The 889,912-nt window shown below is 68.7% G+C and carries 831 protein-coding genes, 11 tRNA genes, 2 pseudogenes and 3 riboswitches (2 of these 847 cut by a window edge); of the genes and pseudogenes, 420 read left to right on the top strand and 424 right to left on the bottom strand.

The window, feature by feature from the left end; translation table 11 throughout:
• On the bottom strand, positions 1 to 1,288 hold the 5' portion of the coding sequence (gene acs / locus ACSQ2F_RS06870) for an acetate--CoA ligase (protein WP_436021096.1). 683 nt of this gene lie to the left of the window's left edge; 1,288 of the gene's 1,971 nt are visible here — the first part of the coding sequence; it begins with the start codon at positions 1,286 to 1,288; the stop codon falls past the left edge of the window.
• 174 nt (positions 1,289 to 1,462) lie between these two features.
• Between acs and ACSQ2F_RS06865 the strand changes: the two genes are divergently transcribed.
• The gene (locus tag ACSQ2F_RS06865) at positions 1,463 to 2,107 is read left to right on the top strand and encodes a TIGR00645 family protein (RefSeq protein ID WP_436021094.1); all 645 of its coding nucleotides are present in this window, start codon (positions 1,463 to 1,465) and stop codon (positions 2,105 to 2,107) included.
• A 149-nt stretch (positions 2,108 to 2,256) separates the two neighbouring features.
• Positions 2,257 to 3,777 carry a fumarate hydratase gene (locus tag ACSQ2F_RS06860; protein ID WP_436021092.1) on the top strand — a complete coding sequence of 507 codons (1,521 nt, stop codon included), beginning with the start codon at positions 2,257 to 2,259 and terminating at the stop codon, positions 3,775 to 3,777.
• A gap of 91 nt (positions 3,778 to 3,868) precedes the next feature.
• Here the strand turns inward: ACSQ2F_RS06860 and ACSQ2F_RS06855 are convergent, their stop codons facing one another.
• The 5 genes from ACSQ2F_RS06855 to ACSQ2F_RS06835 all read right to left on the bottom strand — a co-directional run bounded on the left by ACSQ2F_RS06855 (position 3,869) and on the right by ACSQ2F_RS06835 (position 10,177).
• Positions 3,869 to 4,696: a transglutaminase family protein gene (locus ACSQ2F_RS06855; RefSeq protein WP_436021090.1), complete on the bottom strand. Its 828-nt coding sequence runs from the start codon at positions 4,694 to 4,696 to the stop codon at positions 3,869 to 3,871.
• Between the two features lie 10 nt (positions 4,697 to 4,706).
• Positions 4,707 to 5,684 (bottom strand): alpha-E domain-containing protein, encoded by a 978-nt coding sequence (locus ACSQ2F_RS06850; RefSeq protein WP_436021088.1) that lies wholly within the window; start codon positions 5,682 to 5,684, stop codon positions 4,707 to 4,709.
• 2 nt (positions 5,685 to 5,686) lie between these two features.
• Entirely contained in the window at positions 5,687 to 7,123 is a 1,437-nt protein-coding gene (locus ACSQ2F_RS06845) for a circularly permuted type 2 ATP-grasp protein (RefSeq protein WP_436021086.1), read from the bottom strand.
• A gap of 334 nt (positions 7,124 to 7,457) precedes the next feature.
• Entirely contained in the window at positions 7,458 to 7,733 is a 276-nt protein-coding gene (locus ACSQ2F_RS06840; RefSeq protein WP_436021084.1) for a hypothetical protein, read from the bottom strand.
• Positions 7,730 to 10,177 (bottom strand): DNA internalization-related competence protein ComEC/Rec2, encoded by a 2,448-nt coding sequence (locus ACSQ2F_RS06835; RefSeq protein WP_436021082.1) that lies wholly within the window; start codon positions 10,175 to 10,177, stop codon positions 7,730 to 7,732. Before ACSQ2F_RS06835 ends, ACSQ2F_RS06840 begins: the two co-directional genes overlap by 4 nt.
• 78 nt (positions 10,178 to 10,255) lie before the next feature.
• Here ACSQ2F_RS06835 and ACSQ2F_RS06830 point away from each other — a divergent pair, with 78 nt between their 5' ends.
• From ACSQ2F_RS06830 to ACSQ2F_RS06820, 3 genes are all read left to right on the top strand, one after another.
• On the top strand, positions 10,256 to 10,711 hold the full coding sequence (locus ACSQ2F_RS06830) for a RidA family protein (RefSeq protein ID WP_436021080.1): 456 nt from the start codon (positions 10,256 to 10,258) through the stop codon (positions 10,709 to 10,711).
• A gap of 2 nt (positions 10,712 to 10,713) precedes the next feature.
• Complete coding sequence (locus ACSQ2F_RS06825; RefSeq protein WP_436021078.1) at positions 10,714 to 11,217, top strand: disulfide bond formation protein B; 504 nt, start codon at positions 10,714 to 10,716, stop codon at positions 11,215 to 11,217.
• Positions 11,218 to 11,313: 96 nt separating this feature from the next.
• Complete coding sequence (locus ACSQ2F_RS06820; RefSeq protein ID WP_436021076.1) at positions 11,314 to 11,775, top strand: hypothetical protein; 462 nt, start codon at positions 11,314 to 11,316, stop codon at positions 11,773 to 11,775.
• 7 nt (positions 11,776 to 11,782) lie between these two features.
• Here the strand turns inward: ACSQ2F_RS06820 and ACSQ2F_RS06815 are convergent, their stop codons facing one another.
• The gene (locus ACSQ2F_RS06815) at positions 11,783 to 12,043 is read right to left on the bottom strand and encodes a hypothetical protein (RefSeq protein WP_436021074.1); all 261 of its coding nucleotides are present in this window, start codon (positions 12,041 to 12,043) and stop codon (positions 11,783 to 11,785) included.
• A 165-nt stretch (positions 12,044 to 12,208) separates the two neighbouring features.
• Between ACSQ2F_RS06815 and ACSQ2F_RS06810 the strand changes: the two genes are divergently transcribed.
• The 4 genes from ACSQ2F_RS06810 (at position 12,209) to ACSQ2F_RS06795 (ending at position 15,372) form a co-directional block, all read left to right on the top strand.
• Positions 12,209 to 13,123 carry a YihY/virulence factor BrkB family protein gene (locus ACSQ2F_RS06810; protein ID WP_436021072.1) on the top strand — a complete coding sequence of 305 codons (915 nt, stop codon included), beginning with the start codon at positions 12,209 to 12,211 and terminating at the stop codon, positions 13,121 to 13,123.
• Positions 13,124 to 13,243: 120 nt separating this feature from the next.
• Positions 13,244 to 13,615 carry a hypothetical protein gene (locus ACSQ2F_RS06805; protein ID WP_436021070.1) on the top strand — a complete coding sequence of 124 codons (372 nt, stop codon included), beginning with the start codon at positions 13,244 to 13,246 and terminating at the stop codon, positions 13,613 to 13,615.
• Between the two features lie 161 nt (positions 13,616 to 13,776).
• Positions 13,777 to 14,031, top strand: a complete 255-nt coding sequence (locus ACSQ2F_RS06800) for a helix-turn-helix domain-containing protein (protein ID WP_436021068.1) — start codon at positions 13,777 to 13,779, stop codon at positions 14,029 to 14,031.
• Between the two features lie 3 nt (positions 14,032 to 14,034).
• Positions 14,035 to 15,372 carry a type II toxin-antitoxin system HipA family toxin gene (locus ACSQ2F_RS06795; protein ID WP_436021066.1) on the top strand — a complete coding sequence of 446 codons (1,338 nt, stop codon included), beginning with the start codon at positions 14,035 to 14,037 and terminating at the stop codon, positions 15,370 to 15,372.
• 21 nt (positions 15,373 to 15,393) lie between these two features.
• On the opposite strand, the gene ACSQ2F_RS06790 is transcribed toward ACSQ2F_RS06795, so the two are convergent.
• The 5 genes from ACSQ2F_RS06790 to ACSQ2F_RS06770 all read right to left on the bottom strand — a co-directional run bounded on the left by ACSQ2F_RS06790 (position 15,394) and on the right by ACSQ2F_RS06770 (position 22,712).
• Positions 15,394 to 17,007: an MFS transporter gene (locus ACSQ2F_RS06790; RefSeq protein WP_436026758.1), complete on the bottom strand. Its 1,614-nt coding sequence runs from the start codon at positions 17,005 to 17,007 to the stop codon at positions 15,394 to 15,396.
• A 109-nt stretch (positions 17,008 to 17,116) separates the two neighbouring features.
• On the bottom strand, positions 17,117 to 19,411 hold the full coding sequence (gene parC, locus ACSQ2F_RS06785; protein WP_436021064.1) for a DNA topoisomerase IV subunit A: 2,295 nt from the start codon (positions 19,409 to 19,411) through the stop codon (positions 17,117 to 17,119).
• A gap of 11 nt (positions 19,412 to 19,422) precedes the next feature.
• Positions 19,423 to 20,088, bottom strand: a complete 666-nt coding sequence (locus ACSQ2F_RS06780) for a lytic transglycosylase domain-containing protein (protein ID WP_436021062.1) — start codon at positions 20,086 to 20,088, stop codon at positions 19,423 to 19,425.
• Complete coding sequence (locus ACSQ2F_RS06775; protein WP_436021060.1) at positions 20,085 to 20,723, bottom strand: hypothetical protein; 639 nt, start codon at positions 20,721 to 20,723, stop codon at positions 20,085 to 20,087. The genes ACSQ2F_RS06780 and ACSQ2F_RS06775 overlap by 4 nt, the downstream gene beginning before the upstream one ends.
• Before the next feature lie 12 nt (positions 20,724 to 20,735).
• Entirely contained in the window at positions 20,736 to 22,712 is a 1,977-nt protein-coding gene (locus ACSQ2F_RS06770; RefSeq protein WP_436021058.1) for a DNA topoisomerase IV subunit B, read from the bottom strand.
• 77 nt (positions 22,713 to 22,789) lie between these two features.
• Between ACSQ2F_RS06770 and ACSQ2F_RS06765 the strand changes: the two genes are divergently transcribed.
• The 7 genes from ACSQ2F_RS06765 (at position 22,790) to ACSQ2F_RS06735 (ending at position 29,334) form a co-directional block, all read left to right on the top strand.
• Complete coding sequence (locus ACSQ2F_RS06765; protein WP_436021056.1) at positions 22,790 to 23,533, top strand: hypothetical protein; 744 nt, start codon at positions 22,790 to 22,792, stop codon at positions 23,531 to 23,533.
• A gap of 76 nt (positions 23,534 to 23,609) precedes the next feature.
• Positions 23,610 to 24,827, top strand: coding sequence for an MFS transporter (locus ACSQ2F_RS06760; protein WP_436021054.1), 1,218 nt, complete (start codon positions 23,610 to 23,612; stop codon positions 24,825 to 24,827).
• A gap of 129 nt (positions 24,828 to 24,956) precedes the next feature.
• Positions 24,957 to 25,772: an SDR family oxidoreductase gene (locus ACSQ2F_RS06755; protein WP_436021052.1), complete on the top strand. Its 816-nt coding sequence runs from the start codon at positions 24,957 to 24,959 to the stop codon at positions 25,770 to 25,772.
• Entirely contained in the window at positions 25,769 to 26,335 is a 567-nt protein-coding gene (locus ACSQ2F_RS06750; protein WP_436021050.1) for a class I SAM-dependent methyltransferase, read from the top strand. Before ACSQ2F_RS06755 ends, ACSQ2F_RS06750 begins: the two co-directional genes overlap by 4 nt.
• Positions 26,336 to 26,363: 28 nt before the next feature.
• Positions 26,364 to 27,245, top strand: a complete 882-nt coding sequence (gene dapA, locus ACSQ2F_RS06745) for a 4-hydroxy-tetrahydrodipicolinate synthase (RefSeq protein ID WP_436021048.1) — start codon at positions 26,364 to 26,366, stop codon at positions 27,243 to 27,245.
• Between the two features lie 113 nt (positions 27,246 to 27,358).
• The gene (bamC, locus tag ACSQ2F_RS06740; RefSeq protein WP_436021046.1) at positions 27,359 to 28,516 is read left to right on the top strand and encodes an outer membrane protein assembly factor BamC; all 1,158 of its coding nucleotides are present in this window, start codon (positions 27,359 to 27,361) and stop codon (positions 28,514 to 28,516) included.
• Between the two features lie 41 nt (positions 28,517 to 28,557).
• Positions 28,558 to 29,334: an MBL fold metallo-hydrolase gene (locus ACSQ2F_RS06735; RefSeq protein ID WP_436026756.1), complete on the top strand. Its 777-nt coding sequence runs from the start codon at positions 28,558 to 28,560 to the stop codon at positions 29,332 to 29,334.
• 166 nt (positions 29,335 to 29,500) lie between these two features.
• On the opposite strand, the gene ACSQ2F_RS06730 is transcribed toward ACSQ2F_RS06735, so the two are convergent.
• The 3 genes from ACSQ2F_RS06730 to ACSQ2F_RS06720 form a co-directional block, all read right to left on the bottom strand.
• On the bottom strand, positions 29,501 to 29,908 hold the full coding sequence (locus ACSQ2F_RS06730; protein WP_436021044.1) for a hypothetical protein: 408 nt from the start codon (positions 29,906 to 29,908) through the stop codon (positions 29,501 to 29,503).
• 89 nt (positions 29,909 to 29,997) lie between these two features.
• Complete coding sequence (locus ACSQ2F_RS06725; protein ID WP_436021042.1) at positions 29,998 to 30,492, bottom strand: hypothetical protein; 495 nt, start codon at positions 30,490 to 30,492, stop codon at positions 29,998 to 30,000.
• A 48-nt stretch (positions 30,493 to 30,540) separates the two neighbouring features.
• The gene (locus ACSQ2F_RS06720) at positions 30,541 to 31,689 is read right to left on the bottom strand and encodes a JmjC domain-containing protein (RefSeq protein WP_436021040.1); all 1,149 of its coding nucleotides are present in this window, start codon (positions 31,687 to 31,689) and stop codon (positions 30,541 to 30,543) included.
• Positions 31,690 to 31,714: 25 nt separating this feature from the next.
• On the opposite strand from ACSQ2F_RS06720, the gene ACSQ2F_RS06715 reads away from it, so the two are divergent.
• Positions 31,715 to 32,236 carry an FKBP-type peptidyl-prolyl cis-trans isomerase gene (locus tag ACSQ2F_RS06715; RefSeq protein ID WP_436021038.1) on the top strand — a complete coding sequence of 174 codons (522 nt, stop codon included), beginning with the start codon at positions 31,715 to 31,717 and terminating at the stop codon, positions 32,234 to 32,236.
• Positions 32,237 to 32,289: 53 nt separating this feature from the next.
• Here the strand turns inward: ACSQ2F_RS06715 and dut are convergent, their stop codons facing one another.
• From dut to lepB, 3 genes are read right to left on the bottom strand one after another with little or no spacing between them, the layout of a single operon-like run.
• On the bottom strand, positions 32,290 to 32,739 hold the full coding sequence (dut, locus tag ACSQ2F_RS06710) for a dUTP diphosphatase (protein WP_436026754.1): 450 nt from the start codon (positions 32,737 to 32,739) through the stop codon (positions 32,290 to 32,292).
• Positions 32,740 to 32,741: 2 nt separating this feature from the next.
• Complete coding sequence (gene coaBC / locus ACSQ2F_RS06705; RefSeq protein ID WP_436021036.1) at positions 32,742 to 33,953, bottom strand: bifunctional phosphopantothenoylcysteine decarboxylase/phosphopantothenate--cysteine ligase CoaBC; 1,212 nt, start codon at positions 33,951 to 33,953, stop codon at positions 32,742 to 32,744.
• A gap of 2 nt (positions 33,954 to 33,955) precedes the next feature.
• On the bottom strand, positions 33,956 to 34,756 hold the full coding sequence (gene lepB / locus ACSQ2F_RS06700; RefSeq protein WP_436021034.1) for a signal peptidase I: 801 nt from the start codon (positions 34,754 to 34,756) through the stop codon (positions 33,956 to 33,958).
• 170 nt (positions 34,757 to 34,926) lie between these two features.
• On the opposite strand from lepB, the gene ACSQ2F_RS06695 reads away from it, so the two are divergent.
• The 3 genes from ACSQ2F_RS06695 to ACSQ2F_RS06685 are packed head-to-tail and all read left to right on the top strand — an operon-like array spanning position 34,927 to position 37,900.
• The gene (locus ACSQ2F_RS06695) at positions 34,927 to 35,511 is read left to right on the top strand and encodes a GbsR/MarR family transcriptional regulator (RefSeq protein ID WP_436021032.1); all 585 of its coding nucleotides are present in this window, start codon (positions 34,927 to 34,929) and stop codon (positions 35,509 to 35,511) included.
• Positions 35,511 to 36,908: a cytochrome ubiquinol oxidase subunit I gene (locus ACSQ2F_RS06690; RefSeq protein ID WP_436026752.1), complete on the top strand. Its 1,398-nt coding sequence runs from the start codon at positions 35,511 to 35,513 to the stop codon at positions 36,906 to 36,908. The genes ACSQ2F_RS06695 and ACSQ2F_RS06690 overlap by 1 nt, the downstream gene beginning before the upstream one ends.
• On the top strand, positions 36,905 to 37,900 hold the full coding sequence (locus ACSQ2F_RS06685; RefSeq protein WP_436021030.1) for a cytochrome d ubiquinol oxidase subunit II: 996 nt from the start codon (positions 36,905 to 36,907) through the stop codon (positions 37,898 to 37,900). The genes ACSQ2F_RS06690 and ACSQ2F_RS06685 overlap by 4 nt, the downstream gene beginning before the upstream one ends.
• A 111-nt stretch (positions 37,901 to 38,011) precedes the next feature.
• On the opposite strand, the gene ACSQ2F_RS06680 is transcribed toward ACSQ2F_RS06685, so the two are convergent.
• Genes ACSQ2F_RS06680 through alaS form a run of 4 tightly spaced genes read right to left on the bottom strand, consistent with a single transcriptional unit; the run spans position 38,012 to position 42,709 of the window.
• A complete protein-coding gene (locus ACSQ2F_RS06680; RefSeq protein WP_436021028.1) occupies positions 38,012 to 38,626 on the bottom strand; it encodes an NMCC_0638 family (lipo)protein in 615 nt (204 codons plus the stop codon).
• A gap of 40 nt (positions 38,627 to 38,666) precedes the next feature.
• Complete coding sequence (locus ACSQ2F_RS06675) at positions 38,667 to 39,449, bottom strand: NMCC_0638 family (lipo)protein (protein ID WP_436021026.1); 783 nt, start codon at positions 39,447 to 39,449, stop codon at positions 38,667 to 38,669.
• 19 nt (positions 39,450 to 39,468) lie between these two features.
• Positions 39,469 to 40,080, bottom strand: coding sequence for an NMCC_0638 family (lipo)protein (locus tag ACSQ2F_RS06670; RefSeq protein ID WP_436021024.1), 612 nt, complete (start codon positions 40,078 to 40,080; stop codon positions 39,469 to 39,471).
• Position 40,081: 1 nt separating this feature from the next.
• Entirely contained in the window at positions 40,082 to 42,709 is a 2,628-nt protein-coding gene (gene alaS, locus ACSQ2F_RS06665; RefSeq protein WP_436021022.1) for an alanine--tRNA ligase, read from the bottom strand.
• Positions 42,710 to 42,866: 157 nt separating this feature from the next.
• Here alaS and ACSQ2F_RS06660 point away from each other — a divergent pair, with 157 nt between their 5' ends.
• Positions 42,867 to 44,333 (top strand): NAD-dependent succinate-semialdehyde dehydrogenase, encoded by a 1,467-nt coding sequence (locus ACSQ2F_RS06660; protein WP_436021020.1) that lies wholly within the window; start codon positions 42,867 to 42,869, stop codon positions 44,331 to 44,333.
• A gap of 105 nt (positions 44,334 to 44,438) precedes the next feature.
• On the opposite strand, the gene ACSQ2F_RS06655 is transcribed toward ACSQ2F_RS06660, so the two are convergent.
• Together ACSQ2F_RS06655 and ACSQ2F_RS06650 are read right to left on the bottom strand one after the other, a co-directional pair.
• Complete coding sequence (locus tag ACSQ2F_RS06655; protein WP_436021018.1) at positions 44,439 to 45,077, bottom strand: CoA transferase subunit B; 639 nt, start codon at positions 45,075 to 45,077, stop codon at positions 44,439 to 44,441.
• Positions 45,078 to 45,079: 2 nt separating this feature from the next.
• Positions 45,080 to 45,790, bottom strand: coding sequence for a CoA transferase subunit A (locus ACSQ2F_RS06650; protein WP_436021016.1), 711 nt, complete (start codon positions 45,788 to 45,790; stop codon positions 45,080 to 45,082).
• 97 nt (positions 45,791 to 45,887) lie between these two features.
• Here ACSQ2F_RS06650 and ACSQ2F_RS06645 point away from each other — a divergent pair, with 97 nt between their 5' ends.
• Positions 45,888 to 46,451, top strand: coding sequence for a LuxR C-terminal-related transcriptional regulator (locus ACSQ2F_RS06645; protein WP_436021014.1), 564 nt, complete (start codon positions 45,888 to 45,890; stop codon positions 46,449 to 46,451).
• 33 nt (positions 46,452 to 46,484) lie between these two features.
• The gene (locus ACSQ2F_RS06640) at positions 46,485 to 46,820 is read left to right on the top strand and encodes a thioredoxin family protein (protein WP_436021012.1); all 336 of its coding nucleotides are present in this window, start codon (positions 46,485 to 46,487) and stop codon (positions 46,818 to 46,820) included.
• Here the strand turns inward: ACSQ2F_RS06640 and ACSQ2F_RS06635 are convergent.
• The 5 genes from ACSQ2F_RS06635 to ACSQ2F_RS06615 form a co-directional block, all read right to left on the bottom strand.
• Entirely contained in the window at positions 46,805 to 47,821 is a 1,017-nt protein-coding gene (locus ACSQ2F_RS06635) for an RNA methyltransferase (protein ID WP_436021010.1), read from the bottom strand. The two genes, ACSQ2F_RS06640 and ACSQ2F_RS06635, sit on opposite strands and share 16 nt — an antisense overlap.
• A gap of 51 nt (positions 47,822 to 47,872) precedes the next feature.
• Positions 47,873 to 48,331 (bottom strand): SRPBCC family protein, encoded by a 459-nt coding sequence (locus ACSQ2F_RS06630; protein ID WP_436021008.1) that lies wholly within the window; start codon positions 48,329 to 48,331, stop codon positions 47,873 to 47,875.
• The gene (locus tag ACSQ2F_RS06625) at positions 48,226 to 48,663 is read right to left on the bottom strand and encodes an ArsR/SmtB family transcription factor (protein ID WP_436021006.1); all 438 of its coding nucleotides are present in this window, start codon (positions 48,661 to 48,663) and stop codon (positions 48,226 to 48,228) included. The genes ACSQ2F_RS06630 and ACSQ2F_RS06625 overlap by 106 nt, the downstream gene beginning before the upstream one ends.
• Before the next feature lie 251 nt (positions 48,664 to 48,914).
• Entirely contained in the window at positions 48,915 to 49,580 is a 666-nt protein-coding gene (locus tag ACSQ2F_RS06620) for a YceH family protein (protein ID WP_436021004.1), read from the bottom strand.
• Positions 49,581 to 49,586: 6 nt separating this feature from the next.
• Positions 49,587 to 50,369, bottom strand: a complete 783-nt coding sequence (locus tag ACSQ2F_RS06615; protein WP_436021002.1) for an SDR family oxidoreductase — start codon at positions 50,367 to 50,369, stop codon at positions 49,587 to 49,589.
• Between the two features lie 162 nt (positions 50,370 to 50,531).
• On the opposite strand from ACSQ2F_RS06615, the gene ACSQ2F_RS06610 reads away from it, so the two are divergent.
• A complete protein-coding gene (locus ACSQ2F_RS06610) occupies positions 50,532 to 52,217 on the top strand; it encodes an electron transfer flavoprotein-ubiquinone oxidoreductase (protein ID WP_436021000.1) in 1,686 nt (561 codons plus the stop codon).
• 101 nt (positions 52,218 to 52,318) lie between these two features.
• Here ACSQ2F_RS06610 and ACSQ2F_RS06605 read toward each other — a convergent pair whose 3' ends face one another.
• Positions 52,319 to 53,785 carry a family 16 glycosylhydrolase gene (locus ACSQ2F_RS06605; protein WP_436020998.1) on the bottom strand — a complete coding sequence of 489 codons (1,467 nt, stop codon included), beginning with the start codon at positions 53,783 to 53,785 and terminating at the stop codon, positions 52,319 to 52,321.
• Between the two features lie 289 nt (positions 53,786 to 54,074).
• Positions 54,075 to 54,185, top strand: a riboswitch (glycine riboswitch).
• 10 nt (positions 54,186 to 54,195) lie between these two features.
• Positions 54,196 to 54,320, top strand: a riboswitch (glycine riboswitch).
• A gap of 46 nt (positions 54,321 to 54,366) precedes the next feature.
• Between ACSQ2F_RS06605 and gcvT the strand changes: the two genes are divergently transcribed.
• The 6 genes from gcvT to ACSQ2F_RS06575 all read left to right on the top strand — a co-directional run bounded on the left by gcvT (position 54,367) and on the right by ACSQ2F_RS06575 (position 61,473).
• On the top strand, positions 54,367 to 55,485 hold the full coding sequence (gene gcvT, locus ACSQ2F_RS06600) for a glycine cleavage system aminomethyltransferase GcvT (RefSeq protein ID WP_436020996.1): 1,119 nt from the start codon (positions 54,367 to 54,369) through the stop codon (positions 55,483 to 55,485).
• A 113-nt stretch (positions 55,486 to 55,598) separates the two neighbouring features.
• Positions 55,599 to 55,967 carry a glycine cleavage system protein GcvH gene (gene gcvH, locus ACSQ2F_RS06595; RefSeq protein WP_436020994.1) on the top strand — a complete coding sequence of 123 codons (369 nt, stop codon included), beginning with the start codon at positions 55,599 to 55,601 and terminating at the stop codon, positions 55,965 to 55,967.
• A gap of 53 nt (positions 55,968 to 56,020) precedes the next feature.
• Positions 56,021 to 58,927, top strand: coding sequence for an aminomethyl-transferring glycine dehydrogenase (gene gcvP / locus ACSQ2F_RS06590; protein WP_436020992.1), 2,907 nt, complete (start codon positions 56,021 to 56,023; stop codon positions 58,925 to 58,927).
• Between the two features lie 60 nt (positions 58,928 to 58,987).
• Positions 58,988 to 59,806: an alpha/beta hydrolase gene (locus ACSQ2F_RS06585; RefSeq protein ID WP_436020990.1), complete on the top strand. Its 819-nt coding sequence runs from the start codon at positions 58,988 to 58,990 to the stop codon at positions 59,804 to 59,806.
• Between the two features lie 115 nt (positions 59,807 to 59,921).
• Positions 59,922 to 61,016, top strand: coding sequence for an acyltransferase family protein (locus ACSQ2F_RS06580; RefSeq protein ID WP_436020988.1), 1,095 nt, complete (start codon positions 59,922 to 59,924; stop codon positions 61,014 to 61,016).
• Positions 61,017 to 61,086: 70 nt separating this feature from the next.
• A complete protein-coding gene (locus tag ACSQ2F_RS06575; protein ID WP_436020986.1) occupies positions 61,087 to 61,473 on the top strand; it encodes a tautomerase family protein in 387 nt (128 codons plus the stop codon).
• Between the two features lie 109 nt (positions 61,474 to 61,582).
• Here ACSQ2F_RS06575 and ACSQ2F_RS06570 read toward each other — a convergent pair whose 3' ends face one another.
• The 15 genes from ACSQ2F_RS06570 to ACSQ2F_RS06500 form a co-directional block, all read right to left on the bottom strand.
• Positions 61,583 to 61,822 (bottom strand): hypothetical protein, encoded by a 240-nt coding sequence (locus ACSQ2F_RS06570; RefSeq protein ID WP_436020984.1) that lies wholly within the window; start codon positions 61,820 to 61,822, stop codon positions 61,583 to 61,585.
• On the bottom strand, positions 61,819 to 63,399 hold the full coding sequence (locus tag ACSQ2F_RS06565; protein WP_436020982.1) for a GMC oxidoreductase: 1,581 nt from the start codon (positions 63,397 to 63,399) through the stop codon (positions 61,819 to 61,821). The genes ACSQ2F_RS06570 and ACSQ2F_RS06565 overlap by 4 nt, the downstream gene beginning before the upstream one ends.
• Positions 63,396 to 63,806, bottom strand: coding sequence for a hypothetical protein (locus ACSQ2F_RS06560; protein WP_436020980.1), 411 nt, complete (start codon positions 63,804 to 63,806; stop codon positions 63,396 to 63,398). Before ACSQ2F_RS06560 ends, ACSQ2F_RS06565 begins: the two co-directional genes overlap by 4 nt.
• Positions 63,803 to 64,237 (bottom strand): c-type cytochrome, encoded by a 435-nt coding sequence (locus ACSQ2F_RS06555; RefSeq protein ID WP_436020978.1) that lies wholly within the window; start codon positions 64,235 to 64,237, stop codon positions 63,803 to 63,805. The genes ACSQ2F_RS06560 and ACSQ2F_RS06555 overlap by 4 nt, the downstream gene beginning before the upstream one ends.
• Before the next feature lie 524 nt (positions 64,238 to 64,761).
• Positions 64,762 to 65,028 carry a hypothetical protein gene (locus ACSQ2F_RS06550; protein ID WP_436020976.1) on the bottom strand — a complete coding sequence of 89 codons (267 nt, stop codon included), beginning with the start codon at positions 65,026 to 65,028 and terminating at the stop codon, positions 64,762 to 64,764.
• Positions 65,025 to 66,380: a type IV secretion system protein gene (locus tag ACSQ2F_RS06545; RefSeq protein ID WP_436020974.1), complete on the bottom strand. Its 1,356-nt coding sequence runs from the start codon at positions 66,378 to 66,380 to the stop codon at positions 65,025 to 65,027. The genes ACSQ2F_RS06550 and ACSQ2F_RS06545 overlap by 4 nt, the downstream gene beginning before the upstream one ends.
• Entirely contained in the window at positions 66,377 to 67,129 is a 753-nt protein-coding gene (locus ACSQ2F_RS06540; RefSeq protein WP_436020972.1) for a hypothetical protein, read from the bottom strand. The genes ACSQ2F_RS06545 and ACSQ2F_RS06540 overlap by 4 nt, the downstream gene beginning before the upstream one ends.
• A gap of 16 nt (positions 67,130 to 67,145) precedes the next feature.
• Entirely contained in the window at positions 67,146 to 69,653 is a 2,508-nt protein-coding gene (locus tag ACSQ2F_RS06535; protein ID WP_436020970.1) for a VirB4 family type IV secretion system protein, read from the bottom strand.
• On the bottom strand, positions 69,647 to 69,952 hold the full coding sequence (locus ACSQ2F_RS06530; protein WP_436020968.1) for a VirB3 family type IV secretion system protein: 306 nt from the start codon (positions 69,950 to 69,952) through the stop codon (positions 69,647 to 69,649). The genes ACSQ2F_RS06535 and ACSQ2F_RS06530 overlap by 7 nt, the downstream gene beginning before the upstream one ends.
• Positions 69,949 to 70,329, bottom strand: a complete 381-nt coding sequence (locus tag ACSQ2F_RS06525; protein WP_436020966.1) for a TrbC/VirB2 family protein — start codon at positions 70,327 to 70,329, stop codon at positions 69,949 to 69,951. The genes ACSQ2F_RS06530 and ACSQ2F_RS06525 overlap by 4 nt, the downstream gene beginning before the upstream one ends.
• Entirely contained in the window at positions 70,326 to 71,303 is a 978-nt protein-coding gene (locus ACSQ2F_RS06520; RefSeq protein WP_436020964.1) for a CpaF family protein, read from the bottom strand. The genes ACSQ2F_RS06525 and ACSQ2F_RS06520 overlap by 4 nt, the downstream gene beginning before the upstream one ends.
• Positions 71,304 to 71,515: 212 nt before the next feature.
• The gene (locus ACSQ2F_RS06515) at positions 71,516 to 72,163 is read right to left on the bottom strand and encodes a DUF4400 domain-containing protein (RefSeq protein WP_436020962.1); all 648 of its coding nucleotides are present in this window, start codon (positions 72,161 to 72,163) and stop codon (positions 71,516 to 71,518) included.
• Positions 72,160 to 74,055, bottom strand: a complete 1,896-nt coding sequence (traD, locus tag ACSQ2F_RS06510) for a conjugative transfer system coupling protein TraD (protein ID WP_436020960.1) — start codon at positions 74,053 to 74,055, stop codon at positions 72,160 to 72,162. Before traD ends, ACSQ2F_RS06515 begins: the two co-directional genes overlap by 4 nt.
• A complete protein-coding gene (gene mobH / locus ACSQ2F_RS06505; RefSeq protein ID WP_436020958.1) occupies positions 74,043 to 75,647 on the bottom strand; it encodes a MobH family relaxase in 1,605 nt (534 codons plus the stop codon). Before mobH ends, traD begins: the two co-directional genes overlap by 13 nt.
• Positions 75,648 to 75,994: 347 nt before the next feature.
• Positions 75,995 to 77,296, bottom strand: coding sequence for a hypothetical protein (locus ACSQ2F_RS06500; protein ID WP_436020956.1), 1,302 nt, complete (start codon positions 77,294 to 77,296; stop codon positions 75,995 to 75,997).
• A gap of 203 nt (positions 77,297 to 77,499) precedes the next feature.
• On the opposite strand from ACSQ2F_RS06500, the gene ACSQ2F_RS06495 reads away from it, so the two are divergent.
• Positions 77,500 to 78,378: a helix-turn-helix domain-containing protein gene (locus ACSQ2F_RS06495; RefSeq protein WP_436020954.1), complete on the top strand. Its 879-nt coding sequence runs from the start codon at positions 77,500 to 77,502 to the stop codon at positions 78,376 to 78,378.
• Positions 78,379 to 78,393: 15 nt separating this feature from the next.
• Here ACSQ2F_RS06495 and ACSQ2F_RS06490 read toward each other — a convergent pair whose 3' ends face one another.
• Positions 78,394 to 80,241 (bottom strand): hybrid sensor histidine kinase/response regulator, encoded by a 1,848-nt coding sequence (locus ACSQ2F_RS06490; RefSeq protein ID WP_436020951.1) that lies wholly within the window; start codon positions 80,239 to 80,241, stop codon positions 78,394 to 78,396.
• 109 nt (positions 80,242 to 80,350) lie between these two features.
• Between ACSQ2F_RS06490 and ACSQ2F_RS06485 the strand changes: the two genes are divergently transcribed.
• Positions 80,351 to 81,121, top strand: coding sequence for a hypothetical protein (locus ACSQ2F_RS06485; RefSeq protein WP_436020949.1), 771 nt, complete (start codon positions 80,351 to 80,353; stop codon positions 81,119 to 81,121).
• A gap of 97 nt (positions 81,122 to 81,218) precedes the next feature.
• Here the strand turns inward: ACSQ2F_RS06485 and ACSQ2F_RS06480 are convergent, their stop codons facing one another.
• The 3 genes from ACSQ2F_RS06480 to ACSQ2F_RS06470 form a co-directional block, all read right to left on the bottom strand.
• A complete protein-coding gene (locus tag ACSQ2F_RS06480) occupies positions 81,219 to 81,698 on the bottom strand; it encodes a hypothetical protein (protein ID WP_436020947.1) in 480 nt (159 codons plus the stop codon).
• A 2-nt stretch (positions 81,699 to 81,700) separates the two neighbouring features.
• A complete protein-coding gene (locus ACSQ2F_RS06475) occupies positions 81,701 to 83,467 on the bottom strand; it encodes a PHA/PHB synthase family protein (protein ID WP_436020945.1) in 1,767 nt (588 codons plus the stop codon).
• A gap of 643 nt (positions 83,468 to 84,110) precedes the next feature.
• Complete coding sequence (locus tag ACSQ2F_RS06470) at positions 84,111 to 85,097, bottom strand: GlxA family transcriptional regulator (protein WP_436020943.1); 987 nt, start codon at positions 85,095 to 85,097, stop codon at positions 84,111 to 84,113.
• A gap of 95 nt (positions 85,098 to 85,192) precedes the next feature.
• Between ACSQ2F_RS06470 and ACSQ2F_RS06465 the strand changes: the two genes are divergently transcribed.
• The gene (locus tag ACSQ2F_RS06465; protein ID WP_436020941.1) at positions 85,193 to 85,828 is read left to right on the top strand and encodes an isochorismatase family protein; all 636 of its coding nucleotides are present in this window, start codon (positions 85,193 to 85,195) and stop codon (positions 85,826 to 85,828) included.
• Positions 85,829 to 85,963: 135 nt separating this feature from the next.
• Entirely contained in the window at positions 85,964 to 86,329 is a 366-nt protein-coding gene (locus tag ACSQ2F_RS06460) for a hypothetical protein (RefSeq protein WP_436020939.1), read from the top strand.
• Between the two features lie 179 nt (positions 86,330 to 86,508).
• On the opposite strand, the gene ACSQ2F_RS06455 is transcribed toward ACSQ2F_RS06460, so the two are convergent.
• The 8 genes from ACSQ2F_RS06455 to uvrC form a co-directional block, all read right to left on the bottom strand.
• Positions 86,509 to 86,584: transfer RNA gene (locus ACSQ2F_RS06455), tRNA-His, on the bottom strand.
• Positions 86,585 to 86,617: 33 nt separating this feature from the next.
• Positions 86,618 to 88,561 carry a SurA N-terminal domain-containing protein gene (locus ACSQ2F_RS06450; RefSeq protein ID WP_436020937.1) on the bottom strand — a complete coding sequence of 648 codons (1,944 nt, stop codon included), beginning with the start codon at positions 88,559 to 88,561 and terminating at the stop codon, positions 86,618 to 86,620.
• A 178-nt stretch (positions 88,562 to 88,739) separates the two neighbouring features.
• Positions 88,740 to 88,815 (bottom strand) — tRNA-Val (locus ACSQ2F_RS06445).
• A gap of 51 nt (positions 88,816 to 88,866) precedes the next feature.
• Positions 88,867 to 89,139: an HU family DNA-binding protein gene (locus ACSQ2F_RS06440; RefSeq protein ID WP_085751663.1), complete on the bottom strand. Its 273-nt coding sequence runs from the start codon at positions 89,137 to 89,139 to the stop codon at positions 88,867 to 88,869.
• Positions 89,140 to 89,328: 189 nt separating this feature from the next.
• Positions 89,329 to 90,207, bottom strand: a complete 879-nt coding sequence (locus ACSQ2F_RS06435; RefSeq protein ID WP_436020935.1) for a DMT family transporter — start codon at positions 90,205 to 90,207, stop codon at positions 89,329 to 89,331.
• 52 nt (positions 90,208 to 90,259) lie between these two features.
• The gene (pgsA, locus tag ACSQ2F_RS06430) at positions 90,260 to 90,829 is read right to left on the bottom strand and encodes a CDP-diacylglycerol--glycerol-3-phosphate 3-phosphatidyltransferase (protein ID WP_436020933.1); all 570 of its coding nucleotides are present in this window, start codon (positions 90,827 to 90,829) and stop codon (positions 90,260 to 90,262) included.
• Positions 90,830 to 90,883: 54 nt separating this feature from the next.
• Positions 90,884 to 91,351 (bottom strand): hypothetical protein, encoded by a 468-nt coding sequence (locus ACSQ2F_RS06425; protein ID WP_436020931.1) that lies wholly within the window; start codon positions 91,349 to 91,351, stop codon positions 90,884 to 90,886.
• Positions 91,338 to 93,266, bottom strand: coding sequence for an excinuclease ABC subunit UvrC (uvrC, locus tag ACSQ2F_RS06420; protein WP_436020929.1), 1,929 nt, complete (start codon positions 93,264 to 93,266; stop codon positions 91,338 to 91,340). Before uvrC ends, ACSQ2F_RS06425 begins: the two co-directional genes overlap by 14 nt.
• Before the next feature lie 37 nt (positions 93,267 to 93,303).
• Here uvrC and earP point away from each other — a divergent pair, with 37 nt between their 5' ends.
• The 3 genes from earP (at position 93,304) to mnmC (ending at position 96,914) form a co-directional block, all read left to right on the top strand.
• Positions 93,304 to 94,341, top strand: coding sequence for an elongation factor P maturation arginine rhamnosyltransferase EarP (gene earP, locus ACSQ2F_RS06415; protein ID WP_436020927.1), 1,038 nt, complete (start codon positions 93,304 to 93,306; stop codon positions 94,339 to 94,341).
• 106 nt (positions 94,342 to 94,447) lie between these two features.
• On the top strand, positions 94,448 to 95,002 hold the full coding sequence (gene efp / locus ACSQ2F_RS06410) for an elongation factor P (protein ID WP_436020925.1): 555 nt from the start codon (positions 94,448 to 94,450) through the stop codon (positions 95,000 to 95,002).
• A gap of 127 nt (positions 95,003 to 95,129) precedes the next feature.
• On the top strand, positions 95,130 to 96,914 hold the full coding sequence (gene mnmC, locus ACSQ2F_RS06405) for an FAD-dependent 5-carboxymethylaminomethyl-2-thiouridine(34) oxidoreductase MnmC (protein ID WP_436020923.1): 1,785 nt from the start codon (positions 95,130 to 95,132) through the stop codon (positions 96,912 to 96,914).
• 50 nt (positions 96,915 to 96,964) lie between these two features.
• On the opposite strand, the gene ACSQ2F_RS06400 is transcribed toward mnmC, so the two are convergent.
• Both ACSQ2F_RS06400 and rpiA read right to left on the bottom strand, forming a co-directional pair.
• Positions 96,965 to 97,150 carry a hypothetical protein gene (locus ACSQ2F_RS06400; protein WP_436020921.1) on the bottom strand — a complete coding sequence of 62 codons (186 nt, stop codon included), beginning with the start codon at positions 97,148 to 97,150 and terminating at the stop codon, positions 96,965 to 96,967.
• Between the two features lie 81 nt (positions 97,151 to 97,231).
• A complete protein-coding gene (gene rpiA, locus ACSQ2F_RS06395) occupies positions 97,232 to 97,891 on the bottom strand; it encodes a ribose-5-phosphate isomerase RpiA (protein ID WP_436020919.1) in 660 nt (219 codons plus the stop codon).
• Between the two features lie 52 nt (positions 97,892 to 97,943).
• On the opposite strand from rpiA, the gene ACSQ2F_RS06390 reads away from it, so the two are divergent.
• The 3 genes from ACSQ2F_RS06390 (at position 97,944) to ACSQ2F_RS06380 (ending at position 101,447) form a co-directional block, all read left to right on the top strand.
• Positions 97,944 to 98,984, top strand: a complete 1,041-nt coding sequence (locus tag ACSQ2F_RS06390; protein ID WP_436020917.1) for a quinone-dependent dihydroorotate dehydrogenase — start codon at positions 97,944 to 97,946, stop codon at positions 98,982 to 98,984.
• A gap of 45 nt (positions 98,985 to 99,029) precedes the next feature.
• Positions 99,030 to 100,451 (top strand): phospholipase D-like domain-containing protein, encoded by a 1,422-nt coding sequence (locus tag ACSQ2F_RS06385; RefSeq protein ID WP_436020915.1) that lies wholly within the window; start codon positions 99,030 to 99,032, stop codon positions 100,449 to 100,451.
• Positions 100,452 to 100,574: 123 nt separating this feature from the next.
• Positions 100,575 to 101,447 carry a hypothetical protein gene (locus ACSQ2F_RS06380; protein ID WP_436020913.1) on the top strand — a complete coding sequence of 291 codons (873 nt, stop codon included), beginning with the start codon at positions 100,575 to 100,577 and terminating at the stop codon, positions 101,445 to 101,447.
• A 38-nt stretch (positions 101,448 to 101,485) separates the two neighbouring features.
• On the opposite strand, the gene ACSQ2F_RS06375 is transcribed toward ACSQ2F_RS06380, so the two are convergent.
• Both ACSQ2F_RS06375 and ACSQ2F_RS06370 read right to left on the bottom strand, forming a co-directional pair.
• Entirely contained in the window at positions 101,486 to 102,439 is a 954-nt protein-coding gene (locus ACSQ2F_RS06375; protein WP_436020911.1) for a GGDEF domain-containing protein, read from the bottom strand.
• A 48-nt stretch (positions 102,440 to 102,487) separates the two neighbouring features.
• The gene (locus ACSQ2F_RS06370; RefSeq protein WP_436020909.1) at positions 102,488 to 103,378 is read right to left on the bottom strand and encodes a LysR family transcriptional regulator; all 891 of its coding nucleotides are present in this window, start codon (positions 103,376 to 103,378) and stop codon (positions 102,488 to 102,490) included.
• Positions 103,379 to 103,499: 121 nt separating this feature from the next.
• Here ACSQ2F_RS06370 and ACSQ2F_RS06365 point away from each other — a divergent pair, with 121 nt between their 5' ends.
• On the top strand, positions 103,500 to 104,120 hold the full coding sequence (locus ACSQ2F_RS06365) for a glutathione S-transferase family protein (RefSeq protein ID WP_436020907.1): 621 nt from the start codon (positions 103,500 to 103,502) through the stop codon (positions 104,118 to 104,120).
• A 10-nt stretch (positions 104,121 to 104,130) separates the two neighbouring features.
• Positions 104,131 to 105,036: a pyridoxamine 5'-phosphate oxidase family protein gene (locus tag ACSQ2F_RS06360; RefSeq protein WP_436020905.1), complete on the top strand. Its 906-nt coding sequence runs from the start codon at positions 104,131 to 104,133 to the stop codon at positions 105,034 to 105,036.
• Between the two features lie 4 nt (positions 105,037 to 105,040).
• Here the strand turns inward: ACSQ2F_RS06360 and ACSQ2F_RS06355 are convergent, their stop codons facing one another.
• Complete coding sequence (locus ACSQ2F_RS06355; RefSeq protein WP_436020903.1) at positions 105,041 to 105,628, bottom strand: TetR/AcrR family transcriptional regulator; 588 nt, start codon at positions 105,626 to 105,628, stop codon at positions 105,041 to 105,043.
• Positions 105,629 to 105,694: 66 nt separating this feature from the next.
• Between ACSQ2F_RS06355 and ACSQ2F_RS06350 the strand changes: the two genes are divergently transcribed.
• Entirely contained in the window at positions 105,695 to 106,135 is a 441-nt protein-coding gene (locus tag ACSQ2F_RS06350; RefSeq protein WP_436020901.1) for a VOC family protein, read from the top strand.
• A gap of 54 nt (positions 106,136 to 106,189) precedes the next feature.
• Here the strand turns inward: ACSQ2F_RS06350 and ACSQ2F_RS06345 are convergent, their stop codons facing one another.
• From ACSQ2F_RS06345 to ACSQ2F_RS06305, 9 genes are all read right to left on the bottom strand, one after another.
• A complete protein-coding gene (locus tag ACSQ2F_RS06345) occupies positions 106,190 to 106,855 on the bottom strand; it encodes a PEP-CTERM sorting domain-containing protein (RefSeq protein WP_436020899.1) in 666 nt (221 codons plus the stop codon).
• Positions 106,856 to 106,991: 136 nt separating this feature from the next.
• The gene (locus ACSQ2F_RS06340; protein ID WP_436020897.1) at positions 106,992 to 107,219 is read right to left on the bottom strand and encodes a SlyX family protein; all 228 of its coding nucleotides are present in this window, start codon (positions 107,217 to 107,219) and stop codon (positions 106,992 to 106,994) included.
• A 25-nt stretch (positions 107,220 to 107,244) separates the two neighbouring features.
• Positions 107,245 to 108,051 (bottom strand): plasmid replication/partition related protein, encoded by an 807-nt coding sequence (locus tag ACSQ2F_RS06335; protein WP_436020895.1) that lies wholly within the window; start codon positions 108,049 to 108,051, stop codon positions 107,245 to 107,247.
• 136 nt (positions 108,052 to 108,187) lie between these two features.
• On the bottom strand, positions 108,188 to 108,766 hold the full coding sequence (locus ACSQ2F_RS06330) for a PEP-CTERM sorting domain-containing protein (protein WP_436020893.1): 579 nt from the start codon (positions 108,764 to 108,766) through the stop codon (positions 108,188 to 108,190).
• Between the two features lie 398 nt (positions 108,767 to 109,164).
• Positions 109,165 to 111,156, bottom strand: a complete 1,992-nt coding sequence (locus ACSQ2F_RS06325) for a TRAP transporter large permease subunit (protein WP_436020891.1) — start codon at positions 111,154 to 111,156, stop codon at positions 109,165 to 109,167.
• Complete coding sequence (locus tag ACSQ2F_RS06320; RefSeq protein ID WP_436020889.1) at positions 111,153 to 111,770, bottom strand: TRAP transporter small permease subunit; 618 nt, start codon at positions 111,768 to 111,770, stop codon at positions 111,153 to 111,155. Before ACSQ2F_RS06320 ends, ACSQ2F_RS06325 begins: the two co-directional genes overlap by 4 nt.
• Positions 111,771 to 111,838: 68 nt before the next feature.
• Positions 111,839 to 112,969, bottom strand: coding sequence for a TRAP transporter substrate-binding protein (locus ACSQ2F_RS06315; RefSeq protein ID WP_436020887.1), 1,131 nt, complete (start codon positions 112,967 to 112,969; stop codon positions 111,839 to 111,841).
• 218 nt (positions 112,970 to 113,187) lie between these two features.
• Positions 113,188 to 113,775 (bottom strand): tRNA-uridine aminocarboxypropyltransferase, encoded by a 588-nt coding sequence (locus tag ACSQ2F_RS06310; RefSeq protein ID WP_436020885.1) that lies wholly within the window; start codon positions 113,773 to 113,775, stop codon positions 113,188 to 113,190.
• Positions 113,776 to 113,912: 137 nt separating this feature from the next.
• Entirely contained in the window at positions 113,913 to 115,571 is a 1,659-nt protein-coding gene (locus ACSQ2F_RS06305; RefSeq protein WP_436020883.1) for a hypothetical protein, read from the bottom strand.
• A 310-nt stretch (positions 115,572 to 115,881) separates the two neighbouring features.
• Between ACSQ2F_RS06305 and ACSQ2F_RS06300 the strand changes: the two genes are divergently transcribed.
• A tRNA-Gly gene (locus tag ACSQ2F_RS06300) sits at positions 115,882 to 115,955 on the top strand.
• A 112-nt stretch (positions 115,956 to 116,067) separates the two neighbouring features.
• Here the strand turns inward: ACSQ2F_RS06300 and ACSQ2F_RS06295 are convergent.
• A complete protein-coding gene (locus tag ACSQ2F_RS06295) occupies positions 116,068 to 117,003 on the bottom strand; it encodes an NAD(P)H-dependent flavin oxidoreductase (protein ID WP_436020881.1) in 936 nt (311 codons plus the stop codon).
• A 127-nt stretch (positions 117,004 to 117,130) separates the two neighbouring features.
• Between ACSQ2F_RS06295 and trmB the strand changes: the two genes are divergently transcribed.
• Positions 117,131 to 117,841, top strand: a complete 711-nt coding sequence (trmB, locus tag ACSQ2F_RS06290; protein ID WP_436020879.1) for a tRNA (guanosine(46)-N7)-methyltransferase TrmB — start codon at positions 117,131 to 117,133, stop codon at positions 117,839 to 117,841.
• A 58-nt stretch (positions 117,842 to 117,899) separates the two neighbouring features.
• Here trmB and ACSQ2F_RS06285 read toward each other — a convergent pair whose 3' ends face one another.
• A complete protein-coding gene (locus ACSQ2F_RS06285) occupies positions 117,900 to 118,757 on the bottom strand; it encodes an undecaprenyl-diphosphate phosphatase (protein WP_436020877.1) in 858 nt (285 codons plus the stop codon).
• Positions 118,758 to 118,961: 204 nt separating this feature from the next.
• On the opposite strand from ACSQ2F_RS06285, the gene ACSQ2F_RS06280 reads away from it, so the two are divergent.
• Genes ACSQ2F_RS06280 through ACSQ2F_RS06255 form a run of 6 tightly spaced genes read left to right on the top strand, consistent with a single transcriptional unit; the run spans position 118,962 to position 126,422 of the window.
• Positions 118,962 to 119,627, top strand: a complete 666-nt coding sequence (locus ACSQ2F_RS06280; protein ID WP_436020875.1) for a TetR/AcrR family transcriptional regulator — start codon at positions 118,962 to 118,964, stop codon at positions 119,625 to 119,627.
• Positions 119,628 to 119,631: 4 nt separating this feature from the next.
• Positions 119,632 to 120,840 carry an efflux RND transporter periplasmic adaptor subunit gene (locus tag ACSQ2F_RS06275; RefSeq protein WP_436020873.1) on the top strand — a complete coding sequence of 403 codons (1,209 nt, stop codon included), beginning with the start codon at positions 119,632 to 119,634 and terminating at the stop codon, positions 120,838 to 120,840.
• A gap of 14 nt (positions 120,841 to 120,854) precedes the next feature.
• Positions 120,855 to 124,013, top strand: coding sequence for an efflux RND transporter permease subunit (locus tag ACSQ2F_RS06270; RefSeq protein WP_436020871.1), 3,159 nt, complete (start codon positions 120,855 to 120,857; stop codon positions 124,011 to 124,013).
• Positions 124,014 to 124,056: 43 nt separating this feature from the next.
• Positions 124,057 to 124,710, top strand: coding sequence for a protein-L-isoaspartate O-methyltransferase family protein (locus ACSQ2F_RS06265; protein ID WP_436020869.1), 654 nt, complete (start codon positions 124,057 to 124,059; stop codon positions 124,708 to 124,710).
• 13 nt (positions 124,711 to 124,723) lie between these two features.
• Positions 124,724 to 125,062, top strand: a complete 339-nt coding sequence (locus tag ACSQ2F_RS06260) for a rhodanese-like domain-containing protein (RefSeq protein WP_436020867.1) — start codon at positions 124,724 to 124,726, stop codon at positions 125,060 to 125,062.
• A 22-nt stretch (positions 125,063 to 125,084) separates the two neighbouring features.
• A complete protein-coding gene (locus ACSQ2F_RS06255; RefSeq protein WP_436020865.1) occupies positions 125,085 to 126,422 on the top strand; it encodes a TolC family outer membrane protein in 1,338 nt (445 codons plus the stop codon).
• Here the strand turns inward: ACSQ2F_RS06255 and ACSQ2F_RS06250 are convergent.
• The 3 genes from ACSQ2F_RS06250 to ACSQ2F_RS06240 are packed head-to-tail and all read right to left on the bottom strand — an operon-like array spanning position 126,391 to position 130,069.
• Positions 126,391 to 127,701, bottom strand: a complete 1,311-nt coding sequence (locus ACSQ2F_RS06250; protein ID WP_436020863.1) for a 3-deoxy-D-manno-octulosonic acid transferase — start codon at positions 127,699 to 127,701, stop codon at positions 126,391 to 126,393. The genes ACSQ2F_RS06255 and ACSQ2F_RS06250 overlap by 32 nt on opposite strands.
• Positions 127,698 to 128,621 carry a lipopolysaccharide heptosyltransferase I gene (waaC, locus tag ACSQ2F_RS06245; protein WP_436020861.1) on the bottom strand — a complete coding sequence of 308 codons (924 nt, stop codon included), beginning with the start codon at positions 128,619 to 128,621 and terminating at the stop codon, positions 127,698 to 127,700. The genes ACSQ2F_RS06250 and waaC overlap by 4 nt, the downstream gene beginning before the upstream one ends.
• A 56-nt stretch (positions 128,622 to 128,677) precedes the next feature.
• The gene (locus tag ACSQ2F_RS06240) at positions 128,678 to 130,069 is read right to left on the bottom strand and encodes a phosphomannomutase/phosphoglucomutase (RefSeq protein WP_436020859.1); all 1,392 of its coding nucleotides are present in this window, start codon (positions 130,067 to 130,069) and stop codon (positions 128,678 to 128,680) included.
• A 132-nt stretch (positions 130,070 to 130,201) separates the two neighbouring features.
• On the opposite strand from ACSQ2F_RS06240, the gene ACSQ2F_RS06235 reads away from it, so the two are divergent.
• The 3 genes from ACSQ2F_RS06235 to ACSQ2F_RS06225 all read left to right on the top strand — a co-directional run bounded on the left by ACSQ2F_RS06235 (position 130,202) and on the right by ACSQ2F_RS06225 (position 133,181).
• Positions 130,202 to 131,743 (top strand): DNA-3-methyladenine glycosylase 2 family protein, encoded by a 1,542-nt coding sequence (locus ACSQ2F_RS06235; RefSeq protein ID WP_436020857.1) that lies wholly within the window; start codon positions 130,202 to 130,204, stop codon positions 131,741 to 131,743.
• The gene (locus ACSQ2F_RS06230; protein ID WP_436020855.1) at positions 131,740 to 132,270 is read left to right on the top strand and encodes a methylated-DNA--[protein]-cysteine S-methyltransferase; all 531 of its coding nucleotides are present in this window, start codon (positions 131,740 to 131,742) and stop codon (positions 132,268 to 132,270) included. Before ACSQ2F_RS06235 ends, ACSQ2F_RS06230 begins: the two co-directional genes overlap by 4 nt.
• Before the next feature lie 62 nt (positions 132,271 to 132,332).
• Complete coding sequence (locus ACSQ2F_RS06225; protein ID WP_436020853.1) at positions 132,333 to 133,181, top strand: DMT family transporter; 849 nt, start codon at positions 132,333 to 132,335, stop codon at positions 133,179 to 133,181.
• A gap of 400 nt (positions 133,182 to 133,581) precedes the next feature.
• Here the strand turns inward: ACSQ2F_RS06225 and ACSQ2F_RS06220 are convergent, their stop codons facing one another.
• The 3 genes from ACSQ2F_RS06220 to ACSQ2F_RS06210 form a co-directional block, all read right to left on the bottom strand.
• Positions 133,582 to 134,517: a porin gene (locus ACSQ2F_RS06220; RefSeq protein ID WP_436020851.1), complete on the bottom strand. Its 936-nt coding sequence runs from the start codon at positions 134,515 to 134,517 to the stop codon at positions 133,582 to 133,584.
• Between the two features lie 251 nt (positions 134,518 to 134,768).
• Complete coding sequence (locus tag ACSQ2F_RS06215) at positions 134,769 to 135,521, bottom strand: amino acid ABC transporter permease (RefSeq protein ID WP_436020849.1); 753 nt, start codon at positions 135,519 to 135,521, stop codon at positions 134,769 to 134,771.
• A 26-nt stretch (positions 135,522 to 135,547) separates the two neighbouring features.
• Positions 135,548 to 136,441: a basic amino acid ABC transporter substrate-binding protein gene (locus tag ACSQ2F_RS06210; protein ID WP_436020847.1), complete on the bottom strand. Its 894-nt coding sequence runs from the start codon at positions 136,439 to 136,441 to the stop codon at positions 135,548 to 135,550.
• A 639-nt stretch (positions 136,442 to 137,080) separates the two neighbouring features.
• Here ACSQ2F_RS06210 and ACSQ2F_RS06205 point away from each other — a divergent pair.
• Positions 137,081 to 139,885: a cation-translocating P-type ATPase gene (locus ACSQ2F_RS06205; protein WP_436020846.1), complete on the top strand. Its 2,805-nt coding sequence runs from the start codon at positions 137,081 to 137,083 to the stop codon at positions 139,883 to 139,885.
• Positions 139,886 to 139,994: 109 nt separating this feature from the next.
• Here the strand turns inward: ACSQ2F_RS06205 and ACSQ2F_RS06200 are convergent, their stop codons facing one another.
• Genes ACSQ2F_RS06200 through ACSQ2F_RS06170 form a run of 7 tightly spaced genes read right to left on the bottom strand, consistent with a single transcriptional unit; the run spans position 139,995 to position 146,906 of the window.
• Entirely contained in the window at positions 139,995 to 140,870 is an 876-nt protein-coding gene (locus ACSQ2F_RS06200; RefSeq protein WP_436020845.1) for a MetQ/NlpA family ABC transporter substrate-binding protein, read from the bottom strand.
• Positions 140,867 to 141,934: an aliphatic sulfonate ABC transporter substrate-binding protein gene (locus ACSQ2F_RS06195; RefSeq protein ID WP_436020844.1), complete on the bottom strand. Its 1,068-nt coding sequence runs from the start codon at positions 141,932 to 141,934 to the stop codon at positions 140,867 to 140,869. The genes ACSQ2F_RS06200 and ACSQ2F_RS06195 overlap by 4 nt, the downstream gene beginning before the upstream one ends.
• Positions 141,935 to 141,961: 27 nt before the next feature.
• Positions 141,962 to 143,374 (bottom strand): LLM class flavin-dependent oxidoreductase, encoded by a 1,413-nt coding sequence (locus ACSQ2F_RS06190; RefSeq protein WP_436020842.1) that lies wholly within the window; start codon positions 143,372 to 143,374, stop codon positions 141,962 to 141,964.
• A gap of 2 nt (positions 143,375 to 143,376) precedes the next feature.
• The gene (locus ACSQ2F_RS06185; RefSeq protein WP_436020840.1) at positions 143,377 to 144,201 is read right to left on the bottom strand and encodes a MetQ/NlpA family ABC transporter substrate-binding protein; all 825 of its coding nucleotides are present in this window, start codon (positions 144,199 to 144,201) and stop codon (positions 143,377 to 143,379) included.
• A gap of 11 nt (positions 144,202 to 144,212) precedes the next feature.
• The gene (locus ACSQ2F_RS06180; protein WP_436020838.1) at positions 144,213 to 144,881 is read right to left on the bottom strand and encodes a methionine ABC transporter permease; all 669 of its coding nucleotides are present in this window, start codon (positions 144,879 to 144,881) and stop codon (positions 144,213 to 144,215) included.
• The gene (locus tag ACSQ2F_RS06175) at positions 144,874 to 145,698 is read right to left on the bottom strand and encodes a methionine ABC transporter ATP-binding protein (RefSeq protein WP_436020836.1); all 825 of its coding nucleotides are present in this window, start codon (positions 145,696 to 145,698) and stop codon (positions 144,874 to 144,876) included. Before ACSQ2F_RS06175 ends, ACSQ2F_RS06180 begins: the two co-directional genes overlap by 8 nt.
• The gene (locus ACSQ2F_RS06170; protein ID WP_436020834.1) at positions 145,695 to 146,906 is read right to left on the bottom strand and encodes an acyl-CoA dehydrogenase family protein; all 1,212 of its coding nucleotides are present in this window, start codon (positions 146,904 to 146,906) and stop codon (positions 145,695 to 145,697) included. Before ACSQ2F_RS06170 ends, ACSQ2F_RS06175 begins: the two co-directional genes overlap by 4 nt.
• A gap of 349 nt (positions 146,907 to 147,255) precedes the next feature.
• On the opposite strand from ACSQ2F_RS06170, the gene ACSQ2F_RS06165 reads away from it, so the two are divergent.
• From ACSQ2F_RS06165 to ACSQ2F_RS06110, 12 genes are all read left to right on the top strand, one after another.
• Positions 147,256 to 147,975 carry a GntR family transcriptional regulator gene (locus ACSQ2F_RS06165; RefSeq protein ID WP_436020832.1) on the top strand — a complete coding sequence of 240 codons (720 nt, stop codon included), beginning with the start codon at positions 147,256 to 147,258 and terminating at the stop codon, positions 147,973 to 147,975.
• A 26-nt stretch (positions 147,976 to 148,001) separates the two neighbouring features.
• On the top strand, positions 148,002 to 149,750 hold the full coding sequence (locus tag ACSQ2F_RS06160) for a fumarate reductase/succinate dehydrogenase flavoprotein subunit (RefSeq protein ID WP_436020830.1): 1,749 nt from the start codon (positions 148,002 to 148,004) through the stop codon (positions 149,748 to 149,750).
• A 20-nt stretch (positions 149,751 to 149,770) separates the two neighbouring features.
• The gene (locus ACSQ2F_RS06155) at positions 149,771 to 150,016 is read left to right on the top strand and encodes a 4Fe-4S dicluster domain-containing protein (RefSeq protein ID WP_436020828.1); all 246 of its coding nucleotides are present in this window, start codon (positions 149,771 to 149,773) and stop codon (positions 150,014 to 150,016) included.
• Between the two features lie 23 nt (positions 150,017 to 150,039).
• A complete protein-coding gene (locus ACSQ2F_RS06150) occupies positions 150,040 to 151,464 on the top strand; it encodes an ABC transporter substrate-binding protein (RefSeq protein WP_436020826.1) in 1,425 nt (474 codons plus the stop codon).
• A 97-nt stretch (positions 151,465 to 151,561) separates the two neighbouring features.
• Entirely contained in the window at positions 151,562 to 152,401 is an 840-nt protein-coding gene (locus tag ACSQ2F_RS06145) for an ABC transporter permease (RefSeq protein ID WP_436020824.1), read from the top strand.
• Positions 152,398 to 153,231 carry an ABC transporter ATP-binding protein gene (locus tag ACSQ2F_RS06140; RefSeq protein WP_436020822.1) on the top strand — a complete coding sequence of 278 codons (834 nt, stop codon included), beginning with the start codon at positions 152,398 to 152,400 and terminating at the stop codon, positions 153,229 to 153,231. The genes ACSQ2F_RS06145 and ACSQ2F_RS06140 overlap by 4 nt, the downstream gene beginning before the upstream one ends.
• 2 nt (positions 153,232 to 153,233) lie before the next feature.
• The gene (locus ACSQ2F_RS06135) at positions 153,234 to 154,187 is read left to right on the top strand and encodes a HEAT repeat domain-containing protein (protein ID WP_436020820.1); all 954 of its coding nucleotides are present in this window, start codon (positions 153,234 to 153,236) and stop codon (positions 154,185 to 154,187) included.
• Positions 154,184 to 154,540: a DUF971 domain-containing protein gene (locus ACSQ2F_RS06130; protein WP_436020818.1), complete on the top strand. Its 357-nt coding sequence runs from the start codon at positions 154,184 to 154,186 to the stop codon at positions 154,538 to 154,540. The genes ACSQ2F_RS06135 and ACSQ2F_RS06130 overlap by 4 nt, the downstream gene beginning before the upstream one ends.
• A 173-nt stretch (positions 154,541 to 154,713) precedes the next feature.
• Positions 154,714 to 155,607, top strand: coding sequence for a TauD/TfdA dioxygenase family protein (locus tag ACSQ2F_RS06125; RefSeq protein ID WP_436020816.1), 894 nt, complete (start codon positions 154,714 to 154,716; stop codon positions 155,605 to 155,607).
• Positions 155,608 to 155,629: 22 nt separating this feature from the next.
• Positions 155,630 to 156,646 carry an ABC transporter substrate-binding protein gene (locus tag ACSQ2F_RS06120; RefSeq protein WP_436020814.1) on the top strand — a complete coding sequence of 339 codons (1,017 nt, stop codon included), beginning with the start codon at positions 155,630 to 155,632 and terminating at the stop codon, positions 156,644 to 156,646.
• 2 nt (positions 156,647 to 156,648) lie between these two features.
• Positions 156,649 to 157,506, top strand: a complete 858-nt coding sequence (locus tag ACSQ2F_RS06115; protein WP_436020812.1) for an ABC transporter ATP-binding protein — start codon at positions 156,649 to 156,651, stop codon at positions 157,504 to 157,506.
• Positions 157,503 to 158,375 carry an ABC transporter permease gene (locus ACSQ2F_RS06110; RefSeq protein WP_436020810.1) on the top strand — a complete coding sequence of 291 codons (873 nt, stop codon included), beginning with the start codon at positions 157,503 to 157,505 and terminating at the stop codon, positions 158,373 to 158,375. The genes ACSQ2F_RS06115 and ACSQ2F_RS06110 overlap by 4 nt, the downstream gene beginning before the upstream one ends.
• Before the next feature lie 28 nt (positions 158,376 to 158,403).
• Here the strand turns inward: ACSQ2F_RS06110 and ACSQ2F_RS06105 are convergent, their stop codons facing one another.
• Together ACSQ2F_RS06105 and ACSQ2F_RS06100 are read right to left on the bottom strand one after the other, a co-directional pair.
• A complete protein-coding gene (locus tag ACSQ2F_RS06105; RefSeq protein ID WP_436020808.1) occupies positions 158,404 to 158,778 on the bottom strand; it encodes a hypothetical protein in 375 nt (124 codons plus the stop codon).
• Between the two features lie 221 nt (positions 158,779 to 158,999).
• Complete coding sequence (locus ACSQ2F_RS06100) at positions 159,000 to 159,479, bottom strand: MarR family winged helix-turn-helix transcriptional regulator (protein ID WP_436026750.1); 480 nt, start codon at positions 159,477 to 159,479, stop codon at positions 159,000 to 159,002.
• Between the two features lie 163 nt (positions 159,480 to 159,642).
• On the opposite strand from ACSQ2F_RS06100, the gene badH reads away from it, so the two are divergent.
• From badH to ACSQ2F_RS06075, 5 genes are read left to right on the top strand one after another with little or no spacing between them, the layout of a single operon-like run.
• Positions 159,643 to 160,410: a 2-hydroxycyclohexanecarboxyl-CoA dehydrogenase gene (gene badH, locus ACSQ2F_RS06095; protein ID WP_436026748.1), complete on the top strand. Its 768-nt coding sequence runs from the start codon at positions 159,643 to 159,645 to the stop codon at positions 160,408 to 160,410.
• A 36-nt stretch (positions 160,411 to 160,446) separates the two neighbouring features.
• Complete coding sequence (gene badI, locus ACSQ2F_RS06090; protein ID WP_436020806.1) at positions 160,447 to 161,229, top strand: 2-ketocyclohexanecarboxyl-CoA hydrolase; 783 nt, start codon at positions 160,447 to 160,449, stop codon at positions 161,227 to 161,229.
• Between the two features lie 16 nt (positions 161,230 to 161,245).
• Positions 161,246 to 162,403 (top strand): cyclohexanecarboxyl-CoA dehydrogenase, encoded by a 1,158-nt coding sequence (gene aliB / locus ACSQ2F_RS06085; RefSeq protein ID WP_436020804.1) that lies wholly within the window; start codon positions 161,246 to 161,248, stop codon positions 162,401 to 162,403.
• Positions 162,404 to 162,457: 54 nt separating this feature from the next.
• Positions 162,458 to 164,101, top strand: coding sequence for a cyclohexanecarboxylate-CoA ligase (aliA, locus tag ACSQ2F_RS06080; protein WP_436020802.1), 1,644 nt, complete (start codon positions 162,458 to 162,460; stop codon positions 164,099 to 164,101).
• Positions 164,102 to 164,137: 36 nt separating this feature from the next.
• Positions 164,138 to 164,938 (top strand): enoyl-CoA hydratase-related protein, encoded by an 801-nt coding sequence (locus ACSQ2F_RS06075; RefSeq protein ID WP_436020800.1) that lies wholly within the window; start codon positions 164,138 to 164,140, stop codon positions 164,936 to 164,938.
• A gap of 273 nt (positions 164,939 to 165,211) precedes the next feature.
• Here the strand turns inward: ACSQ2F_RS06075 and ACSQ2F_RS06070 are convergent, their stop codons facing one another.
• Positions 165,212 to 167,428: an ATP-binding protein gene (locus ACSQ2F_RS06070; RefSeq protein WP_436020798.1), complete on the bottom strand. Its 2,217-nt coding sequence runs from the start codon at positions 167,426 to 167,428 to the stop codon at positions 165,212 to 165,214.
• Between the two features lie 225 nt (positions 167,429 to 167,653).
• On the opposite strand from ACSQ2F_RS06070, the gene ACSQ2F_RS06065 reads away from it, so the two are divergent.
• The gene (locus ACSQ2F_RS06065; RefSeq protein WP_436020796.1) at positions 167,654 to 168,580 is read left to right on the top strand and encodes an NmrA family NAD(P)-binding protein; all 927 of its coding nucleotides are present in this window, start codon (positions 167,654 to 167,656) and stop codon (positions 168,578 to 168,580) included.
• Between the two features lie 254 nt (positions 168,581 to 168,834).
• Here the strand turns inward: ACSQ2F_RS06065 and ACSQ2F_RS06060 are convergent.
• The 27 genes from ACSQ2F_RS06060 to ACSQ2F_RS05930 all read right to left on the bottom strand — a co-directional run bounded on the left by ACSQ2F_RS06060 (position 168,835) and on the right by ACSQ2F_RS05930 (position 194,293).
• Positions 168,835 to 168,911: transfer RNA gene (locus ACSQ2F_RS06060), tRNA-Asp, on the bottom strand.
• Positions 168,912 to 168,950: 39 nt separating this feature from the next.
• A tRNA-Glu gene (locus tag ACSQ2F_RS06055) sits at positions 168,951 to 169,026 on the bottom strand.
• A 47-nt stretch (positions 169,027 to 169,073) separates the two neighbouring features.
• A tRNA-Ala gene (locus tag ACSQ2F_RS06050) sits at positions 169,074 to 169,149 on the bottom strand.
• Between the two features lie 66 nt (positions 169,150 to 169,215).
• Positions 169,216 to 170,628 carry a glutamate--tRNA ligase gene (gene gltX, locus ACSQ2F_RS06045; protein ID WP_436020794.1) on the bottom strand — a complete coding sequence of 471 codons (1,413 nt, stop codon included), beginning with the start codon at positions 170,626 to 170,628 and terminating at the stop codon, positions 169,216 to 169,218.
• Positions 170,629 to 170,641: 13 nt separating this feature from the next.
• Positions 170,642 to 171,874: an O-succinylhomoserine sulfhydrylase gene (locus ACSQ2F_RS06040; RefSeq protein WP_436020792.1), complete on the bottom strand. Its 1,233-nt coding sequence runs from the start codon at positions 171,872 to 171,874 to the stop codon at positions 170,642 to 170,644.
• Positions 171,874 to 173,397, bottom strand: coding sequence for an amidophosphoribosyltransferase (purF, locus tag ACSQ2F_RS06035; RefSeq protein WP_436020790.1), 1,524 nt, complete (start codon positions 173,395 to 173,397; stop codon positions 171,874 to 171,876). Before purF ends, ACSQ2F_RS06040 begins: the two co-directional genes overlap by 1 nt.
• A 36-nt stretch (positions 173,398 to 173,433) precedes the next feature.
• On the bottom strand, positions 173,434 to 173,922 hold the full coding sequence (locus ACSQ2F_RS06030; protein ID WP_436020788.1) for a CvpA family protein: 489 nt from the start codon (positions 173,920 to 173,922) through the stop codon (positions 173,434 to 173,436).
• A 6-nt stretch (positions 173,923 to 173,928) separates the two neighbouring features.
• Positions 173,929 to 174,756, bottom strand: coding sequence for an SPOR domain-containing protein (locus tag ACSQ2F_RS06025; RefSeq protein WP_436020786.1), 828 nt, complete (start codon positions 174,754 to 174,756; stop codon positions 173,929 to 173,931).
• Between the two features lie 93 nt (positions 174,757 to 174,849).
• On the bottom strand, positions 174,850 to 176,166 hold the full coding sequence (folC, locus tag ACSQ2F_RS06020; RefSeq protein ID WP_436020784.1) for a bifunctional tetrahydrofolate synthase/dihydrofolate synthase: 1,317 nt from the start codon (positions 176,164 to 176,166) through the stop codon (positions 174,850 to 174,852).
• A 74-nt stretch (positions 176,167 to 176,240) separates the two neighbouring features.
• Complete coding sequence (accD, locus tag ACSQ2F_RS06015; protein WP_436020782.1) at positions 176,241 to 177,113, bottom strand: acetyl-CoA carboxylase, carboxyltransferase subunit beta; 873 nt, start codon at positions 177,111 to 177,113, stop codon at positions 176,241 to 176,243.
• On the bottom strand, positions 177,113 to 177,937 hold the full coding sequence (gene trpA, locus ACSQ2F_RS06010) for a tryptophan synthase subunit alpha (RefSeq protein ID WP_436020780.1): 825 nt from the start codon (positions 177,935 to 177,937) through the stop codon (positions 177,113 to 177,115). The genes accD and trpA overlap by 1 nt, the downstream gene beginning before the upstream one ends.
• Positions 177,934 to 179,199 carry a tryptophan synthase subunit beta gene (trpB, locus tag ACSQ2F_RS06005; RefSeq protein WP_436020778.1) on the bottom strand — a complete coding sequence of 422 codons (1,266 nt, stop codon included), beginning with the start codon at positions 179,197 to 179,199 and terminating at the stop codon, positions 177,934 to 177,936. Before trpB ends, trpA begins: the two co-directional genes overlap by 4 nt.
• Positions 179,200 to 179,210: 11 nt before the next feature.
• Positions 179,211 to 179,858, bottom strand: a complete 648-nt coding sequence (locus tag ACSQ2F_RS06000; protein ID WP_436026746.1) for a phosphoribosylanthranilate isomerase — start codon at positions 179,856 to 179,858, stop codon at positions 179,211 to 179,213.
• Between the two features lie 80 nt (positions 179,859 to 179,938).
• Positions 179,939 to 180,724 (bottom strand): tRNA pseudouridine(38-40) synthase TruA, encoded by a 786-nt coding sequence (gene truA, locus ACSQ2F_RS05995; RefSeq protein ID WP_436020776.1) that lies wholly within the window; start codon positions 180,722 to 180,724, stop codon positions 179,939 to 179,941.
• A 56-nt stretch (positions 180,725 to 180,780) separates the two neighbouring features.
• The gene (locus tag ACSQ2F_RS05990; protein ID WP_436020774.1) at positions 180,781 to 183,456 is read right to left on the bottom strand and encodes a FimV/HubP family polar landmark protein; all 2,676 of its coding nucleotides are present in this window, start codon (positions 183,454 to 183,456) and stop codon (positions 180,781 to 180,783) included.
• A 222-nt stretch (positions 183,457 to 183,678) separates the two neighbouring features.
• Positions 183,679 to 184,812, bottom strand: a complete 1,134-nt coding sequence (gene asd, locus ACSQ2F_RS05985) for an aspartate-semialdehyde dehydrogenase (protein WP_436020772.1) — start codon at positions 184,810 to 184,812, stop codon at positions 183,679 to 183,681.
• A 56-nt stretch (positions 184,813 to 184,868) separates the two neighbouring features.
• Entirely contained in the window at positions 184,869 to 185,948 is a 1,080-nt protein-coding gene (gene leuB / locus ACSQ2F_RS05980; protein WP_436020770.1) for a 3-isopropylmalate dehydrogenase, read from the bottom strand.
• A 43-nt stretch (positions 185,949 to 185,991) separates the two neighbouring features.
• Entirely contained in the window at positions 185,992 to 186,636 is a 645-nt protein-coding gene (gene leuD / locus ACSQ2F_RS05975; protein WP_436020768.1) for a 3-isopropylmalate dehydratase small subunit, read from the bottom strand.
• Between the two features lie 27 nt (positions 186,637 to 186,663).
• Positions 186,664 to 186,798: an entericidin A/B family lipoprotein gene (locus tag ACSQ2F_RS05970; protein WP_436020766.1), complete on the bottom strand. Its 135-nt coding sequence runs from the start codon at positions 186,796 to 186,798 to the stop codon at positions 186,664 to 186,666.
• A 50-nt stretch (positions 186,799 to 186,848) separates the two neighbouring features.
• A complete protein-coding gene (gene leuC, locus ACSQ2F_RS05965; RefSeq protein ID WP_436020764.1) occupies positions 186,849 to 188,258 on the bottom strand; it encodes a 3-isopropylmalate dehydratase large subunit in 1,410 nt (469 codons plus the stop codon).
• 131 nt (positions 188,259 to 188,389) lie between these two features.
• A complete protein-coding gene (gene gltA / locus ACSQ2F_RS05960) occupies positions 188,390 to 189,700 on the bottom strand; it encodes a citrate synthase (protein ID WP_436020762.1) in 1,311 nt (436 codons plus the stop codon).
• 56 nt (positions 189,701 to 189,756) lie between these two features.
• Positions 189,757 to 190,035 carry a succinate dehydrogenase assembly factor 2 gene (locus ACSQ2F_RS05955; protein WP_436020760.1) on the bottom strand — a complete coding sequence of 93 codons (279 nt, stop codon included), beginning with the start codon at positions 190,033 to 190,035 and terminating at the stop codon, positions 189,757 to 189,759.
• A 4-nt stretch (positions 190,036 to 190,039) separates the two neighbouring features.
• On the bottom strand, positions 190,040 to 190,744 hold the full coding sequence (locus ACSQ2F_RS05950) for a succinate dehydrogenase iron-sulfur subunit (protein WP_436020758.1): 705 nt from the start codon (positions 190,742 to 190,744) through the stop codon (positions 190,040 to 190,042).
• Between the two features lie 37 nt (positions 190,745 to 190,781).
• A complete protein-coding gene (sdhA, locus tag ACSQ2F_RS05945) occupies positions 190,782 to 192,506 on the bottom strand; it encodes a succinate dehydrogenase flavoprotein subunit (protein ID WP_436026744.1) in 1,725 nt (574 codons plus the stop codon).
• 71 nt (positions 192,507 to 192,577) lie between these two features.
• Positions 192,578 to 192,943: a succinate dehydrogenase, hydrophobic membrane anchor protein gene (sdhD, locus tag ACSQ2F_RS05940; RefSeq protein ID WP_436020756.1), complete on the bottom strand. Its 366-nt coding sequence runs from the start codon at positions 192,941 to 192,943 to the stop codon at positions 192,578 to 192,580.
• A 22-nt stretch (positions 192,944 to 192,965) separates the two neighbouring features.
• Entirely contained in the window at positions 192,966 to 193,382 is a 417-nt protein-coding gene (sdhC, locus tag ACSQ2F_RS05935) for a succinate dehydrogenase, cytochrome b556 subunit (RefSeq protein ID WP_436020754.1), read from the bottom strand.
• Positions 193,383 to 193,531: 149 nt separating this feature from the next.
• Complete coding sequence (locus ACSQ2F_RS05930) at positions 193,532 to 194,293, bottom strand: GntR family transcriptional regulator (RefSeq protein ID WP_436020752.1); 762 nt, start codon at positions 194,291 to 194,293, stop codon at positions 193,532 to 193,534.
• 209 nt (positions 194,294 to 194,502) lie between these two features.
• On the opposite strand from ACSQ2F_RS05930, the gene ACSQ2F_RS05925 reads away from it, so the two are divergent.
• The 12 genes from ACSQ2F_RS05925 (at position 194,503) to ACSQ2F_RS05870 (ending at position 205,666) form a co-directional block, all read left to right on the top strand.
• A complete protein-coding gene (locus tag ACSQ2F_RS05925) occupies positions 194,503 to 195,489 on the top strand; it encodes a malate dehydrogenase (RefSeq protein WP_436020750.1) in 987 nt (328 codons plus the stop codon).
• An 88-nt stretch (positions 195,490 to 195,577) separates the two neighbouring features.
• Positions 195,578 to 196,585, top strand: a complete 1,008-nt coding sequence (locus ACSQ2F_RS05920) for an HpcH/HpaI aldolase/citrate lyase family protein (RefSeq protein ID WP_436020748.1) — start codon at positions 195,578 to 195,580, stop codon at positions 196,583 to 196,585.
• A gap of 312 nt (positions 196,586 to 196,897) precedes the next feature.
• Positions 196,898 to 197,386 carry a hypothetical protein gene (locus tag ACSQ2F_RS05915; RefSeq protein WP_436020746.1) on the top strand — a complete coding sequence of 163 codons (489 nt, stop codon included), beginning with the start codon at positions 196,898 to 196,900 and terminating at the stop codon, positions 197,384 to 197,386.
• 245 nt (positions 197,387 to 197,631) lie between these two features.
• Complete coding sequence (locus tag ACSQ2F_RS05910; protein WP_436020744.1) at positions 197,632 to 197,880, top strand: AbrB/MazE/SpoVT family DNA-binding domain-containing protein; 249 nt, start codon at positions 197,632 to 197,634, stop codon at positions 197,878 to 197,880.
• Entirely contained in the window at positions 197,877 to 198,284 is a 408-nt protein-coding gene (locus ACSQ2F_RS05905) for a type II toxin-antitoxin system VapC family toxin (RefSeq protein ID WP_436020742.1), read from the top strand. The genes ACSQ2F_RS05910 and ACSQ2F_RS05905 overlap by 4 nt, the downstream gene beginning before the upstream one ends.
• A gap of 59 nt (positions 198,285 to 198,343) precedes the next feature.
• Positions 198,344 to 200,929, top strand: coding sequence for a bifunctional aconitate hydratase 2/2-methylisocitrate dehydratase (gene acnB, locus ACSQ2F_RS05900; RefSeq protein WP_436020740.1), 2,586 nt, complete (start codon positions 198,344 to 198,346; stop codon positions 200,927 to 200,929).
• Positions 200,930 to 201,195: 266 nt separating this feature from the next.
• Entirely contained in the window at positions 201,196 to 201,522 is a 327-nt protein-coding gene (locus ACSQ2F_RS05895) for an ArsR/SmtB family transcription factor (RefSeq protein ID WP_436020738.1), read from the top strand.
• Between the two features lie 20 nt (positions 201,523 to 201,542).
• Positions 201,543 to 202,007: an ArsI/CadI family heavy metal resistance metalloenzyme gene (locus ACSQ2F_RS05890; RefSeq protein WP_436020736.1), complete on the top strand. Its 465-nt coding sequence runs from the start codon at positions 201,543 to 201,545 to the stop codon at positions 202,005 to 202,007.
• A gap of 227 nt (positions 202,008 to 202,234) precedes the next feature.
• On the top strand, positions 202,235 to 203,320 hold the full coding sequence (arsB, locus tag ACSQ2F_RS05885; protein WP_436020734.1) for an ACR3 family arsenite efflux transporter: 1,086 nt from the start codon (positions 202,235 to 202,237) through the stop codon (positions 203,318 to 203,320).
• A gap of 17 nt (positions 203,321 to 203,337) precedes the next feature.
• The gene (gene arsC / locus ACSQ2F_RS05880) at positions 203,338 to 203,775 is read left to right on the top strand and encodes an arsenate reductase (glutaredoxin) (RefSeq protein WP_436020732.1); all 438 of its coding nucleotides are present in this window, start codon (positions 203,338 to 203,340) and stop codon (positions 203,773 to 203,775) included.
• Positions 203,735 to 204,487: an arsenical resistance protein ArsH gene (gene arsH / locus ACSQ2F_RS05875; protein WP_436020730.1), complete on the top strand. Its 753-nt coding sequence runs from the start codon at positions 203,735 to 203,737 to the stop codon at positions 204,485 to 204,487. Before arsC ends, arsH begins: the two co-directional genes overlap by 41 nt.
• Positions 204,488 to 204,490: 3 nt before the next feature.
• Positions 204,491 to 205,666: an MFS transporter gene (locus ACSQ2F_RS05870; RefSeq protein WP_436020728.1), complete on the top strand. Its 1,176-nt coding sequence runs from the start codon at positions 204,491 to 204,493 to the stop codon at positions 205,664 to 205,666.
• Positions 205,667 to 205,687: 21 nt separating this feature from the next.
• Here the strand turns inward: ACSQ2F_RS05870 and sbcB are convergent, their stop codons facing one another.
• The 8 genes from sbcB to ACSQ2F_RS05830 all read right to left on the bottom strand — a co-directional run bounded on the left by sbcB (position 205,688) and on the right by ACSQ2F_RS05830 (position 215,597).
• Complete coding sequence (sbcB, locus tag ACSQ2F_RS05865; RefSeq protein WP_436020726.1) at positions 205,688 to 207,118, bottom strand: exodeoxyribonuclease I; 1,431 nt, start codon at positions 207,116 to 207,118, stop codon at positions 205,688 to 205,690.
• On the bottom strand, positions 207,115 to 207,783 hold the full coding sequence (locus tag ACSQ2F_RS05860) for an alpha/beta hydrolase (RefSeq protein WP_436020724.1): 669 nt from the start codon (positions 207,781 to 207,783) through the stop codon (positions 207,115 to 207,117). The genes sbcB and ACSQ2F_RS05860 overlap by 4 nt, the downstream gene beginning before the upstream one ends.
• Before the next feature lie 268 nt (positions 207,784 to 208,051).
• Positions 208,052 to 209,611: a methyl-accepting chemotaxis protein gene (locus ACSQ2F_RS05855; RefSeq protein WP_436020722.1), complete on the bottom strand. Its 1,560-nt coding sequence runs from the start codon at positions 209,609 to 209,611 to the stop codon at positions 208,052 to 208,054.
• Between the two features lie 31 nt (positions 209,612 to 209,642).
• The gene (locus ACSQ2F_RS05850) at positions 209,643 to 210,095 is read right to left on the bottom strand and encodes a rhodanese-like domain-containing protein (protein WP_436020720.1); all 453 of its coding nucleotides are present in this window, start codon (positions 210,093 to 210,095) and stop codon (positions 209,643 to 209,645) included.
• Positions 210,096 to 210,308: 213 nt separating this feature from the next.
• The gene (locus tag ACSQ2F_RS05845) at positions 210,309 to 210,701 is read right to left on the bottom strand and encodes a response regulator (RefSeq protein WP_436020718.1); all 393 of its coding nucleotides are present in this window, start codon (positions 210,699 to 210,701) and stop codon (positions 210,309 to 210,311) included.
• Positions 210,702 to 210,762: 61 nt separating this feature from the next.
• Positions 210,763 to 212,415, bottom strand: a complete 1,653-nt coding sequence (locus ACSQ2F_RS05840) for a PAS domain-containing protein (protein ID WP_436020716.1) — start codon at positions 212,413 to 212,415, stop codon at positions 210,763 to 210,765.
• A 172-nt stretch (positions 212,416 to 212,587) separates the two neighbouring features.
• Positions 212,588 to 213,706 carry a glycosyltransferase family 2 protein gene (locus ACSQ2F_RS05835; RefSeq protein ID WP_436020714.1) on the bottom strand — a complete coding sequence of 373 codons (1,119 nt, stop codon included), beginning with the start codon at positions 213,704 to 213,706 and terminating at the stop codon, positions 212,588 to 212,590.
• A 49-nt stretch (positions 213,707 to 213,755) separates the two neighbouring features.
• Positions 213,756 to 215,597 (bottom strand): O-linked N-acetylglucosamine transferase family protein, encoded by a 1,842-nt coding sequence (locus ACSQ2F_RS05830; protein WP_436020712.1) that lies wholly within the window; start codon positions 215,595 to 215,597, stop codon positions 213,756 to 213,758.
• A 214-nt stretch (positions 215,598 to 215,811) separates the two neighbouring features.
• Between ACSQ2F_RS05830 and acnA (ACSQ2F_RS05825) the strand changes: the two genes are divergently transcribed.
• Complete coding sequence (acnA, locus tag ACSQ2F_RS05825) at positions 215,812 to 218,532, top strand: aconitate hydratase AcnA (protein WP_436020710.1); 2,721 nt, start codon at positions 215,812 to 215,814, stop codon at positions 218,530 to 218,532.
• A 61-nt stretch (positions 218,533 to 218,593) separates the two neighbouring features.
• On the opposite strand, the gene ACSQ2F_RS05820 is transcribed toward acnA (ACSQ2F_RS05825), so the two are convergent.
• From ACSQ2F_RS05820 to ACSQ2F_RS05775, 10 genes are all read right to left on the bottom strand, one after another.
• On the bottom strand, positions 218,594 to 219,283 hold the full coding sequence (locus ACSQ2F_RS05820) for a DUF502 domain-containing protein (RefSeq protein ID WP_436020708.1): 690 nt from the start codon (positions 219,281 to 219,283) through the stop codon (positions 218,594 to 218,596).
• 24 nt (positions 219,284 to 219,307) lie between these two features.
• Positions 219,308 to 220,546, bottom strand: coding sequence for a glycosyltransferase (locus ACSQ2F_RS05815; RefSeq protein ID WP_436020706.1), 1,239 nt, complete (start codon positions 220,544 to 220,546; stop codon positions 219,308 to 219,310).
• Positions 220,543 to 221,193, bottom strand: a complete 651-nt coding sequence (locus ACSQ2F_RS05810) for a TetR/AcrR family transcriptional regulator (RefSeq protein WP_436020704.1) — start codon at positions 221,191 to 221,193, stop codon at positions 220,543 to 220,545. The genes ACSQ2F_RS05815 and ACSQ2F_RS05810 overlap by 4 nt, the downstream gene beginning before the upstream one ends.
• A 150-nt stretch (positions 221,194 to 221,343) precedes the next feature.
• On the bottom strand, positions 221,344 to 222,189 hold the full coding sequence (locus tag ACSQ2F_RS05805; RefSeq protein ID WP_436020702.1) for an alpha/beta hydrolase: 846 nt from the start codon (positions 222,187 to 222,189) through the stop codon (positions 221,344 to 221,346).
• Between the two features lie 10 nt (positions 222,190 to 222,199).
• Positions 222,200 to 222,559 carry an arsenate reductase gene (locus ACSQ2F_RS05800; protein ID WP_436020700.1) on the bottom strand — a complete coding sequence of 120 codons (360 nt, stop codon included), beginning with the start codon at positions 222,557 to 222,559 and terminating at the stop codon, positions 222,200 to 222,202.
• Positions 222,560 to 222,747: 188 nt separating this feature from the next.
• Positions 222,748 to 224,361 (bottom strand): methyl-accepting chemotaxis protein, encoded by a 1,614-nt coding sequence (locus tag ACSQ2F_RS05795; RefSeq protein ID WP_436020698.1) that lies wholly within the window; start codon positions 224,359 to 224,361, stop codon positions 222,748 to 222,750.
• A 178-nt stretch (positions 224,362 to 224,539) separates the two neighbouring features.
• A complete protein-coding gene (locus ACSQ2F_RS05790) occupies positions 224,540 to 224,917 on the bottom strand; it encodes an MAPEG family protein (RefSeq protein ID WP_436020696.1) in 378 nt (125 codons plus the stop codon).
• Positions 224,918 to 224,984: 67 nt separating this feature from the next.
• Positions 224,985 to 226,202 (bottom strand): serine/threonine-protein kinase, encoded by a 1,218-nt coding sequence (locus ACSQ2F_RS05785; protein WP_436020694.1) that lies wholly within the window; start codon positions 226,200 to 226,202, stop codon positions 224,985 to 224,987.
• A 127-nt stretch (positions 226,203 to 226,329) separates the two neighbouring features.
• Positions 226,330 to 227,058, bottom strand: coding sequence for a hypothetical protein (locus ACSQ2F_RS05780; protein WP_436020692.1), 729 nt, complete (start codon positions 227,056 to 227,058; stop codon positions 226,330 to 226,332).
• A 16-nt stretch (positions 227,059 to 227,074) separates the two neighbouring features.
• On the bottom strand, positions 227,075 to 230,092 hold the full coding sequence (locus tag ACSQ2F_RS05775; protein WP_436020690.1) for an ExeM/NucH family extracellular endonuclease: 3,018 nt from the start codon (positions 230,090 to 230,092) through the stop codon (positions 227,075 to 227,077).
• A gap of 182 nt (positions 230,093 to 230,274) precedes the next feature.
• Here ACSQ2F_RS05775 and ACSQ2F_RS05770 point away from each other — a divergent pair, with 182 nt between their 5' ends.
• Positions 230,275 to 230,670 carry a hypothetical protein gene (locus ACSQ2F_RS05770; RefSeq protein WP_436020688.1) on the top strand — a complete coding sequence of 132 codons (396 nt, stop codon included), beginning with the start codon at positions 230,275 to 230,277 and terminating at the stop codon, positions 230,668 to 230,670.
• A gap of 21 nt (positions 230,671 to 230,691) precedes the next feature.
• On the opposite strand, the gene ACSQ2F_RS05765 is transcribed toward ACSQ2F_RS05770, so the two are convergent.
• On the bottom strand, positions 230,692 to 231,402 hold the full coding sequence (locus tag ACSQ2F_RS05765; protein WP_436020686.1) for a glutathione S-transferase N-terminal domain-containing protein: 711 nt from the start codon (positions 231,400 to 231,402) through the stop codon (positions 230,692 to 230,694).
• 144 nt (positions 231,403 to 231,546) lie between these two features.
• On the opposite strand from ACSQ2F_RS05765, the gene ACSQ2F_RS05760 reads away from it, so the two are divergent.
• From ACSQ2F_RS05760 to ACSQ2F_RS05745, 4 genes are all read left to right on the top strand, one after another.
• Positions 231,547 to 232,356 carry a DUF2007 domain-containing protein gene (locus ACSQ2F_RS05760; protein WP_436020684.1) on the top strand — a complete coding sequence of 270 codons (810 nt, stop codon included), beginning with the start codon at positions 231,547 to 231,549 and terminating at the stop codon, positions 232,354 to 232,356.
• A gap of 229 nt (positions 232,357 to 232,585) precedes the next feature.
• Positions 232,586 to 232,993 carry a DUF1294 domain-containing protein gene (locus ACSQ2F_RS05755; RefSeq protein WP_436020682.1) on the top strand — a complete coding sequence of 136 codons (408 nt, stop codon included), beginning with the start codon at positions 232,586 to 232,588 and terminating at the stop codon, positions 232,991 to 232,993.
• 157 nt (positions 232,994 to 233,150) lie between these two features.
• Positions 233,151 to 234,671 carry a methyl-accepting chemotaxis protein gene (locus ACSQ2F_RS05750; protein WP_436020680.1) on the top strand — a complete coding sequence of 507 codons (1,521 nt, stop codon included), beginning with the start codon at positions 233,151 to 233,153 and terminating at the stop codon, positions 234,669 to 234,671.
• A gap of 312 nt (positions 234,672 to 234,983) precedes the next feature.
• Positions 234,984 to 235,604: a PEP-CTERM sorting domain-containing protein gene (locus tag ACSQ2F_RS05745; protein ID WP_436020678.1), complete on the top strand. Its 621-nt coding sequence runs from the start codon at positions 234,984 to 234,986 to the stop codon at positions 235,602 to 235,604.
• A gap of 153 nt (positions 235,605 to 235,757) precedes the next feature.
• Here ACSQ2F_RS05745 and ACSQ2F_RS05740 read toward each other — a convergent pair.
• The 7 genes from ACSQ2F_RS05740 to ACSQ2F_RS05710 form a co-directional block, all read right to left on the bottom strand.
• Positions 235,758 to 235,833: transfer RNA gene (locus ACSQ2F_RS05740), tRNA-Lys, on the bottom strand.
• Positions 235,834 to 235,907: 74 nt separating this feature from the next.
• Positions 235,908 to 235,983 (bottom strand) — tRNA-Lys (locus ACSQ2F_RS05735).
• Positions 235,984 to 236,020: 37 nt separating this feature from the next.
• Positions 236,021 to 236,782, bottom strand: a complete 762-nt coding sequence (locus ACSQ2F_RS05730; protein ID WP_436020676.1) for a tRNA threonylcarbamoyladenosine dehydratase — start codon at positions 236,780 to 236,782, stop codon at positions 236,021 to 236,023.
• Between the two features lie 13 nt (positions 236,783 to 236,795).
• Entirely contained in the window at positions 236,796 to 237,572 is a 777-nt protein-coding gene (ybgF, locus tag ACSQ2F_RS05725) for a tol-pal system protein YbgF (protein ID WP_436020674.1), read from the bottom strand.
• A gap of 43 nt (positions 237,573 to 237,615) precedes the next feature.
• Positions 237,616 to 238,149 carry a peptidoglycan-associated lipoprotein Pal gene (pal, locus tag ACSQ2F_RS05720; RefSeq protein ID WP_436020672.1) on the bottom strand — a complete coding sequence of 178 codons (534 nt, stop codon included), beginning with the start codon at positions 238,147 to 238,149 and terminating at the stop codon, positions 237,616 to 237,618.
• A gap of 78 nt (positions 238,150 to 238,227) precedes the next feature.
• Positions 238,228 to 239,496 (bottom strand): Tol-Pal system beta propeller repeat protein TolB, encoded by a 1,269-nt coding sequence (gene tolB, locus ACSQ2F_RS05715; RefSeq protein WP_436020670.1) that lies wholly within the window; start codon positions 239,494 to 239,496, stop codon positions 238,228 to 238,230.
• Positions 239,497 to 239,524: 28 nt separating this feature from the next.
• Entirely contained in the window at positions 239,525 to 240,310 is a 786-nt protein-coding gene (locus ACSQ2F_RS05710) for a glycosyltransferase family 2 protein (RefSeq protein WP_436026742.1), read from the bottom strand.
• A gap of 83 nt (positions 240,311 to 240,393) precedes the next feature.
• Here ACSQ2F_RS05710 and msbA point away from each other — a divergent pair, with 83 nt between their 5' ends.
• From msbA to ACSQ2F_RS05680, 6 genes are all read left to right on the top strand, one after another.
• Positions 240,394 to 242,151 carry a lipid A export permease/ATP-binding protein MsbA gene (gene msbA / locus ACSQ2F_RS05705; protein WP_436020668.1) on the top strand — a complete coding sequence of 586 codons (1,758 nt, stop codon included), beginning with the start codon at positions 240,394 to 240,396 and terminating at the stop codon, positions 242,149 to 242,151.
• Positions 242,148 to 243,023 carry a glycosyltransferase gene (locus ACSQ2F_RS05700; protein ID WP_436020666.1) on the top strand — a complete coding sequence of 292 codons (876 nt, stop codon included), beginning with the start codon at positions 242,148 to 242,150 and terminating at the stop codon, positions 243,021 to 243,023. Before msbA ends, ACSQ2F_RS05700 begins: the two co-directional genes overlap by 4 nt.
• Before the next feature lies 1 nt (position 243,024).
• Positions 243,025 to 243,840 carry a glycosyltransferase family 2 protein gene (locus ACSQ2F_RS05695; protein ID WP_436020664.1) on the top strand — a complete coding sequence of 272 codons (816 nt, stop codon included), beginning with the start codon at positions 243,025 to 243,027 and terminating at the stop codon, positions 243,838 to 243,840.
• On the top strand, positions 243,837 to 244,769 hold the full coding sequence (locus ACSQ2F_RS05690; RefSeq protein ID WP_436020662.1) for a glycosyltransferase family 2 protein: 933 nt from the start codon (positions 243,837 to 243,839) through the stop codon (positions 244,767 to 244,769). Before ACSQ2F_RS05695 ends, ACSQ2F_RS05690 begins: the two co-directional genes overlap by 4 nt.
• An 824-nt stretch (positions 244,770 to 245,593) precedes the next feature.
• A complete protein-coding gene (locus tag ACSQ2F_RS05685) occupies positions 245,594 to 247,039 on the top strand; it encodes an IS1182 family transposase (RefSeq protein ID WP_436020660.1) in 1,446 nt (481 codons plus the stop codon).
• A 376-nt stretch (positions 247,040 to 247,415) separates the two neighbouring features.
• Positions 247,416 to 247,898: a hypothetical protein gene (locus ACSQ2F_RS05680; RefSeq protein ID WP_436020658.1), complete on the top strand. Its 483-nt coding sequence runs from the start codon at positions 247,416 to 247,418 to the stop codon at positions 247,896 to 247,898.
• A gap of 66 nt (positions 247,899 to 247,964) precedes the next feature.
• Here the strand turns inward: ACSQ2F_RS05680 and ACSQ2F_RS05675 are convergent.
• From ACSQ2F_RS05675 to ACSQ2F_RS05665, 3 genes and pseudogenes are all read right to left on the bottom strand, one after another.
• Positions 247,965 to 248,285: pseudogene (locus tag ACSQ2F_RS05675) on the bottom strand (IS66 family transposase); the annotation flags it as partial.
• 146 nt (positions 248,286 to 248,431) lie between these two features.
• Complete coding sequence (locus ACSQ2F_RS05670) at positions 248,432 to 248,743, bottom strand: type II toxin-antitoxin system RelE/ParE family toxin (protein ID WP_436020656.1); 312 nt, start codon at positions 248,741 to 248,743, stop codon at positions 248,432 to 248,434.
• On the bottom strand, positions 248,740 to 249,021 hold the full coding sequence (locus tag ACSQ2F_RS05665) for a YlcI/YnfO family protein (RefSeq protein ID WP_436020654.1): 282 nt from the start codon (positions 249,019 to 249,021) through the stop codon (positions 248,740 to 248,742). The genes ACSQ2F_RS05670 and ACSQ2F_RS05665 overlap by 4 nt, the downstream gene beginning before the upstream one ends.
• Before the next feature lie 271 nt (positions 249,022 to 249,292).
• On the opposite strand from ACSQ2F_RS05665, the gene ACSQ2F_RS05660 reads away from it, so the two are divergent.
• Positions 249,293 to 250,180 carry a YihY/virulence factor BrkB family protein gene (locus ACSQ2F_RS05660; RefSeq protein WP_436020652.1) on the top strand — a complete coding sequence of 296 codons (888 nt, stop codon included), beginning with the start codon at positions 249,293 to 249,295 and terminating at the stop codon, positions 250,178 to 250,180.
• Between the two features lie 50 nt (positions 250,181 to 250,230).
• Here the strand turns inward: ACSQ2F_RS05660 and ACSQ2F_RS05655 are convergent, their stop codons facing one another.
• Positions 250,231 to 250,845, bottom strand: coding sequence for a GNAT family N-acetyltransferase (locus ACSQ2F_RS05655; RefSeq protein WP_436020650.1), 615 nt, complete (start codon positions 250,843 to 250,845; stop codon positions 250,231 to 250,233).
• A gap of 65 nt (positions 250,846 to 250,910) precedes the next feature.
• On the opposite strand from ACSQ2F_RS05655, the gene ACSQ2F_RS05650 reads away from it, so the two are divergent.
• On the top strand, positions 250,911 to 251,198 hold the full coding sequence (locus ACSQ2F_RS05650; RefSeq protein WP_436020648.1) for an immunity protein Imm33 domain-containing protein: 288 nt from the start codon (positions 250,911 to 250,913) through the stop codon (positions 251,196 to 251,198).
• Positions 251,199 to 251,213: 15 nt separating this feature from the next.
• Here ACSQ2F_RS05650 and ACSQ2F_RS05645 read toward each other — a convergent pair whose 3' ends face one another.
• Positions 251,214 to 251,648, bottom strand: coding sequence for a MerR family DNA-binding transcriptional regulator (locus ACSQ2F_RS05645; protein ID WP_436020646.1), 435 nt, complete (start codon positions 251,646 to 251,648; stop codon positions 251,214 to 251,216).
• 122 nt (positions 251,649 to 251,770) lie between these two features.
• Between ACSQ2F_RS05645 and ACSQ2F_RS05640 the strand changes: the two genes are divergently transcribed.
• From ACSQ2F_RS05640 to ACSQ2F_RS05600, 9 genes are all read left to right on the top strand, one after another.
• Positions 251,771 to 252,760: an MBL fold metallo-hydrolase gene (locus ACSQ2F_RS05640; protein WP_436020644.1), complete on the top strand. Its 990-nt coding sequence runs from the start codon at positions 251,771 to 251,773 to the stop codon at positions 252,758 to 252,760.
• 94 nt (positions 252,761 to 252,854) lie between these two features.
• Positions 252,855 to 253,316, top strand: a complete 462-nt coding sequence (locus tag ACSQ2F_RS05635; RefSeq protein ID WP_436020642.1) for an Rrf2 family transcriptional regulator — start codon at positions 252,855 to 252,857, stop codon at positions 253,314 to 253,316.
• On the top strand, positions 253,306 to 254,199 hold the full coding sequence (locus ACSQ2F_RS05630; RefSeq protein ID WP_436020640.1) for an NAD(P)/FAD-dependent oxidoreductase: 894 nt from the start codon (positions 253,306 to 253,308) through the stop codon (positions 254,197 to 254,199). The genes ACSQ2F_RS05635 and ACSQ2F_RS05630 overlap by 11 nt, the downstream gene beginning before the upstream one ends.
• A 107-nt stretch (positions 254,200 to 254,306) precedes the next feature.
• Entirely contained in the window at positions 254,307 to 254,606 is a 300-nt protein-coding gene (locus ACSQ2F_RS05625) for a hypothetical protein (RefSeq protein WP_436020638.1), read from the top strand.
• A gap of 15 nt (positions 254,607 to 254,621) precedes the next feature.
• A complete protein-coding gene (locus ACSQ2F_RS05620; protein ID WP_436020636.1) occupies positions 254,622 to 255,407 on the top strand; it encodes a DUF692 domain-containing protein in 786 nt (261 codons plus the stop codon).
• Positions 255,377 to 255,652: an HvfC/BufC family peptide modification chaperone gene (locus ACSQ2F_RS05615; RefSeq protein WP_436020634.1), complete on the top strand. Its 276-nt coding sequence runs from the start codon at positions 255,377 to 255,379 to the stop codon at positions 255,650 to 255,652. Before ACSQ2F_RS05620 ends, ACSQ2F_RS05615 begins: the two co-directional genes overlap by 31 nt.
• The gene (locus ACSQ2F_RS05610) at positions 255,615 to 256,157 is read left to right on the top strand and encodes a DoxX family protein (protein ID WP_436020632.1); all 543 of its coding nucleotides are present in this window, start codon (positions 255,615 to 255,617) and stop codon (positions 256,155 to 256,157) included. Before ACSQ2F_RS05615 ends, ACSQ2F_RS05610 begins: the two co-directional genes overlap by 38 nt.
• Entirely contained in the window at positions 256,154 to 256,729 is a 576-nt protein-coding gene (locus ACSQ2F_RS05605) for a sigma-70 family RNA polymerase sigma factor (protein WP_436020630.1), read from the top strand. Before ACSQ2F_RS05610 ends, ACSQ2F_RS05605 begins: the two co-directional genes overlap by 4 nt.
• Positions 256,723 to 256,929 (top strand): hypothetical protein, encoded by a 207-nt coding sequence (locus ACSQ2F_RS05600; RefSeq protein ID WP_436020628.1) that lies wholly within the window; start codon positions 256,723 to 256,725, stop codon positions 256,927 to 256,929. Before ACSQ2F_RS05605 ends, ACSQ2F_RS05600 begins: the two co-directional genes overlap by 7 nt.
• A 21-nt stretch (positions 256,930 to 256,950) precedes the next feature.
• On the opposite strand, the gene ACSQ2F_RS05595 is transcribed toward ACSQ2F_RS05600, so the two are convergent.
• Together ACSQ2F_RS05595 and ACSQ2F_RS05590 are read right to left on the bottom strand one after the other, a co-directional pair.
• Complete coding sequence (locus tag ACSQ2F_RS05595) at positions 256,951 to 257,487, bottom strand: SRPBCC family protein (RefSeq protein WP_436020626.1); 537 nt, start codon at positions 257,485 to 257,487, stop codon at positions 256,951 to 256,953.
• Between the two features lie 60 nt (positions 257,488 to 257,547).
• Positions 257,548 to 258,111: a DNA-3-methyladenine glycosylase gene (locus tag ACSQ2F_RS05590; protein WP_436020624.1), complete on the bottom strand. Its 564-nt coding sequence runs from the start codon at positions 258,109 to 258,111 to the stop codon at positions 257,548 to 257,550.
• Positions 258,112 to 258,283: 172 nt separating this feature from the next.
• Here ACSQ2F_RS05590 and cynS point away from each other — a divergent pair, with 172 nt between their 5' ends.
• Positions 258,284 to 258,727: a cyanase gene (gene cynS, locus ACSQ2F_RS05585; protein ID WP_436020622.1), complete on the top strand. Its 444-nt coding sequence runs from the start codon at positions 258,284 to 258,286 to the stop codon at positions 258,725 to 258,727.
• A gap of 8 nt (positions 258,728 to 258,735) precedes the next feature.
• Here the strand turns inward: cynS and ACSQ2F_RS05580 are convergent, their stop codons facing one another.
• Positions 258,736 to 259,485, bottom strand: a complete 750-nt coding sequence (locus ACSQ2F_RS05580) for an SDR family oxidoreductase (RefSeq protein ID WP_436020620.1) — start codon at positions 259,483 to 259,485, stop codon at positions 258,736 to 258,738.
• A 112-nt stretch (positions 259,486 to 259,597) separates the two neighbouring features.
• Between ACSQ2F_RS05580 and ACSQ2F_RS05575 the strand changes: the two genes are divergently transcribed.
• On the top strand, positions 259,598 to 260,623 hold the full coding sequence (locus tag ACSQ2F_RS05575; RefSeq protein WP_436020618.1) for a LysR family transcriptional regulator: 1,026 nt from the start codon (positions 259,598 to 259,600) through the stop codon (positions 260,621 to 260,623).
• A gap of 27 nt (positions 260,624 to 260,650) precedes the next feature.
• On the opposite strand, the gene ACSQ2F_RS05570 is transcribed toward ACSQ2F_RS05575, so the two are convergent.
• The 3 genes from ACSQ2F_RS05570 to ACSQ2F_RS05560 form a co-directional block, all read right to left on the bottom strand.
• Positions 260,651 to 261,094, bottom strand: a complete 444-nt coding sequence (locus tag ACSQ2F_RS05570) for a TraR/DksA family transcriptional regulator (RefSeq protein WP_436020616.1) — start codon at positions 261,092 to 261,094, stop codon at positions 260,651 to 260,653.
• A 58-nt stretch (positions 261,095 to 261,152) separates the two neighbouring features.
• Positions 261,153 to 261,746, bottom strand: coding sequence for a flavin reductase family protein (locus ACSQ2F_RS05565; RefSeq protein WP_436020614.1), 594 nt, complete (start codon positions 261,744 to 261,746; stop codon positions 261,153 to 261,155).
• A 92-nt stretch (positions 261,747 to 261,838) separates the two neighbouring features.
• Positions 261,839 to 263,446: a hypothetical protein gene (locus ACSQ2F_RS05560; protein WP_436020612.1), complete on the bottom strand. Its 1,608-nt coding sequence runs from the start codon at positions 263,444 to 263,446 to the stop codon at positions 261,839 to 261,841.
• Between the two features lie 237 nt (positions 263,447 to 263,683).
• Here ACSQ2F_RS05560 and ACSQ2F_RS05555 point away from each other — a divergent pair, with 237 nt between their 5' ends.
• Positions 263,684 to 263,983, top strand: coding sequence for a hypothetical protein (locus ACSQ2F_RS05555; RefSeq protein WP_436020610.1), 300 nt, complete (start codon positions 263,684 to 263,686; stop codon positions 263,981 to 263,983).
• Here ACSQ2F_RS05555 and ACSQ2F_RS05550 read toward each other — a convergent pair.
• Positions 263,977 to 264,603, bottom strand: a complete 627-nt coding sequence (locus tag ACSQ2F_RS05550; RefSeq protein WP_436020608.1) for a hypothetical protein — start codon at positions 264,601 to 264,603, stop codon at positions 263,977 to 263,979. The two genes, ACSQ2F_RS05555 and ACSQ2F_RS05550, sit on opposite strands and share 7 nt — an antisense overlap.
• A gap of 69 nt (positions 264,604 to 264,672) precedes the next feature.
• Here ACSQ2F_RS05550 and ACSQ2F_RS05545 point away from each other — a divergent pair, with 69 nt between their 5' ends.
• Together ACSQ2F_RS05545 and ACSQ2F_RS05540 are read left to right on the top strand one after the other, a co-directional pair.
• Positions 264,673 to 265,302, top strand: a complete 630-nt coding sequence (locus tag ACSQ2F_RS05545) for a Crp/Fnr family transcriptional regulator (protein ID WP_436020606.1) — start codon at positions 264,673 to 264,675, stop codon at positions 265,300 to 265,302.
• 196 nt (positions 265,303 to 265,498) lie between these two features.
• The gene (locus tag ACSQ2F_RS05540) at positions 265,499 to 265,927 is read left to right on the top strand and encodes a VOC family protein (RefSeq protein WP_436020604.1); all 429 of its coding nucleotides are present in this window, start codon (positions 265,499 to 265,501) and stop codon (positions 265,925 to 265,927) included.
• Positions 265,928 to 266,029: 102 nt separating this feature from the next.
• Here the strand turns inward: ACSQ2F_RS05540 and ACSQ2F_RS05535 are convergent, their stop codons facing one another.
• Complete coding sequence (locus ACSQ2F_RS05535; RefSeq protein WP_436020602.1) at positions 266,030 to 268,852, bottom strand: LuxR C-terminal-related transcriptional regulator; 2,823 nt, start codon at positions 268,850 to 268,852, stop codon at positions 266,030 to 266,032.
• Between the two features lie 267 nt (positions 268,853 to 269,119).
• Between ACSQ2F_RS05535 and ACSQ2F_RS05530 the strand changes: the two genes are divergently transcribed.
• Together ACSQ2F_RS05530 and ACSQ2F_RS05525 are read left to right on the top strand one after the other, a co-directional pair.
• The gene (locus ACSQ2F_RS05530) at positions 269,120 to 272,101 is read left to right on the top strand and encodes a YncE family protein (protein ID WP_436020600.1); all 2,982 of its coding nucleotides are present in this window, start codon (positions 269,120 to 269,122) and stop codon (positions 272,099 to 272,101) included.
• A 184-nt stretch (positions 272,102 to 272,285) separates the two neighbouring features.
• On the top strand, positions 272,286 to 273,812 hold the full coding sequence (locus tag ACSQ2F_RS05525) for a cytochrome ubiquinol oxidase subunit I (RefSeq protein ID WP_436020598.1): 1,527 nt from the start codon (positions 272,286 to 272,288) through the stop codon (positions 273,810 to 273,812).
• Between the two features lie 49 nt (positions 273,813 to 273,861).
• On the opposite strand, the gene ACSQ2F_RS05520 is transcribed toward ACSQ2F_RS05525, so the two are convergent.
• From ACSQ2F_RS05520 to ACSQ2F_RS05510, 3 genes are all read right to left on the bottom strand, one after another.
• The gene (locus ACSQ2F_RS05520; RefSeq protein WP_436020596.1) at positions 273,862 to 275,271 is read right to left on the bottom strand and encodes an alpha/beta hydrolase domain-containing protein; all 1,410 of its coding nucleotides are present in this window, start codon (positions 275,269 to 275,271) and stop codon (positions 273,862 to 273,864) included.
• 201 nt (positions 275,272 to 275,472) lie between these two features.
• Positions 275,473 to 276,342, bottom strand: a complete 870-nt coding sequence (locus tag ACSQ2F_RS05515) for a helix-turn-helix domain-containing protein (protein WP_436020594.1) — start codon at positions 276,340 to 276,342, stop codon at positions 275,473 to 275,475.
• Positions 276,343 to 276,553: 211 nt separating this feature from the next.
• Positions 276,554 to 277,735 (bottom strand): GGDEF domain-containing protein, encoded by a 1,182-nt coding sequence (locus tag ACSQ2F_RS05510; protein ID WP_436020592.1) that lies wholly within the window; start codon positions 277,733 to 277,735, stop codon positions 276,554 to 276,556.
• Between the two features lie 420 nt (positions 277,736 to 278,155).
• On the opposite strand from ACSQ2F_RS05510, the gene nirB reads away from it, so the two are divergent.
• From nirB to ACSQ2F_RS05495, 3 genes are all read left to right on the top strand, one after another.
• The gene (gene nirB / locus ACSQ2F_RS05505; RefSeq protein ID WP_436020590.1) at positions 278,156 to 280,696 is read left to right on the top strand and encodes a nitrite reductase large subunit NirB; all 2,541 of its coding nucleotides are present in this window, start codon (positions 278,156 to 278,158) and stop codon (positions 280,694 to 280,696) included.
• A gap of 24 nt (positions 280,697 to 280,720) precedes the next feature.
• Entirely contained in the window at positions 280,721 to 281,059 is a 339-nt protein-coding gene (gene nirD, locus ACSQ2F_RS05500) for a nitrite reductase small subunit NirD (RefSeq protein ID WP_436020588.1), read from the top strand.
• Positions 281,060 to 281,160: 101 nt separating this feature from the next.
• Complete coding sequence (locus tag ACSQ2F_RS05495; RefSeq protein WP_436020586.1) at positions 281,161 to 282,468, top strand: nitrate- and nitrite sensing domain-containing protein; 1,308 nt, start codon at positions 281,161 to 281,163, stop codon at positions 282,466 to 282,468.
• Positions 282,469 to 282,514: 46 nt separating this feature from the next.
• On the opposite strand, the gene ACSQ2F_RS05490 is transcribed toward ACSQ2F_RS05495, so the two are convergent.
• Positions 282,515 to 283,585, bottom strand: a complete 1,071-nt coding sequence (locus ACSQ2F_RS05490) for a hypothetical protein (protein ID WP_436020584.1) — start codon at positions 283,583 to 283,585, stop codon at positions 282,515 to 282,517.
• Positions 283,586 to 284,360: 775 nt separating this feature from the next.
• On the opposite strand from ACSQ2F_RS05490, the gene ACSQ2F_RS05485 reads away from it, so the two are divergent.
• The 8 genes from ACSQ2F_RS05485 (at position 284,361) to ACSQ2F_RS05450 (ending at position 294,413) form a co-directional block, all read left to right on the top strand.
• Entirely contained in the window at positions 284,361 to 285,173 is an 813-nt protein-coding gene (locus ACSQ2F_RS05485) for a formate/nitrite transporter family protein (RefSeq protein WP_436020582.1), read from the top strand.
• Between the two features lie 67 nt (positions 285,174 to 285,240).
• Positions 285,241 to 286,977, top strand: a complete 1,737-nt coding sequence (locus tag ACSQ2F_RS05480) for a protein kinase domain-containing protein (protein WP_436020580.1) — start codon at positions 285,241 to 285,243, stop codon at positions 286,975 to 286,977.
• 231 nt (positions 286,978 to 287,208) lie between these two features.
• Complete coding sequence (locus ACSQ2F_RS05475) at positions 287,209 to 288,504, top strand: YjgN family protein (protein ID WP_436020578.1); 1,296 nt, start codon at positions 287,209 to 287,211, stop codon at positions 288,502 to 288,504.
• Positions 288,501 to 289,553, top strand: a complete 1,053-nt coding sequence (locus ACSQ2F_RS05470; RefSeq protein ID WP_436020576.1) for a M48 family metallopeptidase — start codon at positions 288,501 to 288,503, stop codon at positions 289,551 to 289,553. The genes ACSQ2F_RS05475 and ACSQ2F_RS05470 overlap by 4 nt, the downstream gene beginning before the upstream one ends.
• 84 nt (positions 289,554 to 289,637) lie before the next feature.
• Positions 289,638 to 290,993 carry a DUF2868 domain-containing protein gene (locus tag ACSQ2F_RS05465; RefSeq protein ID WP_436020574.1) on the top strand — a complete coding sequence of 452 codons (1,356 nt, stop codon included), beginning with the start codon at positions 289,638 to 289,640 and terminating at the stop codon, positions 290,991 to 290,993.
• Positions 290,990 to 292,465: a DUF3482 domain-containing protein gene (locus tag ACSQ2F_RS05460; protein ID WP_436020572.1), complete on the top strand. Its 1,476-nt coding sequence runs from the start codon at positions 290,990 to 290,992 to the stop codon at positions 292,463 to 292,465. The genes ACSQ2F_RS05465 and ACSQ2F_RS05460 overlap by 4 nt, the downstream gene beginning before the upstream one ends.
• A gap of 482 nt (positions 292,466 to 292,947) precedes the next feature.
• Complete coding sequence (locus ACSQ2F_RS05455; RefSeq protein WP_436020570.1) at positions 292,948 to 293,715, top strand: PEP-CTERM sorting domain-containing protein; 768 nt, start codon at positions 292,948 to 292,950, stop codon at positions 293,713 to 293,715.
• A 95-nt stretch (positions 293,716 to 293,810) separates the two neighbouring features.
• Entirely contained in the window at positions 293,811 to 294,413 is a 603-nt protein-coding gene (locus tag ACSQ2F_RS05450) for a hypothetical protein (protein WP_436020569.1), read from the top strand.
• Between the two features lie 655 nt (positions 294,414 to 295,068).
• Here ACSQ2F_RS05450 and ACSQ2F_RS05445 read toward each other — a convergent pair.
• On the bottom strand, positions 295,069 to 295,968 hold the full coding sequence (locus ACSQ2F_RS05445; protein ID WP_436020567.1) for a LysR family transcriptional regulator: 900 nt from the start codon (positions 295,966 to 295,968) through the stop codon (positions 295,069 to 295,071).
• Positions 295,969 to 296,089: 121 nt separating this feature from the next.
• Between ACSQ2F_RS05445 and ACSQ2F_RS05440 the strand changes: the two genes are divergently transcribed.
• Positions 296,090 to 296,845, top strand: coding sequence for a glucose 1-dehydrogenase (locus ACSQ2F_RS05440; RefSeq protein ID WP_436020565.1), 756 nt, complete (start codon positions 296,090 to 296,092; stop codon positions 296,843 to 296,845).
• A 28-nt stretch (positions 296,846 to 296,873) separates the two neighbouring features.
• Here ACSQ2F_RS05440 and ACSQ2F_RS05435 read toward each other — a convergent pair whose 3' ends face one another.
• Positions 296,874 to 297,503, bottom strand: coding sequence for a glutathione S-transferase family protein (locus ACSQ2F_RS05435; RefSeq protein WP_436020563.1), 630 nt, complete (start codon positions 297,501 to 297,503; stop codon positions 296,874 to 296,876).
• Between the two features lie 157 nt (positions 297,504 to 297,660).
• On the opposite strand from ACSQ2F_RS05435, the gene ACSQ2F_RS05430 reads away from it, so the two are divergent.
• Both ACSQ2F_RS05430 and ACSQ2F_RS05425 read left to right on the top strand, forming a co-directional pair.
• Positions 297,661 to 298,554: a dienelactone hydrolase family protein gene (locus ACSQ2F_RS05430; protein WP_436020561.1), complete on the top strand. Its 894-nt coding sequence runs from the start codon at positions 297,661 to 297,663 to the stop codon at positions 298,552 to 298,554.
• Positions 298,555 to 298,632: 78 nt separating this feature from the next.
• Positions 298,633 to 299,733, top strand: a complete 1,101-nt coding sequence (locus ACSQ2F_RS05425) for a catalase family protein (protein WP_436020559.1) — start codon at positions 298,633 to 298,635, stop codon at positions 299,731 to 299,733.
• 98 nt (positions 299,734 to 299,831) lie between these two features.
• On the opposite strand, the gene ACSQ2F_RS05420 is transcribed toward ACSQ2F_RS05425, so the two are convergent.
• A complete protein-coding gene (locus ACSQ2F_RS05420) occupies positions 299,832 to 300,623 on the bottom strand; it encodes a DUF1161 domain-containing protein (protein WP_436020557.1) in 792 nt (263 codons plus the stop codon).
• A gap of 246 nt (positions 300,624 to 300,869) precedes the next feature.
• On the opposite strand from ACSQ2F_RS05420, the gene ilvD reads away from it, so the two are divergent.
• Positions 300,870 to 302,705 carry a dihydroxy-acid dehydratase gene (gene ilvD / locus ACSQ2F_RS05415; RefSeq protein WP_436020555.1) on the top strand — a complete coding sequence of 612 codons (1,836 nt, stop codon included), beginning with the start codon at positions 300,870 to 300,872 and terminating at the stop codon, positions 302,703 to 302,705.
• 28 nt (positions 302,706 to 302,733) lie between these two features.
• Here ilvD and ACSQ2F_RS05410 read toward each other — a convergent pair whose 3' ends face one another.
• From ACSQ2F_RS05410 to ACSQ2F_RS05400, 3 genes are all read right to left on the bottom strand, one after another.
• Positions 302,734 to 303,678: a PEP-CTERM sorting domain-containing protein gene (locus ACSQ2F_RS05410; RefSeq protein WP_436020553.1), complete on the bottom strand. Its 945-nt coding sequence runs from the start codon at positions 303,676 to 303,678 to the stop codon at positions 302,734 to 302,736.
• Between the two features lie 141 nt (positions 303,679 to 303,819).
• Positions 303,820 to 304,950 carry a hypothetical protein gene (locus ACSQ2F_RS05405; RefSeq protein WP_436020551.1) on the bottom strand — a complete coding sequence of 377 codons (1,131 nt, stop codon included), beginning with the start codon at positions 304,948 to 304,950 and terminating at the stop codon, positions 303,820 to 303,822.
• A complete protein-coding gene (locus tag ACSQ2F_RS05400) occupies positions 304,947 to 307,103 on the bottom strand; it encodes a PEP-CTERM sorting domain-containing protein (protein WP_436020549.1) in 2,157 nt (718 codons plus the stop codon). The genes ACSQ2F_RS05405 and ACSQ2F_RS05400 overlap by 4 nt, the downstream gene beginning before the upstream one ends.
• Positions 307,104 to 307,350: 247 nt before the next feature.
• Between ACSQ2F_RS05400 and ACSQ2F_RS05395 the strand changes: the two genes are divergently transcribed.
• The gene (locus ACSQ2F_RS05395; RefSeq protein WP_436020547.1) at positions 307,351 to 307,950 is read left to right on the top strand and encodes a DedA family protein; all 600 of its coding nucleotides are present in this window, start codon (positions 307,351 to 307,353) and stop codon (positions 307,948 to 307,950) included.
• A 38-nt stretch (positions 307,951 to 307,988) separates the two neighbouring features.
• On the opposite strand, the gene ACSQ2F_RS05390 is transcribed toward ACSQ2F_RS05395, so the two are convergent.
• The 11 genes from ACSQ2F_RS05390 to ACSQ2F_RS05340 all read right to left on the bottom strand — a co-directional run bounded on the left by ACSQ2F_RS05390 (position 307,989) and on the right by ACSQ2F_RS05340 (position 321,116).
• Positions 307,989 to 310,136: a TonB-dependent siderophore receptor gene (locus ACSQ2F_RS05390; protein ID WP_436020545.1), complete on the bottom strand. Its 2,148-nt coding sequence runs from the start codon at positions 310,134 to 310,136 to the stop codon at positions 307,989 to 307,991.
• A 207-nt stretch (positions 310,137 to 310,343) separates the two neighbouring features.
• Complete coding sequence (locus tag ACSQ2F_RS05385; RefSeq protein WP_436020543.1) at positions 310,344 to 312,281, bottom strand: Cache 3/Cache 2 fusion domain-containing protein; 1,938 nt, start codon at positions 312,279 to 312,281, stop codon at positions 310,344 to 310,346.
• A gap of 431 nt (positions 312,282 to 312,712) precedes the next feature.
• Complete coding sequence (locus ACSQ2F_RS05380) at positions 312,713 to 313,933, bottom strand: cation:proton antiporter (RefSeq protein ID WP_436020541.1); 1,221 nt, start codon at positions 313,931 to 313,933, stop codon at positions 312,713 to 312,715.
• Between the two features lie 102 nt (positions 313,934 to 314,035).
• A complete protein-coding gene (gene rng, locus ACSQ2F_RS05375) occupies positions 314,036 to 315,529 on the bottom strand; it encodes a ribonuclease G (RefSeq protein ID WP_436020539.1) in 1,494 nt (497 codons plus the stop codon).
• Between the two features lie 35 nt (positions 315,530 to 315,564).
• Positions 315,565 to 316,182 carry a Maf family protein gene (locus tag ACSQ2F_RS05370; RefSeq protein WP_436020537.1) on the bottom strand — a complete coding sequence of 206 codons (618 nt, stop codon included), beginning with the start codon at positions 316,180 to 316,182 and terminating at the stop codon, positions 315,565 to 315,567.
• 16 nt (positions 316,183 to 316,198) lie between these two features.
• Positions 316,199 to 316,666 (bottom strand): 23S rRNA (pseudouridine(1915)-N(3))-methyltransferase RlmH, encoded by a 468-nt coding sequence (gene rlmH / locus ACSQ2F_RS05365; RefSeq protein WP_436020535.1) that lies wholly within the window; start codon positions 316,664 to 316,666, stop codon positions 316,199 to 316,201.
• A complete protein-coding gene (gene rsfS / locus ACSQ2F_RS05360; protein ID WP_436020533.1) occupies positions 316,663 to 317,493 on the bottom strand; it encodes a ribosome silencing factor in 831 nt (276 codons plus the stop codon). The genes rlmH and rsfS overlap by 4 nt, the downstream gene beginning before the upstream one ends.
• On the bottom strand, positions 317,494 to 318,087 hold the full coding sequence (nadD, locus tag ACSQ2F_RS05355; RefSeq protein WP_436020531.1) for a nicotinate-nucleotide adenylyltransferase: 594 nt from the start codon (positions 318,085 to 318,087) through the stop codon (positions 317,494 to 317,496). It lies immediately after the preceding gene.
• Complete coding sequence (gene hemF, locus ACSQ2F_RS05350; protein WP_436020529.1) at positions 318,084 to 319,010, bottom strand: oxygen-dependent coproporphyrinogen oxidase; 927 nt, start codon at positions 319,008 to 319,010, stop codon at positions 318,084 to 318,086. Before hemF ends, nadD begins: the two co-directional genes overlap by 4 nt.
• A gap of 11 nt (positions 319,011 to 319,021) precedes the next feature.
• The gene (purD, locus tag ACSQ2F_RS05345; RefSeq protein ID WP_436020527.1) at positions 319,022 to 320,308 is read right to left on the bottom strand and encodes a phosphoribosylamine--glycine ligase; all 1,287 of its coding nucleotides are present in this window, start codon (positions 320,306 to 320,308) and stop codon (positions 319,022 to 319,024) included.
• 85 nt (positions 320,309 to 320,393) lie between these two features.
• Positions 320,394 to 321,116 carry a YebC/PmpR family DNA-binding transcriptional regulator gene (locus ACSQ2F_RS05340; protein WP_436020525.1) on the bottom strand — a complete coding sequence of 241 codons (723 nt, stop codon included), beginning with the start codon at positions 321,114 to 321,116 and terminating at the stop codon, positions 320,394 to 320,396.
• A gap of 162 nt (positions 321,117 to 321,278) precedes the next feature.
• On the opposite strand from ACSQ2F_RS05340, the gene ACSQ2F_RS05335 reads away from it, so the two are divergent.
• Positions 321,279 to 322,841 carry a helicase HerA-like domain-containing protein gene (locus ACSQ2F_RS05335; protein ID WP_436020523.1) on the top strand — a complete coding sequence of 521 codons (1,563 nt, stop codon included), beginning with the start codon at positions 321,279 to 321,281 and terminating at the stop codon, positions 322,839 to 322,841.
• 174 nt (positions 322,842 to 323,015) lie between these two features.
• On the opposite strand, the gene ACSQ2F_RS05330 is transcribed toward ACSQ2F_RS05335, so the two are convergent.
• Both ACSQ2F_RS05330 and ACSQ2F_RS05325 read right to left on the bottom strand, forming a co-directional pair.
• A complete protein-coding gene (locus ACSQ2F_RS05330; RefSeq protein WP_436020521.1) occupies positions 323,016 to 323,732 on the bottom strand; it encodes an aspartate/glutamate racemase family protein in 717 nt (238 codons plus the stop codon).
• A gap of 64 nt (positions 323,733 to 323,796) precedes the next feature.
• Positions 323,797 to 325,530, bottom strand: coding sequence for a M14 family zinc carboxypeptidase (locus ACSQ2F_RS05325; RefSeq protein WP_436020519.1), 1,734 nt, complete (start codon positions 325,528 to 325,530; stop codon positions 323,797 to 323,799).
• Between the two features lie 263 nt (positions 325,531 to 325,793).
• Here ACSQ2F_RS05325 and ACSQ2F_RS05320 point away from each other — a divergent pair, with 263 nt between their 5' ends.
• Both ACSQ2F_RS05320 and ACSQ2F_RS05315 read left to right on the top strand, forming a co-directional pair.
• Positions 325,794 to 326,867: a sensor histidine kinase gene (locus ACSQ2F_RS05320; protein WP_436020517.1), complete on the top strand. Its 1,074-nt coding sequence runs from the start codon at positions 325,794 to 325,796 to the stop codon at positions 326,865 to 326,867.
• A complete protein-coding gene (locus ACSQ2F_RS05315; RefSeq protein WP_436020515.1) occupies positions 326,864 to 327,673 on the top strand; it encodes a LytR/AlgR family response regulator transcription factor in 810 nt (269 codons plus the stop codon). The genes ACSQ2F_RS05320 and ACSQ2F_RS05315 overlap by 4 nt, the downstream gene beginning before the upstream one ends.
• An 8-nt stretch (positions 327,674 to 327,681) precedes the next feature.
• Here ACSQ2F_RS05315 and ACSQ2F_RS05310 read toward each other — a convergent pair whose 3' ends face one another.
• Both ACSQ2F_RS05310 and ACSQ2F_RS05305 read right to left on the bottom strand, forming a co-directional pair.
• Positions 327,682 to 328,059, bottom strand: coding sequence for a hypothetical protein (locus ACSQ2F_RS05310; protein ID WP_436020513.1), 378 nt, complete (start codon positions 328,057 to 328,059; stop codon positions 327,682 to 327,684).
• A gap of 152 nt (positions 328,060 to 328,211) precedes the next feature.
• Positions 328,212 to 328,619, bottom strand: a complete 408-nt coding sequence (locus ACSQ2F_RS05305) for a hypothetical protein (protein WP_436020512.1) — start codon at positions 328,617 to 328,619, stop codon at positions 328,212 to 328,214.
• Between the two features lie 279 nt (positions 328,620 to 328,898).
• Between ACSQ2F_RS05305 and ACSQ2F_RS05300 the strand changes: the two genes are divergently transcribed.
• Positions 328,899 to 330,695, top strand: coding sequence for a glutamine--tRNA ligase/YqeY domain fusion protein (locus ACSQ2F_RS05300; RefSeq protein ID WP_436020510.1), 1,797 nt, complete (start codon positions 328,899 to 328,901; stop codon positions 330,693 to 330,695).
• A gap of 782 nt (positions 330,696 to 331,477) precedes the next feature.
• Here the strand turns inward: ACSQ2F_RS05300 and ACSQ2F_RS05295 are convergent.
• Entirely contained in the window at positions 331,478 to 331,660 is a 183-nt protein-coding gene (locus ACSQ2F_RS05295) for a hypothetical protein (protein WP_436020508.1), read from the bottom strand.
• 1 nt (position 331,661) lies between these two features.
• On the opposite strand from ACSQ2F_RS05295, the gene ACSQ2F_RS05290 reads away from it, so the two are divergent.
• Positions 331,662 to 331,847, top strand: a complete 186-nt coding sequence (locus ACSQ2F_RS05290; RefSeq protein ID WP_436020506.1) for a hypothetical protein — start codon at positions 331,662 to 331,664, stop codon at positions 331,845 to 331,847.
• 641 nt (positions 331,848 to 332,488) lie between these two features.
• Here the strand turns inward: ACSQ2F_RS05290 and ACSQ2F_RS05285 are convergent.
• Positions 332,489 to 332,713, bottom strand: a complete 225-nt coding sequence (locus tag ACSQ2F_RS05285; RefSeq protein WP_436020504.1) for a hypothetical protein — start codon at positions 332,711 to 332,713, stop codon at positions 332,489 to 332,491.
• Positions 332,710 to 333,702 (bottom strand): tRNA-dihydrouridine synthase, encoded by a 993-nt coding sequence (locus ACSQ2F_RS05280; protein WP_436020502.1) that lies wholly within the window; start codon positions 333,700 to 333,702, stop codon positions 332,710 to 332,712. The genes ACSQ2F_RS05285 and ACSQ2F_RS05280 overlap by 4 nt, the downstream gene beginning before the upstream one ends.
• Before the next feature lie 122 nt (positions 333,703 to 333,824).
• On the opposite strand from ACSQ2F_RS05280, the gene ACSQ2F_RS05275 reads away from it, so the two are divergent.
• The 3 genes from ACSQ2F_RS05275 to ACSQ2F_RS05265 all read left to right on the top strand — a co-directional run bounded on the left by ACSQ2F_RS05275 (position 333,825) and on the right by ACSQ2F_RS05265 (position 338,248).
• Positions 333,825 to 334,262, top strand: coding sequence for an FKBP-type peptidyl-prolyl cis-trans isomerase (locus tag ACSQ2F_RS05275; RefSeq protein WP_436026740.1), 438 nt, complete (start codon positions 333,825 to 333,827; stop codon positions 334,260 to 334,262).
• A 79-nt stretch (positions 334,263 to 334,341) separates the two neighbouring features.
• Positions 334,342 to 336,714: a penicillin-binding protein 1A gene (locus ACSQ2F_RS05270; protein WP_436020500.1), complete on the top strand. Its 2,373-nt coding sequence runs from the start codon at positions 334,342 to 334,344 to the stop codon at positions 336,712 to 336,714.
• A gap of 367 nt (positions 336,715 to 337,081) precedes the next feature.
• Entirely contained in the window at positions 337,082 to 338,248 is a 1,167-nt protein-coding gene (locus ACSQ2F_RS05265; protein ID WP_436026738.1) for an aminotransferase class III-fold pyridoxal phosphate-dependent enzyme, read from the top strand.
• Positions 338,249 to 338,312: 64 nt separating this feature from the next.
• Here the strand turns inward: ACSQ2F_RS05265 and ACSQ2F_RS05260 are convergent, their stop codons facing one another.
• Positions 338,313 to 338,948, bottom strand: coding sequence for an FMN-binding negative transcriptional regulator (locus ACSQ2F_RS05260; RefSeq protein WP_436020498.1), 636 nt, complete (start codon positions 338,946 to 338,948; stop codon positions 338,313 to 338,315).
• A 209-nt stretch (positions 338,949 to 339,157) separates the two neighbouring features.
• Between ACSQ2F_RS05260 and ACSQ2F_RS05255 the strand changes: the two genes are divergently transcribed.
• Positions 339,158 to 340,276, top strand: a complete 1,119-nt coding sequence (locus ACSQ2F_RS05255) for a PEP-CTERM sorting domain-containing protein (RefSeq protein WP_436020496.1) — start codon at positions 339,158 to 339,160, stop codon at positions 340,274 to 340,276.
• 58 nt (positions 340,277 to 340,334) lie between these two features.
• Here the strand turns inward: ACSQ2F_RS05255 and ACSQ2F_RS05250 are convergent, their stop codons facing one another.
• The 5 genes from ACSQ2F_RS05250 to ACSQ2F_RS05230 form a co-directional block, all read right to left on the bottom strand.
• A complete protein-coding gene (locus ACSQ2F_RS05250) occupies positions 340,335 to 341,834 on the bottom strand; it encodes a methyl-accepting chemotaxis protein (RefSeq protein ID WP_436020494.1) in 1,500 nt (499 codons plus the stop codon).
• A 191-nt stretch (positions 341,835 to 342,025) separates the two neighbouring features.
• The gene (locus ACSQ2F_RS05245; RefSeq protein ID WP_436020492.1) at positions 342,026 to 342,940 is read right to left on the bottom strand and encodes a DUF808 domain-containing protein; all 915 of its coding nucleotides are present in this window, start codon (positions 342,938 to 342,940) and stop codon (positions 342,026 to 342,028) included.
• Between the two features lie 136 nt (positions 342,941 to 343,076).
• Entirely contained in the window at positions 343,077 to 343,481 is a 405-nt protein-coding gene (locus ACSQ2F_RS05240) for a VOC family protein (RefSeq protein WP_436020490.1), read from the bottom strand.
• Positions 343,482 to 343,533: 52 nt separating this feature from the next.
• Complete coding sequence (locus tag ACSQ2F_RS05235) at positions 343,534 to 344,838, bottom strand: ATP-binding protein (protein WP_436020488.1); 1,305 nt, start codon at positions 344,836 to 344,838, stop codon at positions 343,534 to 343,536.
• Entirely contained in the window at positions 344,835 to 345,536 is a 702-nt protein-coding gene (locus ACSQ2F_RS05230; RefSeq protein ID WP_436020486.1) for a response regulator, read from the bottom strand. The genes ACSQ2F_RS05235 and ACSQ2F_RS05230 overlap by 4 nt, the downstream gene beginning before the upstream one ends.
• A gap of 101 nt (positions 345,537 to 345,637) precedes the next feature.
• Here ACSQ2F_RS05230 and ACSQ2F_RS05225 point away from each other — a divergent pair, with 101 nt between their 5' ends.
• Both ACSQ2F_RS05225 and ACSQ2F_RS05220 read left to right on the top strand, forming a co-directional pair.
• Positions 345,638 to 347,053, top strand: a complete 1,416-nt coding sequence (locus ACSQ2F_RS05225) for a TAXI family TRAP transporter solute-binding subunit (protein WP_436026736.1) — start codon at positions 345,638 to 345,640, stop codon at positions 347,051 to 347,053.
• Positions 347,054 to 347,097: 44 nt separating this feature from the next.
• Positions 347,098 to 348,921 (top strand): aminopeptidase P family protein, encoded by a 1,824-nt coding sequence (locus ACSQ2F_RS05220; RefSeq protein ID WP_436020484.1) that lies wholly within the window; start codon positions 347,098 to 347,100, stop codon positions 348,919 to 348,921.
• Positions 348,922 to 348,980: 59 nt separating this feature from the next.
• Here the strand turns inward: ACSQ2F_RS05220 and ACSQ2F_RS05215 are convergent, their stop codons facing one another.
• Complete coding sequence (locus tag ACSQ2F_RS05215; RefSeq protein WP_436020482.1) at positions 348,981 to 350,351, bottom strand: hypothetical protein; 1,371 nt, start codon at positions 350,349 to 350,351, stop codon at positions 348,981 to 348,983.
• Positions 350,352 to 350,510: 159 nt separating this feature from the next.
• Between ACSQ2F_RS05215 and ACSQ2F_RS05210 the strand changes: the two genes are divergently transcribed.
• Complete coding sequence (locus ACSQ2F_RS05210) at positions 350,511 to 351,221, top strand: hypothetical protein (protein WP_436020480.1); 711 nt, start codon at positions 350,511 to 350,513, stop codon at positions 351,219 to 351,221.
• Here ACSQ2F_RS05210 and ACSQ2F_RS05205 read toward each other — a convergent pair.
• A complete protein-coding gene (locus tag ACSQ2F_RS05205) occupies positions 351,173 to 352,096 on the bottom strand; it encodes a histone deacetylase family protein (protein WP_436020478.1) in 924 nt (307 codons plus the stop codon). The two genes, ACSQ2F_RS05210 and ACSQ2F_RS05205, sit on opposite strands and share 49 nt — an antisense overlap.
• Positions 352,097 to 352,135: 39 nt before the next feature.
• Between ACSQ2F_RS05205 and phhA the strand changes: the two genes are divergently transcribed.
• A complete protein-coding gene (gene phhA / locus ACSQ2F_RS05200) occupies positions 352,136 to 353,026 on the top strand; it encodes a phenylalanine 4-monooxygenase (protein WP_436020476.1) in 891 nt (296 codons plus the stop codon).
• Between the two features lie 14 nt (positions 353,027 to 353,040).
• Positions 353,041 to 353,664: a LysE family translocator gene (locus ACSQ2F_RS05195; RefSeq protein WP_436026734.1), complete on the top strand. Its 624-nt coding sequence runs from the start codon at positions 353,041 to 353,043 to the stop codon at positions 353,662 to 353,664.
• 43 nt (positions 353,665 to 353,707) lie between these two features.
• Here ACSQ2F_RS05195 and ACSQ2F_RS05190 read toward each other — a convergent pair whose 3' ends face one another.
• From ACSQ2F_RS05190 to ACSQ2F_RS05180, 3 genes are read right to left on the bottom strand one after another with little or no spacing between them, the layout of a single operon-like run.
• On the bottom strand, positions 353,708 to 355,207 hold the full coding sequence (locus ACSQ2F_RS05190; protein ID WP_436020474.1) for a tripartite tricarboxylate transporter permease: 1,500 nt from the start codon (positions 355,205 to 355,207) through the stop codon (positions 353,708 to 353,710).
• 12 nt (positions 355,208 to 355,219) lie between these two features.
• Positions 355,220 to 355,717: a tripartite tricarboxylate transporter TctB family protein gene (locus tag ACSQ2F_RS05185; RefSeq protein ID WP_436020472.1), complete on the bottom strand. Its 498-nt coding sequence runs from the start codon at positions 355,715 to 355,717 to the stop codon at positions 355,220 to 355,222.
• Positions 355,714 to 356,694 carry a Bug family tripartite tricarboxylate transporter substrate binding protein gene (locus ACSQ2F_RS05180; protein ID WP_436020470.1) on the bottom strand — a complete coding sequence of 327 codons (981 nt, stop codon included), beginning with the start codon at positions 356,692 to 356,694 and terminating at the stop codon, positions 355,714 to 355,716. The genes ACSQ2F_RS05185 and ACSQ2F_RS05180 overlap by 4 nt, the downstream gene beginning before the upstream one ends.
• Before the next feature lie 205 nt (positions 356,695 to 356,899).
• Between ACSQ2F_RS05180 and ACSQ2F_RS05175 the strand changes: the two genes are divergently transcribed.
• Positions 356,900 to 357,799: an FCD domain-containing protein gene (locus ACSQ2F_RS05175; protein WP_436020468.1), complete on the top strand. Its 900-nt coding sequence runs from the start codon at positions 356,900 to 356,902 to the stop codon at positions 357,797 to 357,799.
• Positions 357,800 to 357,820: 21 nt separating this feature from the next.
• Here ACSQ2F_RS05175 and ACSQ2F_RS05170 read toward each other — a convergent pair whose 3' ends face one another.
• Positions 357,821 to 358,948, bottom strand: coding sequence for an aminotransferase class V-fold PLP-dependent enzyme (locus tag ACSQ2F_RS05170; RefSeq protein WP_436020466.1), 1,128 nt, complete (start codon positions 358,946 to 358,948; stop codon positions 357,821 to 357,823).
• A 164-nt stretch (positions 358,949 to 359,112) separates the two neighbouring features.
• On the opposite strand from ACSQ2F_RS05170, the gene ACSQ2F_RS05165 reads away from it, so the two are divergent.
• From ACSQ2F_RS05165 to ACSQ2F_RS05135, 7 genes are all read left to right on the top strand, one after another.
• A complete protein-coding gene (locus ACSQ2F_RS05165; RefSeq protein WP_436020464.1) occupies positions 359,113 to 359,370 on the top strand; it encodes a hypothetical protein in 258 nt (85 codons plus the stop codon).
• Between the two features lie 2 nt (positions 359,371 to 359,372).
• Positions 359,373 to 360,710, top strand: a complete 1,338-nt coding sequence (locus ACSQ2F_RS05160) for a methyl-accepting chemotaxis protein (RefSeq protein ID WP_436026732.1) — start codon at positions 359,373 to 359,375, stop codon at positions 360,708 to 360,710.
• Positions 360,711 to 360,779: 69 nt separating this feature from the next.
• On the top strand, positions 360,780 to 361,163 hold the full coding sequence (locus ACSQ2F_RS05155; protein ID WP_436020462.1) for a hypothetical protein: 384 nt from the start codon (positions 360,780 to 360,782) through the stop codon (positions 361,161 to 361,163).
• Between the two features lie 50 nt (positions 361,164 to 361,213).
• Positions 361,214 to 361,921, top strand: a complete 708-nt coding sequence (locus ACSQ2F_RS05150; RefSeq protein WP_436020460.1) for a TetR/AcrR family transcriptional regulator — start codon at positions 361,214 to 361,216, stop codon at positions 361,919 to 361,921.
• Between the two features lie 76 nt (positions 361,922 to 361,997).
• Positions 361,998 to 363,530: an AMP-binding protein gene (locus ACSQ2F_RS05145; protein WP_436020458.1), complete on the top strand. Its 1,533-nt coding sequence runs from the start codon at positions 361,998 to 362,000 to the stop codon at positions 363,528 to 363,530.
• A 95-nt stretch (positions 363,531 to 363,625) separates the two neighbouring features.
• On the top strand, positions 363,626 to 364,606 hold the full coding sequence (locus ACSQ2F_RS05140) for an NAD(P)H-dependent flavin oxidoreductase (protein ID WP_436020456.1): 981 nt from the start codon (positions 363,626 to 363,628) through the stop codon (positions 364,604 to 364,606).
• A gap of 13 nt (positions 364,607 to 364,619) precedes the next feature.
• Positions 364,620 to 365,519: an alpha/beta fold hydrolase gene (locus ACSQ2F_RS05135; protein ID WP_436020454.1), complete on the top strand. Its 900-nt coding sequence runs from the start codon at positions 364,620 to 364,622 to the stop codon at positions 365,517 to 365,519.
• 82 nt (positions 365,520 to 365,601) lie between these two features.
• On the opposite strand, the gene acuI is transcribed toward ACSQ2F_RS05135, so the two are convergent.
• The 3 genes from acuI to ACSQ2F_RS05120 form a co-directional block, all read right to left on the bottom strand.
• Positions 365,602 to 366,591: an acrylyl-CoA reductase (NADPH) gene (gene acuI / locus ACSQ2F_RS05130; RefSeq protein WP_436020452.1), complete on the bottom strand. Its 990-nt coding sequence runs from the start codon at positions 366,589 to 366,591 to the stop codon at positions 365,602 to 365,604.
• A gap of 78 nt (positions 366,592 to 366,669) precedes the next feature.
• Positions 366,670 to 368,403: a gamma-glutamyltransferase gene (gene ggt / locus ACSQ2F_RS05125; protein ID WP_436020450.1), complete on the bottom strand. Its 1,734-nt coding sequence runs from the start codon at positions 368,401 to 368,403 to the stop codon at positions 366,670 to 366,672.
• 79 nt (positions 368,404 to 368,482) lie between these two features.
• Complete coding sequence (locus ACSQ2F_RS05120) at positions 368,483 to 369,118, bottom strand: TetR/AcrR family transcriptional regulator (RefSeq protein ID WP_436026730.1); 636 nt, start codon at positions 369,116 to 369,118, stop codon at positions 368,483 to 368,485.
• A 151-nt stretch (positions 369,119 to 369,269) separates the two neighbouring features.
• Between ACSQ2F_RS05120 and ACSQ2F_RS05115 the strand changes: the two genes are divergently transcribed.
• The gene (locus ACSQ2F_RS05115) at positions 369,270 to 369,785 is read left to right on the top strand and encodes a hypothetical protein (protein WP_436020448.1); all 516 of its coding nucleotides are present in this window, start codon (positions 369,270 to 369,272) and stop codon (positions 369,783 to 369,785) included.
• 126 nt (positions 369,786 to 369,911) lie between these two features.
• Positions 369,912 to 370,574, top strand: coding sequence for a tetratricopeptide repeat protein (locus tag ACSQ2F_RS05110; RefSeq protein ID WP_436020446.1), 663 nt, complete (start codon positions 369,912 to 369,914; stop codon positions 370,572 to 370,574).
• 79 nt (positions 370,575 to 370,653) lie between these two features.
• Here ACSQ2F_RS05110 and ACSQ2F_RS05105 read toward each other — a convergent pair whose 3' ends face one another.
• The gene (locus tag ACSQ2F_RS05105; RefSeq protein WP_436020444.1) at positions 370,654 to 370,962 is read right to left on the bottom strand and encodes a hypothetical protein; all 309 of its coding nucleotides are present in this window, start codon (positions 370,960 to 370,962) and stop codon (positions 370,654 to 370,656) included.
• Between the two features lie 158 nt (positions 370,963 to 371,120).
• Between ACSQ2F_RS05105 and soxR (ACSQ2F_RS05100) the strand changes: the two genes are divergently transcribed.
• Positions 371,121 to 371,633 carry a redox-sensitive transcriptional activator SoxR gene (soxR, locus tag ACSQ2F_RS05100; protein WP_436020442.1) on the top strand — a complete coding sequence of 171 codons (513 nt, stop codon included), beginning with the start codon at positions 371,121 to 371,123 and terminating at the stop codon, positions 371,631 to 371,633.
• Between the two features lie 56 nt (positions 371,634 to 371,689).
• A complete protein-coding gene (locus tag ACSQ2F_RS05095; protein ID WP_436020440.1) occupies positions 371,690 to 372,385 on the top strand; it encodes a winged helix-turn-helix transcriptional regulator in 696 nt (231 codons plus the stop codon).
• Here the strand turns inward: ACSQ2F_RS05095 and ACSQ2F_RS05090 are convergent.
• Together ACSQ2F_RS05090 and ettA are read right to left on the bottom strand one after the other, a co-directional pair.
• Positions 372,310 to 374,361, bottom strand: coding sequence for a C1 family peptidase (locus ACSQ2F_RS05090; protein ID WP_436020438.1), 2,052 nt, complete (start codon positions 374,359 to 374,361; stop codon positions 372,310 to 372,312). The genes ACSQ2F_RS05095 and ACSQ2F_RS05090 overlap by 76 nt on opposite strands.
• Before the next feature lie 132 nt (positions 374,362 to 374,493).
• Complete coding sequence (gene ettA, locus ACSQ2F_RS05085) at positions 374,494 to 376,158, bottom strand: energy-dependent translational throttle protein EttA (protein ID WP_436020436.1); 1,665 nt, start codon at positions 376,156 to 376,158, stop codon at positions 374,494 to 374,496.
• Positions 376,159 to 376,548: 390 nt separating this feature from the next.
• Here ettA and ACSQ2F_RS05080 point away from each other — a divergent pair, with 390 nt between their 5' ends.
• The 12 genes from ACSQ2F_RS05080 (at position 376,549) to ACSQ2F_RS05025 (ending at position 394,448) form a co-directional block, all read left to right on the top strand.
• Positions 376,549 to 377,958, top strand: a complete 1,410-nt coding sequence (locus ACSQ2F_RS05080) for a DEAD/DEAH box helicase (RefSeq protein ID WP_436020434.1) — start codon at positions 376,549 to 376,551, stop codon at positions 377,956 to 377,958.
• A gap of 415 nt (positions 377,959 to 378,373) precedes the next feature.
• Positions 378,374 to 379,078, top strand: a complete 705-nt coding sequence (locus ACSQ2F_RS05075) for an NAD(P)H-binding protein (protein ID WP_436020432.1) — start codon at positions 378,374 to 378,376, stop codon at positions 379,076 to 379,078.
• A 538-nt stretch (positions 379,079 to 379,616) separates the two neighbouring features.
• Positions 379,617 to 381,425 (top strand): DUF1592 domain-containing protein, encoded by a 1,809-nt coding sequence (locus ACSQ2F_RS05070; RefSeq protein ID WP_436020430.1) that lies wholly within the window; start codon positions 379,617 to 379,619, stop codon positions 381,423 to 381,425.
• Positions 381,422 to 382,900 carry a DUF1552 domain-containing protein gene (locus ACSQ2F_RS05065; protein WP_436020428.1) on the top strand — a complete coding sequence of 493 codons (1,479 nt, stop codon included), beginning with the start codon at positions 381,422 to 381,424 and terminating at the stop codon, positions 382,898 to 382,900. Before ACSQ2F_RS05070 ends, ACSQ2F_RS05065 begins: the two co-directional genes overlap by 4 nt.
• Complete coding sequence (locus ACSQ2F_RS05060) at positions 382,897 to 386,070, top strand: choice-of-anchor D domain-containing protein (protein WP_436020426.1); 3,174 nt, start codon at positions 382,897 to 382,899, stop codon at positions 386,068 to 386,070. Before ACSQ2F_RS05065 ends, ACSQ2F_RS05060 begins: the two co-directional genes overlap by 4 nt.
• Before the next feature lie 19 nt (positions 386,071 to 386,089).
• Entirely contained in the window at positions 386,090 to 386,578 is a 489-nt protein-coding gene (locus ACSQ2F_RS05055; RefSeq protein WP_436020424.1) for a TlpA family protein disulfide reductase, read from the top strand.
• Positions 386,579 to 386,598: 20 nt separating this feature from the next.
• A complete protein-coding gene (locus ACSQ2F_RS05050; protein ID WP_436020422.1) occupies positions 386,599 to 386,823 on the top strand; it encodes a DUF4266 domain-containing protein in 225 nt (74 codons plus the stop codon).
• Positions 386,810 to 387,994 carry a DUF3570 domain-containing protein gene (locus ACSQ2F_RS05045; protein WP_436020418.1) on the top strand — a complete coding sequence of 395 codons (1,185 nt, stop codon included), beginning with the start codon at positions 386,810 to 386,812 and terminating at the stop codon, positions 387,992 to 387,994. Before ACSQ2F_RS05050 ends, ACSQ2F_RS05045 begins: the two co-directional genes overlap by 14 nt.
• Positions 387,995 to 388,005: 11 nt before the next feature.
• Positions 388,006 to 389,895, top strand: coding sequence for a protein-disulfide reductase DsbD (gene dsbD, locus ACSQ2F_RS05040; RefSeq protein WP_436020416.1), 1,890 nt, complete (start codon positions 388,006 to 388,008; stop codon positions 389,893 to 389,895).
• Between the two features lie 17 nt (positions 389,896 to 389,912).
• The gene (locus ACSQ2F_RS05035; RefSeq protein WP_436020414.1) at positions 389,913 to 391,922 is read left to right on the top strand and encodes a glycoside hydrolase family 5 protein; all 2,010 of its coding nucleotides are present in this window, start codon (positions 389,913 to 389,915) and stop codon (positions 391,920 to 391,922) included.
• Between the two features lie 20 nt (positions 391,923 to 391,942).
• Positions 391,943 to 393,670 carry a glycoside hydrolase family 6 protein gene (locus ACSQ2F_RS05030; protein WP_436020412.1) on the top strand — a complete coding sequence of 576 codons (1,728 nt, stop codon included), beginning with the start codon at positions 391,943 to 391,945 and terminating at the stop codon, positions 393,668 to 393,670.
• 268 nt (positions 393,671 to 393,938) lie between these two features.
• A complete protein-coding gene (locus ACSQ2F_RS05025) occupies positions 393,939 to 394,448 on the top strand; it encodes a hypothetical protein (RefSeq protein ID WP_436020410.1) in 510 nt (169 codons plus the stop codon).
• Positions 394,449 to 394,624: 176 nt separating this feature from the next.
• Here the strand turns inward: ACSQ2F_RS05025 and ACSQ2F_RS05020 are convergent, their stop codons facing one another.
• The 3 genes from ACSQ2F_RS05020 to yaaA form a co-directional block, all read right to left on the bottom strand.
• Positions 394,625 to 395,263 carry a LysE family translocator gene (locus tag ACSQ2F_RS05020; RefSeq protein WP_436020408.1) on the bottom strand — a complete coding sequence of 213 codons (639 nt, stop codon included), beginning with the start codon at positions 395,261 to 395,263 and terminating at the stop codon, positions 394,625 to 394,627.
• 76 nt (positions 395,264 to 395,339) lie between these two features.
• Complete coding sequence (locus tag ACSQ2F_RS05015; RefSeq protein WP_436020406.1) at positions 395,340 to 396,191, bottom strand: 2OG-Fe(II) oxygenase; 852 nt, start codon at positions 396,189 to 396,191, stop codon at positions 395,340 to 395,342.
• Positions 396,192 to 396,226: 35 nt separating this feature from the next.
• Entirely contained in the window at positions 396,227 to 397,009 is a 783-nt protein-coding gene (gene yaaA, locus ACSQ2F_RS05010; protein WP_436020404.1) for a peroxide stress protein YaaA, read from the bottom strand.
• 138 nt (positions 397,010 to 397,147) lie between these two features.
• Between yaaA and ACSQ2F_RS05005 the strand changes: the two genes are divergently transcribed.
• Complete coding sequence (locus tag ACSQ2F_RS05005) at positions 397,148 to 397,804, top strand: hypothetical protein (protein WP_436020402.1); 657 nt, start codon at positions 397,148 to 397,150, stop codon at positions 397,802 to 397,804.
• Positions 397,805 to 397,836: 32 nt separating this feature from the next.
• Here ACSQ2F_RS05005 and ACSQ2F_RS05000 read toward each other — a convergent pair whose 3' ends face one another.
• From ACSQ2F_RS05000 to ACSQ2F_RS04985, 4 genes are all read right to left on the bottom strand, one after another.
• Positions 397,837 to 398,028 carry a hypothetical protein gene (locus ACSQ2F_RS05000; RefSeq protein WP_436020400.1) on the bottom strand — a complete coding sequence of 64 codons (192 nt, stop codon included), beginning with the start codon at positions 398,026 to 398,028 and terminating at the stop codon, positions 397,837 to 397,839.
• Between the two features lie 103 nt (positions 398,029 to 398,131).
• The gene (locus ACSQ2F_RS04995) at positions 398,132 to 401,356 is read right to left on the bottom strand and encodes an error-prone DNA polymerase (protein WP_436020398.1); all 3,225 of its coding nucleotides are present in this window, start codon (positions 401,354 to 401,356) and stop codon (positions 398,132 to 398,134) included.
• 81 nt (positions 401,357 to 401,437) lie between these two features.
• A complete protein-coding gene (locus tag ACSQ2F_RS04990; RefSeq protein ID WP_436020396.1) occupies positions 401,438 to 402,202 on the bottom strand; it encodes a SapC family protein in 765 nt (254 codons plus the stop codon).
• Positions 402,199 to 403,497 (bottom strand): hemolysin family protein, encoded by a 1,299-nt coding sequence (locus ACSQ2F_RS04985; protein ID WP_436020394.1) that lies wholly within the window; start codon positions 403,495 to 403,497, stop codon positions 402,199 to 402,201. Before ACSQ2F_RS04985 ends, ACSQ2F_RS04990 begins: the two co-directional genes overlap by 4 nt.
• A gap of 106 nt (positions 403,498 to 403,603) precedes the next feature.
• Between ACSQ2F_RS04985 and ACSQ2F_RS04980 the strand changes: the two genes are divergently transcribed.
• From ACSQ2F_RS04980 to ACSQ2F_RS04960, 5 genes are all read left to right on the top strand, one after another.
• On the top strand, positions 403,604 to 404,431 hold the full coding sequence (locus ACSQ2F_RS04980) for a symmetrical bis(5'-nucleosyl)-tetraphosphatase (RefSeq protein ID WP_436020392.1): 828 nt from the start codon (positions 403,604 to 403,606) through the stop codon (positions 404,429 to 404,431).
• A 4-nt stretch (positions 404,432 to 404,435) separates the two neighbouring features.
• Positions 404,436 to 405,419: an alpha/beta hydrolase family protein gene (locus ACSQ2F_RS04975; RefSeq protein ID WP_436020390.1), complete on the top strand. Its 984-nt coding sequence runs from the start codon at positions 404,436 to 404,438 to the stop codon at positions 405,417 to 405,419.
• Between the two features lie 49 nt (positions 405,420 to 405,468).
• Positions 405,469 to 405,556, top strand: a tRNA-Ser gene (locus ACSQ2F_RS04970).
• A 66-nt stretch (positions 405,557 to 405,622) separates the two neighbouring features.
• Positions 405,623 to 406,210 (top strand): hypothetical protein, encoded by a 588-nt coding sequence (locus ACSQ2F_RS04965; protein ID WP_436020388.1) that lies wholly within the window; start codon positions 405,623 to 405,625, stop codon positions 406,208 to 406,210.
• A gap of 84 nt (positions 406,211 to 406,294) precedes the next feature.
• Positions 406,295 to 407,413 (top strand): hypothetical protein, encoded by a 1,119-nt coding sequence (locus ACSQ2F_RS04960; protein ID WP_436020386.1) that lies wholly within the window; start codon positions 406,295 to 406,297, stop codon positions 407,411 to 407,413.
• A gap of 54 nt (positions 407,414 to 407,467) precedes the next feature.
• Here ACSQ2F_RS04960 and ACSQ2F_RS04955 read toward each other — a convergent pair whose 3' ends face one another.
• From ACSQ2F_RS04955 to ACSQ2F_RS04900, 12 genes are all read right to left on the bottom strand, one after another.
• Positions 407,468 to 409,243, bottom strand: a complete 1,776-nt coding sequence (locus ACSQ2F_RS04955) for a replication endonuclease (protein ID WP_436020384.1) — start codon at positions 409,241 to 409,243, stop codon at positions 407,468 to 407,470.
• A 217-nt stretch (positions 409,244 to 409,460) separates the two neighbouring features.
• Positions 409,461 to 410,318: a hypothetical protein gene (locus ACSQ2F_RS04950; protein WP_436020382.1), complete on the bottom strand. Its 858-nt coding sequence runs from the start codon at positions 410,316 to 410,318 to the stop codon at positions 409,461 to 409,463.
• A gap of 592 nt (positions 410,319 to 410,910) precedes the next feature.
• On the bottom strand, positions 410,911 to 411,135 hold the full coding sequence (locus ACSQ2F_RS04945) for a hypothetical protein (protein ID WP_436020380.1): 225 nt from the start codon (positions 411,133 to 411,135) through the stop codon (positions 410,911 to 410,913).
• Between the two features lie 227 nt (positions 411,136 to 411,362).
• Entirely contained in the window at positions 411,363 to 411,791 is a 429-nt protein-coding gene (locus ACSQ2F_RS04940; RefSeq protein ID WP_436020378.1) for a hypothetical protein, read from the bottom strand.
• A complete protein-coding gene (locus ACSQ2F_RS04935) occupies positions 411,788 to 412,093 on the bottom strand; it encodes a hypothetical protein (RefSeq protein ID WP_436020376.1) in 306 nt (101 codons plus the stop codon). The genes ACSQ2F_RS04940 and ACSQ2F_RS04935 overlap by 4 nt, the downstream gene beginning before the upstream one ends.
• Positions 412,081 to 412,374: a DUF6881 domain-containing protein gene (locus ACSQ2F_RS04930; protein ID WP_436020374.1), complete on the bottom strand. Its 294-nt coding sequence runs from the start codon at positions 412,372 to 412,374 to the stop codon at positions 412,081 to 412,083. Before ACSQ2F_RS04930 ends, ACSQ2F_RS04935 begins: the two co-directional genes overlap by 13 nt.
• Before the next feature lie 12 nt (positions 412,375 to 412,386).
• A complete protein-coding gene (locus ACSQ2F_RS04925) occupies positions 412,387 to 412,794 on the bottom strand; it encodes a hypothetical protein (protein WP_436020372.1) in 408 nt (135 codons plus the stop codon).
• 348 nt (positions 412,795 to 413,142) lie between these two features.
• The gene (locus ACSQ2F_RS04920; protein ID WP_436020370.1) at positions 413,143 to 414,348 is read right to left on the bottom strand and encodes an AraC family transcriptional regulator; all 1,206 of its coding nucleotides are present in this window, start codon (positions 414,346 to 414,348) and stop codon (positions 413,143 to 413,145) included.
• A complete protein-coding gene (locus ACSQ2F_RS04915; RefSeq protein ID WP_436020368.1) occupies positions 414,324 to 414,935 on the bottom strand; it encodes a hypothetical protein in 612 nt (203 codons plus the stop codon). The genes ACSQ2F_RS04920 and ACSQ2F_RS04915 overlap by 25 nt, the downstream gene beginning before the upstream one ends.
• Complete coding sequence (locus ACSQ2F_RS04910; protein WP_436020366.1) at positions 414,932 to 415,924, bottom strand: hypothetical protein; 993 nt, start codon at positions 415,922 to 415,924, stop codon at positions 414,932 to 414,934. Before ACSQ2F_RS04910 ends, ACSQ2F_RS04915 begins: the two co-directional genes overlap by 4 nt.
• A gap of 333 nt (positions 415,925 to 416,257) precedes the next feature.
• Complete coding sequence (locus ACSQ2F_RS04905) at positions 416,258 to 416,389, bottom strand: hypothetical protein (protein ID WP_436020364.1); 132 nt, start codon at positions 416,387 to 416,389, stop codon at positions 416,258 to 416,260.
• Between the two features lie 99 nt (positions 416,390 to 416,488).
• The gene (locus ACSQ2F_RS04900) at positions 416,489 to 417,385 is read right to left on the bottom strand and encodes a LysR substrate-binding domain-containing protein (RefSeq protein ID WP_436020362.1); all 897 of its coding nucleotides are present in this window, start codon (positions 417,383 to 417,385) and stop codon (positions 416,489 to 416,491) included.
• Between the two features lie 124 nt (positions 417,386 to 417,509).
• On the opposite strand from ACSQ2F_RS04900, the gene ACSQ2F_RS04895 reads away from it, so the two are divergent.
• The 4 genes from ACSQ2F_RS04895 to ACSQ2F_RS04880 are packed head-to-tail and all read left to right on the top strand — an operon-like array spanning position 417,510 to position 420,589.
• Entirely contained in the window at positions 417,510 to 418,244 is a 735-nt protein-coding gene (locus ACSQ2F_RS04895) for an FMN-dependent NADH-azoreductase (protein WP_436020360.1), read from the top strand.
• 46 nt (positions 418,245 to 418,290) lie between these two features.
• Positions 418,291 to 418,851 carry an NADPH-dependent FMN reductase gene (locus tag ACSQ2F_RS04890; RefSeq protein WP_436020358.1) on the top strand — a complete coding sequence of 187 codons (561 nt, stop codon included), beginning with the start codon at positions 418,291 to 418,293 and terminating at the stop codon, positions 418,849 to 418,851.
• The gene (gene soxR / locus ACSQ2F_RS04885; RefSeq protein ID WP_436020356.1) at positions 418,848 to 419,360 is read left to right on the top strand and encodes a redox-sensitive transcriptional activator SoxR; all 513 of its coding nucleotides are present in this window, start codon (positions 418,848 to 418,850) and stop codon (positions 419,358 to 419,360) included. Before ACSQ2F_RS04890 ends, soxR (ACSQ2F_RS04885) begins: the two co-directional genes overlap by 4 nt.
• On the top strand, positions 419,357 to 420,589 hold the full coding sequence (locus tag ACSQ2F_RS04880) for an MFS transporter (protein ID WP_436020354.1): 1,233 nt from the start codon (positions 419,357 to 419,359) through the stop codon (positions 420,587 to 420,589). Before soxR (ACSQ2F_RS04885) ends, ACSQ2F_RS04880 begins: the two co-directional genes overlap by 4 nt.
• Before the next feature lie 75 nt (positions 420,590 to 420,664).
• On the opposite strand, the gene ACSQ2F_RS04875 is transcribed toward ACSQ2F_RS04880, so the two are convergent.
• The gene (locus ACSQ2F_RS04875) at positions 420,665 to 420,964 is read right to left on the bottom strand and encodes an AzlD family protein (RefSeq protein ID WP_436020352.1); all 300 of its coding nucleotides are present in this window, start codon (positions 420,962 to 420,964) and stop codon (positions 420,665 to 420,667) included.
• Positions 420,961 to 421,695 (bottom strand): AzlC family ABC transporter permease, encoded by a 735-nt coding sequence (locus ACSQ2F_RS04870; protein ID WP_436020350.1) that lies wholly within the window; start codon positions 421,693 to 421,695, stop codon positions 420,961 to 420,963. The genes ACSQ2F_RS04875 and ACSQ2F_RS04870 overlap by 4 nt, the downstream gene beginning before the upstream one ends.
• Positions 421,696 to 421,818: 123 nt before the next feature.
• On the opposite strand from ACSQ2F_RS04870, the gene ACSQ2F_RS04865 reads away from it, so the two are divergent.
• From ACSQ2F_RS04865 to ACSQ2F_RS04850, 4 genes are all read left to right on the top strand, one after another.
• Positions 421,819 to 422,097 carry a hypothetical protein gene (locus ACSQ2F_RS04865; RefSeq protein ID WP_436020348.1) on the top strand — a complete coding sequence of 93 codons (279 nt, stop codon included), beginning with the start codon at positions 421,819 to 421,821 and terminating at the stop codon, positions 422,095 to 422,097.
• Entirely contained in the window at positions 422,043 to 423,098 is a 1,056-nt protein-coding gene (locus ACSQ2F_RS04860) for a 6-phosphofructokinase (protein ID WP_436020346.1), read from the top strand. Before ACSQ2F_RS04865 ends, ACSQ2F_RS04860 begins: the two co-directional genes overlap by 55 nt.
• A 43-nt stretch (positions 423,099 to 423,141) precedes the next feature.
• A complete protein-coding gene (locus ACSQ2F_RS04855; RefSeq protein WP_436020344.1) occupies positions 423,142 to 423,477 on the top strand; it encodes a YnfA family protein in 336 nt (111 codons plus the stop codon).
• Between the two features lie 263 nt (positions 423,478 to 423,740).
• Entirely contained in the window at positions 423,741 to 425,888 is a 2,148-nt protein-coding gene (locus ACSQ2F_RS04850; protein ID WP_436020342.1) for a bifunctional 2',3'-cyclic-nucleotide 2'-phosphodiesterase/3'-nucleotidase, read from the top strand.
• A 142-nt stretch (positions 425,889 to 426,030) separates the two neighbouring features.
• On the opposite strand, the gene ACSQ2F_RS04845 is transcribed toward ACSQ2F_RS04850, so the two are convergent.
• The 4 genes from ACSQ2F_RS04845 to ACSQ2F_RS04830 all read right to left on the bottom strand — a co-directional run bounded on the left by ACSQ2F_RS04845 (position 426,031) and on the right by ACSQ2F_RS04830 (position 434,056).
• Positions 426,031 to 426,594 (bottom strand): hemerythrin domain-containing protein, encoded by a 564-nt coding sequence (locus tag ACSQ2F_RS04845; RefSeq protein WP_436020340.1) that lies wholly within the window; start codon positions 426,592 to 426,594, stop codon positions 426,031 to 426,033.
• 13 nt (positions 426,595 to 426,607) lie between these two features.
• Positions 426,608 to 428,455, bottom strand: a complete 1,848-nt coding sequence (locus tag ACSQ2F_RS04840; RefSeq protein WP_436020338.1) for a diguanylate cyclase domain-containing protein — start codon at positions 428,453 to 428,455, stop codon at positions 426,608 to 426,610.
• A 95-nt stretch (positions 428,456 to 428,550) separates the two neighbouring features.
• Entirely contained in the window at positions 428,551 to 430,824 is a 2,274-nt protein-coding gene (locus ACSQ2F_RS04835) for a putative bifunctional diguanylate cyclase/phosphodiesterase (RefSeq protein WP_436020336.1), read from the bottom strand.
• Positions 430,817 to 434,056: a response regulator gene (locus tag ACSQ2F_RS04830; RefSeq protein ID WP_436020334.1), complete on the bottom strand. Its 3,240-nt coding sequence runs from the start codon at positions 434,054 to 434,056 to the stop codon at positions 430,817 to 430,819. The genes ACSQ2F_RS04835 and ACSQ2F_RS04830 overlap by 8 nt, the downstream gene beginning before the upstream one ends.
• A gap of 195 nt (positions 434,057 to 434,251) precedes the next feature.
• Between ACSQ2F_RS04830 and ACSQ2F_RS04825 the strand changes: the two genes are divergently transcribed.
• Positions 434,252 to 435,868: a sensor histidine kinase gene (locus ACSQ2F_RS04825; protein ID WP_436020332.1), complete on the top strand. Its 1,617-nt coding sequence runs from the start codon at positions 434,252 to 434,254 to the stop codon at positions 435,866 to 435,868.
• 30 nt (positions 435,869 to 435,898) lie between these two features.
• On the opposite strand, the gene ACSQ2F_RS04820 is transcribed toward ACSQ2F_RS04825, so the two are convergent.
• The 14 genes from ACSQ2F_RS04820 to flgB all read right to left on the bottom strand — a co-directional run bounded on the left by ACSQ2F_RS04820 (position 435,899) and on the right by flgB (position 452,071).
• Positions 435,899 to 436,510 carry a response regulator gene (locus ACSQ2F_RS04820; protein ID WP_436020330.1) on the bottom strand — a complete coding sequence of 204 codons (612 nt, stop codon included), beginning with the start codon at positions 436,508 to 436,510 and terminating at the stop codon, positions 435,899 to 435,901.
• 113 nt (positions 436,511 to 436,623) lie between these two features.
• Positions 436,624 to 440,256 carry a PAS domain S-box protein gene (locus ACSQ2F_RS04815; protein ID WP_436020328.1) on the bottom strand — a complete coding sequence of 1,211 codons (3,633 nt, stop codon included), beginning with the start codon at positions 440,254 to 440,256 and terminating at the stop codon, positions 436,624 to 436,626.
• A gap of 98 nt (positions 440,257 to 440,354) precedes the next feature.
• Positions 440,355 to 441,560 carry an EAL and HDOD domain-containing protein gene (locus ACSQ2F_RS04810; RefSeq protein WP_436020326.1) on the bottom strand — a complete coding sequence of 402 codons (1,206 nt, stop codon included), beginning with the start codon at positions 441,558 to 441,560 and terminating at the stop codon, positions 440,355 to 440,357.
• A gap of 51 nt (positions 441,561 to 441,611) precedes the next feature.
• Positions 441,612 to 442,805, bottom strand: coding sequence for a flagellar hook-associated protein FlgL (flgL, locus tag ACSQ2F_RS04805; protein WP_436020324.1), 1,194 nt, complete (start codon positions 442,803 to 442,805; stop codon positions 441,612 to 441,614).
• A gap of 28 nt (positions 442,806 to 442,833) precedes the next feature.
• Complete coding sequence (flgK, locus tag ACSQ2F_RS04800) at positions 442,834 to 444,789, bottom strand: flagellar hook-associated protein FlgK (RefSeq protein ID WP_436020322.1); 1,956 nt, start codon at positions 444,787 to 444,789, stop codon at positions 442,834 to 442,836.
• Positions 444,790 to 444,801: 12 nt separating this feature from the next.
• Complete coding sequence (flgJ, locus tag ACSQ2F_RS04795; protein WP_436020320.1) at positions 444,802 to 445,761, bottom strand: flagellar assembly peptidoglycan hydrolase FlgJ; 960 nt, start codon at positions 445,759 to 445,761, stop codon at positions 444,802 to 444,804.
• Between the two features lies 1 nt (position 445,762).
• Positions 445,763 to 446,908 carry a flagellar basal body P-ring protein FlgI gene (locus ACSQ2F_RS04790; protein ID WP_436020318.1) on the bottom strand — a complete coding sequence of 382 codons (1,146 nt, stop codon included), beginning with the start codon at positions 446,906 to 446,908 and terminating at the stop codon, positions 445,763 to 445,765.
• A 51-nt stretch (positions 446,909 to 446,959) separates the two neighbouring features.
• On the bottom strand, positions 446,960 to 447,634 hold the full coding sequence (locus tag ACSQ2F_RS04785) for a flagellar basal body L-ring protein FlgH (protein WP_436020316.1): 675 nt from the start codon (positions 447,632 to 447,634) through the stop codon (positions 446,960 to 446,962).
• Between the two features lie 28 nt (positions 447,635 to 447,662).
• Complete coding sequence (gene flgG / locus ACSQ2F_RS04780) at positions 447,663 to 448,445, bottom strand: flagellar basal-body rod protein FlgG (protein ID WP_436020314.1); 783 nt, start codon at positions 448,443 to 448,445, stop codon at positions 447,663 to 447,665.
• A gap of 16 nt (positions 448,446 to 448,461) precedes the next feature.
• Positions 448,462 to 449,193: a flagellar basal-body rod protein FlgF gene (gene flgF / locus ACSQ2F_RS04775; protein ID WP_436020312.1), complete on the bottom strand. Its 732-nt coding sequence runs from the start codon at positions 449,191 to 449,193 to the stop codon at positions 448,462 to 448,464.
• Positions 449,194 to 449,242: 49 nt separating this feature from the next.
• Positions 449,243 to 450,508: a flagellar hook protein FlgE gene (gene flgE / locus ACSQ2F_RS04770; protein ID WP_436020310.1), complete on the bottom strand. Its 1,266-nt coding sequence runs from the start codon at positions 450,506 to 450,508 to the stop codon at positions 449,243 to 449,245.
• Between the two features lie 60 nt (positions 450,509 to 450,568).
• On the bottom strand, positions 450,569 to 451,216 hold the full coding sequence (locus ACSQ2F_RS04765) for a flagellar hook assembly protein FlgD (RefSeq protein WP_436020308.1): 648 nt from the start codon (positions 451,214 to 451,216) through the stop codon (positions 450,569 to 450,571).
• A 31-nt stretch (positions 451,217 to 451,247) separates the two neighbouring features.
• A complete protein-coding gene (gene flgC / locus ACSQ2F_RS04760; protein ID WP_436020306.1) occupies positions 451,248 to 451,664 on the bottom strand; it encodes a flagellar basal body rod protein FlgC in 417 nt (138 codons plus the stop codon).
• 2 nt (positions 451,665 to 451,666) lie between these two features.
• Positions 451,667 to 452,071, bottom strand: coding sequence for a flagellar basal body rod protein FlgB (gene flgB / locus ACSQ2F_RS04755; RefSeq protein ID WP_436020304.1), 405 nt, complete (start codon positions 452,069 to 452,071; stop codon positions 451,667 to 451,669).
• Positions 452,072 to 452,210: 139 nt separating this feature from the next.
• On the opposite strand from flgB, the gene flgA reads away from it, so the two are divergent.
• The 5 genes from flgA to ACSQ2F_RS04730 all read left to right on the top strand — a co-directional run bounded on the left by flgA (position 452,211) and on the right by ACSQ2F_RS04730 (position 457,123).
• Complete coding sequence (gene flgA, locus ACSQ2F_RS04750; RefSeq protein WP_436020302.1) at positions 452,211 to 452,996, top strand: flagellar basal body P-ring formation chaperone FlgA; 786 nt, start codon at positions 452,211 to 452,213, stop codon at positions 452,994 to 452,996.
• 117 nt (positions 452,997 to 453,113) lie between these two features.
• Positions 453,114 to 453,437, top strand: coding sequence for a flagellar biosynthesis anti-sigma factor FlgM (flgM, locus tag ACSQ2F_RS04745; RefSeq protein ID WP_436020300.1), 324 nt, complete (start codon positions 453,114 to 453,116; stop codon positions 453,435 to 453,437).
• A 50-nt stretch (positions 453,438 to 453,487) separates the two neighbouring features.
• On the top strand, positions 453,488 to 453,898 hold the full coding sequence (locus ACSQ2F_RS04740) for a hypothetical protein (RefSeq protein WP_436020298.1): 411 nt from the start codon (positions 453,488 to 453,490) through the stop codon (positions 453,896 to 453,898).
• Positions 453,899 to 454,198: 300 nt separating this feature from the next.
• Positions 454,199 to 454,969 carry an alpha/beta fold hydrolase gene (locus tag ACSQ2F_RS04735; RefSeq protein ID WP_436020296.1) on the top strand — a complete coding sequence of 257 codons (771 nt, stop codon included), beginning with the start codon at positions 454,199 to 454,201 and terminating at the stop codon, positions 454,967 to 454,969.
• Between the two features lie 189 nt (positions 454,970 to 455,158).
• A complete protein-coding gene (locus ACSQ2F_RS04730; RefSeq protein WP_436020294.1) occupies positions 455,159 to 457,123 on the top strand; it encodes a DNA/RNA non-specific endonuclease in 1,965 nt (654 codons plus the stop codon).
• A gap of 86 nt (positions 457,124 to 457,209) precedes the next feature.
• On the opposite strand, the gene ACSQ2F_RS04725 is transcribed toward ACSQ2F_RS04730, so the two are convergent.
• The 8 genes from ACSQ2F_RS04725 to ACSQ2F_RS04690 form a co-directional block, all read right to left on the bottom strand.
• Positions 457,210 to 457,968 (bottom strand): flagellar brake protein, encoded by a 759-nt coding sequence (locus ACSQ2F_RS04725; RefSeq protein ID WP_436020292.1) that lies wholly within the window; start codon positions 457,966 to 457,968, stop codon positions 457,210 to 457,212.
• A 36-nt stretch (positions 457,969 to 458,004) separates the two neighbouring features.
• The gene (locus ACSQ2F_RS04720) at positions 458,005 to 458,304 is read right to left on the bottom strand and encodes a flagellar protein FliT (protein ID WP_436020290.1); all 300 of its coding nucleotides are present in this window, start codon (positions 458,302 to 458,304) and stop codon (positions 458,005 to 458,007) included.
• 50 nt (positions 458,305 to 458,354) lie between these two features.
• The gene (gene fliS, locus ACSQ2F_RS04715) at positions 458,355 to 458,774 is read right to left on the bottom strand and encodes a flagellar export chaperone FliS (protein WP_436020288.1); all 420 of its coding nucleotides are present in this window, start codon (positions 458,772 to 458,774) and stop codon (positions 458,355 to 458,357) included.
• 309 nt (positions 458,775 to 459,083) lie between these two features.
• Entirely contained in the window at positions 459,084 to 459,560 is a 477-nt protein-coding gene (locus ACSQ2F_RS04710) for an adenylyltransferase/cytidyltransferase family protein (protein WP_436020286.1), read from the bottom strand.
• Complete coding sequence (locus tag ACSQ2F_RS04705) at positions 459,557 to 461,032, bottom strand: CDP-glycerol glycerophosphotransferase family protein (RefSeq protein WP_436020284.1); 1,476 nt, start codon at positions 461,030 to 461,032, stop codon at positions 459,557 to 459,559. Before ACSQ2F_RS04705 ends, ACSQ2F_RS04710 begins: the two co-directional genes overlap by 4 nt.
• A 138-nt stretch (positions 461,033 to 461,170) precedes the next feature.
• The gene (gene fliD, locus ACSQ2F_RS04700) at positions 461,171 to 462,607 is read right to left on the bottom strand and encodes a flagellar filament capping protein FliD (protein ID WP_436020282.1); all 1,437 of its coding nucleotides are present in this window, start codon (positions 462,605 to 462,607) and stop codon (positions 461,171 to 461,173) included.
• Positions 462,608 to 462,805: 198 nt separating this feature from the next.
• A complete protein-coding gene (locus tag ACSQ2F_RS04695) occupies positions 462,806 to 463,654 on the bottom strand; it encodes a flagellin domain-containing protein (RefSeq protein ID WP_436020280.1) in 849 nt (282 codons plus the stop codon).
• 236 nt (positions 463,655 to 463,890) lie between these two features.
• Complete coding sequence (locus tag ACSQ2F_RS04690) at positions 463,891 to 464,733, bottom strand: flagellin (protein ID WP_436020278.1); 843 nt, start codon at positions 464,731 to 464,733, stop codon at positions 463,891 to 463,893.
• A 166-nt stretch (positions 464,734 to 464,899) separates the two neighbouring features.
• Here ACSQ2F_RS04690 and ACSQ2F_RS04685 point away from each other — a divergent pair, with 166 nt between their 5' ends.
• The 7 genes from ACSQ2F_RS04685 (at position 464,900) to ACSQ2F_RS04655 (ending at position 471,521) form a co-directional block, all read left to right on the top strand.
• Positions 464,900 to 467,170, top strand: coding sequence for an O-linked N-acetylglucosamine transferase family protein (locus ACSQ2F_RS04685; protein ID WP_436020275.1), 2,271 nt, complete (start codon positions 464,900 to 464,902; stop codon positions 467,168 to 467,170).
• A 254-nt stretch (positions 467,171 to 467,424) separates the two neighbouring features.
• On the top strand, positions 467,425 to 467,748 hold the full coding sequence (gene flhD, locus ACSQ2F_RS04680) for a flagellar transcriptional regulator FlhD (protein ID WP_436020273.1): 324 nt from the start codon (positions 467,425 to 467,427) through the stop codon (positions 467,746 to 467,748).
• A gap of 58 nt (positions 467,749 to 467,806) precedes the next feature.
• Positions 467,807 to 468,343 (top strand): flagellar transcriptional regulator FlhC, encoded by a 537-nt coding sequence (flhC, locus tag ACSQ2F_RS04675; protein ID WP_436020271.1) that lies wholly within the window; start codon positions 467,807 to 467,809, stop codon positions 468,341 to 468,343.
• A 233-nt stretch (positions 468,344 to 468,576) separates the two neighbouring features.
• Positions 468,577 to 469,437, top strand: coding sequence for a flagellar motor stator protein MotA (gene motA / locus ACSQ2F_RS04670; RefSeq protein WP_436020269.1), 861 nt, complete (start codon positions 468,577 to 468,579; stop codon positions 469,435 to 469,437).
• A gap of 39 nt (positions 469,438 to 469,476) precedes the next feature.
• A complete protein-coding gene (gene motB, locus ACSQ2F_RS04665) occupies positions 469,477 to 470,451 on the top strand; it encodes a flagellar motor protein MotB (RefSeq protein WP_436020267.1) in 975 nt (324 codons plus the stop codon).
• A gap of 28 nt (positions 470,452 to 470,479) precedes the next feature.
• Positions 470,480 to 470,872: a chemotaxis response regulator CheY gene (gene cheY / locus ACSQ2F_RS04660; protein WP_436020265.1), complete on the top strand. Its 393-nt coding sequence runs from the start codon at positions 470,480 to 470,482 to the stop codon at positions 470,870 to 470,872.
• A 10-nt stretch (positions 470,873 to 470,882) separates the two neighbouring features.
• The gene (locus ACSQ2F_RS04655) at positions 470,883 to 471,521 is read left to right on the top strand and encodes a protein phosphatase CheZ (protein ID WP_436020263.1); all 639 of its coding nucleotides are present in this window, start codon (positions 470,883 to 470,885) and stop codon (positions 471,519 to 471,521) included.
• 104 nt (positions 471,522 to 471,625) lie between these two features.
• On the opposite strand, the gene ACSQ2F_RS04650 is transcribed toward ACSQ2F_RS04655, so the two are convergent.
• The 3 genes from ACSQ2F_RS04650 to ACSQ2F_RS04640 form a co-directional block, all read right to left on the bottom strand.
• Positions 471,626 to 473,662 (bottom strand): ATP-binding protein, encoded by a 2,037-nt coding sequence (locus ACSQ2F_RS04650; protein WP_436020261.1) that lies wholly within the window; start codon positions 473,660 to 473,662, stop codon positions 471,626 to 471,628.
• Between the two features lie 130 nt (positions 473,663 to 473,792).
• A complete protein-coding gene (locus tag ACSQ2F_RS04645; protein ID WP_436020259.1) occupies positions 473,793 to 474,431 on the bottom strand; it encodes a response regulator in 639 nt (212 codons plus the stop codon).
• Positions 474,432 to 474,447: 16 nt separating this feature from the next.
• Positions 474,448 to 475,623: a histidine kinase gene (locus ACSQ2F_RS04640; protein WP_436020257.1), complete on the bottom strand. Its 1,176-nt coding sequence runs from the start codon at positions 475,621 to 475,623 to the stop codon at positions 474,448 to 474,450.
• A 209-nt stretch (positions 475,624 to 475,832) separates the two neighbouring features.
• Here ACSQ2F_RS04640 and ACSQ2F_RS04635 point away from each other — a divergent pair, with 209 nt between their 5' ends.
• From ACSQ2F_RS04635 to ACSQ2F_RS04615, 5 genes are all read left to right on the top strand, one after another.
• Positions 475,833 to 476,306, top strand: coding sequence for a hypothetical protein (locus ACSQ2F_RS04635; RefSeq protein WP_436020255.1), 474 nt, complete (start codon positions 475,833 to 475,835; stop codon positions 476,304 to 476,306).
• Between the two features lie 48 nt (positions 476,307 to 476,354).
• Positions 476,355 to 476,717 carry a response regulator gene (locus tag ACSQ2F_RS04630; RefSeq protein ID WP_436020253.1) on the top strand — a complete coding sequence of 121 codons (363 nt, stop codon included), beginning with the start codon at positions 476,355 to 476,357 and terminating at the stop codon, positions 476,715 to 476,717.
• Positions 476,718 to 476,768: 51 nt separating this feature from the next.
• Positions 476,769 to 478,886 carry a chemotaxis protein CheA gene (locus tag ACSQ2F_RS04625; RefSeq protein WP_436020251.1) on the top strand — a complete coding sequence of 706 codons (2,118 nt, stop codon included), beginning with the start codon at positions 476,769 to 476,771 and terminating at the stop codon, positions 478,884 to 478,886.
• Between the two features lie 298 nt (positions 478,887 to 479,184).
• Positions 479,185 to 479,703 carry a chemotaxis protein CheW gene (locus ACSQ2F_RS04620; protein WP_436020249.1) on the top strand — a complete coding sequence of 173 codons (519 nt, stop codon included), beginning with the start codon at positions 479,185 to 479,187 and terminating at the stop codon, positions 479,701 to 479,703.
• Positions 479,704 to 479,819: 116 nt separating this feature from the next.
• Positions 479,820 to 481,361, top strand: coding sequence for a methyl-accepting chemotaxis protein (locus ACSQ2F_RS04615; RefSeq protein WP_436020247.1), 1,542 nt, complete (start codon positions 479,820 to 479,822; stop codon positions 481,359 to 481,361).
• A gap of 57 nt (positions 481,362 to 481,418) precedes the next feature.
• Here the strand turns inward: ACSQ2F_RS04615 and ACSQ2F_RS04610 are convergent, their stop codons facing one another.
• The 3 genes from ACSQ2F_RS04610 to ACSQ2F_RS04600 all read right to left on the bottom strand — a co-directional run bounded on the left by ACSQ2F_RS04610 (position 481,419) and on the right by ACSQ2F_RS04600 (position 484,112).
• A complete protein-coding gene (locus tag ACSQ2F_RS04610; protein ID WP_436020245.1) occupies positions 481,419 to 482,186 on the bottom strand; it encodes an ABC transporter permease in 768 nt (255 codons plus the stop codon).
• Positions 482,183 to 483,004 carry an ABC transporter ATP-binding protein gene (locus tag ACSQ2F_RS04605; protein WP_436020243.1) on the bottom strand — a complete coding sequence of 274 codons (822 nt, stop codon included), beginning with the start codon at positions 483,002 to 483,004 and terminating at the stop codon, positions 482,183 to 482,185. Before ACSQ2F_RS04605 ends, ACSQ2F_RS04610 begins: the two co-directional genes overlap by 4 nt.
• A gap of 64 nt (positions 483,005 to 483,068) precedes the next feature.
• Positions 483,069 to 484,112: an ABC transporter substrate-binding protein gene (locus tag ACSQ2F_RS04600; RefSeq protein WP_436020241.1), complete on the bottom strand. Its 1,044-nt coding sequence runs from the start codon at positions 484,110 to 484,112 to the stop codon at positions 483,069 to 483,071.
• Positions 484,113 to 484,258: 146 nt separating this feature from the next.
• Here ACSQ2F_RS04600 and ACSQ2F_RS04595 point away from each other — a divergent pair, with 146 nt between their 5' ends.
• Positions 484,259 to 484,681 carry a secondary thiamine-phosphate synthase enzyme YjbQ gene (locus ACSQ2F_RS04595; RefSeq protein ID WP_436020239.1) on the top strand — a complete coding sequence of 141 codons (423 nt, stop codon included), beginning with the start codon at positions 484,259 to 484,261 and terminating at the stop codon, positions 484,679 to 484,681.
• The gene (locus ACSQ2F_RS04590) at positions 484,678 to 485,547 is read left to right on the top strand and encodes an ornithine cyclodeaminase family protein (protein ID WP_436020237.1); all 870 of its coding nucleotides are present in this window, start codon (positions 484,678 to 484,680) and stop codon (positions 485,545 to 485,547) included. The genes ACSQ2F_RS04595 and ACSQ2F_RS04590 overlap by 4 nt, the downstream gene beginning before the upstream one ends.
• Here ACSQ2F_RS04590 and ACSQ2F_RS04585 read toward each other — a convergent pair.
• The gene (locus ACSQ2F_RS04585) at positions 485,528 to 488,068 is read right to left on the bottom strand and encodes an ABC transporter permease (RefSeq protein ID WP_436020235.1); all 2,541 of its coding nucleotides are present in this window, start codon (positions 488,066 to 488,068) and stop codon (positions 485,528 to 485,530) included. The two genes, ACSQ2F_RS04590 and ACSQ2F_RS04585, sit on opposite strands and share 20 nt — an antisense overlap.
• Positions 488,069 to 488,225: 157 nt before the next feature.
• Between ACSQ2F_RS04585 and ACSQ2F_RS04580 the strand changes: the two genes are divergently transcribed.
• The 3 genes from ACSQ2F_RS04580 to ACSQ2F_RS04570 are packed head-to-tail and all read left to right on the top strand — an operon-like array spanning position 488,226 to position 490,407.
• Positions 488,226 to 489,086: a dioxygenase family protein gene (locus ACSQ2F_RS04580; RefSeq protein WP_436020233.1), complete on the top strand. Its 861-nt coding sequence runs from the start codon at positions 488,226 to 488,228 to the stop codon at positions 489,084 to 489,086.
• Between the two features lie 36 nt (positions 489,087 to 489,122).
• Positions 489,123 to 489,470: an FKBP-type peptidyl-prolyl cis-trans isomerase gene (locus ACSQ2F_RS04575; RefSeq protein ID WP_436020231.1), complete on the top strand. Its 348-nt coding sequence runs from the start codon at positions 489,123 to 489,125 to the stop codon at positions 489,468 to 489,470.
• 31 nt (positions 489,471 to 489,501) lie between these two features.
• Positions 489,502 to 490,407, top strand: a complete 906-nt coding sequence (locus ACSQ2F_RS04570) for a transglutaminase family protein (RefSeq protein WP_436020229.1) — start codon at positions 489,502 to 489,504, stop codon at positions 490,405 to 490,407.
• A 218-nt stretch (positions 490,408 to 490,625) separates the two neighbouring features.
• Here the strand turns inward: ACSQ2F_RS04570 and ACSQ2F_RS04565 are convergent, their stop codons facing one another.
• Complete coding sequence (locus tag ACSQ2F_RS04565) at positions 490,626 to 491,885, bottom strand: putative Na+/H+ antiporter (RefSeq protein WP_436020227.1); 1,260 nt, start codon at positions 491,883 to 491,885, stop codon at positions 490,626 to 490,628.
• Positions 491,886 to 492,065: 180 nt separating this feature from the next.
• Positions 492,066 to 492,599 (bottom strand): hypothetical protein, encoded by a 534-nt coding sequence (locus ACSQ2F_RS04560; RefSeq protein ID WP_436020225.1) that lies wholly within the window; start codon positions 492,597 to 492,599, stop codon positions 492,066 to 492,068.
• Between the two features lie 425 nt (positions 492,600 to 493,024).
• On the opposite strand from ACSQ2F_RS04560, the gene ACSQ2F_RS04555 reads away from it, so the two are divergent.
• The gene (locus tag ACSQ2F_RS04555) at positions 493,025 to 493,426 is read left to right on the top strand and encodes a response regulator transcription factor (protein ID WP_436020223.1); all 402 of its coding nucleotides are present in this window, start codon (positions 493,025 to 493,027) and stop codon (positions 493,424 to 493,426) included.
• Positions 493,427 to 493,500: 74 nt separating this feature from the next.
• Here the strand turns inward: ACSQ2F_RS04555 and ACSQ2F_RS04550 are convergent, their stop codons facing one another.
• The gene (locus ACSQ2F_RS04550; protein ID WP_436020221.1) at positions 493,501 to 494,133 is read right to left on the bottom strand and encodes a response regulator; all 633 of its coding nucleotides are present in this window, start codon (positions 494,131 to 494,133) and stop codon (positions 493,501 to 493,503) included.
• 65 nt (positions 494,134 to 494,198) lie between these two features.
• Here ACSQ2F_RS04550 and ACSQ2F_RS04545 point away from each other — a divergent pair, with 65 nt between their 5' ends.
• From ACSQ2F_RS04545 to ACSQ2F_RS04510, 8 genes are all read left to right on the top strand, one after another.
• Positions 494,199 to 495,599: a CHASE3 domain-containing protein gene (locus tag ACSQ2F_RS04545; protein ID WP_436020219.1), complete on the top strand. Its 1,401-nt coding sequence runs from the start codon at positions 494,199 to 494,201 to the stop codon at positions 495,597 to 495,599.
• A gap of 150 nt (positions 495,600 to 495,749) precedes the next feature.
• The gene (locus ACSQ2F_RS04540; protein ID WP_436020217.1) at positions 495,750 to 495,914 is read left to right on the top strand and encodes a DUF1328 domain-containing protein; all 165 of its coding nucleotides are present in this window, start codon (positions 495,750 to 495,752) and stop codon (positions 495,912 to 495,914) included.
• A gap of 58 nt (positions 495,915 to 495,972) precedes the next feature.
• On the top strand, positions 495,973 to 496,377 hold the full coding sequence (locus ACSQ2F_RS04535; RefSeq protein ID WP_436020215.1) for a hypothetical protein: 405 nt from the start codon (positions 495,973 to 495,975) through the stop codon (positions 496,375 to 496,377).
• 108 nt (positions 496,378 to 496,485) lie between these two features.
• Positions 496,486 to 496,869 carry a hypothetical protein gene (locus ACSQ2F_RS04530; RefSeq protein WP_436020213.1) on the top strand — a complete coding sequence of 128 codons (384 nt, stop codon included), beginning with the start codon at positions 496,486 to 496,488 and terminating at the stop codon, positions 496,867 to 496,869.
• A complete protein-coding gene (locus ACSQ2F_RS04525; RefSeq protein ID WP_436020211.1) occupies positions 496,866 to 497,516 on the top strand; it encodes a hypothetical protein in 651 nt (216 codons plus the stop codon). The genes ACSQ2F_RS04530 and ACSQ2F_RS04525 overlap by 4 nt, the downstream gene beginning before the upstream one ends.
• A gap of 292 nt (positions 497,517 to 497,808) precedes the next feature.
• Positions 497,809 to 497,988, top strand: coding sequence for a DUF1328 family protein (locus ACSQ2F_RS04520; RefSeq protein ID WP_436020209.1), 180 nt, complete (start codon positions 497,809 to 497,811; stop codon positions 497,986 to 497,988).
• A 126-nt stretch (positions 497,989 to 498,114) separates the two neighbouring features.
• Complete coding sequence (locus ACSQ2F_RS04515; protein ID WP_436020207.1) at positions 498,115 to 498,429, top strand: BON domain-containing protein; 315 nt, start codon at positions 498,115 to 498,117, stop codon at positions 498,427 to 498,429.
• Positions 498,430 to 498,545: 116 nt separating this feature from the next.
• A complete protein-coding gene (locus ACSQ2F_RS04510; RefSeq protein WP_436020205.1) occupies positions 498,546 to 499,754 on the top strand; it encodes an AI-2E family transporter in 1,209 nt (402 codons plus the stop codon).
• A 243-nt stretch (positions 499,755 to 499,997) separates the two neighbouring features.
• On the opposite strand, the gene ACSQ2F_RS04505 is transcribed toward ACSQ2F_RS04510, so the two are convergent.
• The 4 genes from ACSQ2F_RS04505 to acnA (ACSQ2F_RS04490) all read right to left on the bottom strand — a co-directional run bounded on the left by ACSQ2F_RS04505 (position 499,998) and on the right by acnA (ACSQ2F_RS04490) (position 505,447).
• Positions 499,998 to 501,062, bottom strand: coding sequence for a lactonase family protein (locus ACSQ2F_RS04505; protein ID WP_436020203.1), 1,065 nt, complete (start codon positions 501,060 to 501,062; stop codon positions 499,998 to 500,000).
• On the bottom strand, positions 501,059 to 501,793 hold the full coding sequence (locus tag ACSQ2F_RS04500; RefSeq protein WP_436020201.1) for an ABC transporter substrate-binding protein: 735 nt from the start codon (positions 501,791 to 501,793) through the stop codon (positions 501,059 to 501,061). Before ACSQ2F_RS04500 ends, ACSQ2F_RS04505 begins: the two co-directional genes overlap by 4 nt.
• A gap of 96 nt (positions 501,794 to 501,889) precedes the next feature.
• Positions 501,890 to 502,813 carry an FCD domain-containing protein gene (locus tag ACSQ2F_RS04495; RefSeq protein WP_436020199.1) on the bottom strand — a complete coding sequence of 308 codons (924 nt, stop codon included), beginning with the start codon at positions 502,811 to 502,813 and terminating at the stop codon, positions 501,890 to 501,892.
• 12 nt (positions 502,814 to 502,825) lie between these two features.
• Complete coding sequence (gene acnA / locus ACSQ2F_RS04490) at positions 502,826 to 505,447, bottom strand: aconitate hydratase AcnA (protein ID WP_436020197.1); 2,622 nt, start codon at positions 505,445 to 505,447, stop codon at positions 502,826 to 502,828.
• A gap of 78 nt (positions 505,448 to 505,525) precedes the next feature.
• Here acnA (ACSQ2F_RS04490) and ACSQ2F_RS04485 point away from each other — a divergent pair, with 78 nt between their 5' ends.
• Positions 505,526 to 506,515 carry a Bug family tripartite tricarboxylate transporter substrate binding protein gene (locus tag ACSQ2F_RS04485; protein WP_436020195.1) on the top strand — a complete coding sequence of 330 codons (990 nt, stop codon included), beginning with the start codon at positions 505,526 to 505,528 and terminating at the stop codon, positions 506,513 to 506,515.
• Between the two features lie 122 nt (positions 506,516 to 506,637).
• Here ACSQ2F_RS04485 and ACSQ2F_RS04480 read toward each other — a convergent pair whose 3' ends face one another.
• The gene (locus ACSQ2F_RS04480; RefSeq protein ID WP_436020193.1) at positions 506,638 to 508,230 is read right to left on the bottom strand and encodes a DEAD/DEAH box helicase; all 1,593 of its coding nucleotides are present in this window, start codon (positions 508,228 to 508,230) and stop codon (positions 506,638 to 506,640) included.
• Between the two features lie 366 nt (positions 508,231 to 508,596).
• On the bottom strand, positions 508,597 to 509,190 hold the full coding sequence (gene orn / locus ACSQ2F_RS04475; RefSeq protein ID WP_436020191.1) for an oligoribonuclease: 594 nt from the start codon (positions 509,188 to 509,190) through the stop codon (positions 508,597 to 508,599).
• A gap of 64 nt (positions 509,191 to 509,254) precedes the next feature.
• Between orn and ACSQ2F_RS04470 the strand changes: the two genes are divergently transcribed.
• From ACSQ2F_RS04470 to rsgA, 3 genes are read left to right on the top strand one after another with little or no spacing between them, the layout of a single operon-like run.
• Positions 509,255 to 510,532 carry a M48 family metallopeptidase gene (locus ACSQ2F_RS04470; RefSeq protein WP_436020189.1) on the top strand — a complete coding sequence of 426 codons (1,278 nt, stop codon included), beginning with the start codon at positions 509,255 to 509,257 and terminating at the stop codon, positions 510,530 to 510,532.
• Complete coding sequence (locus ACSQ2F_RS04465) at positions 510,529 to 510,858, top strand: 4a-hydroxytetrahydrobiopterin dehydratase (protein WP_436020187.1); 330 nt, start codon at positions 510,529 to 510,531, stop codon at positions 510,856 to 510,858. Before ACSQ2F_RS04470 ends, ACSQ2F_RS04465 begins: the two co-directional genes overlap by 4 nt.
• Positions 510,859 to 510,897: 39 nt before the next feature.
• Positions 510,898 to 511,785 (top strand): ribosome small subunit-dependent GTPase A, encoded by an 888-nt coding sequence (rsgA, locus tag ACSQ2F_RS04460; RefSeq protein WP_436026728.1) that lies wholly within the window; start codon positions 510,898 to 510,900, stop codon positions 511,783 to 511,785.
• Between the two features lie 97 nt (positions 511,786 to 511,882).
• Here the strand turns inward: rsgA and ACSQ2F_RS04455 are convergent, their stop codons facing one another.
• From ACSQ2F_RS04455 to rpsP, 6 genes are all read right to left on the bottom strand, one after another.
• Positions 511,883 to 512,872, bottom strand: a complete 990-nt coding sequence (locus ACSQ2F_RS04455; RefSeq protein ID WP_436020185.1) for a CobD/CbiB family protein — start codon at positions 512,870 to 512,872, stop codon at positions 511,883 to 511,885.
• Between the two features lie 36 nt (positions 512,873 to 512,908).
• The gene (locus ACSQ2F_RS04450; RefSeq protein WP_436020183.1) at positions 512,909 to 513,592 is read right to left on the bottom strand and encodes a CoA pyrophosphatase; all 684 of its coding nucleotides are present in this window, start codon (positions 513,590 to 513,592) and stop codon (positions 512,909 to 512,911) included.
• A 90-nt stretch (positions 513,593 to 513,682) separates the two neighbouring features.
• A complete protein-coding gene (gene rplS / locus ACSQ2F_RS04445; RefSeq protein WP_436020181.1) occupies positions 513,683 to 514,036 on the bottom strand; it encodes a 50S ribosomal protein L19 in 354 nt (117 codons plus the stop codon).
• A 109-nt stretch (positions 514,037 to 514,145) separates the two neighbouring features.
• Complete coding sequence (trmD, locus tag ACSQ2F_RS04440; protein ID WP_436020179.1) at positions 514,146 to 514,901, bottom strand: tRNA (guanosine(37)-N1)-methyltransferase TrmD; 756 nt, start codon at positions 514,899 to 514,901, stop codon at positions 514,146 to 514,148.
• 16 nt (positions 514,902 to 514,917) lie between these two features.
• The gene (rimM, locus tag ACSQ2F_RS04435; RefSeq protein ID WP_436020177.1) at positions 514,918 to 515,514 is read right to left on the bottom strand and encodes a ribosome maturation factor RimM; all 597 of its coding nucleotides are present in this window, start codon (positions 515,512 to 515,514) and stop codon (positions 514,918 to 514,920) included.
• A 23-nt stretch (positions 515,515 to 515,537) separates the two neighbouring features.
• On the bottom strand, positions 515,538 to 515,786 hold the full coding sequence (gene rpsP, locus ACSQ2F_RS04430) for a 30S ribosomal protein S16 (RefSeq protein WP_436020175.1): 249 nt from the start codon (positions 515,784 to 515,786) through the stop codon (positions 515,538 to 515,540).
• A 182-nt stretch (positions 515,787 to 515,968) separates the two neighbouring features.
• On the opposite strand from rpsP, the gene ACSQ2F_RS04425 reads away from it, so the two are divergent.
• Complete coding sequence (locus tag ACSQ2F_RS04425; protein WP_436020173.1) at positions 515,969 to 516,514, top strand: N-acetyltransferase family protein; 546 nt, start codon at positions 515,969 to 515,971, stop codon at positions 516,512 to 516,514.
• The gene (locus ACSQ2F_RS04420; protein WP_436020171.1) at positions 516,511 to 516,969 is read left to right on the top strand and encodes an NINE protein; all 459 of its coding nucleotides are present in this window, start codon (positions 516,511 to 516,513) and stop codon (positions 516,967 to 516,969) included. The genes ACSQ2F_RS04425 and ACSQ2F_RS04420 overlap by 4 nt, the downstream gene beginning before the upstream one ends.
• Here the strand turns inward: ACSQ2F_RS04420 and ACSQ2F_RS04415 are convergent.
• The 10 genes from ACSQ2F_RS04415 to murJ form a co-directional block, all read right to left on the bottom strand.
• A complete protein-coding gene (locus ACSQ2F_RS04415) occupies positions 516,939 to 517,952 on the bottom strand; it encodes an anion permease (RefSeq protein WP_436020169.1) in 1,014 nt (337 codons plus the stop codon). The genes ACSQ2F_RS04420 and ACSQ2F_RS04415 overlap by 31 nt on opposite strands.
• Positions 517,953 to 517,974: 22 nt before the next feature.
• Entirely contained in the window at positions 517,975 to 518,622 is a 648-nt protein-coding gene (locus ACSQ2F_RS04410; RefSeq protein WP_436020167.1) for a DUF47 domain-containing protein, read from the bottom strand.
• 144 nt (positions 518,623 to 518,766) lie between these two features.
• Positions 518,767 to 519,117 (bottom strand): DMT family protein, encoded by a 351-nt coding sequence (locus ACSQ2F_RS04405; protein ID WP_436020165.1) that lies wholly within the window; start codon positions 519,115 to 519,117, stop codon positions 518,767 to 518,769.
• Positions 519,114 to 519,650 (bottom strand): 2-amino-4-hydroxy-6-hydroxymethyldihydropteridine diphosphokinase, encoded by a 537-nt coding sequence (folK, locus tag ACSQ2F_RS04400; RefSeq protein ID WP_436020163.1) that lies wholly within the window; start codon positions 519,648 to 519,650, stop codon positions 519,114 to 519,116. The genes ACSQ2F_RS04405 and folK overlap by 4 nt, the downstream gene beginning before the upstream one ends.
• Positions 519,650 to 520,840, bottom strand: coding sequence for a serine hydrolase domain-containing protein (locus tag ACSQ2F_RS04395; RefSeq protein ID WP_436020161.1), 1,191 nt, complete (start codon positions 520,838 to 520,840; stop codon positions 519,650 to 519,652). The genes folK and ACSQ2F_RS04395 overlap by 1 nt, the downstream gene beginning before the upstream one ends.
• A gap of 65 nt (positions 520,841 to 520,905) precedes the next feature.
• Positions 520,906 to 522,501 (bottom strand): polynucleotide adenylyltransferase PcnB, encoded by a 1,596-nt coding sequence (gene pcnB, locus ACSQ2F_RS04390; protein WP_436020159.1) that lies wholly within the window; start codon positions 522,499 to 522,501, stop codon positions 520,906 to 520,908.
• On the bottom strand, positions 522,498 to 523,175 hold the full coding sequence (locus tag ACSQ2F_RS04385; RefSeq protein ID WP_436020157.1) for an HAD family hydrolase: 678 nt from the start codon (positions 523,173 to 523,175) through the stop codon (positions 522,498 to 522,500). The genes pcnB and ACSQ2F_RS04385 overlap by 4 nt, the downstream gene beginning before the upstream one ends.
• On the bottom strand, positions 523,172 to 523,840 hold the full coding sequence (gene hda, locus ACSQ2F_RS04380; protein ID WP_436020155.1) for a DnaA regulatory inactivator Hda: 669 nt from the start codon (positions 523,838 to 523,840) through the stop codon (positions 523,172 to 523,174). The genes ACSQ2F_RS04385 and hda overlap by 4 nt, the downstream gene beginning before the upstream one ends.
• A 293-nt stretch (positions 523,841 to 524,133) precedes the next feature.
• Positions 524,134 to 525,003 (bottom strand): SirB1 family protein, encoded by an 870-nt coding sequence (locus ACSQ2F_RS04375; RefSeq protein WP_436020153.1) that lies wholly within the window; start codon positions 525,001 to 525,003, stop codon positions 524,134 to 524,136.
• Between the two features lie 47 nt (positions 525,004 to 525,050).
• The gene (gene murJ, locus ACSQ2F_RS04370) at positions 525,051 to 526,610 is read right to left on the bottom strand and encodes a murein biosynthesis integral membrane protein MurJ (RefSeq protein ID WP_436020151.1); all 1,560 of its coding nucleotides are present in this window, start codon (positions 526,608 to 526,610) and stop codon (positions 525,051 to 525,053) included.
• Between the two features lie 129 nt (positions 526,611 to 526,739).
• Between murJ and rpsT the strand changes: the two genes are divergently transcribed.
• Positions 526,740 to 527,036 carry a 30S ribosomal protein S20 gene (gene rpsT, locus ACSQ2F_RS04365; RefSeq protein ID WP_085751970.1) on the top strand — a complete coding sequence of 99 codons (297 nt, stop codon included), beginning with the start codon at positions 526,740 to 526,742 and terminating at the stop codon, positions 527,034 to 527,036.
• Between the two features lie 234 nt (positions 527,037 to 527,270).
• Here rpsT and ACSQ2F_RS04360 read toward each other — a convergent pair whose 3' ends face one another.
• The gene (locus ACSQ2F_RS04360; RefSeq protein WP_436020148.1) at positions 527,271 to 527,615 is read right to left on the bottom strand and encodes a DUF3579 domain-containing protein; all 345 of its coding nucleotides are present in this window, start codon (positions 527,613 to 527,615) and stop codon (positions 527,271 to 527,273) included.
• 232 nt (positions 527,616 to 527,847) lie between these two features.
• Between ACSQ2F_RS04360 and ACSQ2F_RS04355 the strand changes: the two genes are divergently transcribed.
• Both ACSQ2F_RS04355 and argF read left to right on the top strand, forming a co-directional pair.
• Positions 527,848 to 529,071: an aspartate aminotransferase family protein gene (locus ACSQ2F_RS04355; RefSeq protein ID WP_436020146.1), complete on the top strand. Its 1,224-nt coding sequence runs from the start codon at positions 527,848 to 527,850 to the stop codon at positions 529,069 to 529,071.
• A complete protein-coding gene (gene argF / locus ACSQ2F_RS04350; protein WP_436020144.1) occupies positions 529,068 to 530,000 on the top strand; it encodes an ornithine carbamoyltransferase in 933 nt (310 codons plus the stop codon). Before ACSQ2F_RS04355 ends, argF begins: the two co-directional genes overlap by 4 nt.
• Positions 530,001 to 530,088: 88 nt before the next feature.
• Here the strand turns inward: argF and ACSQ2F_RS04345 are convergent, their stop codons facing one another.
• Entirely contained in the window at positions 530,089 to 530,547 is a 459-nt protein-coding gene (locus ACSQ2F_RS04345) for a carboxypeptidase regulatory-like domain-containing protein (protein ID WP_436020142.1), read from the bottom strand.
• 281 nt (positions 530,548 to 530,828) lie between these two features.
• Between ACSQ2F_RS04345 and ACSQ2F_RS04340 the strand changes: the two genes are divergently transcribed.
• From ACSQ2F_RS04340 to ACSQ2F_RS04295, 10 genes are all read left to right on the top strand, one after another.
• Positions 530,829 to 531,956, top strand: a complete 1,128-nt coding sequence (locus tag ACSQ2F_RS04340; protein WP_436020140.1) for a methyl-accepting chemotaxis protein — start codon at positions 530,829 to 530,831, stop codon at positions 531,954 to 531,956.
• 28 nt (positions 531,957 to 531,984) lie between these two features.
• Positions 531,985 to 532,353: a response regulator gene (locus ACSQ2F_RS04335; RefSeq protein WP_436020138.1), complete on the top strand. Its 369-nt coding sequence runs from the start codon at positions 531,985 to 531,987 to the stop codon at positions 532,351 to 532,353.
• Positions 532,350 to 532,640, top strand: a complete 291-nt coding sequence (locus tag ACSQ2F_RS04330) for an STAS domain-containing protein (RefSeq protein WP_436020136.1) — start codon at positions 532,350 to 532,352, stop codon at positions 532,638 to 532,640. Before ACSQ2F_RS04335 ends, ACSQ2F_RS04330 begins: the two co-directional genes overlap by 4 nt.
• Positions 532,641 to 532,662: 22 nt before the next feature.
• A complete protein-coding gene (locus ACSQ2F_RS04325) occupies positions 532,663 to 534,834 on the top strand; it encodes a chemotaxis protein CheA (protein WP_436020134.1) in 2,172 nt (723 codons plus the stop codon).
• A gap of 112 nt (positions 534,835 to 534,946) precedes the next feature.
• On the top strand, positions 534,947 to 536,629 hold the full coding sequence (locus ACSQ2F_RS04320) for a methyl-accepting chemotaxis protein (protein ID WP_436020132.1): 1,683 nt from the start codon (positions 534,947 to 534,949) through the stop codon (positions 536,627 to 536,629).
• Between the two features lie 17 nt (positions 536,630 to 536,646).
• Positions 536,647 to 537,195 carry a chemotaxis protein CheW gene (locus ACSQ2F_RS04315; protein WP_436020130.1) on the top strand — a complete coding sequence of 183 codons (549 nt, stop codon included), beginning with the start codon at positions 536,647 to 536,649 and terminating at the stop codon, positions 537,193 to 537,195.
• Between the two features lie 29 nt (positions 537,196 to 537,224).
• The gene (locus ACSQ2F_RS04310) at positions 537,225 to 539,036 is read left to right on the top strand and encodes a methyl-accepting chemotaxis protein (protein ID WP_436020128.1); all 1,812 of its coding nucleotides are present in this window, start codon (positions 537,225 to 537,227) and stop codon (positions 539,034 to 539,036) included.
• Between the two features lie 22 nt (positions 539,037 to 539,058).
• Positions 539,059 to 539,862, top strand: a complete 804-nt coding sequence (locus ACSQ2F_RS04305; protein WP_436020126.1) for a CheR family methyltransferase — start codon at positions 539,059 to 539,061, stop codon at positions 539,860 to 539,862.
• Entirely contained in the window at positions 539,859 to 540,407 is a 549-nt protein-coding gene (locus ACSQ2F_RS04300) for a chemotaxis protein CheD (protein WP_436020124.1), read from the top strand. The genes ACSQ2F_RS04305 and ACSQ2F_RS04300 overlap by 4 nt, the downstream gene beginning before the upstream one ends.
• The gene (locus ACSQ2F_RS04295; protein WP_436020122.1) at positions 540,404 to 541,474 is read left to right on the top strand and encodes a protein-glutamate methylesterase/protein-glutamine glutaminase; all 1,071 of its coding nucleotides are present in this window, start codon (positions 540,404 to 540,406) and stop codon (positions 541,472 to 541,474) included. The genes ACSQ2F_RS04300 and ACSQ2F_RS04295 overlap by 4 nt, the downstream gene beginning before the upstream one ends.
• A 51-nt stretch (positions 541,475 to 541,525) precedes the next feature.
• Here the strand turns inward: ACSQ2F_RS04295 and ACSQ2F_RS04290 are convergent, their stop codons facing one another.
• Complete coding sequence (locus ACSQ2F_RS04290; protein WP_436020120.1) at positions 541,526 to 543,034, bottom strand: Do family serine endopeptidase; 1,509 nt, start codon at positions 543,032 to 543,034, stop codon at positions 541,526 to 541,528.
• A 190-nt stretch (positions 543,035 to 543,224) separates the two neighbouring features.
• Positions 543,225 to 544,616: a methyl-accepting chemotaxis protein gene (locus tag ACSQ2F_RS04285; RefSeq protein ID WP_436020118.1), complete on the bottom strand. Its 1,392-nt coding sequence runs from the start codon at positions 544,614 to 544,616 to the stop codon at positions 543,225 to 543,227.
• A 326-nt stretch (positions 544,617 to 544,942) separates the two neighbouring features.
• Between ACSQ2F_RS04285 and ACSQ2F_RS04280 the strand changes: the two genes are divergently transcribed.
• Positions 544,943 to 545,290 carry a hypothetical protein gene (locus ACSQ2F_RS04280; RefSeq protein ID WP_436020116.1) on the top strand — a complete coding sequence of 116 codons (348 nt, stop codon included), beginning with the start codon at positions 544,943 to 544,945 and terminating at the stop codon, positions 545,288 to 545,290.
• A gap of 338 nt (positions 545,291 to 545,628) precedes the next feature.
• The gene (locus ACSQ2F_RS04275) at positions 545,629 to 546,762 is read left to right on the top strand and encodes a zinc-binding dehydrogenase (RefSeq protein WP_436020114.1); all 1,134 of its coding nucleotides are present in this window, start codon (positions 545,629 to 545,631) and stop codon (positions 546,760 to 546,762) included.
• Positions 546,763 to 547,341: 579 nt separating this feature from the next.
• Here the strand turns inward: ACSQ2F_RS04275 and ACSQ2F_RS04270 are convergent.
• Both ACSQ2F_RS04270 and imuA read right to left on the bottom strand, forming a co-directional pair.
• Positions 547,342 to 548,949: a Y-family DNA polymerase gene (locus ACSQ2F_RS04270; RefSeq protein ID WP_436020112.1), complete on the bottom strand. Its 1,608-nt coding sequence runs from the start codon at positions 548,947 to 548,949 to the stop codon at positions 547,342 to 547,344.
• 27 nt (positions 548,950 to 548,976) lie between these two features.
• Positions 548,977 to 549,831, bottom strand: a complete 855-nt coding sequence (imuA, locus tag ACSQ2F_RS04265) for a translesion DNA synthesis-associated protein ImuA (RefSeq protein WP_436020110.1) — start codon at positions 549,829 to 549,831, stop codon at positions 548,977 to 548,979.
• A 743-nt stretch (positions 549,832 to 550,574) separates the two neighbouring features.
• On the opposite strand from imuA, the gene ACSQ2F_RS04260 reads away from it, so the two are divergent.
• Complete coding sequence (locus ACSQ2F_RS04260; protein WP_436020108.1) at positions 550,575 to 550,928, top strand: YchJ family protein; 354 nt, start codon at positions 550,575 to 550,577, stop codon at positions 550,926 to 550,928.
• 52 nt (positions 550,929 to 550,980) lie between these two features.
• Positions 550,981 to 551,056, top strand: a tRNA-Ala gene (locus ACSQ2F_RS04255).
• Positions 551,057 to 551,540: 484 nt separating this feature from the next.
• On the opposite strand, the gene ACSQ2F_RS04250 is transcribed toward ACSQ2F_RS04255, so the two are convergent.
• The 3 genes from ACSQ2F_RS04250 to ACSQ2F_RS04240 all read right to left on the bottom strand — a co-directional run bounded on the left by ACSQ2F_RS04250 (position 551,541) and on the right by ACSQ2F_RS04240 (position 555,231).
• Positions 551,541 to 553,457, bottom strand: coding sequence for a M48 family metalloprotease (locus ACSQ2F_RS04250; protein WP_436020106.1), 1,917 nt, complete (start codon positions 553,455 to 553,457; stop codon positions 551,541 to 551,543).
• Between the two features lie 108 nt (positions 553,458 to 553,565).
• Entirely contained in the window at positions 553,566 to 554,159 is a 594-nt protein-coding gene (locus ACSQ2F_RS04245; RefSeq protein WP_436020104.1) for a LemA family protein, read from the bottom strand.
• Positions 554,160 to 554,340: 181 nt separating this feature from the next.
• Entirely contained in the window at positions 554,341 to 555,231 is an 891-nt protein-coding gene (locus ACSQ2F_RS04240; protein WP_436020102.1) for a phosphatase domain-containing protein, read from the bottom strand.
• Between the two features lie 568 nt (positions 555,232 to 555,799).
• Between ACSQ2F_RS04240 and ACSQ2F_RS04235 the strand changes: the two genes are divergently transcribed.
• From ACSQ2F_RS04235 to ACSQ2F_RS04170, 14 genes are all read left to right on the top strand, one after another.
• Entirely contained in the window at positions 555,800 to 557,053 is a 1,254-nt protein-coding gene (locus ACSQ2F_RS04235) for a PQQ-dependent sugar dehydrogenase (RefSeq protein ID WP_436020100.1), read from the top strand.
• Between the two features lie 15 nt (positions 557,054 to 557,068).
• Positions 557,069 to 558,538 carry a superoxide dismutase family protein gene (locus ACSQ2F_RS04230; protein WP_436020098.1) on the top strand — a complete coding sequence of 490 codons (1,470 nt, stop codon included), beginning with the start codon at positions 557,069 to 557,071 and terminating at the stop codon, positions 558,536 to 558,538.
• Between the two features lie 197 nt (positions 558,539 to 558,735).
• Complete coding sequence (gene gntA, locus ACSQ2F_RS04225) at positions 558,736 to 559,437, top strand: guanitoxin biosynthesis heme-dependent pre-guanitoxin N-hydroxylase GntA (protein WP_436020096.1); 702 nt, start codon at positions 558,736 to 558,738, stop codon at positions 559,435 to 559,437.
• Positions 559,430 to 560,044 carry a DUF1989 domain-containing protein gene (locus ACSQ2F_RS04220; protein WP_436020094.1) on the top strand — a complete coding sequence of 205 codons (615 nt, stop codon included), beginning with the start codon at positions 559,430 to 559,432 and terminating at the stop codon, positions 560,042 to 560,044. The genes gntA and ACSQ2F_RS04220 overlap by 8 nt, the downstream gene beginning before the upstream one ends.
• A 289-nt stretch (positions 560,045 to 560,333) precedes the next feature.
• On the top strand, positions 560,334 to 561,539 hold the full coding sequence (locus tag ACSQ2F_RS04215; protein ID WP_436020092.1) for a PepSY-associated TM helix domain-containing protein: 1,206 nt from the start codon (positions 560,334 to 560,336) through the stop codon (positions 561,537 to 561,539).
• A gap of 88 nt (positions 561,540 to 561,627) precedes the next feature.
• Positions 561,628 to 563,706 carry a TonB-dependent siderophore receptor gene (locus ACSQ2F_RS04210; RefSeq protein WP_436020090.1) on the top strand — a complete coding sequence of 693 codons (2,079 nt, stop codon included), beginning with the start codon at positions 561,628 to 561,630 and terminating at the stop codon, positions 563,704 to 563,706.
• 36 nt (positions 563,707 to 563,742) lie between these two features.
• Positions 563,743 to 563,931 (top strand): hypothetical protein, encoded by a 189-nt coding sequence (locus ACSQ2F_RS04205; RefSeq protein ID WP_436020088.1) that lies wholly within the window; start codon positions 563,743 to 563,745, stop codon positions 563,929 to 563,931.
• Between the two features lie 329 nt (positions 563,932 to 564,260).
• Positions 564,261 to 565,556: a hypothetical protein gene (locus tag ACSQ2F_RS04200; protein WP_436020086.1), complete on the top strand. Its 1,296-nt coding sequence runs from the start codon at positions 564,261 to 564,263 to the stop codon at positions 565,554 to 565,556.
• A 24-nt stretch (positions 565,557 to 565,580) separates the two neighbouring features.
• A complete protein-coding gene (locus ACSQ2F_RS04195) occupies positions 565,581 to 566,894 on the top strand; it encodes a hypothetical protein (RefSeq protein ID WP_436020084.1) in 1,314 nt (437 codons plus the stop codon).
• Positions 566,895 to 566,896: 2 nt separating this feature from the next.
• On the top strand, positions 566,897 to 568,984 hold the full coding sequence (locus ACSQ2F_RS04190; protein WP_436020082.1) for an 8-amino-7-oxononanoate synthase: 2,088 nt from the start codon (positions 566,897 to 566,899) through the stop codon (positions 568,982 to 568,984).
• A gap of 15 nt (positions 568,985 to 568,999) precedes the next feature.
• Positions 569,000 to 570,130 carry an aminotransferase class I/II-fold pyridoxal phosphate-dependent enzyme gene (locus tag ACSQ2F_RS04185; protein ID WP_436020080.1) on the top strand — a complete coding sequence of 377 codons (1,131 nt, stop codon included), beginning with the start codon at positions 569,000 to 569,002 and terminating at the stop codon, positions 570,128 to 570,130.
• Positions 570,127 to 571,305: a hypothetical protein gene (locus ACSQ2F_RS04180; RefSeq protein ID WP_436020078.1), complete on the top strand. Its 1,179-nt coding sequence runs from the start codon at positions 570,127 to 570,129 to the stop codon at positions 571,303 to 571,305. Before ACSQ2F_RS04185 ends, ACSQ2F_RS04180 begins: the two co-directional genes overlap by 4 nt.
• Positions 571,306 to 571,325: 20 nt before the next feature.
• Entirely contained in the window at positions 571,326 to 572,864 is a 1,539-nt protein-coding gene (locus tag ACSQ2F_RS04175) for a peptidoglycan-binding protein (RefSeq protein WP_436020076.1), read from the top strand.
• Positions 572,861 to 573,691, top strand: a complete 831-nt coding sequence (locus ACSQ2F_RS04170; protein ID WP_436020074.1) for an amidohydrolase family protein — start codon at positions 572,861 to 572,863, stop codon at positions 573,689 to 573,691. Before ACSQ2F_RS04175 ends, ACSQ2F_RS04170 begins: the two co-directional genes overlap by 4 nt.
• Here ACSQ2F_RS04170 and ACSQ2F_RS04165 read toward each other — a convergent pair.
• From ACSQ2F_RS04165 to ACSQ2F_RS04150, 4 genes are all read right to left on the bottom strand, one after another.
• Positions 573,639 to 575,000, bottom strand: coding sequence for a sigma-54-dependent transcriptional regulator (locus tag ACSQ2F_RS04165; RefSeq protein WP_436020072.1), 1,362 nt, complete (start codon positions 574,998 to 575,000; stop codon positions 573,639 to 573,641). The two genes, ACSQ2F_RS04170 and ACSQ2F_RS04165, sit on opposite strands and share 53 nt — an antisense overlap.
• 209 nt (positions 575,001 to 575,209) lie before the next feature.
• A complete protein-coding gene (locus ACSQ2F_RS04160; protein ID WP_436026726.1) occupies positions 575,210 to 575,623 on the bottom strand; it encodes a DMT family transporter in 414 nt (137 codons plus the stop codon).
• Positions 575,624 to 575,643: 20 nt separating this feature from the next.
• Positions 575,644 to 576,120, bottom strand: a complete 477-nt coding sequence (locus ACSQ2F_RS04155; protein WP_436020070.1) for a hypothetical protein — start codon at positions 576,118 to 576,120, stop codon at positions 575,644 to 575,646.
• Positions 576,117 to 577,610 carry a tyrosinase family protein gene (locus tag ACSQ2F_RS04150; protein WP_436020068.1) on the bottom strand — a complete coding sequence of 498 codons (1,494 nt, stop codon included), beginning with the start codon at positions 577,608 to 577,610 and terminating at the stop codon, positions 576,117 to 576,119. The genes ACSQ2F_RS04155 and ACSQ2F_RS04150 overlap by 4 nt, the downstream gene beginning before the upstream one ends.
• A 272-nt stretch (positions 577,611 to 577,882) precedes the next feature.
• Here ACSQ2F_RS04150 and ACSQ2F_RS04145 point away from each other — a divergent pair, with 272 nt between their 5' ends.
• The 4 genes from ACSQ2F_RS04145 to ACSQ2F_RS04130 all read left to right on the top strand — a co-directional run bounded on the left by ACSQ2F_RS04145 (position 577,883) and on the right by ACSQ2F_RS04130 (position 580,123).
• Entirely contained in the window at positions 577,883 to 578,539 is a 657-nt protein-coding gene (locus ACSQ2F_RS04145; protein ID WP_436020066.1) for a TetR/AcrR family transcriptional regulator, read from the top strand.
• Between the two features lie 59 nt (positions 578,540 to 578,598).
• On the top strand, positions 578,599 to 578,895 hold the full coding sequence (locus tag ACSQ2F_RS04140) for a YciI family protein (RefSeq protein WP_436020064.1): 297 nt from the start codon (positions 578,599 to 578,601) through the stop codon (positions 578,893 to 578,895).
• Positions 578,892 to 579,506 (top strand): DNA-3-methyladenine glycosylase I, encoded by a 615-nt coding sequence (locus ACSQ2F_RS04135; RefSeq protein ID WP_436020062.1) that lies wholly within the window; start codon positions 578,892 to 578,894, stop codon positions 579,504 to 579,506. The genes ACSQ2F_RS04140 and ACSQ2F_RS04135 overlap by 4 nt, the downstream gene beginning before the upstream one ends.
• Before the next feature lie 125 nt (positions 579,507 to 579,631).
• Positions 579,632 to 580,123, top strand: coding sequence for a ribonuclease HI family protein (locus ACSQ2F_RS04130; protein WP_436020060.1), 492 nt, complete (start codon positions 579,632 to 579,634; stop codon positions 580,121 to 580,123).
• A gap of 21 nt (positions 580,124 to 580,144) precedes the next feature.
• On the opposite strand, the gene ACSQ2F_RS04125 is transcribed toward ACSQ2F_RS04130, so the two are convergent.
• Genes ACSQ2F_RS04125 through ACSQ2F_RS04115 form a run of 3 tightly spaced genes read right to left on the bottom strand, consistent with a single transcriptional unit; the run spans position 580,145 to position 581,341 of the window.
• A complete protein-coding gene (locus ACSQ2F_RS04125) occupies positions 580,145 to 580,552 on the bottom strand; it encodes a nuclear transport factor 2 family protein (RefSeq protein ID WP_436020058.1) in 408 nt (135 codons plus the stop codon).
• Positions 580,549 to 580,764 carry a 2-hydroxymuconate tautomerase family protein gene (locus tag ACSQ2F_RS04120; protein ID WP_436020056.1) on the bottom strand — a complete coding sequence of 72 codons (216 nt, stop codon included), beginning with the start codon at positions 580,762 to 580,764 and terminating at the stop codon, positions 580,549 to 580,551. The genes ACSQ2F_RS04125 and ACSQ2F_RS04120 overlap by 4 nt, the downstream gene beginning before the upstream one ends.
• 1 nt (position 580,765) lies before the next feature.
• Positions 580,766 to 581,341: a flavodoxin family protein gene (locus tag ACSQ2F_RS04115; protein WP_436020054.1), complete on the bottom strand. Its 576-nt coding sequence runs from the start codon at positions 581,339 to 581,341 to the stop codon at positions 580,766 to 580,768.
• A gap of 144 nt (positions 581,342 to 581,485) precedes the next feature.
• Between ACSQ2F_RS04115 and ACSQ2F_RS04110 the strand changes: the two genes are divergently transcribed.
• On the top strand, positions 581,486 to 582,442 hold the full coding sequence (locus ACSQ2F_RS04110; protein WP_436020052.1) for a LysR substrate-binding domain-containing protein: 957 nt from the start codon (positions 581,486 to 581,488) through the stop codon (positions 582,440 to 582,442).
• A 51-nt stretch (positions 582,443 to 582,493) separates the two neighbouring features.
• Here the strand turns inward: ACSQ2F_RS04110 and ACSQ2F_RS04105 are convergent, their stop codons facing one another.
• The 3 genes from ACSQ2F_RS04105 to ACSQ2F_RS04095 are packed head-to-tail and all read right to left on the bottom strand — an operon-like array spanning position 582,494 to position 585,318.
• A complete protein-coding gene (locus tag ACSQ2F_RS04105; RefSeq protein ID WP_436020050.1) occupies positions 582,494 to 583,477 on the bottom strand; it encodes an NAD(P)H-dependent flavin oxidoreductase in 984 nt (327 codons plus the stop codon).
• 41 nt (positions 583,478 to 583,518) lie between these two features.
• A complete protein-coding gene (locus tag ACSQ2F_RS04100; RefSeq protein ID WP_436020048.1) occupies positions 583,519 to 584,331 on the bottom strand; it encodes an enoyl-CoA hydratase in 813 nt (270 codons plus the stop codon).
• A 30-nt stretch (positions 584,332 to 584,361) separates the two neighbouring features.
• Complete coding sequence (locus tag ACSQ2F_RS04095; protein ID WP_436020046.1) at positions 584,362 to 585,318, bottom strand: hypothetical protein; 957 nt, start codon at positions 585,316 to 585,318, stop codon at positions 584,362 to 584,364.
• 180 nt (positions 585,319 to 585,498) lie between these two features.
• Between ACSQ2F_RS04095 and ACSQ2F_RS04090 the strand changes: the two genes are divergently transcribed.
• Positions 585,499 to 586,317, top strand: a complete 819-nt coding sequence (locus ACSQ2F_RS04090; RefSeq protein WP_436020044.1) for a crotonase/enoyl-CoA hydratase family protein — start codon at positions 585,499 to 585,501, stop codon at positions 586,315 to 586,317.
• Positions 586,318 to 586,433: 116 nt separating this feature from the next.
• Here ACSQ2F_RS04090 and ACSQ2F_RS04085 read toward each other — a convergent pair whose 3' ends face one another.
• Positions 586,434 to 586,976, bottom strand: a complete 543-nt coding sequence (locus ACSQ2F_RS04085; RefSeq protein ID WP_436020042.1) for a GNAT family N-acetyltransferase — start codon at positions 586,974 to 586,976, stop codon at positions 586,434 to 586,436.
• Positions 586,977 to 587,049: 73 nt separating this feature from the next.
• A complete protein-coding gene (locus tag ACSQ2F_RS04080; protein WP_436020040.1) occupies positions 587,050 to 588,087 on the bottom strand; it encodes an AraC family transcriptional regulator in 1,038 nt (345 codons plus the stop codon).
• Positions 588,088 to 588,299: 212 nt separating this feature from the next.
• On the opposite strand from ACSQ2F_RS04080, the gene ACSQ2F_RS04075 reads away from it, so the two are divergent.
• Both ACSQ2F_RS04075 and ACSQ2F_RS04070 read left to right on the top strand, forming a co-directional pair.
• The gene (locus tag ACSQ2F_RS04075; protein WP_436020038.1) at positions 588,300 to 589,556 is read left to right on the top strand and encodes an MFS transporter; all 1,257 of its coding nucleotides are present in this window, start codon (positions 588,300 to 588,302) and stop codon (positions 589,554 to 589,556) included.
• A 56-nt stretch (positions 589,557 to 589,612) separates the two neighbouring features.
• Entirely contained in the window at positions 589,613 to 590,647 is a 1,035-nt protein-coding gene (locus tag ACSQ2F_RS04070) for an NADP-dependent oxidoreductase (protein ID WP_436020036.1), read from the top strand.
• Here the strand turns inward: ACSQ2F_RS04070 and ACSQ2F_RS04065 are convergent.
• Positions 590,605 to 592,095, bottom strand: a complete 1,491-nt coding sequence (locus ACSQ2F_RS04065; protein ID WP_436020034.1) for an MFS transporter — start codon at positions 592,093 to 592,095, stop codon at positions 590,605 to 590,607. The genes ACSQ2F_RS04070 and ACSQ2F_RS04065 overlap by 43 nt on opposite strands.
• A 159-nt stretch (positions 592,096 to 592,254) precedes the next feature.
• Between ACSQ2F_RS04065 and ACSQ2F_RS04060 the strand changes: the two genes are divergently transcribed.
• Both ACSQ2F_RS04060 and ACSQ2F_RS04055 read left to right on the top strand, forming a co-directional pair.
• Positions 592,255 to 593,235, top strand: a complete 981-nt coding sequence (locus tag ACSQ2F_RS04060; protein ID WP_436020032.1) for a LysR family transcriptional regulator — start codon at positions 592,255 to 592,257, stop codon at positions 593,233 to 593,235.
• 52 nt (positions 593,236 to 593,287) lie between these two features.
• Complete coding sequence (locus tag ACSQ2F_RS04055; protein WP_436020030.1) at positions 593,288 to 593,533, top strand: hypothetical protein; 246 nt, start codon at positions 593,288 to 593,290, stop codon at positions 593,531 to 593,533.
• Positions 593,534 to 593,588: 55 nt separating this feature from the next.
• Here ACSQ2F_RS04055 and ACSQ2F_RS04050 read toward each other — a convergent pair whose 3' ends face one another.
• Positions 593,589 to 594,290, bottom strand: a complete 702-nt coding sequence (locus tag ACSQ2F_RS04050) for a DUF899 family protein (RefSeq protein ID WP_436020028.1) — start codon at positions 594,288 to 594,290, stop codon at positions 593,589 to 593,591.
• Between the two features lie 430 nt (positions 594,291 to 594,720).
• Here ACSQ2F_RS04050 and ACSQ2F_RS04045 point away from each other — a divergent pair, with 430 nt between their 5' ends.
• The 4 genes from ACSQ2F_RS04045 to ACSQ2F_RS04030 all read left to right on the top strand — a co-directional run bounded on the left by ACSQ2F_RS04045 (position 594,721) and on the right by ACSQ2F_RS04030 (position 598,936).
• Positions 594,721 to 595,941, top strand: coding sequence for a helix-turn-helix domain-containing protein (locus tag ACSQ2F_RS04045; RefSeq protein WP_436020026.1), 1,221 nt, complete (start codon positions 594,721 to 594,723; stop codon positions 595,939 to 595,941).
• A 46-nt stretch (positions 595,942 to 595,987) separates the two neighbouring features.
• Positions 595,988 to 596,665 (top strand): hypothetical protein, encoded by a 678-nt coding sequence (locus ACSQ2F_RS04040; RefSeq protein ID WP_436020024.1) that lies wholly within the window; start codon positions 595,988 to 595,990, stop codon positions 596,663 to 596,665.
• Positions 596,666 to 596,934: 269 nt separating this feature from the next.
• Positions 596,935 to 597,711 carry a hypothetical protein gene (locus ACSQ2F_RS04035; RefSeq protein ID WP_436020022.1) on the top strand — a complete coding sequence of 259 codons (777 nt, stop codon included), beginning with the start codon at positions 596,935 to 596,937 and terminating at the stop codon, positions 597,709 to 597,711.
• A gap of 316 nt (positions 597,712 to 598,027) precedes the next feature.
• Complete coding sequence (locus ACSQ2F_RS04030; RefSeq protein ID WP_436020020.1) at positions 598,028 to 598,936, top strand: PEP-CTERM sorting domain-containing protein; 909 nt, start codon at positions 598,028 to 598,030, stop codon at positions 598,934 to 598,936.
• 130 nt (positions 598,937 to 599,066) lie between these two features.
• On the opposite strand, the gene chrA is transcribed toward ACSQ2F_RS04030, so the two are convergent.
• Entirely contained in the window at positions 599,067 to 600,407 is a 1,341-nt protein-coding gene (gene chrA / locus ACSQ2F_RS04025) for a chromate efflux transporter (protein ID WP_436020018.1), read from the bottom strand.
• 142 nt (positions 600,408 to 600,549) lie between these two features.
• Between chrA and ACSQ2F_RS04020 the strand changes: the two genes are divergently transcribed.
• The 13 genes from ACSQ2F_RS04020 (at position 600,550) to ACSQ2F_RS03960 (ending at position 617,235) form a co-directional block, all read left to right on the top strand.
• On the top strand, positions 600,550 to 601,818 hold the full coding sequence (locus ACSQ2F_RS04020) for a metallophosphoesterase family protein (protein ID WP_436020016.1): 1,269 nt from the start codon (positions 600,550 to 600,552) through the stop codon (positions 601,816 to 601,818).
• Positions 601,815 to 605,312 carry an AAA family ATPase gene (locus ACSQ2F_RS04015; protein WP_436020014.1) on the top strand — a complete coding sequence of 1,166 codons (3,498 nt, stop codon included), beginning with the start codon at positions 601,815 to 601,817 and terminating at the stop codon, positions 605,310 to 605,312. Before ACSQ2F_RS04020 ends, ACSQ2F_RS04015 begins: the two co-directional genes overlap by 4 nt.
• A 349-nt stretch (positions 605,313 to 605,661) precedes the next feature.
• Positions 605,662 to 606,930 carry an AGE family epimerase/isomerase gene (locus tag ACSQ2F_RS04010; RefSeq protein ID WP_436020012.1) on the top strand — a complete coding sequence of 423 codons (1,269 nt, stop codon included), beginning with the start codon at positions 605,662 to 605,664 and terminating at the stop codon, positions 606,928 to 606,930.
• Positions 606,931 to 606,968: 38 nt separating this feature from the next.
• On the top strand, positions 606,969 to 607,460 hold the full coding sequence (locus tag ACSQ2F_RS04005) for a heme-degrading domain-containing protein (protein WP_436020010.1): 492 nt from the start codon (positions 606,969 to 606,971) through the stop codon (positions 607,458 to 607,460).
• A 168-nt stretch (positions 607,461 to 607,628) separates the two neighbouring features.
• The gene (locus tag ACSQ2F_RS04000; protein WP_436020008.1) at positions 607,629 to 608,936 is read left to right on the top strand and encodes an ABC transporter substrate-binding protein; all 1,308 of its coding nucleotides are present in this window, start codon (positions 607,629 to 607,631) and stop codon (positions 608,934 to 608,936) included.
• A 124-nt stretch (positions 608,937 to 609,060) separates the two neighbouring features.
• Positions 609,061 to 609,897, top strand: a complete 837-nt coding sequence (locus ACSQ2F_RS03995; protein WP_436026724.1) for a carbohydrate ABC transporter permease — start codon at positions 609,061 to 609,063, stop codon at positions 609,895 to 609,897.
• An 8-nt stretch (positions 609,898 to 609,905) separates the two neighbouring features.
• Positions 609,906 to 610,724 carry a carbohydrate ABC transporter permease gene (locus ACSQ2F_RS03990; protein ID WP_436020006.1) on the top strand — a complete coding sequence of 273 codons (819 nt, stop codon included), beginning with the start codon at positions 609,906 to 609,908 and terminating at the stop codon, positions 610,722 to 610,724.
• A gap of 17 nt (positions 610,725 to 610,741) precedes the next feature.
• The gene (locus ACSQ2F_RS03985; RefSeq protein WP_436020004.1) at positions 610,742 to 611,794 is read left to right on the top strand and encodes an ABC transporter ATP-binding protein; all 1,053 of its coding nucleotides are present in this window, start codon (positions 610,742 to 610,744) and stop codon (positions 611,792 to 611,794) included.
• Positions 611,795 to 611,803: 9 nt separating this feature from the next.
• On the top strand, positions 611,804 to 613,216 hold the full coding sequence (gene dalD, locus ACSQ2F_RS03980; RefSeq protein ID WP_436020002.1) for a D-arabinitol 4-dehydrogenase: 1,413 nt from the start codon (positions 611,804 to 611,806) through the stop codon (positions 613,214 to 613,216).
• Between the two features lie 52 nt (positions 613,217 to 613,268).
• Positions 613,269 to 614,189: a helix-turn-helix domain-containing protein gene (locus ACSQ2F_RS03975; RefSeq protein ID WP_436020000.1), complete on the top strand. Its 921-nt coding sequence runs from the start codon at positions 613,269 to 613,271 to the stop codon at positions 614,187 to 614,189.
• Between the two features lie 11 nt (positions 614,190 to 614,200).
• Complete coding sequence (locus tag ACSQ2F_RS03970; protein ID WP_436019998.1) at positions 614,201 to 615,148, top strand: PfkB family carbohydrate kinase; 948 nt, start codon at positions 614,201 to 614,203, stop codon at positions 615,146 to 615,148.
• Positions 615,149 to 615,242: 94 nt separating this feature from the next.
• Complete coding sequence (locus tag ACSQ2F_RS03965) at positions 615,243 to 616,796, top strand: methyl-accepting chemotaxis protein (RefSeq protein WP_436019996.1); 1,554 nt, start codon at positions 615,243 to 615,245, stop codon at positions 616,794 to 616,796.
• A 106-nt stretch (positions 616,797 to 616,902) separates the two neighbouring features.
• Positions 616,903 to 617,235, top strand: coding sequence for a cupin domain-containing protein (locus ACSQ2F_RS03960; protein WP_436019994.1), 333 nt, complete (start codon positions 616,903 to 616,905; stop codon positions 617,233 to 617,235).
• 47 nt (positions 617,236 to 617,282) lie between these two features.
• Here ACSQ2F_RS03960 and ACSQ2F_RS03955 read toward each other — a convergent pair whose 3' ends face one another.
• A complete protein-coding gene (locus tag ACSQ2F_RS03955; RefSeq protein WP_436019992.1) occupies positions 617,283 to 617,987 on the bottom strand; it encodes an ArsR/SmtB family transcription factor in 705 nt (234 codons plus the stop codon).
• Between the two features lie 51 nt (positions 617,988 to 618,038).
• Between ACSQ2F_RS03955 and ACSQ2F_RS03950 the strand changes: the two genes are divergently transcribed.
• Entirely contained in the window at positions 618,039 to 619,130 is a 1,092-nt protein-coding gene (locus tag ACSQ2F_RS03950; RefSeq protein WP_436019990.1) for a cytochrome P450, read from the top strand.
• Between the two features lie 11 nt (positions 619,131 to 619,141).
• Entirely contained in the window at positions 619,142 to 619,528 is a 387-nt protein-coding gene (locus ACSQ2F_RS03945) for an antibiotic biosynthesis monooxygenase family protein (RefSeq protein ID WP_436019988.1), read from the top strand.
• Here ACSQ2F_RS03945 and ACSQ2F_RS03940 read toward each other — a convergent pair.
• Positions 619,509 to 619,724, bottom strand: coding sequence for a hypothetical protein (locus tag ACSQ2F_RS03940; RefSeq protein ID WP_436019986.1), 216 nt, complete (start codon positions 619,722 to 619,724; stop codon positions 619,509 to 619,511). The genes ACSQ2F_RS03945 and ACSQ2F_RS03940 overlap by 20 nt on opposite strands.
• Before the next feature lie 259 nt (positions 619,725 to 619,983).
• On the opposite strand from ACSQ2F_RS03940, the gene dbpA reads away from it, so the two are divergent.
• Both dbpA and ACSQ2F_RS03930 read left to right on the top strand, forming a co-directional pair.
• A complete protein-coding gene (dbpA, locus tag ACSQ2F_RS03935; RefSeq protein WP_436019984.1) occupies positions 619,984 to 621,369 on the top strand; it encodes an ATP-dependent RNA helicase DbpA in 1,386 nt (461 codons plus the stop codon).
• A 94-nt stretch (positions 621,370 to 621,463) separates the two neighbouring features.
• On the top strand, positions 621,464 to 621,718 hold the full coding sequence (locus tag ACSQ2F_RS03930) for a hypothetical protein (RefSeq protein ID WP_436019982.1): 255 nt from the start codon (positions 621,464 to 621,466) through the stop codon (positions 621,716 to 621,718).
• Between the two features lie 17 nt (positions 621,719 to 621,735).
• On the opposite strand, the gene ACSQ2F_RS03925 is transcribed toward ACSQ2F_RS03930, so the two are convergent.
• The 5 genes from ACSQ2F_RS03925 to ACSQ2F_RS03905 all read right to left on the bottom strand — a co-directional run bounded on the left by ACSQ2F_RS03925 (position 621,736) and on the right by ACSQ2F_RS03905 (position 625,794).
• Entirely contained in the window at positions 621,736 to 622,569 is an 834-nt protein-coding gene (locus tag ACSQ2F_RS03925) for a metallophosphoesterase family protein (RefSeq protein WP_436019980.1), read from the bottom strand.
• Positions 622,566 to 623,579: a diacylglycerol/lipid kinase family protein gene (locus ACSQ2F_RS03920; RefSeq protein ID WP_436019978.1), complete on the bottom strand. Its 1,014-nt coding sequence runs from the start codon at positions 623,577 to 623,579 to the stop codon at positions 622,566 to 622,568. Before ACSQ2F_RS03920 ends, ACSQ2F_RS03925 begins: the two co-directional genes overlap by 4 nt.
• 150 nt (positions 623,580 to 623,729) lie before the next feature.
• The gene (locus ACSQ2F_RS03915; RefSeq protein ID WP_436019976.1) at positions 623,730 to 624,380 is read right to left on the bottom strand and encodes a TetR/AcrR family transcriptional regulator; all 651 of its coding nucleotides are present in this window, start codon (positions 624,378 to 624,380) and stop codon (positions 623,730 to 623,732) included.
• Between the two features lie 135 nt (positions 624,381 to 624,515).
• The gene (locus ACSQ2F_RS03910) at positions 624,516 to 625,226 is read right to left on the bottom strand and encodes an alpha/beta hydrolase (protein ID WP_436019974.1); all 711 of its coding nucleotides are present in this window, start codon (positions 625,224 to 625,226) and stop codon (positions 624,516 to 624,518) included.
• Positions 625,227 to 625,302: 76 nt separating this feature from the next.
• Positions 625,303 to 625,794, bottom strand: a complete 492-nt coding sequence (locus ACSQ2F_RS03905) for a BON domain-containing protein (RefSeq protein ID WP_436019972.1) — start codon at positions 625,792 to 625,794, stop codon at positions 625,303 to 625,305.
• A gap of 107 nt (positions 625,795 to 625,901) precedes the next feature.
• Between ACSQ2F_RS03905 and ACSQ2F_RS03900 the strand changes: the two genes are divergently transcribed.
• The 4 genes from ACSQ2F_RS03900 (at position 625,902) to ACSQ2F_RS03885 (ending at position 629,572) form a co-directional block, all read left to right on the top strand.
• Entirely contained in the window at positions 625,902 to 626,540 is a 639-nt protein-coding gene (locus ACSQ2F_RS03900) for an RluA family pseudouridine synthase (RefSeq protein WP_436026722.1), read from the top strand.
• Entirely contained in the window at positions 626,524 to 627,762 is a 1,239-nt protein-coding gene (locus tag ACSQ2F_RS03895; RefSeq protein WP_436019970.1) for an MFS transporter, read from the top strand. The genes ACSQ2F_RS03900 and ACSQ2F_RS03895 overlap by 17 nt, the downstream gene beginning before the upstream one ends.
• A 90-nt stretch (positions 627,763 to 627,852) precedes the next feature.
• On the top strand, positions 627,853 to 628,797 hold the full coding sequence (locus ACSQ2F_RS03890) for a Tim44 domain-containing protein (RefSeq protein ID WP_436019968.1): 945 nt from the start codon (positions 627,853 to 627,855) through the stop codon (positions 628,795 to 628,797).
• Between the two features lie 10 nt (positions 628,798 to 628,807).
• A complete protein-coding gene (locus ACSQ2F_RS03885) occupies positions 628,808 to 629,572 on the top strand; it encodes an SDR family NAD(P)-dependent oxidoreductase (RefSeq protein ID WP_436019966.1) in 765 nt (254 codons plus the stop codon).
• A gap of 144 nt (positions 629,573 to 629,716) precedes the next feature.
• Here the strand turns inward: ACSQ2F_RS03885 and ACSQ2F_RS03880 are convergent, their stop codons facing one another.
• Positions 629,717 to 630,013, bottom strand: coding sequence for a hypothetical protein (locus ACSQ2F_RS03880; RefSeq protein WP_436019964.1), 297 nt, complete (start codon positions 630,011 to 630,013; stop codon positions 629,717 to 629,719).
• A 62-nt stretch (positions 630,014 to 630,075) separates the two neighbouring features.
• Positions 630,076 to 630,876, bottom strand: coding sequence for a 2OG-Fe dioxygenase family protein (locus ACSQ2F_RS03875; RefSeq protein WP_436019962.1), 801 nt, complete (start codon positions 630,874 to 630,876; stop codon positions 630,076 to 630,078).
• A 65-nt stretch (positions 630,877 to 630,941) separates the two neighbouring features.
• Between ACSQ2F_RS03875 and trhA the strand changes: the two genes are divergently transcribed.
• The 3 genes from trhA (at position 630,942) to ACSQ2F_RS03860 (ending at position 632,627) form a co-directional block, all read left to right on the top strand.
• On the top strand, positions 630,942 to 631,556 hold the full coding sequence (gene trhA / locus ACSQ2F_RS03870) for a PAQR family membrane homeostasis protein TrhA (RefSeq protein WP_436019960.1): 615 nt from the start codon (positions 630,942 to 630,944) through the stop codon (positions 631,554 to 631,556).
• Positions 631,549 to 631,857 (top strand): VF530 family DNA-binding protein, encoded by a 309-nt coding sequence (locus ACSQ2F_RS03865; RefSeq protein WP_436019958.1) that lies wholly within the window; start codon positions 631,549 to 631,551, stop codon positions 631,855 to 631,857. Before trhA ends, ACSQ2F_RS03865 begins: the two co-directional genes overlap by 8 nt.
• Before the next feature lie 200 nt (positions 631,858 to 632,057).
• On the top strand, positions 632,058 to 632,627 hold the full coding sequence (locus tag ACSQ2F_RS03860; RefSeq protein ID WP_436019956.1) for an outer membrane beta-barrel protein: 570 nt from the start codon (positions 632,058 to 632,060) through the stop codon (positions 632,625 to 632,627).
• Between the two features lie 90 nt (positions 632,628 to 632,717).
• Here the strand turns inward: ACSQ2F_RS03860 and ACSQ2F_RS03855 are convergent, their stop codons facing one another.
• From ACSQ2F_RS03855 to ACSQ2F_RS03845, 3 genes are all read right to left on the bottom strand, one after another.
• Positions 632,718 to 632,957 (bottom strand): RNA-binding S4 domain-containing protein, encoded by a 240-nt coding sequence (locus tag ACSQ2F_RS03855; RefSeq protein ID WP_436019954.1) that lies wholly within the window; start codon positions 632,955 to 632,957, stop codon positions 632,718 to 632,720.
• A 165-nt stretch (positions 632,958 to 633,122) separates the two neighbouring features.
• Positions 633,123 to 633,980 carry an S-formylglutathione hydrolase gene (gene fghA / locus ACSQ2F_RS03850; protein ID WP_436019952.1) on the bottom strand — a complete coding sequence of 286 codons (858 nt, stop codon included), beginning with the start codon at positions 633,978 to 633,980 and terminating at the stop codon, positions 633,123 to 633,125.
• 1 nt (position 633,981) lies between these two features.
• Positions 633,982 to 635,088 (bottom strand): S-(hydroxymethyl)glutathione dehydrogenase/class III alcohol dehydrogenase, encoded by a 1,107-nt coding sequence (locus ACSQ2F_RS03845; RefSeq protein WP_436019950.1) that lies wholly within the window; start codon positions 635,086 to 635,088, stop codon positions 633,982 to 633,984.
• A 321-nt stretch (positions 635,089 to 635,409) separates the two neighbouring features.
• On the opposite strand from ACSQ2F_RS03845, the gene ACSQ2F_RS03840 reads away from it, so the two are divergent.
• Entirely contained in the window at positions 635,410 to 635,625 is a 216-nt protein-coding gene (locus ACSQ2F_RS03840; RefSeq protein ID WP_436019948.1) for a cold-shock protein, read from the top strand.
• A 100-nt stretch (positions 635,626 to 635,725) separates the two neighbouring features.
• On the opposite strand, the gene ACSQ2F_RS03835 is transcribed toward ACSQ2F_RS03840, so the two are convergent.
• Together ACSQ2F_RS03835 and ACSQ2F_RS03830 are read right to left on the bottom strand one after the other, a co-directional pair.
• Positions 635,726 to 636,163, bottom strand: a complete 438-nt coding sequence (locus ACSQ2F_RS03835; protein WP_436019946.1) for a hypothetical protein — start codon at positions 636,161 to 636,163, stop codon at positions 635,726 to 635,728.
• A 155-nt stretch (positions 636,164 to 636,318) separates the two neighbouring features.
• Positions 636,319 to 636,966, bottom strand: coding sequence for a lipocalin family protein (locus ACSQ2F_RS03830; protein WP_436019944.1), 648 nt, complete (start codon positions 636,964 to 636,966; stop codon positions 636,319 to 636,321).
• A gap of 200 nt (positions 636,967 to 637,166) precedes the next feature.
• On the opposite strand from ACSQ2F_RS03830, the gene ACSQ2F_RS03825 reads away from it, so the two are divergent.
• The 4 genes from ACSQ2F_RS03825 to ACSQ2F_RS03810 all read left to right on the top strand — a co-directional run bounded on the left by ACSQ2F_RS03825 (position 637,167) and on the right by ACSQ2F_RS03810 (position 642,727).
• Positions 637,167 to 638,204, top strand: a complete 1,038-nt coding sequence (locus ACSQ2F_RS03825; RefSeq protein ID WP_436019942.1) for an NADP-dependent oxidoreductase — start codon at positions 637,167 to 637,169, stop codon at positions 638,202 to 638,204.
• Positions 638,205 to 638,300: 96 nt separating this feature from the next.
• The gene (locus ACSQ2F_RS03820) at positions 638,301 to 641,384 is read left to right on the top strand and encodes a PAS domain-containing protein (RefSeq protein ID WP_436019940.1); all 3,084 of its coding nucleotides are present in this window, start codon (positions 638,301 to 638,303) and stop codon (positions 641,382 to 641,384) included.
• Positions 641,385 to 641,416: 32 nt separating this feature from the next.
• A complete protein-coding gene (locus tag ACSQ2F_RS03815) occupies positions 641,417 to 642,235 on the top strand; it encodes an acyl-CoA thioesterase (protein WP_436019938.1) in 819 nt (272 codons plus the stop codon).
• A gap of 72 nt (positions 642,236 to 642,307) precedes the next feature.
• Positions 642,308 to 642,727 (top strand): hypothetical protein, encoded by a 420-nt coding sequence (locus ACSQ2F_RS03810; RefSeq protein WP_436019936.1) that lies wholly within the window; start codon positions 642,308 to 642,310, stop codon positions 642,725 to 642,727.
• Positions 642,728 to 642,787: 60 nt separating this feature from the next.
• On the opposite strand, the gene ACSQ2F_RS03805 is transcribed toward ACSQ2F_RS03810, so the two are convergent.
• Complete coding sequence (locus ACSQ2F_RS03805) at positions 642,788 to 643,081, bottom strand: hypothetical protein (RefSeq protein ID WP_436019934.1); 294 nt, start codon at positions 643,079 to 643,081, stop codon at positions 642,788 to 642,790.
• 106 nt (positions 643,082 to 643,187) lie between these two features.
• Between ACSQ2F_RS03805 and ACSQ2F_RS03800 the strand changes: the two genes are divergently transcribed.
• From ACSQ2F_RS03800 to ACSQ2F_RS03785, 4 genes are all read left to right on the top strand, one after another.
• Complete coding sequence (locus ACSQ2F_RS03800; RefSeq protein WP_436019932.1) at positions 643,188 to 643,742, top strand: YaeQ family protein; 555 nt, start codon at positions 643,188 to 643,190, stop codon at positions 643,740 to 643,742.
• 96 nt (positions 643,743 to 643,838) lie between these two features.
• Complete coding sequence (locus ACSQ2F_RS03795; protein ID WP_436019930.1) at positions 643,839 to 644,120, top strand: GNAT family N-acetyltransferase; 282 nt, start codon at positions 643,839 to 643,841, stop codon at positions 644,118 to 644,120.
• A gap of 6 nt (positions 644,121 to 644,126) precedes the next feature.
• Positions 644,127 to 646,274: a prolyl oligopeptidase family serine peptidase gene (locus ACSQ2F_RS03790; protein WP_436019928.1), complete on the top strand. Its 2,148-nt coding sequence runs from the start codon at positions 644,127 to 644,129 to the stop codon at positions 646,272 to 646,274.
• Positions 646,275 to 646,397: 123 nt separating this feature from the next.
• On the top strand, positions 646,398 to 647,966 hold the full coding sequence (locus ACSQ2F_RS03785; protein ID WP_436019926.1) for a carboxylesterase/lipase family protein: 1,569 nt from the start codon (positions 646,398 to 646,400) through the stop codon (positions 647,964 to 647,966).
• A gap of 193 nt (positions 647,967 to 648,159) precedes the next feature.
• Here ACSQ2F_RS03785 and ACSQ2F_RS03780 read toward each other — a convergent pair whose 3' ends face one another.
• A complete protein-coding gene (locus ACSQ2F_RS03780; RefSeq protein WP_436019924.1) occupies positions 648,160 to 648,318 on the bottom strand; it encodes a DUF3309 family protein in 159 nt (52 codons plus the stop codon).
• A 268-nt stretch (positions 648,319 to 648,586) separates the two neighbouring features.
• Here ACSQ2F_RS03780 and ACSQ2F_RS03775 point away from each other — a divergent pair, with 268 nt between their 5' ends.
• The 3 genes from ACSQ2F_RS03775 (at position 648,587) to ACSQ2F_RS03765 (ending at position 652,856) form a co-directional block, all read left to right on the top strand.
• A complete protein-coding gene (locus ACSQ2F_RS03775) occupies positions 648,587 to 649,117 on the top strand; it encodes a chemotaxis protein CheW (protein WP_436019922.1) in 531 nt (176 codons plus the stop codon).
• Between the two features lie 46 nt (positions 649,118 to 649,163).
• The gene (locus ACSQ2F_RS03770; protein ID WP_436019920.1) at positions 649,164 to 650,960 is read left to right on the top strand and encodes a methyl-accepting chemotaxis protein; all 1,797 of its coding nucleotides are present in this window, start codon (positions 649,164 to 649,166) and stop codon (positions 650,958 to 650,960) included.
• 159 nt (positions 650,961 to 651,119) lie between these two features.
• Positions 651,120 to 652,856 (top strand): methyl-accepting chemotaxis protein, encoded by a 1,737-nt coding sequence (locus ACSQ2F_RS03765; RefSeq protein WP_436019918.1) that lies wholly within the window; start codon positions 651,120 to 651,122, stop codon positions 652,854 to 652,856.
• 18 nt (positions 652,857 to 652,874) lie between these two features.
• Here ACSQ2F_RS03765 and ACSQ2F_RS03760 read toward each other — a convergent pair whose 3' ends face one another.
• Positions 652,875 to 654,587 carry a long-chain fatty acid--CoA ligase gene (locus ACSQ2F_RS03760; protein WP_436019916.1) on the bottom strand — a complete coding sequence of 571 codons (1,713 nt, stop codon included), beginning with the start codon at positions 654,585 to 654,587 and terminating at the stop codon, positions 652,875 to 652,877.
• 225 nt (positions 654,588 to 654,812) lie between these two features.
• On the opposite strand from ACSQ2F_RS03760, the gene ACSQ2F_RS03755 reads away from it, so the two are divergent.
• Positions 654,813 to 656,309, top strand: coding sequence for a PQQ-dependent sugar dehydrogenase (locus ACSQ2F_RS03755; protein ID WP_436019914.1), 1,497 nt, complete (start codon positions 654,813 to 654,815; stop codon positions 656,307 to 656,309).
• Positions 656,310 to 656,325: 16 nt separating this feature from the next.
• Entirely contained in the window at positions 656,326 to 656,853 is a 528-nt protein-coding gene (locus ACSQ2F_RS03750; protein ID WP_436019912.1) for a 3'-5' exonuclease, read from the top strand.
• An 84-nt stretch (positions 656,854 to 656,937) separates the two neighbouring features.
• Here ACSQ2F_RS03750 and ACSQ2F_RS03745 read toward each other — a convergent pair whose 3' ends face one another.
• A complete protein-coding gene (locus ACSQ2F_RS03745) occupies positions 656,938 to 658,782 on the bottom strand; it encodes a serine/threonine protein kinase (protein WP_436019910.1) in 1,845 nt (614 codons plus the stop codon).
• Positions 658,783 to 658,895: 113 nt separating this feature from the next.
• Between ACSQ2F_RS03745 and ACSQ2F_RS03740 the strand changes: the two genes are divergently transcribed.
• A complete protein-coding gene (locus ACSQ2F_RS03740) occupies positions 658,896 to 659,219 on the top strand; it encodes a pyrimidine/purine nucleoside phosphorylase (protein ID WP_436019908.1) in 324 nt (107 codons plus the stop codon).
• 455 nt (positions 659,220 to 659,674) lie between these two features.
• Here the strand turns inward: ACSQ2F_RS03740 and murB are convergent, their stop codons facing one another.
• The gene (murB, locus tag ACSQ2F_RS03735) at positions 659,675 to 660,691 is read right to left on the bottom strand and encodes a UDP-N-acetylmuramate dehydrogenase (RefSeq protein WP_436019906.1); all 1,017 of its coding nucleotides are present in this window, start codon (positions 660,689 to 660,691) and stop codon (positions 659,675 to 659,677) included.
• A gap of 39 nt (positions 660,692 to 660,730) precedes the next feature.
• Here murB and ACSQ2F_RS03730 point away from each other — a divergent pair, with 39 nt between their 5' ends.
• From ACSQ2F_RS03730 to ACSQ2F_RS03690, 9 genes are all read left to right on the top strand, one after another.
• Positions 660,731 to 661,219, top strand: coding sequence for a YajQ family cyclic di-GMP-binding protein (locus tag ACSQ2F_RS03730; protein WP_436019904.1), 489 nt, complete (start codon positions 660,731 to 660,733; stop codon positions 661,217 to 661,219).
• Positions 661,220 to 661,222: 3 nt separating this feature from the next.
• Entirely contained in the window at positions 661,223 to 661,864 is a 642-nt protein-coding gene (locus tag ACSQ2F_RS03725) for a retropepsin-like aspartic protease family protein (protein ID WP_436019902.1), read from the top strand.
• Between the two features lie 35 nt (positions 661,865 to 661,899).
• On the top strand, positions 661,900 to 664,815 hold the full coding sequence (locus ACSQ2F_RS03720) for a monovalent cation/H+ antiporter subunit A (RefSeq protein ID WP_436019900.1): 2,916 nt from the start codon (positions 661,900 to 661,902) through the stop codon (positions 664,813 to 664,815).
• A complete protein-coding gene (locus tag ACSQ2F_RS03715; protein ID WP_436019898.1) occupies positions 664,815 to 665,159 on the top strand; it encodes a Na+/H+ antiporter subunit C in 345 nt (114 codons plus the stop codon). The genes ACSQ2F_RS03720 and ACSQ2F_RS03715 overlap by 1 nt, the downstream gene beginning before the upstream one ends.
• On the top strand, positions 665,156 to 666,862 hold the full coding sequence (locus ACSQ2F_RS03710; protein ID WP_436019896.1) for a monovalent cation/H+ antiporter subunit D: 1,707 nt from the start codon (positions 665,156 to 665,158) through the stop codon (positions 666,860 to 666,862). The genes ACSQ2F_RS03715 and ACSQ2F_RS03710 overlap by 4 nt, the downstream gene beginning before the upstream one ends.
• Complete coding sequence (locus ACSQ2F_RS03705) at positions 666,859 to 667,356, top strand: Na+/H+ antiporter subunit E (RefSeq protein WP_436019894.1); 498 nt, start codon at positions 666,859 to 666,861, stop codon at positions 667,354 to 667,356. The genes ACSQ2F_RS03710 and ACSQ2F_RS03705 overlap by 4 nt, the downstream gene beginning before the upstream one ends.
• Entirely contained in the window at positions 667,353 to 667,631 is a 279-nt protein-coding gene (locus ACSQ2F_RS03700) for a K+/H+ antiporter subunit F (protein WP_436019892.1), read from the top strand. The genes ACSQ2F_RS03705 and ACSQ2F_RS03700 overlap by 4 nt, the downstream gene beginning before the upstream one ends.
• A complete protein-coding gene (locus ACSQ2F_RS03695; protein WP_436019890.1) occupies positions 667,628 to 667,966 on the top strand; it encodes a Na+/H+ antiporter subunit G in 339 nt (112 codons plus the stop codon). Before ACSQ2F_RS03700 ends, ACSQ2F_RS03695 begins: the two co-directional genes overlap by 4 nt.
• 205 nt (positions 667,967 to 668,171) lie before the next feature.
• Positions 668,172 to 669,218 (top strand): hypothetical protein, encoded by a 1,047-nt coding sequence (locus ACSQ2F_RS03690; protein WP_436019889.1) that lies wholly within the window; start codon positions 668,172 to 668,174, stop codon positions 669,216 to 669,218.
• 40 nt (positions 669,219 to 669,258) lie between these two features.
• Here ACSQ2F_RS03690 and ACSQ2F_RS03685 read toward each other — a convergent pair whose 3' ends face one another.
• A complete protein-coding gene (locus tag ACSQ2F_RS03685) occupies positions 669,259 to 670,473 on the bottom strand; it encodes an MFS transporter (protein ID WP_436019887.1) in 1,215 nt (404 codons plus the stop codon).
• Between the two features lie 82 nt (positions 670,474 to 670,555).
• Here ACSQ2F_RS03685 and ACSQ2F_RS03680 point away from each other — a divergent pair, with 82 nt between their 5' ends.
• The 8 genes from ACSQ2F_RS03680 to ACSQ2F_RS03645 all read left to right on the top strand — a co-directional run bounded on the left by ACSQ2F_RS03680 (position 670,556) and on the right by ACSQ2F_RS03645 (position 680,129).
• Entirely contained in the window at positions 670,556 to 671,866 is a 1,311-nt protein-coding gene (locus tag ACSQ2F_RS03680) for an alpha/beta fold hydrolase (protein WP_436019885.1), read from the top strand.
• 9 nt (positions 671,867 to 671,875) lie between these two features.
• Positions 671,876 to 672,571, top strand: a complete 696-nt coding sequence (locus ACSQ2F_RS03675; RefSeq protein WP_436019883.1) for a pseudouridine synthase — start codon at positions 671,876 to 671,878, stop codon at positions 672,569 to 672,571.
• A gap of 36 nt (positions 672,572 to 672,607) precedes the next feature.
• A complete protein-coding gene (locus tag ACSQ2F_RS03670; RefSeq protein ID WP_436019881.1) occupies positions 672,608 to 673,624 on the top strand; it encodes a bifunctional riboflavin kinase/FAD synthetase in 1,017 nt (338 codons plus the stop codon).
• A gap of 85 nt (positions 673,625 to 673,709) precedes the next feature.
• On the top strand, positions 673,710 to 676,541 hold the full coding sequence (gene ileS, locus ACSQ2F_RS03665; protein ID WP_436019879.1) for an isoleucine--tRNA ligase: 2,832 nt from the start codon (positions 673,710 to 673,712) through the stop codon (positions 676,539 to 676,541).
• Between the two features lie 75 nt (positions 676,542 to 676,616).
• Positions 676,617 to 677,117: a signal peptidase II gene (gene lspA / locus ACSQ2F_RS03660; protein WP_436019877.1), complete on the top strand. Its 501-nt coding sequence runs from the start codon at positions 676,617 to 676,619 to the stop codon at positions 677,115 to 677,117.
• Positions 677,118 to 677,176: 59 nt separating this feature from the next.
• Positions 677,177 to 678,727: an ATP-binding protein gene (locus tag ACSQ2F_RS03655; RefSeq protein ID WP_436019875.1), complete on the top strand. Its 1,551-nt coding sequence runs from the start codon at positions 677,177 to 677,179 to the stop codon at positions 678,725 to 678,727.
• On the top strand, positions 678,727 to 679,650 hold the full coding sequence (locus tag ACSQ2F_RS03650) for a DMT family transporter (RefSeq protein ID WP_436019873.1): 924 nt from the start codon (positions 678,727 to 678,729) through the stop codon (positions 679,648 to 679,650). The genes ACSQ2F_RS03655 and ACSQ2F_RS03650 overlap by 1 nt, the downstream gene beginning before the upstream one ends.
• Positions 679,651 to 679,865: 215 nt before the next feature.
• Positions 679,866 to 680,129, top strand: a complete 264-nt coding sequence (locus tag ACSQ2F_RS03645) for a hypothetical protein (RefSeq protein WP_436019871.1) — start codon at positions 679,866 to 679,868, stop codon at positions 680,127 to 680,129.
• Between the two features lie 40 nt (positions 680,130 to 680,169).
• Here the strand turns inward: ACSQ2F_RS03645 and ACSQ2F_RS03640 are convergent, their stop codons facing one another.
• Positions 680,170 to 680,544, bottom strand: a complete 375-nt coding sequence (locus ACSQ2F_RS03640; RefSeq protein WP_436019869.1) for a pentapeptide repeat-containing protein — start codon at positions 680,542 to 680,544, stop codon at positions 680,170 to 680,172.
• 140 nt (positions 680,545 to 680,684) lie between these two features.
• Between ACSQ2F_RS03640 and ACSQ2F_RS03635 the strand changes: the two genes are divergently transcribed.
• Positions 680,685 to 682,130 (top strand): IS1182 family transposase, encoded by a 1,446-nt coding sequence (locus ACSQ2F_RS03635; RefSeq protein ID WP_436019861.1) that lies wholly within the window; start codon positions 680,685 to 680,687, stop codon positions 682,128 to 682,130.
• Positions 682,131 to 682,327: 197 nt separating this feature from the next.
• On the opposite strand, the gene ACSQ2F_RS03630 is transcribed toward ACSQ2F_RS03635, so the two are convergent.
• The 3 genes from ACSQ2F_RS03630 to ACSQ2F_RS03620 all read right to left on the bottom strand — a co-directional run bounded on the left by ACSQ2F_RS03630 (position 682,328) and on the right by ACSQ2F_RS03620 (position 683,772).
• On the bottom strand, positions 682,328 to 682,870 hold the full coding sequence (locus ACSQ2F_RS03630) for a GNAT family N-acetyltransferase (RefSeq protein WP_436019867.1): 543 nt from the start codon (positions 682,868 to 682,870) through the stop codon (positions 682,328 to 682,330).
• 180 nt (positions 682,871 to 683,050) lie between these two features.
• A complete protein-coding gene (locus tag ACSQ2F_RS03625) occupies positions 683,051 to 683,407 on the bottom strand; it encodes an Imm8 family immunity protein (protein ID WP_436019865.1) in 357 nt (118 codons plus the stop codon).
• The gene (locus tag ACSQ2F_RS03620; RefSeq protein ID WP_436019863.1) at positions 683,404 to 683,772 is read right to left on the bottom strand and encodes a hypothetical protein; all 369 of its coding nucleotides are present in this window, start codon (positions 683,770 to 683,772) and stop codon (positions 683,404 to 683,406) included. The genes ACSQ2F_RS03625 and ACSQ2F_RS03620 overlap by 4 nt, the downstream gene beginning before the upstream one ends.
• Positions 683,773 to 683,917: 145 nt before the next feature.
• Here ACSQ2F_RS03620 and ACSQ2F_RS03615 point away from each other — a divergent pair, with 145 nt between their 5' ends.
• Complete coding sequence (locus ACSQ2F_RS03615) at positions 683,918 to 685,363, top strand: IS1182 family transposase (protein WP_436019861.1); 1,446 nt, start codon at positions 683,918 to 683,920, stop codon at positions 685,361 to 685,363.
• Positions 685,364 to 686,416: 1,053 nt separating this feature from the next.
• Here ACSQ2F_RS03615 and ACSQ2F_RS03610 read toward each other — a convergent pair.
• From ACSQ2F_RS03610 to ACSQ2F_RS03565, 10 genes are all read right to left on the bottom strand, one after another.
• The gene (locus tag ACSQ2F_RS03610; RefSeq protein ID WP_436019859.1) at positions 686,417 to 687,199 is read right to left on the bottom strand and encodes an SDR family oxidoreductase; all 783 of its coding nucleotides are present in this window, start codon (positions 687,197 to 687,199) and stop codon (positions 686,417 to 686,419) included.
• Between the two features lie 37 nt (positions 687,200 to 687,236).
• Positions 687,237 to 688,160, bottom strand: a complete 924-nt coding sequence (locus ACSQ2F_RS03605) for a DMT family transporter (RefSeq protein WP_436019857.1) — start codon at positions 688,158 to 688,160, stop codon at positions 687,237 to 687,239.
• 215 nt (positions 688,161 to 688,375) lie between these two features.
• On the bottom strand, positions 688,376 to 690,568 hold the full coding sequence (locus ACSQ2F_RS03600; protein ID WP_436019855.1) for a serine/threonine protein kinase: 2,193 nt from the start codon (positions 690,566 to 690,568) through the stop codon (positions 688,376 to 688,378).
• Positions 690,569 to 690,724: 156 nt separating this feature from the next.
• Positions 690,725 to 692,353 carry a gamma-glutamyltransferase family protein gene (locus ACSQ2F_RS03595; protein WP_436019853.1) on the bottom strand — a complete coding sequence of 543 codons (1,629 nt, stop codon included), beginning with the start codon at positions 692,351 to 692,353 and terminating at the stop codon, positions 690,725 to 690,727.
• 289 nt (positions 692,354 to 692,642) lie between these two features.
• Positions 692,643 to 694,169, bottom strand: a complete 1,527-nt coding sequence (locus tag ACSQ2F_RS03590) for a tripartite tricarboxylate transporter permease (RefSeq protein WP_436019851.1) — start codon at positions 694,167 to 694,169, stop codon at positions 692,643 to 692,645.
• A gap of 43 nt (positions 694,170 to 694,212) precedes the next feature.
• Entirely contained in the window at positions 694,213 to 694,674 is a 462-nt protein-coding gene (locus tag ACSQ2F_RS03585) for a tripartite tricarboxylate transporter TctB family protein (RefSeq protein ID WP_436019849.1), read from the bottom strand.
• Positions 694,675 to 694,788: 114 nt separating this feature from the next.
• Entirely contained in the window at positions 694,789 to 696,585 is a 1,797-nt protein-coding gene (locus tag ACSQ2F_RS03580) for a GspE/PulE family protein (RefSeq protein WP_436019847.1), read from the bottom strand.
• 18 nt (positions 696,586 to 696,603) lie between these two features.
• Positions 696,604 to 697,404: a spermidine synthase gene (locus ACSQ2F_RS03575; RefSeq protein WP_436019845.1), complete on the bottom strand. Its 801-nt coding sequence runs from the start codon at positions 697,402 to 697,404 to the stop codon at positions 696,604 to 696,606.
• 10 nt (positions 697,405 to 697,414) lie between these two features.
• On the bottom strand, positions 697,415 to 697,951 hold the full coding sequence (locus tag ACSQ2F_RS03570; protein ID WP_436019843.1) for a DNA-deoxyinosine glycosylase: 537 nt from the start codon (positions 697,949 to 697,951) through the stop codon (positions 697,415 to 697,417).
• Positions 697,951 to 698,775 (bottom strand): TatD family hydrolase, encoded by an 825-nt coding sequence (locus tag ACSQ2F_RS03565; RefSeq protein ID WP_436019841.1) that lies wholly within the window; start codon positions 698,773 to 698,775, stop codon positions 697,951 to 697,953. The genes ACSQ2F_RS03570 and ACSQ2F_RS03565 overlap by 1 nt, the downstream gene beginning before the upstream one ends.
• A 127-nt stretch (positions 698,776 to 698,902) precedes the next feature.
• Between ACSQ2F_RS03565 and ACSQ2F_RS03560 the strand changes: the two genes are divergently transcribed.
• The gene (locus ACSQ2F_RS03560) at positions 698,903 to 700,042 is read left to right on the top strand and encodes a hypothetical protein (RefSeq protein WP_436019839.1); all 1,140 of its coding nucleotides are present in this window, start codon (positions 698,903 to 698,905) and stop codon (positions 700,040 to 700,042) included.
• Positions 700,043 to 700,168: 126 nt separating this feature from the next.
• Entirely contained in the window at positions 700,169 to 700,822 is a 654-nt protein-coding gene (locus ACSQ2F_RS03555) for a hypothetical protein (protein WP_436019837.1), read from the top strand.
• Between the two features lie 159 nt (positions 700,823 to 700,981).
• On the opposite strand, the pseudogene ACSQ2F_RS03550 reads toward ACSQ2F_RS03555, so the two are convergent.
• The 8 genes and pseudogenes from ACSQ2F_RS03550 to ACSQ2F_RS03515 form a co-directional block, all read right to left on the bottom strand.
• A pseudogene (locus ACSQ2F_RS03550) lies at positions 700,982 to 703,402 on the bottom strand (putative bifunctional diguanylate cyclase/phosphodiesterase).
• A gap of 188 nt (positions 703,403 to 703,590) precedes the next feature.
• On the bottom strand, positions 703,591 to 704,814 hold the full coding sequence (locus ACSQ2F_RS03545; RefSeq protein WP_436019835.1) for a hypothetical protein: 1,224 nt from the start codon (positions 704,812 to 704,814) through the stop codon (positions 703,591 to 703,593).
• A gap of 32 nt (positions 704,815 to 704,846) precedes the next feature.
• On the bottom strand, positions 704,847 to 706,463 hold the full coding sequence (locus tag ACSQ2F_RS03540; RefSeq protein ID WP_436019833.1) for a sensor domain-containing diguanylate cyclase: 1,617 nt from the start codon (positions 706,461 to 706,463) through the stop codon (positions 704,847 to 704,849).
• Between the two features lie 136 nt (positions 706,464 to 706,599).
• Complete coding sequence (locus tag ACSQ2F_RS03535; RefSeq protein ID WP_436019831.1) at positions 706,600 to 707,289, bottom strand: ABC transporter ATP-binding protein; 690 nt, start codon at positions 707,287 to 707,289, stop codon at positions 706,600 to 706,602.
• Positions 707,282 to 708,538 carry a lipoprotein-releasing ABC transporter permease subunit gene (locus ACSQ2F_RS03530; RefSeq protein ID WP_436019829.1) on the bottom strand — a complete coding sequence of 419 codons (1,257 nt, stop codon included), beginning with the start codon at positions 708,536 to 708,538 and terminating at the stop codon, positions 707,282 to 707,284. Before ACSQ2F_RS03530 ends, ACSQ2F_RS03535 begins: the two co-directional genes overlap by 8 nt.
• Before the next feature lie 70 nt (positions 708,539 to 708,608).
• Positions 708,609 to 710,492, bottom strand: a complete 1,884-nt coding sequence (dxs, locus tag ACSQ2F_RS03525) for a 1-deoxy-D-xylulose-5-phosphate synthase (RefSeq protein ID WP_436019827.1) — start codon at positions 710,490 to 710,492, stop codon at positions 708,609 to 708,611.
• The gene (locus ACSQ2F_RS03520) at positions 710,492 to 711,412 is read right to left on the bottom strand and encodes a polyprenyl synthetase family protein (RefSeq protein ID WP_436019825.1); all 921 of its coding nucleotides are present in this window, start codon (positions 711,410 to 711,412) and stop codon (positions 710,492 to 710,494) included. The genes dxs and ACSQ2F_RS03520 overlap by 1 nt, the downstream gene beginning before the upstream one ends.
• Positions 711,409 to 711,651, bottom strand: a complete 243-nt coding sequence (locus ACSQ2F_RS03515; protein WP_436019823.1) for an exodeoxyribonuclease VII small subunit — start codon at positions 711,649 to 711,651, stop codon at positions 711,409 to 711,411. Before ACSQ2F_RS03515 ends, ACSQ2F_RS03520 begins: the two co-directional genes overlap by 4 nt.
• Positions 711,652 to 711,889: 238 nt before the next feature.
• On the opposite strand from ACSQ2F_RS03515, the gene ACSQ2F_RS03510 reads away from it, so the two are divergent.
• From ACSQ2F_RS03510 to ACSQ2F_RS03490, 5 genes are all read left to right on the top strand, one after another.
• Positions 711,890 to 713,002 carry an aromatic ring-hydroxylating oxygenase subunit alpha gene (locus ACSQ2F_RS03510; protein ID WP_436019821.1) on the top strand — a complete coding sequence of 371 codons (1,113 nt, stop codon included), beginning with the start codon at positions 711,890 to 711,892 and terminating at the stop codon, positions 713,000 to 713,002.
• A gap of 31 nt (positions 713,003 to 713,033) precedes the next feature.
• Positions 713,034 to 713,924, top strand: a complete 891-nt coding sequence (locus ACSQ2F_RS03505; RefSeq protein ID WP_436019819.1) for a DMT family transporter — start codon at positions 713,034 to 713,036, stop codon at positions 713,922 to 713,924.
• Between the two features lie 4 nt (positions 713,925 to 713,928).
• Positions 713,929 to 714,765 (top strand): sulfurtransferase, encoded by an 837-nt coding sequence (locus tag ACSQ2F_RS03500; RefSeq protein ID WP_436019817.1) that lies wholly within the window; start codon positions 713,929 to 713,931, stop codon positions 714,763 to 714,765.
• 106 nt (positions 714,766 to 714,871) lie between these two features.
• Positions 714,872 to 715,306 carry a universal stress protein gene (locus tag ACSQ2F_RS03495; protein WP_436019815.1) on the top strand — a complete coding sequence of 145 codons (435 nt, stop codon included), beginning with the start codon at positions 714,872 to 714,874 and terminating at the stop codon, positions 715,304 to 715,306.
• 221 nt (positions 715,307 to 715,527) lie between these two features.
• The gene (locus ACSQ2F_RS03490) at positions 715,528 to 716,448 is read left to right on the top strand and encodes an oxygenase MpaB family protein (RefSeq protein WP_436019813.1); all 921 of its coding nucleotides are present in this window, start codon (positions 715,528 to 715,530) and stop codon (positions 716,446 to 716,448) included.
• 64 nt (positions 716,449 to 716,512) lie between these two features.
• Here ACSQ2F_RS03490 and ACSQ2F_RS03485 read toward each other — a convergent pair whose 3' ends face one another.
• Together ACSQ2F_RS03485 and ACSQ2F_RS03480 are read right to left on the bottom strand one after the other, a co-directional pair.
• Positions 716,513 to 717,289, bottom strand: a complete 777-nt coding sequence (locus ACSQ2F_RS03485) for a ZIP family metal transporter (RefSeq protein WP_436019811.1) — start codon at positions 717,287 to 717,289, stop codon at positions 716,513 to 716,515.
• Positions 717,290 to 717,373: 84 nt separating this feature from the next.
• A complete protein-coding gene (locus ACSQ2F_RS03480; RefSeq protein WP_436019809.1) occupies positions 717,374 to 718,246 on the bottom strand; it encodes a dienelactone hydrolase family protein in 873 nt (290 codons plus the stop codon).
• A gap of 131 nt (positions 718,247 to 718,377) precedes the next feature.
• Between ACSQ2F_RS03480 and ACSQ2F_RS03475 the strand changes: the two genes are divergently transcribed.
• From ACSQ2F_RS03475 to ACSQ2F_RS03465, 3 genes are all read left to right on the top strand, one after another.
• A complete protein-coding gene (locus tag ACSQ2F_RS03475) occupies positions 718,378 to 719,898 on the top strand; it encodes a Ppx/GppA phosphatase family protein (RefSeq protein WP_436019807.1) in 1,521 nt (506 codons plus the stop codon).
• 12 nt (positions 719,899 to 719,910) lie between these two features.
• The gene (locus ACSQ2F_RS03470) at positions 719,911 to 720,534 is read left to right on the top strand and encodes a DJ-1/PfpI family protein (protein WP_436019805.1); all 624 of its coding nucleotides are present in this window, start codon (positions 719,911 to 719,913) and stop codon (positions 720,532 to 720,534) included.
• A 173-nt stretch (positions 720,535 to 720,707) separates the two neighbouring features.
• Complete coding sequence (locus ACSQ2F_RS03465; RefSeq protein ID WP_436019803.1) at positions 720,708 to 720,872, top strand: hypothetical protein; 165 nt, start codon at positions 720,708 to 720,710, stop codon at positions 720,870 to 720,872.
• A gap of 99 nt (positions 720,873 to 720,971) precedes the next feature.
• Here ACSQ2F_RS03465 and ACSQ2F_RS03460 read toward each other — a convergent pair whose 3' ends face one another.
• The 3 genes from ACSQ2F_RS03460 to ACSQ2F_RS03450 all read right to left on the bottom strand — a co-directional run bounded on the left by ACSQ2F_RS03460 (position 720,972) and on the right by ACSQ2F_RS03450 (position 722,846).
• Positions 720,972 to 721,442: an SRPBCC family protein gene (locus ACSQ2F_RS03460; protein ID WP_436019801.1), complete on the bottom strand. Its 471-nt coding sequence runs from the start codon at positions 721,440 to 721,442 to the stop codon at positions 720,972 to 720,974.
• 164 nt (positions 721,443 to 721,606) lie between these two features.
• Positions 721,607 to 722,347 (bottom strand): nucleotidyl transferase AbiEii/AbiGii toxin family protein, encoded by a 741-nt coding sequence (locus tag ACSQ2F_RS03455; RefSeq protein ID WP_436019799.1) that lies wholly within the window; start codon positions 722,345 to 722,347, stop codon positions 721,607 to 721,609.
• Positions 722,340 to 722,846 (bottom strand): helix-turn-helix domain-containing protein, encoded by a 507-nt coding sequence (locus tag ACSQ2F_RS03450; RefSeq protein WP_436019797.1) that lies wholly within the window; start codon positions 722,844 to 722,846, stop codon positions 722,340 to 722,342. Before ACSQ2F_RS03450 ends, ACSQ2F_RS03455 begins: the two co-directional genes overlap by 8 nt.
• A 344-nt stretch (positions 722,847 to 723,190) precedes the next feature.
• Here ACSQ2F_RS03450 and ACSQ2F_RS03445 point away from each other — a divergent pair, with 344 nt between their 5' ends.
• The 3 genes from ACSQ2F_RS03445 to ACSQ2F_RS03435 all read left to right on the top strand — a co-directional run bounded on the left by ACSQ2F_RS03445 (position 723,191) and on the right by ACSQ2F_RS03435 (position 728,544).
• A complete protein-coding gene (locus tag ACSQ2F_RS03445; protein ID WP_436019795.1) occupies positions 723,191 to 724,435 on the top strand; it encodes a pectinesterase family protein in 1,245 nt (414 codons plus the stop codon).
• A gap of 125 nt (positions 724,436 to 724,560) precedes the next feature.
• A complete protein-coding gene (locus ACSQ2F_RS03440) occupies positions 724,561 to 726,378 on the top strand; it encodes a hypothetical protein (RefSeq protein WP_436019793.1) in 1,818 nt (605 codons plus the stop codon).
• A gap of 393 nt (positions 726,379 to 726,771) precedes the next feature.
• On the top strand, positions 726,772 to 728,544 hold the full coding sequence (locus tag ACSQ2F_RS03435) for a DEAD/DEAH box helicase (RefSeq protein ID WP_436019791.1): 1,773 nt from the start codon (positions 726,772 to 726,774) through the stop codon (positions 728,542 to 728,544).
• A gap of 118 nt (positions 728,545 to 728,662) precedes the next feature.
• On the opposite strand, the gene ACSQ2F_RS03430 is transcribed toward ACSQ2F_RS03435, so the two are convergent.
• The 9 genes from ACSQ2F_RS03430 to ACSQ2F_RS03390 form a co-directional block, all read right to left on the bottom strand.
• Positions 728,663 to 729,022 carry a hypothetical protein gene (locus tag ACSQ2F_RS03430; protein ID WP_436019789.1) on the bottom strand — a complete coding sequence of 120 codons (360 nt, stop codon included), beginning with the start codon at positions 729,020 to 729,022 and terminating at the stop codon, positions 728,663 to 728,665.
• Positions 729,023 to 730,143: 1,121 nt separating this feature from the next.
• Positions 730,144 to 730,458, bottom strand: coding sequence for a hypothetical protein (locus ACSQ2F_RS03425; RefSeq protein WP_436019787.1), 315 nt, complete (start codon positions 730,456 to 730,458; stop codon positions 730,144 to 730,146).
• Positions 730,459 to 730,596: 138 nt separating this feature from the next.
• Positions 730,597 to 730,869, bottom strand: coding sequence for a hypothetical protein (locus tag ACSQ2F_RS03420; RefSeq protein ID WP_436019785.1), 273 nt, complete (start codon positions 730,867 to 730,869; stop codon positions 730,597 to 730,599).
• A 682-nt stretch (positions 730,870 to 731,551) separates the two neighbouring features.
• Positions 731,552 to 732,370: a hypothetical protein gene (locus ACSQ2F_RS03415; protein ID WP_436019783.1), complete on the bottom strand. Its 819-nt coding sequence runs from the start codon at positions 732,368 to 732,370 to the stop codon at positions 731,552 to 731,554.
• A gap of 89 nt (positions 732,371 to 732,459) precedes the next feature.
• Positions 732,460 to 733,347, bottom strand: a complete 888-nt coding sequence (locus ACSQ2F_RS03410) for an acyl-CoA thioesterase (RefSeq protein ID WP_436019781.1) — start codon at positions 733,345 to 733,347, stop codon at positions 732,460 to 732,462.
• Positions 733,348 to 733,448: 101 nt separating this feature from the next.
• Positions 733,449 to 733,910 (bottom strand): phosphohistidine phosphatase SixA, encoded by a 462-nt coding sequence (sixA, locus tag ACSQ2F_RS03405; protein ID WP_436019779.1) that lies wholly within the window; start codon positions 733,908 to 733,910, stop codon positions 733,449 to 733,451.
• On the bottom strand, positions 733,910 to 735,961 hold the full coding sequence (gene ppk1 / locus ACSQ2F_RS03400; RefSeq protein WP_436019777.1) for a polyphosphate kinase 1: 2,052 nt from the start codon (positions 735,959 to 735,961) through the stop codon (positions 733,910 to 733,912). The genes sixA and ppk1 overlap by 1 nt, the downstream gene beginning before the upstream one ends.
• Positions 735,961 to 737,025: a glycosyltransferase family 4 protein gene (locus tag ACSQ2F_RS03395; RefSeq protein WP_436019775.1), complete on the bottom strand. Its 1,065-nt coding sequence runs from the start codon at positions 737,023 to 737,025 to the stop codon at positions 735,961 to 735,963. Before ACSQ2F_RS03395 ends, ppk1 begins: the two co-directional genes overlap by 1 nt.
• Positions 737,022 to 737,819, bottom strand: a complete 798-nt coding sequence (locus ACSQ2F_RS03390; RefSeq protein ID WP_436026720.1) for a UDP-2,3-diacylglucosamine diphosphatase — start codon at positions 737,817 to 737,819, stop codon at positions 737,022 to 737,024. The genes ACSQ2F_RS03395 and ACSQ2F_RS03390 overlap by 4 nt, the downstream gene beginning before the upstream one ends.
• A gap of 192 nt (positions 737,820 to 738,011) precedes the next feature.
• Between ACSQ2F_RS03390 and ACSQ2F_RS03385 the strand changes: the two genes are divergently transcribed.
• The 6 genes from ACSQ2F_RS03385 to ACSQ2F_RS03360 are packed head-to-tail and all read left to right on the top strand — an operon-like array spanning position 738,012 to position 744,317.
• Positions 738,012 to 738,944, top strand: a complete 933-nt coding sequence (locus tag ACSQ2F_RS03385) for a hypothetical protein (protein ID WP_436019773.1) — start codon at positions 738,012 to 738,014, stop codon at positions 738,942 to 738,944.
• Positions 738,944 to 740,689, top strand: coding sequence for a single-stranded-DNA-specific exonuclease RecJ (gene recJ / locus ACSQ2F_RS03380; RefSeq protein WP_436019771.1), 1,746 nt, complete (start codon positions 738,944 to 738,946; stop codon positions 740,687 to 740,689). The genes ACSQ2F_RS03385 and recJ overlap by 1 nt, the downstream gene beginning before the upstream one ends.
• A 16-nt stretch (positions 740,690 to 740,705) precedes the next feature.
• Positions 740,706 to 741,824: a PQQ-dependent sugar dehydrogenase gene (locus ACSQ2F_RS03375; RefSeq protein ID WP_436019769.1), complete on the top strand. Its 1,119-nt coding sequence runs from the start codon at positions 740,706 to 740,708 to the stop codon at positions 741,822 to 741,824.
• Between the two features lie 48 nt (positions 741,825 to 741,872).
• Positions 741,873 to 742,757, top strand: coding sequence for a 3',5'-nucleoside bisphosphate phosphatase (locus ACSQ2F_RS03370; protein ID WP_436019767.1), 885 nt, complete (start codon positions 741,873 to 741,875; stop codon positions 742,755 to 742,757).
• Positions 742,754 to 743,674 (top strand): DMT family transporter, encoded by a 921-nt coding sequence (locus ACSQ2F_RS03365; RefSeq protein ID WP_436019765.1) that lies wholly within the window; start codon positions 742,754 to 742,756, stop codon positions 743,672 to 743,674. The genes ACSQ2F_RS03370 and ACSQ2F_RS03365 overlap by 4 nt, the downstream gene beginning before the upstream one ends.
• A 16-nt stretch (positions 743,675 to 743,690) precedes the next feature.
• Positions 743,691 to 744,317 (top strand): L-threonylcarbamoyladenylate synthase, encoded by a 627-nt coding sequence (locus tag ACSQ2F_RS03360; protein ID WP_436019763.1) that lies wholly within the window; start codon positions 743,691 to 743,693, stop codon positions 744,315 to 744,317.
• 30 nt (positions 744,318 to 744,347) lie between these two features.
• Here ACSQ2F_RS03360 and ACSQ2F_RS03355 read toward each other — a convergent pair whose 3' ends face one another.
• From ACSQ2F_RS03355 to ACSQ2F_RS03335, 5 genes are all read right to left on the bottom strand, one after another.
• Positions 744,348 to 744,707: a RidA family protein gene (locus ACSQ2F_RS03355; protein WP_436019761.1), complete on the bottom strand. Its 360-nt coding sequence runs from the start codon at positions 744,705 to 744,707 to the stop codon at positions 744,348 to 744,350.
• Positions 744,704 to 745,360 carry a glycerol-3-phosphate 1-O-acyltransferase PlsY gene (plsY, locus tag ACSQ2F_RS03350; protein WP_436019759.1) on the bottom strand — a complete coding sequence of 219 codons (657 nt, stop codon included), beginning with the start codon at positions 745,358 to 745,360 and terminating at the stop codon, positions 744,704 to 744,706. The genes ACSQ2F_RS03355 and plsY overlap by 4 nt, the downstream gene beginning before the upstream one ends.
• Before the next feature lie 25 nt (positions 745,361 to 745,385).
• Entirely contained in the window at positions 745,386 to 745,877 is a 492-nt protein-coding gene (locus ACSQ2F_RS03345) for an aminoacyl-tRNA deacylase (protein ID WP_436019757.1), read from the bottom strand.
• Positions 745,878 to 745,904: 27 nt separating this feature from the next.
• Positions 745,905 to 746,978, bottom strand: coding sequence for an aldo/keto reductase (locus ACSQ2F_RS03340; protein WP_436019755.1), 1,074 nt, complete (start codon positions 746,976 to 746,978; stop codon positions 745,905 to 745,907).
• A gap of 66 nt (positions 746,979 to 747,044) precedes the next feature.
• Positions 747,045 to 747,536, bottom strand: a complete 492-nt coding sequence (locus tag ACSQ2F_RS03335) for an N-acetyltransferase family protein (RefSeq protein WP_436019753.1) — start codon at positions 747,534 to 747,536, stop codon at positions 747,045 to 747,047.
• Between the two features lie 85 nt (positions 747,537 to 747,621).
• On the opposite strand from ACSQ2F_RS03335, the gene ACSQ2F_RS03330 reads away from it, so the two are divergent.
• The 5 genes from ACSQ2F_RS03330 (at position 747,622) to ACSQ2F_RS03310 (ending at position 753,798) form a co-directional block, all read left to right on the top strand.
• Positions 747,622 to 748,563 carry an alpha/beta fold hydrolase gene (locus tag ACSQ2F_RS03330; protein ID WP_436019751.1) on the top strand — a complete coding sequence of 314 codons (942 nt, stop codon included), beginning with the start codon at positions 747,622 to 747,624 and terminating at the stop codon, positions 748,561 to 748,563.
• 72 nt (positions 748,564 to 748,635) lie between these two features.
• Positions 748,636 to 749,743 (top strand): peptide chain release factor 2 gene (gene prfB, locus ACSQ2F_RS03325; protein WP_436019749.1). Its coding sequence is split into 2 segments (ribosomal slippage): positions 748,636 to 748,716 and positions 748,718 to 749,743, totalling 1,107 coding nucleotides; the frame shifts between segments, so codons are not numbered across the junction.
• Positions 749,744 to 749,955: 212 nt separating this feature from the next.
• On the top strand, positions 749,956 to 752,631 hold the full coding sequence (gene pepN / locus ACSQ2F_RS03320; protein WP_436019747.1) for an aminopeptidase N: 2,676 nt from the start codon (positions 749,956 to 749,958) through the stop codon (positions 752,629 to 752,631).
• A 25-nt stretch (positions 752,632 to 752,656) separates the two neighbouring features.
• Complete coding sequence (locus ACSQ2F_RS03315; RefSeq protein ID WP_436019745.1) at positions 752,657 to 753,670, top strand: class 1 fructose-bisphosphatase; 1,014 nt, start codon at positions 752,657 to 752,659, stop codon at positions 753,668 to 753,670.
• 52 nt (positions 753,671 to 753,722) lie between these two features.
• Positions 753,723 to 753,798: transfer RNA gene (locus ACSQ2F_RS03310), tRNA-Thr, on the top strand.
• A gap of 82 nt (positions 753,799 to 753,880) precedes the next feature.
• Here the strand turns inward: ACSQ2F_RS03310 and ACSQ2F_RS03305 are convergent.
• From ACSQ2F_RS03305 to ACSQ2F_RS03285, 5 genes are all read right to left on the bottom strand, one after another.
• Complete coding sequence (locus tag ACSQ2F_RS03305) at positions 753,881 to 754,270, bottom strand: cupin domain-containing protein (protein ID WP_436019743.1); 390 nt, start codon at positions 754,268 to 754,270, stop codon at positions 753,881 to 753,883.
• Between the two features lie 105 nt (positions 754,271 to 754,375).
• Positions 754,376 to 755,593, bottom strand: a complete 1,218-nt coding sequence (locus tag ACSQ2F_RS03300) for a pectate lyase (protein WP_436019741.1) — start codon at positions 755,591 to 755,593, stop codon at positions 754,376 to 754,378.
• Between the two features lie 432 nt (positions 755,594 to 756,025).
• On the bottom strand, positions 756,026 to 757,372 hold the full coding sequence (locus ACSQ2F_RS03295; protein ID WP_436019739.1) for a Y-family DNA polymerase: 1,347 nt from the start codon (positions 757,370 to 757,372) through the stop codon (positions 756,026 to 756,028).
• A gap of 10 nt (positions 757,373 to 757,382) precedes the next feature.
• Positions 757,383 to 757,823 carry a LexA family protein gene (locus tag ACSQ2F_RS03290; protein ID WP_436019737.1) on the bottom strand — a complete coding sequence of 147 codons (441 nt, stop codon included), beginning with the start codon at positions 757,821 to 757,823 and terminating at the stop codon, positions 757,383 to 757,385.
• Between the two features lie 206 nt (positions 757,824 to 758,029).
• A complete protein-coding gene (locus ACSQ2F_RS03285; protein WP_436019734.1) occupies positions 758,030 to 759,934 on the bottom strand; it encodes an acyltransferase family protein in 1,905 nt (634 codons plus the stop codon).
• Between the two features lie 186 nt (positions 759,935 to 760,120).
• On the opposite strand from ACSQ2F_RS03285, the gene ACSQ2F_RS03280 reads away from it, so the two are divergent.
• From ACSQ2F_RS03280 to ACSQ2F_RS03265, 4 genes are all read left to right on the top strand, one after another.
• Positions 760,121 to 760,516 carry a VanZ family protein gene (locus ACSQ2F_RS03280; protein WP_436019732.1) on the top strand — a complete coding sequence of 132 codons (396 nt, stop codon included), beginning with the start codon at positions 760,121 to 760,123 and terminating at the stop codon, positions 760,514 to 760,516.
• 136 nt (positions 760,517 to 760,652) lie between these two features.
• Entirely contained in the window at positions 760,653 to 761,210 is a 558-nt protein-coding gene (msrA, locus tag ACSQ2F_RS03275; RefSeq protein ID WP_436019730.1) for a peptide-methionine (S)-S-oxide reductase MsrA, read from the top strand.
• A 194-nt stretch (positions 761,211 to 761,404) separates the two neighbouring features.
• Complete coding sequence (locus ACSQ2F_RS03270) at positions 761,405 to 761,791, top strand: hypothetical protein (protein WP_436019728.1); 387 nt, start codon at positions 761,405 to 761,407, stop codon at positions 761,789 to 761,791.
• 95 nt (positions 761,792 to 761,886) lie between these two features.
• Entirely contained in the window at positions 761,887 to 763,935 is a 2,049-nt protein-coding gene (locus ACSQ2F_RS03265; RefSeq protein ID WP_436019726.1) for a TonB-dependent receptor, read from the top strand.
• Positions 763,936 to 763,969: 34 nt separating this feature from the next.
• Here the strand turns inward: ACSQ2F_RS03265 and pdxH are convergent, their stop codons facing one another.
• A complete protein-coding gene (gene pdxH, locus ACSQ2F_RS03260; RefSeq protein WP_436019724.1) occupies positions 763,970 to 764,605 on the bottom strand; it encodes a pyridoxamine 5'-phosphate oxidase in 636 nt (211 codons plus the stop codon).
• A 169-nt stretch (positions 764,606 to 764,774) separates the two neighbouring features.
• Between pdxH and ACSQ2F_RS03255 the strand changes: the two genes are divergently transcribed.
• Positions 764,775 to 765,401 carry a nucleotidyltransferase family protein gene (locus ACSQ2F_RS03255; RefSeq protein WP_436019722.1) on the top strand — a complete coding sequence of 209 codons (627 nt, stop codon included), beginning with the start codon at positions 764,775 to 764,777 and terminating at the stop codon, positions 765,399 to 765,401.
• Between the two features lie 52 nt (positions 765,402 to 765,453).
• Here ACSQ2F_RS03255 and ACSQ2F_RS03250 read toward each other — a convergent pair whose 3' ends face one another.
• Positions 765,454 to 766,074, bottom strand: coding sequence for a gamma-glutamylcyclotransferase (locus ACSQ2F_RS03250; protein WP_436019720.1), 621 nt, complete (start codon positions 766,072 to 766,074; stop codon positions 765,454 to 765,456).
• Positions 766,075 to 766,118: 44 nt separating this feature from the next.
• Here ACSQ2F_RS03250 and ACSQ2F_RS03245 point away from each other — a divergent pair, with 44 nt between their 5' ends.
• The 4 genes from ACSQ2F_RS03245 to eda all read left to right on the top strand — a co-directional run bounded on the left by ACSQ2F_RS03245 (position 766,119) and on the right by eda (position 771,434).
• Complete coding sequence (locus tag ACSQ2F_RS03245) at positions 766,119 to 766,589, top strand: OmpA family protein (protein ID WP_436019718.1); 471 nt, start codon at positions 766,119 to 766,121, stop codon at positions 766,587 to 766,589.
• A gap of 192 nt (positions 766,590 to 766,781) precedes the next feature.
• Positions 766,782 to 768,914 (top strand): AsmA family protein, encoded by a 2,133-nt coding sequence (locus ACSQ2F_RS03240; protein ID WP_436019716.1) that lies wholly within the window; start codon positions 766,782 to 766,784, stop codon positions 768,912 to 768,914.
• Between the two features lie 61 nt (positions 768,915 to 768,975).
• Positions 768,976 to 770,796: a phosphogluconate dehydratase gene (gene edd / locus ACSQ2F_RS03235; protein WP_436019714.1), complete on the top strand. Its 1,821-nt coding sequence runs from the start codon at positions 768,976 to 768,978 to the stop codon at positions 770,794 to 770,796.
• Positions 770,787 to 771,434, top strand: a complete 648-nt coding sequence (eda, locus tag ACSQ2F_RS03230) for a bifunctional 4-hydroxy-2-oxoglutarate aldolase/2-dehydro-3-deoxy-phosphogluconate aldolase (RefSeq protein ID WP_436019712.1) — start codon at positions 770,787 to 770,789, stop codon at positions 771,432 to 771,434. The genes edd and eda overlap by 10 nt, the downstream gene beginning before the upstream one ends.
• A 55-nt stretch (positions 771,435 to 771,489) precedes the next feature.
• Here eda and ACSQ2F_RS03225 read toward each other — a convergent pair whose 3' ends face one another.
• Together ACSQ2F_RS03225 and ACSQ2F_RS03220 are read right to left on the bottom strand one after the other, a co-directional pair.
• Positions 771,490 to 773,166 (bottom strand): alkaline phosphatase D family protein, encoded by a 1,677-nt coding sequence (locus ACSQ2F_RS03225; protein WP_436019710.1) that lies wholly within the window; start codon positions 773,164 to 773,166, stop codon positions 771,490 to 771,492.
• A gap of 124 nt (positions 773,167 to 773,290) precedes the next feature.
• On the bottom strand, positions 773,291 to 773,713 hold the full coding sequence (locus ACSQ2F_RS03220; RefSeq protein WP_436019708.1) for a VOC family protein: 423 nt from the start codon (positions 773,711 to 773,713) through the stop codon (positions 773,291 to 773,293).
• Between the two features lie 188 nt (positions 773,714 to 773,901).
• On the opposite strand from ACSQ2F_RS03220, the gene ACSQ2F_RS03215 reads away from it, so the two are divergent.
• The 3 genes from ACSQ2F_RS03215 to ACSQ2F_RS03205 all read left to right on the top strand — a co-directional run bounded on the left by ACSQ2F_RS03215 (position 773,902) and on the right by ACSQ2F_RS03205 (position 775,643).
• Positions 773,902 to 774,156 carry a hypothetical protein gene (locus ACSQ2F_RS03215; protein ID WP_436019706.1) on the top strand — a complete coding sequence of 85 codons (255 nt, stop codon included), beginning with the start codon at positions 773,902 to 773,904 and terminating at the stop codon, positions 774,154 to 774,156.
• Positions 774,157 to 774,252: 96 nt separating this feature from the next.
• Positions 774,253 to 774,537: a hypothetical protein gene (locus ACSQ2F_RS03210; protein ID WP_436019704.1), complete on the top strand. Its 285-nt coding sequence runs from the start codon at positions 774,253 to 774,255 to the stop codon at positions 774,535 to 774,537.
• A gap of 296 nt (positions 774,538 to 774,833) precedes the next feature.
• Positions 774,834 to 775,643 (top strand): YdcF family protein, encoded by an 810-nt coding sequence (locus ACSQ2F_RS03205; protein ID WP_436019702.1) that lies wholly within the window; start codon positions 774,834 to 774,836, stop codon positions 775,641 to 775,643.
• Positions 775,644 to 775,855: 212 nt separating this feature from the next.
• Here ACSQ2F_RS03205 and ACSQ2F_RS03200 read toward each other — a convergent pair whose 3' ends face one another.
• The gene (locus ACSQ2F_RS03200) at positions 775,856 to 777,415 is read right to left on the bottom strand and encodes a UbiD family decarboxylase (protein WP_436019700.1); all 1,560 of its coding nucleotides are present in this window, start codon (positions 777,413 to 777,415) and stop codon (positions 775,856 to 775,858) included.
• 272 nt (positions 777,416 to 777,687) lie between these two features.
• On the opposite strand from ACSQ2F_RS03200, the gene ACSQ2F_RS03195 reads away from it, so the two are divergent.
• From ACSQ2F_RS03195 to tolA, 19 genes are all read left to right on the top strand, one after another.
• Positions 777,688 to 778,608 (top strand): transglycosylase SLT domain-containing protein, encoded by a 921-nt coding sequence (locus ACSQ2F_RS03195; protein ID WP_436026719.1) that lies wholly within the window; start codon positions 777,688 to 777,690, stop codon positions 778,606 to 778,608.
• Between the two features lie 36 nt (positions 778,609 to 778,644).
• Positions 778,645 to 778,774, top strand: a riboswitch (ZMP/ZTP riboswitch).
• A 68-nt stretch (positions 778,775 to 778,842) separates the two neighbouring features.
• The gene (gene glyA / locus ACSQ2F_RS03190) at positions 778,843 to 780,090 is read left to right on the top strand and encodes a serine hydroxymethyltransferase (protein WP_436019698.1); all 1,248 of its coding nucleotides are present in this window, start codon (positions 778,843 to 778,845) and stop codon (positions 780,088 to 780,090) included.
• Between the two features lie 51 nt (positions 780,091 to 780,141).
• Positions 780,142 to 780,585 (top strand): transcriptional regulator NrdR, encoded by a 444-nt coding sequence (gene nrdR / locus ACSQ2F_RS03185; RefSeq protein ID WP_436019696.1) that lies wholly within the window; start codon positions 780,142 to 780,144, stop codon positions 780,583 to 780,585.
• A 493-nt stretch (positions 780,586 to 781,078) separates the two neighbouring features.
• Positions 781,079 to 781,615 carry a GspH/FimT family pseudopilin gene (locus ACSQ2F_RS03180; protein WP_436019694.1) on the top strand — a complete coding sequence of 179 codons (537 nt, stop codon included), beginning with the start codon at positions 781,079 to 781,081 and terminating at the stop codon, positions 781,613 to 781,615.
• Complete coding sequence (locus ACSQ2F_RS03175) at positions 781,609 to 782,055, top strand: type IV pilin protein (protein ID WP_436019692.1); 447 nt, start codon at positions 781,609 to 781,611, stop codon at positions 782,053 to 782,055. Before ACSQ2F_RS03180 ends, ACSQ2F_RS03175 begins: the two co-directional genes overlap by 7 nt.
• Positions 782,052 to 782,756: a prepilin-type N-terminal cleavage/methylation domain-containing protein gene (locus ACSQ2F_RS03170; protein WP_436019690.1), complete on the top strand. Its 705-nt coding sequence runs from the start codon at positions 782,052 to 782,054 to the stop codon at positions 782,754 to 782,756. Before ACSQ2F_RS03175 ends, ACSQ2F_RS03170 begins: the two co-directional genes overlap by 4 nt.
• A 149-nt stretch (positions 782,757 to 782,905) precedes the next feature.
• Positions 782,906 to 784,219 carry a hypothetical protein gene (locus ACSQ2F_RS03165; protein WP_436019688.1) on the top strand — a complete coding sequence of 438 codons (1,314 nt, stop codon included), beginning with the start codon at positions 782,906 to 782,908 and terminating at the stop codon, positions 784,217 to 784,219.
• On the top strand, positions 784,216 to 784,761 hold the full coding sequence (locus ACSQ2F_RS03160) for a hypothetical protein (RefSeq protein ID WP_436019686.1): 546 nt from the start codon (positions 784,216 to 784,218) through the stop codon (positions 784,759 to 784,761). Before ACSQ2F_RS03165 ends, ACSQ2F_RS03160 begins: the two co-directional genes overlap by 4 nt.
• A gap of 260 nt (positions 784,762 to 785,021) precedes the next feature.
• Entirely contained in the window at positions 785,022 to 786,143 is a 1,122-nt protein-coding gene (ribD, locus tag ACSQ2F_RS03155) for a bifunctional diaminohydroxyphosphoribosylaminopyrimidine deaminase/5-amino-6-(5-phosphoribosylamino)uracil reductase RibD (protein ID WP_436019684.1), read from the top strand.
• Positions 786,144 to 786,202: 59 nt separating this feature from the next.
• Positions 786,203 to 786,832, top strand: a complete 630-nt coding sequence (locus ACSQ2F_RS03150) for a riboflavin synthase (protein WP_436019682.1) — start codon at positions 786,203 to 786,205, stop codon at positions 786,830 to 786,832.
• Between the two features lie 106 nt (positions 786,833 to 786,938).
• On the top strand, positions 786,939 to 788,033 hold the full coding sequence (gene ribBA, locus ACSQ2F_RS03145; RefSeq protein WP_436019680.1) for a bifunctional 3,4-dihydroxy-2-butanone-4-phosphate synthase/GTP cyclohydrolase II: 1,095 nt from the start codon (positions 786,939 to 786,941) through the stop codon (positions 788,031 to 788,033).
• A gap of 51 nt (positions 788,034 to 788,084) precedes the next feature.
• Complete coding sequence (gene ribH / locus ACSQ2F_RS03140; RefSeq protein WP_436019678.1) at positions 788,085 to 788,549, top strand: 6,7-dimethyl-8-ribityllumazine synthase; 465 nt, start codon at positions 788,085 to 788,087, stop codon at positions 788,547 to 788,549.
• Positions 788,546 to 789,046: a transcription antitermination factor NusB gene (nusB, locus tag ACSQ2F_RS03135; protein WP_436019676.1), complete on the top strand. Its 501-nt coding sequence runs from the start codon at positions 788,546 to 788,548 to the stop codon at positions 789,044 to 789,046. The genes ribH and nusB overlap by 4 nt, the downstream gene beginning before the upstream one ends.
• A gap of 460 nt (positions 789,047 to 789,506) precedes the next feature.
• Complete coding sequence (locus ACSQ2F_RS03130) at positions 789,507 to 791,279, top strand: serine/threonine-protein kinase (protein WP_436019674.1); 1,773 nt, start codon at positions 789,507 to 789,509, stop codon at positions 791,277 to 791,279.
• Positions 791,276 to 791,668, top strand: coding sequence for a TssQ family T6SS-associated lipoprotein (locus tag ACSQ2F_RS03125; RefSeq protein ID WP_436019672.1), 393 nt, complete (start codon positions 791,276 to 791,278; stop codon positions 791,666 to 791,668). The genes ACSQ2F_RS03130 and ACSQ2F_RS03125 overlap by 4 nt, the downstream gene beginning before the upstream one ends.
• A gap of 40 nt (positions 791,669 to 791,708) precedes the next feature.
• A complete protein-coding gene (ybgC, locus tag ACSQ2F_RS03120) occupies positions 791,709 to 792,131 on the top strand; it encodes a tol-pal system-associated acyl-CoA thioesterase (protein ID WP_436019670.1) in 423 nt (140 codons plus the stop codon).
• Positions 792,132 to 792,204: 73 nt separating this feature from the next.
• The gene (gene tolQ, locus ACSQ2F_RS03115) at positions 792,205 to 792,927 is read left to right on the top strand and encodes a protein TolQ (RefSeq protein WP_436019668.1); all 723 of its coding nucleotides are present in this window, start codon (positions 792,205 to 792,207) and stop codon (positions 792,925 to 792,927) included.
• Between the two features lie 2 nt (positions 792,928 to 792,929).
• Positions 792,930 to 793,355, top strand: coding sequence for an ExbD/TolR family protein (locus ACSQ2F_RS03110; protein ID WP_436019666.1), 426 nt, complete (start codon positions 792,930 to 792,932; stop codon positions 793,353 to 793,355).
• Between the two features lie 16 nt (positions 793,356 to 793,371).
• On the top strand, positions 793,372 to 794,280 hold the full coding sequence (tolA, locus tag ACSQ2F_RS03105) for a cell envelope integrity protein TolA (protein WP_436019664.1): 909 nt from the start codon (positions 793,372 to 793,374) through the stop codon (positions 794,278 to 794,280).
• Positions 794,281 to 794,309: 29 nt separating this feature from the next.
• On the opposite strand, the gene ACSQ2F_RS03100 is transcribed toward tolA, so the two are convergent.
• The 3 genes from ACSQ2F_RS03100 to ACSQ2F_RS03090 all read right to left on the bottom strand — a co-directional run bounded on the left by ACSQ2F_RS03100 (position 794,310) and on the right by ACSQ2F_RS03090 (position 796,814).
• Positions 794,310 to 795,095 (bottom strand): YoaK family protein, encoded by a 786-nt coding sequence (locus ACSQ2F_RS03100; protein WP_436019662.1) that lies wholly within the window; start codon positions 795,093 to 795,095, stop codon positions 794,310 to 794,312.
• A gap of 91 nt (positions 795,096 to 795,186) precedes the next feature.
• Positions 795,187 to 796,365: an NAD(P)/FAD-dependent oxidoreductase gene (locus ACSQ2F_RS03095; protein ID WP_436019660.1), complete on the bottom strand. Its 1,179-nt coding sequence runs from the start codon at positions 796,363 to 796,365 to the stop codon at positions 795,187 to 795,189.
• Positions 796,366 to 796,604: 239 nt separating this feature from the next.
• On the bottom strand, positions 796,605 to 796,814 hold the full coding sequence (locus ACSQ2F_RS03090; protein WP_436019658.1) for a hypothetical protein: 210 nt from the start codon (positions 796,812 to 796,814) through the stop codon (positions 796,605 to 796,607).
• 841 nt (positions 796,815 to 797,655) lie between these two features.
• Between ACSQ2F_RS03090 and ACSQ2F_RS03085 the strand changes: the two genes are divergently transcribed.
• Positions 797,656 to 799,542 (top strand): GspE/PulE family protein, encoded by a 1,887-nt coding sequence (locus tag ACSQ2F_RS03085; RefSeq protein ID WP_436026717.1) that lies wholly within the window; start codon positions 797,656 to 797,658, stop codon positions 799,540 to 799,542.
• A gap of 232 nt (positions 799,543 to 799,774) precedes the next feature.
• Complete coding sequence (locus tag ACSQ2F_RS03080) at positions 799,775 to 801,595, top strand: methyl-accepting chemotaxis protein (RefSeq protein ID WP_436019656.1); 1,821 nt, start codon at positions 799,775 to 799,777, stop codon at positions 801,593 to 801,595.
• Between the two features lie 275 nt (positions 801,596 to 801,870).
• Here ACSQ2F_RS03080 and ACSQ2F_RS03075 read toward each other — a convergent pair whose 3' ends face one another.
• Positions 801,871 to 803,766, bottom strand: a complete 1,896-nt coding sequence (locus ACSQ2F_RS03075; protein ID WP_436019654.1) for a B12-binding domain-containing radical SAM protein — start codon at positions 803,764 to 803,766, stop codon at positions 801,871 to 801,873.
• Between the two features lie 150 nt (positions 803,767 to 803,916).
• Here ACSQ2F_RS03075 and ACSQ2F_RS03070 point away from each other — a divergent pair, with 150 nt between their 5' ends.
• The 10 genes from ACSQ2F_RS03070 (at position 803,917) to ACSQ2F_RS03025 (ending at position 814,286) form a co-directional block, all read left to right on the top strand.
• Positions 803,917 to 804,555: a DsbA family oxidoreductase gene (locus ACSQ2F_RS03070; RefSeq protein ID WP_436019652.1), complete on the top strand. Its 639-nt coding sequence runs from the start codon at positions 803,917 to 803,919 to the stop codon at positions 804,553 to 804,555.
• 2 nt (positions 804,556 to 804,557) lie between these two features.
• Positions 804,558 to 805,244, top strand: coding sequence for a type 1 glutamine amidotransferase domain-containing protein (locus tag ACSQ2F_RS03065; protein WP_436019650.1), 687 nt, complete (start codon positions 804,558 to 804,560; stop codon positions 805,242 to 805,244).
• Between the two features lie 139 nt (positions 805,245 to 805,383).
• Positions 805,384 to 806,064: a paraquat-inducible protein A gene (locus tag ACSQ2F_RS03060; protein ID WP_436019648.1), complete on the top strand. Its 681-nt coding sequence runs from the start codon at positions 805,384 to 805,386 to the stop codon at positions 806,062 to 806,064.
• Positions 806,061 to 806,756 (top strand): paraquat-inducible protein A, encoded by a 696-nt coding sequence (locus tag ACSQ2F_RS03055; protein ID WP_436019646.1) that lies wholly within the window; start codon positions 806,061 to 806,063, stop codon positions 806,754 to 806,756. Before ACSQ2F_RS03060 ends, ACSQ2F_RS03055 begins: the two co-directional genes overlap by 4 nt.
• Entirely contained in the window at positions 806,749 to 808,419 is a 1,671-nt protein-coding gene (locus tag ACSQ2F_RS03050; protein ID WP_436019644.1) for an intermembrane transport protein PqiB, read from the top strand. The genes ACSQ2F_RS03055 and ACSQ2F_RS03050 overlap by 8 nt, the downstream gene beginning before the upstream one ends.
• A gap of 15 nt (positions 808,420 to 808,434) precedes the next feature.
• Positions 808,435 to 809,037 carry a PqiC family protein gene (locus ACSQ2F_RS03045; RefSeq protein WP_436019642.1) on the top strand — a complete coding sequence of 201 codons (603 nt, stop codon included), beginning with the start codon at positions 808,435 to 808,437 and terminating at the stop codon, positions 809,035 to 809,037.
• Positions 809,038 to 809,272: 235 nt separating this feature from the next.
• The gene (locus ACSQ2F_RS03040; protein ID WP_436019640.1) at positions 809,273 to 810,148 is read left to right on the top strand and encodes a helix-turn-helix domain-containing protein; all 876 of its coding nucleotides are present in this window, start codon (positions 809,273 to 809,275) and stop codon (positions 810,146 to 810,148) included.
• Positions 810,149 to 810,419: 271 nt separating this feature from the next.
• Positions 810,420 to 811,280, top strand: coding sequence for a poly(ethylene terephthalate) hydrolase family protein (locus ACSQ2F_RS03035; protein ID WP_436019638.1), 861 nt, complete (start codon positions 810,420 to 810,422; stop codon positions 811,278 to 811,280).
• Between the two features lie 129 nt (positions 811,281 to 811,409).
• Positions 811,410 to 812,738, top strand: a complete 1,329-nt coding sequence (locus ACSQ2F_RS03030) for an endo-1,4-beta-xylanase (RefSeq protein WP_436019636.1) — start codon at positions 811,410 to 811,412, stop codon at positions 812,736 to 812,738.
• A 27-nt stretch (positions 812,739 to 812,765) separates the two neighbouring features.
• The gene (locus ACSQ2F_RS03025; protein WP_436019634.1) at positions 812,766 to 814,286 is read left to right on the top strand and encodes a non-reducing end alpha-L-arabinofuranosidase family hydrolase; all 1,521 of its coding nucleotides are present in this window, start codon (positions 812,766 to 812,768) and stop codon (positions 814,284 to 814,286) included.
• 59 nt (positions 814,287 to 814,345) lie between these two features.
• On the opposite strand, the gene ACSQ2F_RS03020 is transcribed toward ACSQ2F_RS03025, so the two are convergent.
• Positions 814,346 to 815,176, bottom strand: coding sequence for a TOBE domain-containing protein (locus ACSQ2F_RS03020; protein ID WP_436019632.1), 831 nt, complete (start codon positions 815,174 to 815,176; stop codon positions 814,346 to 814,348).
• Between the two features lie 79 nt (positions 815,177 to 815,255).
• Between ACSQ2F_RS03020 and modA the strand changes: the two genes are divergently transcribed.
• Genes modA through ACSQ2F_RS03005 form a run of 3 tightly spaced genes read left to right on the top strand, consistent with a single transcriptional unit; the run spans position 815,256 to position 817,443 of the window.
• On the top strand, positions 815,256 to 816,032 hold the full coding sequence (gene modA / locus ACSQ2F_RS03015) for a molybdate ABC transporter substrate-binding protein (RefSeq protein WP_436019630.1): 777 nt from the start codon (positions 815,256 to 815,258) through the stop codon (positions 816,030 to 816,032).
• Positions 816,029 to 816,706 carry a molybdate ABC transporter permease subunit gene (gene modB / locus ACSQ2F_RS03010; RefSeq protein ID WP_436019628.1) on the top strand — a complete coding sequence of 226 codons (678 nt, stop codon included), beginning with the start codon at positions 816,029 to 816,031 and terminating at the stop codon, positions 816,704 to 816,706. Before modA ends, modB begins: the two co-directional genes overlap by 4 nt.
• Positions 816,703 to 817,443, top strand: coding sequence for an ATP-binding cassette domain-containing protein (locus ACSQ2F_RS03005; RefSeq protein ID WP_436019626.1), 741 nt, complete (start codon positions 816,703 to 816,705; stop codon positions 817,441 to 817,443). Before modB ends, ACSQ2F_RS03005 begins: the two co-directional genes overlap by 4 nt.
• An 82-nt stretch (positions 817,444 to 817,525) precedes the next feature.
• Here the strand turns inward: ACSQ2F_RS03005 and ACSQ2F_RS03000 are convergent, their stop codons facing one another.
• Positions 817,526 to 818,134, bottom strand: a complete 609-nt coding sequence (locus tag ACSQ2F_RS03000; RefSeq protein WP_436019624.1) for a TetR/AcrR family transcriptional regulator — start codon at positions 818,132 to 818,134, stop codon at positions 817,526 to 817,528.
• Positions 818,135 to 818,205: 71 nt separating this feature from the next.
• On the opposite strand from ACSQ2F_RS03000, the gene ACSQ2F_RS02995 reads away from it, so the two are divergent.
• Entirely contained in the window at positions 818,206 to 818,814 is a 609-nt protein-coding gene (locus ACSQ2F_RS02995) for an NAD(P)H-dependent oxidoreductase (protein ID WP_436019622.1), read from the top strand.
• Between the two features lie 160 nt (positions 818,815 to 818,974).
• On the opposite strand, the gene ACSQ2F_RS02990 is transcribed toward ACSQ2F_RS02995, so the two are convergent.
• Entirely contained in the window at positions 818,975 to 819,313 is a 339-nt protein-coding gene (locus tag ACSQ2F_RS02990) for a hypothetical protein (protein ID WP_436019620.1), read from the bottom strand.
• A gap of 355 nt (positions 819,314 to 819,668) precedes the next feature.
• Here ACSQ2F_RS02990 and yedA point away from each other — a divergent pair, with 355 nt between their 5' ends.
• The gene (gene yedA, locus ACSQ2F_RS02985; protein WP_436019618.1) at positions 819,669 to 820,634 is read left to right on the top strand and encodes a drug/metabolite exporter YedA; all 966 of its coding nucleotides are present in this window, start codon (positions 819,669 to 819,671) and stop codon (positions 820,632 to 820,634) included.
• Positions 820,631 to 821,410 carry a glycine-rich domain-containing protein gene (locus ACSQ2F_RS02980; protein ID WP_436019616.1) on the top strand — a complete coding sequence of 260 codons (780 nt, stop codon included), beginning with the start codon at positions 820,631 to 820,633 and terminating at the stop codon, positions 821,408 to 821,410. The genes yedA and ACSQ2F_RS02980 overlap by 4 nt, the downstream gene beginning before the upstream one ends.
• 111 nt (positions 821,411 to 821,521) lie before the next feature.
• Here ACSQ2F_RS02980 and ACSQ2F_RS02975 read toward each other — a convergent pair whose 3' ends face one another.
• The 6 genes from ACSQ2F_RS02975 to ACSQ2F_RS02950 all read right to left on the bottom strand — a co-directional run bounded on the left by ACSQ2F_RS02975 (position 821,522) and on the right by ACSQ2F_RS02950 (position 828,174).
• Entirely contained in the window at positions 821,522 to 822,637 is a 1,116-nt protein-coding gene (locus ACSQ2F_RS02975; RefSeq protein WP_436019614.1) for a mechanosensitive ion channel family protein, read from the bottom strand.
• A 117-nt stretch (positions 822,638 to 822,754) separates the two neighbouring features.
• Positions 822,755 to 823,549 (bottom strand): ChaN family lipoprotein, encoded by a 795-nt coding sequence (locus ACSQ2F_RS02970; protein WP_436019612.1) that lies wholly within the window; start codon positions 823,547 to 823,549, stop codon positions 822,755 to 822,757.
• Between the two features lie 16 nt (positions 823,550 to 823,565).
• Complete coding sequence (locus ACSQ2F_RS02965; protein ID WP_436019609.1) at positions 823,566 to 824,798, bottom strand: SUMF1/EgtB/PvdO family nonheme iron enzyme; 1,233 nt, start codon at positions 824,796 to 824,798, stop codon at positions 823,566 to 823,568.
• 96 nt (positions 824,799 to 824,894) lie between these two features.
• Positions 824,895 to 826,256 carry a hypothetical protein gene (locus ACSQ2F_RS02960; protein ID WP_436019607.1) on the bottom strand — a complete coding sequence of 454 codons (1,362 nt, stop codon included), beginning with the start codon at positions 826,254 to 826,256 and terminating at the stop codon, positions 824,895 to 824,897.
• A complete protein-coding gene (locus ACSQ2F_RS02955; RefSeq protein WP_436019605.1) occupies positions 826,253 to 827,020 on the bottom strand; it encodes a LytR/AlgR family response regulator transcription factor in 768 nt (255 codons plus the stop codon). The genes ACSQ2F_RS02960 and ACSQ2F_RS02955 overlap by 4 nt, the downstream gene beginning before the upstream one ends.
• A 20-nt stretch (positions 827,021 to 827,040) precedes the next feature.
• Entirely contained in the window at positions 827,041 to 828,174 is a 1,134-nt protein-coding gene (locus ACSQ2F_RS02950) for a sensor histidine kinase (protein WP_436019603.1), read from the bottom strand.
• Positions 828,175 to 828,328: 154 nt separating this feature from the next.
• Here ACSQ2F_RS02950 and argH point away from each other — a divergent pair, with 154 nt between their 5' ends.
• The gene (argH, locus tag ACSQ2F_RS02945; protein ID WP_436019601.1) at positions 828,329 to 829,726 is read left to right on the top strand and encodes an argininosuccinate lyase; all 1,398 of its coding nucleotides are present in this window, start codon (positions 828,329 to 828,331) and stop codon (positions 829,724 to 829,726) included.
• A 142-nt stretch (positions 829,727 to 829,868) separates the two neighbouring features.
• Entirely contained in the window at positions 829,869 to 830,783 is a 915-nt protein-coding gene (locus ACSQ2F_RS02940; protein WP_436019599.1) for an alpha/beta hydrolase, read from the top strand.
• Between the two features lie 73 nt (positions 830,784 to 830,856).
• Here the strand turns inward: ACSQ2F_RS02940 and ACSQ2F_RS02935 are convergent, their stop codons facing one another.
• The 14 genes from ACSQ2F_RS02935 to fliF form a co-directional block, all read right to left on the bottom strand.
• Positions 830,857 to 831,363, bottom strand: coding sequence for a hypothetical protein (locus tag ACSQ2F_RS02935; RefSeq protein ID WP_436019597.1), 507 nt, complete (start codon positions 831,361 to 831,363; stop codon positions 830,857 to 830,859).
• 203 nt (positions 831,364 to 831,566) lie between these two features.
• Complete coding sequence (fliR, locus tag ACSQ2F_RS02930; protein ID WP_436019595.1) at positions 831,567 to 832,328, bottom strand: flagellar biosynthetic protein FliR; 762 nt, start codon at positions 832,326 to 832,328, stop codon at positions 831,567 to 831,569.
• A 17-nt stretch (positions 832,329 to 832,345) separates the two neighbouring features.
• Positions 832,346 to 832,615: a flagellar biosynthesis protein FliQ gene (gene fliQ / locus ACSQ2F_RS02925; protein ID WP_436019593.1), complete on the bottom strand. Its 270-nt coding sequence runs from the start codon at positions 832,613 to 832,615 to the stop codon at positions 832,346 to 832,348.
• A gap of 14 nt (positions 832,616 to 832,629) precedes the next feature.
• Positions 832,630 to 833,388 carry a flagellar type III secretion system pore protein FliP gene (gene fliP, locus ACSQ2F_RS02920; protein WP_436026715.1) on the bottom strand — a complete coding sequence of 253 codons (759 nt, stop codon included), beginning with the start codon at positions 833,386 to 833,388 and terminating at the stop codon, positions 832,630 to 832,632.
• 71 nt (positions 833,389 to 833,459) lie between these two features.
• Positions 833,460 to 833,807, bottom strand: coding sequence for a FliO/MopB family protein (locus ACSQ2F_RS02915; protein ID WP_436019591.1), 348 nt, complete (start codon positions 833,805 to 833,807; stop codon positions 833,460 to 833,462).
• A gap of 9 nt (positions 833,808 to 833,816) precedes the next feature.
• On the bottom strand, positions 833,817 to 834,248 hold the full coding sequence (gene fliN / locus ACSQ2F_RS02910) for a flagellar motor switch protein FliN (RefSeq protein ID WP_436019589.1): 432 nt from the start codon (positions 834,246 to 834,248) through the stop codon (positions 833,817 to 833,819).
• On the bottom strand, positions 834,241 to 835,242 hold the full coding sequence (fliM, locus tag ACSQ2F_RS02905; RefSeq protein WP_436019587.1) for a flagellar motor switch protein FliM: 1,002 nt from the start codon (positions 835,240 to 835,242) through the stop codon (positions 834,241 to 834,243). The genes fliN and fliM overlap by 8 nt, the downstream gene beginning before the upstream one ends.
• Before the next feature lie 34 nt (positions 835,243 to 835,276).
• Positions 835,277 to 835,879, bottom strand: coding sequence for a flagellar basal body-associated FliL family protein (locus ACSQ2F_RS02900; protein WP_436019585.1), 603 nt, complete (start codon positions 835,877 to 835,879; stop codon positions 835,277 to 835,279).
• Between the two features lie 163 nt (positions 835,880 to 836,042).
• The gene (locus tag ACSQ2F_RS02895; protein ID WP_436019583.1) at positions 836,043 to 837,296 is read right to left on the bottom strand and encodes a flagellar hook-length control protein FliK; all 1,254 of its coding nucleotides are present in this window, start codon (positions 837,294 to 837,296) and stop codon (positions 836,043 to 836,045) included.
• Positions 837,297 to 837,324: 28 nt separating this feature from the next.
• Complete coding sequence (gene fliJ, locus ACSQ2F_RS02890; protein ID WP_436019581.1) at positions 837,325 to 837,804, bottom strand: flagellar export protein FliJ; 480 nt, start codon at positions 837,802 to 837,804, stop codon at positions 837,325 to 837,327.
• Positions 837,805 to 837,860: 56 nt separating this feature from the next.
• Complete coding sequence (fliI, locus tag ACSQ2F_RS02885) at positions 837,861 to 839,300, bottom strand: flagellar protein export ATPase FliI (protein WP_436019579.1); 1,440 nt, start codon at positions 839,298 to 839,300, stop codon at positions 837,861 to 837,863.
• The gene (locus ACSQ2F_RS02880) at positions 839,297 to 840,070 is read right to left on the bottom strand and encodes a FliH/SctL family protein (RefSeq protein WP_436019577.1); all 774 of its coding nucleotides are present in this window, start codon (positions 840,068 to 840,070) and stop codon (positions 839,297 to 839,299) included. The genes fliI and ACSQ2F_RS02880 overlap by 4 nt, the downstream gene beginning before the upstream one ends.
• Positions 840,057 to 841,052 (bottom strand): flagellar motor switch protein FliG, encoded by a 996-nt coding sequence (fliG, locus tag ACSQ2F_RS02875; RefSeq protein ID WP_436019575.1) that lies wholly within the window; start codon positions 841,050 to 841,052, stop codon positions 840,057 to 840,059. The genes ACSQ2F_RS02880 and fliG overlap by 14 nt, the downstream gene beginning before the upstream one ends.
• Before the next feature lie 41 nt (positions 841,053 to 841,093).
• Positions 841,094 to 842,767, bottom strand: coding sequence for a flagellar basal-body MS-ring/collar protein FliF (fliF, locus tag ACSQ2F_RS02870; RefSeq protein WP_436019573.1), 1,674 nt, complete (start codon positions 842,765 to 842,767; stop codon positions 841,094 to 841,096).
• A gap of 192 nt (positions 842,768 to 842,959) precedes the next feature.
• Between fliF and fliE the strand changes: the two genes are divergently transcribed.
• Entirely contained in the window at positions 842,960 to 843,304 is a 345-nt protein-coding gene (fliE, locus tag ACSQ2F_RS02865; RefSeq protein WP_436019571.1) for a flagellar hook-basal body complex protein FliE, read from the top strand.
• Positions 843,305 to 843,325: 21 nt separating this feature from the next.
• On the opposite strand, the gene ACSQ2F_RS02860 is transcribed toward fliE, so the two are convergent.
• Positions 843,326 to 844,498: an AI-2E family transporter gene (locus ACSQ2F_RS02860; protein ID WP_436019569.1), complete on the bottom strand. Its 1,173-nt coding sequence runs from the start codon at positions 844,496 to 844,498 to the stop codon at positions 843,326 to 843,328.
• Positions 844,499 to 844,639: 141 nt separating this feature from the next.
• On the opposite strand from ACSQ2F_RS02860, the gene ACSQ2F_RS02855 reads away from it, so the two are divergent.
• The 3 genes from ACSQ2F_RS02855 to ACSQ2F_RS02845 all read left to right on the top strand — a co-directional run bounded on the left by ACSQ2F_RS02855 (position 844,640) and on the right by ACSQ2F_RS02845 (position 846,983).
• A complete protein-coding gene (locus ACSQ2F_RS02855; protein ID WP_436019567.1) occupies positions 844,640 to 845,440 on the top strand; it encodes a hypothetical protein in 801 nt (266 codons plus the stop codon).
• A 62-nt stretch (positions 845,441 to 845,502) separates the two neighbouring features.
• Entirely contained in the window at positions 845,503 to 846,222 is a 720-nt protein-coding gene (locus ACSQ2F_RS02850; protein ID WP_436019565.1) for a TIGR02117 family protein, read from the top strand.
• A 62-nt stretch (positions 846,223 to 846,284) separates the two neighbouring features.
• Positions 846,285 to 846,983, top strand: a complete 699-nt coding sequence (locus ACSQ2F_RS02845) for a DUF3592 domain-containing protein (RefSeq protein WP_436019563.1) — start codon at positions 846,285 to 846,287, stop codon at positions 846,981 to 846,983.
• A gap of 32 nt (positions 846,984 to 847,015) precedes the next feature.
• On the opposite strand, the gene ACSQ2F_RS02840 is transcribed toward ACSQ2F_RS02845, so the two are convergent.
• Together ACSQ2F_RS02840 and ACSQ2F_RS02835 are read right to left on the bottom strand one after the other, a co-directional pair.
• Positions 847,016 to 847,303 (bottom strand): hypothetical protein, encoded by a 288-nt coding sequence (locus tag ACSQ2F_RS02840; protein WP_436019561.1) that lies wholly within the window; start codon positions 847,301 to 847,303, stop codon positions 847,016 to 847,018.
• Between the two features lie 142 nt (positions 847,304 to 847,445).
• Positions 847,446 to 848,222: a hypothetical protein gene (locus tag ACSQ2F_RS02835; RefSeq protein ID WP_436019559.1), complete on the bottom strand. Its 777-nt coding sequence runs from the start codon at positions 848,220 to 848,222 to the stop codon at positions 847,446 to 847,448.
• 107 nt (positions 848,223 to 848,329) lie between these two features.
• On the opposite strand from ACSQ2F_RS02835, the gene ACSQ2F_RS02830 reads away from it, so the two are divergent.
• Positions 848,330 to 849,277, top strand: coding sequence for a helix-turn-helix domain-containing protein (locus ACSQ2F_RS02830; protein ID WP_436019557.1), 948 nt, complete (start codon positions 848,330 to 848,332; stop codon positions 849,275 to 849,277).
• 222 nt (positions 849,278 to 849,499) lie between these two features.
• Here ACSQ2F_RS02830 and ACSQ2F_RS02825 read toward each other — a convergent pair whose 3' ends face one another.
• Positions 849,500 to 849,904 (bottom strand): hypothetical protein, encoded by a 405-nt coding sequence (locus ACSQ2F_RS02825; protein ID WP_436019555.1) that lies wholly within the window; start codon positions 849,902 to 849,904, stop codon positions 849,500 to 849,502.
• Positions 849,905 to 850,207: 303 nt separating this feature from the next.
• Here ACSQ2F_RS02825 and ACSQ2F_RS02820 point away from each other — a divergent pair, with 303 nt between their 5' ends.
• Positions 850,208 to 850,594 (top strand): VOC family protein, encoded by a 387-nt coding sequence (locus tag ACSQ2F_RS02820; protein ID WP_436019553.1) that lies wholly within the window; start codon positions 850,208 to 850,210, stop codon positions 850,592 to 850,594.
• Between the two features lie 22 nt (positions 850,595 to 850,616).
• Here the strand turns inward: ACSQ2F_RS02820 and ACSQ2F_RS02815 are convergent, their stop codons facing one another.
• Positions 850,617 to 851,354 carry a class I SAM-dependent methyltransferase gene (locus ACSQ2F_RS02815; protein WP_436019551.1) on the bottom strand — a complete coding sequence of 246 codons (738 nt, stop codon included), beginning with the start codon at positions 851,352 to 851,354 and terminating at the stop codon, positions 850,617 to 850,619.
• A 61-nt stretch (positions 851,355 to 851,415) separates the two neighbouring features.
• Entirely contained in the window at positions 851,416 to 853,098 is a 1,683-nt protein-coding gene (locus ACSQ2F_RS02810; protein WP_436019549.1) for an alpha-amylase family glycosyl hydrolase, read from the bottom strand.
• Between the two features lie 164 nt (positions 853,099 to 853,262).
• Between ACSQ2F_RS02810 and ACSQ2F_RS02805 the strand changes: the two genes are divergently transcribed.
• Positions 853,263 to 854,051, top strand: a complete 789-nt coding sequence (locus ACSQ2F_RS02805) for an SDR family NAD(P)-dependent oxidoreductase (protein WP_436019547.1) — start codon at positions 853,263 to 853,265, stop codon at positions 854,049 to 854,051.
• On the opposite strand, the gene ACSQ2F_RS02800 is transcribed toward ACSQ2F_RS02805, so the two are convergent.
• From ACSQ2F_RS02800 to flhB, 7 genes are all read right to left on the bottom strand, one after another.
• Entirely contained in the window at positions 854,044 to 855,138 is a 1,095-nt protein-coding gene (locus ACSQ2F_RS02800) for an ABC transporter substrate-binding protein (RefSeq protein WP_436019545.1), read from the bottom strand. The two genes, ACSQ2F_RS02805 and ACSQ2F_RS02800, sit on opposite strands and share 8 nt — an antisense overlap.
• A 192-nt stretch (positions 855,139 to 855,330) precedes the next feature.
• Entirely contained in the window at positions 855,331 to 856,683 is a 1,353-nt protein-coding gene (locus ACSQ2F_RS02795) for a methyl-accepting chemotaxis protein (RefSeq protein WP_436019543.1), read from the bottom strand.
• Between the two features lie 28 nt (positions 856,684 to 856,711).
• On the bottom strand, positions 856,712 to 857,425 hold the full coding sequence (locus ACSQ2F_RS02790; protein WP_436019541.1) for an RNA polymerase sigma factor FliA: 714 nt from the start codon (positions 857,423 to 857,425) through the stop codon (positions 856,712 to 856,714).
• A gap of 15 nt (positions 857,426 to 857,440) precedes the next feature.
• Complete coding sequence (locus ACSQ2F_RS02785) at positions 857,441 to 858,226, bottom strand: MinD/ParA family ATP-binding protein (protein ID WP_436019539.1); 786 nt, start codon at positions 858,224 to 858,226, stop codon at positions 857,441 to 857,443.
• A 46-nt stretch (positions 858,227 to 858,272) separates the two neighbouring features.
• The gene (gene flhF / locus ACSQ2F_RS02780) at positions 858,273 to 859,892 is read right to left on the bottom strand and encodes a flagellar biosynthesis protein FlhF (protein WP_436019537.1); all 1,620 of its coding nucleotides are present in this window, start codon (positions 859,890 to 859,892) and stop codon (positions 858,273 to 858,275) included.
• A gap of 82 nt (positions 859,893 to 859,974) precedes the next feature.
• Positions 859,975 to 862,065 carry a flagellar biosynthesis protein FlhA gene (gene flhA, locus ACSQ2F_RS02775; protein WP_436019535.1) on the bottom strand — a complete coding sequence of 697 codons (2,091 nt, stop codon included), beginning with the start codon at positions 862,063 to 862,065 and terminating at the stop codon, positions 859,975 to 859,977.
• Positions 862,062 to 863,216 carry a flagellar biosynthesis protein FlhB gene (gene flhB, locus ACSQ2F_RS02770; RefSeq protein ID WP_436019533.1) on the bottom strand — a complete coding sequence of 385 codons (1,155 nt, stop codon included), beginning with the start codon at positions 863,214 to 863,216 and terminating at the stop codon, positions 862,062 to 862,064. Before flhB ends, flhA begins: the two co-directional genes overlap by 4 nt.
• A 184-nt stretch (positions 863,217 to 863,400) precedes the next feature.
• On the opposite strand from flhB, the gene ACSQ2F_RS02765 reads away from it, so the two are divergent.
• The gene (locus ACSQ2F_RS02765) at positions 863,401 to 864,291 is read left to right on the top strand and encodes a methylglyoxal synthase (RefSeq protein WP_436019531.1); all 891 of its coding nucleotides are present in this window, start codon (positions 863,401 to 863,403) and stop codon (positions 864,289 to 864,291) included.
• Between the two features lie 16 nt (positions 864,292 to 864,307).
• On the opposite strand, the gene ACSQ2F_RS02760 is transcribed toward ACSQ2F_RS02765, so the two are convergent.
• Positions 864,308 to 865,954: an alkaline phosphatase D family protein gene (locus ACSQ2F_RS02760; RefSeq protein ID WP_436019529.1), complete on the bottom strand. Its 1,647-nt coding sequence runs from the start codon at positions 865,952 to 865,954 to the stop codon at positions 864,308 to 864,310.
• Between the two features lie 170 nt (positions 865,955 to 866,124).
• Here ACSQ2F_RS02760 and ACSQ2F_RS02755 point away from each other — a divergent pair, with 170 nt between their 5' ends.
• The gene (locus tag ACSQ2F_RS02755) at positions 866,125 to 866,703 is read left to right on the top strand and encodes a DJ-1/PfpI family protein (protein WP_436019527.1); all 579 of its coding nucleotides are present in this window, start codon (positions 866,125 to 866,127) and stop codon (positions 866,701 to 866,703) included.
• 19 nt (positions 866,704 to 866,722) lie between these two features.
• On the opposite strand, the gene ACSQ2F_RS02750 is transcribed toward ACSQ2F_RS02755, so the two are convergent.
• On the bottom strand, positions 866,723 to 867,076 hold the full coding sequence (locus tag ACSQ2F_RS02750; RefSeq protein ID WP_436019525.1) for a DUF1330 domain-containing protein: 354 nt from the start codon (positions 867,074 to 867,076) through the stop codon (positions 866,723 to 866,725).
• Between the two features lie 316 nt (positions 867,077 to 867,392).
• Between ACSQ2F_RS02750 and ACSQ2F_RS02745 the strand changes: the two genes are divergently transcribed.
• The 5 genes from ACSQ2F_RS02745 to ACSQ2F_RS02725 all read left to right on the top strand — a co-directional run bounded on the left by ACSQ2F_RS02745 (position 867,393) and on the right by ACSQ2F_RS02725 (position 870,812).
• Entirely contained in the window at positions 867,393 to 867,761 is a 369-nt protein-coding gene (locus tag ACSQ2F_RS02745; RefSeq protein WP_436019523.1) for a ribbon-helix-helix domain-containing protein, read from the top strand.
• A gap of 155 nt (positions 867,762 to 867,916) precedes the next feature.
• Entirely contained in the window at positions 867,917 to 868,348 is a 432-nt protein-coding gene (locus ACSQ2F_RS02740; RefSeq protein WP_436019521.1) for a YciI family protein, read from the top strand.
• A gap of 11 nt (positions 868,349 to 868,359) precedes the next feature.
• Entirely contained in the window at positions 868,360 to 868,779 is a 420-nt protein-coding gene (locus tag ACSQ2F_RS02735) for a DoxX family protein (RefSeq protein ID WP_436019519.1), read from the top strand.
• A gap of 49 nt (positions 868,780 to 868,828) precedes the next feature.
• The gene (locus ACSQ2F_RS02730; RefSeq protein WP_436019517.1) at positions 868,829 to 869,509 is read left to right on the top strand and encodes a YciI family protein; all 681 of its coding nucleotides are present in this window, start codon (positions 868,829 to 868,831) and stop codon (positions 869,507 to 869,509) included.
• Positions 869,510 to 869,522: 13 nt separating this feature from the next.
• On the top strand, positions 869,523 to 870,812 hold the full coding sequence (locus tag ACSQ2F_RS02725; protein ID WP_436019515.1) for an RNA polymerase sigma factor: 1,290 nt from the start codon (positions 869,523 to 869,525) through the stop codon (positions 870,810 to 870,812).
• A gap of 35 nt (positions 870,813 to 870,847) precedes the next feature.
• Here ACSQ2F_RS02725 and ACSQ2F_RS02720 read toward each other — a convergent pair whose 3' ends face one another.
• Positions 870,848 to 871,657: a class I SAM-dependent methyltransferase gene (locus ACSQ2F_RS02720; protein WP_436019513.1), complete on the bottom strand. Its 810-nt coding sequence runs from the start codon at positions 871,655 to 871,657 to the stop codon at positions 870,848 to 870,850.
• A 418-nt stretch (positions 871,658 to 872,075) separates the two neighbouring features.
• Here ACSQ2F_RS02720 and ACSQ2F_RS02715 point away from each other — a divergent pair, with 418 nt between their 5' ends.
• A complete protein-coding gene (locus tag ACSQ2F_RS02715) occupies positions 872,076 to 872,345 on the top strand; it encodes a zf-TFIIB domain-containing protein (protein ID WP_436019511.1) in 270 nt (89 codons plus the stop codon).
• A 573-nt stretch (positions 872,346 to 872,918) separates the two neighbouring features.
• On the opposite strand, the gene polA is transcribed toward ACSQ2F_RS02715, so the two are convergent.
• Entirely contained in the window at positions 872,919 to 875,705 is a 2,787-nt protein-coding gene (polA, locus tag ACSQ2F_RS02710) for a DNA polymerase I (RefSeq protein WP_436019509.1), read from the bottom strand.
• A 46-nt stretch (positions 875,706 to 875,751) separates the two neighbouring features.
• On the opposite strand from polA, the gene ACSQ2F_RS02705 reads away from it, so the two are divergent.
• Genes ACSQ2F_RS02705 through ACSQ2F_RS02690 form a run of 4 tightly spaced genes read left to right on the top strand, consistent with a single transcriptional unit; the run spans position 875,752 to position 878,610 of the window.
• Positions 875,752 to 876,051 (top strand): hypothetical protein, encoded by a 300-nt coding sequence (locus tag ACSQ2F_RS02705; protein WP_436019508.1) that lies wholly within the window; start codon positions 875,752 to 875,754, stop codon positions 876,049 to 876,051.
• 1 nt (position 876,052) lies between these two features.
• Positions 876,053 to 877,015, top strand: coding sequence for a homoserine kinase (locus ACSQ2F_RS02700; RefSeq protein ID WP_436019507.1), 963 nt, complete (start codon positions 876,053 to 876,055; stop codon positions 877,013 to 877,015).
• 4 nt (positions 877,016 to 877,019) lie between these two features.
• On the top strand, positions 877,020 to 877,838 hold the full coding sequence (locus ACSQ2F_RS02695) for a BPSS1780 family membrane protein (RefSeq protein ID WP_436019506.1): 819 nt from the start codon (positions 877,020 to 877,022) through the stop codon (positions 877,836 to 877,838).
• A gap of 4 nt (positions 877,839 to 877,842) precedes the next feature.
• Positions 877,843 to 878,610, top strand: coding sequence for an SDR family oxidoreductase (locus ACSQ2F_RS02690; RefSeq protein WP_436019504.1), 768 nt, complete (start codon positions 877,843 to 877,845; stop codon positions 878,608 to 878,610).
• A 93-nt stretch (positions 878,611 to 878,703) separates the two neighbouring features.
• On the opposite strand, the gene ACSQ2F_RS02685 is transcribed toward ACSQ2F_RS02690, so the two are convergent.
• A complete protein-coding gene (locus tag ACSQ2F_RS02685) occupies positions 878,704 to 880,899 on the bottom strand; it encodes a PhoX family protein (RefSeq protein ID WP_436026713.1) in 2,196 nt (731 codons plus the stop codon).
• Positions 880,900 to 881,152: 253 nt separating this feature from the next.
• Here ACSQ2F_RS02685 and ACSQ2F_RS02680 point away from each other — a divergent pair, with 253 nt between their 5' ends.
• Positions 881,153 to 881,341 (top strand): hypothetical protein, encoded by a 189-nt coding sequence (locus ACSQ2F_RS02680; RefSeq protein ID WP_436019502.1) that lies wholly within the window; start codon positions 881,153 to 881,155, stop codon positions 881,339 to 881,341.
• Between the two features lie 113 nt (positions 881,342 to 881,454).
• On the opposite strand, the gene ACSQ2F_RS02675 is transcribed toward ACSQ2F_RS02680, so the two are convergent.
• Both ACSQ2F_RS02675 and ACSQ2F_RS02670 read right to left on the bottom strand, forming a co-directional pair.
• Positions 881,455 to 883,296, bottom strand: a complete 1,842-nt coding sequence (locus ACSQ2F_RS02675) for a PhoX family protein (protein WP_436019500.1) — start codon at positions 883,294 to 883,296, stop codon at positions 881,455 to 881,457.
• Between the two features lie 106 nt (positions 883,297 to 883,402).
• The gene (locus ACSQ2F_RS02670) at positions 883,403 to 885,778 is read right to left on the bottom strand and encodes a UvrD-helicase domain-containing protein (RefSeq protein ID WP_436019498.1); all 2,376 of its coding nucleotides are present in this window, start codon (positions 885,776 to 885,778) and stop codon (positions 883,403 to 883,405) included.
• Between the two features lie 172 nt (positions 885,779 to 885,950).
• On the opposite strand from ACSQ2F_RS02670, the gene ACSQ2F_RS02665 reads away from it, so the two are divergent.
• On the top strand, positions 885,951 to 886,928 hold the full coding sequence (locus tag ACSQ2F_RS02665) for a GMP reductase (RefSeq protein WP_436019496.1): 978 nt from the start codon (positions 885,951 to 885,953) through the stop codon (positions 886,926 to 886,928).
• A 222-nt stretch (positions 886,929 to 887,150) separates the two neighbouring features.
• On the opposite strand, the gene ACSQ2F_RS02660 is transcribed toward ACSQ2F_RS02665, so the two are convergent.
• Positions 887,151 to 889,787, bottom strand: a complete 2,637-nt coding sequence (locus tag ACSQ2F_RS02660) for a TonB C-terminal domain-containing protein (protein WP_436019494.1) — start codon at positions 889,785 to 889,787, stop codon at positions 887,151 to 887,153.
• Positions 889,788 to 889,802: 15 nt separating this feature from the next.
• A protein-coding gene (locus ACSQ2F_RS02655; protein ID WP_436019492.1) for a S41 family peptidase crosses the window boundary here: on the bottom strand, positions 889,803 to 889,912 show its 3' end. Its footprint extends 1,213 nt past the window's final position; only the last 110 of its 1,323 coding nucleotides appear in the window; its start codon lies beyond the right edge, outside the window; it ends in the stop codon at positions 889,803 to 889,805.

Here is an 889,912-nt window from a genome sequence, read left to right as displayed (position 1 = left end):
GGGTGATCACGTGGCCACCGGTCTCGGTCTGCCAGAAGGTGTCGACGATGGGGCAGCGGCCGCCACCGATGTGCTGGTGGTACCAGTCCCAGGCGGCCGGGTTGATCGGCTCGCCGACCGACCCCAGGATGCGCAGGCTGCTCAGGTCATAACGCTTGGGGTGCACGGCTTCGTTGGCCTCGGCCGCCTTGATGAGCGAGCGGATGGCGGTCGGCGCGGTGTAGAAGACCGTGACCTTGTGGTCCTGGATCATCTTCCAGAAGCGTCCGGCGTCCGGGTAGGTCGGCACGCCCTCGAACACCACCTGGGTGGCGCCGAGGGCCAGCGGTCCGTAGGCGATGTAGGTGTGACCGGTGACCCAGCCAATGTCGGCGGTGCACCAGAACACGTCCTTGTCGTGCAGGTCGAAGGTCCACTTGGTGGACAGGGCCGCATGCAGCAGGTAGCCGCCGCTCGAGTGCTGCACGCCCTTCGGCTTGCCGGTGGAGCCCGAGGTGTACAGCAGGAACAGCGGGTGTTCGGCCCCCACCCATTCCGGCTCCGCGGTCTCGGGCTGGCTGGCCGTGAGCTCGTGCAACCAGGCGTCGCGGCCGTCATTCCAGGCGATGTTGCCGCCGGTGCGGCGGTACACGATGACCTTGCGGACCGTCTCGCAACCGCCGAGCCCGATGGCTTCGTCGACGATCGCCTTGAGCGGCAGCGACTTGCCCCCACGCTGCTGTTCGTCGGCGGTGAGCACCATCACGGCGCCGGCGTCCTGGATGCGGTCGCGCAGGCTCTGCGCGGAGAAGCCGCCGAACACGACCGAGTGCGTGGCGCCGATGCGGGCGCAGGCCTGCATGGCGACGATGCCCTCGACGGACATCGGCATGTAGATGACGACCCGGTCGCCGCGGCGCACGCCTTCGGCGCGCAGCGCATTCGCGAGGCGAGCCGTGCGGGCCAGCAGGTCGCGGTAGGTGTGGCGCGTGACCTTGCCGTCGTCGGTCTCGAAGATGATGGCGACCTTGTCGCCGAGGCCCGCTTCGACCTGGCGGTCCAGGCAGTTGTACGAGACGTTGAGCGAGCCGTCGTCGAACCACTTGAAGAACGGGGCGTTGCTGGTGTCCAGCGTCTTGGTGAACGGCGTCTTCCAGGTGACGAACTCGCGCGCGAGGCGGGCCCAGTAGCCTTCGTAGTCGGCATCGGCTTCGGCGACGAGCTTTTCGTACGCGGCCATGCCGGAGACGTGCGCCCCCTTCACGACGGACTCAGGGGCGGGATGGATCGTTGCAGGGGCTTCGCTCATCGGAATTCTCCTCGTCGGTTGTTCTCACCGACAGGCACAGTAAGGCGGGGCTCTTACGATGCGCTTACTTCGGGGCCCCATGCTTTCCTGGGTCATTGCGCATGCGCAATGGGAAAGCTGTCATCCCGCGGCCACTACAATTTCGCTTTGCCCACGCAAACGAATCGATCCCTGATGGCCCAGCTTCCCGACCCTGTCTCCGGCAAACTTCGTCCGCTGCCGAACCTGATCTTTGCCAGCCGGTGGCTCCAGCTGCCGCTGTACATCGGGTTGATCCTCGCGCAAGGCGTCTATGTCTTCCACTTCCTCCAGGAACTGCTCCACCTCATCGAGGCGGTGTTCGGCAGCAAGGCGGCCCTCGAAGCCCTGATCTCGAGCATCGGCTACCAGCTGCCGACGATCAAGGATGCCGCCGGCCAGGTGATCGGCGTGGAAGCGCCCAAGCTGAACGAAACGGTGATCATGCTGGTCGTGCTGGCCCTGATCGACGTGGTGATGATCTCCAACCTGCTCATCATGGTGATCGTCGGCGGTTACGAGACCTTTGTGTCACGCATGAACCTCGACGGACATCCGGACCAACCCGAGTGGTTGAGCCATGTCAATGCCTCGGTACTGAAGGTCAAGCTCGCCACGGCCATCATCGGCATCAGCTCCATCCACCTGCTCAAGACCTTCATCAGCGCCGGAAACTACGCCGAGAAGGTGCTGATGTGGCAGACGCTGATCCACCTCGCCTTCCTGCTGTCGGCGCTGGCCATTGCCTGGACGGACCGGATCCTCACCTCCACCCACGCAACCGCGAACAACGGCCACTGAGGCGTCCCACCGCCCGGCCGCAACGGCCGGGCACCCCGTGCCGAGCGAGTGCCCTCGCGTGCAATGCGGCACCGCTTACGTGTTTGCCGCGCCGGGAGGCCCGGGCGGACGGGTGATAATTGCGGATCATCTGCCAACCGTCCTGAGCCATGACGACCACGATCCGCCACGCCGACCTCGTCCAGAGCGTCGCCGCAGCCCTGCAGTACATCAGCTACTACCACCCCGCCGACTACATCACGCACCTGGCTCGCGCCTATGAGCTCGAGCAGAGCCCGGCGGCGAAGGACGCGATCGCGCAGATCCTGACCAACTCGAAGATGTGCGCCGAAGGTCGCCGGCCCATCTGCCAGGACACCGGCATCGTCAACGTGTTCCTGAAGATCGGCATGGACGTGCGCTTTGCCGACTTCCCCGGCAGCATCGAAGACGCCGTCAACGAAGGCGTTCGCCGCGGCTACCTCGACCCGGAAAACAAGCTGCGCGCCAGCATCGTGGCCGACCCGCACTTCGAGCGCAAGAACACCCAGGACAACACCCCCGCGGTGGTGCACATGAGCGTCGTGCCGGGCAACACGGTGGACGTGCAGATCGCCGCCAAGGGCGGCGGCAGCGAGAACAAGAGCAAGTTCGTCATGATGAACCCGAGCGACAGCCTGGTCGACTGGGTGCTCAAGACGGTGCCCACCATGGGCGCCGGCTGGTGCCCGCCGGGCATGCTGGGCATCGGCATCGGCGGCACGGCCGAGAAGGCGATGCTGCTTGCGAAGGAATCGCTGATGCAGGACATCGACATGTACGAGCTCAAGGCCCGCGGCCCGCAGAACAAGGTCGAGGAACTGCGCATCGAGCTGTGCGACAAGATCAACGCGCTGGGCATCGGCGCGCAGGGCCTGGGCGGCCTCACGACCGTGCTCGACGTCAAGATCGCCACCTACCCGACGCACGCGGCCAGCAAGCCGGTCGCGATGATCCCGAACTGCGCGGCCACGCGCCATGCGCACTTCGTGCTCGACGGCTCCGGCCCCGCCTACCTCGAGCCGCCGAGCCTCGACCTGTGGCCGGACGTCAAGTGGGCGCCCGACTACAACAAGAGCAAGCGGGTCGACCTCGACACGCTCACCCGCGAGCAGGTGGCCAGCTGGAAGCCGGGCGACACCCTGCTCCTGAGCGGCAAGATGCTCACCGGGCGCGACGCCGCGCACAAGCGCATCCAGGACATGCTCGCCCAGGGCGAGAAGCTCCCCGTCGACTTCACCAACCGCGTCATCTACTACGTCGGCCCGGTCGACCCGGTGCGCGACGAGGTGGTCGGCCCGGCCGGCCCCACCACCGCCACGCGGATGGACAAGTTCACCGAGATGATGCTCGACAAGACGGGCCTCATCGGCATGATCGGCAAGGCCGAGCGCGGCCCGGCCGGCATCGAAGCCATCAAGAAGCACAAGAGTGCCTACCTGATGGCGGTGGGCGGTGCGGCCTACCTGGTCTCGAAAGCCATCCAGCAGGCCAAGGTGGTGGGCTTTGCGGACCTGGGCATGGAAGCCATCTACGAGTTCCAGATCACCGACATGCCGGTGACCGTGGCGGTCGACTCCGAAGGCACGTCGGTGCATGAGACCGGTCCGAAGCTCTGGAAGGCGCGCATCGAGCAGAACGCGCTGGCCTGAGGCCGGTCGGCGCGTCCGGGAGCCGTGCCACGGGCCGCTCCCGGTCCCCCACCCCGCCTCGTCCGGGGCCCGTCAGGCGCCGCCGCCGACCTCACGTCACCGTTGAAACCGCCACCGGATCGGCGGCCTGGCGGATGTCGATGTGCACATGCATCGACTCGGCGCCGCCCCCTTCGCGTACGCCGCGGATGGGCGCGCAGGCTGCATAGTCCGGGCCCACGGCGAGCCGCACATGCCGTTCGTCCATCAGGCAGGCATGCGTGACGTCGACGCTGAGCCAGCGGTGACGCGCTGGGTCCACACAGACGTCGACCCACGCATGACTGGCCAGGTGCTGCGCGCCCGGCGCATGAAAATATCCGCTCACATAGCGCGCCGCCACGCCGTGGCTGCGGCAGACGCTGATGAAGACATGCGCATGGTCCTGGCAGACGCCGGCGCCCTGCGCCAGCGCTTCCTCGGCGGTGGTGTGCACGCCGGTCGTGCGGGGCTGATAGGGAATGCACTCGACGATGGCCCGCGCGAGGCCGAGCGCCCCGTTCGCCTCGAGTCCGGCCCCGCCCGCGCGGAAGAACGCCTCGCCCAGGCGGTGCAGGCGTTCGTCAGGGGCGGTGAGCGGTGTGTGCCGAAGGTACACCGCCACCGGCGTGACCGCGTCCACGAGCAGCGGATGTGCGTGCGTCTCCACCGTTCCGCTGGCCCGCACCTCTCCCCCGCTCGGCCGGCCCGTCATGCTGCAGGTGTGCGCGAGGTTGCCGTAGGCGTCGCGCGCGGCGAACAGGGTGCCGGGCGCGGTCACGGCCCAGTCGTGCACGGTCTGGTGGGCGCTGCTCTGAGGGGTCAGGCAATACGACTGCAGCGCGTACTGGAGCGGTGCGCTGTAGTCGTAGTGGGTGACGTGCTCGATGTGAAGCTTCATGCCGGGTCGTTCAGGCCGCCATGGGCACGAGGAAATCCCGACTGATGCCGACGCCGAGCGTGCCCACCCGGTCGAGGAACTGGGTGAGGAAGGCGTGCAGGCCGGTCGAGAGGATCTCGTCGATGCGACCGAACTTCAGGTCGGCCTGCAAGCGCCCTGCCAGGCGCAGCGTGTCGCCCGACTGCTCGTTCGCCACGTGCTTCAGGTTCGACACCACCTCGTCCATGCAGGCCGCCAGAGACCGCGGCATGTCCGACCGGAGGATGAGCAGCTCGGCCACCTTCTCGGGCCGGATCACGTTGCTGTAGGCCTTGCGGTAGACCTCGAACCCGGAGACGGACCGCAGGATGGCCGACCAGTGATAGAAGTCGTACTCCTGGTCCTTGCCGCTGGCCGCGGCGCCGAGACCGGCCGTGCCGAAGAACTCGCTCTCCACCGCATGGAACTTCACGTCCAGCATGCGGGCCGTGTTGTCGGCGCGCTCGAGGAAGCTGCCCATGCGCAGGAAGTGGAAGGCCTCGTCCTGCAGCATCGTGCCCACGGTCACGCCGCGTGACAGGTGCGATCGGAACTTCACCCATTCGAAGCTCTCGCCGGGGTCCTTCTGGAAGGCGCCGTCACGCAGCATGCGCTGGAACTCGAGCCAGGTCTGATTCTGTGTTTCCCAGACTTCGGTCGTGAGCGCGCCCCGCACCGCACGCGCGTTCTCGCGGGCCGCCATCAGGCAACTCGAGATGCTGGACGGATTGCGAGCGTCGCCGACCATGTAGTCCATGATCTTGCGGTCCGTCACGGCGCCGTAGCGGGCGGTGTAGTCCTCGGTCAGCTCGGAGATGCTCAGCAGGCCCTTCCAGCCGTTCTCGGCGGCAGCGGCCGATTGCGGCAACAGCGACGTCTGGTAGTTGACGTCGAGCATGCGGGCGGTGTTCTCGGCCCGCTCCATGTAGCGGGCCATCCAGTACAAGTGATCGGCGGTTCTCGACAGCATGTTCAGGCCTCCAGCACCCAGGTGTCCTTGGTTCCGCCACCCTGCGACGAGTTGACGACGAGCGATCCCTCCTTCAGCGCCACGCGGGTCAGCCCGCCCGGCACCATCTGCACCGTCTTGCCGCTCAGCACGAAAGGCCGAAGGTCGATGTGGCGCGGGGCCATGCCGTTGTCGACGAAGGTCGGGCAGGTCGAGAGCGCGAGCGTCGGCTGGGCGATGTAGCCGGCGGCATTGGCCACGAGGACCTTGCGGAATTCCGCGAGTTCGTCACGCGTGGCGGCCGGGCCGACCAGCATGCCGTAGCCACCGGCACCGTGCACCTCCTTGACGACCAGCTCGTCGAGGTGGTCGAGCACGTAGCGCAAGTCGTCTTCCTCACGGCACTGGTACGTGGGCACGTTGCGCAGAATGGGTTTCTCGCCGAGGTAGAACTCGATCATCTTCGGCACGTAGGGGTAGATGGACTTGTCGTCGGCGATGCCGGTGCCGATGGCGTTCGACAGGGTCACGTTGCCGGCGCGGTAGACGCTCAGCAAACCCGGGCAACCCAGGGTGCTGTCGGGGCGAAACGCCAGCGGATCGAGGAAATCGTCGTCGATGCGGCGGTAGATCACGTCGACCCGGCGCGGGCCGCGGGTGGTGCGCATGTAGACGAAGTTGTCACGCACGAAGAGGTCCTGGCCCTCGACGAGTTCGACGCCCATCTGCTGCGCCAGGAAGGCGTGCTCGAAATAGGCGCTGTTGTGCATGCCGGGCGTCAGCACGACCACGGTCGGTTCGTTGACGGCCGATGGCGCGACGCCACGCAGCGTGTCGAGCAGCAGGTCCGGATAGTGCGCCACCGGGGCGACGCGGTGCTGGCTGAAGAGCTCGGGGAAGAGCCGCATCATCATCTTGCGGTTCTCGAGCATGTAGCTCACGCCGCTCGGCACGCGCAGGTTGTCTTCGAGCACGTAGTAGGTGCCGCTGCCGTCCGCTTCGGCGGCCCGCACGATGTCGATGCCGCTGATGTGGGAGTAGACGCGGCCCGGAACGTCCACGCCCATCATCTCGGGCCGGAACTGCGCGTTGCGGAACACCTGCTCGCCAGGCACGATGCCGGCGCGAATGATGTCCTGCGCGTGGTAGACGTCGTGGATGAAGCGATTGAGCGCTGTCACCCGCTGGATCAGGCCGCGTTCGATCTCGGCCCATTCGTGGGCGGGGATCACCCGGGGAATCAGGTCGAAGGGAATGAGGCGCTCGGTGCCGCTGTTGTCTTCGTCCTTGCTGCCGTAGACGGCGAAGGTGATGCCGACGCGGCGGAAGATCATCTCGGCTTCCTCGCGGCGCGAGCGCATCACGTCGCCAGGCTGCTGCGCCAGCCAGCGATCGTAGGTGCGGTACTGCTCGCGCACCGCCTGCGGCCCCGCATGCATCTCGTCAAAGCTCATCGGCATTCGCAATCTCTCCTCGAGGACACAGTTAGCAATATGCAGGCCACTCGCACACCGGCGTGGTGCGTGAAACCGACGTCGCGCGCACCGCCGGTTGGCATGGGCGCCCGAACGGGCGCTGCGGTGCATTGTCTCGCGGGCCTGCAGGTTCCTGTGTACCACCCTTGTGCGCACGGCGCCCCGGGCGCGTGCAGTATCGTCGTGCCGGGCGTTTGACGGCCGCAGGGTCAGGCGCTCGCCCTCGCCTCCGGAGCATGGATGGCACGCGTTGCCGCGGGCGCCCGCCCTGCACAGCGACGGGCGCCCGGCCCCGTGCCACGCGCCCGGCAGCGAAGCCTCAACCGGCCGATGGCGGGCGCGTAGGCGCGCCGCGCAGGCCGGAACCGTCGTCGAATGCAGAGTCGAAGAAGCGGGAGTGCGGGATGGTGGTCAGGGTGTTCTGGTGCCACCAGCGCGCGGCCTGGGCACGGCGCCGCTCGCGTTCGAGGGTCTCGCGGCTCATGGCGCGCTGACGCGCCGACGACCGCAGCCACAACCACAACAGCACCCCCAGGCCGGCAGCCAGACCCACGCCCAGCGCAGGGAGGAGTCGAACAAATCCGGTTGGGCTCATGGGGAGATTCTCGCCGATCCCGCCGAGCCCTGCGACGGCGCGTGGTGCCAATAACGGCGCACTGCGGGCCGGTGGCATTGCCCCTGCGCGGGCGGCGCCGGGCCGCGCCATTGCCAGGCACCGCAAGCCGGACTGTCCATCACCCGGACGCCCCGCTCCGCATAGCGAGCCAGCACCTCCGGGGCCGGGTGTCCGAATCGGTTGCGGTAGCCGGCCTGCACGATGGCCACCGACGGGCGCACGGCATCGAGGAAGGCCGAGGTGGAAGACGTGCGACTGCCGTGATGAGGCACCAGCAGCACGTCGCTGGCCAGGGGCACGGCTGCGGCGACGAGGCGCGCCTCCTGCGCCCGCTCGATGTCGCCGGCGAGCAGGAGGCTGCCCTGCGCCGCACTGACCCGCAACACGCAGGATTTGGCGTTCGGCTTGATGGGCCGGGCCAGCTCCCGCGCTGGCGGGTGCAACACCTCGAAGCTCACACCATCCCATTCCCACGCCTGCCCCCATTCGCAGGCGTCATCCATCCCGGCCCGACCGAGCAGTGCGTGGCCGGGCTCGAGGGATGACAACAGGGCGTCGACCGGCATGGCGTCGAAGAGTGCCTCCGCACCTCCGACGTGATCGATGTCGCGGTGGCTCAGCATCAGCTGGTGGATGCGCCGCTCGCCCCGGGCGCGCAGCAGCGGGACGAGCACCCGTTCGCCAGCATTGGCGAACGGCGAGTACTGAGGGCCCGCGTCATAGACCAGCAGGTGGCGGTGAGTTCGCACCAGCACGGCGGTGCCCTGCCCCACATCCACGGCAAGCACCTCGAAGGCTCCCGACGCAGGGCGCTCCACCGGCGGCACGCACAGCGGCAGCACGAGCGGTGCGGCCAGCCACCTCAGGCGCCAGGGCAGTGGCGCCACCACGAGGGCTGCGCCCGCCAGCGCGGCCCACTGCGCCCAGGCCGGCGCGACCGCGACGCTCCACACCGCCCACGGGGCCTGGGCGAGCACGGCCAAGGCGGCCGTGCCGTGACTGGTGACCCACGCCCCCAGCGTCCACAGCGGTGCCCATGCCACGCCCAGCAAGGCCAGCGGCGTGATGACCAGCGTGACCAGCGGGATGGCCAGCAGGTTGGCCGCGAAACCGACCAGTGAGACCTGCTGGAAGAACACCAGGGTCAGCGGAGTGAGCCCGACCGTCGCCACGAGCTGGGAGCGAAGCGCCGTTCGCAACCAGCCCGACGCGCCGGCAGGCGGGCTGTCCGCGGTCAGCTGCGGTGAGCCCGACAGCATCAGCAGGCCCACCGCCACGAAGGACAGCCAGAACCCCGGCTGGAGCAGCGCCCAAGGGTCGAGCAGCGCCACGACCGATGCGGCCAGCAGCAGCACCTGCGGCCAGGGCCAGTGCCGTCCGGAGCAACGCAGCACGGTGACCACCAGCAGCATCCACACGGTGCGCTGCGCCGGCACGCCCCACCCGGAAAACACAGCGTACGCGACAGCGGCGGCCGCACCGCCCAGCCAGCCGGCTGTTGGCGCCGGCAGGTACAGGCTCGCGCGGGCGTGGTGCGCCCAGGCCCGGCGCAGCGCCGCCCCGGCCAGCCAGGCGAACATGGTGACGTGCAGGCCGCTGATGCTGACGAGGTGCGCCACGCCTGCGTCGCGGAACACCTGCCAGTCGGCCCGGGCGATGGCCGACTGGTCTCCGACGGACAGCGCCGCCAGCACGCCCGCCGGGCCGGGCTCGGGCACGGTGCGGTGGATGGCATCGCGCACCTGCTGGCGCAGGCGTTCGACCGGACGGTCTCCCCGGTCATCGAGGCGCACCGCAGTTGCCGTCCGGCGGCCGGCCTGGACCGACCCGGTGGCACGGACGCCTTGCTCGAACAGGTGCAGTTCATGGTCGAAGCCCCAGGGGTTGCTGTTGCCGTGGGGGTGCCTGAGGCGCACGGGAAGTCGCCACCGTTCGCCGGCGCGAAACACCTCGCCGTCGGGTGACTGCGGGACAGGTGCTGCAGGGCTTGCCCCGTGTGCGCCGGCGCCCGCCTGCTGGTACCGCGCGAGCAGCACGCGACGGGGAATGGTCACCGGCTGGCCGTCGTGAAGCGCCCGCTCGACGTCGAAGATGAACCGCACGCCGGTGGGAGTGGCCTGCGGCAGGGTTGCCACGACGCCCTCGATGAGGAGGTCTTCGCCTTCCAGCGCACCGGGCACGGCCTCGGCCAGCCGCCACTCGGCCTGCAGCGTGGCGCATGAAAACCCGAGCAGGCCCAGCCCGACCGCCAGTCGCCATGCCCGCCACGCACCATGAGGCCTGAGCAGCAGCGCCATCGCCGCAAGGGCGAGGACGGCGACCTGCCATCGCGCCGCCAGCGACTGGCTCTGGAGCTGGACCGCGATGCCCCCCAGCCACCCGAGCGCTGCCGCCGCCAGGCGCACGCCGACCCCTGGGTCCACAAGTTCCCTCCTCCCGGTTCACCCGCCCGGTGGGCCCGGAGTGTAGGATTTGCGCTTCGCCCCATTCCCTCCAGAATCATGTCCGTATACGACCGCCTCAACTCCCTCGGCATCAGCCTGCCGCCCGTCGCGGTACCGGTCGCGGCCTATGTGCCGTTCGTGCGCACCGGCAACCTCGTGTTCCTGTCGGGCCACATCGCCAAGCGCGACGGCAAACCCTGGGTGGGCCAGCTCGGCGGTGACCTGAGCACTGCCGAAGGACGTGACGCCGCGCGCGCGGTCGCCATCGACCTGCTGGGCACCCTGCATGCCGCAGTGGGCAGCCTGGACCGCATCACCCGCATCGTGAAGGTGATGAGCCTCGTGAACTGCACCCCTTCGTTCACCGAGCAGCACCTGGTGACGAACGGCTGCTCCGACCTGCTTGCCGAGGTCTTCGGTGACAAGGGTGCCCATGCCCGCAGCGCTTTCGGCGTCGCGCAGATTCCAATGGGCGCGTGCGTGGAGATCGACCTCGTGGCCGAGGTGGCCTGACCGTGAGCGCACCCGCACCCCGCACGGGGCGTCACACCACCCTCCTGCTGTGGGCGATGGCCGGCGCCTGCCTGCTGGCGCTTGGCCTGGCGCTGCTGGCCCAGTACGTGTTCGACATGCCGCCGTGTCCCTGGTGCGTGCTGCAGCGGCTCATCTTCGTGGTCATCGCCGTCGTGAGCGTCGTGGCCGCGCTCGTGACGTCGCGCACGCCGCGCGTCGGGCTCGCCTCGCTGGCCGGCCTGTTGTCGGTCTCGGGCATCGCCTCGGCCGTCTACCAGCACAACGTCGCCGCGCAGACGAATTCCTGCAATCTCACGTTCGCCGACAAGGTCGTCGGTGCCTTCCAGCTGGACTCCCTGCTCCCCTCCGTCTTCAGCGCCACGGCCAGCTGCGCCGAGGCATCGGTGTCGGTCTTCGGCGTGCCGTTCGCCTATTGGAGCCTCGCCATGTACGTGCTGCTCGGTGTGACAGCCGTTGCGGTGGTGGGTCGGTCCCGGCGCAATTGAGGGGCATTGATCGCCCGGCGTTGACCGGCCGGGCGCGCTGCGCTAACTTGCGCGCAGTCGGTGCCGTCGGCGCCGCCAACCGGCAGAGGAGCCAGCATGTGGCATTGGAATTCCCTCTGGGTGCCGCCTCGCGGAGACAAGCCCGCGGCTGACGATGCGCAGCGCCCGCCCACCGCGTGGTCCAGCGAACACGCGATGGCCATGCAGTCCCACGCGTGGGACAGCCTGCTCAGCGCAAGCCGGGCCTGGTGGACCTTCTGGCTCGCGGCCCTGCCGCTGCCGCAACACCCCGGCGAGGTGGAAGCCCCCGAGCAGCCCGACACGACACCCGCCTCGGGCCTCAACGGTGCCGCGCGCGTGCAGGCCGGCGAGGATGCGGACGAAGCGGCCGAGCAGGCCGACGAGGACGAATCAGCACCGGATGACGACGCCGCCGACGAGGAAGACGAGCCGGAGGCCATGGCGGCGGCAGCCCCTGCACCGCGACGGGCGCGCAGCGCCGCGCCTGCTGCGGCCAAGCGGTCAGGCCGCGCCACCGCCGCGTCGCGCAAGCGCTGAGGCGGCCTCAGTGCGGCTTGCGCGGCCGCTTGCTGAACGACTTCGGGGTGTAGACGTTGCCTTCCCATTCGCCGGCCGACTTGGCCCGGCGAATGGCCTCGGCCGCGCCCCGCGCGGCCCGAATGCGGTGCACCAGCATGATGGGCGAGCGCGCCACGGTCCGGACGGCGTCGTCGAAGCGCATGCGCGCACGCACGCCCAGCCCCAGACGCACCAGCATCACCACGCACACGGCCAACACGATCCCTGCCAACAACTTCTCGACCACGATCCTGCTCCTCGGCGTCTTGCGACGACAGTTGATCTTACACAGCCGCTTCGGCCTGCGCAGCTTTCCTGCACCGGACGACGGGCCGAGCACCGCGCGCGGGTCGCGAGCCACTCGATTGCGGCACACTGAGGCGCGCTCCGCCCGCCGCGGTGCCTCCATTCCATGCCGCCCTCACCTGCCCCGCTGCCCATCCGCCAGGTGACCCTGGTACTCAAGAACCCGGTTGCCTTCGCCTGGCGCGTGCTGCGGGCATTCCGCGCCAACCAGGGACTGCTGCTGGCGGGTGCCGTGGCCTACTACGCCCTGCTGTCCATCGTGCCCCTGCTCATCCTGGCGGTGATTGCGCTGTCGCACCTCATCGAGCAATCGGAGTTGCTGGAAACCCTCACGCGCTACCTGGCATGGATCGTTCCCGGCCAGTCGGAGGCCATCGTCGGCGAACTGGCGAGTTTTCTCACCCACCGAGACCTCATGGGCTGGGTGCTGCTGGTCACGATGCTCTTCTTCAGCTCCCTGGCCTTCACCGTGCTGGAGAACGCGATGTCGGTCATCTTCCACCACCGGGTGGCGATCCGGCGGCGGCACTTCCTCGTCTCGGCCGTGCTGCCGTACTGCTACATCCTCAGCCTGGGCGTCGGGTTGCTGCTGGTGACGCTGGTGGCGGGCGCCTTCCAGGTGCTGGGCAGCGAAAGCCTGTGGTTCCTGGGCAGGGAATGGTCACTGGGGGGTGTCTCCGGGGTGCTGCTCTACCTGCTGGGGTTCGCGGGCGAGGTGGCGGTGCTGACCTCGATCTACCTCGTCATGCCGGTGGGCCGGTTGCGACTCAGCCATGCCCTGGCGGGCGGCCTGACGGCCGCCGTACTGTGGGAAATCACCCGCCACGCGCTGCTCTGGTACTTCTCGACGCTGTCGCAGGTCAACCTCGTCTATGGATCGCTCACGACGGCGATCGTGGTGTTGCTCACCCTGGAGTTCGGCGCCGGACTGCTGCTCCTCGGCGCCCAGGTGATTTCCGAGTTCGAGCGACTCGGCGAAGCGGGAAGCGGCGGGCCGCCGGTCGGCTGGCGCACCGGTTGAAGCCCCTCGCGCAGCGACCACAGTCGATACCGCCGTCGTCCTACAGCCCCGTGCCGTTCGTGGCGGCATAAAGGGAGGACGGCGCCCGGGACGCGGCGCCCCATCCTGATGGAGCCCGACATGACACTCACCGCGAGCGACAACATCACCGACGGCCAACTCGTCTACCTGCCGCCGGAGGCAGGCGACATCGACAAGCCGCGCTTCGACCCGAACCCCGACTGGCTCTCCACGGCCGAACCGACGTTGCAGAAGGCAGCCATGTGGCGGTGGTTCTCCACCCACTACGAAGACCCCGAACTCACCACGCCGCACGACGAATCCGGCGCCTACCTTTTCATGGACGGCGGCCCTTACCTGGCGGACCAGGTGATTCCGGAGCGCTTCGAAGGGCTGGTGCCCGACGACGTGATCCAGGAGATGGTGCGCTCGGTCCAGGCCGAGGTCGGCAACGAATGGGCGGCCAAGCCGCTGGACCGGTTCGGCGGCTGACCGCCCCGGCGAAGCGCCGCCGCCGGGCCCGCGCCACGTCATCTCGCTGAACCGGACGGAAGCGGATCCGCACACGGCGGACTCAGCTGCCAGGCAGCTGTTTTGCTTTTATTTGCATGACGGGTAAACTGCGGATACCCGTGGCACGCATACCGCCCGTCATGAAACAGATCCTCTCCCTGCCCGAGCAGTTCGGTCCCGTGCTGCGGGCGGCACGCAAGGCGTCCGGTCTTTCGCAGGCTGCCCTCGGGCAGCGCATTGGCTTGAGCCAGAGCCGGTTGTCCGCGCTGGAGCAAGACCCGCGTTCGCTGAGCCTCGAACAGCTGCTCGGCCTCGTCTCCGCCCTGGGACTCGAACTCCAGGTGCAGTCCCGTGTCTCCCCAGGTATGCCGGCCGGCGCACCGCCGGAGTGGTGACGGATGGGCCGCCGCTCCCACGCTCGTGCACTGTCCGTCTGGACGAATGGCGAGCGCGTCGGGACCTGGGTAATGCCGACGCGGGGCGATACCGAATTCACCTACGACCGCGCGTGGATGGACTCGCCCCAGGGCCGGCCTCTCTCCCTCTCCCTGCCCTACACCGGCTCGCTGGCCCTGCGCGGGGAACGGGTCCGGAACTTCTTCGACAACCTCCTCCCGGACAGCGAAGCCATCCGGCGGCGCGTCGCGACCCGTTTCCGCACGGAAGGGATGGATCCGTTCGACCTCCTGCGTGCCGTCGGGCGTGACTGCGTGGGCGCCGTCCAGCTGCTGGATGACGACGAAACGCCGGGAGACATCCGGCGCGTGACCGGCACCGCGATGTCAGAGGACGACATCGAGCGAATGCTGGAGCAGACCACCCGCGCGGGTCCGCTCGAAGGCGCGGACGCGCCGGATGAGTTGCGCATCTCCCTTGCCGGCGCCCAGGAGAAGACCGCCTTGCTGTGGCATGACGGCCAATGGCTGCGGCCCGAGGGCGCCACGCCGACCACCCACATCCTCAAGCTGCCCCTGGGCCTCGTCGGCCACAGGCGAGCCGACTTCAGCACGTCAGTGGAGAACGAGTGGCTGTGCATGAACCTGCTGGGCGAGTTCGACCTGCCGGTGCCCGCGACCGCCTTGCTGCGGTTCGGCAGGCAGAAAGTGCTGGCCGTCGAGCGATTCGATCGACAGCGCCATTCATCGGGTGGGTGGTGGTTGCGACTGCCGCAGGAAGACTTCTGCCAGGCGCGCGGCGTTCCGTCGCATCTCAAGTACGAGGCGGATGGCGGACCGGGGCTCGCGGCGCTCGGCGGTGTCATTGGCGGCTCGGTGCAGGCCGAACGCGACGCGCACACGCTGCTGGCCAGCCAGGTGCTGTTCTGGATGATGGCCGCCCCCGACGGCCATGCGAAGAACTTCAGCATCCGCCTGCTGCCGCAGGGGCGGTATGCGCTGACGCCGCTCTACGACGTGATGTCGATCTGGCCGGTGGAAGGGACAGGGCCCAACCAGTTCGCCTGGCACAAGGCCAAGCTGGCCATGGCCCTGCTCGGCCGGCACCGGCACTACCTGATGAAGGACGTCCAGCGTCGGCACTTCAGCAGCACCGCGGCACGCTGCTTTCCGCAGGTGAATGCCGAGGGTGTCATCGGTCAGATTCTCGAGCGCACGCCTGTGGCCATCGATCGTCTGGCGGCTCGCCTGCCCCGCGGCTTTCCGGAGCAGGTGGCGAGCAGCATCTTCGATGGGGTGCGGCGCTCGGCGGCACTGCTCGAGGACATGCCGCACGGCTGAAGCAGGCGCCGCCTCGGCGGATCAGGCGTCCAGCGGCTCGGCGAGACAGCGCGACACCACGGGCGGCCCGTCGCCGACGTGCAGTGCCAGGCGCTGCTCCCGCAGGGCCACGTCGTGGGCCGTCACGCGGTCGAAGCGCCGCAGGTGCTCCACCCACGACTCGTCGATCATGTACTCGATGTAGCGGCCGGGTACCGTCGGGTCACTGAACAGCTCACAGGACAAGGCCCCTTGCCGCAGGCGGCTGCGCCGCGTCGCGCGCATGACCTCCCTGAACTCGGGCGCCCGCACCGGGTCGATGCGGTATTCGATGGTCGTGAGCACCGGGCCGGCACCCGGTTCGACGGTCATCACGGGCGGCTTCCAGGCGGCCAGCAGCGTCATGTCTTCCTCGACGCCCTCGGGCACCGGCTTGAAGCGGCGCACTGCGGTCATTGCCGCCACGCCGACGACGGCCGACGCGCACAGGCTGACCCGCAGGCTGGTGAACGATGCCAGTTGCCCCCACAGGGCCGCGCCGAAGGCGCTGCCGCCCATCAGGCTCATCTGGTAGATGGACATGCCGCGCGCCCGGACCCAGTTCGGCAGTGCCAACTGGGCCGAGACCACGAGCGTGTTGGCCACCGAGATGACCGCCATGCCCGCCACCACCATGGCCGGCGCGGCGACATAGACGTTGGGCGCGAAGGCGACGACCGCCGTGGCCACGGCCTGCACCAGCGTGCCGACCCGCACCAGGCGGTCGCCGTCGAGGTGCTGGCGCACCCTCGGCATGTTGGCCGCGGCCACGACGGCGCCGCAGCCCATGGAGGCCAGCAGCAAGGTGAAGGTGCCGGCGTCGCCGCCCGGGAGGCTGCGTGCGATCAAGGGCAGCAGCGACGTGAGGCCCACCGCCTGCACGAAGAAGACGGCAATGCGCAGCAGCAGCCCGTGCATGCGCGAGGACTGACGCACGTGCTGCACCCCGACGCGGATGGCTCCCCAGAACCGTTCGCCCGGCAGCGCGCTCACCCGCGGCTCGGACTTCCAGCGCATGATCACGAAACCGGCCGCCACCGAGAGGGCCGCGTTCAAGGCGAACACGTAGGCGCTTCCGGCCGTCGCGATCAATGCCCCGGCCAGGATGGGCCCGAAGATGCGCGAGGCGTTCATGGCGAGGCCGTTCAGGGCCAGCGCCGCGGGCAACTGGGCGCGGGGGATCAGCTCGGGAATGATGGCCGCGAACACCGGCCATCGCATGGCGAGGCCGATGCCGTTGGCGAAGGTCAGCGCGAGCAGCAGGCCCGGGCTGATGCCGTCGCTCACCGTCACGAAGTACAGCAAGGTGCCGACGGCCGCCACCCAGAACTGGGTGACGATGAAGTAGCGGCGCCGGTCGAGGATGTCGGCCAGCGCGCCGCTCGGCAGGCCAAGCAGGAACACCGGCAGGGTCGATGCCGACTGCACCAGGGCCACCATCACCGGGGAGGTGGTCAGCGAGGTCATCATCCACGCTGCCGCCACGTCGTTCATCCACATGCAGATGTTGGCCGTCAGCCAGACGCTCCACAGCATTCGGAACACGGGCTGCGACAGCGGCGCCCAGGGCGAGGCCAAGGCGGCGCGCGGGGCGGGTTCGGTGGGCGGGGTCTGAATGGTCGGCTCCGGGGCGAGCCGATCATCCTAGCGAACTTGGCCCGCCCCCGCCATCCGGGGTGTTAACGATCGCGGCGGCGCCGACCCGGCCGATCAGGTCGGCAGCACATCAGGTCGGCAGCACCCGCGTCGCCTTGATGCCGTCGACCGCCTTGCCCTTGCGCGCCCGCTTGCCGACGTGGCCGGCCAGCGCCGTCGGACCCAGCGACTCCTCCTTGGCCTTGCCGCCCCGGCCGGTGCCAAGCACCTTGAGTCCGTTGGCGCAGGTGGCCACCGAGACCAGCGGGTCCTTGGCATCCACGTCCATCAGGGTGAGACCGCGGCCGCCCTTGGGTTGGTGTTTGAGCTCAGACAGGGCGAACACCAGGAGCCGGCCGCCGAGGCTGAGGCAGGCGACCTGGCTGTGGCCGGCAGCCAGGGGCACCGGCGGCAGCACCTTCTCGCCGGCCTCGAGGCTGAGGAAGGACTTGCCGCCCTTCTGCCGGCTGGTCAGGTCGCCGACGTTGGCGAGCAGGCCGAAGCCGCCGGTGTTGGCCAGCAGCAGCATGGTGTCGTTGCTCGCCGCGAAGTAGTGCAGCGGCTGGGTGCCGGACTCGAGTTCGACCAGCGTGGTGATCGGCTGGCCGTCGCCCCGGCCGCCGGGCAGTCCGCCCACCGGCGTGGAGTAGACGCGCCCGTTGCTGCCGAAGACCAGCAGCGTGTCGACGCTGCGGCACGGGAACACACCATACAGGCCATCGCCCGCCTTGAAGCCGAGGCCGCCGACCTCGATCTCGTGGCCCTTGAGCGCCCTCACCCATCCCTTGAGGCTGACCACCACCGTGACCGGTTCATCGATGACCTTCACCTCGGCCACGGCGCGCTTGTCGGCCTGGATGAGGGTGCGGCGGTCGTCGCCGTGCTGCTTGGCATCGGCCTCGATTTCCTTGATGACCGTGCGCTTGAGGGAGCCGGGATTGTTGAGGATGTCTTCCAGGCGCGACTGCTCGGTGCGGAGATTGCTCAACTCCTGCTCGATCTTGATCGCCTCCAACCGCGCGAGCTGGCGCAACCGGATCTCGAGGATGTCCTCGGCCTGCCGTTCGCTGAGCTTGAAGCGTTCGATGAGCGCGGCCTTCGGCTCGTCGGCCTGGCGGATGATGCGGATCACCTCATCGATGTTGAGCAGCACCAGCTGCCGGCCTTCCAGCACGTGGATGCGCTCGAGCACCTTGTCGAGCCGGAACTGGCTGCGGCGTTGCACGGTCTCGGCGCGGAACACCACCCATTCGGTCAGCACCTGGCGCAGCGTCTTCTGCGTGGGCCGCCCGTCGGAGCCGATCATGGTGAGGTTGATCGGGGCCGAGTTCTCCAGGCTCGTGTGGGCGAGCAAGGTGGTGATGAGCTCGGCCTGTTCGATACGGCTCGTCTTCGGCTCGAACACGAGACGCACCGGCGCATCCTTGCTGGATTCGTCGCGCACGGTGTCGAGCACCGACAGCACCGTCACCTTGAGCTGGGTCTGCTCGGGCGAGAGCGTCTTCTTGCCGGCCTTGATCTTCGGGTTGGTGAGCTCCTCGATCTCCTCCAAGACCTTCTGGCTGCTCGTACCCGGGGGCAGCTCGGTGACGACCAGTTGCCACTGGCCCCGCGCGAGCTCCTCGATCTTCCAGCGCGCCCGCACCTTGAGGTTGCCGCGGCCGGTGGCATAGGCGGCGCGGATCTCTTCCGGGCTGCTGATGATCTGCCCGCCCCCCGCGTAGTCGGGGCCGAGGATGTGGCTGGCCAGTTCGTCGTCGCTCAGCCGGTCGTTGCGGATGATGGCGACGGCTGCCGCCGCCACCTCGCGCAGGTTGTGCGACGGGATCTCGGTCGCCAGGCCCACCGCGATGCCGCTCGCCCCGTTCAACAACACGAACGGCAGGCGGGCCGGCAGCTGGCGCGGTTCCTCGAACTCGCCGTCGTAGTTGGGGATGAAGTCGACAGTGCCTTCGTCGATCTCATCGAGCAGCAAGCGGGTGATGGGCGCCAGCCGCGCCTCGGTGTAGCGCATGGCCGCGGCGCCATCGCCGTCGCGCGAGCCGAAGTTGCCCTGGCCGTCGACCAGCGGGTAGCGCAGCGAGAAGTCCTGCGCCATGCGCACCATGGCGTCGTAGGCGGACTGGTCGCCGTGCGGGTGGTACTTGCCGAGCACGTCGCCGACCACGCGCGCGCTCTTCACCGCCTTGGGGCCGCCCGGGGTGGTGAAGGACAGGCCCATGCGCTGCATGGAATAGAGGATGCGGCGCTGCACCGGCTTCTGGCCGTCGCACACGTCCGGCAGCGCGCGGCCCTTGACGACGCTGAGGGCGTACTCGAGGTAGGCGCGCTCGGCATAGTGGGCCAGGGTGACGTTGTCACCGGTCTCGCTTCGGTCTTCGTTCATCGTGAGGCTTCTCAGGGATTCGGATGGACGCGCAGCGGCGTCCGTGGTGCGGGGGGCCGGGCCTGCAGCAGGGCCCAGTAGAGTTCGAGCACCTGGTGCACGTGGGCCCGTGTCTCGGGCAGGGGCGGCATCTTGCCGCCATGGCGGCGCACCGTGCCTTCGCCGGCATTCCAGGCCGCGAGTGCCACGTCGATGCCCTCGTGGCGGCGGATGAGCCGGGCGAGGAGGCGGGCGCCCGCGAGGATGTTCGTGCGCGGGTCCAGCAGGCGGTGGTGTGGCAACTCGGCCGACAAGGGCATGATCTGCATGAGGCCGACCGCCCCTCGGGGCGACACGGCGGCTGCATCGAAGGCCGACTCGACGGCGATCACCGCCTTGAGGAGTTCGATGTCGACGCCATGCACGCGGGCCGCTTCACGCAGCACCGGTTGCAGCGCCTTGACCTCCGGCGCGTACTCCAGCCAGGTGACCAGCGACGCCGCGGTGTCGGTCTTGCCGGGCACCCGCTGGGCGGCAGCGGGCGCCGCGTCGCCCAGCAGCAGGCGGTAGCGTGCATCCACCTGCGTGGCAGCGACATGCGCGACGCCCGCCCCGTCGACGAAGCCCCACACCTCGGCGCGGACCGCCGCGGGCAGCAGGCCCGCCAGGGCCACGAGGCAAGCCGACCACCGGATCATCGGGACGCCCACACCAGGGCCGCGGTGGCCATGAGCTGCAGGCCGCACACCAGGCCGAAGCCTTGCCACGACGGCAGGAACTGGTCGTGCATGCGCTGGATGGCCCAGTGGCGCAGGGCCGCCGGATTCACCCGGCCATCTTCCAGGAGTTGGTCGGCAGGAAGGCCGCTCTCGCCAAGCCGCTGCACCAAACGACTCACGTAGCGCACGGCGACGCGCCGCACGGGCCGCGGCATGGCAGGCTGCTCGTGCAGGTAGAGCCGGAACTGCTGCACCAGCCGGGTCGGCGACGCCATGGCGGCAGCGAAGGCCCCGGGACGACGGGCTTCCACCGTCTCGAAGAAGCGCCCGAGCGTGTGGTCGTAGAGCAAGCCGCCATGCGACCGGGTGAGCGACGCCAGGGCCCGTCCGACGCCGCGCTGGTGGCCGGCCAGCGCATAGAGCAACGGGAACACGAGCGCCGACAACAGCAGCACGAGGCTGCGGTGCACGGCGCCGCCACGGGTCGCCAGCAGAAAGAAGGCCGTCGCCGACGCGGCACTGAGCAGCACCCCGAACAGGATGCAGCGGGCGAGCTCCACCGTGTAGCGTGCGCCGGAGTGGATCAGCGGTCGGGTGACGGGGGCCTTGCTCATCGGCGGGCACGCTCAGACGTCGAGCTCCACGTCGTTGCCGTGCAGTTCCATCAGGTCGCGGCGGGCCTGCGCCTCGCCCTTGCCCATCAGCTTGGTGAGCGAGTCGACGGTGGCCGTGAAGTCGAGCGCGCCGAAGCCCACCTGCAGCAGGCGGCGGGTGTCGGGGTTGAGCGTGGTCTCCCAGAGCTGCTCGGCGTTCATCTCGCCGAGGCCCTTGAAGCGCCCGATGCTCCAGGCGTTCTCGCGCGCGCCTTCCTTGCGCAGCTTGTCCAGCGTGGCCGCGAGTTCGCCTTCGTCGAGCGCATAGATCTTGGCCGCCGGCTTCTTGCCCCGGGCCGGGGCATCGACGCGGAACAGCGGCGGCTTGGCGATGTAGAGGTGGCCGGTCTCCACGAGCTTCGGAAAATGCCGGAAGAACAGCGTCAGCAACAGCACCTGGATGTGAGAGCCGTCGACGTCGGCATCGCTCAGGATGCAGACCTTGCCGTAGCGCAGTCCGCTCATGTCGGGCGCGTCGTTGGGGCCGTGGGGATCGATGCCGATGGCCACCGAGATGTCGTGGATCTCGTTGTTGGCGAAGAGCCGGTCGCGCTCGACCTCCCAGGCGTTGAGCACCTTGCCCCGCAACGGCAGGATGGCCTGCGTTTCCTTGTTGCGGCCCATCTTGGCGCTGCCACCGGCCGAGTCACCCTCGACGAGGAAGAGCTCGTTGAGGTTCAGGTCGCGGCTTTCGCAATCGGTGAGCTTGCCGGGCAGCACCGCCACGCCCGACCCCTTGCGCTTCTCCACCTTCTGGCTGGCACGCTGGCGGGTCTGCGCCTGGCGAATGACGAGTTCGGCGAGCTTCTTGCCGAGGTCCACATGCTGGTTCAGCCACAGCTCCATCGCCGGCTTCACATAGGTGGACACCAGGCGAAGCGCGTCGCGGCTGTTGAGACGCTCCTTGATCTGGCCCTGGAACTGCGGGTCGAGGACCTTGGCGCTGAGCACGAAGCTCGCCCGGGAGAAGACGTCCTCGGGCATCAGTTTCACGCCCTTGGGCAGCAGGCTGTGCAGGTCGATGAAGCCCTTCACCGCGCCGAACAGGCCGTCCTTGAGCCCGGACTCGTGCGTGCCGCCGTTCACCGTCGGGATCAGGTTCACGTAGCTCTCGCGCATGGGCGAGCCGTCTTCGGTGAAAGCCACGCACCAGGCGGCGCCCTCGCCTTCGGCGAAGTTCTCGGTTTCGCCCTTGTCCGCGTAGTGCTCGCCCTCGAACAGCGGGATGACGGGGTCGGCCGTCAGCGTTTGCGACAGGTAGTCGCGCAGGCCGCCCTTGTAGAGCCAGGTGGTGACGTCGCCCGACTTCTCCACCGTGAGCGACACGCTCACGCCCGGCATCAGCACGGCCTTGCTGCGCAGCAGGTGGGTCAGTTCGTGGCGCGGGAACTCGACCGTCTCGAAGTAGCGGGCATCCGGCCAGGCGCGCACCGTGGTGCCGCTGCGGCGGTCGCCCGAGGTCCCCTTGCGGGTGGCCAGCGGTTCGATGACGTCGCCACCCGAGAAGGCGAGCGTGGCGACCTGGCCCTCGCGCCAGACGCTTACCTCCAGGCGCTTGCACAGCGCATTGGTCACGCTGACGCCCACGCCGTGCAGGCCGCCGGAGAAGCTGTAGGCGCCGCCCGAGCCCTTGTCGAACTTGCCGCCGGCGTGCAGCCGGGTGAAGACGATCTCGACGACGGGCACCTTCTCTTCGGGGTGCAGGCCGAACGGAATGCCGCGGCCGTCGTCCTGGACGCTGACCGAGCCGTCGATGTGCAGCGTGACGTCGATGCGCTTGCCGTGCTGGGCCAGCGCTTCGTCGGCCGCGTTGTCGATCACTTCCTGAATGATGTGCAGCGGGTTGTCGGTGCGGGTGTACATGCCCGGCCGCTGCTTGACGGGCTCCAGCCCCTTGAGGACGCGGATGGACGCCTCGCCGTACGAGGAATTGCTCGGTTTCGTTGCCATGGGCGGGAATTCTAGGCGTCCGGGGCGGCACGCCGTTGCGGTACCCTTGCACGGTTTCCCAGCTTCCTGCCACTGTCATGCGAAACCTGTCGATTTCCCTGCTTCCTTCACGCCTCGCGCTCGTTGCCGCCGGCCTGCTGGCCCTGGCGCCCGCCGCCCGGGCCGAGGACATCCGCACCGTGCAGGCGCTCACCCAGGCCGAGTTCCGTGACCTCTCGGACGACCTGAGCGCCGCACTGTCCTTCAAACCCATGATTCCGTCGGAGAGCCTCGGGGTGACCGGCTTCGACGTCGGCGTCGGCGTCACGGGCACGCGCCTGGCGCACCGCAGCACCTGGGCCAAGGCCTCCAACGGCGACAGCCCCTCGGCCACGCTGCCGGTCGGCGTGGTGCGGGTGCACAAGGGCCTGCCCTACGATTTCGACATCGGCGCGTCACTGGCCACCACCGAGACCAACGCCCGGGCGGTGGGCGGCGAACTTCGCTGGGCCGTGGTGCCCGGTGGAACGCTCACGCCGGCCGTGGCGCTGCGGGCCAGTGCATCCGTCATCACCGGCATCGACCAGATCGACATGAACACCTACGGCCTGGACGTCTCCGTGTCCAAGGGCTTCGCCATGTTCACCCCCTACGCCGGTGCCGGCGCGGTGTTCGTGCGCAGCAAGCCCGACGGCAGCACCGGACTTGCCAGCGAAAGTTTCACCCAGACCAAGGTGTACGCCGGCCTGAACGTCAACCTCGGCTTGCTGAACCTCGCCGTGGAAACCGATCGCACCGGCGACGCCACCAGCTACGGCCTCAAGGCCGGCCTGCGCTTCTGAGCCCGGGCGCGTGGCGCCGCCACCGCGGCACGCCACGCGCCAAGCACATCGGCGACAAACTCACTACAGTGTCGGGATGTCCGCCGCCGCTGCCCCCGCCCCCCTGTCCCTGAAGCAGGTCCTGATCTGCGCCGGGATGATCGTCACGCTCTCCATGGGCATCCGCCACGGATTCGGCCTGTGGTTGCAGCCGATCACCATGGACCGGGGCTGGACCCGGGAGACCTTCGCCTTCGCGCTGGCCGTGCAGAACCTGGCCTGGGGCGTGGCGACGCCGTTTGCCGGCATGCTGGCCGACCGCTTCGGGGCCTTCCGCGTGCTCGTGGGCGGCGCCTTCCTGTACGCCCTGGGCCTGGTCGCCATGGCCCTTGCCACCACCGGCCTCGGCTTCACGCTGAGTGCGGGCGTGCTGCTCGGCCTCGCGCAGGCGGGCACCACCTACGCGGTGGTCTATGGGGTCATCGGCCGCAATGTGCCGGCCGAGCGGCGGAGCTGGGCCATGGGCGTGGCCGCCGCGGCGGGCTCCTTCGGCCAGTTCCTCATGGTGCCGGTGGAGAACCTGCTCATCGGCAACTTCGGCTGGCAGATGGCGCTCTTCCTGCTGGGTGCGGGCGCCCTGGCCATCGTGCCGCTCGCACTCGGCTTGAAGGAAGCGCCCTTCGCCAAGCCGACGGCCGACCAGCAGTCCATCGGCAGCGCCATCCGCGAGGCCTTCGCCTACCCGAGCTTCCGCCTGCTGATGGCGGGTTACTTCGTGTGCGGATTCCAGGTGGTGTTCATCGGCGTGCACATGCCGAGCTACCTGAAGGACCACGGGTTGAGCGCCAGCGTCGCCACCACGGCGCTCGCCCTGATCGGCCTGTTCAACGTGATCGGCACGTATGCGTCGGGTTCGCTCGGTCAGCGCCTGCCCAAGCGCTACATCCTGTCGGGCATCTACATCCTGCGCTCGGTGGCCATCGTGATCTTCCTGAGCGTGCCGCTGACCCCGTGGAGCGTCTACATCTTCGCCGCCGTGATCGGGGTGCTGTGGCTGTCGACGGTGCCGCCCACCAACGCCGTGGTGGCGCAGATCTTCGGCGTGCGGCACCTGTCGATGCTGGGCGGCTTCGTGTTCTTCAGCCACCAGATCGGCTCCTTCCTCGGGGTGTGGCTGGGCGGGCGACTGTATGACAGCACCGGCAGCTACGACGTGGTGTGGTGGATTGCCGTGGGCCTCGGCGTGTTCGCCGCACTCGTGAACCTGCCGGTGCGCGAGACGGCCATCCTGCGGCCGGGCGCGCAACCGGCATGAGGACATCGGCCATGCGGCGCGTCGTGCTGTGGGCCCTGGCTGGGCTCGTGCTCGCCTGCGTCTTCCTGGCCTACCTGCAACCGCAGCTGGCGTTCACCCTGGCCAACCAGCTGTGGAGTTGTTTCTGACATGGGCAAGCCCTCGCGCGTGATCCTGATCACCGGGGCCTCCGACGGCATCGGCGCCGAGCTGGCCCGGCAGTGGGCGGCGCGGCACCGCGAAGCGGTCGTGCTGGTGCTGGCCGCGCGCAGTCTCGACAAGCTGGAAGGGGTCGCGGCCGCCTGCCGCTCGGCCGGGGCGAGCGTCCTCGTGGAGCCCTGCGACGTGGGCGTCAAGGCCGACTGCGACCGGCTCGTGGCCTCGACGGTTCACGCTCACGGGCGCATCGACGTGCTCGTCAACAATGCCGGCGTCTCGGCACACGCGCTGCTGTCCGATGTGCCCGACCTGGGCTGGTATGAAGACGTGATGCGGACCAACCTCTGGGGCGCGGTGTGGTGCACCCACGCGGCCTTGCCGCATCTGCTGGCGAGCCGCGGGCAGATCGTGGCCGTGTCAAGCCTCGCCGGCTTGGTGGGCGTGCCGGGACGCACTGCCTACAGCGCGAGCAAGTTCGCCATGACCGGCTTTTTCGAGGCCCTGCGGGTGGAGGTGGCCGCCCGCGGCGTGTCCGTCACCATCGCCTATCCCGGCGTGGTGGATACGCAGATCCGCTACCGCGGCTATGACGCCCTCGGCCGGCCGGCCGGTCGCAGCGGCCTGGACGAACGAGGCGCCATGTCCGTGGAGACCTGTGCTCGACTGATCCTCGACGGCACGGAGGCGCGCACGCGGGACATCGTCATGTCGGCCAAGGGACGGGCGGGCCGATGGCTCAAGCTCATCGCGCCGGGCCTGGTCGACCGCCTCGCCCTCAAGGCCTTGAACCAGGAGGCCAAGGCATGATGCCTTCGCCCTGGGTGCAACGCTGGTCGCACTTGATCGTTCCCGGCGGCCGGGTGCTCGACGTCGCCTGCGGCAGCGGCCGCCATGTGCGCTGGTTCGCCGAACGCGGCCATCCCGTCACGGCCGTGGACCGGGACGTCGAGGCGACACGGCCGCTGCACGCAGTGGCCGAAGTGGTCAACGCCGACATCGAAGGCGGCCCATGGCCGCTGGGCGACCGGCACTTCGATGCCATTGTCGTGACCAACTACCTGTGGCGGCCGTTGCTGCCCGTGCTGCTGGGCCGCTTGGCCGTCGGCGGCGTGCTGCTGTACGAGACTTTCGCCGATGGACAGGCGACCGTCGGGCGCCCGGGCAACCCCGATTTCCTGCTGCGCACGGGGGAGTTGCTCGACATCGCGGCGGGCCTGCATGTCGTGGGCTACGAAAACGGATTTCTCGACGGCCCGCCGCGCTTCGTGCAGCGGCTCGCGGCCGTCCAGGCCCACTTCAGCGGCGAGCGCCCCGTGCGCTATCCGCTGGCGCCAGCCCCGGCTTTCCAGGGCGGCGCCGAGGGTGGCTAAAATCAGCGGATTCCCGAGGACCTACCGAATGAAACCCATTGTTGGCAGCATCGTGGCGCTGGTGACCCCGATGCACGAAGACGGCAGCGTCGACTACCCGGCCCTGCGCCGCCTGATCGACTGGCACATCGCCGAAGGCACCGACTGCATCGGCGTCGTCGGCACGACGGGCGAGTCACCGGTCGTGTCGGTCGAAGAGCACTGCGAGATCATCCGCGTGGCGGTCGAGCAGGCCGCAGGCCGTGTGCCCATCATGGCCGGCACCGGGGCAAACTCGACCCGCGAGGCCATCGAGCTGTCGAAGTACGCCAAGAAGGCCGGCGCCGATTGCACGCTGTCGGTGGTGCCCTACTACAACAAGCCCGGCCAGGACGGGATCTACGCGCACTTCAAGGCCATCGCCGAAGCCGCGGACATCCCCATGGTGCTCTACAACGTGCCCGGCCGCACGGTGGCGGACATGCTGCCCGAGACTGCCTTGCGCCTGGCCCAGGTGCCTGGCGTCATCGGCATCAAGGAAGCCACCGGCAGCATCGAACGTGCGGGCTGGCTCATCAAGCAGGCCCCGAAGGGCTTCTCGGTGTACTCCGGTGACGACTCCACGGCCGTGGCGCTGATGCTGCTCGGCGGGCACGGCAACGTGAGCGTGACGGCCAACGTCGCGCCGCGCCTCATGCACGAGCTGTGCATGCTGGCGCTCGACGGTCGGGCCCGCGAGGCGGCTGCCCTGCACCTTCGGCTGCTGCCGGTGCACAAGCACCTGTTCGTGGAGTCCAGCCCGGCCCCCACGAAATGGGCCATGGCCAAGCTCGGCCTGTGCGGCGAGACGCTGCGCCTGCCGATCGTCCCGCTGTCGGCCGCGGGCCGCACGACCGTGGAACAAGCACTGCGCGATTCGGGTCTCCTCTGACGCCGGCTACCGGTGGGGCCAGCCGGCCCCGCCTTCCCTCACATTCCACGGCCCTTTCCCGGCCCTGCGCCACGCAGGCCGAGTTCAGCATGTGCTCCCCGGAGATGACCAACGTGACCTCACATTCCCGCCTGCCCCGCCTTCCCCTCCGATCCGTTTCGGCCGGTGTCGCGCTGGTGATGGGCCTGTCGGCCTGCTCGGCGCTCAACGAGTTCGTCGGCGGCGACAAGGTCGACTACCGCGGCGCTGCCGCGCGCTCGCGCCCCCTCGAAGTGCCGCCGGACCTCACGCAGCTCTCGAACGACACGCGCTACCAGCCGTCTGCCGTGCGCGGGGCCGTCAGTGCCAACGAGTTCCAGGCGTCAGCGTCGTCGCCCGCGGTGGCGACCATCGCCGGCGTCGCTCCGGCGGCCGTCGGAGACACGCGCATCGAGCGGCTCGGCACGCAACGCTTCCTCGTGACGCCCGTCAATCCCGAGCAGCTCTGGCCGCAGCTTCAGGCCTTCTGGCAGGAGCGCAACCTCGCGCTGGTGGTGGACAAGCCCGAAGCGGGCGTGATGGAAACCGAATGGGCGGAGAACCGCGCCAAGCTGCCGGCCGACTTTCTGCGCCGCACGGTGGGCCGCGTGCTCGACGTCTTCTACTCGACCAACACCCTCGACAAGTTCCGCGTGCGCGTCGAGCGCGCCCCGGGAGGCGGCTCGGAGATCTACCTCACCCACCACGGCATGGAGGAGTTCTTCGGCGGCCCGCAGAAGGACCAGGCCGTGTGGGAGTCGCGTCCGCGCGACCCGCAGCTCGAAGGCGAAATTCTCTCGCTGATGATGATCAAGCTGGGCGTGCCGCAGGAGCAGGCCAAGGCCACCGCCGCCGCCCCGGCACCCGAGGCGCCCCCGGCGCGCGCCCGTGCGCTCACCGATCGCCCCGGCGCGGCGATGCAGGTGGACGACGGCTTCGACCGCGCCTGGCGCCGGGTCGGACTGGCCCTGGACCGCAGCGGGTTCACCGTCGAGGACCGTGACCGCGCCCAGGGCGTGTACTTCGTGCGATACGTCGATCCGGCGAGCGCCGGCCGTGAAGAGCCCGGCTTCTTCTCGCGCCTGTTCGGCAGCGACAAGAAGAAGGCCGACAACGCCCTGGTGCGCTACCGCGTCACCGTGGTCGGGGAAGGCGAGCGCTCGACGGTCTCCGTCTTCGATTCGGCCGGCACGCCGGAGCAGGGCGAAGCCGGGCAACGCATCGTGCGCTTCCTGGTCGACGAGCTGAAGTAAGCGCGGGTGGGTCAGACGGCACGGCGGCACACCGCGGCATGATGCGGTTCTGCAGCCTCGGCAGCGGCAGCGCGGGCAATGCCACGCTCGTCGAAGCCGCCAGCGGCACCACCACCACGCGCGTGCTGGTGGACTGCGGCTTCTCCCTGCGCGAGCTGTCGGTGCGGCTTGCCCGCGTCGGCCTGGCGCCGACCGACATCGACGCCGTGTTCGTGACCCACGAGCATGGCGACCATGTCGGTTGTGCTGCCACGCTCGCCCGCAAGCATGGCGTGGCCCTTTGGACCAGCCGGGGCACCTGGCGCGCCATCGGGCAACCCGACCTGCCCTCGCCTCCCTGCTTCGCCCGCGACAGCGAGCGGATCGAGATCGGCGACCTGGCCCTGCTCCCGTACACGGTGCCGCACGACGCGAGCGAACCGCTGCAACTCACCTTCAGCGACGGGCAGTCCCGGCTGGGCGTGCTCACCGACGCCGGCATCTCAACGCCCCACCTGCTGGCTCACCTGCAGGCCTGCGACGCCCTGCTGCTGGAGTTCAACCACGATCGTGAACGGCTGGCGCGCTCGAGCTACCCGGCCTCGCTGAAGGCCCGCATCGGTGGTCGGCTCGGGCACCTGGCCAACGATACCGCGGCGGACATTCTCGGTGCGTGCCTGCACGGCGCGATGCGGCATGTGGTTGCCGCGCATTTGAGCGAACAGAACAATTCGCCCGAACTGGTGCGCCAGGCGCTTGCCGACGCGACCGGCGCCCCTGGCCACGAATTCGTGGTGGCCGACGCCGCCGAGGGCTTCCGCTGGCTCTCGCTGCGCTGACTGACGAACCGACGGCTGGTGTGGCAGGTTTCCTGCGGCCCAAGGGGCTTGCCGGGGTGTCCAAGGATCAAGTCACCGGTTACCCGGGCAGTATCCGTCACCGACTGTCATACCCATAAAAAAAGCCGCCCGAAGGCGGCTTTCCGAGTAACCGGCGAAGGCCGATTTACTTGGCGTCCTTGGCCTTGTCGGCCGCGTCCTTGGCAGCGTCAGCGGCCTTGTTGGCAGCGTCAGCAGCAGCGTCGACGGCTGCACCAGCAGCGGCGGAAGCGCCAGCAGCGGTGGCGTCAACAGCGGCCGAAGCGGCGCCCACGGCGGCCGAAGCAGCGTCGGTGGCGGCAGCAGCAGCGTCGGAAGCAGCCGAAGCAGCGGTGTCAACAGCCGGCGTGACGACGGCCGAAGCAGCAGCGTCAGCACCAGCAGCTGCCTCATCCGGCTTCTTGCCGCAAGCGGCCAGGGCAACAGCAGCAACCAGGGTAGCCATCAGAAGCGACTTGTTCATAGTTATCCTCAATAAGGTCAAAAGGGGGTCAAACAGGGTCGAACAATTATCGTAATTGTGGGAACCCTCCATGAGTCAGATTCCCCAACTGAGTCAGGCACGTGAAAGTTTGAGCCTTCGCAATACCTAGCCACTCATTATATGCAGGTTAGGGAACTTACCTACAGACCCAAGGTGGAGGCTGGAAAGGCATTGACGGAGCGTTGCAAAACCGCATCAAGGTCCTCGCGCGCACGCACCGCGTCGGCCACTTCCGTCGACACGCTGGCCCGGTGATTGCGCGCATCGAAAAGCCGGACCGTGACAACGCCCGGGGCAAGCAGCATCGTGGGCAGCGCCTCCGGATCGATGTCGTCGATGGCGCGGCACTCCACCACATGCGACCACTGCCGGCGCCAAGCCACCCACCGCGGGTGGCGACGCACGACCTCGTCATAGTGCAAGGCCAGCACGGTGAGCTTTCGGTGCGACATCGCCCAGCGCGTGAGCAACTCCACCACGGCCATCTCGCCCAGCGGCCAGTCGGCGAAGTCGGGGTCGCACAGGAAGAGCTCCCGGCAGCCTTGCGTCGCGGCCTGAGCGAACGCCTCGCGCAGCGCGTCATGGAACTCGCTGCGCGAGTGCAGCATGCGATGGGTCGGCAAGGCGGCGGTCACGGCATCTCCTTTGGCCATGGGTTCCAGGGATCGGGCGACTTTGAAGCGTCAGGCTTCGGGCGTGGGTCGCGCGGACTCGCCGGCGGGGTGCGCCCACCCAGCCTCTACCCATTCGTCGAGCAGATCGAGCGCATCATCGCTCAACTGCTGCACCCGCTCCGCGGACAGCGCGCGGTCGTCGGCCAGGCGGTGCATGAGCTTGGCATCTCGGCCTCCCGCCTTGAACGACTCGCCGTTGATGAAGACATGATGATCGTCATACAGCATCCGGGTGCGCCGGTCGAGTCGCACCCCGCTGCCGACGGGCAGCACATCTGCGGGCTCGAAGCAGACGTTCGGCTTGGGCTCACTCAGCAGTTCACCCAAGGCGCACGCCAGGACCTTGGGGTCCTTGAGCAGTCGCGCCACCGCATCCGCCGCGAACTTGCTCAGGCTGTCGGGAATCCGGCCCGGCTCGCGCGACGGCATTTGCCCGCGGTCCTGGTAGATGACATCGCCATCCGGTTCCTCGGCGGCATCGAGCACACGCTGGAGCACCTCACGGCCCAGTGTCTCGCGCGGCGGCGCACGAAAGCCGATGGAGGCCGTCATGCACTCCCCTTCGGCGACGCCGTCGTGGGCCCAGTTCGGCGGCAGGTACAGCATGTCCCCGGGCTCGAGCAGGAATTCCTCCTCGGGCTCGAAGTTCTGCAAAAGCCGCAGCGGCACGTCCGGCACGAGCGTCGTGTCACGCATGCGGCCGATGCGCCATCGCCGGCGCCCTTGCACCTGCAGCAGGAAGACGTCGTAGGCGTCGACATGCGGTCCCACGCCGCCGCCGTCGCTCGCCCAGGAGATCATCAGGTCATCCAGCCGAGCGTCAGGGACGAACCTGAACTGCGAGATCAGCGCATGCGCGGCGTCGACGTGCAGGTCCACCCCCTGCACGAGCACGGTCCAGCGCGGCTGCTCGATCTTGGGAAAGGCGCGGCGGGGAATCGGCCCGTGCCGCAAGGTCCAGCCCGCGTCGTCGTGCACGATGAGGCGTGATTCAACGCCCTCCTCGCCCGCCAGCGCAAACAGCTCGGAGCGGCTGGGCAACCCGACGGCGCCGGGCACGGCCTGGCGAATCAGCAGGGGCTTTCGCTGCCAGTGGCGCTTCATGAATTCCTCGGGCGAAATGGACCCGAGCAAGGGAGTGGGTTGGTGAATGTCCATCCCGTGATTGTGCGATCATTGTTCGATGCTTATCTCTTCTCCCTGCGTCGTCAGCCTCGTCTGGCGACTCGAAGACACCCAGGGCCATGTGATCGACGAACTCGAGGCCCCCGTGGAATTCCTTGTCGGTGGCGACGACCTGCTCGCCAAGGTCGAGGAGGCCCTGCTCGGCCAGGAGGCGGGCTTCGAAGCCCAGATGCACCTCGAGCCCGAACATGCCTTCGGTGACTACGACCCCGAGCTGGTGTTCTTCGAAGCGAAGGGCATCTTCCCCGACAACGTCGAAGCGGGCATGCAGTTCGACGGCCCGCCTCCCGGTGCCAAGACGCCCGGGCTGGTCGACGACGCCATCTACACGGTGACCGAGGTCTATCCCGAGCACGTGGTGCTCGACGGCAACCACCCGCTGGCCGGCATCGCCCTGCGACTCGACCTCAAGGTGCGTGACGTGCGCGCGGCGACCGAGGAAGAGATCGAGAACCGATCGGTGACCACGCCCGGCCTGAGCGTGATGCAGACGGCGCCGTCCAACGGCAACCTGCACTGACCCGGCTCCGGCCCGACGCGCTCGCGCCCCCGGGCCGGCATGAACGCCGGTCGTCAGTGCCGGCCGGTGGAGCCGAAGCCTGAAGCACCGCGATCGGACTCACCGAACGCCTCCACCTGGCGAAAGCTCGCCTGCACGACCGGCACGATGACGAGTTGCGCGATGCGCTCCATCGGCTGGATGGTGAAGGCCGCATCGCCGCGATTCCAGCAGCTCACCATCAGCTGCCCCTGGTAGTCGGAGTCGATGAGCCCGACGAGGTTGCCGAGGACGATGCCGTGCTTGTGGCCGAGGCCCGAGCGCGGCAGGATCATCGCGGCCAGGCCCGGGTCGCCGATGTGGATGGCCAGGCCGGTGGCAACGAGCGCCGTCTGGCCCGGGTTCAGTACCAGCGGCTGGTCGATGCAGGCGCGCAGGTCGAGGCCGGCACTTCCCGGGGTGGCGTAGGCGGGAATCTGCTCGCCCATGCGCGGGTCGAGCACCTTGAGGTCGATGGTGGTGATGGTCATGGATTCAGGCGTCGGGCGATTTCGCCGATGAGCTGGCGAGCGAGGGTGAGCTTGTCGGCGGCCGGAAGGTCCCGGTGCCCCTCGGCATCGACCAGCACCAGCGCGTTGTCATCGCGACCGAAGGTCGCCGGACCGAGGTTGCCGACGATGAGCGGCACGCCCTTGCGGGTGAGTTTCTCGCGCGCGTGCTCTAGGAGGTTCTCGCTTTCGGCCGCGAAACCCACGCAGAAGGGCCGATCGGGCAACCGCGCGACCGCGGCCAGGATGTCGGGGTTCTCGGTCAACTCGAAGGTCGGGGCGACCTTGCTGCCGTTCTTCTTGATCTTGTGCTCGGACAGGCTGGCGGGCCGCCAGTCCGCCACGGCGGCGGTGGCCACGAAGACGCCGTGCCGGGCGGCCAGCGGAAGCACCGTGTCGTGCATCTGGGACGCCGTCTGCACGTCGATGCGGCGCACGCCGCGCGGCGTCGGCAGGTGCACCGGCCCGGCCACGAGCGTCACCTCGGCCCCGGCTTCATGGGCAGCGCGGGCAATCGCAAAGCCCATCTTGCCGCTCGAGAGATTGGTGATGCCGCGCACCGGGTCGATGGGCTCGAAGGTCGGACCGGCGGTGATCAGCAGGCGCTGGCCCTTCAGGAGTTTCGGCGACAGGAACGAGACCAGGTCGGCCAGCAGGTCTGCGGGCTCGAGCATGCGGCCATCCCCCACCTCGCCACACGCCTGCTCGCCACTCCCGGGCCCGAGGACGGTGGCGCCGTCGAGGCGCAGCTGGGCGATGTTGCGCTGCGTGGCCGGATGGTCCCACATTTCCCGGTTCATGGCGGGAGCCACCAGCAAGGGGCAGGTCGCGATGGGACGTGCCAGGCACATCAGGCTCAGCAGTTCGTCCGCACGGCCCTGGACCAGCTTGGCGATGAAGTCCGCGCTGGCGGGCGCCACGAGCACCGCATCCGCACCACGGGTGAGGTTGATGTGCGCCATGTTGTTCGGCTCGCGGGCATCCCACTGGCTCGTCAGGACCGGGTGGCCGGACAAGGCCTGCAGCGTGACCGCGGTGATGAACTGCTCCGCCGCCTCCGTCATGACCACGTTGACGGTGGCGCCTGCCTTGACGAGCAGGCGCGTGAGTTCGGCCACCTTGTAGCAGGCGATGCCACCCGTGAGGCCGAGCACGATGCGCCGGCCCTGGAGATCGAGAGGAGGAGTCATGGTCAGAGCGCAGTCCAGCTGCGCGACAGATCGGAGAAATTGAAGAGCACGCGTACCGCCTTGCCATACACCTGCCCGTGAGGCAGAAAGCCCCACGTGCGCGAGTCGACCGAATTGTCGCGGTTGTCGCCCAGCATCAGGTATTGGCCCTCGGGAACACGGCACTCCCACTGCCCTGCCCGCTCGCTGTGGCAATGACGGGCCAGGTCCGGCTGGGTGAGGTCGATGGGCATGCGACCCTGCAGGAAGGGATTGAGCTTGATGCCGCGCTGTGCGCCCTGCGACGATTCATGCAGCAGCCAGTGCCCCAGGTCTTCGGCCTTCGGCGGAATGGCGTCTCCGGCGGGCGTCATGTCGAAGGCCTCGCCGTTGATGCTCACCGCGCCATCCTGGAAGCGGACCACATCGCCCGGCAGGCCCACGAGGCGCTTCACGTAGAACTCCGACACCTTCAGCGGATAGCGGAAGACGACGACGTCGCCCCGCTCCGGCTTGCCGAACTCGATGGCCGTGTTGGTGAAGGGCAGGCGCGGGCCGTACGCCAGGTGGTTCACGAGAAGGAAGTCACCCACGCGCAGGGTGGGCTCCATGGAACCCGTCGGCACCTTGGGCCAGTCGGCCACGGCCACCCTGCAGGTGAACATCAGGGCGACGACCAGGAACAGATCGGCGCCAAGGGCCCAGAACGGCCGCCCCTGGGGCGCCGGCTTGCGGCGCAGGCGCTGCCGCCACGCGAGCCAGCAGGTGCCGGTGATCAGCGTCAGGAGGAAGAGCGTCTCGTTGATGGAAAAGCCGATCTGCATGGGCGGAAGCTCGAAGCCTGGTCGGGATTATGGCGGGGCGCCAGGGATGGACACCCGCGGACCGCGCGGCGTTCCATCGACCGCGTCGGAACAAGAAATTCCCCAGATTTCAGGAATTACTGAAATTTCAAATAGACTTGCATCTTGATCCAACGCAAGGACAGAACGCCATGGCCACGCTAACCCCCCTCGTCCGCAGCTTCGTCAGCCATTTCGGCGAAATGGGCAGCCGCTGGGGCATCAACCGGACGGTGGGCCAGATCTACGCGCTTATCTTCATGTCGCCGCGCCCCGTGAACGCGGACGAGATCGCCGAGGCGCTGGAGTTCTCCCGCTCGAACGTCAGCATGGGACTGAAGGAGCTGCAGTCGTGGCAGCTCGTCAACCTGCGCCACCTGCCGGGCGACCGCCGGGAGTACTTCGACGCGCCGACCGACGCCTGGGAGATCTTCCGCACGCTTGCCGAGCAGCGCCGGCGGCGCGAGATCGAGCCGACCTTGTCGATGCTGCGAAGCGCCCTGCTCGACCAGCCTTCCAGCGAGGAAGACAGGATTGCGCAGGAGCGCATGAAAGGCATGCACGACCTGATCGAGCTCATGACCACCTGGTTCGACGATGTCCAGCGCATGGACCAGAAGACACTCTCGCAGCTCATGAAGATGGGCTCGAAGGTGCAACGTCTGCTCGAGTTCACCGGCAAGGTGAGCGTGGTGCCAGGCGGCAAGGCCGCTTCCCCGAAAGGAAACCGTTCATGATGGACGCCCTCATCCTGGCCCGCATGCAGTTCGCGGCCAACATCACCTTCCACATCCTCTTTCCCACCATCAGCATCTCGCTCGGCTGGGTGCTGCTGTTCTTCCGCTGGCGCTGGCTCAAGACCCACGACGGCGCATGGCTCACTGCCTACCGCTACTGGACGAAGGTGTTCGCGCTGACCTTCGCACTCGGTGTGGTGAGCGGCATCACGATGAGCTTCCAGTTCGGCACCAACTGGCCGGGTTACATGGAGAAGGCCGGCAACATCGCCGGGCCCCTGCTCGGCTACGAAGTGCTCACGGCGTTCTTCCTGGAGGCCAGCTTCCTCGGCATCATGCTGTTCGGCCATGGCAAGGTGAGCGAGCGGGTGCACCTGATCGCCACCTTCCTCGTGGCCTTCGGCACCACGCTGAGCGCCTTCTGGATCCTGAGCCTGAACTCGTGGATGCAGACCCCCGCCGGCTACACCATCATCAACGGCGAGTTTCACGTCACGAGCTGGATGGAGGTGATCTTCAACCCGTCCTTCCCCTACCGCCTGTCGCACAAGCTGCTGGCTTCGGGACTGACCGTGGCCTTCCTGCTGGCCGGCATCAGCGCGTGGCAGCTGATCAAGGGCAAACAGAACTCCTCCACGGCCCGTGTCTTGCGGACCGGCGTCACGCTGGCCGCACTCCTCGTGCCGGTGCAGATCTTCGTCGGCGACTTGCACGGCCTGAACACGCTCGAGCATCAACCAGCCAAGATCGCGGCGATGGAGGGCGTCTGGGAAACCGAGAAGGGCGCGCCCCTGCTGCTCTTCGCCTGGCCGGACGAAGCGACGCGCAGCAACCGCTTCGCGGTGGGCGTTCCCAACGGCGCCAGCCTCATCCTGACCCACCGCGCCGACGGCGAGATCAAGGGGCTCAACGAGTTTCCCGGAGCGCACCCTCCCGTGGCGCCCATGTTCTTCGCCTTCCGCATCATGGTCGGCATGGGCATGCTGATGCTCCTGCTGAGCTGGGTGGGCTTCGTGGTGATGCGGCGTCGTCGCTGGGGCACTGACGGCCTGCCGCGCCCCTTGCTGTGGGCCTTCACGGCCATGACCTTCTCGGGCTGGGTGGCCACCGTCGCCGGCTGGTACGTCACCGAGATCGGTCGACAGCCGTTCATCGTGTACGGCCTGTTGCGCACCGCCGATGTCGCGTCCCAGGTGCCCTCCGGGATGATCGCCCTCACGCTGACTCTCTACGTATTGACCTACCTCGCGCTCATGGTGTCGTACATCGGCGTGCTGAAGTACATGGCCGAGAAGCCCGAAGAGGTGCTCGCCCAGGACGCCCGCGACCAGGCCCGCACCCCCGCAGGCGCGCAGACCGCCAACACCGCCGCCCTTCAACCCGGGAGCACCGCATGAGCTTCGACGACCTGTTGCCCATCATCTTCATGGCCCTGATGGGCGTCTCGATGCTGACCTACGTCGTCCTCGACGGCTATGACCTCGGCGTCGGCATGCTGATGCACCGCGCGACCAACGACCAGAAAGACGTCATGGTGGCGTCCATCGGGCCGTTCTGGGACGCCAACGAAACGTGGTTGGTGCTCGGCGTCGGCATCCTGCTGATCGCCTTCCCCAAGGCACATGGGGTGGTGCTCTCGGCGCTGTACCTGCCGGTGGCACTGATGCTGGTCGGCCTCGTGTTGCGTGGCGTGGCCTTCGACTTCCGGGTCAAGGCGCGCGACGCGCACAAGACGGCATGGAACCGGGTGTTCCTCGTGGGTTCGGGCCTGGCCGCCACCTCGCAGGGCTGGATGCTCGGGCACTACGTGACCGGGCTCAACAGCGGCTGGCAGTACGACCTCTTCGCCGCAGCCATCGCGTTGGCCCTGCCTGCCGCCTACGTGCTGCTGGGCGCGGGCTGGCTCATCATGAAGACGGAAGGCGAGTTGCAGGCCCAGGCCGTGCGATGGGCGCGTCTCGCCTGGTTCCCGGTCGTGGTCGGCATGGGGTTGATCTCGCTCGCCACGCCCTGGGTGAGCGAAACCGTGCGCGACCGGTGGTTCAGCATGCCGGCATTGATCGCGTTGCTGCCGATCCCGCTCATGACCGTGGCGGCCTTGGTCTTGTTGCGTGCTTCGCTCGGCTGGAAGCGCGTGCTCGGCCCGCTGTGCTGGGTACCGTTCGTGTCGATGGTGTGCGTCTTCCTGCTCGGCTTCTTCGGCCTGGCCTACAGCCTGTACCCGTACGTCGTGATGGACCGACTGACGATCCAGCAGGCCGCCAGCGCGCCGGCGTCGCTGAAGGTCATCCTGTTCGGGGTGGCGCTCACGGTGCCCATGATCGCGGGCTACACGGTGTTCGCCTACCGGGTGTTCTGGGGCAAGGCGGGGGAACTGCGCTACGCCTGAGCCGGGGGGCGTGGCTGCCGCCCGGGAATGATCCGGGTGGCGAACGTCACCTTCGAGCGCTGCACCGATGACGTTGGCTTCAGGTCACCGGCGTCGGGGGTCAGCCAGCGGTCATCGCAGCGGCGTCCCGTCCGGTCCGTAGTTCACGGCGCGCGCCAGGGGGGCCACATGGAGCATCTGGGTGCCCGGACCGGCTGCCAGCGTGGTGACGCCGCCGATGCCGAGGTCCTGGCTGGCGCCGACGCCGCGGTAGCGCCACTGCACCTGGCTGCGCCAGGCACCCGAGCGCTCGAGGTTGCGCTCGACCTCCACCCGGGCGCGGGCGCCCCGGGCGGTCAAAGTCCCCACCATGGCGGCGAGCGCTTGTCGCACCGGAGGGCCCTCCTGCCGCTCGGCCCATACGCTGCACTGCGAGGCGGCGGTCGCCAGCATCACGTGTCCGTCGGACCCCGGGGCGACGAGCACCGTGCCAGGCTCACCGCCCAGCAGGTGATCCGTGGTGCCGCGCAGCGGGTCGACGGGCTGAAAGCCGTTTTCCAGTGCCCAGTCGATGGCCGGGCCGGATTCGCCGCGCGTGGCCACGCAGGCCTGCTCGAACCACTGCACGATGCGCTCGGCGGTCAGGGGTTCCGCCGCGGGAGCCTCCACCACCGCGGGCGCGGAGTGCACGAGCGGCGCGGTGAACACCGGCGTGACCTGCGCGCCTGCCGTTGCGGACAGCAGCAAGGCACACGGTGCCCACCGCCATCCCTTGACCCGAAGCGCGTCAGCGCGGCTTCGCATCGTCCACCGAATACGCCATGAAGGCGATGCCGCTGCCTGCGGTCACCGGTGCCATGACCGACAGCGTGAACGGCTGGCCATCGACACTGAACCGGTAGCCGTCGAGCTGGGCGGCGGCCGCGCCCATCTTCATGGAAACCGTCGGCTTCGGCGGCTTGCCGTTGCCCGACACGGTGGCGACCAGGCGCTCCATGCGGGCGCGCATGCGCTGCCCGTCGGTGGAGTGGCGGGTCATGACGGCGCAGACGAGCGGCTGGCCGCCCGACACCAGCATCAGCGGGTCGGACTCGCGGCCAAAGACGTTGGCCTGCCGCGCCCCACCCGGCAGTTCGGCGGCCACCTCCCGTTGTTCGTCCGGCAGCGGCGCGAAGCCGTTTGCCAGCGCCCAGTCAGCGGTGGCCTCGGGCGCCCCTTCGAGTTTCACGCAGGCTTCCTCGAACGCATCAGCCAGTTCCTGGGTGTGCACGCGCGGGCCCTTGCCGCCCACCACGAGGCGGTTGGTCGAAGCCCCCGCTGCGCCGCCGGACGCTGCACGCGTCGGTGACTTGCGCGCCCCGGCAGGAGCCGCGGACGCAGCCGGCGACGCCGCCGCCGGCTCGGTCGACTGGAAACCCGCCCCGAGCGGGTGCACCACCGTCGCGGAGAAATGGTTGTAATTCTGGGCCTGAGCCGGCAGGCTCGCCCCTGCGGCGCAGGCGGCCAGTGAAAGAAGGAATGCCAGGCGCCCGGACAGGGCCGCCGGCTGGTACGACATGAAGCGGTACATCAAATACTCCGGAGGACGGTCAGCGGGGTTCCACCGACATGCCCATGATCGCGATACCGCGAGCCACTCCCAAGGGGGAAATCACCATCAGACGGTAACGATCGTTACCGGACACCGCAAGAAAGGTCAGCGTGCGGTGGCGCAACCCGCTCTCATCGAAGTCCTTGCTCGCGGTCGGTTCGACCACCGTCCGGGCCTGCGTCCACTCCGTGATCAGCGCCTCCATGCGGCCGCGCAGCCGGGGCCCGTCCACCGCCTGCAGACCCATCACCAGGCAGTTCGACGGCCCCGCGGTGGAGACCAGCAGCAGGCCTTCGTCGCCCGGCCCGCGCGAAAAGACATTGCCCTGCTCTCCGCGCTTGAGCAGTTGCCCCGCCAACTCCCGGCCGGCGGCCGAGGACGTGACGAAGCCGTTGTTCAGCGCCCAGTCCGCCACCGCCTCAGGGTCAGACCGGGAGGCGAAGCAGGCCTCACGAAAGATGTCGGTGACATCCTGCGCGTGCACACGGGCGGCGGCGCGGGCCTGGGGTGTCAGCTGGTCGGCCACACGAGCCAGCCCCTGCGCCTGTGCGTGGGCCGCCGCAGCGGCCAGCCACAGCCCCACGCCCACTCCCCGCACGAACGGTGTCACGTCAGGCGCGCTCGGCGACCCACGCCTGGACCGAGGCAAGCGCTTCGGTCAGGCGCGACGGGTCGGTGCCGCCGGCCATGGCCATGTCGGGCTTGCCGCCCCCCTTGCCACCCACCTGCTGGGCCACGAAGTTGACCAGTTCCCCCGCCTTCACGCGACCGATGCTGTCGGCCGTCACGCCTGCGGCGAGTTGCACCTTGCCACCGTCCACGGCGGCCAGCACGATGGCAGCGGTCTTCAGCTTGTCCTTGAGTTTGTCGAGCGTTTCGCGCAGCCCCTTGGCATCCGCGCCGTCGAGCACGGCAGCCAGCACCTTGAGGCCCTTCACGTCGACGGCCTGCTGCAGCAGTTCGTCGCCCTGGGAAGACGCGAGCTTGCCCTTCAGGGCGGCGAGCTCCTTCTCGAGCGCGCGCATCTGCTCCAGCACCTGCGTCAGGCGCGCTGGCGTCTCGGCGGGCGAGGCCTTCAGCGTGCCGGCCACCTGGCGCACCGTGCCCTCGAGCGACTGCAGGTAGGCGAGCGCGTTGTCGCCCGTCACGGCCTCGATGCGGCGCACCCCGGCCTGAATGCCGGTTTCGGCGACGACCTTGAACAAGCCGATGTCACCGGTGCGCTGCACGTGGGTGCCGCCACACAGCTCGCGGCTGGAACCGATGTCGAGCACCCGCACCTCGTCGCCGTACTTCTCGCCGAAGAGCATCACGGCGCCGGTCTTCTGGGCCTCGTCGATGGGCAGCACACGGGCCTGCGTCGGGTGGTTGGCCAGGATCTCGGCGTTGACGATGGCCTCGATCTTCGCGATCTCGGCGTCGGTCAGCGGCGCGTTGTGCGCGAAGTCGAAGCGGGTGCGCTCGGGCGTGACCAGCGAACCCTTCTGCTGCACGTGGCTGCCCAGCACTTCGCGCAAGGCCTTGTGCATCAGGTGCGTGGCCGAGTGGTTGCGCACGGTGCGGGCACGCTTGTCGGCATCCACCTTGGCGACGACGACGTCCCCGACCCGCAGCTCGCCTTCGGCCAGGTGCCCCTGGTGGCCGAACACGGCCGCCTGGACCTTGATGGTGTCTTCCACGATGAGCCGGGTGCTGGCGTTGCGCAGTTCGCCGGTGTCGCCCACCTGGCCGCCGCTTTCAGCGTAGAAAGGCGTCTCGTCGAGCACCACGACGACGTCATCCCCCGGGCGCGCGACCTCGACCGGCGTGCCGTCGACATACAGGGCCGTGACCGTGGCCACCTCGCGGTGCAAGTGCTCGTAGCCGTGGAAGGTGGTGGCCGCACCGGTGTACTCGAGGCCCGCGGCCATCTTGAACTTGCCGGCCGCACGTGCCTTGTCCTTCTGGCGCTTCATCGCGGCGTCGAAGCCTTCGCTGTCGACGCTGACGCCGCGCTCGCGGCAGACGTCCGCCGTCAGGTCGAGCGGAAAACCGTAGGTGTCGTGCAGCTTGAAGGCGGTCTCGCCATCCACCGTCCGGGCACCGCCCGCGAGCGCTGCCTCGAGGATCTCCATGCCGTTGGCGATGGTGCGGAAGAAGCCCTCCTCTTCCTGCTTGAGCACCTCGGTGACGCGCTGCTCGGCCTGGCGCAGCTCAGGGTAGGCCTCGCCCATTTCCCTGGACAGCGCAGCCACCAGGGTGTGGAAGAACGGCTTGCGCGCCCCGAGCTTGTACCCGTGGCGGATCGCACGACGGGCGATGCGGCGAAGCACGTAGCCGCGGCCGGCATTGCTCGGAATGACGCCGTCGGTCACCGTGAAGGCGCAGGCGCGGATGTGGTCGGCGATGACCTTGAGCGAGGGCGAATCCTTGTCGCAGTCACCCCCACCGGCGGCGTCCACCGACTGCTTGGCCGCGGCCAGCAGGTTCACGAAGGTGTCGATCTCGTAGTTGCTGTGCACATGCTGCAGCACGGCGGTCAGGCGCTCGAGGCCCATGCCGGTGTCCACGCTCGGCTTGGGCAGCTTGTGCATCACGCCCGCCTCGTCGCGGTTGAACTGCATGAACACGTTGTTCCAGATCTCGATGTAGCGATCACCGTCCTCGTTGGGCGAGCCGGGAGGGCCGCCCGCCACCTCGGGGCCGTGGTCGTAGAAGATCTCGGTGCACGGGCCGCAGGGGCCTGTATCGCCCATCATCCAGAAGTTGTCCGAGGCGTAGCGGGCGCCCTTGTTGTCGCCGATGCGCACAATGCGCTCGGCCGGCACGCCGACCGTCTTGTTCCAGATGTCGTAGGCCTCGTCGTCCTCGGCGTACACCGTGACCCAGAGCTTCTCCTTGGGCAGCTTGTAGACCTCGGTCAGCAACTCCCAGGCGTACTGGATGGCATCGTGCTTGAAGTAGTCCCCGAAGCTGAAGTTGCCCAGCATCTCGAAGAAGGTGTGATGGCGCGCGGTGTAGCCCACGTTCTCAAGGTCGTTGTGCTTGCCGCCGGCGCGGATGCACTTCTGCGAGGTGGTCGCGCGCGAGTACGGCCGCTTGTCGAAGCCGAGGAACACGTCCTTGAACTGGTTCATGCCCGCGTTGGTGAACAGCAGCGTCGGATCGTCGCCCGGCACCACCGGGCTCGACGGCACGATGGTGTGGCCCTTGGCTTCGAAGAACTTCAGGAACTGGGAACGGATTTCGGAGGCTTTCATGCCGTGGCTTTCTGCAAACGCCGCCGTGGAGCGGCGCGCAACTGCTTGATTTTTCGAGGATTTCGATTATAGGTGGCGACCGGTGCGGACATGCGCCGGCCTAGGGGTGTGTCCGGCGACCGCGCCTTATCATGGCCCATCACCAGGAGACCCCAGCATGGCACTGCAGACCAGCCCCTTGTCCCAGCTGCTCGACCCCAGCCTCTTGAAGACCGACGCCCTGATCGGCGCGCAGTGGGTGAGCGGCGACGCACGCTTCGACGTGACCGACCCCGCCACCGGGCAGAAGCTGGTGGATGTGGCGGACATGGGCGTCGAGCAGGCCCGCGAAGCGATCGCCGCCGCGCAGGCCGCGTGGCCGGGCTGGCGTGCCAAGTCCGCCAAGGAGCGGGGCGCCGTGCTGATGAAGTGGTTCCAGCTGATGATGCAGCACGCCGACGACCTGGCCCGCATCATGACGGCCGAACAAGGCAAGCCGCTTGCGGAATCTCGCGGCGAGGTGGCCTACGGTGCGAGCTTCATCGAATGGTTCGCCGAGGAAGGCCGACGGGTCTACGGCGAGACCATTCCCAGCACGGATGCAGCCAAGCGCTACCTGGTGATCCGCCAGCCGATGGGCGTGTGCGCCGCCATCACGCCGTGGAATTTCCCCATCGCCATGATCACCCGCAAGGTCGGGCCGGCCCTCGCCGCGGGCTGTCCCGTGGTGGTGAAGCCGGCCGGCCAGACGCCGCTGTCGGCGCTCGCCGTTGCCGAACTTGGCCTGCGTGCGGGTTTGCCACCCGGCGTGCTGAACGTGGTGACGGCCGCGAAGTCCGCCGACATCGGGCGTGTGCTGTGCGAAAGCGAAGTGGTGCGCCACCTCTCCTTCACCGGGTCCACCGAGGTCGGACGCATCCTCGCCGCACAATGCGCCCCGACCATCAAGAAGCTGTCGCTCGAGCTCGGCGGCAACGCCCCCTTCATCGTCTTCGACGACGCCGACCTCGAAGCGGCCGTCGAGGGCGCCATCGTCAGCAAGTACCGCAACGGCGGACAGACCTGCGTCTGTGCGAACCGCCTCTACGTGCAGTCCGGCATTCATGATGCGTTCGTCGCCCGCCTGGCGCAGCGTGTGCGGGGCATCAAGGTGGGCAACGGGTTCGAGTCCGGCGTGACGCAGGGCCCGGTGATCGACGACAACGCCGTGGCCAAGATCGAGCGGCATGTGGCCGATGCCGTGGAACGCGGCGCCACGGTCTTGACGGGGGGGCGCCGCCTCCACGACCGGTTCTACGAGCCGACCGTTCTCACGGGCGCCACGGCCGAGATGCTCTGTGCGCGCGAGGAAACCTTCGGGCCCGTGGCGCCGGTGTTCCGTTTCGACACCGAGGAGGAAGTCATCGCGCGGGCCAACGACACCGAGTTCGGACTGGCTGCGTACTTCTACAGCCGAGACATCGGCCGGGTGTTCCGCGTCGCCGAGGCACTGGAAGCCGGCATGGTCGGGGTCAACACCGGCCTCATCTCCACCGCCGAAGTGCCCTTCGGCGGGGTGAAGCAGTCGGGCCTGGGCCGCGAGGGTTCGCGTCACGGCATCGATGACTACCTGGAGATGAAGTACGTCTGCCTGGGCGGCATCTGAGGCACAGGCAGGGAGCTCGTGCCGCCTCGCGGAGCAACGCTTTCGCTGCGCCGCGCCGCGCTGCGCCTCCGGCGGGCGCCTCGCGCAGGCGCCACCCCGCAAGACTCACTTCAGCGGCACGCCGGTCTTGCGCTGGAGTTCGTCGCGTGACACGCCCGGCGCCATCTCCACCACGACAAGGCCTTCGGGCCTGACGTCCATCACGGCCAGGTCGGTGATGATGCGGTCCACCACGCCGACGCCGGTGAGCGGCAGCGTGCAGGTGGGAAGGATCTTCAGGTCTTCGGTGCCATCCTTCTTGCGCGCCACGTGTTCCATCAGCACCAGCACCCGGCCGACGCCAGCCACGAGGTCCATCGCGCCGCCCATGCCCTTGACCATCTTGCCCGGGATCATCCAGTTCGCCAGATCGCCCTGGGCGCTCACCTGCATCGCCCCGAGGATGCTGAGGTTGATCTTGCCGCCGCGGATCATGGCGAAGCTGTCGTGGGAGCCGAAGATGGACGAACCGGGCATGGTCGTCACGGTCTGCTTGCCGGCATTGATGAGGTCGGGGTCGACCTCGTCTTCGGTGGGGAACGGGCCGATGCCGAGCATCCCGTTCTCGCTCTGCAGCCAGACCTCGATGCCGGCCGGCACATGGTTGGCTACCAGGGTGGGCAGGCCGATGCCCAGGTTCACATAGAACCCGTCCTGCAGTTCCTGCGCGGCGCGATCGGCCATCTGTTCATGGGTCCAAGGCATGGTCAGGCTCCCGAGGAGGTTTCGCGGAGGGTGCGCTTCTCGATGCGCTTTTCCGGGTGGGCGTTGAGGACGATGCGGTGCACGTAGATGCCGGGCAGGTGGACGTCGTCCGGGTCGATCGAACCCGTCTCGACGATCTCCTCCACCTCGACCACGGTCAGGCGGCCCGCCATGGCAACGGCCGGGTTGAAATTGCGTGCGGTGCGCCGGAACACGAGGTTGCCGCTGCGGTCGGCCCGGTGGGCCTTCACCAGGCTGACGTCCGGGAGCAGCGCCCGCTCCATCACGTAGTGCTCGCCATCGAACTCGCGCACTTCCTTGCCTTCGGCCACCAGCGTGCCCACGCCCGTCTTCGTGAAGAAGGCGGGAATGCCGGCGCCACCGGCGCGCAGCTTCTCGGCCAGCGTGCCCTGCGGGGTGAACTCCAGCTCGAGTTCACCCGCCAGGTACTGGCGCTCGAATTCCTTGTTCTCCCCCACGTAGCTGGAAATCATCTTGCGGATCTGCCGCGTTTCCAGCAACTGGCCGAGGCCGAAGCCATCGACGCCGGCGTTGTTGGAGATGACCGTGAGGTTCCGCTTGCCGGAGTCGCGCAGCGCCGCGATCAGCGCCTCGGGAATGCCGCACAGGCCGAAACCACCGACCGCCAGCAGCTGCCCGTCACGGACCACGCCGTCCAGAGCCGCCTGGGCGCTGGGGTAGACCTTGTTCATCGCCGTCTCCCGGAACTGAAAAATGGTGTGAAAAATCCGATGTCGCAGCGTACTACGTAACCCATTAGGTATTCATTACGTAGAATTCACTAAGCACATGCCCAACATCGACCTCGACTACCGCACCGCGTTCGACCTGGCCCCCGTGGGCCTCGTGATCTCGCGCAACCGCCTGATGATCGACTGCAACCAGCAGCTGCTGGAGATGTTCGGCGCGGCCCGCGAGCAACTCGTGGGTCAGTCGTTCGAGCTCCTCTACCCTACCCATGCGGAATTCGAGCGCACGGGCCTGCGCATCGAAGCCAGTCTCGATGCGCAAGGATGGTATGCCGACGAACGGGTGATGAAGCGGGTGGACGGGCCGCAGCGCGGCGAGCTGTTCTGGTGTCACGTCTCCGGGCGCGCGCTCGACCCGTTGCAGCCCCATGCCTCGGGCATCTGGTCGTTCGAGGACCTCTCCGCCCAGCGCCAGCTCAAGGCGGACCTGACTCCGCGCGAACGCGAGATCGCCGCCCTGCTCATCGACGGGCTGACCAGCAAGCTGATCGGCAAGCGCCTCGACATCAGCCCGCGCACCGTGGATGTCTACCGTGCCCGGCTGATGCGCAAGTATGGCGCCGTCACCACGCACGAACTCGTTCACAAGCTGCTCAGCGCCTGACGCGCCCGGCATGCCGCTTGCCGCAAGTTCCGCATGAATACCACCCTGCCCTACGCCGTCTCCGCCCCTGACCGCCGCGAGCTCGACGGTCGTCCCGGCATCACGCTGGTCGAGTTCGGCACCGACTGGTGCGGCTTCTGCCAGGCGGCGCAGCCGGCCATCGCCGCCGCACTGCGGAGCCGTGACGACGTGCAGCACATCAAGGTCGAGGATGGTCCGGGACGCGCGCTGGGCCGGTCCTACAAGGTGAAGCTCTGGCCCACGCTGATCGTGCTGCACGACGGCGTGGAAGCGGCGCGCGTGGTACGCCCCACGGGCGAGCGGGACATCGCCGAAGCCCTCGCCAAGGCCGCTCATCCCATCGGCTGAATCGGAATGGTCCGGCGCGCCCGCAGTTGCCCGCAGCCGCCCTCGACGTCCTGCCCGGCCGACTGACGCAGCCGCGCCAGCACGCCCCGCCGGTTCAGGTAATTCGACATGGCGGCCGCCCGTTCCCAGCTCGGACGCCGGTAACCCGTGCCCTCGGTGGTGTTGTACGGAATCATGTTCATGATCGCGTACTTGCCGGACAGCAGCCGCACCATGCCGTCGAGTTCCTCGTCGGTGTCGTTCACGCCTTCGAGCAAGGTCCACTGGTACTGGATGGGGTAGCCGGTCGTGCGCGCATAGCGCTCCCCGGCCTCCACCAGGTCGGCGGGGTCGATGCGGGGCGCGCGCGGCAGCAACTGCGCTCGCAAGTCCGGCCGACTGGTGTGGATGGACAGCGCAAGCGCGGGCTTGACCGGGCCGAGAGGAAGCCGCTCGAACACGCGCGGATCGCCCACCGTCGAAAACACCAGGTTCTTGTGACCGATGCCGCCCGCCGTCCCCAGCAGTTGGATCGCGTCGAGCACGTTGTCCAGGTTGTGGGCCGGCTCCCCCATGCCCATGAACACCACCCTGCGGATGGTCCGCCGCGCCCGGGCCAGCACCACCTGCGCGACGATCTCGGCACTGCCGACCTGGCGCAGCAGGCCGTCGCGCCCGGTCATGCAGAAGAGGCAGCCCACCGCGCACCCGACCTGCGTGGACACGCAGACGCCATCCCGCGGGAGGAGCACGGTCTCGACGGTCTGTCCGTCACGCAAGGCCACGAGCAGGCGCGCCGATCCGTCCTGTGCAGCATGCTCGGAACGCACTTGCGCCAGCGCGTGCAGCTCGTCCACGACGCCGGGCAGCACGTCGCGCACGGAGGCCGGAAGAAAATCCTCGGGCTTGCGGCGCCCGCTGTCCTGGGCGAGGCCCTGCGACCACAGCCGCATCACGCGGAACTCATGGCAGGGCTTGGCGCCGCTGGCTTGCAGGCGGGCGGAAATTTCAGCGAGGCGCATCGGGCTTGAGCGGTGGGCAGCAAGCCCGGAGTGTAGACAGCCTCGTGCCCTTCAGCCTTTCGCCGGCTCGAGGAAGTGCGCCAGTTTCACGAAGGTGGGCAGCCAGCCGCCCTCGTGACTGTCGCGCGCGGCCTGGTCGAAGAAGTTCTCGTGCAGGAAGGCGAGTTCGGTGCCGCCCGCAACGGGTGCCAGATCGATCACGACGCGCGAGACCCGGTCAGGCGTGCTCTTCCAGGCCCAGGTGAACGCCAGGTGGCGCTCGGGCTCCACGGCCTGGTACTCGCCGGAAACGTCGTGGCGTTCGCCGTCAGGCGTGGTGAAGGCAATGTGGTAGCGCCCACCCACGCGGAGGTCGATGTTGGCCAGCACGACCGAATCGGGCTCGCCCGGTCCGAACCATCGGGTCAGCGCCGTCGGGTTCGTCCACGCGCGCCAGACCTTGTCGGGGCTGACCGGGTAGTGGCGGCGGAGCTGGAGCCGGGGCGCTTCGGTGCGGGCGGGGTCGGGCATGGGGTGATTTCCTCCTGGTGGTAGAGGTAGCGGCCGAGGGCATCGAGCCGGTCATTCCAGAAGGCCTCGTAGCGGGACAACCAGCCCTGCGCACCCCGCATGGGCTCGGCCGTCAGTTCGCACCGGACCACGCGGCCCTCCTTCACACGGGAAATGAGGCCGGCGGCCTCCAGCACCGACAGGTGCTTCATGAACCCGGGCAGCGACATCGCATGGGGCTGCGCCAGTTCGCCGACGCTGCGGCTCCCGGATTCCAGCGTCTGCAGCACCTCCCGACGCGTCGGGTCAGCCAGTGCCGCGAAGACGAGATCCAGCTCGTTTCGTTCAACCATGGGGTTAAGTGTGTGGCGTGCCGCCGGCGCTGTCAACCCGGGGCCGCCGACACCGGGCTCAGCATGGCCAGGGTTCGCGGCTCGGTGGCAGCGTGAGCGCAACCGCCGGCCGCCACGCCGCAGCAGCCACGCCCCGCTGACGACCTGCAGCACCACCGCCGTGCCCATCACCCGGCCAACGTCGAGGGTCACCGACGCCGCACGCCATTCTCGTGCGGGCCAATGCGAGCCCAAGCAAGTGCCCCGGTCGCTCAGACGTTGCGGCTCACCCCGAGTTCGGTGTAAAGCCGTTGGACAAGCGCCTGCAGCGTCGCGATTTCACGTTGCATGGCGTCCTGCTGGGATTTCAGTGCCGCCAGTTCGCTCGCGGCCACGAACTCGGCCGACTCCGCTGCCAACGGCAATGCCGTCAGGTCGACGGCCCCGCCGAGGAGATGGGTCCAGCGCGACTCGCGTGCACCGGGCGCGCGAGGCAACCGGACGACCAGCGGGCCGCCCTTTTCCTCGCTGCGGTTGGCCAGTTCATCGAGGAACGCCTCGACCGATGACACATCGGCGAAGCGATGCAGGCGTTCGCTGTTGCTGCGCAACTCGGAACTGGTCTGCGGGCCGCGCAGCATCAGCACGGCCAGCAACGCCACGGAGGCCGACGGCAGCGCCAGCGCGCGGCCGAGGTTGTGCTCGTAGCGGGTGACGCGCGACCCGCTGGACTCGAACACCAGATGCAGCGCCTTCAGCGCATCGACGGCGGACTGCACCTCCGACTCGGCCGCGTTGATCACCGGCTCTCGGGCCGTCTTCTGGTTGCACCCGCCCACCAGGGCGTTCAGGGACAGCGGATAGCTGTCCGGCACGGTGTGCGCCTTTTCGATCAGCACCCCCAGCACGCGGGCTTCCAGCAAGGACAAGGCTCTCATCAACGATCAGATCGCAAAGCCATCGTCGGCCTGGATCACGGCGCCGTTGATGAAGTGGCTTTCGTTGGAGCACAGCAGCATGAGCACGGCGTCTAGGTCCTTCGGCTGACCGATGCGCTTGCGCGGCATCATGCTGATCAGCTTCTGCCCCTGCTCGGTCTGCCAGTGGTGGTGGTTGATCTCGGTGTCGATGTAGCCGGGGCAGATGGCGTTGACGTTGATGCCGAAGCGGCCCCACTCCAGCGCCATGGCCCGGGTCATGTGGACGACGGCCGCCTTGCTCATGGCGTACACGCCGATCTGGCTCAGGGGCTTCAGGCCTGCCATCGAGGCGATGTTGACGATGCGCCCGCCGGTGAAGGTGCCGGGCGCCGCGCCGCGCGCGCGGGCGAGCATGCGCTTGCCCACCTCCTGCGCCACGAAGAAGGCACCCTTGGTGTTGGTGTCCATCACGTAGTCGTAGTCCTCGGGGGACACGTCGGTGAGCTTCTGCGTGGTGCTCACGCCGGAGTTGTTGACCAGGATGTCGAGCGTGCCCATCTCCGTTTCGGCGTGGGCAACGGCCGCCTTGATGCTGTCGTGATCGGTGACGTCGAGCGCCACCACGTGGGCGTCACCACCGGCGGCCTCAATCTCGGCGCGCAGCGTCTTGAGGCGCTCCACCCGGCGGCCGGCCAGCACCACGGCGGCGCCCGCAGCGGCCAGCGTCTTGGCGAACTGCTCGCCCAGTCCGCTCGAAGCGCCGGTGACCAGCGCCACGCGCCCGGACAGGTCGATGCTGTAGCTCATGCAAATCTCCTCGTTCATTCGTTCGTCGTCGAGCGATGAAGATAGCACGGGCCCTCCGGGCGTGGCGTGCGCGCCGCATCATAGAACGACCGTTCGTTTTCGCCGCTTGCGCCAATTAGAATGCGCGTTGAACTGATTGAACGCCTGATTCAAGGAGACTGCATGACCCCCCAAGAAATTCTCGCCCAGTACGGTCCGCGCGAAGCCATGGAGTACGACGTCGTCGTCGTAGGCGGCGGCCCGGCAGGGTTGGCCACCGCCATCCGCCTCAAGCAGCTGGCGGCCAAGCAGGAGAAGGACATCTCCGTGGTCGTGCTGGAGAAGGGGTCCGAGCCGGGGGCCCACATCCTGAGCGGTGCCGTGATGGACCCGCAGGCCCTCACCGAGCTGATCCCCGACTGGAAAGCGCAAGGCGCCCCGCTCAACCAGCCGGTCACGGCCGACGAAGTGATGTGGCTCACCAAGACGGGCTCGTTGTCGTTCCCGAAGTGGCTCATCCCGAACAACTTCCACAACGAAGGCAACTACGCCATCAGCCTGGGCAACGTGGTGCGCTGGATGGCGCAGCAGGCCGAAGCCCTGGGCGTCGAGATCTTCCCCGGCTTCCCCGCTGCCGAAGTGCTGTACGACGAGCAGGGCCGGGTCAAGGGCGTCGCCACCGGCAACCTGGGCATCGGCAAGGATGGCCAGCCGAACGAGAACTTCCAGCTCGGCATGGAACTGCATGGCAAGTACACCGTGTTCGCCGAAGGCTCGCGCGGGCACCTGGGCAAGCAGCTCATCGGCAAGTTCAAGCTCGATGCCGGCCGCGACCCCCAGGCCTACGCCATCGGCGTGAAGGAACTCTGGGAGATTGACCCGGCCAAGCACCGCGCCGGTCTCGTCGTCCACACGGCCGGCTGGCCGATGGATGACAGCACCTACGGTGGCGGCTTCATGTACCACCTGGAGGACAACAAGGTCACGCTGGGCCTGGTCACCGGCCTCGACTACGCCAACCCGTGGATCAGCCCGTTCGAGGAAATGCAGCGCTGGAAGACCCATCCGGCGATCCTCAAATACCTCGAGGGCGGCAAACGCCTGAGTTACGGCGCGCGCGCCATCACGACCGGCGGCCTGCTGAGTCTGCCCAAGCCCGTCTTCCCGGGCGGCCTGCTGGTCGGCTGCGACGCCGGCTTCCTGAACGGCGCCCGCATCAAGGGCAGCCACGCGGCCATCAAGACCGGCATGCTCGCCGCGGACGCCCTCTTCGAGGCGGTCACCGCAGGGCGCCAGCATGACGAGCTGAGCGCCTACCCGGCCGCCTTCGAGAAGAGCTGGCTGCACGAGGAACTGCACGCCTCGCGCAACTTCAAGGGCTGGTTCAAGCTCGGCAACATGGTGGGCGGCCTGATGAACGGCATCGAGTACTGGCTGCTGCCGAAGCTCGGCATCAAGACGCCGCCGTGGACCAAGCGCCGCACGGTGCCCGACCACGCGATGTTGCGCCCGGCGTCGGAGTTCCCGCAGATCGTCTACCCGAAGCCCGACGGCAAGATCACCTTCGACCGCCTCAGCAGCGTCTTCGTGAGCAACACGAACCACGAGGAGCACCAGCCCGCCCACCTGACGCTGAAGGATGCGTCGGTGCCGGTCAACGTGAACCTCGCCAAGTACGCAGGGCCGGAGTCGCGCTACTGCCCGGCCGGTGTCTACGAGTTCGTCAAGAACGCCGACAACACCGACCGCCTGCAGATCAACGCGCAGAACTGCGTGCACTGCAAGACCTGCGACATCAAGGACCCCACCCAGAACATCGTCTGGGTGACGCCCGAAGGCGGCGGCGGCCCGAACTACTCGGGCATGTGACGCCGCAGCGGGCGAGTCCCGCTGTTCCATGAAAACGGCCCCCGCCGCTTGCGCGCCGGGGGCCGTTTGCTTTTCACGCGGTGCGTGCACCGCTGCGTCGATCAGTTCTTCTTGTAGGCCCGCACCCAGTCGATCTGCAGAGCCTGCGGGAAGGCCGTGTCATCGATGCCATGGCGGCCCGCCCAGGCGCCGCCGATGGCCAGGTTGAGCAGGATGTGCGCGGGGCCACCCAGCGTGAGATCGTCATACGTCCACGTCGATGCGCGGGTGTAGATCTTCTTGCCGTCGATGTACATCGTGACGGTGGTCGGCGTCCATTCGGCACCGATCACGTGGAAGTCATCCGCGAAGCTGTAGGGCGCCTTCCAGTAGGTCCACTGCAGGTTGTAGGCAGGGTCCGCATAGAAGACCTGCGAGTTCTTGCGATCGTTCGTCACCACGTTGGAGTGGATCATGTCGACCTTGTCCTCGACGCCGTTGTTCACGAACTCGAAGATGTCGATCTCGGGCGGCCAGCCGAGGCGCCCACTCTCCGACACGTCGGAGTTGAGCCAGAAGGCCGGCCACACGCCCACGCCACCCGGCATCTTCACCCGGGCCTCGAAGTAGCCGTAGCGGGTGGTCCAGTCCGATCGGATCATCCCGGACTCGTAGTTGATGCCGTTGGGGTCGTCGTTGCGCACCTTGCGGGCCACGAGGCTGAGCACGCCGTTGGCGACGCGGTGGTTGTCGTTGTCGCGATAACGCTGCTTCTCGTCGTGCATGCGGTCGTTCGTGCCGCTGTTGTAAATGAAGCGGGTGTGCCACTTCGTGCGGTCCAGCGTCGTGCCGTTGAACTCGTCGTTGAAAGCCAGCGAGTAGCCGGCAGGGACGAATGAGCCACTTGCGTTCGTCGAGGTGGTGGCATAGGTGGCCGCCGGCACCGGTTCGGTGACCGGGATGGCCGAGCGCATCTTCATCGACACGCTGTCGACGATGGTGCGGGTGCCGCTCGCGAGAATGCTGAGTTCCGCCCGCGTGTAGACCGGCGCCGTGAACTGGAATTCGTAGTCCTTGTACGTGTTGCCGGTGACGACGACCTTGCTGGTACGGAAGGCCTCGTTGTACGGCGGAATCTGGAACTTCAGCGCGACGGTCGCGCTGCCGGTCGTCCTCTCATTGCGTGCGCGGACTTTCACCGTGTACGACACACCGGGCTTGATCGCCACGCCGGGTGCGAAGTTCTGCAGCGCACGCCATCCGACGTTGAGTGCCTTGCCGCCAGGCCGCAAGGCACTGTTGACCAGGACGGCGTCTCCGACGGTCCAGCCGTTCAGGCCGTCACTGAAGAGGTTGTTGACGACGACCTCGTCGGGAAGGACGGTGTAGCTTGTCCGAGCGGCGTGATCGTCCTGTGCGACGTCAACCGTGGGCGCGGTTTCGGCAACGCCGACAACCGGGGCCGGGGCGGCGTCTGCCGTGGGTGACGTCGTCGTGTCGGCGCCACCGCCGCCACAACCGGCAGCCAGCATGGCGATCCACAGGACGGAAAACAGGGGCGCCCGTGCGGGCATCTTGAGCGTGTTCATCAGTACATCCGATTCGTAAGTGGAGCCAGGACCGCCTGCGCTGCAGCAGCAGGACGGCCTCTGTCATTCGTTTCGTCATCGCGTACTGCGCCAACACCCGTTTTCCGTAAGCGAGTGCGACAGGAGGCAACGTTCCCGGCTTGCGTGACGGATGCCGCGGGTGGCGCCCTCAAGTTCGGAACTGCGCGGCCGTTCCAGGATCCGGAGGTGACCGCGCTGCCGGGGCGGGCGGGCAACGACTCCGACGGCACGGCGTCGCACCGCGAAACCCGGCGGCGAACGGGTACACTCGCGGCTGTCAGGAGAGAGCCCCTCACGGGGCCGCCGAAGGCGAGTGGCGAGGGACTGCGGCATTGACCGCGCCACGAGAACGCTCAGGCAAAAGGACTGGCAAGCGCACCGGAAACGGTGCGTTCCTCACTGGAGAGAGGCTGGTGACCCTTCAACGGGTGGGCCGGCCCACCGAAGGGGCAAGCGGCAGGTGTCGGCACGAACCCCCGCCAATCTCTCAGGTAAAGCGGACAGCGAGGGCATCCCCACCGATCATGGTGGCCGAACGATTGCCCTTGCCGGAGAACCGCATGTCCCAGCCCGCCCCCCTGTCCCGGACCCCGCTCCACGCACTCCACGTCGAACTGGGCGCCAAGATGGTTCCCTTCGCTGGCTACGAGATGCCGGTGAACTACCCCGGCGGCATCATCGCGGAGCACAAGCACTGCCGGGAAGCCGCAGCGCTCTTCGACGTCTCCCACATGGGCCAGGTGCGACTGACCGGCGACGACGCGGCACGGGCGCTGGAAACGCTGGTGCCCGTCGACGTGGTGGACCTCCCCGTCAACAAGCAGCGCTACGCGTTCTTCACCAATGCGAGCGGCGGCATCCTCGACGACCTGATGATCACCCGTCGTGCGAACGACCTGCTGCTGATCGTCAACGCGGGCTGCAAGGCGGCGGACATCGCCCACCTCCAAACGCAGATCGGGCACCGCTGCGGCGTGCATCCCATGCCCGAGCAGGCACTCCTCGCCCTGCAGGGACCGAAGGCGGTCGAGGCGCTCGAGCACCTCGATCCGAAGGCCGGGTCGCTGACCTTCATGACCGGCGGGACGCTTTCGCTTGCCGGCATCGAGTGCTTCGTCACCCGCTCGGGCTACACGGGTGAGGACGGCTTCGAGATTTCCGTGCCGGCCGATCGTGCCGAGCACCTCGCCCGGACGCTGCTTGCGATGCCACAGGTGCGCCCGGTCGGGCTGGGCGCACGCGACACGCTGCGCCTCGAAGCGGGGCTGTGCCTCTACGGCCACGACATCAACGAGGCGACGACGCCCGTCGAGGCCGGCCTGACCTGGGCCATCCAGAAGGTGCGCCGGGCAGGTGGCGCGCGCCACGGCGGCTATCCCGGCGCATCGGTGATCGATTCCCAACTGGCGAGCGGCACGACGAACAAGCGCGTGGGCCTCGTCGGCCTGGAGCGCCTGCCGGTGCGCGAGGGCGCGCTGCTCGTCGACACCACCGGCCACAAGCTCGGCCACGTGACGAGCGGCACCCTGGCACCGTCGGTCAATCAGCCGATCGCCATGGCCTATCTGGCCAGCAACCACGCCCTGCCCCACCACGAGGTGTTCGCCGAGGTTCGGGGCAAGCGCCAGCCCATGCGCGTGGCGCCGATGCCCTTCGTCCCGCACCGCTACAAGCGTTGAGCGAACGCCGCGGCGCGCCTCCGGCGGCGCAGCGCGTTCACCATCCCTTTCCTTCCGTTCTTCCCTTTCACGAACGCCCACTCCGCCGCGATGGGCCACACAGGAGCTGACCGATGACCACCCTCTTCACGTCCGAACACGAGTGGATCACCACCGACACCCCCGCCACCGTCGGGATCACCGTGCATGCCCAGGATGCCCTGGGTGACGTGGTGTTCGTCGACCTGCCCGCCGTGGGCGCCACCTTCAACAAGGGCGAAGTCGCCGGCGTCGTCGAATCCGTCAAGGCGGCGGCCGACCTGTACATGCCGGTCACGGGCGAGGTCGTCGAAGTGAACGAAGCCCTGCGTGCCGACCCGTCGCTCGCGAACACCGACCCGCTGGGTGCAGGCTGGTTCTTCAAGATGCGCGTGGCCGACGCCGGCGAACTGACCGGCCTGCTCGACGCCACCGCGTACGACGCACTCGTCAAGAACAGCTGACCCGCCTTCCCCCGCTGCACCCGCCCCTCCGCCCGTTCCTGGATCTGCCCGCCATGCTGAAGTCCCCTGCCCCCTCACTCGCCGCGCTCGAGAACGCTGCGGAATTCGTCGCCCGCCACATCGGCATCGAAGAGGCCGAAGAACGGCAGATGCTTTCGGTCATCGGGCCGCAGTCCCGACGCGCGCTGATCGACGCGATCGTGCCGCGGGCCATCGCCAGGCCGACGCCGATGGAACTCCCGCCCCCGCTCACCGAGGCCCGGGCGCTGGCGGAACTCAAGCGCATCGCCTCTCGCAACCAGGTGCTGCGCAGCTGCATCGGGCAGGGTTACCACGGCACCATCACGCCGGGGGTCATCCTTCGCAACGTGCTCGAGAACCCGGCCTGGTACACCGCCTACACGCCGTACCAGGCGGAGATCTCGCAGGGTCGCATGGAAGCGCTGGTGAACTTCCAGACCATGGTGTGCGACTTGACCGGCCTGGCCATCGCCGGCTCGTCCATGCTGGACGAAGCGACCGCCGCAGCCGAGGCCATGACGCTCGCGATGCGGGTCGGCAAGAGCAAGAGCACGACCTTCTTCGTGGCCGACGACGTGCTGCCGCAAACGCTGGAGGTGGTCCGCACGCGCGCCCAGCCACTGGGCATCACGGTCGTCACCGGGCCGGCCGACGGGGCCGGTGCAGCGGGCGCGTTCGCCGCCCTGTTCCAGTATCCCGGCGTGGATGGCCGGGTGCGCGACCTCGGGCCGCTCATCGAGGCCGTGCACGCCTCGAGCGGGCTGGCCATCGTGGCGGCGGACCTCCTCGCGCTCACGCTGCTCAAGGCGCCCGGCGAGATGGGTGCTGACATTGCGGTCGGCAACACGCAGCGCTTTGGCATGCCCATGGGCAACGGCGGCCCGCACGCCGCCTACATGGCGACCCGGGACGAATTCAAGCGCTCCATGCCCGGCCGTCTGGTCGGCGTGAGCGTCGACGCGCACGGCAACCCGGCCTACCGGCTGGCGTTGCAGACGCGTGAACAGCACATCCGCCGCGAGAAGGCCACCTCGAACATCTGCACGGCGCAGGTGCTGCCCGCCGTCGTGGCCAGCATGTACGCCGTCTATCACGGCCCGCTGGGCCTGCAACGCATCGCCCGTCGCGTCGCCCGCTATACCGGCATCCTGGCCGCCGGCCTGCGCAGCCTGGGCGCCACGCTGACGCACGAGCATGCCTTCGACACCGTCGTGCTGCGCACCGGTGGCGAGACCCATGCCCTGATGGCTGCCGCCCGCGCCGCGGGCTACAACCTGCGCCGTGCGGCCGTGGACGCCGTCGGCATCTCGCTCGACGAAACCACCTCGCGCGACGACATCACGGCACTGTGGGGCCTCTTCGCCAAGGGCAAGCCGGCGCCGGGGTTCGAGAGCGTGGCCGACGGCGCGGAAACGCTGTTGCCGGCAGCACTCGCGCGCACGAGCGAGTTCCTCACGCATCCCGTGTTCAACACCCATCACTCCGAGACCGAGATGCTGCGCTACATCCGTAGCCTGTCCGACAAGGACCTGGCGCTCGACCGCAGCATGATTCCGCTAGGCTCATGCACGATGAAGCTGAACGCCACCAGCGAGATGATTCCCATCACCTGGCCCGAGTTCGCCAACCTGCATCCGTTCGCACCGGCCGACCAGCTCGCAGGCTACGCCGAACTTGACCAGCAACTGCGCGACTGGCTGTGCCAGGCCACCGGCTACGCGGGCATCAGCCTGCAGCCCAACGCCGGCTCGCAAGGCGAATATGCCGGCCTGCTGGTCATCAAGGCGTTCCATGAGTCGCGTGGCGAGGGCCACCGCAACATCTGCCTGATCCCCGAGTCCGCGCACGGCACCAACCCGGCCAGCGCCCAGATGACCGGCATGCAGGTGGTCGTGACCCGATGCGATGCCGATGGCAACGTCGACATGGTGGACCTGAAGGCCAAGTGCGAGCAGCACAGCGCCAAGCTCGCATGCGTGATGATCACCTATCCCTCGACCTACGGCGTCTTCGAGACCCGCGTCAAGGAACTGTGCGCGCTGGTCCACCAGCACGGCGGCCGGGTGTATGTCGACGGCGCCAACATGAACGCGCTGGTGGGCGTGGCCGCTCCGGGCGAGTTCGGCGGCGACGTGAGCCACCTCAACCTGCACAAGACCTTCTGCATCCCCCACGGCGGTGGCGGTCCTGGCGTGGGACCCGTCTGCGTCGTCGAGGACCTGGTGCCGTTCTTGCCGGCCCACCGCTCCGCCGGCCTCGGCATCGACACGCCGCGCGTGGGCGCCGTCTCCGCCGCTCCGCTCGGCAACGCCGCCGTGCTGCCCATCAGCTGGATGTACGTCCGCATGATGGGCGCCGACGGCCTCAAGGCGGCCACCGAAACCGCCATCCTGAGCGCGAACTACGTGGCCGCCCGGCTGGCCGATCACTACGACATCCACTTCAGCGGCAACATCGACGGCGTCAAGGGCGGCGGTGTCGCACACGAGTGCATCCTCGACCTGCGACCGCTCAAGGACACCTCCGGCATCTCGGCCGAGGACGTCGCCAAGCGCCTCATCGACTACGGTTTTCATGCCCCCACGCTGAGCTTCCCGGTGGCGGGCACGCTGATGGTCGAACCGACCGAGAGCGAACCGCTGAAGGAGCTGGACCGGTTCTGCGATGCCATGATCGCCATCCGCGGCGAGATCGCTCGCGTGGAAGAGGGCCAATGGCCGCGGGAGGACAACCCGCTGAAGGCAGCGCCCCACACCACCGAAGCGCTGCTCAAGGCCGATTGGCCGCACCCCTACTCGCGCGAGGAGGCGGCCTATCCCGTGCGCAGCCTGCGCCAGCAGAAGTACTGGGCCCCGGTCGGGCGGGTGGACAACGTGTACGGCGATCGCAATCTCTTCTGCAGCTGCGTTCCCGTCACGGCGGACGATACGCAGGACTGACCGGTGCGGCCCGATGGGCGCAGCCTTTTCTTGCGGCTCGCCGCGCTCCTGGGCGCGGCCATGCTGAGCGGGTGCGTCCAGGGCTTGTTCTTCCACCCCGACAACCGGGCCTACGGGACTCCGGCGGCCCTCGGGCTGAGCGGTGCAACCGATGTCTACTTCAAGACCGAGGACCGCTCGACCCTGCATGGGTGGTGGCTTCCCGCAGACCCGGCCCGTGGCTCCGCCCGGTGCACCGTCCTGCATGTCCATGGCAATGCCGCCAACGTCAGCAACCACCTCCCGCTGGTGGCGTGGCTGCCATCGCACGGCGTGAACGTGATGATGTTTGACTACCGGGGATTCGGCCTCTCGGGCGGCAAACCCAGCCTGGACGGGGTCGTGGCCGACACGGAGGCCGCATTGGATGCGGTGCTCCGCCAACCTGGTGCGACGCCGGGGCGCGTGGTGGTGCTGGGCCAGAGCCTGGGCGGTGCATCGGCCCTGCGTGCAGTGGCACGCAGCCGCCCGGGCCAGGTGCAAGGCCTGATCGTCGATGCCGCCTTTGCCAGCTATCGCGACGTGGCGCATGACGTGGCGCAGCAGATTAAGGTCCTCGCCGTCTTCGCGCCCATGCTCAAGCGAACCCTGCCCGGACCGGAGAAAGATCCCGAGGTGGCCGTCGCGTCGCTTGGGGTGCCCCTGTGGGTGCTCCACGGCGACGCGGACGAGGTCATCCCGATCGCTCATGGCAAGCGAATCTTCGACGCCGCACCGGCTTCCCGGCGACACTGGGCGCCTCTCCCCGGAGCGGGTCACCTCGAAGCGCTGATGCGGGCGGACGGTCGAGCCGTGGTCCAGGACGCGCTCGAGCAGCTCTGCCCCGCTTCAACGCCGTAGCGCTTCGTTACCACGAGACGTCGTCCAGGGACGGGAGTATGGTTTATTCGGCGCGAAGCTTGCTTCCGATGCGCCGCAGCTGGAATCAGCGTCATCCGTCAGGAATTTTTTGCTCATGAGCCAGCCCCAACGAATCGAGTTCCTGGACGCCCTGCGCGGCTGGGCGATCACCATGGTGATCGCCAACCACGCAGGAAGCATCAGCGAACTCACCGGCCCCTTGAGGCGAGTGACCGAGTTCGGCGCCTATGGCGTTCAGCTGTTCTTTGTCATCAGCGCCTACACCATCTTCCTGACCTACCGGAATTCCTTGGGTCGGGACGCCACCCCTACGCGCAATTTCTTCATCCGGCGCTTGATCCGCATCGTCCCGGTGTATTGGGCGGGCATCGTCCTCTATACGCTTGTTTTCGGCCTGGGCTCGCGTGGCTGGGTGGCAGGACCCGAGCCATGGCATTACCCGTGGCACCTGCTGCTCCTGAACATCTGGCACCCACTCACCCAGAGCAGCGTCGTACCGGGCGGCTGGTCCATCAGCGTGGAGGTGATGTTCTACCTGACGGTTCCGCTGTGGGTGAAGCTCATCGAAACCCGTCGAGCCGCCGCGGTGTTCGCGGCCGCCTCCATGCTGCTCGGCGTCGTGGGCTTCCTGCTCGTGTCAGGTTGGTCGCACCCCGAGGTCAGCGAGAAGTCCATGCACCTCTACCACCACCGCCTGCCGTTCAACCAGCTGGCCTGCTTTGCGATGGGCATCTGGCTGTACTTCGCAGTGCGCGACGGCTTGGCTGAGCGGCTGCGCTCGACCAAGGCGAACGCGGGCGCGTGGATGCTCGGCATTGCGCTCTTCCTGCTGGCGTGGAAATGGCCGCTGCCGGGGCCCACGGGGCAGCATCTGTACGCCGCCAGCTTCGCTGTCATCGGCCTGGCATTGGCGGCGCTGCCGCTGCGGGCGATCGGCAACAGCGCCAGCCTGTTCATGGGGCGGATCAGCTATTCGGCCTACCTGCTGCACTTCCTCGCGCTCGAGCAGTTGAGCCACCTGGTGCCGGCCGGCACGCCCTACCGATTCGCCTTCATTGTCGTGGGCGGCTTCGCGGCCACCATTCCGCTCGCCTGGCTGTCGTACCAATGGATCGAACAGCCGATGACCCGGCTCGGCAAGCACTGGATCGGCCGGCGGCAGGGTCTGGCCGCACCCGCATCGGCCTGACCTGCACCCGGTTGCCTGGCGCGCGCCCAAGCGTCAAGGCGGTCGACCCGATCCTGGCAAAGGAAGCACCATGCCCCTGGCAAGAATCGAAGTGCGTCGTGCGCGTTCGCCCGAGGAGGTGCAAGCCATCATCGAAGCGGTGTACCAGGCTCAGCTCGAAGCCTTGCGCCTGCCGACCGGCGACCGCTTGATCCGCTACGTCGCGCACGCCCCCGAGCACTTCGCGGTTCCCCCCGGCAAGAGCGCGAACTTCACGCTGGTGGAGTACCAGCTGTTTCCGGGTCGCTCCGTGGACGCCAAGCGCCGGCTTTACGAGGGCATCATCCAACGCCTCGGAGCCCTTGGCATCGCACCGACCGACATTCTTGTCGTCATTCAGGAGCCGTCGCTGGACAACTGGGGAATCGGCGGCCGGCCGGCGTCGGAACTGGATCTGGGATTCGACCTGAACGTGTGAGCGCCAGACCCTGGCGAGTGCCGAGTGGGACGGACCAGGGTCGGTCAGGCATGACGACGGCGTCGCATGAGCGCAGGCTTCGCCGCGGGCCTCTGCACCCGCCCGCCCATCAGGCCACCGGCTCGACCGAAGGCCGTTCAATCACACCGGTGAAGGCTGACCACAGTCCGAGCGCGACAAGCAAGGCGATGCCGACGCCGGACCACACGAAGACGGTCAGCGCGATGCCGGCCACCCAGAGCCCGAGCATCAGGCCCGCAGCCAGCCACCGCCGCCCGAGCAGCGCCACGCTCCAGGGCAGGATGAATGCGATGGGCGGCAACAGGAGCCAGACGATCCACTTGTTCATGCGGCCTCCCGCGATGGGTTTTGCTTGAGGTGCTCCGCCAAGCGGATGGCGAAGGCGATCACCATCATCGTGGGTCCAGAGTAACCCGAAGTCGGGAAGATCGCGCTGCCGGCCACGTACAGGTTGGCCATGCCGAACACCTTGGTGTTCACGTCCACGACACCGTCACGCTCGGAAGCGGCCATCCGGGCGGTCCCGATGTGGTGGTAGTGCCCCTTGGCATGGGCGCGAACGAACTCGGGCGTGAGCGGCGGGGCCTCGAAGCGCCCGGCCTGCAGACGGGTGAGTTCGCGGATGGTGACCTCCTGCCCCTTCGCGAAGGTGCGGCAATCCAGGTCCGACAACGACCAGTTGAGGATCACCTTGCGCACGCCAAGTTCGTCGCGCTCGTTGCTCAACGTGATCCGCGAATCGGGATTGGGGCTTTGCTCGATGCGATGGTCCAGCAGGAACGCGATCGGCTTCGGGCGCAGCAACCCCGCACGAGAGGCGACGAGGCGGGCGCTTTCCGTGGGCTGGCGCAGCACGGTGCTCACTGCGTCCAGCGTGTGCAGGTCGGCCGGCGCCCAGAAGCCTCCTTTCAGCGCGGACAGTGCCTTGGCCGACTCCTCGTAACCGTAGAGCGGGCGGAAGCGGCAGTAGTACTGCAGCATGCCCTCGCGGCGCATGGCCTTCTCGCTGAAGCTGAGGTTGGCGTTGAGGTGCAACCGGCCGAGGGTGTCGGCATCGTAGAAGCGAGGGAATGCCGGGCTCGGAAAGAGCAGCCCCGACTCGACGTACGGATGCTCCATGAAATTCCGGCCGAGTTGTCCGGACTTGTTGCCCAGGCCGCCGGGCACCACCTCGTCGGCCGCCAACATCAGGCGAGCGTTCTCGACGGCGTGTGCGGCGAGCACATAACGCTTTGCATTGACACGGAAAGGCGGACGGCCCAGCGCGCGCACGGACAGGCCATCGATGCGATTGCCTTGCGGATTCACGATCAGCTGCGTGACGTTGGCATTCAGGTACACATCGACATTCGTCTGCTTTGCCAACGTGTCCGCATACAGCTCCTGGAACCGGCGGCGAACGCTGATCTGGAACACTTTGCTCACGAAGTCTTCCGACTGAGACTCGAGAAGGTCCTGGGCGCTGAAGCCATGACGAGTCGCCTGCAACTGCGGATCGAAGCCTTCGCGCGTCAGGCCGAGCTGCTTGGCAGCCAGGGTGACGTAGGGCGCGATCTGGTCGTAGCCGATGGGCCACGACGGCACGCCGAGGTCCGGGCGACCCGCATAGTCGATGGGGTCGTTCTCCCGGCAGTAGCCGCCCCAGTGATTGGTCGTGCCGCCGAAGAACCTGAGCCGGCACGACGTCATGTCGTAGTAGGGGATGCCGGTCTGCTCTGCCTTGTAGAGGTCTTGCGTCGCACCTTCGATCTCGCGAGAGCCGCTCTCGAGCATGACGATCTTCAATCCGCTGTCGGCCAGGTTGGCCGCGAGCGTGATGCCGGCAGCACCGGCACCGACGATGCAGAGGTCGGCTTCGATGGGCCCGGTCACAGAGCCGCTTCGGGCGTCGATGAACTGCGTCATGCGGCGTCACCTCCGGTGGCCAGCATGAGGGCGAGTTCGGTGTGCGAGAAGCCGAGGCCGCCGATCACCTCCAACCGATTCGCGGCGAGGTCATCCTCGACGCAGGCCGGAACGGTTTCGCGCGCGGTTTGCCACGCATCGCCCACGACGGCATGAAGCCGTTCGTGGACCGACTGCATGATCTCCCGCTGGCGGACGGCCGGCAGGGCCACTGCCAGCTTGCGGCGCACCTGCGGTGTCAGCTCGAGGCCCAACGCGTCGGACAAGGTGGTCAGGTAGGCAAGGGAGGGGTTCGGCGGCGTTGTGGACGAAAGGGCCGGCGCGGCCTGAACGACGGGGGCAAAGAGTGCAGCGCACATCAGGCGTCGCTGCACACTGGTCTTGCGCGAGGGGGACGACGGCTTCAACGCTGCTCCTTGAGATAGTTGACAACGGCCCGAGCGTCTTCTTCAGCCATGCCGGACAGGCTCATGTTGGTGCCGGGGACCAGCTGTTCCGGCGCGACGAGGAAGCGAACCAAGGTTTTCTCGTCCCAGACAAGACCGCTCGCGCGCATGGCAGCGGAGTATTCGAACCCCGGCACGGACCCGGCAGGTCGGCCGATGACGCCCCCAAGCCGTGGACCGATCTTGTCGGCGTTTCGAAGGTCGTGGCAGGCCACGCAGGAAAGCACCACCCGGGCGCCGTCCGCACTGCGCATCTCGTCCGCGTGATGCGCACTGACGGTTGCTTCGGTCGGTCGATTGACGGCCGCCGTGACGCCAAGGAAGGCGAACAGCCAGAGGCAACTGCCCACCGCCAGGCGGACCCTCCCCGTCTTTGCTTTTGTCGTTCTCATGCATCCTCCAGATGCGCCGCTCCGACTGGACTCGCGGATGACGGCGCGGCCGGGCGAGCAAGAGTCGGACCACTCAGCCAACGCCCCTGCCGCTTGGCTCACCGGGCTGAGGAGTGAACATGGACGCCGACCGTCAGCGACGGTTGGCCGCAGGTGTTCGGGCAGTGAGGTAGCCAGGGCACCAGGCAACTTTGCCCTTTGGTTCGCCGGTTGAGCTGCAGCAATCAGGAATTTTCTGCTGTCGACTTTCCCGGTTCGCCCTTGGAGGCGAACGGCCACGTCGGCAAGGTTTGCGCCCCGGGCACGGTTGGCAAGCAAGGGGCGACCCGGTTGCCCGGCAAAGGGTTGGCAACGACGCCGTCCGAGGAAGCTCAGCCCTTGCGCGGCCTCCCGTACTGCGGGTACACGCCACGGCGCGAGCTCCTCCCTCTCCGGGGTGGAGATCGTTCATCTTCGAGAAGAGGGACCCCAGCCCGATAAGGCGTCGCCGGGATGGACCAGCGCCGCGAGGTGGAAGTCGCGGATCAGCCGCCGAGCGACGCCAACAGCGCCAACCCGAGCAGCAGCAGAACGGGCCCCGACAGCGGGGCGGGGCGGGCGAGCAGTTCCGCCACGACGTCCGCGACCGGATGGGTGCGTCGCAAGGCCGCAAGCTCGAGTTCGACGCGCTGCAGGCCCTGCCCCAGTCGCTCAGCATCGAGCCGCCCTCCAGCGTGCAACGCGAGCAGCCGCCGAGTACCGAGGTACAACTGCACGACCCGAAGGGCCGGCCAGCTCACGTGCCTGCTCATGCTCCGGCCACCGGCCGATTCACGGGCCGCGTGCCCGGCGGCGGACGGAACGGCTTGTGCACCGGCTTGGCCGCATGGCTTGTCGGAGACGCCGGGAATGCGGCCTGGCTTGAAGCGCCTCCCCCACGCCCTTTGTCGCCGTCGCGCTTGCCAGCACCGCGGCTCACTGCACTGACGCCGGCGTTCAGGCCCTTCCCGACGGTCTTGCCGAGGAGCCCGGCCACTCCCGTGGCCGGTGCCGGGCTTCGCGCAGCATTGGCTGGGCCACTGGCCGCCGCCGGCCCGTTCCCTGGGCGCGTGAAGCCCTGGAACGTACCCTTGCCGAACTCATACCCGGCGCGAGCGGTGGCAACGGCGCCGCTTCCGACGGCCGCCACGCCCTGGCCAGTGGCCGCCGCCGTAGCGTTCCAGCGATCGAGACCGATGGCCGCACTGCCCACCAAACCGCTGGCGAGGCTGGGTACCCGGGTGAACAGGAAACCGACCAAGGCGGCCATCAGCAAGAGCACGCAGCAGGTGACGAACGACATGGCATCCGTGGCGCCCAGGGACTTGGCCACCAGGACGACCTTATCGATGACCTGAACACTGAGCGAAGCGACGGCCGACGCCATGACGCCCTGCATGGCCCCGCCGATGAGGAAGGTGAGCCAGGCGTTGAAGAGGAAGGTGCTGGGCTGCCACATGGCCCACGGAATCATGACCGGGGCAAAGAGAATGGCCAGCGCTGTCTGGACCTTCGCCATCATCATGACCCCTGCGGCAATGGCACCGGCCACGAGCAGCAGCAGGGCCGCTGCCAGGCGAAACAGGAAGCCGATGGTCTGGTGCGCGATCGCGCTCAAGGTGTTGATCCAGTCGCTGCCGGTCACCTTGGGCACCGCGCTCACCACGTCGAAACTGGCGGCGGCCAGCCGGTCGATGATGTCCATCTCCGTTGGCGCCCCGCCGGGCAGGAGCAGCGTCTCGGCGAAGATGCCCGCCAGCGACTCGACCGACGCCTTCACGATCGGCCCGAGGTGATCGACCGACCACAGGGTGAGACCGAAGATCACCACCGGCTGGATGAACTCGGGCAGCAGCTGAGCGAAGCCCTTGCCCAGGATCCAGGACTTCAGCAGTCCCCACACCAGCAGCACACCGAACAAGGTGACCGCCGTGCGCCGGCCCACGGCAACCAGACCGTCGTTGCCTGCGGCGAAGGCGTCGATCGCTCCGCTCACCTGCTCGAACAGCTCGCGCAGCTGCAGAACGGACTCTGTAGGGCCCGTGGCCGCATGCGCTGACGCCTGCAGCCCCGCGAGCAGGAGGAGGGCCAGTGGCAGCGTTGCTCCAGCATGACGACGGCTCATGGCTTCCTTGCGGTGTTCCATGCCTCGACCGCGGCTCGGTCGGCCTCGCGCGCCGCCGAGACCACCGTGCGGAAGGCGTCCTCCTGAGCCTTCACTCGGGCCTTGTCTTCCGCCTCCTGAAGCTCCTTCTCGGCTGCCGCGCGGCCGAACGCCGTAGAGAGCTGCCGCACCACCTCGGCACTTTGCTGGATGAGGCGGTTCATCTGGACGTTCATGAGCTGCATGGCCTCGTGCGTGCCGGCCGTGCCCGCGATGCGCGCCCCTTGCTCGCGGGCAAAGGCGTAGTCCTCATCGATGCGCTTCATGGCGTGCACCTCGGCATTGATGCGGGCCACCGCCGACTCTTCCTTGCGCGCAACCCGGTTCATTTCCCAGGCCACGTATTCCTTCCAGGTCATCTTCATCAGCTTGGCCGTGTCGAGCCGAGCCTCGATGCCCTTCTTGACCTTGTCGATGGAGCCGATCAAGTCCCGGTTGGCGGCCAGTGTCTTCTCGAGCTTGTGGAGGTCCTCGATCCCGGTGACGTCGCCGAGGATGCCTGCGACCTGCGACGGGTTCATGGAACGCAGCTGCTCGCGCATCGACTGAAGTTGCTGCTGCTGCAGCTTGATCTGCTGGTAGGCCGAAGCGACTTCCTGCGCTGCATGCCGCGCGGCCGTGAGGTTCTGGATCAGGTTGGCCACGTCGATCACCGGCATGGCGTGCGCCGCCGGCGCGTGGGCCATGCACACCCAAACCGCTGCGGCCAATGCCGCCCTTCTTGCATCAACCATGAATCACCTCTTGCATGTACCGCGCCAACCAGTTGTCGTCCCCCCGCGCCAGTTCGCGGTGGAAAATCGCCTTGGCCCGGGCGTCGGAGCGGGTCAGGGAGAGGATTTCGGGCGGGAGCTGCACGTCGACGAGCCGCCGACGCGTGTCCTGCACGACGTAGTAGTCGCGCTTCTGCCTGGCATTGCGAATGACCTCGATCTCGTGGTCCTGCAGGCCGAGCATGTCGCGGTAGACGTCCCGGCTATCGAACGCCTGCAGGTTCGGCAGGAAGATGCGCGTCTTGATGTTGTCGTTGAGCGTCGCGCTGATGGGACTGTCACGGACGTCCTTGAGCGACTGCGTGGCAATGCCGACGCAGGCATTGCGCTTGCGCATGGTCTTGATCCAGTCCTCGAACATGTGGCGGAACGCTTCGTTCTGGAGCAGGTACCACGCCTCCTCCAGGTAGATGAGCGTCGGGCGCGTGGCATCGTCGACCTTCTCCTCCACCACCTCGAACAGGTAGGCGAGCATGGCGGGGGCGAGGCTGGTGTCCGCCAGCAGCCCGCCGACCTCGATGCCGGTGATGTCCGAGAGCGCGAAGCTGTCCTCGGGGTTGTCGAAGAAGCTGCCGTAGCGCTCGGACGCGCGCGTCCAGGCGTGCAGTCGCGAAGCAAGGGCCTTGTCCTGGCCGGCGATCAGCATGTAGAGCTTGGACAAGGTGTGCGCCCCACCCTGCCCGGCCGCCAGCTGGATCGCCTTGTCGAGCACCTGCACGTTCTCGGGCGTCAAGGGGCGGTCGTCGAAGGCGCGCAGTGCGAGTTCGACCCACCGGCGGAACTTCGGGACGGTCGCCGCATCGGCCATCCAGCGCGCGGGATTCATGGCCGCCTCCACCTGGCCGTCCTGCAGGCTGATGTACTCGCCGCCGAGCGCCTTGAGCGTGATGTAGTTCGAGAAGCCCTTGTCCACGACGATGACCCGGCAGGGCTCGTAGCGCTGCCAATGGCTGATGAGGAAGTTCATCAGGGTCGTCTTGCCTGCACCGGCCGGACCGATCACCATGAAATGCCCGACGTCCCCCACATGCAGCGAAAAGCGCTCCGGCACGTCGGTGCGGGTAGGCAGCAGGACGAGCGCCTCGCTCGGCACGCCACGCTGCTCGGTGAGGTGCGGGTTGTCGGGCAGCCCGCTGTTGAGCGTGCGCACGATGGTCAGGTCGGACATGTTGCGCGTGCTCACGAGCGTCGTCCGAAGCACGGCGTCGGCCGCGCCCGGCAAGGTCAGGGCAAAGGCCGAGAGCGCGTTCACGTTCTCCTTGACGAGGCCGTAGCCGGCGTTGTTCAGGATGGCATGGATGTGCTGGCAGCTGGCCGCGTTGTCCTCCCGGCTGCCGGCGATGACCTGCACCGCCATGGCGTGGTAGCCGTAGCCGACTGCCTCCTTGGTGAGTTCGATGAGCGCGGTCTGGGCGTCGTCGGCCAGCGCGGCCATGCCATGGTTCACCCGCTCCGACGTGATGCCGGTCAGCTTCTCGACCGCCTGGACGAGGGGACCCTTGACGTTCGACCGGTAGTGCTGCTCCTGGTCCTGGATGAGCTTCTTGGCGCGTTCGGTGTCGACGAAGCGGAACATGCTCGCCAGCGTGAAATCGCTGGCCACGCCCAGCAGCTGCTCGATCGGCCGGTTGTCGGCCTCCCCCGGATACGCCTTGACGCTGTGCATCGTGACGAAGCGGTTGCCGGCAGGGGATTCGAAGCGAATGACGCCCCCCGCTTCCCGGTACAGGGTGTCGGTCGGCAGCAGCGTGTTGAGAAAGTAGAGCCCGTCCGGAGGCACATGGACCTCGGCACGGGGTGAAGCGATGTTCGCCCGGTTCGCCAGCTCGGCACGCAGTTCGTGACGAACCAGCCGCTTGAGTTCAAGGCGTGCGGACAACGTGCTGTGAAACTGCGTGAGCTGCGCCTCGAACGCCTCGATGGCGGCCGTGAGACGTCCCTCCATGCGTTCGATCTGGGTCTTGCGCGAAAGCCGCTGGCGGGCAATGCCCGCCAGCGCCTGCGGGAACGACTGCCGACGGGAGACCACCCGGTCGCTCACTTCGTCGAAGAAGCCGGCCGATCCGCCGAAGGGCTGATAGGCGATGCACACCACGTGGCGGACGACGCCCAGCTGGCCGCTGTCGATGCGGCTTCGCCAGGTGTCGTCGATGTAGCGCGCCACCGGGTTCGGGATGGCGCTTGCGCCGACGTACTGCTTGCGGCGCTTGTCCATGAAGGTCCAGACGGTGTTGTGGTCGTCGAAGGCGCGCCAGGCGATGTCGACCGAGTCGAGACAGGCGGATCGCTCCAGCTCGTTCGAACTTTCAAGGTCGCAACCACAGTACTCGAACGCGGCCAGCAGGCTGCCGTCGAGGTTGAGGACGAGTCCGGGCGTGACGTCCTTGAACCAGGGCAGCAGCTCGGCATAGCTGCGCGTCTTCTGGTTGTAGGCCGAAATGAGGTGACGCAGGTTCAGCAAAAGAGCCCCCTGCCGAAGCCCTCGGGACGGAGCTGCATGACGGGTTGCCGAACCCAGGGGTCGTACAGATCGGCCTGCTTGAGGTATTTGAGGAATGCCTTCAGGAGCACGGCATCCTTGCGATAGACCCAGCGAAGGAAGAAGTACATCGGTGGCGTGGCCAGCGCGATGGGAAGGCTGCGCAGGTTCAGCGCGAGCACGCCCATGACGACGAGCAGGCCGAAGGCTTCGGATCCGACGCCCGCCACCAGGCGAGGCCGGTTCAGGCTCATGTGGAAGGTGGAGGGTGCGCGCGTCATGAAGCGATGCAGCTCGCGGCCACGCCCGTGTAGGAAGCCAGCGCCGACCCGGCCCCCAGGACGATGCCCAGCCCCAGTCCTACGTACAGCATGGTGCTCCACATCTTGCCGCTGCCCAGCCAGTGCCCCACCACCGAGAAGATGAGGACGATGCCGGCGATCATGGGCGCGAGCTTGGTGCGGCTGTACGCGAAGAAACCGCACAGCACATCGTCGACGAGCGGGAATCCGTTGAACACGGACGCGGCATGGGCATCGACCGGCAAACAGAGCACGGCGGCGACGAGCAGACCGATCGCGAGTGGCGCATGGCGGGACAGGCTTCGCGTCGGCGCCATGGGTGCGACGTGCCGGCTTGGAATGGCAAAGCGGTTCATTGGATCTCCTGGTTGGGAATGGTTTCGAAGTGGTACGTCTGGGAGGAAGGATCAAACGCCCTGACCTGCAGCACTTCCCCAAGCTGGCGCACCCAGCGATCGCCAGTGCGGCGCCGCTCCATGTGCACGACGAGATTGAAGGTCTGTGCGATGCGTGTCTTGATGGCCACGAGCGGCATCGCGGGACGGCCCTCGAGGACGAGGTTCTCGAGACGGGCGATGCCCTCGCGTGCCGAGTTGGCGTGCACGGTGCCCATGGACCCCGGGTGCCCGGTGTTGGCGGCATCCATGAAGTCGAAGGCCTCGCCCCCGCGCACCTCACCGACCAGGATGCGGTCGGGTCGGCTGCGCAGCGCGGACTTCAGCAGCCGGTGCACCGGATAGCCCTGTTCGTCGTCGGCCTCGAGGCGGACCACGTTGCGATGCGGCACCACCAGCTCCGGAATGGTCTCGATGAGCAGCAGGCGCTCGTCGCGGTCGATCTCGCGGATCAGGGCGTTGAGAAAGGTGGTCTTGCCAGTGCTCGTGCCGCCAGCGACGAGCACGGTCTGATGGGTCTGCACTGCGTTGCGCAGAAAGGCGGCCTGCCGCTCGGAGACCTGGCCCGCAGCGACGTAGTCGGCCAGGCCGAGCACGTGGGTGTTGTGGCGCCGGATGGAGACGTACGGCCCGTCGACCGCCACCGGCGCGAGCTGGGCCTCGATGCGAAAGCCGGGCAGCCGTGCGGAGACGATTGCCAGCTTGCTGCCTTCGTGGAGGTCGACCTCGCGTCGGGAAATGTTGGCCAGGTTGACGATCATGCCCACGACCTGGTTCTCGCTGAGGCGGAGGTCCGTGAGTTGCGGAGGGTGCCCGAGCCGTTCGACCCAGACGTCGTCACCGTTGATGGAGATCTCGATGACGCGGTCGTCCTGCATGAGGGGACGCAGCGGTTCGACGGACATCAGTGCGAACGAGAGGCCGGGGTGTTCCATGGATTGATTCTGGGACGGCCGTCGCCTCGGACCGCCCCTGGAACACAGCGCAAACCTGCGCCTCGTCAGGGCTGTGCCGGCATCGCGCGCCCGCTCCGCGACACGAGCAGTGCCGGGTGCTTCCATGCACGGCATCGCCCGCGCGGGTGTACGTCATGCGCATGCGCAAGTCGCGGCGCGAGGGCTCGCCGCAGAGTTCCGCAGACCTCGACTCAGCGACGGAAGACGGGTTGCAGGTGGGTGACGCCCACGCACAAGGGAATCAGGATGACGACGGCCCACACCGGCAGGAAGGCCTGTGGCAGGGGAAACGGCAGGACCAGGACGATGACGGGCGCCATCGCGCACGCGATGAATGCGTGTGAGGCCAAGGCGAGTGCTGCCGGACTCTGGAAGCCCAGCTCATCGAGCAGGATGGCGCGCTGCGCCAGGCCCTCGATCACCGCCGCCACCCACAGCGGTGTCAGGAGCACCAGCCAGGCGCCCAGTGACAGCCCTCTCAGCATGGCGCCATGCACTTGACTGGCAAGGGCCGCGAGGTAGCGGTCCGCGTGTCGCACCACCGTAGCGGGGACCCCTCGCGCTGCGCCCGGCCCCGCGACATGGGGCTCGTCGGGCGGCGGAAAGCCAGTGCCGCGCGGGCGTTCCACGTCACCACCGCGCCCGCCAACGGCATGCCGACCGGCCTCTGCCATTCGGACGAGACCGCCACCCAGCCACGGACCGAACGTCTTGATGGCGTCAGCGGACTCGGCCCTGACACGCTGCTGCATGCGCTCAGGCCCGGCCCACAAGGGCCAAGCCACAAGGCCGGCAAGCCACAGCAGCAACCAGGCGGCGAGGTGGGAACGACGCTTCATCGCCCGGGCTCCGTCCCGCGCTCGCCCAGGTCCAGGACGGGAATGCGACCCTTGAACACCTGAGCTCGGTTGACGATGGCGAGGTAGTGGAGGTCGGGCAGGCTCATCAGTACCTGGGGCGGCACGAGCTCGATCGCTTCCTCCGACATGCTGGCCTGCCGGTTCGCTGCATAGCTGAGCCCGGCGTCTTCGCTTCGCTGACCCGCGCCGTGGGTGAGGCTCGTGCGGCGGACGACCGTCTCGCCGAGCTTGCGGCCGATGAAGTCGAGCGTGTCCGCGTCCGACGTGGCGCCGACGATGAAGTTGTTCATGTTGCCCAGGACGCGTTTGGCCCGGCCTTCGTCGCCCAGCTTGACGGCCAGGTCGGACAGCGTCTGGCCGAAGAGATAGAGCACCATGCCGGCCCCCCTGCCCTTGTTGGCCAGTTGGATCACCGGCTCGCAGACGAGGTCGCCCCATTCGTCGCAGACGATGTGGACCTTGCGGCGCGCTGCGGGCGTCTCGGCGCGCTCGTGGTTGTACAGGTCACCCGCCGTGCCGGCCAGGTCTGACAGGATCAGGGCCGCCAGGCTTTCCGCGACGGAGGTGTCCGACAGCGCGTCGAGTCCGAAGTAGGCGACGTGCCGGCCTTCGATGAGCGAGCGTCCGGTGTGGATCGGCCGCTCGTCCTCGATGTCGGCGTGGTCGGGCGACAGGAGCGCGCCGAGGTCACCGGTCGTGAGGCGTGCCAGCACCGGCGTGAGGCTGACGACCATCTTGGCGAACCACTCCCGGTTGACGGCCAGCATGGCGAGGAAGCCCTCGATGTCGGGCGGTCGATCGGGTTGCGCGCGGTAGCGGCGGACCAATTCGGCAAGGCGGTGAGAACCGAAGGCGCCGGCCTTGCGCGGCCCTTCCCCGCTGCGCTCTGCGCCGGCGACAGGGAGTTCGACCGGTTCCAGCGCCTGGCCACCGGTCAGGAACCGCGAGAGCACTTCCTCCGCCAGGGCCTCGGCCCTTTCGGGTGAACGAACGACATCGAGCAGCGCTTGCAGGCTCACCCGACGCCCGAGGCGCTTCATCGCGCCAGTGATGTCGGTGACCGTCATCATGACGAAGGCCATGAAGGGATCGTCGGGGCCGGTCGGGCCCAGGAGCAGCCGGATGCGTGAGGCGACCTGGGTCTCCCGATCCCACGACGACAGCGGATCGAAGCGGAAGCTCCGGCTCGCGAAGGCCGGATGGAACATCGCGAACCGTTCGGGCTGGCCCAGGCGCGTGGTGACGTCGCGGCACGCCTGCTCGAGGCCCTTGTCGCCCTTCGGGTCAAGGACGATCACGGTGTCACCGCGAGCGGCCAGCTGGTAGACGAGCAGGCGCGCCAGCACTGTCTTGAGCGCCCCGGTGATGGCGAGCACGGCGGTGTGCCCCTCCAGGGAGGCGAAGGGCACCACGATGTCGTGTTCGGGGCCGAGGCCGTGCACCCAGCTGAGCCCTTTCGCTTGCGCCGGACGAGCAGGCATCCCGTTCAGGCGGAGCAGCCAGGTCGGCGCGTAGACATCCACCAGTGAGCGCTTGAGGATGTCCTGGCACAGCTGCGTGTGGGACGGTTCCCAGCGGTAGCCCCAGCCCAGCCACAGCCCGCCGTCCAACGCCGGTCGGCCGCGGTCGAGCGCGCCGCAGGAGAGATGCGCCGTCGGCGCGCCGGCCAGCCCGATCTTGAACCGCCACAGGCGCATCGCCTGAGCACCGCGGCGCACACCCAAGGTCGCGCAGGCGACCGTCATGCCGAGCGCCAGGGTGGCGTCCATGTGAAGCAGCAGGTACAGCAGACCGCAGTGTGCCGCCGCCAGTCCCCAGGCGACGGCCGCGCGCGCTTCATGCACGCGGCGGAACGCGTTCAGCCGCTGCATGTCGTCATGCCGTCGCCAAGGCCGAGCCTGGGCAGCACATCGGCCTGCAGCACAAAGCCAAGCGCCGGGCCGTCCGCCATCGCGAGCATGCCCATGGGCGCGCCACCGCGACCTCCGCCCACGCGACCGAGCCATTCGAGCCGCTCGAGTTGGGCCAGCAGCACATGCAGGTCGATCCCGCCCTTGACCGGAAAGGTGGCCGCAACGCCCAGCCGGCCGTCGGGCAGGCGACAGACCATGCGCTCGTTGCGCTCTGACAGTGCCTGCTGGCAGTGGGCGACGAACCGGCTCACCTCGACGCTGCGCGCTGCGGCCGCAGGCAAACGCACCGGGTCGTTGAGCGCACGTCGCGCAATTGCCGGCGGCAGCGCGTCATGGGCCGGCTTCGGGGCAAGCGTAGCGCCGCCCTGCAGCATCGCTGGCGGTCGAACGGAGGTGTGCGCCAAGCGCGGGTGAGTGCCGTGGTACTGCTGCTCGGCCAGGCCAGCAGGGTGCGAGGCGCTCTCCACGCCGGCCGACAGGCCGTTCAGAGCCCAGTCGTGACCCAAGAAGACGTGAGGGACGGCGAGGCGCAGGGCAACGCGGTGAGCGCCGCATTCGCCTTCCGCTGGCTCGTCCGGCGGCAGCCGCCACAGCCATCCGCCGGACGGAGCGGCCGTCAGCAGGCCAGCGCGGCCGAGAATGTCGGCCAGCGTCGCCGCGGCCAGCGGAATGCCCCGCACGCCACTTCGCGCGATGTCGTGTCGGATTGCCTCGGCCGCGGTCGGCCATTCGAGATAGACCGCATCGCCCCGGACCCACAGCGGCCCCCGATCCGACATGGGCTGCCAGCGACGGGACTCGATGCGGTGCCGGATGGCATCCACAACGTGCAACTCGAGTTGATGTCCGCAACGAGGCCGACCCTGATGCCGGCGCCGGACTTCATCGAGCTCGAGGACCCGCGTGCGAATGGATTCGACCAGGTGCGCCAGGGTACCGGTCGCGGTGTCGGATGCGCTCGAGGCGACCAGGATGAGTTCGGTGAGCGGGCCCTCACCGGCCTCCCGCAGCCAAGCCATGGCGTCCGCCGGAACCATCGCGGTCAGCAGGCGGGTCGACAGGGTCGACGGAATCGGTGGCCTCAGCAGTCCTTGGTTGGCGTGCCAACCGGCGTGGTAGCCAGTGGCAGCGGTGGCGCAGAGCCAATCTGACAAGCTTCCTTCACATGAGGGCCATTCCACCCCATCGTGCCCGGTGACCACCAGAGCGTCGAGCGCGGAAGGCAACGGGCTCAGCAGCCCCGCCAGGAAGCTCGCGTAGCGCCAACGCGGCGCGCCAGCCTGGCGGGCCTGTGCGCCGACCTCGGGCTCGAACATGCAGCCTTGAGCCGCCTGCAGGCAGTGCACACCCATGTCGAGGGCGTAGCGGAAGAGGCCACCGGGCGCCGCGAAATGATCGCAGGCGCTGGCGGGGAGAAGATGGACCCATGCGGCAAGGTGTCGCACGACGGGCAGGTAGTGAGCATCGAATGCATCGCCATTCGAATTGACCACCAATCGCAGGCGTGCGAGCAAGGCCGCCTGGCTTTGCAGGACGGCATCGACTGACACGCTCGGAAGGCCGGGGTCGCAAGGCGGGTAGCGCGGCACGGCGGCGGCACCCTCGAGTGACAGGACAGCGTCTGCCGGAACGGCGGGCAGAGCATCGGGGCGATGACGCGGCGGGGATGGGTGGGCTGACGCGAAGGCACGCCGCAACAGCGCGGCCCACTTCGCCTGGCGGGGGCCGTCGCGGCGAAGGGCACGGGCGCGAACGAGGAAGGTGAGCATGGCAGTCCCGACTGACGAGGGGCGCAGCGCAAGCGCGCTCCTTCGCGTGGAGGCAGGGAGCAGGCACCGTCAGAACAGCGCCTGCCTGAGCGGGGCAAGGGCCGGATGGCCGATGCCGGCCCGCCGCATCAGGCGGGCAACGCCTCGGCCGAACGGGACGCCGACGCGGCGGCCCAGGTACCGGCCCGAAAGGTGGACGGGCGGCCGAGCTTGTTGAACTTCGCCAATGCGCACACCGGGCATTCGATGCCGTTGTGATGGCCGTCGTGAGACAGGTGCATGGTGCCGCACTCGGTGCAGTGCCCGAGATGGACCAGCCCTTCTCGCATCGGGCTGAACACCGCGCTGATGAGGCGTGACAGCGACAAGGGGTTGCCGGGGTCCTTGTGGTGGATGGCGTAGAACTCGTACGCCTCGACAAAGGCGGCATGGGGTGGCAGGCCCAGAGAGACCAGCACGCGCTGATGCGCAAAGATGGACGTCACCAGCAGGCGACGAACCGCGCTGCCCCACACGGCGGCATTGCTGTCATGGGTTCGCGGGAGATCGATGTCGGGCGGCGCCTCTTGCGCTTCCGGCTCGTTGTCACGCGCCTCGTCGGCGGCACGGCGGAGTCGGCGCACCTGGGCGCAGTTGACCTCCGACCGGGTGAACTGCAGGATCGTGCGGGTGCTCACGCCGTGGGCAATGAGCTGCCGGATGGTGTCCGCCTCGCCGGGCGGCAGGAAGACGGCCGTCGGCCTGCCGATCTTGGTGACCCGCTCCGGGCGGGGCTCGGCGAGTTCGCGGTCGACGGTGTCGCTGATGGCGACGAAGTCGTCCCAGCGGCACAGCGTGCGAGCGACCAGCGCCCGCAGCGTCGGATCGATGGGATAGCCGCTCAGCGTGGAGAACACGCGGTCGAGGTAGACCTCGTTGATGGTCAACCGGATGAGAGGTCGGGGCACGTGACCTGCGCTCTGGACCAGCGTGCTGCAGCTGGCGGACGACATGGCGTCCATCACGGCCTGGCTGCCGAGGCCGCTCACCAGCGCCGCAAGTCGCGGCTGCGTGGCGTAACGAAGGAGCATCAGCACCACCTGCTGGTTGAGGGACGCAACGACGTCGCGGTAGCGCTCCAGGTGCGGGCTGGCGGCCGCCTCAGGGCCTCGCTGCATCTGTGCCACGTCGTCCAGCGTCATGGTGACGCGCCACAGTGCGGTGGGCGTGGTGGCAAGGTCTTCGAGCGGGTCGACGATGCTGTGCCGGTCTTCCGACTGCAGCGCCATGGAGGCGAAGCGCTGCGCCAGGCGAACGGGAATGTCGAACAGCTCCGCGCAGTGGTGGATGTTCTGTCGGGCCACCGCCGCGACTGCGGTGACGACGGCTTCGTTGAGATCCTTCTGATCGACCGTGGCGGCGGCGTGAAGTGCGTTCTGGGTGGAATCCATGGGTTCTCCGGTGTGCTGACGGTGGAACGGCAAGGGACAAATCAGAACTGCAATTCGCCCAACGAATGCAATTCTTCCGCAATCGCACTCTTTTCGCAATCTATTTGGCTGTTTGATACGTTTTGCAATCAATAGCGCCAGAATGCGCTGACAGCGCATCTTCATTGCGGTCCCTATAATCGCGGCACTTTCCGGGCGACGCCATGCACGACGAACACGACCTGTCCTCCCAGACGCCCGACGGCGCATCACTCGAAGACGGCCCTTACGGCGCTCTGAAGGTGTTTCTGCTGGCCCGAGGGATTGCCCGGCACAAGCAGACGGCGGAAGTGGCCGGACTTCTGGGACTGGCGAAGACCAGCGTGTTTCGCAAGTTCAAGGGCGAGTCATCGTTCTCGCTGTCCGAACTCAAGGTGCTGGCGGACCACTTCGGCACGGATGTCGAAACACTGCGCGGGCAGGTCCGAGGGCCCGGTGATCGCAGCCTCGGCAACGGCGGCGAGCCCGCTCGCGTGTGCCTGCCAGGCCTTCCTGCCCAGGGCCACCTGGTGCCGGGTCCGGAGTTGGCCGCGGATGATGTGTGCGACCTCGTCGCCATCCGCAACGGCTCGGCGTGGGAAGTCCATCCGTCGGGTGCGGCCGCCGTGGCCGGCAAGGTCCGCCACAGCGTGGCGCAACTGCGTGTCAGCAGCCTGCCGAGGCCGCGCATTGCCTTGCTGGAGGACGACGATACGGCGGCGGCCGTCGTGGCGCTGGCGCTCGAGACCGAGGGCATGGTGGTCCAGGGCTACCGCACCTGTCAGGACCTCACGCAGGCGGTGAACCAGCGCCCGGCGCAGGCGTATGTGATCGACTGGCTCATCGGAGGGGGCACGGCCGAAGCCGCCATTCGCCACATTCGCGCGCGGCAGCCGAAGGCGCCGATCGCCATCACGACGGGCGCATTGCACACCGGGGCCGAAACCGAAGGCTCGCTCATTCCCTTCGCGGAGCAGTTCGGCGTCGGTATCTTCGAGAAGCCGTTCCGTCAGGCGGTGTTGGCAAGCTACCTGCGGCGCGGCCTGGCCTCGGCGCCGCGCTGACCCGCCGCGCCGGGTTCAGGCCGGGGTGACTCGCCCGCCGGCATGTCCGAGTGCGGGTTGAAGGGCGACCTGGAGTTGCCGCGCTTCCACCGGCTTGTCGGCGCGCGCATCGAACAGCCGAAGCGCTTCGGCCTCGACGGTGTTCGAGGCCGAGAGCATCACCAGGTGGGTCTGGCGGTTCGGGCCGTCACCCTCGCGCAGTTGTCGGGCGATCTCGTCCCCCCGCAGATCGGGGAGCTCGATGTCGAGGAGCACGGCGGCGAAACGACGTTCCGCGAGAGAGCGAAGGGCCTCGCGCGCGCTGCCGGCCTCGGCCGACTGGTAGCCGAGCGAGCGCACCACTTCGGCCACGGCCGCCCGCACATCATGGGCGTCATCCACGATGAGCACGGCCGGCCGCTCAGCGCTCGTCGGAGAGGGAACGTCCGGCATCTGCGTGGCAGCACCCGTTTGGCCCGCCGGGAGCCACACCGCGAACCGCGTGCCCTCGCCCGGGACCGATTCGACCTCGATGCGACCATCGAGCAGATCGACGAGGCTGCGCACCACGGCGAGCCCGAGCCCGCTGCCTTCGGCGAGCTCGGTGCTCGAGGCCACGCGATAGAAGGGATCGAAGACGTGCGCCAGTGCCTCGGGCGCAATGCCGACGCCGGTGTCCCGCACCTCGAATCGCAATTCGCCGCGCTCCGCGTCCACTTCGGCATGGACCGTCAGGCCGCCTCGCTGGGTGTACTTGATGGCGTTGGACACCAGGTTGTCGAGGATCTGGCGCACCCGACGAGGGTCGGTCACGACGAATTGCGCGAGACCTGCGCCGGGTTCCCAGTGAACATCCAGGTCCTTGCGGACCACTGCCTCTTCATGGTCCGCGATGACGTCCTCCACGAGACGGTCGAGCCGGAACTTTCGCGGGCTGACGGCCAGCCGGCCGGCGGACATCTTGGCGAAGTCGACGAGATCACTCATGCGGGCCCGAAGGGCGCGGGTGCCTTCGCGAAGGCGCAGGAAGATCGGCTCGCCGGCGTCGACCTGCCCGCGCGACTCGATGATGTCCATGCTGCTGATGATCGACTGCAGCGGCGTGAGCAGTTCATGGCTGAGCATGCCGAGGAACTTGCTCTTGTCGCGCGCCGCGGCTTCGGCGCGCTCCGTGGCGGCCTCGGCATCACGGCGCGCCGCATCGACTTCGCGACGCATGCGGGCCTCGCGCCGCGCGAGCAGCACCCAGTGGGTGGCCATCGCCACCGTCACGGAAAACATGAGGCACATCAGATACGTCAGCGCCAGGGTCCGCGTGCGAAGGGTGGCCATGGAGCGTTGCTGCCCCATGCGCTCGGCAACGTCATGGGTTCGCAACTCGCGACCGAGCGTGAGGAGTGCGTCCATCGCGTCCAGGGTGGAGGGCCGAAGGCCCTGGAGGACCACGCGGCCGTCTCCCGGTGCGGCCAATGCCGTGTTCGTGGAAGCGACATACGCCTGCAGGGTCTGGATCGCTTCCTGAACCGAGCTGCGCGTGGCGAAACCGGGAACGGTCCCGAGGCGCTCGGCCATCACGCCCAGCCGGTGCGAGAAGCTCTGCAGTTCACGGGCAGCACGATTCACGTCATCCGGACTGTTGCCCTCGGCCGCCACGCTGCGAGACAAGGCCAACAGCCCATCCAGCGCCGACTCGTGCCCGGCCGCGATGCTCTGCTGGCGGTCGAGCAGCCGGGAGGCCGCACCGAACTCCGCGAGCAGGTCACGGTTGAGATATTGGGACATCGACAGCGACACGAGCAGTGCGACGCCGCCCGCCAGCAGGGTGAGGCCCACCTGCCATTCGCGCATCGCCGCACGGCACCGGGACCAGGACATGGTTTGCATGGCGCCATTCTGCTGCAGCGCCCGCATGAGCGGCCTTGATTCCAGGCCCGATTCGAAGGCCGTCGCCGTGCGGCGATCGCTATCGTGAGCACCTCACCAGGAGATTGACGTGCCTTCTTCCTTCCTTCACTCCCGGCCCTTCAACACGGCGAACCCGGCTGAATCCGACACACCGGCATCAACCACCCAACCGATCGAGATGCTCGACACCGACCCCTCGCCGTGGCCCGACGCGAGAGGCTTCGGGCCCGGGTTTTCAGGTGGCATCGTGACGCTGCGCTACGAACTCCGAACCCGACACGTGCGCCAGTGCTACCGCCGCGACTTCCTGCACCTGAGCCAGCTGCTCAACGGCCTGGACCGGGCGCGCAACTTCCGAGGCGTGGCGCCCGATGTCGTCGACCGGGCCGAGCAGTCCGTGACCCGTTGCCTGCACGACACGCAAGCCCTGTTGGCTGACCTGACCCGCCGCACCGAAATGCTGCTCGCCCGCGACGGCATGAGCGACATTCCCATCCACTACATCGACCCCGTCGCGGTGCATGCTCCGATCACCAATCCGCGCGCCCGCCTCTACATGGACATGCTGACGTCGGCCGATCGCGCCTTCTCCGCCCTGGAACGAGCCTGGCTGTTCGGCCTCATCGACACGCGCGCACGTCGCACGCACGAAGCAGCACTCCGCAAGGCCGTGCGTGCGGTCAGCGGGACCATTCGAGGGGAATACACCAGCATGGCCCGCCGCCTCCGGGGCGAAGCCCCTGCCGGGATCGAGATCGATGACGGCTGCGGCAACGGCCCGGGCTTCGATGGCGGACGCGCGCTTCGCATCGCGGCGTCCCCCTCGCCTCATGACCTTCACGTCCGAGCAGTGCCATGACCTTGGCCTTGGTGGCCCGCACGCGGGCCACCCTTTTTCCCCGCCCGCCTGCGGCGAGCGTCCTTGTCTGCTTTCTTGGAGCCTCGTGCCCCGAGCCCTACCTGGGTGAAGCACTCCGTTGCTCCGGCGGCGCATGGGGCTCGACCCAGGCGGCGACGGGCACCTGCGCCCATGCCGACAGCAGCTCCCGAAATCCTGCTTGCACCGGCATGGCGTTGCGCGCAGTGGTGAACGCAGCGGCCGACTCCCGCTGCCACTGCGCCAGCGCCTGCTGGCCGCCCGCGAGCAGCGCGGTCTGGTTCGAGATGGCCGCCCGGGCCGCGGCCTGCCAGGCGGCGACCTCACGGTTGAGCAGCCGCCAACCGGCGCGTGCGGGCAGGTCCGCCAGGGACCGCCAGTCGGCGGCGTCGCGCAACTGGGCGAGTTCGGCCGCCGTTTCGTCGATGTCCTGGTCCAGGAGCTGGCCGCAGGTGGCCAGCCAGCGGCGTCGCGCCTCCTCCAGCAATTCCGCGGTCCTGAGGCCGAAGCCGAGGTTGGCCTTGGTGAGCGCCAAGGCATGGTGGTCGTGACTGTCCATGATCACTTCTCCAGCACGTATGTGCCTGGCGCCGAGCCAAGCGAAGGAGCGCCGCGAGCGCCCATGCGGGGCGGCTTGGCCTGGGCCGTGGACCGCTCGGCCAACCAGACCTGCCAGGCCGGCCACCACGACCCCTGGTGATCCGGCGCCTCCGCCAGCCAGGCCTCCGGCGATCGGTAGGCCGCGCCCGCTTCACGCTTCAGCAGCTGGTAGTGGCGACGGGGATTGCCAGGCGGGCTGACGATGCCGGCGTTGTGTCCGCCGCTCGTCAGGACGAACGTGATCTCGGCGCCCGTCAGGTAGTGCAGCTTGTAGGTGGATCGCCACGGTGCCACGTGGTCTGTCACGGTACCGACCATGAAGACGGGCACGCCCAGGGTGGAGAGCGACACCGGCTTGCCGCCGACCGCATGCCGGCTCTCGCTCAGATCGTCCTGCAGGAACAACTGTCGCAGGTACTGGGAGTGCATCCGGGCGGGCATGCGGGTGGTGTCGGCGTTCCAGGCCATCAGGTCACTGAGTGGCGCGCGGTCGCCCAGCAGGTACTCGTTGACGAGCCTGGACCAGAGCAGATCGTAGGAACGCAGCATCTGGAAGGCCCCCGCCATCTGGCTGGCCTTGAGGTAGCCGGTCTCCTCCATCTGCGCCTCCAGCATGCTGAGCTGGCTCTCGTCGATGAAGAGTCCCAGCTCGCCGGGCTCGCTGAAGTCGGTCTGCGCAGCGAACAGCGTCACGCTGGCCAGGCGGTCGTCGCCGTCACGGCCCATGGCGGCAGCCGCCATGGCCAGCAAGGTTCCACCGAGGCAGTAGCCCGTGGCGTGCACCTTGCGCCCCGGCACGATCGCGGCCACGGCGTCCAGCGCGGCATGGAATCCGAGTTGGAGGTAGTCATCCATCTGCAGATCGCGCTCGGGCGGGCCCGGGTTCTTCCACGAGATGCAGAAGACGGTGTGCCCGTGATCGACCAGGTACTTGATCAACGAATTCGTCTGCGACAAGTCGAGGATGTAGTACTTCATGATCCACGCCGGCACGATGAGCACCGGTTCGGCGAGCACCGTGGGCGTGCTCGGGCGGTACTGGATCAACTCGATCAGCCGGTTGCGAAGGACCACCTCTCCCGGTGTGACGGCGACGTCCCGCCCGACGATGTAGTTCTCGGTGCCGGACACCGGGGCGTCGCTGGACAGCCGCTCCACATCGTCGACGAAATTGAGGAGGCCTCGCGCCAGATTGGCCCCACCCTCCTTCACCGTGCGGTCCAGGACCACCGGGTTGGCGGCGAGCTGGTTGCCGGGAGAAAAGAGGTCCAGCCACTGGCGCGCGGCGAAGGCCACCACGTTCTCGTGGTGCCGCTCCACGCCAGAGACACCATGCGTGGCGGCGTCCCACCATTGCTGCGTCAGAAGAAAGGACTGGTGCCACAGGTTGAAGGGCCAACGCTGCCACTCCGGTGCGTCGAACCGGCGATCCCGAGCCGGCGGATCGGCGCAGGCGCACGGGGCGTTGCCGGGGCTGACCGATAGACACGAGCGCAGGTAGATGGACAGCGCCTCAGCCTGATGCAGGGCGAGGCGGGCGAGCGCCATCTGCTTTCCGGGAGAAACCGCCAGGTGAACCGCCCAATCGGTCCCGGCCAGCAATCCGGCCGCCGGTGACAGCGACCCGGTGAAGCGGGCGATGGCCGCGCGCACCTGCGCGTCCAGTGCGGACGCTGCGGCGTCGCTGCCGGTTGGAACGGGGACCGAGGTGTTCGGGGAAGCGCTCATGGACACGGTCAGGCAAGCTCCAAAGTCCGGGGGGTCGGGGTGGCGAACGACGCCCTTTGCCGTCGCGCCGCCTGACTCTAGCGGCAAGCCAGGTGACCTCCGGTGATGCAGATCAATGCACTCCGGCCAGTTCCGTATCGCGTTGACCCAGCCTGGCGGCCTCGCTCCGTCTCGTCCATCGATTTCCGGGCGCATCCGTCGCGCGCCCGCCGCAGAGCGACGGACCGGCCGGCCCGGCCGCCACGAACAAGCGAACCCTTCACGGCCGGTCCGCTGCGCCCGCGAGCGCCATCATGGAGCGAGCCACGGGGCGAAGGCCGATGGATCGTCGAACCCGTCGACCTCGCACTGGCCGTGCGCCAGTCGATCGCCCAATGGAGCGACCGTGCAGCGTTGTCAGGCGTGGCGCTCGCAGGTCCGCAAGCAGGCCCGACCCTTCAGCTCACCGCGCCGGTGCTCGAGCAGTTGCTGGCGGGTCGGGCGTCACACCTTGGCCCGCACGCTCGTGGCGGCGATCTCGCAGGAACTGGATGCGCGGTGAAGCCGCAGGAGTGCCGCGCCAGCATCTGAGCATCCATCCGGACGACTGCTTGCGCGACGCAGGGAAGTAGCGACTCCGAACCGCGGGCCCTCGCCTCGCAGCTCAGGCGCCGGCCGTGCTGCGGCTGAACTGCCGGCGGTACATGGTGGGCGAGACCTTGAACGCGGCGACGAAGTGCTTGCGCAGCGACACCGCGCTCCCGAAGCCGGCGAGCGTCGCCACCTGCTCCACGGGTTGGTCCGTGGCCTCGAGCAGGCGCTGCGCCAGGGCCAGTCGCTGGTTCTGCAGCCACTGCCCGACCGTGGTGCCGGTGACTTCCCGGAAACGCCGGGTGAACGTGCGCCGGGTCATCAAGGCTCGCCCCGCGAGGTCGTCCAGCACATGGGCCGTGTCCAGCCGCTCGCCCATCCATTGGAGCAGCGGCGCCAGGCGATCTCCGTCGGCCGCGGTGGGCACCGGCTGCTCGATGTACTGCGCCTGCCCGCCCTGACGGTGCGGCGCGACGACCATCCGTCTTGCAGCGCGATTCGCCGCCTCCGCGCCACATCGCACGCGCAGCAGGTGCAGGCAGCAATCGATGCCGGCGGCCGTCCCCGCGGAGGTGAGGATGAGCCCGTCCTCCACATAGAGAACCTCGGCCTGCAATGCCACGCGCGGGTACCGGCGTGCGAACTCAGGCGCCAGCTTCCAGTGCGTGGTGGCAGGCCGGCCATCGAGGAGTCCGGCCTCGGCCAGCACGAAGGCCCCGAGGCAGAGGCCCACGATCACGGCACCGCGCCGATGCGCGGCCTGCAGTGCGCGCAGCAGCGCCGGTGGCGCCGGGCGGAGGTCATCGCACCACGAAGGCACCACCACCACATCGGCATGGCGCAGGACACCCAGGCCGTGGGTCACCGTGATGGCGAAGCCGGCATTGGTCTGCAGCATGCCCGCCTGAACGGCGCACACCGTCAGGTGGAAATGGGGTTCGCCCGCGGCCGTCCGGTCCTCACCGAAGACGATGCAGGGGACGGACAGGTGGAAGGGAGTGATGCCGTCGAATGCGACGACGGCGATGCGGTCACGCCGCTCCGCGATGTTTCGGCTCATGGCCCGATCTTATCGAAGATTGTCATTCGGGCCACTTTCGCGATGGCAAGCCGGCCTGAACAATGAAGGCTTCCCCACCGCATCAGGACCCTCTCATGAACCCCTCCACTGCTCCCCGCCGCGCCCTGGTCGTGATCGACGTCCAGAACGAGTACTTCGCCGGCGGCGGACTCCCGATCGAGTACCCACCCATCGAGAGCACCCTGCCGAACGTCACCCGCGCGATGGACGCCGCCGCTGCCGCCGGCGTTCCAGTGGTGGTCGTGCGCCACCACGCCCCGGCCGGCGCACCGGTCTTCCAGGCCGACGCACCCCACGGCCAGCTGCACCCCGAGGTGGCTCGGCGGCCGCATGACCACCTGATCACGAAGGCGTTCGCGAGCGTGTTCACGGAGACCGACTTCGCGGCATGGCTCGAAGCACATCACATCGACACCCTCAGCATCGCGGGCTACATGACGCACAACTGCGACGCATCGACCATTTTCGAAGCCATGCACCGGGGCCTCGAGGTCGAATGGCTGTCGGACGCTGCCGGTTCATTGCCCTATGCCAACGCGGCGGGCACTGCCTCGGCCGAAGAGATCCATCGCGTGTTCGGCGTCGTCTTTCACAGCAACTTCGCCGCCGTCACGCGGACCGATGACTGGATCGCCGCACTGAAGTCCGGGCAGCGGCTCGAGAAGGACAACATCGTGATGTCCAACCAGCGGGCCCGCAAGCTCGCTTGAGGCGCGCGCCCTCCGGGCATCGGACCGGTCGAGCCGGCGCGCTCCAGGATTTCGAGGTTGCCGGGGGAACGGCGATTGCCGGATTCTTGAACAGGGCTGGCGATGTCCGCCGGCCGCAAAGTCCAGGAGACGCGCATGAGCCCGAAGCCCGATGATGAAGTGAAGACCTCCGACACCGTGCGTTCCAACCCCGCCGGCGCAGTGCTGGGCGGCGCCGTCGGCGCTGCCGTGGGCGCCGTCACCGGCATTGCCGCCGGACCGGTCGGCAGCTTGGCCGGCGCCGTTGTCGGCGCGGCGACCGGGGCCGTGGCCGGCGCACAGGGCGTGTCCGGCGCTGGCGGTTCGGCCGCCGGCCCGGCGATCGATACGCCCACCGCGAGCGCGCAACCTGCGGGGACGGCGACGGGCGCCGCCGCCGCGACCGGCCCGGGCGCGACCCAGGAAGAGAGCCGCACGAGCGCACCGGCAACCGCGTCGGCACAGGCGGCCAAGCGCTTCTAGCGCCCGCGCAGCCCGGGTGCCGCTCGCGGCCCCGGGGCTGCTTCCGGCCGGCCACGCTGACGGCGCGACATCGCGAGGGGACGCGCGGGCCGAAAGCTGCTCGGCGGGCGCGGCCCGCGACCAAACGCCAAGCACAAACAAAAACAGGCACCGAAGTGCCTGTTTTGCCTAGCGTGTTTTGGGGTGGCTGATGGGGCTCGAACCCACGACAACAGGAATCACAATCCTGGACTCTACCAACTGAGCTACAGCCACCGTAGTAAGCCTGAGATTATAGCCTGGGTTTCTTCATTTGGCGACGCCGACTTCAGAGGAATTTTGTGCGGGCGCATCGCCCACCAGCACCTTGGCCTTGTACCGGGTCTTGAGGGACTGGTAGTAGGCCTCCGATTCAGCCGCTGCCCACGCTTGCGCGTACTGGGCGCCGGCCTGCTTCGGATCGGCGGCGACCGGGTCGCGACCGAGCACCTTGGTGACACGGACGACGGCAAAGCCCCGGTCCTGCAGGTCCACCCCCACCACCGCCGGCAGGCCCGTGGCCGGGGCCTTCAGGACGGCGTCCACGATGTCGCGTGGGAACTCGTCGGCCTTGGCGCGCGACAAGGTCACGGCCGGCTGGGCGAACGCCGTGGCCGGCGCCGCCTTGGCGGCCGCCAGGCGAGCCTCACCCTCCTTGCGGGCCAGCGCGGCCGCCTGCGTTGCGACCAGGCGCTGCTTCACCAGGTCGCGCACCTCGGCCAGCGGACGCAAGGCGGCGGGCCGGTATTCGGTGACGCGCGCCGCCGTCAGCTGGTTCGACTGGGTTTCCACGGCCTCGGTGTTGCGCTTGTTGCGCAAGGCATCGCTCGAAAAGATGGCTTCCAGCAGCTTGGGCGAGGCGAGCGGCCCTTCTGCCCCCTGCTGCGGCGCGCGCGCCACGCCCTTGGCAGTGCGGATCTCGAGCTTGAGCTTCTCGGCAATGGGCTTCAAGCTGTCGGACTGCTCATAGACGGTGTTCGTGAACTCGTTGGCCGCCTCGGCATAGCGGGACTGGGCCTGCTGCGTGCGGACCTCGTTCTCGAGCTCGGCGCGCACCGCGTCGAAGCTGCGCTTCTCGCCGCCACGCACGGCGTGCAACTGGATGATGTAGAAGCCCTCGGACGTTGGCACCACGCCGCTCACCTCGTTGGGCTTGAGCCCGAAGAGCGCCGTCTCGTAGGCCTTGTCGGTGTCGCCTCGTGCAATGAAGGTGTCGACCTCGCCACCGCGCTCGGCGGTACCCGGGTCCTGCGATTCCTTGCGTGCCACGTCGGCAAACGTCGCGGGGTTCGCGACGAGCGATGCCTGCAAGGACTCGGCCTTGGCCTTGGCGGCCGAACGCTCGGCGTCGGAGGCACCCGTGCCCGCCTTGATGAGGATGTGGCGTGCCTTGCGTTCCTCGGGCGCGGTGAAGCGCTGCTCGTTCTGCGTGTAGTACGACTTGAGCGCTTCGTCCGTGACGGTGATGCCCTTCTTCACGGCCTCGAGGTCGAGCACGACGTACTCGATGTCAGCCTGCTCGGTCGACTGGAACTGGGCCTGGTGGGCCGGGTCCTTGTAGTAGGCCTCGATCTCGGCATCGGTCGGGTTGACCTTGGCGGCGTAGGCGCCGGCATCGAAGCGCTCGATCTGCGCCTCGCGCTGCTGGTACATCGCATCGAGCGCCGTGCCGGCAACGGCGGGCGGCGCGATCACGGTGCCGGTGATTCCCTGCGACACCTGGCGCAGCGCCAGCATGTCGCGCATGCGGGCTTCCAGGCCCTGCACCGTCATGCCTTGTGCGGCCAGCGCCATCTCGAGGCGCGCGCGATCGATGTTGCCGTCGGGTCCGCGGAACGGGGCGAACTGCGGGTCGTTGCGATAGAAGTTCAGCAGGCGGTCGTCCGTCGTCAGGAAGCCGTTCTTGTTCGCGGCGACTCGCATGACGCGCTCGCGCACGAGTTCATCGAGTGCCTGGCGCTTCATCTCGGGCGTCTCGAACATGCGCAGGTCCAGACCGGGCGCCTGCCGGCGGAACTGCTCGACCGACTCGCGGAACGATGCGTCCCACTCGCTTTGTCGGATGTCCTGCCCATCCACGCGGGCCACGGCCTCGTTGCCGGTCTCGCGCAGGTTGAAATAGCTGTCGACGCCGACGAACACGAACGAGCCGATGATCAACGGCACGAGGATGTACATCAGGACGCGCGAATAGGAACGGATGGTTTCGAACATCTGGGCCTCGAACGGTGGAAGCGGTCTGAAGGAGGCGAGCCCCTTCTGGTTTTCTTGTGGGCTTTCGCGATTCTTCAGATGCGACAAAGGCGAACCAAGGTTCGCCTTTGCGCAGTGAATCGCGGGATTTTAGTCTACTGCCGGCCCCGGTTCGCAGCGAACCGGGCGTTGCCCCGAGTGGTGGGTGCTGAGGGGCTCGAACCCCCGACCTACGCCTTGTAAGGGCGCCGCTCTACCAACTGAGCTAAGCACCCGAGAACAACTGCTTCACTTGCGTGGAGCCCGATCGCCGGGCTCCAGGTTCATCAGTTCAGTGCGTCCTTGAGGGCCTTGCCCGGACGGAACTTGGGCACCTTGGCGGCCTTGATCTTGATGGCTGCGCCGGTGCGCGGATTGCGGCCGGCACGGGCCGCGCGTTTCGTGACACTGAAGGTTCCGAAGCCCACCAGCGAGACGCTGTTGTTTTTCTTGAGGGTTGATTTGACACCACCGATGAGGGCTTCCAGTGCGCGCGTTGCCGCAGCTTTCGAAATGTCGGCCTGTTTGGCAATGTGCTCAATCAATTCGGATTTGTTCACGTAGGTACCTCGTCTTTAAAGGTGTCTCACAGGAATTCGGGCGGTGCTTGGCCGTGCGGCGGCCTCAGGGCGGCTCGAACGATTACAGCCGCAGGGATACCCAGTGTCAAGCGCGGAAGGGGATTCTATGCGTAATCAACTGCATCGGCGGAGCCCCTCCCAGCGTGCTTCCACGCTTGACAACCAAGGTCACGCCGCCGCGCGTGGCGGCGTGGCAGGCGCCCTCACGACGAGCCCCACTGCCAGGGCGATGAGCACCATGCCGGCCACCATCACGAGCGTGATCGGTTCGCCGAACAGCAGCCATGCCAGCAGCGCCGTGCAAGGCGGCACGAGGTACATCAGGCTGGTCACCTGGGCGGCGGCACCTCGCTGGATGAGCATGTAGAGCAACGAACTGCCACCCACCGTCAGCCCGACGACCGACCAGGCCAGCGCACCGATGAAGTGCGGATGCAGCACGACAGCCTCCTGTTCGAACGGCACGAAGGGCAAGGTGACGAGCAGCGCCGCACCGAGTTGCACCGTGTTGGCCGTGCGCACGTCGCAGGGCAGCACATGGCGCTTCTGGTAGAGCGTGCCCGCGGTGATCGAGAGCAAGGCCACCAGGGCGAGCAGGAGGTTGAAGCGTGTGATTTCACCGGCGCCGAGCTTGTGCCATACCACCAGCAGCAGGCCGAGGAAGCCCAGCACCAGGCCGGCCCATTGCCGGCGCGATACCGCATGCGCGCCACCGGCAGGCGCCGACTGGCGGCTCAGCCACACCGCGGTCAGGACTGGCTGCAGACCGACCAGCAGCGCGATGGTGCCCGCGCCCATGCCGGCCTTCACCGCCGCCCACACGCCACCCAGGTATCCACCATGCATCAGCACGCCGGTCACGGCCAGGTGAAACCACTGCGCGCGGTCGCGCGGCCAGGCCGGGCGCGACCAGGCGATCCATGCCAGGAAACAGAGCATGGACAGCGCATAGCGCCACCCGAGGAAGGTGAGCGGTGGCGCATGCGGCATGCCGTAGCGGGCGACGATGAAGCCGGTGCTCCACACGGGAATGAAGATCGCGGGCATGGCCCGGATCAACCAGGAGTCGGCACTGCGCATGTAAGGCGGGGAAAGTGGGTCAGCGCGCCTTCGCGCGGATCTCCGGCAATGCCTTTTGCAGGTAATAGACCATCGACCAGATGGTGAGCACAGCCGACAGGTAGATGAGGACGGTGCCCCACAACTGCGTATCGAAGAAGCCGAACAGCGTGCCGTGGTACAGCAGGAAGGGAATGGCGGTCATCTGCACGGCCGTCTTGAGCTTGCCCACCATGTGCACGGCCACGCTGCGAGAAGCGCCGATCTGGGCCATCCATTCGCGAAGCGCCGAGATGGCGATCTCGCGTCCGATGATGACGAGCGCCACGAGCGCGTGCACGCGCCCCAGGTGCACCAGCACCAGCAACGCGGCGCAGACGAGGAACTTGTCGGCGACCGGGTCGAGGAAGGCACCGAACGAGGACGTGAGCTTCATCCGCCGCGCCAGGTAGCCGTCGGCCCAGTCGGTGAGCGCGAAGACGACAAAGAGCACGGTCGCAATGAGATTGCGCGTCGGCTCGGTCAGGGCTTCAAGATAGAACACCCCGACGATCAACGGAATGGCGACGATGCGCGCCCAGGTCAGCAGGGTGGGAAGATTGAAGAACATGCGGGCATTGTGCCGAAGTTCCGGCTGCCGCACCGTTCATCGCACGAACCGCGTTCAGCGATCGAGCGTGCGCGGCTTGAAACGACGGTCGTCCTGGAACAGGAACACCTCGACGAACTTCCACGGTTTGGGCAGGTGCGACACGCTGCCGAAGGGCGCGGCGCGGTGCACCGCATCGATGGCGATCTGCGTGGTTTCCGGCGCCTGGCCCGGCAAACGCAGCACCTCGATGCGGCGAACGCTGCCGTTGCCGTTCAATTCGACCTCCAGCACCGGAATGGCGAGCAGCACTTCGGGCGGGTCGCCCTCGTACGTGCCATTGGGATGCGCCGCGACCAGCCGCATCGCGGCTTGGACCTGGACTTCGTGCATGGAACGCAGCTTGGCCGGCGGAGCCAGCTGCGTGGGCGGCTCGGCGATCAGCGGCGGGTTGCCGGACGGCTTGCCCGATGGCCCGCTGGCGCAACCGGCCAGCACCAGCAAGACGGTGGCCAGTGCCAGGCGCGGTTCAATGCAACGCACGATAGATCTCCTCTGCCAACTCTCTGGAAATGCCATCCACCGTCTGCAGGTCTTCGATGCTGGCGTCGCCGACGCCACGTACGCCTCCGAAGCGCTGCAGCAGCTTGGCTCGTTTGCGCGGCCCGACGCCGGGAATGTCCTCCAGGCGGCTGCCGCTGGTGCGCACGCTCGCCCGACGCGCCCGCATGCCGGTGATGGCGAAGCGGTGGGCCTCGTCGCGGATCTGGGCCACGAGCATCAGTGCGGCCGAATCGTGTCCGAGGTAGACCTTCGCGCGACCATCGGCGAACACCAGTTCCTCGAGGCCCACCTTGCGGCCCTCCCCCTTCTCGACGCCGACGATGAGGCGCAGGTCGATGCCGAGCTCCTCGAACACCTCGCGTGCCATGCTGACCTGGCCCCGGCCGCCGTCGACCAGCACCAGGTCAGGCAGGCGGGCGGTGCCGGCCTCCGCCGCGGCGACCATCTTGCTGTAGCGGCGCGTCAGCACCTGGCGCATGGCGGCATAGTCGTCGCCGCCGGTGATGCCTTCGATGTTGTAGCGACGGTACTGGCTGCTCTGCATCTTGTGGCCCTCGAACACGACGCAGGATGCCTGCGTCGCCTCGCCGGCGGTGTGGCTGATGTCGAAACACTCGATGCGAAAGGTGTCGAGGTTGTCGACTTCGACCTCCAGGGCGTCGACAAGCGCGCGCGTGCGCGCCTGCTGCGAACCTTCTTCAGAGAGTAGCCGGGTGAGCTTGAGGTCGGCGCCGGTGATGCACATGTCGAGCCAGGCCCGACGCGGCTCGCGCGGCTGGGTCTGCGCCGTCACCTTCACCCCGCTCTGGAGCGACAGCGCCTCGATGAGCGCCTTGTCGACCGGATGGCTCAGCACGAGCAGCGGCGGCACCGCGCTGTCGAGGTAGTGCTGCGCGATGAAGGCCTCGAGCACCTGGATTTCCGGACTGGGCATGGCGCCACGTTCCGCCAGGTCCTCGGCCGACAGCGCCGTCGCGTCGTCCACGTGCGTCGGGAAATACGGCCGGTCGCCCAGGTGCCGCCCTCCCCGCACCATGGCCAGGTTGACGCAGGCCCGCCCGCCCTGCACCTTCACGGCCAGGATGTCGGCGTCCTTGGTGTCGCCGCCGCGGTTGTCCTCGACCGACTGCTGGTGCAGCACCAATGACAGCGCGCCCAGCTGGTTGCGGATCTCGGCCGCCTGCTCGAACTCGAGCTTCTCGGCATGCGACATCATCTGGCCCTGCAGGCGGTCCATCACCTCCTGCTGCTCGCCCAGCAGGAAGCGTTCGGCGTTCATCACGTCACGCGCATAGTCTTCCTGCGAGATGTAGTCGACGCACGGCCCGGAGCAGCGCTTGATCTGGTACAGCAGGCAAGGCCGCGTGCGGTTGTTGAAGACGGTGTCCTCACAGGTGCGCAGCCGGAACACCTTCTGCAGCAACTGGATGGATTCCTTCACCGCCCATGCGCTGGGATAGGGGCCGAAGTAGCGGTGCCGGCGGTCGACCGACCCACGGTAATACGCCATGCGTGGGAACGCATGCGAGGCGATCTTCAGGTAGGGGTAGCTCTTGTCGTCGCGGAACAGGATGTTGTACCGCGGGTTGAGCGTCTTGATGAGGTTGTTCTCGAGCAGCAGCGCCTCGGCCTCGGAGCGCACGACCGTCGTCTCCATGCGCACGATCTTGCTGACCATGTGGCCGATGCGGGTGCCGCCGTGGTTCTTCTGGAAGTAGCTCGAGACGCGCTTCTTCAGGTCCCGCGCCTTGCCGACGTACAACACCTGATCCTGGGCGTCGAAATACCGGTACACGCCCGGCAGGCCGGGCAACGCCGCGACATCGCTCAGCAGCTGGCGGCGCACCGGGTCGGTGTCGGCCTCGATCGGCAGGGACGGGTTGGGGTCGGTCATGAGGGCGCCATTTTGCCGCCCCTCCGATAATCCGGGGATGCAATGGGATGTGTTCTGCCGCGTCATCGACAACCACGGTGACATCGGCGTCTGCTGGCGGCTCGCCGCCGACCTCGCGTCGCGCGGCGACGCCGTGCGCCTGTGGGTCGACGATGCCTCGGCGCTGGTGTGGATGGCGCCCGGCGGCGCGGCCGGTGTTCAGCTCCTGCCCTGGCCTGACGAAGGGGTCGCCCTGCCACCCCCGGGCGACGTCGTGGTCGAGGCGTTCGGCTGCGAACTGCCCGCAGCCTTCGCTGCCGCCATGGCCAGTGCATCGCGCCCGCCCGCATGGATCAACCTCGAGTACCTCAGTGCCGAGGCGTACGTCGAACGCTCGCACCGTCTGCCTTCGCCGCAGTTCAGCGGACCCGGCCGCGGCCTCACCAAATGGTTCTACTACCCCGGCTTCACCGCAGCCACCGGCGGCCTCATCCGCGAACCCGGGCTCGAGGCGGCCCGCACCGCCTTCGACAGGGAAGCCTGGCTGAAGGCCAACGGCGTGAACGTCCACCAGGGCGAGCGGCTGGTGAGCGTGTTCTGCTATGCCAACACCGCGCTGGCCGAACTGCCCGCCCGGCTGGCCGAGCAGCCGACCTTGCTGCTACTGACGCCGGGGGCCGATCTGCCCGGCCGCCTGCCGCCCGGCGTGCGGACCCGCCGCCTGCCCTACCTGACCCAACGCGGCTACGACCGGTTGCTCTGGGCCTGCGACCTGAACTTCGTCCGCGGCGAGGATTCCTTCGTGCGTGCGCAGTGGGCGGGGCGCCCGTTCGTCTGGCAGATCTATCCTCAGGAGGACGGTGCCCACCTGCCCAAGCTGAATGCCTTCCTGGAGCGGTTTCTCGCCGGTGCCTCACCGGCGCTGGCCGGGGCGGTGCAGGCCTGGTGGGCAGGATGGAACGGCGAGATGACACTGCCTGCGCAGTTGCCCCCGGAGGAGGCCTGGTCGGAGCGGTGCCTCAGCTGGCAGCGCCACCTGCGCCAACGTGAGGATCTCGTGACGGGATTGCGCCAATTCGCCATCGAATCGCGCTAAAATCCAAGGCTTTGCGCGTTCTGGCAGTTTGCGGCACGCGCACCCCCGCGTCAGGGCCATCGGGCATCGTGCCCCTGGGTCCCCGCTCCAGACAGTGGAAATCGCCATGAAGATCGCACAGGAAATTCGCGCCGGCAACGTCATCATGTACAACAAGGACCCCATGGTCGTGTTGAAGACGGAATACAGCCGCGGCGGCCGCAACGCAGCCACCGTGCGCATGAAGCTCAAGAGCCTGCTGAGCAACTCCGGCACCGAAGTCGTCTTCAAGGCCGACGACAAGATGGACCAGATCATCCTCGACAAGAAGGAGTGCACCTACTCCTACTTCGCCGACCCGATGTACGCGTTCATGGACGCCGAGTACAACCAGTTCGAGGTCGAGTCCGAGAACATGGGCGACGCCATCCAGTACCTCGAAGACGGCATGCCCGTCGAAGTGGTGTTCTACGAAGGCAAGGCCATCTCGGTCGAACTGCCGACGAGCCTGGTGCGTGAAGTCACCTACACCGAGCCGGCCGTCAAGGGCGACACCTCGGGCAAGGTGCTGAAGCCTGCCAAGCTGGCCACGGGCTTCGAGATCTCGGTCCCCCTGTTCGTCGAAACCGGCGACAAGATCGAAATCGACACCCGCACGCACGAATACCGCAAGCGCGTCTGAGCGGATCCATGCAGTTGTCCGGCATGCCGACGACACACGATCAAGGGCACCTCGGTGCCCTTTTTCATGGCCGATCGGCGGGCTCGCACTGCGCCGGTCGCGTGCCATCGCTGAAGCGCTGAACCTCATGCCGATCTTGTCATCGCTTGCACTGCCGGCCCGATGGCAGGGGCGCGAGCGCTTCGCCGTGCTCATCGATGACTTCGGCGAGGGCGACGCCGTGGCCCGGCTGTGGGCCGAGTGGTCCGCCGACCCGGCGCGCAGCAACCGGATCGACATCGTGGCCATCGCCGGTTCGCCATTGCAGTCCGGCGCCTTCTCACAAGCCTGTGCCCGACTCGGCCTGTCGACGCCGCACGCATGGCCGCCCTCGACGCCCGACCTCCACACCCTCTCCCTGGCCGATGGACGGGTCAACCTCTTCCTGGCCTGCGGGGAACGGCGCGCGGCGTGGCGCGAGTTGGTCGGCCAGGTCGACGCATTCCTTCTCGTGTCGAGCGAGATCGATGCCGTGGCCCTGCCGAAGGCAATGGCGCGACTGGCGGCGCCCGAGGCCACCGTCACGACGATCGGAGAGCCGCCGCCGGAGCTTCGGAACGCGCTGCGCGCGCGTGGTTTCGAATTGCTGCCGTCCGGCCAGCCATTCGCCTGCTACCGGCCGAGGTTCACGCCCAGCCGCATGCCGTTGCACGCCGCGCCGGGTGCGCGGGCGCCCGGACGCGCGCTTGTCATCGGAGCCGGCCTGGCGGGTGCTGCAACCGCTGCCGCACTGGCCCGCCACGGCTGGCGCAGCACCGTGCTCGAACGTGGCCCGGCGCCAGCGCTCGAAGGCTCCGGCAACCCGGCCGGGCTCTTCCACGGCACCGTGAATCCGGACGACGGCCCGCACGCCCGCTTCAATCGCGTGGCCTCGTTCGCCGCCGCCGAAGCCGTGCGCCATGCCGTCGAACGGCACGGCGTCAAGGGGTCCGCCGACGGCCTGCTGCGACTTGAACAGGCGGGCACCGATCCCGTCCGCATGCAGGCCCTCCTCACCCGGCTCGGACTCGGCCGCGACTACGTGCAAGCGCTGGACCCCGAGCAGGCGGCCCATCGGAGCGGTCTGCCGCTGCAGCAGCCCGCATGGTTCTATCCCATGGGCGGATGGGTGCACCCGGCAGGTCTTGCTCGGGCGCTGCTGGCCGACGCCGGGGCGCTCTGCGAGCTGCGGCTCGGGACGGCCGTCGCCCGCATCGAACGCCGTGATGGGGTATGGCATGCGCTCGACGAATCGGATGCCGTGGTGGACCAGGCGTCGGTCATCGTGCTGGCCAACGCCCAGGATGCGCTGCGCCTGGCGGGGTGCGCCGCATGGCCGGTGCGACCGGTGCGGGGCCAGATCAGCACGGCGGCGATGCCGTCCCACCTGCAACTGCCCCGCCTTCCGGTGGCTGGCGGTGGCTACATCATTCCGCCACTCGACGGCCGGCTGTTGTTCGGCGCCACGGCGCAAGCGGGCGACATGGATCCAGCGCTCCGCGAGGCCGACCACCGGTACAACCTCGCGCAACTCCAACGACTCCTCGCGCAGCCGCTTGAACTCGATGTGTCAGCGCTGGGCGGGCGCACCGGCTGGCGTTGCGTGAGCGACGACCGGCTGCCGCTCATCGGCGCGGTGCCCGAGCCCAACGCCGTGCACGCGGCCGCGGCCGAGCAGGCGCGCTTCGTCGCACGCCAGGAGGGACTGTATGTGTTCAGCGGACTGGGCTCGCGCGGCATCACATGGGGCGCGCTGGGGGGCCAGCTCGTGGCCTCGATGATCGCCGGCGCCCCGGCGCCTGTGTCGGCCAGCCTGATCGAGGCCGTTGACCCGGCCCGGTTCGCGATTCGCGCCGCGCGTCGGGTGGGCGCTGCAGGCCGACCCATGTCCTGAGGCCCGGGGCTCTGGCTCAGGCGCAGGAAGGCGAGCGAAGGGACACAGGTTCAGGGAGCGGGGGAGCCTTCAGCCGGCGGTGCGGCTTCAGCGGGGTCGGCCTCCGGCGATTCGGTTTCCGGGCCACCATCGCCATGCGTCTTGCGGACCGCCTTTTCCTTCAGCTTCTCTTCTTTCTTCTTCTTCTTGGCCAGCTCGCGCTGGCGCTTCTCGAACGAATAGTTTGGTTTTGCCATGGGCAGGTCCTTGCAGCGAGTTGCAAAAGTGGCAACAGCCCGAGGGTACGCGCTTTTGCCGCGACTCGACGGGCGTGGGGGCTAGAAAGTCAGCGTCTTGACACCGTCCGGCGTGCCGAGCAGGCACACGCTCGCCCGGTTGCGCGCGAAGATGCCGACCGTCACCACACCGGGCCACTGGTTGATCTCGCGCTCCATCTCGGCCGGATTCGCGATGCGCAGCCCGCGCACGTCGATGATGTGGCAGCCGTTGTCGGTGACGACGCCTTCACGCAGGCTGGGCTGGCCGCCCAGGGCCTGCAGCCGACGCATGATCTGAGCGGCCGCCATGGGAATCACCTCCACCGGCAGGGGAAAGGCTCCGAGCACATCGACCAGCTTGGAGGCATCTGCAATGCAGACGAAGCGCTCTGCGGTATCCGCCACGATCTTCTCGCGCGTCAGTGCCGCGCCGCCACCCTTGACCATGTTGCCCTGGTGGTCGATCTCGTCCGCGCCGTCGATGTAGACCGGAATGCTCGAGACGGTGTTGCTGTCGAGAACGGCAATGCCGTGGGCCAGGAGCCGCTGCGTGCTCTTCTCGCTGCTGGACACGGCGCCCGCGATGCGGTCCTTCATGGTGGCCAGCGCGTCGATGAAACAGTTGACCGTCGAGCCGGTACCGACGCCCACGACGCTGCCGGGCACCACGTAGTCGAGGGCGGCCTGGCCGACCAGCACCTTCAGTTCATCTTGGGTCATGGATCACTCGGTGTTTGAGACAATCCCGCCATTATCCAAGACCCCTGTCCGCATGGCCCTCGTTCCTTACGCCCTCTCCCGCCCTTTCCTCTTCAGCCTTGACCCGGAACAGGCCCATGACGTGACGCTTGCCACGCTGGCGCGGATCCAGCACACGCCGCTGATGTGCCTGATGTCGCAGCCGCGCATCGACAGCCCGGTGCGCGTGGCCGGCATCGACTTTCCGAACCGGGTCGGCCTGGCCGCCGGGCTCGACAAGAACGGGCGCTGCATCGATGCCTTCGGGGCGATGGGGTTCGGCTTCGTCGAAGTGGGCACCGTGACCCCGGTGGGTCAGCCCGGGAACCCGAAGCCGCGCATGTTCCGCTTACCGGAAGCACGTGCCCTCATCAACCGGCTCGGCTTCAACAACGAAGGCCTGGAGGTGTTCATCGCCAACGTGCGCCGCAGCCGCAGCTTCCGTCAGCGCGGCGGCGTGCTGGGACTGAACATCGGCAAGAACGCGGCCACCCCGATCGAACGCGCCCTGGACGACTACCTGCTGTGCCTCGACGGCGTGTATCCGCATGCCGATTACGTGACGGTGAACATCTCCTCGCCCAACACGAAGAACCTTCGCGACCTGCAATCGGACGAAGCCCTCGACGCACTGCTCACGGCGATCGAAGCCCGGGGCCGGGAACTCGCGGCCCGCCACGGCCGGCGCGCGCCGATCTTCGTGAAGATCGCCCCCGACCTGGACGAGGCACAGGTGCAGGTCATTGCGCGCACCCTCACGCGCACCGGCATCGACGGCGTCATCGCCACCAACACCACCATCGGCCGGGATGCCGTGCGCCACCTGCCGCATGGCGAGGAAACCGGCGGGCTGTCGGGTGCGCCTGTCTTCGAGGCCAGCAATCGAGTGATCTCCCAGTTGCGCGCGGCCCTCGGCCCCGGGTATCCGATCATCGGGGTCGGCGGCATCATGAGCGGCGCTGACGCCGCCGCCAAAATCACCGCCGGAGCCGACCTGGTGCAGCTCTACACGGGCTTCATCTACGGCGGCCCGGACCTGATCCCCGAGGTTGCCCGAGCCACGGCCCGAGCCTGATCTGCGAGACTCCATAACGCGCCATCGTGGCGCCGCGGAGTTTCCATGCCCACCTCACCGAGCGCCTGGCGCGCCCTGCTGACCCTCTGCCTCGTGCTGGCCACCAGCGCTTGCAGCACCTTGCCGACCATCGTGCCGGACCTCGCTCGCACAAGCGATCGGGTGCAGATGGACGGTGCGAACGGCCCGCTCAGCCGGGCGCGTTCCGAGGCCGTGCTGGCCCGCTTGCAGGCCGGCGGCAAGCCGACGAGCATCTTCGACCGCCACCTCGCCTTTGAAGAGGCCGTGGCCGGCACCCCGCTGGTCATCGGCAACCGCGTGACCCTGCTCGTCGACGGACCGAACACCTACCGCGCGATGTTCGCCGCCATCGAGGCCGCGCGGGATCACATCCACCTGGAAACCTACATCCTCGAGGACGACGAGGTGGGCCAGCAGTTCGCCGAGGTGCTGATGCGCAAGCAGCGCGCGGGCGTGCAGGTGAGCGTCATCTACGACAGCGTGGGCACCCTGGGCACACGCCGCGAGTTCTTCCAGCAGTTGCGCGACGCCGGCATCCTCACCGTCGAATACAACCCGGTCAACCCGCTCACCGCGAAAGCGGGATGGGACGTCAACGAACGCGACCACCGCAAGCTGCTCATCGTCGACGGCCGTCAGGCGTTCCTGGGCGGGATCAACATCAGCAGCGTCTACGAAGGTGGTTCCTTCAGCAAGCGTTCCGGCCGCAGCAGCGGCTCGGGCAGCCGGCGCGATGGCGACAAGTCCGCTGACGCCCTTCCCTGGCGGGACACCCACATCCAGATCGACGGCCCGGTTGTCGCCGATCTGCAGCGGCTGTTCATGGGCGTCTGGTCCACGCAGAAAGGCCCGCCCCTGCCGCCGCGCAAGTACTTCCCGGACATCAAACCAGCCGGCGGCGACGTCGTGCGCGCCATCGGCAGCTCGCCGGACGAACCCTTCAGCCTCATCTACGCCACCCTGATCTCCGCCATCAACAGCGCCGAGACCGACATCCTCATCACCAACGCCTACTTCGTGCCGGACCCGCAGCTGATGGACGCACTGAAGGCGGCCGCCGCCCGAGGCGTGAAGGTGGTGCTGCTGCTGCCCAGCAAGACGGACTCCGGGCTTGTCTTCCATGCCGGCCGGGCGTCCTACACCGAACTGCTGGAGGCCGGCATCCGGATCTATGAGCGCAAGGGCGCGCTGCTGCACTCGAAGACCGCGCTGATCGACGGCGTGTGGGCCACGGTCGGCTCCACCAACCTCGACTGGCGCAGCTTCCTGCACAACCTGGAGGTCAATGCCGTCGTGCTGGGCGGCGACTTCGGGCGACAGCTGCAGGCGCTCTTCGCCCGGGACCTGGCGGAGTCGAGCGAGGTCACGCTCGATGCCTGGCGAGCCCGCGGCCTGCGGCTGCGACTCAAGGAAGCACTGAGCAAGGCCTGGGAATACTGGCTCTGATACAAGTTCAAGGGAACCCGGCGCCGCGGGGCGTCTCCATGATGGACAGTGCGCCCGTTGATGGCGCCTGACCTGGCACGAGCCAGACCTCCCGCATTCGTGCACCCGACGGAGCCCTTGCCGATGAAGCTGTCTTCCCTCGTTCGCATACTCGCTCCGGCCCTGGTGGCAATGGCCTGCCTGCCGGGACCGCTGAACGCGCAGACGAAGGGCGACCCCGCCCTCTTGCGCGCAAGCTACGTGCAGCTGCAATCGGCCTTGGCGCGCAACGCCTACGGCCGCCCCCTGCACATCGAGTCGAGCGAAGCGGACGGCAACCTCAAGGGCGACGTGCATGCCGTCGTCTCGCATCCTTTCGCCCAGGTGGCGGAAGCGCTCAGTGCGCGCGCGAACTGGTGCGAGGTGCTGATCCTTCCGTTCAACGTGAAGCAGTGCCTCGCCCCCAAAGGGTCGGAGACCCTGACGGTCAAGGTCGGGCGCAAGTTTGACCAGCCCCTGAAGGACGCCTACGGCGTCGACTTCAAGTACCGGGTGCTCGCCCAGACCGCCAACCACTTGGCCGTGGAGCTGAGCGCCGACAAGGGACCGCTCAGCACGCGCGACTACCGCATCACGCTGGAAGCCGTTCCCATCGATGCGCAGCGCTCCTTCCTGCGCTTGTCGTACTCGTACGGGTATGGAATGGCCGCCCGCATGGCCCTCCAGGGCTACCTGGCCACCGTGGGCAGCGACAAAGTGGGCTTCAGCGTTGCGCAACGCAACGAGCGCGGGCAGCCGGTGTACGTCGGTGGCGTGCGTGGCGTGGTGGAGCGCAACGCGATGCGCTACTTCCTGGCCGTGGAGTCCTACCTGGATGTGCCCGACGACGACGACCGTCGCCTGCGCCAGTGGTTCACCGCAACCGAGCGGTACCCGCGCCAGCTGCACGAGATGGAACAGGCCGAGTACGTGGCGATGAAGCAGCGCGAGGTGCGCCGACAGCGCGACGGGGCGTGAGGTTGCGGGCTGGCGCCGGGAGGCGCCCGCAGCCGCAGTCAGGTTCCGGGCAACGGAGGCGCTTCGTTGGCGGCAGAGACCGGCCCCTGCTCTTCATGGTTCGCGAAGCCTTCACGACCGAGGGCCGTGGCGGCCAGCGCGAGGCCGGTGGCTCGCCGGACGAGGCTGATGGCGTCCCGGCCGTCGTCGGGGAACTGCGCAATGCCCGTGGCCACGGCAATCGCCAGTTCGGTGCCCGAGATGGGAAACGGCGGATGCAGGGCTTCACGGAGCTTGACGGCAACGCGGTCCGCATCCTGCGGCTCCTGGAACTTGGACAAGAGCACGACGAAAGAATCGGGGCCAACCGACGCCACGACATCGCTCGCCCGCAGGCCCATGCGCAGACGCACGGCGATCTTGCGGCGCAGCACGTTGGCCGCCTCCCGGCCCAGGCGGGCCTCGGCCGTGGCGAGGCCCTCCACCCGCACCGCCAGCAACGCCATCGGCGCCGGTTCACGCTCGCGCAGCGCCAGGAGCTGGTTCACATGCTCGACCAGTTGAGCCTGGTTGGGCAGGCCGGTCATCAGGTCGGTGGCCAGGGACTTGCGCGCCAGCCGCTCCACGTTCTTCCGCTCGATCGCCAGGCGCACCGCGCGGGGCAGCAGCTCGGCCGAGGCGGTTGACGACGGAATCGGCTGGACGTCCTGGACGCCCGAGGCCACCAAGCGGATGGCCAGGTCGTGGCCAGGCTCGTCCGGCGTGAGCACGATCATGGCGGGCTCCACCGTTGCCTGGGTGAGGCCAGGCCAGGCGAGCAGCTTTCTGGCCTCCACGGGGCGCACCGCCACAATCACGGCGTCGTAACGCCGATCGACCAGGCGCTCCCCTGCCTGAACCAAGCCCGTGCACCGCTCGCATGCAAACGGGCCGAATGGCGAGTCCGGTGCCAGGTCGGGCACGGCGGCGCCGTCGGTGTCGATGAGCAAGAGCGTCAGCGCAGTAGTGGTCATGGCAAAGGGACAGGCGGGAGACGAGCCTCCATTGTGGCCGTTTCGAGTTCAGCCCCCAAGCGGGGCCAGCGCCTCTTTCATCCAGGCGATGAAAACCCGCGTGCGCGCCGGCAGGCCCCGCGCATGCGGATAGACGAGGTTGACGGGCCGAGGCGGTGGCTCGAAGGGCTCGAGCACGGTCTGCAGCCGGCCCGCGGCGATGTCCGGAGCGACCTGGTACGAGATGAACATGCCGAAGCCCAGGCCGGCCACGCAGGCACTGGCCGCCGGCGCTGCGCGGTTAAATTCGAGGTTGCCGGTGACCGGCACCTGGAACTGGCGCCGGCCATCGTGGAACAGCCACCCTCCCGCCGGCAGCCCGGTGAAGCGGATGCAATTGGCATGGCGCAACTCGTCGGGATGGCCCGGTACACCGTGCCGGCGCAGGAACTCCGGACTCGCGACCACCGGGCGGCGCAAGCTGCCCACGGCCTGGGCCACGAGCGACGAGTCGTTGAGTTCACCGATGCGCACCGCGACGTCGATTCCCTCGTCCAGCAAGTTGACGACGCGGTCCCACAGCAGCAGGCGCACGCGCACCTTGTCGTATCGCTGGACGAAGCGGGTGACGGCCGGTGCCACGTACATCTCTCCGAACAGGGCCGGCGCGGTGACCACGAGCTCTCCGCTCGGTTCCGCCGCGTCGGCGGCGAGTTCACCCTCGGCCTCCGCCACTGCATCGAGCACGGCGCGGCAACGGTCGAGGTAGTGCCGGCCTTCGGCGGTCAGGGAGATGCGGCGGGTGGTGCGGTTGAAGAGGCGCACGCCGAGGTGACCCTCTAGCGCGGCCAGGCTGCGAACCACCGCGGGCAAGGACGACGCACTGGCTTTGGCGGCCGCCGTCAGCGAGCCGGCCTCGGCGATGTGCACAAAGGTGGCCATGGCCTTCAGCTTGTCCATCGCGGCATATTAAACCGCCAAATGGAGCACTGCACTCCAGTTGCGGCCATTTATTCAACAGTTCGCAGCAACCAGAATCTGCGCCATCCCATCAACCTTCCTCACCCACAGGCACCGCACCATGCCCGACATCACCCTGCATCGCCTCACCCTCTCCGGCCACAGCCACCGCGTCGAGGCCTTCCTGCACCTGCTCGACCTGCCGTACCGCACGGTGGACGTCGACGTGCTGAAGGGCGCGCACAAGCAGCCGAACTTCCTCGCGCTAAACCCGTTCGGGCAGGTGCCGGTGCTGCAGGACGGCGACGTGACCCTGAGCGACTCGAACGCCATCCTGGTCTACCTCGCCGCCCGATACGGCGGCCCCCGTTGGCAACCCGGCGATCCGGTGCACGCAGCGCGCATCCAGCGCTGGCTGTCCGTCGCTGCCGGCGAGCTCGCTCACGGTGCCAGCGCGGCCCGGGTCGCCGTGCTGTTCAAGCGCGACGTCGACACCACGCCGCTCATCGCGCGCGCGAACGCCCTGCTCGCGCTCATGGAACGTCACCTGGCCGATTCGCCCTTCCTCGTCGGGGCCGAGGCCAGCATCGCGGACCTGGCCCTGTACGGCTACACCGCACGGGCGCCCGAAGGCAATGTCTCGCTGGTGCCGTACGCGGCGGTGCGCGCCTGGCTGGAACGGGTCGAGGCGCTGCCGCGCTTCCTTCCGTTCGCGAAGTCGCCCGTCGGGCTTCCCGCCTGAGGCCAAGGACATGGGCGCTTTCCATGCAGGCGAAGCCCGGGTCCAGCAGCGCCTGGAGGTGCGTGACCGCATGGCCGAGGTGGCCGACCGCGCGATCCGGGACCACATGCCCGAGCAGCACCGAAGCTTCTTTTCCCTGCTGCCGTTCCTCATCGTGGGCAGTGTGGACGACGCCGGCCGGCCGTGGGCCAGCATCGTGGCTGCGCCGCCGGGCTTCGTCAGCTCGCCCGATGCGCGGCGGCTGCGGGTCAACGCCGCGCCGCTGGTCGGTGCGCCCCTGCGCTGGCGGGAGGGTGAGTCGGTCGGGCTGCTGGGCATTCAAGCGCACACCCGACGGCGCAATCGCATGAACGGCATCGTCGAGGAGGTCACACCGGACGGTGTGTCGATCAGGGTGGCGCAGAGCTTCGGCAACTGCCCGAAGTACATCGTCCCCCGAGAGGCGACATACGGGCCGGGGCGGGTCTCTCATTCGCCGCGCAGTGGGGAACGGCTGGACGCGCGGGACCTGGCGCTCGTTCAGCGGGCCGACACGCTGTTCATCGCGACGGCTCACCCGCGGGCGCCCCACTCGGCCGTGCCCGAAGAAGGCCTCGACGTCTCACATCGAGGCGGGGCGCCTGGCTTCGTGTCGGTGGACGAAGACGGCGCGCTCTGGATCCCGGACTACGCGGGCAACCTCTTCTTCAACACCTTCGGCAACCTGGCGCTCAATCCACGGGCCGGTCTGCTGTTCATCGGCTTCGAGTCGGGCGACCTGTTGCATGTCACCGGACATGCGGAAGTGGTCTGGGATGCCGAGGCCGTCGCGCAGTTCCCGGGCGCACTTCGCCTGGTTCGCTTCGAAGTCCGGGCGACCGTGAGGCTGGATGCCGCGCTCGCCCTGCAGTGGTCGGCTGTCGCACCGTCGCCTTGAGCGATCAGCCCGCCAGGGCGCGCTTGAGAAGCCAGCGCATGGCGCCGCGCACCTCGTCCGGTTCGGCGCCGGCGTCCATGTCGAGCGCCGCTCGGTCGAAGGCCGCCGAAAGCAGCCGTGCGAGCGCGTCCACCGACACGTCGGTCTCTCGGGGCATCGCGGCAGCCAGGCCCTCCCGCAGCGTGCCGGCCGCGTGCGACTCGTCCATCGCCATCACGTCGGCCACACCGAGAACCGCCGGGCCGTCGACCAGCAGCAGCTGCGTTCGGCCGGGCACGCTCATGGCGTCCAGGTAGGCGTCGGCGCCCGCGAGCAAGGCCTCGGCCGCGGGTACCGGGCCCGACGTCTCCGAAACGATGTGTTCGGCCACCGCGCGCGACTCCAGCTCCAGCACGTGCCGGAACAGGTCCCGCTTGTCGCTGAAGTGGTGATACAGCGCCCCGCGGGTGATGCCCGCGGCCGCGCACACCTGCGGGGTGGACGTCTGCGCATACCCGTGGGCGATGAACAGGGATCGCGCCGCACGGGTGAGCGCATCCCGTGTGGCGTCGGTGCGCTCGCGGTTCGATCGTCGAGGGGCTTTCTCTTGCATGCAGGCCTTCCGTGGGCTACTGTTTAGATACATACAGCCTGTATGTTAACAACCAGGAGCCCCGCCGTGAAGATCACCAGTTACTACCCCGTCCTCATGACGAACCGCGTCAGCGAAACCGCCGACTTCTATTGCCAGCACTTCGGCTTCGCGCCCCTCTTCAACGCCGACTGGTACGTTCACCTGCAGTCGCGCGAACACCCGTCTGTCAACCTCGCGATCCTCGACGGGCAGCACGAAACCATCCCGGCGGCCGGCCGCGGCCAGGCCGGTGGGTTGCTGATCAATTTCGAGGTGGAGGACGTCGAGGACGTCCATGACCGGTTGCGCGCCGAAGGCCTGCCGATCCTGCTGTCATTGCGGGACGAGGCGTTCGGGCAGCGTCACTTCATCACGAGCGACCCTAACGGCGTACTGATCGATGTGATCCGGCCCATCCCGCCGAGCGCCGGTTACGCGGCGCAGTACGACGTGAAGGCGCTGCCGGCCCCGGCGGCGCCAGCCTGATTCGCTGCGGCCGCTCGAAGCGGCCGCCCGCTGTCGACGGCACCAGCGCAACGTTCAAGCGCTTGGCCCCGCACGGCGTCGCGCCGCTGTCGCACCGACCCCGACCAACCCCAGCGCCGCCAGCGCCAGCCCGGCGGGCTCGGGCACCGGTGCCGCGACCGAGTAATGCCAGTTGCCGAATTCGCTGTCGAGGGGAAAGTACCGGCGATCGTCGAGGTTGTTCGAGAGATATCCGTCGAATTGCGGGCCTCCGCCTTCCGAGGCCGTGCCGAGCATGGGAAGGCCGAGCTCGTCGAGACGTCCCCTCGCGGTCATGGTGAGGGTCCACTGTGCGGCGGAACCCGAAACCAGGGGGCCCAACTCGATGACCACGGAGATCCCGTCACAGGCCGCAGGATCCTCCATCGGGGGACACTCGCCGACGTCAAGGTTGCGGGTCACCATGGTGCCGCCCCAGCCCTCGAAGTGGTGCGCTTCGAGCATTTCCCAGGCCACGATCCTGAACGGACCCAGGCTATTCCGGAACGTACCGCCGCCATCCTGCAGGTCTGTCGGCGCGACGTCACGGTTGTAGACGATGCTGCCGGAGCCCCATCGCCAATTCCAACCGATCTCTGCCCAGCCGCCCTCGGCGACGGCCATGGCGGGTGGCGCCGCCAGCATGCCCGCCAGACCAACCACCACCAGGCCCACCGCCCGCCCGTGCCAAGTCTTGACCATCGCTCGCTCCCGCTCGTGGACGTGCTATGACAGTAGTCCGAGGACGCCCCGGCTTCAAGCGGGCGGGCCCGACACCGGCACTTCGAATTAGGGGGAGGCCGTCGGCGCCGAAGGCTCCAGCAAACCGCACGCCGGCTCAGTAGTGCGGTGGCAACTCGTCGCGCAGGCTGCGAAAGTTTCCCGCGTCCGGCGCGGGCATCTGCTGGCGCAGCGCCGCGAGTTCGCGCGCCAGCTGGTCGATCTGCTGCTGCTGGCGCGCGACGATGGCGTTCAGCGTGTCGACCAGGTCCTCGGTGTAGCTGGCCTTGATCTCGAGGTCGGTGAGCCGCTGCTCGGCCGGATCGGGGTGGTGCGAGTCGATCATGCGTTGGGAACCCGGTGCGTTGAGGTCAGCGTGTCGCCAACAAGGTGGCCACCTGGCCACGCAGCTTTTCATTCTCGGCGGTGAGCTCAGCCACGCGCCGGCGCAGCGTCGTCAACTCGTCTTCGCCCGGCTCCCCTGCGCTCGATGCCGCTTCGTCGCGCGGCCGGCGCTTCGCTTCGCGGGCTCGCTTGGCCGCCTGCTTGAGTTCGTCCCTGCCTGCGGTCGCGGCCGCCACCTGCTCTTCCACGGGCAGGCTGGCGACGGCAGCCGCGGCGTTGATCGAGATGGTGCCCGAGCGCACGGCCGCCTCGACTTCGGGCGCCGCCTGCTTGCGGATCTTCTCGATCATGCCCACCTGGCTGCTGCTCAGGCGGGCGGCACGCGCGATTGCCTCGCGGCTGGCGAGCGCATCGGCGGGCGGCACGGCAGCCGCCTCGTCCGAGCCGTCAGCCGCTGGTTGCGCGCTCGCCGCCGCTTCGGACGCGCCCTCGGCGCGAGCCCGCGCCTGCCGCTCGGCCACGATTTCCTTCTTGCGCAGCGCCAGCACCCCACGCTGGTAGTCCGAGACACTGCGGCGTCCCAGGTGCTGGTCGATCATCCACAGGTGCACGTCCTCCAGCGTCTGGAAGCGCGTGTTCTGTACGGTCTGGAACGGCAATCCGTGCTTCTGGCAAATGCCGTAACGGTTGTGCCCGTCGACCAGCACGTCGCCCCACAACACCAAGGCGTCGCGGCATCCCTCCGCGAGCAGGCTTCGCTCGAGCGCGTAGTACTCGTCCGGCGTGAGCGGATCGATGTAGGCTTTGAGATCTTCGTTGACGACGATGGTCATGGGGCGGGGACGGAACGACAGCAGGGCGGCAATTCTAGTCAGCCGCTCCGTGCCCCTCCGTTTCACGCGGGTCCTGCCGTCCCCACGCACCGATTTGGGCCGCGCTTGTCCTGCCCTCCGGCCCACCCGGTTGAGTTCAATGCCGACGCGCCCCGGACCGGAGCCCACCGAGCAGCCCGACGCCCAGCGCCATGAGGCCCCACGAAGCCGGTTCGGGAACGGGTGCCGCCACCGCGCGATTCCAGCCGTCACCCCAACCGATGGCTGCGGTGTACCGCGTGTCGTTCAAGTCGTTCGACAGGTAGCCCTCGTAGTGAGCCGGGCCGCTCAGGTCGCCCTGCAGGTAGGGGAGACCTCGCGCGTCCAGCTCCCCGGGACCGGTTAGGGTGACCTGCCACCGGGCCGGATCTCCGGACCTCAGAGGGCCCAGTTCCACCACGAGCGTGACCGATGGGGAGCAATCGATTTCCGGAAGGCACGTGGTGCTGCTTGTGATCAGCGTGCCACCCCATCCCTCGAAGCGATGCTGCTCGAACATCTCCCATGCGATGACCGAGAACGGTCCGACGCTGTCGCGGAAGGTGGCACCGCCGTTCGCCCGGTTCGTCGGTTCGACATCTCGGTTGTAGAGGATCTCCCCCGAACCCCAGCGCCACCCCCAACCGATCTCGGCCCAGCCTTCGGCCGCGATTGCGGCAGTCGGAAGCCAAGCCATGAGCAATGCCGCGGTGGGGGCACGCAAAGCACTGCGAAAGCCAATGGAGGGCATGGGGAACTCCTTCGTCGCGCAGGTGAAGATCCCTGAACTCTAGTGCGCCGCGTCGTGCTTTCAAGCTGCACCTGCAGGCCCTTCATCTGCGGCCTGGCGGCATGACGCTCAGCGGGCGAGACGGAGGACACGCGGCGGAAGGAGGCGCGATGACGCGAGGGCAGGACAGCTCGCCACGCAACCCGCGAACAGGCCCCCGACGAGAAGTCTCCGGCGCGAACGAGAACGCACCGTCGCTCTCCCTTCAAGGATGTGAGCAAACCATAGCGCGAGTCTCCGAGGGCTCCAACCACGAGAAGCCGACGGGCGCGCTGCGGACAAGGGGGCATTGAGCCCCCTTCCTTTTACTTGTACAGCACCTGCGGCAACCACAGCCCGATGGCCGGGAACTGGTAGAGCAGCACGATCGCCAGGACCTGGATCGCCATGAAGGGCAGCATGCCGGCGAAGATCTGGTTCAGCGTCACGTGCTTCGGCGCCACGCCCTTCAGGTAGAAGGCGGCCATCGCCACGGGTGGCGAGAGGAAGGCGGTCTGCAGGTTCAAGGCGACGAGCAGCCCGAAGAACAACGGGTCCACGCCGAAGTTGTCGAGCAGCGGCACGAAGATCGGCATGAAGATCACGATGATCTCGGTCCACTCGAGCGGCCAGCCCAGCACGAAGATGATGATCTGCGACAGCACCAGGAACTCGGTCTTGGTGAGATTCATGCCGAGCACCCACTGCTCCACGAGCTCCTGGCCGCCCAGCAGCGCGAAGGCGGCCGAGAAGATGGAGGAACCGACGAACAACCAGCACACCATGGCGGAGGTCTTGGCCGTCAGGAACACCGATTCCTGCAGCCGCGTCAGTGTCATCTGTCGATACGCCATGGCCAGCAGCAGGCCACCGAAGGCCCCGACGGCCGCGGCCTCGGTCGGCGTGGCCAGGCCATAGACGATGGACCCCAACACCGCCAGGATCAGGATGAGCAGCGGGAAGAACGAGGTCAGCAGCATCTTGAAGACCTCGAGCCGCGTGAAATTAAGCACCATGTAGTACGCGAGCATGGCCACCGCCGCCACCGCCAGCAGGAGCCAGTAGGTGCCGGAGGGCTTTGGCACGGCGGCTTCCGCCGCGGGCGAATCGGGCGCCGCGGGGGTCTCGAGGCTCGGCGGTGTGCCCAGCGCCGCCGGCTCGTCCGGTGCGCTGGCCGGAATGCTGAGCGCAGTCGCCGGGTCGCTCGCCGCTTGCGGCTCCGCGAGCGGCGCTTCCTCCGTCGGCGGCTCGGAGAGGTCGTCGGTCGGCGGTTCGTCCAACCCGCCCGAAGGCTCTTCCAGGCCACCGGACGGTGCCGGCTCCGACTCCTGGCCGGAACCGATCTGCTGCAGCTCCGGCAGACCATCCGGGACCGCGACATGGGTGGCCGAACGGTAGGCGAACGCGGCCACCAGCGCCACCAGGAGCAGCGGGAGCAAGGCCACCAGCAGTTGGCCAATCAGGTAGCGGGCCGAAACGCCGTGCTCGCCCTGCCGCTTCAGCGCCGCGAGCAGTCCGGGCACCGCACGGCGGTCGCCATCAGCGCCGGCGGCCACCAACCTGTCGGGCAGGGGCACGTAGCGATCGGCGGCCGACAGCGGCGGCGCCATCGACGGCTTGAGCTTGGCGACGATGACGACATAGAGGATGTACAGGCCGGCCAGCATCAGGCCCGGGAAGAAGGCGCCTGCATACAGTTGGACGACGGACACGCCCGCCGTCGCACCGTACACGATGAGCAGCACCGACGGAGGAATGAGAATGCCCAGGCAGCCGCCCGCCGTGATGGCACCGGCCGACAGCGGCACGCTGTAGCCCGCGCGCAGCATGGGCGGCAGGGCCAGCAGCCCCATCAGCGTGACCACCGCACCGACGATGCCCGTCGCCGTGGCGAAGACGGCGCAGGTGACGAGCGTCGCGACGGCCAGCGAGCCGGGCACGCGCGCAAGTGCCAAATGCAGGCTGCGAAAGAGTTTCTCGATGAGGTTGGCCCGCTCGACCAGGTAGCCCATGAACACGAAGAGCGGGATGGAGATGAGCACGTCGTTGGCCATCACCTTGTAGGCCGCCTGCACCATCAGGTCGAGCGTCTTGGCGCTGTCGCGCTCGTAGGCGATCCAGGTGAAGAGCATGCCCATGCCCATCAGCGTGAAGGCGGTCGGGAAGCCCAGCATGATGGCCACCACGACGAGCGACAGCATCAGCAGGCCGATGTGGCCATTGGTGATGACCGGCACGCTGATGAGCATGGTGGCCGCGCCGGCGATCAGCAGCGCCATCAGCGAGAATCCGAACCACAGTTCCTTGCGGATCTTCATGACCGCTGCTCCTTGGTGACGTAGCGGTCGAGCGCTTCGATGTCCTCGTCCTTCACATGCACCATGGCCTTGAGCTTGTCGACATCCACCTCCTCGACGTCATCCTCGCGGCGGGGCCATTCGCCCTGCTGAAGGCAGATGACGCATCGGATGATCTCCACGACACCCTGCAGCAGCAGCACGGCGCCAGCCACGGGAATCATGAACTTGAAGGGATAGAGCGGCAGTGCGTCGGCAGAGAAGGTCTGCTCGCGGATGGCCCAGGATTCATTCGCATACGTCCAACCCGCCCAGGTGAGCGCCACGATGCCCGGCAGGAAGAAGAGCAGGTACAACACCAGGTCCACGGTCGCCTGGGTGCGCGGGCGGAAGAACCCGTACAGCACGTCGCCTCGAACATGGCCGTTCTTGCTGAGGGTGTACGCCCCGGCCGTCATGAACAAGGTGCCGTACAACATGATCTGGGCGTCGAGCACCCAGGCGTGCGGCTTGTTCAGCACATAGCGGGAGAACACCTCCCAGACGATCAGCGCGGTGAGGGCCACGATCAGCCAGGCGAACGCCTTGCCGATCCACGTCGAGAACCGGTCCACGCCCCACAGCAGCTTCTGCATCAGGGATCTCCAAACACCAGAACGGGAGCGGGGCGCGGATCACGCGCCCCGCCGGGGGATCGGGCGGGTCAGCCCTTCTTGGCAGGCGCCTTGCGCCCGAAGTAGTGGTTGTGCGCCATCTTGAAGTCGACGGTGTAGTCGTTCTGCCAGGCGCCTGCGCGTTCGGCGAAGGCACGCTGGGAATCGAGCACCTTCTTGAACAGCGGGTTCTCCGCGGCCTTCTTCTCGATGGTCTTGTCCCAGGCGGCCAGCTGGGCACGCAGCACGCTGTCGGGCGTCTTGTAGAACTTCACGCCCTGCTTCTTCAGTGCCTGGTAGTCGGCGGAGTTGCGCTCGATGGCCTTCCAGCTCATGTCGGCAGAGGCCGCCTGCACGGCGTACTCCACGATCGAGCGCAGCTCGGCCGGCAGCGCGTTCAGCTTGCCCTTGTTGAAGAGGATCTCGAACTGCTCACCCGACTGGTGGAAACTCTGCAGCATGCAGTTCTTGGCCACGTCGGGGAAGCCCAGCACGCGGTCACTGGAGGCGTTGTTGAACTCGGCCGCATCGATGAGGCCGCGGTCGAGCGCCGGCACGATCTCGCCACCGGGCAGCGGGTTCACGGCGGTTCCCATCTCGGTGAACACGTCCACCGCCAGGCCAACGGTGCGGAACTTGAGACCCTTCATGTCCTCCACGCGCGCCACCGGCTTCTTGAACCAGCCCAGCGGCTGGGTGGGCATCGGGCCGTAGAGGTACGACACGACGTCGAGGTTGAGGCTCTTGTAGACCTCCTCGACCAGCGCCTTGCCGCCACCGTACTGGTGCCAGGCGAGGATCATGTTGGCGTCCATGCCGAAGGCCGGGCCCGACCCCCACAGCGCCAGCGCGGAGTTCTTGCCGTACCAGTACGCGATCACGCCGTGGCCGCCGTCCAGCGTTCCCTTGCTGACGGCATCCAGCAGCTGGAACGCGGGCACCACCGCGCCCGCGGGCAGCACCTCGATCTTGAGGCGACCGCCGGCCATGTCGTTCACCTTCTTGGCGAAGTCGAGGGCGTATTCATGGAAGATGTCCTTGGCGGGCCAGGTGCTCTGGAAGCGCAAGGTGGTGGTCTGGGCCGTCGCGATCATCGGCGCGGCCAGCGCGCCCGCAGCACCGGCCGTGGTCGCGGTCTTCTTGAGAAATCGGCGACGCGGGGCGGAAGTTTTCTCAGTCATGGGAGCTCCTTCGACAGATCGGTTTCGGCCGGGCCCCTGCCTCATGGGCCGCCCAGTCCAGTTGGCGAATGTCGTCTCCTACGTTGCACTGCATCAACTAGGTCTAACCCACCTCGGGTGAACCCGCCTGCGTAGCACCACGTATGCAGCCGACGGCGTGCAGGATGTAGGGCAGCGGGAAGGTGGGCCCAAATCCCCGCGCCGAGAGCACCCGCGGATCAGTCGGCAGCCCCTGCCCTCGCCGACCAATCCCGCACCAGTTCGTCCAGCGCGCCGAGCAGGGCCGCGTGAGCGGGCGATGCGCCCTCGAGCTGCTCGAGCGCCAGCAGGGTCGCCTCCAGCGTCGATCGCTGCGCCGGACGGTGCGCTCGGCGCATGCCATAGCGGGATGCCGGCGGCGCCGAAAGCGCCAGACGGGGCAGCTGCCGGAGCAGCGGATTCACGTGCAGCATGAGCCGGCTCTTGCGCCAGGTGGCGTCGATGACGACCAACCGACCCGGCTGCAGCAGGGCCGGCGTGGAGCCCGGCCCGCCCTCCTCCGGATACAGCAGCACGGCGTCGTCACCGAGCCACCCCTGCAGCACGTCCGGATCGAAGCGCTCCCCGACCTCGATGCGGCTGCGCGCCAGGCTCAGGTGCAAGAGTGGCACCGTGCCCTTCGCATGGCCTGCTTCCATCGGATGCTGCAGCACGAGCACCTCGGTTCGGTTCGCCACCGGCACCGCGAGGTGGCACAGGCAGGTGGCCGCCGGGCGCTGGCAGCGGGCACACCGGAGCCGGCGGGATGGCGAAGCGTTCGGGTCCATGCGCCACTGTCTCACGAAGCGGCGCACCGGCCGTGATCCCTGCCCACGAACCAACGAGAAGGCCACCCCGCAGGGTGGCCTTCGAGCGCCCCTGAAGGCCCGGGCGAGCCCGGGCCTTCAACGGGCGCGTCAGCCGATCAACGGCCGCCTTCCCACAGCTTCAGGTCAGGGGCGTAGTTACCGCGGCCGTACGCCGCGCAGAAGCCGGCGTTGTTGCCGCGGTAGGTCGGATCGTGCGCGAGCACGGCCGGCCGCAGGGCTTCCCAGAAGCGGCGTGGCTCCGTGCCCGACTGGCCACCCGAATCCTTGACCACGATCACGAGGTCGAGCGCACGGTGGACGATGACGTACTGCCCACCCAGACCCGCGGCGTAGAACACGCCTGCATCGTGCGTTTGCGAGCAGCCCTCGGACCTCAGGCAGCTGGGCGCGTTCGAGACGGGTCCATGCGGGTAGCTGCGGTGGATCGGCTTGGGCGCGCAGCTGTCGTCCTCGTTGAGCCAGGTGAGGTAGCCGTAGCCGGTGTTGGCGTCCTCGAAGGACGGGTGCGACAGGTTGTAGAGGAAGTCCTGGTCGATGAGCCGCTGGCCGTTCCACATGCCGCCGTTGTTCATCAAGAGGCCCAGGCGCGCCATGTCGCGCACCGTGGTGGTCCAGCTGGTGGCGAAGCTCTTGCTGGTCTCGGACGTGCCCCAGGTGGAGTTCTCGAAGCCGAGCGGCTGGGCCAGGTGGCGGCGCCAGAACGCGCCGATGTTGCTGCCCAGGCGGGTGGTGTCCTGCGCCACCACGGTGTTGACCACATCGCTCAGTCGATTGATCGCCTCGCTGCCGACCGTGTCGTACTTGAACTCCCGGTTGGGGTAGTTGAGGTTGGGCGATGCGGCGCTCACCATGGCCAGCACGTGCGCCGTCGTGGACGCCTGGTCGAAGGTGAAGCTGTCGAGCCAGTGATCGATGCGCTGGAACTCGCCCAGCGGGCCTCGCTTGCGGGTCGTCGTGACCGGCAGCGACTTGGTGTGGTGGATCAGCGCGCCGACCGTGAGCGCGCCCATCGTCTTGGTGGTGGAATACACCTGGTCGGCGGGATCGTTGCCGTTCGGGTAGTACTCGTGGCAGAGCTTTCCATAGCGCACGACGGCCCAGGCATGGCCCAGGGTGCGGTTGGCCTGCTGCAGCAGCGCGGGGTCGAGCTTGCACTCGGTCGCGACGTTGGCCGCGGGCACCAGCGTCCAGGGCCCCGTGCCCGGGTCCCGCGCGCCGGGCGTAGGGGTCGGCGTCTCGCCGCGCGTCCCGTCCACCCGCACGCTGGCCACGGTGTAGTTCTCGAGTGACGAGCTGGCATCGACGCGGAAGCGCAGCACCACCGCCACCTGCCCCGCGGCGGATGCCGGCAGGTTGAGCGTGGTCGCGCCCGAGGCGGTGCGGCTCGACTCCAGCACCGTGAACGTGGCGCCGTTGTTGGTGGAGATCTCCGCAATGCCGGCCTCCCCGGTGTCCAGGCCGCTGCTGCTGCGCTGGAAGGTCAGCGTGAGGCCCGTCAGGCCGGCCGTGCTGAAGGTGGCCGAGCGGATGGCGCCGTCGTTCGAGCCGAATGCGGCGTTCATGCGCGCACCCGCGCTGCTGGTGCTCACGGAGCCTGAGGCCGTGAAGCTGCCGAGGCCGGTGCTGAAGTTCTGCTGCAGCACGACCTCAGCGTGCGCCGATGCGGATGCCAGCGTGGCGGCGGCAAGTGCGATGCGGGCGAAGCGGGACGCGGGCGCGCGCCGTGCGCGCCGCAAGGAAAGGGCTGGGTTCATCGTTGTCTCCTGGTGGTGGGCCTTCAGGCCTCTGGCAGATGCGACCCGGCCAGCGCCGAGTCGGCCCACATCCTGACGCGGTCTCCGCCGGACCGCAAGCGGGGTTGCGCCCGGTTCACCGCGATATCCGGGTCAAGGTGTTACCAGCGTGCCGTGTCCCGTGACCGGCGGTCTGCTGAATGGAACGGGCCGGCCGCGCAGGCCCATGGCCGCACACCGATGGCGTGACAGCACCCCCCTTCCCCGCGCGGCCCCGCCAACGACAAGCGCCGGCCCCTCGCCCGGAGTGCGCTAGAATGCCGCTCGTTCCGCGGGTGTAGTTCAATGGTAGAACGGCAGCTTCCCAAGCTTCATACGAGGGTTCGATTCCCTTCACCCGCTCCAGATGCCGCGCGCAGCGCGACCAACGCCCCGACCTGCCTCGGGGCGTTTTGTTTTGTGCTGCCGGTCCGCCACGAAGGGAGTTGCGCCAGCGGTGCCGACGCGCCCCACCCCTTCAGCCGAAGCTTCGTTGCGCCGTCAAGCGGGCCATGCGCTCGGTGATCTCGAAGAAGCCATTGACCGTGTCGTCGATGATCTCCTGCGCCGACTTCACGCGGTCGATGAGGCCCACGGTCTGGCCGGCGAGTGCAGGCGCTGCGTCCATGTCACCCCCGAAGTAGAGGTCCTGCACGCGGCTGAGCACGTCGGCCGGCATGCGCCCTTCTTCATGGATCGCCTGCGTGCCGGCCGTCTTCAACGCGCGGATGCACGGCGAGGCCTTGCGGTTGAGCACCCAGGTGCCGGTTTCGGTGGCGCTGCAGATCGCCGCCTTGAAGTTGTCGTGCACCGGGCTCTCGGCGCAGCCGACGAAGCGCGTGCCCATCTGGATGCCTTCGGCGCCGAGGGCGAACGCGGCGGCCATGCCGCGGCCGTCGCAGATGCCACCGGCGGCGATGAGGGGCACGCCCACGCGCGCCCGGATGGCCTGCAGCAGCACGAGGGTGGACACCTCCTCCGGGTTCTTGAAGCCGCCACCCTCGGCGCCTTCGACGACCAGGCCATCGACACCGGCCTCGACGCACTTGAGCGCCGTCTCCACGGTGGGCACCGCGTGGTAGACCACGATGCCGGCCGCCTTCAGCGGCGCGATGAACTTGGCGGGGCTGCCGGCCGAGGTGGTGACGAAGCGCACGCCCGACTCGCAGACGAAGCGCAGCATGGCCTCGTCCTTCAGGAAGCGGATGGGCAGGTTCACACCGAAGGGCAGGCCGAGTTCGCGCATCTTGAGGATCTCGGCCTGGCAGTTGGCAGTCTCGCCTGACGAGGTCTCGATGATGCCCAGCCCACCTGCCCGCGACACGGCCGCGGCCAGGGGCGCCCGGGCGATCCAGCCCATGGGAGCTTGCAGGATGGGGTAGCGTGCGCCGCAATGGGCAAGGACTCGGTTCATCTGGCTGCCTCGGAGTGTGGGACGGCGAGCTTAGGCGGCGGCGTCCCTTCCGGCTGTCGCTCAGGTGCCAGCCGACTCGGGCACAATGCCTGCCCCCTGTGTCCGCCGCACGACTGACCCTTTCCCCATGACCGACCCCATCGAGCCCGACGAAAGCGACGCCCCCGTGGCGCATCCCCGCAGCATCCGCAGCTTCGTCGTGCGTGCGGGCCGCATGGGCACCGGCCAGATGCGCGCGCTGGAGCAGCTGGGTCCGCGCTTCGTGCTGCCCTACCTGGCCGAGACGCTGGAACCCGCGGAAGTGTTCGGGCGCACGGCGCCCGTCGTGCTCGAGATCGGCTTCGGCATGGGCGACGCCACGGCGCGCATCGCCGAGGCCTTGCCCGACACCGACTTCCTGGGCGTGGAAGTGCACACGCCGGGCGTCGGGGCCCTGCTCAAGCACATCGACGAACGCCAGCTCGGCAACATCCGCATCGTGCAGCACGATGCGGTGGAGGTGCTGGAGCACATGATCGCCCCCGGCTCGCTCGCCGGTGTGCACATCTTCTTCCCCGACCCGTGGCACAAGAAGAAGCACAACAAGCGCCGCCTGATCCAGGCGCCGTTCGTGTCACGGCTGGTGACGCGGCTGGCCCCGGACGGCTACCTGCACTGCGCGACCGACTGGCAACCGTATGCCGAGCAGATGCTGGAGGTGCTGTCGGCAGAGCCGGGCCTCGTCAACACCGCCGAGGGCTATGCCGAGAAGCCGGCGTACCGGCCCCTCACGAAGTTCGAGAACCGCGGACTGCGACTCGGGCATGGCGTGTGGGACCTGGTGTTCAAGCGGCGCTGACACCTCGGCCGCCGCCGAATCCCGGTGGCGACGCCCCGCCTCTCGGCGGGGCGCAGGCTCAACCGGCCCAGTTGACCGTGCCGGTCCAGGCCGTGGCGAGCACCACGATGCCGAAGGCGATGCGGTACCACGCGAAGATGGTGAAGTCGTGCGTGGACACGTAGCGGATCAGCCAGCGGATGCAGATGAGCGCGCTGATGAAGGCGAACACCGTGCCGACCAGGAACATGGGCAGATCGCCCCAGGTGAGCTGATCGCGGTACTTGTAGACCGAGTAGGCCCCGGCGCCCATGAGCGTCGGAATGCCGAGGAAGAAGCTGAATTCGGTGGCCGCCTTGCGCGAGAAGCCGAGCACCAGCGACCCGATGATGGTCGCGCCGGAGCGGCTGGTGCCGGGAATCAGCGCCAAGCACTGCAGCAGGCCCACCTTGAGCGCATCGAGCGCACTCATGTCGTCCACGGTCTCGACCCGGGCCACCCGGCTGCCTTGCATGTCGCGGTCGCCATAGAGACGGCGGTGCCGCCACTCGACGAACAGGATGACGAAGCCGCCGACGATGAACGCGATGGCCACCGGCACGGGATGGAACAGGTTCGCCTTGATGATGCTGCCGAAGGCCAGGCCCAGGGCGGCCGCCGGAATGAAGGCGATCACCACGTTGCGCGCGAAGCGCTGGGCCACCGGGTCGTGCGTCACGCCGGCGAAGGTGCGCTTCAGGCGCTCACGGTATTCCCAGATGACGGACAGCATGGCGCCCGTCTGGATGGCGATCTCGAACACCTTGACGGTGTCGCCGGTGAAGTCGAGCAGCGAGCCGGTGAGGATGAGGTGACCGGTGCTGGAGATGGGCAGGAACTCTGTCAAACCCTCGACGATTCCCATGATCGCCGCCTTGACCCACAAAACGATATCCAAACCTGCTCCCTGTTGGTTGTGCGAAGTAATCGACGCGGGATGATACCGATGCAGGGACTGTGCCCGGGCGCCGGGTGATACTGGACGGTTGTTCACACTTCTTTGCGGCGTGGCAATGCGCTGGTGGCAACGCGCGCCGAGCATTCGCCTTGACCCGCTGACGCCCCGACAGCTACATTACTGACCAATCAGTCAGTATTGCTCATGCCCACCGCGCCCAAACCGCCCAATCCGCAGCCTCGACAGCGCCGCAAGGAAGCGCGTCCGCAAGAATTGCTGGATGCGGCGCTTGCGTTGTTCGTGGAAAAGGGCTTCGCGGCAACCCGTTCGGAGGAAGTCGCGGCGCGTGCCGGCGTCTCCAAGGGCACCCTCTACCTCTACTACCCCAGCAAGGAAGAGCTGCTGAAGGCGGTCATCCGGCAGAACCTCTCGCACGTGCTGGCGGCGGGCGCCGACGTGGCCGAGGGCTTCGAGGGCTCGATGGCCGAACTCCTGGCGACCATGCTCCGCACCTGGTGGGAACACGTGGGCGGCACCCCGGCCGGCGGCATTCACAAGATCATCATGGCGGAGGTGCGCAACTTCCCCGAGATCGCCGAGTTCTACAGCCAGGAGGTGGTGGTGCCGGCACATGACCTCGTCTCCGGCATCGTGGAGCGCGGCATCGAGCGCGGGGAGTTCAGGCCCGTGCCGCCGCACGAGGTCACCCACGTGCTGATCGCCCCACTCATCTTCCTCGCCCTTCACCAGCACACCTTCGGCGAATGCCCGATCGGCGAACACCCTGTCGAGCCGAGCCGGCTCATCGAGACCCAGATCGACCTCGTGCTGCACGGCCTGCTGCAGACGCGACCTTCCGAGAAAGCCTGACCTGATGAAACGCCGGACTCCGTGGGTGATCGCCATCGTTGCACTGCTGGTGGTGGGCGCCCTCGTGTTGCGCACCTCGAAGGCGCGTCGAGCCGCCAGCGCCCCGCCTGCTCCGGCCGCAGCCGCATCGGCAGCGGCCATCGATCTCGCCCCGGCCGATGTGGTGGTGGTCCGTCCCGTGGAACTCGTGCGCACGCTGACGGTGTCCGGCGGACTCAAGGCCGTGAACACCGCGGTCGTGAAGGCGAAGATCTCCGCGGAGCTCAAGACGCTTACCGTGCGGGAGGGCGACCCGGTGCGGGCCGGCCAGGTGATCGGCCAGCTCGACCCGCTGGAAGCTGAACTGCGCGTGCGGCAGGCCACCCAGACCGCCCAGTCCGCGCGTGCGCAGCTGGACATCGCGCAGCGCACGCTCGACAACAACCGCGCGTTGGTCGAGCAGGGCTTCATCTCGGCGACCGGACTGGAGACGTCGGTGGCCAACCATGCCGCGGCGCAGGCCTCGTACCGCGCCGCCGTGGCTGCCGCCGACCTGGCCCGCAAGTCCGTGGGCGATGCGCGGCTGGTCGCCCCCATCGCGGGCATCGTCTCGCAACGCCTCGCGCAGCCGGGCGAGCGGGTTCCGCTCGACGGCCGGATCGTCGAGATCGTCGACCTTTCCCGCATCGAACTCGAAGCCGCCGTGGCGCCCGAGGACGTCGGCAGCATCGCGGTCGGCAACGTGGCACGCCTGCAGGTCGACGGCCTGAACGACACGGTGGAAGGCCGCGTCGCGCGCATCAATCCGAGCACCCAGGCGGGCACGCGGTCGGTGATGGTCTACCTCGCGCTCGATTCCCATCCCGGACTGCGCCAGGGCCTGTTCGCGCGCGGGACGATCGAACTGCTGCGTCGCCAGGCCCTGGCCGTTCCGCTGAGCGTGGTGCGGGTCGAGCAATCGAGGCCCACCGTGCTGGCCGTCGAAAACGGTTTGGTGGCGCAGCGCCTGGTGACCCTGGGCACCCGTGGCGAAGCCGCCTTTGCGGGCACGCGCGAGGCTGCCGTCGAGCTGCTCGACGGCCTGGCCGCCGGCACACCGGTCCTGCGCTCGACCGTCGGCACCATGCGGCCGGGGACCCGCGTCGCGTTGTCTCAAGCCGCCGCGTCCCCTGTCGCGCCGACTTCGCCTCCCGCGCCCGCGGCCTCCCTTCCCGCTGCCTCGGCGGCCCGCTGAAGGCAGGCGCTCCCATGTGGTTCACCCGCGTCTCGATCGGCAATCCCGTCATGGCCACGATGGTCATGCTGGCCTTCGTCGTGCTCGGCCTGTTCAGCTATCAGCGGCTGTCCATCGACCAGTTCCCGAACATCGACTTCCCGACGGTCGTGATCGTGATGGACTACCCGGGCGCGTCGCCCGAGATCGTCGAGAGCGAGGTCACCAAGAAGGTCGAGGAGGCGGTCAACACCGTCGCCGGCATCAATTCGCTCTACTCGCGTTCGTACGAGGGAACCTCGGTGGTGATCGTCGAGTTCAACCTGGACGTGGACGGTCGCAAGGCGGCCGACGACGTGCGCGAGAAGGTCTCACTCATCCGGCCCAGCCTGCGCGACGAGGTGAAGGAGCCGCGCATCTCGCGCTTCGACCCGCAGAGCGTGCCGATCTTCAACGTCGCCCTCCTGTCCCCGGACGGCAGCAAGACCGCGCAGGAGCTCACCAACTGGGCGACGCAGGTGCTGCAGAAGCGACTCGAGAACGTGCGCGGCGTGGGCGCCGTCAGCGTGGTCGGCGGCACCTTGCGCCAGATCCACCTCTACCTGCGCCCGCAGGCGATGGAGGCCCTCGGCATCACGGTGGACCAGGTGCTCGCCGCCGTGCGCAGCGAGAACCAGGAACTGCCCATGGGCGCCATCCGCTCTCTGGAACAGGAAAGTGTGGTGCAGATCAACGCCCGCATGAAGCGCCCGGAGGACTTCGGCAACATCATCGTGGCGCGCAAGGCGGGCAGCCCGGTTCGCCTCTCGCAGGTGGCCGACGTCGTCGACGGCCCGCAGGAGCTTGAAAGTCTGGCGCTCTACAACGGCCAGCGCACGGTGCTGCTGTCGGTGCAGAAGTCGCAGGGCGAGAACACCATCGCCGTCGTCGACGGGCTGCGCAAGGCGCTCGCCGGGGCGGCCGACGTCATCCCGCCGGGCGTCAAGACGGAGATCATCCGCGACAACTCCCGGGCCATCCGGGTGTCGGTGGCCAACGTGAAGCAGACACTCATCGAAGGCGCGCTGCTGACCGTGCTGATCGTCTTCCTGTTCCTGAACTCCTGGCGTTCGACGGTCATCACGGGCCTCACCCTGCCCATCGCGCTGATCGGCACCTTCCTGTTCATGTACGCCTTCGGGTTCACGATCAACACCATCACGATGATGGCACTAAGCCTGTGCGTCGGCCTGCTCATCGATGACGCCATCGTCGTGCGCGAGAACATCGTGCGCCACGTGCAGATGGGCAAGAGCGCCCACGACGCGGCCATCGACGGCACCAACGAGATCGGCCTGGCGGTGCTCGCCACCACCTTGTCCATCGTCGCCGTCTTCCTGCCCATCGGCTTCATGGGCGGCATCGTGGGCAAGTTCTTCCACGAGTTCGGCATCACCATCGTCGCGGCGGTGCTCATCTCGATGTTCGTCAGCTTCACGCTCGACCCCATGCTGTCGAGCGTCTGGCACGACCCGCAGGCGCACGGCGTGCACCGCGGTCCCCCGGTGACCCGGTACGACCGCACCATCGGCCGCGTGACCGGCCTCTTCGACCGGTTCACCGAGTGGCTGTCCGACGTGTACCAGCGCATCCTCGGCTGGTCGCTCGCCCACAAGCTCGCCACCCTGCTGATCGCGCTGGCCACCTTCATCGGCAGCTTCTTCCTCATCCCGGTGCTGGGGGCCGAATTCGTGCCCAAGGCGGACTTCTCCGAGACGCAGATCAACTTCTACACGCCGGTGGGCTCGGCACTCGAAGTGACCGAAACGCGTGCCCGCCAGATCGACGAGGCCCTGCGCGCCCTGCCCGAGGTCCGCTTCACCGTCACGACCATCAACAGCGGCCAGGCCGCCGGCAAGATCTACGGCGTCGTGTACGTACGGCTGGTGGACCGGGCCGAACGCAGCCGCGACCTGACGGCCCTGAGCGTCCCGCTGCGCGAGGCCATGATGCGCATTCCCGGGGTCACGGTCACGAACATCGGCCCGACCGACCTGGGCGGTGGCAAGAGCCTGCAGTTCTCCATCCAGGGCCCTGACCTCGCAGAACTCGAGCGCCTGTCGCGCGACATCATGCCGCGGCTGCAGGCCATCCCCGGGCTCGTCGACCTCGACTCCACCCTCAAACCCGACAAGCCCACCGTCTCCATCGACGTGCGGCGCGATGCGGCGTCCGACCTCGGACTCAACGTGAACGCGCTGGCCGGCACCCTGCGCACGCTCGTGGCGGGCACCACTGTGGGTAACTGGCGCGCGCCCGATGGCGAGAACTACGACGTCAGCGTGCGCCTCACCCCCGAAAGCCGCAACGCCATCGAGGACCTGCAGCGCATGCCGATCAACCTGGCACCCGCAAGCGACGGCACGCCCCGCTCCGTGCGGCTGGCCCAGGTCGCCGACGTGAAGGCCTCGACCGGCCTCAACCAGATCAACCGCCGTGACATGAACCGCGAGATCAACGTCGACGCCAACGCCTTCGGCCGCAGCGCGGGCGACGTCTCGGCCGACATCCGCACGGTGCTGCAGGACGTGCAGTGGCCGCCGGGCTACCGGTACAGCTTCGGCGGGTCCACCAAGAACATGACGGAGTCGTTCAACTATGCCGTGGGCGCGCTCGCCCTGGCGATCGTCTTCATCTACATGATCCTCGCCAGCCAGTTCAAGAGCTTCCTGCAGCCCCTGGCGCTGATGAGCTCGCTGCCGCTCACCTTGATCGGGGTGGTGCTCACCTTGCTGGTGTTCGGCTCGACGCTCAACATGTTCAGCATCATCGGCATCGTGATGCTGATGGGCCTGGTGACCAAGAACGCCATCCTGCTCGTGGACTTCGCCATCCGGGCCCGCGAAGGCGAGCATGGCGACGCCCCCCTGCCCCGCGAGCAGGCGCTGCTGATGGCGGCCAAGGTCCGGTTGCGTCCCATCCTGATGACCACGCTGGCCATGATCTTCGGCATGGTGCCGCTGGCCTTCGCGCTGTCCGAAGGTGCGGAGCAGCGTGCGCCGATGGGGCAGGCCGTCATCGGTGGCGTCATCACGTCCTCGCTGCTGACGCTCGTCGTGGTCCCCGTCATCTACTGCTACCTCGACGACCTGTCCGCCTGGCTGCGGCGCAAGTGGCACCGTCAGCCACCCGCCGCCGGGGCGCCCGCCCAATAAAATGGCCCTCTCTCCCTCGTCTGTCTTCTCCAGGACCCCCGCCATGAGCATCGAACAAGCCCGCTTCAACATGATCGAACAGCAGATCCGCCCCTGGGACGTGCTGGACCAGGGTGTGCTGTCGCTCCTCGCCGTCGTCAAGCGTGAGGACTTCGTCCCGCCGGAGCACCGCGGCATGGCGTTCTTCGACACCGAAGTGCCGCTCGGGCATGGTCAGGTGATGCTGGCGCCCAAGGTGGAAGGCCGCTATCTGCAGGAGCTCGACGTGCACCGCCACGAGCGGGTGCTGGAGGTCGGCACGGGCTCCGGCTACATGGCCGCGCTGCTCTCGCACAAGGCCCGCGAGGTGGTGACGGTCGAGATCGTCCCCGAGCTCGCCAAGACCGCCATCGAGAACCTGCGTCGCGCGGCGATCACCAACGTCAGCGTGCTCCAAGGCGACGCATCGAAGGGCCTGCCCACGCCGGGCCCCTTCGACGTGATCGTGTTGTCGGGCTCGGTGGCCTCGGTGCCCAGGCCACTGCTCGACGAACTGAAGGTCGGCGGGCGCCTCATCGCCATCGTGGGCCAGGAACCGGTGATGCGTGCCACCCTCGTCACGCGCGTCGGCGACCAGGAATTCCGCCACGTCGAGCTGTTCGACACCGTCGCCCCGCGCCTGGTGGGGTTCGGCGAACCCTCGCGCTTCGCCTTCTGATCGCGCGAACGTCATGCAACAGGTTCGCGTCACCGACCTCGCCGCGCTGCTCGCCTCACTGGATGCGGGCACGCGCCCGGTGCTGCTCGATGTGCGCGAGCCCTGGGAGGTGCAGACGGCCAGCTTCACCCTGCCCGGTGTCGACAGCCTCGCCATTCCCATGAACGAGCTGCCCGGGCGGCTGGACGAACTCGATCCGGAGCAGCCGGTGCTGAGCCTGTGCCACCACGGCATGCGCAGCCTGCAGGTCGCAGCCTTTCTCGAGCGACAGGGCTTCGACCAGGTCTTCAACGTCGCAGGCGGCATCGACGCCTGGTCGCGCGAGGTCGATGCCTCGGTTCCGCTCTACTGATCTCCGTTTCCAAGGAAGCCCCATGTCCGTCCTGTTCCCGCTGCGCCCGGCGCACCTTGCCCTCGCCTGCGCCGTCGCCCTGGTGGCCGCAGCTCCCGTGCGTGCCCAGAGCCTGGCCGAGGTGTTCGACGTGGCCCGTGGATACGACGCCACCTACCTGGCCGCCCGAGCCCAGGCCGACGCCGCCCAGTACCGCGTCGAGCAGGTCCGGGCGTTGATGCGGCCGTCGCTCGGCCTCACCGCCGACTACAAGCGCGTGGAAAGCAACACGGCCACCGACACCACGGCCACCGGGCCGTCGGCAGCCGTGGCCGGCAAGCAGCCGCTCTTCAACCGTGCCAACAGCGTGACCATCGAGCAGGCCGAGCGCTCGCTCGAAGTGGCCTCGGCCGATCTGCAGGCAGCCGAACAGGAACTCATCGTCCGCACGGCGCAGGCCTACTTCGACGTGCTGGCCGCGCAGGACACGTTGGCCAGCGCACGCGCCGGCAAGACGGCGATCTCGGAACAGCTGGCGTCGGCCAAGCGCAACTTCGAGGTCGGCACTGCCACCATCACCGACACCCGCGAGGCCCAGGCCCGCTTCGACCTGAGCACCGCTCAGGAAATCGCCGCCGAGAACGATCTCCGCGTGCGCCGACTCGCGCTCGACCAGCTCGTCGGACGTACCGGCGTGGAGCCTCGCCCGCTGGCGACGCCCGTGGTCCTGCCCCCGCCCGTGCCCGACAGCGTGGAGGCCTGGGTCAGCCAGACCGAGACGGCGCCTTCGGTGCGTCGCGCCCTGCTGGGCTACGACATCGCCCGCCTGGAGACCGACAAGGCGCGCGCCGGCCACCTGCCGACGGTGGACTTCGATGCGGCCTACGGACGCGGGCGCACCGACACCGACGTCAACACCCGCGGCGTCACGCAGAACTACAACGGCGGCACCTCCCAGTCGAGCATCGGCGTGACGCTCCGGATGCCGCTCTTCGCGGGCTACTCCATCCAGAACCGCGTTCGCGAGACCTTGTCACTCGAGGAGCAGTCCCGCAACAACCTCGACGTCGCGCGCCGCAGCGTCGCGCAGGCCACCCGTACCGCGTTCTTCGGCGTGCAGTCGGGCCAGGCGCAGGTCAAGGCACTGGAGGCGGCGGAGGCGTCCACGCAGCTGGCGCTCGAGGCCACGCAGCTCGGCTACAAGGTCGGAGTTCGGGTCAACCTGGACGTGCTGAACGCCCAGACCCAGCTCTTCAACACCCGCCGTGACCTCGCCCGCGCGCGCTACGACGTCATCGTGAACAGCCTGCGCCTGCGCCAGGCGGCCGGCCAGCTTCGCCCGGAAGACATCACCGCGGCGAACCAGCTCCTCGCGCGCTGAGCAAGGCACCGATGCGTGCCGCCATGCGGGCGGCCGCCCCCTGGTGGGCCGCGGCAAAGTGGCGAGCCTTCGAGGCGAATGGCTCTCGCGCCGCCGGAGAGGCCATCAGGGCGGCCGCCTGCTTAACGCCTTCGTCGATGTCGGCCACGCGCAGCGAGGCCCCCGCCTCGAGCGACAGCGCGGCCGCCTCGGCGAAATTGAAGGTATGCGGGCCCATCACCACCGGGCAACCGCAGGCCGCGGCCTCGATGAGGTTCTGTCCGCCCAGCGGTGCGAAGCTGCCGCCGAGCAGCGCCACGTCGGCCATGCCGTAGTACAGGGCCATCTCACGCATGGAGTCGCCCAACCACACGTCCGCCTTCGAGGCCGCGTCGGGCGCTTCGTCCCGCCAGGTCGAGCGACGGGCGAGCCGCAGACCGGCGGCATGGACCATCGCGGCGACTTCATCGAAGCGTTGCGGGTGGCGCGGCACGATGAGCAGCAGGCCGCGCTGTTCGGGCGGCAGCGCCTGCCAGGCGCGCAGCAGACCCGGCTCCTCGCCTTCCCGGGTGGAGGTGCCCAGCATCACCGGGCGGCCGAGCCGGGCGCGCCACTGCTGCCCGCGGGCCAGCAGCGCGGGATCGGGGACCAGGTCGAACTTGAGGTTGCCGCACACCGCCACGTCACGCACACCGGAAGCACGCAGGCGAGCGGCGTCCGCTTCGGTCTGTGCCAACGCCACGGCGAGAGACTCGGCGGCAGGGCGCAGCAGCGCCCGGAAGCGCGCGCCCTGACGGGCGCTGCGTTCGCTCAAGCGCGCATTGGCCAGCACCATCGGCACGCCGGCATCACGGGCCGCGGCCAGCACGTTGGGCCAGATCTCGGTTTCCATCAGCACGCCGACCGCAGGGCGGAAATGCGCGATGAAGCGGCGGGCCGCACCGGGGGTGTCGTAGGGCAACCAGGCCTGCTGGTCGCCCTCGCGGAGCAAGGCGAGGCCCGCCTCGCGGCCGGTCGCGGTGCCATGGGTAAGGAGCAGCCGCACGCCGGGATGACGGGCCCGCAGTGCATCGATCAGCGCCTGGGCCGCCCGCGTTTCGCCGAGCGAGACCGCATGCACCCAGAGCGCGCCCGGCGTCGCACCGGGGGCATGACGCCCGAAGCGCTCCGCCAGGGCATGCCGGTACAGCGGCTCTGCGCGACCGCGCCACCACAGCCGGGCCAGGTACGCCGGCGCGAACGTGCGCAGCAACAGCGAATACGCGCCGAGGGCGGCGCGCGACGACCACCGCCCGCTCATGAGCCGCGGCCGACCCGTCGCACCACCTGCCAGGCCGCCCAGACGAGGTCGACCTCCGGGGTCGGCTCCCGTTCGATCGACACCTGGTGGCGATGGCCGTGTGACACCTGCGGGCCGGTGCGCCAGGCGGTGGGAAAGTTGTAGAGCTGCACGTGCGGCAGATCGAGCGCCACCGCGATGTGGCTCAGGCCGCTGTCGACTCCGATGACACCTTGCGTGCCGCCCATGCGGTCGACCACCGCGTCGAGCGACATGGAGGGCCAGACGCTCGCCTGCGGCCCGATGCCGGTGGCCAGGCGCCGTGCGCGCTCGAGTTCCGCTTCGCCGGCGTGCGGCAGCACGATGGCGTAGCCGGACTGCACGCAGCGCTTGCCGAGTTCGATCCAGTGGTCTTCCGGCCACAGCTTGTCGTCGCGCGACGTGCCGTGCACGAAGACCAGCGTGGGCACCTCGCAGAGCGGCCCGTGCCATTGCAACCCGAAGACCGGCGAGCCCTCCACCGCATGGTGCAAGGCCCGTGCGGCCAGCTCGCGCGAGCGGTCGAGCGCATGGATGTGCGGCGTCATGGTGATCGCTTCGTCGACCAGCCATCGGGCCGGCGCTTCATAGCCCGAGCCCTCGGTGCGGTTGGCGAGTCCGTAGCGGCGGCCGCGCGCCAGGCGGGCGACCAGGGCCGATTTGGTCAGGCCCTGGAGGTCGATCACGGCGTCGTATTCGCGTGCCTTCAGCATGGCCTTGAAGGCGCGCCATTCGGCACGCACCTCGGGCGTCCACCAGGCCTTGCGCCAGCGGCGCTGCGCGCACTCGAAGACCTCGCCGATGCCCTTGACGCGTCGCACCAGCGGGGCGAAGCCCGGCTCCACGACCCAGTCCACGACCGCCCCGGGGTGGGCGGCCTGGATGTCGTGCACCACCGGCATGGCGTGTACGACGTCCCCCAGCGAAGAGAGTTTGACGAGGAGGACGCGCACAGGGTTCAGTGAGCGGCCGCAGCCACCTCGGCGTCGGGCTTGACCTTCCGCAACGCGCTCATGAACTGCTCCTGGATCCGGTGAAGGGCTTCCTCGGTGTGCCCTTCGAAGCGCATCACCAGCACCGGCGTCGTGTTGGACGACCGGATCAAGCCGAAGCCGTCATCGTACTCTGCGCGCAGGCCGTCGATCGTGATGATCTCGCGCGCGCCCTTGAACTCGTCGCTGTCGAGCAGCTTCTGCACGACCTGGCGCGGCTCTCCCTCGGCGCAGGCGACGTTCAGCTCCGGCGTGCTGAAGCTCGTCGGCAGCGCGTTGAGCACGTCGCTCGGGTTGTCCGAGCGCGACAGGATCTCGAGCAGGCGAGCGGCCGTGTAGGTCGCGTCGTCGAAGCCGTACCAGCGCTCGCTGAAGAAGATGTGGCCGCTCATCTCGCCGGCGAGCGGCGAGCCGGTTTCCTTGAGCTTGGCCTTGACGAGCGAGTGGCCCGTCTGCCACATCAGCGGCTCGCCGCCGGCCTCGCGGATCACGGGTGCCAGGCGCTGGGTGCACTTGACGTCGTAGATGATGGTCGCGCCCTTGTTGCGCTTGAGCACGTCGGTGGCGAAGAGCATCAGCTGGCGGTCGGGGTAGATGATGCTGCCGTCCTTGGTGACCACCCCGAGGCGGTCGCCGTCGCCGTCGAAGGCGAGGCCCAGCTCGGCATCGGTCTCCTGCACGGTGCGGATCAGGTCGGCCAGGTTCTCGGGCTTGCTGGGGTCCGGATGGTGGTTGGGGAAGTCGCCGTCCACCTCGGAGTACAGCTCGGTCACGTCACAGCCGAGCGCGCGCAGGATGCCGGGGGCGGATGCACCGGGGATGCCATTGCCCGAGTCGACCACGATCTTCATGCGGCGCGACAGCTTGGCGTCGCTCGTGATGCGGTGGCTGTACTCGGGCACGATGTCCATCGTGGCCGAACGGCCCTTGCCCTGGATGTAGTCCTCGTCCTCGATGCGCTCGCGCAGCGCCTGGATCTCGGCGCCGTAGATGGCGCGGCCGGCCAGCACCATCTTGAAGCCGTTGTAGTCCTTGGGGTTGTGGCTGCCGGTCACCTGGATGCCGGAGTTGCAGCCATGCTGCCCGCGGGTGGCTGCCACGTAGTAGAGCATCGGGGTGGTCACGGCGCCCAGGTCGACGACGTCGAGGCCGGTGGACACGAGGCCCCGGATCAGCGCGGCCACGAGCGACGGCCCGGACACCCGGCCGTCACGACCCACCGCAACGGCTTTCTCGCCAGCCTTGACGGCGGCGCTGCCGAAGGCACGGCCGAGGTGCTCGGCAAAGTCCTCGTCGATCGTCTTGCCCACGATGCCGCGGATGTCGTAGGCCTTGAAGTTGGACGGGGTGACTCGCATGGGGGTTTTCTCTCCGTGAAGGTTTGCCGGATTGTAGGGAGACTGGCAGCGCTTGATCCAGTCCTTGGACACGGTCCGGAACGTGTCCGAAAGCGGCGAGTCCGTTGCAAAGCCCGTGCCGATAATGCCCCCATGGACCTCGACGCCGACTCCGCCTACGAAGTGATCAAGGCCCGCGACGCGCGCTTTGACGGGCGGCTGTTCGTGGGCGTGACCTCGACCGGCATCTATTGCCGCCCCATTTGCAGAGTGCGCACGCCCAGGCGCGAAAACTGCCGGTTCTTCCAGACGCCGGCCCAAGCCGAGGCCGCAGCGTTCCGGCCCTGCATGAAGTGCCGCCCCGAAATCGCGCCGGGCCCGGGCCTCGCCTGGTCGACCATGGATGCGTCGCGCACCCTTGCCCGCCAGGCGGCCCACCGCCTGGACTCCGGCGTGGCACAGCAGGGCACGCCGTCCATCGCGGAGCTGGCCGCGCGGCTCGGCGTGAGCGACCGCCACCTGCGGCGGATCTTTCTCGCCGAGCATGGCGTCACGCCCCTGCAATACCTGCAGACGCGCCGCCTGTTGCTGGCCAAGCAACTCCTGACCGACACCCGCCTGCCCGTCACCGAGGTCGCCCAGGCGAGCGGCTTTCTGAGCCTGCGCCGCTTCAACGCCGCCTTCGTGCAGAGCTACCGGATGAGTCCCTCGGCCCTGCGGCGCGAGTCCGGCAACGACGAACCGGACGACGCCGTCGTCGTGTCGCTCGGTCTGCGCATGCCCTACGACCATGACACGCTGCTCCGTTTCTTCGCGGCCCGCGCCGTGCCGGGCGTGGAGTGGGTCGATGGACACGCGATTCGCCGCAGCGTGCGGGCTGGCGTGCTGGGCCCCCAGGCGGGCTGGCTGGAGGCGACCTTCATCGATGGCTCCTGCGGCGCCGGGCCGGGCGAGCGCGTGAGGCTGCGCTTCTCGGCAACGCTGTCGGGCGCCAGCGCCGCCGTGGTGGCCGCCGCCCGGCGATGGCTCGACCTGGACGCCGATCCGGCCACCATCGACGCCGCACTCGCCGATCTCCCCGGCGCGCCCGGCCTGCGCCTGCCCGGCAGCATCGACACCTTCGAGATGGCGGTACGCGCCGTGCTCGGACAGCAAGTCACGGTTGCCGCCGCGCGCACCCTGGCGCGCCGGCTCGTCGACCGTTTCGGCACGCCCGCACCGACGCCGTGGCCCGAGGTGCACCGCTGGTTCCCCGGGCCGGAGCATCTGGCCGGCACGCCGGTGGAGGCCCTGGCCGAACTGGGCATCATCCGCGGCCGTGCCGGGGCCATCATCGCGTTGGCCCGGGAATGGTCGGCCCTCGGCACGCACCTCCACGGCGATCGCGATCCCGCCCCGCTGATCGCGGCCCTCTGCGACCTCCCCGGCATCGGCCCGTGGACCGCGCACTACATCGCCATGCGAGCCACCGGCTGGCCCGATGCCTTTCCCCCCCGCGACATCGCGGTGCTCAACGCCATGAAGGCGCTCTTCGGCACCGCCTCGCCACGCGAGGCCGGGCGCCTTGCCGAACGCTGGCAACCCTGGCGCGCGTACGCCGTGCTCCGCCTCTGGAACAGCCTGCCACCCGCGTCCGCGCCCAAGGTCCCTTCACTCCCTGGGACTGCAGCGTCAATGCCTGCCTCGATGCCATGACCCGTACCCTCCACCACCCTGGCCGCTGCACCGCGCAGGCGATGCTGCCCTCACCCTTCGGCCCCCTGCTGTGGGCCCGCACGGCCGACGGCATCGCCGGCATGTGGTTCGACGCCCAGAAGTGGTTCCCGGCGGCCTTCCAGGCACCACACCGTCCTGACGACCCGCTCATCCTCGAGGCCGCAGCGCAGCTCGACGACTACTTCGCCGGCCGCCGCGATCGTTTCGAACTGCCCCTCGACCTGCATGGCACCCCCTTCCAGCGGGCCGTGTGGGCCGCATTGCTCGACATCCCGCGGGGCCGGACCTCCAGCTACGGCGACATCGCTCGCCTCGTCGGCTCGCCGCAGGCCGTGCGGGCGGTGGGCGTCGCGGTCGGGCGCAATCCGGTCGGGATCATCGTCCCCTGCCACCGCGTCATCGGGCGCGACGGCACGCTGACCGGCTATGCTGGCGGACTCGACCGCAAGCAGGCGCTGCTCCGCCTCGAAGGCGTGTTGCACCCTCTCCAGGAAAGCCTCCTCTGAACGCCCGCCATTTCGCCGAACTGATCGGCCTTGCCGCCCTCTGGGGCGCCTCCTTCCTCTTCATGCGCGCCGGTGCCTCCGAGTTCGGGCCGGTCGCGCTGGCCGCCGTGCGCGTGGGCGGTGCCTCGGCCTTCCTGTTGCCGCTGCTGCTGGTGCGCCGCGAAGCGGGCCAGGCCTGGCGCCGCTGGCCGGCCCTCGTGGTGGTCGGCCTCACGAACTCCGCCCTGCCCTTTCTCTGCTTCACCTATGCGGCCTTGACGCTGCCGGCCGGCGTGATGTCGGTCTTCAATGCCTCGACTCCGTTGATGGGCGCCGTCATTGCCTGGCTGTGGCTGAGCGATGCCATGACCCGGCAGCGAGCCGTCGGCCTGGCCATCGGTTTTCTCGGGGTGTTGTGGCTGGTGTGGTCGCGCTCCGGGCCGGCCGCAGCGCGCGGCCTGGACCTCCAGGCCCTCGGGCCGGTGCTCGCCTGCCTCGCCGCCACGCTGTGCTATGGCTTTGCGGCCAGCTTCACCAAGCGCTACCTGAGCGACGTGCCGCCAGTGGCCGTGGCTGCGGGAAGCCAGTTCTCCGCGACCCTGATGCTCGCGGTGCCGGCCTACCTCTGGTGGCCGAGCGTGCAGCCGTCCGCACATGCCTGGGGCGCCGCGCTGCTGCTGGCGGTGCTGTGCACCGGTGTGGCGTACGTCGTGTTCTTCCACCTCATCGGCCAGATCGGCCCGGCCAACACCATCTCGGTCACCTTCATGATCCCGCTCTTCGCGGCCTTGTGGGGGTGGCTGTTCCTCAAGGAGGCCGTGAGCCTCGACATGGTGCTGGGTTGCGCTACGATCCTGCTGGGCACCGCCCTGACGACGGGGCTGTTGCGTTGGCCGCAGCGATGGCGGTCTGCCCCGCAGGCCCGCGGTTGAGCGGCCGCGCCGGCGCGCCTTCGCCAACGCATCCGGGGCGAGCGAGGCGCGCGTCGTGACTGCCCCCAAGCCTGAAAACGGACGCGCCTCGCCTCTTGCCGCGTTCGGACGCGACCGACGACCTGCTGCCGCTTGATCCGCAGCGGGCTTCCGGCCCTCTCGACCTTTCATGCCCGGCTGATGGCCTCTCCGTGACCGGTGGGTGCTCCGCGCCCACACCAGAGCGGCGCAGCCGTCCGCCGTGCGATGGGACCGGGCCCCGCTCAGGGACAGCCCGAGCTCTCTCGCGCTGCAATGAATCGGCCATGGCCGTCCCCAATGAACAAAGGCCGGTCTTGCGACCGGCCTTTGAAAGGGGTTCCACTGCCGGGCAGCCGAAGCTGCCCGTCTGATCAAGCGATCAGAAGTTGTGGCGCACGCCCAGTGCCACCGACGACAGGTCGGAGTACGGGGAGTTCGCGTCAGCGTCGACCTTCGTGTAGAAGGCGTAGACGCGGGTGCGCTTGCTCAGGTTGTAGCCGTAGGCCACCGTGGCTTGCTTGGCACCGCTTTCGCCAGCGATGTTGCTGTAGTCATCGGCCATGCCGAAGTTCAGGTGGAACTCCGATGCGCCCATGGCGTACATGCCGGCCAGGCGGAAGTTGTTGCGATCGCCGAGGCCGTCACCGAAGCCGTCTTCGTCACGCTGGTAGTAGCCGCCGAAGGTGAAGGCACCCAGGGTGTAGTTGGCGCGCAGGGCGAACTGGTTCGCGTTGCCGGAATCCTGGTAGCCACCACCCAGCGACAGGGCGCCGAGGTTGTAGTTCACGGCGACGTCATAGCCACGGTCGGTCATGCCGGCCTGCTGCTCGCTCACGGCGACTTCGGCGGTCAGGCCGCTGAACTCGGGCGTGCGATAGGCCACCTTGTTGGTGTTGGCCGGGAGGTAGGCGTACAGGGCGTCGGACGAGGTGCCCGTGTCATGGTTGTGCCAGCTCACGTAGTCGGCGGTGGCGTAGTACGCCTCGCTCGTGAAGTTGCCCAGGCGCAGCGTACCCATGTTGCTGCTCAGGAACACTTCGCTGCCGCGGCCCCAGAAACGGGTTGCGGCTTGACCGGTCGAGGCATCGAAGCCGTGTTCGATGGCGAAGCCGGCCTTGAGGCCGCCGCCGAGGTCTTCCACGCCGCGGAAGCCGAGACGCGAGCTGTTGTCGACGATTTCCTTGGACGTGACGCCGTCCACCTTGATGCGCTCGACGGACTGGTTCAGACGACCCCAGACGGTGACGCTGCTTTGCGCGAAGGCCGAGCCAGTGGTGGCGATGGCCAGGGAGGCGAGGATGAGGGACCGCTTCATGGGTTTTCCTTGTTGTGGAAGTGAAGGTTGAGACTCGACGGTACTGCAAGCTGTATGCCGGTTTCGGTGCGCCATTGAGGGGCATCGAACAAGGCCGCTGCCGCGAGACCCGGAAGGGGCCCTGCGGGCAGCAGGCTGGCAAGCAACGAGAGGTTAACGCCAGATCGGTCTGGCTGGCACATCCTGTGACGTTCGTATGACGTACAGCGTTGCGCCAAGGCAACCCTCGGGCTCCGCCGAGGGGTGCGATATCAACGTCCGCGGGTGTGCGCCGGGGCTTCGAGCCGCTTGGCCACGAGGCTCAGCAGCATGGTCAGCACCAGGTACATCAGCGAGATGACGAGGTACGGTTCCCAGTAGCGCGAGTACGCACCGGCCACGGTGCGAGCGGCGAGTGCCAGCTCGGCCAGGCCGATGGCCGAGACCAGGGACGACTCCTTGATGAGCGTCACGCCCTCGTTGACCAGGGCCGGCAGCATGCGGCGAAAGGCCTGGGGCAGCACCACGTGCCGCATGGTCTGCGAGTACGTGAAGCCGAGGCTGTAGCCGGCCTGGGTCTGCCCCGTGTGGATGCTCTGGATGCCGGCGCGGAAGATTTCCGAGATGTAGGCACCGGCGTTCAGGGACAGTGCGAGTGCGCCCGAAAAGAAGGCGCCGTACGACTGGCGGAACTCACGGGCGCCGTCGCCCGAATAAAGCAGGCCGTGGTCCGCGTGGATCAGCATGGGCATCAGGGCGAAATGCACCAGGAGGATCTGCACGAACAGCGGCGTGCCGCGGAAGAAAGTGACGTACGCCAGCGTGATGCTGCGTACGCCCTTCAGTCCCCAGGCGAGGACGACCGACTGGGGCGGGGGTGCGTCCCGCGAGCTGCTGATCAGCCCGAGGACCACCCCCAGCACCATGCCGCACACGATGGACACCAGTGTCAGCTGGACCGTCGTCCACAGGCCGGCCATGAACAAGGGCCCGTAGCCGGCCAATATCTCCCAACGCAAGTCCATTCAGGGTGCCGCCGTCGCCTGGTTGCTTATTGCGATGCCGCCGACGCCGCAGCCGCCGGGACGCTTGAAGCCACCGCCGCGGGAGCGGCGACACCGAAGTAGCGCTTGTAGATCGCGTCGTAGGTGCCGTCCGCCTTGACCTCGGCCAGCCCCTTGTTGAACTTCTCGAGCAGCTCGGTGTTGCCCTTCTTGAACGCGATGCCGTACTGCTCCGGTGCGAAGCTGTTGTCGGTGACGGTCTTGAAGTTGCTGCCGGCGTTGTTGGCCACGTAGTTGACGATGACGCCGTTGTCCGCCACGACGGCTTCGACGCCGCCTGCCTCGAGCTCCTTCAGCGCCAGGGGCGTGGACTCGAACCGCTTCACGTTCGGACTCGACTTGCCTTGCAGCTTGGTGACGACCTCGTCGCCGGTGGTGCCGTTCTGCACGCCCACCTTGAGCTTCTTCAGGTCGGCGAACTTGGTGACCTTGGCGTCGTTCTTCACCGCGATCAGCTGGTAGGCGTCGAAGTACGGCGCGCTGAAGTCCATCGTCTGCTTGCGCTCCTCGGTGATGGTGACCGCCGAGACCACCAGGTCACGGTCGCCCTGCGTGAGCGTATTGAAGATGCCTTCCCACGGGGTGTTGATGAACTTCACCTCGAAGCCGCCCTTCTGGGCGATGGCGGTCACGACGTCGATGTCGAACCCGACGATCTCGCCCTTTTCATTCTGCGACTCGAAGGGCGCGTAGGCGGCGTCGGTGCCGACCACGTACACCTTGGCCGGGGGCGGCGGCGCGGCGGCGGCCGAGGCGGCCTCCGGAGCGGGCGTGGTCACGGGCGCGGGCGCCTCGTCCTTCTTGCCGCAGGCGGCCAGCATGACGCCGGCCAGGAGAAGGCCGGACGCCTTGAGAAAACGTCGTGTGCTGAGTTGGGTCATGGGATCCTCGATGGATGTCTTCGGGCCCCGGCGGGGCCGAGGGCGCGTTTAGCAGGTTGTATGCCCGCGCACGGGCTGGGATCTCGATCGACAAGCGTGGAACGGTGGGACCCGGCCAGCAGACGCAGCACGGACGAACCTGTCCGAAGCGGCTGCGGGATTTGTCCCGGGTGCGCATTCTCTCCCAATCCGGCCCCGTTTCCGCGCCCGGCCGAACTTCCCGATGCGCGCAATCCAACACGCCAGGGGAAATCCAGATGGCCAGCGACGCCGGGCTGATGAAGGAACTGACGGCTGGCCCCCCGGCTCCGGTGGACCGTAGGCCACGAGCCGTCGAGAGGCTGGCCTCGCCCGTTCGGCCGGGGGGTGACGCCGTCGATGACGCCGGCGATCCTGCTGACCACCGGGGACTCGACGCCGCGCCACGCGCAGCGTCTTGCCGGCAAGCGGCCGTGCCGCGAGCCGGCTCCACGCCCTGGAGCCCTGAACCCGCCGTGACGTGGATCAAATGCCATGCAGCTGCCCCCCGCCGCCTGCGAAAGCCATGGCCTGCCGGCATCGCCGGCAGCGGTCGAGCCGCTAGACTGGTTCGGCCCTCACCTGCCTCGACCTCGGGCTCCCGCCTCTGCACGAACGCCCATGACCGACCGCCGCGAAGACCCTTCCTGCCAGTCCGTCGACGCCATTGCAGCGGCCTGCCAGACCGACCTCACCCGAGGTCTCAGCACCGCGGAGGCCGCCCGTCGCCTCGCGACCGATGGCCCCAACGAACTCCGGTCAGCGCCGCCCCGTGCCGCGTGGCGCCGCATCGTCGGACAGTTCAACGATCCGCTCATCTACCTGCTGCTGGCGGCCATCGCGGTGGCCCTGGCGGCCTGGCTCATCGAGGGGCGGCACGGCTTGCCGGTGGATGCGGCCGTGATCGGCGTAGTGGTGGTGCTCAACGCAGTGCTCGGCTGGTTGCAGGAGGCCAAGGCCGAGAACGCGGTGGCGGCGCTTGCCCGCATGACGGCCGTCACTTCGGCCGTGCGGCGCGACGGTCACCTGATGCGGGTGCCGAGCGCCGCGCTGGTGCGCGGCGACCTCCTCGTGCTGGCCGAAGGCGATGCCGTCGGCGCCGATGCGCGCCTGGCGCAGGCCGCTGCCCTGCGCGTTCAGGAGGCATCCCTCACCGGCGAGAGCGAGCCCGTGCTCAAGGACGCAGCCGCCCTCACCGCCCCGGCCCCGCTCGGCGACCGCACGAGCATGGTGTTCAAGGGCACGGCCGTCGTGCAGGGCAGCGGCCTCGCGGTCGTCACCGCCACCGGCATGAACACCGAGATGGGCGCGATCGCCACGCTGCTGGAAGAGACCCGGCCGGCGCCCACACCGCTGCAGAAGGAGGTCAGCCGCATCGGCCGCATGCTCGGCATCGCCGTCGTGCTCATCGCGCTGGTCGTCGTGGGCACGGTACTGGCCATCTCCAAGGTCGACACCACCGCGGAGTTGATCGCCGTGCTCTTCCTCGGGGTGTCGCTGGCCGTCGCGGCCGTGCCCGAGGGGTTGCCGGCCATCCTGTCCGTCGTGCTGGCCCTCGGCGTGCAGCGCATGGCGCGCCACAACGCCATCGTGAAGCACCTCTCGTCCGTCGAGACGCTGGGCTCGGCCACGGTGATCGCGTCCGACAAGACGGGCACGCTCACGCGCGCCGAGATGATGATCGAGCGCGTCATCACGGCGTCCGGCAGCACGAGGGTGACCGGCACCGGCTACACGCCCGAGGGGCGCTTCGAGCATGACGGCGGCGAGTTGGCCGCGGGTGAGCTGCGCGACGAGCACATCGTGGTGGTCAGCGGCGGCAGCCTGGCGGGCAACGCGGCACTGCGCCTCGAGGACGATGGCGAATGGCGCATCCAGGGCGACCCCACCGAAGCGGCGTTCCTGGTGGCCGAGCGCAAGCTCGGCGCCGCTGAACGCCGCCAGCGCCGCTTCGAGCGCATCGCCGAAGTGCCCTTCACTTCGGAACGCAAGATGATGTCGACCATCGAGGTCGACCACGAGCGCGGCGACGAGCGGGTCGTGATCTCCAAGGGCGCGCCCGACGTCCTGCTGGGCCGCTGCACCCGGGTGCGCGTCGGCACCGAGACGCAACCGCTGGACGACGCGCTTCGCCAGCGCATCCATGCCGACGTCGGCCTGCTGAGCGACGCGGCGCTGCGCACGCTCGCGGTCGCCTACCGCGTGCTCGGCCCGGACGACGACCCACGCTCGGCCGAGGGCCTCGAGCACGACCTCATCTTCGTCGGCACCGTGGGCATCATCGACCCGCCGCGCGAAGAGGCGAAGGTGGCCATCGCCCAGGCACGCCGCGCCGGCGTGCGCGTCATCATGATCACCGGCGACCACCCGCGCACGGCCGCGCGCATCGCGACCGACCTCGGGCTCATCGAGTCGGGCGCGCCGGTGTTGAGCGGCACTGAACTCGACGAGCTCGACGAGCAGGAATTTGCCGAAGCGGTCCGTCGCACCTCGGTCTACGCGAGGGTGACGCCGGCCCACAAGCTGCGCATCGTCGATGCACTGCAGGCGCATGGCAATGTCGTGGCCATGACCGGGGACGGCGTGAATGACGCGCCTGCCCTCAAGTCGGCCGACATCGGCGTGGCCATGGGCGTCACCGGCACGGAGGTCACGAAGGAGGCGGCCAAGATGATCCTGGCCGACGACAATTTCGCCACGCTGGTCGAAGCCGTGCGCGAGGGGCGCGGCATCTTCGACAACATCCGCAAGGTGTTGCGCTACCTGCTGTCGTCGAACATGGGCGAGGTGCTGACGATCTTCATCGGCGTGGTGGCTGCCGCAACGCTCGGATTCACCGACGCATCCGGCGCCCTGGTGCTGCCCCTGCTGGCCACGCAGATCCTCTGGATCAACCTCATTACCGACGCCGGCCCGGCCCTCGCCATGGGAATCGACCCGGAGACGGACGACGTCATGGCCCGCAAACCTCGTCGCCCCGACGACCGCGTCATCGACGCCCGCATGTGGGCGAGCGTGCTCGGTACCGGCGCCGTGATGGCCGCCATCACCTTGCTCACCCTGGACGCGCACCTGCCCGGTGGTCTCATCGCGGGCAGCGGGAGCATCGACACCGCCCGCACGGCGGCCTTCACGGTCCTCGTGCTCGCCCAGCTGTTCAACTGCTTCAACGCCCGCTCGGAGTCGGCGAGCGCCTTCCACCGCCTCTTCGCCAATCCGTGGCTCTGGGGCACGATCGCCCTGTCCGTCGTGCTGCAGGTCGCCGTGGTCCACGTCGGATGGCTGAACACGGCCTTCAGCACCGCGCCGCTGACACTCGCGCAATGGGTGGGCTGCGTCGCCACGGCAAGCGTCGTACTGTGGGCGGCCGAGCTGCGCAAGCTGGCGAGCAGGACATGGCCGGGGCGCCGGAGCGCAAGGTCCTGAAGCGCCTGTTCAGGAAAAGCGCGACGCAATGGGCAAGCACGGCCTGCAGCACCGCGGCACGGCACACCCACCCGGCGACGCAGGTGTGGCGACCGGGCCGCCGTGATCATCAGAACGCAGGCACCACGGAACCGCTGAAGTTCGCCTGCACGAACGCCTTCACCTCGGGCGACTGGAACGCCTTCACCAGCTTGGCCACCCAGGGCTTGTCCTTGTCGGCCGTGCGCACGGCGAGCAGGTTGGCGTAAGGACTGCGCGCCTCCTCGATCGCGATGGCATCCCGCGTCGGCACGAGCTGCGCCTGGACGGCGTAGTTGGTGTTGATCGCGCTCGCATCCAGGTCGTCGAGCGAACGGGGCAGCTGGGCGGCCTCGATCTGCAGCAGCTGCAGCTGTTTGGTGTTCTCCACGACGTCGGCCACGGTCGCACTGACGCCAGCCCCGGGCTTGAGCTTGAGCACGCCGTACTTCTGCAACAGGGCGAGTGCCCGACCGCTGTTGGAGGGATCGTTCTGGATGCCCACCTTGGCGCCACGCGGCAGATCGGCCAGGGACTTGTACTTCCTGGAATAGAAGCCCATCGGGAAAGTCACGGTCTCACCGACGGCGGTGATGCGGTAGCCGCGCGCCTGGATCTGGGACTGCAGGAACGGCAGGTGCTGGTAGCTGTTGGCCTGCACATCGCCGGCGTCCAGGGCGGCGTTGGGCTGGATGTAGTCGTTGAACTCGACGATCTGCAGCTTGAGCCCGTCGCGCTCCGCCACCTTGCGGGCCACTTCAGCGATCTGCGCGTGGGGCCCGGCGGTGACGGCAATGCGCACGGTGTCCTGGGCCAGGACGGGGGTGAGGGAGGCCAGGCCGACGGCGGCGGCAAGAAGAAGGCGAGTGATCATGATGTGGACTGGTGAGTCAAAGGGGTTCGGTCGCAAAGGCATGGGGCCGCCGGCTGCACCCATGCCCCATTGCAGAAGATGACGGCGCTTCATGGTTGCGGCGCCCAGATGTCGACGTTCGTCGCTTGCAGCTCGCGGTTGATGAGCCCCGCGTCCCGGAACGTGTCGGCGATGCGTTGAAGCTCGCCCATCTCGTTGCGGACCACCGGCACGATGGCATAGCTTCGCCGGCTGTTCACCTGCTCCACCGTGGCAGCGGGCACATTGCCCCAGAGCGGGGCAAGCCGCTCGGCCGCTTCTTTCGGTTGTGACTTCACCCAGCGACCGGTCGCCTGCAGCTCCTCGAACACCAGACGCAGCACGTCCGGGTGCTGCTTGGCAAAGGCGGTGGTGGCGGTGTAGTAGCGGCTGTACTCGACTCCGGTGCTCCTTCCATCGGCGAGCACGCGACTGCGGCCGGACTGAAGCTGCACGCCGAGGAGCGGGTCCCAGATCGAGATGGCATCCACCGAGCCGCCGTTGTACGCGGTCACACCGTCCTGCTGGTCGAGGAATCTCAGGTCGATGTCACCCGGTTTGAGACCGGCCCGCTTGAGGGCGCTCAGCAGGAGGTAGTGCGCGCCGGCCCCCTTGAGCACCGTCACGCGCCGCCCCTTCAGATCGGCCACGGTCTTGACGGGTGAATCGGCGGGCACGATCACCGCCTGGGCAGATGGGGCGGGCGTCTCGCGCGCAAAGTAGGTCAGGGGCGCGTTGGCGGCCTGGGTGAAAAGCACATACGCGTCCGCCACGTCGGCATGGATGTCGACGCTGCCGGTGTTGAGGGCCTGCAGCAGCGCGTTGCCGTTGAGTTCGTGCCAGGTCACGTCGTAGCCGAGCGGTGCGAGCTTCTTTTCGAGTGACCCGCTCTGCTTGATGAGGGACAGCAGCGTCGAGGATCGCTGATAGCTGATGCGGACGGCGTCGCGCGCCTGCGCGGCGCTGCACCCCAGCGCGAAACCCAGCGCCAGCAGGGCAAGGCGCCAAGACAGAAGCGCCGAGAGGAAGGAAGTCGCCGCTGAGCGAGCCACGCGCGTTCGGGCGCCCGATGGGTTCGGTCGACGCGGGCGCAGATTGGAGTGCAAGGTGAAAGGCAGGGCCGGGAGCAGGTTCGTCATGGGGCGTTCGATGTCAGATGGGATCGCTCAAGAGAGGGCTGCATCAGCAGGTTCGGGCGCCGCAGGCTGCGTCCGGGCGGCGCCCAGTTGCTGCCGGCGGGCGACGTGGTCGGCCGACAGCCGTGGCCCGAGGCCGAACAACTTGTGGCGCAAGGTGCCGGGCGAATACACCTGCCGGTAGCGTCCCCGTTGTTGCAGTTCGGGGACGACGTGGTGGACGACGTCCTGCAGGGTTTCGTGCGCCAGGGCGAAGGTGAGGTTGAAGCCGTCGATGCCGGTCTCGTCCACCCAGGCGGTCAGTTCATCCGCCACCCGGGCGGCGTCACCCGTGATCACCGGTCCTCGACCGCCCAGGCCGATGAAGCGGGCCGCTTCGCCGACCGTCCAGATGCGGCTCGGATCGGCTTGCGTGAACGAGGCGAGCGCGGCCCGCCCCGCATCGGTATCGAGGTACTCGATGGGCGCATCGAGGGGATAGCGGCTGAAGTCGACGCCGGTCCAACCGGACAGCAGCGCGAGCGATGCCTCGGTGTCGATGTACGCTTCATAGTCGGCGCGCTTGGCTGCGGCCTCGGCGTCCGTGCGACCGGTGATGACCAGGGCCTGGGCGTAGATGAGCAGGTCCGACGGATCACGCCCCTCGTCCGCGACAGCGTCTCGCAGTTCGCGGACATAGCGGGCGATGACGGTCTTGCTCGGTCCGCTCACGAAGACGCATTCCGCGTGTCGTGCAGCGAAGCGCTTGCCACGTTTCGATGTTCCGGCCTGGTAGAGGACGGGAGTCCGCTGCGGCGACGGTTCGCACAGGTGAATGCCCGGCACCTGGTAGTGCTCGCCTTGGTGGCCGATGGGGTGCACCTTGGCCGGGTCGACGTACACGCCAAGGGCCCGGTCCCGCCGCACCGCGTCGTCCTCCCAGCTGTGTTCCCAAAGCTTGTAGACCACGTCGAGGTACTCGTCCGCCTGGTCGTAGCGATCGTCGTGGGGCCGTCGCTCGATGCCGAGGTTTCGCGCCGCGCTTTCGAGGTAGCCAGTGACGATGTTCCAGCCCACGCGACCGCGCGTGAGGTGGTCCAGCGTGCTCATGCGCCGCGCGAACGAGTACGGATGCTCATAGCTCAAGGCGCAGGTCACGCCGAAGCCGAGGTGAGTCGTGACCTGTGCCATCAGGGGCACCACCAGCAACGGGTCGTTCAAGGGCACCTGGACGCCGTGGCGCAGCGCCGCATCGGCGTTGCCGGCGTAGGTGTCATTCACCCCCAGCACGTCCGCGAGAAACACGCCGTCGAAGCGACCCTGCTCCAGAAGCCGGGCGAGGGCCACCCAATGGTCAGGGTCGGTGTAGCGGTGCGACTGGTCGCGCGGATGCCGCCAGAGGCCGGGCGATTGATGCGAAGCCGCGTTCATCTGGAACGCGTTGAACCGGATCTCCTTCGCCATGCTCAGCGCGCCCCCACCGCAGCCAGCGCCTGCTGGTAGTCGGTCTTGACGAATCCGGCGAAGTGCTTGTCGGTTGCCGCAAGGAACTCGCGCGACCGGTAGGCCTCGGCGATGTCGCGCACCCAGGGCTTGTCCTTGTCCGCCGTGCGCACCGCCACCAGGTTCTGGTAGGTGGGTCCCGTCTTCTCGAGCACGAGCGCGTCGGTGAGCTTCAGCCCCGAGGCGAGTGCGAAGTTGCCGTTCACGAACGCATAGTCCGCGTCTGCCAACGACCGCGGCAGCTGGGCGGCTTCGATGGGAACCAGCCGGATCTTCCTGATGTTGACAGCCACGTCCTTCTCGGACGCCCGGATGGGATCGACCCCCTCGCGCAGCTTCACCCAACCGATCTCCTGCAGGACGACCAGCGCACGGGCCGCATTGGTCGGGTCATTGGGGAGCGCGACGATGGCGCCCTCCTTCACGTCCAAGGTACGGTGACGTTGGCTGTAGAGGGCGATCGGTGCGGTCGGCACCTTGAGCAGCTCGCTCAATGCCAGCCGGTTTTCCGTGGCGAACTTCTTGAGATAGACCTCATGCTGGAAGGCGTTGGCGTCCAGGTCGCCCTGGGCCAGCGCGTGGTTGGGCTGGACGTAGTCGTTGAACTCGACCACCTTGACCCGATAGCCCTTCTTCTCGAGCAAGGGCTTGATGCCGAGCTTGATCTGGTCCGCGTAGGGACCGGCGGTGGCACCGAAGACGAGTTCCTTCTTGTCTTGCGCCATCGCGGACAGGAAGGGGGTCGCCGTCAGGACGATGGCAAGCAGGGAACGGCGCAGGGGGGACATTCAGGAACTCCTCAACGTTTGTCGAGCCGGCGGGCCAGGTGATTGCCGGCGAACTGGATGATCTGGACGATGACGACGAGCAGGGCGACCGTGAGCACCATCACGTCGGTCTGGAAGCGGTAGTAGCCATAGCGGATGGCCAGGTCGCCGATGCCGCCACCCCCCACCACCCCGGCCACGGCCGAATAGGAGATGAAACTGATGGCCAGCACCGTGAGCGCGAGCACGAGGCCCGAGCGCGCCTCCACGAGCAGGACACGCCGCACGATCTGCAGTTCGCTCGCGCCCATTGCGTGGGCCGCCTCGATGACGCCTCGCGGCACCTCGCGCAGGCTCTGTTCGACCAGGCGGGCAAAGTAGGGGATGGCCGCAAAGGCCAGCGGCACGGATGCTGCGAGCGGCCCGATGGACGTGCCGGCCACGATGCGCGTGAAGGGCACGAGCGCGACGAGCAGGATGATGAAAGGGAACGACCGAACGGTATTGACGATCCAGCTCAGCGCGCCGAACACGGCCGGGCGGTGCAGCGACTGGCCGGGGCCCAGCAGGAAGAGCAGCACGCCGAGCGGCCCGCCAAAGACGACCGCAGCCCCCAGGCCGATCGCCAGCATGAGAAAGGTCTGGCCGGTGGCGACCCACAGCTCGGGCAGGGTGGCCGCGATGTTGGACAACTCAGGCATAGGCTGCCTCCAAGCGCTCCAGTTCCTCGCGGGCGTCTGCATGCGCCACCCGCCGCACCAGTTCGCGGCCGAGAAGGGTCCGGGGAGAAAAGTTCGCGTCGCCGAAGCGGAACGCCTCTGCCACGCGCCCATGCTCCATCACCGCGACGTGCCGGCACAGCGCGCGCACCACCTCCAGCTCATGCGTGACGAGCACGATGGTCACGCCGAGCTGCACGTTGATGTCCCGCAAGGTGTCGAGCACGGATCGCGTTGTTTCGGAGTCGAGCGCCGAGGTGGGCTCGTCGCACAGCAGCACCTGGGGCCGGGTGGCCAATGCCCTCGCGATCGCCACCCGCTGCTTCTGCCCGCCGGAGAGCTGGGCGGGGTGGCTGTGCGCCTTGTCGCTCAGGCCGACGACGCCCAGGCACTCTCGCACGCGCCGGAAGATGTCGCCGGGCGTTTGTCGCCCATGGATGCGCAGCGGGAAGGCCACGTTGTCGAACACCGTGGCGTTCTGCAGCAGGTTGAACTGCTGAAACACCATGCCGATGTCCTGCCGCGCCTCCCGCAACGCCTTCTTGTCGAGCGCCGTGATCTCGCGTCCGGCGACGAAGACCCGCCCACGGTCAGGTTGCTCCAGCCGGTTGATCAGCCGCAGCAGGGTGGACTTGCCCGCGCCGCTCGTGCCGATGAGGCCGTAGACGTCGCCAGCTGCGACTTCCAGGGACACGTCACGCACGGCATCGAAGGGTTCGCCGCCGGGCAGCGCGAAACGGCGAGATACCGACTCCAGGCGAATGGCGACGGCCTGTTCCTTGGGGATGGGTTGGTTCATGAGTAGGCCGTCGGTTCGGGCCAGGCACCGGTCAGGACATGCCGGCCGATGTCGCGCAGCTTGTAGTCCACCGGGTCGTGAAGGGTGTGCACGCGCACGTTTCTCCAGAAGCGGTCGAAGCCATGGCGGGCGCTGGTGGAGCGGGCGCCGGTGAGTTCGAAGAGCTGGGAACTGACCTCCAGGCCGGCCCGGTGTGCGAGGACCTTGGCCTCGGCCACCGCGATCGCCACTTCGCCCCGCTCCGCGTCGCTCAGCGCATCGCCGCGGCGGAACGCCTGGTCCAGGAGGGCGCCCGCGCTGTCGGCCAGGGCGGCGGCTGGCCGAAGCAGCAGCCACAGGTCGGCATAGCGACGCTGCACGAACGGATCGTCCACCGCCCGGTCCACCTGGGCGGCGAACCAGGGACGCGCTTCCTCCCGGCTGTAGCGACGGGCCTCATTGAACGCGCCGAGGCCGATGCCGAGGTAGAGATTGGCCAGCACCAGTTGCGCCACCTGCGACCGCAGCGTGGCCTTGGGGCTCGGCGGAGTGCCGGGCGCCTGCAGCACCTCATGGTCGGCAATGAGCACGTCGTCGAAGGTCACGCTGCCGCTGTCCGTCTGCTTCTGCCCGAAGGCGTCCCAGTCGGCCTGCACGCGCACCCCTTCGCGATGCGTGGGAACGACGCCGATCAACAGGCTCTGCGTCGGTTCGTGCCACGCCGAGATCGTCAGTTGGTCCGAGCCGACCGAACCCGACGCGAAGCTCTTCACGCCCTGAAGCAGATAGCCGCCGTCCACCGCGGTGGCACGAAGTCGCCGGTCAAGCGGGTTGAGGGCGTTGCCCCAGAACCAGCCTTGCACGACGGTATCGCGCAGCAGGCTCGCCTGCTGTTCGGGCGTGCCGTACAACCGCACGCCGGCCAGTTGGAGGTGATGGAAGCCGAACAGGTGGGCCAGAGCGCTGTCCACCTCGGCCAGGCGCCGCATCACGCGGTACATGGACGACCAGTCTCCGCCCTGCCCGCCGTGCGCAACGGGGATGGTGAGCGTCAGCAGGCCGCTCTGGCGAATGAGGTCGCGCTCGCGCGCGGCGTGCCCGCCGGCACGGTCTCGCTCCACCGCGGTGGCGGCGAGTTGCTGCGCCAGTGTCTCCACGACTTCGTGCGAGGCGGTCGCTGCGATCTCCTCGGACAGATGATGGCGATGTAGCGGTATGACAAGTGACATGCAAAGGACACCGGAATGAAGTGGCGCCAGTGTTCCAGCGACGCCTGCCCCGCGTGAACGAAGCAAATCGCTTGAGGTTCTGCGCAAATCAGCCATGCCGTTTCCAGCGAACGTCACTCGCGCCCTGGCACCGGTGCGGAATGCCTTGTTTCCAACACCGACGGCGACCGACCTGCTGCTTTCCCACCAACGACCCTGTTGCAAAGTAAGCACACGTGGTCTTGAGCAGCCCGCTTCACGGCGCAATGCCCGGCTCGGCACGGTGGCACGGTGCCTGCAATGGAAGGACCTGACCTGACATGACCTGTCTTCCTCGATGCACGGCTCAACCTCCCCTTCACACGTCGCCATGGCACGGCACGTCACGCTCCACTCGCGCATCCGCGAAGAGCTCCGCAGCCACATCGCCTCGGGCGCGTGGCAGCCGCACGACCGCATGCCGTCCGAGAGCGAACTGATGGCCCAGTACGGCGTCAGCCGCATCACCGTGCGCCAGGCCCTCGGTGACCTCGAGAAGGAGCACCTGATCTTTCGTGTGGCGGGCAAGGGCTCGTTCGTCTCCCAGCCCAAGCCGTTCCAGGAACTGGGCCGGCTCCAGGGGTTCGCCGAAGCCATGGCGCCACAGGGCCACCGCATTCACAACGAGGTCGTCGGACTGACCACCTCGCCGGCGCCTGCGCATGTCTCGGCGCGACTCGGCCTGGGCAGCGGTGCCCCGGTGACCGAACTGCGCCGCGTCAGGCACCTCGACGGCGTGCCGGTCTCGCTGGATGTGACCTGGCTGCCGGCGCACCTGGGCCAGCGCCTGGCCTCGGAGGACCTTGCGACGCGCGATGTCTTCCTCATCCTCGAGCAGGACTACGGTCTGCCCATCGGCCACGCTGACCTTGCCATCGACGCCACGACAGCGGACGCCGCCCTCGCTTCGCTGCTGCACATCGCGCCTGGTGCGCCGGTGTTGCGGGTCGAGCGCCTCACGAGCGGGCGCGACGGCACGCCGCTCGACTACGAGCACCTGTTCTGCCGAGCCGACAACTTCCAGTACCGGCTGCGCGTCTCGCGTGGCTGATCCGCACCTCCCAGGAAAGACACCTCATGGAAACCCGAGTCACCGAAGTCGACGTGCTGGTCATTGGCGGCGGCACTGCCGGCCCCATGGCCGCCGTCAAGGCCAAGCAGGCCGATCCAGCACTCCGCGTGCTGCTGCTGGAGAAGGCGAACGTCAAGCGCAGCGGGGCCATCAGCATGGGCATGGACGGTCTCAACAACGCGGTGATTCCGGGCCATGCGACGCCTGAGCAGTACGTGCGCGAGATCACCATCGCCAACGACGGGATCGTCAACCAGAAGACGGTCATGGCCTATGCCGCCAACAGCTTCGCCATGATCGAGGAGCTCGACCGCTGGGGCGTGAAGTTCGAGCGCGACGAGACGGGCGACTACGCGGTGAAGAAGGTCCACCACATGGGCAGCTACGTGCTGCCCATGCCCGAGGGCCACGACATCAAGAAGGTCCTGTACCGTCAACTCAAGCGGGCGCGCGTGGAGATCGAGCACCGCCTCGTCGCGACCCGCTTGCTGACGGCCGACGACGGACGGGTTGCAGGGGCCATGGCGTTCGATTGCCGCACGGCGGACTTCCACGTCATCCGCGCACGCAGCGTGGTGCTGGCCACGGGCGCTGCGGGCCGCCTCGGCCTTCCGGCCAGCGGCTACCTGTTCGGCACCTACGAGAACCCGACGAACGCGGGCGACGGCTACAGCATGGCCTATCACGCCGGCGCTGAACTGTCGGGCATCGAGTGCTTCCAGATCAATCCGCTGATCAAGGACTACAACGGGCCGGCCTGCGCCTATGTCACCGGACCCTTCGGTGGCTTCACCGCCAACAACCAGGGGGAACGCTTCATCGAATGCGACTACTGGAGCGGCCAGATGATGTGGGAGTTCTACCAGGAGCTCCAGGGAGGGCGCGGGCCGGTGTTCCTCAAGCTCGACCACCTCGCCGAGGAAACCATCGGCCAGATCGAGACCATCCTGCACACGAACGAGCGCCCCAGTCGGGGGCGGTTCCACGCCGGGCGCGGCACCGACTACCGGCAGCGCATGGTGGAGATGCACATCTCCGAGATCGGCCTGTGCAGCGGGCACTCCGCCTCCGGCGTCTGGGTGGACGAGCACGCCCGGACCACGGTGCCCGGCCTGCATGCCGCCGGCGACCTGGCGTGCGTACCGCACAACTACATGCTCGGCGCTTTCGTGTACGGGCGATTGGCGGGCGAAAGCGCCGCCCGCTACTGCGCCGGGCACGACTTCGCGCGCGTGGACGAGGGCCAGGTGCAAGCGGAGCGCCTGCGTGTGTGGGCGCCTCTCGAACGCGGCCGCGGGTTGCCGCCGGCCCAGGTGGAATACAAGTTGCGCCGCATGGTGAACGACTACCTTCAGCCGCCGAAGGTGACTCGCAAGATGGAGATCGGCCTGGAACGATTCGAGGGAATCCGCCACGATCTCGACGCCTTGGTCGCTCGCGATCCGCACGAGCTGATGCGGGCGATGGAAGTTCACTTCATCCGGGACTGCGCCGAGATGGCGGCCCGTGCATCGCTCTATCGCACGGAAAGCCGCTGGGGCCTGTACCACGCGCGGGTCGACCACCCCGAGCGCAACGATGCCGAGTGGCTGGTGCATGCCCAGCTCAAGAAGGACGAGCTGGGCCGCATGGTGAGCTTCAAACGCGAGATCGAGCCCTACATCGTGCCGATCGACGAGCAGGAGCGCTCCGCCTACGCCCGGTTGCGCGTGAACCCCGGAAGCGCCGCACGACCTGCCCTCGCCGCCGCCTGATATCCCACGGAGCCTGACCCATGAACCTGATCAACCCCACCGCGCTCAACCCGAGCAGCGTGCCCGTCACGGTGGATGCAGACAAGTGCATTGCCCACAAGGGCTGCACCGTCTGCGTGGACGTGTGCCCGCTGGACGTGCTGGCCATCGACCTGAGCCGTGGAACGGCATACATGAAGTTCGACGAGTGCTGGTACTGCATGCCCTGCGAGAAGGACTGCCCGACCGGCGCCGTCCACGTGGACATCCCGTACCTGCTGCGCTGACCTGCTCCCTTCCTGGACGACCCATGAACCCCTTGAACGCCTTCACCTCAGCCTCCCTCGCCGGCCTGCTGGCCGCCTCGCTGACCGCCGCCTCGCCCGCACACGCCGAGACCATCCGCGTGGCCATCGGCACGCAGGACACCACGATCAACTGCGCAACCGGTGGCCTGTTGATCCGGGAACTCAAGCTGTTGGAGAAGTACCTGCCGCGCGACGGCAAGTACAAGGATGTGACCTATGACATCCAGTGGAAGAACTTCACCTCCGGCGCGCCGCTCACCAACGAGATGGTGGCCGACAAGCTGGACATCGGGGCCATGGCCGACTTCCCCGGATCGAACAATGGCGCGGCCTTCCTCAAGGCCGGCAAGCAGAGCCACTTCATCACGGTGCTTTCGGGCAGCACGCATGGCAGCGGCAACGGCATCGTGGTGCCGACTCAATCCGGCGTCACCTCGCTCGCCGAGTTGAAGGGCCGGACGATCTCCGTGCCCTTTGCTTCCACTGCGCACGGGATGCTGCTGCGGGCGGTGGCTAGCCAAGGCTGGAATCCCCAGAAGGACGTGAACATCATCACCCAGGCACCCGAGGTCGCCGGCCCGGCACTGCAGGCCAACAAGATCGAGGCGCATGCCGACTTCGTGCCCTTTGTAGAGCTGTTCGAGCACCGCGGAATCGCCCGCAAGATCTTCGACGGCGCCCAGGCCGGCGCACCGACCTACCATGGCGCCCTCGTGAGCGGCGAGTACGCCCGCAAGCACCCGGAGGTGGTGGTGGCCTACCTGAGGGCGGCGCTGGAGGCCGATCGTCTGTTTGCCGCCGACCCCGAGCGCTACAGCGAACTGATCGAGCGCGTCACGGGCATCGAGGCCGCCGTGAACTACCTCTATCACGGCCCGCTCGGCCTGCAGACACGCGACCTCACCTGGAAGCCGGAGTACCGCAAGGCGCTCGCCACGTCCATCGACACCCTCAAGCTGATGGGGCGCGAGTCGCCGCTGCGCGCCGACACCTTCATCGACGACCGGCACATCCGGGCCGCGTTCAAGCAATCCGGCCTGAACTACGAGGCACGGCTGGCCGACTACGCGCGGCTGCCGCTGAAGGCGAACGACGCGGTCACCGGCAAGCCGATCACCGAGGTCCAGCGCGCCGCCGGCATCTGGGTCCAGGGCGAGCCGAAGGTGCGCCACTACGCGAGCATCGAAGGCGCATTCGGCGACTTGCAGAAGATCGAGTCGCAGGGACGGCGGGTCCGGGCCGTCTACGTGCACGACCACATCCACCGCATCAAGCTGCTCGCACCGAACACCTGGTTCGCGGTCGACGCCCGCGGCCAGTTGAGTGCCTTCCTGCAGAAGGACGCGGCCACGGCCTATGCGGCCGCGAGCAAGGGCCGCGTCCTCGACTACGCCGCAGCCCGCAATGCGGCCAAGCCGGCGGTGTAGGCACTTCACCCTGCCACGCCGATGCGGCCGCCTGCCGCAGTGTTCCTCGATCTCGCCCGACGGGCGCCACCCACGACACCAACCCACCATGACCGCCATGTCCTCCCCTTCTGGCGCCCTGCCCTTGCGAACGGGGCGAAGTCGATCGCGCCGGACGTTCCCGCAGGGCCGTCAGGCCCTTCAGGCCGCCTCCCTGGTCGCCTGCATCGTGCTCTGGCATCTCGCGGCCACGCAGCGGTGGCATTTCGGCCTCGTGACCTTCGCCAATGTGCCGCCGCCCGCCGAAGTGCTCAGCGCCGCCTGGGCGTTGCTGCAGTCGCCCAAGCTGCTGGCGCATCTGGGGAGCAGCCTGCTGCGTGTGGGGGTGGGCTTCGGCCTCGCCGCCCTGGCCGGCGTCGCCGGCGGCCTGCTGATCGGTCGTCTTCGCGTGGCCCGTGACACCCTCATGCCACCGCTCGAGGTGCTGCGGCCCATTCCCGCCGTGGCGTGGATCCCGCTGGCCATCCTGATGTTCCCCTCCTCCGAGGGAAGCATGATGTTCATCACCTTCATCGGCGCGCTGTTCCCCATCCTGCTCAACACCATTCACGGGGTGGAAGCGGTGGATGCCCGATTGATCGCGTCGGCCCGCAGCCTGGGCACCCGGCCGCTGCGCCTGTTCACCGAGGTGATCACACCCGGCGCCGCGCCGAGCATCGTCACCGGGCTGTCGATCGGCATGGGAACCTGCTGGTTCTGCCTGGTCACGGCCGAGATGATTGCGGGCCAGTACGGCATCGGGTACTACACCTGGGAGTCGTACACGGTGCAGAACTATCCGGCCATCATCGTGGGCATGCTCGTCATCGGGGTGCTCGGCATGGGAAGCGCCGGCACAGTCGTGGCGGCGGGCCGCTGGCTCATGCCCTGGACGCGTCCTGCCGGAGGCCCGCGATGAGCGCCCCTCACCTGCGCGCCGACCGCGTGTCCATCACGCTCGGCGAGGACGACCGCCGCTTCGAAGTACTGCACGAGGTGTCGCTCGAAGCCGCTCGCGGGGAGTTCATCTGCCTTCTGGGGCCGTCGGGCTGCGGCAAGTCGACCTTGCTGGGCGCCGTGGCGGGGCATCTGCCGATCGCCAGTGGGCGGCTGACGCTCGCCGGTGAACCGATCGGCGGGCCCGATCCGCAGCGTGGCCTCGTGTTCCAGCAGCACACCCTCTTTCCGTGGAAGACGGTGCTGGAGAATGTGGCCTACGGCCTCAAGATGAAGGGCGTACCGCGAGCCGAGCGACATGCACAGGCAAACGAGTTCATCGAGCGCGTGGGCCTTGGCGGGTTTGGCGGGCGCTATCCGCGCGAACTGTCGGGTGGCATGCAGCAGCGGGTCGAAATCGCCCGGGTGCTCGTCAACCAGCCGGATGTGCTGCTGATGGACGAACCGTTCGGAGCGCTGGACGCCTTGACGCGCGTGAAGATGCAGTCGTTGCTGTTGTCGCTGTGGACGGGCATCCGGACGACGGTGATCTTCGTCACGCACGACATCGACGAGGCGCTGTTCCTCGCCGACCGTGTTCTCGTCATGAGCGCGCGACCCGGCCGCATCGTCGACGAACTGGTACTGCCGTTCGGGCGCCCGCGCGATGCCGGCATCGTCACCCGGCCCGACTTCGTCGCGCTCAAACAGCGTTGCCTGGCGCGCCTGCATCACGATGTCGCCGGCGCGTCGTTGCCACGCCTGACACCACTTGGCCAGCCGGCCGCCACTGACTATCGCTACGCCATCTGATCATGCCGACACCTGAACTCGAACTGCGCCTCAAGGACCCCGACGCCAGCGTGCGACGCGTCGCGGTGATGGCACTTGCCGACGAAGAAGACCCGGACGGCGTGCCCTGGCTGCTTGCGGCCCTGAACGACCCTGCCTTCGAAGTCCGCGCCGAGGCCGCGACGCGGCTTGCCGGCCATGAAACGGCGGAGGTTGTCACGGCGCTCGCCGGATCGCTGGTCGACGCTCACGCTTCCGTCCGCGTCGCGGCGGCGCAGAGCTTGTCGGAGCTGAAGACCCGCGACGCGGGTCGCCACCTGTTGCCGTGGGCTGCACATCCGGATGCAGGCGTGCGGGCTGCGGCGCTTCGTGCGCTGCGGGAATTGCGTCTTCCCGAGGCGGCCGTGCCCGCCCTGGCAGCGCTCGATGACGCCGAGGCCGGTGTCCGGCGGGAAGCGGTGGGTGTGCTGGGCTGGCTGAAGCATGAAGAGGCGCTGATCGGCCTCACGCGCATGGTGTCCTCCGATGAATCGTCGGAGGTCCGCCGCGCTGCCACCGGGGCACTCGGACTCGCCCCCCCGGGGCTTGTCGGCTCGGTGTCGCGGGCGCTGTCGCAGGCGCTGCGAGACGCGGCGTGGCCGGTGCGGGAGGAGGCGGCATCGACGCTCGGCAAGCTGCGCATCGCCGATGCCGCCCCGGACCTCATCGCCGCTCTGGACGACACCCACTGGCAAGTGCGCGTGAGGGCCGCCCGGGCCCTTGGCCAGTTGGCCTCGGCTGCGGCGATCCCTGCACTGGGTCTGGCCCTTGGCCACGAAGTGAGCAACCTGCGCAAGGAGGCCGCACTCGCCCTCGGCGAGACTGGCCATGCCGACGCCTTGCCCTTCCTGCATGCCGCCGGGAACGATCCCGACCCGGAGGTGCGCAAGTTTGCCAGGCTGTCGATCGCACGCCTGGGCCAGGCGCTTGCAGCATGAGCGCGCGTCCGCTTGCACGGCCGGCGCCCATCGTGGCGGCGGGCGCAAAGGGTCGCCCGCAGGGCAGCAAGGACGACATGACGCCGCCCCGCACCATCGACCTCGGCGGCGCCCGGGTCACGCTGCAATGGGAGGATGCGACGCTTGTCCTGCCGTCCGGCGTGCTGCGGGCGAACTGCCAGTGCACTGCCTGCCGCCAGGCTGCGGCGGGGGGTGGCGTGACGGTGAGGGGCGACGTTGAAGTGACGGGCGCGTCGCCGATCGGCGGCTACGGTGTGCAATTCCATTTCAGCGACGGCCATGAGCGGGGCATCTTCCCGTGGACCTACCTGCGGCGCCTGGCGGGCGCCTGAGTGCGGCGTTCCCGCGGCAGATCCCCAACCCTGCACCAACCGGACGGACAGCACTTGCGCCGCCGGCGTCATGCGTTGCGCGATGAAGGACAGACGGAAGCATTTGTTCCCTCTCGACATGCGGCTGCTTAACCTGAGCGCTCCGAACTGCCAGCCCGAAGCGCTTCGCCCGCATGACTTCACTTACCGCCACCGTCCCGCCGGACACGCTCATCCGACCGCTGCACATCCGCCCGCTCGATGCGCCCCTCGGGGCCGAGGTGCTGGGCCTCGACCTGTCGCGCCCCGTCGAGGCCGACGACTTCGCTCGCATCCATCGCGCCCACCTCGATCACCACCTGCTCGTCTTTCGCAGCCAGCGCATCGCGCCGGCGCAGCAGATCGCCTTCAGCCGCCGCTTCGGCCCACTCCAGATCCACGTGCTCCGCCAGTTCCAGCTCGCGGGACATCCGGAGATCCTGGTCGTGTCGAACGTCGTGGAGAACGGGCAGCCCATCGGACTCGGCGACGCGGGGCACTTCTGGCACTCGGACCTGTCGTACAAGGAACGACCGAGCCTCGGCTCGATGCTGCACGCCCAGGAGCTGCCCGCCGAGGGAGGCGACACGCTCTTCGCCAACATGCACACCGCCTGGGACAGCTTGCCGGCGCACCTGAAGCGGGCCGTGGACGGCCGCCGGGCCGAACACACCTACCTCAAGCAGTACGAAGCCCTGCGCCAGCGCAGCCCCTGGCGCCCCAAGCTGACCGACGACCAGCTGGCCGAAGTCCAGCCCGTGCTGCATCCGGTGGTGCGGACGCATCCGGAGACCGGCCGCAAGGCGCTCTTCGTGAGCGAGCATTTCACGACCCGCATCGACGGCCTGCCGGAGGACGAGAGCCGCGAGCTGCTCGACGCCCTCTTCGCCCACAGCGTGCGGCCCGAGCATGTGTACCGCCATGTCTGGCAGGCGCACGACATGGTGTTCTGGGACAACCGATCCCTCATGCATCTCGCCGCCGGCTGCCCCGACCACCTGCGCCGGCGGCTCAACCGGACCACCATCGAAGGTGATCTTCCGTTCTGATCTCTCTGTCCAAGGACTCTCAATGACCGCCCTGCACCGCCGTCTGGTGGCACTCGCGCTGGCCCTGCTGGCCGCGACCACCCTCGCTCCTCGTACCGCACGCGCCGAAGGCACACTCCGCATCGCCGAGCAGTTCGGCATCGTCTACCTGCTGCTCAACGTGGCCCAGGACCAGCAACTCTTCGAGAAACATGCACGGGCCGCCGGGTTCGATCTCAAGGTGGAGTTCGTGAAACTCTCCGGTGGCGCCGCCGTGAACGAGGCGCTGCTGGCTGGATCGATCGACATCGGCGGCGCGGGGGTGGGCCCGTTGTTGACCCTGTGGGACCGCACGAACGGCCGGCAGAACGTCCGCGGGGTGGCCTCGCTCGGCAACTTTCCCTACTACCTGGTCAGCACCAACCCGAGGGTGAAGACGATCGCCGACTTCAGCGACCAGGACCGCATCGCGTTGCCGGCCACGGGCGTGTCGGTGCAGTCCCGCGTGCTGCAACTCGCCTCCGCCAAACTCTGGGGCGACGCGCAATACAACCGGCTGGACCGGCTGCAGGTCGCGCTGCCGCATCCGGAGGCCACCGCAGCCATCGTCAAGGGCGGTACCGAGATTACCGCCCACTTCGGCAACCCGCCCTTCCAGGAGCAGGGCCTGGCCGGCAACAAGGCGGCGCACATCGTGCTGCGAAGCTATGACGTGCTGGGCGGTCCCGCTTCAGCGACGGTGCTCTACGCCACCGAGAAATTCCGCAAGGAGAATCCTCGCACCTACAAGGCCTTCGTCGACGGGCTCGCCGAGGCCGCCCGCCTGGTGAAGGCCAACCCGGAACTGGCCGCGGACATCTTTCTGCGGACCAACCAATCGAAGATCGACCGCACGCTGCTGCTGAGCATCATCCGCAGCCCCGAGGTGGACTTCAAGCTCGCGCCCGAGAACACCTACGCGCTGGCCGCCTTCATGCACCGCGTGGGCGCCATCAAGAACCGGCCCGCCTCGGTGAAGGACTATTTCTTCGACGACGCCCACAACGCGTCGGGCAGCTGACCATGACCGTCGGCATCCTCCGAAAGGCAGTGCTCGACCCGGCTGCGACGGCACCCGCCGCCCGGCGGGTCCCGCCCGGCACCTCGACCGGCATCCCACCGCTCGTTCAAGTCGACGGCCTGACGCTGGAGTACGTGACCGGCGAACGCATGGTTCGTGCCACCCACCGGGTGAGCTTCGACGTGCACCACGCCGACCGCTTCGTCCTCCTCGGCGCCTCCGGCTGCGGCAAGTCGTCCCTGCTGAAGGCGGTTGCCGGCTTCCTGCCGCCTCGGGAGGGCGAGATCCGCCTGGGCGGCCGGCCGGTCCGGGGACCGGGGCTCGATCGGATCGTGGTGTTCCAGGAGTTCGACCAGCTGCCGCCGTGGAAGACGGTGCTGGCCAACGTGATGTTCCCGTTGGTGGCGGGCAAGCGGATGCCACGTGCCGAGGCACGCGACCGCGCCTTCGATGCGCTGCGCAAGGTCGGATTGGCCGACTTCGCCAATGACCATCCGCATCAGCTGTCGGGCGGCATGAAGCAGCGCGTGGCAATTGCGCGCGCGCTGGCCATGCAGCCCAAGGTGCTGCTGATGGACGAACCCTTTGCATCGCTCGACGCGCTGACCCGTCGACGCATGCAGGAGGAACTGCTGGCCCTGTGGGACGACGTGCGGTTCACCCTGCTCTTCGTCACACATTCCATCGACGAAGCGTTGGTGGTGGGCAACCGCATCCTCGTGCTCTCGCCGCACCCAGGGCGCGTGCGTGCCGAACTCAATGCGCACGAGTTCGGGCTGCACAGCGTGGGCGGCACGGCCTTCCAGGCCCAGGCGCGTCGCATCCACGACCTTCTGTTCGAGCAAGGCCAGACACCATGAACGCCCTCTTTCCACCCGTGCGGCCCGAGATCGAACACACGCTCGCACCGCTCGGTGCCGACGTCGTCCCCGAACGGGCACTCCCGCTGATGCAGCGGCTCTGGCAGCGTGGCGCCCTGCGTCGCGGCATCATCCTCGTGCTGCTCGTCCTGGTGTGGGAGGTCGCTGCCCGGTTTGCCGACAACGACTTGCTGCTACCGTCGTTCAGCCAGACGGCTCGCGCTTTCGCCGACGGCCTGTCGAGCGGCGAACTGCCGGCCAAGGCGGCCATCTCCATCACGCTGCTGCTCCAAGGCTATGCGCTCGGCATCGTCGCCGCCTTCGGACTTACCGCGCTGGCCGTCTCGACCCAGCTCGGGCGCGACCTCCTCGCCACACTGACGGCAATGTTCAACCCGCTTCCGGCCATTGCCTTGCTGCCCCTGGCATTGCTCTGGTTCGGCCTCGGCAAGGCGAGCCTCATCTTCGTGCTGGTGCACTCCGTGCTATGGCCCCTGGCGCTGGCGACCTACAGTGGATTTCAGGGCGTACCGGACACCCTGCGCATGGCGGGCCGCAACTACGGCCTGGGTGGCTTGCGCTACGTGCTGCTGCTGCTCGTGCCCTCGGCTTTGCCGGCCATCCTGGCGGGCCTGCGCATTGGCTGGGCATTCGCATGGCGCACCCTGATCGCGGCCGAACTATTCTTCGGCGCGTCATCGGGGCGCGGCGGCCTGGGCTGGTACATCTTCCAGAACCGCAACGAGCTCTACACCGACCGTGTGTTCGCCGGCCTGGTGACGGTCATCCTCATCGGCCTGCTGGTGGAGACGCTCGTCTTCGACACGCTGGCCCGGGTCACGGTGCGGCGCTGGGGCATGCAGCGCTGACCGTCGTCATCGACCCGCCTGACGCCCCTCAATCCGGCGTGGACTGCCGGAACCGATCGATCGCGTGATGCGCCTGCTCCCGGCCGACGCGGGCCGCCTCGTCGAAGTCCGCGTAAGTGGGCTGCCACGCAAGAGAGTCGCCCGGCCTCTGGTGGTCGAACGTCATCCAGACATGCGGCAGATGCGACCCGGGCGCTGCAGGTGGTGCCTGGTAGATCACAAAGTGCGGCCGGAAGGTGGCGTCCGGCAGCGCGAACGGGGTGTAGTCGATTTCGAAGGCCTCGTAGACCTCGACGCAGGGCTGGTTCATCGCGTCTCCATGGATGGCGGGCAACATCGCGCCGGCCACGAGGAGTTTAGCGACCGCTTCGACGGCGACACCGCTGCCGTCCTCCAAAGCCAATGCGCCTCGTGCGGAGTCGCTGTCCCGTCTCCAGGTCGTTGATGGATCGGTGCGGCCGGATCGTCCATATCGCAGTGGACCATTCCCCTTCCAGCCGGACCGTTGACCGGCCTGCCTTCGGACGATGACCGACAGCGCAGCGCCCAGCCCGCGTTCGTCCGCATATCCCGCAACCCGTCCCCGGCCTTTCCCGTGCCGCGTCCCAGGGCATGCCACTCCGGCTATCGGTCCCCTGCATCCTCTTCAGGCCCGCCCCAGGCGCGGTCGAGGCGCTCCATGTTGTCGAGCATCTTCAGCAGGTAGTGGAGCGTGTGGGTGACATCGTTGAGGGAGAAGTCCCGCAGGATCTGCTCGTAGTAGCCCCTGATCTTGGGAACTGCCAGGTCCTGCCACACGTGCCTGCCGCTGGCCGTCATCCGGACGACGCGCGAACGGCGGTCCTGCTCGTCAGGCGTCACGGCCACGTGTCCGTCCCGTTCCATCCGGCTGATGAGGCCTGACAGGTTCTGGCGGCTGACCATCAAGTACCGGGCCAGGTCGCCCACGCTCATGCCTCCCTCGGCCTTGTCCCGTGACAGGGCGCCCAGGACCGCCCACTGCTGGGTCGTGAGGCCCTCCGCCTCGACGGCACGCGTGCCCGTTTTGTGCAACATATTGGCGCATTGATACAGCCTGAAGAAGAGGCGATTGGCCAGCTCCATCTTCGCTTCAGAGGGTTCGTTCATAGGGTAAACGATAGGGAAATGACAAAAGATTGTACTTGTGACGCGCCAAACCGCCACCTACTATTGAGTCAACATGTTTACGTATCTTCCCCGCTGCACAGCGCCGGCGGTCAACAGCACATCCAACGAAAGGAACATGATGCAACGCTTCAAGGACAAGGTGGTGGTCGTCACGGGTGGCGGCGGAGGCATTGGCGGCGCCACGTGCCGCCGCTTCGCGACCGAAGCCGCACAGGTCGCGGTCTTCGACCTCGACCTGGACGCCGCGGAACGGGTTGCCGAGGCCGTTCGGGCAGCGGGCGGACGGGCTCAAGCCTTTCACTGCGACATCACCGCCCGGGACAGCGTCAACGCCGCCGTCGCTTCCGCGCAGCAAGCGCTGGGGCCGATCGACGTGCTGGTCAACAACGCCGGCTGGGATGTCTTCAAGCCGTTCACGAAGACAGAGCCCTCGCAATGGGACAAGCTGATCGCCATCAACCTGACCGGCGCCCTGCACATGCACCACGCGGTGCTCCCGGCCATGGTGCAACGCAAGCAAGGTCGCATCGTCAACATCGCGTCCGACGCGGCACGCGTGGGCTCTTCCGGCGAGGCCGTCTACGCCGCGTGCAAGGGCGGCCTGGTGTCGTTCTCCAAGACCATCGCGCGAGAGCATGCGCGCCATGGCATCACCGTCAATGTCGTCTGCCCCGGCCCCACCGACACCGCCCTCTTCGCCGACTACAAGGAGGGCGCCGGCAACCCCGAGAAGCTGATGGAGGCGTTCACCCGCTCCATCCCGCTGGGCCGCATCGGCCAACCCGACGACCTTCCGGGTGCGGTGCTGTTCTTCGCGAGCGACGACGCGGCCTTTGTCACCGGTCAGGTGCTAAGCGTGTCGGGCGGACTGACGATGAACGGTTGACCTTCCCCACTTTCACCCCTGCTGGAGAGATCCCCCATGAGCTTCGAAGACATCCTGTACGAGGTCCGCAACCACGTTGCCTGGATCACCATCAATCGGCCCGAGAAGATGAACGCCTTCCGTGGCTCCACCTGCGACGAACTGATCAAGGCGCTCAACAAGGCCGGCTACGACCGGAACGTGGGCTGCATCGTGCTCGCAGGCGCCGGCGACAAGGCCTTCTGCACCGGCGGGGACCAATCGGCGCACGATGGCAACTACGACGGGCGCGGCACCATCGGGCTGCCCATGGAAGAGCTGCACACCGCCATCCGCGACGTGCCCAAGCCGGTCATCGCACGCGTACAGGGCTTTGCCATCGGTGGCGGCAACGTCCTGTGCACGATCTGCGATCTGACCATCTGCTCCGAGAAGGCCGTCTTCGGCCAGGTCGGGCCGAAGATGGGCTCGGTGGACCCGGGCTACGGCACGGCCTTCCTCGCCCGCGTCGTGGGCGAGAAGAAGGCACGGGAGATCTGGTACCTCAACAAGCGGTACAGCGGAGCCGAGGCCGTTGCAATGGGCCTGGCCAACGTGTGCGTGCCGCACGAGGCACTTGATGCGACCGTGCAGGAGTGGGCCGAGACCATCTGCGAACGCAGTCCCACGGCGATCGCCATCGCCAAGCGCAGCTTCAACATGGACACCGCCCACCAGAGCGGCATTGCCGGCATGGGCATGTATGCCCTGAAGCTCTACTACGACACCGAGGAGTCCCGAGAAGGGGTGGCCGCGCTCAAGGACAAGCGCAAGCCTGACTTCCGCAAGTACGCCAAGTGAACCGGAGCGCGTCCCGATGAACCCGAACCCCTACATCGACGAGGACCTGCTGGCCCTGGCAGAGACCGCACGGCGCTTCGCCGACGAGCGCGTCAAGGCAGGTTTCCAGGAACGCGATCGCACCCGGGTGCTGGACCGCTCGCTGCTGCGGGAGATGGGCTCGCTCGGGTTCATCTGCCCGGAACTGCCCGAGCAGTTCGGCGGCTTGGGCCTTGGATGCCTTGCCGCCGGCGTGATCCACGAGGAGATCGCCCGTGCCGACCTGAGCTTCTCGTACTTGAACCTGCTCGCGTCGCTGAACAGCCAGATCCTGTCGAAATACGGGCGACCCGACATCGTGGCGCCCTGGCTGAAGCGGATCGTGCAGGGCGAGGCGATCTGTGCCATTGCCTTGACCGAGCCGCGCGGCGGTTCGGATGCGGCGAACCTGCGCCTGAGCGTCCAGCGCGAAGGCGACTTCTACCTCATCAACGGCGAAAAGACTTCCATTTCAGCGGCTGACCAGGCCGACATCACGGTGGTGTTCGGCCGCACAGGAACACCCGAGTCCGCGGCGCATGGCGTCACCGCCCTGCTGGTGCCGATGGACACACCGGGGCTGACCACCAACCGGTTCGACTGTCACGGCCAACGCGCCATCGGCCGCGGGTCCATCTTCTTCGAGAACGTGCGCGTGCCGGTGAGTCATCGCCTGGGTGAAGAGAACAAGGGCTTCGTGCAGGTGATGCACGGCTTCGACTTCTCACGCTCGCTGATCGGCCTGCAGTGCCTTGCCGTGGCGCGCGTGGCATTGGAAGAGACGTGGGACTACATCACACAGCGCCAGGCGTTCGGCCAGCCGCTGTCGGCCTTCCAGGGGGTGACGCATCCGCTTGCACAGTTCGACACCGAGGTGGAAGGGGCTCGCTTGCTCTGCCTGCAAGGACTGTGGCTGAAGGACAAGGGCCTGCCGCACTCCGCCGAGGCCGGAATGGCCAAGTGGTGGGGGCCGAAGCTCGCCTACGACGTCATTCACCAATGCCTGCTGTGCCATGGGCACGGTGGCTATGACCGCGGGCTGATGGAACAGCGCCTGCGCGACGTGCTGGGCTTCCAGATCGGCGACGGTACGGCCCAGATCATGAAGACGATCATCGCCCGCACGCGCGCCGGACGCAAGTTCGTGCCCGCCTGACCCGCCTGACCCGCCTGACCCGCCTGACCCGCCAGAGACTACCGGAGACATGCCGTGGAATTCGATCCCGTCCTTTTGCCGCCTCGCCGCGCCGAAAGCCTCGCACGAGGCTTGTGGCATGACCGCACGATCAACGACGACCTCGACGCCTGCGTCGCGGCGTACCCGGACAAGCTCGCGCTCACAGCCGTGCGCGTCGAGTCGGGCGAGGTGCGCCGGTTCACCTACCGTGAACTCGCGACGCTCGCCGACAGGGTGGCCGTGGGTCTCTCACGCCTCGGCGTGGAACGGAATGACGTGGTGGCGATGCAGTTGCCCAACTGGTGGCAGTTCAGCGTGCTGTACCTGGCCTGTTCACGGATCGGCGCGGTGCTCAATCCGATGATGCACATCTTCCGCGAACGCGAGCTCTCCTTCATGCTCCGTCACGGCGAGGCCAAGGTGCTTGTCGTGCCCAAGGTGTTCCGCGGCTTCGATCACGAAGCCATGGCCCGTGGCCTCAAGTCCGAACTTCCGAAGCTGGCGCACATCGTCGTGGTGGACGGCGGCGGTGCCGACGACTTCGATGCGCTGCTGACGGCACCCGCCTGGGAAAACGAGCATGACGCACGCGACGTCCTGACCCGTCACCGCCCGAGTGCGGACGACATCACGCAGCTGATGTTCACGTCCGGGACGACCGGCGAACCGAAGGGCGTGATGCATTCGGCCAACACGCTGATGGCCAACATCGTGCCGTACGCAGAGCGTTTGTCACTGAGGCAAGACGACGTCGTCCTCATGGCTTCGCCGATGGCGCACCAGACCGGCTTCATGTACGGCCTGATGATGCCCATCATCCTGCGCGCCAGCGTGGTGCTGCAGGACCAGTGGGATCCCTACAAGGCGCGCGAGATCATCCGTGCCGAGGAAGTGACCTTCGCCATGGCGTCGACGCCGTTCCTGGCCGACCTCACGAAGGTCGTGCAGGAGGACGCCACGGGCGTACCCAGCCTGAAGACGTTCCTGTGCGCCGGAGCCCCGATTCCCGGGCCGCTGGTCGAGCAGGCACGCAAGGCGCTGGGCAGCAAGATCGTGTCCGCCTGGGGCATGACGGAGAACGGGGCCGTCACGCTGATCAAGCTCGACGACGACGACCACCTCGCCTGCACCACTGACGGATGCCCCCTGCCGGGAGTGGAGGTGAAGGTGGTGAACTTCGACGGCAAGGCGATGCCCGCGGGCGAGGTCGGCAAGCTCCTCGTGCGGTCATGCTCGAACTTCGGTGGCTACCTGCACCGGCCCGAACTGAACGGCACGGATGCACAAGGCTGGTTCGACACCGGTGACCTCGCTGCGCTGGACGCCAATGGCTACATCCGTATCACGGGTCGCAGCAAGGACGTGATCATCCGCGGCGGCGAGAACATTCCGGTCGTGGAGATCGAGTCGCTGCTCTTCAAGCACCCTGCCATCGCGCAGGTCGCCCTGGTGGCCTATGCGGACGACCGCCTCGGCGAACGCGCCTGCGCCGTGGTGGTTCCCCGGGCGGGCCAGCGCCTGGACCTGGCCGGCATGGTCGGTTTCCTCAAGTCGCAGAAGGTGGCGTTGCAGTACATCCCTGAGCGCCTGATCGTTCGCGACGCCATTCCGACCACGCCCTCCGGAAAGATCCAGAAGTTCAAGCTGCGCCAGATGCTGCGCGATGGCAACCTGTGAGCGCCGCACGCCATGGGACACCACGAGACCCCTGACATGAACCGCGACACCCGGAGCTCCGGGCTCGACTCATTGGTACTGACGCAGGTGATCGGGCGGGTCGGCGTCATCACGCTGAACCGCCCGCATCAACTCAATGCCCTCGACGACGCATTGATGGACGCGCTCGGCGAGGCGCTGCTGCACTTCGACGCCGACGATCGCGTCGGCACCATCGTGCTGACCGGCGGACCCAAGGCATTCGCGGCGGGCGCGGACATCACCGCCATGGCCGGATGGTCGTACATGGACGTCGACCGCACCCAGTTCATCACGCGGAACTGGGAGACGATCCGCCGTGTGCGAAAGCCGGTCGTCGCGGCCGTCGCCGGCGTTGCGATGGGCGGTGGTTGCGAGCTGGCATTGGCCTGCGACATCATCCTGGCCGCCGAGAGCGCGAGGTTTGCGCTGCCCGAAGTCAAGCTGGCGATGCTGCCCGGTGCGGGCGGCACCCAACGCCTGCCACGCGCCGTCGGCAAGGCCAAGGCGATGGACATGTGCCTGTCCGCGCGCACGTTGAGTGCAGTCGAGGCCGATCGGTACGGCCTCGTCTCTCGCGTCGTCGAAGAGGGCCGCCTGATGGACGAGGCGCTGACGCTGGCCGGCACCATCGCCGACTACTCGCTTCCGGCGCTCATGGCAATCAAGGATTCGGTCAACCGGGCCTATGAATCGTCGCTGACCGAAGGCATTGCCTGCGAGCGCCGGCAACTGTACGGGCGGTTCGCCAGCGAGGACGCACACGAAGGCATGAATGCCTTCCTGGCCAAGCGCAAGCCCGTGTTCCGTCACCGCTGAACGCGCAGGTCGAAGCCGAAGCGCCTGGCTGTCGTGATCGCGTCGTCACGGCCGTACGGCGCTTGGCGCGGGCGGTTCATCCGCGGGACGACCACCTCGGGGGCGCTGGCATCGGCTCGGCGGCACGGCCTCTGCGAGCGCAAGATGAAGCCCCCGAGCACCCCGGCGCGACGCACGAGGAGTCCCTGCGAATCAACGTCGGTGAGCGCGCTGGCCCTCGTCATGGCTTGTCCGCCTCGGCCCCTGCGAACGCTGGCCGGGCCTCACCGGGCCTCACGCATGGGGACCGCTCGCGGGCAACCGATCAACCACCCGGGCGACGAGTTCGTCGGCATCCACGGGCTTGGTCATGTGCAGGTCAAATCCGGCGTCGCGGGCGCGCTGCTTGTCGTCCATCGAGCCCCAACCCGTGGTCGCCACCAGCACGGCATCGGTCTGCGGCCGGATGCGCCGGGCGAGCTCGTAGCCATCGAGATCCGGCAAGCCGATGTCGAGGCAGATGACGTCGTAGCGGGCCGCAGACACGCGTTCGAGCGCCTCTTCGCCGCTGTGCGCCACGTCGACGCTGAAGCCATGCAGGACCTCCAGCAGCACCTGCATCGACACGGCGGCGTCGACGTTGTCGTCCACCAGCAGGAAGCGCCTGCTCGCCGGGTTCTCGACGGGCGGACCGGATGGATCGGGTGCTTCGGGCATCAGCCCCGCCGGCGCCTGCGGGAGCAGGACATCGAACCGTGAGCCGCGCCCGGTGCCTTCGCTTGCCGCCGACACGCTGCCACCGTGCATCTCGACGATGCCCCGGACCAGTGACAGGCCGATCCCCAGGCCGCCGCCCGACTGTGGGTTCGCACCATCGAGTTGCTCGAAGATGTCGAACACGCGCCCGATGGACCCGGCCGGTATGCCGATGCCGTTGTCGATCACGCTGATCCGCACGTGTTGCTCATCCTGGCGCGCTGCCTGCACCTGGATGCGGCCGCCAGGAGGCGTGTACTTCGCGGCGTTGTTGAGCAGGTTGGACAGCACCTGCACCAGCCGGAGGCTGTCGCCGAGCACCGCCAGGTCCTTCGGCTCCACATCGACGTCGAGCCGATGGTCACGTTGGTCAAGCAGAGGGCGGGCCGCCTCGGCAGCCGCTTGCGCCACGCTCATCACCGACGTCGGCTGGATGTCGAGCTGGATGCGTCCCGTGGTGATGCGCGAGGCATCGAGCAGATCGTCCAGCAGGTGCGACAGGCTCGATGCCTGCCGGTGGATCACCGCGGCCGCCTGCCGGGCCTCTTCGGGCGAAAGCGCCCCGCTCAGCAAGGCCCTGGCGGTCGAGGCGATCGGGGCGAGCGGGTTGCGCAGCTCGTGCGACAGTGTGGCGATGAAGATGTCCTTCTTGCGGTTGTCACGCTCCGACCGCTCGCGGGCGGCCTGCTCGGCCACGAGGGCGTCGTCCCGCTGGCGGTGGGCGTCATTGAGCTGCTGACCGGCGGCGGCCATCGCCCGGTACAGGCCGTCGATCTGGCGCAGGCCGGAACTGCGGTACTCCGGACTGCGTCCGGACACGAGGCCCGGCGCCTGCTCGGCCATGTCGTCGGCGGCCCGCACGATGCGCCGTCCGACCGACCAGGCCGCGAAGCTGCCAAGCGCGAGGGCGACGGCCGTGCCCGCCAGCAGGGTGATGAGCGACTCGCGGAACGCGGCGTCGATCTGTCGAGCGGGTGTGCCCAGGAACACGGCCCATTGCGTCTCTCGCAGCGTGGTCCAGGCCCAGAACAGCTCGCGCCCGTCGCGGGTGACGAAGCGGCCCTGGCCGTCGCGTTGCGCCGTCACTGCCTCCAGGGTCTGCGCGCTGGGCAACTGGCCGAAGAACCGATCGAAATCGGTGCTCCGCGCGATGATGATGCGACGGCTGTCGAGCACGGTCGCAAAGGACCTCTCGCCCGCGTGCCGCGCAAGAATCCGGGACAGGCGCCGCAGGTTCAGATGACCGACGATGAGCTGCGGTGTTCCGCCAGCGACCGGCACCCGCACCTCCACCACGCCGGGCCGCCCGCCCGCCTGGTGACGAAGGTCCGTGATGCCCATGCCAGGGGCCGAGTCGTCAAGCGTCGGGGATGCCGAGGTGACGTCATGCCCGGCCAGCACCGTCGAGCGATCGCCCTCCACCAGCAAGACGGCCGAAAAGGCGCCCTCCTCTGCCACCAGCGCGCGGGCAAGATGGGCGCGTGCTTGTCCGGGGCTCGCCCCCGGTTCCGTGGAGGCCAGGCGTTCCAGATCTTGCGTCGCGCGGTCGAGTTCGGACTGGACCACCCTGGTCAGCGACCGATTCGCATCGACGAAGGCCTGCTGTGCCGTCGTGCTGCCCTGTTGCGCCAGGAGGTACATCAGGATGCCGGCAAAGGCCAGCAGGGGCAGCACGGCCACCGCCGGCAGCAGGCCGACGAGCGTGACAAGGTCCCAGGGTCGGCGTGAGCGGTTCGCCGGGTTCGTTGTGCCCATCAAGAGGTCCCTCTTCGGGCGCCGGAGTGTGCAGGAGTGCGCAATATAGCCGGGCTGCCCCCGGGGCGAACCATGTCCGAGCGCGGCCCCCCGCGTTTTGCGCCGGCATGACCCTGCCGAGAGTCCCACGGCGAACGGCAATGCACGGTCCCGGCCGCACGAGCCGCTGCATTCCGTCAACGCCAACGGGGTTTTCCAAGCCTGCTGACAGGACCTGTCGGTCCGATGGTCGATCCTGTTCGCATCAAGTTCACGGAGGTCGCGATGTACATGATCATGGGCGGGACGGGACATGTCGGTTCAGCGGTGGCGGCGGCATTGCTGCGCGAGAGAAAGCCCGTCACGGTGCTGACGCGTGACGCGAGGCGTGCCGACAAGGCCCGCCAGGCGGGGGCCCACGTTGCCGAAGTCGACATCAATGAGGTGGACGCCCTGCAGACGGTGCTGCGGCATGGCCGTCGCGCGTTCCTGCTCAACCCGCCCGCGGACATCACTGCTGACACCGACGCCACCGAGAAGTCCACCATCGCGAACATCCTTCGCGCGCTCGCAGGCATCGGGCTGGACAAGGTGGTCGCCGCGTCGACGGGCGGTGCGCAGCCGGGCGAGCGGCTGGGTGACCTGAACACGCTGTGGACGCTGGAGGCCGGCCTGCGCGAGCAACCCATCCCGGCGGCCATCAATCGCGCGGCCTATTACATGAGCAACTGGGACGGCCTGCTCGACGCCGTCCGGGACTCGGGTCGTCTGCCCACGCTGTTTCCGGCCGACCTTCCGATTCCCATGGTGTCACCAGTGGACGTGGGCGAGGCCGCGGCGCAGCGCCTGATGTCCTCCGTCGAGGATGTCGGCCTCCAGTACGTGACCGGACCGCGGCCGTACACACCGGCCGAGGTGGCGTCAGCGTTTTCGCAGCGCCTGGCAAGGCCGGTCACCGTCGAGGTCGTGCCGCGGGCGCAGTGGGAAGCGTGGTTTCGGCAGCTCGGCTTCTCGCCCGTCGCGGCCGAGTCGTATGCCCGCATGACGGCGCGATGCGTCGATCACGGCTTCGACATGCCGGAGGACGCCTGGCGCGGGGAGACGACGTTCGAAGCCCACCTCGATGACTTGCTGCAGCGTGCGGGCGGGGCGCAGCAGGCGAACGAGCGCTGAGTTCAAGGATGGTGCGGTGCGCGCCCCACCGGCCACGTCACCGATGGTGAAGTCATGGGCTTCGTGGAAGTCGAAGTCGGTGCCGATGCCGATGCCGTAGGCGAAGCCTGAAGACGCGGGTGGCAGCTCGGTGAGTTGATGATCGCGACACATCACTCATTTCATCGAGTATGTGGTGCGGGTGCGAGCAATATGCAAAGGGCGTCGCCCAAAACGAAAAAGCCCTGCAAACAGTGTTTGCAGGGCTTCCGTGTTGGCGGAGTGGACGGGGCTCGAACCCGCGACCCCCGGCGTGACAGGCCGGTATTCTAACCAACTGAACTACCACTCCATGATGGCTTCCAGATTTCTCTGCAAGCGCCATCGAACTTGGCGTCCCCTAGGGGATTCGAACCCCTGTAATCACCGTGAAAGGGTGGTGTCCTAGGCCTCTAGACGAAGGGGACTAAACCTTCGCAATCTTGAACAACGCGCCACTTCGAACCAAGGTTCTTGGTGGAGGTAAGCGGGATCGAACCGCTGACCTCTTGCATGCCATGCAAGCGCTCTCCCAGCTGAGCTATACCCCCTCTGAACTTATTCAGTTTCCTGAAGGTTCGCGCTGTTCAAGCGAGAATGCGATTATAGAACGACTTTCAGAATGAGTGCAAGCGTTTCATCGCAATTTCTCGCGAGAACAATTCAAGCACTGCATCGAGCGACGGCGTCTGCGCCCGACCGCACACGAGAACGCGCACGGCATGAGCCAACACGGGCATCTTCAAGCCGTGCGTGGTGAGCGTCTGCTTGATGGCTGCGGCGATGGCCGGCTTGTTCCACTCCACCCCTTCCAGGGCCGCGGCCAACGTCGCGAGTGCGGGCTTGACCGCCTCGGTCACATGGGCCTCGAGGTCTTCGCCACGCGGCGTGATGTCGGTGAAGTACATCATGGCCCAGTCGGCAAGCTCGACCGTCGTGGCGCAGCGGTCCTTGAAGAGGCCGCACACGCGCGCGAGGTGCTCGCCTGCCTGGACCTGCACGCCACGCCGCGCCAGTTGTGCGGCGAGCAGCGGCGCCAGCGTGTCGTCGGCAGCTGCCTTCATGTACTGGCCGTTCACCCAGTTGAGCTTGGCGGCGTCCCACTGCGCGGGGCTCTTGGCCAAGTGCTGGCCATCGAACCAGGCGATGAGCTGTTCACGCGTGTACACCTCGTCGTCGCCATGGCTCCAACCAAGGCGTGAGAGGTAGTTGATCATCGCTGCCGGCAGATAGCCGTCTTCTTCGTACTGCAGCACGCTGACCGCACCATGGCGCTTCGACAACTTGTCGCCGTCCGGGCCGAGGATCATGGGCGTGTGGCCGTAGACGGGAAGCTCCGCACCCAACGCACGAAGGATGTTGATCTGACGGGGGGTGTTGTTGACGTGGTCGTCGCCGCGGATCACATGGGTGATCTGCATGTCCAGGTCGTCCACCACCACGCAGAAGTTGTACGTCGGCGTGCCGATGCCGCCGGGTTCGCTCGACGGACGCGCGATGATCAGGTCATCGAGTTCGCGGTTGTTGATGGTGATCGGACCCTTGACCATGTCGTCCCAGGTCACGTCACCCTCAATCGGATTGCGGAAGCGGATCACGGGAGCCACGCCCTCGGGCACGGCCGGCAGTCGCTTGCCCGGCTCCGGGCGCCAGCGGCCGTCATAGCGTGGCTTCTCGCCGCGAGCGCGCTGCGCCTCGCGCATCTCGTCGAGCTCGGCCGGCGTGCAGTAGCAGCGGTAGGCCGTGCCGGCCTCCAGCATGCTGGCGATCACCTCCCGATAGCGGTCGATGCGCTGCATTTGATAGAACGGGCCTTCGTCGTACTCCAGCTCCAACCACTTCATGGCGGCGATGATCTGGTCGACGGCCTCCTGCGTGGACCGCGCCTCGTCGGTGTCTTCGATGCGCAGGATGAAGTCGCCACCGAAGTGGCGTGCAAAGGCCCAGGAGAAGAGCGCGGTGCGCGCCGTTCCGAGGTGGAGGAAACCCGTCGGGGACGGGGCGATGCGGGTTCGGATCTTGCGGGTCATGGTGGGAGCGTCGTCAGAGCGTGTCGAGACCGCGTTGCAGATCGGCCTTCAGGTCGCGCACATCTTCCAGACCGACCGCCACGCGGATCAGGCCCTGGACGATGCCGGCCGACTGGCGCTGCGCTTCGGTCAGGCGCCCGTGCGATGTGCTCGCGGGATGGGTGATGGTGGTCTTGGTGTCGCCGAGGTTGGCCGTGATCGAGCACACCTGGGTCTGGTCGATCACGTGGAACGCGTTGCGGCGCGCGGCTTCGGCATCCGGCGCGCGCACGACGAAGGACAGCACCGCGCCGCCACTGCCGCCCTGCTGGGCCATGGCGAGCGCGTGCTGCGGATGCGAGGCCAGCCCCGGGTAGAACACACGCTCGACGCCAGGCTGGGCTTCAAGCCACATCGCCAGTTCGTGGGCACGCTGGCTCTGGGCCGCCATGCGGATCGACAGGGTCTCGAGCCCCTTGAGCACCACCCAGGCGTTGAAAGGCGAGAGCGAAATGCCGGCGCTGCGCATCACCGGTACGAAACGCTCGTTGATCAAGGCCTCCGGGCCGCACACCGCACCGGCGAGCACGCGGCCCTGGCCATCGAGGTACTTGGTGCCCGAGTGCACGATCAGGTCGGCGCCGTACTCGCGGGGACGTTGCAATGCGGGTGAACAGAAGCAGTTGTCGACGGCAAGCAGCGCGCCGGCCTGGTGCGCGATGTCGGCCAGTGCGCCGATGTCGCACACCTCGGTCAGCGGGTTGGTGGGCGACTCGGCGAAGAGCAGCCGGGTGTTGGGGCGCACGGCCTGGCGCCAGGCCTCGACATCCGTCTGCGACACGAACGTGGTCTCGACGCCGAACTTCGCGAACTCGCGGCCGAACAGCACGAGGGTCGATCCGAACACGCTCTGCGAGCACACGACATGGTCGCCGGCCTTGAGCAGGGCCAGGCCCAGCAGCAGGATGGCGCTCATGCCGCTGGCCGTGGCGATGGCAGCTTCGGTCCCTTCGAGCGCAGCCAGGCGACGCTCGAACATCATCACCGTCGGGTTGGTGAAGCGCGAATAGGTGAACGCCTCTTCCTCGTTCGCGAAGCGGGCCGCCGCCGTGGCCGCGTCCGGCTGCACGAAGCTGCTGGTGAGGAACAGGGCCTCGGAGTTTTCACCCCAGGCCGTTGCCGGCAGACCCTCGCGCACCGCCAGGGTGTCCGGCCGGACATCGGGCGGCAGCGCGACGCGGGGAATGCGCTTCACCGGGCCCGCCATCAGCCGGCCTCCGTGCCGTTCTGCAAGGCCAGGCGGGTGCGATCGGCGGTCTCTTCCTCGTCGCCCTGGGACTTGCGCTGGGCGGCCATGGCGGTGAAGTCGTCGACGGACACGTCGCCCGTGACATAGCGTCCGTCGAAGCACGAGGCCTCGAACCCGTCGAGTGCGGGCTGCAGCGCACCGACCACGTTCTTCATCGCATCGACGTCCTGGTAGATCAGGGCGTCGGCGCCGATGAACTGGCGGATCTCCTCGATGCTGCGGTTGTGCGCGATGAGTTCCTCACTCGTCGGCATGTCAATGCCGTAGACGTTGGGGAAGCGCACCGGCGGTGCGGCCGAAGCCATGTACACCTTGCGGGCACCGGCATCGCGCGCCATCTGCACGATCTCCTTGGAGGTGGTGCCGCGCACGATGGAGTCATCCACGAGCAGCACGTTGCGGCCCTTGAATTCGACGCCGATGGCATTGAGCTTCTGCCGCACCGACTTCTTGCGAACGCCCTGCCCCGGCATGATGAAGGTCCGGCCGACGTAGCGGTTCTTCACGAAGCCCTCGCGGTACGGCTTGCCCAGTTTCTGTGCGAGCTGCATGGCCGAGGGCCGGCTGGACTCCGGAATCGGGATGACGACGTCGATGTCCTTCGGCGGCACGGTGGAGATCACCCGCTTGGCCAGCGTCTCGCCCATGTTGAGGCGCGCCTGGTACACCGATATGCCGTCCATGATGGAATCGGGACGGGCCAGGTACACATACTCGAACATGCAGGGGTTCAGCGTCGGGTTCTCGGCACACTGCTCGGCATGCACCACACCGTCCATGCCGATGAAGATGGCCTCGCCGGGGGCCACGTCACGGACCACCTTGTGACCGGTGCCCTCGATGGCCACCGATTCGCTGGCCACCACCACCTCGCGCCCGTCGGGCAGCTCGGCCTCGCCGAAGCACAGCGGACGGATGCCGAACGGATCGCGGAAGGCGAGCAACCCGTGCCCGGCGATCAGCGCGACCACCGCGTACGAACCCTTGATGCGCTTGTGCACGGCGCGCACGGCCTCGAACACGATCGATGGCGTGAGGACCTTGTCCCGTGCAGCGGCCTGCAGTTCGTGTGCGAGGATGTTGATCAGCACCTCGGTGTCGCTGGTGGTGTTGATGTGGCGACGATCGACGTCGACCAGCTCCTGCTTGAGCGCATGGGCGTTGGTGAGGTTGCCGTTGTGCACCAGCACGATGCCGAACGGCGCGTTCACGTAGAACGGTTGCGCCTCTTCCTCGCTGTAGGCGTTGCCGGCCGTGGGGTAGCGGACCTGCCCCAGCCCGACATTGCCGGGCAACGCCCGCATGTTGCGCGTGCGGAAGACGTCCCGCACCATGCCGCGCGCCTTGTGCATGAAGCACTTGCCCTCGAGCATGGTCACGATGCCGGCGGCATCCTGCCCGCGGTGCTGCAGCAGCAGCAGGGCGTCGTAGATCAATTGGTTGACCGGCGTGTTGGAGATGACGCCGAAGATGCCGCACATAAACCGTGTCCTTGCTAGTGAATCAACGCGCCGCGATCACGCCGGCAGATGCTTGGAAATGGGCGCCGGCAGCAGCGGCCGCAGGCCGGCCAGCGCCGCCTGGAGCCATGGCACGGCGGCCGAGTCGCGCCACGTGGGCGAAGTGGACCAGGGCGTCATGCTCACGATGGTGACGAGCAGCAGCAGCACGAGCAGGCCGCGCAGGCCGCCGAAGACGCCGCCCAGCAGCCGGTCCACCACGCTCAGCGGCGTGGCATGGATGATCATGCGGATCACCCGGGAGGTGATTGCCCACAGCAGCAGCGTCGCCACGAAGGTGAGCACGAAGGCTGCGACGGCGTTGGTCGTGGAGCCGGGCGTCCCGACTGGCAGGTGCTGTGCGACGTCGCCCGAGAACCAGTGCGCCACGAAGTACGCGACGACCCACCCGACGAGTGACATCAGCTCGAACACCAGCCCGCGCACCAGGCCGATGACGACCGAGAGCAGGAGGATGCCGATGAGTACCGCGTCCAGCCATCCCATGGCCCGTCAGAGGGTGTAGACAGCCGAGCCGAGACCCGCTGCCTTGATCTTGCCGGCGGCCCGGTCGGCCTCGGCGCGGCTGGCGAAGGGGCCCACGCGCACCCGGATGCGGTTGCCGGAGGATGTCTCGACGACCTGGGTATAGGTCTTCAGGCCGAGCTTCTCGACCTTCTGGCGCGCATCCCGGGCAGCGTTCATTTCGGCGAAGGCCCCCACCTGGACCACGAAGCGCCCTGCGCCCTCGGCGGGCTTGGGGCTGTCCTGGCCATTGAGCAGGGCCTGCGCGCGGGCATCCTCGGCACGGGTGGCGGGCTTGCGTTCCGCGGGCTTGTCGGCCGGCTTCGCGGCGGGCTTCTCGATCGGTGGCTTGGCCGGCTTCTCGGCAGGCTTCTCGGCAGGCTTCTCTGCCGGCTTCTCTGCCGGCTTCTCAACGGGCTGCTCGGCCGGCTTCTCGGCGGGTCGTTCCGGCACGGGCGGTTCGGCCGCGGGTGGCTCCGCGGGCGTCTCGGGGACGACTTCCGCTGCCGGTGGCGCGGCCGGGGGCGTCGGTGTCTCGACCGGTGCGGGCACGACGACAGCCGGGCCGGTACCGCGCGCGACCGATCCATCCCGCCGGGCGATCTCGATCGGGGTGTCGACCGGCAGCGGTCGAGGCTGCGTGGCGAACAGCAGCGGGAAGCCGATCACGCCCGCCACCACCAGCACCGCCGCACCGATGAGGCGCTGGCGCGCGCGCGCCCGAACCTGCTGGACCGCATCCACCGCATCCTTGCTCGGCGGGGCGGCCTTGGGCTCGTCGGTGGGCTGGCGTTTCAGGAAGGACAGCAAGCGCATGCGCAATGGGTTCCAGGTGGGCGAAATGGCGTCACGGCGACGCATGCGGCCACCGGCCGGCATGCGCGGTGCGCAGGGGGCACCGGCTGCGCGTCAGGCCAGGTGCTTGGCGTTCAACCGGGGCAGCCCGTCCTTGAGCACACCACCGACGGTGTAGAACGAACCGAAGACCACGATTCTATCAGCGGGGTCGGAAGCGGACAGGGCTGCGATCAGCGCCGAGCGGGGGTCGGCATGCCGGAACACACGGACCGGGCCCGGGCCCTTGAGCGCGAGCGCCGCATGCTGGGCCTCCAGCTCCGCGGCGCTTGCCGCCCGGGGCACCGGCAGGTCGCAGAAGAACCAGTCGTCCACCACCGGGGCCATTCGGCGCAGGATGGCTTCGATGTCCTTGTCCTTCATGGCCCCGAACACAGCCCGCGTGCGCGGATGGAAGGGCATGTTGTCCAGGTTCTGCACCAGGGTGGCGACCGCGTGCGGGTTGTGCGCGACGTCCAGCACGACGGTGGGCTGGCCGGGAACGATCTGGAACCGCCCCGGCAACTCGACGATGGCCAGGCCATTGCGAATGGCCTGTGCCGTGACGGGAAGCCGGTCGCGCAGGGCCTCGAACACCGCGATGACGCCCGACGCGTTGAGCAGCTGGTTGGCGCCGCGCAGCGCAGGGTAGGCAAGCGCATTGAAGCGCTTGTGCCGCCCCGCCCAGCCCCACTGCTGTTTGTCGCCGGCGTAGTTGAAGTCGCGGCCGATCTGCCAGAGGTCGGCACCCACCGCTTCGGCGTGGGCCCCGAGGCTCGCCGGCGGCACCGGATCGCTCACGATCGCCGGCTTGCCCGGCCGCATGATGGCGGCCTTCTCGCGGCCGATGGACTCGCGGTCCGGGCCCAGGTAGTCGGTGTGGTCGAGGTCGATGCTGGTGATCACGGCGCAGTCGGTGTCGATCACGTTGACCGCGTCAAGGCGGCCACCCAGGCCGACCTCCAGGATGACGAAGTCGACGTCGGCCTTCGACAGCAGGCGCATGATCGCCAGCGTCGTGAACTCGAAGTACGTGAGCGTGATGTCGCCCCGCGCCTGCTCCACGGCCTCGAAGTGCGGCACCAGGTCTGCCGCCGTCACCATGGCGCCGTTCACCCGGCACCGCTCCTCGAAGTGCACGAAGTGCGGCTTGATGTAGAGGCCGACGCGGTAGCCGGCCTGCAGGCCCACCGCTTCCAGCATCGCGCAGGTGGATCCCTTGCCGTTGGTGCCCGCCACCGTCACCACCGGCACCGTGAATGCCAGCCCGAGTCGGGTCTTCAGCTCGGCCATGCGGTCCAGCGTCATGTCGATCGTGCTGGGGTGCAGGCGCTCGCAGTGGGCGAGCCAGCCTTCGAGGGTGGTCGGACGTGACGGGTGGGTGGATGGCATGGCCAGTGGCCTTGTAGGTTCGGGAACGACAAGGGCGGCCGAAGCCGCCCTGGAACACGCAGCGGGCCGTCAGCTCAAGCGACGGCGTCGGCGCTCTGGCGCTGCAGCATGGCGAGCGACCGGGCAATCGTGCCGCGCAGCTCGCGCCGGTCGATGATCATGTCGACCGCGCCCTTCTGCACCAGGAATTCGGCGCGTTGGAAGCCCTCGGGCAGCTTCTCGCGCACGGTGTCCTGGATGACGCGCGGACCGGCGAAGCCGATCAGCGCCTTGGGTTCCGCGATGACGATGTCGCCCATGAAGGCGAAGCTCGCCGACACGCCGCCCATGGTGGGATCGGTCAGCACGCTGACGTAAGGCAGCTTCGCCTTGGCCAGGCGCGTGAGCGCGGCGTTGGTCTTGGCCATCTGCATCAGGCTCAGCAGGCCTTCCTGCATGCGGGCGCCACCGGTGGCGGTGAAGCTGATGAAGGGCACCTTCTGGTCGACGGCGGTCTCCACGCCGCGCACGAAGCGCTCACCCACCACCGAGCCCATGGAGCCGCCCATGAAGTCGAACTCGAAGCACGCCGCAACCACCGGAATGGTGTGGACCGCACCGCCCATGACGATGAGGGCATCGGTCTCGCCGGTGGACTCCATCGCCGCCTTGAGGCGCTCGGGGTACTTCTTGCTGTCCTTGAACTTCAGTGCGTCGACCGGCAAGACTTCCTGGCCGATCTCGTAGCGGCCTTCGCCATCGAGGAAGGCGTTCAGGCGGGCACGGGCGCCGATGCGGTGGTGATGACCGCACTTCGGGCAGACGTTGACGTTCTGCTCGAGGTCGTTCTTGTACAGCACCGTTTCGCAGGACGGGCACTTGATCCACAGGCCCTCGGGCACCGTGCGGCGCTCGCTCGGGTCGGTCTGCTGCATCTTCGGGGGCAGCAGTTTTTCAAGCCAGCTCATCAGGAGGCTCCTTTCAAGGTGTCGAGGGCGTGGCGGATGTCCTTGATGAACTTCGCGGCCTCGGATGCGACATTGTCGCGCGTTTGGGTTTCGAGAATCTGGATCAGGCGCGAGCCGATGACGACCGCGTCGGACACCGCACCGACTGCCTTGGCCGTCTCCGCATCCCGGATGCCGAAGCCGACGCCGACCGGCACGCCGACGTGGGCGCGGATGCGAGGCACCATCTCGGCGACGGCGGACACATCGAGGTGCCCTGCGCCCGTCACGCCCTTGAGCGAGACGTAGTAGACGTAGCCACGCGCGATGCGCCCCACGTCCTTCATGCGCTGCTCGGTCGAGGTGGGCGCCAGCAGGAAGATGGGGTCGAGACCGTGGGCGGACATGCGGGCCGCGAACACCTCGCATTCCTCGGGCGGATAGTCGACCACCAGCACGCCGTCGACGCCGGCTTCGGCCGCGTCGCGCACGAAGGCATCGGTGCCGTGGCGCTGGTCATAGCGCTCGATCGGGTTCGCGTAGCCCATGAGCACGACCGGCGTGACGTTGTTTCGCTGGCGAAACGCGCGGATGTACTCGAGCACCTGCGGCGTGCCGATGCCGTGGGCCAGCGCACGCTCGGCCGCCCGCTGGATGACCGGGCCGTCGGCCATCGGGTCGGAGAACGGCACGCCCAGCTCGATCACGTCGGCGCCGGCCTCGGCCATCGCGAGCATGATTTCGACGGTGGCATCGGGGAACGGGTCACCCGCGGCGATGTAGGGGATGAGGGCGCGGCGGCCCTGGGCCTTCAGGCCCTGGAAACAGGCGGCGATGCGGCTCATGCCTGGCCTTTCAGGGCGGCAGCGCCCTTCACGGCACGGCCGGCCTCGGAGGGCCGGTTGTAGAACTCAGCACCGGAAAGGTCGGCGACGGTGCCGATGTCCTTGTCGCCTCGCCCGGACAGGTTGACGAGCAGGGACTGGTCAGGACGCATGGTGGGAGCGAGCTTCATGGCATAGGCCACCGCATGGGACGATTCCAAGGCGGGGATGATGCCCTCGGTGCGGCACAGGTGGTGGAAGGCCTTGAGCGCTTCCGCGTCGGTCACCCCGACATACTCCGCGCGGCCGATGTCCTTGAGGTAGGCATGCTCCGGGCCGACGCCCGGGTAGTCGAGACCGGCCGAGATGGAGTGCGTCTCGGTGATCTGCCCGTTGTCGTCCTGCAGCAGGTAGGTGCGGTTGCCGTGCAGCACGCCCGGCGAGCCGGCGATCAGGCTGGCGGAGTGGCGACCGGTGTCCAGCCCCTCCCCTGCGGCTTCGACACCGATCAGGCGCGTGCCGGCCTGGTCGATGTACGGGTAGAAGATGCCCATGGCGTTGCTGCCGCCGCCCACGCACGCGATGACGGCGTCGGGCTGGCGTCCACCGCCCAGCATGGCCGGCATCTGCACCAGGCATTCGTCACCGATGACGCGCTGGAAGTCACGCACCATGGCGGGGTACGGGTGGGGGCCGGCGACGGTGCCGATGATGTAGAACGTGGTCTCGATGTTCGTGACCCAGTCGCGCATGGCCTCGTTGAGCGCATCCTTCAAGGTCTTGGAGCCGCTCTCGACCGGCACGACCGTCGCGCCCAGCAGGTTCATGCGATACACGTTGGGCGACTGCCGCTTCACGTCCTCGCTGCCCATGTAGACGACGCACTCCATGCCGTAGCGCGCGCAGATGGTGGCCGTGGCCACGCCGTGCTGACCCGCGCCCGTCTCGGCGATGACGCGCTTCTTGCCCATGCGACGGGCCAGCAAGGCCTGGCCGATGGTGTTGTTCACCTTGTGCGCGCCGGTGTGGTTCAGGTCCTCGCGCTTCAGGTAGATCTGGGCGCCGCCCAGCTCGCGGCTGGTGCGCGCGGCGTGGTAAACGGGGCTCGGACGACCGACGAAATGGGCGAGTTCGCTCCGGTACTCGGCCATGAAGTCCGGGTCTTGCCGGGCCTCGGTGTAGGCCTTGTTCAGCTCGTCGAGCGCGTGGATGAGCGTCTCGGCGACGAAGGTGCCGCCGTAGGGGCCGAAGTGGCCGCGGGCGTCGGGTTGGTCGTAGGTCATGGAATCCTCTGTCAGATCGGGGTGGCAGCGATGCGGGCGTCAGCCTCGCGCACCGCGTTGCAGAACCGGCGGATGGCCGCGGCATCCTTGATGCCCTTGGCCGACTCCACGCCGGAACTCACGTCAACGGCCCAGGGCCGCACCCTGAGAATGCCTTCGATCACATTTTCGGCATGCAACCCACCAGACAAAACGACCGGACGGGACACGCCTTGAGGAATGAGAGACCAATCAAATGCCTTTCCGCCGCCGCCGTAACCCTCGACATGAGCGTCGAGCAGCACACCCTGGGCGTCGGGATACTGAAGGGCGAAGTTTAGCAAATCGAAACCGGGCGCCATGCGCGCCGCCCTGAGGTACGGCCGGTCGACCGCCCGGCAGTCCGCGGGCTGTTCGTCCCCGTGGAACTGGAACACGACATTCGGGATGGCCGAGACAACGGCCTGGAGCAGCGAGGGCTCCGCATTCACGAACAACGCCACCGGTGTGACATACGGCGGCAGGCGACGCGCCAGCTCGGCGGCCTGCTCGAGCGCGACCCGGCGCGGGCTGCGCTCGTAGAGCACGAGCCCGATCGCATCGGCGCCGGCCTCCACGGCGGCGTCGACGTCCGCTTCACGGGTCAGTCCACAGATCTTGATGCGGGTGCGAGAGGTCATCCGGTGGGCGTCGGTCAAGGGAGAGCTGCGTCGCGGGCCGGAACCGCCGTGGAATGATCGTCGGCCACCCGCGATCCGGGTCAGTCGGGCAACCAGTCCATGGCCGGCGTCCGGTCAGGCAAGGCCAGGGCCGGATCGTAGTACGGGCCGCGGAAATAGAGGCCGGCAGGGGAAAAGGTCGGTGCCGCATGGATGCGCTGGCGCGAGGCCAGCACCTCCGCCATCCAGCCGACGGGGCGCCGGCCACTGCCGACCGCCAGGAGGCACCCCATGATGTTGCGGATCATGTGGTGGAGGAAGGCGTTGCCGTCGAAGTCGAAGCGCCAGTAGGCCCCGCAGCGCCGGATGTCGATGGCGCGGAGGATGCGAACGGGCGAGTTGGCCTGGCATTCCGCGGAACGGAAGGCGCTGAAGTCATGCTCGCCGATCAGCACGGCCGCAGCGGCGCGCATCCGGTCGCCATCCAGCGGGGTGAACACCCATCCGACCGAACCGGCCTCGACCGACGGCCGCACCCCCGACTCGAGCAGTACGTAGGTGTAGCGGCGGCCCAGGGCGCTGTAGCGTGCGTGAAAGTCGGGGCTGACGGCGCGGCACCACTGCACCGCGATGTCGTCGGGCAGGTAGCGGTTGGTACCACGCACCCACGAATTGAGTTCGCGATCGACCGGGGCGTCGATGTGGACCACCTGGTTCAAGCCGTGCACGCCGGTGTCGGTGCGGCCGGCGCAGGCCGTCTCGACGGCGGTGGCCGCAAATTGAGACAGGGCCGACTCCAGTCGGCCCTGCACGGTGGGTTCGAGCGGCTGGCGTTGCCAGCCGCTGTAGCCCTGCCCTCTGTAGGCAATGCCCAGCGCCAACCTCACGCGGGCACCTCAGGCGAAGGCGCGGGACCGGCAGCGTCGGGCCACGCGGCGACCGCTCAACCGAGCTCGTCGAGCATGGCCTGCGCGCGCATCTTCACCGAGCCGCTGGCCTTCGCCACGACTTCCTGGAGCAGATCACGTGCGCCTTCCATGTCGCCGATCTGCCGGAACTCTTCAGCCAGTTCAAGCTTGCGAGCGATCGGGTCGGCATCGTCGCCGCCGACATCACCCAGGTCGATGCTGCCGAAGTCGTCCGCGGGAGCGGCCGGCTTCACCGGCGTCGCCGGTCGCGTGATGTCGTCGTTCGGGCCACCCAGGTCCAGCGAGATGGACGACAGGTCGAACTCCATCGCGCCCGAGGACGTCACCGGGGCCGGTGCGGCCGCAGGCGGGGGCGCGCTGTAGGGCTCGTCCAGGTCGAAGCGCATGCCGCCCGACAGGTCTTCGGCCGGGGCGGCCGGCAGCGGCTGGGTGCGCTCGGTGACGCGCGACGTCGGCTGGGCCGGCGGCGAGCTGTCGAATGAACCCAGGTCGAGGTCGAGATCGACGCCCGACGCGCTGTTGTCGAAGCCGCTGACCGTGCCGGTGCTGCTGCCGAACTCGGACGGCGACGGCAGCACGGACTGCGGCATGGTGCTGGCACCCAGCGGCTCGGCGGACGGACGCACGCCGCCGTCGTTGCCTGCCGGCGAACCGCCCGGCTTGTAGAGGGCGTTGTCCGGCTCGATCTGCTGACCGAGTTCCTGGGCCTTGGCCCAGTCCTCGCCCTGCCCGCCGGTCAGGCCGAACAGCTGCGTGGCCAGGAGCTCGAAGCCCTTGGTATCGCGGCGCTTGGCGTAGACCTCGAGCAGCTTGGTCCGGATGGCCAGGCGCTCGGGACTTGCGCGCATGGCTTCCTTCAGGATTTCCTCCGCCTGCAGGTCACGGCCGTAGGCCAGGTAGACGTCGGCCTCGGCAACCGGGTCGACGTCGCCGATGGCATCGAGCTGGCTCAGCGAATAGCTCATCGACGAGGACGCGCCGCTGGCATCGCGGGTATCGATGCGCTGGCCGCCGCTCGCGCCGAAGAACGAGTCAGGCTGGAGGCGGCTCTCGAGGAACGAGGTTTCGCCGCTGTCCTTCTTGGCGCGCTTGGTGAAGCGGTAGATGCCGAAGCCGATCAGGGCGGCCAACAGCGCGCCGCCGATGGCCAGGGCCAGCGGGTTATCCATCACGGAGGACATGACGTCCGGCTCGGGCGGAGGCGGCGGCACCGGTGCCGGCTTCGGCGGTGGCGGCGGTGCCACGACCTCGGGCTCGGACGCGGCGGTTTCCGGGGTGGTCGGCATGCCTTCGGCAGCCGATGCCGACGTGGAAGCCGTCTCGGGTGTCGGCTCGGAGGCCGGGATCGGCGCTTCCGCGATCACGGGTGCCGAGGCGGGAGCCGGAGCCGGAGCGGGCACTGGCGCCGGTGCGGGCGCAGGCGCAGGAGCGGCGACCGGGGCAGAAGCCTTCGGGGCCGGGGTCGGCACGGTCGGCGTGGCGATGGGCGCCTTGACGCCCACGCCCGGCTTGCTGGCGGCCCCTGCAGAACCGGGGGCACCTTGCGAGCCGCTCGACAGCTTCTTCAGGTCTTCGACGTTCTTGGCAAGCTCCGCCATGCGGGCGGCGGCTTCCTTCTGCTCGCGCTCCTTGGACAGGCGTGCTTCCGGTGCCGAGGCCTTGGTGGCACCCTTGCTCAGCGTGAGCTTGTCGGGCGACGGCGCTGCGGCCTGCTTGCGGTCATCCACCTCGGCCTTCACCTGGCCGCTTGCCTGGCGAGCGGAGCCGTCGGCACCCGCCGCCGGCACGGCGCCGGCGAGGCGCTGGCGGTAGGCGCCGAAGTCGGCGCTCTGGGCCTGAATCAACTGGCGGGCTTCCGCCGTTGTCACGGCGCGCGCTTCTTCGGCGGACGGCACCGACAGCACGGCGCCGGACTTCAGCCGGTTCATGTTGCGGCCGAGGAAGGCGTCAGGGTTGGACTGGAACAGCGACACCAGCATCTGGTCGAGCGAGACGCCCGGACGCTGGTTGCGCGCGGCAATGCGCGACAGGGTGTCGCCGGCACGGACCTTGTACTCGTCGCTCTCGGAGGCATCGCCATCCACGGGTGCGGCGGCACGCGGGGCCGGGGCCGGCGTGGCGGGCGTTGCGCGAGGGGCTGCCGGGGTCGACGCCTCGGCGGGCGCACGCGGAGCGGGGGCCGGGCGGGCGCGCGACGCGCTGGTGTCGGGGCGTGCGGGAGAGATCGACGGTGCGGTGGACGGCGCCGGCGTCGATGCAGCGGCCGAGCGGGTCGACGGCGGATCGAACAGCATGGTGTACTCGCGCACCAAGCGGCCGGTCGACCAGGAGATCTCGAGAATGACGTCGACGAAGGGCTCCTGCACGGAGCGGTCGCTCGTCACGCGCAGGAACGGACGCCCGTCGGGACGGCGCTCGAGCGTGACCCGGGTGGCCGTGAGCACGGCGTTGTAGTCGACACCTGCGGCACGATAGGCCTCCGGCGTGGCGACCTTCACCTGCAGGTTCGAGGCTTCTTCGGCGGTGAGGCTCGTGACGTCGATTTCGGCGCGGAGCGTCTCGCCCAGGCCGGACTGGACGGCGAGGCGCCCCAGACCGAGAGCCATGGCATCGACCGACGTGAGCAACATGGTGGCCAGTGCCACCCCGGTCAGAGCGAAGCGCCCTGCAAACAGCGAGTTTCTTTTCAAGGCGTCTCCCAATTGGACGGGGGTGGAACCGAGCGAGCCCCACCGCTTTCGGATTCTTGTAGGCGCGGCGCGGGCGTCAGCCGTGTTTCCCAAGGCTTAACAGTGGAAAACACAATAACATCAACCACATACGAAAACAAGCTAATGCACTGGCTGACGTTTCACAGAACCCGCTTTTGCGCAGGTTCTTCACCATTCGCTTGTTGCCGCACCACAACGAGGTCAGGCGTCGAGCAGAATCCGAAGCATGCGGCGCAGCGGTTCGGCCGCGCCCCACAGGAGCTGGTCGCCGATGGTGAAGGCTCCGACGTACTCCGGCCCCATCGCCAGCTTGCGCACCCGGCCGACCGGAATGTCCATCGTGCCCGTGACAGCCACCGGGGTCAGCTGGCGGATCGTCGCCTCGCGGGTGTTCGGCACGAACTTCGCCCACGGGTTGTCGTTGGCGATCATCTGCTCAATGTCGGCCAACGGCACGTCCTTCTTGAGCTTGAACATCAGCGCCTGGCTGTGGCAGCGCATCGCGCCGACGCGCACGCAGAAGCCGTCGACGGGCACCGCCGGCGACCCGAAGCCCTCGCCCTGCCCCAGGATCTTGTTGGTCTCGGCGCCGCCCTTCCATTCTTCCTTGCTCATCCCGTTGCCCAGATCCTTGTCGATCCAGGGAATCAGGCTGCCACCGAGCGGCACGCCGAAGTTGGCCGTCTCGGCTTCGCTCAGGCTGCGCTGCTTGGCGATCACCTGGCGGTCGATCTCGAGGATGGCGCTCTTCGGGTCATCGAGCAGCGGCTTGACCGCGGCGTTCAGGGTGCCGAACTGCGTCAGCAGTTCGCGCATGTGCTGGGCGCCGCCGCCGGAGGCCGCCTGGTAGGTCTGGGTGCTCATCCATTCGACGAGACCGGCCTTGTAGAGGGCGCCCACGCCCATCAGCATGCAGCTGACGGTGCAGTTGCCGCCGATCCAGTTGCGCCCGCCCGCGGCCAGGGCCTTCTGGATGACCGGCAGGTTCACCGGGTCGAGGATGATGACGGCGTCGTCCTTCATGCGCAGCGTGGACGCCGCGTCGATCCAGTGGCCGTTCCAGCCGGCAGCGCGCAGCTTGGGGAACACCTCGGTGGTGTAGTCGCCGCCCTGGGCCGTCAGGATGATGTCGCAGCGCTTGAGCGCCTCGATGTCGTATCCGTCCTTGAGCGTCGTCTCGTTCTTGGCGAACGAGGGTGCCTTGCCGCCCGCGTTGCTCGTGCTGAAGAACATGGGTTCGATCAGCGCGAAGTCGTTCTCCTGGGCCATGCGATCCAGCAACACCGAACCCACCATCCCCCGCCAGCCCACCAGGCCGACCAATTTCGTAGCCATGAGATTTAGTCCCGTCTCGTCGAAAAACTCGTGTATCCGTGTCTGGATGTCGGCAGTCAGCGCTGCGCCTTGAGCGCGGCCACCACGGCATCCCCCATTTCGCGCGTGCCCACCTTGCGCGTGCCTTCGCTGTAGATGTCCCCGGTGCGCAGCCCCTGGCCGAGGACGGTCTTCACCGCCGCCTCGATGCGCTGGGCCGCGGCTTCCTGGTTCAGGCTGAAGCGCAGCATCATGGCCGCCGACAGGATGGTGGCCAGCGGGTTGGCCACGCCCTTGCCCGCGATGTCGGGCGCTGAACCATGGCTCGGCTCGTACAGGCCCTGGTTCTTCGCGTTCAGGGAAGCGGACGGCAACATGCCGATCGAGCCGGTCAGCATGGCCGCCTCGTCGCTGAGGATGTCGCCGAACATGTTGCCGGTGACGATGACGTCGAGCCGCTTCGGGTCCTTCACGAGCTGCATGGCGGCGTTGTCGACGTACATGTGCTCGAGCGCCACGTCCGGATACTGGGCGTGCACCTCGGTGACGACGTCGCGCCAGAACTGGAAGGTCTCCAGCACGTTGGCCTTGTCGACGCTCAGCACCTTCTTGTTGCGCTTGCGCGCCGCCTGGAAGGCAATGTGGGCAATGCGCTCGATCTCGGGCCGCGAGTAACGCATGGTGTCGAAGGCCTCGTCGGCCCCCGCGAAGGCGCCGTCCGGCGACGCACGGCGGCCGCGCGGCTGGCCGAAGTAGATGTCACCCGTCAATTCGCGAATGATGAGCAGGTCGAGGCCGGCCACGATCTCGGGCTTGAGCGTCGACGCATGCGTCAGTTCGGCGTAGCAGATGGCCGGACGGAAGTTGGCGAAGAGCTCGAGGTTCTTGCGCAATCCGAGGATGGCCTGCTCGGGCCGCAACGGTCGGTCGAGCTTGTCGTACTTCCAGTCACCCACGGCACCGAACAGCACGGCGTCCGAGGCCTTGGCGAGCGCCAGGGTCGCCTCAGGCAGGGGATGGCCGTGGGCCTCGTAGGCGGCACCGCCCACCTTGGCCTCTTCCAGCTCGAAACGCAGGTCGAGACAGCCGAGCACCTTCACGGCCTCGGCCATGATCTCCGTTCCGATGCCGTCGCCCGGCAGGATCGCAATCTTCACGAATCAGGTCCTTCAGTTCACTTCGATGGAAGGCTGGCCACGCTCAGAGCGTGTGGGCCAGCCAGGGCTTCTGGAGCAGGCGCTCGGACTCGAAGGCCTTGATCTTGTCGGCATGACGCAGGGTCAGGCCGATGTCGTCGAAACCGTTCAGCAGGCAGTACTTGCGGAAGGCCTCGACCTCGAACGGCAGTTCGCTGCCGTCCGGCTTGATGACGACCTGGCGCTCCAGGTCGACCGTCAGCTCGTAGCCGACGAAGCCGTTGACCTCGTCGAAGAGCCGGTCGACTTCGCGCTCGGGCAGCACGATGGGCAGCAGGCCGTTCTTGAAACTGTTGTTGAAGAAGATGTCGGCGTAGCTCGGCGCGATGATGGCCCGGAAGCCGTATTGGTCGAGCGCCCAGGGAGCGTGCTCGCGCGAAGAACCGCAACCGAAGTTCTTGCGCGTGAGCAGCACCGAGGCCCCGCGGTAGCGGGGCTGGTTCAGCACGAAATCAGGATTCGCCTTGCGCGTGGCCGGGTCCTGGCCGGGTTCGCCCTGGTCGAGGTAGCGCCATTCGTCGAACAGGTTGGGGCCGAAGCCCGACTTCTTGATCGACTTCAGGAACTGCTTCGGGATGATGGCGTCGGTATCGACGTTCTCACGGTCCAGCGGAACGACCAGACCCTTGTGGATGCGAAAGGCTTGCATGATTTCCTCGGAGACGCGGCGGGCCGCTTACTTCTTCTTGTCGGCGCTCTCTTCGACCTTTTCGCCCACCTTCTGGACGTCCTTGCCGAAGCCGCCGACGGTGTTGCAACCGACGAGCATCAGGGACACGCTGGCGAGCAGGATGGCAGTGATCTTCTTCATGGCAGGTTCCTTTCTGGGGTGGATGAAACGGACTCTCTGAGACGCATCGATCAGGCAAGGCGTCGAACGTCGACGAAATGGCCTTCGATGGCCGCGGCAGCCGCCATGGCGGGGCTGACGAGGTGGGTGCGGCCGCCCGCACCCTGGCGGCCTTCGAAATTGCGGTTGGACGTGGAGGCACAGCGCTCGCCGGGCTCCAGGCGGTCGGCGTTCATGGCGAGACACATCGAGCAGCCCGGCTCCCGCCATTCGAAGCCTGCGGCCAGGAAGACCTTGTCGAGCCCTTCCCGCTCGGCCTGCTCCTTCACGAGGCCGGAACCCGGGACGACCATGGCGAGCTTCACGTTCGGCGCGAGCTTGCGGCCCAGGCGCCGCACGACGGCCGCCGCCTCGCGCATGTCCTCGATGCGCGAGTTGGTGCACGAGCCGATGAAGACCTTGTCGATGGTGATGTCCGCAATGGGCTTGTTGGGCTGCAGGTTCATGTACTGCAGCGCACGCTCGATGGCACCGCGCTTGTTGACGTCGCGCTCGCGCTCCGGGTCCGGCACGCGGTCCTCGATGGACAGCACCATCTCCGGGGAGGTTCCCCAGGTGACTTGCGGGCTGATCTCGCTGGCGTCGAGCTCGACGACGGCATCGAACTTCGCGTCAGGGTCGGAATGGAGCGTCCGCCAGTACGCCATCGCCTGCTCAAGCTCCACGCCGGCGGGCGAGAACGGACGGCCCTGCACGTAGCGCAGGGTGGTCTCGTCGACGGCCACCATGCCTGCGCGCGCGCCGGCCTCGATCGCCATGTTGCACACGGTCATGCGCCCTTCCATGCTGAGCGCGCGGATGGCGGATCCGCCGAACTCGATGGTGTAGCCCGTGCCGCCGGCGGTGCCGATGCGCCCGATGATCGCGAGCACGATGTCCTTGGCGCCGCAGCCGAATGGCAGCGTGCCTTCGACCTTCACCAGCATGTTCTTCGCCTTGCGGGCCAGCAGGGTCTGGGTGGCCAGCACATGCTCCACCTCGCTGGTGCCGATGCCATGCGCCAGTGCGCCGAACGCGCCGTGCGTGGACGTGTGCGAGTCGCCGCAGACGACCGTCATGCCCGGCAAGGTGGCACCCTGCTCCGGGCCGATCACGTGCACGATGCCCTGGCGCTTGTCGTTCATCTTGAACTGCGTGATGCCGAAGCGGTCGCAGTTGCGGTCCAGGGTTTCGACCTGCAGCCGGGAGATGGGGTCGGCGATGCCGTGCGAGCGGTCGGTCGTGGGAACGTTGTGGTCGCTCACGGCCAGGTTCGCCGACAGGCGCCACACCTTGCGGCCGGCCTGCTCCAGGCCGTCGAAGGCCTGCGGGCTGGTGACCTCGTGGACCAGGTGACGGTCGATGTAGAGCACGGCGGTGCCGTCCTCTTCGGTGTGGACGACGTGCTCGTCCCAGATCTTGTCGTACAGCGTGCGACCCATGGCGTGCGTTTCCGTTGGCTCTGGCAGGGAACTGCCGATTTTAGGCGTTTGGCAACAAAAACCCCGGCTCGAGGCCGGGGTTTCGTTCATTTTGGGTCTCGAATCGTTTCGGACCGGCTCCCAAAACGATTTCAGCGCTGTGCGAGCGGTTTGACGTCCCGCGCAATCGAGCCGTTGAACAGCTGGCGGGGCCGGCCGATCTTGTACTCGGGGTCGCCGATCATCTCGTTCAGCTGGGCAATCCAGCCCACCGTGCGCGCCAGGGCGAAGATGGCCGTGAACAGGCTGACCGGAATGCCGATCGCGCGCTGCACGATGCCCGAGTAGAAGTCGACGTTCGGGTACAGCTTGCGCGACACGAAGTAGTCGTCTTCCAGGGCGATCTTCTCGAGGGCCATGGCCAGCTTGAACAGCGGGTCGTTCTGCAGACCCAGCGCGTTCAGCACCTCGTGGCAGGTCTCGCGCATCAGCTTGGCGCGCGGGTCGTAGTTCTTGTACACGCGGTGACCGAAGCCCATCAGCTTGATGCCGGAGTTCTTGTCCTTCACCTGCTTGATGAACTCGCCGATCTTCTCGATGCCACCCGAACGCTGGATGTCTTCCAGCATGTTCAGGGCCGCCTCGTTGGCGCCGCCGTGGGCCGGGCCCCACAGGCAAGCCACACCGGCCGCAATGGCGGCGAACGGGTTGGTGCCCGACGAGCCGCACAGGCGGACCGTGGAGGTGGAGGCGTTCTGCTCGTGGTCGGCGTGCAGGATGAAGATGCGGTCGAGCGCGCGCACGACGACGTCGTTCGGCGTGTAGTCCTCGCACGGCGTGGCGAACATCATGCGGGTGAAGTTCGCGGCGTAGGACAGATCGTTCTTCGGGTAGATGTACGGCTGGCCGATGCCGTACTTGTAGGCCATCGCGACCAGCGTGGGCATCTTGGCGATCAGGCGGATGGCCGAGATCTCGCGGTGCTCCGGGTTCGTGATGTCGGTGCTGTCGTGATAGAAGGCGGACAGGCCACCCACGAGGCCGGTCATGACGGCCATCGGGTGGGCGTCACGGCGGAAGCCGCGCAGGAAGAACTGCATCTGCTCGTTCACCATCGTGTGCGCGGTGACGAGGCTGGTGAAGTCGTTCTTCTGCGTCTCGTTCGGCAGTTCGCCGTTGAGCAGAAGGTAGCAGGTCTCGAGGTAGTCGCAGTTGGTGGCGAGCTGCTCGATGGGGTAGCCGCGGTACAGCAGCTCGCCCTTGTCGCCGTCGATGTAGGTGATGCTCGACTGGCAGGCCGCCGTCGACAGGAAACCGGGGTCGTAGGTGAACTTGCCGGTCTGCGCGTACAGCTTGCGGATGTCGATGACATCCGGGCCGACCGTGCCTTTGTAAACCGGCAGATCCATCGCGGGGCTGCCGTCGGAGAACGACAGGGTGGCTTTCACGTCAGACGGGGTCATGGGCATTCCTTAGAAACAAAAAAATCGAGAAAGACACTCTTCATCTCGCCGTGCGATCACGCTGAGGCGGCCGGCTCGCGAAGCTCGCGCAGCACGCGCTGCACATCCTCACGGTCCAGCTCGCCTTCGGGCTCGCGGCGCGCCAGGAGCAGATCGAGCAGGTCGTTGTCGGACAGGTCCATCAGCGCAAGGAGGCCCTGCATCTGATTCTCCGTCAGCGTGGCCTCGTGGCGCGCGAAGAAGCGCTCCACGAACAGGTCATTCTCCAGCAAACCTCTGCGGCATCGCCACTTCAGCTTGCTCAGCGCACGGGCATCGACAAGTTGCTCGGTCATGACATCAGACCGTGCGGCGCACCATCAGCTCTTTGATCTTGCCGATCGCCTTCGTGGGGTTCAGGCCCTTCGGGCAGACGTCCACGCAGTTCATGATCGTGTGGCAGCGGAACAGGCGGTACGGATCCTCGAGGTTGTCGAGGCGGGCCGCCGTGTCCTGGTCGCGGCTGTCGGCGATGAAGCGGTAGGCTTGCAGGAGGCCGGCGGGACCCACGAACTTGTCAGGGTTCCACCAGAAGCTCGGGCAGCTGGTCGAGCAGCTCGCGCACAGGATGCACTCGTACAGGCCGTTGAGCTCGTCGCGCTCCTCCGGCGTCTGCAGGCGCTCCTTCTCGGGCGGCATGACGTCGTTCACGAGGTACGGCTTGATCGAGTTGTACTGCGTGAAGAACTGGGTCATGTCGACGATCAGGTCGCGAATGACCGGCAGGCCCGGCAGCGGCTTCAGGACGATCGGGTCCTTGAGGGACAGCATGTTCGTCAGGCAGGCCAGGCCGTTCTTGCCGTTGATGTTCATCGCGTCCGAGCCGCACACACCCTCGCGGCACGAGCGGCGGAACGACAAGGTCGGGTCGACCTTCTTCAGCTTCATCAGCGCATCGAGCAGCATGCGCTCGCTGCCGTCGAGTTCGACCTCGATCGTCTGCATGCGCGGCTTGGTGTCGGTGTCGGGGTCGTAGCGGTAGATCTGGAACACACGCTTGGTCATGACTTCTTTCCTGGGGCGCTAAGGGAGGACCGGCCGTTCAGAACGAACGGACCTTCGGCGGAATCGACTCCGCGGTCAGCGGCTTGAGGTTCACCGGCTTGTACTCGAGACGCAGGTCGGAGGAGTACCACAGCGTGTGCTTCATCCACTCGACGTCGTTGCGGCCGTTGGGGTACTGCGCCGAGTCGCCGTAGTCGTTCACGGTGTGGGCGCCGCGGCTTTCGTGGCGGGCAGCAGCCGAGATCATGGTGGCCAGCGCCACTTCGATCAGGTTCTCCACCTCGAGGGCTTCGATGCGGGCGGTGTTGAACACCTTGGACTTGTCGGCCAGGTGGATGTTCTTCACGCGCGCGGCGACGTCCTTGATCTTCTGCACGCCTTCGTTCATGGAGGCCTGGGTGCGGAAGACGCCGGCATGCTGCTGCATCGTGGCGCGGATGTCGTTGGCGACGTCCTGGGCGTACTCGCCCGTCGTGCTTTGCTCGTACTTGGCCAGGCGCGACAGGGTGAAGTCGGCGGCGTCGGCCGGCAGGTCGAGGTGACCACGAGCCTTGAGCTTGCTGTCGACGATGTGGTTGCCGGCCGCGCGGCCGAACACCAGCAGGTCGAGCAGCGAGTTCGTGCCCAGGCGGTTGGCGCCGTGCACGCTCACGCAGGCGCATTCGCCCACCGCGTACAGGCCGTTCACCACCTCGTTCACGCCGTTCTTCGGCACGACCACCTGGCCGTGGATGTTCGTCGGGATGCCACCCATCTGGTAGTGGATGGTCGGCACGACGGGGATGGGTTCCTTCGTGATGTCGACGTTGGCGAAGTTGTGGCCGATCTCGAAGACGGAGGGCAGCCGCTTCATGATGGTCTCGGCGCCGAGGTGGGTCATGTCGAGGACGACGTAGTCCTTGTTGGGACCGCAGCCGCGACCTTCCTTGATCTCCTGGTCCATGCAGCGCGACACGAAGTCACGCGGTGCGAGGTCCTTGAGCGTCGGGGCATAGCGCTCCATGAAGCGCTCGCCATTGCTGTTGCGCAGGATGGCGCCCTCGCCGCGGCAGCCTTCGGTCAGCAGCACGCCCGCGCCGGCCACGCCGGTCGGGTGAAACTGCCAGAACTCCATGTCCTGCAGCGGGATGCCGGCGCGCGCTGCCATGCCCAGGCCGTCACCCGTGTTGATGAAGGCGTTGGTGGAGGCGGCGAAGATGCGGCCGGCGCCACCCGTGGCGAGCAGCACGGTCTTGGCTTCGAGGATGTGGATGTCACCCGTTTCCATCTCGAGCGCCGTCACGCCGCAGACGTCGCCGTCGGCATTGCGGATCAGGTCGAGGGCCATCCACTCGACGAAGAAGTTGGTGCGCGACTTGACGTTCTGCTGGTACAGCGTGTGCAGCATCGCGTGGCCGGTGCGGTCGGCGGCGGCGCATGCGCGCTGGACGGGCTTCTCGCCGTAGTTGGCCGTGTGGCCGCCGAACGGACGCTGGTAGATGGTGCCGTCCGGGTTGCGGTCGAAGGGCATGCCGAAGTGCTCGAGCTCGTACACGACCTTCGGGGCTTCACGGCACATGAACTCGATCGCGTCCTGGTCGCCGAGCCAGTCGGAGCCCTTGACGGTGTCGAAGAAGTGGTAGTGCCAGTTGTCTTCGGACATGTTGCCGAGCGAGGCGCCGATGCCGCCCTGGGCCGCGACGGTGTGCGAGCGCGTCGGGAAGACCTTGGACAGCACGGCCACGTTCAGGCCGGCCTGCGCGAGTTGCAGCGAGGCGCGCATGCCGGAGCCGCCGGCCCCGACGATGACGACGTCGAACTTGCGCTTGGTCACAGAATTGGTTGCGCTCACGTTTACAGTCTCCACAGCACTTGAACGGCCCAGCCGCCACATCCGACCAGCCACACGATCGTGGCCACTTGCAACACCAGCTTCACGCCCACCGGCTTCACGTAGTCCATCAGGACGTCGCGGAAGCCCACCCAGGCGTGGTACAGCAGCGCGATGACCGTCACGAAGGTGAGCAGCTTCATCCACTGGGCCGAGAAGATGCCCTGCCACTTGGCATAGCCCATCTCGGCACCGAAGAGCACCTGCACCAGCAGCGCGATCGTGAAGAGGGCCATCAGGACGGCAGTGGCGCGCTGGGCGAGCCAGTCACGCAGGCCATAGTGCGCGCCGACGACGACGCGCTTGGAACCGTAGTTCGGGGTTGTCATGTTCCTGTGATTCCGGTCAGGGTCAGATGAAGAGCTTGATGCCGAGCGCGAGCGTCAGGGCGAGGCTGAGGCCGAGCGTGACGAAGGCGGATGAGCGGCCGAATTCCTTGCTCACCGAGTGCGTGGCATCCATCCAGAGGTGGCGCACGCCGGCGATGAAGTGATGCAGGTACGACCAGATGAGGGCGAGCACCACGAGCTTGAAGAACCAGCCGGGCACGAAACCGAGGCCGCCCACGAAGACGTCGGCGAGGAACTGGTAGGTGATGTCGGACTCGAGGCTCTTGTCGAGCAGCCAGATGATGAACGGCAGCAGCGCCAGCATGATCACGCCGCTGACGCGGTGCAGGATCGAGACCCAGGCGGCCGGCGGCAGCCGGTACTGGGTGGCGTCGATGAGGCGCATGGGGCCCGGCCGCTGTTTGATGGTGTCTGACATAAAACCTCGTTACTCTGACAAAGATGCTGAAGAGAAGGCCCGACCCGACGCGGCGCAAGAATCGCCGATGGCCACAGTAAACCTCGGGATTTTATTGCAATGCAGCGGACTGCGCCCTTGCTTTTCGATAAGCGGCTCGGCTGCCACGCTCAGCTGAGTTCATTGCGGTAGTAGTGCGCCTCGGTGTTGTAGAGCCCGCGACGCAGCTCCACAGGCTGGTCGTCATAGGTGAGCGACAGCCGCTCGACGCTCAGGAGCGGGGTCCCCGGCTTGACCTGGAGCAGCTCGGCGGCGATGGAATCGGCGGCCACGGCCCGCAACTGCTCTTCGGCGCGAATCATGCGCACGCCGAACTCGGATTCGAACAGCCCGTACATCGGGCCGCGGTACTCGGCCACGCGCTCGGCGGTGAGGCCCTTGAAGAGCACGCCCGGCAGCCAGATGTCATCCAGCACCACCGGCACGTCGCGGAACAGCATGACGCGTCGCAACTGAATGGCGGTATCGCCGGACTTCAAGCCCAGCGCGCGGCCGACGTCGGCCGGCGCCCGCAGCCGGCGGCAGTCGATCACGCGGCGTGTCACGTTGCCCGTCTCGCCGTCGTCGGCCTTGAGGCGGAGGAATCTGAACTGGATCTTCTGCTCGGAGTGCGTCGCGACGAAGGTGCCCTTGCCCTGGCGGCGCACGAGCAGGTTTTCATCGGCCATCGCGTCGATGGCCTTGCGCACCGTGCCCTGGCTCACCTTGTAGCGTGCCGCGAGCTCGACCTCGCTCGGAATCAGCTCGCCCGGCCGCCATTCACCGCTGCGCAGGCTGCGCGTGATCAGCGTCTTGATCTGCTGGTACAGCGGGCTGAAGGCCGGCCCGTCCGACGTCGCATCGGCAGGCAGGGGCGTGAAGGACGAGACCATGTCCACGATTGCAGCACAAGCCCCTGCTGGCGTCCATGAATCACCCTCAAATGTCTTATATAAGACATAAGAGCGTTGACGACCCCTGGGTTGCCCCCTAGACTCGCCTACACTTCCGGATTGGCCCGGTTGCCGAGGCTGCCTGTCCGGACCGCTCCGGCCCGCCCTGCGCCACCGACGAATTCCATCACTTCCTGCGGAGTCCCTCCATGAGCAAGAAACCCGTTCGCGTTGCTGTCACCGGTGCTGCCGGCCAGATCGGCTATGCCATCCTGTTCCGTATCGCCTCCGGCGAGATGCTGGGCAAGGACCAGCCGGTGATCCTGCAACTGCTGGAGATCCCTGACGAGAAGGCCCAGAACGCGCTGAAGGGCGTGATCATGGAGCTCGAGGACTGCGCATTCCCGCTGCTCGCCGGCATCGAAGCCCACAGCGACGCCAAGGCCGCCTTCAAGGACACCGACTACGCCATCCTCGTGGGCGCCCGCCCCCGCGGCCCGGGCATGGAGCGCAAGGACCTGCTGAGCGCCAATGCCCAGATCTTCACCGTGCAGGGCAAGGCCCTGAACGAAGTCGCCTCGCGCAACGTCAAGGTGCTGGTCGTCGGCAACCCGGCCAACACCAATGCCTACATCGCCATGAAGAGCGCGCCGAGCCTGCCGCGCGAGAACTTCACCGCCATGCTGCGCCTGGACCACAACCGCGCTGCCTCGCAGATCGCTGCCAAGACCGGCAAGCCGGTCGCCGGCATCGAGAAGCTGGCCGTCTGGGGCAACCACTCGCCCACGATGTACGCCGACTACCGCTTCGCCACGATCGACGGCAAGTCGGTCAAGGAAGCCATCAACGACGACGTCTGGAACCGTGACACCTTCCTGCCGACCGTCGGCAAGCGCGGCGCAGCAATCATCGCCGCCCGTGGCGTGAGCTCGGCCGCTTCGGCCGCCAACGCCGCGATCGACCACATGCGCGACTGGGCCCTGGGCACCAATGGCAAGTGGGTCACGATGGGCGTTCCGTCCAACGGCGAGTACGGCATTCCGAAGGACGTCATCTTCGGCTTCCCGGTCACCACCGAGAATGGCAAGTACAAGATCGTCGAAGGCCTGGCCATCGACGCCTTCAGCCAGGAGCGCATCGACCTGACGCTGAAGGAACTCACTGAAGAGCAGGACGGCGTCAAGCACCTGCTCTGAGCGGGCCCGCCCTGCTGCGGCTTCGGCCGCACCCCCGAAGGCCAGCTCACCCGCTGGCCTTTTTTCATTGCCTGAAGGACCCTGCGCCATGAACGCTGCCGCACTCCATCCCCGCGACGCCCTGTTCGAGGCCTCCGAGCGAGCGCCGACGCTGCCCGTCTGCGATCACTACTCGGGCGTGCCCGAGCGCATGCGCAAGAGCCTGGACCTCCAGGCGGAGCGCGGGCCGGTGTTCGACGTCACGCTCGACTGCGAGGACGGCGCACCGGTGGGCGGCGAACTGGAACACGCGGCGCTGGTCGGCGAACTGGTGATGTCGGCGGCGAATCGTAACGGGCGCGTGGGCGCACGGGTCCACCCCGTCGACCACCCGGCATTCGAGCGGGAGCTGGACGTGCTGGTGAAGGCAGCCGGGGCCCGGCTCGCCTACCTGATGGTTCCGAAGGTCGCCGACCTCGGCCAGGCGAAGCGCGCCATCGCCGCCGTCGACGATGCCTGCAGCCGGCACGGGGTGACGCGCGCCCTGCCGGTCCACGCCCTGATCGAGACGCACGGCGGCCTGCGTGACGTGTTCGCCATCGCCGCCCTGCCCCGCATCGAATCGCTCTCGTTCGGCCTGATGGACTTCGTGTCCGCCCACCGGGGCGCCATCCCGCAGGCCGGCATGAGCGCCGGCGGACAGTTCGAGCACCCGCTCGTGCTGCGCGCCAAGCTCGAGATCTCGGCCGCCTGCCACGCGGCCGGCAAGGTCCCGTCGCATTGCGTGGTCACTGAATTTCGCCGCCGCAGCCTGCTCCAGGAAGCCGCCACGCGCGCCTGCCGGCAGCTCGGCTACCTGCGCATGTGGAGCATCCACCCGGACCAGATCACCCCGATCATCGAGGCCTTCGCCCCCACGGCGGCCGAGACCGACCTCGCCACCGAAATCCTGATGGCAGCACAGGCCGCGGGATGGGCGCCCATCAGCCACCGCGACACGCTGCACGATCGGGCGAGCTACCGCTACTTCTGGGACGTTCTCGCGCGCGCCCATCGCACGGGGCAGCCGCTGCCCGCCGAAGTCCGCGAAGCCTTCTTCGGCGACGACCGCGCCTGACCAGGTGTCTCGTGGAGGTCACAGGCGTCAAGCAAATGTTTCCGCGCTCGGCGCGGCTTGAGGCTCGCCGCTAGCACACCCTTCCCGAGCGCTGCCGGCTCGCGGCGGCTGCCGATCGTGACTTCGCGCACACCCCCGCCGGCCCCGCGCCGGCGGTCACCTGCAGCGGATGCGCCGCGCCGACTTTCCAAGCCTTGCACGCCGGCGCAAAATCCCTGCACTTTGTTGCAAAACGGGATCGACCCTCATCCACCGCACGGGGTCGGCGGCTCACAATCCGATCCGTTTTCACCATTTCTCCCGGAGTTCCCGATGATCCGTATCGCCGCCCTTGCCGCTGCCCTTGCCTTCTCCAGCGCCTCCGTCCTGGCCCAGCAGGCTGCTGCGCCGGCTGCCGCAAAGCCGGCGGCCCAGAAGAAGGCCGCCCCGGCCAAGAAGAAGGCCGCCGCCCCGGCCGCCAAGCAGCTCCCCGAAGCTGATGCCACGCAGATGGCCGCCGCCGAGCGCACCCACCTCGGCAGCTACGAATGCGACTTCAAGCAGACGATCGAAGTGGCCAAGAACACGAAGACCCCCGGCTACGTCGATGTCGGCTTCAAGTCCAAGACGTACACGATGAAGCCCGTGCTGTCCGACACCGGCGCCCTCCGCCTGGAAGACGTCACCGGCCGCACCCTGCTGATCCAGATCGCCAACAAGTCCATGCTGATGGACGTGAAGGCCGGCCAGCGTCTGGTCGATGACTGCGTGCACGAGAACCAACGCGCATCGTCCGTCGCCGTCAAGGCCGCCCAGCAGTAAGTCGACCTGCCGGGGCGGCGCGGCGGGTCCGCGCACCCTGGCCGGGGCCGGGCCTTCCTCGGCTCCGCCCAAGGGCCCGCTCGTCGTTCTGACGCTCCGGGCCCGCTCCGGCTTTGGCCGAGCATGCGTTGCCTCCTCGATCGTCCACGCGCGCGACGCGCTTGTCCGAACGGACTGCTCAGCGGGTTTGTTGCGGACTCATTCGGTACGTATAATTCATACATACTGAATTGTTCGGAGCCTGCATGGAAGCCACCGTCGCCGAGCGCGGCCAGATCACACTGCCCAAGGCGGTGCGCGATGCGCTCGGGCTCACCAAGGGGACGACCCTCAAGGTCGAACTCGACGGCGGCCGCATCATCCTGCGCAAGGACGTCAGCAAGGCGCTGCGCGAAGCGCGCGGCAAGTTCAAGCTGGTCGATGGCTACACCTCCACCGACGACGCCATGCGCGCGGTGCGCGGTCGCGCGCCGAACGACCCGCTCGACCCATGATCGCCGTCGACTCCTCCGTGCTGTTCGACGTGCTCATCGGCGACCCGCAGTACGCAACCGCCTCCGAAACCTGCATCGGTGACGCACTCGCCCGCGACGACGTGGTCGTCTGCGAAGCCGTTGTCGCCGAGGTGCAGTCCATGCTGGACACGTCCGTGAGCCTGATGGACACGCTCAGCCAGCTCGGTATCCGCTACGACCCGGTCGGCGAAGCCGCGGCGATGCGGGCTGGCCACATGAACAAGCGCTTTCGCGCCCGCGGCGGCAAGCGCGATCGCGTGGTCGCCGACTTCCTGGTCGGTGCGCACGCCATGCTGCAGTGCGACGCCCTGATCACCCGCGACGCCGGCTTCTTCCGTGATTTCTTCAAGGGCCTCAAGGTCATCCAGCCCACTGCCCCATGAGGGCGGATGGGTACCACTCCGAGCTTTCCCCCGCTTTTCCAGTCGAAAGAGAACGCACCATGCTTCAAGCCTATCGCCAACACGTTGCCGACCGCGCCGCGCTCGGCATCCCGCCGCTGCCGCTGTCCGCGCAGCAGACCAGCGAACTCATCGAGCTGCTGAAGGCACCGCCCGCAGGCGAAGGCGCCGCACTGGTTGAACTCCTCACCCACCGCGTTCCGGCCGGCGTGGACGACGCTGCCAAGGTGAAGGCCTCGTACCTGGCTGCCGTGGCCCACGGCACCGAGACCTGCGCGCTGATCTCGCGCGAGCGCGCCACTGAACTGCTCGGCACGATGCTGGGCGGCTACAACATCAGCCCGCTGATCGACCTGCTCGACGATGCCACCGTGGCGGCCACGGCCGCTGCCGCGCTGAAGAACACGCTGCTGATGTTCGACCAGTTCCACGACGTCAAGGAAAAGGCCGACAAGGGCAACGTCCACGCCAAGGCCGTGCTGCAGAGCTGGGCCGACGCCGAGTGGTTCACGGGCCGTCCGGAAGTGCCCGCGAGCATTACCGTCAGCATCTTCAAGGTGACGGGCGAGACCAACACCGATGACCTGTCGCCCGCCCCTGACGCCTGGAGCCGCCCGGACATCCCGCTGCACGCGCTGGCCATGCTCAAGAACAAGCGTGACGGCATCACCCCCGAGGAAGACGGCAAGCGCGGCCCGGTGAAGTTCATCGAGGAGTTGCGCGCCAAGGGCCACCTCGTCGCATACGTCGGTGACGTGGTTGGCACGGGTTCGAGCCGCAAGTCGGCCACCAACTCGGTGCTGTGGTTCACGGGCGAAGACATTCCCTTCGTGCCGAACAAGCGCTTCGGCGGCGTGTGCCTGGGCAACAAGATCGCCCCGATCTTCTACAACACGATGGAAGACGCCGGCGCCCTGCCGATCGAGCTCGACGTGGCCCAGATGAACATGGGTGACGTGGTGGAACTGCGCCCGTACGAAGGCAAGGCGCTCAAGGACGGCAAGGTCATCGCCGAGTTCAAGGTCAAGAGCGACGTGCTGTTCGACGAAGTGCGCGCCGGTGGCCGCATTCCCCTCATCATCGGCCGCGGCCTGACCGCCAAGGCGCGCGAGGCGCTGGGCCTCCCGCCCTCCACCCTCTTCCGCCTGCCGCAAAGCCCGGTCGACACGAAGAAGGGCTTCTCGCTCGCGCAGAAGATGGTCGGCCGCGCCTGCGGCCTGCCCGAAGGCCAGGGCGTGCGCCCGGGCACCTACTGCGAGCCCCGCATGACGTCCGTCGGTTCGCAGGACACCACCGGCCCGATGACCCGCGACGAGCTGAAGGACCTGGCCTGCCTCGGTTTCAGCGCCGACCTGGTGATGCAGAGCTTCTGCCACACCGCCGCCTACCCGAAGCCGGTCGACGTGAAGATGCACCACGAGCTGCCGGACTTCATCAGCACGCGCGGCGGCATCGCCCTGCGCCCGGGCGACGGCGTGATCCACAGCTGGCTGAACCGCTTCCTGCTGCCTGACACCGTCGGCACGGGCGGCGACAGCCACACCCGCTTCCCGATCGGCATCAGCTTCCCGGCCGGCTCGGGCCTCGTGGCCTTCGCCGCCGCCACCGGCGTGATGCCGCTGGACATGCCCGAGAGCGTGCTCGTGCGCTTCAAGGGCAAGATGCAGCCGGGCGTCACCCTGCGTGACCTCGTGAACGCCATCCCGCTGTACGCCATCAAGCAGGGCCTGCTGACGGTCGAGAAGAAGGGCAAGAAGAACATCTTCTCCGGCCGCATCCTCGAGATCGAGGGCCTGCCTGACCTGAAGGTGGAACAGGCCTTCGAACTGAGCGACGCTTCGGCCGAACGTTCGGCAGCGGGTTGCACGGTGCACCTGAACAAGGAACCGATCATCGAGTACATCAACAGCAACATCACGCTGATGAAGTGGATGATCTCCGAGGGCTATGCCGACGCGCGCACCCTGCAGCGCCGCATCGCCGCCCAGGAAGCCTGGCTTGCCAACCCGCAGCTGCTGAAGGGCGATGCGGATGCCGAGTACGCCGCCGTCATCGAGATCGACCTGGCCGACGTGCATGAGCCGATCGTGGCCTGCCCGAACGACCCGGACGACGTGAAGACACTGGCTGAAGTGGCTGGCGCCAAGATCGACGAAGTGTTCATCGGTTCCTGCATGACCAACATCGGTCACTTCCGCGCGGCTTCCAAGCTGCTCGAAGGCAAGCGCGACATCCCGGTGAAGCTGTGGGTGGCCCCGCCGACCAAGATGGATGCCAAGAAGCTGAGCGACGAAGGGCACTACAACGTGCTCGGCGGCGCCGGTGCCCGCATGGAAATGCCGGGCTGCAGCCTGTGCATGGGCAACCAGGCCCAGGTGAAGGAAGGCGCGACGGTGTTCTCCACCAGCACCCGCAACTTCCCGAACCGCCTCGGCAAGAACAGCAACGTCTACCTCGGCTCGGCCGAACTGGCGTCCATCTGCTCCAAGCTCGGTCGCATCCCGACGAAGGAAGAGTACCTGGCCGACATGGGGGTGCTGACCGCAGCCAGCGACAAGGTCTACCAGTACCTGAACTTCGACAAGATCGAGGAGTTCACCGACGCGGCACGGAAGGTCACGGCCTGAGCGTCAGCCGGCAAGGCTGAACCGTGACGAGGGCCCGCGCAAGCGGGCCCTTTTTCATTGCGGGCGCTGCGAAGCGATCCGCAGCAACCCGGGCCGCACGCATGCCCCGGCGGCCCGCGACGCGGCAGCCCGTTGAAAGTGCGACGCATGGCCCCTGCGCGTTTTCGCGGTGCATCTCGCGCGGCATCGTAATTCCGGGGATACGGAGGACCGCGCTCACTGGCCTGCCCTTGCGTCCTCGGCCATATTTCCACTATCATGGAATTATGGAAGACAAAGACGTGATCCGCTCGCTCGCCGCCCTGGCCCAACCGGTGCGGCTGCAGGTGTTCCGAGCGCTCGTCGTGGCCGGCGCGGACGGCCTGACGCCCGGCATGCTGCAGGAGCGTCTCGGCACACCGGCGGCCACGCTGTCGTTCCACCTCAAGGAGCTGACCCAGGCGGGCCTCCTCACCCAGGAGCGGGCGAGCCGCCGGCTCATCTACCGTGCCGCCTACGCCCACATGGCCGATCTCGTGACGTACCTCACCCAGAACTGCTGCGAAGGCGCCGCCTGCGCGGTCGAGGCCGACTCAGCCGCCTGCAAGTGCTGATCCCCGTTGAAGGAACTCCCATGAAACGATTCCATGTCCACGCCCACGTCGAAGACCTGGCCGCGAGCGTCGCCTTCTACTCGAAGCTCTTCGGGCTGCCGCCCACCCGCCTCGAGGGCGACTACGCCAAGTGGATGATCGAGGATCCCCGGATCAACTTCGCCATCTCCACGCGGGGCGGGACACCGGGGGTGGACCACCTCGGCATCCAGACCGACTCCCCGGAGGAACTGGCCGCCATGGCGTCCGCAGCGCAATCATGCGGCCTTGGCACGCACGACACGGGGGAAACCACCTGCTGCTACGCCCGCAGCGACAAGCACTGGCTGGTCGACCCGCAGGGCATCGCCTGGGAGCACTTCCACACCATGGACACGATCGAGGTGTTCAGCGAGGCAGCGGCCGCCCCGAAGGCCGCCGGCGCCTGCTGCATTCCCGCGGTCGAGGGTCACGGGAGCAAGCAGGCTGCGGCTGCCTGCTGCTGAGGCCCGCCCGCGCGTCCCCCGGTTCGATCTGGGGTGAGTGCAGGTGCACGAGCCGGGCGACGTGACGAGCAAGCCCTGCAAGACCGTCACCCCCGAGTGCACCGGCCCTGCGGGCTGCCGTCTCGCATGCGCAGCTTGGCAGACCTGCGCATCGAATCCTTGTCCGTCGCTGCGCGGCAAAGCGCGCTGCAATCGATCCACGCTGACCGTCCCTTCGCCCCTGTCCCATGACCGCTTCCGCTTCACACCAGGCCGGCGCCGCTTCGGCCCCGGCCATCGGCTTCTTCGAGCGCTACCTCACCGTATGGGTCGCCCTGTGCATCGTGGCCGGCATCGGGCTCGGCCAGTTGTGGCCCGGTGCATTCCGCCAGATCGCGGCCATGGAGGTCGCCCAGGTCAACCTGCCGGTCGGCGTGCTGATCTGGGTGATGATCATCCCGATGCTGCTCAAGATCGACTTCGCCGCGCTCGGACAGGTGAAGGCCCACGCCCGCGGCATCGGCGTCACCTTGTTCATCAACTGGGCGGTCAAGCCCTTCTCGATGGCCCTGCTCGGCTGGATCTTCGTTCGCCAGGTCTTCGCGCCCTGGCTGCCGCAGGACCAGCTCGACAGCTACATCGCCGGCCTGATCCTGCTGGCGGCGGCGCCGTGCACGGCGATGGTGTTCGTCTGGAGCCAGCTCTGCAAGGGCGATCCGTACTTCACGCTGTCGCAGGTGGCCCTGAACGACGCGATCATGGTGGTCGCGTTCGCCCCTATCGTGGCCTTGCTGCTCGGTCTGTCCTCCATCACGGTTCCGTGGGACACGCTGCTCACCTCGGTCGTGCTCTACATCGTGGTGCCGGTGGTGCTGTCCCAGTTCTGGCGTCGGCACCTGCTCCGGGGCGGCACGGCGCGCTTCCAGGCAGCGCTCGCCCGCATCGGCCCGTTCTCCATCGCCGCCCTGCTGCTCACGCTCGTGCTGCTGTTCGCCTTCCAGGGCGAGCGCATCCTCGACCAGCCGCTCGTCATCGCCATGCTCGCCGTCCCCATCCTGATCCAGGTGGTGCTCAACTCGGGTCTGGCGTACTGGTTGAACCGCCGCCTGGGCGTGCACCATTGCGTCGCCGGGCCGTCCGCCCTCATCGGCGCCAGCAACTTCTTCGAACTGGCCGTGGCCACGGCGATCAGCCTGTTCGGATTCCAGTCCGGCGCGGCCTTGGCCACGGTGGTGGGCGTGCTCATCGAAGTGCCGGTGATGCTGGCCGTCGTCGCGATCGTGAACCGCTCGCAGGCCTGGTACGAACGGCCGCTGCGTGCCCCATCCCACTGAAAACGGAAACTCCTCCCATGACCGCTTCCCCGTCGTCCGCCATCACCATCTTCCACAACCCCGCTTGCGGCACCTCGCGCAACACGCTTGCGCTCATTCGCCACGCCGGAATCGAACCCGAGGTCGTCGAGTACCTCAAGCAGCCGCTGTCCCGTGACACCTTGCGCAGCGTCATCGAACGCATGGGCGTCCCGGTGCGCGCGGTGCTGCGCGAGAAGGGCACGCCCTATGCCGAACTGAACCTCGGCGCCACTCACTGGAGCGATGACCAGTTGCTGGACTTCATGGTGCAGCACCCCATCCTGATCAACCGCCCGATCGTCATCACGCCCTTGGGCGCGGCGCTGTGCCGGCCCTCCGAGGCCGTGCTGCCATTGCTGCCGGTGGGGCCACTGCCGCCCTTCACCAAGGAAGATGGCGAGCAGGTGGTGGACTCGGGTGAGCGCCGTGGCTGAAGCGACGCTCGACCTGCCCGTGCAGGCAGCGTGCTTCGCGGTGCCCGACCCCGCTCGACTGCGAACCGCTTCACCGACGACCCACCCACCCCGCATCCTGATGCTCTATGGCTCCCTGCGAGAACGTTCGTACAGCCGCCTGCTGACCGAAGAGGCGGCCCGCTTGCTGCAGGCCATGGGCGCGGAGGTCAAGGTGTTCGACCCCACGGGCCTGCCCTTGCCCGACGGCGCGCCCGACTCGCATCCGAAGGTGGTGGAGCTGCGGTCGCTCGCCCTCTGGGCCGAAGGCATGGTCTGGACCTCGCCGGAGCGGCATGGCGCGATGACGGGCATCATGAAAGCCCAGATCGACTGGATTCCGCTCGCGGCCGGTGCGGTGCGGCCCACGCAGGGCAAGACGCTGGCGGTGATGGAGGTCTCCGGAGGCTCGCAGTCGTTCAATGCCGTCAACCAGATGCGCATCCTCGGGCGCTGGATGCGCATGATCACCATCCCCAACCAGTCGTCCGTGGCCAAGGCCTTCAACGAGTTCTCCGAGGACGGCCGCATGAAGCCCTCGCCGTACCTCGACCGCGTGGTGGACGTGATGGAGGAACTCGTCAAGTTCACGCTGCTCACGCGCGACGTCAGCGGCTATCTGGTCGACCGCTACAGCGAGCGCGCGGAATCGGCCGCCGCGCTGTCGAAGCGGGTGAACCAACCGGCGCTCTGACGCATGGGCCGCAGCCGCACCGGCACGGTCCTCGCCCTGGGCTCAGCCCAGACGCTCGCCTGGGCGTCCACCTACTACCTCCCCGCCCTGCTCGCCGAGCCGATGGCCAGGGAACTGGGCGTCTCGGTACCGACGGTGTTCGCCGCCTTCTCGGGCGCTCTCGTTGTCTCGGCCGCGGTCGGGCCAGCCGCAGGCCGTGCGGTGGACCGTCTTGGTGGCCGCCCGGTGCTGGCAGCCACCAGCGCGGTCTTCGCGATGGGCCTGGCCCTTCTCAGCGCGGTCAGCGGCCCGGTCGGCCTTTTCGCCGCGTGGGTGGTGATCGGCCTCGGCATGGGATGCGGACTCTATGACGCAGCGTTCGCCGCGCTGGTGCGATTGGACGGCCGAGAGGCGCGTGGCGCCATCACCGGCATCACCCTGATCGCAGGCTTCGCCAGCACCGTCGGCTGGCCGCTCACGGGCGCACTCGAGGCCGAGTTCGGTTGGCGGGGCGCCTGCTTCGGTTGGGCCCTCCTCCACCTTCTGGTCGGTTTGCCCCTCAACCTGCGCCTGCCCCCCGCAGCGCGGCAAGGCCCTGCCGATCCGGGCCATCCGGCCGCCGGCAATGCATCCGCGGCCGTTCCGCTCCGCCCCGCACTCTGCCTGGCCACGGTCTTTGCCGTCACCTGGTTCATCAGCACGGCGATGGCCGCCCACCTCCCTCGCCTGCTGATGGCGGGCGGTGCCACCTTCGCCACCGCCGTGGCCATCGGCTCCCTGGTCGGCCCCGCCCAGGTGGCGGGCCGCCTGCTGGAGTTCAGCCTGCTGCGACGCGTTCATCCGCTGCTCTCGGCCCGCATCGCGGCCGTCATGCATCCCGCCGGTGCCCTGGTGCTCGGACTGGTCGGGGCCCCGGGGGCCGCGGCATTCGCCCTGCTGCACGGCGCGGGCAACGGCATCCTCACCATTGCCAAGGGCACCCTGCCCCTGGTGCTGTTCGGCCCGCACGGCTACGGCCAGCGGCAGGGGATGCTGATGGTGCAGGCCCGCCTCGCGCAGGCACTCGCACCGTGGCTCTTCGGGCTCGCCTTCGACCGCTGGGGGCCGGGTGCCCTGTGGCTCTCGGCCGGACTCGGCCTGGTCGGGCTGGCCGCCTTGCTGCTCGTCTCCGTCGACCGAACCGAGCCAGCCGGCAGGTGACGGCCCGAGGGCCGTCGCGGGTCAGTGGTCCGGCGCGATCTCGGTGGCGTAGTCGACCAGCGCGCCGAGGATGTCCTGGGCCCGCTCGTCGGCATCCGCCTCCAGTTCGTCCACCCGTTCGAAGAAGGCCGTCAGGGTAAGCGCGCCCCCTGCCCCTTCGTGCAGGCGGTGCACGCGGTGCTCGAGCCACTGAGCCTGTTCCGCCTCGGACAGCGTGTGGGGAAAGTTGCGGGCCCGGAAGCGAAAGAAGAGTTCGTCCAGCCGCGAGTCCGCGAACGCCGGCCGCTTGTCGGCCATCTGCGCCGGTGACAGCGTGCGCAGGCGCTGCAGGGCACGGCGATCCTCGTTGCCGATGAAGCCGCCATAGAGGTCCTCGTCGACGTCGGCCGCTTCCGTTCGCTGGGGCCGCTCGAACACCAGCGGCCACATGCCGGCCAGCTTGTGTCCTTCGCGTGCGGCCGTCTCCGCATGCCGCAGGGCCTGCTCGCGTTGCAGTCCCCAGCGGATGGCCACCTCGTCACTCACGGTCTTGAGGTTGCCGACGACGATGGGCGACTTGTTGAGGTGAATCGTCTTGATCGGCAGGCGCGTCATGCCCTCGGGCAACTCGTCGGCGCGGGTGAACATGCGCAGGCGCAGGGTCTCGACGTCCAGGCCGGGCAGCTCCGCTGGGTCCGAGGCCAGGTCCCAGACGATCACCTCGTTCTTGTTCATCGGGTGCGGCGCAAGGGGCCAGACCAGGGCCATGCCGCCGCGCTCGACGCCATACATGGCGGAGATGTGCAGGAAGGGCCGGCCCACGCCCATCTCACGGATGACTTCGTCCTTCTTGCGCAGCTTGAGGCAGAAGTCCCAGAGCCGCGGCTGCCGTGACTTGATGAGTCGTGCCAGCGCGATGGTGGCGCGCACGTCGGACAGCGCATCGTGGGCCGCTTCGTGAGCCAGGCCGTTGGCCCGGGTAAGGTGCTCCAGCTTGAAGGAAGGCCGGCCGTCCTCGTGGCGCGGCCACTCGATGCCGTCGGGTCGCAACGCATAGGTGGCGCGAACGACGTCGAGGATGTCCCAGCGGCCGCACTGGTTCTGCCACTCGCGTCCGTAGGGATCGATCAGGTTGCGCCAGAAGAGGTGCCGCGTGACCTCGTCGTCGAATCGGATCGAGTTGTAGCCGACGCCGATCGTGCCCGGCTTGGCCAGTTCGGCCTCGATGAGCTCGGCGAAGCGATGCTCGGGCACTCCTTCGGCAAGGCACGTCTGGGGCAGGATGCCGGTGAGCAGGCAGGACTCGGGATCCGGCAGGTAGTCGGGCGCGGGCTGGCAGTACGCCATCACCGGTTCCCCGATCTCGTTCAGGTCGAGGTCTGTGCGCACGCCGGCGAACTGGGCAGGCCGGTCGCGCCGGGGCACCCGGCCGAAGGTCTCGTAGTCATGCCAGAAGAACGTGGTGTCGCTCATCGTGACAGCACGCTCAGCAGCCAGCGATTGAGATCGGCCACTTCTTCCATGCAGACGGAGTGAGGCATCGGATAGGTGTGCCACTCCACCGGGTGGCCCAGTGCCACCAGGGCATCACGTGAAGCCGTGGCACGGGCGAGCGGAATGACCGGGTCGTCGGTGCCGTGCGCCAGGAAGATGGGAACGTCGGCATTGGCCGTGTGGCGCTCAGCGGCGGTCAGCGCGGCCAGCGGCAGGTAGCCCGACAGGCCCACGAGGCCGGCGAGCCGCTCGGGATGGCGAAGTCCGGTCATGAGGGTCAGTGCGCAACCTTGCGAGAAACCGGCGAGCACGATGCGCTGCGCGGGAATGCCGCGCTCGCGCTCGCGTGCGATGAGCGTGTCGATCGCGCTGCGCGACTGGCGCAGGCCGGCCTCGTCTTCGCGACGCGAGAGGTCGGTGCCCAGGATGTCGTACCAGGCACGCATCACGTAACCGCCGTTGATGGTGACCGGGATCTGCGGCGCGTTCGGGAACAGGTAGCGCACCGGGCCGATTGACTGCAGCTGCAACGCATCGACGAAGGACTCGAAGTCGCTGCCATCGGCGCCCAGGCCATGCAGGACGATGATCGAGGCAACCGGATCGGGGCCGGTTTCGTGTTCAATGACTTCGAGGGACGACATGGGCGTGGCAGGTTGGGGTGAATCGCCACAATTTACCTGAAAGGCCGCCGGCCTTCCCTGCGACATGGGCCCCGGATGGGCCCGCGTTTCGGGACCGACGGACGCGCGAAGCCTGCGCGGCCAATGAGGTTCGGCGCGTCACTCCGGTGCGGCAGGCCGCCAAGGGGACCCCCGGCCCCGCCCGCAGGCATGCCGCCGCGCGTCACAGCCCCGGCGGCGAGGGCAGCCGGACCTCCCGGCCAAGCTGCCCCGACCCGAGGCGCGACGATCAGCCGGCCACGGGCTCGAGCCTGAAGCGCCCGATCACCTGGGCCAGGTTGGCCGCCTGCTCGCGAAGACTGTCGGCAGCGGCTGCCGACTGCTCGACCAGCGCGGCATTCTGCTGGGTCATGTGGTCGAGCTGCGCCACCGCGCCGTCCACCTGCCCGATGCCTTGGCTCTGTTCGCTCGAGGCCGCACCGATCTCATTGACGATGTCGCAGACGCGGCGTACCGAGCCCACGATCTCCGTCATCGTCCGGCCGGCGTCCGACACGAGCTTCGAGCCGCCCTCGACCTTGTCGACCGAGGCCCCGATCAACGCCTTGATCTCGCGTGCTGCCTGGGCGGAGCGACCGGCAAGGGCACGTACTTCGCTGGCGACGACCGCAAAGCCGCGGCCCTGCTCGCCGGCCCGCGCGGCTTCCACCGCGGCGTTCAATGCCAGGATGTTGGTCTGGAAGGCGATGCCGTCGATGACGGCAATGATGTCCGAGATCTTCTTCGAGCTCGCATTGATGTCGTCCATGGTCGCCACCACCTGCGACACCACCGCCCCGCCGCGCTGCGCCACCTGCGCTGCAACGTCGGCGAGCTCACCCGCCTGGCGAGCCGCGTCCGCGCTGCTGCGAACGGCGCCCGTCAGTTCGCTGACCGCCGCTGCCGTCTGTTGCAGGTTCGATGCCGCTTGCTCCGTGCGGTTGCTGAGGTCGAGGGTGCCGTTGGCGATCTCGGTGGATGCGGTCGAGATGCTGTCGGTGGAGCGGCGAACCTGTCCGACCAGCTCGCGCAACTGGCGCTGCATGGCCGACAAGGCCTCGAGCATGCGGCCGAGCTCGTCCTGGCGCGGCGCCGGAAGCGGCGTGCTCAGGTCGCCTTCGGCGATGTGGCGCATCGCCGATTCCACACCGGCCAAGGGCGACAGCAACGATCGGATCGTCCATGCGGCCGTGACCACCAGCACCACCAGGCATGCCACGCCACCCAGCAACCCGCCCTGCAGCATCCGCTCGCTCTGGACCTTGGCCTCGGCATAGGCCTCGCCGGCCGCCGACTGCGTGAGCGGGATCAGCGACTGCAAGGGCTTGACCGCGGCCTTGTGCATCACCGGCCAGTCCTCCTCGAGTACCGCGGTCAGCGCGGCGTTGTCCTTGCGGACATAGCCGCCCTCCAGCTTGGCGAGCGTCTCGTCGATCACGCCCCACCGATCACGCAGCTGGACGAAGGCGGCCTGTCCCTCGCCGGACACGAACAGCGTCTCGGCGGAAGGCACGAGCGCCTGCCAGACACCGCCGAGCTCCTGGCGAACCTCCTTCAGGTGGTTGACCGATCCCTGCACCGGCAGTTGCTCGAGCAGCACGCCCGCGGCACGGAAGCGCACTTCGAGCAGCATGTTCTCGATGCGCTGGAGGCGCACCAAGGTCTGGGTATCACGATCGAACAGCTGGGCCATCGTGCGCTGGTTCACGCGGTTCGAGCCGACGGCCAGCGCCCCGACCATCGCCACGCCCAGCACCGCGAGTCCGGCCAATGCCAGCAGCCGGCCCCGCATCGTCAGTTTCAAGGCCATGACCGAATCCTTTCGGGATGAAGGGAAGCGATCACTGCGTCGGCAGACCCTTGGCCGTCCACTCCGGCATGCCGCCCCGGAACCAGTGCAGCTTCGTGTAGCCGGCGCCCTTGGCCACGACGGACGCCTTGTAGCTCTTCCAGCACTCGCCGGCATTGCAGAAGAACACCAGCGGCGCCGCCTTGTCGGCCGGCAGCTTGGAAAGGTCGAACTGGTCGGCGGCCGGATCGAATTCGACGGCCTTGGCGCTCTTCTCCTTGTAAGGAACGCTGCGGGCACCCTTGATGGTCTTCTCGGCGAACTCGGCGGCCACGCGGGTGTCGATGACGGGGACACCGGCGTCCAGCATCTTCTTCACATCGTCGGCGTTCACGACCTTCACGCCGGCGAGCGTGGCGGGCGTCTCGGCGGCAAAGGCCGGGGCCATGAGGGTGGCACTCAGGAGTGCCGACAGGGCCCACTGGGCGAATTCGCGTTTTTTCATCACATTCCCTTTTGGTATCGATGGTCACGGCGCGGGGCCCGGCATGACACGGGCTCCAGCGCCTTCGAGCGCGGCGGCGAAACCGTCGGTCTCGCGTCGCACCCGGACTATCGGCAGCAAGGGATACGGATTGAGCGGATTGTTCAGTCGACCGAGAACAAAGAGGCGGACTCTTGATCCAGTCGAGTCAGTCGACCGCCCGGAAGCGACAGTTCACGCGGTCGAGGACCGCCGCGCGGCAATCCAGTCGCGGGCTTGGTTGAACTCCATGGACTTGTCGAAATAGGCCGCGGCGCCCGCCGCGAGAAATGCGTCACGCATCGCACGCCACGAGAAGTTCGACAGCACGACCACACGGGTTGCGGCATGGTCGCGCGCCACGTGGCGCAGCACGTCGATGCCACGATCGCCATGGTCAAGGTCGACATCCAGGAGCACGACGTCGGGCCGCTGGTCATCGATGGTGCGAATGGCGCTGGCACGGTCTCGCGCCGAACCCACGACCTCGAGGCCAGGCACCTCCGACAGCAGGCGCTGCATGCGTTGCTGGATGTCGGACGAATCGTCCACGATGACGATCCGCAGGGTTCTGGATGATGTCGGCATCGGTTCCTCCTGCCACCCGGGCGATTTTCCCGGGCACGCGTTCCGATCGAACTGCGCAGGATCAACGCTGCATCGCGGGAATGAGGACTTCCACCGCCGTGCCGCGTCCCGGGTCGCTCTCGACGCGACAGCTGCCGCCCACTGCACGGGTGCGTTCACGCATTCCGATCAAGCCGAACGAGCCCGGCTTGGCGGCACCTTCCGCCTCGAAACCCCGACCGTCGTCCCGGACACTGAGCAGCAGCCCGCCATCGGAGGCCGCCGCCAGACCGACTTCCACATGGCCGGCACCGGAATGCTTGGCCACGTTGTTCAGGCATTCCTGCGTCACGCGGAACAGGCAGGTGCCCACCTCCGGTGATTCGACGACGTGGCCGATGGCTTCGGGCGACGCGACGAGCCGGCAGTCGATGCCGGTGCGACGGCCGAACTGGCTGACCAGCAGGTCCAGCGCCGGCACCAGGCCCAGGTCCTCCAGCATCTGCGGACGCAGGTCGTTGATGATGCGCCGGGTGGATTCGATGGCCGACACGGCAAGCCGATCGACCTCGGCCAGCACGGACTCCACGGACTGCGCGTCCAGGTCAGGTCGCTGAAACAAGCCGCCCACATCGATTCGGATGGCCGCGAGTTTCTGCTGAAGATCGTCGTGCAGTTCGCGCGCCATGCGCTGGCGCTCGCCTTCCTGCACCGCATCCATGGCGGCCAGGAGCCGCTGCAACTCGTCGTGGGAGGCCTCCAGTTCGTCTTGCGCCTGGCGCATCGCCGTGATGTCGCGGGCCACGCTGAAGGCGCCCATCACCTGCCCGCCGCTGTCCGCCACGGGCCCCCGGGTGACGAGGAACACATGCGGGCGACCGTTGATGCGAAGCTGCTCCTCGCGTGTCTGCACCGCCCCGTTCGCCATGGTGCGGGCATCTCCAGCCAGGGCATGCCCTGCGGTCTCCGGCGCAAGCAGTTCATGCACCGGCTGACCGATCGCCTGCGCGGCCGGCCGGCCCAGCACGCCGGCGGCCGCGTCGTTCACAAGCAGGTACCGGCCATGGCGGTCGCGCACCGAGATGAGGTCGGGCGTGCCCGAGACCACCGCTTCCAGCAGGCGCCGGGAGACCGCCGCCCGGGCATAGGTTCGGCGCATCTCCTCGCTCAGCAGGCTGATGAGCACTCCCAGCGTGATCAGGATGACCCACTGGACCAGGTCCGTGGTGCTGGCGATGGTCCAACTGTTCACGGGCGCGACCGCGAGGTAGTTGATGCCACCCGCCGCCACGGCGGTGGACAGCAGGCCCGGCCAGAGGCCACCGAACAAGGCGCTGAGCGCGATCGGCAGCACGAAGAGAATCATCATCGGCCGCTCACGGAACTCCACGCCCAGCGTGTCCCGCAGCATCAGGGTGGACAGGGTCAGCGCCAGCGCGAAGCCGTAAGCCGCCCACCAGGCCTGCTTGTGGTCGAGCAGACCCGCCGCCAGCATGTCCAGGTGCCGGTGGCCGGTCGAGCGGTCCATGTCGGTCGCCGATCGCAGCAGCAGGTACAGGCCTGCCGAGGTCACCAGCACGAAGAACACGTCCTTGGCTGTCGGGAGCCACACGATCGATCGGATGTCCATCACCGTGGACAGCAGGTTGTCGGAGAAGAAGATCCAGGCAAACGCCATTGCCGCGTAGGCACCGGTGTTGATGGCGACGAAACGCGTTCGTGCATCCGTGCTCATGGTCGATCCTCCCCACGTTCCACTGCAGCCTGCTGCGGGAAACCGGCGCTGGCACGAGGGCACCGACCCGCACCCCGGTATCAGGACCGCTTCATCGCAAGCGCGTTCCTCGGAAATGCGCACTGCCTGCCATGGGGCCGATCCAGTCATGGCAAGCCATCGCGCGCGAACTTCAGAACATGCCGAGCATCCACCCGGGAACGGTCTGAACGCGCTCCGACCCCAAGCGATGAAGGGTTGCTTCGCGCAGCCGCTCGAGGTCAGTGCTCCGATGCCGGTGGTCCACCGTGGCCCGGTCGAGGCGTGAGGCCAGCGTTTCGAGCCAGGTGCGGTTGCGCGACGCCGCCAGCTGGGCGTCCGCCTGGGCAAGGTGCACCAGCCACAGGCGCGGGTCCTCGACCACTGCGAAGGCTTCGACGGCGTAGTGAAAACCGGGACCCCAGGTCGCAGGGCGCGAGACCAGGGCGGGCTTGCGGTACTCGGCGTTGGGCACCAGGAAGCGGCGCTGCGCCGTCAGGGGCCGGTCGAGGTCGAGGGGTGCCTCGGTCACCGGGTGGCCGACGAGGTCCATGGCGTGGGCGGGCTCGACGATCCGCGGCGGCCCGGCGTCGGCCGCAAGGCGGTCGAGCAGCCCGGCGTAACCATCCTCGGGCACGAGCAGCTCGTCCACGTCGACGTGGATGACCCAGCGGTACTGCGTGAGCAGAAAGCGCTGGAAGTGGTTGCAGAACTGCGCGATGTTCGCCTGGTCGGTGGGGCCGCGCGGCAGGCGGATGCACTGCGTGCCCGGAGACAACACCTCGACGGCCGGCGGGTTGGAGCCGTGGTCGATCACGTAGAGCTGCTCGTGCGGCACGAAGCGGGCGTAGTGGCGCTCCCAGACACGCAGGAACGCGGGGTCGTTGTAGACGTGCGTGCATGCGGCCAGCAAGCCGGGACGGGGATAGCTGCGGGTCTCGAACCCGGGCAAGGAGAGCGCCGCGAAATCGACGAGCGGTACGAAGAACGATTGATGGAAGTGCAGCGGCTCGACGGCGAGTCGCCGTGACCGGGCTGGGTCGGTGACCACGAGTTCGAGCGCCTCGTCGCGGTGGGCGACGAGCACCCGCTCCACGGCAAAGGCGCTGTCGTCGATGCGCAGCCAGCCATCGTCGCTCACCCCGTTGACGTCGATTCGGTAGGCACGGGCACCGACCTGCAGGGCCAGGCGGTGCGTCGCGGGGTCGAATGCCGTGCGCTCGAGTCTCAATGCAATGTCGTTGTCCGGGCCCACCCGGTAAGCCGTCGCCATCTGCGCTCCTTCTACCGCCCATTGTGCGTCCACCGGCACGGCCTGGCGCTCACGGGTCGCGGCGGGCAAGGGCCTCGCGTTCGAGCACGGATTCCAACGCGCGCACCCGGGCCGGCACGTCGAACAAGGCAGACCGGCGAGCGCCTTGCGCCAGCCGACGGCGCAACTCGGCCACCAACGCCGGTTCGCGCGCCAGGGTGACGGCACGCTGCTCGTAGGCGAACAAGTCTGCGGTGACCAGTTCCGACATGCCGACCTGCGCGAGCAGGCTGCCGGCCATGCGGGACGCGAAGCTCCGGCCACTGCAGGTAAGCACCGGCAGGCCCATCCACAGTGCGTCGTTGACGGTCGTGCCGCCGTTGTACGGGAAGGTGTCGAGAAACAGGTCGGCAACGGCCAGGCGCGCGAGGTAGGCGGGCGGTGCGACGCGGGACGCGAAGACCAGCCGGTCCGCCGCCACGCCCTCGGCCTTCGCCGTGGCCAGCAGGTTGCGCTTCACCTCGCCCTCCTCGGCCAGCAACCAGAGCACGCTGCCCGGCACCTGGCCCAGGATGCGCATCCAGCGCCGGAACACTGCTTCGGTGATCTTGAAACTGTTGTTGAAGGCACAGAACACGAAGCCCTGCTCGGGCAGGCCGCACGCCCGCCGGGTGGTCACGGCGCCCTCCTCGCGCCGGCGATCGCTCACCTGGAAGCCCGAAGGCAGGTACAGGGGACGCTCGCTGTAGAACGCCGTGGACGCTGGCGGCATGACCCACGGGTCGGCAATCACCCAGTCCACGCCGGGCACGGCCGATGTCCCCGGGTAGCCGAGGTAGGCGACCTGAACCGGCGCCGGGCGCCGGCCGAGGATCGCGGGGCGCGCCCCTTCAGTTAGACCCTGCAGGTCCACGAGCACGTCGATGCCGAGGTCCGCGATGGACTGGGCCGCCGCCTGGTCGTCCAGGTGGGCCAGGGGCACGTGGTGATCCAGGGCTGCCAGCAGGCGCTGGCGCAACGGGCTGCCGTCCTCGCGGCTCCAGCAGAAGCCGTAGACCTCGAAGCGGCTGCAGTCGTGAAGTTCCAGCAGTTCCGCCGCGAGCAGGCCGACGGGATGCAGGCGCAAATCGCCGGAAAGGTAGCCGATGCGAATGCGCCCGCTGCGCGAGGGTGTGCCCCGGTGGAGCGGCGGGCCCGTCCACGCGGGCACATGGTCCTGCACGTGACGTTGCGCAGCATGGCGCTGCAGGACGGGATCGTCCGTCGCCGCGAGCATGGCCATCGGCGGCGTACCAGCCACCAGTTGCGCCACGTCCACGTCACCGACCGGCTGGTGGAGCGGCCAGCGGCACTGCCGCTGCCGGAGGTGCACGTAGTGCCGGACGACGTCCGGCTGCGCTCCCTCGAGCAACAGGCTGGCGCGCAGGCGCGCTTCGGCCGTCTCGAGCCGGCCCAGGCGCTCCAGCAGCCGAGCGCCGTTGTTCAAGGCGTGCAGGCGCAACGCCAGGGGACTCCGGTCCACGCCCGGCATGTCTTCCACCGCCTGCCAGGCGGCGAGGGCATCGTCTGCCCGGCCCTGCTGCTCGAGCACGTGCCCGAGGTTGATGCGGGCCTGCAGGAAGGTCGGCGCGGCAGCCAGCGCCGCCCGATAGGCCTGCTCCGCCTCTCCCAGGCGCCCGAGGGGAACGAGCAGCGTGCCGAGGTTGAACCACGCGACATGGCGGTGACGAGACGGTCCGGCCTCGAGCCACCCGGTGTACAGCCCTGCCGCTTCCGCCAACCGCCCGCCTGCCGTCAACGGGGCGGCGGCGGCCAGCAGCTCCTCCAGGGTCAGCCCGGTCGCGGTCGCCCCGGCGCGCAGTTGCGCCGCGTCGTCGTCAGGGGCGAAGGTGGAGTCGGTCGGGTTCGGCATGGCAGTTGAACGTGGGACTTCGCATCACCCTCGATTGTGGCCGGCGCCCTGCGCCCGGGTGCCCGGCGAGCGCGCCCATCTCTGCCGTCCACGCTCCCAGGGCTGACAGAAGCCCCCTCGCCGTGGCAGGATGCCGTTTTTGCCACGTGACCTTTGTCACACCGGGGCTGGGGTGCCCGGGCACAATCCGCCGAATCTATCCAGGAGAGCATTGATGGCCACATCGAAGAAGTCCACGACCCATGCGTTCGCCTCGACCCTGAAGAAATTCAAGACCGCATCCGGTCGCAGCGGACAGTACTTCTCGCTGCCCGAACTGGCCAGGACCTACCCGAACGTGAACCGGCTCCCGGTGTCCCTGCGCATCGTGCTGGAGTCGGTGCTGCGCAACTGCGATGGCCTGAAGGTGTCGCCCGAGCATGTGGCCGAGCTGGCCAACTGGCAGCCCAACGCCGACCGCACGGCCGAGATCCCGTTCGTGGTGGCCCGCGTGGTGCTGCAGGACTTCACCGGCGTGCCCCTGCTGGCCGACCTGGCCGCCATGCGGAACGTGGCCGTCGAGCAGGGCCGCAACCCCAAACAGATCGAGCCCCTGGTGCCGGTCGATCTCGTGGTCGACCACTCGGTGATGGTCGACTACTACGGCACGAAGGACGCGCTCGACCTCAACATGAAGCTGGAATTCGAGCGCAACAACGAGCGCTACGAATTCATGAAGTGGGGCATGCAGGCCTTCGACACCTTCGGCGTCGTGCCCCCGGGCTTCGGCATCGTCCACCAGGTGAACCTGGAGTACCTCGCGCGCGGCGTCCATGAGCGCGGCGGCACCTTCTTCCCTGACTCCCTGGTCGGCACCGACAGCCACACGACGATGATCAACGGCATCGGCGTGGTCGGCTGGGGCGTGGGCGGCATCGAGGCGGAGGCCGGCATGCTGGGTCAGCCGGTCTACTTCCTCACCCCGGACGTGGTCGGCTTCGAGCTCACCGGTCAGCTCCGCGAAGGCGTCACGGCGACCGACCTGGTGCTGACCGTCACCGAGCTGCTGCGCCGCGAGAAGGTGGTGGGCAAGTTCGTGGAGTTCTTCGGCGAGGGCACGAGCACCCTGTCACTGCCGGACCGCGCCACCATCGCCAACATGGCACCCGAGTACGGCGCCACCATGGGCTTCTTCCCCGTGGACGAGAAGACGATTGCCTACTTCGAGGGCACCGGCCGCAAGAAGAGCGAGATCGAGGCCTTCGAGGCCTACTTCCGCGCCCAGGGCATGTTCGGCGTGCCACGCTCGGGCGAGATCAGCTACTCCAAGACCGTCTCGCTGGATCTCACCACGGTGACGCCCTCGCTTGCCGGCCCCAAGCGTCCGCAGGACCGCATCGAGCTCGGCAAGATGCGCAGCGAATTCACCGAGCTCTTCTCCAAGCCCACCTCGGCCAACGGCTTCAACCAGCCGCCCGAGAAACTGAACCAGGTCTACAAGACGAGCAACGGCATCGACGTGCGCAACGGCGACATCCTCATCGCCGCCATCACCTCCTGCACGAACACCTCCAACCCGGCGGTGCTGCTGGCCGCCGGGCTGCTGGCCAAGAAGGCGGTGGAGCACGGCCTGACCGTGGCGCCGCACGTCAAGACCTCGCTTGCCCCGGGTTCGCGCATCGTCACCGAGTACCTCGAGAAGACCGGCCTCACGCCCTACCTCGACAAGCTCGGCTTCAACCTCGCCGGCTATGGCTGCACGACCTGCATCGGCAACGCGGGCGACCTGGCGCCCGAGCTGAACCAGGCGATCTACGAGAACGACCTGATCTGCGCTGCCGTGCTGTCGGGCAACCGCAACTTCGAGGCGCGCATCCATCCGCTCATCAAGGCCAACTTCCTCGCGTCCCCGCCCCTGGTCGTCGCCTACGCGATCGCCGGCAACGCCAACCGTGACCTGATGACCGAGCCGGTGGGCCGCGGCACCAACGGGCGCGATGTCTACCTCGGAGACATCTGGCCCTCGAGCGAAGAGATCCACAAGCTGATGAAGCACGCGATGAACGCGAAGGCGTACCGTGCCAACTACGCGCAGGTCAGCGAGAAGCCGGGCGAACTCTGGGAGCGCATCAACGGCGTGAAGGGCGACGTCTACACCTGGCCCGAAAGCACCTACATCGCCCGCCCTCCCTTCTTCGACGGCTTCCAGATGACGCCGGCGCAGGCACAACTGGGCGTGACGGCGGCGCGCGCCATGGCGCTCTTCGGCGACTCCATTACCACCGACCACATCTCGCCGGCGGGCTCCATCAAGGAGCAGTCGCCCGCCGGTGCGTGGCTCAAGGCGCACGGCGTGCAGAAGGCCGACTTCAACAGCTACGGCTCGCGCCGCGGCAACCACGACGTGATGATGCGCGGCACCTTCGCCAACGTGCGCATCAAGAACCTGATGATCCCGGCCTCGCCCGACGGCAGCCGTGAGGAAGGCGGCGTGACGCTGTTCCAACCGAGCGGCGAGAAGATGTTCATCTACGACGCGGCCATGAAGTACATGGCCGAAGGCACGCCCACCATCATCTTCGCCGGTGAAGAGTACGGCACCGGCTCGTCACGGGACTGGGCGGCCAAGGGCACGCAACTGCTGGGCATCAAGGCCGTGGTCGCACGCAGCTACGAACGCATCCACCGCTCGAACCTCGTCGGGATGGGCGTGCTGCCGCTGCAGTTCAAGGGAACGGATTCCTGGGAGACGCTGGGCATCCACGGCGACGAAACGTATGACATCCGTCTCGGCACCGAACTGCGCCCGCAACAGGACGCGACCCTCGTCATCCATGCCCCGGACGGCAGCTCGCGCGAGGTGAGCCTCACCCTGCGCATCGACACGCCGATCGAGGTCGACTACTACCGCCACGGCGGCATCCTGCCCTTCGTGCTGCGGCAACTCCTCGGTTGAGCGGCGCGGCGGCCCCGGCCGCCGCTGCCCGCCTCGCCGTGCGAAGGGAGGCCAAGCGGGTTCAGTGCCCCGCGGTCGCCTCGGTCTGCCCGCCAGGCGACGCCGGAATGGCCGGCGCCAGGTACTTGTCGGAGGTGATGCCCATCGACACGTAGATGCTCGTCAGGCCGTCGATGCCGATCTCCGCTGGCGTGACCCATGCCTGGGGCACGTACAGCAAGCCGCCCCCCACCGGCACGGGGGCGGTGGGCACCAGCACGGCCAGGTAGGGTTCACCGCCCACCATCACCGGCGCATTGGTCGAGAGCAAGCCCAGCACGGCTGCGCCGCCCGTGCCCCCGAAATGCAGCCAGACCGGGCTCATCGACTTGGTGCCCGCGGCGTCCTTCTGGGCCAGCAGGTCGACGAACTTCTTGGCGAGGTCGTAGATGGTGCGCACCACCGGGATGCGCTGCAGGACGTTGTTGACCGCCAGCGCCAGCACGCGGCGCATCCGGCTGCGCACCACCATGCCCAGGGCGAAGATGCCGGCCAGCATCACGCCGATGCCGATCAGGTAGCCGACCACTTCGGAGCCGGTGGTGCCGATGCCGATGGCGATGAGGAACCGGCCGATGAGGCTCTCGGGCCCCAGCCACTGCATCAGCAGCCGAACCACCCAGACCAGGATGAGCACGGTGGCCGCCAGCGGCAGCGCGGCCAGCAGGCCGGCCAGGAAAGTACGGGTGAAGCGATGGACTGCGGAATTCATGGGCAGAAGTCTCGCACGGAGTCGTCACCCCGCTGCCGCGGCCCGACGTTCGATGGCGGCCACCGCATGTCCGAGCCCGTCCTCGGCGCGCAGCACCTCTCCCAGCGCGCGGGCGCGGGCGCGCACCGCGGGGCGGTCGGCAAACTCGAGACCCCGGACGAGGTCGTCCGCGCCGAAGCGCGCGCCGGACACCGCAGGCGGTGCCACACCCGCCAGCGCCAGGCGATGGGCCCAAAACGGCTGGTCGCCGGCGAACGGCACGACGATCGACGGCACCCCTGCCCTCGCCGCCGAATGCGTGGTGCCCGATCCACCGTGATGCACCACGCAGGCCGTCTGCGGGAACAGCCAGTCATGCGGGGTGTCGCCGAGCACATGCACCGTGGCCGGCAGGCTCGACACGTCGACACGGCTCCAGCCGGGATAGAACAGCGCGCGTCGACCCGCCAGGCCCCGCACCAGTGCATCGCGCAGGCGAGCGGCGTCGAAGCCGCCCATGCTGCCGAAGCCCACGTACACCGGCGGCGGGCCGGCATCGAGGAACCGGCGCAGCGCGGCGGGCGGTTCCCACGCGGGCATCGGCAAGGTCCACTGCCCGCACACCTCCACCTGCGCGGGCCAGTCATCCGGCCGTGGCAACAACGTCGGCGAGTAGCCATACAGGATGGGGTGATCGGAGGGCATGCGCCGCAAGGCCGGCAGGCCGCACACCTCGGCCCGCGCGCGGTTCAGCGCCGGCCGGAAGCTGCGCCACAGGAACCCGTTGACCACATGGTGGCTCAGCCGGTTGAGCCGGTGCCATACGGCCTCCGGTGGCAGGAAGGGGTAGGCGAACGCACGCGTGGGCGTCAGCGGAAACATGCCGAGACCCAGGACGGGCCGGCGAAGTGCCTCGGCCGCGGCGAGGCCCACGAAGCCGGCGAGGCCGCTGGCCAGGATCAGGTCCGACGAGCCGGCAGCGTCCAGGGTCTGGCGCAGCCAGGCGGCCGCATGGTCATTGGCGATCTGGACCAGGGCGCGAGCCGCTTCGCCCGGACGTTGGCTGCGGCCGATCACATGGGCGATCGAACCGGCCGTGTCCGCCTTGCCGGCAATGTCGCCGGCCAGTGCTTGCGTGGCGACGCCCAATTGCCGTGCGCTGCCCAGGGTGGAGGCGTCGGCCAGCAGCTGGGTGGAATGTCCGGCGTGATCGAGTGCGGCGCAGAGGGCCGCGAGCGGACGCACGTCGCCCTCGGTGCCATAGGTGAGGACGGTGATTTTCATGACGTTCGCTTTCTTCGGGCCGAAGGCGTCGCCGCGACCGCGGTGCCGGCGCCGCGCAGGAACAGGTCGATCGCCGCGCCGAATTCGTCGGACAGGTCGCGGCCCGCCACAGTGAGCCAGCGCATGAGGGCGCCGAAGTACAGGTGGTGCAGCAGAGCCGCAAGGTGATCGGCTGCCAGGTCGCTGCGCACGGCGCCGTCTCGCTGTGCTTCGGAGATCAGTGCGGCGAAGAGGCCTGCCAAGTCCCTGGGCGCCTCTCCGGGCGCCGCCGGGCCGCTGTCGATGTGCAGGAAGCGGTGGCGGAAGTAAGGCAACAGCCAGTCGCGGTGGGCTTGCAGCCAGTGGGCGGACTCCGCCAAGAGGTGCCGCAGCTTGGCCTCGAACGGGCCCGGCTGCTGCAGCAGGGATTGCAAGCGAACCGTGTCCTCGGCGACGGACAAGTGCATGGCATGCGCCAGCACCGCCTCTTTCGCGGGAAAGTGGTTGTACAGCGTGCCTTTCGCGACGTCGGACGCGGCAGCGATCTGCTCCATCGTCGTGGCTGCGTAGCCTTGCGCTTCGAACAACGCGACGGCAGCACGCGCGACCTGGTCGAGCGTTTCGGTGCGGCGGCGCTCGCGGCGCCCTGGCGCGGAAGTATGCGGCATGGATGAGAATATTGAACGCCGTGCAATTTTATACGACGTTCAAGTTTCGACCATCAGGGTCCGTTCGAGCCGGCGCCTCGGTCGACCGGTGCGCTGCCGGGCGCCCGCCGCATGACGCGGGGCCGCTCCGCCGAACAACCCCCAGCGCGCTCAGCGCAGGCCGAACAGCTCAGCGATCGCTTCCCGGTAAGCGCCCTGCGCCACCGCGTTGGTGTTGTGATGTGAGCCACCCGGCACCAGCACGAACCGCTTGGGCCCCGGCGCCCGCTCGTACAGCGTTCGACCGAGCTCCGGATGGATCAGGCGGTCTTCGCTGCCGTGCACCACGAGCAGGGGCGCGCGCAGGCGGCCGATGCGGTCGAGCGAATCGAAGCGCTGCGTGATGAAGGGTCCGATCGGCAACCAGCCCCACGCCATGGTGCGGAACACGTCCGGGACCGAGGTGAAGGTGCCTTCGAGCATCAGGCCCTGGACGCCCTCGACCTCGGTGGCCAGCTGGACGGCGATCGCGCCACCCAGGGAATGGCCGAACACGTAGCGCGGGATGCCCGGCGCTTGCTCGCCGAGCCAGGCCCAGGCGGCGCGGGCATCCTCCACCGCGCTCTTCTCCGACGGCAGCCCGGCGGTACTGTCGCCAAAACCCCGGTAGTCGATGGCGAGCACCGAAAAACCGAGCGACTGCATGCGGCGGATGCGGCCCGCACTGCTGCGCACGTCCCAGCGCGCCCCGTGGAGGTACAGCAAGCGGGGTGCTTCGGGGTCAGGTTGCGGCACCCACAGTCCGTGCAGGCGGACCGGCTCGCCGCTCGAAGGCGACGTGAACTCGATCCAGACGTCGTTGAGGCCGTCGAGTTCGGCGGCCCCGGGTGCCCACGTGCGCTGGCCCGGCTGGAACACCCAGCGCCGTTGCTGCTCGTCGAACACGCTACAGCCGGTGGCCACCATGGCGGCCAGCACGAGCGCGAGGACGGCGCGAAGGCCCCGGCGCAGGCTCACGGCAGCGGCCTCAGGTCTTGCCCGCCAGCGCGGCGAAGGCATCCTCGCTGAAGCCGACGGTCACCCGACCGTCGCCCCAGTCGACCACCGGACGGCGGATGACGCTGGACTGCTCGCGCATCAACTGGAGCGCCGTGTCGGCATCGACCACACCCGCACGAACATCGTCGTCCAGCCGGCGCCAGGTCGTGCCCTTGCGATTGAGCAGCGTCTCCCAGCCGAGCTTGGCCGTCCAGGCACTCAAGGCCGGGGGCACGCCCAGCTTCTTGAAGTCGTGGAAGTCCGCGGCCACCTCATTGGCCTGCAGCCAGGCGCGGGCCTTCTTGACCGTATCGCAGTTGGGAATGCCGTAGAGGGTGATGGCAGGCATCGAAGAAGAGCTCCGGAGGCAGCCGGCAGCCGGGGCCGGCGGGACAGACGACAGCGCGAGGCGACCAGCGCGCGGAAAACCCAGCGCTGAAAGTGTACGCAGCCTCGAATGCCCTGTCGTGTCGCCGGCCTACGGCGTGCCCCCCGCGGGCGCCGAGGCGGCGGGCTCGTCACACCGCTGATCGAGCTTCATGCGGCGCGATGGAACGCCGGCTGTTCGCCCTTGGCGGCGTTGAAGAGGGCCAGGTTCTCGGCAGCCGAGAGCTTGAACACCCCGATCGCCTCCGCCACGCGCGAGGCCTGCTCCGCCAGGCTTTCGGCCGACGCCGTGCTCTGCTCGACGAGCGCCGAGTTCTGCTGCGTCATCTGGTCGAGCTGGGTCACCGACTGGTTGATCTGGCCGATGCCGGAGGACTGCTCGTGCGAGGCGTTGGCGATCTCGCCCACGAGCTCCGTCACCCGGCGCACCTGCGTGACGAGGTTCTCGATGGACGAGCCGGCGGTGCTCACCAGGCGGGCACCGGTCTCGACCCGGTCGACGCTGTCGGCGATGAGCGCGCGGATTTCCTTGGCCGACTGTGCGCTGCGCTGGGCCAGGCTGCGCACCTCGCCCGCCACCACCGCGAAGCCGCGGCCCTGCTCGCCGGCGCGAGCGGCTTCGACGGCCGCGTTCAGCGCGAGGATGTTGGTCTGGAACGCGATGCTGTCGATCACGCCGATGATCTCGGAGATCTGCCGACTGGACTTGGAGATGCCCTCCATCGTGGAGATCACTTCGCCGACCACCTTGCCCCCCGTCTCGGCGGCATTGGTCGCGCTGGCGGCCACCTGTGCGGCCTGGCGAGCGGTGTCCGAGTTGTTGCGAACCGTGGTGTTGATCTCCTCCATGGAGGCGGCCGTCTGCTGCAGGTTTCTCGCCTGCGATTCGGTGCGGGCCGACAGGTCGCTGGTGCCGGAGGCGATCTCGGCGGTGGCGCGCTGCATCAGCGAGAGCCCGTCGCGCACGTCGAGCACCGTGGCCCGCATGTTGACGTTCATCTGCGACAGCGCCCGCATGATGCCGCCGATCTCGTCGCTGCGGCTGCTCGACAGCGTCGAGCCCAGGTCGCCCGCTGCAATGCCGTTGGCCATGCGCATGGCGCGGCGCAACGGGTCGACGATGGACTTGGCGAGGTACAGGCCGCCGCCTGCGAACGCGCTCACCTGCGCGGCCAGGGCCACCCACTGTGCCCACGAGCCCGCGGTGGTGCGCAAGGCCCAGGAGAAGCTGCCCACGCCGATGACGGCCATCATCGCGATGGTCGCCCAGATGTGGCCCTTGAGGCCGTAGGTCTGCACCTTCATCCGCGCCCGGTTCCAGAGCGTCAGGCGCACCGGCCTGCCGTGGCGCAGCACGAAGGTCTTGTCACCGCTCGTCAGCCGCTTGTAGACGGGCGCGATCTCGGCGACTTCGGCGGCCGTCGGCTTGCTGTGCACCATCAGGCTGCCCGCGTACTGCCCGTTGGCATACAGCGGCGAGATGTTGAGTCGCAGCCAGTAGGTCTGGCCGTTCTTGCGCTGATTCTTGATGAGGCCGGTCCACGGCTGCTGCCCGTTGCGGATCGTCTTGGCCATGTCCACCAGCACGTCCATCGGCGTGTCCTTGTGGATCATCCGCGCGGCCACCGTTCCCTTGAGCTCCTCCCAGGCGTATCCACTGGCCTTCAGGTAGGAGGGATTCGCGTACAGGAAGTTGCCGGTCTTGTCGCCCAGCAGGACGAGGAGGTCGCCCTGGTCGATCTCATGGTCGGTGTGTGCAGTCATGGTCTCGTTGATTTTCTGCGTGTGAGCGTGGTACGGATTCGTTCCCGCTCAGGCTCTATCGACGGACCCGCTCAAGACCTTGAGTGGCTTTTCCTCGGTGTTAACCAGCATGCTGCCCCTGCGCCGACCACCCGGTGAGACGCTGTTCACGCCCCGGGGATCGCGCAGTGCCGGGCGCTCAACCGCCGACGAAGAAGAGGGCCACGCCACACGCGACGGAGGCGACCCAGGTCAGTGACCGCAAGGTGGCAAGGTCAGCCATGTAGAAGGCGGTGTAGACGACGCGGCACCCCAGGAACGCGGCGGCCAGCAGGTCTACCGTCGGCTGCGGCGCCTCCCGTTGCCAGGCCACGAGGAGTCCGGCCAGCAGCAGCGGCAAGGCTTCGAAGCCGTTGGCCTGGGCGGCCAGGGCGCGGGCACGCCACCCCGCCTGGCGCGCTTGCCAGCCGCGGGTGTCGTGGTTGTCGCGCAGGGTGAAGGCGCCGGCCTTGGCGATCCAGGCGCAGACGAGGGGCAACATCACGCTCGCCAGCAGGCAGTAGTGGGCAACGGTCATGGCGGGGCCTTGTGGAAGCAATCCGGCGATTGTGCTGCAAGCCCGTACCGGCGAGCCGTCGGCGCCTTCAGCGCAGGGGCTGCTCGTCGCGGCGGCCCGGGTCCTTCAGGCGGACCTCCGGCAAGTCGGGCACGGTGGCCACGGGCGGGGGGGCCGGCGCGTCTTCGCGTGAAGCGAACCAGCCGCCCAGCACCAGCAGCAGCATCACGGCCGCCACCAGCCAGGCGGCCTGGCGCCCGTCGCGCCGAGTCGCTGGCGCGGTCGAAGGCGCGACCCGCACCGTCTTGCTCCATGCGCCCCGTGCCGGTGGCGCCGCTTCCGGTTCCGAGGGGGCGACGCGCGGCGATGGCCGCGGCGGGACGATGACGCCGTCCAGTGCGTCACGCAGGTCCTGCACGGAACGGGGTCGATCGTCCGGCACCACCGCGAGCGCCCAGTCGATGGCCGAGCGCAGGCGCATGCCGACCAGCGGCCAGCGCCCGGGAGCGGCCTCGGACAGCGCCGGCATGGCGTCGCGCACGGCACGCACCACCGCGGGCGGCGGCATCTGCCCCGTGATCAGGTGGTGGACCACGGCGCCCAGGGCATAGAGGTCGGTCCACGGCCCCTGGCGCATGCCCGGCACGTCCCCATACTGCTCGACCGGCGCGAAGCTGGGCTTGAGCACCGCGGTGAGCGACTGCGTGCGATCGGTGATCACGCGGCGCGCGGCGCCGAAGTCCAGCAGCACGGGCCGGCCGTCGGGCAGCACGAGGATGTTGTCGGGCGCGATGTCGCGGTGGAAGACGTCGCTGCGGTGCAACTGGTCAAGTGCATCGAGCAGCGGGTCGATGAACGCCCGGAGCCGGTCGTCATCGATGGGGCCGGCCTGCACGAACCGACGGTGGCTGAGCGTGCTGCCTTCGTAGAACGGCATCACCATGTAGGCCGTGCCCTGGTCTTCCCAGAACCGGTGGACCTTCACGAGCGCGGGGTGGTCGAAGCTCGCGAGCATGCGCGCCTCGTTGACGAACGAGCGCAGACCTTCGTCGAAGGCCTCTCGATGGGCCGGCGAACGCAGCACGATGCGACCGCCCTCGCCTCGCCCGGCCAGCGCCGTGGGCATGTATTCCTTCACGGCCACCTGGCGCAGCAGCACCTGGTCGACCGCCAGGTACACGATGCCGAAGCCCCCTACGCCGAGCACCCGCTCGATGATGAACTCGCCAATGCGCGCCCCTGCCTTCAAGGCATCGTGATCGTCGGATGGAAAGGGCTGCGCCGTCGGCGCCTCGGCAAGGGACATGTCGCGTAGCGTAGCGCGCCGGGGCGGGGTGCCATGGCGCGTGCCGGAGTATCGCGGAGGCGGCGTGCCCCGAGTGCACGGCAGCCTGCCGGCGCGTGACATTGTTGCGCGCCAGCGGCCCGGCGGATCAGCGGCGGCGCCTGCGCCCGAGGCCGAGCACCAGCAGGCCTGGCACCAGCAGCGCCAGGGCGTGCGGCTCGGGCACCGGAGAGACCACGACGCCATCCACGGCGAGCGAGGACGTCATCGCGTAGTCGCCCACGTCGACCACCCCGAACACCAGCTCGTGCACGCCCTCCGTGGCAAAGGTGTGGCTGAAGCGACCCCAGCCGCTGCGCGCGCCGCCGTCGGGGCTCAGCGACGCCGCGAACGACGCACTGGCCAGCGTGGAAACCACCCCGTCGACGACGACGAACGCGAAGTCGGTACCGGTGTCACGGGTCGCGAAGTCCCATGCGAAGCTCAGCACATCGCCCACGTTGGCCGAGAAGCTCTGGCGTGCCGCCGAGCCTTCGTAGGCCTGGCGTGCGGACGCCGCGTCCGGGTCCAATGAACCGAGCGCCAGGCCGGCGAACCACTCCACCCCGCCCGGCACGCCGACCTCGGCTGCGGCAGTGCCGGAACGATTGAGCGCACCGGCGGCCAGCGGATGGTCGTCCTCGAACGAGGCCGACGCGGTGCTCAGCCACAGCTGCATGGCGCCCTGCGTGCCACCCGCCTGGGTGCTGGCATCGCCAAGGGTCACCCAGCCCGACAGGCCGGACTCGAAACCGCCGTTGGCCAGCGGTGCGGCGTGCACGACGAGCGGCAGTGCGAGTGCGAGGGCGGCCGCGAAGGATGAAAGCTTGAGGGTCATGGTGGTCGTCCGGTGATCAGTAGTCTCGGCCGGCGCGCAATTGCGTCGGCGTCACGTCCCGCAGGGCGAGGAGCAGGCGGGGCGACGCGGGGCCCGCGTGGCCGTCGACGTCGAGCATCACGGCCGTGCCGGTTGCGCTGGCGACGAATCGCAGCACACCGTCGGCCACCGCATCACGCCCTGCCAGGCCGAGGGAAGCGAGCAGCGCCGAGACCTCGAGCCGGTCAGTGCCGGGCAGGAAGTCGGTGACGGTGTCGCCCGCGTCGCGCAGGGACCGGTACACGAAGACATCGCGGCCGGCACCGCCGGTCAGCAAGTCGGCGCCCTCTCCGCCGGTGATCACGTCGTCGCCCGGCGTGCCGGACAGCGCATCCCGGCCGGGCGAGCCCGCGACGCCCTTCAGCAGATGGAGGCCGATCAGCACCGGGTCGTGGTCGGAGCTCCGGAAGGCGTTCGGCTGGTACAGGTCCCGGGGCTTGAACTCGAGGTTGTAGTCGATGACCGAGGGCTCGTCGGCGTTGATGTGCCACTCGGCAGCTCCCGTCACCTTGGGCGCCAGTGCCGCCGAGGCGAGTGCGTGGTCGAGCCGCCCGGCCGCGCCGTCGAACACGTACGAGTAGGCGGCCGGATCGCTGCGCCCGATGACGTCGACGAAGCCGCCAGACAACAGGTTGTGCACCGGGTCCTCCTGCGCATAGGCGTTCAGGTCGCCGATCAACAACACGTGGTCGGTGCCACCGGCGGTGCGCTGGGCGGCGGCGAAGCTGCGCAGTGCCTGGGCCTGTTGCAGACGGCGGGCATTGAAGCAGCCCTGCAGGTCGCCGCTGTCCGCGTCGGCGCCGCTGGCGCCGGTGCAACCCTTCGACTTGAAGTGGTTCACGATCACCGTGAAGCGCTCGCCGTTGGCCGCCGCGAAGGTCTGCGCCAGGGGCGGCCGGTTGTGCACCGGCGTCGTGTCCGCCGCAGAAGGCACCGGTCGGGTGAGGCGCGCCGGCTTGTAGATCATTGCCACCTTGATCGCATCGGTGCCGGTGCCCCCCGCGGGGTCGGGGACGGCGGCGTAGCGACCGGCGCCCATGCGCGCGTTGAGCGCCGCCACCAGGTTGTCCACGGCTGCGGCGCCGTTGTTCTGGATCTCCATCAGCCCGACCACGTCGGCGTCGAGCGCGGCGAGCGCCTCCACGATCTTGCGTCGCTGACGGTTGAACTCCTCGGCGCTGTTGGCCCCCCGGCAGTCGTCGGCGGTGTTGCCGGGTGCGCACACGTTGCTGCCGTCGTTCAGCGTCGTGAAATAGTTCAGCACGTTCGCGCTGGCCACCTTGACGTTGCCTCCCACCTCGGGCGGCGCGACCGGTCGGGGATGGGTGCGGCGAATGACCGGGGCCACCGTCGGATGGACCTTGTAGTCGCCGAAGCCCGTGTTGCTGCTGGTGGCCAGGCCATAGTCGACCACGCCCGTGACGCCGTCGAGGGTGTCGCCTCCGCGGACGGTGTCGTCTGCGCCGAGGTAGGGCATCGGGTTCGGGTTCTGCGCCGAACTGCCGTCGTCCAGCACGATGCGCCGGCGGGCGTTGCCCTCGGCGACCGCCTGCGCCGCGGCGCCCGGCCGTGCCACGTTGGTCGGCGTCAGCAGGCGCCCGCCGGCCGACAAGGTCAGCTGACCGTAGCGGCCGAGGAAGTAGTTCTGCGAAACGGTGAGCGGGCCGGGAATGTGCACCAGCATGCCTTCGTAGCGCTCGAGGTCACCATCGACCGCTTCGGGCAACGCCACGGTGACGGGAGCCACGGAGGCCCCGCTGCCGAGCGTCGTCAGGCCACTGATGCGGGTGAGTTCGGTGACGGGCCGCGCCGCGGTGTCCGCATTGCCGGCCGCGCCGGTGTTGAACTCGGTGACCGTGCCGGTCAGGCGCACCGTCTGGCCCACGCTCACGGTGGGCGCAGCGCCCGTGTAGACGAGGATGCCGTCTGAGGTGAGCGGGTCGCCATCGCCGACCGGATCCTGAAGGAAGAACCCGTTGTTGACGAGCCGCGTGACCACACCCTGCGTGGTCAGGGTTTCGCCGGCGCGGGGACTGGTGGCGCCTCGCCCCTGGATGGCCGGGATGGACACCACGCCACCGCCCACTTGCACGACAAGGGTGCACGAGGCCGTCTGCCCTTCGTTGTTCCACCACTGGAGGGGCACGCTGTAACTGCCAGGCACGGCCGCGGCGGTCACCGTCAGCGACAGTGTCGCCGTGCCGCCATCGACCGTTGCTGGCGTGGTGCCCGCCAGCGCAATGCCGCCGGGCGCAGCAGCGGCGAGCCCGCCGCCGGTCACGATGCTGTCGGCATCGGTGGCGCGCGCGATCACCGTGCCGCCGACTCCCACCGCCACCGTGGCGGCGTCGCACCGGGGCACGATCGGTGCGTTGCCCGGCAGGCCACCGCATGGCGCCGCAGCAGCGGCGGCATTGCGTGGAGCCGGCGCTGCGGCCGTGAAGTCACTGCTGTTCTGGTCGGTGTCGGTGCAGCCGCCGCCCGTGCGGACGAGGGCCAGCGTGTTGCTGGATGCGGGAGCCGCCGCGCCTTCGTACGCGCTGGCGGTCGCGCCGAAGCCGACCAGGTCGACCAGGGCCGCACCCGACGGCGCCGTGCCGGTGAGCGGAGCCGTGCTGGCGACCAGTGCCACCTTGCCGGCGGTCGCGCTCATGGCAATGGCGCCGGAGGCATCCGCTGCAGGCAGCGCCACGCTGCCGCCGGCGCCATCGGCTTGCTTCACGAGGAAGTACTGGCCGGGCGCCAACGTGGCCTCGCCCAGCGGCGTCACCTGCCAACTGGAGCCCGCCGCACTGGCGTACTGCACCGACCAGCCGGCCAGGCTGACCGGCGCCGCGCCTCCGTTGAAGAGTTCGATGAAATCGCTGCGCAGGGTGGCGCCGCTGTTGCCCCCACCGCCATAGACCTGGCTGATGACGACGCCCTGCGGCGAGGCCCATGTACAGGGGGCCGCGAGGGTGGCAGCCACGCAGGCCGCAAGCGCATTGAGCTTCATGGGATGGGGACGGGTTGTGGAACGGGGGCGGCGGGAGCTTGCCCTCGCTCCGTGACGGCGGCATGTCGCCACGCCGCCATGCGGGTGACCCGCCGCCTGTCACGCCCGTGCTGCAGTGTGCCTGTATGGTTGCGTGGAGGCGCCCGCCCGGTCGGCGCCAAACGCCCCTGCTGCGAGAGCCCATGACCCCTGAACTGCACGCCAGCAAAGATGCCCTGCTCGACGAAATGCGCGACTACCAGCGCTTCGGCGGGGCCGAGGACGAGAACGACCCCGACTTCGACCCCGACTTCGATGCCGGTTACCGCCCCGCGGACATCCAGCGCTGCGGTGAAGTGATCGACACCTTGTTCGAGGACCTGCTGCAGGTGCCGGCAACCGAGGGCCGCGAGGCGGCGATCCTCGTGGCCGTCAAGGATGCGGTACTGGCCTTGAACGCCCTCAACGAGGACTGCGGCGGCAACCTGATCGAGACCGGCGAACGCGAGGCCTTGTGCGACCTGATCGAACGGGCGGCGCGGGAGGCCGGGCTGCCCGAATCGGACGAGGACATCACCGAGGCTTGGCGCGAATGGTGAGCCTCGGCGGCGGCCGCTGCATCAGGCGGACGGCCGCGCCGGAATGCCGAGGCCCCGCACCACGGCCGGCCGGGCGCGGAAGGCCTCGAGCACCCGCAGCACCTGAGGGAACGACTCGATGCCCACGAGGGCGCCTGCGTCGTAGAAGCCAACGAGGTTGTTGACCCAGGGAAAGATGGCGATGTCGGCAATGGTGTAGTCGTCGCCCATCATCCAGGCCCGCCCGGCAAGGCGCTGGTCCAGCACGCCCAGCAGCCGCCGCGACTCGGCCACGTAGCGCTCACGCGGCCGCTTGTCCTCGTAGTCCTTGCCGGCAAACTTGTGGAAGAAGCCAAGCTGGCCGAACATCGGCCCCACCCCGCCCATCTGGAACATCACCCACTGCAACGCCTCGTAGCGCGCCGCGCCCTCTCGTGGCATGAAGCGGCCGGCCTTGTCGGCGAGGTACACCAGGATGGCGCCCGACTCGAACAGCGCAAGCGGCGCGCCGCCCGGGCCGTCGGGATCGAGGATGGCAGGGATCTTGTTGTTCGGATTGAGCGACAGGAACTCGGGTGAGAGCTGGTCGTTGGTGTCGAAACTCACGAGGTGCGGCTCGTACGGCAGGCCGGTTTCCTCGAGCAGGATCGACACCTTCACGCCATTGGGCGTGGGCAGCGAGTACAGCTGGATGCGATCGGGATGGCGAGCGGGCCACTTGCGGGTGATCGGGAAGCGTGACAGGTCGTTCATGGTGGGCTTTCGAGGAGGTCCGTCCGGCCTTGGGGCCGAGCGAATTCTCTGCGCCCCTCGGGGGCGTCTGCTGATGCCGCGCCGCAAGGCCTTGCACGCCGTGGGGCAGCTCGCACGCCCTCGCCCATGTCACACTCGCCTCCCATGAAAACCGTCTTCGAAGCGTCCAGTGCCGTCGAGGCCTACATGGTGCGCGACCTCCTCCGTCAGGCGGGGCTCGTTGCTCACATCCATGGAGAGCACCTGCAGGGCGCCATCGGCGAACTGCCCGCGGGCAGCCTCGTGCGGCTGATGGTGGACGAGGCCGACTTCGCACAGGCGCGTGCGGTGGTGGAGCAATGGGACGCCGCCCAGCCGGCCGATGCGCCGCGGACGTCGCCACCCGCGCGATCCCGCCTGCTGAGCGGTCTGCTCATCGGCACCCTGGTGGGCGCGACGGCGACCTGGGCCCTGCTGCGCTCACCCGGCCAACAGCTCGCGCACGATCGCAACGGCGACGGCCGCGCCGACGAGCACTGGACCCTGCGGGCCAGTGGCTACTCGCAGCGCCTGGACGTGGACCGCAACTTCGACGGCCGCATCGACAGCGTGACCCATTTCGATGAACGGGGCGAACACAGCTGGGGTGAAGGCGACGACGACTTCGACGGTCGCAACGACAACCGCCTGAGCTACCGCGATGGCAACCTGGAACGCGCCGACATGGACACCGATGGTGACGGCGCCTTCGATCGTACGGAGTACTACACGAGCGGCGTGCTGACCCTCGCCCGCATCATCGACCCGAGCAACGGCCGCGTGCTGGCCGTCCAGCACTTCCGCCTCGGGCGCGTGACCCACACCGAGCTCGACACCGACCAGGACGGCCGGCTTGACACCGTGCACGAGTTCGGCCGGCTCGGTGAGCTGAGAGGAACGCGGCGGGTGCCCGAGCCGTCCGCCAGTCCGTCGTGAAGCCCCAACGCCAATGACACGGCCCTCGCTGAAGGGAAGTCCGCCGGGCCGTGTGGCTCGGCAGCCGTCGGGCCGAACAAGCGCCGCCCGGAACGCCGTGTCAAGGCGGCCGGATCGGCCCTCCGGCACCAATGCGGGGGCGACGCGCCCGAGTCAAGAGCGGAATCGCCCGCCTCTGCGCGGCTCGCCGCAGCCGACCGCGCCGCGCGGGAGGCGCCACGGGTCTGCCGTGGGCGCCGTCACCGCCCTGCTCTGCATCGGCGCGCTCTTCAGCCTGATCGTCCTCGCCGCGCAGGTCGGACCCGACCTCGCCGATGGCAGCCGCCGGGCGGCCCGGACACCGTGGCTCTGGCTGATCGCCTGGTACGGGGCCGCCAGCGTGGTGAGCTTTGCGCTCCACGCGCTCGACAAGCGGGCCGCCCGCCGTGGGACGCGGCGGGTTTCGGAACGCAGCCTGCTGCTCACCGCCCTGGTCGGCGGCTGGCCGGGAGCGATCCTGGCGCAGCAGAGCTTGCGGCACAAGACCAGCAAGCCATCGTTTCGATGGGCCTTCGCCGCCGCCAGCGGTCTGAACCTCCTCCTGCTGGGGCTCTGGCACGCGCAGCTGGTAAGCGGCTGGCTCTCGCGCGCGACTTGATCTCCCAAGGGAGCGACAACGCCGCACGCTCTGCGTCCGGCTCATGCAATGCGCCGGAGTGCGACAACCGCCACGCCATGGCACGGGGCGACGCTCAAGTCGCTCCGGGCCGCGCCGATACATCGGAGTTGCCCCCATCGCGATCCGCCGTTCCGCCATGAAACTCCGCTCCCGAATCCTGCTTTTGTGCGCCGTTGCCCTCATCGGCATGATCGTCCTGGCGTCTGTGTCCCTGTCGACCCTTCGTCAGTCCATGATGAAGGAGCGCACGGCGCAGCTCTCGACCCTGGTGGTCCTTGCACACGCGTCACTCGAACGCCTTCACGAACAGGAGAAGGCCGGCGAGCTCACGCGCGAGCAGGCACAGAAGGAAGCGAAGAAGCTCATCGGCAGTCTGCGCAAGGACGAGCTCTACTTCTTCGTTCGCGGATTCAGCGACGACGTGAACCTCGTGCATCCCAACCCCAAGCGCGTGGGCATCGTGGATGCCAAGGGTGGCAAGGAGGCCGGTGAGCGCTACCGCGCCGCGCTGGCGGGCAAGACCGTCGGGACGGTCATCGCCAATGGCACCCGTCCCGGAACCAAGGATGAGGTGCAGAAGCTCTACGCGATCATCAAGTTCGGCCCCTGGGACTGGATCATCGGCTTCGGCGACTACATCGACGACATCGACACCGCCTTCTGGCGCAACACCGGCATCCTGCTGGCCATTGGCGGCGTTCTGATCGTCGCCGTCGGCGGCATGGCGTGGACGCTCTCTCGCAACCTCTACCGTCAGCTGGGCGGCGAACCCGGCTACGCGTCGCAAGTGGTGCGGCAGATCGGGGCCGGCGATCTGCACGTCGACGTGCAACTGGTTCGCGGTGACAACAGCAGCCTGCTGCATGCGATGCACCAGATGCAGCAGAGCCTCGCGGCCACGGTGGGCCAGATTCGCCATTCCACGGACACCATTGCAAACGCCAGTGGCGAGATCGCCTCGGGCAACCTTGACCTCTCCACGCGCACCGAAGAACAGGCCAGTTCCTTGCAGCAGACGGCGGCCTCGATGGAGCAACTCACGTCCACCGTGAAACAGAACGCCGACAACGCCCGGCAGGCGAACCAGCTCACCGTGTCCGCGTCGGAGGTGGCGGTGCGAGGTGGCTGCGTCGTCGGCCAGGTGGTCGACACCATGGGCTCCATCAACGCCTCGTCGAAGAAGATCGTCGACATCATCGGCGTGATCGACGGCATCGCCTTCCAGACCAACATCCTCGCGCTGAACGCCGCGGTGGAAGCGGCCCGCGCCGGCGAGCAGGGACGCGGCTTTGCGGTGGTGGCCTCGGAGGTGCGCAGCCTCGCGCAACGATCAGCCAGCGCCGCCAAGGAGATCAAGCAGTTGATCGACGACTCGGTCGACAAGGTGGGTGCCGGAAGTGAGCAGGTGGCCGAAGCCGGTCGAACGATGGAAGAGATTGTCACCAGCGTCCGACGGGTGACCGACATCATGGGCGAGATCATGTCAGCGAGCCAGGAGCAGACCGCCGGCATCGAACAGATCAACCACGCCATCTCGCTGATGGACCAGGCCACCCAACAGAACGCGGCCTTGGTCGAGCAGGCCGCCGCGGCTGCCGGGTCGCTGCAGGGGCAGGCCGGCACCCTGGTCCAGGCGGTCAGCGTGTTCAAGGTCTGAGCCGCGAGGCTTCGACGCATCGGACTCAGGGCGGGAACCCGGCGCGGGCTGGACGCGGCGGCTCGACCGGAGCTCGGCCGTCAGGGGCACGGGCGGACGAAGGTTGAAGTGTCTGGGGAGCGCAACCTCACCGGCTTGCAGGCTCCCGGGGCCGACTGGCGTTGCTCCGACATCGTGGCCCGCACCATAGCGCACGTGGTACAACCGGCGCGTGCGGGGGTTGTGGACTCCGCGCCGCCGCGCAAGGCGCTCGACCGCCGCTCAGCGCGACCCGCCAGTTCGTGCGGTCCTGTCTCGCCGAAGGAGCTTCCCATGACCCCGCACTCGCTGCGCACCCTCGCGGCTCGGCTGCTGCCGCCACTGCTGTTGACCGGCGCATGCGCCGCCACCGCGGCCCCCATCACCACCATCGACCAGACCAACCCCGGGCCGTTCACCGGCACCGGCGGCAACGTCGCACCGAACTCGTATGGTCAATCCTTTACCGCAGGCCTGTCCGCCGTCGATGCGTTCGACTTTCTGCTCGGCGGGTCCGAGGCGAGCATCGTCGTGCGTGTTCGCGACGGCCTCGCCGGCTTCGACGGGCTGGGCGGCAACGTCCTGGCCGAGTCCGCGCCCGTGCTGGTCGACAAGCTGGGCAGTTTCTGGTTCCACTTCGACCTGAACCAGCGCCTTGCGTTGACCCCGGGCCAGACCTATGTGGCCGAACTCGCCATCCTCACCGGTTCGCTCGGCATTCGCATCACCACCGACAACGCATATGCCGGGGGGAGCCAGTTGATCACCGGCTACGCACCCGACCACTTCAGCACGGACTACGACATGGTGTTCCGCGAAGGGCTGCATTCACCGGTCCCGGAGCCTGCGACCGCCCTGCTCACGACGCTCGGACTGGCGGGCATCGGGTGGGCCGTGCGCCGCCGCCGCGCTTGAGGTGCAGAGCCGGTTTTGCAGCTTGTCCCGGCTGAAGGGGTCGGCGCGCGCGCCGACCCTTGTTTCGTCGTGACTGACGGGCCCGACCGCCTCGGCGGGCCCACAAAGCAAAACGCCTCCGTCGTGTCCGACGGAGGCGTTGCTTCTTAAGTTTGGTGGGCCCTGAGTGACTCGAACACTCGACCTACGGATTAAGAGTCCGCTGCTCTACCAACTGAGCTAAGAGCCCGAAAATCTGCCTTGCGGCGTGACCTTTCGGTCGGGTCTTGCGACCCCTGCGTTGCCCGAAGACACCGCAGCAAGTGGTGGGTTGTGCGGGGCTCGAACCCACGACCTACGGATTAAAAGTCCGCTGCTCTACCAACTGAGCTAACAACCCGCAAGCCCACGATTATAGAGTGCAATCTTTGTGAAGATCAAGCCCTGATCGCGAGCCCGCATTGTAGCGCCTCTGCAGCTGCAACGAAACCGAAAGTGCCGGTCACCGTCACGGCCGATCCATAGCCGTGGCAGTTGAGATTGCTGTCGGGTGCGGACGCGTCGGCCGCACACACTTCAGGCAAGGCCACCGGTTCGCGCGAGAACACGCAACGCACGCCGATCGTGCCGGTGCGGGCAGCACCGTGCTGCTTGCGAAGCCGCTGCCGCATCGAGGCCAGCAGCGGATCATGGGTGGTGGCCGACAGGTCTTCCACCTCTACCGCCTGCGGGCGCCGCTTGCCGCCGGCCGCCCCCACGGTCACGAAGGGGACGCGGTGGGCCAGTGCCCAGCCGGCCATCGCGACCTTGGCACTCACCTGGTCGCAGGCATCGACGAGCACGTCGATCGGTTGGGTCAGAAGGCCCGGCCAGTTGTCGGGCGAAACGAAGTCGTCGACCAGGTGCACCGCGCAGCCGGGATGGATGTCGGCGATGCGTTCCTGAAGCGCAAGCCCCTTGGCCTGCCCGACGGTGGCACCCACGGCCTGAACTTGGCGGTTGATGTTGGACTCGGCGACGTGGTCCATGTCGATGAGGACGAGCGAGGCCACGCCGCTTCGGGCGAGCGCCTCGGCGGTCCAGGACCCCACGCCGCCCAGGCCGACGACGGCCACGCGCAGTGCGCGCAGCCGCGCGTAACCGGCCTCGCCATACAGGCGACCGAGACCGCCGAAGCGGCGCTCGAGGTCGGCGTCCATCATCGCGTGCGCGTCAGCGCAGGGTGGCCAGCCGTTCCTTGGCAGCCACGGCGGCTTCGGACTTCGGGTAGGCGCGGATGAGTTCGTCGAGGGTGCGGCGTGCGGCCTTCAAGTCCTTCAGGTCGCTCTGCGAACTGGCCACCGACAGCAGCGCTTCGGGCGCACGCGGATGGTCGGGTGCGCGCGAGACGAGCGCACGGAACGAGTTGATGGCTTCCTTGTAGTCGCGCTTGCCGTACTGGGCATTGCCCAGCCAGAAGAGCACCGAGGGGCCGTACCCGCTTGCCGGATAGCGGCGCTGGAAGGCGCCCAGCAGGTTCGCGGCTTCTGCGAAGTTGCCCTGGCGCAGCACACCCATGGCTTCCTCGAAGAGACGGGTCTCCTCGGGATCGGCCATGAACTCGCGGCCGTCGTGGGTGACCTTCTGCGGCTCGAGCTTGCGGATCCGCTCGTCGACGCCCTGGCGGATGTCCTTCTGCACGCGCTGCAGTTCGCCCACCTCGCGGGCGAGCTGCTCGTTCTGGCCGCGCATGGCGGCCAGCTCGGCGCGCAGGCCTTCGATCTGGCTGTTCAGCGAGAGCAGGTTGTCGCGCAGGCCGGCGATCTCGCCGGCGCGGGCCTTGGCTTCGGCGTCGCGAGCGGTCTTCTCCGCCTCGGTCTTGGCGCGCAGGTCGATGATCGCCTTGCGCGCTTCATCGTCGGAGAACAAGGCGGCATGCGAGGGCAAGGCCAACGCAAGGCCAAGGGAAAGGGCCAGCGCACCAGCCGCGTGTCGGAACAGTGGGAACATGGCCCTGCCCTTCAGTCTGTCGATCAGTCAGTCAAGCGGGGGATCAGCGGCCGACGATTTCGACGCGACGGTTCTTCGCATAGGCGGCTTCGTCGCTGCCTTGCACGGCCGGACGCTCCTTGCCGAAGCTGACGGCTTCGAGCTGACCGTCGGTCGCGCCCAGCAGGGTCAGCGACTTCAGGACGGCCTGGGCGCGCTTCTGGCCGAGGGCGAGGTTGTACTCGCTGCCGCCGCGCTCGTCGGTGTGGCCTTCGAGCTTGAGCTTCTTGTTGCGGTCGGCGCGCAGGGCCTGGGCCTGGGCTTCGAGCACCGGGCGGAACTCATCCTTGACGGCGTAGCTGTCGTAGTCGAAGTAGACGACGCGGCCCGCGGCGTTGGCGCCGGCATCGTTCTTCGTCAGGTCGACGCTGGCGACCGGCGAATCCGTCACGCCCTTGCCCGAGCCCGCGCCCGTGCCACCGACCGGCTGGCGAACTTCCACCGGGGTCTTGGATTCCAGGGGCACATCGGAGGCACAGCCGGCGATGAAGAGCGAAGCGATGGCGACGAGGCCAGCAAGTTTGGTGTTGACGATCATGTGCATATCTCCAGGAACGGGCAAAGTAGCGAACGACTAACGAATGAAAAAGTGGAACAGGGAAGAACGCGACGCGGATCAGCGGCCGAACGGGCCCCACACCGGCTCGCGGACATCCGCGGCCGTGGAGACCAGCTTGGACTTGACCTTGCCGTCGAGCGTGGTGGTCATCAGCACGTCGCGCCCTTGCGAGCGGCTGGCGTACATGATCAACCGCCCGTTCGGGGCGAAGCTCGGACTTTCGTCGTCGCTCGAATCGGTCAGGGCCTTCGCGGCCGAACCCGCGGTCAGGTCCGCCAAGTACACCCGGAAGGCACCACCCTGGCGCGAAATATAGGCGAGGTGGCGGCCGTCCGGACTCAGCGAGGGGCTGATGTTATATCCACCGGTGAAACTGACGCGCTCGGCGCCCCCCCCGGACACGGAGGTGCGGTAGATCTGCGGGCCGCCTCCACGGTCGCTGACGAAGAGCAGGCTCTTGCCGTCGGGCGTGAACACGGCCTCGGTGTCGATCGAGCTGCTGTTGGTGATGCGGCGCGGGTTCTCGCCGTTGCGGCCGACAATGTAGACCTGCGACACGCCGTCGCGGCTCAGCGTCACCGCCAGCGACTGGCCGTCCGGCGCCCAGGCGGGTGCGCTGTTGGAGCCGCGGAAGGCCGCGATCTCGCGACGCGCGCCCGTGGCGATGGTCTGGGCCCACACCACGGCCTTCTGGCGCTCGTGGAAGGACACGTACGCGATCTCCTGGCCGTTGGGTGACCAGGCCGGCGAGATGATCGGGTCCATGCTGGTGATCACCACCTGGCCATTCTCGCCATCGGAATCGGCCACACGCAGCGAGTGGCTCTTGCCACTGCGAGTCACGTAGGCGATGCGGGTGGAGAAGATGCCCTTCTCGCCGGTGATGGTCTCGTACACGAAGTCGGCGACACGGTGCGCGCCCTGGCGCAGGTCGCCCGGGGCCACCACGAACGACTGCCCGCCGAGGTCCTTGTTGCGCACGGCGTCCCAGAGCTTGGCCCGCACGTCGAAGCGGCCGTCGGCCAGGCGCATGACCGAGCCGCCCAGCACCAGGTCCGCCGCCTTGGCACGCCACTCGGACATGTTGGGCTGCGTCGTCTCGTCGAGCACGGCCACGGTGTCGATGCCGCGGAACACCCCGATGCGCTCCAGGTCGGCACGGATGATGGCCGACAGCGGGTGCGGGACGCGGTCTTCCTCGCGAAATTTGGGAATGGCGATCGGGATCTGCGTGGCGCCCACGCCCGAGATCTCGACACGGAACTGCGCATGGGCCGGCAGGGCAAGCGCCAGGCCACCGGCAGCAGAAAAGGTTCGTCGGTTCATCAGCATGAAGGGTCCTGACCTCTCTTTTTCAGCTTGGTTCAATGGAAGCGGGCGTGCGGCCGATCTCGCCGGTGAGCAGACCCATCTTGAGGTAGCGGTAATACGTGCCCTCGGCGATGTACAGCGCGAGCACGAAGCCGAGCCGCCCGTCGAGGAACCCTCGGCGCAGCAGGTAGCTGCGCAGGAAGGCCCACAGGCCGTGCGACAGCGCGGGCCAGAGGCCACCGCGCTTGCCAGCACGCACCCGGTCGACGGCCCGGCCCCGGGTGTAGCGGTTCATCTTGTCGAGGGCGTCGTCCAGCGACGCCATCGTCTCATGCAACAGATGGCCCTGCAGGCGGGCGGTCGGGCCCTGCACGTCCAGCCGCTCGTGCACCTGGTCGTCGGTGAAGCGGCCTCGCTCCCGGCGAAAGAGGCGCAGCACCCGGTCGGGGTACCAGTCGCCATGGTGCATCCACTGCCCGCAAAAACGCGACAGGCGGTCGAGCTCGTAGCCCTGTACCTCGGCCTTGCCCCGCCCGGCCACCACCTCCCGGATGCGTTCCGCCAGCTCGGGGCTGACCCGTTCGTCGGCATCGATGCTGAGCACCCACTCACCCCGGGCCAGCGCCAGCGCCCGGTTCTTCTGCGGGCCGAAGCCCGGCCAGTCGTCGGTGGTGACGACGGTCGCGCCCATCGACTCGGCGATCTCCCGGGTGCCGTCGGTGCTGCCCGAGTCGACGACGATCCACTCGTCGGCGAAAGCGACACTGCGCAGGCACTCGGCGATGTTCGCGCGCTCGTTGCGCGTGATCAGGGTGACCGAAAGGGTGATGGCGGGCATGAAAGGGAGCGATTCGTCCCGTTGTCGGGAAACCCGGATTGTAGGCAGGCCGGGCGTTGGATAATCCCCGTCGAATGAACACGACCTCCCCGACCCTCAAATCCCGAGTGGCGCGCATCGCGCCCTACTTCGCGAACAGCCGGCTCGGGTTCGTCCTGATGATCGTCGGGTCGCTCGTGGGGGCTGCCACCGAGCCGCTGATCCCGGCCCTGATGAAGCCCCTGTTCGACAGCGGCTTCAAGGGCGCCACCTTTCCCCTGTGGCTCGTGCCGGTCGCCATCATCGGCATCTTCGGGGTGCGCGGGCTGGCCGGTCTCGTGGCCCAGTACGGCCTGGCGTGGGCGGCCAACCGGGGCATGCAGTCCATGCGCGAGGCGATGTTCCGACGGGTGATGAACGCCCAGCCGGAGCTCTTCAGCAAGCACACCGCCAGCAGCCTCACCAACACGATCACCTACGAAGTGCAAGGCGGCGCCACCCTGCTCGTGGGTTCGGTCATGACGCTGGTGCGGGACTCCCTCACCGTGCTGGCCCTCCTCGGCTACTTGTTCTACCTGAACTGGCAGCTGACGCTCTTCGTGGGCGTGCTCTTTCCCACCACGGCCGTGGTCATGCGCAAGCTGAGCCGGCGCCTGCACCGCCTCACGATCGAAGGCCAGAAGGCCACCGACGAGCTGGCCTATGTGGTGGAGGAGAACGTGCTGGCCTGGCGCATCGTGCGGCTGCACGGTGCCGAGCAAGGGCAGGCATCGCGCTTCGGGCGCATGAGCGATGCCGTGCGTCGGCTGGCCCTCAAGTCCACGATGGCTGCGTCCACCATGACCCCGATCACCCAGATGATCGCGGCCTGCGCCCTGTCCGCCGTGGTCGTCGCGGCGCTGTGGCAAGGTGGCAGCCAAGGCACCTTCATCTCGTTCATCACCGCCATGCTGATGCTGCTCGCGCCGATCAAGCACCTGTCCGAGGTGGCCGGGCCGATCACGCGTGGCCTCGCGGCTCTGGAGCGTGGTGTCTCGCTCGTGGACGACACGCCCGTGGAACACAGCGGCGGGTTCGACCCGGGGCGGGCCCAGGGCAAGATCGAGATGCGTGGCGTCGACCTGCGCTACAAGACGGACCAGGCCCCCGCGCTGGCCAACGTGAACCTCGAACTGAAGGTGGGCGAGACCGTCGCGCTCGTAGGCCCGTCGGGCGCCGGCAAGTCCACGCTCGTCAACCTGCTGCCGCGCTTCCTCGAGCCCACCAGCGGCACCGTGCTGCTCGACGACCACCCGCTGCGCGACTGGAACGTGGAAGCTCTGCGCCGCCAGTTCGCCCTGGTGAGCCAGGACGTCGTGCTCTTCAACGACAGCGTGGCCGCCAACGTGGCGCTCGGCACCGGCACCGGTGCCCCCATCGACCGCGATGCCGTGCGCGAAGCGCTGCGCGCGGCCAACATGCTGGAGTTCGTCGAGGGCTTGCCGCAGGGCATGGACACCGTCATCGGCCACAACGGCAACCAGCTCTCCGGTGGCCAGCGCCAGCGGCTGGCGATTGCCCGCGCCATTCACAAGAATGCGCCAATCCTCATCCTGGATGAGGCGACCTCCGCGCTCGACTCCGAATCCGAGCGACTCGTCCAGCAGGCGCTGGAGACGCTGATGCGCGGCCGCACCAGCCTCGTCATCGCCCACCGGCTGTCCACCATCCAGGCGGCCGACCGGGTGCTGGTGCTCGAGCACGGCCGCGTGATCGAGCAGGGCACGCACGCCGAACTCATCGCCCAGGGCGGCTTGTTCGCCCACCTCCATTCCCTGCAGTTCCGCTCCAACATGCCGGAGATGCCCCAATGACCGCCAGCATCAGCGGCTTCACCTTCCTGCGCAACGGCGCGAAGCTCGGCTTCCCGTTCGAGGCGTCCATCCGCTCGCTGCTGCCCCTGGTCGACGAGTTCGTCATCGCCATCGGCGAGGGTGAGGACGACACGCGCGAGCGCCTGGTCGCCCTCGGCGACCCCAAGATCCGCCTCATCGACACGCGCTGGAACGAACGCATGGCCGAGCGCGGCTTCGTGTACGCCCAGCAGAAGATGATTGCGCAGTACGCCTGTACCGGCGACTGGGCCTTCTACCTCGAAGGCGACGAGGTGCTGCACGAGAACGAACTGGCCGCCATCCGGGCCTCCGTCGACCGCCACCATGCCGACCCCGAGGTGGAGGCGCTGGTGTTCGACTACTTCCATTTCTACGGCTCGCCGCACTGGCTGGCCGTGAGCCCGGCCTGGTACCGCCGTGAATGCCGGCTCATCCGCAACACCATCCGCACCTACGCGCCCGACGGCCAGTTCTGGGTGGTGATGGACCGGCACCGCCACGGCCGCCATCCGCGGGCGGCCCTGGCCCGCGCCCACATCTACCACTACGGCCATGTCCGCCGCACCGAGTACATGCAGGCCAAGATGGACCAGGTCAGCAAGTACTGGTCGCATGGGGCGCCGCAGGTGCACTACGGCAAGATCGACGCCCAGGCGTTGCGCCCGTACACCGGCAGCCATCCGGCCGTCATGCACGACTGGCTGGCCGCCGAAGCCGAGCAGCACTTCCAGCCCGACCCCCAGCACCAGCTGACGTCGCGGGAACGCAAGCACCGCTGGGCCATGAAGCTCGAACGCGCCTTCGGGCTCGAGCTCAGCCACAAGCACTATCAACTGATTCGACCGGACTGACATGCGCTACGCCATCGTGATCCCCGTGCTGAACCAGCTGCGCTACACGCAGATGTGCGTCGAGAGCCTGCTGGCCGAACAGGTGCCGCCCGAGTCGCTGCTCGTGATCGACAACGCCAGCACCGACGAGACGCCCGCCTGGCTGGCCCAGCATCCCCACATCCCCCAGGTGCGCAACGCGGTGAACCTCGGTTGCGGCGGCGCCTGGACCCAGGGCGCCCTGCTCGCCTTGAACGCCGACTGGGTGGTGCTGCTCAACAACGACGTGATCGCCGGCCCGCGCGCCATCGACGCCATGCTGGACGCCGCCGAACGCGAAGGCCTGCAGGTGGTGAGCCCCGCCCTGCTGGAAGGCGACAACGACTACGACTTCGCCCAGTACGCCCCCGGCTTCCTTGCCAAGACGCGGGGCCTCGTGCGCCGCGACTGGTTCCACGGCGTGTGCTTCGCGGTGCACCGCTCGGTCTTCGAGCGCGTGGGGTTCCCCGACACCGAGCGCCAGCTGGGCGGCCACGAGGACAAGGAGTTCCTCATTCGCTGCAGGCGCAACGGCATTCCGGTGGGCACGGTGGGCGACGCCGTCTTCCACCACTTCGGCTCCATCACGCAGAAGGCGCTGAAGGAGGAGTCGCAGGCCAAACACCTGGGCGACCGCCACCTCTTCTACCGCAAGGTGGGCTTCGGCTGGCTCGCGCGCAAGCGCTACCGCGCGGCCGAGCGCAGCCGCACCCAGGCGGCCACGGCGGCCGAATGCGCCAAGACCGGCGGCGTCTCGCTGCACATGAACCGCGAGCAAGGCCAGTGGGTGCCGCATTGAGCGCCCCGACCGTCAGCGTCCTGCTGCTCACCTACAAGCAGGAAAGCCTGGTCGAAGCGGCCATCGCGGCGCTGCTCGCCCAGGACAGCGCGCCCTTCGAACTCGTCATCTCCGATGACGCGTCCCCCGACGACACCTTCGCCGTCATCCAGCGCGCCGTGGCCGGCTACACCGGCCCGCACACCATCATCACCCGCCGCAACGAGACCAACCTCGGCGTCGGCCCGCACCTCAATGCCGCGATGGCCGCAAGCCATGGCGAACTCATCGTGGCCGGCGCCGGCGACGACATCTGCGAACCGAACCGCGTGCGCGAGCTGCTGGTCGCCTGGGAGTCCACCGGCCGCCGCGCGGACCTCGTCACCTCCTTCGTGACCGACATGGACTACGGCGGCACGCTGCACGGCGTGAAGACCGTGGACGATCTCGCCCAGTGGAAGACGGCCGCCGACTGGCGCGAGCGCCGCCCCCACGTCATCGGCGCCGCCCACGCCTGGACGCGCCGCGTCTTCGACCGCTTCGGGCCGCTGCTGCCCGAAACCGTGCAGGAAGACCAGGTCATCACCTTCCGTGCGCTCGCCAGCGGCGGCGGCGTGCGCGTGCCAAAACCGCTGGTGCGCTACCGGCGCGGCGGCATGTCGGCCACCACGGGCCCGCAGAGCCCCGCCGACAAGCTCCAGCGCATGGCAGTGCAGAACCGGCGCCACCTCGCTGAGGTGCACCAGCTGCTGGCCGACGCGCGGCTGACCGACTGGCGCGAGACGGTCGAGCCCGAGCTCGCTGCGGAAGGCCGCAGGCAGGAATACCTGCGCGACTTGATCGCGGCGAAGGGCCTGCCTGCGCTGGTCCGTCGGCTGTTCAGCGGGCCGCCGGTACCGCTGTCGTGGCGTTGGCGGAAGTTCGTGGCCGTCGCAAGGGCGCGCGCCTGAAGTTCGGCGAACGGGCCGCGCCGGCCGGCGCCCGGCGGTGTAGCGGTTCCTTGCCACCAGTGTCTGAGAGATGCCCTCGACTTCTAAGGCACAGAGTCCGGTCGGAACGACCGCAATGCAGCGGAAGCGGTCGTTCCGGTCGACCGCTAACATCTCACCAATGAACTGCGAGTCCTCGGATACACCTCAACCTCTGAACTGCCTAGATGGAGCATCCATCACTAGGTGGGTTGGTTTGGAGATGGCTCTTGACGGCGGGAATGCCGTGGTAACCGATGAGACGGTCATCACCGGTTTCGCCGGCGACTCACCGGCTATTTGGGCTCATCCCGATGTGCCCTTCGGGCAGTTCTCGAGCATCTACCTCGAGACGGCTGACGGACTGCACTTCCATCTGGTCAGCGACGATGCGGTCGACCGCACGAATCGCTTGCTTCTTGTGAGAACGGCGCAAGCACCCGAACCGGTCCTCGAAGTACCTGGCAGGCTTTTTCGAACACGCTTGCTAGACCTGCCGACCGGTACAGCCAAGTTGTCGGTACATCGTGAAGGGCCCGGCGGAGCGGTCCTAGATGCCGCATTGGAAATAGGAGGCCAAGTGATACGGCTGCTCTGCGGGGAGGTGTACCCGCGCCAAGACGGATCGTTCGAACTCGTGACTCCCAACGAATCGGTTTTGGTTCAATTGAACGGGGTCCGCCCCTGACATCGGCGTCCCTTCTGGGAGGGAAGGACCGCTCTCAGCCGAGGCTGTGTGAAAACCCGCTCACGGCCCAAGCGGAAGGGTTCTAGAGTCGAGTCCCAGGTCAAGCCTGGGAGTCGACATGCCGCGATTCGTTGAAGGTCAGGATCGGCATCAGGTCACGTTGCTGCCTGAATGCCTTGATGACTTTGTGGCCGAGGACAATCCGGTCCGGGTGATCGAAGCCTTCATCGATGAACTGGACCTGGCCGGGCTCGGCTTCGATGGGACGCGGGCTGCCTCGACGGGGCGCCCCGGCTATCACCCGTCGGTTCTTCTGAAGATCTACCTCTACGGCTACATCAACCGCATTCAAAGCAGTCGCCGGTTGGAACGCGAGACCCAGCGGAACATCGAGCTGATGTGGCTGACCGGCCGCCTGGCGCCGGACTTCAAGACCATCGCGGACTTCCGACGCGACAACGGGCCCGGCATCCGCAACACCTGCCGCCGGTTCATCGAACTCTGCCGGCAGCTCAAGCTGTTTACGCAGGCGGTTGTCGCTGTCGACGGCAGCAAGTTCAAGGCGGTCAACTCGCGGGACCAGAACTTCACGGTCACGAAGATCCAAAGGCGGCGGGAGCAGCTTGAACAGCACATCGAGCGTTACCTCAGTGCGCTCGACACCGCCGATCGCGTCCAGGAGCCGGAGCTGGTGGCCAAGACGAAGCGCCTGAACGACAAGATCAAGTACCTGCGCCAGCAGATGCGTGAGCTCGACGCCATGGAGCTGCAAGTGAAGGCTCAGCCGGATGGGCAGATTTCAAAGACGGATCCCGATGCTCGGGCGATGAGCACCCACAGCAAGGTGACAGGCGTCGTTGGCTACAACGTGCAGGCCGCGGTCGATGCCGAGCATCACCTGATCGTCGCGCATGAGGTAACCAACGTCGGCAACGATCGAACACAACTGCATCCGATGGCCAAAGCGGCCAAGCAGGCCATGGGGCTCGAAGCCGTCGAGGCCCTCGGTGATCGTGGCTACTTCAACAGCGTGCAGATCAAGGCGTGCGACGACGATGGAATCGCCGCCACGGTGCCGAAGCCGATGACGTCCAACGCGAAGGCCGAGGGACGATTCCACAAGGGGGACTTCATCTACATCGCGAGTGACGACGAATACGTGTGCCCCGCTGGACAACGGGCAACATATCGCTTCACGCGGGACGAAGATGGCCTGAACATCCGCCGCTACTGGAGCGGCGCTTGCGCGGGTTGCCCCATCAAGCCGCAGTGCACGCCCAGCCCATACCGACGAATCAGTCGATGGGAACATGAGCACGTGGTCGAGGCGGTACAGCGCCGGATCGATCAGAATCCGATGGCGATGCGGGTTCGCAGGCAGACGGTAGAACACGTCTTCGGCACGCTCAAGCACTGGATGGGCTCGACCCACTTCCTGACGCGAACGCTGCGCAACGTCGGGACCGAGATGAGCCTGCATGTCCTGGCCTACAACTTCAAGCGAGTGCTCAGCATCCTCGGTATGACGAAGATGATGGCGGGGCTGCGCGCGGCCTCAGCATGAGGCTATAGACCGGTCTCCACGCTTTACCAAAGCTCAACGAGCCTGCGATTCCTTCGGAGCCTTCAGTCCGCGGAAGCGACGTCCAGGACCTCGGCACAGCGCGACCACTCCCCATGAGCCACGGCCGATGGGATACGCAGCGTTTTCACACGGCCTCAGCCTCAAGCCGCCGCTGGCAGTCGGGGCGGCTTTGCAGGAGGGAGTCGCCCCGGGTCTGCTGATCTAATGCTTCCCCAGCTAGTTAAGAATCTGTGCCCTATGACCCTAGGCGACGAGCACTTCAACGTATGCGTCCGGTGATGTCATCTTGACTGCGGTGGTCGCGCCCCTTGGGTCGATGACCTGACGTCTGTGCGCGTTGCGATACCATCCAATCATGAGCTACTACGTGCTTGGAATCGCTGAGGGGCCACTTGGTGAAGACCTTTCCCCGTTGTCGAACCAAACACGGGTGCCTCCACGTGCTCGATTTCTTGAGGGCTATCTCAATGAGATCGCTCCAGCGTTCCAGGAATTCTCCGACCGGGAGGAGGACATCCTGGGGCTTCACAGCTTTGCAAGCATCTCGCCCGATCAGGTGGAGCGTGCGAAGACCATCTGCGAACGGCTTAGGGTGTCGCTCTCTGCTAGGCCCGACTCTTGGAGAGTTCGTCTAGGCACGATCAAGTTTCCTGGCCAAGCAGAAAGGCCGTTTGAGCCGCTCGTGGTCAGGCGGCGCGCATTGGCGCTAATCGACAGAATCGAGCGGCTGCTTGATTCAGCCCAAAAATCAGGCGCAAGTCTCGTCTTTGCTGGTGGCGCCTGGTATGTCCCTCTTTGCGGAATCAAACTTCCCCCGGGCACGGTCCGCTATTCCTAGGGCGTACGGTGGCCTATTCATGGTGCATCTCCTATTCGGAGTATGCCGGTCGTGGGACGACGACCATCAAGAGTGGCTTGCTCCGCTTGCAGACGCCCAGCGATGTGGTAGTAGCTCTATAGCCCGACTCGACGGCTGCGTTGGCAAGCGCTCGAGCACGTCCTTAAGGTAGGCCCACGGGTCGAGTCCGTTGAGCCGAGCCGACTGGATCAAGCTCATTGCGGCTGCAGCCCTCTTGCCCGCACGCAAGCTCCCGGCGAACAACCAGTTGTTGCGCCCGAGCGCGATGGGCCGGAGGCGGTTCTCCGCCCAGTTGTTGTCCGCCGGCAGCGTGCCGTCGTCCAGGTAGCGCGTCAGCGCCGCCCACCGCCCGAGGCTGTAGTCGATGGTCTATTGGGGTCAGGTCTCCCTCGTTGCACGTGACCTTGCTTTACGTGAAACGCCGACCTCAGGGCCGAGGTCCGTGCAAGGAGGCCTCGCGTGCGCTCTGTGAAACGGACGTCTCGTGTCTGCCTTTGCTGAGGCGTAGCGTGCTACCGGTAGTCTTCTTCGCGCTGGTGACGCACGCCGAGAACCAGCACGGTCTCGGGCAGGATTTCGAAACGGGCGACGTAGCCGGTGGCGCCAAAGGGGATGATGAGTTCTCGCGTCGTGAGCGAAGCGCCGACACGGCGGAAGATGAATGGCGTGCGTGCAAGCTGATGATTGACCGCGTGTTCGATGGCGACGACCGCGAGGTCTGCGGCAGACAAGTCGTCGGCGGTCAGGGCGCGATCGAGCAGGAAGTCGTGCAAGCGCAGCAGGTCGGCACGGCCCGCCGCGCTCCAGCGAACGTCGAAGCTCACGTGCGGCCGGGTTGCAACTGCGCGCGCCGCGCCGCGGTGCGCTTGCGCAGTTCGTCCAGGACGTCGTCGCTGCTGTGGCTTTCGCCGGTGGCCAGGAAGTGTTTGAGCGAAGCGCTGCACCTTTCGTCGAAGTCGCGAAGGGCCTGGCGGTGCTCAACCGCCTGGCGCACGGCCGACTCGACGAAAGCCGAGAGGCTCTCGCCCTCGCCCAGGACGGCTTCGACGTTGGCGCGCAGTGCGGGCTCGATGCGGACTTGAGGCAAGACGGCGGACTTCATTCGCGAATTGTAGTGCGTTTGCGTTGCACACGCCGCCTTGAACGAGGCCCGCCGAGCGGGACACGGCCAACGCTCGACGGCCACCGGCGAAGGCGGCTCGTCCGCGCTGATGAATCGTCGACCCGCCTCCGCGCCGGTCTAGCCACAGCGCAGCGCGGATACCCGGGCGCCGGTATGCTCGCGTCGTCAGCCGGCCGCCCGAGCCGACTTCATCACCCCCAGACGTGAACGCTCCCCGTCCCCTGCCCTCACCTTCGAAGCGCCCGACCGCATGGCGCGCCTGAGCCACGTCTGGCGGCGAACGCGGGACGCCGTGCTGGGCACGCCCGGGCTCGGCGTGCTGCTGCTCGCTGTTCGCAACTACGTGCTGCACCAGAGCGCCAATCAGGCGGGGAGCATGGCGTTCTCGACGGTGTTGTCGATGTTCCCGCTGCTCCTGCTGCTGTCGGCCGGGGCGGCCTACATCGGTTCGCCGGGTGATGCGGCGGCGCTCGCCGGGCGGGTGGTCGACTACGCACCGCCGCTCGTGCGCAGTGCCCTGCAGCCGGTGGTCAATCAGGTGCTGGCGCAGCGCAGCCAGGCGCTGCTCGCCATCGGCCTGCTCGTCACGCTGTGGACGGCGTCGTCGGGCATGCAGGCGGTGCGCACCGCGCTGAACCGGTCCTATGGCATCGAGCGCGGCCTGCCCTTCTGGAAGGCCCGCCTCAAGGTGACGCTCTTCACGGTGGTGGTGGGCAGCGGCATCCTCGCCACGTTCAGCTCGGTCATCGTCATGCCGTACGTGTGGGAGGCGCTCGAGGCCAGCGTGGGCGCGGGTCGCGAGACGCTGTGGCTGCGCAACAGCGTGCGCTATGGTGCCGCTTTCGTCGTGCTGTCCGTGCTGTACGCCTTGCTGTACGGCTGGCTGCCCGACATCCCTCAGCGCCTGCGCACCGTGTTGCCGGGGGCCTTCGTCGGCGCCGCGCTGTGGGTGGGCTCCGCCGCCATGCTGTCGTACACCTTGCGCAGCGCGGGCAAGCTGGCACTCCTCTACGGCAGCTTCGCCGGTGTCGTCGCCACGCTGGTCTTCCTCTACATCAGCGCCACGACCTTGATCTACGGTGCCGAGGTGAACGCCGTCATCCGCGAGCGCTTGTTGCCGACGCCTGACCCTGCGTGAGGTGACCGGCCGGGTCGGATTTCCCCGACTCACAGCGGTCAGCCCGCCGCTCACCCGCCGTCCACAGGCGACTCCTCGTCCCGCCAATCGGCATTGATCAGGGCGAAGATCTCGTGGTCCTGCCACGCACCATCGATGTACAGGTAGTTGGCTGAACAGCCTTCGTGCACGAACCCGAGCCGCCGCAGCACGCGCTGGCTGGCAAGGTTGTCGGGCTGAACGGCCGCTTGCAGGCGATGCAGCCGGACGCCTGTGGCAAACACCTGCGCCACCACGGCCTGCAGCGCCTCGGTCATCAGGCCTTGCCCAAGCATCCGGGCGTCGAGGCCGTAGCCGAGGCTGGCGCTCTGGAACGGGCCCCGCTGCACCTGGGACACCTGGCATTGGCCGATCACCTCCGCCTGCGCGCCGGCGCAGAGCCAGTACCGCCAGGCCAGGCCGCCACCGAAGGCCACTCGCTCCTGCGCCAGTCGCGCGGACGTCGCTTCGAGCGTCAGATAGCCTGCGGGCCGCGGCGGCTCCCACGGTGCGAAGTGCCGGCCGTTGCGCGTGTGAAAGGCGGCGATGTCGGCGGCCAGGTCAGGGTGAGACGCGCGAAGCACCAGCCGCTCGGTGCGGATCTCCATTGGCGGTGAGCGATGACGGGCGACGAAGGCGGCTTGCATGCGGCCATTCTCCATGCCGCTCGTGTACGCTCGGTCTCCCGCCACCGTTGTTCCCCATCGCTTCCATGACCGCTTTCACCTGCGTGGCCACCGAGGTCCTCACCACCCACCAGAAGCCGGTCGGCTATGCGTACCGCACCGCGCCGGTGTCCCCGACGGACAGCGGCTGGCGCTTCCTCAGCGGCAGCGAAAGCGAGAAGTACATGAACCAGCCGACGCACTACATCACCTGCGTGCTGGCCGACTTCGCGGGCGAACACCCCGAGGTCGCGGCCCTGCTCGATCATCCTGCGGGCTCCGCCTTCGAACGCACCGGGGGCGACGGGGCCTTCGAGGCCGTTGCCCTGGACTGAAGCAGCGTCCCGCCCTCAGGCGGCCTGCGGCACATCGGCCGCAGCAGACGCCGCCGTGGCAGGCGGCACGCACTGGGCGACGTCGATGTCGCGGCCTCGCGCAAGAGGACACGGTTCGTTCAAGCGCGTGCGGAGTTCGTCGCGCAGCGCCACCAGTTCGTCGATGCGGGACTCGACCGTCTGCAACTGGGCCGTGATCATCTGACGGATCGCGGCATCACGCTCCGGTTCGGGAAGCTGGCCCAGGTCGGCCATCAGGGAGGCGATGCGCGACAGGCTCAGGCCGAGCCGCTGGCCGGTGCGCACGAGGCCGAGCAGGCGCACCGTCTGCTCGGGATATTCGCGATAGCCATTGGGCTGGCGGCGCGACTGGATGAGGCCCATCTTTTCGTACAGGCGCAAGGCGTCGTTGCTGAGGCCGGTGAGACGAGCGATTTCGCCGATGCGCATGGGGACTCCCGAGCGAAAGGATGGCCCGACGCGACGAGCGTGCATCGGGTGCGAAGCAAGCGCTTGACCCTGGACCATGGTCCAGGGTCTACGCTGGCCGAACTGTAAACCAGGACCAGCCCATGCCCCCATCCAACGTTCCCGTTTCCGCACAACGCCCTGTGGGCCGGCGCTCCCGCATCGCCGCCTTCGTCGTGCTCCTGACAAGCCTCGCCGCCACCGGTCTGACTGCCTGCGGACACGTGCCGGCGCCCACCTCGGCCCCGCCCGCCATGGCTGCCATTCCCACCGCCGCCGCGGCCTCGGGCGTCAGGTTCAGCATCATCCGCACCGCCCGAACGGCGGCGCGCGATGCGTTCACCTGGCAGGGCGGCAGCTGGACGCGCAGCGTGGTCGTCAACCACGTCGCCGTGCTCGTCGATCACCCGCGAGGCCGATTCCTGCTCGACAGCGGTCTCGGCACGCGCACGCCTGCGCACTTCGAGGCCGAGATGCCGTGGTGGCTCAAGCCCCTGATGCGCTTCGAGGGCCTGGACCCGGCGCGCAGCCAACTGGACGCCCGCGGGGAGCCGCCGGTCTCGCGCATCATCCTGACCCATGCCCATTGGGATCACCTGGCGGCGCTGCACGACTTTCCGGAAGCGGAGGTGTGGTTGCCGTCGGCCGAGCAGGCGCACGCGATGGCGGCCGAGCCGCCCGGCGTGCTGCCCGCGCAGCTGGGCCCGCCGGCGATCCGCTGGCGGACCTACGAGTTCGACGACCGCCGTTGGGGCCCCTTTGCGGGGAGCGTGGACCTCTTCGGCGACGGTACGGCGGTGCTGGTCCCGTTGTCGGGCCACACCCCCGGGTCCGCCGGCCTGCTGCTGACGGTGGCCTCCGGCAAGCGCTACTTCTTCATCGGCGACACCGTCTGGCGTCATGACGCGATCACGCAGCAGGCGCCCAAACCACCGCTGGCCAGCCGCATCGTCGACCATGACCGGCCCGCCACCCTGGACACCGTGCGCTTCCTGCACGCGCTGCAGCAGGCCCACCCCGACCTGACCCTCGTGCCCGCGCATGACGCCTCGGTCCACGACCGCCTGGGCTACTACCCGGAGTGGGTTCGCTAAGTCTCACGCTGCAAGACAGGCCGTGGCCCCGCGCGGACCAGGGGCTTGTGGCGGCAGGGGTGAGCAAACGCGATCACGCAACTCATAATGTTGCATGAAAAGAGACAGCCGACTTTCCGGCGTGCTGCATGTGCTCCTGCACATGGCCGAGCACGACGGCCCCTCCACCTCCGAGTCCCTGGCCTTGGCGATGCACACCAACCCGGTGGTCATCCGCCGGCTCATGGCCGGGCTGCGCCAGGCCGGCTTCGTCGACTCCGCCAAGGGTCACGGCGGCGGGTGGGTCATTGCCTGCCGACTGGCCGACGTGACCCTGCGCGACGTGCACCTGGCGCTCGGCTCTCCGCCCCTGCTGGCGCTCGGGCACCGCGACCCCGGCTCGTCATGCCTCGTGGAGCAGGCGGTGAACGCCGCCCTGGAAGACGCTTTCGCCGAGGCGGAAGCCACCCTGCTCCGGCGCCTGGGCGACGTCACGCTGGCCGCGCTGTCTGCCGACTTCCATCGCCGCCTGCTCGCGCGCGGCTCAACTCCGGAGCACCAGCACCATGCCCATTGAATTCGACATCCTCATCGTCGGCGGCAGCTTCGCCGGCCTGTCCGCCGCGTTGCAAGTGGCCCGTGCCCGCAGGCAAGTCGCGGTGGTGGATGCCGGCCGGCGCCGCAATCGCTTCGCCGCCACGTCGCATGGCTTCCTCGGCCAGGACGGTCGCCCGCCCGGCGACATCGTGGCCGACGCACGGGCCCAGCTGCTCGCCTACCCGACCGTGCAATGGATCGAAGGCGCCGCCACGCAGGCTCGTGCCCTCGACGACGGTTTCCAGGTGAGCGTACCGGGCCGCGAGCCGCTGCAGGCAAGGCGCATCGTCCTCGCCACCGGCGTGGTCGATGAACTGCCCGAGGTCGAGGGTCTCGCGGAACGCTGGGGCCGCAGCGTCTTTCACTGCCCGTACTGCCATGGCTACGAACTCGGCAGCGGACGCATCGGCGTGCTGGCGGCCGGACCGATGTCGGTGCACCAGGCGATGCTCCTGCCGGACTGGGGCGCGACGACCCTCATCGGCATCGGCGACTTCCTGCCCGACGATGCGGCATGCGAAGCGCTCGCCCGGCGTGGCGTTGTCATCGAACGCGCGCCCGTGCGCCGCGTGACAGGCGAGGCCACGGTCGAGCTCGCCGACGGGCGCCAGCTTGCCTTCGACGGTCTCTTCACCCTCACCCGCACCCGCATGGCCAGCAGCCTGCCCGAGCAACTGGGCTGCGCCTTCGACGAAGGTCCGGTCGGCCCCTTCGTGCGGCGCAGCGAGACCTTCGAGACCAGCGTCCCCGGCGTCTTCGCCTGCGGGGATGCCGCGAGGCCGTTCGGCAACGTCGCGGTGGCCGTGGGCGACGGTGCCATGGTGGGCGCGGCAGCGCACCGCTCGCTCGTGTTCACCAGCTGACGGCGAGGGCCGGCGCACTTTTTTTTCGAATGCTTGTCAGGAATCGGTCCTGGCTCCGACTTGATCACCGTGCACGTCTTGCTGCACGCCATGTCGGAGCCACTTCCATGAACCTGAAATCCATCGCCGCGCTTGCCGCCACCCTCATCGCCACCTCCGCCTGGGCGGAGCAGCCTGCCGACCAGAAGTGCGGTGCCGGCACCTGCGGCAAGAAGGAGGCCGGCGCCCGGGCGGACGGCAAGAAGCCCGCCGCCGCACGAGACGCCATGGCCTCGAAGAAGGATGCCGCCTGCTCGAAGAAGGAGGCCGGGTGCGCCAAGAAGGACGCCGGCTGCTCGAAGAAGGAAGGCGGCTGCAGCAAGAAGGACGCGGCGCCCAAGGCCGACGGCGCAGCCAGCAAGCCCTGAGCGGGCCGGACCGGCATGACGGGGCTGGGCTACCGCCGCGAGATGGCGGACTGGGACATGTCGGCGGTGGACGCCGACTTCTTCGAGGTCGCACCCGAGAACTGGCTGCGCCGCGACCGGGCGCCCCTGCACGCCTTGCGCGCGTCGGGCCGGGCCGTGCACCTGCACGGCGTGACGCTCAACCTCGGCGGCCAGTCCGCCCCGGACCCCGCCTACCTTGCCGCCTTGCGGTCCCTGCTCGACGAGCTGGAAACCGAGCACTGCTCCGACCACCTGGCGGCCAGCGGCGACGCCCACCAGCTGCACGACCTCTTCCCCGTGCCCTTCACCCAGGCCGAGGTGCAGCGGGTGGCCGACCGCATCAGCCGGGTGCAGGACGCCCTCGGCCGGCGCATCGCGGTGGAGAACACCACCTGGTACACCAACACCGGCGATCTGCCGGAACCGGCCTTTCTCATGGCGGTGGCGGAGCGCGCGGACTGCCAGATCCTCCTCGACCTCAACAACATCGATGTCAACCACAAGAACCACGGCCGCTGCCCGCTGCCCGACTTCCTGGCCGCCATCGACTTCCGCCGCGTCGCCTACCTGCATGTGGCCGGCCACGAGTACGACGAGCGCTTCGGCCTGCATGTCGACACCCACAGCCAGCCCGTGCCACCGCCCACCGCCGCCGAGGCGCGCCACCTCGCGCAGCAGCACGGTCTTCCCGTGCTGCTGGAGTGGGACCACGACCTGCCCGACCTCGCCACCCTCAACCGGGAACTCGCATGCCTTCGGCCGACTTCTTCGCCTACGTGAGGGGCACGAGCGAGGCCGTGCCGGCCGGCCACACGGAGGCCGGCATGCGGCTCTACCGTCACCTGGTGCACCTCGGTGCACGGCAGGTGCTGGAGGCGCACTTTCCCGACCTGCCCGACCGGCTCGGCGCGGAGGCCTGGCAGGCCCTCGTGGCCGGCTTCGTGCGCCAGTCCGCCTGGACCTCCCCCTTCTGCGCAGACCTGACCGATGACTTCCTCGCCTACCTCGAACGTGAACGCGCCTGAACCCACCGGCGCCCTGCGGCAGCTGGCACGCAACCTCGACGCGCACCTGCGCGACCTCGGCCTGCTGGCCTTGCGCCTCTGGGCCGCCCAGGAATTCATGCTGGCGGGATGGACGAAGCTGCAAGGCGGAACGCAGGCGCCCGCGTGGTTCCGCGCCCTCGACTTCCCCGCCCTGGTGGCCTGGCTCCCGGTGGATGCCAACTGGGTTGCCGCGGGTGCCGGCGAACTCGTGCTGGGTGCGGCGTTGCTGGTGGGGCTCGGCGCGCGCCTCGCAGCCGCCGGCCTGCTCTTCATCACCTGGGTGGCTGTCCATACCGTTCACTTCGACCTCGGCTGGAGCGGTTGGAACCAGATCGAGACCGAGGCCGGGCTCGGCTTCAAGGTGCCGCTGATGCTGGCGGTGATGCTGGTGGCGATCGTCACGCAGGGCGGCGGACAATACGCCCTCGATCGCTGGCGTGCCGAGCGACGCCGTCGCACCGCTCACACGCCGCCGATGCCATGAACGCCCCGCTTCCCCTCGCGCACTGGACCCTCGAATGGCGGGGCGCCATGCTGCGCTTCGCCCGACTTCACCTGCAGCCCCGCGAAGACGCGGAGGACGCCGTGCAGGATGCCCTGGCCGCGGCCTTGTCGGCCGACGCCGAGGTGGTGGCCCAGGCCGGCCCCAAGCGCTACCTGTTCGGCATCCTGAAGCACAAGATCACCGACCGGCTGCGCATGAAGTACCGTCCGGAGGTGAGCTATGCGGAAGCCTTCCACGACGACCTCGACGACGTGTTGTTCAACGCGCGAGGGCACTGGGCGGAGGGCGTGGCGCCGAGCACCTGGGCCGCCCCGGAGTCCCGGCTTCAAACCGAGCAGTTCTTCGTGGTCGTCGACCTGTGCGTGCACCGCCTGGCGCCCAAGCCGGCCAGGGTGTTCAGCATGAAGGAGTTTCTCGAATGCGAGGCCGAGGAGATCTGCGGCACGCTGGGCCTCACGCGGGCTGACTACTGGCAGTGCATGAGCCGGGCGCGCAAGCAGATCCAGCTGTGCCTCAACGAACGCTGGTTCACGGAAGGACCCTCATGCTGACCTGCAGGCAATACATCTTCGAGCTCACCTCCGGGCGGCTTGCCGAGGCGACCGGCGTGGCGCGGTTCTGGGGCACGCAACACCGCCTCATGTGCCGCCGCTGCCGCGCCTTCACGCGCAATGACCAACAGCTCGACGGCATCCTGGCCGGCTACCGCGACCACCTCCAACGCCCCCAGGGCAAGGACGAGCACGACTGAGCTCGCGTGCCTTGCGCGCGGTCAGCGCGCTTTCAGATGGGTGGCCAGCTGGTCCAGCGTGCCGCCATAGCCTTGTTCGAGCGATGGATGCAGCGCAAGGAAGAAGGCGCGCTCGGCCTCGTTCTCGCCGAACGGCACGGCGCGCAGGCGAACGGTGGTGCGCCCGGGGCGATCCTCCCTGAAGGTGACGGTGTTCAGGATCTCGAGCGGGCAGTCGGGGCTGAAGGGTGCACGGGTGATGCCGCAGCGCTCGTTCGAGAACGAATTGAGCCATTCGATGCGTTCGGGCTGAGCAATGTCGCGGTAGTTGAAGCGGCCCCACATCGGAGGCGCCCCGTCGAAGCGCATCTCGTAGTGGAAGAACCCGCCCGGGCGGAACTCGAGGCGGTGCACCTGCACCTTGCATCCGGCGGGGCCCCACCACTGCGCGAGGTGCTCGGCATCGGTCCATGCCGTCCAGACGTCGGCGCGGGATGCGGCGAACTCCCGCTCCAGCGTGAAGGCGAGGGAACGGGCGGCGGCGGTGGCCGCGGAATCGATGCTGGATTCAGGTGTCATGGTGAGTTCCTTTCTGGGGCGCAGGACGGGTGAGTCGCGACAGGCCGAGCTCGGCGCTCTTCAGCGAAACGGCCGGCTCAGGTACCGGGAGCGCGCCTCGCCAAAGCGCCAGGGTCGCTCCACCGCTTTCGAAATGCCGATGCGCGGGCCGCATTGCACCTCGCACGGACCGGGCGCCGTCTGCAGTTCGAACGGCGGCTCGGCGATCGAGTGGCCGTCGAGCGCCCGGGTCACGCCGAGGGCCTGGGCCACCCGGCCCGGGCCGGAACACAGCAGGCGGGGATCCTCGAGGCCGCGCCGCTGGCGCATGGTGTCGAGCCCGGCCGTGGGCTCGATGGCGCGGATCAGCACACCCGCCCCATGGCCTGCCTCGCGGCACACGAGGTTGAGGCACCAGTGGATGCCATAGGAACGATAGACATAGGCGTGCGCCGGGGGGCCGAACATGGACGCGTTGCGGGGCGTGAGTCCGCCGAAGGTGTGCGAGGCCTCGTCTTCGGCGTCGTAGGCCTCGGTTTCCACGATGCGCCCGCCCACCCCGTCGACCAGCAGCACCGCGCCGATCAAGGCCCGGGCGACGTCGATGGAGGGCGCGCTGAAATCAATGCCGGCCAGCTGGGTCATCGCCGCACTCTAGCGTGCGGGCCGCGGGTTCGCCGCCGCGGGGTGATGGTGCGCGGCACGACGGCGTGGCTGGCACCGAACCTGCAAGCGTGCGACCCGCGCCCCGCGATGGGGCGCACGACGGCGCCATCGCTGCGCCATCGCATTCCCACCCACCATTGAGGACCACCGAATGAGCCGCCTGGACGTCACCGAGAAGATCATCGCCACCAAGGTGGCCAAGGGAATGAAGTGGGCCGACGTGGCCGCCCGCGTGGGCCTCAGCAAGGAATGGGTGACGGCCGCCTGCCTCGGGCAGATGACGCTGGACGCGGAACAGGCCGGGGTGCTCGCCGAGATGTTCGACCTCACCGATGCCGAGAAGCGCTGGCTGATGGTCGTGCCCTACAAGGGCTCGCTGCCCACGACCGTGCCGACCGATCCACTCATCTACCGTTTCCACGAACTGGTGAGCGTGTACGGCACCACCTTCAAGGAACTGATCCACGAGGAGTTCGGCGACGGCATCATGAGCGCCATCGACTTCAAGATGGACCTCAAGCGTGAGGCGCACCCGGCGGGCGACCGGGTGAGCATCACGATGTCCGGCAAGTTCCTGCCGTACAAGACCTACTGAGGCGCGCGTCAGACCATGCCGCCGTTGGCGCGCAGGGTCTGGCCGTTGACCCAGCCGCCGTCCGGGCCGACGAGAAAGGCCACGACCGAGGCGATGTCCTCCGGCTCGCCCAGGCGCTCGAGCGGTGCCGCCTGCGCCAGCCGGGCCACGGCCTCGTCGGACTTGCCGTCGAGGAACATCTCCGTCGAGGTGGGCCCGGGGGCCACCGCGTTCACCGTGATGCGGCGACCGCGCAGCTCCTTGGCGAGGATGGAGGTCATCGTCTCCACCGCGGCCTTGGTGCCGGCGTAGGCGCCATAGCCGGCAAAGGCGACACCGACGACACTGCTGGACAAGTTGACGATGCGTCCTCCGTCCGCGATGCGGAGCGCCGCCTCGCGCATCACGTTGAAGGCGCCCTTGAAGTTGACGGCCACGGTGCGGTCGAAGTCGGCATCGCTCATCGTCGCCACCGTGGGCAGCCCCGGCACCATGACACCGGCGTTGTTCACCACGACGTCGATTCGCCCGTGCCGGGCCATGACGGCTTCGAACATCTCCCGGACCTGCGCCGGGTCTGCGACGTCGGCGCGCACGGCGAACGCACGGCCGCCTTCGGCCTCGATGGCCTGTACGACCGACCGTGCATCCGCCTCACGGCCGGCGTAGTTGACGGCGACGGCATGGCGTTGGGCCGCGAGCCGGCGCGCGATGGCCGCACCGATGCCGCGGCTGGCGCCGGTGACGATGGAGGAAACGAGGGGTTGGGTGGTGTTCATGTGAGGCTCCTTGTTGATGCCTCAATTCTTCGCGCCGTCGCCCTTCCGATAAAGCGTCACCCGTCGGCTTTACCATTCCATCCCACCCAACAATCACCCTCACAGGAGCGCCATGGACCGGCTCGATGCCATGCGGGTGCTGCTGCGTGTTGCCGAACTCGGCAGCTTCACGCGCGCCGCCGACGAACTGCAACTGCCCCGCGCGACCGTCACCCACACCGTCCAGGCGCTCGAGCAGCACCTGGGGGTTCGCCTGCTCAACCGCACCACCCGCCACGTTGGCGCGACGCCCGATGGCGAGGAGTTCCTGCAGCACTGCCGGCAGTTACTCGCCAGCTGGCATGAGATGGAAGAAGCCTTCCGGGGTGGACAGGACGGCCCCCGCGGCAAGTTGCGGGTGGACCTGCAAGGCTCGCTGGCCCAGCACTTCCTGTTGCCTCGGCTGGGCGAGTTCCTCAGCCGGCATCCGCACGTCCAGCTCGACATCGGCCTGGGCGAGCGCCTGGTCGACCTGGTGCGCGAGCGGGTGGACTGCGTCCTGCGCAGCGGCCCGAGCCCGGACTCCTCCCTCGTCGCGCGCCGGGTGGCCGTGCTGCCGCAACTCACCTGCGCGAGCCCCGCCTACCTCGCGCGCCATGGCGTCCCTGCGGATCCCGCGCACCTCGACGGCCACCAGGCCGTCAACTTCGCCAGCGGCACCGGGCGCCTGCATCCGTTCGAGTTCATGCAGGACGGGCGGCTCATCACCCTTGCCTTGCCGGGGCGCGTCACCGTGTCGAATGCGGAGGCCTACGTGCAGTGCTGCGAAGCGGGCGCGGGCCTGATCCAGCTGCCGCGGTACCACGTGGAAGAGGCACTGGAGGCGGGCCGCCTGGTGGAGGTGCTGCCGGATCACGCGCCGCCGGCGCGAACGGTGTCCGTCATGTACGCCCAGCACCGCGAAGCTTCACCGGCGCTGCGTGCCTTCATCGAGTGGGTGGCGGAATGCCTGGCGCCTCTGCGCGATGGCCCGCCCGAGCGGGTCCTCATCGCGAAGGGCGCCACGCCCAAGCCGAAGTCGCCTGATGCAAGGCCGGCGCGCGGGGCTGCTGTCACCGCGCCGGCGCGCAAGCGGTCGTCGACCGCGCCAAGCGCCTGAGCCTGAGGGAGCCGCCAACCGAGGCGGTCAGCCCGTGCGCGGGGGCAGTTCCACCCGCGGCGATGCGGGATGGGTCGCTTCGAAACGCTCCTGGCAAGTGATGCAGCGAGCTGCCGCCGGCTGCGCCTCCAGACGCGCCTCGGGGATCGACACGCCGCAGTCGACGCACTGACCGAAGCTGCCATCGGCCAACCGCTCGCGCGCGGCATCGATGGCCCGGAGCTCCTCGATGTCGCGCTGGCGCTCGGCATGGCGCACGGCACCCCGCGTGAGTTCCTCGGCGATCTCGCCCATGTCGTCCACCTGGCTCAGCGTGACGGCGCTCGGCGTGTCGGTCTGCTCCTGCCCGACCGTGCGAACCTCTTCCTGGAGTTCGGCCTCGCGGGCATCCAGCCGGGCCTGCCAGCGTGCGGCGTCCTGCGGGCTCATCGTCTGCTCGTCCATGGCGTTCCTTTCCGTGAGAACTGACATCGGTCCTCCTTCGGCAAGCGACATGCCATGCGGCAGTCCGAGCGCAGCCCAGAACCGATCACCCCACCGGCAGCACGCGGGCCTGCACCATGCGGGCGGGCCAGGCGAAGTGCCCACCGCCGAGGTGGTGCAGGGTATGAAGCTCGGAGTTGTCGTCCCGGAAGGACCAGTGCCCCTCATCGAACACCCGCGCATCCGCCTGGGCCGACACCACTTCCCCGAAACAGGTGTCGTAGGCGTCCTCGGTGTGCCGCTCGGGGATGAGCCGGCACTCCAGCCAGGCGACGCAGCCGCCGATCAGCGGCAGGCCCAGCACCGGACCGTCGAAGGCGTCGATGCGGTACCGCTCGAACTTGTCACCGCCAGCGCTTGCAGCCAGCTCGGCACCGCCCACGCTTCCCACGGTGTACGTCAGGTCCAGCACCTGGTGGCACGGAATGCTGAGGGTGAAGCCCCCGCTGGCCGTGACCAGTTCGCGGGTCAGCGTGCGCTTGTCGATCACGACCGCCACACGGGGCGGGTCGAACTCCACCGGCATCGACCAGGCCGCGGCCATCACGTTGCGCAGCCCGCCATGGGCACTGCCCACGAGCACCGTCGGGCCGTGGTTGAGGAGTCGGCAGGCATGGGGCAGGGCAACGGGTTTGATCATGCGACGAGTCTAGTGCCCTCCTCTGCGCGCCGGCCAATCCCGACCTGGCGGCGGTGATCACGGCCGCACATTGCGTCCGGGAGGCGCCCGCCTCAGTTCGCCACGAACTCCGCCTTCCAGGTGCCGCCGACCCAGTTCAGCACGCTTCCCCCACGCGTCAGGCAGAACTGATGGCTGCGCTGCGCGTTGCGCAGCGGTCGCATGCAGCCCGCCGGGGCGGTATGGTCCACCGTCCACGTATTCCGGCCGGCGTCGTAGCGCATGAATTCGAGTTCGGAGGTGAACATGCCGCCCCGAGTCCAGCGTGTCGCGTGGCCTTCGGTCGGCGACTCGAACTGCATGTCGTACACCGGGTACGGCGGGTTATCGATCTGCTGCCAGGTCGAGCCCTGGTCTGTCGAGAGGTACGCTTTGGTCAAGGCGCCGCCCGGAGCGATGGCGGAGATCACCGAGCGATCCGGGGCCACATGGAGCCAGAGCAAGGCCGGCGTCTTCGGCGTGGCGACCGAGAGGCTCTGCAGGTCGATCTGCAGCGGCTGAGCGTCGAACCCGTACACGAAATAGGTCTTCACGCCCGCTTCACCGCGGCCGTGCTGGCCATTGACGATGTGGGGCTGAAAGCCCTGGTCGTGGCGGTGGAGGAGCTTCAACCCTGACAAATCCTCGTTGGTGGTGGTGTGCACCTCGTACCACAGCACCTTCGGCGAGGGCAAGGCAACGGTGCCGGGCTTCACCTCGGCAGCGATGATGAACCACCGCGCGCCGACGCGGTCAATGTCCAGGATGGTGCGCTGCGCGCCGAGCGACGCGAGCTTCCGGCGCGATCCGCCGTCCCGCGAAACGGCCAGGATCTCACCCCGATCCGTCCCCACCACGAGCTGCTCCCCATCCGCTTCAACGGCCGTGATGGCTTGGAGCGTTCCGACATCGACGCTCGACCACTCCCCCGTCGCCGACCGCTTGCGCACCTGGCCGAAGGCAGCGCCCCAGTAGACGTTGCCGTCACGGTCCGCGCCCACCTCGTCGGTTCCCGGGGCCGCGGCCGTGCGGGCGAGACGCAGCAGTTCCTCATTCGTCGAAGCAGCTTTTAAGCGCGCATTGATGGGCGCACTGTTCATGTGGCGCTCGTGGGCGACGAGGATCTGGCCGATCAGACCCTTGTCACTTGAGGGTGCCGGCACGTGACTGGCCCGCGGGGGTGATGCAGGCTGCCACACCAGGGGATCGCGCTGCGTGAGATGAGGCGCCAGTGCCGCCACGGCCTGGGCGCGCGAAGCCGCCACCTCGGGGTGCTGAACGATGGCAGTGCCGAGTTCATCGTCGCCGAAATGGATGGGCAGGATGGCGCCCAGGTCGGTGATGCGACCGGACTCCACCACCACCACATCGAAGGCGCCACCGGCTCGGCTCTTGAACGATGGCAGCTCATAGGTGCCGGCGGGAACCCACAGTCCATGGGCGTTGGGGCCGTGCGCCTCGGTGCGCCGGAGCTTGTACTCGGCCCGCGTGGCGGGATTGCGCAACACCGTCGTGTCTGCAAGCCCTGGCAGCGTGTCGATGGGACCCATGATCGGAAACTGCGCCTGCACGAAGCCGTGCGTGCGGGACAGCCGGCTGGCATCCTGTGGTTCGATCGGCGCCGAGGCGCATCCCGCCAAGCACGCCAATGCGGCACTGGCCGCAAGCCATTGAATCTTCATCGGCCCCTCCCGGACACTGTTGTAATTGGAACCGGATTCTGCCAGTTCCAAGCGCCTGGGGGCGCGGTGTTGCGTCCGTGCGGAACATGCACGCGTCGCGGGCCGCCTCGAGCGCGAACGTGGGTCCGTGGCTCGCAGACATGGGCTGGTCGGCCCGGAGCGAGGGTCCATCGCAATGCCATGCGTGTCGAGCACGGTACGGCTTCGTGCCACGCAAGTCAGAGCGACAATCCGCCGGTGGACTACCTCAGCTTCGACCTCAGCGACACCGACGACGGCATCGTCACCCTGGAAGCCATGGCCGCCACCGAGCCGGCTCGGCACGCGGCCGTCATGGCGGAGGTGGCGCAGGTGCTGGACTGGGCGCGGCGACATTTCCCTCACACGCACGGGCCCGCCGACGAAGGCATGGACTGGGACGACGACCTGCAGGTGAGCGTGGACGGGCCGTGGCAGGTGGTGACGCTGACCTTGACCGGATCGGCGCGCTTCGTCGAGGCGCTCATGCGGGCATTCCCGGCCGCCTTTCCTCAATAGCCGCGCGCCTTGGCATAGGCGGCACGTTGTGCCGCAGTCAGCAACGCAGCCATCTGCAGGTGGTAGCGCAGGTGCGACGCCCGAAGCCGGGCGTGTGCCGCGCCGGCCCGGGCCGTGGCGTCGTCCACCGACGCCGCGTCAGCCGCTCCTCCGGCGAACAACGCGTCCAGCCGGCACTCGGCCCCGATGACGTCCTCGGCCAGGCGAATGGCCTCGGCCTGCATGCGGTCGAACAGGACTTGCGTGTGCGCCCGCTGCTGCGGCGTCAGCGCCAAGGCCTCCGCGTGCTCCAGGACATGGGCGGGACCGGGGTAGCCGTTCAGCTCCGCGGCAAGTGCCAGCGACATGCCCTTGCCGGACCGCAGGTCGGCCAGTTGCCGGTCGCCCAGCGCCTTGATCTCGCGCTGCTGCAAACCGGCATAGGGCGCGGAGGCCGCATCGGGTTGCGAGTGGATGCCGTGGTGTCCGTGCCTGTCGCTCTGCCCGTGCGGCAGCGGCGCGACTGACGGACCGGAATGGGCCGGGCGAACGGGAACCTCATCGGGGCGATGGCTGGCCGACGACACGGGAGCCGAGGCGGCGAGAGCAGGCATGAGCAGAAGCAGGCAGGCGAGTTTCATGGCGGCGGGTCAGTGATGGAGCCGCGATCATGGGCCGCCACGCCCGCACGCTCCTATGATCGCGGTCACATGGCCGCCCCGTCCCGCATCGATCCCCTGCCCCACCCGCTGCCCCTGGTGCAGTTGCTGCCGGCCGACCTGCTGGCAGCCTGTACGCGCAGCACGGTGGCACGCGGGCACCATCTGTTCGTCGGCGGTGAACGTCCGTCCGCCATGCACTACCTGGAAGAAGGCGAGATCGTGCTGCAACGCGTGAGCGAAGCGGGCGACCCGCTCGTGATGCGCCGCCTGCGATCCGGCTTCATCGCCGAGGCCAGCCTGCAAGCGAGCCGCTACCACTGCGATGCCATTGCGACCGCGCCGTCTCGCGTCGCAAGCGTGCCCGTCGACACGCTGGCCGAGGCGCTGCAGACGGATGCCGCCTTCGCGATGCGCTGGATCGGCATGCTGAGCGGTGAAGTGCGCCGCCTGCGCATGCAGTGTGAGCGACTGTCCCTCAAGGGCGTGACCGAGCGACTCATGCACCTCTTCGACACCGACGCCCATGACGGCCGGCTTGCCGTACCGGCGGGACTCAAGTCCCTGGCGAGTGAACTCGGCGTGACGCACGAGGCGCTGTACCGAACGCTCGCGCGCCTGGAGCAGGAAGGCCGCGTGAGTCGGCAGGCGGGTGCGCTGGTGCGCGCCCCCGGCCGCTGATCCGGCGACGTCGGCGCACCCACCCGCCGACACGCCGCGGTGCAACATGCAGGCGTTCCCCCCGAACGAGCCGAGCCCCAGGTGCCTCCCTGCGCAAGCCCTGCTGGCAACAGGCGCAATGCGCCCGCCGTGCACCGGCTCGCTACCATTCCCCGATGTGCACGGCCGACCTCGGCCAACCCCACCGGAGACTGTCATGGAAACCCAGGAACTGCACCGCGGCCGCCTGATCGACCACATCCAGCTCGTCGTGCGCGACCTGCCGGCGAGCCAGCGCTTCTACGAGGCGATCTTCAAGGTGCTCGGCATCCCGGTCGTCGGCGCTGCAGGCGACTACTTCTACGCCGATGAGCTCTTCGTCTCCACGGCCGAGAGCGAGGCCGCCCAGGGCCATCTCACCGGTCGCCACCACCTGGCCTTCCAGGCGGCGGATCCGGCCATGGTCGACGCCTTCCATGCAGCAGCCCTGAATGCGGGCGGGCGCAACAACGGCGCCCCGGGCGAGCGCCCTTACCACCCCGGGTACTACGCCGCCTTCGTGCTCGATCCGGACGGGAACAACATCGAGGCCGTCTTCCACGGGCCGGCCAAGCGCAGTGCGCCGTCGGTGAAGATCACCTTCTGAAGCAGCCCCGCGAACGCTCGGTCCGCATGACGCGCGGACGGCCGAGCCGATGGTCCGCTACCCGGGCTGCGCACGCCGAGGCTTAGCGACGGCCCCCGGCCGTCAGTCGATCAAGCGCAGCTCACGGCCCCGCGCCACCGCCCCGGTGCGGTTGCTCGCGTCCAGCTTCGTGAACACATTGCGCAGGTGCCACTTGATGGTGTTGAGCGTGATGCCCGAGCAGCGGCTGATGGCCTTGTTGCACATGCCCTTGGCCAGCAGGCCGAGGATCTCGAGTTCGCGCTCGGTGAGCGGCTCGCGCGCCGGAACCACGGCCGCCACCGGGAGCGGCCGCGCCATGATGCGGCCCGCGCTGAGTCCCGAGGCGAGCGAGGCGCTGGCGCCCGGCACGAGCCCCAGCCACTCGTTGAAGTGGCGGCTGCGCGGGATGTGGCGCAGCTTGCCCGAGTTGATGGCGGCGCGCAGGAAGGTGGAGAAGCGCGGCACCTCGTCGAAGATGGTGCGTGAGAAGCTCAATTGCTGGCTGGGCGCGAGCGTCTGGTTGAGCACCTCGAAGGCCGTCTTCTCGTGCCCGGCCTGCCAATGGCACATGGCAAGGGCCATGTCGAAGGAGGCCCGCCGCGCCACGCGGCCGGCATCCTCGGCGCTCTCCCGCAGCACCTCCAGCATGGTGCGGGCCGCTTCGCAGTCGCCCTGCTGCATGGACAGCAAGGCCGTGGCAAAGCCGTAGCGCCCCCACGACTCGTCGTAGCGACGCACGCTCCACCATTCGCCGTGGCGAGCGCGGTCGGCGAGCGAGAACTCGTCCGCCGTCGCCGTAGCGCGCACGAGGTCGTTCTGGTCGAGGTTGAGGCGAACCTTCTCGAAGCAGATCTCGGCCAGGTAGCGCGGGTGGCCGGCATCTTCGAGCACGCTGTGGGCGTAGTCGAGCAACTGCACGGCCTCGCCCGGCTTGTGCTCCAGGGCCTTCAGGCGCGCGAGCACGATGTACGCCGCGGAGAAGACCCACAGCGTGGACGTGAGGGTGACGTGCGGCAGCACCTCGGCGAGCAAGGCACGCGCGTCTGCCAGGCGACCGCGCTCGTAGCGCAGGCAGGCCAGCGTGACGGCCGCATTGACCCAGGCGGGACTGCGCGGTCCGGACCTGAGCGCCGCGTAGTTGCGCTCGCAGGCCAGTGCCGCCGACTTGAGGTTGCCCTGCTGGAAATCCGCCGCGCAGATGAGCGTCTCCGCATGGCTGACCAGGTAGGCGCTCGCGCATCGGTGGCCGATCTCGCGGGCGCGCATGGCCATGCGCCGCGCTGCATCGAACTGGTTGCAACGCAGCAGCGTGGAGGTGCGCGCCACGACGAGGATGCCGGCGAAGAACTCCTCCGGCTTGCCTTCGCCGCGAGGTCCGATGACATCGGCCTCCTGTTCGCCGAAGGGTTCGCCATTGATGAGGCGGCCCAGCACGCGCAGGCGGTAGCGATCGACCTCGCTCGCTTGGGAAGGCGCGCCGCCGTCCACCCGCTCCGCGCGCTCCGTGGCGAGCCGAAGCACCGCACAGGCCTCGGTCATGCGGTGCGACATCATCAGGCTCAGGATGTGCGCGCAGCAGATGTCGCCATGCGCGAGGATCTCGTCCTGGGTGAGCTGGGCGCACCAGCGCAGCACCTCCAGCGGCTGGCCGTCGTTGGTCCAGGCCACCGCGCAGCGCGCCATCACCTGCAGGCACCAGGGTCGGTGCTGGGCGGCGAAGGCGTGCGGCAGCGCGTCCTGGGGCAGGCCCTCTGCGTCGAACCAGCGGCTGGCGGCCAAGTGCAGGCGGGCGATCATCTCGGCGTTCTCGCGCTGCAGGCGGTCACGCAGGTAGTCGAGGAACAGCGGGTTGTAGCGGTACCAGCGGCGGTGGTGGTCGAGCGGCTGGACGAAGAGCTGCGCGCGCACCATGCGATCGATCAGCGCGTCGCCATGCGAGATGCCGAGCAGCGCATTGCAGAGCGCTCCGCTCAGGCGATCGACCACCGAGGTCGCCGTCAGGAAGCGCCGCACCTCGCCGGGCTGCCGGTCGAACACTTCATCACCAAAGTACTGGGCCACCCGATGGTGTGAGCCGTTGAACCTGGCGAGCGGCTCGCCGTCGGCGCTCGCCTTGTCGGTGGACTGGATGGCGAACTTCACCCCCCCGCACCAGCCATCGGTGGACTTCAGAATGAAGGCGATGTCGGTGTCCGACCAGGTTTGCCCCGTGAGCCGCACGCCCAGCTCACCGATCTCGGCCGCCGAGAAGCCGAGGTCATTCGCGCCGATGACGACGCACTGGTCCTGCAGCTGCAGGCGGCTGACGGGAAAGCCCGGCATGCACCGACTCGCAACCATCCAGCGCACCTGCTGCGGCCCGTGCTGCACCAGGTGATCGACCATGCGCAGCAGGAGCGGGTCGTCGATCGCATCGAAGCCGTCGAGGACGATGGTGACGGCCTGCGCGGCTGCTCCCACTTGCGCCGCCAGCCAGTCCAGGGCCTCGGCCTGGCTGGCCGGGCATGCGCAGGGCGAGTCGCACGCGCCCACGGCCGCGGACGATGCAACCGGCAGGGCCTCACGCAGCGCGCGATGCAACGCAAGGAAGAAGCCTGCGGGCTCGCAGGTGTCGTCGCTCAGCGTGAGGCATGCCACGGGGCGACGACCGCTGACGATCGATTGCCATTGCGCGAGCAACGTCGACTTGCCGGACCCGGCCGGTGCGACGAGCGCCACGAGCCGTGCCGAGGACGCGTGCTCCAGCCGGGTCAGCAAGGCCTCGCGCACCACGAGCGAGGGCACGCCCGGGAACTGGCGGCGCGCGGACGGGTGCTCGGCAGGGACGGGTGCGGACTGCACCCCGGTGCCGCGCGGAAGACTCGATTCTGGCGGGAGCAACTGCCCGATGACTGCCGACTTCAATGGACCCGTCCTTTCCTCATCAGCTTCGAACCCGGTCGCGCAAGCGTCGACGCCGGCGCAGTCTAGAACGGGGTTTGCACGTCGCCAAGTAGGGGCGTCACCGGGGTTCCCCTGGTAAACCAGCCCACCCTTATGAACGTTGCCTCGCGTCCTAAGCGAGACCTACCATGCCGCTCCTTTCATGCCGGACGCTCATCGCGTCACAAGAGCATCGGACCTCGGGGAGCACATGTTCATCGGTTCACCGGACCTCAGGAGACATCACCCATGACAGGCACTCGCAACCTCGCCCACTGGCCGCGGAGGCTGTTGGCACTGCTGGCGGTTCCCGCCCTGCTGTGGGCCGCTTCGCCGGCACAAGCCGAGATCACCTTCGACAGCGGACCGGTGAGGCCCGTCGCGATGTCGCCCGACGGAAAGCGGCTGTACGCCGTCAACACACCGAACAACACGCTCGAGATCTTCGATCTCGGCAGCGGCGGCATCACGCCCGCCGGCCGCGTCACCGTCGGCCTCGAACCCGTGGCCGTCGCGGTGCGCAACAACGGCGAGGTGTGGGTGGTGAACCATCTCTCCGACAGCGTCAGCGTGGTGGCGGTGAACGGCGTCCCGCGCGTCACCCGCACGCTGCTGGTCGGCGATGAGCCGCGTGACATCGTCTTCGCCGGCAGCGCGCAACGCGCCTTCATCACCACGGCCCACCGTGGCCAGCACCGCACGCACCCCTCGCTCGCGCTGGTGCCCGGTGCAGGCGATCCGCAACTCACCTCCCCTGGCGTCGGCCGCGCGGACGTGTGGGTGTTCGACCCGAACGCGCTCGGACTCTCGGTCGGCGGCACGCCGCTGCGCATCATGACCTTCTTCGCGGACACACCGCGGGCACTGGCCGTGAGCCCGGACCGGAACACGGTCTACGTCGCCGCATTCAAGTCGGGCAACCAGACGACCGTCGTGGCGCCCGACTACATCTGCCCCGACTTCGCCACCACGCCCTGCGTGCGCGAGGGCGTCACCGTGCCCGGCGGCCTGCCCGGCCCGGCCACCAACTACGAAGGCAAGCGCGCACCCGACGTCGGCCTCATCGTCAAGTACGACAACGCCAGCAAGAAGTGGCTCGACACGCTGGGACGCGACTGGAGCATGGCCGTCGGCTTCGACATGCCGGACCTGGACGTGTTCTCGGTGGACGCCAACCGGCTGACGCAGAAGTCCGCCACCGCGCACGTCGGCACGACGCTGTTCAACATGGTGGCGAACCCGGCCACCGGCAAGCTGTACGTCTCGAACAATGAGTCGATGAACCACATCCGCTTCGAAGGCCCGGGCAGCTTCGGCGGCAGCACCGTCCAAGGGCAGATCGCCAAGACGCGGATCACCATCGTGCAGGGCACGAACGCCGTGCCGCGCCACCTCAACAAGCACATCGACTACCGCAAGCTCGCGGGCCAGGCCGGCTTCGACCCGACGGTGCGGGATCACAGCCTGTCGACCCCACTCGACATGGTGGTCACCCGCGATGGCAAGACGCTCTACGTCGCCGCCTTCGGCTCGAGCAAGATCGGCGTGTTCGACACCGCGTCACTCGAGAACGACACCTTCAATCCGCGCACGCAAAGCGCGAAGTACATCACCGTGAGCGGCGGTGGCCCGAGCGGCCTGGTGCTCGACGAGGCGCGCAACCGGCTCTACGTGACGACGCGCTTCGACAACGCGGTGAAGGTGATCGACCTGGCTCAGCGCACGGAACTGGCCCGCGTCGCGATGCCGAACCCCGAGCCGCAGAGCATCATCCTCGGCCGCCCGATGCTGTACGACGCCAGCAAGACATCGGCCAACGGCGAGTCGGCCTGCTCGGCCTGCCACACCTTCGGCGGCAAGGATGATCTGGCCTGGGACCTGGGGGACCCGGACGCCAAGGTCGAGAAGAGCCCTATTCCCTCGAACCTCAATCCGCAGATCGGCAGCTTCGCCTTCCGCATCAAGAACCTGAACGGCACGAACGTCTCGGACGATTTCCATCCGATGAAGGGACCGATGACCACCCAGACGCTCGCCGGCCTCACCAACAGCGGCGCCATGCACTGGCGCGGCGACCGCTCGAACGGCTTCTTCGGCGTCGACGGCTACATCGGCTCGCCCGACAACACGCTCAAGCGTGCCGCCTATGGCGACAACGAAGCGCACAGCTTCAAGAACTTCATCGTCGCGCTGGGGGGTTTGCTCGGCAAGCCCACGCCGCCGACCGGTCCGACAGCCGAAGACGTCGACATCATGGAGCGGTTCACCAGCTTCCAGCTCCAAGTGCAGCTGCCCCCGAACCCGGTGCGAGCGCTCGACAATTCGCTGACCGCCGCGCAGCAGCGCGGACGGGACCTCTACTTCGGGCCGAAGAACCCCGACGGCACGGTGCGGCCCTTCGATGGCCTGCCGGGGCTGCAGCCGCAGTCCGACGCGAACGGTGGCGGCAAGACCTCGTTCACCTGCGAGGGCTGCCATCGCATCAATGCCAGCGAAGGTCGCTTCGGCACCCAGGGGGAGTCCAACTTCGAAGGCGGTCCGCAGATCCTCAAGGTGCCGCAGCTGCGCGACCTCTACACCAAGGTCGGCATGTTCGGCACGCGGCAGCTCGCGACGGTCCGCATTCCCGGCGCGCCGCACCAGGGCCAGCAGATCCGCGGCTTCGGCTTCATCCACGACGGCACCATCGACACCCTCTTCCGCTTCGTCAACCTGTTCCAGTTCAACGATCCGCAGATCCAGTTCGAGCGCATGCACAAGGGCACGCCGACCGAGGCCACCGCGATGGCCTACATGGCCAGCAGCTTCGGCAAGATGGGCTTCCCCTACGAGGACGCCAAGGCGGTTCCGATGCAGCGTGACATGGAGCAGTTCCTGCTGGCCTTCGACACCGACCTGGCGCCGATCGTCGGCCAGCAGGTGACCTTCAGTGCCCAGACCGCATTCAGCGCCGGCCCGCGCATCGACCTGCTCAAGGCCCGTGCGGCCGCGCCCTTCACGTCGAAGGTGCTGGGAGGGGCCGCGAAGGAATGCGAGCTGGTGGCCAAGGCCACGACGGCCAGCGGCCAGGCGGGCTACCTCTACCTGCCGGCCACCGGCCAGTTCAGGGCGGCCTCCGGCAACACGGTGAGCGACAACCAGCTGCGCCTGGCCGCGCTCGGCACGGGGCGCGAGGTGACCTACACCTGCGCCGTCCCCGGCACGGGAAGCCGCATGGCCTTCGGAGGCTGAGATCGAGGGGGCGCCGGCCGGGTCCGGCGTCCCCAGACCCACCACGCAGGGATGGCGGGCCGCGACAGCCCGCCACGTTCCGAGCGGCAGCCTCCTCGCGGCACCGCCCCTGCCAACCCGCTGATCGCCTGACCTAGGTCCGGGCCCCTCCCGGCCGTGTCGCCAGCAGTTTTGAGGAGACGACATGGAACTCTCGAACGTCGATGCCTCGCGCATCCTCTTCGGATTCACCGCGGCCTATCACTTTCTCTTCGTCCCCGTGACGATCGGCTTGATGGCCCTGATCGCCGTCTTCGAGGGATGGGCCCTGTTCACCGGGCGGCCTGCGTTGCGCCAGGCCGCCCGCTTCCTGGCGTGGCCCTTTCTCATCAACTTCATCTGTGGCGTGTTCACCGGCTACCCGCTGCGCACGCAGATCGAACTGCACTGGGCCGGCTACGCGGGCGTGGTGCGCGACGTGGTCGGCTCGGTGTTCGCCTTCGAGGCGCAGGTGGCCCCGTGGCTCTTCTCGCTGGTGGCGGTGTTCTTCCTGGGCTGGCACCTGAAGCCGGTCTGCCACTGGCTCGTGAGCACCGCGCTCGCCGTGATGCTCGTGGTGCAGTCGAGCGCCATCCTGATGATCAATGCCTGGATGCAGCTGCCGGTGGGCACCACCTTCGCCGGTGAGGCGGCACGCGTGGACGGCCTGATGGACCTGGCTGACAACCCACTGCTGGTGCCCAAGATCCTTCACACCATCGGCGGCGCCTGGGTGCTGGGCGGGATGATCGCGGTGTCGGTGAGCGCCTGGTACCTGCTGCGCCAACGTCACGTGGCCATGGCGCGCGCCAGCCTCAAGGCGGGTAGCGCCTTCACCTTGTTCTCGCTGCTGCTGACGGGGGCAGCCGGCCACTGGAGTGGCGAACGCCTGGTGCGCTATCAGCCGATGAAGTTCGCCGCAATCGAGGCGTTGTGGGAGCGACCTTCAGCGGGTGCCGAGCTGCTGCTCTTCGCCCTGCCCGACCAGGGACGCGAGGCCAACCCGTTCGCACTCGGCTTGCCGGGCGGGTTGGACTGGATCGTCAGCGACGGTTCCGGCCCCGTGCGCGGCCTGCGCGAGCTTCGCGAGGACACGGTCAATGCCATCCGCCTGCAACTCGACGACGGGCCGACGCCTGCCGGCCGGCTGGCGCTGGGATACGCCACCCTGCTGCCGGAAGCCGGCCGGGGCGATCGCCCGGGCGAGGCCGAGATCGAGGAGGCCGCGCAGCGCGCCATGCCGAACGTGGCCACCGTGTTCTGGTCGTTCCGGGTGATGCTCTTCGCGTTCGCCGCGATGCTGGCGCTGGTGCTGCTGCTGCTCTGGCGCCGCCCGGAACCCGACCGGCCGGGCGGGCGGCGGTTGTTGCGCGCCGCCGTTCTCGCCCTGCCACTGCCGTGGTTGGCCATCGAGGCCGGCTGGATGGTGTGCGAGGCCGGGCGCCAGCCGTGGACGATCACCGGGGTGCTGGCCACGCGGGCGAGTGTCGGCACCGTGCCGGCCAGCGAGGCCCTGGCGCACCTGCTGCTGGCCCTGGTGCTGGGGGCCCTGCTGCTGGTGGTAAGCGTGAAGCTGCACCTCGCCCACCTGCGCCGCGGCCCGGCGCCAGAGCGCCAGCAAGCTACCGAGCCGGAGTGGGCGGCCGACAGGCGCCGTCCGCCGCGCCTGAGCCCGGAAGCGCGCCGGTCGTGAAGGGTCGCGGCTGCCGGGCCCGGCACTCACCGGCGCCATGCGCTCGCGCTCAGCGGCCTGCCGCCTGTCGGGCAGCCTCCACGGCGCGTGCGTGATCGGCCGGCAACAGGAAGCCCGCGGCAAGCGCACGGTCAGCCGCGGCCACGTACTGCCGCAGGTACTCCTCCGGCGTCGGGTACAGGCGCGCCCGCTTGGCAGCGTCGAAGGGTTCGGTGCTGCCGCTGGTGATGCAGGCGAACAGGTCGAGGAATTCGGTCGAACCCGTGGTGCTGTTGTCGATGCCATAGGTGGCCACCGGCACGTCGATCTCGGGCAGGCGCACGCCGCCGAGCGCATTGCCGTGAGCATCGCGCTGGATGCGCCGCAGCAGTGAACTGCGCTGGATGCGCGCACCGAGGGGCGGCGGCGTGCCGATGGTGGCCCATCGCACGAGATGGCTGTAGGCGGCGTTCTGCACGCGGTAGAACGGCATGCTGTTGGCGGGCTTCTCGCAGCTGGCCGGCTCGCGCGTGCTCACGGCGTAGATGCCGTCGAGCATGTACTGGTCGGAGTGGGACGACCCGGCCACTTCCCAGTACCGGATCTTCGCGGTGTCGACCGCCTTGGAGGTATCGGGCTGGGCATCGACGTCCATCTCGGACTGCAACTGGAACACCGGCTCCTGCAAGTCGTTGCGGATGACGGTGCTGGACGGCACGCCGCGGTAGTCGCCGGAGGAGAGCTTGGCGCCGGAGTTGCCGCGTCCATGGATCATGAAGCCGTCGATCACCCGGTCGCGCGGATGGATGGCGTTCACGTACGTGACGAGGCGGATCGCCGACTGCGAGTGGCCGGTGGCGAACACCTTCTTCGGCACCATGCCGTTGAGCAGCACGCCGCTCTGGTCGCGCACGGCCTTCGCCGCCTGCGACAGGATGTCATACGAGATGTCGTCGTTCGGCAGGTTGCCGGCGGCATAGCGCGACGGGTTCTTTTCCTTCAGGCCGTTCATGCCCACGCGCTGGTTGGTGAGGCCCACATAGGCATAGCCGGCACGCAGAAACTCCTCCTTGCCCATCGCCCAATCGACGTCGAGGATGTAGCCGGAACTCACGTTCAACCATTCGACGATCACCATGCCGTTGAAGCGCGCGGGATCGGCCGGCCGCCGCACCAGCATGACGGTCTGGTACGGGGTGCTGGTCGATGCGACGGTCGCGCTCCATTTGCCATCGGAGCGCAGGGTCGAGGCAGCGCGGTAGGTCTTCGCGAGCCCGGAGATCCAGAACTCCTGGTCGGTGTAGCCGGAGGCCGTGAGCTGCGCGCCGCGATCGAGGAAGTGGCCCGCAGGAGCCGGTTGAATCGCGGCCTGGGCGACCTGGGCGCGGGCGCCATGGAGGCCGCCGCACAGCAGCACCAGGGCCACGACGGTCCGCCAGCCAGGCAGCGGCGCAAGCGAGCGCAGAAAAGGTAGCAGCATGGTTTGTCTCCTGTTGTTTGAACCTTTTGGGCGCGCCTGGACACCGCGACGCGCGACGCGCGCCGTGGCCCCGTCCAGGCACCGCCCGATTCTGGCGAGCCTCCACTCCGGCGACATCGGGGAAACAAACCACGCCATCCGTACAAGCCCCTGCGGCAGTCCCGCCTTTCAGCGCAGGTCAAGCGGGAGGATCGCCGCCGCTCAGGACCGCGCCGTGCCCGGCGGATGCTGCGCGGAATCCGCGGTGCACGGCGGCCACGGCAGCGGGTCGATGCTGACCTCCTCGCCCGAGAACGCCCGTTGGGGCGGGAAGCCGAAGTGCTGCTTCCAGAGCTTGGAGAAGTGGGCCGAGTCGGCGAAGCCGGCCACCGCCGCCACCTCGGTCAGCGTGACCCCGCGCCGAAGGTAGGCTGCCGCCGCCTGCAGCTTCAGGGTCTGGGCGTACTTGCGCAACGACAAGCCGAGCTCCCGACGAAAGAGATGCACGAGCCAGTCGGGCGAGAGGTGCACCGCCTCCGCGAGCGAGCGGAGGTCCTGCCCGGGCGCCGCCCGCAGCAGCCGCATCACCTCGCGCACGCGGGCGTCGACGGGCGCCGTGGGCGGAAGCTGCGCGGCGGCCCGCTCCACCAGTCGGCCGTACAGGGCATCGGCCGCCGACGAGGTCAGGCGATGTTCACGGAAGTCCCGAAGCGCGGCGTTCTCTTCATCGAACGCACTGCGCGACCATGCCGCCACCCCCTGACCGCCCCGGGCGAAGGTGGCGAACGATCGATGCGTCGGCGCGATGTCCACGCAGGCCAACGGCGCGCCCCGGCCATCGATGTGCTTGCGCTGGTCCGGGCCGATCAGCGCGGCCCTTGCCCGAAGCTGCACGTCACCCGCCTCCACGTGAAAAGGCTCCGGCGACAGGGCCAGGTAGAGCATCGCCGAATGCCGATGGCTTGCCACCCGCGCCATGGCGCCCGCATAGAGGAACCCGTGACGCAGGATGTGCATGCGTCCACACGGCGGAGCGGCACGAACGGGAGAGCGCCGGCCGCCAGCGACCGGAAGGGTGAGTTGGGCGTCCATGGCTGGGATTCTTGCGCGAGGGCCGCGCCGGACAAACTGGCATCGTCGCCCTCGGGGCCGACCGTCGCTTGTACGATACGGTCGAATGCATCCGGGAATACCCGGTTGTTCGCGTGTGTCCAAAGGACGGCCGGCGGGCATCGACGAGCCCACTGGCACGACGTGGCATGGATCGCGTCAGGGCGGGGCACCGCGTTGCCCGCCGGCCGGCTCAGCCGGCGAACCGGTCCCGCCCCTCGGCTTTGGCCCGGTAGAGCGCCTCGTCCGCCCGCCGCAGCAGCTCGGCGGGCTCGCCGCCGTCGGCGGGCTCATGGGCGGCCACGCCGATGCTGCAAGTGACGCTCACCTCATCGTCACCGTCGCGCATGCGCAGCTCGCGCACGCGCTGAAGCAGGCGCGTCGCCGTGACCAACGCGCCCGCCCGATCGGTCTCGGGCAGGAGCACGACGAACTCCTCGCCGCCGTAGCGGAAAGCCTGGTCACTCGCCGTGCGCATGGCGCCCCGCAGCGTGCTTGCGACAGCCTTCAGGCATTCATCGCCGAAGGGATGGCCGCGGGTGTCGTTGAGCCGCTTGAAGTGGTCGAGGTCGACCATCAGCAGGGCGAGGCACGAGCGATCCGCGGCAGCGCGCACCCAGGCCTGCGCAAGTCGGCTGTCGAACGCCATGCGATTGGGGATGCCGGTCAATCCGTCGGTTCGGCTGGCCTCCTCCATCTGCCGGGCCCGCTCCTCCGCGCCGAGCCGGCCCACCACGGCCGCCCAGTAGTCGGCCTGCACGAGCCCGCTCACCGTGAAGGCATAGAAGAGCAGCGCCGGGTAGAGGATCAACAGCATCAGGTTGCGCTGAGAGGTCTCGGCGAACGCGACGAGGGCCATCGGCACCAGCAGCGAGGCCGCATACGAGTAGCGCAGCGCATTGTTGATGCCCATGCCCATGGTGCCCGCCGCCGCCATGCTCACCGCCATGGCGAGCATCATCCACCAGACGTCCGTGCCCCAGGGGGCGTTCATCGTGACGCCCGCCAACCATCCCCAATAGGCACCGTTGACCAGCACCACGATCGAGAACACGGCATTGGACCGGATCGGGTCACGCTCCACCATGGCGGGCAACCGGCGTTGCACCGCGAACCGAACGAGGGCCAGCACCAGCAGCACGACGGCATGGGCGGCCACCACCCGGCCCGCGTCGTGCCACACGCCCGCGACCGTGCAGACCGACAGCCACATCACCAGGTAGACGGGGATTCCGCTGCGTGTGCGCGCGCACGTGTCGAGGATGCACTGCACCGAGAGCACCTGGCGACGCGCCTCCGTCACGAAGGGCGCCGATGGCGGCAGCGGATCGAAACAGCGCCGCGCGACGGCGCGAAGGAGGTTCAGGCCAGGCATGGTCAAGCAGACGGGACAGGACTTGCAGTGTCGCTCAGCCACCGGGTGCCGGCCAGGCGAATCACCCCGAGGCGCGCCCCACCTTGGGGAGCGCCCGCACCGGCAAGAAGCACGGGCGGGCCCGGGCGGCGCCCGTCGATGCACCGAACGGATGACTTGCCGGGCGTCACCGGGCGAAAGGTGGGCCGGCATGAACGTTGCGTAAGGAGGTTCGTCCGTGCGTGACGCTGCCGCGGATTCGAGTCCCTCTCCGCTAACGACGGCGGAACCCCCGGACGGGATGGGCTGCGTGCCCGACCGCCCTGTTGTTCCCACTTCCACCCGAGGTGCGCGGAGCGTGCGTTGAACCGGTGGCCCCGAAGGGCCCCGCGTCCTGCAACCGACTTCCGCGACTGCCCGGGTTCTCTTGCAGGATCAGTCATGAAGATCATCGTTGTTGGCCACGGCATGGTGGGCCACAAGTTTCTCGAGAGCCTCGCCGAATCCGGCCTCACCGGTGCGGATGTCACCGTGCTGTGCGAAGAGCCGCGGCCGGCCTACGACCGGGTGCACCTCTCGGAGTTCTTCAGCGGCAAGGCGGCCGAGGACCTCTCGCTGGTGGAGCCCGGGTTCTTCGAACGGACCGGCTTCTCGCTGCGCCTGGCTGTACGCGCCGCGTCGGTGGACCGGCGCGCCCGCACCGTGACCACGGCCGACGGCGAGGTGCTGCCCTACGACAAGCTGGTGCTCGCGACCGGGTCCAATCCCTTCGTGCCACCCGTGCCCGGCCGCGATCGCGAGCACTGCTTCGTGTACCGCACCATCGAGGACCTGGTGGCCATGAAGGCCTCCGGCGCCAAGTCGACCTCCGGCGTGGTCGTGGGCGGCGGCCTGCTGGGCCTCGAATGCGCCAAGGCCCTGCGCGACATGGGCCTGGACACCCACGTCGTCGAGTTCGCCCCGCGCCTGATGGCCGTGCAGGTCGACGAAGGCGGCGGCCGCATGCTGCAGGCCAGGATCGAGGAACTGGGCCTGCACGTGCACACCGGCCGCAACACGCTCGAGATCACCGACGGCGCGCGCGCCCGCCACCGCATGGTGTTCGCGGACGGCTCCCACCTCGAGACCGACATGATCGTCTTCTCGGCCGGCATCCGCCCGCGCGACGAGATCGCCCGCCAGTGCGTTCTGGCGATCGGCCCGCGGGGCGGCATCGTCATCGACAGCAACTGCCGCACCAGCGACCACGACGTCTACGCCATCGGCGAGTGCGCCTCCTGGAACGAGCAGACCTTCGGCCTCGTGGCGCCAGGCTACGAGATGGCCCGCGTGGCGGCCCGCCACATCGCCGGTGACACCTCGGCCGCCTTCGTCGGCGCCGACATGAGCACCAAGCTCAAGCTGATGGGGGTGGACGTCGCCAGCATCGGCGACGCGCACGGCCGCACCCCGCACAGCCGCGTCTGCCAGTACGTCGACGAGCGGCGCCAGGTCTACAAGAAGCTCGTCATCAGCGAGGACGGCAAGCAGCTGCTCGGCGCGGTGCTCGTGGGCGATGCCACCGAGTACGGCACCCTGCTGCAGATGGCGCTCAACGGCATCACGCTGCCGGCCGAGCCGGAGTTCCTCATCCTGCCGTCGAGCGACGGCAAGGCCAAGCCCGGCCTCGGCGTGGACGCCCTGCCCGACACGGCACAGATCTGCTCCTGCAACAACGTCACCAAGGGCGCCATCTGCGCGGCCGTGGGCGACGGCGCCACCACCATCGCGCAGATGAAGTCGTGCACCAAGGCGGGCGCGACCTGCGGCGGCTGCGTGCCGCTCGTGACGCAGGTCATGAAGATGGAGATGTCCAAGCGCGGCATGGCGGTGAACAACCACCTGTGCGAGCACTTCGCCTACTCCCGGCAGGAACTTTTCCACCTCGTCCGGGTGGGCAACATCCGCAGCTTCGACGACCTGCTGGCACGCCACGGCAAGGGCCTAGGCTGCGACATCTGCAAGCCCGTCGCCGCCAGCGTCTTCGCCTCCTGCTGGAACGAGTTCGTGCTCAAGAAGGAGCTCGCCGGCCTGCAGGACAGCAACGACTACTACCTCGGCAACATCCAGAAGGACGGCACGTACTCGGTGGTGCCGCGCATGCCGGGCGGCGAAGTCACGCCCGAAGGGCTGATCGCCGTCGGCCAGGTGGCCAAGAAGTACGGCCTGTACACCAAGATCACGGGCGGCCAGCGGGTGGACCTGTTCGGCGCGCGGGTGGAGCAGTTGCCCCTCATCTGGGAGGAACTCATCGCCGCCGGATTCGAGTCCGGCCATGCCTACGGCAAGTCGCTGCGCACGGTGAAGAGCTGTGTGGGCTCCACCTGGTGCCGCTACGGCGTGGGCGACAGCGTCGGCCTGGCAGTTGAACTCGAGCACCGGTACAAGGGCCTGCGCTCGCCGCACAAGATCAAGTTCGGCGTGTCGGGCTGCACCCGGGAGTGTGCCGAGGCACAGGGCAAGGACATCGGCATCATCGCCACCGAGAAGGGCTGGAACCTCTACATCTGCGGCAACGGCGGCATGAAGCCGCGCCACGCCGAGCTGTTCGCCTCCGACCTGAGCAAGGAAGAGCTGGTTCGCCTCATCGACCGCGTGCTGATGTTCTACGTCCGCACCGCCGACCGGCTGCAGCGCACCAGCACCTGGCGCGAGAACCTCGAAGGCGGCCTCGACTACCTCAAGGACGTGCTGCTCAAGGACAGCCTCGGCGTGTGCGCCGAGCTCGAAGCGCAGATGCAGCACGTGGTCGACACCTACCAGTGCGAGTGGAAGACCGCCGTCAACGACCCCGTCACCCGCCGCCGCTTCCGTTCGTTCGTCAACAGCGACCGGCCTGACGAGCAGGTGGTGTTCGTCGAGGAGCGCGGCCAGATCCGCCCCGCCCGTCCGGATGAGCGCGCGCTGGCCGTGGCCGCCGACGACAACGCCACCCTCGCCTGAGCGGCATTCCCTGGAGCATCGACCATGACCACTGAAAACCGCAACTGGACCGACATCTGCGCGGTCGACGACATTCTTCCCAACACGGGCGTGTGCGCCCTGGTGGAGGACCGCCACGTGGGCATCTTCCGCCTCGGCGCCGACCAGTTCTTCGCCATCGACAACGTGGACCCGAAGTCGGGCGCCAGCGTGCTTGCGCGCGGCTTGCTGGGCAGCCTGGGCGACCGCATCGTGGTCGCCTCGCCGCTGTACAAGAACCACTTCGACCTGCGCACAGGCGAGTGCCTGGAGGCGCCCGAGCAATCGGTCAAGGCGCACGGCGTGCATGTGGACGCAGGACGGGTGCGCGTGGCCATCGCCTGAAGCCCGGCCCGGTCGCCGTACCGGACGCCCGGGTCGGGGACAATGGCAGCGTCGGCCCTCTCGGCCGTCGCCTGCCCTTGCCCTGATCCTGGAGTTCCTGCATGCCTGACCCGGCCGCGCCCCTGCCCGTCTCGTCCTTCGTGCTGCGCGCCAAGCAGCTGGAGATCGACGCGGTCCGCCACCTCGCCAGCCGGGCCGAGCTGGTGGACGTCATCGGCCAGCTGATCCAGGCCCTGCAGCGCGAGCGCGGTGCGTCCAGCATCTATCTCGCTTCCAAGGGCCAGCGTTTCGCCGAGGCACGGCAGACGCTCGTCGCCGAGACGCGGCCGGTCGCGGCGCGCTTGCGGGAGGTGTTCGCCGGCCACCTGGATCCGGCCGAAGGCGCGACCCCGCAGGCGCTGTCCCTCATGGCCTGGGCGCTGCTCGGCCTCGACGCCCTGGAAGCCCTGCGCCTGCAGATCGAACGCCAGGCACTGAGCGCGCACGATTCCGTGGCGGCCTACAGCCACCTCATCGCCGGCCTCATCGAACTGGTCTTCCATGTGGCCGACGCAGCCGTGCTGCCCAGCGTCTCGCGCCTGCTGGTTGCCGTGCTCCACCTGGTGCAGGCGCAGGAGGCCGCGGGCCAGGAACGCGCCGTGGGCGCGCTGCTGTATGCCTCCGGACAGTGCGACGAAGCGCATCAGCAGCGGGTGGTCCACCTCATCGATGCCCAGGAACGCAGCCTGAAGGTCTTCGCCGAATTCGCCGACCCCGAGCTTCGCGACCGCCTGGAACAGCAGCAGCTCGGGCCCGGCATCGCCCGCCTGGAGCGCCTGCGCCGGACTGTGTGCGCCGCGCGCAGCGGTGCCGCCCTCGACAGCAACCTCAGCGACACCTGGTTCGACGTCTGCACCGACCGCATCAACGAACTGTGGCAGCTGCAGGTGCAACTCGTGTCCCGCCTGCGCGAGGAGTGCAAGGCGCGCATCGGCGAGGCGCGCCAGGACCTGCAGGACTCGCAAGGCCTGCTGCGCCGCCTTCGCGACAACCCGCCACCGCTCACGCACGCGGTCGACCGCTTCTTCGACGCCGCCACCCTCCCCGACACCGCGCCCGCCCTGCCCGCCACGCCGGGCACCGCAGAATCCGCCTCGCTGCTCGACCTGCTGCAGGCGCAGTCCGCCCGCATGGCGGGCATGGAAGCCGAACTCGAATCGGCGCGCCGCGCCCTCAACGAACGCAAGGTCATCGAACGGGCCAAGGGCGTGCTGATGGCCCGCCTCGGCATGAACGAGGAAGCGGCCTTCCGCATGCTCCAGAAGACCTCGATGGATCAGAACCGTCGGCTGCTCGATGTGGCCGAGGCCACGCTGTCGCTGCCGGAGCTGATGGTGTCCGCCGACGCCGGCGCACGAGGTCGCCGGTAGGCGCTTCTACGTGGCGATCGGCTGGCGTGCTTGGTTCGGCAAAGGCCTAGAGCCGCACGCCGAGCTTTCCAGCCAAATTTCCGTTGCGGAAATTTAGCTGTTGATAGGGGCCTGCCACGACATCGCCCCATGCAAACGTCATCTCGTTGATGTTCCCGGTCACGACCTCGTTCAGCAACTGGCCTGGACAGCCCACTACAGCTGAAGCCTCTGCGATGGTCATTCCAAGAGTTAGCGCGGCGTGCGTCGCAGACGTCGGCAGGCATCCTGACGGCAATCCGGTGCCATCCAGGCGCTGGGCCAGCTTCGACGTCAACTGGTCGGCGCTGAACGTGACCATCACGAATGGACCGCTTGCGATGTCTCCCCACGACTGGGTGATTTGCCGCTCGCCGTCCACATTGATCTCATTGACCTGAGCTCCGGAACAGCCCAAGGTGGCCTGGGCTGCTGCCAGAGTCGAGCCCTGCGCCAGCGCATCGAATCGGGCTTGGTTCGGAACGCAATCTTGTGACCCGACCGCATCCAGGCGAAGGGCAATCTTGCCCGTCACCAGGCCTCCATCAAAAACGATCTGTGCGTACGGACCTACTGCGACGTCACCCCAGGCGTAGGTCTGGCGCGCAAGGCCGCCCACCAGGACGTCGTTGAGCATCTGCCCGGCACAACCCATGCGCTGCTGAACGCTTGCCACGTCGAGACCGGGAAGGACGCTTTCATAGGAGGTTCGGCTCGGGGCACATGCTGACGGAGCGGCGCTGACAGTCAAACGTTGCGCGAGTCTTCCTGCCAGGGCGCCATTGTCGAAGGTGAGCAACGCATAGGGACCAGACGCAACACTTCCCCATGCATACGTGAGCCGTGTCAGTCCAACCACGGACATTTCGGAAGCAAGTTCGCCTGCGCAGCCGATCCGCGCGGAAGCGGTGGTCGGATCAATGCCCAATGCCAACCCATCGAAGGATGAAGCCGTTGGCAGGCACAGCGACGGGTTGCTGGAACTGTCGAGCTGCTGCGCAGTCTTGCCGACGACACGTCCGCCACGGACCTTCACTTGCGCATATGCGCCGCTCCCCGCAATTCCCCAGTGAAAGGTCGTCTCTTCTTGATCTTCCACGGTCACTCGGCTCAAGACTGCCCCGTCGCACCCCATGGCCGCCATCACGCCCAGGGCATCGGACCCGATGGCGACAGCGTCGTAACCGCCTCGTGATGGCAGGCAACCGGACGCCGAGGCGCCACCCGGGTTGCTCGGGGAATCCCCTCCTCCACCCCCGCAGCCAGCACCAACAGACGCTGCCATCAGGGGGACGATGAACTGCCATGGGCGTTTGTGGGCCGCGAAGGACATAGGACGTGCGAGAGTCGAAGGAGCGTCGAGTCTGACTCGCCTCAGTTCCCTTCACCATCCCCAAGTTGTTCCTCGCGGCAAACAACAAGGTGAGTTTCGAAGCGTCAGCGAGACACCGAGAACGCCCCCTTGAATGCAACAGGTCGACCCAATGACCTTTTGTGCCATCTCCGGCTCGCGGCAGTGAACCGACGTCGCTCGGCAGTCGGACCCAACAAGGTGCCCGCTGCGCACCTTCTTGAGGCTACGCGCGCGGCTCAACGGGCCGAATGCACCGGGAAGGGATCCAGCTCATCGACCGGGGCGCCCGAATCGGACGGCATGGAACCTGCTCAAGGAAGCTCGCCATCGGGCTAAAGGCGGCCCGGTGACCGGTGAACCGCGCGTACGCGGCCATCGGAATCGCATCCACGGATAAGGGCGTCCTGGTGCTTGACCCCCGCGCAGCGGGGAAGCACTGCGACGCCCGTTTCCGTTTCATGTTCTCCGGGGGGCCGTTCCCCGCGTGCATCGTCCGCTCCCACCCTGAAGGAAGTCCACCATGGCTTATCTTGCCCCCGCCGAATTCGTCACCAAGATGGTCGACGCCGGTGAATCGAAGCTGCTGATGTCGACCCGCGACACGCTGATCCGGTCGTACATGGCCGGTGCCATCCTGGCGCTGGCCGCGGCGTTCGCCGTCACGGTCACGGTGAACACCGGCAACCCGCTCGTGGGGGCGATGCTGTTCCCGGTAGGCTTCATCATGCTGTACCTGCTCGGCTTCGACCTGCTCACCGGCGTCTTCACGCTGGCGCCGCTGGCCGTCTTCGACAGGCGCCCCGGGGCCACCTGGGGCGGCGTGATGCGCAACTGGAGCCTGGTGTTCTGCGGCAACTTCGCCGGTGCGCTGACCGTGGCCCTGTTCATGGCCATCATCTTCACGTTCGGCTTCTCCGAGGCCCCGAGCGCCGTGGGCCAGAAGCTGGGCACCATCGGCGAAGGTCGCACGGTGGGCTATGCCGCCCACGGCGCGGCCGGCATGCTCACGCTCTTCGTGCGGGGCGTCATGTGCAACTGGATGGTCTCCACCGGCGTGGTGGCCGCGATGATGTCGACCTCGGTGTCGGGCAAGGCCATCGGCATGTGGATGCCCGTGATGATCTTCTTCTACATGGGCTTCGAGCACTCCATCGTCAACATGTTCCTGTTCCCCACGGGCCTGATGCTCGGCGGCAACTTCACGCTGATGGACTACATCATCTGGAACGAGCTGCCCACCGTGATCGGCAACCTCGTCGGCGGACTGACCTTCGTGGGCGCCACGCTCTACGCCACCCACTACAAGACGGCCCCCAAGCGCGCCATCGCCTGAAGCCACGCAGCGGGTGGCGCGGGCGCCGCCTGCGCCACCCGTCCGTCGACGAGCGCCCCGCCATCTGATGAGCTCCGACCTGAGCGTCTCGCTCGGCCAGCATTCGCGCGCCGGCGGCGATGGCGTGAACCAGGACTTTCACGGCGCCATGCTGCCGCCGCCCTCGCTCCGACGGAGCAAGGGCATTGCGGTGGCCCTGGCCGACGGCATCGGCTCCAGCGCCGTCAGCCAGGAGGCCAGTGCGGCGGCGGTGCGCAGCTTCCTCGACGACTACTACGCGACATCCGACGCCTGGTCGGTGCGCCGATCGGCACAACGCGTGCTGGGTGCCACCAACGCCTGGCTGCACGCCCAGACCATGCGGGGCCACGGCCGCTTCGACAAGGACCGAGGGTACGTCTGCACCTTCAGCGGCCTGATCCTGAAGGGCCGCGAGGTGCACCTGCTGCATGTGGGCGATTCCCGCATCTACCGGGTGCATGCGCAGGCGCTGGAGCAGCTCACCGACGACCACCGCATCCACCTGTCCTCGGTCGAGTCGTTCCTCGGGCGCGCGCTCGGTGCCGGCCCCAACGTCGAGATCGACTACCGCTGCCTGCCCGCTGAAGTCGGCGAGGTCTACCTGCTCGCCACCGATGGCGCCTACGACCACCTCGATGCGGGCTGCGTGCACGAGGCGCTGATCCGGCACCCGGACGACCTCGACGCGGCGGCGTGCGCCCTCGTGGAGACGGCGCTTGCCCGCGGCGCGGACGACGACATGACGGTGCAACTCGTGCGCGTCGACGGGCTTCCCATCGCCGAACCGCTCCAACTGCAGCAACAGCGTGCCGGCCTCGCACTGCCGCCGCCACTCTCGCCCCGGCTCCGCTTCGAGGGGTACACCATCGTGCGCGAGCTGCACGCCAGCTCGCGCAGCCACGTGCACCTGGCGGTGGACGACAGCAGCGGCCGGCAGGTCGTGCTGAAGACGCCCTCGGTCGACCTGGCCGCCGACCCCGCCTACCTCGACAGCTTCCTGCTCGAGGAATGGGTGGCACGGCGCGTTCAGAGCCCGCATGTCGTTCGACCCTTCGAGGCGGACCGCCCGCGGCAGCATGTGTACGTGGCGATGGAGTTCGTCGATGGGCAGACGCTCGCTCAGTGGATGACCGACCACCCGCGGCCCGACCTCGATTCCGTCCGCGGCATCGTGGCCCAGGTCGCGCGCGGACTGCAGGCGATGCATGCCAAGGAGATGCTGCACCAGGACCTGCGCCCGGCGAACGTCATGATCGACCGGCACGGCACCGTCACGCTGATCGACCTGGCGTGCACCCACGTGGCGGGCCTCACCGAGGGCACGGCCGCCGCACGTCCCGAGGCCATTGCCGGCACCCTGCAGTACACGGCGCCCGAGTACTTCGTCGGCTCGGGCGGCAGCCCACGGGCGGAGCTGTTCTCCCTGGCCGTGCTCACCTACCAAATGCTGACCGGCGCCCTGCCCTACGGGCTGCACGTCACCCGGCTGCGCACGCCGACCGACCTCAAGCGGCTTCGCTACGTGCCGGTGCGGCACCTGCGACCGGACCTGCCGGAGTGGCTCGACGCGGTACTCGTCCGCGCCCTGCACCCCAACCCATACAAGCGGCAGGAAGCGCTGTCCGAGTTCACGCACGACCTCCAGTCGCCCGGCCCTCAGTTCCACGCCCGGCGATCCCCCCCGCTCGTGGAGCGCAATCCCGTCCTCTTCTGGCAAGGCGTGGCGCTCACGTCGACCCTCGCCGCGCTGGGCCTGCTGGCCGCACGCGTACTCGGTCACTGAGCACGTCCGAAGTCCTCGAGGGCCCACGGTCGGGTTCCCCTTGCCTCCCCCACCGGCCCGGCGCCGGTGATTGCCCATGGCGCGCGCTCCGTCGCAGCGACTCGCCGGCAGGCACAAAGTCACATCCGCGCCGACCGACGGGGAACCCATCGGGTTCTCCCCCCCGTTGGTGGGGAGCGCACGCCCAGGGCCGATGCTAGATTGCTCCGGGGATACAAGGGAGAGAGAACCATGAACGTCACATTCGGCGGAGACGCACGCGCTCCGCAACCGCGCGACCCGGCCAGCTCGTCCTTCGGGCCGCCGTCCGACTCGGGGCCGGCCACCCGCTTCGGCGAATCGCTGCCCGGCAGCGAACTGCCCATCCGCTTCACCGCCTCCGGCAGCGAGTACTTCCGCATCTGGATCGTCAACCTGCTGCTCACGCTCGTGACGCTCGGCCTCTACCACCCGTGGGCCAAGGTTCGCAAGCTGCGCTACTTCTACGGCAACACCTGGGTGGGCGAGCACGCCCTCGACTTCCATGGCGACCCGAAGCGCATGCTGCGCGGCACGCTGCTCGTCGGCGCGCTCTTCATCGCCTACTCGGCGGCCGGGCAGTTCTCGCCGATTGCAGGCGGAGTTGCCGTTCTGGCGGTCGCTGCCCTGTGGCCCGCGCTGTTTCGCGCTTCCATGCGGTTCCGCCTGGCCAACACCAGCTGGCGCGGCATGCGCTTTCACTTCACCGGTGACATGGCCGGCGCGTACAAGACCATGCTGCCCGTCCTGATCCCGGGTGTCATCGTGGGTGCGCTCATTGCGCTGGCGCCCGAGCCCGACGCCGAACCCGATGCGGCCGCGGCGGCCGCTTCGGCCACGGCGCAATGGGTGATGGCCGGCTTCGGCATGGCGGTGCTCGCCAGCCTGCTGCTCGTGCCCTTCATGCTGTGGTCCATCAAGCGCTACCAGCATGACCACTACGCCCTGGGCCGCGTGCAAAGCAGCCTGCGCACCGGTCCGGGTTCCTTCTACGGTCTGTTTGCCAAGGCGTTCGGCGTGTCGGTGCTCTCGACCGTGGTGCTGGCTGTCGTGGTGGCCGGCGTGGCGGCGGTCTTCGGGTTCGGGGCATTCGCGGCCCTGGCCAGCGGCGGCATGGCCGAAGGTGGTCTGGGCGCGGCGATCTTCCTCTTCTTCCTCGTGGGTGGCGTGGGCTACGTGGTGGTCATGGGCATCAACAACACCTACCTCGCCTCGCGCCTGCAGAACCTCGTCTGGGGCCGCACCAAGAGCACCGAGGTGCGCTTCGAGAGCCGCCTGCGCCTGCTGCCGCTGCTCGGCCTGACGCTCAAGAACTGGTTGCTCCTGATGCTGACCCTCGGCCTGTACTGGCCCTTCGCCGCAGTGGCCTCGGCCCGCCTGAAGCTCGAGGCGGTCACCATCCACACCCGTCGGCCCGTCGAGGCCCTCGCCGGGCGCGCCGGCCAGAAGGACAACGACGCCACGGGTGACGCCGCAGGCGACATCTTCGGCATCGACTTCGGCCTGTGACCGGCAACGCATCCGCCCAGGCCGCCGAGGCCATTGCGGCCCAGTACTTCGACGGCGTGTCGGCTCAGCCCTCGTCCGCCGATGTGCGGGTGATGGGCGACGAACTCTGCGCCTGGATCGACGGCGGTCGCACCTTGCGCATGCCGCTGCGCGACGTGCAGTGGCCCGAGCGGCAGCGGCACGGCGCGCGGGTCGTGCACCTGCCCGACGGAGGCGCGCTGCATTTCGGCGACCCGCTGGCCTTCGACCACTGGTCGCGCCGCAGCCGAGTGGGCGAGTCGTGGGTCGTCAAGGCGCAGCAGAGTTGGCGCTGGACCGCGGCCGGCGCCCTGGCGCTCGTGCTGCTGTGCGGCGGCCTCTATGCCTGGGGCCTGCCGGTGGGCGCGCGCGCCGCGCTGGCCTTCGTCCCCACCTCGGTGGACGCCGAGCTCGGCGAGATGGCCATGCGCTCCATCCGCGACGAGGGGTGGCTCAAACCCAGCGAGTTGCCCGCCGCGCGCCAGCAACAGCTGCGCGCGGCATGGACACGCGCGGCCGCAAACGCCCCTGCGGGCACCGCCCCGATCGTCCTGCACTTCCACAAGAGCAAGATGGGCCCGAACGCCTTCGCACTGCCGGGCGGCCATGTTGTGTTGACCGACGAGATGGTGGACCTGGTGGGCGGCGACGAGCAGATCATCATCGGCGTGCTCGCCCACGAGGCCTCGCATGTCAGCCGTCGCCACGGCATGCGGATGCTCGCGCAGACCACGCTGCTGGGCAGCGTCACCGCCATCGCCTTCGGCGACTTCAGCGGCGTGCTGGCCACGGCCCCCGCCATGCTCGGCCACCTCGGCTACTCCCGTGACTTCGAACGCGAAGCCGACACCGACGCCATCGCCCTGCTCCAGGCCAACGCCATCTCGCCGGCCGTGATGGCCACGATGTTCGAACGGCTCAAGGCCCATCAAAAAGAGGAAGGCGTCCCCGAACTGCCCATCGCGCTCGGCAGCCACCCTCCGGACGACGAACGCATCGCTCGCTTTCGAGAGGCAGCCGCGAAGCACTGAATCCCGGCATGGCCTCCCGGGCTTGGCGCCCTTCCAGTGGGCGGCCAGGAACGCCGGACCACGCAGGGGCGCTACAGTCCAACGATGACTGAAGCAGAAGCCCGCCGCGTGGTGCTTGTCCAGGCGCACGAAGAAGGCGCCCCCACCTCCGTCTGGACCGATGACGACCGCGCCTGGGCCACCCGGGCTGCGCGCCAGGATGCCGGCGATGACGCGACGTTCGAACGCTTCCTCACGCTGCGGGCGCAGCACGCCCTCGCCCGCCTGCTGCCCCGGGACCCCGACGCCCGGCGTTGGCTCGACGGCCGCCGCTGGCGTCCCGCATGGATCGCCGTGGTGGCCGTCGCGGCGCTGGCCCTGGGCCTGGCAGCCGACCGCATCAGTACCGGCCAGCGCATCGACCTGCTGGCGCCACCCGTGTGGGCCCTCGTGCTCTGGAACCTGGCCATGTACCTCGGCATGCTGGTGCCTGGACGCACCCATGCGCTCCGTCGCTGGCTGAGTCGGCTCGGCATCGGAACGGCCGACGGAAAGCCCGGGGTGCAACGCTTGTGGGCCGGCCCCGGCCTGCGGCTCGCGATGCCGCGGGCTGCCCTGGTTCTGCACGTGGCTGCGGCCATGCTGGCGCTCGGCCTTGCGGGCGGCATGTACCTCCGCGGCCTCGTGCTCGACTACCGGGCCGGGTGGCAAAGCACCTTCCTCGACGCCACGTCGGTGCAGGCAGTGCTCGACGTGGCCCTTGCGCCGGCGGCCGCCGTGACCGGCATCGCGGTGCCGGAGGTGGCGCCGCTGCGGCTTGCGCCTGGTGCAAGCGCCACCGCCGGTGCGGCACCCTGGATCCATCTGTATGCGGCCACGCTGGCCTTGTTCGTCGTGCTGCCGCGGGCCTTGCTGGCCCTGATTGCGGCGCTGCAGTCGTGGCAGCGCACGCGGCGCTTTCCTCTGCCGTTGGACGGTGCCTACTTCGAACGCCTGCGCTTGCAGCAGAGCGGCGGCAGGATGGTGTTCGACGTGCGGCCGCATGGTGCCCCGATGGGCGCCGCTGCGGCCCTCGGCCTGCGCTCCCTGCTGGCGGCGCACTGGGGGCCTGACGTGGACCTGCGGGTGGGCGAGCCGGTCGCGTATGGTGATGAGGAACAGACCGCCGCCGCGCCGGTCGGCGCGACCTTGCGCCTGGCGCTCTTCGATCTCGGTGCCACGCCGGAAGACGAAGCCCAGGGGCGGTTGCTCGACGTGTTGTCGGGGCCCCTGCCCGTGCTGGCCCTGGTCGACGAATCCGCCTTCGCGCGCCGCTTCCAGGGCCAACCCACCCGCCTGGAAGAGCGACGCGCGGCCTGGCAACGCCTGGCCCGGGCCCACCACGCCGGTATCGTCTGCACGGATCTCGCCCAACCCGACCTGACGGCGGGTGCACGCGACCTGAAGGCGGCCCTCCCATGACCAGTGAACTGCACTCCGGCTCGGTGCCGCCCATCCAGCTCTCCCTCGTCTCGCACACCAACACCGGCAAGACGACGCTGGCTCGCACGCTGCTTGGCCGCGACATCGGCGAAGTGCGGGACGCGCCGCACGTCACCGAGTTCGCCGAGATGCACGTGCTGCTCAAGAGCCCCGCGGGCGATGTCCTCCAGCTGTGGGACACCCCCGGCTTCGGCGACAGCGTGCGCCTGGCGCGCCGTCTCGCGCTGCAGTCCACCCCGCTCGGCTGGTTCCTCACGCAGGTGTGGGACCGCTTTCGCGACCGGGCCTTCTGGTCGAGCCAGCAGGCGCTGCGGCATGTGCGCGAGGAGAGCGACGTGGTGCTCTACCTCGTGAACGCAGCCGAGTCGCCCGCGGCCGCCGGCTACATCCGCTCGGAGCTTCAGCTGCTGGAGTGGGTGGGCAAGCCCGTCGTGGTGCTGATGAACCAGATGGGGCCGCCGCGAGAGCCCGCCGACGAGGCCGCCGAACTGGCGCGCTGGCAAGCGCACTTTGCCAGCACGCCGCTGGTGCGCCAGGTGCTGCCGATGGATGCCTTCGCCCGCTGCTGGGTGCAGGAAGGCGCGCTGCTGCAGGCCGTCGGTCGCGCCCTTGGCGCGGATGACCGCATGGATCGTCTCCACGCGGCCTGGGCCCGACAACGCCTGGCCACCTTCGCGCAGGCCATGCACGAGCTGTCCACGAGCCTCGCCCTCATCGCCACCGCGCGCGCGCCGTTGCCTGAGGCAGGCGGCGGGCTGCTCGACCGTTTCCGATCGGGCCCCGAACGGAGCGCGGCGGCGGCCCAGCGGGCGCTGGCCGACGCACTCGAGCGCGAGGTGGGGGAGAGCACCACGCGGCTGCTCGCGGTGCACGGCCTCGAGAAAGGGGTTCAGGCGCAGATCCTGGCGCGTGTGGCCGGGCAGGTGGAGGTGCGCGCGCCGGTCGGCGAAGCGCGGGCGTCGGTGATGGGCGGCGTGGTGAGTGGCGCACTCAGCGGACTCGCAGCCGACCTGATGGCCGGCGGCCTCACGCTCGGCGCCGGCATGCTGGCGGGCGGCCTGCTGGGTGCCGTGGGCGGCGCCGGTGTGGCGCGTGCGATCAACGTGGTGCGCGGCACGGGCGAGGGGTACGCCGGCTGGAGCGAGGCCGCGCTCGGCCCCATCGTCCAGGCGGCGCTGCTGCGCTACCTCGCCATCGCCCACTTCGGCCGCGGACGCGGCCAATGGGTAGAGGGTGAGGCACCGACGCACTGGCCCGGTCTGGTCCAGGCCGCGCTGGACCGTGAAGCATCAGCACTCACCAGCCTCTGGCAAAGCCGGTCGCCGACGCAGGCCAATGCCGGCGATGCCGACCGCCTCGCGCGGGGACTGGAACCCGTGCTCGCACGGGCCACCAGGGAGGTGATCGAGCGGCTTTATCCGGGCGCGTGGCCCGGGGCTGATGCGGCGTGATCGTGGGACATGGTTATGGGGCCATCGCGTCAGCAACGGTCGCCCGCAGCGGCGTGACGTCCAACCTCATCCGGCGATACACGGGTGGCGCGGGACGTCCGCCTGATGCAGTCCCTCGCGGCCTGGTCTGAACCAACAACGCCGGACAAGGCTCGGCAACCTTGAACGACCACAACAACTGTCGCCGTCCACAGTTGTTGAGCGCGGATGGTTGCGCTGGCATTGGTTTGCGCACCAACCGTGAACGGCTGTCTGCCCGTGCCCTTCATGGTTCCTGACCTTGCGGCCAGGCCGGTTCACATTTGCTGATCTCAACGACCGCGATGCACAGCGGCAGCGGATATTCAGACACTGATTCAGGCCTGCTGTTGCCATCGGTTCTGAGTTTTCACCCCCCGCATTCATGGGGGCGGGTCACCCCTGAAAACCGATCCAGAATGGCCACACACCGCCATCTGAGGCGGGCATTCAGGAGGATCTCGATGTCGATCGCACGCCAAGTGCTACGTGGGTTGCTGGTGTCCGGCGCCGCCTTGTCGGCTGTTTCCGCCGCGCATGCGGTCTCTGCATCCGCCACCATCCAGTGGTCTGCGATCAGCATCGGGTTGGAGGACATCGCTCCTGACGACGGCATCACCGCCACCCTCCGGTTCGCCTCCTCGAACACCAATGGGCTGTCGTGTGACGTGCCAGGCCCGTGCGACGTCGTCGGGCCGTCCTTCGCGGACATGGTGAGTGACGCCAGCACGTCACTGGCAGGCGCCACGTGGAACGGCACCGTCGCGTTCGATGCCGACCGGCTATCCTCAAGTATCGGCGGCACGGCCCCAACGCCCGGTGAGTTGACGCTGATGGCGACGCGCGGCCTGGAGGTGTGGGTGTCGGGCGCCTCGCGCGTGACTCTGTCGGTGCCGTTCACGCTCACAGTGGACGACCTGGCGGGCAGTGCAAACAATGGCAGCTTCGCGATGGCCTTGTTCGGAATTGGAAGTGCGACCACGACCCACTACATCTCGTCCCCGTGGGACGGCCACACCACGTACTCCGGCCGGCTGTCCGTCTCGGCGGATCTCATCGACGACACCTCCACCTGGATCAGCGCGACGACCTGGGCCAGTCTGCAGGGTTCGCCGGTGCTGCCGCCGGTGGCCGCACCGGTGCCCGAGCCGGCATCGGTCGCGATGATGATGGCGGGTGTCAGCGTGGTCGGCTTCGCCGCGCGCCGCCGCAAGCGCGTCACGCCGGACTGACCGGCTCTGTCGCCGCGCCGATCGAGCCGCCCGGAAGGTCCGCTACGCAGATGGTCGCGCGGCTGGAATGTCCGCGTCCGATGTGAGAATGGGCTATGACTGACCGCTTTCGCGCGCTTTTCAGGCAACTCGATGCGCCAACGATGCGAGGGAAGTTCCTCTCGCGCGTGTTCGGAATTTTCTCTGAGGAGATCATCAGGATTTGGGCTGCAGATGAGCGGGCCCCGTACGAGGATGTTGGTCGACCGACTCTTCGGAGGCCGGGCGAGCGCGGCTACACCTTGGACTTCACGTTGAAGGCTCGCGAGACCGGCAAGGTCTACGTGGCTGAGATGAAGTGCGAGATCGAGTATCAGAACTACCGGTATCTGACTTTGACCGGTACGCAGCAACTCGACCACCACGTCAAAGATGCCTTCACTTCGTTGCTAGAGTTTGCCAAGAACCCCGGATCGCTGGAGGTCCTAGTAGGGAAGAAGGCAATGACGGTAGACGGCGCCATCCTCATTTGGGGCGCAGTGGAGCCCGCCGGGCGTACCGCGGTGGTTGAATCCAAAGGGTTTGCTGACGTGCTCGCTGTGGCTTCGATCATCGAAGATCTCCAAGCATGGCGAAGCGAGCCGTACCTTGAGTTGGTACGAACACGGAGCGAGTGGTCAGCGCAGTTGTTCAACGGGCTTGCCTCTACGGATCAATGACCGGATGTGCACCCTGCACGAAACTAGCCCACTGAGAACTTCGTGCCGCCCAGTGAATCGTCAAGCCTCGGCCCAATCTGCTTCCTATGCGGGCCTCGAATGGCGCTTGTCGGCAGGACCGCTTCCAGCCGAGACTGTGTGAGAACTCATTCGGCAACTCTTTTCCGGGGCCGCGACACCCCTGGTGCCATCGCGTTCGGCGATCCTGGCGTGATCTGAGAGGTCGACGTCACGCCTCCCTAGCTCGCAACCGAGTTTTCACACGGCCTCAGCCTGAAGCGGAAGGCCGCTAAGCACAGCGCAAGCGGGCCTACGCAGATGCTGCTGCTCGAGACTGCCATCGGTCAGGAGCGGTCCGTCGAACGCGGTGGGCGAGCGGCCGCTTGAGGCGCATCAGAGTCGTACGCGCCGGCCGTCAGAGCAGCTGCTTCGATCACGGCCGGCCTCACAACTGGCGGTACGACGCAGGGCCGCTGCTCACCTGACGCCAGCCGTCAAGCATGTGGCGATCGCGGTTCGATCCTGAGCAGCCGGTCCGGCGCGGGTCGGCTGCACCGAACAGGTCCTGAGCCGACCTTCCACAGCGAGAAAACCAGCACCGATACCAGACGTTCAGCCGGCCGAAACGTCCGAAGCACCGCACCTCCTCGCCACATCAACTCTCGACCTCGTGCAGACCCTCCAGCAGGGCCTCGTACACCAGCCGGATGCGCGCCGGTACCGGCTGGCGCTGCACGCGGTAGACCGACAGTGGCCAGGGCTTGGGCGCCGTCTCGGGCAGCAGCTCCCGCAGCGCACCGCTGCGCAAGTGGTCGGCGACCAGCACGCCGGCCAGCTGACCGATGCCCATGCCGGCGAGCACCGCATCGCACTCGGCCTGGACGTCGTCGGTGACGAATGCGGGGAGTGCCGGCAGGATCTTGCGCTCGCGATTCAGCGTCCATGGCCAGGGACGACCGGTGTTGCGGTCAATCAGTTGGGTGGTGGGCAGGGTATCCAGGGCGGCCACCGACGCCACCGGTCCGATGCGTTTGAGCAGCACCGGCGCTGCGACGATGCGCAGCGAGACCGACGACACCGCTCGCGCGACAAAGCGGCTGTCGCGGAGGCGGCCGGCGCGCACGCCGACGTCGATGCGTTCCGCCACCGCGTCGACCACCTGGTCGGACAGCCGCAGGTCGAAGCACAGGTCAGGATGCTGCCGCGCCAGGCGTTCGAGAACGGGCATCACGAAGCGCCGACCCTGCATCGTCGGCGCCGCGATGCGCACCAGCCCTTCCACGCGCTCATCCTTCATCGGCATCGCCGCCGCGAACAGGGCATCGACGCCCTGCAACGCCTGGCGCGCGTCGGCCACGAAGCGCTCGCAGAAGTCGCTCGGTCGCACGCTGCGGGTGCTGCGGTGGAACAGCAGCTCGCCAAGATGGCCTTCGAGTTCCTTGACCGCCCGCGTGACCACCTGCGGCGAGATCGACAGGCGGATCGCAGCCTCGCGGAAGTTCAGGGTCTCGTACGCGACGAGAAAGGTGCGCAGCAGGTCGATGCGGTTCAGCATCGTTCCATTATTCCTCGTCTGGGAATTCTGATCTCCGAACGAATTCATTCACAGGATCAGCACCGGTTTCCATACTGCGTTCCATCGTCGGCACCCCGCCGGCAATCACTGGAGCAATTGCATGGAATTCAAGGACAAGGTCGTGCTGATCACCGGCGCCAGCTCGGGCATGGGCCGTTCGGCCGCGCTGGCCTTCGCGCGCCAGGGCGCAAAGTTGGTGCTGGGCGCGCGCCGCGAGGCCGAGGGCGAAGCCTTGGTGGATCAGATCCGCGCGGAAGGCGGCAACGCGGTGTTCGCTCGCACCGACGTGACGCGCGAGGCCGATGTGGAAGCGTTGGTGCAACTGGCGCTCTCGCACCATGGCCGACTCGACGTGGCCTACAACAACGCGGGCACCGAAGGCCGCAGCGCCGAGTTCGCCGAGCAGGACAACGACAACTTCGACCTGGTCATGAACACCAACGTGCGTGGGGTGTTCTCGGCGATGAAGCACGAGCTTCGCGCCATGCTGCAAACGGGCGGCGGCGCGATCGTCAACAACGCGTCAATGGGGAGCGAGATCGGCTTCCCGAACTTCGCGCTGTATATCGCGAGCAAGCATGCGGTAATGGGTTTGACGCGTACCGCGGCGCTCGAGTATGCGCAGCGCGGCATCCGCGTCAACGCGGTGAACCCGGGCCTGATCGACACGTCGATGCAGGACCGCGTATGGGGCGGCGACGTACAAGCCCGCACCGGCTTCACCGAGGAGACGCCGGCCGGTCGCTCCGGCTCGGCCGACGAAGTGACCGAGGCCGTGCTGTTCCTGGCTTCGCCCCGCGCCAGCTTCATCACCGGCGTCGGGCTGCTGATCGACGGCGGCTACGTGGCGCGCTGAGCCGCAACGGGTCCACCCATTGCGGACACTAGCTGCGCGGCATCTTTTCGAAATCGCTCAAGGCGGCAGCGCGGAAGGCCGGCAGGGTTTCGCAGTGTTCGGCCAAGATGATCAGTGCAGCGTGGGCGGTGGGGGAAAGCACTTCGTCCATCCGGTCCTGCATGTACCAGATCAGCGTGGTGATCATGACATCGGCATGGCTGAGCGTTGCCCCGCAGGCAAAGGGTGTCGCGACGCGACGCGCAAGCTCGTCAAGGCCTGCGCGGGCTTGGCCAAGGCAGCGGGCAAGCCACTCGGCGCTTTGATGTTCGGGGGAATGGAAGTGCCTTTCATAGACGACGGCCGCGACCTTTTCGAGGGTGCCTTGGGCCAGGGCTGTCATCTGGAGGACAAGTCGGCGCGCGGGCCCGGAGCCGGGAATCAGGGCCGCGTTACCCGCCTCCTCGTCGAGGTAATCGAGGATCGCCGCACTGTCGATGAGCACCTCGCCGTCGTCCAGGACGAGGGCCGGGATGCGGGTCAGGGGGCTGATCTTCGCGACAGCTGCCGCATCTCCGAAGATGGAACGCGTGTCGCGGCTGAAGGGCATGCCGTAGTGGTGCAGCGCGATGGCGACGCGGCGAGTGACGGGGCTGTCATATTGGCCAACGAGGATCATTGAGGCGGGTCCCTGGGAGGAAGGTTCAAACAATACCTGAATGCGCTCACCCGCCTCCACGTGCCGAAGCGAGGTGCAAGCGGGCGCACGAAAGCCCTGTCGACCGCCGGGGCACCGGCGGCGCGCGTACCCTGGCGCACCACTCCCGGAGCCCGCCATGCCGCCTCGCCTCACCGCCCAGGATTTCGACCAGGAACTCCTCATCCTCTTCGACGCCTATGTGCACGGCGATCTCGATCGGCGGGGGTTCCTCGACAAGGCCCGACGTTTCGCCAAGGCCGGTGTCACCGCCGCCGGCCTGCTGGCGGCCTTGAGTCCGGACTTCGCGCGGGGCGAGCAGGTCAAGGCCGATGACAAGCGACTGACAACTGAACGGCTCACGGCCCCGACCCCATCGGGCACGGGCGGCATCCGTGGCTACCTGGCGCGGCCGCGTGCCGCCGCAGACCGGCGCCTGCCCGCCGTGCTGGTCATCCACGAGAACCGCGGCCTCAATCCGCACATCGAGGACGTGACCCGCCGCATGGCCCTCGAGGGCTTCATGGCGTTCGCGCCCGATGCCCTCACGCCACTGGGCGGGTATCCCGGTGACGAGGACAAGGCTCGAGCGGCCTTTGCCACGCTTGACCAGGGCAAGACGCGCGAGGACTTCGTCGCGGCCGCCGCATGGCTCGACGCCCGCCCGGACAGCAACGGCAAGCTCGGCGCCGTGGGCTTCTGCTACGGCGGGGGCATGGCGCACTGGCTCGCGACGCAGCCGCAGGCCCTGGAAGCAGCCGTCCCGTTCTACGGCAACAGCCCGGCGCCCGAGCAGGCGGCTTCGGTGAAGGCGCCATTGCTGGTGCACCTGGCGGCCGTCGACGAGCGCATCAACGCCGCCTGGCCGGCCTATGAGGCCGCCCTGAAAGCTGCCGGCGTGCGCTACGAGGTGCACCAGTACCCGGGCACGCAGCACGGCTTCAACAACGACACCACGCCCCGCTACGACGCCGAGGCGGCTGCCGTTGCCTGGGAGCGCACCATCAGCTTCCTCAAGCGCCACCTGGCCTGACGGCGTTCCGCCGCGTTGCAGGGCGAGGCACCGGGTGCGGCGTTTGCCCTGGAGGCGGACCACTTTCCAGGAGCCCTCATGACCGCCCGCCCACCCCTGCGCTACAGCCCTTCGCTCGAGGTGCCCGAGGACGACGAAGCCGGCACCACGGCCGAACTGATCGAAACGCTGCTCGACATCTCCCGCAAGACCTACGAGGACGGCGGGCACGGGCTGCGCAGCGTGCATGCCAAGAGCCATGCCCTGTTGCGCGGACAACTCGTCGTCGCGTCCGACCTGCCGCCGCCGCTGGCGCAGGGGCTCTTCGCCCACCCGGGCAGCATCGACGCGGTGGTGCGCATCTCGACCACGCCGGGCGACGTGCTGGACGACAGCGTCTCCACGCCACGCGGCCTGGCGCTCAAGGTGATCGGCGTGCAGGGCGAGCAGCTCTCGGGCAACCCGGCCGACACCACCCAGGACTTCGTGCTGGTCAACAGCCAAACGTTCCTGTCGCCGACGGCCAAGAGCTTCCTGCAGGGCTTGAAGCTCCTCGCCGCGACGACCGACCGCGGGCCGGGACTGAAGAAGGTGCTCTCGGCCGCCCTGCGGGGCGCCGAACGTCTGGTCGAGGCGACCGGCCATGAGAGCGGCGCCATCAAGGCCTTCGGCGGCCACCCCGAAACGCATCCACTGGGGGAGACGTACCACAGCCAGGCGGCGATCCGCTACGGGGACCATGTCGCCAAGGTGTCGCTCAGCCCCCGCTCCGACCACCTCACCGCGCTGGCCCATGCCACGCTCGACGTGAGCGGCCATCCCGACGGCTTGCGCGAGGCGATGGTGGCCTTCTTCGCGGCGCACCCGATGAGCGAGTGGGACCTGCGCGTGCAACTGAATACCGACCTCGAGAAGATGCCCATCGAGAACGCCAGCATCGCCTGGCCCGACGACCTGAGCCCGCACGTTCCGGTCGCCACCTTGCGTGTGCCGAACCAGGTGGCCTGGAGCGAAGCCCGGTCGGCCACCGTCGACGACGGCATGTCGTTCAGCCCGTGGCACGGGCTCGTCGCGCACCAGCCACTGGGTGTGATCATGCGGGTGCGGCGGCGCGCCTATGAGGCGTCGGCGGCCCACCGCGCGCAGCGCAACGGGCGGTCGGTGGGTGAGCCGCGGTCCCTTGACGGCTTTCCCGACTAGACGCTTGCGGGAGACGTCAGGCCGATGAGGGCCCGCGCGACGGCCAACGTGAACCGGCACCACGGTCCGGTGCGCATTGCCCGGTGGGCGGGCCGCGCTCAGTTCAGACGCGGTCCCCGAGGCAGCCCCTGCTCGTCATAGGCGCGTCGGCGTGCCATCCAGGCGTACAGCCACGCGACCAGAGGAAGGCCCGCGAGGCCGGCGAGCCAGAGGCGATGCCGCTCGATGACGGTGCGCAGGGTGCCCGACGACGGTGTGTCCGAGACGGTGGCATCGGCGGACGTGCGCGACTGCGTAGCTTCGCCAGGCGGCACGGGCGGTTCGCTCGTCGAAGATGGCCGGCTCGGCTCGACGCTCGCCGACCGCCCAGGCTCGGGCGTCGCGACGACCGCCGCAGGATGCTCGGCTGGGCGCGCGCCTTCCTTGCCGACGGCCACCCGTGATATCGGAGCGGAGGCCGCCGCCGGAACAATCGCAGCCGCACCTGCCATCTCCGCCCGGGCCGGCTTCGTCGCGGTGGACGATGCCCCCTGCGAAGAAGATCCCGTCGGAGCAGGCGTTGGAGTTGGAACCGGAGCCGGGGCCAACGTCGCGCCATCCAGCACGATCGGCGCGCTGCCGCGCCGGAACAGCACCTTCCAGGCCCCCCCGCCGCAGGTGCCGATGACCTTGACGCCGGGCGGCACGGCCGCGGCCGCCGGAACGGCGTCCATCACGTAGCTGCCCGGGCCGCCGGAGATGCGCTGCGCGAGACGGGCCTTCAAGTCCTCGCAGGCGCCGACTTGGGCGGCAGCGGGCGAGCTGGCGAGCAGCAAGCCGGTGGCCGCGGCAAGCGCCAGAAGGGCAGGACGGACGGCAGGGTCGAAGGCAGGGAAAAACGTCGAAGTCACGCGCACGGCCGGGCTCGCAGGGTAAAGCGGGTTCTACACATCGTTGCCCTGCATTTTCCGGCCGGACTCACCGCTGTCGCGTAGAGATTGACCCACCCCGCCCGAGTGGGTGTGGCGTCGACGGCACGGGCGTGCAGACGGGCCGCGCGACGGGCGAATCCAAGGTAGGCGAAAATACCGGCTGTCGCGCCTCCGGACGCAACGGCCTTCCGCCCTTCCCTCGACCGCAACGAACCCGACGCTCCCATGCCTGCATACCGTTCCAAGACCTCCACCGCCGGCCGCAACATGGCTGGTGCCCGTTCGCTGTGGCGTGCCACCGGCATGAAGGACGAGGACTTCAGCAAGCCCATCATCGCGGTCGTGAACTCCTTCACGCAGTTCGTGCCGGGCCACGTCCACCTGAAGGACATGGGTCAGCTGGTGGCGCGCGAGATCGAGGCGGCCGGCGGGGTGGCCAAGGAATTCAACACCATCGCGGTGGACGACGGCATCGCCATGGGGCATGACGGCATGCTGTACTCGCTGCCGAGCCGGGACATCATTGCCGACTCGGTCGAGTACATGGTCAACGCGCACTGCGCCGACGCCATGGTGTGCATCTCCAACTGCGACAAGATCACCCCGGGGATGCTGATGGCCGCCATGCGGCTCAACATTCCCGTCGTCTTCGTGTCAGGTGGCCCGATGGAAGCCGGCAAGACCAAGCTGGGTGTCGTGAAGCTCGACCTGATCGACGCGATGGTGATGGCCGCCGACCCCAATGTGTCGGACGAGGAAGTGGCAGAAGTCGAGCGCTCGGCCTGCCCCACCTGCGGCTCGTGCTCGGGCATGTTCACCGCCAACTCGATGAACTGCCTCACCGAAGCCATGGGCCTTTCGCTGCCCGGCAACGGCACGGTCGTCGCGACGCACGCCGACCGCGAGCAGCTCTTCAAGCGCGCCGGCCACCTCATCGTCGACCTGGCCAAGCGCTACTACGACCGGGACGACGCGAGCGTGCTGCCCCGCGCCATCGGCATGAAGGCCTTCGAGAACGCCATCACGCTCGACATCGCGATGGGCGGCTCGACCAACACCATCCTTCACCTGCTGGCCATCGCCCAGGAAGCCGAGATCGACTTCACCATGAAGGACATCGACCGCCTCTCGCGCGTGGTGCCCCAGCTCTGCAAGGTGGCCCCCAACACCCAGAAGTACCACATCGAGGACGTGCACCGTGCCGGCGGCATCATGGCCATCCTCGGTGAACTCGACCGCGCCGGCAAGCTGCACACCGACGTGCCGACGGTCCACACGCGCACGCTGAAGGACGCCCTCGACCAGTGGGACGTCAAGCGCACCGAAGCTCCGGAAGTGCAGAAGTTCTATCGCGCAGGCCCCGCCGGCAAGCCGACCCAGATCGCCTTCAGCCAGTCCACCCGCTGGCCCAGCCTCGACACCGATCGTGCCGAAGGCTGCATCCGCTCGGTCGAGCATGCGTTCTCCCAGGAGGGCGGCCTGGCCGTGCTGACGGGCAACATCGCGCTCAACGGCTGCGTCGTGAAGACCGCCGGCGTCGACGACAACCTGATGGTGTTCGAAGGCCCGGCCCACGTCACCGAATCGCAGGACGAGGCGGTGGCCGACATCCTGGCCGACAAGGTCAAGGCCGGCGACATCGTCATCGTGCGCTACGAAGGCCCCAAGGGCGGCCCCGGCATGCAGGAGATGCTCTACCCCACCTCGTACATCAAGTCCAAGGGCCTTGGCAAGGCCTGCGCCCTGCTGACCGACGGGCGCTTCTCGGGCGGCACCTCGGGCCTCTCCATCGGCCACGCCTCGCCGGAGGCCGCGGCGGGCGGCGCCATCGGCCTCGTGCGCAACGGCGACCGCATTCGCATCGACATCCCCAACCGCAGCATCAACGTGCTGGTCTCCGACGAGGAGCTGGCGCGCCGTCGCGCCGAGCAGGACCGCCTCGGCTGGAAGCCGGCGCAGCCGCGCAAGCGCAAGGTGTCGGCCGCGCTGAAGGCCTACGCCAAGTTGGTGATGTCGGCCGACAAGGGCGCGGTGCGCGACTTGTCGCAGCTCGAGGACTGAGCCTTAGGTTCCGGTGCGCGGGCCGCCGCTACGCGCGGCTCGCCCCGCCCTGCAACGCGCCGCGGCGTCGCCGCGCGTGCACCACGCCGCCGACGCCCAAGGCGAGCATCAGCACCGTGGCCGGCTCCGGAACCGGGGCGGCCACGCCAGGCAGGTATGACCTGGACCAGTCCATGCCGTCGTGGATCGGGACTTCGTAGTCGACCGGTCGCCCCGCAGCATCCACGACGCTGGAGATGCCACCCCAGTACATGGCCGGGTCCGTCTCGACCCGCGCACTTGCCGTCCCCTGGGAATGGGTTCGCGCGAGAAGCGACATTCTGAACCATGCGCCCTCCCCGAGCAGCATGGGCACAACCTGTGATGTCAACTGACCCGTGACTTCGTGGCGAAGCGAGTCGTTGAAAGTGCCGCTGGCGTTGTACTCGTGCACTTCGTCAGTCCAGTTCCATTCGAGCACCGAGCCACTGGTGAGCGTGAACATGTAGAACCGGAAGCCCAGGTGCGTCGTCGCGATGGACATCTCATCAAACTCGCTCACGGGTGGTTCGACCGTCTCGAGTTCGGTGTGGGCGGCGACCTTGGGTGCCTCGAACGTGACGAAGACCTGCTCGCCCCGTCGCGAAGGATCTTTGCTCTGTATGGAAAGGCTGCTTTCGACGGAGACGCCCGCGAGTGCCTCTGCGTACCCATCGGCAGTGTCCGTTGACGCCCTGACCTGCCAGGTGCCGGGGTCGATCCGTGAATCCGCTTGGCTGGACCCCTGCATGGTGCGGGGCGGATCGCCAGGGACGGTGATGGATGCGTTGCTCTGACAACTGCTCGCCGTCTCGCTGCGGGGCCCACGCTCGTCCTCCTCGAACACCGTGCAGACGGTGCCCGTCTGCAACTGGGCGGAAGCGGAAGCACCGACCAGCAGCAAGACGTGAACGAGCGCTAAGCGCGTCGGTACGGCCTTCGAACGGATGGGCATGGCAGTCTCCTGCAGGCGGCAAGTTCAATCAACATAGAAGACGAACCACTCGCTCGCCACCCCTACCTTGCGATCTCGCCTCTCGCTCCCATCCCGCGGTGCAGCGCGCGATCCACCTTCACTGCCCAGGCGCGGGACGGTTCAAACCCGCCGTCCTTGCGGTGAAGGTTGGCGTTGGCAACGCACCAGATGACCCGCAAGGCACACGCAGCCGATCGCCATCAGCCACACGGTGGAGGCCTCCGGCACAGGCCCCGCAATCGCATTCAGCATGAACAGCCGTCGCTCGCCGCCTTGCGTTCCCCATCCGGCGATGTCACCGTCATCGCTCAGGTCGGTGAAGGCGAGGTCGCTCCAACCTTGCGGCACGTCCACGGCCGCCAGGATGTCGAGCAACCCACCACCCGGTGTGTGGAGGAACGAGCGGCTCTCGTAAGGCACACCGGGACCGCCCGTGAAGGCCTCAAGCAGGACCTCGCCCCGGTCATTGAAGTCACGCAGATTGGCAAAAGGCAGGTCGGGCGGCTGAGTCACGTCGACCCGCGACCCGTCGCGCGCGAAGACGGCGACCCGCTCCTCGTAGCGCCAGCCGGCATCCACCGCGATATCGCCGCGTTCGTTGATGAGCGCTCGGTTGATGCCGTAGGCGTAGTCCTGGCCGAAGGGGGTGACCTGCCCGGACGCAAGATCCACCCGGAACTGGCCCTGTCCATAGGTGCCGAAGATCGCTTCGCCACGATCGTTGATGTCCCACGGGAGCGCGTTCCCGTCGGCGACGCCGAACGTGCGCAGCCCTTGCCCAGGTGCGGCAACGAACATCCGGCTGGACTCGCCGCCCGGGTCGCCCAGCCAGCCGATCACCGCGCCGGAAGCGTTGATCGCCGAGGCGTGGCTGGGCTGGTCAGCGGGCAGGCCGGCAACGGGTTCGTTCAGCCCCTGTCCGACCCGCCAGGCGCGGCCCTGCCATTGGCCCACGACACCGTGGGTCTCATCGAAGTCCGCCGCCAGGAAATCGTCCGGCAGCGGCAGGTGTCCGGACGCCGTGCCATCGGGCGCGATGACACCCGCCACCTGGCCCTGCGGCCCTTGCCAGACGCCGGCCAGCCCACCGGAGGGGGTGAATCCCACGAGCAACGACAGGTCCCCGAAAGCGGCGGGCTCGACGACCGCTTCGAAGGCGAACCGGGGCGCAGCGTTCCCCATGGCGGCGCTGGCCGCGACGGACAGCGCCAGTCCGAGGCCCAGGGTCAGCCGCCGGAGTCCGTGCCTCATGTCCGGCTCCCGGGGCGGACGCGCATGGCCAGGGCGGCAGCGCCCACCATCACCAGCAGCATGCTTGCCGGCTCCGGCACGGGCGTCGCGATGGCGTTCAGCACGAACAAGCGCTGCTCGCCCTCATGCACGCCCCACCCCGCGATGTCGCCCGCATCGTTGAGCTTGAACGGCAGCAGTGTCGACCAGCCGGCGCGGGACGCGGGATCGATCAGCGCGTCCAATGCGAACGTGCCCTCACCCGGCAGGTTGAGAAAGCCGGCCATCGTGCCTTGTCCGTCCTCGCCGGGCAGGTAGCTGCGCCCGAGCACCCACCCCGGGTCGTTGAAGTCGAGCAGCGTGTGGCCCTGTCCGCCATTCACGCCCCCCACGTCGGTCAATGCCCCATCGCGCCACACATGCACCCGCTCCCAGGAACCGAACTCACCGACTTCCTGGAACGCGATGTCTCCCACATCATTGAGCCAGGCGCGGCCATCGAGCCGCGCGTCCAATGCGAGCTCCGTCGTGCTGCCGGTACGGGTGTCGTGCAGCCAGTAGGGCTGGCCCGGAATGCCGGCCGCGACCAGCACCATGTCGCGCTCGTTCACGTCGACCGCCAGACCACCGGGCACAGGGATGTAGTTGACGCCCTGCTCCGGTGTGTACCAGTACGGCCCGGCGCCATCTCGCTGCCCGACGACCATGCCGTGGTCATTGACGGCATAGGCATACGACGAAAATCCAAAGAGGCCCGGCACGGGTCCACCGGTGCCGCTCGCACCGAACACATGGGCCAGGCCGTCGTAGACGCCGGCGACCTGTCCCTGCTCGTTGAGGTCGTAGCCGATGCGCAGTGCCGGACCGGGATCGATCGACACGAGGCCCGAGCCCGGTGTGTAGAGATTGAGCGAGCCGAATCCCACCTCGTTGCGCGACATGGTCAGGATCTGGCCGCGGTCGTTGAAGCCATCGACCGTGTACAGGCTGTAGCCCGGCAGCGCTGCGGGGCCCCGCAACGCCTCGAGCGTGAAACGCGGCGCCGCCTGCGCTCCAGCGGCGGCTACCAGGGCCAGTCCGCCGAGCGCGATGCGCCTGCGGGCGCGCAGCGCCAGGCCAAGCAAGCCGGCCCCGAACAACGCCAGGCTGTCAGGCTCGGGTACCGGCGCCGCCACGGCGTCCAGCACGAAGAATCGGTACTCGTCCCCGAACCGGCCGATGCCGACGAGGTCGCCCTGGTCGTTCAGAGCCTCCAGCGAGAGCTGGGTCCAGCCGTCGGGCACGGCAGTCGACGCAAACGGGTTGGCCGTGCCCTCGCCGGGCGTATAGACGAACGAGGCCATGTCGAACGGGATGCCGGGACCGCCATTGAACGAGGAACCGAGGACCTGGCCGCGGTTGTTCAAGTCTTGCGCGAATTGGTATGAATGTCCGGGCAGTCCCGCGAGGGCACTGAAGCTGCCGTCGGCCCGGACGATGCCCGCGCTGGGGAACCGGCTGCCGATCGTGACGGCCACATCGCCGGCATCGTTCAGGATGGCGGCCGTGAACGCCGTCTGGTCCGCTGTGCGCACCTGGGTCGTGGTCCCGCTGGCCAGGTCGTGGCGGTAGACCTCGAAGGCCGGACCTCCCGGACCGCCGACGAGCACTTCGCCCCGGTTGTTGATGTCGCTTGGCAAGCCCAGGCCGCCGAGGTCGAGCGTCTCGGGTGTCTCGCCCGGCCGTGCGATCCAGGGACGCGAATCCGCGTGGCCGACCACCACGCCCGCATCGTTGACCCCCGTGGCCGCACCATCGGCGCCCGCCGCCAAGCCGCCGAACGCGGCCGCGCCCGGCGCGAAGCGCCACGCGCGTGGGTCCTCCCAGTGGCCGAGGCTTCCAACCACGTGGCCCGAGGCATTCATGCCGTGCAGATCGAGCCCTCCCGAGGAAGCGGGCCCGATGGCCGCATGGCCGCTGCCGGGTGTGAAGAGCGCCGCCACGTATTGCTCGGGCTCACCGGGTTCGAACCACACGGTGGCCACCTGGCCGGCGTCATTGAAGCCGCCGATGCGCCACGGGATGAGGCCCTCGCGCGCCGGAAGCGGCTCGAAGCGGTAGCGAGGTTCGGCGTGCGCCGCGGCGGCCATGCCGGCGCATGCGCACAGCATCAAGATGCAGGACCGGATGCCCATCTCGTCCTCCCTCGCCACGCGTGTCGGCGGCGACCACGTACTGTAGGCCTGCTGCAAACCGCTGAGGGCCAGCGACCTCGCGACGCTCAGGGTCACCGTCGGACCTGCGCCGCTCGGCCCGGCTCGCCGGCCCGGGCGTACGGTGAACCCTGTCGGGAAGTGCCTTGCGCGGTGAATCAGAGAATTCTCGGCTCAGCGCAAATCCCCGCCCCGACCTTGCGCTGACATCGCCGATAGACTGCGCTGCATGGCTCAATGGATCGTCGGCATCATCGAACAGTACGGCTACTTCGCGGTGGCTGCCCTCATGCTGCTGGAGAACGTGTTCCCGCCGGTCCCCTCCGAACTCATCATGCCTTTCGCCGGCTTCGTGTCATCGCGGGGCGACTTGTCGCCGGTCGGCGTCGTGTTGGCCGGCACGCTGGGCTCGCTGCTGGGCACCCTGCCCTGGTACTGGGCAGGCCGCAAGATCGGGCACGAGCGATTGAAGGCGTGGGCCGCCCGGCGCGGCCGCTGGCTTGCCGTCGAGCCGGCCGAGATCGACCGTGCCCATCACTGGTTCCAGGGACGGGGCGCTGCCGCCGTCTTCTTCGGCCGGCTGGTGCCCGCCCTGCGCAGCGTGATTTCGGCACCGGCCGGCGTGGCCGAAATGCCGCTGCCGCGCTTTCTTCTCTGGTCCGCCTTCGGTTCGTTGATCTGGGTCTCCGCATTGACCTGGGGCGGTCATGCCTTGGCCGATCAGTACGAACTCGTGATGCGGTGGGTCGAACCGGTGACGCGGGTCGTGCTGGTCGGGGGACTCATCGTCTACCTGTGGCGGGTGTGGCGGTTCAAGCCCCAACGCTGAAGCAGGCAACGCGTGGGCATGGTACCGGGTCGTCAACCTCAGAACGACGTCCGAAGGCTCATCGTCAGGTGGCGAGGCTCGCCGAACGTGTTGTAGGCGTTGGCCGTGCCGATGCGGGCGTAGTACGTTCGGTCGAACAGATTGTGGACGCTGAGTGCGAGCGTGGCGTCCTTGCTCAACCGATAGCCCGCCTGTGCCTGCACGACGGCGTAGCCGCCTTGGTCCCTTACCCCAGGTGCTCCCGTCCCGACCATGCCGCTCGACACGTCAAGCCCTGCGCCAATGGAGAGTGCCGAGTCGGGCACCCTGAATCGGCCATAGAGCTTGATCGCGTGTCGGGGCTCGAAGGGACTCAGCGTCGCGCCCTTGAGCGTGGCGTGTTCCAGGTACCGCGAATCAACTCGCGCATAGCCTGCCTGCAGGTCCAGTCCGACGAACGGGCTGCCGCTCACTTCAGCTTCCCAGCCCTGCACCTGCGCCTTGCCGGCCTGGATGAAGCTGCCCGGATTGCTGCCGTCCGCGAACGCCCGGTTCCGGTCCTGGCCGCGGTAGGCCGCGACCGACCACTGCAGGCGGCCCCCACGCGCTTCACCCTTGAATCCTATCTCGACCTGGTGACCGATTCGCGGGTCCAGGGTGCGGCCCGTCACGTCGCGCTGGGTCTGCGGGAGAAAGATCTCCGAGTAGCTGCCATAGGCCGTGACGGTCGGGGTGAGCTGCTGGATCAAGCCGGCGAAAGGCGTGACCTCACCGGTCTCCTGCGCACCCGCCGACCAGTTGGGGGTCGGTGCAGCCGGAGCGCCACTGCGCGAGCGGACTTCAAAATCGCTCGTCCTCGCACCCAACACCACGGTCGTGGCGTCGGCCACGGCCCAGCGCAGCAAGCCGTAGAAGCCGCTCTGCCGCGTCTCTTCGCGGCTGCGGCGAATGAAGGGCGGGATCGAAGGCTCCGGCACACGGTCGGGATCGAGGATCGGGATGTTCTCGATGCTGCGGCTTTCGCCGTAGAAGGTGTCGCTCACGTAGCGCTCGCGGTTCCATCCGGCGGTCACTGTGTGACGCCGCGCGAAGACCTCGACACTGCCGTTCACATGAACGTCGAGGGCGGTCCGGCTTGATTCGCTGTCCCAACCTCGTACGGCGTAGGTTGCCGTGCCCTGAGCGTTGATGCCGGTCGTGGGATAGGCGTCCCGAAAACCCCAGCCCTGCGTCTGGCGGCTGGCACGTGCGCGGAGCTGCCAGTCACGCGTCCAGCGATGGTCCACTTCGACCGTTGCCATCGTGGTCACGGTGTCATGGCGCGTCCATCCAGGATACGGGTTGGTGGAGCGAGGGACGTCGAGGAACCTGTCATCGGTCCGCGCCGGCAGCCCTGCGAACGGGCTGGACTGGTCGTCCTGGTGGGCGCCGTACACCGACACGGTGGTGTCGGGTGCCACATCGGCATCGAGCGTCGCGTACACCATGCCCTTGCGGCTCGAAGCGCGGTCGTAGTGGAACCGCCGCTCGTGTCCGGCCGTCACCAGCCGCGTGCGCACACTGCCGCCTTCATTGACCGGCCCGCCAACCTCCGCTTCCAGCCGATGGTTCTCCCATCGTCCCGTCGACAAGGTGGCCGAACCGCCAAAGGACTCGCGCCCTCTGCGACGGACGAAGTTGGCGGTGCCGCTGGGCTGGCCCGAGCCCTTGAAGCCGCCCGCGGGTCCGCGAAGGACTTCGACCCGGTCGAACATGGCGAGGTCGAACTGCTTGGTCGCGTTCAGCCCCCCGTAGACGGGGATGCCATCGAGGCTCGATTCGAGCAGGTAGCCCCGGGAGCGGATCTGGTTGGTGGCGCCGTCCCACGGGGTCACCGTCACGCCCGTCACCTGAGCCAGCGCTTGATCGACCGACACCAACCCTTGGTCGACGATTCTCTGCCGCGTGATGACACTGACCGAGCTTGGAATCTCCTTCACGGGCGTGGGCGCCTTCGCGCCGACCGTGGCGGCTCGGGTCGCATAGCCCGGTTGCCCTTCGGTCGTGGGATCGAGGGTCGGCGGGGCGATCACGGTGATGGGCGGGAGCAACGATTCAGGCGGCACTTCAGCCGCCTCGGCATGGGCCGTGCTGAAGGCGATCGAGGCGGCCAGCAGGCTCAGCCGTTGCCACGCGCCGCAAGACGCCCGGTCTTCAAGAATCACCATGTCGTTTAATGCTATTGAGAATCCAACCGCATTATGACGTCTGGCGCTTGAGATTTCGACGTGGTCGTCGTCGACAAGCGTTGGGGTGCCGCGTTGCGCCGTCCGCCATGACGGACGTCGCCACGCACAGCAGCCAGGAACCATGGGTTGCAGCTGTGCGTGGGCGCGTCCGCTCCCGCGGACCGCCCCTCCAAACCGCGCAAACGATCAGACGGCCGGCGTCGCGTCCTGCAGCTTGAAGACCGCCATGGCGTGGACGACTTGCTGCGCCTGAACGCGAAGGCTCTCTGCCGCGGCCGCACTCTCCTCGACCAACGCCGCGTTCTGCTGCGTCGTGCGGTCCATCTCGTTGACGGCCTGGCCGACCTGCTCCACCCCGCTGCGCTGCTCGTCGGTGGCCGAGCGGATCTCGGCGACGATCTCGCTCACGCGGTGAATGGCTGCCACGACCTCGGCCATGGTCGCGCCCGCCTGACCGGCCAGCGCGCTGCCCTGCTCCACCCGCTCGACGCTCGTGGCGATCAGGCTCTTGATCTCCTTGGCGGCCTGCGCCGAGCGCTGGGCCAGCGAACGGACCTCGGAGGCCACGACGGCGAAGCCGCGCCCCTGCTCGCCCGCACGGGCCGCTTCGACTGCGGCGTTCAGTGCCAGGATGTTGGTCTGAAAGGCGATGCCATCGATCACGCCGATGATGTCTGCAATGCGCTTGGAGCTGTCGTCGATGCCCTTCATCGTGCCCACCACCTGGCTCACCACCGCGCCGCCGCGCGCCGCCACGTCGCTCGCGCCTTGGGCAAGCGCGTTGGCTTCGCGGGCGTGGTCCGCGTTCTGGCGCACGGTCGAGCCGAGCTGCTGCATCGAGGCCGCGGTCTCCTCGATCGCGCTGGCCTGCCGCTCGGTGCGCTCGCTCAAGTCGCTGTTGCCCTGGGCGATCTGGGCACTGGCCACGGCCACGCTGTCGGCATTGCGGCGCACACCGTCGAGTGACGCCAGCAGCATGGTGCGGAAGTGCTCCATCGCGTCCATCAACTGCCCGATCTCGTCCCGGCTCTGCGACACGAGCGGCCGGCTGAGGTCACCTTCGGCCAGCTGCGTGAGCCGGGCCTGCAGGTCCGCCACGGGGCGCGAGATGAGCCGGTTCGATACCACCACGATCACGCCGGCCAGTGCGACCAGCGCGAGACCCACGGCCAGCCACAGCAGGCGCAACACGCCGGCCGCTTCGGCGGTGATCTCCTGCGCCGGCACCTCGGCCACCACGGCCCAGTTCCACGCCTTGTTGCGGGCAAACACGCGGCGCACCTTGCCTGCGGCCGTGGAGACGGTTGCGTCGCCTGCGTCTTCCGCTTGCAGCAACTTCAGGAGGGCCTGTTCCTCGTCGCTGCCCTTGGCGAGCGACTGTTCGCGGTCGGTCCCGAAGACAGTGCCCAGGCTCGCGCCAGGGCGCAGCTCGACGGTGTACAGGCGACCGGACTCGAACAGCGCGCGCGCCTGCATCGACGTGCGCAGCTGGGCCAGATCGTCCGCCATCGGCACGCCGACGTAGAGCACGCCGATCGTCCGGCCGCCTTCACGGATGGGTTCATACACGTGCATGTAGGTCTTGCCGAAGAGCGCAAAGCGGTCGACGCGGGTCCGACCGTCGACCATGTCCTGGTAGGCGGGAGACTGCTTGCCGAGGAAGGTGCCGAGCGCGCGACTGCCATCCTCCTTCTTGACCGAGGTCGTGATGCGCTGGAAGTCGTCGCCCACCCGGGCGAACACCGTGGCCACCGAGCCGGTGCTGGTGGTGAAGCGGTCCACGATGTCGAAGTCACCGTTCAGTGCCTCACCGCCATGCAGCAGCTGCGAGGCGGCCTGGCCCTCCGCGTTCTCGCGCTCGACGAGCTGGAACTCCTGCGGCAGGGCCGACTTGAAGATGCCGAAGTCGCGCAAGGCCGACTTGCGATACGCCGCATCGGACGTGGTGAGCAGCATGGAAGCCGTGTCTACCGCGGCGACGATCTGGCGTTCGCCAGACGCCTCGGCCTGACGCCACAAGGTGAGGCTGACGAAGCCGATCGCGACGAGCAGGACGATGGCCGTGGCGCCGATGGCGCTGGCCTGCAACTTGAGGCCGATGGAGCGAAAGGAAAATGGAATCATGGAAAAGGACCTGAAGTCATGAGGAACGGCCGCCCGGTCCGCTGCGGCATGGCCGAACCATCGACCGATCCGTCGGTTCCTTGAGCTAAAACAAAGGGTTAACCCTAGGAAGTCGATGGATGTGCGAAATGCGTCACGAGCACTTGGTCGCCGCTCATGATGAATGCGCCCTTCGTCTTCCTCGGGTGGAATGGTCGACCGCCGATGAGGATCTGCCGCCCACCGTCGGCCCGGCCTCTATGAAGGCCCGCTACCTGCCATCGCGAGGGAAACGATGCGCGGCTTCCCACGCTTCGAGGGCGCCGGCGATCCTTTGTGCGCTCTCTGGCGGCGCTGTCAGACCTGTCCAGCCCGCTGCGAAGCTCATGGGCCGAGGGCCATGCCCGTCGCAGATTGGGCGCGTCCTGCTTCGCTCCGCCGGGGTGAACCCTTCAGAGCTTCCCGGTCTCGCGATACTGTTCCCGCTGCTCCCGCGACACCAGCGCGTTGAAGGTGATGGGCGCGAGCAGCGTGGTCACCACGCCCATCAGCACCAGCACCGAGAACATCTCGTGGCCGATGAAGCCGCGTTCGAGCGCGATGCTGGCCACCACCAGTTCCATGGCGCCACGTCCGTTGAGGATGCAGCCGAGACCCATGGCCTCGCGCTTGGACATGCCGATCGCCCGTCCGCCCCACCAGCCGGCCAGCACCTTCGACGCGATGGCAGCGGAGAGCACGGCCGCGACGAACGCCGGGTCCTCGAAGGCGGAAAAGGTGAACTCGAGGCCGAGGTAGGCAAAGAACACGGGGCCGAGGAACCCGTTGGTGATGGAGCCGAGCGTACGGCGCAGGTCTTCATAGCGGGAAGCCACGAAGTGCTTCTGGTCGAGCAGCACGGCGCCGAAGAAGGCGCCGATGACGAAGTGGAAGCCGAGGCTTTCGCTCAGCGAGCCGAAGGCCAGCACGAACACGATCACGATGCCGAACAAGGCCTCCGGCCCGAACAGCGCCACCAGGCGTTCGGGACCGGCCGTCACGTTGACGCCGCGCCGCTCGAGGAAGGTGAGGATGGCATTCAGCCCGACCACCGCAGCCGCAAGGCCGATCAGCTTGAGCATGACCACCGAACCCGTCGTGGCGACGGCGGCCCAGGTGGTCTGCTCGGGCAAGGCGAGCAGCACGCCCAGGATGAACAGTGCCAGCACGTCATTCACCACGGCGGTGGACACCGCATAGCGACCGATGGGGCTCGACAGCAAGCCCAGGTCATCGAGCAGCTTCACCGCCACCGGCAAAGCCGTGATGGAGATGCACAGCCCCAGAAAGACGGTGCGCATCAGGTCCAGGTCGAACGCCCAGGCCACCAGGATCCCGGAGACAAATGGCAGCGCGAAGGCCAGCAGCGACACCACCAGGCCCCGTCCCTTCATCGCCGAGACGACGTCATGAAAGCTCATCTCCAGGCCGGCGGCCAGGACCACGAGGAACACCGCCAGCGACGCGATGCCGGACAAGGCGGCGTTCGGCTCCACATACCCGAGCAAGGCCGGGCCCAGGATGATGCCGGCCAGCATCTCGCCCACGATGGCCGGTTGACCCCATCGCACGAACAGGTGCCCGAGCAGGCGCGCAAGCACGATCAGGGCGAGAAGGCTGGTGAGGATCTGCATGTCAGGGCGGTGTGGGCCGGCTCGGCGTGAGCCGGGCACGGGGATGGAGCCGGCTCACACCGGCAACGCGGGTCGCACGGTCAAGCAACGGGACTGCGGACCTTACATCAGCACGATGTCATAGGCCTCCGGTGAGCCGGTGGCCTCCGCCTGCAGCGAGATCGGCTTGCCGATGAAGTCGCTCAGGCCGGCCAGGTGCTGGCTTTCCTCGTCCAGCAGCATCTCCACCACCGTCGCCGACGCGATGACCCGGAATTCCTTCGGGTTGAACTGCCGCGCCTCGCGGAGGATCTCGCGAAGGATGTCGTAGCAGACGCTGCGCGCCGTCTTGACCTCGCCCTTGCCACTGCAGGTAGGGCAGGGTTCGCAGAGCATGTGGGCGAGCGACTCCCGCGTGCGTTTGCGGGTCATCTCGACCAGGCCCAGCTGCGTGAAACCGCTCACCGTGATCTTGGTGCGGTCGCGCGCGAGCTGGCGCCGCAGTTCAGCCAGCACCGAGGCCTGGTGCTCCTCGCGCGCCATGTCGATGAAGTCGATGATGATGATGCCGCCCAGGTTGCGCAGGCGCAGCTGCCGCGCGATCGCCTGGGTGGCCTCGAGGTTGGTCTTGAAGATCGTGTCGTCGAAGTTGCGCGCGCCGACGTAGCCGCCGGTGTTCACATCGACCGTGGTGAGCGCCTCGGTCTGGTCGATGATGAGGTAGCCACCCGACTTCAGGTCGACCCGGCGCGCCAGGGCCTTCGTGACCTCGTCGTCGATGTTGTAGAGGTCGAAGATGGGCCGCTCGCCCTTGTAGTGCTGAAGCTTGCTGACCGAGGTGGGGGTGAACTCGGTTCCGAACGCGAGCAGCTGCTCGTACTGGGCCCGCGAGTCGATGCGGATGCTCTGGGTGCTGTCGGTCGCCAGGTCACGCAGCACCCGCTGGACCAGGCTCAGGTCCTGATGCAGCAGCACGCCGGGGGGCGTCTTGAAGCTGCGCTCCCGGACCAGGCCCCAGGTCTTGCGCAGGTAGGCGATGTCGTCGGCCAGCTCGGCATCGGTCGCGTCCTCGGCGTTGGTGCGCAGGATGAAGCCGCCACCGTTGTAGGGCGTGGTCTCATCGGCGGGCTTGCCCGCCAGCGCGTTCATGCGTTCGCGCAGCTGTTCACGCAGTTCGTGCGAACCGATCTTCTGCGAGATGCCGATGTGGTCGTCCTGCGGCAGGAAGACGAGCAGCCGACCGGCGATGCTGATCTGCGTCGAGAGGCGCGCGCCCTTCGTGCCGATCGGGTCCTTGATGACCTGCACCGTGAGCGTCTGCCCTTCGAACACCAGCCGTTCGATCGGGGGCGGCGGGGCCGCACCGGGCCCGTGTTCGGCGCGCGGCGAACCGGCGACATGCACGTCGGCCACGTGCAGGAAGGCCGCGCGTTCGAGGCCGATGTCGATGAAGGCCGATTGCATGCCGGGCAGCACACGGGCGACACGGCCGGTGTAGATGTTGCCGACCAGGCCACGCTCGAGCGTGCGCTCGACGTGCAGTTCCTGAACGGCACCGTTCTCGACGATGCCGACGCGCGTTTCCTGGGGCGACCAGTTGATGAGGATGTCTTGCATGGAGGCGGTATCTCGGAAGGCCGCGTCCACGCAAGTCAGGTGGGTGCGGCGGGGAAGCGTACCCCTGCTTGCTGAAGCAGTTCGGCCGTCTCGTACAAAGGCAAACCCATGATAGCGGAGTAGCTCCCTTCAATGCGCGAGATCCAGGCGGCCGCGGCACTCTGGATCGCATAGGCGCCTGCCTTGCCGAACGGTTCGCCGCTCGCCACGTAGGCGGCCAGCCGTTCGTTCGACACCGCCGCCATGTGCACGGTCGACACGTTGATGGCCATGGTGTCCTTGTCCCCGATCGCCAGGGCGACCGCGGTGGTCACGCGATGCGTCTTGCCGGCCAGCGCCTTGAGCGTGGCCAGCGCCTGGGCGGCATCCACCGGCTTGCCGAGGATGCGGCGACCGAGAGAGACGGTGGTGTCCGCACACAGGATGGGTGCCGGCGGCAAGCCGCGGAGTTGCCAACGCTCCCGCGCGGCTTTCAGCTTGGCGCGGGTGACCCGGGCCACGTAGTCGCTCGGCTGCTCGCCCGGTTGCTCGGCCTCGAGGGCCTCGGCGTCTTCCTCCGGGCCGGGCAACAGCAGTTCGTGCCGCACCCCGATCTGGTCGAGCAACTGGCGACGGCGCGGGCTGGCGGACGCCAGGTAGATGAAGTCGGACATGGCTCGACGCGTTGCGTCACTCCCGATGGTAGGGATGGTTCACGAGCACGGTCCAGCCGCGGTACAGCGCTTCGGCCAGCAGCACCCGCACGAAGGCGTGCGGCAAGGTCAGGTCGGACAGGCGCCACGTCTCGTCGGCCGTGGCCTTGAGTGCCGGGTCCAGCCCGTCGGGGCCACCCACCAGGAAGGCGACGTCCCGACCGTCCTGTTGCCAGGCTTCCATGCGGGCCGCAAGCTGCACGGTGGTGAGGCGAGTGCCTCGTTCGTCGAGCACCACGCGCCGCACGCCCTTCGGCAGCACCGCTTCCAGCCGCGTGGCCTCGGCCGCCATCATCTGCTCGGCGGTGCGGGAACCACGCGTCTCGGCCTTCACGGCCTTGCGTTCAAGGCGCATCTCGGGCGGGAAGCGCTTGGCGAAGTCGTCGTAGGCCGTTTCGGCCCACGACGGCTGCCGTTGCCCCACCGCGGCGAGGAGCAGTTTCACGCCCCGCGAGCGGCCTTCTTGGCGGGCGCCTTGCGTGCCGGAGCAGCCTTCGAGGCCGTCTTGGCCGCAGCCGACTTGACGCCGGTGGTGCGCGTGACGCCAGCCTTCGGTGCCGCCGTCTTCTTGGCGGCAACCTTCTTGGCCGGCGCGCTCTTGGCCGAGCCGCGCTTGGCACCCGGCTCATTGACCTTGAGCGTGCGCACCGGTGCGTCAGCGGACTTCTTCGCCGGCGTCTTGCGGGCTGCCGTCTTGGATGCCGGCGTGGTCGCCGTCTTCGCAGCAGCCTTCTTGGCCGGTGCCTTGGCAGCGGCCTTCTTGGCCGGCGCCGCAGCGGTCTTGGCGGGTGCCTTCTTCGCGGCGGTTTTCTTGGCGGGCGCCTTCTCGGCAGCGTCGGTCGCGGCAGCCTTCTTCGGAGCGGCCTTCTTGGCGGCAGCCTTCTTGGGCGCGGCTTCCGGTTCCTCCGCCTTGACGAGACGGGTGCTGCGCTGGGCTTGCAGTTTCACCGGCTTGTCGCCCCAGATTTCCTCGAGGTGGTAGTACTCGCGGATGGTGGGTTGCATCACGTGGACGACGGCGGCGCCGCAGTCGACGATGATCCACTCGCCATTCACTTCGCCTTCCACGCGCGGCACGCTGAAGCCCTCGGCCTTGACCGCATCGCGCACGCTGGCAGCCAGCGCCTTGGTTTGCCGGTTCGAGGTGCCCGAAGCGATGATGACGCGCTCGAAGAGCGGCGACAGGTGTTCGGTGTCGTAGACGGCGATGTCCTGGGCCTTGACGTCTTCAAGGCCATCGACGATGGCGCGCTGCAGTTTTCGGATGTCCATTCAGCTCCCGTGGGTTCCTCGATAGAGGTGGTGTTGGTCAATATAGCGTGCTACGGCAGCAGGCACCAGCGAAGTGATGCTGAGGCCTGCCGCCACGCGGGCGCGGATGTCGGTGGACGAGATGTCCATCATGGGCAGCCCGACCGTCTGGTGGGCCACCTTCTGCACTTCGGGACTGGCTTGGGGCAGCAGGCCGGGGCGGTTGGCCACGGCGAGCGTCACCCGCTCCAGCAATTTCTCCCAGCCGAGCCAGGTATGCAGGCTGGCGTACTGGTCCTGCCCGATGATCAGGAACCATTGTGCCGCGGCTTGGCTCGCCTGAAGCTCGCGCACGGTGTCGAACGTGTAGCTGGCGCCACTGCGCATGATCTCGCAGCGGTCCAGCACGAAGCGCGGCTCGTCGGCGATGGCGAGCGCCACCATCGCGGCGCGGTCGGTGGCGGGCGCCAGGTTGCGCGCCTTCTGCCACGGCCGACCGGCCGGGATCCAGCGCACCTCGTCGAGCGCCAGCTGCTCGAGCGCCAGCCGTGCAAGCGCCACGTGGGCCACATGCACGGGGTCGAAGCTGCCGCCGAAGAGGCCGATGCGTTTCAAGGGGCGGCGCCCTCGTCCGCCCAGTCGCGCGGACGCAGGAACTCGGTGTACAGGCGGGCCTCGGGCGTGCCGGCCTCGGGCGTCCAGTCGTAGCGCCAGGTCACCACCGGCGGCATCGACATGAGGATGGACTCGGTGCGGCCACCCGACTGCAGGCCGAAGTGGGTGCCGCGGTCGAAGACGAGGTTGAACTCGACGTAGCGCCCGCGCCGATAGGTCTGGAAGTCGCGCTCGCGCTCGCCGTGGTCGAGCGCGCGGCGGCGCTGCAGCACGGGCAGGTAGGCCGGCAGGAAGGCATCGCCGACGGCGCGGATGAGCGCGAACCCGTTGTCGAAACCGCCTTCGGCGAAGTCGTCGAAGAAGACGCCGCCCACGCCGCGCGGCTCGTTGCGGTGCTTGAGGAAGAAGTACTCGTCGCACCACGCCTTGAAGCGCGGGTAGAGGGTGTCACCGAACGGGGCGAGCGCGTCCCGGTTGACGCGGTGAAAGTGCACCGCGTCTTCCTCGAAGCCGTAATACGGGGTCAGGTCCATGCCGCCGCCGAACCACACGACGGGCTCGCGGCCCACGGGCAGCGCGGCGAACATGCGCACGTTCATGTGCACCGTGGGCACATACGGGTTGCGGGGGTGGAACACCAGCGAGACTCCCATGGCCTCGAAGGGTGCCCCCGCCAGTTCGGGCCGGTGCGCGGTGGCCGAAGGCGGCATCGCCCGGCCGCGCACGTGCGAGAAGTTGCAGCCGCCACGCTCCAGCAGCGCCCCGCCCTCGATCAACCGCGAGCGGCCATCGCCCTCCAGCGGGCCGCCGGGGTCGCGCGACCAGGCATCCGTGATGAACGGCTCGCGGCCCTCTTCCTCGAGGGCCGTGACGATGCGGTGCTGCAGCGACAGCAGGTACTGGCGGACGGAGGCGAAATCCATGGGATGAACGTTCAGCGCTTGATGGCGCGGTAGCCGATGTCGCGGCGGTACTGTGCACCGTCGAAGCGGATGCTGCCCAAGGCGTCGTAGGCGCGTTGCTGCGCCATCTTCACCGAGTCGCCGAGCGCCGTGACGCACAGCACCCGGCCACCCGTGGTCACCACGCCCTGATCGGTCTTCGCGGTACCGGCATGGAAGACCATGGCGTCCGGGCTCTCCGCTGGCAGGCCGGTGACGACGTCGCCCTTGCGCGGCGTCAGCGGATAGCCATGCGCGGCCATCACGACGCCGAGCGCCACCCGGCGGTCCCACTGCAGCTCGACCTGGTCGAGCGTGCCGTCGGTCGCGGCCAGGAACACCTCCACGAGGTCGCTCTTGAGTCGCATCATGATGGGCTGCGTCTCGGGGTCGCCCATGCGGGTGTTGAACTCGAGCGTGCGGGGGACGCCGTCCTCGTCGATCATCAGGCCGGCGTAGAGGAAGCCGGTGAACGGAATGCCGTCGCGGGCCATGCCGGCGATGGTAGGCAGAATGATGTCCTGCATGGCCCGGGCATGCACGTTGGGCGTGACCACCGGGGCGGGCGAGTACGCCCCCATGCCGCCGGTGTTCGGGCCTTCGTCCGCATCGAGCAGGCGCTTGTGGTCCTGGCTCGTCGCCAGGGGCAGCACGTTCTTGCCGTCGCACAGCACGATGAAGCTCGCTTCCTCGCCGCGCAGGAATTCCTCGATCACCACACGGGCGCCGCCCGCGTTGTGCTGCACGCCCAGCTTGTTGTCGTCGCCCGCGAGCATCCAGTCGACGGCCTCGTGCGCCTCGGTGAGCGACATCGCCACCACCACGCCCTTGCCGGCGGCCAGGCCGTCCGCCTTGATGACGATGGGCGCGCCGATGCGGTCGACATACGCATGCGCCGCCGCGACGTCGCTGAAGGTGTCGTACGCCGCCGTCGGGATGGCATGGCGCTTCATGAAGTCCTTGGCGAAGGCCTTGGAGCTCTCCAGCTGCGCGGCAGCACGGGTGGGCCCGAAGATGCGCAGGCCGCGGGCCCGGAACTCGTCCACCACGCCGGCGGCAAGCGGTGCCTCGGGTCCGACGACGGTGAGGCCGATCTTCTCCGCCTCGGCGTAGTCGGCCAGCGCCTTCACGTCGGTGATGGCCACGTTCCTGAGGTTGGGGTCGAGCGCGGTGCCGCCGTTACCGGGTGCCACATGCACGGCTTGTACGCGCGGGGACTGCGCGAGCTTCCAGGCGAGCGCATGTTCGCGGCCACCTGAGCCGATCACGAGAATTTTCATGGGGTCACCGATTGTCTGGGTCGTTGGGGGCCGCCGCCGGCATCGTGAGCCGGGGCAGCATCAAGGCCTGGGCCTCGGGCGTGGGTCAACCCATCACCGCGTTGTGGAAGACGTCCTGGGTGTCGTCCAGGTCCTCGATCATGTCGAGCAGCTTCTGCATGCGGGCCGCGTCGTCGCCAGCCAGTTCGACCGTGTTCTCGGCCCGCATGGTGACCTCGCCCATCTCGGCCTTCAGGCCTGCGGCTTCGAGGGCGGCCTGCACCGCCTCGAAGTCGTGGGGAGCGGTCAGCACTTCCAGCGACCCGTCGTCGTGGGTGACCACGTCGTCGGCGCCGGCCTCCAGGGCCACTTCCATCACGCGGTCCTCGTTCGTGCCGGGCGCGAAGATCAGCTGGCCCACATGCTTGAACTGGAAGGCCACCGAGCCTTCGGTGCCGAGGTTGCCGCCGTACTTGCTGAACACGTGACGCACCTCGGCGACGGTGCGCACGCGGTTGTCGGTCATGCAGTCGATGATGACGGCGGCGCCACCGATGCCGTAGCCCTCGTAGCGCACTTCCTCGTAGGCGACGCCCTCGAGGTTGCCGGTCGCCTTGTCGATGTTCTTCTTGACCGTGTCCAGCGGCATGTTGACCGCCTTGGCCTTCTCGATCGCCAGGCGCAGGCGAGGATTCTCCTTGGGATCACCGCCCCCGTGTCGGGCCGCGACGATGATCTCTCGGATCACGCGCGTCCACAGCTTGCCGCGCTTCTCGTCCTGGCGGCCCTTGCGGTGCTGAATGTTGGCCCATTTGGAATGTCCGGCCATGAAGGCTCCTCGTGCGGGCCGGCGCGGCGGGGTCTCCGCCGGCGGCCACTCTGGTTCTGGGAAAGGGAATCGTGCGCCCGGGCCGTTCGCCTGGCACCCGCCAGTGGAACAAGCCCTAAACTCCGATTTTACTTGCCGCCGCCCCTCATTCCGGAGTCATTCATGGTCGACCCCCTGCTGATCGCCCGTCACGGCGAGATCGAGTGCCACCTGCTGCCCGCCCTGGCGAACCGCCACGGCCTGATCACCGGGGCCACCGGCACGGGCAAGACGATCACGTTGCAGGGCCTTGCCGAGGGCTTCAGCCGCATCGGCGTGCCCGTGTTCATGGCCGATGTGAAGGGCGACCTGACCGGCATCACCCAGGCCGGGCGCATCGGCGACAAGCTGGCCGCAGTGCTCGCCGAGCGCGGCATCACGCCCGCTCCTCCGGCCGCCTGCCCGGCCACGCTCTGGGACGTCTTCGGCGAGCAAGGGCACCCGGTGCGCGCCACCGTCACCGACATGGGCCCGTTGCTGCTGGCCCGCATGCTGGCGCTCAACGAGACCCAGGCGGGCGTGCTCAACCTCGTCTTCCGCATCGCTGACGACAACGGCCTGCTGCTGCTCGACCTGAAGGACCTGCGGGCCATGCTGCAGCACGTCGGCGACAACGCCAGCGACTACACCACCGAGTACGGCAACGTGAGCGCGGCCAGCGTCGGCGCCATCCAGCGCGGCCTGCTGCAGATCGAGGAACAGGGCGGTGACCGCTTCTTCGGCGAACCAATGCTCGACATCGCCGACTTCATGCAGACCGTTTCGGGCCAGGGGGTGGTGAACGTGCTGGCGGCCGACAAGCTGATGAACGCGCCCCGGCTGTACGCCACCTTCCTGCTCTGGATGCTGTCGGAACTGTTCGAACAATTGCCCGAAGTGGGCGACCTCGACAAGCCGAAGCTGGTGTTCTTCTTCGACGAGGCGCACCTGCTGTTCAAGGACGCACCGACGGCGCTGGTCGAACGCATCGAACTGGTCGTGCGCCTGGTGCGCAGCAAGGGCGTCGGGGTCTACTTCGTCACGCAGAACCCGCTCGACATTCCCGACACCGTGCTGTCGCAGCTCGGCAACCGCGTGCAGCATGCGCTGCGCGCCTTCACCCCGCGCGACCAGAAAGCCGTGAAGGCCGCGGCCAGCACCATGCGCAGCAATCCCGGCCTCGACATCGAGACCGCCATCACCGAACTGGCCGTCGGCGAAGCGCTGATCAGCCTGCTCGACGAGAAGGGCCGCCCCAGCGTCACCCAGCGCGTCTTCGTGATTCCGCCGGGCAGCCAGATCGGGCCCATCACGCCGGCGCAGCGCCAAGCCCTCATGGGAGGCTCACTCGTCGCCGGCGTCTATGAGAAGACGGTCGACCGCGAATCGGCCTACGAGAAGCTCAAGGGCCGCGCCGAGGTGAGCGTGGAGCAGGCGGCCGATGCCCGAGCGCAGGCCGGCCGCGGTGCCACAGCGGGCGCCCCGCCCGTGGGCGGCACCCCTCCTGCCGACAACGGCGGAGGCCTCATGGGCGGTCTCAACGACCTGCTCTTCGGCACCACCGGCCCCCGGGGCGGCAAGCACGACGGGCTGGCCCAGACGCTCGCCAAGTCCGCCATCCGCACCATGGGCTCGAGCGTCGGTCGCGAGATCGTGCGTGGCGTGCTGGGCGGCATCTTCGGCGGCGGGACGAAGCGGCGGCGCTGAGGCGAATGCGCCGCCGTCCTGCCGCCCCAACGCCGTGCTCGAGCGTTCGCGAGCGGCCATCAGTTGCTGGGGACGCCGGTGTTCACGAGCGGCTTGCTGGGCGCCCTGCCGCTTCCAGGGTCATCGCGATGGCGCGCCATGGTGACCGCCCCGGCGGCCTGAACGCAAGCCGCTTCAGCCTAACGGCAACTGACCGCGAGCCTCGGGCACCGCTCGGCCGAGCGCCGCACGGGCAAGGATGCGTGTCGAATCGAGCGTTGGCAACGCCGAGTTCGCGTCGTTGATGATCAGCGGAATTTCAGTGCAACCCAGCACCACGGCGTCACAGCCGCGTTGCTTGAAGGACTCGATCACACGCTGGAAGCACGCCGTGGCCGTCGGCCGGAAGATGCCGCAGACCAGTTCATCCATGATGATGCGGGCCATCTCGTCGCGATCGGCGGCCGACGGACGCAGGGATTCGATGTTCATTGCCGCCAACCGTTCCGGGTACACGTCGCTGTCGACGAGCCAGCGGGTGCCCGTGATGCCGAGCCGCCCGAAGCCTCGCTCCGCCGCCACGCGCGCCACCTCGTCGGCGATGTGAAGCCACGGCAAGGGCGACCGCGATTCGACGTGCGAGAACGCCTGGTGGATGGTGTTGTCGGGGCAGACGAGAAAGTCCGCACCCGCCGCCGCCAGCTTCCTGGCCGAGCCGAGCATGAGCTCCGCCACACCGTCCAGATCGCCTCGATCGAGGCAGGCCACGTACCGCGCCAGCGAAGGCGTGTGCATCGACACTTCGGGGTGGGCGTGGGCGCCCAGCAGCCGGGCGCCTTCGGCGCAGATCGTCCGATAGCAAAGGGCCGCGCCTTCGGCGGAGCAGCCGACGATTCCGATGTGAAGCGGCATGGTCAGGTTCGCCGGTTCAAGCCGCACGACTTCGACCAGCCGGCTCGGCAGGAGGGGGCCACACTCACGGCACGATGGTGCGCCGCACCTTCGGTACGGTCGTCACCTTCACCAGACGCCGCGGCCCGCCATCCGCCACCTTGCGTGCCACCAGGCCATGGGCGGAGTCGGGCTCCATGGCCGCCACCACGAGCCGCGCCCAGGCCTGGCTGAGCGGCACGTAATAGCTGCCCGCCGGGGCATTGAAGGCAAGGAACTCGCGCTCACCCGCCACCGGCGCGCCCGTGTTCACATCGCCCTGCATCTCCACGGCCTCGAGCAGTTGCTCGACCCGCAGGCCCAACCCGCGCAGGCGCGCCACCGCTTCCGTCTGGTTTGCGGCCAACCAGTAGCCGCAGGGGCGGCTGCGCGGCTTGCCGTCACGCAGCAGCAAGGCCGAATCCCAGTTGACCGCGACGTTCTTGTCTTCCCCGGTCTGCGGGTCCAGCATCACCAGCGAATGCTCGGCCGGCGTGAGCCGGGCGTCGATGAGCATTTCGCCGCTGCAGAGTTCGGCGCGCACCGAGGCATCGACGTATTTGCGCAGCTTGACGAGATCGTCCGCGCGCTGGGCGCTGCTGCGCAGCAGGTGCGAGATGGCGGTGACGTGGCTGAACACCCGGCGGTTGAGGTGCGTGCGGCCCAGGTTGCCGCCACGCGATTCGACGATGAAGCTCACCGCGTTGCGCAGGCCGTTGACGTTGCGCGCGTTGTCCGGACTGGGCGTACCCATGGCCATGCGGCGGGCGGTCACATCGGCCACCGGGCGGTGCGACCAGTCGACGGTCAGGCCGTCGCCCTTCAGGGCGCGCACCAGCGGCTGGCGGAACCACTCCTCGGAGGCCTTCATGACGAAGTCCGGCAGGCCGGCCGTGCTGGCGTACTGCAACAGCAGGTCGGCGCGCTGGGCGCCGCCGAAGCGCTCGGCATGCCCCGGATCGAGCGGGTACTCGTGGGCGTCGATCACGACGAGGGGCCGGTAGTCGCGGGCCAGGCTCGCGACGGCGCGGGCCTCGGGCGTGGTCAGGAGCAGGTGGTCGGTGTCCAGGTCGACGCCGTTGGCGGCCGCAGCCTGGGCGAGCAAGGCGCCATCCGGGTTCACGCGCGGCAGGATCAGCACGTTGATGCGGTCGAGCAGGCCTTGCAGCCCGCCCGAAGCGAGCTCGCGTGCCAGCACCAGCAGGGCTTCGGCACTGGCGGGCTCGTCACCGTGCTGCTGCCCGATGAGCAACACCGTGGGCCGACCGCCCCGCACGATCACCGATGGCGACGGAGAGGGATGGCGCGTGAAGAGCAGCGCCTGCAGCGGCGTGCCCTGCTGCGAGCTGCCGAGTTGGAGCAGCGTGACGCTCGGCGGGTTCTCGCCCGAGGCGGTGGAGGCCGCCGCCGTCAAGCCCTGCAGCAGCGCCTGCATTTCAGCGGCCGAGGTGAACTCCGTGCGGCCAGGGGCCAGCGACGGGAGCGGATACGCGATCGATGGTTCGGGGAACCGTGCGGCGACGGCCGGCGTTTCCAAGGGCGTTGCGGATGCACCGGGGGTCACGGGCGCGGACGCCGGCAACTCCGCCGACGGCGCGGCCAGCACGGGAGCCGCCGCAGAGGCGGGGGCGGAGGCCGGCGTCGGGGGCGGGGCGATGCGCGAACGCACCAGCGGAGGCGGCGTGCGCAGGTCCGGCGCCGAGCCGCAGGCGGCCAGCAGCGCGGCCGCGAGCAGACCCGTCAGCGAAAAGGACACGGAACGGGACAGACGGCGCAACATGGAAAGACTCTCCGAAATGATCGCCCGCACTATAGACGCCCGGGGTGACACCTCCAAACCCCCGCTCCGGGGGCGGGTGAGCCGCCGTTCAGGGGTCGCCGAACGCATTTCGCGGCCATCGCAGGCCGGTTCGTCGCGGCGATGCGGTCGGGGCGCGCCTTCGGTCGCATGATGCTTGCAGCCCGGGCAGGCCCTCATCCGTGCGCCGCTAGACTGCCGCGGCGCCTTGCCTTGCCTCGTGCACCCGCTCCGGCCTACGAACGATGACGCAACACCCTTCTCCCCGCGACTTCCTGAAGCACGGCCTCATCGTCGTGGCGATCGACACCCTGATCGCCGCCTGCCTGACCTTGGCGCGACCGGGCAGCACGCGCTTCGTCGAGCAGTTCGTGTACGCGCAAGCCATCGGGCTCATCACCTGGATGCTGATCGACTTCGGCCGCTTTGCCGTGCAGCGCCGTGACGGATCCGATGCCCCGGGCGGCTGGCCGGCAGGCTGGCGCGGCATCGCCCTTCCCGTCTTCGGCGTGGTGGTGGGCAACCTGGCCGGGGGCCTGCTGGCCGACTTCCTGCTCGGGCGCAACCGCTGGACCGCCCTGCTCCTGAGCCCGGTCGAACTGGCCGGCCACCTCATCCTGTACACGGTGCTGGGTGCCAGCGTGTCGTACTTCTTCTGGGCGACCGGACGAGGGCGCTACCTGGCGGATCTGGTGGCTGCCAAGCGGCGCGAGGCTGCGGAAGCCCAGTTGATGCTGCTGCAGTCCCAGCTCGAACCCCACATGCTCTTCAACACGCTGGCCAACCTGCGCGTGCTCATCGGCAGCGATCCGGCGCGCGCGCAGGCCCTGCTCGACCACCTGATCGCCTTCCTGCGCTCCACCCTGGCGGCGTCCCGGGCCCAGGAACACAGCCTGGCCGCCGAGTTCGAACGCACGGCCGACTACCTCGCCCTGATGAAGATCCGCATGGGCGAACGGCTGAGCACGGAGCTGCACCTGCCGCCCGAACTGGCCGCCATTCCGGTCCCGACCCTGCTCCTGCAGCCGCTGGTGGAGAACGCGATCAAGCACGGGCTCGAACCGAACCTCACCGGCGGACGCCTGAGCGTGATCGCCCGCATGGAAAACGAGCAGCTCGTCGTGTCGGTTCGGGACACCGGCCTCGGCCTGGCGCGCGCGGCGCCTACGGCCGGTGACAGCCGCTTCGGCCTGGCCCACGTGCGCCAGCGTCTGTCCACACGCTACGGCGCCGCAGCGGCGTTTTCACTTGAACCCGCGGACAGCGCCGAGCAAGGCACCCTCGCGACGGTCCGCATCCCACTGAAGGCCACCCCATGACGACACCGACCGCCCTGATCGCCGAGGATGAACCGCTGCTGGCCGAGGGGCTGAAGGCGGACCTGCAGGTCCTCTGGCCGGAGCTTCAAGTCGTGGCGGTGGTGGGGGACGGGCCGGCGGCCGTCACTCAGGCGCTGGCCTGGTCGCCCGACGTCCTTTTTCTCGACGTGCGCATGCCCGGCATCACCGGCATCGAGGCCGCCGCCGAGCTGGCGGAAGAGTGGCCGGATGGCCGGCCGCTGCCCCTGGTCGTCTTCGTGACCGCCTACGACGAGTACGCGCTGCGCGCCTTCGATCTCGCCGCCGTGGACTATGTGCTCAAGCCCGTGAGGCCTGACCGGCTCGGCCAGGCCTGCGAGCGCCTGCGGGCGGCCTTGGCCGCACGCCGCGAGGCGAGCGGACTTCACCCGCCGGCGGAGCTCGATGCCACCTTGGCGCAACTCCGCCGACTGCTGGAGCGCAACTCCGGGGCGGGCGCAGCGCCGCTGACCGTGATCCAGGCCAGCGCCGGCAATGCCATCCACATGGTGCCCGTGGGCGACGTGCTGTACTTCGAGGCCGCGGACAAGTACGTTCGCGTGATCACCGCCGACCGCGAACACCTGATCCGCACGTCACTGCGCGAACTGCTGCCGCGCCTGGACGACCAGCGCTTCTGGCAAGTGCACCGGAGCACGGTGGTGCGGGCCGACGCCATTGCCGCGGCGCACCGGGACGAAGCGGGCAAGGTGACGCTCACCCTGCGCGGGCATCCCGACCGGCTGGCGGTGAGTCGCCTCTACAGCCAGCGGTTCAAGGCGATGTGAGTCGCGCTTTACCAGCGGCCGCCGCGGTCGCCATGGTGGCCGCGGTAGTCGTCATGGCGGTCATGGCGATCGTGGCGATGCCCATGACGGTGGTGGCGGTGGTGGCGATGACGCTCCCAGGAGCCACCCACGATGGCCGGCTGCCCCGGGTGATAGATCACCACCGGGGGACGGTGCACCACCACCGGACGCGGTTGGTAGTACACCGGCGGGGGCGGCGCGTAGTACACCGGCGGTGGGGCGTAGTAGCCGGGCTCGGCATAGACGACGCCCGGCACATTGATGTTCACGGACCAGTTGACGCCGCCAGCCTGTGCGGCCGTGGCGGTGAAGAGGCCGCCGGCCAGGGCCAGGGCGACGAGGACAGGGGTCTTGCGGTCGGACATGTTCGCTCTCCTTCGGTTTCTGCGCGCTTTCGGCAGTGCCTGGGCCGTACAACGGCGCCCGACTGGAATCGGAGGACAGGAGCGAGACGGAATTCCCTTTTCCCGCTGGCCGGTGTGTTGCAAGACGTTAACCAAAGGCCGGCGTGATGGCGCTAGTGTCGGGTCTGCAGGAGCGCCTGCAGGTCGAACAGCTCCGTCAGTACCTCGAACGCGAAACCGCGCCGCCCTTCCCGGGGGCTCAGCAGGAGCTCGTCGAAATAGGCGGGCAACTGCTCCGGCAGGGGCCAGAGTTCCGCCATGCGGTTCACGATGTGCGGATGCGAGCGTGCGGTGCACAAGGGCTGGAAGCGCGGCGGCAGGCGCGCCAGCCACACGTGCGCGGTATCGGTGAGCGACCGGCGCTGCGGCTGGCGCTGACGCAGTTCGGGGCTCGCCAGGGCGGCCGGCATGGGACGCACCACGGGCCGCATCGCGGCGTCCGCCGGCGACAGCGTCGTGGCCCAGCCCGGCACGCTGGTGGGGGCGAAGCGGGAATCGTCGGACGAAGGGGTACGGCTCATGGCGGCATTGTTTCCCGCGCAGCCCCTCCGGGCCAGTCCGTCGGCCCCTTCAGCTGCGGGGGCTGACGGTCGGCAATGAGCAACGGCGTGAAGTAGGTCACGGCGCGTTCGCGACGTCCAGCCTGCCCTGCACGGCAACGACTCAGCGGCCCCCGGATGAGCACGAGCCCTCACCTGCGGCGCACGAAGGGGTGAGGTCTACAATGGTTTTTCGACTGGCAGGCCCCGCGCCGCGGTCCTTCTCCACGCGGCACGACCGCAGACATCCAAGCCGATTCCATGAGCGACGACAAGAGCACACCCGGCGGCGCCGACACCAAGCCCAGCAACTTCCTGCGCCAGATCGTCGAACGCGACCTCGCCCAGGGCACCTACGCCACCCGCCGCTTCGGCGGCAGCCCCGGCGACGCCGCCCATCACGCCGCAGGCCTGCCGGACCCGGCCCGCATCCGCACCCGCTTCCCGCCCGAGCCCAACGGCTACCTGCACATCGGACACGCCAAGAGCATCTGCCTGAACTTCGGCCTCGCCCGCGACTACGCTGGCGCCTGTCACCTTCGCTTCGACGACACCAATCCGGAGAAAGAAGAGCAGGAGTACGTCGATGCGATCCTCGATGCGGTGAAGTGGCTGGGCTTCGACTGGACGTCGCAGGGCACCGAGCACCTGTACCACGCCAGCAACTACTTCGATTTCATGTACCGCGCGGCCGAGGCCCTCATCGGCGCCGACCTCGCCTACGTGGACGAGCAGACAGCCGAGGAAATGCGCGCCAACCGCGGCGACTTCGGCCACCCCGGCGTCGACAGCCCCTTTCGCCATCGCTCACCGGCCGAGAACCTGGCCCGCTTCCGCGAGATGCGCGACGGCGGCCACCCCGACGGCTCGATGGTGCTGCGCGCCAAGATCGACATGGCGAGCCCCAACATCAATCTGCGCGACCCGGCCATCTACCGCATCCGTCGCGCCACCCATCACAACACGGGCGACACCTGGTGCATCTACCCGATGTACACCTTCGCGCACCCCATCGAGGATGCGCTGGAGAACATCACCCACAGCATCTGCACCCTCGAGTTCGAGGACCAGCGGCCCTTCTACGACTGGCTGCTCGACCACCTCTGCACGCTCGGCCTGCTGGCCCAGCCGCGGCCGCACCAGTACGAGTTCGCCCGGCTCAACCTGACCTACATCGTCACCAGCAAGCGCAAGCTGCGCCAGCTCGTGGCCGACGGCCATGTGAGCGGCTGGGACGACCCGCGCCTGCCGACCATCGTCGGCCTGCGCCGCCGCGGCTACACGCCGGAAAGCCTGCAGCTGCTGGCCGAGCGCAGCGGCGTGAGCAAGGCCGGCGGGTGGCTCGACTACAGTTCGCTCGAGATCGCCCTGCGTGACGACCTCGACCCGAAGGCCGCACGCGCCTGCGTCGTGCTGGATCCGCTCAAGCTCAAGCTCACCAACTTCGCCGAGGTCTTCGGCAGCGACGACTTCGCCGACGCATGCCACGCGCCCGTGCACCCTGGCCATCCCGAGCGCGGCCAGCGCGACTTCGTGCTCACGCGCGAACTCTGGATCGAACGCGAGGACTTCCTCGAGGTGCCGACCAAGGGCTACCACCGCCTCTATCCCGGGAACAAGGCCCGCCTGAAGTACGGCCACATCATCGAGTGCACCGGCTGTGAAAAGGATGACGCGGGCAACATCACCGCCGTGCTCGCCACCATCGTGCCGGACACCAAGAGCGGCACGCCGGGCGCCGACGCGGTGAAGGTCAAGGGCGTGATCACCTGGGTCAGCGCCACGACCGGCCTGCCCGCGGAAGTGCGCCTCTTCGACCGGCTCTTCACCGTGCCCCAGCCGGACGCCGGCGGCACCGACTTCCTCACCGTCATCAACCCGAACAGCCTGAAGGTGGTGCAGGCCTGGGTCGAGCCGTCACTGGCAACGGCCCGGCCCGACGACAAGTTCCAGTTCGAGCGCCATGGCTACTTCGTGGCCGACCGACATGACCATCAACCCGGGCGGCTGGTGTTCAACCGGACGACGACGTTGAAGGACACGTGGGCGGCGAAGTGATGGCCTGAGGGCCGAATTTAGAGGGCTGGGGTCAAGTCTGCCTTTTTGCATCGGCGAATGCTGATTTGCGAAATGGAAGACGTCACCCCGTCTTGCTCTGAGCCCGTGTTCCCCTTCCGTCATCGTCCCCCTCTTGAGCGAGACCGCGCCGGGATTCGCCCCGGCGGGCGAGTAACTTTTCTGCTGGTGCAGAAAAGTCACCAAAAGAGCACCTGAACACCAGCTTCAGCTTATTCGGCCCTGCTGCTCCTTCTCCGCGGGACTCGCGCGGCGAGCGCCGAGGACGTGATGACGCCAGGACTTCTCGCCAGGCTCGGACTCGCGGGGTCTGCCTCCGTGAGCGCCCGTTTCAATCGCGCCATTCGCGTCGTTCCGCGGAAGGCGGAACATCCTGCTGGGCCGCGCACCCGCCTGCACCCGCAGGCATCGGCAACGCGGTCGAGGGCCGGGGTCAGGGCTGCCTTTTCGCATCGGCGAATGCTGATCTGCAAAATGGAAGACGTGACCCCGTGGTGCTCTGAGCACGAGTTCCTCGCCCGTCATCGTCCCCCTCTTGAGCGAGACCGCGCCGGGAGTTCGCCCCGGCGGGCGAGTAGCTTTTCTGCTGGTGCAGAAAAGTCACCAAAAGAGCACCTGAACACCAGCTTCAGCTTATTCGGGCCTGCTGCTCCTTCTCCGCGGGACTCGCGCGGTGAGCGCCGAGGACGTGATGGCGCCAGGACTTCTCGCCAGGCTCCGACTCGCGGGGTCTGCCTGCGTAGCTTCCGATTCAATCGAGCCATTCACGTCGTTCCGCCGATGGCGGAACATCCTGCTGAGCGCAGGCGCGCGCCTGCACGGGTTGGCTTCGGCATTGCGATGGAGCATCGCTCCCGCGAGATGCCGCGGATGCCGGCCTTCGCCCGCATGACATAGGCATCCGAGGCCAGGCCGGTCTTTTTGCATCGGCAGGTGTCGGTCTTCAAAATGGGAGTCCTGACGCCGGCCATGGTAGCGAGGCACCCCCTGGCCGTCCGAGCGCTCAGCGTTGACCTGATGGTCGGTGGTTTGACGCCGAAGGCCGTCACCGAAGCCTGCACGCACAAGCTCATCCATCTGATCGGTGCCGACCTTGGACCGGAAGACGGTTCGGCGCGGGAAGCGGGCGGCTGACAAACGGTACGGCCGGGGGCAGGTTCGCAAATCCGCTTAGCCAAGTACGTCGCCGCAGATTAGCGAACCTGACCCCGTATTGCGCGACGTTCGCCCCCTCCGTCGCGCGGGAGTGAGACGCTCCATCGCAGTGCCGATGCCAACCCGTGCAGGCGTGCCCGCCTGCGCCAAGCAGGATGTTCCGCCATCGGCGGGACGACCTGAATGGCTCAATTGAATCGGAAGCTACCGCAGGCAGACCCCGCGAGTCGGAGCCTGGCGAGAAGTCCTGGCGTGGTCAAGTCCTCGGCGTTCGACGCGCGAGTCCCGCGGAGAAGGAGCAGCAGAGCCGTATAAGCCGAAGCTGGTGTTCAAGGTGCTCTTTTGGTGACTTTTCTGCACCAGCAGAAAAGTTACTCGCCCGCCGGGGCGAATTCCCGGCGCGGCATCGCGCACGAGGGGAACGGTGGCGCGCGCAGCCGGCTCAGCATGTTTGGGCGGTGTGCGCCCACGGAGTCGCTGAGCGTTTAGGGTCAAGTCTGCCATTTTGCATCGGCAAGCACCGAGCTGCGAGATCCGAGATCTGAACCCAGCGGCCGACTGCGAAATGGGAGACCCGACCCCATCGATCGAAGATTTGCCCCGCCTTGCTGGCGGCGGCCTCAGCGCTGGCTGCGCGCCTTGCGCTTGTCCACCTCGGCCAGCTGGGCCTTGAGGAGTTGCTGGAGCACGCGGGCGTTGTCCTCGCTCATGCTGAGCCAGGTGGTGGGAATCTTGCCCTCGGCGGGGTTCAGGGGCAGCACCAGCGCGTCGATCTGGGCGTTGATGAGGCCGTTGCCGTTGGACATGCCTTTGAATTTCTGGACTTCGATGTTGTACGTCTTCATGGGGTTTCTCCACGCCACGTCGAGGTGGCGGACTGGTGAGCGTAATGCAGGTCGGGCGTGCTGCCGAAGAGGCCGAGGGCCAGCGCAGCAGGATCGTTGATGGCGCGCAAGCGCAGGTAGGCCTCGCCCGCCTCGGGGTAGTGGCGGCGCAGGTAGTTGAGCCATTGCTTCAGTCGGCCGGCCTGGGCACGGGGCTCGATCTTGGCGCACACCAGCTGCCAGAACGCCGCCATCAGCGGCATGAGGGCGGCCCACGCCAGGGGCGGACGGGTGGGGTCCGCAATGGCGCGGGCGAGGCCGGGGTACGCGACCATGCCGCGGCCGAGCATCAGGTCGTCGCAGCCCGATTCCCGGCGGCAGGCCTCGGCGTCGGCGACGTTCCAGATCTCGCCGTTGGCCACCACCGGCACACGCACGGCGGCGCGGATCTCGCCGATGCAGTGCCAGCGCGCCGGTGGCCGGTAGCCATCGGCCTTGGTGCGGCCGTGAACGACCAGTTCATCGGCGCCGGCCTCCTGGATGGCCAGCGCGCATTCGATGGCGCGCGAGCTGTCGTCGATGCCGAGCCGCATCTTGGCGGACACGGGCACCGCCGACGGCACGGCACGGCGCACCGCGCCGACGATGCGGTGCAGGAGGTCGGGGTCGGCCAGCAGGGCGGCCCCGCCCCCGTGGCGATTGACCACTTTGGCGGGACAACCGAAGTTCAGGTCCACGCCCGTGGTGCCGAGTTCGCCCAGCCGTCCGGCGTTCTCGGCGAGGCACACCACGTCGGAGCCCATCAATTGCCCGCGCACCGGCACGCCGGCCGGTGTGCGCCCGCCGTTGTACAGCTCGGGCACGACGCGATAGAACACCCGCTCGGGCAGCAGGGTGCCCGTCACCCGGATGAACTCGGAGACGCAGCGGTCGATGCCGCCGGCGCGGGTAAGGATGTCGCGCAGCGTGAAGTCGAGCAGCCCTTCCATGGGCGCGAGCAGGATGGTCATGGGAACGTGGAGCGAAGCCCGCCATTGTCCCCGATGGCCGGGGCCCGCTTGGCCCTGGATTTGCGCGATCCCGCACGAACGGACATCATGGCGGCCCGCCAACCCACGGAGACAGACCGATGATGAAACACCTGCTGTGCGCCACTGCACTCGCCTTCGCTGCCGCATCGCCCGCCTGGGCCCAGTCCGCGACGGCGGCCTCCGCAGCCCAGGACAAGGGCGCCGTGAAGACCGCCAGCGGCCTCGTCTACCTGTCGCTCAAGGACGGCAAGGGCGCGAGTCCCGCCGCCACGGACACCGTCAAGGTCCACTACCGCGGCACCTTCCTCGACGGCAAGGAATTCGACAGCTCCTTCAAGCGCAACGAGCCCACGAGCTTTCCCCTCAACCGCGTCATTCCCTGCTGGACCGAAGGCGTGCAGCGCATGAAAGTGGGCGGCAAGGCGCGCCTCACCTGCCCGCCCTCCATCGCCTATGGTGAGCGTGGCGCAGGCGGCGTGATTCCCCCCAACGCGACCTTGCAGTTCGAGATCGAACTGCTGGAAGTGGCGGGCCGCTGAGCTGCTGAAGCACCTTGCCCGATGCGGCGGGCCGCAGCCCGCCGCCGGGTGACACGCGCGCCATCGCGATAATCCGCGCGTGAGTTCCCTGCTCCCTTCCCCGGGCCGCCCGCGCGGCGCCCGCCTCTTCGCGCGGCTGGCGCTCGGCTTCCTGACAGCCGCGTGCGTCGGGCTGCTCTGCGCGGCCATTGCCGCCGCCTTCCTCTACCGACGGCAGCCGGACCTCACCGAGCTGACCGACTACCGGCCCAAGCAGCCGCTGCGCGTCTACACGCGCGACGGCATCGAGATCGGCCAGTTCGGCGCCGAACGGCGCTACCTGATGCCCATCAGCCAGATCCCTCGTGAACTGCAGGAGGCCGTGCTGGCCGTCGAGGACAAGCGCTTTCGCGATCACTTCGGCGTCGACGCGCGCGGCGTGGTGCGCGCGGTGCTCACCAACCTGTGGCAATCGCGTCGCAGCCAGGGCGGCTCGACCATCACGCAGCAGGTGGCACGGACGTTCTACCTCTCGTCGCGCAAGACCTACATCCGCAAGCTGAGCGAGATGCTGCTCGCGGTCAAGATCGAGCGCCAGCTGAGCAAGGACCAGGTGCTCGAGCTGTACATGAATCAGATCTTCCTGGGCCATCGCGCCTACGGCTTCGAGGCCGCGTCGCAGACCTACTTCGGCAAGACGCTGACGGCGCTGTCCCTCGCCGAGCACGCGATGCTCGCCGGCCTGCCGCAGAACCCCATCCACGCCAACCCCATCACCAACTTCAACCGCGCGCGCCAGCGGCAGCTCCAGGTGATCGAACGCATGCGTACGGCCGGCCTCATCACCGACGAGGCGGCGCTTGCAGCGCGAGAGGAGCCGCTGCACATCCGCTCCGGTCGTGATGTGGGACTGCACGCCGAGCACGCCGCCGAGATGGTGCGACAGATCGTCTTCGATCGATACGGCGAGAGCGCCTACACCCTGGGCCTGCAGGTGACGACCACCTTGCAGTCCGGCGACCAGCATGCCGCGCGTCGGGCCCTGCGGCGCGGGTTGCTCGCCTACGACGCGCGCCAGCCCTATCGCGGCCCGGAAGACCACGAGGAGCTGCCTGACGACATGGCCCCGGGCGACGCCGCGGAGCTGCTCGCCGACCATGCGGACGACGACGACCTGCGCGTCGCCATCGTCACCGCTTCGAGCCCGCAGCGCGTGCAGGCCACCCTCGCCACGGGCGAGGTGGTGGAGGTGCGCGGCGACGGGCTGCGGCAGGCTCAGGCCAGCCTCGCGCCGCGCGCGCAAGGCCGCAGCGCCATCCGCCGCGGCGCCATCGTCCGCCTCCTGCGTACTCCGGGTGCCGAGGGCGCGTGGGCCATCCGCCAGTGGCCGGAGGTCGAAGGTGCCCTGGTGGCCAACGAACCCACGACCGGCCGGGTGCGCGCCCTGGTCGGCGGGTTCGACTTCGGTCGCAACCAGTTCAACCACGCGGCGAACGCTTGGCGGCAGCCGGGCTCGAGCTTCAAGCCCTTTCTGGTGTCGGCAGCGCTGGAGCAGCGCGTGATGCCCGCCACGCTGCTGAACGACGCGCCGCTGTCACTGCCCGGCGGCACCGGGTCACCGGACTGGGACCCTCAGAACGCCGACGGTCGGTTCGACGGTCCCCTGACCTTGCGCCAGGCTCTCGCGCGCTCCCGCAACATCGCGACCATCCGGCTCGTGCAGATGATCGGCCCGGCAGCGGCGCGCGAGTGGACGTCCCGCTTCGGGTTCGATCCGGCCCAGCACCCGGCCGACCTCACCCTCGCCCTGGGCGCCGGCCAGACGACGCCCCTGCAACTGGCGGGCGCCTATGGCGTGCTCGCCAACGGCGGGCACCGAGTGCCGGCGCGCCTCATCGAGCGCATCGTCGATGCCCGCGGGCAGGTGCTGTTCGAGGCCGGGCCGGTGGAACGGGACGACAGCGAGCGCGCCATCCCGGCGCGCAACGCCTTCGTCACCAACAGCGTGCTCAACGAAGTGATGCGAACGGGCACCGGCGCGCGTGCGCAGACGGTGCTCAAGCGGCAGGACCTGTACGGCAAGACCGGCACCACCAACGACGCGGTCGACGCCTGGTTCGCCGGGTTCCACCCGAGCCTCGCAGCCGTGGTGTGGATCGGGCACGACCGGCCGCGCAGCCTGGGTGCGCGCGAGTCCGGCGGCGCGCTGTCCCTGCCGGTGTGGATCGAGTTCATGGAGCACGCCTTGCAGGGCGTGCCGGTCGACACGCCGCGCGCGCCGGACGACGTCATCGCCAAGGACGGCGACTGGGTGTACATCGAATGGGCCTTCGGCGGTGCACATGCCGGCATCGGGTTCGACGAACCGACCGTCGTGCCAAGCGTCGCGCCCGTGTCTCCACCCGCGGCGTCCGCCCCTGCGGCCGACAGTGTGCCGGGGGCGCCGCCCGCGGGCCCGATGGCCTTCGATTGAAATCGACTCGCCGCGTCGTCGCCCCTGCGGTATGCTGGTTCCGTGAACGCCACCCCCCTCGCCTTCATCCGGGCCTGCGCCCGACGATCCGCTCGACGTCGACGTTGAGCGGTTTCGTCCTGCCCGGGCGCTGACACGGATCAGCGTTCATCCCCAAGGCCACGAAACCTCTCGTGGCCTTTTGCATTCTGGCGTGAAGCCCTCCGGCAACGCCGGCCCCGAGCGGTCCTCCTCGTGGCCTTCGTCCTCTCCCTCACCCAAGGAAACGAAGGCAATGACTCTTGCATCCCCGCACACGTCCGGCCTGCCCGGCGCCGCGACATCCAACGGGCCGTCCGCAGCCTCCCGCCCGGCGATCGACGCCCTGATGACCGTCACTCACCGACCCTCGCCGGTCTTCACCCGTGGCCGCGGCAGCTGGCTGTGGGACGGCGAGGGCCGCCGCTACCTCGACCTGGTCCAGGGTTGGGCCGTGAACACCCTCGGCCATGCCGCGCCACCCGTGGTCGAGGCACTGGCGCGCCAGGCCGCCGAACTGATGCACGTCGGGCCGGGCTTTCACAACGCCCCGGCCATCGCGCTCGCCTCGCGCCTCACGGGGCTGTGCGGGCTGGACCGCTGCTTCTTCACGAACAGCGGCGCCGAGGCCAACGAAGGCGCCATCAAGCTCGCCCGCAAGTTCGGCCAGCTGCACCGCGGCGGCGCCTACGAGATCATCACCTTCGCTGACAGCTTCCATGGCCGGACCCTGGCCACCATGAGCGCCAGCGGCAAGCCCGGCTTCGACACCTTGTTCGCGCCCCAGGTGCCCGGTTTCCCCAAGGCGCGGCTGAACGACCTGGCGAGCATCGAGGTCCTCGTCTCATCACGCACGGTGGCGGTGATGCTGGAGCCGATCCAGGGCGAAGCCGGCGTCGTCGAGGCCCGCCCCGACTTCCTTCAAGCGGTGCGCCGCCTGTGCGATGACCACGGCCTGCTGCTGATCCTCGACGAGGTGCAGACGGGCGTGGGCCGCACCGGGCAGTGGTGGGGCCACGAGGCATCGGGCATCCGGCCGGACATCATGACCCTCGGCAAGGGCCTTGGCGGTGGCGCGCCCATCGGCGCGTTGCTCGCGCGTGAAGGGGTGTGCTGCTTCGCGCCGGGTGACCAGGGCGGCACGTTCAATGGCAACGCGCTCGTCTGTGCGGCGGCGCTCGCGGTGATCGATGCGGTGGCTGGCGCGGGCTTTCTCGCCGAGGTCCGTGCACGAGGCGCGCAATGGCGGGACGGCCTGGACCGCCTCGGCAGGCGCCTGGGCAGCGGCCCGGTGCGCGGCCGGGGCCTGTTGCTTGCCCTGGACCTGCCCCGGACGGACGCTGCCGCCCGGGCGGCGGAGGCCTTGCGCGAGCGCGGTGGCACCGGCGTGTTGGTCAATGCGGTACGGCCCCACCGGCTGCGCCTGATGCCGGCTTTGAACATCTCGCAAGAGGAGACGGCGCTCGGCATCGAGGCGATCACCGAAGCGGTCATGGTCGCGGCAGGCGGCGGGTGACGTTGTCCTGACCCTGGACGGGTGCCCGCCATTGGCAGGGCAAGGTGCCCGCCAGCAGCGCCCGTCAGCCGCCCCGTTGCGCCACCAGCGCGGCCATGGCCCGGGCTTGCGGATCCGCCTCGGATTGCAGGCCCGCCACCACGCCGGCGCGGTCGGCGGCGGGGCGGTTCTGGCTGACCTTCCACTTGCCGGTCAAGCGGGTGAGCGGAATCTCGATGCCGACGATCTGGGTCAGCAAGGTGTCGGTGAAGTCGGCCGGCGCATCGTCGAGGTGCCACGGCGCGGCACGGCCGCCTTCGTGACGGTCCGTCAGGGCGGCGAGGATGCCGCGCAAGGCGGTCGGCTCCTCGATGACGCAGGGCAGGCCGCGCGCCTGCACGACGGCGTAGTTCCACGTGGGCACCACCTTGCCGTGCACGGCCTTGCTCGCGTACCAGGCAGGCGACACATAGGCCTGCGGCCCCTGGAACACGACCAGCGATTCGACCTCGCGCGAGAACGCCTGCCACACCGGGTTGGCGCGGGCCACATGCCCGACCAGGGTGCCGTACTCGCCGCGCGTCGTGTCGAGCAGGAAGGGCACCGGGTTCGCCAGCAGCTCGCCCTCCGCCAGCGTGACCCACTGCCCGAGGGGCTGTTCGCGGATCAGGTCCTGGAGCATGGAGACGTCGGTGACGTCGAAGGGCTTGGGCGAGTACATGGAGCGATTTTCACATGGGGCTGCGGTCGCGCGACCTGTGCTTCATGTCCCGAGCGGGCGCTCGACGTCGGTCTCGGACCGGTGCTGAACGAGATCTGGCCGGCGCCGGGACGTGCCGTCATGCGAGCGCGCATCGAGGAGGTCAACATGGGGATGGTATTCCTGAGGCGATGAACTACGGTCAGGGTTCAACTCCTTCGGAGGCTCCCATGCCCACCCGTTCCCGAATCCCGGCCGGCATCTGCCTGGCCTTCGCCCTGGCAAGCCTTTCTGCGCAGGCGGCCCTGCCCCGATACGAGCTGTTCGACCTGGGCGCACTGCTCGGTCCGGACGTGTCGACGGCCTCGCAGATCAACGACCTGGGGCAGGTGATCGGAATGCGGGGTTCGAGCTCGGCGTTCCTCTACACGCCCGGGTCGGGGGTCGAGGATGTGGCCTCCCTTATCGGTGTGGCGGCGGGCACGCCGGTCAGCGCGTACGGCATCAACAACCTGGGGCACCTGACGGGCCACCTGGGTGAGACCGGTTTCGTCTACCGTGGTGCCGGCTCGGTCGAGTACCTGCCGGCGGGCAAGTTCGGCCCCAATCGCATCAACGATGCCGGCGTGTTCATCGGTTCGGGCTACGACGGCTCCAGCGGCTATTCGTACAAGTTCACCCCTGGAACCGGCTTCGAGGAACTGCCGCTCTATGACATCGTGCACGACCTCAATCAAAGTGGCCAGGTGGCCGGCTACGTGCTCGATTCCACCGACGCTGGCGGCACGGAACGCGCCGCTCGCCATGACGCCGGGGGCATCGACCTGCTCGGCACATTGGGTGGCGACTACAGCCGCTCGAGTGCCATCAACGCCGCCGGCGACGTCGTCGGTTACGCTGCCTCGGCGGCGAACCAGCAGACCGCTTTTTTGTACACCGACGCCGCCGGCATGGTGGCACTGGACACCTTCGGCCTGACCGGGACGGACGGACGCAGCGAAGCAACTGCCATCAACGATGCGGGCCTGATCGGCGGCGTCTTCAGGTCAGCCTTCGAGGGTGACCCGCGCGCCTTCCTGACGGACGGCAACTCGGCCGCCGTCGATCTCAACACCTTGTTGGATCCTTCCGCCGCCGGATGGGTCCTGCACGAGGTCACCGACATCAACAACGCCGGGCAGATCGTCGGCTATGGCCGGTTCAACGGCTTGGCGCGCGCCTTCATCCTGAATGCGGTCGCGGCCCCCGTGCCGGAGCCCGAGACCTGGGTCACGATGATGCTGGGCGTTGCACTGCTCGGTGTCCGTCGCCGAGCCGGGCGTCACCGTCCGGGCCGGCCGGCGCCGTGAGCGATCCGGCGCGTGGCCGGGACACCGGCAAGGCCGGCGCCGCCGGCCGGCCGCAGGGTCACTGCCGGTAGATGCCGCAGGCGATGGCCAGGTCGCCCGCACGCTCGACGTACGAGGACTTCAGCTTGTCCTCGTTCGTGATCGGGTGGGCCCACTTGTAGTCGACCCAGCCCTGACCACCGGTCTTGGCGAGCTTGGCCATCTCGCGCACGAAGAACTTGCCGTCGCTGTCGACACTGGCGTTGCCGAGGCCGAGCACGCGCGGGTTGTTGCCGTGGGCCACGAAGGTGGAGTCCTCGACGCCGACGGCGAACAGGTACAGGTCACGGTCGACGAAGCGGCCCTTGCCCAGCTTGTTGATCTCGGCGACCAGCGCGTCGCGGCCGTGCTCGCGGTAGAACGCCATGCCGGCCTTGACCATGGCCTCGGCCTCTTCGGCACTGCCGTACTCACGCGTGCCGAGGTTGAAGGTGGACACGCTGCGCAGCAGCGACACCGCATATTCGTTGAGCGTGGCCGTGCTCTGCCCGGCCACCTTGACGAGTTCGGCGTTCTTCTGGGTGGCGCCGTCGATGTTGGCGATCGCCACGTTCACCGATTCGATGCCTTGCGACTGGCTCTGGCTCGCGCCGCTGATGTTCTTCATCAGGTCCGTCACCACGGTGACCGACTCGACGATCTCGCTCATCGTGCGGCCGGCGTCCCCGACGAGCTGGCTGCCCTCCTCCACCCGCTGTACCGAGTCGCCGATCAGGGACTTGATCTCCTTGGCGGCGTCCGCCGAGCGCTGGGCCAGCATGCGCACTTCCGATGCCACGACCGCGAAACCCCGGCCCTGCTCGCCGGCCCGCGCCGCTTCGACGGCGGCATTGAGCGCGAGGATGTTCGTCTGGAAGGCGATGGCATCGATGACGCCGATGATGTCGTGGATCTTGCGCGAACTCGCCTGGATCGAGCCCATGGTCTCGACCACCTGGCTCACCACCTGGCCGCCGCGCAACGCCTGCTCGGTGGCGGTGGCCACCCGTGCGTTGGCCCGCTGCGCGTCCTCGGCGTTCTGGCGCACGGCCAAGGTGAGCTGGGCCATGGAGTCGGCCGTCTGACGCAGCGACACGGACTGCTCGGTGGTGCGGGTGGACAGCGCGGTGTTGTCACGGCTGATGAAGGACGAGGTGCTGGCCAGCGTCGTGGTGCCGGCGCGCACGTCGGTGACGACCTGGAACAGGCGTTCGCCGAGCGTCTGCAGGGCCTGGTCGAGGCCCGCCCATTCGCCGCCCCCGTGCTGGTCCTTGCGCGCCGCGGTGGCGGTCAGGTCGCCGGCGGCCATGCGCTGCGCCACCGCCGTCGCCTGGCTGAGCGGGGCGAAGATGGCGCGCTGCAGCCACCACGCGGTCAGCGCCGCCAGCGCCAGGCCGGCGGCCCCACCCGACATCACGGCGGCACGCGCGCCGCCCGACACGGAGAAGGCGGCCACGCCGGTGATGCCGAGCATCACGGCAGCCAGCACGCCAAAGGACAGCAGCAGTCGCGAACGGAGGGAGAGTGAGGTCAGTGACATGGCAGGCGGTTCGGCGCGGACGTCATACGAAAGCTCCCTGGCCCGGCCGCACGGGGCGCCGGGAAGTTGTTTCGTGATGTGTCGGCAGCCGACCGCCGAACTTGAGCCGTGGGCCGGTGGACGCGAGGCGTTGTGCGGCTTTTGTCACCAGGCCGGCCGCGCAAGCGTGCCGGCGGCGGCCTTGCCGGGGCTCAGGCCGACTTGCCGAACAGCTTGCGGCCGAGCGTCACCGCGCCCAGCACCACCGCGCCGGCCAGCACGCCCACCGCTGCGTTGGCCGCGGCCTCGGCCAGGGCACCGGTGAAGCCACCCATGCCGGCCACCATGCCTTCGACGGCGTGGTGCAGCATCGGCACCCCGTGCACCAGGATGCCCCCGCCCACGAGGAACATGGCTGCCGTGCCGGCGATGGACAGACCCTTCATGAGGTAAGGCGCGGTCGCCAGGATGGCCGCGCCAATGCCCCGGGCCACGGCCGACGTCTTGCGACGCAGCAGCAAACCCAGGTCGTCGAGCTTGACGATGCCGCCGACGAGCCCGTACACGCCGACCGTCATGGCGGCGGCGATGCCGGCCAGGACCACCACCTGCGTGATGAAGTCCTTGTCGGAGACGGTTCCGAGCGTGATGGCGACGATCTCGGCGGACAGGATGAAGTCGGTGCGCACCGCGCCCTTGATCTTTTCCTTCTCGAAGGCGACGAGGTCCAGCGAGGGGTCGGCCACGGCATGGGCCAGCTTCTCGTGATGGTCGTCGTCCTCGTCTTTGCTGTGCAGGAACTTGTGTGCCAGCTTCTCGAAGCCCTCGTAGCAGAGGAAGGCCCCGCCCACCATCAGCAGGGGCACCACGGCCCAGGGGATGAAGGCGCTGATGGCCAGGGCCGCCGGTACGAGGATGAGCTTGTTGAGGGCCGAGCCCTTGAAGACGGCCCACACCACCGGCAGCTCGCGTTCGGCACTGACCCCCGACACCTGCTGGGCATTGAGTGCCAGGTCGTCGCCCAGCACGCCCGCCGTCTTCTTCGCGGCCACCTTGGTGAGGACCGCCACGTCGTCGAGGATCGTGGCGATGTCGTCGATCAGGGCAAGCAGGCTGGCTCCGGCCATGGCATGGGCTCGTCAGGTTGGGAAGGTGCGCATCGTAGCGGATGTGCCGGCGCACCCCCATGACGCTGGGAAGGCGCGGAAGGCAGCGCCCGCCTCCGGAGGCAGGGCATCAGCCCGCGCACGGCAGTCCGGCGGTTCAGGCCACGGAGAGGAACTCGACCCAGTTGCCGTCCGGGTCCGCCACGATGCCGATGGTGACGCCCGGTCGCAACTCGCGTTCCTTGACGACCACCTTGTGCCCCGCGGCGGCCACCTGGGCCATGACCTCGGTGAGGTTGCTGATGGTGATGGTCCAGTAGCGGTAGCCGGTGGCGCCCTGGATGCCGCCCTTGGGCGCCTCCTCAGCCGTGCTCTCGGCCACGACCAGCTTGACCATGCTCTCGCCGCACATGAGCTGGTGCATCACGCCGCTGCCGCCCGGCATGGGCATCTCGCGAAGGTACTGCAGGCCCAGCACGTCACGGTAGAAGGCCAGCATGGCGGGGCCGTTGGTGGTGACGATGCCGAGGTCGATCGCCTGCTTCTTGAGTTGCACGCCCATGGGAGATCCTGGTCGGGAAGTGGGAAGGCGCCCACCTTAGCAGGGCCGCGCCTCAGCGGCTGTCACCAAAGCGAACCGTCGCGCGCAGCCCGCCGAGGGGCGATTCCGAGAGAGCGACGCTGGCGTGGTGCCGGCGGGCGATGCTGTCGACGATGGCCAGGCCCAGGCCGCTGCCGCCCTCGTCGCTCGACTCGCGCCGGTAGAAGCGGTCGAAGACCCGCGAGCGCTCTTCCGGCGGAATGCCGGGGCCGTTGTCGTCCACCTGCAGGAACGGCGCGCCGTCGGCCTGCCCCACACGGACGACGACATGAGCACCGGGTGGTGAATAGCGCAGGGCGTTGTCGGCCAGGTTGCGCGCCAGCACGCCAAGTGCGGTGCGATCGCCCGTGAGCGGCACGGCCTCCTCGGCGTGCAGTTCCAGTTCAGAACCACGCGAGACGGCATACGGGACGGTGTCGACGAGCGCCTCGCGGACGACTTCGGCCAGATCGAGCCGGACGGCCGGCGCCGCCGCAGCGCTCGGTTCGCTGCGGGCCAGGGTCAGCAGCTGCTCGACGAGCCGGGTCGAGCGCTCGATGCCGGCGCCCAGCGCCGTGAGCGCGGCCTCGCGGCTCGCCTCGTCCGGGGCACGGCGCAGCAGCCGCAATTGCAGGGTCAGCGCGGTGAGGGGCGAGCGCAATTCGTGGGCGGCATCGGCCACGAAGGCGCGCTGGGCGTCGAAGGACTCGCCCAGGCGCACCAGCAGTGCGTTGAGCGCCCCCACCAGCGGCTCCACCTCATCCGGCAGCCCGCCCGTGGGCAAGGGGTCCAGCACGTGTTCGTCGCGCTGGCGCACGCCGGCCGCCACGCGCTCGAGCGGCGCGAGTGACCGGGCCACGACCCACCAGCCGAACAAGGCCAGCACAGGCGCCAGGAACAGCAGCGGCAGCACGCTGCGCAAGGCCGCGTCGGCCGCCAGGCGCTTGCGGATGAGCGCCGGTTGGGCCACCTGGATGACGCGGTCGCGGGTGGCCACGCTGAACGTGCGCCACACCTGGCCATTCACGTTCACCTCGGCCAGGCCCAGCAACGCGCGCGCCGGGAGGTTGGCATGGTCGCGGGTGGCGTAAATGCTTCGGCCGTCCACGCTCCAGATCTGCACCACGAAGTCGAGCTCGCCATCGGCCAGGGCATTGGCCTGGCTGGGCGCGATCTCGCCCTGGTCGCGCAACGAGAGCGCCATCTGCCGCAGCTGGTAGTCGAACAGCGCTTCGGTCTGCACCAGCACGTTGCGGTAGGTGACGCCCCCCAGCACCGCGGCCGCCGTGGCGAGCATGGCAAGCAGCGCCAGCAGCAGGCGCAGGCGGATGGAGTTCATGCCGAGCCGTCGCCCGGTGCCGGGCCGACGAAGTAGCCGACGCCGCGCATGTTGCCGATGAAACCCGCTCCGAGCTTGCGGCGCAGCTGGTGGATGTACACCGACACCGCGTTGCTTTCGATCTCCTCGCCCCAGCCGTAGAGGCGGTCTTCCAGCTGGGCACGCGAGAGCAACGCGCCCGGGCGCTGCATCAGGGCCTCCAGCACGGCGAACTCGCGGGCCGACAGCAGCACCGGCACGCCGTCCCGGGTGACCTGGCGAGTCGACGGATCGAGCGTCACCCCGCCGTGCGACAGCACGGGCTGGGCGCGGCCGCCGTGGCGGCGCATGACCGCCCTGAGCCGCGCGCACAGTTCGTCCAGCTCGAACGGCTTGACGAGGTAGTCGTCGGCACCTGCGTCCAGGCCCTTGACGCGGTCACCCAGCGCGTCGCGGGCGGTCAGCACGATGACCGGGGTGGTGTCCTCGCGCGAGCGCAGTTCGCGCAAGACTCCCAGGCCGCCCTCGTCGCCCGAGTCCTTCGGCCCGCCCGGCGGCAGTCCAAGGTCCAGGAGCACCGCATCGAAGCGCTCGGTGGAGAGCGTGGCCTTGGCCGCGGCCACGTCTCGCACCCAATCGACGGCGTAGCCCTCCAGGCGCAGTGCGCTGCGCAGGCTCTCGCCGATCATCCGGTCGTCTTCCACCAGCAGCAGGCGCATCGAGGTTTCGTTTCGGAACAGGACCGAAAAGCATAACGCGGCTGCGGCGGCCGAGGCGAGGTATCGTCGGAGCTCGCGTCCCGACCTCCGACATGCCCTCGATGCCCCAAGCCCTGCGCAACACGCTGCTGTCGTTCCGCGATCTCCTCGCGACCGCCGGTCCCTTCGTCGTGCTCGCCGTCGCCCTCCTCGGCGTGGCCTACTGGTTGCTGGACCCGAACCCCCCACGGCAGGTGGTGCTCGCCACCGGCACCGACCAGGGCGCCTACGCCGAGTTCGGTCGCCGCTACGCCGACCTTTTGAAGGCCCACGGCATCACCGTCACCCTTCGCTCCACGCAGGGAGCCGCCGAGAACCTCGACCTGCTGCGCGACCCCGACTCCGGCGTCGACTTCGCCTTCGTCCAGGGCGGTGCCGACGTCGAGCGTGCCCCGGACGACGACATCGACCGCGACCTGGTCTCGCTCGGCAGCCTGTTCTATGAGCCGGTGTGGCTCTTCTACCGGGAGGATTCGGCGCGCCGCCTGCTGCCGGCTCCGGCGAAGCCGGGCCCCCGCAAGGCACCCGGGTCGTCACCGGCCGGCGCTTCCGGCGCACCGGAGGATGGCATCCGCAGCCTGTCGGCACTGCAAGGCTGGAAGCTCAACATCGGCGCGCCCGGCAGTGGCGTGCCCAACCTGATGGGCCGCCTGATCGAGGCCAACCGCATCGACCCGGCAGGGCTCACCCTGTTGCAGAAGCCGCAGACACCCGCCGTGGTGGACTTCCTCGAGGGCGAGATCGATGCCATCGTGTTCGCCTCCGCCCCCGAGTCGGTGATGGTGCAGATGCTGCTGCAGACGCCCGGCATCCGGCTCTTCGACGTGCTGCATGCCGACGCCTACTCGCGCCGGTTCCCCTTCCTGACGCCGGTGACGCTGCCCCGTGGCGTGGTGGACCTCGCGCGTGACCTGCCGCCGGCGGACGTGCGCCTGATCGCCCCGACGGCCACCCTCGTGACGCGCGAAGGCACGCATCCGGCGCTCATCCAGCTGTTCATGCAAGCCACCCACACGGTGCACGGCGGCGCAGGGTGGTTCCAGCGCAAGGGCGACTTCCCGAGCGCCCGCGGGGCCGAGCGGCCGCTGGCCGACGAGGCCGAGCGCTACTACCGCAACGGCCCGCCCTTCCTGCAGCGCTACCTGCCGTTCTGGCTGGCCAACCTGATCGACCGCATGTGGGTGGTGATGGTCTCGATCATCGCCATCCTCATCCCGTTGTCACGCGTGGTGCCCCCGCTTTATGAGTTCCGCATCCGCTCGCGGGTGTTCCGCTGGTACGGGCAGCTGCGCATCCTGGAGAACGCCGCGGGCCGCCGGCCCGTGGACGAACTGACGCGCGAGCTCGATGAGATCGAGCACAAGGTCGAGCACGTCAGCGTGCCGCTCAGCTATGCCGACGAGCTGTACTCGCTGCGCGCCCACATCGACATGGTGCGGCGCAAGCTGACGGGACTCCCTCCCGCCGCCGCGGATTGACGGCCGGCCACTAGAATTTCCGTACCCCAGAACGGCCTGCTCCCATGGACCAACGCACCTCCCCCATCCGGCTGCGCGTGCAGCGCGTTCGCGACGCGCTCGCGCGGCTCGGCCTCGACGCGGTGCTGGTGCCGTCAGCCGACCCGCATTTGTCCGAATACCTGCCTGAACGCTGGCAGGGCCGTGAGTGGCTGTCGGGCTTCACCGGCTCCATGGGCACGCTCGTGGTGACCACCGAACGGGCGGCGCTCTTCGCCGACAGCCGCTACTGGGTGCAGGCCGAGGCCGAACTGGCCGGGACGGACATCGAACTGGTGCGCATCCCCACCGGCGCGGCCTCGCACCACATCGACTGGATCGTCGCCAACGTGCCGCGCGGTGGCGCCCTGGCCGTGGACGGTCACGTGCTCGGGCTGGCCGCGTCGCACGCGCTGCGCGACGCCCTCGCCCACGCCGGCATCGCCTTTCGCACCGACGTCGACGTTCTCGACAGCGCCTGGCCCGACCGGCCCGGGCTGCCGGATGCCCCCGTCTACGAGCATCAGCCGCCCTTTGCCACGCAGGCACGTGCCGCCCGGCTGCAGCAGGTCCGGGACGCCTTCGCCGCCCACGGCGCCACCCACCACTTCGTCTCCACCGTGGACGACGTGGCATGGATCCTCAACCTGCGGGGTGCGGACGTCGACTACAACCCGGTGTTCCTTGCCCACCTGCTCATCGACCAGAACGCGGCCACGCTGTTCGTGGCCGAGGGCAAGGTGCCCGCGGCCCTGGCCGACGCACTGCGTGCCGACGGCGTGGCCCTCGGCCCCTACGCCGAGGCGGGTCCCGCGCTGGCGGCCCTGCCCGCCGGTGCCGCGCTGCTGGTGGACCCTCGACGGGTGACCCTGGGCCTGCGTGAGCATGTCGGGGCGGCCGTGCGCGTGGTGGAGGCCATCAACCCGAGCACCCTCCTCAAGAGCCGCAAGTCTGCCGCCGAGGCGGCCCATGTGCGCCACGCCATGGCGGAGGACGGCGCCGCCATGTGCGAGTTCTATGCCTGGTTCGAGCAGGCACTGGCCGACCCGGCGCGCAAGGAGCCCATCACCGAGATCACCATCGACGAACGCCTGACGGCCGCGCGCGCCCGGCGGCCCGGCTTCGTGGGACTGAGCTTCCCGACCATCGCCGGCTTCAACGCCAACGGTGCGATGCCGCACTATCGCGCCACGGCCGCCTCGCACGCCACCCTCGAGGGGCACGGCCTGCTGCTGATCGACTCGGGCGCTCAGTACCTGGGGGGCACCACCGACATCACCCGGGTGTGGCCCATCGGCACGGTGACCGCCGACCAGCGGCGGGACTACACCCTGGTGCTCAAGGGCACGATGGCCCTGAGCCGCACGCGCTTCCCGCGTGGCACGCTCTCGCCCATGCTGGACGCCATCGCCCGCGCACCGCTGTGGGTGCACGGCCTGGACTACGGCCATGGCACCGGGCACGGCGTGGGCTACTTCCTCAATGTGCACGAGGGACCGCAGAGCATCTCCAAGGCGGTACCCGACGCGAACATGGCGATGCAGCCCGGCATGATCACGAGCATCGAGCCCGGGCTGTACCGGCCCGGCCAGTGGGGCATCCGCATCGAGAACCTGGTGCTCAACGTGCCGTGCCCGACGCCCGAGGTGAGCAGCGAATTCGGCGAGTTCCTGGAGTTCGAGACGCTGACCCTGTGCCCCATCGACACGCGCTGCATCGAGCCGTCGTTGTTGCGGCCCGACGAGGTGGCATGGCTCAACGGGTATCACGCCACCGTGCGGGAGCGGCTGTCACCGCTCGTCAGCGGCGACGCGCTGGCCTGGCTCCTGCAGCGCACCGAGGCGATCTGACCGCGGACGCGGGTGGTCGGCCTGCCCCCTGAACTGACGCAGCCCCGCGAGCGAGGCACCTACCGGCGGCTCTTCTTCGCAGCGGACGCGTAGCCGCTCCCGCCGATGTGCAGGTCTTCCCGCTTTTCGGTGGTGTAGAGGAAGAGCTGGTGCTCGACGGTGCCGTTGTCACGCTCCAGCGAAAGGCGCCAGCCGTCGATGCGATAGCGGCCCGTGTACGCCGACCCGTCGTTGCGGGAAGTCTGCGAGCCGGCGGTGACGGTGCCGCCCTCGCCGCCTGCACCCGGGCCCTGCGTCCCCGAACTCGTGCCCCAGCTGCCCTTGCCGCTGTGCCCGCCGGCCGAGCCACCGGTGTAGCCGTTGCCGGCCTGCACCACGCCCGTGCCGTGCGTGGTATGGGACAACTCCTCGAAGCGGCCGTCCGCGCCGAACACCAGGCTGTTGGTGCTCGCCCATCCGCCCAGGCCGCCGAAGCTGCCGTACGACGAATGGGTGAACGTGCCGTTCAGGCGCTCGTCCCGACGGCCGGGCACGGCGGGCCAGGCCTTGAGCGTCTTCCACTCCGAGGAGGCGTCACGCCGCACCTGGTACTTGCCGCCGTCCCGGCGCCACTGCACCCAGCGGTCCGGTTGAAGGCGCCGTGAGGCGGCAGCGTCGAAGTCCTCGGGCGGTATCGCGAGACCGGTGTAGGCCGCGCCGTCATTGAGCAGCAGGTAGACCGTCTCGGAATACTGCAGACCGGTGACCTGATAGCGCTGGTCCCAGCTGAAGAGCACGGTGTCGTAGTCGCCCGGCTTGAGGCCTTTGCCCGGGACGGTGCGGATGGCGCGTTCAATGGCCGCGCGGGCTTCCTTGCGTGAGGCCTCGGCGAGCGCTCGATCGCTGGGCCGGGCCTTGGCGGGCGTGGTCGTCTGCGCGGGTGGTGCGGTGGCAGCAGGGGTTCCACCAGCGCCGGTGGCCTCCGCTCGCCAGCGTTCCGTCTCGCGCTTCATGGCGACGGAGAAGCCCTCCTTGCGGCGCTCGAGCGCCGATTCCTCGCCCGCCGCCAGGATGCGCAGCACCCGCGCCGACCCGTTCCGGACCGGCAGCATCACGAAGCTCGCATTCACCGCACCGCTGCGGCACTGCTGGCGCACGCTGCCCGATTCAACCTGCGCCGCCTCGCAGCGCAGAGGGCCATCGAGGTCCTGGGTGGCCGCAGCCTTGGCACGCTCGAAGGCCTGCGCTGCCGACGCATCGCCGACTTGAACGGCGGCCGGCGCCAGCAGTGAGAAGACATGCCCGGCCGGCAGACCCACGGCCTCGTACAGCGTTCCACCAGCCGCCGGACGGGCGCGCCAGCCGTCGGGCAGGTCGGCGGCCGGCGCCGACACCCACGCGGCCAGCGCTGCCAGGAGGAACAGCGTCGAACGAAGCTCGGGCAGGCGCATGGGGACTCCAGGAAGACGGCAATCAACGATGCCCGCAGCCTACACAGCGTTCGCGTCTCCGCGCACTTCCCGTCAGCTGCAAGTTAGGGATGGCGCTTGCATCAGACGCCAACGGCGGCCAGTGTCAAAGGCAGCATGCCGCTGCCGGAAGGAGGGAGCATGGCTCCAACACCGATCCGCCGACTGGTGCCGGCCCGCCACGTCGTCCCGCTGCTTCTGCTGCTCGTCGGTCTCGGGGCGCCTGGTGCTGCCGCCGCGTTGACCTTCAGCGGCACGTTCTGGGGCATGACGCAAGGTGCTTCGGTCATCCCCACGAATCCGGAGACACCGTGGCCGATCGAGTTCTTCATCGACGCGCCGGTGCAGGGCAGCTTCCGGGTCGACATTCCCGACGCGGTGCTGGCCGAGGCGTCGCTCGACACCTTCACACTCTTCGGCCCCGGACGCTCGCACATCGACTTCGACGTGCGGGGTGCGCGATTCTCTTTCGACGCCGGAGCGGGTGCGCCGGCCTACGGCATCTTCATGGCCGAAAGCGACGGCACCCGAGCGACCTTCTGGAGCGACTTCCGCCCGCGCTTCGACGGGGCCATCTTCTCGTTCTACGGCGCGCCGGGCGCGCTACTGGGCGGCGACCGACCCGACAGCCTGCAAATCGGTCCGGACACGGTCGAACGAATGGAGGCCTCGTTCGCCGACCCGTACGCGTCGTACGCGGTCAATATCCGCGTCGATGGATTCCGTTTCGACCCGGTGGCGGCGCCGGTTCCCGAACCGGGGGCCGGCTTGGCCTTGTTGGTCGGGCTCGGGCTGCTCCGGCTTCACCACAGGCGCGCGCTTCGTACCGCCTCGCGCAGTGTCGCGAGCTGAACGCCGACCGTCACGTCGATGTCGTTGCCATAGCCGCCGCCCATGGTCAGCACCGTGGGGATGCGGCGCTGGCGCGTGACGGCGAAGACCCGGCGATCGCGTTCGGCCATGCCCGCGCTGCTGAGCTTGAGTCGGCCCAGCCGGTCGCCTTCGTGTGCGTCAGCACCGGCCAGGTAGAACACCAGCCCGGGAGGGGTGTGTCCATGCCGGGCCCACAGCTGCGTCAGCGCCTCGTCGAGCGCCTCGAGGTACGGGCCGTCGGTGCAGCCATCGGGCAATGATACATCGAGGTCGCCCGGCTCCTTGCGGAACGGAAAGTTCTTCTCGCCATGGATCGACAGGGTGAAGACGGTCGGGTCGTCGCGAAAGATGACGGCCGTGCCGTTGCCTTGGTGCACATCCAGGTCGATGACGGCGACGCGCAGCAACTGGCGGTGGTGCCGGTGCCACTCTGCCTGCATGAGCCGCGCCGACACCGCGATGTCGTTGAAGACACAGTAGCCGCCGCCCTGATCCGACGATGCATGGTGGGTGCCGCCGGCGAGGTTGGCGGCCACGCCTTGCGAGAGCGCGGCGCGGGCCGCCGAGATGGTCGCGCCCACCGAACGGCGAGACCGCTCGACCATCTCGGGAGACCAGGGAAAGCCGATCTCGCGCTGGCGGGCGGCGCTCAGCCGCCCTTCGGCGACGTCGCCGACATAGTCGGGGCTGTGCGCGAGGGCCAGCTCGCCGTCGGTGGCCGCGGGCGCCACCATGAGTTCGATGCCCGGCACCTCGGCCTCCACCCGCTCACGAAGCCGACGGTATTTTTCCTGGGGAAACCGGTGTCCTGGCGGAAGCGGCAGACGGAACTGATCGGTGTGAAAGGCCAGCATCGCGTGATTCTGCCGCCGAAGCGCGACAATCACCGGACCATGGAGCCTCTTCCCAACGCCCCGGCCGGCCACGGCCTCGCGGCAGGCGACGCCGCCGCGCCGGCGCGCGCCGACTGGGTCATCGACCAGGGGTACGACGCCTACACCGAGGCCGAACATGCCACCTGGCGCACCCTCTTCGAGCGCCAGCGCAAGTTGCTGCCAGGCCGGGCGTGCGACGAGTTCGTGCGCGGCATGCAGGACCTGCCGATCGCGCCCGACCGCATCCCCGACTTCCGGGCGCTGAGCGCGGTGCTGCGGGCCCGCACCGGCTGGGAGGTGGTCGCGGTTCCGGGCCTCGTGCCCGACGCCGTGTTCTTCGAGCACCTGGCAAACCGACGCTTCCCGGCCGGCAACTTCATTCGCCGTGCGGACCAGCTCGACTACCTCGAGGAGCCGGATGTCTTTCATGACGTCTTCGGCCACGTGCCGATGCTGATGAACCCGCAGATCGCCGACTTCCTGCAGGCCTACGGGCAAGGTGGCTTGCGCGCGCAGGGGCTCGGCACCCTGGCCCAGCTCGCACGGGTGTACTGGTACACGATCGAGTTCGGCCTGGTGCGCGAGCATGGCGGGCTGCGCCTCTATGGCGCGGGCATCGCCTCGTCGTTCACCGAGACCGTGTTCGCGCTGGAGGACGACTCCCCGAATCGCATCCGGTTCGAGCTGGAACGGGTCATGCGCACCCGCTACCGGATCGATGATTTCCAGGAGACCTACTTCGTGATCGACAGCTTCGATGCGTTGCTGGCACTGGCCCGCATCGACTTCGGCCCCTTGTACGAACGGGCGCTGGCCGCTCCCGAGCATGCGCCGGGCGACGTGCTGCCCGATGACACCGTGCTGACGCGCGGTACCGGCCGTCATGCCCGCCAACGACAACAGCCGTGACCCTTCTCATCCCCATGGACCTCACCGCCCTCGCCTTCTTCGTGCCCGCATGCTTCGCGCTGAACATGGCGCCTGGCCCGAACAACCTGCTCTCTCTCGGCAATGCCACCCGCTACGGCTTCTCCCGCGCGGTGGCGGCAGGCGTGGGCCGACTCCTTGCGTTCATGCTGATGATCATGCTCACGTCGGCCGGGCTGGCCGCGGTGCTGCACACCTCGGCGTGGCTCTTCAACGCCATCAAGATCGGCGGCGCGCTCTACCTGTTCTGGTTGGCCTGGCAACTGTGGCGAGCACCGGCCGGCTCGAACGAACCCGTGTCCGAACCGGCGGCGGGGCTCGCCGGCCTGGCGCGTCAGGAGTTCCTGGTGGCGGCGGGCAATCCGAAGGCCATCCTGATCTTCACCGCCTTCCTGCCCCAGTTCATCGACCCGGCGCAACCGGTATCGGCCCAGTTCGCCGTGCTGGGCGCGCTCTTCCTCGTGCTGGAGGTCGTGGCGATCGCGGCCTACGCATGGATGGGCGTGCACCTGCGGCGCTGGTTCTCCGCCCCGCGCGGGCGGCGCATCTTCAACCGCGCGAGCGCCGGCCTGCTGGCCGGTGCGGGTGTGGGCTTGCTGCTCTCGCGCCGAGGGGCCTGAGGAGCAGGACGGCACCGCCGCCCTGCTCCGGGCATCGACCACGTCAGGCGTCGTCGCCCTTGAAGCGCCGCAGGCCCTTGAAGACCAACGGTGCAAACAGCGCGATGGCCGCCAGCGCCAGCAGGACGGCCGAGCTCGGGTGCTTGAAGAACACCAGGCTGTCACCCAGGCTGATCTGCAGGGCGCGCCGGAACTGGCCCTCGGCCATCGGACCGAGGATGAGCCCGACGATCATCGGTGCGACGGGATAGTCCCAGCAGCGCATCAGGTAGCCCATCACCCCGAACACCAGCAGCATGGCGAGTTCAACCGGCGACGGGTTGGCCGCGAGCGTGCCCATGGCGGCGAACAGCAGGATGCCCGCATAGAGCCAGGGCTGCGGAACCTTCAGCAGCTGCACCCACAGCCCGACCAGCGGCAGGTTGAGCACCAGCAGCATCAGGTTGCCGATGAAGAAGCTGGCGATCAGGCCCCACACCAGGTCGGCGTTGGTGATGAACAGCAAGGGGCCCGGTACCAGGCCGTACTGCTGGAACCCGGCCAGCAGCATCGCGGCCGTGGCCGACGTCGGCAAGCCCAGGGCCAGCAACGGCACCAGGGTGCCGGTCGCCGCCGCGTTGTTGGCCGCCTCCGGCCCCGCCACGCCTTCGATCGCGCCCTTGCCGAACTGGTCCGGCTTGCGGGCCAGGCGTCGTTCGATGGTGTACGACAGCAGCGTCGGCACTTCGGCGCCGCCCGCCGGCAAGGCGCCGATCGGGAAACCGAGGCCGAAGCCGCGCAGCCAGGGCTTCCACGAACGCTTCCAGTCGTCGAGCGTCATCCACAAGGACCCGCGCACGGCCTCGATCTGCTCCCGCACGCCGGTGAAGCGCGAAGCGGTGTGCAGCGTCTCGCCGATGGCGAACAGGCCGACCGCCAGGGTGGTGATCGACACGCCGTCGAGGAGCGAGGGCATGCCGAACGCCAGACGGGACTGCCCCGTCAGCTTGTCGATGCCGATCAGACCCAGAGCGAGCCCCAGCACGAGGCTCGTCGTGCCGCGCAGGACCGACGAACCGAACGTGGCCGAGACCGTGACGAAGGCGAGCACCATCAGCGCGAAGTAGTCCCAGGGGCCGAACTGCACCGCGAGGTCGACGAGCCAGGGGGCGAGCGCGGCGAGGCCGAGGGTGGCCAGGGTACCGGCGAAGAAGGAGCCGATGGCGGCCGTGGCGAGCGCCGGCCCGCCCCGGCCGGCACGTGCCATGCGGTGGCCTTCGATGGCGGTCGCGATGGAGGCCGCCTCCCCCGGCGTGTTGAGCAGGATGGCCGTGGTGGAACTGCCGTACATGCCGCCGAAGTAGATGCCGGCGAACATGATGATCGACCCGGTGGGATCGAGCTTGAAGGTCAGCGGCAGCAGCAGCGCCACCGTGAGCGAGGGGCTGATGCCCGGCAGGATGCCGACCAACGTGCCGAGCAGCACGCCGATGCCGGCGAAGAGCAGGTTGCCGGGCTGGATGGCGACACCCAGGCCTTGCAGGAGCAGCGAAAAGACTTCCATCGGATGCTCCCGTCAGGCGCCGAGCAGCAGGCGCTCGACCGGGCCGCTCGGCAAGGACAGCGACAGGCCCTTGGTGAAGAAGGCGAACACCGCCACCGCCAGCGCGAGCGCGATCAGCGGCAGCTTGATGCGGATGCGCTCGCCGAAAGCGGCCGCCGTCGCGACGAAGAGCCCGGCCGAGCCGAGCACGAACCCGCCGCCGACCACCAGGCAGACGATCATGCCGACGAGTCCGCCCAGCACCCAGGCCAGCGCCGCACGGTTGGGCCGCTCGCCGGGCGCTGCGAGCCGTACCGACCGCTGGCGCCAGGCGCTGACGAAGTGCGCCACGCCGAGGATCGCCAGCAATGCGGCGACGAGCCGCATGGCAGCCGTCGGCCCGACGCCGAGCGCCGCCGGCGGCGGCAGCCGGCCGGCGTCCACCAGCAGCGCTGCGGCCAGTGCAAAGAGGAATGCGCCCACGCCCGCCAGCACGCGCGGCGGCGGGCCGCCCACGGCGTCGTCGCTCACTTGACCAACCCGATGGTGGTCAGCACTTCCTTGACCCGCCCCTGGTCGGCCTTCAGGAAGGCCGCGAACTCATCGGCGCCGAGGTAGGCATCGTCCCAGCCACGGGCCTTGAGCACCTTGGCCCATTCGGGCGACTTCAGCGCCGTCTCCACCGCCTTGGACAGCGCAGCCTTCTGGGCCGGGGTGATGCCGGGGCCGGCGACGATGCCGCGCCAGTTCACCAGTTCGACGTCGAGGCCCTGCTCCTTCAGCGTGGGAACGTCGACGCCGGTCATGCGCTTGCCCGTGGACACAGCCAGGGCGCGCAGCTTGCCGGCCTTGATCTGGCTTTCGAACTCGTTGTAGCCGGAGACGCCTGCCGTGACGCGGCCACCGAGCATCTCGGCAAGCGCTTCACCGCCGCCCGAGAACGGCACGTAGTTGAGCTTGGCGGCGTCCCCGCCCGCTGCCTTGGCCACGAGGCCGGCAAGGATGTGGTCGGCGCCACCGGCCGAGCCGCCGGCCCAGACGACGCGGGAGGTATCGGCCTTGAGCGCGGTGGCCAGGTCCTTCAGGGTCTTGTGCGGCGAATTCGCCGGCACGACGATCACCAGCGGGTCACCGGTCAGGCGGGCGATCGGGGTCACGGCGTCCAGGCCGACGGGCGACTTGTTGGTGAGCACGGCGCCCACCATGGTGATGCCCATGGTGAGCAGCTGCTGGCCATCACCGCGCGCCGTGTTGACGAACTGCGCCAGGCCGACGGTGCCACCCGCACCCGGCACATTGACGACCTGCACGTTGCGGGCCGCACCGGTGGCGGTCAGCACCTGCTGCAACGAGCGCGAGGCGGTGTCCCAACCGCCGCCCGGCCCGGCCGGGGCCACGATCTTCAGGTCGAGCGGGGCCTGGGCGAAGGCAGGCGCCGCCAACAGGGCCGACAGCACCAGGGCCGCGGAGAACGAACGTCGATCGGAAGCAAAGCGAAGTCGGGTCATGACGAGCTCTTTCAGAAAGTGACGGAGTGGTGCGCGATTCTGGCGGACGCGGTACTTTGTCTCATTGCGGGAACTACGGGTTTGCAATCCAGGACATCCGCGTTGCGTCAGCGGGACACAACTCGAATCGCGTGTTGCGCCGCGTGGACCGTGCGTGAATCTCGATCCTGAAGGACACTCGCGGGATTGTTCTCGAGGAGTTCCGATGAAGTCTGTGTCCGCGCCCCTCGCATCGCGCGTGCTGGAGCTGCTGGAGCGCGACCGTTTGGTGGTGGGCAGCCACCTCGCCGCCCAGCAGCTGGCTGACCGGCTCGAAGTGTCCCGCTCACCCGTCAACGAGGCACTGCGCCTGCTGCATGCCAAGGGTCTGCTGACGCGCCAGCCGAATCGCGGGTACTTCCTGGCCATGCCGCTCGCGCAGGCGGCGCCCGGATTGAGGGACGAGCTGCAGCGTGACGACCCGGACGTCGTGACGCGCAGCTACTTCCAGCTCGCCGAAGACCGCCTCTCGGGCCAGGTCCCCGATGCGTTTTCCGAGGTGTGGCTGAAGAACCGCTACGGTCTGACCGCGGCGCAGGCGACGGCCGTGCTCAACCGGATGGCCCAGGAGGGCTGGCTGCAGAAGAAGGCGGGCTACGGCTGGGCGTTCTCCCCGATGCTCACCACACCCGACAGCCTGCTGCAGTCGTACCGCCTTCGCCTGGCGCTGGAGCCCGCTGCCCTGCTGGAGCCGGGCTATCACCTGAGTGCCGAACGCCTCGCCGCCTGCCGGGCCGCCGAACACCACCTGCTCGCCGGTGGCATCGCCGAAGACCCGCCGGACCGCCTGCATGACCGCGGCGTCAATTTCCACGAGGCGCTGGTCGAGGCCTCCGGCAATCCCTTCTTCATCGACACCATCCGGCGCGTGAACCGGGTTCGGCGGCTGCTGTCGTACCGCTCCATGCAGGACCGTGGGCGCTACCAGGAGCACTGCGCCCAGCACCTGCACGTGCTGGACCTGATCGAGCAAGGCCGCATGCAAGACGCCTCGGAGGCGCTTCGGGTGCACCTCGGCCGCACGCTGGACAACCTCGGGCGCCTGCGGGATCTGCTCAGCCCGTGAGCACGGGCCGAGGCCGCGCCGTCAGACGATCTGGTTGAGTGCCTGATCGAGGTGCTCGACGGTGCGCTCGACATGGCGCAGCTTCTCGAGCCCGAAGAGCCCGATGCGAAAGCTGCTGTAGTCCGGACCCTCGTCGCATTGCAACGGCACCCCGGCGGCCGTTTGCAGGCCGAGCCCGATGAAGCGCCGGGCCGACTGGATCTCGGGATCGTCGGTGTAGCTCACCACGACCCCGGGCGCCTCGAAGCCGGGCGCGGCCACCGACTTGAATCCTTTGCGGGCCAGCAAGGCGCGCACGCGGTCGCCGAGTTCCTGCTGCGCGGCACGCAGGGTGTCGAACCCGTCGCGCGCCGTCTCCTGCATGGCGTCGCGCACCCGCGCCAGGGAGTCGGTGGGCAGAGTGGCGTGGTACGCATGGCCGCCCGACTCGTAGGTCTCCATGATCTGCAGCCACTTGCGCAGATCGCAGGCAAAGCTCGTGCTGGTGGTGCTGTCGATGCGCAGGCGGGCTTCATCGCCCAGGGCGACGAAGGCGCAGCAGGGTGAGCCGCTCCAACCCTTCTGGGGTGCGCTGATCAGCACGTCCACCCCGGTGGCCCGCATGTCGACCCACATGGCGCCCGAGGCGATGCAGTCGAGGATGAAGAGGCCGCCCACCGCATGCACGGCATCGGCCACGGCCTTGAGGTAGCTGTTGGGGAGGATCATCCCGGATGCCGTTTCGACGTGCGGCGCGAACACCACCTCCGGCCGGCCGTCGCGGATGGCGGCGACCACCTCTTCAACCGGGGGCGGTGCGAAGGGGGCTTGCCGGTCGGGGCTGGTGCGACGCGCCTTGAGCACGGTGACCTGCGACGGAATGCTCCCCATCTCGAAGATCTGCGACCAGCGGTAGCTGAACCAGCCGTTGCGGATGACGAGTGCACGCCGGCCGGTGGCGAACTGCCGGGCCACGGCTTCCATGCCGAACGAGCCGCTGCCGGGCACGACGATGGCCGAGCGCGCCTGGTAGGCGGACTTCAGGACCGAGGAGATGTCCTTCATGACCTGCTGGAAGGACTTCGACATGTGGTTCAGCGCGCGGTCGGTGTAGACGACCGAGAACTCGAGCAGGCCGTCGGGATCGACGTCGGGAAGCAGGCCGGGCATCGTGGGCTCCGTGGAGGGAACAGGAAGCCGCCATCGTACTGGTTCGCCCCTCGTCCGCCCAGCGGGCCGGCATGATGCCCCCGCGATGCCAGTTCCCATGAGCGGCCTGGGGCCAAGGCAGGGGCGTAGAGTGGTTCGTTCCCTGTCATCTGAGGAGCTGTGCCATGGAAAAGCGGATCGCCCGCCTGGAATCCTTCAACGCCCGCGGAAGCGACGGCAACACCTACACCGTCAACGCCTATGAGCACCAGTGCCGGGTCGGCATGTTCAACACGGACCCCGAGCACTGGGAGCCCACGGGCCTCGCCGAGTACAAACTGTCGGATGGCCGGCACGTCGACCTGGATGCCAACGGCCGCCTGGTCGTGTCGGGCACCAGCCTGACACTGGAGCGCGAGACCGCCCCGCGCCCGGCGTCTTGAAGATGGTCCGCGAGCTGGACATGTCGGGCGCCAAGTCGGTGCTCCTGAGCAACGGTCACCAGACCTACCAGGCCGCGGACCAGGCACTCACCCGCCTGGTCGAGTACAACGCCGCCGGCACCCGTGAGGCCGCCGAGCACGTCGACGCCATCTACCACCAGTCCGTCGGCCTGCTGTTCGGCAGCCTGGCCGTGATGGTGGTGGTCGGGCTGGCCCTGGCGCTCTACACGGCGCGCCGCATCACGGGCGCGGCCCTCGAAGCCATGAAGGACGCGGACCGCATCGCCTCGGGCGACCTGAGCCACCCGATCGTCGCCACCAGCCAGGACGAGATGGGCCGGCTGCGCGAATCCCTCGGCCGCATGCAGGACCGGCTTGCCGGCATCGTCTCGGGCGTGCGCCAGAACGCCGACGGCGTGGCCACGGCCAGCGCGCAGATCGCCACGGGCAACAGCGACCTCAGCGCCCGCACCGAACAGCAGGCCAGCGCGCTGGAGCAGACGGCCGCCTCGATGGAGGAGCTGTCGAGCACGGTGAAGCAGAACGCCGACAACGCCCGCCAGGCCAACCAGCTTGCGATGGGCGCCTCCACCGTCGCGGTGCAGGGTGGTGAAGTGGTGAGCCGCGTCGTCGACACGATGAAAGGCATCAACGAGAGTTCACGCAGGATCGTCGACATCATCAGCGTGATCGACGGCATCGCGTTCCAGACCAACATCCTCGCCCTCAACGCCGCCGTGGAAGCGGCGCGTGCCGGCGAGCAGGGCCGCGGCTTCGCGGTCGTCGCCAGTGAAGTGAGATCCCTCGCCCAGCGCAGTGCCGAGGCCGCCAAGGAAATCAAGACGCTGATCGGCGACAGCGTGCAGCGCGTCGAACAGGGCACCACGCTCGTCGACCAGGCCGGTGTGACGATGCAGGAGGTGGTGGCCTCCATCCGCCGGGTGACCGACATCATGGGCGAGATCAGTGCGGCGAGCACCGAGCAGAGCAGCGGCGTGGCCCAGGTGGGCGAAGCGGTCACCCAGATGGACCAGGCCACGCAGCAGAACGCCGCGCTGGTGGAGGAATCGGCCGCGGCGGCCGAGAGCCTCAAGCGCCAGGCGCAGGACCTGCTCGCGGCGGTGTCGGTGTTCCGCACCGGCGCGTCATCGTCTGCCCCCGCGCGGCACGCCACCGCAGTGCCCGCCGCGACGGCGCCCGCGAGGCCGCGCCCGGCACCGTCGGTGACGCACCGGGCGACGCCACCCGCGCTGAAAGCGGTCGCTGACCCGGCGAAGGCCGAGCCGCCCGCCCCTCGGACTCCAACGCGCACCGGTACCGACGACTGGGAATCCTTCTGAGCCGACGACGCGGGCAGGCACACCGCTTGCCGCAATCTGCATGGCACATCCGCCAACAAGGAGCTTGACATGCAGAACCCCCACGCCCAGGACCGGGAAGCCCGTCGACTCGACGGCAAGGGGAAGACCCCGCAGGAGAAGGTGCCCACGTACCAGGAACTGCTCGACGAGGCACTGGACCAGACCTTCCCGGCCAGCGACCCGATCTCACCCAGCGCGGCCATGCATGCGGACCGCCAGATCGCCACCGACAAGGACGCGCGCGACTGGACCCTGAAGCCCGGCGAGTGCGATCCCGGCAAGGCGGAATGCGCGCCGGACGCTGCAGGTGCACGCAAGGGCAAGACCACGAGCGCCACCAACGAGCAGCCCACCGGCATGGACCTGGAAAGCGAATCGGCGGCTGGCGAAGAGGATCCGGGCGCTGCCCTCGACACGCCGCGCCAGCGCTGAGCGTCTGACACGCGCCGCCGGACGGGCTCTATCATCGCGGCCACGCCGCCGTGTTCGAGCCCTTCCCATTGAGCGACTCAGCATCCCCGCCCCCGCCGTCCCGCCGCAAGCCCCGCGCCGTCAAGCCCGCGGGCCAGTACCACCACGGCAATCTGCGCGACTCGCTGATCGAATGGGGAACCCACCTGCTCGATGCCGAGGGCATCGAGGCCATGAGCCTGCGCGCGGCCGCCAAGGCGGCCGGTGTGTCGCCCGCGGCACCCTCTCGCCACTTCGGCGACAAGAACGGGCTGCTGGCGGCCATCGCCGCACAGGGATTCCGCGATCTCGTCCGGCTGCGATCGCGGCGCCTCGACGCCGTGCCGGCCACCGATGCCCCCGCCCGGTTGCGTGCCGTGATGAGCGGCTACCTCGATTTCGCGATGGCGCACCCGGCCCGCTTCCAACTCATGTTCGGCGCGCAGATCCAGCGGCAGGACTACCCGGAGCTGCAGCGGGAGGCGGAAACCTCGTTCGACGTGCTGCGCCGGGCCGTGCTGCCCATGGTCGGGCCGGAGCGCGCTGACGGCCTCACGGGCGACCACCTTGCCTTCGCGGTCTGGGCCAGCACCCACGGCCTCGCGATGCTGCGGGTCAACCGGCAGCGGCTGCCGGCCCCCACGCAAGGCTTGGACGGCGATCAGCTCACGGATCTGCTCGTCGCTTTCGTCACCGCCGCCTTGATCGGCGGCGGCCACCGCGCCCCGGCATCTCGGTAGTAACCCGGTTGCAGGCGCCACGACTCGCGCCAGAATGCACGTCAAGTTAACGCTGTTCACATGAACGGAGGGCCACGTGTTTCCCACCCTGCACTTCGGCGAGCACCGCTTCGCCCCCGAGTACCTCGCCGCCGAAGCCGCCCGCGTGGCGGCGGGCCTCGCCGAGATGGGCATCCAGGAAGGCATGACCGTGGCCGTCATGCTGCGCAACGGCCCGTCCTGCGTGACCGCCGTGCTGGCGTGCCGCCAGGCCGGGCTCTACCTCGTGCCGCTGAACTGGCACTTCAAGGCAGCCGAAGCGGGCCATGTGCTGGCCGACAGCGGCGCCAACGCGCTGATCATTCATGACGATCTGCTGTCGCAGGTCGAGGGCGGCCTGCCCGACGGCCTGCCCGTCATCACCGTGACGGCCGAGGACGATGGGGGCGTGCCGACGCACCCCGTCGCGTCCACCACCCGGACGCACCAAGCGTGGCGCGGGTTCGGCGTGGGGGCTCTGCCGGCGCCCTCGCCTTCCGGTCCGCCGCGGGGCATGGTGCCCTACACCTCCGGCACCACGGGCCGGCCCAAGGGGGTACGGCGCCTTCCCATTCCGCCCGAGCAGCGCCCCGCCGCGGATGCCGCACAGAAAGCCCTCATGGCCACGGTCTTCGGCCTGCGTCCCGACGCCCGGGTCCTGCTCAGTGCGCCGGTCTATCACAGCGCGCCGATGTCCTACCTGATGAACGCCTGCGCCAACGGCGTGACGCTGGTGATGGAATCGAGCTTCAACGCCGAGCGCACGCTGGCCCTGATCGAGCGCCATCGCATCACGCACTCCTACCTGGTGCCGACGATGTACCAGCGGCTGCTGCGCCACCGCGCCGAAGGCGGGCGCCTCCACGACATCTCCTCCATCGAGCAAGTGGCGTCCACCGGTTCGCCCTGCGCACCCGAGGTCAAGCGCGCCATGATCGAGTGGTGGGGGCCGGTGATCACCGAGGCCTATGCCTCCAGCGAGACGGGCTACCTGACGTTCGTCGATTCGACCACCTGGCTGGCGCGTCCCGGCACCGCCGGCCGGCCGGTCGGCAACGCCACGGTGCGCATCCTCGACGACGAAGGGCAGTCGCTGCCACCGGGGCAAACGGGGTTGATCTACGGGCGCCAGCCTGCGTACCCCGATTTCACCTACATCGGCAACCCGTCGGCGCGAACGGCGCTTGAACGCGAGGGGCTCTTCACCCTCGGGGACATGGGCTACCTCGATGAAGACGGCTACCTGTTCATCAACGATCGCAAGTCCGACATGGTGATCTCGGGCGGGGTGAACATCTACCCCGCCGAGATCGAGTCGGTGCTGCATGCCATGCCCGGCGTGGCCGATTGCGCGGTGTTCGGCATTCCCGACGCGGAGTTCGGCGAAGCGCTCGGTGCAGCGGTGCAGCCGTCGCCGGGCGCCACGCTGGATGCCGCTTCCGTGCAGACCTTCCTGCGTGAGCGCATCGCCAACTACAAGGTGCCACGCTGGGTGGAGTTCCACGAAGCCCTGCCGCGCGAGGACACCGGGAAGATCTTCAAGCGACTGCTGCGCGAGCCGCACTGGCGCAGCCAGTCGCGGGCGATCTGACTGCCTGCCGACTTCGTCGTCTCGACCGGCCCGCAGGCAGACTGCCCCGGCCCTTCAACCCATCATCACGTTCCCCCGATTCCTGGAGCCCTCGCATGTCCCTGCCGCCCATCCTCTCCGAACGCCTGCGCCTGCCGGTCGTCGCCTCGCCGCTCTTCATCATTTCGGGCCCCGACCTCGTCATCGCGCAGTGCAAGGCCGGCATCGTCGGGTCCTTCCCGGCACTCAATGCCCGCCCGGCCGCGGAACTCGAGGTCTGGCTCGAACGCATCACCCGTGAACTGGCCGAGCATGACCGGCTGCATCCGGACCGTCCGTCGGCACCCTTCGCCGTCAACCAGATCGTCCACCGTTCCAACGACCGTCTCCAGCACGACCTCGCGTTGTGCGTGAAGTACAAGGTGCCCATCGTCATCACCTCACTGGGTGCGCGACCGGAAGTGAACGAGGCGGTCCACAGCTATGGCGGCATCGTACTGCACGACGTGATCGACAACACCTTCGCGCACAAGGCGATCGACAAGGGCGCCGACGGCCTCATTGCCGTGGCCGCGGGTGCGGGCGGCCATGCCGGGACGCAGTCGCCCTTCGCCCTGGTGCAGGAGATCCGGCAGTGGTTCGACGGGCCGCTGCTGCTGTCGGGCGCCATTGCCTCCGGACCCGCCATCCTCGGCGCACTGGCCATGGGGGCGGACCTCGCGTACATGGGCTCGGCCTTCATCGCGACGCAGGAGGCCAATGCGGTCGAGGGCTACAAGCAGATGATCACCGCCTCCAGCGCGAAGGACATCGTGCACACCAACCTCTTCACCGGCGTGCACGGCAACTACCTCAAGCCGTCGATCGTGGCCGCCGGCATGGACCCCGAGAACCTGCCGGAGGGCGACGTGTCGACGATGGACTTCGGCTCCGGCCGTGACAAGCCCAAGGCCTGGAAGGAGATCTGGGGCTGCGGCCAGGGCATCGGCGTGCTGCGCGACGTGCCGCCGGCCGCACAGCTCGTGGAGCGCCTGCGCGAGGAGTACCTGGCAGCGCGGCGCGCACTCGACGCGCGGACCGCCCTCGCGGCCGCTTGAAGCGAGAGGCGCCATGCACGGCTGGTTCGACGGGTTCAAGGCCGCCACCCACGCGGTCAACGGGCAGCACATCTTTTCCCGCGTCGGGGGCCGGGCCGACGGCCCGCCCCTGTTGCTGCTGCACGGCTTTCCGCAGACGCACGCCATCTGGCACCGCGTGGCGCGGCGGCTCGCCGACCGGTACCGTCTCGTCATGCCCGACTTGCGTGGCTATGGCGACTCCTCCAAGCCCGAGGGCGGGGCCGACCACGCGCAGTACAGCAAGCGGGCGATGGCGCAGGACATGGTCGAGCTCATGCGATCACTCGGCCATGCGCGCTTCGCCGTATGCGGCCATGACCGCGGTGGCCGCGTGGCCCACCGCCTGGCGCTGGACCATCCGGCGGCCGTGCAGGCACTCGCCCTGGTCGACATCGCGCCCACGCTCGACATGTACGAAGCGACCGACATGGCCTTCGCGCGGGCCTACTACCACTGGTTCCACCTCATCCAGCCCGAGCCACTGCCCGAGCGGATGATCGGCGGCGACCCGCTCGGCTACCTGCACTGGAAGCTGGGTGGCTGGGGTGCGGGCGGCCTGGCCCATGTGGAACCGCAGGCGCTGGCCGACTTCGAGCGGTGCTTCGCCGATCCGGCGGCCATCCACGCCACCTGCGAGGACTACCGCGCCAGCGCCGGGATCGACCTGGTGCACGATCGCGCGTCGCGAGCGGCCGGCGAGAAGATCGCCTGCGAGCTCTTGCTGCTGTGGGGCGAGCGCGGCGTCGTGCACCGCCTGTTCGACCCGATGGCGCTGTGGCAGGCGCAGTGCAGTCGAGCCGTTCGCGGCGAGGCATTGCCGGCCGGGCATTTCATCCCGGAGGAAGTGCCCGATCGGGTGGCCGACGCGCTCGCCGCCTTCCTCGGGGACTGAAGCGGGCGGTGTCCCGCGCCGGGCGCGCGGCCACCTGGCGAACAGGTCGCCAGCGACGCGACCCTGCGGTCGCCGGCGACGCTCACACGGTGCGCACGACGACCCGGCCGCGGACGGCTCCCTCCATCAAGCGCACGGCGGCCGGAATGGCTTCGTCCAGCCCGATCTCCGTCGTGAGGGTGTCGAGGCGAGTCGGGTCGAGGTCCCGGGCCAGGCGAGCCCAGGCCTCCTCTCGCCGGGCGAGGGGTGCCATCACGCTGTCCACGCCCAGCAGGGCAACGCCTCGCAGGATGAACGGCATGACCGTGGCAGGCAGGTCGTGCCCTTGGGCCAGGCCGCAGGCGGCCACGGCGCCGCCATAGCGGGTTTGCGCACACGCGTTGGCGAGGGTGTGGCTGCCCACGGCATCGACGACCGCGTCCCAGCGTTCCTTCTGCAGCGGCTTGCCCGGAGCCGACAGCTCCGCGCGGTCGATCACCTCGGCGGCACCCAGGCTGCGCAGGTAGGCGGCTTCGTCCGCCTTGCCGGTGGCCGCGGTGACCCGATGACCCAGGCGTGCCAGCAGCGCGACGGCCACGGAGCCCACGCCGCCCGTGGCACCCGTGACCAGCACGTTCGCGGCTGACGCCAGCGCGCCGTGGCGCTCGAGCGCCATCACGCACAGCATCGCGGTGTAGCCGGCCGTGCCGACGGCCATGGCCTGCCGGGTGCTGAAGGCCTCGGGCAGGCGGACCAGCCAGTCGCCATGCAGGCGGGCGCGGGCGGCCAGGCAGCCCTTGTGGGTTTCGCCCACGCCGAAGCCGTTGAGAACGACGCGGTCACCGACGGCCCAGCGCGGGTGCTCGCTGGCCAGGACCACGCCGGCGCCGTCGATGCCGGCCACCATCGGCCAGTTGCGCACCACCGGCGAACGGTTGGTGATGGCCAAGCCGTCCTTGTAGTTGAGGGTGGAGTGGTCGATGGCCACGGTGACGCCGCCGCCCTCGGGGAACACCGGGAGGAAGCTCTCGTCCACGTCCCGCACGCCGGCGTGGAAGTCGGGATTCTTCTCGAGCACGAGGGCCTTGAACATGGGAACACTCCGGGACTTGGATGCCGCATTTGTACCGCACGCCATCCCGCCACCGGGTCGCCTGGGCGACGGCCGCCGTCACGGTCCCTTGGCGAGACCGGTGCCGCGGCGCGGATCGTTGGCGCCGTGAAAGCGGGGCGTGCCGGCGGGCGGCGGCGCGAGCGACGGTCCGCCGATCAGGATGGCCGCGATGTGATTGGCTTCCTGGGGCTTGCCGAAGCGATGGCCCATGCCTTCGAGCAGGCGCTGGGTGTCGGGGCTGAAGGCGCGTGGTTCGACGTTCGTCAGGTCGGGCAGCCACTGCTGGTGAAAGCGCGGCGCGTCGACGGCTTCCTGGATGTCCATGCCGTAGTCGACCACGTTGAGGATCGTGTGCACGACGGTGGTGATGATGCGGCTGCCTCCCGGCGTCCCCACCACCATGACCGGCTTGCCGTCGCGCGTGAGGATGGTCGGGCTCATGGAGCTCAACGGCCGCTTGCCCGGGGCAATCGCGTTCGCATCTCCCTGCACGAGGCCGTACGCATTGGGCACGCCGCGCTTTGCGGTGAAGTCGTCCATCTCGTTGTTGAGCAGCACGCCGGTGCCGCCGGCCGTGACCTTGGCACCGAACCACTCGTTCAGTGTGTAGGTCACCGCCACCGCATTGCCGAACCGGTCGGCGATGGAATAGTGGGTGGTGTTGCTGCCTTCGTGGGGAGCGGTGCCCGGGCGGATCTCGCTCGACACGCCGGCGCGTGCCGGGTCGATGACCTCTCGGATCCGGGCCGCATACGCCTTGTCGAGCAGCCGCTCGAGCGGATTGGTCACGAAGTCCGGGTCACCGAGGTAGCTGTTGCGGTCCATGTACGCATGGCGCATGGCCTCGATCTGGTAGTGCACCGACTGCGCGGCACGAAAGCCGAGATCCTTGAGGGGGTAGCCCTCCAGGATGTTGAGGATCTCGCACACCACCACGCCGCCGGAGCTTGGCGGCGGCGCCGAGACGATGCGGTAGCCGCGGTAGTCGCAGCCGACCGGGGTGCGCTCCCGCGCCTCGTACGCACGCAGGTCGGCCTCGCGGATCAGTCCGCCCCCGGCTTCGCTCGCCGCGGCCAACGCCCGCGCGGTGGGGCCGCGATAGAAGCCGTCGGCACCTCGCGCGGAGATGCGACGCAAGGTGGCGGCAAGGTCCTTCTGGACGAGGCGGTCTCCGGCCCGCCACGGGTCGCCCTGGCGGGTGAAGATGGCCGCGGTGGCCGGGTCCTGGCGCAGGCTGTCGCCCACGACCTCGAACATCCGAGCGTCGCCCGATTCGAGCACGAAGCCGCGCTCGGCCAGGCGAATCGCCGGCGCGATGAGCCGCGCGCGGGGTTGCGTGCCGTAGCGTGAGAGCGCGAGTTCGAGGCCGGCGACCGTGCCGGGCACGGCGACGGCCAGGTGGCCCACCGTGCTGCGACCTTTCACCACGTTGCCGTCGGCACCGAGGTACATGTCGGCCGTCGCGGCAAGCGGCGCCTTCTCGCGGAAGTCGATGAAGGTCTGGCGGCCGTCCGCCAGGTGCAGCGTCATGAAGCCGCCGCCGCCCAGGTTGCCCGCTGCCGGGTACACCACCGCGAGGGCGTAGCCCACGGCCACCGCCGCATCGACCGCGTTGCCGCCGCTGGCCAGCACGTCGGCCCCCACCCGCGTGGCCAGGTGCTGGGCCGTGACGACCATGCCGTCGTCGGAGGCGACGGGCGCAACCGATGCCGCACCAGCGACCGGCACCTGCAGTGCGACGAACGCGCAAACCAGCCAGCGGCTCAGCGGCCGGAAGGGACGGAGGGACATGGAAGCTCCTTGCGTTGCAGTGGCCCGGATCTTAGGGCGGCACCGGCGCCCCAGCGCAAAGGCCGCACCGCTCAAGGGTTCAGAGCCCCTGCTCGACCATCGCCAGCAGCCGCTCGCCAAGCGCGCTGACCCAGGCCTCCGGCAGGTGGCGCAGCGGCCCCTCGATGGCCAGCATCGCCAGGCCATGGACTGCCGCCCACGCAAGGAACTCGGCACCGGTTCGCCGGGGCGGCGGGAGCACGCCCGCCTCGACCATGCGGTCGAGTGCAGCGCCCAGCAGCTGGAACGGGTTCAAGCCGCCCGGACCCGCCTTGGCCGGATCGACGTCGCCCTGCACGTCGGCCGGAAACGGGAAGGTGGTCCGGAAGAGCCCGGTCTGCTCATGGGCAAAACGCAGATAGCCGGCGCCGACCGCTCGCAACCCGGCCCGTGCGGCATCGGCGGGCGTGCCTCCGGTGGGCGCCCGAGCGCATTCCACTTCCATGGCCTGCGCCAGCTCGGCCAGGGCCGCTGCGCGAACCGCGTCGAGCAGGTCCTGGCGACTTGCGAAATGGCGGTACGCCGCATTGGGCACCACGCCGGCGCGTCGCGTCGCCTCGCGCAGCACGACGGCCTCCGGCCCGCCCTCGCGCGCCAGGGCGATGCCGGCTTCCAGCAGCGCGCGGCGCAGGTCTCCGTGCCGGTACGTGCTTCTGGCCGCGACCACCCTGCTCATCTTCCCCGTCATCGTCGCTCCATGTGGACGGCGTCCATTATCCCGCGATCACCGGTGCTATTGCACGCGCCGGCGGTCCGGGTCCGGCACGCCGCTCAGTTCCGCCGCACGCGCGTCGATAGACTGGTCGACGAGTTATGCAGGAGTTCCCGTGCCAGAACGCCCCACCCTGACCGGCGCCGAACGCAGCCGCACCGTGACCACCGGCTTTCGCCCGCTGTCGGCCAGCGTGGACAGCGACGATCGGCCCATCTACCGGGTCGTGGAGATCGTGCGCGACAGCGAGGGCCGCCTGCGCCATGAGGGCCGCGTGTGGCACAGCGACCTCACCTTGCTGCGCAAGTTCGGCCGCGCCGTGGCGGCCAACACCCGGTCCCATCGCGTGCTGATCGCCGATTCGGTGGGCGAGATCGTGGAGGAGCTCCCCATCACGCCGCCCGAGGATCGCCAGGCGGCCTGGGACCGCTGGGAAGCCCTGCCCCTGCCACCGCAGCCGACGTTGCCGGCCACCCGCCGTGCCGCCGTCGCCGCGCAGGCCGCCGCCGAAGCCGCGGCCAAGGCGGCACAGGCCGCCGTGCGAACGCCACTCGCCCCGCCCCGCAACATCCCGCGCCTGCCGGTCGAGCAGGCGACCGACTTGGCCGAGGCCGTACGCACCCTCACGTGATCAGTCGTTGATGACGGGCGTGTGGCACCGGCGGGACCGGTACCACTTCAATCGGGGGATATCGAATCGCGACACGCAGCGCGAGACTTGCACGGCGGTAGTCCACCGCGCCGTGGAGGCGATGCCATGAAGCCCCTCACCCTGGCCAGCGTCACCCTGGCCGTCCTGCTCGTGGCCTGCGCTTCCCGCCCGGCCGATCCCGATTCTCCCGGGCCCGGCGCGTCGGCCGGCGACATCGCAGCCGCGGCCGACCGGCTCGCAGCCCGCGCCCGCGAACTCGATCAGGCGGGCCAGGCCGACGCCGCACTGCGCGAACTCGACGGCGCGCTGCACCTGCAGCCCACGCATGTCCAGGCTCGTGTCGATCGGGCCTGGCTGCACCTGCGTGCCGGCCGGCCGGCACAGGCACTCGCAGACGCCGATCGCGCCTTGCTGTTCGGCCCCAACGATCCCGCGGCGCGCACCACGCGCTGCGTCGTTCAGGTGGCATCGGAGCGCAGCGATGCAGGACTCAAGCACTGTCAGTACGCGCTGCTCAGTCCCGGTCATGATGCCGCGACCCATACGGCCCTTGGCCAGGCGCTGCTGGTGCTGGGTCGGCATCGCGAGGCCGCCACGTCCTTCGAGCGGGCGCTGGCCGCCGAGCCGTCACACATGCCGGCGCTTTACGGTCGAGGGGCTGCCCGTCTGCAGGCAGGCGATGCGGCCGGTCAGGCCGATCTCGACGAAGCCCTGCGCCAGTCTCCGCGCGCGGCTCACGGGCTCGTAGGGGTGTCGACACGCCCTTGAAGGCCGGGCCGGCGTGCCACCGCCTTGAGACGCTCGCATCGCGTCGACCAGGGCGCCACGCCGAGACGACCTCGGCGCTTCACACCGGCGCGTCGGCGACTTCCGAAGGGCGCGAGATCGGCAGTTCGGGAGCTCTCGACCCTGCGTCATCCGGCAGGTCCGGCAACAGGCGCAACCGGTGTCCGCCTGACGCGCTCACGAGCAGCTCACAGGCGGTGAACGCCGTGACCGAGTGGCCGGGCGCGATGCGCAAGCGCCGTCCCAGGTCCTGCAGCCACACGAACAACGCACGGTGGTGCAGCGCATCGAGCGGCCGCGTCTCACCGGCGATCGTGCAATCCACGCTTGTGCTGAAGTAGCTGTCTGCGGCCCGGAACTGCACTTTCACCTCGTCCCATGGTGTCGTGATTCCCGCCATCGCCCCCCTCACCCGATCGGCCGCAGCACGCACCAGGTCCGACTCCCGCTCGTTCGCCATCTCGCCCCCTTGCAATTCGATGGTTGGCAGCCTAAAACCTCAACTTCACTTGAGGTCAAGGAGCCTGCATGCCCAGAATTTCTCCCGCTGACATCGGCCGGTCACTGACCGTCGGCGAGGTGGCCACCCGCAGCGGGGTGGCGGTGTCGGCCCTGCACTTCTGGGAGTCCAGGGGCCTGATCCGCAGCCACCGCAACAGCGGCAACCAACGGCGGTACGCACGCGACGTGCTGCGACGCGTCGCGGTGATCAAGGTCGCGCAGCGGGTGGGCGTTCCGCTCGCGGCGATCGGAGAAGCGCTCGCCGCCCTCCCGGAAGGCCGCACGCCAACGGCCGAGGACTGGGCGCGCCTGTCGGCACGCTGGCGAGCCGAGCTGACCGGACGCATCGACCAGCTGACCCGACTGCGTGACCAGCTCGACGGCTGCATCGGCTGCGGCTGCCTGTCGGTGAGCGCCTGCCCGCTGCGCAATCCGGGCGACGAATTGTCCGATCGCGGGGCAGGCCCTCACTACCTCGAGGCCGCCTGTGCCATGCCCTGCACCCGGTCGACCACCACGGAACTTGTGGCGAAAGCTTGATCCTAAACAACAACTGCGAGGATCGACTCTACAACCGCCGCCCTAGAATGTCCACCATGGTGATGACACGCAAGTACAACGACGGATGCGCTGGCGCGCATGCACTCAACCTGGTGGGCGAGCGCTGGGCGCTGCTCGTGGTGCGCGAGTTGCTGCTCGGTCCCAAGCGCTTCACCGACCTGCGCGCCGGGTTGCCGGAGATCAGCCCCAACGTGCTGTCCCAGCGACTGACCGAACTCGAACAAGCCTCCATCGTTCGTCGCGTGCGCCTGCTGCCTCCGGCGGGCACATGGGTCTACGAGCTCACCGACTGGGGGCTGGAGCTGGAGCCGGTCATCTGTGCGCTGGGCCGATGGGGCGCCCGCTCCCCCACCATGCCCCGACACGCGCCGCTCAGCATCGACTCCCTCGTGCTGTCGTTCCGCACCATGTTCGACCCGATTGCAGCCCGGGGCGTCGATGTCACGCTTGAATTGCACCTCGCCGAGCACCGCTTCCGTGCGACGGTGGCCGACGGCACGCTCACGCTCGTGCGCGGGCAGGCGCGGGACCCGGATGCCGTCGTGGCCGCCGACCCGGGCACCCTGGCCGGCATTGCGTACGACGGCGCCAGCTTCGCTGAAGCCGTGCGCACCGGTCAACTGCAGGTGGTCCAGGGCAACAAGGCGGCGGTGCGTCAGTTCCTCGGGCTCTTCACCCTTCCGGAGCGCGCCCCGGCGCTCGACGCCGTCGCCGCCTCCGCAGCCGCCTGAGCGGCGGCGCGGCGGGGTTTGACGCCGGCCGCGGGCCGGCCCGGCCGTTGCGCGCCGCCGAGGATGAAGTCGACGATCTGCTGCTGGGTCCCCGGATCGTTGTCGAAGCCGCCATGGCTCGTGCTGGCGCTCACCGGGCCCGGCGCCACCCATACCTGCGTGCGCGGCACGTCCGCCTCCAGCGCATCGAAGTACTTCTGCATGCCGAGGATCGGCGTCTTCAGGCCCCCCTCGAACGACTGGCTCACGAGGTACAGCAGCGAACGGCGATACGGGCCGCAGGTGCTGTCGTCCTCCTCGGCCCGGTCGGTGAGGTGGAACTGCTGGTAGCGGTCCACCACGCCTGATGCGAGGTGCGGCCGCACACGTCGGTCGAACGTCTCGACCGTCACCGCAGGCGCCATGAAACTCACCGACTCGAAGCGCATGCCCTCGTCGGCCAGGCGGTCGATCATGAAGCTGGCCACGATGCTGCCGGCCGAGTGGCCGACGAAATGCATGCGCACCTTCTTGTTGGCGACGCCGTGCTTGAAGTGCCGGTAGAGCAGCACGCCGCCCGCCTGTTCGTCGTCGGCCACGTCCGGACGGTAGGCGCTCAAGGCGTCGGCGTTCTGCTTCATCTCGCCCCAGATGATGGTGCCGGGGCGGGCCATCAGCCGCTCCAAACGTTCGTTCCACCACTGTTCGAGACCGAAGCCGGCGCTGCGCGGGATGCCCTTGATGGCATCTTCCAGGCAACCGAGCGCGGTGGAGAAGAAGTCGGTCTCCCACATCAGGAAGACGGGAAAGATGTGGTGGTCGTACAGCAGCGGAATCCACTGGGCAGCGACGTCCGCGGCCGCCGACTCGCCGACCAGGCCGCCATGCGCGAAGATGCACACGTCGACCACGTCATCCTCCAGTTTCCAGCGCTTGCGCGCCTCGGCCAGGTGGACATCGACGATCGCGCGGACGTCGTCGGGCTTGGTGCGGAACACGCCGCTGTTGCTCAGCGCGCCGTTGTTGCCCATGTTGACGATGAAGGGAGACAGCTCGCGATTGCGCAGCACCAGGTTGGCCGCCAGCGCGACCTGCCCGGCTGCGTCGGTACGCAGCGTGATCGAGCGGGAGATGGCGGTGTGCTCGCGCGTCACCACGCCCAGCTGGGCCACCCAGCAGTCCATCGCGTTGCGCAGCCAGTCCTCGTAGGTCAGCACCGCGTACCCGTAGGAGCCCCAATCGGTGCCCCATGAGTTCTGGATCAGGAAGCCCTCGTCGTTGTACCCGACGATGGCGAAGGCATGTCCCGCGTGCGCCGCCTGCCCGCCCCGGACCGGAATGACCCAGACGTCCTTGAACGAGCTCGGCCGCCGCCGACGCGGCTTGACGTCCACACCTTCGTCCCAGCCCGCGTGACAGCCGGCACTGACGAACAGGATGCCCACTTCGTTCAGGGCGGCGTGCATGTCGGTGATCGCCTTGGGGTCGATCCGGTAGTACGCGCCCAACGGACGCTGCACCGCATCGGCCCACCAGTCGTCCTTCAGCGTGTTGCTGGCCGCCGGCATGTCGAGCGCGGGGAACAGCCGCTCGAGGCAGGCGCCGTGCTTGAACCAGCCCTTCAGCGCGCCGCGGGTGCTCGAGCCTTCGTCCTCCACCGAGCCCGGGAACTCGTCGTAGCGACGGGCCATCGAGTACAGCATGTACGGCGAGATGCAGGGATCGCTCTCCCGTCCGGCGGAGCGCAGCAGGTGCTCGACGACGAGCGACAGGCCGAAGCCGGTGCAGGCGTTGGTGTTGCCCTGGTGGCGGACCCGCAGGCCTTCGGCGGGAAAGAGTGAGGGCGCCGGCGCCCGGCCGACGTTGGGTCGGAACGGTCGGTCGCGGTAGTCGAGCGCGTCGGGACGCGCCTTGCGCAGGAAGCGGGTGTCCTCGACCGGGTCGGCGGTCGGGCGGGTGACGCGAGGCGTGCTGCGCTTCTTGGAGGCTGTGGCCATGGGAACCTCTGGCGGAGATGCGAGTGGAGCATTGCATCGTCCGCGTCCCCCACCAGCCCCGTCAACCCACCCGTTGGGAGGATGTCGTGCAGCGCATCACGCGCTGCATCGACCTCGACGCTCCCTGGCGGTTTACTTCAGTGCCTTGAAACGCAGGCGCTTGGGCTTCGCACCTTCCTCGCCCAGACGGCGGCGCTTGTCCGCCTCGTATTCCTGGTAGTTGCCATCGAAGAAGACCCACTTGGAGTCGCCCTCGGCGGCCAGGATGTGCGTGGCGATGCGGTCGAGGAACCACCGATCGTGGCTGATCACGAGCAGCGAGCCGGCGAACTCCAGAAGCGCATCTTCCAGCGCGCGCAGGGTTTCGACGTCCAGGTCGTTGGACGGTTCGTCAAGCAGCAGCACGTTGCCACCCGCGATCAGCGTCTTGGCCAGGTGCAAACGGCCGCGCTCACCACCGGACAGGTTGCCGACGAGCTTCTGCTGGTCGTTGCCCTTGAAGTTGAAGCGGCCGAGGTAGGCGCGCGAAGGCATCACGAACTTGCCGACGGTGAGGTTGTCGAGGCCGCCGGAGACGTCCTGCCAGACGGTCTTGTCGCCCTCGAGCGCCTCGCGGCTCTGCTCGACGAACGCCATCTTGACCGTCGGCCCGATCTTCACGGTGCCGCTGTCCGGCGCTTCCTTGCCGGCGATCATGCGGAAGAGCGTGGACTTGCCCGCGCCGTTCGGGCCGATGATGCCGACGATGGCACCGGCGGGGATCTTGAAGCTCAGGTCGTCGATGAGGACGCGGTCGCCGAAGCTCTTGCTGACGTTCTCGAACTCGATGACTTCATGGCCCAGGCGGTCGGCCACGGGAATGAAGATTTCCTGGGTCTCGTTGCGCTTCTGGTATTCGAAGTCGCTCAGTTCCTCGAATCGGGCGATACGCGCCTTGCTCTTGGCCTGGCGACCCTTCGGGTTCTGGCGCACCCACTCCAGTTCCTTCTTCATCGCCTTGGTGCGGGCATCCTCGGTCTTCTGTTCCTGCTCGAGGCGGGCTTCCTTCTGCTCCAGCCAGGTGCTGTAGTTGCCCTTGTACGGAATGCCGGACCCGCGGTCGAGTTCGAGGATCCACTCGGCCGCGTTGTCGAGGAAGTAGCGATCGTGGGTGATGGCCACCACCGTGCCGGGGAAGCGCGCAAGGTACTGCTCGAGCCAGTCGACGGATTCGGCGTCCAGGTGGTTGGTGGGTTCGTCGAGCAGCAGCATGTCCGGCTTGGACAGCAGCATGCGGCAGAGTGCCACGCGACGCTTCTCACCACCCGACAGCTTGCCGACGACGGCATCCCACGGCGGCAGGCGCAGCGCGTCGGCGGCGATCTCGAGCTGCAGGTCGCTGTTTTCGCTGCCGGCCGCGGCAATCACGGCCTCCAGTTCGGCCTGCTCGGCGGCCAGCTTGTCGAAGTCGGCGTTCTCGTCGGCATATTCGGCGTACACCTCTTCCAGGCGCTTCTTCGCGGCGAGGGCGCCGCCGATGCCTTCCTCGACCGCCTGGCGCACCGTCTGGTCCGGGTTCATCACCGGTTCCTGGGGCAGGTACCCGATCTTCAGGTCGGGCATGGGCGTGGCTTCGCCTTCGATGTCCTTGTCGATGCCGGCCATGATCTTCAGCAAGGTGCTCTTGCCCGAGCCGTTCAGACCCAGCACGCCGATCTTGGCGCCAGGGAAGAAGCTCAGGGAGATGTTCTTGAGGATCTGACGCTTCGGCGGGACGATCTTGCCGACGCGGTTCATCGTGAAAACGTATTGCGCCATGGTTTACCGTGGAAAAGTGAGATGGACCCCGGACCTACGACCGTCCAGGGCGCCGGGCCGCAAGCGCCGCGCGTGGGGTCGAAATCAAAACCGGAAACCGCGCATTATCCCGGACATTTGCTTCGCCCTGAATGACGGCCTTGCGGGCACCGAGGCTTCGAGGGAGCCCGCCCGCGGCGCAGCCCGAGTGAACAGCGCCCGATACACCACGCATTCGAAGGGGTGGGCTTGTAGCGCTGCCCTGTAGAATCATCATCAGCGCAAACCCTTACGCTGTTCGGGCGTTTGCAACCTGTGGCCCGACCACCGCTCAATCCAGCTTCTGCCTGTCTCAGTACCTCTCACCGAGGTCCTCATTCACGCGGCAGGCGGAATTCTTGATGGACCTCCATGTCTTTTGCTTCTCTCGGCCTTGCCGAGCCTTTGCTTCGTGCCGTTGAAGAATACGGCTACACCACGCCCACCCCGATCCAGACCCAGGCCATCCCCGTCGTCCTGGCCGGGGGCGACCTGCTCGGCGGTGCCCAGACCGGCACCGGCAAGACCGCAGGCTTTACCCTTCCGACCCTGCACCGCCTGATGCAGAAGCCCGCCGTGCGCGACGCCCGCGGCCGCCTGCCGATCCGCGCCCTCATCCTCACCCCCACCCGCGAACTGGCGGCCCAGGTCGAGGAAAGCGTGCGCACCTATGGCAAGTACGCCAAGCTGACCTCCATGGTGATGTTCGGCGGCGTCGGCATGCAGCCCCAGATCGACAAGCTGCGCAAGGGCGTGGACATCCTCGTCGCCACCCCCGGCCGCCTGCTCGACCACCATCAGCAAGGCACGCTCGACCTGAGCCACGTCGAGATCTTCATCCTCGATGAAGCCGATCGCATGCTCGACATGGGCTTCATCCACGACATCAAGAAGGTCCTGGCCGTGCTGCCGGCGAAGAAGCAGAGCCTGCTCTTCTCGGCCACCTTCAGCGACGAGATCAAGGCCCTTGCCGATCGCCTGCTGAACAAGCCGGCGCTGGTCGAAGTGGCCCGCCGCAACACAACGGCCGAAACCATCGCGCAGAAGGTCCACCCCGTGGGCCGCGAGATGAAGAAGGACCTGCTCTGCCACCTCATCAAGTCGAACGACTGGCACCAGGTACTGGTCTTCACGCGCATGAAGCACGGTGCCAACCGCCTGGTCGAGCACCTGGAGAAGCAGGGCATCAGCGCCATGGCCATCCACGGCAACAAGAGCCAGAGCGCCCGCACCAAGGCGCTGGCCGAGTTCAAGACCGGGGAACTGCAGGTGCTGGTCGCCACCGACATCGCGGCCCGCGGCATCGACATCGACCAGCTGCCCCACGTCGTCAACTACGAGCTGCCCAACGTCCCTGAAGACTACGTGCACCGCATCGGCCGCACGGGCCGGGCAGGCGCGCAGGGCGAAGCGGTCTCGCTGGTCTGCGTGGACGAGAACGGCTTCCTGCGTGACATCGAGAAGCTCATCAAGCGCGAGATTCCGAAGGAAATCGTCCCGGGCTTCGAGCCCTCGCCCAACGAGAAGCCCGAGCCCATCGTGCTGGGCCGCATGGTGATCGGCGAAGGTGCCGGCCGCGGCGGTCGCGGCGGCCGTCCTGGCGGCGGCGGTGGCGGCGGTGGTGGTGGACGCGGCGGCAATGGTGGCCGCGGCGATGGCCGGCCTGCAGCTCCTCGCCATGCGCAGCCGGCCGGGCGCTCGGGCGGCGGGCGCTCGGAACCCCGCCGCGACGGTGGCAAGCCGGCGGCATCGCGGCCTGCAGGGTCCACCCCCAAGCGCTGAACCTCGGCGCCCGGTTCAGCCGCGGCGCTCGAACCCGCTTCATTCGTTGTCGCCGACGTAACCGCCGCCCCGCAAGGGTCGGCGGCCCTCGAGTCACACCCTGGTTCGCGGCCCCGCGCGCCGTGATGGTTGCGCGGTCAGGCCGTGGGTGGCATCGGGAGCGCCTTCTTCTTGGTGGGACTGTCCATGATCCTCGTGCCGGTGTGGTCAGAGGAAGCCGTGTCCGTTGTCGCCGGTTCTGACTGGCGAAACCGGCCAAGGGCGTAGTCCGCGCTGCAATCGGCGACGCCCATTCATCTGCAATTCGATCCCGCAGCCGGTCCAGGGCCGAAGTCAGCGGCGGTCCATCCCAACGCGGCCGCTTCGCTGCCTGGACATGCGCTCGGGGCTTCAGGATTGGCCTTACAGTGACGCGATGGCCACCGTCACGTCCCCGATTCCCGATTCCCGCCGCCCTCGCGCGGCCTGGATCGCCGGCAGCACCGGGCTGGTCGGCTCGGCCCTGCTCGCGCTGCTGCTGGAGCATCCTGCCTACCGGGTCGTTCACGCCCTGGTGCGCCGCCTGCCAGACCATCCCGTCACGCACGAGAAGCTCCGCTACCACCCCGTCGACTTCCTCCACCTGCCGGCGCTGCCATCGGCGGATGACGTCTACATCGCCCTCGGAACGACCATCCGGGACGCCGGCTCCCAGGCCGCCTTCCGCAGGGTCGATTTCGATGCGGTGCTCGCCACGGCGCGCGCCGCCCGCGAGGCCGGCGCGACCCGCCTCGCCGTCGTATCGGCGTTCGGGGCCGACGCACGGGCGGCCGTGTTCTACAACCGAGTGAAGGGAGAGATGGAGGACGCCGTGGCGGGGCTCGGGTTCTCGAGCGTCGTCATCGCCCAGCCCTCGTTCCTGCTGGGCGACCGCGAGGCGCTTGGGCAGTCGCCCCGGCCGGCCGAGGTGTGGAGCGAACGACTCCTCCGCCCGGTCCTGGGCCTTGTTCCCAAGGCCATCCGGCCCATTCCCGCGACGACGGTGGCCGCTGCGATGGTGAAGGCGTTGCTCGCCGCTCCCCAAGGCGTCAGCCGTCTGCGCTCGGCCGGGATGCAGGGCGGAGCACAGGCAGCCCGCTGATCAGACGGCAGCAGAAGCCGGGGCAAGGCTGGATCGTCCCAGTTTTTGCGCACGTCTGTGCGCGGGGGATTGATTTGCATCAAAGTGACCGATTCGCCCCGTTGACGCATGTATGCAGAACTTGGCCGCAGATGCTGCATTCCGCGACGAAGTCACACTTTGTAGCAGGCTCAGGTTGTACGACAAGTTCTTGCGCTCGATTGCGCTTCTGCTTGCGAAAATGCCGCCAGGCGGCTGGGCGCGAGCGACCCGTGGATTCGTGAACTTTGCACGAAGCACCCCCTTGACCAAGGGATAGGCAGCGCGGAAATAGCCAATTTACGTAGAAATTACCCAAAAAGCCTTGATTGTGTCCAGGTGAAACATTGTTCCGAGTCGCGCCTTGAAAACGTTGCCATAAAAACCACCCTCGCCACGGGGTTGTACGACCTCATCAACCCCTTGGCGAGACGTGAATCTGGATACGTTCGGTCACCGCACGACCGTCCTCCCCTGCCGATGATCCGCCCCCATCAACTACGGCTCAGGGAAAACACAAATGAGAGTCAGGCTTGGGTGGGGGGCGCTGGCACTGGCGCTTGCCTTGCAGGGATGCAATTCGGATGATGCCAACACGGGCAGCAGCGGTGCGGACGCGGGGACACGTTCCCCTGATCCGGCACCGACGCTGACCATTCCGCAGGATCCGCACGCGCAGGGGCCACAGGCCACCGCACTGGCGGCCGACACCGGAACCAACCCCGGGTGCTTCTCGGCCGTCATGCCACGCCGTCTGACGCGCACGCAGTACATCAACGCACTGACCGACTGGTCGGCCACCCTGGTGAACGACGCCGGCCTCGCGTCGCGCATCCGCACCTTGGTCGTCGAGACGGCGCAGTTCCCGCAGGACGCCTCCATCAACCCGGAGACGTCGCGCCACCAGGGCTACTACCGCCTGGACCCCACCGTCACCACGCGCCAGGTCGGTGGCATCAATGCCGTGGCCCAGGCGTTGGCGACCGACCTCGCCAGCAGCGACGCGCGGGCCGCCACGATGCTCGGCAACTGCACCGGCGATGCCTGCCTGACCGCCTTCATCCGCAAGGCCGGCCGCACCCTCTTCCGCCAGCCGCTGACCGATGCCGAAGTGGCGGTGTACCGCAAGGTCGCCAATGGCGCCACGGACCGTGCCGCCCTCGTCAAGGTGTTGGCTACCATGATCGCCTCGCCGCAGACCTACTTCGTGGTCGAGCGCGGCAACGGCAGTGGATCCGGCGCCTGCGTGCCGCTGTCCCCGCATGAACTCGCGACCCGCCTGTCGCTGCACCTCTGGGACACGATTCCCGACGCCACCTTGGCCGCCCGCGCCGACGACGGCTCCCTGATGCAGCCTGCGGAGTACCAGAAGCAGGTCAGCCGCCTCATGGCCGACCCTCGTGCCGACCAGGCCCTGCGCAGCTTCTTCAGGCAGTGGTTCCGCCTGGACGACCTGGTGGCCATGGACGGCCGCGTCGGGAATGCCAAGTTCGACGCCTTCGCCGCCGGCTACCGGCCGCTCGGCACCACCCGCGACGCCGCCATCGAGGAAGTGCTCGACATGGTCTCGTACGTGGCCGGCCGCAATGGCTCGCTGCAGCAAGTGCTGACCGATCGCCACGCGTTCGCGCGCACGGCCGACATCGCCACGCTCTACAAGACCTCGGTCTGGAACGGAACCGGCACGCCGCCCGTCTTCCCCGAAGCCGAGCGCGTGGGCCTGCTGACCCGCATCGCCATCGTTGCCAACGGCTCCTCCGACACGACGCTGCCCATCTCGCGCGGCGCCAAGATCCTCGGCGCACTCACCTGCCAGAACCTGCCGCCTCCCGCGATGAACCAGACCAACGGCAACGCCGACCTGTCCGGACTGCTCACCACCCGTGAGCGCACGCAGCGCATCACGGAGATGGAAAAGACCGCCTGCGTCGACTGCCACAAGACCGTTCTGAACCCGTGGGGCTTCGTCTTCGAGCGATTCGACGCATTGGGCCGCGTGCGCAACGCCGAAGTGATCCTGAGCGATGCAGGCGCTGCGCTGGGCCAGAAGCCCGTCGACACCGCCGTGGTGGCCAATCTCGACGGCATGGCCGGCCGCGCCATCTCCACCGCCGCACAAGCGCAGCAGTTCGTGCTGGACAGCGGTGCCTTCGAAGCCTGCTTCGCCCGCAACTACTTCCGCTACGCCTTTGGTCGCGCCGACGGCGCAGCCGACAAGTCGGTGATCGAGGAAGTCCGCGCGCAAGCCGTCAACGGCGCCAACCTGCGCAGCTTGTTCGCGTCCATCGTGACGCGCGACGAATTCAAGACGATCCAGAGGCCGCAATGAAACCCAAGTTTGATCCGGTCTCGCGCCGGCAATTCCTCGTCGGTGCCGGTGGCGCCGCCCTCGCTCTGCCCTTGCTGCCCTCGCTGCTGCCCCGCGCCGCCGAAGCGCAGACGCTTGCCGCCGCATCCGCCGAGCGCTACTTCGCCCACATGACGACCTGGCACGGCGTGCTGCAGGACCAGTTCTACGGCTCGCTGCTCAACCTGCCGGCGGCCGCGACCACGACACACGGCGGCATCGGCGTGCGCAGCGCTCCGCTGCCGACCACCGTCTCGAACGGCCGCGTGGTGCTGAGCGAGATCCTGCAGGCACCGCAGACCGCCCTCACCCCGCGCCTGCTCAGCATGATGAACGTCATCAACGGCATCGACATGCCGGGCGGCCAAGGGCACAACCGCGGCGGCACGCTCGGTGGCGACGCGGCCAACCCGACCATCGATCAGGTACTTGCCGCCTCGTCGAAGTTCTACCCCGGCGGCGCGCTGCAGCCGGCCATCGTGCGCAACCTCGTGTCGTTGTCGAAGACGTCCTCCGGCATCGTTCAGACGCAAGAGACGGCCGACAGCAACGTGAAGCTGTTCGACCGCCTGTTCAAGACCACCACCACGCCGAACACCACCCAGCCCGTGCTGGTGGACAGCGTCCGCGAGCACGCGGCGCTGGTGAAGGCCGACCCGCGCTGCTCGACCGACTGCCGCAATCGCCTGGACGAGTACCTCACGATGCTCTCCGAGGTGCAGGGCAAGGTGCAGCAAGGCGCCAACTCGAACTTCCCGCGGCCCACCGTGGACACGCGTGCCGTGGAGAACACGGCCGGTTTCTACGGACAACCCGAGAACCATGCGAAGTGCGAGCAGCTGTGGAACGACATCGTCGTGGCGGCCTTCACGGCCGGCATCTCGCGCGTGTACGTCTGCGGCCCCACGTCGTACACCTTCGGCCCGGACCCGGAACACGCCTGGCACAACAACTACGCTCACCAGATCGAATCGGATCCGGCGCGACGTGCCGGCTACAGCGCGGCCGTGCAGCTGCAGTTCGAGGGCGCGCAGCTCGACCTCGCTCGCAAGATGGATGCGGTGCGCACGGCCGACGGCAGCACGCTGCTCGACAAGGCGCTCATCGCAAGCGGCCACGAGCTGGGCTCGGGTGGCAGCCCGGGCAATCACCACAACCGGTGCATCCCCGTCGTGACCTTCGGCAGCGCCGGCGGTTTCTTCAAGACCGGGCAATCGCTGGACTACCGCGACATGAACTCCTTCCTGTGGTCGATCAGCCCGACCTCGCCGCGCTGGTACTCGGGTCTCACCTACAACCAGTGGATGGGCATGGTGCTGCGCGCCATGGGTCTCTCGCCCGCCGACTACTCGGCCAACAGCGGTGCCTACGGCTACCCGAGCGTCAAGGGCTCGAACAGCTACAGCGACGCGATCTGGGCGGCCGCGGCCGCGGACCTGCCATGGCTCAAGGCATGAAGACGATCACCCTGAAGCGGGCATTGTCCCGCATCGCCCTGCTGGCCATGACCGGCGCCGCGTCCTTCCCGGCCATCGCCCAGGACGCCGCGACCGGGGAAGCCCTGTACAAGAAGGTCTTCGTCAGCGGCGTCAAGAGCTGCGAGTCCTGCCATGGCACGCCCGACATCGACCCCGGACCCCTGTCCAAGGGTTCGGAGGCGCTGCGCATCAAGGGCGCAACCACTGCCGTCGCCCAGATGAAGGCCTTGAACGGTGCCATCACGGATGCGGAATACAACCACCTGGCCGCGTACCTCGGCAAGTGGTTCCAGAAGACGCCGACCTACATCGCCGTCTCGGCCGCTCCTTCGATCTCGGTGTCGGCCGCGTCCCTCAGCTTCGCCAGCCAGAAGGTCGGCACCAGCAGCTCTGCGCAAACCCTGACCGTCACCAACGCCGCCTCGGCCACGGGCCCGCTGGCGCTGAGCGCGATCGGCACGGGCGCCGGCTCGGACTTCACCGTCACGGGCGGCACCTGCAGCGTCGGCGCCGCCATTGCCATCGGAGCCAGTTGCACGGTCAGCGTCGCCTTCAAGCCCGCCGCCGTCGGCTCGCGCACCGGCACGCTCACGCTCGCCCACAACGCCCCAGGCGGGAAGACGGAAGTCGCGCTCAGCGGCCAGGCCATCGACACCGCACCGCTCGCTTCGCTCTCGCCGTCGGTGCTGAGCTTCGCGAGCGTCGTCGGGTCGGACTCTCAGGTGATGCGCGCCACGCTGAGCAACACCGGCAACGCACCGCTCGCCCTGTCGTCCGTCGCCGTCGCCGGCGCTCACGCCGGGGATTTCCGGCTCGCCAACTCCACCACCTGCGCCAGCGGCGCCTCGGTGGCGGGCGGCAGCAGCTGCGTGGTCGACGTGATCTTCAAGCCGACGACCACCGGTGCCCGTGCGGCCTCGGTGGCCATCGCGCACAACGCGGCTGGCGGTGCAGCGTCCGTGACCCTCAACGGCACGGGCTCGCTGACGCCGGAGCCGGGCATCGTCCTGGACGCGAACCAGGTGGACCTGGGCGCACAACCGGTCGCCGCGACCAGCGCCGCGCGCACCGTGACGCTCACCAACACGGGTGGCGCCGCCCTCACCCTGTCCTCACTCGCCCTCAGCGGCACGGACGCGGGTGACTTCGTGCGCGGCGGCACCTGTGCCACCGGCACGCCGGTGGCGTCGCGGGCCAGCTGCACCATCACCGTGGCGATCAACCCGGTCGTGCTCGGCGAGAAGAACGCAACACTCACCATCGCGAGCAATGCCCCGGGCGGCGCCATCACGGTTGCCCTCAAGGCCACCGCCGTTCGTTCACCTGCACCGCTCGTCGGACTTTCGACGCCGGCGCTCGGCTTCGGCACCGTGACCCTGGGTACCACCTCGGTCACCAGCCGGGTCGTGCTGACCAACGCCGGCACGGCGCCCCTGACCGTGACGTCGATCGCCAGCAGCTCGACCGAGTACCCGACGACGCACGACTGTCCGGCGTCGCTCGCCGTCGGCACCTCCTGCCTCATCTCGGTGTCGTTCAAGCCCGCGGCGGCCATCTCGACGGAAGCCGTGGTCGTCACGACCAACGCACTCAGCTCGCCCAACACCATCGTGCTGACCGGCGAAGGCACGAGCCAGTCGCTGTCCGTGCTGGCCTGGAAGGAAACGACGAGCGCGCTCAACTTCTCCGCCATCGTGGGTGAAGCCAGCGCCTCGCAAACCCTGACGCTCGTGAACAAGGGACCCGCTGCCGTGACGCTGACGACCCTCGGCATCGCCGGCGCATCGGCCTCGGCCTATGCGCTCGACGCCGGCAGCACCTGCAAGCTCGGCCAGGCCCTGGCCCTGAACGCCACTTGCACCGTGACGGTGAAGTTCAACCCGACCTCGGTCGGCACGCACATCGCCAGCCTGCAGGTCGCGAGCACGGGCACCCTGCCCGGCGACATCACCTTGAGCGGCAAGGCCTCCGACAAGCTGGCACCGAAGCTGTCCGCCAGCGCCAGCGTGCTCGACTTCAGCGCGCCGGTCGTGAGCCCCGGATCCACCTCGGCCGCCAAGGCGCTGACGGTCACGAACGCCGGCACCGCGCCCGCCTCGCTCACCGGACTGCAGATCACCGGCCCGTTCGCACTCCAGGGCGGCACCTCCGGGGCCTGCGCCAGCGGCGCATCGACCCTGGCGGCTGGCGCCTCCTGCAAGGTGAACGTGGTCTTCATGCCCACCATGGCGGGCAAGGCGACCGGCATGCTGACCGTCGGCAATGCGCTCACGCCGCTGATGGTCGAGCTGAAGGGCCAGTCGGTGGCCGCCTCGGCAGGCGTCCTCTCCGCCAACCCGGCCCAGCTGAGCTTCACCAACCCGCCTACCGCGATCGACCAGGTGTCCGCCGCCCAGGTGGTGACGATCAGCAACGGCGCCGTGGCACCGGTCACGATCGCCGGCACGGCGGTGAGCGGCCCGTTCACGATGTCGTCGTCGACCTGCGGGAGCAGCCTGGCCGTCAACGCCAGTTGCACCGTGTCGGTGACCTTCGCACCGAAGAGCGCCTCGGCCCTCACGGGTGAGCTGGCCGTCACCACCGGCGCCGGCCAGGTCCTCGAGGTGGCGCTCGTCGGGGCCACGCCCTCGACCGGCACGCCAGGCACGCCCGGCACGCCCACCCCCGGCGACAGCGCGGTGCTGTTGTCCGACATGGCCTCACTCGGCTTCGTCGGCGCCCTCGGCACGCCCTCCGCGAACGAAGTGGCCGTCATCCGCAATGCGGGCACCACGGCGCTGACGCTGAAGGACATCGGCACCACCGGCCCCTTCGAGGTGGCTCCTGGCGCGGCCAATGCCTGCCGCGTGGCGCAAAGCCTGGCCGCTGGCGCCTCCTGCGAAGTGGCGGTGGTGTTCCGCGCTCCGATGAGCAGTGGCGACAGCAGCGGCGTGCTCACCGTCACGGCCACGGCCAACGGCAGCAGCACCGTCGAGAAGCGCACCGTGATGCTCAACGGCCGATCGATGGCCACCAACGCTGGCGGCCGCAACGAGGAGTCGGGCGGTGGTGCCGCCGACCCGCTGTCGCTGGCCCTGCTCGGACTCGGGGCAGCGGCCCTTGCCGCCGGCCGCGTGCGCCGCAACCGCCGAACCCATTCGACCCATTGAACACGTCCAAGGACACGCCATGAAGTACGCATCCCTCCTCCTCGCCGCCCTCCTGTGCTGCGGCTCCGCCAGCGCCCTGGAGTCCGGTGAGCCGGCACCGGCGCTCGAAGTCGCCGGCGCCTCGGCTCCCGTCAGCCTCGCCCAGCTCAAGGGCAAGGTCGTCTACGTCGACTTCTGGGCCTCCTGGTGCGCGCCCTGCAAGCAGTCGTTCCCCTGGATGAACGAAATGCAGGCCAAGTACGGCCCGCGCGGTTTCCAGATCCTGGCCGTCAACGTCGATGCCCGTCGGGCCGACGCCGACAAGTTCCTGGCCGAGGTGCCGGCGAACTTCCTCGTCGGCTTCGATGCCAAGGGCGACAGCCCCAAGCGCTTCCAGATCAAGGGCATGCCGAGTTCGGTGCTCGTCGGACCGGACGGACAGGTGCTGCAGGTGCACACCGGCTTCCGTCCCGAGGAACGCAAGGCGCAGGAGGACGCGATCGTCGCGGCCCTGGCCAAGCTGAAGTGACCTGACGTCCAAGGAATTCCATGAAACCGCATCGCGTCCTCGCCGGCCTGTGTGCCGCAGCCGTGCTCTCGGGCTGCGGCAGCTTCAAGCCGCCCCAGCCCTGGGAGAAGGGCAACCTCGCCCGTCCCGACATGACCATGGGCGGCGACCCGCTGGAGCAGCGCTACCAGCAGCACATCTACACCAGCAAGGAAGCCGCGAGCGGCGGCTATGGCGTCGGCGGAGGTGGCTGTGGCTGCAACTGATCGCACCGGGGTGCGCCCCTACGGCAAGGTGGTGCTGGCCGCGCTGGCGCTGCATGGCGGGCTCGCGCCCGTCGAAGCGGTGGCCGAGACCGCGCCCGAGCACGGCGTCGTGTCGCTGCGCTACCTTCGCTACAAGGACCAGCAGGACGTGAAGGTGCGCTACCCGGGATACAACGGGTCCGAACCTTCGAAGTTCGAACGGGTGACGGCCAAGTCGCCGTCCATCCACGTGGTGGCCCCGGTGGGTTCCTGGACCATCGAGGCCTCCGGCGTGGTGGATGACGTCTCCGGCGCGACGCCCCGCTACTACAGCGATGTGTCCGGCGCGACGCCGGCGCCCGGCATGGAAGACAAGCGCACGGCCGGCGATGTGCGGATCTCCAAGCACTTCTCGCGCGGCGGCGTGAGCGTGGGCGTGAGCCACTCCTCCGAGGACGACTACCGGTCGACGGCCGTCTCGGTCGAAGGCCGCGTCGCCACGGCAGACAACAACACCACCTTCACGCTCGGGGTAGGTCACTCCGAGGACGAGATCAACCCGACCAACCAGGCCGTGGTGGGCGAGGCCAAGCGCACCAACGAACTCATCGTCGGCGTGACGCAAGCGCTCTCACCGAACGACCTCGTGCAGCTCAACGCCACCTACGCCGACGGTCAGGGCTACTACTCCGACCCGTACAAGCGCTTCGACCGCCGCCCGGACCGCCGCAAGCAGGCCGCGGCCCTGGTGCGCTGGAACCACTTCGTGAGCAAGGTCGATGCCACGGTGAAAGCGGGCTACCGCTACTACCAGGATTCGTTCGGCATCGCCGCGCACACCTTCGAGGCGTCGTGGGTGCAGCCGGTAGCCGGCTGGCTGTGGCTCACCCCGTCTGCGCGCTACTACACCCAGAGTGCCGCCGATTTCTACTACGACCCCGTGATGGACGACGCCGTCTATCCACGTCCCCTCGTGCCGCAAGCGCACAGCACGGCGGACCAGCGCATGTCCGGCTTCGGGGCCGTCACCGTCGGCCTGAAGGCGGAGATCCGCTGGGCCGACTGGACCACCGACCTGAAGTACGAACGCTACGAGCAGCGCAGCGACTGGCGCAGCTTCGGCAAGGGCTCGCCCAACATCGACAACTTCAGCGCCGACTCCATCCAGGTCGGCGTGAGCCGCAAGTTCTGAGAACGCCGGACATGAACCTTCTCCGTCCCCCTGCCCTCGTTCGGGCAGCCGCTGCGCTGTTCGCCTGGGCCGCGCTGGCAGCGCCAGCGACCGCCGCCACCGACGATTTCCTCGACCCGGACAAGGCCTTCGTGCTGTCGGCCTCGGTCGCTTCGCCCACCTCGGTGGTCGTGCGCTTCGACATCGCGCCGGGCTATCGGATGTACCGCGAGCCCTTCACCTTCGAGGCGCCCGGCACCTCCGCCAGCGTGAAGGCCGACGTGCCGGCGGGCGAGCGCAAGTTCGACGACACGTTCCAGAAAGAAGTCGAAACCTATCGCGGCACGCTCGAGATCCCGGTCGAGGTGCGCGGCGCCCAAGCGCCGTTGACGCTCAACATGACGAGCCAGGGTTGTGCGGATGCCGGTCTCTGCTACCCGCCGCAGCAGCATGCCCTGCGGGTGCTGGTGGCCGAGGGTTCCGTCGTCGGCGTGTCCGTCGCACCGGCCGCGGTCGACGACACGACCGCATCCTCGACTCCGGCGGCCACACCGGCCGCGGTCGCCGCAGTCAGCACGACGGCGCAGGCCGCGACACCGGCAACCGAGGCAGCCCCGAGCGCGAGCGGTCGCATCGAATCGGCGCTGCAGTCGGGCAGCCTGCTCGTGGTGGCCGGCGTGTTCCTGGTCGCGGGCCTGCTGCTGTCGTTCACACCCTGCGTGCTGCCGATGGTGCCCATCCTGTCGTCCATCATCGTGGGGCAGGCCGGCCCGGTGTCGCGTGCCCGCGGCTTCGGCCTCGCGGTGAGCTACTGCCTCGGCATGGCACTCGTGTACACCGCCTTCGGCGTGGTGGCCGGTCTGTTGGGCGAAGGGCTCGCGGCCTCCATGCAGAACCCATGGGTGCTGGGCGCCTTCGCCACCCTGCTGGCGCTGCTGTCGCTCTCGATGTTCGGGCTCTACGAACTGCAGATGCCCAACTTCCTGCAGAGCAAGGTCACGGAAGCCTCGGGGCGTCTGCCCGGCGGCAAGTTCGCGGGCGTCTTCGCCATGGGCGGCCTGTCGGCGCTCATCGTCGGCCCGTGCGTGGCGGCCCCGTTGGCCGGTGCGCTCGTCTACATCAGCCGCACCCACGACGTGATGATCGGCGCGGTGGCGCTCTTCTCGCTCGCCTGCGGCATGAGCGCGCCGTTGCTGCTGGTGGGCCTGTCGGCCGGCTCGCTGCTGCCGCGCACCGGCGCGTGGATGGAACGGGTCAAGCATGCCTTCGGCGTGATGCTGCTGGCCGTCGCCCTGTGGCTCGTGTCGCCGGTGCTGCCGGCCTGGGCGCTGATGTCGCTCACCGGCGCGTTGCTGACGGTGACCGCCGTCTACATGGGCGCGTTCGACCGGCTCGGCGACACGGTCGCCGGCAGCGCCCGCCTCTTCAAGGGCGTGGGTGTGGTGCTGGCCCTGGTGGGCGCGGCCCAGTTCGTGGGCGCACTGTCCGGCGGACGCGACACCTTGCAGCCGCTGGCCCACCTTGCCTCCCGCGCGGGCGGCAAGGCAGCCAGCGTGGAGCACGAGGGTCCGACCTTCAAGCGGGTGCGCACCGTGGCCGAACTCGAGCAGGCCGTGGCATCGGCCGGCCGCCCGGTCATGCTGGACTTCTACGCCGACTGGTGTGTGTCGTGCAAGGAGTACGAGCGCTTCACCTTCCAGCACGACGAGGTGCGACGTCGCCTCGGCGACTTCGAGCTGCTGCAGGTGGACGTCACCGCCAACAGCGCGGATGACAAGACGCTGCTCAAGCGCTTCGGCCTGTTCGGCCCCCCCGGCATCGTCTTCTTCGACCCACAGGGCCGCGAGAAGTCGGCAGCCCGCGTGGTCGGCTACCAGGCCGGCCCGGAATTCCTGCGCAGCCTCGACGCCGCAGCCCTCTGATCCCTCCTCCCATCGCCATGTCCACTCCCCTCTTCGGCGACGCTCGCCGTGAACGCCTGCGCCTGCGCGCCGCTTGCGCGCTGCTCGGCGCCTCAGTGCTGATGACCGCCTGCGGCGGCGGCGACGAGACCGCCAAGACGGCTGCACCCGGCCCGGTGTCGGCCACGCCGGTGCCGACCCCGACGCCCGCGCCGGCCCCGACGCCGACGCCATCCGCCCCGGCTCCTTCACCGGGCACACCGCCCGCCCCCGGCGGCGATCCCGCGCCGACGCCTCCGGCTCCGCCGGTCACGGCGCCCACGCCCGCCCCGGCGACCCCCAATCCCAACCCCAACCCGAATCCCGCGCCGACGCCGACGCCGTCCCCGGTGACCGCCTGCGCCGACGGGCTGTACTTCTGCGAGGACTTCGAGGCCTCGGCGACGGGCTCGCCGAGCAGCACCCGGTGGACGATCGAAAGCCGCGCTGCCACGGCGGCCATCGAGACGGCACGGGCCCGCGGCAAGCAGGCCCTGCACCTCAGCACGACCGACAACGGCGCTGCCTTCATCGTGCCGTCATCCTTCAAACCGACCGGCAACAGCTTCTTCGGCCGCATGTGGGTGTGGGTCGACGCCTTCCCGACCAAGCCCGACTACGCGCACTTCACCCTGGTGGAAGCGGGCGGCGCCAACAGCAGCACCGTCGTGCGGCCCATCGGCGGCCAGTACATCCCGGGGCAAGGCAACGGCAACGCGCTGTGGGGCGTCGGCTCCGACGGCGGACCGACGGGCGACTGGACGGCCTGGCAACCGAGCGCGCCGACGGCAGGTGGGCGCTGGACCTGCATGGAGTGGCAGATGGACGCCGCCGAAAACCGGGTGGACGTCTGGATCGATGGCGTGGCCAAGCCGGAGATGCGGGTGAATACCAAGCAGCACGGCACGGCCACGGGCGACTTCATGTTCCCGTCGTTCGACCGCATCAAGCTCGGCTGGCAGCTCTACCAGGGCGGGGCCACGCCGAACCGGTATGACGTGTGGCTGGACGACCTGGCCCTCGGGCCGGCGCGCATCGGTTGCGGGGCCGGCGTCGTGCCCCAGACGCCTGCGCTGCGGTGGCGCGGCGTGAACCTGGCCGGGGCCGAGTTCGGCCACGACAAGGCGCTCCCCGGGACGCATGGGGCGACGTACCTCTATCCCGCCGCTTCCAGCGTTGCCTACTACAAAGCCAAGGGCATGAACACGGTCCGGCTGCCCTTCCTGTGGGAGCGACTCCAGCCGGCGCTCAACCAGGACTTCAACGGCGCGGAGCTCGGCCGCTTGAAGGACTTCGTGGGACAGGTCACCTCGTCCGGCGTGACCGTGATGCTCGACCCGCACAACTACGCCCGCTACCACGGCAACCTCATCGGCTCGGCCGCGGTGCCGAACAGCGCCTTCGCCGACTTCTGGCGTCGCCTTGCCACCGAGTTCAAGGGCAACGACAAGGTGATCTTCGCCCTGATGAACGAGCCGCACACCATGCCGACGGAGCAATGGCTTGCGGCCGCGAATGCGGGCCTCGCCGCCATCCGGGCGACGGGCGCAACGCAGGTCGTCACGGTGCCCGGCAACGCCTGGACCGGCGCGCACAGCTGGCTGAAGGACAGCTACGGCACGCCCAACGGGACGGTGATGAAGGGCATCGTCGACCCGGGCAGGAACATGGTGTTCGAGGTGCACCAGTACCTCGATGGAGACTCGTCGGGCACAGACCAGTCCTGCGTCAGCACGACCATCGGCGCCGAACGGGTGCGCGACTTCACGAACTGGCTCCGCACCAACGGCTACCGCGCCATCCTCGGCGAATTCGCGGGTGGCGCCAACGAGACCTGCAACCAGGCCGTCGACGGCCTGCTCTCCCACCTCGAAGCCAACGCCGACGTCTGGTCGGGCTGGACCTGGTGGGCGGCCGGTCCCTGGTGGGGCGAGTACATGTTCTCGATCGAACCCAAGGACAACACGGACAGGCCGCAGATGAGCGTCCTGGCCCGGCATCTCAAATGACATCACCCAGGGAGAAGAAGATGAACCCGAATACCCCGCGCGCCAAGCCGCACGCCCGCGCTGCCGTCGCATTGTTGTTCGCCCTCACGCTGAGCGCCTGCGGCGGAGGCGATGAGAGCGTCGCGCAGCCAGCACCCGCACCCTCGGCCGGCACGCCGAACCCCGCGCCGGTCCCCGCCCCCGCCCCCGCGCCCACACCAGCGCCGACCACGCCAGCGCCAGCGCCCGGCACCGGCACTGGCACGACGCCCACGAACCCCGGGACCGGCACCACCCCCGGCACGGGCACCACGCCGACGCCGACGCCGACGCCAACGACACCGGGCACCGGCACGGGCACGGACCCGGGCACTGGCACGACCCCGGGCACCGGGACGGGCACGACACCCGGCACGGACACCGGCACGACGCCAGGCACGGGCACGACACCCCCGCCCGCCACCGATCCGAACGCGGCACTCATCACCACCGGCAACCCGTTCGCCGACGCCGTGCTGTACCAGGACCCTGACTACGACGCGAAGATCGCCCTGTCGCGGGCCAAGGTCCTCGACGGCTCCGAGGACGCCCGCCTGCTGGCCGCGGCCAAGTCGTTCCCGACGGCCGTGTGGCTGGACCGCCTCGCGGCGATTGACGGCGCCCAGGCCACCGGCGGCGCCATGGGCCTCGTGAACCACCTCGATGCCGCCGTGCGGCAGCAGAAGGCGGCCAGCGGCACCGGCGCACTGAAGCCCTTCACCATCACGATCGTCGTCTACGACCTGCCTGACCGCGACTGCGCCGCGCTCGCCTCCAACGGCGAGTTGAGCTCGGCGAACGGCGGGATGGAGATCTACAAGAAGCAGTACATCGACCGCATTGCCGAGATCGTTGCCCGCCCGGCCTATGCCAGCCTGCGCATCGCAGCGGTCATCGAGCCGGACTCCTACCCGAACATGCTGACCAACGTCGGCGTGGGCAAGACCGCGTGCGACAAGGTGAACGAGCAGCAGATCTACGTCCAGGGCATCCAGTACGCCTTGGCCAAACTCTCGGCGCCGAAGAACGTGTACCTGTACCTCGACATCGCCCACTCCGGCTGGCTCGGCTGGGACAACAACCGCGACAAGGCCGTCAAGGGCTTCAAGGCGCTCGTCGCCGGGGCCACGCCGTCGGGCCGCCTCGACATCATCCGCGGCTTCGCCAGCAACACGGCCAACTACACGCCGCTCGACGAGCCGCATTTCAACGGCGACGACAACATCGTCAGCACGAGCGGCACGACGCAGTTCTACGAATGGAACCGCTCGGTCGATGAACTGACCTTCATCGACAAGCTGCATGCCGAGTTCGTGGCCGCAGGCTTCCCGAAGTCGCTGTCCTTCGTCATCGACACCTCGCGCAACGGCTGGGGCGGCGCCAAGCGCCCGTCCGCGCCCGCGGCCGACGTCGACGACATGCGCATCGACCGCCGTGGTCACCGCGGCAACTGGTGCAACGTCAAGGACACCGGCATCGGCGAGCGCCCGAAGGCGAAACCGGACGCGAACCGACCGCACCTGGATGCCTTCATGTTCGTGAAGCCGCCGGGCGACTCCGACGGCACCAGCGACGCGAACGCGACCAGCCCGAACGACGAAGGCAAGCGCTTCGACGCCATGTGCGGGAGCGCCAACGTCGACGCGCTGTCCGGTGCGCCCCACGCCGGCCAGTGGTTCCACGACCAGTTCCTGATGCTGCTGCGCAACGCCTCGCCGGCCATCAAGTGACCTGAACGGGCCGACGCGGCCGCGGACCGGTGCTTCCCGCCTCCCGCGCCCCGTCGGCCTTCGTGCCTCGGGCCTCCCGACGGCCCACCGCCAAGCGCGGTGGGCGGCGTTCGTCACCGCGATGCTGACGCCCGTCCTTCCTACCGCGCAATGTGTCGAAGTGTTTCAATAACCCCTTCGGCCGTGAAGCCGCTTGCCAATTGAAGCCGGTGGTCACATCCTGACCCTCCCCCCGCGTTAACGTGGTCAAAACTGTGGAGTAGGTCACATGAAGACACCATGGCATACCGCATGGCAAGGATCTGACGTCGTCGTGTTCCGCGACGACACCGAGGTGGACCGTTTCAATGCCGAACAGGTGCAACGGGTCATCTTTGTTCACCGTGGCTCGGGCGAGACCCCGGGCGACCTGTCGTTCGCCGTCGTCGAGCTGCCCGACGATTGCATCATCTTCCCCGCCGATACCGGCTTTGCCGGGCGTGTGCACTTCGAGCGCACGAGTTTCTGGGAAGACAAGCAGTGCGTCTTCTGGGTGTCCGAATCGAATGCGCCGTTGCCGGGACGCCTGCGCCGCGGCCTCTGGCTGCTGCGCCCCGGCACGCCCATCTTCAGGCGCCTGCCGCGCGCCGAGCTGGCGGGCGTGATCGAACGCTGGCCACTTGCCGGGCCACAGACCTGGGAACAGCGCAAGTGGGAACGCATCGAGCGCAGCCGTCCGTTCGGCAGCACGACGCAGCCCGCCTCGCTCGAGCAGACGGCGGCGCGCAAACGGGCCTGAGGGGTTCGACGCGCCCTCGCGCCGCACGCTCGGCTGCGGCCGCCCCGGCGCGGTCGACGAACGATGAGTGAGTGCATGGCCGCGGCGAGCCGCCCCATCCCGCCCGCCTGCCCACATCGCTTGTGTGCAACGCGCCCTTGCGCCGGACCGCGAAGGCGCCGGCGCGCCCCGGGTCCTCAGCGCGGCACGATGGCCAGCGCCCCGCCCGCGGCCACGAAGGCACCGCCCGTCACACGGTTGAATGCCTTGCCCAGACGGCCATGCTGCATGCGGGCAGCGAGCGAGGCGCCTCCCTTGGCATAGGCGATCATGACGGCACCGTCGATGACGAGCCACGTGCAGGCCAGCACGGCCAGCTGTGCCGCGATCGGCCGACCGGGGTCGAGGAACTGGGGAAACAGGGAACCGAAGAACAGAAGGTCCTTCGGGTTGCCGATGCCCACAGCGAAGCCCTTGCGCCAGAGCGCACGGCGACGGCTGGCAGTTCCCGCGCCCGACGGGCTGCTGCCGGTAACGCCATCGAATCGCGGCGGTGGCGATCGCCAGGTGCTGATCCCCAGGTGAATGAGGTACGCAGCGCCGAACAAGCGAATGCCGTGGAAGAGCGTGTCCGACGCGGCGATGGCGGCACCGAGGCCCAGGGCGGAAAGCAACATCAACGTGAGGGAAGCGCACATGCCGCCCAGCACGGTTGCACTCGTGCGCGGAACACCATGGGCTGCGCCGTGGGCCATGCACAGCAGCGCGGAGGGCCCGGGGGTGACGATCACCGCGAGCACCACCGACACGTACACCAGCCAGTGAGTCAGCGTCATGAGAGTCCGGCGTGCGGCGTGACGTCTGCGCGCCCCACCGGGCGGCCGTCATGCCGCGTCGTCGACGCCCCGGCCGTCATTCGAACCGGCTTTCTCGCAGCCACTTCGTGGCCACCCATTTCTCGCCCTGCACCACCGGCGCGCCGCCATGCAAGGTGCGGGTCATGGGGTGAGCCCGGTCATAGCTGAAGAACACGGCGTTGCCCTTGACCGGGGCCACCTCGAGGTGCACGTCGGGGAAGGTGGTGGCTCCGCCGAGCTCGGGGGTATTGAGGTACATGACCACCGTGCCGACCCGCTGCCCGCCCCGCTTGAGGATGTTCGGCGTGCCCGCGTGGGCCGGATCGAAATAGTCGTAGTGGGGCTTGTATTCGGCGCCGGGCCGGTAGCGCAGCACCTGCAGCCCCTCGCCGAACTCGACGGGCCAGTTGAGAAGCGCGGCAATGCGCGCCTCGATGCGGGCGCACAAGGCGTTCTCGCCGCGGCCGAAGAACATGCCGTCGCTGGTGCGCGCGGTATTGACCTCGCTGGAACCGGTGCTGGTCACCACGGTCTCGGACCGGGCCAGTCGCTCCCGCGACAGGGCCACGAGCTGGTCGCATTCCTCGTGAGACAGCAGGTTGCCCAGTACCACCACCCGCGGGTTGCGCAGGGTCATCACGATGTCGACCGGATGACCCTCGACGACGATCGCGTTCGGCGAATCCACGAGGTTGGGCTCGGGCACCCGCACGGGCACGGGCAGCCCGTTGGCCTCGGCATGCTCCTTGAGGAAGCCCGACAAGGTGTCTTCGAGTGCGGCCAGGGCGATGTCCTCGTTCCAGCCGCTGTCCATCATGGACTTGAGCACCGCATCGGGGTCGCGGCCGGCCTTGGCCTGGTCGACGATCCACTGGCGCAGTTCGGGGGTGACGTGCTGTTCGCTCATGCTGTCATTGTGCCAAGTTGACGCGGCGCCGGAACTCAGTCGACACCGGCCGTGCGGCGGCGGAACACCAGGCGGTCCGGCTGCGAGGCCGACGGCTCGAAGGCATAGCCGTCGAGGTCGAAGCGTTCCAGGTCCTTCGGAGTGGCCAGCCGGTGGGTGATGGCGTAGCGCGCCATCAGGCCGCGTGCGCGCTTGGCGAAGAAGCTGATGATCTTGTATTTTCCACCCTTCCAGTCCTCGAAGACACACTCGATGACCCGAGGCTTCAGGACCGGCCGGTCCGCCGCCTTGAAGTACTCCTGGGACGCAAGGTTGACGATCACCGGCACCGGGTCGGCGGCCGCACAGCGGTTCAGGTACTCGGCGAGGGTGTCGCCCCAGAAGGCGTAGAGGTTGCCCCCGTGCGGATTCTCGAGCGCCGTGCCCATCTCCAGGCGATAGGGCTGCATGCGGTCCAGCGGCCTCAGCACGCCGTACAGCCCGCTCAGGATGCTGACGTGCGTCTGGGCCCATTGCAGGTCATCCGTGCTGAGGCTTGCGGCCTGCAGGCCGTCGTAGACATCGCCGTCGAAGGCGAGCACCGCGGCCTTGCTGTTGCGGGCCGTGAACCGGCGCGACCATGCGCCGTAGCGCGCGACATTCAACTGGGCGAGCGGGTCCGAGAGGTGCATCAGGGCCGCAACCTCCTGCGGGCTCATCGGTCGCAGCAGGTCGATAAGCTCGGCGGATCGCGGCAGGAATTGCGGCACGGTCGTCTGGTCGAAGGGAGCGGGCGTGTCGTAGTCGAGGGATTTCGCGGGAGAAAGGACGAAGTGCATCGCCCGATTTTCCTTCACGCCCGCGGCGCTTCGCAATTGCACGCTCAACTGTGCATTCGTACCGGTCAAGGCCGTGCCGGCTTTGCCAGAATCGGTACACCGGCCGGCCCCAGGCCGACGTCTCGTGCCCTTCCTCCCATGCAACACAGTCCCTTTGTCAACTGGCTCGCCCGCGTCCTGCTTGGCGTCGGCCTGGCGCTCGTGAGCGTCCAGGTGGGACTGATCTTCGGCGGTAACTGGTGGGAGGTGGGCGCAGCCTGCGCGGTGGTGGCGTTGGTGGGCATCGGCATTGCCGCCCGAGCCGAGTGGGTGGAGCGGCGTCGCCGGTTCCTGCGTCGCCATTGCCGCACCCTGAGCCTGCCCACGCCATGGTCGGTCAAGCTCGACAAGCGCATGCGGGGCGGATGGACCGCGCCCATCGCCGTCATCCGGGACGACGGCATGCGCTTCGTGGTGGACATCCAGCCCTTCCACTCCGTCAACTGGGCGCTGGCGCCCAGGAACCGCAAGGGCGACATGGAGCCGGTGCTGGTCGACTCGCGCGGCCGCAAGCTGCGGCCCGATCCGATGCCCACCTTGGCGGCCGGCGCACTGGCGGCGAGCGCGGCGCCGGTGCTGTGGCTTCCGCGCGCCCTGGAAGCCGGGACGCACCGGCACCCTGACTCCAACCTCGTGGTGGTGGCCGGCACCGCGCGGGACCTGAAGCTGGCGCTTCAGAGTTCACGCCGGGTGGCGAGCAATGCGCAGGTCAATTCCACGGTGTCGGGACTCCAGGAGAGCAGGCTCACCGTGTGAGACGGCGACGCGCCGTGGCACGGCGCCCTGCTTCACTTCTTCGCGTCTTCGGCAGCGTTCTCGATGCGTTCGCCGGCCCGCTCGATCGAGTTGCCGGCCCGTTCGGTTGCATTGTCGACGGACTTGCCGGCCCGTTCGGCGGCGCCCTCGGCAGGCTGACATGCCGCGGTGGCAAGCGACAAGGCTGCGACGAAGGCGAACACGGCGGTATTGAAGCGGGTCATCGAGAACTCCTGCGATCTGGAATGACGCCACTGTAGAAGCGCGCCGTGGCCGTGTCGTTCAGCGCCCGGCGACTTCGCGTGTGCGGGCCGTCCTACCGACACGTCAGCGGAAATCGCGGCTCTGCGACGCGAGGCCCTGCAGCAGGGGCGTGTGGTCGATCACCTTCGAGGCCACGAGGTGCATCACCGCCTGCGCCCCCTCCCCTTCGCGCTGCCATTGGCCGAACACGGTGAGCAGGGTCGCACTCAGCAGCGGCTTGCGCTGCGCCTCCACCACCCGGGGCCAGACGATGATGTTGATGGCGCCGGTGTCGTCTTCGATGGTCACGAACATGGTGCCGTTGGCGGTGGGCGGGCGTTGCCGGTGGGTGACGAGGCCGCTCGCCCGCGCGAGGCGGCCGTGGGGCAGCTCCCGCAGGGCCGACGCCGGCAGCACCTTGAAGGCATCGAGTTGCGTGCGCAGCAGGGTGAGCGGATGCGCCTTCAGGGTCAGGCCGAGCGCGCGGTAGTCGGCCAGGGTCTCGGCCGCGGCATCGGGAGCGGCCAAGGACACCATCCCTTCGCGCGTCGGCATGTCGCGCAGCATCTCGGTCGGCCGGGTGTCGATGCCCGCCACGGCCCAGGCCGCCTGATGCCGGTGCCCCCCGTCCGCGCCCGTGGTCACACCGGGCAGGTGGCGCAGCGCGTCCGCCTGGGCCAGGCATTCGAGCTCCTGGCGGTCGAGGCCGGCCCGGCGCGCCAGATCCTCCGGTCCCTCGAAGGGGGCCTCGCGCCGCGCGGCCATCAACCGGTCGGCCGCGTCCTGCTTCAGGCCCTTCACGAGCTGCAGGCCCAGGCGCACGGCGCGCCAGGGGGAGTCGTTGCCTTCGAGCGTGCTGGCCCAATCGCTCACGGTCACGTCGACCGGCCGCACCACCACGCCATGGGCTCGCGCATCGCGCACGAGTTGTGCCGGCGCGTAGAAGCCCATCGGCTGGCTGTTGAGCAGGCCGACGAGGAAAGCGTCCGGGTGATGCCGCTTGATCCAGCTGCTCACGTAGGCCAGCATCGCGAAGCCCGCCGCGTGGCTCTCGGGGAAGCCGTATTCGCCAAAGCCCTCGATCTGCTTGAAGATGCGCTCGGCATACTCGCGTTCGTAGCCCTTCTCCACCATGCGACCCACCAGCTTGTGCTCGAAGGGGCCGAGCCCGCCCTTTCGCTTCCAGGCGGCCATGGCGCGCCGCAGGGCATCAGCTTCGCCCCCCGTGAAATCGGCCGCCAGCATGGCGATCTGCATCACCTGCTCCTGGAAGATGGGCACGCCCAGCGTGCGTTCGAGCGCCGGCCGGATCTCGGCCCGGGGGTAGTCGATCTCCTCGGGCGGAAGGCTGCGGTTGCGCAGGTACGGATGCACCATGCCGCCCTGGATGGGCCCGGGCCGCACGATGGCCACCTCCACCACCAGGTCGTAGTAGGTGCGGGGCTTGAGGCGCGGCAGCATGCTCATCTGCGCACGGCTCTCGATCTGGAACACCCCCACCGTGTCGGCCTCGCAGATCATGTCGTAGGTGGCCGGGTCCTCCGCCGGCACGTCCTGCATCTCGAAGGGACGGCCCAGCTTGTGGGCAATGAGTGCCAGCGAGCGCCGCAGTGCGCTCAACATGCCGAGCGCGAGGATGTCCACCTTGATGAGGCCGAGCGCGTCCAGGTCGTCCTTGTCCCACTGCACGATGCTGCGTCCGTCCATCGCGGCGTTCTCCACCGGCACCAGCTCCTCGATGCGGTCGCGCGCGATGACGAAGCCGCCGGGGTGCTGGCTCAGGTGGCGGGGAAAGCCGATCAGCTGGGTGGTGAGATCGAGCCACTGGCGCGTCACCGGGGCGTCGGAATCGAAGCCGTTCTCGCGCAGCCGCTGCACGTCCACCGCCCGCCCGTCGAACCACTGCTGGCTCTTGGCCACCACGTCGATGGCCGCCTGGTCGATGCCGAGGGCCCGGCCCACGTCACGCAACGCCGACCGCGGCCGGTAGCTGATCACCACCGCTGTGAGGGCGGCGCGGTTGCGTCCGTACTTTCGGTAGATGTACTGGATGACCTCCTCGCGGCGCTGGTGCTCGAAGTCGATGTCGATGTCGGGCGGCTCGTTGCGCTCGGCGCTGATGAAGCGCTCGAAGAGCATGGTGGTCCGGCGCGGGTCCACCTCGGTCACGTGCAGGCAGTAGCAGACCAGGGAGTTGGCCGCACTGCCCCGCCCCTGGCACAGGATGCCCTGCGTGCGCGCCCAGGCCACGATGTCGGCCACCGTCAGGAAGTAGGCTTCGTAGTGGAGTTGCTCGATGAGCGCGAGTTCGTGCTCGAGCTGGGCCGCATGCGCCGGCGCGATGCCCTGCGGAAACCGCTTGGGCACGCCTTGCCAGGTCAGGGCCCGCAAATGGGCAATCGGCGTGAGCCCCGGCGGCACGAGTTCCTGCGGGTACTCGTAGCGCAGTTCGGCAAGCGAGAAACTGCACCGCGCCGCCAGCTGCACCGTGCGGTCCAGCCACTCCGCGGGATAGAGCGCCGCCAGGCGGCCGCGCGAGCGCAGGTGCTGTTCGGCATTGGGTTCGAGGGCCCAGCCGCATTCGGCGACCGGCCGGTTCAGGCGGGTGGCGGTGAGGGTGTCCTGCAGGGCCTTGCGCGAGCGCACGTGCATCAGCACGTCGCCCGCGGCCACCACCGGCAGCCCGGTCAGCTCGGCCAGGCGCGCCACGCACGCCACCAGGTCATCGTCGCCCGCGCGGTGCAGCAGCTCGATGGCGAGCGCCGCCCGGTCCTGGAACCAGGTCTTGAGCCACATGGCCTGGGCGAACACCGCCTCGAAGGATTGATCGGCCTGCACCACCAGCACGCCCAGGCAGTCCGGCAGGCCCGCCAGCGTCGGCGCATGGGGCACGCGCCCCTCCAGGTCGGACGGGTGGGCGAGGTAGTGCCCCTTCACCGCGCGGCGGCGGGCAACCGTGATCCAGTGGGCGAGGTTGGCGTAACCGCGGCGGGTCTGCGCGAGCGCGAGGAGCCGCATGGGCGGCTGGGGCGGTCCGCCCTCGGGCTCGGTGGCCGGGGTGAGCCGCATCTCGGTGCCGATGATGAGGTGCAGCCGGTCCCGCGCGCAGACATGGGCCCGCACGACTCCGGCCACCGAGCATTCATCGGTGAGGGCGAGCGCCGTGTAGCCGAGCTCGATCGCCCGCTCGACCAGCTCCTCGGGCGAGGAGGCGCCCGTGAGAAAACTGAAATGACTGCGGCAATGCAACTCCGCATAGGCCGGCAGGTCGAGGCGCGGTACTGCAGCGCCTCGGGCAACACTGTTCATTCATACAGTATCGCTCAACTGGGATCCGCCATGCCGAAGATGTCGGGCAGGCCTGCCGTCCGTACGGGAATCGGGCGAAATTCAGGCCCGGCGGCGCGCCGACTTGCGGTCCACCAGCCGGGACAGGTTGCCCAGTGACACCAGGTGCGCATGCACCAGGGCCAGCAGGCCGCCCCGGTGCATGGACAACACCGTCTCGTCCGGCAGCGCCCGCAGCTTCTCTTCGTCGACCACCAGGAAGCCGTCCACGGTGAACCGCTCGCCGTTGGTCAGCGTGCCCTGGGCCCGCATCTCCTTGAGCAGACCCAGCCCCTGCAGGTGGGCGCCGATGGGGCGGGTGATCTGCACCGCGGCCTCGAAGTCCTTCAGGAACTGCAGCGCCTGGTCCAGGTAGGGCGTGGGCTCGCCGAAGTCGTCGAAGAGGCGCTCACCCGGGCCCTCCTCCACGAGCGAGCTGCAGGCCGCATCGAAGGCCACCGCCTGCGTGGACTGGCCGTCGTCCTGGCGGGCATCCGCCAGCACGAAGGGGTAGCGGCGCAGGAAGGCCGGTTCGTAAGGTGCCGTCCAGACGCCATCGTCCACGAAGAGGTTCTCGCCGGCCTCCAGGCCCAGCAGGGCGACGGGCGTGATCACCGCCTGGCCTTGCGCATCGGTCTCGCCGCTGCGGATGAAGAACAGGGGGAAGGTCTTGCAGGCCTCGGCAAATTCGGCAGCGGCGCAGAACACCGCGTTCATGCGCGCGGCCGCGGCGCGATCGGCCTCGGGACGCAGGCGGCGCAGGCGGTGCTGGTGGCGGTCGAGCAGCACCAGCTGACCGTAGAGGGCGTTGGGTGCGGGTGAGTTCATCGTTCGTCGTGGGGGTTGTCCAGGCGCACGGCCAGCACCTTGTCGACGCGCTTGCCGTCCAGGTCGACGACCTCGAAGCGCCAGCCTTCCCATTCGACCGAATCGGTGGTCTGGGGCAGGCGGCCGAGCAGCAGCATCACCATGCCGGCCAGGGTGTTGTAGCGGCCACGGTCTTCTTCCGGCAGGTCCTTCAGTTCCAGCCGGTCCTTCAGTTCCGGCACCGGGATGAGGCCATCGAAGAGCCATGAGCCGTCTTCGCGCTGCACCGCCCACGCGTCGTCCGCCGGGGTGGTGAATTCGCCCGTGATCGCCTCGAGCACGTCGCGCACCGTGATGACGCCCTGCACCTCGCCGTACTCGTCGACCACGAAGACGAGCTGCGCGCTGGTGGCGCGGAACTGGTCGAGCAGCTCCATGCCCGAGAGCGTCTCGGGCACGAAGACCGGGGGCTGCAGGTGATCGGTCAGCGAAAGCGGCAGGCCCTGCAACTGCTGCTGCAACAGGCTCTGCGCGGTGACGATGCCGAGCACGTCGTTCAAGCCGCCGCGGCAGACGGGGTAGCGCGAATGCTCCTGGCCGGACATCACCTCGCGGATCTGGTCGGGACCGGCCGTGGCGTCGAGCCACACGATTTCCGTGCGCGGGATCATCATCGAGCCCACTTCCCGGTCGTCGAGGCGGAACACGTTGCGCACCATCTGGTGCTCCTGAGCCTCGATGATGCCGGCGTCGAGGCCCTCCTCGAGGCTGGCGGCGATCTCCTCCTCGGTGACCGAACGCGACGGCCCGCCGCGGATGCCCAGCAGCCGCAAGGTGGCCTCGGTGCACCACGACAGCAGCTTCACGAAGGGCCGGGCCACCAGCGAGAGCAGCTCCATGGGCGGCGCCACCAGCCGGGCCACCGACTCCGGGTACATCTGGCCCAGGCGCTTGGGCACCAGCTCGCCGAAGATGATGGTCGCGAAGGTGATGCACACCACCACCAGCGCCGTGGCGCTGATGCTGGCGGCGTTCTGGCTGATGTTGAAACCGCGCTCGAGCCACACGGCGAACGGCTCGGCGAACGCCGCCTCGCCCACGATGCCGTTGAGCACCCCGATGGACGTGATGCCGATCTGCACCGTGGACAGGAACTTGGTCGGGTTCTCGTGCAGGTCCATGGCGGCCTGGGCGCCTGACTCCCCCGTTTCGACCATCACCGCCAGCCGCGCCTTGCGGCTCGCGGTGAGCGCCATTTCAGACATGGCAAAAAGGCCGTTGAGCAGGATGAGAAAGACGAGAAGGGCTATGTCCATGCGGAGCACGCCCGGCCAAGGGGCCCGGCGCACGGAGACGAAGAAGGCGACTAGCGTATCAGACCTGTGCGACACCGGGCACCGTGCCCGGCGGCACAATGCGGCCATGAACTACCTGATCGGCGACCTGCAGGGCTGCTGCGACGCCTTCGAGCGGCTGCTCCAACGCATCGATTTCTCCCCTTCCCGCGACCGCCTCTACCTCCTGGGCGACCTCGTCAACCGCGGTCCGTCCACCCTCGCCACGCTGCGTAAGGTGCAGGCGCTGGGCGACGCGGCCACCGCTCTGCTCGGCAACCATGACCTGCACCTGCTGGCGGTCGCCCACGGCACCCGCCGGCCGTCCAAGGGCGACACCCTGTCCGACGTGCTGGAGGCCCCCGACCGCCCTGCCCTCATCGACTGGCTGCGTCACCAGCGCATGGCCGTGCACGCCCACGGCTGGTTGATGGTGCATGCCGGGGTGGCGCCGCAGTGGGACCTCGGCACCACCCTGTCCCTGGCACGCGAAGTCGAGACCCGGCTGCAGGCCCCCGACCTGGCCGACTTCCTCGCCGAGATGTACGGCAACGAGCCGGCGCGCTGGGACGACAGCCTGGGTGGCACGGCCCGGCTCCGCTTCGCGGTGAACGCCCTGTCGCGCATCCGCTTTTGCACGGCGGACGGCACGCTCGACCTGCACAGCAAGGATGGCGCCGCCGAACCGCCCGACGGTCTCTACCGCTGGTTCGAGGCGCCGGGCCGGCGCACGGCGGGCGTGCCCATCGCCTTCGGCCACTGGTCGACCCTGGGCCTCGTGGACCGCGCCGACCTGCTGGCACTGGACACCGGCTGCGTGTGGGGCGGCCGCCTCACCGCCATGCGGCTGAACGACCAAGGCGAGCGCCAGGGCCTCGTGCAGGTCGACTGCGAACAGGCCCGGCGCCCGGGTTGATGCAATGACAGGCCCGGCACCCGCCACGCCGCCAAGCCTCGGTGCCGCGCCCGGCGGTGAGGCCCGTTTGCCGGAGCCCCTGCACCTGCAGGCCGCCGACGGCGTGGCCCTGGGCGGCTGGCAATGGCGCTCGCCGCAGCGCGCAAGCGACGGCGCCTCCCCTGTCGTCATCGTCAGCTGCGCCACCTCGGTGCGCTGCCGCTACTACGCCCGCTTCGCCGCCGATCTGCATGCCCACGGCTTCGACGTCATCACCTTCGACTACCGCGGCATCGGGGACTCGCGCCCCGCCGCCCTTCGCGGCTTCGACGCCTCATGGTCGGATTGGGGCCGCCTCGACTTCGAGGCCGTGCTCGACCACGCGGCACGGGCCTTCCCCGACCGCCCGATCGACGTGGTGGCGCACAGCTTCGGGGGCTGCGCCGCCGGTCTCGCCCCGTCGGCGCACCGCATCCGACGGCTCGTCACCGTGGGCGCCCAGTTCGCCTACTGGCGCGACTACGCACCGGCCGAACGCTGGCGCATGTTCGCCAAATGGCACGTCGCCATGCCGTTGCTCGCGGCCTGCCTCGGCTACGTACCGGCCAAGCGGCTGGGCTGGATGGAAGACACCCCGCGCGGCGTTGCCCTCGACTGGGCCGCGATGGCGCCCCGCTTCGAGCACCGCCCGAGCGGCCGTCGCACGGCCTCCGGCCCGCCTCCGGGCTTTGCCACGGCGAAGGCCGACATCCTGGCGATCAGCCTCACCGACGATCCCTTCGGCACCATCCCTGCCATCGAGCGCCTGCTCAGCTATTTCAGCGCCAGCCACCGCACCCACCTGCGCCTGGCGCCGGCTGACATCGGCGTCGAGGACATCGGCCACTTCGCCTTCTTCCACAGCCGGTTCCAGCCCACCCTCTGGCCCTTGGCCCACGCCTGGCTGCGCGACGGCGCGCTCCCGGCCGCCACGCCAGGAACGCTCGTTTCCCGCACGCCCGCGGGCTGACCCGGCCGCAGGCCGGCTACACTACCGGCTCCATGCGCCCAGCGCATCCGGAAGCGTGGCAGAGTGGTCGATTGCACCGGTCTTGAAAACCGGCGACGGGCAACCGTCCGTGAGTTCGAATCTCACCGCTTCCGCCAGGACTCAAGTAAGTTGTTGATTTGCCGATAAGTCCCAGTGTTTCAAGGGCTTAGAAGGCAACGGGTATGCCAAACGCATGTGCCAAACCCAATCAAGAACTCACTGTGCCCGAGCACTTCTACCGCCCGCAGGGGTCGACCAAGTGGTATGTCCGCTTGGTCGCGCCGACGCACGTCCAACCGCTGCTCGCGAAGGGCGAGAAGGAGTTCCGGAAGTCCACCGGCCACTCCGACCTGACCCAGGCCAAGGTCGTCGGCCTCGGCCTTCTCGCGGACAAGTCGCGCGAATGGAACACGCTGGCTAAGGCCGTCGCCACCGGCCCCGACAAGCCGGTACCGACCGTCCTGCACGCCGAACTGGTCGACCACATCTGTGCGGCTCGCCTGCATTCGTGGATGCGCTCGGACGAGGAGGAGCGCTTCTCGCCCGAAGGACTCAGCGCCGCAGCGCTGGCTGACATCGACGACTTCAGCAAGCTGTCCGATGTCGTCATGCGGTCGGTCATCACACAAGGCGCCGCCTCCCCGCACTGGCACGACGTCATCGAGGCCACGCTGGATTGGTGCGGCGTGCTGGGATACGCGGTGGAGACCACCGACCCGACGTTCATTCCGCTCGTGCGTGCCTTCGCCAACGTCGAGAAGAAGGCTTAGCAGCTGATTGCCCTGCGCAACGTCGGCGACGATGCCGCGACGCCGCCAGCGCCCGTACGCGCGACCAGGCATGTGCTTTCCGATGTGACCGACGCTTTCCGCAAGTACAAGGCACCCAGGAGCGGGAACAAGCACCTGGGCACGATGCTCAACGCCTGGCGGTTGCTTATTGAGCATTGCGGAGACATCTCGCTCGACAGCGTGACTCCGTCCATCATCTTCGGCTTCATGGAAGCGCGCATGCATGCGCCGAAGAAGGCATGGTCGGAGAGCCGCGCCAAGACGTTCGGCAAGCACACGCTCTCTGAAATCTTCGGCTTCGCGCGCACGACAGGGCTCATGTCGAGCGAGAACCCGGTCGACGCCATGGAGGCGTTTCCGACGCTGACGGCGGCCGAGGAAGCCAGCCGCCAGAACCCTCGCTACCCGTACACGAGCAAGCAGCTCAACACGCTGCTTGCGTCGGCATGGTTCGACCCGGCAAACACGACGGACTTCCGGGGCAAGATGCGCGACGACCTGGGAGCGAGATACTGGGTGCCGCTTATCGGCGTCTTCCATGGGACGCGTGTCCGAGAGCCCTTGCAGCTCGTTGTCTCCGACTTCTCGTACGAGGGCGAGGTCTATGTCCTGTCGGTGCGGCCGGAGCTTGAAGACGACGGCGAGGAGGCAAAGATGCTCGCCGAGTTGCGCAGCGTGAAGACACTGGCGACCAAGCGGCGCATTCCGGTGCACCCTGCTCTCCTCGCGCTCGGGTTTGAGGAGTTCGTCCGGGAGCGAAGGGCGCAGAGCGGTGCTACAGCGCTCCTGTTCCCATCAAGCATGCCCAAAGCCGGCGGCAAGTCGCCGAAGCTCGGCCGCTCCTATGAGCAGGCGTTCTTGCGTTTCGTTCGCGACCGCCTTGGCTTCGGGCCTGGCCTTGGCAATCATGGCTTGCGGCACCAGCTCGAAGACCGGCTTCGAGACACCCAGGCGCGCAACGGCCGGTGGCCGGCCGGACTTGGCCAGCAGTACACCGGCCGCACCCGCACCCGCGAGGTCGACCGAGACGTCCTTCTGGACGAGGGCAGCGAGGCCTCCTATGGCGTTGGGTATACGCCTGCGGCCATCCTGCCCTACATCTCGACCATCGACTTCTCCGACTTGGCGCTGCCAGCGCCTTTCGCCGACTGGCGCAAGGGCGCCGGCAGGGCGACGGTGTAACGCGGCTGCGCCGCACGACGGAGCCGCAGGCTCCGCTTGGACAACTACGTCTAACTATCCCTGGCCGCTGTCGGCCACGGCCGTTTTCACCGGGGTAGTTCCAGCCTTGCGCCCCGAGCGCTTGGCCTCGGGCTTCGGCCCCTTCTGCGCCTGCGCGGGCTTCATCTTCCAGCGCACCGTGCGCGTGGGCGCGCGCTCCAGCACGCCATCGGCGTCCGGGTGCTCCACCCCCTCGATGCGCGTGCCCGTCTCGCCGTACTGCGTCTGCGTCTCGCTGCGGTACACCCGTGCATGCGCCGACAGCGACTTGTCCTGTTCGGGCAGGCTCGGCGCCGCCGCCAGCCCCCCGCGCAGCACGAGGAAGGTGTAGGCGTCGCCGCGCTGCTGGCTCGCCTCGACGCGGCCCTTCGCATCGCCGCCGCGCGCCGCCCGCCACAGCGCCGCCATCTCCGGCCCCGCCGGCGGCTCCTGCACCCGGCGCAGCTCGTCCCACAGCGTCAGGCAACTGCCGATGCCGAAGAACTGCGCTCCGCGCATGCCCCACAGCGCGCGGTACGCGTCCACGGCCCGCGCGTTGCGTTGCTCGCGCGCGCTGCGCGGCTTGGCGTCCTCGCCATCGAAGCCACCCTCGCAACCGAGGGACTTGGCCACGTACTTGACGACGTAGCTCGCGCCACTGCCCTTCTCGCGGTCGATGATGGACACGTCCACCTGCGCGCCCTCGCGCCTGTGCGTGAGCGCTCGACCCTCGCCGTTCACCACGTCCTCCCACGTCTCGTACATCAGGTCGCTGTCCTTGTGGTCGCCGCGCACCTTCAGCTTGCCGGGGAAGTACGCCAGGAAGGTCGCGAGCACCGCGTCCTGGTGCTCCGGCGCGTACAGCAGCCAGAAGTGCCGGTGCGGGCAGCCGTCGCGGTGCGGCTCGGCCGCCCACAGCCCGCTCAGCGCAATGCCCAGCTTGGCCAGGTCGCGGCGCACGTCCTGCCAGCGCGCGCCCAGCTCCTCGCTCGCCTCGGCCGGCGTCTTGCCGTTCCAGCGGTGCGTGGCTTTGCCGTGCGTCGGGTTCGGGTGCCACTCGCTTTCCAGCGTCGCCGTCAGCAGCGCCACCATCAGGCCGCCTTCGTCGGCCAGCCTGTCCATCGCCGCGATGAAGGCGTACAGCCGCGACATCTTCTGCCGCGCCGTCTTCGCCACCGCCGCCATCGGCAGCTCAACCTGCTCGCCGTCGATGACGGCTTGCAGCGTCGTCTCCTCGAGCCACTGCGCTTGCGCCCGGCGCTGCGTCTCGCGCAGGTGCTGCGCCTGCGCGCTGCAATACGCGCTGCCGTTGCGCCCCACGCGCTTGAGCTTGAGCTCCAGCAGCTCGACCTCCTGGGCCACGCGCCGGCGCAGCGTGCGCCGCCAGTACGCGGCATCGAGCACGCGCGCGACGCGGGCGTGCAATCGGGCCTCGGCCGTCTCGCCCTTGCCGCGCACCTTGATGCCGAAGACCCGCTCGGCCACGTCGACCAGGCGCACCGGGTCGAAGTTGCTCCGGCCGTCGACGGTGGCCAGTGCCTTGAGGCGGTCGGGGATGCGCAGCGCTTCGTCGCACAGGTCGGCGTACGACCAGTGCAGGTAGCGCTGCACGCCACGCGCGTGGCGCAGCAGCTCGTCGTGCCAGCGCTGGGCCTCGGCATGCGCGGCTTCGAGCTGCGCGGCCTGCTTCGGGTGCAGTTCGGCGCCGGGCGGCGGCAGGTACGGGTCGAGAGGAGAGAAGGCGCTCGCGGCGCGCGCCTGCGCGGCGCAGGCGATGACGGCCGACAGCTCGGCCGGCTTGTTCGAGGACATGGGACGGGACTCCGTGCAAGAGGAGCCGCGTCTAGGAACGCCTTGTTATCCGTCCCGGCTTTAGCGCGCTAAAGGCTTTACGCTTTCAGGCCCGCTAAAAGACCAACGGCCCCTTTCGGGGCCGCTGGCTGGTGAGTTCTCGACGACTCACCGAATCAGGTTGCACGGATGGCCTCATCGAGTTTTGCGAGGTGTCCTGACTCGTATAGCAACCGGTTTAAACGCGCTGCGCGAGCGGCACTTCCGTGCAGCCTCGCCACACCAGCGGCAGGCCGATGTCCGCCTGGGCCAGCGTCACGCGCGAGGCGAGCGCCGCCTGCTCGTGCGCGCTCAAGCGCCACCAGCGCTCGCGCGCCGCCTTCGCCACGCGCGCGCCGTGGTTCAGCGTCGCGTCGTAGACCACGACGACGCCAGCCAGCGTGTACGGCAGCTCGGCGTGCACGCGCTGGCCCACGTGCTCGGCCAGGCTCACGATGCGCACGAGTTCGGGCGTGCCCTTGGGCGCGGACTCCGTCTCGACCAGCCACAGGTTCGCGCCCCGGATGAGGATGGCGTCGGGCATCTTGCGGAAGCGCGCGAGCAGTTGCTGCGCCGTCACCGGCGCGTAGCCGTTGACCAGGGCGTACTCGCTCCACGCCTCGAAGCCCTGGGCCTGCCTGTGCAGGCACCATCGGCTCGTGAGCGCGTGGTGCGCGTAGGTCGGCCCGCTCACGCTCGCCAGGTCGAGCCCGTGCCGCGCCGGCACGCCGTGCAGCTCCAGCGCTGCGGCGCCGGGCCGCGTCAGCACGTAGCTCAGGCTCCCGTGCGCGTTGCGACGGGCCAGCAGCTCGCCGGCTTCGACCAGGCCGCGCACCGTGCGCTGCGCCATCTGCAGCCCGTAGCGCGCGCCCGGCCAGCACGCCGCGCCGAGGTCGGCGCAGCGCAGGTGGCCGTGCGCGGCCACGGCGCGCAGCACCGCCACGCGGTTGGCCGCCGCCCGCTCGCGCGAAGTCGGGCCGGACGGCTTCGGGGTCGGCTTCGGCTTCGCGGCCGCAGGCCGCAGCAAGTCGCCGAGGAAGTCATTGGAGATACGCATGGCTGCACTCGTCATCGTTTCGATGTCTCGTGTAGCCACGACGCCTCTGCCGAGGCGTCGGTCGCCCAGGCACGCTCGCAGCAGACGCTGCAAGCCTGCCCGTGCTCTGGCGGGCGACCGTGTGCTCTTCGGCGGCTGGGACCGCACGCACACTCGCCGGGCTGTACGCCCGTCGTCTCCCGTCATCGCCCCCGTTCGCTGTCGCGCCCGTGGGCTCATGAGCGCCGCTGCCTGCACGAACCACCGACTGGACGTCGGCGGCCCGCGCAGGAAGCCAACCCGTGCACCGGGCAGCGTTTGCCGTGACCGTCATCCGCTTCGAGCTGGACGCTCGCCGTCACACAGGTTGGCTTCCTGCGCTTGCGCTTCGTCAGCGGCGAACCTCACGCCCACGCTGCGCGTGGTCTGCGGTTCCAGCTTCACCGTGCGCGTTGGCGCGCACCGGCCCCTGGACGGGGCCTCGGCGAACCTGGCTCCTCCGGCCCTGCGTCGGCCTGCTGGGGCAGACGCTCCTCCGGGTCAGCCCCGGCGCCGGCCGGTGCTGCCCGCTGTCCTTCGGCAGCGGCTCTCAACACCCGCTCGCGCCGTCGCCTCAGCGACACCAGCGCTGCATCCCGATGAAGCCTTCAAGCTGCCGCAACTCGCGCTCGCCGAGCCGCCAGGCCGTCGCGTGCACGACCGCCGCCAGCGAGGCCAGCGCGCGCTGCGCGTCGCTCGCCAGGTCAGGCGCAGGCCGGCCCTCGTCATCGAGCAATCGGAGGGGCGCCGAAGTGTCGGCGTCGAGGGTGTACCAGGTGGGGTCAAGTCGTTTCGTCATGACCCTTGTAGCGACCTGCCGCCTGACGGCGGCCGGCCGCGCCCATCCCCCGCCTTCCCGCTCGCGGGAAGGAGCGAGTCGCCCTCTGTCGTCAGCGGTGCAGGCCCATCTGCCGATGGCATGCACCGCTCACGGCGAGCGTTGTCCGGCGTGCCGCCACGTCAAGGCCAGGCCCTCACGGGCGGCCTGCGGCCGGCCTTGACCCGGTCGCCCACCTCAGAGACTGGTTAGGCCAAGTTCTCGAACATAGCCGACATGTCGCGCCACTGAAGCGATGCGGGCAGCGGCTCACCCTTGAGGAAGGCGAGGAACGCTTCTTCGACCAGCGGCGCAGTCAGCCACTCGTCGGCCCGCAGCTTCACCTCGCCGCCGCTGAAGGACAGGATGGTGCCCTCCGGGAACACCTTACTCGGCGTGTCGAGGTGTGCCCGGTAGTGACGCCGGTTCACCGCGTCGCGCCGCTCCAGCATGCACGTCACGCCGCCGCCTGCCACTTGGAGGTAGTTCCCCTGGGCGTCGGTGAGCGACGCAAACGAGGACGGTCCATAGCTGCGCAGCTTGGGAACGACAGCTCGCACGTCGGCCGCTTTGGCATTTTCAACGGGGGCCTTCCCCTCAGCTTCCAAGAGCACTTGCGCCTCCGCGTGGCTGGTCATCGAACCTCTTGCAGCAGGCGCTGCTCGAAGTCCTGCAAGAGGTGCGCGCCTTTCACGTCATCGCCTTGCCGGTACAAGGCCAAGACTTGGTTGAGCTGGGCTTGCAGGGCGTTCAAAGCAGCACCACCAGAAACCTTCGGCGCAACGAACTGCATGCCGTCTCGAAGTTCCAGGAACGCGCGCTCCAACGTGAGCTGTTCGTCATCGCCTAGGTAGTCCTCTTTCGGGAAGTCATCGGGCGCATGCACGATGACCAGCGACAGAAAGTCCAAGAAGCCGCCGAGGTTCTTTATCCAAGCCATTGCTCACCTTGAATGGCGCATTCCCACGCTCTCTCAAATTCTTCGGATGAAATCACTGCCGGTTCAAACTGAGGGTCGGCCGCGATTTCGAGCAGCGACGGAAGCGGCTCCTCGCTGAGCGCCGTGCCACCGACCGCCTTCAATTCGCTGGCGTAGCCCAACGCTCCGCTGGAGAACACTTCAACCTTGCGCAGTTCCCAACCGGCATCGTCAACCTCACTATAGAGGCAAGTCGGATAGGACGAGTCCTGGTGCTTCCAATGCACGCGAATGAACTTCATCGCCTCCCCAATCTAGTCGAAGGTCGCTAGGCAATCGTCGAGGTTGAACGTGCATCCATCGTTCAACACAAGCGCGCCGTCTACCAATTGCCCAACCGTCAACGCCAGTCCCGCTGCGCCCTGCGTCACTTGGTCGCGCCAGCCCGGGATGTCAGCCTTGAACGATAAGCAGCGAAAGCGTCGTCCCGCAGGGGTCGTAAGCTCGCACCCCTCAAGGATGGCTCCGCCCTTCGTCACCAACGGTGGGTTGACGTACTCCACGATGCGATGAAAGAGGTCGTCACTCGCACCGTTTCGTACTTCGAAGTACCAGAACTCGCGATGTGGCCTGAGCGCCAAGCCCGGAATTTGTCTCGTGGTTTCGATGGCACCCGCGATGTTGCGCATGTGCTCTTCATGCGTGATGACTCGCTTGGTCATGGCTCGGTTCTACTCTCAGCGACGACAGGGGACGGGCCACAAGTGTATGCCAGTGACCTATGCCAAAATGGCCGTTCGCCGGCAACCCAAGTCATTGATTTTCTTGAGATTTCGAGGAAGCGAGTGGAATTCTCACCGCTTCCGCCAGTCCAAGTGGTTCTTCGGGCGCCGATTGCGCGTCCTGAAGCATCGGATTGCATCGAGTGCAATTCTCGAGTTCATTTCACGGGTGCATGCTCAAGTTCAACCGCCCCGTCAGGGGCGTCGAGCAGGGCACCGATGGCTTGCCCATCGGCCGCCATCCAGCACCGCCATTGCGACCGGCCCTACAAGGCGGCCCGACACGCACTACAGTCGCTTGACAGGCATGCAAAGCGTGCAATCGAACAGCCCGGTCGCAGGGTCTTGCACGCTGCTGCCGTCATAGCGCTCGAAGAAGGGCCGCCCATCGACCTGCATGCCGCTCGCAGGCAGCCAGTCGCGCATCAGGCTGGCCCAGGCCTGTGCGATGTCTGTGCCGTCGCCCCGGTAACGCGCGACAGCGTAGCGCCCCCCTGGTAGGTTGGCGATGCTCGCCGGGCTGATGGCCTTGAAATCGGGCGGTACCTCCACGCACGTATCGCAACGGCACTTGTCCGGCGGCGTCAGGAAGGGATCGTCGTGGCCGATGCCGTAGCAGGGGGCATGACCCAGGCCCTGGGTTTCGCGCCAGGGCAGGAAGGTCTCACGCCAGAAGCGGCTCACGCTTGGGCCATAGGGACCGATGTGGCGCATGTAGGCGACGCGGGTTGGCGGCAAGGTCTGAAGGGTGATGTCCACGATGGGAAGCTCCTTGTGTGCAGTGTCAAAGGTGTTCCCATCATTCCCAGGTGCGGTGCGGTCGGCCTGATCCGGATTGCTGTCCTGTCGAAGCGAACGCGTTGATTTGCGGCGCACGTCGGCCAGGTCTCGAGCCCAGCGCTGCGGCGTGTCTTGACGCCAGGCGCTGGGTGTTCGGCCGAAGCGCAACTTGAAGGCTCGGGCAAAGGCCTCGCCCGAGCTGAACCCCACGGACAGAGCCACATCCAGCACCGACACCTCGCACTGGTGCGAGAGCATGAGCGCAGCAACATCCAGTCGTCTCCGCCTGAGGTAGTCGCCCAGCGTCTCGTCCATCCACGCCATGAAGACGCGATGGAAGTGGTAGGGCGAGAAGTGCGCGACTTCAGCCAGGTCGACCAACTCCAGCGCCTGGTCCAGGTGCTGGTCAATGTGGTCCAGGACCTTGTTCATTCGTTGGGCGTAGGCCTTGGCGTGGGCTTGGGCTTGTGCAGGGCTGGCTGCTTGCGCGGGCATGGTCGTTGACGTGAGCGATGAACGGTCCGGATTCCAATGGCGCGAACCTGGATGACGATGACGTCCTCCGATCGCACAGCGCGTAGCGTATTCCAATGAGGACGCCCAGGATCGACCGCTTGTGGCCGAGCGCTGCCGTTGGCGACAGGCAGGGAACGAGGCGGCGGCCGAATCGCAGCGTGCGGCGCGCGCCTTCAGCATCGCGCGGGCTTCTTCCATCGCGTCGGAACCACGACTTCATGCCCGGTACCTTCGTTGCCGCCCAGCAGCGCGCGCAGGTCACAAGTGGCTGGATGCAGTAGCCACCGTGCCTCCATCGTCCCCTGGCCTGAGCGAGCCTGCAGGGCCGAGAGCAAAGTGACGTTGCGCCCTTCGACCCACACGTCGAGCCGGGGATGGTCGCGGCCGAGCGACTCCCAGAGCCGCACGGCCCCGGCGGATTGCCGGGCACTGCTGAGGAGCCGGGCGCCGTCGCGCAAGGCCGAGCCGTAGACCCAGCGGGCAAGCCCGAGGCCGCGAACGGCCCGCCGCAGGCGGCTGTGCGGCACCGACAAGGTGACGATGCCGGCACCGGCGCGCAGGCGGACGTGGTGCAACGCGACCACGCCCACCAAATGGTCCTCGCGTGCATGCTTCAGGAAGATGCGCGTGTGCTCGCCGCCCTCGTGCTTCAGCACGCTGACATCGCACACGGGTGTGGGCCGCCATGCTTGCGCCTCGCGCAGGCGCGCGCCGAACCATCGCTGCTGCAGTTCGTCGAGGGACTGGTCGATCATCGCGTCGCTGAGCTGAACGTCCGCCCTCATGGCCGCGCCCGCCACAGCCCGCTGCGCAATGAGACCGGCTGCACGGGCGCGATCACCAAGCCGCTGTGCTCCCAGTCGGCTTCACGGACGGCCAGGCCGGCATAGATCCCGTAGCCCGGGCCCGATGCCAGGGCGCCACCGCAGACGATGCTCTCGCCGGCCTGCACCGTGTCGTGACCCGCGATGTCGCCTCCCACGCGCAAGCCCCACCCGGCCGACAGGGGCCCGTGGCAGGTCAGGTTGCCGCCGCAACGGATGCCGTGGCCTGCCCGAAGCGCGCCTCCGACCACGACGTCTTCCAGGACTTGGAGGCTTCGGGTGCACGACACATGGCCTGCCACATCGAGCATGCCGCGAATGGACGCCTGCTCGCCGACTACCAATTCGCCCCGCAGGTGCACTGCGGAGTCGCTGCGCAGCGCGCCCGCGCAGTGCACGGCCTGCGCGAGCAGTGGCATGCCGAGCCGTAGGCTTGCGCATCGCACCACACCTGCAGCCTGCAGCGCGCCGTCGCACCGCAGGTCGCCGCCCACGGTCACGTCGCCGCCCGCTCGCACCCCACCCGGGGTCACGAGGTGGCCGCCGACATGGATCATCGAGGCCACGTCGATGTTCCCCCGGACCCTCACCGTTCCGGGGAAGACCAGGCACTCGTCCGACAGCGCGTCGAGCTCCAGCACATCGTCCGTGGGACCGAACTGCTGCAGGAGCCAGCTTGCATCCCCGGCCCGTCCGGCCGTCTGCAGCGCGCGCAGCAGCTCGAGATACGTTGCCGTGCCCTGTCCGTGCCGAACGTACCAGCGGTAGCCGTCCGCACACGGGCGCTTGGCGCGGATGAAGCGGGAGGAGATGTCCGCGCCGGCGTGCGGCCGCGCGGGGTATCCGTCCGGGGGCGGGCGTGGCTCAGGATGGGGCAGGCCGGGCACCCGCGGGGCGGATTGATCGGCTTGCCATGCGGCGGCGGTCCCGTCGGATGAGGGCGTATGCATTGCGGAGGTCCTTGGTCAGGGTTGTTCAAGCGAGAGGTCGTGGGCAAGCCAGCCGCGCCATCTCGAGCGGCGCGGATGTCATGCCATCCGGATCAGCGGTCGTGAGCGCGGTGACGGCGGTCGAACCCTCGCGAGCAACCGGCGCAGCGGGCGCGCGCAGACGTGGTCGAGGATGCTGTCGCCGTTGGCCCGAAGTTCGCGATGTCACGAAGCGCGGACGCTCTCACGGGCTTCTTGCGCGCGGCACAGACGGGCACAGGCGACGCTCGCCTCGGCCCGCTGTGGTGGCCCGACGACCTTGGAATTGCGCTGTGGCGGAAGCGGTCGTCGGGCTCAGGGAAGTGCGGCGAGCGCAGGCACCTGGCCGGCACTCGGGGCGCACGGACACGCGCACCACCAACCCGCCGCATGCACGTTCGCATGGGCTCGCTGCGAGAGCAGCTCGAGGTGTTGGTGGTCAGACATGGCCGACATTCTAAGAGGACGAACAGGTTGGGACAAGGAATGGGAGGTCCTCGTCGTCGGGTGCGACCCGACGCCTCCCAGCGCAACCCGGCTCCGCGATCAGCCGTCGAGCAGCGGCACGAGCCCGAGCACCCAGGCCCGCACGGCCTCGATCTCCGCTTCACCACGGCGCGCCTCGGGGTAGACCAGGTGAAACGGCTTGCCAGGAAGCGGCGGTCCGAAGGGCGTGACCAGTGTGCCGCGGCGGAGCTCATCGCCGATCAGCGCCCGGGCCACGAGCGCGACACCCTGTCCGGCCAAGGTGGCCGCGACGGTATGGGTTTCGTCGGAGAACACCGGCCCGGCCTGGGCGTCCAGGCCGGGCACGCCGGCAAGCTTCTGCCACTCGGGCCAGCCGACCGCCCCGCTGCGACCGTTGCCCGGCCGGAAGTGCAGCAAGGTGTGGCGGACGAGATCCGCCGGGCGACGAAGGCGCAGGGCCGGACTGCAGGCGGGCACGAAGACGGTGTCGAACAGCCGATGCGCCGCCAGACCGGGCCAGCGCCCGCTGCCGTAGCGGATGGCGATGTCGGCCCCGTGGCCATCGAGCGCAACCGGCTCATGGGTGACGTGGAAGTGCAGGTCGAGGCCGGGGTGCTGCGACGCCAGCAGGCCCGCGTGGGGCAGGAGCCAGCGCGCGGCGACGGCGGGCGTGGTCGACAGGATGATGGAACGCCGAACCGGCACGGCGCGGATCTTCGCCACCGCCGCGGCCAGCCCATCGAATGCACCCGTCACTTCAGCAAGCAGCTCGTGCCCCGTGGCGGTGAGTTCGAGCTGGCGAGGCTTGCGCACGAACAGGGCCGCACCCAGCCACGTCTCGAGGGCCCGCAACTGGTGGCTGATGGCCGTCGGCGTCACCGAGAGTTCCTCGGCCGCGCGCTTGGCGCTGCGATGGCGAGCCGCTGCCTCGAAGGCACGGACGGCGGTCAGCGGGGGCAGGACGCGAGCAGTCATGGCTGAATTGGATTTTCAGGTTGGAACACAAAACCATCAGTTGTCCACGATGGTTGGCGCTCCTAGATTACGTCTGCAAGCTCAGCAGTCAAGCTGATTTCGATTCATCCCTCAGGAGCCCACCATGACGAACATCCTCCACATCGACTCCAGCGCCCGCCCCGGCCGGGCCGGAGAACATCCCCATGGTTCGCAGACCCGTCGCCTCACCCATGCCTTCGTGCAGCGCTGGCTGCGCAACGAACCTGGTGCCCGTGTGCACTACCGTGACGTCGGCACCATGCCACCGCGCCCGGTCCACCACGAATGGATTCCGGCCGCTTTCTCGGCCGACGCGATACGCACGCCGCAGCAGCGCGGTGCGCTGCGGGAAAGCGATGCGCTGGTGCAGGAGCTGAAGGCAGCCGATGTCCTCGTGTTCGGCCTGCCCATGTACAACTTCGGCGTGCCGGCCCCCGTCAAGGCATGGATCGACAACATCGTGCGCGTGGCCCTCACCTTCGACTTCGAACCGGGTTCGGACGACCCGTATGTGCACCTGCTGGCCGACCGCCCTCGGCGGGCGGTGCTGCTCACCTCCCGAGGCGGTCACGGGTTCGATGCCGGCGCGCCGAACGCGCCGCTGAACCATGCGGACACGGCCCTGCGCGAGGTGCTGGCCTTCGTGGGCATCACCGATGTGCAGACTATCGCGGTCGAGCATGAGGAGGACGGCGGCACGCTGCTGGAGGGCTCGGTCGTGCGTGCGCTCGCATCGATCTACGCCCTGGCGGATGCCTGGGCGTCGGCCACGAGTTCGGCGATCCAGAACCCGGACGCTCTGCAGGGCCATGGCGACATCTTGTTGACCTCAACCTAAGTTCAACTTTTACGGTGCTGGCAAGTCCAACCTCAGGAGCCTGCACATGCACCACATCGCCCTCATCCACGGCAGCGACCGTGAGGGTCGCTTCTGCGACGTGGTGGCCGGCTGGGCGCTCGCCCAGCTGCGCCGTCATCCCGACATCCGCACGGACGTCGTCGACCCGCTGGCCCTCGACCTCCCGCGCCGCACCGGCCACGAGACCGCCGGGCTGCAGCGCTTGCGGCAGCAGCTGGCAAGCGCCGATGCGTTCATCGTCGTGACGCCGGAGTACAACCACTCCTTCCCGGCCGTGCTCAAGGCGATGGTGGACTCCGCCAACGAGGCCTGGCATGCCAAGCCGGTGGGCTTCGTTTCCTATGGCGGCATCTCGGGCGGCTTGCGGGCGGTGGAGCAGTTGCGCCTCGTGTTCGCCGAGCTTCACGCCGTCACCCTGCGTGACTCGGTTGCGTTCAGCAATGCCTGGAACGCCTTTGCCGACGGCCAACCCGTCGCGGCCGACGCGGCGGCCCGCAGCTTCGACCGCATGGCGAGCCGGCTGAAGTGGTGGTCGACGGCGCTTCGGCAAGCGCGTGAACTGGCTCCGTACGAGGCCTCGGCATGAGCGCTCGAATCGATGATGGTTCGCCGCCCGGCTCACCACGCCACGACCCCGTCGTGCCGCACGAACTGAGTGTGGGCCAGGTGTCGCAGCGCAGCGGCGTCTCGGCATCCGCGCTCCGCTTCTACGAACGGCATGGGCTGATCACGAGCGTGCGGACTTCGTCCAACCAACGGCGCTACCGGCGGGACGTGCTGCGGCGGATCGGCGTGATCAAGGCGACGCAGCACCTGGGCCTCCCGCTGGCCGCCATTCGAGAGGCGCTGCAGTTGTTGCCCCAGGGAAGCGCACCCACCGAAGCCGATTGGGCCCGCCTGGCGGCGCGCTGGCAACGGGACCTGGACGACCGGGCGGCACGCATTCAGCTGCTGCGCGAACGGCTCACCGGTTGCATCGGCTGCGGCTGCCTGTCGATGAAGCTGTGCCCGCTGGTGAACGCCGGAGACCGGGTGGCCGGATCGGGCGCCGGAGCCCACTTCCTCGACCCGGCCGCAGCGGAGGTCGTCGCATGAGCCCCGTGACCTCTCGTGTCGATCCTGTCGCGCTGCAGTGGCCCGGCACGCTGCTGCTCATCCTGGCCGGCGTGGTGTCGGCCTTCCATGTCGGGAAGGCCACGGCGGTGATGGAAGCGCTGCGCCAAGACCTGTCGCTCTCCCTGACGACCGCGGCCTGGCTGCTGTCGGTCTCGGGCGCCGTGGGCGCCGTGGCGGGCATCGGCGTCGGGATGATCGTCGACCGGCTCGGCCCGCGCCGCATGGCCGTGCTCGGCCTGGCAGTCCAGGCCTTGGCATCCGCGGGCGGCGCCTGGGCGGCCCATCCCACCGCGCTGCTGGCCAGCCGGGTCGTCGAGGGCCTTGGCTTCCAGCTGGTGGTCGTTGCGGTGCCCGCCTTGATCGCCGGCGCCACGCCCGTCCGCTCCCGCGCGACGGCCATGGCGGCATGGAGCACCTTCATGCCGGTCGGCCTGGCGCTGGCGCTGCTGTCGGCACCGCGGCTGGCACCGGGGAGTTGGGCATCCCTGTGGTGGTTCGCAAGCGCCCTGGCGATCGCGGTGGCTGCCGCAGTGGCCCGGCTGACGCCGGAGTTGCCACGGCTGGCAAGTGTCGCGCGCCGGGATGTGGCGCGCGACCTTCGCACGGCGTGGCACGCGCGTGCTCCGATGCTGCTTGCCTTGCTGTTCGGCCTCTTCAATGCCGGCTACTTCGCCCTCTTCGGCCTGCTGCCGTCCGTCATGCAGAAGGCATCGGCCATCGACGACCTGCCCCCGCACCTGTTCACGGCAGTCGCGGTGCTGGCCAGCGCAGGCGGTAACCTGGCAGGCCTGGCGCTGATCGCGCGGGGTGTCCGGCCGCTCACCCTGCTGGCATCCGGCTTCGCGGCCATGGCGGTGTTGTCCTATCCCGTCGTTCTCGACATGGGCGAGGCCTCCAGCCTGTCCGTGGCTGCCAGCATCGCGTTCGGTGCAGCGGCGGGGCTCATTCCCTCCGCCCTGTTTGCCGAGGCACCGCGCTGCACGCCGACCGAGGGCATGCAGGGGCTGGTCATCGGGCTGATGATGCAGGGCGGCAACGTCGGCATGACGGTCGGGCCGCCGATTGCAGCCTTGGCCACCGCTGCGTGGGACGGGCCGGCCGCGGCAGGCGTCGTCACGGCGCTCGGTGTGGCAGGCATCGGCGCGGCCATGGGATTACAGCGCCCCCGCCGCGGCGGCATGCCGTCTCCCGTCCAAGGCAATGGATGAAGCGTCCCCCTTCTGCACGGGGGCGCGACCGCGCAGGGCCGACTGGGCCGTGGCGGCGACCCGGCGAGCTCTCCCTCAGCCGAAGTGGCCACGCAGCACGGCCGCCGATCCCACGGCGATGAGCACCGTCGGCAGCATGGAGAGCCGCGACGCGGCGAGCGCCGTGATGGCGAGTGCGGCCAGGTCGGCCGGCCGGTCACTGACGAAGCTTGGCGCGATGATCGAAATGAGAACGCATCCGGGTGCGCAGTCCATGACGGCGCGGGCGCGCGCGGTCAGCGTCCGGTTCCGAAACGCGAGGTACCCGAGGACGCGCGTCAGGTAGGTGACTGCCGCCATCGCGAGGATGTTGGCCAGGTTGTGCGGGTCGATCATTGCGGACGAGCCCACCACCAGGCGGCCGTCAAGCCGGCCAGTGCGCCCGCCATCACGAACCAGGCGCCTTCGACGAGCAGGTGCGTCGCGGCGGCGACGGCCAGGCTGACGGCCCACGGCCGTGCTGCCCGCCATCCTTTCCAGGACCCGCTGAGCAGCACCAGCACGACTGCGGGGAACGCCAGGTCGAAGCCATAGGCCTGCAGGTCGCCGAGCAGCGGACCCACCCCGGCACCCAGGGCCGTGAGGCTCACCCATGCGAGCCACAAGGCCGACGAAACGCCGATGTAGTACGGCAGGCTGAGCCGTCGCGGCGCCCCACCGGCCGCGGCGCGGTCGGCGTCCGCCAGGCCTATGGCCCAGGTCTCGTCGCACAGGGTGAACAGCAGCGCCAGCGCCTTGCGGCGAGGCAGGTGCCGGATCAAGGGCGCAAAGGCGGCGCCCATCACCAGGTGGCGGCTGTTCACCAGCAGGGTGACCGCAGCGATCAGCAGGAGGTGCGGCGGCGACGTCCACAGCTGGACGGCAGCGAACTCCGACCCGCCGGCGAAGTTCAGTCCTGCCATCAGGGACACCTCGGCCGCGCTCAACTGCTTCTGGCCGGCCTGGGCCCCCAGGACGAGGGCAAAGGGAACTAGCCCGATCAGCACGGGTACGGCGGCCGCCAGGCCGCGCTTGAATTCCTGTCGGGTGTCGGGGATGCCGCTGGGTGATGGGGTGGAGGCCGTCATGGGTCGCCACTATAGGCAGGCATTGCGCCCCTGCCCGACCAGGGCCACGTCAGGCGTCACCGCGAAGCTCCTCTTCGTTGCAAACCCGTTGCCTGACGGCGGACGACGTCACCACTGCGCGCGATGCTCGACCTGTTCGGCGACGTGTTCGACGACCGGCCGGCCCACATCGACGCGCAGCCGCCCGACAAGTTCCTCCGCGAGCGACTGGCCACCTGCGTTTCGACATTCCGCCTGCCCGTTGAGTGGGCCATCGCCCTCCGGCGGCGCGATATGCTCGAGCCTGGAGAACCAGCGGCTGCCACCGCGGCCGACGGCCTTCTCACCCGCATCAACCAGGAGCCCGCATGCGCATCGGCGTACTCACCGGGGGCGGCGACGCCCCGGGCCTCAATGCAGTGATCCGCGCGGTCACGAAGTCGCTCATCCACCAGGGTGGCGCCGAGGTGGTCGGCATCGAGGACGGTTACCTCGGCCTCATCGAGCGGCGGGTGCGGCCACTGGACTGGCGGGCGGTGAGCGGAATCGGCGCGCTCGGTGGCACGCTGCTGCGCACCAACAACCGGGTGAGCCCGCTGAGCTACCAGGGCCGGGACCGTCGCGACGAGGTGCTCGCCTACGCGAGGGAACTCGGCCTCGACGGGCTCGTGGCCATCGGCGGCGACGGCACCATGTCCATCGCCGACGCGCTGAACCGCCATGGCTTGCCGACCGTCGGCGTGCCCAAGACCATCGACAACGACATCGCCCATGTGGAACGGAGCCTCGGCTTCGACACCGCGGTCACCACCGTCACCGATTCCCTGGACCGCGTCCAGACCACGGGTGAGAGCCATGGCCGCGTGATGATCGTCGAGACGATGGGGCGCAATGCGGGCTGGCTGGCGCTGGAGGCGGGGGTCGCCGCCGCGGCCGACATCATCCTCATCCCGGAAATCGAGTACGACGTGGCACGCGTCGCCGCGGTCTGCCGCGAGCGGGAGGCGCGCCAGCGCTTCACCGTCATCTGCGTTGCCGAAGGCGCCCGGGCGCGGGGTGCCGACGTGACGGTGCAGCGCCGTGTGGAAGACAGCCCCGAGCCCGTCCGCCTCGGCGGCGTGGCCGACGTGCTGATGGCCCAGCTGACACCCCACGTGTCGAGCGAGGTGCGCACCACGATCCTCGGCCACGTGCAGCGAGGCGGCGCCCCGACGCCGAGCGACCGCGTGCTGGGCACGCTGCTCGGCGATGCCGGTGCCGCGTTGGTGCTGTCCGGCGCCTGGGGCCACATGGTGTCGCTCGAACAGGGCCGCACCGGTCAGGTGCCGCTCGACTCGGTGGCGAACCGAACCCGGACCGTGCCGGGCGACCATCCGCTGCTCCTCTGCGCCCGTCGCATCGGCATCTCGCTCGGGGACGGTTGAGCCCCGAGGTACCCGCTTCGGCAGCGCGATCGACAATCCCCGCATGGACCTGTTCAAGACCTTTGCCCTCTTCGTCGCCACCGCCGTGGCCGAGATCGTCGGCTGCTACCTGCCCTATCTGTGGCTGAAGCAGGGGCGCACGGCCTGGTTGCTCGTGCCCGCCTGCGCGAGCCTCGCGCTCTTCGCATGGCTCCTCACCCTGCACCCCACTGCTGCGGGACGCATCTATGCGGCCTACGGTGGCGTGTACATCGGCGTGGCCATCCTGTGGCTCTGGGCGGTCGACCGGATCACGCCGACGACGAGCGACTGGGTCGGCGCGGCGGTCTGCCTCGCCGGCGTGGCGATCATCATGGGCGGCTCGCGAAGCGCCGGTTGAGAGGCGCGGGCCGGCACGCTGCCGTGCACCGGTCCCGCCAGGTCTGACGACGTCGCCGAAGCGGGCCGTGCATGCGGCCGATCGAACAGCCGACGTCGCCGAGCCGCTGTCGGCGGAAGTCCGGTCGGAATGAGGGTGCCTGTTCCGTTTCACAGAGATGTCAAGACCGGCGGGAAGAATGGTGAGCTGCCCGTGGCGGCGCGACAGCGCGCCACGCAGATCTTCCTCGCAGCCTTCAGATGCTGCCCTACCCGGAATTCTTCATGTCGCACGACGTCTCCACACCGCCCTTCCCCCGCCCCCGTTGGCAAGCCGTGCTCGCCCTGAGCACCGCGCTGGCCCTGTCCGCCTGCGGCGGTGACGACGATGCGGCGCCCACGCCGGGTCCGGCCCCGGTGACCCAGAACGCCACCGCGCAGCTCGCCCTGCTGGAGACGACCGACCTGCACTACTACGGCCGCAGCTACAACTACTACGCCGACAAGGAAGACAAGGGCGTCGGCCTGGAGCGCACCGCCACGCTGATCCATCAGGCCCGCACCGAGTTTGCGAATACCCTGCTGGTCGACAACGGCGACACCGTGCAGGGCACGGTGCTCGGGACCTATGAAGCGCAGGTCGCCCCGATCCCGGCCACGCAACAGCTCACCATGTACAAGGCGATGGCCACGCTGAAGTACGACGCGGGCGTGCTGGGCAACCACGAATTCAACTTCGGCCTGCCCTACCTGAACCAGATCCTCGGTGGCGGGCTGGACGTCGCCGGCGTGGACCCCGCCGCCGGCATCAAGGCGAACGGCCCCGGCTTTCCGATGGTGACGGCCAACGTCACGAGCCTGAAGACCGGCAAGCCGCTGATCGAACCGTACGTCATCCTGGAGCGCAACCTCACCGTCACCCTGGCCGATGGCTCGAGCGGCAAGGTGCCCATCAAGATCGGCGTGCTGGGCCTGACCACCCCGGGCATCCTCAACTGGGACAAGGACAAGCTCGAAGGCAAGGTCAGCACCCAGGACGGCCTGGAGACCGCACGCAAGTACGTGCCCGAGATCCGCGCCAAGGGAGCCGACGTGGTGTTCGTGCTGCTGCACGGTGGCATGTCCACCGGCGGCTACAGCGTCAACATGGAGAACCCCGGCTACTACATCACCAAGGAAGTGCCGGGCATCGACGGCATCGTGATGGGCCACGAGCACAACGTGTTCCCCAACCGCGGCACCAACCCGGCCTACAAGGCCGAAGGCGTGGACAACGCGCGCGGCACCGTCAACGGCGTGCCGGCCGTGATGGCCAGCTCCTGGGGCAAGGGGCTGGGGGTCATCAGCTACACCCTCCAGTGGGACGGCGCGGCGAAGAAGTGGTCGATCGATACGGCCAAGACCGCTGTCGACGTGCGCAACATCCAGAACGGCGCCGAGTATGTCGCGTCGGACGCCGCGGTGGTGACGGCAATGCAGTCCCTGCACGACAAGACCCGCGCCTACGTCTCGTCCCCCATCGGCAGCAGCGACTTCCGCCTGGCCTCCATGTTCGCCGACCTGGGCGACCCGGCCGCGCTGCAGGTCGTCAACCAGGCCCAGCAGGAATACGTGGCCCAGTACGTCCAGAACAGCCTGCCGCAGTACGCGAGCCTGCCGGTGCTGTCAGTCACCGCACCGTTCAAGGACGGCTATGCCAGCAGCGTCGACTACACCAACGTGGCCGAGGGCACCCTGTCCGTGGCCGCGGCGGCCGACCTCTACCTGTACGACAACAACACCATCCACGCGGTGAAGGTGAACGGTGCACAGGTCAAGCAGTGGCTGGAGAACGCGGCCAACCGGTTCAACCAGATCGACCCGGCCAAGACCACCGACCAGTGGCTCATCAACGACAGCAAGACCGGCGTGCAGCCTGGCTCGTCCTTCCCGGGCTACAACTTCGACGCCTTCACCTCGCCCGATATCAGCTACGAAATCGACGTGACGCAACCCAAGTACAACGTCAACGACCCGAGCAAGGGCGGCGAGCGCATCAAGAACCTGACCTACAAGGGCCAGCCGATGACAGCCGCGCAGGAGTTCATCGTCGCCACCAACAACTACCGCGCCAACAGCAGTGCCCCGTTCATCCTGGGCACCGGCAAGGCGTTCGACATCGTCTGGGCCGCGCCCGACGCGAACCGCGAGGTGGTGCTGAACTACGTCAAGCGCCAGCAGAACATCACGCGCGCCGCCAACGGCTCGGCCCGCAGCTGGCGCTTCACCAAGGTCGCGACCGCCGGCAAGGTGCTGTTCAAGTCGGCCAAGGACTCGCTGGCGATCGCGCAAGCCGCGGGCCTGAGCAACATCAGCGTCGATCGGGCGGACGACACCGGCGTCAACGCCGGTGACGGCAGCTACACCATCTACCGCGTCGACCTGAACCAGTGATGACCGACGGCCGTCCGGCGATCGGGCGGCCGGTGCGCCACGCATGGCAACCACGGGCGCTCCACGGAGCGCCCTTCGTCATGGCGTGAAGGTTCAGCGGGCGACTGCCAGGCCTGGCTGTGCTGCGCAGCCGCGTGGGCATTCAGCGCGGCGGCGGATCCTCGTCCGGCAGGGCCACGCCTCGTCGCTGCCGCATGGCGCGGCCCACCGCGTCCAGCGCCTCGGCCTGCAGGCACTGTCGCGCCGCTGGCAGCAGGTCTGCCTCCTCGCGAGCGATGTGCGCTTCGTACAGCGCGGTGAAGCGCTCCACCTCGGTCTCCCAGGAGGGACCGGGCAGCTGCCCGGCGGCCAGGGCTTCGAGTGCCGCATGAAGGCCCGCCCAATACTGTTCCAGTTGGCGGTGGTCCGCGGTGAGGTCGTCCATCAGGTGCAGCAGCGATCCGGTGGCGCCTGCGGCCCGCAGGGCCGGGAAGAGGTCGGCCTCCTCGTCGGCATGATGATGCGGCGCCGCCAGGGTGAAGTAGCGGATGACTGCCGCAGCGGCCTGCCGAGCGGACAGGTCCGCGCCGTTCGCGGCCACGTGGCCCCCGAGCCGGCGCAGCGTGGCGCACTGCGCCTCGACGCGGCCGTGGCAGGCCGAGAGCATCTCGAGCGGCACCTCGAAGCCCACCGCCGGCGACGCGTGGCCGAAGGCGCGTGGTGTCATGGCCTGGCGGCGCTCATCCAACGCACGTGCGGTTCTTGCCCGTGCGCTTGGCCTCGTACAAGGCTTCGTCGGCGCGCTCCAGGGCGGCCTCGATGCGCTCGCCGGCACGGTAGGCGGTGACGCCGGCGGAGAAGGTGACGAACACCTGCCGTTGCTCGTGCATGAAGAGGCTGCCGGTGAGCGAACGCTGCAGTCGGGTCAGGATCTGCTCGCCCTCGTCGAGCGGGGTGTCGGGCAGCAGCACCACGAACTCCTCGCCACCGTAGCGGGCCACGAGGTCGGTCGGGCGCAGGGCCTTGCTGACCGCCGCCGCCAACGACTTGAGCGCCATGTCACCGGCCGCATGGCCGAGATCGTCGTTCAGGCGCTTGAAGTTGTCGACGTCGAGCAGGCCGATGGCGAGCGGTGCACCGCTGCGCTCGAGGCGCGCGCGCTCGGCGTCGAACGCCTGCAGCAGACCGCGCCGGTTCGCGATCTGGGTGAGCTGGTCGGTGGAGACCTCCTGGGAGAGGCGGCGCAACTCGGTTTCAAGCTCCACCACCCGTTCGGACAGGCCCGTCGCGCGTGCATGCTCATACTGCAGCCGGCCCTGGGCCTGCTGCACCACCGTCTGCACGGTGCGGCTCTCGGCCACCATCTCGCGCACCACGCCGGCCAGGCTCTCCAGGGAATCGGCCTTGTCGATGACACCGGCGTAGCGGCCGAGGTTCTCGTGGAAGCGACCGGTCTGCGAGCCCAGCTCCCCGATCTCGCTCAGCATCTGGTTGATCAGCGCCTTGAGCGCATCGCGTGCCTGGCCGCGTTCGACGCGCAGTGCATGCTGGCGCTCACGGGTGTTGTCGAGCATTTCGCTCACCGTGCGGATGCTGCGGGCGGTCAGGCCGAACTCGATCTCCTGCACCACGGCGCCCATTTGGCCTTGCGCCCAGCTGTCGTCCTCCGCCAGGTCGGTCAGGCTGGCGGCGAGCTGCTTGCACAGGCCACCGAGCTGGTCGACGAGGTGATGTCGGTGCTGCAGCACGCGTTGGGCGCGCTGGCAGAGCTGTGCCATCTGCTCGGACTGCGACCGGTTGGGTCCGCTGTGGCGGAGTTCTTCGGTGATGGCGGCGATCTCGGCGGCCAGTTCGGTGCTCGGCGAGGGCGGCGGCGGCAAGGCCTGCTGCACCGTGCTGCCCAGTTCGTCGACGAGGGCCTGCCAGAGGGGCGCATCCGCCGACAGCGCCGGGGCCTGCGCGTCCGGCCCCTCCGCATCGAGGTGGATGGGCTCAAGGGCTGGCTCGGCAACGAGCGGTGCATGCGCCGACTGGGGTCGGTCGTCGAAGGGCGCGGCATCGGTCTCGACCGCCTCGTCGGGCGTGTCGGTCTCCCAGCCGAGGACCAATTGGCCGAGGCGCTGCTGCAGGCGGCGTGGATCGCTTCGCGTGCTGGCGAGCACGCGCGCCAGACTGTCCTTCTTGCGGGCGCTGGTCCACTGGCGGCCGCCTTGCTGAACACCGCGCACGATGCGCTCGATGAGTTCGGCCAGTGCCACGCCTTGCTGCTGCGATGTGGGCTGGGTGTCGACGAGACGCTCCGCCGCACTCCAGTCGCCATGCACCAACGCATCCTTGAGCTCGGCCCGGACTTCGGGTTCGGCCGCCGGAACCGCACGCGCCAGCAGCGCGTCCAGCGTCGGCAGCGCCGCTGACGGGAGCGCCGCCGGAGGTGCCCCGCCGGCCTCGAGCTGGTAGGCGCGGGCGTAGTTCTCGGGCGTGGGCTGGAGTTTTTCGAGGGCCAGCCGCCGCAAGGCGGCCTTGGCCAGCTGCGGTGCGAGGGCGTCGGACGGGGCGGGTCGCGGTGGGGCTGCGCGGGTCGGGTCCATCAGGGGAGGCTGGCGGGTCGCGAAGTGCTCGAACGGAGCGGAATCAGATCGGGGAACACGGGGTCGACGGGCGCAAGGCGCCGGCGCCGGCCGCGTCAGCCCGGTGGGTTGTTGAAGCGGGCACTGCGCGCCTCGGCGATGGAGCGCAAGGCGTCGGCAGCGTCCGCTTCGTCGGCATTGACGATCCACGGCGCTTTGCGGGGCAGCACGGTCTGGTTCAACCACTGCTCGAGCGCGTCGGGCGGCAGCGCCTTGCTGAACAGGAAGCCCTGCATGACGCCACAGCCGAGCCGGTGCAGCACCTCCATCTGTCGCATGTTCTCCACCCCTTCGGCAATCACGCGCAGCCCGAGTGAGCGGGCCAGCGCGATGATGGCCGTCACGACGGCCGAGCTCTGCGGCGTCATGCCAAGGTCGCGCACGAAGGAGCGGTCGATCTTGAGTTCGCTGATGGGCAGCGTGGTCAGGTAGGCGAGCGACGAATAGCCGGTGCCGAAGTCATCGATGGAGATCTCGACGCCGATCTCGTTGAGCCGGTGCAATGAGGGAATGACGTTCTGCAGGTCCTTCATCAGACCCGTCTCGGTGATCTCGAGCTCGATGGCGCGGTGCGGCACGTCGTAGGCGGTGACGGCCTGGTGGATGTGCTCGACCAGGTCGGTGCGCTCGAAGAGCCGGTTCGGCAGGTTGACTGCGATGGAGTCGGAGAAGCCGAAGTTGTCCTGCCAGATGCGGGCCTGGCGGGCCGCCTCACGGATGGCCCACTCGCTCAGGGGCACGATGAGGCCGGTTTCCTCGGCGAGCGGAATGAAGTCGCCTGGCGGCACCAGCGTGCTGCCGCGCTGCCATCGCATCAGCGCCTCCACGCCCACCATGCGGGCGCCGCGCACATCGATCTTGGGCTGGTAGTGCAGCACCATCTCGTTGCGCTCGATGGCCTTGTGCAGCGCGCTTTCGAGCTCCAGCTTCTCGCGGCCCTTGCCAGCGAGCGCCGGGCGGTACAGCAACGCGGCGTTGCGACCCTGGGCCTTGACCGAGTACATCGCCACGTCGGAGTTGCGCATCAGGTCGGCGACGGTCGTGCCATCGCGCGGGAACATGGCGATGCCCACGCTGGCCGTGACGAAGCACTCCTGGCCGCCCACGAAGATGGGCTCGCGCATCACCTCGAGAATGCGGTCGGCCACCCGCTCGGCATCGCTCTCGTCGGCCACCTCGGGCAGCAGGGCCACGAACTCGTCGCCGCCGAGCCGTCCGACGGCTTCGAGGGTGCGGTGCGAGCGCGAGCCCATCGCCTCGATGGAGCTTTCCATGACCTGGTCGGAGTGCCGCACGCACGACCGCAGTCGGCGCGACACTTCCATGAGGAGCTCGTCCCCGGCGCCATGGCCCAGGGTGTCGTTGATGATCTTGAAGCGATCCAGGTCGATCAGGAGCAGCGCGACCGGATGGTCCAGGCGACGCGCGTGCTCCAACGCGCGCTCGGCACGCCAGATCAACTGGCGGCGGTTCGGCAGGCCGGTGAGCGCATCGAAGTTGGCCAGATGCCTGATCTTGTCTTCGGCCAGACGGCGGTCGGTGACGTCCTGGACGATGCCGGTGTAGCCGGACATCACGCCGTGCTCGTTGAACTCCGGTTCGGCTTCGACGTGCAGGATGCGCTGCTGCCGACCGTCGGGCAGGGCCACCGGGATGTCGGTCGCCAGGACCGAGCTGTGGCGCAGCACCTCGTGCACGACCATCATGAAACCGTCGCGGTCGTCCGGCGGAATCATGCGCAGCACCTCACGCATGGTCGGCGCGTCGTTGGCGCTCAGCCCGAACACGCGCAGGCCCTCGACCGAGAACACCGGGCTGCCCTGCCCCTTGCGCCAGTCGAAGCTGCCCATGCGGGCCAGGTCCTGGGCGCGGGCCAGCTTGGACTTGCTGCGCTCGAGCTCCTGGCGGGTGCGGGACGAGCGCAGCAGGTAGCGCAGGCGTCCGGCCAGCAGGCTCCACTGGGTGGACTTGACGAAGAAGTCGGTGGCACCGGCCTCGTAGGCCCGGGTGATGGAGGCGTCGTCGTCCAGGCCGGTGAGCATCAGCACCGGAAGCGATTCGAAACCGGGCAGGTGGCGCAGCTCCCGACAGGTCTCGAAGCCGTCGAGTCCCGGCATCAGCGCATCGAGCACGACGACGTCGGGCAGCCAGTCGGCCAGCAGCTGGATGGCGCGTTCGCCGCTCGTCGCCTCGGTAATCGAAAACCCGCGCTCACGCAGCGCGATGGCCGTCAGCAGGAGGTTGACTTCGTCGTCATCGACGAGGAGCACCCGAGGTTGAACCAGCGGATCGTCGTCCACCAACGCGGCGCTCGAGGTCATGTCAGGCATCGAGCATGCGCTTCAAGGCCACGCGCACGATCTCGACCTCCGCTTGCAATTGGGCCACGCGTTCGCTCATGCCGTCGGACTGTCCCTGGCGAGCCATGGTTTCGAGTTCGGAACACATTTTCGACAGCTTAACGGCTCCCATGCTGGCCGAGGAGGATTTTAAAGTGTGGGCTACGTGGCGAATGCCCGGCAATTCGCCGGCCTGCAGGGCTTCGTCGAGCTGCGGCATCAGCCGGGTCACCGAGGTCTCGAAGGCAGACACGACACGTTCCATCAGGCGGTTCTCGCCCGTGGGGTCGAGTTCGCGCAGCCGACCGAGGGCCTGGGCGTCCAGAACGCTGCCCTCACCGGCCGGCACGGCCGCCGACGAAGGGGCCGGCGCCGGAGCTGAAGCCGGGCCGGAGCTGCCGGAGCTGCCGGCGCTGCCGGCGTCCTCGGCGGCCGAGGGGCGAAGGTGTTGGGTCAGCATGGCGTGCAATTGACTTTGTCGAAACGGTTTGGACAGATAACCATCGAATCCCTGGCCGAGGAATCGCTGTTCGTCGCCTTCGAGCGCGTTGGCGGTGACGGCGATGACCGGCGTGCTCGTCGGCGTGATGAAGTGGAAGCGCCGGGTCTTGCCCTGGCGGAACCAGCTCAATGCCTCCACTCCATCCATCCCCGGCATCTGAATGTCCATCAGCACGAGGTCGAAACGGGTTTCGCACAAGGCCCGAAGGCCGGCCAGTCCGCTGGCACACAACTGCACCCGGCAACCGAGGGCCCGCAGCATCTGTCCGATCACCTCCTGATTGACGCTGTTGTCCTCGATCACAAGGATGTGGGCGTTCAGCCGCGCCGTCAACCGGGGGCCCTGCGCCCGACCGGCCGATACGGCGTGCAACGCCTGTCGCAATTCAGCCTTTCGCACCGGTTTGGCGATGAACCGATCGTAGCCGACGTCGTACGCGGTGCGCACATCGTCCGGCGAGGAGGACAGCAGCACCAGCCTCAAGTCGGCATGGCGGCCGCCAGCGCGCAGGGCCCGGGCGAAGGCCAGCCCGTCGACATGCGGCATGTGCATGTCGACCAGCGCCACGTCGAAGCCGGTGTCGCCGGGCGACGTGGCGTCGAGCCGGCGCAGGCCCTCCCGGCCATCCTGCGCAGTGACGACCTGGAGGCCCCAGCTGCGCAGCATGTCGTCGAGCACCTCGCGATTGGTCTCCAGGTCGTCGACCACGAGCACCTTGAGCCGGGGCAGCGGCACCAGTTCGGCCGGCTGGCTCGGTGCCTCGCCGGCAAGGCTGCCGAGCGGGATCCAGAAGGTGAACTCCGAGCCCTGCCCCGGTCGGCTCCGCACCTCGATCTGGCCACCCATGAGTTCGACGAGCTGCTTGCTGATGGTCAGGCCGAGGCCCGTGCCGCCATACCGGCGCGCCATGCCCATGCTGCCCTGCGTAAAGGCGCTGAACAGGCGCGGCAACACCTCCGGGTCGATACCGATGCCGGTGTCGCGCACGACGAATTCGAGGGCGTCATCGGGGCCACCCGGGCGGCGCCGCACGTCCACGGACACCTCGCCCTGCTCGGTGAACTTGATGGCATTGGCCACCAGGTTCGTGAGCACCTGGCGCAGACGCAGCGGGTCGCCGGTGAAGCGCTCCGGCAGGCCCGCGGCTTCACGGAAGCCCAGTTCGAGCTTCTTCTCATGCGCCCGGGGCGCCAGCAGCTCGAGGATGTCCTCCACGACGGCCCGCAGCACGAAGTCGACCCGGGCCACTTCCACCCCGCCTGCCTCGATGCGGGAGAAATCCAGGATGTCGTTGATGATCTCCAGGAGCGACTCGCCCGAGCGGTACACCGCCTGCACGAAGCGGCGCTGCTTGTCGGACAGCGTCGTGCCGAGCAGCAGCTCCGTCATGCCGAGAATCCCGTTCATGGGCGTGCGAATCTCGTGGCTCATGTTGGCCATGAACTGGCTCTTGGCCTGGCTGGCCGATTCGGCCGCGTCGCGGGCGGCCTGCAGTTCCATCTGGCGACGGCGTTCGTCCGTCACGTCGGACACCAGCCCGTAGACCCTGACTTCGCCATCGGGCATGCGGCGCGACCGGGTGCGGGTGCGCAGCCACCGCTCGCCCTTGACCGGGTGCATCGCCCGGTAGCTCACGTCAGTCGGTTCCAGTCGTTCCTCGGCGGCCATCCGCTGGCGCACCAGCACGCGGTCGTCCGGGTGCGTCGTCATGGCCTGCATGAAGTCGAGCCGGCGGTTGACGAGGCCTTCGCGCGTCGCACCCCATCCGTCGTTGCGCACGCTGGAGAGGAAGTGGAACTGGTCCCGCGCCGGGTTGGTGACGAACAGGACGTCATCCATCGATTCGGCGAACTCCCGGAACCGGCGATCGGACTCCTGCAGGTCGCGCTCGGCGGCGCGCTGTGCGGTGACGTCGCGCACGAGGGCAATCAGCCAGCGCGGGCTACCGTCCTTCCGACGCAACGCGACGTGCCGCATGTTGATGACGCGCCGCCCCGACCCGTCCGCCAGCTCGATGTCCGCCTCGACGGTGACCGGTTCGGCGAGCGCGCGCTGGATCGCTGCGGCGTCATGCCCGGCTGCGCCTTCGCCGAAGGCCGTGGCGAGCGTGCGCCCGAGGAGATCGTTCCCGGCCAGGCCGAGTTCGGTCTCGGCGTGCGGATTGAGGTGGACGATGCGCAGCGACGGGAGGTCGAACACGAGCAGTCCGACGGGCATCTGCTCCATCAACGCCGTCAGGAACTGCCGTTCGTTGGGAGTGCGGGCCGGGCGCTCCACCAGCATGCCGAGCGTCAGGCCGACCGTCTCGAGGGCGTCGAGGAAACCCGGGGTGCCAGCGGCCCAGGGCACCGCTTCGAGCCGGACCACCGCCTCGACCCGGTGCTGTCCGCAGACGGGCACCCACACCGTGTGGCCGTCGCCCGCGGCTTCCACGAGCGGACGCTGCGCCAGCGCCGCGACACCCAGCAGGGATTCGGGGGCGACCTGCATGGATTCGCCGGCCGGACCGATGAACGGCCCGCCGAGCGCTTCGTCGGCCGCGTCGAACCGACGGAACACGCCGCCGGCTGCGGCGGGCAATTGCCGCACCAGGATGGCCAGCGCGTCGTCCAGGGGATCACCCCCTGGCGCGAGCTGCCGCCCCAGCCGCGACAACTCGTGCAGCAGGGCAAGCCAATTGGCGGCGACACCCTCGGGCGGACGGGACAGCGGTTCGGGCATCGAGGGCTTCGGACGGGAGGAGCGGGCCGGGATCGGCCGGCGGAAACAGCGTCCCGCAGGACGCGCGTTCTTCGTACTGTATTCGGTGTGCGAGTCGAAAACTTGAGCGGCATTCCCCGGGCGTGCACTGAACCGCCCCGACTCCGCCCAAGAGAGGGCGTGGTCATCCTGCAACGCTTCCTTACAATGGTCTCGATGATCCGAGTCCTGCTGCCCCTAGCGGTCCTGCGCCGGCGTGTCCTGCACGCCGCGGGTGCCGTGGCAGGCGCGTGCATGCCGGGCCTCGCTGTTGCACAGGCGACGATCGCTCCCGGCAGCGCGGCCACGACGGCGGCCTCCGTCGTGGCGGGGCTTGCCCTGGTGGTGGCCTTGGCGCTTCTGGCAGCCGCCCTGCGCGCCCAGCGGCGCAACCGTGCCCAGGCGGCCGCCCTGCGGGCCACGCGGGCCGAGGTCCAGGCACTGGGCCGGCTGATGGACAGCTGGCAGTGGCGCACCGACACCGAGCATCGGCTCACCCTCTGGCGGGCGCCGACGACGGCACCGGATGCGCCGTTCAATCCGCCCCTCGGCACGCCCTTCCTGCAGTGCTTCGACACCCAGGACCCCGCCCTCCCCGCCGTGAAGGCGGCCCTCGAGCAGCACGCCGACATCCAGGAAGTCCGCATCGCCATGGGCGAGGGCAAAGTGCCTTTCCTGCTGCGCGCGCAGGCCCTCCAGGACGACGACGGACGATTCGCCGGTTACCTGGGCAGCGCCCGGCCCATCCGCGAGCGGGCCGTGGGCCTGCTCACCGACGTTCTCGCCGCCATGCCGACCCCGGCCTTCCGCTTGACCGCCCCGCAACGCGGCGAACCGGCCCGCCTGGTAGCGCACAACACGGCGGGCGCCGCCTGGCTGCCGGAGGGCGTGGGCCCGGCGCCGGCCTGGTCCGCGGTGCTCGAAGGTGCGCCGGCACCGGTCAAGCCGCTGATCGAAAAGGCGCTCGCCGAGCCGGCGCCGCTGGCGGCCGAAGGCGCCGAGGGTTGGGCCCTGCGCACCCATCGCCTCCCCTGCGCACCGGTTGGATCGGCCGACGACGAACTGCTGGTGATCCTGCACCGGCAGGCGCAGGCGGCCCCCGTGCCCTCTCCCGTCGGCACCAATGGGGCCGGGGACGACGCTGAATCGTTCAGCTACACCGTGTCGCACGACCTGCGAGCCCCCATCCGCGTGGTGGAGGGCTTCACCAAGATCGTCAAGGAAGACTACGGTCACGCCCTGGACCGCGTCTGCAACGACCACCTCGACCGCGTTCTGGCCGCGGCGGCCCGAATGAACAGCATGATCGACGCCTTGCTCGCGCTGTCGCAGCTGTCGTCGCGTCCGCTGTCGCGCCAGCCGGTCAACCTGTCGCTGCTGGCGGGCTACATCATCGACGACCTGCGCCGGCAGTCGCCGGAGCGCCATGTCACCGTGCACATCGAGCCCGACCTCGTCGTCAACGGCGATGCCACGCTGATGCGGGTGGTCCTGGAGAACCTGCTGGGCAACGCCTGGAAGTACACGGGAAAGAGCAGCGCGCCGGAGATCTGGATGGAGCGCAGCGAGCACGAAGGCCGGCCCGCCATCACGGTGCGCGACAACGGCGCCGGCTTCGACATGCGCTTCGCGGACCGGTTGTTCGGCGTGTTCCAGCGGCTGCACAGCGCCAACGACTTCCAGGGCACCGGCATCGGCCTCGCCTCGGTTCGACGCATCGTCCGCCGCCACGGCGGTGACATCTGGGCCGAGGCCGCCGTGGACCGCGGGGCGCGCTTCCAGTTCTGGGTCTGAGGCGCCCGGCCGGCGTGCGCCCCGACCCGGTCAGCGGCTGAGCAGTTCGACCGCGTCGAGCAGGCGCTCGGCCTCGGTGTGCAGCGTCCGGCCTTCTGCCAGCGCCAGGCGTTGCAGCCGCTCGAGGGCGACGCCGCGCGACAGCGAATAGCGGTGCATCAGCACGCCGACGGCCATCGGCACCACCTGAGTCAGCACCTCGCCCGCCGGCTCGAGCCGAGGCGGGGCTGCCACCGGCGGCACGGCCGGTGCGCCACGCCGTGCGATGTCGGCGAAGGCGGCATCCACGGCAGGGACGATCTGGCCGACATCGAGCGGTTTCACCAGGTAGTTCACCGCCCCCAGCGACTTCACCTGCCGCACGGTGGCCTCGTCGGTGAAGGCCGACAGGAACATGAACGGCATCTGGCAGTAGTCGCGCAAGTAGGCGGCCACGTCGAAGCCGCTCTTGCCTTCCATGCGGATGTCGAGGAGCGCGAGGTCGGGACGGTGCTCGCGGGCGAGCAGGATGGCATCGTCGCCGTTGTCGGCGTCGATGATTTCGTAGCCGGCCTGTGCCAGGCCGTGGGTGAGGGTCGCCAGCACCAGACGGTCGTCATCGACGACGAGGATTTTTCCTTTGGGGCTCACGGCAGCGCTCATGGCAAGGCTCTCGGCCAGGAAAGGGTGGATGGCAACGTCGTCATTGTGTCCGAACGGCTTGCGCCCAGGCGTCTAAAGTGTGAGCGACTGGTACGGGTGGCGCCGGCGACTGCTCAAACCGGCGCAAGCCTCATCACGCCCGGGGGGAGGAGCGCGACCGTCGCGACCACCCGATTGTCCCGCGGCTCGATGCGCCAGCTGGCGCTGCGTCGCGGCAATAGTGCACGGATCAGCCCCAGTCCCGACACCCCGCCGGGGTAGCGCGACAGGCTGAAGCCCTCCGGCAGCGTGCCGCGGTTGGCCACCTCGATCTCGACCCCGGCGTCCTGGCAGGACAACCGGCACTGCACCGGCAAGGGGGTACCCCCGTCGTCCTCGGGCGTGCTGTGCTTGATGGCGTTGGTGAGGAGCTCGTTCAGGCACAGTGCGATCGGAATCGACTCGGCCTCGGGAAGCCCCCACACGTCCGGCTCGGCGCCGTCGACGGTCAGCTCGATGACACGGCCGAAGGTGCGCTGCACCGACCCCGTGATGGCCTCGAGCACGCTGCGCAAACGCAGTGGACCGGCCATCCCGACCTGCAGACCGTACACCTGGGCGATCGCCTGCACCTGGCCCACCACCTCGGACATCGCATCGGCCATCTCCGGCTTGCGGGCCCCGATCTGCTGCAGCAGCCCGGCCACGCCCTGCAGGTTGTTCTTGATGCGGTGATGCACTTCCTTGACGAGCATCTCGCGCTGCGCGATGGCCGCCTCGAGGCGCGCCTCCTGGGCGGCCCGCTGCTCGGTGACGTCGGTCGCGACCAGCAGCAGCTGGTCCGGCGTCTCGCCGGGCGTGGCCAGCGGCAGGTAGCGGGCATCCCACAGCCGCACCTCGCCCATCGTGGTCACCCGGTACTCGCGCTGAGTGACGTGCATTGACACCAGCGCCTCGCGCATGTCGGCCTCACGGACCGATGCCACCTCGGGCGGGAAGATCTCGCCGGGGGTTCGCCCCACCATCTGGCCTGGAACCAGTTCCGCGCATCGGGCGGCCACCTCGTTGACTTCGAGGATGCGCAGGCTGCGGGCATCGAAGAGCGTGATGGCGAGCGGCGCCGTCTCGATGATGCGCTGCAGCGAGGACTGGGCTTGGGCCGTGCGCGCCTCCGCCTGACGACGGCGCTCGATGTCCAGCAGCGCATAGGTGAGCTGTCGGCCGCTCGACTCGCGGCCGGTCACCACGGCGTTGCCGACCACCCAGAACTCGCGCCCGTCCCGGGCCTTGAGCCGGCACTCGAAGGTCTCGGCCTGACCCTCCACCAGTTCGTGGAGGTACTGGTTGCGGCGGAACGGGTGATCGGGCTCCGCCGAGGCGACGGTGCTGATCGGCTGGTTGACGAAATCGGCGAGGTCGCCGCCGAACATGCGGCGCGCAGAGCGGTTCATCCACTCGATGCCGGTCGGGCCCACGGTGACGATGCCCACCAGCACGGAGTCGAGGATGGCGCGCGTGCGTTCGGCCTGCAAGGCCACGGCCTGCTGGGCGCGATGGCGGTCATCGACGTTGACATACGAGGCGATGAAGCCGCCGGACGGGTCGCCGTCGACGACCAGCCGCTGGCTCGCCTGCACCCAGACGAGCGTGCCGTCGCGCCGGCGCAGCGGGTGCTCGCCGCTCCAGCGGCCGTCGTCGGCAAGGGCCTGCTGCGACATGGCGCGCAGCCTGCGGAACTCATGGAGGTTGGCGAAGAGTTCTTCCAGCGGGGCGAGGCCGAGTTGGGCCGGCTCATGGCCGGTCAATCGGCTGAGGGCCTCGTTCGCCCTCAGGATGCGGTCACCGCGGACGAAGGCGATGCCCACCTCCGACACGCTGAACATCAGCTCGCGGTCGCGTGCCAGCGCCTCGAGTTCGATCTGCTGGGCCTTCAGGCGTGTGATGTCGTTGAGCGCCGCCACCAGCTCGGGTGCGGCATCGCTGCCGCCGACCCGGCGCACCGTCAGGCCGCACCATTGCCCGGGGCGGCCCGGCAGATCGACGGGCAGCTCGCACTCGAAGGCACCGCGCTCGGCCACCCCTCGCTCGATGTCGGCGACCAGCAGCGCGGCGCCTTCCTGGCGGGCAAAGAGGTTCTGCAAGCCGGTGCCGATGGCCTCGCCTGCACCGAGGCCGAGCAGCGACTCGAAGCGGCGGTTGCAGCGCACGAGCATGTTGCCGCGCAGGTAGGCGATGCCGACGGTGGCGCTTTCGAGGATCGTCGTCATCTCGCGCAGCAGCAGTTCGTTGCGCTGCTGGGAGGCGTGCTGGTCGGTGATGTCGAGCGTCACGACCGACAGCGTCTGCTTGCCCGACGCCAGCCGGGCCGGCTCCACGCGAGTCAGCAGCCAGCGCTGGCCGAGCTCGGCATGGCGGATGGCGTAGCGCACCTCGGCGCGCTCGGCGCTGCGCAGCGCCTGCTGCAGCCGCTCGTACTCCGGCAGCGACTCCGGCAGCACGACCTCGCGCCGGATGGACTGCAGTGCCGCCGAGGCGGGCCCTTCGCGCACCGCAGTGGTCGCGCCGAAGGTACTGCCATGCTGGACCCAGCCGCCGGCTTCATCGAACGTGGCGAGGCCCACACCCGCGGTGTCCATCAAGGCGCCGATCTGTACCTGGGCCAGGTCGCGTGCCTCCTCGGCACTGCGGTCTTCCACGACAGCCATGTAGCGGCGCTGACCATTGCCGCTTTCGTAACAGCGAAGCACGGCCTGCAACCGCGCCACGCTGCCGTCCGGCTGCGACACCCAGGCCACCGACTCGACGGCGCCCGCCCCCGGACGCAGCACCTCGGCGGGCCGACCGTCCTGCCAGGCCAGCAGGCGCTGCACTTCGGGACTGGCGTCCGACATCATCACCGGCACCCGGCCCGCCAGGGCCTCGAATGCCGGGTTGGTGCGCACGACCAGGCCCTCGCCATCGAACAGCACCATCGCGACGGGGCTCAGGTCGAACCAGTCATCCAGCTCCCGCAACGAGCGGTCGGCTCGTTCACGGGCGACATGCTCTGCGGTGCAGTCCTGGAGCACGCTGACATGGCGGTGTTCGCCGCCGGCATCGACCAGGGTGCGGCGCACGGCGCGGAACCAGCGCTCACGGCCCGCCCCGTCGATGATGCGCCGCTCGATGAGGCGTTCGCCCGGTTGACCCTCGTCTGTGCGCTGGCGCTGGGTGCGCAGCGCCCGGTTGGCCTCACGGTCCTCCGGCGGCTGCAGGTCGAGCGGGTCCAGGCCCACCAGGCGATCCGCCGGCAAGCGGGTGAACGCCACGAAGGCCGGATTGACATGGGTGATCCGGTGATCGCCTCCCTGCACCAGCATGGGAAGGGGCGAATTCCAGAAGAGCCCTGCCAGCTCGGCCGGCGGCCCGGCGTTCGCCTCGGGTTCACGCTGCGCGCCGACCGCTGCCAGTCGAAGGGCCCAGCGCTCGCCCTCGAAGGGCACGAACGCCAGGTCGAACGAGCGCCCGTCCGGCAGCACGACTTGCGCCGGCAGCTCGGGACGCGGCGCGCGCAGACGCGGCACGCCGCGCGCCAGCGTCTGCAGCACCGCCTCGACGACGACATCGCCGAGCAGGGGCTGCAGCTCGGTCAGCGGCATGCCGGGACGGCAGTGGAGCAGACCGAGGGCCGCGATGTTGGCGTGGTGCACACGTCCGCTGCGGTCGACGACGACGATCGCGTCGGACACCACATCGAGGAACAGGCGCAACGCCTTCGGATCGGCCATGGGTCAGTGCGGGCTGGGATACGGGCAGCGCCGCTCGACGCACCGGGGGTCGCAAGCGGGGCGGCCGGCTGAGCGGCGCCGGTCGGGGCGCCGCGGGCTCACTCGATCTGCGAGGCGTTGGTGAGCGCGGTGAGCACCGCGCGGTTGATCTCGCTCACGCTCAGCATCAGCGCCTCGGCCGACGAGCGGAAGTCGAACAGCGATTCGTTCTCGACCGCCTGCACGACGTTGAAGTACGGCTGGTACGGGCCGGTGTTGTCGACCAGCGCCTGGTACACGCGCTCGGGCACCGGAATGGTCTTGAGCAGTTCGGAGAACGGCTGCTTGAACATCCGGTCGAGCAGCGAAAACACACCGCAGATGAACATCTCGTTGCGCATCTCCTCGTCACCGGAGGAGCGAACCAGTTCTTCCATCAACAGACCGCGGCGGACGGCCGCGAACATCACCGGCTTCATGTTGACGTCCTTGCCCGCCGTGGACAACAGCAGGGCCAGCCAGCGCTTGAGCCGTTGGTAGCCGAGCATCATGATGGCGTGGCGGAACGAACTGATCTCGACGCGCAGGCCGAAGGCCGGGGAGTTGATGTACCGCATCAGCTTGAACGCGAGTGACGGATCGCGCTTGAGCGAGGCCTCGAGCCGCTCGATCGGCTCCTGGGCGTCCACGCGCTGGATCAGCTCGACGATGACCTGCATGTCGGTCGTGGGCGGCTTGCCCTTGGCCTGGGACTCCGAGATGGCGTCATCGATCGGCCAGCCCAGCACCGCGGCGGCACCCCGGTTGAAGCTGCCTTCCATCTCGACCAGCGTACGCACGCCCGCCTGGACATAGCGGATGGAGCGCTCGACGTTGGCGGGCACCGCACCCGGGGCTTCATTGATGCGCCGGTCCTCGGCGAGGTCGACGATCGAGTAGGAGAAGCAGTGAAGCACTTCACGCGGAACCTCCTTCACCGGGCGGCCCTTGATGAGCAAAGTGGTACCGGCCTTGTGGAGGCTCTGCAGCGATTCGATGTTGGCCGGGTCCGAGGCCATGAAGGACGGCACCTCGATCATGAGGTTGGGCGACGGCGAAGCTTTCATCAGCTCGACCAGCAGGCCCTCGTTCAGCACGTTGAGCGACACGCGGCCGCCATCGGCGGGCCACACGCTGCCCACCGCGTGCAGCAGCTGGGCGACGTCGGGTGTGGCTTCGGGGCGCAGCGGGAAGACGGTCAGCCGGGTGGCCGTCACCGCGCGGCTCTTGTCGATGAATGGCGAGTAGCCCAGGGCCACCTGGCCCAGGATGTTGTTGTCGTTCACGCTGGCGCTCCCGGAATCGAGGAAAAGTGGTTCACGAAGGTGGAAGGCGACTCAACTGACGTAATTGAAAAGCGAAATCTTCTGGACCATCGCGTAACTCTTGAGCGCTGCATCGTAGCCGGTTTGCTTGTTCTGGAACTCTGAAATTGCCTTCACCATGTCAAGTCCTTCCGCTCCTGCGCGCTCCGTTTGGCTGGCCAGGCGGGAGTCGTCGAGGCGCCCTGTCACGCTCTCGATCCGGTTGAGCGTTTCACCGACCCGGCTGCGGGCGGCGGACAGCTGACCCATCGAGGCGTCGAGCGCCGTGATGTTGCTGGAGTTGGACTGTGCAATCTGACCGGCCGTGCGCATCGGCGTGGCCAGTTCGCCAATGGCCCGGTCGAGCACGTCGAACACGCTCTGGTCGGGCTGGGACGGGCGAAGCTCGAAGTTGTCGCCGGAGGCCGGGCTGCCGGTGATGTTGACCGACAGGCCGTCGATCTGCACGGCCTGGCCCGGCTTGAACGGCGCGTTGGTCACGGCGGTCGGATTGCCGTCCTGGAGGATGGAGTAGCTGGTGACGCCCGCGGTGACGGTGAACTGGATGCTGTAGGTGGAGCCGGTGACGAGCTGCGGGTTGGTGACGCGGCCGCTGTCCACCCACGCGGTGCCGGTGCTGGTGGCAGCCACCGCCTCGAACACGCCATTGCCGCTGCGCGCTCGCATCCAGGCCTGTTCGCCGTCGATGGTCAGGGGCAGCGATTCGCCGGACAGGGACTCGACGTCTCCGTTGGCACCGCGGTACTGCACGCCGCCGGCCGCATCGATGAAGGGTGGCGCGTCGCCGGCCTGGCCGGCGAAGAGGTAGGTGCCCGCGCCATCCGTGCGGTTCGACACGGCGAGCAGCTGCTTGCGCAGGCCGGCCAGTTCCTCGGACAGGCCGCGCCGCTCCGCATCGCTGTAGCTGGCGTTGCCTGCCTTGACGAGCGCATCGCGCGCCTGCTGCAGGATGTCGTTGGCATCGCCCAGGGCGCCTTCGGTCAGCGCCATGGCATTCTGGCTGGCGTCCACGGCGCGCTGGTTGGCGTCCACCCTCATCTCGGCGGCGAGCGCCCGTTCGGCCCGCGCCGCCGCGGCGGGATCATCGCTCGCACGGTTCACCCGCTTGGTTGTCGACAGCTGCTCCTGCACCGAGGACAGGTCGGCCTGTCGGCGGCTCAGCTGGTCGATGGAGAGGTCGTAGGCGTTGGCGGTACTGATGCGCATGGGGTCACCCGGGGGAAATCAGGAAGCTTCAGCGGCCGGCGGCCTGAAGCAAGGTGTCGAACAGCGTCTGGGCCACTTGAAGCACCTTGGCTGAGGCCTGGTAGGACTGCTGGAACTGGATCAGGCGCGCCGCCTCCTCGTCCAGGTTCACCCCGGCCTTGTTCACGCGGGCGGACTCGGCCGCCGCAGCGAACGAGCCGGAGATGGTCGACGACGAGTTGGCGCTCTGCACCCGCACGCCGATGTTGGAGATGGCGCTGGCATAGGCATCGGTGATCGTGCGACCGGGCACGAGCGTGCCGCCCAGGGTCTGCGCGCCGACGAAGGCCACCTTGTCGAGGTTGGCCAGCACGAGCGCGTTGCCGTTGTTGGCGCCCGTCGAGTCCGTCGGCTTGATGCTCAGGGTGTCGCCGTTGCGGGGCACGCCGTTGAGCTGCAGGGCGAAGCCGTTCAGGTTGATCGATGAACCGGCCGTCCAAGCGCCGGTGCCCGAACTCGTGACGGTGCCGCCTGCATCAACCAGCTGCCAGTTGTAGTTGCCGGTGTCGGAGCTGAAGCTGATGTTGGCGGTGAGCGTTCGGTCGAGGCTGCTGTCGACCATGCCGAGCGACGCGACGGTGGCCGTGCCGGTGTTGCCGGCACCGAAGCTGGCCGTCACGGGCGATGCCGCCGCGATGCCCTTGGGGTCGGTCAGCACCGTTCGCATGTCCTGGGCTGCACCGGTGACGGTCTGCAGCAGGAACCGGTCACCCGCTGCGGCGGTGCCGGCGTTCAGGCGGATCTGCAGGCCTTCGACGTCCACGCCGGCGGCCAGGTCGGCCGCGGAGAACGGGCTGCCGTCCACCGTGCGGCCATCGGACAGGCGCACGAGGGCATAGTCGCTGCCGTCGTAGCGCATCTCGTAGTCGCTCGCCTGCACGTGCGTGAAGTCGCTCACCGTCACGCCGATGCTCGCCGTGCCGGCGTTGCTGTCGGCCGGCAGCGTGCGCGGCGCGCCGACCGAGAACACGGGCGAGCCGAACGCGGAGGGCGTGCCCAGGTCCAGGCCCATCGCCTGCTGCTGGTTGATCGCGCCGCTGATGGACACGGCCATCTGGCCCAGCAAGTTGCGCGCGGCGGTGAGGTCCTCGTTCTGGAACTTCATCAGCCCCGCAATGGACCCGCCCGCGATGGCCGAGGCGGGGATCAGTCGATCGACGCCGCCTTCCTGCATGGCCAGCTGCAGCTTGGATGAATCGTACGGGTCGGGCGTGGCCTTCAGCGGGCTGACGTTGGCGCCCAGCACGAGCGACTGGCCGCCCCCGACGAAGAGGCCCACCGATCCGTCGCCGGCTTCGATGGTGGTGACGTTGATCTGCTGGCTGATCTCCGCGATCAGCCGGTCGCGCTGGTCCAGCATGTCGTTGGGGGAGTGCCCGGTGCCGTTCTGCGCGGAGATCTGCTTGTTCAGCGCGGCGACCTGCTGGGCCAGCGAGTTGACGGTGGCCACCGCCGTCTTCATGTCCTGGGCCACACCGCCCTGGATGGCGTTGAGCTGTTCGCCGGCCGCGAGAAAGCGCGCGGACAACTCCTGCGCACGGGTCAGCACGACCTGGCGGGCCGATGCGTCACGCGGGTTGTTCGCCACGTCGACGAAGCTGTTGAGCAATTGGCCGGCGGCATGCCCCAGGCCCTTCTCGCCCAGCGTGAACACGTTCTCGAGCTGCTTGAGCTGCCCGGCCCGGGTGGTGTCGAAGGCGGCGGTCGAGGCAGCGGCCGCGGCCTGGGTGGTGAGGAATCGATCGTACGACCGGGTGATGGTCTGGATGTTCACCCCGCGCCCGAAGAAGCCGGCCCCGGTGAACTGGCCGCCGGCCGTCTCGAGCTGCAACTCCTGGCGGGAGTAGCCCTTGGTGTTGGCATTGGCAATGTTGTTGCCGATGGTCTGCAGGTTCGCCATGTTGGCGAACATCGCGCGTGTTCCGAGCCCCAGCAAGGACGACATGTCGGCTCCCGTTTACGCGGTGGCACGCTGCAGGCGCAGCGTGGTGTTGATCATCCGCGTCAGCTTGTCGGCGTACTGCGGGTCGGTGGCGTAGCCGGCGCGCTGCAGGCCGCGGGCAAAGCCCTGCGCGCTGTCGGCGTTCTCGACCACCTGGGCATAGCGGGGGTTGTTCTTCATCATGCGGGCGTAGTCCTTGAACGACTCCTCGTAGCTGGCATAGGCCCGGAACTTGGCTGTCACCTTGCGAGCCTGGCCGCCGATCACCTCGGTCGTGGTGATCTCCGTGACCGCGCCCTTCCAGCCGGGACCGGCCTTGATGCCGAACACGTTGTGCGAACTGCTGCCGTCGCCGTTGCGGATCTCGCGCCGTCCCCAGCCCGATTCGTGCGCCGCCTGGGCCATCATGAAGGTGGCCGGGATTCCGGAGCTGGCCTCGGCGGCCTTGGCAGCGTCCTCATGGCGCTTGAGGAACTCGACCTGGCGCTCCCGGCCCTGCAGGGAGATGGGGCGCTCTGCGGCAGCCGGTGCGGCTGCGGCTGGGGTGGAGGACGGTGCCGCTTCGCGGGAGAACATGCGGCCGATGAACGAGCGCGGGGCCGGGTCGGGCTTGGCCGGATTCGCCGCGGCTTCGCTCGCGATGTTGGCCACCGGGTCACCGAGCTGGCGCTGCAGCTGGCGTTCGATCAGTTCGGCCAGGCCACCCGGGCGCCCGGTCATCTCCTTGGCGTACTGCTGGTCGAGCATCTCGGTGCCCATCTTCGTGCCGGCGTTGTCGAACATGCCGGGGGACATCGTCTCGTTCGCGTCCCGCATGCCCTTGAGCAGCTGCTGCATGAAGATCGACTCGAACTGCTTCGAGGCTTCCTTGATGGCGGCCCGCGGGTCGGCCGAGGCGCTGTTGCGCAGGCGCGAGATGCTGCCGATGTCGCCCGCGAGGGCGTTCGTCGTGTTGCCGGACGGAGAGATGGCCATGTCAGATCACCTCGATTTCAGCGTTCAGGGCACCGGCGCTCTTCATGGCTTGAAGGATGGCCAGCAGGTCCTGGGGCGTGGCGCCCAGCGCGCTCAGCGCCTTGACCACATCGGCGAGCTTGGTGCTGGCCGGCATCTGGATCAGTGCGCCGGGCTCCTGGCGAATGGTGATGTCGGCCTTCTCGCGCACGACCGTCTGGCCGCCCGACAGCGCGCCTGGCTGGCTGATGACCGGGGTCGAGTTGATCGTGACGGACAGGTTGCCGTGCGCCACGGCACAGGCGCTCAGCGACACGGCCTGGTTCATCACCACGGAGCCGGTGCGCGCGTTGATCACCACCTTGGCCGCCGGCGCGGCGAGTTCGATGGGCAGGTTCTCGACGTCAGCCAGGAAACCGATGCGGTCATCGGGTGCGGCGGGCATGCGAACGCGCACCGTGCGGCCACTGAGCGGCTGGGCGATGCCCTGCCCCATCTTGCGGTTGATGGCGCGGGCCACCTCGCGGGCGGTGTTGTAGTCGTTGGCGCTCAGGTCGAGCTGGAGGAATTCGCCGTCGTGCAGCGGCGTGGCCACGGCCCGTTCGACGGTGGCGCCTTCCGGGATGCGGCCTGCAGAGAGGTGGTTGATCTGGACCTTGGAGCCGCCGGCGGCGGCGCCCGCGCCACCGACCATCATGTTGCCCTGCGCGAGGGCGTAGATCTGGCCATCGGCACCCTTGAGCGGCGTGGCGATCAGCGTGCCACCGCGCAGCGACTTGGCATTGCCCATGGACGAGACGTTGACGTCGATGGTCTGGCCGGGCTGCGCGAAGGGCGGCAGCTGGGCGGTGACCATCACCGCAGCCACGTTCTTCACCTGCATGTTGGTGCCGGGCGGCACCGTCACGCCCATCTGCTGCAGCAGGGCCGTCAGGCTCTGGGCGGTGAAGGGCGTGGAGGTAGTCTGGTCACCGGTACCGTCAAGGCCCACGACGAGACCGTAGCCCACCAGCTGGTTGGCCCGCACGCCCTGCACGCTGGCGACTTCCTTGATGCGGGTCGCCTGCGCGTCGAAGGGCCACCACAGCGCGCCGCTGGCGATGATGGCAATGAGGCCGATGAGGCCCTGGACCAAGGTCTTGCGCAGATTGTCGGACGTCGTTTCCATGAGGTGCACCTTGGGGGCTGAACTCACCCCGTGCACCGATTCTGGAGAACTTTAGAACGGGAGAACGTTCAAAAAGAAGCGTCCGATCCAGCCAATTCCCTGCGCATCGGCCTGGGCGCCGCGCCCGCGGTGCTCCACCCGCACGTTGGCGATCTGGGCCGAGGCCACCGAATTGCCTGGCTGGATGGAACGGGGATCGACCTGGCCCGAGAACCTCAGCACGTCGACGTTCTGGTTCACGCCGATCTGCTTTTCACCGGCGATCAGCAGGTGGCCGTTGGGCAGCACCTCGGTCACCACCGCCGTGATGACACCCGAGAAGTCATTGCGGTTCTCGGTGCTGCCCTTGCCCTCGAAGCTGTTGGCCGAGCTGCCGGAGGCGCTGGCCCGCGTCAGCGACGTCGGCTTGAGGAACGGCAGGGCGGCAACGCCCGCCTCGACCGAACCGCTCTTGTCGATGGAGCTCGTGCTGCGTTGGCTCGCACTCACCTTCTCGACGATCTGGATGTTCAGCGTGTCGCCGACCAGGCGCGCGCGATGATCCTCGAACAGCGGGCGGTACTGGTTCGACTGGAAGATGGAGCCGTTGCTGGCCGGCTGCACCGGCACGGCCTGCGGCCGGGTGTCGGCGCCTTTGGCCACGGCCACCTCGGGCACGGGGTAAGGGGTGGCGCAGCCGGACAGGACGGCCAGGGCCGCGGCGGCGGCCAGAAGCGGGGTTTTCATCGTGGAAGCTACCGTGGAGCGGGTCGGATCAGAGCTGCGTGAGGCGCTGCAGCATCTGGTCGGAGGTCTGGATCGCCTTCGAGTTGAGCTCGTAGGCCCGCTGGGTCTGGATCATGCCGACCAGCTCTTCCACCACATTGACGTTGGAGGTCTCCACCGCGCCCTGCTGCAGCTGGCCGAAGCTCTCCTGGCCCGGGGTACCGGTGGTCGGGGCGCCGGAGGCGGCCGTCTCGGTGTAGAGGTTCTGGCCCTTGGGCTCGAGGCCGGCCGGATTGATGAAGTTCGTCAGTTGCAGCTGGCCCACCTGCTGAGGCGCCGCCTGCCCTGGCACCACCACGCTCACCACGCCGTCCTGGCCGACGGCGATGCTGGTCGCGTTGGCCGGGATGGTGATGCCGGGCTGCACGGGAAAGCCGTTGTTGGTGACCATCTGGCCCTGGGCGTTCACCTGGAAGGAGCCGTCCCGGGTGTAGCCGGTGGTGCCGTCGGGCATCTGGATCTCGAAGAAGCCGTTGCCGCGGATGGCGATGTCGAGCGAGCGTTCGGTGGTCTGCAGGTTGCCCTGCGAGAAGCTGCGTGAGGTGGCCACCGCGCGAGTGCCCAGGCCGACCTGCAGGCCGGTGGGCAGCGTGGTCTGCTCGGTGCTGTTCGCCCCGGTCTGGCGCAGGTTCTGGTACATCAGGTCCTCGAACACCGCATGCGACTTCTTGTAGCCGTTGGTCGCAGAGTTGGCGAGGTTGTGCGAGATGTGGTCCAGCTGGGTCTGCTGGGCCTCCATGCCGGTCTTGGCAATCCACAGGGAACGCATCATGGCGGGAACTCCTCGATCAACGCGGCGCGTTGGACAACAATTGGGATGCGGCGCGTTCGTCCGCCTCGGCGGTCTGCACCATCTTCATCTGGGCCTCGAACTGCCGGGCGGCGGCGATCATGGACACCATGGTCTCGACGGCACTCACGTTGGAGCCTTCGAGTGCCCCGTCCTGGACGCGGGCGTTCGGGTCGGCATCCAGGTCGCCATCGGCGCTGCGGAACAGGCCGTCCGTGCCGCGGTCCAGCTTGACTTCGGGCGTGACGAGCTTGAGCCGGCCCACGCCGGTGCTTCGGCCGGTGCGGTCCTTGGCGCTCACGGTGCCGTCGGCGCCGATGCTGATCTCGGTGTTGGGCGGCACCTGGATGGGGCCGCCGTCTCCGAGCACGGGCAGGCCGCTGCGGGTGACGAGCGTGCCGTCGGCGGTGACGTCGAGCGCCCCACCGCGGGTGTAGGCCTCGGTGCCGTCGAGCGCCTGCACCGACAGCCAGCTGTTGCCCTTGACCGCGACGTCGAGGTTGCGGCCGGTGCTGGTGATGGGGCCGGCCGTGTCGTCGTAGCCGGGCGTCGACTCCAGCGCATACACCCGGGTGCTTGCGCCGCTGCCCAGCACGGGTACCGCCCGGAAGGCCTGCAACTCGGCCCGGAAGCCGGGCGTGGACGCGTTCGCCAGGTTGTTGGCGAGCGTGTCCTGGCGCTGCATGCTGGCCTTCGCGCCGGACATCGACAGGTAGATCATGCGGTCCATGGACGGCTCCGGTCAGGGGGTCGGTGACGCGTTCGGCAGGCCGGCGGGATCAGCGCAGGTTGACCAGGGTCTGCAACACCTGGTCCTGCGTCTTGATGGTCTGCGAGTTGGCCTGGTAGTGGCGCTGGGCGGTGATCATGTTCACCAGCTCGGCCGTCAGGTCGACGTTCGACTCCTCCAGCGCGCCGGACTGCAGCACGCCGAGGTTGCCCTGGCCGGGCGTGCCGACGATGGGGTCACCCGACTCGAAGGTGCGCGACCAGTTGTTGCCGCCCAGCGGCTTGAGCCCCTGCGCGTTGCGGAAGGTGGCGAGTTCGACCTGGCCGGCCGGCTTCGACTGGCCGTTCGAGTAGGTGGCCATCACGATGCCGTTCTTCTCGATCGACAGGCCGGACAACTGGCCCGGTGCATAGCCGTCCTGGGCCATGTTCGTGACACCGAAGGTGGCGCCGTACTGCGTGGCGCCCGCCAGGTTCAGCTGGATGTTCGGGATGGCGAGTGTCTCGGCGCCCGAGGCGTTGATGGACGCCGGAATGTTGAGCGTGACGTTGCCGGCCGGCGCCGTGGGCGCGCCACCGTTGGGCGGGAAGCTCATGGTGGTCAACGGCTGCGGGTTGCCGCCGCCATCGACGTTCACAGGGGACCCGTTGGCGGTGACGTACACGTTCCAGGTGTCGGTGGACGCCTTCTGGAAGTAGTAGGTCAACGCGACGTCCTGGCCCTTGTCGTCGAACACCTGCACCGAGGTGGCGTTGTTGTAGGTCGCCGCGTCGTTGAAGTTGATCATCGGCGCGGTGGCTGGCAGGGTGGGACCCACGCGGGAATCGAGGTTCATCTCGATGTTCATTTCCGTCGTGGCGTTCGGGTTGATGCCGGCGGTCGGCAGCTGCAGCGGCACGGCCTGGCCCGGCTGAACGTTGCCCTGGCCGTCGGCCGGGTAGCCCAGCAGGCGCATGCCCGCGTTGGTCTGGATGAAGCCTTCCTTGTTGACCTGGAACTGCCCGTTGCGGGAGTACAGCGTCTGGCCGTCCGGGGCGCGCACCTCGAAGAAGCCCTGCCCGTTGATGGCCAGGTCGAGCGAGTTCGCCGTGGTGGTGATGTTGCCCTGCGTGAACTGCTGGGTCACCGCCGCGAGGTTGACGCCGATGCCGATGTTGCTTCCGCCGCCACCCGTCATGGCCGTCGCGTACATGTCGGAGAACTCGGCGCGCGAGGACTTGGCACCATAGGTGTTGGCGTTCGCGACGTTGTTGCCGATGACGTCGAGGTTCTTGCTCGACGCGTTCAGACCGGAGAGACCTTGCTGGAAGCTCATGGGATGTTCCTGGCTGGTGACGCGAAGCGCCGGGGAAAGCGGGTGAAAATCGGGTGACGATCAGGTGAAGGAGCGAACGGCGCCGTAGGCCACTTGTCCGCTGTTCTTCAGCTCGAGGGTCAGCTGGTTGCCGACGGTGCTGATGGCGCGCACGGTGTCGCGCACGAGGGCCGTGGGGGTGAGTGCGGCGCCATCGGCGGTGGCCGTCACGCGAAAGGAGGTGGCCCCGGCGGTGCTGGCGGGCTTCCAGTCGAAGTCGCCGATGCCGGCCGGCCGAGCACCGAGCTGGAAGGTCTCGATGACGGTGCCTGCGGCGTTGAGCACCTCGACCTGGACCTTGTCGGCCGCCGCGTTCAGTTCGAACGTGCCGCGACCGACGCCGTCCTTGACGGTGAGCGCGTTGCCCGGCACCACGACCTCGCGACCCACCAGTGCTGCACCCTGCAGCGCCTGCATCTGGGAGAACTGGCCGGACAGGCCCTGCACCGTGCCGTTGAGCTTCTCGATGCCGCTCACGGTGTTGATCTGGGCGATCTGGCTCGTCACCTGGGCGTTGTCCATCGGGCTGAGCGGATCCTGGTTCTGCATCTGCGCCACGAGCAGCTTGAGGAAGCGCTCGGCGCTGCCGGGATCGTTCGCCGCGGCGGTGGTGCTGGCGCCGTTCAGGTCGGCGAGCGTGGAAGAGTTGATGGAACCGACGGCGGCCATGGTGTGTCCTCGGGGTCAGGCGATCAGGGCGTCAGCCCTGGCCCATCTGCAGGGTCTTGAGCAACAGGCTCTTGGCCGTGTTCATGACTTCGATGTTGTTCTGGTACGAGCGCGAGGCGGAGATCATGTTGACCATCTCCTCCACCGGGTTCACGTTGCTGTAGGTGACGTAGCCCTCGGCGTCGGCCTGCGGGTGCTTGGGGTCGTGCACGCGGCGGCCGGGCGTCTGGTCTTCGGTGATGTTGCTCACCTTGACGCCCGTGCTCATGGCGTCGCCCATCTGGCCCATCAGTTCGGCCTGGAAGGTGACCTGGCGCGCCTTGTAGGCCGAGCCGTCGGGGCCGGCGACCGTGTCGGCGTTGGCGAGGTTGGAGGCGACGACGTTGAGGCGCTGCGACTGCGCGCTGATCGCGCTGCCGGTGACGTTGAAGACCTGGAACATGCTCATGGTCATTGACCCTTGATGGCGTCGGTCATGGTGCGCACGTTGCCGTTGATGAACCGCAGCGTGGCTTCATAGCGGACCGAGTTGTCGGCGAAATTGGCGCGCTCACGGTCCATGTCGACGGTGTTGCGGTCGAGGTTGGGTTGGCTGGCCACCGCGTACTCGAGGTTGGCCTCAGCGCGCGCCGTGCCGGCCGTGGTGGCGATGTGCCCCGGGCGAGTGGCGTTGAGGCCGGCCGAAGCCTGCTGGCCGGTGGCTTCGCGCAGCGCCTGGGCGAAGTTCATGTCGCGTGCCACGTAGCCTGGGGTGTCGGCGTTGGCGATGTTGCTGGCGATCAGGCGCTGGCGCTCCGAGCGCAGGCTGAGGGCCTGGCCGTGGAAGTCGAGCGTGGCAGTGAGTCGGTTCAGCATGGGGCTTCCCTGGCGGACACCCGGATCGGGCGATGGAATGGATTGTGGGCAGCGGCGGCGAAAACATAAGCGCGAATAGCAGCCCCTTTCCTGCCCTATTCGAAAGCCGCCCTCCCCTGCCGGCCCGTACAGTGCTCGGGTGAACTTCACCCTGTCATCCCTGCGCCTTCGGCTGGTCATCGCCCTCCGCTCCCTCGTCCGCGGCATCGGGCGGAGCCTGCGCGCGCTCGGCCTCGCGATCGGGTTCTCAGGCGTCCAGGCCGTCGTTGTCATGGCGCCGGCTCATGCGCAGTCGCCGGCCCTGGCCGATGCCCTGAGGGAAGAGGTTCTCGAGCTGGTGCGCACCCGCGTGGTGGGCCCGTCCACGCCGCGCGTGGAGGTCACCCTCGGCCAGCTCGACCCGCGGCTGCGCCTGGCGCCCTGCGAACGCGTGGAGCCCTACATACCGCAAGGCATCCGCCTGTGGGGCCGCGCCCGGGTAGGCTTGCGTTGCACCCAGGGCGCCACTCACTGGAACGTCTACCTGCCCGTGACCGTCGATGTCTTCGGGCCCGGCCTCGTGGCGGCCCGCCCGCTGCCCGCCGGCCATGTCATCGCTCAAGCCGACCTGCGGCCCGCCGAAATCAACCTGGGCGAGCACCGCAGCCCGGCCATCGGCGAGGCCGCCGTGGCGGTGGGCCGCACGCTGGCGCAGGCGCTGCCTGCGGGCGAGAGCCTGCGGCAGGCGGCCCTCAAGAGCCGGCAGTGGTTTGCGCCCGGCGACACCGTCAAGGTGCGCGCGCTGGGCGACGGCTTCGCCATCACCGGCAGCGGCCAGGCGCTCGCCGCCGGGATGGAAGGCCAGACCGTGCGAATCCGCACGGACAGCGGCAAAGTCGTCACCGGCCAACCGGTCGATGAGGGCGTGGTGGAGATCACATTGTGAAAACGAAACCGATCGCAACCGCAGCCGCAAATACCTCTAAAGTTGCCTTGGGACGGGTCGAAATACCGTTCATGTTGAAAGGACGGGGGCTTTGACACCCCTCCCAAGGAGCAAACCATGAAGATTGGCAACCCCACGGACAAAACTGTCGGCGCTCCGGCGCCGGTCGCCCCTGGTCGCACTGCAACCCCCGCCGGCGCCAAGCCGCAGACGGTCGCCGCGCCCGAAACCCCTGTCGAAGCGAGCAGCCAGGTCGCCCTGTCGTCCGCCGCGACACAACTGCTCTCGAGCACCGACGCCGTCTCCGGCGACTTCGATGCCGAGAAGGTGGCCCGCATTTCGCAAGCCATCGCTGAAGGCAAGTTCCAAGTGAACGCAGGTGCCATCGCCGACAAGCTGTTGGCCAACGCCCGCGAACTCCTCGGCAAGCCCCAGCACTGAACCGGGCGCTTGCGCGCCCTTGCCCCTCCAACGCTGTACCAGAGCCCGACATGCCGAACCCGGTGAATCGACCCGACCTCCTCCCGCCCCTCGGTGCGGGCCAGGAACTCGAGACCACGCTCGCGGCGGTCGAAACCCAGTTGAGTTCGCTGGGCGATTCCTTGCGTGCCAACGACATGGGGGCCGTCGATCACCACGCGTCCGAACTGCACCGCGCCCTGGCGCGTGCCGTCGACCACTTCACCCATGCGGCCCGATCCGGGCAGGTGCCCCCCGCCTTGCGCGACCGCCTCATGCGGGCGAGCGGACTCGTGGCGTCGCAGCGAGAGTCGCTGGCGCGTGCCACGGCCGCGCTCGACCGCGCCATCGACGTGCTCATGCCGCGCGCCTCACCGGCCGCGGTCTATGGCGCCAGTGGGCAAGCCGACCGTGCCGGCCGAGGCACCAACCTCCAGGCCTGAACACGTCTGGGCGGTCACCGCCCTGCCGCCTCCCTGCAACGCCCCTCGCCGAGGGGCGTTTGCCGTTGGCTTGGTGGAACCGGCTTCGCGCCCGTGACGCCGTCGACGCCCCCAGACACCGTGCGAAGCGGCAGCGCCATTCGCCTCGCGGGGATCGCGCCACCGCCCACCACGGCGACGCGATCATGAGACGGCGCGCGCTGCGCGGTGCTACGCTGCGCGCCGCGACGGGCTGAAGCCGCGGTGCAACCGCGCCGACTGCCTGCCCACCGTCATCACGCACACACATCGGAGCGCGCCATGGGTCCATTGCCTCCCCGAAGAACAGCCCGGGTCGGCGAGGAAGAACTCGAGTACGTCGTCGCTGGCCAGGCCCCCGCCCGGGTGGTCCTGATCGGCGGCGCCGGAGCACCCATCGAAGGCTGGCACAAGGTCTTCGACGCCATGACGGCGGTTGCCACCGTCCTGGCCTACAACCGCCCGGGGCTCGGTCGCAGCAGCGCGCCAGCCGCCGCGCAGGACGGGCTGCATCTGGTCGGTTCGCTCCGCGGCCTGCTTCAGGCCGCCGGCATGGCGCCGCCATGGGTGCTGGTGGCGCATTCGTTCGGCGGCCTGATCGCGAACCTGATGGCACGGCACCACCCCGACGAAGTGGCCGCCGTCGTGATGGTGGAGGCCACCGCTCCGGACGATCCTTCCGCAATGGCCCGCCACGAGAACGGACTGCAGCGGGGCCTGAAGGCGCTGCTCGACCGGGTGTCGCCCCAGCATCCACACGCAGAGGTGCGACACGTCGCCACCACCGTGGAGCAACTGCGGGCGGCACCCGACTTCCCTCCGCGGCCCCTCACCGTCATCACCGGCCAGTCCCCCGCACTGGCATGGGCCACGCCGGTCGAGGCGCGGCGCCTGCGTGCCTTGCACCAGCAGCGCCTGGCCACGCTGTCGCCGCTAGGCCGGCAGGTGCTGGCACATCGCAGCGGCCACTTTCCCCAGTTCAGCGAGCCGGCGTTGGTCGTCTCCGAAGTCCGTCGGGCCATCGACGCGGCTGCTGCCCGGCAGACCGGCTGAGCGCCAAGCAACCGGTGCGCGGCGCACCGGGTCTGCGGCGTCGCAGCTGCGCGGTGGACAGCCGACTGCACTCCATGGAAGATGGGACCCGTCCGGCGCAGGCGCGCCGGCCGAGGACCGGCATCGCGTGATCACCCGGGGTTCCATCGGGACGCGAGCCGCTCGATCGCATCAACCAGGGAGCTCGACATGGCTGAATCCACCGGCAGGCGCAAGGCCGCCCCGACCAAGACCCCGCGCAAGCGAAACCCCACCCGGGCGGACTCCGCCGAGCTGCTCGACCGCCTGCGCGCCTTCGTGCGCACGCGCAGCGCCCAGCTGCTGCAGGATCCGAACGTCACCAGCGTGGGCATCGGCTACAAGCTGGTCGACGGCGCCGCCACCCGGCAGCTGGCGCTGCAGTTCACGGTGGACCGCAAGGTGGCCCCGGAATCCATCGAGGCCCTGGGCAGCGCGCGCATTCCACCGGCCATCGACATCGGCGGCGTGCTGGTCCCGACGGACGTCATCGAGCGCACCTACGCCCCGGCCTACGTGCAGGTGGAACTCACCCCGAAAGACCCGCGCAAGCTGCGCGCCGCAGTGCTCCAGCCCGGGCTGAGCGTGGGCAACCTGCACACGACGGCGGGCACGCTCGGCGCCCTCGTGCGCGACTGCACCACGGGTCGCACCGTGATGCTGTCCAACTGGCACGTGCTGCACGGGCCCGACGCCGACATCGGCGTCGACGTCGTCCAGCCGGGCCAGCACGACGACAACCGGGTGCAGGCCAACAAGGTGGGCCGCCTGCTGCGCAGTCACCTCGGCGCCGCGGGTGACTGTGCCATCGCGAGCATCGCCAACCGCGAGATGGCCAACGAGGTCCTGGGCCTGGGCCTGCCCATCGTGGCGGTCGGAGACCCCGAACTGGGCGACAAGGTGATCAAGAGCGGTCGCACCACCGGGGTGACGCAGGGTGTGGTGGTCCGCATCGAGGTGAACACCCGCCTCGACTACGGCACGGGGTCGCCGTCGGTCATCGGCGGGTTCGAGATCGGAATCGACGAGACCGCCGCACCGGCCGACGGCGAGATCTCCCGAGGCGGTGACTCCGGCGCGGCGTGGCTGGCGATGGGCGCGCGGAACAAGCCCACCGGGGTGATGCTGGGCCTGCACTTCGCAGGCGACGCCGATGGCACCGACGCCGAATTCGCGCTCGCCTGCTACGCAACCTCGGTCATGACGGCCCTGGAAGTGGAGCCGCTGCCAGCCGGCTCGCGCCTCCAGCGGCTCGGCGACGGCCTGGCGGCGCGGCACGGCTTCGACAACGGATTCCTCGACTTCCCGATCGACCCGCCGACGTTCAGCCGCATCCATACCCGCGACCTCGCGACCCTGGAGGGCGAGGCCGAGCTGCGCTACTGCCACTTCTCGGTGTGGCTGAGCCGCTCGCGCAAGTACCCGCTGTGCGTGGCCTGGAACATCGACGGCAGCCAATTCAAGCGGCTCAAGCGAACCAGCTTTCGCACCGATCGCCGTGGCGACCTGGAAGCCTACCAGTTGACCGATGCGCTGTACCGGCACAACCCGCTGGACAAGGGTCACATCGCCCGGCGAGCGGACCTGTGCTGGGGTCCGCCCGACGACGCCCGCCAGGCCAACCACGACAGCTTTTACTACACCAACATCGTGCCCCAGCACCAGGCGTTCAACCAGAGCGGCAACACCGACGACGACCCGGAGGGCGGCGTCTGGGGCCGGCTGGAAAACACCGTGTTCGACTCCGAGGCACCGCACCGGCTGCGGGTGTCCGTACTGGGCGGCCCGGTGGCCGGACGCGATGACCCCCGCTTCGCGCAAGGCGGCGAGGAATGCCTGATTCCGGTCGAGTTCTGGAAGGTGGTGTGCTACCGCGACGACCGCGATGGCCGCGAGAAGGCCTATGGTTTCCTGCTGACGCAGCGCCACCTGGTCGAGCCGTTGGCCATCCCGGAAAGTCTGGCGCTGGATGCCTGGCTGTGGGCGCGCATCGGGCTGCGTGACCTGGAGGCCCGCACCGGCATCACCTTCCCCGCCGCGCTGCACGAACGCGAAAGTCCCTTCGCGATGCCGCAGGCGGTGGGGGATGTGCCGCCGATCAAGCTGCTGGCGGCGGCGGAGGAGTACTTCGCCTGATGACGAACGCCTCACGCGCGAGGCGCGCTGCGTGAAGGCCGGGCACGTGGGCGGCAGAGAGACAGACGGGCTCGCGCCCCCGGCCCCTAGACCTTCATCATCCGCTGGCGCTTCTGGGTCTGGTCGATGTAGCGCTGCAGGGCGCGCAGCACCTCGCCGCTCGGATTCACCATCTCGCAGCCCAGGCGCACGCCGCGCGATTCGGGATGAATGGACGTGACGTGCTGCAGGCGCAGCGCGGCAATGATCCGGGTGTCCATGTCGAGGTCGAGCTGGACGTTGTTGATGGTGATGCCCGGTTGAAGGGGCGGCACGTCGTCGGGAAGGAAGAGCGCACAGCCGCCGATGCTGATGTCGAGCACGCGCAGGGACACGGCCATGTCGGGCAGCATCGGATGGCGCAGCCGCGCCGTCGGTGTGGAGCGCAGCAGCGGCCGCACCCGGAATCCGTTGCGGCGCTGGAAGCGGAACACCTCTCGCGGCAGGGCGCAGTTGATGACGGTGTCGCGCCCGCCATGCACGATCACGAGCCCGGTCGCGTCGAACTGCAGCTTGACGCTGTCGAGGTAGGCCACGGCGACCGCATCCTCGGACTCCACCAGAGCCTGCAACGGCCCGTCGTCCGCATCGCCCGCGAAGCTGATGGTGCCCCGGGCCGGATCGATCGCCCAGAGCGTCGTGGTGTACATGTCGCCGCGACTGCCGGCGAGGTTCAGGCGCACCTGGCCGTCGGCCAGTTGCTTGAGCAGCGCCAGCACTTCGGCCGGCGCGCTGATGCGGAAGTCATCGACCTCCGAAGGCTTCGCATCGGACGACTTCGGCTGCACGTCAAGGGGCTGATCCAAGAAACCTCCGCGAAGAATGGTTCGGCCTGGCGCCGCTCAATGAACCGACTTCGGGCGCCCGGCAAGCAGGCCGTCGAGGTCTTCCAGCCACGGCTCGGCCAACTGGCGGATCTCCGCGTCGTTGATGAGGATGCGCTGCATGATGCGCGACTTGAGCTGGGCCTCTTCGGAGCCCAGATTCTGCGCCGTCGCGGCATGCTTGAGCTGTGAAATAAGCACGGCGCAGGCGCCCTCGAGCTTGACCACCTGGTCCCAGTCGCCGCTGCGGGCTGCAGAGAGCATGTCCGCGCTGGCCCGTTCGATGGCTTCGTAATAGTTGAGCAGGGCGGAGTTCATGGAGGCTCCAGGGACAAAGGGTTGGGGGCGGATTTGGCGCAGCTTCTGATTCACGGTGCCACCTTGTCGACTTGCGGGCCGATCGACGCCCAGGCCGTGCGCAGCGGCTCGATGAGCGCCTGGCATTCCACCAGAAGCTTCTCGTCGTTGCGCAGGTTGGCTTGAGTCAGTCGCAGGATCACGTAGTCGTACAGGTCCCGCATATCGAGCGCCAGCTGGCCACCCGCCTTGATGTCGAGTCCGGCTTTCAGCCCTTCCTCGATGATGCGGACAGCACGGCCGATGGCCTTGCCCTTGGCCTCGACGTTGCCTTGCTTGAGAGCTCCGCGGGCCTGGGCCAGAGAATCCATGAAGCCCTGGAACAGCATCGAAACCAACTGGTGCGGCGAGCCGGTGACCACCCCGGTTTCCACACCCACTGTGCGGTAGGCGTTGGCGGGTGTACGGGGACGGCCGAAGGGGGTGGACATGGTGGCGTACATGGGTGCGTGTGGTTGCTGCGTCTGGAGAAGTTATCGACGGCCGTTCACGGAACTTGAATTCACAGCTGGGCGGTGATCCCGGCTCATTTCGACGGCTGAGGCAATGTCACGGGCGAAATCCTGCCTGGGAGCCCCACGGCAAGGACGAAGCCCGCACGAGACATGCGACCCATGTCCCACCGAAGGCGGGTTCACCATCCCATGAGGCATGAAGAGCGGCGCGCGATGCGGAAACTGAATCGCATCGGGGCGAAGGTGCGGGCGTCGGACGCCCCAGTCGCGGCGACGAAACGCCGCTCAGCGCGCGAACGACTGGATCTGAGCCTTGAGCTCCGTGCTCGAAACGCCCTCTGTCCGCGGCAGATAGACCACATCGCAGAGTGACTTCAGCTCATCGAAATGCCCGGCCCAGTCGCTGCCCATCACCATCGCGTCCGCTCGGAAGCGCAGGATGTCGACCTCCTTCTGCCCCCAGTCCGATTCGGGAATGGCCAGATCGACGTAGCGGCATGCCTGGACCAGGGCCAGGCGGTCAGCGAAGGACACCGCTGATCGCTTTCCCTTGATGGCATTGAATTCGTCAGTGGAGACCGCCACCACCAGGATGTCATAGCGCTCCTTAATGCGGCGGAACAGGTTCACGTGACCCATGTGGAACAGGTCGTAGGTGCCGTAGGTAATGGCGACCGTCGATGATTCCTTGACCAGCGTCTCGCGCGGTAACGCGCCCTGGCGCAGTTCCACGGCGGCAGGGCCGAGTGCGGCGGCCCTCATGCCGGCTCCTCCGCAGCGGCGCAGGCCTGGGCCAGTTCATCAGTCAGCAGAGAGAGCAGCCGATCCGCCGATCCACCGTGCTGGTGGTCGTGCAGCTCATCGCGGAGTGCCCGGCGGGCATTGCGCGCCGTCGCCGGCTCCGCAGGCCGACGGATGAGATCGACAAGCGCCTGAGCGGTCGTTGCGACAGGGCCTGGTGGAACGCTCAGCTTGGCATCAAAAAGCTTGCGCGACCGGGTCACATAGTCGTGATGGTCGGGACGAAACAACAGGACCGGCCGATCGAGCAGCAGGAAGTCGAACATGATCGACGAATAGTCGGTGATGAGAACCGAAGTCCGGGTCAGCAACGGATACACATCCGTCCGGGGTGCGACGAAGCACACGCTCGGGAGCGACTTGGCGATCTCCGGTACAGACGGTTGTTCGACCGGGTGCATGTTGACGATGAGGAGGTCGCCAGCGTCGGCGATGGCTTTCGCCACGCGTTCGATGCCAACCTGGAGGATCCACTGGGCACGGTTGGCATCCCGGAATGTGGGCGCGTAGAGGAAGATTCGCCCTCCCCTCGCTTGCACCTCCCCCGCGCGCTGCCAGGCCTCCTCGTCCACGTTGAGCAGATCATGTCCTGCAGGCTCGCGCGTGAGGACGTCGTTGCGGGCATAGCCGACCGGCGCATAGCCGTCAAAGGAGAACCAGCGGCGCCATTCCGGTTCATGACGGGCAGCCGTTCCGACAAAGCGAGCGAAGTGCCCGCACGTGCGAAGCACCCGCGCGATCCGGGGTGACATGTGCTTGAGCGGGGGCAAGTTCCGATAGCCGATCTCCTTGATGGAGACGCCGTGCCACATCTGGACCTGGCGTGCACCCGCCAGGAGCGCGGCTGCGTACGGATTGGCACCCAACAGGTGATCGCTGATCACCACCACCGCAGCAGCGAGCGCTGTGTGCAGATGATCCGGCGTCCACTCCGCATGGGTGTGAGGCAGGCAGCGCCCGCCCATCGACCGCACTTGCGCTTCCTGGTCCGCGTTGGACGGAAGAAACCAGAGCTCCGCACCAAGCGCATCGTCACTCTTGCAGGCGGCAAGCCACGCATACTTGATGTTGTCGCCGAAATAAGTACCGCCCACGAAGACGACGATTCGCTCTTTCGGGTGCAGACGAGACACCTCGGCAAGCTCGCGATTGCAGCGCTCCACGTGAAGCTCTTGTTCGAGCGCTGCCACGCGGCCCTGGAGCTTGTGAAGGTCGTGGTTGCGCAAGTGAAGGATGGTGTCGACCAGCGACTCGACCATTCCGCTCAAGTTCGTGTTGAAGCCCTCGATCTCAGCGAGGCGTTCCTCCACCGTGAGGCCGGCAGGGGCGGACACACTGGCGTCCTCACCCAGAGGGGCGGTACATCGGTGACTCACCGTCGACGCAACGACGCGCTCATCCAGTGAGGAAACTTGCGGTGACTGGGCCTTCATGGCAATCGCGCTCCTGGCAACTCGAGGGGCGATCCGGAACGGACCGCTCTCTCAAAGTCTAGGCCTTGGTGCGCTGCGCGATGTACCGAAGAACGGGGAGAAGGCGGGGCTGTTCGGCGGCCCGTCCTTGCACCGCTTTCAGCTGTTCCGGCTCAGCGCGGCCAGCTGCCCGCTCACATAGCTGCTCAGGCCGCTGAGCTTTGCCATGTTTGCGTCGAGCGACTGGTATTGCGCGCGGATGCGCTTCTCCGTCTGAGCCAGCCGAGTTTCCATGTCGGAGACGCGCTTGTTGTTGCGGTCGATGCTCGACTGGATTCCTGATGTCCGCGACTCCAGGGGGCCTTCCGTGCCAAGGATGCTGTCGGCCAATTTCGCAAACCGAAAGACGATGCCGGACGATGTCTCGTTGCTCAGATCGGAGCTGGACATCAGCTTGCGGAGCTCCGCCGGAGTGGCAAGCGCTGCATCCAGCTTCTTGCTTTCGAGCTTGATCGTCCCATCCTTCTGGACCTCCAGGCCGGCGTCGGACAGAGAACGCAGTGCGCTCGGCGCAGTGCTGGTTCCCCGCAGGATCTCGCGCAGCTGCGATTGCAGGCCGATCACCGTCCGATCCCCCTGCAGCTTCCCGGCGGTCTTGCTGTCGGCGTTGTACTTGGTTTGCGTGGCAATGAACTTGGACAGTTCGTTGTAGGCGTTCACGAACTCGGTCACCTTGGTCTTCATTGATTCGGTGTCCTGAGCAACCTGCAGATCAATCGGGCTTGCCGACTTCTTCAGCAGCTTGATGGTCATCCCATCGGCCACGTCCGTGAGCGTATTCGATGCCGATTCGATGTCGATGCCATTCAAGGTCGCCCGGGCGTTGGTGGCCGACTGGTTGAGCGACAGGCCAGACACGGTCCCGTCCTCGGGATCAAAGGCCAACTTCGCGAGGCCGAGTCCTCCGGCACCCGGCTCTTGTTCCTCGGCGCTGATGCGAAAGCCGTTCTCGGCACCCGTTTGGGTCGAGCGAATCGAGAGTCGCGCACCACTCGCGTCGTAGATCACGGTCGCCGTCACGCCGGCACCGGCCGCATTGATCTTGTCGCGCACTGCGGCAAGGCTGCTTTCACCGGGACCGATGTCAACCGTCACGGATGTCGTGCCGGCCTTCAGTCCGAAGGTGGCGGGATCGCCGGTCCAGCTTCCAAGCTCGATGGTCAACTTCCCCGCGCCCATGAGGTGATCCTTCGACGGGAACGCCGGGGAACTCGCAGTCTGTGCGTTCGCCAGGTCCTTCACGAGCAGGCTGTAGCTTCCAACCGGGGCACCTTCACCCGTGGTGACCGACGCGACGTTGGCATCGCTCGAGGTTGCTGTCGTTCCGGACCAGAGGGTTAGCGAATTGAGCGCGCGCGCTTTGTCCTGAAAGGTCGAGACATGGCTTTGCAACTGCCCGTAGGTCGACAACTGCGACTTCATCGTGGTCGCTGCGGTTTGCAACAGCGAGGCCGGCCGCCGTTCGACCGCCATGAGCGATGAAACGATGGATTCCACGTCCAGACCACTGCCCAGACCTGTCGACGAAATTGCCATGGCGACCTCCGGTTGCTCGATAGAAACAGAAACGGATCATTAGGGGGGTTCCCCAGATGATCCGTTTTCGACGGCTCTTTTCAGAACTTGAGCCGCTGATACACCTTGTTGCAACCGACGACCGCCATCGGCCCCGACCCCGGAGACAGGATCGGCGGATGATTCAGGGCCCTCGGCGCCCCATCAGCTCGCGGAAGATCAGCCGCCGCGCAGCAACGACAGCACCTGCTGAGGCAATTGGTTGGCTTGAGCCACCATCGCATTGCCCGCTTGCTGAAGAATCTGCGCTCGCGAAAGGGCCGCGGTCTCCGCGGCGAAGTCCGCGTCCATGATTCGGCTCCGTGCAGCGGATTGGTTCTCCACTGCCTGCTGCAGGTTCGAGATCACCGCATCGAAACGCGACTGGGTGGCACCGAAGGTCGCACGGGTGTTGTTGATCGTGTCCAGCGCGTCGTCGATGTTGTCGATCACCGTCTTGATGGAGCCCGCGGTGGAGTCCTTGTCGATCGACACGCCGGTGGTCACCGCCTCGATCGTGGTGTCGGACGCCATGTTCGTCGTCGTGACCGTGATGGTGTCATCGGCAGTCGTGTTCGCGCCGATCTGGAAGGTCAGCGCAGTTGCGGCGCTGCCGAGAATCGCCTGGCCGTTGAACGTCGTGCCGCTCAGGATGCGCGAGATCTCGCTCTGGAGCTCGCGGAACTCCTTGTTGAGCGAGTCTTTGTCGTCCTTGCTGTTCGTGGAGTTTCGGGCCTGCACGGCGAGTTCACGCATGCGCTGGAGCGAGTCTCCCACCTTGGACAGAGCGCCTTCGGCCGTCTGGGCCAGCGAGATGCCGTCGTTGGCGTTGCGAACCGCGACGTTCATGCCACGGACCTGAGCGTTCATGCGCTCGGCAATTGCAAGGCCGGCAGCGTCGTCTTTGGCGGAGTTGACTCGCAGGCCCGACGACAAGCGTTGCATGGAAGTCGCCAGCGAACTCTGGGACGCGTTGAGGTTTCGTTGCGCGTTCAGCGACGCGATGTTCGTATTGATCGTCTGTGGCATGAAAGCACTCCTTCAAGAATCGTGTGACTCCCGGCTCGAAGCCGGCATTGCGTTCCGCCGCATCAGGATCACTCCCATGTGGCGGCGCACAAGGCCGGCAATTCGCACCGCAGACCCGTGATAGCGATTCTGAAAGGGGCGCCCCAATGCGAAAGGCGGAAATGAAGGGATTCACCCCTCCATTTCCGCCTTCGAACTCGGCTCCCCGGCCTCCCGGCCAGGGAAGTCGACGTCGATTAGCGCAGCAGCGACAGCACCTGTTGGGGAGCCTGGTTGGCTTGCGCGATCATCGCGTTGCCGGCCTGCTGCAGGATCTGCGCTCGAGACATGTTCGCCGTTTCCGACGCGAAGTCGGCGTCCATGATGCGGCTGCGGGCTGCGGACTGGTTCTCGACCGATTGCTGCAGGTTGGAGATCACTGCATCGAAGCGCGACTGCATGGCACCGAACTTGGCACGGGTGTTGTTGATCGTGTCGATCGCCTTGTCGATGTTGTCGATCACGGTCTTGATGGAGCCGGCCGTCGAATCCTTGTCAATCGAGGCGCCGGTCGTCACGTCTTCGATCGTCGTGTCCGAAGCCATGTTCGAGGTGGACACTTCAATCACGTCGTCGCTCGTGGTGTTCGCGCCCACCTGGAACGTCAGGTCCGTGGCTTCCTTGCCGAGGATGGTGCTGCCGTTGAAGGTCGTGCCGCCGAGAACGCGGGTGATTTCCTTCTGCAGTTCTGCGAATTCCTTGTTCAGCGAGTCCTTGTCGTCCTTGCTGTTCGTCGAGTTGCGCGCCTGCACAGCAAGTTCGCGCATCCGCTGCAGGGAGTCACCCACCTTGGACAGAGCGCCTTCGGCCGTCTGGGCCAGCGAGATGCCGTCGTTGGCGTTGCGAACCGCGACGTTCATGCCACGGACCTGGGCGTTCATGCGCTCGGCGATGGCCAGGCCGGCGGCGTCATCCTTGGCGGAGTTGATCCGCAGACCCGAGGACAGGCGCTGCATGGACTGGGCCAGCGACGATTGCGAAGAGACCAGGTTGCGCTGGGCGTTGAGCGAACCGATGTTGGTGTTGATGACCTGTGCCATTTCAATATCTCCTATGGTTTCCGATAACTCCCGGCAACAGCGCCGGACGTTCAGTCGCCGCCCGCTGCGGAACCGACTGCGACTGAGGTGCCCGACGCTAGTCAACCGCTGAATCGAGGTCCCCGAGGGTTCCCTTCATCGGCCGGCTAACCGGACCACGTACTCGTTGAAAAAAGTTGGCGAGCGCGTTGAAGCAGTTATCGGGGCAGGCCCGATGAACTTGAGGGCGAGATTTCTGCCTATCACTCGGAAGAAAGGGCTTTCACGAATTTCCGTGACGAAGTACCCAAACCTCGCACGATCGGCCACTCCCGCCCTACATTGGACGACGCGCCATCCGAGCCGGGCCCCTGATCCGCCCCGGACGCCGAAGCGTCGGACACGCGCCAAGGACAACGCGGCGCCCTCTATAGATGGGGCCGGCCTGCAAGAAGTACGCAGCTTTTGCGCACTTCCTCCGGCCTTTGCGCCGGGCCGCTCGTCCCTAGACTGTCCGCTCCGAACCGACGGTCATCCCATGGACACTCACCGCAACGCCCACCGGGCACAGCAGCACTGGAATGCAGGCATCGCGCACGCGAATGCGCGCCGCTGGTCGGCAGCCATCAGCGAATTCGCTCGGGCGTCCTCGCTCGCCCCTGATGACGCGCTCGTGTGGATCAACCTCGCTCGCGCGCAGACGCGTGATCATCAGGTCGACGCGGCCATCGCCTCGGCCACCCGGGCATACGACATCGACCCCGCATCGCCACTCGCCTGCCAGCTGCTGGCTGATTGCCTGTCGGCACAACATCGCTTCAACGAAGCGGCCGCCTGCTTCGAGCGCCTGTCTCCCGAGGTGCCTCGCGACCACGACCTGTTGTCGGCCCACGGCATCGCCCTCTTCAGTGCCGGACGACTTCGGGAAGCCATCGATGTGTTCTTTGGCGCACTTGCCCTGAAGATCGACGCCCCACTGGTTCACTACAGACTTGGATTGACGTTCAAGGATCTGCACATGAAGGAAGAGGCGGCAGAGTGTTTCCGCACCGCGGCTGCGCTAGACGAGGGCAGCATCCGGGCCATGTCGCTCGCCCTGCTGGTCCACGAGAGCGCCCAGGCGTGCCAATGGGCCCATCGAGCAGACGAAACGGCCGGGTTGCGAGCCACCATCGGCGATCTGCAGCAGCCCAACGGCAACTTGCTGTCTCCGTTCAGCTTCATCTCGATCGACTGCAGTCCGGCGGAGCAATTGAAGGTCGGTGCCGTTCGGTCCCGAGCCTTGGGTGCCACCGTTCCTCGCCTGCCGCCCCTACCGAAGCGACGGTCAGCGGGCCGCATCCGGATCGGATATCTGTCGAGCGACTTCTACAACCACGCGACCGCCGTCCTCATGGCCGAGTTGCTCGAGCAGCGCGATACGACCACATTCGAAGTGATCCTGTATTCCCACAGTCGGCACGATGGTTCGCCGCTGCAAAAGCGAGTGTCTGCAGCCTGCGACCGCTTCGTGGACGTGGGCGCGCTGGATAACGGATCACTTGCCAAGCGCATTCGCAGCGACGGCATCGACATCCTCGTCGATTTGAAGGGCCACACACGTGACAGCCGCTTCGAGGTGTTGGCGGCGCGGCCCGCGCGAGTCCAGGCAAGCTACCTCGGGTATCCGGGCACCACGGGCGCCGACTACATCGACTATGTGATCGGCGATCCCGTGGTGACCCCGCTGTCGGCCGAGGCCGACTTCAGCGAGAAGATCGCCCAGATGCCCTGGTCCTACCAGCCGAACGATCGACAGCGCCCTCTTCCCCCGTCTCCTGGGCGAGCCGCTTGCGGCCTGCCCCATGACGCGGTGGTGCTGTGCTCCTTCAATCAGATCTACAAGATCAATCCGGCCGTCGTGGACGCCTGGGCTCGCATCTTGGCTGGGGCGCCGAAAGCGGTGCTCTGGCTCCTCGCCTGGAACGACCAAGGAGAACGGAACCTTCGAGCCGAATTGCACCGGCGGGGCGTCGAGCCCGGCCGGGTGCACTTTGCCCCGAAAGCGCTCATGGCCGACCACATCGCACGTCTTCGCTGCGCCGACCTCTTTCTCGACACGTGGCCGTGCAATGCGCACACCACGGCAAGCGAGTCCCTCTGGGCGGGCGTGCCCGTGCTCACCGTGCCGGGGAGTACCTTTGCCTCCAGGGTGGCGGCGAGCCTCGCCCGCGCGACAGAAACCGATTCGCTGGTGTGCTCCAGCGTTGATGCCTACGTCGCTCGCGCCATCGAACTGGCCAACGACCGCTCCGGTCTTGACGCCATCCGCGAACCGCTTGCGGCCAAGCGCATGACGCTCCCCCTCTTCGACAGCCAGGCCACCACCCGGGACCTGGAGGCGCTTTTCGTCCGCATGCATGACCGCGCCGAACGGGGTCTGCGCCCTGACCACCTCCCGGCGGTCTCACCCGGGTAAACCCGCTGCTTCGGGGCCGACGCCCCGGAGCACCGTGAACCATGCCACGCCGCAGCGGCTCAGGACCCGGTTCAGGCTCCTGCCGGGATGACGCCCTGTAGGTGTTTGCCTGACACAGGGCACGGAAGAAGCTGGACTCAAGCCACAGAACTGGCCTGATGTTGCCTCCCATCTCTCGTCTTCACAATTCGCTTCACGTTGAGACACAAAGCCAACGCGAAACGCCACCGAAACCGAGACGCAAGGAACACAACATGAACGCCGACCAGATCCTCTCCGAAATCCGTGAAGCCAACCTGTCCTACCTGATGCTGGCCCAGAGCCTCATCCGCTCGGACCGTGAGCAGGCGCTGTACCGCCTGGGCATCAGCGAGGAAAGCGCGGCCATGATCGCCCTGCTGAGCCCGGCCCAGATGATGAAGATCGCCTCGGGCAACACCCTGCTGTGCCGCTTCCGCGCCGACGACGAGCTCGTCTGGGGCCTGCTGACCAACCATGGCAAGTCCGCCTCGAACGACACCACGAGCCGCCTGCACGCCAGCATCCTGATGGCCGGCCGCCATCAGGAAGCCGCCTGACCCGCTGCGCCTCCGTTCGACCCCGCCAGACCGCCAGACCCACCAGGAACCGACCACCATGCGCACCAAGAGCATCCTCACCGAAGCCAAGCAGATCGATCGCGCCGTCACGCTGATCAACCTCGGTGCCCGCCTGCAGGTCCTGGAGTCCGAGACCGACCTGAGCTATGAGCGCCTGCTGCGCCTCTACAAGGAAGTCTCCGGCAAGTCGCCCAGCAAGGGCCAGCTGCCCTTCTCTACCGACTGGTTCATGACCTGGCAGCCGAACATCCATGCGTCGCTGTTCCTGAACATCCACGAGTACCTGAACAAGGTTGCCGAGATGGACGAGATCGACACCGTCATCAAGGCCTACCAGCTCTACCAGGAGCAGACCCAGGCCCAGGGCCTGGAAGCTCTGCTGTCGGTGACCCGCGCCTGGCGCCTCGTCAAGTTCGTCGACAACGGCATGCTCACCCTGACCGAATGTTCCAAGTGCGGTGGTCGCTTCGTCACCCACCCGCACGAGATCTCGAAGCACTATGTGTGCGGCCTGTGCAACCCGCCGGCGCGCGCCGGCAAGGGCAAGGCCACCGGTGGCATCCAGATGCACTGATCTCTCAAGTCTTTCGCCGATGCGCCGATATCAAGGGTGTACCGGCAACGGTTTCTTGTGTCTCCTCTCGCACCCTGAAAAGTGCTTCTCAACGGGTCCCCAGGGGCCCGTTCTTTTTTCTACGCCCGGAACACGGTGTTGTTGGAGGGATCATCCTCCCCCGGTGAACGGCAAACTCAAGGCGCTCGGTGTGATGCCGATAAACGGCAGCAGGGACACGGACCACCACCATCATGTTTGTTCTCATCGGTTACGCAGTCGCCCTCGGGTGCATCTTCGGCGCGTACATCATCCACGGTGGCAACATCACCGTCATCCTGAAGGCGCTGCCGACGGAACTGATGGCCATCCTTGGCGGCGCGCTCGGCGCCTTCGTGGTGAACAACCAGCCCAAGGTGCTGAAGGCCACCATCGCCGCCCTGCCCACCCTCCTCAAGGGCTCGAAGTACTCCAAGGCACGCTACATGGAGCTGCTCGCCCTCATGTACGACATCCTCCAGAAGGCCCGCAAGGAGGGCCTGATGTCCATCGAGAAGGACGTCGATGCGCCGGAGGAGTCCCCCGTCTTCAAGAAGTACGAGACCGTGGGCTCCGACCACCACGTCGTCGAGTTCATCACCGACTACCTGCGCATGATGGTCTCGGGCAACCTGAACGCCCATGAGATCGAGAGCCTGATGGACAGCGAGATCGACACGCACCACCACGAGGCCCATGCCGTGGTGTCCGCCATCGCCCGCCTGGCCGGCGCCCTCCCCGCCTTCGGCATCGTGGCCGCCGTGCTGGGCGTGGTCAACACCATGGGCTCGGTCGGCCAGCCTCCCGCGATCCTGGGCGGCATGATCGGCTCCGCGCTCGTCGGCACGTTCCTCGGCATTCTGATGGCGTACGGCGTCGTGGAGCCGCTCGGCGGCCTGCTCGAGCAGAAGAACGACGAGTCGCACAAGGAACTCGAGTGCATCAAGACCACCCTGCTGGCGAGCATGCAGGGCTATGCCCCGCAGGTCGCCGTCGAGTTCGGCCGCAAGGTGCTCTATTCCACCGAGCGCCCGACCTTCGCCGAACTCGAAAGCCATGTGAAGGGCAAGAAGTGAACGCCCTCCTCTTGTGCATGCACCGGCCGGAGATGAAGCATGGCCGGTGATTCCAAGAAGCTGCAACCCATCATCATCAAGCGGGTGAAGAAGGGTGGCCATGCGGCACACGGTGGCGCCTGGAAGATCGCCTACGCCGACTTCGTCACGGCCATGATGGCCTTCTTCCTGCTGATGTGGCTGCTCGGCTCCACGACCGAGGGCGACAAGAAGGGCATCGCCGACTACTTCCAGTCGCCACTCAAGGTGGCACTGCTGAGCGGCGGCAGCGGCTCGGGGGACTCCTCTCACGTCATCAAGGGCGGTGGCACCGACCTCACCCGCAGCGGCGGCCAGGTCAAGCGCGGCGACATCGACCAGAGCCGCAGCACCATCAACCTCGCCGCCATGAAGGCCGAGCAGGCCAAGGCCGAGGAAGCCAAGCTCGAGGCCCTCAAGCAACGGGTGCAGAAGGTGATCGACTCCTACCCGAAGCTCGCCGGCCTCAAGTCGCAGATCCTGCTCGACATGACCAAGGACGGCCTGCGCATCCAGATCGTCGACGAACAGAACCGCCCGATGTTCGACAGCGGCAGCGCGGTGGTGAAGCCCTACATGCGCGAACTGCTGCAGGAAATCGGCAGCGTGCTGACCGAGGTGCCGAACCGCCTCACGCTGGAGGGCCACACCGATGCCACGCCGTTCGGCAACGGCTTGCAGGGCTACAGCAACTGGGAGTTGTCGGCCGACCGCGCCAACGCCTCCCGGCGTGAGCTGCTGGTGGGGGGTCTTCCCGACAGCCGGGTGCTGCGGGTACAGGGCCTGGCGTCCAGCACCCCGTTCGACCGCGCCAATCCCACGAGCCCGGCCAACCGGCGCATCAGCATCATCGTCATGAACCGGGATGCGGAAGATCGCATCTTCAATGCAGAGCGCTCGCTGGATGAGGAAAGCGTCACGCCAGACGCCGAATCCGGCGCGCCACCCGACAAGTTGGCGGCAGAACCCTCAATCTCTGCCCCGATCACCCGATAACCCCAGCGGACACCAGCGAGGTCAGCCCATGAGCACCGATATGAAATTTCTGATCGTCGACGACTTCTCGACCATGCGGCGCATCGTGCGCGGCCTGCTCAAGGAGATCGGCTACAACAACGCCGAGGAGGCCGAGGACGGCGCCGTGGCGCTCAACATGTTGAAGAACGCGAAGTTCGACTTCGTCGTGTCGGACATCAACATGCCCAACATGAACGGCTTCGAACTCCTCGCCGCCGTCAAGGCCGACCCGAGCCTGAAGCACCTGCCGGTGCTGATGGTCACGGCGGAAGCCCGCAAGGAAGACATCGTGCGCGCGGCGCAGGATGGCGCCGCCGGCTACATCGTCAAGCCCTTCACCAAGGCCACCTTGGAAGAGAAGGTCCAGAAGATCATGCAGAAGCTGGCCACGGCCGCCTGAAGGACGCGCAATGAAAATGGACACCGTCGCCACACTGGCGCCTGCGACCGGCGCGCCGGCCGCCTCGCCCGAAGTCTTTCAGCAGCTGGGTGCGATCACCCGGCAACTGCACGACGCCCTCACCCAGCTCGGCGTCATGCCCAAGCTGGCCAACGCGGCGGAGGGCCTGCCCGACGCGCGCAGCCGGCTGAACTACATCGCCGAGAAGACCGGAGCCGCCGCCAACCGCGTGCTGAACTCGGTCGACATGGCCAAGGCAGAGCATGCCTCCATCTCCGCCGACACCCGCCGCATGGCCGAGGCCATCGTGGCCGATCCGGTCAAGGCCGTTGCCACCGGCGCGGTGATGAACTTCGTGGGCGACGTCGAGGCGGCCACGGCACGCATCGACCGGCACCTGACCGACATCATGATGGCCCAGGATTTCCATGACTTGACGGGCCAGGTGGTGGCCAAGGTCGTGGCCCTGGCGAGCGACCTGGAAGACAGCCTCGTCAAGTTGCTGGTCCAGGCTGCGCCCCCCGAAGCGCAGAAGGTCGTCGAGCACGCCCTCGTGCTGAACGGTCCGGTCGTGAACCCGGAAGGCCGCACCGACGTGGTGACGAACCAGGGCGAAGTCGACGACCTGCTCGCCAGCCTGGGTTTCTGACCCCCGGCACACGGGTGTTCGCCCTGCGTTGAAAGCGGCCTGCGGGCCGCTTTTCACGTTGACGGGCGGCTTTGCCGACCGCCGGCCGCAGGAGCCGCCTGGCGTCAACCCGACTGCAGCACGCCGCGCAGGACGTCGAGGTCGGCAGGTTTGGTGAGGTGCAGGTCGAAGCCGGCCTCGAGGGCCCGCGTCTTGTCGCGGTGCTGCCCCCAGCCCGTGAGGGCGATCAGGCGCGGCATCGGCGCCACGTCGGACCGCCGCACACGGCGGGCGAACTCGTAGCCATCGATGCCCGGCATGCCGATGTCCACGACGACCACGTCGCTCCCGTCGGCCATCAAGGTGTCGAGGCCCGCCAGGCCGTCATAGGCGATGCGCACATCGTGCCCCTCGACGGCGAGCGCAGCGGCCAGGGAGTCCGCCGCATCGGCGTTGTCGTCGATCACCAGCACGCGACGACGCAGGGCGGCGGCGTCCGGGGGCACGTGAGCCGAAGCCGGCACGGCGAACGGCGCTGCGCTGGGGTGCACCGGCAACTGCACCCGGAACTCGCTGCCGCGACCGCCGCCTTCGCTGAAGGCCGACACCGTGCCGTCGTGCAGCGCCACCAGTTGCCGCACCAAGGCCAGGCCGATGCCGAGGCCGCCCGAACGCTGGTGGACCGTGCCCTGCGAGAACATCTCGAACACATGGTCGAGTGCGTCGGGTGCAATGCCGCAGCCGCTGTCGCGCACGGTGGCGACGGCCAGCGCGCCCTCCTGGCGCAGCGTGACCCAGATGTCCCCGTTGGCCTCCGTGAACTTGACCGCGTTGGTGAGGAGGTTGGAGAAGACCTGCATCAGGCGGTCGTGGTCGCCATCGACCCAGACACCGGGGGCGATGTCCTGGTGCACGGTGATCTGCCGTTCCTGGGCCTGCGAGGCGGTGGCCTCCAGGGCGGAAGCGATGGCCTCGTCGAGCGCCAGCCGCCGCCGGCGCAGTTCGATCTTGCCCTGGCCGATGCGACTGACTTCCATCAGGTCGTCCACCAGTCGCACGAGGTGGCTCACCTGCCGCTCCATCATCTGGCGGGTGCGCGCCAGCGCCGGGTCGTCGGGCAGCTTGAACTTGAGGATCTGCAGCCCGTTGCGAATGGGCGACAGCGGGTTGCGCAACTCGTGGGCCAGCGTGGCGAGGAACTCGTCCTTGCGCCGGTCGGCCTGCTTCAGGGCCTCGGCCACGCGCACCTGCTCCGTCACGTCGGAGCCCTGCACGAAGATGCCGGCCACCTGGCCGGACTTGTCGCGCACCGGTTGATAGGACAGGTCGATGTAGCGCTCGGTCACCGGACCGCCCGGCACGCGCTGGAAGGACAGCGGCATGGCGCGGCCGACGAACGGCTCGCCCTGGTCGTACACCCGTCGCAGCAGCTCCTCGAAGCCCTGGTTGCGGGCGTCCGGGAGGGCATCGAACACCTTGCGGCCGATCAGCGGCCGGTGGCCGACGAGCTGGTAGTAGGCTTCGTTGGCCATCTCGAAGACCATGTCCCGCCCCCGCAGCAGGGCCACGAAGCCGGGGGCGTGGTCGAACCAGTTGCCCAGGTTCTCGACGGTGTCGAGTGCACTGCGCAGCAGGCTGTCGCGCTCGCGCTCCGCCATCACCCGCGGCGTCTCCTCGGTGCAGGCGCAGAAAAGTTCGCGGATGACGCCCTGCTCGTCATGGATGGGGCTGTACGACCAGGTGAAGAAGGTTTCCTCGCTGTAGCCATTGCGTTCCATCTGCAGCGGCTGGCAGTCGTTCCAGGTGGCTTCGCCCCGCAGCATCACCGCCTCGGCCTGCAGGCCCACCACGTCCCAGATGTCCGACCAGACGGTCGGCGCCGAGCGCCCGAAGGCGTCCGGATGACGCTTGCCCAGCACCGGAATGTAGGCATCGTTGTAGATGCCGGTCAGCTCGGGGCCCCACCAGACGAACATCGGGAATCGCGAGTTGAGGCAGATGCTGACAGCGATCGACAGGCTGTGCGGCCATTGTTCGCGCGGACCGAGGGGGGTGCGCGACCAGTCGGTGCGGCACAGCAGGTCCCCGGTGATGGTGGCCGGGACCGCCCCGGGCGGCGGTGCCGCAGCGGCGACAGGGTCGTGGTCAGGGGCTTGGGCCATGCGGAACGCAATCGGTTCGATTCGTGAGTAGATGTGTACTCTACCCGCCCGGACGGACGAGCATCGCCCCGCGGACGGAGGCCAATCCGCGCAGAGGGAGATGCGGCCGCCCCGAATGGCGGACCCGGGCCTATTCGCCCACCAGCCCGTTTCGAATGGCGTACACGGTGAGCTCGGAGTTGTTCGACAGGCCGAGCTTTTCCAGCACGCGAGCCCGGTAAACGCTGACGGTCTTGGGGCTCAGGGTGAGCTCGTCGGCGATGTCGGACAGGCGTTTGCCGGAGGCGATCATCACCAGCGTCTGCAGCTCGCGGTCGGAGAGCTTCTCGTGCGCCGCTTCGGCGGTGGGCATGGTCAGGCTTTCGACCAGCATCTGGGCGATCTCCGGCGTCACGTACTTCCGCCCGTGGCCGACGGTGCGCACGGCCGTGACGATCAGCCCCGGGTCTCCGCCCTTGTTGACATAGCCGTAGGCGCCGGCGCGCAGCGCCCGGATGGCGTACTGGTCCTCGGGATACATCGACACGACCAGCACCTTCATCGGGTTGCCCTCGTCCTTGAGGACATGCAGCACGTCGAGGCCGCTTCGACCGGGCAGGTTGATGTCGAGCACCAGCACGTCGACCTCGCCTGCGGTGCGCAGCAGCGCGCGGAGTTCGCCGTAGTCGCCGGCTTCGCCCACGACCTCGATGTCGGGGGCGTCGGAGAGGGTGTCCCGGATGCCGCGCCGGATGAGGGCGTGGTCGTCGCAGAGAATGACTTTGATCATGGCGCCTTCCGAAGTGTCACAGTCCCCCCCAGGAGGTGGGGTCGTAGTCGTCAGGACCCGCGGACGGGTTCGAGGGCATGTCGAGGTGGGCAGCGTCCTCCGTTTCGTCGACCGTGTCCAGCGGCACGGACAGGATGAGCGTCGTGCCCGAGCCACTGCTGCTCAGGTCGACCCAGCCACCGACCGTACCGGCCCGCTCGTGCAGGCCGCGGATGCCGAAGGAACGGGCCTTGGCCAGGTCGACCGGGCTCACGCCGCGGCCGTTGTCGCTGACTTCGAGCGACAGCACGCCACCGGCCAGGGTCAGGTCGATGTGGACCTCGGTCGCGTTGGCGTGCTTCGTCACGTTGGTGAGGGCCTCCTGCGCGGTGCGGTAGGCCACCAGGGGCACACCGGCCGGCAGCGACAGGTGCTCGTGCCGCGAACGGAACCGGCAGATGATGCCCGTGCGGCGCTCGAACCGGTTGGTCATCCACTGGAGTGCGGCCACCAGGCCCTGCTCCAGGATGGCCGGGCGCAGGTTGTGCATGATCCGCTGGCTGGCCTCGATGGCATGGGTGACCGTCTCGAGCGCCGAGTTCACCCGCGACTGCAGCTCCGGCGCGTCGGTGTGCCGCGCAATCCAGGCCAGGTCGAACTTCAGCGCGGTGAGGGAGCCGCCGACGTCGTCGTGGATCTCGCGGGCGATGGCGGCGCGCTCCGATTCCACCGAGGTCTGCAGGTGCTGCACCAGTTCGTGCACCCGCTGCTTCGACGCCTTCAGCTCCCGGTCCGCCCGCAAGCGCGCCAGGTGCACCTCATGCACTTCCACGGCGTGCATGACCGCCGGCACGAGGCGGGACAGGTTGTTCTTCAGCAGGTAGTCGCTCGCACCGTTGCGCATCGCCTCGACGGCGGTGTCCTCACCGATCTCGCCGGAGACGAGGATGAACGGAATGGGCCGGTTGCTCGCCTTGAGCAGGTCCAGGGCCACCAATCCGGAGAAACCCGGAAGGTTGTAGTCGGACACTATGACGTCCCAGTCCTGGGCGGGATCGATCGCCGCCAGGAACTCCGCCTCGGAATCGATGCGCACGCTGTCGAGCTTCAAGCCACCCCGGCGCAGGTGCGCCATCGTCAGGACATGGTCTGCCTCCGAATCCTCGAGGTGCAGCAGCCGGAGCGTTCGATGCTCGAAAGACAGTGAAGACATGTCACCAAGTATGCCCCGATCGACCGGCCGCCGGCCTGCAGCGGCCGTTTTTCACGCCCGGAGGCGGATTCGCGCGATTTGGGGGTCGATCGGGGCCGACATCGCCCTTATGTCCCCGGTCGAACTGCCGAAGAATCCGGGCAAGGACTTTCCCGGTCGACGCGGTCGCGCGCACCGGGGGTGGCCTGTCCCAACCGAGTGGAGCTTCGATGAACGACGCGAACGACGCGACCCCGACCCCGTTGCCGGAAGCCGGCCCGGCGGCGCTGCCATTGGAAGCGGCTGTCGACCTGCAGGACCACCTGATGACGGCCAGCAACGACCTCGACCGTCTCCAGACCCTGCTCGCCGACGCCTGCGACACGCTGATGCAGCGCTTCTACGGCGCGTCCGAGCAGATCCGCGCCCTTCGCTCGCACCCGCACACCGGCGAGGAGAGCGACGAGGTCATCAATGGCGTCATGCAGGACCTGGGTGGCGCCGTCACGGCCCTGCAGTTCCAGGACATGGCCTCCCAGCTGATCAATCACACCCACAAGCGGCTGCGCAGCTGCGTGGACCGACTTGCCCGCGAAGCGTTCGCGGACGACGAGGACGGCGACGCCGTGGCGGAGGAGCCGCCGCTGCGTCCCAACCCGGTCACCCAGGCCGAAATGGACGTGGGCTCCATCGAGTTGTTCTAAAGACATCCCCGCATCATCCGAAATCAACCGAGCAATCCGGAGAAAGCCATGCATTCAATCCTCGCGGTGGACGATTCTGCCTCCATGCGCCAAATGGTCTCGTTCACGCTCAAGAGCGCGGGCTACAACGTGGTCGAGGCCGTCGACGGTCAGGACGCCTATGAAAAGTCCAACGGCCGCGACTTCGACCTCGTGCTGACCGACCAGAACATGCCCCGCATGGATGGCATCAGCCTCACGAAGAAGCTGCGTGACAACCCGAAGTTCAAGACGACCCCGATCCTGATCCTGACCACCGAGTCGAGTGACCAGATGAAGCAGGCCGGCCGTTCGGCCGGGGCGACCGGCTGGCTGGTCAAGCCTTTCGATCCGGCCAAGCTGCTCGAGGTCATCAAGAAGGTCGTCCGCTGACGCTGCCCGGCGCCCCGACCCCCCATCCGAATACACCCCCAGGAGCACGCCATGGGCGAGATGTCATCCGAGAGCTCGCAATCGTCGAGCGCCGGAATCGACCTGAGTCAGTTCTATCAGGTCTTCTTTGAAGAAGCGGGCGAAAACCTCGACCGCATGGAAAAGCTGCTGCTCGACCTGAATGTCGACGCAGCCGACGACGAAGAGCTCAACGCGATCTTTCGCTGCGCGCACTCCATCAAGGGCGGCGCCGCCACCTTCGGCTTCAAGGATGTGGCCGAGCTGACGCACCAGATGGAAACGCTGCTCGACAAGCTGCGTCGGCACGAACTCGCGCCCACCGCCGCCATGGTCGACGTGCTGCTGCAGTCGGGCGACGCCCTGCGCGCCCAGCTGGCACGCCACCAGGGCGCCGGCGGCGACGAGCTCGACACCACCGAGCTGCTGTTCAACATTCGCGCGATGTCGTCGGGCGAAGCGCCCGCGGCTGCCGCCGCCAAGCCGGCCGCAGCGCCCGCACCGGTGAGCGCGCCATCGATCCTTGCCCAGCCGGTGGCCGAGCAGCAACTGGCACGCGTCATCGAGCTGCGCGTCGGTCCGCTCAAGGACACCGCCCAGGCCGACGAGCTCGTCGAGCTCTTCAAGGAGATCGCCGACCTCGGAACCATCGAGCCGCTGGACAACGGCATGCCCGCCGATGGCATGCGGCGTTTCAAGATCTGCACCACCAGCAGTGACAGCGACCTGCTGGACCTGTTCACCTTCCACGTGACGCGCGAACAGGTGGCCCTGCTTCCCATGAGCGCGGGCTTCGGCTTCCACAAGGACGCTCCCGGTGCGCCGCCCGAGTCGGAGCCGGATCCCGGCTACGGCTTCTTCGACAACGCCCCGGGTGTTCCGGCCGGCGGCGTCGACGCACAAGCGACTCCGTCCGCTGCGGAGACCGCGCCTGCTGCCGCCGCAGCACCCAAGGCGCGCACCGAGCGGGCGCCGGCCGCCACCGTCGAAGCGTCCACGCTGCGCGTGTCCGTCGAGAAGGTCGACCAGCTCATCAACCTGGTCGGTGAACTCGTCATCACCCAGGCCATGCTGGCCCAGAACAGCCAGGGCCTGGACCCGGCGCTCTATCAGCAGCTGGCGCAGGGCCTGGCCGACCTGGACCGCAATACCCGCGATCTGCAGGAATCGGTGATGTCGATCCGCATGATCCCGATGTCGATGGTGTTCAGCCGCTTCCCGCGCATGCTGCGCGACCTGGCTGGCAAGCTGGGCAAGAAGGTCGACTTCGTGACGCTCGGTGAAGCCACCGAACTCGACAAGGGCCTGGTCGAGAAGATCACCGACCCGCTGACCCACCTGGTGCGCAACAGCTGCGACCACGGCATCGAGACCCCGGCCGAGCGCCTGGCCAAGGGCAAGCCCGAGACCGGCACGATCACCTTGTCGGCATCGCACCAGGGCGGCTCGATCGTCATCGAGGTGCGTGACGACGGCCGCGGCCTGTCGCGCGAGAAGCTCATCAAGAAGGCCCGCGAGCGCGGCATCCCGGCACCGGACTCCATGAGCGATGCCGACGTCTGGAGCCTCATCTTCGCGCCGGGCTTCTCGACCGCCGAAGTCGTGACCGACGTGTCCGGCCGTGGCGTGGGCATGGACGTGGTCAAGAAGAACATCACCGCCCTGGGCGGCACGGTGGACATCGACTCGGCCGAAGGCTACGGCATGCGCGTCTCGGTGCGCCTGCCCCTCACGCTGGCCATCATGGACGGCATGTCGGTCGGCGTCGGCGAAGAGGTCTACATCCTCCCGCTGTCGTCGGTGGTCGAGTCGTTCCAGGTGCAAGGCGACATGGTCAAGACCATCGGTGGCTCCGGCCGCGTGGTGGAGGTGCGCGACGAGTACATGCCGGTGCTGGAACTGGAGCGCGTCTTCGACGTGCCCCGCTTCGACTTCGAACATGTGAGCGGCATCATGGTGGTGGTCGAGGCCGAAGGCGGCCGCGTCGCCCTGCTGGTGGACGAGCTGCTCGGCCAGCAGCAGGTGGTGGTCAAGAACCTCGAGGCCAACTACCGCAAGGTGAACGACGTCTCCGGTGCCACCATCATGGGCGACGGCCGCGTGGCCCTCATCCTGGATGTGGGCGCCCTGGTGCGCAAGTCGCGCCACTGAACCCCGCCGGTGTCAGGCCCGCGGGGGCCCGCGGGGCTCCGGCCCCGCGGGCCCTTTTCGTTGCCGGCGCAGTGCCTGTAGTTCTCTGTGCCAAGGCCAGCGCCGCTGCGGAGCCCAGGCACGTGAGAGAGCCCCACCGCCGCCCCCTTTGCACCCGCAACCGGTGATTTTCCGCATCCGCTGCTGATCCTCGTCAACGACGCGAGATCCCTCGGTGCCAGCCCTTCAGTAATTCGCCGCCGCGCCGATAGAAACATCCATACGGCCCGCCCGGCATTCACCCCCCAGAGGATTTCACATGGACATGATTCACGAAGCCGCTCACGTCGCACGGCACGAAGCCGCCCGCAGCGCGGCTGCCTCCCAGTCGGGAAGCGAGTTCCTGACCTTCCGCCTGGGCGCGGAAGAGTACGGCATCGACATCCTGAAGGTGCAGGAGATCCGTTCCTACGAAGCGCCCACGCGCATCGCGAACGCACCGTCCTTCATCAAGGGCGTCGTGAACCTGCGCGGCGTGATCGTTCCCATCGTCGACTTGCGCCTGAAGCTCGGATGCGAGACGGCCGACTACAACAGCTTCACCGTGGTCATCGTCCTGAACGTGCGCGGCCGCGTGGTCGGTGCGGTGGTCGACTCGGTGTCTGACGTGCTGGAATTGAGCCAGGACTCGATCCGCCCGGCGCCCGAAATGGCCTCGGCCGTGGACACCTCCTTCATCACCGGCATCAGCAGCGTCAACGAGCGCATGCTGATCCTCATGGACATCGAGGCCTTGATGGCCAGTGCTGAAATGGGGCTGTTCGACAGCGACCACTGAAGCGCGTTCAGGGAGATTCAGTCGAGAAGGAGCGCCCCGCACGAGGGCGCCTTGCGGTCCCGGGGACCGCACCCCCGGCCCTTGGCCGACAAGCAGAACCCAGCGGAACCACACTGATGAACCTGAACAACTTCCCGATCGCGCGGCGCCTCTGGGGCGCCATCCTCGTCCTGCTCGTGGCCATGCTGGCCATCGCCGGCGGCACCATCTGGCGTGCGGGCGCGGTGCAAGAGCGCGGCGCCCGAGAAATCGAGCAGCGCCGCGACGTCATGGAGCGCTCACGCCAATGGGTGTCCATGACGCAGGTGTCGGTCACCCGCGGCATGGCTTCCACCCTGAGCGCCGACCCGGCCGTGTACGAGCTCTTCAAGCCCGAACTCGACCAGGACGTCGCCCGCATCACCAAGATCCGCAAGGACCTGGTCGCCGTCACCACGGAGGCCGACGACCTCGAGGCCCTGAAGGAAGTGGCCCGCGTCGGGGCGATCCTGGTCACGGCCAGCACCAAGGCCTTCGACGTCAAGAAGACCGGTGACATGGCCACGGCGGCCCAGATCGTGCGCGACGAGTACGTGCCGGCAACGGCTGCCTACCTGGCCGCGATCGGCAAGTTCGCCGACCTGCAGCAGGCCAAGGCGGATCGCGCGGAAGCCACGGCCGCCGCTGCGCGCAGCCAGACGCTCGCACTGGGCGGCCTGGGCGCGGTGGTGATCGTCGGCCTGGGCATGTTCGTCGCCTCGGCCCTCGTGCGCTCGATCCGCGCGCCGCTCAAGCGCTCCATCGAAGTGGCCAGCGCCATCGCCGAGGGTGACCTCACCCAGCGCATCCACACCGATCGCGGCGACGAGTTCGGCGCGCTCATGAAGTCCCTGCAGCACATGAACGAATCGCTCGGCCGGGTGGTCGGCAACGTTCGCCTGTCGACCGACAGCATCAGCACCGCGTCCACCGAGATCGCCAGCGGGAACGCCGACCTCTCCAGCCGCACCGAACAGACGGCCAGCAACCTGCAGCAGACGGCCTCCTCGATGGAGCAGCTCACCGGCACGGTGCGCCAGTCGGCCGACGCCGCCCGCCAGGCCAACCAGCTCGCCTCCTCGGCCGCCGAAGTCGCCGCCCGTGGCGGCTCGGTCGTGGCCCAGGTGGTGAGCACGATGGACGAGATCAACGCCAGTTCCAAGAAGATCTCCGACATCATCGGCGTCATCGACGGCATCGCCTTCCAGACCAACATCCTGGCGCTGAACGCCGCCGTGGAAGCGGCTCGCGCCGGCGAGCAGGGCCGCGGCTTCGCGGTGGTGGCCAGCGAAGTGCGCAGCCTGGCGCAGCGCTCGGCCAATGCCGCCAAGGAGATCAAGGGGCTGATCAACGCGTCGGTGGAGAAGGTCGACTCGGGATCGCGCCTGGTGGCTGATGCCGGCCAGACGATGAGCGAGATCGTCGGCAGCGTGCAGCGCGTGACCGACATCATCGGCGAGATCACGGCTGCGGCCAGCGAACAGTCCGACGGCATCGGCCAGGTGAACACGGCCGTGACCCAGCTGGACCAGATGACGCAGCAGAACGCCGCGCTCGTCGAGGAATCGGCGGCTGCCGCCGAGAGCCTCAAGGATCAGGCGCACCGCCTGGCCGACGTGGTGTCCGTGTTCAAGCTCTGATCTCCTAGCTCTCCCGCTGTCCGGCCGGTCCGGACAGCCCCCGCGGGGCCGCCACCTTCACAGGGTGCCGGCCCCGCGGTGTGCCCAGCCCGTGGTGCGCTTTTCCACCCAGGCGAAGAGTTCGTACATCACCATCGCCATCGCGCCCACCACCACCAGGCCGGCGAATGCCAGGCCCATCTGCATCGACGACCCCGCAGAAATCAGCAGGTAGCCGATGCCCTCGTTGGCCGCCGTCATCTCCGAGACGGTCGTGCCCACGAACGCCAGGGTGATGGCCACCTTCAGCGATGCGTAGAAGTACGGCATGGACCGGGGCAGGCCCACCTTCATCAGCACGTCCATGCGGCGCGCGCCCAGCACGCGCAACACGTCTTCAAGCTCCGGCTCCAGCGTGGCCAGCCCGGTGGCGATGTTGACCGTGATGGGGAAGAACGAGATCAGGAACGCCGTCAGCACGGCGGGCCCGACGCCGATGCCGAACCAGACCACCAGGATCGGAACGAAGGCCGCCTTCGGCAGCGCGTTGAAGGCCGTCATCAGCGGGTACATCGCTGCATAGGCCAGGCGCGAGCTGCCGACGAGGAACCCCAGCAGGACACCGACCACGATGGACAGGCCGAAGCCCAGCAAGGTCACCCAGAAGGTCCGCCATGCGTGCGCGGCGATCACGGCGTGGTACTCGATCAGCTGGGAACCGATGCGCCACGGGCTGGGGAAGATGAACTCGGAGATGTCGAAGCCACGGCACACCAGCTCCCAGACCAGCAGTACGGCCGCCAGCAGCAGCCAGGGCGCCCAGCGCTCGCGTTGCCGGCCGGTCATGACAGCACCGCCGGCGATGCATCGGCGAGCGGCTTGCGGATGGCGCCGATGTGCTCGCGCAGCTCGAGCACGATGTCGGTGAACCCCTTGGTGTAGGTGAGCTCCAGCGGGCGTGGCCGCGGCAGGTCGATCTCGCGACGTGCCACGATGCGGCCCGGGCTGCGGCTCATCACGTAGACCGTGTCCGCCAGGAACACCGCCTCGCGCAGGTCGTGCGTGACGAGGATGACGTTGAACTTCTGCACGGCCCACAGGTCGCGCAGGATGCACCACAGCTCCTCGCGGGTGAAGGCGTCCAGCGCGCCGAACGGTTCGTCGAGCAGCAGCATCTTGGGCTCGTGGATCAGGGCGCGGCAGATGGAGGCCCGCTGCTGCATGCCGCCGGAGAGCTGCCAGGGGAACTTGTCCTCATAGCCAGCCAGGCCGACGCTCTGCAGCAGTCGTCGGGCACGGTCCTCGTAGGCCGCGCGCTCACGGCGGAATCGTGATCGGTGCGGTTCGACGATCTCGAGCGGCAGCAGCACGTTGTCGAGGGTGGTTCGCCAGGGCAGCAAGGAGGAGGACTGGAACGCCATGCCGGTGATCTTCAGTGGACCATCGACATGTCGACCGTCGACAACGATGTGACCGCGAGACGGCTTCTTCAAGCCGGTGGCGAGCTTCATGAAGGTGGACTTGCCGCATCCGGACGGGCCGACGATGGCGATGAACTCGCCCTGGTCGACCTTCATCGTGATGTCCTCGACGGCGAACTGGGACTGCGCCAGCAGCGCCTCGTTGTAGGCGAGCCAGACCTGGCTGAATTCGACGAACGGCATGTGGGTGATGTGTCGTGACCGGCTGCTCGCCGGTCCGCGCCTCGGAGCCAGGAAAGGGACGGTGTTACTTGATGGCCTTGAAAATGTCGCGCTCGGCGGCACTCGGCAGGTAGGCGTCGCTCCAGACCGCAGCGGCATTGACGCGGTCGCGGGTGCCGTAGGCGTCGGACACCTGGCTCGCCATCAGGCTGAGGCGGCCCGGCGACACCGCGCCGAAGCCTTCGGCACGCGCGTCGGCCGTCAGCACGGTGGCGTCCAGTGCGAGCTTCAGCCGCCGGGTCTCGAGCGCGGTGTTCACCAGGCCGTCACGGGACTTCACCGTGGCAATCGCGGCCTGCGGGTCGCGCACGGTGTCCTTCACGCCTTTGGTGAAACCACGCAGGAAGGCCTTGACCGCATCCGGATGCTTCTTGAGAAACGCCTCCGAGGCAATGACCACGTTGCCGTAGAGCTTCACGCCGTGTTGAGGGTACGGGAGGATCACGACATCCTCCGGCTTGACGCCGCGCGCTTCCAGGTTGAGCAGGGAGGTGAACGAGAACCCGGTGATGGCGTCGACGTCGCCGCGAACGAGCATGGTCTCGCGCAGCGGAGGATCCATGGCGGTCCAGGCCACGTTGCCGATCCGGTTCGCCCTTGCGAAGATGGGCCAGGCCTTGCGGCCCGCGTCGAACACCGGTGCACCGAGCTTCTTGCCAGCGAGATCGGCCGGCGTGCGAATGCCGGACTTCTTCAGCGCCAGCACCGCCGCCGGCGTGTTGTTGTAGACCATCATCACCGCCACCGGCTTGTTGGGCGCCGTGGGGTTGTTGGCGTGGAATTCCATCAGCGCGGCGAGGTCGGCGAACCCCATGTCGTAGGTGCCCGAGGCCACCCGCGTCACCGTGCCGCCGGAGCCGTTGCCGGCGTCGACGCTCACGTCCAGGTTCTCGGCCTTGAAGTGCCCGTTGGCCACCGGCACCAGGAACAGGGCGGCGGGACCTTCGAAACGCCAGTCGAGTTGGAACTTGATGGGAAGCGCCTCGGCGTGCGCGGCAGGCGCGCTCAAGGTGAAGCCGGCGAGCGCGGTGGCAAGGACGATCAGGCGGCGACGCGGGAAGGCAAGCATGCAGCGGAACTCCAGAGGACAGTTGGCGACTGCCACCGCAAGAACCATGCGCGGCGTGCTTCGCATGTCTGCACCACCCGAGTGCAAGGCGACGGGACCGACTCCCCGCGCGCCTCACCGGCGTGCGGCGGCGCTATGCTGCGCGGATGCTCCAGCAGTTCAGCACCACGCTTGCCATCGAGACGCCGGGCCGAGGCCTGGTGGAGATCACGCGACCGGTTCGCCAATGGGTGCAGGGTTGCTCCCTTGAAGCGGGCCTGCTGACCGTGTTTGTCCGGCACACGTCGGCCAGCCTCCTCATCCAGGAGAACGCCGACCCCGATGTGCGGAGCGACCTTGATCGCTTCTTCGCCAGGCTCGTGCCCGACGGAGACGCGCTCTTCCGTCACCGCGACGAGGGCGCCGATGACATGCCGGCCCACGTGAGGTCCGCACTGACCGCGGTGCAGCTGTCCGTTCCGCTCGCCGCGGGGCGATTGGTGCTCGGCACCTGGCAAGGCATCTACCTGTGGGAACACCGTGTGCGATCGCACCGGCGCGAGGTGGCACTTCACCTGATCGGGCAATGAAGCACTTCGACGCCCAGGCCACCGCGGCCGCCCTGCCCTTCGAGCGGCTCATCCCCGCCCTGTCCGCTGCGTTCGTGACGGGCGCCCAGGTGCCTGCACGCCATGTGCATGCGGTGAATGGCGGCACGGTGCTCATCATGCCGGCATGGCAGGGTCCGTACCTCGGCATCAAGACGATCAACATTTTCCCCGGCAACGCGGCGCAGGGCTTGCCCGGGCTGTTCGCGACCTACGTCCTCTACGACGCCACGACGGGCGAGCCACTGGCACAGATCGATGGCAACGAGCTGACCGCCCGGCGGACCGCGGCCGCCTCGGCGCTCGCGGCCTCCCATCTGGCACGCGAGAACGCCCAGCGCCTGCTGGTGCTCGGTCGAGGCCGCGTCGGGCGCTTGCTGCCCGACGCCTATCGGGCGGTGCGCGCACTGACATCGGTGACGGTCTGGCATCGCCAGGCCGAACTCGACCTCGCCGAGGCGGTGCGGTCAGCCGACATCGTGAGCTGCGCCACGCTTGCCACCGAGCCCCTGGTGAAAGGCGCGTGGCTGGCTCCCGGATCGCACCTGGACCTCATCGGCAGCTTCACACCCCAGATGCGCGAGGCGGACGATGCGTGCTTCTCGGATGCGAGCCTCTACGTCGACACGGCGGAGGCGCTGGCCAAGAGCGGCGACCTGCTGGGCCCGATGGCCAGAGGGGTGTTCACGGTTGAAGCCGTGCGGGGCACGCTGGCCGACCTGTGCACCGGCACGGTGCCGGGCCGTGCAAGCGCGACCGAACGCACCGTCTTCAAGTCGGTTGGAACGGCGCTGGAAGACCTGGCCGCGGCCGTCCTGGTCGCAGGCGTCACACCGCCGCCGACCTGAGCGTCTCCACGACCGGCCTGCGCAGCACGCCCCGCAGGCCCCACCAGCCGGCGGCCAAGGCGAGCACGGCGCCCGCCCCTGCGCCGATGAGCGGCACCCACGGCGACGGCGCCCAGGCAAACTGGAAGACATACCGGGCCAGGGCCCAGCCGACGGCCATTGCGGCCGTCGAGGCAAGAAATCCAGCGAGGGCCCCGACGCCCAGCAGCTCCGCCCGCTGAACCTGGCCCAGCAGCCGTCCGCTCGCGCCCAGTGCGCGCATCACCGCGAACTCGCGCGCCCTCGCCTCGCGCGTGGCGGTCACGGCGGCGAACAGCACCACCAGACCCGCCGCCAGCGTGAAGCCGAAGAGAAACTCGACGGCGCGCACGACCTGGTCCAGCACGCGCTGCAGCTGGCCGATGGACTGAGAGACGTCGACGCTCGTGATGTTCGGGAATTCGCGGCTCAAGGCGTTGTCGAACCCCGTGCCCTCCGGGGCGCGGAAGGCCGCGATGTAGGTGGCCGGCACCTCGGGCATCTCCGCCTTCGGGTACATGACGAAGAAATTCGCGCGCATCGAACCCCAGTCCAGCTTGCGCAGGCTGGTGATGCGGGCGTCCGACATCTGGCCGGCAATGTCGAACCGCAAGGTGTCGCCGAGCTTGAGGCCGAGCGTCTCGGCAAGGCCGTCCTCGACGCTGATCGCGTCGGCTTCGTCGGCCACCCAGCGCCCTTGCGAGATCTCGTTGTGCGGCGGCGGGCTGGCGCTGTGGCTGAGGTTGAATTCGCGATCGACAAGCCGTTTGGCGCGCTCCTCCGTCATCGACTCCGGACTCACCGGCTGCCCGTTGATGGCCACGAGCCGGCCGCGGATCATCGGGTACCAGTCGTAGCGCGCGATGCCGGCGGCCTTGAGCCGCGCCTGGAAGTCCTCGCCCTGCTCCGGCAGGACGTTGATGACGAAGCGGTTGGGGGCGTCGGGCGGCGTGGCCTGGCGCCAGCTGGAAATGAGGTCGGTGCGCAGGAGCACGAGCAGGCACAGCGCCAGCAGCCCCACGCTCAACGCCGACACCTGGAGCACTGCGAACGCCGGACGGGCCGCGATCTGCCGGGTCGCCAGCACCAGCCAGCGGGGCGCGCGCGCCTCGGGAACGGCGCGGCGCAACACCTGCACGGCCAGCCACGACAGGGCGGCGAACACCACCACGGCACCCGCGAATCCGCCCACGGCGATCAGGCCCAGTTGCAGGTCGGACGACACCGCCAGCAGCAGCGCGGCAAACCCCAACGCACCCGCGGCGAGCACGGCGAGGGAGGCGGGCTTCAAGGCGCCCACCTCGCGCCGGATCACACGCAACGGCGGAACCTGCGCCAGCTGCAGCACCGGCGGCAAGCCGAAGCCCATCAGCAGGGTGAAACCGACGCCCACGCCGAACAAGGCCGGCCAGGCACTCGGCAGCGGCAGGGTGGCGTTCACCAACCCCGACAGCAGGTAGACGAAGACGTGGTGCACCGCGAAGCCCAGCGCCACGCCGCCGATGCTGGCGATCAAGCCGACCAGTGCGAACTCGATAAGGTACTGCAGGGCGATGGTGCGCTGTGACTGCCCCAGCACGCGGAGCATGGCGCAGTCGTCGAGGTGGCGGCCGGCGAAATCGCGGGCGGCAATGCCCACCGCCACGGCCGCCAGCAGCGCTGCCAACAGCGCGACGAGGTTGAGGAACTTGGCCGCACGGTCGAGCGTCTGGCGCATCTCGGGTCGGCCGGTCTCCAGCGATTCGACGCGCATGCCGCGCAGGCGCTCCGACTTGATCTGCGCCTCGGCCCACTTCACGAACCGCGCCACCGCGGCATCGCTGCCCGCCACGGCCATGCGGTAGGTGACGCGGCTGGCCGGCTGGATGAGGGATGTGGCCGCCAGGTCGGCTTCGCCCAGCATGACGCGGGGCGAGAAGCTCATGAAGCCGGCACCGCGGTCCGGCTCACGCTCGATGATGGCGCCCACGGTGAAGCTCGCGTCACCCAGCAACAACGGGTCGCCAACCTTGAGACCGAGGGAGTCGAGCAGAGAGCCGTCCACCCAGACCGTCCCGGGCGCCGGTGTCGACCGCACCGGAGCGCCGGCCGCGCCCTGGCGCTCGGCGACGATGAGTTCGCCCCGGAGCGGATAGCCGGCCGTGACGGACTTGACCGACACCAGCCGAGACGCCCCGCCCTTGTCGTCGGGTGCCCGGCCCATGCTGGGAAAGCCGGCGGTGCGCACGACCTGCAGGCCGTCGGCGCGGGCGCGCTCGGCAAATGAAGCGGGTGCGGGCTGGTCGCTGGCGATGATGGCATCGCCCCCGAGCAGCTGGCGGGCGTCGCGCGCCAGGCCCTGGTTCAAGCGGTCGGCAAAAAAGCCGACGGCGCCCAGGCTGGCCACGGCCAGCATCACGGCCACGATGAGCAGGCGGAGCTCTCCGGCCCTGAAGTCACGCCACAACTGGCGCCAGGCCAGGGACCAGACCGAAACGGCGGTGCGGGGTGCAGCAGGAATCATGGGAGGCTCGAGGAACGGCAAAGGCGCAAACGCGCCGACCATACTCCATCCGGCCCGCCCCGCGCTGGCGATCGGGCGAATCAGGCGCGCCTCGATGTGAACGTCGCATGCAAACGGGCAGAACGTCCGAAGACGGGCCGGATGCTGTAATTTCCATATGACCTCATTGCCCGCCCTCTTCGTCTCGCACGGCTCACCCATGCTCGCACTCGAGCCTGGCCCCACGGGTGCCTTCCTGGCGTCCCTGGGCCCGGCGCTGGACCGCAGCTTCGGCCGGCCGCGAGCGATCGTCGCCATCTCCGCGCACAGCACGGCGCGCTCGCCGGTGCTGCTGGCGGCCGACCGGCATGAGGCGGTGCACGACTTCGGCGGATTCCCTCCGGCGCTCTACACACTTCGCTATGACGCCCCGGGCGCACCGGCCCTGGCCGACGACGTATTGGCCCGGCTCGAGGCGTCCGGGCACCCGGCGCATCGCCTCGAGCAGGGCGGCCTGGATCACGGCATCTGGAGCATGCTGCGATTCATCTACCCCGACGCCGACGTGCCGGTGCTGCCCCTCGCCTGGGCGCCGACCGCCCCACCCGCGGCCCAGTTCGCCCTCGGCGAAGCCCTCGCCGGCCTGACTCGGGAAGGGGTGCTGGTGCTCGGCACGGGCAGCATCACCCACAACCTGCGCCGCGTGTTCGCCCGCGGCGAGGCCGATGTCGCGGCGCCGGAAGTGCCGGAGAGCGCGGCCTTCCGGCACTGGTTCGCGGCGCGCGGCAGCGAAGCCGACTGGCCTGCGCTCTTCGACTACCGTCGGCAGGCGCCCCATGCGGTGGACATGCATCCCACCGACGAGCACCTGCTGCCGTGGTTCGTCGCGGCAGGCGCGGGCGGCGCCGAGACCGCTCCCCGGCGCATCTTCGAGTCGGTCACCTACGGCTGCCTCGGGATGGATGCGTATGCCTTCGGACCGGGTGCCGGGCCGCTGCAAGCCGCCCTTTTGCCGCCACAGGGACCAGGGCGCGGTTAGCATTGCGGCTTTCCTTCCCTACACAGGACACCGCTCATGCAAACCACCGCTTCCGGGCTGCAATTCGAAGACACCACTCCGGGCTCGGGCGCCGAAGCCAAGGCCGGCCAGCACGTGACCGTGCACTACACCGGCTGGCTGTACAACAACGGCGTCAAAGGCGCCAAGTTCGACAGCAGCAAGGACCGCAACGACCCGTTCGAGTTCGGCCTGGGCGCCGGCATGGTCATCCGCGGCTGGGACGAGGGCGTGCAAGGCATGAAGGTGGGTGGCACCCGGCTGCTCGTGATTCCGCCCGAGCTCGGCTACGGCGCGCGCGGTGCCGGCGGCGTCATCCCTCCGAACGCCACCCTGATGTTCGAAGTGGAACTGCTGGGCGTCTGAACATCGGCCGTGCGGCGGGCTGCTGACCCACATGACGATCCAGTACGACATCACCCACACCACCACCTACCGCTACGCCCGGGCGGTGCGCTTTGGCGAGCACCGGGTGATGTTCCGCCCGCGTGACAGCCACGACCTGCGGGTGCTCGCCACCGATCTGGTGGTGAGCCCCGACGCGGCCATCCGGATGATCCAGGACCCGCACTCGAATTCGGTTGCCCTGGTGACGCCGCTGGCCCTGGCCGATCAGCTGACCATCGTGTGCAGCTTCCGCATCGAGCATGCGCTCGGCAACACCCACGAGCTGCCGCTGGCGCCTGGGGCCGAGTACTTCCCCTTTGCCTACTCGGTGGAGGAGCGCTTCGACCTCGAGCACTACCTGCGTCCCCACCATGACGACCCGGAAGGCCGCCTCACCGCCTGGGCGCGCCAGTTCCTGCGGACCGACGGACCGACGGGCACCCGCGCCATGCTGCTGGCGATGAACCAGCACATCCGCAACAGCATGGTCTACGCCGGTCGCAACGAGGAAGGGACGCAGACCCCCATCGAGACGCTGTCGCGCGGGAGCGGCAGCTGCCGCGACTTCGCCCTCCTGATGATGGAGGCAGCCCGCCGGTTGGGGGTCGCCACCCGGTTCGTCTCGGGCTACCTCTACGACCCGCGCCGCGACGGCATGCCGCTCGACGAAACGGAGGAAGGCAGCCCGACGAGCGTCACCGGCGCCGGCTCCACCCATGCCTGGCTGCAGGCTTATCTGCCGGGCGCCGGCTGGGTGCCGTTCGACCCCACGAACAACCTCACGGGCGGCGCCCAGCTGATCCGCGTGGGCGTGGCCCGCGATCCCCGTCAGGCAGCTCCCATCTCGGGCAGCTGGTTCGGCGAGCGCAATGCCTACCTCGGCATGACGGTGGATGTGCAGGTGAGACGGCTCTGAGCCTGCAAGACGGCTGAGGCAGAAGACCGAAGGCACAGGTTGACCGACCTGCGCGGTCCATTTGCTGTCTGCCCGGGCCGGGCGATCCGTCGCCAGGCGATGCCGCCACCCGAGCCGGGTGACGTGCAGCACGTCTTGCGACCATGCTGCCGCGCCCCCGTGGCGTCAGTCCAGCAGACCCGGTCGAAGCTCGCCGAAGCGCCGAAGCTCGCCGAAGTTCACAGGAGGCGGAACGCCAGCACCGCCACGAGCGTCGGCGGCAGCGCGGCCACGAGCAGCCCGAGCGGATGGATCGCGCCATGCTCGAACTTCTCCTTCAGGATGGAGGCTCCGGCGGGGTTGGGTGCGTTGGCAATGACGGTCAGGCCACCACCGGTCACCGCGCCGGCCACCAGGGCGATCTTGAACTCCTCGCTGAGGCCCGGCACCAGGGAGCCCAGGTAGGTGAGCGCGGCGTTGTCGGTGATGGCGGTCAGCGCGGCGGCACCAAAGAACACGGCATTGGCATCCATGCCCAGCAGCACCGGCTGCAGCCACCATTGCTGCTGCCCGCCGAGCACCACCAGTCCGCCGAGAAAGAACGCGACGAGCAGCGCCTCGCGAAGGATGAGGCGGTCCTGGTAGCGCTCGTAGGCCGTGGCGAATCCGAGGAAGAACAGCAGCAGGCCGAGGAACACCGCGGGGTGATGCGCAAAGACCACCACCCCGGCGAGGAACAGCAGCTGGACGACCATGACCGCCACCGGTACCTGACTTGCAGCATTGCCCGCACGCTGGCCCATGTGGCCCAGCTGGTTGCGAAAGATGAACGTCGCAATGGCGGCATTCACGGTCACCGCTACGGCGGCCTTCCAGCCGAAGTTGGCGATCATGAACCAGATGTCCCAGTTCCAGACGCCGGCCACCATGAGCACCGGCGGCGCCGCAAACGGCGTGAGCGTGCCGCCGATCGAAATGTTCACGAACAGCACGCCAAGGGTGGAGTACTTGAGCCGGGTGGACACCGGCCGCGACAGCAACGTGTCGCGCAGCATCAGCGCAGCGAGGGTCATCGCCGCCGGCTCGGTGATGAAGGAGCCGAGCATCGGCACGACCGACAACACCACGAAGTACATCGACATGCCTTTGCCGAAGGGCAGGAAGCTCGCGATCAGACGCACGGCCCCGCCCGCCATCTGCAGCACGGGGCGTGTGCCGGCGATCACCATGATGGCGAACACGAACATCGGTTCGGTGAAGTTGCGGGAGTCGAGGTAGGTGGTCGCGTCTTCCTTGCCCGCGATCGCGAACATGAAGAGCATGAGGACCATGGCCCAGAAGCCGAACACGACCTCGACCTCGCCCAGCAGGTGCCAGAGGCCGGCATGCCGCGGGCGCGTGTGCGCGAGGTGCTCGAAGAACTTGGTCGAGAACGTGTGCACGAGGGCCACGGCGAACAGGACGGCGCCAATGAGCTGGATGGTGGTGGGCGTGGGCAAGTGGTTTCCTCGTTCAGCGCAGGATGGGTGTCGGGCGGCCGACCCGTTCGCCCAGGACGAAGAGGCGCATCGCACCTCGGTCTCGATCACCGTCTCTCGCTCACCGTCCCGGGGAGCGGCGTGGATGGCAGGTGAACTTCGCCATTCTAGGATGGCGGGCGGGAGGCAGCCTCCGGCGGATCAGTGCAAGCGCGCCGACACCGGACGGCCCACCGGATCGTCCGATTCGTCCTCTTGCTCCTCGCGCTCCACGGCCTCCATCAACTGCACCTTGCGGGCGATCATGCGTGCGCCGAGCTCGCCGAGGTCCACGTCGGTCCCGACCAGCGCAGGGACCGTCTGTTCGTGCGCCCGACGCAGGTGGTGGCGCAGGTCGCGGCCCAGCGCCTGGACCTTGCCGTCGTAGCGAAGGTCGCCCGGGTCACCCATCGACATGCGGGCCACCAGGGCCCACGCGCAATCGTGCACGGCGAGCACCGGCGAAAGGTCGATGCCAGCGCGATGCAGGGCGGGCACCAGCATCTCCTCCTCCACCTGGGTGTCGAGCGTCAGCTCCAGGCTCAGGCGTTCCACCACGGCGAGCTTCTCCGAACGCACGTCGCCTTGGCGATCGCAAAGCGCGTCATAGGCGTCGAGCAGGCCCTGCACCGAACTGCGGTTCTGCAGCAGGAGCGCAATGGCGTCGAAGGGCGCTGGCGGGGCATACGTGGTCATGACAATTCTCCGATCGGAACGGCGGAGGGGACGATCGAGCGAGCGGTATCCGTCCTTGCCGCACGAGACCGCTCGCCGCCCGGTGCGAGGATTGCCACCGGTCTCTGGGCGCCTCCGTCAGCAGTCTATGAAGCGATGCGCCATGAGACTGCCGGACGAGCAAGGGTTCCCGTGTCGGTGCGGTCCTACGCCGGTCGATGTCCCGTAGGCGTGTAGGCCGATTCCTACAAGGACTCCGGCACTCCCCCGACGCTTTCGAGGCATCCGTCTCATTAGAATTCCGCCATGATCGAAGCTGTACCCGCAGCGGACTGCTGTCACTGCGCCCGGTGGGCAGCCAGTGTGCAGTGCGCCGAAGCGAGCACGGGTATGCTCCGCCGATTCCTACAACAAGAGTGCGCAGGCACGATGCAAAGCTCGCTGCCATGTTGAAAACCTACATCGTCGAAGACAGCCCGGTGATCCGCGAGAACCTCATCGCGACGCTCGAGGAACTGGTTGCGGTGGAGGTGGTGGGTACGGCGGACAACGAGTCCGCCGCTGTCTATTGGCTCTCTCAGCCTCGCAACGTCTGCGACCTGGTCATCATCGACATCTTCCTCAAGAGTGGCTCGGGCCTCGGCGTCCTGGCCGCCAGTGCGCGCGCGCCCGGGCAGGCCAAGCTGGTCGTGCTCAGCAACTACGCCACCCCCGACATGCGGCGCAAATGCGCGGAGCTCGGGGCCGACAAGGTGTTCGACAAATCGAATGAGATCGACGCCCTCATCGCCTATTGCCAGAAGCTGGCGGCGGGTGACACGTCGACATCGGTGATGGGCGCCCTTTGAGGCGCCCGGTGCGCCTCACGCCCCGCCCTTCCCCGGCCCGCGCCTCCCGGCGCTGGCCTGGGCAGGCCACTGCCTCACTGGATGAGGCCGTTCTTGAGCGCGTAGTAGGTCAGGTCGCTGTTGGACTCGAGCTTCATCTTCTCCATCACGCGCGTGCGATACGTGCTCACCGTCTTCACGCTCAGCGACAGGCTGTCGGCCATGTGGCCGATGGTCTCACCCTTGGCGAGCCGCAGGAACACCTGGAACTCACGCTCGGACAATTGCTCATGAAGCGGCTTGTCGGCGTTGCCACCCAGGTTGTCGGCCAGCAGCTCGGCAACGGCCGGCGTGATGTACTTGCGGCCCCGCGCCACCGTGCGGATCGCGGTGACGATTTCCTCGGGGTCGCATTCCTTGTTCAGGTAGCCGCTCGCGCCTTGTCGCAGCAGCGTGGTGGCGTAGTGCGCTTCCGGGAAGCCGCTCAGGATCAGAACAGGCAGCTCCGGCGCGCGCGCCCGGATCGCAGCCAGCGCGTCGACCCCGCTCTGCTCGGGCATGGACAGGTCCATGACAAGCACGTCCACGAGGCCCTTGCGAACGATGTCGAGGGCCTCACGGCCGTTGGCGGCCTCGGCCACGATCTGCAGATCGACCTGTTCGGAGAGGTACTGGCGCAGGCCGGCACGAACGAGGGCATGGTCGTCAACGATGGCAACTTTGATCATGTCGGTTTCGAACAGTGTGTGGGTTGCGTCACGAATCATTCTAGTTGCATGAAACGGATCAAGGCATGAAGAACTTCATTCGGCGCTTCAGGCGCAGTGCCATCACCTTCCCCTTGGCGGTGATCACCGCCCTGAGCCTGATGGCGATCAGCGAGTCGTCGTACCGCTCGTCGGTGGACTCCCTCGACCGCCTGGGCCACCTTGCCGTGGCTCGCATCAACAACCTGGTGCTCATCCGGCAGGTGCTGGACGCCGAGAACGGTCAACGGGGCTACCTCATCACCGGCCGGCCGGAATACCTGGAGCCGTACCGCAAGACGATGGACAACATCGGCCAGACGATGCGCACCCTGCAGGACTTCTATGCGAAGGAGCCGCAGCAGGTGACCGACTTCACCGTGCTGGCCGGTCTGGTGAACAAGAAGCTCTCCGAGATGGACACCACCATCCAGCTGCGCACCGAAGGCCGGGAGGACGCCTGGCGCGCCGTCATCGAGACCGACATCGGGCGCGAGCAGATGGAGGCCATTCGTGTCGCCTCCGAGCGGCTCTTCAAGCGGGAGACCGACCAGATCACCGCCAGCCGGGCGTCCGTCTACCAGACGCTGCAGCTCAGCCGCCTGGGCGTGGCGGCCATGACGGCCCTCAGTGTGCTGGCCTTCTTCATGTACCTCCGCCAGACCGCCACCCTCGACCAGGAACGCAGGCGCCAGCAGCTCGCCCTCCAGGTCGAGCGCGATCTGCTCGAGCACCAGGTGAAGGGCCGCACGGCACAGCTCACCGAACTGGCCCACCACCTGCAGACCGCCCGAGAAGACGAACGCAACCGCTTGGCGCGCGACCTGCACGACGAACTGGGTGCGCTCCTGACCGCCGCCAAGCTGGACGTCGCGCGGCTGAAGTCACGCATCGGGACCATCACGCCCGAAGCACAGGAGCGCATCACCCACCTCAACGAAACGCTGAATGACGGCATCGCGTTGAAGCGCCGCATCATCGAGGACCTGCGCCCCTCCTCCCTGAACAACCTCGGTCTGGTGGCCGCACTCGAGATCCTCAGCCGCGAGTTCGCCGAGCGGTCTGGCATCCCGGTCGCCACCCAGTTGGAGGCCGTCCGCCTCAAGCAGTCCAGCGAACTGACCATCTACCGGCTCGTGCAGGAGGCCCTGACGAACATCGCCAAGTACGCGCAGGCCAAGCACGTGTCGATCAGCGTGCAGGTGGTGGACGGCCGCGTGGAGGTGATCGTCAAGGACGACGGAGTGGGCTTCGACACGAGCGTGAAGCGCCCGATGAGTCACGGACTCCTGGGCATGCGCTACCGGGTCGAGGCGGAGGGAGGCCAGATGGCCCTGCAGGCCCGGCCCGGTGAGGGCACGCAGATCCGCGCCAGCCTGCCGCAATTGGCCGAACCGCCCGCCCCGCCAGCTCCTGGACCGGACGCGACGGCGGGCGCGCCGGGGTAAGGGCTTTCCTACAAGGGCAGCGAGGGGCCGCCGACACCCCCTCGGGCCCCAGTCTCATGGTGGTCTCTGAGGTGCGGCAATAAGCTCCGTTTCACCAGTCCTCAAACCCTTCAAACGATTCGTCTGAAGCCTGACCCCAAGGAGCCCACCATGCTGCACTACGCCGTTGTCTTTTTCGTCATTGCGCTGATCGCCGCGCTGTTCGGTTTTGGTGGCATCGCCGCCAGTGCCGCCGGCATCGCCAAGATCCTCTTCATCGTGTTCGCCGTGCTGGCCGTCGCGAGCTTCCTGTTCAGCCTCATCAAGAAGGGCTAGTCGCCCGTCTCCGTGAGAACGCGAGTTCCGTTCACAACCAACAACAGGGAATCCGACCATGACACCCAACAAGCCCCAAGGCATGCTGCCCTCCGATGACCAGACGCAGGCGGCCACCGAGCGCGCAGCCGACACGGCGGAGAACGCGGTTCACGCTTCCCGCCGAGTCGCGAACGACGCGCTGGATCACGTCGAATCGGCCATCCAGTCCGCCCGCGCCAACGTGCAGCCCGCCATCTCCCGCCTGGCCACCCAGGCCGAGACCCTGGCCCGCAAGGGACTGGACGCCGTCAAGGACAGTGCCTACACGGTGCGCGACCGCGCCACCTCGCTGACCGACGTCACGGCTCGCTACGTGAAGGATGAACCGGTCAAGGCCGTCCTCATCGCTGCCGCTGCCGGCGCCGCGCTGATGGCGTTGCTGAGCCTCGCGCAGAGCGGTCGCCGTCGCGACGACCTCTGACGCTTCGGCGTTCCGGGCCCGATTCCGCGCACAGCGCGGGACCGGGCCCGCCGCGCTTGAGAACCACGTTCCCCGCCGCACCGCGGCGCCTACCTCATCGGCCGAATCATGATTCATCCGCTCGTGCGCCTTCTCGCCACCGAACCGCATCTCGTCGCCGACCACGTCGGTGCCTATGCGGCGCTCATCGAATGCGAAGCGAAGGAAGTGCAGCGACGATGGACCTTGCGGCTGGCACTGAGCGTGGTCGCCCTGGTGTGCCTGGTGATCGCCGCCATGCTGACGGGCGTGGCGCTCATGCTGTGGGCCGTTACCCCCGGGCTGTCGACCGGCGCGCAGTGGGTTCTCGGCGCCGCTCCCGCCGTGCCGCTGCTGGTGGCGATCGGTGCCGGGCTCGCGGCAAAACGTCCCTCGGCAGAGAAAGCGTTCGCGGCCATCAAGGCCCAGATCCAGTCCGACCTGCACATGATCCACCAGGCGAGGTCGGCATGAACCCGAACATCGAATCCACCGACATCGATCCGATGATGCAAGGTGAACCCGTGCTGCCCGAGTTGCCACTGTCACCCCAGGCGCGACTCGATGCCTCACGCGCGGCCCTGCGCCATTGGATCGACCGCACTTACCATCCGGAGCGGCTTCAACCCGAGCCGCCCGTCGACGCGTACGCTGACGACGTGGCACCCGAGGACGAGCCCGCCTGGCTCGGGCTGCTCGTCGACTCCCTGAGCGACGTTCCCGTCGCCTCCATGGCGGTGCGCTACCTTCGACGCTGGTGGTCCCGGCATCCGCTGAAGGCCACGGCGGCGTTCGCCACGACGGCGGGACGTGACCTGCTCGGGCCGGCCGCCGCACGCCATCCGTGGCTGCTGCTCGGAGGTGCCGCCCTGGCCGGGGCGGCCGTGACCCGCCTGCGGCCTTGGCGCTGGGTGTCCGGCAGCGCCCTCATGACCTTGATGGTGCCGCCGATCAGCCTGGCTTCCGTGCTGGCCTCCGTCACCGCCATGGCCGCGGGCCTCCAAGGCGAAGACGAGCCGGAAGGGCCGGTCCATCCGCCGCACCAGCCGGGGTTCGAGATGCCGGCTCGTCCCGTGCCCGCGGCCGCAGCGGCTGACGAACGACTCCGCGAAGCCGCCTGACCGCGACGGCCACCGCGTCGCAGGACGTCGCACTCCTTCACTGCCGAGCCGGTACGCCGCGCTCAGTTCAGCCTATTGCTTCGGCCCGCCAGTCCTCAGTGGACCGCGGGCCGAAGCGCTTTCGGCGCGAGAGCGCGGTGCAGCCCGACCGGTGGATCACGCCAGCCGGCGTCCCAGCACCCCGTCCTACAGGGCCTCACGCAGCAGTCCGATGGCCCCCCCGAAACCCCGCCCGTAGAGTTCCTCCATCGAATGAGAACGCGCCCACGCGGCGCCCAGCCAGGAGATCGACATGCTCAAGTGGGCCATCATTTTTGGTGTCATCTCGCTGATCGCCGGAGTGCTCGGCTTCAGTGGAGTTGCCGCCGGCGCTGCCGGCATCGCCAAGTTCCTGTTCGTGGTCTTCCTCGTCCTCTTCGCCGCCGTGCTGCTGATCGGCGTGCTCGGGGCGAAGGCGATCGGTCGAAAGTAGTCAGGCAGAGATCTCAAGCGCAAGACGCAGCCGTTGCCTCAGGGGTGGAGGCACCGGTTGTTCCGACAACAACCACCACCCGATCCGGTTCCACCCGGGACCTTCCGTCAGCACAAGGAGATTCACATGATTGTCCGCAACACCCTCGCCGCCGCCGTTACCGCAGTTGCCCTGCTCACCACCGCAGGCTGCGCCGTCACGCGCGACCAGTCCACCGTTGGCGAGTACGTCGACGACACGACGATCTCCACCAAGGTGAAGGCCAAGTTCATCGAGGACAAGGCCGTGGCCGCCTCCTCGATCCAGGTCGAGACCATGAACGGCACCGTGCAGCTGTCGGGCTTCGCCAAGAGCGAATCCGAGCGGGCTCATGCTGCCGCACTGGCCCGCGAAGTGAAGGGCGTCAAGAACGTGAAGAACGACATCCTGGTCCGTCCCTGACCGGAACTGACGCTCGCGGCCTCTCGGCCGCTTGCCGATGATCATCACGCCGAGGCGCGCCACTCCGACAGGGGGGCGCGCCTTTCTTCTTGCCCGCCGGGAAACATCGCCGCGCCATGCCCTCCAACCCCTTTCCGCTGAAGCCCGCCTCCCCTCGCGCCGTGGTCGCCAAGTTGCGACCTCGCGAGGCGGGTGCGGCCCCCTACGCCACCGGGCCCCTTCAGCCGCCCCCCCGCTCCCCCATTGCTGCCACGGTGCTGGCCACCATCGGGGTCGTCGGCATGCTCTGGTGGGGCCAGCGCTTCTTCGTGCCCGTCGCGGCCGGCCTGATGCTCGCCATGCTGGTGGCGCCCTGGGTGGTGTGGCTTGAACGCGGTCTGCGCAGCCGGGTGGTCTCGACACTGGCCGTGATGGCGGTCGTGGTGGGCATCGGCGCACTGGGCTTGTGGGCCTTTGGCGGGCAGATCGGCCGCATGGCGGAGCGCATGCCGGAGATGATCGAGCTCGTGGCCGAGCGGATGGTGAAGAACCGGCCCGAGTCGGACTCGGTGCTGAGGCGTTCGCGCGACGCCCTTGCCGAATTGGACCGGGCTGCACAATCCGTCGCCACCGGAGCGCCGCTGCGCCGCGTGCGCCCTCCTGCGCAACAAGGACCGACCATCACCGAGGAGGCGACCGTGCTGGTGCGTGACACCGCGGTCAGCGGCTCGTCCGTGCTCCTCAAGTTCATGGCGGACCTGAGCGTCATCCTCTTCATCGCCTTCTTCGTCCTCTCCGGTGGCGAGCGGCTGACCTCCCGATTCATCAACCTCTGGGGTCACAACCCGCGAGGCCGCTGTCGGGCGGACCGCGCGCTGCGCGAGACGTCCCGGCAGATCCGGCTGTATGCAGGCACGCTGCTCGTCACCAACACCGTCATCGGCGTGGCGGTGTGGCTGGCCTTCTGGGCCACCGGCCTGCCCGACGCCGCCATGTGGGGCCTGACCGCAGCCGTCCTGCACCTCGTGCCCTACCTCGGCATGGCCGTGTTGGTGGCCCTGGGTGCGGCGGAGACCTTCCTCGTGCATGGCACGCTGGGTGCGGCCGCCGGCATGGCCATCTACCTGGTGGTGCTGTCCACGCTCGTGGGCACCGCCATGACCGCTTGGCTGCAGAGCCGCGCCGCCAAGATGAACGCTGCCGCGGTCTTCCTCGGCCTTGTCTTCTGGGGCGCCCTCTGGGGCGTGTGGGGCCTGTTCCTCGGTCCCGCGCTCATCGTGGTCATCAAGGTGATTGCCCAGAACTCGCGCACGGCGCACCGGGTTGCTCGGTTGATGGCGGGGTGATCCTGCTTGAGGAGGCGAAGGCGTTGACCTTTGTCGGAACCCTCGATCGTCCAGGTAGCCGAAGTGACGACCCGCGGCGCGCGCATCTGGACGGCCGACGGCGCGGGGACGTGCTTCCCGAAGCGTCCTGGCCCACAGCGCCCGATCGCTCGAGCAACTCGACGGCCAGGGGCACGGCCGGCGCCGGCTCGGCGTCCGGCCGCCCGAGCCGCATGCCCGGCTGACCGGTCCACCCCGCCTGGTTCAACCAGGCCGGGAGAACACCATGCACACGGGGCTGCCGCACGCCGCGGTTCGGCCGCCGGCCCTGAGCGCACCGGTGGCCGGGTCTACCAGCAGCAGGGTGATGCTGTCGCTGTCTTCATTGAGAACGTACATCCGCTCGCCTGACGGCTCCAGTGCAAAGAACCGAGGCGTTCGGCCGCCCGAGGCCACGCACCCCAAAGGGCGCAACCGCCCGGACGCAGCGTCGATCGCGAAGGCCGCGATGCTGTCGTGACCTCGGTTGGAGGCATAGACGGTACGCCCCGGGGCGTCCACGAGGATGCCGGCCGCCCGGTTGTCGCCGGTGTGGTCGTCGGGGACCGAGGGAACGCGCTGGAACGGTGACAGGGCGCCCGAGGCCGGGTCGAACGCACAGGCCGTCACGGTGGAGTCGAGTTCGTTGATCACGTACGCCCATTGCCCGGCTGGATGGAACGCGAGGTGCCGCGGACCGGCGCCTTCACGCACCTGTGCGTGCGGCACGTCCGCAGGCAGCAGCTGACCTTCCGCAAAGCGGAAGCCGAAGATGCGGTCCAGGCCCTTGTCCGGCACGAGCACCCACTGCCCACTCGGATCGAACACGTTGAAGTGAGGCTTGGAGAACGGCTGCTCGATGCGATGGGGGCCGGGCGTCCCCGGCAGGTGCGCGAGCGAGGACACGGGCCCCAGGCAGCCGCCGGCCTCGAGCGGCAACACCGCGACGTTGCCGCTCAGGTGGTTCGACACGATGAGGAACCGCTCCTGCGGATCGAGCGCCAGGTGCACCGGGTTGCGCCCGCCGCAACCCTGCGTCTGCATGAGCCGCAGGCGCCCATCGAGCGGATCGACGGCGAGCACGCTGACCGCCTCCCCGTCGCCATGAACGGTGTAGAGCCGATCGCCCTGCCGATTGAGGGTGAGGTACGACGGATTGACGAGATCGCCCAGAACTTGGTGTCGCGACAGATCGCCCGTCGCATCCACCTCCCAGACGGTGATGCCCTCACCTCGGGCCTGGCGCTCGCGCGTCGTGCGCGAACCGACGTAAGCGCGCAGCGGCGTCATGCGGCCGGCGCGACCGACGCGCCCTCGATGCCATGCCGCCCGAGGGCGTCGGCCACGAAGCCGGATGCCTTCATGGCTTCGATGAAGTCGACGAGGTACCGGGCAGCCGCTTCGCCACGGCCGCGTGGCAGGCCCATGGCCTGCCGGATGACCATGAAGTGACCTTCGAGCAGACGCAGGCCCCCGATCCGCCGGGCGTCGGCCTCGAGTTGCTGCCGCACCCCCGCCGCCACCTCGAGTCCCTGCGCCACAAAGGTGTCGACCACCGTGGGCGAGGTGGCCGCACGGACGATGGCGGCCTGCTTCAGCTCCCGCGACAAGTGCAGGTCGTAGGCGCTGCCGAGGCCCACCGCGACGCGATGCCCGGGGCGGTCGACCTCCTCGTTCTGGCGAAGGGGGGAGGCGTCGCGCACAAGGTAGCAGCCCTCGATCAGCACGTAGGGCGGCGTGAACGCAATGCCGGCGCCCCGCAGCGGATCCACCGCGAAGAAGCCGATGTCGGCCTCCTCCGCCGTCACCGCCTCCACCGAGCGACCGGCGGCCTGGAACACAACCGGCTCCAGCGCCACGCCAAGCCGTCCGGCCAAGGCGCGCGCGAGGTCGACCGACACGCCCCGTGGCTGGCCGGTGCCGGGGTCAGTGGCCGCAAGGATGGGGTTGCCGAGGTTGATGGCGGCACGCAACACGCCGGTCGGCGCAAGTGCCCGCAGCACGTCAGGGTCAGGTTTCATGGGACGGCTCGATGGTTCAGGGAAGCACGCGGGTTCGATCATCGCTGTGACTGTCAGGCCCGGCTCGGATGGGTGGCCAGGGGGCTGGTGGGCCGATCAGGTCCAGGCATCGGAGGGCTCACCACCCGGGCAGAGCAACGACCGGATCATCTCCAGGTTGCGCAGCGTACTCTGCAGGTGCGTTCGCATCGCCTCGGCGGCCTCGGCGTTGCGTCCACGCTCCAGCAAGGCAAGGACCTGAAGGTGCTGCTCGCAGTGCTCACGGTAGCGGGCGCGGTCTTGCGTGGAGCGGTAGGACAGCAGCCGCCGCACACGGTTGACCCGCTGGATCGCATCGATGAAGAAGGCGTTGCCGCTCCCCTGCACGAGCGACTCATGGAACCGCACGCCGCGCTCATGGAGCTGCTCGGCGCTGTCGGTCTCGATCCCGCCTCCCAGCAGGTGCTCCTCGGCCGCACGGCAGCGTGCAAGCACATGAGGGTCCAGCCGATAGCCCGGCTCGCCGAGGGCCGCGGGCTCGATCGCCAATCGCATGCGGTAGGACTGCAGCAAGCTGTCGGGCGTGGCGAGCATCGGCGAGAAGGTCCAGCCATAGCCGGGGCGCCTGGACGCCCACCCTTCGCCAGCGATGCGGGACAACACCGCGTCGAGCCGGGCCGGCGTCAGGCCGTAACGGCGGCGCAGCAGGCCTTCGGACACGCTGTCAGGCAGCAGGCCCTGCAGGCGGTCATCGGCGATCCTGCGATAGGCCCGGGTGACGTCGTCCACGTCACCGAGCTTCAGTTCATCGCGGGTGAACGCAGCGGCATCGTCCACCGTCCGCAGAAGGAAATAGCCGCGGTGAGGTTCGTGGGAGAGCAGCCCTGCTCGGTGCAGCAGCGACAGCGCCTCGTTGACCGGGGACCGGGAAACGTCGAGTTTGTCGGCCAGCATCTGCGCCGGCAGGTGCGTTCCCAGCTTCAGACCTTCCGCCTGGACGAGCTCGACGATGCGAACGGGGATGGAGGTGTCGAGCGCCACGCCGCGTTCGTCTCACGCCGCCGCGGCGAGCTGGCGCTGAAGGATGAAGGGAATGACGCCGCCCGCCTGCAGCAGGTCCAGTTCGAACCGGGTCTCGACTGCGGCCGCGGCCTCCAGCGATTCCACGCCGCCGTCGCGCCGCACCACGCGCACCGTCACCAGGGATCGAGGCGTCATGCCGGCCGGGTCCGCGTCGATTTCAAGGCGGTCTCCGGGCTGCAAGCCCAGCGTGCGTGCGTGCACCTGCGGCGGCAGGCGCAGCGGCAGGATGCCCATGCCGATCAGATTGGACCGGTGAATGCGCTCGAAACTGGAAGCCAGCACGGCGCGGATGCCCAGCAACCGCTGGCCCTTGGCGGCCCAGTCGCGCGATGAGCCGGTGCCGTAGCGCTCGCCGGCCAGCAGCACCAGCGACTCCCCGGCTGCCGCATGCCGCGCGGCAGCCTCCCACAAGGGGACCACCTCGCCACTGGGCGCGTGCACCGTGTGCGCCACGGGTGCGCCGGGGGACAGCAGGTTGCGCAGGGACTTGCTGTGGAACGCCGCCCGCAGCATCACCTCCCAGTTGCCTCGGCGTGACGCGAACACGTTCAGGTCGTCCCGGTTCTCGCCCCGTTCCACGAGGAAGTCGGCCACCTGGCTGTCGCGCGGAATGGCGCTTGCCGGGGAGATGTGATCCGTCGTCACGTCGTCGTCGAGCACCAGCAGCGGGTAGGCGATGTAGCGCCCGAGCAGCGAGCCCGCCTCGATCGATGCGAAGGGCGGGCGGCGCAGGATGGTGGAGCGCGGATCCCACGGGAAGCGGGCACCCTGCGGACGCTGCAGCGCCTGCCAGCCCGGGCTGAGCGACGCCGCGGCGAAGTCCCGCGCGAAGTCGTCGGGCGCCAGTCCGGCATCGAGGTGGGCCTCGATCTCGGCTTCGGTCGGCCACAGGTCCTCCAGGCGGACGGCGCGCCCCGCCACCACCTGCACCGGCTCGTCCCGCAGGTTGCGCGCCGCATCGCCCGCGAGGGCGAACGCGATGACGAGCGGTGGCGACATGATGAAGTTCAGGTCCAGGTCGGGGTGCACGCGCCCAGGGAAGTTGCGGTTGCCCGAGAGCACGGCGACGGGCTGGATGCTCCCGGCGGCAGCGGCTTCGCGCACGGCGGCCGGCAACGGGCCGGCGTTGCCGATGCAGGTGGTGCAACCGTAGCCGACGATGTCGAAGCCGATGGACGCCAGGTCGTCGAGCAGTCCGGCACGCCGCAGGTACGAGCTTGCCGCAGGCGAGCCGGGTGCGAGCGATGTCTTGACCCACGACGGCACCGACAACCCGAGCTGGCGTGCGCGACGAGCCACGAGGCCGGCGGCCACCAGCAGGCGCGGGTCGGTGGTGTTCGTGCAACTCGTGATCGCCGCGATCGCGACCGGGTGTGCGGGCATGCTGGCATGCGGCTGCCCCGGCGCGAAGCCCACCCGCGCGAGCGCCTCGCCCGTCTGCCAGTGGGCCAGCAGGTCCTGGGGCCGTCGCGGGCCGGCGACGTGCAGGCCGATGCTGCCGAGGTCGATCTCCAGCACGCGGGTGAAGCGCGGCTCGGCCGCCGGGTCGAACCACAGACCCGTCCGCCGCAGATAGGCCGACACCAAGCGCAGGCGGCCTTCGCTCCGGCCCGTGGCACGCAGGTACTGCAGGGTGCGCTCGTCGACGGGGAAAAAGCCGGTGGTCGCACCGTACTCGGGTGCCATGTTGGCGACGACGGCCCGGTCGCCCGCCGTCAACGTGGAAACGCCCGGTCCGAAGAACTCGACGAACTCGCCGGCCACGCCGATGGCCCGCAAGCGCTGGGTGACCGTGAGTGCGAGGTCGGTGGCCAGCACGCCGGCCGGCAGGCGACCGATGAGGCGCACGCCGACGACGTCCGGCAGGCGCAGCACCGTGGGCAGCCCGAACATCACGGTCTGTGCCTCGAGCCCGCCCACGCCCCAACCGAGGACGCCGATGCCGTTGATCATCGGCGTGTGGCTGTCGGTGCCGATCATGACGTCCGGCACGGCCCAGGTGTCGCCGCCGCGCGATTCGGTGTGGACCACCGTGGCCAGCTGCTCGAGGTTGAGCGTGTGCATGATGCCGGTTCCCGGCGGATGGATGCGGACCCCGTCGAGGCTGTCGGCGGCCCAGCGCAGGAAACGATAGCGCTCGGCGTTGCGCCGGAGCTCGTGGGCCAGGTTGACCGCCGCCGCATCGGCCCGGCCGTGCACCTCCACGGCCAGGGAGTGGTCCACCGACACGTCGACCGGCAGGGTGGGATGGAGCCTCGCGGGATCGGCCCCGGCCTCGGCAAGCGCATCCCGCATGGCGGCGATGTCGACCAAGGCGGGCGTGCTGGTGGTGTCGTGCATGAGCAACCGGCTGGGGCGAAAGGCGATCTCCGCCTCGCTGGTCCCCGCGCCGAGCCAGGCCAGCACGGCGCGCTGACCGGCCTGGCGTTCCGCCTCGCTCTCGCTGCAACGGGCGAGGTTCTCGAGGAGCAGGCGCATCACCACGGGCAGTCGCTGAAGATCCTTGCTCAAAAGGGCCGGGAGGTCGACGATGCGCAGGGCTTGCCCATCGACGTCGATGCGGGCGATGGGCAGGCAGCTGGCGTTTTGCATCACCCTAGTTTGCATTTTTCATTTCTAAAATGCAATGGCGCGAACCCGGATGCGTGCATCCATCACAAAGGCCCTTCCATGATTCCGTTCCGTCGCCAGTTGCTGCTGGCTCTTCTCGCGGGTTGCAGCAGCGCCCTGTCGGGCATCGCGGCCGCGCAGGAGTTCCCTGCCAAGCCCATCACCATCATCGTTCCCTTCTCCGCCGGCGGAGGCGTCGATGTCATGGCACGCTTGCTCGCCGACAAGTTGCGCGCCTCGCAAGGGCTGCAGGTGGTGGTGGAGAACAAGCCGGGCGCCAGCGGCATGCTGGGCGCACTGGCCGTCGTTCGGGCACCTGCCGATGGCTACACGCTGCTGCTCGGTTCCGCCGGCGAGACGGCCATTCATCCATTGGTCTACCGCAACCGCATGCAGTACGCCCCCGAACGCGATCTCGCAGCCATCACCGCGGTCGTGCGCCTGCCCAACGTGCTGGTGGCGGCGCCATCGGCGCCCTTCCAGACCTTTGCCGAGATGCTGGCCTACGCCCGCAGGAATCCGGGCAAGCTGAGCTATGCCACGAGCGGCGTGGGCAATCCGCAGCACCTGAACGGCGAACTGCTGGAGGAAATGGCCGGCATCCACATGGTCCACGTGCCCTACCGTGGCGCCGCGGGCCAACTGGTGGACGTGGCCGGTGGCGCGGTCGACTTGACCTTCGTCAGCATGGCCGCGGTCGGCCCGTTCATCAAGAGCGGTCGGGTCAAGCCGCTCGCGGTAACGTCGGCCGAGCGGGCCAGCTTCGCTCCGGACATCCCGGCCATTGCCGAACATGCATCGACGAAGGCCTATCGCCTGGAAAACTGGTTCGGCCTGTTCGCCCCGGCTGCAACGCCGGCGCCCGTCGTCGAGCGCATCAACGCCGCGGTGGTGGAGGCGCTGACGTCGCCTGACCTGGCGCAGCGCCTGCGCGAGCAGGGCGGCGAGCCGGCGCCGATGTCGCCGCAGCGCTTCCGCGAGTTCATCCAGGCCGAATCGGCACAGTACGCGCGCATCGTGGAGTCCGCCAAGATCACCGCCGACCAGTGAGCGCACAGGGCCCGGTGCCCGCGCGGCACGCGGGCCATCGGACCGTTCAGGGCAAAAAAAAGCGCTGCCCGAGGGCAGCGCTTTCAGATGGACTCAACGGGCGTCAGTGCCCGTTGTCGGCCTCAGCGGCCGAAGCCACCGGTGCGCGGACGCTGGGGCTTGCTGAAGCCGCCCACTTTCGGGCCACCCGGGCCGGCCTTGCGCGGCGCAAAGCCACCGGCGTTGCGGTCGGCCGGTGCGCGGTCGAACGGATTGCCACGCGACTGGAAGCCGCTGTCGCGGCGCTCATCGCCATGGTGACGGTCGAACGGCGAGCGGTCGCGCGCAGCGAAACCTTCGTTGCGGGGAGCAAAGCCCTCCGGGCGCGGTGCGAAACCTTCCGGCCGCGGTGCATAGCCACCTTCACGGGGGCCGGCGTCGCGGTTGAACGGCTTCGGGCCGCCGAACGACGGCTTGCCGAACGGCTTGCCACCCGGACGGCCGTGGCCGAACGGCTTGCCGCCGAACTTGCCTTCCGGACGCGGGCCGCCGAACATGCGCGGTTCCGGGCTCTTCGGCTCGAGGCCTTCGATGGTCGACACCGGGATGTTCTGGGTCGTGAACTGCTGGATGCGGCGAATCATGCCGGTGTCCATGCGCTCGGCCAGGGTCACGGCCAGGCCATTGCGACCTGCACGGCCGGTGCGGCCGATGCGGTGCACATAGTCCTCGGCCTTCATCGGCAGGCCGTAGTTGATGACGTGGCTGATGGTCGGCACGTCGATGCCGCGAGCGGCGACGTCGGTCGCCACGAGCACGCGCAGCTGCTTGTTGCGCAGGCCCTGCAGCACGCGGGTGCGGCGGCCTTGCGGCATGCCGCCGTGCAGCGACGCCACGGCGTGGCCCATGTCGGCCAGGCGATCGGCGAGCCAGTCGGCATCACGCTGGGTGCTGGTGAACACCACGGCCTGCTCCATTTCCTTCTGGGTCAGGATGTGGTCGAGCAGCGCGTCCTTGTGGAACTTGTTGTCGGCCCAGTGCAGGCGCTGCTCGATGTTCTCGTGCGTGTCGGTGTGCGAGGTGACCTCGATGCGCTGCGGGTCGCGCAGCAGGTCTTGCGCAAGGCGCCCGACGTGGCCGGCGAACGTGGCGCTGAACATCACGGTCTGGCGGCCGGCCGGCAGCTTCTCGGCGATGTGCTGGATGTCGTCGATGAAGCCCATGTCGAGCATGCGGTCGGCTTCGTCGAGCACCAGCATCTCGACGTTGTCGAGCACGGCCTTGCCGGTCTGGATGTGGTCGATCAGGCGGCCGGGGGTGGCGATCAGGATGTCGAGCGGGCCGCGCAGGGCCTTCAGCTGGGCCGGATACGGCACGCCACCGACCACGGTGGTGACCTTCAGGCCTTGCACATGGCGGCCGTAGACCGTCGCGGCCTTGTCGACCTGCATCGCGAGTTCACGGGTCGGGGCCAGCACGAGGATGCGCGGGCCATAGACCACGCCCTTCTCGCGGCGCTTGGTGTTGTCGCCACGGGCGGCGAGGATGCGCTGCAGCGCGGGCAGCACGAAGGAGGCGGTCTTGCCGCTGCCGGTGCTGGAGGAGACCATCAGGTCCTTGCCTTCGAGCGCGGCGGGAATGGCGAGCGACTGCACGTCGGTCGGCGTCGCATAGCCGGAGTCGTTCAGGGCTTGCAGGAGGGCGGGCTGGAGGCCGAGGGCTTCAAACGTCATCATCAATCTTTCAAACACGGCGCTGCCCACGCCAGGGGCGCAAGGGGTCAGCACCTGCAGGCACCGCATCGATTGCGGAGCCGGCTACAAAGTCGCTGGGAAGAAGGTCCGAACCCACACCGGTGAAGGCCACCGGAGGACGGGTTGATCAGGAACAGTCAAAGCGACGGCATCGCCGCCAACCATTCCCGTATCGGGGTTCGAACAGGCCGCACGGTGGAATCACCGCGGGAAGACTCGACAAGGTCAGAGGGGATGAGCGAAACGCTGCCGGCCGAGGCCGTGATTGCAGCGCAGCCTGCGATTGTAGCCCAACATCCGGGTTTGACCCAAGTATTTGTGTCGCCCGGATGAAGATGGCCGCTCGGCTCAGAGCGCCAGCAGGTGCTGGCGGTAGTAGACGAGCTCGTCGATCGACTCGTTGATGTCGGCCAGCGCGGTGTGCGCCTGGGCCTTCTTGAAGCCGGCCAGCACCTCGGGCTTCCAGCGCTTGGCCAGCTCCTTCAAGGTGCTGACGTCGAGGTTGCGGTAGTGGAAGAAGGCTTCCAGGCGCGGCATGTAGTTCGCAAGGAAGCGGCGGTCCTGGCAGATGCTGTTGCCGCACATCGGCGAGGTGTTCTTCGGCACGTAGCGCTTGAGGAATTCGATGACCTGCGTCTCGGCCTCGGCCTCGTCGATGGGCGAGGCCTTGACCCGGTCGATCAGGCCACTGCGGCCGTGGGTGCCCTTGTTCCAGGCGTCCATGGCGTCGAGCGTCGCATCGCTCTGGTGGATGGCGAACACCGGGCCCTCGACGCGCTTCGTGAGGGCGGCGTCGGTCACCACGACCGCAATCTCGATGATGCGGTCGGTGTTCGGGTAGAGGCCCGTCATCTCGAGGTCGATCCAGACCAGGTTCTGGTCGCTGCTGGCGAGTTCGGTGGCGGCTGCGGCAGCGGCGGAGGGGGTGGCGTTGTCGGTCATGGCGCAGTGCGGTTCTGAATGGCGTTGCCGCATTCTCGCAGGCCCAGCGCCTACACTTGGCGGCATGGAATCCAATGTGCTGACTGCCGTGTTCGTTGCGGCCCTGCTGCTCTCGTTCGTCATCAAGGTGTGGCTCTCGTCCCGGCAGATGCGGCATGTGGCGGCCCACCGCGGCGCCGTGCCGGTCGCATTCGCGGGCACCGTGTCCCTGGCCGCTCACCAGAAGGCGGCCGACTACACCCTGGCCAAGGGCCGTTTCGGGCTCATCACGACCGCCTGGGGCACGGCGGTGCTGCTCGGGTGGACGCTGCTCGGCGGCTTGTCCGCCCTGAACGCCGCGCTGTACGAGGCGGTCTTTCCGGTGCTCGGTGCCATGGGCTACCAGCTGGCGCTGCTGGCCGCCTTCTCGCTCATCTCCACCCTGCTCGACCTGCCCTTCGAGCTTTACGACACCTTCCGGCTGGAGCAGCGGTTCGGCTTCAACCGCATGACGTGGAGGCTCTACCTGGCCGATGCCGTCAAGAGCCTGCTCGTCGGCGTGGTCATCGGCCTGCCCATCGCCGCCCTCATCCTCTGGATCATGGGCGCCACCGGTTCGCTGTGGTGGCTGTGGGCCTGGGGCGCCTGGATGGGCTTCAACCTGCTGGCCCTGGTGCTCTACCCGACCGTGATCGCCCCGATCTTCAACAAGTTCGAGCCGCTGCCGGACGAATCGCTCCGCGAGCGGGTGCAGGCGCTGATGGCCCGCTGCGGCTTCCGGGCCAAGGGCCTGTTCGTGATGGACGGCAGCAAGCGCTCAGGGCATGCCAATGCCTACTTCACCGGGCTGGGCGCGGCCAAGCGGGTGGTGTTCTTCGATACCTTGCTGGCCAAGCTGACCGGCGGCGAAGTCGAGGCCGTGCTGGCCCACGAACTGGGCCACTACAAGCACCGCCACGTGCTCAAGCGCATCGTGCTGATGTTCGCGCTGAGCCTGCTCGGTTTCGCCCTGCTGGGCTGGCTGTCCGGCAAGCTGTGGTTCTACGCCGGCCTGGGCACCACGGTCGGCATGAACGCCCCCAACGATGCGCTGGCCCTGCTGCTCTTCATGCTCGTGGTGCCGGTCTTCGGCTTCTTCATCTCGCCCCTCATGAGCCTACTGTCGCGCCGGCATGAGTTCGAGGCGGACGCCTACGCCAGCGAGCAGGCCAGCGGCAATGACCTTGCCGCCGCCCTGCTCAAGCTGCACGAGGACAATGCGGCCACCCTCACACCCGATCCGCTGTACGTGCGCTTCTGGTACTCCCACCCGCCGGCATCGGAGCGCATCGCAGCGCTTGCGCTGCAGACAGGTCGACCATGAAGAACTTGCTTCAGCAGCATTGCGAGAACCGCACGGGCTCACCGATGACAGCCGCAGACATCCAGGCGCACTTGTCGCGCCTCGCCGGCTGGCGCCTCGCCGGCGACGCCATCGAGAAGACCTTCCGTTTCGGCAACTTCCACGAGACCATGGCGTTCGTCAACGCTGTCGCCTGGATCGCCCATGGGGAGGACCACCATCCCGACCTGCAGATCGGCTATGACCGATGCACCGTGCGCTTCAACACGCACTCGGTGGGCGGCATCTCGATCAACGACTTCATCTGCGCCGCCAAGACCGATGCCCTTCTCCCCGTTGCGCACTGAGACCGCCCCCGGAGCCCGCCCGTGAGCCGGGCCGAAGCGATGTCCACCGGACTGGTGGTGGCCGGCCATGGCCGCCACTACATCGTCGAGACGCCCGAGGGTCGGCGGCTCACCTGCCACCCCCGCGGCAAGAAGAGTGACTGCGTGGTGGGCGACCGGGTGCGCTGGCAGGTGTCCGGTGACGAAGGCGTCATCGAGCAGGTGGAGCCTCGGCGCAACCTGCTCTTTCGCCAGGACGAGTGGAAGACCAAGTCGTTTGCGGCAAACCTCGACCTGATCCTCGTCATGGTGGCAAGCGAGCCGGTGTTCAGCGAGTCGCAGCTCACCCGGGCGCTCATCGCGGCCGAGGACGCCGGCATCGAAGCCCACATCCTGCTCAACAAGGCCGACCTGCCCCAGATCGCCGCCGCCCGTGATCGCCTGCGACCTTATGCCACGATGGGCTACGACGTGCACGAGGTGGCCCTGAAGGCGCAACCCGAGCAGGCCCGTGCCGTGCTGGACCCGCTGCTGGCCGGCCGATCAAGCCTCGTGCTCGGACCGAGCGGTACGGGCAAGAGTACGCTCATCAATCTGCTGGCGCCCGACGCGCGTGCCCAGGTGGGCGAGATTTCGCAGGCGCTCAATTCCGGTCGCCACACCACCACCACCACCCAGTGGTATTGGCTCGATGCCGAGCGCCGGACGGGGCTGATCGATTCCCCCGGCTTCCAGGAGTTCGGACTTCGGCAGGTGTCGCCGCAGGTGCTGCCAAGCCTGATGCCCGACCTCGCGGAGCCGGCCAAGGCCTGCCGCTTCTACAACTGCACCCATCTCCACGAGCCGGGTTGCGGTGTGCGGGCTGCGCTCGAGCGGGGCGAGATCACCGAGAGCCGCTACCGCATCTATGGCGAGATCTTCAGTGAGCTCTCGCAGGCGCGCTATTGAGGTGAGTGAGTGACCCAGGCGGCTGAGACGGGCGCTTGAGCGCGGCGCCGCCGCACGACGCCGCGGCGCACGGGCCAGGCCGGCACCGACGACCGCTTCAACCGACCAGGTTCGCCAGCGACAGCAGCGCCAGCAGCAGCATCCACAGCACCACCGAGCGCCACACCAGCGCAACGACGCTGCGCAGGTGGCCCATCTCGGCCGGGGCTCCGGGCGTGGACCCCTCAGCCCCGGCGAGTTCATCCGGCGCGCCGGCATCGAAGGTCTTGGACCGGTCCGGCGTCACGCCCGGGGCGGCATGTCCGCCAAGCTGCACCCCCACGGCGCCGGCAGCAGCGGCGAGCAGGATGCCCTCGTTGGCATGCTTCCACAGGCCCGCATCCCGGCGCCAGCACGACACGGCCTCCTCGAAGTTGCCCACGACGGCGAAGCCGAAGGCGGTGAGGCGCGCCGGCAGGTGGTCGACCAGGCTGAACAAGCGCTGCGACAAGGCCAGCAGGCGTTCGTTCACCGGGGCACCGACCACCCGGCTCTTGAAGCCCCAGTAGCGGCTGGCGAACTCGGCCATGCGGTAGAGCACGGCACCGGCCGGCCCGAGCCCGACCGACGACAGCACCACGAACCAGAAGAACACGCCGAACACGTGGCGGTGTGCCGCGAGCAGCGAATGCTCGATGACGTGGCGTAGCAGTTCACCGCGCGGAAGCTCGCTTGCATCGAGATGCCGCCACTCGGCAAGCAGCAGGCGGGCGGTTGCCTCGTCGCCCCGCTCGAGGGCGTCACGGATGTCGGTGAAGTAGTGGCTGAACTGGCGAAAACCCATCGTCAGGTACAGCACGACGATGTCCCAGACCAGGGCCAGCCCGACGCTGAGGTGGGCCAGGCCGATGTGGATGGCGCAGGCCGTGATGGCAGGCACGAGCACGGTGACGCACCACACGACCCAGGCATGGTGCGGTCGGCCGGCGTCGAAGTTGCGGCCCGTCCAGCGCATCCAGGTGGTGAGCGCATCGTGAACCACGTTGCGGCGGGGCAGCGGCTTGAGCTGCTCGATCAGCAGGGCAAACAGGACGGCGAAAAAACTCATGGAGCCCGATGATACCGGGCGCCCGCGCCGATGGCGTCAGGCAGCAAGGAAGCGATAGAAGTTGCGCACCATGGCGGCCGTCGCGCCCCACACGAAATACTGTTGCGCCTGCCCTGCCGCGTCCGGGCCGGTCCAGGGCATGGAGAGGAATGCGCGCCGGCGTCCGCCGAAGTCGGCCTCGTGCCAACGGTGGTTGGCCGGGTCCATCAGGAAGGCGAGCGGCACCTCGAACACCTCGGCCACCTCGAAGGGATCGGCCTGCAGCGTGAAGCCGGGGCGCACCAGTCCGACGACCGGGGTGACGATGAAGCTCGTGCCGGTGGTGTAGGTGGGCAGTTGCCCCAGGACGTCGACGTAGGCCGGCGCGAGCCCGATTTCCTCCTGGGCCTCGCGCAGGGCGGTGGCCACCGCGTTCGCGTCCTCGGGCTCCGCCCGGCCGCCGGGAAAGCTGATCTGTCCGGGGTGATCGGTCAGGTGGGCGGTGCGGCGCGTGAACAGCACGGTGAGTTCGTCGCGCTGCACCAGCGGCACCAGCACCGACGCGTGGGCCGGTGGCCGTTCGATGAAGGGACGTTCGGCTTCAATCTCGGGCTGCCAAACGGGTGGCGCCTGGAAGCGCTGTCGAAGCATTTCGATCGCCAGGGCCTCGGGCCGCACGGGCGGCAGATGGTGATCGACACCGATGGGGGGCAACGCCTGGGGATCGAAACTGAGGGACATGGCAGGATTGGACGCGAAAAAAAGCCGCCTCGTGAGGCGGCCTTCGTTTGGATGACAAGACCGCAGGCCTTGTCATCCGGCCCGCAGGCCTCAGGCCAGCTTTTCCTTGATCCGGGCCGACTTGCCCGAACGCTGACGGAGGTAGTACAGCTTGGCGCGACGGACGTCGCCGCGGCGCTTGACCTCGATCTTCGAGATCAGCGGGCTGTACAGCTGGAACGTACGCTCGACGCCTTCGCCGCTGGAGATCTTGCGGACGATGAAGCTGGAGTTCAGGCCACGGTTGCGCTTGGCAATCACGACGCCTTCGTAGGCCTGGACGCGCTTGCGCGTGCCTTCGACCACGTTGACGCTGACGATCACCGTGTCGCCGGGAGCGAACGGGGGAATGGTCTTGTTGAGGCGAGCAATTTCTTCTTGCTCGAGGGTTTGGATCAGGTCCATGCTTTCTCCTTGTGATCGTGCCGGGCGCATGTTGAAGGTGTGGGCCGCACGGGCCACCGGAGTGGCGAACGAACGACCTCGACCAGGCAGAGGATCGAAAAGCCGCTGATTATAGACCGAGATTGGAGAGGAATTTCTCGTCGGCCTTCGACAATTGCCCCGCACGGCGTGCGATTTCGATCAACTCGGGTCGGCGACGCGCGGTCAGCTCGAGTGAACGCTCCCGCCGCCAGCGTGCAATCTGGGCGTGGTGGCCCGACATCAGCACGGGTGGCACGGGCAGCACGTCACCCTCGGGCGTGGTGAGCACTTCAGGGCGGCTGTAGTGGGGACAGTCGAGCAGCCCGTCGGAGAAGCTGTCCTGCTCATGTGACTGGGCGTCGCCCAGCACGCCCGGCTGCAGGCGGGCCACGGCGTCGAGCAGCGCCAGTGCGGGCAGTTCACCGCCGGACAGGACGAAGTCGCCCAGGCTCAATTCCACGTCGACGTGGCGATCGATGAAGCGCTGGTCGATGCCTTCGTACCGTCCGCACAGCAACACGGCGCCCGGGCCGGCCGCGAACTCGCGGACAACGGCGTTGTCGATGCGACGCCCGGTGGGAGTGAAATGCACCACCGGTGCCGGTGCGCCGCGTGCGGCCTGCGCTGCAGCCAGGCAGCGTTCCAGGGGCTCCACGAGCATCACCATGCCCGGGCCGCCGCCATAGGGGCGATCGTCCACCCGGCGGTAGTTGTCGTCGGCATGGTCCCGCAACGGCCAGAGATGGACGTCGACCTGCCGCGACTCGTAGGCCCTACGGGTGACGCCGAGCGTCAGGTGGGGCGTGAAGAGGTCGGGGAAGAGCGTGACGACATCGAAGCGCATCGCGGGTGCGCCGGCGTCAGTAGTCGAGGCCCCAGTCGACCGTGATGCGGCGCGATTCCAGGCTCACGTCGTCGACGTAGGCGCCAACGAAGGGAATGAGGCGCTCTTCACCGTCCGGGTTGGCTTCGCTGTCGGGCCGGGCCAGACGCAGCACGCTGTGCGGGCCGGTGTCGATCAGGCCGATGACGGTGCCCATGGGCTGCCCTTCGCGGTTGACCACCTCGAGGCCGATCAGGTCGACCCAGTAGTACTCGCCGGCGCGGGGCTTGGGAAAGGCACCCCGTGCCAGGAAGATGCGGGCGCCCCGCAGCGACTCCGCACCGGTGCGGTCGGACACCCCGCGCGCCTGCGCGACGATCACGTCGCCGTGCACGCGCGATTCAAGGATGGCGATGTGGTCAGGGAAGGCCGCAGCCGCACCTGCCGGGCGCTTCAGCGCGCCGTCTTCGGGGGGTCGGAGGTACCAGCGACGGGCCTCCAGCAAGGCCTGGGGATCGGAGGCAAAGGACTGGGCCTTGACCCAGCCCTTGATTCCCCAGGCGTCGAGCACGCGGCCGACTTCAACCGCGTCGTCAGGCCAGGAGGGATCGGCGTCCCCGGCAGGCGCAGACATCACGGTCACGGCCGCGGCGCGATTCAGGCTGCTGCCTTGGCTTGCGCCACGAGGCGAGCCACCGTCGGGGACATCTGGGCACCGGTGTTGGTCCAGTAGTCCAGGCGGTCGAACGCCACGCGCAGCGGCTGCTCGGCACCGGAGGCGACGGGGTTGTAGAAGCCCACGCGCTCGATGAAGCGGCCGTCGCGGCGGGTGCGCGAGTCAGCGACGACGATGTTGAAGAAAGGACGCTTTTTTGCGCCGCCACGTGCGAGTCGGATCACGACCATGTTGTTTCCTAAAGTTCTGAAAACATCCACCGCACCAGGAGACACTCAGGGCGAGCAGATCAAGAAAAGCAAAGGCGCATGGCCTTCACCGTGAACATCGGCACCGTAGATACGCCGGACCTTCGTCCGACCAGCACCGAAACCCACGATTATAAACTCATGCTTTCCCCGGAAACCGTCCCATGACCCCTGAAATTGCGTTGCTGCGCGACAGCACGGCCGCTGACGCGCCCGAACTGGCCCGCATCTATGCCTGGCATGTTCGCCACGGCACCGGCACCTTCGAGACCGATGTCCCCTCCGAGGCCGACATGGTCGCCCGGCGCGAAGCCGTCGTCGGGCAGGGCCTGCCCTGGCTCGTCGCCGAGGCCGATGGTCGCCTGCTGGGCTACGCCTATGCCGGGCAATTCCGGCCGCGCGGTGCCTACCGCTACTGCCTCGAGGACTCGATCTACCTGGACGAGGCAGCCCGCGGCCGCGGCATCGGACGACGGCTGCTGACCGAGCTGCTGGCGCGCTGCGAAGCACGCGGCGCCCGGCAGATGCTGGCGATGATCGGGGATTCGGCCAATGCGGCCTCCATCGGACTGCACCGGGCCCTGGGCTTCGAGCACACCGGCGTGTTGCGGGCGAGCGGCTGGAAGCTGGGAGCCTGGCGCGACGTCGTCATCATGCAGCGGGCGCTCGGCGCGGGCGACGGTGAGCCCGCCCCGGAGGTCGCAGCATGAACGGCTACAAGTCCAAGACCCTGGCCACCTGGCTCGCTTTCCTGGGCGGCGGCCTCGGTTTGCACCGCTTCTACCTCCACGGGCTGCGCGACGCCTGGGGTTGGCTGTGGGCGCTCGTCACCTTCATCGGCCTGCAGGGGTTGCGCCGTCACCTCGGGATCGGGCAGGACGACCATGCGGCCTGGTTGCTGCTGCCCGTCCTCGGCTTCTCCCTCGCCGGCGGCGCACTGATGGCCCTCGTCTACGGCCTGATGCCCGACGAGAAGTGGAATGCGAAATACAACCCGCAGGGCCCCGCGCACGAGTCGGACTGGCTCACCGTGATGGGCGTGGTGCTGGCACTGCTCGTGGGCGCCGGCATCCTGATGTCGGCGATCGCGTTGAGTGCCCAGCGCTACTTCGAGTACACGGCCCGGCCGGATGACTACGGGAACAGCGTGAAGCTGAGCCAGTAGGCAATCGCGGCCACGAAGGCCGAGGCCGGGATGGTGAAGATCCAGGCCCAGACGATGTTGCCGGCCACGCCCCAGCGCACCGCCGAGGCGCGGCGCACCGACCCCACGCCGACGATGGCGCCGGTGATGGTGTGGGTGGTCGACACCGGCACGCCGAGCGCCGTGGCGAGGAAGAGCGTGATGGCCCCGCCCGTCTCGGCGCAGAAGCCGCCGACGGGCTTGAGCTTCGTGATCTTCTGGCCCATGGTCTTCACGATGCGCCAGCCACCGAAGAGCGTGCCCAGGCCGATGGCCAGGTAGCAGGTCCAGATGACCCAGGTCGGCGGCAGCTTGTCGCCGGCGGCCGAGTAGCCGGTGGCGATGAGCAGCATCCAGATGATGCCGATCGTCTTCTGTGCGTCGTTGCCACCGTGGCCGAGGCTGTACATGCCCGCCGAGGCGAGCTGGAGCCGCCGGAACCAGTTGTCGACCCGGATCGGCGACGTGCGCCGGAAGATCCAGGCCACCGCCACCATCAGCAGCGAGCCCAGCAGGAATCCGAGCACCGGCGACACGAAGATGAAGGCGACGACCTTCAACACACCGGCACCTACGAGGCCGTCGATGCCCGTCTTGCCGATCACTGCACCACAGATGCCGCCGATGAGCGCGTGGGACGAACTGGACGGGATGCCGTACAGCCAGGTGATGACGTTCCAGGCGATCGCCCCGACCAGCGCCCCGAACACCACATGGTGGTCGACGATGCCGGGCTGCACGATCCCCTTGCCCACGGTGGCTGCGACATTGAGGTGGAAGACCAGGATCGCGACCACGTTGAAGAAGGCCGCGAAGACCACCGCCTGCTGCGGCTTGAGAACACCGGTCGACACGACGGTGGCGATGGAGTTCGCCGCGTCGTGAAAGCCGTTCATGAAGTCGAATACCAGCGCCAGCGCGACCAGCAGCACGACCACCCAGAAGTGAACCGGGATCGTTTCCATGCGTGGATGCTCCGCCCGGCCGTCAGGAATTCTCGAGGACGATGCCCTCGATCAGGTTGGCAACGTCCTCGCAGCGGTCCGAGATGGACTCGAGCTGCTCGTAGATCGCCTTGAGCTTGATGAGCTCCCGCACATCGGTTTCCTCGCGGAACAGCTTGGACATGGCAGAACGCATCACCCGGTCGGCGTCCGACTCGAGCTTGTCGATTTCCTCGCAAGTCTTGATGGCGGCCTCGGCCACGTCGTGGCGGCTCAGCTTGGACAGCAGCGACACGGCGTGCTCGACACGCTCGCAGCACTTGGCGCTCAGGTCGCCGAGCCGAATGACCTCCTCGGTCATCGCCCGCACGTCGTACAGCTGCATGGTCTCGGTGGCGTCCTGCAGCAGGTCGACGATGTCGTCCATGGCGTTGATGAGGCCGTGGATCTGCTCCCGGTCGATGGGAGTGATGAAGGTCTTGTGCAGCAGCCGGTTGACCTCCGCCGTCACCTTGTCGGCGGCGCGCTCGGCGTTGACGACCTCGGTGCCGTAGCGCTCACGCAGGGCCAGGTCCCCGTAGTTCTCGATCATCAGCATGAAGGCGCGCGCGCCCTCGGTGATGAAGGCGGCATGCTGATTGAAAAGCTCGAAGAAATTGCCTTCGCGTGGCAGCAACTTGCCGAACAACATGGTGGGTCTCCAATGGGCCTTGTGCGAACGAATTCGCGTTTCCGAACCGCGCCGGCGGATTCGTCATGAAAAGAAGCAGGCGTGGAGTGTAGGGGCTCGCAAGCGCGAGGCGGCCCCTGTACGCTCAAAAACGGGCAGTGCGTCTCACCGAAAGATGAAGTACACCGCGCCGACGAGGCACAGCCCGGCCCACACGTAGTCGAGCTTGAACGGCTGATGCATGTAGAACATCGCGAAGGGGACGAACACCGCCAGGGTGATCACCTCCTGCGTGATCTTCAGCTGCGCCAGGGTGAAGCCCCCGGCATGCCCGATCCGGTTGGCGGGCACCTGCAGCAGGTACTCGAAGAGGGCGATGCCCCAGCTCACGAGCGCGGCCACGTACCAGGGCCGGTCGGCCAGGTTCTTCAGGTGGCCGTACCACGCGAAGGTCATGAAGACGTTGGAGGCTGCCAGCAGCAGCACGGTCTGGACGGGGATGGGCAAGCTGGTCATGAGGGCAGTCTCTCGATGCGCTGGCCGGCGACTCCTGCCAGCAGGTCCGCCACGGCGCCGCGGCCGGGCAAGGCCACTGAAGGTGCGATCTCCGCAAGCGGCACGAGCACGAAGGCTCGTTCGTGCAGACGCGGATGCGGCACGACGAGTCGGGGGGTCTGGATGCTGGCGTCGCCGTACAGCAGCAGGTCCAGGTCGAGGGTGCGCGGTGCATGGTGGTACGGCCGCTCACGCCCATGGGCGCGCTCGATGTCCTGGAGCGCATCGAGCAGCACCTCGGCCGGCAACGCCGTGCGAAGCGCCACGACGGCGTTCAGGTAGTCGGGCCCCGAGGCATCCACCGGCGCCGTGCGGTACATGCCGCTGCGACCCAGCAACTCGCTGTCAGGCAAGGCACGGAGGGCGAGCACGGCGGTGGCAAGGGCCGCGGCTGCGTCGCCGAGGTTGGCACCGAGGCCGATGTAGGCGGTGACGGGCTCACGCCCGCCCTGCCCCGCCGCCTGGCCGCGCGCCTCGTCGTCCCGGGTCGTCATCAGTCCACCAGCGCGGCGTACACCAGCTCACGGAACAGCTGGCGGTAGTAGTCACGCCGACCGGGCTGCTGGATCAGCAGTTGGGCGTGCAACTGCTCGCGGGGATCGACGAAGAACGACGTCCCGGCCAGGCCCGCCCAGAAGAACTGCCCGGCCGAGCCGGAGCCGGGCGCAATGCCATCCTGCAGGCGCACTGCGAAGCCGAGGCCGAATCCGTGGCCGGGCGCCAGCAGCTCTCCCGCCACGGGGATGCTTCCCAGGTGATCGGAGGTCATCAGGCGCACTGTCTTGGGACCGAGCAGGCGAACGCCGCCCAGGACACCCCCCGACAGCATCATCTCCATGAAGCAGGCGTAGTCGGCCGCGGTGGACGTAAGACCCGCGCCGCCCATCTCATGGGCCGGCGGCTGGCGGACGTCGAACACGCTGACCGGCACGCCGGCATCCGGGTCGATGCGATACGGCTCGGCAATGCGGTGGTGCGCCACGGGCGCGACGTGGAACGCGGTGTCGATCATGCCCAGCGGCTCGAAGATCTCGGTGCGCAGGTATTCGCCGAGCGTCCGGCCGGTCACGACTTCGACGATGCGCCCCACCACGTCGGTGGCATGGCTGTATGCCCAGCAGGCGCCGGGCTGGGAGATCAAGGGCAGGCCGGCGAGCGTTCGGCTGAAATCCGCGCTCGTCAGTCCTCGCGCGAAGAGCCGCGCCGAGGCATAGGCCTGGTGGATGGGCGCCGAGCCCATGAAATGGTAGGTCAGGCCAGCCGTGTGGCGCAGCAGGTCGTGGACGGTGATGGGCCGCGTCGCTGGTACCTGTCGCCCCTCGCCATCGGCATCGACCAGCACCTGGGGCGATGCGAACTCGGGGAGCCAGGTCGAGGCCGGTTGGGTGAGCAGCAGCCGCCCCTGCTCCACGAGCATCATCAAGGCCACCGAGACGACCGGCTTGGTCATCGAGTAGATGCGGAAGATCGAATCCGGCTGCATGGGCGCGTCGTGCGCCGGGTCCAGCCGGCCATAAGCCTTGAAGTGCGCCATGCGGCCGCGGCGCGCAATGGTGACCACGGCACCGGGCAGTCGGCCCCGGGCAATTTCCGCCTCGAGCGCTGCGTCGAGCCGCGCCAGGCGCTCAGGGCTGATGCCCAGCGCCTCCGGCGGCGCTGGCGGGAGGGTGGCTGTGGGGCTCATGGTGCAGTCCGGTGGAGAGTCACTCGGGATGGCCGGCCGACGCGGCGTCTCACGCCGCGCGGCACTCAGCTGGCGGCGTCCGTGCCGCCAGCACCGGCCGGCTTGCGGCGACGGCGGCGACGCTTGCGGGCCGGTGCATTGGCGTCACTTGCGTCCATGGCCTCGCCGTCCGCATCGGAGTCATCGTCCGCCGCAGCAGGAAGGCCGCGCGGATCCGGCGCCACCGCGGTGTCCCCTGCGGCCGGACGCCGCCCGGTGCGGGGAGCCGCCGGCGCACGGCGCTCGGTCTTGCGCAGGTCCTGGATCATGTACGGGCGGTCCTCCGGCTCGGCCAGGGAAAAGTCCTCCCACCAGGTGGCGAGTGCCGGGTCGATCTCGCCGGCATCGGCGCGCAGACGCAGGAAGTCGAAGCCGGCGCGGAAGCGCGGCTGCTCCACGAGCGTGAGCGGGCCATTGCCCGTGCGCCGCTCGAAGCGGGGCTGCATGAGCCAGATCTCGCGCATGTCGGCGCCCAGCTTGCCGCGCCCGGAGATGTCGCCGATGCGGGCGTCGAACACGGCATCCACCGCCTGCTGCAGCGCGGCAAAAGGCGCCTCGCCGCGCTTCTTGAGGCGCTGCCACCCTTCCAGCACGTCTTGCCAGAGCATGCACGCCAGCATGAAGCTCGGCGCCACCGGCTTGCCTTCGCTGACCCGACGGTCGGTGTCGGCCAGCGCGGCGTTCACGAACTTGGCCTGCTCGGGGAACTTGGCCGCGTTGTCGATGACGAGGTCGAGGATGGGGAAGATGCCCAGGCCGCCGCCGGCCAGGCCCTGCTTCTTGAGTTCCTCGATGCTGGCCAGCGCGTGGCCGGTCTGCAGCAGCTTGATCATCTCGTCGAAGGTGCGCGAGGCAGGAACGCTCTGCAGCAGCGACGCCATCTCGCGGATCGGCGCGCGGGTCTTGGCTTCGATGGTGAAGCCCAGCTTGGCGGCGAACCGCACGACGCGGATGATGCGCACCGGGTCCTCGCGGTAGCGGGTGGCCGGGTCGCCGATCATGCGCAGGACCTTCTTCTTCGCGTCCTTGATGCCGCCGTGGTAGTCGACCACCACCTGCCGCTGCGGGTCGTAGTACATGGCGTTGACGGTGAAGTCGCGCCGCGCGGCGTCCTCGATCTGCGGTCCCCAGACGTTGTCGCGCAGCACCCGCCCGGCGGCATCCACCACGTGGGTCTTGCCGGCGAGTTCACCCTTGGAGGTCTTCTCGTTGCCGGTCACCTGCTCGGCGGCGGCCGCATCCATCACCGCCCGGAAGGTCGAGACCTCGATCACCTCGTGGTCGCGCCCCCGCCCGAACACCACGTGGACGATGCGGAAGCGTCGGCCGATGATGAAGGCGCGCCGGAAGAGGCCCTTGACCTCCTCCGGCGTGGCGTTGGTGGCAACGTCGAAGTCCTTGGGGCGCAGGCCCACGAGCAGGTCGCGCACCGCGCCGCCCACGATGTAGGCCTCGAAGCCGGCATCGGCCAGCGTCTTCACGACACGGATGGCGTTGTCGTCCACCAGGCCGAGGTCGATCCCGTGCTCGCTGGCCGGCACCTCCACGCGCTTGCCCTTGGCAGGCTTCGGGGGAGCGTCGTCGGGCTTGCCCAGCAGCTTGTTGATGAATTTCTTGATCATTGCGAGAACAGTTGAAGGATGCGCCAGCCGCGTTCGCGCGCAATGGTTTCGAGGGACGGCGCGGGATTGGTGGCCACCGGCTCGGTGGCACGCTCCATCAGCGGCAGGTCGTTGGCGGAGTCGCTGTACATGCTGATGCGCTCGAAGTCGTCGAAGGCGAGGCCCATGCCGGACAGCCATTCTGCCGTGCGCGTCACCTTGCCCTCGCGAAAGGACGGCGTGCCCTCGATGGCACCGGTGTAGCGCCCAGCCGCATCACGCGCCAGGCGCACGGCCAGCAGGTGGTCCACGCCGAAGGCCCGGGCGATGGGCGTGGTCACGAACTCGTTGGTGGCCGTGATGATCGCCACCAGATCGCCCCGGGCCTGGTGTTCGCGCACCAGGTCAAGCGCTTCGGGGCGAATGGCAGGCTCTATGTCCTCGACCATGAAGCGCGCCTGGGCAGCGGCCATTTCGTCAGCCGGACGCTCCCGCCAGGGGCGCGTGGCGTACTCGATGTACTCGTGGATGTCCAGGGTGCCGGCTTGGTAGCGCGCGTAGAACGCGTTGTTGGCGGTCCGGAACGATTCGAGCTCGACCCAGCCCTGGCGAACGATGAACTCGCCGAAGGTGTGGTCGGAATCGATGGGAAGCAGCGTGTGGTCGAGGTCGAACAGGCAGAGATTTCGGGTCATGCGCCCTCTTCGGTGAGCATTTGTTTGAGGAGCGGAACCGTGATGGCCCGCTTGTGCACCAGGGCGAATTCGTCGAGGCGATCGAGCAACGACATCAGGTGCTTGAGGTCGCGCGCGAAGTGGGTGAGCAGGTAGTCCATCACCTCGTCGGAAAGGAACAGCCCGCGCCGGTCGGCCTCGCGGCGCAGTGCGGCGCGGGCCTCCGGCTCGGACAGTGGCTGCACGGCGAACACATGCCCCCAGCCCAGCCGGGTGCGCAGATCGTCGCGCACCGGCAGGTCGACTGGTGGCACCGTGCCGGCGCCCACCACCGGAATGCCGTGCGTCGTCGCCTCGATGAAGGCGGCGAACGCGGCTTGCTGGCGGGCTTCGTCGAGCCGGTCGCAGTTGTCGATGACGACCAACTGCGCACCCTCGTCCACCTGCCACGGCGTGGGCTCGCTGGCATCGAACCAGGCCACCCGCCCGCCCCGCTGCTGGACGAGGTTCGCCGTCGCCTCGAGGAGATGGGTCTTGCCGACGCCGGATGTGCCCCACAGGAAGACGGGGGCCGTCTGCTGGGTCACCTGGCGCAGATGGGCGACGGCATGGGCGTTCTGGCCCGTCACGAAACTCTCGAAGGTGCGTGCGGGTTGGGTGCCGATGTCGAGCGGAAGCTGGCGCATGCAGGCAGGCCCTCAGTCCGACCCGGGCAGCGAACGGCCGCGATCGGCGGCACGCGGCGTCGGTTCGGTGTGGAGCAATGGCATGGCCGGATTCCCCTGGCGGTGTTATTTGATGTGTTCCTCGCGGACGACGCCGCGGCCCGGGCCGCGCGCCCGGGCCACGGCCGCCGCGGACGCGGCACGCCATGGCCGCGAATGCCCGCAGCCGGCCAAATTCTAAGGGGAGCCCGCCCCCGACGCGCGCGGGCGGTCCTTCACGGGCCCGGAGAGCCGGGCCAGGGGTCTGCCGCGGCTCAGTGCAGTCCGTCGGCGGCGCCTGTGCCGAGTTCGGTCAGTCGAGCGCTCACGGCGGCCCGGTCGACCGCTTCCCGAACGTGGATGAGGTAGGCCCCCAGGTCTTGTCGGGCCGCCTCCCGGTGACCCAGCTCGGCATGAGCCAGGCCGCGATCGCGCCGTTCCTCCCATGCGTGGGGAAGCAGCACGACGAGGCGGTCCAGCACCGCGACCAGCCGAGGCCAATCGCGGGCACTGCGGTGGATCTCCTTCAGGTTGCGCAGCATGCGGGCAAGCACCTCGCGCGGTTCGGCGGCCTGCAGGAAGAGGCCCAGCGGCATTTCGAAATCGCCTTCGAGGCCGTGGCTGCGCCGGTAGGGCACCAGCAGTTCGTCGAGTTGCTCCCGCGAGAGCGACTGGCCGCTGAAGGGGTCGATCACGACCTCGCCTTCGGGCGTGTGGAGCTTGACGAGAAAGTGCCCCGGGAAGGAGACACCGCGGGCCACGAGCCCGATCTCGGTGGCGAGCTCGATGTACAGCACCGCCAGCGTGATGGGAATGCCCCGGCGGGTGCGCAGCACGGTGCTGAGCAGGCTGTTGCCGGGGTCGTAGTAGTCGTTGACGTTGCCGGCGAAGCCCAACTCGTGGAAGAAGTAGCGGTTGAGCTGGCGCAGGCGCTGCAGGGGCACGGCGTCGGCCGGCACCCGCCGCCGCAGCTGGGCCACGAGGGCGTCCACCTCGGCCAGCAGGGACTGCACGTCGAGGTCCGGATGCTCGTCGAGGCTGATGCTGGCCGCGGCCTCCAGCAGCGACAGCGAGGCATCGTCGGCCACCAGGGTGGAAAAGTATTCGAGCGCGGTCGGCGGCTCGAAGTGCAGGCGATCGGACATGGCCACAGTCTATAGCGGCATGCGGCCCGGCGCGCCAGGCCGGACGATCAACCCCGACGCACGAACTGGCGCAGGTTGAGGCCCATGGCCAGCAGGCTGCCGAAGTAGATGACCGCCGCGCCGCCCAGGAGCAGCGACAGCCAGCCGACACGCGTCCAGCCCGGCAGGCCGATCCAGTCGACATGGCGGGCGCCCCAGACAAGCAGCGCGGTGAGCAGCGCGGTGGCCACCACCACCCGGGCGCCGAACGCCGCCCAGCCGGGCGACGGCGTGTACACGCCGCCGCGCCGCAGGCCGATGAAGAGCCACCCCGCATTGACCAGGGCACCGATGCCGATCGACAGGGCCAGCCCCGCATGTTGCAGGGACGGCACGAAGAACCAGAAGATCGCGTTCAAGAGCTGGGTCAGCACCAGCACGACCACGGCGATGCGCACTGGCGTGCGGATGTCCTGGCGCGCGTAGAAGCCGGGGGCGAGGATCTTGATGGCGACCAGCCCCATCAGGCCCACGCCATACCCTTGCAATGCCCGCACGGTCTGGGCGACATCCGACGCGGTGAAGGCGCCGCGGTGGAACAGCACGGCCACCAGCGGCTCGGGGAACACCAGCAAGGCCATGGCGCAGGGCAGCGCCAGCAGCACCGACAGTCGCAGGCCCCAGTCGAGCAGGCCGGAATAGGCAACGCTGTCCCCCCGCCCTTGGGCGCCGGACAGCTGCGGAATCAGCACCACGCCGAGCGCCACGCCCAGCAAGGCCGTCGGGAACTCCATCAGGCGGTCGGCGTACCCGAGCCAGGAGATGGCGCCGACGGCGAAATGCGAGGCGAGCTGGGTATTGATGAACAGCGACAACTGCGCGACGGAAACGCCCAACAGGGCCGGCGCCATCTGGCGCAGCACCCTGTGCACACCCGGGTGATGCCAGGCGGCGCGGATGGCCGATGGGCCGAGCCCGATGCGGGGCAGCTGCCCGATCTTGATGAGCGCCGGCACCTGCACCGCCAGCTGCAGCACGCCGCCCAGCATGACACCTGCGGCCAGGGAGAAGATGGGCTCGATGCCCCAGCGCTGGAACAGGGGCGCCAGCGCCCACGCGCTCGCGATCAGCGAGACGTTGAGGAGCACCGGCGCCGCCGCCGGCACGGCGAAGCGCTTCCAGGTGTTGAGGATGCCGGCGGCCAGGGCGACCATCGAGATGAAGCCGATGTACGGGAACATCAACCGGGTCATCACCACGGCACCGTCGAACTCCTGCAGTCCCGAGGCCAGCAGCCAGACGACTGCCGGGGCGGCGGCCACCCCGATCACGCAAGTCACCACGAGGGCCCAGAACAGCACCGTGGCCACCGCATCGATGAGCCGGCGGGTCACTTCGTCGCCCTCCTTCACCCGCGTCTGGCCGAGGATGGGCACGAAGGCCTGGGCGAAAGCCCCTTCTCCGAACAGGCGCCGCAGCATGTTCGGGATGCGGAAGGCCGCGTTGTAGGCGTCGGTCCAGGCGCCGGCGCCGAACATCGAGGCGATCATCAGCTGGCTTGCCAGGCCGGTCACCCGGGAGCCCAGCGTGAGCAGGGAGACGGTGGAAGCGGCCCGGAGCAGGTTCATGTGGCGGTCGTCGAGCCGGAAAAGGGGCGAATTATAGGGAGCGCCTTTGAGCGCGACAGCTTCGTTTGTGGATCACGCGAAGTGAATGCTATACTGGCGGACTTCATACCACCTGGGTAAAGCTAAAGCATGGCTACCGCTTCCAAAGCAAAGAAGAAGACCGTCCGCATCGCGTCTGGTCTCAAGCGCGTCCGGCAGGATGTGAAACTCAACGCCGCGAATACCGCCCTGCGTTCGAAGTTCCGCACCGTCATCAAGAATGTCCAGAAGGCTGTTGCCGCTGGCGACAAGGCCAAGGCCACCGAGCTGTTCCAGTCGGCTCAAAGCGTGATTGATTCGGTGGCCGACAAGGGCCTGTTCCACAAGAACAAGGCCGCCCGCCACAAGAGCCGCCTGTCGGCCAAGGTCAAGGCCCTCGCGGCCTGAACCCATACCAGGTGGAAGAAGCTCCAAAGCCCGCCCCTGGCGGGCTTTGTTGATTCAGGGCCTGCTGTTTGTGCAGGGCGACGTCCCAAGACGTCACAGGCCCCGTGGATCTCGGCCCGCCCTTCGGCGGGCCTTGTCGTTTCTGGAGGGTGGGGGCGCGGCGAGCGAGCAGTGCCCTGCCCTGTCGTGGTGGTGTGCTTCGCGCCGGAGCGTCCGGACGCCTTGCGTCGCGGCTCAGCGCTGCGCGGCTGGCGGCTTGTCCGACGGCGACTCGGGCAGCAGGCAAGCCTCGGCCACTTGAAGGTTGTTGTCGCGGGCGAAGTTCATGACGAAGTCCCAGGCCTTGAGCTCGACGTCGCGAAGCGCCTCGCTGACGATCACGCACTTCACCCCGTTGATCACGCGCGGCACGCAATAAGGTGAATAGCCGATGTAGGCGCCGATCCCGCCGACGGATCCTTCGGGTCTGAAGCAGGACATGGCCCCGGCCAGCCGCTCGGCCCAGTCACTCGGGCGAAAGATGCGGCCGTCTTTGGTCACGCCTTGGATGAACACTTCGCGGGGTTTGGCAGAGCTCATGCAATGGCTGGAGAGGAATTGTGTTCCAGCCTCCCATTGTGCCGGGTTTGTCCTGGCTCCCCGCTGACGAACGGTCATCCTTGGCAAAGATCAGTGTCATCGATCGGCCGTCGGCCCCGGCGCTGCGTGCCTCTGCTGCTGCGCAGTTCACCTGGGCAGGCTCTGGCCCTAGAATCAAAAACCTCCGGGGCCCAACGATGGGCCCCGGCCGTTTTTGCCCTGGAGCCTTCCGATGACCGCGCCCACGCCCGTCCCGAGCATCACCTCGCCTGCCATGCCGCACGTGATGAACACCTATGGCCGCCTGCCTTTCGCGCTGTCGCACGGGAACGGCGTCTGGGTCTGGGACACCAACGGCAAGAAGTACCTCGACGGCCTGGCCGGCATCGCGGTCAACACCCTGGGCCATGCGCACCCACGGCTGGTCCCGGCCCTGCAGGATCAGGTCGCCAAGCTGATCCACAGCTGCAACTACTACCAGGTTCCACTGCAGGAAGAACTAGCCGCCAAGCTCACCGAGCTGTCCGGCCTCACCAACGTCTTCTTCTGCAGCACCGGTCTCGAAGCGAACGAGGCGGCGCTCAAGATCGCCCGCAAGTTCGGGCATGACAAGGGCATCGAGCGCCCCGAAGTGATCGTCTATGAAAAGGCCTTCCATGGCCGCTCGATCGCCACGCTGTCGGCGACGGGCAACCCCAAGGTCCAGGCGGGCTTCGGTCCGCTGGTGGAGGGCTTCGTCCGCGTGCCGCTGAACGACGTCGCCGCCATCGAGGCGGAGGCGCGCAGCAATTCCAACGTGGTGGCCGTCTTCCTGGAAGTCATCCAGGGCGAAGGCGGGATCAACCCCGCCACCGTCGAGTACCTGCAGGCCGTGCGCCGCATCTGCGACGACAAGGGCTGGCTGCTCATGCTCGACGAAGTGCAGTGCGGCATGGGCCGCACCGGCAAATGGTTCGCGCACCAGTGGGCCGGCATCCTACCCGACGTCATGCCGCTCGCCAAGGGCCTCGGCTCGGGCGTGCCGGTGGGCGCCGTGGTGTGCGGGCCGCGCGCCGCCAACGTGTTCGGCCCGGGCAACCACGGCACGACCTTCGGTGGCAATCCGCTGGCAATGCGGGCCGGTGTGGAAACCATCCGCATCATGGAAGAAGACGGCCTGGTCGCCCACGCGGCGGATGTCGGCGCGCACTTGACCTCGTCCCTGGCCCGCGCACTGGAAGGAGAGTCGGGGCTGGTGGAGATCCGCGGCCACGGCCTGATGATCGGCATCGAGCTTGCCCGCCCCTGCGGCGAACTGCTGGGCCAAGCGGCCGAGGCTGGTCTGCTGCTCAGCGTCACCGCGGACACCGTCATCCGGTTGGTACCGCCGCTCATCCTGACCCATGCGGAAGCCGATCAGATCGTCGCGATCCTCGTGCCGCTGATCAAATCGTTCCTCGCCAAGACCTCACCATGAAGCCCGGTATGAGCCTCATCAAGCACTACCTGCAGTTCAAGGACCTCCGCGCCGAGGAATACGCCTACTTGCTGCCTCGGGCCGGCGTCATCAAGCAGCGATTCAAGAACTACGAGAAGTACACGCCGCTGGTCGACCGCACGCTGGCGATGATCTTCGAGAAGGCCAGCACCCGCACCCGCGTCAGCTTCGAGGCCGGCATGTACCAGATGGGCGGCTCGGTGGTGAACCTCACCAGCGGCGACAGTCAGCTCGGCCGCGCCGAGCCCATCGAGGACAGCGCCAAGGTCATCAGCCGCATGGTCGACCTGGTGATGATCCGCACCTACGAGCAGACCAAGCTCGAGGCCTTCGCGGCCAACTCACGGGTGCCGGTGATCAACGGCCTGACCAATGAATACCACCCGTGCCAGATCCTGGCCGACGTCTTCACCTTCATCGAACATCGCGGCTCGATCAAGGGCAAGGTCGTCGCCTGGGTGGGTGACGGCAACAACATGGCGAACACCTGGCTGCAGGCCGCCGACATCCTCGGCTTCACCCTGCACGTCAGCACGCCCACCGGCTACGAGATCGACCCCAAGGTGGCCGGCGTGTCCAACACGGCGTGCGTCAAGGTCTTCAAGAACCCGCTCGACGCCTGCCGGGGTGCGCACCTGGTCACCACCGATGTGTGGACGAGCATGGGCTATGAAGCGGAGAACGAGGCGCGCAAGAAGGCCTTCGCCGACTGGTGCGTCGACCGCGAGATGATGGCCGTCGCCCAGCCGGACGCCCTGTTCATGCACTGCCTGCCGGCGCACCGGGGTGAGGAAGTCGAGGCGGAAGTCATCGACGGCGCCCAGTCGGTCGTGTGGGACGAGGCCGAGAACCGGATGCACGTGCAGAAGGCCTTGATGGAATACCTGCTGCTCGGACGCATCGGCTGAGCAGCAGGACGGCTCGGGCGCGCCGGCTACCCCTCCCGGGCGCTGGCGACGCACGTGGCCGGCCTCGGCGGGCCGGCCCCGTGAGCCCTCAGTCCGTGCCCTGGGGGAACACGAACACCACGCGCTTCGATCCCTTCGAAGGCACCGTCACCCCCTTCTTCGAGATCGCTTTGTCTTCCAGCGTGGCCTCCACGTGATACGTGCCGGGCGGCATGCGCACGAGGAAGAACGGTCCCGTGGACTTCGCGTCCAGCAGCACGTCGCCCTTGCCGTTCTTGATGCGGATGTCGGCACCGGCCGTGTACTCGCTCTTGGCGCCCGCCTTCTGGTACAGCTCGAGCACCAGGGGATAGTCACGCTTGGCGGCCTGGATGGCGGGCAACTGCTCGTCCGGCACGCCGCCACTCACCCAGCTGACATCGCCCGACTGCTGCACGGGCGGCAACGGCAGGACGGCATCCTGGGCCTGGGCCGTCTGGGCTCCCAGCGCCAGCGACAACGCGATGGCAGCTGCACTCACACTCGCCTTCAGATTGTGTTTCTTCATGGGTTCTCCTTCGAGGTGGGCCGAGAAGCCGATTAGGCGGCGAACCGACCTCGCCGTTCCGCATCGAGGTCTCCCTCGCGGCCGATTCCTACAGCGCTCGTTCACGCCTGCTTACAACCTGGCTCCGTAAGTTTGCGGCAAGTCAAGCTTTACCCCCCAGTTCTCACTAAGTTGCAGTCGATGCCCGCCGATATGCAGGCATGGTTGAACCCCACCTCTCCAACGGCGTCCAAAACGCGTCAACACCCAGCGTTCTTCGGCGCTTCCGCTGGCTTCGGGTCGTGACGTCCCTTCCCTGTACGGCTCTCGCTCTCGCGGGCGGTGCCACCACGGCGTTGGCCGGCGCTCAAGCATTGCCCCTGCTGACGGCAGCAGGCCTCGTGGTCGCGGGGCTGACCCTGGACCGCCGAACCCATCGCCGCGAGCAACGGCAGGCCGAGGCGACTGCGTCCTTCGTGCTGGGCACCGAGGCGCTGGGGCGTGACCTCGTCCCGGTCTGGGGCGGCCACATCGAGAGCTCCCGCCAGCAGATGGAATCGGCCATCGGTGAACTGAGCCAGCGTTTCGGCGGCATCGTCGAACGGCTGGACCAGGCCATGAAGGCGTCCGACCTCGCCACCGGCACGGGCGACGACGCTTCAAATGCCGGCTTGGTGGCCGTCTTCGAGCGCAGCAGCCGCGAGCTCAACACGGTGCTCGAATCCCTGCGCGCCGCCATGACCAGCAACAGTGCCCTGCATGAGGAAGTGCAGAGCCTCGGCCGCTTCGTTGCCGAGTTGCAGCAGATGGCGGCCGAAGTGGCCAACATCGCGGCCCAGACCAACCTGCTCGCGATCAACGCCGCCATCGAGGCGGCCCATGCCGGCGAAACCGGTCGCGGCTTCTCGGTCCTGGCCCAGGAGGTGCGCAAGCTCTCGGCCATGTCGGGCGAGACCGGCCGCCGCATGACCGAACGGGTCAACCTGGTCGGCGAGGCCATCGCGACCGCACGCCGAAGCGCCGAGGCTTCGGCGGTCCGCGAGGCTGAATCGGTGGGTGCCTGCGAGCAGTCGATCAGCAGCGTGCTCTCCGGATTCCAGGGCGTCACTGGCGCGCTCGTCGAATCGGCCGACGTGCTCAAGCGCGAGAGCGTGGGCATCCAGTCCGAAATCTGCGAGGCCCTGGTGCAGTTGCAGTTCCAGGACCGCGTGAGCCAGGTGATGTCCCACGTCCGGCAGAACATGGACCAGCTCCCGGTGGAGCTGAGCGCCGGACGCGAGGCCTTTGAACGCAATGGTGAACTGCGCCCCGTCGATGCCCATGCGCTGCTCATCGCACTGCAGAAGACGTACGCCATGGCCGAGGAGCACGACCGCCACGGCGGCAAGGCGGCTTCGGCGCCGGCCCCGCAAGAGATCACCTTCTTCTGAACCCCGAACCGTTTCCCGAGGAATTTCCATGGCCAAGACCATCCTGATCGTCGACGACTCCGCCTCCGTACGGCAGGTTGTCGCCATCTCCCTGCGCGGTGCAGGCTACGACGTCATCGAAGGCTGTGACGGCAAGGACGCACTCTCCCGGCTCAAGGGCCAGAAGGTGCACCTGATCATCAGCGACGTGAACATGCCCAACATGGACGGCATCAGCTTCGTGAAGGCGGTGAAGCTGCTGCCCGCCTACAAGTTCACGCCCATCGTCATGCTGACCACCGAGTCGCAGGAGACGAAAAAGCGCGAAGGTCAGGAGGCCGGCGCGAAGGCCTGGATCGTCAAGCCGTTCAAGCCCGACCAGCTGCTGGGCGTGGTGCAGAAGCTGGTGCTGCCATGACCGCGCCCGTGCTGTGCATCGACGGCGAGCTGAGCATCTACCGCGCCGCGGAACTGAAGGAAGCGCTGCTGGCCGCGGTGCGCGAGCACGCCGCGGTCGAGATCGACCTCTCCGGTGTGACCGAGTTCGACACCGCCGGCGTGCAGCTCCTTCTGCTCGCCAAGCGTGAGGCCCTGGCGGCACAGCGCACCCTCACGCTGACCCGCCACAGCCCGGCCGTGGTCGAGGTCTTCGCGCTGCTCGACCTGGTCGGGCACTTCGGCGACCCGATCGCCCTTCAGGCCTGAGCCGCCACTTGCGAGACGAGACATGAACCTCGATGACGTCCTGATCACCTTCTTCGCCGAAAGCCGTGAGCTGCTCGAGTCGATGGAGACGTCGCTGCTCAGCGTCGGCCAGAGCAGCGACGCTGCCGAAACCGTCAACGCCATCTTCCGCGCGGCGCACACCATCAAGGGGTCCGCCGGCCTCTTCGGTCTCGACGACATCGTCGCCTTCACCCACGTGGTCGAAAGCGTGCTGGACGAGCTGCGCGCCGGCGCCATCGCCGTCGATGAATCGCTGGTGGCGCTGCTGCTCACCTGCGGCGACCACATCGGCGCGCTGGTGGACGCCGTGGAGGCCAGCCCGCAGGGGGCAAGCCAGGAGCTGCTCGACCGTGGCGAACCGCTGATCGCGCAGCTGCGCACCTACCTCGTGCCCGCGCAGGGCGGCGACGAACCTCCTTCCCGGGCTGCGCCTGCATCGGGCTGCTGCACGGAAGGCCAGCCGCTGATGGGCGCGGCCGACCTCTGGCACATCTCCATCCGTTTCGGGGCCGACGTGCTGCGCAACGGAATGGACCCGCTGTCGTTCATCCGCTACCTCCGCACCCTGGGAACAGTAGTCGGCGTGGTGACCTGCGCAACGCAGATGCCCGAAGCCGAGGCCATGGATCCCGAGGCCTGCCACCTCGGCTTCGAGATCGCCCTGCGCACGCAGGCCGACAAGGCCGCCATCGAATCGGTCTTCGACTTCGTGCTTGATGACTGCACGCTGTCGATCCTCCCACCCACCAGTCTGAGCGCTGACTACGTCGAGCTGCTGCACGCGCTGCCGGCCGAGTCGGACCGGCTCGGCGAGATGCTGGTCCGGTGCGGCGCCATCACGGCCCGCGAACTCGACGCCGCCCTCACCCGGCAATCACGGGCCAAGGCGGCAGACGCGCCGCCGCGCATCGGCGCCCTCCTCGTCGAGCAAGGCAGCGTGGCCGCCCCCGTGGTCGCCGCGGCACTCGACAAGCAGAAGCGCAGCAAGGACGGCAAGCCTTCGGAGAGCCAGTCGATCCGCATCGATGCCGACAAGCTCGACCAGCTCATCAACCTCGTGGGCGAGCTGATCATCGCCTCGGCCGGCGCCAACCTGATCGCGCGCCGGACGCGCAACGCCGAACTGCAGGAATGCCACTCGACCCTCTCGGGCCTCGTGGAACAGGTGCGTGACAGCGCGCTGCAGCTGCGCATGGTCAAGATCGGCGCCACCTTCAACCGCTTCCAACGCGTGGTGCATGACGTCTCGCGCGAGATCGGCAAGGACATCGCCCTGGCCGTCAGCGGCGAGGACACCGAGCTCGACAAGACCGTCGTTGAGAAGATCGGCGACCCGCTCACCCACCTCGTGCGCAACGCCATCGACCACGGCATCGACTCGCCGGAACTGCGCGCCCGGCGCGGCAAGCCGGCGCAAGGAACGGTGTCGCTCAACGCGTACCACGACTCCGGCAGCATCGTGATCGAGGTCGGCGACGACGGCGGCGGGCTCGACCGCGACAAGATCCTGAACAAGGCGGTGGAGCGCGGCCTGGTGGAACCGGGCCGCATGCTTACCGACGGCGAAATCTACGGCCTGGTGTTCGAACCCGGTTTCTCCACCGCGGAACAGGTGACGAACCTGTCGGGGCGCGGCGTCGGCATGGACGTCGTCAAGCGCAACATCGTGGCTCTGCGCGGCAGCGTCGACATCGCGAGCCAGCCGGGTGTCGGCACCACGGTCACGGTGCGGCTGCCGCTCACGCTTGCCATCATCAACGGCTTCCAGGTGGGCGTCGGCAAGTCGGTGTTCGTCGTCCCGCTCGACATGGTGGACGAGTGCATCGAATTCGCCGGCGAGCCCGGGCACGACTACACCGACCTCCGCGGCACCGTGCTGCCCTTCATCCGACTGCGTGACCTCTTCGAGGTGCCCGGCGAGCCGGGGCCGCGGCAGAACATCGTCGTCGTGAAGCATGCCGGTCACAAGTTCGGCCTCGTGGTCGACATGCTGATGGGCGAGGCGCAGACGGTGATCAAGCCGCTGTCTCGCATGTTCGCCCAGGTGCGCGGCATCAGCGGCTCAAGCATCCTCGGCAGCGGCGACGTGGCACTCATCGTGGACGTTCCGGCGCTCATGCAGGAGGCCGCGACGCGCTTGCCCGCGCCCGAACCGACGGAGCACGACGCCTAGCCAGCAGCCCCTCGTCCAGGCGCCGCCTGCGTGCCCCACCGGGCCACAAGCCCTCCTTCATCCGGCCGATCAAACGTCGACCGCACTGTCAAGTCAACCGAGATCCATCCCCATGTTTTCCAACCTCAAGATCGGCGTGCGACTCATCGCCGGCTTCATCCTCGTGGCAGCCATCAGCTGCGTCGTCGGCTACATCGGCATGCACAGCGCAGGCCAGATCAACGAGATGGCCGACCGGCTGTACGACCGCGAGCTGATGGCGCTGTCGTACGTGAAGGAAGCCAACATCAACCTCATCTACATCGGCCGTGCGCGCGCGGAGTTCCTGAACGCCACCACCCAGGAGGAGCGCCAGACCCAGCTCGCCAATGTCCAGAAGTTCAGCGCCACCTTGCGGGGCCTGGCCGACCAGGCCCGCCCTCTCTTTATCACTGAGCGCGGCAAGGCGGCGTTCGCGAAGTTCGACGCCGCATGGGCGGACTACGAGAAGGAGATCCTCCACGCCCTGTCCGTCGGTGCGGGCGCCAAGCTGCAGGAACGGGACGCGACCGTGGCCCAGGCCATGAACAGCGTGCGCGAGAAGAACCGCCAGCTCGACGAGGCGATGACCGACCTCAGCCGCATGAAGGAAGAGATGGCCAAGCAGGCCTCCGTCGACACCACGACGATCTACCTGGAAAGCCGGTCCACGATGATCGCCTTCATGGTCGGCGGCGTGCTCGCCGGCATTGCCCTCGGCATCCTGATCAGCCGCAGCGTGACCCAGCCGCTCAAGCGCGCGGTGGAGGCGGCCGACCGCCTCGCCGAGGGTGACCTCACGGTGCACATCGAGGCACAAGGCAAAGACGAGACGGCGCAGCTCCTGCGCGCCATGCAGAACATGGTCTCCGAGTTGTCCCGCGTGGTCGCCACGGTGAACAGCGGCGCCGAAGCACTGGCCGGCGCCTCCGAGGAAGTGAGCGCCACGGCGCAGTCGCTGTCCCAGGCCTCCAGCGAACAGGCCGCCGGTGTGGAAGAGACGAGTGCCTCGCTCGAACAGATGACGGCCTCCATCACCCAGAACACCGAGAACGCCAAGGTCACCGACGGCATGGCCACCAAGGCCGCCACTGAGGCCACCGAGGGCGGCGAGGCCGTCAAGGCCACCGTCGCCGCCATGAAGCAGATCGCGCAGAAGATCGGCATCATCGACGACATCGCCTACCAGACCAACCTGCTCGCGCTCAATGCCGCCATCGAGGCCGCACGTGCCGGCGAGCATGGCAAGGGCTTTGCCGTCGTGGCGGCCGAAGTGCGCAAGCTCGCCGAGCGAAGCCAGGTCGCCGCGCAGGAGATCGGCACGGTCGCCGGCTCCAGCGTCGAACTCGCCGAGCGCGCCGGGCGCCTGCTCGACGAGATCGTGCCCAACATCAAGAAGACCTCCGACCTGGTGCAGGAGATCACCGCTGCCTCCGAGGAGCAGACCTCGGGCGTCGGCCAGATCAACGCCGCTGTGAGCCAGCTGAGCACCACCACCCAGCAGAACGCCTCCAGCTCCGAGGAACTGGCCGCCACCTCCGAGGAGATGAGCAGCCAGGCCGAGCAGCTGCAGCAAACCATGGCGTTCTTCCGCCTGGCCCGCGATGGCGCACCTGCCAAGCCCGCACCACGCCGCGCCCCGACCGCCACGAGCGCCCGCCCCACCGCCGCGCGCGGCAAGTCGGGCAGCAAAGGCGCGGGCGGTTTCGATCTCACCGGCCGTCTCGCCTTTGCCGGCGCCGACGGCGTCGATGAATCCCAGTTCGCCAAGTTCTGAAGGCGAGGAGTCCCACGATGAACGCCATTGCCTCTGTCCGCGCGCAGATGCCGACCGCCGTGCCGGCAGTCGCCCATGCCGCTGAAGCCACCCAGTACCTGACCTTCCTGCTCGCCGGCGAGTCCTTTGCCATCGGCATCCTGTCGATCAAGGAAATCATCGAGTACGACACGCTCACAGAGGTGCCGATGATGCCGGCCTGCGTGCGCGGCGTCATCAACCTGCGTGGCGCCGTGGTGCCCGTGATGGACCTGCTGGCCCGCTTCGGCCGTCCCTCCAGCCCTGTGACCAAACGCACCTGCATCGTGATCGTCGAAGTGCAGGCGGGCGAGGAGCGCCACGTCATCGGCGTCGTCGTGGACACCGTCAACGAAGTGCTCGACATCGACGCGCACGACATCGAGCCGCCGCCGAGCTTCGGCGCCAACATCCGAAGCGATTTCATCCAGGGCATGGGCAAGGTCAAGGGCCGCTTCGTGATCCTGCTCAACGTGAACCAGGTGCTGTCCATCGACGACCTGCAGGCCGCCGCCGGCGTGCCCCGAGACGCCGCCGCGTCCAACTGACCGCGCAATGCGCCCAGGGAGATAAAAACATGTTTGCCAACCTCAAAGTCGCCACCCGCCTGAGCCTCGGCTTCGGCGTGGTCATCGTCCTGCTGATCGCCATCTCGCTGCTGAGCGTGCTGCGCCTCGGCACGGTCAGCGATTCCGCCACGACGATCATGGAAGACCGGTACCCCAAGGTCCAGATGGCCGAGGGCATCGTCAGGAACGCGCTGACCAACGGACGCCTGCTGCGCTCGGTCCTGCTGGCCACGAGCGAATCCGAAGTGGAGTCCCTCAAGCAACAAGTGAGCGAGACCCGCGCGAAGAATGCCGAACTCATCAAGCGGCTGGACGGCGTGCTGACCGCCGAGCGTGCGCGCCAACTCTTCAAGGACGTCGAGGACAAGCGCGCACGGCTGTCACCGATGTACGACCGCCTCTACGAACTGGTGAAGGCCGATCGTGCCCGAGCCGTCGAATTCATGAAGAGCGATTTCGCCCCGGCCAATGATGCCTATCAGGCCGCCGCCGACGCGCTCGGCGACTACATCGGCGTGCAGATGAAGGAGGCCGGTGAGCAGGCCGTTGCCATCTACGAGCAGACGCGCAACCTCATCATCGGCCTGGCGGTCATCGCCATCCTGGCTGGTGCCTGCGTGGCCTTCGTCATCACCCGCGGCCTCCTGAAGCTGCTGGGGGGCGAGCCCACCTATGCCGCCGAGGTGCTGGAGAAGGTCGCCGTCGGCGACTTCACGGTGCAGGTCCACCTGGCCCCGGGTGACACGACCAGCATGCTGCACACCGTGCGCCAGATGGTGCAGTCGGCCGGCGACAGCGTGAACGACGTCGTGCGCGTCATGGGCGCGATGGCCGACGGCGACCTGACGCAGTCGATCGACAAGCCGTACCAGGGTTCGTTCGGCGAGATGAAGACCTACGTGAACAACACGGTGGCCAAGCTGTCGCAGGTGGTGGCCGAGGTCAACGCCAGCGCCGAATCGCTGGCCGGCGCCTCGGAGGAAGTGAGCGCCACGGCGCAGTCGCTGTCCCAGGCCTCCAGCGAACAGGCCGCCGGTGTGGAAGAGACGAGTGCCTCGCTCGAACAGATGACGGCCTCCATCACCCAGAACACCGAGAACGCCAAGGTCACCGACGGCATGGCCACCAAGGCCGCCAGCGAAGCCACCGAGGGCGGCGAGGCCGTCAAGGCCACCGTCGCCGCCATGAAGCAGATCGCGCAGAAGATCGGCATCATCGACGACATCGCCTACCAGACCAACCTGCTCGCGCTCAATGCCGCCATCGAGGCCGCACGTGCCGGCGAGCATGGCAAGGGCTTTGCCGTCGTGGCGGCCGAAGTGCGCAAGCTCGCCGAGCGAAGCCAGGTCGCCGCGCAGGAGATCGGCACGGTCGCCGGCTCCAGCGTCGAACTCGCCGAGCGCGCCGGGCGCCTGCTCGACGAGATCGTGCCCAACATCAAGAAGACCTCCGACCTGGTGCAGGAGATCACCGCTGCCTCCGAGGAGCAAACCTCGGGCGTCGGCCAGATCAATGCTGCTGTGAGCCAGCTGAGCACCACCACCCAGCAGAACGCCTCCAGCTCCGAGGAACTGGCCGCCACCTCCGAGGAGATGAGCAGCCAGGCCGAGCAGCTGCAGCAAACCATGGCGTTCTTCCGGGTCGGGGGCGCGAGTGTTCCGGCGACCACGGCCACCGCCCGTGCACCGCGGCCCTCGCGCGCCAGCATCCATGTGCCGGCCGCGGCGCCCGCGCCCGGCCGCAAGCTCAACGGCCACGGCCACAACGGCTTCGCGCTGAGCGCTGCCGGCCTGGACGAAACGCAGTTCGCCCGCTTCTGAGCCTGGCGGCGGAGTGAGCAGCATGAGCGCCAGCATCAACGACCACGAGTTCGGCCACTTCCAGCGCTTCATCTACGAGGCGGCGGGGATCACCCTCGGCTCGGCCAAGAAGGCACTGGTCTCGGGTCGCCTTGCCAAGCGCCTGCAGGTGCATGGCCTGGCAAGCTTCAGCGACTATTTCAAGCTGCTGGCCAGCGGTGAGGACGCCGCCGAAGTGCAGACGGCGGTGGACCTGCTGACCACCAACGAAACGTACTTCTTCCGTGAGCCCAAGCACTTCGAGCTGCTGCGCGAAGTGGCGTGCGCCGCCCCAGCCAGCGCGCCCTTTCGCGTGTGGAGCGCAGCCAGTTCCACGGGCGAGGAGGCCTACAGCATCGCGATGGTCCTGGCGGACACCCTGGGCATGAGCCGCCCCTGGCAGGTGGTGGGCACGGACATCAGCACGCGCGTTCTGGAGCGTGCGAGGGTCGGCCACTACGCGCTGGAACGCACACGCCACATTCCTCAGGCCTACCTCAAGCGCTTCTGCCTGCGCGGCATCGATGCGCAGACCGGCACGCTGCTCGTGCAGCGAGAGCTGCGCCAGCGGGTGTCGTTTACGCAGGTGAACCTCAACACCGCCCTGCCGCAGCTCGGCAGCTTCGACATGGTCTTCCTGCGCAACGTGATGATTTACTTCAATGGCGACACCAAGCGCCAGGTGGTGGCGCGGGTGCTGGGCCCGCTCAAGCGCGGCGGCCACTTCTGCATCGGGCACTCCGAGACCCTGAACGACATCTGCGACGCGGTCGTGCAGGTGGCGCCGTCCATCTACCGCAAACCGTGAACCCGTCTGCTGCGATGACGCCCGACGCCCTGACCCGTGACGTGATGCTGCGCCCTGGCGAGTACGCCGTGGGCGGGGCCGAGAGCCAGATTCGCACACTCCTGGGCTCCTGCGTGTCGATCACACTCTGGCACCCTCGGCTGCGCGTGGGCGCCATGTCGCACTTCCTGCTGGCCGAACGCCCGAGCGCCGACGCCTCGGCCGCGCCTCGGCACGACGCACGCTACGGGCAGGATGCGCTGCACCTGATGCTGGACCACCTCGCCCGCGTGCGGGTGACGGGCTCGCAGTGCGAGGCCAAGATCTTCGGCGGCGGCAACATGTTTCCCGACCACACGCCGCCCGGTGCCATCGGCGTGGGGCGGCGCAATGGGGAGGCTGCACGCCAGTTGCTGCTCGACCGTGGCATTCCGGTGGTCTCCGAGAGCCTGTTCGGCAACGGGCACCGCCAGATCATCTTCCGCCCGGCGAGCGGCGACGTCTGGGTGCGGCAGGTCCAGCCCGGCTCGTCCGACTTCACACCCCTCGCGGGAGACCTGCGATGACCCCCGTGCGCGTGATGCTGATCGACGATTCGGCGGTGGTCCGCCAGGTGCTGGCCGGGCTGCTGTCGCAGGCGCCGGGCATCGAGGTGATGGCCAGCGTGGCCGACCCGGTGCTCGCCATCGAACGGCTCAAGCACGACTGGCCCGACGTGATCGTGCTCGACGTCGAGATGCCGCGCATGGATGGCATCACTTTCCTGCGCCTCGTGATGCAGCAGCGCCCCACGCCGGTGGTCATCTGCTCCACGCTGACAGAGCGCGGCGCGCGCACCACGCTCGAGGCGATGGCGGCCGGTGCCGTGGCCATCGTCACCAAGCCGAAGGTCGGCCTGAAGCAGTTCCTCAGCGAGGCCGCCGACGAACTGGTGGCCACCGTGCGCGCAGCCGCCAAGGCCAACGTGCGCACCCTGGCGCCGGGGCGTGCCGCACCTGCCGTGCCCGCAGCCAAGAACACCGCCGACGTCATCCTGCCACCCACCACCCGCGCCATGACGCAGACCACCGAACGCGTGGTGGCGCTCGGCACCTCGACGGGCGGCACGCAGGCACTGGAGGCCGTTCTGACCGCCTTGCCGCGGGTGTGTCCCGGCATCGTCATCGTGCAGCACATGCCGGAGAAGTTCACCGCGGCCTTTGCGGCGCGGCTCGACAGCCTGTGCCAGATCGCCGTCAAGGAGGCCGAGAACAACGATCGCGTTGTCCCGGGACGGGCGCTGATCGCGCCCGGCGGCCGCCACATGCTGCTCAAACGCAGCGGAGCACAGTACTTCGTGGAGGTGGTGGACGGGCCGCTGGTGAACCGGCACCGGCCTTCCGTCGACGTGCTGTTCCGCTCGGTGGCGCGCAGCGCAGGGGCGAACGCGCTCGGCGTCATCATGACCGGCATGGGCGACGACGGCGCCGCAGGGCTGCTGGAGATGCGCAACGTCGGCGCACGCACCCTGGCCCAGGACGAGGCGAGCTGCGTGGTGTTCGGCATGCCGCGCGAGGCCATCAAGCGCAACGCGGCGGAGCGGGTGCTGCCGCTGTCCGCCATGGCGGCGGAGATCCAGCGGCAGCTCGCCTGACGTGCGCGCGCGGCGCGGGCATTCGCCGGCACCGCTCGGGCCTCGGTTCGATCAGCCGAGGTTCACGGGAACGAAGATCCGCTCGCCATCCCGTTCGATGAGCAGCGCCACGCTCTTGGGCTTGCCCTCGATCACGCTGCGCACCTGCTCGACGGAGGTGACGGGCTTGCCGTTGATGGCGAGCACCACGTCGCCCGGGTTGATGCCGGCGCGCGCCGCCGGGCCGCTGGCGTTCTCGACCAGCAGGCCCTCCAGCTTGGACTGCCGACGCTCGTCCGGCGTGAGAGGTCGCAGGGCAAGGCCGAGCTTGCCGCCCTGCGTGGCGCCGCTGTCAGCCACCTGTGCGGCCTCGTTCGGAATGCCCTGCAGCTTGGCCTCGACCTGCTGCGCCTTGCGGTCGCGCCAGATGGTCAGTTTCACCTTGTCGCCCGGCGACGCCAGGCCGATGCGGCTCGACAGCGCGCCGGAGCGGTCGATCGGCTCACCGTTCACTTCGGTGATCACGTCGCCCGGCTTGAGACCCGCCGCCGCGGCGGCGCTGTCAGGCGAGACCTTCGATACCAGCGCGCCGTTCGGGCGGCTCAGGCCGAACGATTCGGCCAGGCTCTGGTTCAGGTCCTGGATGACCACCCCGAGGCGACCGTGCGACGCACGTCCGGTGGCCACGATCTGGTCCTTCACCTTGAGCGCCACGTTGATCGGAATGGCAAAGCTCAGGCCCTGGAAGCCGCCCGACTGGGAGTAGATCTGCGCGTTGATGCCGACGACCGAACCGCTGCCATCGAACAGCGGGCCGCCCGAGTTGCCCGGGTTCACCGCGGCGTCGGTCTGGATGAAGGGCACCATGGCGTCACCCGGCAGCGAACGGCCCTTGGCGCTTACGATGCCGCTGGTGGCGGTCTGCTCGAAGCCGTACGGCGCGCCGATGGCGAGCACCGGGTCACCCACCTCGAGGTTCTGCGGGTCGCCCAGGCGCACGACCGGCAGGTCCTTCGCGTCGATGCGCAGCACGGCCACGTCGGTCGTCGGGTCGCTGCCCAGCACCTTGGCGGCGAACTCGCGGCGGTCGCCCAGCTTGACCGTCACTTCCTTGGCGTCGCGCACGACGTGGGCGTTGGTGAGGATCAGGCCGTCGGCACTGATGATGAAGCCCGAGCCCTGCCCGCGGAAGGGCTGCGATGGATTCTGCGGTGCGCCACGGAACTTGAGGCCCGGCGGCAGGCTGCGGAAGAACTGGAAGTAGGGGTCGTTCTCGGCGCCCGGGGGCAGTTGCGGCATCTCTTCGCGGGAGACCTTGTGCGAACCCTCGACGGTGACACCGACGACGGCCGGGCCGGCCTGCGCGACGATGGCCCGGTAGTCGGGCACGGCGGAGCGCGCAGGCACCGGAGCGGCCGGCGCGAGGCCGCCTGCGGCAGTGGTCGCGGCGGCGGCGGAGGTCGTGGCGGCGGCCGTATCGGCGGTCTTGATCAGGTCCGGCTTGAGGCCGATGGCCCCGGCCGTACCAACAGCGAGCACCCCGGCGGCGATCAACGAAACGTTCAAGGTCTTGAGTGTCATGGAGTCCCCTCGTGTGGTTGGGTGCGGACCGCAGTCCGCGTCGAACCTGCACGATAGGGAACTCGCATTAAGGGCCGGTTAGCCCTTGGTGAAGCGAACGTTAGGACATCGGTCTGCCGCCGTTCCGCACGACGGGCGGCATCTCCTGCCGGGGCCACGAAGGGCCCGACGGGAGGCCGTGAGAGGTGCGTCAGGTGCTGAAGGTCTGCGTCGCGGCCGTCAGGCGTGCGGCCTCGCAGTTCAGTTCCGCGGCGGCGGACTGCGAGCGCTGGGCGATGCCGGCATTCTCCTGCGTGGCCGCGCCGAGGTCGCCCACGGCCCGGCTCACGAGGCCGATGCCCTCGCTCTGCGCGCTCGCAGCCGATGAGATGCTGTTCACCAGCAAGGCCACCGACTTCACCGCTGCAACGATCTCCTGCATCGTGTCGCCAGCATCGCGGACCAGTCCGGTGCCCTGCTGCACGCTCTCGACGCTGTCGCCGATGAGCGTCTTGATCTCCTTGGCGGCCTGGGCGCTGCGTTGCGCCAGGCTGCGCACCTCGCTCGCCACCACGGCAAAGCCGCGGCCCTGCTCGCCGGCCCGCGCGGCTTCGACCGCGGCGTTGAGGGCGAGGATGTTCGTCTGGAAGGCGATGCCGTCGATCACCCCTGTGATCTCGCTGATGCGGCGGGATTTCGCGGTGATGTCGTCCATCGTCGCCACGACACGGGCCACGGCCTCGCCGCCGCGGTCGGCCACCCGGGTGGCGGCCTCGACCTGCTGCTCGGCCTGCCGCGCGGACTCGGCGGTCTCGCGGACCGTTCGGGCGATCTCGTCCAGCGAGGACGCCGTGGTCTCCAGTCGGTTCAGTGCTTCGGTCGTGCGCGTGGCAAGCGCCATGCTTTCGGAGGCCACATCCTGCGCCGAGCCGGTGACGGCGTCCACGCTGTGGCGCACCACGCCGACGGCGCCGGCCACCTCGGCCAGCGATGAAGCCAGGGCGCGCGCCGTGTCGGACACATAGGTGTTGCGGGCCGCCGCGAAGTCGACCTTGCCGTCGCGCTGGCGCAGGCCGTCCGCGATGCTGCGCAGTTCCTCGGCGGCGCGGTGTTCGCCAGCCGCGCGCGCGGCCAGCATCACAAGGATGGCAGCCTCGGCGACCACATAGGCGGCGTGCTCGATCACCTTGTCGAGGCCGGGTTCCACGAAGCAGATGGGGCCCCACATCCATTGCTGAAAGTAGTTGAAGGACAGGTGGTGGACGGCGATCGTGCCGGCCGCCACGATCACCGGCAGCCAGTGCCGGTACACCACGGTGACCGCGAGGAAGGCAAATACCGCGAAGTGCGCTTCCGGCTTGCCGGCCGCGGCCTGGATCATCAGGGCGACGAGGCCCATGCCGATCGCAGGGAGGGCGATCTGGCTGGCCAGCCGGCCCTTGGAGAGACAGGCCACCAGCATGGCCGCGGCCAGCAGCGCCAGCCCCGCGGCCATCGTGGCCGCGACCACGCCCGTTTGCCAGGCGTAGCCGAGCGCCCCGGCAAAGAGCAGCAGGAAGGCGCTCAGCACGGAACGGTCGTTGGGATGGATGAGTTTCATCATGGTGGACTCGAAGGAGATGAGGACTTATCGGCCGATCCGGCGTTTCGCCGGATGCGGATCGGGCAGGAACGTGTGTTCCGGCGCACTCATGGCGTCACGGCCCCGGACTTCGCGTCGCGGCGCGGGGCCGGGCCGGGCCGGGCGGCGGGTGCGGCCGGTGCGGCGTCGGAAACGTCAGATGCCTGGAAGGGAAAGCGGCCCAGTCCCGGACCGAAGCGCTCTTCTTGTGCGGCACTCGACGATCGGCACGGCCTCATGCGGGTTGCCCCGGCACGGTTGAACCGGTCGCGTGGACGACAATGGCCCTTTCAACCTCGCTGCCTGCCATGTCCCTGTCCCGCTTCCTGTCTGCCGCGGCCGTTGCCGCGGGCCTGCTGTCCCTTTCCGCCTGCACCACCCTCGAACTCGACCTGCCGCCCGAGCCGCTGGCCGGGTACGACCTGGTGGACCCCTCCAAGGTGGATGAGACCAAATACCGCGAGGACTACAAGGCCTGCGTGGCGATCGCCAACCAGAACCTCAGCGACGTGACCCGCTTTGCCGGTCGTGTCGCCGGCGCCGCGGCCGACCGCGCATCGCTCGGCATCCTCGGTCAGCGCCAGGCCAAGGACGCCGACCGCGGCACGGTGCTCAAGCGCTGCCTCACGGGTCGCGGGTACAACGTCATTCGCTGATCGGCGGGCTGGGCGGCGCCTGGCGTCGCCCTTGAGTGCACCAGGTGTCAAGTGCTGATCCTGGAGGCAGCGAAGGCGACCGGCCGCGCCATGGGTCAGGGTTCGCCGTTCGAGCATCACGGTTCGCGGGCCTCTGGCTACTGGCCACTCGCTACTGCTACGAGCCGAGGGTCACGAGCCACGGGTCACCGCGTGGACGCTGAGGTCGACATCGACGTGCGTGACGGTTCTCCTCCGACGCAAGCTTCGCCTGCTGCAGGCCACGTTCCTTTCCCCTTGGGCCGCAGCGTCCATCTCACCGGCCTACACTCATCCGGATTCCCTTCCTGGAGATCCGAATGACCCCTCGCACCGCACTTCAACTGCAGTCCCTCGTCCGCCCCACCGGTGAACTGGTGGTGTCCCTTGCCGAAGTGGCCGTGCCGGAACCGGGACCCAACGAGGTGCTGGTGCGCATCGAGGCCTCTCCGCTCAACCCGTCCGACCTCGGCCTGCTCTTCGGCGCGGCCGACCTGACCCAACTGCGCGCCACCGGCACCGCCGGCCAGCCGCAGGTGACGGCGCCCGTGCCGGAGAACGGCATGCGCGCCATGGCCGCCCGCATCGGCGAGGCCATGCCCGTGGGCAACGAGGGCGCTGGCACCGTGGTCGCCGCCGGTTCGTCGGCCTCGGCCCAGGCCCTGATGGGCCGCACCGTCGCCATCCTCGGCGGCGGGATGTACGCGCAGTACCGATGCGTCCCGGTGGACCAATGCTTGCCACTTCCTGAAGGCGCCAGCGCCGCGGACGGCGCCTCGGCCTTCGTCAACCCGCTCACCGCCCTCGGCATGACCGAAACCATGCGCCGCGAGGGCCATACCGCCCTGGTGCATACCGCCGCGGCGTCCAACCTCGGGCAGATGCTGAATCGCATCTGCCAGAAGGACGGCATCGCCCTCGTCAACATCGTGCGGCGCCCGGAGCAGGTCGCCCTGTTGAAGGACATGGGTGCCGAGCATGTGTGCGACGCCAGCACACCCGATTTCATGGCCTCGCTCACGGACGCGCTCACCGCGACGGGCGCGACCATCGCCTTCGATGCCATCGGTGGCGGCCGCGTGGCCGGGCAGATCCTCACCTGCATGGAGGCCGCGATCAACCGCAAGGCCAAGAACTACAGCCGCTACGGCTCGGATGTGCACAAGCAGGTCTACGTCTACGGCAGCCTCGACATGCGCCCGACCGAGTTCGTCCGCAACTTCGGCATGACGTGGAGCATGGGCGGCTGGCTGCTCACGCCCTTCCTGCAAAAGATCGGCCCCGTGGCCGCACAAGCGCTGCGCCAGCGCGTCGCCGCTGAACTGACCACCACCTTCAAGAGCCACTACGCCCGCGAGATTTCGCTCAGCGAAGCGCTCGATCCCGACGTCATCGCCGAGTACGGCCGCCGCGCCACCGGCGCCAAGTTCCTCATCAACCCGAGCCGCGGCTGAGATCGAAAGCTCCCACGCCGCTCGGCTGGCTCGGCCGGACGTGGCTCATCGACAGCCTCGAATGCTGAGACCGCGGGGGTGCGGCGAGGTCGGCTGCCGGGTCGGTTCGGTTCGATTCGGTTGCGGGGTCCGATGCGCCTGCCGCGAGTTGTGACGCTGGTACCGGCGACTTCGCTCTCCGAAACGGTGTCTCGGCGGCACGGCCGCGCCGGGTCTCGGCCCTGCAGCCGAAGCACTTTCTTGTCGCGACAAGAAAGTGCTCAAAGAAGCGCCTGAACACCAGCTTCAGCTTATTCGTATCGTTGGTAATGTGAAGGTCTTACGCGCGGTGAACGCCGAGGACCGGAGCAGGCCAGGACGTCTCTCCACGTCTGCTTGATCAGAAGCTCTTGTGTTCGGGCGCTCAATCGCCAACACCGCCCCGCGCCGCGCCGGTCGGCCATCATGCCAAGGCCGTGCCGTCGGGCCCAGCAAGCGAAGCGAAGCGCCCCTCAGGCCACCCGCGAGCCCGGGTCTCCCGGGCGACCCGGGGCGCCCCCCTTGGGGGGGCAGGAGCGTCAGCGACGTGGGGGGCTTCATCTAGCCGAACAAGCCCTGCAAGAACCACCCGCCTCCGGCAGCGTCCGGCGACAACGGCAACCTCGCCCGATACACCCAGACCAGCGCCCCCTCCTGCGTCTGGGCGATGAAGTAGTCGCGTTCGGCGAGCGCAGCGTCCCACCAGCCGCATTCGATGCGTTCCGGGCCGCACAGCAGTTGCAACACCTGCCCTGACCACACGGGCCGCGATTCCCGCTCCGACAAGGCCTGGGGCTCCGGCAGCAACCACACCGGCCGGCCGCGGGGAGGCGGACGCGCAGGCTCGGCAGGACAGGCCCGCAGGTCGGGCAGCTTCGCGGGCGCGAGCGCGGGCTCGTCACGCGACGAGCGAGCCTGGCGGCGCGCGGGACGGCGTGATGCCCCGGCCACCGGCTCCGGGGGACGAGGCGGCGGGCCGGGTTCGTAGGCCTGCACGGCCACGCAGCGTTCGGGGCGATGGTCGGCCACCCGCACGATGCGCTGCACCCGGTTCGGGCCCAACCGCGCCTGCAGGCGCTCGATGAGGCGGGTGAGACCTTGGTGTTCGCTGCGCGCCGTGGGAAAGAGCTCGGCATTGGGCGGCGGCTGACGGGCGATGTCTTCCGCATGCAGGGCGAGCTCCAGCGTGGGCGCCGGCAGTTGCAACGCCGCCAGACGCTCGCGCAACAGGGACTGCAGGTGCCCGAGATCGCGCGAAGGTTCAGCCAGGGCCACATCGAGCGGGGTGACCGCCGGTCCTTCGCTGCGCCGGCTGCGTCCTTCGTGGTGCAGCAGAAGCTGGAAGCGCCGCACGAAAGCATGGTGGCCGGAGAGCCAGGCCACGAGGCGCGCCAGCAGCACCTCGGCGCCCTGCAGCAGTTGCTCGGTGGTATCGGCCCGGGCGAAGAGTTCAACCCGGCTGTCGAAGACATCGGGCAACGCGAGCGCCTGGCGAGGATCGGGACGCCGCCCCCAGGCGGTGTCGAGTTCCTCGACCAGGCCTTCGCCAAAGCGCCGCATCAACCCGTCGCGCGGCAGCCGCTGCAAGTCGCCCACCTGGCGCAAGCCCATGCCGGTGAGCGCGTCGAGGTGAGGCTGCGCCGAGTCGAGCAGGTGCACGGGCAGGCGGGCGAGCGTCCGCAGCAGCTCGGGTGCCTCGCGGCAATGCAAGCCGTCCCGGTGCCGCGACAGCAGCACGGCGCCCTGCGCGGTGGCGCCACTGGCGCGCCACACCCGGTGGCCCAATGGCCGCAAGGCCAGGGTCAGGCGTTGCAGCAGGCGCTCGAAGCCCCCGAAGTAGCGCAGCGTGGAGTGCACCTCGAGCACCACGCCCGCCGGGGGCACCAGGCACACGGTGGGCGTGAAGGCCAGTGCCGCATGGGCCACGGCCATCAGCCCTTCGGCATCCCGGCGCTCATCGGCCTCGCCGAACGCCAGTTGCGGCGCCAAAGCCAAGGCCGTGGGCCGCTTCATGCCCGGCTGCACCCCCAGGGCCTGCGCCGCCCCATTCACCGCCAGCACCCCGAAGCGGTCGGCCAGAGCCACGGGCGCCCCGGCACTGCCAGGCGGCAAGGTTGCCAGGAACGCCTCGAGCGACAACCAGGGCAGATGCAGACCGATCCACAGCACGGGCAGACCTCGACAACACGACGGCCGTCACGCCAGGTTGACGAAGGTGGCCGACGCGAGACGCGGGCCATCGGACGAGCGGAGCGCCGCCTCGCTCGCCGTTCCAGAGACCGCCCCGACAGACGACCCGGCAACCGCTGCGCCGGATGATCCCGCCACGGCACGCCGCGCGGCCACCACCGACAGCATGGGTGGCAAACGCAGGTGCAAGGGCTGGAGCAAGGGCGGTCCGCGCCGCTTGAACACGCTGATGGCGAGCTGGTCCACGCCGGCCGCACGCAAGCCCAGGCGCAACGGTGAAGCGCTTGGCTGCCCCTGGGCCGCCGCCTCCCGCAACACGAAGGCTGGACCATCGTGGGCCTGGGCCGCCAGTTGCAGGCGGCGCACCCGGTCGGGAGACAAGCAGGGCGGCAGCCAGGCGAGCACGGCCCCGACATGGCCACTCTTGAGGGCCTGCTCCAGCGCCCACAAACGCGCCTTCAACTCCACCGGACGCAGGGGACCGCCAGGCCGCCCGGCGGGATCGACCGGCACATGGGTGGCCGTCTGGATGAGCAGCAGGCGCTCGACATCGAGACCCATGTCGGCCAGAGCCCACCCCGACAAGGCTGCCGGGGGATCGAACAGCATCACCACCCGGTCGGCCTGCTGCACGGCCGCCAACGCCGGGGCAATCAAGCGGATCTCACCCAGGCCGGGATGGGCCAGCAACAACTCCGACAGCGCACGCCGCGGCCATCCGCCCCCTGGCAACTGGGCATCGAGCGCGGCAAAACCGGTGGCCACACCTTGCACACCATGGCGCCCCAGCTGATGGCCACGCCACAAGGCGGGGTGCAGGGTTTCGGGGTGAAGCCGATCGAACGCGGGAGGCGACGACAACCGCGCGGAGAACCCGGGGGACCGCCCGGACGAGGGCAACGGGGCCGAGCCCCGGGGCGTGGTCGAGGGAACAGGAAAAGAGGGACGGACCGATGCCAGCGAGGCTGGCGCTAGCGGCGCAACGGCTGCGGTGACCGAGGCCGCACCCTTTCCGTTGGTGGGAAGGATTGGGGGTGCCAATGCTGAGCCCGACGTCGACGCCGATGCGGGTGCCGTTGTCGTTGCGGATCTAGATCCGGATCCGGATCCGGATGCAGATTCAGACGCCGCAGCTCGACTCGCCGAAACGCCCGCACCTCCACCGTCTGCGTCCTGGGCCGGACTCGCCGCAGCGGGCGCGCTACGAAGCTCGGCCGTGCCCTCCACGGCCAGGGGCAAGGGCTCTGCCCAGAGGGGCAGGTTGGCCGAAGGGCCGGGCATGGAAGCGGAAGCGGAAGCGCCGCCCGTCGTCGCCCCTCGCCCGGTGTCGGGGCGTGATGGCCGTGCGGACTGCAGCGCGGCAGGAGGGACAATGGCAACAGGCATGGACAACAACTACTGTATGGATGAACAGTATATTGGCACACCACGTCCGGCCCTGCAACGCCCTTTCCGCCCTCCCTTTCCAGGCCCGGGATTTCGCGTGGCATCCTGCGCACCCTGCCCTTTCCTGAGTCAATCCCGGCTCCTTTCCTTCCGCGTTCCCTGCGTTCCGAGCCATGTCCTCTGACCCCTGCCCCTGCCGAGTCCACGAAGGTCGCCCCATGGCGTACAGCGCCTGCTGCGGTCGCTACCACGCGGGGCCGCAACACCTCCAGGCCCCCGACGCCGAAGCCCTCATGCGCTCCCGCTACAGCGCCTTCGTCTGCGGCGACACCGCCTATCTGCTCGCCACCTGGGCCGCGGAGAACCGCCCCGAGACTCTCGAGGCCGAGCCTTCGGGCCTGCGTTGGCTGGGCCTCGATGTGCGCCGCCACGACGAGCAGGACGCCGCCCACGCCACCGTGGAATTCGTCGCCCGGAGCAAGCTCGGCGGCCGCGCCCACCGCCTTCACGAAACCAGCCGCTTCGTGCGTCGCGACGGGCGCTGGTTCTACCTCGACGGCGATCTGCATTGACCCAGTCGGGATGCGCCCGCAGCCCGTTTTGCGCTAAACTCCCGTCCGTGTCGGGGGGGTAGCTCAGCTGGGAGAGCGTCGCGTTCGCAATGCGAAGGTCGGGAGTTCGATCCTCCTCCTCTCCACCACCGGATCAGGCCTCAGAGGGAAACCTCTGGGGCCTTTGTCTTTTCAGGGCAAATTCCCGTTCGTCTTCCGCTTGGCTGAACAACGCCCGGCGTGCGGCTCCACAGCAGGCATATGCGGCGATCGCGCGCTCAGCGCGGCTTGGATGCTGCTGCCGGGCGGTCGTGGAGCAATAGACCTCCAAACGTCTGCATCCAGAACAGGTCCCGTTGATTGCGATCGCATACGTCCTCAAGCTGGGTGACCGCTGGCCTCTGCGGCGCCGGGATGGCCTTGAGGTCGACTGTTGAGCAGCGAGGCCTCGGTTCCATGGCTGGCTTCAAGAGCGGGTTGCCTTTGCCACAGTAGCGAACGCGGCAGCAGGGTCCGGAATCGGGTTGACGCCGGGCAACGTGTCCGACAAGCATGCCCACTTGAAGGCGACGTCCGCTGGCACCTGTCCAGCCGACGCAATTCAACACCCAAGCGCCGCGAAGATCGGCCCCTTCAGCCCACCGCCTCCACATACCGCCGCGCCAGCTCCGGCGGCAGCGGCGTGTCCAGCAGCGCGGCTGCCAGGCGCAACGCATCGCACGCCTCATCGGGCAGCGGGCCTGCGGACGAATGCCGCAGCGCGGCTTCGGTCCAGTGGCGCACCAGCCGCGGCTTGAGCATCCACGACAGGGTTTGCAGTTCCTGGAGCGCCTGCACCAGACCATCCGCGTCGGGCGCCTCGCAGGCGGGCAAGGCATCGCCGCTGAGCCACGGCCGCATCACGTCTTCGTACCAGACGCTGCCATCGGGCAGCAGGCGGGCGAGGAAGGCGGTGAACCGTGCGACTTCGCGCCGGGTGTGCAGGGAGGCCTCGGCCAGGTCGGTGAACGTGGCGGCGGTCCGTGAGCCCGCGGGCGCATCGCCCAGCCGCTGCCGCATGAGCAACCAGCGCAGACGGTCGATGGGGCGGATCTGACCGTCGGCGGACATCAGGCGCCGGGCCGCGGCCATGAGCTGCTGGCGGTCGCCGAGCGGTGCGGCGGCCACGCGGTCGAGCAGCAACTCGAGCCAGGGCAGGCGACTGGCCGGCCCGAGCGTTGCCGTGTCTTCGCGCACGGTGCGTGCGTTGCCGAGACCCGCGGTGGCCTCCTGCCACGCGAGGTGCTCGCGGCGGCTGTCCGGCGTGGCCAGCAGTGCCAGGATGGCCGCGCGCAACTCTCCGGGACCATTGAGGCGAGCGAGGCGTGCCATGGCGTCACGCTCGTCCTGGGCGGTCACGCCCACGGCGGACGCCGAGGCCGCGGGTGAAACCGGTGTGGCGACTGCACTGGCGGCTGACGTCGCCGCTGCAGCCTGGACCGTCGCCACGGCAGGTGCAAACGCCACGGCGCCCTGAGCGGCCGCCATCACCGGCGCGCGACGGGGCTCGTCCACTTGGCCGCCGGTCTCCAGCCGCGGCGCCGGGAGCGGCGCGACCGCTCGGCCATAGAGGCGGCGCAGCCGCTCGGGCAGCGGCGGGTGCGTGGCGAGCCAGTCGGCAGGCGCCTGCAGCAGCATCGCCGCGAGCAGCCGTGCCGGCACGCGCCGCAGCCGGTCCTCGCGATGGCGCGACTGATGCCATACCTTGCGCAGCACGCCGCCCAGCCCGTCGCGGCTGCGAGTGAACTGAACGGCGCTCGCATCGGCCAGCAGTTCGCGCTGCCGCGACACTGCAGCCTGCAGCAGCTGGCCGGCCAGCCAGCCCAGCAAGCCCGCGGCGACGAACACTGGGCCCACCAGCAGGCCGAACGCGGAGCGGCGGCCGCTGTCGTCGGACTCGAGCAGCTTCAAGCCGTAGCCATGCACGAGCGACAGGCCCCACACGAGCGAGAGCAGTTGCATGTTGAGCCGCAGGTCGTCGTGGTGGATGTGGCCGAACTCGTGGGCGACCAGGCCCTGCAACTCATCGCGGGTGAGGCGATCGAGTGCTCCCTGGGTGACGGCCACGATGGCGTCATCGCCAGACCACCCCGCAGCAAAGGCGTTGATCGCATCCTCGCGGTCGAGCAGGTAGACGGCCGGGCGCGGCAAGGCGCTCGCAATGGCCATCTCGTCGACGATGTTGAGCAGGCGGCGCTCGCTCAGGTGGCGGGCATCCAGCAGCTCGCGGCCGCCGGCCCATCGGGCCACGTGCGCGCCGCCGCCTTCGCGCAGGCGGGCCAGCTCCACCCATGCGCCGCCCAGCACGAACAGCAGCACCACCGCCGTGTTGGTCTCGAAGAAGAGAGGCGGCAGCGCCAGCTCCCAGGAGAGCAGCCAGCCGAGCCCGAGCCACACGCCGAGCAGCAAGCCGTTGACGGCGACCACCAGACCCGCAAGCAGCAACGCAAACAGCAGCAGCAGCCGCTGCGTGGCGCGGTGAGCGTCGTCTTGCTGCTGGCGAAAGCGCATGGGAAGGGACGGGGCGGGTGTGGCTTGAACCGACGGGGCCCGTCAAAGGGCGCCGCGCGGCATCGTCGACCGGAACTGCGCGCGAGCGGACGGCTCGGCGCAGCGGAATTACAGCTGCACCCGCACCGGCGCGCGTTCCGCGTCGCTGGTGGTGGCCTGCAGCATCGCCGCCTCGCGGAAGCCGAACACGCCGGCCATGATGTTGGTCGGGAACTGCTGTGCGGCGTTGTTGTAGTCGAGCGTCGAATCGTTGAAGACCTGGCGTGCGAAGCCGATCTTGTTCTCGGTGCTGGTGAGTTCTTCCGACAGCTCGCGCAGCGTCTGGTCGGCCTTCAATTCGGGATAGGCCTCCACGACAGCCATCAGCCGGCTCATCGCGCCGCTCAGGGCCTGCTCGGCCATGGCCAGGCCCGTCACGGCGCCGGCGGCGGCCGGACGGCCGCGGGCGGTGTCGGCGGCGGCCTTGGCCTGGTTGCGCGCGGCCGTCACGGCCTCCAGCGTCTCGCGCTCGTGCGCGGCGTACTTGCGCGCCACGTCCACCAGGTTGGGGATCAGGTCGTAGCGGCGCTTGAGCTGCACATCGATCTGCGCGAACGAGTTGGCGATCGTGTTGCGCAGGCGAACCAGGCGGTTGTAGGCGCTGACCGCCCACAAGACCAGCAAGGCCAGGACGATCAGGCTCACGATCTGCACGCTGCTCATGGAGGCTCCCGGGGATTTGAATGCGAGCGGACTTTACGACACGGCTTGCATGCTTTGCCCCGTGCACCGGCATTTGTTCACGCGCCGGGGCGCCATGTGTGCACTTTGTCGTCTGGAACGCGCCTGGCGAGGACTGCCACCCCGGCTCAAGCACCTCCCGGCGGCCCCGAGCGTCTCTCCGTCATGGATTCGTGGCGCCCTGCGCTCCCTCCACTTCCCTCTCGCGCGGCGACATCCGCCACTCCCCCCAGGCTTTAGCGTCCGGGGCACCGAGCGGATTGGCTTTCGCATACGCGTGGAACTCGAGCAGGAAGTCGAGTCGATCCTGCTTGAGTTCGATCCGCCCGCCGCCGATCGTGGCCAGGTCACTGCCCCCGATGGCGGTCTGCCGCGCCAGGATGTCCTCGGCCGAGACCCTGCCGGCGTTGTGCAGCATGTCGAACATCACCATGGCCGACGTCGTGCGGCCCTTGCCCCCTTTGCAATGGACGTGCAGCCAGGTGTCGGGCGCCATGGACCTCACCAAGGCGACGAACGCGTCGACCCGCGCCCGGTCCGGGCGAACGTGGTCGGTCACGGGCAGCCGGTGATACTGGCCACCCGCTTGCTCGACGAACGTCTTCTCGTCGAGGATGGCCGGCGCCGACAGCGTCGTGACACGGGGCTCCCGCCCCTTCTTGAGATCGGGGTAGTTGACGAAGGTGACCTCGTCCTGCTGCTTCAGCGCCTCGATGCGGGCCGCCTCGTCTGCCAACACCTCCGCCGTCGTCAGGCCGACATTACCCCAGTCGTCCGGCGCGATCCATGTGGTCGGATGCGCATCCACGATGGCGTGCGACTCCTCTCGCAGGTCGAGCACCGCGAAGGGTCGGCCATTCGCGGCCCGCTTGATCGCCTCGATCTGCTCGACCGACGACAGGCTCGCGCTGCCGGACAGCGGCAGCTTGTCGAGCCCCTCCAGGTTGACGGCCGTCCCCTGCAGTGCGGACAGATCGGACATCGCACGGAAACGCGAGGAATCGGTGAGCAGCCGATCGCCACGCAGCACGGCCGGGGCCGTGCGGGCGGGCAAGGTCGCACGCAGCTTGTTGCGGTGATCACCCACCGGCCCGCTCGACTGGCTGCCCGAGCGCAGACGAGGGCCGACGCCGACGGAACGGCTTGTCGCAGGATTCACCTCCGCGCGCCCGGTGGAGACCGGCACCGCTGGCGGCTCCGGCGTGATCGCCCCACCCGAACCGCCACAACACAATTTGCGCATCCAACTCATCATGTCTCCTGGTTCGTCGTCGAGCTCGACAACTTACGGGACGACGGCAAGCATGCCGAGGACTGATGCGAAGTCCCGTGGTGTCGGGCGAACTGCATGGTCCCGCCGTAACGGAACCCCGGAGCTCAGGCCCGCAGACCGCTTGTGCCTTGCAGGTCGGCAAGACGGCGCCGTTCCCGCATCGTCCGTGCTGACACGCGAATCCACAGCTTTCCTACAGACGCCCGGCCCATCTGCCAGCACCCTCTCGCCACCACGCCACCCCTTGCAGAGTGATCGATGGACGGGCCGACTGCTGCGATGACGACGCGATAGCCCGTCGCCCCGGCCCGGCCCGTCGCGCTGTTCACCTGCCCTTGCGGAGACCACCATGCTGAAACTCACCCTGGCGGCAAGCGCCCTTCTCGCCGCCACGCCCTGCTTCTCGCAACTGCCTCCAGGCGACGGCCCCACGCCGGCCAACAGCACCCTGCTCGAAGCCAGTCCGGTGCCGTTCGCGAGCGACACCGTCGGCCGCCTGAAGGCCCCTCAGGGCTTCACCGTCTCCGTCTTCGCCAAGGACCTGAAGAACGTGCGCTGGCTGCAGGTGGCGCCCAACGGGGATGTGTATGCGAGCCGGCGCGACCAAGGTGACGTGCTACTGCTGCGCGACACCGACGGCGACGGAGCCGCCGACCAGCAGCGGGTGGTCGCACAGAACATCACCTACGCTCACGGCCTGGCGCTTCATGACGGCAAGCTGTACATCGCCTCCGACAAGAAGGTGCTCGTGGCCGAGGTCTCGGCGGACGGTTCGCTGTCGACGCCCCGCCCCATCATCGAGGACCTCCCGGACGCCGGCCAGCATCCCAACCGCACCCTGGCCATGGGCCCCGACGGCTGGCTTTACATCACCGCCGGATCGTCCTGCAACAACTGCCGCGAGACGAACCCCGAGGCCGCCACCGTGCTGCGCGCCCGACCGGACGGTTCCGGGCGGGAGGTTTTCGCGGCGGGGCTGCGCAACACCATCGGCTTCGGCTGGCATCCGGTCTCCAAGGCCCTCTACGGTTTCGACCACGGCTCGGACTTCCGGGGCGACGACATTCCGCCGGAGGAACTCAACGAGATCCGCGCCGGCAAGCACTATGGATGGCCCTGGTGCTATGGACAGCGCGAAGTGGACCGGTTCCAGTTCAACGAACCGCCGAACACCACCAAGGCGGACTTCTGTCCCACCACCGAAGGGCCGGCACTCACCTACACCGCCCATGCCGCCCCGATCGGCATGGTCTTCTACGACGGGTCCCAGTTTCCGGCGGGCTACCGCGGCAGCGCCTTCGTGGCGATGCGCGGATCGTGGAACCGCGCCGAGCCCAGCGGCTTCAAGGTGATTCGCGTGACCTTCGATGCCGCGGGCCGTCCGACCGGCACCGAGGACTTCATCAGCGGATGGCTGGTGCCCCCACCCGGACCGCTGACCGACCCCGGCACCAAGGCTCCCGCCACGGAGCAGGCCAAGGCCAAGCGCCCGGCGCAGCTCGGGCGCCTCGCCGGGCTCGCCGTCGCGCGCGACGGCTCCCTCTTGATCGCCGAGGACCAGAACGGCGTGATCTACCGCGTCCGCCACGGCAACACGCGTTGAACGGAGAACCTTGCCATGTCGACATGCCTCAACACCGCCCTCGCTCTGGCCGTCTCGCTCGTTGTCGTCGGCTGCGCCCAGCCCGGCAACTCCACGGCACCGACCTCCCCACTTCCTGATGCGCCCACCGGAGCGCCCCAGGCCATCGCCCGCCTCCAGGCCGCTGATGGAAGCAATGCGGGCGAGGTCCGTTTTCATGACACGCCGCAAGGCGTGCACCTCACGGTTTCCGCCACAGGCCTCACGTCGGGCCAGCATGGCTTCCACATCCATGCGAACGGCGCCTGTGCCCCCGGTCCGGATCCGACCACCGGCAGCATCGTGGCGTTCGGCGCCGCAGGCGGCCATTTCGACCCCGGCCACACCCGCAACCACGGTCGGCCAGGCGACCCGAAGGAAACGTCCCATGCGGGCGAACTTCCCAACCTCACGGCCGACGCGTCGGGCCAGGCCACGGCCCGCCTGCTGAACGCCAACGTGACGCTGGCCCCCGGGCCCACCTCCATCATGAACCGCACGGTGATCGTGCACGCCCAGGCCGACGACTACCAGACCGACCCTGCCGGCAACTCCGGCCCGCGCGTGCTGTGCGGCGTCATCTCGCCCGCCTCGGCTGGCGTGGTGACGGGGCGCACGACCTTCGAGGGCGCGAACGTGTTCCCCGAAGGAATCGCGGTGGACGCCTCGAACGGTGATCTGTATGCCGGCTCGGTGCGTGAGGGCCACCTGTACCGGTGGACGGCCGGTGCCAAGCAGGCGGAGCTGTTCCAGCGGGGCGGCTCACCCGGTCGACAAGGCGCCTTCGGCATGAAGGTCGACGGCCAGCGGCGCCTGTGGATCGCGGGCGGTCCGAACGGCACGCTCGCCGTCGTCGACCTGGCCGGTGCCCACACGGAGGCGGTCGCCAAGGTGCCGCCAGGTCCGCAGCCGTTCGTCAACGACCTGGTGGTGACGGGCGATCACGTCTACGTCACGGACTCCTTCCGACCGGTCATCTACCGCGCCTCGCGCACGGCGAAGCCCCTTGCACTCGAGCCCTGGCTGGACCTGGGCGCGACGCCGGTCCGCTACCGCCCGAACGAGATCAACCTCAACGGCATCGTCGCCTCGCCCGACGGCCGTTGGCTGCTCGCCATCCAGTCGGTCACCGGGCAACTCTGGCGCATCGACACCAGCACCCGCGCGGTGACCGAGGTGCCGGTGTCGGGCGGTTCCCTCGTCCATGGCGACGGCCTGGTGCTTCGCGGCAACGCCGAGTTGTACGTGGTGCGCAACCAGGACAACGAGATCACCCAGGTGGCGCTGGCGAGCGATTGGTCGCAGGCTCAGGTGGCGCAGCGCCTTCACGACGCGCGCTTCAAGTACCCGACCACGGCGGCCCCCACGACTGACGGCCTGGTCGTCATCAACGGTCAGCTCAACCGCCAGAAGGACCCGCCGCCGCTGCTGCCGTTCGACGCAGTCACGGTGGCGCTGCCTCGCTGATCGAATGAACGCCACGGCACCGCGCCCCTTTCCCACACCGGGGAGGGGCCGCTCGCTCGAGCCGGTGCGGGTGAAGCCCTGTCGGATTCCAACTACACCAGGCTCGTCCTCGTCCCACGGACATTCATGGCGCGGGATGGCAAGGCGCAAGCAGTGCACGGCTTAAGGTCGCTGCATCCCGATTGCACCTTCGTTCCATGCAACCCACGACACGCTCGCCCAGTCCTTCACGCCTCCCCTCACCGTCTCCTCGACATCGTCTCACCGAATTCATCTCGGATCCGAGCTTCCCTTGCGTGGGTGCCAAGTCGGCACTCAACAAGGACCGCGTGCGATTCGCCTCGTACAAGGCGTTGGGGAATGCCGCGGAAGCAGCCGATCTCTGCGCGCGGTTGCATGCCTTCTCCGAGGAGTTCCCGGACCCGGGCAATGTGCCCGTCAGCTTCGTGGTGACCTTCGAGGACCAAGTGGCCGACGAGGCCGCCTTCGAGGCAGCGCTGTGGCATCACCTGCAAGTGATGCATGAACACGACCGCACCCGTTTCGCCTGGGACGCGACGGTGGCGAACGATCCGTCGCAGGCGGACTTCTCGCTCAGCATCGGTGGCCGGGCCTTCTTCGTGGTGGGCTTGCACCCCAGCGCGTCACGCCTTGCGCGCCGCGCGCCCTTTCCGTGCCTCGTGTTCAATTTCCACAACCAGTTCGAATCGCTGAAGGCTTCGGGCAAGTACCAGACGATGCAGGCCGCCATTCGCGCGCGCGATGTCGCCTTGCAGGGCTCGGTCAACCCGGTCCTTGCCGCCTTCGGCCAGGCGTCGGAGGCCCGGCAGTACTCCGGACGCCCCGTCGACAGCCGCTGGCGCTGCCCGTTCCAGAGCAAGGCGGCCAAGCATGTGTGACGCACCGACCGCCAAGCGTCGCATCCCTCCCCAGTCGGGCACAGCCTTCAAGCTGAAGCGGGGCGAGATCCTGCGGGTCACCGACCCGCTCGGTGAACAGGTCTCGGACCTCTTCGCCTTCAAGGACGGCGACCTGTCCTGCAGCCTGTCGTCGGGCCGGAGCATCGACTACGCCTCGAAGATCTACCTCAGCACCGGCGACGTCCTCTACGCCAACGACAGCCGCCCGATGTTCACCATCGGCGAGGACAAGGTGGGTCGACACGACTTCCTGCTCACCCCGTGCAGCCAGGAAATGTTCGAGATCCTCTACCACCACCACGGCCACCATCCGAGCTGCTTCGAGAACCTCTACACCTCGTTGGCGGCGTTCGGCATCAGGCCCGAACAGATCGGGACGACGTTCAACATCTTCATGAAGGTGGACGTGGGTGCCGATGGTGCGGTCCGCGTCGACGTGCCGCCGTCGAAGGCGGGGGACTATGTGGAGCTGCATGCGGAGATGGACCTCATCTGCGCCCTCACCGCCTGCTCGGCGGAGAACTCGAACAACGGCAGCTTCAAGCCGATCGACTACGAGATCCTTCCGCCGCACGCGCCCCGTTGATGCGCCAGCCGGCAGCCCGCGTCGCGCCGGAACCGTGAACGATGTCCGGCCCTGGCGCGCTAACCGGTTTGATTCCGGGCCAGCAACGCCCGCGGTGTTCGCCGCCCGCTCCCCTATCGGACCGCGCGGGGCCTCAGGGAAGCGCCCGTTGACATTCTCGAAGTTTCGTTAACACGCGCACAAGAATCATTCGCATTCGTGTATAAAATGGCCGCCCGACCGGCGCTGAGCGCCCGGTCGGTCGCAGGCCCGCCCGTCGTGCCTTCCGGCAACGAACATCACGAATCCAATGAAACCCGTCAACATTCGCCGCTGGAGCTGGGTCCACAAGTGGTCCAGCCTCGTCTGCACGGTCTTCATGCTGCTGTTGTGCCTGACCGGGCTGCCGCTGATCTTCCACCACGAGATCGCCCACCTCACCGGCACCGAAGTCGAGCCGCCGGCGGTCAGCGTGCCGGACACCACCCGCGTCAGCCTCGACTCGATCATGAGCGTGGCGCGCGAACGCCACCCCGACCGCATCGTGCAGTTCGTGTCCCCCGACGAACACGATGACCGCATCTGGTTCGTCACGCTTACGCCCACGCCCGAACCCACCGACGACTTCCGCTCGGTCGCCGTCGACGCGCGCACGGGCCTCGTGGCCGCCGAGCCCCGCTTCGACGAGGGCTTCATGTGGGTGATGTTCAAGCTCCACGTGGACCTGTTCGCCGGGCTGCCGGGCAAGCTGTTCCTCGGGTTCATGGGCCTGCTGCTGCTCGTGGCGATCGTCAGCGGCGTCGTGCTCTACGCGCCCTTCATGCGCAAGCTCACGTTCGGCGAAGTGCGCCGTGAGCGCTCCACCCGCGTCAAGTGGCTGGACCTGCACAACCTCCTCGGCATCGTCACCCTGGTGTGGGCCCTGGTCGTCGGTGCCACCGGCATGATCAACACCTGGGCCGACCTGCTCATCAAGTACTGGCAGGTCACGGACGTCGCCACGCTGCTGGCGCCCTACCAGGGCAAGCCGATCGTGCCCGAGGCCGAGCGCGCGCCCACCCAGCGGGTGCTTGAAGCCGCCACGGCGCACGTGCCCGGCATGAAGCCCTCGTTCATCGCGTTCCCTGGCACCGCCTTCTCCAGTCCGCACCACACCACCGTCTTCCTGCGCGGCAGCGAGCCACTCACGTCGAAGATGCTTCGCCCGGTGCTGGTGGATGCGCGGAGCGGTGAGGTGACGGCCGCCCCGGAAATGCCCTGGTACCTGGACGCCCTCCTCCTGTCGCAACCGCTGCACTTCGGAGACTACGGCGGCCTGCCGCTGCAGATCCTCTGGGCCGTGCTGGACCTGATCACGATCGTGGTCTTGTCGAGCGGCCTGTACCTCTGGTGGGCGCGCCGACGCGTGGCACCGGTGGTGCTGGCTGCGGAGGACGGCGTTGCTTCCGAAGGCGCCGCCACCTCGGTGCCTCCGCGCCGGCCATCGCTCGACGGCGCCACGCCCCAGCTCAAGTAAGCCCCTGCCCCCTCGGCGCGGCCCCGTACCGGCTGGCAGCGCCGCTGCCCGCCCGATCCCCCTTTGCAATCTGTAGTTGGAGAAGTCGATGAACCCGAAGATCCGGATGACCGCCTGCGCCCTGGCGGCCTGCGCCCTCGTGAGCGAGCTGCACGCCCAGGAAACGGTGATGGAGCCCGTGGTGGTCAAGGCCAAGCGAGAGAACCGGGTGTCGAAGGGGGCCACCGGCCTGCCGATGGAGATCAAGGAGACGCCGCAGACGATCAGCACGATCGAGAAGGAAGACATCCGCGACTTCGGTGCCACCAGCAGCAACGACGCTTTGCGCCTGGGTACAGGCATCAACATCGAGCAATTCGAGACGAACCGGGTGACCGTGAATTCGCGCGGCTTCGACATCATGCTCACCCAGATGGACGGGCTGGGCATGACCAACGACTGGGGCGTCCTTGCTGGCCAGCAAGACACCGTCCTGTTCGAGCGAGTGGAACTGATCCGGGGCGCGAATGGCTTGCTGACCGGAGTGGGCAACTCTTCCGGCACCATCAACTACGTGCGCAAGCGCCCCACCAACAAGGACGGCGGCGAGGCAACGTTGACCAAGGGTTCGCACGATAAACGCCGTGTCACGCTCGACTACAACAAGATTCTCACGGACGACGGCAAATGGGCGGGTCGGTTCATCGTCGCCCACGAAGATGCCGACTCCTATCTCCGAGCCCTGCACGACACCAAGAACACCGTGTACGGGGTGATCGATGGCCAGATTGGCGACAACGGCGTGCTGACGCTCGGCTTCACTCACCAGAAGTCCAAGCAACGGTCGGCGATGTGGGGTTCGATGACACTGAATCGGACGGACGGCACCCAAGCCGACTTCGATCGGTCTTCCTCGACTGCGCAGGACTGGACCTACTGGAACACGTCCTCTGAAAGCGCCTTCGTCGAGTACACGCATGCTCTGAGCCCCAGCTGGGAGGCCAAGGTCACGTTCAACACTCGGCAGGTCGATGAAGAAACGAAGTTGCTTTACGCGTACTCGCTGAAGGGGGCGCTTGAGCCAGACAACACGGGTCTTACTGCGCAGCCCTACCGGTCCTCCGGCGAAAGCACGAACCACATACTGGATGCCAACCTCAGCGGTGAGTTCGAAGCCTTCGGACGGACTCACAGTCTGCTGGTCGGTGCGTCGCACTCTCGTCAGGAATTCAGCACTGACACGTACTCGTGGAATCCCACGATCTATCAAGGATTGGTGCCGGTCTTCCCCTACCCAGGGAACACGTTCCCAGAACCGGTCTGGGGCCCGATGACTCCCGATCGAGCTGGGAAACAGCAGATGACGCGCATGTACGGCAGCACACGCATTTCGTTGACTGACCGCCTCAAGGGCATCTTTGGATTTAACGCCATTCACCTCAAGCGGTCGGGAGATTCCGCCCTGGGCGCAACCGGCAAGGTCGACCAAGCGGCGACCAACAAGGTGAGCCCGTATGTCGGAGCAACGTACGACTTCACCCCGAACGTGTTGGGCTACGTCTCCTATTCCGACATTTTCCAGAGTCAGGACCAGATCGACGCGACCGGCACGTACCTGCGCCCGATGAAAGGACTGAACATTGAGGCCGGTGCGAAAGCGGACTGGTTCGACAAGAACCTGCTGACGACCTTTGCCGTGTTTGGCTCGAAACAAAAGGGATTGGCCACCTTCGCCAGCTACGGCCCAAACAACACATCGATCTACGAGGCGAAGGACGTCAAGTCCGAAGGCATTGAATTGGAGGCCACCGGTCGTCTCACGAACGACTCGCGCGTGACCGTCGGCCTGACGAAGCTCCGCCTCAAGGGCCCTGACGGCAACGACATCTACGAGTGGGTGCCCCGCACCACTGCAAACTTCCACTACGCCACCCGCATGCCTTTCCTGACTGACCTGCGCGCTGGCATCGGCGGCCGCTGGCAGTCCGACGTTCGCAAGAACGGAGGCGCAAAGCAGGATTCGTACTTCCTGGCGCACGCATTCGCGTCCTACGCTGTCACTGACAACGCAACGCTGCGACTCAACGTCAACAACCTCTTCGACAAGAAGTACGTCGGCGGGCTGAGCGCCGGCGCCATCTACGGTGCGCCCCGCAACGCGGCGTTGACGCTGGAATACAAGCTCTGACCCGTAGCCCCGTACCCGCCCACCCAGGACCGCACCATGAGCCAAAGCCTCAAACAGATCTTCGCCATCCCGGCCGTGGTCGGTATCGCCACGGTGGTCGGACTGATCTCGGCCCTTGTCGGCGACGGCATGTGGGACGCGCTGTCCTGGGTCACGCTGGGACTGGCCACGGCCCCGGCGCTCTGGTACAGCATGCGGCGCGGCCCGCGCCAGCCGCAGAAGTAGGCACCAAGGGGGCGGCATCGGCTTGAATGCCGACGCTGCCCCGCTCGACGACGGCCGGCGCGCAAGGCACCGGTCGCACGGCGGCGCGTCTTTGCGCCGCCATACTGCCGTCTCCCCGACGCGCCATACGCCTTTCTCGAACGTCTCCCCTCAGGCAGCCCGCGCGGCGAAACACGCTTCGGCCGTTCGGCCGGTTGACCGCCGCAAACGAAACCCGCTTCGCCCCAAGCGCCGTTCACCCCCGCAAAAGGGGCTGGCACGCCTGATGCGAAAGAGGATCCAGCAGGCAGCCGATCCGGCGTGTCACCCGCCTGCGAAGCGGAGGCGCCATGCATCGCGCGTTGCTCGACTACCGGCCGGAGATCGACGAGTTCCACGGCAACGAACGCACGGCCGCGGGTGAGTCCGCGGTCAGCGAGCGCAACGAGCTGACGCTGGCCACCGAACTGCTGGAGCGAGCCCAGTCCGGCGAAGCCGACGCCTTCGTGGTGGACCTGATCGACCGCGCGTCACGTGGCGCCGGCCGACCGACGCCGCCTGCCGCCGCCCCCCTGGCTCACCTGCTGAGCCAGACCTCCCGCCTGCTTTGGCGGCCTGACGGCGCGCCTCACGGTCCACGCGCATCACGGGCGTTCGGCATCGAGCTTGAAGGCCTCAGCCACGAGGACCAGGCCTTCGAGGTGGCACGCCAATTCGTGCGCTTCGCGGGCGACGCCACGCGCCGCATGCTGGTCACCCCCACCGGCGCCGGGCCCACCGTGGTCGCGGCCCGCGCCGCGCATCAGGCGGCAAGCGCGCTGGCTCCCGGCCTGGTGCCGCAACTGAGCACCCTCGCCCCGCCATTCCGTCCCCGAGCCGCCGGATCCGCCGCGACTCGTCCTTCCGCCCGCGCTTCGCAGAGGCCGGGCTTTCTCGACATCACTGAGGAGTCTGTCATGCATGACATCGATCGCACGCAGCTTGAGTTCAGCTCGGAGCTGCCCGGTTTCGAATCCGGTTCGTTCAACAGCGAGAGCTTCGAGTTCGACAACGAGGAAGGCGTCCTGAGCGAGGCCGATGAGGCGGAGCTCGCCGACGAACTGCTCGGCGTGTCCAACGAGGAGGAGCTCGACCAGTTCCTCGGCAGTCTGATGCGCAAGGTGGCCAAGGGCGCCGGCAAGGTGCTCAGTTCGCCGGTGGGACAGGCCGTGGGCGGCGTCCTGAAGGGCGTTGCGAAGAAGGCCCTGCCTCTGGCGGGCGGCGCACTCGGCGGCTGGGTGGGCGGCCCGCTCGGGGCCAAGATCGGCAGCGGCCTCGCGTCCGCGGCAGGCAGCGCCCTCGGACTCGAAGGCGAGTCGTTCGACGGCGAAGGCGAGCAGTACGAAGGCGCCAAGCAGTTCGTCCGCCTGGCGGCCGACACGGTCACCAAGGCAGCCGCCGCATCGCCTTCGGCGGACCCGCGGACCGTGGCGCAACGCGCCGCCATGGGTGCCGCACGCCAGCTCGCCCCCGGGCTCTTGAGCGGGCAGCAGGGAGGGGCCGGTCCAGGCCGCTCCAAGGGCGGTGGCGCGCCGCGCGGGGGTGGCGCGGCCCAGAGCGGGCGCTGGGCCCGGCGCGGCAGCAAGGTCGTCCTGTACGGCGTCTGAGCACGCAGCCGGAGCGAGCCCGCCATGAGCCCCTTCTCCACCTGGATGCTGTCGCAGGAAGCGCGTGCGCTCCTGTCGCGCCTGGCCCGCGTGAAGCCGTTCGCGCTCATCGAGTCGATGGTGCCTGCGGCGTCGCTCGTGCCGGCGGCGCAGGTGGCGATCGAGCGGCACCTCGCCGCGGGCCGGCGCGACCTGGAGCGCGCCGTGAACGGCTTCGTGGTGTGGCTGCATGGCCCTGGCCGTGCCGCCAGCGAGGCCCACGCACAACGGCGCTTCACAATGCTGCGCCTGCGCTTCAACGCCGCATTGACCCAGTTCGACCTGTTCAGCGATGCGATCACGCAGCGCAGCGAAAGCCAGACGGGCGTCTGGCTTTCGGGCCTCGACCATGTGGCGCACGACGCGCTCGTGCTGCCCGGCCGCTACTACGCCGTGCCCCCTGTCGTGTGCTATCTCGACCGGGGCGCCGGTGCGGCCATCCGAAGGGCCCGTACCCGCCTTCCCGGCGGCGGCGACAACCCTGTCGCGGTCATCCGGATGCCCCGCGAACGCATGGTGGGCAGCGGCATTGCCTCGTCCCTCGTGCACGAGGTGGGCCACCAGGCCGCCTCGCTGCTCGACCTCGTCCTGTCGCTGCGGCCCGTGCTGCAGGCCATGCAGGCAGTCGACGGCCCCGACCGCATCGCATGGCAGCTCTGGGAGCGGTGGATCTCGGAGATCGTGGCCGACTTCTGGGCCGTGGCTCGCGTGGGCGTCGCCTCGACGCTGGGCCTGATCGCGGTGGTGAGCCTGCCGCGCGCCTTCGTCTTTCGGGTGGACGGGGAAGACCCGCATCCCTCACCGTGGATCCGCGTGATCCTCAGCTGCGCGATGGGGCGAGCCTTGTTTCCGCATCCACAGTGGGACCGCATCGCCGACCTCTGGCAGCGGTTCTATCCGCTCGCCGGACTCGACGCGCAGCGAGGCTCCATCTTCGATCGCCTCCAGGCCACGATGGGTGCGCTGGTCGGCCTCATCGCCGAGCACCGGCCGCGCGCCTTGCGCGGCGCCACGCTGGCAGAGGCCCTCACCGTCCGCGACCGCCAGCCCGCCCGGCTCGCCGAACTGTTCCGCCAGTGGGAGCTGGAACCGGTGGCGATGTACCGCACCGCTCCCTCACTCGTGTTCGCCGTCATCGGGCAGGCGCGCATGGACCAACGAATCAGCCCCGAAGACGAGAGCCAGCTGCTCGGGCAATTGCTCACGCACTGGGCCCTGGCCGGATCGCTGCAGGCCACCGCGCAATGCGCGGTGGCCCGTGAGCCGGCATTCCGCCCCCTTTCCCTCTCAAGGAGATGATGATGACCCGCTCGAAGAATCGCGATTCCCACGCACCCGCGTCGCCCCTTCACTCTGGCTCCATCGTTGTCACCGCCGCTGACGGCGGCGGCGACGGCGGCCCCCTCACCGGTGCCTATGTGAGCCTCTACACCGACGATGGCGGTTCCCCGTTTGACGAACGCACCTGGTGCAGGGACCCGGCCCGCCATGTCGAGACGCGGCGCACCGACGAGCGCGGCCATGTGCTCTTCGCCGGGCTGGACCCGGGCAGCTACGTGGTCGTGTACGAGCACGTGCCGCCCCTGCCTCCGCAGCGCGTCGAAGTGCGCCCCGCCCTTGCCGACACCGTCAAGTTCGAGCCGCTGCTGGAGATCAAGACCGAGATCGAGTGGGCGGGAACGCATGCCGACCGCACGCAGCGCGCACGGTCGGTCATGGGCGACCCGGTGATCCTGCACACCCACTTCCGCAACGACGCAGACCCTGCCCTCCGGAGCAAGGTGTCCCTCGCCTTGCCCCCTGGCTCACGCACCCTGCCCGGCGAGCCCTATCGGTACGCGTTCACGGCCACCCGGCCAGGCCGCCAAGCGGTGGCCGCCACGGTGAACTTCGGTCCGCGCGCGGACGCGCCGCCCGAGGTGTCAGGCAACGCGTCGTACGCCATCACCCAGGACGTCGACGCCGAACCGGCGCCCCGCACGGAAATCAGCGGGAGCGTCGACGTGGCGCTGTCGCGCACCGGCACCGAAGCGACGGCGGACTACGCCCTCTACCGCAGCATCATGGCGAGCACCGAGGCCATGTCCTTCGACAACTACAACGCCTACATGAACAACCTGTTCTTCGGCGGCGGGATCAAGGGCGTCGGGCAGGAGGAAAGCCAGGCGCTCAGAGGCCTGCTGGATCGGCGCTTCCTTCCCTTCACCGACACCGATTCGTACCGATTGATGAAGGTGGCGACCGAGGCGTTCGTGATGGTGAACTGCGGCACCATCCTCGAGAACGGCACGGGCAGCAGTGAGTCCTTCGACCTCTATGCGGCGCGCCGCGACCTTCCCCCGTCCGGGACGACGCCGTACCTGGTGGACGTCAACGGCGAGGGCATGCTGCCCTACCTGGCCATCATCCGCGGCAAGCTGCCCGACACCGGCATCGGCGACACCCTGACGTTGCGCGACGCCCAATCCGAGCGGTGGACCGAGCTGATCCGCCGCAAGCGCACGCAGCCCTGCCTCATCGAATTGATCTGGTCGTACTGGCTCGAGGAGTGCGGCGTGGTGCAGACGCTCAACGCGGTCACGCGCCGCTTCCAGAACGTGCGCGGCCCGCTCTCACCCGACCCCCTGGCCAACATGGAGGTCAGCCCCTTGCGGCCCCTGAGCAACCTGCTGTGGGGGTACATCCAGGACGAGCAGCACCGCCTGACCATCATGCGCCGCAATGCCGAGTACGACCACCACTACGGCCTGCGACTGGAGGGACGGGCCCTGCAGGGCTTCCAGCCCGCCGACTCCCGCTCCGGGTTCCTGGAGGCCTTCCACCAGCTGCTGCGCCTGTGTGCGGTCTTCTACAAGCAGGACGACGACACCACCGTGAAGGCCGATGCCTTCGGCGTGCTCAACGCCCTGAAGGAGGTCCACCTCTCGCTCTCACAGGGCGCTCACGGCCAGTTCGGCGACCTGCCGGCAACGGCCCGCATCGAGATGCTGATGCAGCAGTGGCTGCTGGCCCGGCCCGAACTCCGCGAGTTCCTGCCGAGCCGCGCCATGGTGGCCTATCCCGCGCAGTGGATGCACTCGGTGGAGGCGATGAAGAAACTGCAAGGGTGGACGGACACCAGCGTCATCCACTTCCACAACCTCGCGGTCTTCGGTGAGCAGCTGTTGCTGGCCATTCGCTGGGGCGCGTGGAGCACGGTCTTCGAGCCGACGCAGGCCTTCAACTTCGCGCGGGTGTTCCGGCCTCAGATCCAGGGCTACATCCACGCCTACCGGGCCGCCACCGGCGTCGAGCTGGGTGCCGGCACGGCAGAGATGACGCCCGACACGACCACGGTGCCGGCCCTCCTGCTGCAACGTCGCCTGGCCGCACAGCGCCGGAGCGCCTGACATGGAGCCGCGCCCATGCCGGACTTCACCTCGTCGCTGTACCTCGGACTGCACCATGCGAGCCACACCCTGCGCCCCTGGCCGGCCCTTACCCAGGGCCGGCCCGCCGCCCTGCAGGAGTTCGAGGAAGCGCAGGCCGTCGCCCAGGCGCTCGCCACGCTGGCGGGCCGCGAGGCCGGCGCACTGGTGCCGTCCACCTTCCAGCTCTTCTGGGATGTGCTCGGCGTGCTGAGCCGGGAACAACCGATCGAGATCTTCATGGACGCCGCCACCTATCCGATTGCCCGCTGGGGTGCGACCTACTGGGCCGGCCGCGGGGTGCCGCTGCGGGTCTTCCGCCGCCACGACGCCGAGCACCTGGCCGCCTTGATGCGGCGCCCGGGCCGCGGACGCCCGGTGGTGCTCGCAGATGCGGTGAACCCGGCCGGTGCGGCGCAGCCGCCGCTGCACGCCTACAGCCACCTCGTCCAACAGCAGGGCGGCTGGCTGTTGCTCGACGACACCCAGGGCCTCGGCCTGTTCGGACGCGACCCGTGTGCTCGATCGCCCTACGGCCTCGGCGGTGGCGGCTCGCTCCTGAAGCTGGCGCTCGAGGGCGATCACCTGCTGGCCGGATCCTCGCTGGCCAAGGCCTTCGGGGTGCCCGTCGCGGTGCTCGTCGGCCCTGCCGCCCTGCTTCGCCGGTTCGAACGCCTGAGCGCGGCGCGCCAGCACATGAGCCCGCCCTCGATGGCCGTGGTGCGTGCGGCCGAGCATGCACTGCGGGTCAATCGCCTTGCGGGGAATGCCCTGAGGGACGCCCTGCTGGAGCGCGTGCGCCGACTGCGGCGGGGTCTCGCCCACCGCGGCCTCGCGACCCACGGCGGAGACTTCCCGATGCAGACGCTGCGGCTGCCGCACGGGTTCGACGTCGGTCACCTGTACCGGCAGCTCATGAAGGACGACGTGGCCACCGTGATGCACCGGCGCGCGGGCCGTGCCTGGGCACTGAGCCTGGTGCTGAATGCACGCCACAGCGCAAGCGACGTGGACACGGCTGTCCATCGCATCACCGCCGCATTGCAGCCCATTGGCCGTGACATCCGTGCAGCTTCGCAGTCTGCACCACGCCGCGCCCGGGCCGGCGCCACCGAGGAGCAGCCATGACGACCGGTCCCGGCCTCGATGCCCTGCCCGCGACGCCTGCAGTGGCTGCCCTCCGGCAAGCCGTGCAGGCGCTGCCCCCGGCCGACCGTCCGGCCTACCGCAGCGCGGGCATGCTGGACAGCGCACCCGGCCACGCATTCGCGCGCGGGCCGGGCCTGTACCTGCTCCTGTTCGACACCCCCGCCGGGCCGCGTGCCTACAGCGGCATGGCCCTCGATCTGCGCACGCGGCTGCAGCAGCACCGCCGCTGCGCGCAGGCGCTGGGCGTGTCGGTGGCACGCCACCACGTGCTGGTGGCGCAGGTGCCCTCCGGGGTCGATGCCGCAGCCCGGCTGCGGCGCATCGAACACGCCTTGCATCGTTCATTGCTGGGTCGCCATCGCGCCTTGATGACCAACCAGCGCCATGAGATCGGGTTGCCGCCACACGCACTCGACGCCCCTCCCTTCACCCATGAGGAGAATTCCATGCACACCATGACCTGCCAATGCGGCGGATGCCGCTCAGCCGGCGCGTTCGAACTGCTCGAATTCGCGCACCCGCCGGACAGCGAAACGGACAGCGAGACGGACAGCGAGTTCGACACCGAGATGTGGAACGAGGCCGGCTCCGGCGGAGACGCCGAAGGGCCGGTGTTCAACGAGGCGATGGAGTACGAGCTTGCGATGGAGCTGCTCTCGGTCAACAGCGAGGAGGAGCTGGACCTCTTTCTCGGCCGCCTCGTCAAGGGTGCGTGGAAAGGCCTGAAGAAGGTCGGGCGCGGGTTGATCCGACCGCTGGGCAAGGTGCTCAAGGGCGTGGCCAAGGCGGCCTTGCCCTTCGTGGGCGGTGCGCTGGGGTCGTTGATCCCGGTCCCCGGCGTGGGCACGGCACTCGGCACCGCGCTTGGCGGCGCCGTGAGCAAGGCCCTTGAATCCGAGCATGCCGACGGCCACGAGCAGGAGGTCGACATGGCCAGGCGCTTCGTGCGGCTGGCCGGTGTCGCCGCACGCCGCGCTGCCCGCGTCGCCCCCGATACCGACGGACTCGACGTCGGCCGCGGCCTGGACCTCGCCAGCCGCGTCGTCATGGAAGCGGCCCAACGCATCGCGCCCGCGCGCGACGCGCTCCAGCGTGGCCCCGTAGCCGGCCGCTGGCAGCGGCGTGGCAGCCAGGTGGTTGTGATGGGTCTGTGAACCTGAACCAGGAGAATGTGATGAACACCCAAGAATCCATGCAGTTCGAATCCCTGCCGTTCGATCCCGCGGCCCGGCGGCGAACACGCTCGGCCGCCCGACGCGCGGGCGCCCGGGAAGGCGGCGGCCGTTCCGGATGCGGATGCGGCCAGGGCTCCGGCGCCGCTGCGGCAGCCGAGTTGGACGGGGAATGGGGCTTCGGCCCGGGCCAGTCGGAGGAAGAGACCGACGCCGAATTCGATGGTGAGCAGGACAGCGAGTTCGATGCCGAGTTCGACAGCGAGATGCTGGGCGAAGAGGAGGCGGAGGACGAATTCGACAGTGAGCGCGGGCCCATGAAAAAGGGCGGCGCGCGCGGCGCGTCCCGTGGGGCGAGGCCGGGCAGTCGCCCCCCCAAGCGCCCGAGGCCGTCCAAGGGCGGCAGGCCGCGCCCCGGACCGCGCGGCCCTGGTGCCGCGTTCGGCTGGAACACCTTTGCCGGGCCGGCCGAACCGGCCGCCCCCTGCGTGTGTCCCTCGCATGGCAGCGAATTCGTCCGCTGGGTCCAGAGCACGCTCAACCGCATGGCCGAGGCCGGTCTGCCGGTGGACGGGGCAATGGCCGCGTCGACCCGCCGTGCCGTGCGCGCCTTCCAGGCCCGGCGCGGCCTGCCGGTGGACGGCATCGTCGGGCCGGAGACCGAGCAGGCCCTGCGGGCTGCACGCACCGAAGGGACCGGAACGGCCGCAGGCGACGAGGACGAGCCACAGTCGGAGTTCGGCGCCGACTTCGAACTCGACGAGATGAACGACGGGGAGGCGGAGGCGTTCGAATCCCCGGCGCCCCGCCGAGTGCTGCGGTCCGGCTCGCGTGGAACGGACGTGAGCGACCTGCAACGTCGGCTGAACGCCGCGGGCTTCGACGCCGGGGCGGTCGACGGGGTGTTCGGCACCCGCACCGACCGCGCGGTGAGGGCCTTTCAGGCCGCGCGTCGCCTGAGCGCCGACGGTGTCGTCGGCTCGCAAACCTGGTCGGCCCTGCTCGGCGGCTCGTCGGTGCCGGTGCCGGTCGTCACCGCCGACCGCTGGGCCATCCCTGCCTCGGTTCGGGAGGTCGCCCAGACGCAGCACGTGCGGTACGACTCGCCGCCGGCGTGGGCCGGCAACCCGGGCAACTGCACGGGCACCTTCACCGACGGCGCCCGCATCCTCAAGGAATACATCGAGCAGAACTTCCCCGGGGTCACCTCGATCGGGGGCTACTCGTGCCGGGCCAACACGGCCAACACCGCCGAGACCTCGGTGCACGGCGTGGGCCGTGCGCTCGACATCATGATCACGCCGGTGGGGGGCCGAGCGAACGCGGCCGTCGGTGACCGCATCGCCAACTGGCTGCTGCAGAACGCCGCGGCCATCGGCGTGCAGTACGTCATCTGGAACCGCGTGCGCTGGAGCGGCAGCGTGCGCAGCGGCAGCAAGGACGCCGCCTACACCGGCCCCAACCCGCACATCGACCATGTGCACGCCGAGATCAACCTGGACGCCGCGACACGGCGCACGCCGTGGTTCCGCGGACGGTGAGGCGATTCGCCGAGCCCGGCGTGGAGTCCGGCACGCCGTCGGGCCTCGAAGACGTCATCGACTGCCATTGCCATGCGGGCCAGGGCGACGGCCTCACCGGCCCCTGGGACACCGCCGCGCCGATCGGCGAATACCTGCGGCGATGCCGCCGCGCGGGCATCGGGCGCAGCGTCATCTTCGCGGCCTTCCATTCCGACTACCGGCGCGCCAACCGGGAGGTGGCCCGGCTCGTGGCACGTCGACCGGACCGCTTGCTCGGCTTCGCATTCGTCCACGCCGCGCACGACCGAGGCCAGGTGACGGCGATCGTGCGCGAGGCGGTGGAGGTGCACGGCTTCGTGGGCATCAAGGTGCACCGGCACGACGCCCGCATCACCCGCGAAATTTGCGAAGCCGCACGCGCCTACGGCCTGCCGGTGCTGTACGACATCTCGGGCGAGGTGGCGCCGCTCGAGTTGCTGGCTGCGCAGTACCCGGACGTGAACTTCATCATCCCGCACCTCGGCAGCTTCTCGGACGACTGGGGCGCCCAGCTTGCCGTCATCGACCACCTCGTGCGTCACCCGAACATGCACGCCGACACCTCCGGCGTGCGACGTTTCGACCTCTTGGAGCAGGCGGTGCGGCGCGCGGGCGCCGGCAAGCTGCTGTTCGGCAGCGATGGTCCGTGGCTGCATCCGGCCGTGGAGCTGGCCAAGGTGCTGCACCTGCCCCTCTCGTCAGCGGAGCGGGCCCTGGTGCTCGGCGGCAACCTGCGACGGCTGATCCCACCCGTCACGCCGCTGCCCGCCGACTGGCCTGCCGAATCTGCAGCGCCCGGTCCGTGACGCCGAGCCGCGCGGCCGCCCGCTGCAGGTTGCCGTCCTCACGGTCGAGTGCCATCTGCACGGCAAGGTCGCTCGTGCGCTGGCCGATCTCCTTCAGGCCGATGCCCATCTCGATCGCCTGCCGAAGGGCTCCCTCGAAGCCGGCATCGGGCCAGGGGACGCGGAGCTCGGTTCCCTTGGGGCGCTCCGTTGCGGGGATGTCGCCGACCGTGAGCGGCCCGCCGCCGCTGTGCCGCATCCACAGACGGGTGACCACCTGACGCAGGTCCCGCGCGTTGCCGGGGTACGGGCGGGTCAGCAGGTACTCGCGCACCGCATCGTCCGACAGCACCACCTCGTCAGGCGCGCCAAGCTGCGCGAGAAAGAACCGAGCCAGGGGAAGGATGTCCTCCCGGCGCTCGCGCAACGGCGGCGCGGTGCAGGTCCAGCCCGCGATGCGGTGGTACAGGTCGGCCCGAAAGCTGCCGGCGTCCACGGCGGCCTCCAGGTCGCGATGCGTCGCGCACACCAGCCTGAAGTCGCTGGTCTGCCAGCTGTTGCTGCCCACGCGCTTGTACTGCCGCTCCTGCACCACGCGCAGCAGTTGCGCCTGCAGCGCCGGGCTCAGCTCGCCGATTTCATCCAGGAACAAGGTGCCGCCATTGGCGAGCGCAAATGCACCTTCACGCGCGCCGGCTGCGCCGGTGTAGGCGCCACGTTCATGGCCGAACAGTTCGCTGCCGGAGAGTTCGGGCGAGAGCGTCGTGCAATCGACGACGACGAAGTCCCCACGCGGCGTTCGCGCATCGAGCTCGTGAATGAGGCGGGCCACCTGCTCCTTGCCGGTCCCGGTCTCGCCGCGCACGAGCACGCTCGCCTGCGTGTAGTGGGCCACCTCCACCACGCCGCGCAGGAAACCTCGCCATGCAGGGCTTTGTCCGGCCACGCTGCGCTGCACCGGATCGCACGCCATCAGCGTCTGAACCTCGCTCCAGCGGCGGAGCCTGCACGCCACGTCATCGGCATCAGCGGGCAAGGTTCGCCAGTGCAGCAGATCGGTGGCGCCCGCGTCCAGCGCACGCCATTTCGCGCAGCTGTCCCACGACACCGGGCCGAGCGCGATGACCAGCACCGGCCCGTGTCGGCTGGTGGCGCGCAGCAGCTCGAAGCCGGCGTCGTCACACCCGGCCATCACCACGATGCCCGGACGTCCGGAGACATCCGGCTGGCCCTCGACGCGAATGCCCGCGGCCTCGACCAGACCGGTCACCCGCGACGCCGCGCCGGCGACCCCGCCGCCGTGCACGACCAACCAAGCCGAGGCAGCCATCGACCCGGCATTCAGGGGCTGACTGACGCCACGCGGCGGCGGCCGCAGGCAGGAGAACGAAAGGGTTCCGACATCGAGGACTCCTCTGTCCGCGACGACGGGCCGCGGGACCAGAAGCCTAGGTGCCCACCTCGGCCGCTGCGCCCCCTAGGACTAGGGCCCTCCCCTCTTCAGGGTGCCCTCGGAGGTGGCAGCCTCCGGATGTCGGCTCATCCGGACCCCGCTCGGACGCGCGTGAACCGCATTTCCGCGGCGCACATGCCGGCGACGATCAATGCGCATGCAATGAGGACGTGAGGTCCCTGTCGCTCGCCGAGAAAGGAGAACGCCAGCAAGGCCGAGAACACCGGCTCGAGGTTGAAGATCATCGCGGCCCGGGTGGGTGTCGTCGCCTGTTGGAATCGTGTCTGCACCCAGAACGCGAACGCCGTGGACAGCAGCGCCGTCAGCCCCAGGCACAGCATGAGCTCTGCGCTGAAGGCGTCCGGCCACACGGCCCCGTCGATCCATCCGACGGCCAGCGACATCAATGCAACGACCGCCAACTGGAGCAAGGTCAAGGTGGCAGCGTGATGGTCACGCGACCACCGGTCCACCCCGAGGATGTGCAGGGCCGTGAGCAGCGACCCCGCGACTCATGCGCTCAGGGGTTGCTGGTCGCCCAGGTCACGGAGACGTCGAACGAGGGCGCCGGGCGGGCAACGCCGTCGGTTGCCAGTGGTATCGCCCGCAGCGTGAGGGTCACGACCTCGCCGGCCTGCAAGGCCCGCTCGACGATGGGCGTCAGGCGCAGGCTGAACGTTCCTTGTTCCGCTGACGGATACAACGTCCATGGCGGAAGGCTTGCCTCGGTATGCGGTTCCGTTCCGATGCGAAGGCTCGGCTGCAGCAGGGCCGGCCACGCATCCGGAGGACCCGTCGGCGTGATCGTCACGCGCAGGACGGGCGACCCGGGCGGCGCCAGCGGCAGCGGCAGTTCGGCGACAACCACACCCGACGTCTGCGCCGACGCCGAGGCCACGTGCAGCTGCGCAGCCGCGCAGGATGCGGCCACTGCCGCGACGCCCACGCCCGCATAGGCCGTGACAAGGCCCAGGGCGGCGGCCACTGCAGGGGTCACTGGCTCTCCCCTTCCCGCATGCGCCGTGGAGCGGGCGTCCTGCTTTCGGCCAGGCGGAGTTCAAGGCCACTGACTCGAAGCGTGCGCGCGCGGGCCGGTGCACCGGGCATCGGCACCGCCACCAGCTGCACGTCGAGTGTCTCTGGCAGCGCGGCGCCGCTCGCGCGCAATCGCTCGATCGCAGCGCCCACGTCCACGACGAACGCCGCATTGGCCGCGGTCCCGCCGTGCCCATGGTGGCCGAGCGCGGCCGGATCGTTGAAGAAGGCGAAGCTGCCCACATAGCGCGGTCCGTCGGTGGGCGTGTCAGGGCCGACTTCGGGCATGCCGACGAACACGCGCACGAAGAAGTCGCCCGTCGCCGGCTGCTCGGCCGGCACCACGCGCAGCAACAGCCGCTGCGGTCCCTGCCGCGTCACGGCCGCGAGGTTGGGGACGTTCTTCACGGACAGCCGGGCCGTCGCTGCGCGGCCCACGGGCACTTCGAAGGCACCGCTGCTCGCCACCGTGTCGATCCTTCGCAGCTCCACCTGCCCACCCTCCCTGAGAAAGCGGGACAACGCTTCACGGTCGGCGATGACATGGGGACGCAGGTCCCGGATGCAACTGGTGAAGGAGTCGGTGTCGAAGCGGTAGCTCAACAGCGGCGCAAGATTCAGCAACCCGACGGTCACGCCGTCGATGACCGCACCCGCTCGATCACAGAACATCCCGCCGAGGCTCATCTGTGTCCACGCCGTGTCGTTGGTGTTGGCGTTGCCGAGCACGCCGTTCCACTCCCACCAGATCCGCTCGATCATGTTGTGGTGCATCCAGAAGACCGGATCCCTGGGCGACTGGAAGCTGCCCATCACACCGCCGACGAAGCCGTGCAAGCTGTTGTGCGGCGTGGCCTCGAGCGTGCCGTAGCCCACTGAGGGCCGCAGCGTGGGCGCCGGATCGCTCGCGAACAGGTTGAAATTGGGCTCGCCAAGGATGGTGGCCATCAGTGCGGTGCCCACGACCTCGTCGGGCAGCGCCGCCGGCGGCACGCCGCTGCGGCCCGACACGAACAAGGCGTTCGATGCGTCGCCAAGGAACGGCGCCGGGATCTGCCGCTGGCAGGTCCAGTTCCAGTACGGCAGCGCGAAACTCCGCTCGCCTGTCAGCTCACGGCAGATCTGTTCGAAGTACAGCAGGTAGGCTCGGTGCCAGGGGAGGAAGAACCAGTTGCCATGCGGGCAGTGGTCGAAGTGGATCTGGGCCTGGGCGTTCCAGCTGCGCCGGTCGCTGGCGGGCAGCGCCTTCATCGCGGCCACCGCCGCCCGATACGTCTGGATCACCTGATCATTCGCCGGCATGGTGCGCAGGCTGCGCCGCACGGGACGGTTGCGGATCTGCTCCAGCAGCGACTCACAGCCGCCGAGCGTGAGCGGCGCGGCGCCGAGGAGCGCGAGGCTGCCGATGGACTGCAGAACGTGCCTGCGGCTTGCGGGTTCGGTGAGCATCATGACGACCTCCGGCAGGGAGAAGAAACACCGGGCGCGCCAGCTTGCTCACGGTGATGCACCGCGGGGCAGTGACCCGGCCCATGGCGACTGCATGTCGTTCACTCTAGGTCGCCCCTGCGCGCTTGCCTCCCCCATCGGCGGGATGCTCACCCCCTAGGAACAGGGTCGGCGAACACATTGCCCCAGGTCAGGTGACGGGTTGACGAGCTAGGTCAGTTGTCCTATTCTGCCGCCGTGCCGGTGCAGTCCATCCGGGCGTCAGCACCTCCTCCATGCCGAATTCATCACCCGCAACCCGCGAGGGCGCCACACCGCCGCTGCCAGCCGCCACGCGCGAACGGATCGTGCAGGTGGCCGATGAGCTCTTCTACCAGCGCGGCTTCGAAAAGACCTCCTTTGCGGACATCGCCGACCAGGTGGGCATCTCCCGCGGCAACTTCTACCATCACTTCAAGAGCAAGGACGACATCCTCGCCGCAGTGATTGCCCGGAGGTCCGCACGCACCCAGGCCATGCTCGACGCCTGGAGCCGGCAGGCCACGTCGCCCGTCGAGCGCCTGTCCTGCTTTGCCGACATGCTGATCCGCAACCGTGGCGACATCCAGCGATTCGGGTGTCCCGTGGGCACGCTCAACGCCGAGCTCGCCAAGCGGTCGCATTCCTCACAGGCCGATGCAGCCCGGCTGTTCACCTTGTTTCGCGACTGGCTGCGCGAGCAATTCGAGCAGCTGCATCCTCCCGAGGCCGCGGAGAGCCGGGCCCTGCACCTGCTGGCGCTCAGCCAGGGCATTGCCGCACTGGCCCAGGTCTTCCGGGATGAAGACTTCATTCGCCGCGAAGTTGCGCTGATACGGGACTGGTTGCGCACCCTGGCCGGCTCGCAAGGGCCTGCAGACTGCACCGCAGGCGACACCGGTGCTCTCCCCTGATCTCCGGGCGAAGCACCGCTCCCCCTCAGCCCCCCGATTCCTCCACTCGGCAGCCGTCCATGTACGTCGTCTTCCTCAAGTTCACGCCGCTCCGCACACAGGCCGCCACCCCCATGGCCGCCCACACCGCCTGGTTGCGCCGCCACATCGACGCCGGCACCATCCTGCTCGCGGGCTCCCTCGACGCCGGTCAGGGCGGCGCCCTGATCATGGCGCCCATGGACCGGCATGCCCTTGACGCCTGCATCGCCGAAGATCCTTTCGTGGCCCAGGGCATCGTGCAACCCGAGGTCCACGCCATCCAGCCGTCCGCAATGGCGGCCGGTTTCGCTTCCTTGCTCGGGGCCGCAGCATGAGCGCTGCCACCACCGTTGCGGGATCGGACGGCCGCCCCCGTTGCCGCTGGTGCGCCGGCGTCCCCGAATTCGAGCCGTACCACGACCGCGAATGGGGCTTCCCGGTCGCCGACGATGTGCGCCTGTTCGAGAAGCTGTGCCTCGAGGGTTTCCAGTCCGGCCTCAGCTGGCGCACCATCCTCGCGAAGCGGGAGAACTTCCGGCTTGCGTTCGAGGGCTTCGACTTTCACAAGCTTGCGCACTTCGGCGAGCAGCACGTCGAGCGGCTCCTGCAGAACCCCGGCATCGTGCGTCACCGCGGCAAGATCGAAGCGACCCTCAACAACGCCCGGCGCGCCGTCGAGTTGCAAGCCGAGGCGGGCTCTCTCGCCGCCTACTTCTGGCGCTTCGAGATCGACCCGGCCACCGCACCGCCGCCGCAGAGCGCTTCCGTCTCGCCGGAGTCCATCGCATTGTCGAAAGACCTCAAGCGACGCGGATGGAAGTTCGTCGGACCCACGACCATGTTCGCCCTCATGCAGGCCATGGGACTCGTCAATGACCATGCGGCGGACTGCGTCACGGGTGCCGAAGTCGCGCGCGCCCGAAAAGCGTTCAAGCGGCCCACATGAACCTCGCCGCACTGTTCGGAGGCCCCACCGGCGCATGCACGCCGGCGGCGGACGCCCCATGACGACGTCTCCACGCGGCATGGCGGCCTGCGCAGGCGCCTCCCTCGGCCTTGCGTCCCGGCAGCATGGCTGAAGCGACGCATCCAACAGGCTCGGCGCTCCGCTGGACCATCCACTGCGATGGCAGTGCGGTCCCGAACCCGGGAGCCATGGGCATCGGGGCATTGCTCACGGCACCCGATGGCGCGCGGCACCGGTTGTCCGAAGCGCCGGCCGGCCGAGGCTGCAACAACGAGGCCGAGCTGCGTGCCCTCATCGCGGCCCTGCAGGCGGTTCAGGCACGGGGCGGTCGCTCGGTCTGCGCGTACTCGGACAACCGCGTGCTCGTCGACCACCTGACCGGCAAGCCCACCGGGCCGTTCACCCGGCTGGCCGAACTGTTCGAGGACGCGCGCCGCCTGCTCGCGACCTTCGAGGACGCGAGCGTGGCCTGGATCCCCGCGCACCGCAACGGGGAAGCGGATGCGCTGGCCCGACAAGCACTCGGGCTGCCCGGGCGGCCAGCGCCGGCGTCACGCGGCCGGTCGACACCGCGGAGGCCGCCGACGCGCGCCTGACCCGGGCGCCGGGTTCGCGCCTCAGTCCGCCGCGTCCACCGTCTCGTGGTGGAACACCTTGGCGATGATCCACCAGCGCCCCTCCACCTTCACGAGGGTCAGCAGGTCGACGAAACGGCGGGGCACGATCTGGCACTCCACCCGCGCGAGCGCCGTTTCCGGGCCGGCGAATTCGATGCGCACGATGCGGTCACGGCGCGGCTGTCCGAGGCTGGCGGGCGATGGCCGCCGTTCGACGACGGGCCAGTAGTCCGCCATCGACAGTCGAACCCACGTCCCGCCAGCGGCCGTGGCATAAAGGGCGTCGGGATGCAGCACCCGCGCCAGCCGCTCGGTATCGCTGTGGTACAGGCCGTCGAAGTAGCACTGGAGCAGCGCCTCGATGTCGGCGGTGTCGGTGGTACCTGCCGCCGGTCCCTGCGCCGTCATGAGGCGGACTCCGCTTGCCCCAGCCGACGCGCGCTGACGCTCTGCCCGCCGACGCCCCAGTTGTCGGTGTCCACCTCGTCGATGACGACGAAGGTGGTGGCCGGGTCCTTGTCGAGCACGTCGACGAGAAGGCGCGTCGCGCCTTCGATCAGCGCCTGCTTCTGGCCTGCCGTCACGCCTTCACGCGTGACCTGGATGAGCACGTACGGCATGTCAGGCCGCCCGGCGCGTGGCCGCCAGGCGCTGTGCGGCCTCGCGCACGCGCTCCCCGAAACGACGCGCCGTCGCCAGATCACCGGGCACCATTTCCTCGGGCGAGGCGTCGGCCGGCGTGGCCGTCGCAAGGCCGGCGAATGACGCCAGGTAGTTGATGTCGTCACGCGTCGCCGCCTTGGTGTTGCTGGGCGGCAGGCCGGTGCCGGCCCACAGCATGCCGTGCTGCTGGGCGAGCGTGAAGAGGGTGTAGAGCGTCGTCTGCTTGTCGCCGGCGATGCTGGCGGAGTTGGTGAAGGCTGCCGCCAGCTTGTCCCGCCAGCCCTGGCGGGCCCACACCTTGGAGGAGTCGTCGGCGAAGCGCTTGAACTGCCAGCTCACGTTGCCCATGTAGGTGGGCGAACCGAACACGATGGCGTCGGCGGCGTCCAGCGCCTGCCATGCCGATTCGGGCAGGCGGCCCTCCTCGTCGATGGCGAGCACGGTGCCACCCGAGGCCTCGGCAATCGCCTCGGCCACCTTGCGGGTGTGGCCGTAACCGCTGTGGAAGACCACCGTGATGCGAGCGTCGTTCATGATTGTTCCTGATGAAAAGTGGGTGGAAGCGACACGGTCCGGAGGCTGTTCATGGCCCCCCAACCGCGATGACCTGATGCTATTGATGCCGGCTCATGGCATAAAGACCGACCGCGTCACTTCATTCATTCCATAAGGTCACTCATGAGTCGCCGTTTCGACGATGTGATGCTGGGCAGCATCGAACTCTTCTGCGCCGCCGCCGAGCGAGGCAGCTTCACGGCGGCCGCGGCGGCACTGGGCCTGACACCGGCCGCGGTCAGCCGCTCGGTCGCGCGGCTGGAGCAGCGCCTGGGCGTGCAGCTTTTCACCCGCACCACCCGCCAGGTCGCCCTCACGGAGGCGGGGCGCGAGTACTTCGCCGGCTGCAGGGATGCACTCGGGCAGTTGGCCGAAGCGGAACGGGCCGTGACCGGACGCCAGCAGCGGCCCTCGGGCAAGGTGCGCATCAGCCTGCCGACGCCCTACGGGCACCACCGCATCCTGCCCTTGCTGCCGCGCTTTCGCCTGCAGCACCCGGACGTCGAGGTGGAGGCCCATGTGAGCAACCGCAACGTGGACTTCACCTCCGAAGGGTTCGACCTCGCCGTGCGCAGCCGGACCCTGCCCGACTCCGGTCTCGTCGCTCGCAAGCTGGAGGATGCCGCGCTCGTGGTCGTGGCGGCGCCGAGCTACCTGCGGCGCCACGGCACGCCCAAGTCACCGGACGACCTGGCTCGCCACGACTGCATCCAGTTCCTGCTGCCCCGCACCGGCCAGCCGGTGACCTGGCTGTTCCAGGTAGAGGGAGAGACGGTGGAGCACACCACCACAGGCGGCCTGCAATGCGCGGAAGACCTCCTGGCCACCGTCACGCTGGCCCGCCACGGCGGTGGGTTGCTGCAGACCTATCGCTTCATCGTCGAGGACGACCTGCAGCGCGGGACGCTCAAGCCGGTCCTGGAGCGCTACGCCGGTTGCTCCCGGCCGATGTCCCTGTTGCACCCGGCGCAACGGCATGTGCCGCTGCGGGTGCGAGTGCTGATCGACTTCCTCGTCAACGAGGTGGCCCGGCAGGCGCCGTCGCCGGTGGCTACGGCGCGCCGCGCGTCGGCGCGCTGAGACGCAGAACGGCCGTCATCCGACGCAGGGGGACGGGCCGTTCGAGGGCCGTCAGGCGCCGCGCCCGTCCATGCGGGCCAGCCGGCTCGCGATGATCTCGTGGGCCTCGGCCATGATGCGCTCGATCAGCACCTTCACCGGCGGCACGTCGTTGATGAGGCCCGCCACCATGCCGCAGGACCAGGCGCCCGCGTCCATCGCGCCCTCCTGCATGATCCGCGGGTACACGCCCGCCACCTCGGGCAGGATGTCCTCGAACTTGATGTTGGCGCCCAGTGCACGCTCCTTCTCGAGCAGGCGTTCGACAGCGGCGTTGTTGAGCACCCGCTCGGTGTTGCGCAGCGGTCGCATGACCAGCCGGGTGTCGAGCTCGCTCGCCGCAACGATGGCCTGCTTGACGTTCTCGTGCACCGGCGCTTCCTTGGTGGCGATGAAGCGGGTGCCCATGTTCATGCCCTCGGCGCCGAGCGCAAGGGCCGCCACCAGCGACCGCCCGTCCGCCATGCCGCCCGAGGCGACGAACGGAATCTTCAGCGCCTCGGCCGCGCGCGGGAGCAGGATGAAGTTGGGGATGTCGTCCTCGCCCGGGTGGCCACCGCATTCGAAGCCATCCACGCTCACTGCATCGCAGCCGATCGCCTCGGCCTTCAGCGCATGGCGCACCGCGGTGCACTTGTGGATCACCTTGATGCCCGCCTCCTTGAGGGCCGGCAGCCACTTCTGCGGGTTGTTGCCCGCCGTCTCCACCACCTTCACGCCGCCCTCGATGATGGCCTTCACATAGCCGGGATAGTCGGGCGGCGTGACGGAGGGCAGGAAGGTGAGGTTCACGCCGAAGGGCTTGTCGGTCATCTCGCGGCAGCGGGCGATCTCGCGGGCCAGCAGCTCGGGCGTGCGCTGCGTGAGGCCGGTGATGATGCCCAGGCCGCCGGCGTTGGAGACCGCCGAGGCCAGCTCGGCCAGGCCGACGTGGTGCATGCCGCCTTGGATGATGGGGTGCTCGATGCCCAGGAGTTCGGTGATGCGGGTCTTCATGACGTGTTCTCGGTGAGTCGTTGATCGGGTGGCCGGTGCGCTCAGCGGCCCTTGAAGACCGGCTCGCGCTTGTCGACGAAGGCGCGCGCCGCGTCCTTGTGGTCGTCGGTCTGGGCGCAGTGGATGTGGTGCGTGGCCTCGAGGTCCAGGCATTCATCCACCTCGCCACCCATGGCGCGGTTCAGGTTTTCCTTCATGTAGCGGTAGGCGACCGCCGGCCCGTTGGCCAGGCGCTGGGCAATCTCGCCCGTGCGCGCCGCCAGCTGCTCGGGCTCGCACACCCAGTTGGTCAGGCCCAGGCGCAAGGCCTCCTCGGCCGACACCCGGTCGCTGAGCATGTACAGCTCCCGGGCCTTGGCCGCACCGATCAGCTGCGTCATGAAATAGGTGCCGCCGTAGTCGCCGGCGAAGCCGACCTTCGCGAAGGCGGTGGTCATGAAGGCGCTGCTGGCCATCAGGCGCAGGTCGCACGACATCGCGAGCGAGAGGCCCGCACCGGCCGCTGCCCCGGGCAGTACCGCAAGCGTCGGCTTCGGCATCTTGAAGAGGCGGCCTGCCGTCTCGCGCTGGCTGTGGCGCTGCTGGTGAATCGCCTCGTCGATCGTGCGGGTGGCCGCGCCCCCGGCTGCCATGCCCTTGACGTCGCCGCCGGCGCAGAAGGCCTTGCCGCTGCCCGTCAGCACGATGCAGCGCACGGCCAGGTCGAACTCGGCGGCCACGAGCTGCTGCTGCATGGCCTGCAGCATCGGCCGGGACAGCGCATTGCGCGCGTCGGGCCGGTTCATCGTGAGGGTGAGCACGCCGGCCTCGAAGGCGGCTTGCAGGTCAGGTGTTCCGGTGTCGATCTGGGGCATGGTGTGTCTCCGGTGAAAAGGATGGCGGCTTCAGGCGGTGAGGCCCAGGGCACGCGCCTCGGCCTCGTAGTTCGCATACGACGCCTTCAGCGTGGCGCCGTTCAGGATCATCTCGGCCACGAGCGTGCGCGTGCCGGCCTCGAACACCTGCGTGCGCATCCACACCGATTCCGTACGGGCGCTTTCGCTCAGGGCGATGATCTCGCGCTCCAGGTCATAGGCCTGGCCCACGAAGAGCGGCCCGCGCACAAGGCGGATCTGCTGGCCCGCGAAGAGCCCGACCGCCGGACCGCGACCCCGCAGGCCGGCGCGGTTGACGCTGCTGCCCAGCAGCACGCTGATCATCTCGATCGGGATGATGGCCCGGCTCCATGGCGACGCCGGCCCACCTTCGGGCGTGTACCAGGGCGACGGCTCGGTGATGACCTTGAGCTTCGACGCGAGCGTGAACGGATAGTGGTCTCCCATGTGCTGGTCGAAGCCCATGGCGATCGTCTCGGCCGCTGCCCCGCGCTGACCCACCTTCAGGTCGCGGTTGATGACAAGGCCGGTCGCCGGGCGCAGCCGGGCGATGCGCTGCGGGATCTCGTGGGCGCTGTCGGGCACGTCGCCCACCGAGGCCGTGCCGGTGAGCACCGGCGTGCCGTCGCGCTTCTCGGCCCAGATGCGCACGACGCGTTCACCGTCCTTGGGCGGCTGCACGAAGGCGCGCACCTCCTCGCCCTCCACCACCATGTTCTGGTAGTGCGCGCTGATGCAACCGGTCTCGAACCAGGCCTGACCGAACAGCTGGGTCAGCAAGGGATCGAACTGGCTGAAGTGCGTCGGGCCCTCGATGGGCCCGGCTCGCAAGCCGAGGTCCTCGGCCATCTTGTCGTCGTGGATCGAGAGGTGGCCGTCATAGGTCTGCTCGGCCAGCATCTGGCGCGGCTTGCGCAACACGCCGCACAGGGCGGCATCGGGCGTCTCGGGAAAGGCGAGGCTCATCGGTGCGTCTCTTTCTTGGAATGCGCTCGCTGGCGTGCAGCCGGCGGCAGACCTGCGAGGTTAGCCCCCGGCAGCGCGAGGCGCTGTCACGCGCGTTGCAGCGCAGAAGCCGGAGATGGCCGACCATCTCGCGACTCCGGCGCGTTGCGCCCTGGGTTTCCCCTAACCACCGTGCGCCCCATGCAACTCAACGTCACCACGCCCGCACCCGATCACGGCTGCATCGAGACCCAGGTCATCGGCCATGTGCTGCTCATCGGCATCAATCGTCCCGCCAAGCGGAACGGTTGGACGCCCGAGATGTTCCGACAGCTCGGCGAGGCCTACACCCGGCTGGACGACGAACCCGCCCTGCGCGTCGGCGTGCTGCATGCCTTCGGCGACCACTTCACCGCCGGCCTCGACATGCCCTCGGTGCAGGCCCACCTCGAACGCGGCGAGCGCCTCATCCCCGAGGGCCTCGTCGAGCCGCACGACTTCGGAAAGCCCGGCTACCGGCGCCGCACCAAGCCCGTGATCGCGGCGGTCAAGGGCGTCTGCTTCACCGTCGGGATCGAGCTCATGCTGGGCGCCGACATCGTGGTGGCGGGCGAGGATTGCCGCTTCAGTCAGAAGGAGGTTCAGCGCGGACTCATGCCGGGCGGTGGCGCCACCTTGCGCATGTCCGAACGCGCCGGCCTCGGCAACGCGATGCTGTACCTGCTCACCGGCGACGAGTTCGACGCCCCCACCGCCTACCGGCTCAACTTCGTGCAGAAGCTCGTGCCGAATGCCCAGGTGCTCGACGAGGCCCTCGCCATCGCCGAACGCATCGCCGCGCAAGCACCGCTCGCCGTCACCGCCACCCGCCTCAACGCCATCAAGGCGGTGGAAGAAGGACCTGCCGCGGCCGTGGCGGACTTCCCCGCCATCAGCAAGCGCATCTTCGCCAGCGAGGATTGGGCCGAAGGCGTGCGCTCGTTCGTGGAGAAGCGGCAGGCCAGGTTCAGTGGGCGTTGAGCTTCCGGCAGCGCGGTAGGTTCACCCGGCAACGTACGCCGTTGGAAGGTGAGACCGACGCGGCCGGTGCACCGAAGGCTCGCGCCGTGAGCGGGATGACGGCCCCCTGCCGCGCCTCATGCGGCCAACGGCGGCGTCGCGTGCAGGCGCGCCATGCGCAGGCTGTCGACGTACCGGCCGTCCCGCAGCGCGTAGGCGCGCTGAACGCCTTCGTCGATGAAGCCGAACCGACGGTACAGCCGTTGCGCTACGAGGTTGTCGGTGTACACGTTCAGTTCCAGGCGGCTCACGCCCACCCATCGGTCGGCGTAGTCGCAAACGGCCTGCAGGAGTTGCGTTCCCACGCCGCGCCCCTGCGCCTCGGGATGCACGTACATCCCCAGGCCCATGGCATGCCGCCGCCGCGGTGACGGATGCGCGGGGTGCAGGTCCACGGCTCCGACCGCCCGACCGTCCACCACTGCCACCAGCAGCAGGTTGCCGCTCGACGGGCCGAACGTGTCGGACAGACGCTGTCGCCACTGCGCCGCATCCCCATGCGGCATTTGCAGGAGGTGCGGGAACACGTCCGCATGCGACGTGATGGCGGCCAGCGCCTCGACGTCATCTGCAACGGCTCGGCGAATGAGAGCGGGCACGGCGGCGGGGCGGGAATCCATGGCGGCAGGCAGGCAGCGACGAAGCCCGCCATGCTAACCGGGGCCGCGGTGATTCGTCCTCCTCGCGCGGAAATCACGCCATGGTCAGCCGCCCGGCGGGCGCCGCTTCGCACGCCTGCCCCGGGTCGCCCCGCGCCGCGCTCGGCGGGTGGCCGATGATGCGCTTGAAGGCGCGGCTGAAGGAGGCTTCGGAGTCGTAGCCGAGGCGCTCGGCGGCCACGGCGATGCGCATGCCCTCCTGGGCGATCCAGCGGCGCGCCTGGAACATCTTCACCTTGGCGACATACTTGGCCGGGCTGTCGCCGACCGTGCGGGTGAAGGCCTCGGCGAAGCTGGAGCGGGAGGCGCCCATCAGCTCGGCGAGCGCGGGCACGGTCCAGTCGCGCTCCGGGTCGGCGTGGATGGCGGCGATGACGCGGCCGATCTTCGGGCAGCGCACGGCGGCAATCCAGCCGCTCGAGTCGTTGCTGCAGCCACATTCCACCCAGGCGCGGATGATGCTGGCCGCCACCGCATCGGCCAGCCGCGCGACGATGCCGCAGGCGCCGACGCGGTCGAGCGCGACTTCGCGCTCCATGGCCTCGAGCAAGGCCGGCACGGTGGGGTCGCGCCGCGCCAGTTCACCGGCGCGCATCACCTCCGGCATCATCATCATCAGCGGGTGCAGCGGGTCGAGGTTGAAGCGCAGCGCGCCGCAAAACAGCACCTCGGGTGCCGAGGCGGCCTGCCCCTCCGGTGGCGCGTTGCCGGCCACGACGTACACGTTCTCCGAGACGGGCACCCGCGACAGGGTGTCGATGTCGATCGCCGGCACGTCGGGCGCGCTGGCCAGCACGTGGAAGCTGCCGCGGGGAATGAGCACCGCGTCGCCTGCCCGCAACTGCAGCCAGTCGGACGTCCGGGTGCGCAGCCAGCAGCCGCCGCTGGCCACGAAATGGAAGCGTGCCGAACGCTGGGCGGGAAAGGTCACGGCCCAGGGCCCGTGCTGCACGCATCGGCCGTACTCCACGCCATCGAGGCGCAGGCCGACGAGCAGGCTGCTCAGGAGGTCGCGCAGGGCGGCGGGGGACTGTGCTGCGGTGGACGCCGCGTGCGGCTCGGGCGTCGGCATGGGCCCCCGCGCGGAGGGTCGCCGGGCGCGCGCTGCCTTGGACCGAACGACCGGGTCGGGCGCCGTGGGACGCGCGGCAGTGGCCGCAGCGGCCCGGGCAGGCAAACTCAATTCAGCGGAGGAATCGTCAAGCATTTCGGCTCTTCCGGCATGGAAACGCCGGGATCTTAATCCTAAGCTGGTCGCCAGTGTTCAACCCCTTGCGACAGCCCATGACCTCTCCATCCACCTGCTGCCCGGCCGCCGTCGCACCGTCGGAGGTCGCGCCCGCCGGCGCGGCCGCGACGACCGCGACGGGCACCGCCCCCCACACCACCGCCCCGGCGCGCTGGCCCGCCGTCGCGTCGCTCGGCCTCGGCGTCTTCGGCCTCGTCACCGCAGAGTTCTTGCCGGTCAGCCTGCTGACACCCATGGCGGCCGACCTCGGCGTCAGCGCCGGCGCCGCCGGTCAGACGGTCACCGCCACTGCGCTGGTGGGCGCGGTGGCCGCGCCAACCGTGCCGCTGCTCACCCGCAGCCTCGATCGCCGCCACGTGATGTTCGGCCTCACCGCCCTGCTCGTGCTGTCGAACCTGCTGGCTGCTACCGCGAGCAGCATGGCGGTGCTGCTCGCCGCACGCGTGCTGCTGGGCGTCGCGCTCGGGGGCTTCTGGTCCATGTCCGCGGCGCTCGCGATGCGGCTGGTTCCCGAACATCTCTTCGCACGCGCCATGTCCTTCATCCTGACCGGCGTGTCCGTTGCGACCGTCTGCGCCGCACCGCTCGGTGCCTGGATGGGCGAACTGTGGGGATGGCGCAGTGCCTTCGTGGCGGCCGGCGCGGTCAGCCTGGTCACGCTGGCGGTGCAGCTGGGAACGCTGCCCTCCCTGCCCCCGGTCAGCCGGCCCGATCTGCGCGTGCTCGCGCAACTCCTGACGCGCCCGCCGGTCCGGGTCGCCTTGCTCGCGGTGCTGCTCGTCATCTCCGGGCACTTCGCCGGCTTCACGTACATCCGGCCGTTGATGGAAGACATCACCCGGTTGTCGGTGCCCGCCATCTCGGCGGTGCTGCTGGCCTATGGCATCGGCGGCTTCTTCGGCAACTTCGCCGGCGGCTGGGTGGCCGGGCGAAGCGAGCGGCAGGCCATCGTCCTCGGCGGCGCGCTGATCGCGCTGCTGGCCGCCACCTTGCTGCTCGGGGGTCGCTTCCCACTGGTGACCGCGATCGCCGTGCCGCTGTGGGGCTTCGCGTTCGGGGCGTTTCCCGTGGGCTTCCAGACGTGGATCGTGCGAGCCGCGCCGGACCAGGCCGAAGGGGCCGGCGGCCTGCTGGTGGCGGCGTTCCAGATCGCCATCGCGAGCGGGGCCGTGGGGGGCGGGTTGCTCGTCGATCACATGGGCGCGCTCGGCGGACCGGCCTTCGCCGTGGTCACCCTGACGCTCGGCACCGCCCTCACGCTTCGCCACGGGCCTCGCCCGGTCACGGCCTGAGCCCGGCGCCGCCCGACTTTCCGCCTCGCCCTTTTCGTCACGCACCTGGAGCCACCATGCATGCCCACCCGTCGACCGTGAACCGCCGCATCGTCCTCGCTTCCCGTCCCCGCGGTCGGCCGTCACCCGAGAACTTCCGCCTCGAGGCGACAGCGGTTCCACAGCCCGAAGAGGGCCAGGTGCTTCTGCGCTCCCTGTACCTGTCGATCGACCCCTACATGCGCAATCTGATGGACGAGACGGGGCCGGGCTATGCGCCCTCCGTGGCCCTCGGCGAGCCCATGGTGGGCGGCACGGTGAGCCGCGTCGTCGAGTCCAGGCACCCCCGGTTCATCGAGGGCGAGCTCGTGCTGGCGAACGCCGGCTGGCAGGACTACGCGCTGTCGGACGGCAGCGACCTCCTCGCCCTGGGCGACATGCGAGAACCCTCGCATGCGCTGGGTGGCCTCGGCATGCCGGGCTTTACCGCCCATGTCGGCCTGCTGGACATCGGCCAGCCGCGGCCGGGCGAGACCGTGGTCGTCGCAGCGGCCACGGGTGCGGTGGGCGCCATCGTCGGCCAGATCGCACGCCTGCGAGGCGCCCGCGTCGTGGGCATCGCAGGCGGCCCGGACAAGTGCCGGCATGCCGTGGAAGCACTCGGGTTCGACGCCTGCATCGACCGGCACGCGCCCGACCTCGCGGGCCGACTCGCCGCCGCCTGCCCGGACGGCATCGACGTCTACTTCGAGAACGTAGGGGGCGAGGTCTTCGATGCCGTGCTGCCGCTGCTGAACATCGGCGCGCGCGTGCCGGTGTGCGGCTTCATCGCCCACTACAACGACCCCGGCGCGGCAGGACCGGACCGCCTGCCCGCCGTGCTCGCCACCCTGCTTCAGAAGCGCATCCGCATGCAGGGCTTCATCATCCTCGACCACTACGGCGAACGCTTTGATCGCTTCCGCGACGAGATGCAGCAATGGTTGGCCGAGGGGAAGATCACGCTGCGCGAGGATCGGGTGGACGGGCTGGAAAACGCACCCGCTGCGCTCGCCGGCGTGCTGGACGGTCAGAACTTCGGCAAGCGCGTGGTCAAGGTCTCGGCGGGTTGAGTTGCCAGGGATCGGCTCGGGCCCCTTGCGGCACACGAACCGATCCCGAGGGCCAATGTCGCCAGCCCGGCGCCGGCCAGGAACGTGGCCCGCAGGCCGGCGCCCATCGCTGCGGCCTCACCCCAGACGTACAGCGTCCCCATGGCCGCCGCGCCGATGATGAACCCGAGATTGCGCGAGAGGCCCAGCACGCCCGAGACCAGGCCGCGGCGCCCCGGCTCGACGTCGCGCATCACGGCGGTGTTGTTGGCCGCCTGGAACAGGGCGTAGCCCCCCGTGAGCAGGGCGAGCGGCAGCACGTAGCCCGCGATGCCCAGGGTCAGGGGCAGCCCCGCGAGCAGCGCGCAGCCGACGGCCATCGCACCCAGGGCGGTTTGCATGACGCGCCGCGTGCCCCACCGGTCGACCAGGCGACCGGCGGGCAGGCCAGTCAGGGCGGCCACCGCCGGCCCGGTGGCCAGCACCAGCCCGACGAGGCCCGGTGCCAGGGCAAGGGGTCCGGCCAGGTGGAACGGTCCGACCACCAGCGTGGCCATCATCACCATGGAGACGAGCGTGTTCATCGCGAGGCCGCCGCGCAGGCCGTCCTGGCGCCACAGCGAAGCGTCGAGCAGTGGCGCCCGGGCCCGCGCGTCGAACCGAAGGAACAGGGCGAGGCCGGCACCGGCAAGCAGCACCAGCGCCGCTTCGCGCAGCCCCGCCGCGCCGGCCGAGGGCGTGAGGGCCAAGGACAGCGCGGCGAGCGTCAAGGCCAGCAAGGCGATGCCGGGCAGGTTCAAGCGGTCACGCACCACCTGACGGCTCGCGGCGTCGGCGGGCAGGAAGCGACGCAACAGGACGACGGCCACGCCACCCAGCGGCAGCGTCGCCAGAAACAGGGCCCGCCATCCGGAAGTCTGGAGAAGCAGCCCCCCGACGGCCGGGCCGAGGGCGGTGCCGACGGCCGAGGCGCTGCCCAGCCATCCCATGGCCGCGCCGGCCTTGGTTCGCGGCACCGCATCGGCCACCATGGCGAGCGTGAGGGCCATCATCGCGGCCGCCCCGGCACCCTGCAGCGCCCGGGCGCCGACAAGGACCCACAACGTTGGCGCCAATGCGCCGGCCGCGGCCGCGGCGGTGAAGAGGGCGATACCTCCACAGAGCAGGCGGCGTCGACCGATCGCATCGCCCAACCGACCCGCACCCACCATCAATGCGGTGAGCGCGAGCAGGTACGCGATCACCACCCACTGCACGGCCTGGAACGACGCGCCGAACCCCTGCGCGATCGCCGGCAGGCCCACGTTGGCGATGCTGATGCCCAGGGCCGACAGCAGCATGCACAAGGACAGCGCCGCGACCGCGCCGGTGGAGGACGGCCCGCGCAGGGGCGGCGGCGACGTCGATCGCCCGCTGGTTGGCGGTGCGGCAGGTAGGGGTGGCGCGGCAGGTAGGGGTGGTGTGGTCATGCGGGCTCCAGGTGCAGGCGCGAACGGACTCCAGGAAGCGTAGGCGCCGTCCCCCCGCGGCGGAAGGCGCGCGGCGCACACGCACTCATTGCGTGCAACGCCATGCCAACAGGGCCTGTGCCCCGAACGCGGCCTGGTTTCGCTTGCTATCGTGCGCGGATGTCCCTGCCCGACCTGAACCTGCTCGTGACGCTCGACGTGCTGCTGGCCGAGGGCAGCGTCGCGGGCGCCGCCCGACGACTGCAACTCAGCCCCTCCGCCATGAGCCGGGCGCTGGCGCGCTTGCGCGTGACCACCGGCGACCCGCTGCTCGTGCGCGCGGGCCGCGACCTGGTGCCCACGCCGCGCGCGCTCGAACTGCGCGACGAGGTGGCGCGCCTGGTGGAGGGCGCCGGGGCGGTGCTTCGTCCGTCCCGTCCGCTCGACCCACGGCAGATCGACCGGACGTTCGCGCTGCGCAGCCGGGAAGGCTTTGTGGAAACCTTCGGGCCGGCGCTGCTTGCCCGGCTCGACGACGAGGCGCCCGGCCTGCGCCTGCGCTTCCTCCACAAGCCCGACAAGGACAGTGCGCCGCTGCGCGAAGGCGGCGTCGACTTCGAGACCGGCATCGTGACCGCCACGTCGGGGCCGGAACTGCGCACCCAGGCGCTGTTCCGGGACCGCTTCGTCGTGGTGGTCCGGCCGGACCATCCGTTGGCACGCGCGCCGCTCACGCCCGAGGCGTATGCATCTGCCCGGCACGTGCACGTCGTGCGCCGGGCGCGCGAAGGGCAACGCGGCGGCCTCGATGAAGCGCTGGAGGCGCTGGGCCTGGCACGCCGCGTCGCCTGCACCGTCGACAGCTTCGCGAGCGCCCTGTCTCTCGCGCGCGCGACCGACCTGGTGGCCAGCGTCCCCGAGCGCCACACGGCTGCGCTGCGCGACGGCCTGTGCACCCTTTCCCTGCCTGTCGAGGCGCGACCGTTCACGCTGAGCCTGTTGTGGCACCCCCGGATGGAGGGCGACCAGGCACACCGCTGGTTGCGCGGCGTGATCCGGGATGTGTGCCGTTCAGGACTGGATGACGACCTGCACGCCGGGTCGCCTGCCGATACCCTTGGCACCACCGCGGGTAGCGACGGCCGCGCCGCGGAGGTCTAGACTGCGCTCCGGGTGCTGGCCCCCATCGGCCAACGATCGACCGGAGATGAGCATGACGCTGCGTTCACTCGCCGCCACCGCGGCCCTGCTGGTATCGGGTGCGGCCTGGGCCTTCCACTGCCCTGCCGACATGAAGAAGATCGATGAGGCGCTGGCCAAGAATCCGAACCTCACGGCCGCCCAGATGACCGAGGTGAAGAAGCTGCGCGCCGACGGCGAGGCCTTTCACCAGGCGGGCAAGCACCAGGAATCGGTCGACACGCTTGCGAAGGCGATGAAGATCCTGAACGTGCAGTGAGGCCGTCAGGCCCGGCCGGGCCGGGCTTGCACGCCGCACGCGGCCTTCACGGCGTTCAGTACGACAGCTTGGGGTACCAGTCCGTGCCGCGCCCGTCCGGCGTCAGGTCGAGGATGGACCACAGCGACGCGATGTCAGGTGCGTCCCGCGGATCCTGCCCCGGGTCGGCCATCTTGTCCGTCATCTCGCTGGCCCAGAACAGGCGCACCCGCCCGTCGGCATCGCGTTGGTACACGGTGAGGGCCGGAAACTCGCCCTGCGGCGTGAGCAAGCCGAGGTCGGCTGCGTAGTCGTCACCCACCGTCTGCACGAACGTCAGGTCACGCCAGCCGCGTTCGGTGGCAAAGGCATATTGGCGCTCGACCGGGGACCGACCGAGGATCCGCAGCGACACCCGCTGCGAAATGTCGGCGCCATTGCCCTCGACGGCGCCCAACCAGTTCGTGCACATCGGACAGGGCCGTTCCCGCTCCGGGCCGTACATCCAGAAGTAGGTGACCAGCGTGGACTTGTCGCCGAAGAGATCCGCAAGCCCGAGGTCCCGGCCCTCCCGGTCCTTGAACCGGTAGTCCTTGTCGATCACCGGCCCGGGCGGCAAGGCCTGACGCTGTGCCACCAGCCTCGTCATGTGGCGCCTGAACTCGATCTCCTCGGCCAGCAACTCGCGGCGCGCCGCCTCGTACGCCGGCGAGGCGCCCGGGAACGGGGTGCGAGCGAGGGCGGCAAGTTCGCGGGCGGGTGTCAGGCTGGCGGTCATGGGCTTCTCCTGGACGGTGTTGTCGCGGCGCCGGGATGGCGCACCGCGATGAGGCGGCAAGCCGCATCGTGTCAGGCCACGCGATCCGGGGACGCCAGCAGGGGCTAGCGAACGGCGGCTCACCGTCCTGACATGGATCCCGCGTTACCCTGCGGGTGCCGGCTGCAGAGAGAAGCAGAAGCGCTCGTACGGAACCCGTGCCGTTCTCGTCGGGTTGCAGACGAATCCGTGCGACGAACCTTGAGACGACTCGGCGAAGACGGATGGCACCGCGAATCGCTCCGACCCCGACTCGTGGTCCTGAGCGGGGGCGCAGACGTCGTTGCAACGGCTCGCCGGGTGTACAACCCGGCTGGGCCGTGTGCCCGTCCCGGCCCGCTGCAAGGCCACACGCGTCCGTCTCTCTGCCGACCACATTCCCCAGCACGCCATGGATTCCCTCATCACCGCGGCCGCCCGCGCCCTTGCTTCCGGCGACATGCTGGGCGCCCTCAATCGCGTGGCCCTGCGTGAAGACGCCGCGGCACTCGCCCTGCGCGGCATCGCCATGGCACAGCTCGGCGAGCATGGGCGGGCGCGTGACCTGCTGCGCCGGGCCGGCCGCGCCTTCGGCGCCCACGAGGCGCTGGCCCGCGCCCGGTGCGTGGTAGCTGAAGCCGAAGTGGCGCTGGCGGTGCGGGACCTGGAGGGGTCCGCCCGCGCCCTGGCGGCGGCGACCCGCACGCTGGCCTTGCGAGGCGACGTCGCGAACGCCTCTCTGGCCGAACTCATCGGCGTTCGGCGCGCACTGCTGCTGGGCCGATTGGCCGACGCCGAGAACCGGTTGCGGTCGCTGGACGCCCAGCCGCTGCCGCCGGCCCTGGCGGCCGTGGCGGCGCTGGCGCGCGCCGAACTGGCGCTGCGCTCCCTCGACACGACCGCTGCATCCGCCGCGCTCGCCGTGGCGGGTGAGGCCGCGCGTCGGTCGGGCGTGACCGCCCTCGAAGCCGAGGTGGAGGATGCCGGCCGGCCGCTCGAGCGCCCTGCCGCCCGCCAGCGCTCACCACAGGGCGAACGCCTGCTGCGCCTTCAGGAAGTGGCATCGCTGATGGCGTCCGGCACGCTGATCGTCGACGCGTGCCGTCGTGGCGTCCGTGCCGGGGGCGATGGGCGGCCGCTGAATCGGCGCCCCATTCTGTTCACACTGGCCCGCTGTCTCGCCGAGGCCTGGCCGGGCGCGGCCACGCGGGAGCAGTTGATCGCCACGGTCTTCCGAACCCGTCAGCCGGACGAAACGCATCGGGCCCGCCTGCGGGTGGAGGTCGGCCGCCTGCGCCGTGTGCTGGCCGGCTTGGCCGTGGTCGACGCCACACCCGGCGGCTTCGCGCTGCGGGCCTGCGACGGCGGCCCCGTCACGCTGCTCGCGCCACCCGTCGAAGGCGACCATGGCGCACTGGCCGCACTGCTCGCCGATGGCGCCGCCTGGTCCACCTCGTCGCTGGCGCTGGCCCTTGGCGACAGCCAGCGCACGGTGCAGCGCTCGCTCGCGGAGCTGGAGGCGGCGGGCCGGGCGCGGTCCATCGGGCGGGGACGAGCGCAACGCTGGCTCGCACCACCCCTCGGCGGATTCACGACGATCTTGTTACTCCCTGCCTCGCTGGCTGCTGAGTAGAGTGCACTCACGCGCTGAATGACAGCGCGCCCAACAGGAGCCCGTGATGTCCACCACCCTCGACAAAAAGAAGCGCAGCGCCCCCGTCCAGACCGCCGAGATCCTGCAGGAGTACGGTCCCTTCGGCGGCGCCGACACCGTCAACGGCGTCACCCACGACGGCCGGCATGTCTGGGCCGCCACCGGCGAGCGCCTGGTCGCCTTCGACCCGGCCACCGGCGCGCCGACGCGCACGCTCGACCACGGGTGCGATGCCGGCACCGCCTTCGACGGCACCCACCTCTACCAGCTGACCGAAGCGCGCATCGACAAGCTCGATCCGGTGACGGGCGCCTGCGTGGCCTCCATCCCGGCGCCGGGCAAGGGCAACGACTCCGGAATGGCATGGGCCGAGGGCAGCTTGTGGGTCGGCCAGTACCGCGACCGCAAGATCCATCAGATCGATCCGACCACGGGTGCCGTGTTGCGCACCATCGACTCGAACCGCTTCGTCACCGGCGTGACCTGGGTCGATGGCGAGCTGTGGCACGGCACCTGGGAAGGCGACGAGAGCGATCTGCGCCGCGTCGACCCGCGCTCCGGGGACGTGCTCGAGCGCCTGCAGATGCCCGAGGGGGTCGGCGTGAGCGGCCTCGAATCCGACGGTCAGCAGCGCTTCTACTGTGGCGGCGGCCGCAGTGGCAAGGTGCGCGCGGTGCGACGCCCGCGGCCTGCAGCGGTCTGAGCGGTCGCGCGCGCCCGCCACGGGCCGAGGCCGATCCGCGGCCGTCCCCCGGCACCGCGCCGCTGACAGGTACCTGCGCTGGGCCAGCCGCGGGGGGCTGCGGACAGCGGCTGATGGGCGCCATCAGTCGACAAAGTGAAAGATGGCATGACACCCGACATGCCATCAGGGCTCACACGGGGGCAGAGCGCGCTCAAGTACAGTCGGTGCACCGCCCGCTGGGCGGCCCCGCCGTCCGTCCACCGTCCCGCCCCCACCGCCCCTCGCCAATGTCCCGCCTCCACGCCGAACTGCAGCGCCTCTACCTTTCCACTCCCGCCACGGCCGATGGCGCCGCAGCACCGGTCCGCTCGACCGACACCGCCGGACAGGTTCGTGCCCTGGTGCTGGAGCTGGCCCGCCCGGCCGACTGGACGCTCATCGGTCCCGTGTGGCGCGGGGTGCAGTCCGAACTCGGCTGGCCAGCACCGGCCATCGCGGTGTCGGGGACCGACGGGCTGCAACTCTGGTTCTCCCTCGCCGAGCCGCTGCCCGCCCCGGAAGCGCATGCCGTGCTGCAAGCCCTGCGCGGCCGTTTCATGGCGGATGCGCCGGACCGGCGGGTCCGCTGCTTCCCCGCCGCCGATGCAGACCCGTCGTCGTCACTGCAAGCACCTCGGGTGCCGGCCGAACAGGAGGCGACCGGCAACTGGTCGGCGTTCGTTGCCCCCGACCTGGCACCGGTCTTCGCGGACACGCCCTGGCTCGACATCCCCCCGAGTCCGGAGGGCCAGGCGGAGCTTCTCAGCCGGCTGCGGAGCATCACGCCGGCCGAATTGGCAGCCGCCCGCGAGACCCTCGACCGCGCGACGGCCCCCTCGCCGGCACCGCGTCCTGACCAAACCGCTGCGCCTCGGCAGGCTGCGGTGGTGGTCGAAGCGCTGGATCCGCACGCCTTCCTGCTGCAGGTCATGAACAACCCGACCGTGGACATGGCGCTTCGCATCGACGCCGCACGGGCGCTGCTGCCCTTCACCACCGGCTCGAAACCGGCCGCCTCTGCCTGACCTGGCGGCGCGCCGCCGGCACGCCGGCGCATGCCGGGCCGTGCCTTGCGTGACGCAACGCCGTGCGCGTCTTCGTCACCGTCGACGGCCGCGAAGACGCCCGCCGTGAACCAGCAGAAGGCCTGCATCGCAGACGTCGGGGCGCCATGACCGGGTCTCGGGCGAGCCAGCCAGTCAAGACACGCCATATGAAGGCCATTGGCCTCAACAAGCCTTCGATACCCGCATATCGGGGATGAAGGAAAGGCGGCTCCTGCTCCTACGATGGTTCTTTCAGCCAAGGCGTGGCGCGGCCACGCTCACAAGGGGAGAGGCCATGCATTCGATTCTTCGCCACGGTTTCGCGGTGGTCCTCATCGCGTCGGCCAGCAGTCCCGCCCTGGCCGGTCTGCCGGCCAACTACCAAGCCACTTTCGCGCTGTCCCCGGGGATCTTCGGCGGTTTGAAAACAGGCAACCCCATCTTCGACGGCGACCGCGTGTTCACCGGCGCCTGGGGCGACCAGGGCATCCCTCATGCGCGCACGCTGACAACCGACGTCGCTTCGTTCACGACCGCGCCGGATGGCAGCGTCACGCCGAACTGGGGTGCGTTCGCGTACGACGAGAACCGCGACCGCGGCGGGCTCGGCCCTCACTCGTTCGGGGGCACGTTCGCCTTCGGCTGCGGGCTCCCGGTGACCGGCTGCGCCAGCGGCTCGCACACCGACTCGGCCGCCCACGTGTTCGGGACGGGCATGGGCGCCCGCGTCTCGCTGACCGACCTGTACGCCAAGGCGACCACCGAGGCCAGCTGGGCGCGCGGGTTCTCGCTCGATCCCTATGCGTCCTTCACCTTCAGCGGCTTCGCCACGGTGTCCATCACGGGCGACGACACGCCGCTGCAAGGCGGCACCCGGGTGCAGAACGGGGGTGGCGACGGGATGACCACCTCCTCGATGACGTTCGGCGACCTGCTCGGCCGGGCCCGGACCATCATCGGCGCCTCCGTCTGGGGCGGCAACTCGATCTTTGCCGACATCGCCTACACCATGCGTGCAGATGGCCTGATGTCGATGACCATCACCAACAACAGCGATGCCACGCTGCTCGGCCGCCTCAACGCCGGCACCTACGTCGACCTGTCGCCGCCCATTCCGGAGCCGGAGACCTGGCTCATGCTGCTTGCGGGCGCCGGCATCGTGGGCGCTGCATCACGGCGACGTCAGCGATCGCTGGCCGCCTGATCGCGTCGATCGTCAGCGCGACCTCCATTCACCAGAGGCCGCGGCACGTCCGACACCGCTGAACCCGATTCCGCCGCCGTCGGCGCGGCCTGCTCCGCTGGCGGACGGGAGGAGGTTCGAGCGTTCGACGTCACCGCAACGCGTGCACAACCAGCCCGGCCAGCGCACAACCGAACAACAGCGGCATCACGCCCACCTTGAAGCGGAACAGGGCCACCAGCGCCCCAACGGCAATCAAGGCCGACGGCACGTCGAAGCGGCCGTCGAAACCTTCGGGCCACAGCACGTGGTAGGCGAAGAACAGGGCCAGGTTCACGATGACGCCGACCACCGCTGCCGTAATGGCCGACAGCGGCGCGGTGAACCCGATCCGCCCGTGCGTTGCTTCCACCAGCGGGCCACCGGCCAGGATGAAGACGAACGACGGCAGGAAGGTGAAGAAGGTGACCACGACGGCGGCGGCCGTGCCGGCAAGCAGCAGCGCATCGGGCCCGAACACCTGCAGCGTCCACCCGCCCACGAAGGCGACGAAGGCGACCACCATGATGAGGGGGCCCGGCGTCGTCTCGCCCAGCGCCAGGCCGTCGATCATCTGGCCGGCCGTCAGCCACTGGTAACGCTCCACCGCGCCTTGGTAGACATAGGGCAGCACCGCATAGGCGCCGCCGAAGGTCAGCAACGCCGCCTTGGTGAAGAACAGCCCCATGCGCGCGAACGGTCCGTCGGCACCCTGTGCCCAGACCAGGCCCGCCATGGCCAGGGCCCACAACACCAGCCCCGTGCCGACGACGATCGCCAGGCGGCTTCGCGAGAAGCGCGCGTGCGGCGGCGTGGGCGTGTCGTCGTCGATCAGGGCGGCACCGTGGCCGGCGACCGCGGTCGAGGCGGCGCCGGCGGGGGCGAACACCGCGGGGGCATCGCGCGAGCCGATGAACCCTACGAGGCCGGCGGCCAGCACGATGACCGGGAACGGCACGTCGAACACGGCCAAGGCCACGAAGGAGAGCACGGCGATCAGGCCCATCCACCGGTTGCGCAGCGCGCGCGAGCCGATGCGGTGCGCTGCATGCAACACCAGTGCCGTCACCGCGGGCTTGATGCCGTAGAAGACCGCCGCCACCAGCGGCTGGTGGCCGAAGCGGAGGTACACCCATGACAGGCCGATGAGGATCACGAGCGAGGGCAGCACGAAGAGCGCGCCCGCCACGATGCCGCCCCAGGTGCGGTGCATGAGCCAGCCGATGTAGGTGGCCAGCTGCTGGGCCTCCGGGCCCGGGAGCACCATGCAGTAGTTGAGGGCGTGGAGGAACCGCCGCTCGCTGATCCACCGCCGGCGTTCCACGAGTTCGGCATGCATGATCGCGATCTGCCCGGCGGGGCCGCCGAAGCTGATGAAGCCGAGCTTGAGCCAGAAGCGGAAGGCTTCGGCAAAGGTGACGGCGGCGGGCGCGGGGCGGTCGGGCGAGATCAAGGGTTCTCCTGCGGGCGGCATTGTCGAGCGGCCGAGAACTCGGCCGCCCCGCAGTGTGCCTGCAAGCGATGACGGGCGGCCGAAGCCTGGCCCACCCTGAAAATGGGCCAGACTATGCGGTCCGCCACCGCCATTTGCCCCCGTGAAGTTCATCCACGCCGCCGACCTGCACATCGACAGCCCCCTGCGCGGGCTCGACACCTACGAAGGCGCTCCCGTCGACCTGCTGCGCGGCGCCACCCGACGCGCCTTGATGGCGATGGTGGACCTGGCCCTGCGTGAGCAGGTGGACCTGGTGCTGCTGGCCGGCGACATCCACGACCGTGACCTGGGCGACTTCCGCGCGGCCCTCTTCTTTCGCGAGCAGATGGTGCGGCTCACGAGGGCCGGCATCCGGGTGTTCGCGGTCAAGGGCAACCACGACGCCGAAGGCCAGATCACCCGCCGGCTGCCCGCGCTCGAAGGCCTCCACGTGTTCAGCGCACGCGCGGCCGAGACGATCGACCTGCCGGAGCTCGGCGTGGCCGTGCACGGCCGCAGCTTTCCCGAGCGGGTGGTCACCGAGGACCTGGTTCCTTCCTATCGCGAGGCGCTGGCAGGCCGCTTCAACATCGGGATGCTGCACACGAGCCTGACGGGTCGTGAGGGCCATGACCCGTATGCCCCGACCGACGTGCCCACCCTCGCCTCGCGCGGCTACGACTACTTCGCGCTCGGCCACGTGCATGTCCGGGAGGTGGTGAAGGAAAGCGGCCCGCGCATCGTCTACCCCGGCAACCTGCAGGGCCGGCACGCCGGCGAGACCGGCCCCAAGGGCTGCGAGCTGGTCACCGTCGAAGGCGGGCGCATCACGGCGGCGGAGGCCGTCGCACTCGACGTGGTGCGCTGGCACGCCCTGACGCTGGATGTGTCCGGCGTGAACGACATCGATGCAATGGCGCGCGCCTTCCATGACGCCTGTCGCACCGTGCTGGTCCGCGGCGCCGACCGGCTGCATGCGCTGCGCGTCACGCTGGTGGGCGCATCGCCACTGCACGCCATCGAGGCGCGGGAACCCGGCTCGCTCGCCGCCGCCGTGCAGGCGGCGGCGCACGAGGTCGATGTGTCCGACGTCTGGATCGAGTCGGTGCAGGTTCGGCTGCGCTCGCCCGTCGACCGCGCGGCCCTGGCCGACCGCGCGGACGCACTGGGCGACGTGGTGCGCCTGGTCGACGAACTGCTGGCGGACGACGCGGCGCTGCAGGCGTGGGGCCGCGAGCGCCTGGACCGCTTGCCCGCCCTGCCGCCCGGCCTGGCCGACCTGGCGGTCGACCGGCTCGATGCCGATGCCCTGCGCCAGCTGCTGGTGGAGGCCGAAGCCACCGTGCTGTCACGCCTGGCGCCTGCCTCCGGCACGGGGAGCCCGCAATGAGGCTCGTCGAACTGCACCTCAAGGCCTTCGGCCCGTTCACCGATCAGGTGCTGCCGCTCGGCAACGCGGACCAGCGGCTCGTGCTGGTCCATGGCCTGAACGAAGCCGGCAAGTCGTCCGCCATGCGGGCCATGAAGGCGTTGCGCTTCGGGGTGCCCGTCCGCACCACCGACAACTTCCTGCACGACTACGCCCACCTGCGGGTGGGCGGCGTTCTCCTCGATGCTGCCGGCCAGCGCCACGCCCTGATGCGGCGCAAGGGCAGCGGCCAGACCCTGCGCTTCTTCGATCCCGGCGCGCCAGGGGCGGAACGCCCGGACGCCGTGCCCGCGCCACTGCTGCAGGCACTGCATGCGGGGCTGTCGGAGGCGGACTACCAGACCCTCTTCGGGCTGGACCACGCGACCCTGCGCGCCGGGGGCGCCGCACTCGCTCGGGGCGAAGGCGAGATCGGTGCTGCCCTGTTCGAGGCGAGTGCCGGTGTGGCGGACGTGTCGCGCATGCTGACCGAACTGGACGCCACGGCGCGCCGCTTCTATCTGCCCTCGGCGGCCGGCCGCAACGCGCGCATCAACCAGGGGTTGGCCGAATACAAGCTGCAGGCCGAGCGGCATCGCGACGCGCTGGTTCGGCCCGTGAAATGGGAGGCCGTGCACCGGGCAAGCCAGCTCGCGCACGAGGCGCTCGCTGCCGCCGAAGCCGCGCATGCCCGCATCGCGGCCGAGCACCTTGCCGCGCGCGAGCTCATCGCGGTGGCGCCGCTGCTGGCCACCCTCGTCCACGCGAACGGCGTGCTGGCGAGCCTGGTCGACATCCCGCTGCTCGCCGAGAACGCGGCGGCCGAACGGTCCGCGGCGCAAGCCGGTCTGACGGAAGCGGAGGCCGACATCCGCTCCGCCGAAGACGCCGCCGCCATGCACCGCGGCACGCTGGCCGGCACCGCACTCGACACCGCGGCGCTGGCCGTCGCGCCGGCGATCGCGCGGCTGAACGCCTCCTCCGCCACCCTCGCGCAGCTGCTGGCGCAGCAGGCCACGGCCACCGCGGACGAGGCGCGCGCGGCGCATGAACTCGCGTCGGTCGCCGCCGCGTTGGCACCCGGCATGGACCCCGACACCCTGCATCGTCAGGCGCCCGGCCCCGCCGTTCGGGCGCGGCTCGAGGAAGCGATGGCCGCGCTCGACGAGGCCGGGCGCGCCCTGGCCCAGCACCGCGAGCAGGCGCCCGAGGCCGGTGCCTCCGCGCTGTCGGAGCTGCGCCCGCTGCCCGAGCCGCATTACCAGTCGGCGGTGCGCGCGGCGCTGGCCGACGTGTCCCGGCATGAGCCGGACCTGCAGCGCCTGGCTCAGTGGCCGGCGGCCATGGCCGCCGACGCTCGGCTGGTGCGCAGCCGGCTCGATGCGGTCGGCCTTCCCGATGCGGCCGCCGCGCAACGTGCGCGCCCCTTGCTGGCCGCCGAGATCGACGAGGCACAGCGCCTGTCCGCCGACCTGGCCGCCCAGCGTGCGCAACAACAGCAGCGCATCGCCGACACGCGCCATGCCCAGGACGAGGCCCGGCGCGCCATCGACACCCTGCTCGCCCAGGGCCCGGTGCCGAGCCACGAGGATGTGCAAGGCGCGCGGCTGCGGCGCGACGCCGAGTGGCACGCCCTGCGGGGCCCGCTTCTCGGGACGGCACCGATGCCCGCGGACGGCGCGGCGCAGTCCGCCTCCTATGAACTCACCGTGCAGCGGGCGGACCAGCTCGCCGACCAGGTCTCGCGCGACAGCGAGCGCGTGGCGCGCCTCGCGGCCGCCCGCCAGCAGGCCGCTGCGCTGGAGGCCGAACTGGCACGGCGCGAGGGGGAACTCGTCCGCATCGAGGCCGCGGCCATGGCCGCCGACGCCCGGTGGGCCGAGCGGCTGGGCGCGGCTGGCCTGCCACACCACTCGGCGGCGGTGCTGCGGGACTGGCAGCTGCGGCTTGCTGCGGCCCTGCAGGCGCTTGACGACCAGACCGCACACCACGCCGAGGCCGAGGCGCTCGAAGGACTGGCCGAACGGCTCGTTCAACAACTGCGCGACGCGCTCGAACAGCTCGGCCTGTCGCCGGTGGACGGGACCGCGTCGCTCGGGCGCCTGCGCGCGCTGGCCGAGCAGGACCTGGTGCAGGTGGAAGCGCTGGCCGCAGCCCGCAACCACGCCGCCGGCCAGGCGCAGCAACTGCAGCGACTCGCCGAGCAGCACGCGAGCCGCGCCCGGGAGCTGGAAGCCGCGTTCGCCGACGCGCGCGCCGCATTCGCGGCAGAAGCGGATGTCCTTCGGCTGGCCGGCGACGCATCGCTCGCGGTGGCCCGCGCCCGACTTGCCGAGTTCGACCGCCTCGCCGCCGCGGCCGCCGCCCGGGACCAGGCGCGCCTGCGGGCACAGGGCCATGCCTCGGCGCTGGCCGTGCACGACGCAGCGGCCGCAAGCATCGCCGCCGCGCTCGGCGAGCCGCCCCCCGCCGACGTGGTGCTGGCCGCAGAGCTGTGGTCGGCGCGGGCCGCGCGCGCACGGACGCAGCAGGACGCGGCCGACCGGGCCGCTCAGCGCCTGGCCGGGGCCGAGGACGCAGTGACCGCCCATCGCGCCAAAGCCGCCCGCCACCGCGCCACCCTGATGCGGCTGTGCCGGGACGCCGGTGTCGACAGCGCCACCGACCTGCCGGAAGCCGAGGAACGATCGGCCCGCAAGCGCGAGGCGGAGCGTGACGCTACGGCGGCCGCCCGCGCGCTGGCCCAGGCCTCGCGGCGCAGCACGACCGAACTGGCCCGGGCGCTTGACGGCCGCGATGCGCAGGCCCTGAACGCGGAGGAACTGCGCCTGGAGCAGGCCTTGGTGGAGAGCAACGCACGCATGGCGCAGGCCCGGCGCGAGGACGAGGCGGCGAGACGCGAGCTCGATGCCATCGACGCGGCCGACACCGCCGCGGCCGCGGCGGATGCCATGGCACGCGCCGAAGCCGGCGTGCGCCAGGCCCTGCCGCTGCAGCGGCGGAGCCGGCTCGCCCACGCCCTGCTGCAGGAGGCGGTGCGCCGGTTCAAGGAGCGATCGCAGGGGCCGATGCTCTCTTCTGCCTCGCGTCACTTCGCCCGCCTCACCGGCGGCGAGTTCGACGGCCTGCAGCATGACGATACCGATGCCGCGACGGTGATCGTGGCGCGTCGACCGAGCGGCGCGACAGTCGGGATGGACGCCCTCAGCGAAGGCACCCGCGACCAGCTCTACCTCGCCCTGCGGCTCGCCGCGCTGGAGCTGCAGCGCGCCCGCGGCATCGACCTGCCGGTCATCCTGGACGACGTGCTGATGACCTCCGACGACCGGCGGGCCACGCACATCCTCCAGGCCCTCGCCGAGTTCGCAAGCGGCGGCCAGGTCATCGTGTTCACGCACCACGCCCACCTGTGCGATGTGGCCCGCCAGGCGGTCGGTCCGGACCGGCTGGCCATCGTGGAACTGCGCCGTACCTGAGGGAATTCCCCCGCCTGCCTCATCCTTGGGCAATCCAACGCAAACCCAATGCCGACGCGGCCTGTGGAGGTTCTTCACCAAGTTGTTCACATGTCTGTCCACGGGCCGTGTGGACAGTCGAAGGCCCCGCCGACACCCTGACAGCGAAATGTTCACTTGACAACGCCGTTCGCATGGCGCTCCGGATGAAGTCAGCTCGTCCTGATCTCTTGCCGCATCACCCGCTCGCACCCCCACCGGTCGCGCCGCATTCAGCGTCCTCTCCTCGGCGGCCCGAAACCAACATTGGAACCGGCCCCATGCACGAGCGAGACCGGCGGCTCCGCCGCATCGCGCACCGCCGCGCAGCATGCACTCACGGAGTTGGTGCCGTCATCGCGCGCCGCTATGCTACGCAGCCTCGTCGCACCTTCGCCGGCCCATGCCTGACTTCCGCAGCCCCGATTTCCTGCTTGCCCACATCGAGCAGACGCTCGCCTTCTACGAGGGCCGGGCGCTCGACCCGAGCGGCGGCTTCTTCCACTTCTTCAAGGACGACGGCTCGGTGTACGACCGGCGGACACGCCACCTCGTCAGCAGCTGCCGCTTCGTCTTCAACCACGCGACGGCGGCACGCCGCTTCGGCCGTTCGAGCGACCTCGCGGCCGTGCGGCACGGCCTGGCTTTCCTGCGTGATGCACACGCCCAGCCGGAGGGCGGCTACGCGTGGCAGGTCGACTGGCACGAGGGCCGATCCACGGTCCAGGACGCCACGCGGCATTGCTATGGCCAGGCCTTCGTGGTGCTGGCCCACGCCCATGCCCTGAAGGCCGGCGTCGCCGAGGCAGGCGACGGCCTGACCGAGGCCTGGGACTTGATGAACGAGCGCTTCTGGGAGCCCGGTGCCGGCCTCTATGCCGACGAGGCCACCCCCGACTGGGAGCTCAGCCCCTACCGCGGGCAGAACGCCAACATGCACGGCTGCGAGGCCTTGATGGCCGCGTTCGACGCCACCGGCGACCGGGCCTACCTCGACCGCGCCCTGCAGCTGGCCGACGCCATCACGGGCCGACAGGCCGCGCTCGCCAACGGGCTGGTGTGGGAACACTACGGCCCGGACTGGCAGGTCGACTGGGACTACAACCGGCACGACAAGACGAACATCTTCCGCCCCTGGGGATTCCAGACCGGCCACCTGACCGAATGGACCAAGCTCCTGCTGCAGCTCGAAGCCCACCTGCCCGAAGGGGAACGCCCGGCCTGGCTGCTGCAACGCGCCCGGCACTTCTTCGAGACCGCGATGCGGCACGGCTGGGACGGCACCCACGGCGGCCTCGTGTACGGCTTCGCGCCCGACGGCAGCGTGTGCGATGCCGACAAGTACTTCTGGGTGCAGGCCGAAAGCTTTGCGGCGGCCGCCCTGCTGGCGGTGCGTACCGGCGAGCCGCAATGGTGGGCGTGGTACGACCGCATCTGGGCCTACAGCTGGGCGCACATGATCGACCACACGCACGGCGCCTGGTACCGCATCCTCACGCCGGACAACCGTGCCTACAGCGACGAGAAGAGCCCCGCCGGCAAGACCGACTACCACACCATGGGCGCCTGCCACGACGTGCTGCGCGCCCTCGGCGCCTGACCGGGCGCCACTCCTCCCCTCCTGACCCAGGAATCACCGTGACCCACCCGACCGACCTCGACCGACTCGCCCTCCAAGAGCAGCGCCTTCAATTTCCCAGCTTCGACGCCGATACCGCGTGGGCGCTCGGCAGTGCGCTGCGCACGCTCGCCGAGGCCCAAGGGGCGCCCATCACCGTGGAAGTGCGGCTGGGCGGCGAGACCGTCTTCTTCCATGCGATGGCCGGGGCGCCGCCCGCCAATGCCGACTGGGCCCGTCGCAAGCGCAACACCGTGGAGCTCATGCACCGCAGCTCCTACCGCGTGGGACGCGAACTCGCACGCGACGGCCAGAGCCTCGAAGCCATGATGGGCCTGCCCACCCGCGACTACTGCAGCCATGGCGGCGCCGTGCCGTTGCGCGTGGCCGGCAGCGGCGTGGTGGGCGTCGTCACCGTGTCCGGCCTGCCGGAGCGAGAGGACCATGCGCTGGCCGTGCAGGCCATCGCCCGCCTGTGCGACGTGCCGCTGGAGGCGGTCGCCCTCGCCTGATTCCGATACGCGGCAACTGTTCCCTCGGGCAAACCCCGGGGGTTCAGCGCAAGAAAGTATCTGGACCCGCTCCACCCGTACCAGGGAAGGCAACACCGCCCGTTTATCTTCTCGGCCAGTGAGGTCGTCCCGCCTGCGGACCATTTCCAACAACGAGGAGAGAACGTCATGACGCTGCCACGCGCTATCACCCTGGGTCTGTCCCTGCTCGCCGGCTCGGCGACCTGGGCCGCCGATCTCGTCATCGCGACCGTGAACAACGGCCACATGATCGAGATGCAGAAGCACACCAAGGTCTTCGAGCAGGCCAACCCCGACATCAAGGTCAAGTGGGTGACGCTCGAGGAAGGCGTGCTGCGCCAGCGGGTAACCACCGACATCGCCACGCGCGGGGGCCAGTTCGACGTGATGACGATCGGCCTCTACGAAGCGCCGATCTGGGCGCGCAAGGGCTGGCTCAAGCCGATCGCCACGCCTGCGTCCTATGCGGTGGACGACCTGCTGCCGTCCATCCGCAACGGCCTGTCCCACGAAGGCAAGCTCTACGCCGCGCCCTTCTACGGCGAAAGCTCGATGACGATGTACCGCGCCGACCTGGTGAAGGAAAAGGGCCTGACGATGCCGCCCAACCCGACCTGGGCACAGATGTCCGACATCGTCGCCAAGCTGCACGACCCCGCCCGAGGCGTGTACGGCCTGTGCCTGCGCGGCAAGCCGGGCTGGGGCGACAACATGGCCTTGCTGACCACGATGGTCAACACCCATGGCGGCCAGTGGTTCGACATGGCGTGGAAGCCCCAGCTCGACACGAAGCCCTGGCGCGACGCCATCGGCCTGTACGTCGACCTGATGAAGAAGTACGGCCCGCCCGGTGCGTCGTCGAACAGCTTCAACGAGAACCTGGCACTCTTCAACGAAGGCCGCTGCGGGGTGTGGATCGACGCCACCATCGCCGCCTCCTTCGTCAGCGACCCGAAGCAGTCGAAGGTGGCCGACAAGGTGGCCTTCGCCCAGGCCCCGACCGCGGTCACGCCCAAGGGAGCGAACTGGCTCTGGTCGTGGAACCTCGCCATCCCGGCGTCGAGCAAGCAGGCCGAGGCCGCGCAGAAGTTCATCACCTGGGCCACGTCGACCGAGTACGTGAACCTCGTGGCCAAGGAGGCCGGCTGGCACGCCGTTCCCACCGGCACCCGCAAGTCGACCTATGAGAACCCGGAGTTCAAGAAGGTGGCCCACTTTGCGGTCGAGGAGCAGAGGGCCATGGCCACGGCCAACGCGAACGACAGCACGCTGCCCAAGTCGCCCTACACCGGCGTGCAGTACGCAGCCATTCCGGAGTTCCAGGCCATCGGCATCGCGGTCGGCCAGCAGATGAGCGCGGCACTCGCCGGCAAGGTCACCGTGGACCAGGCGCTCAAGACCGCCCAGGCCGCCGCCCTGCGCGAGATGACCAAGGGCGGCTACTACCGCAAGTGATGCCATGACCGCCACCCTCGCCCCCGACGCGCAAAGCCTGTCCTCCGCGACGCCGCGGGGTGAGGCGGGCGCCCCCTTGAAGCAGCCCGCGGCTCCGCGCCGCGTCAGCCGCTTCGTGCCCCGGATGCTGATGGCGCCGGCCGTCGTCTCGCTGCTGCTCTGGATGATCGTGCCGCTCGTGATGACGGTGTGGTTCTCGCTCATCCGCTACAACCTGATGCAGCCGGGCGAGCACGGCTTCGTCGGCCTCGAGAACTACACCTACTTCATCACTGACCCGGACTTCTGGCCGTCGGTCACGCACACGCTGCAGCTGCTCGGCTCGGTGATCGCCATCACGGTGGTGCTCGGCGTCGGGCTCGCGCTGTTGGTGAACGAGCCCTTCCCGGGCCGCGGCATCGTGCGCGTGCTGCTCATCTCGCCCTTCTTCGTCATGCCCACGGTCAATGCGCTGCTGTGGAAGCACATGATGATGAACCCGATCTACGGCGTGCTGGCGCACGTCTGGACCTTCTTCGGGCTGCAGCCCATCGACTGGATGAGCGAGCTGCCGCTCGCCTCGGTGGTGATCATGCTGTCCTGGCAGTGGCTGCCCTTCGCCTGCCTCATCTTCATCACCTCGCTGCAGTCGCTGGACCGCGAACAGATGGAAGCAGCCCGCATGGACGGCGCCAACGGCTGGCACCAGTTCCGCTACCTGGTGCTGCCGCACCTCGGCCGCGCCATTGCCGTCGTGGTGATGATCGAGATGATCTTCCTGATGAGCGTCTTCGCCGAGATCTTCACCACCACGGCGGGCGGCCCGGGCAACGAGAGCACGAACCTGGCCTTCCTCATCTACAAGCAGGCGCTGATGAACTTCGACGTGGGCGTGGCCTCCGCCGGGGCCTTGCTGGCCGTCGTGCTGGCCAACATCGCCGCGGTGTTCCTCATCCGCATGGTCGGCAAGAACCTCGATTGAGCGCAGCCATGAAGCCCATGCCTTTTCCCATCGTGCGTACCGTGGCCGCCTGGTCGGCCGCGCTGCTCCTGTTCTTCCCGCTGCTGTGGCTCGGCCTGACCGCCTTCAAGACGGAGATGCAGGCGATCGCGGTGCCGCCGGAGCTGTTCTTCACGCCCACGCTCGACACCTTCGCCGAAGTGAACGACCGAAGCGACTACGCGCTGTATGCCCGCAACTCGCTGATCACGAGCGTGGCCTCCACCGTGCTCGGCCTGTTGATCGCCGTGCCCGCGGCCTACGCCATGGCGTTCTTCCGCACGCCGCGTACCCGCGACATCCTCATGTGGATGCTGTCGACCAAGATGATGCCGGCCGTGGGTGCACTGGTTCCGGTGTACGTGATGGCCCAGACCACCGGCATGCTCGATTCGCTGTGGAGCCTGATCATCGTCTTCACGCTGTCGAACCTGCCGATCATGGTGTGGATGCTCTACAGCGCCTTCCGCGAGGTGCCGAACGACATCCTCGAGGCCGTGCGGCTCGACGGAGCGACGGTGCGGACCGAGTTCACGCACGTCGTGCTGCCGCTCACCCGCGGCGGCATCGCCTCCACCGGCCTGTTGTGCCTGGTGCTCGCGTGGAACGAGGCGTTCTGGTCGCTCAACCTCACGTCCGCCGGTGCCGGCACGCTGGCTGCGCTGATCGCCTCCTACGCCAGTCCCGAGGGCCTGTTCTGGGCCAAGTTGTCGGCAGCGTCCCTGCTGGCCATCGCCCCGATCATCGTGTTCGGCTGGTTCAGCCAGAAGCAGCTCGTGCAAGGGCTGACCTTCGGCGCCGTCAAGTAACCGCGAAAGAGCTTGCCATGTCTTACCTGAAACTCAACGGCATCGTGAAGGCCTTCGGGTCCATTCGCACCATCCAGGGCATCGACCTGTCGATCAACCAGGGCGAGTTCGTCGTCTTCGTCGGGCCCTCGGGCTGCGGCAAGTCGACGCTGCTGCGGCTGATCGCGGGTCTGGAGACCACCACCGAGGGTTCGATCGAGCTCGACGGCCGGGACATCACCGAGCTGCCCTCGGCCAAGCGGGACCTGGCCATGGTGTTCCAGTCGTACGCGCTGTACCCGCACATGAGCGTGTTCGACAACATGTCGTTCGCGCTCAAGCTGGCGCGGGTCGACAAGGCGGTGATCCGCCAGAAGGTCGAGCGCGCGGCCGCCATCCTGAACCTGACGAACTACCTGGAGCGCACGCCGAAGGAGCTGTCGGGCGGCCAGCGCCAGCGGGTCGCCATCGGCCGCGCGATCGTGCGTGCCCCCAAGGTGTTCCTGTTCGATGAACCGCTGTCGAACCTGGATGCCGCGCTGCGCGGGCAGACCCGGGTGGAGATCGCCAAGCTGCACCGCGACCTCGGTGCCACGACCATCTACGTGACGCACGACCAGGTCGAGGCCATGACGCTGGCCGACCGCGTGGTGGTGCTGCGGGACGGCCGCATCGAGCAGGTCGGCACGCCGCTGGAACTCTATGACCGGCCGGCCAACCAGTTCGTCGCCCAGTTCATCGGCACGCCGCAGATGAACGTGCTGCCGGTCGCCGCCGTGCCGGAGCTGTCGCGCGTCGCCGGCCGGGCCCTGCCGCTGGATGGCAGCGTGGGCGTGCGGCCCGAGGGCGTCTCCGTGCTGCCGGCCGGACAGGGCATCCCCGCGCAGGTGGAACTGGTGGAGTCGCTCGGCGCCGACACCCTGATCCACGCCCGCGTGGGCCGCGATTCCCTGCTCGTCGCCCGCCAGAGCGAGCGCAGCAGCTTGAAGCCGGGCGAGGCCGTGGGCCTGGCCTTCAGCGGCGAGGGCCTGCACGTCTTCGATCCCCAGGGCCGCCTGATGGTCCAGCCCACCGAACCCGCCCTTGCCTGATTCGCTGACATGATTTCCTCGCCGCTCGTCATCCTTCACCTCGGCCTCGGCGCCTTCCACCGCGCCCACCAGGCGGTCTACCTCCAGCGTCTGATCGACGGAGGCGATACCGGGTGGATCCTCAAGGGCGGCAACCTGCGCCCCGACATGGCCGAGACGCTGGCCGCATTGGAGCGCCAAGGCGGTGCCTACACGCTGGAGACGGTCACCCCTGGCGGCCTGCGCCATTGGGAACGCATCCGCGCGATCCGGCAGGTGATTCCGCACGACGCGCAGTTGTCCGGCCTGGTGGCCGAAGGGGCCGCCGAGGCGACGCGCATCATCTCGTTCACCGTCACCGAGGCGGGCTACTACCTGGACGAGCACGACCGGCTGGACACCCGGTATCCCGACCTGGCCTCCGACCTGGCAGGCACGACCCGCTGCACCATCTACGGCGCCCTGGCGGCCATCCTTGACGCGCGGCGTCTGGCTGGCGCCGGCGCGGTCACCCTGCTCAACTGCGACAACCTGCGCCACAACGGCGAGCGGTTCCGGGCCGGCTTCCTCGACTTCCTCGAACGCCGGGGCGAGCGCGCGCTCATCGACTGGGTGCAGGCGCACACGACCTGCCCGAGCAGCATGGTCGACCGCATCACGCCGCGGCCCTCCCCTGACGTGCAGCAGCGTGTCCTTGCCGCCACCGGCGAGGACGACCCGGCGGCGCTGATGGCCGAGTCCTTCATCCAGTGGGTGATCGAGGACGACTTCGCGAACGGCCGACCGGCGTGGGAGCGGGTCGGCGCCGAGATGGTGACGAGCGTGGTGCCTCACGAGGAGGCGAAGATCCGCATCTTGAACGCGAGCCACAGCTGCTTCGCGTGGGCCGGCACGCTCATCGGGCGCGAGTTCATCCATGAGGATGTGGCGCACCCCGCGATCCGCCAGATGGCGCATGACTACGTGACCCACGATGTGATCCCGTCGCTCACGCAGCGGCAGAGCCCCTATCCCGTGGACCTGGCCGCCTATCGCGACGTCGTGCTGGAACGCTTCTCCAACCCTCACCTGCGCGACACCAACGCCCGCGTGGCCATGGACGGGTTCGCCAAGATCCCGGGGTTCATTGCGCCCACGATCGCCGACGGCCTGGCGCGTGGCGCCTCCATTGACAGCACCGCGATGCTGCCCGCCCTGTTCTTCGAGTTCCTGCGCCGCTGGCACGAAGGGCGGCTGCCCTTCGACTACCAGGACCAGGGCATGGATGCGGCGCGCGCACACGCGATCTTTGCGCAGGCCGATCCGGTCGAGGCCTTCGGCCGTGACCCGGTGCTCTGGGGTCCGTTGGCGGGTGACGGGCGCCTGATCACGGCGCTGCGCAAGGCCCACGAGCGCGCCCAGGCGTTCGTTCGGGATAATGTGCCGGCCGGCGCCGCCACCTGATGCAAGCGGCCGCCAACGCACTGATCCTGCATCGGCATCCCACACGACGCCCATGAACCTCACCCGAGCCCGTGTTCCGGAACTGGAACGCGACTTCCAGCGCGGCGCCGACCTCGGCTACGAGCCGGAAGGCACCTTCGGCTCCGTGCGCTGCCTGTCGCACGGTTTCCCCAACCCGCTCGTGCGCTGGCACTACCACGACGAGTACGAGCTGCACCTGATCGTTCGCACGCGAGGCAAGGCCTTCGTGGGCGACTACATCGGCCATTTCGAACCTGGCCACCTGGTGCTGACCGGCCCGCGGTTGCCGCACAACTGGATCTCGAGCGACGTGCCCGCCGAAGGCGTCGCCGAGCGCGACGTGGTGCTGCAGTTCCATGATGAACCGCTGCGCCGAGCGGCCGAGCAATTGCGCGAACTCGCCGATGTGCTGCCGCTGCTCGAACGCGCGCGGCACGGCATCGAGTTCTTCGGCATGAGCGAGCGCACCGCCGGCCGGCTCGAGCGCATCAAGGCCTCGCGGGGCCTGCGGCGGTTCACCGAATTCCTGAGCTGCCTGGGCGAGCTGGCCGAATGCACCGACTACCGGCTGCTGTCGAGCATGCCGCTGCAGAGCTTCGATGACGAACCCTCGCAGGCACGCGTGAGCAGCATCGTCGACTACATCACCGAGAACGCCGGTTCGCCGTTGTCGATGGCCGAGGTAAGCGCGCGCGCCGGCATGAGCGAGAGCCAGTTCTCCCGCTTCTTCCGCCGCGCGACGGGCAACACCTTCACCGACTTCGTCAACCGCGTGCGGGTGACCCGCGCCTGCCAGCTGCTGATGGACACCGACCAGTACATCACCAACGTCTGCTACGACGCCGGCTTCAACAACGTGGCCAACTTCAACCGCCGCTTCCTCGAAATCAAGGGCATGACGCCGAAGGAGTTTCGCCGCCAGGCCGAGGCTCGCTTCGGCTCCGGCCGTTGACCCGACGCACCATGTCCCTCGACCCCCTCGCGACCTCCCCCGCCCTGCCGCCCATCGGCCTGCTCGGCGAAGCCCTGATCGATGTCTTCCCGGACCGCGAAGTGATCGGCGGCGCGCCCTTCAACGTCGCCCGCAACCTGGCCGCGCTGGGCGCCGCTCCACGCATGGTCACGCGCGTGGGCCGTGATCGCCGCGGCGACGCCATCGCCACCGAGTTCGAACGCTTCGGCCTGGACGCTGGAGGACTGCAACGCGATCCCCTGCACGCGACGGGCACGGTGACCGTGCACATGTCGGGCACGCACCACCGCTTCGAGATCCACGACGACCAGGCCTGGGACCACCTCGACGCACGGCAAGCGGCACAGTGTCTCGCCGAAGTCCGGCCCGCCATCGTCTACTTCGGCACGCTGGCGCAACGCTCGCCGACCTCGCGCACGGCCATTCGCGAGGCCCTGGCCGCCACCGACGCGGTTCGTTTCCTCGACCTGAACCTGCGCGACGGCCCGGACAACCGTGCCCTCGCGGAGGCCTCGCTCACCCTCGCCGACCTGGTGAAGGTGAACGACGAGGAGTTGGTGCAACTGCTGCAGTGGTTCGGCGCCCCGGGCGCACACGCTGCCGCCTGGGACGGCGCAGCATGGCACGTGGCGACGGGCGCGCTCATGGCGCGGTTCAACGTGCGCCGACTCGTCATCACACGCGGGGCCCAGGGCTGGACGTGCCTCGATGCGGCCGCGGGCGCCCTGACGGGCGCGTCGCCGCCGGTGGTGGTGCGCGACACGGTCGGTGCGGGCGATGCCTTCGCCTCGGTGCTGCTACTGGGTGAAGCCAGCGGTTGGCCGCTTGCAGTCACCCTGGAGCGCGCCGCCGGCTTCGCGGCGCAGGTGTGCACGCTGCAAGGTGCCGCCCAGGCGGGTGACCCGTTGTACGCCAGGAGCCGCGCCAGCTGGTCGTGACGCAAGTCACAGGGGGAGCGGGCGTCTTCAGATTTCGGTTGGCGAGCCGATAACAAGGCACCGCGGCGGCGCCGCACCTGATCGCAGTACGCCGATGACCTTCCTCCGTTCCCTCACCATCGGGCGCCGGCTCGCGCTCGGATTCGGCCTTGTCATCGCCCTCGCGCTGGCCGTGGCCGTCTATGGCAGCGCCCAGTTCGGCCTGCTCAGTGCGCAGACACGCGACCTGGCCGAGGACCGTATGGTCAAGCTGGAGCAGGCGAGCACCTTGCGTGACAACGTGGGAGTGACCGTGCGCAACCTGCGCGACGTGATCCTCACCATGGACGAGGAAGTCCGGCAACGCCTCTTCAAGGAAATCGAGACCGCCCGTGCCGACAACGTCCGATTGATCGGACTGCTGAACGCGACCGCCATCGCCGAGGCGGACCGCGCGGGGATGAAGGCCCTGACCGAAGCGGGCAAGGTCTACGACGCCAACATCGACAAGGTCCTCGCCTTCGCCAAGGAATCGTCGAACGAAGCGGCGCGGGACACGCTGTTCAAGGAAGTCGGCCCGGCGCAGGCTGCGTACCTCCAGACCGCCAAGGACCTGATCGACCTGCAACAGCGCCTGGCGCGCGAAGGCGCAGCCGACGTGCAGGCCAGCGCTCGCTGGACCTCGGTCATCATGATCGTGCTGGCGGCCCTGTCGGGCGTGGTCGGTGCGGTCGTCGCCTGGCAACTCGCCCGCAACCTGCTTCGCCAGCTGGGCGGCGAACCGCACTATGCCGCCCAGGTGGCGCGCCAGATCGCCGGTGGCAACCTCGGCGTCGCCGTGCTGCTGCGCGAGGGCGATGACCGCAGCCTGCTGGCCGCGATGAAGGAGATGCGCGATCGCCTGGCCGAGATCGTCGGGCAGGTGCGCGAAAGCAGCGACAGCATCGCAACCGGCTCGAGCGAGATCGCGACCGGCAACCACGACCTGTCCCAACGCACTGAACAGCAGGCGGCCAACCTGCAGCAGACGGCGGCGTCCATGGAACAACTGACCAGCACCGTGCGCAACAACGCCGACACGGCCCGGGCCGCCACCCAGATGGCGCTGTCCGCCAGCGACGTGGCCACGCAGGGCGGCAAGGCCGTCTCCGAGGTGGTCGACACCATGGGCGCGATCACCGAGGCCAGCCGGCGCATCGGCGACATCACCTCGGTGATCGACGGCATCGCCTTCCAGACCAACATCCTTGCATTGAACGCGGCGGTCGAAGCCGCCCGCGCCGGCGAACAGGGTCGCGGCTTTGCCGTGGTGGCCAGCGAGGTGCGCAGCCTCGCCCAGCGCAGCGCCCAGGCAGCCAAGGAAATCAAGACCCTCATCAGCGACAGCGTGGAGAAGGTCGAGACCGGCAGCCGCCAGGTGAAGGACGCCGGCAGCACGATGAACGACCTGGTGGCGCAGGTGCGCCGCGTGAGCGACATGATCGCCGAGATCAGCGCCGCCACGCAGGAGCAGACCGGCGGCCTCGGCCAGGTGAGCGACGCGGTCACCCAGCTCGACCATGTCACCCAGCAGAATGCCGCCCTGGTCGAGGAAGCCGCGGCCGCCGCTGAAAGCCTGCGCCAGCAGGCCGGCCGGCTGGTCGATGCCGTGGCGGCCTTCCGACTCTGAGCGTGGGGCGTCGGCCCCCGCTGGAAAACGCGGGGGCCTTCCCTGTGGACGTCCGGGCGCTGCTGGCCTACAGTGGGCTCGTCGAGACTTGCAGGGAGCGCATCCGATGGCCATCGCCCACGCCCGGTCCGGAGAATTGCTGGACATCCTCCCGTTTGCCGAGACCTTCCCGCTCGAGCAGTCCATCGCCCTGGTGCGCTCCGAGCACTGGGAAGTGCTGCGGCTCGTGCTGCCGGAAGGCAAGACCGTGCCCGAGCACAAAGTCAACAGCGTCACCTTGCTGCAGTGCCTCGAGGGCTCGGTCGACCTCACCGCGCACGGCACCACGCAGAAGATGCGACCCGGCCATCTGGTCTACCTGGCCGCCGGTGTGCCACATGCACTGAGGGCTCGCAACGACGCGTCGGTGCTGGTCACGATGCTCGTCGAGCGGGAGTAGGTCGCCTCTTCGCGGGCCTCTCCGCGGAGCGCCCGGCGCCCGGCCCATCAAGGCCCGGTGTGGGAACCGGGCGCCACGCCGGCCGCCTTGAGCGCCGCGACGCCCTTGGCCGTCAGGGCAAGGGCCCGGCTGTCGAGATCCGGCAGCAACCAACCGCGCGCCTGCAGGGCTTGGAGCAAGGCGGCCCCGAGGCTGCCGGCCAGGTGCTCGCGACGTTCACTCCAGTCGATGCAGGCGCAGGCAAAACGGCGGCGGCGGGCGCGTGCCGCCTCGACGTCGACGCCCCAGGCCGAGAAGCCCGCCTCGCCGGCGGGCGTGACGGCAAGCTCGTCGGCCTCGCGAACCAGCCAACCGCGCGCCATGAAGTGCGTGTGCAGCGTGACGCCCAGTTCGCCCGCCAGGTGGTCGTAGCAGGTGCGGGCCGCCCGCAGGCGATGCGGGGTGCTGGGTGCGAACGCCGATGACGGGCCGTGCGCGAGGACCAGCAGCGATTCGAGCAACGCGGCCACCTCGGCTCCGGCCAGGCGGAAGTAGCGGTGTCGACCTTGCGCCACCGCCTCCACCAGCTGCTGCTCGCGCAATCGGGCGAGGTGCACGCTCGCGGTCGGCGCGCCCACGCCGGCCACGGCCGCCAGCTCGGTGGCGGTTCGGGCGCGGCCATCGAGCAGGTTGCACAGAATGCGCGCGCGGGCCGGTTCGGCAATGGCACCGGCGACGCGGGCGATCCGGCTGTCCGAGGCTTCTGCATCCATGCTTCGATCGTAGACGAATCATCCGTCGCGACGGCTGCCGAGAATGCCGTCATGCACCCCACCGACGCACTCCAGGCCCCGAGCCACCCCGATCCCTATCCCTGGTACCGACAGCAAGCGAGCCGCGGTCCGGTGCAGCATGACCCGGCCCTGGACATGTGGCTCGTGTGGTCGGCCGATGCACAGCGGGAGGCCCTCACCCACCCCGGCTTGCGCGTGCGGCCGCCAGCCGAAGCCGTGCCGCGCCTGCTGCAGGGCCGGCCGCTCGGAGACTGGTTCGCGCAGCTGGTGCGCATGAACGACGGGGCGGAGCGGCATGCCGTGCCGAAGGCGGCGCTGCACCAAGCGCTGACGGCCATGCCCGACGCTCAGGTGGATCCCTGTGTCGACCATGCCGTCACGGCACTGACCGGTGCGTGCTGGTCGCGCTGGGCCGCCGAGCTTCCGGTCAGGACGGTGGCCGGCCTCCTGGGCTTCGAGAGGGCGGCGCATGCCGACGTGGTGACGTGGGTGGACGCGATGCTTGCGGCGCTGCCGCCCTCGGCCGACGAAGCGGGGCGCCATCGCGGCGATGAGGCGGCCGCCGCACTGGTGCGCGCGCTTGCCGGGGTGATGGCGCGGGCCCCCTTGCGCGCCGACTCCATCGCGGCGCGGTGTCGGGAGGCCGGCCTGAAGGATCCGGTGCTGTCGGCCAACCTGGCCGGCCTGCTGACCCAGACCTGCGAAGCGACCGCCGGCCTCCTCGGCAATGCCGTGGTCGCACTGGCCAAGGGGAGCCCGGCGGATGACCTGCCCGCGCTGGTGGACGGCGTGATGCGGCTCGACCCACCCGTGCACAACACCCGCCGCTTCGCGGTGGATCCGGTGGCGCTTGCGGGCGTTGCGGTGCCCGCCGGGGCGACCTTGCTGGTCATGCCGGGTGCCGCGGATGGCGGCGTGGCGCGAGGGCCGACGGCGGCTCTTCGACCTGGGCACGGCCTGGGTTTCGGCGCGGGCCCGCACGCGTGCCCCGGAGCCATGCTGGCGCGGCGCATTGCCGTCGCTGCGTTGACGCGGCGGATGGCAGTCGGTGCACCGGCGTGGCCCGCCTCGTGGCACTACCGCCCGCTGGTCAACGCGCGGGTTCCTGTTTTCACCGCCTGAAAGGAATTGGCATGATCGCCGTCATCTTCGAAGCCTGGCCCCGTGAGGACCAGAAGACCCGCTACCTCGACCTGGCCGCTGCACTGAGGCCGCTGCTCGAAGAAGTGGACGGGTTCGTGTCGATCGAGCGCTTCGAGAGCCTCACGACACCGGGCAAGCTGTTGTCGCTGTCGTTCTTCCGGGACGAGGCGGCAGTGGCATCGTGGCGGCAGCTGGAGGCCCACCGCGGAGCGCAGGCGCTGGGTCGGGAAAGGGTGTTCACCGACTACCGGCTGCGGGTGGCGAACGTGCTGCGCGACTACGGGCCGGTGGACAGGGCACAGGCCCCTGCCGACAGCCGGGCGCGTCACGCCACACCCGCGGCGCCGGGCCACCCGCTCAGTGATAGCAGGGCATGACCGCCGGGGTGGCGAACTCGCGGCCGACGACGGCACGGGCGTACAGGTAGTTGTCCCGGGCACGCTCGCTCAGGGCATCCATCTGGACATGCCCTTCGGCATCGCACGGAAAGCTCAGCGCGCGGCCTTCCTGGTACAGCGACTGGAAGCGGATCTCGTAGCCGACATCGATGGCATCAAGGCAATTGGACTTCATGGTGAAAGCCTCCCTCAGCAGCATTCCGTGAACTGCATCAGGACCGAGGCCCCGTGCCGGGGGCACCGGGAATGGCGGTGCCGTTGATGTGAATCTATTCCTCGGGGAACGGGACGGCTGTCGGTTCGGCTCGGTGCGGCCTGTCAGCGAATTGCCCTACGCGCCGTCAGCCTCTCGGGAGCCTCGAAGTCCAGGAGAAGGGCACGCTTCCCGCTGCAGCTCGAGCGCCTCGGCGGCCGAGCTGCGTCGATAATCCCGCATGAACGCATCTTTCGACCAGCTGCCCCTCGCAGCTTCCACGCTCGCCACACTCGGCCAGCTCGGCTATCAGACCATGACGCCGGTGCAGGCCGCCGCGCTGCCGCTGGCGCTGGCCGGCCACGACCTGATCGTGCAGGCGCGCACGGGCAGCGGCAAGACCGCCGCCTTCGCCCTGTCGCTCCTGGCCCGCCTGCAGGCGCGGCAGTTCTCCATCCAGGCGCTGGTGTTGTGCCCCACGCGCGAACTGGCCGACCAGGTGACGCTCGAGATCCGCCGGCTGGCGCGTGCCGACGAGAACGTCAAGGTGCTCACGCTGTGCGGCGGCACCCCGATCCGCAACCAGCTGTCCAGCCTGGAGCATGGCGCGCATGTGGTGGTGGGCACGCCGGGACGCATCCTCGATCACCTCGAACGAGGGAGTCTCGCGCTCGCATCGCTGCAGACCCTGGTGCTCGACGAGGCTGATCGCATGCTCGACATGGGCTTCTTCGACGACATCGCTTCGGTGGTCCGGCAGTGCCCCGCCCGGCGCCAGACCCTGCTCTTTTCAGCCACCTACCCCGAGGGCATCGCCACGCTCAGCTCGCGCTTCCTGCGCGAGCCGAAGGAAGTGAAGGTGGCGGCGGCTCACCCGGAAGGGCAGATCCGCCAGCGCTTCTACGAAGTGACCGACAGCAACCGCCTGCATGCGGTCGGCCTGTTGCTGAACCACTGCCGACCGGCCAGCACCCTCGCCTTCTGCAACACCAAGCAGCAGTGCCGGGACCTGGTGGACGTGCTCACCGCCGAAGGCCTGTCGGCGCTGGCCCTGCACGGTGACCTGGAGCAGCGCGACCGCGACCAGGTGCTCGTGCAGTTCGCCAACCGGAGCTGCTCGGTGCTGGTGGCCACCGACGTGGCCGCCCGCGGGCTCGACATCGCCGGCCTGGAGGCGGTGATCAACGTCGACATCGCGCCGGACCCCGAGACCCACGTGCACCGGATCGGACGCACGGGCCGGGCCGACGCCGACGGTTGGGCCTTCAGCCTGGCCAGCATGGACGAGATGGGCCGGGTCGGCCGCATCGAGCAGTTGCAGGGGATGACCAGCGACTGGCACTCGCTGGACTCGCTCACGGCCACCGCCGGCGGCCCCCTGCAGCCGGCCATGGTGACCCTGCAGATCCTCGGCGGCCGCAAGGAGAAGATCCGCGCCGGCGACGTGCTGGGTGCGCTGACCAAGGACGCCGGTTTCGCGGCCACGCAGATCGGCAAGATCAATGTGAACGACTTCTCGACCTATGTAGCCGTCGACCGGGCCATCGCCCGTGAAGCCCTGCGCCGTTTGAACGCCGGCAAGGTCAAGGGACGAAGCGTCAAGGTTCGGTTCCTGCAGGACGACTGACTTTACGTTGCAGCAACATTCCCAGGTCAACAGCCGGGGGTCGAACGCCGTTGTGCGTCACGAGGGCCCCGTCGGGGCGCCGTGGAGACGATCGATGTTCAACCAGCTTCCTGCCATCCCGCGTGTCGTCACCGTGGGCGCTGTCCTGGCGGCCGCCTTCCTCACGGGATGCGTCGTCCATCCCATTCCGCATCATCACCGCGCGCCGGGCGTCGTGATCGTCGACCCGGGTTACCCGGGCGGACCCGGCTACGGCCATGGCCATCGCCACCGCCATCACGACCATCGCGGCCGGCATGATCGCCACGATCGGCGCCACGACGACCACCGAGGCCATCACGGGCGCTGACGGCGCCGCGTTGCGCGCTATTGCACCGTGGGCTGCGTCCGCGGATGGACGTGGAGCTCGTCGGATGTCACGCACTCGAAGCGTTGGCTGGCCTCGATGAAGTCCCAGCGCTCCACCACGATGCAACGCCGGCCGTTGAGCAACCCGGCCGGCTTGATGAAGTTGACCGAGTTGTCGGCGCCTTTGCGAATGCGCGAAGACACGGCAGTGCCCGCCTGAACGGCCCACAGCGTATTGGGCATGTCGTCGTAGCGGCGGTGTACCGCCACGATGAAAGGCAGGTGGATGTGGCCCCCGAGCACGAGGTCCACCCCGGCGTCGCACCAGGCGCGGGCGGCGGCCTCGTGGCCCCTGAGCAGGTTCTCGCGGTCTTCGGGCTTGGTGACCGCCAAGGGCTGGTGGGTGACCACCACGCGCACTTGTGACGTACCCGCATGCTCGATGCGCCGGGCGACGCGTTCGATCTGGGCACGCGACACCACGCCGTTCTTGTGCCGCCAGCGGCTGGTGGTGTTGACGGTGAGCACCAGCAGGTCCTCGGCTTCGAAGGTGGCCTCGAGCGCGTCGCCGAACACCCGCTGGTAGTTGCCGTAGGGCCGAAACAGGCGCGCCGGCAGGTTGAACAGCGGAATGTCGTGGTTGCCCGGAATGACGAGCGTCTTGGGCACGCGAAGCGACTGCATGAAGCTGCGCGCCGCGACGAACTGCGCCGGGCGCGCGCGCTGCGTGATGTCGCCCGACAGCACCACCACGTCGGGCGCCTGCGTCCGCGCCAGGCGAACGAGGGCCTTCACCACGACAGGCCGCTCGGTGCCGAAGTGGGTGTCGGACACCTGGAGCAGCACGGTCATGTCGTGGCCTCCTGGCGCTCCCCGTCGGCAACCGGTTCATCGGGGCGCAGCAGCATCAACGGTTCGGAGGCGACGCCGAATTCCAGCGGGCCGGTCATCCACGCGATCTCGCCATCGGTCGCCACCTTGATGCGGCGTCCGCCGAGCAGGCCGACGGGCGTGACGGTGATGCGGCGGAACGCAAAACTCTCGACGTTGTCGGCCTCGCCCAGGCGGCCGACGGCCCCGCGCAACATCAGCCAGAGCATCGCGACCGTGCCCACCGGCTTGATGGCCACGGCCGCCAGCAGGCCGCGCTCGGTCGCCCGCGACTCGGCAAAGCCGGTTTGCTCGAGCTGCAGGCGGTTGTTGCCCACGAAGAGCGTCGGCGTGCGCAGGTCATGCACGCCATTGCCCCGTTCGATGCGCAGCCGGAGCAGCCGATGGTGGCGCATCAAGGTGGCGAGGCTCGAGGCGACGGCGACGAGCCGGCTGCGGCCGTACTGCTGCTTGAAGGCTTCGCGGTCTTCGAGCAGCTGTGGGTAGAGCCCGAGGCTTGCGTTGACGAGAAACACCCGCTCGTTGATGCGTCCGACCTGGACAGGGTAGGCGCGAGCGCGGGTCAGCAGTTCCGCTGCCGCCTGCGTGTCCGATGGAATGCCGTGGGTGCGGCTGAAGTAGTTGAAGGTGCCCTGTGGCAGCACCCCGAACGGCCGCCCGCTGCCGAGCGCGGCCTGCGCCACCGTGTTGATGGTGCCGTCACCGCCGGCAGCCACCACCACGCCCTCGGCTGCGCGGGCTTCGCGCACCACCCGGGCCGCAGTGGCGGCCAGTTGCCCTGGCTGGGTGACCACTTCGACCGTGTGGCGGCGGCCGGCTCGGGCCATGACGTCGCGCACCACGGACTGCACGTCGTTCTTGTCCTGGTGGCCCGACGCTCCGTTCATCACGATGAAGAACGGGGCGGCCGGCGACACGGTCTGGGGACCGGTCGGCCAGGGAATGGCAGTCGTGCGCGGGGTGGCAAGCATGGCCGCCATCAGACCAGGGAAGCGGCCGCTCCGCCAGTGGCGAGCCTGCTCCCCTGCTGTAAGAACCAGCCTACGGCGACGGTTCGCGTGCCCGGCCGGGCAGGGGGGAACGGCCCCGTGGCGGGCATGGCCCTGCCGGCCGGGAGGCGCTCAGGCCGTGAAGCTGACGTAGGTGGAACGGATGCGGTAGTACGCCGCCAGGGCACGCGCCTGGTGACGGGGGTCCTGGGACATGCGGGTGTCGTAGAGGTAGCCGAGCATCAGGCCGAAGATCTCGAACACCAGCTGACCGGGGTCGGTGTCACCGCGCAGCTGACCGAGCTTCACGGCGTGGGCCACGAGACCTTCCAGGCGCTTGCGCCAGTTGCTCATGCCGCTTTGCAGGCGCCGACCGAGTTCGCTCACGTCCTCGCCCGACTGCGATTCGTAGTGGGCGCCGAGCAGCGCCTTCATGCTGCCGCCGTGAGCGATCCACAGCCGGACGACGGCGTCGACCTGCGGCAGACCGGGCTTCTCGGACAGGGTGGGAATGAGCACCATGTCGCGGAACTGGCGCTCGCACTCGTCGACCACCAGCAACTGCAGGGCTTCGAGCGAGCCGACGCGCACGAACACGCCGCTCTTGCTGATGCCGAGCTGCTTGGCGATGTCACCCAGGGCCAGGTTCTGCAACCCATGGCGGGCCGTCAGGTCCATCGCCGAATTGACGATGGCCGCGAGCGTCTGTTCGCTCTTTTCGCGCTTCCGGCCGGTGCCGGTTGCCGTCTTCTGTTTTTCCACGATCTGCGTCTCGGATCTCATGGACCCTTCCCCCAGCGTCATTTGCCCGCAATCAAACCACGGATTTTCCGCGGTTTTGCTACGGAAAATGCTTACAAAGGGGCAACTGTAGCCGACGCCGCGCGCGACCGAGCGGGCCGCAAGACAGAACGCAGCTCAGGCCGACCAGCAGTCCACGAGCGCGCGGTTCACCGCTTCGGGCTGCTCGATCGTGGAGAGGTGGCCGCAGTCAGGGACGCTGACAAGCCGCGCACCCGGGATGGCCGCGGCCATTTCCTCTGACAGTGCGGGCGGAATGAGCTGGTCGTGCTCACCCGTCAGCACCAGGGTGGGACAGGCAATGCTCGGCAGCAGCGGCCGGGAATCGATGCGCGACAGGATGGCCTGCTGCTGGCGGATGAAGGCGGGGGCGCCCGTCTCTCGGCCCATGGCCCGCACCACCGCCTTCAGGGCCGCATCCTCGGCGCGGGCCGGTGCCACGAGCTTCGGGTAGGTGGTTTCGATCACGCTGTCGAACTTCCCGCTCTCGGCATCGGCCATCTGTTGCCGACGGCGCTCGGTCGCCTCGGGCGTGTCGGGCCGCGCCGACGTGTTGAGGAGGGCCAGCCGTTTCACCCGGTCGGGCGCCTGCCGCAGGATCTCGAAGGCGACGTACCCGCCCATCGAAATGCCCGCCAGGCCGAAGACCGGAGGTGCCGCCGCAAGAATGCCGCGCGCGATGGCCGCCATGCTGTCCTGGCCACGGTGGTCGGCCACCATCACTGGCCCGAACGTCCAGAGCGCCGACAGCTGGGCCTCGTACACGCGGGGCGTACAGAAGAGACCCGGCACGAAGACGGTGGGCAACGCGGAGGTTTCGGAGGTCATGCGGCATCTTTCCGCCCGGTCGGGCGTGCTGTCAAGCAAGGATCGGCTCGGCCGGGGTCGGCTTGCCCGGCCGGAATTACAGGTTCGTCGTCACGCTCAACTGGTTGTCCACGCCGGTCACGCCCTTCACCTGCGATGCGATCTGGGTGGCTCGCTCGCGGGCGGAATCACTCGGCGCGGAGCCGCGCAGGGCGACCTTGCCGCCGTCAGTGTCGACGTCGATGCGCGTCGCGCTCAGCGACGCGTCGCGCGCCAGTTCAGCGTTCACCGCGGTCGTGATGGCGGCATCGCTGACCTTGGCGCTGGCGCGGTCACCGAGCTGCTCGAGATCGCGAGACGCCTGCTCGCCGCCGGCCTGGGCGTCCCGACCGACCTGGCGCGCCCGGTCGCGCGCTTCGGCGATCTCCTGGCGGGCCTCGGCGCGCACTTCGTCGATCTTGCGTTCGGCGCGGGCAGCCACACTGTCCTCGGGCTCGACCTTGGGCTGAGGCACGTCGCGCGGCTCGCAGCCCGCCAGCACCACCGCGGCCCACAGCACACCGGCGGTCGACAGCTTGTACTTGTCCATGGGGCACTCCTGGGCGGTTCAGAGGCCAGAACGATAGGACGCGCGCCACGCGGCGACCATCGGCACCCCGCTCGACCGGACGTCGGACGATGCCCACAGCTGCGATGATGTCGGGCATGACTTCCTGGCTCCTGCACGACGACGACGCGCTGCTGATCGCCGCCAAGCCCGCCGGGCTGCTGTCCGTGCCCGGCCGGGGTGAGGACAAGCAGGACTGCCTGGCTGCCTGGGTTCAGGCCGAGTTTCCGGACGCCCAGATCGTGCACCGGCTCGACATGGCGACCTCGGGCCTCATGGTCTTCGCGCGCGGCAAGACGGCGCAACGCCAGCTCGGGGACGCCTTCGCCGGCCGCACGGTGAGCAAGCGCTACATCGCCGTCGTGGCCGGGCGGCCGGCGGCCGACGCGGGCGAGATCGACTTGCCACTCGCAGCGGACTGGCCACGGCGGCCGCGCCAACGGGTGGACGTGACGGCCGGGAAGCCCTCCCTCACCCGCTATCGACTGTTGTTCCACGATGAGGCGGGCAACACGTCGCGCCTCGAACTCGAGCCCGTCACGGGTCGCTCGCACCAGCTCCGGGTTCACCTGATGGCGATCGGCCACCCGATCGTCGGCGATGCCCTCTACGCACCGGAGGCCGTGCAGGCCCTGGCGCCCCGCTTGCTGCTGCACGCGCAGCGGCTCACCCTGCCCCACCCTTCCGACGGCCACCTGGTCAGCTTCGAACATGCCGCCCCCTTCTGAGCACCCTGCCGCCGAACCGTCCCTGTTCAAGGTTCGCGCCTTCATGCGCTTCTGGTACGCACGGGTGGCCGGCACGATGGGCAACCAGATGCTGATGGTGGCGGTGGGCTGGCAGATGTACGACCTGACCGGCAGCGCCTGGGATCTGGGCTTGGTCGGGCTCTTCCAGTTCCTGCCGTCGCTGCTGCTCACGCTGGTGGCCGGGCATGTGGCGGACCAGCACGATCGCAGCCGCGTGCTCGCCCTGTGCATGGCCGGGCAGGTGCTGATTGGCGGTGCCCTCGCCGCCAGCACGGCGCGCGGCGTGGTGTCGCGCGACCTGCTGCTTGTCCTGTCGGTGGCGCTCGGCTGCGCCAAGGCCTTCCAGATGCCGGCGCAGCAGGCCCTGGTGCCGCTGCTCGTGCCACCGCCCATGCTTGCGAGGGCGCTGGCCTTCAGCTCGGCCGGCATGCAGACGGCCATCATCGGCGGGCCCGCGCTCGGCGGCTTCATCTACGTGGCCGGACCCACGACCGTCTACGCCACCTGCGCGGTGCTGTTCGCCCTCGCCGCCTTCCTGTTCACCCGCATCGGCCATCCCCATGTGCCTCGGGCCCGCGAGCCCATCAGCCTGGCGAGCCTGCTGGCCGGTGTTCACTTCATCCGCGAGCGTCCGGTGATGCTGGGGGCCATCTCGCTGGACCTGTTCGCCGTGCTCCTCGGCGGGGCCACGGCCCTGCTCCCGATCTTCGCCAAGGACATCCTGCACACCGGCCCCTGGGGCCTCGGCCTGCTCAGGGCCGCACCCGCCGTCGGTGCCCTCCTCATGTCGGCCGCGCTGACGCGCTGGCCGGTGTCCCGTCGGGTCGGCCACGTGATGTTCGCATCGGTCGCGGTGTTCGGGCTGTCCATGGTGGTGTTCGCGCTGTCGCGCAGTTTCGTGCTGTCGTTCCTGGCCTTGTGGGTGAGCGGCGCGGCCGACATGATCAGCGTGGTCATCCGCCAGTCGCTGGTGCAGCTCGAAACCCCGGACGGCATGAGGGGGCGCGTGAGCGCGGTGAACTCGGTGTTCATCGGCGCCTCGAACCAGCTGGGGGAGTTCGAATCCGGCGCCACCGCGGCGCTGCTCGGGCCCGTCGGCTCGGTGCTGGCGGGTGGGCTCGGTACGCTGCTGGTGGTGGCACTCTGGATGCGGTTTTTCCCTGCGCTGGCACGTCGACAGAACTTGTCGGGGCCCGAATGACTCACAATCACCTTGAGCGCGATCAAGGCGGCCCCATCTGCGGATGCAGGGCGCCCGCCGCCCGAACCTGAAAGAACCGAGGAAATTCGAATGAAACGTCTGTTGTCCAGCGTCTGCCTGGTGCTCCTGAGCCTGACCGTGATGGTGCCCGACGCCGATGCCCGCCGCTTCGGCGGTGGCGGCACTTCGGGCATGAAGCGCACGACCCCTCCGCCCGCACCGGTGGCGCCCCCGGCCAAACAGGCCACGCCCGCGCCGACCAACGCCGCTGCGCCCACGGCCGGCGCTGCCGCTGCCGCAGCCCCGAAGCGCTCCTGGATGGGCCCGATCGCCGGCATTGCCGCCGGCCTCGGCATTGCGGCCCTGATGAGCCATCTGGGCATGGGCGCCGCCATGGGCAACATCCTCACCATGCTGCTGATGGCGGCGGCCGCGTTCTTCGTGATCCGCTTCCTGATGCGCCGCTTCGGCCCCCGTCCCGCCCAGAACGGTCTGCAGTTCGCCGGCGCCGGGAACAGCGCCGGCCACGGCCTGCACGCCGGCCAACCGGCCTCGCCGAATGCGGGCTGGCAGTCCGCGGGAACCACCGGCTCGAGCGCAGGCGCTGCATCGCCGGTGGGCGCATTCGCACCCGCGGCACCCGCGGCAGCCACAGCAAGCCTCCCGGCCGACTTCGATGCCGCCGGCTTCGAACGTGCCGCGAAGCTCATCTTCATCCGCATGCAGGCGGCCAACGACGTCGGCGACCTGAACGACCTGCGCGCCTTCACGACGCCGGAGATGTTCGCCTCGGTCAAGCTCGACCTGCAGGACCGCAAAGGCGCGCCGCAGCAGACCGACGTGGTGCAGCTCGACGCCCAGGTGGTGGACCACGCCGAGGAAAACGGCCAGTACGTCGTGAGCGTGCGCTTCCATGGCCTGATCCGCGAGGAGAAGGACACCGCGGCCTCTTCCTTCGACGAGGTGTGGCACCTGGTGAAGCCCGTCGACGGCAGCCGTGAGTGGGCCATCGCCGGCATCGCGCAATCGGCCTGAGGCCCGGGCGGTGAGTCGGGGCGCGGCGCTGTACATCGTCACCGGCAGTTCGCGGGGCCTCGGCGCCGCGATTGCCGAACAACTCCTGCAGCCGGGGCACCGGCTGCTGTGCATGGCGCGCCGGGCGAACGACGGGCTCGCCGAGTTGGCGAGCCGCCGCGGCGCCAGCCTGGAACAATGGCAAGTCGACCTGGCCGCACCGGCGACGGTGGCGGCTCGGCTCGATGACTGGCTCTGCGCGCTGGACGGCACGAGCATCGCCTCCGCCGCCCTCATCAACAACGCCGGTGTGCTCTCGCGCATGGGCCCGATCGACGCCACCACCTCGGACGACCTGGCCAACGCCTTGCGCGTCGGGCTCGAGGCACCGATGCTGCTGACCGCATCCTTCCTGCGGCAAACGCGTGGGTGGGCGGCGCCACGCAAGGTGCTCAACATTTCATCCGGGCTTGGCCGGCGCGCCATGGCAGGCAGCGCCAGCTATTGCGCTGCCAAGGCGGGCCTGGACCACTTCTCCCGCTGCACGGCCTTGGACGAGGCCGCACGCCCCAACGGCGCCCGCATCGTGTCGCTCGCGCCCGGCGTGATCGACACCGACATGCAGAGCGAACTGCGCGCGGGCGACCCGGCCGACTTTCCCGACCGCGCCAACTTCGTGAACCTCAAGACGGCGGGGCAGCTCGTCACGCCGGCCGAGACGGCCGCCCGCGTGCTGGGGTGGCTGGCTCGCGCGAACTTCGGCGAGACGGTCATCGGGGACGTGCGCGAGGCCTGACCCCGGCACGGCGCAGGCCGAAGGGCGGTTCACCGCGGGACGCGGCAGTGCCACGCGTGGCGGCAAACAACCGATTCGGCAACAAGGCCGGCGCGCGTCCCGGGGACGCGCCGCCTCCCCAAAGCCGCGCGCAAGCGCGCCCGCTCAGTCGCGTGGCTGAGGGATCTGCCGCTCCGGCACTTCGCGCACCTCGACGTCGATCACGTCGAGGGCGGCCGGGCTGCGCGGCCGGCCGCTGGCCGGCGCCGAACGCGCGCGCGCCTGCATCCGGGCCGCCATGGCCGACCACTGGGCCGGCCCGCCGAAACGGACCACGGGCTTGCGGCCGGTGATCAGGCTCCAGAGGAACACCCCCACGGCCGTCACCACGGCCAGCACGACGACCAGGGCGGCCATCACCAGTCCGGCCGAGATCAGCACCAGGCGGACCAGGGTGGACATCACATCGCGGAAAAACTGGATCAAGAGCATCCTCGCAGGCGGCCCGACGTCAGGCCAGCAAATCAGTTGGGGGCGGTCGCGGCGGGCACAAGGGCCTCCGCGGACGGCCCCTGGAACCCGGCCGATCGGAAGGTCAGCACCAAGGTGTCGCGATGACCATCCGGGGCCGTCGGCAGGATGGGGGTGCTTTCGTGGATGACCTTGGCATCGTCGAGCATCAGCAGCGTCCAGGGTTCGGTCAGGGTGAAGCGGATGCCGTGCGGCCCGTTGGCCTCGAAGACCCGGGTCTCGCCGCCCTTCACGCCGCGGCGATCGACCAGGATGACGGCAACGAAATCGACGCCGTCCCGGTGCGCGCCTTCGGGCGTCGGGCGACCGATGCCATCGGTGGTGTCAATGCGGAACTGGTGGGCCTCGACGAACCACGGCCGCGCACCGCGCAAGGCCGAGCAGGTGGCCGACAGCTGCACCAGCAGCCGGGCCCAGACCGGCTGGGCAAGCACGGCCTCGGTCATGGGTTCGAAGAGGCGTTCGATGCCGCCGTGCAAGGCGTTGTACTCGACCGGCTGCCAGTGGGCCCGGTGCGGGACCCGCTCGACCTGCTGGTCGTCGACGATGAAACAGGCGTGGCGCCGCCGCCGGTAGCGTCCGCCGTCACGCAGGTAGGCGTCGGCGGGAAGATCGTCCCACGTCGGCTGCAGGGCCGTCAGGGTCGGCAGCTCGGTGTCGAGCAAGGCGCACAGCCCGGCGGGGCTGACAACGGCGTGGCCGGTGGCGGCCAGCGCCCGCCCGAGTTGCAAGGGCGCCGCATAGGGCGGCGCGAGCGACGAGGCCAGGGTGGGCGGCGGCACGAGAGCGTTCATGCCGCGATGATGCCAGGAGTGTCATCGCGTTCTGGTAGCCTTCCCCCGTCCGGACCGGAAGAATCATGTACCACGGCGAACGTTTCAACAGCATCACTCACCTTGCCGGCCTCGTGCTGGCTGCCGCCGGGTCAGCGGTCCTCATCACCCGGGCCGCCGTCGCGGGAGACGCCTGGCAAGTGGTCAGCTTCAGCGTCTTCGCGGCCACCATGGTGCTCCTGTACGGTGCTTCGGCGGCGTACCACAGCGTGCGTGGTGCAGCCAAGCGGGTGCTCGTGAAGTGCGACCACTGCGCCATCTACCTGCTGATCGCCGGCACCTACACCCCCTTCACGCTCGTCACCCTGCGCGGTCCGTGGGGCTGGTCGCTCTTCGGCACGGTGTGGGGCCTCGCGATCATCGGCATCGTGAAAGAGCTGGCCGTGGGCCGCGAGCGGGTGCCGTCCGTGCCGCTGTACGTCGCGATGGGCTGGCTGGGTGTCATTGCCGCCGTACCGCTGTTCAACCAGCTGCCCGCCGAGGGACTCTTCTGGCTGGTCGCGGGCGGCCTGATGTACACCGTCGGCATCATCTTCTATGCCAACGACGAGCGCTGGCGCCACGCGCACGGCGTATGGCACCTCTTCGTGCTGGCCGGCACGGCCTGCCACTACTACACGGTGCTGAAGTTTGTTGCCTGATCATCGACCCGCTGAACAAGACGCGCTCGACCCCGCGGCGGCGTCAGCCGCGCCGGTCCAGGCGCGCAACCCGCTGCATGGCGTGACGCTCGAGCGCATCCTCAACGAACTGGTGGAGTTCGGCGGTTGGGACGGCCTCGCCGGCCAGGTGAACATCCGCTGCTTCACCCACGACCCGAGCGTCGCCTCGAGCCTCAAGTTCCTGCGTCGCACGCCATGGGCCCGCGCCAAGGTCGAGAGCCTCTACCTGTTCATGCTGCGCGAGAAAGCCCGCCGGGCGAAGGCCGGGGGCGGGCGCTGACGGGTCGTCGACCAATCCTTTCGCAAGGCAAAACCTGTAGGGATCGCCTGACACATTTCGGCCATACCGGCCGACGCGCCACGTCGGCGACGTCCGCTGCCGATTCAGCTGCGGGTTAACCATGATTCCTTCACCGGTCGCAGCCAGCGACCTCGTCCTCGGGCCCGATGGCCCGTGACCCAGTGAAAGGAAACGAACCGATGTCCAGCAAGACCCAACGCACCTTCCTCGCCACCGCACTGGCCGCCAGCGCTGCGGCCCTCGCCTTGCCTGCCCAGGCCCAGTTCATCAACCCGCAGGCTTCCGGCCCGTACATCGGCGTCGGCGCCGGTGCCGCCCGCCTGAAGGGCGACGACCTCCCCAGCGCGCCGACCGACCGCTCGGACACGGGCGCCAAGCTCTTCGCCGGCTACAACTTCAACCAGTACCTCGGTGCCGAAGTCGGCGTGATCAACACCGGCAAATTCGAGAGCTCGGCCGGCTCGCTGCGCGGCCAGGGGACGTACCTCGACGCCGTGGGCCGGGTGCCCTTGACGGGCGCCCTGTCGGCGACGGGCCGCCTCGGTGTGTTCCAGGGCAAGCTGAAGGATGGCCGCTCGGGCACGGAAGTCAGTGACGACGGCACCAACCTCAAGGGCGGCCTGGGCCTGCAGTACGACATCACGCGCAACCACGCGGTCGGCGCCGAATGGGAGCGCTATCGCTTCGACGGCAGCAACGGCAACGTCAACACCGACCTCTACACGGTGGGCTACAAGTACACCTTCTGAGGCCGCCCCGACGGCAACGGACACCGCCCGCTCGCCGGGCGGTTTTCGCTTGTAGGCGCGCCAGACTTCCGGGCGCGCGAGGCGGGGGCCTCAGTCCAGGGGCGCCGGCATGGTCGGCGCATGCACCCGCACGCGCAGGCCGGTGACGGCAACTTCCTGGCCCGCCCTGACCTTGCAGGTCTTGCGCAGCTCCGTATGACCGTCAACCTCGACGACGCCTTCGGCCACCATGGCCTTCGCGGCGCCACCACTGCCCGCAACGCCCGTGGCCTTGAGCAAGGCATCGAGCGGGATGAATTCGCCACGAAGCTCGAAGTCGATGATGTCCATGGGGAATGCCTTTGTGATGCGATGACCGGCTGCGCCTCGACAGGCGAGGCGCAGCCCACGCTGCGATTGTCGCCCTTCGCGGCCGGCGCGGAATCATCGGCGCACCGGTCGAATGCCAACTACTGCTGCGCCGGCTCGTCGCGTTGCCTGGGCGTCCGGCAACGCTCAGGCACAGAGCGCGGCGGCGTGATGGGCGACATGGTCGCCGACGACGGTCTGGATGAAGTAGTAGCCATGGTCGCTGTTCGCATGCCGGCGCACCGTGAGCGCCTGGCCGGCCTTGCGGCAGGCGGCCTCGAAGCGGTCCAGGTGCAGTTGCTCGGCCAGGAATTTGTCGGCCAGCCCCTGGTCGAGCAGCACCGGCGGCAAGGTGCCACCCCAGGTGACAAGCTCGGTGGCATCGTGGGCTGCCCAGGCATTGCGGTCCGGGCCGAGGTAGGCCAGGAAGGCCTTCTGGCCCCAGGGCGCCTGCATCGGCGCCGCGATCGGCGCGATGGCCGAGACGCTGCGATAAAGGTCCGGATGCCGCAGGGCCAGGGTCAGGGCCCCGTGCCCTCCCATCGAATGGCCGAAGACCCCGATGTGCCCCGGCCGGCAGGGGAAATGGCGGGCCAGCACCTCGGGCAGCTCCGCCGTGATCCAGCTGTCCATGCGCCAATGACGGTCCCAGGGGGCGGCCGTGGCATCGAGGTAGAAGCCGGCGCCCTCGCCGAAGTCCCACACCGCCGTGGCCCCCGGAACGCCGGTGTCGCGCGGGCTGGTGTCGGGCGTGACCAGCATCAGGCCGTGTCGCGCGGCATGCTGCTGTGCGCCGGCCTTCATGGCGAAGGTCTCCTCGGTGCAGGTGAGCCCCGCGAGGAACAGCAGCACCGGCACCGGACCGTGCGCGGCTTGCGGCGGCAGGTAGACGCCGAACTTCATCGGCAGCCCGATGCTGTCGGCCTGGTGCCGGTAGAAGCCTTGCACCCCGCCGAAGCAGGCGTGCTCGGAGAGCGTCTCGATGGACGTGCCGACGCCCGCCATGTCAGTACAGCACCACGGAGCGGATGGACTCGCCACGGTGCATGAGGTCGAAGCCCTCGTTGATGCGATCGAGCGGCATGGTGTGGGTGATCAGGTCGTCGATGTTGATGCGGCCTTCCATGTACCAGTCGACGATCTTCGGCACGTCGGTCCGGCCTCGGGCGCCGCCGAAGGCCGACCCTTTCCATTCGCGGCCGGTGACGAGCTGAAACGGCCGGGTGGCGATCTCCTCGCCGGCTGCCGCCACGCCGATGATGATGCTCTGGCCCCAACCCTTGTGGCAGCACTCGAGCGCCTGGCGCATGGTGGTGGTGTTGCCGATGCATTCGAAGCTGTAGTCGGCGCCGCCGTCGGTGAGCTGCACGATCGCGTCGACCACGTTGTCCACGTCGCGCGGATTGATGAAGTGCGTCATGCCGAAGCGGCGTGCCATCGCTTCACGGGCCGGATTGAGGTCGACGCCGATGATCTTGCCGGCACCCACCATCCTCGCGCCCTGGATGACGTTCAATCCGATCCCGCCCAGCCCGAACACCACGACGTTGGCCCCGGCCTCCACCTTGGCCGTGAACAGCACGGCACCGATGCCGGTCGTGACGCCGCACCCGATGTAGCAGACCTTGTCGAAGGGCGCGTCACCGCGGATCTTTGCCAATGCGATCTCGGGCGCCACGATGTGGTTGCTGAAGGTCGACGTGCCCATGTAGTGCAGGATGGGCTGGCCATCGATGGAGAAGCGGCTGGTGCCGTCCGGCATCAGCCCGCGGCCCTGGGTGCTGCGGATCTGCTGGCAGAGGTTGGTCTTGCGCGACAGGCAGAACTTGCACTGCCGGCATTCCGGCGTGTAGAGGGGAATGACGTGGTCGCCCGGGCGCAGGGAGGTGACACCCGCACCGACGTCCCGGACGATGCCCGCCCCTTCATGGCCAAGGATGGCAGGGAACAGCCCTTCCGGGTCTGCGCCCGACAGCGTGTAGGCGTCGGTATGGCAAATACCGGTCGCCATGATTTCAACCAACACCTCGCCGGCCCGCGGCCCTTCCAGGTCGACGGTTTCGATGGTCAGGGGCTGACCGGCTTTCCAGGCCACGGCGGCGCGGGTCTTCATGGGCTTTCTCCAGGAGCGGGGGGCCGCACGCGGCGGCCGGGGAGGCATTGTGTCAGCCGTCTCGATCGCTTGCAGGGCCACGGTCCAAACCCGCGTCACATCCACTCGCACATGGGTAATCGGGTGCAAGGCGAAGCGTGGTGTATAGTCGGCGTACAGGAATGCGCAAGGCTATTACTTGTGAGTGATCTTTTTTGATGCCGCCCTGGTTCCAGGCCGGTTCGCTAGAAATCCCCCCCGAATAAAGATTCTTGAGTGTGACTGGCACGCGTGGCATGTGCTTCGCGTGACTTTTGTGATCGATAGATAGGAACTCGTCCCATGACGACCCAAACCCAAACCGGTACCGTGAAGTGGTTCAATGAGAGCAAGGGCTTCGGCTTCATCGCTCAGGACGCTGGCGGCGCCGACCTGTTCGCGCACTTCCGCGACATCAGCGGCAGCGGCTTCAAGACCCTGCTGGAAAACCAGCGCGTCGAATTCGAAGTGAAGCAAGGCCAGAAGGGCCTGCAAGCTGCGAACATTCGCGTGCTCTGATTCGCCACTGCCGCCCGCGGGCGGCTCGTGCGCATCATGAAAAGCGCGGCCCTCGGGCCGCGTTTTTTTTCGCCTGCCGCCTGTCGGCGACGTTGCCTGATCAGGAGCGCGTGCCCTTCTCGTTGGCGTCGTGAATGATGCGGATGAGGTGAGACTCCGTGCTGAATCCGCCGTTGGACGCGAAGGTCAGCCGGCCCAGTCCCTTGTAGAGGTACTCCTGGCGGTAGGTGTCGGAACCGATCGACCAGAGGAACCCCTTGCCGGTGATGTACGAGTGCTCATCGGTGGGCGTGCCGATCAGCTTCTTCACCTCCTTCATGCTCATGCCCATCCTGAGCTGGTTGAACTTGCTGTCAGGCGCCGGCGTGCCGCGGACTTCGCCGGCCTTGCCGTCGTGTTGCACCCGCTCCCCTTGCTGCGGCTTGGCGGCAGAGGCGTTGGCCGCCTCGGCCTTGGGAGCACGGGTGCCACAAGCGCTTGTCAGCGCGAGTGCACAGGCGAGAGGAGCAAGCAGGAGCGAACGGACGGTGAGATTCATGGTGGCCTTCCCTTGGGCGATGGAGTTGTCCGCCGCACTAGACGCGAGAAGGCATGGCCTCGCAAGATTTCTTACGACGCGACACCTTGTCGAGCGACTTAGGGATACCGTTCGTCGCCTGAAGGACGCACCGGTCGGGCGTGAACGCCCCTGTCTCAGAGGGCCGCGCGCTGCTGCGCCGGCGGCGCCGAAACGGCCCACACGAGGCGTCTGACACTCGCACCGAGGCTCGCGGCCGGGGATGTCGACGAGCCCTGCGGGGTCCGCACCAGCTTGTCGACCGGATAGCCCGCGAGGCGAAGCCGGTCCACGATGCCGTCATAGGTGCTTGCCTCCAGCGAAGGCGTGCGGGACAGCACCCACAGGTACTCGCGACTCGGCTCGCTGACCACCGCATAGCGGTACTCGGGGTCTAGCATCACGACCCAGTAGTCACCCCGGCCGATGCGCAGCCATTGGAGCCAGGACGGCAGAAAGCTCACCTTCAGCTGGGCTCCGGACGTGTCGCCCGGCGCAGTGGTGGCGCGACCCTCGCTCTCGCTCATGTCGCCGTCGCGCTTGCGGCAGCGGTTGATGACCTGCACCGAACCGTCGGCATTCGGCGAGTAGGTGGCCGTGACGTCGCCGGCGCACTGGTCCTGGAAGCGGTTCGGCAGTCGGGCCAACTCGTACCAGGTGCCCGCATAGCGCTGAAGGTCCAACTTGGGAACGCTCTGGACGGGCGGCGCGGCAAAGAGCGAGTTCAGGGCCAGGAGGCCAGCCAGCGCAACCGCACCCGGAAGACGTTTCAGCGCGGCTTTCATGGGGGATTCCTTCCTCGTCGTGATGGCTTCGACTATAGGAACGCCGCGACGCGCAGACTGTCGGGCGTGCGCGCCACGTGCTGTGGGCCTCATCCGACAATGGGCCGATTCACGCGCCCGCACGGTGACAAACGCGCGACAGGCCCGGCTGCCCGCCCGGTCTACCATCGCCCTCCCCTCGTGAACCGCCCGAAGCCACCATGACGACGACCACCTCGCTGACCAACCACCAGGTTCGACTCGCCGCCCGCCCCGTGGGCATGCCCACCCGCGACAACTGGCGCTTCACCGACGAACCGGTGCCGCCGCTCACCGACGGCGACGTGCTGGTGAAGACACTGGCCCTGTCGCTCGACCCGGCCATGCGTGGCTGGATGAACGAAGGCAAGAGCTACATCCCGCCGGTCGGCATCGACGAGGTGATGCGCGCCGGTGGCGTCGGGGTGGTCATCGACTCCCGCAATCCGCAGTTTCCGGTCGGCGCCCACGTGAGCGGCTCGCTCGGCGTGCAAACCCATTGCCTGGTCCCGGGCGCAGACATCCGCCGCGCCGGCCTCGCCCCGATCGACACCCGCGTCGGGAGCCTCACCCAATGGCTCAACGTGCTGGGCATGCCCGGCATGACCGGCTACTTCGGCCTGATGGACGTCGGCCAGCCCAGGGCGGGCGAGACGCTGGTCGTTTCCGGTGCCGCCGGTGCCGTGGGCCAGACCGTGGGCCAGTTGGCCAAGATCCTCGGGCTGCGCGCCGTCGGCATTGCCGGCGGCAAGGCCAAGTGCGACTGGGTGGTGAACGAACTCGGCTTTGACGCGTGCATCGACTACAAGGCCGGTCCCATCAAGGACGCCCTGCGCCAGGCCTGCCCCAATGGGGTCGACATCTATTTCGACAACGTCGGTGGCGAGATCCTCGACACGGTGCTGACCCGCATCAACCGGAAGGCCCGCATCGTCATCTGCGGTGCCATCAGCCAGTACAACAACACGACGCCGGTCAAGGGACCGTCCAACTACATGTCGCTGCTCGTCAACCGCGCACGCATGGAGGGCATCGTGGTCTTCGACTATGCCGACCGCTACCCGCAGGCCATCACCGAGATGGCCGGCTACCTGCGCGAGGGTCGGATGAAGAGCAAGGAGGACGTGGTCGAGGGCATCGACACGTTCCCCGAGACCCTGCTCAAGCTCTTCAACGGCGAGAACTTCGGCAAGCTCGTGCTGAAAGTCGCAGACGCCTGAGGGCAGGCATCCCCCGGTCACGGGGCTTCCCGGAGACGCGGCGCCGCCGCGCGAGGCTAGACTTCGTCAGCCCCCACTTCCGCGCTGCCCCGTTTCATGGCCTCACCTCGCCCCTTGCCTCCAGCGAGCTTGGCCCCGTCGGCCTGGGGCGACCTGCTGGATGCAGCCTCCGACCTGCTGGCCCTGAGCGACGCCGACGGCAGCTTGCTGTGGGTCAACGCGGCGTTTCGCGCCGCCTGCCCGGTGCAGGCCGGCCCGCTCGGGGCGGCGCTGGGCCTCGACGCCGACGCACGGTCGTGGTTGGCAGGCGCACTGGCCGCCGCGCAGCCACTCAGGCGCGAGGCGCTGAACTGGACTGACGCCGCCGGCACTCCCCGCCGCGGCCTCCTCACGCTCGCGCCGCTGGCCGATGGCACCGCACCGGTCACCGGGGCGCGCTGGCAGGTGGCCCTTCGCGATACCACCGAGACCGAGGCGCTTGCCGCCGAAGCGGCCCGCCTGGCCGAGCAGCTGGAGACCGCCCAGGACTTCGGGCGCCTCGGCTTCTGGGAGCGGCAGCTGCCCCTGGGCGCCGGACGCTGGGACCGACACATGTTCCGATTCTTCGGGCTGGACCCGGCCGACGGTGTGCCCGACTTCGAGGCCGTGGCCGCGCGCATCCATCCCGACGACCGCCCCGGGCAGCGCTATCGCGCTTCCAGCCGCGAGCCGGGCCGCTACACCAGCCGCTACCGCATCATGCTGCCGGGGCAGGCGCCTCGCCATGTGCATGCGCAGTGGGAGGTCAAGGCCGGCCCTGACGGCCAGCCCTCCCTCATCAGCGGCGTGATGGTGGACGACACCGAGGTGTACGAGCTGGCCAAGTCGTTCCACGCGACGAGCGCGCAGCTGCAGATGGCCATGGACCTCGGGAACATCGCGGTCTGGCGGCACGACTTCCGCACCAACCGGATCTACAGCAACAACCGGGCGTTCGAGGTGGTGGGCATCCCGCACCGCCTGGAAGGCATGGCGCTGGACGAGGTGCGCGAGATGATCCACCCGGACGACCTGCCCCACGTGGAGGCGGCTGCCGAGCAGGCCATGCGCACCGACCGCCCGGTCGACATGGAGGCGCGCTACCGGCGCGCCGACGGCAGCTGGCGCTACGTGCTGACCCGGCGCATGCTTCGCCGCAACGAGCATGGCGACCCCATCGAGTTCGTCGGGGTGGCGCTCGACGTCAGCGAGCAGGTCGAGGAAGCGCGCCACGCGAGCGAGATCGCCAAGCGGCTCGAGATTGCCGCCACGGCGGCCGGCATGGGCATCTGGAGCCGCAATCCCGGCACCGGCCGACCGGAATGGAATTCGCAGATGTTCGAGATCGTCGGCCGCCCGCCCGAACTCGGGCCGCCCTCCCGCCACGAGTGGGTGGAGCGGATCATCCATCCCGAGGACCGTGCGCGCATGCGCAACGCGCAGGCGGAGATGATGGCGTCCAACGGCACCACCGTCGAGCACCAGTACCGCATCGTGCGGCCCGATGGCGTCGTGCGCTCGCTGGTCAACCGTTCGCGGCACGAAGTCCGCGACGGCCGATCGGTGCTCTTCGGCATCACCATGGACATCACCCAGCGGGTGGAAACCGAAGCCGCACTGCGCCGGGCCAACGAGCGCATCGCGTTGGCCACGCACGGCGCCGGCATTGGCACCTGGGAGCACGACCTCGTCACCGACACCGTGCAATGGGACGCACAGATGTTCCGCCTGCGCGGACTCGATCCCGACGCCGGCGGCGATGCCAAACAGTTGCGCGTTTCCCTGGCCCATCCGGACGACCTGCCGCGCATCCAGGCCGTCAATGCCGAATCGGTTCGCGACCGGCGCATGTGCACCTACGAGTTCCGCATTCGCCTGCCCGACGGGTCCTACCGCTGGCTCGCCTCCCGCTCGGTGCCGCAGCTCGACAGCCGCGGCGAAGTGGTGCGCCAGGTCGGCGTCAACTGGGACATCCATGAGCGGATGACGGCCGAGGCGGAGCGGCAGGACCGCCTGGTCGCACAACGCGAGAGCGAGGCGAAGTCGCAGTTCCTTGCCCGCATGAGCCACGAGCTGCGCACGCCGCTCAATGCGGTGCTCGGGTTCGCGCAACTGCTGAAGCTCGGCGGGCGGCTGGACGCCGAGCAGCTGGAGAAGCTCGGCCACATCCACGGCGCGGGCGAGCACCTGCTCGCACTCATCAACGACGTGCTCGACCTCTCCAGCCTCGACCAGGGCCAGATGAAGATCGACCTGCAGGCCGTGCCGCTGGCCGACGTGGCCCGCGAATCCTTGCCCATCGTGCAGTCGCTGGTGCATCGGCACGACGTCGGCATCGCGCTCGGCCCCCTCGACGGGGTCGCGCGTGGCGACCGCACGCGCATCCGCCAGGTGCTCATCAACCTGCTGACCAACGCCATCAAGTACAACCGGCCGCAGGGCCAGGTGACGGTGACCTCCCGCGTGACGGACGACACCGTGGAGCTTGCCGTGAGCGATACCGGCCGAGGCATGACGGCGCAGCAGTTGAACCAGCTCTTCGAGCCGTTCAACCGCCTCGGCGTGGAGCGCGAAGGCATCGAAGGCACGGGCATCGGCCTCGCCGTGGTGAAAGGGCTGGTGCGGCGCATGGCGGGCAGCATCGCGGTCGAGAGCGAACCGGGCAAGGGCACCCGCTTCACCGTGCGGCTGCCCCGACAGCCCGAACCGGCCGCTCCTCGCGTGGCGCCGCCCAGTGGCGGCGACGCGGCTCCGTCACCGCATCAGCGCACCCGCTCCGGCCAGCTCCTGTATATCGAGGACAACCCCATCAACCAGCTGCTGGTGGAGGAACTGGTGCGCGGCCACACCGACCTCTCGATCGAATCCTGCGCGACGGGCCTGGCCGGCGTGGCCTCCGCCGTCCGGCTGCGGCCCGACCTCGTGCTGATCGACATCCAGCTGCCCGACATCGACGGCTTCGAGGTGCTTCGCCGACTGCGCGCCGACCCCGCCACGGCCGGCGTGCCCTGCATCGCCCTGTCGGCCAACGCGATGCCGGAGGACATCGCCCGCGCGCTCGCCGCCGGCTTCGAGGACTACTGGACCAAGCCCATCGCCTTCGGCAGCTTCCTCTCGGCGCTCGGTGCGCGCTTTCCTGCGCCGCCGGCCGCGATCGGATAATGTACGGCTGTTCACCGCCTTTCCATGCCGCCATGCCGACCTCGCTGCCCGACCTGCTCTCCGCCCGCGTTCATCCGGCTGGCGCGTCCACCGTCACCTTCGACATCCCCGAAGACTGGCAGCAAGGCCGCACCACCTTCGGCGGCCTGATCTCCACGCTCGCCGTTCAGGCCATGCGCGACGTGGCAGGCGCCGGCTGGCCCGATGCGGTCCGGCTGCGCGCCCTGCAAACGAGTTTCATCGGCCCGGTGGACCGCGGGCCGGTGCAGGTGAGCGTGCAGGTGTTGCGCGAAGGCAAGAACGTGCGGCAGATCCAGGCGCTCGTGCAGCAGGCCGGCCAGACGGCCGCCTTGCTGCTGGGCGTCTTCGGGGTCGACCGCGAGACCGCGGTGCCGGTCGCTTCGCCGCCCCAGCCGGCCACCCGCAACACCGCGGCCGACGCGACGCAGGTGCCCTTCATGCCGGGCGTGTCGCCCAATTTCCTGCAGCACATCGAGGGTCGCTGGAGCGAGGGCGCCGTGCCGTTCACCGGCGGCGATGCCTGGCACAGCCACATCCACCTGCGCTTGCGCGAGGGACCCATCGCCCCGGAACTGCTCACCGTCCTGCTGGCGGACGTGCCGCCCACCCCGGTGCTCGGCCGCTTCACGCAGCGCACTCCAGCCAGCAGCGTCTCATGGGAGCTCGAGCTGCGTCCCGTTGCCCAGGCCCCGGATCCGGACGCCTGGTGGCGTGTCGATACGGAGGTCATCGCCGCCGCCGGTGGCTACGTCAACCAGGTGTCGCGCCTGTGGACCCCTGCAGGCGAACTGGCCGCGCTGGGCTACCAGGTGGTGGCCGTCTACGGCTGAACGACGCCGGGTAGACTCCGCCCCACATCATGGAGAGGCGCCGCATCCGGCGCCATCAAGGGAGCGGACGGAATGCGGGTTGCGAAATTCTTGCTGGGCGTGGGCGTCGTGGTGCTGGTCATCGCGGTGTACTTCGTCGCCGTGCTGAACTGGAACTACTCCAGCGGCGAACGGGCGGGCTGGGTCCAGAAGCTCTCCAGCAAGGGCTGGTTGTGCAAGACATGGGAGGGCGAGCTGGCCCTGGTCTCGTTGCCCGGCAGCACGCCAGAGAAGTTCCTCTTCACCATCCACGACGAGGCCGTGGCCGCGCAGGTCAATGCCGTCATGGGCAAGCGCGTCTCGCTTCACTACGAAGAGAAGGTGGGCCTGCCCACCACCTGCTTCGGTGACACGCGCCACTTCGTCACCGGCGTGCGCGTACAGGACGACATGCACCTGTCGCCGGGCATCGCGGTGCCTCAGGCTCCGGCGGCCAGCGCGTCGATGCCCTGAGGGCATCAGGCCACGACAGGGGCCGCGATTCGATTCGCACGGCCTATCGGCCTTGCGGGATCACTTCGTGGCCTGAGGCGCCCCGGCCAGACCGGCTCTCAACAGCTCCTCGACCACCGCGTTGAGCCCGCCCTCGTGCGTGGCGGCGCGTTCGCCCAGTTCCCGCACGAGTTCGGCGGGCAGCTTGCACGCGAAGGGAACAAGCCCGGCGGCGGCATCGCGCAGGCGGCGTTCGCGCTTGTCGAGTGCCGTGGCGGCACCCTGGGCGAAACGGTCAGGCGCACCGGCACTCTTCATCTTGCCGTTGATCTTGAGGGCCATGCTCTTGGCCAGGTCGAACTTCTTCATTGTCATGGGGACACTCGCTCGGTCTTCGTACGTCTTGCATTGTCGCCGCTGTGCGTCGCCTGTCAGCGGCCATCTGGTCTAATCGCCGGTTCTTCTTTCTCCCGGCCGTGCCATGGCGCTCAAAGCGACGATCTACAAAGCCAGCATCCAACTCGCCGACATGGACCGCAACGTCTATGGCGACCATGCGGTCACGATCGCGCGCCACCCGTCGGAGACCGACGAACGCATGATGATGCGGGTGCTGGCGTTCGCGCTCAACGTGCCGTCCGACAACGACCACGGTGCGCTCGAGTTCGCCAAGAGCCTGTGGGACACCGACGAGCCGGACCTCTGGCAGAAGGACCTCACGGGCCAGATCACCCACTGGCTGGAGGTCGGTCAGCCCGATGACAAGCGGCTGATGAAGGCCAGTCCCCGGGCAGAGCGGGTCACGGTCTACAGCTTCGCCTCGAGCACGCCGGTGTGGTGGAGCGGCATCGCGACCAAGATCACCCGGGCGCGCAACCTCACCATCTGGCAGGTGCCGCCCGAGCAGAGCCAGGCCCTGGCCGAGCTGGCCCAGCGCACGATGCAATTGCAGGTCACGGTACAGGACGGCACGGTCTGGATCGGCGACGGCCAGCGCTCGGTGGAGATCGCCCCCGAGCGCCTGACACCCGGCTGAGCACCCCGTACCCGGCACAGGGTTTCAGCGCCGGACGGGTCGAGGCCGGTGCGCGGATGGCTCAGAATGGGGGCTCCACCCTCACCGGTCCCCGCCATGGAAACGTCCACGCCCAAGGTCATCCACAACGCCGCGCAGCAGCGCTTCGAATGCGAGGTGGAGGGCCATCTCAACGTCGCCGACTACGTGATGTCGAACGGCAAGCTCGTGATGACGCATACCGCCGTGCACCCGTCGCTGCAGGGCCGCGGCATCGCCGCGGCACTGGTCGAGACGGCGCTCGACTTCGCCCGCGACGAAGGCCTGCGGGTCGACCCCGTCTGTGCCTACGTGCAGTCGTACCTGCAGCGCCATCCCGAGCGCGCCCAGCTCGCCTGACCCTTGATGCCGCGCCTGCTGGCGGCCGCCCCGCGCCGCAGACTCGGCATCGGCCTCGCCTTCGTCCTCGCCCTGACCGCCTGCACCACCATGACCGACCACCCGCCCGCCGTGCCTGCCGCCGATGACCCGCTCCTCTGGCTCGAGGAGGTGCAAGGCGAGCGGGCCATGGCCTGGGTGCGTGCGCAGAACGAGCGATCGCAGGCCGAACTGACGGCGCGTCCCGAGTACGCACCGACGCGCGCCCAGTTGCTCGAGGTCCTGAACGCCCGCGACCGCATTCCCTTTGTCGTGCGGCGCGGCCGCTGGCTCTACAACCTGTGGCAGGACGACACCCACAAGCGCGGCCTGTGGCGGCGGACCACGCTCGAGGAGTACCAGCGTCCGGAGCCCCGCTGGGACACCGTGCTCGACCTGGATGCCCTGGGCGAACGCGAAGGCGAGAACTGGGTCTGGGGAGGCGCTGCCTGTCTCGGGCCGGACTACCGCCGCTGCCTCATCTCGCTCTCCCGCGGCGGCGCCGACGCCAAGGTCGTGCGCGAGTTCGACGCCGAGACGCGGGAGTTCATTCCCGGTGGCTTCGAGCTGCCCGAGGCCAAGTCCGACATCGACTGGATCGATGCCGACACCGTCTACGTCGGCACCGACTTCGGCCCCGGTTCGCTGACCGACTCGGGCTACCCCCGCGTCATCAAGCGCTGGCAACGCGGCACGCCGTTGCAGGCGGCCGTCACCGTGTTCGAAGGCGAGACCCGCGACGTGGCGGTGGGCGTCTCGGTCGACCGCACGCCGGGTTTCGAGCGCACGCTCTTCAGCCGCGCCACCGACTTCTACAACCAGCGCTTCTTCCTGCTGGAAGGCGAGCAACTCAAGCCGCTCGACATCCCGAGCGATGCCTTGCCGAGCTTCCTGCGCGACACGCTGCTGCTCAGCCTGCGCAGCGACCTGAGCGTGAACGGCAGCACCTTCCCGAGCGGCTCCCTGCTCTACACCGATGCCGCAGCCTACCTGCGGGGCGAACGCAGCCTGCGGCCGCTGTTCACACCCACGGCGACACGCTCGCTCGCCGGCTACACCTTCACGCGCGACCACGTGCTCCTCAACGTGATGGACAACGTCGCCAGTCGCCTCGAGCTCTGGCATCCGGCCGGCGGCGGCTTCCAGGGCCGTCCGGTGGATGCGCCCTTCCCCGGCACGCTCGGCGTGAGTCCCCTGCACGACGCGCTCATCGAAGACGACCCGCTCGCCGACAGTTATCTGCTGAGCTACACCGACTTCCTCACACCCGATTCGCTCTACCTCGGCACCACGCGCGACGACGCGCGCACAGTGCTGAAGTCGCGCACCGCCCTGTTCGATGCCGAGGGACTGCGTGCCGAACAGCGCTTCGCCACCTCGAAGGACGGGACGCGCGTGCCCTACTTCGTCGTCTGGCCACGGGGCGCGCAGGCAGACGGCCGCAACCCGACCCTGCTCTATGGCTACGGCGGCTTCGAGATCGCCCTCAAGCCGTGGTATTCGGGCGGCTTCGGTCGCGCCTGGTACGCGCGCGGCGGCGTGCTGGTCGTGGCGAACATCCGCGGTGGCGGGGAGTTCGGACCGGCCTGGCACCAGGCCGCCGCGAAACAGAACAAGCAGCGAAGCTACGACGACTTCATCGCCGTGGCCGAGGACCTGCTGGCCACGGGCGTCACCTCCCCCGAGCACCTCGGTGCGATGGGCGGCAGCAACGGCGGCCTGCTCGTCGGCGCGGCCTTCACCCAGCGCCCCGATCTCTTCAACGCCATCGTGTGCCAGGTGCCCCTGCTCGACATGCAGCGCTACCACACGCTGCTGGCCGGTGCCTCCTGGATGGCCGAGTACGGCAACCCGGACGACCCTGCCGAGTGGGCCTTCATCTCCCGCTACAGCCCGTTCCAGCAACTGCGTGCGGACACGCGGTACCCGAAGGTGCTGTTCACCACCTCCACCCGCGATGACCGCGTGCACCCGGGTCACGCACGCCGCATGGCCGCTCGCATGCAGGCCCTCGGCCATCCGGTGCTCTACTACGAGAACATCGAGGGCGGGCATGGCGGCGCGGCCGACAACGCGCAGCGCGCGCACCTGCAGGCGCTCGAGTTCAGCTACCTCTGGCAGCAACTCGGCCACTGACGGCAGCGCAACCCGCTGCTCGCACCGGGTGTTTTCCGCAGCTTGAGCGCTGCAGGGCCCCGACCTAGACTGGACAGACAGCGCCTCGACGCGCTGCCAACCATAAAAGTCGGAGACTCGATCATGAACACACCCGCATCCCGCGGCCTGGGGAGGCTGCTGCTGGCGTGCGCGCTGGCCTCAGGGCTCGGCACCAACCTGTCAGCCTGCTCGGAAGACGAAGAGCCGCCGCTTGTCATGACGCAGTCCGGCGCGCTGACCGGCACCCGCGGCGCAGCGGCCGACGTCTACCTCGGCATTCCGTACGCAGCCCCGCCAGTGGGCGATCGCCGCTGGCGCGCGCCGGCGGCCATGACCTCCTGGACCGGCGAACGCGCCGCAGTCGCCATGGGCCCTCACTGTGCCCAACCGCCCAGCGACTTCGGTGTGGCCTCCGTCTCCGAGGACTGCCTCTACCTCAACGTGTACACGCCGCGCACAGCCGGCCCGCACCCGGTGATGGTGTGGATCCACGGCGGCGCGTTCTACCTCGGCCAGAGCAACGCCTACAACCCCGAAGCACTGGTGGCGCAGGGCACGGTGGTCGTCACCTTGAACTACCGCCTGGGAGCGCTCGGCTTCCTCGCCAACCCGGCGCTGAGCGCCGAGCAGGGAGGCCACTCCGGCAATTACGGGCTGATGGACCAGCAAGCGGCATTGCGCTGGGTGAAGGCCAACATCGCGGCCTTCGGCGGCGATCCGGCCAACGTGACGCTGTTCGGTGAATCGGCCGGTGGCTTCAGCGTCAATGCGCACCTCGCGGCCCCGGCGTCACGCGGACTCTTCCACAAGGCGATCGCCATGAGCGGTGCCTACCCCTTCGCATTCGGGCAGGACACGCTGGCCGCCTCGGAGGCCCGCGGCACGGGCCTGGCCGCCGAAGCGGGCTGCCCTGCACCGCAGACGGCCGCCTGCCTGCGCGCCTTGCCAGTGCAAGCCGTGCTCACCGCCCAGGCGAAGGCCTACCCCTCCGGCCCCATTCCCACGGTGGATGGCTCGGTGCTCACGGCCCCCGTGCGCGACACGTTCGCCAGCGGTGGGCAGGCGCCGGTTCCGGTGATGCAGGGAACGACGCACGACGAGTGGCGCCTCTTCGTCGCCCAGGCCGAACTCGCGACCGGTGTGCCGGTCACCGCCGAGACCTACCTGCCCACAGTGACGGCGACCCTCGGCCCGCTCGTCGCTTCCGCGGCGCCCTTGTATCCCGTTGCGGCCTACGCCAACGCGAGCGAAGCCCTGGGCGCGATCGGCACGGACGCGGTCTTCGCCTGCAGCGGACGCGCCTCGGCGCGCCTGTTGTCCGCCGCCGGCAATGTGGTGTACAGCTATGAATTCAATGATCCGGCGGCGCCGCAGGCGCTCCCCGGGCAGCTGAGCTTCAAGTCAGGCGCGGCACACACGAGCGAACTGCCGTACCTGTTCACCATGCCGGGCAGCGCCGCATTGAGTCCGGCCCAGCGCGGCTTAGCCGACACGATGGTGCGCTACTGGACGCGCTTCGCGAGGACCGGCAATCCGAACGAGGCTGCTGCAACGGTCTGGCCTGCCTATACCGCGGCGAACGATGCCTACCTGAGCCTCGCCCCCTCCGTGGCCGTCACGACGAACTTCGCCACCGACCACCAATGCGCGGTGTGGACGCCGGGCGTGTGACGGGCATGGTGCTTGCGATGGTGCGCTCGTGCGCCGATGACACGGCGCAAGCCGCACCGGCGAGGGGCGGCTGAGGAATGCCGACGGCACCTCGACAGCGCGGTGCATCGGCTTGGAGCGCGATTGGTTTCTTTGGCAGAGAGTTGGCCTCCACGACCCCAAAAAGGTTCGTGGAGGCCTTTTTTTCGCTCGATCAGATGACCCCGAGCAAGAGCAGGATCACCACGATGACGAGCACCACGCCCAGACCGCCGGTGGGACCGTAGCCCCAGCTGCGGCTGTGGGGCCAACTCGGCAGCGCGCCGATCAGCAACAGGATCAGCACGATCAGCAGAATGGTTCCCAGTGTCATGTCATCCCTCCATCAGTCATTGAAGAGCCCCGACGATATGAAACGGCTCTCGCATGCGCCAGCGTCCGTTGCCGCGACGCACTGTCGGCCACCGGCACGCCTGGACGTCGCTCGCCTCCTACACCGTGACAAGTTTGGCAAGGTCGGCCGGCGCGACGGCCGCGGCCGTGCGAATGTCCTCAAGTGCTTGCCGCCGCGGACGTAATCTCAAACAGGCGCAGGCCCCGGGCTTGCCATCACTTTGCCGTTGCCGCACTGAAAGCTGCCGATGTCCCAGACGATCGCCCTTCACGACACCTCTTCCCTGCCGGCCAGCGCGGACGCCACGTCCGCCGCAGCGGCACGATCGGCCGCCCATGCCGGCGAGTTCCTCGCCTTCAAGCTGGGCGGCGAGGAATACGGCCTCGACATCCTCCGCGTCCAGGAAATCCGCTCCTACGATGAGCCGACCCGCATCGCCAACGCACCGCACGGCGTGCTGGGCGTGCTCAACCTGCGCGGCGTCATCGTCCCGGTGCTCGACCTGCGCATCCACCTGAACTTCCCGCAAGTGCGCTACGACAGCAACACCGTCGTCATCGTGCTCGGCATCGCAGGGCGCGTGGTCGGCGTGGTGGTCGATGGCGTGTCCGATGTGATCGGCCTCGGCCCCAAGGAAATGCGTCCGGCCCCCGACTTCAGTGCGCGCCTGCAGAGCCGCCATGTCATGGCGATCGGCGCCATCGATCGCCGCATGCTCATCCTCGTGGACATCGACCAGCTCCTCGCCGACCCGGCGCTGGGCCTGCTGTCGCGCTGATGTCCTCCTGTCCCCACCCGGCCCGGCCGTATCCGCTGCTTCACCCATGAACTTCTCCAACTATCGCGTCGGCACGAAGCTCGGCGCCGCCTTCCTGAGCGTCGTCGTGCTGACCGCGGCCGTGGGCGGGCTCGCCATTGCGCAGCTCTCCAAGATCAACGGCCAGACCGAGCTCATCGCCACGCACTGGATGCGCGGCGTCGAGGTCGCCGGCGACATGCGGGTGGAGGCGAACCGGATCCGCCGCGCGCAGACCGACCTCGTGCTGAACTCCGATCCGTCGCAGGCGTCGGCCCTGCGCCAGCAGATCGAGGCGGCCAACGGGCGGCTGACGAAGCTGTCGGCTGACGTGGAAGCTGAGCTCGATTCCGCCGCAGCGCGCGAGGCCTTCGCCAAGTTGAAGGAGCACCGTGCGACGTTCGACCAGACGCACACGAAGCTGATGTCGCTCATCGAGGAAGACCGCAGCGAGGCACGTGCCGTGCTGCAGGGCGAGAGTTCAGCCGCCTTCGGGGCCATGGTGAGCGACCTCGGTGCGCTGCTCGCGGCCAACAGCAGCGGCGCGCATGCGGCCTACGCCAGCTCGCAACAAGCCTATGCCCAGGCGCGCGGCCTCGTGATCGCCTTCGTGCTGGTGGCCATGGCCGCCGCCGCTGCGGCGGCCGTGTTCATCACCCGCCTCATCACCGGCCCGCTGGCCACGGCCGTGCGTGCGGCCGAGGGCATTGCCGAGGGTGACCTCACCGTCGCCATCGACACCCGTGGCCGGGACGAGGTGGCGCGCCTGCTCCAGGCCGTGTCGGCCATGCGGGACAAGCTTGCCCACATCGTCTCCGACGTGCGGCAGAACGCCGAAGGCGTGGCCACCGCCAGCGCCCAGATCGCCTCCGGCAACTCCGACCTCAGTGCCCGCACCGAGCAGCAGGCGAGCGCGCTCGAAGAGACCGCCGCCTCGATGGAGGAACTCGGCAGCACCGTCATGCAGAACGCTGACAACGCCCGCCAGGCCAACCAGCTCGCCATGGGCGCCTCCACCGTCGCCGTGCAGGGCGGCGAGGTCGTGAGCCGCGTGGTCGACACCATGAAGGGCATCAACGACAGCTCACGCAAGATCGTCGACATCATCAGCGTGATCGACGGCATCGCCTTCCAGACCAACATCCTCGCGCTCAATGCGGCGGTGGAAGCGGCGCGAGCCGGCGAGCAAGGCCGCGGCTTTGCCGTGGTGGCCGGCGAGGTGCGCTCGCTCGCCCAGCGCAGCGCCGAGGCCGCCAAGGAGATCAAGACCCTCATCTCCACCAGCGTCGAGCGCGTCGAACAGGGCACCACGCTCGTCGACCAAGCCGGCGTGACGATGCAGGAAGTGGTGGCCTCCATCCGCCGCGTGACCGACATCATGGGCGAGATCAGCGCGGCCAGCACCGAGCAGAGCAGTGGCGTGGCCCAGGTGGGCGAAGCCATCACGCAGATGGACCAGGCTACGCAGCAGAACGCCGCACTGGTCGAGCAGTCCGCTGCCGCCGCCGAAAGCCTCAAGTCGCAGGCCCGCCAGCTGGTCGACGCCGTGGCGGTGTTCCGCCTGGACCTGGCGAAGGGCACCCGCTCGGCCGAGGTCTCGCGTGTGACGCCTTCGGCAACCACGCGCAGCACGGCGGCCGCCCCCTCGTCCAAGCCGGCTGCGGCGCGTCCAACTGCGCTCGCCTCCTCGTCTGCACCACGTACCGAGGCCGTGCAAAAGGCCGCAGCGCCCGCGGTCAAGGCAACGCCGTCGGCCGTGCCAGCCCCTGTCGCCACGCCGGCACGCACCCCGGCGGCCGTGACGGACGAGTGGGAGTCCTTCTGAGGATTTTCACGCGCCACTGACACAAGTCGGCGCACATGGCAACTCAAGGAAGTCCCGGGACCGCCGATACAACCAGCATGCCCGTGTTGCCAGCCGGCTGGCACGGGACGCCGGGGAGATGACCCCCTCGGTGGCCTGGCCGGTTCGGAGTGATGGATCGTGAATTTCCTTCAGGGCAGCATCGGCAAGCGCCTCAGCCTTTCTTTCTTCCTCATCCTGGCTATCACGGCCGCCATCGGCGCCGTGGGGGTCTGGCAGCTGCAGGTCACCAAGGAAGCGACCCTGACCCTGTCGACCGTCGACATGCGGCAACGGTCTCTGAGCCACAGCTGGTCGGCGCTCATCCGGCTCAACTGGGTCCGGGCCTACGCCTCGCTGTCGTCCGCGGACGCCAACCTGCAAGCCACCCTCAAGCGCGAGATGGATGCCGCATCGGCCGAGATCGGCAAAAAGCAGAAGGAACTCGAGGCGCTGCTCACCTCGACCGAGGGCGCCCGGCTGCTGGAAGCCACCGCGACCAGCCGGGAACGCTATCGCGTCAAGCGCAGCGACCTGTTGAAGAAGCGTGCAGCGGGCGAGGACATCGCCCAGGCCGTCGAATCCGAACTGCGACCGCTGGCGGACCAGTACCTGAAGTCGCTCGACGATGTCGAGGCGCACATGGACGCACGTCTGTCGGCCAGCGAAGAGCACACGCTGGCGACGGCGACCACGAGCCAATGGCTGCTGGGCTCGGGTGCAGTGGTCGCCATGGCGCTGGGCCTGCTCATGGCCTGGCTCACCACCCGCTCCATCACCCGCCCCGTGCGTCATGCCGCATCGACGGCCGGCGCCATTGCCGAGGGTGACCTCACGGTGACGATCGATGCGAGCGGCCCGACCGAAACCATCGACCTGCTCAACTCCCTGACGCACATGCGTGACCGCCTCGCCGCCACCGTGACCGGCGTGCGCCTGAACGCCGAGGGCGTGGCTTCCGCAAGCCACGAGATCTCCGACGGCAACAACGACCTCAGCGCACGCACCGAGGAACAGGCCAGCGCGTTGGAGGAAACCGCGTCGTCGATGGAAGAACTGTCGAGCACGGTGCGTCAGAACGCCGACAACGCACGCCAGGCGAACCAGCTCGCACTGCAGGCCTCGGACGTGGCGGTCCAGGGCGGCGACGTCGTGGGCCAGGTCGTGGAGACCATGAAGGGCATCAACGACAGCTCGCGCAAGATCGTCGACATCATCAGCGTGATCGACGGCATCGCCTTCCAGACCAACATCCTCGCGCTCAATGCGGCGGTGGAAGCGGCGCGAGCCGGCGAGCAAGGCCGCGGCTTTGCCGTGGTGGCCGGCGAGGTGCGCTCGCTCGCCCAGCGCAGCGCCGAGGCCGCCAAGGAGATCAAGACCCTGATCTCGACCAGCGTCGAGCGGGTCGAGCAGGGCACCACGCTCGTCGACCAGGCCGGCAGCACCATGCTGGACGTGGTGGCGGCCATTCGCCGCGTGACCGACATCGTCGGCGAGATCAGCGCCGCGAGCAGCGAGCAGAGCCTCGGGGTATCGCAGGTGGGCGAGGCCATGGTGCAGATGGACCAGGCCACGCAGCAGAACGCCGCGCTGGTGGAGCAATCAGCGGCCGCCGCCGAAAGCCTGAAGTTGCAGGCCCGTCAGCTGGTGGACTCGGTGGCCGTGTTCAAGGTGCCGGGCAGCGCAGTCGCTGCCGGCCCCGCGCACGTGGCGAGGGCGACGCACACCGCCGCCCGCCCGGCCACCACTGCACAGGTCGTGCGCCCGGTGTTCAAGCCGGCCTCCCGCCCGACCGCATCGGCCACCGTGCGCCCCGCGCCGAGGCCGGAGCCGTCGGCGCCGGCGCGCACCGGCACCGACGACTGGGAGACGTTCTGAACGTCGGGGCCAGGCGGTTTACTTCTCCTGGTCCTGCAGCAGGCGCCACATGACCTTGCCCGAGCCCGACTTGGGCAGGGTGTCGACGAACTGAACGATCTTCGGCACCTTGTAGGCCGCCATGTGGTCCTTGGCCCAGTTGGTGATGTCCTCGGGCGAGGTCTTGCCCTTGGCATCGGCACGCAGCACGACCACCGCCTTGACGGTCTCGCCGCGGTAGGCATCCTGCGACGAGATGATGCAGGCCTCCTGCACCGCGGGATGCTTGTAGAGCAGCATCTCGACTTCGGCCGGCCACACCTTGAAGCCGCTCGCGTTGATCATGCGCTTGAGGCGGTCGGTGATGAAGAAGTAGCCTTCTTCGTCCATGCGGCCCAGGTCACCGGTGCGGAAAAAGCGCTTGCCCTCGAACTCCACGAAGGCGGCGGCCGTGGCGTCCGGCTGGTTCCAGTAGCCCTTGAAGACCTGCGGGCCGTGGCTGATGATCTCGCCGACTTCCCCGGGGGGCAGCTCCTTCAAGGTGAGCGGATCCACCACGCGTGAGTCGACGCCGAAGGTCGGGATCCCCAGGCACTGCTGCTTGGCGCGCTCGGGCGGATTGGCGTGGGTGGCAGCGCAGGTTTCCGTGAGGCCATAGCCTTCGGCGAAGGACAGGTCGAACTCCTTCAGCAGGCGCTCGGCCACCGCCTGCGGCATGGCGGCGCCGCCCCCGTTCAGCACCTTCAAACTGCTCAGGTCGAAGCTCTGGTAGTTGGGGCTGCCGAAGAGGTCGATGATCATCGTGGGGATGCACGTCCAGTGCGTCACGCCATAGCGGGAGATCATGCGGCCCGCGAGTTCGCGGTCCCAGCGGGGCAGCACCACCACCGTGCTGGCGGCGAACACCGCGGCACACACCGTCCCGACAAGGCCGGTGATGTGGAACATGGGCACCACGCCCAAACTCACCACTTCAGGCCCGCCGTGCGCCCACTGTATGCCCACGCTGTTCGACATCACCGTCGCATGGGTGTGCATGCAACCCTTGGGGTTGCCGGTGGTGCCGGAGGTGTACGGCAGCACGGCCAGGTCGTCCGGTCCGGCGGTGTGGGGCCCGGGCGCGTGCGACTGGGCCAGCACGTCCGTCCAGCGCACGTACTGCGTTTCGGCATCGGCCGCGGGCAGTGGCGGGTCGAGGCGCAGCCAGGCTTCGATGGCCGCCGCCGGGGCCAGGTCCGCCTCGAGCGCGCCGTGCGGCATGGCATCGGTGAAGCGGGTGACGAGCACATGGGACAGCCGCTGCCCGGCCGGCACCATGGCGTTGGCCGAGGCCACGACCGCCGCGCCGTCGGCCGTGCAGATCGCCACCCGCGTGGCCGGGTCGGTGATGTAGTGGGTGAACTCGTCGGCCTTGTTCATCGGGTTCACCGGCACCACCACGGCGTCGGCGCGCAGGATGCCGTAGAAGGCCGCCACGAACTGCGGACAGTTCTGCATGTACAGCGCGACGCGGTCGCCCTTGCGCACCCCCGCCTGCTGCAGCCAGCCGGCGATGGCCTCGGCCTGCTGCTGCAGGTCGGCGTAGGTGAGCGACTTGCCGAAGAAGACGTAGGCCGGCTTGTCGGGGTAGCGGCGCGCCGCCACCTCGAGGTTGAACCACAGCGAGGTGCTGGGCACGCAGAGCTCGCGGGGCAGGCGCTTGGGCCAGATGCGTTCGTGAGGACGGGGGGCGGCAGCGTTGGCGGTCGGCACGGGATCTCCTTGGGTTCTCATGGGAAGCCCTTCAGGTATAGCCGAACCCGGACGAATTGCCTGTCACGGTCACGACCCGAAACCCCCCGGACAAACCCGGGGTCCGGCGCGCCGAGTCTGGCCCGAGCGGGACTGCCGCTTGCTCCGATCCTCGCCAACTGCTGGTTTCTGTGGCACAAAGGCAAGATACCAACACGCACGCGGCACGACCGCAGGGAGTTCTCAATGACCAGCCCATCACGCACCCGCCTGCTTGCCCTCTGGGCCAGCGCGGCCGTTGTCCTCTCCGCCTGTGGCGGCGGCTCGGACGGCATCCCGGCGCCGGTGCAATCGCCCCCGCCACCGGCGAGCGGTACGCCGCCGGGCGGGGTCGATGGCGGCGGGGGTGGTGGCAGCGACAAGGTGGTGCCCACCGCCACCCTGACCGCGCCCGCCGCCCTGGCCGACGACCTCACCGGCACGCTGCAGGTCACGGCGGACGCCACCGACAACATCGGCGTCGCCAGTGTCGAGTTCCAGGTCGACGGCATCACGGTCGGTTCGCCCGACACCGCGGCGCCCTACGCCGTCACCGTGAACACGGCCGACCATGCCGCCGGCCAGCATGTGGTGCGCGCGCGTTCCCGGGACGCGGCCGGCAACGTGTCGGCCTGGTCGGCGGCCACCGTGCGCTTCGGGGGAACGACGGCCGTTGCCAAGGGCTTCACCAAGACGGATGGCTGGGTCTCCGGTCTGACCTCCGCCACCGCCATGGCCCAGCTGCCGGACGGACGACTGTTGGTGGCCCAGCAGACCGGCCAGCTGCGGCTGGTGAAGAATGGGCAGCTCGTGCCCGGCCCCCTGGCCTCCTTCACGGTGGACCCGGCGGGCGAACGCGGCCTCATCGGCGTGGCCGTGCACCCCAAGTTCAGCGAGAACGGGTGGGTGTACGTGCACTACACCGCGGTGGACAACGGCGCGCATGGCCGCATCAGCCGCGTGACCATGATCGGCGACGCCGCCGCGGGGGAGGAAGTCCTCGTCGACCTGCCGGCGCTCCAGGCCGCGACCAATCACAACGGCGGCGCGATTCACTTCGGCCCGGGCGACAAGCTGTATGTCGCCGTGGGCGACAACGCGGACCGCACACAGGCCGGCGACCTCGACAAGGTGTTCGGCAAGATCCTGCGCTTCAACGACGACGGCAGCTACCCGGCCGACAACCCGTACCTGAACCGCCCGGGCCAGGCCAAGGCGGTGTGGGCCCGCGGCCTGCGCAATCCCTTCACCTTCGGCATCCAGCCGGGCACCGGCACGCTGTACATCAACGATGTGGGCGAGAACACCTGGGAAGAGATCAACATCGGCGCGAAGGGCGCGCACTACGGGTGGCCGGCCACCGAAGGCCCGACGGACGACACCAGCTACACCTCGCCGGTCTTCGCTTACAAGCAGACGGCGACGGTGCCGCCCGGCTCCGGACCCGGCGGCTTCTTCACCGGCCAGTCGATCGTCGGCGCGGCGTTCTACCCGGCCGGGGGGCCCTTTCCGGCCGCCTACCATGGTGGCTACTTCTTCGCTGACTACGTGAGCCGTTTTGTCGGCCGGCTCGACCCGGCCAACGGCCACGCCGCCTATTCGTTCGCCAGGCTGTCGCAAAACCCGGTGGACGTGCTGGCCGGCAACGACGGCGCGCTGTACGTGCTGGGCCGCGCGAGCATCACCCGCATCACCGCGCCCTGAACCCGGGAGGTCCTTCATGAGCGCCGTCGCCGATCTGCACGACACTGCCCGGCACACCCGGGCCGCGCCGGCGGTCATCGATGTCGAAGCCTCGGGCCTGGGCGGCCCGAGCTACCCCATCGAGATCGGCTTCGTGCTGGCCGATGGCAGCTCGTTCTGCACGCTCATCCGCCCGCCTCGGGACTGGACCCACTGGGACCCGGCCGCCGAGGCGGTGCACGGCCTGTCGCGCGAAACCCTGCAACGCCACGGCCGCAGCGTGGCCGACTCGGCGCGCCTGCTGAACGAGCGCCTCATCGGGCAGACGGTGTACTCCGACGCCTGGGGCTACGACTATCCCTGGATCGCCCGCCTCTTCGACGCGGCCGGCTTCCCGGCCGCGTTTCGCATCGAGAGCCTTCGGGCGCTGCTCAGCGATGACGAGGCGCGCCGCTGGCGGGCCAAGAAAGAGGAGATTCGCGCGCGTTGCTCGCTCGCGCGGCACCGGGCCAGCATTGACGCCTGGCTGCTGCAGCAGACCTGGCTGCAGCTGCAGGACGACTGACCGGCTCCGAGCGGCTGCGAGCGATGCTCTGCCATCGCCCCGCGACCCGCACCTGTCAGCGAACCAGGCTCGAATCCAACCGCGCTACCACTCCTGGTCGCGCCGCAGCTGAACGCACTGCGCGTGGTCCACCAGTGGCCCCTGGGTGCAGACGCGGTGCATGCAGGTGGACATGGAACCCGTCGACCGCGCATTGCACACGTCGCGCGGCGTGGGCGCGGCGGTGGCAACGGTTGCCGTCGGTGCCGGCGCCGTGCGCGGCTTGGGCCGCGGCGCCGGCGTGGCGGTCGGTGACACGGAGGGCGGAGACGGCACGGCGGCCGGGGTGGCCGAGGCGGCGCTCGCCGCCGACGCAGGCGCGCCGGTGCGTGACGCCGACGACCAGTCGGGCACGGCCACGGCAGGCGTGATGGCAGGTGCGGGTGGCGCGACCGGCAGGGTCGCTGGCGTGACCGCCGGTGCCGGGGCCACCGCCGCCGTGGGAGCCGGCGCGGCCAGGATCACGGGCACCGGTGCGGGCGCCGGTGCGGCTGCCGGAGCAGCGGCCTGCGCGGGCGCGGCCGCGAAGCGGTCCTTCAGCAACACGAAGCCGAGGCCCAGCACCAACACGACCACGGCGCCCAGTGCCATGAGCATGCCGGCCATGCCCTTGCCCCCCGCGGCGCCCCGCGCGTCTGACGCATCCGCTTCGAAGAGGGGCGGCAAGGCGCGCGAGTTGCGGGGCTTGGCCGGCGAGGGCGCCCCGGGGGCCGCGCTGTCGGCGGGCGCCGTGGCGGTGGACGCCGACGTCGGAGCGGCCGCGCGGGCCGCGGGCACCGTCTCGGCCTTCGCGCCCGCGACCGGGGCTTGTGCCGTTTCGGGATGGGTGACCACGGTCAGCTCGACGTCGACCGCCGAGCCCGCTCCCTGCTGCTCGGTGCGCGCCCAGTCCGCCGCCTGGGGCGACGGCCCGGCCTGGACCGTCGTCATGGCGTCGGGGGCCTGCGGCAGCGGCGGGTCGATCCGTCCGTCGAGGGCATCGCGGAAGGCCTGCACGTTCTGCGGACGCGTCTGCGGACTGACCGTGAGCGCCCAGTCGATGGCCTTGAGCACCTTGAGCGGCATGCTGCCGGTGTGCTCGCGGCCAAGCGTGGTGAGCGGCTTCAGGTCGTCGTGCACGGCCCGCGAGGCCGATGGCGTCGGCGGGCGCCCGGTCACCACGAAGTGCAGCACGGCGCCCAGGGCATAGAGGTCGGTCCACGGGCCCTGGCGCAGCTGGCCCACGTCGGCATACTGCTCGATGGGCGCGTAGCTCGGCTTGAGCACCGCGGTGAGCGATTGCGTGCGGTCGCCGATCACCGCGCGGGCGGCGCCGAAGTCGAGCAGCACCGGCGGGCCGTCGGGCAACAGCAGGATGTTGTCGGGTGCGATGTCCCGGTGGTACACGCTTTCCTTGTGCAGCACCTCCATCGCGCCCAGCAGCGGATCCACGAGCCCGCGCAACCACTGCTCGTCCGGCACCTGCAGCATGGCGCGCCGTTCGTCCTTCAGGGTGCGCCCCGGATAGAAGGGCATCGCCATGTAGGCCGTGCCGTTGGCCTCCCAGAACCGGTACACCTTGACCAGCGACGGGTGGTTGAAGCGGGCGAGCAGCTTGGCCTCGTTCACGAACGAGCGCAGGCCGATGTGGAAGGTGTCCTGGTGCAGGCTGGAGCGCAGCGAGACCTCGGTGCCGCGACCGCGCGCGGCCATGCTCGACGGCATGTACTCCTTGACCGCCACCATGCGGTCGAGCGCATGGTCCATGGCCAGGTACACGATGCCGAAGCCACCGATGCCCAGCACGCGCAGGATCTCGAACTCGGCCAGGCGCGTGCCCGCCGGCAGCGCATCGTGCTCGTCCTGGAGCGGGGCGCTGGCGCCGGTACTGAAGGTCGGGGGCGTGCTCATGCGCCGGCGCGGGGAAGGCAAGACATGGGGCGAGAGCTTATCGCAGCCCCCCGCGCGGCCGGCCCCCTCTTTCTGGTGTCTAGAATCGCGGGTTCCATCACGAGTTCACGCCCATGAGCACCACCCTCACGCAGAGCCTGGCCGGCACGGTCAGCACCAAGGCCAACGTCTACTTCGACGGCAAGTGCGTCTCGCACAGCATCGAGCTGGCCGACGGCACCAAGAAGAGCGTCGGCGTCATCCTGCCCGCCACGCTGAACTTCGGCACGGGCGCACCGGAAATCATGGAACTCATCGACGGCCACTGCCGCGTGAAGCTCAAGGGCGAGACCGACTGGACGGCGTACACCGGCGGCCAATCCTTCTCCGTTCCGGGCAATTCGTCGTTCGACATCGAAGTCACGTCGCCCCTGCACTACATCTGCCACTTCGGCTGATCCGCAGCGGTCTTCCACGGCGCGCGGTTGCTGCTCGATCGTGCTTGATCACAGGCGCAGGTGAGTTCATCGATGCGGTGTCTCTGCGGCGCCGCCGCGCCGGGTCTCGGCCCGGCAGCCGAGTAACTTTCTGGCGCGCCAGAAAGTCACCAAAGAACGCCTGAACACCAGCTTCAGCTTATTCGTATCGTTGGTAATGTGAAGGTCTTACGCGCGGTGAACGCCGAGGACTTGAGGAAGCCAGGACGTCTCTCCAGGTCTGCTTGATCAGTAGCTCTTGTGTGCGGCCGCTCAATCGCCAACACCGCCCCGCGCCGCACGAGCCGGCCCTCGTGCCAAGGCCGTGCCGCAGAGCCCAGCAAGCGAAGCGAAGCGCCGTTCAAGCCACACGCGAGTCCGGGTCCCCCGGACGACCCGTGGCGCCCCCTGGGGGCAGGAGCGAAGCGACTGGGGGGCTAATAGATTTCTGGTTCGGGCTGGAGCCGTATGCCGAAGCGGCCGTAGACGCTCTCCTGGATGGCGCGGGCGAGGGTCATGACCTCGCTGCCGGTGGCGCCGCCGCGGTTGACGAGGACGAGGGCCTGTTTTTCGTAGACGCCGGCGTGGCCGACGGTCTTGCCCTTCCAGCCGCAGGCGTCGATCATCCAGCCAGCGGCGAGCTTCATGGTGCCGTCGGGCATGGGGTAGTGCACGATCTCGGGGTCGCGGCCGATGATGTCGCGGCACTGTTCGGGCGTGACGACCGGGTTCTTGAAGAAGCTGCCGGCGTTGCCGAGCACGGCCGGGTCGGGCAGCTTGGCGCGGCGGATGGCGCAGATCCAGTCGAAGATCTGCCGGGCGTCAGGCGAACTCACCCGTTCCTCGGCCATCTTGCGTTCGAGTTCGAGGTAGCCGAGCACCGGTTGCCAGGGGCGCGGCAGGCGAAAGCGCACGCGGGTGATGACCACCCGGTTGGCGAGCGAGTGCTTGAAGACGCTGTCGCGGTAGCCAAAGGCGCAGATCTCCGGGCCGAGGGTGATGCTGCGGCCGGTGACGAGGTCCACGCCGTCGAGCGACTCGAAGCGGTCTTTCAGCTCCATGCCGTAGGCGCCGATGTTCTGCACCGGCGAGGCGCCCACGGTGCCGGGAATCAGCGCCAGGTTTTCCATGCCGGGCAGGCCCTGGTCGAGCGTCCAGGCGACGAGGTCGTGCCACGACTCCCCGGCGCCCGCCTCGACGATCCAGGCGTCAGGGCGCTCCTCCACCAGGCGGCGGCCGGGCACTTCCACCTTGAGCACCACCTGGGGCATGTCGCGGGTGAGCACGATGTTGCTGCCGCCGCCCAGGATGAACTTCGGCGCCCGCCCGAACACAGGGTGATCGACCACTTCGCGCACGCAGGCGTCGCTCGTGACGCGCACGAGCGTCTGGGCCACGGCGGGGAGACCGAAGCTGTTATAGGGTTTCAGGCTCACGCCGGACTCGATTTGCATGGCAGAATTTTCGCTGATTCAGTGAACCCGAGAAATTCAATGCCCAGCTTCGACGCCGTCCTCGACCCGAACCTCGTGGAAGTCCGCAACGCGGTCGACCAGACCGCCAAGGAAATCGGCACGCGCTTCGACTTCAAGGGCTCGTCGGCCCGGGTCGAGCTCAAGGAAAAGGAACTCACCGTCTTCGCCGACAGCGACTTCCAGATCAGCCAGGTGCTCGACATCCTGATCGCCAAGCTCACCAAGCGAAACGTCGACGTGCGCTTCATGGACCGCACGGCCAAGATCGAGAAGATCGGTGGCGACAAGGTCAAGCAGCTCATCACCGTCAAGAGCGGCATCGACTCCGACACCGCGAAGAAGATCCAGACCGTGGTGAAGGCCAGCAAGATCAAGGTGCAGGCGGCCATCCAGGGCGAAACGGTGCGCGTCACCGGCGCCAAGCGCGACGACCTGCAGGCCGCGATGGCCCTGATCCGCACCGAGGTGCCGGACGCCCCGCTGTCGTTCAACAACTTCCGGGACTGAACGGTGCGCCGCCTGCTGCCGGTCCTGGCCGCCCTGTTGTGGGCGGGCGCTGCCGTGGCCCAATCGGTTTCCATGAGCGGGAGCATGGGCTCCTCCAAGGCGCTCCTCATGATCGACGGCGCGCCACGCATGGTGGCGGTCGGCAGCACGGTCCAGGGGGTGCGCCTCATCAGCACCGGCCCGCACAGCTCGGTGGTCGAGATCGCGGGCAAGCGGGTGACTCTCGAACTGGGCGCGGCCCAGGTCGACCTGGCCGGCGCGGACAGCCCGGGCAATGGCAGTCGCATCGTCATGACGGCCGGCTACGGCGGCCACTTCATGAGCAACGGCACCATCAACGGCCGGGCCGTGCGTTTCATGGTGGACACCGGGGCCACCACCATCGCCATGAGTGAAAGCGAGGCCATCCGCCTCGGCCTCAAGTTCCAGGAGGGGCAGCGCGGCATGGTGGGCACGGCCAATGGCCGCGTGACGGTGTACGGGGTCAAGCTGAACACCGTGGGTGTCGGCGACGTCACGGTGACGAACGTCGAAGCCGTCGTCATGCCGTCCGACATGCCCTACATCCTGCTCGGCAACAGCTTCCTGTCGCGCTTCCAGATGACGCGGCACAACGACATCATGACGCTCGAGCGGCGCTACTGAGACCCGCCACACCGCGTCCTTAGAATACCGGGGCAATGCCCCTGGTCCTCCTCGTCCTCCTCCCCTTCGTCGGCAGCCTGCTTGCAGCGCTGTTGCCCACCAATGCGCGCAACCGCGAGTCCACCCTCGCCGCGCTGATCGCACTGGCCGGCGTCGTGCAGTTGGCGCTGCTGTATCCGCGCGTCGCGGCAGGCGAGGTGATCCGCCAGCAGATCGCCTGGCTGCCGGGGCTGGGGCTCGATCTGGTGTTCCGCGTGGACGGCTTCGCCTGGATGTTCGCCATGCTCGTGCAGGGCGTGGGCTTCTTAGTGGTGATCTACGCCCGGTACTACATGTCGCCGTCCGATCCGGTGCCGCGCTTCTTCGCCTTCTTCCTGGCCTTCATGGGCGCGATGACGGGCGTGGTGCTGTCGGGCAACCTGGTGCAGCTGGTGGTGTTCTGGGAGCTGACGAGCCTGTTCTCGTTCCTCCTCATCGGTTACTGGCATCACCGCACCGATGCCCGGCGAGGCGCGCGCATGGCGCTGGTTGTCACGGCCACCGGCGGCCTGTGCCTGCTGGTCGGCGTGCTGTTGATCGGCAGCATGGTGAGCAGCTACGACCTGGATGTCGTGCTCGCCTCCGGCGACCTGATCCGCCAGCACCCGATGTACAAGGTGGCGCTCGGGCTCGTGCTCATGGGCGCGCTGACCAAGAGCGCCCAGTTCCCCTTCCACTTCTGGCTGCCGCACGCCATGGCGGCGCCGACGCCCGTGTCGGCCTACCTGCACTCGGCGACGATGGTGAAGGCCGGGGTGTTCCTGCTGGCGCGGCTGTGGCCCGTGTTGTCGGGCACCGACGCCTGGTTCTGGACGGTCGGCGGGGCGGGCCTGTGCACGCTCCTGCTGGGCGCCTATGCCGCCATGTTCCAGAACGACCTGAAGGGCCTGCTGGCGTACTCGACGATCAGCCACCTCGGGCTCATCACCCTGCTGCTGGGCCTGAACAGCGAGGTGGCGGCGGTCGCGGCGGTGTTCCACATCATGAACCACGCCACCTTCAAGGCCTCGCTGTTCATGGCGGCCGGCATCGTCGACCACGAGACCGGCACGCGCGACATCCGGCGCCTGAACGGGCTCTTCAAGGCCATGCCCATCACCGGCACGCTGGCCATGGTCGCGGCGGCGGCGATGGCCGGTGTGCCGCTGCTCAACGGCTTCCTCTCCAAGGAGATGTTCTTCGCGGAGACCGTGTTCGTCACCTCGGCCCCGTGGGTGGAATTGCTGCTGCCGGCCGCAGCCACCCTCGCGGGGGTGTTCAGCGTGGCCTATTCGCTTCGGTTTACCTACGACGTGTTCTTCGGCCCGCTTGCCACCGACCTGCCGCACACGCCACACGAGCCGTCGCGCTGGATGCGCGTGCCGGTGGAACTGCTCGTGCTGGTCTGCCTGGTAGTCGGCATCGCCCCGGCCATTTCGGTGGGTCCCATCCTCGCGGCCGCGGCCCGGCCGGTGGTCGGCGGCACGCTGCCCACCTACAGCCTGTCCGTCTGGCACGGCTGGAATGCCCCCATGATGATGAGCCTCGTGGCGCTCGTCGGGGGCGCCGCCTTCTACCTTCTGCTGCGCAAGCAGTTGAAGCGCGGTCGGTTCCCCTCGCCTCCCGTGATCTACCGGCTCAACGGCAAGCGGCTCTTCGAGCGCATGTTGGTCGCGTTGAGCTGGCTCGGCCGGCGCGGGCTGCGCGTGCTGGGCACCACGCGCCTGCAGTCGCAGATGTTCCGCATGCTGACGGTGGTGGTGGTGTTCGCCATCGCGCCGCTCTGGGGCACGGTGCTCGACTGGGGCGACCGGCCCCGCATTCCCATGTCGCCCGTGTTCGCCGGCCTGTGGGCGATCGGCATCGTGTGCGCGCTGGGCGCGGCATGGCAGGCCAAGTACCACCGGCTCGCCGCGCTCACCCTGATGAGTGGCGCAGGCCTCGTGACCTGCATCACCTTCGTGTGGTTCTCCGCGCCGGACCTCGCCCTCACCCAGTTGACGGTGGAGGTGGTCACCACCGTGCTCATCCTGCTGGGCCTGCGCTGGCTGCCCAAGCGCATCGAGTCGAATGCACCGGAGCTGCGCACCGACCTGCGCGCCCGCGCCCGCCGTGCGCGCGACTTCACGCTGGCCGCGGTGGCCGGCATCGGCATGGCCACGCTTTCCTACGCGATGCTGACCCGCACGGCCCCGCAGAGCATCTCACCGTTCTTCCTGTCGCGCGCCTTGCCCGAAGGGGGCGGCACCAACGTGGTCAACGTGATGCTGGTGGACTTCCGCGGCACCGACACGCTGTTCGAGATCGTCGTGCTGGCGACCGTGGCCATGACGGTGTACGCCCTGCTGCGGCGGTTCCGCCCACCTCGCGAGAGCATCGGCCGTCCGACCCAGCAACGTGCCGTGCCGCGTGACCTGGACAGCGACCTGATCGCACCGCGCGACGGCATCCAGACGCCACAGGGATACCTGCTCGTGCCGGCCGTGCTGGTGCGCCTGCTGCTGCCGCTGTCGTGGGTGATCGCGCTGTACCTGTTCCTGCGCGGCCACAACGAACCGGGTGGCGGTTTCGTGGCCGGCCTGGTCGTCGCCATCGCGTTCATCGTGCAGTACATCGTGGCCGGCACCAACTGGGTCGAAGACCACATGCGGCTGCGCCCGCCCCGATGGATCGCCGTCGGCATGCTCTCCGCACTCTTCACCGGCGTGGGCGCCTGGTTCTTCGGCTACCCCTTCCTCACCACCCACACCGCCCACCTGCACCTGCCGCTCGTCGGCGACATCCACGTGGCGAGCGCGCTCTTCTTCGACATCGGCGTGTTCGCCACCGTGGTGGGCTCGACCCTGCTGATGCTGACCGCCATCGCTCACCAGTCGGTGCGCGGCCACCGGCAGCCGAAGGAAACCGTCAACCTGCCGAGCGGAGCCGCCTGATGGAAGAGATCATTGCCGTGGCCATCGGCGTGCTGGCCGCCTCCGGGGTGTGGCTGCTGCTGCGACCCCGCACCTTCCAGGTCATCATGGGCCTGTCGCTGCTGTCGTACGCCGTCAACCTGTTCATCTTCAGCATGGGCAGCCTGTCGATCGGCAACGAGCCCATCATCCGCGCGGGCCTGCCCGCCGATCTGGCGCACTACACCGATCCGATGCCGCAGGCGCTCGTGCTCACCGCCATCGTGATCGGCTTCGCCATGACGGCGCTCTTCCTCGTGGTGCTGCTCGCGTCGCGCGGCTTCACCGACACCGACCACGTCGATGGCGACGGAGGGCACGGATGACGGCCGACGTCCTGGGCCAGGCCACCCCGGGCCTCTGGCCCCACCTCATCGTGCTGCCCGTGCTGCTGCCGCTGCTCACCGCGGCGGTGATGCTGCTGCTGGGCGAGAAGCGCCGCCCGCTGAAGGCCCTGGTCAACGTCGGCTCGACCCTCGCCGGCCTGGTCGTCTCGGTGATGCTGCTGCGTTGGGTGCACCTGGGGGACGTGCCCGGCGTGGTGGGCGTGTACCTGCCGGGCAACTGGGACGTGCCGTACGGCATCGTCCTTGCCGTGGACCGCCTGAGCGCGCTGATGCTCGTGCTGACCGGCGTGGTGGGCCTCGGCTCGCTGCTCTTTTCACTGGCCCGCTGGGACCGGGCCGGAGTCCACTTCCACCCCTTGTTCCAGCTGCAGTTGCTCGGTCTCTACGGTGCATTTCTCACCGCCGACCTGTTCAACCTCTTCGTGTTCTTCGAGCTCATGCTCTCCGCCTCGTACGGGCTGATGCTGCACGGCTCGGGGCGGGCGCGGGTCAGCGCCGGCCTGCACTATGTGGCGATCAACCTGGTGGCCTCGTCGTTCTTTCTCGTGGGCGCGGCCATGATCTACGGCGTCACCGGCACCTTGAACTTCGCCGACCTCGCGGTGAAGATCCCGCACATCCCGCTCGGCGAACGCGGCCTGCTGCACACCGGCGCCGCCATCCTTGCCACCGCGTTCCTGGCCAAGGCCGCCATGTGGCCGATGAACGCCTGGCTGGAGCCCGCCTATTCGGCCGCCAGCGCGCCGGTGGCCGGCCTTTTCGCCATCATGACGAAGGTCGGCATCTACGCGGTGCTGCGCTTGTCCACCTTGCTGTTCTCCGACCAGGCGGGCGCCTCGGTGCAGTTCGGCGGCCCGTGGCTGCTGGCGGGCGGGCTCGCCACCATCGCCTTCGGCTCCATGGGCATGCTGGGCGCCAAGCGGCTCGGGCGGCTGGCGAGCTTCAGCGTGCTGATCTCGTCAGGCACCATCCTGGCCGCCATCGCCTTTGGTCAGGCCGCGCTCACGGGCGCGGCGCTCTACTACCTGGTCAGCTCGACCCTTGCCGTCAGCGCCCTCTTCCTGCTGGCCGAACTCATCGAGCGCTCGCGCGTCGCGGCCGGAGACCGCCCGGAGGGCGACACCATCCCCGGCCCCCTCGACGAGACCGAGTCTGCCTTCGAGGCGAATGCGCGCATGAACCTCGACGAGCAGGAGGAACTTCTCATCGGCCGCGCCATTCCGGCGGCCATGGCCTTCCTCGGCCTGAGCTTCATCGCCTGCACCCTGCTGTTGAGCGGCATGCCGCCGTTCTCCGGCTTCATCGGCAAGTTCGCGATGCTGACCGCCGTGCTGAGCCCGGCGGGCGGCGCCGGCCTGGGCGGCGTGTCGGCCTCAGGCTGGTGGCTCGTCGGACTCATGATCGGCTCGGGCCTCATCTCCATGATCGGCCTCACCCGCGCCGGCGTGCGGCACTTCTGGGCGCCCCAGGACCGGCCCGCGCCTCGCCTGCGGGTCATTGAGTGCCTGCCGATCGCCTTGCTGGTCATCGCCTGCGGCGGTCTGGTGGTGAAAGGTGACGCGGCCGTTCGATACGGGCGGGCGACCGCCGAGGCGCTCGTCGCGCCCACCGCCTACATCGGCGCCGTGATGACCGCGCGACCCGTGCCCCCGCCGCCCAAGCCCGCGGAGGCCCGACCATGAAGTGGCTCGCCCGGGTGCTGCCGGCGCCCCTGCTCTCGTTCTCGGTGCTGCTGCTGTGGCTCGTGCTGAACGGCTCGCTGAGCGCCGGGCACTGGCTGATCGGCGTCGCCTTGGCGGTGCTGGTGCCGCTGGCCACCGCCTCGTTGCGGCCCGAGCCAGCCAGGGTGCGCGCGCCCCTCGTGCTGACCCGCCTCATCCTGCAGGTGGGCCGTGACGTGGTCGTCTCGAACGTGGACGTGGCCCGCGGCGTGCTGCGCGGACGCCGCCGGCCGCCCCGGGGGCGCTTCGTCCGCGTCCCGCTCGACCTGCGCGACCCGCACGGACTCGCTGCGCTGGCGATCATCATGTGCGTGATCCCCGGCACGGTGTGGTCCGAACTGTCCCTCGACCGCACGGCCCTGCTGCTGCACGTGTTCGACCTCGACGACGAGGCCCGTTTCGTCGAGCACCTGAAGCGCTGCTACGAGCGGCCCTTGATGGAGATCTTCGAATGAGCGGACTGCTTTACGGCGCGATCGTCTTCGCGCTCGTCTGCCTCGCCCTGGCGATGGCGCTGTCGATCACCCGGCTCTTTCGCGGGCCCTCCGCCCAGGACCGCGTGCTCGCCCTGGACACCCTCTACGTGTGCGGCATGCTGATGATGCTCGTGCTCGGCATCCGCTACGCCAGCGACGTCTTCTTCGAAGCGGCGCTGCTGGTGGCACTGTTCGGGTTCGTCGGGTCGGCCTCCATGGCCAAGTTCCTGCTGCGCGGCGAGGTGATCGAATGAGCACGGTGCCGATGTGGGCTCAGATCGTCGTCGCGGTGTTGATCGCGGCGGGCGGCCTGTTCGCGCTCGTCGCCGCCTGGGGGCTGGCGCGCCTGCCCGACTTCTTCCTGCGGATGCACGCCCCCTCGCTCGCCTACACGCTGGGCGCCTGGTGCATCGCCGGCGCCTCGGTGCTGTATTTCTCCATGCTGGGTGAACGACTGCCGGTCCGCGGCTGGCTCATCCCCGTCTTCCTCGCCATCACCGTGCCCATCACCACCTCGCTGCTCGCCCGCGCCGGACTCTTCCGCGCCCGCGAAGCCGGCCGCGAGGACGTGCCGCCGCCGCTGGGCTGACTCGCAAGCGCGCCGCCGTCACGCGCAGGAGCGAGCAAGCCCTCGCGGGGCCGCGTGAACGGCCCACGGGCCGCAGTGCCTCATCGGCCGCCTGTGCCGCGGCTCGTCTTCGCGCGGCCGAACACCCCTGCGCATGAGTGCGACGTACGGGGCGCCCGGTCCGATAGGCTGCGGACTACCGTCCAGCGAAAGAAAGGGAGCAGCCATGCACATCAATCGGCGGGCCGGCAGCCCGTCTTCATCTTCCGCGACAGCTGCCCCCGACCCCTCGCGCGCCACCTCCGCGGGACACGCGTCGTCCACTCCGGCTTCCGGCCGGGATCGCACCGCCCACTTGCCCGCGGGTCGAGGCGCCTCGGCAAGCACGTCCCGGCCGGCCGGTCGGCGGCTGCTGCCCAGCCAATCCGACATCCTGAACCGCCCCGCATCCCCGCTGGCCGTACCACCCGGATTCCCCGACACCGTGGAGCCGGCCGCCTGGGCCATCGCGCGGAACCTGCCGCCGGAGCATGCGAGGGAAATCCACCGCCTGGTTCACGAAGACGGGCTGGGGCACGTTCTGCTCGGGGATCGGGTGCCGCGCGTGTCGCCCCAGCCCGGAAGGTCGGCGATACGCCTGGAAGGCCACGCCCTCGACGCCACCCTGGCGCTGGGAGAGACGCAGGGATGGCGGCCCGGGCTGCGTCTCGTGTACTGCGAAGCGCGCGACGACCCCGAGCTGGGGTGGTTGCCCGCCACGGGCTTCCTTCTGAACGAGCGCGTGCTGCGCGAGGCCTGCGAGTGGCACCGAGACGTGATCGCCGCTCGCACCGGAGACGGTGTCTCCCACCCTGCCCATGCCGTGCTCGCCATGCTGGCACGCGGCGACGCCGCCCTGGACTGCGTGGTCGAATCCATCGTGCTTGGCTACGGCCGCAGCAGCGGGGAGCGCTTCGAACAGCATCTCTTCGCCGGCGGCGTGGCGGCCGACAGCGAGGCCATGAAGGTCTACATTGCAGCGCACAACCGTCGCATCGAGCAAGGCAAGCCGGACGCCGAAGTGCCGGCACCACGGGTCCCTGCCTTCGTCAAGGACGACTCGCCTGAAACTCGTGGATTGGTCGACAACTACCTGGCGCAGGGCGACGCGCTCCAGAACTACCTGCACCGCGCCTGCCTGCAGCTGCAGGCACGGGACTGCGGCGATGTGGACCTGGCAGTGACCGCCGCCATCGCCCAGGCGGCGTGCGTGCCACGGACGACGGCCGGTTGAGCGTGGGGCGGGCTTGTCGACGCTGCCCCGGCTTCCGGGGTCAGCCGGATCGGGCCGGCCGCCCGGCCAGCACGAACGCCGCCCAGGCCAGCAGGGCCACCAGCGCCAGCAGCAGGAGCAACTCCCGGTAGCCCGGCACGACCAGCAGCACCCAGGCACCGGCCAGCGGGCCGACCGCACGGGGCACCAGCGCCAGCACCGACAGCAGGCCGCTGATGCGCCCGACGTGCGCATGCCCGAAGTAGGTGGGCACGACGTGGCCGCGCACGATGGTGACGAGGCCGTTGGCGGCGCCGAACATCACGGCGAACACGAGCAAAGCCCACAACGAGCCGGCCAGCGCGAACAGCAGCAGCGACAAGGGCATGGCGGCGAAGACGGCGAGCCCCAGCACGCGTGGTGTCAGGCGACGGCCTGCGCCCAGGAAGGCCAGGCGGCCCAGCACCTGGGCGGGCCCGATCCACATCAGCACCGTGAGGGCGTCGGGCTCGGGCGTGCCCTTGGAGGCGAAGGCGGGCATCACATGCGCCCAGAAGGTGGCCGACACCACCGAGTACAGCATGAAGGTGGCCGCGAGCAACCAGAACGCCCGGTGTCGCAAGGCCTCATGCAGCGTCGCGTCGTCGGCTGCATCGGTGTGGCGTTCGCGGGGAGGTGCATCGGGCCCCTGCAAGGCCCAGGCGTTCAGCGGCGCGGCCACGAGCAGCAGCACGAGGCCGATAGCCACCAGCGCCACGCGCCAGCCGAAGGCGCCGATCAGCCACAGCGTGACCGGGAACGACAGCGTGCTCGCGAACCCGCCGACCAGCGTGAGCCAGGTGATGGCCGACCCGAAGCGGGTGGGAAAGCGCCGCGTGACCACGCTGAACGCCGGCTCGTAGAGCGTCATGGCCATGGCGACGCCGAGCAGCGCCCAGGCGAGGTAGAGCATCGGCAGCGACTGCACGCAGGCCCAGAGCAGGAATCCGAGGCCGGCGATCGCGGCGCCGCCCGCCATCACCCGCCGGCCATGACCGCGGTCGATCGCGGCGCCAGCCCCATAGCTCGCCGCACCCCACACGGCCAGCCCGAGCGTGAAGGCGCCCATCAGCGCGGGCTTGGACCAGCCCAGGCTGTCGCGCATCGGCAGCACGAAGGCCGAGAAGGTGTAGTAGAGCGCCGCCCAGCACAGCAACTGGGCCAGCGCGAGACAGGCCACCGTGGTGGCGAAGGAAGGGGACGAGCGCCCGGCCGGGGTCGCGGGAATGGCGGACATTCCGGGCATTCTCGACGCCCCGCTGCCGCCTGGCTGTCGCCCGAGGGTCAACCCGGCCGGTCCTTTGCGGGAAAATGACGCGGTGTCCACCTCCCTCCGCGCCTTGTCCGACTTCCCGCCCCTCGTCTTCGTGCACGGCAATGGCGACACCGCGGCGCTGTGGATCACCACCTGCTGGCGCTTCGAATCGAACGGCTGGCCCGCCGAGCGGCTGCACGCCATCGACCTGCCCTACCCGCTGGCCCGTGACGACGACCGGGTGGACCAGCCCGGTCGCAGCTCGAGTGCCGAGCACCGAGATTTCCTCGCCGCTGAAGTCGACCGTGTCCTGGCGACCACGGGCGCGTCCAAGGTGGCCCTGGTCGCCAACTCACGGGGCGGCTTGGCGGTGCGGAATTACCTGGCCCACGGCGGCGCGTCGAAGGTGTCGCATGCCATCCTGGGCGGCACGCCGAACCACGGCGTGTGGACCTCCCTCGATTACCTGCCCGGCAACGAGTTCAACGGTGCCGGCCCGCTGCTGTCGGTGCTGAACCGGCCCGGCCCGGACGGCCACGAGGTCACCCCAGGCGTCCGCTGGATGACCCTGCGCTCCGACGTCAACGACAAGTACTGCCAGCCGACCGGGGCATGGCTCGGCCTGCCCGAACTTCACACCGGCACGCGGCACGATGGTCCCGCGCTCCGCGGCGCCCTCGACGTCGTGCTGCCCGGCGTTGACCACCGCGAGACCTCGTTCGGTCCGGCCGCGTTCGCCCGAACCTGGGAGTTCCTGACCGGCGCCCCGCCCGCCACGCTGACCATCGCCGCCGAGGACCGCCCGCGTCTGGACGGCAAGGTCGCCGGGATGGGTGTCGACAACCGGCACGGCCGCGACCCGAGCAACCTTCCGCTGGTCGGGGCCCGCGTCTCGGTGTACGCGACGAATGCGCGCACCGGTGAACGCGAGGGCCCGCCGCTGCACGTTCGCACGGTGGGCGCTGACGGCCGCTGGGGTCCCTTCGATGCGCCCGCGGGCACACCGCTGGAGTTCGTGATCGAGGCGGAGGGTTACGCCGTCACCCACGTCTACCGCTCGCCCTTCCCCCGGTCCTCGTCGCTCGTGAACCTGCGGGCCGAGCGGCCGCTTCGCCCGCAAGCGGGTGTCCAGGCCCTCGTGACCCTGTCACGCCCACGCGGCTACTTCGACCGCCGGCGAGACACCATCGCGCTCGATGGCGCCAGTCCGCCCGCCGATGTACCGCCCGGCACGGCCGGCGTCTCCGCCTGCGTGGCCCGCGTTACCGACCGTCCACACCGTCCCGTGCCCGGCGAATTCAACGGCGAACGCATCACCGGCCTGGCCTGGCCGCTGGCCGACGGCCATGTCGTCACGCTCGAACTGCACCACTGAACCCGTGCCATGAAACTCTCCCAGCTTCTCTTCACCCAGGGCTTCGGCGCCCGCCGCGAATGCGAGGGCCTGATCGCTTCGGGCCACGTCACCGTGGCCGGCGCCCGGGTGGACGATCCTTTCGCCGATGTCGAGCCCGAAGGCCTGCAGTTCACCGTGCGCGGCGAGCCCTGGACGTACCACGAGCAGGCGCTGCTGGTGCTCAACAAGCCCAAGGGCGTCGAGTGCTCGCAGAAGCCCAAGCACCATCCGAGCGTGTACACGCTGCTGCCGCCGCCGCTGCGCCGCCGTGACGTGCAGAGCATCGGCCGCCTGGACGAGGACACCACCGGCCTGCTGCTGTTCACCGACGACGGCGCCCTCATCCACCGCCTCACCTCACCCAAGAAGCACGTGCCCAAGGTGTACGAGGTGACCTGCAAGCACCCCGTCACCCCGGAGCAGATCGAGCGCCTGCTGGAAGGCGTGAAGCTGGTGGACGACCCGGCGACGGTGCGGGCCGTGGCGTGCGAGCCGACCGGCGAGCTGAGCTTGCGGATGACGCTCGTGGACGGCAAGTACCACCAGGTCAAGCGCATGCTGGCCGCGGTGAGCAACCGGGTCGAAGGCCTGCACCGCAGCGGCTTCGGTGCGCTGGTGCTGCCGCCGGACCTCGCCCCCGGCCAGTGGCAGTGGCTGGACGGCCCCTCGGCCATCCTTGGCTGAACGGGCCCGACCGCCCCAGACGCAATAATCCTGACCATGCAAGTCTTTCGCGGCATCCACCACCCAGGCATCGCTCCGGCATGCGCGCTGACCATCGGCAACTTCGATGGCGTCCACCGCGGCCACCAGGCGATGCTGGCCCTGCTGCGCTCGGAGGCCCAGCACCTGGGGCTGCCCTCGTGCGTGCTCACCTTCGAACCCCACCCGCGCGACTACTTCGCCCGCAAGGCGGGCAAGCCGGAGCTCGCGCCGGCCCGCATCGCCACGCTGCGCGACAAGCTCGGCGAACTCGAGCGCTGCGGCATCGACCAGGTCGTGGTGCTCCGCTTCGACCACCGCCTGGCGTCCCAGCCGGCGGAGGCCTTCATCGACGACACCCTCGTGGCGGGGCTCGGCGCGAAGTACGTGCTGGTCGGCGACGACTTCCGGTTCGGCGTGCGCCGCACCGGGGACTACGCCATGCTCGACGCGGCCGGGGACACCCGCGGCTTCGACGTGGCGCGCATGAACAGCTACGAAGTGCACGGCTTGCGCGTGTCCAGTTCGGCGGTGCGCGAGGCGCTCGCCACCGGCCAGATGGCGCAGGCCACGGCCCTGCTCGGCCGCCCCTACAGCATCAGCGGCCATGTCGTGCACGGCCGCAAGCTCGGCCGCGACCTGGGGTTTCGCACCCTCAACCTGCGCTTCCCGCATCCACGGGCGGCAGCGATGGGCATCTTCGCCGTGCGCACCCACGGCTTGACCGACGCCCCGCTCGACGGCGTGGCGAGCCTCGGCGTGCGCCCGACCGTGGAGGACAGCGGTCGGGTGCTGCTGGAGGTCCACTGCCTCGACTGGCCCGACCACCTCGGCCGGGAGGGGGGGTACGGTAAACTCGTGCGCGTGGAACTGCTGCACAAACTCCGCGACGAAGCCCGCTACGACGGCCTCGATGCCCTCAAGGCCGCCATCCTCCAGGACGCGGCCGATGCCCGCGCGTACCTCGCGTCGGCCGCGGCGCAGCCGGCGGCTCACGCCGCCACCGGCCGCCAGACCACGCGCGACCGAATTTAGCGCCCGCCCCGCCCTCACGCGAGTTCCGGCGCCTCCCGGCCGGTTTCCCCTCTTCTCCCGCGCGCCCGACGGCGCGCCCTGCGCCATGACCGACAAACCGACCGACTACCGCGCCACCCTGAACCTGCCGGACACGCCGTTCCCCATGCGCGGCGACCTGCCCAAGCGCGAGCCCGGCTGGGTCCAGCAATGGAACGAGGAAGGCCGCTACAAGCGGCTCCGCGAGGCCCGCTGCGGCGCCCCGAAGTTCATCCTGCACGACGGCCCGCCGTACGCCAACGGCCAGATCCACATGGGCCATGCGGTGAACAAGATCCTCAAGGACATGATCATCAAGGCGCGCCAGCTGGAGGGCTTCGACGCGCTGTACGTGCCCGGCTGGGATTGCCACGGCCTGCCCATCGAGAACGCCATCGAGAAGAAGCACGGCCGCAACCTCAGCCGCGACGAGATGCAGGCCAAGAGCCGTGCCTACGCGACCGAGCAGATCGCGCAGCAGATGAGCGACTTCAAGCGCCTGGGGGTGCTGGCCGAATGGGACCACCCCTACAAGACGATGGACTTCGCCAACGAGGCCGGCGAGCTGCGGGCGTTCAAGCGGGTGATCGAGCGCGGCTTCGTCTACCGCGGCCTGAAGCCGGTGTACTGGTGCTTCGACTGCGGCTCGTCGCTGGCCGAGTTCGAGATCGAGTACGCCGACAAGAAGAGCCAGACGATCGACGTGGCCTTCAAGGCGAACGACCCCGCCAAGCTGGCCGCAGCCTTCGGTCTGCCGTCCCTCACGCAAGACGCCTTCGCGGTCATCTGGACCACCACCGCCTGGACCATCCCGGCCAACCAGGCGATCAACCTGAACCCCGAGCTCGAGTACGCGCTGGTGGAGACCGAGCGCGGGCTGCTGGTGCTCGCGGCCTCACTGGTGGAGGCCTGCATGACGCGCTACGCGCTCACCGGCCGCGTGCTGGCCACGGTCAAGGGTGAACGCCTGGGTGGCCTGGAATTCCAGCACCCGTTGCACGACGTGGACGCCGGCTACCGCCGCCTCTCCCCTGTCTACCTCGCCGACTACGCCACCGCCGACGACGGCACCGGCCTCGTGCACTCCTCGCCCGCCTACGGCGTGGACGACTTCAACTCCTGCGTGGCGCACGGCGTCAAGTACGACGACATCCTGAACCCGGTCCAGGGCAACGGCACCTATGCGGCGGACTTCCCGCTCTTCGGTGGCCAGCACATCTGGAAGGCCGTGCCGGTGATCATCCAGGCGCTGGCCGATGCCGGGCGCCTGCTGCACACCACGACCATCACGCACAGCTACCCGCACTGCTGGCGGCACAAGACGCCCGTGATCTACCGTGCGGCGGCCCAGTGGTTCGTCCGCATGGACGAGGGCGAAGGCGTGTTCACCAAGGACAAGGCCGACAAGACCCTTCGCCGGCTGGCACTCGACGCCATCGAGCAGACGAGCTTCTACCCGGAGAACGGCAAGGCCCGCCTGCACGACATGATCGCCAACCGGCCCGACTGGTGCATCAGCCGCCAGCGCAGCTGGGGCGTGCCCATCCCGTTCTTCCTGCACAAGGATTCCGGCGAGCTGCACCCGCGCACGATGGAGATCCTGGACCAGGCAGCCGACATCGTGGAGCGCGGCGGCATCGAGGCCTGGAGCCGGGTGACGGTCGAAGAGATCCTGGGCGCCGCCGACGCACCGCACTACACCAAGAGCACCGACATCCTCGAGGTGTGGTTCGACTCCGGCTCGACCTTCTCCCACGTGCTGCGCGGCACGCACGCGCCGCAGTTCCACGAGGCCGGCCCCGAGGCCGACCTCTACCTCGAAGGCCACGACCAGCACCGCGGCTGGTTCCATTCGTCGCTGCTGCTGGCCTGCGCGCTGGAAGGCCGCGCGCCCTACAAGGGCCTGCTGACCCACGGTTTCACCGTGGACAGCCAGGGCCGCAAGATGAGCAAGTCGCTCGGCAACGGCATCGACCCGCAGGAGGTCAGCAAGAAGCTCGGCGCCGAGATCATCCGCCTGTGGGTGGCCGCGAGCGACTACTCCGGCGACATCGCCGGGGACGACAAGATCCTGGCCCGCGTGGTCGACGCCTACCGGCGCATTCGCAACACCCTGCGCTTCCTGATGGCCAACACCAGCGACTTCGACATCACGAAGGACGCGGTGCCGCTGGGCGAGCTGCTGGAGATTGATCGCTACGCGCTCGCACGCGCGGCCGAGTTCCAGGCCGAGGTGCTGGCGCACTACAAGGTGTACGAGTTCCACCCGGTCGTGGCCAAGCTGCAGGTGTACTGCTCGGAAGACCTGGGCGCGTTCTACCTCGACATCCTGAAGGATCGGCTCTACACCAGCGCCCCGGGCTCGCACGCCCGCCGCAGCGCGCAGACCGCGCTGTGGCACCTGACGCAAGCCATGCTGCGCTGGATGGCACCGTTCCTCAGCTTCACGGCCGAGGAGGCCTGGGGTTTCGTGGGCAACGGGGAGTCGATCTTCACCCAGGTCTACAGCGAGTTCGGCACACCCGATGCGGCGCTCATGGCCAAGTGGACCCGCCTGCGCGAGATCCGCGACGTGGTGAACAAGGAAATCGAGACCGTGCGGGCCGCCGGCCAAGTGGGCGCGTCCCTGCAGGCCGAGGTGAGCCTGCAGGCCACCGCCGACGACCTGGCGCTGTTGCGGTCGCTGGGCGATGACCTCAAGTTCGTGACCATCACGTCAGCCGCGCGCACCGAGCCTGGGGATGCACTGGCCGTCACGGTGACGCCGTCGGCCCACACCAAGTGCGAGCGCTGCTGGCACTACCGCGAGGAGGTGGGGCACGACCCGGCCCACCCCACGCTGTGCGGCCGTTGCACCTCGAACCTCTTCGGTAGCGGCGAGACCCGTCACTTCGCCTGAGCCCGGCGCCGCATGGCGTCGCCGTCCCTCCCTTCACGCACTCCGCGGCGCGCTCCGGCGCGCCGCCCTCCCCGAATGGCCACTCGCACTCCTTCGTCGCCGTCGTCCCCGCTGCTGCCCTGGCTCGGTGTCGCCCTGCTCGTCATCGTGCTCGACCAGTTCACGAAGACGCTCATCCTCCAGTACTTCCAGTACGGGGACAGCCGTACCGTCACCTCGTTCTTCAACCTGGTTCGGGTCCACAACACGGGAGCGGCGTTCTCGTTCCTCGCCGGCGCGTCGGGGTGGCAGCGCTGGTTCTTCGTCGGACTCGGCGCGGTGGCCGCCATCTTCATCGTCTGGATGCTGCGCAGCCACGGAGGGCAACGCATGTTCGCCTGGGCGCTGTCGCTGATCCTCGGCGGGGCGCTGGGCAACGTGATCGACCGGCTGCTGCATGGCTACGTGGTCGACTTCCTCCAGGTCCACTACGCCGGCCGGGCGTTCCCGTCGTTCAACGTGGCCGATGCGGCCATCACGGTCGGGGCGGTGCTGCTCATCCTCGACGAGTTGCTGCGCGTGCGCAAAGCGCGCTGAAGGCCCATGGCTACTGCCCTTCGGCAGACATCGCCCGCGCGCGCACGTATCATCGGGTGATGGTCGATTTCCACTGCCTGTCGTTCTACGAATGGCTCGACGTGCCCATCTGGGTGTTCGATCCAGAACGACTGCAGGCGACATGGGCGAACCGGGCCGGGCTGACCTTCTGGGACGCCGATTCCATCGCCGACCTGCAGGCGCGCGACTTCTCCGACCTGAGCGAGGGCGTGCGCGCCCGGCTCGCGCTGAGCATGCAGGCGCATGCGCGCGACGAGGTCGTCCGCGACGCCTGGACCCTGTACCCGCGGGGCACGCCGGTGACGTCGGTGCTCGTGTCGCGCGGCATCGTTCTGCCCGACGGCCGCCAGGGCATTCTCTTCGCCTCGGAACCGCTGACGAGCACCGTCGACGCCGACATGCTGCGCGGCCTGGAGGCCATCACCCACACGACCGTGCGCGTGGCCTTGCATGCCCTGCCCGAAGGCACGGCCCTGATGCGCAATCCGGCCGCCGCCCAGGCCTTCGGATTGGTGCCCGCGGGGCCGGAGCCGCGTCCGGCCGACTTCGAATCGATGTTCCCGGACGCCGCCGTGGCCGCGCGCATTCTCGCGCAGGCGCGCCGGGGGCAGACCTTCAGCGCCGAGCTGGAGCTGCAGACGCTCGCCGGACCGCGTTGGCATGGCGTCGACGTGCGCCCGATCGTCGATCCGGTCTCGGGCCGGCGCGCGCTGCAGATCAACGCACGCGACATCGCCGACCTCAAGGCCACGCAAAAGGCGCTCGAGAGCGCCCGCGTGGCGGCCGACAATGCCAACCTGGCCAAGAGCGCCTTCCTGGCCAACATGAGCCACGAGATCCGCACGCCGATGAACGGTGTGCTCGGCCTGACGGAGCTCGTGCTGGGGACGCCGCTGAACGACAAGCAACGCCAGTACATCACCCTGGCCAACCAGTCCGCCCGGGGCCTCATGGTCATCATCGACGACCTGCTCGACGTCGCCAAGATCGAGGCCGGCCAGCTCGTCATCGAGCAGCGGCCGTTCTCGGTCCGCAAGTGCCTCGAGGAAGCGCTGTCGCCGTTGCAGCTGACCAGCCAGCAGAAGGGCCTGCGCCTCGGCTGGCACGTCGCCGACGAGGTGCCGGCCACCTTGCTGGGCGATGCGGTGCGGCTGCGGCAGGTGCTGGTCAACCTGGTGGGCAACGCCATCAAGTTCACCGAGAAGGGCGCGGTGGAGGTGCGGGTCGAGGTCATCCGCGGTGGCACTCCTGCCGACGGCAACCTGTCGCTGCGATTCGCCGTCGCCGACACCGGCATCGGCATGTCGCCCGAGCAGCTGGAGCGCGTGTTCGAGCCCTTCGTGCAGGCCGACACCAGCATCACCCGCCGCTATGGCGGCACCGGCCTCGGCCTTGCCATCGTGTCGCGGCTCGTGCGCCTCATGGGCGGTGATGTGAAAGCCACCAGCACTCCCGGACAGGGCAGCTGCATGTCCTTCACCGTCGTGCTCGCGCGCACGGGCGACATGTCGTCCTCCGGCGCCGGGGGCGCAGGCACCGCGGCGGCCTCGGCCCGCGCTCAACCGATGCAAGGCATGGACCTGCGCTGATGCAGCATCGTCTCTCGGTTCGCACCGCGCTCCTGCTGGCGGTGCCGCCCCTCCTTTGGGCCGGAAACGCCGTGGTCGGCCGTGCCCTGGTGGGCAGCGTGCCGCCCCTGACCTTGAACGCGATGCGCTGGGCGCTGGCGTTCCTGTTCCTGCTGCCCCTGGGATGGCGCGCGCTCTCCCGGCCGCACGAGATCCTCGCCCGCTGGAAGTACCTGACCGTCCTCGGGGCACTCGGCGTCGGCAGCTACAACGCGCTGCAGTACATGGCGGTGCAGACGTCCACGCCCATCAACGTCACGCTCATCACGGCCAGCATGCCGCTGTGGATGCTCGCCGTCGGCTTTCTCTTCTTCAAGGAACCGGCGCACCGACGGCAGCTGGCCGGCGCCGGCCTGTCGCTCGCGGGCGTGGCGCTGGTGCTGTCGCATGGCCACCCCGAACGGCTGCTCGCGCTGCGCCTGGTACCGGGCGACCTGCTGATGCTGCTGGCAGCGGCGCTGTGGGCCGGCTACAGCTGGATGCTGGCCCGCCCGCCGGCCTCGATGCAGGGCGAGCAGCGCCCGCAGTGGAACTGGGCCGAGTTCCTGCTCGTGCAGGTGGTCTTCGGCGGCGCGTGGGCGGCGCTGGCGGCAGGCGTGGAACAGGTCTTCCTCGACCCGGTGCCCATCGTGTGGTCCGCCGGATTCATCGCCGGCTGGTTCTACGTCGCGCTCGCCGCGTCGATCGTGGCCTACTGGCTGTGGGGCGTGGGGGTGGCGACGGTCGGGCCGGCCATCGGCGCGTTCTTCATCAACCTCACGCCGCTCTTCGCGGCCCTGCTGTCGGCCGCACTGCTGGCCGAGCCACCGCGCTGGTACCACGCCGTGGCCTTCGCGCTGATTGCGGCCGGCATCGTGGTGACCTCCCGCCCTGCCCGCCGCTGAAGCGGCCTGGCCAAGGGACGCGGCTGTCCCGCGGCAACGAAGTCTGATACGCACGCCAGTGATGCCGGCACATTCTTTCGCTGCGAACTGAGACTGAGCCCCCCCGAGTAGCGTCACGCGAACGGCCACGGCAGCAATGTCTGGGACAGCTTGGACGGCCGCTTCAGGCGGGTAGCGGTCCTCGCACCGGCGACAATCGGGATAAGGAGACACGGATGTTCCAACTGCCCGAAGGTGACCGCGCTCGCTGGATTGACCTCCTGCAGGCGAATCCAGTGCCTGACGTACTTAGACAGATCGCAGGCACCTATTCCATCGGGCGCGGCGATCTGGGGTTTGCTTTGGTCGACCTATCACCGGACGTCTTGACCCAGCATGTTCAAGCCGTGTGGACGTGGGACATCGAACGCAAAGGTCGCGGTTTAAACGATGACGAGCTCGTAGAAGAGCTGGCGAGCTTGCGTTTCCGGCTCGACTGAGCCATGCCAACAGTCCTCCGCTTCAGGTTGGAAGCGGACTTCAGGAAAACCTGTCATTCTCGGCAAGCGTCACGCCGCAGTAAGACGCTCCAACATAGCGGACGCCAGACAAGGTGGCCTTTTCCAAGTCGATGGATTCGATCAAGGCCAATTCGAAATTTGCGTTCGTCAGATCGGCGCCCACGAAGCTCGCGCACTTGACATTGCATTGACGGAAGCTGGCACCTCGCAAGCTCGCCCCGTTGAACGTCGCATCGCAGAACCAGGAGTTCTCGAAATCCGCTCCGTCAAGCATCACGCCTGAAAGGTCCTCGTTCGACATATCGACGCCTGGGAACGCTCGCTCTCCTTGGTCGTAGCGACTCAAAAGCTCCTCGAGCGAGGATGGGGATTGATATGGACGAACCGTGTTCATGTCTCATTGAAGCACGCTGGAGGTGTCCGCTTCGCCTTCGACGGAGCGCGCCGCTTTAGGCTGAGGCTGTGTGAAAACCCGCTCACGGCCCAAGCGGCAGGGTACTAGAGTCGAGACCCAGGTCAAGCCTGGGAGGCGACATGCCGCGATTCGTGGAAGGTCTGGATCGACATCAAGTCACGTTGCTGCCTGAATGCCTCGATGACTTTGTGGCCGAGGACAATCCGGTCCGGGTGATCGAGGCCTTCATCGATGAACTGGACTTGGCCGCACTCGGCTTCGACGGAACGCGGGCTGCCGCGACGGGGCGACCCGGCTATCACCCGTCGGTTCTGCTGAAGATCTACCTCTACGGCTACATCAACCGCATTCAGAGCAGTCGCCGGTTGGAACGCGAGGCCCAGCGGAACATCGAACTGATGTGGCTGACCGGCCGCCTGGCGCCGGACTTCAAGACCATCGCGGACTTCCGACGCGACAACGGTCCCGGCATCCGCAACACCTGCCGCCGATTCATCGAACTCTGCCGGCAGCTCAAGCTGTTTACGCAGGCGGTTGTCGCTGTCGACGGCAGCAAGTTCAAGGCGGTCAACTCGCGGGACCAGAACTTCACGGTCACGAAGATCCAAAGGCGGCGGGAGCAGCTTGAACAGCACATCGAGCGTTACCTCAGTGCGTTGGACACCGCCGATCGCGTCCAGGAGCCGGAGCTGGTGGCCAAGACGAAGCGCCTGAACGACAAGATCAAGTACCTGCGCCAGCAGATGCGTGAGCTCGACGCCATGGAGGTGCAAGTGAAGGCCCAGCCGGACGCGCAAATCTCAAAGACGGATCCCGATGCTCGCGCGATGAGCACCCACAGCAAAGTGACTGGCGTTGTCGGCTACAACGTGCAGGCCGCGGTCGATGCCGAGCATCACCTGATCGTCGCGCACGAGGTGACCAACGTTGGCAACGATCGAACGCAACTGCATCCGATGGCCAAAGCGGCCAAGCAGGCGATGGGGCTCGAAGCCGTCGAGGCCCTTGGTGATCGCGGCTACTTCAACAGCGTGCAGATCAAGGCGTGCGACGACGACGGAATCGCCGCCACGGTGCCCAAGCCGATGACGTCCAATGCGAAGGCCGAGGGGCGATTCCACAAGGGGGACTTCATCTACATCGCCAGTGACGACGAATACGTGTGCCCCGCTGGACAGCGTGCAACGTATCGCTTCACGCGGGACGAAGATGGCCTGAACATCCGCCGCTACTGGAGCAGCGCCTGCGCGGGCTGCCCGATCAAGGCGCAGTGCACGCCCAGCCCATACCGACGAATCAGTCGATGGGAACACGAACACGTGGTTGAAGCGGCGCAGCGCCGAATTGACCGGAACCCAATGGCGATGCGGGTGCGAAGGCAGACGGTCGAGCACGTCTTCGGCACGCTCAAGCACTGGATGGGCTCCACGCACTTCCTGACGCGCACGCTGCGCAACGTCGGCACCGAGATGAACCTGCACGTGCTGGCCTACAACTTCAAGCGAGTGCTCAGCATCCTCGGAATCTCGAAGCTGATGCAGGGGCTGCGCGAAGCCTCTGCATGAGGTTTTTAGAGGCTCTCTGCGCCTCCACCAGAGCTCACTGGTCCTCAGCGTTCACACGAGACCTTCAATCCGCGGGAGCGACGTCACCGGCCATCGAAACGGCGCTCCGACAGTCCGCAAGCCATTGCCGAGGAGATCCGCGGAGTTTTCACACGGCCTCGGCTGGAAGCGGTCGCCCCAAGATTCCCCCGTCCTGCCTAACGGCAGCGCGCGTACATGAAGCACGGACGAGGGTCGGCGCTGACGTTCGGGTGCACCATGAAACGGTCCAGCCGCCCCTCGCGGAAAAAGCCCGCCTTCTCAAGCGCTTTCGCTGATGCTGCGTTCTCAACGTCGCATGTGGCCTGCACGCGAAACACACGTGGGTCGCTAAGGACTGCTTCGGCTACTGATGCCGCAGCCTCAGGCATCAGCCCGTCTCCCCAATGCTGCCTAGCAAGTACGTACCCAATGTCCACGATGTGGCCGAGCCAGCGGGCTTCGAGCATCCCGATCGGGCGGGCCGGAGTACCGGAAAGTGCCATGACGTAAGGGCGCCGCAGCCCACTGTCCCACCCTTCAAGGCAACGCTCGATGAACGCTTCGGTTTCGGCAAGGCTGGTGTGTGGCCGCCAGACCATGAACCGCGCCACGTCTAGGTCTTGGGTGTAGGAGTCGTACAAGGCTCGGGCATCAGCTGCGACGGGTTGACGAAACAGCAGCCTGTTTGTCTGAAGGCTCGCGGGCAGGGGTGACGTCATTTGCAGTCGTGGGCGCCAACAGGCGGTCTCGCAGGCACAAAGGAAGCCCAGTCTACGCCGGCCCGCTCTGCGGCCAACATGCGCGCTTCAGGCTGGAAGCGGAAGTTCGTTGGCGCTGCGTAGCGGTGGATTGCGAGCGGCAATTCCTATGGCCGCAACACACAGATGTCGCCAGGGCCACTACGGCTGGTAGTCCTCGAACTCCCAAAGCCCGACTTTAGAAACCGCAGCGACAACCTCGTCCCAACTCTCACCCACGCATGACTCAAGGAACGCCTCAAGTTGAGCCTTGACTGTGCTCGCGTCGAATGGCCCGTCTATGAGTAGGTATCGAGCCCCGCATGCGATGCCCAGCTCTCGCTGGTAGCTGAGCCACGCGTCATTGCAAACGAAGAACCTGAAGTCATCAGCGGCGTCGGCATCTGCCATACCAACACCCGCGTGGAGCCAAAGCCCGAATCGTTCGGCTTCCGATGGCTGAAACGTTTCGAATGCCGTCGCAGAATTCAGATCAAGACGTTTTAGCATGGCCTTCATGATTGCGTCCCCGAGTGTCCGCCACGGGCTGACTCCGGGCATTCCGTTCTCTCCGCCCAGCCGCTTGCCACGCCGTTGGATTCGATGACCACAAAGCCCGTGAATTCTCGGTCGGTCATCAGGATTCGACCTCTGCCGACATTTGAAGCGACGAAGTCGAACGCCTGGCTCACGAGGAACAGCCCGCCCACTTTCCGGTTGGCCTCGACCAGAAGAGTGTCCGAGGCGATGTGCTCTCGCACGAGGCGTTGCACGACGTCGAGCCTGAGACCATCGCCGTCAGATGCAACCACCCAGTCGCTGGCCGTGACCGGGCGTTCCGGGAAGCCCTGCCGCATCAGGTCGTGGACCCTTCTTGGATTCATACCGCATTCTGCCGCGTGCGGAATCGAACGTCCGCTTCCGCTGCCCTGCGGCCGGCCGCTTCAGGCTGAGGCTGTGTGAAAACCCGCTCACGGCCCAAGCGGCAGGGTACTAGAGTCGAGACCCAGGTCAAGCCTGGGAGGCGACATGCCGCGATTCGTGGAAGGTCTGGATCGACATCAAGTCACGTTGCTGCCTGAATGCCTCGATGACTTTGTGGCCGAGGACAATCCGGTCCGGGTGATCGAGGCCTTCATCGATGAACTGGACTTGGCCGCACTCGGCTTCGACGGAACGCGGGCTGCCGCGACGGGGCGACCCGGCTATCACCCGTCGGTTCTGCTGAAGATCTACCTCTACGGCTACATCAACCGCATTCAGAGCAGTCGCCGGTTGGAACGCGAGGCCCAGCGGAACATCGAACTGATGTGGCTGACCGGCCGCCTGGCGCCGGACTTCAAGACCATCGCGGACTTCCGACGCGACAACGGTCCCGGCATCCGCAACACCTGCCGCCGATTCATCGAACTCTGCCGGCAGCTCAAGCTGTTTACGCAGGCGGTTGTCGCTGTCGACGGCAGCAAGTTCAAGGCGGTCAACTCGCGGGACCAGAACTTCACGGTCACGAAGATCCAAAGGCGGCGGGAGCAGCTTGAACAGCACATCGAGCGTTACCTCAGTGCGTTGGACACCGCCGATCGCGTCCAGGAGCCGGAGCTGGTGGCCAAGACGAAGCGCCTGAACGACAAGATCAAGTACCTGCGCCAGCAGATGCGTGAGCTCGACGCCATGGAGGTGCAAGTGAAGGCCCAGCCGGACGCGCAAATCTCAAAGACGGATCCCGATGCTCGCGCGATGAGCACCCACAGCAAAGTGACTGGCGTTGTCGGCTACAACGTGCAGGCCGCGGTCGATGCCGAGCATCACCTGATCGTCGCGCACGAGGTGACCAACGTTGGCAACGATCGAACGCAACTGCATCCGATGGCCAAAGCGGCCAAGCAGGCGATGGGGCTCGAAGCCGTCGAGGCCCTTGGTGATCGCGGCTACTTCAACAGCGTGCAGATCAAGGCGTGCGACGACGACGGAATCGCCGCCACGGTGCCCAAGCCGATGACGTCCAATGCGAAGGCCGAGGGGCGATTCCACAAGGGGGACTTCATCTACATCGCCAGTGACGACGAATACGTGTGCCCCGCTGGACAGCGTGCAACGTATCGCTTCACGCGGGACGAAGATGGCCTGAACATCCGCCGCTACTGGAGCAGCGCCTGCGCGGGCTGCCCGATCAAGGCGCAGTGCACGCCCAGCCCATACCGACGAATCAGTCGATGGGAACACGAACACGTGGTTGAAGCGGCGCAGCGCCGAATTGACCGGAACCCAATGGCGATGCGGGTGCGAAGGCAGACGGTCGAGCACGTCTTCGGCACGCTCAAGCACTGGATGGGCTCCACGCACTTCCTGACGCGCACGCTGCGCAACGTCGGCACCGAGATGAACCTGCACGTGCTGGCCTACAACTTCAAGCGAGTGCTCAGCATCCTCGGAATCTCGAAGCTGATGCAGGGGCTGCGCGAAGCCTCTGCATGAGGTTTTTAGAGGCTCTCTGCGCCTCCACCAGAGCTCACTGGTCCTCAGCGTTCACACGAGACCTTCAATCCGCGGGAGCGACATCACCGGCCATCGAAACGGCGCTCCGACAGTCCGCAAGCCATTGCCGAGGGGATCCGCGGAGTTTTCACACGGCCTCGGCTGGAAGCGGACGAAGGCACGAGTGCGCCGGCCCTCGATCAATCAATAGCCATTCGCATTGCTGAGAACGCGACATAGGCATCGCTGTACTTTGAACCCCATGACTCCTCCCCGGCGAGCCATGCGTCCAAGTCATCAACGTACGGGACCAAACAGGTCTTTAGCGCCACCCTTGTCCTCGTAGGCAACTTCGCCACCCTGCGTTCTCTTGCCCAGTCATCTGCGACGCCCAGACATCTCGCGAGTCGGATAAGTGGCCTCACCGCTTGAGGCACGTCCATCTCATTGAACTGTTCGGCGGTCTCATCCGAAAGAAGAGTCTCCAAGGCCTCGGCGACTTCATCAACGCGCTGATTTGAATGCTGAGGCATATCTGTCATTGACGGTGTACGTTGAACGGAGGGTAGAGCGACCGAGGTCCTGACCAGGGACCCATTTGAACGGCCGCGGCCGCCCGCGGGCCGGAGGCTGCTTGAGGCTGAGACCGGCCGTTGGTGTCAGACGCCGATGACGCATCGTGCGCCGTGCATCTCAAGAAACTCGCACAGGCGGCGGGCCTCGTCCTCGTTCGCCATGTCTACGAGTTGACTCTCGCCGGCGGACAGCGCATCTGTGACCCGTTTCGCATCTGCCAGGTTGAGTCCTGCAACGGAACATAGGGTGCTAGCGCACGCCACGCGATTGAATCGAGACCCATCGCTCGCTAGTTGAACTGTAGTCATCAGCTGCGCTGCGGTTGTTCCCTGGATGATAGGGGCAATGACTGCTTCCGCTGCACAGCTGTCATCCTGGCCGGACCCTCGCCTCAGACTTTGATGGCACGTCCCAGACATCAATGGCAAAGAACATCGGCCGGGCCGAGGGCGCCTGCCCCCTGCCCTGCGGCTCGGCTCAGAACGTGCCGGGGTAGCTGCCGCCATCCAGCAGGATGTTCTGGCCGGTGAGGTAGCCGGCGTGCTGGCTGCAGATGAAGGCGCAGACGGCGCCGAATTCCTCGGCCGAACCGAAGCGCTGCGCGGGAATCGTGCGACGGCGCGCATCCGCTGCGACCGATTCGTCCTGGCCCGCCGCCTTGGCGCCGGCACGCAGCGTGGTGCGCAGGCGATCGGTGTCGAAGGCGCCGGGCAGCAGGCCGTTGATGGTGACGTTGCGGGCGGCGAGCGGGCTGCGTGCCAATCCCGCGACGAAGCCGGTCAGGCCGCTGCGTGCCCCGTTCGACAGGCCCAGCACCGGAATCGGCGCCTTGACCGCACCCGAGGTGATGTTGACGATGCGGCCGAAACCACGGCTCGCCATGGCGTCCACCGTGGCGCGGATGAGTTCGATGGGCGTGAGCATGTTCGCGTCGAGCGCCTTGATCCAGGCCTCCCGATCCCACTCGCGGAAGTCGCCCGGCGGAGGGCCGCCCGCATTGTTCACGAGGATGTCGACCTGCGGGCAGGCGGCCAGGGCCGCGGCGCGCCCTTCGGCCGTCGTGATGTCACCGGCCACCGCGCGCACTTCGCCGCGGCCCAGCGCCCGCAGTTCGGCGGCGGTGGCTTCGAGCGCCTCGCTGCCGCGGGCGGTAATGACCACGTTCACGCCTTCGCGCACCAGCGCATCGGCGCAGCCCTTGCCCAGGCCCTTGCTCGCGGCGCAGACGAGCGCCCATTTGCCTTCGATTCCCAGATCCATTCGTTTCTCCAACGGTTGAGTGGTGTGTGGTCGGTGTTCAGCGGGACCGGGCGAGCATCCAGATGCCTGTCATGACGAGCACGGTGCCGGCGGCGATCCACAGGGTGAAGGGCTCGCCGAGGATGACGACGCCCATGAGGATGGTGGAGAGCGGGCCGATCATGCCGGTCTGTGCCACCACGGCCGCGCCCACCCGCTCGATGGCCATCATGACGAGCAGCACGGGGCAGAAGGTGCACAGCGTGGCATTGAGCACCGACAGCCACACCACCTCGGGTGCCACCATCGCGGCGGACATCGGCCGCAAGAGCACGAACTGCAACAGGCACAACACGCAGGCGATGCTTGTGGCGAGGCCGGCCAGCCGCATCGCCCCGAGGCGCCGCACCTCCTCGCCGCTGAAGGCGAGGTAGAGCGCGTAGCTGACGGCGCTCGCGAACACGAGCGCCGCGCCGAGCGCCGCGTCCGGTCCCATCACGGTGATCTCATGGCCGAAGACCAGCAGCACGCCGCCATAGCTGACGGCCAGTGACACCAGTTGGCGCCGCGTCACCCGCTTCTTGAAGAGCACCACGCCGAGCGCGAGCACGAGCGTCGGGTTGAGGTAGAGGATGAGGCGCTCGAAGCTCGCACTGATGTACTGCAGCCCGGCAAAGTCGAGGAAGCTGGCGAGGTAGTAGCCCGTAACGCCGAGAAAGAAGACCAGGCGCCAGTCGCGCCATGACAGCGCCGGCTTGCCCCGCCCCGCCCACCAGGCCAGCAGCAGGAACAAGGGCAGCGCGAAGAGCATGCGGTACATGATCAGCGTGACCGCATCCACCCCATGGCGGTAGGCCAGCTTGACGATGATGGCCTTGCCCGAGAAAGCGATGGCACCGAGCGCGGCGAGGGCCAGGCCGGGCAGGTCGGCGCGCGGCGAGGCAGGTGCCGGCGTGGCGGCCGCAGCGGAGGGCAGGGACATCCCCGGGATTCTACGGAGACTGGGCGACTCCTGCTCGGCCGGGCTAGCCCCACCCCAGCGCGTGGCGCGACCGGACGCTTGCTGCCGTCGGCCTTGGGATCGTGGCGACAAACACGCCCACGGTCAGCGCAGATGCAACGCCCCCGGCCCGGCTGCCGGACGGGTGGCCCATCGACGGCCGGCGCCGGCCGCGACGGGCGTCACGGCCCGCGACCTCAGCTGTTTTCGATGCGGAACAGCACGCACTGCGGGTGGCGTGCGAAGCGGGGCTTGGCGCACTGCATGTCCATGCAGCGGTAGAGCGCGAAGTTGGTCCGGTCGCCGCAGATGACGCGCGGGTTGTTGGACGCCGGTGGCTCCGCCGCGGCGGTGGCCGGGGCGGTCGGGGCCTTGGGGGCAGGCGCCCGTGCCGGTGGCGCGGCAGGGGGCTCGGCCGCCCGCGCCTGGGCCGGTGCCGGAGCGGGAACCGCTGCCGGCGCGGGAGCAGGGGCGGCGGCCGGCGGCGGCGCAACCGCTGCCTGAGGCGGAGGGGCAGGTATCGCGGCGGTGGCGGCGGCGGGTGCGGTCGGCGCCTGAGCCGTCGCTGGCGCGGGCATTTGTGCCGTTGCCGGGTCAGGCGCCTGGTTGTCAATCAATTCCGGTGCCATGGCCGCCGAAGCGCCTTCTTCGCGCGAGGCCACGGCCGAGGCGGATGGACCGGCGGCCGGAGGACGCTGCTCGAGCAGCGACCCGACCGGATCGTCGGCCGGAGCGGCAGGGGCCTCGGCGCGGTTGTCGGCCGGTGCACCGATCCAGGCCATCAACTGCGGAGACTGCTGGGCGTACCAGCCTGCGCCGCCGATGACGAACAGCGCCAGCGCGACCATGGCGAGTGCCCGTGCCGGATTGCGGCGCGCGGCGCGCTTGCGGCGTGGACCCGGCATCACCCACGTGGGCGTACCGAGGCCGGGCTCGCGCGGCACGTTCGGCATGGGCCGCGGGCCGTAGGAGGACGGCGCAAAACCGGAGGGCCCGAACCCGGAAGGCTCGTTTCCCATCACCGGTTCACGCTGGTTGACCCAAGGCAGCGACGACATCGCCATGGCGATCGCAGCTGCTGCCGCCGGGTCGACTTCCTCGGGCTTGTCGGCCAGCACCGAATGCTCCGGCGCGGCCTGCCGCGCCGCAGGCGCGGGCGTGCCGGTCGGCGCGAACGTCGGTCGCGTGTCGGGGGCGGGTGACTGGGCGGGTAACGGGGCGGCTGCGGCCGGGGCAACGACCGGAGCCGACGCGTAGGTCGGCGCCGGAGCTGCCATGGGGGCCATCGCCGGTGGCGCCGCCGGCGCGGGACGACCGGGTGCCTCGGCTCGCAGGTCGTTGCCGACGGGCGGCACCGAGGCGGCGGGCGGAGCATTGCGCAGCGGCGCTGCACCGGTCAGGCCCCGTTCGTCGATGCCGTCGGCGCGTGCGCCCTTGGGCGGCTCGGCCACTGCGGGTCGCGGCTCCGACACGACATTCGACATGACGGGCGGGCTTGCCAGGCCGATGCGGATGCGAAACTCGGTCAGGTCCTGGAGACGGTGCTCCGGGCGCACGGCCAGGGCCTGGTCGATCGCGGCAAGGAAGGCGGTGGCGGGCGGCGCGGAAGGGTTGCGTGCGGTCCGGCGGCGGGCGAGGCCCTCGCCGATGCCGGCATGCCGATCGTCCGGGCCCAGCACCGCCGCGGACACCGGCGGGCGCCCGAGCAGCGCCTGGTGGACGATCGCGCCCAGGCTGTACACGTCGGTCCACGGGCCCACCGGAAACTCCCGGCCGTGGCCGAAGAGCTCGATGGGCGCGTGATGCCGATCCACACTGTCGTAGACCTGCCGAACGTCGGCCGGGCCGGCGGCGGAAAGGTCGAGCAGCAGCGGCCGGCCATCCGGCAGCAGCCACACGGTGTCGGGGGACAGCCCCTGGTGGAACACCTGGTCGCGGTGCAGCACGGCGAGGGCCTCGGTGAGGCGGCCCAGCAGCTCGCGCAGCCACGCTTCGTCGGGCGTGCCGATGCGCTGCAGGGCGGCGGCCAGCGGCTCGCCCTCGTACATCGGCAGCATCAGGTAGGCGGTGCCCCGCTCCTCCCAGACGCGCAGGGCGCGGCCGATGCCAGGATGGTCGAAGCGGGTCAGCCAGCGCGCGCCGCGCAGGAAGCCGGCCAGCGCCGTGGCCCGTGCGGCCGCGTCGCCGCCGGGCGCGAGCAGCACCTCGCCGGCCTCACCGCGCGCAGCCATGCCGAGAGGGAAGTGCTCGCGGATCAGCACGTGGCGCTGCAGCAGCGGGTCTTCGGCGACGTAGAGGATGCTGCCATCGTCCTGCGCGATCGGCTCGACGATGACGCAGCCGCCGACCCTGGCGCCGCCGTGGAGGAGGTCGCGGTCGAGTTCGGACATGGTAGGCATGGTGCTGGGGCCGAAATCGCGGGAAGGATCCATCAGGGGCATCGGTCGAAAATGAGTGGCAAAGCCGTCCCCGACCCGGGCAGGCCGCGCGGGGACCCGCCGATCGAGCAAGGGCCGTGCCCGAATGGGCGCCCGGCCCGCTGTCGGTCACCAGGCGGCCGCGAGACCGTCCCGCCGGGCGTCGCTGGCGGCCACGTAGCCGTCGGTCGCCGGGTCGCCGAGCCGCCAGATGAACTGGCCGGCCCCGAAATCCTGGTAGCTGTCGTTGATGACCGCCAGGCGATGGCCCCGGTCGGCCAGCCCTTGTCGGGTGGTCGGGTCCATGCCGGCCTCCACGTTGAGCTCCAGCCCCTGGTTATAGCGCCAGCGGGGCGCGTCGCAGGCGGCCTGGGGGTGCTGCCGATGAACCAGCATGCGGACGAGCGTCTGCACGTGCCCCTGGGGCTGCAGGTTGGCGCCCATGACCCCGAAGGACATGACCGGCGCGCCGTCCCGGGACAGGAAGGCCGGGATGATGGTGTGGAAGGGGCGCTTGCCCGGGGCCACGACATTGGGGCTGGCCGGGTCGAGGCTGAATGCGTGACCGCGGTTCTGCATCGACACCCCGTAGCCCGGCACCACCACCCCGGAGCCGAAGCCGAGGTAATTGCTCTGGATGAAGCTGACCATCATGCCCTGCTCGTCCGCGGCAGTCAGGTAAATCGTTCCACCCTTCACCGGGTTACCGGCACCGAAGTCCTGTGCCTTTTGCGGGTTGATGCAGCGCGCCCGCTCGGCCAAGTACGCCGGATCCAGCAGCTGGGCGGCGGTCACGGTCATGCTGGCCGGCTCGGCGACGAACCGGTACACATCCGCGAAGGCCAGTTTCATGGCCTCGATCTGCAGGTGCTGGGCGGCGGCGCCGTCCACCGGCAAGGCGGCCAGGTCGAAGTGGGCGAGGATGCCCAGGGCCATCTGGGCGGCGATGCCCTGCCCGTTCGGCGGCATCTCGTGCACGGTGTGGCCGGCGAAATCGATGCCGATCGGCTCCACCCACTCCGGCCGGTACGCCGCCAGGTCGTCCAGGGCCAGCGCACCGCCATGGGCGCGGGCATGCGCCACCGCGGCCTGGGCGATCTCACCGCGGTAGAACGCCTCGCCCCGTGTGCGGCCGATGAGCTCGAGCGAACGCGCCGCATCGGCGAAGACAAAGCGCTCGCCGACCTCGGGTGCGCGACCACGCGGCAGAAAGGCCTCGGCATAGCCCGGCAGCCCTTGCAGGAGCGGCGCGGCAGCGGCCCACTTCTGCTGCACGACCAGCGGCACGGCGAATCCGCGCCGGGCCACCTCGATCGCGGGCGCCATCAGGTCGGCGAACGGCAGCTTGCCGAAGCGCTCGCTGAGTGCCACCCAGCCGGCGACGGCGCCCGGTACCGTGACGCTGTCCCAGCCGCGCTGCGGCGGCGTGCGGGCATCCGGGCCCACCCGGCCGGCGAAGTACGCCGGTGTCCAGGCCTGCGGCGCGGTGCCCGAGGCGTTCAGCCCGTGGAGGCGTTGGCCGTCCCAGACGAGGCAGAAGGCATCGGAGCCGAGGCCATTGCTGACCGGCTCGACGATGGTCATCATCGCAGCCGACGCGATGGCCGCATCCACCGCGTTGCCGCCGGCCATCAGCATGCGCAAGCCGGCCTGCGCCCCCAGCGGATGGGAGGTGGACACGATGTTGCGGCCGAACACCGGCAGGCGCAGGCTGGGATAGCCGGCGCGCCAGTCGAAGCCGGGAGTGGTCTGCGTCATGTGAAGCACCTCGTCGAGCCACGCGGGCGGTTGGGGTGATGCTAGTCCCTTGGCAAAGACATCGCCGATGGCAGGCGGCTTGCGCACGAACTCGGGGATGGCGGCAGCCCTGCAGGGACATGGCGCGGGTCGTTCGGGCGGGCACAGGCTGGTGGATGACTGCCGGCCGGAGCAGGACGCCCTTCCCCACGCCCTCCCCCACCCGCCGCCTCCTCGACGGTGCGACGCACGACCCGCCCAACAAAAAGCCGCCCCGAGGGGCGGCTTCAGGCCGATCGCGAACGGCGCGTCAGTCGGCGTCCTTGAACGCCACCTCACGCTTGCTGCGGATGGCGGGCAGCAGCACGATGACGATCATCAGGGCTGCCGCGATCAGCAGGCCGGCCGACAGCGGACGGGTGGCGAAGGTGCTCCAGTCGCCACGAGACAGCAGCAGCGCCCGACGCAGGTTCTCTTCCATCATGGGCCCCAGGATGAACCCGAGCAGCAGCGGTGCCGGCTCGCATTTCAACTTGTAGAACACATAGCCGATGACCGCGAACACCGCCGTCATGTAGACGTCGAAGTTGTTGTTGTTCAGCGTGTAGGTGCCGATGCAGCAGAAGAGCGTGATGGCCGGGAAGAGGAAGCGGTAGGGCACGGTCAGCAGCTTGATCCACACGCCGATCAGCGGGAGGTTCAGCACCACGAGCATTGCATTGCCCACCCACATCGACACGATGAGGCCCCAGAACAGGTCCGGGTTGCTCGACATCACCTGCGGGCCGGGCTGGATGCCCTTGATGGTCATCGCGCCGACCATCAGCGCCATCACCGCGTTCGGCGGGATGCCGAGGGTGAGCATCGGGATGAACGAGGTCTGTGCGCCGGCATTGTTGGCCGACTCCGGGCCCGCGACGCCGCGGATGTCACCCTTGCCGAAGCGACCGCTGTCGCCGGCGATCTTCTTCTCGAGCGTGTAGGACGCGAAGGAGGACAGCAGCGCGCCGCCACCCGGCAACACGCCGAGGGCCGAGCCGAGGGCAGTGCCGCGCACGACGGCCGGCCAGGCTTCCTTGAAGTCCTGTCGGGTCGGCCACAGGCCCTTGACGTCCTTGGTGAAGACCTCGCGGTTTTCCTCGGGTTGGCCGAGGTTGGAGATGATCTCGCCGAAGCCGAACACACCCATGGCGATGACGACGAAGTTGATGCCGTCGGTCAGTTCGGGAAAGCTGAAGTCGGTGAAGGGAACCTCGGAGAAGCGCGGCACGCCCGAAATCACGTCGGTGTTGATCTGCGCCAGCAGCAGGCCGAGGATGATCATGGCGATCGCCTTGACGAGCGAACCGGAGGCCAGCACCACGGCGCCGATCAGGCCCAGCACCATCAGCGAGAAATACTCGGCCGGGCCGAACTTGAAGGCCAGCTCGGTCAGCGGCGGGGCGAAGGCGGCGATCACGATGGTGCCGAAGCAGCCCGCGAAGAAGGAGCCCAGGCCCGCCGCGGCGAGCGCCGCACCGGCGCGGCCCTGGCGCGCCATCTGGTAGCCGTCGATCGCGGTCACCACCGAGCTCGATTCACCCGGCACGTTGATCAGGATGGCCGTGGTGGAGCCGCCGTACTGAGCGCCGTAGTAGATGCCGGCCAGCATGATGAGGGCGGGCGTTGCGTCGAGCGCGTAGATCGACGGCAGCAGCATGGCGATGGTGGTCACCGGGCCGAGGCCGGGCAGCACGCCGATCAGGGTGCCCAGCACGCAGCCCATGAAGGCATAGGCCAGGTTCGAGAGCGACAGGGCGACACCGAAGCCCTGCGCGAGGTTGTTCAGGAGATCCATGGACGGCTTTCTCGTGCGAAGGTGTTCTTGGCGATGGCAGGCATCAGGCGCCGACGGCCGGCCAGAGCGGGATGGTCAGTGCAAGACCCTTGATGAACACGAGCCAGCAGAACACGGTCAGCACCGCGCTGGCGATGAGGACACCGGTCCACTTGAACTGCTGTCCGGCCAGGCTCACGGCAATGATGAGGATCGGCGTGGTGAGGATCATGCCGAGGCGCGGCAGCAGCACGCCGAACAGGACGATCGAACCGACGATGACCAGCAGCGGGCGCCAGGCGATGTCGCCGATGGGGTCGCCGCCCTCGGCTTCGATGGTGAGCGACGTGAAGATCACGACCGCGCCGAGGATGGCCATGATGACGCTCAGGATCATCGGGAAGTAGCCGGGGCCCGGCCGGGCAGCGCTGCCCATGCTGTACTCGGTGGCGCCATAGGCGAAGGCCAGGCCCACCACAAGGAACATCAGACCCGAAAAGAAGTCTCGTTGACTCTTGATTTTCACAAACGTACCCCTGGCGTGTCGTGCGACGTAGCGGTGGATTCTAGGCAGGCATGCCCGGAGACCGTGTGTGGTTTACACGTAGCGGCCCGGGGCCCCTCTGGGAAGCCTCCGCCTTCAGCCTTCCCAGACGGGCGTGGAACGAAGCACTTCCTCGACGGTGGTCAGGCCCTCGGCCACCTTCATCGCCCCGGCAAGGCGCAGCGGGCGCAGCCCGTCCTTCAGGGCCTGGCGGCGCAGTGCGCCGGCGTCGGGCGTCGGGCTGATGGCGCTGCGCGCCGCGTCGGTGACGTCGAGCAGTTCGTAGAGCCCGGCCCGGCCGCGAAAGCCCGTCATGCGGCAGTCGAGGCAGCCGACCGGCTTGTAGCCACGCACCTTCCCGTTGAGACTCCAGGGCTTGATGATCGTGTTGAGCGATTCCGCGGTGAGCGACTCGTCGGGCTGCTTGCAGGCGGGGCACAAGGTGCGCACCAGTCGCTGCGCCAGCACGCCGATCACGGTGGCGCCGATGAGGTAGGGCGCGACACCCAGGTCGGTGAGCCGGGTGATGGCCGATGCCGCATCGTTGGTGTGCAGGGTGCTGAACACCAGGTGGCCGGTGAGCGCCGCCTGGATGGCCATCTCGGCGGTTTCCAGGTCACGGATCTCGCCGACCATGATGATGTCGGGGTCCTGGCGCATCAGCGCGCGCAGGCCTTCGGCGAAGCCGAGGTCGAGGGCACTCTGCACCTGGGTCTGGTTGAACGCCGGCTGGATCATCTCGATCGGGTCTTCGATCGTGCAGACGTTCACCTCATCGGTGGCCAGGCGCTTGAGCGTGGAGTAGAGCGTGGTGGTCTTGCCCGAGCCGGTGGGGCCGGTGACGAGGATGATGCCGTGCGCACGGCCCACGAGCGTCTCCCAGCGCTGGCCATCATGGGCGCCGAAGCCCAGCGCCTCGAGCGACTTGACGGTGGTGTCGGGGTCGAAGATGCGCATCACCATCTTCTCGCCGAACGCGGTGGGCAAGGTGGACAGCCGCATCTCCACCTCGTCGCCCTGCGGGTTGCGCGTCTTGATGCGGCCGTCGAGTGGCCGGCGGCGCTCCACCACGTCCATGCGGCCGAGCAGCTTGATGCGGGCGATCATGGCGTTCATCACGCCGGGCGGCAGCTGGTAGACGGTGTGCATCACGCCATCGATGCGGAAACGGATGACGCTCAGCTCCCGTCGCGGCTCGAGATGGATGTCGCTGGCCCGCTGGTCGAAGGCGTATTGCCACAGCCAGTCGACCACCTGCACCACGCCCTGGTCGTTGGCGTCGAGCTGCTTGTTCGAGCGGCCGAGTTCCACCAATTGCTCGAAGCTCGCGCTTGCGGCCATCTCGCCCGTCTTGGAGGCCGCCTTGACGGACTTGGACAGCGTGTAGAACTCGGTCGTGAACCGGGCCAGGTCGAGCGGGTTGGTGATGACGAGCTTGAGCGTCTTGCGGGTGTGGGCCTCGATCTCGGCCACCCAGCCCAGGTCGAAGGGTTCGCTGGTGGCAACCACCACCTCGTTGAGGCCCACCTGCAGCGGCAGCGCACGCCGGCGCTCCGCGTAGTTGATGGACATGACCTCGGCCACGCGGCCGACATCGACCTTCAGGGGGTCGATGCGCTGGTAGGGCAGTCCGCAATGGCGAGACAGCCACTCGGAGAGCATGTCGGTGTCGAGCGGCTTGCCCGTGCGCGCGTGGTTCAGGCCGGCGCTGCCCAGGCGCACCAGCGGGTGCTGCTTGCTGTCCGCCGCGGCGAAGCGCTTTTCCACGGTGTCGTGGGCCGCGTCGGTGATGAGGCCGTCGTCACGCAGCCACTTCAGCACCCGGCGCCAATCGAGGCGGCCCGAGGGATGGGCGGAGGTGGACTTGGTGGACGCTTGGGAAACGGCGGTCATGGCGGTGCAGGAAAGCGGCTAGCGGCTGGCGGACGCCGGCGCGACCGCAGGCGTGGCCGGCGACGGCAGGGTGCGGATCATGCGCAGCCACTTGCGGGCCGGCAGGTCGAAACGAGTTTCAATGTTTTCCGCGCGGGCGGCAAGCGTCTCCCTGTCAGGAAATGCAATGCCTTTCAGCACCACGACGATGGAGTTACCTTCCTTGGTGGGCCGCAAACACCGCACGGCCTCGGGCCCGAAGGCCTTGGCGATGCGCGCCGCGCTGCGCTCGAAACTCGCGTCGCGTCCGAAGAGGTTGACCGTCATCACGCCGCCCTCGCCCAGCAGCGCATGGCAGTGCCGATAGAACACCTCGTCGTCCAGCACCGGGCTGGCCGCGTCGTGGTCATAGAGGTCGACATTCAGCACGTCCACCGTGCCGATGCGGTCCGGGTCGGCGGCAAAGGCCGCGGCGTCCTCGTTCAGCACGGTGAGGCGCGCGTCGTCCTCCGGCAGGTGGAACCACATCCGGCAGGCGGTGATCACCGTCGGGTTCAGCTCCACCGCGGTCGTGCGCATGCGCAGGTTGCGGTGGCAGAAGCGGGTGATGGCGCCGGCCCCGAGTCCCAACTGCACGGCGTGCCCGTCGGTGACGTGGTCGGGGTCACGCAGCAGCAGCCACACCATCATGCGCTGGATGTACTCGAGCTCCAGCGCATGCGGCTTGCGCACCCGCATGGCCCCCTGCACCCACGGCGTGCCGAGGTGCAGGTACCGCACGCCGTCGGCCTCGGACATCGTCGCGGGGGCCAGTTCGATCTTTCGCTTGCGGGTTGCCATGGAAGAAGGTTCAGGCGAGGCCCTGGGCCTCGAAGACGGCGCGCCAGGCCGCGAGCTTGCGTTCGAACGACCAGGCGGCGTGGGCCGGGCTCGTGGAGGGAAGCCGCGCCACCGCCACGCCGAGTGCCGCGGTGAGGCGGGCGCTGCGTGCCGACTCGGCACCGTTGTGCGCCACCGCCGCCAGCGAGGGCGCGAGCCGGCGCAGCGTCGTCAGGTCGTTGGGCACGGCGTTCCGGATGTCGGCGTCGAGGCTGCCTTCGCGGTCGCAGTGTGCATGGACGTCCCACAGTCCGACGCCGCGGGCGGTCATGGCCTCCAGCCGCTGCGCATACGTCAAGGCGCGCAGGTCGGTGGACCAGAGCGCCGACAGGATGGGCCAGAACTGGTTGCGTGGGTGGGCATAGTACTCGCCGGCCGCGAGCGACGCCGCACCGGGGAAGCTGCCGAGCACGACGAGCCGCGTGCGGGCATCGGCCACGGGCGCAAGCCCGTGCAACCGGGCTGTGGAAGCGGGAGCTGAAGCGGAAGCGGAAGCGAGCAAGGACATCAGGGGCAAGAGTCTGCCAGAGCCGCCAGGCGCGGCAGCGCGGCGCGGGCGTTGGCGCCGGTGATCGACGCCGTTTCCGCAAGCGTCCAGCCCCGCAGCCCGGCCATGACTTGGGCGATGCGCGGCAGCTCGGCCGGTTCGTTGCGCGCGACATGGCCGGCGGCCCGCTCGGCGGCCGTGCGGTAGAGCCAGTGAGGGGGGATGTCCGGCGCGTCGGTCTCCAGCACGACGGCCGACGCCGGCACGCTGGCGGCGAGGCGGCGCAGTTGAAGCGCTCGGTCGAAGGTCATCGCCCCGCCGAAGCCGAGCCGGAAGCCCAGGTCGGTGAAGATCCGGGCCTGCTGGTCGCTGCCGTTGAAGGCGTGCGCGATGCCTTTCACCGGGCTGCGGCGGAAATGCTTGAGCAGCGCATCGGCCGAACGCCGCACATGCACGATCACCGGCAGATTGAAACGCTCGGCCAGGGCCAACTGCGCCGCCAGGAACTGCTCGCCGCGCGCCTGGTCGAGCCCGGGCACGAAGCGGTCCAGGCCGATCTCGCCCACGGCCACCAGGCGAGGGTCGTCACGATGGCGGGCGAGATCGGACTCCAGCCGCGCCAGGTCATCGGGGCCGGCCCGGTCGACGAAGAGCGGGTGGATGCCGAGCGCGTACGCGAAGCCGTGGGTGTGGGCGAGCGTGCGCACCGTGTCGAAGTCGAACGCACCGACCGCCGGCAGCACCAGCATGCCGACCCCGGCCTGCCGCGCGCGCGTCACCACAGCATCGCGGTCGGCCTCGAACTCCGGGGCGTCGAGGTGGCAGTGGGTGTCGATCCAGGGCATCCGCCCGATGATGCCACCGCGCTTCGTTCAAGCGCGAAATGCCGCACATTCATGCCGCGGTGCGCCGCTTCCGGCCCCCGTGTCCGCCCTCTATAGTGCCCGCACAACAAAGACAGGGAGAGGGAACATGAAGACGTGCCACGGCTGCGGCCGGCTGAGCCCGGACACGGCGTCGTCGTGCCCGAAGTGCGGAACCCCGCTGCCCGCGGCCGCCCTGCCCTCGGCGCGCGACCTGCCCCAACCGGCCGTTCTTCCGGCGACGCCCTTCGATGCTCGCCCGGCCTCGACGCGCGCGGCCCCGCCGGTCGCTCAGTCCACGGCGGCGCGTGCGGGCATCGCCTCGGCAGGCCGGCCCCGCCTCGTCGCGGGCGCCACCGCCTCCACCTTCGATCCCGACACCATTCCCTCCACCTTCGGCCCCGGTGACGGCGGCGACGTGGTGGTCGACGGCTTCGACGAGGAAGCCTGGCGCGCCGTCATCGGCCCGTCCAACCAGGACTACTACCTCGACCGCTTCCGGGCGATCGAGGAGGCCGGCGGCGGCTGGCGCGCGGGCTGGCACTGGCCCGCCCTGTTCGTGACCTGGTACTGGATGATGTACCGGCGGCTGTGGGGTGCCGTTGCCCTCTATGCAGTGGGCTCCTGGCTTCTCATGATCGGCGCCGGCGCGTTGGCGGGTTCCCGGTCGACGGCGGGCGCGGTGGTCATCCTGACCCTGGTCGCGGCCTATTTCCTGGCCCCTCCCTTGTTCGCCACCTCGCTGTACTACCGCCGCTGCGCGCGCCTCATGCGCCGTGCGGCACAGGACACCACCCGCGAGCGCTACCTCGGGCGCCTCGAAGCGGCGGGGGGCACCGGCCGCGGCCCCATGGTCGTGCTGCTCATCGTCGGCAGCATCGCCCTCGTGGGCATCCTGGCCGCCATCGCCCTGCCCACCTATACCGAGTACCAGCGCCGGGCACAGGTTGCCGAGGTCATGGTGTTCGCCCGCACCCATGCAGCGGCCGCCGCCGAGACGTACGAAGCCAGCGGCGCCTTCCCGAGCCAGCTGACGGACGCACCGCCCCTGTGGCCCGAACTGGAAGGCCTGGAGATCAACCCCGACTCCGGCGTCATCCAGGTGCGCATGCGCTTCGCCCCGAAGGGCCCCGCCGGCGAGCTGTTCCTGCTCCCCGAGATCGACGCCACCCGCCGGATCACCTGGCGTTGCCAGGCCTCGCCCACGCTGCAGCGTTTGGCGCCGCGCGAGTGCCGAGCGGTGAACTGACGCCAATGCGCACGCCGCCCCACCGCCGCTTCGTCCTGAAGCAGCGCTGACGCTTCGGCGCGCAAAGCGCGTGGCCGGAAGGCTCGATCGAACGGCCCCCTCTTCTTACCCGCCGTGAAAATGACAATGAAACGACTGATCCTGTGCGCATCATTCCTGCTGGGCGGTTGCGCCACCCAGGTGGTTCCTTTGAACGTGCCTGGCATTGAGCGCTCGGAGGCCGCACGCGTGCAGGACCTCCGCCCTGCGACCGAAAAGGAAAGCGAGATCTTCAGCCTCTCGATCACCAACGAGGCCTATGCGCTGTACCGTGTGGCCGACGCTGTGATGGCCCCGCCCCCGATTCGCCTGCTGCAGCACCGCGCCTTCGAGACATTCGAGTCGCGAGGCGCCCCGGCCGACATCAAGGTGCGCCACCTGGTGGTCTACCGCAATCTTCAGGCCGGCATGCGCAAGGCGGTGCTCGGGCAGGCGATCGGCGGCGTCATCGGTGCGGCGGTGGCCGGCAAAGCGGTCACCGATCCGTCCGGCATGGCCCACTCGCTGGTCGATGCTTCAGCCTTCGATGCGCTGGAGAAGACGGAATACAAGCGGGCGCAGTACTCGGCCGAGGAGAACCCGGGCCGGGGGCCGGTGTACATCATCTACGTGGAGACCGAAGTCAACGGCACACGCGCCTTCACCCGCACCTTGGCGCCGCACAACGGCAAGGAGGGGGAGAATCCCTTGGTCAAGGCGCTGGAAGCGGCGGTGGCGTTCAACATCGCGCAACACCGCTGACCCGGCAGGCGGAGAGCGCCCGGCCCGCGGTGAGCTGCCACAGTCCATGCCGAACCGCGGGCTGCGGCAGGCCCGTCGGTCTGATGCCTGACATGACGTGACTGGAGAATGCACGCCCGCTCACGGCGCCTGCGGCGCCACTGACTCCCCCTTCGACGTCTAGTTCAGCGGCCCCGCCCGCGGCGCCCCCGCCAAGTGCGGATTGGCCCGCAGCAGCTCGGCAAGCTCCTCGGCACTGATGGGCCGGCTGAAGTAGAAGCCCTGCATCTCGTCGCAGGCCTGGTCGCGCAGGAACTCCTGTTGTTCGAGCGTTTCGACGCCCTCGGCCACCACCGTCATGCTCAGGGTGCGGCCCATGGCGATGATGGCGGAGGCGATGGCCTTGTCCTAAGAGTTCGTGGCGAGGTCCCGGATGAATGACCGGTCCACCTTGAGCGTGTCGATGGGGAAGTCCTTCAGCTGTCCGAGGGACGAGTAGCCGGTGCCGAAGTCGTCGATGGCCAGCCGCACGCCGAGCTTCTTGATGGCGGTCATCACGGCGATCGCGCGGCCGGTGTCGTGGATCAGCATGCCTTCGGTGATCTCGAGTTCGAGCAGCGCCGGGTCGAGCCCGCTCTCGGCGAGGACGCGCTCCACGTCCTGCAGCAATTCGACGTCGCCGAACTGCCGCGCGGAGATGTTGACGGCCACGCGAATCGGCGGCAGGCCCTGCGCCTGCCACGCCACGGCCTGCATGCACGCCGCCCGCAGCACCCACCGGCCGATGGCCACGATGATGCCGCTCTCCTCGGCCACAGGGATGAAGCGTGACGGCGACACGTCGCCCAACTCGGGACTGCGCCAGCGCAGCAGCGCCTCGACGCCCGAGATGCCGCTGCCCCGCAGGTCGAGCTTGGCCTGGTAGTGCAAGGTGAACTCCTGCCGCTCGAGGGCGTGGCGCAGGCCGTTCTCGATGTTCAGGCGTTCCATCGACTGCGAGTTGATCTCCGTCGAGAACATCTGGTACGTGTTCTTGCCGTCGTCCTTGGCGACGTACATGGCGATGTCGGCGTTCTTCATCAGCATCTGCTCGTCGATGCCATCGTCCGGATAGAGCGCGACGCCGATGCTGGCACTGATGCGGCAGTCCTGCCCGCCGAGCCGGATCGGCTTGGACGCCGCCTCGAGCAGCTTGCGTGCCACCGCCCCCGCCTGCTCGGCATCGGCGACCTCGAGGGCGAGGATCACGAACTCGTCACCCCCCAGACGTGCGAGCACGTCGCTCGTGCGAAGCGCGGCGGTGAAGCGCGCCGCGATCTCCTTGAGCAGGGTATCGCCCGCCTCATGGCCGAGGGTGTCGTTGATGAACTTGAACCGGTCCAGGTCGACGAAGAGCACGGCGAACCGCCGCTCGTAGCGCGCCGAGGTGGCCACGGCCCCCTTGAGCAGTTGCAGGAACATGCGCCGATTGGGCAGGCCCGTCAGCCCGTCGTGCATGGCAATGTGCTGCGCCCGCGCCTCGGCCAGCTTCTGCGCGGTGATGTCCCGGCTGACGCCGCGGTAGCCGCGAAAGCGCCCCGCTTCGTCGTGCATGGGCTCGCCGCTCACGCTCACGAAATAGCTTCGGCCATCCGGCTGCCGGCCTTGCAGCACGACGTCGCGGAACGGGGCGCGGGCCTCGAGCCGGACGTGGTGTTCGTGCCAGTCGGGCTGCCCGTAGAGCACCACCGGACCGTCCCAGATCGGCTTGCCGAGGAACGCCCGCTGCATCTCGTCGGTCTCAGCATGGCGGTTTTCCATGTGGACCAGGCGGTGCTCGGCGTCCTGCTCCCAGTAGTAGTCGGACGAGATGCTGGTGAGCGCCCTGAACCGCGCCTCGCTCTCGCGCAATGCCTCCTCGACGCGCAGGCGTTCAGTGACGTCGCGCACCACGCCGTGGAAGCCGCAAAGTCGGCCCTGGGCGTCGTTCAACAACTGGATGGACCCTTCGACCTGAACCGTGCTGCCGTCGCGGCGGCGGTACTGCCACGCTTCGCACTGCGCGGGCGCACCCTCCTGCCGGACGCGCTCGAACAGGCTGGCCAGGTGCGCCGCCATCGCCTCGGTCTGGCATGCCGAGGCGTCTCGCAGTGGAAGCTCCTCGGGCGGCACGCCGATGATGCGACCGAACGCCGCATTCATGAACAGAGGGCGTCCCTCGAGATCGACCTGGTAGTAGCCATCCGGCAGGTCATCCAGCAACGCAGTGGCGGACGGCGCGTGGCCGTCCAGGCCGGTCGCCGGAGCGTCGACACGACCGCTCACGGGTCGGCCCCCGAGCGCGGTGGCGAGCGCCTGGCACACGGTCGCCAACCGCGTTCCATCGAGTGACCGTGACGTTTCGGGCACGAGCCAGGCCAGATGAGCGCCGTCGCCCGGCAGGTCGATGCCGTGGAGGGCGTCGCCAACGCCAACGCCGCCGGGCACCAGCGTCGCACCGATGCCGGCATCGCGCAGCGCTAGCGTGGCTGCCGAGCAGAGGGCATCGGGACCCGCATCGCTCGGCAGCCCGCTCAGTGCCCGTTGCAGCAGAAACTCGGGGTCATGGCTTGTAGACAACATCGGATCCCTGGTTGGGCCGCTGGCCGGCAAAGGTTCATGCGGTCCGGTGGCGCTTGCGCCTTCCCGGGCCGGCCTGTCCCGCAGCGGGCCGGCGCCGGTTGGTCACTGCTTTATGCCACAAGCGTGCCCGCGCCGGGGTCCGCCCCCGGGTTGCCACGGAGGCCAATGGGGCGAGCCGGGGACGCAGCTCAGCGCGCCGCCGCGCGCGCCGCATCGGCGGCCGCGCTGGCAACGACCGGAGCCGCACGCCGCGGCAGGTCGAGCGAGGCATCGAAGCCGAACAGTCGACCCGACCAGATGAACACCACCCACACCAGCACGCCGAACGGCAGGTAGCCGAAGTAGCCGAGCAGCGGCATCTCGGCCCAGAGGTGAATCACGTTGACGTAGGGGATGTCGTAGACCCAGTAGTTGGGGTTGGTGGGCGGCAGGCCGGGCGGCTGGGCGCTGCCCCAGTTCCAGAACTCCCACAGGAAGCCGTTGAAGAGCGAGGCCAGGGCGATGAGGATCGCGGGCGACCAGTTCCCCTCGCGCATCGCGGTGAACGGGGTCCAGACCCCGAGGCGCTGGAGCTGCCCGGTGATGACGGCCATGGGGCCGATCCACACGACCCAGAACAGCGGCAGCGGGAGCATCACCATCAGGGCGATGGAGGCCAGGCCGCCCCACACCAGCAGGCCAGACGGCAGGGGCAGCCGCGGGCCTTGCGCATAGCGGGCGACCAGCCGCGGGAAGGTGTTGAGCAAGGTGTACCACTCGAAGATGGCCGGCCACACGGTGGAGTAGGCCACGAGGAAGATGACGACCATGGCGCTGTGGCTCAACTCGGGCATGTGGCCGTTCGGGTAGTACCAGTTGCCCAGCACGAAGTAGTTGGCGTACTCGAAGTAGTACCAGCCCACCACCGAGACGCCGGCGCAGATCCACAGGGTCCTCGGGCGGCTGGCCATCAGCGAACGGCCTCCCGTGCGACGGTAGACCCAGCCGTCCAGGGCGACGATGAAACCCCACCAGAGTGGCGAGAACGCGTAGTAGACGAGGTCGCCGAACACGGTGAAGCGGGCGAACATCAGCCACAACGAGGCGGCGGCCACCGCCGCGCCGGCCCAGAACCACCAGGGCAGCGGCACGACGTCCGTTGGAGCAGGGTTGGCTGCCACCGGCTTGAACCCGAACCAGCGCGGCATGAGCAGCAAGGCGAGCAGCACCAGCGCGACCGCGGCCACCGCGAGGAAGTACGGCCACCAGAAGGTCGGCATCTGCACCACGAACTCCGGCGGGAACGCGCCGAAGCCGGGCGGAAGGTGGGTGCCGGGGTACACGAACCAGGCCACGACGAGCGGTACCACGAGCGTGGCCAGGACGGGCCAGATCAGGGCCCAGCGAATGCCTTGCGGCGACGGTTCGGACATGCGTTCTCTCTCCCTTGGTGATGACGGCCCCCTCAGGCCGCATCCGCCTCGACCGAGGCGGAATCCCGTGTGCGCCTTCGTTGGCGCTTGTTCTCGTACATGCGTGAGTCGGCCACGTGCTTGAGCTGGTCGTGGTGGCTGCATTCGAAGACCCGCACCGACCCGCTGCTCGCGCCACTCAGCGGGTAGCCCGAACCGCGCAGCCCCTCGACGGTGTCGGTCAGCGAGCGCTCGACCGCCTGGGTGTCCCCGTGGTGCGTGGTGGCAGCGAATTCGTCGCCGCCGAGGCGGTGCAGGATGGCGCAGCCCTGCAGCCGCTCGGCGAAGCCGACGGCAAAGGCCCGCAGCAGTTCATCGCCGCTCGCGTGGCCGTGGTGGTCGTTGTAGTGCTTGAGCCCGTCGAGGTCGACGAAGGTGAGGCTGCCCGCGGGCGGCAGCACGGCGAGCTCCATCTCCAGCGCATAGCGGTTGGGCAGCCCGGTGAGCGCATCGGTGCAGGCGAGCCGCAGGTTGCGCTCCGCGCGTTCGAGGGCCGCATCCTTGTCCCGCCGCAGCAGACCGAACTGGTAGGAGAGCACGAAGGCCAGCAGCACGACCTCGATGGTCACCGCGATGAGGCCCAGGTGTTCGATGTAGATGGCGTAGACGCCTTGCAGATCGACGAGCGCGATCGCCGAAAGGCCGGAGACGAAGAAGCCGACGTTGGCAAGCAGATAGGGGCGCGCCAGCACGTTGCCGCGCCACGCCTGGACCACGCCCGTGGTGAGCCCGTAGCCGAGAAACATGGCCACCCCGATGCGGTCCAGCTCGAGCGACCAGTTCGGCCGCCAGGCCGCCACCGCGATGAAGGCGAGCATGATGGTGATCACCGTGCGGCCCGCCCACCACAGGCTCGTGGCACTGTCGCGGCGGATGTCCAGCAGCGCCATCACGAACACGAGGTAGGCGATGTTGGAGAACAGGATGGGCGCGCTGATCAGGTAGAAGGTCTGCCAGCCGAAGAGGTCGCGAAAGGCCAGCAAGGCCGTGCCGTTGTAGAGCAGGTTGCCGACGATGAAAACGGCATAGGCGGCATGCACGCGCTGCCCATGCAGGGCGGCCAGGCAGGTGTAGTAGACGCCCAGGCCGAGGAAGATGCCGAGGCAGACCAGCACGATGGCGTTGCCCGCCTTGACGGCCTGCCGGTACTCCGCCAGGCCCTCCAGGTAGGGTTCGGGCTGGGCGAGGAAGAAGGGCGAGGACAGCCGCGTCACCAACCGGTAGCGGCCTGGCTCGAGCACGACTTCCCGGCCATGGCGCAGCATGAAGAGGGGCTCGATGTCGCTGCCGATGCCGCCTGACAAGCTCGCCACCAGGCGGCCGCGGTCGTCCCGCACTTCGTGCGTGTACCGGTGGATGACACTCGAGTTCTTGAAGTCGATGACCCAGGTGTCGGCGCGGGGCACGTCGAACTCGGCCTCGAACCGGAAGCGCCCGCCCGTCAAGGCGACCTGCTCGACCGGCACCACGGTGCCACCGTCGGTGTCACGCAGCCAGCGCCCGTCGAGTTCCAGGGGGGCTGCATGCGCCGTCCGGGCGCCGCACAGCACCAGCAGCAGCATCCACAGGCACCACACCGCGCGGCCGTATTTGTCGTGCGTGTTGTTCATCGGGCCGCGGCTGGTTCAGTGTCGATGGTTCCTTCGGGCCGCCAGTACACCACAGGGCCGATGAAATTCTCAAGCGTGCATGCCCGCCGCCGGCCCGCTCAGGCCGTGCGGTTTGGCACGACATGGGCCACCGCCCTTAAGGGGCGAGGTGGCCGAGCGTCAGGTGGCGGGTGCGCTGGCAGCGCGAGGCAAGCGCTTCGTCGTGAGTGACCATCACGAAGGCCGTGCCGTGCTCACGCGCGAGCTCGACCATCAAGGCAAAGACCGTGTCGGCCGTCTTGCGGTCGAGGTTGCCCGTCGGTTCGTCGGCCAGCACGCAGGCCGGCTCGCCCGCCAGCGCACGGGCGATGGCCACGCGCTGTCGCTCTCCGCCGGACAGCTGCGCCGGCCGGTGCTCGACGCGACCGGCCAGCCCCACCTGGGCCAGCACGGCGCGCGCCTTGTCCCGCGCCTGGGCCAGCGGCATGCGCCGCACCCGCAGGGGCATGGCCACGTTGTCGAGCGCGCTGAACTCGGGCAGCAGGTGGTGGAACTGGTACACGAAGCCCAGCTGGCGGTTGCGCCAGGCGCCCTGCTCCGCCGCGTTCATGGCGGCGAGGTCACGCCCGGCCAGCCGCACGCTGCCGCTCGTCGGGGCTTCGAGGCCGCCAAGGAGGTGCAGCAAGGTGCTCTTGCCCGAGCCCGAGGCGCCGACGATGGCGAGGGTCTCGCCCCGGCCCACCCGCAGGTCCACGCCCTGCAGCACGGGCACGTCGAGGCCGCCCTCGACGAAGCGCTTGTGCAGGCCGGTGGCCTCGATGACTGGCGTCGTGGCGGCGTCATTCATAGCGCAGGGCCTCGGCGGGCTGGACGCGGCTTGCGCGCCAGCTGGGGTACAGGGTGGCCAGGAAGGCAAGCACCAGGGAGATGAGCGTGATGGGCAGGATGTCGGCCCATTGGGGATCGCTCGGCATGCGGCTGATGAGGTAGATGCTGCCGGGCAGGAAGCTGGTGTTCAGCAGCCGCTCGATGGCCGGCACGATCACATCGATGTTGAAGGCGACGAGCAGACCGAGGCCGACGCCCGACAGCGTGCCGATGACCCCCGACAGCGCGCCCTGCACCATGAAGATGCCCATGATGGAGCGCGGCGTGGCGCCGAGCGTGCGCAGGATGGCGATGTCGGCCCGCTTGTCGGTGACCGTCATCACGAGGGTGGAAACGAGGTTGAAGGCGGCCACGGCCACGATCAGCGTGAGGATGATGAACATCAGCCGCTTCTCCAGCTGCACGGCGGAGAACCAGTTGCGGTTGGTGCGGGTCCAGTCGCGCACCGAGACCTCCGGGCCCAGCTGCTGCGCGAGCGACGCCGCCACCTCGCGAGCCTGGTGCAGGTCGGACAGGCGCAGCTGCACGCCGGAGGGACCTTCGAGCCGGAACAGCCGCGCGGCGTCGTCGAGGTGGATCAGCGCGAGCGTGCTGTCGTACTCGTAGTGGCCGGAGTCGAAGGTGCCGACGACCGTGACCTGCTTGAGCCGGGGCACCACACCCGCCGGCGTGACCTGCCCGCCGGGGGCGACGATGGTGACGTTGTCGCCTTCTCGCACGCCCAGCGCACGCGCCAGCTCGACGCCCAGCACGATGCCCCAGGTGCCCGGCGTGAGCTTGGCCAGGGTGGTGTCGCGCAGCTGCGCGGCCACCTCGGTGACGGTGGCTTCATCGGCCGGCGAGATGCCGCGCACGATGGCACCCCGCATGTCCTCGCCGCGGGCGATGAGGGCCTGCATGGCGATGAAGGGGGCCGCGCCGATGACCTGCGGGTTCTCGCGGGCCCGTGCCGTGGTGGCCCGCCAGTCGGGGAGTGCCCCGCCGTAGGTGTCGACCACCTCGACGTGGGCAATGGCCGCCAGCATGCGGTCACGCACTTCTTTCTGGAAACCGTTCATCACCGACAGCACGATGATGAGCGCCGCGACGCCCAGGGCGATGCCCAGCATGGACACGCCGGAGATGAAGGAAATGAAGCCGTTGCGCCGGCCGGTGCGGCCCGCACGGGTGTAGCGCCAGCCGATCTGCAGTTCGTAGGGCCAGTTCATGCGGAGCCGATGCAAGGGAAAGACAGGCCCGGTCGGACCGGGCCGGGCGCGGAACGTTCCGCGCGAGGGCTCAATGGTTGGCTGCCGGACGCAACAGCGCCGGACGCGCACCGAAGCGCTTGATGATGGCCGCCTCGATGCCGGATGCGTCGAGCCCGTTCAGGCTCATCAGCTTGGCCGGGTCGCCGTGCTCGATGAAGACGTCGGGCAGGCCGAGCGTGAGCACCGGTGTCTGCACGCCGGCGGCCTGCAGTGCTTCGAGCACCGCGCTGCCGGCGCCGCCCATCACGCAGCCGTCCTCGATGGTGACCAGGGCTTCGTGGGTGCGGGCGAGTTCGAGCACGAGCTCGGTGTCGAGCGGCTTGGCGTACCGCATGTTGGCGACGGTGGCGTCGAGCCGGCCGGCCACGTCGAGCGCCGGGTACAGCAAGGTGCCGAAGGCGAGGATGGCCACGCGCTCGCCGCGGCGCCGGACTTCGCCCTTGCCCCAGGGCAGCACGTCCAGGTCGGTGCCGGCGTCGACCCCTGCGCCGCTGCCGCGCGGGTAGCGCACCGCAACCGGGTGGTCCTGGCGGAAGGCGGTGCTGAGCAGCTGGCGGCACTCGCGCTCATCGGCCGGCGTGAGCACGCTGACGTTCGGGATGCAGCGGAGGTAGGCGATGTCGTAGTTGCCGGCGTGCGTGGCGCCGTCGGCGCCCACCAGGCCGGCGCGGTCGAGCGCGAACACGACCGGAAGGTTCTGGATGGCCACGTCGTGCACCAGCTGGTCGTAGGCGCGCTGCAGGAAGGTCGAGTAGATGGCGACCACCGGCTTCATGCCCTCGCAGGCGAGGCCCGCGGCGAAGGTGACGGCGTGCTGCTCGGCGATGCCGACGTCGTGGTACCGCTTGGGGAAGCGCTGTTCGAACTCCACCATGCCGGAGCCTTCGCGCATGGCGGGGGTGATGCCGATCAGTCGCTCGTCGGCGGCGGCCATGTCGCACAGCCACTGGCCGAACACCTGGGTGAAGGTGGGCTTGGGCGGCGTGGCGGGCTTCTTGAGGCCTTCGGCCGGGTTGAACTTGCCGGGGCCGTGATACGCCACCGGGTCAGCCTCGGCCAGCTTGTAGCCGTACCCCTTCTTGGTGACCACGTGCAAAAAGAGCGGGCCCTTGAGGTCGCGCAGGTTCTCGAGCGTCGGGACGAGAGAGTCGAGGTCGTGGCCGTCGATGGGCCCGAAGTAGGTGAAGCCGAACTCCTCGAAGATCGTGCCGGGGACGATCATGCCCTTGGCGTGCTCTTCCAGGCGGCGGGCCAGCTCGAACAGCGGCGGGGCGTTCTTGAGCACACTCTTGGCGGTGTCGCGGGCGGTGGCGTAGAACTTGCCGCTCATCAGGCGCGCCAAGTAGCGGTTGAGCGCGCCCACCGGCGGAGAGATCGACATGTCGTTGTCGTTCAGCACCACCAGCATGTTGGCACCCGAGACACCGCCGTTGTTCAGCGCCTCGAAGGCCATGCCGGCCGTCATCGCGCCGTCGCCGATGACGGCGATGGCCCGACGCTCTTCGCCGCGCATCTTGGCCGCCACGGCCATGCCGAGGGCGGCTGAGATGGAGGTGGACGAATGGGCGGTGCCGAAGGTGTCGTACTCGCTCTCGTCACGGCGCGGGAAGCCTGACAGGCCGCCCAGCTGCCGCAGGGTCGACATGCGCTCGCGCCGGCCGGTGAGGATCTTGTGCGGGTAGGTCTGGTGGCCCACGTCCCAGACGATGCGGTCCTCGGGCGTGTTGAACACGTGGTGCAGCGCCACGGTGAGTTCGACGGTGCCCAGGTTCGACGACAGGTGCCCGCCCGTCTGCGAGACGCTCTGAAGCAGGAATTCGCGCAACTCGGCGGAGAGCTGCTTGAGTTCCAGCCTCGACAGGCCGCGCAGGTCGGCGGGACCGGAGATGGATTGCAGTAGCGATTGGTTCATCAGGAGTCTCTTTCCACGACCTTGTCGGCGAGCACCTTCAGGCGGTCCACATGGGCCAGTCCGCTGCGGGCCAGGGCCTCATGCGCCTTCTGGCGCAGTTCCTCCGCGTGAACACGCGCGGCCGGCAGGCCGAGGATGCTCACGTAGGTGGGCTTGTTGTTGTTCATGTCCTTGCCGGCCGTCTTGCCGAGCGTCTCGGAAGCCTGCGTGACGTCGAGGATATCGTCCACCACCTGGAAGGCCAGGCCGACGGCGTCGCCGTAGTCGGACAGGGCCTGCCAGGCCACGGCGTCCACGTTGCCACAGGCCGCGCCCATGAGCACGCTCGCCTGGAGCAGCGCACCGGTCTTGCGATGGTGCATGTCGCGAAGGGCGCGTTCGTCGAGCGGCATGCCCACGCTGGCCAGGTCGATGGCCTGGCCGCCGGCCATGCCGGCGTGGCCGGCCGAGCGGGCCAGCAGGGAGCACAGCTTGGCCTGCAGGGCGGGCGGCACGCCTTCGTCGGGTGTCAGGACCTCGAAGGCGAGGGCCTGCATCGCGTCGCCGGCCAGCATGGCCTGGGCCTCGCCGTACTTCACATGGACGGTGGGCTTGCCGCGGCGCAGGATGTCGTTGTCCATGCAAGGCATGTCGTCGTGCACCAGCGAGTAGGCGTGGATCAGTTCCACGGCGCAGGCCGCACGCAGTGCCGCCTCCCGATGGCCCTGCACCGCCTGGGCGGCGGCCAGCACGAGCATCGGGCGCAGGCGCTTGCCGCCGTCGAGGACGCCGTAGCGCATGGCGATGCCGAGGCCGGCTGGCGCGGCTTCAGGCACCCAGGCCGACAGCGCGGATTCGACGGTATCGAGTTCGGCCTGCAACCACGTGTCAAAGGGAAGCTGCGTCGGCACGGCCGCCGCGGCTTGGGAAAACAGGCTCATGCATCACCCCAGGGTTTCAACTGTCCGTCTTCGAGCAACCGGACCTGGGTTTCCACCGCTTCCAGTCGCGAACGGCAGAAGTTCAACAGTTCGGCCCCGCGACGATAGCTGCCCAGCAGGGCATCGAGCGGCAGCTGGCCGCCCTCCATGGACGCCACCAGACGCTCCAGCTCGGCCAGGGCTTCTTCGTAGCTGGCGGGCAGCGGTGCGTCGGTCGGGGCGGGAGGGGCTTTGGCCATCGTGCGAGGTAAATGCGGGATTGTAGTCAGGCCGCGGACCTCGCACATCAAGGAGGACCCGGCTGTCGCATCCCCGCAATGGGGGTCTTGTGCGAAGGGCCGCTCGGGGAAATCCCCAGGGCGGGCTACAATAGCCCCCTCGCTGTCAAACACGCGCCGTGCGTAGCGAGACATCCCACTCCTGCGGTCACCCTCAGGGGTGGCACGTCGACATCGGTTATAGGAGATCCTCGGGATCATGTCCGACCTGAGCCTCACCCTCGAAGCTCTCGAGCAGAATTGCTCTCAACTCCCCGTAGCAGCCTACTTCGACGACGACCTTCATCGTCGCGAGATGGAGCTCATCTTCCAGCATGGGCCGAGGTACCTCGGCCATGAACTGGCAGTGCCCGAGTTGGGAGACCACTACGCCCTGCCCCAGGAGGGCGAAGGCCGCGCGCTGATGCGCACACCGCAGGGCGTGCAGCTCATCTCCAACGTCTGCCGGCACCGGCAGGCGGTGATGCTGCGCGGCCGGGGCAACACCGGCAGCAACATCGTCTGTCCGCTGCACCGCTGGACCTACGGCCTCGACGGCCAGCTGAAGGGCGCCCCGCACTTCGCCCAGGACCCCTGCCTGCACCTGAACACCTACAAGACGCGCACCTGGAACGGGCTCGTCTTCGAGGACAACGGCCGCGACATCGAGGCCGAACTGCGCGGCATCGGCCCGCAGGCCGACCTGTCCTTCGAGGGTTTCGTGCTCGACCGGGTGCACGTGCACGAGTGCGACTACAACTGGAAGACGTTCATCGAGGTCTACCTCGAGGACTACCACGTGGGCCCGTTCCACCCGGGCCTGAGCCAGTTCGTCACCTGCTCCGACCTGCGCTGGGAATTCGGCAAGCACCACTCGGTGCAGACGGTGGGCGCCAACAACGCCCTGGTCAAGGCCGGCTCCGACGTCTACCGCCGCTGGCATGACGCCGTGCTCGCCTTCCGCAACGGCGTGCCGCCCGAGAAGGGGGCCATCTGGCTCACCTACTACCCGAACATCATGGTCGAGTGGTATCCGCACGTCCTGGTGGTGTCCACGCTGTACCCGAAGGGGCCGCAGAAGACGGTCAACGTGGTGGAGTTCTTCTACCCCGAGGAGATCCACGCCTTCGAGCGCGACTTCGTCGAGGCGCAGCAAGCCGCCTACCTCGAGACCTGCATCGAGGACGACGAGATCGCGCTGCGCATGGACGCGGGCCGCCGTGCGCTGCACGAACGCGGTGACAACGAGGTCGGCCCCTACCAGTCGCCGATGGAAGACGGCATGCAGCAGTTCCACGAGTGGTACCGCCGCACGATGAACTTCCGCGCCTGATCCGCCCCCTGAGCGCCCTGCCCCGCACCTGATGTCCGCTCCCGCCCTCATGGTCCTGGCGACCTTCCTGTTCGCCACCATGGGGGTTTGCGTGAAGCTGGCGTCGGCGCTGTACGGCACGGGCGAGATCGTCTTCTACCGCGGGCTGATCGGGGCCAGCATGCTGTTCTTCGTCAGCCGTGCCCGTGGCGGTAGCCTGCGCACGCGCGTGCCGGCCATGCATTTCTGGCGTGCCATCACCGGCGTGACCGCGCTCAGCATGTGGTTCTACGCCATCGGCAACCTGCCGCTGGCCACCGCCATGACCTTGAACTACATGTCCTCGGTGTGGATGGCGCTGTTCCTCATCGGTGGTGCCGTGGCCCTGGGCACCACCCGGGTGGACGGCAAGGTCGTGGCCACGGTGCTGCTCGGCTTCGCCGGCGTCGCCCTGGTGCTGCGTCCCACGATGGACCAGGACCAGCTCTGGCACGGCGTGGTCGGTCTCATCTCCGGAATGATCTCGGCCACTGCCTACCTGCAGGTGACGGCGCTCGGCCGCGCCGGCGAGCCGGAGTACCGGACGGTCTTCTACTTCTCGCTCGGCGGCATGGTGGCCGGCGGCGTGCTGGCGCTCGTCACCGGCGGCCTGCACACCCACACGCTCAAGGGCGCGGCACTGCTGGTGGCGGTGGGCCTGCTCGCCACCACGGCCCAGTTGCTCATGACCCGCGCCTATGCCACCGGCCGCACGCTGGTCAACGCGAGCCTGCAGTACCTGGGCATCGCGTTCGCCTTCGGCTATGGGGTGCTGCTGTTCGACGACCCGGTCACGTGGATGGCACTCGCCGGCATGGTGCTGATCGTCGGCGCCGGCGTGGCCGCCACCCTGCTGCGCACCAAGGTGACGCAGACGTCCGACACCACCATGACGGAGTCCTGACGCCGTGCCCTCCCCCCTGATCTCCGCCGCTGCCCTGCGCGCCGCATCGCCCGCCCCCCTGCTGCTGGACTGCAGCTTCGACCTGGCCGACCCGGGCGCCGGCGAGCGTGCCTACGACGCCGGCCACCTGCCCGGCGCGGTGTACGTTCACCTCGACCGCGACCTGTCCGGCACCAAGACCGGCACCAACGGGCGCCACCCGCTGCCCGCGCGGGAGGCTGCCGCGGCCTGGATGTTCTCGCTCGGCATCGCGCCCGGTCGGCCGGTGGTGGTGTACGACCGCCAGAACGGCATGTTCGCCGCCCGGGCCTGGTGGCTGCTGCGCTGGCTGGGCCATGCCGACGTGGCCCTGCTCGACGGGGGCCTCGCCACCTGGGTGGCGGCCGACGGCCCGCTCGAAACCGAGCGACCGGTGCCGCAGCCGGTGGCGCCCTACCGCGTCAATCCGCCCGCCATGCCGACCATCGACGTGACCGCCCTGCAGGCGGGACTGGCCGGCTTGCGCGTCATCGACGCCCGCGCCCCCGAACGCTACCGCGGCGAGGTGGAACCGCTGGATGCCGCGGCCGGCCACATTCCCGGCGCCGTGAACCGGTTCTTCCAGCACAACCTGCTGCCGGACGGCCGCTTCAAGCCGGCGGAGCAGCTGCGCGAGGAGTACGCCGCGCTCCTTCAGGGACAGGCCGCTTCGCGCACCGTCATGCAATGCGGCTCCGGCGTCACCGCCTGCCATGACGTGCTGGCGATGGAGGCCGCAGGCCTGGGCACGCCGGTGCTGTACCCCGGCTCCTGGAGCGAGTGGTCCGCGGACCCGTCGCGGCCGGTGGCCGTCGGCGACTGAGCGAACGGTTCGTCCTGCGTTCGCCGCGCGCGGCATCGACATTTGTCATTGACCGCCATGCGGGTGCGGTCTACGCTGGAGCCGTCCCGGTCACTGCGAGGTTCCCATGTTCCAACGCATCCTGATTCCCACCGACGGCTCCGACATCACCCACAAGTCGGTGTCCACCGCGCTGTCGCTCGCCGCTTCGGTAGGCGCCCGGGTCTACGTGCTGAGCGTCAAGGAGCCGTTCCCGTACAGCGCGATCTCCGAAATGCAGCCGACGCCGCCACAGGAGTTCTTCGAGGCCCAGGAGCGCATCGCCAGCAGCCGCGTGCAGGAAGTTGCGCAACTGGCTGAAACCCAGGGCGTGGTCTGCGAGACGCACACCGTCGAAGCCCTGCACCCTTGGGAAGCCATCATCGAGCTGGCGCAGCAGAAGGCCTGCGACCTGATCGTCATGGCCTCGCATGGGCGCCGTGGCGTCACCGCCCTGCTGCTCGGCAGCGAAACACAGAAGGTGCTGACGCACAGCAAGGTGCCGGTGCTGGTGGTGCGCTGAGCTCGCCACTCCGCTGCATCGGCGCCCGAGGCCGGAGTGCCGGCCGACGCTGCGAACCCCCGGGCTTCGGGTGGTGACGGCTGCTGCACGGGAGGACACCTCCGGGGCTGGATCCGAGCATCCCGAGCCGTGCCCATCCCGGCTGCGCCCGATGGCAACCATCAGGCAGGCCCATTCCGTGACGGGAAGACAGCCCCACACCGGCGCCCGACAATGCGCCCATGAGCCGTGGGCCGCTGTCACTCCCCTCCCCGCTGGTCGATCTGATTGACCAGCATGCCCTCCGGCTCATGCAGCCGCCCGACGGCCCGCCGGTCGATTTCGCGAACCCGGCCGGCGAAGCGGCGCTGCTGGCGGCGGACTCGGTATCGTGGCGAACGTTCAAGAACCCCGTCACGGTCTTCATTGGGGGTGTGGCGGCCGTGATCCTGGAGCTGGCCGAGCCGGCGGTGCGCGCGGGCGTCTGGACCCATTCGAGCTTCAAGACGGACCCCCTGCGGCGAATGCAGCGCACGGGCCTTGCGGCCATGTCGACGGTGTACGGCCCGGCGAGCCGAACGAAGGCGATGATCGCGCGGGTGGTGCGCATGCACGGCCGCGTGACGGGCACCACCGAACACGGCCGGCCGTACGAGGCCAATGACGTCGACCTGCTGACCTGGGTGCATGCCACCGCCACCTGGGGTTTCGCCGCGGCCTACAGCCGCTATGTTCAGCCCCTCGACGACGAGGCGCTGCAGCGGCTGTACACCGAAGCCCGTCCCGCTGCCCAGCTGTACGGCGCCGCACACCCGCCCACCGATCCGGCGCAGATGCGCGCGCTGTTCGCCCGCATGGCGCCCCGGCTGGAGGCCTCGCCGGTGATCCTCGAATTCCTGTCGATCATGCGCACGGCGCCGATCCTGCCGGTGCCGGTGAGGCGCGCGCAAGGGCTGCTCGTCGGTGCCGCCGTGGAGCTGCTCGATGCGGACCTGCGGGCGCGGCTCGCGCTCGATGCGGGTCACGGCCTGAGCCGGTGGCAGCGCATGCTGGTGGACCGCATCGCCGGCATCGCCGAGCGGACCTTGCTGCCGACGAGCCCGGCGGTGCAGTCGTGCCTGCGCCTGGGACTGCCCCCGGACTACCTGTACGGCCGGTCCTGACCCACGACGCACTGGCGCGGCTGCAGGTTCAACGCACGCCCGCCGGGCGGCCTTGCCGGCTCGCTCAGTGGATGTGCAGGCTGCCGACGATGGCCATCGTGATGCCCAGGCCCGCGGCCAGCCAGGCGATCTGCGAAAGCGTCTCGCGCAGGGGCAGGCGGTGCTGCAGCTGGGGGATCAGGTCGGCCACCGCGACATAGATGAAGCTGCTGGAGGCCACCACCAGCATGTACGGGAAGAGCGACTCCCACGGCCCCACCACCAGGTAGCCGATGACACCGCCCGCCACGGCGGCCAGGCCCGAGGCCGCGTTGTAGAGCAGCGCCTTCTTGCGCGAGAACCCGGCGTTGAGCAGCACGATGTAGTCGCCCACCTCCTGCGGAATCTCGTGGGCAATGATGGCCGCGGCGGTGACGAAGCCAAGGTGGGTGTCGGCCAGGAAGGCGGCGGCGATGATGACGCCGTCGCAGAAGTTGTGGATGCTGTCGCCGACCAGCACGCTCCAGCCACCGCGACCGGCCTGCTGGCGGTCGAAGCCATGATGGTGGTGGTGGTGGTCGCTCTCGTGATGGTGGCCGTGCCGGTAGAGCTCGGCCTTCTCCAGCAGGAAGAAGAAGAGCAGGCCGCCGAGCAAGGTGAGGAACAGCGAGTGGGCGCCCGCGGAGCTTTCGAACGCTTCGGGCATGACGTGCAGCAGCGCGGTGCCGAGCAACACGCCGGTCGACAGGCTCACCAGGTGATGCACCACCTTGCTCAGGACCGCGACGGTGAGGCTGGCGGCGATCACCACCGACAGCAGGCCACCCGCCAGGGTGGTCATCAGGATGTACAAAAGCGTCATTCGCGAACCGTCACGTCAATCCACCCACAGAGCACATGAAAAAAGCCGCGCGATGCGCGGCTCCTCCGGCAGCGGGCCCCGGGCTCAGGCCACGCCGTTGGCCTTGAACCAGGCCACCGCCCGCTTCCAGCCGTCGTCGGCCGCTTCCTTGCGGTAGCTGGGCCGGTAGTCGGCGTGGAACGCGTGCGGGGCATCCGGGTACACGACGAACTCCGATCGTTTCGCCGCCGCATTGCCCGAGGCCAGCGCCGCCTTCATCTTATCAACCGTGTCAAGCGGAATGCCGGTGTCGGCACCACCGTAGAGACCGAGCACGGGACCCGCCAGTTGCCCGGCCACGTCGACCGGGTGCTTGGGCGTGAGCGCCGAGGCCGTCCCGACGAGGCGGCCGTACCACGCAACACCGGCCTTGACCCCTGGATTGTGCGCCGTGTAGAGCCAGGTCATGCGTCCGCCCCAGCAGAAGCCGGTGACGCCGAGCCGGGCGGTGTCGCCACCATTGGCGCGCGCCCAGGCCACGGTCGCATCCAAGTCGGCCAGCACCTGCTCGTCGGGCACCTTGCCGATCACCTCGCTCATCAGCTTGGCGATCTCGGTGTAGGCCTTGGCATCGCCCTGGCGCACGAAGAGTTCGGGCGCGATGGCAAGGTAGCCGAGCTTGGCGAAGCGGCGGGCGACGTCGGCGATGTGCTCGTGCACGCCGAAGATCTCCGACAGCACGAGGATGACCGGCAGGCCGGTCTTGCCGGCGGGCGCCGCCCGGTAGGCGGGGATGGTGGTCGCGCCGACGGGGATCTGCACCTCGCCTGCGGTCAGGCCGGCGGCATCGGTCTGCACCGTCTGCGCCGAGACGGGAAGCACCGCTGCGGCGAAGCCCGATCCCACCGCGGTCTGCACGAAGCTGCGGCGCGAGAAGTCGCGGGACGGGGTGAGGCTGTCCAGATCTGAGCGAAGCATGGCGGATCTCCTGGTGGCGTAAGGGGACGGAAGGGGCTCGGACGAGAGCGAGGCATTCTAGGAAGGATGCGGAAAACCTGCTGCGCGCCGGTTGTCCCGTCGTTGCCATGAAAACCCCCGACAATGCCCGCATGAATCCTCCGCGCAGCCACGCCGTGTCACCGGACCTCGCCGCCATCGATATCGGTTCCAACAGTTTTCGCCTCGAGATCGGCCAGGTGTCGCCGGGCCGCTACAAACGCGTCGACTACGTCAAGGAGACGGTGCGCCTCGGCGCCGGGCTCGATGCCGACGGCATGCTGACCGAGGACGCGATCGTGCGTGGCCTGAATTGCCTGTCGCGGCTGCAGCAGCGGCTGGCCGGGTTCAGCCCGGCCCACGTGCGTGCGGTCGCCACCCAGACCCTGCGTGAGGCCCGCAACCGGGACCTCTTCCTGGCGCGCGCGCAGACCGTGCTCGGCTACCCCATCGAGGTCATCTCGGGCCGGGAAGAGGCTCGCCTCATCTATGCGGGCGTGGCCCGCCTGCAGCCGTCGGACAAGCCGCGCCTCGTCATCGACATCGGCGGGCGCTCGACCGAGATGATCCTCGGCCAGGGCCGCTCACCGCTGCGCGCCGAGTCGTTCCAGGTCGGCAGCGTCAGCCTGTCGATGCGCTACTTCCCCGACGGCCGGTTCACCGAGCAGGCCTTCCGTGCCGCGCAGGTGGCCGCGGGCGCGGAGTTCGAAGAGGCGCTGATGCCGTTTGCACGCCGGCACTGGGACGAATCGCTCGGCTCGTCCGGCACCGCGGGCGCGGTGTCGCAGCTGCTGGCCGCCAGCGGCATCACCGACGGCGCGATCACGCCTGAAGGCCTGCGCTGGTGCATCGACCAATGCCTGAAGGCCGGCCGGGCGGACCGCCTGTCCCTGCCGGGTTTGAAGGACGACCGCCGTGCCGTGATCGGCGGGGGTCTGGCGATCCTCTACACCTTGTCCACCCACTTCGGGATCGACTCGCTGCAGCCCGCGCGGGGCGCGTTGCGCCAGGGCGTGATCTTCGACCTGAGCGAGCGGCTCGATGCCGCCGCCGGGCGCTCCCTCGGCACGCCCGGACATGACATTCGCGAAGCTTCGGTGGCCGACCTGCAGCGCCGTTACGAGGTGGACACCGCGCAGGCCCGCCGGGTGACCGAGGTGGCCACCACCCTCTTCAACGCCGTGGCCCCCGACGCCGACCGCGCGGCGCAGCGCGAGCTGGTCTGGGCGTGCGCGCTGCACGAGATGGGCATGATGGTCTCCCACCACGATCACCATCGCCACAGTGCCTACCTGCTGGGCAACGTCGACGCGGCGGGCTTCTCGCAATCGCAGCAGCGGCGCCTGGCCGAGCTGGTGCTGGCCCAGCGAGGGGGCCTCCGGAAGGTGGAAGCCCGCCTGACCGAACCGGTCTTCGCGTGGCAGGTGATCTGCCTGCGGCTGGCGATCATCAAGTGCCACGCTCGTTCCCCGGTGGACCTGACCGCCGTGCAGCTCGAACGCCGCGGCGAGGAGGCGATCCTGTCGGTGCCGTCCACCTGGGAAGACACGCACCCCCGCACCATGTTCCTGCTCGGCGAGGAAGTGAAGGCGTGGGAGCGGGGCGGCCCCCTTCGACTGCGGCTGCACGCCTGAAGGAAAGCGACCATGACCCTCACCATTGGCATCCATGTGTTCGACGACGTCGAGGTGCTCGACTTCGCCGGCCCTTACGAAGTGTTCACCACCGCGTCGCGCGTGTGGCGGCGCCAGCACCCCGGGGCGGCCGATCCGCTCGCCGTGTGCCTGATCAGCCGGACCGGCGCCCCGGTTCGCGCCCGGGCCGGCCTGCAGGTCCAGCCGGATGCGAGCTTCACCAGCCATCCGCCGCTCGACGTGCTGGTGGTGCCGGGCGGCGTCGTGACGGCCGAGTTGGCCGACACCACGGTGGCGGCCTGGATCAAGGCGACCGCCGCATCGACCCGGATCACCGCCTCGGTGTGCACCGGTGCCTTCCTGCTCGCGCAGGCCGGCGTCCTTGAAGGGCACGCCGCCACCACGCACTGGGAAGACATCGATGACCTCCGCGCCATGTTCCCGCGGCTCGACGTGCGCACTGGTGTGCGGTGGGTCGACGAAGGTCCGGTGGTCAGTTCCGCCGGCATTTCGGCCGGGATCGACATGAGCCTGCACTTGGTGGAGCGCCTGGTGGACCGCGACCTGGCCCTGCGCACGGCGCGCCAGATGGACTTCGACTGGACCACGCCCGCCGCCGTAAGCCCGCTGGGCTGAGGGCGGGCGATCCCCGCTGAACCCTCGCCTGCGCCGTAATTGCGCGGGCTGCCAACTTGTGACGGCTGTTTCGCACGCATGCACCGGAGGGCCAGCGCCGGGCCTCCCGATCTGGCACCCTTGCGTCTGCGCCGCACTCCGCGCGGCGCCTCTCCTTGCAGTAGGCTCAACCCATGACACGCATCATCACCCTCCTCCTCGCCAGCGCCGCCCTGTCCTTGTCGGCCTGCGCCGTCTACACCCCGTCCGGTTCCGTCGTCGTGGACCCGCGCGGCCCGGCCCCCCAAGGCGGTGGCAAGCACTGCCCGCCGGGCCAGGCGAAGAAAGGCAATTGCTGACTGAACGGGTCGGGGCCCACCCACGGCCCCGCCGAGGCTGACTGGCTGAGTCAGCCCTCGGTGCCCTCGGGCGCAACCTGCCGTGCGCACGCCCGCCCGTCAGTTCCAGTTGTCGATCTTCAGATCGTCCGGTGCCGGTTGCCCCCGGCCCGTCTCGACGAGCTGACGCAGGCTCAGCAGGAAGGTCGCCCACTTCATGCTGCAGTGGGCCGTGAACTCCACTTCCTCCCGCCAGCCGCGGTGTCCGAACCGCACGATGCTGTGCTCGCCTTCACTGGTGAGCAGGAACTCGATCTCGGTGCCCACCCACTCCGGCGGCCCCTCCTGCACCTGCCAGCGAACCGCTCGCTCCGGCGTCAGCGACAACACCTCCATCACGAACACACCGACCTCGCGGCCGGCAGGATCGCGAAAGCGAAACGTGATGCGCCCGCCAGCCTGCGAGCGGCCCGTTGTTTCGCGCGTCCACCATCCCGCGAGCCCGTCGATCGTCGCCAACGCAGCGTAGACCGCCGAGACCGGCGCCTTGATTCCGACCCTGTGAACAATATCCACCATCGCCATCTCCATGGGTTTCGTTGAGTGAGAAGGTCACTCTAGGCAGACGGCCTCGCGGGTGTGAGTAACAAGCGCGTCGCGAATGTCGCGCTGGGCGGGGTGCGGGCGACGGGCTCCAGCGGCAGGTTGGTGAACGCGGCGAGGGCGAGCATCGCTGCCCTGCGCTGCCATCACCATCATGCCGAGCGAGGACGCCTCGGGGTTCGCGGCCGGGCCGTCGCAGCGGGGGCTTTCTCGAACGTCAGGCGATCCACGGCCGAGCGCAACGCTCGTTCCGGGACCGTCATTCCCATGGCCTTCATGCAGGCCTTCAAACGCGTCGGATTGTCTCGAACGAGCGCCTTGGCCTTCATGAACGCAGAGGCGATGCTGGTGCCGTAGGCGCGCTCCGCCTTGTCGACGGCGGACCGCGGGAGCGTGCCCGTGCGGGTCATCATGGCGAGGTCGATGAGGTCGCGCGACATCACGGCGCTGTCGGCCCAGCGGTCCGCGTTCGCCATGAGCTTGGTGGCGACCAGGTCGGAGTCGGTCAACCGCCACACACCGCAGATCCGGTCCGCTTCGACAGGCGGGTCGAGCTGGATTCGGCCTTCGTGGACGATCTCGAGCTTGATCGCCACGCCATCGACCTTGAAGGCGGCGCGGATGCCGTATTGGTCGACGCGCGGCTCTCGCGCCAGCTCGAGCGGAGCCTTGAGTGCCCACCGGAGCGAGCTGCCGTCGACTGCAGAGCGCATTGCCCTGTAGCCGTCCACCGAGTCGCAGATGAAGTCGACATCAACGGACTCGCGGTATTCGCCATGGGCAAGCGCGATCGCGGTGCCTCCGCCGAAGTAGCAGCGGTGTTCCTGGAAGGCGTCGCAGTCGAGCCGCTCGAGCACATGAGCGATTCGCTGGTGGTGCGGACGTTCAAACAAGCATCACCCCTTGACCGACGTTCTGCTTCAAGCGCTCGATGAGCGCGTGCTCTCGAGGGAGGATCGCCTCCTTGTCGATATGCCTCCAATTGCGTTCGTACAGCTCGAAGGCCTCGTCGGGCGTCAACTCGGCTTCGTCGTCCCGGATGTGCCACGCCAGGCCCCGCAACTGCGGGTAGTGCTTCAAGCGAATGCGCGGCGGCACGCGGCGCAGCGGTATCTCGCCTGCTGGCACTTTGGCAGCGAGCTTCACGTCGGCGCCGATGGCTTCAGCCTCGCCGTCCAGCCCCAACACGGCAAGGACCTTCATGAGGTTGCCCATGCTCACGGCGCTGTCTCCAGCCTCCAGGCGAGCGAGGGTCACTCTGGTGATCCCGGCGTCCTTGGCCACGGCCTCTGCCGTACGGCCACGGCGGAGGCGCGCAGCACGGATCCGCTCACCCAAGAGGGCAAGTTGAAGTTGAAGCGCGTGGTTCAGTGCTGGGGCTTTCGCTGGCATGTATCGCATTATATGCGAACGGAACCTTCGCGGCACACCGATCCCCGTGACGCGCTGGGCCAACGACGGGCAAGGGCCGGTGCGACCGAGGTTCACGTCGAGGCGCGCAGACAGCCCGAACACCGTGCATGGCCAGCCGGCCGACGAAGGGCGCAGGAAAGCACTTGTTGTCGTACATCTTGCCGCGCGCATCCCTTCCGACGCGGTCAAGCAGCACCGCTATCGCGCCCGCCGCCCAATGGACACGGGTATTCACGCATTCAAGGCAGGCAGGGGCCAGACCTACGATGTCGTACATCTCGCCGGCGCTTGAGCGAACGGTGACACCCACTCAGGAGACTTCGATGCACTTGCGACCCCGTCCGGCGCTGGCTCTGGCGTTCTCGGCACTCTTGTCACTCGGCGCGTGTGGCGGCGGATCGGACGAGGTGACGCCCCCGCCGGCGACGCCGGATCTAGGCACCGCGAGCCGGCCGCTGCTGGATCCGGCGGTGGCGGCGGACTTCACGGCGGCGCGGTACCTGGCGCAGGCGGGCACCTTGGGAGCGGACGGCTCGTCGCTCACCGTGGATGGGTGGACGCCGCCTGCGGTGGGAGACGTGGCGGCGCTGACGCCTGCCTTCGTGGTGGCCGCCGACGGGAGTGGCACCCACACGACCTTGCAGGCAGCCATCGATGCCGTGCCGGCAGCAGGGCCCGGCGTCGCGCGTCACCCGATCCTCATGAAGCCGGGCACGTACCGCGAAGTGGTCTGTGCCAACGGCAAGGCCCCGATCACGCTGTATGGCCTGGGGGCGGATGCGGCCGAGGTCACCATCGTGGCGGGCCACTACAACGGTGAAGCCAAGGTGGCCGGCACCCCGGCCAATCCCTGCAACCCCAATGCGGCCGCCGCGACGTACGGCACCAGCGGCAGCGCGTCCGTCGCGATCTACAGCGACGACTTCCACGCGAAGAACATCACCTTCGCCAACGACGCCATGCGCGACGTAGTGCATGGCGAAGGCTACCCGGCCGGTGCGTCGGGCCGCAGCGGCGCGCAGGCCGTGGCCCTGATGACGCAGGGCGATCGACTCGTGTTCGACAACGTGCGCGTGGTGGGCCACCAGGACTCCCTCTATGTGAAGACGGCCAACACGGGCACCGTCTCGCGCGCCTACTTCGTGCGCTCGCACATCCAGGGTGACGTCGATTTTATCTTCGGCCGCGGCACCGCCGTGTTCGAACAGTGCGAGGTGCACTACCTCAACCGCCGGCTTCCGGTGGGCGCGTCCACGGCCATGCTCGCCCCGAGCACCTCGCCGCTGAATCGCTACGGGCACCTGTTCGTGCAGAGCCGATTCACCGCCGAAGCCGGCACCGTGCCCGGCACCATTCACCTCGGGCGCGCCTGGGATGAAGGCGTGAACGCCACGACGAATCCGTATGTGGCAGGCACCTCGCCCAACGGGCAATTGCTCGTGCGGAACAGCGCGCTCGGCGCCCACATTCAGCCCGAGGCGCCGTGGACGACCTCGACGTCGGGCCGTGCCTGGAGCCGCGAGGGCAACCGCTTCGCCGAATTCCAGAACACGGCGCTCGCGCCTTGACCCCACCCACGCGTGCCGCTGATGCACGCGCGATGAACCCCCCGGCTCCGCGGGTGCCGGGTCCCTTCGCTCGCGTTCGTTCAACCGTCGGCGCACGGCGCCACAGTCTCACACAGGCATCCCTCATGAACCGCAACTTCGTCATTGGCGGCCACCGCGCCCTGCGATCCGCCGCTGTGCTCATCACCCTTGCAGCGGCCCTGGCCGCCTGCGGCGGCGACGACGACACGGCCACGCCCGCCCCACCGCCAGCCCCTCCGGTCACCGTTCCGCCCGGCACGCTGTCGTCCCTGGGTGCCGACGGTTGGGCAGCCGTCGCGCCGGAAGGCGGTGCCTTCGCCGTGACCGGCGGGGAAGGCGCAGCGGCCGCGCGCATCCACGTGGTGGAGAACCGCGCCCAGCTCGTGCAGGCGCTCTACGGCCGAGCCGTGGACGACACGCTGGGCGCCTTGCCGGTGGCCGAGAAGAAGCTCATCTACGTGAAGGGCCGCATCGACCTCAACGTGGACGACGCCAACGCGCCGCTGGCGCCCGAGGCCTACATGCAGCAATGCGGGCCGACGGTCACCAGCTTCACGTCGTACGCAAGCTTCTATGCCGCCTACAAGGCCGCCTACGATCCGAACCTGTGGGTGCGCCAGTCGCTGGAGAGCGATGGCCGACCGCCCGCCCTGCCCCTGAAGGCCGCCGACGGCACCCTTACGCTGGAAGGTCAGCGTGCGTGCTTCGCGTCGAAGCAGGCACGCCGCATCGCCCTGCGTGTCGGGTCCAACACCTCGCTCATCGGCCTCGGCACCGATGCGCAGATCACCGGCGGCAACCTGCGGCTGGGCGACGTGACCGTCGGCACCGACACCGACGCCGCAGGCAACATCCTCGTGAGCGACGTGGTCCGTGCCCAGAACATCGTCGTTCGCAACATCCACTTCTCCGACTCGTACGACTCGTTCCCGGGATGGGACCCCAAGGACTCGTTCAGCATCGCGGCCGCCGACTTCGGCGTCGGCCTGTGCAACCGAGCCTTCGACGCAGCGACCGACCAGGGCCCGCACCAGTGCCCGAGCCGCAAGGGCGGCCGCTGGAATTCGGAGTACGACCTGATCTCCGTCTTCAACGCCACCAACGTCTGGATCGACGGCAACACCTTCGACGATGGTGACCGCCCCGACAAGCTCGACCCGCCGGTGCCCGGCTGGGCTGCGCCCTTCAACGTGCCGGAGCAGAAGGTGCAGCACCACGATGGCCTGGTCGACGTGACCCTGTTCGGCAGCCACGTGACCCTCTCGTACAACCACTTCCGCAACCACGACAAGACGCACCTGCTGGGCGGCACGGACCTCACCGGCCGCTACAGCGATGGCACGCAGGTGCTGACCTCGGGCCCGGACAAGCTGGCCGTCACGCTGCATCACAACCGCTACGAGAACACGGTGCAACGCCAGCCCCGGGTGCGGTTCGGCAAGGTGCACGTGTACAACAACCTCTCCACCGGGCAGCTCAAGCCGTCGGGCGGCAGCACAGCACCGGCGCCCGACTACGCCTGGTCGGTGGCGTGGCAGATCGGCACGGCGGCCAAGCTGTACGTCGAGAACAACGTGCTGGAGCTCGCGCTCAACGGCAGCACCAAGACGCCGGCCCAGCTGACCTTCGGCGACAGCATCGCCTCCACCGTGTCCAACCAGACGAAGTGCACCGCCGCCGGCTACTCGACCGCGGACTGCGCGACGTACTTCTTCGAGACGGGCACCGTGCTGAACGACGTCGCCCTCGCGCCCGGCGCTCTGCTGGCCGCGGCCCAGCTCAAAGGCACCGGCAGCACCGCGCCGGTGAACGTGCTGGACGCGAACTACTGGGTGCCGGCCGCGAGCTATGCGTACACTGCGCAAACGCCGGAAGAGGCCAGGAAGGAAGTTCTGGCCAAGGCCGGCGCCGGTCGTCGTTGAGTCGGGCGGCATGGGGCGGAGGGACAGATCGGTGGCCCTGTCTGTCCGAGCAGCGACGCGTTCATCACCATGCTTTTCGAGGCCACCATGCTTGAACAGGAGACGAGCGCTCGCTCAGCTGGAGGTACATGACGTCGGAGGCCCGCCAGCCCTCACGGATCCCCTGCCGACTCGGCTGCCCGCAGTGGCATGCTAAACCGGTGAATCCCGCCCCGTCCAGGTCGCTCACTTGCACCACTCTACGGGACATCCCCCGCCATTTCCTGCACAGAACAAGCTGGGCGCTTTAGACTTCTCCGAGTCTTACCCCAAAAGGGGTTTCCAACGCCATCACATGCCGGGGGTTAGTAAGTGGCGGTATTGATTCCTGCACTTGGCAGCTGCATCTCGCGCATGACGTCTGGGGAAAAGCGTCTGGCCGAACGGCTAGAGCAGAAGCTGGATGACGACTACTTGATGTGGTACGACGTTCCCGTCGGTCCCAAGCAATCCCACCCGGACTTCATCATTCTCCATCCGCGTCGTGGACTCCTGATTCTGGAGACCAAGGATTGGCGAGTGGACAGCATCCAGCACGTAACCCGCCAGTACTGGGACATCATTCCTGATGGCAATCGCAAGGTCGTAATCAACCCCCTGGCGCAAGCGCGTCACTGCGCCATCCAGGTGGTCAATGCGCTGGAGCGTGACAAGCAACTCGTCCATTCCGCAGGCCATCACTCCGGCAAGCTGGCGTTTCCGTGGGGCCATGGGGTTGTGCTGACCCGCATCACACGCAAGCAGTTCAAGACGGCCGGGCTCGACCAGGTCATCGAACCGCATTTGGTGATCTGCTCCGACGAAATGCTGGAGTCGGTCGACGAGGAGACCTTTCAGCAACGATTGTGGAACATGTTCCCTCACGCTTTCGGCGGAGCAATGTCCCTGCCGCAGTTGGACCGGGTTCGCTGGATCATGTTCCCGGAGGTTCGAGTCACCGGCGACCAGCGCACGCTGTTTGATGACGGGGATGCAGAAGCGGAGCTTCCTGACGTCATGCAGGTGATGGACCTGCAGCAAGAACAGCTTGCACGCAGCTTGGGCGACGGCCATCGAGTCATCCACGGCGTGGCGGGGTCAGGCAAGACCATGATCCTGGGTTACAGAGCGGAATATCTTGCCAAGGCTCAGACAACCACAACCAAGCCAATCCTCGTGCTGTGCTTCAACGAGCCGCTTGCAGTCAAGCTCGACGCTGCGTTCACCGCCAAGGGCATTGCGGATCGAGTGCACGCCAGGAACTTTCACAAATGGTGCTGGCATCAGTTGAAGGCCTTCGGGCAACCATTGCCGGCTCAAGGCAAGGCGATGTTCGACCAGATGGTGGACAACGTCATCCGCGCGGTCGAACGCAAGCAGATTCCATCCGGACAGTACCAAGCCATCCTGATCGACGAAGGCCATGACTTCAGGCCTGAGTGGCTGAAGCTGGTGACACAGATGGTTGATCCGTCCACCAACAGCCTGCTCCTGCTCTACGACGACGCGCAGAGCATCTATGAGCGCACGCGCACCAGACAGTTCAGCTTCAAGAGCGTCGGCATCCAGGCGCAAGGCCGAACGACGATCCTCAAGATCAACTATCGCAACACGCGGCAGATACTGCAGACAGCCAGCCTGATTGCTGCCGACCTGCTGTCGCCCGAGGACAAGGACGACGACGGAATTCCGATCGTCAGGCCTATCAGCTGCGGACGTGAAGGCGCATCACCATTGATCATGAGGTTGCCCAGTCTTCGTGAGGAGGTTGAGCGGATCGCTGATCTGCTGGCAGAAGAGCACCACAGCGGCGGCCGCGCATGGGGAGAAATGGCCATCCTGTGCCGCGACTACACCGTGATGGAGTCCTGTGCGAGAGCGCTTTCGCATCGAAGGCTCCCTCACCAAGTGCGAAAGCGGTCAGGGGATTTCAGGCCGACCCACGACGCCATCAGAGTCATGACCATGAAGGTGAGCAAAGGGCTGGAATTTCCCGTCGTGGCAATCCCGGGCGTGGGCGCAATGCCTGTAGCGGGTGAGGACGAGAAGGAGGAAGCGCGCTTGTTCTACGTAGCCGCGACACGGGCCACTGAGCGCTTGGTACTGACCATCAGTGGCGATGGCGCCTTCGGCAGAAAGCTTGTTTGAACAGGCGTCATGAACCGACCTTCTTCGCGGGAATGACTGCCAGCCAGTGAGCCCGGTCGACCTCCCTCACGTCACTCTCCGGCGTGCAGCGTCACCAGGCACATGACGCGAAGGAGGCTCAGCGCCGCTTCGCCGAAGCTCGTGCAACCGCATCCGTAAATTGTTGCTGGTGGTCGCCCAGCTTGTTCACGACGGCCGCGAACCAGTGAAGTGTCTCCTCCATGAAGTCGTCGTCTTGTGGTTCCGAGTACAGCGTGCAAATGACTGCTCGGGTCCCCATGACCTCAGGCGTCGAAAGCACCGAATCGGCGTTCAGGGCTTTCAGATGCTTCCAACATGCGACTCGTGCGGATGTCAGTGCTTCCGCCGGCCCTCCTTGAGCAGCTTTCCAATGATCCAACGCCTTTGCCAGTGAGTCCGTGGCCACGGGAGGCAGGACAAAGCCGCACCGCGCGAGGCAGTCGGTCATCACGATCATGTAAAACGCCTGACGCTCTTGCTTGGTCCGCTGGCGTGCAACCTTGGTGCACGCGGTTAGAAGTTCATGGTCAATCATACTGGGACACGAGGGCCAGGCCACCAATTTGCACGAAGGAGGCCGACTGCCATTCGGCGTCGTTCATTCCTGCAAGACACGGAGTATCTTCAAGTCGTTGATGAGTTCGTCAGCCTCTTCCTCGTCAAGGCCCGCTCTGGAAAGCACGGCAGGAAAGACCAGAGAGGCCAGCAAATCACGCAACGGTTAAAGTGGAAGTCGGGAAGATGCGCATGCCAAACATGGGTCAGCTCGACCATTGTCAGTTTCCGCATCAGTTGATGCAATTGCTCTTCAAACGCATTTCCGTACTCCTCTGAAACCCATGCCAAAACCTGCCGATGCGTCCACGTGTTCGCGTGATTCTTGCACCCGGTCCAATAGTATTAAGGGCCACCCTACGGACTTCGCTATAGGTCAGATGTTCAATCGGGGCGCGCTGTTCCGGGTCGCTCTGGTGCAGGTGATTCGATCTTCGACTCCTCTGTCATGGCGGCATACCCAACGGAGCTCAGGAGTGAATCGCGGCAACTTGAGCACGCGCCTACGAGAAGTGGTGGCGGTCTTGCTGGCTGCGTTCCCCCTTAGGTCCGCGTTTCACCGCGCCGCTCGTGGCCTGCTATCGGTCGGGAGGCTTCGAGTGCGCCCAGTCCAGTCCTACCCGGCACCCGCTTGTATAGAACCACGCGCCGCTCAAGAGGCCGTCCTCGGATGCCGGGAACGCCTCTGAAAGACCGACCAGCAAGTCATCTGGAGAGAGGTTTCGGGCGTCGTCTGCATCGTTTGATCTGATGAATGCCCGACCTTCGCGCATGAGTTGCCTTACCACCCAGAAGAAGGCTTCCTTTCTCGCGGAGAATGTTGCGAACCTAGCTGCCCAACCCGTGGAACGTTCGACCCACGCAATCTCATGCCAGATTGCATCGATCCCCATATGCTCGCAATTGCCGGTTATGACTGCGTATTCCTCAGAGGACAATAGATCCGGTCTTTTCGAATGAAAATTCACCTGACTGCCTTCGCCCGAAATTGTGCGGGCCATGCACGCTTTGGCTTCAACGTGGTCACCACTTCTCTATCAGCCATCTGGCGTCGTCTGCCCTGGGGTCAGCGCCAATCTTTGTTTTGAGTTCATCCCACACGGGACCAAGTCGAGCATGTTCGGGGTTTTCCTTCGAGGCAGCCGCTGCTCGGGTGACTGCGTGGAGGAAGGTCATGAACGATTCTCTGTCGAGTTCTTTGGCCGATATGATATCCAAGCCCCCTTCGTCCATTAACCTGAAAACATGATTCGACACGGCGACATCGCTGGACAACATCGCTCGGCGAAGGTGATCAATCAAATAGTCAAAGTAAACCGAATTCAACGAAATCAACACGTCCGACGAGATAATTATGCCGCCTGCCATACTATTTGCCCCGTTATGAGATGACTCGGTCCAACCGTAGTTTGGCAGACCATGGCTCACAGCTTTGTGAAAGAAGTCCGAGGCCAAGCGGTTCAACGGATGTGAGCTTCACACCCGCGCCACCTGATTCGCCTCGACCGTCGCGAGGGCGTAGCAGTCTTGCTCAGGAATGTAAAATTCCAGTTCGTATGCATCGGGGCGGCTTGGATTGCCGTGGAATAGAACGACGGTGGCCACCGAACCTGCATTCAGGAGAAGCTTGCGCGATTCCCCGATCACATGGGCTTCCACGTGGGCCAGCAGGCGGACCGAGTGGCATTCTTCAAAAATGAACAGACCTACCTCCTCCCAGAGACGCAAGTGACGGAACGCACGCACCATCCGCACCTGCTTTGCTCCCAACAAGCCGTGCCACTGCCGCAGCAACTCTGGTCTAGCGCCAAGCGACCTATTTGCAGTGCGTCACGCGACGAGGTAAGGCGCAGCATGTCAGGTGCGCCATTCGCCGTCGTATGGGCATGCGGCGGTAAAGAACCAGAGCCCGTCATTGAGCTGTTCCGCGTTCGAGGGCATGCTTGGAGCAAGGCGTGCAACGGCTTCCGGCCGTTCGCAAGCAGATACGCCTGTTGACTTGTCGCGAAGCCCGAGCCTGTCGGTCTCGACGAATCGGCTCACTGCCCATGTGAAGCCCTTCCGCTTCTCTTCGAAGGTGCCCAACCCGGCTTGCCAATCACCGCCATTGAGCGGCGATGCGAAGTCCAGCCAAACAGCATCGATTGCCGTGTGTTCGCAAACGCTGCCATGTGCGCGTACTCAGTGTCGGACAGCAATTTCATTCGCCTTTCTCCTCATTGCGCTGGTCAACCGAGCCCCGCAGTAGCCGGCTAAGCTGCCGCAGCGGTCGGGCGCCATCCCTCAGCGCTTCGCCGTTGCCACGCTCCTCCGGAGAGAGCCTCACACACGCCAACGCCAACCGGCATGAAGACGGCTCGGTTCTCGCCCAAGTGCTATTGGGCCACCGAACATGCGTCGCAGGTTGTGCGTTCCGTCTCTGGTATCTGGATCACTCGCGCCAGTCCTGCACGTTGCCGGACCATCGGTCATCGTAGGGAAACAAGTCGGTCGAGTCCTTGTCGCAGACGACGAAGCACCGATTGACGAGGAGTTCCTGTCGCTCCTGCCGGGTCAAGCCATGTTCGTCTAAGGCTCCGGCCGGGACGGCGGCGATGTCGTTCGGTCCATCGACGTTGAAATGGAATTTGCCGTTCAGACAGTAGTCACGTCGGAACGGCGTTCTCCAGGACGAGTTGGAACCCCAACCGTGCGCAAGGTCGGCGTGCAGTCGATTGGCCCTGCGGTGTGCCCAGTAGAGCGTGGATCTGTCCGCAATTCCCGGCGTCATGTGCCGGGCTCCCGCAGACACCGTCACGCCTGCTCGCATGAAGAGCATCGGGCCCAGCATCAGGCAGGGCCAGTGATAGTGACGCGTCCAAGGACCGGTTGCTGCGTTGGCGATGGGAACCAGTTCAACGATCTCGTGATGGAACGGGGACCACCACGTGGAGGTCATAACGTCCAGACCGATCTCCCGCGCGAACCGCTTGAATTCGTTCAAGGTGACCGGGGGCCCCGGCCAGCCGCTGTCGAGGGCAACGCTCGTTTGAAAGTTAAGCGCAAGCACCTCGAAGACCCGGTGTGCCGAATACAGGAACCACAGTTCTTCTCCGGTCATCTGCGGAATCGTATGGCCCGCCCGGGCCCCCAAGGATCGCAGGTGTTCGATCGCCGCGGCGTTCTGGCCGACCCAGGGGCTTAGCACGTCGCCGAAGGCGGCTCGGCCTTCGTAGTCCAGCAGCGCATCGTGAAGCGATCGAAGAGACATTGATTCCTGATTTACTGCGGCTTGGTCCGGCCGGGTGGGGAGACCCCGCCACTCGCGCCTTTGGCCCCGCACTCCAGCGGTTAGACGCCCTACCCTTGCCCCAACGACGACCCCGGATGCGGCTGCACCCGCATCAGCCCCTCCTGCGCGACTGACACGACGAGGCGGCCGTCCTGCGTGAAGATGCTGCCGCGGCAGAAGCCGCGGGCGCCGCCGGCGGCGGGGGAGTCGGTGGCGTAGAGCAGCCACTCGTCCATGCGGAAGGTGTCGTGGAACCACATGGCGTGGTCGAGGCTGACGCCTTGCACGTTGCCCTTGAAGAAGCTCAGGCCGTGCGGCATGAGGGCCGAGCGCAGCAGGCCGAAGTCGGACGAGTAGGCGAGCATGGCCTGGTGGAGCACCGGATCGTCCGGCAGGCGATCAGCGGCGCGGAACCAGGCGTCGTTGCGCGGCGGGCGGATGGGCGGGTCGATGGGGTCGAGCGGATCGATCTGGCGGATCTCGATGGCGGTCTCGGCATGCAGCACGGCGCGCAGGCGTGCGGGCAGGCGGTCGAGGTGGCGACGCCGCAGCTCCAGATCGCTGATGAGGCCGTCGGGACCCGGCACGTCGGGCATGGGCGCGCGGTGCACCGGACCGTCCTCGTGCACGTGGAAGGAGGCGGCGAAGTTGAAGATGGGCTGGCCATGCTGGATGGCGACCACGCGGCGCGTGGTGAAGCTGCCGCCGTCGCGGATGCGCTCCACGTCGTAGACGATCTTCGCGTTCTTGTCGCCGGGGCGCAGGAAGTAGGCGTGCAGGGAATTGACGCGGCGCGTACCCTCGACCGTCAAGGCAGCCGCCATCAGCGCCTGGCCGAGCACCTGCCCGCCGAAGACCCGCGGGCTGCCGATGTCGCCGCTCACGCCCCGAAAGAGATTCTGCTCGAGCGGCTCGACCTGCAGCAGCTCGACCAGTTCCTTGACTTGAGGATTCATGACGGAATGATCGCACGCACGTTGACGGGCGGTCAGTCGCGTGAACGACAGGAGCTGTCGCTTTTGCACCAGTGCTCGGGCAGCACCGGGTCAGTGCACCTTCAGAGCAGGTCGGGCGATTGCACCGCCTGCACGACCACCTGGGACACCCCGGCGCGCTCGCGCTGGCGAAGCCACCACACCGCGCCCTTCTTCAACACCCACGTCTGGTGCACTTCACCGAGCAGCAAGGCCGCCACCTGGCCGAGCGTCGGCTGGTGGCCGACCACCATCACCGGCTCGCTGGCATCCGGCCAGCGCACGGCGCTGAGCAAGGCCACCGGTGACGCGTCGGGCGCGAGCGCCTGCACCGTCTTGAAGTCGCGCTCGAGGGCCTTGGCCGTCTGCTGGGTGCGGACAGCGGGGCTCACGAGGATCCGGGTGGAGTGGGCCAGGCGCTGGTTCAGCCATTCGGCCATGCGTTGCGCCTGACGCTCGCCCTTGGTCGTGAGGGCGCGGTCGAGGTCGGACTGGCCTTCGCGGATCACATGGGCTTCGGCATGGCGCCAGAGGATGAGGTCCATCAGAGGCTCCCGGCGTGGCGCTGCATCAGCGCCTGTTGGGCACTCGGGCCGTCCGCGCCCAGGCGCAGGTACTGGCCATCCGGCTGCAGCTGCCACGCATCCTTGCGGTCGTGCAGGTAGGGCACCAGGCAGTCATCGATGACGCGCTGGCGCATCTGCGGGTCACGCACCGGCCAGGCCACTTCGATGCGGCGGAACATGTTGCGGCCCATCCAGTCGGCGCTCGACAGGTAGAGCGCTTCGTCGGCGTCGGTCGGGCCCCAGCGGAAGTACAGCACGCGCGAATGCTCGAGCAGCCGCCCCACCACCGAGATCACCCGGATGCGGTCGGTGATGCCGACGAGGCCTGGCGGCAGCATGCAGGCGCCACGAATGATGAGGTCGATGTCGGCACCGGCCCGACCGGCCGCCACCAGCGCCTCGATGATCGGCACGTCGGTGAGCGCGTTGACCTTGGCGACGATGCGCGCCGGGCGCCCTTCCCTGGCCGACTGGGCCACCTGCTCGATGTAGCGCACCACCTGGCGATGCAGCGTGAACGGCGCCTGCAGCAGCTGGCGCAGCGGGCGGGTCTTGCCCAGGCTCGCCAGTTGCTGGAACACCGCGTCGGCATCCGAGGTGAGTTCGGCATCGGCCGTCAGGTAACCCACATCGGTATAGAGCCGGGCCGTCTTCGGGTTGTAGTTGCCCGTCGACAGGTGCGCATAGCGGCGCAGACGCGTGCCCTCGCGACGGGTCACGAGCAGCAGCTTCGCATGCGTCTTCAGGCCCACGATGCCGTACACCACCTGTGCGCCCACGGCCTCCAGCCGTTCGGCCCAGTTGATGTTGGCTTCTTCATCGAAGCGCGCCTTCAGCTCGACGACGGCCATCACTTCCTTGCCACCGCGTGCGGCCTCGATGAGCAGGTCCATCAGGGGCGACTCGCTGCCCGTTCGGTAGATCGTCTGCTTGATGGCCAGCACGTCGGGGTCGCGTACCGCCTCGCGCAGAAAATGCACCACCGGCTCGAACGACTCGAAGGGATGGTGCATCAGCACGTCGCGCTGACGCAGCTGGTCGAAGAAGGATTCGTCGGGCGACAGGCCCGCCGGCCACGGGGCCACATACGGTTCGAAGCGCAGCGCCGGCGCGTCGGCGCCGTCGATCAACGCGTTCAGGCGCACGAGGTTCACCGGCCCATTGACGAGGTACAGCGCGGCAGGCGGCAGGGCGAACTGCTCGAGCAGGAACTGCGACAGCTCCGGCGGGCAGGTCTTCACCACCTCCAGGCGGATCGCCTGACCGAAGTGGCGCGTGGTGAGGCCCGAGCGCAGCGCCTGGCGCAGGTTGGTAACGTCCTGCTCGTCGACCTCGAGGTCGGAGTCGCGGGTGAGGCGGAACTGCGAGAAGGCCTCGACCTCCCGGCCCGGGAACAGGTCACCCAGGTGTGCACGGATCACGCTCGTGAGCAGCACGAAAGCCTGGCCGCCTTCGGAAATCTCCGGGGGCAGCTTGATGACCCGCGGCAGCACGCGCGGCACCTTCACGATGGCGATGGTGTTCTCGCGGCCGAACGCATCCTTGCCGCCCAGTCGCACGATGAAGTTCAGCGACTTGTTGGCCACCTGGGGAAACGGGTGCGACGGGTCCAACCCCACCGGCACCAGCAACGGGCGCACCTGGTGGTGGAAGAACTGGTCGACCCAGGCCCGCTGCGCGTCGTTGCGCTCGTCGTGATTGAGGATGTGGATGTGCTCGCGCTTGAGCGCCGGCATCACCTCTTCGTTGAAGGCGCGGTACTGGTCGTCGACCAGGGCGTGAGCCTCGGCGGCCACGGCCTCGAGGTCGCGCACCGATACGCCGGCCCCGGGCTTGCGCGCCGCCTCGATGTAGTCGGCGAAACGCACCTCGAAGAACTCGTCCATGTTGGACGAGACGATGCAGATGTAGCGCAGGCGCTCGAGCAGCGGCACGTCCGGCCGACGGGCCTGGGCGAGGACACGACGGTTGAATTCGAGGATGGCGCTTTCGCGGTTGAGGAGCGCAAGCGGCGGGAGCACGTCGGTCATCACACCAGTTTATGAAGCTTTGTTGTCGTTTTTATGACAGCGGTTCGAGCGCCGTCGTGAGCCGGTACAAGATAACCGATGAACTGCCTGCACACAGCGTCCCAATCCATGGTGAGCGCGCGTTCGCGGGCGCTCTGGCGGGGCACGGCGAGCGCGCGCAAGGCAGCCTCGCGCAGGTCCTCGTGCAGCACGCCGCCATGGCGGCCGTCGCCCGGGGGGCCGATCACGTCGAGCGGCCCCGGCACCGGATACGCCGCCACGGGCGTGCCGCAGGCGAGGGCCTCCAGCATCACGAGTCCGAAGGTCTCTGAACGGCCGGGAAACACGAAGACGTCCGCGGCGCTGTAGATGCGCACGAGTTCGGCACGCGGCACCACGCCGCGCCAGTGCACGTCCGGGTACGCGCGCTGCAGCCGCTCCTGCAGGGGACCCACGCCGTACACCACCTTGGAGCCGGGCAGATCCAGGTCGAGGAACGCCTCCAGGTTCTTTTCGTAGCTGAGGCGCCCGACATGGAGGAACACCGGCCGCGACAGCTCGAGGTCCGCGCCCGCTACCGGCTGGAAGAGCGACAGGTCGACACCGTGGGACCAGCGCCGCAACGGCGAGAAGCCGTGCTGTTCAAGAATGCCGTGCATGCCCTCGCTCGGCACCATGATGCCGGACGACGGTGCGTGGAAACGACGGAACCAGGCATAGCCCCACCGCTCCGGGATGTGCAGGGCGCGGGCCAGGATCTCCGGAAACCGGGTGTGGAAGGCGGTGGTGAAGGCGCGCCCGTGGCGGCGGCACCAGGCCCGGGCGGCCGAGCCGAGCGGCCCCTCGGTGGCGATGTGGATGGCGTCCGCATCGGCCGCGGCCAGGCGGCGCGCCACCTCGCGCGCCGGACGCCATGCCAGCTCGATCTCGCGGTAGCCCGGGCAGGCGAAACGGCGAAAGCCCGACGGCTCGATCAGCTCGACCTCGTGGCCCTGCGCCAGCAGGCCCGCGTGCAGCTCGACCAGCGTGGTGACGACGCCGTTGACCTGCGGCGTCCAGGCGTCGGTGATGAGTGCGACCTTCATGCAGCGGCCTGGCGAGCCGCCGCACGGGCGCGTCGCCCGATGCCATGCGCCGACCAGTCGACGATCTCCAGTCGCCCGTCGGCATGTTCGACGAGGGCGGTGAGGCTCTCGACCCAGTCGCCGTCGTTGGCGTAGAGGATGCCGTCGATGTCGCGCAGCTCGGCATGATGGATGTGGCCGCACACCACACCCTGAACGCCGCGCTTGCGTGCTTCGCGCGCCACGGCGGCCTCGAAGTCGCCGACGTAGCTGACCGCACGCTTGACCTTGAGCTTCAGGTACTTCGACAGGCTCCAGTACGGCAACCCCATGCGGGCCCGCAGCGAGTTCAGGTAGCGGTTGAGCTTGAGGGTGAACTCGTAGAGGCTGTCGCCCACGTGCGCCAGCCACTTGGCACACTGGATCACGCCGTCGAACAGGTCGCCGTGCATCACCCACAGCCGCCGCCCGTCGGCCGTCTCGTGCACCCAGTCCTCGGCCACCTCGATGCCGCCGAAGTCGTGCCCGACGTAGCGCCGTGCGAACTCGTCGTGGTTGCCCGGAATGAAGATGACGCGCGTGCCCTTGCGCGCCTTGCGCAGCAGCTTCTGGACGACGTCGTTGTGGGCCTGCGGCCAGTACCAGCTGCGCCGCAGCTGCCAGCCGTCGATGATGTCGCCCACGAGGAAGAGGTGATCGCTCTCCACGTGCTTCAGGAAGTCGAGCAGTGCGCCAGCCTGGCAGCCGGGGGTGCCCAGGTGGAGGTCGGAGATCCACACGGCGCGATAGCGCGCCCGCCGGCTCGTCGAGACCATGTCGTCGTCGGGCGGCTCGTCGCGCGGCTCCGGAGCGGCGGCCCATGCGCGAAGGATGGCGGCGTCGGTGTGCATGGAGGTCCATCGTCGCTGTGCGGCATGACGCCGGCGTGGCGCGCGCGTGACCGCACGGTGACCACGCTCCAGCCTGCGCTGCGTGGGGGATTGGCCGCCTCACCGGATAATCGCGCGATGCACCTGATGATTCCGTTCGCCTCCGCGCTGTCCGACAACGGGCGGCACACGTTGCGCGACCAGAACCTGCCCAACCTGGCTCGGCTGCTGGCCCAGCTCACGCCCACGGAGCGCATCGGCACCGACGAATACACGCTCACCCCGCCGCATGAGCGGGCACTGGCCGACACGCTCGGCTGGACGGGCGACGATGGCTGCCTCCCGTGGGCCGCCCGCGCCGCGGCGGCGGATGGCGTCGAGGTCGGCGACGCTGCCTGGGGCCTTCTCACGCCGGTGCACTGGCATGTCGGCGCCGACCACGTGAGCCTCGCCGACCCGCACAACCTGTTCCTGAGCGCCCAGTCCTCGCACACACTCTTCGAGGCGGTGACCCCGCTCTTCGTCGAGGAAGGCTGGCAGATCGCCTGGGGCGCGCCCACGCGCTGGTACGTCTCTCACGAAAGCCTTGCCGACCTGCCCTCGGCCTCGATCGACCGCGCCATCGGACGCAACATCGACCTGTGGATGCCGGTGCATCCGCAGGCCCGCCTGGTGCGCCGGCTGCAGAACGAGGTTCAGATGCTGCTGTACCAGCACCCGCTCAACGACGAGCGCGTGAACCAGGGTGCCCTGCCGGTCAACTCCTTCTGGCTGAGCGGCTGCGGCCGCTTCCAGCCGGAGCGGCCCCAACCGGGCCGCGTGCTCGACGAACGGCTGCGCGCCCCGATGCTGGCCGAGGACTGGGCTGCCTGGGCCGAAGCCCTGCAGGCGCTCGATGCCGGCCCGGTGGCCGCCCTGCTGGCGCGTGCCCGCCAGGGCGAGCCGGTCTCGCTCACGCTGTCTGGCGAGCGGCACGCCCAGCGCTTCGAGAACCGGCCGCAGCCGATGTGGAGCCGCCTGCGGCAGCGCTTCAGCGCCCCTTCGGCCGCCCCGTTGCTGCGCGAGCTGTGATGAACGCGCCGGCCATCACCCGCCGCGACGTGCCGCCGCGCAGTGCCTGGGCGCTGGAGCAGGCGGGCGTGCACCCCTTGCTCGCGCGCCTTTTCGCCGCACGTGGCGTGCGCACGCCCGACGAGCTGGACGACGGCCTGGCGCGCCTGCTGCCGCCGTCCGAGCTGACCGGGGCGCAGGCCGCGGCCCGCTTCCTGGCCGACGCCATTGCCGCGCGCAAGCGCCTGTGCGTGGTGGCCGACTACGACTGCGACGGCGCCACCGCCTGCGCCGTCGCCCTGCGAGGCCTCGCCCTGCTGGGGGCCGCGCCAGGGACGCTCAGCCACATCGTGCCGGACCGCGCGGTGCACGGCTACGGCCTCACGCCCGCCATCGTCGACCTGGCGTGCGACGCCGTCCCGGGCGACTGTCCCGACGTCCTCATCACGGTCGACAACGGCATCGCGAGCCTGGCCGGCGTGGCCCATGCCCGCGCCCGCGGACTGGACGTGGTGGTGACGGACCACCACCTGCCCGCCCGCGAAGGCGACGCCACCCTGCTGCCCGACGCGACCGTCATCGTGAATCCGAACCAGCCGGCGTGCGGCTTCGCCAGCAAGAACCTCGCGGGCGTGGGTGTGGTGTTCTACGTGCTGCTCGCGCTGCGCAGCGAACTGCGCGAGCGCGGCGTGTTCAGCGCCGAACAGCAGCCTCGGCTCGACAGCCTGCTCGACCTGGTGGCGCTCGGCACCGTGGCCGACGTGGTGCGCTTGGACGCCAACAACCGCCGGCTCGTCGCGCAAGGCCTGCGCCGCATTCGCGCCGGCCGCATGCAACCCGGCGTGGCGGCGCTCTTCACCGTGGCAGGTCGCGACGCAAGCCGCGCCTGCGGATTCGACTTCGGGTTTGCGCTCGGCCCGCGCATCAATGCGGCCGGCCGGCTGTCGGACATGTCGCTCGGCATCGAGTGCCTGCTGACGGATGACCCGGAGCGCGCCCTGGCCCTGGCCCAGCAACTCGACGCGATCAACCGCGAGCGGCGCGAGCTCGAGGCCGGCATGCGCGAGCAGGCCGAAGGGCTGCTGGCCGACCTGCTCGCCGATGCGGCGCTCGCCGGCGATCCACCGGCCGCGCTGTCGATCTACGATTCGGGCTTCCACGAAGGCGTGGTGGGCATCGTCGCCTCGCGCCTGAAGGACCGGGTGCACCGCCCCACCTTCATCTTCGCCCGCGGCCAGGACGGCTTGCTCAAGGGCTCGGGCCGCTCGATCACCGGGTTCCACCTGCGCGATGCGCTCGACCTGGTGAGCAAGCGGCACCCCGGGCTGCTCAAGCGCTTCGGCGGACACGCCATGGCGGCGGGCGCCACGCTGGAGGAAGCCGATTTCCCCGTCTTCCGGCAAGCCCTGCAGCAGGTGGCGTGCGAATGGCTCGACGCCCCCACCCTGTCCCGCATCCTGCTGACCGACGGTCCCCTGGGCATCGAGTACTTCACGCCCGAAACGGTGCGCGCGCTCGACGCCCAGGTGTGGGGCCAGGCGTTCGAGCCGCCGGTCTTCAGCGACGAGGTGGAGGTCATCTCGCAGCGACTGGTGGGCGAGAAGCACCTGAAGCTCTCCGTGCGGCACGCGGGCACGGTGCGCGACGCGATCTGGTTCGGCCACGCCGAGCCCGTCGCCGACCGCGTGACGCTGGCCTACCAGCTGCGCCTGGACGAGTACAACGGCAAGCAGCGTGTCCAGATGATCGTCGAAGGGCTCGCCTGAGCCAGGAGGTTCCGACATGGTCCATGCATTCACCGTCCTTCGCCGTGCCGCCGGCGCCGCCACGCTGTCCCTGGCGTGTGCAGTGGCGGTGGCCGCACCCACGGTGGACACCGTGGCCCGCGGTCTCGCGCATCCGTGGGGTCTCGCCTTCCTGCCCGAAGGCCGGATGCTCGTCACCGAACGCCCGGGCCGGTTGCGCATCGTCGCGCCCGACGGCACGCTGGGGCCGCCGGTGGACGGCGTGCCGGCCGTCGACGCGCGCGGACAAGGTGGCCTGCTGGACGTCGCCCTCGACCCGGATTTCCCCGGCAACGGCCGGGTGTACCTCAGCTATGCCGAACCCGGGACGGGTGACCAGGCGGGCACGAACGGCACGGCGGTCGCGCGGGGCCGCCTGTCGGGCAACCGCCTGACCGAGGTGACCGTGATCTTCCGCCAGCACGACAAGCATGCCAGCAGCGCCCACTTCGGCTCGCGGCTGGTGTTCGACCGCGACGGCCGGCTCTTCGTGACAACAGGCGACCGCTTCAGCCGCCGCAACGACGCGCAGGTCCTGGGCAGCCATGTCGGCAAGGTGATCCGCATCCAGACCGATGGCGCCGTGCCGGCCGACAATCCCTTCGTGCGCCGCGAGGGCGCGCGGCCCGAGATCTGGAGCTACGGCCATCGCAATGTGCAGGGCGCCGCCCTGCACCCGCAGACCGGCGAGCTGTGGACGCACGAGCACGGCCCGCAAGGCGGCGACGAGCTCAACGTCACCCTGCCTGGCCGCAACCACGGCTGGCCGGTGGTGAGCCACGGCGCCGAATACGGCAGTGGCCGCCCCATCGGCGAGGGCCGCACCAAGGCCGGCATGGAGCCGCCGCTGCACACCTGGGTGCCGTCCATCGCCGTCAGCGGCATGGCCTTTCTCACGAGCGACCGGTATCCGGGCTGGCGGGGCAACCTGTTCGTGGGCGCCCTGCGCGGCCAGGCGCTGGTCCGCCTGCAACTCGACGGGCGCCGCGTGGTGAAGGAGGAACGCCTGCTCACCGACCTGGACGAGCGCATCCGCGACGTGCGCCAGGGGCCCGACGGCTGGCTCTACCTGCTGACCGACAGCGACGAGGGCCGGATCCTGCGCCTGCGTCCCTGATTTGGCCACGGGCCAGCGCGCCGGCGGCCGGCTGCCTACAATGACTCGGTGAATACCCTCAACCCCGCGCTCAACGCCGCGCTGAACGCCGACCTGCACTGCCACTCCGTCGTCTCGGATGGCACGCTGACGCCCGAGGGCCTGGCGGCGCGGGCGCATGCAAACGGCGTCCAGCTGTGGTCCCTGACCGACCACGACGAGGTGGGTGGCCAGGCACGCGCGCTGGCGGCAGCCCATGCCCTCGGCCTGCCATACCTCACCGGTGTCGAAATTTCGGTGACCTTCGCCGGCGCGACCGTCCACATCGTGGGGCTCGGCTTCGACGCGTCCCACGGCGCCATCCAGGAAGGCCTTGCGGCCACACGGGGCGGACGGGAAGCCCGGGCGCGCGAGATGGCGGCAGGGCTCGCCGCCGTCGGCATCGAAGGCGCCTACGAGGGCGCCCTGCGCTACGTCGGCAACCCGGACCTGATCTCCCGCACCCACTTCGCCCGCCACCTGGTCGAGACCGGCGTGTGCAGCGACACGTCGGAGGTGTTCCGGCGCTTCCTCGTCGAAGGCCGGCCCGGCTACGTGCCGCACCGCTGGGCGTCGCTCGGCGACGCCGTGCGCTGGATCACCGAAGCTGGCGGCACCGCCGTGATCGCCCACCCCGGCCGCTACAAGTTCACACCCAACGAGGAATACGCGCTCTTCACCGAGTTCATCACCCATGGCGGGCGCGGCGTCGAGGTGATCACCGGCAGCCACACCACGGCCGACTTCGCCAAGTACGCCGACATGGCGATCGAGTTCGACCTGCTCGCCTCGCGCGGGTCCGACTTCCACAGCCCCACCGAGAGCCACGTCGACCTCGGCCGCCTGCCACCCCTGCCCGATCGCCTGCGCCCCGTGTGGGAGACGCTCGCCGACCGCGTGCAGCGCCCGACGTGAGCGGTCAGCGCCCGGCCCTGGGCATCGTTCTCATCCTGCTGATGGCGGGGTGCTTCGCGACGATGGACACGTCCATCAAGTACCTCGGCGCCTTCGTGCCGGTGCTGCTCCTCATGTGGGGCCGCTACCTCACCCAGACCGTCGTCATGGCGGTGTGGCTGCTGCGCTCCCGGACCTCGGGCTTTCGTGCGGCCCACCCGCGCTTCCAGGCGCTTCGTGGTGTGCTGCTGCTGCTCACCAGTTCGGCCAGCTTCTTCGGCGTGCAATACATGCCGGTGGCCGAGTTCACCGCCATCAACATGCTGACGCCGGTGGTCGTCACCTTGCTGGCAGGCTGGGTGCTGCACGAGCGGGTGTCGCTGCCCCGCTGGCTGCTGGTCTGCGGCGGCTTCGCCGGAGCGTTGATCGTCATCCGGCCCGGCAGCGGGATCTTCGGTTGGGCCGTGGTGCTGCCGCTGGCCGGCGCGGTGAGCTACGCCAGCTTCCAGGTGCTGACCAGCAAGCTGTCCGCGCTGGAAAGCCCGTTCACCACGCACTTCTACACCGGGCTGACCGGCACGCTGATCCTCACGCCCCTGCTGCTCCTGAGCGGCATCGACGTGGCGTCGACGCTCGCGGGCGCAAGCGCCGGGCACCTGGCGCTGATGCTGGGCATCGGCCTGCTCGGCACCACCGGGCACCTGCTGCTCATCCTGGCGCTCGGCCTGGCGCCCACCGCCACGCTGATGCCCTTCGTGTACACCCAGATCGCCATGGCGGCCGCAGTGAGCTACGCCGTGTTCCGCTACGTGCCCGATGGCTGGGCCTGGGTCGGCATGGCGGTCATCGCCGCCTGCGGCGCCGCGAGCGCCTGGCTGAACGTGCGGCGCGCGGCAACGCCCACGTCGGCCGTGGCAGCCGATACCATGGCGGATTGACCGCGAAGGACGTGCCATGCCGCAATACGTCGAAGTCCATCCAGACAACCCGCAGCAGCGGCTGCTCAAGCAGGCCGCGCAGGTGCTGCACGCCGGCGGCATCGCCGCGGTGCCCACCGATTCCAGCTATGCCCTCGTCTGCCACCTCGACGACAAATCGGCGGCCGAGAAACTGCGCCGCATCCGCGGGGTGGACGACAAGCACCACCTGACCCTGCTGTGCCGTGACCTGTCCGAACTGGCGAGCTACGCGCGGGTGGACAACAAGCAGTACCGCTTGCTCAAGAGCGTGACGCCGGGGCCGTTCACGTTCATTCTGGAGGCGACCAAGGAAGTGCCGCGCCGGGTGTCCCATCCGTCACGGCGCACCATCGGCCTGCGGGTTCCCGACCACACCATGCTGCAGCAGTTGCTGGAGGTGTTCGGCGAGCCGCTGCTGGCAACGACGCTGATCATGCCGGGCGAGACCGAACCGCTGAACGACCCCGAGGAAATCCGGGAGCGCCTGCGCAACCAGATCGAGGCCGTGGTGGACGCGGGTGCCTGCAAGATGGAGCCGACCACGGTGGTCGACCTGACCGGCGACGAGCCGGTGGTGCTGCGGCAGGGCCGGGGTGACCCCGCCCTGCTCGGCCTGGGCTGACCCCGACCGCGCGGGCAGCAGCGCGGCGTCTCAGCCGCGCACCGCGGCCGTCACCACGATTTCAACGCGCACCTCGGGGCGCGCCAGGCGCGCCTCCACGGTCGCGCGGGGCGGCGCGTCGCCCGGGCTCACCCAGTCGTCCCACACCTCGTTCATGCCGGCGAAGTCCGCCATGTCGGCCAGGAAGATCTGGGCCATGAGGATGTGGGCGCGGTCGGAATGGGCCTCGCCCAACAGCCGATCCACATGGGCCAGGACCTGGCGCGTCTGGCCGCCGATGTCCTGGGTGGTGTCGTCGGGAATCTGGCCGGCGAGGTAGACCGTGCCCTGGTGGACGGCGATCTCGGAGAGGCGGTCACCCACATGGAAGCGGCGGACGGAAGTGGTCATCGACGGGTTCCTTTGGTCTTCGGTGTGGCGGCCACGGGCGCAGCCGCCTTCTGCCCGAGCTTGCTCTCGGTGCCGTTCATCAGCTTGCGGATGTTGGGGCCGTGACGCCAGATCAGCAAACCGCCCATGACGGCCACCGCGAGCGCGATGGGCCCCCGCTCCCAGATGAGCAGCTGGTAGAACGGGGCGAACAGGCCGGCCACGATGGCAGCCAGCGATGAATAGCGGAAGAAGGCGGCGATCACGATCCAGGTGGCCAGCGTGGCCAGACCGAGCCACGGATTGAAGGCCAGCAGCACGCCGGCCGCCGTTGCCACGCCCTTGCCACCCTGGAAGCGGAAGAACACCGGCCACAGGTGGCCGAGGAAGGCCGCCAGGCCCACCATGGCGACGGTGCCCTCCCCCAGGCCGTAGGGTTCGCCGAAGCGGGCCACCAGCCAGACGGGCAGCCAGCCCTTCAGGGCGTCGAAGAGCAAGGTGAGGATGGCCGCCAGCTTGTTGCCCGAGCGCAGCACGTTGGTGGCGCCGGGATTGCCCGAGCCATAGCTGCGCGGGTCGCTCAGGCCCATCACGCGGCTCACGATGACGGCAAACGACAGCGAGCCGATCAGGTAGGCCGCGACGGTCGCGGCGTAGGGGTACAGAGTCTCCATGGGGTGTCGGATGTGGGCAAGGCCGTCATTCTGCACCGGCGCATTCGACCGGCTTCGCGCCGAGCAGGTCGACGAGCACCGCGGGAGCAATGCCGACGAGGTAGCCGCGCCGTCCGCCGTTGATCAGGATGCGGGGCAGTCCGAGCACCGATGCCTCGACGTACACCGGCATCGCCTTGCGCGTCCCGAAGGGCGAGGTGCCGCCAACGAGGAAACCGCTGTGCCGCTGGGCCACCTCGGGCTTGCAGGGCGCAACCTTGCGCGTGCCGATCTGACGCGCCAGGTTCTTCAGGCTCACCTGGCGGTCGCCGTGCATGAGCACGATGAGCGGCCGGGCGGACTCGTCCTCCATCACGAGCGTCTTGACCACCTCGTGCTCGGGCACGCCGAGCTGGCGTGACGACTCGGCCGTGCCGCCATGGTCGACGTAGTCGTAGAGGTGCTCGGTGTACGCCACCTTGTGCGCCTTCAGCCACTGGGTGGCGGGCGTCTCCGATGCATGCGCCTTGCGGGCCATGTCAGGCCTCGGCCCGCCGCCGGAGCGTCATTGCGCCGGGTCGCGGTGCTGCCAGCGGATCGCGTCGATCTCGGCCAGCAGCTCCGGCGACAGGCGGGTGCCCCAGGCATCGATGTTGGCATCGAGCTGCTCGGGCCGCGTCACGCCGATGATGGTGCTGGCCACGCGCCAGGAGGTGTAGCAGAAGGCGAGCGCCATCTGGGTGGGCGTGAGGCCATGGCGGCGGGCCAGGGCGTTGTACAGCCGCGCCGTCGACAGGGCCTCGGGCCGCGCCCAGCGCTGCTGCTTCATGGAGTCGAACATGGACAGGCGACCGGGCTTGTCGTCCTCGGAATGGATGCCGACCTCGTCGTACTTGCCGGTCAGCGCGCCAAAGGCGAGCGGCGAGTACGCAAGCAGCGAGACGTCCAGGCGGTACAGCGATTCGTCGAGCCCGTTGTCGAGCGCGCGGCTGTTGAGCGCATACGGGTTCTGCACGGTCGCCACGCGGGGCAGGCCGTGGGCCTCGGCCAAGCGCACGAACTCGTGAACGCCCCACGGGCTTTCGTTGGACAGGCCGACATGGCGCACCTTGCCCGCCTTCACGAGGCCCGCCAGCGCTTCGAGCTGCTCACGGATGCCGGTGTACTCGCGGTCCTGCGTCGGGTCGAAGTACAGGTTGCCGAAGGTCGGCACGTTGCGGTTCGGCCAGTGGATCTGGTACAGGTCGATGTGGTCGGTGCGCAGGCGCTGCAGGCTGTCGTCGCAGGCCTGCACGATGTCGTCGGGCAGCAGGTTGCGGCTGCCGTTGCGCACCCACGGCATGCCGCGCGACGGCCCGGCCACCTTGGTGGCCAGCACGACCTGCTCCCGCACGCCAGGACGGCTGGCGAACCAGCTGCCGATGATGCGTTCGGTGGCGCCGTAGGTCTCGGCCCGCGCGGGCACCGAGTACATCTCGGCGGTGTCGATGAAGTTGATGCCGCGCGACAGGGCCTGGTCGAGCAGCGCATGGGCGTCGGCCTCGCCGACCTGCTGGCCGAAGGTCATGGTGCCCAGGCAGATGGGCGTCACCCGCAGGTCGCTGCGGCCGAGGGGAATCAAAGGCAGTGGAGTGCTCATGCCCGCGAGTTTAGGGTTTCGGGGCCGGTCTTGCAGGACCGGCGCCATGGCGGTCGTCCGGCAGGATCAGCGGACGGCCAGCGCGGTCAAGGCATCGCCGGTCACGCGGCACAGCCGCCACTCGGGCAGCAGGCTGGCGCCCATGCGGCCATAGAAACGGATGGCGTCCTCGTTCCAGTCGAGGACGCACCACTCGAAGCGGCCGTAGTTGCGTTCCACCGCCAGCTTGCCGAGGCGCACGAGCATGGCCTCGCCAATGCCCTGCCCGCGGGCCGCGGGCTTGACGTACAGGTCTTCCAGATAGAGGCCCGGCTGGGCGAGGAAGGTGGAGAAGTTGACGAAGAAGAGCGCGAAGGCCACCACCTCGCCGCCCGACTCGGCCACGTAGGCCTCGGCTGCCGGCTTCTCGCCGAAGAGCTGCGGACGCAGCTTCTCGGGCGTGACCTGCAGCAGGTGCGTGAGCTTCTCGAACTCGGCCAGCTCCCGGATGAGCCCCACGATGGGCGCGACGTCGCGCAGTTCGGCAGGGCGGATCGAGAAGGCAGGCGCTGGGTTCATGGCGGGCAGAGCTGGGTTCGGAGGGCGGCGTGGCCTGTCACCGGACGGACAGCGCCGCCAGATGCAGCGCAATATCATCTCACGCATGACCCCGCTTGCCCCCTATGCCGTACGCCGTGAAAGCCGATGCGAGTTCACTTCCCTGCGGGGCCTGCGCTACCACGTGAGGCAGTGGGGCGATGCGAGCCTGGTCACGCCGGACTGCCCGCCGCTGGTCATGGTGCACGGCTGGATGGACGTCGGCGCCTCGTTCCAGTTCGCCGTGGACGAACTCGATGCGCTCGAAGGCCCGAAACGCTGGATCATCGCGCCCGACTGGCGCGGCTTCGGCCTGACGGAAGCCCCACCCACCGACAGCTACTGGTTCCCCGACTACCTCGGCGACCTCGACGCCCTGCTCGACCAGCTGATCAGCGGGCTGCCGGCCGATCAACCGATCGACCTGCTCGGCCACAGCATGGGGGGCAACGTGGTGATGATGTACGGCGGCATCCGCCCGCAGCGCATTCGCCGCCTGGTCAACCTCGAGGGCTTCGGCCAGCCCGCCAGCACGCCCGCCCAGGCACCCGCCCGCTTGCTGGAATGGCTCGACGAACTCAAGACGCCCGCGCAGCTCAGCAGCTACACGAGCGTGGACGGCGTGGCACGCCGCCTGCAAAAGACCAATCCGCTGCTGCCGTCCGACCGCGCCGCCTGGCTGGCTGCCCACTGGTCGCGCCCCGATGCCGAGGGCGCCTGGCAGATCCTGGGCGACCCGGCGCACAAGCGCGTCAACCCCTACCTCTATCGCAAGGAGGAGGCGATGGCCTGCTGGGCCGCCATCGAGGCGCCGCTGCTGTGGATCGAGGGTGACCGCAGCGACACCGCGCGCTGGTGGGGCACGCGCTACTCCAAGGCCGAGTTCCACGAGCGCCTGTCGGTGGTGCGCCGGGTCGAGAAGGACGTGCTCTCGCCGGCCGGCCACATGCTGCACCACGACCAGCCGGCCGCGCTCGCTCGGCGGCTCAAGGCCTTCCTCGACGTGTGACTGTCCGGCCCCCGTGCCGTCGCGTGTCAAAATTGCGGGCTTGCACTGCACAGAACACACAGGAACTGCACCATGGACGTCGAACACATCAATGCGATTGGCAACACCCTCGCCGACCTGACCCGTCGGACGATCGATCTTCGGGGGTATCTTTGACTACGATCGCAAAGCTCTACGCCTGAACGAAGTCAACGCCGCGCTCGAGAACCCCAAGGTCTGGGACGAGCCCAAGCGTGCCCAGGAACTGGGCAAGGAAAAGCGCAGCCTCGACACCGTCGTCGAGACCATCGACCACCTCACGGCCAACCTCGCTGACAACACCGAGTTGTACGAGATGTCGAAGGAGGAAGGCGACACCGATGCGCTGTCCGCCATCGAGGCCGATGCTGCCAAGCTGTCGGAGATCGTGTCCGGCCTCGAATTCCGCCGGATGTTCAACAACCCGGCCGACCCGAGCAACTGCTTCATCGACATCCAGGCCGGTGCCGGTGGCACGGAAGCCTGCGACTGGGCCAGCATGCTGCTGCGCCAGTACCTCAAGTACTGCGAGCGCAAGGGCTTCAAGACCGAGGTCATGGAAGTCAGCGAAGGCGACGTCGCCGGCATCAAGAGCGCCACCATCAAGGTGGAGGGTGACTACGCCTTCGGCCTGCTGCGCACCGAGACCGGCGTGCACCGCCTGGTGCGCAAGAGCCCGTTCGACAGTTCCGGCGGCCGCCACACCAGCTTCGCGAGCCTCTTCGTCTACCCGGAGGTGGACGAGTCGTTCGAGATCAACATCAACCCGGCGGACGTGCGCACCGACACCTACCGGGCCAGCGGCGCGGGCGGCCAGCACATCAACAAGACCGACTCGGCGGTGCGCCTCACGCACATCCCGACCGGCATCGTCGTGCAGTGCCAGAACGACCGCTCGCAGCACCGCAACCGGGACGAGGCATGGCAAATGCTTCGCTCGCGCATGTACGAGCACGAGATGCGCATCCGCATGGCCGAGCAGCAAAAGCTCGAGGACACCAAGACCGACGTGGGCTGGGGCCACCAGATCCGCTCGTACGTCCTCGACCAGAGCCGCATCAAGGACCTGCGCACCAACGTCGAGATCTCGAACACCCAGAAGGTGCTCGACGGGGACCTCGATGCGCTCATTGAAGCCAGCCTGAAAATGGGCGTGAGCTGATGGAGCCCCCCACGTCGCTTCGCTCCTGCCCCCCGCGGGGGGCGCCACGGGTCGCCCGGGAGACCCGGGCTCGCGTGTGGCTTGAGGGGGTGGGTCGCTTTGCTTCCACATTGGGTGGAGCGGCCTTGATTGGGGCGGGCTTTGGGGTTGGCGGTAGGCTCGACACTGGCGCTGTGTGCGTTGGTGAACACAACTAAGGGACAGGACACTCCATGCGTGAAGGTACGGCCACTCTGATCCGTCGCGAGGACTACACCGCGCCGGCGTTCTGGATCCGCAGCGTCGATCTGACGTTCGAGCTGGATCCCGTGAAGACGCTGGTCATCAGCCGGATGCAGGTGGAGCGCAATGCCGATCTGCCGGTGCAGGCGCTGCGGCTGCATGGCGACGACATCGTGCTGACGCGGGTGCTGGCCAATGGCGAGTCGGTGTCGTTCCGGCATGAAGACGGCATGCTGGTGATCGACTCGCTGCCGGAGGGTCCGTTCCTGCTCGAGATCCGCAACACCTGCTCGCCCGAGAAGAACACCGCGCTGTCGGGCCTGTACCAGTCGGGCGGCGGGCTGTTCACCCAATGCGAGGCCGAGGGCTTCCGCCGCATCACCTACTTCCTCGACCGGCCGGACGTGATGGCCGTGTACACCGTGACGCTGCGGGCGTCGAAGGCGGCCTACCCGGTGCTGCTGTCGAACGGCAACCTCGTCGAACAAGGTGACCTCGGCAACGGCCGCCACTTCGCCAAGTGGCACGATCCCTTCCCCAAGCCGAGCTACCTCTTCGCCCTCGTGGCCGCCGACCTCGTGGCCCGCGAACAGCACATCCGCACCCGCAGCGGCAAGGACCACCTGCTGCAGGTGTATGTGCGCCGCGGCGACCTGGAAAAGACCGAGCACGCGATGAACTCGCTCATCGCGAGCATCGTCTGGGACGAGGCCCGCTTCGGCCTGCCGCTCGACCTGGAGCGCTTCATGATCGTCGCCGTCGGCGACTTCAACATGGGCGCGATGGAGAACAAGGGCCTCAACATCTTCAACACGAAGTTCGTGCTGGCCACGCCGGCGACGGCCACCGACGTCGACTACGCCGGCATCGAGAGCGTGGTCGGTCACGAGTACTTCCACAACTGGACCGGCAACCGCATCACCTGCCGCGACTGGTTCCAGCTGAGCCTGAAGGAAGGCCTGACCGTCTTCCGCGACCAGGAGTTCAGCATGGACATGGCGGGCAGTGCGTCGGCCCGCGCCGTCAAGCGCATCGAGGATGTGCGCCAGCTTCGCCAGGTGCAGTTCCCTGAAGATGCCGGCAGCATGGCCCACCCGGTGCGGCCCGACAGCTACGTCGAGATCAACAATTTCTACACCGCGACCGTCTACGAGAAGGGCTCTGAGGTCGTGCGCATGATGCAGACGCTGGTGGGGCGCGAGGGCTTCGCCCGCGGCATCACCCTCTACTTCGAGCGCCATGATGGCCAGGCCGTGACCTGCGACGACTTCGCCCAGGCCATTGCCGATGCCAACCCCGACACGGCCCTGGCCCGCCTGCTCCCGCAGTTCAAGCGCTGGTACAGCCAGGCCGGCACGCCGCGCCTCAGCGCCCGTGGCCGCTTCGACGCACCCACGCGCACGTACACGCTGAGCCTGGAGCAGACCGCACTGCCCTCGCCCGGCCAGCCCGAGAAGGCTCCCTTCGTGATCCCGGTGGCCATGGGCCTCGTCGGCCGTGACGGCGCGGCGCTGCCCCTGCAACTCGAGGGTGAAGATGCCCCGGTGGGCAACGAGCGCGTGCTCGTCCTCGACGAGGCGCGCAACTTCTACACGTTCGTGAACATCGACGTCGAGCCGGTGCCGTCGTTGCTGCGCGGATTCTCGGCGCCGGTCGTGCTGGCTGACCACCTTGCCGATGCCGACCTGCTGACGCTGCTTCAGCACGACCCGGACGCCTTCAACCGCTGGGAGGCCGGCCAGCGCCTCGCAATGAACCGCCTGCTGGCGGCCATCGGCGGCGAGGCACCGCTCGCGCTCGACACGCCCTTCGTGGACGCACTGCGCAACGTGCTGCGCCATCCCGAGCTGGACGCCGCCTTCAAGGAACTGACCCTCACCCTGCCGAGCGAGACCTACCTGGCCGAGCAGCTGAGCGTGGTCGACCCGCAGAAGATCCACACGGTCCGCGAAGCCATGAAGCTGCAGCTGGCGCGCGAGTTGCGCGACGACTGGGCCTGGGCCTTCGAGCAGAACCAGGTGGCGGGCGGCTACTCGCCCGACGCGGCGTCCGCCGGCAAGCGGGCCCTGGCCAACCTCAGCCTGTCGATGCTGTGCCTGGGTTCCGCCGCCGATGGCGACACCGTCTGGCCGGGCCGCGCGTTCCAGCGCTTCAAGGATGCCGGCAACATGACCGACCGTCTCGGCGCCCTGACGGCCCTCACCGCCTCTCATTCCGAGCTCGCCGAGCCGGCGCTGCAACGCTTCCACGCCCTTTTCAAGGACGAGGCGCTCGTCATCGACAAGTGGTTCGCCCTCCAGGCCACCACGCCCGAGAAGGACGGTCGCGTCTTCGCGCGGGCGAAGCAGCTGCTCAAGCACCCTGACTTCTCGCTGCGCAACCCGAACCGGGCCCGCAGTCTGATCAGCGCGCTGTGCATGAGCAACCCGGGCGCCTTCCACCGAACCGACGCTGCCGGGTACGTGTTCTGGGCCGACCGCATCATCGAGCTCGACAGCATCAACCCACAACTCGCTGCCCGCATGGCGCGCGTCATGGACCGCTGGAGCGCGCTCGCCGAACCGTACCGCAGCGCAGCCCACGTCGCCCTGCAGCGCGTGGCGGCCAAACCCGACCTTTCCAGCGACGTGCGCGAGATCATTGGCCGCGCACTCGAACAAGCCTGATTTTCAAGCCTAGAGGACCTTTCCAATGAGTAAACGCATCAGCTTGACCCAGTACCTGGTCGAGCAGCAACGCATGCACGGGCACATCCCGTCGCAGCTGCGGCTGCTAATCGAGGTGGTGGCCCGCGCGTGCAAGCGCATCAGCATCAACGTCAACAAGGGCGCCCTCGGCGACGTGCTGGGCAGCGCCGGCAGCGAGAACGTGCAAGGCGAGGTGCAGAAGAAGCTCGACATCATCGCCAACGAGGTGCTGATCGAGGCCAACGAATGGGGTGGCGCGCTGGCCGCCATGGCCAGCGAGGAAATGGAAGGCATCTACGTGGTGCCGAACCGCTACCCGCAGGGCGAGTACCTGCTGCTGTTCGACCCGCTCGATGGCTCGAGCAACATCGACGTCAACGTCAGCATCGGCACCATCTTCTCCGTGCTGAAGAAGCCGGAGAACGGTGCTGGCGTCAGCGAAGAGGACTTCCTCCAGGCGGGCAACCAGCAGGTGGCCGCGGGCTACTGCGTCTATGGCCCGCAGACGACCCTCGTGCTCACCGTGGGCGATGGCGTGGCGATGTTCACGCTCGACCGTGAACAGGGCTCATGGGTGCTGACCGCCGACGACCTGCAGATTCCGGCCGACACCAAGGAATTCGCGATCAACATGAGCAACATGCGGCACTGGGCCCCGCCCGTGAAGCAGTACATCGACGAATGCCTGGCCGGCAAGACGGGGCCGCGCGGCAAGGACTTCAACATGCGCTGGATCGCCAGCATGGTGGCGGACGTGCACCGCATCCTCACCCGCGGCGGCGTGTTCATGTACCCCTGGGACCAGCGTGAGCCGGACAAGCCCGGCAAGCTGCGCCTGATGTACGAGGCGAACCCGATGAGCTTTCTCATCGAGCAGGCGGGCGGCGCGGCCACCAACGGCTACGAGCGCATCCTCGACATCCGTCCCGGCAAGCTCCACGAGCGCGTCAGCGTGGTGCTCGGCTCGAAAAATGAGGTCGAACGCGTCACCGGGTATCACAAGACGCCCAAGAGCTGATTTTCTTGCTCTATAATCGCGGGCTTCACAGGCCTCAGGGCCGACGTGAAACGCCGGTGTAGCTCAGTTGGTAGAGCAGCGCATTCGTAATGCGAAGGTCGAGGGTTCGACTCCTTTCACCGGCACCAATCGCCCGAACAACCCACCCGCCTCCCGAGGCCGGTGGGTTGTTTTCATTGGGCCGCCCGGATGGTCGATGCCAGGCCGGCTTCAGTCCCCGGTGACCGGGCGGTGCTGCGTCCCCGCGCCAAGGGTCACGAAGAGCATGCGGCTCGGCGCCGTCACCTCGGCGGTATGCCAGACGCCCCGAGGCACGACGACGGCGGCACGGCCGCGAAGCGGAACGCGGGTCGGTCCTTCCGGACGGTCCAGCACGAACGTGGCCTCGCCCGAGAGCAGGTAGACGAACTCGTCACCTTCAGGGTGCATCTCCCAGCTGGCCCAGTCGGCATCGCATTCGAACTCGGACACCAGCCATCGCCGGCCCATGTCGTCCAGCTCGGCGGGCGGTCGGGCCCAGAAGGCTTCGCCCCCTGGCACCGGTTCGGTCGCACCGGTCGGGCCAAGCAGCACGTAGGTCAGGGACGGATCAATCGACATGAGGTCTTCCCTTCTGGCCTGGAGCACGCGATCGGAGGACGTGGGCCGTGCAGTCACCGGGGCCCTCGACCGGCGCTGACCGAGGGCCCGGGAGTCAGCGACCCGTCACTTCATGCCGCAGCTCGCGTACTGGCCGCCTGCGTAGCAGATCGCCTTCACGTCGCTCAGCTGCGCATTGCTGAGCGAGAAGGTGCTGCGGTTGCAGTCCGACCGGAACACGGCCTCCTTGATGTTGCTGAGGCGCGCGCCGTTCACGGTGACGCGCACCGGGTAGCACTTGCCTCCGTTCTCCCGGAAGAGCTTGCCGGCGACGTTGACCACCGCGTTCTCGAGCTTGAAGGTGGTGGGCGCGTTGAGCTGGAAGAACTTGTCGTTGGCCTCCGACCCGGTGATGTTGCGCACCGTCACCGTCGCGGCCGCCTTGACCGTCAGGGCGTCCTCGCCGACATCCGTCCAGGTGATGTTGTCGACCGTGGCGTCGCCGTAGATGTGGATCCCGTCAGCGCCGTTGCGGCCGATGATGACGTTCTTCAGCACGCCGCCCTTCTCGACCAGGAAGACCGGGTCCTGGCCCTCGGCCTGGCCGCCATCGCTGAACGTCGGGTTGAACGTGCGGCACCCGCCGTCGAAGACCTGGCCCGCCCGCACGATCTGCGTCTGGGACAGCGACACCGACCCCGTGGACCGGCAGCTGGCGCCCGTGATCGTCCCGCTCGGTGGGGGCGTGGAACCCCCGTCGTCGGGCGGCTCGCCACCGCCCGGCGGGGTGCCGCCATGCGCGAACACTTCGAACTCGCCGATGCGCGGAAGGCCGACCGCGCGGTCGATGAGCAGGTCCAGCTTGCTGCTGGCGACCGGAGCGAAGCTGATCGACCGGTTGGCGCCCAGGCCGCTGCCCGAGGCGAGCACCTGACCGGTGTCGTTGTTGATCAGCCGCCAGGCGGTCACCGTCTGGGTCAGTTCATGGATGGTGACGCTGCTGACCGTGGCGCTGAAGCCTTTCGCGGAGATGCGCTGGCCGTAGCGGGACGTCGGTTGCCAATAGGTGTCGGTGTCGCCGTCGATGACGTTCCCGAAACTCGTGCCGCTGGCTTTGGTGGTGCCATCGGCAGCGGTGGCGATGCTGGTGCCAGCGGCGGCCGCCAGCGCCGACACGGTCGCCTGCATGTCGAGACTGCGTTCGGCCTCCACGCTGGCAGTGGGGCGGGCGGTGGCGCTGTCGGCATCACTGGCGTCAGTGCCGCCGCCGCCACAGCCGACCAATGTCGCGCCCATCAACGCCGCCAGGGCGGACTTCCTGAATGTGCCTTTCTTGAATGGCATGAATGTCTCCTCGCACAAGGGCGAAGGCGTGCCGGTCGTGCGCCGGTTCCGCCCTGCCCCACGCCGGCCGAGGGCCGGCCAGGGATCCGGCGGCCGCGCGCGACCGCCAGCACGGGTGCAGGCCGACGACCGGGTCGAGGCCCGATCGCCAAGCTGCACGGCCGGAGTCCCCTCCGGCCGGGAGCCAGTCTAACGACGGACCGCCGCCCGGCTTGATTCACCTCCTCGAGGCAGGGCCAGCCGTCGCGACGTGGACGGTTCTCGCGGACGCAGACCGCCGAACCGGATCGCGGCGGCGTCATCTGCCGCCTCGACGCCTCGAGGCGGGAGCCGTCGGTTCCGCTTCGGACGGCGCCCGACGCCGGCAGGCGCCGATTCGTTCAAAGGCGGCAATCACCGCGGACAGCTCACCCCGGAGGGTCTACGGCGCCCTCACGCCCTCACCGTGGCAATCTCCTCCAGCCGCGTCGTGTACCTGGGCGACCTGCGCTCCTGCCTCGACGCATGGCGCTGCGCTCCCTGCGCTCGCTGCAACCCGCTCGCCACGCCGACGGCGCCGAGGCCGAATTTCAGGTTCAGCGCGTCCACGGCGTTCATCAGCCGTGCGTTCGCGGCTGTCGCCCGTGCCCCCGCCTCCGTCGACAGCGCCGAAGGACCGACCGGTTCGGCGAACAGGTCCAACTCGCCCTGTGCCTGGCCCTCGTCGCACAGGTCGACCAGCATGACGCCGGCCTTCACGTAGTTGTGCCCCGGGCGGAACATGCGCTCCAGCGCCGACAGCGCCGCAGCGATGAGGGCCCGCGTATCGGATGTGGGCCGCACGAGGGGCATCGTGATGCTCGGGCTGTGCTGGGCGTCCTGGCGGCGGTGCGGGCTGGTGGTGATGAACACCCGCACGGCGGCGGCCAGGCTGTGCTGGGCACGCAGCTTGGCCGCCACGCGGGTCGTGAAGCCACTGACGATTTCGCTGAGGGCGGTGATGTCGGTGGCGGGTTCGCCGAACGAGCGTGACGCCATGATCTGCTGGTTGGGCGCGGGGGCATCGTCAACGTCGAGGCAGGAGGTTCCGCGCAGTTCGAACACCGTTTTCTCGAGCAGCACATTGAACTGGCGACGCAGGGTGGCGACGTCGGCATTCACCAGATCGAGCACGGTACGGATGCTGCCCTCGTTCAGCCGGGCGGTGGTCTTCCGGCCAACACCCCACACGCTGCCCACATCGGTGCGGCGCAGGATGTCGTCGAGTTGGCTCTGGCTCATGCACCCGAAGTCGCAGACTCGGGCCACATGCGCAGGGTAGGTGCCGGGCTTGCGATCCTCGGTCTTGGCGACGTGGTTGGCCAGCTTGGCCAGCGTCTTGGTGGGACCGAAACCCACGCTGGTCGGAAGGCCGGTGCATTGCAGCACCGCTGCACGCAGGTGGCGGCCGGTGTCGATCAGGTCGCCACGGACGCCCTCGAAATCGAGGAAGCATTCGTCGATGCTGTAGATCTCCTGGCGAGGCGCGTACTGAGCCGCCAACGCCATCATGCGGCTGGACATGTCGCCGTAGAGCTCGAAGTTGGCCGACTGTGCGATGAGGCCGGCAGAGCGCTCGAGGTGGCGCACCTCGAACCACGGCTGCGCCATCTTGACGCCCAGGTCCTTGGCCTCGTTGCTGCGCGCGATGCAGGCACCGTCGTTGCTGGACAGCACCACCACCGGCCGGCCGATCAGCGAAGGCTTGAACACACGCTCGCAACTGACGTACATGTTGTTGACGTCGACGAGGGCGAACATGCTCGTCACCTCACACCTTCAGCGATTTCATGACGGTGGTGACCACGCCCCACAGCTGGAACTCGTCGCCTTCGCGTGGGTGCACCGCAGCCACGGCCGGGTCGGTGGCGCACAGGCTGAGCGCATCGCCTTGCCGTACCAGCCGGCGGCACAGGAATTCCTGGTCCACCACGGCGATGACCACGTGGCCATGGGCCGGCGTGACGGCCCGATCGACCAGCACGATGTCACCGTCGTCGATGCCGGCATCGCGCATTGCCGTGCCGGCCACACGCATCATGTAAGTGGCCTGGGGGTTCCTGATGAAGACGTCGTTGAGGTCCAGGCGCGTGACGCCGGACTCGGTGGCCGGCGACCCGAAACTGATGGCGACACTGGTGCGCACCGGCTGGGCCGAGGTGGTGGAATCGCGCCCGACGCGGACGACCCGGGGCTCCGAGGAATCTTCCATGCAGCTACTCCTGCGGCAAGGTGGCAGCGCGCCACGGGGCCCCATGCGGCCCGCCCTGCGCATGCGGTCTCGCATGCGCAATGATGCCGAGCTTACGCTCTGGCGGCAGGGGCGCGGTCATGGTGAGGATCGGCGGCGTCGGGGACCACAACTGTATATAAATACAGCACACCAGTCCACCGGAACGATGCAGCGCGCGCGGCGGATCAGGGCGGCGCGCCGAGCCAGGGCGCCAGTGCCTCGCGCGCCGCATGCACCGACCCGGCCGGCGTCAGGTGACCGTAGTCGACGACAAGGAGGTCCGGCTCGCCGTCGTCATTGCGGATGCGGGCGCGACAAGCGGATCCTTCACAGAGCGCCTTGATGAGCGACACGTAGGTGACGGGCGAGTCGGTCAACTGCGCTTGCAGGCGTCGGTCGGTTTCGAGCACCGCGCCATCGAGCCCCTCGGCCACGTGGCTCGCCGTAGCGCGCAGGTCACGCGCCACGATGACGGGCAGCGAGGGGCGCCACTGCGGCGTCGGCCCCAGGAGCACGAGTTGGCCACCATGCGCCGCGATGTAGCGGGCCATGGCGTGCCAGTCGGTCAGCTCGTGCTTCTCGCGCTGGGCCATGAACACACGCCGTGGTCGCTCGCGCTCGATGAACGCCCGCGCCGTCGTGTTGCCTGCCCGGCAGGTGGCATTCGAGCGGGCATCGTCGAGCGTCGGCGTGCAGCCGCTCGTGGCCACCACCGCGAGGTCGACGCCGGGCGACAGTTCACGTCGGATGCCGTGGGCGAGGGCCTGGGCGTGGGAGTCGCCCCACAGCAGGTAGACCGGGCGGCCGGGGCCAACGGCCGTGCAGGCCGGGTCGATGGCCGGCTTGCGGCCACCGGTGGGCCAATCGTAAAAGTCGCACCGTTCCTCATAGGCGTCCGACAAGCCGAACTTGTGCAGCTTGGCGTAGCGATCGAGGAAGACGCGCACCTCGTCATCGTGGACGCCGCGCCGCGGCAGTCCCTCCGCGAGCACCACCGCGCCGGCCAGGGCCGCGACGGCCACGTAGGCCGCGAGCAGTGGGGTGACCGGACGCTGCGGCGCCCGGCGGATGGGCGTCTCCAGGAGGCGGGTGGTAAGCCACGCCAGCAGGACGGCAAGCAGCACGAGGCCGGCACGCGTCGGGTCGGACAACGGTGTGTAGTGGTTCGCCGTCAGCGCCAACGCCAGCAAGGGCCAGTGCCAGAGGTAGAGCGGGTAGCTGATGTGCCCGAACCAGACGGCCAGCCGATGTGACAGCAGCACGCGGTTGACGCGCGCCTGCGGACCCGCCGAGATGAGCAGCGCCGCCCCGAGTACGGGCAGCAGCGCCCACCAGCCGGGAAAGGCCTTCTCCCGTGACGTGGCGGTGATCGCGACCAGCACCAGCACGGCGCCCAGGCCTGACCGCCACTCGCGGCCCCTGGCGAACCACTCGGGGCGCTGCTGCATCGCGAGCGCGAGCCATGCACCTGCAATGAGCTCCCAGGCACGGGTCCAGGGGGCGAAGAACGTGGCCGACGGATGCTCGGCGATGCCGAGCACGTTGGCGGCGAACGACATCGCCGCGAGCGCCGCCAGCACCGGCAATGGACGCCACCGACGCCGCCAGACGAGGGCCAGCACCACCGGCCAGACGATGTAGAACTGTTCCTCGATGGCGAGGCTCCACAGGTGCAGCAGTGGCTTGTATTCGGAGGCGGTGTCGAAGTAGCCGGCTTCACGCCAGAGCAGGAGGTTCGACAGGAAGCCCGCGCCACCGAGCGTCTGCCATCCGAGCGCGCGGTAGTCGCCGGCCAGCAGGAGGAACCATCCGGCGGCGAGGCAGGTGGCCAGCACCAGCACCAGGGCGGGAAAGATGCGTCGCACGCGGCGACGGTAGAACTCGCGGTAGGTGAAGCTGCCCCGGGCAAGACCGCCCGCGATGATGGACGAGATCAGGAAGCCCGAGATGACGAAGAAGATGTCGACCCCGACGAACCCGCCGCGCAGCAGGTCCGGGTCGGCATGGAACAGCACGACCGAGATGACCGCCACGGCACGCAGCCCGTCGATGTCAGGGCGATAGGCAGGATGGTCGGGAGCAGTTGTCATGGGCGGAGGTGCACGGGCCGGCGGGGCCGGGCAGCGAAGGGCCGCACTTTACCTGCTGGTCAGGTGGCGACATTCCCCTGCACGCGGGCCGGCGCGTGGACTGAGGGCACACTGCCGGGGTCGCCTTGGTCCTCGGATGCCCCGAACGACTGCGGCTGCTCATGATCCATCGAACCTTCTCTCCCCATGGCCCCACCCGACCCCACCATCCCGTCCCCTGCCGCCGTTCGGGGCTGGCGCCTGCTGTTCACGGCGTTGCTGCTGGCCGTGCTGGCCTTGGCGCTCGCACCGCAACCGCCTCAGGCGCTCTCGGGCGGGTGGGACAAGCTGAACCATGCAGCCGCGTTTGCCGCCCTCGCCTTCAGCGGCCGCTTCGCGTTTCGCGGAGGCACGGCTGCCTGGGCTGCGCTGGGGGCGGCATTGCTGGCCGTGGGCGCAGGCATCGAGATGGGGCAGGCCTTCGTGCCTGGCCGGCAATGCGAATGGGCCGACCTGCTGGCTGACGGCATGGGAATGGCGGCCGGCCTGGCCGCCGCCGGGGCACTGGGTTGGCTCCTGAGGCCCGTTCCCGCGCGACGTTGAAACGGGGCCGCCCGAATGCCCCATGTCATTGGCGGGGCGTTGGCCTTGCCGCAGAATGCCATGTCCACCGGCCAGCAGCACCCGCGCAGATCCGCGCCGATTCGCCGTGGCCACCTCAACACCACAGGGGCAACAGATGAACACGACCACGGAAACCATCACTCTCGGCGGCGGCTGCTTCTGGTGCGTGGAGGCCGTGTTCGAGCAGGTGGAGGGCGTGGTGGCCGTGGAATCGGGCTATTGCAACGGCCACGTCAAGAATCCGACCTACGAGCAGGTCTGCACGGGCGACACCGGCTACGCCGAGGTGGTCCGGGTGACCTTCGATCCGGCCCGCATCGGGCTGCACCAGGTGCTCGAGATCTTCTTCGTGGTGCATGACCCGACCACTCTCAACCGGCAGGGCAACGACGTGGGCACCCAATACCGCTCGGGGATCTATTACGAATCCCCTGCGCATGAACGCACCGCGCGCGAGGTGCTGGGTGAGCTGGTGGCCAGCGGCGCGTGCAGCGGACCCATCGTCACCGAACTGGCGCCGCTGGCCAACTACTCGCGTGCCGAGGCCTACCACCAGCATTACTTCGCCAACCACCCGGACCAGGGCTACTGCGCCTTTGTCGTGGCGCCCAAGGTGGAGAAGTTCCGCAAGACCTTCTCGCGCCACGTGCGGCAGGCCTCGTCAACCGCTTGACACGCATGGCAAGATGACGGGAGTGTGGGCGAGCGGTTCGGCGCGGCTCGTCAGGCGCGGGCAGCTCGCCACCCGGCAGGTCCGGCGCCTCCCGATGGCTCGACGATCAAGCGCCTCGTGCCCGACCTTCTCTTCTCCCTCTGCCTCGGCAGCCGCCATCGTCCCCCGTTGCCCGTACCTGCCCTGCCTGCCGGATGATCCGCACCCGCCTGCCCCGACACCGCCTTCGCGCCTGGCTCGTGCCATGCGCGATCGCGCTGCTGTTGCTCGCGCAGACGCTGGCCCTGGTTCACCGTCACGCCCACGGTCACGCGCACCGGGACGTCGAACCCATCGCCGTCGTGGTCGCGCAGGGCGACGCCACGTCGTCGGCCGAGGCGGCCGAGTCGGCCTTCGGAGAGCACACCCCCGCTGAATGTCGACTGTTCGACCAGCTCGGCGCCAGCGATCTGGCGCCCTTGCCATCGTTGCCGGAGCAGGCCGGCACGACACCATCCACCACCCACCCTTCGCCAGCGGCCACGCCGCTGGCCCTGCGGCTGCGCGCCTTCCTGGCGCGCGGGCCGCCTTCACTCGCCTGAGCCCACGCTGCCACCCCGCCGTTCCGGCTGAGCCGGAACCGGCGCTTGCGCCCGCTCGACCCGAGCGGCGTGTTTCCTTGCGAGAGAACGTTTCCATGGTTTCCCATTCCTTCCTGCGCCCCCTGGCGCTGCCCGCGGCATTGGCGCTCGCCTTCTCGAGCGGCGCCCGCGCCCAGTCCACCGAACCCGTGCCCGCGCGGCTCGACCCCGTCGTCGTGACCGGCAACCCGCTCGGCTCGCCCGAGATCGCCGCACCGACGAGCGTGCTGGCCGGCGACGCGCTGACCCTGCGTCGCGCCAGCTCGCTGGGCGAGACCCTGACCGGCCTGCCCGGGGTCTCGTCGTCCTACTTCGGACCGAATGCCAGCCGCCCCGTCATCCGCGGGCTCGACGGCGACCGGGTCCGCGTGCTGGGCAACGGAGGCGCGGCGCTCGACGCAGCCACCCTCAGCTTCGACCACGCCGTGCCCATCGACCCGCTGGTGGTCGACCGAATCGAAGTGCTGCGCGGTCCGGCCGCACTGCTGTACGGCGGCAACGCGATCGGCGGTGTGGTGAACGCGATGGACAACCGCATCCCCCGCCAGCCCCTGAAAGGCCTGTCCGGCACGGCCGAAGTGAGAGCCGGCGGCGCCGAGCGCGAGCTGGGCGCCGCCGCTGTCATCGAGGGCGGCACCGAAGCGATCACCTGGCACGTTGACGCCTTCGGACGCGACACCGAGGACCTGAGCGTGCCGGATCACGTGCCCGTCGAGGATGGCACGCCTCTCGAGTCGACCGACCGGGTGCGCAACTCGTCGAGCCGCGCCCAGGGCGGCGCGCTCGGCGCCTCGTTGTTCTTCGATCATGGGCAGACCGGCCTGTCGGTGGACACGTACAAGAGCAACTACGGGGTCGTGGTCGAGCCGGACGTGCGCATCCGCATGAAGCGCGACCACGTCGCCTGGTCCGGCGAAGTGCGCGACCTCGGCGGGCCCCTGCGCAAACTGCAGGCACAGCTGAACCACACCGACTATCACCACGAGGAGATCGAGGGCAGCGGCGAGATCGGCACCACCTTCCGCACGCGCGGCACCGAACTGCGGCTGCAGGCCGAGCACGCCCCGCTCGGACCCGTGCGCGGCGTGGTGGGCGTGCAGGCAGAAGACGTGGACTTCTCGGCCCTGGGCGAGGAAGCGTTCGTGCCGACCACGTCGACGCGCAAGCTCGCGCTCTTCGCCGTCGAGGAACTGGACTGGCGGGGCGGAACCTTGCAAGGGGGCGCCCGTGTCGAGCGGGTGAAGGTCGGCTCCGAGGGCGATGCCGATCCGGCGGACGCGCGCTTCGGTCCGGCAACGGACCGCCGCTTCTCACTGGCCAGTGCCTCGCTGTCGAACGTCTACCGGTTCGACAGCGCCTGGTCGATGACGGCGGCGCTGAGCCATACCGAACGCGCGCCCACGGCCTTCGAGCTCTTTGCCAACGGGGTGCACGCAGCAACCGCGACCTACGAGCGCGGAGATCCCACGCTCGGCACCGAGAAAGGCACCAACCTCGACGTGTCGGTGGCCTGGAAGAAGGGTCCGCACCAGCAGGTGCGACTGGGCGCCTACACGACGCGCTTTTCACGCTACATCTCTCTTGACGCCTCCGGCCGCGACATCGACGTCGTCGAAGACGGCGGCACCGAACAGGTCCCCGAGTACGTGTTCCGCCCTGTCCGGGCGCGTCTGTCGGGCGTCGAGCTGGAAGGCCGCACGCGCCTGCTCGAAGGCACCTGGACGCTGGACGCCTCCGGCAAGATCGACCTGACCCGCGGCAAGAACCTGGACAGTGGCGAAGCCCTGCCCCGCGTGGCGCCGATGCGCGCGACGGCGGGCCTGGCCGTCGGCACTGGCGGATGGACGGGTCGCGCCGAGGTCGAACACGCGGCACGCCAGACGCGCGTGCCGTCGACCGACCGGGAAACGCCGTCGCACACCCTCGTGAACCTCGCCTTGTCGCGCCGGTTCTCGCAGGGCGCTTCGATGGACGGGCTCTTCTTCGTGAAGCTGACCAACGTGGGCGACCGCCTGGCCTACAACGCGGCCAGCATCGACACCGTTCGCGGGCTCTCGCCGCTGCCGGGCCGCGCACTCAAGGCCGGGGTTCGGGTCAGCTTCTGAGGAAGGTGGCGCGCGGGCAGTTGCCTGTGCGCCACTAGGGCGCGAGGCGCTCGCGCACCCACGCGTCCGCTTCCAGGCGGTAGCGCAGTCGGTCGTGCAGGCGTGACTTGCGCCCTTGCCAGAATTCCCAGGTGTCGGGAACGAGGCGGTAGCCGCCCCAGTGCGGCGGCCGCGGGGGCTGCAAGGCGAAGCGGGCAGCGGCCTTCGCCGCATTGGCCACGAGCACGGCCCGCGAATGGACCACCTGGCTCTGCGGCGAGGCCCAGGCCCCGAGGCGGGAGTCGAGTGGCCGGCTGGCGAAGTAGGCGTCGGACTCCTCGGCGCTGACCTTCTCCACGCTGCCCTCGATGCGCACCACCCGTTCGAGCTCCACCCAGTGGAACTGAAGCGCGGCGAACGGATGTGCCTCGATCTCCCGCCCCTTGCGGCTTTCGTAGTTGGTGTACCAGACGAGTCCGCGCACATCGAAGCCCTTGATGAGCACGATGCGCGTGGACGGGCGACCGTTGGCGCCCACCGTGGCCACCGTCATGGCGTTGGGTTCGGGGATCTGTCCGTCCAGTGCCTGCTGGAACCACAGCCCGAACTGGCGCAGGGGATCGGCTTCGGAGGCCGACTCGTCGAGTTCGGCCCGTTCGTAACTCTTGCGCAGCGCGGCGATGTCGGTCATCGGGCCAGTATAGGAAATCCCTGAGTGAGGCGCGGCGGGACTTGGCCTCCTCTCAGGTAAAGGCCTTAAGTAATGCCCCCACTGGATCGAAGTGGGCAAACGCCCCATTCTGGGAACCATAGACCCGCCCATCCCGGCCGGGTCGCAACCGATGTGGAAGGGCGGCCGAATGAAAGCGCGGCCAGCGGTGATTGTCCTGGCGGCCGGCCGCGGGAGCCGGTTCCAGGGCTTGCAGCACAAGCTGACGCAGGCCATCGGTTCGTCCACGGTGATCGCCACCACGCTGGCCAATGCGCTGGCGGTCGAACTCCCCGTGGTGGTCGTCACCACCGACTCGCTGGCCGAACTGGTCAGCAACCACGTGGCCACCCGCGACATCGTCCTGCTTCCCGCAGCCGACAGCCCGGCGGCACGGCAGGAGCTCGGCATGGGTTACTCCATTGCCGCAGGCGTCGCCGCGCGGTCGGATGCCTCGGGTTGGCTCATCCTGCCGGCGGACATGCCGCTGGTCCAGCCATCCACCCTCCGGCTGGTCGCCAGGCTGCTCGAGGACCATCCCGTGGCCTATGCCCAGCACCAGGGCAAGCGCGGCCACCCGGTCGGCTTTTCCGCCGAACTCTATTCCGAACTGATCCGGTTGACCGGTGACGAAGGCGCGCGGCGCTTGGTGGCCCGCTACCCCGGCCAGGTGGTGGAGGTGGATGACCCCGGCGTCCTGATCGACGTGGACACCGCCGAAGACCTGACGCACGTGCGCGCCACCTACGCCATGTCGCCGTTCCAGAACTCGGTCTGAACCCCGAGTCGCCCTGGGCGGACGGCGGCGGCCGGAAGCCCGGTCGGAGGTTTCAGTCAGCGGTCAGCGCGTGCTGCCGCGCGAGCGCCACCAGGCGCTCGATGCCACGGTCATGGATACCCCGGCTGCGCAGGCAGCGCGCCGTCTCGAGCAGGTAGGCCAGCGTGGTGCCGTACCGGCCACAGGCCTGGCGCAACACCTCCAGCATGCGGGCATCCTCCATCGGACCGGTGTAGTTCGGGCTGCTGCGGCTGAGCGTAAAGGCGAGCGCCGTGACCTCGCCCTCGGTCGTCTGACAGGGCAGCCAGCGGGGGTCATACACGCTGTTGGGCATCTCGCGCGCCCACAGGCGGGGCAGTTCGTCTTCCACGCGCTCCCGGGCGATGCGGTAGACCACGCCCCGGCAGGAGCCCCCTGCCACGAGCGCGAACACCAGGCCAGGACACTCCGGCGTGCCGCGGTTGATCCGTGAGGCCATCTGGAAGGCCCGATGCCAGCCATGCACCTTGGCGCTGCGCTGCTCGGCCGCCTCGAACTCCGGACGCCAGATCAGCGAGGCATAGCCGAACACCCAGAGATCTGAACGCCCACCCCAGGTTTCCCGGGCCACCGACAGCAGGTGGGCCGGCTCCCGATGGGGCGGCAGGGGGCGTAACGGAGCCACGGTTTGCATGGAAGCACACTCTAGAATGAAAAGCTGTCCCTGGGGAGAACTGCATGAGTGATCAGCAAGACGGCGCGGAAAAGTTCGCATTGACCCTCCTGGCCCTGCTCGTCGCGGCGGTCGTTGCCGGCAGCGTCGGCTTCGGCGTGTCGCGGGCACGGCCCTCGACTTCCGCCGCGGCCAGCAACGTGCCGGCCGACGCCATGGCGGTGTCGCCGGTGGAGACGCTCTATTTCGCAGTGGGCGACGATCAGTTGCCACCCGAAGCGAACGACGTGCTGTCCCGCGTGGCGGTGGCGGCCCGCTCCAACGCAGGTGCCACGATTGCCGTCTCGGGCTTCCATGACGCCAGCGGTGACCGGGCGGCCAACCAGGTTCTGGCCCTGCGACGCGCCGAGCAGGTGCGCCATGCACTGGAAGCCAACGGGGTGTCCCCCTCGCAGATCATCCTCGACAAGCCCGCCGAGACCTCGGGCGGCGGGGACGCGGCCCAGGCCCGGCGTGTGGAGATGCGGCTGCAGTGACCCTGACGCTGCGCGGGCGGGCTGGTAGGACAAGCCCGACAGCGGCTGCCGGTAGCCACTGATTACCGCGCCGGCGGGGGCGGCCTAACGTGCGGAACAGGCATGGCCTGTTGCCATGCGCCGCCCCGGAATCCCCATGACCTGTCCCTTCACGTCCGTCCGCCCGTCCATTCGGCACGACGGCCTGCCCCGATGAGCGACGAGCACGCCGACGTCGCCAACGCCGAGCCCGGTTCGCCGAGGCCCGCCCCCAAGCCGCGCCGCCGTCGTGCGCTGCGATGGCTCCTCATTGGCCTGGGCAGCTTCACCGCGCTGATCATCGCCTGCGAGATCGCCGGGTGGCCCTTCCTGGCCAAGCCGGTGGAACAAGCCCTGACCGACACGCTGCGCCGGGAGGTGCTGCTGCGGGAAGCCGAAGACTCGACGTCCACCCAGGGCGCGACTGTTCGCTTCTTCGGCGGCCTCACGGTCAAGGTGCCGCTGCTGCAGATCGCAGCGCCGGTCTGGAGCCAGCAGCCATTTTTCCTGCAGGCGCAGGACGCCGAGATGCGGCTGTCCTATGGCGCGCTGTGGCGGGCACGCAAAGGCCATCCGCTCGACATCGAACTGCTCCGCGCCAACCGTCTGGCCGTCAATGCCGAGCGCTTGAAGGACGGCCGGGCCTCCTGGCAATTCGGTGACCCCGCTGCGGCCCCCGCCGAACCGGACGAACGCATGGCCATGCCCACCGTCCGCGAACTGACCGTGCGCGATGGCCGCCTGAACTATGTCGATGCGCCCCTGCGGGCGAACATCCAGGGGCAGGTGCGGCTTTCCGAGGGCTCGGTGGCGGACAACGATGTGTCGGGACTGGTCGGCAAGGCAGAGGGCACCTACGGTGGCTACAAGGTCAATGCCGAGTTGTCCGCGGCCGGTGCGATGCCCCTGCTCGCGCCGGGCGAAGGCGCGGCACCGACCCCCGTGCAGTTCGAGATCCGCAGCAACCGCAGCGCCATCCGCTTCCGCGGCACGGTGACCGACGTGCTGCAACTGAGCGGCTTGAGCGGCGCGCTCAAGGTGAGCGGGCCTTCCCTCGGCGCAGTCGGCGAACCCCTCGGCGTCACTCTGCCCACCACCGGTCCGTTCGTCATCGACGGCAAGATTACCAAGCAGGGCGACCTCTGGCGCTTCGTCGCTGACCAGGCCACCGTGGGTTCCAGCCGCCTGCGCGCCGCCCTCACCTACGATGCCCGGCGCAAGGTGCCGTTGCTGGCAGGCGAGGTGCGCGGCCCCAACCTGATGCTGGTCGACCTGGCGCCGTCGATCGGTGCCCAGCCGGCGCCCCGCCCCGATGCCAAGCCGTCGGTGCCGGGCGCCCGCGTGCTTCCCAGCCGCGAATTCGACCTGCCGTCCCTGCGAGCGATGGATGCCAACGTGCTGATGTCCTTCGACCGGGTGGACCTGGGGGACCTGTTCGCCCTGCCCTTCAGTCCCCTCAAGACGCACCTGACCCTGCAGGGCGGTCGGCTGCGCCTGTCCGACCTGGAGGCCGCCACGGCCGAAGGCACGGTTCGCGGTGACATCTCGCTCGACGGCACCGGCAAGATCGCGCTGTGGAAGACCGACCTGCGCTGGAGCGATGTGCGGCTGGAGCGATGGCTCGACCAGAAGCGTGAAGGCGATGCACCGCCCTACCTCAGCGGCAGGCTGTTCGGTCGGGCGCAACTGGCCGGCGAGGGGCGATCGACGGCACAGATCCTCGGGAGCCTGGACGGTTCGGTGCGCACCTCGCTGCGTGGCGGCCAGATCTCCCACCTGGCCGTCGAGGCGGCCGGCATCGACGTGGCCGAACTGCTGGGCGTGCTCATTCGCGGTGACGAGGACCTTCCGGTGCAGTGCGCGCTCGTCGACCTGAAGGCCACCAACGGAGAGCTCAAGCCGCGGGCGATGGTGGTCGAGACCAAGGACTCCAACGTGTGGGTGGACGGAAGCCTGTCCCTGCGCGACGAGACCATGGACCTGCGCGCGGTGGTCTCGCCGAACGACTTCAGTCCGCTCACGCTGCGCACCCCCCTGCGGGTGAAAGGCAGCTTCAGCAAGCCGGACATCTCGCTGGAGAAGGCGCCGTTGGCGCGCAAGGCCGGCCTCGCCGTGTTGCTGGGTTTGATCAACCCGGCCGCCGCGTTGCTGCCGTTGCTCGATCCGGGCTCGGATGACAAGCACGCCCAGGACTGCGCCGGCCTCATCGAGCGCCTGCGAAAGGCCCCGGGTGCCCCGATCGGGCGGGCATCCGATGCGTCGACCGATGGTCAGCGCAAGGAGAACGCGCAGGCACGTGCAGAGTGAGCCCCTCGGCCGGATAATGCCGGCCACGGGCGCACAACGCCCATCCACCACGGGTCACCGCATGAAACAAATCCTGCTCGACGTCACCCAACGGATCACCGAGCGCAGCGCTGCGACCCGCAGTGCCTACCTGCGCCGCGTCGATGCCGCCATCCAGAGGCCCCGCGGCAGCGACCGCATGGGCTGCGCCAACGTGGCCCACGCCTTCGCGGCGCTGCCATCGAACGACAAGCTGCGCATCGTGGCCGAACGCGCACCGCACATCGGCATCGTCACCGCCTACAACGACATGCTGTCGGCGCACCAGCCGTACGAGGGCTTCCCGGCCGTCATCCGCGACGAAGCCCATCGCCTCGGCATCACCGCCCAGGTGGCCGGCGGTGTGCCCGCCATGTGCGACGGCGTGACGCAGGGCCTGCCCGGCATGGAGCTGAGCCTCTTCTCGCGCGACAACATCGCGATGGGCACCGCCATCGCGCTCACGCACGACGTCTTCGATGCCGCCCTGCTGCTCGGCGTGTGCGACAAGATCGTGCCGGGGCTGTTGATCGGCGCCCTGCACTTCGGTCACCTGCCCTGCGTCTTCGTGCCGGCCGGCCCGATGTCGACCGGCCTCCCCAACAGCGACAAGGCCAAGGTGCGCGAGCAGTTCGCCCAGGGCCTGGTCGGCCGCGAGGAGCTGCTGGCCGCGGAGTCGGCGGCGTACCACGGCCCCGGCACCTGCACCTTCTACGGCACGGCCAACAGCAACCAGATGCTGCTGGAGGCCATGGGCCTGCACGTACCCGGCGCCGCCTTCGTCCATCCGCACGACGGCCTGCGCGAAGCCCTCACCCGCGAGGCCGTGCGCCATGTGCTGGCGATCACGCAGAAGGGCCGCTTCACCCCGATCGGCCGCCAGGTCGACGAACGGGTGATCGTCAACGCCATGGTGGCCCTGCTGGCCACCGGCGGCTCCACCAACCACCTCATCCACTGGGTGGCGGTGGCGCGTGCCGCGGGCATCCTCATCGACTGGAGCGATTTCTCGGCACTGTCCGAAGCCGTGCCCCTGCTGGCGCGCGTCTACCCCAATGGCGCCGCCGACGTGAACCAGTTCCAGGCGGCGGGCGGCCCGGGCTTCGTGATCCGCGAGCTCATCGACGGCGGTTTCATGTTCGCCGACGTGGCGACGGTGTCGGCCCACAACACCTTGCGCGACTACGGCCGGCTGCCCGAACTGGCTGCCGAAGGTCGAGTGGCCTGGCGGGATCTTCCGCCCGACAGCGGCGACGACCACATCGTTCGTCGCGCCGACGCGCCCTTCAGCGAGACCGGCGGGCTCAAGCTGCTCACCGGCAACCTCGGTCGTGCGGTGATCAAGGTGTCGGCCGTGCCGGCAACGCACCATGTCATCGAGGCGCCTGCGCGGGTGTTCGATTCGCAGGAGGAACTGCTGGCCGCCTTCAAGGCCGGCGAGCTGGAGCATGATTTCGTCGCCGTCGTTCGCTTCCAGGGCCCGCGCGCCAACGGCATGCCGGAACTGCACAAGCTCACGCCGCCGCTGGGGGTGCTGCAGGGCAAGGGCTTCCGCGTGGCGCTGGTGACCGACGGCCGCATGAGCGGCGCCTCGGGCAAGGTGCCTGCCGCCATCCACGTCAGCCCCGAGGTGCTGGCCGACGGCCCGCTCGGCAAGGTGCGCACCGGCGACATCATCCGGCTCGACGCCGAGGCGGGCACCTTGCAGGCGCTGGTGGACGACGCCACCTGGGCGTCCCGCGAGGTCGCCACCATCAGCGACGCGGCCGTCGAGACCAACGCCCATGGCCTCGGCCGTGAGCTCTTCGGCGGCATGCGCCGCAACGTGCGCACCGCCGAGGAAGGAGCGGTGACATGGCTTTGAACGACGCGGAAGGACTGCAGGCGCTCGACCTGGTGGGCTTCGGGCCCGTCATCCCGGTGATCGTCATCGACCGGGTGGAAGACGCCGTGCCCATGGCGGAAGCGCTGGTGGCGGGCGGCGTGCGGGTACTGGAGGTCACCCTGCGCACGCGGGGTGCGCTGCGGTGCATCGAAGCGATTGCACGCGCCGTCCCGGACGCCATCGTCGGGGCCGGCACCGTGCGCAGCGTGACGGACGCCCAGGCGGCCCGCGACGCCGGATGCCGCTTCGCGGTCAGCCCCGGCTACCTCCCCGAGATCGGCCAGGCCTGCCGCGATCTGCAACTGCCGCTGCTGCCGGGGGTCTCGACTGCCAGTGAAGTGATGGCAGCCAATGCCGACGGCCATGCCTTTCTGAAGCTCTTTCCCGCGACGGCGGTCGGCGGCGTCACGCTGTTGAAGGCGCTGGCCGGCCCGTTCGCCGATGTGATGTTCTGCCCCACGGGCGGCATCAGCTTGAAGTCCGCCCCGGAGTTTCTCGCCCTGCCCAACGTGCCCGTCTGCGGTGGTTCGTGGCTGACGCCCGCCGAAGCGCTGGAAGCCAGGGACTGGCCGCGCATCACGGCGCTGGCCCGCGAAGCGGCGAGCCTGCGTCCCTGATCACCGAATGGCGCATGTTGCGCCTCGGCATCGCCGGGGCGCAACATGCGTTCGCTCAGGCCGGCACGGCGACCACGCGCCGGTTGCCGGCACCGGGCAAGGTGCGCAGTTGCTGGCCCACCACGGTGGTGAACGTGCGCTGGCTGATCGTGTCGACATACACCCATTGGGCGCGCGCCTCGGCGGCCGTGGCCTCCAGCACCATGAAGCCGCGCCGGCTGGTGTCTGCGTAGACCAGGTCGTCGATCAGCAGCGGGAAGGCGCCGCTGAGCTGCGCCGGATTGACGGTCGGCAGGTAGGCTTCGAAACCCGGCGAGCTGACCGACGAGGTGGCGAACTCCACGCCCACCTTTCTGCCATCGGCCGCCAGGGTCAGGTCGCTCGCCCAGGCGTTGTGGGTGTCGCCCGACAGCACCACCAGGTTCCGGTCGTTCGCCGCAGCCGCAGCCAGCACCGACTCCCGGTTGGCCTGGTAGCCGTCCCATGCGTCGAGGTTGTACGGCACCTTGGGCTGCGCCACGAGGGCCTGCTGCTCCGCGGTACGGGCGGCGGCCGGCGTTTGCACGGCGGTGATGTACGCGGTCATCGTGACCGGGTCGGGACTCTGGGCCACCGAGGCCGGGATGATCATGCGGCCCATCAGGACCTGCTGCCCCAGCACCTGCCAGGTGGCGGTGGAGGTCTGCAACCGGGCGCTCAGCCAGGCATTCTGTTCGGCCCCCAACAGCTGGCGCGCCGGATCATGGGCTGCGCCCGCGACATAGGCCGCCATGTCGACCTGGCGGTCACGGCCGATGTTCCGCGTGTCGAGCATGTGAAGCGACACCAGGTTGCCGAAGTCGAACGAGCGGTAGATGACATCCGGACGGGCCGGGTCGGGCAGCCGGGTCGGCATCCATTCGTGATACGCCTGGATGGCGGCGGCCCGGCGCACCGCGAAGGCGCCTTCGGTGCCCTCGGTGTGGTTGTCCGCGCCACCCGTCCACGTGTCGTTGGCGATCTCGTGGTCGTCCCAGACGGCGATCATCGGCATCGCCGCATGCAGCGCCTGCAGGTCGGGATCGGTGCGGTACTGGGCGTAGCGGCGGCGGTAGTCGGAGAGCTGGATGATCTCGGTCGGCGGCACGGACAGGCGGCCGAGGGCGGCCGCGGTGTCGGACGCGTATCCGCCTGCGCCGTATTCATAGATGTAGTCGCCGAGGTGCACGGCGGCGTCGAAGGCGCCGTCACGGGCGGCGGCCGCATACACGTTGAAGTAGCCCGCCGGGTAGTTCGAGCACGAGAACACGGCCAGGCGCACGCGATCCACCGTGCCCGTGGGCAGCGTGCGGGCGCGGCCCACGGGGGAGCGCTGCGCGCCGACCGCGAAGCGGTAGTGGTACACCGTCGCGGCGGACAGTCCGGTGACGTCCACCTTCACGGTGTAGTCGCGCTCGGCGGACGTCTCGGTGCTGCCCGACTTCACCACCTTGGTGAAGGCCTCGTCGCTCGCCACCTCCCACTGGACGGGGACGGTGCCATCTGCCGCGGGGGTCACGCGGGTCCACAGCATGATGCGGTCGGCGAGCGGGTCGCCACTGGCCACGCCGTGCTGGTAGCTGACGGCCGGCGCGATGGGCGCCGGCGTGTCGTCGTCACCGCCGCAGGCGGCCAGGGGCAGGCCGCTGCCCACGGCCATCGAGCCCAGGGTGACGTTGCGGAGAAAGAGGCGGCGGCTCGGTTCGTTACTCATGGGGTCCTTCGGGCTCGGGGTCGGGTCAGTGTGGAAACGGCTGAACCCGCGAGTGTGCGAAGGACTGATGACGCGACCGTGAATCCGGCCCCGTTCATCGGTCAGGCCGCGCGCGTCGCCCCGCTCACCACACGCCGACGTTCGGCATGGACTTCCAGGGCTCGGTCGGCGCAAGGGCATCGCCTTTCTGCAGCAGCTCGACGGAAATCTGGTCGGGCGAACGAACGAAGGCCATGCGGCCGTCCCGGGGGGGGCGGTTGATGGTCACGCCGTGGTCCATGAGGCGCTGGCAATGGGCGTAGATGTCGTCCACCTCGTAGGCCAGGTGGCCGAAGTTGCGACCGCCGGTGTAGGTCTCGGGGTCCCAGTTGTGCGTGAGTTCGACCTGCGCATCGGTGTTGCCAGGCGCCGCCAGGAAGACCAGCGTGAAGCGCCCCGCTTCGTTGTCGCGGCGCGAGAGTTCCTGCAGGCCAAGGGCGTCCCGGTAGAACCTGAGGGACTGCTCGATGTCGGTGACGCGCACCATGGTGTGGAGGTATCTGATCATCGCGAAATTCTAGGCCGCGTCGCCCTCGCGTGCAGGACCCGCAGCGGGTCGGGGCTTCTCGCAGGTCCCCCTGGCCGGCGGCTCCCCCTCACGGGTGTGGCACCCGGATGGTGGATGGAGGTTCAAACCTGCGCACGACATGATCTGCAGATGGCCGGCAAGGGAGCTGCCGGAAGCTGGAGTTGATCATGCATTTCGATGAACGAATGGAAGGCGACTACCGCATTTACGCGGGTGCACTGGAAGGGCCCAGCGGCGATGGCTACATCGCGGCCGTGGTCGTGAGCCGGGTCAGCGGCACGGACAGCCCGCCGCGCGAAGCCTACCGCGACGAGTCCATTGCCTGCGGACACCGCTGGCCCTCGCCGGAAGCGGCGCTGAGGCAGGCCTTGTCCCGCGCGCGGGAGGTGATCTACAAGGAGCGATATCGCCTGGCCTGCTGAGGGCGACTGCCCGCCAGGGCGGCAGCGCGTCGCTATCCGCGAGCGAACGCGGCCGGACAGGCGGACAATCGGGGTTTCATCCAGCCCTCCGCCGCCATGATCGTCCGCCTCGACATCGACCAGACCGAACCTTCCGTCTTCGCCTATCGCGTGAGCGTCGAAGCGGAGACCCTGTACGACGACGAGGGCCTGGAGTCGCTGGAGGAGGCGCTCATCGCCGCCATCGAGGGCCTCGCGCCCGACGTGGTCGGCCTCGAGTTCGCGTATGGCGGCGTAGTCTCGGGCACCTACCCGCTCGACGTCATCGCGGCCAACCTCGCCCAGGTGGCAACCCATGCGGTCAACACCACGGCGGCCATCTACGAGGCCCGGTCCCGCTGAGCCACGTGTGCGGGTTGCACTCCGTGCCGACCTGCCGTTGATCCCGCTACCGCACGCACGGACACGGGCACGCTAGCGGACTCGTGGAAGGCCCCCTGGTTCGACCGGGCGGGCGCGCCATCGCACCCTCGCCACCGGTCCATCGCCCCGAAGCATGCCGACTGCCTCCGCCGTGCGGCCCGCCTCAACAAGCGGTCGCCCAGGGAATTTGTCACGGTGGCCGCCCCATCGTCCGGCCCGGCCCGGCCCGACAATCCGCATCCCAACCGCGCACTGCTTCATCGAAGCCCCTCGGCATGAACGACTTGCTGGCCCTGCTGGGCATTGAATCCTGGAAACCGGTCTTCAGCGTGCTGCTGTTGCCACCCGTGCCATTCCTGCTGCTCGTGCTGATCGGCGCGCGGCTCATCCTGCCGCGCCGCGGACTGGGCTGGTTCATCGTGCTGCTGGGCGTGAGCGGCCTGTGGATGAGTGCCAGCAACGGCACCGCGCAGCTGCTCAACCGCTGGGCGCTCAAGACGCCCGCGGCGCTGACCGTCGACCAGATCGCTGCACTGAAGAAGGCGGCCAAGGCCGGTGAGCCGGTCGCCATCATCGTGCTCGGCGGCGGCGCCGAGCCGCTGGCCCCGGAATACGGCGTCACCAACCTCGCGGCCCCGTCGCTCGAGCGCCTGCGCTACGGCCTGTGGCTCGGCCGCGAGACGGGACTGCCGGTGGGCTACAGCGGCGGCCTGGGTTGGGGACAGTCCGACGCGCAGCCTGAGGCACAGGCTGCCGCGCGCATCGCGTCGCAGGAGTTCGGCCGCCCGCTCAAGTGGCAGGAAGACACCTCGCGCGATACGCGGGAGAACGGCATTCGCACCATCGCCCTGCTCAAGCCGCAGGGCATCACGAAGATCGTGCTCGTGACGCACGGCAGCCACATGCCACGCTCGGTTCGCGCTTTCGAGGCGGCAGCCGCCGGCCAGGTCACGATCCAGGCGGCCCCGATGGGCCTCGGCTCCGGGGTGCGCACCCGCGCCTTGGACTGGATGCCGTCGGTCCAAGGCTTCACGCAAGTGTCGCGCTCGCTGCACGAGCTGGTGGGATTGGCCGCCGGCGCCTGAGCCGACTGGCCGCCACCCAAATGACAAACCCCTCCCGGCGTGGCCGGGAGGGGCGGGCGACTGGCGTCGCCATTTCGGAGCTCCGGAGGAATCAGTCCGGGGCACCTGTGCGCAGAGACTGCGACTTGGGTGTTGCCTGCGTGGCAGGCATCTGTAAGTTAGTCGCCAGCAGCCCTGGTGGCAAGCCGGTTCTGTCTATCGGTGGGCCGACCTCATTCAGCAGGTTTCATCACGGCCGTCACCAGAGCGGCTACGCGCGCCTCGACTTCAGCGTCCATGGTGATGGTGCGACCCCACTCGCGTGAAGTCTCGCCGGGCCACTTGTTGGTGGCGTCCAGGCCCATCTTGCCGCCGAGGCCACTGACGGGCGAGGCGAAATCGAGGTAGTCGATCGGGGTCTGCTCGACCAGGGTGGTGTCTCGCACCGGGTCCATGCGGGTCGTGATGGCCCAGATCACCTCTTGCCAGTTGCGGATGTCGACATCGTCGTCGGTCACCACGATGAACTTGGTGTACATGAACTGGCGCAGGAAGCTCCAGATGCCGAACATCAGGCGCTTCGCATGCCCGGGATAGCTCTTGCGGATGCTGACGATCGCCATCCGGTAGCTGCAGCCCTCCGGCGGCAGGTAGAAGTCCACGATCTCGGGAAACTGCTTCTGCAGGATCGGGACGAACACTTCGTTGAGCGCCACTCCCAGCACCGCCGGCTCGTCGGGCGGCTTGCCCGTGTAGGTGGAGTGGTAGATCGGGTCGCGCCGACGGGTGAGCCGGGTCACCTCGAACACCGGGAACCAGTCCTGCTCGTTGTAATAACCGGTATGGTCACCAAACGGACCTTCCAGCGCATGCAGGTAGCCGCCCACCTCCTTCAAGGGCACGCCGTGCTCACTCACGCCGGTGAAGCCGGAGGCGGCCAGCGGAATGCAACCCTCCAGCACGATCTCGGCGGAGGCCGGGGCCTGGAGCATCTGGCCCGCTTCGCCGACGGCGGTGTCGACCACCTCCGTCCGTCCGCCGCGCAGCAGGCCGGCGAACTGGTATTCGGACAGCGAATCGGGCACCGGCGTCACCGCGCCCAGGATCGTCGCCGGGTCAGCGCCCAGCGCCACGGCAATGGGGAACGGCTGGCCCGGGTTCGCTCGGGCGAAATCCCGGAAGTCGAGGGCGCCACCACGATGTGCCAGCCAGCGCATGATCACCTGACGCCGGCCGATCACCTGTTGCCGGTAGATGCCGAGGTTCTGACGTCGGCGCGGGTTCGCGACGCCTTGCGGACCCCGGGTGATGACGAGACCCCAGGTGATCAGCGGACCGGCGTCACCCGGCCAGCAGGTCTGGACCGGAAGCTCGCCGAGGTCGACGTCGGAGCCGGCCAGCACTTCTTCCTGGCACGGCGCTCGCCGCACGGCCGAGGGCTTCATGTCCCAGAGCGCCTTGGCCATCTGGATGAGCCGACCGGTGTCCTTCAGACCGCGTGGTGGCTCCGGCTCCTTCAGGCTCGCCAGCACGTGCCCCACGTCGCGCAACTCCGCCAGGCTCGAAGCACCCATGCCTCGGGCCACGCGGGCCGGGGTACCGAACAGGTTGGTCAGGGCCGTCATCTTGTAACCGTCGGGCTTCTGGAACCACAGCGCCGGCCCGCCGGCCCGCAGCACCTTGTCACTGACTGCGGTCATCTCCAGCCGCACGGACACCGGCTCCGCGACGCGCCGAAGCTCACCCTCGCGCTCAAGTCCAGCCATAAAGTCGCGCAAATCACGGTACTTCATATTGATTTCTTATGTTGAACCAGTTTCATATTCTTGACGCATTATGAAATGGCTTCCTAGAATCCGCGCACTCTGGCACAGATCAGGGATTACCCGTGCCGCCGGTCGCTCGTTGACCCGGTCGCACGCACTGAGAAGAAGGCGTACGCTGGCCCTGTGTTTGTAACGAACCGGGCCTGCACGTCGGCGAATTATCGTCGTCACCCTGCCCGGCACCCTTGGGTGTGCCGCTGTGAGGTGATGGGCGGTGAGACAGGAGTGACATGAGAAACATGCGTCAACGAATGGCCCCCGTGGCCGGCACCGTCCAGGCGGTTGCCCGTGGCACCCAGGTGTTCCTGAAAGACGTGGGCCACGGCCTGCTCGAGGTGAGCCACAACACGTTCGCGCTGGTGGGCTTCGCCCTGGTGGCGTTGCTGGTCTTCGCGGCCGGCCGCGCCGAACTGCGCGCCTCCTTCGAGTCGAAGGCGCTCGGCTGGCTGCAGGCCCGCCACGAGGCCCGGACCGAAGGCACGGTCGAAGCCATTGCGTCGATCAGCGAACCTGGTGCCATCCTGCGCGCCACGGCGGCGGACATCAAGGAACTGACCAAGCAACAGGCCGCCGTGGCGGTCTGGATCTCGCGCCGCTACCGCGTGGCACCCGAGCCGGTGAGCCGCCTGGTGAAGGAAGCCTGGGCCATCGGCGCCAAGGCCAACCTCGAGCCGACGCTGATCCTCGCCATCATGGCCATCGAGTCGAGCTTCAATCCCTTCGCGCAAAGCCCCGTCGGCGCGCAAGGCCTGATGCAGGTGATGACACGCGTGCACGACGACAAGTACGAGCCTTTCGGCGGCAACCATGCCGCGTTCGACCCGGTGACCAACCTCCGGGTGGGCGTGCGCGTGCTCAAGGAGTGCATCTCCCGCGCCGGCAGCGTCGAGGGCGGGCTGCGCTTCTACGTGGGCGCGGCCAACCTGGCCGACGACGGCGGCTATGCCTGGAAGGTGATGGCGGAGCAGGCCCACCTGCGCGCCGTGTCCAACGGGCAGTCCGTGCCCTTCAACGCCCCGCTGAGTTCGGCACCGCCCGTGGCGTCGTCCGAGCCGGCGCCCATCGAACTGCCCTCGCCCGAGCCGACGGCCGACGGCGTCGTGCGCACCACGACCTCGCTCAAGCCCGAGGTCGCCGAGAAGGTGGCATTGCTCAACTGAGCGCGGTGGTGCCTTCGGGCACCTCTTGGTACACTGGCGGCTCTGCGCAACTGGCGATGGGGTGCAGCGGCCTTGCGGCCGCCCGCCTGAGGTGGTGAACCACCGGGGAGCGCAGGCGGTCAGGGAGCTGTCCCGGCCGTGTCAGCCGTTCGCCTGGGCAGCCCTGTGATTGCGTGCGCATGCGTTGCGTCTCGCCCTCCACCCGGGACTTCTTTCCAAGAGGACTGCCACACCATGTTCGACCGTTCCCAATCCACCCTCGCCAACGTCGACCCCGAGATCTGGGCCGCCGTCCTGCAAGAGAACCAGCGACAGGAAGACCACATCGAACTGATCGCCTCGGAGAACTACACCTCTCCGGCGGTCATGGCCGCGCAGGGCAGCCAGCTCACCAACAAGTACGCCGAAGGCTACCCGGGCAAGCGCTACTACGGTGGCTGCGAGTACGTCGACATCGTCGAGCAGCTCGCGATCGACCGCCTGAAGCAGATCTTCGGCGCCGAGCACGCCAACGTGCAGCCGAACTCCGGCTCGCAAGCCAACCAGGCTGTCTTCTTCGGCCTGCTGCAGCCCGGCGACACCATCATGGGCATGAGCCTCGCTGAAGGCGGCCACCTGACCCACGGCATGCCCCTCAACATGAGCGGCAAGTGGTTCAAGGTGGTGAGCTACGGGCTCGACGCCAATGAGGCCATCGACTACGACGCGATGGAGCGCCTGGCCCACGAGCACAAGCCCAAGCTGATCATCGCGGGCGCCTCCGCCTACAGCCTGCGCATCGACTTCGAGCGCTTCGCCAAGGTGGCCAAGGCCATCGGCGCGTACTTCATGGTCGACATGGCGCACTACGCCGGCCTCATCGCCGCGGGCGTCTACCCGAACCCGGTGCCCCATGCCGACGTGGTCACCTCCACCACCCACAAGAGCCTGCGGGGCCCGCGCGGCGGCATCATCCTGATGAAGGATCACGTCGCCAAGCAGATCAACAGCGCGATCTTCCCCGGCATCCAGGGCGGCCCGCTGATGCACGTCATCGCCGGCAAGGCCGTGGCCTTCAAGGAAGCCCTCTCGCCCGAGTTCAAGACCTACCAGCAGCAGGTGGTGAAGAACGCGGCGGCGCTTGCCGAGACGCTGACCGCCCGCGGCCTGCGCATCGTCAGCGGCCGCACCGAAAGCCACGTGATGCTGGTCGACCTGCGTCCCAAGGGCCTCACGGGCAAGGAGGCCGAAGCCATCCTCGGCCAGGCCCACATGACCTGCAACAAGAACGGCATTCCGAACGACCCGCAGAAGCCCATGATCACGAGCGGCATCCGCCTCGGCTCACCGGCCTTCACGACGCGTGGCTTCAAGGAAGAGCAGGCTCGCGCCACCGCGAACCTGATCGCCGACGTGCTCGACAACCCGCACGACGAAGCGAACCTGGCCGCTGTCCGCGACAAGGTCGCCGCCCTCACGCGCGACTTCCCGGTCTACCGCTGACCGGCTCGCCGGTGGCCGCATCGCGCAGCCACCGGCCTTCACGAGCACATCATGCGTTGCCCCTTCTGCAGCCACGACGAAACCCAGGTCGTCGAGACGCGTGAATCCGACGAAGGCGATGTCGTTCGCCGGCGTCGCCGTTGCCAAAGCTGCGACAAGCGCTTCACCACCTACGAACGCGCGGAAATCGCCCTTCCCCATGTGGTGAAGAAGGACGGCACGCGCGCCGAGTTCGACCCGTCCAAGATCCGGGCCTCGATGACGCTCGCATTGCGCAAGCGGCCCGTGAGCGTCGAGCAGATCGACGCGGCCATGGAGCGCATCCAGGAGAAGCTGCTGACGAGCGGCGCCAAGGAAGTGGCGTCCACCCGCCTCGGCGAACTGGTCATGCGCGAACTCAAGCGCATCGACAAGGTGGCGTACGTCCGCTTCGCTTCCGTCTACCGCAGCTTCGAAGACGTCGACGAGTTCCGCCAGCTGATTCGGGACATCTGAGTCCCGGCACGCCGGGTTGCGCCATTCGCTGCGTCGCCGCGGTGCCCGGACAGCCACGCCTCCCGGGCCGGCCCGGGCCTGAAGAGCGGGCGGCGGGCCATGGTGGCGCACGCCGCCCTTCCCCTTGTGCTCCGTCACCGCAGCAGCTCGCGTCGGAGCCCCGGCGCATTCGTTCGGTCGCCTCGCTGCCGCGTTCGCTCGCCTTCGGCCCGGTCCATGGCCTCTCCCGCTCGATTGCGGTGCGTCCGCACCGGTCGGGCAGGGCATTAACAGCCGCGCATAAGCCGGTCATCCGCAACCCCCTTTGCGACGAAGCCCTTTGCCGCTGCACGGCTCGACCGGCAGCGAGGCGGTGCTGCCTAGAGTGCAGGCATCGCTTCAGCCGAGGGTTCCGATGTCCGTGCCGCGCAGTCCGTCCCTTCCTTGCCGTGGATCACCCGGCGCCTCCGGGCGTGCGCTGAACGGCGCAGCCCCACGCGTGCCCTCTGGCGGCATGTACCTCACCCGGCTCGGCACGCGTCTTCCCGCCGGCTTCACCGTGGTGGAGGCCGCCGTGGTGCTGGTGATCACGGCGCTGCTCGCCACGCTGGCATGGCCCGCCATGCAATCGATCATCGAGGGCCACCGCCTGGACGGCGCCGCCCGTCGCCTGGCCGCCCACCTCCAGCAGGCCCGGTTCGAAGCGCTCGGGCGCAACGAGGCGGTCCAGTTGTCGGTCTTCGACGACGGTGCCGGTGGCAGCTGCTACATCGTCCACACCGGCCCGCGTTCTGCTTGCACGTGCGCGGCAGGATGCTCCGCGGAATCGGTACCGCTCGAGACCGTGCAGCTCCCGGCCGAAGGCCGTCTGCAGTTGAGTGCGCCCGCGGCTTCCCTGCGCTTCGATCCCCAGCTCGGCACCTGCACGCCGGCCGGCACGCTGAAGCTCACGGCCTTCGGCGGCCGCAGCGTGCACCACGTCGTGAATGTCATGGGACGCGTCCGCAGCTGCTCGCCCGGCGCGCTTGCATCGGGCTACGCCGCATGCTGAGCCGCATCCCCCATCCGGCTCGTGGGTTCACCGTCGCCGAACTCGTCATCGTCATGGCGGTGCTGTCCATCCTCGTGGCGCTGGCCTATCCCAGCTTCCGCGCCCAGTGGCTGAAGGGGCGGCGAACCGATGCGCACAACGCCCTGATGCAGCTCCAGCAGGCCCAGGAACGATGGCGCGCCGATCATCGCGGCTATGCCTCGGCTGCCGAACTGGCGGCACCCGGCACCTCGGCGAACGGGCACTACCGCCTCAGCGTGCACGCGGCATCGACCACCGGCTACGAACTGCGCGCCGAGGCACTGGGCGCCCAGCAGTCCGATGCCGGCTGCAGGATCATCGGGCTGCGCCAATCCGAAGGCGCCCTGCAATGGCTGGCGGGCCACGACCTCGCCTCCCTTGCGCCGGCGCCGACGGCACGCCGGTGCTGGCCGACATGAAAGCGCTGCATCGTCAACGCGGCTTGTCCATCGTCGAGCTGATGGTGGGTCTGGCGGTCGGGCTGGTCGTCGCGGCCGCAGCGATCGGCGCGCTGGCGCAGCAGGTCGGCAGCACGCGCCGGCTGCTGCTCGATGCGCGCCTGACTCACGAACTCGCCGCCACCGCGGAACTGATGGCGCGCCATCTGCGCCGTGCCCACCATTGGCGCGGCGCCGCCGAAGCGGTGTGGCAGCCCGGCGCGGCGACCCGACCCAACCCACACGCGCTGAGCTTCGACTCACCGGAGCAAGTCAGCTTCACCTACTCAACCCCGGCGACCGACGGCCCCGCCGCCGTGCCGGAAGGCGACGCCGCAGCGCCCGATGGGTGGGCTGCCGCGAACGAGCACTTCGGCTTTCGCCTGAGGGACGGCCGGGTCGACATGCAGCTCGGCCAAGGGCGCTGGCAGGCGCTCACCGACCCGTCCGCGCTGCGCGTCACCGCACTGCAGATCCAACCCGTGGTCCACGAGATCCCGCTCGCCCACCGCTGCGCCGTCGAGTGCGATGCCGCGACCCGCGCCTGTCCACCTCGATTGCAGCTGCGTACGGTCTCCTTGCAGCTGGCCGCGCACTCGGTCGGCGACGCCTCGCTCACCCGTCGCCTTCAGCAGTACCTCCGGCTGCGCAACGACACCGTTTCGGGGGAATGTTCGTCATGACGCCGCTCGCAGACGCCGGCCCATCCTGGCGCGCCGCGGCGCTGTCTTGCCCCGCGTCGGTTTGCCGCGCGGCCGGTGCGCGGCCGGATCGTGTCGAGGTTGTCCGGAACGGCCGGCGCCGAACCGTCCGCGGCGCGGTCCTGCCGATTGTGCTGGTCGCAGCCTTCCTCCTGGCCCTCATCGCCGCGTTCGCCCATGCGAACCTGCTCGTGGCGCAACGCCTGGCCGCACGTGAACTCCAATCGGCCCGTGCCGGCGAAGCGGCCGAGGCCGGCCTGGACTGGGCGCTTGCGCGCCTCAACGCCCCCCAGCCGCTGGACGCCCGCTGCGAGCCCACCGGCGCAGCGGCCGGGCACCGCTTCCGGGACACGCATGCCGGTGCGCCGCCCGACCCGGGCGCCTCCGCGGCGGATCCTCACTGGCCGTCGCCCTCCCCGGCGCTTCAGCCGGCCTGCCGGGTCCACGATGGAGCCTGGCAGTGCGCGTGTCCAGGCGGCGATCTGGCAGCGCTTGACCCCATCCCGGGCAATGACGTGTCACCAGGCTTCCGCATCCGGCTGGCGCCGCACCCCGCCCCAGGAATCATGTCGCTCACCGTCCAGGGGTGCAGCCACGCTGACGACGATTGCCTCGCCGCCGACCCCATCGCCGAGGCATTCCCCGGGCCCGGAGCCGCACCAGGGGGTGACCCCGACCAATCCGTACCGCCCTCGCCCGCTCCCTCACCCTTGCTGAACCGCACGCCGGAGGCACGCGCGCACCGGGCCCTGCTGCTGGCCCACCTGCCGGCGCTCGCCCACCCCCCGACCGCGGCCCTCACGGTGCACGGCGGCCTGACGCTCGGCGCGGCCCGCTGGGAACTGGCCGCCGCGGCGCCTCCCCAGGGCGGCCTGGCGCTGCACACCGGCGGCCCGGTTCACGCACCCGCGCTGCTTGTACGCCCCGCCCCCGGCACGTCCACCGCCGCAACGCGTCGCCAGTCCGACGCCACCCTGATGGCCCCTCGACCGGCACACCGTTTCGCGCAGCGCATGCGGCTGGGCCATGCCGAATGGCAAGCGCTGCCCACCGTGCGGCGGATCGATTGCCACGCCGCCTGTGACACCTCCCTGTCGAACGCAACCGCCCCGGCCGAGGGCTTCCAGATGATCTGGCTCGAAGGCGGCTTGCACCTGTCGCGGGCTGCGACGCTGGGCACGCCCGAACAACCGCTGCTGCTGGTTTCAAACGGGCCCGTCGAGCTGCTCGCACCGGTGCGCGTCCACGGGCTCGTCTACACCACGGGCAGCACCTGGCGTGACGAAGCCGGAGCCGAGGTGGTCGGCGCCGTCGTCGCCGAGGGCTCCCTGCACGGCCTGGGCGCCGGCACTACCCAGGTGCGGCACGATCCGGCGACCCTTGCCCGCCTGGCCGGCGTCGGCACCTTCGTTCGCGTCCCCGGCAGCTGGAAGGACTTTCCGTGATTCGCCGAAAACCGCAGCGCCTGCAACCGTGGCGGCCGAAGCGGCACCGGCTCCGTGGCGCCAGCCTGCTGGAGGCACTGGTGGCCGCCGGGCTGCTGGCCTTCGCACTGCTCGCCGCCCTGCGCTGGCAGGCGCTCGCCCGGGCCGAGACCGGGTTGGCGCGTGAGCGCAGTGAAGCCACCCAACTGGCCCGAGAGGCGCTCGAATGGCAGCGGACATTCGTCGCGCTCGAACCGGTGGCCGACCTGCCGGATGCGCCGGTGTTCTCAAGGGAGGAGGAGGCCGCCCACACCGTCGACGGCCGCACCGCCACCTTCACCGTCCGCCGCCGCACGAGCCTGCTGGCGGGCGTTCGCCTCAAGGCGGCATCGGTCGCGGTCGAGTGGGAGGACGCCGCCGGGCAGCGGCAACGCGTTGCACTCGACACGCTGGTCGACGGGAGCTTGCCGGTGCACGGCGCCGCCGCGACCTGGGCGGCGGCCGAACCCGGCGTCGGGAGCCCGATCGGGCAACCGGAGCCGGTGCCCGTGGCGGGTCGATGAGGGCCGGCGCCGGTGGCGACCACCTCGCGGTCACTGCAGGCTGCACACGCTCAGGCCGCCCCTGCGTCGGATGAACAACACCGGCCGGGCGCAGCCCCCGGCTCACCGGCAAGATGTGAATCACGCCGCTCCAGGTCAGTCGACCTTTCACGGCCGGATCCCCACGAACCGGCCGCACCGGTTCGGCACAACCCCGCCCGTCACCCGTCCGCAGCCGCACAATGGCGCATCGCCGACATGACACCGCCGCCCTTGCCCTGATGCCTGCAACCACCCTGCCCCGGCCGTTCACGCCAGCCGACCAGACCCACATGGCCCGCGCCCTGGCGCTGGCCGAAGGCGCCATCGCCCTCAGCGAGCCGAATCCGCGCGTTGGCTGCGTGATCACATCGTCCGATGGGCGCGTGCTGGGTGAAGGTTTCACCCAGCAGGCCGGTGGGCCGCATGCCGAGATCATGGCGCTGCGCGACGCGGCCGCACGCGGCGCAGACGTGCGCGGCGCCACGGCCTACGTGACGCTGGAGCCGTGCTCCCACCACGGCCGCACGCCGCCCTGCTGCGACGCCCTCGTCGCGGCGGGCCTGGCCCGCGTCGTGGCTGCCGTCCAGGACCCCAACGAGCTGGTCAGCGGCCGCGGCACGGCGCGGCTGCGCGCTGCAGGCATCCAGGTCGAAGTCGGCCTCGGTGAGCAGGGTTCGCGCGAACTCAACATCGGTTTCTTCTCGCGCATGCAGCGCGGTCGCCCCTGGGTGCGGCTGAAGGCGGCCGTCTCGCTCGACGGGCGGTCGGCGCTGGAGAACGGCCTCAGCCAATGGATTACCGGCGAGGCGGCCCGCACCGACGGCCATGCCTGGCGGCGCCGGGCCGGCGCCGTGCTCACCGGCATCGGCACCGTGCGGGACGATGACCCCCGACTCGATGTGCGCCTCGTGCCCACGCCCCGGCAACCCTTGCGCGTGGTGCTGGACAGCCGGCTCACCCTGTCACCGACCGCCCGCATCCTGGATGCGCCGGGCAGCGTCCTCGTCCTCAGCGCCGCCGAACCCGACGGCAAACGTGCCGACGCCTTGCGCGCGCGCGGCGCCGACGTGCTGGCGATGGGCGGAGCCGACGGCCGCATCGACCTCCCGGCCGCCTTGGCCGAACTCGCCCGGCGAGGGGTGAACGAGCTGCATGTCGAAGCGGGCCGTACCGTGAGCGGCGCGTTCGCCGCGCAGCGCCTGGTCGACGAATACCTCGTCTACATGGCCCCGAAGCTCATCGGCCGCGGCCGGGACCTGGCCGGCTTCGGCCCCCTCGAAACCCTCGACGACGCGGTCGCGCTACAGTTCCACGACGTGGCCCGGGTGGGCGCCGACCTCCGGCTGCTCGCCCGTCCCTGACCGGCGCCGTTGCACCGCGCTCCACCGCCCCTGGCTTTCCCGCCCCTTCGTTCAAGACCATGTTCACAGGCATCATCACCGGCCTCGGCCAGATCACCGACGTCGCCCCGCTGGGCGCCGACCCGTCGCATGGCAAACGCCTCACCGTCCAGGCTCCCGCCGGCTACCTCGACGACGTGCAGCTCGGCGACAGCATCGCGCTCAACGGCGCCTGCATGACGGTCACGAGCTTCGACGCCGGCGTCGCCCGCTTCACGATCGACGTCTCCGCGGAAAGCCTGGCTCGCACCGCCGGCCTCAACCGCCCCGGCCCGGTGAACCTCGAAAAGGCCCTGCGGGCCAACGACCGCCTGGGCGGGCACATGGTGAGCGGCCATGTGGACGGACTTGGCAGCGTCACGCATTTCGCCCCGGTGGGTGAGTCCTGGGAACTGCGCATCGAGGCCCCTGCCGAGCTGGCCCGCTTCCTGGTCTACAAGGGCTCCATCACCGTCAACGGCGTCAGCCTGACCGTGAACCGCGTCGAAGACCGGGCCAGCGGCTGTGAATTCAGCATCAACCTGATCCCGCACACCCTCGAGCACACCACGCTCGGCCGTCTCGCCGCCGGTCATCCGGTCAACCTCGAGATCGACCAGATCGCCCGCTACGTGGAACGCATGCTGCAGAAGGGCGTGACCATCGGTTGACCGGCCCGCGTGGCGAAGTCCGACGGGCGCAAGGAGTCGTCGAATCCCCCACACCGGCGGCATCCGGCGGCCCCGCCGGGCCGGGGCGCCCGCCTACAATCGCGGGATGCCCATCTCTCCGATTCCCGAACTCGTCGCCGACATGGCGGCTGGCCGCATGGTCATCCTCGTCGACGAGGAAGACCGTGAAAACGAGGGCGATCTCGTCCTTGCCGCAGACCATGTCACGCCCGAGGCCATCAACTTCATGGCCCGCTTCGGCCGCGGCCTCATCTGCCTGACGCTGCCGCGCGAGCGCTGCGAACGCCTGCAGCTGCAGCCCATGACGCGTCGCAACGGCACCCAGCACGGCACGGCCTTCACGGTGTCGATCGAGGCGGCCACCGGCGTGACCACCGGCATCTCCGCGGCCGACCGGGCCCGCACCGTCCAGGCCGCCGTGGCCCGCGACGCCCAGCCGAGCGACCTGGTCCAGCCCGGCCACATCTTTCCGCTGCAGGCACAGGATGGCGGCGTGCTGATGCGCGCCGGCCACACCGAAGCCGGCTGCGACCTGGCGGCCATGGCCGGCCTGAGCCCCACCTCCGTCATCTGCGAGATCATGAAGGACGACGGCACGATGGCGCGCCTGCCCGACCTCGAGATCTTCGCCAGGGAGCACGGGCTCAAGATCGGCACCATCGCCGACCTGATCGGCTACCGCAGCCGCAATGAATCCCTGATCGAACGCCTGAGCCAGCGCCGCCTGCAGACGGCGCAGGGCGAGTTCGACTGCGTCGCCTTCCGCGACCGCACCGGCGGCCTTCACCTGGCCCTGAGCCACGGCATCGTGGCCACCGACGATGAAGTCCTGGTGCGGGTGCACGAGCCCCTGTCCGTGATGGACCTGCTCGACGCCGGCGCCTGCGGTCACTCGTGGCCGCTGCCCAAGGCGCTGGCCGCGTTACAAGCCTCGGGCCGGGGCGTGGCGGTGCTGCTGAACTGCGGCGACGACGTGAAGACGCTGCTGCCTCGCCTGCAGGCCCTCGATCAGCCCGCGGCACCGACGCGCGGTCAGCTCGACCTGCGCACCTACGGCGTGGGCGCGCAGATCCTGCGCGAGCTCGGCGTCACGCGCATGAAGCTGCTGGGCAGCCCGCGCCGCATGCCCAGCATGACCGGCTTCGGCCTCGAGGTCACCGGCTTCGAAGCAGCCGAATGAGCCGCTTGTCCGTCCCGCTCCACTGCTCCCATTTCAACGAGGAATCCACCCATGCAAGCTGCTGACAAGGGCCAGGCCACCGATCTGGATGGAACCGACCTGCGCATCGGCATCGTGCAGGCCCGCTTCAACGCCGAGCTGACCGGCCGCCTGGCGGCCATGTGCATCGACGAACTGACCACGCTCGGCGTGGCCGCCAAGCACATTCGGCACGTGACGGTGCCGGGCGCCCTCGAAGTTCCGCTCGCGCTCAACGCCATGGCCGAGAGCGGTCGTTTCGACGCGCTGATCGCGCTCGGCTGCATCATCCGCGGCGAGACCTACCACTTCGAACTCGTGTCGAACGAAAGCGGCAGCGGGGTCACCCGTGTCGCGCTCGACCATCAGGTCCCGGTGGCCAACGCCATCCTGACCGTGGAGAACGAAGCGCAGGCGCTCGCCCGCGTCGAGGAAAAGGGGCGGGATGCCGCCCGCGTGGCCGTCGAGATGGCCAATCTGCTGGAAGACCTCTCGTGACCGACACCCCGAAGAAGAAGACCCCGGCGTCCCGCCCGGGTGGCAAGGGCTCGGCCCCGAAGTCGGCTCGCCGGCGTTCGCGCGAGGTCGCGCTGCAAGGCCTGTACGAATGGCTCATCTCGGGTGCCGAGGCCGCCGTGGTCGACGCCCACATGCGCGAGCAGGAAGGGTTCGAGAAGTGCGACCCTGCGCACTTCGAGGCCCTGCTGCATGGTTGCATCGCCGAGGCAAGCGACCTGGACAACGTCCTCAAGCGACACGTCGACCGGCAGACCAACCTGCTGTCGCCCATCGAGCACGGCGTGTTGATGATCGGCGCCTACGAACTCAAGCACTGCATCGACGTCCCGTACAAGGTGGCGATCAACGAGGCCGTCGAACTGGCGAAGAGCTTCGGTGGCACCGACGGCCACAAGTACGTGAACGGCGTGCTCGACAAGGCGGCGGTGGAACTGCGCCCGGTCGAGGTCGAAGCGTTCCGCGCCTCGCGGCGCTGAGCTGCCCGCGGCGGCCGGTCCGCCAAGTGCGGACGATCCCTGCACGGCGACACTGCGGATGGCCCTCCGGCGCGCGGCACAGCCAGATCGTGAGCCGTGTCCGCTCGAACGGCCGAGGTGGACCGACGCTCACCCGTGCCGCAACCGCGCAGGTGGCTTGCCCGCGTTCTGAGGCAGACGCGCTGGCCCCCGCCGAACGACTGCACGCGCTGATCGCCAGTCGACGCGCAGCCTGTTTGCGCTGCCCGGCGTTGGATGATGTGCGGTCGCGGCCAGCCCGTGGCGTCACGCCGCCGCGTGACCTGCCGCACGGTCCTGTGGCGCCCCATCCTCAGGCCGCCACGTTTGGTGTCGGTGTGTTACGAAATTCCCGAACCCGGTGCTTTTTCGAGCCAAGCGCCCGGCACATTGCACTAAGCTTGTTCCGTGGTGGTCGTCCGGCCACGCCCTCTTGTCGCCCATGTCTGGTCCCGAGTCCGAACCGCCCCTGCCCGCCGCGACCGATTCGTCGCCCTCCCCGGACTCGCGTCCGTGGAGTGACACCGACCTGGGCTTGTCTGTCGGCGCGAGCAAGCCTGCGGGCGGGCTCGCCGGCGCAGGCGGGGCCATGGCGATGAGCGCCCGTCTGCCCGAAGATCCCGCCGAAGAGCCGGCGCGCCCGCGTGCCGACGTCCCGCAGAAGGCCGTGGTCGCCACCGACCAGCTCTCCACCATCGGCCACATCGGCCGCTACGCCCTCAAGTACCAGATCGGCGAAGGCGGCCTCGGCCGCGTCTACGCGGCGCACGATCCCCTGCTGTCGCGGCTCATCGCCATCAAGACGCTGAACCTCGAGATCTCGGCCGAGGAGCGCGATTCCTTCAACACCCTGTTCCTGAACGAGGCCCGGGCGGCCGGTGGCCTGAGCCACCCGCACATCGTCACGGTGTTCGACGCCGGCGTGAGCGAACAAGGCCCCTACATCGCGATGGAACTGCTGCGCGGCCGCGACCTGCGCCAGCTCCGCCTGGAGGGCTGGCGCCCCACGCCGACGCAGGCCGCACTCGTCATCCGGCGGGTGGCCGATGCCCTGGCCTACGCCCACTCCAAGGGTGTCGTCCACCGCGACATCAAGCCGGCCAACATCTTCATGGTCGGGCGCACGCAGCCGCGGGTGCTCGACTTCGGCATCGCGCGGGTCGCCCATCACCATGACGCCCATGGCGACGGTGACATCGTCGGCGGCTCGCCGTACTACATGTCGCCCGAGCAGATCCGTCAGGAGCCGGTCGACCGGCGCACCGACGTCTTCTCGCTCGGCGTCGTGCTGTACGAGTTGCTGACCGACCTGCGCCCCTTCCGCGGCAGCACGCTGTCCGAAATCACGACGGCCGTGCTCAAGCACGAGCCCCCCTTGGCCCACGAGATCGATCCGAACGTGCCGAAGGCGCTGTCCGAGATCGCTGCACGTGCCATGCAGAAGAACCGCGACGATCGCTTCAGTTCGGCACGGTCGCTGTCGCGCGAACTGCGCCATTGGCTGGAGGAACATCCCCAGCAGGAAGCCGAGGCCGTGGAGGCCGCGGGCCCCGACCGCCGCCGCCTCGTCTGGGCCGCCGGCGGCATCGCTGCCCTGGCGCTGGCCGGTGTGGCATGGTGGGCCATTGCCTCCGGCGGGTCCGAGGGGCAGGACGCCGTCGCCGCCACGGCCGTGTCCACGCCGGCTTCCGAGGTTGCCGCCGCAGCGCCGCCTGCCCCGGCCGTTGCTCCCGCCCCTGCGCCCGAAGCGGTCACCGTGCCGATGTCCGAGGCATCGCTCGCCGCATCGGCGGTGCCCCCGGCCGAGGCCGCTGCCTCCGCCATCACCGAAGTGGCTCCACCGCCCGCACCGCCGCAAGCGCCCCCGCCGCCGACCGTCGCTGGCGCGCCTGTCGCGCCCACGGTGGCCCAGGCACCGAAGGAAACCCGCAAGGAGCGTCGAGCGCGCGAGGCGCGTGAACGCGCCGAACGGGCGGCCGCCACTCCCGCGCCGCAGGCCGTCGCCAGCGGCACCATCCGCCTCGCGGTCAGCCCGTGGGGCCAGGTCGAGGTCGATGGCAAGCCGGTGGGCACCACCCCGCCCCTGAACGAAATCACCTTGTCGGAAGGCCGCCACACGGTGACCATCCGCAACGACGAGTTCCCCCCGTTCACCGCCACCATCAATGTCGTCGGCGGCCAACCCGTCAACGTCAAACACCGCTTCGGATCATGATCAAAGCCCTGTCGTCTGCCCTGTCGTTCGCGGTGCTCCTGCTCGCTGGCGGCTGCGCGCAGCCGCCGGAAGTTCCCGTCGGCCTGCTCGACGTCACGAGCCGCCCCGCCGAGAAAGCGCTGCTCGCCGGCATTCGCGCCTACGAGGACGGCCAGTACGCCGAGTCCGAGAAGCAACTGGGCGCCGCCTTGCAAGCCGGCCTGGTCTCGCCGCGCGATGCCGCGGCGGCCCACAAGCACCTGGCTTTCATCTACTGCACCAGCAACCGAGCCACGCGCTGCGAGGCTGCCTTCCGCGATGCCCGCAAGGCGGATCCTTCCTTCGCGCTCAGCCGCTCCGAGCAGGGCCATCCGTTGTGGGGCCCGACGTACAAGCGCGTCTTGCCATAATTCGCGGTCCGGCCCGCACCCTGCGGGCGGCACCGCCCCCATGACCGACGCCCACGCCGCCCATTTCACGCACCCCGTCCGCATCTACTGGGAAGACACCGACGCCGGGGGCGTGGTGTTCTACGCCAACTACCTGAAGTTCTTCGAGCGCGCCCGCACCGAGTGGCTGCGCGCGCGCGGCTTCGAACAGGAGACCCTGCGCGCGGCGCAGCGGGTCATGTTCGTCGTCGCCGAGACCCAGGTGCGCTACCTGCGCCCGGCCCGGCTGGACGACGTGCTCCAGGTGACGGTCGACGTGCAGGACGCCGGCCGGGCATCGCTCGACATCGCCCAGGTCGCCTGGCGGGGGGGCGAACGCCTTTGCGAAGGCCGCATCCGCATCGGCTGTGTGGATACCGACAGTTTCAAACCCCGCCGCATTCCCGCCGAACTGCTCGAGGGACTGGTGGCGACACCGCGATAATCTTCCCCTCCGCGGAACAAGCGGCGCCCGAAAGCGTCAGACTCCCGCGACCTCCGAGACGGACCCCCTCTCAATGAACCAAGATTTCTCGATCGTTTCGCTCATCCTCAACGCGAGCTTCGTCGTCAAGCTCGTGATGGCCGGGCTGCTGCTCACCTCACTGGCCAGCTGGACCGTCATCTTCGGCAAGCTCTTCGGCCTGCGCAAGGTGCGCAACACCAACGAAGAGTTCGAACGGGACTTCTGGACCGGGCGCAACCTGAACGACCTCTACAACGACGCGGCACAGCGAGCCGACGGCGCCCCGATGGAGCGCATCTTCGCCTCGGGCATGCGCGAGTTCATGAAGCTGCGCGAGCGTCGCGTGGTCGACCCGGCCGCCCTCCTCGACGGCGCCCGCCGCGCCATGCGGGCCAGCCTGCAGCGCGAGCTCGACACCGTGGAGTCCAACCTCTCGTTCCTCGCCACCGTGGGCTCGGTCTCGCCGTACGTGGGTCTCTTCGGCACCGTGTGGGGCATCATGCACGCCTTCGTCGGCCTGTCGAACCTGCAGCAGGTGTCGCTCGCCACCGTCGCCCCCGGCATTGCCGAGGCGCTGGTCGCCACGGCCATCGGCCTCTTCGCCGCCATCCCGGCAGTGATCGCCTACAACCGGTTCGCCCGCGACATCGACCGCATCGCCATGCAGATGGACACCTTCACCGAGGAGTTCTCGAACATCCTGCAGCGCAACGCCGGCCACCCCATTCCCGCCTCGCCCGGCACCGGTGCTGCCGCCGCCGGCATGGGCCGCTGACCATGCCTGCCGTCGCCGGACGCGGCTCGCGCCGCCGCACCATCGCCGAGATGAACATGGTGCCGTTCATCGACGTGATGCTCGTGCTGCTGATCATCTTCATGGTCAGCGCCCCGCTCATCACGCCGGGCGTGGTGGATCTGCCCACGGTGGGCAAGAGCAAGCAGCAACCACAGCATGTCATCGAGGTCGTGATCGCCAAGGACGAAAGCCTGAAGCTGCGCCTGGACAACAAGGATGACGGCACAGCCACGATGAAGAACCTGCGCGAACGCGTGCTCGCGCTCCAGCAGGGCAACGACCAGGCCCCCGTGGTCATTTCGGCCGACCGCGCGGTCAAGTACGAGGTGGTGGTGAAGGTGATGGACACGCTGCAACGTGCCGGTGTGCAGCGCGTCGGACTGTCGGTGAAGAGCACCGGTGTTTGACTCCCGCCATCCCCCGATGCAGGATACCCAGCTGCCCGGCGCACGCCGGGACGATCTGCTGCCTCGCGCGCCCGAAGGCATGGGCCGGGGCCTGCTGTTCGCGCTCGGCGCGCACGCGCTGCTGGTCGCCGCCCTCACCTTCAGCGTGAACTGGAATTCGAGCGATCCGGCCGGCATCGAGGCCGAGCTGTGGGCCGCGGTGCCCCAGATCGCCGCGCAGAAGATCGAGGCGGTCGAGCCCGAGCCGGCGCCCGTTCCGCCGAAGCCCGCGCCGGAGCCGGAGCCGCCTCCGCCGCCGCCCAAGCCGGTCGAGGCCCCGCCCCCGAAACCCGCCCCCGATCCCCAGATCGCCATCGAGAAGGAAAAGGAAAAGGCGCGCAAGGAAAAGCAGCTGAAGGAAGAGCAGCTGCGCGAGAAGCGCGAGAAAGAGAAAGAGAAGGAAAAAGAGAAGGAGCGCCAGGAGAAGCTCGCCGAGGAAAAGCGCGAGAAGGAAGAGCAGCTTCGCGAGAAGCAGTTGCTGGCCGAGAAGAAGAAGCAGGACGCCGCACGGCAGGCCAAGCTCGATGCCCAACGCGACGCCCAGCTCAAGCGCATCCTGGCCCAGGCCGGCGCCGAGAACGGCTCGCCGGGCGGGCGCGCCGCGCAGACGGCGGGGCCCTCGTCGACCTATGGTGGCCGCATCCGCGCGGCGGTCGAGCCGAACATCACGCTCACCACCGAGCTCAACGGCAATCCCACCGCCGAGGTCGAGGTACGTCAGGCGCCCGATGGCACCATCACCGGTCGCAAGCTCGTGAAGAGCAGCGGCGTGCGGGAGTGGGACGATGCGGTGCTGCGGGCCATCGACAAGACCGAGCGGCTGCCGCGTGACATCGACGGGCGAGTCATCTCGCCCGTGATCATCACCTTCCGGCCCAACAAGTGATGGCTTTGACCAGCGCCGGGCGGGCCGCCTCAGGGCGGCGGCGCGGCGCCCGGTGACCCGGGACCCGTTCCCCCCCAGCGGGCCTGCAGTTCATCGAGCAGCGGCACCGCTGCGAGCCCCACCAGCAGCGCCGCGAGCGGCAGGGTCGACACGAAGCCGAGGTACTTGAAGCCGTAGGCCCCGACCAGGCCGCCCAGGAAGAAGAGGCCGACCATCGGCCCCCAGACCCAGAGCTTGCGGCGGTCGGCCACCACCTTGCCCGCGTGGGCGTGCGCCGTGCGGTTCCAGTAGAGGAGCTTGCCGAGCTCGATGCCGATGTCCGTCACCATGCCCGTGACGTGCGTCGTGCGAATCTCCGCCTTCGACAGCTTGGTGATCATGGCGTTCTGCAGCCCCATCACGAAGCAGAGCAGCGCCACCGTGACCGGCACGAACAGCCACTCCCGGCCCGCCAGGTTGCCGCCGATCAGCCCGAAGAGCAGCAACAGCAGCGCCTCGACCAGCAGCGGCAGGGCGTACTCGCTGTGATGCGTGTGCCGCCGGCCCCAGTGGATCAGCACCGCCGACGTCGCGGCACCGCCGATGAAGAAGAACAGGGCTGCCAGCGCACCGAACACCAGCTGCAGCTCGCCCAGCACGAGGTTGTCCGAGATGGACGCCACGATGCCCGACATGTGCGAGGTGTACTGGCCGACGGCGAGGAAGCCACCGGCATTCACCGCCCCTGCATTGAACGCGAGGAAGCGGGCGAGCCCGAGGTTGCCTTCGGGGCTGCGGTGCTTCCCCGTGAGTCCGCGCAGGTAGTGGATGGGCATCGGTCGTGAGGCCGGCGCCCGGAATGCAGGCGGCCGCGGATCGAGTGTGCCACCGTTCCGACCCGGGTGGCCGGGCCAGGCGGGCGCCGCCTCAGCGACCGGACTGGGTTTCGTCCGTGCCCGGCACGGGCGCCACGGGCACGACGGCCGGCTCGGGCGGCGCCACGGCGCGCGGCTCCGAGCCGCTGGCCGCGACCACACGGCGCCGCTCGGCGCGCTCCTTCAGCCAACCGACCCAGCGGCCTTCGACCGCCAGCGAACGCCACCCCGCCAAGGCGCGGCCCTGGCCGGCATCGAGGAGCCACAGCCCGCGCTGCGGCGCCGCCCGGCCGACCAGGGCGCCACCCGCGAGGAACCGGCGCAAGTTCAAACCGAGCGGCGAGCCATCACGCCAGGGGACCCCGGCGTGCGCCGGCGGCGCGGCACCCGGCGCCACGGCCAGCTCACCCACCACGAAGACCTCGGGATGAGAGCGGCTCTGGCACGTCGGCCCCACTTCCAGCAGCCCGCCGGCGCCCTGGGCCAGGCCGCTGTCGGGCACCCAGCGAGGCGCACCCGCGGGTTGCGCCACCAGCGGCGCATCGCAGGCGAGCCGCATCCCGTGCGCGAGCAACATCTGGTTGCCGAACATGGCGTCGCACCGGTCTTCGAAGATCGTCACCTGGCCTCGCTTCAGGACCTGCCGCACCCGCCGCTGGAAGGCCGGGGGGTGATCGCCGGCCGGTGGACCACCGCCCGTCACCAGCGCCACCCGGGCCCGCTTGCCGAGGCGCAGGTGAACGGCGAGGGCGAGTTCGATGGCCGGAATGTCGCCCCCGACCACCACCACGCTCAGCGCCTGCTCGTCGGCCAGGGCGACGAGCGCGCCCCACAGGCGCAGGAACTGGTCGGACGGCCGCAGGAACAGCGCGTTCTCCCGTGCACCGGCGATGGCGTCACGGTCCGGAACAGCGGGCATGTCGATGCTCAGGGCGTCGTAGTGCAGCGTGTGCCCGTTCGCCAGCACCAGCTGGCGGGTGGAGGCATCGAGGGCGAGCGGCTCGCTGTCGATCAACGCGGCACGCGCCTTCGTGGCCAGCGGCGCCAGCGGCACGGTGCAATCCTCGGTGCCATGGCGGCCCGTGATCCAGCCCGCCACCATCTCCGGCGCCACATGCCGCCCGTGCGGCCCCACCAGCGTCACCTGCACACCCGGCAACGGCGCGGCCGCCAGTTCGTGCAGGACGCGCAGGTGGGCCGGGCCTCCGCCCAGGAGAACGAGGTGCTTCATGAAAAGGGTCAAGCGAAACCAGCCCGGAGTGTCGCATGGGGATTGTTGGCCCCCCAGTCGCTGGCGCTCCTGCCCCCGAGGGGCGCCCCGGGTCGCCCGGGAGACCCGGGCTCGCGGGTGGCTTGAGGGGCGCTTCGCTTCGCTTGCTGGGCTCGGCGGCACGGCCTTGCGCTGATGGCCGGCCGCCGCGGCGCGAGGGCGGGGTTTTCGGTCGAGCGCCTGAACACGAGAGCTTCTGATCAAGCAGACCTGGAGAGACGTCCTGGCTTGCTCAAGTCCTCGGCCTTCACCGAGCGTAAGACCTTCACATTACCAACGATACGAATAAGCTGAAGCTGGTGTTCAGGCGTTTCTTTGAGCACTTTCTTGTCGCGACAAGAAAGTGCTTCGGCTGCCGGGCCGAGACCCGGCGCGGCCGTGCCGCCGAGACAACGCTCGATCAAGGGCACGAAGCGCTCGCGCCCTCAAGTCAGCCACCAGCCGGCACGCCACCGCCCGCCGAAGTGCCCAGCATTCGGCCCGCTTATCAGGGCTTGGGAACATCGGATGCTGCCTAGGATGACCGTTGGAACAAGCCGTTCCGAGTTCGCCGGTGGCCACCGGCACGTGCTGAGGACGTATCCCGTGTCCGATCTATCCGACTTCGTCAACCTCGACTTCGACGGCGACACGCCGATCTTCAAGCCCAAGCCCCCCGCCCCACCGGTGGAGAAGGTGCAGCACGTGGCCTTCCGCTGGCCCACGCCGCCCTTCGCCGCCTACCCGGACGCGCTCGAGCAGAGCCAGGCGCAGCGTTGCGAATTCGTCGGCGTGAACGGCAAGAAGGTCAACGGCCGGCTCATCTTCTTCGTGCCGGACGACTTCGTCGCCCACGTCCAGGTGCCCCCTGCCCGCACGACGATGCCGCTGCGCTTCAGCCAGTTCCGCTCGCTGCGCGTGCTCGATCCCCTTCAACCCGTGCGCGAGCCACGCGCCGACCCCGCGGCCGACATGCTGGAGCAGCGGCCGGCCACCCCGTACCGCATCGCCTTGCCGGGCGGCGGCGAACTCGAAGGCGACACCATCGGCCACGTCGAGAACGCCCACGGGCTCTTCCTCTTCCCGCCAGTGGATGCCGACGGCAGCGTGCAGCGCCTCTTCGTGCCGCGCAACGCCTACACTTCCTTCGAGGTCGGCCCGCGCATCGGCGAACTGCTCGTGGCCCACAAGGCCGCCACTGTTCAGCAGATCGAGGAAGCCGCGGACGTCCAGCAGCGCCTTCGCAACCAGAAGCTCGGCGACATCCTGCTCATGCGGCAGGTGGTCACGCCCGACCAGCTGCTCGAGGCGATCGACAAGCAGGCCAGCATGCCGATGGTGCGCATCGGCGAAGCCCTCACCTCGCTGGGCATGGTCACCGAGCAGCAACTGCAGGACGCCCTCGCCCAGCAGGCACAGGACCGCAGCGTGCCGCTCGGCGAGCTCCTGGTCCGCATGGGCATCGTCTCGCGTGAAGACCTGCAGGCCGCGCTCGCGCGCAAGATGGGCTACCCGCTCGTCAACCTCGATGCGTTCCCGTTCGAGGAAGAAGCCATTCGCAAGCTGCCCTACGCCGTGGCGGTGCGGGTCCAGGTCATGCCCCTGCTGATCCGCGAGGGCCGGCTCGTCATCGCGCTCGACGACCCGGTGCGCCGACGCAGCACGGTGGACGAGGTGGAGTTCATCACCCAGATGAAGATCGTGCCCGTGCTGGCGCAATGCCGCAGCATGGAGGACACGCTCTTCGCCGCCTACGAGAAGGTGGGCGCGGCCAGCCTGCAGCGCTTCGCCGCCGTCAACGCCGCCGATCCCATTCCCTTCGAGATCGACGACACCAACAAGCTGATGGCCACCCTCGAGAAGGAGGGCCTGGAAGCGCTTGCGCCGGAGGACGACCGCCAGATCGAGCAGTCCGACAACTCGCTCGTGCGCCTCATCAACAACATGATCATCGAGGCCCATGCGGACGGCGTCTCCGACATCCACGTCGAGAGCTACCCGGGGCGGGACAAGATCAAGGTGCGCTTCCGCAAGGACGGCCTGCTGCGCACCCACCTGGAGCTGCCGCCCAACTACCGCAATGCCCTGATCGCCCGCATCAAGATCATGTGCGACCTCGACATCTCCGAGCGCCGCAAGCCGCAGGACGGCAAGATCAACTTCGCCAAGTTCTCGCCGCAGCACAAGATCGAGCTGCGGGTCGCCACCATCCCGACCAACAGCGGCCTGGAAGACGTGGTGATGCGGATCCTGGCATCGGCCAAGCCCATCCCGCTCGACAACCTGGGCCTGAGCCCCTGGAACCTCGAGCACCTGAAGGAAGTGATGGAGCGCCCCTACGGCCTCGTGCTGTGCGTCGGGCCGACCGGCTCCGGCAAGACCACCACCCTTCACTCGGCGCTGAGCCACATCAACGTGCCCGAGCGCAAGATCTGGACGGCCGAGGACCCGGTGGAAATCACCCAGCCCGGCCTGCGCCAGGTGCAGGTCAACCCGAAGATCGACTGGACCTTCGCCAAGGCGCTGCGTGCCTTCCTGCGTGCGGACCCCGACGTCATCATGGTGGGCGAGATGCGCGACGAGGAAACCGCGCAGATGGGCATCGAGGCATCGCTCACCGGCCACCTCGTGCTCTCGACCTTGCACACCAACAGTGCCCCCGAGACGGTCACGCGCCTCATCGACATGGGCCTCGACCCCTTCAACTTCGCCGACTCGCTGCTGGGCGTGCTGGCGCAGCGTCTGGTGCGCCGCCTGTGCAACCACTGCCGCACCTCGCGTCCGGCCACGCAGGAAGAGGTGGACGAACTGCTCGACGACTACCTGCACGTGGCGCCCCTCGGCCACCCGGCCTTCGCCCGCGACACCCTGTTTCGCAGCTGGACCGAGCGCTTCGGCCGCGAGGGCCGCATCATGATGTTCCACAGCCCCGGCTGCGAGCACTGCGGCAACACCGGACAGAAGGGCCGGGCCGGGCTGCACGAGCTCATGATCGTCTCGCGCGAGCTGCGCCGCCTGATCCAGACGAGTGCCCGGGCGGAAGAGCTGCTGGCCTGCGCGCAGGTGGAGGGCATGCGGACCTTGCGGCAGGATGGCATCGAGAAAGTGCTTCAGGGCGTCACCAGCCTGAGCGAGGTGCGCGCCACCAGCAATGTGTGACCGGACCCCTTAACCGGGTAAACCCTCGGATGACATCCTGTAGTCCGGTCGCTTCGCGACAGGTCGGCGGCTCGTCGTCCGAGCACCGCAACCGCCCCGATCGGGGCGAGAAATCCGACCTCTTTTGCCGCTCAAGTGCACCGCCGGGCGGCCGTAATCCTGCTGGACCACCGGCTTCGTTGCGAGTGCTGCGGCAATTGCGCGGGCTGATCCAGTCTCCCAGGGAAACCACATGAACATTCAAGACCTCAAGCTCGGCCCCAAACTCGGCATCGCCTTCCTGGGCGTCGTGCTGCTGACCGTCGCCGTGGGCGGCTTCTCGCTGCTGCAGCTCAAGCGCCTGGGCGCGAGCACCGACGACGTGACCGACAACTGGTTGCCGGGCGTGGTGCTGTCCACGGACATCCGTGCCCACTTCAATGCAGCGCGCAGCGCGCAGGTCGACATGGTTCTCGCGGCCGATCCGGGCCAGGTGCGAACGGCCAAGGAGGTCTACGCCAAGGTCACCACCGAACTCGACCAGCTGTTCACGAAGTACGAAGCCCAGATCGTCAACGATGAGGAACGCCAGGCCTTCGCCGAACTGGTCAAGGCCCGTGCCGATTTCAACGCCAAGCACACCAAGATCGCCGAACTCGCCGAAGTGGGCGAGGCGCTCTTTCCCGTGGCCCGTGCCTGGCTCCAAGGCGAAGCCGCCGGCAGCTTTGCCAGGACCCGTGAGGCCGTCGCCAAGCTGACGACCACCAACGTGAACGGCGCCACCGAGGCCGGCCTGGACGCCGACCGCACCTTTGCCGCCGGTGTCACCTGGATCAGCGTGTTCGTGCTCGCGGCGGTGGCGCTCGCCGCGCTGATGGCCGTGTGGATCACCCGCCTCGTCACCCGTCCTATCGCCCGCGCTGTCGAGGGTGCCGAGCGCATCGCCGCCGGCGACCTCACCGTCGACCTGCATGCCACCGGCAAGGACGAGACCGCCGTGCTCCTGCAGACCCTTGCCGGCATGCAGGACCGCTTGTCCCAGATCGTCTCCGGCGTGCGCCAGAACGCAGACGGCGTGGCTACGGCCAGCGCCCAGATCGCCTCGGGCAACTTCGACCTCAGCGCGCGCACTGAACAGCAGGCCAGCGCCCTGGAAGAAACCGCCGCCTCGATGGAGGAACTCGGCAGCACGGTCAAGCAGAACGCGGACAACGCCCGCCAGGCCAACCAGCTCGCCATGGGCGCATCCACCGTCGCCGTGCAGGGCGGCGAGGTCGTGAGCCGCGTGGTCGACACCATGAAGGGCATCAACGACAGCTCGCGCAAGATCGTCGACATCATCAGCGTGATCGACGGCATCGCCTTCCAGACCAACATCCTTGCGCTCAACGCCGCGGTGGAAGCCGCGCGCGCCGGTGAGCAAGGCCGAGGCTTTGCCGTGGTGGCCGGAGAGGTGCGCTCGCTCGCCCAGCGCAGCGCCGAGGCCGCCAAGGAGATCAAGACGCTCATCTCCACCAGCGTCGAGCGCGTCGAGCAAGGCACCACGCTCGTCGACCAGGCCGGCGTGACGATGCAGGAAGTGGTGGCCTCCATCCGCCGCGTGACCGACATCATGGGCGAGATCAGCGCCGCCAGCACCGAGCAGAGCAGCGGCGTGGCCCAGGTGGGGGAAGCGGTCACCCAGATGGACCAGGCAACGCAGCAGAACGCGGCACTGGTGGAGGAATCCGCCGCCGCGGCCGAGAGCCTCAAACGCCAGGCGCAGGACCTGCTCGCCGCCGTGTCGTTCTTCAAGACCAGCCAATCGCAGTCCACGAGCTCGGTCGCCGCGTCCGCGACGCCGGCCCCGGCCAAGGCCTCGCCGTCGGTTGAGCGCCGCGGCCCGAACCGGGCAACCAACGTCATTCGCCCGGCCTTCAAGCCGGCCACCGCAACCTCGACGCCGACGCCGACGGCAGCTGCCGCCGCACCGGCCGCACCAGCAGCGCTGCCCTCGCCCGCTCCGGCCCAGCCGGCACGCGTGCTGCCGCCGGCCAGCGCCAGCACCGGCACGGACGACTGGGAGACCTTCTAAGCCCTGCCGCCAACGGAATGCGGCGCCCGCCGCCGCAGGACCGCGCCACACGGCCCGCCCGACCTCTGGTCCGGCGGGCCGTGCCGCTCTGGCGCTCCGGCAACGGCGCGAGCCTCGGGTTGCTGGAGACGATGCCGGCCGGGAGCCACGGAGGAATTCGAACGCCCGGGATCACCCTTGCCGCGCATGCTCAGCTGGCGGCACGTCGGCGGCAGGATGAGCAGTCGAAGACGGCAAACCGGGCGTTCCCGTTCCTCCGACGGAAGATCCGGGACTCAGGCGGTTGCCAGCGCCCGGGCGATGCGGTGCTTGTGCACCGTCGTGCGCGGCACGGTCACGCTGAACCAGCGGCGCACGTCTTCTTCGAGGCCGATGCCGTGCATGTAGTTGTAGAGCGCCTTCTTGAGGCCCTGGCCCAGCATGTCGTGGTCGACGCCGGTGGGGTCGATGAAGCCGACATCGTTCTTGGCGAACGACACGGGCGGCAGCGGTTCGAGCGTCACGCCGAAGGCGGCCGGGTCCTGGCCGACGGGCGAGTGCACGGTGCAGGCGAAGCGATGGAAGAAGCCGGACTGGATGCAGCCGTTCTCGAACAGCTGTCGCACGTACTCGAGCGCATCGACCGTGTCCTGCACCGTCTGCGAAGGAAAGCCGTACATCAGGTACGCATGGACGAGGATGCCCGCATCGGAGAAGGCCCGCGTCACGCGCGCGACCTGCTCGACCGACACGCCCTTCTTCATCAACGCCAGCAGGCGGTCCGAGGCCACCTCGAGGCCGCCCGAAATGGCGATGCAGCCGCTGTCGGCCAGCTGCTGGCAGAGCGCCGGGGTGAACGACTTCTCGAAGCGGATGTTGCCCCACCAGGAAATCGACGTCTGCCGCCGTTCGAGCTCGGCCGCCAGCGCCTTGAGCGCCTTCGGCGGCGCCGCCTCGTCGACGAAGTGAAAGCCCGTCTGGCCCGTCTCCTGGACGATGGTCTCGATGCGGTCGACGAGCGTGGTGGCGGCCACCCCGTCGTAGCGCGAGATGTAGTCGAGGCTCACGTCGCAGAAGCTGCACTTCTTCCAGTAGCAGCCGTGCGCCACCGTGAGCTTGTTCCAGCGACCGTCGGACCACAGGCGGTGCATCGGGTTCAGCATGTCGAGCAGTGACAGGTACTGGTCGAGCGGCAGGCCGTCCCAGGTCGGCGTGCCGACTTCGGCGAACGCCACGTCGGGCTCGCCCATGTCGACGAAGCGCACGGCGGACTGGCCGGCCGGCCGCAGGAAGGTGCGAACCAGTCGCTGGTTCGAGCGCTTGCCGGCCAGGTGGTCCAGCAACGCGAGCAGCGGTCGCTCACCCGCGTCGAGCGTGACGTAGTCGAAATGGTCGAACACACGCGAGTCGCTGAGTTCGCGCAGCTCGGTGTTCACGAAGCCACCGCCGAGCGCCGTGACGATGGTCGGGTCGAAGGCCTTGATCGACTGGGCGATGCGGAAGGCGGCGTACACCGCGCCGGGGAACGGCACGGACACGAGCACGAGTCGGGGGCGATGACGCTGCACCGCATCCAGGGTGAGCGCATGCAGCGTCGAGTCCACCAGGTTCAACGGCGCTGCCAGCGCCTCGGCGAGCGGGTCGAAGGTGGGCTGGCTCTGCGCCAGCGATTCGGCGTAGCGGACGAATTCGAAGCGCGGGTCCACCGCGTCGCGCAGCACGTCGGCCAGGTCGTTCAGGTAGAGGGTGGCCAGGTGGCGGGCGCGGTCCTGGAGGCCGAGCGCGCCGAAGGCCCAGGCGAGCGGGTCGCCGCCGTCCTCGTCGATGTAGACGTCGAGGGAAGCGAAGCGGCTGCCCTCCGGGAGGAAGCTGCGGCTGCAGATGCGGTGCGCCAGCGTGCCGTCTCGCCCCTGCAGGAACGCCATCACCGGGCCCACCGTGGCGAGGTAGCGCTCGAAGCGGTCGGCAAAGGCGTTGACGTTGGCGCTGCGGGCTTCCTCGGCAATCGCATCGATGGCCGCCTTCACCTCGCGCAGGCCGTCGGCCGAGAACAGGCGAAGCACGAGGGCCAGGGCGAGGTCTTCCTGCACGGCGTCGAAGCCCCGCGCACGGAGGAATCCGGTCAGGTAGGCCGTGGACGGGTACGGGGTGTTGAGCTGCGTCATCGGCGGGATGACGGAGAGAATGCGCATCGCCCTGATTTTAGGCGCCCGGGGCCCGGCCCGCCGACGACGCCTGCCTGAAGGGTGAAAGACCCCACGGTCGGCCGGTTGCCGTCGCGGGGCGCACATTGGGCACCCGGCCACGCGGCCGGTCTCACGACGCACAGGACCTCTCTCCCCATGAAGATCGATTTCGTTTCCGACGTCTCCTGCCCGTGGTGCGCCATCGGGTTGAAGTCGCTCGAAACCGCCCTGGAACGCATCGGCCCCGACCTGCCGGTCGAACTGCACTTCCAGCCCTTCGAGCTCAATCCGCAGATGGGCCCGGAAGGCCAGGACATCGCCGAGCACCTGAGCCAGAAGTACGGCTTGAACCCGGAGCAGCTCGCCCGCAACAGCGAGGCGATCCGCGAGCGCGGGGCGTCCGTGGGCTTCACCTTCACCATGGGTGCGCGACGCCGCATCTACAACACCTTCGACGCCCACCGGCTCCTGCACTGGGCCGGCCTCGAAGGCCGCCAGCTGGCCCTCAAGCACGCCCTCTTCAAGGCGTACTTCACCGACGGACAGGACCCGAGCGACCATGAGCTGCTGGTGCGGGTGGCGAGCGAGGTGGGTCTCGACGCCGCGCGTGCGCGCGCCGTGCTGACCGGCGGCGAATACGCCGACGAGGTGCGCGAGGAAGAGCGCTTCTACCAGCAGCAAGGCATCAGCGCGGTGCCGGCCGTCATCATCGACGACCGTCACCTCATCCAAGGCGGCCAGCCCGCCGAGGTTTTCGAACAGGCGCTGCGGCAGATCGCCGCGGCAGGAGCATGACGATGAGCAAGAAGATCCTGATGGTGTTGACCTCGCACGACAAGCTCGGCGACACGGGCAAGAAGACGGGCTTCTGGCTCGAGGAATTCGCCGCCCCGTACTACGTGTTCGTGGACGCCGGCATGGCCGTGACCTTGGCCTCCCCCCGCGGCGGCCAGCCGCCGCTCGACCCCAAGAGCGACGAGCCCGATGCCCAGACGGCTGCCACCGAGCGTTTCCGCGAGGACAAGACCGCGCAGCAGGCGCTTGCGCGCACCACGCCGCTCGACCAGGTCAAGGCCGGCGACTTCGACGCGGTGTTCTACCCGGGCGGCCATGGTCCGCTGTGGGACCTGGCCGAGGACCGCCGCTCCATCGACCTCATCGAAACGTTTGCCCGCCAGGACTGGCCGGTGGCGCTCGTCTGCCATGCGCCCGGCGTGCTGCGCCACGTCAAGGGCGCCGACGGACAGCCCCTGGTGAAAGGCCGACGGGTGACCGGCTTCACCAACACCGAAGAGGCCGCGGTGCAGCTGACCGACGTGGTGCCCTTCCTCGTGGAGGACATGCTGCAGGGGCACGGTGCCACCTTCAGCCGCGGCGCGGACTGGTCCTCCTACACCGTGACCGACGGCCGACTGGTCACCGGGCAGAACCCGGCGTCGTCGGAAGCGGCCGCTCATGCGCTGATCGGCCTGCTCGGCAGCTGAGCCGGCGCGGCACGCCCCCCTGCCCGCGGGGACTGGCACGGCGTGCCGGGTCGAGCCCCATGCATCTCTGGCATGCTTGGGGCTTCGCCCATTGCGCTCCAGGAATCCGACGCTTGGTCCCCACCGTGCCTTTCCCGCCATGCCGGAGCTGAACCTTCCGGCCTCGAACCGCCCTTCGGCGAATGCTCCTGCAACGGCCGCGCCGCTGACGGCCGAGCCACGGCTCGTGGTCTGCGATGCCTGCGACGCGGTGCACGCCCGCCAGCACCTGCGCCGCGGCATCGTGGCGCGCTGCCGGCGCTGCGGCACGCTGCTCGGCCGAGGCCACGTGGTCACCCCGACCGGCCAGCTGGCCTTCGCGCTCGCCGCCTGCGTGTTCCTGCTCATCGGCAACCTGTCGCCCCTGGTGGCGCTCGACCTGCAAGGCATCCGTCGCAGCGTCACCCTGCCGCAAGCCATCATGCTGACCTGGCAGATCGGTGAGCACCTGGTGGCAGTGCTCGCTGCAGCAACCGCCATCGTCTTCCCTGCAATGCTCGTCGTGCTGCGCCTGTACGTGCTCGGCTTCATGGCCATGGGCCTCGTGCCGGCCCGCTTCCGCCTGGCGATGCGCCTGCTGCGTCTGGCCACCTACTGGAGCATGGTCGAGGTGTTCATGCTGAGCGCACTCGTGGCCTTCGTGCGCAGCGCCGGGGTGGCCGAGGCCATTCCAGGCGTGGGCCTCTTCGCCTATGCGGCACTCACCCTGCTGCTGACGTCCATCACCGCCGCCGGCCTGCACACCCTCTGGGCCCGGGGCAGCGAGCTGGGGGCCGGATGAGCTCGCCAGCCGACACGCCCCTGCAGACCGGCCGCAGCCTCGGTCTGTACAGCTGCCCCACCTGCGGACGGGTGTCCCGGCGCACCGGGCCGGAGGTGACCAGCTTGCAGCTCAACTGCCCCCGGTGCGACACACCGCTGCACCACCGCAAGCCCCACAGCCTCGAACATGCCTGGGCGCTGACCATTGCAGCGCTCCTGCTCTACCTGCCCGCCAACCTGCTGCCGGTGATGACCACGGTGTCCATCACCACCGGGAGCGTGAGCCACACCATCCTCGGTGGCATCCACGAGCTGTGGACGCACGGTGACTGGGGCCTGGCCGTGATCGTGTTCGTGGCCAGCATCGGCGTGCCGATCGTCAAGCTGCTGGCCATCCTCGTGCTGCTGGTGACGGCGGGCCGAGCGTCGCAGTGGCGTTCTCGCGAACGCACCATGCTGCATCGCTGGATCGACGCGGTCGGCCACTGGTCCATGCTCGATGTCTTCGTGGTCGTGCTGCTCGTCGGCATGATCAACTTCGCCCCGCTCGCCGGTGTTCGCCCCGAGCCCGGCCTGCTGGCCTTCGGTGCGGTGGTGGTCCTCACCATCCTCGCCGTCGAATCCTTCGACCCCCGATTGCTGTGGCCCGAGCCCGGGCCCGGCCCCGTGACCCCGACCGACGCGCCACCCGCGTCCGCACCCCATGAGTGAGCCCGACCTGCCCGACGTCCCGCCCCCCATCGAGGCGCCGCCCCCGGTGAACCGCCGCTGGCGCGGCCCGTCGCTCGTGTGGCTCGTCCCCATCGTGGCGCTGGCGGTGGGCGTGACGCTCATCGTGCGCAGCCTGCTCGCGACCGGGCCCAGCGTCACCATCGAGTTCGAGACGGCCGAGGGCCTGCGGCCCGGCCAGACCGAGGTTCGCTACAAGGAGGTGGTGGTGGGGCGCGTCGAGGAAGTCGCGCTGAGCGAGGACCGCCAGCGGGTGCATGCCGCGGTGCGCCTGTCGCGTTCGGCTGCGGCGCTGGCCGTGGAGGACACCCGCTTCTGGATCGTCAAGCCGCGCATCGACATCGGTGGGGTGAGCGGTCTCGAGACGCTGGTGTCCGGCGCCTACATCGGCGTGGATGCGGGGGTTTCCGAGGAGGAGGAGAACTTCTTCAAGGGACTGCCCACGGCCCCCTACGTGCTGCGCGGCGAGCCCGGCCGGGGCTTCGCCCTGCGCACCGACGACCTCGGCTCGCTCGATGTCGGCTCGCCCATCTACTACCGCCGCACGCGCGTCGGCCGCGTCGTCGGCTACAAGCTCGACCCGGTGGCCGATGAGATCGGCGTGCAGATCTTCGTCGAGTCACCGTACGACCAGCTGGTGAATCCCCAGACCCGCTTCTGGAACGCCAGTGGCGTGGACCTCGCCCTCACCGCCAACGGCCTGACCGTCAACACCCAGACGCTCGCCTCGGTGCTGTCCGGCGGGCTGGCCTTCGGACGCCCTGCCGGCACGGCGCAGCTGCCCCCCGCGCCCGATGGCCACCGCTTCGCCCTGTTCCCGGACCGCAAGGCCGCGATGGCTCCGCCCGACGGCGAACCACTGAGGGTGCGCATGGTCTTCGATCAGTCCGTGCGCGGCCTGTCGGTGGGTGCGCCGCTCGACTTCCTCGGCATCGAGATCGGCACCGTGCGCTCCATCTCCATCGACTACGACCGCCAGTCGCGCGAGTTCCCCATCGAGGTGACAGCCGACATCTATCCGCTGCGCCTGGGCGCGGCCCGCGAGTCGCTGGGCGAGCCCGGCACGGATCCGGCGCGACGCGACGTGCTGCTGCTCAAGCGCCTGGTGGATCACGGCGTTCGCGCCCAGGCCCGCACCGGCAACCTCATCACCGGGCAGATGTACATCGGCCTCGACTTCATCCCCAAGGCCACCCGCGTCACCTTCGACACCCGCAGCGAAGTGCCGTCCATCCCGACGGTGCGTGGCACCTTGAGCGACATCCAGCCGCAGCTCGCCGAGATCGTCGACAAGATCAACAAGGTGCCGTTCGACGAGATCGGCAACAACCTCAACAGCACATTGAAAGAGGCCAGTCGCGCCATCGCCAACCTGAGCCCCGAGGCCCAGCGCGCGCTGGTCGACGTGCGCAAGACGCTCGACGAGGTGAGCAAGACCATGGGCGCGGCCCAGCAGACCCTCGGCCAGTTCGATCGCAACATCCTCGCGCCCGACGCCCCGCTGCAGCGCAACGCCGAGCAGACCCTGCTCGACCTGCAGCGCGCCGCGCAGTCCCTGCGCACCCTGACCGACTACCTCGAGCGTCATCCGGAGTCGCTGCTGCGCGGCAAGCCGGAGGACGCGAAGATCGCTCCCTCACGCTGAACGGAAAGCCATCCCATGGTCCGTCGACTGCTCCCCACCGCCCTGGCCCGCGCCCTCGCAACGGGCGCCGCCTGCCTGATGGCCGCTTGTTCCAGCACCCAACCCGCGCGGTTCCACAGCCTGGCCGCCCTCCCGGCCGCGGCGCCTGCCGCCTCGTCGCCCGCGGCCGCCACGCCCTGGGTCGTCGACCTCGGGCCCGTGACGGTGCCGGCCGGGGTGGATCAACCCCAGTGGGTGGTGCGCCTGCCCGACGGCAGCCTGCGCGTGCTCGAGCAGGAGCGCTGGGTGGCGCCGCTGCGCGATGAACTGCGCGGTGCGCTGCTCGAGGCGCTCAGGCAACGCACCGGTGCCATCGACGCCCGAACCGTGCCGGCACCCGCCACGAGCCCGGTGCGCGTGCGGCTGGACGTGCAGCGATTCGAAACGCTCGCGGGTCAGGGCGCCTGGCTCGAGGCCGGCTGGTCGATGGCGCCCGCCGGATTTGCCTGCCGAGTGACATTGCGCGAGAGCGCCGGCACGGGCGACGCGCTCGCCCTCGCCGACGCCCACCGCCGGGCCGTGATGGCCCTGGCCGAGCGGATCGGCCAGTCCGCGCGGGACGGGCGCTGCCCGGCTTGACGACCCGCCGGTGGGCGGCGGGCGAGAGGCCGCCATGCCGGCCCTTGTGCGGAAAGGGGGCTCGCATCCCCGGATGGCGCCACACCCGATCACTCGTGACGATCGGCAGCTTCCATGCGAGGTGGCGCCCGACGGAGGTTCGACCAACAGGTGAATCGTCGGTCATCAGGCGTACGCCGGACGCAATCGGCGCAGCCTTCTTCATGCAGCGCCAGGTCGACACAGGAGACGCCGCATGCCCTTGCCCACCGCTGAAGACCCGACCTCCCGCGTCGGCACGCACACATCGACGACGCCGTCCCCGTCATCGACCGAGGCCCTGCTCGAGAACATCTACGTGCTGGGCCACCACGGCTTCCTGCAGACCGTCCCCAGGCCGCCATCAACCTGGACGCGCCGCCCCGCCGCGGTGTTGCTGGTGTCGCCCGGGCCGCGCACGATGGAGGTCGAACTCCGCGACGGTCGCGTGGTCACCGGGCGCGTCATTGCCGTCGCCTCGATGGTGGCGCGCCGCCTGGTGAACCGGGCGCCTCCGCTGCTGAGCTTCAACGTGCAGCCCCTGCACCGCGCCTTCCCGCAGTTTCGCGCCCTCAACCCGCCGGGGGCGATGGCACTGCCCCCCGAGCCGTTCCGTCCCTTCAGCGAGGACTTCGCCTGCGCCTACCGCGGCGCGATGGGGGTTCGCCACGTGGAAGCTGTCTTCAATGAACTGCTCACGCTGGTGCCCGACTACCTGCCCCCGATCGGCACGCCCGATCCGCGCCTGTCGATCGTGCTCGCCCGCCTGAACGAACATCCGGAGGCCACCTCGGCCGAACTCGCGGCGCTGGTGGGGTGCTCGGCCGACTGGCTGTCACGCAGGTTCTCGGCCGACATGGGCATCAGCCTGCGCGACTACGCGGGTTGGCTCAAGCAGCGCTCGGTGTTCTCTGCCTTGTTCACGCGCCGCTCGATCACCGAACTGGCCCTCGACGCGGGCTTTGCAGGCGCCTCGCAGCTGTCGAGCGCCTACCAGCGCTGGTACGGACGCACTCCCTCAGCCAGCCGAGATCCCGGCAGGGTTCGCGTCTTCCTGCCCGAGGTCACGAGCAAGCCGCGTCACGCCGGGTGAGGCATGAGCCGCCGCCCGTGCGGAGCGGTGCCTCCTCTTCCATCGTGGCCGGCCCCGAACGCCGCGCGCCATAGCACAGATCGTCGTCGCGGGATATCTCGAAGCCGTGCGGGGATAGCTCCGATGCCGTGGCCGGTGCAGGCGACCACCATGGGAAGTGCCGCCTCCAAGCGCCCGTCGGAGTGCGCCACGTGCGCCAAAGGCGTGGCTCGACGGACGGACGGTGCGCGGCGCATCCGCAGCACTCACCACAACAAGACCGGAGACTCTCATGACACTGACCCGCTGGGTTCAAGCCCTCCTCGCGACCGTTGCCGTTGCCGCGTCGACCGCAACCGTCGCGCAGTCCAACCCCTTCGAGCGCGGCCCTGCGCCGACCTCGCTCTCGCTCGCAGCTGACCGGGGCCCCATGGCATTCAGCCAGTTCACCGTGAGCCGACCGAGCGGTTACCGCGCAGGCACGGTGTACTACCCCACCAACGCGGGCGGGACCGTCGGCGCGATCGTCGTGGTCCCCGGCTTCACTGCCTACCAGTCCGACGTCAACTGGTGGGGGCCGCGCCTGGCCTCGTGGGGCTTCGTCGTGATGACCATCGACACGTTCACGACGGCGGATCAACCCGACTCGCGCTCGCGCCAGCAACTGGCCGCGCTCGACCAGCTCGCGGCCCTGGGCAACACACCAGGCAACCCGATCTACGGCAAGGTCGACGCCTCCCGCATGGGCGTGATGGGCTGGTCGATGGGGGGCGGCGGGTCGCTGGTGTCGACCCGCACACGTCCGTCCATCAAGGCCTCGATTCCGTTCGCACCATGGAACAACGACAGCCTGTTCGGCTCGGTGTCCACGCCCACGTTGATCATCGCCTGCCAGGCGGACGTCATCGCGCCGACCTACCTGCACGCCGGGCCGTTCTACATGTCGCTCAACTCGACCAAGGCCTACATGGAGATGACGGGTGGCACCCATTACTGCGCCAACTCGATCAACACCGACAAGAACATCATCGGCGCCAAGGGCGTGGCCTGGATGAAGCGCTTCATGGACAACGACACCCGCTTCACGGCGGAGGCCTGCGGCAACCCGTACTCGCTGCGCGTGTCCGACTACAAGAGTTCGCGCTGCAACTGAGCCGTTGAACGGCCTTCCGCAGGGGTGCTGCACACGCGGCACCCTTCTTTCATTCCGCTGGCACGGCCCACCAGAGGCAGCCGGGCCGCACGTCCGTCCGTCCAGCACCCCATTCGAGGAGATCGACCCATGACGACCGTTGGAACCTGCCGGACGCTGGTCCGGGCCTTGGCCTGCACCCTGGCCACCCTGTCTGCCCTTGCCGCGAGTTCGGGCGCCCAGGCGCAGATCGCCGTCGGCAAGCCCAAGTACCTGGGCAACGTCATCGCCGGCAACGTGCCGTCCAGCTTCAACGCCTACTGGAACCAGGTCACGCCGGAGAACTCGGGCAAGTGGGATGCGGTGGAACCGAATCGCAACCAGATGAACTGGGCCTCGCTCGACATGGCCTACAACCACGCGCGGGCGAGCGGCTTCATGTTCAAGCAGCACACCTTCGTCTGGGGCAACCAGGCACCACGATGGATCGGCGCCCTTCCGGCGGATCAGCAGGCCTACGAAGTCGAGGAGTTCATGCGCCTGTACTGCCAACGCTATCCGCAGACGCAGTACATCGACGTGGTGAACGAACCCATCAGCGCGCCCGCCGGCTACCGCAACGCCTTGGGTGGCGCGGGTGCCACCGGCTGGGACTGGGTGGTGTGGTCCTTCCAGAAGGCGCGCCAGCACTGCCCCAACGCCAAGCTGCTGATCAACGAGTACGGGATCATTGACAACCCGACGCGCCTCACCACGTACAAGCAGATCATCAACGTGCTCAAGGCGCGCGGGCTGGTGGACGGCATCGGCATCCAGTCGCACTTCTTCAGCATGGACAACGTCAGCACGACAACCATGCGCAATCACCTCGATTCCCTTGCCCAGACGGGCCTGCCGGTCCATGTGTCGGAGCTCGACATGACCGGCAGCGATTCGGTGCAGCTGCAGCGCTACCAGCAGAAGTTTCCCATTCTCTGGACGCATCCGAACGTGGCGGGCGTGACGCTCTGGGGGTACATCGAGGGCACGACCTGGGAGGCGGGGACCCACCTCGTGCGGCGTGACGGCAGCGAGCGTCCCGCCATGGGCTGGCTCAAGAACTACGTGCGCACCACCACCATCGGCGGCGGTGGAACCGGCCCCGGCAAGACGATCGCCGTTCGTGCGCGAGGCACGAGCGGCCAGGAAAGCGTCACCCTGCGCATCGGTGGCACCGCCGTGCGAACCTGGACGCTCGGCACGACGATGTCCACCTACACCGTCTCGACGACGTCCTCGGGTGGCTCTGTCATCGAGTTCACCAACGACGCGAGCGGTCGGGACGTGCAGATCGACTACCTGAGCGTCAACGGCTCCGTCCGTCAAGCGGAGGCGCAGACCTACAACACCGGCGTCTGGCAGAACGGGGCCTGCGGCGGCGGCAGTGGGCGAAGCGAATGGCTTCATTGCAATGGCGCCATCGGTTTCGGTGACCTCTGATTCCACCCCTTCCTGGAGACACTGCTCATGAACACGATTCGTCGCCTGCGGCGGGTGGCCTCGGTCCTCGCCGCTTCATTCCTGGCGATGCTGGCACTCGCCGGCAACGCTGGCGCCGCCATCACGGTCGACCCGAACGCCTGGTACGTTCTCGTGAACGGGAACAGCGGCAAGGCCCTCGACCTGTACAACTGGCTGACCAACGATGGTGCAGAGTTCCGTCAATGGAGCCGCACCGACGCCACCAACCAGCAGTTCCAGCTGATCGCCTCCGGCAACGGCCACTACCGATTGAAAAACCGGCACTCCGGCAAGGTGGTGGATGTGTGGAATTCCTCCACCGCCAACAGCGCACCGGTCAACCAGTTCACCGACCGGAACTCCCCCAACCAGCAGTGGCGATTGGTCGGCAACGACAACAACGCCGTTCGCCTCGTCAACGCCAACTCCGGCAAGGTGCTGGAGGTGATGGGCGCCTCGCTGGCCGATGGGGGCGACGTCACGCAGTACACCGACTTCTCGGGCCGCAACCAGACCTGGGCCCTGGTCGCGGTCGGTGAAACGACCCCGCCCCCCGGCGACGGAGCGCAGTTGCCGTCGAGCTTCCGGTGGTCATCGAGCGCGCCGCTGATGCTGGCCAAACCGTCCGCCCAGCACCCCGAGGTGGCCCTCAAGGACCCGACGGTGGTCTTTCACAACGGTCGCTGGCACGTGTTCTCGACGCAGGCCAAGGGCAACGGATGGGGACTCGAGTACCGCTCGTTCACCGACTGGGGCAACGCCGGCTCCGCCAACCCGTACTTCCTCGACAGCACGCGAATCGGCGCAGGCTATCGTGCCGCGCCCTTTGTGTTCTATCACTCACCCTCGCGTCTCTGGTACCTCGTGTTCCAGAACGGCAACGCGGCCTACTCGACCAATCCGGACATCGGCAACCCCGGCGGGTGGAGTGCCGTGCGCACCTTCTACAGCAGCGTGCCGTCCAACATCCAGGCGGACATTCGCGCCGGTGCCAACTGGCTCGACTTCGCCGTTGCCTGCGACGCGGTGAACTGCCATCTCTTCTCGGCCGGCGACAACGGGAAGATCTATCGCTCCCAGACCACGCTCGCCAACTTTCCGAACGGCTTCGGCAGCACGGTGGTGACGCTGCAGGACGGCAACCGCAATCTGCTGTTCGAGGCGCCACAGGTCTACAAGGTGCGTGAGACCGGCCAGTACCTGATGATCGTCGAGGCCATCGGCGGCAGCGGGCGCTACTTCCGCTCGTTCAGCGCCAGCAGCCTCGGCGGGCCGTGGTCGGCGCTGTCTGCGTCCACGGAAAGCAACCCGTTTGCCGGGGATGCGAACGTGAGCTTCCCCACCGGCAAGTGGAGCCAGGGCATCAGCCACGGTGAGATCCTGCGGACCGGCTACGACCAGAACCTCGAGATCAGCGTCTGCAACATGCGCTTCCTCTATCAAGGCCTGGCGCCCGGGGCCGGCGGCAGCTACGACCGGCTTCCCTACCGCCTGGGGTTGCTGACCCAGACGAACTCGCCGTGCTGATGAATTGCGGGCGGCGGCTGCGCCTGCCCGCATCCGAGGCGACCAGATGCCGAGGCTTCTCAGGCGACTCCGAGGATCACGCTGGATGCCGAGAATCCGAACCGGGCGGCGGCGCCTTCCGCCAGTCGCAGGCGCGCCACCTCCGCCGGGTCGAGGGTCGCCACCATGCTCTGCCCGCCCCGGAGCCGGCCTTGCAGCTCGGCGCTGCCGGCCTCCACCAGCAGACGTTCGATCGCCACCGGCCATTGGTTGTCCACGGGGTCGGTCGGTGCGGCGGAGCGTTCCACGGTTGACTGAACCACTACGGCCGAGGCCTTGACGAGGGCGACCGCATGTGAGCCCTCGGCGAGCGCCAGATCGTCCACCGAGGCATTGGTGATGCGGGCAACGATTTCGTCCACACCGCCCGGCAGGGCGAGGACCACGTCGGCGTTAGCCGCTCCGCGCGTGATGCGACTCACCACGCCGGCCAGCTGGTTGCGGGCACTGGTCTTGAGCGCGAGCGTGGAGAGGAGACGCAGCGCGCCCTCCGGATCGACCAGGGTGTGAGACAGGCGGGCCAGCATCGCGGTGTGCTCGGTCTGGAGATGGCGGAAGGCATCGATGAGGGCAAGTCCGGCCGGCGTGAGCTGCGTGCCGCCGCCGCCCGCGCCCCCGGCCGAACGCGCCACCAGCGGCTCGCCGGAGACATTGTTCATGTCCTGCACGCGGTCCCAGGCGGTCTTGTAGCTGATGCCCACCTCACGCGCGGCCTGCACCATGGAGCCGGTGTGGCGGATGGCCTCCAGCAGCGCGATGCGGTCGGCGCTGCCGAGCACATGGCCACCGCGGCGCAACGAGAGCGTGCCTTCGAGCCCGATGGCGGGTGCGCTGCGGCGACGGCCTGTCATGCGGCCCGGCCCGCGCACAGGGGTGATGGCACCGTTGTATAGTCGTCTACATAACGAAGACCCGCCACCGTCGTCCTCCATGTCACTTCGTCGCGCCACCATTGTCGCCTGCCTCGCCGCCAGTCTGGGGACATGCGTGGCGGCCGGCGCGCGTGCAGGCGAGCTCACCGTCTCTGCGGCCGCGAGCCTGCAGAACGCATTCCGGGAGATCGGCCGGGGGTTCGAGCAGGCACATCCCGGCACGACGTTGCGCTTCAACTTCGCCGGCTCGGGTCCCCTGCTCGCGCAGCTGCGTCAGGGCGCACCGGTGGACGTGTTCGCCAGTGCCGACCGTGACACCATGGATCGGGCCGAGGCGGCAGGCCTTGTCGCCAGCGGCACCCGCCGCGACTTCGCCAGCAACGCGCTCGTGCTCGTGGCACCGCTGCAGGCACCTGCCGGCCGCGCGGCGCCGCTCTCGCATCTGGCCGACCTGCGCGGCCCGCGCGTTCGCCGCATTGCCGTGGGCCAGCCGAAGGTGGTGCCCGCGGGTGCCTACACCCGCCGGGCGCTGGAAGCCCAGGGGTTGTGGACAGACCTGGAGCCTCGCTTCGTCTATGGCGACAACGTGCGGCAGGTGCTCAGCTATGTGAGCCGGGGCGAGGTGGATGCCGGCTTCGTGTACCGCAGCGACGCCCTCGTCGACGTCGCCCACGTGCGCATCGTGCTCACCGTGCCGACCGATCCGCCAGTGCGTTATCCGGTTGCGCGCACGGCCCGTGCGGCGGACGCGGCCACCGCCGACGCCTTCATCCGCCACCTGGCCAGCCCGGCCGCGGCGGCGGTGTTGCAGGCCCACGGCTTCGGCGCGCCATGATGGCAGCCTGGGCCGCAGCCGACTTCACCGCGCTGTGGCTCACGCTGCGCGTGGCGGGCTGGGCCACGCTGCTCGCCCTGGTGACCGGCGTGGCGTTCGGGTTCCTCACCGCACGGACCCGCTTTCCAGGCCGCGAGCTGCTCGATGCGCTTCTCACCCTGCCGCTCGTGCTGCCGCCGACCGTGCTCGGCTACTACCTCATCGTCACCTTGGGGCGCAATGCGCCCCTCGGCCGCTTCCTCGACGAACGGCTCGGCGTGCAGCTGATCTTCACCTGGCAGGGAGCGGTGATCGCCGCGGCGCTGGTGGCGTTCCCGATGGTGTTCAAGGCCGCACGCGCCGCCTTCGAGGCGGTGGACCGGCCACTGGAGCAGGCCGCTCGCGTGCTTGGCGCCAGCGAGTGGAAGGTGTTCCTGCGCGTCACCTTGCCGCTGGCCTCCCGCGGCATCGTCGCGGGCACCGCCATGGCCTTCGCACGCGCGATGGGCGAATTCGGCGCCACCTTGATGATCGCCGGCAACATCCCGGGCCAGACGCAAACCCTCTCGATGGCCATCCACGACGCGGTGCAGGCCGGCGACGACGCCAGCGCCAACGTGCTGGTCGTGCTGATCTCCGTGGTGTGCGTGCTGATCCTGCTGGCTGCGGGCCGCCTGCTGAGGCCGCGCGCATGAGCAGGCCCCTGCTGAACGTCGACGTGCAGCTGGCAGCCGAGAGCCGCGGCAGGCGTTTCGCCGTGGCGGTGCGCTTCGCCTCTGACCGTCCGCGGGTCGTCCTGTTCGGCCCCTCCGGCGTCGGCAAGAGCCTCACCTTGCAGGCGATCGCCGGCCTGGTTCGGCCGCGGGCTGGCCGCATCACGGTGGGCGACCGCGTGCTGTTCGACAGCACGGCCCGCATCGACATTCCGGCCCGCGAACGCCGCCTCGGCTACGTGTTCCAGGACTACGCGCTGTTTCCGCACCTCGACGTGGCGCAGAACATCGCCTTCGGCGAACTGGGCACCTTCCAGCGCAAGCCGTCTCCGCAAGTGCGCGAAGCGGTGAGCCGGCTCGCCGAGTCGCTGGGCATCGCTCATCTCCTGGGCAGCCGCCCGACCACCTTGTCCGGTGGCCAGCGCCAGCGTGTCGCCCTGGCCCGTGCCCTGTTGCGGCCGCCCGAGCTGCTGCTGCTGGACGAGCCTTTCGCCGCACTGGACATCGCCCTGCGCAGCCGCGTGCGGGATGAACTCGATGCACTTCGCGAGCGATTTGCCGTGCCCCTCGTGCTCATCAGCCACGACATCGAGGACGTGCGTCGTTTCGCCGACACGCTCGTGCTCCTGGGCCGCGACGGCGTTGCACAGGTCGTGCACCGCGACGAGGGCGACGTGGAGGCGTGCGCGGAACGCTTCGCGCGGGACACCATCGCCTGAGCGGGTCGCGGCCTGACGAGCCCCGACCGCGGGCCGCCCATGCGGAGGGCGGAACCTCGGAGCCGCCCGCGCCGTCGTTGCCTCAGCTCCTTCGCGCAATGCGCAGGATGGCGTCCTGGATCTCGGCCTCGGCCTCGGCGGGCTCGATCTCGCCCGCCGCAGCGGCAAACGAGACGGCCTCGGCCGTGCCGAGCATGGCCCGCATCGCCGCGAGACCCAGCGGCTGCTTGGCGAAGGGTTGCAGCGCTGCGCGGCATTTTTCGAGGAAGGCCGCCTCGTGCTGTTTCTTCAGGGCATCGAGCTCCGGAGAACCGGCCAGTGCCGCGCTCACCCCCGGCAGCTCACGGCCCATCGTCATGACGCACTGCACGTAGGCCCCGGCAATCACTTTCGCCACGGCGGCGAGGGACTTGCCCGTCGCACGCAGGGCCTCATCCATGAGCGCGTGCTGTCGGTGGTCGTACTCGGCATACAGCGCGCCGAGCAGGCCGGTGCGGCTGCCGAAATGGTCGTAGACGACGGGCTTGGTCACCCCGGCCTTTTCCGCAAGCACGCCGAGGGTAAGGGCATCGGTGCCGTGGCTGCGCACGATCGACCAGGCGACTTCCAGCAACTGCCGTTGGCGATCGGCCTTGGTCAGCCGCTTCTTCGCACCGGGCGGCACAGGGGGATCGGGGGGATGGCTTGACATTCAACCTACCAACAGTAACCTACACATCGAAACTTACTGTTGGTAGTTTACACCCCGTCGAAAGGACTTCCATGCACGCCCTCATCGTGGTCAGCCACCCTGACCCCCAATCCCTCACGCACGCCGTCGCGCAGGCCTACGCCCAGGGCGTCCGGCAGTCCGGCGACCACACCACCGAGATCGCCGACCTTGCGGCAGAGCGCTTCCAGCCGACCTTTCATCAGGGCGACCGCGCCGCCTACCTGCTCCAGGCCGCCCTGCCCGACGACGTCCCTCGCGAGCAGGCGCGCATCGACCGGGCCGACGCCCTCGTGCTGGTCTACCCGGTCTACTGGTGGTCCTTCCCCGGGCAGCTCAAGGGCTGGATCGACCGCGTGTTCTCCAACGGATGGGCCTACGACGAAACATCCGACGGCCGGCTCCTGAAGCGCCTCGGCCGCCTGTCCGTGCACCTGATCGGCATCGGCGGCGCCGACGGTGGCACCTATGCACGCCATGGCTACGACCGCGCGATGCGCACCCAGATCGACCATGGCATCTTCGGCTTCTGCGGCGCAAAGGTCGTCACCTCCGAGTTCCTCACGGACGTCAACGGCACGGCCGCGGCCTCCCATGTCGAGACCGCACGCAGACTGGGTGCCGCAACCTTTGCCAGCGCGCACGTCGCCGCGGCCGCGTGACGCCGGCCGGGGCCTGGGGCGCGACGCAAGCCGCTGCACAGCGGTCGGCCTATCGGTCGATCGCTGCGAGACTTCACGACGCCGCGCGCTGAAACGGACTGACGCCAAGCACGGCCGCCACCGGTCCGGGTGGATGGCCCGCGTCATGCCGATGGCGTCGCTAGAGCTGGTGGAGCGCCCGGTTCACATCGCTCTCCAGACTCGCTCGGCCCGGAATGTCGCAGACACCCGCTGCGAGAAGGGCCTGGCAAATGGCAGCGATCGCGTCCTGTCGGGACAGCCCGCCCGACATCAACCGAAGCATCGCCTTGCGGGTGGGGCCGTGACCCGAGGCCACCCGGGTCTCAACGGACACATGGAGCAGGATCTGGAGTTGACTCGTGCCCGACGAATCCGTTCGAGCATAGAAATTGCGCATCAGCCGAATCTGCTCCCGAGGCGGCATGGAAAGCCACGTCTGAGGGTCGGGCGCCGTCGATGAATCGTAGAACGTGCTCACGTGCGTCTGTGCTCCTCATGCGCCGTTTCACAGGGCGTGGTCTGTTCCGTTGCGCTTCCCATCGGGTCGTCCACTGCGGCGCCGTGCCCCGGCTTCGGGACCGGCGTCGCCCCAAGACGCGGGAACTCAGTTCAGAAGTGAATGGCTTGCGAACGCTGCGGTCTTGAATGAAGGTTCGAAGTTCATGGTCGGCGCAGAGACTAGCCGAGAATTTCATGGTTTGGCAACGCCGCGTGGCGACGCATGCCGGTTTCCACAATCCGCTGTCGAAGCCAGGAGACGTGCATGACCGCGTCGCTGGTGTTGGAGAATCCCGCCTTTGAACTCCGGTCCGGCGTGCCGCCGACCCGCTGCCATGTCGACGCCTCACGACACCCCTTCTCCCGCTGCCACGCTGAGCCCGCTGCTCATCCTTTGCCTGGCGGCCACCTGGCTGGTGTGGGGCTCGACCTACCTCGCGATCAAGTTCGCCTTGATCAGCTTCCCTCCCTTCTTCCAGATGGGCACGCGGTTCCTGCTGGCGGGCGTGCTGCTGTTGGCGTGGATGCGGCTGCGCGGCCGGGCGATGCCGACGGGTCGCCAGTGGCTGCATGCGACGGTGGTGGGCGGGCTGATGCTGGGCGGCGGGATGGGCGGCACGGCCTACGCTGAACAGACGGTCGGTTCGGGCTTGGTGGTTGCCTTCATTGCCGTGGTGCCGCTGATGATCGCGGCGGTGAACCTGCTGTGGCGGGTGTACCCGACGCGGCTGGAGGCCGCGGGCATTGCCGTCGGCCTGTGCGGCGTGCTGATGCTCACCCAGGGCGCGGGTTTCCAGGCGTCCCCAGCGGGGTTGGCCGCCATCGCCATCGCCTGCGCCACCTGGTCGGTGGGCAGCGTGCTGAGCCAGCGCAGCCTGCCGCTGGCCCACGGCGCCACCGGCTTTGCGAGCGAGATGATCTGCGGCGGCGTGCTCCTGCTGGCGCTCTCGGCAATCGCCGGCGAAGCACCGGCCTGGCCGCCAGCCCCGGAGGCCGCGGCCGCCTGGGCCTACCTGGTGGTGTTCGGCTCGCTCATCGCGTTCAACGCCTACATGGTGCTGCTGGCCCGAGCGCCGGCCGCGCTGGCCTCGAGCTACACCTTCGTCAACCCGGTGATCGCCATGCTGCTTGGCGTGGCCATCGCGGGCGAGCAGATCAGCGGCTTTGAATGGGCCGCGGCCGGTGTCGTGCTGGCCGGCGTGGTGCTGCTGCTTTTCGGTCTGGCCCGTCGCCCGCGCGCACCCGATTCCGCGACCTCCCCCGCGGCGGTCTCCGGTCAACCGCAGGAGGAACGCCCATGACTCCGCACGAGCCACCGCGCCGCGGCCGGCCCTGGCTGGTGTTCTGGGTCGCAGCCGGTGTCACGGCCCTGGTGGCGGCGTTGCCGCGGTTTCCGCTCGGGGCGACGCTCGCACCGGGCCTGGTCACGGTCGTGCTGGGTCTTCGCGCGTCGCGGGCGGGCCGGAACTTGCAGGTCCGGCAGCGGCAATGGCTGGAGGCTTCCCGCTGCCCGTCATCCGTTCGCAGCCGGGTCTCCACGCACTACCCGTCCTGGACCCTGCGCGATCTGAACGACGTGGAACACGGACTCAGGCAGTTCTTCATTGCCTGCCTCGAAGCGCGTGGCCAGTACGTGGCGATGCCGTCCAAGGCGGTCGATGCGATGTGGCATGAGTTCCTGCTCCACACCGCCGCCTACGCGCAGTTCTGCGATCACGCCTTCGGCAAGATGCTGCATCACCATCCGGCCGAGGCGATGCCAGAAGGATCGGCAGGCCGCGCCGCCGAAGGCCTGCGGCGCGCCTGGCGCTCGGCCTGCGCACAGGAGGGAATCAACCCACTGACGCCCTCCCGCCTGCCCTTGTTGTTCGCGCTCGACGCGCGGCTGGAGGTGCCGGGGGGCCACCGCTACGTCGCCGAGGAGCTGGCGCGGCGACGGGCCGATGGCTCAGGCCAGTGCGTCACCGGCTGCGGGGGCGGCTCGTCCAGCGGTTCCTCGAACGGCGACGGACCGGACGGGGGCACCGGGAGCGATGGTTGCGGTGGCGGCTCCTGCGGTGGCGGCGGCGGTGACTGAGCCCGGCCGCGGCCGATTGGCTCGAAGCGATGGCCTCAGGTCTTGCTCAAGACCAGGCTGTTCGCGGCCGTGATGCCGCGCGAACGAACCGAGGATCAGGTTCGGCGCGGGTCAACCGATCGGGCCGAGGTGCGGCTGGGCCGGTGATGGCGCCTGCGCCTCGGGGTTCGCGCCGCCCTCCACATCCGCCCGCAGCCGCGGCAGGCACTGCGGGTACTCGCGCTGGATGAAGTCGATGAGCGCCTCCCGCACCTCGCAGCGCAGATCCCAGGCCTGGCCGGCACTGGCCGCGCTCACGAGGCAGCGCAGCTGCATGGCGCGCTCACCGCCTTCGGTGACCTGCAGCATGGCGAGGCGGCCGTCCCAGTGGGCCGAGGCGGCACACACGGCCTTGAGCTTGTCCCGCAGCGGGTCCAGCGGCAGGCGGTAGTCCACCCACAGGAACACCGTGCCCAGAAGCTCCGACGTGTTGCGGGTCCAGTTCTGGAACGGATGCTCGATCCACCACTGCAGCGGCACGACGAGGCGGCGCTGGTCCCAGATGCGGACCACGACATAGGCGCCGGTGATCTCCTCGATGACGCCCCACTCCCCTTCGACGATGACCACGTCGTCGATACGGATGGGCTGGGTGAGGCCGATCTGCAGGCCGGCGATGAGGTTGCCGAGCACCGGCCGCGCCGCGAAGCCGGCGACGATGCCCACCAGGCCGGCGGAAGCCAGCAGGCTGGCGCCGATCTGGCGCACCGCCGGAAATGTCATCAGGGCCAGCGCCGTGCCGACGAGGACGATCAGGCCCACCACCGTCTTGGAGATGGCGCGCGTCTGCGTCTGGATGCGCCGCGCCATGAGGTTGTCGGCCACCGTCACGGGGTGCGACGCGATCACCGCCTTGGACACGCCGTTCACACAGCGCACGGCCAACCAGGTGATCACGGCAATCAGCAGCATGCCGGTCCAGTGCTGCACGCCGGGGAGCCCCGGCAGGGTGTTCGGCGCCCCCTGCCAGACGAGGTTCAGGGCCACGAGGCGCATCACCCAGTGGGCCGGTGCCCGAGCCGATTGGGTGACAGTCACCGCCATGGCCGAGTGGCGCACGGCGCGGCGCACGATGCGCTCACCGATGCGGAACACCGCTTCGGTGAGGAGCAACGCCACCACCGCGGCACCGAGTGCGATCAGCCATTGGGACAGGGCTTCGGGAATGCCGTAGGCGATGGGACTCATCAGCGAAAGGTCGGTTCAGGCGTGGAGGACCCCGAAGCATCGCCCACGGCGTGCGGGAAATCTGTAGGACGTCGTCGCGGATCGGTCAGCACGAGGCGGTTGACGGCGCCCCACTTGTCACAGCGCCTTGTCCCGGGCCGGCGGCTGAGGCCGCGAGCGACGCAATTCCTCGCAGGGGTCCGGCCCTTCGGTGAGCTCGGCACGGCGCCGCTCGTCAGCCACGAGTCCGCTCGCGGCGCTGTCGAACAAGACCACATGCACGGTCTCGGGCGCGAGCGTGCCGTCTTGCGTAAGGTGCCACGGCACGCCGCGGTCTCGTGAGGCGTGCTGCGCGCCGGTGAGCAGCAGCACCTGGCCGGGACGGCCGGCGGACTGCAACCGTTCGGTGACGGTGGCCGCCATGGCGCGGTCGCGGGCCACCTGAACGCGCAGCATGCCGGGGGTCATGGCGTCGGGCAGCGCACCGCAATGGCCTTCCCGGATGGCGGCCAGCAGGCGTTCGGACACCGGCGGCGGCACCACACCGTCGAGCGCGGCGTCCCCCATGGTGGGCCGCAGGCGCGCCGCCGGGAGGTTGCCGCCCCAGACCGGCACGCCGGCCTGCACGGCGGCCATCACCACCGGGCCGTACTGAACCCAGGGCCAACCGCGATCCTCCCAGGCCAGTGCGCGGCGGACCTCCGCCTCGCTGGCCTGCGAGGGCAGCGAGGCGGTGCTGTTGCCCCGGTCCGCCATCTCGAGCACGACGGCGAGCAGCCGTCCCTCGGCCGCCAAGGCTTGCACGGTGCGGGCGACCTGACGCTGCTGGTCGACCTGATCGTGCTGCTCACCAAAGATCACCACGCGCGCCGAGGCGGGAGGCAGGGGCGCCGAGGCGCAGGCGCTGAGCGCCAGGGCGCACGCACCGAGCACCAGGGCAGCGAGCCGCTCAGTTCGCACAGCTGCGAAAACCCGTGAAGTTGTCATCTCGTTCCGGTCTCAGGAAGTGGCGGTATTTCGCGTGGCGCATGCGTTCGCTGGTGGCGAAGGACGCGCCACGCAGGGTCTTGTGGCTGCCGAAGCCGGCCAGGGATCGCGCGGCATCCGGGCCGGCCTGGAAGCCTTCATAGGGACGGAAGGTGCTGGCCGTCCACTCCCACACCTGGCCCCAGCGGAACCCGCGGGACGCGCCCTGGTGGGCCGCCACCTCCCATTCGAGCTCGGTGGGCAGTCGACGCCCCGCCCAGCGGCACCAGGCATCGGCCTCGTACCAGTTGACGTGCATCGCGGGCTGGCCCATCGGCACGCGCAAGGTCTGGCCGAAGCGCTGCACCAGCACCCCGTGGCGCAGCTGGTCCACGTGGCGCGGCGATCGACGTCCCTCGCGGGTGACCCAGGCCCAACCGTCGGCGGTCCACCAGTGCGCCTCGTCGTAGCCGCCGTCTTCGACGAACTCGGCGTACTGGTCCCAGGTGACGACCTGGGCGTCGATCTCGAACTCGGGAAAGGGTTCGCGCTGCACCGGCCGTTCGTTGTCGAAGGCGAAGCCCTCCGGACCGCTGCCGAGGCTCCAGGTGCCGGCGGGAAAGACCAGCGGGTCACGGCGGGCGGTCGCGCTCTGCGCGGGCAACCAGGGCGCCGCCAGGCCCAGCGACTGGGACAGGGTGGCGAGCATCTCGCACCGACGGTCCTCGTGGAACAGCGCCAGGCGATAGAAGTAGAGCGCATCGTCGTCATTGCCGGCGTGCTCCAGCAGTTCGAGCGTGGTCTCGAGCGTGGCCACCATGAACTGGCGCACGGCGTCGAGCTCCGGCGTCTGCAGTTGCCAGCGCAGGTCGAACGGCACCCGGCGGGGGTCGTAGCAGGCATCGGCCTCGGGGTCGATCGAGGCAAGGCGCGCGGCGGCCGGATCCGCGCGCTCGCCCTGCTGCCGCTGCAGGTTGCGGGCGATCCAGTACTCCTGGTACCAGGCAAGGTGACCGAGCGTCCACAGAGGCGGATCGCAAGCCTGGGGCTCGGCCAGCGGCCCCGTGCCCCAGCGTGAGCGGGCCAGGGCCTCCTCGTTGGCGCTGGCCCAGCGAAGGCTGCGGTTGCGGGCGTCCATCAGGGCCAGCGACAGGAGGTCGCGGCCGGCGTGCCGCATCTGGTCGGCCGGGATGGGCGGGGCTTGGATGTCGAGCAAGTCGCGTCTCCGCGCCGCATCGGGCGGCGTGCAGCTCCCATTGTGGCAGCGCCGGGCGGCACGTCGATGACGCGGCCGGCACCCACCCTCCCCGGCTCAGGGCGTGGGAACGACGCCGGAGGCTGCGTCGGCCGCCTGGGCCTGCCGCAGGGTCGCGCGGTGCACGTCGGCCCAGTGCGCCACGCTGTGCCCCGAAGCCAGCAGCGCGGCCCGCTGCACCGCCACCTCGCCGGCACGCCCGACCTGCTGCAGGTGGCGCGCCTGGTTGCGCAGCGACTCGCACGTCATGGACACGTCGCCCACCGAAGCGGCGCCCGCTTGGCCCAGGGCCACCCGCTCGTCCTCGAGCGCCCGCACCCGTTCGGTCGGCCACCCCGAGGCGGCGCCGATCTGCACCGCCACGGCCAGTTCGAGCGGACTGCTGCCGAAGCGCCACAGGCCCTCGGCGATGGCATGGCACTGCTGCTGCCGGTTGCCGTCGCGCTGGGCGGCGGCACTGCAGGCCTGGCGCAGCGAACCGTACCAGCCGGCCGGCGCCTGCAGCTCGATGGAGAAGGTCTCCGCTGCGAGCTCCATCGCCTCCAGCGGGCCGACGGAGGCCGGGAGGCGATCGAGCAGCAAGGCGGCGAAGCGGCCGGTGCCGGCGTTCACCGTGCGGGCCTGGGAGACGCGGTACAGCGCCTCGTCGGCCGCTGCGCTGTCGCCGCGGGAGCGAGCCTGGTCCATGACACTCATCCAGGGCACGGCGTTGGCAGGGTCGAGCCGTGCCCATTGCTCGGCCGACAACATGCGGCAGGCAGACGATTCATCGCGGGCGCCCACCGTGCTGCACACGCCCCAGGCCAGGCCGTAGACCTCGGGCGAGCGGGTGGTGAGGGCAAGTCGGGCCAAGGCGTCGCGCGGGCCGCGGTTGGCGGCCAGCCGCCGGGCCAGGCCGTCCCGGGACTCGATGCGCTCCGGCTCGGCCGGGCAGCCGGGGCCGGTGCAGGCCACCACCTCGTCGGTGACGATCGCGCCGCCCATGCTGTCCAGCGCGAGGCCGAGCGCCCGGCTGGTCTCGTCCGGGCTCGCCTTCAGCGCAGCCACGACGCGCTCGCGAGCCGCCGCGACGGACACCGCCATCGACTGGATGCGTGCGGGCCCCATCCAGTCGGCCTCCTTCACGACGCCGATGCCGCAGACATCGAGGTGGCCGGCGGGCGGCGACGACGCGATGGGCAGGGGGAGCTCGGCGCGGGCCACCTGCACCGTCGGGGCAGGCAGGGAGGCGGACACCGCCCAGACCTCCGGCAGACGCACGGCCTCGGCCAAGGTCGACGAGGTGGGTGCGGGCTCGGGCACGTCGGAGGCGAGCCAGGCCAGCGCGCCCACCAGGGCCAGCACCAGGACGACACCGGCCACGGCGGCCAGGCCGACGGGACTGCGCGACTCGTCGCGCGAGGTATCCGGCGCGTTCACAGGCCGCCCTCCGTGATGGCGTCCTTGACGGCGGCCACCTGGCGGCGCGAGACGCTCAACCATTCGCCTACCGGCGCGACGCGGACCGCCCAACCCTCGGCCACATCATCGGTGCCTTCGCCCGGCATGAGCCGGCGTTCGAGCGCCTGCATGGCGCGGCGGGCCACCAGCGCGTTGCGGTGCACCCGCAGGAAGCGCGGGCCGAGGCGCTGGGCCAGGTCGGTGAGGGAGTCGTCGAGCACGTGGGTGTGGGTGGCCGTGCGCAGGGTCACGTACTTCAGCTCGGCCTTCAGGTAGAGCACCTCGGAGACCGGCACGCGGATGCGCCGCCCGAGGTCGTTGACGATGAGCATGGGCTCCTCGGCGCCCCCCGGCGCCGCAGGCGGCGGCGCGGTCGGGCGGCCGCGCTGGGCCACCCGCTGCAGGGCCGCCTGGAGGCGCTCGCGCCGCACCGGCTTGGTGAGGTAGTCGACCGCGTCGAGCTCGAAGGCCTGCAGGGCGTGCTCGGCATGGGCGGTGACGAAGACGATGGCCGGTGCATCAGCCTGGCCACGCAGCTGCCGGGCGAGGGAGACGCCATCGAGCCCCGGCATGTGGATGTCGAGCAGCACGACGTCGCAGCGCTGGCCGGCGATCCACTGCTGCGCCTCGGCGGCGTTGGCCGCCTCGCCCACCACCTCGGCCGCCGGCGTGGCGCACTCAGCCACGAGCGTGCGCAGCCGCAGCCGCGCCAACGACTCGTCATCGACGACCAACACCTTCAAGCCTGCAGACTCACCCGGACTCACAACGGCACCACCACCTGGACACGAAAGAACTGATTGTCTGAACGAATCTCGAACTGGGCCGTCACATCGTGCATCAGCTTCAGGCGCTCGCGCACGTTCTGCAGGGCCATGCCGTTGCCCGGGCGGGACGGCCGGCCGGGCATGGTGTTGACGATGGTGATGACGGCGTGAGCGCGCTTGACGCGAGTGCGCACGCGGATCTGGCCGCCCTCGGCGGCCGGCTCGATGCCGTGACGAACCGCGTTTTCCACGAGCGGCTGCAGCAGCAAGGGCGGCACGCGGGCCTGCGCGGCGTCCTCGTCGAGCTCCCAGGTCACTTTCAATCTGTCACCAAATCGCACCTGTTCGATGGCCAGGTAGCGTTGCGCCAAGGCCACTTCGTCGCCCAGGGTGACGGCCTGGCCGCTGTCGTTGAGGGCCACGCGGAACAGCTCCGCCAGGTCTTCGAGCAGGCTTTCGGTGCGGGCGGGATCCAGCCGGGCCAGCGCGATGGCGGTGTTGAGGGTATTGAACAGGAAGTGCGGCCGGATGCGCGACTGCAGCTCAGCCAGGCGCGCGGTGGCGTCGGCCGGCAAACGCGCGCGGGCGCGCAACGTCAGCCAGTAGAACACCGCGGTGGCCAGGGCCACGCCGGCCGCTGCGGGCGGCGCCCAGGGCCGGGGCTCGAGCAGCCCGAGCGGCCCGATCGCCTGCAGCAGATGGCCGGCCAAGCCGCTCACCGCCCCCAGCGCCAGCGCGGCGATCCACTGCCCTGCCACCGGCAGGTAGGCGAGCGGGCGCTTGAGGAGGCAGGCGACCACCAGCCACAGCAATGTGGCCGGCAGCGCCACGCTCGTGCCGGAGGCGAGCAGCCCGAGCCACGATTCGGTGTCGGCGGCCGCGAACATCGTGCCCACCGCCACCGTGGCGTGCACGAACAGGATGGCACGCAACACCACGCCCACATGACAGACGTCGAACGCCGAGTTGGCGCCCGGATCGGGTGCCAGGGCCGACGCGCCCGGGCCGAAGCTCGTGGTGTTGAAGAGGCTGCTGTGCCGAAGGTCGCCGGGCCGCGTGCTGTCGCCCCAGGCGGAGCCGGCCTCGCGGCGGGCGGAGCGGTGGGAAACGGGCGGCGGGGGTGAGGCCATGGGGCGCGGGCGGCAGGGCCGCTGGGGTCGGGCGGAACAGTCGGAAGAATAGAATCCTGGCTTCCGCCCGGACCTTGGCGAATTGTCGCCAACTCGCGTCGCGGGGCAATCCCTTCTTCCCCGACGCGCCCCGCGCGTGCGCACCCTGCCTGCCATGTCCTCGAACCAACTCGACAAGAAATCCCAAGCCTGGTCCGCGCTCTTCTCCGAGCCGATGAGCGAGCTGGTCAAGCGCTACACCGCCAGCGTCTTCTTCGACAAGCGCCTGTGGAAGGCGGACATCGCCGGCAGCCTGGCGCACGCCGAGATGCTGCAGGCCCAAGGAATCATCGGCGAAGCCGACCTTGCCGACATCCGCCGCGGCATGGCGCTGATCACGGCCGACATCGAGTCGGACGCGTTCGAGTGGAAGCTCGACCTGGAAGACGTGCACCTGAACATCGAGGCGCGCCTCACCCAGCTGGTGGGCAACGCCGGCAAGCGCCTGCACACCGGCCGCTCGCGAAACGACCAGGTCGCCACCGACGTGCGCCTCTGGCTGCGCGACGAGATCGACACCCTGCTGCCCCTGCTGGCCGACATGCAGAAGGCCCTGGTGGACGTGGCCGAGCGCAACGTCGACACCATCCTGCCCGGCTTCACCCACATGCAGGTGGCGCAGCCCGTGAGCTTCGCCCACCACCTGCTCGCGTATGTGGAGATGTTCGCCCGCGATGCCGAGCGGCTGCAGGACGTGCGCCGCCGCGTGAACCGCCTGCCCCTGGGCGCCGCGGCTTTGGCCGGCACCAGCTACCCGCTCGACCGCGAGCGCGTCGCCCGCACCCTCGGCTTCGATGGCGTGTGCCAGAACAGCCTGGACGCCGTGAGCGACCGCGACTTCGCGATGGAGTTCGCCGCCTTCGCCTCGATCACCATGGTGCACGTGTCGCGCCTGGCCGAGGAGATCGTGCTGTGGATGAGCCAGAACTTCAGCTTCATCGACCTGGCCGACCGCTACTGCACCGGCAGCTCGATCATGCCGCAGAAGCGCAACCCGGACGTGGCCGAACTCGCCCGCGGCAAGAGCGGCCGCGTGGTCGGCCATTTGATGGGCCTCATCACCTTGATGAAGGGCCAGCCGCTGACCTACAACAAGGACAACCAGGAAGACAAGGAGCCGCTGTTCGACACCGTCGACACGGTGCGCGACACCCTGCGCATCATGGCCGAGATGGTGGGCGGCATCACCGTCAAGACCGAAGCGATGGAGCGCGCCGCCCTCAAGGGCTACGCCACCGCGACCGACCTGGCCGACTACCTCGTGAAGAAGGGCCTGCCCTTCCGCGACGCCCACGAGGTGGTGGCGCACGCGGTGAAGCAGGCCATCGCCTCCGGCGTCGACCTGTCCGAACTGCCCCTGGCCACCCTGCAGGGCTTCCACGCCTCCATCACCGACGACGTGTTCGAGGTGCTGACCCTGCGCGGCTCGCTGAACGCCCGCAACGTGCTGGGCGGCACGGCGCCGGCGCAGGTGCGGCAGCAGATCGAGCGGCATCGAACCCGGCTGGCCTGACGCGCCGCGGGCCGCATCGTTGGCCCGGCGGCACGTCCGCTGAACGCACCGTGAACGACGGGCCGCCAAGCGGTGGCCACTGAACCCATCTCGGCCTTTTGTCCTGCATCCGGCAAGGTCGGCAGCGCGTATGGTGCCAGCCATGAAGCCGCCCCGACTCCTTCGCATTGCCGTCCCGATGCTCCTGCTGGCCGGCGTGCTGGCCGCTTGTGCGCCCGTGCAGACGCTCAACGCGCTGACGCCGCGCAGCACCTTCGAGCTCACCGCCAACGTGCCCTACGGCACACACCCGCGCCAGCAGCTGGACGTCTACCGCCCGACGGCCACGGCGCCCGCCGGCGGCTGGCCGGTGGCGGTCTTCTTCTACGGTGGCACCTGGAATGGTGGTGACCGGGCCGACTACCGCTTCGTCGGCGAGGCACTCGCCTCGCGCGGCATCCTGACGCTGGTGGCGGACTACCGCGTGTATCCGGAGGTGCGCTACCCCTCCTTCGTCGAGGACAGCGCCGCCGCGGTGGCCTACGGCCTGCAGCAGGCGACGGCCCTGGGCGGCAACCCGCGGCGGGTGTTCGTCGTGGGGCACAGTGCAGGGGCCTACAACGCCGCCATGGTCGCGCTCGACCCGCGATGGCTGAAGGCCGCCGGCACCACGCCACGCGCCCTCGCCGGCTGGGTGGGCCTGGCCGGCCCCTACGACTTCTATCCCATCGAGAACCCGGACGCGAAGCCCGTGTTCTTCCATCCCGACTACCCGCCGAAGTCGCAGCCGTTCGAGTTCGTCTCGGCCGACGCCCCGCGCACCTTTCTCGGCGCCGCCAGGAAGGACAAGCTGGTCGATCCCCAGCGCAACGCGGTGGCGCTGGGCAATCGCCTGAAGGACGCAGGGGTGCCGGTGCAGGTCAAGCTCTACCGTCACGTGGGCCACGTCACGCTGGCCGCCTCGATGGCTGCGCCGCTGCGCTGGCTGGCGCCGGTGCTGGACGACGTGGCGCTGTTCATCGACACCGGGCGCCCGGTGCCGCGGCAGATGCCGGAAGCGGCAAGCGCCGCCCCGTGAGCCGGTTGAGGCCGCCTGCCCGCCAGGGTCACTGACCTCGCAGGAGGGCAGCGCCGCCGGGGAAGTCGTGGGTTTACGCCGCCAGGTAGGCCGTCACCTTCGGGTCGTTCAGCAGCTTCATGACCGCTTCGGCGATGCAGCCGTTCAGGTCCTGGTACAGGTTGCCACTGCCGTGGGTGACGGTCTTCTCGATGGTTTCGCCACCCAGGGTGGCCGTGAACCTGATCTCGCTCTTCCAGAAGAAGGCGATGTAGCGGCTCTGCAGGTACGTCACCTTGATGTCGATGTTCTTCTGCTTGCCCGAGGCCGACACCTTGCCGCTCTTCGCAATTTCCTTCTTCGTCTGCTCGACCATCAGCTGCGTGATGTCCTTGTAGTTGGACGCGAGCTGGGTGCCGCCGTAGGAATAGACGATGGCCTGGTCGGTCGAGGGCTGGGCGTTGCCGACCTTGACGTCACCATTGACGGTCAACGTCGGGATGAGGCCGTCGCGCAGCGGGTATTCCTGCGGCACATAGGGTTTGGTACCGCATGCCGTCAATGCGGCGGAAGCAAGCAGGATCGCGAAGAGTTTGCGCATCAGATTTTCCGGTAGTGGGTCGACGCCCTGCGCGCCGGAGAGACAGCATGGCCGCAGGACAGCACTTGCGCGCCCGCCTGGGCCAGGAAGTCCTGGGTCCCCTGCTCGGCGGCGTCAAGTCGGCGCGCAGCATACAGCGTCTCGCGGATCGACCCGGAAGCGGCCGCGCGGACGGCATGGCGCAGGCTCTGCGCCCTACCGGATCACTGGAACCGCGCCAGCATCTGCTCGAGCGCCATGGTGAACGGCGCCTGCATCATGGGCAGGGTCAGCAGCACGCCGATCAAGCCCACCGACAAGGTGATGGGAAAGCCGATGGCGAAGATGTTCATCTGCTGGGACACGCGCGAGATGACGCCGAGCACGAGGTTCACGAAGAGCAGCATCGTCACCATGGGCAGCGCGATCCACAGCCCCAGCTTGAAGATCTCCGCGCCCCACAGGTGCGGCTGCATCTGGCGCAGGAACTCGAACGGCTCGGGGCCGACGGGGAAGGCGACGAAGCTCTGGGTGAGCGCGGCGATCATCAGCAGGTGGCCGTTGATGATGATGAAGAGCAGCACCACGACCGTGCCGTAGAAGCGGCTGACGGCGGTGGTCTGGCCCATGGTGGCCGGGTCGAAGAAGCCGGCGAAGTTGAGGCCCATCTGCAGGCCGACCAGCTCGCCGGCGAACTCGATGGCGGCGAACACGATGCGCGCGGCGAAGCCGAGCGACAGGCCGATCAGCACCTGCTGCACGACCATGAGCACGGCCACGGGCGAGTCGAGGGCGACCACCGGCATGGCCGGCAGCGACGCCTGGGCACAGACCGTGATGAGGAAGGCCAGCACCACCTTCACGCGCACCGGCACGCTGCGCTGCGACAGCACGGGAGCCGAGGTGAACATGGCCAGCACGCGCAGGAACGGCCACAGGAGCGGCGTGAGCCACTCCATCACCTGGGCTTCGGTGAAGGTGAGCATCGACCAGCGCCCGGGGGTCAGCCGACGGCGGTCGGGATGGCCTGCAGCATGCGCTGCAGGTACTCCACCAACGTCGTCAGCATCCAGGGGCCGGCGAAGCCGAGCACCGCCACGGCGGCGATCATCTTCGGCACGAACGACAGGGTGGCCTCGTGGATCTGCGTTGCAGCCTGGAAGATGCTCACCAGCAGGCCGACGCCGAGCACGACGAGCAGCACGGGTGCGGCCACCATGAGCAGGAGGTACAGGCCCTGCTGGCCGAAGGTGAAGACTTGTTGGGCGTCCATGGCGGGCGTTCCGGTCAGGTGGCGAAGCTGGCGGCGAGCGAACCCAGCAGCAGGTTCCAGCCGTCGGCCAGCACGAAGAGCATCAGCTTGAAGGGCAGCGCCACGAGCACCGGGCTCAGCATCATCATGCCCAGGCTCATGAGCACGCTCGCCACGATCATGTCGATGACGAGGAACGGGATGAAGATCAGGAAGCCGATCTGGAACGCGCTCTTGAGCTCGCTGGTGACGAAGGCCGGCACCAGCACCTTGAAGGGCACGTTCTCGGCCTTCACCGCCGGGTCGACCTTGGCCAGACGAGCGAACAGCATCAGGTCGGCCTGGCGGGTCTGCTTCAACATGAAGGCGCGCATCGGCACCTCGCCGCGCTTGAGCGCTTCATCGAACTGGATGCGGTTCTCGGCGTAGGGCTGGTAGGCCTCGGTGTAGACCTTGTCGATGGTCGGGCTCATCACGAAGAACGTGAGGAAGAGGCTCAGGCCGATGATCACCTGGTTGGGCGGCGCCGACTGCGTGCCCATGGCCTGGCGCAGCAGGCCGAGCACGATGACGATGCGGGTGAAACCCGTCATCAGCAGCAGCACGGCCGGCAGGAAGCTCAGCGCCGTGAAGAACAGCAGCGTCTGGATGGGCACCGAGTAGCTGGTGCCGCCGGCGCCCTGCCCGATCACGAGCGGCAGGCCGGGCCCGGGCGCGGTGGCCTGGGCTAAAGCGGCCACGGGAACGGCCGATAACACCGTCAAGGCCAGGAGCGCGGCGCGATGGCGGCGCAGGGCCGAGAAAAAGGCCGCCGGAGCGGCCGGGCGCGAAGCCACGGTCAGCGTGGCGGGTGACGAAACAGCAGTCACTTCGGGGTTCCTTGTTCGCCGCGCAGGCGCGACAGCATCTGTGCGAACGGGGGGATGGCCGGGCCGGTCGGAGGCAGCGCCTCGGCGCCCGGTTCCATCGTGTAGAGCGTGGTGATCTGTTGCGGGGTGACGCCCAGCACCAGCCATTTGCGCTGGTCGCCCTGCCCCACTTCCACCGTGACGAGGCGCTGGTTCTGCGACAAGGGCAGCGCTGCGACGGCGCGCATCGTGCCGTTGGCCGCGCCGCCGCCGATCGGCGTGCGCTTGAGAAGCCACAGGGCGATCGGGATCATCGCGATGACCGCGATGAAGCCAAGCAGTGAAGAGAATCCGGATGACGGCATGGCGCGTCCTCAGGCCGAGCGGCTCAGGCGGCGCATGCGCTCGCTGGGCGTGACGATGTCGGTGAGGCGGATGCCGAACTTGTCGTTCACCACCACCACCTCGCCCTGGGCGATGAGGTAGCCGTTGACCAGCACGTCCATCGGCTCGCCGGCCAGCGCGTCGAGTTCCACGACCGAGCCCTGCGCCAGCTGCAGGATGTGCTTGATCGGGATCCGCGTCCGGCCCAACTCCACGGTGAGCTGCACCGGGATGTCGAGGATCATGTTGATGTCGTTCGTCGCGCCCGCACCGGCGCCGGCGGCGAAATCGGTGAAGGCGGCGGGCGTGGCCTGGGCCGCGGCGCTCTGCACCTCGGAGGCGACCTCCGGCTTGGCTTCGGCGAGGGCCGCAGCCCATTCGGCGGCCATGTCGTCTTCAGGCGAATTGGTGCTGTCAGTCATTCTGTTCTCCGAGCCAGCCCATACCCGAGCTGGACAACATGCGATCGACCTTCAAGGCGTACTTGCCGTTGGAGGTTCCATAGTGGCAATCGAAAATCGGCACGCCCACCACCTTGGCCTGGATGCCGGCGCTCAGGTCGAGCTCGATGAAATCCCCGGGCTTGAACGCAAGGAGCTGCTCGACCGTGGCCGGCGCGTGGGCCAGCTCGGCCACCACCTCGACGGTGGCCGCCTGGATCTGCTGCTTCATCAGGTTCACCCAACGGCGGTCCGGCTCGTTGCTGTCGCCCTGGATCGTCGAATACAGCACGTCCCGGATCGGCTCCAGCGTCGAGTAGGGAATGCAGAAGTGGATGGTGCCGGTGGTGTCGCCGATCTCGAGCGTGAAGCTCGTGGCGACGACGATCTCGCTCGGCGTCGCGATGTTCGCGAACTGCGGCTGCATCTCCGAGCGCTGGTAGTCGAGCTCCAGCGGGTAGATGCCGGCCCAGGCCTTCTTGTATTCCTCGGTCACGACCTCCACGAGGCGCGTGATGATGCGCTGCTCGGTGGGCGAGAAGTCACGGCCCTCGATGCGCGTGTGGAACTTGCCGGCGCCGCCGAACAGGGCGTCGATCACGGCGAACACGAGCGTCGGGTCGCACACGATGAGGCCGCTGCCGCGCAGCGGGCGCACCGAGACGATGTTGAAGTTCGTCGGCACGACGATCTCGCGCAGGAAGGCGCTGTACTTCTGCACCTTGATGCCGCCGATGGAGATCTCCGGGCTCTTGCGGATGAAGTTGAACAGCCCGATGCGGATGTTGCGCGCGAACCGCTCGTTGATGATCTCCATCGTCGGCATGCGGCCGCGGACGATGCGCTCCTGGCTGGCGATGTCGTAGTTGCGGATGCCACCGGACTCGACCTCTTCCTGCTCGAGCTTCTGGCTTTCGCCGGTGATGCCCTGCAACAGCGCATCGACTTCGTCTTGCGAGAGGATCTGCTGGTTCATGGGGTGGCCTGCTCGGAACGTTGCACGCGCCGAATCACTGGACGATGAAGTTCGAGAAGTGCACGTGCGTCACCGGGTTGTGCACGGCCTTGCGCTTCTTCTTGCGGCGCGACGAGGCCGGGGCTTCGTCCTCGACTTCGGTCTCCACCTCGATGCCCAGCGGCAACACCGCCTCGCGCAGGATCTCCTTCTGCAGGGCGATCTTTCCCTCCTGCGACAGCAGCTCGGCCGAGGTCTTGTGCGCCAGCACCATGAGGATGCCGTTGCGGATGGCCGGCATGTAGGCTTTGAGTTCGTCGGCGAACGTCGGGTCGTCGACTTCCAGCGTGATGCCGACCTGGGCGAAACGGTCCGACTCCTTGTCGGCGAGGTTCACGACGAAGGGTTCGAGCGGGACGAAGGTCGGGGCGGTCTTGGGGTCGTGCTTGCGGGCGCTGGGGGCAGGCGCCGCCTCGCCGTCGGCTTCCTCTTCCTCGTCCAGGGCGGCTGCGGCTGCGGCGGCGGCGGCGCGCTGCTTCATCATGTAAGCGGCCGCGCCACCTCCCACCAGGACCAGCGCCAGCACGGCGCCGATGATGACGATCAGCTTCTTGTTGCCCTTTTTCGGGGCCACGGCAGTGGCGCTCGCGCTCGACATGAAATCTCCTTCAGGCGCACGCCCGATGGGTGCGCATGAGGGAAATTATCGAAAGCGGGGGCCTGTGGCGATGGCCGGAAAAGCGGGGTGAAAGCCCGTCATCCGGCGTTCGCGGACCATCGGTGTCGCCACGGTTGGCCGCCTGGCGACAGCCGCGGCCCGTTCAGGCGTAGAGGTCGATGCCGCCCGCCCGGACCATCCGGGCCGGGGCCGGTCGCAAGTCGCCGGACTCCGCGGCGTCCGCGCTGGCGGTGCTGCGGCGCCCGTCGGGGCCGGCCGAATCCTCGCGCCCGCGGGGCGATTGCTGGGCCTGGCTGTGGACGCCGCCGCCCGAGAGAGTGAAGCCCGCTTCGCGCAAGGCTGCCGCCAGCTCGGGCAGGCCGCTCTCGATCAGTTGCCGGGTGGCGGCCGAATCGGCACCGAAGTCCACCTTGGCCTGGTCGCCGTCCAGCGCGATCTGCACCGAGATGGGCCCCATGTCGGCGGGGTTCAGGTGCAGCTCGGCCTGCTGGATGCCGTCCCGTGCCAGCACGCTCAGCTGGGCGCCCAGCGCTTGCTTGAACTCGGGCGCGTCGGCCGGCGTGGGCAGGTGGACGACAGCCGGCGCCGGTGCGTCGGCCGGACGCTCGGCCGGCGCGGGTGTGGACGACAGCGCTTGTGCGGCACTGGCCAGGTCGACCCGGGGCGCTTCGGCAGGTGTCGGCCGTTGCGGCGTGAGTGCGGCCACCACCTGCTCGAGCGCGCCCTGGGCGGCGGCCGGTTGCTCGGCCGCCTGGCGTGCCAGCTCGGCCGGGGCCGGTTCGTCGCCGGCCCGGGCATGGCCCGAGGTTGCCTGGGGTGCCTGGCGCTGGCGCTCGGCGGTTTCGGCCGGCTCGAGCCCCCGCTGTGGGCCCCGACGTACAGCGGTACGGCCGGAGGCCTCGGTCGCGGGATCGGACGGTTCGCTTGCCGCGTCGACAGCCGAGCGGCCGGAAGCAGCCGCGGCGGGGACGGGTGTCGTCGGAAGGTTCAGTGCCGCAAGCCAGTCCATTCCCGCGGCGCTGGGTTCGGTCTCCGCCTCGTCCGCCACGGCGCCCGGGCGAACCGATTCGGTGGCCGCCTCGGTGCGGTCGCTGACGGCATCGGTGCGCGGACGCTCGCCGCCGGCTTCGGCGGGCCGGGCCTGGCGGGCCGCGCGCAGCTGCCGGGCGCGGGCCTCGTCGGCCGCCCGCTGGGACTGGGCCGTGCGTTCGGGCGCATCGGCGGCCGCGTCGGGCGTCTCGGGCGGCGAAGCGGTCTCGGCCGGCGCCTGCTGCGACTGGCGATGCGCGTCCAGCATGCGGGCAAAGTGGCCGCTGCGGGCAGGTCCGGAGGGCGAGGCCTGCAACGGCCCGGGAAGAACGGGGCCGGTAAGGAGGTTGGAAACTGCGGCGGTCATCGCGTGATCTGGTGACGGGTTGGAGACGTCAGACCGACGGGGCGGCCTGCTGCGCGGCCAGCCGGTTCCAGGCGGCGCGGCTCGCGAATTCATCGGTCTGCTTCTGGTCGCGCCGGTCCGCGGCGATGCGCAGCTCGGCAAGACGGCGCTCGATCAGCTTGCGCACGGAGGCCACGCGCAGTTCATGTTCCCGCACCACCTGACGGGCGGCCTCGGCGCGGCGCGCCGCATTGGCGACCGCCCCCTGCTGCTGGTTGACCGCCAGGCTCAGCCGGCCCATGAAGCCCTGGTAGGTCTGGAAGGTGTCGATCGCGCCCTGGCGGCTGAAGCGTTCGCGAAAGCGCGCCTCGTAGTCGTGACGGTAGGCCAGCAACTGCTCGCCCTGACCCTGTGCCGCGGCCAGCTGCGCTTCGGCGCGCTGCGCCTGGGCCACGGCCTCGTCGCGTTCACGTTCGGCCTGGCCCAGCAGTGCCATCAGGGGAGACAGGGAGGGATCGGCATGGCTCATGGTTCGTTCCGGTCAGGCAAGTTGGGTCGGCGACGGCGCGGCGGCAGGCGTGGGTGTCACGGCGAGACAAGCGAGCGCAGCTCGCGCACGCTTGCGGGCAGGCTGGCGGGCTGGTGCATGCCCTGCTGCAGCAGCTCGATCATCTTCGGGTGCAGGCGCACGGCATGATCCAGCTCGGGGTCGGCCCCGGGCGAGTACGCGCCCAGCTGGATCAGGTCACGGGCCTTGTTGTGGCGCGCATGGAGCTGGCGGAAGCGGCGGGCCGCATCGATGTGCTCCTGCGGGCTCACATTGGTCATCACGCGGGAGATCGACCGCTCCACATCGATGGCCGGGTAGTGCCCGGCCTCGGCGAGTTCACGCGACAGCACGATGTGGCCGTCGAGGATGCCTCGGGCGGCGTCGGCGATCGGGTCCTGCTGGTCGTCGCCCTCGGAGAGCACCGTGTAGAACGCGGTGATGGAGCCAACCCCGTGGATGCCGTTGCCGCTGCGCTCCACCAGCTGCGGCAGCTTGGCGAAGCAGCTGGGCGGATAGCCCTTGGTCGCGGGCGGCTCGCCGATCGCCAGCGCGATCTCGCGCTGTGCCATCGCATAGCGGGTGAGCGAGTCCATCAGCAGCAGCACGTGCTGGCCGCGGTCGCGGAAGTGCTCGGCAATGGCGGTCGCGTAGTTGGCGCCCTGCATGCGGGTCAGCGGCGGCGCGTCGGCCGGGGCGGCGACCACCACCGAGCGGGCAATGCCTTCCTCGCCCAGGATGTCCTCGATGAATTCCTTCACTTCGCGGCCGCGTTCGCCGATCAGCCCGACCACGATCACGTCGGCCGCGGTGTACCGGGCCATCATGCCGAGCAGCACCGACTTGCCGACGCCGGTGCCGGCGAAGAGGCCGATGCGCTGGCCGCGCCCGACGGTGAGCATGGCGTTGATGGCACGCACACCGGTGTCCAGCGGCTTGCGGATCGGGTCGCGGTCCATCGCGTTGATGGGGCGACGGATCAGCGGCTCGTTGTGCACGTTCTGCAGCGGGCCGCGGCGGTCGATCGGATGGCCGTGGGAGTCGATCACCCGGCCCAGCAGGCCGTCGCCGACCGGCAGGTGCAGGGTGCGGTCCTCACCGCGCCGCCAGGGGTGGTGGGGCGCACCCAGCTTGAGCGGCACGATGGGCGACGGACGCGGCACCACGCGGGCGCCACTGGCCAGGCCATGGGTCTCCCCGGTGGGCATCAGGTAGGCGCGATCGCCCGAGAAGCCGACCACCTCGGCCAGCACCGGCGGCTGGCCCTCCTGACGGGCGTCGTCCATGAAAATCTGGCACACCGAGCCGACCGGCACCCGGATGCCGGCAGCTTCCAGCACGAGGCCGGCCACGCGCACCAGCGTGCCTTGGGTCTCGAGGGCCACGGGTTCGGCCGAGAACGTCATCAGGTCCGACAGGTAGCGCTGCCACTTGTCGGCGGTCTCGACCGCGCCGGTCTCGGAGGGGACGTTGTTCATGCGGTGGTGTCCTCGGTGCCTTCGGGGGCGGGGGCCTCGATCCAGGCTTCGTCGCAGCCGATGGAGGCGGCGGCGCGGCGCCAGCGGCTCTCGACGCTGGCGTCGATGACGCCGATGTCGGACTCGACCAGGCAGCCGCCGCGGGACACGGCCGCATCGCTGACGATGCGCGCGCCGCGCGCTGCCAGCACCTCGGCGGTGCCCTGGGCCACGAGGGCTGCGTCTTCGGGGTTCACACGCAGCGTGATGTGGCGGGCGCTCAGGAGCAAGGTGTCGACGGCTTCCTGGGCGACCGTCACGACCAGCTCCGGACGCTGTTCGATCTCGCTGCGGACCATCTGGCGCGCAAGGTGCGTGGCCGACACGGCGAGTGCACGCGCCATCTGCTGCTGCAGCCCCTCCAGCTGGGCCATGTACGACTGCGTCACTGCAGCGATCTGCGCCGTGACCTGCGTCGCGTAGCTCTGCTTGAAGCCTTCCAGCGCGACCAGTCCGTCGCGGTAGCCATCCTGGTAGCCGGCATTGCGCGCGACGCGCGTCGCCTCGGCCAGTTCCTCGGCATGCGAGGGCTGTGGCGGCTCGGGGGGCGCCGGGCGTTGCACGCCCTTGTCGGCCGTCTCGGCACCGTTCAGGGCCTCGGGGTTCCAGGCGGCGAAGGACGACAGTTCCTCGCGCGGGATGAAGCGGCTGTAGCTGTTGGGGGCCTTGGGGCCTGCGCCGTTGGGCGGGGGCGGCGCCGGCCGCGACGGTCCGTTTTTAGAGGAACTCATCTTCGCCTCCGCTGGCCAGCACGATCTGGCCTTCGTCGGCCAGACGGCGGACGACCTTCAGCATTTCCTTCTGCTCGGCCTCGACCTCGCTGACCCGCACCGGCCCGCGGCTTTCCAGGTCCTCGCGCAGCGTCTCGGCGGCACGGCTCGACATGTTGCGGAACACCTTCTCGCGCATCTCCGGCGTGGCGCCCTTGAGGGCGATGATCAGCGACTCCGACTGCACTTCCTTGAGCAGCAGCTGGATGCCCTTGTCGTCCACCTTCTCCAGGTCGTCGAAGGTGAACATGTTGTCCATGATCTTCTGGGCCAGCTCGTTGTCGGCCTCGCGGATGTAGTCGAGCACCGAGGTCTCGATACTGCCGCCCATCAGGTTGATCATCTCGGCGGCCGTCTTCACGCCGCCCAGCGAGGCCTTGCGCAGCTTGTCGCCACCGGCCAGCACCTTGCTCATCACCTCGTTCAGGTCCTTGAGCGCGGCCGGCTGGATGCCGTCGAGCGTGGCGATGCGCACCAGTACCTCGTTGCGCTGGCGCTCGGTGAAGCACTTGAGGACGGAGGAGGACTGGTCGAAGTCCAGGTGCACGAGGATGGCCGCGACGATCTGCGGGTGCTCGTTGCGCAGCAGCTCGGCCACCGAGCCGGCATCCATCCACTTCAGGCTCTCGATGCCACTGATGTCGCCGCCCTGCATGATGCGGTCGATGAGCAGGTTGGCCTTGTCGTCGCCGAGCGCCTTGCGCAGCACGGCCTTGACGTACTCGTCGCTGTCGGTCACGAGCATGCTCTGCTCGTTGGCCACCACGGCGAAGCGCTCCAGCACGTTGTCCACGCGATCCCGCGGGATGCTGCGCATCTTCGCCATGGTCTCGCCGAGCGCCTGCACTTCCTTCGGCGAGAGGTGCTTGAACACCTCGGACGCTTCTTCCTCGCCGAGCGACATCAGCAGGATGGCCGAGTCTTCGAGTCCCTTGGTGTCCATGAGCTTGCGATGGGTCCGGTTCGGTCAGTGGGAGGGGCGGATCAGGCGACTTCGCCGTTGACCCAGCCACGCACGATGTTGGCGACGGCCGCCGGGTTGTCCTTGGCGAAGTTGCGCGCGCCGTCGAGCTGGGCGCTGACCTTCGGTGCCGCGATCTGCGGCAGTTCCTTGACCTCCACGACCGGGAGCAGCTCGTCGTCGGCCACGACCGCATCGAGGTTGCCGCCGACCGGGTCCTTCTCGACCCGCGCGCTGCGCAGGGCCGGACGGATCAGGCCGAAGACGATGGCCAGCGCGACGATGGCGAGGGCGGCCGGCATGGCGGCACTGCGCAGGATGTCGAGCACCTCCGGCTTCTGCCACAGCGGGGTGGTGTCGTTGACGACCGGCTCGGCCTTGAAGGGGGCGTTGATCACCTTCACCGAGTCGCCGCGACGCTCGTTGAAGCCGATGATCTCGCGCACCAGCACGTTGAGCTTTTCGAGCTCCTCCGGCGTGAGCGGCACGCTGGTGGTCTTGCCCTTGCTGTCGGTCACGCTGCGGTGGTTCACCACCACGGCGGCGTTCAGGCGGCGTACCGTGCCGGTCGAGTTGCGCGTCACGCGGACGGTCTTGTCGAGTTCGTAGTTGGTGACGGCGTCGCTGCGGCTGGTGCTGTTGCTGGCGCCGCCCTGCGCGGTCTGCAGCGGCTGCGAGGCGCCGGTGAGCGGTGCGGTGGCGCCCACGGGCGGCTGGTTGGAGGTGGCCCCGGGGATGCCGGCGGCGCCGGAGCCGTTGCTGCCCGACTGCTCCGAGCGCTGCATGCTGCGCACGGCCGCCTCGGCGTTCTGGCCCTGGTTGGGCTTGAATTCCTCGGAAGTGGACTCGGTGCGGGAGAAGTCGACGTCGGCCGTCACCTGGGCGCGCAGGTTGTCGCGCCCGACCACCGGGTCGAGGATCTCGAGGATTCGCTTGTTGAACGAGGACTCGATCTGGTTGACGTACTGCAGCTGCTGGGCATCGAGCCCGGCGCCCGAGTCGTCCGGCGAGGCCGACAGCAGCGCGCCGGTCTGGTCGAGCACGCTCACGGCCTTGGGATTGAGTTCGGGCACGCTGCTCGAGACCAGGTGCACGATGCCGGCCACCTGAGCGCGATCGAGGGTGCGGCCGGGGAAGAGCGTCAGCATCACCGAGGCGCTGGGCTTCTGCTGCTCACGGAAGAACCCGTTCTGGTTCGGCAGCGCCAGGTGCACCCGGGCGTTCTGCACCGAGGCCATGGAGGTGATGGAGCGGGTGAGTTCACCTTCCAGGCCGCGCTGGAACGTCAGACGCTCCTGGAATTGCGTCTGGCCGAACTTGGCGCCGTCCATCAGCTCGAAGCCGACCACCGAGCCCTTGGGCAGGCCGGCGGAGGCGAGCTTCAGGCGCAGGTCGTGGACGCTGGCGGCCGGCACGAGGATGGCGCCGCCCCCTTCGGAATGCTTGTACGGGACACCCATGCTGGACAGCTGGGCGATGATGGCGCCACCGTCCTTGTCGGACAGGTTGGCGTACAGCACCTTGTAGTCACCCTGGCTGCTCCAGAGCGTGAGGGCCGCCACCACCGCCACGAGCGCAGCGACGCCGACCCCCAGGCTCACCCGGCTCTTGACCGGCAAGGCGGCCAGACGCTCGCCGAATCCGGGCGAGGCCGGAACGAGCGGGGTCGGGTTGGCAAGAGCGACGGCGTTGTCCATGGTGTTCGTTTCAGGAAATGGCGGGCACAGGCCCTCCGGGTGAAACGGATTATTCGGAAACTTGAGGGTGCGGATCGGAGGAACAGCCCGTCAAAGTCCCGTCAGTTCCCACCACCTGCCCGGGCCGATTTCCCTAAAGTTGCACCATCGACCGGCCGAGCCCCCACCGCCGGCCGCTCTCAGGAGAACCCGATGGACGTCACCCTCAAACCCTTCAATTTCGCCCAGGCAGCCGCCCGGGCGGGGCTGGGCGTGGACGGCATGCCGCTGGCGGGCAAGGCGGGGTCGGCCACCGCGGCAGGCGGCGTCCAGGGGCCAGGCTTCCAGCAGGCGCTCTCCCAGGCGCTGCGCTCGGTGAGCGACACTCAGAACCAGGCGAGCGACATGCAGCGCCAGGTCCAGATGGGCAGCCCGACCGTGAGTCTGGAGGAAACGATGGTGGCCATGCAGAAGGCCCAGATCGGTTTCCAGGCCACCCTGCAAGTGCGCAACAAGCTGGTCTCGGCCTATTCCGAGATCATGAACATGACGGTCTGATCCGCCGCAGCCGGCGCGCGCTCAGCTGGCCGAGGGCGGCGCGGGGCCGTCTTCCTGCTTGATGGCCGGGGGAATCGGCGCGGGAACCTCGGCCGTGACCGACCGCCCGCCGTCCATCCACTGGACCGCCTGGGTGCGTTCCACGCCGAACAGGTCCCACACGGCCATGAACATGGCCGCGATCACCGGCCCGATCACGAAGCCGTTCAGCCCGAACAGGGCCATGCCGCCCAGGGTGGAGATGAGCACCACGTAGTCCGGCATCTTCGTGTCCTTGCCGACCAGCACCGGGCGCAGCAGGTTGTCGACCAGGCCGATCACCAGGACCCCGTAGGCCACCAGGATCGCACCCTTGGCGACGCTGCCGGTGACGAGGAAGTACAGCGCGACGGGCCCCCACACCAGCCCCGCACCCACCGCCGGCAGCAAGGACAGCAGCGCCATCAGGACCGCCCACAGCAGCGGGGCATGGATGCCCAGCACCGCGAAGGCGATGCCGCCGAGCGCGCCTTGTGCGAGCGCCACCAGCACGTTGCCCTTCACGGTCGCCTTCACGACCGTGGCGAACTTGGCGGACAGTTCCCGCTTGTGGTCGCCGTTGAGCGGCACGGCTTCCCGGATCCGTCGGGCAAGCCCCGCCCCGTCGCGCAACAGGAAGAACATCAGGTACAGCATCACGAAGAAGCCGACGAACAGGTTCAAGGTGTTCTGGCCGATGCTCAGCGCCTGGGTGGCCACGAACTGGCTGATCTGCCGCAGGCTGGCAGTGACCCGTTCCTGGATCTCGGTGAGGTTGCCCAGGCCGGCGCGGTCGAGGAGTTCGGTCACCCAGCGCGGGAGCGCCTCGTACACCTGGGCGAGGTAGAGGGGAATGTTGAGTTCGCCGCTCTGGATGCGCTGGTAGACCACGTTCGCCTCCCGCACCAGCGTGGCCACCACCAGCACGGTGGGCAGGATGACCAGCACCAGGATCACGACGAGCGTCAGCAGGGCCGCCGTGTTGCGCCGCTGCTTGAGCACGTGCAGGAGCCGGCGATAGAGCGGGTAGAAGAGGATGGCCATGACCACGCCCCAGAACACGGCGCCGTAGAACGGCCAGAGCACCCACCCGAAGGCGAGCGTCACGCCGACGAGCAGGAGCAGGAAGGCCTTCGATTCCAGACGGGTCGACTTCAGCGGGCGGGGTGCGTTCATGGAGCCGGATGGTAGCCGCAGCCGCGCGCCCCGTCGCGCCACGCGGCCACGCCTTGACACACCTCGGGTGTTCTCCCGAGGACCGCCAAAGTGGATGCGCGTTCACAATGGCGCCTTCGCCTCCTGGTGTCGAGCCCGTCCATGCGCAAGTTTCCCCGCCTATCGACGACAGTCCGCACGGCCCTTCAGCCCCTTCTCGTGCTGTCCTTCATGACCCTGCCCGCCGCCGCGCAGGCGGAATACTGCGCCGACGCGGCCTGGAAGTCCCTTGGCGAAGCCCACGGCCGCAGCCGCCTGCCGGAGATGATCGAAGACCACTGGACACGCTGCCAACCCCTGCCGAGTCAACGCGACCGGGCCATCGTCGCCTTGGTCTACCCGTCCGCTGGCGTTGCAATGCCGGCCAACCCGGGCGATCCCATGGCCGGCTACGAAGCCGACCTGTACCTGGTGGACACCGCGGCCGGCCGGGTGCTGGACCGCCAGGCGCGGCAACGCCCGCAGCAGCCGGATGGCTCGGCCCTCACCGGCGTCGAGATCGACACCGGCACCCCTGCCCTCGCACCCAAGGTGCCGAGCGTGGCCCTGCGCCTGCAGCACGCCGGCCCCTCCCCGGAGCGACTCGATTCCCGCGAGCTGCTCACGCTCCATGCAGTACAAGGCGACAGGCTGCGCCCGGTGCTGGAAGACCTGGCCTCCTGGACGCTGCGCGGCGCCTGGGATACGCGCTGCGCCGGCGAATTCACCGAGACCCGCACGGTGCTCAAGACCGGCGCCGGCCGCACGCGTGGCTTCGTCGACCTGGTCGCCCACACGGTGCAGGACCGCCGAACCACCCGGCAACAGGGCGACGAATGCGTGGATCGCAAGGCCGCGCCGGTCTCGCGCCGTCATACCCTCCGGCACGACGGTCAGGTGTACGTCGCCCCGACGTCGCGCTGAAGCCCTTGCGGCCGCGAGCGTTGCACTCGATCGACACACCGTCGTCCACCCGGAGGGGCGGCGTGGTGCGTGGAATGGCGCGGCTGCTGGCCCTGTCGACCGCAGCGGTGGTCGCGCTCTGCGCCGCATACGCCACGGCGGCCTGGGCGCTCGCGCTGGTGCCACCCACGCCGACCAGCCCGCCCGCTGCGACGACCCTGGAGGCCTACGTCGTCTCCAACGGCGTCCACACGGACCTGGTGCTGCCGCTGAAGTCGGGCGGAACCGACTGGACCGAGGTGTTCCCTCCCAACCGCTTCCCGGCCTTCCCTGCGGACTCCGAATTCGTGGCCATCGGCTGGGGCGACCGGGACTTCTACCTCCACACGCCCCGTTGGCGTGACCTGACCCCCGGGCGCGCCATCGGCGCGCTCTCGGGCCGGGGCCGCACCTTGTTGCACGTCACCTGGCTTCGCCGCCAGGACCTGGGCCGTCGCACCTGGAAGCTGCCGCTCGATGGGCAGCAGGCGGCCGCGCTGGCTGAGCATGTGCGGCAAACGCTCGCCCCTGACGCCGCGGGGCGCGCCGTCCCGGTGGCCGGCCACTACGGCCCCACCGATGCCTTCTTCGAAGCCCGCGGCGCCTACGACCTCTTCACCACCTGCAATACCTGGACAGGCGACGCCCTGCGGCGCGCCGGTGCGCCGGTGAGTCCATGGACGCCCTTCGCGGGCAATGTCACCCGCCACCTGGCGCCCGCCTTCGAACCCGCCCGCGAGGGGGCACCACCCCCGAGAGGGTGAAGGCGCCACCGGAGGCCCCTCGACAGAATCCGGCTCCACAAGAGCAACCAGGGGTCCACGGCATGAAGGTCATCAGCGTCATCAAATACGCGTTCTTCCTCGTCGGTGCGGCGATGCTGATCGGCGCCGCGTGGATGGTGCACTCCACCCGCGAATTTCTCGCCGGCGCCCAGCGGACGGAGGGCACCGTGGTCGCACTCGTGCCCTCGCGAGGTTCAAGCGGCTCGACGCTGTACAGCCCTGTCGTGACGTTCCGGTCGGCCGACGGACGTGACATCGAAGTGCGCTCGCGCGTGGCGAGCAACCCGCCCGCTCATGACGAAGGGGAGACCGTCTCGGTGCTCTACCGCCCCGCCGCCCCCGGTGACGCGCAGGTGGAGAGCTTCTTCTCGCTCTGGGGCGGCGCCTCGATCGTGGGTGGCATCGGGAGCGCCTTCTTCTTGGTGGGACTGTCCATGATCCTCGTGCCGGTGTGGTCAGACCGGCGCGCCCGGCACCTGGCCGCCACCGGATTGCCGGTCCAGGCGCGCGTGCAGGACATCGAGCGCAATGTGATGGTCGAGGTGAATGGTCGGCATCCCTGGCGCATCGTCGCCCGCTGGAAGGATCCCGTGACCGCCGAATACCGCGTATTTCGCAGCCGGAACCTGTGGCAGGACCCGGGCGAACACCTGCAAAGCGACTACATCACCGTCTACCTCGACGAGAACAACCCGCGTCGCTACCACATGGACACCGGCTTCCTCAACGGCGCTGCCTGACGGGCTCCTGACCGGGGGACAGCACCGCCGCCTCAATCGAAGGTGATCAGACCACGGCGGTGAACGCCCCGCAGCAAGGGATAGACGAGCAGGCCCAGCCCCGCCATGCCAAGGCCGATCGCCGTGGTGAACACGGCCACCGCGACGACATGCGTCGCGGCGTGCCCGGCCAGCTGGAAGGGTTCGAACATCACCCAGTAGAGGTACAGGAAGACCACCAGCCACAGGGCCGCCATGAATCCGACGCAGAACCAGAGTCTCGCGACAGCGCCGGGGCGCGGAAGCTGCTGCTGACGTTTGAGGCGAGTCGTCGATGTCATGGTGGCTCAGTGCGGCCCGGACCTGGCCTCGGCATCGCGCGGCAGTGTGCGGCGCCGAAGACCGGGCAGGAGATGTAGGTCGGCACCGGAAGTGAGCGGCGACAAGAGCGCCTGCTCCGGCCCGGGCCCAGGGCCTTGCACGTCAGTTCCGCACGTGCAACGTATGGTGCCCCTTGGTGTGATCGTGGTGCTCGATCGATTGCAAGACGAGGGGGCCCGAGCTTCCGATCCGGTACCGGTACTGGAACGACTCGCGCAGACCCGCGCCGGGCAGGTGCACTGCTTCCTTGAAGTTCACGATGGCGGAGGTCGCCGTGTCGGCTTCGATGACCCAGGTGGTGCGGTGCTCGGTGACCGGCGCTTGGGAGCCCGTGGGAATGAGCAGGGTCTTCGCATAGGTTCCCGTGTCGCCGACCCGAACGCTTGCAGGCAGCGGCGTTGCGGGGCCATCCAGGCGCAGCGCGTACTGACCTCTTGCGTGCTCGGTGCCGCGGTACAGGAACGCCGGGTCGAAGAGAAGGGCCCTGGAGTGCCCGTAGGTACAAGGTCCGACCCCGTAGGTCAGCACGATGTCGACGCGGTAGCCGGCCGCAGTCTGCTGGGCAGCGCGGGTCTGCAGCGAGAGCTCGCCCTCCGTGCAGTCAGGCGACCCGCTTTCGAAACGGAGCTCGACGTAATCGTCGCCCGACAGCACCTGGGCGCGGTGCGCCGCGTTGAGGTCGTACCCCGGGTCTGCTGCGGGCGGGGGCGCGCCGACGCCGGTTCCCGGGCCTGCACCCGGGTCCACCGCAGGCGGCGGCGCTTCGGTTCCGGTTCCAGGGGCGGGCGTCGCCGTGGCATCGACGCTGTCGCCCCCGCCTCCGCAGGCAGCCAGCGAGAGCAGGGCGGAAGCCCAGAGTCCCTTGAGCGATCGGTTCATTTCCTGTTCCTTGTGGGCAAACGCCGACGCAGGTGGAGGACTGCGCCCGGCACGCGCGAGGTGCGCGAGATCGAACGCCACCTTAAGTGGCAGGCCACCGTTTCGCCTTGGACAAAATCGGCGCACGCTCCCTCGGGCGATCCCGACTCTTGGGGGGGACCACGCCGTCGAAGGCGGGCCTAAGCTCGCGGTCTGCGCCGCACGCGCCAGTGAAAGGACCTTCGATGATCTCGACGTTCGCGCCCTCGCCTCCCCTGGCACCGTACGTCATCGACCTGCTGGCCTATGACATCCGCGGAGATGCACCGACCTGCGAGCCGCTGGAATGGGTTGTCTATCCCGACACGACGTCCATTGCCTGCTTCCTCTTCGGTGACCCGGTGGACGCAAGGCACAAGCGGCACAGCAGCACCGGCCGCCGAAGCGGCATCTCCGGTTTCCAGACCCACCGCTTCGACGTCGAGGGGTCCGGTCGCCAGGCCGGGGTCATCGTGCGCCTGACACCGTGCGGCGCGCGGTGCCTGTTGCCGTGCTCCGCGACCTCCATCGTGGACAGGCGGGTTGACTACCGCGACGTGCTCGGCCACGCCCGCATCGAAGCCCTGGAGGATCAGTTGCACGACCTCGCGACCCCGCACGAGAGAGTCCGGTGCGTCGAAGCCTTCCTGCTGTCGCATCACCGTCCCGCGCAACTCGATGCGGCGATGCAGGCGACGGCCACGAACCTCTGGCAGGCCGGTGGCCTCGCATCCTTGAAGACCCTGGCGCGGCAAGCCGAGCTCAGCATCAGCGCGCTGGAGCGACGCTTTACCCGGGCCACCGGGGTCGGTCCGAAAAAGTTCGCCCGCGTGGCGCGCCTGCAGCATGCGCTGAAGCATTACGGCCACACCGGCTCATGGACCGAGACCGCGGCGGCAACCGGGTTTGCAGATCAGTCGCACCTGATCCGCGAGTGCCACGCCCTGCTGGGCGAATCCCCCTCAGCCCATTGGCGTGCGCGCCACGCCGCAGCGGCGCTGATGCCGCTGCAACGACCATTGCCGCTGTCCGGCTGATACCAAGCCGCCGTCGAGTTCATGGCGAGGCACCGCTGAACGGCGGCCCTGGCGTCGAGGGGCTGAGCATGCTCGATCGGTTGCCCGCGCGAGTTTCGTGTCGCGCAGCAAGACTGCTGCCTCATCGCTGCTTGCAAGCGACTTCAACCGGACCGGCCCGTCCGCACCATGCCGTGCACACGAGCAGCGAATCGGCGGCGCAGGGGTTGGGCCGCGTCACGTTCAGCCCGACATCGTGAATGCTGCAAAGGCCGCGGAGGTCATGCAGAAGAAGAGCAACACCGTGGGGCCAAGCCACATTTCCGGCCAAGTGGCGATGCATGCTTTCGGCCCCTCCGCCCGCTCTCGCAACAGAACGTCGACCTCTGCGCCGACGCCGGGGCGGGCAAGCCACCGCGCTGAAGCGGAACTGCGGAGCTCCCCTGGCTGGCCCGTCGAGAGGCCGAACGACACGCGATAGAAGCGCATTCGCGTACCGCCCGATGTGAACAGATGCTCGGACCGAACCCGTCCTTTCACGCGCTTGCCGAACAGCAGGAAGGACATCGGGCGTGCCGCTGCGATCAAGGCCAGCAAGAACAAGAGCACCGAGATCGCCAGGAGAACGGTCGTGATGTCGAAGTGCATCGGAGCTTTGTGGAGGTGCCGGTCGTGGTGCCAGGGGAAGAATGCTGCCCTGCTCCGTCGAGAAGCTGGCCGAAGCGTTTCGCCGCACCGGTGTCGCGCATCGACGAGCGCGCGGTCGGGCTGCCAGGATGATATCGGGGCGGTACCTGCGTGCACTGTGCACGGCGGTGGACCGGGCGAGGCGCTGATCTCCGCGGAGCCCGATCAAGTCTCCCACTCGTCCCAAGGGCGGCAGGCTGCTGACACGACGCTGTCAGCAGCGGACCGCCACCATGAAGGCTCTTCAACCTGAAAGGAACCACCATGGCCCAAGCCCTTCGACCGAACGCGATCAACTGGTTCGAGATTCCCGCCCGCGACCTGGACCGCGCTGCGCGCTTCTACGAAACGTTGCTGGGTGCGCCGCTGGAGCGCATGTCCATGGAGGGCTCGCACATGGCGATGTTCCCGTGCGAGAAGTCCGGCATCGGCGGCTGCCTGGTGGCCGGCGAGCAAGCGCCGGCACCGGTGGCCGAGGGGACCGTCGTGTACCTGAACGCCGAACCGTCGGTGGACGCCGTGCTGGCGAAGGTCGAAGGCGCCGGCGGGTCGATCGCCATCCCGAAGACCGACATCGGGAACGGCATGGGGTTCTTCGCCATCGTGCTCGACACCGAAGGCAACCGCGTCGGCCTGCACGCGATGGCCTGACCCACGTCCCGACCCGCAGGGGTCAACCGCGGCCCGGGCTGCGGTACAGCCATACCGGCCGGCCGTCCGGGCAGCGCAGCACGGCGCTCGGGCGGCGGTCGGGTACCGGGAATTCGAGGCTTGCGAGCCACGCGCCCGGGCGAAGTTCGGCCGCCGCCTTCTGCTGCGCGCGCGCCATGCTTTCGGGGCGCTGGAACAGGTAGACGAGGTCGCAGCCCGACCAGTCGGCGCGCCAGATGTCCGCCCGGCGCACCTGCGCCGGCACGCCGGTGAGGCGGCAGCGCAGGCGGCATGCCAGCACCAGCGGCCAGCTCCACTCCCAGCCCTCGAGCACGGCCTGCGGGTACGCCGCATGAAGTTCGCGCAGGCCGTCGCCGAGTCCGCAACCGGCATCGACGATGCGGGCGCCGGCCGGCAACGCCACTTGCGTGGGCAGCCCGAGCAGCGCGCCGGGCGGCGTCGGAAACACCGGCGCGTCGCGCCAGGCGTGCACGGGGTACAACGCCAGCACCGCGGCCAGTGGCACCAGCCACGCCCAGGCCGGTACCGACGCGGCGCCGGAAGCGAGCACCGAGAGCGGAAAGCCGACGGCGATGAACACCGAGCGCCAGCGAGTGCTACCGGCCAGCGCCGCCACGCCACCCAGTGCCGCCGCGAGGGTGAAGGCCAGGCCGGGCGGCACCCCGGCGAGATCCCGGAGGGCCAGGTAGGCGGCCCAGGCGGCAGCCCAGGCCAGCAGGGCCGGCAAGGGCCAGGTCATGGACAGCAGGCGCAGCGAATCATGCCGACATTGTCGGCCGGATGGCGCAGGCTCGCCCAGCTCAGAAGCTGAGGAAGCGACCGCTCAGTGCCGGCACCTCGATCGCGAAGCCGCCCTCGCCTGCCGTGACGGTGCGCGAGTCCATGAGGTCGGTGAGCTGCTGCGGCGAGCCGAGCACCGGTGCACGGACCGTCACCACGGCCGGGGTGGTGCCGGTGTTCAGCACGAAGAGCACGCGGTCGCTGCCGGCATCCTTGCGGTCGACGTAGAGCTGCGCGTCGGCGTGCAGGTGCGTGCGCGTGCCGACGGCCAGGGCCGGATGTGCGTCGCGCAGCGCCATCAGGGCCGCGACGTGCGCCTTCAGGTCGGCCTCGCGTGCGGTGAGGCCCGACACCTTGCCCGCCGTGCGGCTGACGTGGTCGTCGCACAGACCCTGGACGGCGCAGTTGGTGGTGACGGCGGCGGCGAAGCCGGGCAGTTCCTGGCCGATCTCGTCGCCGTAGTAGAGCGTGACCGGCCCGCTGTGGGCGGCCATGAAGGCGAAGGCCGCCTTGTGGCGCAGCCAGTAGCGGTCTTCGTCGGGCTGGCCAAGGCCGGCCCTTTGGATCAGGTCACCGAAGCGCACGAGGTCGTGGTTGGTGAGCATCAGGTTGGGCATCGCATGCGACGGGTAGGCCGCACGGGTGGCGTACACCTCGGCCAGGGTCGTCGCCGGCAGGCCGGCCTTGCCGCTCGCGGCCGAAGCCTCTTCCCCGGCCAGGGTTTGCACGAGCCGGTAGCGGCCTGGAAAATCGAAGGCCGACTGCAACGCCGGGGCCGCCTCCGTGCCGTAGGCGCGGGCCTGGATGGTGGATTCGCCGGACCACACCTCGGCCACCATGTGGCCGAGCGGCTGCACGGCGGCGCCCGACGCGCCGGTGTAGGTCACGCCCGCCGATGCCGTTGCCACGGCCTGGCGCAAGGCCGCCCACTGGGCCGGCGGCACCTGGTACGCCTGGTCGAGCCGCCAGCCATCGATCTTGTATTCGGTGATCCAGTGCGTGGCCACCTCCTGGAAGAAGGCCAGCGTGGCAGGGTCCGCGTAGTCGGCGCAGGCCTGGTGGGTGCCGGGGGTGTAGGTCGCGCCCTGGTCGTTCAGGCACAGGCCGTTGGCCGGACGGCGGCCAGCGGGCGAAGCCACGAGGTTGTCCTTGTAGTGGCCGAAGACGCCATCGAGGAAGACGTACAGGCCCCGGGCGTGCGCCGCCTCCACCAGCGCCTTGAACTGGGCGTTGGTGCCGAACCTCGGATCGACCTTGAAGTAATCGGAAGCGTAGTAGCCGGTGGCATCCAGCCGGTCGGTCCAGTCGTCCTGGCCTGCCTTCGGCGCGGATTCGAAGATCGGCGTGAGCCAGAGGGCGTTGACGCCGGTGCTCTTGATGTAGTCGAGCGCGTTGAGCACGCCCTGCAGGTCACCCTTGTGCGGGCTGGTGCCGTAGCCGGCGTTGAAGTTCGCCGACGGGTCGCCGTCGGCGAAGGCTTCGACCATCACCTGGTAGATGCGCAGTTGGCAGGCCGGGTCGGCCACGCCCTTGAAGCAGGCGAGCCGGTTTTCCGGCGTGCCTTGCGCCTGCGACACGGTGACGGCCACGGGAGCCCCGGGCGCGGGCGGAGTGTCGCCGCCGCCGCTGCCGCCACACGAGGCCAGGGGCAGGGCAAGACAGGCGGCGAGGACGCTGGATCGGAAGCGGGAAGACAGCTGCATGGGAGGGCACGACGGCATCGAGTGGCGAACCCGCACATTCTGAATCGGTAAAGTGCGCTGTCAATGCCCGTATTCCCCTGGCGTTTCGATTTCGCGGCGAGGACAATGCCGCCCGGCGCCTGTCCAACCCGCGAGGCACGATGCGAACGTACGCGCAAGCAAGAGTGATCATCACCGGAGCAGCCTCCGGCATCGGCTTGGCCATGGCCCGGCGCCTGCTCGACCAGGGCGCCCACGTGATGCTGGCCGACTGCGACAAGGCAGCGCTGGCCAAGGCCTTGGCATCGCTGGAGGGGTTCGGCGAACGGGTCCAGGCGCATGTCGTCGACGTCACGCAGGCGGCCAGCGTCGAGGCCATGGTGCATCGGGTGGTGGCCGACTGGGGGCACATCGACTACCTCTTCAACAACGCCGGCATCGGGGGGTCGCTGCCCATCGGGTCCGCCACGCTGGACCATTGGCACCGCATCGTCGACATCAACCTCTGGGGCGTGATCCACGGCGTGCACGCCGTGCTGCCCCACATGCTGTCGCGGCGGTCGGGTCACATCGTCAACACCGCGTCCATCTCCGGCCTCGTCCCCTTCCCCGGCCAAGCCCTCTACAACACGACCAAGTACGCCGTGGTCGGGCTGTCGGAGACGCTGCGCCACGAACTGCGGAACGACGGTGTGCGCGTGACCGTGGCCTGCCCGGGCCCGGTGGTGAGCGGCATCTGGGGCGTGCCCATCCTCGGGGCCAAGGGCGAAGCCCGCCCACCGGCCGGCGCGGTGCCTGCGGCCGAGGCGGCCGAGTGCATCCTCGCCGGCGTGGCGCGGGGCGACGGCGTCGTCGCGTTCCCCACGATGCACCGCTGGCTCTGGCGATGGCAGCGGTGGCTGCCCGCCGGCTTCGACCGCTGGATGGCGAAGCGCCAGGCGCGGCCGGCGACGGCGCCGCGGTCCGTCAGTTGAGGATGCGCCCGTTGGCGCCGATCACGCTGATCTCGACGTAGCTCGACCCTTCGTTGCTGCGCGGACCAAAGCCCACGCGAAAGCCACCGAGGTCGAAGGGCGCGCCGCGCAACGCGGCCTCGAGGCGTTCGCGGGTCGGGTTGGCCCCGGCGCGTTCCAGGGCGGCGACCACCAGCCGGGCGTTGATGTAGCCCTCCAGGCCGTAGTAGGAGAGCGCGGCCGTGCGGGAATGCGCGGCGAGGTCGCGCTTGTAGTCACGCACGATAGCGAACTTGTCGCCCCACGGGTAGGGAATCACCTGGGCCACCTGCACGCCGCGTGCGGCCTCCACCCCGAGTTCGGCGATGAGCTGGTCGGTGCCCACCGGCGACAGCGCGACGAAGTACGGTGACAGGCCGGCGCGGCGCAGCTGCTGCACAAAGGCTGCGGTGGGTCGGTACAGCGACACCATGACCACGGCCTGCGGCTTGGCTGCCGCGATGGTGCTGACGGCCGCCGCCACCTCGACGGAGTTGCGGGGCACGACAGCAGCGGCCACCGGTTCGAGCTTGCGGCTGGCGAGCGCGGCCCGCATGCCCTTCAAGCCCGCCTCTCCGAAACCATCGTCCTGGTAGAGCACGGCAATGCGCGTCATGCCCAGGGTCTGCAGCGCCCGCACGATCGCTTCCGTCTCGTTGCCGTAGCTCGCACGCAGGTGGAACATGTGGCGAATGGCGGGATCTCGAAGCGAGTCGGCGCCCGTGATGGTGCCGATGAGCGGCACTGCGGCGCGTTCCACGAGGGGCAGCACGGCGGTGGTCGAGGCCGTGCCATAGAACCCCATGAGGGCAAAGACCTTCTCCTGCTCGATCAGGCGCCTCGCGTTGGCGACCGCGGGGTCGACTTCATAACCGTCGTCGAGGGCAACCAGCTTGAGCCGACGGCCGGCGACGCCACCATTGGCATTGACGCGCTCGAAGCAGGCCTCGATGCCCTCCTTCATCTGGCGTCCGTAGGCGCCGGTCGGGCCCGACAGCGGCGAGGACATGCCAAGAAGAATGGTGTTGTCGACGATGCCGTCCACGGCCAGGACAGGTGCGGCGGTCATGAGGGAGATGAAGGCACCGAGTGCGGCACGGAGGCAGCGCAGGAAACGAGAACGCATCGACGAACCCAGGATGAAAAGGGCCGCGATTCTGAGGAGGCGTAGCTTGCTGCTGCCTGACAGAAACGATGCAGTTTCGTTACCAGTGGAACCGGTTGGTGCGGGACGATGCACGCACGGTCGGGAAGAATCGGTTCAGAAGTTGAAGGCGAGCCGCATGCCGCCCCAGTGGCGGCCGTTCACGACGATCGGAGCGGCGGCTTCCTTGAGCAGCACGAACCGGCCGCCGCCCATGTCGCGCCGGTAGGTCTGCAACAGGAAGGGACGCTGGTTGCGCGCCGAAGCCAGGCCGGTGCGGTCGTTGAAGATGCGGCGATAGCGGCTGTTGGCCGTGTCCCAGGCCAGGTCACCGCGCTGCGGCTGGCAATAGCGCTGGTTATGCGTCGGCACGTAGCCGTTGCGGTCGACGGCGATGCAGAACACGGCCTTCGGATGCGCCGCCAGGACCTGCTCCTGCAGCTCGGGGAACAGGCGGTCGGCCAGCGTCACGAAACGCGTGGTGTGCTGGGCCGGATTGGTGTTCGGGAGGGGCCGGTAATCCTCGTCGAAGAGATCGGCCATCGAGATGGCGTTGCTCCGCACCGCCTCCTCCAGGCGTTCGCCGATGCCGGCGGCAGCGGCCTTGGCGGCCTCGATGAACGGAGTGTCCTCGGTCTGCAGTCCGCACTGGGCGACGAGCTCGATGAGGTGCTCGGATACCTTGAGGAAGGCCTCGCTGCGCGTCATCGCCGCATCGAGCGCATGGCTCGATCGGTTCATCTCGGTTTCGATCTCCGCCATCTGGCCGTTCAGGCCGCCGCAGATCTCGCGGCTGCGGTCCGCGGCTGCGTTGATGCTCGACACGCCGCCCTCGACGTCGCGCAGCGCGGTGTGGAAGGCGCCCTGCTCGGCCTGGCCTTCCTTCACCTGGATCTCGCGCGACAGCGCGGCGATGCGGGCGTCGAGCTGGCCGACCGTGCTCATGATGGCCTTGGACGACTGCTCGACCTTCGACGCCAGATCCTTGACCGCGTCGGCGACCACGCCGAAGCCGCGTCCGGCCTCGCCGGCCCGCTTGGCTTCCACCGAGGCGTTGAAGGCGACCAGCCGCGTCTGCAGGGCGATCTGGGTGATCTCGCTGGCGGCACCGGCCACGTCGCGAAGGGAATCCACGATGCCGGCCACTTCGTCTCCCACCGCTGCCACCGCCTGCCGGGCACGGCCGACGGCGTCGAGGCTGCCGGTGGCCACGCCCCGGATGTCGTGCTGTGCACGCGTGATGTCCTGGAGCTGGCCCGCAAGCGCAGCAACCGCCTGTGCCTGGCGGGCGGACACCTTGATGACGTCGTCGATCTGGCCCCGCACCTCGGCGGCGTCGCGGCCCATCGTGGAGGCCTGCTGGCTGATGGACCGCACTGCGCCCTTCAGGTCAGGCTCCCCCGCGGGCTCGGTGAGCGCGGCCAGGGTCGGCGGGATGTGGGTGGGCGACTTCTTGAACAGCTGGAACATGGTGCGCTCCGATCAGGCGGGCTTCAGCTCACCACTCGCGCAGCTTGACTCGCAGGCGGGCGATGGACTGGCTGTGCAGTTGGCAGACGCGCGACTCGGTGACCTTGAGCACGGCGGCGATTTCCTTCAGGTTCATGTCGTGCTCGTAGTACATGCTCATCACGTACTGCTCGCGCTCGGGCAGCGTCTTGATGCCCTCGACCAGCGCTTCGCGCATGCGATGGTCCTGCAGCTGGGCGAGCGGGTTGCCGCCGTCGTCGGCCACGTGGCGGTCGAGGAAGTCGTTGTCGCCCTCGTCACCACTCATGTCTTCCAGGTACACCAGCTGGGTGCCGCGCACCTTGCCGAGCAGTTCCTGGTACTCAACGAGCGTCACGCCCATCTCGCGGGCGATCTCGCTTTCGGCCGGTGCGCGCCCGAGCTTCTGCTCGAGCTTGTGGACGGCGGTCTCGATGCTGCGCTGCTGCTTGCGGATGCCGCGCGACAGGTAGTCGTTGCCCCGCAGTTCATCGAGCATGGCGCCCCGGATGCGCTGGGTGGCGAAGGTCTCGAACTGCACGCCCTGCTGGGCGTCGAAGCGGCTGAGTGCATCGGTGAGGCCGATCATGCCGACCTGGATCAGGTCGTCGAGCTCGACGTTCGCCGGCAGCTTGGCAATCATCTGGTGGGCCAGCCGGCGCACGAGCGGGCTGTACTGCTTGAGCATCGTATTGACATCAAGTTGGCCTTTGGCGGTGTACATGGTGGCTCCGAGAGGTCAATTCAAAACATGCTGCGACGAGGCGCCGCGGCGGCCGGCCATCGCCAGGCCGGCATGGGGCATCGCGACCGGCGACAGGACTTCACGCGCCCAGCGGCGCAGTGCGGGCGTGGGCGCTTCGCGGGCGTCCGAGGCGGGGTCGACGTGCAACCAGTCGCGCAGCACGGCACCGAGGAAGCTGTCGGCGCAGCTGGCGACCTGCGCGGCAATGCGCTCCACGCGAGGGGACGTGGGGGCCGCACACAGCAGCAGGTCGTGCACCATCAGGTGGGCGCGCTGCGTCAGCAGCTTCATGGCGGCATAGGCATGGGTCACGCTGGCCGGCCGGTCGTCGGCGAGCAGCAGGGGACGCGCCTCGCTGCGCATGAAGAGGCGGCAGAGGTCCGACTCGGTCGCATGCACCAGCATCACGTCCACGTGCGGCGCGGCATCCGCCACCGCTTGAAGGAAGGCGGCGGTGGACCCGGTGGCGTCCACGTAGCGCAGGGGCAGGCCGCGGGCAGCCATGTACGACACCTGGGGTGACAGCGTCTCGATGCATTCGCCCAGGTCCATCACCGAGAGTTCGTCCGGACTGGGGGCGCGGTCCGAGGCATCGACCACCATCACCTGGGCGCCCTGCTCCGCGAAGGCGGTGCACAGCCGCTCGAGCATCACACCGCCGAAGGCCATGTGCGGGTTGGCGACGACCGGCACCATGCGCACGCGGGCATGGGCGAACAGCTGGCGCAGCCCGTGTGCCTGGTCCTGGGGATACTGCGAATCGTGGTAGTCGTCGTGCATGGCGGCGGCGTTCGTCGGTTCGTGTGGTGTGAAGGTGGCGTCGGGCTCAGGCGTGCAGCGTCGGGCGGGGGCGCTGGGCTTGCTGTCGAGCCGTGAAGATGAGGCTCACGTCATCGGCGTCGATGCGGTAGGCCGGGTTCACGTTGGCCCGCAGCGCACGGTGCACCAGCGCATGCGACGACAGCCGGTGCCAGTCTTCGGGCACGCGCTGGCCGTTGGCCACGCCGACCACCTTCAGCTTGTGGCGGATCACGGCGTCGAGGGCCGGGGCCAGCTTCACCGCCTCGTCCATCTTCGACAGCACGATGCCCTTGCAGGCCGACGCCTGGTAGGCCAGCATCACGTCCTCGATGGTCTCGCCCTGGGCGGAGGCGTTCACCACCAGCAGCTTCTGGATGGAGCGGTGGCTGAGCATGTCGAGCAGCTCGCGGGTGCGGCTGTCGCGCTGGGCCATGCCGGCGGTGTCGATCAGCACCATCTTCTTGGACGACAGCAGCTCGAGCAGGTCCTCGAGGGAAGCGCGGTCGTGGGCGGTGTGCACCGGCACGCCGAGGATGCGGCCATAGGCACGCAGCTGTTCATGAGCGGCCACCCGGTAGGCGTCCAGCGTGATGAGGCCCAGGTTGGCGGCGCCGTACTTGGTGGCGAATGCGGCGGCGATCTTGGCGGTGCTCGTCGTCTTGCCCACGCCGGTGGAGCCGATCATGGCGTAGACGCCGCCCTGGTCTTCCAGGGCCGGCTCGGCCTCGCCGGTGAGCAGGTTGCGCTCGAGCACGTTGGCGGCCCAGGCGGACTCGTCGGTGACGTCGCTCGGCAGGCTTTCGGTGAGCTTGCGGATGAGGGCGGGCGAGAAGCCGCAGTCGAGCAGCTTCTGGATCAGGTGGGCCTGCGCCGGATTGCGCTGCAGCTTTTCCATGAAGGCCAGGGCGCCGAAGCGGTCTTCGATCAGGCCCTTCATCGAGCGCAGCTCGTTCATCATGTCCTGCTGCTCGCGGCGGCTGGTGGCCATGGAGGCGTTCAGGCCGGCGTCCGCCAGCGACGGCACCGGCTGGGCCATCGCGGCCACCGGGGCGACCGGCTCGGCCAGCATGTCGCGCATGCCGGGCAGTTCGTGGCGCGCGGCCTGCGGGCGGGCGACCGGAGCGACCGGGGCGGGGGGTGCCGCTTCCACCGGCATGGCCGGACGGGACGCCGCGGGCATGACCGGGGCGGACTGGCGAGCCGCCAGGCGCTGCTCGAGGGCCACGGGCAACTGCTCGGGCTCGGCGTGGAAGGTGGGTTCCTGGGCGCGCTGCTCGGCACGCAGGGCGGCCTGGCGGCGCTTGAGCATGCGCTCGCGCACATAGTCCTGGAAGGACAGCGTGCTCATCGACAGGCGGGCCACGTCGTCGCTGACCTCGTCCTGGGCCGGCGCCGGCTGGGCGGCCGGACGGGCGGCGGGCTTGGCCGCCGGACGGGCCGCCGCGGGGCGTGCAGCAGGCTGGGCGGCCGGGATGGATGCTGACATGCGCTCGATCTGCTGGATGCCTTCCGGCCCCATGGCCAGCACCTCGATGCCTTCGGCGCAGGGCTTGGTGGACAGCACGACGGCGTCATCGCCAAACGCCTGGCGCACCAGGGTCAGGGCGTCGCGCGAGGTCCGCGCGGTAAAACGTTTGACGTTCATGTGTTGCCTCCAAGGCGGGAAAACTTCGAAAGGGATGCAGCGCGGTCAGCCGGACCGGACGGGAACTCAGCGGAAGCCGGTGTCATGAGGTGCCTCCGATGATCGAGCCGATGCGGATCGAATGCGTCTCGGGAATCTCGCTGTGGCCGAGCACCCGCAGGCGGGGGGCGGCGCGCTTGAGCAGGCGGGCCATCGGCGCTCGGATCAGGTCGGGCACCAGCAGGCAGGCCGGGTGGCCCAAATCTTCCTGGCGCTTGGCGGACTCGGCGGCGCTGCGAGCCAGGGTATCGGCCACCCCGGGGTCGAGGGCGGCGCCGTGTGGCGAATTGAGGGCCTGGGTGACGATGCGCTCGAGCTCGGGCTCGAGGGCGATGACGTCGAGCTCCTGCACCGGGCCGTAGATCTGCTGGACGATGGACGGGGCCAGCGAGATGCGGATGCGGCGGGCCAGTTCGGCCGGGTCGCTCACCACCGAGGCGTGCTCGGCCAGGCATTCGATGATGGAGCGCATGTCGCGGATGTGCACGCCCTCTTCCAGCAGTAGCTGCAGAACCTTCTGCAGGGCCGGAATGGCGACCATCTTCGGAACCACGTCTTCGATCATCTTGGGTGCCAACTTCGTCACGTGCTCAACCAGTTGCTGGGTCTCGACGCGTCCCAGGAGGCGGGCCGCGTTCACTTGCATCAAGTGTGAAAGATGCGTGGCCACGACGGTCGAGCAATCAACAACCGTAAATCCGTTCATTTGGGCTGATTCGCGCTGGCGCTCCTCGATCCAGACGGCGGGCAAGCCGAATGCCGGGTCGGTGGTCTTGGTACCGATCAGGTTGGTGGTGGCACCGCCCGGGTTGATGGCCAGCAGCATGCCCGGGAAGGCCTCGCCCTCGCCCACGACCGCGCCACGCAGGGTCAGGCGGTACATGCTGGGCTTGAGCTCCAGGTTGTCGCGGATGTGCACGGGCGGCGGCAGGAAGCCGACGTCCTGGGCGAACTTGCGGCGCACGCCCTTGATGCGCTGCAGCAGGTCGCCCTGGCGGGCCTTGTCGACGAGGGCGATCAGCCGGTAGCCGACCTCCAGGCCCAGGGTGTCCACCGGCAGCAGGTCGTCCCAGCTCGCTTCGGCATTCGGTTCGGCCGACGGCTGCGAGGCCCGCGGCGGCGGCTCGGCCGCACGGCGCTTGTTGCGTTCCTTCATCCACCAGGCACCGTAGCCCAGGCCGCCGGCAATCGCCAGGAAGACGACATGGGGCATGCCCGGGATGACGCCCAGCAGGCCGATCACGCCAGCGGTGATGCCCAGCACCCGCGGGGAGTTGAACACCTGGGCGGAAATCTGGGTGCCGACGTCCTCGTCCTTGCCGACGCGGGACACCACGAGCGCGGCGGCCACGGAGATCAGCAGCGCCGGGACCTGGGCCACGAGCGCATCGCCGATGGCCAGCAGGATGTAGCTGTTGGCGGCCTGGGCGGCCGACAGGTCGTGCTGCACCACGCCGATGATGAAGCCGCCGATGATGTTGATGAAGAGGATCAGCAGGCCGGCCATGGCGTCGCCGCGCACGAACTTGCTGGCACCGTCCATGGAGCCGAAGAACTCGGCCTCGTCACCCACCTCGGCGCGGCGGCGCTTGGCCTCGCGCTCGTCGATCAGGCCGGCGTTCAGGTCGGCGTCGATCGCCATCTGCTTGCCGGGCATGGCGTCCAGCGTGAAGCGCGCGCCGACTTCGGCGATTCGCTCGGCGCCCTTGGTCACCACCACGAAGTTGATGACCACGAGGATGGCGAAGACGATCAGGCCGACGGCGAAGTTGCCGCCGATCAGGAAATGGCCGAAGGATTCGATCACCTTGCCGGCCGCGCCCGTGCCGGTGTGGCCTTCGAGCAGCACCACGCGGGTCGAGGCGATGTTGAGCGACAGGCGCAGCAGCGTCGTCAACAGGATCACCATCGGGAAGGCGGAGAAATCAAGCGGGCGGACCATGTACGCCGCCACCATCATGACCATCAACGCGATGGCGATGTTGAAGGTGAAGAGCAGGTCGAGGGCGAAGGCCGGCAGCGGCAGCACCATCATCGCCAGCAGCAGGATGATGAAGATGGGCGCCAGCAGCGCCTTGATGGCCGTGGCGTGGGGCCCGAGCAGGGCCTGCAGTTTCGCGATCAGTGCGTTCATCGATCAGTCCCCTGGGGGCCAGCCGGTTTGTGATGGGGGTCGAGCTCGACCGGAACATTCAGCTCCGGCAACACGCCCGGCATGGCCATGCGGCCTGCCATGGCGGCGCGCAGCTGGTAGACGTAGGCCAGCACCTGGGCCACGGCCGAGAACAGGGCGGCCGGGATTTCGCGATCGACCTCGGCGTGGGCGTACAGCGCGCGCGCCAGGACCGGGGCCTGCAGCACGGGCACCTGGGCCTCGCGTGCGGTGTCGCGGATCTTCATGGCCATCAGGTCGGCGCCCTTGGCGACCACGCGGGGAGCACCCATCGCACCTTCGTCGTACTTGAGCGCCACGGCGTAGTGGGTCGGGTTCATCACCACCAGGTCGGCGCTCGGCACGGCAGCGATCATCCGGCGGTTGGCCATCTCGCGCATGCGGGCGCGCACCTTGGCCTTGACCTCCTGGTTGCCCTCGATGTCCTTGTGCTCCTGCTTCACTTCCTGGTGGCTCATCTTGAGCTTGTTCAGGTGCAGGTGCTTCTGCAGCGGCACGTCGATGGCGGCGAACAGGGCCAGCGCCAGCAGCAGGAGCAGCAGACCGCCCAGGATCACGTTGCCGGCATGGGAGAGCGCGCCCGGCAGCGGCATGGAGAGCGCCCCGCCGAAGGCATTCACGTTGGCCCGCAGGTACATGGCGCCAATGCCGCCGAGGATCAGCGCCAGCAGCGACGCCTTGAGGGCATCGATCATCTGCTGCTTGGAAAAAACGCGGCCGATGCCCGACAGGGGGTTGAGCTTGCCGAAGTTGGGCGCCATCGGCTTGAAGGTCCAGACCCAGCCCCCGATGGCCATGCTGGCGCCCAGGGCGACCAGCATCATCAGGGCGCCCATGGGCAGCACGACGACCAGCATCTTGAGGGTGAGTTCGCCCAGGCGCTCGCCCATGAAGCCGGTGTTCTGTACCGAAGCGGCATTGAAGCGCAGTGCCTGGGCCAGCATGTCCATCAGCCAGCCCGACAGGGTGGGCGCCGCCGCCACGATCACGCCGCCGCCCGCCGCGATGGCGGCAAGGTGGCCGAAGTCACGCGAGCGGGCAATCTGCCCGTCTTCACGGGCCTTCTGCAGCTTGCGTGCTGAGGCGGGTAAGTTCTTGTCTTGGTCGGACATGGCGGATGGAGGAACGGCTACCGGATTGTTTCAAGCGGTGCCGGAAACTTGAGCGGGATCAGAGGGGGAAAGGCCGGGCAATTCGGCCCGTTGCCGGAGGCGCCGTCCGCGTCACGGGGGCACGGGGCGTGATGCAGTTCACGTGTGGTTCACAGCCGCCCGCGGCGCTGCCAGAATGCCGCGCATGACCACCGCCCCCACCCTGCCCCGCCGGTTCGGCGTCGCCGCCAGCAAACTCCACCGCGAGGCGGCCGACCGCGGGCTGCTGGTCTGGGCCGACGCCTGCGGCCCGGCGGTGCGCCGCATGGGCATGCGGCTGCACACCGTCGGAAGGTCCCATGCGGCGCTGGTCGCCTCGGCCGCGCTGGGTGACTGGGAAGGCCTCGTGGCCTATCCCTCGGGCAAGGACGGCGGGCTGATGCGCCTCGTCTCCCACGTGGCCGGCGGCGCCTATGAGGGCCAGGCGCTCGACGGCATCATCTACCTCATCGACCCGGTCGATCCCTCCACGCTGTACCCGGAGGCGCTGGCGCTCAAGCGCCAATGCGTCACCCACCAGAAGCCCTTCGTGTCGACGGTGGCCGGCGCCATCGAATGGATGGCCGTGGAAAGCGTCCATGCGGGAACGGCCGACGCCGCCGCCCGCACGCTGCTGGACGTGTCGCGGCGCCACCTGGCGCTCATCGCCCACGACGCGCTGAAGGCGCAGATGGTCGACTTCTGCAGCCGCCACTTCGACCTGCTCAGCCGCGCGCCGAGCCGGGTGGCCACCGGCACCACCGGCCAGCGGCTCAACGAGATGGCGTGGTCGCGCGGCTGGCCGGCCGGCACGCCCTGGGTGCAGCGCTACCTGAGCGGCCCGCTGGGCGGTGATGCCCAGATCGCCGAGCGGGTGCTCGACCTGCGCTGCGACAAGGTCATCTTCTTCGAGGACCCGCACGTCGCCCGCCAGCACGAGGCCGACATCCAGCTGCTCGAACGCGCCGTCTGCACCGTCACCCGCCACGCCAGCTGCGCGAACTCGCCGGCGATGGCCGAGCGCTGGGCGCAGGCGGTCACGCGCGCGGCGGGCTGACGCCCGCCGGTTGGTGTCAGCCCCAGCGGGGGCTGAGCGCCTTGCGGTACACCGATTGGCCGCCGATGTCGCGCAGGTCGACCGCCAGCTCGCCGGTGCGGCCGTCGATGTTCACCTCGCCGAAGAACTGCATGCCGGCGTAGGGAGACAGGTTCGACCGGCCTGCCGGTGGCGCCTTGACGAAGGCCAGCTGCGGACCGAAGGTGTTCTCCAGCGTGTTCGGACCGAAGGTCCCGGCATTGAGCGGCCCGGCGACAAATTCCCAGAAGGGATCGAAGTCGCCATAGGCGGCCTTGTTCGGGTCGTAGTAGTGGGCCGCGCAGTAGTGCACGTCAGCCGTCAGCCAGACGGTGTTGCGGATGTGGCGGCGCTGGATGAAGGTGAGCAACTCGGCAATCTCGAGCTCACGGCCGCGCGGCGCGCCGCCCTCCCCGTTGGCGATGCCTTCCCACCGGGCCTGCCCCTGGGCATCGCGGCCGTCCGGCACGCCGACGCCCACCGGCAGGTCGGAGGCCAGCACCTTCCACACCGCACGCGACTGCGACAGGCTGCGCTTGAGCCAGTCGAGTTGCTCGCGCCCGAGGATGGCGCTGGCGGCATCGGCCTGCGTCTGCAGGTTGCTGGAGTTGGGGCCCCGGTAGGAGCGCATGTCGAGCATGAAGACGTCGAGCAGCGGACCGTGGCTCACCTTGCGGTACACCCGTTGCGCCTCGCGGGCGTCGAACGGACGCATCGGGGCGTATTCCAGGAAGGCGCGGGTGCCGCGGGCGGTGAGCAGCGGCACCCGCTTCTCGGTGTAGCGGCTGTCGGCCGACAGGTCCTTGGCATCGGACCAGTTGTTGGTGATCTCGTGGTCATCCCACTGCCACAGCTGCGGCACCTCGGCGTTGAAGCGGCGGAGGTTGTCGTCGAGCAGGTTGTAGCGGTAGCGGCCGCGGTATTCGTCGAGCGTCTCCGCCACCTTGCTCACTTCGGGCGTCACGAGGTTGGTCCACAGGCGCCCGTCCTCGGCCGTGACGGAGGCGCTGATGGGGCCGTCGGCGTAGATGGTGTCACCGCTGTGGATGAAGAAGTGCGGCCGGCGCTGGCGCATCGCCTCGTAGATGCGCATGCCGCCGAAGCCGGGGTTGATGCCCCAGCCCTGGCCGGCGGTGTCGCCACCCCAGACGAAGCGGACGTCGCGCGCCTGCGGTCGGTGTCGCCAGCCGCCGTGCCCGTCGTCTCGGGCCGAGGGCGCCACGATGAACCGCCCGAGCACCGGCTCGCTCACGGCGCGGGCGTTGTCCAGCGATTCGAAGCTCACCCGCACGAAGACCTCCCGGCCTTCGGGCAGCTCGACCAGATCCTGGCGGGCGGTGAAGTCGGTCACTTCGAGGGCGTGCGGGCCCACCACCCGGCGGGCATTGGTGAAGCGTTCATCCAGCGCGTACTCGACCACCATGCGGGCCGGCCGGTCGCTGCGCGACCACACCATCACCGCGCCGTCGTGAGGGTCGCCGAACTGCAGGCCCTGGGCGGCCACCGGCCGCACCGCATCGGAGACGATGAGGCCTGGCGCCTGCTGCGCCGCGGCCCAGGAGGGCAGCACCAGTGCCCCGGTGGCGGCGGCGGTGCCGTGCAGGAATCGGCGGCGGGTGCTGGGAATGTCATCGGCGTGGGACATGGCGGGCTCCGTGGGGTGGCTGGCGGGAATGACGCTGCACCTTAGGAAGCCCGCATGACGTCGCCATGAAACCCCTGCGCCACAGCCCGCTGTTACCCATTCGCTGCGCGGCCTTCACAGAATGACCGCAAGGGTCCGCACGGTGCGGGCTGCGAGCCGAGGAGATGACGATGGGCAAGAAAATCCTGATGCTGGTCGGCGACTACGCCGAGGACTACGAGACCATGGTGCCCTACCAGGCGCTGCTGGCCGTGGGCCATGAGGTGCACGCGGTGTGTCCCGACAAGAAGGCCGGCGACTTCGTGATGACGGCCATCCACGACTTCGAGGGCCAGCAGACCTATTCCGAGAAGCCCGGTCACCGCTTCGTGCTGAACGCGACCTTCGCCGACGCCCGCCCCGAAGACTACGACGCGCTGCTCATTCCCGGCGGCCGTGCCCCGGAGTACCTGCGCATGAACAAGCAGGTGCTGTCCGTCGTGCAGCACTTCGCCCGCGCCGACAAGCCCATCGCCGCGGTATGCCACGGCGCGCAACTGCTGGCCGCAGCGGGCGTCATCCGCGGCAAGCGGGTGTCGGCCTACCCGGCCTGCGCGGCCGAGGTGGAACTCGCGGGTGCGACCTACGCCGACATCCCGGTGGACCAGGCCGTCACCGACGGCAAGCTGGTCACGGCCCCGGCCTGGCCCGCGCACCCGGCCTGGATTGCGCAGTTCCTCGCGGCGCTGGGCACGAGGATCACGCACTGACCGGCCCGACCGGCACCGCTCAGATCGCCGCGCACGCCTCGGGAGGCGCCAGCTTGTCGAGCAACGCGCGTGCGAGGTAGCCTTCGGGCACCCCGTCGATGAGGAACACCGCGCCCCGGGCATTGCGTGCACGCAGCGGGATGAGGCGCTCGTAGGCCGGCGAGGCGTACCACCGGCGCGCCTCGTCGATGGAGGGAAACGCGATGATGATGCAATCGCTGTCCATCGCGCCCTCCTTCACCTCGGCCCGGCAACCGTGCACCAGGAACCGCCCGCCAAAGGGCGGCAGGGTGGCGTCGATGCCGCGGATGTAGGCGACGATCTCCGCATTGAACTCGACGTCGTTCAGCAGGGCGATGGCATAGGCGGGCATGGCGTTCTCCGAGTCAGGGCTCAATGAATGCCGGAACGACGGTTCGAAGGGCGGGGGCTCCCCACCCACGTCGTGTCCGGCACGACAGACGACCCCGGAAGGTTAAGAGCGCCGTCGCACCCGGTCCATGACCTGCCAGGTCATGGCGCCAGCAACGGTGCCGACGCCTGCGCGGCGGCTGCCCAGCGGCTGCCGGCCACCCTGGTCGGGACGCGGATTTGCCGCCCCGGAGCGGCATGGCTGACAGCCGCGGTCTCGCACATGCACTAAGGTATCGACCTGCCCCTGCGGGCCCACACTCCTGACGGAGACCCTGATGTGCGAGATCTTCATCAGTGCCAGCCCTGAGAGCTATGCGTCCCGAACGCGGTCGGTGCGGCTGCACGGCGTCGTGACGAGCCTGCGGCTGGAGAACCTGTTCTGGGACGTGCTGGCCGAGATCGGCGCGCGCGACGGCATGACGGTGACCCAGCTGATCGAGCGGCTGCACGACGAGCTGGTCCGCTCCCGAGGTGAAGTCGGCAACTTCGCTTCCTTCCTGCGGGTGAGCGCACTGCGCTACATGGCACTGCAGGCGCACCGGCGCATCCCCACCGACGTGACGGTGCCGATACGTTCGCTGAACCCCAGGGAGGTCCTGGACGAGCTGCCTCTGGGACGCCTGCGCGACGGCGCGACGGCGTGAACCGCGCCCGCGGGCGGCCGGACGGCGGACCGGCCGCCCCCCTGAAACATGCTGTTACCAAATCCGTGGTGGATCCTGTCGATCCGCGCCCGGCTCGTTCGACGTCCATTCAGAGGCACGCGTTGTGCGGCCTCCTCAACCCTCAGGAGAACAGCATGCGTTACATGGTGATCGTCAAGGCGAACAAGGACACGGAAGCGGGCGTCATGCCGACGGAGCAGGAGCTCACCCGCATGGGTGCGTACAACGAGGAGCTCGTGAAGGCGGGCGTGATGCTCGCCGGCGAAGGCCTGCACCCGAGTTCCAAGGGCGCCCGGGTGCGCTTCGAGGGCACGAAGCGAACCGTCATCGACGGCCCGTTCAGCGAGTCGAAGGAACTGATCGCCGGCTACTGGCTGTGGCAGGTTCGATCGCATGAGGAAGCGATCGAGTGGCTCAAGCGCGCGCCCTTCGACCACGGCGAGGAAGTCGAGCTGCGTCGTGTCTTCGAGATGGAGGATTTCGGTGCCGAGATGACGCCGGAGCTGCGCGAGCAGGAAGACCGCCTGCGGGCCGAGGTCGATGCGCGCACGGCCGACGCGCAGTGAAGGAGCGTGCCATGCAAGCCACCCTTTCGGATTCGGCTCGTCCCGTGCGCCCCGGGTTGACGGCGCGGCGCACGGGCCAGGTGCTCAGCGCGCTGGTGGTGCTGTTCCTGCTCTTTGACGCTGCCATCAAGGTCATCGGGCTGGACGTGGTGCGCGAGACGTCGGTGCAGCTGGGCCTGAACCCCGCGCACAGCTTCGGCCTGGGGGTCATGACACTCGCCATCGCCTTGCTCTATGCGTGGCCACGCACCGCGGTGCTGGGCGCCATCCTGCTCACCGGGCTGCTCGGCGGGGCCATCGCCACACAGCTCCGCGTGGGCAACCCGGTCTTCACGCACCTGCTGTTCGGCGTCTACCTCGGCCTGCTGGCGTGGGGCGGGCTCTACCTCCGCGACGACCGGCTTCGGGCACTGCTGCCGATGCGCCGTTGATCGGCGTTGATCTATCCTTGCAGCCCCACGTCAACCGGGACTGCAACGGATGAGATTCGTGATCCTTCGTCATGCCGAGGCCGGCGGGCCCGCCGGCCCGCTGCCTGCCCTGCGCCCCGCCCCGGGCATCGCCATCCAGGAAGAAGTGACCTTGGCCCCCGAGGAAGCGGCGGTGCGCATCGTCCTCAGCGAGGACGGCCTCCATCGGTCCGCCGGATCCATCCTGCGCTCGGGCCCCGGCCTCGCCGGACTGGCGCTCATCGAAGCGCCCTCTCGCGACGCCGCATTGGCCTGGCTCGGCGCCCAACCGGATGGCAATGCCTTCGAGCTCCGCGAAACCGGGTGCGCCAACGGCCTCGCCGGCGTCGAACCGGGCCAGCCTGCCACCCAGCCGCGCTTCCTCGTGCTCGTGCGTGCGGACGCCGACACCGAAGCGGAACGCGCGCCTCCGGCGGAACGGCTCCAGCGCATGGGCGCATGCAACGACGAGGCGGTGCGTTCAGGTCGATTGCTCGCCGCCGATGGCCTGCGCTCGACGGCACGCGGCAGCCGCGTCTCCGTGCATCGCGGCCAGGCGCGGGTGATCGACGGCCCTTTCGCCGAAGCGAAGGAACTGATCGCGGGCTTCTGGCTGCTGCAAGCCGGGTCCCTGGAAGACGTCGTCGACTGGGTCCGCACCTACCCCTATGCGCAAACCCGGCCGGAAGTGGAAATCCGGCCGGTGGCGTGAAGCGCCTGCTGCCATGACGGCGACCGACGCACACCGCACCATCAATGCCGTCTGGCGCATCGAGTCGGCCAAGGTGATCGGCGCGCTCGCGCGCATGACGCGCGACGTCGGCGTGGCCGAGGAACTCGCCCAGGACGCCCTTGTCGCCGCCCTCGAGCAGTGGCCCGGCGAGGGCATCCCCGACAACCCCGCAGCCTGGCTGATGGCCACTGCCAAGCACCGTGCGCTCGATCACCTGCGCAGGCGCCGGCTGCATGCGGCCAAGGAGGGTGAGATCAGTCGCGAGATCGACGCACAGCATGCGATGCGAAGCGCCGAACTGGCCGAACGCCTGGACGACGCGCTCGACGACGACGTCGGTGACGACGTGCTGCGGCTCGTGTTCACCGCCTGTCACCCCGTCCTGGCTTCGGAAGCCCGCGTGACCCTGACCTTGCGCATGCTGGGCGGCCTCACCACGGACGAGATCGCCCGCTCCTTCCTCATGACCGAGGCCGCCACCGCCCAGCGCATCGTGCGAGCGAAGCGAACACTGGCGGCCGCCGGCGTGCCGTTCGAGGCGCCTCGCGGGCACGAATTGCCGGCACGGCTGTCGTCGGTGCTGGAAGTGGTGTACCTGATCTTCAACGAAGGCTACGCCGCAACGGCCGGACAGGACTGGATGCGGCCGGGCCTGTGCGACGAGGCGCTGCGCCTCGGCCGGATCCTTGCGGGGCTGATGCCGCAGGCGCCGGAAGTGCACGGCCTGCTCGCCCTGATGGAGCTCCAGGCGTCCCGCGCTGCAGCGCGGATCGACGAGCACGGCGAACCGGTGCTCTTGCTGGCCCAGAACCGCGCCCGGTGGGACCACGTGCTGATCCACCGAGGCCTCGCCTCGCTGGCGCAGGCAGAGCGGTTGGGAGGCGCGCAAGGGCCGTATGCCCTCCAGGCGGCCATCGCCGCGTGCCACGCCCGCGCACCGACCGCCGAGGCAACGGACTGGTCCGAGATCGCACGCCTCTACGCCATCTTGGCAGAGGTGACGCCGTCACCGGTCATCGAACTGAATCGCGCCGTTGCCGACACCATGGCCTACGGCCCGGCCGCAGGGCTTGCCCGCGTGGACGCGTTGCGCGACGAGCCGGCATTGAAGGACTATCACCTGCTGCCCAGCGTGCGCGGAGACTTCCTTGCCCGCCTGGGCCGGGCCCAGGAGGCGGCCGAGGAGTTCAGGCGCGCCGCGGGACTGACACGCAACGAACGGGAGCGCAAGCTGCTGCTCGCCCGGGCGCTTCACTGTGCAACGCGGCAGCAGACGCCGTGAGCCAGCCCCCCCTGCGCTGAACCGGACGACGGTCGTCAGGCGGCTTGCACCTGCGCCTGGCCGTGCGGCTGTGCCGAGGGTTGCTGCTGGGCTTGTGCCCGCGGCCGACGCAACGTGATGATGCAGATCCAGGCGTGCAAGCCGAGACCGGGAAAGCGGGAGATGAGGAAGTCGTCGAAGCGGAGCATCGACTCGTAGGCCCGGCCGAAGAACGGCGTCTTGCGCAGCGCCACCGTGAGCAACGTGAACAGGTAGAAGTGCTTGACCTCGACGACGTCGAAGTACTTGCGCATCAGGTCGAAGTCCCGCTTCACCAACGGATGCTCGTCGGCGGTCCGAAGCTTGGGCGTCATGCGGCGGAACAGGTTGATGGCCGGGTTGTGGCCCAAGGGCTCGGAGAACACGCAGGCGCCCTCAGGCTTGGTGATGCGCGCGAGCTCCGATAGGCAGCGGTCGAGGTCGAGGTGGTGAAGAATGCCGCTGCCGGCCACCAGGTCAAAGGTACCGGCAGGGAAGTTGGTGTTCTCGGCGTCCTGCACCGAGTACTCCGCCGTCAGCCCGTGCGCCTCGGCATCCGCCTGCGCCTTGATGATGGCTTCGCGGCTGATGTCGATCCCGTACAGGTTGCAGCCGAGCCGCTTGTAGAAGCGAAAGTCACCTCCGGTGCCGCAGCCATACTCGAGGAAATTGCGACCGGCGCCGAGGCGCTCGGTGACGATGCGCTTGAACAGGTCTGACGACGCCGCGGTGACGGAGTAGTACTTCGCCAGCACATTGCGCGGATCCTGGTCCTGCGCGAAACGGGCGTCATGAAACTCCCGTTCGCGTTCTTTCGCATCGTTCATCCGAACCCCTTCCCGATCCTGTCCTTGCCCCGTGATCGGGGCCGAATCCCATGTTAGCGGTTGCCCAGGGCCGCGCATCCCCCTCGAATGAGCGAAGGCGGCGTCGTGGAAGTGGCGCGTGGGGTTGCCTGACGTGCGCGTCCGGGCCCGGGGACCCACGCCCCCGGGAGGCCGTTCCCGGTGACGAGCCACGCCCTCCGGGGAAACCCTGACTCCTCAAATCGATCGTGGCCGCCCGCCGTGGCCGGCCCGCGATGCCGACGGCACGCCGCGCGTGGCCAGCCCGGCATGCGCCGTCGATGACGCGCGCGGCCTTGGCCAGGGCGCGCCGTCACCGTCGCAGGAACTCCGGCAGCCACCGGGACTCCCACGGGGTCGCCGTCCCCGTGCCGGCCCGATCCCTTGCAGGAGTTCCTCAATGAAGTGTCCGGTTTGTCCCGAATCCACCCTTCTCATGTCCGATCGACAGGGCGTCGAGATCGACTACTGCCCCAGCTGCCGAGGCGTGTGGCTCGACCGCGGCGAACTCGACAAGCTCATCCAGCTGTCCGCGGGGCAGCAGGCTCCGGTCGCACCCCAACGCACGGCCATGCCCCCTGGTGGCCGCCGGGACTTCGAGGACTCGGACTTCCGCAAGCACCAGAGCGGCTACCGCAAGAAGTCTTGGCTGAGCGACATCTTTGACTGAGGCTGGCCCCCCCAGTCGTTTCATTCCTGCCTCCACGGGTCGCCCGGGAAACCCGGGCTCGCGGGTGGCTTGATGGGCGCCTCGCTTTGCGCTCCCTGGTGCAGGGCGCGTGTCTGATGCGAGCGTTGTCTCGGCGGCACGGCCGCGCCGGGTCTCGGCCCGGCAGCCGAACTACTTTCTGCCGCGCCAGAAGGTCACCAAAGAGCGCTTGAACACCAGCTTCAGCTTATTCGTATCGTTGGTAATGTGAAGGTCTTTCGCTCGGTGAACGCCGAGGACCGGAGCACGCCAGGACCTCTCTCCAAGTCTGCTTGATCAGAAGCGCTTGCGTTCAGGCGCTCACGCGTCAACACCACTCCGCGCCGCGCAAGCGGCCATCATGCCAAGGCCGTGCCTCTAAGCCCGGCAAGCGCAGCGAAGCGTCCCTCAAGCCACCCGCGAGCCCGGGTCTCCCGGGCGACCCGGGGCGCCCCTCGGGGGCAGGAGCGCCAGCGACTGGGGGGCCAACATTCCAGCCGGGCGACCCGGGGCGCCCCTCGGGGGCAGGAGCGCCAGCGACTCGGGGGCCAACCATCAATGCGCCTGGTCCCAGTTCGGACCCACGCCCACTTCAGCAAGCAGCGGCACCTTCAGCGCGGCGACATCGGCCATCAGGCGGGGAATCTCCACCTTGGCCCAATCGAGCTCGTCTTCCGGAACAACGAGCACCAGCTCGTCGTGCACCTGCATCACCATCTGGGTCGCCAGGCCCTGGGTGTCGAGGTTGCGCTGCACGGCGATCATGGCGAGCTTGATGAGGTCGGCGGCCGTGCCTTGCATGGGCGCGTTGATGGCGGCACGCTCGGCGCCGGCGCGGCGCGGGCCGTTGGGGCTGTTGATCTCGGGCAGCCACAGGCGGCGGCCGAAGACCGTTTCCACATAGCCGCGTTCCTTGGCCGACGCGCGGGTCTCGTCCATGTAGCGCTTCACACCGGGATAGCGGGCGAAGTAGCGGTCGATGTAGGCCGTGGCCGCCGCACGCTCGATGCCCAGGTTGCTCGCGAGGCCGAAGGCGCTCATGCCGTAGATGAGGCCGAAGTTGATGACCTTGGCGTAGCGGCGCTGCTCGCTCGAGACGGCTGACGGCTCGACGCCGAAGATCTCCGCCGCGGTGGCGCGGTGCACGTCCATGCCTTCAGCAAAAGCGCGCAGCAGGTTCGCGTCGTCGCTGATGTGCGCCATGATGCGCAGCTCGATCTGCGAGTAGTCCGCACTGAGGATGAAGTGGCCGGGCGGCGCGATGAACGCCTCGCGCACGCGGCGGCCCTCGGCGGTGCGGATCGGGATGTTCTGCAGGTTCGGCTCGTTGCTCGACAGCCGGCCGGTCACGGCCACCGCCTGCGCGTAGTTGGTGTGCACCCGGCCGGTGGCCGGGTTGACCATCAACGGCAGCTTGTCGGTATAGGTGCCCTTGAGCTTGGCGAGGCTGCGGTGCTCCAGCAGCTTGGCGGGCAAGGGGTAGTCCTCGGCCAGCTTGGCGAGCACCTCCTCATCGGTGCTCGGCGCGCCGCTGACCGTCTTCTTCACGATGGGCAGGCCCAGCTTGTTGAACAGGATCTCCCCGATCTGCTTGGGCGAGCCCATGTTGAACGGCTGGCCGGCCAGTTCGTGGGCCTCGCGCTCGAGCGTCATCATGCGTTCGCCGAGCTGCTGGCTCTGTGCGGCAAGCACCGCCGGATCGATGAGCACGCCATTGCGCTCGATGCGCTGCAGCACGCCGCTGACCGGCATCTCGATCTGCTCGTAGACGTAGCGCAGCTTCGGCTCGGCTTCCAGGCGGGGCCACAAGGTCTGGTGCACCTGCAAGGCCATCTCGCTGTCTTCGCCGGAGTACAGCGTCGCGCGCTCGAGGTCGACCTGGGCGAACGGAATCTGGTTCGCGCCCTTGCCGCAGACATCCTCGTAGCTGAGGCCCGCCCGGCCGAGGTGTCGTGCCCCCAGGCTCTCCAGGCTGTGCGGCTTGTGCGCTTCGAGCACGTAGCTCTGCAGCAGGGTGTCGTGCCGGAAGCCGGCACCGCGGATGCCATGGCTTTCGAGGACCTGCAGGTCGTACTTGATGTTCTGCCCGACCTTGGGCGCATCGGGATTCTCGAGCCAGGGCTTCAGGCGCGCCAGCGCTTCGTCCATCGGCAACTGCTCGGGCACGCCGGCGTAGTCATGGCGCAGCGGCAGGTAGGCCGCCACGCCCGGTTCGACACTGAACGAGATGCCGACGATGCGGGCGCGCATCGGGTCGAGTGAATCGGTCTCGGTGTCGACGGCGGCCAGCGGGGCGGCCTGCAGGCGCTCGATCCAGCCGTCGAGGGCGGCGAAGTCGAGCAAGGTCTCGTAGCGCTTGTCGAGCGCGGGCGCCTCGGGCACGGGCGGGTCGGCGAAGAGGTCGCCCGACACCGGCACGGTCGGCGCACCGGTGCGGGCAAGCGATGCTTCCAGGTCCTTCAGCAGGCTCTTGAAGCCGTAGCGCCGGTAGAACGCCAGCAGGCCGTCGTTGTCGACCGGCCCGAGCGCCAGCGAATCGAACGCGGGCCAATCGTTCACGTGCCCCGCCAGGTCACAGTCGGTCACGACCGTGATGAGGCGGCGTCCCTGAGGCAGCCAGTCGAGCGCGCGGCGAAGGTTCTCGCCCGCCACGCCCTTCATGCCGGCCGCAGCGGCCATGACGCCTTCCAGCGACCCGTGCTCGGCGATCCACTTGGCCGCCGTCTTGGGCCCGACCTTCTCGACCCCTGGCACGTTGTCCACCGTGTCGCCGATGAGCGTCAGGTAGTCAATGATGCGGTCCGGCGGCACGCCGAATTTCGCGGTGACGCCTGCCACGTCGAGCAACTCGTTGCTCATGGTGTTGATCAGCGTCACACGCTCGTCCACCAGCTGCGCCATGTCCTTGTCGCCCGTGGAGATGATGACGCGATGGCCCTTCTTCGAGGCGGCGCACGACAGCGTGCCGATCGCGTCGTCGGCCTCGATGCCCGGCACCGTCAGCACCGGCCATCCGAGCAGGCGCACCACTTCGTGGATGGGTTCGATCTGCCGGGCCAGGTCATCCGGCATCGGCGGGCGATGCGCCTTGTACTCGGCATACCAGGCGTTGCGGAAGGTGTCTCCCTTGGCGTCGAACACACAGGCACCGAGGTGCGCCGGATACTGCTCGCGCAGCCGCTTCATCATGGCCACCATGCCGTGCAGCGCACCGGTGGGGAAGCCGTCGGGGCTGCGCAGGTCCGGCAGGGCGTGGTAGGCGCGGTACAGGTAGCTGGACCCGTCGACAAGCAGCAGCAGGCCGGGCTCGGCCAGGTTCGGTACAGGGTTTTCGACGTTCATCCGGCGATTGTCGGGGAAGCCGGCAGGGCTGCCTACAATGGAGGGCATGAAGCGCCTTGTCCCCCTTGTTGCCGCCCTGCTGCTGTGCGCCGGCTCCGCCCGGGCGGCCGACCCGGCCGTTGCCGCTCCCGACGCCCCGGCCGAGAAGCCGGAACCGGTGGTGGAGGTCCTGACCGTCGAGGACGAAGGCGCCCGCATCGACGAACTGCGCGTGCGCGGCGAGCCGCAACGCGTGACCGTGCGCACCAAGGGACCCCTCAAGAGCCACTACGAGATCGCCGTGCCACGGCGCGGGGGCAACGGGGCGGTGGCGGGCCAGCGCGTCTGGCACGTGCTGTCGTTCTGACATGGCCGTCTTCACCGAAGTGCCGTTGGCGGCGGCGGCCTCGCTGATCGACCGCCTGGGCATCGGCACGCTGACCGACCTGAAGGGCGTGTCCTCCGGCATCGAGAACACCAACTACTTCGCCGACACCACCCAGGGCCGTTTCGTGCTCACGCTGTTCGAGCGCCTGACGGCCGAGCAACTGCCGTTCTACCTGCACCTGATGAAGCACCTGGCCAGTCGTGGCATTCCGGTGCCCGACCCGCAGGCCGACGGCCATGGCGAGATCCTGCACAGCCTGTGCGGCAAGCCGGCCTCGGTGGTCAACCGGCTGGCCGGCAGCCACGAACTGGCGCCGGACGCGACGCACTGCGAGCGCGTGGGTGGCATGCTGGCCCGCATGCATCTGGCCGGCGGAGACTATCCGCGCTTCCAGCCCAACCTGCGCGGGCTCGAGTGGTGGGGCGAAACCGTTCCCGTCGTCGTGCCCTTCCTGACGCCGGAGCAAGCCGAGCTGATCCAGGCGGAACTCGCCTTCCAGCAGCACCTGGCCACCACGCCGGCCTACGCGGCCCTGCCGCGCGGCCCGGTGCACGCCGACCTCTTCCGCGACAACGTCATGTTCGACGGGCACCGGCTCACCGGCTTCTTCGACTTCTACTTCGCCGGCGTCGACACCTTCCTGTTCGACATCGCAGTGTGCCTGAACGACTGGTGCATCGACCTCGAGAGCGGCCGCCTGGTCGAGGAGCGCGCCACTGCCTTCGTGGCGGCCTACGACCGGGAGCGCCCGCTGTCGAGCAGCGAGCGGCGCCTGATGCCCGCCTTGCTGCGGGCCGGCGCCCTGCGCTTCTGGGTGTCCCGCCTCTGGGACTTCCACCTTCCGCGCGACGCCACCATGCTCAAGGCCCACGACCCCGGGCACTTCGAGCGCGTGCTGCGCCAGCGCATCGACAACCCCTGGCACCCTGGATTGAGCAGCTGACCCCATGTCCGTCGAGATGAAGCTGCAGCAGGTGCCCGCCCGCCGGGGTGCCGTGTGGGTGCGCCAGGGGTTCCGGGTCTTCGCCTTGCGCCCGGTCGCCTTTTCCTTCCTGTTGGCCACGTTCCTGTTCGGCATGGTGCTGCTGCTGGCCGTGCCGCTGCTGGGCCCGCTGTTGCTGATGGGCAGCCTGCCGCTGGTGTCACTGGTGTTCATGCTGGCGGCCCAGGTGGCCCTGCGCGGCCAGACACCGACGCCGACCCTCTTTGCCGTGCCCTTCCGCACCGGCCGACCGCGCACGATGGCCATGCTCCAGCTCGGCGCCATGTACGCCCTCGGGTCGGTGGCGATCGTCGTGCTGAGCCACTGGGTCGATGGCGGCCGCTTCGCGCAGCTCCAGGACCTGATCCGCATCGACACCCCGGAGGCGCGTGCACAGGTCGACACGCTCCTGAAGGACCCCGCACTGCAGGCCGGGGTGGTGCTGCGGTTCACCCTTGCAGGTCTGCTGAGCCTGCCGTTCTGGCACGCGCCGGCGCTGGTGCACTGGGCCGGCCACTCCGCGGCCAAGTCGATCTTCTTCAGCACGGTGGCGGTCTGGCGCAACAAGGCGGCCTTCGTGGTGTACGGCCTGACCTGCATGGGCGCGCTGCTCGCCTTCGGCATGGCCGCCTCGCTGCTGCTCGCGGCGATCGGGCAACCCGACTGGGCCGGGCTGATCGTCATGCCGGCCGGCCTGTTGTTCGCCACCGTCTTCTACGCGTCGCTCTTCTTCACCTTCATCGACAGCTTCGAAGCGTCGATCCCCCTGCCCCCGGAGACCTGAACCGATGACCACCGCCCCGACGCCCTCCCGGATCGCACTCGTCACCGGCGCGGGCGCCGGCATCGGACGTGCCACCACGCTGGCGCTGCTCCGCGCAGGCTACGGGGTCGTGCTGGCGGGTCGACGGTCAGACGCCCTGGCGGGCACCATCGCGCAGGCCGGGGAACTCGGGGCGCAGGCCCTGGCCGTGCCGACCGACATCAGCGACCCCGATGCCGTGGCCGCGCTGTTCGCGGCGTTGGACGCGCGCTTCGGCCGCCTCGACCTGCTCTTCAACAATGCGGGCTGCGGCGCGCCGGCCGTGCCGCTCGACGAACTGAGCTTCGCGCAGTGGAAGCAGGTGGTGGACGTGAACCTCACCGGCGCATTCCTGTGCACGCAGCATGCCTTCCGGATCATGAAGCGCCAGTCACCGCGCGGCGGCCGGATCATCAACAACGGCTCCATCTCGGCTCACGCACCCCGGCCGAACACCGCCCCGTACACCGCCACCAAGCATGCGATCACGGGGCTGACCCGGTCCACTTCGCTCGACGGCCGCGCCCATGACATCGCCTGCGGCCAGATCGACATCGGCAACGCGGCCACCGAGATGACCGAGCGCATGGCCGCGGGCATTCTCCAGGCCAACGGGCAGGTCGCCATCGAGCCGCGCATGGACGTCCGCCACGTCGCCGACGCGGTCGTGCAGATGGCCGCGTTGCCGCTGGAAGCCAACGTGCAGTTCATGACCATCATGGCCACCAAGATGCCCTACATCGGCCGCGGCTGAGGCAGCCCGTCGGCGGCTGAAACGAAAAAGGCCCGCAAGCTCATGGCTGCGGGCCTTGTCGCTGATGGCCCCGGGGTTCCGGGCCACACTGACTCAGGTGCCGATGCGGCCGCCGTCGTCCTTGGTGATGGCGATGGTGGCCGAGCGCGGGCGCGAGGTCATGTTGCCCGCCACCGCCTGGTAGCCGGCATTGCCCGGCCAGCGGCTCTTGTACTTCGTCGGGTCCATCACATCGGCCACCGCAGCCAGGCTCTCGCCCGGATGCTGGATGTTGGCGAACAGCGTCTTGCCGTCGGGCGTTTCCGTGCAGCCGGTGAGTTCGCAGTCGACCGGACCGACCAGGAAGCGCTTCAGCGTATCGGCCACCGGCTTCTTGCCGACGTAGGTGTCGATCGTGACCACGCTCTTGTCGGCCTTCTCGTACGAGAGTTGTGCCTTGGCACCATCGCCGACCTTGCCCGGCACGCCCACCAGCATCATGCAGTTGGTGATGTCGGTGTAGGAGCCGTCGTCGGTCTGGATCCAGCACAGGCCGGTGTTCTGGCTGAACCAGAGGCCGTCGGGGCTGGAGAAGTCCTGGTCGGCCGTCAGTGCCGAGACGTTGATGTTGGTCGTCGCAGCACCGGATTCGGCGCCGAAGAGATAGACGTCCCAGCTGAAGGTCAGCGCCGCGGCGTCGCCGCCGGCTTCGGCCATGCGGATGATGTGGCCGTTGACGTTGCCGGTGGCGGACGGCGTGGTGCTCGTGCCCTGGAAATCAGCATAGGCACGCGGGTTGGCGGCGTCCAGACCCAGCTGCGAGCCCGTCGGCTCGACGCGGCGGTTGCTGTTGTTGGTCAGCGTGTAGTAGATCTCCCCGGTGGTGGGGTGCACGGCACACCACTCCGGACGGTCCATCTTGGTCGCGCCAACAGCGTCGGCAGCCAGGCGGGCGTTGACGATCACGTCGGCCTGATCGGCGAACGCATAGCCGGGGTAGGCCGCGATCTGCGGGTTGCCGATCGCGAGCTCGATCCACTGGCCCTTGCCATCGGCGCCGAACTTGGCCACGTAGAGCTTGCCTTCGTCGAGGTAGCTGTCGCCGGTGGTGATGCGGTTGACGGGGTTGGCGTCCGCTGCGTTCCAGGCCTTGTTCGAGACGAACTTGTAGATGTACTCGCCGCGCGAATCGTCACCCATGTACACGGCCAGCGGCTTGCCGGCGACGGCCTTGCCGAAGGCGGCGCTCTCGTGGGCGAAGCGGCCGAGGGCGGTGCGCTTGCGAATGGCGACCTTGGCATCGTACGGGTCCATCTCGACGATGTAGCCGAAGCCGTTCAGCTCGTTGCGGTAGTCATCGGTGCCGTCGGTGCTGGTGCCGACCTTGCCGATGAAGAAGCGGGCGTACTGGTCTTCCGTGCCGGCGGTTTCCCAGCCGTGGCGGCTGGCCGCCGTCTGGGTCACGCCGTAGCGCTTCAGCGAGGCCACGCTCTTGTCACCGCGCAGGGCGTCGTCGGTCGTGTGGGTGGCCGAGGCGCGGGTGAAATAGCCGGCCCAGTTCTCCTCGCCCGTAAGGAAGGTGCCCCACGGCGTGTAGCCGGTGCCGCAGTTGTTGATGGTGCCGCGCGTCTTGGTGCCGTCGACCGAGTACTTCGTCTTGAGCAGGGCGTTGCCTCGGGCCGGACCGTTGATCTGGATCTCGGTGTGCGGCGTGACGCGGCGGTTGAAGGCGCTGTCCTGGACGTAGGCCCAGCGGTTGTTGGTCTTGCGGACTTCCACGACCGACAGGCCGTGCACCGCGATTTCCTTGTCGGCCTCGCCCTTCGGACGCGGGTTGACCGTGCCGCCGTCGACGTGCAGGTAGTACGAACGCACGTCACGGCCGCTGGTGGCCTCGTGGTTCATGGCCAGCAAGCCGCGCTCGGAGCTGGCGGCGTCGCGGCCGGTGCCGGTGGCGTTCAGGCCGAAGTACTCCATGCCGTCATGGTGGTCGCCGGCGCGCTTGTCCATGTCGGTGTCGGAGCCGTCGTTCTTGTAGGCCGGGACACCCGCGAAGATCGGGTCGCCCAGCGCATAGATCGGGGTGGCGGTGTAGCCGACGGGCACGGTGACCTGGTCGGCCGTGCCCTTGGCGACGGCGGCGAAGGCGAGGCTCGTGATGGGGCCGGTCGGCGCCGCCACAGGCGCCGCGTCGTCGTCGCTGCCCCCGCAGGCGCTCAAGCTCCAGCCGCCGAGCACTGCCGTGGCCGCGCTGCCGACACCGCCGCGCAGGACGCTGCGCCGGCTCAGGCGTGCATCCAGCACCGACATGAAGTCGGTGTTGCCGGAGGAATTGAGGTCGACCTCGTCGCGGTCGCTGGGGGAGAGAACTTCGTTGCTCACTGTGGGGCTCTTCTGGTTGTGAAGGGATTCGAATTCCGACGAGCTTAGGAACCCGCAGTGAATCGCCCGTGACATTTGCATGTCAGATCCGTGACGGTGACCGCGCCCTTCACATCCGGACACCTCCGGACGCAGCGGCGCGATGGACAATGGCGCGCCGTCCCCATCCCCTCAGCCTTCCATGAAGACCGCACTGCTTTCCCTCGTGCTGCTGCCCCTCTTGCCGGGCTGTGCCGTCGTCTCGGTCGCCGGTGCGGCTGCGGGCGCAGCCATTTCCGTCACGGGCGCCGTCGTCACCACCAGCGTGAAGGTGACGGGCAAGGCGATCGAACTCGCCATCCCGGACGACGACGACGACGAGGACGACTGACAGCAGGGGCCGGCGGTCCGATCGACCGGCCGCCGGCCTCCTCCAGCCCCTCCCTGCTCCCCTCGCCCGGCACGGCCTGCCGCCCGCTCGTGCGGACAGCCAGGCCCGAGTCGTCAGACCCCGACGATCTTCCCGTCGGTCCGGCGCACGACCACCGTCGACGACCGTGCCGGCAGCGTGTTGCCCTGAACGTTCGACGGCCAGGTCTTGCCCGGGTGCTGGATGTTCACGAAGAAGGTCTTCATGTCCGGCGTGTAGGCGATGCCGGTGATCTCGCAGCCGTCCGGTCCCACCAGGAATCGCTTGGACTGCTTGGTGGCGGCGTCGACGTGGTACATCGCGTTGTTGCCGAAGGTGTTGGTGATGCCCGTGCCCGTGTCGGCGTCGGTCTGCACCCAGAGGCGGCCGAGCGGGTCGACGCGCAGGCCGTCGGGACTCGAGAAGGTGTCGCCCTGGATGTCGCCCTTGGCCACCGCATCGGGGAAGCGCGCATCGCCGCCCAGCATGAAAATCTCCCACTTGAAGCTGGTCGCGCCCGGGGCGTTGCCGTTCTCCGTCCACTGGATGATGTGGCCGTGCGGGTTGCCCGCACGCGGGTTGGCGGCGTCGGCGACCTTGCGGCCGCTGTTCTTCGTCATCGTGATGTAGATCTTCTTGTCCGGGCCGACCGTCACCCACTCGGGGCGGTCCATCTGCGTCGCGCCAGCGACGCGCGCGGCCGCCTTGGTGTTGATCAGCACGTCGGCCTGCGTCACGAAGTTGACGATGGTCGGCACCGGCGGCGTGGCCGACTGCGGCACGAGGCCCGGGTCGGTCGCGCCGACCGTCAGGTTGTTGGTGCCCTGCACGAGAGCGATCCACTGGCCCGTGCCATCGGCGTTGAACTTGGCGGCGTAGAGGGTGCCGTTGTCGAGGATGGTGCCGTTGGCCGTGCGGTCGGTCAGGTTCACCTTGGCGCTCGGCACGAACTTGTAGATGCAGCCCGGCGTGCCGTCGTCACCCATGTAGAGGGCCATGTTGCCCTGCTCGTCCATGAGGTAAGCGGTGTTCTCGTGGTCGAAGCGGCCGAGGGCGGTGCGCTTCACCGGCAGGTTGGTCAGCTTGTTCTGCGGGTCGATCTCGACGACCCAGCCGTAGCCTTCAACCGGCTGCGTCGGGTCGAGGTAGTTGTCGGTGGTTTCCTCGCAGGTGAGGTAGGTGCCCCACGGGGTGGTGCCGCTCGAGCAGTTGTTCAGCGTGCCCACGACGGTGGCGCCCACGGTGGCCGCGGCCGGGCCGCTGACATTGAAGACGGTGTTGCCGGTGTAGCGCTTGTTGAAGGCGGAGTCCTTCTTGACTTCCCACTTGCCGTTCTTCAGTTCGATCTCGATGACCGACACGCCGACGGCGGACAGGGCGATCTTCTTCTGCTCGGGCGTGGCCGTGGCGGCGTCGAAGCGCTCGGCCATCAGGATGGCGGCATCGGGCGACTCGTGGTTGATCGCCAGCAGGCCGCCCGTGTTCGGGTCGACACCCGGAATCTCGTAGAAGTGCATGCCGTCATGTCCGCCGCCGGCGAACTTCTCCGTGTCGGCCGAGCCGAGGAAGGCGCCGGTGAAGGGCGTGGCCCCCGGCACGACGGCATCGCCTGCGCTGAACAGCACTTCGGCGGTGTAGCCCTTGGGCACGACCACGCCGTCGCCGGTCACGGCGGCGACGGACGGGAAGCTGGCGGGCGCCGTGTCAGCCGGCACGGGGAGCGTCGCCGCATCGTCGTCGCCGCCGCAGGCCGAGAGGGCCGCACCGCCGAACACGGCGGCCAGCGTGGCGCCGAAGCTGCCGCGCAGCAGCGTGCGGCGCTGGACCTTGGCGTCACGCAGGACGTCCTCGAACATCTGGCCAGGCACTTGCTCGACTTCGGTCAGGCCCAGGGCACGGGCGGAGTCGGCGCGGAAACGGTCGGTGAGGTAGGACATGGTGCTTTCGACAACAAGGAAAGCCGACATGCTAGGAAGCCCCGATGACCGCAGAATGACCCTTGCGTGACGCGACTGTCACGCAAGGCATCGCGTGCCAGGACGGTCAGTCCACCGGCGTGAGCTTGGCCACGCTCAAGGCCAGCCACTTCATCCCGTGGCGCCCGAAGTTCACCTGGGCGCGGGCATCCTCGCCCTGCCCTTCGAGGGTGACGATCACCCCTTCACCGAACTTGTTGTGGAACACCGTCTGGCCCGAGCGCAAACCGTGGCTGCTCGTGGTCTTCGGCCCCGACGATGCGACGGCGCGCGGCTCCACCTTGCCGGCACCCACGATGCCGCTCAAGCCCGACCCCTTCGACCAGGCCGACTGGTACTCCCGCGCGAAGCCCGAACCGAAGCCCTGGTTGCGCGGCGTGAGCCAGCGCAGTGCAGCCTCGGGCAGTTCGTCGAAGAAGCGGCTCTTGACGTTGTAGCGCGTCTGGCCGTGCAGCATGCGGGTCTGGCTGAAGCTCAGGTAGAGCCGCTTGCGCGCACGGGTGATGGCCACGTACATCAGGCGCCGCTCCTCCTCCAGGCCGTCGAGGTCGGAGGCGCTGTTCTCGTGGGGGAACAAGCCCTCTTCCAGGCCCGTGATGAAGACGGCATCGAACTCGAGCCCCTTGGCCGCATGCACGGTCATCAGCTGGATGGCATCCTGGCCCGCCTGCGCCTGGTTGTCGCCCGCTTCAAGCGAGGCATGGGTCAGGAAGGCCGCCAGCGGCGACATGATCTCGCCCGTCTCGGCGTCGGGCGCGAGGTCGACCGCGGCCACCGCGACCGGGCTGCCTTCGCTCAGGGCACCCGCGTGCTCGTCGACCGGCAGGGCCACGGCATCCTTGCCGAACCCCTCCTGGGTGACGAAGGCCTCGGCGGCATTCACCAGCTCCTCCAGGTTCTCGAGACGGTCCTTGCCTTCCTTGTCGGTCTGGTAGAAGGTGATGAGGCCGGACTCGTGCAGCATGTGCTCGATGATCTCGCGCAACGTGAGGCCGCGCGTGGCCTCGCGCATGCGGTCGACCAGCGCCACGAAGGCCTGCAGGTTGCCGCCGCTCTTGCCGGCCACCGCACCCACGCTCTGGTACAGGCTGCGGCCACTCGTGCGGGCGGCGTCCTGCAACTGCTCGATGCTGCGCGCGCCGATGCCGCGGGTGGGAAAGTTCACCACGCGCAGGAAGCTGGTGTCGTCGTTCGGGTTCTCGATCAGGCGCAGGTAGCTGAGGGCGTGCTTCACCTCGGCGCGCTCGAAGAAGCGCAGGCCGCCATACACCTTGTAGGGCACGCCGGCGTTGAAGAGCGCGCTCTCCATCACGCGGCTCTGGGCGTTGCTGCGGTAGAGCAGCGCGATGTCGCTGCGCGCCATGCCGTCGCGGTGCAGTTGGCGCGCTTCCTCGACGAACCACTGCGCCTCGGCGAAGTCGCTCGTCGCCTCGAAGACCCGCACCGGCTCACCCGGCCCGGCCTCGGTGCTGAGGTTCTTGCCCAGGCGCCGCGAGTTGTGGGCGATGAGCTCGTTGGCCGCATCGAGGATGTTGCCGAAGGAGCGGTAGTTGCGCTCGAGCTTGATGACCTGCTGCACCTTGAACTCGCGCTCGAAGTCGGCCATGTTGCCGACCTGCGCGCCACGGAAAGCGTAGATGCTCTGGTCGTCGTCGCCGACGGCGAAGACCGCGGCCTCGCGCCCCGCGAACATCTTGAGCCAGGCGTACTGCAGCCGGTTGGTGTCCTGGAATTCGTCGACCAGGATGTGGCGGAAGCGGCGCTGGTAGTGCTCGCGCAGCGAGCCGTTGTCGCGCATGAGCTCGTAGGTGCGCAGCATGAGCTCGGCGAAGTCGACCACGCCCTCGCGCTGGCACTGGTCTTCGTAGGCCTGGTAGATCTGCACCAGCACGCGGGTCTGTTCGTCGCGCTGGTCGATGTCCTTCGGCCGCAGGCCCTCTTCCTTGCTGCCGGCGATGAACCAGGTGACCTGCTTGGGCACGAAGCGCTCTTCGTCGAGGTTCATCGCCTTGATGATGCGCTTGACGGCCGACAGCTGGTCGGCGGTGTCCAGGATCTGGAAGCCTTGCGGCAGGGCAGCCAGCTTCCAGTGCGCGCGCAGGAATCGGTTGCACAGGCCGTGGAAGGTGCCGATCCACATGCCGCGTACCGGGATGGGCAGCATCGCGCCCAGCCGCGTGAGCATTTCCTTGGCCGCCTTGTTGGTGAAGGTGACGGCCATCACGCCACCGGGCGAGAGTTGGCCCGTCTGGATGAGCCACGCGATGCGGGTGGTGAGCACGCGCGTCTTGCCCGATCCGGCGCCTGCGAGGATGAGTGCCGGCCTCGCCGGAAGCGTCACGGCGGCCAGCTGCTCGGGGTTGAGGTTCTGCAGCAGCGAGGACGCGGGCGGGTTGGGCTGGCCGGCAAATTGGTCAGCCTCGGAGGGGAAGGACGGGTGCATCCCCTGCATTCTATTGAGGCGCGGCGGTGGCGACCCGGTTGCGGGCAAGGCTTCCGGAGCGGCGTAGAATGCGACACCGGGCCCAAATTTTTGGTGCCCGGTTTTTTCATTCCGGCAGCCTGCCGGAAGAACCGGGTTTCCAGGTCAAGCGCTCAGTCTCAGGAGCGAACAGATGGAAATCTTCGACTACGACAACGTGCTGCTGCTGCCCCGCAAGTGCCGGGTGGAAAGCCGGTCCGAATGCGATGCCTCCGCCGAGCTCGGCGGCAGGCGCTTCAAGCTGCCGGTGGTGCCGGCCAACATGAAGACGGTGGTGGACGAACCCATCACTGAATGGCTGGCCGCCAACGGCTACTTCTACGTGATGCACCGCTTCGACCTCGACACCGTGGCCTACGCCACGCGGATGCGGTCCAAGGGGCACTATGTCTCGATCAGCTCGGGCGTGAAGGCCGAGGACTACGCCATCATCGACCGCCTGGCCGAGAGCGGCGTGGGCGCCGACTACATCACCATCGACATCGCGCACGGCCACGCCGACAGCGTGCGCAAGATGATCGAGCACATCAAGTCCAAGCTGCCCGAGTCCTTCGTGATCGCCGGCAACGTGGGCACGCCCGAGGCCGTGATCGACCTGGAAACCTGGGGCGCCGACGCCACCAAGGTGGGCATCGGGCCGGGCAAGGTGTGCATCACGCGCCTCAAGACCGGCTTCGGCACCGGCGGGTGGCAGTTGAGTGCGCTCAAGTGGTGTGCCCGCGTGGCCACCAAGCCCATCATTGCCGACGGCGGCATCCGCGACCACGGCGACATCGCCAAGAGCGTGCGCTTCGGCGCCGCCATGGTGATGATCGGCTCCCTGTTCGCGGGTCACGAGGAGTCCCCCGGCCGCACGGTGGAGGTCGACGGCAAGCTCTTCAAGGAGTACTACGGCTCGGCCAGCGACTTCAACAAGGGCGAGTACAAGCACGTCGAAGGCAAGCGCATCCTGGAGCCCATCAAGGGTCGCCTGGAGGACACCCTGCGCGAGATGCGCGAGGACGTGCAGAGCTCCATCAGCTACTCCGGCGGCACCCGCCTCGCCGACATCCGCAAGGTCAACTACGTCATCCTCGGCGGCGACAACGCGGGCGAGCACCTGCTGATGTGAAGGTGCAGGGCCGCTTCGCCGAAGCGGCCCGCCAGGCGTCGGGCTATCGCGATGGGGTCCAAACCGATGGGGTCAGGTCCGCCATATTGCATGGCGGGCGGGCTTCAGTGTGTGGGACAGCATCCGGCTTCCACACGGTCCTGTTCCGCGACGGCTCCTGCGAATTGGCAGACCTGACCCTGCGTGAATTTGATGCCGTGGGCCGCCGCGTCCGCCAGATCGTCACTGAAGGCGAACGGCGGAATCGAAGTACCAGGTGCGGCGGATTTCCACGACGTCGAACTCGCGCGACAGCGCGGGTGGGAACGGGGGGTAGGGTCGGTGGCTTTCGATGAGTCGGCGGATGGCCTCGTCGGTCTCGGGCACGCCGCTCGAGACAACGAAGTTGACGGATTCGATGGAGCCGTCGCTTCGCACGGACACGGTCACCATCGGGTTGGTGCGGATGCGGGCACCCAATTCACGCACGGCTTCGACAGTCGTGTTGAACTGGATCTTCCGGGCCCAGGCCTCGGCGTATTCGACGAGCTGCGCGTTGGGGTTGGTGCGGCCCCACAGGCGCACGCGGCGGGCGGTGCTCAATGACAGGGGCAGCGTGTTTTCCGGTTGGGTGGCGGCGGCATCGCGCTGTGCGGCTTCCGCATCGAGCTGGCGGCCGATGGCGCGCAGGCGGGCTTCCCGGGCTTCCTCGCGGACCTTGTCGGCGGCAGCCGGCGATGGCGAGGCCTGCGCCGCACCGGGGACGGTGTTGGCCGATGCCGATGGCGATCCCGCCGCCGTTGTGGATCCTGGTGCTGGTGCTGTCTGCGCCGATGTCGGTGCCGGTGCCGAGGCCGGTGATGGCGACCGGGTAGCGGCAGCGGCCGCACGAGCGGCTGCCTGTTCCCGGCCTTCCTGCTCCGCCGCGGCGAGGCGCGCGGCCTGTTCCAGGCGCTCGGCGGCGCGAGCGGCTTCCAGCCGCTCGGCCTCGCGCCGTGCCGCCTCCAGCCGTTCGGCCTGCTGGCGCTCAGCCTCGCGGGCGGCCTGCAGCCTTTCCGCTTCACGCCGCGCAGCCTCCAGCCGTGCAGCCTCCTGCCGCTCGGCATCCTCGCGTGCCGCCTGCTGCCGTCTCGCCTCCGCCTGGGCGGCGGCCGCGCGCTCCGCTTCCTGCCGGGCCGTTTCCAGGCGGGCCGCTTCCTGTCGAGCTGCTTCCTGGCGCGCAAGCTCGTCGCGTCGTGCCTGCGCCTGCTCGGCGGCACGTCGCTCGGACGCCTGGCGAGCCTGCTCGACCCGCTCGGCCTCGAGCCGCGCCGCCTCCTGTCGAAGACGCTCCTGCCGCTGGGCCTCGGTCCGCTGAGCCTCGACCTCCTGGGCGGCGACGCGCTCGGCCTGCAGTCGCTCGGCTTGCAGGCGCTCGGTTTGCAGTCGTTCCGCTTGCAGGCGCTCTGCCTGCAGTCGTTCGGCTTCCCGTTGCTCGCCGGCGCGCTGCTCGGCCTCGCGGCGGAGGCGCTCCTGCCGCTCGGCCTCCACTCGGGCGGCGGCGAGCTGCTCGGCCTGCAGCCGCTCGGCTTGGAGGCGGGCGACATCACGGCGAGCGGCCTCCTCGCTGAGACGAGCCTGCCGCTGGGTTTCCATCCGGGCGGCGGCCTGTCGCTCGAGCTCCTGTCGCTCGGCCGCCTGCCGCGCGCTTTCTCGACGGGCAGCCTCCAGGCGTTCGGCCTCCGCCCGGGCCGCTTCGGCGTCGGCGCGCGCCACGTCCTCGCGGATGCGTTCGCGGCGTTCCGCTTCCCTCTGCGCAGCAGCACGTTCCTCCGCCTCGCGTCGCGCGGTTTCCTGCCGCTCGCTTTCCAGACGCGCCGCCTCGGCACGCGCCGAGGCCTCGCGCTGTCGTTCCGTTTCCTGGGCCACGCGTTGTGCGGCGGCCCGCTGTTCGGCCTCCTGACGTTCGGCCTGCAGCCGCTCGGCCTGGCGCCGCGCCTCCTCTAGGCGCTCGGCCTCCTGCCGGGATCGCTCCTCCGCTTGTGCCTGGGCTTCGGCCACCCGCCGCTCGACCTCCAGGCGCTCGGCTTCGTCCCTGGCGGCTTGCTGACGATCCGCCTCGGCCCGGGCGGCGGCAAGCCGCTGTGCCTCTGCCTCGACGGCGCTGCCGTCCCCCGGCAAGGGGACGGGATTCACCGGACTGGACGCAGCGGGCGCGACTGCCACGATCGACATCGGCGCGAGCGGCGCCGCCCGGGCGACCGAGGTATCGGCCGGGGCCGCCGCAATGGCAGGCGGCGTCGGCGACAGTGCGACGTCAGCCGGAGGAGGAGGAGGAGCAGGAAGTGGCGGCGGATCCTGCGAACGTGTTGGCGGAGGCAACGGCAACGGTGCAGGTTCAGTGACGGGCTCCGGGACAGGCGGAGACGCCGGCGCGCGATCCGGTGCCCGGTCGGGCGGAGACACGCGCTCGCTTTGCGGCATGGCGTTGGCGTCAGTCGCGGTCGCCCGCGTGGAGACCGGCGCCGGGTCCTGCTCGGCGACGGGCGCCGGCGCCGCCGCGGGCGCGCGGGCGAACAGCCGACCGGGAGACTGCACAGGCACAGGCACAGGCACAGGCCCAGGCGCCGGCACGGGCGCCGTCGCCCCCGGCGAATCCTCCGGCTCGGCCATGGCCAGCGCCGGCACGACGGCCGGTCCGGCCGCCGGCGGCGCGAGCGTGACGGTCAGGTCCGGCACCGCGCCACGTCGGTCCTGCCAGGGCATCACCAGGCCGGGCGCCCCGAGCCCGTCACCGCCCGACAGCAGGTTCAGCAACGCCGCATGCACCACCAGCGAGACGAGCAGCGCCAGCAGCTCGCGCCGCCGTTGAGCCCGTTCTTCTGGGGGGCGGGTACTCAATGCCACGCCCGTCCGTCAGTCGGCCCACATGCCGGAGCGCTGGCCCGGTTCGATGACGCGGGTCGCGTTCGCACGCTGCAGCAGGCTGGCCGTCCCCGCCGTGCCGCCCGCGGTGGCCGGGCAGG

The sequence above is a fragment of the Rhizobacter sp. LjRoot28 genome (assembly GCF_964253025.1).
In the GTDB taxonomy this organism is placed as follows: Bacteria; Pseudomonadota; Gammaproteobacteria; order Burkholderiales; family Burkholderiaceae_C; genus Rhizobacter.
This window is presented reverse-complemented; position numbering and strand designations above follow the sequence as displayed.

Excerpts from the sequence above, each read along its gene's own strand:
- ACSQ2F_RS05480 (WP_436020580.1), top strand. The coding sequence starts at position 285,241 with ATGAGCTCCGACCTGAGCGTCTCGCTCGGCCAGCATTCGCGCGCCGGC.
- ACSQ2F_RS04080 (WP_436020040.1), bottom strand. The coding sequence starts at position 588,087 with ATGCCGACGCCCGAGCCGCACGCGGCGTCCACCGCAGCACAGTCCCCC.
- ACSQ2F_RS06390 (WP_436020917.1), top strand. The coding sequence starts at position 97,944 with ATGGCCCTCGTTCCTTACGCCCTCTCCCGCCCTTTCCTCTTCAGCCTT.
- ppk1 (WP_436019777.1), bottom strand. The coding sequence starts at position 735,961 with ATGACCGACGTGCTCCCGCCGCTTGCGCTCCTCAACCGCGAAAGCGCC.
- ACSQ2F_RS05405 (WP_436020551.1), bottom strand. The coding sequence starts at position 304,950 with ATGAGGCACGGACTCCGGCGGCTGACCCTGGGCCTCGGACTGGCGCTG.
- ACSQ2F_RS03820 (WP_436019940.1), top strand. The coding sequence starts at position 638,301 with ATGGCCTCACCTCGCCCCTTGCCTCCAGCGAGCTTGGCCCCGTCGGCC.
- ACSQ2F_RS06380 (WP_436020913.1), top strand. The coding sequence starts at position 100,575 with ATGAAGCTGTCTTCCCTCGTTCGCATACTCGCTCCGGCCCTGGTGGCA.
- ACSQ2F_RS04765 (WP_436020308.1), bottom strand. The coding sequence starts at position 451,216 with ATGGCCGCCGTCGGTTCCATCAACTCTTCCACGCTCGCCGACCTGAAC.
- ACSQ2F_RS03305 (WP_436019743.1), bottom strand. The coding sequence starts at position 754,270 with ATGTCGATTGATCCGTCCCTGACCTACGTGCTGCTTGGCCCGACCGGT.
- ACSQ2F_RS04730 (WP_436020294.1), top strand. The coding sequence starts at position 455,159 with ATGGCTGAATCCACCGGCAGGCGCAAGGCCGCCCCGACCAAGACCCCG.
- soxR (WP_436020356.1), top strand. The coding sequence starts at position 418,848 with ATGAGCGCTCGAATCGATGATGGTTCGCCGCCCGGCTCACCACGCCAC.
- ACSQ2F_RS02810 (WP_436019549.1), bottom strand. The coding sequence starts at position 853,098 with ATGCAGCTGTCTTCCCGCTTCCGATCCAGCGTCCTCGCCGCCTGTCTT.
- ACSQ2F_RS02705 (WP_436019508.1), top strand. The coding sequence starts at position 875,752 with ATGAAGCGCCTTGTCCCCCTTGTTGCCGCCCTGCTGCTGTGCGCCGGC.
- ACSQ2F_RS05285 (WP_436020504.1), bottom strand. The coding sequence starts at position 332,713 with ATGAAGACGTACAACATCGAAGTCCAGAAATTCAAAGGCATGTCCAAC.
- ACSQ2F_RS04305 (WP_436020126.1), top strand. The coding sequence starts at position 539,059 with ATGAGCGCCAGCATCAACGACCACGAGTTCGGCCACTTCCAGCGCTTC.
- ACSQ2F_RS03810 (WP_436019936.1), top strand. The coding sequence starts at position 642,308 with ATGCGGGTTGCGAAATTCTTGCTGGGCGTGGGCGTCGTGGTGCTGGTC.
- ACSQ2F_RS04310 (WP_436020128.1), top strand. The coding sequence starts at position 537,225 with ATGTTTGCCAACCTCAAAGTCGCCACCCGCCTGAGCCTCGGCTTCGGC.
- ACSQ2F_RS03985 (WP_436020004.1), top strand. The coding sequence starts at position 610,742 with ATGTCTTACCTGAAACTCAACGGCATCGTGAAGGCCTTCGGGTCCATT.
- ACSQ2F_RS04090 (WP_436020044.1), top strand. The coding sequence starts at position 585,499 with ATGCAACTCAACGTCACCACGCCCGCACCCGATCACGGCTGCATCGAG.
- ACSQ2F_RS03605 (WP_436019857.1), bottom strand. The coding sequence starts at position 688,160 with ATGTCCCTGCCCTCCGCTGCGGCCGCCACGCCGGCACCTGCCTCGCCG.
- ACSQ2F_RS05545 (WP_436020606.1), top strand. The coding sequence starts at position 264,673 with ATGGCCGCCCCGTCCCGCATCGATCCCCTGCCCCACCCGCTGCCCCTG.
- ACSQ2F_RS04920 (WP_436020370.1), bottom strand. The coding sequence starts at position 414,348 with ATGGAAGAAGCCCGCGCGATGCTGAAGGCGCGCGCCGCACGCTGCGAT.
- edd (WP_436019714.1), top strand. The coding sequence starts at position 768,976 with ATGAAACAAATCCTGCTCGACGTCACCCAACGGATCACCGAGCGCAGC.
- ACSQ2F_RS06125 (WP_436020816.1), top strand. The coding sequence starts at position 154,714 with ATGACTTCACTTACCGCCACCGTCCCGCCGGACACGCTCATCCGACCG.
- ACSQ2F_RS03125 (WP_436019672.1), top strand. The coding sequence starts at position 791,276 with ATGATCAAAGCCCTGTCGTCTGCCCTGTCGTTCGCGGTGCTCCTGCTC.
- ACSQ2F_RS02750 (WP_436019525.1), bottom strand. The coding sequence starts at position 867,076 with ATGCCCGCCTATGCCATCGCCCTGCTGAACGACGTCGAGTTCAATGCG.
- ACSQ2F_RS06855 (WP_436021090.1), bottom strand. The coding sequence starts at position 4,696 with ATGAAGCTTCACATCGAGCACGTCACCCACTACGACTACAGCGCACCG.
- cynS (WP_436020622.1), top strand. The coding sequence starts at position 258,284 with ATGAGCCGCCTGGACGTCACCGAGAAGATCATCGCCACCAAGGTGGCC.
- ACSQ2F_RS05785 (WP_436020694.1), bottom strand. The coding sequence starts at position 226,202 with ATGTCCCTTGCCGAGGCGCCGACGGCGCAGCCCTTTCCATCCGACGAT.
- ACSQ2F_RS05775 (WP_436020690.1), bottom strand. The coding sequence starts at position 230,092 with ATGAAGCTCAATGCGCTTGCGGCCTGCGTGGCTGCCACCCTCGCGGCC.
- ACSQ2F_RS05070 (WP_436020430.1), top strand. The coding sequence starts at position 379,617 with ATGAGAGTCAGGCTTGGGTGGGGGGCGCTGGCACTGGCGCTTGCCTTG.
- ACSQ2F_RS06070 (WP_436020798.1), bottom strand. The coding sequence starts at position 167,428 with ATGGGCACAACGAACCCGGCGAACCGCTCACGCCGACCCTGGGACCTT.
- ACSQ2F_RS04895 (WP_436020360.1), top strand. The coding sequence starts at position 417,510 with ATGACGAACATCCTCCACATCGACTCCAGCGCCCGCCCCGGCCGGGCC.
- ACSQ2F_RS06730 (WP_436021044.1), bottom strand. The coding sequence starts at position 29,908 with ATGGAGGGTTCCCACAATTACGATAATTGTTCGACCCTGTTTGACCCC.
- ACSQ2F_RS03750 (WP_436019912.1), top strand. The coding sequence starts at position 656,326 with ATGAGCGCCGTCGCCGATCTGCACGACACTGCCCGGCACACCCGGGCC.
- ACSQ2F_RS06335 (WP_436020895.1), bottom strand. The coding sequence starts at position 108,051 with ATGACCATCGTCGTCAACGAAGATCTCAAAGCCTACATCGATCCGCTC.
- ACSQ2F_RS06140 (WP_436020822.1), top strand. The coding sequence starts at position 152,398 with ATGAGCGCCCCTCACCTGCGCGCCGACCGCGTGTCCATCACGCTCGGC.
- ACSQ2F_RS03175 (WP_436019692.1), top strand. The coding sequence starts at position 781,609 with ATGCTGAGCCGCATCCCCCATCCGGCTCGTGGGTTCACCGTCGCCGAA.
- ACSQ2F_RS03250 (WP_436019720.1), bottom strand. The coding sequence starts at position 766,074 with ATGCAAACCGTGGCTCCGTTACGCCCCCTGCCGCCCCATCGGGAGCCG.
- ACSQ2F_RS03720 (WP_436019900.1), top strand. The coding sequence starts at position 661,900 with ATGCCCCTGGTCCTCCTCGTCCTCCTCCCCTTCGTCGGCAGCCTGCTT.
- gltA (WP_436020762.1), bottom strand. The coding sequence starts at position 189,700 with ATGACCCCGTCTGACGTGAAAGCCACCCTGTCGTTCTCCGACGGCAGC.
- sdhC (WP_436020754.1), bottom strand. The coding sequence starts at position 193,382 with ATGTCAGACACCATCAAACAGCGGCCGGGCCCCATGCGCCTCATCGAC.
- ACSQ2F_RS05790 (WP_436020696.1), bottom strand. The coding sequence starts at position 224,917 with ATGACCGTTGCCCACTACTGCCTGCTGGCGAGCGTGATGTTGCCCCTC.
- ACSQ2F_RS05030 (WP_436020412.1), top strand. The coding sequence starts at position 391,943 with ATGAACCCGAATACCCCGCGCGCCAAGCCGCACGCCCGCGCTGCCGTC.
- ACSQ2F_RS06030 (WP_436020788.1), bottom strand. The coding sequence starts at position 173,922 with ATGGGATGGCTGGACGCGGTACTCATCGGCATCCTCCTGCTCTCGGTC.
- fliQ (WP_436019593.1), bottom strand. The coding sequence starts at position 832,615 with ATGGACGCCCAACAAGTCTTCACCTTCGGCCAGCAGGGCCTGTACCTC.
- recJ (WP_436019771.1), top strand. The coding sequence starts at position 738,944 with ATGAACGCGCCGGCCATCACCCGCCGCGACGTGCCGCCGCGCAGTGCC.
- ACSQ2F_RS05325 (WP_436020519.1), bottom strand. The coding sequence starts at position 325,530 with ATGTTGCGCCGTCTGTCCCGTTCCGTGTCCTTTTCGCTGACGGGTCTG.
- ACSQ2F_RS06195 (WP_436020844.1), bottom strand. The coding sequence starts at position 141,934 with ATGACGAACCTGCTCCCGGCCCTGCCTTTCACCTTGCACTCCAATCTG.
- ybgF (WP_436020674.1), bottom strand. The coding sequence starts at position 237,572 with ATGTTCCCACTGTTCCGACACGCGGCTGGTGCGCTGGCCCTTTCCCTT.
- ACSQ2F_RS03990 (WP_436020006.1), top strand. The coding sequence starts at position 609,906 with ATGAAGCCCATGCCTTTTCCCATCGTGCGTACCGTGGCCGCCTGGTCG.
- ACSQ2F_RS04420 (WP_436020171.1), top strand. The coding sequence starts at position 516,511 with ATGAACGGCTACAAGTCCAAGACCCTGGCCACCTGGCTCGCTTTCCTG.
- ACSQ2F_RS04115 (WP_436020054.1), bottom strand. The coding sequence starts at position 581,341 with ATGAACGACGCTCGCATCACGGTGGTCTTCCACAGCGGTTACGGCCAC.
- ACSQ2F_RS05890 (WP_436020736.1), top strand. The coding sequence starts at position 201,543 with ATGAAACGATTCCATGTCCACGCCCACGTCGAAGACCTGGCCGCGAGC.
- ACSQ2F_RS06830 (WP_436021080.1), top strand. The coding sequence starts at position 10,256 with ATGTCCGTATACGACCGCCTCAACTCCCTCGGCATCAGCCTGCCGCCC.
- ACSQ2F_RS06545 (WP_436020974.1), bottom strand. The coding sequence starts at position 66,380 with ATGAGCCGTCGTCATGCTGGAGCAACGCTGCCACTGGCCCTCCTCCTG.
- fliD (WP_436020282.1), bottom strand. The coding sequence starts at position 462,607 with ATGGCAATTTCGTCGACAGGTCTGGGCAGTGGTCTGGACGTGGAATCC.
- ACSQ2F_RS03555 (WP_436019837.1), top strand. The coding sequence starts at position 700,169 with ATGAAACGACTGATCCTGTGCGCATCATTCCTGCTGGGCGGTTGCGCC.
- ACSQ2F_RS06640 (WP_436021012.1), top strand. The coding sequence starts at position 46,485 with ATGAATACCACCCTGCCCTACGCCGTCTCCGCCCCTGACCGCCGCGAG.
- ACSQ2F_RS02815 (WP_436019551.1), bottom strand. The coding sequence starts at position 851,354 with ATGACCTGGCCCTTGCCGGCCCTGCTGGCCTGGGCTGCCGCCTGGGCC.
- ACSQ2F_RS03285 (WP_436019734.1), bottom strand. The coding sequence starts at position 759,934 with ATGACAACTGCTCCCGACCATCCTGCCTATCGCCCTGACATCGACGGG.
- ACSQ2F_RS04260 (WP_436020108.1), top strand. The coding sequence starts at position 550,575 with ATGGCGTACAGCGCCTGCTGCGGTCGCTACCACGCGGGGCCGCAACAC.
- rsfS (WP_436020533.1), bottom strand. The coding sequence starts at position 317,493 with ATGGACATCCGAAAACTGCAGCGCGCCATCGTCGATGGCCTTGAAGAC.
- ACSQ2F_RS04205 (WP_436020088.1), top strand. The coding sequence starts at position 563,743 with ATGAGCCAAAGCCTCAAACAGATCTTCGCCATCCCGGCCGTGGTCGGT.
- ACSQ2F_RS02900 (WP_436019585.1), bottom strand. The coding sequence starts at position 835,879 with ATGTCGAGCGCGAGCGCCACTGCCGTGGCCCCGAAAAAGGGCAACAAG.
- fliI (WP_436019579.1), bottom strand. The coding sequence starts at position 839,300 with ATGAACAACGTCCCCTCCGAGACCGGCGCGGTCGAGACCGCCGACAAG.
- ACSQ2F_RS03005 (WP_436019626.1), top strand. The coding sequence starts at position 816,703 with ATGAGCAGGCCCCTGCTGAACGTCGACGTGCAGCTGGCAGCCGAGAGC.
- acuI (WP_436020452.1), bottom strand. The coding sequence starts at position 366,591 with ATGTTCAAGGCCCTCGTGCTCGAGAAGAATCCCGACTTCCACGCCGGC.
- ACSQ2F_RS04360 (WP_436020148.1), bottom strand. The coding sequence starts at position 527,615 with ATGAGCTCTGCCAAACCCCGCGAAGTGTTCATCCAAGGCGTGACCAAA.
- ACSQ2F_RS06460 (WP_436020939.1), top strand. The coding sequence starts at position 85,964 with ATGAGCCCGAAGCCCGATGATGAAGTGAAGACCTCCGACACCGTGCGT.
- ACSQ2F_RS06555 (WP_436020978.1), bottom strand. The coding sequence starts at position 64,237 with ATGAGAACGACAAAAGCAAAGACGGGGAGGGTCCGCCTGGCGGTGGGC.
- ACSQ2F_RS05120 (WP_436026730.1), bottom strand. The coding sequence starts at position 369,118 with ATGAGCAGGGTGGTCGCGGCCAGAAGCACGTACCGGCACGGAGACCTG.
- orn (WP_436020191.1), bottom strand. The coding sequence starts at position 509,190 with ATGACCGACAACGCCACCCCCTCCGCCGCTGCCGCAGCCGCCACCGAA.
- ACSQ2F_RS03460 (WP_436019801.1), bottom strand. The coding sequence starts at position 721,442 with ATGGAGATGGCGATGGTGGATATTGTTCACAGGGTCGGAATCAAGGCG.
- ACSQ2F_RS06075 (WP_436020800.1), top strand. The coding sequence starts at position 164,138 with ATGAACCGCGACACCCGGAGCTCCGGGCTCGACTCATTGGTACTGACG.
- ACSQ2F_RS04900 (WP_436020362.1), bottom strand. The coding sequence starts at position 417,385 with ATGACTGCTCGCGTCCTGCCCCCGCTGACCGCCGTCCGTGCCTTCGAG.
- ACSQ2F_RS04075 (WP_436020038.1), top strand. The coding sequence starts at position 588,300 with ATGACCTCTCCATCCACCTGCTGCCCGGCCGCCGTCGCACCGTCGGAG.
- ACSQ2F_RS03280 (WP_436019732.1), top strand. The coding sequence starts at position 760,121 with ATGGCCCCACCCGACCCCACCATCCCGTCCCCTGCCGCCGTTCGGGGC.
- ACSQ2F_RS02695 (WP_436019506.1), top strand. The coding sequence starts at position 877,020 with ATGTCCGTCGAGATGAAGCTGCAGCAGGTGCCCGCCCGCCGGGGTGCC.
- ACSQ2F_RS04535 (WP_436020215.1), top strand. The coding sequence starts at position 495,973 with ATGACACCCAACAAGCCCCAAGGCATGCTGCCCTCCGATGACCAGACG.
- ACSQ2F_RS03560 (WP_436019839.1), top strand. The coding sequence starts at position 698,903 with ATGAAGACGTGCCACGGCTGCGGCCGGCTGAGCCCGGACACGGCGTCG.
- ACSQ2F_RS02685 (WP_436026713.1), bottom strand. The coding sequence starts at position 880,899 with ATGTCGGTGCTGGATGCACGCCTGAGCCGGCGCAGCGTCCTGCGCGGC.
- ACSQ2F_RS03915 (WP_436019976.1), bottom strand. The coding sequence starts at position 624,380 with ATGAGATCCGAGACGCAGATCGTGGAAAAACAGAAGACGGCAACCGGC.
- fliG (WP_436019575.1), bottom strand. The coding sequence starts at position 841,052 with ATGGACACCAAGGGACTCGAAGACTCGGCCATCCTGCTGATGTCGCTC.
- ACSQ2F_RS03875 (WP_436019962.1), bottom strand. The coding sequence starts at position 630,876 with ATGAACGCTCTCGTGCCGCCGCCCACCCTGGCCTCGTCGCTCGCGCCG.
- ACSQ2F_RS06570 (WP_436020984.1), bottom strand. The coding sequence starts at position 61,822 with ATGAACAAGTGGATCGTCTGGCTCCTGTTGCCGCCCATCGCATTCATC.
- ACSQ2F_RS05320 (WP_436020517.1), top strand. The coding sequence starts at position 325,794 with ATGACGCAACACCCTTCTCCCCGCGACTTCCTGAAGCACGGCCTCATC.
- ACSQ2F_RS06345 (WP_436020899.1), bottom strand. The coding sequence starts at position 106,855 with ATGGTCAAGACTTGGCACGGGCGGGCGGTGGGCCTGGTGGTGGTTGGT.
- argH (WP_436019601.1), top strand. The coding sequence starts at position 828,329 with ATGTCCTCGAACCAACTCGACAAGAAATCCCAAGCCTGGTCCGCGCTC.
- ACSQ2F_RS05700 (WP_436020666.1), top strand. The coding sequence starts at position 242,148 with ATGACCGCCAGCATCAGCGGCTTCACCTTCCTGCGCAACGGCGCGAAG.
- ACSQ2F_RS05695 (WP_436020664.1), top strand. The coding sequence starts at position 243,025 with ATGCGCTACGCCATCGTGATCCCCGTGCTGAACCAGCTGCGCTACACG.
- ACSQ2F_RS03000 (WP_436019624.1), bottom strand. The coding sequence starts at position 818,134 with ATGTCAAGCCATCCCCCCGATCCCCCTGTGCCGCCCGGTGCGAAGAAG.
- ACSQ2F_RS06305 (WP_436020883.1), bottom strand. The coding sequence starts at position 115,571 with ATGAACCCAGCCCTTTCCTTGCGGCGCGCACGGCGCGCGCCCGCGTCC.
- ACSQ2F_RS04940 (WP_436020378.1), bottom strand. The coding sequence starts at position 411,791 with ATGACCAGCCACGCGGAGGCGCAAGTGCTCTTGGAAGCTGAGGGGAAG.
- ACSQ2F_RS02845 (WP_436019563.1), top strand. The coding sequence starts at position 846,285 with ATGAAGGTCATCAGCGTCATCAAATACGCGTTCTTCCTCGTCGGTGCG.
- ACSQ2F_RS02730 (WP_436019517.1), top strand. The coding sequence starts at position 868,829 with ATGAGATTCGTGATCCTTCGTCATGCCGAGGCCGGCGGGCCCGCCGGC.
- ACSQ2F_RS04950 (WP_436020382.1), bottom strand. The coding sequence starts at position 410,318 with ATGCGTATCTCCAATGACTTCCTCGGCGACTTGCTGCGGCCTGCGGCC.
- ACSQ2F_RS04040 (WP_436020024.1), top strand. The coding sequence starts at position 595,988 with ATGTCCACCACCCTCGACAAAAAGAAGCGCAGCGCCCCCGTCCAGACC.
- ACSQ2F_RS05525 (WP_436020598.1), top strand. The coding sequence starts at position 272,286 with ATGGAACTCTCGAACGTCGATGCCTCGCGCATCCTCTTCGGATTCACC.
- ACSQ2F_RS04415 (WP_436020169.1), bottom strand. The coding sequence starts at position 517,952 with ATGGAAACGATCCCGGTTCACTTCTGGGTGGTCGTGCTGCTGGTCGCG.
- ACSQ2F_RS06840 (WP_436021084.1), bottom strand. The coding sequence starts at position 7,733 with ATGAGCCCAACCGGATTTGTTCGACTCCTCCCTGCGCTGGGCGTGGGT.
- pcnB (WP_436020159.1), bottom strand. The coding sequence starts at position 522,501 with ATGATCAAGAAATTCATCAACAAGCTGCTGGGCAAGCCCGACGACGCT.
- ACSQ2F_RS05665 (WP_436020654.1), bottom strand. The coding sequence starts at position 249,021 with ATGAAGTCCGCCGTCTTGCCTCAAGTCCGCATCGAGCCCGCACTGCGC.
- ACSQ2F_RS03075 (WP_436019654.1), bottom strand. The coding sequence starts at position 803,766 with ATGCGCATTCTCTCCGTCATCCCGCCGATGACGCAGCTCAACACCCCG.
- flgK (WP_436020322.1), bottom strand. The coding sequence starts at position 444,789 with ATGTCGTCCTTGCTGGGGCTCGGAACACGCGCGATGTTCGCCAACATG.
- ACSQ2F_RS05165 (WP_436020464.1), top strand. The coding sequence starts at position 359,113 with ATGGAAAAGCGGATCGCCCGCCTGGAATCCTTCAACGCCCGCGGAAGC.
- dsbD (WP_436020416.1), top strand. The coding sequence starts at position 388,006 with ATGAACCTTCTCCGTCCCCCTGCCCTCGTTCGGGCAGCCGCTGCGCTG.
- ACSQ2F_RS03965 (WP_436019996.1), top strand. The coding sequence starts at position 615,243 with ATGACCTTCCTCCGTTCCCTCACCATCGGGCGCCGGCTCGCGCTCGGA.
- ACSQ2F_RS04470 (WP_436020189.1), top strand. The coding sequence starts at position 509,255 with ATGGAATCCAATGTGCTGACTGCCGTGTTCGTTGCGGCCCTGCTGCTC.
- ACSQ2F_RS02765 (WP_436019531.1), top strand. The coding sequence starts at position 863,401 with ATGACCACCGCCCCCACCCTGCCCCGCCGGTTCGGCGTCGCCGCCAGC.
- ACSQ2F_RS06215 (WP_436020849.1), bottom strand. The coding sequence starts at position 135,521 with ATGGACTTGCGTTGGGAGATATTGGCCGGCTACGGGCCCTTGTTCATG.
- ACSQ2F_RS02840 (WP_436019561.1), bottom strand. The coding sequence starts at position 847,303 with ATGACATCGACGACTCGCCTCAAACGTCAGCAGCAGCTTCCGCGCCCC.
- ACSQ2F_RS05560 (WP_436020612.1), bottom strand. The coding sequence starts at position 263,446 with ATGAAGATTCAATGGCTTGCGGCCAGTGCCGCATTGGCGTGCTTGGCG.
- ACSQ2F_RS04245 (WP_436020104.1), bottom strand. The coding sequence starts at position 554,159 with ATGAGCAGCGTGCAGATCGTGAGCCTGATCGTCCTGGCCTTGCTGGTC.
- pal (WP_436020672.1), bottom strand. The coding sequence starts at position 238,149 with ATGATCGTCAACACCAAACTTGCTGGCCTCGTCGCCATCGCTTCGCTC.
- ACSQ2F_RS03050 (WP_436019644.1), top strand. The coding sequence starts at position 806,749 with ATGAGTGAGCCCGACCTGCCCGACGTCCCGCCCCCCATCGAGGCGCCG.
- ACSQ2F_RS03420 (WP_436019785.1), bottom strand. The coding sequence starts at position 730,869 with ATGGTGCGTGCGTTCCGTCACTTGCGTCTCTGGGAGGAGGTAGGTCTG.
- ACSQ2F_RS02725 (WP_436019515.1), top strand. The coding sequence starts at position 869,523 with ATGACGGCGACCGACGCACACCGCACCATCAATGCCGTCTGGCGCATC.
- ACSQ2F_RS06775 (WP_436021060.1), bottom strand. The coding sequence starts at position 20,723 with ATGAGCAAGGCCCCCGTCACCCGACCGCTGATCCACTCCGGCGCACGC.
- flhD (WP_436020273.1), top strand. The coding sequence starts at position 467,425 with ATGAACGCCGACCAGATCCTCTCCGAAATCCGTGAAGCCAACCTGTCC.
- flgC (WP_436020306.1), bottom strand. The coding sequence starts at position 451,664 with ATGAGCATGTTCCAGGTCTTCAACGTCACCGGCAGCGCGATCAGCGCG.
- ACSQ2F_RS04485 (WP_436020195.1), top strand. The coding sequence starts at position 505,526 with ATGATTCCGTTCCGTCGCCAGTTGCTGCTGGCTCTTCTCGCGGGTTGC.
- ACSQ2F_RS02720 (WP_436019513.1), bottom strand. The coding sequence starts at position 871,657 with ATGAACGATGCGAAAGAACGCGAACGGGAGTTTCATGACGCCCGTTTC.
- ACSQ2F_RS05225 (WP_436026736.1), top strand. The coding sequence starts at position 345,638 with ATGCCCCAAGCCCTGCGCAACACGCTGCTGTCGTTCCGCGATCTCCTC.
- ACSQ2F_RS03025 (WP_436019634.1), top strand. The coding sequence starts at position 812,766 with ATGAACACGATTCGTCGCCTGCGGCGGGTGGCCTCGGTCCTCGCCGCT.
- ACSQ2F_RS03895 (WP_436019970.1), top strand. The coding sequence starts at position 626,524 with ATGCCGCCCCCTTCTGAGCACCCTGCCGCCGAACCGTCCCTGTTCAAG.
- ACSQ2F_RS05495 (WP_436020586.1), top strand. The coding sequence starts at position 281,161 with ATGCCTGACCCGGCCGCGCCCCTGCCCGTCTCGTCCTTCGTGCTGCGC.
- alaS (WP_436021022.1), bottom strand. The coding sequence starts at position 42,709 with ATGAAAGCCTCCGAAATCCGTTCCCAGTTCCTGAAGTTCTTCGAAGCC.
- gcvP (WP_436020992.1), top strand. The coding sequence starts at position 56,021 with ATGCTGAAGTCCCCTGCCCCCTCACTCGCCGCGCTCGAGAACGCTGCG.
- ACSQ2F_RS03945 (WP_436019988.1), top strand. The coding sequence starts at position 619,142 with ATGATCGCCGTCATCTTCGAAGCCTGGCCCCGTGAGGACCAGAAGACC.
- ACSQ2F_RS02855 (WP_436019567.1), top strand. The coding sequence starts at position 844,640 with ATGCGCAAGTTTCCCCGCCTATCGACGACAGTCCGCACGGCCCTTCAG.
- ACSQ2F_RS04455 (WP_436020185.1), bottom strand. The coding sequence starts at position 512,872 with ATGAGTTTTTTCGCCGTCCTGTTTGCCCTGCTGATCGAGCAGCTCAAG.
- ACSQ2F_RS04465 (WP_436020187.1), top strand. The coding sequence starts at position 510,529 with ATGAAGAACTTGCTTCAGCAGCATTGCGAGAACCGCACGGGCTCACCG.
- ACSQ2F_RS02785 (WP_436019539.1), bottom strand. The coding sequence starts at position 858,226 with ATGCACGACGACTACCACGATTCGCAGTATCCCCAGGACCAGGCACAC.
- ACSQ2F_RS05625 (WP_436020638.1), top strand. The coding sequence starts at position 254,307 with ATGAACCTGAAATCCATCGCCGCGCTTGCCGCCACCCTCATCGCCACC.
- ACSQ2F_RS04985 (WP_436020394.1), bottom strand. The coding sequence starts at position 403,497 with ATGGACATAGCCCTTCTCGTCTTTCTCATCCTGCTCAACGGCCTTTTT.
- ACSQ2F_RS04195 (WP_436020084.1), top strand. The coding sequence starts at position 565,581 with ATGAGCCCCTTCTCCACCTGGATGCTGTCGCAGGAAGCGCGTGCGCTC.
- ACSQ2F_RS04395 (WP_436020161.1), bottom strand. The coding sequence starts at position 520,840 with ATGAGCCCCACAGCCACCCTCCCGCCAGCGCCGCCGGAGGCGCTGGGC.
- trhA (WP_436019960.1), top strand. The coding sequence starts at position 630,942 with ATGTACCACGGCGAACGTTTCAACAGCATCACTCACCTTGCCGGCCTC.
- sdhA (WP_436026744.1), bottom strand. The coding sequence starts at position 192,506 with ATGCGCGCCTCGCTGCAACTCGCGCAGGCCGGCCTGAACGTGGCCGTG.
- ACSQ2F_RS05780 (WP_436020692.1), bottom strand. The coding sequence starts at position 227,058 with ATGACCCTCAAGCTTTCATCCTTCGCGGCCGCCCTCGCACTCGCACTG.
- ACSQ2F_RS04870 (WP_436020350.1), bottom strand. The coding sequence starts at position 421,695 with ATGACGGCCTCCACCCCATCACCCAGCGGCATCCCCGACACCCGACAG.
- ACSQ2F_RS03785 (WP_436019926.1), top strand. The coding sequence starts at position 646,398 with ATGAACACACCCGCATCCCGCGGCCTGGGGAGGCTGCTGCTGGCGTGC.
- ACSQ2F_RS05175 (WP_436020468.1), top strand. The coding sequence starts at position 356,900 with ATGAAGTCTGTGTCCGCGCCCCTCGCATCGCGCGTGCTGGAGCTGCTG.
- pdxH (WP_436019724.1), bottom strand. The coding sequence starts at position 764,605 with ATGACCGACATCGCCGCGCTGCGCAAGAGTTACGAACGGGCCGAACTC.
- ACSQ2F_RS05055 (WP_436020424.1), top strand. The coding sequence starts at position 386,090 with ATGAAGTACGCATCCCTCCTCCTCGCCGCCCTCCTGTGCTGCGGCTCC.
- ACSQ2F_RS06280 (WP_436020875.1), top strand. The coding sequence starts at position 118,962 with ATGCCCACCGCGCCCAAACCGCCCAATCCGCAGCCTCGACAGCGCCGC.
- ACSQ2F_RS05455 (WP_436020570.1), top strand. The coding sequence starts at position 292,948 with ATGTCGATCGCACGCCAAGTGCTACGTGGGTTGCTGGTGTCCGGCGCC.
- ACSQ2F_RS06165 (WP_436020832.1), top strand. The coding sequence starts at position 147,256 with ATGGCACGGCACGTCACGCTCCACTCGCGCATCCGCGAAGAGCTCCGC.
- ACSQ2F_RS03800 (WP_436019932.1), top strand. The coding sequence starts at position 643,188 with ATGGCGCTCAAAGCGACGATCTACAAAGCCAGCATCCAACTCGCCGAC.
- ACSQ2F_RS06805 (WP_436021070.1), top strand. The coding sequence starts at position 13,244 with ATGACACTCACCGCGAGCGACAACATCACCGACGGCCAACTCGTCTAC.
- ACSQ2F_RS03900 (WP_436026722.1), top strand. The coding sequence starts at position 625,902 with ATGTCGGGCATGACTTCCTGGCTCCTGCACGACGACGACGCGCTGCTG.
- ribD (WP_436019684.1), top strand. The coding sequence starts at position 785,022 with ATGCCTGCAACCACCCTGCCCCGGCCGTTCACGCCAGCCGACCAGACC.
- flgJ (WP_436020320.1), bottom strand. The coding sequence starts at position 445,761 with ATGGCCATCTCTCCGTCCGGCAACACGACGAACGCCCTCGCGGGCGAC.
- ACSQ2F_RS04165 (WP_436020072.1), bottom strand. The coding sequence starts at position 575,000 with ATGGCTGCCTCGGCTTGGTTGGTCGTGCACGGCGGCGGGGTCGCCGGC.
- ACSQ2F_RS06205 (WP_436020846.1), top strand. The coding sequence starts at position 137,081 with ATGACCGACCGCCGCGAAGACCCTTCCTGCCAGTCCGTCGACGCCATT.
- ACSQ2F_RS03580 (WP_436019847.1), bottom strand. The coding sequence starts at position 696,585 with ATGACCGCCGTTTCCCAAGCGTCCACCAAGTCCACCTCCGCCCATCCC.
- ACSQ2F_RS06695 (WP_436021032.1), top strand. The coding sequence starts at position 34,927 with ATGGCCACGCTAACCCCCCTCGTCCGCAGCTTCGTCAGCCATTTCGGC.
- ACSQ2F_RS05815 (WP_436020706.1), bottom strand. The coding sequence starts at position 220,546 with ATGAAAATCACCGTCCTCACCTATGGCACCGAGGGCGACGTGCGTCCG.
- ACSQ2F_RS05220 (WP_436020484.1), top strand. The coding sequence starts at position 347,098 with ATGGACCAACGCACCTCCCCCATCCGGCTGCGCGTGCAGCGCGTTCGC.
- ACSQ2F_RS03440 (WP_436019793.1), top strand. The coding sequence starts at position 724,561 with ATGAACCGCAACTTCGTCATTGGCGGCCACCGCGCCCTGCGATCCGCC.
- ACSQ2F_RS04200 (WP_436020086.1), top strand. The coding sequence starts at position 564,261 with ATGCATCGCGCGTTGCTCGACTACCGGCCGGAGATCGACGAGTTCCAC.
- ACSQ2F_RS03595 (WP_436019853.1), bottom strand. The coding sequence starts at position 692,353 with ATGACGCAGACCACTCCCGGCTTCGACTGGCGCGCCGGCTATCCCAGC.
- ACSQ2F_RS05640 (WP_436020644.1), top strand. The coding sequence starts at position 251,771 with ATGCCCCCATCCAACGTTCCCGTTTCCGCACAACGCCCTGTGGGCCGG.
- ACSQ2F_RS06615 (WP_436021002.1), bottom strand. The coding sequence starts at position 50,369 with ATGAGCTACAGCATCGACCTGTCCGGGCGCGTGGCGCTGGTCACCGGC.
- ACSQ2F_RS06255 (WP_436020865.1), top strand. The coding sequence starts at position 125,085 with ATGTCCGTCCTGTTCCCGCTGCGCCCGGCGCACCTTGCCCTCGCCTGC.
- sdhD (WP_436020756.1), bottom strand. The coding sequence starts at position 192,943 with ATGACAACCCCGAACTACGGTTCCAAGCGCGTCGTCGTCGGCGCGCAC.
- ACSQ2F_RS03415 (WP_436019783.1), bottom strand. The coding sequence starts at position 732,370 with ATGTCTCTTCGATCGCTTCACGATGCGCTGCTGGACTACGAAGGCCGA.
- ACSQ2F_RS06690 (WP_436026752.1), top strand. The coding sequence starts at position 35,511 with ATGGACGCCCTCATCCTGGCCCGCATGCAGTTCGCGGCCAACATCACC.
- ACSQ2F_RS04325 (WP_436020134.1), top strand. The coding sequence starts at position 532,663 with ATGAACCTCGATGACGTCCTGATCACCTTCTTCGCCGAAAGCCGTGAG.
- ACSQ2F_RS04050 (WP_436020028.1), bottom strand. The coding sequence starts at position 594,290 with ATGACCGCCAGCCTGACACCCGCCCGCGAACTTGCCGCCCTCGCTCGC.
- ACSQ2F_RS06025 (WP_436020786.1), bottom strand. The coding sequence starts at position 174,756 with ATGCGCTTGCTGTCCTTCCTGAAACGCCAGCCCACCGACGAGCCCAAG.
- ACSQ2F_RS04990 (WP_436020396.1), bottom strand. The coding sequence starts at position 402,202 with ATGAACTCACCCGCACCCAACGCCCTCTACGGTCAGCTGGTGCTGCTC.
- ACSQ2F_RS06235 (WP_436020857.1), top strand. The coding sequence starts at position 130,202 with ATGGACCTCGACGCCGACTCCGCCTACGAAGTGATCAAGGCCCGCGAC.
- ACSQ2F_RS04890 (WP_436020358.1), top strand. The coding sequence starts at position 418,291 with ATGCACCACATCGCCCTCATCCACGGCAGCGACCGTGAGGGTCGCTTC.
- badI (WP_436020806.1), top strand. The coding sequence starts at position 160,447 with ATGAGCTTCGAAGACATCCTGTACGAGGTCCGCAACCACGTTGCCTGG.
- ACSQ2F_RS04980 (WP_436020392.1), top strand. The coding sequence starts at position 403,604 with ATGAACTACCTGATCGGCGACCTGCAGGGCTGCTGCGACGCCTTCGAG.
- ACSQ2F_RS05565 (WP_436020614.1), bottom strand. The coding sequence starts at position 261,746 with ATGATCAAACCCGTTGCCCTGCCCCATGCCTGCCGACTCCTCAACCAC.
- ACSQ2F_RS04345 (WP_436020142.1), bottom strand. The coding sequence starts at position 530,547 with ATGAAGAAACACAATCTGAAGGCGAGTGTGAGTGCAGCTGCCATCGCG.
- ACSQ2F_RS06160 (WP_436020830.1), top strand. The coding sequence starts at position 148,002 with ATGGAAACCCGAGTCACCGAAGTCGACGTGCTGGTCATTGGCGGCGGC.
- leuC (WP_436020764.1), bottom strand. The coding sequence starts at position 188,258 with ATGGGTCGCACGCTGTACGACAAGATCTGGGACGAGCACGTCGTCCAC.
- ACSQ2F_RS05050 (WP_436020422.1), top strand. The coding sequence starts at position 386,599 with ATGAAACCGCATCGCGTCCTCGCCGGCCTGTGTGCCGCAGCCGTGCTC.
- ACSQ2F_RS05340 (WP_436020525.1), bottom strand. The coding sequence starts at position 321,116 with ATGGCCGGACATTCCAAATGGGCCAACATTCAGCACCGCAAGGGCCGC.
- ACSQ2F_RS05950 (WP_436020758.1), bottom strand. The coding sequence starts at position 190,744 with ATGACCAAGCGTGTGTTCCAGATCTACCGCTACGACCCCGACACCGAC.
- ACSQ2F_RS05835 (WP_436020714.1), bottom strand. The coding sequence starts at position 213,706 with ATGGCGACGGCTTACCGGGTGGGCCCGGACAACGACATTGCATTGAGA.
- ACSQ2F_RS02670 (WP_436019498.1), bottom strand. The coding sequence starts at position 885,778 with ATGCACCCGTCCTTCCCCTCCGAGGCTGACCAATTTGCCGGCCAGCCC.
- ACSQ2F_RS06000 (WP_436026746.1), bottom strand. The coding sequence starts at position 179,858 with ATGACCTCTCGCACCCGCATCAAGATCTGTGGACTGACCCGTGAAGCG.
- ACSQ2F_RS02975 (WP_436019614.1), bottom strand. The coding sequence starts at position 822,637 with ATGAGTCCCATCGCCTACGGCATTCCCGAAGCCCTGTCCCAATGGCTG.
- ACSQ2F_RS03960 (WP_436019994.1), top strand. The coding sequence starts at position 616,903 with ATGGCCATCGCCCACGCCCGGTCCGGAGAATTGCTGGACATCCTCCCG.
- ACSQ2F_RS03880 (WP_436019964.1), bottom strand. The coding sequence starts at position 630,013 with ATGTCCACCCTGGTCCGCCTGGTGCTGATCTCGGCCGGACTGGTGATG.
- ACSQ2F_RS04525 (WP_436020211.1), top strand. The coding sequence starts at position 496,866 with ATGAACCCGAACATCGAATCCACCGACATCGATCCGATGATGCAAGGT.
- ACSQ2F_RS05830 (WP_436020712.1), bottom strand. The coding sequence starts at position 215,597 with ATGCCGAACCCGACCGACTCCACCTTCGCCCCTGACGACGACGCGGCG.
- ACSQ2F_RS03065 (WP_436019650.1), top strand. The coding sequence starts at position 804,558 with ATGAGCAAGAAGATCCTGATGGTGTTGACCTCGCACGACAAGCTCGGC.
- ACSQ2F_RS06465 (WP_436020941.1), top strand. The coding sequence starts at position 85,193 with ATGAACCCCTCCACTGCTCCCCGCCGCGCCCTGGTCGTGATCGACGTC.
- ACSQ2F_RS05315 (WP_436020515.1), top strand. The coding sequence starts at position 326,864 with ATGACGACACCGACCGCCCTGATCGCCGAGGATGAACCGCTGCTGGCC.
- ACSQ2F_RS04630 (WP_436020253.1), top strand. The coding sequence starts at position 476,355 with ATGCATTCAATCCTCGCGGTGGACGATTCTGCCTCCATGCGCCAAATG.
- ACSQ2F_RS05850 (WP_436020720.1), bottom strand. The coding sequence starts at position 210,095 with ATGAAAAAACGCGAATTCGCCCAGTGGGCCCTGTCGGCACTCCTGAGT.
- ACSQ2F_RS05635 (WP_436020642.1), top strand. The coding sequence starts at position 252,855 with ATGAAAAGAGACAGCCGACTTTCCGGCGTGCTGCATGTGCTCCTGCAC.
- ACSQ2F_RS04835 (WP_436020336.1), bottom strand. The coding sequence starts at position 430,824 with ATGCCTGACATGACCTCGAGCGCCGCGTTGGTGGACGACGATCCGCTG.
- ACSQ2F_RS03590 (WP_436019851.1), bottom strand. The coding sequence starts at position 694,169 with ATGGATCTCCTGAACAACCTCGCGCAGGGCTTCGGTGTCGCCCTGTCG.
- ACSQ2F_RS02880 (WP_436019577.1), bottom strand. The coding sequence starts at position 840,070 with ATGAGTTCCTCTAAAAACGGACCGTCGCGGCCGGCGCCGCCCCCGCCC.
- ACSQ2F_RS05025 (WP_436020410.1), top strand. The coding sequence starts at position 393,939 with ATGAAGACACCATGGCATACCGCATGGCAAGGATCTGACGTCGTCGTG.
- ACSQ2F_RS06650 (WP_436021016.1), bottom strand. The coding sequence starts at position 45,790 with ATGAACAAGGTCTACCCCAGCGCCCAGGCGGCTCTGGACGGCGTGGTC.
- ACSQ2F_RS04550 (WP_436020221.1), bottom strand. The coding sequence starts at position 494,133 with ATGATCAAAGTTGCCATCGTTGACGACCATGCCCTCGTTCGTGCCGGC.
- ACSQ2F_RS04600 (WP_436020241.1), bottom strand. The coding sequence starts at position 484,112 with ATGCTTGCCTTCCCGCGTCGCCGCCTGATCGTCCTTGCCACCGCGCTC.
- ACSQ2F_RS05685 (WP_436020660.1), top strand. The coding sequence starts at position 245,594 with ATGCCGCGATTCGTTGAAGGTCAGGATCGGCATCAGGTCACGTTGCTG.
- dxs (WP_436019827.1), bottom strand. The coding sequence starts at position 710,492 with ATGAACCAATCGCTACTGCAATCCATCTCCGGTCCCGCCGACCTGCGC.
- ACSQ2F_RS05765 (WP_436020686.1), bottom strand. The coding sequence starts at position 231,402 with ATGAACGACCTGTCACGCTTCCCGATCACCCGCAAGTGGCCCGCTCGC.
- ACSQ2F_RS05905 (WP_436020742.1), top strand. The coding sequence starts at position 197,877 with ATGATCGCCGTCGACTCCTCCGTGCTGTTCGACGTGCTCATCGGCGAC.
- ACSQ2F_RS06120 (WP_436020814.1), top strand. The coding sequence starts at position 155,630 with ATGACCGCCCTGCACCGCCGTCTGGTGGCACTCGCGCTGGCCCTGCTG.
- ACSQ2F_RS05245 (WP_436020492.1), bottom strand. The coding sequence starts at position 342,940 with ATGGCCGGAGCCAGCCTGCTTGCCCTGATCGACGACATCGCCACGATC.
- ACSQ2F_RS05005 (WP_436020402.1), top strand. The coding sequence starts at position 397,148 with ATGCAACACAGTCCCTTTGTCAACTGGCTCGCCCGCGTCCTGCTTGGC.
- ACSQ2F_RS03255 (WP_436019722.1), top strand. The coding sequence starts at position 764,775 with ATGAAAGCGCGGCCAGCGGTGATTGTCCTGGCGGCCGGCCGCGGGAGC.
- ACSQ2F_RS06850 (WP_436021088.1), bottom strand. The coding sequence starts at position 5,684 with ATGCTGTCGAGAACCGCCGATCACTTGTACTGGATGGCCCGCTACATG.
- acnA (WP_436020710.1), top strand. The coding sequence starts at position 215,812 with ATGGCCACATCGAAGAAGTCCACGACCCATGCGTTCGCCTCGACCCTG.
- ACSQ2F_RS06675 (WP_436021026.1), bottom strand. The coding sequence starts at position 39,449 with ATGTACCGCTTCATGTCGTACCAGCCGGCGGCCCTGTCCGGGCGCCTG.
- ACSQ2F_RS05855 (WP_436020722.1), bottom strand. The coding sequence starts at position 209,611 with ATGGCCTTGAAACTGACGATGCGGGGCCGGCTGCTGGCATTGGCCGGA.
- ACSQ2F_RS03210 (WP_436019704.1), top strand. The coding sequence starts at position 774,253 with ATGATCGTCCGCCTCGACATCGACCAGACCGAACCTTCCGTCTTCGCC.
- ACSQ2F_RS05090 (WP_436020438.1), bottom strand. The coding sequence starts at position 374,361 with ATGGCCACAGCCTCCAAGAAGCGCAGCACGCCTCGCGTCACCCGCCCG.
- ACSQ2F_RS06225 (WP_436020853.1), top strand. The coding sequence starts at position 132,333 with ATGCGCGCCGGTGCCTCCGAGTTCGGGCCGGTCGCGCTGGCCGCCGTG.
- parC (WP_436021064.1), bottom strand. The coding sequence starts at position 19,411 with ATGAACGAAGACCGAAGCGAGACCGGTGACAACGTCACCCTGGCCCAC.
- ACSQ2F_RS06475 (WP_436020945.1), bottom strand. The coding sequence starts at position 83,467 with ATGAGCGCTTCCCCGAACACCTCGGTCCCCGTTCCAACCGGCAGCGAC.
- ACSQ2F_RS03845 (WP_436019950.1), bottom strand. The coding sequence starts at position 635,088 with ATGAAGACCCGCGCCGCCGTGGCCTGGAAAGCCGGTCAGCCCCTGACC.
- ACSQ2F_RS06210 (WP_436020847.1), bottom strand. The coding sequence starts at position 136,441 with ATGACCCAACTCAGCACACGACGTTTTCTCAAGGCGTCCGGCCTTCTC.
- ACSQ2F_RS03970 (WP_436019998.1), top strand. The coding sequence starts at position 614,201 with ATGTCCCTCGACCCCCTCGCGACCTCCCCCGCCCTGCCGCCCATCGGC.
- ACSQ2F_RS04015 (WP_436020014.1), top strand. The coding sequence starts at position 601,815 with ATGAGGCTCGTCGAACTGCACCTCAAGGCCTTCGGCCCGTTCACCGAT.
- trpB (WP_436020778.1), bottom strand. The coding sequence starts at position 179,199 with ATGACCTACGACCAACCCGACGCCCGCGGCCACTTCGGCCCCTACGGC.
- ACSQ2F_RS05275 (WP_436026740.1), top strand. The coding sequence starts at position 333,825 with ATGAAACACCTGCTGTGCGCCACTGCACTCGCCTTCGCTGCCGCATCG.
- ACSQ2F_RS04275 (WP_436020114.1), top strand. The coding sequence starts at position 545,629 with ATGACCCCTCGCACCGCACTTCAACTGCAGTCCCTCGTCCGCCCCACC.
- ACSQ2F_RS06155 (WP_436020828.1), top strand. The coding sequence starts at position 149,771 with ATGAACCTGATCAACCCCACCGCGCTCAACCCGAGCAGCGTGCCCGTC.
- flgG (WP_436020314.1), bottom strand. The coding sequence starts at position 448,445 with ATGATGCGTTCCCTGTGGATTGCCAAGACCGGCATGGAGGCCCAGCAG.
- ACSQ2F_RS03600 (WP_436019855.1), bottom strand. The coding sequence starts at position 690,568 with ATGTCCGAACTCGACCGCGACCTCCTCCACGGCGGCGCCAGGGTCGGC.
- ACSQ2F_RS05615 (WP_436020634.1), top strand. The coding sequence starts at position 255,377 with ATGCCTTCGGCCGACTTCTTCGCCTACGTGAGGGGCACGAGCGAGGCC.
- ACSQ2F_RS05660 (WP_436020652.1), top strand. The coding sequence starts at position 249,293 with ATGGCGCGCCTGAGCCACGTCTGGCGGCGAACGCGGGACGCCGTGCTG.
- ACSQ2F_RS05550 (WP_436020608.1), bottom strand. The coding sequence starts at position 264,603 with ATGAAACTCGCCTGCCTGCTTCTGCTCATGCCTGCTCTCGCCGCCTCG.
- ACSQ2F_RS03650 (WP_436019873.1), top strand. The coding sequence starts at position 678,727 with ATGCAGCATCGTCTCTCGGTTCGCACCGCGCTCCTGCTGGCGGTGCCG.
- ACSQ2F_RS03485 (WP_436019811.1), bottom strand. The coding sequence starts at position 717,289 with ATGACGCTTTTGTACATCCTGATGACCACCCTGGCGGGTGGCCTGCTG.
- ACSQ2F_RS05020 (WP_436020408.1), bottom strand. The coding sequence starts at position 395,263 with ATGACGCTGACTCACTGGCTGGTGTACGTGTCGGTGGTGCTCGCGGTG.
- ACSQ2F_RS03675 (WP_436019883.1), top strand. The coding sequence starts at position 671,876 with ATGAAACTCTCCCAGCTTCTCTTCACCCAGGGCTTCGGCGCCCGCCGC.
- ACSQ2F_RS05870 (WP_436020728.1), top strand. The coding sequence starts at position 204,491 with ATGGGCCGCAGCCGCACCGGCACGGTCCTCGCCCTGGGCTCAGCCCAG.
- ACSQ2F_RS04865 (WP_436020348.1), top strand. The coding sequence starts at position 421,819 with ATGCTCGACCTGTTCGGCGACGTGTTCGACGACCGGCCGGCCCACATC.
- ACSQ2F_RS06765 (WP_436021056.1), top strand. The coding sequence starts at position 22,790 with ATGCGAAACCTGTCGATTTCCCTGCTTCCTTCACGCCTCGCGCTCGTT.
- ACSQ2F_RS03630 (WP_436019867.1), bottom strand. The coding sequence starts at position 682,870 with ATGACGTCACCCCTGCCCGCGAGCCTTCAGACAAACAGGCTGCTGTTT.
- ACSQ2F_RS03655 (WP_436019875.1), top strand. The coding sequence starts at position 677,177 with ATGGTCGATTTCCACTGCCTGTCGTTCTACGAATGGCTCGACGTGCCC.
- rpsT (WP_085751970.1), top strand. The coding sequence starts at position 526,740 with ATGGCTACCGCTTCCAAAGCAAAGAAGAAGACCGTCCGCATCGCGTCT.
- ACSQ2F_RS04735 (WP_436020296.1), top strand. The coding sequence starts at position 454,199 with ATGGGTCCATTGCCTCCCCGAAGAACAGCCCGGGTCGGCGAGGAAGAA.
- ACSQ2F_RS03150 (WP_436019682.1), top strand. The coding sequence starts at position 786,203 with ATGTTCACAGGCATCATCACCGGCCTCGGCCAGATCACCGACGTCGCC.
- ACSQ2F_RS03330 (WP_436019751.1), top strand. The coding sequence starts at position 747,622 with ATGACCCCGCTTGCCCCCTATGCCGTACGCCGTGAAAGCCGATGCGAG.
- ACSQ2F_RS03085 (WP_436026717.1), top strand. The coding sequence starts at position 797,656 with ATGCGGCAGGTGGTCACGCCCGACCAGCTGCTCGAGGCGATCGACAAG.
- fliS (WP_436020288.1), bottom strand. The coding sequence starts at position 458,774 with ATGTCCACCCCCTTCGGCCGTCCCCGTACACCCGCCAACGCCTACCGC.
- ACSQ2F_RS06315 (WP_436020887.1), bottom strand. The coding sequence starts at position 112,969 with ATGACTGAGAAAACTTCCGCCCCGCGTCGCCGATTTCTCAAGAAGACC.
- ACSQ2F_RS02795 (WP_436019543.1), bottom strand. The coding sequence starts at position 856,683 with ATGTTCCAGCTGTTCAAGAAGTCGCCCACCCACATCCCGCCGACCCTG.
- ACSQ2F_RS04070 (WP_436020036.1), top strand. The coding sequence starts at position 589,613 with ATGCATGCCCACCCGTCGACCGTGAACCGCCGCATCGTCCTCGCTTCC.
- murJ (WP_436020151.1), bottom strand. The coding sequence starts at position 526,610 with ATGAACCTGCTCCGGGCCGCTTCCACCGTCTCCCTGCTCACGCTGGGC.
- ACSQ2F_RS04595 (WP_436020239.1), top strand. The coding sequence starts at position 484,259 with ATGCTCCAGCAGTTCAGCACCACGCTTGCCATCGAGACGCCGGGCCGA.
- ACSQ2F_RS05255 (WP_436020496.1), top strand. The coding sequence starts at position 339,158 with ATGCCCACCCGTTCCCGAATCCCGGCCGGCATCTGCCTGGCCTTCGCC.
- ACSQ2F_RS04320 (WP_436020132.1), top strand. The coding sequence starts at position 534,947 with ATGTTTTCCAACCTCAAGATCGGCGTGCGACTCATCGCCGGCTTCATC.
- ACSQ2F_RS03755 (WP_436019914.1), top strand. The coding sequence starts at position 654,813 with ATGACCAGCCCATCACGCACCCGCCTGCTTGCCCTCTGGGCCAGCGCG.
- ACSQ2F_RS03515 (WP_436019823.1), bottom strand. The coding sequence starts at position 711,651 with ATGGCCAAAGCCCCTCCCGCCCCGACCGACGCACCGCTGCCCGCCAGC.
- ACSQ2F_RS04585 (WP_436020235.1), bottom strand. The coding sequence starts at position 488,068 with ATGATTCCTGCTGCACCCCGCACCGCCGTTTCGGTCTGGTCCCTGGCC.
- ACSQ2F_RS04930 (WP_436020374.1), bottom strand. The coding sequence starts at position 412,374 with ATGAAGTTCATTCGCGTGCATTGGAAGCACCAGGACTCGTCCTATCCG.
- sbcB (WP_436020726.1), bottom strand. The coding sequence starts at position 207,118 with ATGAGCGACACCACGTTCTTCTGGCATGACTACGAGACCTTCGGCCGG.
- ACSQ2F_RS04740 (WP_436020298.1), top strand. The coding sequence starts at position 453,488 with ATGCCGAACCCGGTGAATCGACCCGACCTCCTCCCGCCCCTCGGTGCG.
- ACSQ2F_RS04210 (WP_436020090.1), top strand. The coding sequence starts at position 561,628 with ATGAACCCGAAGATCCGGATGACCGCCTGCGCCCTGGCGGCCTGCGCC.
- ACSQ2F_RS04185 (WP_436020080.1), top strand. The coding sequence starts at position 569,000 with ATGCCGGACTTCACCTCGTCGCTGTACCTCGGACTGCACCATGCGAGC.
- ACSQ2F_RS06470 (WP_436020943.1), bottom strand. The coding sequence starts at position 85,097 with ATGAGCCGAAACATCGCGGAGCGGCGTGACCGCATCGCCGTCGTCGCA.
- coaBC (WP_436021036.1), bottom strand. The coding sequence starts at position 33,953 with ATGACTCCTCCTCTCGATCTCCAGGGCCGGCGCATCGTGCTCGGCCTC.
- ACSQ2F_RS05205 (WP_436020478.1), bottom strand. The coding sequence starts at position 352,096 with ATGCTGGCCTTTCACACCGATCAGTTCCGTCTGCCGCTTCCGCCAGGA.
- ACSQ2F_RS03770 (WP_436019920.1), top strand. The coding sequence starts at position 649,164 with ATGAACTTCTCCAACTATCGCGTCGGCACGAAGCTCGGCGCCGCCTTC.
- ACSQ2F_RS06655 (WP_436021018.1), bottom strand. The coding sequence starts at position 45,077 with ATGCCTTGGACCCATGAACAGATGGCCGATCGCGCCGCGCAGGAACTG.
- ACSQ2F_RS05595 (WP_436020626.1), bottom strand. The coding sequence starts at position 257,487 with ATGACACCTGAATCCAGCATCGATTCCGCGGCCACCGCCGCCGCCCGT.
- ilvD (WP_436020555.1), top strand. The coding sequence starts at position 300,870 with ATGCCTGCATACCGTTCCAAGACCTCCACCGCCGGCCGCAACATGGCT.
- ACSQ2F_RS05600 (WP_436020628.1), top strand. The coding sequence starts at position 256,723 with ATGCTGACCTGCAGGCAATACATCTTCGAGCTCACCTCCGGGCGGCTT.
- ACSQ2F_RS04355 (WP_436020146.1), top strand. The coding sequence starts at position 527,848 with ATGACCGCGCCCACGCCCGTCCCGAGCATCACCTCGCCTGCCATGCCG.
- ACSQ2F_RS03385 (WP_436019773.1), top strand. The coding sequence starts at position 738,012 with ATGCACCTGATGATTCCGTTCGCCTCCGCGCTGTCCGACAACGGGCGG.
- ACSQ2F_RS03225 (WP_436019710.1), bottom strand. The coding sequence starts at position 773,166 with ATGAGTAACGAACCGAGCCGCCGCCTCTTTCTCCGCAACGTCACCCTG.
- ACSQ2F_RS03055 (WP_436019646.1), top strand. The coding sequence starts at position 806,061 with ATGAGCTCGCCAGCCGACACGCCCCTGCAGACCGGCCGCAGCCTCGGT.
- ACSQ2F_RS06230 (WP_436020855.1), top strand. The coding sequence starts at position 131,740 with ATGACCCGTACCCTCCACCACCCTGGCCGCTGCACCGCGCAGGCGATG.
- ACSQ2F_RS05065 (WP_436020428.1), top strand. The coding sequence starts at position 381,422 with ATGAAACCCAAGTTTGATCCGGTCTCGCGCCGGCAATTCCTCGTCGGT.
- ACSQ2F_RS05395 (WP_436020547.1), top strand. The coding sequence starts at position 307,351 with ATGGCTCAATGGATCGTCGGCATCATCGAACAGTACGGCTACTTCGCG.
- ACSQ2F_RS03565 (WP_436019841.1), bottom strand. The coding sequence starts at position 698,775 with ATGCCCTGGATCGACACCCACTGCCACCTCGACGCCCCGGAGTTCGAG.
- ACSQ2F_RS06265 (WP_436020869.1), top strand. The coding sequence starts at position 124,057 with ATGAGCATCGAACAAGCCCGCTTCAACATGATCGAACAGCAGATCCGC.
- ACSQ2F_RS04695 (WP_436020280.1), bottom strand. The coding sequence starts at position 463,654 with ATGCCACAGACGATCAATACGAACATCGCGTCGCTGAACGCGCAACGA.
- ACSQ2F_RS04235 (WP_436020100.1), top strand. The coding sequence starts at position 555,800 with ATGCTGAAACTCACCCTGGCGGCAAGCGCCCTTCTCGCCGCCACGCCC.
- ACSQ2F_RS04410 (WP_436020167.1), bottom strand. The coding sequence starts at position 518,622 with ATGTTGTTCGGCAAGTTGCTGCCACGCGAAGGCAATTTCTTCGAGCTT.
- ACSQ2F_RS03200 (WP_436019700.1), bottom strand. The coding sequence starts at position 777,415 with ATGAAGTACCGTGATTTGCGCGACTTTATGGCTGGACTTGAGCGCGAG.
- ACSQ2F_RS06780 (WP_436021062.1), bottom strand. The coding sequence starts at position 20,088 with ATGATCCGGTGGTCGGCTTGCCTCGTGGCCCTGGCGGGCCTGCTGCCC.
- ACSQ2F_RS03995 (WP_436026724.1), top strand. The coding sequence starts at position 609,061 with ATGCTGATGGCGCCGGCCGTCGTCTCGCTGCTGCTCTGGATGATCGTG.
- ACSQ2F_RS02835 (WP_436019559.1), bottom strand. The coding sequence starts at position 848,222 with ATGAACCGATCGCTCAAGGGACTCTGGGCTTCCGCCCTGCTCTCGCTG.
- ACSQ2F_RS05385 (WP_436020543.1), bottom strand. The coding sequence starts at position 312,281 with ATGATTCCATTTTCCTTTCGCTCCATCGGCCTCAAGTTGCAGGCCAGC.
- ggt (WP_436020450.1), bottom strand. The coding sequence starts at position 368,403 with ATGTCCCTCCGTCCCTTCCGGCCGCTGAGCCGCTGGCTGGTTTGCGCG.
- accD (WP_436020782.1), bottom strand. The coding sequence starts at position 177,113 with ATGAGCTGGCTTGAAAAACTGCTGCCCCCGAAGATGCAGCAGACCGAC.
- aliB (WP_436020804.1), top strand. The coding sequence starts at position 161,246 with ATGAACCCGAACCCCTACATCGACGAGGACCTGCTGGCCCTGGCAGAG.
- ACSQ2F_RS02700 (WP_436019507.1), top strand. The coding sequence starts at position 876,053 with ATGGCCGTCTTCACCGAAGTGCCGTTGGCGGCGGCGGCCTCGCTGATC.
- ACSQ2F_RS04510 (WP_436020205.1), top strand. The coding sequence starts at position 498,546 with ATGCCCTCCAACCCCTTTCCGCTGAAGCCCGCCTCCCCTCGCGCCGTG.
- tolB (WP_436020670.1), bottom strand. The coding sequence starts at position 239,496 with ATGAACCGACGAACCTTTTCTGCTGCCGGTGGCCTGGCGCTTGCCCTG.
- ACSQ2F_RS03070 (WP_436019652.1), top strand. The coding sequence starts at position 803,917 with ATGAAGATCGATTTCGTTTCCGACGTCTCCTGCCCGTGGTGCGCCATC.
- ACSQ2F_RS03265 (WP_436019726.1), top strand. The coding sequence starts at position 761,887 with ATGGTTTCCCATTCCTTCCTGCGCCCCCTGGCGCTGCCCGCGGCATTG.
- asd (WP_436020772.1), bottom strand. The coding sequence starts at position 184,812 with ATGGCTACGAAATTGGTCGGCCTGGTGGGCTGGCGGGGGATGGTGGGT.
- mnmC (WP_436020923.1), top strand. The coding sequence starts at position 95,130 with ATGCCGATCTTGTCATCGCTTGCACTGCCGGCCCGATGGCAGGGGCGC.
- flgB (WP_436020304.1), bottom strand. The coding sequence starts at position 452,071 with ATGCTGAACCGACTCACTGCCACGCTCGACTTCCACGGCCAGGCCCTC.
- ACSQ2F_RS03685 (WP_436019887.1), bottom strand. The coding sequence starts at position 670,473 with ATGTCCGCCATTCCCGCGACCCCGGCCGGGCGCTCGTCCCCTTCCTTC.
- ACSQ2F_RS03905 (WP_436019972.1), bottom strand. The coding sequence starts at position 625,794 with ATGGACAAGTACAAGCTGTCGACCGCCGGTGTGCTGTGGGCCGCGGTG.
- ACSQ2F_RS04330 (WP_436020136.1), top strand. The coding sequence starts at position 532,350 with ATGACCGCGCCCGTGCTGTGCATCGACGGCGAGCTGAGCATCTACCGC.
- ACSQ2F_RS04815 (WP_436020328.1), bottom strand. The coding sequence starts at position 440,256 with ATGGCCGATCCGAAGGCGTTGCGCCTGTTCCTCGATGTGGTGTCCGAC.
- ACSQ2F_RS03080 (WP_436019656.1), top strand. The coding sequence starts at position 799,775 with ATGAACATTCAAGACCTCAAGCTCGGCCCCAAACTCGGCATCGCCTTC.
- ACSQ2F_RS03130 (WP_436019674.1), top strand. The coding sequence starts at position 789,507 with ATGTCTGGTCCCGAGTCCGAACCGCCCCTGCCCGCCGCGACCGATTCG.
- ACSQ2F_RS06260 (WP_436020867.1), top strand. The coding sequence starts at position 124,724 with ATGCAACAGGTTCGCGTCACCGACCTCGCCGCGCTGCTCGCCTCACTG.
- nirB (WP_436020590.1), top strand. The coding sequence starts at position 278,156 with ATGAAGATCATCGTTGTTGGCCACGGCATGGTGGGCCACAAGTTTCTC.
- ACSQ2F_RS04130 (WP_436020060.1), top strand. The coding sequence starts at position 579,632 with ATGGCTGAAGCGACGCATCCAACAGGCTCGGCGCTCCGCTGGACCATC.
- ACSQ2F_RS03570 (WP_436019843.1), bottom strand. The coding sequence starts at position 697,951 with ATGTCCTTGCTCGCTTCCGCTTCCGCTTCAGCTCCCGCTTCCACAGCC.
- ACSQ2F_RS04125 (WP_436020058.1), bottom strand. The coding sequence starts at position 580,552 with ATGACGGCGCAGGGACCGGCGGCAGGTACCACCGACACCGCCGACATC.
- ACSQ2F_RS03615 (WP_436019861.1), top strand. The coding sequence starts at position 683,918 with ATGCCGCGATTCGTGGAAGGTCTGGATCGACATCAAGTCACGTTGCTG.
- ACSQ2F_RS03740 (WP_436019908.1), top strand. The coding sequence starts at position 658,896 with ATGAGCACCACCCTCACGCAGAGCCTGGCCGGCACGGTCAGCACCAAG.
- ybgC (WP_436019670.1), top strand. The coding sequence starts at position 791,709 with ATGACCGACGCCCACGCCGCCCATTTCACGCACCCCGTCCGCATCTAC.
- ACSQ2F_RS05925 (WP_436020750.1), top strand. The coding sequence starts at position 194,503 with ATGAGCAAGAAACCCGTTCGCGTTGCTGTCACCGGTGCTGCCGGCCAG.
- ACSQ2F_RS03745 (WP_436019910.1), bottom strand. The coding sequence starts at position 658,782 with ATGAGCACGCCCCCGACCTTCAGTACCGGCGCCAGCGCCCCGCTCCAG.
- ACSQ2F_RS05930 (WP_436020752.1), bottom strand. The coding sequence starts at position 194,293 with ATGGTCTCGTCCTTCACGCCCCTGCCTGCCGATGCGACGTCGGACGGG.
- murB (WP_436019906.1), bottom strand. The coding sequence starts at position 660,691 with ATGCAAATCGAGTCCGGCGTGAGCCTGAAACCCTATAACAGCTTCGGT.
- rsgA (WP_436026728.1), top strand. The coding sequence starts at position 510,898 with ATGTCCACCGGACTGGTGGTGGCCGGCCATGGCCGCCACTACATCGTC.
- efp (WP_436020925.1), top strand. The coding sequence starts at position 94,448 with ATGAAGATCGCACAGGAAATTCGCGCCGGCAACGTCATCATGTACAAC.
- rpsP (WP_436020175.1), bottom strand. The coding sequence starts at position 515,786 with ATGGTCGTGATCCGACTCGCACGTGGCGGCGCAAAAAAGCGTCCTTTC.
- ACSQ2F_RS05655 (WP_436020650.1), bottom strand. The coding sequence starts at position 250,845 with ATGCAAGCCGCCTTCGTCGCCCGTCATCGCTCACCGCCAATGGAGATC.
- ACSQ2F_RS05300 (WP_436020510.1), top strand. The coding sequence starts at position 328,899 with ATGAGCGACGACAAGAGCACACCCGGCGGCGCCGACACCAAGCCCAGC.
- ACSQ2F_RS03690 (WP_436019889.1), top strand. The coding sequence starts at position 668,172 with ATGCACATCAATCGGCGGGCCGGCAGCCCGTCTTCATCTTCCGCGACA.
- ACSQ2F_RS04915 (WP_436020368.1), bottom strand. The coding sequence starts at position 414,935 with ATGAGGGCGGACGTTCAGCTCAGCGACGCGATGATCGACCAGTCCCTC.
- ACSQ2F_RS03625 (WP_436019865.1), bottom strand. The coding sequence starts at position 683,407 with ATGAAGGCCATGCTAAAACGTCTTGATCTGAATTCTGCGACGGCATTC.
- ACSQ2F_RS04055 (WP_436020030.1), top strand. The coding sequence starts at position 593,288 with ATGACGCTGCGTTCACTCGCCGCCACCGCGGCCCTGCTGGTATCGGGT.
- ACSQ2F_RS02715 (WP_436019511.1), top strand. The coding sequence starts at position 872,076 with ATGAAGTGTCCGGTTTGTCCCGAATCCACCCTTCTCATGTCCGATCGA.
- ACSQ2F_RS05190 (WP_436020474.1), bottom strand. The coding sequence starts at position 355,207 with ATGGAAGTCTTTTCGCTGCTCCTGCAAGGCCTGGGTGTCGCCATCCAG.
- ACSQ2F_RS02895 (WP_436019583.1), bottom strand. The coding sequence starts at position 837,296 with ATGACCGCCGCAGTTTCCAACCTCCTTACCGGCCCCGTTCTTCCCGGG.
- ACSQ2F_RS04500 (WP_436020201.1), bottom strand. The coding sequence starts at position 501,793 with ATGAAACCTGACCCTGACGTGCTGCGGGCACTTGCGCCGACCGGCGTG.
- ACSQ2F_RS05060 (WP_436020426.1), top strand. The coding sequence starts at position 382,897 with ATGAAGACGATCACCCTGAAGCGGGCATTGTCCCGCATCGCCCTGCTG.
- ACSQ2F_RS03955 (WP_436019992.1), bottom strand. The coding sequence starts at position 617,987 with ATGGATGCAGAAGCCTCGGACAGCCGGATCGCCCGCGTCGCCGGTGCC.
- fliF (WP_436019573.1), bottom strand. The coding sequence starts at position 842,767 with ATGGACAACGCCGTCGCTCTTGCCAACCCGACCCCGCTCGTTCCGGCC.
- ACSQ2F_RS04880 (WP_436020354.1), top strand. The coding sequence starts at position 419,357 with ATGAGCCCCGTGACCTCTCGTGTCGATCCTGTCGCGCTGCAGTGGCCC.
- ACSQ2F_RS06720 (WP_436021040.1), bottom strand. The coding sequence starts at position 31,689 with ATGGACATTCACCAACCCACTCCCTTGCTCGGGTCCATTTCGCCCGAG.
- pepN (WP_436019747.1), top strand. The coding sequence starts at position 749,956 with ATGCGTGAAGGTACGGCCACTCTGATCCGTCGCGAGGACTACACCGCG.
- ACSQ2F_RS06515 (WP_436020962.1), bottom strand. The coding sequence starts at position 72,163 with ATGAAGCGTCGTTCCCACCTCGCCGCCTGGTTGCTGCTGTGGCTTGCC.
- ACSQ2F_RS04030 (WP_436020020.1), top strand. The coding sequence starts at position 598,028 with ATGCATTCGATTCTTCGCCACGGTTTCGCGGTGGTCCTCATCGCGTCG.
- ACSQ2F_RS02755 (WP_436019527.1), top strand. The coding sequence starts at position 866,125 with ATGGGCAAGAAAATCCTGATGCTGGTCGGCGACTACGCCGAGGACTAC.
- ACSQ2F_RS05810 (WP_436020704.1), bottom strand. The coding sequence starts at position 221,193 with ATGCCGCATACTTCCGCGCCAGGGCGCCGCGAGCGCCGCCGCACCGAA.
- ACSQ2F_RS03240 (WP_436019716.1), top strand. The coding sequence starts at position 766,782 with ATGAGCGACGAGCACGCCGACGTCGCCAACGCCGAGCCCGGTTCGCCG.
- ACSQ2F_RS06150 (WP_436020826.1), top strand. The coding sequence starts at position 150,040 with ATGAACCCCTTGAACGCCTTCACCTCAGCCTCCCTCGCCGGCCTGCTG.
- ACSQ2F_RS04710 (WP_436020286.1), bottom strand. The coding sequence starts at position 459,560 with ATGAGGGCCGCCGCACTCGGCCCTGCCGCCGTGGAACTGCGCCAGGGC.
- ACSQ2F_RS06355 (WP_436020903.1), bottom strand. The coding sequence starts at position 105,628 with ATGCAAGAGAAAGCCCCTCGACGATCGAACCGCGAGCGCACCGACGCC.
- ACSQ2F_RS06360 (WP_436020905.1), top strand. The coding sequence starts at position 104,131 with ATGGGCGCTTTCCATGCAGGCGAAGCCCGGGTCCAGCAGCGCCTGGAG.
- ACSQ2F_RS04060 (WP_436020032.1), top strand. The coding sequence starts at position 592,255 with ATGTCCCTGCCCGACCTGAACCTGCTCGTGACGCTCGACGTGCTGCTG.
- ACSQ2F_RS05095 (WP_436020440.1), top strand. The coding sequence starts at position 371,690 with ATGGTGATGACACGCAAGTACAACGACGGATGCGCTGGCGCGCATGCA.
- ACSQ2F_RS05570 (WP_436020616.1), bottom strand. The coding sequence starts at position 261,094 with ATGTCAGTTCTCACGGAAAGGAACGCCATGGACGAGCAGACGATGAGC.
- ACSQ2F_RS02680 (WP_436019502.1), top strand. The coding sequence starts at position 881,153 with ATGAAGACCGCACTGCTTTCCCTCGTGCTGCTGCCCCTCTTGCCGGGC.
- ACSQ2F_RS05215 (WP_436020482.1), bottom strand. The coding sequence starts at position 350,351 with ATGCGCCTGCCCGAGCTTCGTTCGACGCTGTTCCTCCTGGCAGCGCTG.
- gcvH (WP_436020994.1), top strand. The coding sequence starts at position 55,599 with ATGACCACCCTCTTCACGTCCGAACACGAGTGGATCACCACCGACACC.
- ACSQ2F_RS05310 (WP_436020513.1), bottom strand. The coding sequence starts at position 328,059 with ATGTCCGACCGCAAGACCCCTGTCCTCGTCGCCCTGGCCCTGGCCGGC.
- ACSQ2F_RS04705 (WP_436020284.1), bottom strand. The coding sequence starts at position 461,032 with ATGAAGGCCCAGTCACCGCAAGTTTCCTCACTGGATGAGCGCGTCGTT.
- ACSQ2F_RS04095 (WP_436020046.1), bottom strand. The coding sequence starts at position 585,318 with ATGAGCCTCGCCTTTCCCGAGACGCCCGATGCCGCCCTGTGCGGCGTG.
- ACSQ2F_RS04590 (WP_436020237.1), top strand. The coding sequence starts at position 484,678 with ATGAAGCACTTCGACGCCCAGGCCACCGCGGCCGCCCTGCCCTTCGAG.
- ACSQ2F_RS06865 (WP_436021094.1), top strand. The coding sequence starts at position 1,463 with ATGGCCCAGCTTCCCGACCCTGTCTCCGGCAAACTTCGTCCGCTGCCG.
- dapA (WP_436021048.1), top strand. The coding sequence starts at position 26,364 with ATGAAACCCATTGTTGGCAGCATCGTGGCGCTGGTGACCCCGATGCAC.
- arsB (WP_436020734.1), top strand. The coding sequence starts at position 202,235 with ATGACCGCTTCCGCTTCACACCAGGCCGGCGCCGCTTCGGCCCCGGCC.
- ACSQ2F_RS05080 (WP_436020434.1), top strand. The coding sequence starts at position 376,549 with ATGTCTTTTGCTTCTCTCGGCCTTGCCGAGCCTTTGCTTCGTGCCGTT.
- ACSQ2F_RS04540 (WP_436020217.1), top strand. The coding sequence starts at position 495,750 with ATGCTGCACTACGCCGTTGTCTTTTTCGTCATTGCGCTGATCGCCGCG.
- ACSQ2F_RS05305 (WP_436020512.1), bottom strand. The coding sequence starts at position 328,619 with ATGAGCCGTACCCCTTCGTCCGACGATTCCCGCTTCGCCCCCACCAGC.
- ACSQ2F_RS04230 (WP_436020098.1), top strand. The coding sequence starts at position 557,069 with ATGTCGACATGCCTCAACACCGCCCTCGCTCTGGCCGTCTCGCTCGTT.
- ACSQ2F_RS05075 (WP_436020432.1), top strand. The coding sequence starts at position 378,374 with ATGGCCACCGTCACGTCCCCGATTCCCGATTCCCGCCGCCCTCGCGCG.
- ACSQ2F_RS04620 (WP_436020249.1), top strand. The coding sequence starts at position 479,185 with ATGGACATGATTCACGAAGCCGCTCACGTCGCACGGCACGAAGCCGCC.
- ACSQ2F_RS05180 (WP_436020470.1), bottom strand. The coding sequence starts at position 356,694 with ATGACCCGACTTCGCTTTGCTTCCGATCGACGTTCGTTCTCCGCGGCC.
- ACSQ2F_RS06320 (WP_436020889.1), bottom strand. The coding sequence starts at position 111,770 with ATGCAGAAGCTGCTGTGGGGCGTGGACCGGTTCTCGACGTGGATCGGC.
- ACSQ2F_RS03180 (WP_436019694.1), top strand. The coding sequence starts at position 781,079 with ATGTACCTCACCCGGCTCGGCACGCGTCTTCCCGCCGGCTTCACCGTG.
- ACSQ2F_RS06170 (WP_436020834.1), bottom strand. The coding sequence starts at position 146,906 with ATGTCACTTGTCATACCGCTACATCGCCATCATCTGTCCGAGGAGATC.
- ACSQ2F_RS05795 (WP_436020698.1), bottom strand. The coding sequence starts at position 224,361 with ATGACTGCACACACCGACCATGAGATCGACCAGGGCGACCTCCTCGTC.
- ACSQ2F_RS06525 (WP_436020966.1), bottom strand. The coding sequence starts at position 70,329 with ATGAACCGCTTTGCCATTCCAAGCCGGCACGTCGCACCCATGGCGCCG.
- ACSQ2F_RS06145 (WP_436020824.1), top strand. The coding sequence starts at position 151,562 with ATGTCCTCCCCTTCTGGCGCCCTGCCCTTGCGAACGGGGCGAAGTCGA.
- ACSQ2F_RS03475 (WP_436019807.1), top strand. The coding sequence starts at position 718,378 with ATGAATCCTCCGCGCAGCCACGCCGTGTCACCGGACCTCGCCGCCATC.
- ACSQ2F_RS04175 (WP_436020076.1), top strand. The coding sequence starts at position 571,326 with ATGAACACCCAAGAATCCATGCAGTTCGAATCCCTGCCGTTCGATCCC.
- ACSQ2F_RS03535 (WP_436019831.1), bottom strand. The coding sequence starts at position 707,289 with ATGAATGACGCCGCCACGACGCCAGTCATCGAGGCCACCGGCCTGCAC.
- phhA (WP_436020476.1), top strand. The coding sequence starts at position 352,136 with ATGGAGCCTCTTCCCAACGCCCCGGCCGGCCACGGCCTCGCGGCAGGC.
- ACSQ2F_RS06495 (WP_436020954.1), top strand. The coding sequence starts at position 77,500 with ATGCACGACGAACACGACCTGTCCTCCCAGACGCCCGACGGCGCATCA.
- ACSQ2F_RS06100 (WP_436026750.1), bottom strand. The coding sequence starts at position 159,479 with ATGGAGCTGGCCAATCGCCTCTTCTTCAGGCTGTATCAATGCGCCAAT.
- ACSQ2F_RS05645 (WP_436020646.1), bottom strand. The coding sequence starts at position 251,648 with ATGCGCATCGGCGAAATCGCTCGTCTCACCGGCCTCAGCAACGACGCC.
- ACSQ2F_RS05235 (WP_436020488.1), bottom strand. The coding sequence starts at position 344,838 with ATGAACTCCATCCGCCTGCGCCTGCTGCTGGCGCTGCTTGCCATGCTC.
- ACSQ2F_RS04065 (WP_436020034.1), bottom strand. The coding sequence starts at position 592,095 with ATGACCACACCACCCCTACCTGCCGCGCCACCCCTACCTGCCGCACCG.
- ACSQ2F_RS06375 (WP_436020911.1), bottom strand. The coding sequence starts at position 102,439 with ATGACCACTACTGCGCTGACGCTCTTGCTCATCGACACCGACGGCGCC.
- ACSQ2F_RS04955 (WP_436020384.1), bottom strand. The coding sequence starts at position 409,243 with ATGTCCTCGAACAAGCCGGCCGAGCTGTCGGCCGTCATCGCCTGCGCC.
- ACSQ2F_RS06190 (WP_436020842.1), bottom strand. The coding sequence starts at position 143,374 with ATGGCGAAGGAGATCCGGTTCAACGCGTTCCAGATGAACGCGGCTTCG.
- ACSQ2F_RS05290 (WP_436020506.1), top strand. The coding sequence starts at position 331,662 with ATGGGAGTCCTGACGCCGGCCATGGTAGCGAGGCACCCCCTGGCCGTC.
- ACSQ2F_RS06520 (WP_436020964.1), bottom strand. The coding sequence starts at position 71,303 with ATGGAACACCCCGGCCTCTCGTTCGCACTGATGTCCGTCGAACCGCTG.
- ACSQ2F_RS06645 (WP_436021014.1), top strand. The coding sequence starts at position 45,888 with ATGCCCAACATCGACCTCGACTACCGCACCGCGTTCGACCTGGCCCCC.
- flhB (WP_436019533.1), bottom strand. The coding sequence starts at position 863,216 with ATGTCCGACCAAGACAAGAACTTACCCGCCTCAGCACGCAAGCTGCAG.
- ACSQ2F_RS03540 (WP_436019833.1), bottom strand. The coding sequence starts at position 706,463 with ATGAACAACACGCACGACAAATACGGCCGCGCGGTGTGGTGCCTGTGG.
- ACSQ2F_RS03505 (WP_436019819.1), top strand. The coding sequence starts at position 713,034 with ATGTCCGCTCCCGCCCTCATGGTCCTGGCGACCTTCCTGTTCGCCACC.
- rimM (WP_436020177.1), bottom strand. The coding sequence starts at position 515,514 with ATGTCTGCGCCTGCCGGGGACGCCGATCCCTCCTGGCCTGACGACGCG.
- ACSQ2F_RS04840 (WP_436020338.1), bottom strand. The coding sequence starts at position 428,455 with ATGGACCCGACCCGCGCAGCCCCACCGCGACCCGCCCCGTCCGACGCC.
- ACSQ2F_RS06325 (WP_436020891.1), bottom strand. The coding sequence starts at position 111,156 with ATGAAGATCCGCAAGGAACTGTGGTTCGGATTCTCGCTGATGGCGCTG.
- argF (WP_436020144.1), top strand. The coding sequence starts at position 529,068 with ATGAAGCCCGGTATGAGCCTCATCAAGCACTACCTGCAGTTCAAGGAC.
- ACSQ2F_RS06365 (WP_436020907.1), top strand. The coding sequence starts at position 103,500 with ATGCCCGACATCACCCTGCATCGCCTCACCCTCTCCGGCCACAGCCAC.
- ACSQ2F_RS06175 (WP_436020836.1), bottom strand. The coding sequence starts at position 145,698 with ATGAACCAACCCATCCCCAAGGAACAGGCCGTCGCCATTCGCCTGGAG.
- nrdR (WP_436019696.1), top strand. The coding sequence starts at position 780,142 with ATGCGTTGCCCCTTCTGCAGCCACGACGAAACCCAGGTCGTCGAGACG.
- ACSQ2F_RS06800 (WP_436021068.1), top strand. The coding sequence starts at position 13,777 with ATGAAACAGATCCTCTCCCTGCCCGAGCAGTTCGGTCCCGTGCTGCGG.
- ACSQ2F_RS02760 (WP_436019529.1), bottom strand. The coding sequence starts at position 865,954 with ATGTCCCACGCCGATGACATTCCCAGCACCCGCCGCCGATTCCTGCAC.
- ACSQ2F_RS03940 (WP_436019986.1), bottom strand. The coding sequence starts at position 619,724 with ATGAAGTCCAATTGCCTTGATGCCATCGATGTCGGCTACGAGATCCGC.
- ettA (WP_436020436.1), bottom strand. The coding sequence starts at position 376,158 with ATGGCGCAATACGTTTTCACGATGAACCGCGTCGGCAAGATCGTCCCG.
- ACSQ2F_RS03040 (WP_436019640.1), top strand. The coding sequence starts at position 809,273 with ATGCCCTTGCCCACCGCTGAAGACCCGACCTCCCGCGTCGGCACGCAC.
- ACSQ2F_RS06575 (WP_436020986.1), top strand. The coding sequence starts at position 61,087 with ATGCCCCTGGCAAGAATCGAAGTGCGTCGTGCGCGTTCGCCCGAGGAG.
- ACSQ2F_RS04640 (WP_436020257.1), bottom strand. The coding sequence starts at position 475,623 with ATGTCTTCACTGTCTTTCGAGCATCGAACGCTCCGGCTGCTGCACCTC.
- ACSQ2F_RS06295 (WP_436020881.1), bottom strand. The coding sequence starts at position 117,003 with ATGAACCGAGTCCTTGCCCATTGCGGCGCACGCTACCCCATCCTGCAA.
- ACSQ2F_RS04625 (WP_436020251.1), top strand. The coding sequence starts at position 476,769 with ATGGGCGAGATGTCATCCGAGAGCTCGCAATCGTCGAGCGCCGGAATC.
- ACSQ2F_RS04515 (WP_436020207.1), top strand. The coding sequence starts at position 498,115 with ATGATTGTCCGCAACACCCTCGCCGCCGCCGTTACCGCAGTTGCCCTG.
- trpA (WP_436020780.1), bottom strand. The coding sequence starts at position 177,937 with ATGAGCCGCATCGCCGCCTGTTTCCAGGGCCTGAAGGCCCAGGGCCGC.
- ACSQ2F_RS05760 (WP_436020684.1), top strand. The coding sequence starts at position 231,547 with ATGAAAACCGTCTTCGAAGCGTCCAGTGCCGTCGAGGCCTACATGGTG.
- ACSQ2F_RS05015 (WP_436020406.1), bottom strand. The coding sequence starts at position 396,191 with ATGAGCGAACAGCACGTCACCCCCGAACTGCGCCAGTGGATCGTCGAC.
- ACSQ2F_RS06625 (WP_436021006.1), bottom strand. The coding sequence starts at position 48,663 with ATGGTTGAACGAAACGAGCTGGATCTCGTCTTCGCGGCACTGGCTGAC.
- eda (WP_436019712.1), top strand. The coding sequence starts at position 770,787 with ATGGCTTTGAACGACGCGGAAGGACTGCAGGCGCTCGACCTGGTGGGC.
- ACSQ2F_RS05250 (WP_436020494.1), bottom strand. The coding sequence starts at position 341,834 with ATGTCACTGACCTCACTCTCCCTCCGTTCGCGACTGCTGCTGTCCTTT.
- ACSQ2F_RS04110 (WP_436020052.1), top strand. The coding sequence starts at position 581,486 with ATGAGTCGCCGTTTCGACGATGTGATGCTGGGCAGCATCGAACTCTTC.
- ACSQ2F_RS06040 (WP_436020792.1), bottom strand. The coding sequence starts at position 171,874 with ATGGCGGGCCCGGTGAAGCGCATTCCCCGCGTCGCGCTGCCGCCCGAT.
- ACSQ2F_RS04450 (WP_436020183.1), bottom strand. The coding sequence starts at position 513,592 with ATGTCCCTCAGTTTCGATCCCCAGGCGTTGCCCCCCATCGGTGTCGAT.
- ACSQ2F_RS04655 (WP_436020263.1), top strand. The coding sequence starts at position 470,883 with ATGAAAATGGACACCGTCGCCACACTGGCGCCTGCGACCGGCGCGCCG.
- ACSQ2F_RS06610 (WP_436021000.1), top strand. The coding sequence starts at position 50,532 with ATGACCCCCCAAGAAATTCTCGCCCAGTACGGTCCGCGCGAAGCCATG.
- ACSQ2F_RS04010 (WP_436020012.1), top strand. The coding sequence starts at position 605,662 with ATGCACTCACGGAGTTGGTGCCGTCATCGCGCGCCGCTATGCTACGCA.
- ACSQ2F_RS05265 (WP_436026738.1), top strand. The coding sequence starts at position 337,082 with ATGACCGTCACTCACCGACCCTCGCCGGTCTTCACCCGTGGCCGCGGC.
- ACSQ2F_RS05730 (WP_436020676.1), bottom strand. The coding sequence starts at position 236,782 with ATGGACGCCGACCTCGAGCGCCGCTTCGGCGGTCTCGGTCGCCTGTAT.
- ACSQ2F_RS02800 (WP_436019545.1), bottom strand. The coding sequence starts at position 855,138 with ATGACCGCCGCACCTGTCCTGGCCGTGGACGGCATCGTCGACAACACC.
- ACSQ2F_RS05155 (WP_436020462.1), top strand. The coding sequence starts at position 360,780 with ATGCAGAACCCCCACGCCCAGGACCGGGAAGCCCGTCGACTCGACGGC.
- ACSQ2F_RS02820 (WP_436019553.1), top strand. The coding sequence starts at position 850,208 with ATGGCCCAAGCCCTTCGACCGAACGCGATCAACTGGTTCGAGATTCCC.
- ACSQ2F_RS06605 (WP_436020998.1), bottom strand. The coding sequence starts at position 53,785 with ATGAACACGCTCAAGATGCCCGCACGGGCGCCCCTGTTTTCCGTCCTG.
- ACSQ2F_RS05580 (WP_436020620.1), bottom strand. The coding sequence starts at position 259,485 with ATGAACACCACCCAACCCCTCGTTTCCTCCATCGTCACCGGCGCCAGC.
- ACSQ2F_RS05920 (WP_436020748.1), top strand. The coding sequence starts at position 195,578 with ATGAACGCTGCCGCACTCCATCCCCGCGACGCCCTGTTCGAGGCCTCC.
- flgL (WP_436020324.1), bottom strand. The coding sequence starts at position 442,805 with ATGCGCATCAGTACCGCCAACGCCTACGACCTCTCCATCGACCAGCTG.
- ACSQ2F_RS05260 (WP_436020498.1), bottom strand. The coding sequence starts at position 338,948 with ATGTACTCGCCCAAGCCCTTCGACGTCACCGACGTCTCCATGCTCCAG.
- msbA (WP_436020668.1), top strand. The coding sequence starts at position 240,394 with ATGAACACGACCTCCCCGACCCTCAAATCCCGAGTGGCGCGCATCGCG.
- ACSQ2F_RS03780 (WP_436019924.1), bottom strand. The coding sequence starts at position 648,318 with ATGACACTGGGAACCATTCTGCTGATCGTGCTGATCCTGTTGCTGATC.
- ACSQ2F_RS03030 (WP_436019636.1), top strand. The coding sequence starts at position 811,410 with ATGACGACCGTTGGAACCTGCCGGACGCTGGTCCGGGCCTTGGCCTGC.
- ACSQ2F_RS03390 (WP_436026720.1), bottom strand. The coding sequence starts at position 737,819 with ATGGTCTCGACGAGCCGGCGGGCGCGCTATCGCGCCGTGTGGATCTCC.
- ACSQ2F_RS04580 (WP_436020233.1), top strand. The coding sequence starts at position 488,226 with ATGACCTCATTGCCCGCCCTCTTCGTCTCGCACGGCTCACCCATGCTC.
- badH (WP_436026748.1), top strand. The coding sequence starts at position 159,643 with ATGCAACGCTTCAAGGACAAGGTGGTGGTCGTCACGGGTGGCGGCGGA.
- ACSQ2F_RS04965 (WP_436020388.1), top strand. The coding sequence starts at position 405,623 with ATGCCAAACGCATGTGCCAAACCCAATCAAGAACTCACTGTGCCCGAG.
- ACSQ2F_RS03925 (WP_436019980.1), bottom strand. The coding sequence starts at position 622,569 with ATGACCGTGCTGCTCCAGGTGTCCGACACCCACTTCGGCACCGAGCGG.
- ACSQ2F_RS04995 (WP_436020398.1), bottom strand. The coding sequence starts at position 401,356 with ATGAACAGTGTTGCCCGAGGCGCTGCAGTACCGCGCCTCGACCTGCCG.
- ACSQ2F_RS04105 (WP_436020050.1), bottom strand. The coding sequence starts at position 583,477 with ATGAAGACCCGCATCACCGAACTCCTGGGCATCGAGCACCCCATCATC.
- ACSQ2F_RS05425 (WP_436020559.1), top strand. The coding sequence starts at position 298,633 with ATGACCGCCCGCCCACCCCTGCGCTACAGCCCTTCGCTCGAGGTGCCC.
- ACSQ2F_RS05195 (WP_436026734.1), top strand. The coding sequence starts at position 353,041 with ATGGACCTCACCGCCCTCGCCTTCTTCGTGCCCGCATGCTTCGCGCTG.
- ACSQ2F_RS03450 (WP_436019797.1), bottom strand. The coding sequence starts at position 722,846 with ATGCCAGCGAAAGCCCCAGCACTGAACCACGCGCTTCAACTTCAACTT.
- ACSQ2F_RS04785 (WP_436020316.1), bottom strand. The coding sequence starts at position 447,634 with ATGAAAACCCCGCTTCTGGCCGCCGCCGCGGCCCTGGCCGTCCTGTCC.
- ACSQ2F_RS05230 (WP_436020486.1), bottom strand. The coding sequence starts at position 345,536 with ATGCGCCTGCTGCTGGTGGAAGACGACCGGATGATCGGCGAGAGCCTG.
- pgsA (WP_436020933.1), bottom strand. The coding sequence starts at position 90,829 with ATGTTCTTCAATCTTCCCACCCTGCTGACCTGGGCGCGCATCGTCGCC.
- ACSQ2F_RS04575 (WP_436020231.1), top strand. The coding sequence starts at position 489,123 with ATGCAAACCACCGCTTCCGGGCTGCAATTCGAAGACACCACTCCGGGC.
- ACSQ2F_RS05970 (WP_436020766.1), bottom strand. The coding sequence starts at position 186,798 with ATGAAGAAGATCACTGCCATCCTGCTCGCCAGCGTGTCCCTGATGCTC.
- ACSQ2F_RS06530 (WP_436020968.1), bottom strand. The coding sequence starts at position 69,952 with ATGACGCGCGCACCCTCCACCTTCCACATGAGCCTGAACCGGCCTCGC.
- ACSQ2F_RS06275 (WP_436020873.1), top strand. The coding sequence starts at position 119,632 with ATGAAACGCCGGACTCCGTGGGTGATCGCCATCGTTGCACTGCTGGTG.
- ACSQ2F_RS05400 (WP_436020549.1), bottom strand. The coding sequence starts at position 307,103 with ATGGGCATCCGGTCCTGCATCTTGATGCTGTGCGCATGCGCCGGCATG.
- ACSQ2F_RS04615 (WP_436020247.1), top strand. The coding sequence starts at position 479,820 with ATGAACCTGAACAACTTCCCGATCGCGCGGCGCCTCTGGGGCGCCATC.
- ACSQ2F_RS04480 (WP_436020193.1), bottom strand. The coding sequence starts at position 508,230 with ATGATGACGTTTGAAGCCCTCGGCCTCCAGCCCGCCCTCCTGCAAGCC.
- ACSQ2F_RS05330 (WP_436020521.1), bottom strand. The coding sequence starts at position 323,732 with ATGCCGCTTCACATCGGAATCGTCGGCTGCTCCGCCGAAGGCGCGGCC.
- ACSQ2F_RS06340 (WP_436020897.1), bottom strand. The coding sequence starts at position 107,219 with ATGATCGACTCGCACCACCCCGATCCGGCCGAGCAGCGGCTCACCGAC.
- ACSQ2F_RS03825 (WP_436019942.1), top strand. The coding sequence starts at position 637,167 with ATGACGACGACCACCTCGCTGACCAACCACCAGGTTCGACTCGCCGCC.
- ACSQ2F_RS03430 (WP_436019789.1), bottom strand. The coding sequence starts at position 729,022 with ATGATCGTGATGACCGACTGCCTCGCGCGGTGCGGCTTTGTCCTGCCT.
- ACSQ2F_RS04830 (WP_436020334.1), bottom strand. The coding sequence starts at position 434,056 with ATGCCCGAACCGCTGTCCCGTCCGCCCGAGGGTGTCGCCGCCAATTGG.
- ACSQ2F_RS05240 (WP_436020490.1), bottom strand. The coding sequence starts at position 343,481 with ATGGGCGTGCAACTCAAGAAGCAGGCGATCGACCTCGGCATCGTCACC.
- acnA (WP_436020197.1), bottom strand. The coding sequence starts at position 505,447 with ATGCAAAACGCCAGCTGCCTGCCCATCGCCCGCATCGACGTCGATGGG.
- ACSQ2F_RS06810 (WP_436021072.1), top strand. The coding sequence starts at position 12,209 with ATGCCGCCCTCACCTGCCCCGCTGCCCATCCGCCAGGTGACCCTGGTA.
- ACSQ2F_RS03840 (WP_436019948.1), top strand. The coding sequence starts at position 635,410 with ATGACGACCCAAACCCAAACCGGTACCGTGAAGTGGTTCAATGAGAGC.
- sixA (WP_436019779.1), bottom strand. The coding sequence starts at position 733,910 with ATGGACCTCATCCTCTGGCGCCATGCCGAAGCCCATGTGATCCGCGAA.
- tolA (WP_436019664.1), top strand. The coding sequence starts at position 793,372 with ATGCAGGATACCCAGCTGCCCGGCGCACGCCGGGACGATCTGCTGCCT.
- ACSQ2F_RS03095 (WP_436019660.1), bottom strand. The coding sequence starts at position 796,365 with ATGAAGCACCTCGTTCTCCTGGGCGGAGGCCCGGCCCACCTGCGCGTC.
- fliE (WP_436019571.1), top strand. The coding sequence starts at position 842,960 with ATGGACGTCACCCTCAAACCCTTCAATTTCGCCCAGGCAGCCGCCCGG.
- gltX (WP_436020794.1), bottom strand. The coding sequence starts at position 170,628 with ATGACCCGCAAGATCCGAACCCGCATCGCCCCGTCCCCGACGGGTTTC.
- ACSQ2F_RS03715 (WP_436019898.1), top strand. The coding sequence starts at position 664,815 with ATGGAAGAGATCATTGCCGTGGCCATCGGCGTGCTGGCCGCCTCCGGG.
- ACSQ2F_RS04690 (WP_436020278.1), bottom strand. The coding sequence starts at position 464,733 with ATGGCACAGGTCATCAACACCAACATCGGTTCGCTCAACGCCCAGCGC.
- ACSQ2F_RS04150 (WP_436020068.1), bottom strand. The coding sequence starts at position 577,610 with ATGATGCTCACCGAACCCGCAAGCCGCAGGCACGTTCTGCAGTCCATC.
- ACSQ2F_RS04850 (WP_436020342.1), top strand. The coding sequence starts at position 423,741 with ATGTCGCACGACGTCTCCACACCGCCCTTCCCCCGCCCCCGTTGGCAA.
- ACSQ2F_RS05160 (WP_436026732.1), top strand. The coding sequence starts at position 359,373 with ATGGTCCGCGAGCTGGACATGTCGGGCGCCAAGTCGGTGCTCCTGAGC.
- ACSQ2F_RS06580 (WP_436020988.1), top strand. The coding sequence starts at position 59,922 with ATGAGCCAGCCCCAACGAATCGAGTTCCTGGACGCCCTGCGCGGCTGG.
- ACSQ2F_RS06135 (WP_436020820.1), top strand. The coding sequence starts at position 153,234 with ATGCCGACACCTGAACTCGAACTGCGCCTCAAGGACCCCGACGCCAGC.
- ACSQ2F_RS03495 (WP_436019815.1), top strand. The coding sequence starts at position 714,872 with ATGTTCCAACGCATCCTGATTCCCACCGACGGCTCCGACATCACCCAC.
- ACSQ2F_RS04295 (WP_436020122.1), top strand. The coding sequence starts at position 540,404 with ATGACCCCCGTGCGCGTGATGCTGATCGACGATTCGGCGGTGGTCCGC.
- ACSQ2F_RS02980 (WP_436019616.1), top strand. The coding sequence starts at position 820,631 with ATGACTCCGCACGAGCCACCGCGCCGCGGCCGGCCCTGGCTGGTGTTC.
- ACSQ2F_RS05000 (WP_436020400.1), bottom strand. The coding sequence starts at position 398,028 with ATGACCCGCTTCAATACCGCCGTGTTCGCCTTCGTCGCAGCCTTGTCG.
- ACSQ2F_RS03730 (WP_436019904.1), top strand. The coding sequence starts at position 660,731 with ATGCCCAGCTTCGACGCCGTCCTCGACCCGAACCTCGTGGAAGTCCGC.
- ACSQ2F_RS02675 (WP_436019500.1), bottom strand. The coding sequence starts at position 883,296 with ATGTCCTACCTCACCGACCGTTTCCGCGCCGACTCCGCCCGTGCCCTG.
- ACSQ2F_RS05620 (WP_436020636.1), top strand. The coding sequence starts at position 254,622 with ATGACGGGGCTGGGCTACCGCCGCGAGATGGCGGACTGGGACATGTCG.
- ACSQ2F_RS05390 (WP_436020545.1), bottom strand. The coding sequence starts at position 310,136 with ATGGTGATTCTTGAAGACCGGGCGTCTTGCGGCGCGTGGCAACGGCTG.
- motA (WP_436020269.1), top strand. The coding sequence starts at position 468,577 with ATGTTTGTTCTCATCGGTTACGCAGTCGCCCTCGGGTGCATCTTCGGC.
- rng (WP_436020539.1), bottom strand. The coding sequence starts at position 315,529 with ATGCAAGACATCCTCATCAACTGGTCGCCCCAGGAAACGCGCGTCGGC.
- fliJ (WP_436019581.1), bottom strand. The coding sequence starts at position 837,804 with ATGAGCCATGCCGATCCCTCCCTGTCTCCCCTGATGGCACTGCTGGGC.
- ACSQ2F_RS02995 (WP_436019622.1), top strand. The coding sequence starts at position 818,206 with ATGCACGCCCTCATCGTGGTCAGCCACCCTGACCCCCAATCCCTCACG.
- ACSQ2F_RS06550 (WP_436020976.1), bottom strand. The coding sequence starts at position 65,028 with ATGAGCAGGCACGTGAGCTGGCCGGCCCTTCGGGTCGTGCAGTTGTAC.
- ACSQ2F_RS05895 (WP_436020738.1), top strand. The coding sequence starts at position 201,196 with ATGGAAGACAAAGACGTGATCCGCTCGCTCGCCGCCCTGGCCCAACCG.
- ACSQ2F_RS05650 (WP_436020648.1), top strand. The coding sequence starts at position 250,911 with ATGACCGCTTTCACCTGCGTGGCCACCGAGGTCCTCACCACCCACCAG.
- ACSQ2F_RS05540 (WP_436020604.1), top strand. The coding sequence starts at position 265,499 with ATGGAAACCCAGGAACTGCACCGCGGCCGCCTGATCGACCACATCCAG.
- ACSQ2F_RS04315 (WP_436020130.1), top strand. The coding sequence starts at position 536,647 with ATGAACGCCATTGCCTCTGTCCGCGCGCAGATGCCGACCGCCGTGCCG.
- ACSQ2F_RS03245 (WP_436019718.1), top strand. The coding sequence starts at position 766,119 with ATGAGTGATCAGCAAGACGGCGCGGAAAAGTTCGCATTGACCCTCCTG.
- rpiA (WP_436020919.1), bottom strand. The coding sequence starts at position 97,891 with ATGACCCAAGATGAACTGAAGGTGCTGGTCGGCCAGGCCGCCCTCGAC.
- ACSQ2F_RS04555 (WP_436020223.1), top strand. The coding sequence starts at position 493,025 with ATGTTGAAAACCTACATCGTCGAAGACAGCCCGGTGATCCGCGAGAAC.
- ACSQ2F_RS03815 (WP_436019938.1), top strand. The coding sequence starts at position 641,417 with ATGCCGACCTCGCTGCCCGACCTGCTCTCCGCCCGCGTTCATCCGGCT.
- flhF (WP_436019537.1), bottom strand. The coding sequence starts at position 859,892 with ATGAACGTCAAACGTTTTACCGCGCGGACCTCGCGCGACGCCCTGACC.
- ACSQ2F_RS06330 (WP_436020893.1), bottom strand. The coding sequence starts at position 108,766 with ATGGCTTGGCTTCCGACTGCCGCAATCGCGGCCGAAGGCTGGGCCGAG.
- ACSQ2F_RS04045 (WP_436020026.1), top strand. The coding sequence starts at position 594,721 with ATGGATTCCCTCATCACCGCGGCCGCCCGCGCCCTTGCTTCCGGCGAC.
- ACSQ2F_RS04635 (WP_436020255.1), top strand. The coding sequence starts at position 475,833 with ATGAACGACGCGAACGACGCGACCCCGACCCCGTTGCCGGAAGCCGGC.
- flhA (WP_436019535.1), bottom strand. The coding sequence starts at position 862,065 with ATGAACGCACTGATCGCGAAACTGCAGGCCCTGCTCGGGCCCCACGCC.
- ACSQ2F_RS05210 (WP_436020480.1), top strand. The coding sequence starts at position 350,511 with ATGGCTCCAACACCGATCCGCCGACTGGTGCCGGCCCGCCACGTCGTC.
- ACSQ2F_RS03835 (WP_436019946.1), bottom strand. The coding sequence starts at position 636,163 with ATGAATCTCACCGTCCGTTCGCTCCTGCTTGCTCCTCTCGCCTGTGCA.
- ACSQ2F_RS04375 (WP_436020153.1), bottom strand. The coding sequence starts at position 525,003 with ATGTCCGATCGCCTGCACTTCGAGCCGCCGACCGCGCTCGAATACTTT.
- ACSQ2F_RS03470 (WP_436019805.1), top strand. The coding sequence starts at position 719,911 with ATGACCCTCACCATTGGCATCCATGTGTTCGACGACGTCGAGGTGCTC.
- ACSQ2F_RS06685 (WP_436021030.1), top strand. The coding sequence starts at position 36,905 with ATGAGCTTCGACGACCTGTTGCCCATCATCTTCATGGCCCTGATGGGC.
- ACSQ2F_RS04720 (WP_436020290.1), bottom strand. The coding sequence starts at position 458,304 with ATGAACTCCGCCCTGCTCAACTATTACGAAGCCATCGAACGGGCCAGC.
- ACSQ2F_RS03710 (WP_436019896.1), top strand. The coding sequence starts at position 665,156 with ATGACGGCCGACGTCCTGGGCCAGGCCACCCCGGGCCTCTGGCCCCAC.
- ACSQ2F_RS03510 (WP_436019821.1), top strand. The coding sequence starts at position 711,890 with ATGTCCGACCTGAGCCTCACCCTCGAAGCTCTCGAGCAGAATTGCTCT.
- ACSQ2F_RS03300 (WP_436019741.1), bottom strand. The coding sequence starts at position 755,593 with ATGCCATTCAAGAAAGGCACATTCAGGAAGTCCGCCCTGGCGGCGTTG.
- ACSQ2F_RS06115 (WP_436020812.1), top strand. The coding sequence starts at position 156,649 with ATGACCGTCGGCATCCTCCGAAAGGCAGTGCTCGACCCGGCTGCGACG.
- ACSQ2F_RS04505 (WP_436020203.1), bottom strand. The coding sequence starts at position 501,062 with ATGACGCCGCTGCGCGCTTACGTCGGTTCGCGCACGACGCGCGAGCGC.
- cheY (WP_436020265.1), top strand. The coding sequence starts at position 470,480 with ATGAGCACCGATATGAAATTTCTGATCGTCGACGACTTCTCGACCATG.
- modA (WP_436019630.1), top strand. The coding sequence starts at position 815,256 with ATGTCACTTCGTCGCGCCACCATTGTCGCCTGCCTCGCCGCCAGTCTG.
- ACSQ2F_RS02790 (WP_436019541.1), bottom strand. The coding sequence starts at position 857,425 with ATGTACACCGCCAAAGGCCAACTTGATGTCAATACGATGCTCAAGCAG.
- ACSQ2F_RS06185 (WP_436020840.1), bottom strand. The coding sequence starts at position 144,201 with ATGTCCCCCCTGCGCCGTTCCCTGCTTGCCATCGTCCTGACGGCGACC.
- ACSQ2F_RS04140 (WP_436020064.1), top strand. The coding sequence starts at position 578,599 with ATGTACGTCGTCTTCCTCAAGTTCACGCCGCTCCGCACACAGGCCGCC.
- ACSQ2F_RS04250 (WP_436020106.1), bottom strand. The coding sequence starts at position 553,457 with ATGCGCTTTCGCCAGCAGCAAGACGACGCTCACCGCGCCACGCAGCGG.
- ACSQ2F_RS05745 (WP_436020678.1), top strand. The coding sequence starts at position 234,984 with ATGACCCCGCACTCGCTGCGCACCCTCGCGGCTCGGCTGCTGCCGCCA.
- modB (WP_436019628.1), top strand. The coding sequence starts at position 816,029 with ATGATGGCAGCCTGGGCCGCAGCCGACTTCACCGCGCTGTGGCTCACG.
- ACSQ2F_RS06735 (WP_436026756.1), top strand. The coding sequence starts at position 28,558 with ATGCGGTTCTGCAGCCTCGGCAGCGGCAGCGCGGGCAATGCCACGCTC.
- ACSQ2F_RS02745 (WP_436019523.1), top strand. The coding sequence starts at position 867,393 with ATGTGCGAGATCTTCATCAGTGCCAGCCCTGAGAGCTATGCGTCCCGA.
- ACSQ2F_RS03795 (WP_436019930.1), top strand. The coding sequence starts at position 643,839 with ATGGAAACGTCCACGCCCAAGGTCATCCACAACGCCGCGCAGCAGCGC.
- ACSQ2F_RS04875 (WP_436020352.1), bottom strand. The coding sequence starts at position 420,964 with ATGATCGACCCGCACAACCTGGCCAACATCCTCGCGATGGCGGCAGTC.
- ACSQ2F_RS04190 (WP_436020082.1), top strand. The coding sequence starts at position 566,897 with ATGACCCGCTCGAAGAATCGCGATTCCCACGCACCCGCGTCGCCCCTT.
- ACSQ2F_RS04405 (WP_436020165.1), bottom strand. The coding sequence starts at position 519,117 with ATGACCAGCTTGCCCATCCCCGTCCAGACCGTGCTGCTGCTGGCAGCC.
- ACSQ2F_RS03910 (WP_436019974.1), bottom strand. The coding sequence starts at position 625,226 with ATGACCTCCGAAACCTCCGCGTTGCCCACCGTCTTCGTGCCGGGTCTC.
- ACSQ2F_RS04570 (WP_436020229.1), top strand. The coding sequence starts at position 489,502 with ATGACGATCCAGTACGACATCACCCACACCACCACCTACCGCTACGCC.
- ACSQ2F_RS03110 (WP_436019666.1), top strand. The coding sequence starts at position 792,930 with ATGCCTGCCGTCGCCGGACGCGGCTCGCGCCGCCGCACCATCGCCGAG.
- ACSQ2F_RS06760 (WP_436021054.1), top strand. The coding sequence starts at position 23,610 with ATGTCCGCCGCCGCTGCCCCCGCCCCCCTGTCCCTGAAGCAGGTCCTG.
- ACSQ2F_RS05680 (WP_436020658.1), top strand. The coding sequence starts at position 247,416 with ATGAGCTACTACGTGCTTGGAATCGCTGAGGGGCCACTTGGTGAAGAC.
- flgE (WP_436020310.1), bottom strand. The coding sequence starts at position 450,508 with ATGAGCTTCCAGCAAGGTCTCTCCGGTCTGAACGCGTCGAGCAAGAAC.
- ACSQ2F_RS03695 (WP_436019890.1), top strand. The coding sequence starts at position 667,628 with ATGAGCACGGTGCCGATGTGGGCTCAGATCGTCGTCGCGGTGTTGATC.
- ACSQ2F_RS03340 (WP_436019755.1), bottom strand. The coding sequence starts at position 746,978 with ATGAGCACTCCACTGCCTTTGATTCCCCTCGGCCGCAGCGACCTGCGG.
- ACSQ2F_RS06270 (WP_436020871.1), top strand. The coding sequence starts at position 120,855 with ATGTGGTTCACCCGCGTCTCGATCGGCAATCCCGTCATGGCCACGATG.
- ACSQ2F_RS06770 (WP_436021058.1), bottom strand. The coding sequence starts at position 22,712 with ATGGCAACGAAACCGAGCAATTCCTCGTACGGCGAGGCGTCCATCCGC.
- ACSQ2F_RS04085 (WP_436020042.1), bottom strand. The coding sequence starts at position 586,976 with ATGGATTCCCGCCCCGCCGCCGTGCCCGCTCTCATTCGCCGAGCCGTT.
- ACSQ2F_RS03950 (WP_436019990.1), top strand. The coding sequence starts at position 618,039 with ATGCACCCCACCGACGCACTCCAGGCCCCGAGCCACCCCGATCCCTAT.
- ACSQ2F_RS04905 (WP_436020364.1), bottom strand. The coding sequence starts at position 416,389 with ATGTCTGACCACCAACACCTCGAGCTGCTCTCGCAGCGAGCCCATGCG.
- ACSQ2F_RS04215 (WP_436020092.1), top strand. The coding sequence starts at position 560,334 with ATGAAACCCGTCAACATTCGCCGCTGGAGCTGGGTCCACAAGTGGTCC.
- ACSQ2F_RS06450 (WP_436020937.1), bottom strand. The coding sequence starts at position 88,561 with ATGTTCGAAACCATCCGTTCCTATTCGCGCGTCCTGATGTACATCCTC.
- dalD (WP_436020002.1), top strand. The coding sequence starts at position 611,804 with ATGATTTCCTCGCCGCTCGTCATCCTTCACCTCGGCCTCGGCGCCTTC.
- ACSQ2F_RS03170 (WP_436019690.1), top strand. The coding sequence starts at position 782,052 with ATGAAAGCGCTGCATCGTCAACGCGGCTTGTCCATCGTCGAGCTGATG.
- ACSQ2F_RS03640 (WP_436019869.1), bottom strand. The coding sequence starts at position 680,544 with ATGAACACGGTTCGTCCATATCAATCCCCATCCTCGCTCGAGGAGCTT.
- ACSQ2F_RS03220 (WP_436019708.1), bottom strand. The coding sequence starts at position 773,713 with ATGATCAGATACCTCCACACCATGGTGCGCGTCACCGACATCGAGCAG.
- ACSQ2F_RS05840 (WP_436020716.1), bottom strand. The coding sequence starts at position 212,415 with ATGAGCACGGATGCACGAACGCGTTTCGTCGCCATCAACACCGGTGCC.
- flgF (WP_436020312.1), bottom strand. The coding sequence starts at position 449,193 with ATGGACCGCATGATCTACCTGTCGATGTCCGGCGCGAAGGCCAGCATG.
- hemF (WP_436020529.1), bottom strand. The coding sequence starts at position 319,010 with ATGGATTTCGCCTCCGTCCGCCAGTACCTGCTGTCGCTGCAGCACCGC.
- ACSQ2F_RS04035 (WP_436020022.1), top strand. The coding sequence starts at position 596,935 with ATGTCCCGCCTCCACGCCGAACTGCAGCGCCTCTACCTTTCCACTCCC.
- ACSQ2F_RS04945 (WP_436020380.1), bottom strand. The coding sequence starts at position 411,135 with ATGACGAAACGACTTGACCCCACCTGGTACACCCTCGACGCCGACACT.
- ACSQ2F_RS03465 (WP_436019803.1), top strand. The coding sequence starts at position 720,708 with ATGACACGCATCATCACCCTCCTCCTCGCCAGCGCCGCCCTGTCCTTG.
- purD (WP_436020527.1), bottom strand. The coding sequence starts at position 320,308 with ATGAAAATTCTCGTGATCGGCTCAGGTGGCCGCGAACATGCGCTCGCC.
- ACSQ2F_RS05820 (WP_436020708.1), bottom strand. The coding sequence starts at position 219,283 with ATGAATTCCGCAGTCCATCGCTTCACCCGTACTTTCCTGGCCGGCCTG.
- ACSQ2F_RS04000 (WP_436020008.1), top strand. The coding sequence starts at position 607,629 with ATGACGCTGCCACGCGCTATCACCCTGGGTCTGTCCCTGCTCGCCGGC.
- ACSQ2F_RS06750 (WP_436021050.1), top strand. The coding sequence starts at position 25,769 with ATGATGCCTTCGCCCTGGGTGCAACGCTGGTCGCACTTGATCGTTCCC.
- gntA (WP_436020096.1), top strand. The coding sequence starts at position 558,736 with ATGCAACCCACGACACGCTCGCCCAGTCCTTCACGCCTCCCCTCACCG.
- ACSQ2F_RS04790 (WP_436020318.1), bottom strand. The coding sequence starts at position 446,908 with ATGGAAACGACGTCCGACAATCTGCGCAAGACCTTGGTCCAGGGCCTC.
- msrA (WP_436019730.1), top strand. The coding sequence starts at position 760,653 with ATGAACACGACCACGGAAACCATCACTCTCGGCGGCGGCTGCTTCTGG.
- soxR (WP_436020442.1), top strand. The coding sequence starts at position 371,121 with ATGCCCAGAATTTCTCCCGCTGACATCGGCCGGTCACTGACCGTCGGC.
- lepB (WP_436021034.1), bottom strand. The coding sequence starts at position 34,756 with ATGCAGATCGGCTTTTCCATCAACGAGACGCTCTTCCTCCTGACGCTG.
- ACSQ2F_RS02935 (WP_436019597.1), bottom strand. The coding sequence starts at position 831,363 with ATGCGCAAACTCTTCGCGATCCTGCTTGCTTCCGCCGCATTGACGGCA.
- ACSQ2F_RS05910 (WP_436020744.1), top strand. The coding sequence starts at position 197,632 with ATGGAAGCCACCGTCGCCGAGCGCGGCCAGATCACACTGCCCAAGGCG.
- ACSQ2F_RS03790 (WP_436019928.1), top strand. The coding sequence starts at position 644,127 with ATGCCGCGCCTGCTGGCGGCCGCCCCGCGCCGCAGACTCGGCATCGGC.
- ACSQ2F_RS03705 (WP_436019894.1), top strand. The coding sequence starts at position 666,859 with ATGAAGTGGCTCGCCCGGGTGCTGCCGGCGCCCCTGCTCTCGTTCTCG.
- ACSQ2F_RS06480 (WP_436020947.1), bottom strand. The coding sequence starts at position 81,698 with ATGGACAGTCACGACCACCATGCCTTGGCGCTCACCAAGGCCAACCTC.
- ACSQ2F_RS05460 (WP_436020572.1), top strand. The coding sequence starts at position 290,990 with ATGACCAGTGAACTGCACTCCGGCTCGGTGCCGCCCATCCAGCTCTCC.
- glyA (WP_436019698.1), top strand. The coding sequence starts at position 778,843 with ATGTTCGACCGTTCCCAATCCACCCTCGCCAACGTCGACCCCGAGATC.
- trmB (WP_436020879.1), top strand. The coding sequence starts at position 117,131 with ATGACCGACCCCATCGAGCCCGACGAAAGCGACGCCCCCGTGGCGCAT.
- ACSQ2F_RS05955 (WP_436020760.1), bottom strand. The coding sequence starts at position 190,035 with ATGACCGAGCAACTTGTCGATGCCCGTGCGCTGAGCAAGCTGAAGTGG.
- ACSQ2F_RS02735 (WP_436019519.1), top strand. The coding sequence starts at position 868,360 with ATGCAAGCCACCCTTTCGGATTCGGCTCGTCCCGTGCGCCCCGGGTTG.
- ACSQ2F_RS06845 (WP_436021086.1), bottom strand. The coding sequence starts at position 7,123 with ATGCCGATGAGCTTTGACGAGATGCATGCGGGGCCGCAGGCGGTGCGC.
- ACSQ2F_RS05800 (WP_436020700.1), bottom strand. The coding sequence starts at position 222,559 with ATGCCTGCCATCACCCTCTACGGCATTCCCAACTGCGATACGGTCAAG.
- ACSQ2F_RS04220 (WP_436020094.1), top strand. The coding sequence starts at position 559,430 with ATGTGTGACGCACCGACCGCCAAGCGTCGCATCCCTCCCCAGTCGGGC.
- ACSQ2F_RS04610 (WP_436020245.1), bottom strand. The coding sequence starts at position 482,186 with ATGACCGGCCGGCAACGCGAGCGCTGGGCGCCCTGGCTGCTGCTGGCG.
- fghA (WP_436019952.1), bottom strand. The coding sequence starts at position 633,980 with ATGGCGGGCGTCGGCACGTCCATCGAGACGCTCTCCGAGCACGCCTGC.
- ACSQ2F_RS03645 (WP_436019871.1), top strand. The coding sequence starts at position 679,866 with ATGTTCCAACTGCCCGAAGGTGACCGCGCTCGCTGGATTGACCTCCTG.
- ACSQ2F_RS02915 (WP_436019591.1), bottom strand. The coding sequence starts at position 833,807 with ATGCCGTCATCCGGATTCTCTTCACTGCTTGGCTTCATCGCGGTCATC.
- ACSQ2F_RS05435 (WP_436020563.1), bottom strand. The coding sequence starts at position 297,503 with ATGATCCTCGTTGGCCAATATGACAGCCCCGTCACTCGCCGCGTCGCC.
- ACSQ2F_RS06110 (WP_436020810.1), top strand. The coding sequence starts at position 157,503 with ATGAACGCCCTCTTTCCACCCGTGCGGCCCGAGATCGAACACACGCTC.
- ACSQ2F_RS03195 (WP_436026719.1), top strand. The coding sequence starts at position 777,688 with ATGCGTCAACGAATGGCCCCCGTGGCCGGCACCGTCCAGGCGGTTGCC.
- ACSQ2F_RS05465 (WP_436020574.1), top strand. The coding sequence starts at position 289,638 with ATGACTGAAGCAGAAGCCCGCCGCGTGGTGCTTGTCCAGGCGCACGAA.
- motB (WP_436020267.1), top strand. The coding sequence starts at position 469,477 with ATGGCCGGTGATTCCAAGAAGCTGCAACCCATCATCATCAAGCGGGTG.
- ACSQ2F_RS05035 (WP_436020414.1), top strand. The coding sequence starts at position 389,913 with ATGTCCACTCCCCTCTTCGGCGACGCTCGCCGTGAACGCCTGCGCCTG.
- ACSQ2F_RS03860 (WP_436019956.1), top strand. The coding sequence starts at position 632,058 with ATGTCCAGCAAGACCCAACGCACCTTCCTCGCCACCGCACTGGCCGCC.
- ACSQ2F_RS03575 (WP_436019845.1), bottom strand. The coding sequence starts at position 697,404 with ATGGCAACCCGCAAGCGAAAGATCGAACTGGCCCCCGCGACGATGTCC.
- ACSQ2F_RS02940 (WP_436019599.1), top strand. The coding sequence starts at position 829,869 with ATGAAGCCGCCCCGACTCCTTCGCATTGCCGTCCCGATGCTCCTGCTG.
- ACSQ2F_RS03215 (WP_436019706.1), top strand. The coding sequence starts at position 773,902 with ATGCATTTCGATGAACGAATGGAAGGCGACTACCGCATTTACGCGGGT.
- traD (WP_436020960.1), bottom strand. The coding sequence starts at position 74,055 with ATGCAGCGGCTGAACGCGTTCCGCCGCGTGCATGAAGCGCGCGCGGCC.
- fliN (WP_436019589.1), bottom strand. The coding sequence starts at position 834,248 with ATGACTGACAGCACCAATTCGCCTGAAGACGACATGGCCGCCGAATGG.
- ACSQ2F_RS04530 (WP_436020213.1), top strand. The coding sequence starts at position 496,486 with ATGATTCATCCGCTCGTGCGCCTTCTCGCCACCGAACCGCATCTCGTC.
- ACSQ2F_RS06180 (WP_436020838.1), bottom strand. The coding sequence starts at position 144,881 with ATGCCTGAGTTGTCCAACATCGCGGCCACCCTGCCCGAGCTGTGGGTC.
- ACSQ2F_RS04820 (WP_436020330.1), bottom strand. The coding sequence starts at position 436,510 with ATGAGCGCTGCCGTGAGCCCCAAAGGAAAAATCCTCGTCGTCGATGAC.
- ACSQ2F_RS05170 (WP_436020466.1), bottom strand. The coding sequence starts at position 358,948 with ATGCCCGGCCTGCTTCCCGACGTCGATCCCGACGGCCTGCTCGAGTTC.
- ACSQ2F_RS05770 (WP_436020688.1), top strand. The coding sequence starts at position 230,275 with ATGACCCCTGAACTGCACGCCAGCAAAGATGCCCTGCTCGACGAAATG.
- yaaA (WP_436020404.1), bottom strand. The coding sequence starts at position 397,009 with ATGCACTTCGTCCTTTCTCCCGCGAAATCCCTCGACTACGACACGCCC.
- acnB (WP_436020740.1), top strand. The coding sequence starts at position 198,344 with ATGCTTCAAGCCTATCGCCAACACGTTGCCGACCGCGCCGCGCTCGGC.
- ACSQ2F_RS04280 (WP_436020116.1), top strand. The coding sequence starts at position 544,943 with ATGTCCCTGTCCCGCTTCCTGTCTGCCGCGGCCGTTGCCGCGGGCCTG.
- ACSQ2F_RS05610 (WP_436020632.1), top strand. The coding sequence starts at position 255,615 with ATGACTTCCTCGCCTACCTCGAACGTGAACGCGCCTGAACCCACCGGC.
- ACSQ2F_RS04910 (WP_436020366.1), bottom strand. The coding sequence starts at position 415,924 with ATGCATACGCCCTCATCCGACGGGACCGCCGCCGCATGGCAAGCCGAT.
- ACSQ2F_RS05485 (WP_436020582.1), top strand. The coding sequence starts at position 284,361 with ATGGCTTATCTTGCCCCCGCCGAATTCGTCACCAAGATGGTCGACGCC.
- arsC (WP_436020732.1), top strand. The coding sequence starts at position 203,338 with ATGACCGCTTCCCCGTCGTCCGCCATCACCATCTTCCACAACCCCGCT.
- ACSQ2F_RS05280 (WP_436020502.1), bottom strand. The coding sequence starts at position 333,702 with ATGACCATCCTGCTCGCGCCCATGGAAGGGCTGCTCGACTTCACGCTG.
- ACSQ2F_RS05475 (WP_436020578.1), top strand. The coding sequence starts at position 287,209 with ATGAACGTCACATTCGGCGGAGACGCACGCGCTCCGCAACCGCGCGAC.
- ACSQ2F_RS05110 (WP_436020446.1), top strand. The coding sequence starts at position 369,912 with ATGAAGCCCCTCACCCTGGCCAGCGTCACCCTGGCCGTCCTGCTCGTG.
- ACSQ2F_RS03295 (WP_436019739.1), bottom strand. The coding sequence starts at position 757,372 with ATGTTCGCCCTCGTCGACGTCAACAACATGTACGTCAGTTGCGAGCGT.
- ACSQ2F_RS05380 (WP_436020541.1), bottom strand. The coding sequence starts at position 313,933 with ATGCAGATCCTCACCAGCCTTCTCGCCCTGATCGTGCTTGCGCGCCTG.
- ACSQ2F_RS03920 (WP_436019978.1), bottom strand. The coding sequence starts at position 623,579 with ATGCTTGCCACCCCGCGCACGACTGCCATTCCCTGGCCGACCGGTCCC.
- ACSQ2F_RS03045 (WP_436019642.1), top strand. The coding sequence starts at position 808,435 with ATGGTCCGTCGACTGCTCCCCACCGCCCTGGCCCGCGCCCTCGCAACG.
- ribBA (WP_436019680.1), top strand. The coding sequence starts at position 786,939 with ATGCCCATCTCTCCGATTCCCGAACTCGTCGCCGACATGGCGGCTGGC.
- plsY (WP_436019759.1), bottom strand. The coding sequence starts at position 745,360 with ATGGAGACTCTGTACCCCTACGCCGCGACCGTCGCGGCCTACCTGATC.
- ACSQ2F_RS02950 (WP_436019603.1), bottom strand. The coding sequence starts at position 828,174 with ATGGCCTCACCCCCGCCGCCCGTTTCCCACCGCTCCGCCCGCCGCGAG.
- ACSQ2F_RS03100 (WP_436019662.1), bottom strand. The coding sequence starts at position 795,095 with ATGCCCATCCACTACCTGCGCGGACTCACGGGGAAGCACCGCAGCCCC.
- trmD (WP_436020179.1), bottom strand. The coding sequence starts at position 514,901 with ATGCGCTTCGATGTCGTCACGCTCTTCCCCGACCTCTTCACGCCCCAC.
- earP (WP_436020927.1), top strand. The coding sequence starts at position 93,304 with ATGCAATGGGATGTGTTCTGCCGCGTCATCGACAACCACGGTGACATC.
- ACSQ2F_RS03315 (WP_436019745.1), top strand. The coding sequence starts at position 752,657 with ATGAGTAAACGCATCAGCTTGACCCAGTACCTGGTCGAGCAGCAACGC.
- ACSQ2F_RS04100 (WP_436020048.1), bottom strand. The coding sequence starts at position 584,331 with ATGCCCCAGATCGACACCGGAACACCTGACCTGCAAGCCGCCTTCGAG.
- ACSQ2F_RS06715 (WP_436021038.1), top strand. The coding sequence starts at position 31,715 with ATGCTTATCTCTTCTCCCTGCGTCGTCAGCCTCGTCTGGCGACTCGAA.
- ACSQ2F_RS04825 (WP_436020332.1), top strand. The coding sequence starts at position 434,252 with ATGATCCGAGTCCTGCTGCCCCTAGCGGTCCTGCGCCGGCGTGTCCTG.
- ACSQ2F_RS03395 (WP_436019775.1), bottom strand. The coding sequence starts at position 737,025 with ATGAAGGTCGCACTCATCACCGACGCCTGGACGCCGCAGGTCAACGGC.
- ACSQ2F_RS04425 (WP_436020173.1), top strand. The coding sequence starts at position 515,969 with ATGACCCCTGAAATTGCGTTGCTGCGCGACAGCACGGCCGCTGACGCG.
- ACSQ2F_RS03360 (WP_436019763.1), top strand. The coding sequence starts at position 743,691 with ATGCCGCAATACGTCGAAGTCCATCCAGACAACCCGCAGCAGCGGCTG.
- ACSQ2F_RS04520 (WP_436020209.1), top strand. The coding sequence starts at position 497,809 with ATGCTCAAGTGGGCCATCATTTTTGGTGTCATCTCGCTGATCGCCGGA.
- ACSQ2F_RS06630 (WP_436021008.1), bottom strand. The coding sequence starts at position 48,331 with ATGCCCGACCCCGCCCGCACCGAAGCGCCCCGGCTCCAGCTCCGCCGC.
- ACSQ2F_RS02860 (WP_436019569.1), bottom strand. The coding sequence starts at position 844,498 with ATGAACGCACCCCGCCCGCTGAAGTCGACCCGTCTGGAATCGAAGGCC.
- ACSQ2F_RS03020 (WP_436019632.1), bottom strand. The coding sequence starts at position 815,176 with ATGACAGGCCGTCGCCGCAGCGCACCCGCCATCGGGCTCGAAGGCACG.
- ACSQ2F_RS03545 (WP_436019835.1), bottom strand. The coding sequence starts at position 704,814 with ATGTCCGAACCGTCGCCGCAAGGCATTCGCTGGGCCCTGATCTGGCCC.
- ACSQ2F_RS05430 (WP_436020561.1), top strand. The coding sequence starts at position 297,661 with ATGCCGCCTCGCCTCACCGCCCAGGATTTCGACCAGGAACTCCTCATC.
- rplS (WP_436020181.1), bottom strand. The coding sequence starts at position 514,036 with ATGGACCTGATCCAAACCCTCGAGCAAGAAGAAATTGCTCGCCTCAAC.
- nirD (WP_436020588.1), top strand. The coding sequence starts at position 280,721 with ATGACCACTGAAAACCGCAACTGGACCGACATCTGCGCGGTCGACGAC.
- ACSQ2F_RS03855 (WP_436019954.1), bottom strand. The coding sequence starts at position 632,957 with ATGGACATCATCGACTTCGAGCTTCGTGGCGAATTCATCCCGCTCGAT.
- ACSQ2F_RS03335 (WP_436019753.1), bottom strand. The coding sequence starts at position 747,536 with ATGAACCCAGCGCCTGCCTTCTCGATCCGCCCTGCCGAACTGCGCGAC.
- ACSQ2F_RS03670 (WP_436019881.1), top strand. The coding sequence starts at position 672,608 with ATGCAAGTCTTTCGCGGCATCCACCACCCAGGCATCGCTCCGGCATGC.
- ACSQ2F_RS06400 (WP_436020921.1), bottom strand. The coding sequence starts at position 97,150 with ATGGCAAAACCAAACTATTCGTTCGAGAAGCGCCAGCGCGAGCTGGCC.
- ACSQ2F_RS04135 (WP_436020062.1), top strand. The coding sequence starts at position 578,892 with ATGAGCGCTGCCACCACCGTTGCGGGATCGGACGGCCGCCCCCGTTGC.
- leuD (WP_436020768.1), bottom strand. The coding sequence starts at position 186,636 with ATGCAAGCCTTTCGCATCCACAAGGGTCTGGTCGTTCCGCTGGACCGT.
- ACSQ2F_RS05440 (WP_436020565.1), top strand. The coding sequence starts at position 296,090 with ATGGAATTCAAGGACAAGGTCGTGCTGATCACCGGCGCCAGCTCGGGC.
- ACSQ2F_RS03060 (WP_436019648.1), top strand. The coding sequence starts at position 805,384 with ATGCCGGAGCTGAACCTTCCGGCCTCGAACCGCCCTTCGGCGAATGCT.
- ACSQ2F_RS04145 (WP_436020066.1), top strand. The coding sequence starts at position 577,883 with ATGCCGAATTCATCACCCGCAACCCGCGAGGGCGCCACACCGCCGCTG.
- ACSQ2F_RS06795 (WP_436021066.1), top strand. The coding sequence starts at position 14,035 with ATGGGCCGCCGCTCCCACGCTCGTGCACTGTCCGTCTGGACGAATGGC.
- ACSQ2F_RS04925 (WP_436020372.1), bottom strand. The coding sequence starts at position 412,794 with ATGACCAAGCGAGTCATCACGCATGAAGAGCACATGCGCAACATCGCG.
- tolQ (WP_436019668.1), top strand. The coding sequence starts at position 792,205 with ATGAACCAAGATTTCTCGATCGTTTCGCTCATCCTCAACGCGAGCTTC.
- ACSQ2F_RS06240 (WP_436020859.1), bottom strand. The coding sequence starts at position 130,069 with ATGCGAGTCACCCCGTCCAACTTCAAGGCCTACGACATCCGCGGCATC.
- ACSQ2F_RS05135 (WP_436020454.1), top strand. The coding sequence starts at position 364,620 with ATGCACGGCTGGTTCGACGGGTTCAAGGCCGCCACCCACGCGGTCAAC.
- ACSQ2F_RS05590 (WP_436020624.1), bottom strand. The coding sequence starts at position 258,111 with ATGACCCAGCTGGCCGGCATTGATTTCAGCGCGCCCTCCATCGACGTC.
- ACSQ2F_RS05510 (WP_436020592.1), bottom strand. The coding sequence starts at position 277,735 with ATGCCTGGCCTGAACCTCCTTCGCGCCGTCGCGCGGCGCTGTTTCGAT.
- ACSQ2F_RS03805 (WP_436019934.1), bottom strand. The coding sequence starts at position 643,081 with ATGACAATGAAGAAGTTCGACCTGGCCAAGAGCATGGCCCTCAAGATC.
- arsH (WP_436020730.1), top strand. The coding sequence starts at position 203,735 with ATGGCGAGCAGGTGGTGGACTCGGGTGAGCGCCGTGGCTGAAGCGACG.
- ACSQ2F_RS06200 (WP_436020845.1), bottom strand. The coding sequence starts at position 140,870 with ATGAAGCGCCGTCATCTTCTGCAATGGGGCATGGGTGCAGCCGGCGGC.
- ACSQ2F_RS04650 (WP_436020261.1), bottom strand. The coding sequence starts at position 473,662 with ATGGCCCAAGCCCCTGACCACGACCCTGTCGCCGCTGCGGCACCGCCG.
- ACSQ2F_RS04120 (WP_436020056.1), bottom strand. The coding sequence starts at position 580,764 with ATGCCGTACGTGCTCATCCAGGTCACGCGTGAAGGCGTGACGGCAGGC.
- fliR (WP_436019595.1), bottom strand. The coding sequence starts at position 832,328 with ATGCTCACCTTCACCGAAGCCCAGGTGATGGAGTGGCTCACGCCGCTC.
- ACSQ2F_RS06370 (WP_436020909.1), bottom strand. The coding sequence starts at position 103,378 with ATGGACAAGCTGAAGGCCATGGCCACCTTTGTGCACATCGCCGAGGCC.
- ACSQ2F_RS03290 (WP_436019737.1), bottom strand. The coding sequence starts at position 757,823 with ATGGAAGATTCCTCGGAGCCCCGGGTCGTCCGCGTCGGGCGCGATTCC.
- ACSQ2F_RS04545 (WP_436020219.1), top strand. The coding sequence starts at position 494,199 with ATGAAGAACTTCATTCGGCGCTTCAGGCGCAGTGCCATCACCTTCCCC.
- ACSQ2F_RS03620 (WP_436019863.1), bottom strand. The coding sequence starts at position 683,772 with ATGAATCCAAGAAGGGTCCACGACCTGATGCGGCAGGGCTTCCCGGAA.
- ileS (WP_436019879.1), top strand. The coding sequence starts at position 673,710 with ATGACCGACAAACCGACCGACTACCGCGCCACCCTGAACCTGCCGGAC.
- ACSQ2F_RS05530 (WP_436020600.1), top strand. The coding sequence starts at position 269,120 with ATGACAGGCACTCGCAACCTCGCCCACTGGCCGCGGAGGCTGTTGGCA.
- ACSQ2F_RS03480 (WP_436019809.1), bottom strand. The coding sequence starts at position 718,246 with ATGCTTCGCTCAGATCTGGACAGCCTCACCCCGTCCCGCGACTTCTCG.
- ACSQ2F_RS06585 (WP_436020990.1), top strand. The coding sequence starts at position 58,988 with ATGCTGAGCGGGTGCGTCCAGGGCTTGTTCTTCCACCCCGACAACCGG.
- uvrC (WP_436020929.1), bottom strand. The coding sequence starts at position 93,266 with ATGACCGACCCCAACCCGTCCCTGCCGATCGAGGCCGACACCGACCCG.
- folC (WP_436020784.1), bottom strand. The coding sequence starts at position 176,166 with ATGCCATCCACCCACCCGTCACGTCCGACCACCCTCGAAGGCTGGCTC.
- ACSQ2F_RS06660 (WP_436021020.1), top strand. The coding sequence starts at position 42,867 with ATGGCACTGCAGACCAGCCCCTTGTCCCAGCTGCTCGACCCCAGCCTC.
- ACSQ2F_RS05520 (WP_436020596.1), bottom strand. The coding sequence starts at position 275,271 with ATGCTGCTACCTTTTCTGCGCTCGCTTGCGCCGCTGCCTGGCTGGCGG.
- ACSQ2F_RS05410 (WP_436020553.1), bottom strand. The coding sequence starts at position 303,678 with ATGCCCATCCGTTCGAAGGCCGTACCGACGCGCTTAGCGCTCGTTCAC.
- ACSQ2F_RS03530 (WP_436019829.1), bottom strand. The coding sequence starts at position 708,538 with ATGAACTGGCCCTACGAACTGCAGATCGGCTGGCGCTACACCCGTGCG.
- ACSQ2F_RS05605 (WP_436020630.1), top strand. The coding sequence starts at position 256,154 with ATGAACGCCCCGCTTCCCCTCGCGCACTGGACCCTCGAATGGCGGGGC.
- ACSQ2F_RS03930 (WP_436019982.1), top strand. The coding sequence starts at position 621,464 with ATGTTCAACCAGCTTCCTGCCATCCCGCGTGTCGTCACCGTGGGCGCT.
- ACSQ2F_RS05575 (WP_436020618.1), top strand. The coding sequence starts at position 259,598 with ATGGACCGGCTCGATGCCATGCGGGTGCTGCTGCGTGTTGCCGAACTC.
- waaC (WP_436020861.1), bottom strand. The coding sequence starts at position 128,621 with ATGCCGGTGGTGCACGACATCCAGGCCGCCCACCCCGGGGCGGTCGTG.
- ACSQ2F_RS03205 (WP_436019702.1), top strand. The coding sequence starts at position 774,834 with ATGAACGACTTGCTGGCCCTGCTGGGCATTGAATCCTGGAAACCGGTC.
- ACSQ2F_RS03445 (WP_436019795.1), top strand. The coding sequence starts at position 723,191 with ATGCACTTGCGACCCCGTCCGGCGCTGGCTCTGGCGTTCTCGGCACTC.
- dbpA (WP_436019984.1), top strand. The coding sequence starts at position 619,984 with ATGAACGCATCTTTCGACCAGCTGCCCCTCGCAGCTTCCACGCTCGCC.
- ACSQ2F_RS03435 (WP_436019791.1), top strand. The coding sequence starts at position 726,772 with ATGACGTCTGGGGAAAAGCGTCTGGCCGAACGGCTAGAGCAGAAGCTG.
- flhC (WP_436020271.1), top strand. The coding sequence starts at position 467,807 with ATGCGCACCAAGAGCATCCTCACCGAAGCCAAGCAGATCGATCGCGCC.
- ACSQ2F_RS03700 (WP_436019892.1), top strand. The coding sequence starts at position 667,353 with ATGAGCGGACTGCTTTACGGCGCGATCGTCTTCGCGCTCGTCTGCCTC.
- ACSQ2F_RS06860 (WP_436021092.1), top strand. The coding sequence starts at position 2,257 with ATGACGACCACGATCCGCCACGCCGACCTCGTCCAGAGCGTCGCCGCA.
- ACSQ2F_RS02690 (WP_436019504.1), top strand. The coding sequence starts at position 877,843 with ATGACCACCGCCCCGACGCCCTCCCGGATCGCACTCGTCACCGGCGCG.
- ACSQ2F_RS05370 (WP_436020537.1), bottom strand. The coding sequence starts at position 316,182 with ATGTCCGACTTCATCTACCTGGCGTCCGCCAGCCCGCGCCGTCGCCAG.
- ACSQ2F_RS03035 (WP_436019638.1), top strand. The coding sequence starts at position 810,420 with ATGACACTGACCCGCTGGGTTCAAGCCCTCCTCGCGACCGTTGCCGTT.
- ACSQ2F_RS04935 (WP_436020376.1), bottom strand. The coding sequence starts at position 412,093 with ATGGCTTGGATAAAGAACCTCGGCGGCTTCTTGGACTTTCTGTCGCTG.
- ACSQ2F_RS03520 (WP_436019825.1), bottom strand. The coding sequence starts at position 711,412 with ATGAGCCTGTTTTCCCAAGCCGCGGCGGCCGTGCCGACGCAGCTTCCC.
- ACSQ2F_RS04860 (WP_436020346.1), top strand. The coding sequence starts at position 422,043 with ATGCGCATCGGCGTACTCACCGGGGGCGGCGACGCCCCGGGCCTCAAT.
- ACSQ2F_RS05515 (WP_436020594.1), bottom strand. The coding sequence starts at position 276,342 with ATGGACGCCCAACTCACCCTTCCGGTCGCTGGCGGCCGGCGCTCTCCC.
- ACSQ2F_RS02740 (WP_436019521.1), top strand. The coding sequence starts at position 867,917 with ATGCGTTACATGGTGATCGTCAAGGCGAACAAGGACACGGAAGCGGGC.
- ACSQ2F_RS06620 (WP_436021004.1), bottom strand. The coding sequence starts at position 49,580 with ATGAGAGCCTTGTCCTTGCTGGAAGCCCGCGTGCTGGGGGTGCTGATC.
- ACSQ2F_RS04285 (WP_436020118.1), bottom strand. The coding sequence starts at position 544,616 with ATGATGAAACTCATCCATCCCAACGACCGTTCCGTGCTGAGCGCCTTC.
- ACSQ2F_RS06565 (WP_436020982.1), bottom strand. The coding sequence starts at position 63,399 with ATGACGCAGTTCATCGACGCCCGAAGCGGCTCTGTGACCGGGCCCATC.
- folK (WP_436020163.1), bottom strand. The coding sequence starts at position 519,650 with ATGACGACCCGGGACGACGAGGCGCGCGGCCAGGCGGCGGGGCAGGGC.
- ACSQ2F_RS04560 (WP_436020225.1), bottom strand. The coding sequence starts at position 492,599 with ATGACCACGTATGCCCCGCCAGCGCCCTTCGACGCCATTGCGCTCCTG.
- ACSQ2F_RS04845 (WP_436020340.1), bottom strand. The coding sequence starts at position 426,594 with ATGACACCACGCGCCTTCGGCCACGCGTCGCCGGCGGTGGGCTTCGAG.
- ACSQ2F_RS03410 (WP_436019781.1), bottom strand. The coding sequence starts at position 733,347 with ATGAATCCTCAAGTCAAGGAACTGGTCGAGCTGCTGCAGGTCGAGCCG.
- ACSQ2F_RS02665 (WP_436019496.1), top strand. The coding sequence starts at position 885,951 with ATGGAAATCTTCGACTACGACAACGTGCTGCTGCTGCCCCGCAAGTGC.
- purF (WP_436020790.1), bottom strand. The coding sequence starts at position 173,397 with ATGTGCGGCATCTTCGGCGTCATCTCCAACACGCCGGTCAACCAATTG.
- ACSQ2F_RS04645 (WP_436020259.1), bottom strand. The coding sequence starts at position 474,431 with ATGATCAAAGTCATTCTCTGCGACGACCACGCCCTCATCCGGCGCGGC.
- ACSQ2F_RS05860 (WP_436020724.1), bottom strand. The coding sequence starts at position 207,783 with ATGTCGTCCCTCGAAGTCATTGAACACGAAACCGGCCCCGATCCGGTT.
- ACSQ2F_RS03345 (WP_436019757.1), bottom strand. The coding sequence starts at position 745,877 with ATGGCCCGCAAGGCGCATGCATCGGAGACGCCCGCCACCCAGTGGCTG.
- ACSQ2F_RS04855 (WP_436020344.1), top strand. The coding sequence starts at position 423,142 with ATGGACCTGTTCAAGACCTTTGCCCTCTTCGTCGCCACCGCCGTGGCC.
- ACSQ2F_RS06490 (WP_436020951.1), bottom strand. The coding sequence starts at position 80,241 with ATGCAAACCATGTCCTGGTCCCGGTGCCGTGCGGCGATGCGCGAATGG.
- ACSQ2F_RS06130 (WP_436020818.1), top strand. The coding sequence starts at position 154,184 with ATGAGCGCGCGTCCGCTTGCACGGCCGGCGCCCATCGTGGCGGCGGGC.
- ACSQ2F_RS06435 (WP_436020935.1), bottom strand. The coding sequence starts at position 90,207 with ATGCCCGCGATCTTCATTCCCGTGTGGAGCACCGGCTTCATCGTCGCC.
- polA (WP_436019509.1), bottom strand. The coding sequence starts at position 875,705 with ATGAACGTCGAAAACCCTGTACCGAACCTGGCCGAGCCCGGCCTGCTG.
- ACSQ2F_RS05845 (WP_436020718.1), bottom strand. The coding sequence starts at position 210,701 with ATGCCGACATCATCCAGAACCCTGCGGATCGTCATCGTGGACGATTCG.
- ACSQ2F_RS05750 (WP_436020680.1), top strand. The coding sequence starts at position 233,151 with ATGAAACTCCGCTCCCGAATCCTGCTTTTGTGCGCCGTTGCCCTCATC.
- ACSQ2F_RS06065 (WP_436020796.1), top strand. The coding sequence starts at position 167,654 with ATGGTCGATCCTGTTCGCATCAAGTTCACGGAGGTCGCGATGTACATG.
- ACSQ2F_RS04180 (WP_436020078.1), top strand. The coding sequence starts at position 570,127 with ATGACGACCGGTCCCGGCCTCGATGCCCTGCCCGCGACGCCTGCAGTG.
- ACSQ2F_RS04385 (WP_436020157.1), bottom strand. The coding sequence starts at position 523,175 with ATGACCCGAAATCTCTGCCTGTTCGACCTCGACCACACGCTGCTTCCC.
- yedA (WP_436019618.1), top strand. The coding sequence starts at position 819,669 with ATGTCGACGCCTCACGACACCCCTTCTCCCGCTGCCACGCTGAGCCCG.
- ACSQ2F_RS03490 (WP_436019813.1), top strand. The coding sequence starts at position 715,528 with ATGAGCCGTGGGCCGCTGTCACTCCCCTCCCCGCTGGTCGATCTGATT.
- ACSQ2F_RS05630 (WP_436020640.1), top strand. The coding sequence starts at position 253,306 with ATGCCCATTGAATTCGACATCCTCATCGTCGGCGGCAGCTTCGCCGGC.
- gcvT (WP_436020996.1), top strand. The coding sequence starts at position 54,367 with ATGTCCCAGCCCGCCCCCCTGTCCCGGACCCCGCTCCACGCACTCCAC.
- ACSQ2F_RS06755 (WP_436021052.1), top strand. The coding sequence starts at position 24,957 with ATGGGCAAGCCCTCGCGCGTGATCCTGATCACCGGGGCCTCCGACGGC.
- ACSQ2F_RS03635 (WP_436019861.1), top strand. The coding sequence starts at position 680,685 with ATGCCGCGATTCGTGGAAGGTCTGGATCGACATCAAGTCACGTTGCTG.
- fliM (WP_436019587.1), bottom strand. The coding sequence starts at position 835,242 with ATGAACCAGCAGATCCTCTCGCAAGACGAAGTCGATGCGCTGTTGCAG.
- ACSQ2F_RS04605 (WP_436020243.1), bottom strand. The coding sequence starts at position 483,004 with ATGCCGTTCGTCGAATTCAGCCAGGTCTGGCTCGCCTACAACGAGGCG.
- ACSQ2F_RS02825 (WP_436019555.1), bottom strand. The coding sequence starts at position 849,904 with ATGCACTTCGACATCACGACCGTTCTCCTGGCGATCTCGGTGCTCTTG.
- ACSQ2F_RS05140 (WP_436020456.1), top strand. The coding sequence starts at position 363,626 with ATGTCCCTGCCGCCCATCCTCTCCGAACGCCTGCGCCTGCCGGTCGTC.
- ACSQ2F_RS06385 (WP_436020915.1), top strand. The coding sequence starts at position 99,030 with ATGCCCACCTCACCGAGCGCCTGGCGCGCCCTGCTGACCCTCTGCCTC.
- ACSQ2F_RS06220 (WP_436020851.1), bottom strand. The coding sequence starts at position 134,517 with ATGAAGCGGTCCCTCATCCTCGCCTCCCTGGCCATCGCCACCACTGGC.
- ribH (WP_436019678.1), top strand. The coding sequence starts at position 788,085 with ATGCAAGCTGCTGACAAGGGCCAGGCCACCGATCTGGATGGAACCGAC.
- flgM (WP_436020300.1), top strand. The coding sequence starts at position 453,114 with ATGAAGATTGGCAACCCCACGGACAAAACTGTCGGCGCTCCGGCGCCG.
- ACSQ2F_RS03270 (WP_436019728.1), top strand. The coding sequence starts at position 761,405 with ATGATCCGCACCCGCCTGCCCCGACACCGCCTTCGCGCCTGGCTCGTG.
- ACSQ2F_RS03610 (WP_436019859.1), bottom strand. The coding sequence starts at position 687,199 with ATGGATCTGGGAATCGAAGGCAAATGGGCGCTCGTCTGCGCCGCGAGC.
- ACSQ2F_RS05335 (WP_436020523.1), top strand. The coding sequence starts at position 321,279 with ATGGTCGACCCCCTGCTGATCGCCCGTCACGGCGAGATCGAGTGCCAC.
- ACSQ2F_RS06310 (WP_436020885.1), bottom strand. The coding sequence starts at position 113,775 with ATGGACCCGAACGCTTCGCCATCCCGCCGGCTCCGGTGTGCCCGCTGC.
- ACSQ2F_RS05450 (WP_436020569.1), top strand. The coding sequence starts at position 293,811 with ATGACTGACCGCTTTCGCGCGCTTTTCAGGCAACTCGATGCGCCAACG.
- ACSQ2F_RS04975 (WP_436020390.1), top strand. The coding sequence starts at position 404,436 with ATGACAGGCCCGGCACCCGCCACGCCGCCAAGCCTCGGTGCCGCGCCC.
- ACSQ2F_RS04335 (WP_436020138.1), top strand. The coding sequence starts at position 531,985 with ATGGCCAAGACCATCCTGATCGTCGACGACTCCGCCTCCGTACGGCAG.
- ACSQ2F_RS03975 (WP_436020000.1), top strand. The coding sequence starts at position 613,269 with ATGAACCTCACCCGAGCCCGTGTTCCGGAACTGGAACGCGACTTCCAG.
- ACSQ2F_RS03775 (WP_436019922.1), top strand. The coding sequence starts at position 648,587 with ATGTCCCAGACGATCGCCCTTCACGACACCTCTTCCCTGCCGGCCAGC.
- ACSQ2F_RS03355 (WP_436019761.1), bottom strand. The coding sequence starts at position 744,707 with ATGACCACTTCCGTCCGCCGCTTCCATGTGGGTGACCGCCTCTCCGAG.
- ACSQ2F_RS05445 (WP_436020567.1), bottom strand. The coding sequence starts at position 295,968 with ATGCTGAACCGCATCGACCTGCTGCGCACCTTTCTCGTCGCGTACGAG.
- ACSQ2F_RS03890 (WP_436019968.1), top strand. The coding sequence starts at position 627,853 with ATGAAACGTCTGTTGTCCAGCGTCTGCCTGGTGCTCCTGAGCCTGACC.
- ACSQ2F_RS06500 (WP_436020956.1), bottom strand. The coding sequence starts at position 77,296 with ATGGATTCCACCCAGAACGCACTTCACGCCGCCGCCACGGTCGATCAG.
- ACSQ2F_RS06250 (WP_436020863.1), bottom strand. The coding sequence starts at position 127,701 with ATGAGCGGGCGGTGGTCGTCGCGCGCCGCCCTCGGCGCGTATTCGCTG.
- hda (WP_436020155.1), bottom strand. The coding sequence starts at position 523,840 with ATGCGCCAGCTTCCGCTCGACATCGGCACCCAACCCGCACGCACCTTC.
- ACSQ2F_RS06635 (WP_436021010.1), bottom strand. The coding sequence starts at position 47,821 with ATGCGCCTCGCTGAAATTTCCGCCCGCCTGCAAGCCAGCGGCGCCAAG.
- ACSQ2F_RS05915 (WP_436020746.1), top strand. The coding sequence starts at position 196,898 with ATGATCCGTATCGCCGCCCTTGCCGCTGCCCTTGCCTTCTCCAGCGCC.
- lspA (WP_436019877.1), top strand. The coding sequence starts at position 676,617 with ATGGCCACTCGCACTCCTTCGTCGCCGTCGTCCCCGCTGCTGCCCTGG.
- ACSQ2F_RS03830 (WP_436019944.1), bottom strand. The coding sequence starts at position 636,966 with ATGAAAGCCGCGCTGAAACGTCTTCCGGGTGCGGTTGCGCTGGCTGGC.
- ACSQ2F_RS04290 (WP_436020120.1), bottom strand. The coding sequence starts at position 543,034 with ATGACACTCAAGACCTTGAACGTTTCGTTGATCGCCGCCGGGGTGCTC.
- ACSQ2F_RS03375 (WP_436019769.1), top strand. The coding sequence starts at position 740,706 with ATGGTCCATGCATTCACCGTCCTTCGCCGTGCCGCCGGCGCCGCCACG.
- ACSQ2F_RS06820 (WP_436021076.1), top strand. The coding sequence starts at position 11,314 with ATGTGGCATTGGAATTCCCTCTGGGTGCCGCCTCGCGGAGACAAGCCC.